Source organism: Haladaptatus halobius, from assembly GCF_020618475.1.
In the GTDB taxonomy this organism is placed as follows: Archaea; Halobacteriota; Halobacteria; order Halobacteriales; family Haladaptataceae; genus Haladaptatus; species Haladaptatus halobius.
On the sequence record NZ_CP085335.1, the window covers coordinates 1,273,647 to 2,134,826 of the forward strand.

The following is an 861,180-nucleotide window of genomic DNA, read 5'->3' on the forward strand; positions in this document are numbered from 1 at the left end:
ACCGACTGCTTCCTCGTCGCAAACAACGGCGTTCGAGGCGGGGAGACGGTCGCGGAGTACCTCGACTACGGCGCGGATGCGGTGAGCGTCGGGCGACCCAGTGATCGTCCCGAAATCCTTTCACGGGTTCGCCGCGCAACCGACGAATGGTTCACGGAGGTAGTCGCATGACGCCCGCAGAAAACGCGGAACTCGCGCTGTTGCTGGAGGTCGCGGGAACGCCGAAACCGGGCAACGTCGACCGCGAGCGTGATTTCCCAAATCTACGGTTCGAACACTTCCTCGCCGGAGCAGTCGGTGCCGGGACAGGGCTTCGTTCGGCAGAAAACGGCGCGCCGGTCGGCGAGGCGTTCGAAGAAGCCGTCGCGGGGATGAGCCAACAGTCGGGCGGCAACACGCAGTTCGGGGCGCTTTGCCTGCTAGTTCCGCTCGTGACGGCGGGCGAGCCTACTCCCGACGCCGTCGCCGAGGTCGTCGAATCCACGACGGTCGAGGATTCCGAGGGGTTCTACCGGGCGTTCGAGCACGTCGACGTGTACGTCGACGACCCACCCGACGGTGCGGACGAGTTCGACGTTCGGCGGGGAACCGACGCGATTTCGGCCATCAGGGAGGGCGAACTCACCCTCTTCGACGTGATGGAACTCGGGGCGGACGAGGACGACATCGCCCGCGAGTGGACGAACGGGTTCGAACGGACGTTCTGGGCCGGCGAGCGAATCGCAGAGCTGGAGGGGCCGCTTTCGGGTCGCGGCGCGCAGGTGTACCTCGAACTGCTAGCCCGCGAACCGGACACCTTCGTGGCGAAACAACACGGGAAGGAGGTCGCGGAGAGCGTCCGGGTTCGCGCACAGGAGGCGCTTCGGGACGGGCCGGAGCTCATCCACGCATTCGCGGAGTCGTTGGTCGAGGACGGCGTCAACCCCGGAACGACCGCCGACATCATCGCCGGAGGGTTGTTCGTCGCGCTGGAGCGAGGCGTCTCGCCGTGACCGACTGGCCGGTCGAACTCCGGGGCGTGACCGAGTCGGTCGTCACGACGCTCGGTCCGAACGACCTGTGGAACGCGGCGGCGTTGGGCCTCCACGCGGGCGACCCCGTGACGGCTAGAACGTGGGGTAACACCCGGACGCGGCGGAACTTTCACCGAACGGGCGGCGGAGTCGTCCAGTTCACCCGCGACCCCGTCGATTTCGTGGACGCCGCGCTCTCGATTCTGGAGGCGTCGGAACCGGTGCTTGACTCCGCCGACGCGTGGGTCGAGGTCGAAGTCGAACGAGTCGATTCGGGGGAATCGGGCGAAACACGATGGGAGGAGTGGGTGCTGAAGCCGGCCGATTCGGGAATCGTGCAGGAGGTGGTTCCGACCATCAACCGCGGATTCGCGGCGGTCGTGGAGGCGACGGTGGCCGCTTCCCGTCTCGGCGTGGACGACTACGACGCCGACGAACTTCAGGCGCGACTGGACTACTTCGAGGACGTGGCTCGCACGTGCGGGGGCGAGCGCGAGTGCGAGGCCTTCGACCGAATTCGAGATATCGCCGAGCGGTAAGCGTCACTGGGGTATCTCTTCCGTCGCCGAGCGTGCTTTCAAAAGACGTATCAAGCGCGCTCACACTACTCGCCGTGTATGAAACCCCGGTTCGTGGGTCGGCTGTCGCTGGCCGACGCGGTGACAGCCTCGAACGCCGCGCTCGGCTTTCTGGCAGTTGCAGTGGCGACCGCGAACCCTGAACTGGCGGCGCGCCTCATCCTGCTGGCCGCGGTGGCGGACGGACTCGACGGCGTGCTGGCCCGTCACGTCGGAAGTTCGGCGGCGGGGCCGTATCTGGATTCGCTGGCCGACGTGGCCTCGTTCTCGGTCGCTCCGGCGATGCTGGTCGTCGCGGTCGTGCGCGAAGCCTGGGGAGCCGACGCGCTCCGCGTCGCAGTGGCGCTGGCCGGCGGCGCGCTGTTCGTCGCGATGGCTATCGTCAGATTGGGGCTGTACACGGCCTACGACACCGACGACGACGTGACCGAGGGGGTTCCGACGACGCTCGCATCGGTCATCATGAGCGCCGGAGTGCTCGCGGGCTTCACCGACCCGTTCGTCCTCGTCGTGCTCACGTTCGTCCTCGCGGGATTGATGGTGTCGACCGTCACGTACCCCGATCTGCTGGCCCGCGACGCGGTCATCATGGGAATCGTTCACTCGCTCGCGGTGCTCGTGCCGGATTTTCGGGGGCGAGCGTTTCCCTACGCCCTGTTGACGCTGGGGCTGGCGTATCTCGTGCTCTCGCCGCAGTTTTACTGGCGGACGACGGACGGGAAGACCGCGCAGACGACAGAAGGGAAACGCTCTTGATGGACACGCCCCGATTTTTCGGCATATGAGAGCAACGGCTTTCCCGGGGGTGGACGCATGAGCGACGAAGACGTAGACGGGGCGGAGACCGAGGAAGAACAGACCGAGGAGACGGAAACCGAAGAGGAGCAAGCCGACGAGACCGAGGAAGAGCAAGCCACGGAAACTGAAGAGGAGACATCGGACTCCGACTCGGAGTCCGAGGAAACCGAAGAGGAGCAGGCCCAAGACGCCGAAGAGGAGCAGGCCCAAGACGCCGAAGAGAGCGAAACGGAGGCGGAACCCGTCGGCGCGGACACCGTGAAGGAACAACTCGATAATACGGAATCGGAACTCGAAGCCGCCGAGACGGAGACCGACCTCGACGTGGTCGAAGCGGAACTCGACAAAATTGAAGGGCTGTTAGAGAGCGCCGACATCCCCGAACCGGAGGACGAGGACGAGGAAGACCCGCGCGAGGAACTGGAGACGCGACTCTCCGACCTCCGCGACGAGCTCGAAGAACAGCGCGGACCGTACGCCGCGGACGTCATCAGCGATATCGAGGACGCCGAATCAACCGTTCGGGACACCCGCTGGACTACCGAGGGAAGCGGCGAACTCGTCGAAGTCGTCGAATCGTTCGCCGAAACGGTGCAGGACATCCTCGACATCGATTTCGGCGTCACGCTCTCCCGAAACTCGGACGACCTCACCGAAGTGCTCGAAAACTCGGCCGCAGCGGTCGGCGACGCGGATCTCGATCCGGACGAGGACGCGGACACCATCGAGGCGCTAGTCGCGGCGACCGAGGAGCTGAAGCATGGCATCGACGACGCCGAGGAGTGGAGCGACCTCGAAACGCGCGACCAACTCGAAGCCGAAGGTTTCTTCGAGGTGCTCGACCACCGGAAGGATTATCCGCCGGAGTGGCACGCGCTCAAGGTCTGGGAGAAGAAAGGCCGCGCGGACATGGTGCTCCTCGCGCTCGATTCGCTTCAGTCGAACTTCATGGAGCGTCACTGCCTCGACGCCCTCGAACGGATGGGCAACGAGGAGGCACTCGAACCAATGCTCCAACGCGCGAATCGCCGCGACAAGGATGCCATCCGCATCCTCGGCAAAATCGGGAGCGACGAGGCCATCGACACCATCGTCGATTACGTCGACGCCGACCCCGGCATGGCCAAGACCGTCATCAAGGCCCTCGGCGAGATAGGAAGCGACGAAGTGACGCAGGAGATCGCGGATCAGCTCGTCGCGGACGACGCGGACGTTCGCAGTCACGCCGCCCGCTCGCTCGGTCGCATCGGCGACACGCGCGCCATCGACCCCCTCGCGGACACGCTCGAAAACGACGAGTCCGACTCTGTCCGCGCGAGCGCCGCGTGGGCGTTGAACCAGATCGGAACGGACCGCGCGCTCGACGCGGTGCGCGGCTACGCCGACGACCGTGCCTTCCTCGTCCAGAGCGAGGCCAAAAAGGCGCTGTAGTCGGCCGGTAAGGAGTCATTACCGTTCTATAATCGGTCAATAACAAAGATTACTAAGCGATCATTTTCAGCCGAAAGGCAAATGGCGACCGAACCTGCTCGACTCGGCGTGTGCCCGAACTGCGGGAACGACATCCCGAGTGGCTATCTTCTCATCGAATACGAGACGGAAAACGGTCGCGCGCAGTTCGCCGAATGCCCAGACTGTCGGGAGATCGTTCACCCGAGACTCTGAGCGAGGAGAACCGCCAGAAATTCGAGCGCGAACGCGAGCGCGACGAGAAACGCACCGACGCGACCGATCCACGTGTGTTCTGTCACCTCCATCGGCGAAATATCGATAGTGTAATCGTTGTAATCCGGGTCGTACTCGATGTAATCCGGAACCTGAAAGAACTCGAAGAAGACGAGCACCGCACCGAGTGCCCCCAGCGCGTACCCGGCCAGTTCGAGCGCGATCGGAATCGAGACCATACCGAGAGAGCGAACGTCGCTGACAAAAATCCACCGTTCCGAACGTTTATATCGGAAACCGGAACCACTCCGCCTCGTGATGGCCAGAGTCGTACTCGCCGCCGTCGTAATGTTTGCGTCTCTCTTCCCCGCTCCCGCAGCGACCGCAACGGCGACCGTAGCGACGACTCCGCCGCCCGAAACCGTCGAGGTATATTCGAACCCGGTCGCGGACGAAGACGCCGGGGAGTTTGTCGTCGTGTCGTTTCCCCGCCGGACGAACCTCACGGAGTGGACGCTGTCGGACGACGAAAACGCGGTCGAACTCCCGAACGAAGCCGTTTCGGGGCAAATCGCATCCTCTACAGCACCGAACCTGACCGATAATCTCATGTCGCTTCGCGCACTTTCGATAGACGGTCTCTCGCTGTCGAACGGTGGCGAAACAGTCGACCTGTGTCGAAACGGAACTGGAAGTCATCGAACCGAGACGGTCGACTCGGTCGCGTACAGCGACGCGCTGGAAGGCGAACGGTGGCGACCGAACGGTAGCGAATGGCGACCCTTGGGAGCCACCGAGCGACCTATCGTCCGCACCGACGCCGCGAAGGCCCGCGCGTTCGTTCTGCCCGACAACCCTTCCGTTCCGGTCGAAACGCTCCGGTCGGCGGACGACCGCATCCTTCTTGCCGGTTACTCGTTCACCTCTCGCCGGGTCGCTCGCACCCTCGTCGCCGCCGCGAACCGAGGTGTCGCGGTTCGCGTACTCGTGGACGACGCTCCGGTCGGTGGAATCTCGCGGCGCGAGGCGAGCGTCCTCGACACGCTCGCCGAGCGCGGTGTCTCCGTCGAAGTTATCGGCGGAGAGCGAGCACGCTACGCCTTCCACCACGCGAAGTACACCGTCGTCGACGATCGAGCGATGGTGCTCACGGAAAACTGGAAACCGGGGGAACGGGCGGATGTTCGAGTCGCGGTTGGGGCGTCGTCGCCCTCCTGCGCTCCGCGAACGAGTCGATCTTCGTCCAGTAGATGGCGGTCGGCAGTCCGCAGCAGCCGTTCGTCCGCGCGACTCTCGCCGCGGCTCGTCGCGGCGTCGTAGTCCGCGTTCTGCTCAGCGGTGCGTGGTACGCCCGCGAGGACAACCGGAAAATCGTGCGCTGGCTGAACGAGCGCGCCGACGCCGAGGGATTCCCGCTGAAGGCGAAGTTGGCGGAACCACGAGGATACGAAAAGATACACGCAAAGGGTGTCGTCGTGGACGAGCGACACGTCGTCGTCGGCAGTCTCAACTGGAACAACCACTCCGCTCGGGAAAATCCGGAAGTCGCTCTGGTTCTCCACGGAGCGGAGGCGGGAGCGTACTACGCAAAGGTGTTCAGAGTCGACTGGAAGGAGGGCGGGCGACGTATCCTGATCGGTCGCTGCGGATTCGTCGCGGTGGGCGTCGCTGGTGCGATCTGCTCGCGAAGAGGGAGGTAGAGTTCAGTTAGTCTTCCGTACGCTGATGACCGATGGTCGTGCTCTGGAGGTCTTCGTCGAGTTCCGCGTCCGCCATCTTCTCCACGAGGGCGTCGAGCACCTGTTCACGCATCCCTTGAACGAACTTGATGCTCCCGACGACGAGGTGACCACCGCCGTTGACACCGCCGCCGACGATCTCGTCGTTGAGTTCTGAGACCATCTCCGGGATGTCGAGGCGGACGCCGTCGCTTCGGAGGACGGCGAAATCCGGTCCGTAGCCGATGGTGATGACTGGTTCACCCGTCTCCTGCACTTTCCGGTCGTGAATCTCGCCGGTCGTCTTCCCCGGTGGCGGATAGGTAAAGCGGTAGGCGTGATTCTCCACGTCGACCCGGTAGAGGTGCGCTTCGCTCGCCAGTCGCTCGTGTTTGACGTGGGGCATCGCGGCGTCGAGTTGTTGGTCAGTGTCCGCGGTGGCGCGCTCGGCGAGGAACGAGACGAGTTCGCGGTGGCGTTCCTCGTCGTCACAGCCGACGTTGAGTACGTCGTTGATGAGGTTCCGTCCAGGATCGTACTTCAGCCAGAACGCCTCGTAGTCGAGGGCTTCGCCGACGTCCGTGAGGAACTCTTCGTCGTACCCCTCGGACTCGGCCAGTTCGACGTAGTCCGTCATCGCGTTAGCCTTCGAACGGTCGGAGATGCCGGCAACCGCGGGAACGTGCCGGAGTTCGTCGGTCATGTCCGGTGATATCATTCGGGCGAGTTCGACGCACATCATCCCGGTTGTGATGCGGTAATCCTCGTCGTAGAGGTACGGGTTGACGTGCCCGTTGGTGTACGGTTCGACCGCTTCGGGGTCGGGATGGTGGTGGTCGACGACGAGAATCGGAATGTCGTAGTGCGCCAGATTCTCGTAAGCTGGCACGTCCTCTTCCGTGCTCCCGTTATCGAGCATGAGCAAGAGGGGAAGCTTCTGGCCGTGGCGGGCTTGATCTTCGAGCGCGAAGTTCAGGTCGCGCGTCACGTCTTCCATCTCGTAGAAGGGTGCCTTGCTCGGCAGGCGCTTGAACAGGTGGCGCTTCGCGTCGGGGTCTTGGTGGGTCTCCTCGATGAAGCGTTTCAGCGCGAGTTCCACTGGGATGCTGGCGCACATCCCATCGCCGTCGGCGTGGTGGCGGACGCGAATCGGGCGACTTTCGAGCACGGTTCGCCGGAGCTGTTTGGCGATCTCGCGTAGGTCGGGGAACAGCTGTTCGAGCGCGGGCCACTCCACGAGCGGTTCGGTGTCGTGCGGTTCAGCGCGCTCGTCGAGCGCGCTCTCGATTCGGTCACGAACGACCGTCTCCTCCTCGCCCGTCAGCGCGTCGAGGGAGGTGACTTCGACCTGAAGCGAGCCGTCACGCTCCTCGACTGCGCCGACGAGGTGGACAATGTCGCCGATGTCGATGTCGGGGTGCGCGCGCACGCCCGCTTCCTCGAACGCGGCGCACGGAACGACGCCGGTGTCATCGCTGACGTGGAAGATGGTCGGGCCGCCGGTCTGTTTGATCTGGACGACTTCGCCTTCGAGATGGACGGTTTCGCCGACCTGCTCGGCGAGCGCACCCGTCTCGGCGACTTTGTACTCGTGAGCGACGGTGACGGTCTTGTAGTCGTCGGTCTCGACCGGAGTGAAACTCAGGTCGCCGTTCTCCCGCACTTCGAGCAGTTCGACAACGAGGTCGTCACCCACGTCGTGTTCGCGGGAGAGGTTAGATTCGTGCACGAGACCGGATACGGAGTCGGATAAATCGACGAACACGCCGTAATCGACGACGCCGTTGACGACGGCGTGGTATCGTTCGCCCTCGGAGATATCGGAGAGTGTACAGTCCGCCGCGAGTTCGTACACGACGGAATCGTCGGTTCCGTCGACGGAACCGGTATCGGAGGTAGTCATCTTGTCCCATCTTTCGGGGGCGCTATTTTTAACGCTTTGCAACTTGCGGCCGCTCACGCGGAATCGCTTAAAATTATATCCGGTAGCGACGGGATTCGGTATCCGGCGCGTTCGCAACGTTTAGAACGCGGGGAATCGGAGTGTGTGGTATGCGGCTGTTCCGCTCGAACGAGATTTTGGGCATCGCGGCGGAAACGCTGGAGTTCGCGCTCGAAGCCTCCCGCGACACCCATCCGAATGAGTACATGGGATTTCTCCGCGGCGAGTCCGCGAGTCGACTCGGACTCAACCGCGAAGGAACCGTCATCACCGACGTGCTCGTCATGCCCGGCACCGAGTCGAACAGCGTGAGTGCGACTGTGAAAACGAGCACCGTGCCCAACGACATGCGCGCGGTCGGGTCGGTTCACTCGCACCCGAACGGGGTGCTCCGACCGAGCGACGCCGACTTGGCCACGTTCGGGCAAGGCGACGTACACATCATTATCGGCGCGCCCTACGACCGGGACAGTTGGAAGGCGTTCGACCGGAACGGCGACCCGCGGACGCTCGACGTGCTCGATGTCGAGCTTCCCGACGCGGAATCGTTCTTCGATTTCACGCAGGCGGACATCGACGAGGAGTTGAGAGAGCAGTGATACACGTACTCGCGCAGGGGACCTTCGACATCCTCCACCCCGGCCACGTCCACTATCTCCGTGACGCGGCGGCGATGGGCGACCGACTGTCGGTCATCATCGCTCGCCGGGAGAACGTGACGCACAAACAACCGCCCATCCTACCAAACCGCCAGCGCCGGGACATGGTCGGCGCGCTGGAGGTGGTCGATCACGCACGCGTCGGCCACCACAAGGATATCTTCGTGCCCATCGAAGACCTCGACCCGGATATCATCGCGCTGGGATACGACCAACACCACGACGACGCGTCCATCGAAGCCGAACTCGACCGGCGCGGGATCGATTGCAAAGTCAGACGTGCCTCGCCGCTCGACCCCGAGGACGCCGAGGAACTGCTCTCGACGGGACGAATCATCGACCGAATCTGCGAGGAGCGTTGCGATTAGAAATCCTCGACAGCGGGCTAACCAACCGGTTCTATTACACAATCAGCCTCGTTCGAGACGGCATCGGAAACCATCTCGATTCCTGCTAACTACCTTCACACCTCCAAAACGCGCCACCGAGCACACGACAAATTGAAGGTTTAGAAGCATCTAAATCGAACCAGTGATGTTGAGCGACGTGATGGAGGACTACCTGAAGGCCATCTACACGCTCCAGAAGGAAAGCGAGGAGCCGGTGGCGACCTCCGAGATCGCCGAATACCTCGGCGTGACGCCACCGACGGTCACCAGCATGGTCGAGAAACTGGCCGACCGCGGCCTGCTCCACCGGGAGAAGTACAAGGGCGTCGAACTCACCGAAGAGGGCGAGACGGTCGCACTCGAAGTGCTCCGCCACCACCGCCTGCTGGAGTCGTATTTGACCGAGCATCTGGACTTCTCGTGGAGTGAGGTACACGACGAGGCCGACCGCCTCGAACACCACATCAGCGAGGAGTTCGAGCGCCGCGTCGCCGAAGCGCTGGGGAACCCGACGGTCGACCCGCACGGTGATCCGATTCCGGACGCCGACCTCACGCCCATCGAGGAGGACGACACGACGCGCCTCAGCGAACACGAGGTGGGTCAAACGGTCGTCGTCGCGCGCGTCAGCGACCGCGACGAGGAGGAACTGCGCTATCTCTCCGACGCGGGAATCACGCCCGGCACGGAACTCGAAATCGTGGACGTGGCCCCCTTCGGCATGGTGACCGTCGCCATCGACGCCGACGAACAGAGCCTTCCCGAGAGCGTCGCCCGGTCGATTCGAGTTCGGGCGGTCGCCGAAGAAGTAGCGTAGATGGTGGGTGCACCGACTCCCGCGGCGGCCGGTTTCCAGTCCGTCATCGAGCGGTACGCCGAGTACGGTCCGCTATTGGTGTCGTTTCTCGCCAACACACTCGCCACCTTCGGCGACAAAGGGCAGCTCGTCGTCGTCACGCTGGCATCCCGCTACGACGCGAAGAAGGTGTTTCTCGGGTCGATGGTCGCTTTCTCGCTTTGGAGCCTCGTCGAGGTGGCAGTGGGAGGTTGGATAGTCACCGTCCTCCCGGGCGGCGCCATCGCGGCGACGACCGGCGGTCTGTTCGTCGTCTTCGGCCTGTTGACGCTCCAGAGCGCGTCCCGACGGTTCCGGGCCGAGCCGAACGAAAGCCCGCTCGTGACAGGCGGTGGAATCGACGTGGGGCTCTCCGGTCGTCTGCTTCCTAATAGCGTGCTGACTCAGATGGGCGCATACGGCGGCGTCCTGACGAGCTTCGTCTTCATCGCATTCGCCGAGTTCGGCGACAAGACGCAACTGCTGACCATCGACCTCGCAGCAACGTTCCCGCACGCTCGGGCGTCGGTCTTCGTCGGCGTCGTGACGGCCCTCGGACTCCGAACCGGCGTGGACGCGCTCGTCGGCGAGCGGTTCAAGCGTTGGGTGCCGACGGAGTACGTGGAACTCGTCGCCGCGCTTGTCTTCCTCCTGTTCGGCGCGTTCGTGTTCACGGAGTGGGCAGGTTTCCTCTAACCGTGGTCTTTTGGTTTCCCGGCGCGAAGCCGCGTTCGATGCTGGAGGTGCTCGTTTCGGCGGTCACGGGGGTCGTCCTCGGACTCTCGCTCGCGGCCCCGCCGGGGCCGATGAACGCTGTCATCGCCGAAGAGAGCGTCCTCCGCGGCTGGCGGTCGGGCTTCTTCGCCGGACTCGGTGCGATGACCGCCGACGCCTGTTTTTTCGTCCTCGCGCTCGCCGGGGTCGCCGCGGTCGTTCGAGAAGCCCCGCTCGTCCGGGGTCTCATGGTCGGCGTCGGCGGACTGCTCATGCTATACTTCGCCTACGGCGCGGCCAAGGACGCGACCGCGACGTTCACCGCCGACGCGGTCGAGGAAGACGCGAAGGGGTTCAGAAAGGCGTTCGCGCTCGCCATCACGAATCCCTACCAGATAATCTGGTGGCTCACGGCGGGCGTCGGACTGCTCGACCTGGGGCGGTTTGACGTGCTCTCCGGTCTCCCCGGCGAGCTCGCGGTGACGACCGGCGGCCCCGTCATCGTCGCGAGCTTCTTCGCCGGTATCGCGCTTTGGATCACCGGCTTTCCGGTCGCACTGGTCGCCGCCGGAAAACGGGTCGATTCGTTCGCGCCCGCGGTCGCGTATCTGAGCGCGGGCGTGCTCGCCCTCGCGGGCGTGATGTTCGTCTACGACGCCGCGACGACGCTGTTATAAAATCGGACGAGCGAATCGCTGTCGGCCCGCGCGAACGGCGAGAGCGCGGGCGAGACCCGGCGAATCGCGGGGCTCAGAAATCTCCGTTCCGGGGCGACCCCGACGGCTCCGCGTCCATCTCCGGCACCTCGTCCTCCAACCACTCGCGGAACCACTTCACGCGTTTCAGTCGGCGGTGGGCGATATCTCGCGCCGTCTCGCTCTGCACCCGAGCAGAGGCGTCCTTCCCGCGTTCGAGCACCCTGTCGACCATCTCCGCGGCGGCCATGTGCGTTCGGGCCTCGTAACCCATCCGCAGGAGCATCAGGGCGGTTCCGTTCGCGCCGACCTTGTCGAGCATGTCCGCCTCGATGAGGGACTGCGTCTCCTTCGAGAGGCGCGAGAGGTCACCCTGATACGAGTGGTTCTCGACCGCCTTGCACACTTGGTCGACGAACGACTCGGGGAACTCGCCGTGCGATTCGAGATATTCGCGGGCCACCCGCGCACCCTCCTCCGCGTGCACCTCCTGATCCGCGTCGAGTTTGGCGATGTCGTGGAACAATCCGGCGACGCGGGCCACGTCCACGTCGGCACCTTCCCGCTCCGCGATGGTTTCGGCCAGATCCACAACGTTGAGGATGTGGTTGAAGCGGTAATCCGCGGAGTGCCACGGATACCAGCGCATTCGCCCGCCACCCTCTTCGTTTTTCACACTCGCGGAGAGATACTCGTAGACGAACTCCTTCATCTCCTCGAATTCCTGTTCAGAGACCGGCGAACCCTTAATTTCGACACCCATAAAATCTCCTCCGTTGTCCGAAGTACGTACTCATTACTGATACAAACGCACGATTCGCTCTTTAGCGTTACGACGAGTTCATTAAGTGACGCCTGTTCCTCTACCAGCATATGACCGAGGCGCTGTATCTCGACACCACGTACGACAGAGAGTTCGAGGCGACTGTAGAGCGAGTCGCGGGCGACCGCGTCGTCCTCGACCGGACGCTGTTCTACCCCGAAGGCGGCGGCCAGCCCTGCGATACGGGAGTACTCGTCACCGACGATGGGAGGTGGCGAGTCACCGACGTGCAGAAGAAAGACACCGTCTATCACACTGTCGATGGAACGCCACCGGAAGCGGGAACCGCCGTCGTCGGGCGGATCAACTGGGAGGAGCGAAGATACCCGCATATGCGATACCACACGGCACAGCACCTCCTCTCCGCGGTGTTGTTGGACGATTTCGACGCGCGGACGACGGGCAACCAGTTGTACACCGACCGCGCCCGAATCGACTGCGCCTACGAGAGATTCACCGACGAGGAGTTCGCCCGCATCGAATCGGAGATGAACGGGCGCATCGAGGAGGGACTGTCCGTCGATTGGTACGAGATGGGTCGTGACGAGGCGGAAGCGACGCTCGACCCGGAGCGCACGCGGATTCAACTCCTGCCGGAGAGCATCCGCGAGATCCGCATCGTGGAGATAGACGAGTACGACCGAACAGCCTGCGCGGGAACGCACGTCGGGGACACCGACGAGATCGGCGAGTTCCGAATCACTGGGCGGGAGACGAAGGGAAGCGACGAAGAGCGCCTGAAGTTCGTGCTCGACTAGCGGAACGACCGCCGTTCGAGCCGTACCGACGTATGTCGTGGCCGAGAGAGGTCCATTTCAGTTCAAGTCACGTTAAATACACATGTCTGACTGACTTTCATTACGTCGCACGTCGAAATGAGGTATGGGTAGATGAGTACGACAAACCTAAACGGCATCGAGCAACCGACGACCGACACGTCGTTTCAGTACCTCAACAGGGGGCTACAGCTCCTCGGGCTGTTCTTCTTCGTGAACGGTATCTACGTGGCGTTCTTCTCGGCGAACATCATCACGACCCTCGGATACTATTTCGTCGTCATCGCGGCGGTCTGCGGGGTGCTCTCGCAGGCGTTTTCGCCGGACAACCCCCTCATCTCGCCGGAGACACAGGCAACGGTTCGACGGCTACTGAGCCGTCGGAAAGGGGGAACGACGCGCAAATCCCGTTCCCGACGAAATCGAACGAAACGCCGAAGGGGGTTCGACGTTCGTCGCTATCTGCAGGCGGTCGCGCGAAAGTTCGACGATCTCGACGTCGGGCGCTCCGTCTCGCGTCGTAAGGGGCGCGACCGACTCTGAATCGCTTCGATAACCGACTCGGTACCGACCGTTTTCTCGCCACGAAAATCCCCCGCTTTTTCGCCACCGATCCCTCAGCAGTGAATACGATTGTAAAGCGCCAGCATTCCCCTCTCCGCGAACTCCTCCCTGTCGTACACGCTTAGCTTTACGTAGCTATCGGTGAGCAGTTCGTCCAACGGGAGCGTCTTGTTCGGGTCGAAGCGTACCGAAAGACGTAAAGAACCGTCGTCGTACTCTGCCTCTGTAACCGTCATCTCGTACCGATTGTTTTGTTATATTCCATAATATCGCCCAACCGATGGTAGATGTTACGAATGTGTCAGAAGGTATACGTCTTGTTCCCACCTGTCAATAAAAAGTGATAAAATTGAGTGACGTGAAGATCGTCCATGGGAATTGAAGCTTTCAAACCGCTCCTCTTTACCGGACGCAATCGGCGATAAGCCGTCCCTACTCGTAATCGACCATCTCCCACCCTGTCGGTACGCGTATTTTCGTGCCGCGATGCTCACCGGTTGAAACCGCAAGGCGGACGACGGATTCGAGCGGTTCGTTCCGTTCAAATCACCTGCCGAACGTCGTACGTTTCCGTTACTCTCGATACCGACGACATCGATATTAGGAAACGGACGATTGAAAAGCGGCAAAAGGATATTAACGGTTCATATCTATTACCTACTTACGTATGAATCGCTATCGGTCAACCGTGCTCGTCCTCGCCCTCGCCATCATGCTAGCCGGTTGTAACGGCATCGGCGGGTCGGATGCGACTACCACGACGGAAACGACGACCAGCGCTTCGCCATCGACCAGTTCAACGTCGACGACCGCCACGACCACCTCGGCGACTACTACTACAACAGCGACGACGACGGCCGGGACGACGACGGCCGGGACGACGACGGCTCAATCGTGGTCGCCGCCGAAGGCTCCGAACGCGCCGATAGACAACAAGCGAGAGCCTGGACGCATCAAGAAGGTGACGTTCACCAACAAGGTCGAAGCGAAAAGCGGAAACGGCTACTCCGACTTCGACGTCGAGGTCGTTGCGAACACCAGCATGCCGGGCGTCGACCCTGAGCCGCTGGTGGACGGTGACCCGTACTTCCTGGTCAGAATCAACGGCGAGCGAGTCGCACGCGCCGGCGTTCGGTTCCAACACGACGAGGGAACGCACGGAATCGAAATCGAGAAGGCTGCTCTCCAGCAGTTCAACTCCGGAACGCTGAACGTCGAAGTGCTCCTGCTCGATAGGGACAAACAGACCGACGATATATACGGAAAGTGGACTGGGACGATTCAGTACGGTTCCCAGTAATCGAATTGCGCGTCGAACGTTTTCCGAGAATCGTTTTCTATCAGCCAGTTCTGTCAGCCGGTGCGCCTTCGCTCTGGGATTTCGTCCGGGAGTGCAAAGCGACGAAAGTCCACGAAACGCGACATACGCTACTCTATTGGCTCTGCGTGTTCGGTGGCGTCGTCCGAGCCGTCATCCTCATCCGGTACGACTCCTCGCGTTCGATATCCGACGTAGATAACCGCGATGGACGCGACGATGGTAAGATACGTTCCGTCACCGTCTACTTTGTGTGCCAGTTGACATTATGAAACATGAAACATTTCAACAACATCTCATTCTATGGGAGTCGAGTTATAGAACTCGATGGAATCCGTCGGAACGATTTCGAACAGTACCAGCGACGATTTCACTCCGTGTGAACCCACCACCGTTACGCTTTGGATGGAGTAACAAGTACAAAAAGAAGGATTTGGGCCAAGATTCGTATAGTCCCGGGCGGATTCGAACCGCCGTCAATGGCTCCAAAGGCCATTATGATTGGCCGCTACACCACGGGACTCTGCTCGTTCCACTCGCAAAGACCCGTGAGGCTCGCAGTTCCTCCGACGCTGCTCGCCACCACGGGACTCGGCGGTAGATGCGAGGCTTCGTCGTCACGTAATCTGGGCGGATACTTGAACGTACCGCAAACGACCGGCGACGAAAACCGCACGACGCCGATTCGATTTACCTCGTTCTACTCGCTCAGTCAGCCTCGCCCTCTTCGACCAGATACGCGCACATGTCCGCGTCGGCGCGGAAGCAGTCAGGACACTGCGGTTCGCGGTCGATGATGGTGTCCAGTCGCTCCGCGACCGTCTCGTCGATGACGCTTTCGAGCTGTCTCGCCTCGGTGCGGAACTCCTCGACTTCGAGCACGTTGGCGAGGAAGCGTTCGAGGATGCAGTACGTCTGGAGGGCGTCGCGGGCGCGAGTCTCCCCTTCGTCGGTCAGGGTCGCACCGCGGTACTTCTCGTGTTCGACCAGACCACGGTCTTGGAGCTTTCCGACCATCTCGTTGACGCTCGCCGGGCTGATGTCGAGCTGATCCGCGAGCGCGCCGGTCGCCGCCGGTCCGTCTTCGATGCGTTGGACGAGATAGATAGTTTTCAGATACTGATCTGCGGTGTTCATTCTCCGTCCCCCATCAGTTCCGCCACTTCTTCGACGCCCTCCGCTTCCTCCTCCCGAATCGCGGTGAGCGTTTCGAGCAGTCGTTCGCGGTCGAGCGCGAACGTCGCGTCGCTCGACTCGATGGCTACGATGAGGTCGTCGTAGAACTTGTACGCCGTCTCCTCGCCGTGGAGCTGGTCGTAGAGTACGCCGTCGAAATCGTCGGGGGCGGTCTGGGCGTACTGTTCTCCGACCAGCGTCTCGATCTCCTCGAACGGGATCGTCTTCGCGTTGAGTTCGTCGATGAGCGATTCGAGACGTTCTCGGTGCTCCGCCGACTCTTCGCGCGCCTCGGACAGCAGTTCGCGCACGTCTTCGTGAAGCTCGTTGCGCTCTTCGGGGGGAAGCGTCTCGAAGTGGTGCGCGGCCCGTGCCTCGACGACCTCCTCTAGCACGACACCGATTTGAAGCAGGCGCGCCAGTTGGCGATCGGACGAGACGCGCTGACCCACACTCATGCGTGAGCAGTAGCGGCGGGGAAACTTAACAGTCCCTGATGCGGTCGCGCGAGGAGAGAGACGAAAGAAGAGTAGCTCAGTTCTGCAGCCGTTCGGTGATCTTCGATTCGAGGTCGTTCCGGAGTTCTTCGACTTCGATCTCGTCCAAGACGGGCACGAAGAACCCTTCCACGAGCATGTTCTTCGCCAGTTGCTCTTGCACGCCGCGCGAGGTCATGTAGAACAGATCTTCCTTGTCGATCTGTCCGACCGTCGCGGAGTGGCTCGCCTCGGTGTCGTGGTTGTTGATGATGAGCTTCGGCGAGGCGTCGGCCTCGCTTCCGTCCGAGAGCATCAGCGTGTTCTCGCGCTGGTAGGAGCTGGTGTCCCACGCTTCGGTGCCGACGTCCTGAACGCCCTCGTAGACGGAGCGCGCCTCGTCGTCCAGCACGCCGCGTGTCACGAGGTCGGCCGTCGTATGCGCCGTGTTGTGCCAGACGCGAGCCGCCACGTCGAAGTGCTGGTCGTCGTGGCCGAAGAACGCGCCGACGATCTTCGTCTCCGAGCCCTCGCCGTCGAGCGTCGTCTCGACGGAGGACTTCGTGAGCCGGGAACCGAGGTTGCCCTCGATCCAGTTGACCGACGCGTAGTCGGCGGCGCTACCGCGCTTCAGTGTGTAGTTGTACGTCTCCTCGTCCAACTCCTGCAGGGAACCGTACTGGACGTGGCTGTTCTCGCCGGTCGCGATCTCGACCAGTCCGCTGTAGTAGCGTTCGCCCGACAACGGTTCGCAGTCCTGTCGCTCCAGAATCGTCACCGAACTCGATTCCTCGGTGACGACGAGCGTGTAGTTGAACAGCGACTGACTCTGCATCGTCGTCCGGATGGTCACGTCCTCGGCGTCGACACCCTTCGGGACGTAGACGAGTGTACCGGACGTAAAGAGCGCCGTCGAGAGCGCCGTCAGGTAGTTTTCCTGCGGGTCGATGACGGAGCCGAAGTGCTCTTCCACGATATCTCCATGCTCGTCGAGCGCTTCTGACAGCGAGAGGACGCGAACGCCTTCGGGTTCGACGCGTTCTTTTTCCTCTTCGGCACCGAGCGGATCGACGAAACTGTCGTAGTCCAGTGCGTCGAGGTTCGTCCAGTCGCGGCCCGGCGTCCGAATGACCTGCGGCATGTCGAGGTCGCCGAGCGCCGACAGCGCTTCGAGGCGCGTTTCGAGCAACCACTCGGGTTCGCCGAGGTCGTTCGAAATATCGCGGACGGTCTCCTCCGAGAGAGTGCTGTGCACCTGCGTGCTCATCCGAGGCTGCCCTCCATCTCGAGTTCGATGAGGCGGTTGAGTTCGACCGCGTACTCGATGGGTAACTCCTCCGTGATGGGTTCGATGAATCCGCTCACGATCATCTGCTTCGCGTCGTCGTCGTCCAGGCCACGACTCTGGAGGTAGAACACGTCTTCGTCGCCGATCTTCCCGACGGTCGCTTCGTGGGCGACGTCCACGCGGTCTTCGTTGATCTCCATGTACGGCATCGTGTCCGATGTGGATTCGTTGTCGAACATCAGCGCGTCACATTCGACCGAGGTGGACGAATCGACCGCGCCGTCGCTGATCTGGACGAGACCGCGGTAGTTCGTGCGGCCGCCGTCCTTGCTGACGGACTTCGACTCGATGGTCGAGTTGGTGCGAGGCGCGTTGTGGTACACCTTCGCGCCGGTGTCGATGTTCTGGCCTTTGCCAGCGAACGCGATGGAGATGTGGTTGGCGCTCGCGCCGCGCCCCTTCAGGATGGAACACGGGTAGAGCATGGTGGCTTTCGACCCCATGCTACCCGAGACCCACTCCATGCGGCCACCGGCTTCGACGATGGCGCGCTTGGTGTTCAGGTTGTAGGTGTTTTTCGACCAGTTCTGCACGGTCGAGTACTGGACGTGGGCATCCTCCCCGACGAACACCTCGACGCCGCCGGAGTGGAGGTTGAATGCGGAGTACTTCGGTGCGGAACAGCCCTCGATGTAGTGGACTTCGCTCCCTTCCTCGGCGATGATGAGCGTGTGCTCGAACTGCCCCATCCCTTCGGAGTTCATGCGGAAGTACGCCTGCACGGGCATTTCGACCGTCACGTCCTCCGGGACGTAGACGAACGACCCGCCGGACCAGACCGCGCCGTGGAGCGCCGCGAACTTGTTGTCGCTCGGCGGCACGCACTTCGTCATGAAGTACTCCTTGACGAGGTCTTCGTGCTCCTGGACGGCTTCATCCATGTTCATGAAGACGACGCCCTTCTCCTCCCACTGCTCCTGCATGTTCTGGTAGACGACCTCGGACTCGTACTGGGCACCAACGCCCGAGAGCGCATTGCGTTCGGCTTCTGGAATGCCGAGTTTGTCGAAGGTGTCCTTGATGTCCTCGGGCAGGTCGTCCCAACTATCCGCGCCGCCGCGGGTGTCGACGTCGGGGCGGATGTACGGAACGATCTCCTCGATGTCGAGTTCCGTGAGGTCGGGCTGGCCGGGCCAGTCCGTCGGTAGGGGCATGTTCTGGTAGTGTTCCAGCGCGCGCAGGCGGCGCTGGAGCATCCACTCGGGTTCGTCCTTGTCCTCGCTGATGAGGCGAACGACCTCTTCGGTCAGCCCCTTGTCGGACTTGACGGCGGCCCGCTGTTCTTTCTTGAACTCGAACCGTTCTTCCGTATCTGTCTCTTTCAAGTGATCCTGTTCTGAACTCATAGTTTCACCTTATGCGGTTTGGTAGACTTCGTCGCGAACCCAGTCGTATCCTTTGTCTTCGAGCTCCTTGGCGAGTTCCGGCCCGCCTTCCATGACGACTTCCCCGTCGAGCATGATGTGAACCGCGTCGGGTTCCACGTAGTCGAGAATACGCTGGTAGTGGGTAATCTGTAGGATTCCGGTACCCTGCTCGTCGCGCAGGGCATTGATCCCGTTCGATACGTCTTGCAGGCGATCGATGTCCAGCCCGGAGTCGATCTCGTCGAGCACCGCGACGGACGGTTCGAGGAGGGCGGCCTGCAGCACCTCGTTCTGTTTCTTTTCGCCGCCGGAGAAGCCGGCGTTGAGGTAGCGCTGGGCGAACTTCTCGTCCATGTCGAGCAGTTCCATCTTCTCCTTCAAGAGCTGTTGGAACTCCGCGACGCTGATCTCGCCCTCGTCGGCCGGTCCTTCCATCGGGCTGGTGTCGTAGCCGGCCTCTTCTTCCTCTTCTTCCTCGTCGTCGCCTTCTTCGAAGAGTTCTTCGCGCTCTTCGAACTTGGCGTTGACGGCGGTTCGGAGGAAGTTCGACATCGTGACGCCCTCGATTTCGGCAGGGTACTGGAAGCCGAGGAAGACGCCGAGCGCCGCGCGCTCGTTCGGCTCCAGTTCCAGGAGGTTCCACGTGCGCTTGTCCCCCGGAATCTCGACGTCGCCAAACTCGCCCTCTTCGAGGTGGACGAGCACTTCGCCGTCGGTCACTTCGTACGCGGGGTGTCCGGCGATTATCTTCGCCGTCGTCGATTTCCCACTTCCGTTCGGTCCCATCAGTGCGTGAATCTCGCCGGAGCTAACCTCGAGATCGACGCCTTTGAGGATCTTCTCACCTTCTTCCACGACCTCCGCGTGGACATTTCTTAGTTCGAGCGTTGCCATAGTTAGGTTCACCTAAGTCATTTGGAGCAAGGGTCGGTCGTCCCATAACGGTTTCGCATTCGTATGCAATCGATTTCCGGAAAGTAAAGATTCTTTTCGCAGACCGGAAAATAATGGTGGTTCCTTACGGCTCGGCGATACTTTCGACGCCGCTCACACGAAACTTCCTAGACCCGTCTGTTGTTGTCCTGACTTCACTTCCTCCCACGAGATGTCGAGAGCTTCAAGTACGCGCTCGATGGGTCCTTTCAGCGTCTTATCGAGCATTTTGTCCCAGTCCACCTCGAACTCGTCGGGTATCTGATCCGCGTACTCGAAGCAGATGACGTCCTGTTCGCGTTTGAACTCGCCGTAAAGCGTGTCGGTTCGCGCGTCGAAGCCCTCTTTTCCCTCCATCCGTTCGAAGAACGTCGGATGAACTTTCTTCAAGTAGAGTCGCTTGGGTTTGCTCCCGCGCTGGAAGTTCGTTCCCATGAGGAGGTTGGCGTACTTCGCCCCGCGGACGTGGGCCGTGTCGGTGTCGTAATCGTCGAGTCGTTTCCCGATGCCGCCGGGGATGGCGACCTCGTCCAAGTCGACGTTCCCCTCGCGGAAGTCTTCGATAACGTCGTGGACGTACGTTTTCACGTCGTCCAGATCCTCCCCCGTCACGATCATCTCGATGACCTGCTGCTGAACTTCCTTCGTAATAGGTGCAATGTCCGAGCGTTTGTACTCGAACCCCGTGATGTCGATGTCGTCTACGTCCTTGCCCTCCTTCCAGACGATGTACCCTGCGTAACGCTTTTTCTTCCCTGCTTGGAAAAACCGACGATAGAGCTTCTCGAACTCGATCTGGAAGCGGTGTTCCTCGGCGTTCAGATCTTCGCGCGCGAACTCGTCGTAACGAGCGTTGATGTGCTTCTCGATATCGAAGGACTGCTCGATAGCGTCCCCCTTCTCGATATCGCCGCCGAGTTCGAGCATAACCGAGTCAGTATCACCGTACGCCACTCTGTAGTCGAGTTCGTTCGCCGCGGTTTCCGTGAACTCGATGACTTCACGGCCGGTCGCGGTGATCGCCGCGCCCATCTCCTTGTCGTAGAGGCGGAACCGATCCCACCCGAGTACGCCATAGAGCGAGTTCATGATAACTTTCACCGCGGCCTGCTGCCGGTCGAAGATATCGTACTCGTGGCTGTCGGGGTCGTGCTCGTTTCGGAGTTCTTTCTTCTCCTCGCGTTCGGCCAGCGTTTCGTTGATGATCGCGCGCACGATGCCGTCCGGTTCCTTCCGGAAGTGGGTTCCGTTCGGCGCGCAGTAGGTATCTCCGTCATACTTCTCGGGGTCGACTTTCGTCTCCGGTGAGGCGTTGATGGTCGACATCGACATCGGGTACAGCGATTTCAGGTCGAGCACCGTGACGTTCTCCTTGATGCCCGTAATCGGGTCGAACACCGCGCCGCCCTCGTAGTCCTCGCTCTCGACTTGACCTTTCGAGGGAAGCGCGAACTGGCCGTGGGCCTCGTGGAGGACGTACACGTCCACCGCGTCGCCGGGTGTCGTCGCGTCTTCGAGTTTACAGCCGACGAACGATGCCACCTCCTGCCAGAAGGCGATGATATTCTGCTTGCGGTCGAGTTCGACGCAGAGTTCCACGTCCCTGACGTTGTACTCTAGCAGGCGCGTTGGGTTCTGCTCCCAGAGGTCGCCGATGTCGCCGGCGTAGCGTTCCTTGCCGACGCCGAGTTCGACCTCGCCGACTGCGTCAAGGCGATACGAGTCGAGTTCGCTGAACTGCGTGCGTTTGTACGCGTACAACAAGTCGAAGACGACTCGACCCTTTATCGTCGGGCCGCCCCAGTCGCTCCGCCACACCTCGTTCACGCGAGAGAGGCGTTCGTAATCGAGGTTGTAGTCGTGGTGTCCCCCCGCCAACCGTTCGAGGCGGTCTAAGAGGTACGGCGCATCGAAGTCGTCGAAGTTCCAGCCCGTGAGCACGTCCGGGTCGGTTTCAGTGATGTAGTCGAGAAACGACTCCAGCATCGCTTCCTCTCTCTCGTACGTCCGCACGTCGATGTTCGACCCCTCTCGAAATGGTTCGTAGTCGGGGAGGTCACCCGGTTCCTCGACACCGCCGTCCGGGGCGTCGTACAGCCACGCGATGTACTCGTCGTTGTAGGAGTCGTGGCTCGTGAGACAGATGATGGGTTCCTCGCCGTCCTCGGGGAACCCCGAGCGGTCGTCCACCTCGATGTCGAAGGTGTGAACCCGAAGGTTCGCGTGTACGTCGGCGGCGACGACTTCGTCCTCTCGCACGACGATTTCACCGTCTTCCCGGCGACGCTCCGGTACGCGAACGCCGCTTTTTACGTCCTTGTCGATGAGGAACCTGTTGGGAAAGAGGATGTCCGCTTCGTAATGTTCGAACTGGTCGCGGATGTTCCCCACGTCGCGGGGCGTCCTCCCGAAGATCTTCGTCAGTCGCTCGCCGCGGATGCTCTCGTACCCTTCCTCGAAGCCGGTGATGCGGCCGTCGTTCAGTTTCTCGTCGTCGAGGGTCTCGGTCGGCGCGTAGAAGTACGGTCGAAAGCCAACGACGCGGACGTGTTCCAGTTCGTCGTCCGGTGTCCGTCCGAAGACGTGGATGATCGGCTCTTCGTTCTCACCGCTGCCTTCGATGGTGTAATCGACCTGCGTCACTGCCAGTTCGATATCACCTTGTGAGTCTGGAAGCCACTCCGTGTTAGCGTCCACGACGTGTGCCGCAGTGTCGTCGTTTCCAGCAACGGCGTGGGCTTCTGCCGCGGGTCGCTCGTCCCCACCCGCGAAATCACCAAGCCCCGATTGAGTCATGTCGATTGTTTTTGGTGCTTCCCGGTAAAAACCCTCCCGTTTGTGCGAGTCGCCGGAATAGAAAGGGATTTAATGTGTTAGCGCATAGCATAGTCAGAGGTCAAGTCAATGTCTGACCGTGCCACCGAAGACAGTAAGCTGGACCGCGCAGAAACCGGGCTCCCGGCTCTCGACGAGCCGATGGGTTCGATCGAAGCCTACGAGACGGACGACGGGGTGGTATTCTACGACGCTGAGAATCCTCTCGGCTGGCTCAAAGCATCCAGCACGGTCACGCTAGAGAAACACGTCTGAAAAGACACCGAATCGACTCCGAACGCTTTTCACTTCCCCCGCGATTTTTCGAACCGGTGTTCGATAGATTCGGTCACGACGACGAAGGGTCGGAAGACCCGGGTGACGCCCCCGAAGCCGACCTCGTCCCGGAGGTGAACGACCCGTCCGAGAACCTCAAAATCGACGCGCCGTCGGTGCGCGACTACAGTCAGGTAGACGCGGATTCGGAGCTACAGAAGGAGTTCTGGGTGCAGGTCTTGCTCTTCAACGTCGCCCTGTTCGCGCTCAGTCTCGGGCTCATGCTCATCGGGTTCGAGCGACGATGGACGGTCGGCGGCGGACTCATCGTCGTCGGTCTCGTGGCGTTCGCGCGCGGCTATCGGCGATACCGCGCCGTCCAGAAGGACTAACCGCGTCGCCGCGCTACCTCGACCTATGCGAACCGTGCACGACGAATCGGGGCAGCGGTATCTCCTCCTCAAGCGGTCGGGCGAATCGAGCCTCGTCCGCGACCCACGAACCGGAGACGAAACCTATCTCGAAAACGACCGACTCCACCTAGCCGAAGGCGAATCGCCGCTGGAAACCACTGCCCGTCGAATCAGCCCCGCCACTCGTCGCATCCTCACCGCAGTTCCGAACGAACGCGCGCTCGGACTGTTGGTCGAACTCCACGAACGAGGGCCGCTCGCCGTCCGCGAACTGCTTTCCGCGTACGACCTCTGCGAGAGCGACCTCCATGGGTACCTCGCCGAGTTCCGTGCCGCCGGACTCGTCGAGGAGTGCCGAGTTGCTGGCGAACGCGGGTACGACCTGACCGCCACCGCGACCGACGGACTGGAACCGTTAGTCGGCGACTTCGGCCAGTGAGTCCCTGTGCTGGACGTGGGAACGGTTCGTCGTCACGTCCTTTTCCACCCTAACGAGATCGTCCGCGGCTCCGACCAACTCCTCGTCGTGGCTGACGACGATTATCTGTTCGACACCTAACTTGCGCATCGACTGCACCAACTCGACCAACTGCGAGACGTGGCCGGAGTCGAGGAACACCGTCGGTTCGTCCAGAATCAGCGGTGGCATCGGCGCGCTTCCTTCGATACCCTCCGAGAGGAGGCGATAGATGGCACAACGCAGACTGAGGTTGAACAGCGCCCGCTCGCCTCCGGATAGCTGTTCGGGATCAAGCGGTTCGCCGTCCTTCTGGTAGACGGTCAGTCGATATTCGCCGTCGAGCGCGATGCGGGAGTAGGAGTCGTTCTGATAGACGAGGTCGAACACGTCGTTCAACATCCGTTCCAAACTTTCGACGTTCCGCTGGCGGAGTTCCGCCCGGAGGTCGCCGTACATTGCCTGTAGGTCGGCGGCTTCGTCGTATAACGACTCGAGCGCGGAGACGCGCGATTGGATATCGTCGCGCCGGTCGCGGAGTTCTTCCAGTTCCTCGATTTCGCCCCGGACGCCGCCGATTCTGTCGATGAGGCCGTCCCGTCGCTTCCGAAGGGTCGACAACTCCTCTTCGACTCGTTCGAGATACCCTTCGGCCCGTTCTTTGTCCTCTCGCGCTTGGTCGACGCGGGACTCGTCGTACGTCGCCTGCAGTTCCGTCCGGCGTGACCGCTTCTCAGTGAGACGGTCGCGTCGCTGGTCGTTCAGTTCTTCGATATGGTCTCGCTTCTCGGAGAGGCGTTCGAGTTCGTCCTCGGCGTCGTCCACTTCTCCTCGGAGTGACCGAATCTGCTCGATTCGGTCGTGTCGGTGGGTGAGCGATTCTCGCTCCGCTTCGAGGTCGGCGACCGTCTCCCGGTGCGTCTCCGCTTTCGCTTCGAGTTCGTCCGCGTCCTCGCGTCGTTCCGCCGCGTCGGCCGCCAGTTCGTCGGCTTCTTCGCGGAGCGTCTCGGCCTGTTCGCGCTTTTCGCCGACCGCTTTCTCGCGGTCTTCGACCAGCTGTGCGACGTTATCGCGGTTGTTTCGCAGCTCTTTTACGCGGTTTTCGGCCGTCACGAGCGATTCGACGTCCTCGATTTTCGCTTCCAGTTCCTCTCGCGCCTTGCGGCACTGCTCGACCTGCGCTTCTAACTCGGACGCTCGCTCGCGGTCGTCGTCTATCGAATCGACGTGGGGAGACCCCTCGACTTCCTGCCCGCACTCTGGACATTTGCCTTCCTCCAACAGTTTCTCGGCTTCCGCGACCTGTTCTCTCGCCGTTTTCAGGTCGGCCCGACGTTCCGTCTCGTCCTCGCGGCGGTCGGCGAGGTCTGAGCGAAGCGATTCGAAGTGGTCGCTCGCGTCGCCGAACTCGACCGACGTGTCCGCGAACCGCTCGCGGTGAGACTCGATTTTGGCGTCGATTTCCGTCAGTTTCTCGCGGCGGTCTTCGAGCTCCTCTGTCGCAGTCTCGGCTTCCGTGTCGAGTCGTTCGGCTCGCTCTCGTTTCTCTCCGGCGCGCGATTCGAGTTCGTCCGCGCGTTCGGCGAGATTCGACGCCTGATTGTCGAACATTTGCGCTTTCATGCGGGCGTCTTTCAACGCTTCCGCGACCGACTTGTCTTCGGAGTCGAGTTCGTCGAGTCGCGCGTCGAGTCGCGCGTCGAGCGCGTCCTCGGTTGCCGCGTCGAGTTCCGTCTCGGCCAGCGCGGCCTCGACGTTCGACTCCAACTCCGAGATTCGCTCCCTGTTTTTCGTGGCTCGGGTTCGAAGTTCCTCGCGCTCCTGTTCCGCCTCGGTTATCTCGGTCTGCAGTTCCTCGATATCGTCCGCGAGCGAACGCAGTTCCTCGCGCTTTTCGTCGTACGTTTCGAGTACGTCTTCGGCGTCTTCGAGCGTCTGCCGTGCCTTGTCGCGGTTCTCCTCGAACCGCTCTATCTCCGATTCCGTCTCGTTGCGCTTCGATTCGAGGTCGTTCAACAACTCGTGAAGGTTCTTCTCTTCTTTCGCCGTTATCTGCGAATCGAGTTCGGAGAGGCTTCCGTGTCGGTCGTCGAGGACGCTTTTGACTCCGAGGCGGGCGTCGCTCGCACGCTCGCGGTACTCCTCCAGTTTGCCCAGTTGGAGGAGGTCGTCTATCATGTCCTGTCGCTGGGCGGGCGTCGCGTTGATGAGTTTGTTCACCTCGCCCTGCCGGACGTAGGCGCAGTTGACGAACGCCTCGGCGTCCATCCGAAACAAGTCGACGATGTGGTTGCGCACGTCACGAGAGCCGTCGACGTTTCCATCCGGTGTTTCCAGCACGCACTTCGCGGTCTGGGCCGTCTCGCCCGTCGCGCGAACTCGGCGGTGAAGGTGATACTCCCCGCCCGCGTGCGTGAACCAAAGTTCGACCTCCGCGTCGTCCGCACCGATGGTGACGATGTCGTCCAGCGTCCTGTCGAGCGCTCGCGCACCGTACAGCGTGAAAAAGCACGCTTCGAGCAGTGAGGATTTGCCGCTGCCGTTAAGACCGTGGATGACTGTGACGCCCGAGTCGAGCAGCAGGTCGGCGTTCTCGTAACACTTGAAGTTCGAGAGGCGGATTCGGTCGAACCTCACAGGAAGTCCTCCATCGAAATCTGTCCGTCGGTGTCCCCCGGATCCCCTCGGTCGGTTTGCGCGGGAGATTTCGGTTCGTCGAGTTCGTCCGACTCGTCCGCTTCCGCGGATGCTTCGGCACTTGCACCCGCCGAGGGTGCTTCCTCACCCAATTCGTTCTCTGAAGTCGAGTCGGTCGAATCGGTCTGGCCGTTCGACTCGGTCGCGTCGGGGGCTTCCTCCGGCACTGCTCCGCTTACCACGTCGTCCGCCGGTTCGAAGGCGGTGACGCCCTCTTCAATGCGGTCGGAGACGTGCTCTTCCACGGCGGTTCGGACGTTCGAGTCGGCTACTTTGCTCGCGCGAACGATCTCGTCCACGTCGTGAGCCGTCTCGCTGAGTCCCATCTCGCGGACGCGTTTCCTGACCGCGTCGTCGGGGTCGGCGAACGAGACGGAGAGGTCGCCGGTCTCGGCTTCTATCTCGCGTCGGTCGTTCACGCGAGCGACGAGTGCGCCTTCGTCCAGCGCGAACGCCTCGGCGCGAGCGGGGGTAACGTCCTCCCCGTCGCCGGTAAGCGAAATCAGCGCGACCGAGTCTTCGAGGTCGTACTCCCGAACCACCTCGCGGACGCGGTCGATGCCCTCGCTCTCGCCGAGTCCGACCGAGATGAACTCGAAGTCTCGAGTCGGGATTCCTCGCCGAGTGATGGTGGTGTCGCCGTCGAACGTGACGATGTTGTACCCCCGGTCGTCGCGCTCGCTCGCGCTCGCGCGTTCGGTCGAACCGCAGTACGTGACCCACGTATCTTCGATTCGTTCTTTCCCGTGCTGGTGGTTGTCGCCGAGCAACATCGCGTCGAACTCTACCGACGCCTCGGTGAGTACCTCTTCGGCGTCCCAGTTGCCGAACTCGAACGGCTGGAAGAGCCCGTGGGCGACGAGTGCGGCGTGGCCTTGCTCGTGGGGGGCAAACTCGTATTCGAGGTCGTCCCGCTTTGATAACGGGACGTGGTCTAACCCGTAAAAAGCCGTGTCACCCACCGCGATGGGGTCGGAACCGAGTCGCGTCGCAAGCCCGAGCGTCTCGAAGAGGTCGAGCCACTGGTCGCCGCGCGTGCTCTCATGGTTGCCGACGATGGCGAGAAACGGAATGTCCGCCCATCGGAGCTTTCGGAGGACGGAGATGGTTCCGTGGATATCGTCGAGTCCCGGGCGACGGTCATGAAACAGGTCGCCGGCGTGGACGACGGCGTCCACGTCGTTCTCGATGGCGTCGTCGACGACGCTGTCGAACGCGGAGAGGAAATCGTCCCGTCGCTCGGGCGAATGATACTGACGATACCCGATATGGGTGTCGCCCGTGTGAATCACCCGTGTCATTGGTTGCGTACTTAGCATACAGGCCTTAAATGATTTCCGTGAGGAATCGCGGAGGCTCGCACGGGACACGCTGGTCGAACGACGGGAAGTTCGAGACGGCGACTTCGAGAGAGCATGGCTACGATTGGCCGCGCTCTTATTTATAAAGGTTCGCTCTATTCGAGGTCGAGCGTGTAGAGACGTTTGCGTGCGTCGGAGAACGAAAAGCGCGAGTCCACGAGTTCCTCGTCTTCGAGACGGTTCAACGCGTAGCGAACCGTCCGTGGCGGAAGGAGCGTCTCGTCCGCGAGTTCGCTCTGGGTCATCGTCTCGTTGTATTCGAGCACCTTTGCGACTAGTTTTGCGCTCGGCGGTAGGTCGCGGATGGTGTCGGTCGAGTCCGCGTCTCGCAACCGAGTTCCGTTCGTGTGTGACAGCTCTGGTGCACTCATCAATCACCCATTTCGAATACAGCCTAATAATATTTCCCATTCAGAAATATTACTGCTGGGAATTAGTATTCTACGACAATCAGTGGGGACGAAACGTCACTCACCCGAAGCCTCTTAAGAGACAGGCGCTTATCGGGTACTGATGACCGACACTGTGGAAGACGTTGATCTCCCCTACGACGAGGAGAGTACGTCCCAACAGGATAAGATAGAGGCACTTCAGGAACGCCTCGAAGTCCTCGAATCACAGAACGAGGAGATGCGGGATAAGCTCCTCGACGCGAACGCAGAGAACAACAAATACCAGCAGAAGCTCGAACGACTCACGCACGAGAACAAGAAACTAAAACAGTCGCCGCTGTTCGTCGCCACCGTGCAGGAGATAACGGAGGAGGGCGTCATCATCAAACAGCACGGAAACAATCAAGAGGCCGTTACCGAAGTGACCGACGAGATGCGCACCGACATCGAACCCGATTCGCGCGTTGCCGTCAACAACTCCCTCTCTATCGTGAAGACGCTCGACGACGAGACCGACGTGCGCGCTCGCGTGATGCAGGTCACGAAGAGTCCCGACGTGACCTACACCGATATCGGTGGGCTGGAAGAGCAGATGAACGAAGTCCGCGAGACGGTCGAGATGCCGCTAGAGAGCCCCGACATGTTCGAAGACGTCGGCATCGACCCACCATCTGGCGTTCTGCTCTACGGTCCGCCGGGCACGGGGAAGACGATGTTGGCGAAGGCGGTCGCCAACCAGACCGACGCCACGTTTATCAAGATGGCCGGGTCGGAACTCGTTCACAAGTTCATCGGCGAGGGTGCGAAACTGGTGCGCGACCTCTTCCAAGTCGCCCGTGACCACGAACCCGCCGTCATCTTCATCGACGAGATCGACGCCATCGCGTCGAAGCGCACCGACTCGAAGACGTCGGGCGACGCCGAAGTGCAGCGCACGATGATGCAACTGCTCTCGGAGATGGACGGCTTCGAGGAGCGCGGCGAGATTCGCATCATCGCGGCGACGAACCGCTTCGATATGCTCGACCGTGCCATCCTGCGCCCCGGGCGGTTCGACCGCCTCATCGAGGTGCCGAACCCGAACGAGGAAGGCCGCGAACAGATCTTCCGCATCCACACCCGCGACATGAACGTCGCCGACGACGTGGACTACGTGAGACTCGCAAATGAGACGGGTGACGCCAGCGGTGCCGACATTAAGGCCATCTGCACGGAGGCCGGGATGTTCGCCATCCGCGACGACCGCACCGAGATCACGATGCAGGACTTCCTCGACGCGCGGGAGAAGATCGAAGAAGAAGACGAGGACGACGAAGTCTCCAAGACGTTCGCCTAACGTTCGGGTCGGTCGATTTCTCTCCGTTCGCGTTTTCCCGCTTTCGTAAAAGATAGCTTCGCAGGATGGATTTTGGCGGAGAATTCTCGTTTTAATGGTGCAGTGTCGATTCGGTGTAGCAGTGTCGCTTACCGACGCGAGTAGGCGCGAAGCGCCCTGCGAGCGAACAACTGGGTGAGAATGGCTTTATCGAGGGCTAGCGCTCGGTGCGGTCTCGTTATCTTTCTCTCGAATTCACGCTCTCACCAGGGCCGACTCACAACGCCGTGAAAAGCAGGTACGGAACGCCGAAGAGCAGGACGGTCATCACCGCAAGCACGAGCAGGTAGGACGCGATGGTGCTCGCCGCGGTCACCCACGCGGGGTGGTCGAAGTCGGCAGGGGGGTTCATGTTCCACGTTTTCGATTCCCGCACCTAAACGCTACCGGATGATGTCACCGATCCGACGAGCCTGCCCGCCGAGGGTGGGGTTCTTCTCGACCAGTCTGAGCACCTCGTGGTCGGTCACGTCGTAGTACGATTTCCGTGTCGCTTCCTCGATGAGGTCTTTCGACATGCGAAACTCGGTGCCCTCGTAGACGACGTCGACGCCCTCGTCGTCGAAGGAAAGTGTGGTCATACGCAAGCGTTGGCCGCGACCAAATAAAAAAGCTACAGAACGCGACGGTGCGGGCGGCAGACGCTCGTCAGACACACGCGGGAGGATTTATTACCGGTGACTCGCTGGTAGGATGTGTGCCGCTCCGCTCCGACTCACTGGACACCCTCTCGATTCCCGACGGGACGACCGTCGAAGAACACGACCTCGTGACCGACGGCGATATCATCGTCGGCGCACAGAGCACCGTCGAGTTCGGCGTTCGCGGGAACCACGTCATCGCGGGCGAGCGAGCGACCTTCGGGGGTCACATCGAAGCCGAGGCCGACTGCCGCCTCGACCTCTGGTGCGACGTGGACGGCGACGTGCTCGTCGGACAGGACGCCTACCTCGGCGAGCGCGTCCGCGTCTCGGGACGGCTGATGGTCAGCGGCGACCTCGACATCGGCGACGACGTACAGATCGACGAGGGGTTCGAGGCGAACGGGTGGATCGTCATCCGCAATCCGATGCCGACCGTCGTCTTCCTGTTCGTTTACCTCTCGCAACTCCTGCGACTCGGCGAGGAGGAGACCGCCCAGAACGTCATCGACGAGATGCTGGACGAGACCGAGGCGGACCCGGCGGTCATCCCTCGAAACGCCCGCGTCAGCGACGACGCGTGGCGCGTCTCGACGCCCGCGACCATCGGCGACGACTGTCGCCTACACGGGAACATCCGTGCCGAGGAGATCGAGATGGGCTCGGGCACCGAGTTGTTCGGAAGTCTCCGCGCGCGCGGCGACATTGTCGTCGGCTCCGGAACGCGAATCCACGGAGACGTGACCACCCGCAACGGAACCGTCGTCCTCGAAGAGGAGGCGGAGGTGCTCGGTGACGTCTCTTGCACCGACCTCGAATTCCACGAGAACGCCACCGCCGACGGGACGATGCGCGCCCGCGGCGAGATGACGATGATCCGCACGGAGAAGCGCAAACCGACCGACGAGGTCGAGCGAGAGGCGAACGACGTGGACGAGTCGGTCGATACGACCCACCAACGGGAGCGGAACTCTTCGGACGGTCCCGCCCCACAGGCGTAGTATCTGACACTTTTATCGGTAGCTGACAGTTTCTCTCGGTGGTTTCGCCGGTGCCATAGCTGTCGGCCACCGGAGGTAACGCGCTCGCATGTCGGTTCTCTGTTGGTTCCCCGACAGTATAATAATGACTGAGGGAATGGTAGGAAATGACGTATGCCAACTAAACACATTCACGGTAGGAGGTACCGATGCACTCGGTCGTGTTGACCAAGGGCGTCCCCGACTTCCGCGAAGGGCAGGTGTCGTTCGACGAGGACGGCCATCTAGAGCGCGGAAAGACGCCGACGGTGATGAACCCAAACGACCAGTTCGCGCTGCGGGCAGCCCTCCAGACGAAGGTTAAACACGGAGGGCAGGTGAGCGCGATGAGCATGGGTCCGCCCGGTTATGGCGACGTGCTTCGGGAAGCGATGACGGTGTACGCCGACGACCTCTATCTGCTCTCCGACCGCGAGATGGCCGCAGCGGACACGTGGGCGACCGCGATAACCCTCTCGTCGGGCATCGAGAAGATCGGCGAACCCGACCTCGTGTTCGCCGGGTTCAAGACCGCGGACGGCGAGACGGGGCAGACCGGACCGCAGACGGCGTGGTGTCTCGACTACCCCATCATCACGCACGTCATCGCCATGGAGGTGGACGAAGCGGAGCGACGCGTCCGCGCGAAGCGACTCGTGGAGGGCGACGTGGACGAGATAGAGACCGTCGAATCGCCGCTTCCAGCGTTCATCATCACCGACCCCGAGTACGAGTCGTCGTATCGGAAGGCCACCCACCGACTCCGGCGCAAACAGCTGAAAGACGAGACGGAGGTGCGCGCCGAGGAACACGAAGACCACATGACAACGTGGGATCACGCCGACCTCAACCTCGACCCGGACTACATCGGACTGGACGGATCGCCGACGATCGTGTCGTCGGTCGACCCGATTCCGAAGGCCCCAGCGGAGCGAGAGGCCACGATGGTCACGCCCGACGACGAGGAGGGAATGTCCGAGGTGCTCGAAACGATGCAACCCTTCGCGGCGGGTGACTGACCATGACGGACGTAGACCCCGGCGAGCGAACCGTCGAGGAACTCGAAGACGACGTGAAGACCGTCGAAGACCCCGGCGCGCTGGATGACCTGCTCACCAGTGAGGAGGAAGGCAAAGACCGAACGACGGCGAAGGAGGTCATCCAAGCCCGAATCGACGAAGTTCGGGAGGAGACCGAGGGCGAAGCCACAGAGGACACTGAGACCGAAGGGGAGTACGAAGCGACCGAAGAGGACGTGGAAGACCCCGACGAAGCGGAGGCCACTGCCGAGAAACCCGACGAATCGGAAACGAGCGACGAGGAAGAAGCGGAAGACGAGGAAGATGACGAACTCACCCACCCCACCGCGGACAAGAAGCACGTCAGGGCGCTGGAGGACGGCGTCTACCGCGACATGTGGGTGTACTGCGAGACGCAGGGCGGCGAACTCCTCGACGTATCGCAGGAGATGCTCGGCAAGGCCCGCGAACTGATGGACGACTACGCGGACGAGTACGGCGACGACGAGCGCGTCGTCGCCGTACTCGTCGGCGACGATATGGAGGAACTCGCCGAGGAGTGCATCACCATCGGTGCGGACGTGGCGGTCTACCACGACGACGACCGACTGGAGCGGTTCCGCCACAAACCGTACACGGAGATCGTCGCGGATATGGCCCGAACCGAGGCCGACTGGAAGGAGTACGACAAGCCGCGCTACTTCCTCTTCCCGGCGACAAACAACGGACGCGACCTCTCCGCGCAGGTGCAGGGCGAACTCGACTCTGGCCTCGCCAGCGATTGTTCGGGGCTGACCATCGAGAACGAACTCATCTCCAATCCCGTGAAGACGGGCACGCCCGGCGAGAAGGTCGATTTCGAGCGCGTGCTTCACATGAAGCGTCCGGACTTCTCCGGGTTCGAGTACTCGACCATCCTCTGTCTCGACAACCCCGACAGGGAGTTCCACCCGCAGGGCTGTTCCGTGATTCCGGGGAGCTTCGAACCGATGGAAGCCGACCCGGAGCGCGAGGGCGAGGTCGTCTCCCACGACATCGACCTGCCCGACGACTGGTTCCGCGTCGACGTCTCCGACTGGGACGTGCTCGACACCGGCATCGACCTGACCGGGCGCGAGGTCGTCGTTGCCGTCGGACGCGGTATCGGCAACGATCCGACGAAAGGAATCGAACTCGCGCTCGACCTCGTGGACGCCTTCGACGACGCCGACCTCGGACTGTCGCGCGGCGTCGTCACCGCTTCCTACAGCGTCGAGGGACACGTCGAGCAGTACGTCACCGAAGAGCGCCAGATCGGCGAAACCGGACAGGTCATTCAACCGCCCCTCTACATCGCGGCGGGCATCAGCGGCGCGATTCAACACAAGGTCGGAATGGACGAATCGGACACCATCATCTCCATCAACACCGACCCCGACGCCGACATCAAGGACTTCAGCGATTACTTCGTCGAAGGAGACCTCTTCGAAGTGCTCCCCCGCCTCACGGACGCGGTCGAGGCGGGCGAACTGGATGCGGTCGTAGCGGAAGACGATGACTGAGACGATGACGGAGGAATACGAACACTACGAGGCTGTCGTGGTCGGAGCGGGGCCCGGCGGGGCCGCGGCGGCCGCGACGCTCGCACGGAACGGAATCGAAACGCTCGTCCTCGAACGCGGTGTCGAGGCCGGATCGAAGAACGTCTCCGGCGGACTCATCTACGCCGAGGAGTCCGCCCCCTACACTGTCGACTCGCTGTTCCCCGACTTCCGCGAGGAGGCGGCGGAACGCCCCATCACGGACTACTACATCCACAACGTGGCCGACGAGAAGGTGAAGTCGTTCGACATCACCCGGCTTCACGAGCACGACACGGAGTGGGCCGACGCGGTGCTCCGCCGAAAGATGGACTCGTGGCTCGCCGACCGCGTTCACGAGATGACCAGCGAGACCGGCGGCGGACTGTTGGCGGGCGTGCGAGTGAACGGACTGCTCCGGGAGAACGGCCAGATCGTCGGCGTCACATGCGACGAACTCGACCCCATCACGGCGGATTTCATCGTCGCGGCGGACGGCGTGAACAGCGAACTCGCTCGCGACGCGGGGCTGATGGACTGGGAGGAATCGGACGAGTGGTTCCAGGGCGTCAAAGCCGTCATCGACATGCCCCAGGACGTCGTCGAGAATCGATTCGACGTCGACGACGAGACGGGGAAAGCGCACCTGTTCTCGGGGAACCTCTTCGACGGGGTTCGGGGCGGCGGCTTCCTCTACACGAACGAGGATTCGCTCTCCATCGGCACCGTCTTCCACCTCGACAGCCTCGTCGCGGAGGAAGCGGAACCGCACGAACTGCTCGACAACCTGCTCACCCACCCCCTGCTCGGCCAGTGGCTCAACGGCCACTATGACGAGGTGGAGTACTCTGCGAAGCTCGTCCCCGACTCGAAAAAGGTGGCCCCCCCCGCGCCGCACCGCGGGCGACTCGTGCTCGTCGGCGACGCCGGCGGACAGATGCAGGCACAGGGACCGATAATCAAGGGTATGAACCACGCCGTGACCGCAGGCGCGCTCGCCGCGGAGTCGTTCGCGGAAGCGCGCATGCGCGGCGAACCGGAGCAGGCGGGTAAGCTCTACGCGAAGAAGTTGAAAGACGAAGGCGTAATGGGCAAACTCCGCCCGAAGCAGTACCGAACCCTCGGACAGCTAGGCGAGAACGAGCAGGCCGCGAGCATCACGGACAGCCTGCTCTCCTCGAAGCTCGGGCGAGCGGTGCTCCGATCGGGCGTCGTAGAAGGTCAGCTCGAACGACTGTACAGTTCGCCGTTCCTCTCCTCGATGATCCCGGACACGCAGACGCCCTACGTCACGCTTCCGACGGTCATCGCGGAGGAACTCGGAACGCCGGTGACGGACGAGAACGAGATCGAACCGAAGAGCCTCGCCGACCGAATCGGCGACCTGACCTACGACACCGACGTGGGCAACCCCCACATCCGCCTGCGAAACGACTCCTACGAAGCCAGCGGCGCGGCGGTCTCGGCGTGTCCCGTCAGCGCGAAGGACTTCGGCGGCGGATGTTACCGCGAGGAGACCGTGCAGGTGAACGGACACGAGGAGAAGATAGTCAGCCTCGACACGCAGCCGTGCGTCGAGTGTGGCACCTGCGCCATCGTCGCGGAGACCGAGTGGGAGCACCCGCGCGGTAACAAGGGCGTGGAGTTCAGAGAGGGATGACCGAGCACCGCGACCGAATCGCCGCGCTGGCGGAGCGCGCCCGGAGCGACCGCGAATCGTTCGACCCGCCCGCCGACCCGCCGGACGAGGAACGGGCGCTGTCGTACCTTCGGGACGGCGTCGGCGATGTCGTCGCGGTGTATGTCGAGGGGCGAACCGGCGAGTTCGCCCGTTTCGATGAGTCGGAGATGGCCGGGCTAGAGCGGGCGCTCAACGACTGGTTGGCGCTGTACGCGCGGTGTTACGGCCAGGAGATAGAGACCGATTTCACGGTTCGTGAGGTCGCGGAGATGGTCGTGAAGACGCACGACATCCGTGACACAGCGCAGTTGTTGACCCGCGTCCCGAGTCCGGAAGCTCGGCGGGCGCGGAGTTAGCGCCCCGAATCCGGCGTCAGTCAAACTCCACGCCGACGAGTTTGAAGAGTGGGTCGTACTCCTCGGGAAGCTGTTGGCGAACCTGCTGGAATTCCCCTTCCGGGACGACCTCGGCGAGGAGCGACACGATGGACTGCGCGTAGAAGTTCGCCTCGTCCCGTTCGACGCTCGCCCGGTCGGCGACGCGGGAGACGAACTCGTCGTAATCGAATCGCTGACCAGACTCGGCGTTTTCGAGGTACCAGTCGATCTCCATCGGAAGCGGACCGGCGAGGTCGGTCGCTTCGCCTTCCTGTAATCGCTCGCCGAGCGTCGTCAGCGTGGCGCGGATCGCTCGAACCGTCTTGCCTTGCTTCCCCAGTTCCAGTCGGTGCTGCACCTGACCGATGAACTCACTGTAATCCATGTTCTCCCCAGCGGGGGAACGACGGGACGGTACAAGTATCGACCGGCAGTTTCTCGCACCTCGATTCACGAGTCGGCCACAAGAGGCTATGTCCGGGACAGCGTAGGGTGTGTGCCATGACGGCAGTGAAGATAATCAAAGTGCTCGGCACCTCCGACGAATCGTGGGAGGACGCCGCCCGCGAGGCGGTCGAACAGGCTAGTCAGACCATCGACGACATCCACGGTATCGAAGTCGAAGACTGGACGGCGGACGTGGAAGACGGGGAGATAACGGGATACAAGACGACCGTCGAAGTCGCGTTCCCGGTTCGCCACGAGCAGTAGCGCGGGGGTGGCGGGCGGCGGGCGAATCGCTCTGTAATCGTGATCCTTTTTCAATCGCGCGTGATTGCCGGGGAGATAGCTCCGTGACTCGACTGCCGCGGACAGCAGCGCTTCACGAGTTCGGGCGACTGCCGACCGGGAATGCGAACCTATTTCCGGCTGTCACCGTCACCATCGACTACTGCACTCATGACGGGAACAGTGTGGCGTTCTATGGCTCGAAGGGCCGAACGCAGCATCAGGCTTGCGACTCTCGGCGTGTTCACCGAGGGTCTTCGCCGACGGAACTCGGGCGGGGTCGTGAACGCCATTCTCGCATTCGCGGCCACCTACTTCCCCGACGTCGTCGAACACCGGTACGACGTCACGTTCCGGCCGTGGCAACGCGTGTACACGGCGATCGTAATGCTCGCTCACGCCGTCGGAATGCTCGGCCCGTACGACGACACGTGGTGGTGGGACCACGTCACGCACACCCTCTCCGCGACGCTCCTCGGCGGATTCGTCCACGCCGCCGCCGACCGTCGCGGCGACGACCCCCGACCGCACGTTCTTGCCGTCATCGTCGGTGCCGGCGTCCTGTGGGAGATCATGGAGTACGCCGTCCACGCGGTCACCGACCGCCTCGGCCTCGACCCCGTGCTCATCCCGTACAGCGCGCGCGACACCGTCCTCGACCTCTGTTTCAACCTCCTCGGCGCGCTTCTCGTGCTCGCGTTCGGCGACCGCCTCCTCCGGAACTTCACCCGGCACAGCGATTAACAGCGGCGGTTACTCGATTCGCACGATGGATTTCGGCGGTAGGAAAGACCTCGAGTCTCGGCGGCGCTACAGCTTCACCGCCATCATCACTTCGTCCACGTAGTCGCCGTTCATCTTGTAGTGGTCTTCGCGCACCGCCTCGGTCTCCCAGTCGTGGGCTTCGAGGAACGCGATGGCGTTCTGGTTGGTCGAGGGGGCGCTCTGGTACACCTTCTCGTAGCCGTTCGACCCGGCCCACTCCAGTCCGCGTTCGAGGAGGTGGCTGCCGATACCGTTACCGCGGTACTCCTCCAGCACGCCGACCGTCAGTTCGGCGGTGTGACTGAGTTTGTCGAGTTCGGGTGCGTGAAGGTGTACCCACCCGACGACTTCATCGTCGACCGTCGCTACGAAGAACATCCGCGATTCGAGTTCGTTGTGGCGGAGCAGGGCGTCCTGATGGTCGATCTCGTCGGCGACGCTCTCGGCGACGATGTAGGACCCCTCCTCCGCGACCTGTCGAATCGCGCCGACGATGCCGGAGAGGTCTTCCTGTCGGGCGGGCCGAATGACGAACGCCACGTCCTCGGTGTCGTACTCCTCCTCGGCGCCGGTTTCGAGCGCGACAGAGAGGACGCCGTCGTCCTCCGTGAGGTAGCCGTCGCGCCGGAGGATGGCGACGTGATGGCGGAATCCGCTGGGGTCGATTCGGAGCGTCCCCTGCACCTCGTCGGCGTTCGCGGTACCGTGTCGCTCCACGTACTCGTAGATTTGCTTGCGGTCTTCGTGGCCGAACTCGAGTTTCTCGGAGAACTCCATGACCACTGTTACCACTCATCAGCACTTATTTTTATCGACGGCGTCGCTCGCTATCGAGGGTCACTCGATTTCGACCCCGTCCCCGCCTCGGAGAACCGAAAGGTAGTTCCACGACACCCTGATAGGAGTACGCATGATTTCCATCGCGCTAGCGGGCAAACCCAACGCCGGGAAGTCCACCTTCTACAAGGCGGCGACGCTGGCCGAGGTGGACGTGGCGAACTACCCCTTCACCACCATCGACGCGAACCGCGGGGTGAGCTACGTCCGCACGGACTGTCCCTGCCTCGAACGCAACGAGCGGTGCGGCAACGAGAACTGCCACGACGGAAAACGCTACGTCCCCGTCGAACTGCTCGACGTGGCCGGACTCGTGCCGGGCGCACACGAGGGGCGCGGCCTCGGCAACCAGTTTCTGGACGAGTTGACGAACGCCGACGCCATCGTCAACGTCGTGGACGCTTCCGGCGGGACGAACGAGGAGGGCGAACCCGTCGAGGTCGGGAGCTACGACCCCGTCGAGGAGGTGAACTTCATTGAGGAGGAGATGGATCAGTGGTTGGCCGGTATCATCGAGCGCAACTGGGAGGGAGTCGAACGCCAATCCCGCTCGCCCGGCTTCGACATCGACGACGCCCTCGCGGAGCTGCTGACGGGGTTCGGCGCGACCGAACACGAAGTGGCCGCTAGCCTCCGCGAACTGGACTACCCCGACGACCCCCAACAGTGGACGGACGAACACCGCGAGGAACTCGCCCGCGACATCCGCGCTCGAACCAAACCCATCATCCTCGTCGCCAACAAGGCCGACGTCGCTCCGGAGGAGAACGTCGAACGCCTCCGCGAGACGGACAAACTCGTCGTTCCCGCAACCGCGGAGGGCGAACTCGCGCTCAGGCAGGGGGTCGAGGCGGGCGTCGTGGACTACGACCCCGGCGACGACGATTTCGACGTGGTCGGCGACGTCAGCGACCAACAAAAGGCGGGACTCGAACGAATTCGAACCGTCATGCGGGAGTGGGGCGGCACGGGCGTTCAGCAAGCCCTCGATTCGGCGGTGTACGACCTACTCGACCGAATCACGGCCTACCCGGTGCAGAACGAATCCAAGTGGACGGACGGACAGGGGAACGTCCTCCCCGACGCCTTCCTGCTCCCGCGCGGTTCGACGCCTCCGGATCTCGCCTACGCGGTTCATAGCGACATCGGCGACAGCTACCTCCACGCCGTGAACGCGAAGACCGACCGCGACATCGGTGACTCCTACGAACTGGAGGAGGGCGACGTGATAAAGATCGTCAGCACCGCGAAGTAGATCCGAACCAGACGGCCCTACTATGATGAACACCGACGACGACTTTCTCGCCCTGCTCGACGAACTCCGCATCGTGGCGCAGGTCGGGCTGGAACACGCGGACGACCCCTACGACGAGGAACGTTACGAGCGAATCCTGACGCTGGTCAGCGAGTGGTACGGTCAGTCAGTCGATCTACCGCCCGAAGACGTTCGTGCGCGTTTCGCCGGGGAAGTCGGCTACGTCACGCCGAAGGTGAGCGCCGACGCGGCCGTTTTCAATGCCGACGGGAGAGTTCTCCTCCAACTGCGCGCGGACGACGAAACGTGGTGTCTTCCGGGCGGCTTCTCGGACCCCAACGAGTCACCCGACGAAACCGTCGTTCGCGAGACGCGAGAGGAAACCGGTCTCGCGGTCGAACCGAACGACTTCGTCGGCGTCTACACCCGAAAACCCGGCGAGTATGGCCCGCACTGTTTGGTGAGACACGTCTATCTCTGCACCGTCACAGGGGGTGAGATCGAGACGTCCCGCGAAGGAACCGACGTTCGGTACCGGGCTATCGAGGACGTTCCCGTATGGCACAAAGACCATGAAGCAATCGCCCGCGATGCCCGCGACCACTGGCACAGTTCGGGGTAGGGAGTCCACGAAAACGTCAGTCGTCGACCAGTCGAGCGAAGTTCTCGAAGACCTTCTCCCCGGTCGCGTCGGCGAACGAGAGGTCGTTTTCGTGCCAGTTAAAATCGGCGGCGATCTTCGGCAGAAGCGCGTCGGTGAACTCCGGATGGAACTGTACCGTCCAGAGCGGTGCGTCCCGGTGTCGGGTAGCGAAGTGTTCACAGTGAGGAGCCGAGGCGATGCTTTCCATCCCGTCGCCCAGTTCGGTCACGTGGTCGCCGTGAATCGCCGGAATCACGTCGTCGACTCCTTCGAACAGCGGGTCGTCCGCGAAATCGGCGTGCACCAGTTCCGCCATCAACCCGCGGTGTTCGACCGATCCGCCGAGCGCGTAATTCACGAGTTGGTGGCCGAAACAGACGCCAAGCGTGGGAATCCGACGCTCGACTAGTTCACGAACCAGCGCGGCCTCCTCGTCCATCCACGGGTACTCCTCGCGCTCGTACACGCCCGCCGTGCTCCCGGCGACGACGATCCCGTCGACGCCTAAAAGCGACGGTCGGTCATCTTCGTTCACGTAGTCGTAGACCGCGTGCTCCGGGAGGAACTCGGACATCGCGCGGACAAAGTAACGAACCTCCGGATTCACCTCGTTCTCCAGTACGAGCAGCATCGTGTGGCTATCGGTCGGAGCCGACGAAAAATCTATGGCCCGAAAAATTCGACCAGCAGTTCGTTCACGTGGTCGGGACGGTCGTTCTGCACACCGTGTCCCACCTCCGGCAATCGCTCGACTCTGATGTCGGACACCCATCGCTCCAGTCCGTCCGTCAACTCGACTGCGAGCGCCGGGTCTCGCTCGCCCCAGATTAACAGCGTCGGGACGCACACGTCGAACGAGCGCCTCGTCCCGCCGAGGAGGACGCGAAGTTCCTCACGAGCGTTCTCGCGGAACGCCGCCCGATAGTAGTCGATGGAGGCCGTCAGCGCACCCGGTCGGGCGGCGGCTTCGACGTACCGGCGGATGTCTCTCTCGGTGAATGCATCCGGGTTCTCGGCGCTTCCGCGGAGCATCCCCTCAATACCGGCGTAGTTGCGGGCGGACAGCAGGAGCTCCGGTAGTTTCGGTAGCTGAAAGAAAAGCGCGTACCACGAGCGCAGCAGCTGTTCGGGCGACCGAATCGCCTCTCTATATCTGCCGGGATGCGGGGCGTTCAGCACTGCGAGCCGTTCGACGTGCTCGGGGTGGCGAATCGCCGTCTCCCACGCGACCAGTCCGCCCCAATCGTGTCCTACGACGTGTGCGGTCTCCTCGTCGAAGTGGTCGACGAGCGCCACCACATCGCCGACCAGTTTGTCCAGTCGATACTGCCCGACCCCTCGCGGCTTCTCGGAGGTGTTGTAGCCCCGCATGTCCGGCGCGACGACGCGGAATCCGGCTTCGACGAGCGCCGGAATCTGCTCGCGCCACGAGTACCAGAACTCCGGAAATCCGTGCAGAAGAACGACGAGTGGGCCGTCTCCCGCTTCGACGTAGTGGAGCCGAACGCCGTCGACGACCGCCTCGTCGTGAGCGAGCTCTGTCACGGTTACATCGACGGGATTTTCGCGGATAAGCGTTGACGTGGACGCATGTCCGGGTCGTTCGTCGTTCCGCTGGCCGAGGTTCGGCCGAGTCAGCTGTATCTGAACGGAGCCAAACTCGCGTCGGTCGCGGCGTGGTTCGACTTCGACAGCCCGAACTATGACCCGCTTCCCGTTCGGGAGATTGGCGGCGAGTGGACGCTGACGGACGGCCACACCCGCGCGTTCGTCGCACACCTCGCGGGTACGGGGGAACTTCGCGTCGTCCGAGACACCGACGATATTTCGATGCCCGTGTACGAGCAGTGCGTGTCGTGGTGCGAGGACGAAAGAATCACCGAAATCGCTGACCTCGCGGGGCGAGTGGTTTCGGACTCGACGTTCGAAGAGCGTTGGACCCGGCGGTGTCGGTCGCTCGACGCGTGACTCGCGCCGACTACAGCACTCGCTCGATGTGGTCGTCCATATCTCGTGCGAGTGACATCGTTTCCGGATGAATCCAGAAGTAACGATAGACGACGCCGCAGTCGTTGCCGTCGCCCGTGACGGTGTGTCGCCACTCGTCGCGGCCCTCGTCGGCCTCAATGTGGAAAAAGTGGCGGCGGTAGGCTTTCGGCTTTTCGTGGTGGTGCCACACGTCCGTGGTCAGCCGGCGTATCGACTCGAACTCCGTCAGACCGCTCTCCTCTTTCACTTCCCGGACGACCGCCTCGCGGGGGGCTTCCCCGTCCTCGATACCGCCTTTCGGAACCTGCACGCCCGCCTCCCGGTCGGCGTGTTCGAACACGAGTAGCTCGGTTCGCGCGCAGTCGCGGGTGACGTAGGCGTAGGCTTTCTCGGCGGTTACGGCAGGTTCGGTCACGAGTACGTCTTCCAAACGGTAAGGGGGAGTGTAAGTATTATTTCGGTCAGCTGTCCGATTCGAACGTCGCCTCGGTGTGCCACTCGCGCCCGGGATTTTGGCTTCACACTCGACGTCTTCTCGTTTGGCGACGCTTATCCACGCGCAACGAACGTCCCGACGTCCTTCGAGACGCGGAAGACGCCGTCTTCGAACTGGGCCGCGAACGCCCCTCGCAGGTCGTCCGCGAGGGATTCGTCCACGTCCTCGCGCGAGAGGGCGTACGCGACCACCGGTTCGACATCGGTAACGGCGAGGGCGGTGTCGTATCGTCGGAGTTCGACGTCGTCGAACCGATGGTCGAGTTGTTCGTGCCCGTTTTCGAGCGTGAACCCCGTCGAACGCGCCGGTCTCTCGCCGAGCACCGATTCGAGGGTGTCGAAGAGTTCGACCAAGTGACGGTCACCGTTCGTCGTCGCGTACAGGATTCCGGCGGGTTTCAGCACCCGACGCAACTCCGCGATGGCGGCCTCACGGTCGCGAACGTGGTACAGCATATGGTTTGCCGTCGCCGCGTCGAACGAGTCGTTCTTGAAGGGGAGGTCGCTCGCGTCGGCGACCCGCGACGAGAACGACCCGTCGCAGTCGGTGACGTTCTCGCGGGCGGTCTCGACCATCCCCGGCGAGAAATCTGTCAACATAATCGACCACCTATCTGGAATGCGTTTGCGGTTCGCGCTCCACAACTCCGCCGGGCCGCACCCGACGCAGAGCACTCGCGCGTCGGAGTTGCAGTCGAACTGGTCAAACTGCCACGCGCGGAACTCGCGTTCCGCCGTGCTGTACTCTTTGTGGAAGGCGATTCGAGCGTCCAAATTCTCGGAATCCGCGTACTGCTCGGCGAGTACGTCGGACGATTCGAGCCAGTCGGGCATACGAACTGCTGTACTCGCGCCGGGAAAAGTGTTAGGAAAGTGGACGGAACCAGACCGCCGCGAGCAGCAGCGCGAGGAAGACGTACGACCCGCGGATGAGCAACATCGTGGCGAGTTCCGGTCCAGTTCGATACGCGATACCCGCCACGACGGCGAACGCCACCGCCGCGAGGACGGTACTCGGCGGAAAGACCCGCGCCACGGCGAAGCCGAGGACGCCGAGCAGGGCGAGCACCATGAGGGCGAACGCGGTGGTTCGAGCACGCTCGCGTCCGAGGACGACCGCGACGGTGCGCTTCGAGATGGTGCGGTCGTACTCGTAGTCCTGCGCGTCGTCGACGACCTTCACGCCCGAGAGGAGCACGAGGAAGACGAGCGCGAACGCGGCGGAGACGGGCGCGAACGTCCGGGTCTGCACGTAGTAGCCGCCGAGGATGGCGAGCGCGATGCCGAACGGATAGCCGCTCGTCGCGGTGACGGGGTTCGTGTCGAGTTGCGGCGCGTGGAAGTAGCCGACGAACCACGTCGGGAGTGTGACGAGCGCCGCGCCGAGGCCGACGACCGCCCAGAGTCCGGCGAGACATGCGAAGAAGAGGGCGGTCGCGGCGGCGAGCAGGAGTTTACACCCCTTGGCGGTCAGGGGGTGGTCGTCGTCCTCGCCGCGGACGTGAAAATCGACGTAGCCGTCCTTGACGTGGGCCGTGTAGACCGCCGCGAAGATGGCAGTCACGTGGAGCGCCCCCGTCACGAGCGAGAACTGCTGGGCTAACATGCTCCCGAACCACGAGGCGGCGATGGGCGGGAGCATGAACACCGGATGAACCTGCGAAGTGACGGCGCGGGTGGCGGGAGCGACGCCGGAACCGCGGCGCGAGATGGACATCGAATCGAATCACGGTTGCGACGAAGATAAAATCACAGGCCAATGTGGGGTGTAGTACTACCGTCCGAAACAAAATCGTCGGTTATCGGCTTCTGGTTCCGACGGTCGGACACGGCGTAGTCGTCTCGGTGCGATTAGTTTCAGTTCCAGTGGTGAAGACCCCACCTTCGGTGCCGGTTGTGAACGTGCCATCTTCGGTGCGGGTAGTGACGGTCTCGGTCGTCCCGGTCGTGAAGCGATCGCCGTCTTCGGTTCCGGTCGTGAAGTTTCCGCCATCCGTCGTTCGGATCGTTCTCGTCGCTCGAGTTCGGTCTTCCCCGGTGGTGAAGTTGTCTACCGTCCCCGTCTCGAACGTCGTTCGAGTCTCGTTGAATCGTCATCGGTGGTTCCGGTGGTTGGACACGGATTCGTCGTTCCTGTACGGTTTTGGTTCGAATGGACACTGTTCTCGGCCGAGAAGGAGAATGCATTCCCGCCGACACTCAATACGAATCCTGCGACGACCACGACCGCGAGAGCGTACAATGCTGGTGATGACTCCGTCATGATTTCACCGACTCGGAGAATCAACCCTGACGAATTTCAGTAGCGGCGGTCGTTTTATCCGTCCGTTCGCTTCTAGAAGCTGATTCGTAATCTCGGAGGGGGATTTCCACGTACTAACGAGCGGTGTCCGTCCACAGCAGCGAATCCACCGTCGATTACCACGGCAAGGCTGTACAGCATCGTCACAAGCGAAAGCGGTGCAGTACTTCTTTGAGGAAGGGAGAATTCGATTACCGAACCGCGCGCGCCGCTTCACCCATCACTTCGAGTGCTTCTTCGATCTCCTCGATGCCCGTCGCGTAGGAGATGCGGGCGTATCCCGCGCCGTTCTCGCCGAAGGCTTCGCCGGGGACGACGATGACGCCGCGCGAGAGCACCTCGTCCACCCATCCCTCGGGAACCTTCGGCATCGCGTAGAACGCCCCGGATGGCGTCGGGGTTTCGAGACCGATGGCGGAGAGGCCGTCCAAGAGCACGTCCCGGCGCTCTTCGAAGGCGGCGACCATCTCGTCGACGGGGTCTTGCGGGCCGGAGAGGGCGGCTTCCGCGGCGAACTGTGCCGGGGCGCTCGCGCAGGCCTGCACGTACTGGTGGACGCGGAGCATTCGCTCGATTCGCCGCTCGCTCGCCGCGACCCAGCCGAGTCGCCACCCGGTCATCGAGTAGGATTTCGAGCAGGCGTTGACGACGACGACGTTGTCGGACTCGGCGAACTGCATGGGCGAGTGGTGGTCGCCGTCGAAGACGATGTGTTCGTACACCTCGTCGGAGATACAGAGCACGTCGTGCTCGTCGGCGATGCGGGCAAACTCCCGGATATCTTCTTCGCCGGACACCGCGCCGGTCGGGTTGCCGGGGCTGTTGACGACGAACGCCGCCGTCTCCTCGGTGATGTTCTCCTCGACGGTCGCAGGGTCGAGCGTCAGGTCTTCGCGGACGGGCACGGGTTTCGGCGTCCCCCCGGCGATGTGCGTCAGGGCGTCGTAGGCGACGAATCCGGGGTCGGGGAAGATGACCTCCTCGCCCGGATCCACATGGGCTTCCATGACGATATGGAGGGCTTCGCTCCCGCCCGCGGTGGCGATGACGTTCTCCGGCGAGATGTCCAGGTCGTTGTCCCGCTCGTGTTTCGCGCTGATGGCGTCCCGAAGCTGCGGGAAGCCCTTGTTCGGCGTGTAGGCGTCGGTCGCACCCGATTCGATGGCGTCGAGCGCGGCGCGCCGAGCGTGATCCGGTGTCGGGAAGTCGGGTTGCCCGATGCCGAGGTTGATGGCGTCCTCGCCCGCGGCCTCGAACACCTTCCGGATACCGCTTATCGATACGCGTTCGACCCTGTCCGAAAAGCCGGTCATACGCCCGAAACGACGGAACGCGGTGCGATAATTCTTCTCCTATCGGGTCGCGCGCTTATCGGTCAATCGACCTGCGCTCGGAGCGCGTCGAGGTGGTCTCGGAGCACCGACAGGGCGGCGTCGGCGTCCATGTAGCCCTTCTCGTACTCCGAGTACACTTTGTCCACGTCGCGGAGGAACTGCTGTAGGTCGACGTCTTCGGCGTCGGTTGCGTCGGCATCGGTCATATCTCCGGAGAGGCGGTTCGGGCTGAAAAAGACGATGGCTTCGCCGCGTCGGTTCTGGTAGAACGTTGATTGACCTGCCGCAGTGTTGTATCAGGTGACACAACCGCCAGAAATCCAGCAATCTACACAACCCTGGGAATCTGCCGGTAACACAGCCGCCAAGAGCCAGCGGTTCACCGCGAGCGAAGCGAGTGGGCCGACGACTGAACGGAGCGTAGCGAAGTGAAAGAGGAATGCTTTTGGTCGAGCTTTTACAGGGAGCCGTCAGGCGTAAAAGGTCGGTTCTAGTGGAACATCCGCAGCGGCTGGGCCTGCGAACTCTCCTCCGACTCGGCCTGTTGCATTCGCTGGGCGAGTTGCTCTTTCTGCTGGCGGATGTCCTCGGCGCGCTCCACAAGGTCGTCCGTGTTCGCGTCGACGTCGGCGAGGGGGCCGATGCCCTTCTCGATGAGGATGCGGGACGCTTCCGGGTCAGGGAACTGCGGGTCGGACTGCACGACGAGGCCGACGGCGTCGAGTTTCTCCTTTCCGGCGCGGTGGAGGAGCGCCCCGGTCGGGCCGCTGACCGCGCCGGTCTCGTTCGGCGCGCTGATGTCGTGATCGTCGAGCAGGGTTCCGGCGTCGCCGGTGGCGACGCCGTATAGACTGGGCACTTCGTCAGCCTGTTTCTGGTGCGGGAGACCGCTCAGGAACAGCGGCGTGGCGTCGTTCGACTCTATCCACGAGGTGACGCAGGTGGCGAACTCAGGCGCGGAATCCGGCGAGACGGGTACGTCGCTTCGCAGCGCGACCAGATTACGCTCCTCGTCGGCGTAGAGCCGTACTGGCGGGAGGAGTTCTCGGTCGTCGTCTTGGTACACCGCTATCTGCGGGATGCCGTCGCAGTCGATCCCCGCGTAGTAGGTCATGTCGAACTCCTCGACGAGGTGGTCCGTGGCGATCTTCCCGACCAAACCCAGCCCCGGCAGTCCTTCGACAAGCGTCGGCGCGTCCAGTTCCACGTCGTCGGCAACCACGGTAATGTTGCTCATACGTGACGATTCGGACGGATTCCACTTAATTGCGCGGGCGGAATCGTGACGGACGCTCCGAAACCCACAAACGCCTCTCGCTCACACGTCCGAGTAATGGATGCACTGGAGCGTTACGAACCGATACTCGACGACTTCGAGGCGTTCCGCGCCGCCTGCGAGCGCCCGCTTCCGTCCGTCGTCAGAGTGAACGGCATCAAGGCGACTCGGAAGCGCGTGACGCGAGCGCTCGACGCGGAGAACGTCGAGTGGACGCCGCGAGAGTGGAACGAGAACGTGCTGGAGATCGACGCTAGTCCGGGCAACACATGGCCGTCGTTTCACGGCTGGACGCACGGGCAGGAGGAGGTGTCGTCGATTCCCACATTCGTTCTCGCCCCCGAGTCGGGCGACCGCGTGCTCGACTCGTGCGCCGCACCCGGAAGCAAGACGACGCAACTGGCCGAGCTGATGGACGACGAGGGCCTCGTCGTGGCGAACGACAGCAACCTCGGACGCCTCTCCGCGCTCCGGTTCAACACCGAACGACTCGGCGTCACCTCCGTCGCGGTCACGAACCAGGACGCCCGGAACTTCTCGCTCAAACCGTTCGGCTTCTCGGCCTTCGACGCTGCGCTCGTGGACGTGCCCTGCTCCTGCGAGGGGACGATTCGAAAGAACCCAACCGCGCTGGACGATTGGAGCCTCGACCACATCGAGGGCGTCGCGGGCGTCCAGAAGGGCATCCTCCGGCGGGCTGTGCAGGCCACCCGAGAAGGCGGAGAAGTCGTTTACTCCACCTGTACCTTCGCGCCCGAGGAGAACGAAGCCGTCCTCGATCACGTCCTCGCGCACGAGGACTGCCGCCTCGTCGAGTTCGACATCGGCCTTCGCTCCGAACCCGGCCTCACCGAGTGGCGGGGCGACGCGTACGACGAGAGCGTCCGGGCGGCGAAGCGATTCTACCCACACCACAACGATACGGGCGGATTCTTCTGCGCGAAACTGGAGGTGGGCGCGTGAGCGACAAACCGACGAACGACGGGCAGCGATTCGACCGCCTCCCCGCCACCGCCGACGAGCGCCAGGTGTCGGGACGCGCGACAAGACGGGAGGTGCTCGATTGGTGGGACGAGCGGTTCGGTATCCCACCGGAGACGTTCGACGACTACTCGTTCTGGGAGAAGGGGAAAGGAAAGATATGGGTGCTCCGCGGCGACCTCGGTTCGCCGGTTCGCATCGAGGCGCTCGGGATGACGTTCCTCCGCACGCGCCAGAAACACTGGAAGCCGACGACGAACGCGGCCCAGCGGTTCGGTCGGCTGGCGACGAAGAACGTCGCCGAACTCGACCGCGAGCAGGCGCGGCGGTTCGCGCGCGGAGAGGATCAAGAACTCGACTGGGACGGCGACTGGGGCTATCTCGTCGCGGCCCACGAACTCGCGGGCGAGCGAGAACCCCTCGGCGTCGGGCTGTTTCTTCACGGCGAACTCCAGTCGCTCGTGCCGCAGGGACGACAGCGCGACCTCTAACGTTCCTTGACCGTTCCGCCGCTCAGTCCCTCCCACTCGACCAAATACCCGAGTTCCGAGAGCACGGCGCTGGCGTCTTCGATGCCGGAGTTGGCGAGTAGCCGCTCCACGTCCGAGTAGGCCATGCCGTCTTCGATATCGTCGGCCAGCGCGGAGAGGACGGCGGGACGAACCAGCGTCCGCCCGACTCGTTCGTGTTCCGGAAACGCCTTGTCGGCCAGCGCGTCCTCGCTCACGCCGTGACGGGCGGCGAGGTCGGACAGCGAGACGGCGTTTTCGTCGGGCACGAGTTCGTCCGGAAGCGAGTCGGCGCTCTCCGCGACGAGTTCGTCTTCGTAGCGCCGGAGGGCGTCGCGAACGTCCTTGACGCGGATTCGCCCGCCCGAGTAGAGGATGGCCCGGTGGTCGCGCGCCGCGATCTCCTCGCCCACGCCGAGGGATTCGTCCACCGCCACAAGCAGTTCCACGTCCTCGACCGTGTCGAGTTGCGAGAGTTTCTTCTCGATGTACTCCGGCGTCCAGAAGCCCATTATCTCGAAGAAGAGTCGAAAGTCGGCGTGTTCGTAGTCGAACGCGAAGTCCGGAATCATCACCCTGGCACCTGCTTCGAGCGGTTCCGGTTCGCGCACGAGGTTCCAGTCCAAACCGAGCGCCTCGAACCGGGCGGCGAACTCGCGTTCGACGCTGCTGTCGAACGACACGTCGCTCACGGGTTCGGTTCCGGGTGCGCGCACGGGGTCGGCGTCGGTGAGGACGAGTTCGCGCTCGGTTCCGTAGTCGTCGACGGTCGCGGTGAGGTGCCACTCGTCCGCTTTCACCACGGTTCGGAGGAGGCGCGCGAATCTGGTTCCGTACCGCCGCGTCGAGCGAAAGAGCGCGTCGGGGCCGGTGACGACTACCTCGCGTCCGGCGTCTGTCTTCCGAATCTCGTACATCAATCGCAGTCGTTTGACGGCGGAGACGAGCGCCTTCGGGTTCGAACTTCGGATTCGGAGTTCGGTCGCGTCGAACAGCGCGGTCTGGGCGAGCGAGAGATTGTACTGGGCGACCAGTTCGTCGGGGTTCCAGCGCGAGTCGAAGAGGGTGAGGAGTTGGCGCTCTTCCAAATCGGCGTACAGCGACTCGAAAATGTCGTCCGGTGTCGCGTCGAGGCGCTCCGACGCACGCCGAAGTGCGGTCGTGCGGTCGGCGTCGCTGACGACGCCGACCGCCTCCGCCTCCTCGAACGCGGTTTTTCGGGCGCGCTCCGGCGGAACGGCGGCCCGTGGTTCGAATATCGCCTCGCGTTCGAGCAGTTTGGCGAACCCTCGCACGAGTTTGAAATCCGGGGCGTCCGTTTCGAGGTCGGCGAGCGAAGACCGAAGCCGGGAACGCGGTTCGCCCACGTGTCCCTGATACGTGCCGAGGACGCGCGCGACTAGCGGGCGGTGTTCGCGCCCGGCGAACTGCGGATGATAGCCTCCCCCGGCGCGAGAGACGCGGAGCAGGTCTTTCGTGAGCACGATTCTCGGTAGGCGCGGGTCGTACAAAAGGAATCTGAATGAGAAGATTCATTCTGACTGGCCGAGAGGATGGGGTATGCGCAGACGAAAAGCCCTCCAGCGGTTCGGTCTCGTCGCTACGCTCGCTTCGACCGGCGGGTGCGCGGCGATTCTCGGTGGTGGCGGCCAGCGAAGCGGTGACGGCGATAGAAAGCGATCCGGAACGTTGGAAAATAGGAACATCAGCGTCGAGAAAGGGGAGAAAGGAAAGCTCGTCGTGGTAGTCACCGTGAAGAACACGGGTGAGAAGAAAGCTTCCGCGACGCTCAAAACCTCCGTCACCATCGACGATTCTCTGCACGAAAAGCGGACGAAAGTGACCGTTCCGGGCAGCGAGTCGAAAGACATCTCCGTCGTGTTACCGGTCGACTATTCGAGGTACGATAACGCGTCGCGGACGAGCGTCGACCTCGACCTGAAGTAGCTATCGCCGCCGATTTGCGACGCGAACTTCCGCGGTTTCTTCGGTCACGACTTCGTACAGGATGGCGCGCCCGCCGCCTTCTTTCGCCCGCAGGATTCGTCCGAGACGCTGGGTGAACTCGCGTTCGCTCCCGCTTCCCGAGAGGACGACCGCCACGTTGGCGTCGGGCACGTCCACGCCCTCGTCCAACACGTTCGACGTGACGACGCGCGAGTACTCCCCTCGCCGGAATCGGTCGAGCACCTCCCGGCGCTCCGCGGTCGGCGTCTGGTGCGTGACGGCCGGGATGAGAAATCGCTCGGAGAGGCGGTAGACGAGGTCGTTGTGCGCGGTGAAGACGATGACTCGGTCGTCGCGGTGTCGGTCGAGGATATCGGCGAGCGTCGTCACCTTCGCGTCGCTGTTCATCATGATGTCACGCGCGCGTTGCTTAGCGAGGAGGGCTTCGCGGGCTTTCGGGTCGTTGCCCGACCGCTTGACGAGTTCCTGATAGTCGCTCCCGCTCCGCATCTGGATGTTCGACTGCGCGAGGTAGTCGGTGAAGACGCCCTGTTCTCGCTCGTACCGGTCGCGCTCTTCGGGCGTGAGTTCGACCGTCATCCGTTTGACGTCGTACGGCGCGAGGAACTCGCCCGCGAGTTCGTCCACGTCGACGTCGAACACCTTCGGGCCGACGAGGTCGCCGACGACCTCGTGTGCGCCGTCGGGTCGTTCGAACGTCGCCGTCAGTCCCATCCTGGCGGGGGCGGCGAGCAGACGGGCTATCTCACGGTAGCCCTCGCCGCCGAGGTGGTGAACCTCGTCGAAGATGGCGAGGCCGAACCGGTCGCCGATGTCGTCCGCCCGGAGATACGCCGAGTCGTAGGTCGAGACGGTGAGGGCTTCGACGTTCTGTTCGCCGCCGCCGAGCTGACCGATAGGAACGTCGAACTCTGTTTCCAGCACCCGCCGCCACTGTTCGAGCAGGTCGATGGTCGGGACGACGACGAGCGTCGGGGTCTGGCATCGCTCGATGGCTTTCACCCCGATGACCGTCTTTCCGCTCCCCGTCGGGAGTTCGAGCACCCCTCGCCGGCGGGCGTCGTCCCACGAGTCGAGGGCGTCCACCTGGTACTCACGAAGTTCGTAGGCCGAGAGCAGTCGCGGGAGTTCCGGCAGGTCGAGGACGGAATCGTCGGTCGGAACGCCGCGTTCGTCGAGAAGATCGCGGAGTGCGGCGTAGCGGAAGGCGGGAGCGCGTCGGGTCTTCGAGCGCGGGTCGGGTTCGGTGAATGGCAGGTCGCGTTTGGTTTCGACTCGCAGGGTGCCGCCTTCGTACGAGATTGTCACGTCGGCCACACCGAAAGTGGGGTTTCCGCGGCCTAAAAGGTGCCGAGACTGGATTGGAGGCTTCGGTCGGTTGCGCCGCGTTTCAGTTCGTAGCCGACGAGGTCGCGCATGTCGGTCGCGTAAGCGGTACCCGCGCGTTCGAGCACGAGCACGCGACCTTGCGTACCGACGACGGTGCCGCTGGCGAGCGTCTCGCGGACGGGCGCGGACGACAACTCGAAGCCGTACTCGAAGGCGAACGTGTCGAGGGGGTCGAACAACGATAGAGCGTCGAGCCACGCGGACTCGTCGACGGTTCGGTGGAGGTTTCGAACTTTCGCGGGAACGCGGACGCGATCCGTGAACGTCTCCGCGATTTCGGCTTCCAGTTCGCGGGCGATTCGCCCGTCTTTGACGGTCTGGAGGTGGGCGGCGCGGTCTGCACCCTGTTCGCGGAGACGCGTTCGAAGTCGCCACTCGCGGGTGACGCCGACCTTGAACGTCGCGGGAGCGAACGCGGCCAGGTAGACGGCGTGCTCCTCGTGGCAATCCATCTCGTCTTTCAGACATGTTCCGGTACAGCGAGCGCAGACCCACGTGCTAGTGTGGACGTCGCAGTACGGTGTTCCGGGGCGAGCACAGGGGATGTGGGTCGACCCGTCGAACGTCCCGGCGCAGTGTCGGTCTCCGAGCGTGTACTCGAGTTCGGTTCCGGATAGCAGTTCCTCTCGCACCAGAGAACTGTCGCTCACCAACAGAGTAGGGGGGCCGTCCCCAGATGCACCAGTTTCGTACCCGACGACTTGCACGAGGGCAGGTACGCACCGCCCGAGTAAAAGTCGTACCGTTCGTCGAAGAAACCGATTTCGTCACGGATAATTTCAGAAGCCATTGATGAAATTAAGTTAATATAACGGTTGAAATTGGATATTGCGGAAATATTTGAACAGAAGGAAAAGTTTTTAATAACTATTGCCTCGTAATGATATACTGTGTCGGATGGTGCCACGGAGGATTCGAAACGGGACGTCGTCGAGGTGAACGTCGGATTCGACGGCGAGGAAGGCCGAAAAGCGGCGTTGGACTGCGCTGTCGAGGTAATACGCGAGTTCGAATCGCTCGACGTGCTGACTATCGAGATCCCGCGCGAACGCTGGACCGAACTCGACGCTCACGCGGCGATTCGATACGTCGAAGAGAACGGGGAGGCAGGCGCACTCGACGCCTAGGACGGCGTTTGCGGCAGTGTGCTAGTTCGTTAGATCAATCTTTGCCATAATATAAATACATCACGAAGGAAAATTATTTAAACACACAGAAAGTTGTGGCAAGTCGCATGTCAAGGAAAGCCAATGGTGTTTCGCGGCGGAATGTACTCAAACTGACGGGCGGCTCACTGGCAGCGACCGGCGTAAGCGGCCTCGCGGCGGCAAAGCCGACCGACAAGGTCGAAGTCAACGTCGGAATTAAGAGTGGATGCGGTCGCTCGGCGGCGCTAAGCGCCGCTAGCGACGTGGTTCGGGAGTTCAACTCCATCGACGTGCTCACGATTCGCGTCCCCAAGAAGGCCATCTCGGGTCTACAGAACAACCCGAACGTGCGATACGTCGAGGAGAACGGCACGATGCACGCCCTCGCGGAGACCGAACCGTGGGGTATCGAGCGAGTGGACGCGGACGTGGCTCACGCGAACGGCGAGACGGGCGCCGGCGCGGATATCGCCATCATCGACACGGGTATCGACGACGACCATCCCGACTTACAGGCTAACCTCGGCAGTGGCCGGGCGTTCGTGTCGTGTAACACGCAAGGTGGCTGTCGCTACGGTGCGAAACCCGCCAACAACACCTGTAACAATTCGTGGACCGACGACAACGACCACGGCACTCACTGCGCCGGTATCGCCGACGCCGTGGACAACAGCCAAGGTGTCATCGGCGTCTCCACGCAGGCGACGCTCCACGCCGTCAAGGTGCTCGACAAGTGTGGGAGCGGTTCGTTCTCCGACATCGCGGCGGGCGTCGAGTACGTCGCCGACCAGGGTTGGGACGTCGGGAGCATGAGCCTCGGCGCGTCCTCGGGGTCGCAGGCGCTCCGTGACGCTTGCCAGTACGCGGTCAACAACGGCGTGTTCCTCGTCGCGGCGGCGGGCAACAGCGGACCGTGTACGGACTGCGTCGGTTACCCGGCGGCCTACCCCGAAGTCATGGCCGTCTCCTCGACCAACTCCAGCGACGGTCTGTCGAGCTTCTCATCGACAGGGGCGGAAGTCGAAATCGCCGCACCCGGCAGCAGCATCTACTCGTCCGTCGCTTCCAACGGCGGGTACGACACCTTCTCGGGCACCTCGATGGCGTGCCCGCACGTCGCCGGTGCCGCTGGACAGTTGATGGTGAACGGTGCTTCGAACACGCAAGCGCGTGAAACGTTGAAACAGACGGCCGAGAACATCGGTCTGTCGAGCAACGAGAGCGGGTCGGGGCTGCTCGACGTGGCCGCCGCGCTCGGCTACGATTCGAGCGACAACTAAACGTCCGCCAATCGGCGACTATTTTTCGGAACTCGGCCGCTCTCCGGTAGCGACTCGATATCGCCCGCCCGAGAAGCATCTCTCTAATTCGGATCGTATCCTTAGATTTCAGAAATAAATTAATATTAACACCAAGATAAATTTAATAAATATATCTGCATTGTTTCTATCGGAATTCTATGCAACAAAGACAGCGTTTCGCGGCGTGACGTGCTCAAAACGACAAGCGGTGCGGCGGTTGGTCTCGCTGTCAACGGGCTTACGAACGCGAAGCCGGATGATCTCGTGCGGGTCAACGTCGGTTATAGCGGGAAAGGAGGCCGGAAGGCGGCGTTGAACGCGGCTTCCGCCGTACGTCGTGATTTCAGCTTCGACGCGCTCTCGATCGAAGTTCCCAAGCGAGCCGTCGCGGCACTCAAACGTCGTCCGGACGTGCGCTACGTCGAAGAGGACGGCCAGATGCACGCACTCGCCGACTCCGTCCCGTGGGGCGTCGACCGCGTGGACGCGGAGCAGGCACACGCGGACGGCTACACTGGCGCGGATGCAGACATCGCTATTCTCGACACGGGTATCGACTCCAACCACTCCGACCTCAACAACGTCGGCTACAGTCGCGGATTCGGCTACAGCACGTGGGAAGACGGCAACGGTCACAGTACCCACTGCGCCGGAATCGCGGCGGCGGAAAACGACGGACAGGGCATCAAGGGTGTCGCTTCCGACGCGACGCTCCACGCCGGGAAAGTGCTGAGCGACAGCGGCAGCGGCTCGTTCTCCGACATCGCGGCCGGCGTCGAGTGGACGGCGAATCAGGGCTTCGACGTGGCCAGCATGAGTCTCGGTGCGTCGTCCGGTTCCTACACGCTACAGGACGGCTGTAACTACGCCAACAACAGCGGCGTCTTCGTCGTCGTGGCGGCGGGCAACAGCGGACCGTGTTCGGACTGCGTCGGCTATCCGGCTGCCTACTCCAGCGTGATGGCGGTCAGTTCGACCAACTCCAGCGACGATCTCTCCTCGTTCTCCAGTCAGAGGCCGGAGGTCGAAATCGCCGCACCGGGAAGTGACATCTACTCGACGTACGTCGACGGGACGTACACCAAGCTCTCGGGCACCTCGATGGCGTGTCCGCACGTCGCCGGTGCCGCCGGGCAACTGATGGCGAACGGCTCCACCAATTCGGAGGCTCGAAGTCAGTTGAAATCCACCGCCGAGGACATCGGTCTGTCGAGCAACGAAAGCGGGTCGGGGCTGCTCGACGTGGCCGCCGGGTCGTGTTCAACCTGTAGCAGCTATCCCGCCGACTACCCGGAAGTCGCCTCGGTCGGTGCAACGAACGAGAACAACGGCGTCCTCTCCACCAGCAGTACGTCGGTGGACATCTTCGCGCCGGGCGAAAGCATCTACTCGACCGTTCCGGCCGGGTACACGACGTACTCCGGCACGTCGATGGCGACCCCGCACGTCGCCGCGGCGGCGGGTATCCTGATGGCCCAACGCGGCTACTCCAACACGAACGTGCTGACGCGCCTCCGTAACACGGCACAGCCCGTCACCAACTGTTCGGGATGCGGACTCCTCGACGTTCGTGCGGCGGTCAACTTCTGAGACGACGCGCTCGGGGCAACCTTTTCGAGTCACCCCGTCGAAGCGTGAATCAATGCCACTAGCAAGCGACGTAACCGCGACGACCGGCGGTGGAACCGTCGAGTTCGAACTGACGGTTCGAAATCCGGACGACGACCCGGCGGACGTGACCTTCCGGAGCGGCCTCGAAGCCGACTTCGCGGTGCTCGACGAAGACGTCGAAATCTGGCGGGCGAGCGACGGGCAGATGTTCACGCAGGCGCTTCGGTCGGAGACGTTCGACTCCGGTGCGGAGGAGACCTACACTGCGAGATGGCCCGACCCGGCGCCGGGTCGGTACACCGTCGTCGCAACGCTCGAACTGGTGGAAGAAGACGTGGAAGCGCGAACCGATTTCTCGGTGTGATCCGTGAAAATCGGTGTCGTCGCGGAACGGTTATCGGCGTAGTTCGTCGTACAACTGCTCGGCCGCTTTCCGAACCGCCTCGTCGCTGCTCTGAGTGGGATTCCAGCCGAGCGCGGACAGTTTCTCGATGGAGAGGCGCATCTTCGGCACGTCGCCCGTCCAGCCGCGGTCGCCGCCGGTGTACTCGTACTCGGGGTCGAGATCCATCACGTCGGCCACGATGTCGGCGATGGTGTTGACCGAGGTGGTCGTCCGCGTGCCGAGGTTGTAGATATTGAGGTCGTCATCCGCAGTCTCGACGACGTGGCACATCGCGTCGATGCACTCCTCGACGTGCAGGTAGGATTTCTCCTGTAGACCGTTTCCAAGGATGGTCAGCGTCTCGGGGTCGGAGAGGAGTTTCTCGATGAAGTCCGGAATGACGTTACCGCGCTGGTGCGGCCCGACGATGTTGGCGAACCGATACACCCACGACGTGATGCCATGCGAGTGGGCGTACGTCGAGACGATGCCCTCGTCGGCGAGTTTGCTCGCGCCGTAGATGCTGATGGGTTCGAGGGGAGCGTAGTCCTCCGGCGTCGGCATCGGCGCTTCGCCGTACACCGTCGAGGAGGAGGTGAACGCGAGGTTGGTGACGCCGACCTCGTGCATCCGTTCGAGGACGTTGTACGTCATCTCGCCGTTCTCTTCGAACAACTGGCGGGGGTCGGAGTAGTTCGTGTCGGTGTACGCCGCGAAGTGGAAGACGATATCGAGGTTTTCGGTGACGACCTCGGCCACGTCGACCTCGTCGGTCATATCCACCTGCACGAACTCGACCCCTTCGGGAACGCGGTCGCGGGTTCCCTTCGAGAGATCGTCGGCGACCGTCACATCGTTTTCCTCCGACAGTCGCTTGGCGAGGTGAGAGCCGACCAGTCCGGCACCGCCGGTTACGAGCACTCGTTTCCCGGAGAGTTGCATGTCCCAACCTGTGCGGGTTGCGTGCAAGTGTTTTCCGGTCTTCGGTAGTACGCGAGGAGTTCCGGAAATCCGAATCGTCACATAAACCCGGAGATACGAATTTTAAGTTATGGTTTCAATCGACGCCAATAACGCTTATTTTCGTGACCGAGAGTGAGTACCACCATGCCATCAGAGACGTTCGGCATGATAAGTCTGTTTCCAGCACTGCTCGCCATCGTACTGACGTTGGTGTCGCGGCAAGCGTTGCTCTCGCTGTTCGCCGGAATCTGGCTCGGTGCGACGATCCTCGTCGGTTGGAACCCCGTGGCCGGTGCCGCCCGCAGTTTACAGTTCGTCGTGACGAACCTCACCGACGCGTTCAACGTCAAACTACTCCTGTTCACGTTCCTCATCGGCGCGATGCTGGGGATGATATTCCTCTCCGGCGGGATGCGTTCCGTGGCGGACGCCATCGTCAAGCGAGTGAAGACGGGTCGGCAGGCCCAACTCGGCACCTCGATTCTGGGCATGCTCATCTTCTTCGACTCCTACGCGAGCACGATGATCTCGGGGTCGGTGATGCGCCCCGTGACCGATCGCTTCGACGTGAGCCGGGAGAAACTGGCGTACATCCTCGATTCGACCACCGCGCCCACCGCCAGCATCGCCGTGGTTTCGACGTGGCTCGGCTACGAGGTGGGACTCATCCAACAGCAGTTCAACTCGCTCGGCATCCAGAAGAGCGCCTTCGTGGTGTTCATCCAGTCCATCCCATTCCGCTTCTACAGCCTGTTCGCGCTCGCGCTGGTCTTCGTCGTCGTGCTCACCGACTGGGATTTCGGCCCGATGCGGGCCGCCGAGCGTCGCGCCCGCCGGGAAGGCAAGGTGCTCCGCGACGACGCCAACCCGCTGATGGAGACGCAGGCGAGCGACATCGAGACGCCAGACCACGTCGACCCGCGCTGGTGGTACTTCGTCTCGCCCATCCTCGTTCTCGTCGCCGTCACCGTCTTCAGCCTTTGGTTCACCGGCGGCGGGATGGGCGGAAAGTCGTTCAGCGCCGCGCTGAAGACCGCGGACACCGCGAGCGCCATCCTCTGGGCGGCGTTCGGGGGCTGTGCGACGATCCTCGCCATCCTCGTCGGCCACGCGCGAATCGGACTGGACAGGGTCAGCGACTCCATCTTCGAGGGGTTCAAGATGGTGATGTTCCCGGTCGCCATCCTCTCGCTGGCGTGGAGCATCGGCTCGGTCAGCGAAGCGCTGGGCGTCGGTCCCTACGTCGTCAGCGTCTCGAAGGGCGTCATCACCCCAGAACTGCTCCCGGCAGTCGTGTTCCTGAGCGCCGCCATCATCAGCTTCTGCATCGGCACGTCGTGGGGGACGATGGGAATCCTGTTCCCGGTCGCCGTCCCGCTGGCGCACACCCTCGGTACGCCCATCGCGCTGGCCATCGGTGCAATCCTCACGGGGTCGCTGTTCGGCGACCACTGCTCGCCCATCAGCGACACGACCGTCATGTCGAGCATGTTCGCCGCCAGCGACCACGTCGACCACGTCAACACGCAGATCCCCTACGCGCTGCTGGCCGCCGGAATCGCAACGGCGGCGTTCCTCGTCAGCGGCTACACCGGACTCCCGGTCGGCGTCACGCTCACGCTCGGACTCGCCACGCTCGTCGGCGGGGCGTACGTCCTCTCCGAACACGTCGGCGCGACCGGCGAGTTGGGCGTCGCCCAAGTGTTCGAGTGAGTCGGAATCCATCGATATTCGACCGATAATCGACCGATAGTCGACCGAGATTCGAAACTCCCTAACTCGTCCCGCGCGTTTTTCCGCCCATGCAGAACGAATCGGAGGTCACCGTCGTCCGTCTGGGCCACCGACCCGGACGCGACGAGCGGATGACCACGCACGTCGGACTCACGGCCCGCGCGCTGGGAGCGAACCGCGTCGTCCTCCCCGACAACGCGGGGAGGTCGCGCGACACTATCGCGGACATCACCGACCGCTTCGGCGGCCCCTTCTCGGTCGAGTGTTCGGGCAGCCAGAAGGCGCTCATCCGGAACTGGAAGGGTCGCGTCGCCCACCTGACGATGTACGGCGAGCGGGTTCAGGACGTGGAAGACGAGATTCGAGCAACCAACGCCGACACCCCCCTGCTCGTCGTCGTCGGCGCGGAGAAGGTCTCGTTCGACGTGTACGAGGCCGCCGACTGGAACGTCGGCGTGACGAACCAGCCGCATTCGGAGGTCGCGGGGTTGGCCGTGTTTCTGGACAGGGTGTTCGAGGGCCGAGAACTGGAGCGCGAATGGGAGGACGCGGAACAGCGCGTGATTCCGAAAGCGACCGGAAAGCAGGTGGAGTCGGTCGGCGAGGAGTGAACGGACACCGAGCGGGACGAGAAGCGACCGGAACACCGAGAGGGCGACGAAAGAACGCATCGAAACGCGTTCGCGAATATCGCTCCCTAGCCGGCATTCGAGTCGAAAAGACGCACTTCGACCGTCTCCCGATGGTTTTAAACGGATGAACCACCCGGTATAACGTATCAATGGCTTTCGAGGACCTACTGAGCGACCCGGTGATACAGAAGTATCTCCACGAACTGGTCGGCCCCAAGGGAATGCCGGTCGCCGCCGCGCCGCCGGACGGCGAGGTCACCGACGAGGAACTCGCGGAGGAACTCGACCTCGAACTCAACGACGTTCGCAGGGCGCTCTTCATCCTCTACGAGAACGATCTCGCGACCTACCGGCGACTCCGCGACGAGGACTCGGGGTGGCTCACCTACCTCTGGACGTTCGAGTACGACAAGATCCCCGAGAACTTGGAGGAGGAGATGTACCGCCTGCTCGACGCTCTGAAACAGCGCGAGGAGTACGAGCGGAACCACGAGTTCTACCTCTGTGAAATCTGCTCGCTTCGCTTCGAGTTCGGCGAGGCGATGGACTTCGGCTTCGAGTGCCCCGAATGCGGCTCACCGCTCGAATCGATGGACAACGCGATGCTGGTCGATTCAATGGACGAGCGCATCGAGGAACTCGAACGCGAACTCAACGTCGAGGAACTCGGAGCATAATGGTCGTCCTCGCAACCAAGGTGTACGTCAGCGGCGACGCGAAAGACCGCGCGCTCGACGGTCTCGGGTCGCTCGTCGAGAACGCCCTCGGCGACCTCGACGTGACGTACGAGATCGGCGTCCGCCGCGACGACTTCGTCACGGTCACGGTCGAAGGCGACGACGACGTCGTCGCTCGGAACGTCCTCCGCGAGGAGTGGGGCGAAGTCACGCCAAACCTCCGCGAGGGCGAAACCTACGTCGGAACGCTCGAATCGTGGGACGATGAGGGGTTCGTCCTCGACGCCGGGCAGGACGTTCGGATTCCGGCGTCCGAACTCGGCCTTGGCCCCGGCAAGCCCGCCCAACTCGTCGAGCGGTTCGGTCTCGTCCAGCATCTCCCGATGCGATTCGTGTACGGTGTGGGAGATGCGGACGGCGAACTTTCCCGTCTCGCCGACGAGGAGCGAGACCGCCTATTCGACTGGTCTCGAGGCAATGGGCGCGTGAACGTCAACAGCGCGACGCGAGGGGAAGTTCGCGCGACGGTCAACCGCGCCGGACACGCCCGCGACATCGTGACGGTCGAACGTCTCGGTGTTCTGGAACAGAGCATCGTCTGCACGGAAGACACCGACCCGCCGGGACTACTTGCCAGCATCGGGGAGTACATCCCGGCCGAGATCCGTTGCGTCATTCCATGAATCGGCGACTCGTTCTCGCGTTCGGTCTGCTCGTCGTGTTCGCGGCCAGCGCGGGGTGTTCGTCGGTGTTCGGCCCGGATCAGATAGCCCAGAAGAAACTCGAAAGGAACGCGTCGTACGAGTGGGACACCGAACAGGACGTGACCTACAACGTCTCCAGCGACGAGTATCGAGCTATCTACGATCTCGGCGGGAAGACGACGCTCGAAATCCACCAGCAGGAGGCGCTCGGGGAGAAAGCACCCGTCGAGATATCCGCGGTCAAATTCCGCTACGCCAACGGGACGGTCGTCGGTGCCGACGATATTCGGGTGAGGAAGACGAAATCGAAGACCATCATCACGCCTCCGAAAGGGAAGGGGAAGCTGGCGTACACCGCCCCGAGGCGCGGAAAGACGTTCTCTGTGCCGACCTACTTGAAAGACCGAAGCTACGAGGTTATCATCCCTCGCGGGATGCGCGTCGATCTGTTCCTGCTGAGCGACGTGCGTCCTGGGAACTACAAGACCGAAATGCGCGACGGTCGGGTTCACATCGTCTGGGACAAATCGATAAACCCGGACGCTATCTCCGTTCGCTACTATCTGGCCCGCGATAAGTTCATCTTCGGCGGGGTGGTCGGCGTCGCGTTACTGGTCGGCCTCGCGGGGCTCGCGTACTTCCGCCTCCAGATTCGCCAACTCGAACGCGAACGCGAGGAACTGGGACTGAACGTGGACGTCTCGGACGACGACTTCGGCGACGACCCGCCGCCGGGGATGCGATAGTCCTTTTCCGTCTGGCGACCCATCCTCCGGTATGCGAGTTGCGTTGGTTACCGTCGGAGACGAGATCCTCTCCGGCGACACCGTCAACACGAACGCCGCGTGGCTGGGCGAGCGTCTGACCGAGCGCGGCGTCTCGGTCGAGCGAATCGTCGTCGTGCCGGACCGCGTGGCCGACATCGCCCGCGTCGTGAACGAGTCGCTCGCCGAGTACGACGCCGTCGTCGTCACGGGCGGTCTCGGCCCGACCCACGATGACCTAACGATGGAGGGGGTCGCGGCGGCGGTCGGCGTCCAGGTGGAAGAGCACGACGAAGCGATTCGCTGGATAGACGAGCACACGGACTACGAACGCGCCGACCTCGTCGCGGGGACGACCCACCTCCCGAAGGGAGCGCGGATGCTCCCGAACGAGGTCGGCGTCGCCCCCGGCGCGGAAATCGAAGGCGTCTACGTTCTACCGGGCGTGCCTCAGGAGATGCGGGCGATGTTCGAACGCGTGGCCGACGAATTCGACGGCGGGCCACACTTCAGAGAGGTTGTCCCGGCGGACGAACCGGAGAGTGCGCTTATCGACCGATTCGCGGAGCTACGCGAACGCTTCGACGTGAAGGTCGGAAGCTATCCCGGCGACCACGTCCGCGTCAAAATCGAGGGGTCGGACGAGGCCACCGTGCGGAACGCCGCCGACTGGTTGCGCGGGCGCGTCGAACAGCCCGACCGGTAGACGGTCTCAGCGGTAGAGGTACGCCATCCACGCGGCGACCGACGCAATTCCGACGACGAGAACGACGATACCTGCCGCGTTAGTGGGGAACGTCTCTGCGAGTGGGAACATACTCGGCGGTAGCCAGCCTGCACCCTTAACTCTTGAGAACCCGGCGCGGGTGTAACGTCGAAGGTGTCGATACGCGACGCGAGAGAACGCGCGAGCGAACTTTATCTCAAAGGCCAGTGTACTTATTGACAGACTCGTCGCAGATGGATGCGGTGGTACCGTGTTCTATCACGACGGAGGAAAACTACAGTACGAGGTGGAGGTAGAGGAACCGGACCCGGCGTTCGCGAAGATGCTCCAGCAGGCCATCGGCGGCGTAGAGGGGGAGATGCGGGTCGCCATGTAGTATCTGTTCCAGGCGTGGGCGCTCCCACAGAAACACGACGAGTACCGGCACGCTCTGTTGGAAACCGCGACCGAGGAACTCGGTCACATCGAGATGCTGGCGACCGCCGTCGCCAAGAACTTAGAGGGCGCTCCGATCGAACTCCGCGAACAGATGAGTCAGGATCGAGCCGTGAACGCCGCGATGAGCGGGATGCAGCCGCGCCAGCTGCTCTCGTCGGGACTCCACGCGATGCCGGTGGACAGCAACGGCTTCCCGTTCAACGGGAACTACGCCGTCGCCAGCGGAAACCTCGCGGCGGACATGTACGCCAACGTCATGGCCGAATCGACCGGGCGGCTGCTGGCGACGAGGTTGTGGGAGGCGACCGACGACGAGGGGATGAAGGATATGCTCGCGTACCTCATCGCCCGCGACACCATGCACCAGAACCAGTGGCTCGCTCTCTTGCAGGACCTAGGCGACCCCGAAGACATGTTCGATCACCTGCCGGTTCCGGACAGCTTCCCCGACGACAAGGAGAACGAGGAGTTCAACTACTCGTTCATGTCCACGGACGTGAACGAGCCGCTGGACCCCGAGAAACCGTGGACCCAGGGCGAGTCCGTCGACGGCGAGGGAACGTTCTCGTTCATCCGCGAGCAGAACCTGAAGGGGCCGATGGCGAACCTCCAGTCTCCGAACCCGAAGACGCACAACGAAGCGAAAGAGCAGGGCGAAGACGACTGATTCGCCGCCGCCCATACGCCTTTTATCCGTGCCGCCGAACCCCCAGCCATGCGAGTCGGCGTGGTCGTCAACCCCATCGCCGGGATGGGCGGGCGAGTCGGTCTGAAGGGCACGGACGGGAAAGTCGCGGAGGCGCGGGAGCGCGGGGCGGAACGACGTGCGCCGGACAGGGCTGTCGCCGCCCTGTCCGCGCTCGGAGAGCGGGCACCCGTCGCGGAGATTCTGACTTTCGGGGGCGAGATGGGTGCGGAGGAAGCGCGGCGTGCGGGGTTCGACCCCGAAATCGTCGGCGAACCGTCCGGGAGCGAAACGACCGCCGAGGATACCCGCGAAGCGGTTCGCCGACTGGTAGCGGAGAACGTCGACCTGATTCTGTTCGTCGGCGGGGATGGAACCGCGGTCGACGTGGCGGATACGCTGGCCGGGGTCGACGCCGACGTCCCCGTGCTCGGAGTTCCCGCCGGAGTGAAGATTTACTCGTCGGTGTTCGCGGTGACGCCGAAGGCGGCGGGCCGAATCGCCGCCTCGTTCGACCGCGTCGAGGAGCGCGAGGTGAACGATATCGACGAGGAGGCCTATCGGGGCGGCGAGGTTCGGGCCGAACTGAAGGCCGTCGCGCGCGTACCCGTGGCCGACGCGCTCCAGTCGAGCAAGCAACTCGGCGGCGGCACCGTCGAGAGCCTCGCGGCGGGGTTCGCGGACGACGTGGAAGACGGCGTCACTTACGTCTTCGGGCCCGGAAGCACGGTCGGCGCGATACAGTCGGAACTGGGATTCGACGGTTCGCCGCTGGGCGTCGACGTGTGGCGCGACGGCAAGACGCTGGCCTACGATGCGAACGAGGGGGAGATATTGAACCATCTCGGCGAGCGAAACGCAATCGTCGTCTCGCCCATCGGCGGACAGGGATTCGTCTTCGGGCGCGGGAACGACCAGATTTCGCCCGACGTGATTCGCCGGTCCGACGTGGAGGTCGTCGCTTCGAAGACGAAACTCGACGGAATCGGCGTCCTCCGCGTCGATACAGGCGACGAGGACGTGGACGACTCGCTCCGCGGCTGGCGAAAGGTACGAGTCGGGCGTTTCGAACGGCGGCTGTTGAAGGTCGTGTGAGACATCTAGTGTCATACGGTGAGGCTTAAGGGTTCGCGCGAAAATGGAAGGATATGGAAACACGGAAGGTACAGCGACTGGGACCGTCGACGCTAGCGATGACGCTGCCCGCCGAGTGGGCGCAAGAACACGGGGTCGAGAAAGGCGACGAGGTGTCGCTTCGGATCAGCGGCAAAGGCTCGCTCACCGTCCTTCCGGAGTCGGCGCACGACGACGAGGTCGAGGCGACGATTCACACCGAGCAACTCGACGCGGACGCGGTGGAACGGGCTATCGTCGCCCAGTACGTGCTCGGGCGGCGGGTCATCCACGTCGAGAGCGACGAGACCTTGGAGAGCAGTCACATCAACGCCGTCTACAACGCGGAGACGCAGTTGATGGGACTCGGCGTCATCGAGGAGACGCCCGACAGCATCGCCATTCGGTGTTCCGTCGACCCCGAGGATTTCGATCTGGACAACCTGCTGGAGCGACTGGAGAACACGGGGAGCACCATGCGCGGCGAGGCGGTGAAGGCGCTGGCTCACGGAAACCCCGATCTCGCACAGCGGGCGCTGAACCGCGAGCGACAGGCGAACAAGATATTCGTCCTCCTCCTGCGTCTCATCTTCACGGCCCACGAGAATCCGAATCTTGCCCGCGCGGTGGGACTGGACAGCGGTTTCCCCCTCATCGGCTATCGTTCGATAGCGAAGAACCTCGAACTAACCGCCGACAACGCGGAGGACATCGCGGACATCGTCCTCGAAGCCGACGGCCACACCCTCGAAGTGGACGGAAGCACCATGCGCCGCATCCGGGAGTTCACCGACCAAGTGGACGAGGTGACCGCGCTGGCGGTGCAGGCGGCGGTCGAGCGCGACTACGACATGACGCTCGAAGTCCGGCGGAAATTCCACGAACTCGGCGACCGCGAGTCGGACATCCTCTCCGACCTCCCCGAGATGTCGAACGAAGACCTACTGCAGGTTCGGGACGTGCTCGTCAGTCTCCAGCAGACCGCCCAGTACGCCATGCGGAACGCCGAGATTGCCGCGAATCTGGCGCTGAACGAGGAGAGCGAACACACGACCATCAACTGAGCGACGGCGGATTTTCGGCGTGTGGTGACGGACTACGCCTCAGTCTGCACCCACCTCCGCCGTCGCGTCTTCGCCGACGATATCGGCCTCCTTCTTTCCGGTCAGCGGATTCCGCGAACCGATTCGGCAGGCGAAGTCGGGGTGTTCTGCGAAGTGTCGAACCAGCAAGTGTCTGCGCGACCCCGTGATTCCGGTTCGCCCCACGTCTTCCGCCGTGAACTCGTCCGGCAGTCGGTCGAACAGCCGAGTCATCGCGTCGAAACTCTGAAACACCTTCGCGTTCCCCGCCGAGTCGGCGCTCCGGCGGGACACCTCGTAGCTTCCGTCCTCGCGGAACGTGCCCGCTGTGCGGAAGAACTCGCGGCGTTCCGTCAGGGCGTCGCCGACGGCGTCCTGCAGTTCGGTCGCCGCCTCGCGTGACAACTCGTAGGACTGCCCGTCTATGTCCAAAACTATCGATTCACCGTCTCGCATCGCCGTTACGGCACTCTCATCGCCCGAGAAGAACTCGACCAGGAGAGTGACTACTCCGTGGCATATGCAAAAATGGTCACGCTGGATTCAAAACTCTGTCGGTGAGGGAAAGTATCGCGTCGCTCGGGCGTCGGAAACCGGGAGACGTCCGAGAAGCCCTCCGTCGTCGCTCGCGTCGTTCCGCCGGGCGAGGTCGTTCCGTTCGCCCGCTCGACTGCGCCCTCGACCGAGTCGTTCTCGAAGATGTGTGTCTCGATTCGCTTCTCGTAGGTCAACTGGCGAAGCGGCACGCGAACCGTGTCGCCAGTAGGGAGTTCGACCCTCGCGTAGAAATCGATCTTCAGGCCGGTCACTTGGTTGTTTTCGAGGTGGCTCACCCACCACTCGTCGAGTTGCTGGTTGCGGATGACGGTCTGCATCCGAACCGTCTTCTCTGACTTCGCCGGAATCGTGTACGGTCGCCCGGTCGTTCCCTCCCCGATCGGAATTCCGTTCATCGTCATCTCGTACCCGATCTCCGAGATGGTGTACGGCACTTGCTTCGGGTTGTACATTCGCATCCGCATCCGGATGGGCGTCCGCTCGCGCGTCACGGAACCCCAGTTCGCACTCGTCTCGTTCACGTAGAGCACGGGGTCGGAGACGAATGGCGCGTTCGCGTTCACCGGGCGCGTCTCCGTCGAGTTGAACTCGCCGATGATATCCGTCTCTATCCGCTGGCTGTACGGAACGCGCACCGACCGACCGACGAGCGACGAACTGACCTCCGACTGGATTCGAAGCGTCGTCCGCTCGTCGTTCTGGAGGTGGGTCACCCACCACTCGGGAATCTTCACGTTCCGCATCCGCGTCGAGAACCGAAGCGTCGTGTTCCCGCGGTCGAGTCCGAGATTTGACCGCGCGCCCGAGGCCATCGCCACGTCGTTCATCTCGACGGTGTAGTTCACCGACGTGTTTCCGACTCTCACGCCGAAAGAGTTGAGGTTGTCGACGACGAGCGCGGTTCGTATCTCCGTCGTCTCGTTCGTCACGTTCCCGAACTCGTTGTCCACGCCGACGACGCGCGGCACACCGAGAGCGCCGGAGAGCACGCCCGCCCCGGCGAGCGCGGCGACGAGGACGACGGCGAGAAACCCACGCTTTCCGATGGGTAACAGCGTCTTGAGCAGTCCCACGACCATACGGATGTTCCAGCAGAGTGGTACTAAAAAACCCTCGGGTCACGTATCTGTCATCGATCCCACCGTATCCGAGTAGAATGAACTAAGTCGGCGGTCGGGAAAGGGAGTCACATGGCAGGAAATCAGGCAGTTTCGACGGACATGGGGGTTGGCCTCTCCGTGCTATTCGTGCTCGTCGCAGTCGTCGGCGCGGTGGTGATGTTCGCCACACCCGGAACGGAAACCGCCGCGTGGGGCTTCGCAACCGCCATCGTCGCGGGCGTGCTGGCTATCACGGCGACGCACCTCTACTCGAATTGACGCGAAATCAGCACTTGTTCTCCGGGGGATAATGGTTAAGACCGTCAGGCGCGTAGTGTTGGTGAGGATGACAGATTTCAGCGACGAGGAACGGCGTATCCTCGAGTTCCTACGCGATAGCGTCGCTGGCGGTGAGCGCTACTTCCGCGCGAAGAACATCGCCAAGCACCTCGGTCTCTCCTCGAAGCAGGTCGGGTCTAGACTCCCGAAACTCGCCGAGAAGTCCGAGGATGTGGATATCGAAAAGTGGGGGCGCGCCCGTTCGACGACGTGGAAGGTTAGCCCGAACTAAGTGGCTGGATTTTTACCGCCACGCGCCAATCTATTCGTATGACTGTCCGGGTAGAGCGAACTTTCGACCTCCCCGTCCCTCCGGAGGAGGTTTGGGAGTTCATCGCCGACCCAAAGCGGCGAGCCAGCGCCATCAGCGTCGTCGCCGAGTACGACGCGGAGGCCGGGAGCAATCGTGCGACGTGGCACATCGAGCTTCCGATTCCGTTCGTGAGCCGAACGATTCCGGTCGAAACCGAGGACGTCGTCCGCGACGAACCGAGGTACGTGAAGTTCGTCGGGCGCTCGTCGGCCATGCGCGTGACCGGAGAGCACGAGATTCTTCCCGCGGAGGGTGGCTGTCAACTCGTCAACCGGTTCGTCGTCGAAGGTCGTATTCCCGGCATCGAACGCTATTTCAAGAAGCACTTGGACGACGAACTGTCGAATCTCGAAGATGCTCTTCGGGACGAAGTCGGTGTCACGTCGTGAGACTCGCGCTCGCACAGCTGGCTATCGAAGGCGGCAACGTGGAGTCGAACCGCGAGCGGGCGGCGGACGCCATCGAATCGGCGGCGCGACGCGGTGCGGATATCGTCGCACTCCCCGAAATATTCAACGTCGGCTACTTCGCCTTCGAAACCTACCAGCGAAACGCGGAGGCGTTGGACGGGTCGACACTCTCGCGGGTGAGCGACCTCGCCGCGGAGCACGGAGTCGGCGTCCTCGCGGGGAGCATCGTCGAAGACCTCTCTCTGACGGACGGCGAGACACCCGACGACGAAGGGCTCGCCAACACGTCGGTCTTCTTCGACCGCGACGGACGGCGGCGGGCGGTGTACCGGAAACACCACCTCTTCGGCTACGAGTCCGCCGAAGCCGAGATGCTCGTCCCCGGCGAGTCGCTCGGCATCGCGGAGTTTGAGAGCGTGACCCTCGGAATGACGACCTGCTATGACCTGCGATTCCCCGAACTCTACCGGGACATCGCGGAGGCGGGCGCGACGCTCGTGCTCGTCCCGAGCGCGTGGCCCTACCCCCGCATCGAACACTGGACGGTACTCTCACGGGCGCGTGCTATCGAAAATCAGTGTTTTCTCGCCACCATAAACGGCTCCGGATCGTACGAAGACGCGACCCTCCTCGGTCGTTCGACGGTGTACGACCCGTGGGGAACGCTCCTCGCCAGCACGGGCGACGAACCGGAACTCGTCGTCACCGACATCGACCCTGCGCGCGTCGAGCGCGTGCGCGAGGAGTTCCCGGCGTGGCACGACAGGCGGCGCTAGCCGAGCGGAAAACGACGAGGAAGGGTGATTACAGCGCGATCGCGTGGCCGTCGGAGAGCGTTTCCTGAACGCTGTGGGGGTACGTCATCGCGCCCGAGGACGTGACGATTTTTATCGTGAAGTCCTGGCGCTCTTCGAGGCGCCGGTGATCTGTTGCGTGTCGAGCACGATGCGGAAGCGGTCTTTCCTGCTGACGAGCACCGGGAGCGAGTCACCTTCGTCCCGAATCTCCTCGACGGCGAACTGAGTGTTACTCGGACTGTCACCCATCGTTAGGATACGTCCGTCGTCTGGGCCGAACCACTCGATGGTCGTCGAGAGGTTGATGTCGCCGGAACCGGAGCCTTTCATCACCGTGAGGTTGACGTAATCGACCTCGTGGCGGTTCGTCGTCTCGTTGAGGGTGATGTTACCCACCGTGCTGACGACGTGGACGCGGTCAGTCACCTGTGCGCTACTCTCCGCCCCGGTCTGTTCGGATTTCGATTGGAGGAACTCCGCCGTGTTGATGAGCACGCCCGCCGCAATCGCTGCAACGAGTACCATCGCAATGAACACGATGAGTGTCCCAATGCCGACCTGACCACGGTTCGAATCTCGTCCGTCTGTCTCATTTTCTTTCGTGTTTATTCACCTTCGATTCCGCGTGATATTTTGCCGATTTGGTAGCGTATAGTTCGGAGAGAGTTGAATTAAATCTCACATCTCGCTATCATGTGTAAGAATACTATACAGTAATAAATTTGTCATGTAAAATTCGGATCACAGCGTCGCTACTCATAGATTTTCTAACCGCGGGGAACCAACGCGCTGTTGTTCAGTCTGCTCGGGGTGCGACCGCTTCGCGTTCGGTCGCACGCATCTCCGTCGTTATCGCATCAGCCAACGCAAAAACAGCCGCCTTGTGATCAGTTTTCGATTTGTGTATGGATGTCGGTCGTACGCCGAGCGATTCGTACTCGTCCAATCTAATCGTCTCCCCGTTTCGGTTCTCGAAATCATTACCGACCTCTGCAAGCAGGCCGTGAAGGTGGATAAGCTCCTGCTTCTTCATAAGCACGCTGATGTAGTGGTTGCAGGGTTATATTATTATCTTGAGTCCCGTTAGCACGCCATACGGTCTATCTCCGAGTTTGAAACGCTTTTATCGAGAGAGACGTTGGGTACAGGTATGGTCGATTACGACGAACAGCTCGAACGAGCGCTGGACGAGACGCCGGACATCGAAGAGAGCGGCGACAGGTTCGACGTACCTGACCCGAACGTCCGACAGGAAGGAAACGCCACCGTGTACGAGAACTTTCAGGCGACGCTCAACCGACTCGGGCGCGACGAGGAGCACGTCCTGAAGTTCGTGCAGAACGAACTCGGAACGAGCGCTCAGATCGACGAGAAGGGTCGTGCGCGTCTGACGGGGTCGTTTTCCGCCGAGCGAATCGAAAACACCATCGAGAAGTACGCGGAGCAGTTCGTCCGCTGTCCGGAGTGCGGACTGCCGGATACGCGACTCGAACGAGAGCACGGTGCGCTGATGCTTCGCTGCGAGGCGTGTGGCGCGCGGGCGGCGACGAGCGGCTGATTACTGGAGCTGTTTCAGGGTCTCCAAGTCACGTTCGGTTCGCGTGAACTCCGACGTTCGCCGAGTCGCGTGGCAGTTCGGACAGTTGAACTGCCGGTCGGAAGCGGGCAGGTCGTCTGGACTCGATTCCCAATTCTTTCCGCACTCCGGACACAGCAATCGAACGTACGTCTCCACCATATTCTATGGTGTCGAGGGGTACCGGGAAAAATCTTGTTGGTGGCCGAGTGAAACAGAGCAGTCGCTCCTTGCCGAACTAGCTCGGCCGGAACTAGCTCAGAGTCGCTGGAGGTTCGTCGCTCGTGGCCCTTTGTCGGCCTGTTCGATGTCGAACTCCACTTCTTGGCCCTCCTCCAAATCGGGGCCGCCGACGTCTTCCATGTGGAAGAACACGTCGTCGTCCGCGTCTTCGGTGTCGATGAAGCCGTAACCGCCAGTGTCGTTGAAGAAGGTGACCGTACCTTTCGCCATTGCAACCGTACAGAGTAGGGTAGAGAGAATAAGAATTGTGGCTGACTGGAGAATACCCACCGCCTTCCGTCGAACCGGGCTTCGAAACGTCCGGCAAGAATTGCACCGACGAAACGTATAAGTTCTTGCAAGCAAAAAGATAGTTTAGATGTGTCTAAATCTACTGGCGTCTTCGGACCGGAGGCGGAAGCGATGAACGAGTTCGTGGACGTGTTTCTCGCCTCGTTACGCGACGGCTACGTACAGGTGAGCGCGTTCGTCGCGGTCACGGTGCTCCTGTTCAGCGTCGTCCAGTACCGGACGAACGGCGCGCTGGTCGAACGACTCTCTGAGAACGAGCGGTTGCAACCGCTGTTCGGCGCGCTCATGGGGCTTACCCCCGGCTGTGGCGGTGCGATCGTGATGATGCCCCTGTACGTCCGTGGAACGGTCAGCTTCGGAACCGTCGTCGCGACGCTCATCGCCACGGCGGGCGACTCGGCGTTCGTCATCCTCGCGCTGGCCCCGGAAGCCGCGCTGTACGCGTACGGTATCGCCTTCGCCACCGCCATCGCCTCTGGCTACGTCATCGACTGCTTCGGCATGGGTGTCGGTCGCGTCGACCGCGCGGTCGCTACTCTCGGGCAGACGGCGACGGACGGCGGAACGGTCAACGCTAATCCCGGTGGTAACCCGACTCACGAGTACGACGCGTGCTGTGAAACGGACGCGGCGCGGGAGTCACCAGTTCTAACCCCGTTTAGCCACGCTGTTCACGCCCTCTGGTGGGTGTCGGCGGGTGCCGCGCTCGTTTTGGGTGTGATGTACCTCCTCGCCGGCGCACCGGACGTACCGCTGACGCTCGGCCCGTCGTACGCCGGCGCGTTCACGGTCGTGGGGCTGACGGGGACGACGGCGTCGTTCTACCTCTACTTCGTCGGACGACACTACCTCGGCGAAGGACGCGTCGGTCGTGCTCGCGACTCGTTCGTCGACCTCTACGACACGCTGACACACGCGGCGCTGGAGACGAGTTTCGTCACGGTGTGGGTTCTCGCGGCGTACTTGCTCTACGAGTACGGCGTCCTCATCCTCGGCATCGATGTGGGGTCGCTCGCCGCCGCCGTCGGCGTGCTCGCGCCCGTGGCCGGCGCGCTCGTCGGGCTGATTCCCGGCTGTGGACCGCAGATCGTACTGGCGAGCGTGTACGCCGAGGGCGCGGTTCCGTTCTCCGCGCTCACCGCGAACGCCATCAGTCAAGACGGTGACGCCCTCTTCCCCCTCATCGCCATCGACAAGAAAGCCGCCATCGTCGCGTCCATCTACACGACGATTCCCGCGTTGGTCGTCGGCGTCGTCCTGCATCTGCTGTTCGGCCCCATGACCGGATTCGGCGTTTTGGGGTGAGGGCGGTCGAGTCACTCGACGATGGACCGTTCGACGAATTTCTTCGCTTCCCAGCGTCTTCGAGCACCTTATCGACCTCGAAGCTACGTCGTGAACAGGTGTCCCTCTCGGGGCGCATCGAACAGCCCGATTCGAACCCCGGCGTCGAGCCACGCGTGCCCGTAGGAGAACGAGGCGAGCGCGTTGACGAGGTCGTCGTCCTCGCGGAAGTGCCGCCCGTCTTCGAGGTACGACCGCGCCATCTCCCGGCAGTCCACCGCCGCCTCGCCCATCGGCGTGTCGGTCGGCGGAGCGATCTCGGCGGCGTCGAGCGCCTCCGATAACAGTCGCTCGTAGCGGTTCGTCTTCTCGTCTATATCCGCAGTCATAGGCGTGAGAAGCGAGGGGGAGGAGGGTAAGAGCTTCGAACGAATTCGAGCGGTCGAAGTCGAAGGAGTCGGAGGGAGCCAACTGGACTGACGATACCGGAAACGAGGGAAGACAGCGCAAGGTAAATACACGATGGGGCGTGATATTGCACCATGACCGAACACCCTCACGTCGAGATCTATACGAAGGAGGACTGTCCGTACTGTGATAAAGCGAAAGACCTCTTCGACGAGAAAGGCGTCGAGTACGAAACGTACAACGTGACCGGCGACGAGGAACTGTTCGAGGAGATGGTCGAACGAGCGAACGGTCGCAAGACGGCTCCCGAGGTGTTCATCGACGACGAACTCATCGGGGGGTGGGACGAGACCAGCGCACTCGAAGAGACGGGCGAACTCGACCAGAAGCTGGGAATCGAACGAGCCGACGGAGGGAACGGTGATTCGGGGATGCGGGGCTCGGGAGGCCGCGAAGCCGCCGACGCCCAGCACCGGAAGCTCATCGTCTCCGGAAGCGGCATCGCGGGGCTGACCGCGGCCATCTACGCCGCGCGGGCGAACAACGACCCACTCATCCTACAAGGCGACGAACCGGGCGGGCAGTTGACACTCACGACGGAGGTCGAAAACTACCCCGGATTCCCGGACGGCATCAGCGGTCCCGACCTCATCAATAACATGCAGGAGCAGGCCGAGCGGTTCGGTGCCGAAGTCGAGATGGGAATCATCGAGGACGTGGACGACACCGCGCGCCCGTTCCGCGTCGAGCTCTCGAATGGGAAGGTGTTCACGACCGACGCGCTCATCGCGGCCAGCGGTGCGAGCGCCCGAACCCTCTCGATTCCGGGGGAGGACGAACTGATGGGTTACGGGGTCTCGACTTGTGCGACCTGCGACGGCGCGTTCTTCCGCGACGAGGAGATGGTCGTCATCGGCGGCGGCGACGCCGCGTTCGAGGAAGCCACCTTCCTCACCAAGTTCGCGGAGAAGGTGTATCTCGTTCACCGCCGCGAGGAGTTCCGCGCCGAGGATTACTGGCAAGACCGCGTCCAGGAGAAGGTCGAGGACGGCGACATCGAGATCATGAAGAACACCGAAGCGACCGAGATTCACGGCTCGCCCGAGGGCGGCGTCAGTCACGTCAGGATGGTCACCAACCCTGGGGGTCGCCCCACCGAAAAGCCGGACGACCCGGAGACCGAGGAGTTCGACTTCGACGTAGGCGCGGTGTTCCTCGCCATCGGTCACACGCCGAACACGGGCTACCTCGAAGGGACAGACGTCCGACTGGACGAGGAGGGGTACATCCGCACCGAGGGCGGCAAGGGCGGCGGCCAGACGAAGACGGACGTACCCGGCATCTTCGGTGCAGGCGACGTGGTCGACTTCCACTACCAGCAGGCCGTGACCGCCGCGGGCATGGGGTGTAAGGCCGCCATCGACGCGGACGAGTACCTCGAAACCGCCGAAGTGGGCGGCGTGAGCGTCACGCAGGAAAGCGCGGCGGCCTCCGACGACTGAGTTCAACGCCGTTCGGCGCGCCGGTACGTCGTCCGGCCCCTACCCACAGACCCTTTACCCTTCACGGTGAAGTGACGGTATGGCAGACACAGACGACATCGAGACGTCGACGTACACCATCGAAGGGCCGGAGGGCGAAACCGACGACCTCGAACTTCCGCCGGGCCTCATCGACCTGCTCCGCGAGGGGAACGAGACGCAGTCGGAGGTCATCGGTGACATGGCGCTCATCTCGTTCGTTCAGCAGGCCCACGCGGCGGTTCACCACAGTCAGGGCGAAGCCGACCCCCAGATCACCGCCATCGAAGAGAAATCGCGCGAACTGTTCGAAGAACGACTCGGCATCACGTTCGAGGAAGCGACCGGCCACTCCCACTAAAGTTCGATTCGGTCCCCGATTTCTACGATCTCGAGCGACATCGGGTAGTCGTAACTCCGGGCGTGTTCGTATAGCGCGGTCGGGTTCGCCGTGAGACCCTTCCACATGTCCCAGTGGCTCGGGAGCAGTCGGTCGATTCGGAGGGCGTTCGCGGCGGCCACGACCTCGTTCTCGTCGCTGTACCATTTCGTGCGCTTCGGTTCCCCAGTTTGTTTGTCCGGCACCCGTCCGACCGACCCGAACGCCAGCACGCCGAGGTCGATGTCGTACCGCTCGCCGACGGATTTGAGTTCGTCGCCCGGCTTTGTATCGCCGCCGTGGAAGAACGTCCCGGTCGCGTGCTCTATCACGTACGAAACCGGATGCGTCGAGTCGGAATCGTGCGCCGGTTCGACGTGGACAGTGAACTCGCCGACGTCGAACGAATCGCCCTCCGCCACCGCCTCGAATTGGTCGTCGGAGACGTTCCACTCCTCGGTCCAGCGTTCATCCTCCCGCGCGACCGTGAGCCCGTCGTCGGGTGCGTAGAAGGTCGCTCCGGTCGATTCGAGGATCGGTGCCTGACTCGGCCCGTGGACGTGGTCGGTGTGCTCGTGCGTCGCCAGCACTGCGTCGGTCTCCGTCACGTCCGTCGGGTCGAACGGTACGGGAACCATGCGAACGGTTCGCGGCGGGTCGCCCGTTCCGAGATACGGATCGATGAACAACGTCGTTCCGCCGCTCGCCTTCAGGATGAATCCGTTGCAGCCGAGATACCAGATGCCGACACCCTCGGGCGTCGCGTTCTCGACTGCCCGAGGAAGCCAGTCGCCCCAGTCGCTGTGAATCGCCATGCGAACTACTGCCCGGTAAACCCGCCTAAAGGTTGCGTTCGCTTCGTCCTCCGCTCGAAAAACGTTCAAACTCAACGTCTATGAATCGATTGATATGAGTAATTAACCAAAGACATATCTCTCCGCGGTCAAATTCCGGAAACGCCTACTGTCGGTGTTTTCACTGGCGGTGGGCAAACCGGTACTGCAGTGTACCTCTGACAAGTGCGGCCTTACTGCCGCACTCACATTCGAACGGAACGTTAACAGTCGGAAGCGAGGTCGAACAGAGTTCGGACGACGGCGGCGTCGGGGATTCGTTCGACGGTGTTCTCCTGCAAGTCGTAGGCGACGATTTCGTAATCCACGAGTCGCGGCAGATGTACGTGATGTAACGCGATAGCGATTTGTTCTGATTCCATTTCCAACACAGCGTCGTCGGCGCAGAACTCCGCGAGTTCGGTCACCGAGACGGGGCGTTCGTGTTCTGCGAGCTGTCGGAGGAGAGACCGACGGAGTGGGGCTCCGAGAATGTCGAGCGCCGTGGTAAGCGACCACGGTAGTGTCTCTTCTTCGCCATCCAGTGTGGGGTTTCGGATCATTGGTTGCTGACCTCGGTGTGACGACGGCGTTCGGGGGGAGAGCCGATGGCGACGGGGACGCAGTTAGATTCTCCGATTCGGGCGTGGTAGTAATGGAAAGGAACGCTCATTACTTTAGTTAGTCAGACGCGATTCAACATCGGAAAAAAGTACAGCGATCGAAAGCGCGGTTCGGTATCTTCGAATAACTATATAATAGTTGTGGCTTTTTAAGACAAACTTATGCGGGATGCACCACAAGAGGCGAGTGGCACATGAACGAGGCGGGAGACGGTTCGGACGATCTGATAACGGCAGTGACGAAGCGGGCGGAATTTCTCTCCGCGCTCTCGTCCGAACCGATACCGAAACGCGACCTCGGAGACGAACTCAGAGTCTCCCGTTCGACGGTGTACAAAGCGGTGCGAGAACTGCGTGAACACGACCTCGTCAAGCGGACGGACGATGGACTCGAACTGACGCTCGCCGGTCGCTTGCTCGAAACGGAGTACGACACATTTCGGGGGTGCGTGGAAGACGTGCGCCGAACCCGCCAACTGCTCTCTATTCTCCCGACCGACTGCGAGCTACCGATGGCGCTCGTCGACGACGCGACTGTCGCCCTCGCGGAGCGCCACGCGCCGAATCATCCGGTTCAGTACGTCGAAGAGATAGTATCGGAAGCGGACGTGGCGCGAGGTTTCTCGCCGGTCGCCCTCCCGCAGTACGTGGAGTTGTTCCACAAGCAGGCCGTCCGAGGAAATATGTCTGCAGAACTCGTGCTCGAACGTCCAGTCGTCCGATATCTCGTCACCGACTACGGCGACCGACTCCAAGAGGCGCTGCAATCTGGAGATCTCTCCGTCTGGGAGACGACCGAGACGCTCCCGTTCGGACTCATCGCGGTGGAAGGGGAGCGCGACGGGGTCTGCGTCGTCGTGTACGACGACCGGGGCGAACTCCGAGGTCTCATCGCCAATCGCGCCCCGGAAGCGGTGGCGTGGGGCCGCGAAATCTTCGAGTCGTATCGCGACGGCGCGGACTATATCGGGGGGCAGTGACTCGGCGTCGGAGCGCGGCTCACCGATTCTCCCACACCGGTTCTCGATCCTCAAAGAAGGCGTCGATGCCTTCGTTCTTATCCTCGGACGCGAACAACAACGCGAACAGCTCCGCCTCGTACTCGATGCCCGCTTCGAGTTCCATCCGACTGCTCGCCTTGACGGCCTTCTTCGCCAGTTCGAGCGCCGCCGGACTCTTCTCGGCCATCCGTCCCGCCAGTTCGGAGACGCGGTCTTCGAACTCGTCGTCCGAGCACACCTCGTCAACGAGTCCGATGTCGTGGGCCTCCGCGGCGTCGATGATTTCGCCGGAGAGAACGAGCCGCATCGCCTGTCCTTCGCCGACCAATCGGGGGAGGCGCTGGGTGCCCCCCCCGCCGGGCATGATGCCGAGGTTGATCTCCGGCTGGCCGAGTTTCGCGCGTTCGTGCGCGATGCGTACGTCGCAGGCCTGTGCGAGTTCGCAACCGCCACCGAGCGCGTGACCGTTGAGCGCCCCGATGACCGGCTTCTCCAAATCGTCCACGTACTCGTATACTCGTGGACGCTTGCTGGCCTCGCGTTGTTCGAGCGCGTCGCGCTCCCGGAGTTCGTTCACGTCGGCTCCGGCGACGAACGCCTTCGCCTCGTCCGCTCCGGTGAGGACGACGACGCGCACGCCCGGTGACGCTTCGACCGCGTCGAGCACGTCCTTCAGTTCGGAACGAAGTTGAGTGTTCAGGGCGTTGCGAGCGTCGGGGCGGTTCAGCGTGACCGTGGCGACGTACTCCTCGACCGCCGCGTCCACCGTCTCGCACTCGCCCGCGACCTGTTCTGGACTGCCGGGGGTTTCGTCGGTCTGGTTCGTTTCGGCTTCGTTCGTCTCGTCGCTCATTCATCGTCACCTCCGCTCACTCCCACGACTTCGCCGTCCTCCCAAACGTAGAATCCCTCGCCGGTCTTCTTGCCGAGCTTCCCGGCTCGAACCTTCTGGCGCAGAATCTGTGGCGGGCGGAATCGCTCGCCCAGTTCCTCGCGGAGATGTTCGAGGATGTCGAGGCGAACGTCCAGTCCGACCACGTCGCCGAGTTCGATGGGACCCATGGGGTGGTTGTAGCCGAGTTCCATCGCGGCGTCGATGTCGCGGGGACTCGCCACGCCCTCCTGGAGCATCCGGATGGCTTCGACGCCGAGGGCGACCCCGAGACGCGAGGATGCGAATCCGGGGGAGTCGCGCACTTCGACTGCCACCTTGCCGATATCCTCGACGAACTCGCTGGCGAATTCGACCGTTCCGTCGTCTGCCTGTTCGGGGACGACGACTTCGACGAGTTTCATGATGTGAACCGGGTTGAAGAAGTGGAGGCCGACGGCGCGCGTCGGGTCGGAGAGCGCGCTGGCGATTTCGGTCAGCGAGAGCGACGAGGTGTTCGACGCGATGACGGTCTCGGGGGAGACGAGTTCCTCCACGTCCGCTAACGTCGCCCGCTTGATGTCCATCTCCTCCGGCACCGCCTCGACCACCAAGTCCGCGTCACCAACTGCGGTTTCGAGGTCGGTCGTGCCCGAGATTCGGTCGAGCGCCGCGGCCTTCTCCTCCTCGGTCACCTTGTCACGTTCGACGCCCCCTTGCAGGTTCGCCTTGATGCTCTCGATACCGTCCTCGACGAACTCCGCTTCAATGTCGCGGAGCGCCACGTCGTGGCCCGCCATCGCCGTGACCTGTGCGATTCCGTGCCCCATCGTTCCGGCTCCGAGTACGCCTACCTTCATACCCGAGAGCGCGTGGGGCCGAAGGAAAAGCGTTTTTCTACGCGACGCGCCGAGCGTCGACCTCGGCCCTACCACGGCGTCCAGTCGGTCTTACTGATTCGTTTTTCCTCCTCGACGGCGTCGATTCGCGCGATATCTTCAGGAGATAAGACGAGGGTTACGCCGTCGAGATCGTCAGCGAGGTGGTTCTCGTCGCTCGCTTTCGGTATCGCGGCGTCGCCCTTCTCACGGAGCCACGCGAGACAGACCTGCGCTTGGCTCGCGCCGCGCTTCTCGGCGATGGCACTCAGTTCCGGGACGTCGAACGCCTCGCCGTGAATCAGCGGCGAGTAGGCGACGAGACGAACGTCGCGTTCGACGCAGCGTTCGCGGAGTTCTGCCTGCTGAAGGAGCGGGTGCATCTCGACTTGGTTGACGACGATGGGCGCGTCGAGAATCTCACGCGCCTCGTCCAGATGCTCGGGCGTGAAGTTGCTCAAGCCGACGTGTTGAATCACGCCTTCGTCGCGAAGGTGGTCGAACGCCGGAAGCGTCTCCTCGGGGTCGTAGCTGAAGCAGGGCCAATGGACGTACAGGACGTCGATGGTGTCGATTCCAAGTCGTGAACGGCTGTTCTCCGCGCTCTCGATAACGTCGTCGTAGCCCAGACTGTCGTGCCAGACCTTCGTCGCAACGACGAGTCCTCGCACGGAACGTCGGCACGTGAGATTCCGTCGCCGACGGCCGACTCGTTGCCGTAAATCGCGGCGGTGTCGACGTGTCTGTATCCCAGTTCGAGCGCCGTCCGAACCGTCTCGGCACAGCGTTCCGGGTCGACGTTCTTCCACGTCCCGAGTCCGACAGCGGGAAATTCGACGTCCGCGTCGGGCGAATCGATGGCGGAGTTCATCGAGTGACGACCCTGCCCTTGCGCTCAAATACCTTTCGATAATTGACCTGTACCGTTCCCAACTCGTTGCAGAACGCTTTTACCGTGACCGGGAAATTGGATAATTGTCTCGGGTAGGGGTACACGAGACAGAATTTTTATAGAACCGCTCTCGGAGCCGCAGGTTCGAACGTCGGTAATCTGTCGCCCTCTCGATTCGAGATTCAGCCACTCGGCCGAATTTTGAATCCGTACCTCGTCACGCCTTCTTGCGTGTAGATTCGGCGCATCGTCGTCGCCACCCTATCGCCGATTTCGAGGCTTTTGGGGTCGGTACCGGTCACCTGCGCGGGGGCGCTCGCCGAGTCGCCGTCCGGCCCGTCCAGCGCGACTATCGCCACGTCGAAATCCCCCGACTGGGCCTGCTGTTCCGCGAACTCCGGCGGAGCACCGCCCTGCGAGATGGTCGTCGCAGCTTCCACGGTTCCCTCGCCCGTCAGTCGCACCTCCTCGTACTCGACCATCGATTTGCACCCGCTGCACGCGCCCTCCGGTGGGAAGTTCAGTGCGCCGCAGTTCGAACACCTCCCGGCGAGTAGTCGGTGGCGCTGGTCGAGCGTTCGCCGCCACGACGGGACGCTGACGTAAGCTCCCCCGCCGCTCGGCGGGCCGGAGGTGAGTTCGCCGCGCTTTCGGAGATACTCGGCGTAGGAGATGGCGTCGTCGCCGTCCAGCGCGAGCGACACCGGCACCTCGCCGGCCTCCACGAGCAGCGCGTCGGCCCCGGCACCGCTTCCGAACGACGCTGCGAGGATTCGCTCGTGATCTTCGCTCAGGGCTTTCGCCAGTCCCAGCGGAACGCTCGCCGCGCCGGCGTCGCCGAGTTCGTGGACGAGCGTTCCGGCTCGAACTTCGTCCACGCCGACGCCGAGCGCGCCGGCTGCGCGGTAGGGGAGCTTTCCGTCCGGGGCCTGCACCGCGACGGCGTCCACGTCCTCGAATTCTAGCTGTTCGACCGCCCCGGCGAGCGTCTCGGTGAACGCGCGTCGGTCGTAGCCCGTGACGCCCAGTCCTTCGACGTTCTCGCCGCCGGTTCGTCGGAACCGTGTGCCGGGGAACTCGCTGACGTACTCGGCGCGCTGGACGACACTCGCCGGGCCGTCGTCCGCGAGGACGAACGCCGCCGCCCCCGCTCCTGCGGCGTGGTCTTCCGCCGAATCGGGGTCTCCGCGCGGGCAGTCGGCGGCCACGACCAGCCCGACGCCGTCGTTCCGCGAACCTGCGGCCAGTCCGGCCGCGAGCGCTCGTGTTCCGGCGCGGGTACTTCCCGTGAAGACGTGCCTGGTCGCGTCGCTCGGGACGCCGAGCATCCCACCGAGTCGGGCGGTCAGGTCTTCCTCGGCCAGCGGTGGGGTGGTCGAGGCGAACGCGAGGAAAGCGACTTCGGGATTTTCGGCGGCGTCGAGCGCCCGCGTCGCCGCCTCGAAGGCCATCGTCAGGGCGTCCTCGTCGGAATCCGGCACCGCCTTTTCGTCGACTCCTGCGGCGTGGAACCGCCCCCACGCCTCGCGGAACTCGTCCGCTGAGATGCGGAATCGCGGGGCGTAGGCTCCGACCGCAGCGATGTTCGTCACGCGCCCACCTCCCGTGCTCGCTCACGTTCCAGCACGTGAACCACCGCCGCGCCGCCGCTCCCGCCGACGTTGTGGGTCAGGCCGCGGGTTGCTCCCTCGACCTGTCGGTCGCCCGCCTCGCCGGAGAGTTGCTTGTAGGCCTCGACTATCTGTCCGGCCCCCGTCGCGCCGATGGGATGGCCCTTCGATTTCAGCCCGCCGGAAGTGTTGACGGGGAGGTCGCCGCCGAGTTCGGTCACGCCGGATTCGACGAGATTTCCTGCTCGACCGGGTTCGCAGAAGCCGAGGTCTTCGTAGGCTAGCAGTTCCGCGATGGAGAAGCAGTCGTGAACCTCCGCGAAGTCGATATCCTCGGGCGTGACGCCCGCCATCTCGTAGGCCCGCTCCGCCGCCTTGCGCGAGGCCGGAACCGAGGTGTACGAATCGCGCTGGAACAGTCCGACTCGATCGCTAGCCGCGCCGACGCCCGCGATTCGGATCGGGTCGTCGGTGTACTCCCCGACCACGTCCTCGGAAACCACGACGGCGCAGGCCGCGCCGTCGGTGGTCGGACAGCAGTGGTAGAGCGTGAGGGGGTCGGCCACCACGGGCGCGTTCTGGGCGTCCTCCAGCGAGCATTTAAAGCCGAGGTGCGCGTGGGGATTCTTCGCGCCGTTCGCGTGGTTCTTCACCGCCACGCGCGAGAGGTGTTCGCCGGTCGTGCCGTACTCGGCCATGTGCACGTCGGCCATCTGGGCGTAGACGCCCGCGAAGGTCGTCCCCGAGAGGCGCTCCCATTCGGTTTCGCCGGAGACGCCGAGCCAGTACTTCGTCGCGTCGCTCGACGTATCGGTCATGATCTCGACGCCGCCCGCGAGGACGACGTCAGCCATCCCGCTCTTGACGGCCTGCACCGCCTGCCGAACCGCGTATCCGCTGGCCGCGCAGGCGTTCTCGACGCGGGTACAGGGGATTCCGTCGAGGCCGACGTGTTCCGTTACCGCGGGCCCCGAGAGGCCGAGTTGTCGTCCCCCGACGCCGAGCGTGCCGACGAACGCCTCGTCCACGTCGTCCGGGTCGATGTCCGCCGGAACGCTGTCGCGGGTCCCCTCGAAGGCGGTGCGGAACAGCGACCGATAGCTTTCGTCGGGGAACGACCCGAAGTCGGTTTGGGCCGCGCCGACGAGGTATGCGTCTCGCATATCTCGAACTGGTGGTTCTGCGGGCAAATAACTGCCGTCACTCTCGCACGAATCACGAGGCGGAGCTGCTGTGATGACCGTGTCCCAGAAAGCACTCGCGATGCTACCCTCGCGCGACACGCGAAAGCTTCGCTCTCGCTGTCCGTCGTTCACTGCGTTCGCCGCGATCTCGCTGCGCTCCTCGGCCGGGCGCTTCGCGCTTGGCCTGCGGTGCTTTCGTCGTCGTGCTTCGAGTACCCCGTTCACGGTTTCACCGTTCGTAATCGAGGCGTAGAGCCCCTCGCACCGCTCGTCCTTTCAATCCACTAGGGAACGCACGGACGAATTAACGCGATTTCCGCGAACGACAGGTGCGTGCTCTCAGCGGATTGTCTGCCTGCCGTCGCGGTGGCTGTACCGATGAGGTGGAACCGAAAGAAGCCGATAGCGTTCGAAAACGTGAAACAATCTCCCGACTCATCGCTTCGACCGTCCTGGCGGTTTGTCGGCTCCGCCCGGTGTTCCAACATCTCGTCGTACTGGCACGCTCGAATCGACAAGTCCGACCGCGGTTCGGCCGTGCAGGTGAGAATCATGCCTTCCTCGCTGTCTTCCTCGTAGTATCGCTTGGCGTCCGACTGGTCAACCTCGCCGGAGAGCAGTTCGGCGGCGCAGGTCGTACACCAGCCCAGCTTGCAGTCGGCGGGGAGCCACAGCCCCTCGCTCCGGGCGGCGAGGACGTGCTCGTCTTCCAGAACGTCGATTTCGACCTTCTCGCCCGCCTGCTCCACGGCGCACGCTTCCGGCACTCGGATTTCGACGGTGTAGCGATCCAAGGATGGAGTTCAGAGCGAGGAAAAATGTGGCTGTCGGTTCGGCGAATCGTGCCATCCGGCGGTTCGTCACCGCTTCGGACGGACTGCGGGTGTCGCTCAGGCCGAGTCGTTGAACCGGTTATTCGTCGAGTACGGCGCGTCGCCGGGTTCGCCCCGGACGAAGTGACCGGCCGGGTTGATCTCGCCGTCGCGCTCCTTGCTGAGGAGTTCGATGAACCATGCCTCGTGATCCATCTCCTCATTGAGGATGCGCTGGGCCATATCGTAGGTTCGCGGGTCGCAGTCGCGGGTCATGTCGCAGACCTCGGACCACGTTCGGATGGCGCAACGCTCGGCTTCGAGGAGAATTTCGAGGATATCCTCGGTGTCCATCTGGGTCACGTCGGGCTCGTCACCGCCCTGCGGAGTCGGCAGTTCGGCGTCCGGGCAGGACACTCGATCCGCGAAATCGCGGATGTCGTTCGGCAGTCGCCCGCCGAGTTCGAAGACGCGGGGGAAGACCAGTTCGAAGTGCGCGCGGTCTTCCAGTCGAGCGTCTTCGGTGATCTCTTTGTAGTCCTCATGACCGGCGAGGTGACAGCGGAGGGTGGTGTAGTAGTACGTAGTGAACTCCGCTCCGATGGCGTCGACGAGTTTTTCGCGGAGTTCCTCGGGGTCGCCGCCGCGTTCGCGGACGACTTCCGCGCCGACGCGCTGGCTCGTATCTCCGGCTGCGACGCTTCCTGAACCGTGCTTTTTGTCGTCAGACATCTTTCTGACCTCGACTCCCTCTTTGTTTTCTAATAGATAAAATTTTATTTGATATTGCAAACAAAATTTTGAAATATATGTGGTTTTTCGCCGAAAAGCATTCCGGCCGTCGCATCGGCCCGCGTCACCTCTCGGATCCTCGAACGCAAATCGTCGGTGAGAACGTCGAAATTCGCTTTCACTTTCGTTCGTCTCACCGTGGCGAGCGGTTTCGACGACGAAAATCGGCGTAATCGGCGATTACTCTTGTACATGCGGCGAATAAAGAATGATGGACTGACGAAAGGAGACCCGTCGAGAGCGGTAATCCCACCTTTCGTATCACACCTTCCCGGTACGGTCGGGTTTCTCTTGCGAGATAAACCGATATTCCAATTTATTTCCCGTCTAAACCATTTAGGAAAAGCTATCCTTTCTCTCTCCCACGTAACGGATGCGATGACGAAAAATAATGACTCGCTAACGGCTTACCTCGCAGAGAACCCCCGAATGGCTGGCGTTCTATTCACCATTTGCCTGTTGCTCACCCAGACGGGCAACGCGGCAGCAGCGTGCGGCGGAACGATCCGGTAGATCAGTTTTATAGCGTTTCGAAATTTAGATCGGTCGACCAAGTAAATTCTCCATCGACGACGAGCGGAATCTGTTCTAAGCTGAGAAATCGAGTCAGCGTGTCTTTCTCTACGCGGAAGGTTTCGATATCTCCCCCGCTCAAATAGTACTCCTCGGTATCGCTGATGAAGGGGGTAAACAGGGAACCCATCCCCGAGTCGACCGTCGGATACGTCGTCAGTTGTAGGTCGTACCTTTCGCCATCGTTGGTGGCCAGGAGACAGAGAACCGGCGTTCCGCTTTCGCTTTGTGCGATTTCGATGCTCCCGTCGCCGACGACGATGTACTGATTCCCGACTATTTGCTGATCACGAGCTATCGTAAGGGCGGATCGGAGCGAGAACCCACGGTTCAACAGGCGAGCGATCGTGCGCCCGATTTTGATAGCGCTCTTGTTCGCGATCTCGCTGTACGTGACGATTCCGCCGATGCTTCCGGAATTGATGAGCTCTACCCCCTGTTCGTACGACCGACAGCCGTTCAGAAGGAACGTGTCGACTGCAACGTCGTCGACCGATTCCGCATCGAGTCCGCCGTCACTGCAGATGAACTCCCCGTCCTTGATGTGGCCGATGTAGTGGACGAAGTCGGTAGGTGATGTGAGCACCGATTCTAGCTCGTCGACGGAGAGGTTTCGATGAACATCGATATCGAATTCGAGCTCGTCTCGTTTTCCGTAGAGATTATCCCCTGCGTCGTACTCCGGACTCATCTCCGACTCGTTACAGATCACCGTTATGTCGATCCCTTCGGTCGACGACGACCGTTCGAGCTTGTTTTCGAACGCTTTTTTGATTATCTTGTTCGCGCCGATCGGCATCCCTCGTCCGAGCCACGCTTGTTCCAAGGAATTCGCTCGACTAGAGGCAACGTACGAGCCGGCCTCCTCTCGTTTCTGACCCCTTTGCTTCGCGCTCGTTCCTCGAAAAAAACTATCGATGGGTTTCGGCGTTTCCGGCATCGGTTCGCGCCGGCTTTTTTCACACTTCATCGATATGATAGAGAGGTTGTTTACGAGATACGGTATCGCTTCGAGGTTAGCCGCATCGTCTGTGACGGTCGTCGACAGTAGCCAAGTCGGTGTATGCTTTCGGATAGCGCCGTACGGGACGCTGAGGTAGGTCTCGAGTTGCTCCGATAGATCCCTTTCGTACAACTCGTTGAACGATAAATCGACGTATGGTTCGATCACCTGCCGCTCGTGGAGCGGGATTCGATAAAACCCTTCGGTACGCGTCACGCAGTCGAGAAATAATAGCTGTTTGAGTACACGTTCGATCTCGCCTTCAAATCCCCTCCCCGAATGGTCTAGGGGGTGAACGAATCCTCGATCCGTGACGAGTTTCGGGTCGTCGCTCGGAACGATGTCCGCACCCAGATAGTAGGCCAGGGAACTCGCCGGATAGATCATCGACAGTTCGGGCGGGAGTTCGATCCGAACTCCGGTATCGGGGAGCGAGACCTCGTCGGGAACGCGAAGCTGATCCCCGAATTCGATTTTAGGCGGGTGACCTCTAAGCGACGGAAGCGACCGCTCGCAGCTCAGAGTCTTCAGCGCCGAACCGAACGTCGAAATTGCGGTCATCACGTCCCGCGGTTCCGTCGTCGTAGTCACCGTCGTTCCGGGCTGTTCGTGGTACGACCGTGCCCCGATTTTAACGCGTGTTTTTGTACCGAAATCGAACTCCATTCGGTTCGCCGACGAGGCGATCGTTAGATTACCGGTAACGCGCAGGTATATTCCGATGGGAGCGTTTAATTCGATCACGTACTCCCCTTCGGGAAGTTGCTCGTATGCGAAATCTTCGGCTTTCGTTAGAACGTCCCCGTTCACGGTGCGGACGTGGGCGATGACGGTGTGGGGTAAAACGAGATTGGTCGTTACGATTTCGGTCGCATTGTCTACGGGAAAGTAGAACTGATCGGTATCGATCGAAACTGGATGGACGGGCTCCGACGTTCGAATCGGAAACTGCCGACGCTGAATCGGATCAATGACCGTTATTCCGGGGTGATCAGTATCTGAGCGAAATATCGGTTTCATGTGCTTTCGGTGGGTAGTTCTGAGAGTATTTTCCGCCAACGCGGAAGCAAATTCGTCACCGTTCAGTCGGGTCTCGTTCGTATATCCCTAGACGGGGAACCATATTGTCGTATACTCCGTGTCGTGCATATGCCACCGTTGTTTCGGCCCCTCCTCGCTGATTTTCAGTTCGATAGCCACGTCGAACAACGAGTTGACGGCCTGGACAGGCTGAGATCCGTACGCTCCCGGGAAGATGTAGTGGCCCAAACCGGAAACGTCCTCGATAGTTCCCGTAATCGCTCGGAGGAATTTCTCCACGGTTTGCGCGTCCTCCTCGCCGGAAAGTAGTTGCAGTGAATCGAAGCAAAACCGTAGTTCACCCGGTACGAACCCCATCCGCTGACGCTGCAGTTCGAACGTTGCTTCCTGGATCGCCGTTTGAAAGTCGTCTATCGTTCCCACTACCGGCGAGAGTGTCGCCTGCCTCGAAGGCTCGTTCGTACGCGCTTGTGTGGTCGATCGTACCGCTGCCTCGTATGTTAAGACGCGTGCGTTGTCTGGGCTCGCGTTCGCTTGTGAGAGTCGCGTACGAGCGACGTCCGCGTTGCGTCCGTAAAGCGCGAACAGATGCGTTCTGTCGTACTCGGTTTCGCCTATAAACTGTGCGCTCAATTGCTCGAAAACGTCCGTCGGAACGTCACCCGTGAATAAGAGATTCCCGCCGGATCGTTTCAATCGACCGAGCTCCGATTCAATCTCGATCGTTCCGTCGCCGTGGGCAGTGACGTAGTGACCGGCGAGCTTAAAGGTCACTTTCCCGCTCGTTCGAGGAGTTCCGTCCAGAAGCGGACGAAATAGATCCTCCAACGCATCGGGATCGATGCGCTGATAGAGTGACTGGGGGACATCGGTAGAGTCGATCTTCGTTTCCTCTATCATCCGCTGGATGATAAACGCGCTCAACGCGCCCTCACTCGCCCAATCGTACTGAAACGTTATGGGTGCCTCCACACCACAGATGAACGGCGAGGTTGTATCGTCGTCTTGGACACTCATACTCTCGTATCGTTAATAGCTCCAGAGTGAAAAGTTCATATGCCGTCTCGAAATTATGTTGGGCGATCAAAATGACGGCTTCAGGTTTTCAGGCGTTGTTTTCTCTTCGTACTATAGGCGATTACGCGTTATTGTCTCTGAATCATAAATACGAGCTCGGAAGCCATCTATCGGTGAAATAGTACGCAAGTTGAAAACTTCGCACCGGACGTTCAACCGGGTGATTCATACTCTACAGTAACGATAATTAGGACATGGGCGAGACACCGGACGAGAGGGAACAGATACTTGCCGAATTACTGGAGTTCTTGGAAGCGGTCGACTCCGCCACTATTACTTCCACTTCGAGTTCGGTGTATAAAGTGCTCGAAGACGAGCAGCGTCGCCATCTCGTACTTTATCTCGCCGAGCAGGAGACCGCGACACCTCTCTCACGGGTGGCGCTGGAGGTCGCGAGCCGCTGTAACGATACGCCGTTCACGAACGTTACGCCCACCGAGCAAGAAGAAACCCGCATTCGTCTCGTCCAGAAGCACCTTCCGCGACTCGCGGATTACGGCGTTCTCTCCTGGTCGTACGGTGACGAGATTGTGAAACCGCTCCCGAGAACTCCCTTTTCCGAAGAGTGAACGGCCTTCGTGTGTTTCGAAGAAGGCTCGTCCGGTGTCCGCCGACGAAACCGGTTAGAGCCTCCACACCCAACGCCAGTCCAGTGCAGGACTCCATCGACTGGCTCCGAAAGCGCCCCTACTACGACGGACAGATCGCTCGCCACGAGACGCTCGCCGGCAACGACGGCGAGTTTCGGGACGTGGCGCTTGAAACGCGCCTCGAATCGGCCCTCCGCGAACGGGGAATCGACCGCCTCTACCGCCATCAGGCAGAGGCGGTCGAAGCGGTGCGGGACGGCGAAAACGTCGTCGTCGCCACGCAGACCGCGAGCGGGAAGAGCCTCGCCTACACTGTGCCCGCCTTCGAGCGCGCGATGGAGCGCGGCGGGCGCACCCTCTACATCGCCCCGCAGAACGCGCTCATCAACGACCAAGAGGAGACGCTGTCGGAACTCGCCCGCGATTTGGGGTTCGGCAGTCGCGTCTCCGTCGCGCAGTACACCGGCCGGCTCGACAAGAACGAAAAGCGCGCCGTGCGCGACCGTCAGCCGACCGTCGTGCTCACCACACCCGACATGCTCCACTACGCCCTCCTTCCCTACGCACACCGCCTCTGGGACTGGTTTTTCACGGGACTGGAGACGGTCGTCGTCGACGAAGTCCACGAGTATCGCGGCGTGTTCGGAAGCCACGTTTCGCTCGTCCTCCGTCGACTCGCCCGCATCTGCGATCGATTCGACGCTTCCCCGCAGTTCGTCTGCTGTTCGGCGACCATCGGCAACCCGGTCGAGCACGCCAGCGCGGTGACCGGCCAGTCCGACTCGTCGTTCCGCCTCGTGGACGAGGACGCGAGCAGGGCCGGGCCGACCCACTGGCTACTCTGGAACCCGCCTGAGTACGAGGACGACCGCTACGGCGGGGCAAAACGACGCAAATCCAACCACGGGGAGACGAAACGACTCTTCGCCGACCTCGTGAGCCGCGACTGCCAGACGCTTGTGTTCACCCGGGCCAGACAGGCCGCAGAACGGTACGCGATGGAGAGCGCGGACGAACTCCGACAGCGCGGTGAGCGCGACCTCGCCTCGAACATCGCGGCGTACCAAGCCGCCCTCAAGAACGACCGGCGGCGGGAACTCGAATCCGGACTCCACTCCGGCGAGATTCGCGGCGCGTGGAGCACGAACGCGCTGGAACTCGGCGTCGACATCGGCGGCCTCGACGCCGTCTTGCTCGACGGCTACCCCGGCACCCGCATGGCCGCGTTCCAGCAGGCCGGACGCGCGGGCCGGGGCACCGACCCCAGTCTCGTCACCCTCGTCGCGGGCGAAGACCAGCTAGACCAATATCTCGTGGCAAACCCGGACGAGTTCTTCGCGGGCGACCCGGAGCGAGCGGTGGTGAACCCCGAGAACGAGGAACTCCTCCCGGCGCACGTCGCGTCGGCGGCCCGCGAGACGTGGCTCTCGCCCGACGATGAAGCGTACTTCGGCGAGGGCTTCCCCGAACTCGTCGCGGAACTCGAATCATGGGGCGAACTCGAACGTCGACAGACGAGCGGCGGAGTCCGGTGGGTGTACGACGGCGACGGAAGCCCGCAGCACGAGATGAGCCTGCGAACCATCGACGAGCGGGAGGTCGACCTACTCGACCGCACTCGCAACGAAGTTATCGCCTCGCTTCCCTTCAGCGACGCCTTGAACGACGTCCACCCAGGAGCCATCTACCACCAGCAGGGTCAGTCCTACGAGGTCGTCGACCTCGACCTGTCGCGGGACGTTGCCGAACTTTCGCCGACGTGGGCCGACTACCACACGAAAACGCTCTACGAGAAGGAGATCACGGTCGAAACCGATCTGCGAGAGAAGACGCTCTCGACCCGCGACGACTGTATCGTCCGGTTCGCCGACGTGACGATGCGAAAGCGAATCACGGGATTCGAACGCCGGGACGCGAAACGCGACGAGACGCTCGGTCGGGAGTCGCTCGACCTGCCGGAACTCGCGCTCCGAACCAAGGCGCTTTACTTCACGATACCGGACGAGTTGGAGCGCGAAGTTCGGGCGATGGACGGCGATTTCGGCGGGGCTATCCACGCCGCGGAACACGGGATGATTTCGCTCTTCCCGCTGGAACTGCTCTGCGACCGGGGCGACATCGGCGGTCTCTCGACCCCGCTCCACCCCCACACCGGAGCGAGCACCATCTTCATCTACGACGGCTATCCCGGCGGGGTCGGGTTGACCCGCGAGGGCTACGAGACGGTCGAATCGCTCATGGGTAACACGCGGAAGATGATCCGCGCCTGCGATTGCGAATCCGGCTGTCCCTCCTGCGTCCAGTCGCCGCACTGCGGGAACGCGAACGACCCGCTCGACAAGACTCTCGCGGCCCACCTCCTCGCGGGGCTCACGGAGTGAGTCGCAACGCTTTTAGGATGGCCTAAAAAAGATTAGGCTGACCTAAACATGGACGAGACCCTCCGGCGAACGCGACGCGAAATCGAGCAGCTGGCCGTCGACGACGGACGATTCTCCGTCGCGTGCGCCGACACCGGCGAGCGCCCGATGCCGATAACCGGCACGCGGTTCGAAACCGACGAGGACGCTCATCGGGCCACCGAACTCGCCTGCAAGTATCGGAACGCCCTCAGAGAGCACGACCCCGACGTGCCGCACTATCGGTTCGTCGTCAACGAGGAATCGCCGCGTCCACTCCAGATGGCGAGCGTCAGGGAGCGAACGTCGGGGATACGGGCGAACGGACTCCCGCAGACCCGGCGCTCGGTCACCATCGCCAGCGACGGTGACGGCGAATGGGTCGAGATGGAAAACGCGCCCATCGTCCACCTCTCGCGGGACGACGGTCCGGTCGGGGACGACGCCGTCTCCCGCCAACTCGACTCGAAGCTCTAGCGGACTTCCGCTCGAAGCTCCGGAATGAGGTCGAACTCCCGGTTCGTATCGCCCAGCATAAGCAGGGCGTAGTAACCCAGATACGACTGCACGGGAACGCGAACGACGGCCAAGGTGAACAGGAGGAGCAGACCGTACACCGCGGCGAGGAGTCCGAACGAAACCAGCGCCGGAACGCCGGGACTCGACAGTATCGCGGCGGGGCCGCCGAACGCGACGAGGAGCAGTCCACCGAGGACGACGAACGGAATCAGGAGGACGAGGCCGACGATTCCGCCGACGAGGGAGACGACGATTCCGCCCGCGATGGTGAGGACGATTCGGAGCAGAACGTACGCGGCGTACTGTTTCCACTGCCCCCGGAGCGTCGGCCAGAACGCCTGCCAACCCGCGATGACGCCGCCGCCTCGGAGCACCATCACCGGAACGACGAAGTTCCTCGTCAAGCCGTCTACCAGCGCGACGACGAGCCCGAGCACGAGCAACACCGGAACGAACAGGAGCAGGGTTCCGAGAGCGATGCTTGGCGACCCGCTGAGCACGGCCGGAACGAATGCGAGAATCACCAGTCCCGCGACCGGGAGGACGAACAGGAGGTAGAGAACGACACGGAAGCCGAACAGACGAAGACCCTGGCCGAGGCGCTCGCTCGCGTACCCCCGGACGTGAACCTCTCGCGTGCGAAGCGACTCGACGAACGCGAACTCCATCACCGAACCGACGAGGATGAACAGTAGCCAGAGCAGTATCGCCACCGCGACGATAGCGAGGACGACGGCGATGACGGTGTCCATCGAAACCGGAATATCCGGGGTCAGACCGTCCGGTTCGCCCGTAAATTGGAAATTCCCTCCTCCCGTCGGCGGTGACGCGCTCGCACCGCCGAGGAAGAAGACGACGATGGCGAGTTTCAGCCACGTCCGAACTTCGACGGGGAGCAGAAGGGCTTTCGTGGTCTCGATGGCGTCGTCCAGGGCTTCGACGGCGTACCACGGCATACCGGACGGTTTGGCGTCTTGATATTTAAAGTGTCGTGCGAAATTCGACGTGTCAGCGACGGGAGTCGAGTCAGTTCTCCGTTGCGTCTTCGATTCGCGCGTCGATGAACTGGCTAAGGATCGCCGCGAAACCGGTCTACGAGCTCCAGATGGCCGTCTCGCCGCCGAGTACGCTGATGAGGACGGTGTCGTCGTCGACGACCAACACGCGACCGGCGCAGTTTTCCGGTGGTTCGTCGGGTAGGCTGACTATCGGTTGTTCGTCGAATCGCTCACGGATGGCCGGATCGTCGGCGACGACGAGCACGTCCACGCCCGCCTCGGCGCGTTCTCGCAAGGCGTCCGCAATCGTCTCGGGAAACAGCGAGGCGTCGTGAACGCCGAAGATGATTCGCGATTCGGCTTCCTCGACCAACTGCTCGACACGCTGCCGACGGCGTTGCGCCCGTCGACCGTCCACACGTCTTCGCGCTCCTCGTCACCCTCCACGAACTCGTTCTTCGCGGTTTCGAGGTAGTCGAATGCCCGCTCTTGCCTGCGTTCGAATCGGTCTCGGAGGTGGGATTTCGCGGCGTCCAAACTCACGGGGTGATACTGGAGCGGCTTCGACTGCTGGACTTCCACGAGGCCGCGCTGCTGTAAGTTCTCGGCGGCACCGTACACCTGTGAGCGCGGTACGTCGGTGACGCCGTGGATGTCTCTCGCCGTCCCAGTTCCCAACTTCTGGAGCGCGACGAACACTTTCGCTTCGTAGTTCGACAGGCCAAGACTTTCGAGCGCGTCGATGGCGTCGTCCTCGTTCATCTCAGTCCTCTCCAGTCGCGGAGGCCGTCGATTTGGTTTCCATGGCTCCGTGGGCGCCCGGCCGGAAATAGCGCGTCCAGACGACGAGCAGACTCGGGAGTACCAACACGCTGGCGAGGAAGGCGTAGATGATGGTCAGCCCCGTGATGATGCCGAACTGCTGGAGGGCGGGGAGGATGGCGAAGACGAGCACGCCGAAGCCGCCCACGGTGGTCGCCGCGCTCCCGAGCAGCGCGCCGCCGGTTCCGGTGAGGCTGACGTGCATCGCTTCCCATGCCGACCCGCGTCGTTCTGAGTTCGACGTTGTACCGCTCGGAGAGGTGGATGCTGTACGCGACGCCCAGCCCGACGGTCAGGCTTGTGATCATGCCCGTCAGGACGTTGAACGGCATGCCGAGCAGGTACATCGTGCCGGGAATCCACGTCACGCTGAACAGGACGGGAAGCAGCGTCACCGCCCCGAGGGTCGCGCTGCCCTCCGTGATCCGGTAGACGAGCATCAGAAACGCGAACACGGCGACCATCGTGAGGACGAGACTTTGGATGACCGTGTCGAGCAGCTGTTTCTATACGATCTCGAAGACGATGGACTGTCCCATCGCGGTCGCTTCGAGGCCGTCGAAGCCGTCGGCCACGTCGCGCATCTGCTCGGTGACGGCGGTGCTCGATGCGCCTCCGTTCACCGAAATCGTCATCCGGAGCACGCGGTACTCGCCGTCTTCGCGGTGAACGACGCCCGCGGCTTGGTCGGGTGCGATGGTGTACAGTTCGTCGTACACCTTCTTCAGGTTCCTGTCGGGAACGCCGTTTCCGTCGGTGTCCGCGGCGACGAAGGTTTGGTTAAATGATTTGTTCTGAGCGGCGACTTGCTCCATCACCGAGAGCGGACTCGAAATCTCGGGTTCGCCGTTCGAAAGGACGAGGTTGGCTTTCTGCTGCGTCGTTGCCCGCTGCACAGACGACGAGCATACCGTTGCGGCGCGCGTACGCCATCGTCTTGTTCAGGACGCCGTCGTAAAACTGCCCGAAACCGTCCTCGTTGCGCGGAACGGGGTACGCGTCGAGGCTGAGGTTCGCAACGTCCGAACCAATTTCGACGCTGTAGACGATGGCGGCGAGGATGTCGCCCCACGACGCATCGCCCGTGGCGGAGAAGACGCGCCACGCGACGAAATCCGTGCCAGGCGCGGAACCGACGACACCTTCCTCGTTCTGGCCGTTCGACGCGACGATACCGCTCACGTGCGTGCCATGGTAGTCCGCGTCGGTGAAGTCGCCACCGTCGTTGGTGAAGTTGCGCGACAGGTCAGTGTTCACCGTATGCGTAAGGTCGGGGTGATTCGGGTCGACGCCCGTGTCGATGACCGAGACGCGAGTACCCTCACCGCGCGTAATTTCATGTGCCTCAGGGATGTCCTGTTCCTGTTTGTCCCACTAGAGCGCGTAGAATGGTTCGTCGGTCGCCAACTGCGCCTGCGTAATCGGCGACTGCGTGATAGGCAGGTCGAGCGAGTACATCACGTCCGAGGCGTAGTCGCTGCCGAACGACTGGATGGTGGATTCGCTTCCGCGGACGACCGACAGGTCGATGGCGATGAGGTCGTGAACGACTTCGACGCCACTCGCGTCGAGGTCGGATGCAGATACCTTGTTCGACTTGACGAGGAATCGTTCCGTCGATTCCGCCGCTGTAACCGTACTGCCGACCGCAATGCCACCCAGTGCTGTACCGCTGGTCTTCAGTAATGACCGCATTGTTTGTTGCGACACAACACGGAGCATTAGTTCTGTCAGTATAACTTTCCTCATTGAAAATTCTGGGATATTTATGAATGGATAGATGCACAAACTGTTCTGCTCCGCTCGGCTATTTCATGGCAATCCTCCTTCGAAATATTCCGTCGGTTTTCGACGACCCCATCAGAGTTAGGACGGTTACCGGTGAAGGGACGCTTGATGGTCGAAGTTCTCACCCTCTTTCGCCTCATCGGCGGTGCGTTCCTCTTGCTGATGAACGCCTACTTCGTTGTCATCGAGTTCGCTATGACGCGGGTGAGACAGTTCAACGAGGACGAATTCGGCGACTCGACCGGGCTTCGACGCGCGTGGGAGATGACCGACCGCCTCGAGATATATCTCTCGGGCTGTCAGGTCGGTATCACCATCGCCAGCGTCGGACTCGGCGTCGTGGCCGAACCCGCCGTCGCGCACGTCTTCGCGCCGGTCGTGAGAGTCGTCGGGCTCGGCACGGGGTCGACACACGCGCTGTCGGCGATTCTCGCGCTCGCGCTCATCAACCTCTTGCACGTCATCGTCGGCGAGCAGGCCCCGACGTATCTCGGTATCGAGCGAACGAAGTTCGTCGCCCGGTACGGTTCCGGTCTGCTCTACTGGTGGACGAAACTCATGGCCCCCGTCATCGTCGTCGCCGATAAAACCGCCAAATGGTTACTCGGCCTGTTCGGCGTTGAGATCACGCGCTCGTGGACGGCGAGCGAAGAAGGCGGGCAAGAGGTCGTCAGCAGGGCCGACCTCCACCGCCAGATGGGTGACGTACTCAGTCGGGTGGACGACCTCTCGCGGGAACGCGAAGAGGAGATTCTGGCCGCCCTCCAGATCGAGATGCTTCCCGTCCGCGACATCATGGTTTCCCGCGACGACATCGTCGCACTCTCGACCGCCGCCCCTTTTGAGGAGAATCTGGAACGGATGAGATCGAACCCGCTCGTCCGGTATCCGGTCATCGGCGAGTCGTTCGACGAGTATCGCGGAATCGTGTACGCGCCGACCGTCGTCAAATACTACGACGCGCTCGAATCGGGGGACGTCTCGCTCGTCGACATCGCGCACGAGCCGATGACGATCGCCGCGGAAACCAGCGTTAGCGACGTCATCGACCTCTTTCAGGCCCAAAATCAGGAACTCGCGCTGGTGCTCGATGGAAGCGAGGTGGTCGGACTGGTGACCGCGACCGATGCGTTCGAAGCCGTCCTCGGAGATTTAGAAGACCCGATAGACAGGGAGCTCTCCGTCTAATCGTCGTAGAACTCGCGCGCCTCTTCGCGGGTCATCGTCTTCCACTCGCCGTCGTCGGTTCGAACCTGCACGCACCCATCCGGCACGTCCGTCTCGACCGCTTCGACGTGTTCCCGCAGGATGTGCGTCTCGTACTGTTTCCACGCGGCCCGCTCAGAGGGAGCGATGGCGATCCAGCCGCAGCCGCTCTGACTACACCGTATCATTGAGTATCGGTCACACGCTACGACCGATATAAAGGTTGAGAAACGCCGTCACAAACATCAGAGATGCAGACAAAGGCGAGAGACCGAGCTATCCGGTGATGACCCGCGATGAGAGCTCCGCGATCGTTCCTTCCACCTCGTACGCCGGCGTCTGGACGGTGATGACGCTGTCGGGCGTCACGTCGTGAAACTTGATGTGCATCGAGTACGAACCGTCGTTCAGAATGTCGGTCGCTTCTTTCTGTCCCGTCTCGAAGTGGCGTGCCCACGCCGTCTCGCCGACGAAGGCGGGGTCGGCGAATCCGTCGATGACGTACGCCGTCGGGTTGTACGACGTGTTCTGACCTTTGATGGGGTATCCCTTCTCGTGCCACGCCCAGAACCCCTCGTCGATGACGTACACCTTCTCGTACCCGTTCTTCAACAGTTGGGCCGCGCGCATCGAGGAGAGATGGTGTGGACAGCCACAGTAGCAGACGATGCGCTGGTCTTTCGGCCACGAAGAGATCGGGTCGTTTTTCGACTGGCCATTCGGTGCGGGACTGAGCACCGCGCCGCGGATGTGGGACATCTCGTACTGCTTTTGCCCGCGGGCGTCCGCAAATTTAGCCTTGTCCTGCTTGTACCATTTGTGGGTGACGGAGAGAGGGGCAAGCGGGACTTGTTCCCCGTTTTGTTTTTTTGTCTCGAACCCTTCCTCGGATTTCGAACCCGACCCTCCACCGAAGCCGAGACAGCCACTCAATCCCGCGACCGACACCGCACCCGCCGCGAGAAACGTTCGTCGGTTCATTGCTAGGCGTTCATAGTGACCAGCCCGCTATCAACCTTATTATGCTGTTTACACGGCCACGTTCGGTGATAAATTCCCCGTATGGTTCTATCCCTGTCAGTTAATCGTCGGTGACGGCGGGTTTTCGGGTCAGTTCGACCACCGAATCGGTCCACGTTCCGCGGAGGAACCACGCGGCCGCGACGGTGGCGGTCAACACGTTCGAGAGCGCCACGCCGTACCAGATACCCGTCGCACCCATGCCCTGCCACTCGATGAGCGCGTAGGCGGAGGGAAGTCGGAACACCCACAACGAGAGTATGGAGAGTACCATCGCCACTCGAGTGCTCCCGCTTCTGCGGAAGCCGCCGGAGACGATGCGGAACACGCCGATACCGAAGAACGTCGGGCCGACGATTCGGAGATAATCGCCGCCGATTTTGACCACTCGCGCCGCACCTTCGCCGGTGATGAAGATACTCGTTATCGGCTCGGCGAAGAGATACGCGACCGCACCGACGACGGCGAGAACGGCCGTGATGAGGCCGGTTGCGAGGTAGACGGCCCGCTTCGCGCGTTCGGTTTTCTCAGCGCCGATGTTCTGGCTGACCACCGTCTCGGTACCCTGCGCGAGCCCCAGCGCGGGGAGGAACACGAGCGAGGTGAGGCGATTGCCGATGCCGAACGCCGCGACCGCGTCGGTTCCGGCCAGTGCGAAGAGGGCGGTCAGCGCCGTGATTCCGAGCGCGCGAGTGCTCTGTTCGACGCTCATGGGTGCGCCGATCGCCACGATTCTGCGAACCGATTCGGCGCGCAGTCGCAGGTCGTCGAGCGAAAGGTGGATGCCGACTCGGCCCGAAAAGAGCAGGGTGAAGCCGACCGCCGCGCCGATACCGCGGGAGATGACCGTGGCTATCGCCGCTCCCTGTACGCCGAACCCGGCGAATCCCGTCGCTTGGTACAGCGACGATTGGAGGCCCATCAGACCGAGATACTCGAAGACGGGATTCGCCTGAAATCCGAGGGTGAGGAAGGGGTCGAGCAGGACGTTGATGACCACGCCGAACAGCATGAGGAACATCGGCGTCGTCGTGTCGCCCCAGCCGCGCAGGAGCGCCTGAAAGATGAAGAAGCCGAACATGAAGAACACGCCGAGGAAGATGGTACGCGTGTACTCCACCGAGTACGCGTGAACCTGCGTGCCGGGCGTCGTCCCGATGAGCGATAGCATCTGCGGCACAAACACCCATTCAAACACCGAGAAGGCCATCGCCACGACCGTGACGAACGCGATGGTTTGGCCCGCGATGTGGTCGACCCGGTCGTGGTTGCCCGCACCTTTGTTCTGTGCGACGAGCACGGTTCCGGCGACCGTGAACCCGCCGCCGACCGAAATCATGAGGGAGACGAGCGGCCACGAGAAGGAGAGGGCGCTCACTGCGTGCTATCCGAGGCGACCCACCCAGAACGTGTCCGCGAGGTTGTAGGTGACCTGCATCAACTGCGAGAGGACGATGGGTAACGAGTGCACGAGCAGCGGCTTCAGCAGTTCTCCCTCCGTCAGGTTCACCTCGAAATCGCGCGTGCTCACGCCGTCTCCTCCCAGCCGAGATAGCGCGCGAACAGGTCGTCGATGGCGCCGTCCGCGTCATTCACGCCGAGCGTGGCGCGTCGGATTCGAACGCCGTCGCCGGTCGCCAGCAGAACGGTCACCGTCTCGTCCGAGTCGGTCGAATCGAACTGGCTCGCTTCGACGCCGTCGCGCACGATGTCGGCGACGAGGTCGTGGAGGTAGCGGTCGTTACGTCGTAGTTGCTTGCGGTAGTCGTCGCTGTACGGCGCTTGCGCCCGGAGTTCGAGGAGCGCGACGTGGAAATCACGTTTCTCGTCGTCCGACGGCCCCGACAGGAAGAGGTCGAACAACTCCCGCAGTCGCTCCGCCGGGTCGTCGTTTTCGATGGTCTCTACGTGTTCGCGGAGATTCTCAAGGAGATAGTCAAGGAAGGCGACGAAGAGGTCTTCTTTCGTCTCGTAGTGGTAGTGGATGAGCAACTTGCTCTTCTCGAACTCGGCCGCGATATCCTGCATCGTCAGGTCGGCGTACCCGTGCTCGCAGAGCGCGCAGTACGTCGCGCGCATGATGGATTCACGGGTGTCCGACGCGTCGGTTAGCTGGTTCATTAACTGACCAGTCAGTCAGAACGGCGTAAGTAGGTTCTGTTTTCGGAAGCCGGGGAAAATCGTATCGGTCGTAGCGACGACCGCGCCCCGACCGACGCCCGCGGCGAACCGCTCGTTCCGTCCGATAGGAGCGCGTCGTGCGATTGAGTAACGAGAATCGTAAGCGAGTCACTACCGTACCAACCGTTCCCATAAATTTTTACTCGAAAGTGAGTAAGACTTATTAATCACCGTCTCCTACCACGAGTTGATGAATGAAACAGCCTTCCAGCAAACGATTACAGTCGAGGTAGAGAGATAATGTGGCAAGATATCGTGTTCCTCTGCGGCAGCGTCTTCTCCCTCCTCGTCCTCGTGCCGACCCTGCGAGATTCGATGGCGAACATCCCGCTCGGAACCTCTCTCCCGTCCGCCACCATCGGCATCGTCTACGGAACCGCGTTCTTCACTCTCGGGATGAGCCTCTCCGCCGCCGGGTCGTTCCTCACGGGGGTCATGTGGAGCCTCATCGCTATCCTTCGCTCGCCGAACCCGTTCGACGGTTTCGCCGAATCCGAAGTCGAGACGCAGTCGCCCCAGTACTCCGGAGCGCAACACGCGGACTGAACGGTTCTCGCGAAACGTTATCGCATCGGTTTTTCTCCCGATTGCGGAAACAATACTTCCTCTTTTTTTGCGACGTGGTCTCGAAAGAGCGACGAAAAGACGCGAGAAAACCGCGGATAGAAGCGTCCGCGGCGAGGTTCACTGGGGGGACTCGAACGCCGCGGTGTCCACCGGGATCGGTTCGGGGCCGAGCGCGAACGTCTCCCACGTCCACCGGAACGACGCGGTTTTCGGAAGCACCTCGAACAGCATCCTCGCCAGCGGACCCCCGACCCACGCCGGAATGGAATCGCGGTGGGGGACGTACCACGACAGCACCCGTTCTCCCCGTCGCTGGAGGTGCAGGACTTCTTCTACTGCGGGACGTCGCTGCGATTCGAACCGACCGAGTTGCTCGTTCGGAAGCGTGTCGTCCGCCGCCTCCAGCGCAGTCACGATGATCGAATAGGCGACCACCGCGTCTTGGATGGCGAGACCGTTGCCCTGTCCGCCGACCGGCGAAGCGACGTGTGCGGCGTCGCCGAGCAGGAGGAGGCCGTCTTTCGTCCACGTCTCGCTCCGCCCGGGTTCGATGCGGAGGAGCGAGCACTGGTCGAAGCTCCGGAGGTGACGGGCGATGGTCGAATCGACCGCCGCGACCCGTTTCCGAAGGGCGTCGATTCCTCGCTCTCGAATCGCCGGATACGTTCCCTTCTCGACGAACCATCCGGCCTGCGCGTCCTCAGCGCCGAGTCCGAAGTAGAGTAAGATACCCTCGCTCTCGATGCGTCCTTGCGCGGCGGTGCCGACCGCGTCCGCCGGCAGTTTGAACCACAACAGTTCCACGTCGGAGTCGAACAGTCCAGGATTGATTCCGGCGGCCTTCCGAACCGCGGAGTATCGCCCGTCCGCGCCGACGACGAGGCGGCTCCGGAGCTCGAGTTCCTCGTCGCGTTCGCGGTCGGTCGCGGTCGTCGCGGGACGAAATTCGAAGTCGTCGAACTCGTTCGCGCGGTCGACGAACAGTCGAAGCAGCGGCGGCTGTTCCATCAGCAGGCCGTAGTCGTAGGACACGGGGAGCGTCGAGAGGTCGATGACGTCGTATGAGCGTTCGAACACCGTCACGACGGGGCGTCGAATCTCGTCGTGGTCGAGCGCCAGCACGTCGCTCAGCACGCCCATCCCCTCGAACAACCGGAGCACGAGCGGTTGGAAGAAGTATCCTCGGAACTCGCGATCGAGGTCGGCGTGGCGCTTCAGCAAGACCGTCTCGACGCCGCTTCGAGCGAGGAGATAGCTCAACACGCACCCGCCCGGCCCGGCTCCGACGACCACGACGTCCGGGCCGGCGGTTGCGGTGTCCTCCTTGTCGGTCACGACGCGCTCGTCCGCGGACACATTACTCCCCGTCGACCTCCGACTCACCTACCAGCGCGTCCACATCGGCGTGGTCGTGGAGGAGTTCTCGCATCCGCTCGACCGTCTCCTCGTCTCGGGTTCGACCGCTGTGAACTACATCCTCGGCGCGTTCGATGGTCGTCAGGGTGTCCCCCTGCACAAGCAGGATGGGGACGCCCTTCTCCTCCGCCTTGCCGATGACGGCTCCCGGCGGGCGGAACCCGCCGGTCAGCACGAGGCACTTCACGCCGGGCGCTTCCAGCGCGACGGTGTGCAGGTCGGGGCGGTCGCCCCCGGTGACGAGCGCGGCGTCTTTCGTCCGGCGGAGGTGGCGCAGCGCCTTATCGCCGCTCATCGCGCCGACGACGAATCGCTCCACGAAGGCGTCGGTGTCGGCCCCGGTGAGTAAATCGGCGTTGAGTTCCTCCGCGAGGTCGCCCACCGTAACGCCCGCGAGGTCTCGCTGGTGCGGAACGACGCCGAGGACTGGAACGTCGCGCCCTTCGAGGAAGGGAACCACGTCGGTTTCGAGCGGGTCGAAGTTCGCGTTCGCCACGGCGTTGAACAGGACGCCTTCGAGTCGGTCACCCACGTCGCCGACGGCGGCGAGAAGGTCGTCCACGTCGCTTCCCCGCTCGTAGTGCGAGAGGAGAAGCACGTCGGCGTCGAGCAGGTCGGCGACCTCCGGGTCGGTGAGGTTCACGATGCCGCCCGTCGTGAGTTTACCGCCGCCTTCCACGACCATCAGGTCGGTGCTCTCGGCAAGCGACTCGAAGCTCGTTCGAACCTGCTCGCGGAGTTCTTCGGGCTCCGCGCGACCGCGGATGGCCTGCTCGATGAAAGTCGGCGAGTAAACGACGGGTTCGAGTTCGTGCATCTCCGCGTCCAATCCGAGCAGTTCGCGGGCCAGCATGGGGTCTTCGTCCAAGGTCTTACCCACGTTGCTCTGGAGGCGGGTTCCCTTCGGTTTCATGTAGCCCACCGACAGCCCGCGCTCCTGTGCGAGCCGCGCCAGCGCGAGAGCGACGGCGGTCTTACCTGTGCTTTCTTCGGTTGCGGTGACGAGTATCGTGTTCATAGTTCGTCCGTGTCCACGGTCAGTCTGATGTCGATGGCGCGCACGCCGTCGGGCGTGGCGACGAGGGGGTTCACGTCCAGTTCGAGGATGGCGGGGAAGTCGGTCACGAGTTGCGAGAGGCGCTGGATGCTCTCGACCACGCCCTCCACGTCGGCGGGGTCGCGGCCCCTCGCGCCGCGAAGCAGGGGCGCGGCTTCGATTTCGTCTATCATCTCGCGGGCTTCGCGCTCGCTCACGGGCGCGACCCGGAAGGTGGTGTCCTCGAGGATTTCCACGAAGATGCCGCCGAGTCCGAACAGCAGGAGCGGACCGAACTGCGGGTCGCGGTTCATTCCGATGATGGTCTCGGTGCCCGAATCGAGGTCGACCATCGCCTGTACCTGCACGCCGAGGATGGTCGCGTCGGGCTGGTAGTTGCGCGCTCGCGTCACCAGGTCTTCGTAGGCGTCGTACACGTCCTCGTTCGAGACGCCGACTCGCACCCCCCCGATGTCGGATTTGTGCAGGATATCGGGGCTGACTATCTTCATCACTACCTCCCCGTCGATGTTCTGTGCGGCGGCCACGGCGTCCTCCGGCGCGTCGACGATAACTCCGTCGGGCGTCGGGATTCCGTAGGCGTCGAGGAGCTCCATCGCTTCCACGCCGAGGCGGTTGTCGCCGCGGTCTTTCGCCCGCGAGAGTATCTCTCGTGCGCGCTCCCTGTCCACGTCGAACGTCGTCGGCTCCTCGTACTCGCGCCGACTGATGTCACGGTACGAGACGAGCGCGTCGAGGCTCCGCACCGCCCGCGCAGGGTCGAAGTAGTTCGGAATGCCACCCTCGCGCAACGCGTCTTTCGCTTTTTCGGTGCGTTCCCCGCCCATCAGGGTCGCCGCGACCGGTTTGTCGTGTTTCGCCTGTAGCTCGACGATCGCCTCCGCGAGGTCGGGGTAGTCGATGACCGCGGTCGGGGCAGAGAGCACCACCGCCGCGCCGACGTTCTCGTCGGCCAGCGCGAGGTCGATGGCCCTGTGGAACCGGTCGATGTCGGCGTCCCCGATGGCGTCGATGGGGTTGTAGATGTTCGCCTCCTCCGGCATCGCCTCCGAGAGCGCGTCGTGAGTCTCTTTCGAGAACGACGCTAGCGAAAGGTTCGAATCGCCCACGGCGTCGGTAGTCATCACGCCCGGCCCGCCCGCGTTCGTGACGATAGCTACCTCGTCCCGCTCGGGTAGGGGTTGCCCCGCCAGAATCTGGGCGAAGTCGAACAGTTCTTGGACGTTCTCGACGCGCAGGACGCCCGCCTGCCGGAGGCCCGCTTCGTAGGCGCGGTCGCTGCCTGCCAGCGTCCCGGTGTGCGAGGAGACGGCCTGCGCCCCCGCCTCGGTTCGTCCGGATTTCACCATCACGATAGGCGTGTCGTCGGTCGCGTCGCGGGCCGCCGAGATGAACACCTCGCCGTCCTCGATGCCTTCGAGGTAGGCGAGAATAACGTCGGTGTCGGGGTCATCGCCCCACGCTCTGACGAAATCCGTCTCGTCCAGCACGGCCTTGTTTCCGAGCGACACCACGTCCTTGAAGCCCAGCCCTTCGTCGTTGGCCCAGTCGAGCACCGCGGTGATGAACGCCCCCGACTGACTCATGAACGACATCGATCCCGGCAGGGCGTTATCCGGGCCGAAGGTCGCGTTCATGTCGACGGGCGTGCTCATCACCCCGAGACTGTTCGGGCCGACGAGGTTCAGGTCGTACTCGGCCGCGACTTCCTGCAATTCCTTCTCTCGCTCCGCTCCTTCGCGTCCCGTTTCGCCGAACCCGGCAGTGATGACGACGACGTTCTGCACGCCCGCCTCGCCCGCGTCGCGCACCACGTCGACGGTGACGTTGGGCGGCACGACGACCACCGCGAGGTCGACGTCCGGGGCGGAGGCGAGGTCGGGGTAGCACTTCAGGCCGAATACCTCGTCGTAGTTCGGGTTCACGGGCACCGTCTCGCCGTCGAAGTCGTCGCGCAGGTTCGTCACGATGGCGCGACCGATTGAGCCTTCGCTCTCGGTCGCTCCGACGACTGCGACTCGTGACGGCGCGAAGATATCGGAGAGTACGCGGTTACCCATCGTTCGGAAATCGGTCAGCGCGGGATTAAAAGTAGTGCCCGTCTCGCGTACCGCGAGAATTAGCCATCGCGGTCGTGCGCCCGTCGAACCGCGCGTTCGAGGGCGTCTCGGTCGGATGCGTAGTGGAGGTGCGTCCCGCAGTCGCAGTCGGATGCCCCGATTCCCGAAACCGACCGAACTTCGTCGCTGAGGTTCCGGGCAACTGCACATTCCACGTCTTCGTCCGGTGTTCGCACGTCTCCCGCGAGTCGGGCGTCGGGATGGCCGAGCAAGTAATCGACGTGCCAGTGGCGGGCGTCGTTTTCTCCGGAGGCGACTCGTGCGTGGCGGTCGACGCGCGAGAAGCCACCCTGTCCGAAGGCGCTGCCGGTGTAGGCGTACCTGCCCGAATCGAGTTCCATCGCGCCTTTCGCGCCGAACTCGATCGTCGCGGGACGGACGAGTTCGACCAGCAGGGTGTAGGTTCCTTTCACAGATGCGAGAGAGCCAGACCGCTCGCAACCGCGAGCATGATGACGTCGTTCAACAGCACCGACTGCTTGTGGTACTTGGCGAATCTCTTGTCGTCCGGCTCCCCCATCTTCGGGACGAGTCTTGCATTGGCGTAGATGGTGGCGGCGAGCGCGACCAGTACGAGCGGTCCAATCGTGAGCGCGGCGACCGAATCCAGCGCGTTCTCACTCCCGGCGATTATCGCGGCAAAAACCGCGGTAAAGCCGAGTACCTCGCCGAACTCGTAGTATTTCGGGAAGATGGCGTTGACCACCTCCCCCGCGTCGTCGTCGAGCACGTCGAACGTCGTCGGCGCGCCGATGAATGAGAATAAGATCGTGCTTCCGAGCCACATTCCGAGACTCGCGTCCAAGACCAACAACAAGCCCGTTTCGAAGAGACTCATGGCGGAAGGTGTGAACTGTAGTAAAATCGAAGTTTCGATTACTCTCATTCGCTCACGTCGGCGACGGTCGCGCCCGAGAACTCCCGCAGTTTTTCGGGCGCGATCGGAAACACGGCCTCGGGCGTCCCCGCCGCACCCCACACCGTCTCGAACTCCGCGAGCGTCTCGTCCAGATAAACGGGCAGTTCGGCGTCGTGGCAGAAGGGCGGCACGCCGCCGATGGACCAGCCGACCGTGTTCCGAATCTCGGCGGCGTCGGCCATCCCGACCTCGCTTTCCGGTACGTCTTCGGCGTCGGCGAGTTTCGCCTCGCTCACTCGGTTAGCCCCGCTGGTGACGACGACCGCGAGGTCGTCGCCGACGCGGAAGACGAGGCTGCTGGCGATCTGTGCCACCTCGCATCCGATGGCGTCGGCGGCGTCGGCGGCGGTTTTCGTTCCCTCCGGGAACTCGTGAACGTCCACGTCGAAACCGTACTCCGCGTCGGCGCGCTCGCCGAACTCTCGCGCTCGCTGGTGCATGACGGTATCTCTTTCTGGGGCGATAAATCGGTGGCGGTGCCGTCTTCGTTTGCAGGCGACGACTCGGCGATTACGCCTCGTCGTTCGAATCGGCGGGGGAGCCGACGTGGAAGCTATCAACCGTGGCGGCGAGCGATTCCGCTTGTCGTGCAAGCGATTCGGCGCTTCGGGATACTTCGCTGAGCGAGGCGGTCTGTTCTTCTGTCGCGGCCGCCACCTCCTCCGCCTCCGCGGCGGTCTCCTCGCTGATCCGCGTCACTTCGTCCATCACGGCGACCACTTCCTCCGTGGTCGCGGCTTGGTCGTATGTCACGTCGTTTATCTCGCTGACGCCGATGCTCGTCTCCTCGACGTTGTTCACGATCTCCCGAAGCGATTCTTGGGCCTTGTGAACCATTTCGGTACCGTCTGAGATGGCGTCGCGCGTCTTCCGGATATCGTCGGCGGTCAGTTCCGCGTGTTCCCTGACGGTGTCGATGCGGCATTCGATGTCGCCGACCGCTTCTTTCGTCTCGTTCGCCGCGCCCGCCGACGCGAGCGCCGGGTGCGTGCTGGACGGACTGACCGCGATGATGCCCTCGCTGGCGAGTCTCTCGGAGAGCGCGAGCGAGATGTCGCTGACGATCGGCCCGGCGAATCCGATGACCCCCGCGTCGACGAGGGAGTCGAAGGCCTTCTTCGCCTTTTTGAGGTCGAGTTCGCTGTCCTCGACCGTGAGTTCGATGGTTCGCCGAGCGGCCCGCCCGCGCGATTGATGTCGGCGACCGCTTGTTCGACCGCGTGACGGTGGTGTTTCGCAACGGTTCCGAGGAATCTCGATGCCGAGAGCGGCAACAGCGCGCCGAATTGGATCGGCGACTGGTTCAGCTTCCCACCGAGACAGCCGGACAGCGTACCGACCGCCGGAAGTCCCCCGGTCAGACGCAGATAATCCGCCTCGATATATCAAGAGTCATTCAAAGCCATGGATAGTCGAGTTACGAATAGTTCTTTCGGTTAACAGTTATTAAATTTGATAATTTCCGGGTTCAGTGTCGTCTATTTGTACGTCGTGGTTTCAGCTGCCGGCGATTTTGAGCTACTGCCGATCGAGGCGATCGTTTCGGCGGGAATTCATCTCGTCCCGTTCTTCGATTCGAGACTCGTACTTCGCCATCGCCTCGTCCAGGGCCGCACCGGCGTCGATATCCAACGATTCAGCAAGCGACAGGAGCGAAAAGAGCGCATCTTCCAACTCGTTCGAGTTGACCGAAATCGCGTCGCGTTTTGCACCGTAGGCGGTCGATTCGTTCGCATCTTTCGCCAGTTCGCCGACCTCCGACGCGAGGTCGAGCAGTCGGTATGCGGGTGGCGCGTCTAGCTCGTTCTCGGCGAAAACCGTGCGACGGTCTGTTGCTCTTTCATGGTTGTTTCATTTCGGGCCGGGAATTTAGACCCCGCGAGTCGAAGTCGGGGTGATGGAACTCGAAGTGAGAACCGCCGAGCGCGTGGACATCGTCAACATCACCGACCGAGTGGCGGAGTGCGTCGCCGACTCCGCCGACGCCGACACCTGCACCGTCTTCGTGCCGCATACGACCGCCGGGGTGGTCGTCAACGAGAACGAACACCGTCTGCTCACCGACCTCGAAAACGCGCTGTCGCGTCTGATTCCGGAGGCCGACGACTATCAACACGACCGAATGGACGACAACGCGGACGCACATCTCCGGTCGGCGTTGCTCGGTGAGCACGCGACGATTCCCGTCGAGGACGGCGAACTCCAACTCGGAACGTGGCAGTCGATACTGTTCGTGGAGTGCGACGGACCGCGGACGCGCCGGGTGGTCGTCTGCTAAACGAACCGTTCTCCGCAGTTTCGACACTCGACTTTCTTCTTCCCCGTCGCGGTTCGCTCGACCGTCAGCGAACCGCCGGAGTTGCACTGCGGGCAGACGCTCTTCCCCGTCTCCGTGGCCTGCTGCTGTGCCATCCACCGTAGGTTCCTCTCGGCGGTGCGGAGTCGTACCTTCGTCACTTCGAGTTCGTCCCGAAGCGATTCGATCTCCGACTTGTTGCTTCCGGCAGGCGCGTCGTCGGTCGTCGAGTCGTTGGTGGACGATTCTGTCGTGGTCTCCGAATCATCTGCCGTCATTGGAATCCCAAATGCGATGTGCTATCGCTACGCACGCTAGGAATGAACAAAAGGTTGTGGGTGTATATTTTTCGGGTTAGTTGATTCCCTATCGCAAAGGCCGAAGTTTCGTAGCGAATACGCCGACCGTCGTCGATAGTTTTTATTCCCTATCAAGTCACAAAACCCGATTCGTCCGAACCGCGTCAGTCGGCCCGCGAGGAGTCGGTGCCGCGACCGGAGCCGAATCGCTCGAAGGCGCTCTGGAACTCGCTTTCGTCCTCGGTGATGGCCTCCCACGCTTCGAGACCACGCTCTTCTCGCGTTCCTTCGACCGTGTTGTCGAGGACGAACGCGACGATGCCGCCGACCGCCATGCCGGTTCCGAGGATGACGTAGAGGGTGTTGGAGACGAGGTCGGTGCCGAGCACCGGGCCGAGCACCGCGACCCCCTCCATGCCCGCCTGGAACACTTCGGCACCGCTCCGCTCCACTCCGACGCCGAGTTGGCCGATGTAAGCCGGGATGGCGAGACCGGCGAAAAGGGCGAGGCCGACGATGAATAGGTTGCGCGAGGAGTCCATATCGACGTACTTCAGGTTCGATAGGCCGACCGCGGCTATCTGTCCGAACATGGCGATGAACAGTCCGCCGACGATGGGTGCCGGGATGGTCGCCACGAGTTGGCCGAAGTAGCCGACGAAGCCAACGACGAGCATGACGACCGCGCCGATCTGGACGACGTAGCGCGAGGCGACGCCCGTCAGACCGATAGCCCCGATGTTCTCGGAGTAGGAGGTCGAGCCGTTGCCGGTGCCCATCATTCCGGCGAAGACGCTCGCGAGGCCCTCCATCCCGATTCCGTGGTCGATCCGCCTCCTGCTCGGCGCGCCGACGCCGGAGAGGCGAGCGACGGCGTGGTAGTCGCCGAAGCTCTCGACCATCGAGGCGACGACGCCCGCGAACATCCCGATGATGTAGGGGAGCGTGAACTGGGGTATCCCCCACTGGAGGGGCATCACGGGCTGGATGAGGTCGGCTCGCACGACCTGTCCGTAGTTCACGTAGCCCGGCGAGGCCGGGGCGTAGAACCCCGTCCACGACAACACGAACGCGATAAACCACGCCGAGACGACGCCGAGCAAGACGGGGAACAGTCGAAACGCGCGGCGCTTGTTGAGGTACTGGGAGAAGAGGACGATGAGGCCGAGGGTGAGACCGAGGAGCCACCAGTCCTGCTGTGCTCCGGGTACGCTGGCGTTCACGTCGGTGATCTGGGGGACGCCGAACAACGACAGCCCGATGAGCGCGATGGTCGGCGCGATGACCACTGGCGAGAGGTACTTCTTCAGCCGTCCCATCAGCCCGAGATAGCCGACGATCACTTCGACGGCGCAAGCCGCGATGACCGCCCCTTGCAGTTCGAGCAGGGTCGTCTGCCACCCCGCCCCGATGACGCCGATGATGGCCAGTGCGGGCGCGAGCATTGAGAAGGTCGCCCCTTGGACGATGGGGTAGCGATTGCCGAACGTCGTCTGGGCGAGCGTCGCAACCCCCGAGACGACGAAGAAGGTGCCGACGAACTGCGCCGTCTGCTCAGTCGGCATGTTCATCGCGCTCGCCAGCGCCAGCGGGACGGCGATGTTCGCGCCGATCATCGTCAGGTAGTGCTGGAAGCCGAGGAATATCGACTCCAGCAGCGGCGGTTTGTCTTCGATACCGTACTCCACGAACGACGCCTCTTCGAGGTTCGCGGGGCCTTCCGGCTCTATCGTATCCGTCGTATCGCCTGTCGTGTCGGTCATGCGTTCTCAGCCACGGTCTGTTTTCGGATCCCTCGTAGATGGCTTAAAAGTGGCGTTACGAATCGCATCACTTTGGCTACGAATCTCGCAACTTCGCGACCGAGTCGCGCGTCGGGAGCGCCGTCATCGCGCCCGGTTCGGTCGTCGTCAGGGCGGCGACCGCGTTGGCGAACGCGAGCACTTCGGCGAGCGGTTGGCCGTCGGCCAGCGAGGCTAGCGCACCGGCGGTGAAGGCATCGCCCGCACCCGTGGTGTCGACGACCGAAATGTCGTACCCCTCGTGAGCGGCCGCCCCGGCACCCCACGGAGCGTCGGCGGTCGCGTGCGCGTACGCTCCCGCGCCGCCGAGCGTGAGCAGGACAGTGTGCGGTCCCTCCTCGCAAACGTCGGCCGCGAGGTTGGCAGGGTCGCCGGAGTCGGGCGGATTGGCGGCCGCGGCGAGGTCGGCGGAGTCGGCGAGGTCGCGGGCGCTGAATCCGGCCATCTCGAGGTCGTCTGGGGTCGCTTTCACGACGTCGACGAAGGGCAGCATCTCGCGGACGGCCTCGGCGAACTCGCCATCGGACCAGAGTTCGGGTCGGGCGTTCGGATCGAATACCACGGCGCAGTCGGCCTCGCGTGCGCGCTCCGCGAGGTCGAGCGTGGCCGAGCGAGCGGGGTCGGTCGTCAGCATCACGCCGCCCACGTACACCCACTCCAGTTCGGCGAGCGCGTCGTCAGACACGCCGCCGGGTCGAAGTCGAGTGTCCGCCGTCCCGTCGCGGTAGAACGAGAACGCCCGGTCGCCCGCCTCGTCGTGGGTCACGAACGCCAGCGTCGTCTTCGCGTCCGGGTCGCGCTCGACGAACCGGTCGGGCAGGTGGTCGGCGAGCGCGTCGACGAGGAAGTCGCCGAAGGGGTCGCGGGCGATTTGCGTCCAGAACCACGGCGTCTCGTCCAGTCGAGAGAGCGCCACCGCGACGTTCGCGGGCGCGCCGCCCGGCCTGCGCTCGAACCCCGACACGTCGGAGAGCGGGCCGGGTCGCTCCGGCAGGAAGTCCACCAGCGTCTCGCCCGAGACAAGGATTCGCGGCGTCGGCGAGTTCTCCGTCATGGTTTTGCGTGTGCGAGCCAGCGACAAAGGATTTGCTCACGCGATGTCGGAACGACGTCGATCGGATTCCTCCCCGTAACGACCGGTTCAGGTGGGTACGACCGCTCGAACTCCGTCGGTCTTATCGTCGTTCTTCGGACAGAGTGTCCGCTTTCGAACCCTTCACCGCACCGTACCAGTGCGCGAGCAGAACCACCGCGAAGAGCAGGGGAACGTACGTCACGACGAACTCCAGCAGCTCCCAGATTTCCGCCGCGTCGAACGCGTCGCTCAGAAGCTGTATCACGACGACGAGTTGCAACGAAATCAGAGCGGGCAGTCCGACAAGTGCCCCCTGATAGATATCCTCTCGAACCATCTTCTGCGAGAAAGACGGTCAGCTGACATAAGTTCTGCCCTTTCAACTTCCGAGTGAGATTCGGCTTCGAGATAGTGCGACCACCCTTCGATTTCGATTTTCCACGGATTACAACAGCTCGTCCAAGTACGCCTTACTGGTCTCGATGTAGCCGTAATCGAGCGTGAACACCTCCAGCGAGAGGGTTCCGTCCCAACCGTCGGGCAAGGCTCCGAAGATTTCGCGGAAGTCGATGGTTCCCGCCCCGAACGGGAGGTGTTCGTCTTTCTCCAGTCGCGTGTCGTTCAGGTGGAAGTGCGAGATTCGGCCGCCGTACTCGCCGACGAACGCGGCGATGCCCTTCGATTCCAGGCCGTCCATCCGCGCGTGACCCGTGTCGAGGGTCATCGAGGCGTCCGTCTCCTCGAAGATGCGGTCGAAGTCGTGGATGGAGAACCAGCCGCCGGGAATGTTCTCGACGCAGATTTCGAACCCCCGTTCGCGGGCGAACTCGTCGAGGGTTGTCACCGACTCGACCACGTTCGACCCGACCACCTCGGCGTCCCAGGCAGGTTTCCACGCGTTCGAACTGGCGTGGACGACCCCCTTCGTCGCCCCGAACTCGCTCGCCGTCTCGACGGCCGCCTGCAGTTCGCGGACGGCCCCGTTCCGAACGTGCTCGAACGGCGTCCCGATGTCGAGGGCGAACGGGAGGTGAACCGCGAGGTCGATGCCGCACTCGTCGGCCCGCGCCCGCACCGCGTCCGGGTCAAGACGCTGACGTTCGGTCGCCCCGTCCATCATGAGTTCGACGTAGTCGAAGCCGAGGTCGCCCGCGACTTCGAACGCCTCCTCGTAGGCCATCCCGACCTGTGTGACGAATCCCGTCGTCGCGTTCATATCGGTCGCTCGGCGGGCGACGTGTTAGCTTTGGCGGGGCCGAAACCCCTCACCGACGGGCGAGAACCGACGACAGGGAGTTCGGTCGTCACGATCGAACGCTCTGGTTCTGCCCGCCGGTGAGCGAGATTTGAGTGGTCTGGTTGCTGTCAAATGCGTACACGCCGTGGTCGTAGGTTCCCGGTTCGCCTGCTATCTGGCCCGAACTGATCTGGAAGGTCACCGTCTCCGACTCGTCCGGCCCTAGCGTCACCGTCTGGGTCTGAACGACGACCCCCCCGAATCGGTACTGTATCACCTCCGTTCCGGCCCTGTCGACCGGATTTCGCACCTGCGCGGAGACCTCGAAGGACTGGCCGACCGAGACGTTCTCCGGCGCGCTGATGTTCGTCACCTCGAAGGACCGCTCTCGCGGGCCGGCGAGTTCCCCGCCCGGAGGAACGCGCGGTTCCCCGACGCTCGCGTTGACGTTCGTATCGCGGAAGACGACTCCGTTCGCTTCGACCACGACGAGTCCGAGACCCAATCTGGCGTGTGAGACTGTCTCAATCGGGAAAACGGCGGGATTTCCGCGTTCGATTCCCCGCCGAACCTGCCGCGCCTCGGCGGGAGTCACGTCGTCACCCACCACGAATCGTGCGTTCGTCACCGCCGCCGACGCGTCCCCCGCGACCACCGCCCCGCGCTTCACGAACAGCGACAGCGTCCCATTTCGGAGCGTCAACAACCCTTGTTCGACCCGGAGCGGAACGCCGGCCACCGAGACCGTCTCTCCCTCTATCTGCACCGGTTCGAAGGAAGCGTTGTTCTGCTGAGTACCCTGCGCGCCGTTCTGTTGCTCGACGAGTCCGTTTCGTTGAATATGGTCGTTTCCTCGATCGTTCGTCTCGTGTACCGGAATGCCATCCCCCATCGAAGTGCTCTCCACTGCGGCACCCCCGACCGCGGGGCCGGTGACGAGCGCGACCGTCATCAAAACGACGGCGATATGATACATCTGCATCACAATGAGCGTACTTCGGTCTGCGCGTTAAACCGACCAGACCGTTCGCGTCGTTCGTCGGTGACACGAGCGATTACCGTCTCGGGTGTCGCGACAAACGCCGTAATACTCCGTGAACTGTCCATAACGGTCGATAATTATTATTCAGTCCCGCTGGTCGAACCACCGGGATACGATGTCAGGCGAACAACCAGAGACACGATTCGACTTCACAGAGACACGATTCGACTTCACGCGACGCGCGTTTCTCGAACAGTCAGGGTTCGCGGGGGGAGCGATGATACTCGCGGGGCAAGCGGCGGACGTCGCCCGCGGCCGGACGCAGCAGGACGCGCCGGAGGGGGATGCGGGGGTAGACGAGGAGGCGCTCGTTCAACTCGACATCGACCAAGCGCGATTGGTGCAGGCGATGGCCGCCCGAGTGTTCCCGTCCGACGAGTTCGGTCCGGGCGCGGTCGAACTCGGCGTCGTTTACTTCATCGACCGCCAACTGGCCGGACTGTCCAACGGGTGGGGAGAGGGGGCGAACTGGTACATGAAAGGGCCGTTCGTCACCCGATTCGAGGGTGCGATTCCGAATCAGGGATGGCAGTCGAACCTCGTCCCGCAGGAAGCCTACGAGTTCGCGCTGGAGTGGATAGAGGAGTACACGAACGACCGATACGGTAGTAGCTTCGTCGACCTCTCGCCCGACCAGCAGGTCGAGGTGCTCACCGCGCTCGAAAACGACGAGGTGGACACCTTCCGGTCGGTCAAGCCGTCGGAGTTCTTCACGCTCTTTCGCACGAACGTCTTCGAGGGCGCGTACTGCGATCCGGTTTACGGCGGAAATCGTGGCATGCAGGGGTGGCGGATGAAGCGCTTCCCCGGGTCGCCGGGGGCGCTCGGGAGCTACAAGCAGCTGATCGGCAGGGAAAGATTCATCCGAATCCCGCCGCGAAGCGTCGAAGACGACGTGGAGTCCGTCGGCGTCGAAACCGGCGCAGGGTCGTCGGGGTCGTCGGAGTCGTCGCAGGGAGCGGTTCACAACCACGACCACGGTTCGCGCTATGAACTGAAGGGAGACGGTCGGAACGACGAGGACCGCAGCGGCGGACACCACTCCCACGAAAGCGGGGGAGACGAAGGGGGTGACGCCGATGCCTGAAGTGTTAGACCCCGTGGACGTGGTCTGTGTCGGCGTCGGGTGGACGGGCGGTATCATCGGCAAGGAACTCGCGGAAGACGGCAAGCAGGTCGTCGGCATCGAGCGCGGCCAGGAGCGCGGACCGGAAGATTACCTCACGATGCACAACGAACTGCGCTACGCCCTGCGCTACGAGATGATGCAAGACCTCTCGAAGGGGACGCTCACGTTCCGAAACAATCCGAACCAGAAGGCGCTGCCGATGCGACAACTCGGGTCGTTCCTCCCCGGCAAGGGCGTCGGCGGCGCCGGCGTCCACTGGAATGGCCAGACGTGGCGGTTTCTCCCTTACGACTTCCAGATTCGCTCCGAGACGCTCGACCGGTACGGCCCGGAGAAGATTCCCGAGGATATGCAACTACAGGACTGGGGCATCACCTACGAGGAACTCAGGCCGTACTACCTCCAGTTCGAGAAGATGACGGGTATCTCCGGTGCGGCGGGCAACCTCGAAGGCGAGATTCAAGATGAGGGTAACCCGTTCGAGGGGCCTCGAAACGAGGAGTACCCGACGCAACCGATGATCACCTCGCCCGTGCTGGGGCGATTCATGGAAGCGTCGTCCAGCGTCGGTCTCCATCCGTTCATGGCGCCCTCGGCCAACCTCTCCGAACCGTACACGAATCCCGACGGTGTCGCCCGCGGACCGTGTCAGTACTGCGGCTACTGCGAACGGTTCGGCTGCGAGTGGGGCGCAAAAGCCGATCCGACGGTCACCGTACTGCCGGTCGCACAGGAGACGGGGAGCTTCGAACTTCGAACGCAGTGCGACGCGCGCCGCCTCATCTACGACGAGAACGAGGGTCGCGTGACCGGCGTGAAGTACGTCGACACCGTCGATAACACGGTGTACATCCAACCGGCGGAGGTCGTCGCGCTGACCGCCTACATCCTTTGGAACGTCAAACTGCTCTTGCTCTCAAACATCGGCGAACCGTACGACCCGAAGACGGGCGAAGGAACCGTCGGGAAGAACTACTGCTACCAGAACTTCGGCGGTAGCGCGGCGGGCTTCTTCGACGAGGAGGAGTGGAACCTCTACATGGGGGCGGGCGCGCTCGGGGCGGCGGTGGACGACTGGAACGGCGACAACTTCGACCACACCGGCCTCGACTTCCTGCACGGCGGCAACATCGCCATCAGCCAGACCGGGAAACGACCGATCGCGAACAACGATGCGCCGCCCGGCGTGGACAAGGAGTGGGGTGCCGAGTTCAAGCGCGCCAGCGTCAAGTATCACAACAGCACCGTCAACATCTCGGCGCAGGGTGCCGTCTTACCCCACCGGACGAACTACCTCGACTTGGATCCGACGTACACCGACGAGTGGGGCGACCCCCTGCTCCGGATGACGTTCGACTGGACCGAACAGGACCGCAAACTCGCCGCGTTCGAGGGGCAACGCTGTGCCGAAATCATCGAGGCGATGAACCCGACGAAGATGGGCGTCGGAACGGAGGTCATCGGCGAGAACGGCCACTACGACATCCGCCCGTACCAGTCTACGCACAACACTGGCGGGGCCATCATGGGATCGAACCCGAACGACTCCGTCGTCAACTCCTATCTCCAGTGTTGGGACGCGGAGAATCTCTTCATCCCGGGGGCGTCGGCGTTCCCGCACAACAGCGGCTACAACCCCACCGGAACGGTCGGCGCACTGGCCTACCGTGCCGCGGACGGTATCAAGCAGTACTTCAAGCGACCGCGGACGCTCGGCTGAGACGTCGGTCTCGCCGAACTTCTCTGTCGAAGTCCGATTCGACGATATCGGAACGAACCTTCGTATCGGCGCGGTTCGGCCTCGTTCGTCGCTACCGTTTTGTAACATCACGAACTATGATTAGGTATGCTCGGCTCCGCCGAACTGGACGGCGACTTCCTTACCGCCAGCGACGTTTCCTTCAACCTCGGAGCGGACGTTCTCCGCGACCGGCGCACGACTGAGACGCCGAACACCGACGAACCTCCCGATGACGTATCGGGTCGAGACGATTCGCCGCTAGTGGAGCGATGGTAGACCTAACTATCTCTCTCTTCCAGCTTCTCGTCGCGTTCTTCTTGGTGTTCATGAACGGTTTCTTCGTAGCCGCGGAGTTCGCCTTCGTGCGAATACGCCCGACGAGGGTCGGCGCGCTCGTCGACGAGGGGAGGCGATCCGCGAAACTGGTCGAGGAGGCGACGCGGAATCTAGACGACTACCTCGCAGTCTGCCAGCTCGGTATCACCCTCTCATCACTCGGACTGGGTTGGATCGGAGAACCCGCCGTCGCGGCGCTCATCGAACCGGTTTTGGGGTCGCTCCTTCCGGCGAGCGCCATCCACGTGGCGGCCGTCGCGCTGGGGTTCAGTTTCATCACGTTCCTCCACGTCGTCTTCGGAGAACTCGCGCCAAAGACGTTCGCCATCCAAGAAGCCGAGCGAATCGCGCTCGCGGTCGCCCCGCCGATGAAGTTCTTCTACTACGTCTTCGTTCCCGGCATCGTCGTGTTCAACGGCACCGCCAACTTCTTCACTCGTCTCGTCGGCGTCTCGCCGGCGGCCGAGACCGAGGAAGTCCACACCGAGGAGGACGTACGGATGGTGCTTTCGAAATCGCAGGAGCAGGGCCACATCGACACCGATGAGGCGGAGATGATAGAGAGCGTCTTCGAGTTCGGCGACACGGTCGCCCGCGAAATCATGGTGCCGCGACCGGACGTGGAAACCATCCCGGCGGCGATGCCTCTCGAAGCGCTTCGGTCGGTCGCCGCCGAAGGGAGCTACACCCGGTACCTCGTACTCGACGGGGACGAGGGCGAACAGCCGGCGGGGTTCGTCCACGTCAAGGACGTGCTCCGCGCAGTCGAGTCCGGCGAAGACGCGTCCACCGCCCGCGACCTCGCGCGCGAAGTGCTCGTCGTCCCCGAAGACCGGCGCATCGACGACCTCCTCGCCGAGTTCCAAGACCGGGAGATACAGATGGCGGTGGTCATCGACGAGTGGGGCGCGTTCGAGGGAATCGTGACCGTCGAAGATATCCTGGAGGAGATAGTCGGCGAAATCCGCGACGAGTTCGATATCGAAGAGCAGGAGCCGTCCGTCGAGAAACTCGACGGCGGTGCGTACGCGATGGACGGTCACGTCGCCATCCAAACGGTCAACAAGGTGCTCGGTACGGACTTCCGGAGCGAGGATTTCGAGACCATCGGAGGTCTCGTGCTGAGTCAGTTGGGACGCGCCCCGGAAGTCGGGGATCGAGTGGAGTTAGACGGCTACAGCCTGCACGTCGACCGAGTCGAGGACAATCGCATCGCTCGCGTCACGGTCGAAGAGCGAACGCAGGAAGAGACGGAAACGTCCGATTAGCGGCTCGTCTTCCGAGCGACCCCTTTTGCCGGCCGTCGCCCTGATCACCGCAATCACCGCCTAGTAACCGCCATCACCGCCTCCACCGCCTTGGTTGCTGCCTCCGCTACCACTTCCACCACTACCGCCACCACCGCCTCCCTGCATATTCACCTGTCCGACCATCGTCGTCGGATGGATGACGCAGACATACCGTGCGACGTCCTGCGTGGCGACGAATCGGAGTGTCTGGGTTGCTCCCTGTTGGGAGACGGTCTCCGTCACCTCGATAGCGTCCTGCGGTGGCTGTACCTGTCCGCCGCCTTGATTTCCGCCGCCACCGCCCTGATTACCGCCGCCACCGCCGGTATTCGTCTGCACGTCCGGGAAGATGACGGCGAGGTTCTGTCCGTCGGAGTTCTGCAACGCGAAGTTGTGCGGTTGGCCGTCGAGATTCTCCCACGTCACTTCGTACACCTGCCCCGCCTGCAACTGAAGGGTCGGGTTCTGCTGTCCGGAGATGGACTGCGGTGCGCGCCCTTGCCACGCCTGGACTTCACCGCCGAGACGGAACGATTCCGCAGGCTGCGGCGTCTGCTGGGCGGTCGAAACCGCGGAAACCGCGGAGAGTCCGACGAGCGCACCGCCGGTGACCGCGAGAAATCGTCTTCGTGTCTGCCCCGAACTGCGCGTCCGGTCGTTTCGGGTCCGGCTTTGGCGACGCGTCTGGTCGTCGGTCGATCTGTCGTTCGTCATACCACAGAGGCCACTTCGGGCACGTCAATAAACGGAAGTCATCGTTCGCGGTGCAGGACGATGAACGAGGATGAACTAGGTGGCGTTTCGCCGCGGTAATCGGGACAACCCGTTCCGAAACCTCGCCCCGAAACTTCGTTCTGAAATCGCGTTCCGAATCGCGTAGCGAACGATCAGCTACCGTGCGGCGAGTGCGACGGGTTAGACGTGCGGGCAAGACGTAGTGGGTCGAACGTAGCGAGTTAAACGTAGCCCTTGACGCTCGTGTGGACGCCCATCGCTTCCAGCGTCTCTTCCAAGGCGTCGAGCACGACGGCGAGATTTTGCTGGAGGGCGTACTCACGATATTTCCCGCCGGCGGAGCCTTCGTTGATCTCGGAGACCGAGAGGATGCCGAGCATGGCGAGGTCGTCCAGATGTTCGCGGAGCCATCGAGCGGTGAGAGCTTCGCGCTGGGCCGCCTCGGAGAGCGCCTTGTACCGGGAGTAGATCTCGCGCGATCGGGCGGGCGTCTCACCCTCGGCTTCGAGGGTGGCGAGGGCGTAGACGACCAGTCGCTCGTGGTCGTTCAGGTCGGCGATGCCGCGGGCGACCTGCTCCCGTTCGAGGAGGTCGCGGCCCCGGCGGACGTGCTCCTCGGATACCTTCTCGGCGTTCTCCTCGCGCGCGAGGTCGCCCGCCTTGAGCAGGAGATCGAGCGCTTTGCGCGCGTCGCCGGATTCCTGCGCGCCGAAGGCGGCGCAGAGAGGTATCACGTCGTCCGTGAGCACGTCGTCTTTGAATGCGACTTCGCGGCGCTGTTCGAGGACGGCCCGAAGTTCGTTGGCGTCGTATGTCGAAAAGGAGATGGAGCGCTCGCAGAGCGACGAACGAACCTTCGGCGAGAGCCCGTCGCGGAACGTGAGGTCGTTGCTGATACCGATGAGACCGATTCTGGCCTCGGTCAGATTCTCGTTCTCGCGCGCACGCGAGAGTTGATAGAGGATGCTGTCGTCTTTGAGATGGTCGATCTCGTCCAGCACGAGGAGGATGATGCCGCCGTGGCTGTCGAGTTCGTCCCACATCAGTTCGTACACCTGCGACCGCGAGTAGCCGGTTTCGCTGATGCGGTTGGCGGGGTCTCGGAGGATGTTCACGAGGTGGCTGGCGACGCGATAGCTCGAGTTCAGTCCGTCGCAATTGACGAGTTCGGTGAAGATGTCGAGGTCGTCGTAGTCGTCCGCGTTGTTCTCCAGTTTGTCGAGCAGGAACCGCGTCGCGGCGGTTTTCCCCACTCCGGCCTTGCCGTAGAGGAAGATGTTGTCCGGTTGCTCGCCGTAGATGGCCGGTTGGAGCGCCCCGTGATACTCCTCCAACTCGGAATCCCGTCCGACCAGCGTGTCCGGCGTGTAATCGTCCAACAGCGCCTCCCGATTCTTGTAGGGAGAGTGTTCTCGGACGAATTCGAAAGAAGCCATTACTCCACCGCAAACGGAGGAGAGCCATAACCTTTCCGAACCACCCGTTCCGCTGATTCCTGAGATTCGTGAGAGTCGTCTGTGTCAGACGTACAGCGTTCGTGGCGGGAGTCTTCGATTCGCGGTCGCCGCGCCGGAACGGGATGAGAACGGCGGAATCCACCCGTTCCTTTGATTCCGTTGTTTCTTCTGACTCGGATGTTTAAATACCACCCCCACCCCTTCGTTCCGCTGTGTCGGGAGACAGCGGGGTGGAGGTGAGCGGAAGGCGTCTCCGAACAAGAAAGATTCAAGACATCCCACTCACAACCATATCCACAAACCCAACGAAATAGACTATTTCACCGAAATGGTCTATTGATATTTCTCCGGAAACGTCGTCACGTGTCGGGCAGCTCGTCACCCACCCACGCCCGCGTCGAAAGACAGAGGAAAAGAGGGGTGGGGGTATTTATAAGCTCCTCAGACAGGGGAAACTCCGGAAACGACGCCGACAGCAACCGCTTCATCCGGCGCTAGCGAACAGCGGAGCGGTGGGACGACGAAAACGTCAGCAAAAGCGGACAGCGACGGGAACCGGCGAACGCACTCGGACGAGAAACAGCGGAACGACGGTGTATGAGTGTGCGATACAGTGACGTGAGACGGCGGGCATTGCAGAACAGCAACGGCGTGAACCAGCAGACGACAGGGAAGAAATGACGCGGAACAGCCAGCGAGAAATGAACAGCGGAACAGCGGGGTTCGCCGGGTGCACACCCGCAGCGTCAAGGAAGAACGTCAAGACAGCGGAACGACGGGGTTCCGAAGCAACTCACCCGACGACCGGAAGTGCCGTTGAAAGGCGCTTCAGCGTCGCTACTTCCAAAAACAACGGAATCGTGAGGTCGCCACCGGTTTGTCGCTGATTCGTATCGCGTCAGACACAGCGGAACGATGGGGTCGAATCGATCGCTTGCGTGCCCGAAGACAGCGGAATGACGGGGTTGGACGGACGCGAACGTAGCCCGATTGCACCGTGATCGGCTGCGGATGCTCCGCTTACCAAACGGTACTTGCAGAAGGCAAACCGTAGAAAGGACACTCCCAGAAAGGAGATTCACGGCGAGAAAATTCATAGAAAGGGAGTTCTCAGAAAGATACCTTCGGAAAGCCTTTCGGAAGGTGAACGCCGGTTAGAGGATGATACTCTTTCTCCGCACCATCTCTTCAATGGTGAGGTGAAGTCCCTGCCGACCGATGCCGGAGGCTTTGTTCCCGCCGAACGGGATGTCGCCGAGTCCGTGGCTCGGCGCGCCGTTGATTCGCACCGCTCCGGCGTCGAGTTTGTCGGCCATCCGCCGCGCGCGGTCGTAATCCTTCGTGAACACCGAGGCGTCGAGCGCCAGATCGCTACGATTCGACAGCTCCAACGCTTCCTCCTCGCTCTCGAAGGTAGTCACGGCCGCGATGGGGCCGAACTGCTCTTCGTCGATGATTCGGGCGTCGTGCGGGACGTTCGCAAGGAGGGTGGGTTCGAAGAACTGACCGTTGCGCTCGCCGCCGCGCACCAAGTCGGCACCCTTCTCGACGGCGTCCTCGACGAGTTCCTCCACCCAGTCGGCCTGCTCCTCGCTGATGAGCGGACCCATCTGGGTCTCCTCGTCGAACAGGTCGCCGACCGTCCACTGGTCGATGGTCGCGTCCAGTCGCTCGACCACTTCGTCGTGAACGTCCTCGTGCGCGACCACTCGGCTCACCGCGGAACAGCGCTGTCCGGCGTACTTGAACGACCCTTTTGCGCAGGCTCCGGCAACGTCGGAGAGGTTGGCGTCCGGAAAGACGACGGCGGGCGCGTTTCCGCCGAGTTCCATGTGCAGGTCGACCATTCCACTCGTGCGCGAGACGTGCTTTCCCGCGGCGCTGGAACCGGTCATCGCCACCATGTTGATGCGGTTGTCGCCGACGAGCAGGTCGCCGATCTCGCTCCCTCGCCCTGGCGTGAAGTTGAACGCGCCGTTCGGAACGTCGACCTCCGAAATCACCTCGGCCAGAATCGCGGCGCTCACCGGAGTTTTGCTGGCCGGTTTGAGGATGACGCAGTTGCCCGCAGCGAGCGCCGGAGCCACCCAGAGCGCGGTGGTGGAGAGGGGGTAGTTGTACGGCGTGATAGCGAGCACGGTTCCGATGGGTTCCGGTTTGACGATGGCCTCCCAGCCTTCGTGGCCCTTCGTCGTTCCCTCGCGGTACTCGCCGCGGAGGTTGTGGGCTTCCTCCGCGGCTCGGCGGAACCGCTCGGCTGCGCTCTCGACCTCGCCGCGCGCGCTCGAAATCGGCTTCCCGGCCTCGCGGACGATTACGTCGGCCAACTCCTCCTTTCGTTCGAGCAGACCGTCGGCGATGGTCTCCATCCACTCGGCGCGCTGGGGGATGGTCGTCTCGCGCATCTCCGCCTGCGCGCGCTGTGCCGCGGCGAGTGCTTGCTCGGCGTGCTCGGCGTCCGCGGCGGCGACCTCGGCGAAGACTCCGTCCTCCGCGAGGTCGGTCACGTCGAGCACGTCGTCGGCGTCGAGCCACTCACCGTCGATGTAGAGTTGTTCTCGTCGGTGGATGCGTTTCTGTGACATGGTTGCTCTTTGGTTCTCGGCAGGTAAATTATTTACTCACATTCGGATTAATGCCGGTAAATTGCTTTTATGCCATTCACCCGTGGAACGCTCTCCTCGCACACGAACGTTTCTCACGAGGACATTTTTTTATACTGGCCGCGGGCGTACTTCGGTCGGGGGTTCGATGAGTCAACAGCAACAGGTTCGCCGACAAGCGGGCACCGTCGAAACCAATCCGGTTCGGTTGGACGTGGAGAAAGCCGGACAGATCGTCGAGGCGCTGAACGCTGACCTCGCGGCGACGTACGTGCTCTATCTTGCGGAACGACCTCGAAGCGTACGACGACATCATCGAGAGCGTCAGCAGTCACATCAAATTAACCGAGAATTTGGGTGACTATGCGACGGGCGAGATACTGCGCGAGCAACTGGTGGAGTTGGAAAAGTACGCTCACGACGCCGGCAACTTCCTCGTCCGCGACTCGCTCACGCTCTGGTAACGAGCATCCTCTTGAACTTCTTCTCACTTATCTCACGGACTGGAATCACTCACGCTAATTATTTCTCGTAATAATCTCGCTGAAAGTTTTATGCCGTATCACCCGGAGGTGACGACAGCTATCGCATGGTTTCGAAGCGCTTCTTGCGGGAATCTCGGGAGCTAATCGAGCGAGGCGACGGCCGCTACAAGTTCCTCCAGCACCGAGACGAACGCTGTCTCAGCGCGCTGGTCGCGGCAGGTCGGGGAGTCGTCGCCGTCCAAGGGATTCCGTCGGCGGACAAAGCCGCCTACCTCGACGTACTCGGCAAGATAAACTACCAGTACTTCGAAGCGCGCGGGTTCGAGCGCAATGTTAGCGGTAAGTTCTATCGCTACGACGAAGAGGCGGAGCGGCGGTTCCGGTCGGCCATCACCGAGAAGTTGTCCAGTCCCGTCGAACAGCTCCATCGTCTGCTGTCGGCTCACGACGCGCTCCTCGAATCGGCCGACGACGTCGATGTGGCGAGCGCATCCGGCGACGGTGCGGCGAAAACGATGAACCGCGACGGGCCGAAAGCGTCGGGGCAGACCGTCTCCCGAAAACGGGAGACGACCGTCGCCCGGCAGACGAACCGCGCGGTTCGAGGGGGTTGGTATCTGGTCGTCGAGTTGTACAACCACTCGCTCGACTCCGGCGAACGAATCGCCGAAGGAAAGCGATGGAGACGCCAGCGCCTGTACGGCCAACAACGCATTCCCGGCGTCGAGCAACTGCTCGACACGCCGCTGTTCGAACAGGTGACGAGCGACGACCTTGCTCGGCTTCGGGAGCTAGATCGGTTCGCTCCGGCGGACGCGCACAAGATCGGCACCGGTTGAGCAACCGACACCAGTGGCTACTGACCGAGTAGCGGTTCGAAGCTCACTCTAAAATACTTCGTCCAAAGCTCCGAGTCGCCCCCACTCAGAGCGATAGCCAACCGGTCGTCACGTCCTGTCGGACGAGGTGCCACCGCTGTTCCGCCACCTCGCCCGTCGCGCACACTTCGACGACGGCGTCGAAGGCGGGCGACAACGTGCGGACGACCATTGAGTCCATATCCGCAGGGAGGTGGAAGTGAGCCATCCCGCGGACGTTCCGGATGCGTGCGGTCAGGACGTGCAGGAACCGGAACACCGACTCGCGGCTGTGCTCCTCCAAGAGCGGGGTGAGCGAGTCGAAACAGACGCGGAGTTCGCCCGACGCCAACCCGCCGCTCTCTCGCTCGAACTCGTCTATCGCCTCGGAGATGGTGATACCGAGGGAGGGAAGCGACGTACTCGTAACGACCGTCGTATCCGTCTCGCACCCGCCGCTCGATATCGCGGTGGCACTTCGAGTGTGGGTCGCTCGTTCGACGACCTTCACGCTGCCCGCGCTCGGTTCGTGCGAGTGGGTGTGGCCGCCGCGCGTTCTGACGAACACTCGTCGACGCGGCTCGGTTTCGGACTCACCGAGGAATCGGCCGCAAGCCTGCTCCATGACCGGCTCCGGCCCGATCAACAGGAGTCCACTTCCTCGGCGTTTCAGCCCTGCCAGTGTCCGCGTGAACACCGCCGCCGTTTCCGGCTTGTGGACACTGGTTTCGCCGCTGCATTCCATTGTTTGAGTAAGATACTACGATGTATAATAAATTTTTTGGGTCGCTCGGAGACATCGGCAAATCCGACGGTGTTTGTAGCAGTTTTCAGGGACGGATGCGTATTCGCTGGTGATGACCGACGACTTATTCAGTTCCTTCTCGCTCCGCGAGTGTTCGGCACGAAACCGCGTGATGGTGTCGCCGATGTGCCAATACTCCTGTGACGACGATGGACTTGCGACCGACTGGCACCGCGTTCACCTCGGAAGCCGTGCCATCGGTGGCGCAGGTATCGTGATGACCGAAGCGACGGCGGTCGAGCCTCGCGGCCGGATATCGCCGAACGACCTCGGCATCTGGAACGACGACCACGCGGACGCTCTCGCTCCCGTCGCGGAGTTCGTCGGCGAACAAGGCGCTCTCCCGGCCATCCAACTCGCCCACGCGGGTCGGAAGGCGAGTAAAACTCGCCCGTGGGACGGGAGCACCCCGTTACGACCTGACGAAGGGGGATGGGAAACCATCGCCCCGAGCGCGGACGCGTGGCCGTACGACGGAGACCCGCCGGAGATTCGAGCGATGACCCGCGACGACATCGAAACCGTCGTGGATGCGTTCGCGTCGGCGGCCCGGTGCTCGCTTGACGCCGGATTCGAGATCGTCGAAGTCCACGCCGCCCACGGTTACCTCCTCCACGAATTCCTGTCGCCCATCACCAACCACCGCGAAGACGAGTACGGCGGTTGTTTCGAGAATCGAACCCGCATCGTCCGCGAGGTGACCGAAGCCGTTCGCGCGGTGTGGCCCGACGACAAACCGGTGTTCGTCCGCATCTCCGCGACCGACTGGTTACCAGACCACGAATCGTGGACCGTCGAGGACTCCGTCCGCCTCAGTGACCAACTCGCCGACGTGGGTGCGGATCTCGTCGACGTGAGCGCAGGCGGCCTCCACCCCGACCAGCGGATTCCGAATCCCGGCCCCAACTATCAGGTTCCCTACGCCGAACGAATCCGCGAGGAAACTTCCCTCCCCGTCGGCGCGGTCGGCGGCATCACCGAACCGGCGCAGGCCGACGCACTCGTCCGAAACGAGCGCGCGGATCTCGCGGTCGTCGGGCGCGAACATCTCCGCGACCCGTACTTCACGCTCCACGCCGCGAAGGAACTCGGTGCGGAAGACCGCGTCGAGTGGCCGGTGCAGTACCGCCGCGCGACGTAGGCTCCTCGTGCAGGTTACACCCACTCACCCTCGACGTGCTCTTTCACCGTCTTGGTGGTATCGGAAATCGAGGGAAGCGTCGCCGCCGGTCAAGGGTCGACTACGCGCTTGCGGTCCGAACTCGACGACCTTCTCCCAGCCGCTCTGGCGACGCGCGAGCACGTCGCCGCCGCCACCGACGGCGAACGGCCCTTCTGCGGTGTCGACGACGCCGTTTAAGGTCTTTTTCGTCGGCGATTCGACGACGCTCCAGCCGTTCGACGATTCGGTCTGCGCCGACGCTACGAAACCGACTCCGCCGACGGAGGCGATAGTGGTCGCGCCCCCGATTCGAAGAAACTGACGTCTCGTGTGTTGCGTCATTTCTACACACCGTGTTACTATTCGCCGGCATCGAGTAAATAACATGTATAAGTTCATTTAATATATTTCGCGTATTAAATCTATTTAGCGAACGTTTCCGATGCTCGTTGTGGTTCTACAACGACTGCGTCGAAGTGTTCTCGAGAGTCGGAGGCTCTGTCGTTCACGTACTTCGTCTTCCACCGCATTCCCGTCGCACTTCGTCGTAACTCCTCGCCGCGCACGTGAAGTAAACGAATAGTTTACCGGACGAGTAGTTCGATTTCCGAGATAAGCATCGCTTCGCACAGCTCACAGCGATAATATACGTTTCTGCCGTCGTCGCCGACGTGTCGAAGGTCGTCGTCCGGATGTTCGCACCGGTTTTCGTTCGACCCGACGACCCAGGTTTTCGTGCTTAGTTCGTCCGTTTGCGCGTCGAGAGCGTCGTCCGACTGTACTGTACGGTTCGTTTTTTCCATAAACGGAAGTTGGCTCCCCGATCCCAAATACGTGTCAGTACCATGTAATATTGCTAGTACCTCAAAAGGTACTACCTCACTCAAGTAGAAGTAACTCGTACGGAGGAACGGAATCGAGATGCAAAGGGCGGAGCACTCCGACTGGCAACGTACGTGGCACGGCCTCTGGGACATCCTCGGCTGTAAGTGGACGTTCCACATCATCCGACTCCTCTCGACGAGTGAACACGGATTCAACGAGATGGAACGAGTGCTCAAAGGAATCACTTCGACCATGCTTTCCCGACGACTCAAACAGCTCGAGTCCGAGGGTATCGTCTCGAGAGAGGTAGAGCAGACGTCGCCGCCGACGACGACGTACCGACTAACCGAGACGGGACGGGAGTTGAGCGGAATCCTTCGTGAAATCGAGGAACTGAACCCGACCGGCAACCGCGACTGAGAGGTGTCCCTCGTCTCCGAACACCCGGTTTTCCTGTTCAACGACCGATTTTGGACCTCGACGATCGATGGAAACTCGAACGTGATGATTCCGATTCGCCCGAAATTCGGTGGTATTTGATATAGCGAAATACGATACACATGCTCGATACGAAGCTATTTGACGCCTCACATCTATCGCCCGTCATGCCCGAATATCGGCCGGTTCCCGCCGACGAAGAAGAATATCGACGATTATTACGCTACGCATTTCGACCGGAGGCGGGACCGGAGTTGGACGAAGACGACGACGAACCGGAACTCGGCGACCGGCGCGGTCTCTTCGAAGGTGACGACCTACGCTGCGTCTGCAAACACTACTGGTTCACCGCTCGCGTCCGCGGCGACTGGCACGACGTGGCCGGACTGTCCGCCGTCGCGTCACCCCCCGAAAACCGACGGAGGGGGCTGGTAGCGCAGCTGCTCGCGGAGTCGCTCTCGGAGTACCGCGAGAATGAGGTGTACTTCTCCGCGCTCTGGCCCTTCGACTACGGCTTCTACCGGAGGTACGGCTGGGGGACGGTGACCAAGTACACGAAGTACGAGACGACGCCGGACGCGCTGGCACTCGACACCGAGCCGACGGGCGAGTTCCGCCGCCTCGAAGCCGACGATTGGAGACTGCTCGAACCGGTCTTGGACGCCCACGGCGAGCGGTACACGCTCACGATCGACCGCACCGAGGAGTGGTGGCGACACCGGGTGTTCGAAGGTTGGCAGAAAGATCCCTACGTGTACGCGTGGATGCGGGACGGCGAAGAGCAGCGTTCTTCGAACGTGAGTGATGACGAACCGCGAGACGACGAAGCGCGCGGCTACGTCGTCTACACCATCGAGGAGGACGGCGATGATAAGCGACTCCGCGTCTGGGAACTCGCCTACGCGGACGACGATGCCTACTGTCACCTCCTCCGGTTCGTCCAGTACCACGACTCGCAAGTCGAGCGAGTGCGCCTCTACGAACCCGAGAACACCGACCTGCTCGACGTGGTAGACGACCCCCGCAAAGTCGAGTGCGAGGTTCGAACCGGGCCGATGTTCCGACTCGTGGATGTACAACGCGCGCTCGAAAGCCTCTCGTACCCCGACGATGCGCGCGGTCGGGTCGTCTTGCAGGTCAGCGACCCGTTGGCCGAGTGGAACGAGGGAACCTTCGAACTCGTCACCGACGAGGTCGTTCGATGTGATCGAATCGACGCGGGCGACGATTTCGATGCGAATCCCGACGCTACCTTCGACATCGACGCGACGACCGACGTGAACACGCTCTCGCAACTCGTCGCGGGCTACTACTCGGTCGAAGACGGCGAGCGCCTCGGCGACCTCGTCGTCGTGGACGCCGACGCCCGCGACCGTCTCGCCACCCTGTTCCCGAAACGGAACGTGTTCCTTCGGGAGGGCTTCTGAGCAACCAACGCTTTTGGTCTGCGGTGCTAACGTCGGAGTATGTCCGACGACCGGAACGATCGCGAAGCCCTCGAAGAACGCATCGAGGAGTTGGAGACGACGCTGCGCGACCTCCAGAGCGAACTCCGGCGGCCGCCGCACGGCCCGTTCGGTCTCCCCCGCCCGCCGACGCCCCGGGAAATGCTCTCGTTCACGGGCGAGTACGCCATCCCGACGCTCGTCGCCACGCTGGAGGCGAACGTCCGCGCGCTGAAGGCGCTCCAGCAGATAATCCGCCTCGTCGACCCCGAGCACGATTCGACGCGGGAAGCGCACTCCGAACTCAGTTCCCGCGCGAATCGAGTGAGTAGAGCCACGCTTGACCGCCTCGAATCCACGCTGGAGGAAGTGGAGGGGGCGCTCACCGAAGGCGGACTGCCGCGCGAGCCGGGCGCGAGACGGGTTCTCGAAGACGCGCGAAAACTCAGCGAGGACATTCGAGAGGAGGTTTCGGCGGGGCGCGAGCGGGCCGATGCCGGGCGCGAGACCGCCAAATCGATAGATATCGAAGACGTCGATGGTGACGATGACGGGGAAGACGAGAACGCGATAGAAGACGACGAGGACGAGAAGCCCGAGGTGGACGTGGACGCCGAACTGCGCTCGATTCGGAAGGAACTCGGCGTGGAGGACGAGGGGGACGCGGACGACGTGCCGGGTGGCGACGCGAGCGATACGGGTTCAAACACCGGCGATTCGGACGATCCTGACGAGTGAGGAGCGTTCGAGGGAGTATGAGCGATTGCGAGGGATTAGAACGAGAAGGAGGGACTTCGAGTTTCAAACAGGTTCGAACCGATAGCCACCCCAGTCCTGACTCGCGGCTTCCCGAATCCCGGCTTCGGGGTCGCGCAGTTCGTTGACGTGAACCGGGCGAACCTCGTCGCCGATTTCCACGTCGCCGGTCGTCAGTTGTCCGATGGTTCGCACCGTCTTCCCGCTCACCATGAACTCCACGATGGCGAGGTGGTTCGGCTGACGGACGCCGGGCGGCGTCGCGGTGCTGGTCGTCCACGTCACGATTTCGGCGGTGCGGTCGGTCAGGTCGATGGTCTCCTTCTGCGGTTCCGCGCACTCCGGACAGTGCGGGTGGCCCGGATGGGTGAGGTGGTCGTTCGGACAGCGGTGTGCTTCGAGCGTCATGATCAGGGTGCCTCCATGATGGTGGTGGTGACGCAGTTGCCGAACCCGCCGACGTTGCAGGCCAGCGCGACCCCCGCCTCGACCTGTCGCTTCCCAGCCGCGCCGAGCAACTGCTGGTGGAGTTCGTACGCCTGTGCGACCCCGCTCGCGCCGAGCGGGTGGCCCTTCGATTTCAGCCCCCCGGAGGTGTTGATGGGCAACTCACCGTCGCGGTCGGTCACCCCCGTCTCGACGGCCTTCCACCCCTCGCCCTGGTCGAAGAAGCCGACCGCCTCGCTCTGGAGGAATTCGAGGATGGTGAACATGTCGTGTAATTCTGCTACGTCCACGTCGCCGGGGTCGCGCTCCGCCATCTGGTAGGCGAGTTCGCTGCTTTCGTAGGCCGCTCCCATCACCGTCGGGTCGGCGCGCTGGTGGACGACGTGGGTGTCCGTCGCGCCCGCGATGCCCGAGACGATGGTGTAGTCGTCGGTGTACTCGGCCGCCTTCGACTCGGAACAGAACAGCAGCGCCGCGCTTCCGTCCGTGATGGGGCAGAAGTCGTACAATCGCAGGGGGTCGGCGACGATAGGTGAGTCCATCACCGTCTCCAGATCGACCTCCTTGCGGAACTGAGCATGCGGGTTGTCAAGCCCGTTTCGGTGGTTCTTCACCGCCACCTTCCCTAGACTCTCGCGCGGCGCGCCGTACTCGTGAAGATATCGCCGGGCGGTTAGCCCCGCGAAACTCGGGAGAGTGACGCCGTGTTTGTACTCCTCGGGATGGGTGAGCGAAGCGATGACGTCCGTCGATTCTGCGGTCGACCTGTGAGTCATCTTCTCGCCCCCGACGAGCAAGGTGAGGTCGCTCGCGCCCGAGGCGACCGACTGCCACGCGGCGTAGATTCCGGCCCCGCCGCTGGCGCTCGTCTGGTCGACGCGCTGGGCGAACGCCGGGAGCGCGCCCAGGTCGTGTGCCAGTGCGTTCGGAACCCCGGTCTGTCCCTCGAACTCGCCGCTCGCCATGTTCGAGACGTACAGATGCTCCACGTCGAGCGGCGAGACGCCGGCGTCGTCGAGGCAGGCCTCCCCGGCTTCCGCAAGTAGTTCGCGTATCCAAGCGTCGCGCTTTCCGAACTGCGTCATCGACGCCCCGATGATTGCGACTCGATCCATGTCCCACACGACGTAGCGGTGGGTTTAGAATCTTGAGATTCGTAAAGAGGCCGAGAGTCGGGTACTGTCTCTCCGCTGACGTGAGATAGACCCAAGGTGCTCGGTACCGTACCTCCTCCTGCCGTGGCAAACGACAAAGACGACCTCAGTTCCATCACGGGACTGCCAGAGGAACTCGGCATCGACGAAGATCTGGGGAGAACCGAACAGCATCTCAGCATCCGCACGGAGAAACGTCGGTACGACAAGCCCGTCACCATCGTCGAGGGATTGGACTCCGGCGAGGTCGACGTAAAAGAACTCGCGTCGGAACTAAAACGGAAGATGGCGACCGGGGGGACGATAAACGAGGGGGCGATAGAACTACAGGGCGACCACCGCGATCGCGTGGCGGAGGTACTGCGGGAGAAGGGGTACGAGGTCGCGTAGCCTAACGACGCCCGCTCTCGCTCGAGGAGTTCGACCCGGCGCTTACCTCGAGGAACGCCGCCGAAGCCTTATCTCCGCTCGGCTCTCAGAAACGGTATGGAAATTCGGTGGGAGGATGCGAAGTAGGCTCTTCGGCGGTCGATTTCCGCGGATACTCATCCTGTTCTTACTGCTAGGACTCGCGCGACGACTGTTCTTCGCCGGCAACGGCGGTAGTGGCGGACGCACCGTGCTGCTCCCCGGCGTGGACGGTGCGATGCTCGTCGCGTTCGCCGCCGTCGTCCTGGCGGTCGGCGGCGTGCTGGCGTACCGCGCCGGGATACTCCCGTGGGGCACGGATTCGAGGTCTCTCACGGAGCGACCGGACGGCGATTATGCCTGTCGGTACTGCGGCGAGAATCTGGACCACTACAGGAGTCGGTGTCCGTACTGCGAGACGCGAAACCCCGTCGGCGACCCTGAGAGTTGATGAACTCGTTGCTTCCGATAGGTTATTCCTTTTCGCACAGCTAGCTGTATCGTCATGTCGATAGGCTCCGTACTCGCGTACGGTATGGAGGGGAAAAAGCTCCTGATGATCGTCGGCGACTTCGGCGAAGATTACGAGATGATGGTACCGTTCCAAGCACTGCAGGCGGTCGGCCACGAGGTGGACGCGGTGTGTCCGGACAAGGATGCGGACGATACGGTGAAGACCGCGGTTCACGACTTCCGGGGCGACCAAACATATTTGGAGTCGAGAGGCCACGATTTCACGCTCACGAAAGCGTTCGACGAGGTCGACCCCGCCGACTATGACGGACTCGTCCTTCCTGGGGGACGCGCGCCGGAATACCTCCGGACCCGTGACGAGGTCGTCGAGACGGTGCGCCACTTCGCGGACGAGGGCAAACCCATTGCCGCCATCTGCCACGCCGCCCAGATACTGGCGGCGGCTGACGTCATCAAGGGCCGGACGTGTTCGGCTTATCCCGCGCTCCGAACCGACGTGGAAGACGCCGGCGGGGAGTACTACGATGGCGTGACCGCCGACGGAAATCTGGTGACCGGACGCGACTGGAGCGACCACGTCGAGTGGCTATCGCAATTCTTAGACGTCCTAGGTACGACCGTGGAACACGAACGGACCGCGACCGTGGACGATTAACTGTCCCGCACTCGACTCTGCTTGTAATACAAACCGCGTCGATGACTTCGATCGATTTAAAACGTATCCGGTACGAAAGCGGCAAGTTGCGGCGAGGGGCTTAAGATTAACCTGAGGTGGTCGTGGTAGTCGTGGTACCGCCTCCGCCACCGCCCTCGGTACTGGTGCTGAGCAGGTTAAGCGAGCTGCTGAATACCGACGCGTCGCCCGAGAACCGACGGGTGGATCCCGTGTTCAGCGAGAGGTCGCGGCCGAAGACGAACGTCGTGATCTGTCCCTGCGAACCCCCACCGCCGCCCAACAAGTAGCGGATGATGTACGCGTTGTAGTCGTCCGGCTGGCTGATCTCGGGGACGTTGCCCCCGCCAGGTCGCTGGAGGAGCCGAACCGTCGTCGACGCCTCCAATGCTTGAATGACCCGGAACTGGACGTTCGGGTGGTAGTCGTAGGTGTACACCAGTACGTTCTGGCCTTGTGCGGACGCGCTGCCGGCGCTGCCGAGGCCGAGCGCGAGCGCGCCCGTCGCGAGCGCGCCCTTCTTCATGAACGACCGTCGTTCTTCCGATTCGACGTTTTCCGTGTCTTGTGGTTCTCGTTTGGTCATCGTGACTTCACAAACCCGTAAGCCGGACCCGCTGATAAAGGGCGAGGACGTTTCAGTTTTCCAATTCATACCTACTTGCACATGAACTTCGGTAATCCTCGTGGCCCACGAGGATACTGCGGGTTACGGGAAGTCCCTTTCCGGATGAACACCGTTTACAGTCCTCAATCCCTCGTTGAACGACTTCTCGTCTTCGGACGGAGGAGGCGTTTCGTCTGCCTATTAATATAACGGTATATGATTTATACGTCCGGTACGGAACGACGATTAGAAGAATGTCAGACAACAGATGCTGCTTGCGGCAAGAACAACTTTGATCAACCGGCCTTCGGTACACCGTTCAAGCGCACCGTCGCTGGCGATGAACGGGATGGTAATCGCCGCCAGTGCGGCGGAATTTGCGAACGGTACTTCGAAACCATACGGACGCAGTGTCGCGCCGATTCTCGACGAAGGATCGTTTCGGACAGTGTCCGACGTGAAACCGCGACGGTGGCCGAAGAACTGGCTTTCGAATTCGACCGCGATTTCGAACGTGGAATCCCGTCTCACGTGAGAAACCGCCCGCTTGACCGTTCGCTCTCGCGTAGCGTCGAAAACGAAACGGACGGGTCACACGATTCCGAGACGGTTCGCAGTGTGAGTTTACAGCAAGGAGTAGACGTTCGCTTCGTACACCTCTCGCACTCGGTCGCCCCAGTTGTGGGTGTAAGTGTCGATGATGTCGCTCGCCACGTCGCCGCGAAGATATTTCACGATGCCGCGGTCGCCGGTGCGGTCGCGGAGGTGCGTCGTGAAGAAGTGTCGGAAGTAGTGGGGGGTGACGTTCTCTTCCGCGCCGCCGCCGGTTCGATACCACCCCGATTCGCGGGCATGGCGTTCGACGACGTTTCGAACCATCTTCGGCGTCAGGCGTTCGCCCCAATCGCCGCTCGTGCTGACGAACAACGGCTCCGCACGCGAAATCACGTCCGGTCGAATCGCCAACCACTGGACGAGTACCTGACGGAGTTCGTCGTCCACGGGGACGATGGTTTCGCGCTTTCGCTTGTTCGAAGCGGTGCGTTCCTCCCCGTTGACGACCTGCCCGCGCACCGGGTCTGCGGCGACGAAGATGGAGTCGGGACGTCCGTCGAGTTGCGGTCGCTCTCCCAGCGCGTACGCGGTTCGGACGTTCTCGTCCGCGAGGTTCACGTCCCGAAGATCGAGGTTACACACTTCTCCGACGCGCATGCCGGTCTTCAGCAGGGTGAGAACGACGGCGCGCTCCAGCGGGTGGGTGACTCCGGCGACGAACTCCCGCATGCTCGCCACCGAGATCTCGCGGCGGGTCGGGTCTTTGTCGACGGATTCGTGCAACTCTTCGACCACGAGCGCCATCGGATTCGATTCGAACGCGCCGACTTGCGTCATGTAGGCGTAGAATCGGTGGAGGTAGGAGGCGTAGGTGGCGATGGTGCTCCCAGCGTGGTCGCCTCGGAGGGTGTGAATCCACGCCATGCAGTCGCGCTGCGTGGCCGCTCCGGGCGTGACGCTTCGGCCCGAAGGGTTCCGGTCGGGGTCGCCCAGAAACGCCTCGAAGCGCCGGAGAACTCGCTCGTAGGCTTCGCGGGTTCGTTCGCTCTTCCCGTGGTAAAGGAGGTCTTGGAGGAAGTATCCGACTGGGTCGTCGGGATTCGGGCTGGCGGGGCTACTAGTCGCCATCGCCACCCCCGACGAGGACGTACTCGCCGCGCCGTCCGCTGTACTGCACCCGGTTCTTCGACTGGAGTTCGTCGAGCGTCCGGTCGAGCCGATCTTCGAAGTCCCCGGCGAGTCGTTCGACCAGTTCCTCCCACGACAGACTCTCCGAGGAGAGGTGGTCGATCAACCGTGTTTCCAGCTCGTCACCCCCGGGGTTCGACCCCTCGGGAGCGGTCTGCACCGGGTCAAATTCGAAACCGCGTCTCCCGGCCTGTACCATGGCCCTGACGAACTCGCTCTGGCTCATATCGAGGTCGTCGGCGTGCGCCCGCCACTCGTCTTTTTGGTACTCCGGAATGTACGTCTTCACGACAGACCGTTCCGTTCCGTCCTCGGCCATAGGTGGTCGTCTCACCCCCGGTATATCAATTTGTCCCACGTGGCGTGATAAGCGAACTTATCCCGGCTGCTAGGACTTTACTTGCACCCTGTACTCCCGGATATTGTCCTCGGTAGGCCTGTACGAGGTTCCCCTTTAGTGCTATCCAGAGAGATACTCGATCCGCGGTCGGAGTTCACGTCGAACCCACTCTGTCTCGGTGTCGATCAGCCGAATGAAAACAATCTCGACGAATACCGGAATCACTTCGCGAAATCAACTGGTGTTAACCTCCGGATTGTCCGTGGCCGAGGGATCGGTCGAACCGGCGGAGGCCGGACTGTCGTTAGCCTTCCCGGATAGTTGGTGTACGATGCTGGCCGACGACGATGCGCTACTGACGCTTCGAAATCGGTTGCAGTATCGGATTTGCTTCGTCTGAGCGACGACGTCGCTTATCGTCGAGGAAGATTCTCGGTCACCCGACGATCGGATGCGATAAACCGTATGTGGCTATACAATACTCGTAGACGCCCGCCGGGCGGTTCGACGGTTCCGGACGAATCGCCGATTGGTTTCTGTAGGTCGTAACCCGACCGCGATTAGACCAGAATCCACCGTCGGATTACCGCCCCACTTCGTTAACGGAAACATAACCCGAGAATTTCATTCTCACTAGCTGTATTATAAGCCGATCTTTTTAACTATCTCGTAGTGATATTTTTAAATGATCAGACCAGAATTTATCATGCCAGTACGGTCCGGGCGACGTTCCTCCGAGGTGCGGATGACCCCCGACTGAACAGCCTACTGTTTCTAGTTCGCCAGAGATGAAAGGCAACTATGCGTTCTGTCCGAAAAGCGGTGCACCGCTATCAGAAGAACTCCACTAAGACGACGCAGGCCATTCACGTAGATGCGTAAAAAGCGACGAGCGTCCGACGATACGTTCGCCGGACGGGGAACTGACCAACGGGTCGCTCCGGTCGTCGAACGTCGCGGTGTTCAACTACTTCCGACGCTGTCACCAGCGTTACCACGAGACGAATCCGAGGCTGTACTCGAAGGTGACTCTCGCGCTGAGGCGTCTCACACGGACGGCGACCGGACGAGAGGCGTGGGACATGCACGTTTGGTACGCGTTGGCCGAACGCCTCGATCGCCTCGGATTCGACGTTCGATGGATGAACGCGCACGTCGAACCGCGTTGTCCGCGGTGCGCGGGTCGCCTCAAGTACGAACGAACGACGACGGACGAACTCGTCGGCCGTTGCGGTACGGACTGTACGGACGACCGAAGCGACCGCCTCGACGAAATCCGCGAGACGGTCGTCGACCTCTACGGTCGAGCGTTCGAGGTCGACGCGAGCGAACGTCCGTCGGTGGACGACCTCGATTTTCTGTGATGTGTCCTCGCTCGTTCCTACTCCGCGACGATCGCCGTAACCGAACACGCCGACAGGGAGTGCCATGGCGCGGAAAGATATGAGATTGGTGGACGTGATGGCGATGTCGGAACGGGCGCGGGAGCGAAACTGCTGTTCGCGCGTCGTTTCCCATGAAGCGCGCATCGAGGGCGGTCTCAAGGAAGGCGTCGAGCACGGCGTGAGCTGTCTCCTCGTCTGTCTGGGACCGTTCTTCCTGGTGATGCCCTTCTTCGGCGAGATGAACGACTTCTGGATGGTCGCGCTCACGACCGTCGTCACGGTCGAACGCCTCCCGGCGGCGTGGGGGCGGGAGTTCTCGATAGCGACCGGTCTCCTATCGCTTGCTGCGGGCGCTGTCGTGCTCCTTCTCGGACCACCCCTCCCCATCAGGTTCACGACGTAGCGTTCGCGCACGGCGGAGGCCCCTCTACACGTCGAACACGCGCGGAGGGCGGTCGACGACGAGAGGCCGACCGCGAAACGCTCACTCGGCCGACTCTGGAACGTAGCCGTGCAAGAACGGCAGTTTCGTGTCCGTGACGCTCTCCACGAAGTCGACGACGACCCTGTCTTCGGGTTGGAGACAATCGAGCGTGGAGACGACGATGAGGGTTCCCGCGGCGGCCGTAACCAGCGCGAGCGGGAGCGTGAACATGGTGAGCGAAACCGTCTGCGCGAGCAACGCGGTGGGCGGAATCAGGAGCAGCGGCACGCGCGTCATCGTTCGAACTGTCCACTGCGAGAAGGGCGTTATGCCGAACTTCGACCAGAGCACGGCGAACATGAAGGCGTTGAGGGCGACGTTCGCGGTCGCGGACGCGACCGCGGCTCCGACGAACCCGTAGGTCGGAATCAACGCGAGGTTCATGAGCAGGTTGAGGACGAACGCGACCGCGTTCCCCGCGAGAATCAGCTTCGTGTGGCCGAGCGCCGACAGCGTCTCGCGGTTCCGTCCGCCCGCGGCGTTCGTGAAGAAGCCGACCGAGAGGATGGCGAGCGCCAACGCACCATTGGCGTAACGCTCGCCGAAGAACACCGACAAGATGTCGGCGGGGAAGGTCACGAACAGGAGGAACGCGGGGAACGTGATCACGAAGACCCACTTCGTCGTGAGCTGGTAGATCGTGGCTATCTCGTCTCGTTCCCCGTTCGCGTCGAGCCGCGAGGCGAGCGGGAGATAGAGGAATCCGAACGACGCGAGGGCGATGAGGAGGCTGTTGGCGAGGGGGTACGCCGCCGAGTACAGACCGACATCGTGAGAGGTCGTGAAGTAGCCGAGCATCACCGTGTCGGTTCGGGTGAGGAGATCCGCGAGGACGGACGAGACCACGAGCGGCGCGGAGAACACCGCCATCTCGCGCACGTGCAGTCGGAACGAACCGACAAGCGGAAACAGTCGGTTCAGCAGGTAGTGGGCGACGAGGAACGCCACGGCGGCGCTGACGAGGTAAGCGTAGCCCGCCGCGACCGCCCCGACGCCCAGTGACAGCAGCGCCCCGAGCAGGAGCAGTCTGCCGAACGGGTAGAGCAGGTCGCCGACGTACGTCTTGTAGATGGTGTTCTCGAATCCACGGATTCCGCCGACACCGACTTGGTAGCCGACGACCAGCGGGACGGCGAGCGCGAACACCGGAATCAGGCGGTTCGAACCGGCACTGTCGAACAGGTTCGTGGCGATGAGATCGGCGTTCAGATACAGGACGCCCGCCAGCGCCACGCCCACCGCTCCGGTGAAGAGGATGCCGGTCAGCCACGCGCCCCGCACGTCTCGTTCGTCGTCGAACCGGGAGATGTAGCGCGGGATTCCCTGTCCGAATCCGACGAGCGCGAACGTGACGCCCAGCGACATCGTCGTGAGCGCGATGTTCACTTCGCCGTAGGCCGCCGTCGAGAGGCCTCGGCCGAGGATGATGCGCTCGAGCAGCTTTGCGACCGACGCGACTGCGGCCCCGACGAACACGAGGCTCGCACTCGAAAGGAGGTTTCGAAGTTCTCGTTCCGTCCCCATGGATTACAGGTAGCCGAGATCCTCCAGCCGCGACTTGACCCGTCCCTCGTCGCCGCTCTCCCCGCCGGTTCCGTACTCGACGTCCGCGTACTCCCGCTCGCTCACCGGAACCGTCAATAGCCCCTCCGGGACGGTTCCCGTCATTCGCTCGGGAACGGGAAGCCCCGCGGCCGCCATGGCGACTGGCGCGACGTCGGTCAGCGAGAGGTCGTCCAGTTCCGCCGTCCCGTCGAACGCCGGCCCCGCGCCAATGAACACGCCGTTCGGTTTGTGATTGTACTCGTCGACGGGGAGGAATCGTTTTCCGACGAGGCTCGGAAGCACCAGATGGTTCATCTTGGCGGGCATGAACACCACGTCGGGGCCGCTCAGCGGGTCGTCGCCGTTAGACACTTCCTCGAACCGCTTTACGAACTTGAACACCGGCTCTCCCTCCGGCGTTCGGAGCGCCGAGAGGAGTTCGATTATCTCCGACCGAACCGCCTCGTACTCGGACTCGGGAACGACGCCGTCGGGGTCGCGCCCTTCGAGGTTGATGCGAACGCCGAGTTCGCCTAGCGCGCGACAGTACGCCGCCGAGCGACGCCAATCGACGGTTCGCTCGGCGGCGGCGAGCACGTTTGCCGGAAGCGCGCGTTTCAGCAACGAGCCCGCGCCGACTCGCTGCGCAGCGGCGTACACCGACCCCGGCGTGACGCCGACGGCGTCGAGTCCGGCCACCGTCCGCGAAAGCGCGGTCTGAGAGAGATTCCGCTCGGCTTCGTCGTCCGTTCGCTCGCCGGGATTCACGAGCGACTCCTTCACCACGGAGAGGCCGGTTCCGTGGTCGTCGCCGTCTCCGGTCGCCTTGACGAAACCGTGTTCTCGGAGCACCTCGTTGACGAATAGCTTGTAGCCGTCGATTCGACCCATCCCGTGGTCGGAGCAGACGACGACGTTCGCGTCCTCCGCCGTCTCCAGCACGGTTCCGACGAGTTCGTCCGCCGCCCGATAGACGCGCCGGAACGCGGCGGGGTCGTCGAAGTTGTGGAAGACCGCGTCGGTCTTCTGAACCTGCACGACCGCTACCCGCCAGTTCCAGTTTTCGAGGAGGTATCGGGCTGCGCGCTCGCGCAGTCCGACGAGTTCGACGTACCCGTCGAGTTTCGCTTCCTTGTCGCTCGACATCTCGCCCTCGGAGTAGACGGTGTATTTCTCGCCGAGAGCGTCGGATAGCTCGCGCCTGATATCCGGGGGGTACCCTTCGACGTCCTCGCTCGCCAGATACCCCGGAACGAGCGCACCCGAGAGCGGTTCGGCGGGATGAGTGACTGGAACGTTTAGAACGATGGACGGTTCGTCGATGGCCGTGAGATAGTTCCAGAGGGCGGGCGCGGTCACGTCGTTGCGCGTGACGATAGCCGCGTCGTCCGGGTACGTATCGGTGTAATCGAAGAAGGCGAAGGCGTTGTGGTGGGTCGGGTCGGTGCCCGTGTACATCGACGGCCACGCGCTTCCGGTCCACGGCGGGTGCGTCGAGCAAAGGGGTGCGGCGACGCCCTCCGAGCGCAGACGACCGAAGTTCGGAAGGTCGTCTTCGAACGCGTCGAGATACTCGAAGTCGAGCGCGTCGAACCCCAGAACGACGGTTTTCGACTCCCCGTTCATCGTCCACGCTCCGAACCGAATTCGGCGGTTCGCCTCGTCCCTTTGACCGCCGTTGACGAGAAGGCGAACCTCCGACGGCGGAGTCCGACGGAACGCGCTTGAAACCGGTTTTCACTCACACCCTCGTTCATATCGTTCTAAACGCCCCCTCGGAAACACTTTGTTATACTCCGGGTCAGCGAGCGATAGGTGCATCTTACCGGTCGGCGAACTCCCCCGAAAATACGCCTGCGATGGCGTACCGGCGCTACCGGGGGAGAAAACTCGGGAAGACTGACAGTACGGTGCGCGTAACTTCGTCGGTCGCCTCGACAACCAGGGATGGTAACCGGTATCGGAACGTTATTGCGGTTTAGACGGCTCGAACGCGGTGATTTGCACTGCTCCGGTGTCCCGGCGATGCGCGGGGGCAGCAAGGCCCTCTTATAAATTATTAGCAAAGCATTGAACCCAAATCGACGCACTTTTAAGTTGGCAATCTCTCGTTGAACCTGCATGGCACGCGAACTTGAGAACGAAAAGACCGACAATGCATCGTTACTCGGCCGACGATCGTATCTGAAACTCGCTGGCTCCGCGGTTGCCGCGACAGGCGCTGCGGGCGTGGGCGGTCTCGCGAGTGCGGCGGAGTACGAGACTGTCACCGTCTCCTCCGGCGAACACAAGGCCATCGAAGTCGGCGACGGACAGACGTACGAGAACAAACTCATCGACGTCTCCGCCGAGGGCGCAGGCGTAGCGTTCACGACGAGCGGAAACGGCTGGACCATCCGTAACGTCGGCATCAAAGGCGAGCACAGCGGTGAGAGTTTCATCATGATGCCCGGCGTCGAGTCGTCGGACGGCAAAGGCCTCATCGAGAACGTCTACATGGGCGACGGTATCAAGCCCAAACAGAGCGGTGGCGGCGTCTGGGTGAACGCCAACCTGCCCCATCAAGGCGTCATCACGGTGCGTCGCACGCACATCGCCAAGACCGTCAACAACGGTCTGTACGCGTCCGGGCCGGGGAGTCAGGGCGCGACCGGCATCACGAACGTGGAGGACTCGTACTTCCACTCAAACAACATCTCCAACATCCGGATGAACGCGAAGGGCGACCGCACGCCGTACGTGAAAAACTGCGTGGTGAAAGTCGACGAGAAGACGCCGCCCTGCGGCGAGAACTGTTCCAGTCCCGGCGCGGTCAACAACCGCGGCGTCTGGTCATGGTACGGCACGACGAAGGTCGTCAACTCCGACATCCAAGGTGGCTTCGTCGGCACGCACGGCGGCGACGTCGAGACGAAGAGCACCAACACAGGCAAGCAGGCGAATCTCGAACCCCCGAAGGGCGTTCCGATGTCCGCCGAAGAGGCGGCCAAGGGCGGCAAGTAACCTCGCGTTTCGAAGTCCCTTTTTCGGTTCGAGCGGCGAATTCTCACATTTCTTCGCGGTAACGAGGCGTTGACCGGTCGAATTCGGTCCCCCCGCTGCGCGAATCCTCGATTCGAAGTACGCCGACGAGGCGATTTTTCCGCGGTTGCGCGTTGTTTGCTACCAATTGACTTGGATTCGTTTCGGTGTCGATCATCGAACGCGTAAATCACATAATGCTATACTAATTCCGAGGGGATGGGGCCTCGTCTTCGATTCCGCGGGCGCTCTCGACCGAGAAGCTGTGCCACGGCGGGACGCCGGCACGTTCGATTCGCTCGATTGCCTCCGTCATCTCGCGGTTCATATCGGGTGCTGACCGGGCGGAACGTTATAGTTTCAGTTATCCAAACGGAAATTATGTCGCTCGACGTCCGAACCCGCGAAGCGGTGGCCCGCAGTCTCCGTCGGCTTCGGCGCGCTTACGGAATGTTCCCCCTCCACGACGAGTGAGTCGAGAACGATCCCGACTACTTCGAGCACGGTCGGCGGCAAGCCGAATTAGGCTGGCTCGACGACGCCGGCGTCTGGGTGACGGACGCCGACGACCGCGTCGTGATGATTCGTCACCCCGACGCTCCCGACCGGTGAGGAATTCCCGGCGGCGGTCACGAACCCGGCGAGACGCTCTCGGAAACCGCCCGCCGCGAACTGCGCGAGGAGACCGGCCTTCGATGCCGGCTGACCGACATAGTCCACGCACGCCGAACGGAGATCGCACTCGAAACCAACCCTGACGAGCGTATCTACATGCTGACGGTGCTGTTTTCGGGCGTCTGCGTCGGCGGCGACCTCCGCGCCGAGGACGAACTGCTCGACGCTCGATGGTTCAATTTGCCCCCGGAGTCGGTCGCCGATTTCCTCGAACCGCAGGTCGAACGCTGGCGCGGGTGAGCAAAGTCAAGTGGCTGTGATCCGAACGAGCGATATGGATATCGGTTAGGACGACGCCAGACGCCGGGACGATGCCGATTCGCTCTCGCACCTGCGCGACCGATTCCGCGTTCCGGACGGCGAGCTGTACATGGACGGCAACTCGCTCGGAGCGTTTTCGGACGACGCAGGCCTGGCGCTGTCGCGCGCGGTAAAGGAGTGGCGCGAGTCGGGCATCCGGGGGCGGACGGACGCGAACCCGGACTGGTTTCACTACGGGAAACGACTCGACGACCGACTCGCTCCCCTGCTGGGCGCGGAAGAGGATGAGGTCGTCGTTGCGAACTCCACGACGGCGAACATCCACGCGCTTTTCTCGACGTTCTACGAGGGCGGCGAAGTGGCCGTCAACGAACTCGACTTCCCTACCGACCACTACGCCGTCCGGGCGCAGATGCGCCAGCGTGGTATCGATCCGGACGAACGACACGTCGTGATCGAGAGTCGGGACGGTCGAACGATCGAGGAAGACGACGTTATCGACGCGCTCTCCGAGGACACCGCGATTCTGTTCATGCCCTCGGTTCTCTACGGAGCGGCCAGTTGGTCGATGTGGAACGACTCGCTCGAGCGGCCCGCGCACACGACGCGCTGGCCGGATTCGACATCGCGCACTCGGTGGAGGTCGTGCCACACGACATCTCGGAGTGGGGCGTCGATTTCGCCGTCTGGTGTAGCTACAAGTGCCTGAACGCCGGGCCGGGCGCGGTGGCGGGGCCGTACGTCAACGAGGGCCACTTCGGAACGACTCCCGGACTCGCCGGCTGGTGGGGTCACGACAAGGAGACGCAGTTCGAGATGGACGCGACGTTCACGCCCGCCGATGGCGCGGGCGCGTAGCAGGTCGGAACGATTCCGGTGTTCATCGCCGCACCGCTCTGGGGGTCGCTCGAACCGTTCGAGGAGGTGGGAATCGAAGCCGTGCGCGAGTAATCCCTCGACCTCACCGATTATCTCATTGGATTGGTGGACGAGATACCCGAGTGTCGCGTCGGGATGCCCCGAAATTCGGAACGACGCGGCGGTCACGTCGCCATCGAACATGAGGACGCGTATCGCATCGGCGAGGCACTGAAAGAGCGAGGCATCGTCGTGGACTTCCGACCGGCGAACGTAGTTCGAACGTGTCCGGCACCGCTGTACGTCGGATTTCATGACGTGTGGCGGGTCGACGAACAGTTGCACGAAATCGTCTCGACCCGAGCGTACGAATCGTTCGATTGTAATATCGGTGACGTGACGTAGCCATAGCACGTATGTATTTAGGACGGCTTTTCTGTTCGCATGAGTACGATTGCGGAGATCGAACTTCCGGCGCAGGAGTTCGCACTCCGAACGACGTTGGAGCAGGTTCCGAACGCCGAATTCGACGTAGTTCGCGTCGCCGCCCACGACACGAAACAGGTTCTCCCCTACATCTGGGCGACCGCGGACGACTTCGACGCGTTGGACGACGCCCTTGGTGACGACCCGAGCGTCAATGAACTGACCCTACTCGAAGACCTCGGTGACGAACGCCTCTACCGGATGCAGTGGGTGGAGCAGATTCGCGTCGTCATCCACATCCTCGTCGAAGAGAAAGCGACGATACTGAACCTTCACGGAAAAGATAGCCGCTGGCGGCTTCGAATCCTCTTTCCGAATCGTGACTCGCTGTCCGCAACCTACGATTTCTGCGAGGAGTCGGGACTCTCGCTCAACGTGCGAAACATCTACGAGATGAGCGAGACGCGCCACGGCCTCTTCGGTCTGACCGAAGACCAACACGAGACGCTGTTGATGGCGCTGGAGTCGGGGTACTATGACATTCCGCGGGAATCGACGGCGGACGACCTCGCCGACAGTTTAGATATCTCTCATCAGGCGGTTTCGGAGCGACTTCGACGCGGCCATCGGAGTCTCGTCAAGAACGCTCTCGCGGTCAACCCCGGGGACGGTCGCCCTCGTTAAGCGTCGTTCATTCTCTGACTGATGCGCTCACCGCACGTAACGCAGGTGCTGACGCGGTAGGGTTCGCGTGAAAACGCGCTGGTGTTCGCGCGTTCGTTCTCGGTTCGAATCTCGATGGAGACGCGGTGGGTCGTCTCCCGCGAACAGTTCTCGCAGTGTTCGACGACACCCTCTGCCTGCGGCGATGTCATAGTTCCGCCTCCTCGGAACACATTCCCTCGGGGCCGACGACGCGTTCGAGCAAGAGGAGCTCGAAGTCGTTCATCGACTCGCCCGTCTCGTGCTGCGGCGTTCCGTACATCCGTTCGTCCGGTTCGGGCTCGTCGGTGACCTCGTGCTGTGGCTCCCCGTACCGTCGACGCTCGTACTCCGGACGCATTTCGTCCTCGTCCTCTAGATACTCCTCGTCCGGCTGTCGTTCCGGATGTGGTGTCGTCATGGCTGTTTTTCCCTATCAGGAAATGTGTATCCGCGGGCAGGAACCACGTGCCTGCGACCGCAAGTGAGTAAAAAGGGGTTAGTTCCCGCCGAACACGGAGCCGAGTTGGTCGCGCCACTCGCGGAACTCGGTCAGTTCGCTCTCGATATCATCGAGGTCGGAGCACAGGGTGTCGAGTTCATCGTCCAATCGCGTCTCCGTCGCGGACACCGAGTTCGAGAGGTCGACGGCGTCGTCCGACAACTTCTCCAGTTCGCCTTCGAGCGATTGCATGTCGTCCAAGTCGTCCCGAATGTCTTCGACTTCGTCGTCCAGTGCGGTGGCTTCCACCGTGTTCGTGGCGACGAGGTTTTCCAGGTCGAGTTGCGACCGGAGGTAGTCCACGTCGGTGCCGAACTCGCCGAGTTCGTCGAGTTCCGTTTCGAGCTCGGAGAGGTCACCTTCGAGATTGGCGACCCGCGTGAGCCAGTGCACATTCGTCTTTCGTGCTCTCGATATCGTCGTTCATCGCACCGAGTTCGCCGCGGACGGCTTCGACCTCGTTCTCGACCTCCTCGATGATGGACTGGGCCGTCCCGTTGTCGTCGATGAATTCCTCGAGCGCTTCGGTGTACGCCGCGAGGTCGTCCACCCGCGATTGGAGGTGTCGGATGCGGACGTTCGTGCTCTCCGGCGTGTCGAGGTCGAGTTCCCGCTGGATGAGCGTGAGATCGGCGTCGTTCACCTCTCCCGCGCGTATCTCGTCTGCGAGCGCGGCGGCGACGCACCGGGTCGCGGCGGCGATGCGGTCCACCCGTCGTTCTCGACACCGTCGTTCGCGGGGGGTTCGAGGACACCGCCGGACTCGTCCCGTCCCTCGTCCGCGACCTCTCCTTCGAACTCCGACGAAACGTCGTCGGCCGAATCGGTGAGCACGTCGTCGGACGATTCGTCGAAGGAATCGTCCGCAAACGACCCGTCCTCTTCGGTGAGAGGGTCGTCGGTCGCCTCCGCGAGCGGGTCACCGCCCATATCGACGAGGGGGCCGGGCGCGTCTTCCGCGTCGTCATCCAACCCCGGGAGGCCGCTGTCGCCCGCGATAACGTCGCGGACGACCTGACTGCTGTCTTCGGAGACGATGTCGGTGATGGTCTGCTCTTCCATTGGCTTTTCCGTCTCATCCTCCGCGTCGGCACTGACCGGCGCAATCTCTTCGAGCTCGGGTTCGCTCAGGAACAGTTCCGCGTCCTGCCAGTCCGAGAGGGGAATCCCGTAGACGGCCGTCAACGCTTCGCCGGGTTCGAGCGAACGCTCGAACTGGACGCAGTGGTCTTTGTACGCCGTCCAGTTTTCGTTCTCGTACTCGGGGTGGAAGCCGACGTTATCCATCGGGAAATCATTCGGAATTCGGTCGGTGATTCAAACCGTGACTTCATCGTCGCGGTCGGAACGGAGTTCGAATTGGATCGCCGGAACCGCGAACTCCTCGCCGTCGAACGATGTTTCGACCGTGACGCCGCTTTCGGTGTGATATCGTTTCGTTTCCGTCGCTGAAATCACTCATACAGATTACATTTGGAGGATATATAAAACATGCGTCGAGGTGTCACCTCAGCCGAACGTCTTTCCCCGCCTCGCTTTGACGGGAAACTACCGCTCGTCGCGATCGTCTTTCGTCCCGTCTCGCTCCTCGTCCGAACTATCGTCCACTTTGATGCTGACGGGTTCCGTCGTGGACGCTTCGTCGTTCAGGTGACTATCGAGGTTGAACACCGTGTTGAGTTCCTGCTGTACTTGGTCGACGATGCCGCCGACGAGTTCGCTCGGCGCGATCGCAGTGTACTCGTAGGGGTTGTTCCCGGCACCGGCGCTCTCGCGTTTCTCGCGGACGACTTTCTCCTCTTCGTGGAGTTCGGCGAGCGACTCGCGCACGGTGCTCGGGTAGAGACCCGTCCCCTCCGCTATCTCTTCGCTCGTACTTCCCGGATGTTTGCGGAGGTATACGTAGATTCTCGCGCGCGTCTCCGTGTCGAGCACCCACGATAGCAAGTCGACGATGCCTTGGTCGAACCCCTCGACCGCTCTATCCGCCTCCTCTTCGAGTCGTTTTCGTCCCCGCGAGAGACGTTCCTTGCCAGACTCTTCGATGGAGATGTCTTCTTCGACGACCGTCTTCTCCTCGCCAGAGTCCTCGACGGTGACGCGCTCGGTTACGGTCGATTCGTCCTCGGCGGTCAGTTCTTCTTCCACCTCCACTCCCTCGTCCACGTCCTCTATCTCGGCTTCTTCGACGGTGTCGTCCTCGACCGACACGTCTTCCTCACGGTTTTTGTCGTTCGTGTCTTCCCCGGACATTGTCGTTCCCGAGAGGACAAAAGCCACTGTCGCGTAAAAAAGTTGCCTACAGCAGGAGCGACTGGCAGAGGGCTTCGAAGCCGTCTTCGTCGCGGATGCGTCGCTGGCGCTCCGCACCGCTCTCGCAGTCGAAGACGTCGCGGATTCTGGAGATTCCGAGTCGGTCGCACTCGCGTTCGACCGCGTCCGCGAGCGAGATTTCGCCGTCGCAGTCGCGGCGGATGAACGAGGCGTCGTGTCCGTGGCGCATCGCGCGCCACTTATTTTCGTCCAGCAGTTCCCTACGGTGGCAGTAGCCACTTTCGCCGTCTTCGTAGCGCTCCACGAGGTCGAGGACGAGTGCGTGGGCGTATTCGACGAACGCCAGCACGTACTCCGGGTCGGCCTGGCCGTCCGGCGTCCGAATTTCGACCGTCCCGTGCTCGGAGTGGGGGCGCACGTCGTACCAGAGCTCCCCTCGGTCGTTTATCGAGCCGCTCTCCACCATCATCTCTTCGAACCGCGCGAACGTCTCGAAATCCTCAAAGTCGGTGGGCATCCCGGTGTTCGGCAGTCCCTCGAATATCTTGGCGCGGGCGGACTCCAAGCCGGTGTCGTAGCCGTTCCAGTACGGGGAGTTCGCCGAGAGCGCAAGCATGACGGGAAGATACCAGCGAGCCTCGTTCGCCACCCAGACCGCGGCGTCCGCGTCGTCCACCCCGACGTGAACGTGAAGGCCGGCGGTGGTGTTGCGGTGCTGCGGGTACTGGATGCGGTCGAGCTGTGCCCGATAGCGCGACTTCTCGGCGTGTTCCAGTTCCCGCCACTTCGCGCCAGGGTGGAGACCCGCCGCCGCGATACCAAATCCGTTGCCGCGCGCGTGTTCGACCAGCGCCTCGCGGACTGCACGCACCTGCTCGTCCACGTTCGACAGGGTTGCTTTCGGCGTCTGGGTTTCGATGACGCATTTGAATAGTTCGTGGTCGAGTCGGCCTTCGAGGATATCCGGTGGGTCGGTTTCGTAGACGAGTTCGTCGGTGCCCGCGGTCGGGACGCCGCGCTCGTCGACGACGTAGAACTCCTCTTCGACGCCGAGCGTTCCTCGCTCCGTGAAATTCTCGGCCGAACCCAGATCCATTTTCTGGGAGTTAGCAATCGGGCGGGTAAATACTTCCGGAGACGGTCATCGCTACCGGGGAACCGCGACGACGGCGAGATGATCGGCGTGGAACGGTTCGAGCCGTCGCGTTTCGAGTACTTCGTACTCCTCGCGGAGGGACTCCAGCGCGCGGTCGAACACGTCCCCGGGGTCGATCGCCACGTCCTCGCTTCTAGCCTTGACGGCGAGGAGAAGGTGTCCGTCGTTGCGGAGGAACCGGCGGTTCTCGCAGGCTACGCGCGCCTGCCCGCGGGTGGCTACGTCCTGCACGACGACGTCGAGGTTCGACTCGACGACGTGCGCGTAGGTCGACGGCTTGCGAGCGTCGGCGAGGAGCGGAAAGAGGTTATCGCGCGCTTCCGCCACGTCGAGCAGGTCGCGGGTCGGGCGGGGCGCGAACTCGACCGCGTAGGTCGCGCCCGAGAAATCCGCGACGTGGCTCACGGTCGTCCCGCTCGCCGCGCCGAGGTAGAGCACTTTTTCGCCGCCGCTGAGCCCGGTATCCATTCCGTGCTCCAGCATCGCGGCGAGCTTGGAGCGCCGGGCGTCCCAACACCGCCACTCGCCGTCGGTCGGCTCACCGTAAGCGGGCGTCCCTCGCGTCGCCAGTCGGCCCTCACCGTCGAACATCCGCCGCTCGACGCCATCGGGGAGGCTCGTTCCGCCGTCGAAACGGTTCACTTATCGTCACCCCGCGACCGGATCGCCGCCATCCGACGGTCGAGTTCCTCCTTCAACTCAGGTTTGCGCTCGCCGGAGTAGTGGTCGATGCGCGCGGCGATGACGAGTTTGCCAGAGAGCGTGCGGGCCGCGGAGCCACGTTGCTCGGGCGCGGTTCCGCGAACGTACTCGTGGGTGTAGATGACGCCGTGTTTCGGCGAGGACGCCCGTCCCCGGAGGTGAGCGAACAGAGCGTTTTCCGCGCCGAGCACCTGTACCGTCCCGCCAGGCATCTTCGCCAGCGATTCGAGTCCGCCCGCCAAGGCGACCAGTCGCGCGGCGAGCACCGGCCCGGCGAGGTCGGCGAGGTTCGGCGCGACCGCGGGGGCTTGTCGCTCCACGAACGAGCGGAGGTCATCGCGCTCGTCCGCGAGGTCAGCGACGCGTCGGGCGAGCGCGACGAGGCGTTCTTCGACCGGCGATTCGGGCTCCCGTTCGGCGAGTTCTCGGGCGTACTCGATTCCGGTTCCGGCGTCCGCGAACAGCGTCCCGGCCCACTCGGCGACGCGCTCGGCGAGTTCGTTCGCCTCCGACTCGCAGTCGTCCATGGCTCGAACGGCGTGGACGAGTTGGCGGTCGTCGGCCCGTTCGCGCTCCGTCACCGCGTCGCGGGTCGCCCGGATACTGGCCGCCCGGAGCTTCGCGTAGTAGTTGGATTCGTCCGCGGCAAAGCCGGATTCGACGGCTCGCACGGGCCAGTCCGCCGGGGCGTCGACGCTCCCCTCGCGGATGGCCCGTGCGCCAGCCTCTGCGTCGTCCGGCTCGACGCCCGCGAACCACCCCTCCTCGGCGTCCGATTCGGTCATGGTCGTGGGTTGTGCGGCTTCTCGTTTAAACCTACGTCTACCTCGTCCCGGGCGAGTTTCGTATCGGAGGCGAAGCGAGCGTGAAATTTGGAAAACAACTCGACCCTGTCTCCTAGAATCGAACAGCTCACACCCCTCATCCAACCCTTCCTGTGGTGATGACAGTCGTTAAGACCCGTCCCCAGAGTTGGCTCCTATGGCCGGTTTCTACGCGCATCCGAACTACTACGAAATCGCCTTCGATTTCCGCGACGTGGCGGCTGAAGTGGACTTCTTCGAGGCCTGCATCGACCGATTCGGCGAGGGTGCGGGCGATGCTGACTCCGTGCTCGAAATCGCGTGCGGCCCGTCCCCCTACCTCCTCGAATTCGACGCTCGCGGATACGGGTACGCGGGCCTCGACAACTCCTCGGAGATGATCTCGCACTCCATCGAGAAGGCGCGCGAGCACGACATCGAGGCGACCTTCCTCCGGCGGGATATGGCCGACTTTTTCCTCCCTCAGCGCGTCGATTTCGCCTTCTGCGCGCTGAGTTCGTTGTACCTCGATTCGAACGACGCGCTCCGGTCGCACCTCGAATCGGTCGCTGAATCGCTGACGCCGGGGTCGCTCTACTGTATCGACGGCTCCATCGACTTTTACGGCGGTATGTCCTCGGAAAGCGAGTGGGAGGCGATGCGCGGCGACACGACGGTTCGCTTCAGTATCGACCGCGAACCGGTGAACCCGGCCGAGCAGTTGGCGCGACAGACCCTCACGACGCGGGTCGAAACACCCGACGGGACGCGCCGATTCCGCGAAGAGCATACAATCAAGACATTCGCACCCCAAGAGTTTCGAATGCTCGCCGAAGAATCCGAGTTCGAGCACGTCGGTTGGTTCGACAGCTTCGACCTCTCAGAACCGGTCGAGGAGTGCGAACCGGGAACGCTCCACCGCCCCGTGACGGTACTCAGGAGGCGATGATGTTCGTCTCGCTCTGGGAGTGGCAGTCCGAACTGGACGGATCGCTCGTCGCCGCCTCACCCGACGAAATCCGCCGGCAGGTGTGCGAGTACGCCGACGGTGATCGCCGGGAGTTCGACCTCGACGTTTCGTACCCCGACACCTTCACCGGGCGGGTCATGGCCGCGATGGCGGAGATTCCGCGCGGCGAGACGCGAACCTACGGCGACCTCGCCGACGCGCTCGACACGGCCCCCGTCGCCGTCGGGCAGGCCTGCGGGCGCAACCCCGTGCCCATCGTCGTCCCTTGCCACCGCGTCGTCTCGGCGGACGGTCTCGGCGGCTACTCCAGTGGTGGGAACGACCGACTGGGACTCAAAAAACGGCTGCTCGATCTCGAATCGCGGTGATCACTCGTCCGGGGCGACGCGCATCACTCGGCCCGTCACGCCCGAATCCAGTTGGACTTTCACGCCGCCCGGTTCCGTTCGCTGTCCCTCTTCCGAGAGAATTTTGGCGATTTCGCCCCGAAGCGGTTGGGCGTCGTCCGAGTTCTCCGCGTTCGTCTGCTCGATCTCGACGGTCATCCCTCGGCGCAGTTCCTCTCGTGTCGGTCGATTAGCAGACATACGTCGGGGTACGCCCTTCGAACCAAAGAGCGTGATGGCCTACTCGAACTTCTCGAACGGCTGTTCGCAGGCGTTACAGAAGTGCATCGACCGGCAGAGTGACGGCCCTTTCGGGTGCTCGCGCTCGGTGTCCGTCGAACCGCAGTAGGGACACTCCGCGCCCGCGTCCTCGCCGCTCGTCGTCACGCTCGGGTCGAGTCGTTTCATATGCTCAAGCCGAACTCCCGGAGATCGTCTTTGCCCGGTTCGGTCACCATCTTGATGGACCACGGGGGATTCCAGACGAGTTCGAGGTCGGCGCGCTCGACGCCCTCGACCGCGGCGACTTCTTCCTCGATTTCTTCGGTCAGCATCTTCCGCGCCGGACAACCGGTGTACGTGAGGGTCATGACGACCGTCACCTTCGTTCCGGCGGCGTCGCCGCCTTCGTGTGACTCCTCCAGTGTCTCGCACTCCACTCCGTAGATGAGCCCCAGATCGACGATACTGATGGGCATCTCGGGGTCTTCGATGTCGTAGAGGGCGTCCCAAACGCGCTTTTCGAGTCCGGTCGCTCCTTTGCCCGTGGCGGGAAGATCGTCCGGAGAGCGTCCGCCGGACGAGTAGTCGGTGTACGCGCAGGCCGTGGGTTCGGATTCGAACTCTTGTGGTCGGTTACTCATCGTCGGGATCTGGCATGATTCGGTGGGCTTCGCTTCGCCCGAGTTCGCGGTACGATCGGGTCATGTCCTCGTGCAGGTCGAACCAGTCGTCGGTGTGGCTGCCGTCACGCCCGACATGCTCGGGGAGCAGTTCGTCCGGGTCACCGCTCTGGAGTTCCTCCGGTACGTCGATGTCCAGCGACACGAGGAACGGCACGACGATGTCGAGCCACTGTTCGCGCATCGCTTCGAGCGATTGGGTTCGAATGCCGAGTTGGTCAATCTGCTCGTCAGCTTCGCCGCCGACGAACAGCGTTAGCGCGTAGGGGAACAGTTTGTCGACCGCCGACTGCACGCGCTCTCGACCCTCGTCGTCGCTGGCGAGTCGTTCGAGCCAGTTCTGGGCGTGCTCGCGGTGGTAGTCCTCCTCGCTCAGAATCTTCGCCACTCGGTTTCCGATTCGCGGGTACGACGTTTCTTCGAGGGCTTGGAGGCTCAACTGCTCGGCCACATCGTAGAAGTATCCACGGACGATGGCGTCGGCCCAGTCGCCCGATTCGAAGGGGAGTTCTACGAGCGTCGCGTTCCGGAAGTCGCTCGGTTCGCGCTCGAAGATGAGTTCGGATTCGGTGTGGCCGAAATCCTGCAGCAGGTCGTACCAGAGGCGGGCGTGCCCGAGTTCGTCCTGCGCGATGTTCGAGATGGCGAGATCCGACTCTAGCGTCGGGGCGCGAACCTGCCACTCCGTGTAGCGTTCGGCGAGGACGAATTCGTCGTCGGCGAGGCGGTAGAGGAGCGATTCGACCGCATCTCGCTCCTCGTCACTCAGGTCGTCCGGCCCGGTGAGCTGCGCCGACATCACGCTTCACCCCGTTGTCGGTCGGCCTCTTCCTGTTCGGCCTCCGAATTCTCGATTTCCTCCGCGAAACTGGAGTCGATGCGGTTGTACGCCATCACCCAGCGGTAGGACTTGTCCGTCGTCCCGCCGAAAGTCGTCTCGTCGGCATCGACTTCGCCGATTTCATCTTTCGGAACGACCCAGAGACTGTTCGTCGGCTTGCGCCGCCCGTGCTGAATCTGAGCGAACATGAGCGCCATGTCGCGGTCCGGCGCGTGAACGTTGCCGCAGTGAGTGTGATACTTGCCCGCTTCCTCCTGTCGAAACACTTCCCAAATCATGTTAATCAGCCGCCACCGGCGTGTTCGAACCGCTCGTTTCCCAGTCGTCCAGTACGTCTCGAACCCACTCGACCGCTTCCTGTGCGTTTTTACGACCGTTTATCTGTCCGACACCGGGTTCGTAGCTGTTCTTGGCGATCTGGAAGAACTCGTCCCAATCCAAGTCGTCTTCGCGCACCTTGTACGTACCCGTCTCCTCGTCGCGCTCGATGCGCGGTTCGTCCGGAATCTCCAGCCCGTACTTCTCCGCCTTCGGGATGTAGGCGTTGAGGAAGGCGTTTCGCAGGTCGTCGTTCGTCATCGTTTTCAGTCCCACGTCGGCGGAGAAGTCGTGGTGGGTGCTCTTGTCATTCGTCGGTCCGAAGAACTGGATGATACGCGGCCACCACTCGTCGAAGGCGTCCTGTAGGAGTTCCTGTTCCTTCTTAGACCCCATCGAGAGTTCGCGCATGATGTCCTCGCCGTGCTTGACGTGGAAACCCTCCTCGAAGCAAACCTTGTCCATCGCGTGGGCGTAGGGTTCCCAACTTGTACGCTTCAGGGTCGCCTGTCGGCGCATCGCCGCGCCGTCCACGAAGAAGGCGATCATCGGCGTCTCCCACCACTTCGTCATCTCGTAGTGGAAACAGTTCAGGAACTTCCCCTCGCCGTTCGCCAACTCGTCTAGCATCTGTTCGCGGGTCTTGATGCCGAGCGATTCGGCGGCGCGGTAGAGCAGCTGTCCGTGCCCGATCTCGTCCTGCACCTTCGCGCTGAACGCCAGTTTCCGGTCGAGGCTCGGCGACTGACGGATGAACGGACGCTCCAGATACGCGCCCATGATCTCCGAGTTCGCATGGAACTGGATCATGCGGGTCGCCGCTTTCCGGTACTCCTCCGGCATGTCGTCCTTCGGACTGAACTGCCGGGGCCCGGCCCGTTCTTTGACGGTCTCGATGTCCATGGTCGATAGTTATCCATCCCGACCCATACTATTTGACCCGCCCATAGACTGCCTTTAAATACTAGCGCCGCATACACGCCGTCGATGATAGATGAGTGCCTCGTCGTGGAGTTCACCGTCACGGGGGACGACTGTCCGCTCGCCGAGGCGTCGCGGGCGACCGGCGTACGAATCGACTGCCAGCCACCACAACACCGCGACGACGGGTACACACTCTTGCGATTTAGCGCCCCCACAGGGAGCGATGGACTCGCCAATTATCTCGACGCCGACGACCGAATCCGATACCTCCACGTCTCGACCACCGACGGCAGGCAGAATTTCAGATGCCTCTCGAAACATCCCTGCGTCATTCACGAGCTGACAAACGTCGGGTTCATGGCCGAGTCGCTTCGGTACTACGGCGGAAACGGGAAGTTCACAGGCGCGGTGGTGGGTCATGATGTGCTACAGGGCGTCCTCGAAGCAGCAGGAGAGACCGTCGGAATGCGGTTGGAACGTGTCCACCAGCTCGGCTCCGAGGACGAGAACGTCGTCGCACAGCAGTGGGACGTGACGCCGGCGCAAGAGCGCGCCCTTCGAATCGCTCGAGAGATGGGCTATTTCGGCGTTCCCCGCAAGACGACGGCGAGCGAGGTGGCCGACGAACTCGGCATTAGCAAGTCGGCGTTCCTGGAGCGAATCCACCGAGCCGAGCGATCGCTCTTCTCGCAACTGTTCGCGTAGCGGGACGTCAAGTCGTCCGCAATGACTTCACGTAAGCTATTTATCGCACAGTCGCCAGTTGTGCTGCCGTGCCCGCGCTCGTCGTCCCGTTCCGGCTCGAAGTGACACTCCTCGTCTTTAGCTATCTTGCCATCGCGCAGGCACACCATCTCCCGAACGGCCTCACGCTGTTGGGTTACGTGACCGGATTCTTCCTCCTCGTACTGATTCCGCTTCTCGCACTGGACGATGCCTCCGTCTCATCGACCGGTAGGGCGAGATGAGAGACGGACGATGCTACGTTGAACATCGTGGGATCTTCCTTCCTGAGTGGAGCTCGTTCCGTAGCATCGGCGCGGGCGGATGTTCCTCACGGGGCGTTCACGTAGACGATGAGAAGAAACGACGGTGGATAATTCGGCCGCGAGCGGAATCGCATGGCGGACAGACGGCACGAACGACGAACAATTAGGCGTGAAGCGGTGCGTCGTGAAACCGCGGGGCGCTTCACGGCTCGAGTCAGGTCACGGCGGCGATGGCCGCGTTTTCCGTGATAAATCTACGGGTCGGTCGAGGCGGGCGGCGACCCGGTCGCTTTCAGTCGTTTTCGTCGACATCCTCGTTTCGTGTGACTGTCGCCACGAGTAGGAGTCGTACCCTCACCCCGTCTTGTAGACGCCACGGGCCTCCGCGACGTGCTCGCCGTCCTCGTCGTAGACGCTCACGTCGACGGTGCCGACGTCGCTCCCGTTTCGAACAACGTCCGCTTCGGCGCGCAGGTCGCCCGTCCCCGCGCTGAGGTAGTCGATGCGCATGTCGATGGTCGGCACCGGCTGGTCGTTGAGCGAGACGAGCGCCGCGCCGCCGACGGTGTCCGCGAGGGTGAACGTGACGCCGCCGTGGGCCACGAGTCGGTCTTGGTTCCACGATAGCTCATCGCGCATCTCGACTTTTCCTTCGGCATGGCCGTCCTCGGCTTCGGTCACTTCGACCCCGAGCAGGTCGGCAAAGGGCATCCCCTCGAAAAACGCTTCGATGTTCATACGCCGACTGCACGCGGGGAGTAATTAAATGTGCGTGCAGTGACCCAGTTTTCGTATGCACGTCTCAGACGATGACGGAATCCGAACGGTGACGTTCGACCGCCCAGAGGTTCGAAACGCCTTCACGCCGGAAGCGGCGGGCGAACTCGCCGAGATACTCTCGGAGAGCAACCCCGAGTCCATCGACGCGGTCGTGTTGACCGGCGAAGGCGAGGCGTTCAGCGCGGGCGGCGACATCCAGTCGATGGCCGAACGCGAGGAGAACGTCAGAGACGCCTACGAGCGCGTGCGCGACACGCTCTCGCGCGTCGTCCACGAGGTGCTGTCCGCGCCGGTTCCGGTCGTGGCGAAGGTGAACGGCGACGCGGTCGGTGCGGGCATGGCGCTCGTCACCGCTTCCGACTTCGCCTACGCCGGCGAGTCAGCCCGGTTCGCGGCGTCGTTCATCAACGTCGGCCTCGTTCCGGACATGGGCGGAACGTTCCTCCTGCCGCGACTCGTGGGGCTGCGGAAGGCCAAGGAACTCGCATTCACGGGTGATATGATCTCGTCGGAAGAAGCCGCCGAACTGGACGTGGTGAACGAGTTCGTGCCGGACGAACAGCTCGACATCAGGGTCACGGAACTGACCGACCAACTGGCGGAGCAACCGACGCGAACCATCGCGCTCGGCAAGCAGGCGCTTCACGAAAACCTCGGGAAAGAGTGGCGCGAGGCGTTGGACTACGAGACGCTGCTCCAGTCGCAAGCCTACGACATGCCCGCCCACGAAGAGGGCGTGTCGGCCTTCTTGGAGGGTCGGGAACCGGAGTTCGAGTAATCGAATTTTGACTCGTTTTTCGCACGTTCAGGTTCGGAATCGCGTTTTCGGTCGTCTCGTCGTCGTTTCGCCCGCTCGATACGCCGCCCGAAAACCGAATGGTACTATACGAAATCCGAGTGTACGCGACTACGCGCCGACCGAAGAAAGCGCGAGTCGTCGCGCGGCACGCCTCAGAGGAAACTGTATCGCTCCTCTCCCCACGGGTTCGCGGTGTTCGAGTAGCCGCGCTTCTCCCAGTAGCCGCGTCTCGGCTCCGTGAGAAATTCGACGCTGTTCACCCACTTCGCCCCTTTGTAGGCGTACTTGTGCGGCGTAACCACGCGAAGCGGCCCGCCGTGTTCCGACGGGAGCGGTTGGCCGTCGAGTTCGAGGACGAACAGCACGCCATCGCGCATGCACTCGTCGAGCGGGAGGTTGGTCGAGTAGCCGTCGAGCGATTCGAACAGGACGTGAACGGCGTCGTCCGCCACGTCCGCTCGCTCGGCAATGGTTCGAAACGGAACGCCGGTGAACTCGTTGTCGAACCGACTCCAACCCGTCACACAGTGAAAGTCCTGTCGTTGGGTCGCCTGCGGAAGGTCGGTGAACTCCCGCCACGAGAACGTGAGTTCGTTCTCGACCGCGCCGGTAACCGTGAACTCCCACGAGTCCATCTCCCATCGCGGCGTCCCGCTCTTCGAGAGAACGGGAAATCGCTCGGTTCGACGCTGTCCCGGCGGTAATCGCTCGCCGCCGTACTCCTCGTGAATCGTGGTAACGTCTTCCACCCCCATACGAACGCCTTCGACGAGCCCGTAGATAAAAATCCGGGCCGGGGGGAGCTTTCTTCCCGTCGCGGGTCGTACCGGTTTTCGGAGGTTAGCATGCCACGCGTACAATTCGAAACCGCGGACTCGACCGAGCGAACGCAGATCGGCGAGGGACTGGTCAAATTTGCGGTAGCGGCGGGGCGCTTGGAAACCGGACAGGAGGAGGGGAAGTACTTCCTCGACCACTCGGACGGCTGCGGCGTCGACGGAAGGCGAATCATGCCGGGGGATTCCTTCGTCTTCGATACGGAGACGGGCGATATCCTCTGTGCGGAGCACGGTGACGAGCGAAGCGAGTAGTTCGGTGTCGTTCGAGGCCAATACAGCTAACTACGTCGCTGGCTGGAATTGGATACATGACGAACGCAAGCCTTGCCGGAGAGCGTACCACACCGACCGCTCACACGTTTCCCCGTCCCGTTTGATGGTGGTTCCCCCGAACCCGGTGTTCGACGATATCCTCGGTCGCGTAGATTACGCGGCATTCCTGTTGCAACTCGGCGTCTTCGTCGTGACGTTCACCGTGACTTACGGTCTGGGCCGTCTCGTCGCGGTGCCCGTCGGTCGGCGTCTTCTCCGGAGTCAGCGCGTCACGCCGACTGTCAGGAAGCCCACGCTACGATTCATCCGCGTGTCGACCGTCATCGTCGCCTTCTTTGCGGGGCTTTTTTTTGCGAGATTGGAGACGCTGTTGTCCGTGATGGGGGGGTTCGCGGCCGCGCTCACCCTCGCCGTCGGCTTCGCGTCTCGGGATATCGTCGGCAACCTCGTCGGCGGCGTGTTCATCATCAGCGATCCGAAGTTCAACATCGGCGATTGGATCGAGTGGGAGGACAACGAGGGCATCATCGAGGACATCAGCTTTCGGGCAACCCGCGTTCGAACGTTCAAGAACGAACTCATCACGGTTCCCAACTCCGTGCTCGCCAACACCGTCGTCGTGAACCACGCCATCAAAGACGTGCTTCGAATCGATTATTCCTTCAGCGTCGAGTACGGCGGGAGTATCGACGATATGCGGCGCGTCCTCATCGAAGAAGCGGAGCGCAATCCGCAGATCCTCGCCGACCCGAAACCTGAGGTGATAGTAGACGACGTGACCGCGGCCGGAATCGGACTCACGTCGCGGTTCTGGATCGGAAAGCCGAGTCGTCAGCGGTACCTCGCCGTCCGATCGGCGTATTTTCAGGCGGTCAAAGAGCAGTTCGAACGCGAAGGCTTCGAGATGTCTCCCGAGTTCCTCGAACTGACGGGCGAACTCGACGTGCCCGACTTCCCCGCGTCCGGCGAGTAGCGAATCGACCGCGGCGAGAAACGTGAGTGAGGTGGCGAGCGCAACTCACTCCACGTCCTCGAACGCTTTCAACACCACCTTGCTCAGCGCCGGATGAATGTGAATCGTCTCGGTCACGTCGCTGACGGTTCCCGACCCGCTCGCCAGTCCGAGTAGGACTTCGTGAATCAGCGTCGAAGCGTCGGGGCCGACGATGTGACAGCCGAGAATGTCGCCGTTGTCGGGATCGGCGAGCACTTTCACGAATCCATCTCGCTCTTTCTGCGCCTTGCCCATCACGGTGTCCGCGTAGGCGCAGCGACCGATGACGTACTCCCGTCCGGCATCTCGAAGGTCTTCCTCGGTCTTCCCGGTTGCGGCCACTTGCGGCGAGGTGAAGATGGCGTGACCCATGCTCGAATAATCGATGGCTTCGCGTTGGCCGTCGAGTGCATTCTTCTCGACGTACTTCGTCTCTCGATCCGCGGCATGCTTGAACTGGTAGTTGCCCGCGATGTCGCCCTGCGCCCAGACGTTCTCGGCGCTCGTCTCCATAAACTCGTTCGTCTCGACGTAGCCCCGGTCGTCGGTGTCGATTCCCGCGTTCTCCACGTCGAGTTGGTCGGTGTTCGGTCGCCGGCCCGCGGCGACGAGGAGACGGTCGCCTGAGACCGTTATCGTCTCGCCGTCGTCTCCTTCCGCCGTCACGGTTACTTCTCCTCCATCCCGCGACACCGACGTCGCCTCGTGTCCGACGTGAACAGTGTGGCGGCGACGCGCCACCTCGGTGAACGTCTCCGCGACGTCCCGGTCTTCGTTCGAGAGCAGGACATCGCTCCGCCCGACGATGGTTACGTGCGTCCCGAGCGCCTCGTAGAAGTAGCCGAGTTCCGCGGCGATGTACCCCCCGCCGATGACGACGAGGTGTTCCGGTTGGTCGTTGAGTCGCAACGCATCCGCGCTCGTGAGGTAATCGACGTCGTCGAGACCGTCGATTGGCGGAACGACGGGGCGCGCTCCGGCCGCGACGACCACCCTCTCGCCCTCGATGCGTTCGTCGCCCACCTCCAACGTCCGGTCGTCGACGAAACGCGCTTCGTCCCGGTAGAGCGTGACGTCGTCGCGCTCGCGGTGGGTACGTTCCATCTCGACCGACTGCTCGTCGACTGCGGATGTAACCTCGCGGACGATGCGCGGGAAGTCGATGTCGGTCGTCTCGGCGTTGACGCCGAACTCGCTCGCGCGCTCTATCGTCTCCGCGATGTCCGCGCGGTGAATCAACGTCTTCGACGGGTTACAGCCGCGATTCACGCACGTCCCGCCGAGCGGCCCGCGTTCGACGAGTGCGGCGTCCATCCCGCGTTCCGCGGCAGCGAGCGCGACCTTGTTTCCCGTACCGCCGCCGACGACGATGACGTCGAAGTGTTCCATGTTCTCTCACCCCCTCGGGCTACGGTCGATAGCCACAAAAACTCCCTCGGCCGTCGCTCTCCGGCAGTCGGGTCAGACGACTTTCTTCCCCCGAACCGCCACCGCGACTCGACCGACCGTCCTCCCGTCGAAATCGACCGCGGTGAGCGTCGCTCGTCCGACGGGGAGGAACACCGTCTTCTTCGTCTGTCCGCTCCGAACCGCCGTCGTATCGAACTCCGTTCCGTCCTTACGGACGACCGTCAGACCACGGACGCCGAGTCTCGTCGTCGCCGCCCGCGTGAGTTCGACGCTCGCCGCCGCCCGACCGCTGGCCCATGGTTCGCTGACGGACACGCTCTCGAACACCTTCGACCCGGAGAGTCCGGACACCTTCGCGGTCGGCCCGAGCGTGAGACAACCGCTCGTCTAGGCGATTCCGACGGCGGCCACCGCGCCGAGTAGCGTCCGCCGCGAGAGGTCGCTCGACGCGGCGGAGCGGTCGTCCCCCCGCCGAACCGTCGTTCGTGGGTTCCAGGCCGCGTCGTCCGGTGAGTCTCGGTCGTTTCTGGTCATCGTTGTGAATCTCGCAGGATGAGCGGGCCGACGGCGAGCGTTCGTTTTGCAACCGTCGCGATTCGTAGGATGTAACTGACGAGCAACATGAACGGAACGAGCGTGATCGTGAACGCTCCGCTGACGACCAAGAGGATGTCCGTGAATCCGAATGTGGTGCCGCTGAACGTTCCGCTCCCGACGAACGCGAGCATCGCACCGGCCACGAACAGCGCGGGAATCGCCGCGTAGAGGATTAACTGTGAGAGATCGATGAGCGCCCACTGGAAGTAGAGCGTCTTGATGTGCTCGCGGGCCGGCCCGAACATCGACAGCGACGTTTTCAATCGGTCGAACAGCCGATGCTGTCCGTCCGTGAGATCGGCGGCGTAATCGTCTCGCATCCGCTCGACGTGAAATATCTTCCACGAGTAGTTGAAGTTGAGCGCCGCGAACAGCACGTCGAACGTGCCGAACGTCGCGCCGTCGAGTTGCTCTTTGACCGTATCGGCGTTGCCGGTGAGGCTGTCGATGAACTCGTCTAGCTCCGCGCGTAGCTCCTCGTTTCCGTCCTCTGTGACCGAGTTTTTGAGCTCGTTCGCCCTGCTCTCGGTCGTGTCGATTATCGACAGGAGGAACGTCGAGGGGTCGGACGGCGTCGTGCGTCCTACCATCTCCCCGACGAAGTTACGAAAGTCCATCGCGTTGCTCATCCGTTCGCGTTGGTCGCCGAGCGGGCCGTTTTCCTGCGAGATGACCAACTGGCTGATGGTGACGACCAGCGTCGTGCCGGTGATGTTCGCGCCGATCATCGTCGAGAACATCGTCTCGATGGTGTCCGCCTGCGCGATTTCGGACTTCAGCGGCGGGTAGAGGAACGTTCCGGCGAGCACGAACGAGACGAAGAAGATGGACGCTATCGCCCCGGTCACGACGAGGCGTCTCGCGCCGAGGAGGAGCCAGAGCTTCGCGCGACTCTCGCCCGCCCGTTCGCGCATCGTGTTCGCGGTGCTGATCTCGCTGTCACTCATGCGCCGAATCGTCGTCCGCCTGCGTCGGTCGCTTGAACACGAGGTACTTCGTTCCGCCGCCAACGTACTCGATGGTCTCGGCCAGTTCCCACCCCTCTTTCCCGAGGTCGTTTAGTTCGTTGACCGGGTCGATGGACTACTTCTTCGTACTCCCACGGGGCGGTCTGATCGTCCGATACTCCCACTGGTCGGGCGCGCGTCGCGTCATCGCCGACATCCACGAGAGCGGCGGCGTCGCGTCGCCGACGAAGCCGAACTCGGTCAGTAAGCTCCGGGGAAGATCGCCCTTGGCGACGGCGAGAAGATCCGAATCCGCGTGGTCGGCGATGATTCGCTCGAAGAGTCGAGCGAGGGCACGGGTTCGTCGTTCGCTCCCTACCAGCGGAACGACGTCCGCGAGTTGAGTGACGGCGACGCCGTCGGCCGTCGTGCGGTTTCGGACGACGACTCCGGCGACGGGTTCGTCGCCCCGCGAGGCGACGTACGTGGCGCGGTTCCACGCCGGACTGGCGAAACGCCACCGATAGAACGTCTCGTCGCGCAGCGCGTGAACGCCGTCCGGGGGACGCTTTTCGTACAACTCGACGAGGACCGATCCCCGAGTTCCCGAGTATCTCTCGATCGAGAACCCCGCTGACGCTTTCGCCGAGGTGCGACGAAAACCGTGAACGTCGCTCGTGAGCCGGATGGCCGATTCAGCGAGACGTGACGAAATCCGTCCGTCGCCGGTGAAAAATGCCGACGGATGCTGAATCCGGTAGTACGTTACCCGGTCGCCGACGATCTGCCATCCGAATTTCAGATACCCGGTCTCGATTGCTGGTTCGGGAAGTTGAAAAAGAAGGCGGGTTCGCGGCTCGTGTAGTGGTCGATCGCACGCTCGATCATGCGGGTGAACAACCCCCGACGACGATGCTCCGGATGAACCATGGTATCGGCCGGTTGTAACGCGAGCACCGTCTCGGAGCCGGCGCGCATTCGGAACGCGAGAAACGGTCGGGCACCCACGATGTCGCCGTCGTTTTCGACGACGAGTATCGGAATGTGATTCACGTAGGGATTGTTCACGTATTTCCACGTGAACCAGCGTTCGTCCCGTTCTCGGTGCCAGACGGCTCGATCGAGTGCGAGGAAATCGGATACGTCGGCATCCTCGAACCATCGCACGACGTATGCATCTTCGGCGCTGCTGTTTAGCGCGGACATCGCGTCACGAACACAGGATTACGTGGTTTCGCCTATAGTTATGCGGTGGAAAGTGACTAACTGGTCGACACTACTGCGCTCGATCGGGTCGTTCGACGGAATCGATTCCGAGTTCGTTCCTGCCGAGATAACGGTACGAATTTCGTTCGTTTCGAATGTCGTCGCGCTCCCGCAGGACTCGAAGGGTGCTGTACAGCTCCATGTATCGGATTCCTAACGCTTCGTGTAGCTCCTCTACCGTCGCCTTTTCGACGATGTTCAGGTAGAGGTACACCAGTTTCGTCCGCGGCGAAGCGAGTTCTACGAGCGGAGCGACTCCCAGGTCGTGTCGAACGAAGTGTCCGGCCATTGAGGGCGCCTATCTTCCGATTCACTTCTTGTTATACGCCGCTTGAAAGACGCGTTCATCGCACCTTACCCGAATTCGCCGCATAGGCACGACGGACGACGACGGATGGTGCTCAGTACAGGTCGAGGAACTCCTCTGCGTTCTCCCACAGTATCTTGCGCTGTACCTCCTCCGGGAAGTCGAGTTCCTCGAATTGGTTCAGCCACTCGCCCGGCCGGATCATCGGGTAGTCGGTTCCGAACATCACCTTGTCCTGCAACAGCGTTCGCGCGTAGTGGAGCACCTGGTCGTCGATGTACTTCGGCAGCCAGCCCGAGAGATCCATGTAGACGTTGCCTTTTTGCTGGCAGATGGCGAGTTGCTCCTGTTCCCACGGGAACGCCGGGTGTGCGAGGAGAATCTGTAGGTCGGGATGCTCGGCGGCCACGTCGTCGATGAGCATCGGATTGCCGTACTTTATCTTCAGCCCTCTGCCGCCGGGACTGCCCGCGCCGAGCGTCGAGTTCCCGCCGTGGAAGACGACCGGGACGCCGAGGTCTTCGATGGTCGAGAAGAGTTCCTCGTGTTCGGGGGCGCTCGGGTCGAACCCCTGTGCGATCTGCTGGAACTTGAATCCTGAGAGGTTGAGGTCTTCGACGACGCGCTCGGCCTCCGCAACGCAGTCGTCTTTCAGTGGGTCGACGCTGCCGAACCCGACGAAGAAATCCGGATATTCGTCGCGGATTTCGGCGACGTAGTCGTTCGGTACCGGCGGGTTTCCGGTGTTCGTCTCGGCGTCCCAGCCGAGCAACACCGTCTTCCCGATTCCGGCCTCGCGGTACTCGGAGACGAGCGAGTCGTAGGTGTCCGTCTCCATCTTCGCGCCGAACTTATTCGCGGCGTCCTCCATCATCTGCCCGCCGGCGTCTTCGAGGAACTCCTTTGTCGGCTGGTGGGCGTGCGTGTCGATGGCGCGCGGTTCGTCCTCTGCGGCGAGCACGTCGATAGGCATACCGGAGAGTACTCGCATCGTCCTCAAAAAGATAGGCGAATCGAATCTTGTTTCAGTTCGAAATTATTCCGAGCAATTAGATAACATTTTTAATAATATTTCCGCTAATAGAGTTTATTAATTCACCTGGTCGTACGTTCGTATATGTTCAGATCATCCGAACGGACGACCGAAACGTCCGCGACCAACAGACGGTCGTATCTGAAGCTCGCGGCCGGATCGCTGATCTCCGGCGTCGCGCTCGGTGGGGCGTCCGCGGTGACCGGCGGGTCGACGAACGACGTTCGAAAGCAAACCGTCGACTCGGCGGTAACGACCGACGATTTCCAGTTCGACCGCGTGTACGACGTCGTCGACGACCTCGGGATGGATCCGACCGGGCAGGAGGCCATTGACGACGCGCTTCAGAACAACGTCCGGAGCAACACGAAGTTGGAGTTTCCGCAGGGCGAGTATCGGGTCGCCGACCTCACGTTCGACTTCGGAAACGGACTCCACGACTTCGGGATGGTCGGCGTCGAACCCGGCGCGACCATCGTGCTCGACACGACCGACGACGTCATCGGGAACTCCGGCGCGTACTGGTTATCGCTCGGCGGTTCGGGATCGTCTAACCTCCTCTACGAGGGGCTCCGGCACGACGCGGGCGGCGCTCCGGAAGCGCCGCGGATGCAGCTCGTCGTCGACGATGGACTCCTCGTTCGGGACGTGCTCCATCGCGGACGCCACGGCGGTTCGAAGGGGCCGTTCCTCTTCGGGGTTCGAAGCGGGTCGGGAACCGGGCTCGTGGAGAACCTCCGCGCGCCGGACGGGGCCCCCGGCGGAAGCGGGGCCGTCGGAACCTTCGTCGAGATGAACACGACCGGCGAGTTGGAGTTCCGGAACTGTCATCTCGCGGGGTTCCCGAACAACGGGCTCTACCAGTCGAGCAAGAGCACCGGAACCGTCCGGGTTCTCGGAGGACTGTATCGGAACAACAACATCGCCAACGTTCGCCTCGCGGGGTCAGGCGGCGAGGTTCGCGATTGCTGCGTGGTCGTCGACGCGTCGCATTCCGACCCGGACTTTCCGACGAACATGCGAGGCGTCTGGTTGCTCGGACGCGACGCCACCGTCGAGAACTGCGACGTGACGCTCACCGCGGACACCGTCAGCGACGGCGGCATCCTCGTCGCCGGAAGCGGAACGCACGAGATACGGAACACGCGAATCGCGGTCGACACCGACGAAACCGCGGCGATGTACGCCGCGCCGCCGGAGACGACACCCGCCCCGGTGCGCTGCTCGAACGTGCGGGTGACCGGCGACGCGTCGCATACCTCCGGCGGATATTCCGGCAGCGCCGCCCTCCGAGCGCACGGCCGTCCGGGTTCGGTGTTCGAGTCCTGCTGCGTCGAGCAGACCGGCGCCGACCGGGACGGAATCCTGTTACAGTACTGCGACGCCAGCCGAATCTTGCGGTGCTCGTTCGACGTGACTGACGACCCTGTCGTCCTCGACCACTCCACCGGCGTCACCCGTCGAAACAACGATACGGGTTCGGCGTCGTGTGCGTCGCTCTCGTGTTCGTACACCCCGACGACGACGGTCGACGGATTCGAGGACGGTACGCTCGCCGAGTACGAGTTCGACCGTGGCGAGTCGGGTACGCGCGTCGTTTCGACGCCGACCGAGCGGGGCGGGAACGCCCTCGAAATCGGCGGGACGAACACCGAGATGATCAGCGTCTCGGGGTTGCCGACCTATCCGCAGGCCGGCGACACGTTCAGTTACCGGATTCGCGGCGACGGAGGGGCGGAAGACGGTAACCTCTCGTACGGCGTGCAGGGTCACGACGACCGCTATTTCGTGCGGGTTGATTTCGCCAACGACGATCTGATTCTGTTCCGGTACGAGAACCGGACGGCGCACCGACTCGACTCGGATTCGACGGGGTACAGTCTCTCGCAGGGGTCGTGGTACGAACTCGTCGCGGACTGGAGCGCGGACGGCGGTCACATGGTGACGCTCCGCGACGCGGACGGAAACCGCATCGCTCGCGTTTCGGCGACCGATTCCGCGTGGTCGGACGGAGGCGTCGGCTACGACGCGTACCTCGGCTGCGGAGAGCGCGTCTACGTGGACGCCGTCGGCATCAAGTAGCGGAAAAGAGGACGGCAACTATTCGCGTCGCTTGATGAGGAACTTCATATCGCCCTCGAAGACGACGGTGTCCTCCTGGTTCGTCATCGTGGTGTCGATGACGACGAGGCCCGAGTCCTCCCTGCTGGAGAGCGCTTTCGTCTCGGTGACTTCCATGTCGAGCGAGATGGAGTCGTCCATGCGAACGGGCGCGGGGATGTCCATGTAGTTCATCCCGAGGAACGCGAGGACGGTGCGCTCCAGGAACCCGCACCGGTAGACGAAGCCAGTGGCGAGGGAGAACGTCATCGGTCCGTGGGCGACGCGCTCGCCGAAGTACTCGTCCTCCGCGTAGTGTTTGTTCGTGTGGAGTTCCGTCCAGTCACCCGTGAACGCGGAGTGCATCACGAAGTCGTACTCGGTGACGGTTCGACCGACGCTCTCGAACGTCTGGCCCTCCTCGAAATCTTCGAAGTGGTGGGGTTCGTAGCTGTAGGGCATGGACGAACCCACTCGGGTAGAATATAAGTAACTACTGCACCGACGCCATCTATGGCCGATATTACGGACGACCGACGCGAGAAAATCGCCGCCGACCCCTTCTGCGCGACGCTCGGAATCGAGCTAGCCGACCTCGGGCCGGGCACCGCGCGAACCGAACTCACCGTCACAGAGGAGTCGCTGAACTTCCACGGGACGGCCCACGGCGGTGCGGTCTATTCGCTCGCGGACGCGGCGTTCGCGGCGGCATCGAACTCCGAGGGCGAGACGGCGCTCGCGCTGGAGACGAACATCTCGTACCTCGCCGCGGCGGAGGTCGGCGAGACGCTGGTCGCGCTCGCCGAACGAGAGCACGAGAGTCGAAGCACCGCGTCGTACCGAGTGGACGTGACCGCCGACGGAGAAACCGTCGCCGTCTTCCGAGGGCGCGTGTACAAACAGTAAATAAACAGACATTTTCCGCTTCGTCGAATCGCTCACCGACCGCCTCGGATTCTCCGTTCCGTCGTGCGAAACGTTCACAACCTCGAACTGAATCGATTCACGATAACCGCATTAGATTCGGGAATGTGAAAGTTAACCCTACGCTTTATACGGTATCGACAAGAGCCATGAGTTATGAATGTGAGTCCCACACCGTGGACTCCTTCGCTCCTGTACGCGGAGGGCGGTGGTAAGGCCACCCGGCGAAACGTCGTCGTCCCGCTGTCGGACGGAACGGCCGACGAGCGAACCGTCGAACTCGCCGCGTCCCTCGCCGCCGCCAGAGACGGCGAAGTGATACTCGTCAGTGCCGTGGTTCGACCGTCCGGAACGCCGCTGGACCTCACCGACGAGTTGCTGGACGAACATCGAATGGCGGCCCGGCAGGTGCTTCGCACGTCGCTCGACTCGGAGACGGAGGTACGAACTCGGGGGACGGCCCGAGCGGGCCGCACGTTTTCCGCCATCGTCAAGGAAGCGAGCGAGGATTTCTCCGCGGGTGTCATCGTCTTGGACGAGTCCGAACCGGCCACCCCCTTCGGACGACCCGTCTCCGCGCGCGTCGCCGGAAACGCCGATGGCGATATCGTCACCGTCGGCGGAAAACACGCCTCGTCCACCCTCTCTTCCATCCTCGTTCCGGTCGCCGGAGGCCCTCACTCCGGGTTGGCCGTCGACGCGGCTCGAAGTATCGCCGAGGTACGCGGCGCGTGGATAGAGCTCCTCCACGTGGTCGAGGAAGGTGCCGAAGACCGAGAACGCGACGACGCGGAAGAGTACGTCGCCGCGGCCAGAGAGCGACTCGGCGAGTTCGACGACGTGGACACGTGGGTGCTGGAAGCCGACGACACCGCGGACGTCATCGTCGAACAGTCTCGGTACTACGACGCGACCGTGATGGGCGCGCCGCAGAAGAACAGGCTTCGAGAGTTCGTGTTCGGTTCGACCACCGACGACGTTCGGTCGGAAGCGCACAACACGGTCGTCACAGTCGAACGCCCGCACGAGCGCGATTCGCTTCTCGGCGGGTGGCTGTAGGTTCGCCTCTCGCCGGTCGCGTCAGCGGTGGTCGTACACGCGCTTTACCTTCCCGACCTCGGTTCGATCGATAGCACCCGGCTCGACCACTTCGAGTTCGTCGGGCGTCACGTCCAGTATCTCGTCCAGTCGAACGCGAATTCGATCACGGAGTTCGTCGGGTGAGTCCTCGAACTCCTCGTGGTACTCGACGGTTATCTTCATGCGGTCTAAGTTTCCGTCGCGCGTCAGGTCGATCCGGTAGTGCGGCGCGACGGCGTCCAGATCGACCATCACGTCCTCTATCTGGCTCGGGTAAACGTTTACCCCGCGGACGATGAGGAGGTCGTCCGCCCTGCCGGTGACGTTTCCCATCCGAACCGCGGTGCGCCCGCAGTCGCATTTCTCGTAGGTTAGACTAGTCATGTCGCCGGTTCGGTAGCGCAGGACGGGCAGCGCCTCCTTCGTCAAACTCGTGAGGACGAGTTCACCCTCCTCTCCTTCGGGTAGCACCTCGCCCGTCGCCGGGTCGATGATCTCGGGGTAGAAGTGGTCTTCCCAGACGTGGAGTCCCTCCTGAACCTCCGCGCACTCGATGGAGACGCCCGGTCCGATTATCTCCGACAGGCCGTACACGTCCACGGCGGTCACGTCGAGCGCGTCCTCTATCTCCTCGCGCATCGGGTCGGTGAACGGTTCCGCGCCGATGACGACCGTCGAAAGCGCGAGGTCGCGTGGGTCGATTCCCCGCTCCTCGGCGGCCTCGACGAGATAGAGGCAGTACGAGGGCGTGCAGGCGAGCACGTCGCTCTCCAAATCTCGGAGCATGTCGATCTGTCGGGCGGTGTTACCGCCACCGACCGGGATGACGCACGCGCCGAGTTCTTCGACCCCGTCGTGGAAGCCGAGCCCCCCGGTGAACAGACCGTAGCCGTAGGCGTTCTGGACGACGTGGCCGGGTTCGACGCCCGCGGCGGCGAGCGAGCGGGCCATCACCTCGCGCCAGACGTCGAGGTCGGATTCAGTGTACGAGACGATCTTCGGCTTCCCGGTCGTCCCCGAGGAGGCGTGGATTCGGCGTATATCCTCGCGGGGTACTGCGAACATCCCGTCGGGATACTCGTCGCGGAAGTCCTCCTTCGTCGTGAACGGAAGGTGGGAGATATCTTCGACGCCCTCGATGTCGTCCGGCGAAACGCCCGCATCGTCCAGCGCGTTTCGATAGAACGAGACGTTCTCGTAGGCGCGCGCGACCGTCTCGGCGAGTCGTTCGTCCTGAAGCGCCCGTAGCTCGTCCCGTGACGACATCTCGGTGTCACTGTATGCCATGCTTGTCGACCCTTCGGAGAGGGGCGGCAAAACTGTTTCTCGATTTTTTCACCGACCGGTTCCGCCAATCGACTGAACGTTTATCCCATCTGGCGTTGCACGTCGAATAGATGTCAGCTCTCTCGGAACGGCTACTGTGGGGTCGCCCGGAGCGCAGAGCGCGCCACTGGTCGGTCTTCGTCGGCGGATTTGCCGGCGTCATCCTCGTCCTCTTGTTCGTGGTGTCATTCGGAGGCGGTCGTAGTTCGGGTCTCGTGTACGACCTCCTGCTCCCCGCGGCGTTCTTCTACGCGCCGCCGGTCGTCGCCGCGCTCAGTGCGGTTCGGGGCGGGGGACTGCTCGTGAGCGTCGCCGTCGGCGTGGTTCCCGCGCTCTCGTTCGGGGTCGTGGCGCTGCTTCGACGGGTCATCACCGGAACCGCGACGGGGGAATCGCCCCTCTGGGCGCTGATGGTCGCGTTCGGCATCGTGGGTTTGGTCGGGGCGTCGGTCGGATTCGCGTTCGGACGGGGTACGGTGCGGCTTCTGGAACGGTGAATCAGGGGACGGTACTCCGCTCGGGAAAATTGGTCGAACGACCATTGTATCTCTGTTATCAGGGATTAATTATAATGATAGGTAGTTTGTTTATAGGGTGGTACTCCGTCGCACATTACGGATGACCAACGAAAACGTGAACGCTGGCCGACGAAGATACCTGCGGAGCGCCGGACTGCTGGTGACGACGCCGCTCGTCTCCCGAACGGTCGGAGCGAGTACCGACGATGACGATGCCGAACCCGCAACGGACAAGCGGGTCGTCGGATACTACCCCTCGTGGGCGGGCGACTATGCGCCCCGAGACGTGCCTTACGACGACCTCACGCACCTCAACTACGCTTTCCTCGAAACGGAGTCGAACGGCGAGGTGAAACTCGCCGTCGCCGGGGACTACGCGCCCGAAGTTCTCCGACGGTTCGAGACGCTGACGCGCGAACGGCCGGACACTTCGTTCATGCTCTCGATCGCGGATTTCGGCAGCAACATGTCCGACGCCGTCTCGACGGCCGAGGGCCGTGAGCGGTTCGCTCGAACCGCCATCGAACACCTACGGGAGTACAACTTCGACGGCATCGACGTGGACTGGGAGTATCCGGACGGGTCAGTTCGGGAGGACGACCCCCGGAACTTCACGCTGCTCCTCGAAGAACTCCGGCGACAGTTGGACGACGCGGAGCGCGAGGACGACGAAACCTACGAGTTGAGCATCGCGGCGGCGCCCATTCCGTCGAACATCGACCCGCTGGAGGTCGACAAACTCGACGACGTGTTGGATTTCGTCAACGTGATGAACTACAACTTCTACGGTAGTTGGAGCTCCGCGACCAACTTCAACGCGCCGCTGTACGCCGCCTACGACGACCCGACGTACTGGCAGCGCCTGCTCACCGTCGACCATTCGATGCGGTACTGGGCCGACCAGCCGATAGCGCGCGACAAGGTCGTCCTCGGAACGCCGTTCTACGGGTTCGTCTTCAAGGGCGTGCGAGACGAAAATCGGGGGCTGTTCCAACCGTTCGACAGCGCCGACACTCGAACCTACGAGGACATTCGGAGCCTGAAGACGGAGCCTCGCTACGTGAAGCACTGGCACCCTCGGGCGCGCGTGCCCTGGCTGTACTCCGCGGAGGACGACACGTTCGTCACCTACGACGACAGACACTCCACGATGGAGAAGGCGAAGTACGTCGAACGAAACGACTTCGGCGGGATGATGTGTTGGGAACTCTCCCAAGACCCTAGCAACAGTCTCGTCGGCGCGATACACACCGTTCTGAACCGATAACGCGACCCGCGACGCGAACTTCGGCGGTGCGTCGACGTCTCAGGGTCGTCGAAACTCGCCGTGCGTTCCGACCGAACTCCGACACCCGAATTTCCTTCTGGCGTCCGAAGAGGCGCTCGCCGGTGTATTTTACATATATATTTGGTGTCATATTTTGGCAGGGAACGTTGGTACGACATGGCATAGCATGAACTTCGACAGACTAACATTCCTGCGATCGGTCGGCGCGGCGGGCGTCCTCTGCGGCACGGGAACGGTCGCGGTGGCAGGAACGTACCAACTACTACAGCGGCTTCGACTACTGGAAGTACGTGCCCGATTCGGTGGGCGCGAACGCTCCGCTCGTCGTGATGCTCCACGGTGTTCCCAAGACGCCGACCAGTTCCGGGTGGAGACCCAGATGAACGGGGTTGCAGACCGCGAGGGGTTCGTCGTCATCTACCCCGACCAGTACAACGCCCTCAACGGCACGCAGTGCTGGAACTGGTTCTACGACTCCAACACGATATGGAGAAACGGCGAGGCGGCGGTCATCGCCGGGATGACGCGGGAGACTGTGAGCGCCGAGAGCTTCAACCCGCGGCGCGTGTACATCGCCGGTCTCTCCGCGGGCGCGGCGATGGTGTCGAACGTGCTCGCGGAGTACGCCGACGTCTACGCGGCGGGCGGCGAGTACACCGCACCGGGCGGACCCGACACGAGTCGAATTATGTGGGACTTCTTCGCGCAACACACGAGGAGCGGATGACACTGGAGCCGGCGCTAGCGAGCTAAAATTCCGGAGACGGCGGTATCAGGGTTGATAACGCAGGTGGTTTCGTAGGTGCACCACCAACCGAATCACCGCAACGAAACCGCCGTCCTAGAGCGCAAACCGTTTTTCCGCCCGCTCCGAACACCGATGCATGAATCCGAAGCCGATAGCTGACCTCGGGCCGGACGAGCGACGCGCGCTGTTCGACCGCGACGCCGGAATCGAGAGCGTCCGCGGCGACGTGCGCGACATCATCGACCGGGTGCGCGACGAGGGTGACGTGGCAGTCCGCGAGTTCTCCCGCGAGTTCGACGGCGTGGAGGTCGGGAACATCGACATCACCGACGAAGCCGAGCGTGCGTACGAGGAGATCGACGACGAGGTGCGCGCGGCCATCGAGGACGCCGCGAAGAACATCCGTGAGTTCCACGAAGCCCAACTGCCCGAGGATTGGCGCGCGGACTTCGACGGGCGCGAACTCGGACGCCGATTCCGACCCGTCGAGCGCGTCGGGGTGTACGCCCCCGGCGGAACCGCCGCGTACCCCTCGAGTGCGCTGATGGGAGTCATCCCCGCGAAGGTGGCGGGCGTCGAACAGGTGGCGGTCGCCACCCCGCCCGGCGATCCCCAGAATCCCATCACGCTGGCCGCGATTCACGCCGCGGGCGCGGACAGGGTGTACCGCGTCGGCGGCGCGCAGGCCATCGCCGCGATGGCCTACGGAACCGAGCAGATCGACCGGGCGCAGAAGGTCGTCGGTCCCGGCAACCGCTGGGTCACCGCGGCGAAAGCCGAGGTGCAGGGCGACGTCGCCATCGACTTCCTCGCCGGTCCGAGCGAACTGCTCGTCCTCGCCGACGACTCCGCCGACCCCGCGCACGTCGCCAGCGACGTAGTCGCACAGGCCGAACACGACGAGGACTCCCCGGTGGTCACCGTCACCGACGATTCCGACTTCGCCGAGGCCGTCGTCGAGGAGATCGACAGCCAAGCGGGCCGACGCGAGCGCGAGGAGATCATCCGCGCCGCGCTCGACAACGACGCCAGCGGCGCGTTCGTCGCTCGGTCGATGAGCGAAGCTATCTCGTTCGCCGAGGAGTACGCGGCGGAACACCTCGTGATTCAGGCCGAGAACGACGAGGAACTCCTGCGTCGCATCGACAGCGCGGGGAGCGTCTTCTTGGGTTCGTACACCCCCGTCGCCGCCGGCGATTACGCCTCCGGAACGAACCACGTTCTGCCGACGACCGGACTGGCGAAGATCACGGGCGGACTGTCGGTCGACACGTTCCTACGCTCGACCACCGTGCAGCGTCTGGACGAGGAGTCGTTGTCGAGTCTCGCGGAGACTATTACGACGCTCGCCGAGGCCGAGGGGCTGGAGGCGCACGCCGAAAGCGTGCGAAAACGGTTCGAATAGGAGTCCCTCGTTCGCCGTTTCGACGCGACCACGGCACCGGTAGACGGGCGATTCGTCGCTCGGAAACGACAACACGACCGTAACTTCGATGCAGAAGATACTTATCAACCATCCTGATTGATGTACTCATGCCAGGAGCACGCATCGAGCGCGGCGAGCGAGTCACGCTCCGGACGCTCGAACGCGAGGATATTCCGTTCCTCCAGCGCGCCTACGCCAACCCCGAGATTCGCTACCCGCTCGGCACTCCGCTCAAGAACGAAGAGCAGCTCGTGGAGTGGAACGACGACGAGGATACGGACCAGTTCCTCGTCTGTCTCGACGAGGACGACGCCGCCCCGGGCCACCCCGACGAAGACGACGTTCGGCCGGTGGGTGCGGTCTTCGTCGAAGATGCGAGTTGGCGACGACCCGAACTCGTCTATTGGCTCGTTCCGGAGGTTCGCGGCGAAGGCTACGGAAAGGAGGCCGTCTCGCTCGTCATCGACTACGTCTTCCGGGTGTACGACCGTCCCGCCGTTGGCGCGGGAGCCTACGATTTCAACGAGGCCTCTCGCGGCCTGTTGAAGTCCCTCGGGTTCGCGGAGGAAGGGCGCATCCGCAAGGATCGGTTCATCGACGGCGAGTACGTCGACACGGTCAACTACGGACTGCTCCGCGAGGAGTGGCGGACGAGGGACGAAGAATCGCACTGAAACGGACCGAACTCGACGCAGCGTTCCGCGTCTCGGCGAAGCGGAAGTCCGCTTACTCTCCCAGTGCCCGACTCGTCGCCGAGAGGCCAGCCTCCACGTCCACGTCGGCTCCCTGTTTTCGCAGCGCGTCGCCGAGCGCACTCACGAGATACGAAACGGTCTCGGGGCGCGCGGAGTAACCCATACAGCCGATTCGGAAGATTTCACCGTCCAGGTCTCCCAGTCCGGTGGCAATTTCGAGGTCGTACCGCTCCAGCAGGTACTCCGTCACGTCAGTATCGGTCACGCCCTCGGGGACGCGAACGGCGTTGAGGCTCGGGAGCCAGTGCTCCTCGGGCGCGTTCATCCGGAGGCCCATCGCCTCGACGCCCGCCTTGAGCGCCCCGGCCATCTCGCGGTGGCGCTCCCAGCGCGCTTCGATACCTTCCTCGCTGACGAGGCGAAGCGCCTCGCGGAGGGCGTAGACGTTCGTGATGGGGGCAGTGTGGTGGTACGAGCGTTCGTCGCCCCAGTAGCCTTCGAGCAGGCCGAGGTCGAGATACCACGACCGGGGCGACTCCTCGCGCGTGAGCACCTTCTCCATCGCGCGGTCGGAGAGGGTCAGCGGACTGGCGCCTGGCGGGCAGGAGAGACACTTCTGCGGCCCGGCGTACGCCACGTCGATGTCCCACTCGTCCACCCGAAGTTCGACGCCGCCGAGGGAGGTCACGCAGTCCGCGATTACGTAGGCGTCGTGGTCGTGTGCGATGGAGGTGAGTTCCGGGACGTTCGGTTGCAGGACGCCCGTACTCGTCTCGGCGTGCACGAATCCAAACACGTCCGGCCGGTGTTCTTCGAACGCGGCTTCCACGTCGACGGGGTCGAGCGGTTCGCCCCACGGCGCGCCGACGTGGACGATCGTCCCGCCCGCCCGCCTCGCCATCTCCGCCATCCGACCGCCGAAGTAGCCGTTGGTCGGGACGAGCACGGTGTCGCCGGGTTCGACAACGTTGCCGATGGCGGCTTCCATCGACGCCGATCCCGTGCCGGACACCGGAATCGTCCACTCGTTGTTCGTTCTGAACGTGTATCGGAGGAGCGCCTGCACCTCGTCCATGATATCGACGAACGACGGGTCTAAGTGGCCGACCAGCGGCGTGCTCATCGCACGGAGTACGCGGGGATGTACTTCGCTCGGGCCGGGACCGAGCAGCGTTCTGTCCGGTGGTGTCAGCTCACCGACTGTCGGATTTTCCATACCTCCTCGTATCACTTGCGGTCACAAAAATCCCGTCGTCCCGGCATCCTGCGCCCAACGAACCGTTGAATCGGACAACGCACCGTTTCTCCGGTCGAACGCCCGGCGAACTATCCAAACGGTCGCCCCGGTTTATTCGAACTATCGGCGTATACCGGGACGACCCAGCGCGTTGCTGGGTGGAGATTACCATGGCACGACAGAGACCGATGCAACACTCACAAGCACAGACCGGATATCAACGGTCCGGCCAACCGCAGCAACAGCAGTACGGGCAGCCGCAACAGGGCGGTCAAACGTCCACGGGCCAACGGGGAATCGGTCAACAGGGCGGCCAGGGGGGCGGTCAGCAGTACGGCCAGCAAGGGGTCGGCGGAGGGATGTCTCAGCAGGGCGGGCAGATGTCCCAGCAGAGTGGTCAGATGACCCAACAAGGTGGCCAGCAGATGACACAGCAGGGCGGCCAGTTCGAAGACCAGTTGCCGGGCGAGATGCGAATCGCCCTCGAAGATTTCGAGAAGGCCGCGCAAGTGTGTGACTGGTGTGCCGACCAGTGCATCGACGAAGGACCGCAGATGGCCGAGTGTATCCGGCTCTGCCGCGACGTTGCGGATCTCGGTACGCTGAACGCGCAACTCATCGCCCGCGATTCGGTCTTCGGGCCGGAGCTCGCGGAGGTGTTCGCGCACGCTGCCGAGGAGTGTGCGGACGAGTGCATGCGACACCCACACGCGCACTGTCAAGAGTGTGCGTCCGTGCTTTCCCGAGCCGTCGATTCGACATATCGTCTACTCGATCAGATCCAGACGGGACAGACCGGACAGATGGGAACGTCCGGTCAGCAGTCGTCCGGCCAGCAACCGCAGCTCTAACGGTCGGTCTCTTTTTGGAGAGAGAAGCTTATACCCACCGAACGCGAAGTCGAAATCCATGATGGTCGGCCACGCCCTGTTAGCTTTCGCGTTGGCTGCGCTAGTCGCGTCCCGGTTCTGGCCCGCGGAGCGCGCGTTGGCGTTCGGTGCGGTCGCGGGGGCGTTCGCCACGGTTCCCGACGTGGATATGGTCTATGCGCTGGTCGGACTCGCACAGGCGGGATTCGGCGACGTCTGGCAGATGACCGCCGCGTTCTGGGGCAGTTCGCAGCTCGTCCACCGAGCCGTGACGCACTCGCTCGTCGTCGGCGCGGTAGCCGCCCCGGCGTTCGTCTGGGCGACCCGCGACCGCCGCCGGAAGACGCTCGCAGCGGTCGTCCTCGCGGCCCTCGTTTTGATATCCCTGTTGCAGAGCGGTGTCCTCGGCGCGGGCGTCATGCTCGTCTTCGTGTTGGTGAGCGTGGCGGTCGCGCAGGTTGCCGCCGCGCGCACCGACCTCGGGCCGCGAGCACTGGTCGTCGCCGCGGCGTTCGGGCTCCTTTCGCATCCGTTCGGCGACCTGTTCACGGGGGAACCGCCGCAGTTCCTCTATCCGTTCGACGTGGTTCTCCTCGATTCTCGCCTCGCTCTGCTCGGGGACCCGACGTTGAACCTGCTCGCCATCTTCGTGCTGGAGTTGGCGACCGGTTGGCTCGCGGTGATGACGTACTTCCGCCTGCGCGACGAGCGGCTTCGCAAACACGTCCACGGGCGCGCCGCGCTCGGTGCGGGGTACGCGCTCGCCGCCCTGGTGTTGCCCGCGCCGACGCTCTCGGTGTCGTACCACTTCGTGTTCTCCGTGCTCGCGGTGGGTGTCGTCGGCGTCGGGCCGCAACTCCACCCGCGGCGTCCGTTCCGTCCGGTGCGCGACCCGCGGTCGTGGGCGTGTACCGGAATGGCGGCCGTTACGCTCGCAATACTGGGATACGCGGGTACGTATCTCGTGGCCTAACAGGTTGCTCGCCTCCTACCGGTTCTCCCCTTTCCGACCTTTCTTATCGGTGGCTCACCTATCGAACGGTATGGCACAGCGAACCGGTCGGTTGGACGCACTCGTGGAGGACGAGCGCGTCAATGCCGGGTTGTCGTGGCTGCTCGTCGGCTTTCTGCTCATCGTCGTCGCAGAGAGCCTGCTGAGTGCAGACCTACTGTGGGCCGTGTTCGTCGGATTCGTCGCCACGCTAGCGGTGATTCCTCCGCTCGCCTACCGGAACGCGGAAGCGATGCTCCCGTGGGAGGTGCTGGTGCTCGGAGCGCTTCCCATCCTCGGGCGCGCGCTCGCCACGCTCGCGCTCACGAGCCGGTTGGCGACGTACCTCTCGGTGGCGGCGCTTGCGCTCGTCGTCGCCGTTGAACTTCACGTCTTCAGCCCGGTTCGGATGACCCACTGGTTCGCCATCCTCTTCGTGGTCATCACGACGATAGCGACCGCGGGCGTCTGGGCCATCGTCGAGTGGCTATCGGACGTGTACCTTGGCACGCAGTTCATCCATAGCGAGCACCTGCTGATGTGGGACTTCGTCTACGCGACGGTCGGCGGCCTGCTGGCCGGAGTCGTCTTCGAGGTGTACTTCCGGCGTGTCGTCCCGGTCGAAACGCGCCTGCCGACCGAAGTGAAGGAGCGGGTTCGATGAGGGTTCGTGAGCGCCTCGGCATCTCGGATCGAAGACAGCGACAGCTGACTCGCGCGATGGAGTTGAGTCTGATCGGCATCTTCTTCGTCGGACTGGACAGGGGCAATCTCGGCATCGTAATCAACAGCGCCATGGCGTTCGCCATCACGCACGTTCCGGCGATACTCGAACGCGACTACCAGATTCCGATGGACGCCGGGCTGACGCTGTGGATCACGACCGCCGTCTTCCTGCACGCGGTCGGAACCCTCGGACCGTATCAGAACGACGCCTGGTTCTGGTGGTGGGATCACGTCACCCACGTCCTCTCAGCGTCGCTGGTCGCCGCGGTCGGCTACGCCACCGTCCGGGCCATCGACGCCCATTACGACGACGTGTATCTCCCGCCGCGATTCATGTTCGTGTTCATCCTCATGTTCGTCGTCGCGTTCGGCGTCATCTGGGAGGTCATCGAGTTCGCCGTGAGCGGACTGGCGAGTATACTGGGCGGACGGGCGGTACTCACGCAGTACGGTCTCGGCGATACGATGCTCGACCTCATGTTCGACACGGCGGGCGGTCTCATCACGGCGATCTGGGGAACCGCGTATCTCGCCGACGTGGTCGGGGCGCTCACGGAGCGCCTCGACGGTCGCAGGTCAAAGACGGACTGACGGCCGATGCGATTTTCACTCGCGGCGAGGAAACGAAGACACGCCATGGTGTTCAAGAAAGTCACCCTCATCGGAACCAGCGGTGAGAGTTTCGACGCGGCCGCCGACGATGCCATCGACCGAGCGGAGGAGACGATCTCCAACATCAAATGGGTCGAAGTGGATCACCTCGGAGTCGAACTCGCCTCGGTCGACGGTCGGCAGTATCAGGCCGAGGTCACGGTCGCGTTCGAACTGGAAGAGTAGGGCGAGGTCGAAGAGCGGTACCGAACTCAGAGGGCAGCGACGACGCCGACGAGTAGTTGCGAAGGTGGAGTGATGACAGAGTTGGAGAGTAGCGAGGACGGAGAGTAGCGGCGAAGTGAAAAGTAAGACGAAAACTCTCCGAATCGTTCTTCAGTGAGGCGGGCCGAACCGTCGAACACCGATTCAGGTGCGGAAGCTTTCGCCGCAGCCGCACTCGGAGACGACGTTCGGGTTGTCGACGTGGAAGCCCGCACCCTGCAACCCCTGTTCGAAATCGACGACGCTTCCTTCGATATAGTTCATGCTCGCCGGGTCGACGAACACCCGCAGGTCGTGGTGTTCGAAGACGGTGTCGTCCTCCTCGGGTTCCCCATCGAACCGCATCCCGTAGGAGAGACCGGCACATCCGCCCTGCTGGACGAACAGCCGCAGTCCGGCCACTTTCGGGTCGAGACCCTCACTATCGAGCAGGTTCAGCGCCTGCTCGGCGGCGTCCTCCGTCACCTCTATCTTCGGGAGTTCCTCCCCGTTCGGTGCGGCGTCTGTGCTCATAGGTGTTGGTTGTCGGCCCGGCCTCATATAACGTTCGCCTACGACATAGAATGTGGATTGTTGGGGGAGCGATTTTTAATCACGGATAGCGCCAGCTCGACCGTGACGACGTAGAACGTTCTCTTACGCGCTGGTTCTGGCAACATCGCAGTGACGGAGTTCCAGAAAGCCCTCAGACGCTTTTCAAAATCAGCCACCTCAGGGAGTTTGTCCTCGAAAGCCCCGGGGACGCTCGACTCGCGCGGCACGCGTGAGCGACGCACACGAAGACCTCACGGAGGCACACGGAGTGCGCCTCCGCGATGGCTGCCTTTTCAGCCGCCGAGCGTACACACTCACCGTTCACTGCGAATCGCACTAGCCTGTCCATACCTTCTCCTGGCGGACTGAAAGGGTGAGGGTGGTACGCGAAGCACGACCCCGTAAGCACCACAGGGCGGGCGCAAAGCGCCCGTCCGAGGAGCGCAGTAGTGGGCGCACGAGTGTAGCGTCCGAGGGCTTTCCGGGATAACGTGTTCGGCCCGTTCGATTCGGCGGTCGTTGAACGATGAGAAACCCCTTGGGCGAAATCACGGAACCTAATCACGGAGCGACCGCTGGACACTCGTCGTCTCGTCGTCAGAAGGTTTTTGCGAGAGCCTGTGTGGTGGCCCTTCGAGGTTTTGCGAGGGAAGAACGCTCCGATGCGGTCTTCCTGCACTCGGTTACGAGTGCGAGGGAAGGGATTTGAACCCTTGGACCTCTACAGGAGCGGATCTTGAGTCCGCCGCCGTTGGCCGAGCTTGGCTACCCTCGCACGCAACTCCTACTCCAACGCGGGTAAGTTAAAACGTTCCGAATCCGAAAACGACACTCCTTTTCCACCCCGCCGCGCCACTCGAACCATGACCGACGAAGCGAGCCGAGTCGAACTCGCGGAGCGAGCCGCGAGCGCGGGGAGCGAGATTGCCGCCGAGGAATTCCGCGCCGACCTCGCCGTGGAGACGAAATCGAACAAGACTGACGTGGTGACCGAGGCCGACCGCCGGAGCCAACGCCGCGTCATCGAGGTCATCCGCGAGGAGCATCCCGACGACGCCGTCGTCGGCGAGGAGGACGACGAACTCAAGGAGGTTCCGCCGGAGGGCAACGCGTGGATAATCGACCCCATCGACGGGACGAACAACTTCGTCCGGGGGATTCCGATCTGGACGACGAGCGTCGCCGCGGTGCGAGACGGCGAGGCGGTCGCCGCCGCAAACGTCTGCCCCGCGCTCCGCGACACCTACACCGCGGGACCCGACGGTGCGTTCCTGAACGGCGACCGACTCGCGGTCAGCGAGTGCACCGACCCCGAGACGTTCACGGTCGCCCCGACCATCTGGTGGGATTTCGACCGCCGGGACGAGTACGCCGCGACGGTTCGATCCATCGTGGAGCGATTCGGCGACATGCGCCGGTTCGGCTGCGCGCAGATCGTCCTCGGGATGGTCGCCAGCGGTGCGCTGGACGGAACGGTGACGAATGTCGTCCCGAACCCGTGGGACACCGTCGCGGGCGTCTACATGGTGCGACGGGCGGGCGGGACGGTCACCGACATCCACGGCGAACTCTGGACAACCGAGAGCAGGGGACTCGTCGCCTCGAACGGTACCGCTCACGACGAGGTGCTCGCCGCGGCTCGCGCGGCCGAAGCACATTGTGGAAAATAGGACGACCGTCATCTCTGATTCGGAATACTGCAACAGGACTCCGCCGAGTGTGTGAGGATATTTATTACTGGGGCATTTCGGTAGCGATATGAAGCTGGATGATACGGACCGCGCTATTCTAAACGCACTCCAAGCAGACGCCCGAACCCCGTTCAGCGAAATCGCCCGCCAAATCGATATGTCCAGCGCGACGGTTCACGACCGAGTCAACCGGATGGAAGATGCGGGAGTCATCACCGGCTATCACGCGAGCGTCGACCCGAAGGAAGTCTCGCTCGGTATCTCCGCGTTCGTCGGTCTGCGAGTCGAACAGGGCCGCGAGAAGGACACGCTCAAGAAACTCGAAGAGATAGACGGGATTCAAGAAGTTCACCTCACGACCGGTTCGTGGGACGTGATGGCCCGCGTTTACGCCGAAGACGCCGACAGCCTCCGCGAGTTGATGTTCGACACCATCGCCCAGATGGATGGGTTCGCCCGGTCGCAAACCATGGTCGTCCTCGGGTCGCCGTACGAGAGCGACGAACTCCCGCTCGACGGCGCGGTCGAAGAATAGCCAGACCGGAAATATAAAATCCGCTCGCTCCGGTGCGTGCGATATGGATACCGCAAGCGAGGGTCTCGACAACGAGCGCACGTGGGCGGGAGCGGTCGCCGCCGCCATCGTCGCGCTGGTGGGCGGCGCACTCGTCTTCCCGAAACTGGTGTACGACGGCTTCATCTGGCACTACTTCTGGGGGCCGGTCGTCGCTGACGCGAAGGGCGCATCGTGTGCCGTTCGCGAGAGCGGAACGACGAAATTTATCTCCGACGCAGAAGCCTGCGCGACCGCGCCGGAACCCGTCGCCGTTCCGGGGTACACGCTCGTCTCCGAGGTCGGGTACGCCGTCACGCTCATCGTCGCGCTCCTCGGCGTCGTCTTCCTCCTCCGACGACTCGACGTCGGTCGAGAGAGGAGTCTCTTCTACGCCCTGTTTCCCTTCATGCTGTTCGGCGGCGCGCTCCGCGTGGTGGAGGACGCGAACGACGCCCTCCGGCAGGCCGGAGCCGAGGCGATTCCGTTCCCGTGGAACACGCTCATCATCAGCCCCATCATTTACTTCACCGTCTTCTTCGTCACGCTCGCGGCGCTCGTCGTGAGCGTCGCTCTCGCCCGGCGGGGCGTCTTCGAGGAGTACGAATACTCCCTCGCGGGAATCGGGACGCTCGTCCTCGCCGCCACGATAGGTTATCTGTTCTTGCTGGCGCTCACGACCGGAAGGGTCGGCCTCCACCCGCAGGTGTTGGTCGTCGTCCTCGTCGGGGCGACGCTGGTCACGGCGGTCGTGTGGTGGGGAATTGGACGCTACGTCCCCGAAATCAACGCCGGAACGGGGTTCATTGGCGCGGTGATAATCTGGGGCCACTCGGTGGACGGGGTCGCAAACGTCGCGGTGCTCGACTGGGCGGGCGCGCTCGGACTTGAGGGAGAGTACGGCGCGAAACACCCGGTTAACGATGCCATCATCAACATCACGTCGTCGATGCTCCCCGAATCCGTCACGTCGGTTATCGGGACGGCGTGGCCGTTCCTGCTCGTCAAGATCGTCGCCGCGGTCGCCGTCGTTTGGGTGTTCGACGAGCAAATCTTCGAGGAGAGCCCGCGCTACGCCATCTTGTTGCTCATCGCTATCCTCGCAGTCGGTCTCGGGCCGGGAACCCGCGACATGCTCCGAGCGACGTTCGGAATCTAAGAAAGCCGCTCGAGCGTCGATTCCGGGAAGTATCGCTTACCGCAGTTTCGACACGTCGCGACTTCAACCGACCCGGTGTCGGGGAAATCGAGATGATCGGCAGGGACGCGCTCTTTCGACAACGGTGACCCGCAAGTCGCGCAGGTCAGGTCGTACTCCGTCGTCATACTGACATCTGCGTCGACGTGTGACACGATCCATACATTATTAATTATCCACCTCTACGTGAAGTAGAACGCTCTCTCGATATAAATACTATGTGCTTCGATAGCACGTTTCAAGCGGATAACATTACGGATACGGGTGCACTTCTCGCTCGGGTCGCGGTTCGAACCCGAGTTCCTCGGGCACGGCGCGGGCGCGTTCGCCGAAGAACGGCTTCCCTGTGAACAGCGGTTGTGCTTCCGGCGCGAGTACGCGAACCGCCTCGAAACCCAGTGACTCCACGTCGCGGGTGGTGAGGCGCGCGCCGTACACGTCGAACGCTTCGCTCACCCGTGAAACGACCGCTTCCAATTCTTCGACCCCGTCCGGAACAGCGTCTTCGACGTTCGCGCTCGGAATCGTCGTCGCCGGTGCGACGAACTCGCGGGTCGCCCTCTGAAAGTCGGCGTAGTCCGCGATGGCGCCCTCGGCGTCGCCCGCCTCGTCTCTCCCCATCAGTTTCAGTTCCGTCCAGTTCTGGAGCGCCTCCGCGAGCGCGGATCGGGCCGCGGCGTCCGGGTCGAGGTTCGCACCGGAGCCGAGGGCGAATCTCGGCCAGTCGCCGTCGCGGTGCACCGCGACGGCGACGACCGGAACGTCCACGTCCTGCGTCACCAGCAGCGCGGTCACGTCGAGGGACTCCGCCCGCGCCCGCTTCACCAGCGTCTCGAAGCCCGCGTCGTCGACGTGCAGGCCGAGGGGTTCGAAGGTAGAGTACCACGCGAGCATCGTCGCGTCGCGCTCGATCACCTCGTACAACCCCGATAGTAGGGCTTCCGTCGTCGAATTGCCCAGTCCCAGTCCCGTCGTTATCGGGGGTTTGAACCCCCGGGTCGGCGGCGGGAAGTGGACGAATTCCGCGGGCAGATGAACCGGCTCACCCGTGGCGAGATTCCGCCCGGACGCCCACGGGAGTTCGTCGTTCCCCGGTTCCTCCCACCCCGGCGGTCGGACGAACACCGTCGGTGGAATCGCGTCCCCGAGTTCGGACGAGCGCGCCACCGCGAACTCGGATTCGCGGTAGACCCCCGCGCAGTAGCGTTCCATCGCCTCGCCGAGTGCCTTCATCAACGCTTCGTCCCACTCCGCGGAGACGCCCGCCGCCTTCTCGGCGGCGCGCGCGTCGCTGAATTCCGTCGTATCGCAGGTAGTGGCGAGGTAGTACGGTACCGGGAATGACGCCACTTCGCCGAGCGACCGAACGACACCGACGCGCTCGTCCAGCGCGACTTCCGCGCGTGCGACCGCGTCGTCCAGCGTGCGCTCCGCGTGGTCGATGCCGAGCGCCCGGTCGCGGGCGTCTCCGCAGGTCGAACACCCCGGAACCGGCAGCAGCCGTCGCTCCGCGTGGGGAAGTTCTACGACGCCGCCGAGCACCGCCGATTCTCCGCCTGAGCGGACCGCCACTGCCTCGCGCCCGGCCAGCGCCCCGGCGAAGCGCGCGGTTGCTCCGTTCACGTCCGCGTTTCCAGCGTCGCCCGCGTCGTCGATTTCGTCCGCAACACCGTCTTCGCCCGAGTTCGCCGCGACTCGGGTACGCAAGCACTCGAAACACGCCGTCTCGGGGGCGAACCCAGAGACGGCGGCGTCTACGTCCGGAAGCGCGTGACCGCCGACGCCCCCGAGTTCGACGGCCAGCCACGGCGTTCCCGACCGGTTCGAGCGCGTGAAGACGTTCGAACCGACGTCGCCGACGACCACGGCGAAATCGGCGTCGCCCACCTCGTCCGGGTCGAGTTCCGTGACGGTGCCGTCCGCGTCCGCGAGTGCCGCGACGACCGCATCGGCCGCAGGGCCAGTGCCGACGACACCTAGCGCGTTACTCATGTGCGGGACGAGACGGCCCGGTGGCAAAAACGCGACGGATAGCTACCGCTGGTGGACGAAGCGAAAATGGAAAACTGCGCGTTCAGTGAAGGATACCCTGTGCGACGCTCGCGAGCTGGTCGGTGTCGGCGCTCTGGAGGTCTTCGTTGGCGAGCTTCAGACGCAGACGCGGGCGACCGACGTCGATGGGAACCTTCTCTGTGCCGATGAGGCCCATATCTTCGAGCTTGGTCTTCGTGCGCGAGAACGTCGCCTTGCTGGCGATGCCGACGTCTTCGCCCCACTTGCTGATGTCGTAGAGCAGGGCTTCGTTCTTCGCCGCGACGAGGAGGCTGATGGTCACTTCGTCCAGTCCGTCGCCGTCACCGCGTGCGGTTTCGAGCGAGGAGAGCACGCTGTTGAAGTCGTCCTCGGCTTCTGGACTGATCTCATCGCCGAGCGTCTCGCGGACGCGCGAGATGGGGGGAGTACGAAGGGAGAAGTCGGCGGCTTCTTCCCAGTAGTTCGCGTATGTGCCGTAGGCCGCGTCGACGAACTCTTCGTCGTCCGAAGTCAATCCGCCCACGCGGTCGCCCGCAGTGACGAGCGCGATGACGAGGTCGTCGGTGACGAGGAGAGAGTTACCGGACGAGTCGTCTGTGGTACGCAGCGAGAGTGCGCCCTCGTCGATGAGGTCTGCGGTGTTGCTGGCGATGATGAAATCTTCCATCACGTCCTTCAGGATGGCCTCGTCCGCGAGCATACGCATCTCGGGGAGGTCACCGTCGTACTCGGTCGCAGCGTCGATGAGCTCCTCGATGGCGTTCACCGACGGGTTGACGACGAGCATGACATCGGGCGATTCGTCGATCACCGTCTGAAAGATCTCGTGGACGCTTTGGTTCAAGAGGTTCGATTTTGTTTCCATACATGTAGGGACGACGTTCAGCTATTTAATTTTAACGTTCGGAACCGGCGGAAATCAGGGATTATGTCCCGTGAACAATTGGTCAATGGAGTAATTATAATCGGCTGAGTAGTATAATATCCGCCTAAACCTGACTGACTCTTCGAGAGTTTTGAATATCATGAAATCTGACTGAGATCTACCGAGATGCGCGATGACGTTGGTTTTTAGGAGGTGTGGTCGTTGCCGAACGATTACCGCAAGATAAATTCGAACAGTAATCAGTAATTACCAACTCCACTTTACATGAACAGTCCGAAAGAATGAAGTAAGGATGCGGCATACCAACATTTGTCATGCGAAGTAAAATTCGACGGTGGCTAGCAGGACACCCAGCAGCAATGAACGCAACGTTCACTTTGATGGTGGGTTACACGTACATACAAGGAAGCACTGTCGACCCCTTTGCCGCATCAGGTGGAACCGCAGGGCCTTAATCGGCCCTGATTCGGAAGATCAAATCCTCTTCCTCCGACCAGTACAGTTCACCATCGTAGAGAATCGGCATTTCGGCTCGTCGTAGGAACGAACAGAGTTCGTCTTCGTCGAACGAGAAGGCCGCGTCGTTCCCGTGTAGATACAGCTTATCGTTATCATCGATGTACGGCTGGTAGCAACCTCCGACCATCGACATCGAAACTGAAAGCGATTTGTAGGTGAGGAGAAAGTCGTCCGTATCGGTTTTAATCTGACCCCAGACAGGTAGGTAGTTCTCTGACTGCGTCAACGTGTGGGTTCCATCGCCGACGACGGAGTAATCCTTGTTCATCATGATGCGTCGTCGCGCGAGTTGGAGAGCGTGTTGGATGCTGAATCCGTTTATCAACAAGCGGGCGAACGAGATGCCGACTTTCGCGGCCTGTTTATTCAGCACTTTGTTGAACGTAACCGCGCCGGCGACGCTCCCCTTTCGTACGAGTTCTAGCCCTTCGTAGTACGAGCCACAGGCGTTCAAGAAGAACGTCTGTACCTTGCTTTGCTCGATATCCTCGATGGCGAGATTGCCGTCGATACACCGCAAGCCACTCTCTTCACAGTGACCGATGTAGTGGACGAAGTCGTACTGTGACTCGAAAACTTCGGCGAGTTCGGCACGGGTCAAGTGGTCACGCACCGTGATGTTGATCGGTAGGTCCTTCGCGCGATCCAGATAGATGTCCGATACAGTTTCTCGCTCGTCGTCCATCTTCTTGTCGTTCAAGATGAGAACGACCTCGATATCGCCTTCCTCGCGGTTGAAGTAGTTGAATCGATTTCGGTACGTGCTCGGTTCGACTTTGAACACGTCGATAGGGACGCCATCGGCGAGCCAGCCGTGGACGCGACCACGATGCAACTCGGGCTTGACCCTATCGACCGAATTGACGTTCTCGGTGCTCCCAACTCGGTACGAATCGCCGCCCGCGACTGCACGCTGCGGGACGTTCGACGCGCTCGGTGCGTTGCGGTAGAAGTCGCCGAGCGACGCGTCCAGAAGCTCGTTTCGATTGAGATTGGACGACTCCGGAAGGTAGACGAGACCGAGATTCGAGAGGAGATACGGAAGCGTCGAGATGTTTTCGACGCTCGGTTCGACGTACATCGATAGATGCCAATCCGGCAGGTCATCGTCGATTCGCTCGAACTCCGTGAGATCGTAGGCGACGAGCTGTTCCGCGGGCGTCGAGTCGTAAACAGCTTTCGCGTCGATATCGACCTCGTCCAGAAGCGACATCTCCGCGAGATTCCACCGGTACGGCCCCGCGTTACGAACGAGGCAATCAAGGAAGAACACCCGTCGAAGCAGCTCGGCGACTTCGTGCTGGTAGTCGGGAAGCGGGCTAAAGTGGTACGTGAAGTTGATCGAGGGTGCACGAAGAACCGGCGCGGAACGCTGTTCGACGAATACGTCCGCCTGTAAGTAGTACGCCAGCGGTGCCGTAACGAACAGACTATCGAACTCGTCGGGGACGCGTATCTCGATACCGGCCTCTTTCTTTCCGTCCCGTACTTGCTGCGGAATATCCACCTCCTCACCGATCTCGAAACGCGGCGGATGTCCCCGAAGGGACGGGTACGAGCGGTCGGGACCGGACGTCTTGTGCGACGAAGACGCGTACGTGATCGCCGTCGCCAGCCCGTCCGTCGTCGGTGGAACCGTTATCGTGTCGACCGGTACCTTGTGGTGGCTCCGAAAGCCGAGCGTTATCGGAATAGTGTCGTGAAAATCGATGATTAACGCGTCGAAATCTGGCGTTTTCTGGATGGTCGCCGACCCCGAGAACCGAAGATACGTCTTGATGTTTCCGTGGATGTTCGCCAGATAGTCGCCATCGGGAAGCGTGAGCATCTCGGTGTCGCTTCCGTGCTGGTGTCGCTCGTCTGAGTTCAGTTCGGTGATACTGACCAGATTCGGAGGAAATCGGAGTTTCGACGCGTATCCGGCGACGGATTCGTCGACGGGTCTGTCGATCTCGTGTATGTGCCCACCCTCACGCCAGTCGGGCGCACGAACCGTAATCTCGGTCTTCGTCCGGTCGAACGCACGAATTCCGGATTCCGTTTCCTCCCATTCTATCATGCCGGTAATAGAATCGTTATCTCACTGTTAGTTTATATTTCTATCGGGGAGCAAAACGTACTGCCCGAAAGGTAAACTTATACGCCGTGGTGTTCCGAATCTGCACATGGAGTACGACCACGTCCGGGCAGTCGATCCGGAAGTCGCCGACGCGCTCGAAGCCGAAGTCGAACGCGAACGCGACACGCTGGAGATGATCGCCAGCGAGAACTTCGTCAGCAAGGCAGTGCTCGAAGCGCAGGGAAGCACCCTGACGAACAAATACGCCGAAGGCTATCCCGGCGAGCGTTACTATGGAGGGTGCAAGCACATCGACACGGTCGAATCGCTCGCCATCGAACGCGCGAAAGAACTCTGGGGGGCGGAACACGTCAACGTCCAGCCGCACAGCGGGTCGCAGGCGAACATGGGCGTCTATCTTGCCGCCCTCGAACCCGGCGATAAGATCCTCTCGCTCGACCTGACCCACGGCGGCCACCTGAGCCACGGCCACCGCGTCAACTTCGCCGGAAAGCTGTACGAGGTCGAACAGTACGAGGTCGATCCCGAAACCGGATATCTCGACTACGACGCGCTGTACGACCACGCCGTCGAGTTCGAACCCGACATCATCGTCTCCGGCTACTCCGCCTACCCGCGGCAGATCGAGTGGGAGCGAATCCAAGAAGCCGCCGACGCCGCCGACGCCTACCACCTCGCGGATATTGCTCACATCACGGGCCTCGTTGCGACGGGTGAACACCCCTCGCCGGTCGGCATCGCAGACTTCGTCACAGGGTCGACCCACAAGACGATTCGCTCGGGTCGCGGCGGCATCATCATGTGCGATGAGGAGCACGCCGACGCCGTCGATTCCGCCGTCATCCCCGGGATGCAGGGCGGCCCACTCATGCACAACATCGCCGGCAAGGCGGTCGGCTTCAAGGAGGCGCTCGAACCCGAGTTCGAGGAGTACGCCGCCCGAACCGTCGAGAACGCGAAAGTCCTCGGCGAGACACTCCAGCGCCACGGCTTCGGTCTCGTCTCCGGCGGTACGGACACCCACCTCGTGCTCGTCGACCTTCGCGAGTCCCACGAGGACGTGACCGGCAAAGACGCCGAACGCGCCCTCGAAGAGGTCGGCATCGTCCTCAACGCCAACACCGTTCCGGGCGAGACGCGCTCGCCCTTCGTCACTAGCGGCATCCGCGCGGGAACCCCCGCACTCACGACTCGCGGATTCACCGCAGAGGATATCGAGGTCGTTGGCGACCTCATCGCACGCACGGTGAACCATCCAGACGACGAGGACGTGAAAGCGGAAGTCGCCGAGCGAGTGCAGAATCTCTGCGACGCGAACCCGCTGTACGATTAACTTCGACGACCTCGATTTTCGTTCCCGTGACGCGGCAGACGTAACTACACGCGACTGGTACGCTACCTATGCCCGAGCAGATAGCCGGTTTCACGAACGCGGACATCGTTTTCACCGACGGGAAGACGCTCACCGACGTGCGCGTCGCCGTCTACCCCGGATGGATTCGAATCCAGACCGACGCGACGAACCAACTCCACCCACGCGAGCAGATAGACCGGATTCGGTCGAGTCGGTAGCGCGCCACCGCACCGCACCGGAGTATGCACGAGTATGTATAGAAACGATTGATAAATACTCAAAATGATCACGAACCCGAATGTTGAAGGGCCTCCGACACCCACGATTCGCCAATGGTAGACATCATCTACGGGAAGGCGGTCGCTGAGCGGATTCGGGCAGACCTCGGAGGGAGTATCGACACCCTGAAAGAGGAGGGTGTGACGCCCGGTCTCGCCACCGTGCTCATGAGCGACGATCCTGCGAGCGAGACGTACGTTTCGATGAAACAGCGCGATTGCGAGGAGGTCGGTATCGAAAGTATCCACGTCGAGATAGACCCCGACGCGCCCGCCTCGGAACTGTACGACACCATCGACGAGCTGAACGACGACCACGAAGTCCACGGGATACTCGTCCAGATGCCCGTCCCGGAGCACGTCGATTCGCGGCGCGTCCTCCGAGCCATCGACCCGACGAAGGACGCGGACGGCTTCCACCCGGAGAACGTCGGGATGCTCGTCGCTGGTCACCCACGATTCAAACCCTGCACGCCTCACGGCGTCCAGAAACTCCTCGATTCGGCGAACGTCGACCCGGAAGGCAAGGACGTGGTCATCGTCGGGCGGTCGAACATCGTCGGCAAACCACTCGCGAATCTCCTCGTACAGAAGGCGGACGGCGGCAACGCGACTGTGACGGTCTGTCACTCCCGCACCGCCGACCTCGCCGCGAAGACCCGCAATGCTGACGTGGTCGTCGCGGCCTGCGGCGTCCCGGAACTCGTCGACGGGTCGATGCTCTCGGACGGGGTAACCGTCATCGACGTGGGCGTCAACCGTGTGGACGCTGATACCGATAAAGGGTACGAACTCGTGGGTGACGTGGAGTTCGAGAGTGCGAAGGAGAAAGCGTCCGCCATCACGCCGGTTCCCGGCGGCGTCGGTCCGATGACTCGCGCGATGTTGCTCTATAACACGGTGAAAGCCGCCGGAATACAGGAAGAAATTGAAGTCGAACTGCCGTAACGAGGGACGAGACGTCTACCCAAGTTGAGAGAGCGTCTCCCGCGTGCTAACGAGCGCGTCCTCGTCACCGTCCCGAAGATACCGCGAAAGATTGCGTGCCGCGGACACGAGGGCGTCCGCGGTGTCGATGTCGAGACCGGCTTCGAGTGCACGCGCGCGACGGACGTGTTCGCCGAGCGTCTCGAGCGTGTTTCGGCCGTCCTGACCCACGTCGTGTTCTCTGGCCCACTCGCTCATCTCTCCGTGGAACTCGTCGAGCGCCTCGGCGTAGGCGAGTCCGCGAACGTCGTGCATGGACGCCGGAACGTCCGCGGTGGCAGGGCGTTCTCCCTCGTCCGCACCGCGAAGCAACGAGAAGAAGTAGATCTCCTCGTCGTCCGTCGTCTCGAACGCTCGCCCGACCACGTCCCCGACATGTCGGAGTTCCTGCGCCGCGAGGTAGGTGTCGTCCAACGGTCGAAGTTCGCCGCCGCTGATGAATCCGCACTTTCGGACGTACTCGCGCGCCGCGTCCTCCGCGAGGTCGGCGACTTCGCGCAGGGGGCGGTCGTCCGCCGCCGCGCGCGCTTTCGCCAGATGGAGCGTCTCGGGACTGTCCGTGTGTTGGACGCGACTCGCTTCGAGTCCGACGCTCCGCATGCTCCCGCACTCCGGACAGGTGACGCTTCCCGTCTCGTAGTACGACCACTGCGCCCCACAGTCTCGGCACTCGCGGGTTCCGCGAACCTTCATGTCCGGTACTTGAATAGCCGGGGTGAAAACTTTCACGCGCCCGGCGCAAATGGCAGAAGACTGATTGTTGCGGTGTTCGATGGAGAAGCATGGCCGAACCCCGAGAGCCGCTCCTGAAGTTCCGCGTCCCTATGTCTACGACCGTCTGGCGCGATTACGCCACACCGATAGCGTTCATGGCGGGACTCCTTCTCGTGCTGCTGGTCGTGGCGGTGGGAGTCGACGCCTTGGCCATCGTCGCGCTCTTCGTCGGATTCTGACTCGGCGCGCTCGTCGCGAGACTGGTCGCGTACAACCTACTGATGGTCGCCCTGCTGTGGCTGCACCGCCGATGACTCACGGACAGATTTATGAGGGTCGTCCAACAAGTGTGGCCTATGTCGTCACACGACCCGTCGTCGACGGCGGAGGATAGAGTAAGTCGCCCCGCGGCGACTGGTCGAGAAATTCTCGACCGCGTGTAGTACCGACTGTTCTGACGGTTCGCTCGTTTCCGACGAGACGTCCGTATCGGCCGCGAGCACGGACGGCTGCGTCTCGGTGACGGTCTCAGGCGAGACGCACGAACTCTCCAGACGCGAGGCCGACCGACTGCGAGACGCCCTCGGACGGGCGCTGACTGAGCGCAGCGAGTTCTTCAATACGGTCGGCGAACGCCGCGAAGACGGGAGTTACGTCGTCTCGCGTCGAGGCGCGGACTCGGCGGGTCACCGAAAGGTGTTCGAGCGATTCGAGGCGTTGATCCGGCTGTACGAACGCCTCCCGGCGGAGTTCACCGCGGAAGATGTTGGCGAACGCGGCCTGACCGGCGGGCGGCGACACATGCTCGTCCACCACTTCGCAGAGCATCCCGAATTCGATTGCGAATTGACCTCACGCCAACCGCTTACGGCGCAGAAGCGGTGAGGTAGTGGAGAGAAGACACGATTCGAGAGGGGTGAACGCTTTTCGGGGTGGCCCCCCTCGTCCCGCGTATGCCACGACCATCGACGTTCTCCATCGTCGCGCGCGACCCCGAACGGAACGCCGTCGGTATCGCCGTCCAGTCGAAGTTCGTCGGCGTCGGGGCCGTCGTCCCGTTCGCCAGCGCGGACGCGGGCGCTATCGCCACGCAGAGCTACGCGAATGTCGCCTACGGCCCGGACGGACTCGACCTGCTTCGAGCGGGGAAAACCGCCGACGAAGTCGTGAAGGAACTTACCGGGGCAGATCCGGAGTTCGAATCGCGGCAGGTCGGCGTGGTCGGACTGGACGGCTCCGTCGCCGCGTTCACGGGATCGGAGTGTTTCGACCACGCCAGCGACGTCCAAGGCGACCACTACACCGTGCAGGGGAACATCTTGGAGAACCGCGAGACGATAGAAGCGATGGCCGAGACGTTCGAGGAGACGGCGGGCGGCCTCCCGGAGCGACTCATCGCCGCGCTCCACACGGGCAACGACGCGGGGGGCGACAAACGCGGCGAACAGAGCGCGGCGCTGTACGTCGTCAAGCCCGAGGGCGGGTACGACGGGCGCAACGACCGCTGGGTGGACGTGCGCGTGGACGACCACGAAGCGCCCATCGACGAACTGGAGCGCGTGTTCAAGATATACGACGTGACGCTCCTCGAACGCGCGGAACCGGACGAAACTAGAGAGCTGTCCGGGGCGACAGCCGAGGCGGTCGCCGGAACGCTCGCCGACCTCGGCTTCTTCAAGGGAACGCCCCCCGAGGAGTTCGGCGGCGACGAGCGCGATGCCCTCGAAGATTTCCGCGGGATGAACAACTTCGAGAACCACTCGCTTCCTGTGCTGGAAGACGCCCTCTCTCGGGGATGGGACGATGCTGAGGGAGACGGCGAAGACCGGATGATCGACGCTATCTGGCACGGACTGGCTCGGCTGGAGCGAAAATAGTGGAAGAGGAGTTCCCCGTTCGAACCGACAGCGAAAGAACACACGAGGAGTTCCTCCGACGCCCCGGCTAGCGTCGTCGGTCGTCCTGCGATTCCCCGTCAGCAGAATCCTCGTCCTTCGAATCTTCGTCCCGCGATTTTTCCTCTCGACGGTTTCGAACTTCTCGAACCAGCGCGGCGGTGCCGATAGCCATCACTCCGAGCGCCAGCGCCCACGGGCCGAGCTGTCGCCGGTCGGTTTCCCGGCCCGTCGCGTCGCGTCCCATCACTCCACCTCCGCGTCTCGCCACGCTTCGAACGGTTTCGACGTATCGCTCTCCTCGAATCGCTCGACGCACGGGACGTCGTAGGGATGTTCGTCCTCCACTCGGGCGACCAACTCCGCCCACGCCTCGTCGGTCGTCTTCGCCAGCAGGACGACCTCCTCGTCGCGAACCACGTCGCCCTCCCAACGATACACCGATGTACACGGGAATCGGTTCACGCACGCGGCCAGACGCTCTTCGACCAGTAGTTCCGCGAGGTCGCCCGCCGCGCCCGGCGGCGCGGTGATATACGCGGTCGGCATGTCACTCCGCGATGGGATTGTGCGTCCCGTTGATGTCCCACTCGTGGATGCAGAAGGGTTTACCCTGGTCTCCGGATATCGTCCAGTTGTGGTTCGACTCGTTCCACTCGTCTTCGCGTCCGCATCGTACGCACCGCCGTCGGTCGGGCCGATTGATTTCCGCCATCGGACAGAGAGAAGGACGGGGGAGCACTTAAACGAACGGCAACAGGGCATTTTACCCCCTCGCCGAGTCCGGACGATAGTCGATACAGCAAAGTCGGCGGAGGACACGGATTCAGGTGCCATGATAAAGATGGTCGATCTGCTGGTTCGCAAAGAGGGGACGACCCACGAGGAGTTCGCCGACTACTGGCTGAACGAGCACTCGGAGATCGCCAAGGAACTCCCCGGTCTCCGAAAGTACGTCACCTCCGTCCCGAAAGACCCGGAGAAGGCGGGCTACGACGGCCACCTCGAACTGTACTTCGACTCCACCGCCGACATGAAAGCCGCATTCAACTCCGAGCAGGGTGAGCGCGTGATGGCGGACGCCGCGGAGTTCCTCGACCTAGATCAGGGGCCGACGCTCGTCGTCGAAGAGACGGTTCAGCTGGACGACACGGAGTAGTCGAACGCCGAGCGTCCGAAAACTCGGACAGTTCATCCCCCGAAAGGACGACGCTTTCGCGCGCCGTACTCAGCGTACGGAGATAGTCCGGCGACCGTCGTTCTCGCGCGACGACATCCTCGCCCTGCTGATCGCTATCGTAGCGACTGTGGTCGCGTTCGCTCGCGTCGAGCGCCGGACCGCCATCTTCCTCGTTCCGTACCAGCTCTGGGTTAGTTTCGCAACCCTGCCGAACTACGAACTCTGGCGATTGAACTGACTGTACGAAACCGAATCGACTGCGCGGCACGCCACCCTTTTGCCCGTGCGAACTGTTGACAAGCCATGGAGTTCGGGGTGCTGGGAACCGCACGAATCGCACAGCAGTCGTTCGTTCCGGCGGTCGGGGGGACCGACCACGAAGTCGCCGCCGTCGCGTCGAGAACCGCGGAACGAGCCGAGCAGTTCGCCGACGACCACGGCGTTCCGCGAGCGTTCGGGTCGTACGAGGAACTGCTCGAATCCGACGCGGTGGACGCGGTGTACAACCCGCTCCCGAACGCGCTCCACGCCGAGTGGACGAAACGCGCCGCCGACCACGGTCTCCACGTTCTCTGCGAGAAACCGCTGGCGGTGAACGCCGAGGAAGCCCGCGATATGGGCGACTACTGCGACCGGCAAGGTGTCACGCTGATGGAGGCGATGATGTACCGCTACCACCCGAGAACCGAGCGAATGGCGGCGGCGGCGACCGAACTCGGCGATGTGCGCTCGGTCGACGCCGGCTTTCACTCGTCCCTTCGCTACTGGCCCGAAGGGACGCGCTTCGACCCGGACATGGGCGGCGGCTGTCTGCTCGACGTGGGCGTCTACGCCATCGAAGCCGCTCGGCTCTTCCTCGGCGAACCGGAGCGCGTCGTCGCGCGAATCGCAGACCCCGAGGAGGTGGGCGTCGAAACGCAGGTGTCGGGAATACTCTCGTTCTCCGGCGGGAAAATCGCACAGATCGACTGTTCGTTCCGCCTCGAAGACGCTCAGTACTGCCGGGTCGAAGGAACGAAGGGGCGGATTCACGCCGACCCGGCGTTTTCGACCGGAAGCGACTCGACGACGTTCGAACTCCACGCGTCGGGCCGACATGTCGCCGAGTCGTTCGACCCGGCGAATCCCTACGCCATCGAGGTGGAGCGGTTCGCGGAGTACGTCGAACGCGGCGACCGACCGCGAACCGACGCCCGGGAGGCGACGCGGACGCTCGCCGTGGTCGATGCGCTTCGAGAAAGTGGAGCCATCGAAGAGTGGGTGGACGTCCCCGACTACTCGTCCTGACAGCAGCCGCCTGCCTGCTGGCCGAAGTCCACGGCCAGCGGAGCGGAGACGGCGCGGTTCAGGTCTTCCAGTCGCGCGTCGAGTTTGTCCTGCGCTTCGAGGTACTCCTCCATCACCGGAAGCGAGTGGAGTTCCTGCTGGGCTTCCTGCACCTTCGTCACGTCCTCTTGGGTCGCCTCGCCCGTCTGGCGCGCGAGCATGAACTCCTGTCGGAGACGCTCGAACTCCCGAATCTTCTCCTGTGCGTCCTCGTCGGCCTCGACCGCCGCCTTCGCCTCCTCGAACTGCTGGTACTCCGGCGTGTCGGCGATGGCTTCGCCGAGTTCGGTCGCCATCTCCTCGACGCTGGCTCGCTCCTCGCTCGTCTCCGCTTTGGCGTCTACGCTCATGGATGTGGATTCGGACTGGAAGCGTTTAGGTGTGCCGAATGGCGAAGTGGCCGACGAGGACGCCGCGGGCGGCGCACGAAGACGAGACTCGGGGTCGAAAACCCCAGAACGCCGGGGTTAAAAGTTCTCGGCCGCAAGGAGTGGTAATGAGCCAGCAGAGCGAGTACAGCGAGGGGGACTTGCGGAAGACGGGGATGTCCCTCAAACACGACCGGGAGTGGGATTACGAACTCGACCGCATCGTCGACGCGGTCGAAGAGCGCGACGCGAAGAAGGTGGGCCTCCAGTTCCCCGAGGGGCTGAAACGCCGCGGGCCGAAGGTGGCCGACGACCTGCGCGAACTGCTCCCCGACGACGTGACCATCCTCATCTCGGGACAGCCCTGCTACGGGGCCTGCGACCTCGACACCTACCTGATGAAGCGAACGGACGTGTTCGTCCACTTCGGCCACTCGCCGATGAAGAACACGGACAAGGTCATCTACGTCCCGCTGTTCTCGAACGTGGACGTGTTACCAATCATGGAGGACGCCCTCGACGAACTCGAAGTCGGCGACGTGGGGCTGGTCACGACCGCCCAGCACATGAACCGCTTCGAGGAGATGCGCGAGTGGTTGGAAGACCGCGATTTCGACGTTCACACTCGGAAGGGCGACGACCGACTCACCCACGAGGGGCAAGTGCTCGGCTGTAACTACGCCTCCGCGGACATCGACGCCGACCAAGTGCTGTACGTCGGCGGCGGGAAGTTCCACCCTCTCGGACTGGCGATGGAACACCCCGACAAGACCGTCGTCATCGCCGACCCCGTGAACAACGTCGTCACGGTCGCCGACACGGAAAAGTTCATGAAGCAGCGATACGGCGCGGTTCACCGCGCGATGGACGCCGAGAAGTGGGGCGTCATCTTCTGCACGAAGATCGGACAGGGCCGCTGGGAGGTCGCCCAAGACATCTTGGGCGACAACGACGACGCCTACCTCATCACGATGGACGAGGTGACGCCCGACCGCCTCCGGAACTTCGCCATGGACGCCTTCGTCAACACGGGCTGTCCGCGCATCACGACCGACGACGGTCCGCAGTTCCACAAGCCGATGCTCACGCCCGGCGAGTACGAGATCGCGGTCGGGAATAAACCCCTCGACGCGCTCGAATTCGACACCTTCCACGGCACGTGGTAGGAAAATTCTTGTAGCTGACCAGTCATTTTCCCTCATGTCCCGCTCCGATAGCCCGCTCTCCCGCAGACGATTCCTCGTCGGTTCCGCCCTCACCGGCGGCTCCGCCCTCGGCCTCGGTTCACTCGCGTTCGCCACCGACACGCTCCCCGCGAACTGCTCGAAACCGCGCGGCGACGAATCGAGTCCGACGACGATTCGCTCGGCGATTCTCGCGAAGAGTCGTACGCTCGTTACCTCCTCAGGTGGACGCACGCGAAACACGCCCGAATGACGGCTCGACGACTCGCCCGGCGCTAAGCCTCCTCGATACGGTAGGTCGTCCCCTCGTACTCGATTACCCGTCGTTCGAGACCGAGCGAGGCGGACTCCCTCCCGTCGAGTCGCATCCGACGAATCCCGTCTTCGAATGAGGCGAGCAGGTTGCGGAGCGGCGTGACACGGACGACCTGTTCCGGAATCTTTCGAACCGCTTCGGATTCTGCATCCTCGACGCGCGTGGCGACGTAGGTCGCGTCCATCTCGTCGGAGCGAATGCGTTTCTCGTCGCCGTCGGTGCCGACTTCTCGCAGGTCGTCCGTCGCCGACGAGTTCGAATCGGGCCGCGAGTCCGATGCCATTTTCGTAGCTCTGGCCTTCGAACCAGCCGTCGATTCCGAAGGCGTAGGTGCCGCCACCGAGTCCGGCGAGGGCGACGTTCTCGGTTCCTGAGCCCGCGGCAGCGCACGTCCGAGGTCGGAGTTATCGACGTGTCAGGTTCCACGCGTGCGAGTCACCGGAGTCGAGCAACATGGCCGGTTCGGGGACGACTCTCGGAGCGACGTGGAACCACTCGTCGTCGACCCGTTTCCACACCGACCAAGCGTAGTAGTTCGTCGTGAACGTCGCGCCCGTCTCGTTCGTCAGGGTGAACGAGAGGGTCGTCTTCGGTAGGGTCGCCCGCTCCGCCGAGGGTTCCACGAGCAGAGTCGTCTCCGACTCGGCGTTCTCGTAGCAGACGACGCGCTTCACATCGTCGTCGAACGTCGGACAGCGGTTCTCGTCCGGAATCCGGAGGATCGGTTCCTTCGAGGTCGTGGACGTTCCTCGAACTGTGGTCTTCCGCGAGGTAGTCGTGGGCGACGGTTCCGTGCCGACTCCGCCCAGCGTCGATTCGGAGAGACAGCCGACGAGGAGGACGGAACCGGCGGAGGCGAGGACTGTTCGGCGGTTCATGGTCCCGGTTTTTGTCGTATTCGGTAAATACTTTCAGATGGGTGAAATGGCCGTTTCACCTATCAGATTACTACTGGACATACACAAACCTTTTTGTATGCTTAGCAGATATGGTGTAGTACAATGAGCGCCACTCGCCCCACTTCGATCGAAACCGCTATCGAACGCTGCCGACCCACGGACAAGACGCCCGTGACGCTCGAAGCGTCTGCTCTGCCGAGCGCGCGCCACGAACTGCGCGAACTCCAGCGTGAACTCGACGCGAACGATTTCGTCCCCGCGGGTGTGACGGTCGACGCCTGTTTCGACGCGGACTGCTCGTTTGCCACGCAGGACGAGGCCGACCGAATCCGCGAGTACGTCAGAACCGCGGCATTCCTCGGCGCGGGCACCGTCACCGTCGAGTTCGACACCGTCGAAGACGAGTCGAAAGTCCGTCCCTCCCTCGCCGCCCTGCGAGAGCGCGCCCACCGTGAGGGTATCACCCTCGAACTCGACGGACCCATCACGCTCGAATCCTGATTTTTACGTCCTTTCGCCTCGTCTACCCGCTACATGGGGAAACGCGCGCTGGAACGTCGTCTCTCGGAAGTCGCCGATTTCGCTGACCCGCGGGTCGAACTGGAGCAGTACTCGACGCCCGCCGACCTCGCGGCCCATCTCGTTCACCTAGCCGACGTTCATCACGATATCGCCGGAAAGACCGTCGTCGATCTCGGAACCGGAACCGGCGTGCTCGCGCTCGGGGCCGCGACGCGCGACCCCGAGCGCGTCGTCGCACTCGACCGCGAGCACGCCGCGCTCCGGCGCGCCCGCGAGAACGAACGACGAATCGCGCCGACCGTCCCGGTCGAGTGGCTGCTCGCCGACGCAACGCGCGAGCCGATTTGCCCGCGAAAACGTGCGATAGACGGCGTGACCGTCGTGATGAACCCGCCGTTCGGAGCGCAGAAAGGTAACGAACACGCGGATCGAGCGTTCCTCGAAACGACCGCCGCCGTCGCCGATGTCTCCTACTCGATCCACAACGAGGGGAGCGCGGACTTCGTAGAGGCGTTCGCAGACGACGCCGGCGGTGAGGTGACCCACGCGTTTCGAGCAGAACTACCGCTCTCGCGGCGGTTTGACTTTCAGCGGAGCGAGCGAAAGACGCTCGACGCCGAGGTGTTCAGGGTCGAGTGGCGTTAGTTTCTGAACGTCTCCTTTCTCGCAACCACGACGCGAGTCTCGTTCAGGACGGCGGTAATCTTCCCGCCTTTTCGGGTGAATTTGACGTTTCCGAGCGTGGTGGTGGCGTTGCGGTCGGGGAGCGGCGCCGTTCCGACAGTGGAATTGTTCTCCGAGAGCCGCAGGACGAACCGGCCGTTCCGCGGGACGATGGAGACGTTCTTGCCCGCGAGTACCGGGGTCGCGGTCGCGGGGCCGGACGCAAAAGCGTGTCGCCACGACTCGGACTTCGGCCGTAACCAGACGTGATAGGCGGTTCCACCGCCGTTCGCGTTCCACCCGATGCGTCGCACCTGCACGGCTTCGGCCCAGTCGAGACCGCCGACCCTGACCGTGGCGCGTCCGGCGTGCGCAAGCCGTCCTTTCGACACTTCGCGCGACCAGATCTCCCGATCTTCGTTGACGACGATGACGCCGCTGGTGTTCACCTGCGTCGTCTCGCCGCCGAGCGAAACCTCGACGACGGACACCTTCTGGTTCGGCACGTCCTCGGCGTACATCACGGTGTACCCCCGAATCGACACGCCGGAATCGACGCCCGCCGTCCCGTCGCCGTCGACCGCCGTGAGGTTGACCGGGATGGCGACCCCGGCCATGATGACCAACGGAATGAGGAACAACACGGTTCCCGCCCGCCGCGCGTTGGGACCGAACGACTCCCCGTCGGTCGTGCGAACCGCGACCGTGAGGAGTATCGCCAACCCGAGGACGAAGACGACGCCGAGACCGCGATAGAGGACGTACTTCTCCAGCCCGCGATACCACCACAGCGCCCACAGGGAGAGGGACATCAGGAGGACGAATCCGCCGGCCCACATCCGGAGGGCGCTCACCCGAACCCGTCGCCGTCGGAGGAGGTACAGTCCGGCGACCGCGCCGAGGAAGAACCCGAGCGTGTGCCCCTGCACCGCGATGCCGAACCACCACGGAGTCGAGTAGGAGGACGAGGCCTGCCCGGTTATCTGCGGCTCGCGGAGCGCGAGATAGACGGTCTGAACCACGCCCTGCGCGGAGAGGGCGATGATGGTTCCGAACGGGTAGCGAACCAGCGCGAACCCGATGAACGCGAAGAGGACGCCGGAGAAACCAATGACCGGTCCCCACGCGAAGACGCTCGTTCCGAGGCCGCAGACGACGACGCCGAGCGGAAATAGCACGAACGCCCGGAACCACGGGTTTGTTTGCCACGACGAGAACGACGATTCGCCGCGCTCCGTCGGGTAGTGACTGAAGTAGTACTCCGCCAGCGGCGCGACAACGAGCACGCTCGTCGTGTTTCCGAGGAGGTGGCTCGGCCCGGCGTGGGAGAACGACCCGAGCGCCATCCCCACCGGGTAGAGGTACGACCACGACGCGAACGCGACGGTGACGGGATTTCGCCAGTGGTTCCAGCCGCCCTGGACGAACAGGTAGACGGCGAAGACGCCGGCGACCGAGACGAGCGTCCCCCACGGAACGCCGAAGAGGAACCGCTTTCGGAGCACGATACCCCACCGACCTCGCGGCCTATCCAACCCCCAGACGATGAGAAGCGAGAGCGACAGGCCGAGCAGGATCCCAACCTGCACCGGCCATCCGTCGAGCAGCGACACCATATCCGGTGTGTGTGACCACGATAGTATAAATGAACCCGTCCGCGACCGACCGAATCCCTCGCCCCGGCGGGACGGTCGTCCGGATAAAATTTACTTCGGTCGGCGAGAAAACCTCCTCATGGGCGACGCTCCGACGGAAGGCGAGACGAAGAGCTACTCGCAGACGTTCACCGGCGAGGACGTGGCGCGGTTCGCCGACATCTCCGGCGACCGAGGACGACACCACGTCGAGGGCGATTCTCGGATGGTTCACGGACTGCTGACGGCGACGCTCCCGACGAAACTCGGCGGTGATATGGACTACGTCGCCCGGACGATGACGTTCCGGTTCCGCGAACCGGTGTACGTCGGCGAGGAGATAACCTGCGAAGCGACAATCGAAGAGGTAACTTCGCGCGAGGAGCGCCACGAGATGGCGGTGTCGTTCGTCTGCCGAAACGAGAAGAGTTCGGTCGTCCTAGACGGGGAGACCGAGGGAGTGATATTCCGGTAGCTACTCGTCGTCGTCGATTCGGTCGTCGAAGTTCGGCAGATCGTCCGGCGCTTCGAACTCCGCTTCCCAGTCCACGTAGTCGCGTTCGAGCACGTCGCAGACCACCTGCCCGAGCTCGGTCAGCGCGGCGTTGATAGACGAAACGGCGTTCCACGAGTCGACGTTCGGGTGGATGTCCCGCTCCTTCCAATCCTCGGGGAGACCCGGCGCATGGTAGCCGACTCGATCCGCGAAGTCGTCCCAAAAGAAGTCGAACTCGTCGAACAGTCCCAAGTCGAGCGCGGTCTCGAACTCGCGTTCGTCCAAGTCGGTGTGCTCCGCCCACTGGTTGAACGATTCTTCCCACGCGCCTTCGTGGAGGAACGTCTCCAGTTCGTCGCGCCGGTAGTTCGTCTCCCCCTGAACCGACACGTCGTCGTACTCCTGCACTTCTGCCTCCGGGCGCAAGGTCGGCGCGTCCGGGGCTGGCACGTCGAGTCCCATAACCCGTGATAGGGCGACTGTTCGGATAAGAGTTCTTCTCCCTCCGACCCCACCGAGCGAGACGGCGCGTCAGGCGGGTATTTCTCCGGACGAATAGAGGGATGAGGCAGCCAGAAACGAGCGTTACCGGCTCTCACTTCGGTCGTTACGATTATGGACGGTCTAACCGTTTTAAGGAGACGCTACCCGGACTGTACGCCGGAATGTGGGGGAGAAAATCAACACGGACACTGGCAGTTGGAGTGGTGACACTGATTCTCGTCGCGTCCGTCGGCATCGGAGCGATGGCCGGCGGAATCGGTTCGATGACGGGCGGCAACAGCGGACAGGACGACGATGGGGGTGATGCGCAGGTTCGAATCGCACACATGTCGCCGGACGCGCCTCCGGTGGACGTACTCGTCGACAATGAAACGGTGGCGTCGAACCTCTCGTACGGCGACGTGACCGACTACGCGAACCTCTCCGCGGGTGAGCACAACGTCACCATCACCGCCGCGGGCGACCCCAGCGCGGTCGTCTTCTCCGACAATGTGAGCTTCGAAGCGGATACGAACTACACCGTCACGGCGACGGGCGAGATATCCGAGGACGCGGACACCTCCTTCGAACCGGTCGTCTTCGAAGACAACTTCACCGCACCCGGGTCGGGCAACGCCACGGTGCGGCTCGTCCACGTATCGCCGGACGCGCCGCCGGTTGACGTGACGATCGAGGGAACGAACACGACGCTCTTCGATAACGTTTCGTTCCGCAACGCCACCGCCTACGAGGAAGTTCCGGCGGGCGACTACACGCTCGAAGTCCGCCCCGCCACCGAGAACGACGACGGCGAGGTCGTAGCGACGTTCGACGTGACGCTGAACGAGAACACGGCCTACTCCGCGTTCGCGGCGGGCTACGTCAACCCCGTTGACGCGCCGAAGGACGTCCCCGACAGACCGTTCGAACTCATCCTCGTCGAGGACTTCGTGTTCGAGGGGGCGCAGAAGACGACGGCCGAACACAAGACGACCACGGCGAAGACGACGACCACGATGAAGAAAACGACCGCCAAACCGACGGCGAAAGTGAAAGAGACGACGACACGGAATACGACCACCGCGAAGAAGACCACGGTCAAAGAGACGACCGCCAAGAAGCAAACGACCGCGCCGAAGGAAACCACGGTGAGAAAGACGACCGCTAAAAAGACGACTACCACGACTGAGCGAAAGGAGACCACGCCGAAAGAGACGGTCGAGAAGAAGCGGACGACACCGAAGGAAACGACGGTGAAGAAGACGACGCCCAAAGAAACCACGGTGAAAGAGACCACGCCGAAGAAGACCGCGCCGAAAGAGACGACCACCACGACTGAGCGAAAGAAAACGACGCCGAAGGAGACCGTGCGAAAGAAAACTACCACGACGATCGAGACAACCAAAACTACGACGACATCGAAGAAGTCGACCGCGAAAACCACGACGACGGAGCAAAAGAAGACGACGACCGAGACGACCAAAGCTACGACGACACCGAAGAAGACGACGAAGGAGAAGAAGCGGCCGACCACCACGGCGAAGAAAGATGATAAGAAAACGACCACGAAGAAGACGACGAAAGAGCGGGACGAGAAGAAGGACGATAGGAAAAAGACCACGGTGAAGAAGACCACGCCGAAAAAGATGACGATGGAGAAGGCGCCGAAAAAGACGACCGAAAGGAAGGTGCGGGAGAAAAACGGAAAGGATAATACCCCCGAGCAAGGTAATTAAACGGATATTTTCACGGCGGTATGATTCACGGCCATGATCGACCTCGCGGACATCCGCAGTCGAGACGACGTTCGACGGAAAACGCGCACGTTCTCGCTCGACGCCGACGAATTCGTCGGCGTCGAGCCATCGAGTCGGGGTACGACCGCTGGGTCGGCGCGGTCGTGATCGACGACGACGGGCGCGTTCTGTTCGTCGAAAACGGGTGGATAGTCCCCGGAGGAAACTGTGAGATTCGACGCGTCTCGGATTCGGCGGGCGACGACCGCCGTGAGCGGGTCGAACCGGCGGAGAGTCTCGAAGAAGCTGCAGTCAGGGAAGTCGCCGAGGAGACGGGGGTGGAGGTCGAAGTCGACCGACCACTCGCCGTGGTGCGCCAGACATTCTCGCACGGCGAGAATAGCATACGGGCTGGTTCGTCCTGTTCGGAGGTCGAGCGGTGGAACCGACGGTCAGCGACGAGCTCGGCGTCGACGGCGAGACGATCCGCGACGCGCGGTGGTTCGCCGAGCTACCGAAGACGCTATACCGCGACGATATCGAATCGTTTCGCGACTAGTCGATTCGCTCGGCCACGGCGCGAAGTTGCTCGACGCGCTCCGTCCTCGCCGAATCGCGGAGGGACTCCTGATTCTCGTCCGGACACTCCAGTTTCGGCACGGGGGTCGGCGTCCCCGACTCGTCCAGCGCGACGAAGGTGAAAAACGAGGTGGTTGTCTCCCGCTCCTCGCCCTCCTTCGGGTCTTCCGCGCGAACGTTCACCTTCACGTCGATACTCGTCCTGCCGGTGTCGAAGACGAACGCTTCCACGGTGGCTACCTCGCCGAGGTCGATGGGAGAGATGAAATCGACGTGATCCATCGACGCGGTGACGCACTGCTGGTTCGAGAACCGCATCGCCGCGATGGCGCCGCAGATGTCCATCCAGTGGAGCACCGCACCCCCGAGCGCCCGCCCGAGGTTGTTCGTGTCGTTCGGCAGGAGGAGTTCGGTCATCTCGGTGTACGAGTCCATCAGGGTCGCGGTGTCTGCCATGTTCGGGGGTTGTCTGCCGCCTACTTAGTTCGTCGCGGTTCGCCCGGCGCGCCAGAGTTATCGTCGTCGGACGAGTGTGTATTTCAATGAGTCGGGAGCGAGGGAACGGATTGCTACCGGACGAGGCGGTCGTCTCGACCGTCGGGGACGGCGTCTACCAACTCGACGAGGACGGCTACTTCCTTGCGGTCAACGACGCCGTGGTCGAGGCGACGGGCTACGACCGCGACGAACTAGTGGGAACGCACGTTTCGCTCGTCGTCAACGAAGACGACGTGGCCCGCCTCGAAGCCGAAATCGCCGACCTGCTGAAGAACGACCCAGGCGGAGTTCGAGCGACAGAGTTGCCGATTCGAACCGCGGACGGTGGGACGCTCGCATTCGAACTCCGATTCTCGGTCGTTCGGGAGGGCGACGATTTCGCGGGGACGGTCGGGGTCGCCCGCGACGTTTCGGCGAAAGAACGACGCGACGCGGAACTGAAAGCACAGCGCGACGAATTGGAGCGACTCCGCCGCGTCAACGCCGTCATCCGGAGCATCGACCGCGCCGTCGTCAGGGCCGATACCGTCGAAACGATCGAACAGATGGTGTGCGACCGCATCGCCGCCGCCGACCCGTACCGGTTCGCTCTCGTCGTTCGTTTCGACCCCCAGTACGAGGAACTGCGCCCGAAAGCGTGGGCCGGAATCGACGAGGAGTACGTCGAACTGCTCCGGCGGGCGAACTTCGACGTTTCTGCCGGCCCGGGCGCGAGGGCGGCCAGAACCCGAACGGTGCAGGTCTTTCAAGACATCGAAACCGGTGAGTACGATTGGAGCGAACCGGCGTCGGAGTGCGGCTTCCGATCGCTGGCGGCCGTCCCGCTGGTCCACGACGAGACGGTGTACGGCGTGCTCGGGGTCTACTCCGACCGACCGTACGCCTTCGACGAACCGGAGCGAAAGGTGCTGGGGGAACTCGGGGAGATGGTCGGCTACGCCCTCTTAGCGGTCGAAACGCGGCGGGCGCTCCTCGCGAAACGGGTCGTCCAACTGTCGTTCAGAATCGCCGACGAGGAGTACGTCTTCACCGCACTCTCCGCCCGAGAAGGGTGCACGGTTCGATTCGAGGGCGAAGTCTTCCATCCGGACGGGACGTTGCTGCTGTACGTCTCGGTTCGCGGCGCAGCCCCGAGTAGGGTGGTCGATTTTTGTCGGGATTTTGCGAACGTTTCCCACCTTCGAGTCGTCAGCGAGCGGGACGAGGAATGCCTGCTGGAGATACGGTACGACGAGCCGATGGTGCTGACGACGCTCACGCATTACGGCGGTGTCGTCAAATCGGCGATCGTGGAGGAGGGCGTGGCGGACGTCCATATCGATCTGCCGGACGGGGGAAACGTCCGCGAGATAGTCGACGCGATGGCGAACGCCTTCGACTCGTCGGAACTCGTCTCCCGCCAGACGGTCGAGCGTCCTGTCGATACGCGCGGACAGTTCCGCGACGCGCTCGACCGGCGACTGACCGACCGCCAACGCACCGCCCTCATGGCGGCCTACCACGGCGGCTACTTCGATTGGCCGCGGGGGAGCACAGGCGAGGAACTCGCCGAATCGCTCGACATCTCCGCTCCGACGCTCCACAAGCACCTCCGACTCGCGGAGAAGAAGTTCCTCTCGACCGTCTTCGAGGAATCAGGAGGAAGCTAATCGTTTAGCCCCACCACTCAATGCGGTTCGGTGGCTGTCTCCGAACAATGCCATTCGATACCCTCTCCGAGAACGACCGCGACGCGGAGCGGTGGAAAACCTCCGCGACGCCCGACCTCGACACACTCTTTACGGTGTTTTCGAACGAACTCCGCCGTGAAACGCTGTTCGCGTTACAGGGCGAAGACAGGGCGCTCTCGCTGTCCGACCTCGTCGGTCGCCTCGAAGGCGGAACTGACGAACGGATTCGAACCTCGCTCGTCCACGCGCACCTTCCGATGCTGGAGGAAGCTCGACTCGTCACGTGGAACCGAGCGCAGGAGTCTGTCGAGATGGAGAGTTTCCCCGAGAAGTATCACAGACTGCTCGCCACCGTCGACCGAACCGCGTGATGGTGTTCTCTCCCATGCCTCCTCCATTTAAAGACGCAACATCTGAACGCACAGGTGGATGGCCAGGGCCGTGGTACTACCGGTGAGTGTGAACGAATCCGTGTTTGCAGACAGCCCCGAACCAGTCGCGTCGGCGTAGTACTCGTGGGGTGGCGAAACGACGCTCCTCCACACCATCGTCGAGACGCTCGCGTCGGCGACCGGACAGTCCCCCGAAGACATCCCGCCCCTTCACCACGCCGTCGACGTGGACGCCCTCGAAGCAATCTTCGGCCCCCGCGCGGACGGGCACCTCCGACCCCTCACCGGAACGATTTCGTTCGTCGTGGGCGACCACGAGGTCGAAGTGCTGAGCCACGGTCGCGTCGTCGTCCATCCGGTCGCGTAGTCGACCGCGGGATGTCGCGGTCGAATCCGAGGTGCGTTTCCGAGCGTCGGAACCCTTTCCGACTCGTTTTTCGAATCACGTGACCACCTCGTTCGAGCAGGACGGAGCGGGAAAAATTGTCGCGTCACCGATAACGGTAAAAACGGAGGGTGAGTAGCGAGAGTGATGACCGACCAGAACCCGCCGCCGTCCGGAGGCGGCGAGGGAAACGTACGAGTCGTCGGGACCGCCCACGTCTCAGCGACGAGCGTCGAGCGCGTCGAGGAGGCCGTCGAGGAGGAGCGACCGGACGTGGTCGCCGTCGAACTCGACGAGGGGCGATACAGGCAGATGCAGGGAGAGATGGCGGACGACCTCGAACCGTCGGACTTGCTCCACGGCAACACCGTCTTCCAGTTTCTCGCCTACTGGATGCTCTCCTACATCCAAACGAAGATGGGCGAGGAGTTCGACATCCAACCCGGCGCGGACATGAAAGCCGCCATCGAGGTGGCGGAGAAGACGGGCAGCGACGTGGCGCTGGTCGACCGCGACATCCAGATGACCATCCAGCGGTTCTGGGCGCGGATGACCCTGCGCGAGAAGTTCCGGATGGTCGGGAGCCTCGCGCTCGGCGTGACCGACCCGATTACGCTCGGCCTCGTCGGCGGAGCCACGATGGGCGTCTTCTTTGCGATGCTGTTCGGCATCTTCGTCGCGCCGATTCTCGGACTGAACGAGGTGCTCACCCTCGGCGCGGGTGCGGGGACGTTCCGACTCGTCGGTGGGCTTGCGGGCGGGGTGTTCGCCGGTTTCGCGCTCGGCGCGTTGGCCCTCTCGTTCGGCGCGACGAGACGCTACGACGTCGCGCTCGGCGGCGGCCTCGTCCTCGGTATCGTCGCCGGTATCGCGATCGGCACCGGAGCACTCGCGGCGAGCGCGGTGCCCGCGCTCGACGTAGCGACGCTCGAAGCTATCGGTGCGGTTTCGCTCCGGGTGTTCACCTCCCTCGCGGTCGGCGTCGGCGTCGGCCTCGTCCTCGGACTGCTCGGAAGCGTCTTCGTCGGCAGCGTCGACGAAGAGGAGTTGGACGAGGAATTCGACATCGAAGACCTGACCGACGGCGACGTGATAACCGCGATGATGGAGGAGTTCCGGCGCTTCTCGCCCGGCGGGGCCGAGGCGCTCATCGACGAACGCGACGCCTTCATCGCCCACCGACTCGTCGAACTCCGCGAATCGGGGAAGAACGTCGTCGCGGTTGTCGGCGCGGGCCACCGAGCGGGTATCGAACGCTACCTCGGCGATTCGAGTACGCTACCGCCCATGGAGTCACTGGTCGGGACGGAGAAGGGGCGGCGCTTCTCGCTGTTCAAGGCGTTCGGCTACTTCGTCACCGTCGCCTTCGTCGCCTTCTTCGTCCTATTGGCGATGGCCGGGGTGCGACAGACCTTCCTCATCGAAGTGTTCGCGGCGTGGTTCCTGTTCAACGGCATCTTCGCCTTCTCGCTGGCGAAACTCGCCGGAGCGCACTGGTCGAGCGCCACCGTCGGCGGGCTTATCGCGTGGCTGACGAGCATCAACCCCCTGCTCGCGCCGGGCTGGTTCGCGGGGTACGTCGAACTGAAGTACACGCAGGTGAACATCGGCGATATTGCGGAACTGAACGAGATCATGAGCGACGAGGAGAGTCCGCTGGCGGATATCATGTCGCGGATGCTCGACGTGCCGCTCTTCCGCCTCATCGCCGTCGTCGCCATGACGAACATCGGGAGCATGATAGCCACGTTCCTCTTCCCGTTCGTCGTCCTCCCGCTCCTCGGGCCGGAAGTCGGCGGCGTCGAGGGCATCACCCGGTTGATGGTGGAGGGAGCGCAGAACAGCGCGGACATCATCTGGGAGGTACTAACGTGAGATTCAGCACGCGCGAGGTTCGAGACCTGCTGGTCGCGTGGGTCGCGCTCGGCGTCGCGTTCGCGCTGTTCTTTCGGCCCGAACTGGTTCGGTCGGTGATTCAACCCGGCGGGGGCGTCTCGTCCGGCGAGTTCGTCAGGGCGTTCGGCGTCTCGCTTCTCACGGCGGGCGTCGGCTTTCTCCTCCACGAACTCGCGCACAAAGTGACCGCGGTGCGGTTCGGTCAAGTCGCGGAGTTCCGCGCGGATTACGGCATGCTGTTCCTCGCCGTCGTCAGCGCGCTTGCCGGTTTCCTGTTCGCCGCGCCCGGCGCGGTGTACCACCGGGGGATGGCGACGGAGCGAGAGAACGGTCTCATCGCGCTGGCCGGACCGGTCACGAACGTCGCGCTCGGCGCGCTCTTTTTCCCCCTCGCCCTTGTCGGGCCGTCGTTCGTCGGCGAAATTGGCCGCCTCGGCGTCCAGATAAACTTCCTGCTTGCCGGTTTCAACATGCTCCCATGGGGGCCGCTGGACGGCAACACGGTTCGAAAGTGGAGCACGGCGGTCTTCGTCGCGGCGTTCGTCCCGTGCATCCTGCTCGCGCTGTTCGCGCTGTTCGGAATGCCGTCCTTCTAACGCGAGAACGGCAAACCTTTACTCGCCCGGTGCGCGCGTTCGACCATGAGCGAGGAGGAGGAACTGACCTACGCGGACGCCGGGGTGGACATCGACGCCAGCGAGGCGGCGACGGCGGCCCTCGTCGGTGCAGTTGGGGACATCGACAACACGACCGACTACGCCGGCCTGCTCGACATCGGCGACCGGTATCTCGCACTTGCGACCGACGGCGTCGGGACGAAACTGCTCGTCGCGGAAGCCTTGGGCGATTACTCGACGGTCGGCATCGACTGCATCGCCATGAACGCGAACGACCTCGTGGCGACCGGCGTCGAACCGGTCGCGTTCGTGGACTACCTCGCCGTGGAGGAACCGAGCGAGGAGTTCTCCGAACAGGTCGGCGAAGGACTGGCCGCGGGCGCGGAGGAGGCGGGCGTCGCCCTCGTCGGCGGCGAAACCGCCGTCATGCCCGAGGTCGTCTCCGGTCTCGACCTCGCCGGTGCCTGCGCCGGACTCGCGCCGAAGGACGCCGTCTTCCCCGGCGAGGCCGAGGTCGGCGACGCGCTGGTCGGCTTCGAGTCCGACGGCATCCACTCGAACGGACTTACGCTTGCTCGGCGAGCGGCGACGAAGAACCACGCGTACGACGACCCCTTCCCCCGCGGCGAGGGGACGGTCGGCGAGCAGTTGCTCGAGCCGACGCGCCTCTACACCTACCTCCTCCCGGCGCTCCGGTCGCGCGATGTGCACGCCGCCGCGCACGTGACCGGCGGCGGATGGACGAACCTCCTGCGGATGGGCGACCGTCGCTACGAGATAACTGACCCCTTCCCCGCGCAGTCGGTTTTCGACTTCGTGCAAGCGGAGGGTAGCGTCTCCGACGAGGAGATGCACCGAACCTTCAACATGGGAACCGGGTTCGTGGTCGCGCTGCCGGAAGACGACGCCGAGAGTTTGGTCGAGGAGACGGACGGGCGAATTCTCGGCTCCGTGGAGGAGGGCGAGAGTGTAGAAATCCGCGGTTTGACTCTCCGATAACTGATTTCAGTCCGGACGAAACTCAGGGCGAAACTCCGAACGCACCGTCTCGAAGCCCGCGAGAACGACGAACAGAACTGTGAGACTGGCGAGAGCAACGAGGGCGGGAACGAACACCGCCAACGGAATCAACAGACTTGCGACGACGGCCGCGACTGCGCGCGGGACGCTGACGGTGCCGTGGTCACGATATCGGTAGGCATTGTGCCCGCAGAGGTAGAGCGTTCCGCCTCCACAGAGCGCGACGGCGGAGACGAGGCGGAGCGGTTCGCTCACGTGCGCGAGCGTCTGCTCGATTCCGAGGGCGATGAAGATTATGCCGCCTATCATCAGCAGGTGGACGTAGCTGTACGAATCCCGCGCCAGCACCGCGCGGTCTTGGCCGTGAATCGCTGTGAGTCGTCGTTCCGCGGCGAGCGTGATGTAGTCGAAGTAGAGCCACCACAGCGTTGCGATGAGCACGAATCCGGAGAAAACGGCGAGAACGATTTCCGCGTCGAGGGTGAGACCGGTCGCGCCGACGCCGATCGCCACGATAGACTCCCCCAACGCGATGATGACGACGAGTCGGTGGCGTTCGACGAAGTGGCTCGCACGAACGTGGAACCCCTCGACACCGCGGAGACGTGCGACGCCGTAATCGACCGCGATTGCGATGGCCCACAGCGCGCTTTGGTATCGAGTCGCGACGAACCCCGCCGCGATGAGCAGGAGGGGCGCACCCAGAAATCCCGGCGCGAGTCGGAGAACCGCTTCTCGCGTTTCAGGCGGCGTGATGAGCCCGTAGAGAACGACGTGCGACGCTCGAACCACGAAGTAGGCGACACCGAACAGCACGGCATCGTCGCTGAACGCGCGCGGAATCGAAAGTGCGACGACGAGCATGGCGGACATCGCAAATAGAATCACCAATCGGGCCGGGAGGACTTCCTCGGCGGGAACGGCGTTCGTCAGCCACGAATAGCCGACCCACGCCCACCACACCACCGCGAGGAGAGCCACCCCGCGAACCATTCCGCCCCACGTCAGATTCTGAACCAGAAATCCGGTGATTTGAGTCACCGCGAACACGAACACCAAGTCGAAAAACAACTCCAGCGGAGTAACGCTCTGTTCTCGCTCGTTCGCATCCTCGTTCGATAAGGATGCCGAATCGGTCGTGCTCATGGTGACTCGTACCTCCGCCGTCCCGGACAGCGACGTTCGTGAACCAACTAGTGACACGAGGGCATCAATGGATAGGTCGAAAACCGTACCGGCCGATAGCAGGGGACCGAAAAAAACGTTCGAATCCAGCGGTACTCTCGACACCTCGACAGATTTACGACAATCGCGCTGCGATGTCCGCTTCCGTCACGATGCCCGCCGTCTCGCCTTCCTCGGTGACCATCACGGCCTTGTAGTGATCCAAGAGATTGCTGATTTCGTTCAGCGTCGCCGACTTCGAGACGGTCGGGAAGCTCTCGCCCATGTGTTCGCGGACCGGTTCGTCGCGGGCGTCCGAATCGACGTGGACGAGGTCGCTCTCGCTGATTGAGCCGACTGGGACGCCCTGTTTGATGACTGCGAGCTGGGAGTAGCCCGCTTCCTGCATCTTCTTCACCGCCGCGCTGACCGGGTCGGTGGGGGCGACGCTGATCACGTTCTCGTGCATCAGGTCGCTCGCGCGGACGATGTCGCCCTCGGACTCTTCGAGGGCGTTGACGATTCGCCGGAGCGTCGAGAGTCGCGGGTCGACGTCGCCGCCTTCGATTCTGGCGATGAGCGGTTGGGAGACGCCCGCCCGATTAGCGAGTTCGCTCTGCGTGAGACCCAAGTCCGTCCTGCGTTCCCTGAGGTCTTGCGGCGTCGGGAGTTCCATACGCGAGATAACCAGCGGTTATGTCATAAATCGTTCGCCTCTTCAAACGTCGTCGAAGTCAATGTCCTCGTCGTCTCCGAACTCGATGGTCTCGACCACCGAGAGGGGAACGTCGCGGAGCGCGCCGCCGATCTCGCTCTTGGCGATTCGCTGGGCGTGCTCCTCGCTGTCGGCGTTGAACACCTTCATCTCGAGGACGAGTCCGACGAGCGCGGTGTGCGCCGCGATGAACGCCGAGTCGAACGGTTCGCCGCAGGCCGGACAACCCGTTGCGCCGACTTCGACCTCGACGTAATCCATGTTCTTCTGGTTCAGCCGTTTGCCGGCTTCGCTGACCGCGACGCCGATAGCGTCGTCGATATCGCCGACGTCACGCACCAACCAAGCCGCCTCCATCGCAACGAGGTAATTGCTCATACGAGAATCGACACGCCGGAGGGTTTCGTGTCTTTTGGTTTCCACCCCGAAAACCGGCCGGACTACGGCTTCCGGGCGTACTGTTCTCGGGGGATGTCAAAGCTCGCGGGCCATCTCCACGCACGCGAGTTCGACGCCGCCGGTCGTCTCGTGTTTCACCGTGGCGCCGCGCTCGTACCCCGCCCGCTCGTAGAACTGCACCGCGTTCAGCGACGAGTGGAGGGAAAGCGAATCGAGGCCCGCTTCCGCCGCCCGCGCTTCGAGGCGCGCGAGAAGCGCCGACCCGACACCCTCGCGTGCGAAGTTCGGATGGACGTACACCGCGCTCACCGCCCCAGAATCGAGTTCGACGCGACCGAATCCCGCGAGTTCGCCGTCCACCTCGGCGACGACGATGTGCTCCGACTCGTCGCGCACCGACTCGCGGTACGGGGCGCTTCCAAGTGGTTTCGTCGCCCACGCGTCCACCTGTTCGTCACGGTAGCGCTCGGGGCCGAAGGCCCGAATCGAGGAGACATGGAGTTCGAGTATGGCCTCGGCGTCGGACTCGGTCGCGGGGCGAACGGAAGGCATACCGTTCGAAGCGCTTGCGACGACCGTAGTCCTGTCGAACGTGCAGGACACCGTCTCAGGTGATGACCGAGTACGTAAAGAGGAAACCGAAGTACAACAGCACGAGCAGCGCGAGCGCCTTTAGGCGGAACAGCTGCAACTCCTCACTCTCCGCTTCGTACGCGTCGCGGAACGCGGCGATCTCGTCCTCGGAGAGGTCATCGCCGTGTTCCAATCCCCGGTGGAGCACGAGGTGGTCTTCGCGGCGGAACGGCATCCCGCAGTGCGAACACTCGTGCGGCGATTCGCCGGTCGGAACAGAGGTGTTTGGAGTCATGCTGATGGTGGAACGAGGGACGGTTGCGAGACGATCCACATGCTCGTCATCGTGTACAGTATCATCACGGCCACGAGAGGGTACTGGCTCCGAACCGCCTGCAGTCGCCCCGGAAAGAGGTCGTAGGCCGTCGCGTGAGCCACCCACACTGCGAGCAGGTGACCGAGCAGGACGAACGTCATATTCAGCCCGCCGAACCACGACGGGAGGACGAGCACCACCGCCTGTGGCGGGTCGAGCGGACTCGATAGGACGCCGAACAGGGTCGGCGACAGCTCGAGAAAGTAACTCAGGTAGTGGGCGAGATGGTAGCCCGCCGCGATGGGGAGCAGCGACGGTGCGAAACGGCGGGAGATCTCGTCGGGCGTGAGGTAAGTGTCCGCGGTTCGGCGAGCGAGTCGAACCGCAACCCGATAGACGCCGAGGAAGAGCGCGTAGCCGCCGAGCAGTGCTCCGATGTAGGCGAGCCGCAATGGCAGTCCGACTCCGCTCGCGGCCCCCGTGATGTCAGCCCATAGAGGGGTCGAGACGAACCCGTCGTAGGTCGTCACCCAGAGGAGCGCGACGACGAACGCCACCTCGTCGCGCCCCGTCACCAGTTTCGTCTCGGTCAGTCGCGCGCCGGGCAACCGGAACTCGAACCCCGAGTCGGTGCGGCGAATCGGTGCAACTCGACCGTAGTACCGGAAGACGCGCGCCACCGGGTCGACGGTCGCAAACCACCGATCGGTGCCGAACGTCACGGCCCCTGCGAGCGTGACGACTGAGTACAGCAGTATCACGCCGACCAGCAGTTCCGCGTCGTCGGCGAGGGGACTGACGACTTCTACCCACACCAGCGCCAGCAGTCCGGCGACGCTGGGCCACGCACCCAGACGCTCCGGATAGCCGACTTCGCGTGAGGGGAAGAACAAGCGGACGAAGTCGGCGATCGTCCGCCACGGGTTCAGCACGGTCCACGTGTTTCCGACGAGGTACACCGAGGTCGTGTACCCCGCCCACCAGCCGACCCAGACGACGATGATGGCGACGTTGCGCCGAGCGTCCGACGGCCCGAGCAGTCCTCCGGCGACGATTCCGACGAGCGCGAGGACGCCGCCCGCTCGCGCCGCGGTGACGAGTCCGTCGACCGACGTCCCCGCCAAGCGACGCCACTCGTGGATCGCTCGGACGAGCGCCCGGTCGGTGACGAAGCTAGCGAGCAGGAACGACGCGCTCACGACGCCGCCGCCCGTGAGCAGGAACAACCAGAGGGGAACCGACAACGACTCGGACGCCCCTCGGAGACTTCCGCCGTGCGCCAGCGCGCGCCCCGAAACGGCGGCGACGAGCCACAGTAGGGCGATCGGACGGGTCGTGTGGCGAATCGCGGTTCGGCGGCTCATCATCGGCGCTAGGGGCGTCCGTCGATAATACCTTCCGGAAGCGGGTCGGAAACGGAGAAAGAGGAGCGGCGTTCAGGGCGAACCATTTCGACGATCCGACAGCGTGGGGATTCGCGGTCTGGCGGTCTGACGATACGAAGTCAGTGTTCGGGCTCTTCGGTGGGCGCCTGCATGCCGGTTATCTTCAGGATGACGATATTCCGGGTGTCGTCCTTCCCGTCCACGACTCCTTCGACGACGAGTTTCGACAGCGGCGTCGGGCCGACGGTGATATCGTCTCCCTCGTGGATGTTCCGAACCGACCCGCGCAGGTGAATCTCCGCGCGACAGAGTTCGGGGTGGTGGACGCTCGTGAGGTCAATCTCCTCGACGTTTCCTCCCTGGACCGGTTCGCCGTTGTGCGAGAGAGGAACCTGGGCGGCGCTGTCCAACTGGTGGATGTCGAGCGCTTCGAAGGCGGTCGCGGTCGGTTTGTACCCACCCTTCGGGCCGGGAACTCCCTCCACAAGTTGGAGGGCTTTGAGGCTCTGCATCTGGTTACGAATCGTACCGGGGTTGCGGTCTACTTCTTGGGCGATATCCTCGCCTTTTACCGCGTCTTCGGTCTCCCGGTGGAGGTTTACGAGTGCCGTCAGAATCGTCTTCTGACTCGGCGTCAACTCAATACTCGACATTGGTGGAATCTTCGTAATTGATTTCCTTAAATGCGACGAATATCGTAGGAGAATCGCGGAACGGCGGACGACGATGGAACAACGTTTAAAAGCGGCGTCGCCGGCCCGAAAAAGGGGGATTTGAAATCCCTCCGACCCATCCCCAGTCGTATGGTCGAAACCGTTCATATAATCGGAGCGCCCATCGATTACGGCGCGAACCGACGCGGGGTGGACATGGGACCGTCGGCGATACGCTACGCCGGACTCGCCGACGAACTAACCGCCGCCGGGGTGACCGCCATCGACACCGGGGACTTGCTCGTCCCGCGCGCGGAAGAGCGCGACCCGGAGACGGACGAACCCGCAGAGGGGAAAGCGAAGTTCCTCCGCGAGACGGCGGACGCCTGCTCCCAACTCGCCGAGGAGGTGGCCGCCACGCTCGAAAACGGCGCCTTCCCGCTGGTGCTCGGCGGCGACCACTCTATCGCCATCGGCACCCTCCGCGGGGCGGCCCGCGACGCCGACATCGGAGCCGTCTGGTTCGACGCGCACAGCGATTTCAACACTCCGAAGTCTTCCCCGAGCGGGAACGTCCACGGGATGCCGCTCGCCGGGGCACTCGGCATCGACGACTTCGCCGACACCGAGTGGGCGAACGCCCCGCGCCTCAGCGAGGAGAACGTCGTCCTCGTCGGCCTGCGGAGCATCGACACCGCCGAACGAAAGGCCATCCGCGAGAGCGACGTGACCGCCTTCACGATGTCGGACATCGACGAACACGGCATCACGGACGTCGTTGAAGAGGCGCTGGATATCGCCGCCGACGGCGTGGACGGCATCCACGTCAGCCTCGACCTGGACTGGCTCGACCCCAAGGAAGCCCCCGGCGTCGGGACGCCGGTTCGCGGCGGCGTCAACTACCGCGAAGCCCACTCCGCGCTCGAAACCGTGGCGAAGCGAAACGACCGCGACGGAATCCTGCGGTCGTTCGAACTGGTGGAAGTGAACCCGATTCTGGACGAGCACAACGAGACCGCGGCGCTGGCGACCGAACTCGCCGCCAGCGTGCTGGGAAAGCGGATCCTATAGCACCTTTTTCTGCGGTCGGGAGCCGAGACGCGCGCCGCTGCGGCGCGAGTCTCGACCTGCCTCCCTAGAAAAATCTGCACCAAAAGCCTGCGCTCCTCCCTTCGGTCGTCGCTTGGCCCGCTCTCTCGTCACTTCGTTCCTCGTTCGCGGAGAGCGTGCTAGCCCGCCGGCGGTTGTGTGGCCGGCCGATTTTCGGCGGTCGCGCCGGTCGATTCCGATTCGCGTGTCGAAGCCTCCGAGTAGTTCGAAGTCCGAATCGGAACCCGTATCATCCCCGTCTCCGTCCTCTCGCAATCTATGACACACCTACTCGTGGCGGGCGTCGTCGTCCTCCGCGACGATTCCGTGCTGGCGGTTCGAGAATACGGCCGGTGGAGCCTCCCGAAAGGCGGTTGCGAACACGGGGAACGGTTCGCCGACGCCGCCGTTCGCGAGGCGCGGGAGGAAACCAGGCCGGCAGTCGAACTGGGCGACGTCGCGTTCGTCATCGAGGTTCGCAACGACGAGGACGAACACCACCTGCAGGTGTTCTACGAGGCGACCGCCGAGGGAACGCCTCGGCCGAACGACCCGGACGACGAGGTCGAACGGGCGGCGTTCGTCGCGCTCGACACGCTCGGCGAGACGCTTCGCTATCGCTCGCGAGTGCTCCCGCTTCGGAAGTGGCTCGACACGAGAACGACCGGCTATCACTCGTTCGACCTCGAAAAAGAACCTGCGGAAATCGAGTGACTACTCGTCGTTGGCTGACGACGAGGGAATCACGTCCACGCTCGCGACGCGGTCGTCCGTGGCCACGTCCATCACCGTCACACCCATCGTGTTGCGGCCGACCTCCGAGATATCCTCGGCGCGGATTCGCATTATCTGGCCGCGCTCGCTCATTAGGACGAGGTGGTCGTCCTCGGTGACGTTCTTCACCGACGTGACCGGGCCGTTTCGTTCGCCGGTCTTGATGTCGATGAGACCCTTCCCGTTGCGCGACTGGGAGCGGTACTTCGACAGCGGCGTGCGTTTGCCGTACCCTCGCCGGGTGACGGTAAGCAGGTTGCGCGACTCTCCATCCGCGGCGACCATTCCGACCACTTCGTCGTCACCTTCGAGACGGATGCCGTGCACACCGCGTGCGCTGCGGCCCATCTCGCGCGCTTCCGTCTCGTCGAATCGAATCGTCATGCCGTTTTTCGTGGCGATGACGAGGTCTTTCGTTCCGTCGGTAACCTTCACGTCCACGAGTTCGTCGCCGTCTTCGAGTCGCGCCGCGATGATACCGGTCGAGAGGATGTTCTCGAAGTCCTTGGCGGCGGTGCGCTTGACGTAGCCCTGTCGAGTGACCATGCTCAGGCTCTCCTCCTCGGCGAACTCGTCCGTCGTGATGACGGCGGTGAGGTCTTCACCCTCGTCCAGATCGAGGAGATTCACGGCGGATTTTCCGCGCGCCGTGCGCGACATCTCCGGAATCTCGTAGGTCTTCAGGCGGTAGACCTGCCCGTGATTCGTGAAACAGAGCAGGTAATCGTGGGTGTTCGCGCGGAACACCTTCGAGATGCGGTCGCCCTCTTTCACGTCCGCGCCGATGATACCCTTGCCGCCGCGACCCTGCGCGTCGAACTGGTCGATGGGCATCCGCTTGACGTAGTCCTGCTCGGTGACGACGACGAACACGTCCTCTTCGGCGATGAGGTCTTCGCGGGTGACCTCCGAAGTGTCCTCGACGATCTTCGTCCGGCGGTTGTCGGCGTACTCGTCTTTCATCTCCAGCAGTTCCTCTTTGATGACGGCGAGCAGTTCCGACTCGTCGCCGAGGATGGTTTCGAGGCGCTCGATGCGCACCGTGACCTCCTCGTACTCCGCCTCAATCTCCTCGGATTCGAGGGAGGTGAGGCTACCGAGCTGCATCCGGACGATGTGTTTGGCCTGCTTCTCGGAGAAGTCGAACGTCTCCTGCAAGCCCGTTCGTGCGCCGTCGCGGTCGTCCGACCCCCGGATGAGTTCGACCACGTCGTCGATGTTCTCGAGCGCCCGAAGTCGGCCTTCGAGGATGTGCGCTCGCTCTTCCGCCTCGCCGAGTTCGAACTGGCTCCGGCGGCGGACGACCTCTCGACGGTGGTCGAGATAGTGCCGAAGCAGTTCCTTCAGCGTCAGCACCTTCGGCTGGCCGTCGACCAGCGCGAGCGAGATGATACCGAAGGTTCGTTCGAGGTGGTGGTCGAGCAGTTGGTTCTCGACGACCTCCGCGATTGCGTTCTGCTTGAGTTCGACCACGACTCGGATCCCGTCGCGGTCGGACTCGTCGCGCAGGTCGCGGATGCCGTCGATGGTGCCCTCGTTGACGTGGTCGGCGATCCGTTCGATGAGTCGCGCCTTGTTCGTCTGGAAGGGGAGTTCGGTGATGACGATGCGGTCGTCTTCCACCTCGTACTCGGCGCGCACTCGGAGTCGGCCCCGGCCGGTCTTGTACGCCTGATGGATGGCGTTCCTGCCGACGATGTTCGCGCCGGTCGGGAAGTCCGGTCCTTTGACGTGCTCCATCAGGTCTTCGACCGTCGCGTCGGGGTTGTCGATGAGTTCGACCGTGGCGTCGATGACCTCGCCGAGGTTGTGCGGCGGGACGTTCGTGGACATCCCGACCGCGATACCCGATGAGCCGTTGACGAGCAGGTTTGGCACCGCGGCGGGCAGGACTTCCGGTTCTTGGAGTCGGTCGTCGTAGTTCGACTGGAAGTCCACCGTATCCATCTCGATGTCGTCCAGCAGTTCCTCGGCGATGGGTGCCATCCGGGCCTCCGTGTATCGCATCGCGGCCGGCGGGTCGCCGTCCACGCTCCCGAAGTTCCCCTGTCCGTCGATGAGCGGGTAGCGCATCGAGAACTCTTGGGCCATCCGCGCCAGCGCGTCGTAGATGGACTGGTCGCCGTGCGGGTGGAAATCACCCATCGTGTCCCCGACGATGTTCGAGGATTTGCGGTGGCTCGCGCCGCTCGTCACGCCGGAGCGGTGCATTGCGTAGAGGATGCGCCGATGAACTGGTTTCAGCCCGTCCCGCACGTCCGGGAGGGCGCGACCCGCGATGACGGACATCGCGTAGTCGATGTAGCTCTGTTCCATCTCGTCCTCGACGCGGACGGTCTGGACCTGCTGTGCAACTTCGTCAGGTACGTCTGGTGTCTCCGAACTCATCAGATATCCACCCACTCGGCTTCCGTGGCGTGGTCTTGAATAAACTGTTTGCGCGGTTCGACGGCGTCACCCATCAGCACCGAGAACATCTTGTCCGCGGCGGCGGCGTCCTCGATGGTTATCTGTTTCAGGATGCGGTTTTCGGGATTCATCGTCGTCTCCCACAACTGCTCGGGGTTCATTTCGCCGAGTCCCTTGAACCGCTGGACCTGCGAGGGGTTACCGTCGCACTTCTCTTCGACGATGCGGTTGCGTTCCTCTTCGGTCATCGCGTCGTACGTCTTTCCGCGGTAGCGAATGCGGTACAGCGGCGGTTGGGCCGCGTAGACGTAGCCCGCCTCCAACAGCGGCTTCATGTAGCGGTAGAGGAGCGTCAGGTAGAGGGTTCGGATGTGCGCGCCGTCCACGTCGGCGTCGGTCATGATGATGATCTTGTGGTAGCGCGCCTCCTCGATGTCGAACTCCTCGCCGACGCCCGTGCCGATGGCGGTGATGAAGTCGCGTATTTTCTCGTTCTCCAGCACGCGGTCGAGGCGGTGTTTCTCGACGTTCAACACCTTCCCGAACAGCGGGAGGATGGCCTGGAACTTACGGTCGCGGGCCTGCTTCGCCGACCCGCCCGCGGAGTCCCCCTCCACGACGAACAGCTCCGACTCGCCCGGGTCGCGCGACTGGCAGTCGGCGAGCTTACCGGGGAGCGCGCTCGTTTCGAGGGCGTTCTTCCGCCGGGTGAGCTCCTCCGCTTTCTTCGCCGCCTTCCGCGCTTTCGCGGCCTCCACCGCCTTGCGGACGATAGCCTGCGCCGTGTTCGGGTGCTCTTCGAAATACACCGAAAGCCCCTCGTGAACCGCGCTCTCGACGATGCCGCGAACTTCGCTGTTGCCGAGTTTCGTCTTCGTCTGGCCTTCGAACTGCGGATCGGGGTGTTTGACGGAGATGACCGCCGTCAACCCTTCGCGGATGTCCTCGCCCCGGAGATTCTCGTCGATATCGGCGAGGAGGTCGTTCGCGTTGGCGTAGTCGTTGACGACGCGCGTGAGTGCCGTCTTGAACCCGGTCAGATGCGTCCCGCCTTCGCGGGTGTTGATGTTGTTGGCGAAGGCGTGTATCGACCCCTGCAGTTCGTCGGTCGCCTGCATCGCCACCTCGACCTGGATGCTCTCGGCCTCGTCCTCGAAGTAGATGACCTCGTTGTGGAGGGATGTCTTCGTCTCGTTCAGATACTCGACGAACTCGCGGATGCCGCCGTCGTAGTGGAACGAGTCGCCTTTTTCCTCGTCGCGCTCGTCGCCGAGTGCGATCTCGACGCCCGAGTTGAGGAAGGCGAGCTCTCGAAGCCGATTTTCGAGCGTTGAGTAGGTGAATTCGGTCGTCTCGAAGATATCCGTGTCGGGCCAGAATCGGATCTCCGTCCCCGTTCCCTCGTCGGGTTCGAGGTCACGGACGCGCTCCAACTCGCCGTCGGGTTCGCCGCGTTCGAAGGTTTGTCGCCAGACCCCGCCGTCGCGATTCACCTCGACTTCGAGGCGTTCGGAGAGCGCGTTCACCACGGAGATACCGACGCCGTGGAGACCACCCGAAACCTGATACGATTTGTTGTCGAACTTTCCGCCCGCGTGCAGGACGGTCAGGATGACTTCCAACGCGGGTCTGTCGTACTCCTCGTGGAGGTCGACGGGGATACCGCGTCCGTCGTCTACGATGCTGACCGAGTCGTCCTCGTGGATAGTCACGTCGATGGTGTCACAGTATCCGGCGAGGGCCTCGTCGATGGAGTTGTCCACGACTTCGAACACGAGATGGTGTAGCCCGCGAGTGTCGGTAGAACCAATGTACATTGCCGGGCGTTTTCGAACGGCCTGAAGCCCTTCGAGCACCTGTATCTGCCCAGCGCCGTACTCATTTCCGTCGCTCATAAATCCTGATTTATCGTAGACGCCGACCACTGATAAAGCTCACGCACGCGCGCGTGCGGAGAATCAAATATTACTCGGTGATGGGCTGGACGAATCGGCGACATGACGGAAAAGAGAACTGGCTGAAAAAGAGAAAGACGGCTCGAAATGACAGTCGATTTCATCCACACGTTTCGGTACGGTGCGCGAAGCGGAGGAAGTCGCCACCGCGTCGGTGTTATCGGAAACGAACCGTGTGTGACACGTCCAAGATATGCCAATTCGGTCGGCGGCGCGAACGGTACTTCGCTCGTCGGCCGACGTTCGGACGAACCGCGACGGTATGCCCGACGGTAATTCGAAACTGCGAACGATGTAGGTTCGACGGAGGGTCGCTCCGGCGTCGGAGGCGCGACGAACCACTGTCGAAAAGGGTCGAATCCGTCGAATCACACGCCTCCACGCTTCGAATCGGCTACTTTCACTTTCACTCCGCCTCACCGGGGCAGTTTTAACGTACCCGGCGATAAATACTGGCGAAGAATGCCTTCGATGCAGTCTACGCTCGGCGACGAGGGGATCGCCGAAGAACTGGCCGAAAGCCAGCGACAGATCTCCATTGCCGAGTTCTTCGAGAAGAACAAGCACATGCTCGGGTTCGACAGCGGTGCCCGGGGGTTGGTCACCGCCGTCAAGGAGGCGGTGGACAACGCCCTGGACGCCTCCGAAGAAGCCCGATTGAAACCGTTCGTCCGCGTCAAAATCGAGGAGAGCGGCGACTACTACCGTCTCATCGTCGAGGACGAGGGGCCGGGAATCACCCGCGAGCAGATCCCGAAAGTGTTCGGGAAGTTGCTCTACGGCTCTCGATTCCACAAGCGCGAGCAGTCGCGCGGTCAGCAAGGTATCGGTATCTCCGCCGCCGTCCTCTACTCACAGTTGACCAGCGGGAAACCCGCGAAGATCACGAGCAAGCCCAAGGGGAGCAGCGGTCAGCGGTACTTCGAACTCATCATCGACACAGACGAGAACGAACCGGAGATACAGTCCGAATCCGACACACCGCCGGTCGGTCGGGAACTCGTCGGGACGCACGGCACGCGCATCGAACTGGAGATGGAAGCGAACATGCGCGCCCGTCAACAACTCCTCCGATACATCAAACACACTGCGGTCGTCAACCCGCACGCGAAGATCGTCTTCGAGGAGCCGGGGATGGAGGAGGGCGAGGAACTCGTCTTCGAGCGCGCGGAGGGGGCCGCCCTCCCCGCCGAAACCGAGGAAATTCGCCCGCATCCGCACGGGGTCGAACTCGGGACGCTCCTGAAGATGCTCGCCCAGACCGACTCCCACAGCGTCTCCGGGTTCCTCCAAGGGGAGTTCACCCGCGTCGGCAAGAAGACGGCGGAGAATGTCATCGAGAACTTCCGCGACCGCCACTTCGGGCGCGAAGCCGCGTGGCGACCGCCACAGCCCCACGAGGAGGCTGACGTGAAAACCGCCGTCAAGGAGGCGGTTGCGAACAAAGGCGCGGACGCGACCGCCGCGTTCGCCGAGCAAGCCACCGAGAAGATCGGCGAGAGCGACCGAATCTCGCACCATCAAGTGCGTGCGGTTGTCGCCGTCACCGGCGAGGAGGTCGAAGGCGAGTTCGGAACCGCCTTCGGCGACACCGTACAGGAGAACGCGCTCGACGCCGCGTGGGACGCCATCACGGACGACCGAGCGAGCGACCTCTACGAACTCGTGGACGGCGCGACGAGCACGCGGAAGGACGACGAGACGGTTCGCGCCCTCGCGGAGCGAATCGCCGCGAAGTTCGAGGGCGACGAGGGAGCAGACCGTGCCACCGAGAAACGGCTGCGGGAGTACGTCTCCCGCGCGGCGGACATGACCGAGGAACGCGAGGACGCGACCGTCGGCGAGACGGCCCGCGAGAACATCGTCGAAGCCATCTGGGAGACGATGGTGACCGTCCCGGACGACGTGCCGAAGGTTCGGGAGATCGCGGACGACCGCGACACTGCCAGCGAACTGCTCGACGCGATGACGGTCACCGACATCATCGCGCCGCCGACGAACTGCCTCTCACCCATCACCGCCGACCTCGTGGAAGCCGGACTCCGAAAAGAGTACGACGCCGACTTCTACGCGGCGGCGACCCGCGACGCGGACGTTCACGGCGGCGACCCGTTCATTGTGGAAGCCGGAATCGCCTACGGCGGCGACCTGGAAGCCGAGGGGTCTTCGGAAGTGCTGCGATTCGCCAACCGCGTTCCGCTCGTCTACCAGCGCGGGGCGTGCGCGACGACCGACGTGATCAAGTCCATCGGCTGGCGCAACTACAACCTCGACCAACCCGGCGGACGCGGGATTCCGAACGGGCCGGTCGTCATCATGGTTCACGTCGCGTCTACGAACGTTCCGTTCACGAGCGAGTCGAAGGACGCGATTGCGAACGTTCCGGCCATCGAGGACGAGATCGAGTTGGCCATCCGCGAGGCGGCGCGCGAACTCAAATCGTACCTCAACAAGCGCCAGTCGCTCAAGAAACGACAGAAGAAACAGAACGTCATCGCCACCATCCTCCCCGAGATGGCACAGAAACTCTCGGAGGTGACCGGTCGGGACGACCTCGTCATCGAGGACTCGATGGCGCGCATCATGAACAACGTGCTCGTCGAGCGCGAGGTCGAAGACGACAAAGTCACGCTCGTCGTCGAGAACCACGGCTCGACGAACGAATCGCCGAAGCTGACCGACATCGTGGCGACCAAACCCGAGAACCTCTCCAACGGCGCGAACGCGGTCGAGATGGAGGGCGAGTGGTTCGTGACGTGGGAACCGACCGTCGGAAGCGGTGACGAGGCGGTGCTCGAATACAGCATCGCTGACGACGTATCGTTCGACCCCGTGTCGGTCGAAGGAATCGAAGACGAACGACTGACCAACAACACATGAGCGCAGACATCGACGCAGAAGCCCGAGAGAAACTCATCGACCTCGCGGCGGAGTTCTACGACCAGTTCGCGGGTGGACAAATTCCCTCCATGTCCATCCCAACCCGGACGAAAAGCAACATCGAATACGACGAAGACGAGCGCGTCTGGGTGTACGGCGACCGGACGAGCACTCGAAGCGCGAACAGCGTTCGCGGAGCGCGGAAGCTGTTGAAGGCGGTTTACACCATCGAATTCCTCTCCAATCAACTCGAGGAAGACCGCTCGTCTACCCTCCGTGAGTTGTACTACCTCTCCGAGTCGTGGGACGCGAAGGAAGCGCAGTTCTCCGACCAGGACGAGTCGAACCAGCTCATCGAGGACTTGGAGATCGTCTCCGACGTGACCCGCGAGGATTTCCACATGCGCCCGGAGGAGTCCGGTGCGACCATCATGGGGCCGCTCCACCTCCGCGAACAGACCCGCCGGGGCGAGCGCGACATCCACTGCCAAGAGGACGTGGGCGAAGGCGGCTATCAGATTCCGAACAACCCGGACACCATCGAATTCCTCGACCACGACGCGAAGTTCATCCTCTGCGTGGAGACCGGTGGTATGCGCGACCGACTCGTCGAGAACGGGTTCGACGACGATTACAACGCCATCATCGTCCATCTGAAGGGTCAGCCGGCACGCGCGACTCGGCGCATCACCCGGCGACTCCACCAGGAACTCGACCTGCCGGTCACGGTCTTCACCGACGGCGATCCGTGGAGCTACCGCATCTACGGCTCCGTCGCCTACGGCTCCATCAAGAGCGCGCACCTGAGCGACTACCTCGCAACGCCCGACGCGCAGTTCATCGGCATCCAACCCGAGGACATCGTGGAGTACGACCTACCGACCGATCCCCTCAGCGATTCGGACAAGAACGCTCTCGAAAGCGAACTCGAAGACCCGCGCTACCAGACCGACTACTGGCGGGAACAGATAGAACTTCAACTCGACATCGAGAAGAAGTCCGAACAGCAGGCGCTCGCCTCGCACGGTCTCGACTTCGTGACGGACACCTACCTGCCCGACCGCCTCGGTGAGATGGGCATCATCTAAGCGAACTCGGTTTCGACCCTTTTCCCGGTTATCGTTGCGAAATCGGCGCGAGCGCACGACCGACAGTAATGGTTTTCCCCATCGTTCAGCGTCCACACCGGGATTCCGGCGAGATATCGCTTCTCGGCGAATCGCCGCGCGACGCCGGTTCCGACCGGCCCGGAGCAGACGGTACAGGGGACGGTCGGTTCGGAGACGACACGTTCGTCCGTGGAGCGAACAGTTCCGAAGGTCGTCGGCGACCTAAAGCCAGGAACGTGCTGCGGCGCGAGCGCGAGCGAGAACAACCCGAGCAGGAGGAACACTGCTCCGAAGAGCGCCGCAACCGAGCCAAAATCCGTCAGAAGGATAAAAAGACCGAGAACCGAGGCGAAGATGCCGAGAACGGAGCTAACGATGAACGCGGCCGCGCTCCGTAGCGTCCAGTCGGTCGAAAAGTTCTCGTCGGACACATACGCTTCCGACCCGTCCGCGCGGAGTTCGATTCGGTCGGCACCGGGCGAGTAGCTGTACCACGCGTAGAGGATGTTGCCGACGCCGCTCGTGGACACGAGGAGGAGGACGTGGAGGGGAATCGAGCCGAATTCGCGGCGTATCATCACGACGCGGTCGCCGTAGTCATGTTTCACCTCCCATCCCTCAACGGTGAGGTCTTCGATTCGGCGGCGGTGTTCGGGGCGACCGCTGGCCACTTCCGCTCCCACCGCCGTCCCGCACTGCGAACAGAAAGACGCGCCGGGGGTGAGTAGGGCACCGCACTGCGAGCAGAAACTGGAGGAACTGCGGGCGCTCATACGAGAAACGTGTTCATCCGCTACTAAGTAGGTTGTGCTGCGCCGAGCGATTCGGGCGGACGAACCGAGTTCGAGACCGCAGTACGGGATGCGATCACTCCTCGTCCAACACCACCGGAACACCCCGTCCCGCCACGTCAGCCGCGAACGCCTCCGAATCGGTTTCGAGCGCCGAGAACGTATCGTAGTGTATCGGCAGGACGAGATCCGGCTCCAATCGCTCCGCCAACGCCGCCGCCTCGCGTCTGTCCATCGTGAAACTGCCGCCGATCGGCGGCAGAAAGAGCGATACGTCGAGTTCTCGGTGGCCGTCAAGTACGTCGGAGTCGCCGGGCCAGAAGACCGTCTTTCCGTCCAGCGAGAGCAGGAAGCCGACGCCGAACCCCTCCGGATGGTACGGTTCGCCGTTCGCTCGGGTGTGCGGCCCATCCGGTTCGTTGTGGGCCGGGAGCGACCAAGCTTCACACTCGCCGACGGTGAGGTGGTCTTCCGCCCCGACTCGCCGGACATCGTAGGGAAGGTCGTCCACCGCTTTCACGTCCCGGTCGATGGCGTCGGCGTCCACGCCTTCGTAGACGACCACGGTGGCGTCCTCGCCCGCAACTCGTTCGATCCCGTCCGAATCGTAGTGGTGGTCGTGCGTGACGAAGATGGCGTCCCCGTCCTGCGCGCGGTACTCGACCGGTACCGGGTGGGACGTGTCCGGGCTGTCAGGTTCCCACTCGCCCGTCAGGACGCCGTACCGTCCGGGGTCGATGTACGCGACGAACCTGTCCGGTGTTTCGAGTCGCACCGTCGCGTAGCCGAACCACTCCACCGTCAGGCCGTCGTGTCGAACGGTCATACTCATCGGTAGTCTCGCTTTCGGGTAAAAGGGTTCGGGTAGCGGAAGAAAATCAAACGAGGAATCGCCAGAGTGCGTATCCCATCAGTAGCCAACCGACGACCACGAGGAGAGCCGTTACCAACCCTACCACACCACCTTTCTCCTGTCGTGTTTCGGCCGCAGCCCTCGCTTCCGTCATCACATCGTCCGGAATCCAGCGGCGAGCGAGGGACGCACCCGCCGGAACGAACACGAGGTCGTCGGCGTACCCCAACACAGGGACGAAATCGGGAATCGGGTCGATGGGACTGATCGCGAGTCCGACCGTCGCCAGAACGACCGCTTTCGCGTACCACGGCGTGCGGGAGTCACGGGCCGCGATCGCCAAGGCCGTGACCTCTCTGCGGAGTTTCCGCGCTCGGTCGCGCCAGTCCGTCATCGCTCTGTTCGTGACGGTCTATGGAAAAATCTTTTTTCTCACTGCGACTCAGCGAGTCGCTCCACGCGCTCCAGCGAATCGGCGTCTTCCGGCGACTTATCGTCCCTGACGCCGAGGAATCGCGGGAATCGAAGTGCGTATCCCGACGAATAGGTCGGCGACCGCTGAATCTCCTCGTACCCGACCTCGAAGACGATTTTCGGGGATATATCGACCTCTTGGCCGTCCTGTGCGGCGATGTGAGGTTCGAGCAGTTCGGTCAACTCGGCCAGTTCCTCGTCCGTGATGCCAGTCGCCACCTTGCCGATGGTCTCGAAGCCATCCTCGGTCCACGCCGATAGCAGGAAGGTGCCGAGGAAACTCGCCCGGCGGCCTTCGCCCCACTCGGCACCGGTCACGACGAGGTCGAGGGTCTCCACGTCCGGCTTGCGCTTGAGCCAGTTCTTCCCCCGGCGTCCGGGCGAGTACGTCGATTCGGGGTTCTTGAGCATGATTCCCTCGTGACCCGCCTCCAGCGCGTTCGCCTCGATGTCGGCGATGATCTCGGCGTCGTCGGTGATCGTGAGCGCGGACACTCCTCCGGAGAGCACGTCCTGCAATCGGTCGTGACGTTCCGTGAGGGGTGCCGAAAGCAGGTCGTCGCCGTCCGCGTGCAGGCAGTCGAACGCCCGGAGTTCGAGGCTGACCTCCTCGCGGGCGCGTGCCACGTCGTGCTTGCGGCGGAAGCGCCGCAGGATCTCCTGAAACGGGAGGGGTTTTCCGCCGTCCATCGCCACGACCTCGCCGTCCACGATGGCCGGAACCGCGAGGTTCTCGCGAGTGTACTCCACGATTTCGGGGAGCGCGTTCGTCACGTCCTCCATGTTCCGCGAAAAGACGCGAACGTCGTCGCCGTCGTAGTGCAACTGCACTCGCGCCCCGTCAAACTTCCATTCGACGCCCGCCTCTCCCCAGTCGTCCAGCGCGTCCGTGACCGTGCCTGCTTGCGCGAGCATGGCCTGCACGGGTCTGCCAACTTCGAGTTGCATCGCGTCGAGTCCTGTTTCGCCCTCGTCGCGGGCGACTCGGGCGACCCGTCCGTAGTCGTTCGACACTTGTAGGGCGCGCTCGACCGACTCGACCGGCACGTCGAACGCCCCCGCGATGGCGTCTCGAACCGTCCCCTCGCCGACGCCGATTCGCATCTCCGAGAGGACGAGGCGGGCGAGGTAGCGGGCTTCCTGCGAACTGGTGCGGTTGAACAGCCCGAAGAGGATATCTATCTTCGTCTCCCGACTCCCCGACCCTTCGGCTCGGGCGACCGCTCTGAGCTCGTCGGCGACCGCGGCGACGGTCAGGTCGTTCCGTCCGCCGCCGAACGTGGCGAGTCCCTGCTGGCCGCCGAAGTCGTAGCTCGCCGCCACCGAGCCGATGTCGCCCAGTTCGGCGAGTTCGTCTTCCACGTCGTCCGCGGAGACGTTCCGCCCGGCGGCGCGCGCGATGGCCTCGTAGCAGTAGTTCGGCCCGATGTCGAGAGTCGTGGAGTCCCATGCCGGGAACACCCGGCCCTGCACGAATCGAGCCAGCACTTCGAGGTCGTCGTTCGCCGCCGCGAGGAGGTCGGTGACGGCCTCGATGATATCGGTATCGGCGCTCAGCTCTTCGATGTCTCCGGCGCGCTCGGCGAACTCCGCGAATTCCATTATCAGAGCTTACCAGCGACCGGAGTTAAGTCTGCGGCTTTCGGTTTCGAGGACGTATCGGGGTCTCAAACGTCCGTTTTACTTTTTCGATAGTTTTCGTGAAACGAGAACGAACGGACGAGCACGCGCCGCCGCCGCGAACCACTGTTTCATCTGCGATTCGGCGGCGGAACTCATCGTCAGTGCAGAAGAAGACGCGACCGAGAGACGAAAACGACGGCCGTGAAGCCCGTGGATTGAAGCGTCTGGCTCGCTCATCACCCTCCAATGACCGACGACCTCGTGTCGCAGGTGCAAGACGTGCTCACCGTCGATAGTCGGGAGTTTCAGACTCGCGTCGAGGAGGACGCGGAGGTCATCAAGCGCGAACTCGCGAACGGAACGTTCGACAATCCGCAAGCCATCATCGGGTTCGAGTACGAGTTCTACGCCGTGGACGCCGAGACGAAAGCCCTCGCCCGCGTCCCCCGCCGACTGCTCTCGCTCATCGGATTCGAGAAGGAACTCGGCCTTCACAACGCCGAGATGTCCACCAGTCCGCAGCCGCTGAACGAGTACGGACTGTCCGCACAGGAAGCCGAGGTGAAAGCCCGTCTGTCGGCGGCGGAAGAGAGAACCTTCTCCGAGGGGATGCGTCTCGTCAGCGACGGCCTCTGGACGATTCCACCGGAGGGCGAGACGGCCACGGAATACTTAACCGACAGCGTCGACGACGGCGGCGTTCGAGTCGCGTCGAACATGAGCGACTCGGTGCGCTACCACGCGATGGCGAACGCCACCGATACGGCGGGGATGGAACTCGACGCGCCGCACGTTTCGCTGTCGGCGGAGACGGTGATGCCCGAGAGCCTCATCACGTCCATCCAACCGCACTATCAGGTGCCACACGCCCGCGACCTCCCAGCGTACTTCAGATACGCGATTCGAATCGCGGCGCCGCTGCTGGCGCTCGGCGTGAACTCCCCCTTCTTCCCGCCCGACCTGTACGACGACGCGCCGCCGGACGAGATCGTGGACGAGGCGTGGATGGAGAACCGAATCGGCGTCTTCGAATCGGTGTTGAACGGCGACGACCCCGGCAAAGTACGGCTTCCCGACGACGTGGAATCGGTCGAGGAGGTCATCGACGATATCGCGGCGGATCGAACCATGGTTCCCATGCCGGTGGCGGGTTCCGCCCGCTTCGACGACGAGTTCGCCCACTTCCGACTGAAGCACGGAACCTACTGGCGATGGGTTCGCCCGGTCTTCGGTGGGGCGACGCGCTCCGCCGCCAACGCCCGAATCGAGTTCCGACCCATCGCGGCCCAGCCGACGGTTCGGGATTCCATCGCGTTTCAGGCGGCGTTCGCGGGGCTGCTGGAGAGCACGTTCCGCAGGGAACATCCCGTCCGTCACCTCGACTGGATCGTCGCGCGGGACAACTTCTACGCCGCCACGCGCGACGGTCTCGACGCCGACCTCTACTGGATAACGAACGACGGAAAGGAGACGACCGACACCGAAGAAGTGTTCGCCGACCTCTTCGCCCACGCGAAAGACGGCCTACAGGCGCGAGGGCTGTCCGACCAAGAGGCCGCGAAGTACCTCTGGCCCCTCCGCCAGCGCGCCCGCCACGGCGTGACGCCCGCCGGGTGGAAGAAACGCGAGGTGAGCGATCGATTGGCCGACGGTGCGACGTTCGACGATGCTATCACCGGGATGCAACGCACGTACATCGACCGGCAGAAAGAGACGTTACTCGAAGGGACGTTCGCGGACTGGGCTTAGAGGACTTCGTCGAAGTCCTTGTGCCCGGTGATCTCGACGTCTTCCTCCGTAATCTCGGCGAGGAACACGCCGTTACCGCTGCCCGTGTCGCGCTCGACCGCGCTCTTGATACCGCGAGCGGCGATGGTTTTCGCTTCCTCGTTCGAGAGGCCGTCCTCGTACTCCTGTTCGAGGACGCCGTAGGCGAGTTGCATCCCGCTGCCGGTCACGGTGTAGTCGTCCGACATGACGCCGCCGGCGGGGTCAAGGCTGTAGATGTGGGAACCTTCCTCGTCGATGCCGCCGAGGATGGGCGAGACGAGGAAGAACGGGCCGCCACGGAGGAGGTTTCCGGCGAGCGTCGAGAGCGCCTGCATGCTCATCTGCTCACCGCGGCGGGACTCGTAGAGGTTCGACTCGATACGCATCGTTCGGATGAACGACTGTGCGCCACCGACCGACCCGGCCATCGTCAGCGCCGCGGTGGGGTGGATCTGCTCGACCTTCTGGACGTTCTTGTTGGAGACGAACCGGCCGCCGAGGCTGGCGCGCATGTCGGTCGCCATGACGACGCCGTCTCCGGTCGTGAGACCGATGGTCGTCGTTCCGGTCTTGTTGACGTTCTGGAGGTCGTCCTTCGAGAACTCGTTCTCCGGAAGCGATCCGATCTCCGGCTCGTACGGACTACTCTCGGTGCCACTGAGGCGCTCCATATTGCGCGAGAATTCGGAACCGTGCATTGGCGTACGCATTACCCGCACGTAGTCCGCCAGCACTGATAAAACCAACCCTTCCGGGGTGCCCGAGGACGCCGCGAAATGGGAGTGTTACGCGCTCGATTCTGCGGCCTCTTCGTACGCTTTCGCAATCGTTTGCATCACACGGTGCATGGGAAACGGTACTCCCGCTCGTCGGGCCACGAGGGCGACCGGGAGCAGGAAGATACCGGTCAGGACGCTCATTTGGTACAGGGTGAACAGGGTCGCGCGTCGTAACGGTGCGAACATCTCGTACCTCGCGCAAGGCTGGGCTATCCCCATATAAAAGATTTTCTGATACACAGGTTTCATAACCATCTATAATCTCTGATGACGGCGCTCCCGTCTATCGATTCAACTTTGGTTGTTCTCCGAACAACCGGAGGCGGATTCCCCCTAGCAGCGTCGTAGGAACTAGGTTGCCAACGCCGGCAGTATGCGTAAGTTATGAGCATTATCGGCTTCTCGTGCGCACCGACTAGCCGAAAGAGTTGACACATCGCACGCCAAATTGACTTCCGTGAACGTCGTCGTCGAGCTTCGGCTTCCGCCCGGAGGGTTCGCCCTCGGTGAGTTGTTCTCCTACCGCTCCGACGCGCGAATCGAACTGGAGCGCATCGTTCCGACCGGGGAAGGAACGATGCCGTTCTTCTGGGTCGTCGGCGACGACCCGACGTTCGTCGACGACGTAGACGTCGAGGATTCGCCCATCGTTACCGTCGAAGTCCTCCGCGAGACGGGAAACAGCGCCCTCTGTCGGGCCGTCTGGTCGCCGGACCAGCGCGGAATTCACGGGATACTGACCGATCAAGGCGCGACGCTCCTCGACGTCGAAGGGTGCAGCGACGGTTGGTCGTTCCGCATTCGATTCCCTGACCACGAGGCGACGACGCGGTTCAGGGAGGCCTGTGACGAACAGTCAATACCGTACGAAGTGCGCCGAATCTACTCGCTCACCGAGCTCTCGACGAACGGATACGACCTCACGGACGCGCAACGCGAGGCACTCGTCACGGCGTTCGAGCGGGGGTACTTTCGAGTCCCCCGCGAAACGTCGCTCTCCGAACTGGCGGAGATGCTCGAAATCTCGCCGCAGGCCACGTCCGGTCGCCTCCGACGCGGATTAGAACGGATGCTCGACGGGACGCTGTCTCCGCCGGGCGACTCGATGGGTGATAAAGATACGAACTGATAAACCCCAAGGACTCCGTTCGTCGTCCACCTTTAGTAGAGATATCGACAGCGACCCATCCGTTTCGGAGTTCGGGTCACTGAGGTATCAGATATGAATCACGATTCAGACGATACACGTTCGGAGGAGTATCCGTCAAGTCGAACCGCCCTCCACGAACCTGAACACCGCTACGAACCGATGACGGAGACGATCATCGAAGCGATCGCCGAAGCCGCGGACGCAGACGCCACGCAGTTAGAGCCGCTCTACGAAAGCGTCGACCCCGACGCGCTGGACGACCTGTTCGACCGACACTCCAGCGCGAGCGTTCCGGCCCGCGTCACGTTCCGCCACGAGGGATTCGAGGTCGTGGTCGAACACGACAGACGAGTCGAAGTACGCGACCTGGACTGAGGCCAGCACGCTTTTGCTCGCAGTCGACGTATGGAGTTTCCATGTCCGACAAGGTGTACGACGTGTATCTCGTCCCGTCCGGTAAGCGCGCCGGTGAACAGAACATTGTCTCGCCGGTCGAGGGCGACGAACTGGAGTTCTACGATACGGGGGTCTGGTTGTCTCGAACTGGGGGACGAAACTTTTTCCCGTACGAACAGATTCGAACGATTCGAGAGCACCACGGCGACGAGTGAGCGTCGCTACTCGGTACGGAGTCCGACGACTTCGCGGGAGAAGATGTCGGCGTAACCCGAGAAGGAGAGCTTGAGCGACGGAACGCCGGGAAAGGTGAGCGTTTGGAGCGCGAGCATCGGTCGCTCGACCTCCGCGCCGAGCGTGCGGAGGGCGCTCTCGATGGCACCGTAGAGCTTCGCCGTCTCTTCGACTTCGAGGTCGGAGCACACGCCCCCGACCCGCGTCGGAAGCTCCGCGACCACGTCGCCGTCCCTGACGACGGCCCAGCCGCCGCCCATCTCGTTAACGTGCACCACGGCGCGACGCATGTCGTCGCCGCTCCCCGCCGCCAGCACGCCGGGAACCTCCCAGACGAGGCTGGTCGCTACCGCGCCCTCGAAGGCGCCGTACCCGGTCACGAATCCCGTGAAACTGGTTCCGTCGCCGTCCGGGTGGCGGTCGAGCAGGGTGACTTTCAACAGCCCCTCCTCCGGCGCGGCGACGAGTTCGCCGTTTTCGACGGGGGGTTCGACCCTCGTCTCGGCGGACAGCAGTCCGCCCCGATACTGTATCGCCCGAACCGCTCCTTCGGCAGCGGGCACCCGGAACTCGTCGGGGTCGGTGCTGACGTTCACGCTGTCGTAGAACCGTTCCGGATACTCGTAGGAGCGCGGCGCGACGGTCGTCTCGTGGTTGTTGTAGACGACCTCGCCCCCGCTGATGACGGTGGTGACGTTGACCGTCTCCAAATCGTCGATGAGCAGTACGTCGGCGACGCTGCCCGGCGCGAGCGACCCGAGGTTCGGCAGTCCGAAGTGGCGGGCCGGGTTGAGCGTCGCCATCCGAATCGCGTCGGCGGGCGGGACTCCCTCTTCGATGGCCCGGCGGACGACCACGTCCATGTAACCCTCGCGAATGAGTTGGCGCGGCCACATGCCGTCGGTCGAGAGCGAGATTTCGCTCGCGCCGATCTCCTCGTAGGCCTCGCCGACCGCGCTCATATCGTCCCGAATCGAGCCGTATCGACCGATGGCGTGGATTCCGTTTTCGACGCGTTCGACCATATCCTCGCCGGTGATGGACTCGTGGTCGTCGTCGACGACGGACGCGAACGCCTGCAGCTTCGCGCCCGAACAGCCTGCGCCGTGGCCGGAGACGGTCTTTCTCTCTCGATTCGCGCGTTCGTACAGCACCTCCGCGTTCGTATCACGCCCGACCGCGTGAATCCAATCGGTCTCGCCCACGCCGACGATTCGCGGGTCGTCCAATAGGTCGGCGAGCGAATCGGCGTCGGTCCGTGCGGGTTCGAACGTGTCGATAACCGGTTGGGGCGGGACGGTGGCGTACACTCGAATCGGGAGATACGACGTCGCGGCGAGCAACTGTTCGACACCCTCCGGGCCGAAGGCGGGGCCGAATCCGGTCACTTCCGTGACGACGGTCGTCGTTCCGCCTTCGAGCGCGTAGTGGTAGGCGTTTTCGAACGTCTGGTGGAGGTCGATGTGCGTGTGGGCGTCGATGAAGCCCGGAACGACGACTCGGTCGCTCGCGTTGATGATATCCGTGTCGTCGCCGACGGCGTCCGTCGCGTCCTCGGGAAGCGCGGCGACGCGGTTGTTCTTTATCACCACGTCGCGGGCCTGAAACTCGCACGGTTCGGGGAGGAGAACGCGTCCGTCTCGAACCACGAGATCCGCGGGTTCGTCACCGAGCGCAATCGGTTGCAGGTCGTTCACGCTGGCACCTCCTCGTACACGATGAGCCCGCCTCGCTCGTTCCGTTCCACTTCGTTCCGTTCTTCGAGCACGTCGAGATGGCCGACCGCCTCGCTCATCGCCGGGAAGTACTCCGTCGCCGGCAGGTCGTCGAAGAGGTCTTCCATCACGTCGAACGGCGTCGTCGGCCCGTCCACGAGGTTTCGGACGTTCTCGGTTCGTTCCTCGTGGGCGGCGAGGATCTCCTCGATTCGTGTCGTCGGCGTCGAAATTTCCTCGCGGTGTCCCGGGAGGAAGCGGTCGAACTCCCGATTCCGGAGCCGTTCGAGCGAGCGGTTGAACGCCGGGAGGACGCGGGGGCGACCCTCGTCTTCCTCGGCAGGCGGTTGGAGGAGCGGGTTCGGCGTGATGTCGGGGAGAACTTGGTCGCCGACGATGGCGTGTGATTCGCCGTCGACTTCGTAGGTGAAGATGGTCTCGCCGGGAGCGTGGCCCTGCACCGACTCGGCGGTCACGTCGATTCCATCGACAGCGACCGATTCGCCGTCGGTGAGTTCGACGTCGGTTTCGACGTTAGGGGAGACCGAGAGGAAGGCCGCCGGGAGGTCGGTCACCGTTTGGGCGGTGGTCCGTGCCATCCCGCATCGGTCGAAGAAGTCGGCGAAGTACGTCTGCTCGTACTCTAATCGACGGGGGAAATCGCGGATTATCCTCGCCGTTGCGGGGCTAGCGACGATACGGGCACTCGACTCCTGAAGCCGCGCCGCGAGTCCGAAATGGTCGGGATGCGGGTGCGTGATGAGCACCTGCTCGATGTCGGTCGGTTCGAGGTCGTTTTCCTCTAACGCTTCGAGCAACACGGTCCAAGCCTCTTCGCTTCCCGGTCCCGGGTCGACCAGCGTTCGCCCCGCGAGGTAGGCGTTCACCGGGCCGACCTGGAACGGCGTCGGAATCGAAAGCCGCGTGAACATACTCTCGTTTTCTTCGTCCGGGGTAAAACCGTTTTTGAACCGACAACCGGTCGCGTATCCTGACACAACCATTATATCTGTCCCTAGCATAAGGACACAATTAGGTGAGAGAAATGAACAAACACTTCGAAGACGGATGGTACTACCTCCGGCGCGCCGCCGGGCACTTCGGACGCGGTATCCGAATCGAATTGGAACCAGCCGAGCGAAGAGTCCGCGAGTGGACCGGCGAGAAGTACGAACCCAAACCGTCCCGACGCGAGAAGGTGCGCTCGAACCTCCGCGAGGCGGAGCAAACGGCCAAACGACGCTCCCGCGACGCGATGCGAGACGTCCGAAAGCGCATCCGAATGAGCTAAGGTTCGAAGCCGACGCACTCGCAGTCCGTGAAGTCACAGGTTTCGAACGTCGGCGACGCCGCGTTTTTTCGGTCGACGTCCACCCGTCCGTGGAACGTCGAGTTCCGAAATTCGACGTCGTCCGCCTTGACCAGCACCGTCGTCCGGTCGGCAGCGTCGTGCGTGGCGGTCACGGCGTCAAAGCGTATCTTCGGCCCGAGCAGGTTGATTCCGTTCCGGTCGTTCGCGCCCGATCGAAAGGCGAGTCGGCAGTCCCGAAGCGTAGTCCCCTCGCGCCAGAGTTCGGCGCAGTAGGCGTGTTGCGAGCCGTCCCCTCGGTCTTCGAGTTCCACTTCCTCCAACAGAACGGTCTCCGGCCCGTCGTTGACCTTGATGGCTCGGGCCGACGAGTCGCAGTCGATGGTCAGGTCGCGCACGCGGGCCGACCGACTCGACACTCGAAGTCCGTCGTTGTCGCAGTTAGGCAGGGAGAGTTCGCCGCCGAAGACGCGCGCGTCGCCCTCCTGTAGCCAAAGGCCGCACCCGGTGTACGCCGTCTCGTCCACTTCGATTCGAACGTCGCGGGCCACGTCGCCGTCGCCCAGTCGGAGGTTCGCGTTCCCGTTATCCTTCCAGAGGCCGCCCTCAACGACGCACGGACCCTCACCCCCGGCGAGGTAGCCGCCGTTGTTCACCCATCCCTCGACGTGACAATCGCGGAACGTCAACTCCCCGCGGTGGTCGTCGGTGACGCTGATGCCGATGGGATGGCTGGTCTGCGATTCGACGGGCGTCTGGTCGGGATAGGCGTCGGGTCGAAACTCGCAGCCGTCCGGAAGCGAGACGCTCACGACGCCCGACCCCTCGGGGTGCGTGACGGCGGCGTAAATCGCGCCGAGGGCCTTCTTGCCCGCCGACGCGCACTCGCCCTCCACCGATACGTCCTCGATGCGGAGGCGGCAGGCGGCCCGCGCCGAGACGGCCTGCGCGCCCACACCCTCCGCGGTCACGTCGAACGTGAGATTTCGGATTTCAACCGAATCGGCGGACGAGTCCGGCGTTGCACCCCATCCCCCGCCGATGTCGAGGCAGTACTGCTGGTCGGGATCGGTCACGACAAGCGTGGCGTGGGGGTCGCCCACCACGGCGATGGCCTCGCAGTCGTTGTGCTCAAATCGACCGTCGAGGCGGTAGCGTCCCGGCGCGAGGACGAACTTCGTCCGAGCGCCAGCCCGGGCGTCGAGCAATCGATTCAGGGGTTTCTCGCCACCCGCGACGGCGGGGTCTGTCTCGGCCACGTCCACCACGTTCCAGTCGGTCACGTCCGAGGGTCGGTATCGGCGAACCTTGGTCGTAGTGGCCGCCCGCGGTCGAAAGCAAGTCTTAAGTCTCGGGCAGGGAAACGAAAGACTGCAAGGGTCGGTAGTCTAGTCCGGTTATGACAGCTCCTTCACACGGAGCAGATCGGCAGTTCGAATCTGCCCCGACCCACTCCTTCAAAATAACAGTTCGAAAGGCGTTACTCACCCTTCTTCGACACCACCGGTTCGCACGGATGCGCCAGCGTCACGAGGTTGAACACGGCGGAGCGCCGCGCCGCGTGCCGTATTCGTTCGAGCGTGTCGTCGTACACGTTCTCGCCGCCGACGGCGATTTCGACGACGAGGTCGCCGAACTGGTCTCGCGGCGTCCCATCCTCGGTTTCGACCTCGGCCAAGTCGAGAGCGACGAACGGGTTCCACGGAATGTGCACCTTCGTTTCCAGTTCTTCGACGTCGATTCTCTCCGCTATCAGGCGAAGGGAGATGACGTGGTTGAGACACCCGCTGAGGGCTGCCAACGCGCTCTCGATGACCTCCGGGCGGTCGTCGGGGTCGACGAACCCCATCGCCGACTCGACTTCCTTGTGCGCACCCCAGAGGAACGAGTAGTCCCGGGTCTCTCGGTCGATTTCGTTGCCACCGAGCGCGTAGGGGCCGATCTTCGAGAGGGTGTGGAACGCGCGACCCTCCCAGTGACCCGTCGCGCTCAGTTCGAACTGGATGTCGTCCGGATTCTCCTTCGCGTACTCGACGAACTCGTCGAATTTCTTGCTGTCGACACCGTATCTGACCGCTTCCTGTTGTTCTACCGCCATCTGTTTTCACTCCCGCGACCGTCGAGAGGCGCGGAGAGGAGATATAAATTCCCCGTGGAATAAATTGAAACCAATGAAATCGTTCGGTCGGTCGATACGATTTCACGGTGGGTCGGCCTCGCGTGGCGTGAGCAAACTTTCATCGACTGCAATGCGCTCGTTTCCGCCGTCGGCTAGTCCTGTCCTCGTAGCGGCGGGGTCTCACCGGTCGGGGGTTGAATCGGAGTTCTCTCACGGTTCGGTCGACTGCGCCGGCGCGAAGGGTCGAGACTCCTCCCTGTACGATCCGTATATCTCCTCCGCCTGGACGAACGCGTCCGGGTTCTCGGTGTCGACGACGACCCGCAACAGGCCGGTATCTTGCGTGTATCCAGTGAGCGCGACGCGGCCGTCGAACAGCGTGAGTCCGCAGGGGAGCGCGTCGTACAGCAGGATGCGGAGGTTACCGCTTTCAGCGGCTTCCGTCGCCGCGGCGGGGTTCCACGCCGCCACGGCCTCGATGATCGGCGGCGGATAGATGATCTCCGTCTCCATCCCGTCGACGATGTTGCGGTGGAGCGTGTCGACGTTCGCCGATTTGAGGGTGGCCGTCCCGAACGCTCGCATCGTCTTCGCTCCCTCGATGAGTTCGTCGAAGCGACGAACCGCCCGGTACGGGTCTGCCTCGTCCGCGACCGTCACCGTCGCGTCGGTGAACATGTCGAGCGTGAAACCGAGCGACTCGGCGGGGAGCAGTTCCAGCACGTCGCGGAGTTTCTGCTCGGTTTCCATCCGGGTCAGGAGCTCCCCGAACCCCTCTAGCACGAACCGCCCCTGCGAGGTCAACTCGTACCGATAGCCGGAGCGGACGACCCACTTTCGCTCCTCGAAGTCGCTCAGGATGCGTCCCAGCGTCGCCGAGGACGCGCCCGTCGCCTCCTGCAGCGCGGGTCGGTCGCGCGTGGTATCGGAGAGCGCGTTGAGCACGTCGACACGGTGCTCCGAGCGGGCGAGGAACTCTACGTCGTGTATCGGCGAATACATGCTAAGAACACGCACGGACGCACCATAGCCTTTCACCGGATTCGAGACGGTTTCGAAACTGGCGATGCAGAACGCCGAAGTTGGAAAAATGCGAGACCGACTTACAGCAGGTCTTCGATGTTGTCCGCCACTTGCTTGGGCGTGTCGCCGACCGGGACGCCCGCGTCGTTCAGCGCGTCGATCTTCGACTCCGCGGTACCGGTTCCGCTGCCGGAGACGATGGCTCCGGCGTGACCCATGCGCTTGCCCGGCGGGGCGGTACGTCCGGCGATGAAGCCGGCGACGGGGGTGTCCATGTTCTCGGCGATGAACTTCGCTGCCTGCTCTTCGTCCTCGCCGCCGATCTCGCCGCACATGACGACCGCGTCGGTGTCGGGGTCGTCCTCGAACAGCGAGAGGGCGTCGATGAAGTCCGTGCCGATGATGGGGTCGCCGCCGATGCCGATGGCGGTCGTCTGGCCGAGTCCGCGCTCGGTCAGGTTGTCCACCACTTGGTAGGTGAGCGTCCCGGAGCGAGACACGAGACCGACGTTCCCGGCTTCGAAGATGTTGCCGGGCAGGATGCCGAGTTTCGCCTCGCCAGGCGTGATGATGCCGGGACAGTTCGGGCCGATGAGTCGCGTGTCGACCTCCGAGAGGCGCTTGTACACCTTCGACATGTCCTGCGTCGGAACGCCCTCGGTGATGGCGACCACGAGGTCGAGGTCGGTGTCGAGCGCCTCGAAGATGGCGTCCCCGGCGAACGCGGGCGGCACGAAGATGACCGACGCGTCGGCGTCCTCCGCCTCGACGGCTTCGTCCACGGTGTCGTAGACGGGCACGCCCCGCACTTCCTGCCCGCCTTTGCCGGGAACCGCGCCGGCCACGACGTTCGTTCCGTACTCCATCATCTGCTCGGTGTGGAAACTCCCCTCACCGCCCGTGATGCCTTGGACGACCACTCGCGTGTCGTCGTCGACGAGAATGCTCATTGTTCTACCTCCTGGGCGTTTTTGACGGCACGCTGTACCGCGTCTTCGAGTGTCGCTTCGACCTGCACGAGGTCGGTGTTCAGTATCTCCATCCCCTCCTCCGCGTTGGTGCCGGCGAGTCGGACGACGACCGGTTTCGGTATCTCGTCCAGGGATTCGAGAGCTTCGTTGATTCCCTTGGCGACCTCGTCGCCGCGGGTGATACCGCCGAAGATGTTAAAGACGACGGAATCGACGTTCTCGTCCGAGAAGACCATGTCCAGCGCGTTCGTCACGCGCTCCGCCTTCGCGCCGCCGCCGATGTCGAGGAAGTTGGCGGGACTGCCGCCGTAGTAGTCAACGAGGTCGAGCGTCGTCATGACGAGCCCGGCTCCGTTGCCGATGATGCCGACGTTCCCTTCGAGTCGGACGTAATCGAAGCCGTAGCCGTTGGCTTTCGCCTCCAGTTCATCCTCGGCGGCCTCGTCCTCCATCTCGGCGAGGTCGGGATGGCGGAAGAGCGCGTCGCCGTCGATGTTGAGAACCGCGTCTGCGGCGATCACTTCGTCGTCCGCCGTGACCATCAGCGGGTTGATCTCGGCGTCGCTGGCGTCCTTGTCGTCCCAGAGGTCGTAGAGCGTCGTGAGGACGCTCGCCACTTCCAACGCGACTTCGCGGTCTATTCCCGCGTCGTAGACCGCTTTCCGGGCCTGATAAGGGTGCATTCCGAACGCCGGGTCGATGTGCTCGCGCGCGATGGCGTCGGGGTCTTCCTCGGCGACTTCCTCAATGTTCACACCACCCTTCGAGGAGACCATGGCGACGGGCTTGCCCTCGCCGCGATCCATCGTCACGCCGACGTAGAGTTCGTCGGTGAAGTCGACGGCCTCTTCGACCAACAGTTTCTCGACGGTGTATCCCTTGAGATCCATTCCGAGGATGGACTCGGCGGCGTCTTCGGCTTCCTCGCGGGTTTCGGCGAGTTTAATGCCACCGGCCTTACCGCGGCCGCCGACGTGTACCTGCGCTTTCACCGCGACGGGATAGCCGATGTTCTCCGCCGCTTCGACGGCCTCGTCGACGCTCTCTGCGAGCGCCGCGTCGGGCGTCGGAATCCCCGCGTCGGAGAACACCTCCTTCGCCTGGTACTCGTGTAGCCTCATGCACTCGAAAGGGGGTTACCGCGCCGCTTAAATCCCGCCGGTTCACCCTCGGAGAAGCACGCGCCACGTGTCGGCGATCAAACCGTCCACGCCCGCGGTCGCCAATCTTTCCGCCTCCGCCCGCGTTTCGATTGTCCAGACGTTCACGTCCAATCCGACCTCGTGCGCTCGCGTCACGAAATCGGCGTCGCAGATGTCCGCCCGCGGGTGGACGGACTCGCATTCGAGGCCGAGCGCAGTGTCGATGCAGTTCGGGCCGCGTCGGCTGATGCACCCGAGCGACGCCGCGGTCTCGCGCTCTCGGAGTTCGCGGAGCACCCGTCCTTCGAACGACGAGAACAGCACCTCGTTTTCGACGCCTTCGACCGCGGCCAGCACTTGCTCGGTCATCCCGCCGTGTTTCAGTTCGACGTTTACGCCCACCTCGTCGGGAATCGCGTCGAGGGCGGTGTCAAGCCCAGGAATCCTCTCGCCGGAGTCGAGCACCGCCAACTCGCGGAGTTCCGACCACGGCGTATCCTCGACAAGCCCATGGGCGTCCGTCAATCGGGAGAGCTCCGCGTCGTGAAAGACGACGAGTTCGCCGGACTCGGAGCGCCGAACGTCCAACTCTATCACGTCCGCGCGCTCCGCCGCGCTCTCGAACGCGAATAACGTGTTCTCGGGGTACTCGTCGGCGAAGCCTCGGTGGGCGACGAGCGCGGGAACGTCGGATCGGGACATATCGCAACTGCGGTTCCTGCGGACTTATTTGCTCGCCCGTCCATTCCCCGTCCATGCGCGCAGTACGATTCCACGAACACGGCGGGCCGGAGGTACTACGGGTGGACGATATCGACCGACCTGACCTGAACGACGACGAACTACTCGTGTCGGTTCGCACCACCGCGGTCAACCCGGTGGACACCTACTTCCGCGAAGGGTCGTACCGACCCGGCGACCTACCGTGGATTCCGGGCTCCGACTTCGCCGGAGTGGTCGAAGCGGTCGGCGTCGACGTCGAGGAGTTCGCGGAGGGTGACCGGGTGTTCGGCACCGGTCTCGGCAACGACCGACCGGGCACCTGCGCGGAGTATGTCGCGACGCCGACCGACCGCGTGGCCCACCTCCCCGAAGGCGTCGGCTTCGACGAAGGCGCGGCGGTCGCGCTCGTCGGGGTCACGGCGTGGCGGGCGCTCGTCGACCACGCCGGACTCGAACCCGCCGAAAGCTGCCTCGTTCACGGCGGAAGCGGCGGCGTCGGCCACGTTGCAGTCCAGTTGGCGGCGGCGACCGGCGCGCGCGTGACGACCACCGCGAGCGGGCAGTACCACGACCGACTCGACGCTCTCGGCACGCGAACCGTCCTCGATTACGCACGCGACGACCTCGCAGACGCGGTGCGCGAGGCGGGCGAACCGAACGTCATCCTCGACCACCGACTTGACGACTACCTCCAGTTCGACGCGGATGTGGCCGCGCAGGGTGCTCGCGTGGTCGGCATCGGCAACGAGGACGTGGAGGCAGGTTTCGAAAACGTCCCCGCCGCGCGCTCGAAGGAACTCACCGTGACGCTGATGAGCATGTTCAACACGCCGGACATCTCGGCGGTGTTGGCCCGGTTGGCCCGACTGGTGGCCGACGGGAAGATAGTCCCCGAAATCGCGCAGGTCTACTCGCTGGACGAGGTCGATGCGGCGCAGCGAGACGTGATCGAGGAGAGTTTCCTCGGAAAGTTGGTCGTGGAACCGTAAGAGGGAGAAGTGACAGGAGGGTCACGAGATTCGAACCGCATCCGATTTTATGATGCTCGAACCCGTCATCCAATCCATGAACGTGCGTTTCGACTTCAGCGACGACGTGGTTATCGTCACGGGCGCGAGCGGAGCGCTCGGAAGCGCGGTCTGCGCCGCCTTCGACGACGCGGGGGCGACGGTCTGTGCGACAGACGTGGTCGAACCGAGCGACGAGGACGCCCTGCTCGACGGCGACCGGGTGGATTTCTACCGAGGCGACTTTACGGACGAATCCGAGGTCGAATCGGTCGTCTCGGAGGTCGTCGCCGACCAAGGCGGCATCGACTGCCTCGCCAACATCGCGGGGATGTGGAAGGGCGGGTCGCCCATCGACGAGACCGACGTGGAGACGTTCGACCTGCTCTTCGACGTGAATCTGAAGACGGCATTCCTCGCGTCGAAACACGCCATCCCGCACCTCCGCGACCGCGAGGGCGCTATCGTCAGCGTCAGCGCGCGCTCGTCGCTCGAAGGCGGCGAAGGCGACGGCCCCTACCGCGCCTCGAAGGCGGGCGTCCGCCTGCTCACCGAGACCATCGCCGAGGAGAACGCGGGCGTCGTGCGGGCGAACGCCGTCATGCCGAGCGTCATCGACACGCCGGCGAACCGGGAGATGATGCCCGACGCGAACCACGATTCATGGGTCGCCCCGGAGGACATCGCGGAAGTCGTGCTGTTCCTCTGTAGCGACGCCGCCAGCGTGACAAGCGGGGCGGCGGTGCCGGTGTACGGTGAGGCGTGATTTCCGGCAAAAAATGGCCGCTACCAGTAGAGTAGTCCCGCGGAATCTGTCTTCGATTACTCATTCTTCCGCATACACTATTCCGGATTTACCATCGTCAGTCGCCGAATCGCAAATTTTCCGACTAGAATTGTAAATCAATATAAAGTAATTCGCCCGGTTAATATACATCGCACCGTTTATAACTGATTATTAAGAATGGCACGCATACGCATGTCACAACGAGAGACGTGGACATCCCGATTAGGATTCATCCTGGCCGCGGTAGGTAGCGCAGTCGGTTTGGGCAACATCTGGCGGTTCCCGTATATGGCGGGCGAGAACGGCGGTGCTGCGTTCCTCGTCGTCTACCTGATCGCGGCGGTCGTGATCGGGCTTCCGGCGATGCTCGTCGAGTTCGTCGTCGGGCGCCAAACCAAGAAGAACATCGTTGACGCGTTCCGAAACCTCGGCGGGCCGGTCGCCGGAATCATCGGAGTACTCGGTGTATTCACCGGATTCTGGATCTTGTCGTACTACAGCGTCGTCGGCGGTTGGGTCATCCAGTACATCATCGGAAGCTTGAGCGGGGCGTACTTCGGCGGTTCGGAAGCCTACTTCGGCCAAATCGCCGCAGGAAACGGCGCGATACTCTTCCACGGTCTCTTCATGCTCTTGACCGTCGGAATCGTCGCGCTCGGCGTCGAGAAGGGTATCGAAGTCGGAACCAAGGTCATGGTTCCGTCCATCGCCATACTCATGCTCGGACTGGCCGCGTGGGCGTTCACCCTCGACGGCGCTGCTGCAGGCTACGATTACTTCCTCAGTCCGGACTTCAGCGTCATCGCGAACAACTATCAAACGATCATCCCGGACGCGGTCGGACAAGCGCTGTTCTCGCTCTCGCTCGGGATGGGTGCGATGATTACGTACGCCTCCTACCTCGACGGCGACGATAATCTCCTGAGCGACGGTTTCAGTATCGTCGTACTGAACACTTTCATCGGCGTTCTCGCCGGATTCGTCGTCTTCCCGCTCCTGTTCGCGCAGAACGTCGAACCGGGCAAAGCAGGTGCCAGTGCCATCTTCGTTTCACTCGCACAGGCGTTCGCGAAGCTACCGGCGGGCAGGATAATCGGGTTCGTCTTCTTCCTGGTGCTCCTCATCGCGGCGCTCTCGTCGGCCATCAGCCTCCTCGAAGTCGTCGTCTCGTACTTCGTCGATAACTTCGACGTGAGTCGACCGGTTCTTACGGTCGGTGTCGGCGTCCTCGTGTTCCTTCTCGGAATTCCGTCCGCCCTCAACACCGACACGCTCACCCTGTTCGACAACGTCGCGTCCCTCATCCTGCTCCCGCTCGGCGTCGTGCTCACCGTCATCTTCGTCGGCTGGGTGTACGGACGGAGCGCTGTCAGCGAACTCCGACGCGGTCTCAGCAGTACGACCAACATCGGCCCCGTCTGGCTCTGGCACGTCCGCGTAATCGTGTTCGTCGCCGTCGTTGGAACGCTCGTGTTGAGCCTCATGGAGTTCTTCTAGCGATCGACGGAAAGCACCTCGACCTTCGTTTTCGGCCGCATCGTGGCGAGTTCCTTTGCCGTCGTTCGACTCGGCCGAAAACCCGCGACCGGTTCGCTTTTCCACAAAACGATTCGTACCGTACTGCGTGATACCCCGTCGATAGGAACTAAAGCGGTTTGACGGTTCCAATCTCGAAATCCTCATAACCGTGCGGCGGGCGAGTGCATAGCAATGGCACGCGAATCTTGGACGAGTCGACTGGGTTTCATCCTCGCGGCGGTCGGAAGCGCAGTCGGACTCGGCAACGTGTGGCGCTTCCCGTGGATGACCGCGGAGTACGGCGGGAGCGCCTTCCTCGTCGTCTACCTCTGTATCGTTTTGCTCGTCGGCGTCCCCGGACTGCTCGCCGAGTTCGTCATCGGTCGGCGCTCGAAGCGGAACCCCGCGGGCGCGCTCGCCCGCCTCGCACCGGGCACCAAATCGTGGGGGTTCGTCGGCCTGTTCGGGGTCGTGACCGCGCTGGTCTTGCTCTCCTTCTACAGCGTCGTCGGCGGGTGGATTCTCCGCTACTTCGCCGCGAGCTTCACCGGGTCGTACTTCAGTCAATCCGGCGCGTACTTCGAAACCATCAGTTTCGGCTGGCAGGCCGCGGCCTTCCACGTCGGCTTTCTCGCCCTGACCGCTGCCATCGTCCTCGGCGGGATTCGGGGCGGCATCGAGGCGGCGACGAAGGCGATGATGCCCCTCATCGTCGTCCTGCTCGCGGTGCTCGCAGGGTGGGCTATCTCGCAACCCGGCGCGGGCGAGGGGCTGTCGTTCTACCTCAATTTCGACCCCGCACCCATCGAAGAGAACCCCGTCGGCATGCTTCGGGCCGCCGCCGGACAGGCCCTGTTCACGCTCTCGCTCGGCGTCGGGACGATGATAACCTACGCCTCGTATCTCGGCGAGGACAACAGTCTCGCGTTCGACGGAAGCGTCATCGCCATTCTCAACACGGGAATCGGCGTCCTCGCCGGCTTCGTCGTCTTCCCGCTCCTGTTCGCCTTGCAGGGGGGTCTCACGAACGTCACTGCGGGCGGCGAAGCGGGTGCTATCTTCATCGGCGTGGCGGGCGCGTTCCAGCAGGTTCCCTTCGGGCGAGCGGTTGCTGTCGCGTTCTTCGGCGCGATTCTGTTCGCCGCCCTGTCGAGTTCCATCAGCATGCTCGAAATCCCCGTCGCGTATCTCGTGGACGAACACGACGTTTCGCGCCGAAGCGCGACCGTCGGACTCGCCGCGCTCGTCCTCGTCACGGGGTCGATCTGCGCGTTCGACCCGCGGCTGTTCGACTTCGTCGCCGGAACGCTCATGGACTTAATGCTCACCGCCGGACTCGCGGGGTTCCTCGTCTTCACCGGCTGGATTCTGGGGACGGACGCGCTGGCGGAGTACGATTCGGGGGCGGGCGGACTCGCTCGGTCGCTCGGAGCGCCGTGGCTTTGGAGCGTGCGAACCATCCTCCCGTTCTTCCTGCTCGCCACCTTGGCCCTGAACCTCTACTCGCTGTTGTAGTACGGAACGCTTTTCCGGTCCGTCGTCCTGCAAACGCGCAATGAGTCTTCGGAGGGTTCGGCCGTGACGATGGACGAACGCATAGACGAACTGCGCGAGAAACGCCGCGAAGCCGAGAAAGGCGGCGGCGAAAAGCGAATCGAGAAACAGCACGAGAAGGGGAAGATGACGGCGCGCGAGCGCATCGACTACTTCCTCGACGATGACACCTTCAACGAGTTCGACCAACTGCGCACCCACCGAAGCCACAACTTCGGGATGGAAGAACAGCAGGTCTACGGCGACGGCGTGGTGACGGGCTACGGCGAAGTGAACGGACGCAAGGTGTTCGTCTTCGCCCACGACTTCACAGTCTTCGGCGGCTCGCTCGGCGAGGTGTTCGCCGAGAAAGTGACCAAGGTGATGGACAAAGCGATGGAAGTCGGCGCGCCCGTCATCGGGTTGAACGACTCGGCGGGGGCGCGGATTCAAGAGGGGGTCGCCTCGCTCGCGGGCTACGCCGACATCTTCCACCGCAACCAGCAGGCTTCCGGCGTCATTCCCCAGATATCCGCCATCATGGGGCCGTGCGCCGGCGGAGCGGTCTACTCGCCAGCCATCACGGACTTCATCTTCATGGTGAAGGATACGAGCCACATGTTCATCACCGGCCCGGACGTCATCGAGACGGTGACGGGTGAGGAGGTCACCTTCGAGGAACTCGGCGGCGCGACGGCCCACACCGCGGAGAGCGGGGTCGCGCACTTCGCGGAGGACAGCGAGGAGGAAGCGCTGGACGACATCCGCCGACTGCTCTCGTACCTCCCGCAGAACAACGTCGAAGACCCGCCCCGCGTGGAACCGTGGGACGACCCGGAGCGTAGGGACGAGGAACTCGAATCGGTCGTCCCCGACCAGCCGCGGAAACCCTACGACATGACGCGCGTCGTCTCCGGCGTCGTCGACGAGGACTCCTTCTTCGAGGTACAGGAGGGCTACGCCAAGAATATCGTCGTCGGCTTCGCTCGTCTCGACGGACGCTCCGTCGGTATCGTGGCGAACCAGCCCCGCGTCAACGCCGGGACGCTCGACATCGAGTCCAGCGAGAAAGGGTCACGATTTGTCCGGTTCTGCGATTCGTTCAACATCCCGATTCTGACGTTCGTGGACGTCCCCGGCTTCATGCCCGGCACCGACCAGGAGCACGGCGGTATCATCCGCCACGGCGCGAAACTGCTCTACGCTTTCTCGGAGGCGACGGTTCCGCTCCTGACGGTCATCACCCGGAAAGCCTACGGCGGAGCCTACGACGTGATGGCGTCGAAGCACATCGGCGCGGACGTGAACTACGCATGGCCCACGTCGGAAATCGCGGTGATGGGACCGCAGGGTGCGGTGAACGTCCTCTACAGCTCCGAATTGGACGAGGCGAGCGACCCCGAAGCGCGACGGGACGAACTCATCGACGAGTACCGCGAGCAGTTCGCCAACCCCTATACCGCCGCCGACAGGGGCTTCGTGGACGACGTCATCGAGCCGAAAGACACCCGACCGCGCCTCATCGACGACCTCGAGATGCTCGTGACGAAACGAACCGACCAACCCGAGAAGAAGCATGGCAATATCCCGCTCTGAGGGGTTCGCGGACGTGAACCTCGACATCCCGCCGGACGCCACCGACGAGGAGGCCGCCGCGATAGCCGCCGCGATCAGCGCCCACCTTCGCACGCAGGAAGCCGCGGCGGAAGACGAGGAATCCGATTGGGAGGGCGACCGCTGGCAGTTCGCCGGAAAGATATCGCAGTTGCAGAACCGTGACGTTCGCGTGCCACACGACGCGCCGACCGACCCGTGGACCGCGGCAGGGCGGACGACGCGGTTCTGAGCCGAAACCGACTCGTTTTCGCTACGCCCGACAGACCGCCAGCATGTGCTCCGACCAGTCCACCGCGGCGCGGTCCTCGCGAAGCATTCGGACGACTTTGCGCACGCTTTCGACGGCTTCCTCGTCGGCCTCCCCCAACTCCAGTTTCATCCGAGACGCGACGCCTTCCAATCCGACCAGTCGCTCCACCTCGAAGCCGGCCGCCTGCAACTCGCGTTCGAACCCGTCGGCGCGGAAGAAGTGACACTCCGCCCAGCCCTCCCCGTCGCTGCGTTCGGCGACGAGCTCGGCGGTGTAGTCGCCGGTCTCCGCGAGGGGGACGAGCAGGCCGTGGCCGGCGTCGGCGTTGAACTTGATGGTATCCTGGAGCGCGGCGAGGAGGCCGATGACCGAGACGAAGACGGGCGCGTCGGGTGCGGCGACCCGCCGGAGTTCGCGCATCGCGCGGTGACGCTCGGCGTCATCCACGACGTGTGAGAGGGGGCCGCCGAGACAGCAGACAGCATCGAAGGCGTCGCTCTCGAACCGCAGGTCGCGCACGTCCCCCGTTTCGGCGGAGATTTCGGCGTCGAGACCGCGCTCGGCGGCATTCTTCTGGGCGAGTTCGACCTGCTTGGGAGAGAGGTCGACGAGCGTCACGTCGTAGCCGCGTTCGGCGAGCCAGATCGAGTAGCGGCCCGCCGCGCCGCCCGCGTCAAGGACGCGGCCCGACTCGGGGAGGTGGCGGTCGAGGTACGCGACGGTGTTCTCGAACTCCATCTGGGTCACGGGGTCGCGGTCGAGGCGCTCCCATTCGCCCTCGGCGAACTCGTCGTAGTAGCTCCGAGGGGCCATGTCGCTCATCGTCGAACCTCCGCGGCGGCCGCTTCGCTCGTGCTTCCGGCGGTCGGTCGACTGGCGGTGAATCGGTCGATGGAGATTCGGCCGGCGGTACGTCGGCTGAACTGCGTGAGTGCTTGCATCTGTGACTGATATCGAAATCGTTCGGCGGGCGGTGCGCGGGCCGCCGGGTTTCACCCCGACGCCGCGTCAGCGGCCGAATCGAGGCTCCACCCGACGAATAGCAGTTGCTGGCCCGTGATTGCCGCCAGCGTAGGGTGGAGCGACGTGTTTCACGACCGAAGTGTCACTCCAGCGGGTTATAAAGATTCGGTCTGGAACGAACCGCCGAACGGTTCTGGAGAAGTGACTCGTCGCGGTGTCCTCGAACGATTTCGACCGGAGCGCCGCGGAAGGACAAGAGTAACCTGCCCGCGCTACGTCCCCTCGCGCATGACCGACAGCGACGATTTCAGGTTCGAAACGCGCTCCATCCACGCCGGACAGGAACCCGACGAGGAGACGGGGGCGCTGATGACGCCCATCTACGCCAACTCGACTTACGTGCAGGACGCCCCGGGTGACCACCGCGGGTACGAGTACTCGCGGACGGGTAACCCGACGCGCACCGACCTCGAAGCCAACCTCGCTAGCCTCGAAGGCGGCGAGTTCGGGCGCGCCTTCTCCAGCGGAATGGGGTCGATAAACACCGTCCTGAACCTGCTCGACGCCGGCGACCACGTCGTCACGAGCGAGGACGTGTACGGCGGCACCCACCGAATCTTCACGCAGGTGTACGCCGACTACGACGTGGAGTTCTCCTTCGTGGACATGACTAACCCCGATGAGGTGGCGGCGGCGGTTCGAGACGAGACGAAACTCCTGTGGGTCGAAACGCCGACGAACCCTCTGCTCAACGTCGTTGACATCGCGGCGATGGCCGACATCGCGGCGGACGCAGACGCCCTCTGTGCGGTGGACAACACCTTCGCAACGCCGTATCTCCAGCGACCCCTCGACCTCGGTGCCGACATCGTCTCGCACTCGCTGACGAAGTACCTCGGCGGCCACTCCGACGTGGTCGGCGGCGCGCTCGTCACGGACGACCCAGAGTTGGACGAACAGCTCGGCTTCTACCAGAACAGCGTCGGCGCGACGCCCGGCCCGCACGACTGCTTCCTCGTCCTGCGCGGGACGAAGACCCTCGGCGTCCGAATGGACAGACACTGCGATAACGCCCGAACTATCGCCCGGTGGTTGGACGACCACGAAGCGGTCGAGACCGTGTACTACCCGGGTCTCGACTCCCATCCGGGTCACGAACTCGCCGCCGAGCAGATGGACGATTTCGGCGGCATGGTGAGCTTCGAACTCGACGCCTCGCTCGAAGAGGCCGCGGAGGTAGTCGCGGAGACGGAGGTATTCACCCTCGCGGAGAGCCTCGGCGGGGTCGAATCGCTCATCGAACAGCCTGCGACGATGACCCACGCCGCGATTCCCCGAGAAGAGCGCCTCGCGGCGGGGCTCTCCGACGGCCTCATCCGCGCCAGCGTCGGCATCGAACACGTCGACGACTTGAAAGCAGACCTCCAGCAAGCGTTCGAGGCGGTACTGGGCTGAGGACGCCGAACCGAACGGAGAACTGCGAACGTCCGGCCGGAACGCCCGGCCGAAGTTACACGGAGTTGGCCGCCGTAACCCAACTCATGGAACTCGACCGACACGTATACTCGTTCCCGATCACGTTCGACCGCGGCGACCGCCGAGTGACCGTCCACCCCTCCGGCGTCGAAACCGACGACGGACTCGTCCTCCTCGACGCCGGCTTTCCGGGCCAGACGGACGACTTGGCGTCGGCGCTCGCCGAAGACGGATTCGACCTCGACGACGTGGAGACGCTCTTCCTGACCCACCAAGACGGCGACCACGCGGGCGGCGCGCACGAACTGGTCGAGCGAACCGACGCGACCGTCGTAGCACACCCCCGAGACGCGCTGGCCATCGAAGGGGACGAAGATCCCATCAAATCGTCGGGCGACCGCTATCCGCCGGTTTCGGTGGACGTGCAGGTGGTCGAAGGCGTCGTGTTCCGAACCGAGGCCGGCCCGATGCGGGTCGTCGAAACACCGGGTCACACGCCCGGACACGTCTCGCTGGTTCTCCCCGACGCCGACCTACTCATCGCGGGCGACGCCCTGACCGCCGACGAAGACGGTCTCGCAGGGCCGAACGAGCGGTTCACACCCGAGATGGACGAGGCGGTCGACTCAGTCGGCAAACTGGCAGAGTTCGACGTGAGTCGAACGCTCTGCTATCACGGCGGCTACGTCGACGAGGGGAGCGACCGAATAGCGGCGATTCGGAGATCGCTCCGAGCGTAGCCGACGAAACGTGGGCGGAGTATCGCCACCGATTTCGGCTATCCCCGCTTTTCACGCCCGTCATCTCCTCGATTCGGAGTTCCCATCCTTGGATGTCCCGCATAGGGTCTACCTCGGAGAACAGTCTCGGATACTAAGCGTTGTCCCCGACCTTGTCCCGTAACATCCCCAGTCCTCGTCGTCTATCTCGTAGAGCGACCCGGCTACGATAGCACCCTCCCGCTCGTGTTTCGACCGCACGTCGTAGGTCGTCAAACTCGTCCGTCCCCTCGTCGCTCAGTCGAGCTCCTTGTAACTCGCCGTGTACGTCTGCTGGCATCGAATCGCCGAGTCCGCGTACAATGGCATCCATGATAAGCACACCTCCGGCATCGAACCGACGCCATCGGGTACTCGTGGGCACACCGTTCGCGGGCGCGAGAAAACCGCGCGACCGAAAAAGACGGAACTAAATCCGACCGACGTTCTGCACTTCGACGCTCTCGACGCCGTCGACGGTCGAGAACGATTCCTCGACCGCTTCCGTACCGCCCGCGTCGTCGGGGACGATGACGGTCGGCAGGAGCGCGACGAGACCGAACGCGACGTCGTCACGCTCGAAGCCGTTGATCTTCGCACCCTCAGGGAGCGAGTCTTCGAGTTTCTCTTGAAGATCGTCCAGATCGATCTCGGGGCTCTGCGGCATCACTTTGACTTTGGCTGCGACTTTTCCCATTGTTACGGTCCGAGGAACCCACAGTCGGGGCACTCGTAGAGGTTGCTCTGTTTGCGGCACTTCGCACAGCGGTAGATGGTCTGCCCACAGTCGGGGCACTTGAACGACGCGGCGTTCGTGCCGGAGATGTTTATCCCGCACGAGACGCATTTTCGCGCCTGCTTCTGGGTCTGACTCATACCGTATCGTTTCCCCGCGCGACTTTTAACGCTTCCCTTTCCGGGTTCGGAAAACGAGACGCGACGTTAGAACGCGCCCGTCTCGACGGAGGTGTCCGCGTGGAGGCTGTCCTTGAGCGCGTCGTGAACCTTACAGAGTTCGAACGCGCGCTCGATGACCTGCTGCGCCGTCTCGTCGTCCGTGTCGGCTTCCCATCGGATGTCGAACGCGACCGACTGGAGCTTTCCGTCGTCGTTCGTCTCGCCGTTCACGTCGATCTCTATCTTGCCGAGGTCGCCCGCGCCTCGCTGTTCCCCGCCGACGCGCAGCGCGGGGACGTAGCAGGAGCCGTAGGCCGCCAACAGCGATTCGATGGTGTCCGGGGCGTCCTCGCCCGTCGCGTCGATGCTGACGGAGAACTCGCGGACGTCGTTCTCCATGCTGTAGCCTTCTTCGGACGTAGTGGTGACTTCTGGCATTGCGTTTCGACTGTCTCCCGCGACGCTCCTAAGTATTGTTCTTCCGGTCGCGCTTGACGGAGAGAAAGGGGTAATCGGATGGGTTGCACCACCTGTTTCGGCGAGCCATTCGGAGAGGACGGTCGTTCATTCAGACGGGTTTTTGGGTCGCTTAGGGGAAAGTAGTCGCTTACTCAAACGAGTTGCTAGGTGTCGCTAGGGCCCATGAGTGAAGCCCTCGTTCGCTTCGCTCACTCGCCCTTCATCCACCAGGAACCGCATCCGCACCGCGACAGCCACGACCTCCCCAACCGACTCCTTCGCTCCTTTTGGTCGCTCAGTCGTCCACCGTCGGAAACGAGCGCCGACGGGTCGTTCGCTCACTGCGTTCACGTAAATCTTGCGCGAGTCGCTCACTACCTCGCTCCCGTGCGCCACCTATCAGGGCAATCGGCTACCGAGTGCATCAGTCACGAAATTCTGCCATCCCATGCTTTTCCCTGGCGGACGAAGGGCGTCTGAGGGCTTCGCGTACACTAGCGATACGTACTGCCGATCCGCTAACCAACTCATCCGAATGAACAAGCAACTCGTTAGAATCACACACAAACACTACGAATAAACTGAAACTCGTCGCTTCGAACGCCACGAAAAATGTATTCCGTCGAAGTCGAACTTAGTACGACTGAGCGTCCGTCAGGTCGAAGGTCTCGCCGCCGTCCAGAACGCGAACCTCGGCGTCGCTTCCGGTCGCTTCAACCTCTCGAACGAAGTCGTCGGTGTCCTGCTCGATGGGTGGGAACGTGTCGTAGTGCATCGGGAGCGCGAAATCGACGTCCAGCCAGTCCACCGCGATGGCGGCCTGCCACGGTCCCATCGTGAAGTGGTCGCCGATGGGAACCGCCGCGGCGTCGGGTTCGAGGTACGGCCCGATGACCTCGCGCATCTCGGTCATCAGAGCGGTGTCGCCCGCGTGGTAGAACGTCTCGCTCTCCTCGTCCGACACCTGCGTCGGCTTCGTGTCGCTGACTACGTAGCCCGCTGGCATCCCGCCGGAGGCTCCGTATCCGGTGTCGAGGCCGTTGGAGTGGTCGGCGCGAACCATCGTGACGAAGGCGTCGCCGGCCTCGAAGGTGCCGCCGATGTTCATCCCGGTACCGTCTTCGACGCCGTACTCGTCAGTAATGTATCCGATTACCTCCGGGGTTGCGACGAAGTGAGCGCCCCGGTATCGATCCACGTCGGCGATGTGATCCGCGTGTCCGTGCGTGAGGAGCACGTAATCCGGGTCTAACTCCTCCGGGTCGGTGTCCGTCTTCGGGTTGTCGAAGAACGGGTCGATGAGGAGTTCGGTGTCGTCGACGACGACGTGCCACGTCGAGTGTCCGTACCAAGTAAGTTCCATGGTGCGGTCGTAGGTAGTGCGTAATCGTCCTTAAAGGATGTTGGCGGTCGCGGGCGACGGTGACTGACGTGTGTTACCGGAGACCGAACGATTTTGGCGCACGACTGCGACCACTCGATATGAAACGCATCCGATTCCGCGACCCGGCCGGTTCGGTCAGAACCGGCGAATGGATCGACGGCGACCTCCGATTCGCCGACGACAGCTACGACCCCGATGAGGTCGACGTTCTCGCGCCGAGCGACCCCACGAAGATCGTCTGCGTCGGCCTGAACTACGCCGACCACGCGGCGGAGCGAAACAAGGACGTACCCGACCGTCCGCTCCTGTTCCTCAAACCACCGAACGCGGTCGCGTCCCACGGCAGTACCGTCACGCTCCCCGCCGCAAAGGAGCGCATCGACCACGAGGCCGAGCTGGGCGTCGTCGTCGGCGAGCAGTGTCGGCACGTCGCGGAAGAAGACGCGATGGACGTGGTCGCGGGGTTCACGTGCGCGAACGACGTCTCGAACCGCGACGACCAAGACCGCGAGCAGAACTGGGTGCGAGGCAAGGCGTTCGACAACTCCTGTCCCCTCGGCCCGGTCGTGGCGACCCCCGACGAGGTGCCCGACGATGCCGCGGTTCGCCTGCGCGTGAACGGCGAACTCCGACAGGAGTCCTCGCGCGATCAGTTTATCTTCTCCGTGCCGGAACTCGTCGCGGAGATAACGACCTACCTCACGCTCGAATCCGGCGACGTGATCATCACCGGAACGCCCGCGGGGGTCGCGCCGCTCGAAGACGGCGACCGCGTCGAAGTCGAGATTGAGGGAATCGGCACGCTCTCGCACGACGTTCGGATTCCGTGAGTCGGCGAAGTTAACTTGGATTTCGCACCCGAAACTGCTCTACTCGGCACCGGTATCGACTGATAACCGTCTCATCCCGACGTGCAACCAAACTGGAAGGGCGACCGTAACTGCCGTGTAGCCGAGCCAGATAGCGTCGCTCGCGTCGACGCGGAGTTCCGCCACTGCGAGGCGAAGTGTGATCGGCGCGAGTACGAAAAGCCGCGTTCCGAACCATCTTCCGAGCCTAGCATCGTCACGGTTCTCCGCGCTCCCGTCGTATCCTGCGATGAGCGAGGTTTAACCTCGGTAGATGAGGCCAGCGAGGATGCCGAGAAAGCCAGCGACGAGGAACAAAATCACTGCAGCATCGACACTCATTCCTCGACGATTGCGTCGGTTGTGGAATAAGTATCCCCTTCGATTCACAGCGCGAGACCGAGAAAATCGCCCGTTATCCGCCGATTACAGCGCGTCCCACGCTTTGACCGCGCGGTTCCACGAACCCACGTCGGCAATCCAGCGCGCGGCGATCATCTTCTTCAGGAACTTCGCCGGGTGGGAGTTGAAGGTGCTGACCGGGAATTCGACGCCGGCCGTCTTGACGCCGTGAGCGACCGCGTCGTCGCCGATGGAGATGACCGTTCCCTTGTCGTCGTACGTCCACGTGGCGAGCGGTTGGCCGCGGATGGAGCGGGCGATGTTCTCGCCGACGACCTCGGCGGCCTGCCACGCGGCCTGCGCGGTCGGCGGCGCGGGGTTCTCGTCTTGATCGACGATGGCGCAGTCGCCGATGGCGAACACGCGCTCGTCGCTGGTCTGGAAGTTCGCCTCGGTGGTGACGCGGTTGTGCTGGTTGTCGAGGTCGCAGTCGTCCATCGCGTCCCTGCCGGTGACGCCGCCGGTCCAGACGAACACGTCGTACTCGAGCGGTTCGCCCTCGTCGAACTGAATCTCGTCCTCGGTCGCCTCCGTGATGGGGTCGCCGGTCAGGACGTTGATGTCCTTTTCGAGGAGGTACTTCTTCACAGTCCCTTGCAGTTCGGGGTCTTGCCCGGGCATGATCTCGTCCAGCGCCTCCACGAGGTAGATGTCGATGGGCGCGCGGTGTTTGTCGCGGTACTCGGCGATCTCGCCCGCGCTCTGGATACCCGACAGCCCCGCTCCGCCGACGACGACCTTCGCGGGGTCGTTGCGCGACGCGGTCTTCGCGGCCTCCTTGACCGCGTCGTGGATTTCGAGCGCGTCGTCCAGTCCCTTCAGCGTCAGCGAGTTCTCCGCCATGCCCGGGATGCCGTAGTAGGCCGTCTTGCTTCCGAGGGCGACGAGGAGATAGTCGTAGTCGATGTCGTCGCCACTTTCGAGTTCGACCGACCTATCGTCGGTATCGACGCCCGTGACGGTGTCCTGAACGAATCGCGTGCTCGGCGATTTGATATCGTGAATCGGGAGCGTTATCTTGTCCTTGACGCGAGGGTCGCGGATGACCCGGTGGGATTCGTGCAGCACGAGGTGGTAATCGGTGTCCGACACCCACGTGATGTCGGCGTTGTCCAGTTCCCCTTCGAGTTGCTGTATCGCGCCAGCACCAGCGTATCCAGCACCGAGCACGACGACCTTCGTAGCCATGTGCGAACCTCGGGAGTCATCCGATACAAAGGCTTTGAAACCCGAAGCAGAATGTGAGTTATTCACTCTCTCGGTGTCACGTGACCGGTAGGCTGCAAGCTTTAAAGGTAATCGCGCGCAACTCTCTCGCACTTATGGACGAGCAGGAACTTCGGAAGGAAGCGCACGACCTCGACGTGACCGTCTGGGTCGGCAAGAGCGGACTCTCCGCCGTCACGGACGAACTGAAGAATCAACTACAGAACGAGAAGCTCGTGAAGGTGAAGTTCCTCCGGGCGGCCCGCGGCGGCACCTCGACCGATGAACTCGCCGACGAACTCGCCGACGAGGCGAACGCCGAACTCATCGAAACGCGGGGGAACACGGCGGTGTACCATTGATGCAAGGCGGTAGCAGTGGTCAGGGGGCGAACACGGTTATCGAGAAATTACTGTTCGACCTTGGTCTTAGCTCGGGAGTCGCAGAGTTTGCGGCACAAACTATCGTCTTCATCGTTTCGTTACTCGCTATCTATCTCATCGGGCGCGCCGTCGTCATTCCGCTCGCCAAGAGCCTGATGGACAGGCGCGGCTACGACGAGAGCGTCAAAAATCCGCTCACTAAAATCACCCACTTCGTCGTTCTGTTCGCGGCCGTTACGATTGCATTCGGGTTGGCCGGATTAGGCGACTTCCTCACCGCCCTCGCCACCGTCGCCGCCGCCGCGACGCTCGCAATCGGCTTCGCCCTGCAGGACATCATCGCCAACTTCGTCGCAGGAGTGTTCATCTTCACCGACAAACCGTTCAAGATTGGCGACTGGATAGAGTGGGACGGCGGAAGCTACTCCGGAATCGTGGAGGACATCGACCTGCGGGTGACCCGCGTCCGAACCTTCGACAACGAACTCCTGACGGTGCCGAACTCGGTGCTGACGGACGGCGTCATCAAAAATCCCGTCGCCAAGGATACACTTCGCATCCAGTTCCTCTTCGGCATCGGCTACGACGACGATATCCATCAGGCGACCGATATCCTCGTCGAGGAGGCCGAAAACCATCCCGAGATTCTGGACGACCCCGGCCCGTCGGTTCGGCTCACCGAACTCGGCGACTCCGCGGTTGGTCTCAAATCCCGGTTCTGGATCGCCGACCCGCGACGGGGGGACTTCGTGAAGACGCGCGGCGAGTACGTCACCGCCGTCAAGGAGCGATTCGATGCAGAAAGAATCGATATGCCCTACCCCCACCGCCAACTCACGGGCGGCGTCGAGGTCGCCAACCCCGCCGAGTTGGCCGAGATTTCGAGCGACTAACGCGACCGTCAGCGCCGGTCGTTTCAACCGAGGAGAAAGAGCGTAGAAGTCGGTCGGGGTGTTATTTTTACGGCGTGAAAAAGAGCAGACGCGCGTTCCTCTCCGCCGTGGGGACGGTCGGGGGAACCCTAGCTCTCGCCGGATGTGCCGGAAACGACCCGCAGGACGCCGAAGCAGGGTCGGCGACGACGACCCAAACCGAATCGTCGGCGGGGACATCGACCGCGAGCGGCGGCGACCCCGAGCAGACCGTCTCCACGTCGCTAATTCGCGCCGGAACCGAACAAGAGACGACTGTGTATGAGATTCGCTCGGGGCGAGGCCCGACCGTGTTCGTCGTCGGCGGGATGCACGGCAACGAGGAGAGCGGCTACTGGGCGGCCGGCGACATCCGGCGCTGGGAGATCGCCGCCGGGACGCTGGTCGTGCTTCCGGAAGCGAACGCGCCGGCGATCGAGCAACATCGCCGGGAGTGGCCCGGAGAGATGGACTTGAATCGACAGTTTCCGATGGGCGAACCGCCGAAGAACGCGCTCACACGGGCAATTTGGAAAACGATCGGTCGCCACGACCCCGACGTGCTCGTCGACCTCCACAGTTCGAAGGGAAGGGCATCTTGAGACGGAAGAACGACGAGGGCGTCGGACAGAACGTCTTTCACTCGAACCACGAGGACGTAGTTTGGAGCGTCCAACGCGCCATCGAGTATCTGAACGACGAGTTCGTCACCGGATACGAACCGATTTACGACTTCGTTCGGACGCCCGTGGACGAATCCGAGTACGCGACCGCGCCAATGCTCATCAACAAGGCGCGACGGGACCGAGATATTAGGTCCTGTCTCTTCGAGGTCACGCAGGACGGCGTGAAACCGGAGAAACGCGCGCGGTGGACGAAGGCGTTCGTCGCCGGCGTGCTCGACTCGTAGGATATCCGAGCGTTGTGACTCGGCGACGAGATGACGGTATGAATGGCGGACGGCCGGACTTGCCCGGCGTTCCGGGCCGGGGAATCCCGGTTGCCTTCTCCACCCCGCGATCCTGCGAGCGACAGATGTCCGATGGTCCGCTGCTCACTTCCGTGCCTGACGGATTGCCACCGGTTAACTGCGACGAGACACCCCTGCGAGTGTTCGTCGCAGACCGCTGTCCCCGCAGGACGAGGCTTCTGCGTTGGCTTCCGGGGCCCGGCCCGGTCTGACCGGACGTGTCCGGAGTTCGGTCCCCGCTCAAGACCGTAGCGCGGGTTGAGAGCAGGGCCTAACTGCCCGACCTAGTCCATCTCTACGTAGCCGACTCTGCCTTAAGGGCCTTTCGGGTTTCGCCGAATCGGCACCGAATCGGCGGCCAACGTTCGTCGAGCGTCCCCGCCGGTCGTCTCCTAGCCGACGGTCACGATGGCGACGACGTTAGAGAGGACGACGAGCGTCCCGACGGCGAGGTAGACCAGACTCCCAAGTCGGAAGGTTCGGTGGGAGCGCCGCGTCCACCCCGAGAGGACGACCAACAGGACGACGGTTATCGCTTTGACGATCACGAGACCGGCGATACCGACCTCATCGAGGAGATGCGCGACGAAGGGGTTCCCCTCTTCGAGTCCGAGTTCCAGTCCCACTCCGGTGGTCACGACGTCGCCGAGCATCACTCCGAGGACGGCGATCAACAGCGGCAGGGAGACGTGCGACCACGGTCGAGAGTGAGCGTCCGGCGACACGGAACAGCCTCCGCCGTCGCGCCACTTTGTTATAGGCCGACTGAACGGGGGTAACAGGCCGCTGAGCCGCGAAAATGGCCGACTATAGCACGCTCCGTACGTACCAACCCGCGCTTGCCGGGACGGCGAGCGTCACGAGGAAGAACGCCCAGCGATGGTAGCCGACGGAGTCCATCCGGGCCGCTTCCACGAGCGCATTCGCAGGGGTCACGATGGCCCACCAGAGCGTAATGACGGCCATGAACGCCCCGAGGACGAGCGTGACGCCGGCGACGGTCGCCGGGTCGGAGCGCCGCTGAAGTCCGGAGCCGAACGCGATGACGGCCACGAGCGCGAACAGCGTATCGAGCAGATGAACGGGAACGGGAATCGTGTCGTAGTAGACGCCGACCGCCGTCGCGGGAGCGAGAAAGTACGGCAGTGCGAGGAGGGCGAGCACCGCCAGAGACGCCGCGATTCCGACTTTCGGCGCGAGTCGCTTGCTCATGTCGGTGCCCACTCACGCGAGCGAGTTAAGCACCCCGCTTGAGTCGGAAAAATCACATTACTTCGGAACGAACCCTTCGGATATGGGACTCGGAAGCACAGCCAAGAAGATCCAGAAAGTAGCCGACACCGCCGAAAAGCTGTACGCCAAACTTAACGAGTTGCGAGAGCAAGTAATCGCCATCCGCGACACGCTGGAGACGACGAATGAGCGCGTCGAACGACTTGAAACCGAGAGCGCGAAACAGCGCGCGCTCGTCGAAGCGCTGGCCGAAGAACGAGGAATCGACGTCGAAAGTGCGTTGGACGATGTAGAAACGGAGACGGCGAAAAACGGGACGGAGGTCGACGAGATGGAAGGAGACGACGGGACGACGGAAGCGTCCACATAACAACGCCTAACAGCCCCGCCTTCATTCTCTCGCGCATGACGACACATCGAGAGCCGCTCGATTCGGTGCTCAACACCGTCGGGCGAACGCCACTCGTCCGCGTCCACGCCGCACCCGACGAGGTGCCGGTGTATGCGAAGCTAGAGTCGTTCAACCCCGGCGCGAGCGTGAAAGACCGCATCGGGCTGTACATGATAGAACGGATGCTCGAACGCGGCGATCTCGTCCCCGGCGGGACGGTCATCGAACCGACCGCCGGAAACACGGGCATCGGCTTCGCCATCGCGGCGGGACAACTAGATGTGAACGCCGTCTTCGTCGTCCCCGAGCGATTCAGCGTCGAGAAACAACAGCTCATGCGCGCGCTCGGCGCGGAAGTCATCAACACGCCGACCGAGGACGGGATGGGCGGGGCTATCGAACGCGCCCACCAGCTCGCCGAGGAGACGGAGGACGCGGTCGTCCCCCAGCAGTTCAGTAATCCGCTGAACGTCGAGGCGCACTACGAGACGACCGGCCCGGAGATCTATGACGCGCTCGACGGCGAAGTCGGGGCGATCGTCGCGGGGTGTGGCACCGCGGGAACGTTGATGGGCATGGCGAAGTACGCCCGCGAACAGGATGCGGATACCTACGTCGTCGCCGTCGAACCCGAAGGCTCGCTCTACTCGGAGACAGTGGGCGCCGACGTGGATGAGGAGGATTACAAGATAGAAGGCATCGGCACGCACGACCCGACGACGAACGAACTTTTCGACCCCGCCCTCGTCGACGAGATCGTGCAAGTATCGGATCGCGCCGCACACGACGAGCTGAAACGCCTCGCGCGCGAGGAGGGTAACTTGGTCGCCTCCAGTTCGGGTGCGGCCAGCGTCGCCGCCCGGCGAGTCGCCGAGAAGATCCGCGACGACGAGGTCGACGCGCCCGCCGACTCGGTCGTCACAATCTTCCCCGATTCCAGCGAGCGCTACCTGTCGAAAGGAATCTATCGTTCCTTCGAGGAATGGAGTTCGTGACGGGGGAGAACCCGATTCGTATTCTATCCTGCACGGAAATTGAATCGGTAATACTACCGAACCAGCGGTTTGGGTTCGACGTTAGCCTCCGCCGATACTTACGAAGCTTTCGAAGATAAGCACTCACTGGTTCCTTTTCCCCGTTCTGACCCGTCATCTACTATAAAATACCTTTAATAGGAAAGCTGCTCGTCCATAAACTGTATGGCGAAGAGCACTGACTCGGATAATCACAACAGGATTATCGCGGAGTGTTCCCACTGTGGAAAATCGGCGCTAACCATCTATCTCGAGGATGGCTACTGTCGGAAGTGCCGCGACGATTGACGTCTCTTAGTGAATAACCGACTCGTTCTCTACTCCTACGATCGTCGTAATCGACCGCGATTCGAGGACGTAAACGAAGTCGCCAACCGTAGTTCTCACACCACCAACCGTTGGTGCTCGACTTTCATGCAGTGGTCTTGCACCACCCGTTTTCCGGCCGCCTCGGCGCGCTCCGCCGCCTCGTCGTCACGGATACCTAACTGGAGCCACACCACGTCGACGTCGTCCCGGTCGAGAACCGCGTTCACGATCTCCGGCACCTCCTCGCTCGGGCGGAACACGTCCACGATATCGATATCCTCGTCTACGTCCCCGAGCGAGTCGTACGCTTCTCGACCGAAAATCTCGTCGGCGAACGGGTTGACCGGGATAACGTCGTAGCCGTGTTCGCGGAGGTACTTCGGAATATCGTGAGCGTCCTTTCCGGGCGTCGTAGAGCAGCCGACTACCGCCACGGTGTCGAGTTCGAGGACGTCTCGAAGTTTGTCGTCGCGTTCGATTGGCATGGTAGAGACGACGTGACGTTCGCGCAAAAGGATTCTGACTACCCCTATTACCAGGCGTCTCGGCTCACAGGAGTCGCCAATCGCTCGTCGAATCGACGCCTTTTATCCGAACCTCCGACCGGTTTCCCTCGGCTTCTCGAACCTCTATCTCGCCGTCGAACAGCTGCCGGAGCGTACTCATCGTCTTGTCGTCGTGCGCGGTCTAGTCGATGACGAACAGGCGGAGCGCGGAGGCGCTCTGGACGCGCCCCGTGAACACGTGCAGGAAGCGAAACACGGTCTGGAGGTTCGAGTACATGAGAAGTGTCGAAAGCGAGTTGAACAGGATTCGGTCTTTCTGCACGCCCGAGTCGTATAACCGCTGGAGATACTCGGAGAGTTGAATACCGATTCCGGTCATATCCACCGGAAAGGACGTGTACTCGACGCCGTCGACGTGACGCGGGTTCATCCCCCATTGCTGCGATACACAGTCCACGACGCCGATTGCGGGCGCGGGACCATCGAGTCGAGATTCGTACTCGGTGTGCACTTGCTCGCCGCCGTCTTTCGTCGATACGACGATGCACCGTCGTCGTTTTGCCCGCCCGAGGCGAGGATATCGAACGCGAGGGTTCGTTTCCCCGTCATCAGAGATCCCGCGATGAGCAGGTTCGTCCCCGGATCGACTTCCAACCTCGAGAACATGTCTTCTATAATATACATAATGTCTCCTCTCAGCGACGTGACGGATGCGAGGGGACACTGATAGGAGTGCCGACGTTCTCCCCCGATGTTATCTGGGATTAATATGCAGGGAGCCACTTATATTCCTTTTAATTGCCATCTGGTCCGTTGTACGGGTTCACAAGAGCATGGCAACCCTACCGGCAACGAACGCGACGGTGGCGAGAAACATGCCATACTTCAAGTGATGTTGTCCCGCTGTCGGGTCGTTCGCGCTCTCGTACGTCGCGTAAAGCATGAGGGCGTCCGCCGGGAGCACGACCACGAGATACGCTACGCCGAACGTTCCCCAGAGGTACGGAAGCGGACTCGCCGCCACGGCGACGACGAGCAAGGCCGCACCGACGGCGATGGCGGGTCGCGCACCGATTGCCAGCGGAAGCGTGTTCAACCCTTCCTCGCGGTCGCCGGCCATGTCCTCCACGTCCTTGACGACTTCGCGCGTGAACGTAGAGAGCGCGGCGAGCAGGAAGAGGACTCCTGCGGCGCGAATTTCCCCGAACGAGATGGCGACGTTCCCGCCACCGACCGTGACCGCCGCGCTCCCGAACAGGAACGTGCTCCCGCCGAGATACGCGACTACGGCGTTTCCCACGCCCGGTAATCCCTTGAACAGTTTCGTGTAGGCGACCAGCGCAAGGAGGTTGACCGCCGCGATTGCGATGGCGAGCGGAGGTAAGGCGAGCACCGCAGTTGTCGCTCCGGCGAACAACACGACGCTGAACAGGAGCGCACCCCTCGGCGAGACGGCACCGCGCGGAATCGGTCGATCGGGAGCGTTGATTCGGTCGATATCCCGGTCGAAGTAGTCGTTGATGGCGTTGCCCGCACCGGTCGCCAGCCACGTCGCTAGCACGGCGGCGGCCACTCGCATGGATTGAGAATCGGCGAAGACGCCGCCGACGACGAACGCTCCGATGAACGTGAGCACCCCCGCCGCGAACGCGTTACCCGGGCGCGTGAGTTCGAACAGTCCTTTCGCGCGCCCGTCAATAGCCATACGGCGACGTACTCGGGCCACCCGGTATAAATGGACTGAATGTACTTTCGGCGGTCGGAAACCACGACGTTTAAAAGGTGTCACACGATATGTGTGGGTACGGGCGCTTAGCTCAGTCTGGACAGAGTGCTTGGCTTCGGACCAAGTTGCCGCGGGTTCAAATCCTGCAGCGCCCATCCATTTTCTGAACGGTTTACATCCAACAGACGTCGGCGGGTCGCATAGAAAGCGGGTGCTCAGTTTTGATTTCGTTCGAATATCAAACAATTCCGAAAAAGTGCAGTGCCCCCTGGGGATTAACGTACATCCCAACCGTGAGCAACTGAGAAAATCAATCTATCATCGAGCTATCGTTGTATTTTATGGCGAACGAAGTACGACCCGAACATTTATATTAGCGAGACCTAATATTAGGATGTGCTAAAATGAGCGAGCAGCAGACAGATGGCCCGCCACCCAAGACGCAACGCCAGCAGGGAGCCGATTGTTGTTCGGTCAGTCACACCCACTCGCTGACGGAATCAGAGGTAGCTACCGACGTGGACATCCTTGCAACCCTCGGTAACGATACCCGGTACGAAGCGCTTCGACTCATCGCAGAGGTTGATGACGGTGTCTGCGTCTGTGAGATAGAGCCCGCTCTCGGAGTGAGTCAGGGAGCGGTGAGTCAAGCGCTCTCTCGGCTCTTCAGTGCTGGACTTGTTGATCGGCGAAAGGAGGGACGATGGCGATATTATACCGCAACGTCGCGCGCAAAACAACTCCTCCGCGTCCTCGACGATACGAGGTCACCCGATGATGACTGATACCACACCCACCACCGACATGGACGGTGAGCGTCCCGACACCGCAGCACAGCGCACCGCCGTCCGCGAACGATACTCGCGTATAGCCACGGAGTCGTCATCGTGTTGCGGCGACACGAGTTCCCGTAGCGAACCGGCTACCGACAGATCCAAGAAAATTGGCTATTCGAACGACGATCTCGACGCTGTCGACGGGAACGCGAATCTAAATCTCGGATGCGGCAATCCGACCGCAATCGCCAGCCTTGAGGAGGGAGACACCATCCTCGATCTCGGCTCCGGTGGCGGATTCGATTGTTTCCTCGCGGCCCGCGAGGTCGGGACAGCCGGCCACGTCATAGGTGTCGATATGACGCCCGAAATGGTCGAGAAGGCTCGCGAGAACGTCGAGTCGAACGACACACCGAACGTCGAGTTCCGACTCGGTGAAATCGAACACCTTCCCGTCGCCGATGAGTCCGTGGATGCGATTCTCTCGAATTGTGTCATAAACCTCTCGCCGGACAAACCGCAAGTGTTCCGCGAGGCGCATCGCGTCCTCCGACCGGGTGGACGCTTCGCCATCTCGGACGTTGTCCTAACCACCGAGCTACCGGCCGACCTACAGGCGGATCCAGCGTCGATAGCTACCTGTGTCGGCGGTGCAGCATCGGTTCCCACGCTCGAAGCGATGCTAACAGAGGCTGGATTTACGGACGTTTCCATCGAGTCAAAAGCGGATAGCGACGAGTTCATTCGCAAGTGGGACGACGAGCGCGATTTAAGCGACTACATCGTCGCAGCGACGATAGAGGGAGAGAAACCAGCAACGAATCCGCAATCATAGCATGAAAATCAGTCCGGACAGTCGCGGTCATGCGGTTCAGACCAAGCCGCTGTCCGTTTCGATTGGCGGAGATACGACCAGATAACAGTATAGTATTTACGTGAAAATGTTCAGGCCACCACTCGACCCGGGAGATCGTCCGCTCATTGACCAACCCACGTGGCGGAGCATCATCGTGAGCTACGCGCTGATGGCTGCGATTCCCCTGTTGTTGTGGATCGTGAGCCAACCGCTAGCTGGCACCGTGACCCTTGCGGGCATCGCCGGCCTGTTGGTCGGCGGACGACGTGTCTATAGGCTAATCCGCTGCTTCTATGACTGCCAGAGGTTCACGTTCAACCTAGGCGGGAAGGCCCAGATAACGGTCGCGCAGATTCACGCCGATGAATCGAACTGACCGGCATTTCGAGCCGTTGGAGCTACGTTGTAGGCAGCATAGCCGCAGAAACCACTCCCCGCTCCAGGATTCCACTAAAACTGTATGTCCAACCCTTCGGTAACCATTCGAGAGGCAGACAAAGAGAACATAGACCGCGTTGAAGCCCTGTTGGCAGCGAACGGTCTCCCGTATCAGGACGTGCGAGCGAAGTCAGGGGATTTCTTCGTTGCCTACTCTGACACGGAGTGTATCGGTACCGGCGGTGTCGAAATATGCGGATCGAATGGGCTCCTTCGGTCTGTCGTTATCACAGACTCGAATCGCGGACAAGGGTACGGAACAGCACTATGCGATGCGCTGGAAGACTACGCGCGAACCAACGAGGTGGAGAAGCTTTACTTGCTGACCACGACGGCAGCATCGTTTTTCCGACAGCGCGGTTACGAAAAGATCGTTCGAGAAAACGTTCCAACGAGTGTTCAGCAGACGACTGAATTCACGGACTTATGCCCGAATACAGCAACCTGTATGGGGAAGAACCTTTGATAGTAAGACGCTCTGTACCGACCGAACAGCACTACTCGCTAGACTTCCCTCGGTCGTACTGAATCAGCACTTTGTATCTTGCACTCGGTTTGCGAATTCCTCCGGATGCTGTTAGAATCCGCGCGTTATAGTGGCCATTTCGGAACCGAACGAGTAGCTACCGACCTCCCGCGGGGCACCTCGGAACGTCGAGGAACGAACAGCCGAAACAGCTACTTCGTTGACTAACTAACTATTAGGAACGGCAGAGTGCGTGCTATAAACCAGCAGACTAGTAACGCTGCCGAGGGATTTCGATGAACGAGCCGAGGTTACGAATCAAGTGGGGAGAAGACCGGCGACGTAACCGCCGAACACCGACTCGGAGTCACGATTTTCGGAGGATGGTCGAGCCGTGAGCTCTCTGCCCCTTCTGCCGATGGCGGTCGTGATGATCGCGGGCCCGCAGATCTTGAGTGCCATCTTCCTCGCTACGAGTCAGAACTGGTGGCGGAACTCCGCCGCATTCGTCTTCGGGGCATCTCTTTCGATCACCTCCATCGTCACGATCGTGTATTTCCTCGGCGACAGCGCCACCGGACAGAGGGGGTCGAACGATACGCTCCACATCGTCATCCTCGTCCTTCTCCTCGTCGCCATGGTGCACGTCTACCGGGCGAGAGAACAGTCTGAGCCCCCGAAGTGGATGGGCAAGCTACAGACAGCGACTCCGCGATTTTCATTCAGGCTTGGTTTTCTGCTACTGGGATTCTTTCCGACCGACATCCTCACCTCGACCGCCGTCGGTTCCTTTCTCGTAGGTACTGGTGCTCCGTGGATAGATTCATTCCCGTTCGTCGCGCTCACGCTCCTGTTGCTGGCGCTTCCCTCGCTCACCGTGCTCGCGTTCGGCGAAAGGGCGGGGGCCTTCCTTCCGAAAATTCGTGACTGGATGAACGCGAACTCGTGGGTCGTCAACGAGGTCGTGATACTGTTCTTCATCGCCATGACCCTCAACAACCTCGTAGGGTAAACGGCATCAGGAGACTCGCTTCCGGAGTTTGTAGATCGACCCGACCAAGCTGCCGAACCGTCCGGAGAGCTGTTACAGCACGGAACACCGCAAATGCGATTCGGAAGACGTCTCCGTAACCAGATGGCGGCGACGTTAGCGAATCGTTATGCCACTAGCTACCATCCGTCCTTCGTATGGTGTGTCCGTATCTCGAGTATCGCGATGGAACCGACGAAACGGAAACCGGCGAGTTGAAACGCAACGCGACGACGTTCGAGGAGCCGCGAGCGTTCTGCACCGTCGTCGACGAGTTCGTCCAGCCGATGCGCGCCGATATCTGCAACGACCGGTACGAACTGAACCATGAACGCCACTGCGAGATATACCGCGAACACGTCGAGGGCGACGAATGAGCTACGGGACGTATCTCGCGGGCGAACCTGTCATCGTCACGGCCGCGTTGACCGGCGGCGTCCACGGAAAGGAAGCCAACCCGAACGTACCCGAGACGCCCGAGGAGATCGGACGGGCCGCCGCCGCGGCGGAAGAAGCGGGTGCCGCCATCGTCCACCTGCACGCCCGCCGGCCGAACGGTGAGCGTTCCTTCGCGACCGAGCGATTTCAAGCGATAGACGACGCTGTGAGGACGCACGCGGACGACGTCATCATCCAGCACTCGACGGGGGGGACGGCCGCACCGGCCGAAGACCGCCACCTCCCGCTTCGAACCGACCCCGCGCCGGAGATGGCGTCGCTCGACATGGGGCCGCTGAACCGATACGACCACCTCACGAGCGAGAACACGCGGGCGATGGTGGACGACCTCTTCGACGAGATGGCCGACTGCGGCATCAAACCGGAGCTGGAGGTGTTCAACGACGGCCACCGCAACGAGGTGTACGGGCTCTTGGAACGCCGAGACCTCGCCGACCCTGTGTACGCGACGCTCATCTTCGGCCCTGGAACGCTCACGAGACCGCGTCCGAAGAACTTCCTGAACGCCGTCGACGACCTGCCTGACGGCGCGCTGTTCAACACGCTCGGATTCGGGAAACACCAGCTACCGTTCGCGACGATGGGTATCCTGTTCGGCGGGCACGTCCGGGTCGGTCTGGAGGACAATGTCTACTACCGGCGGGGCGAACTCGCCGAGAGCAGCGCACAGCTCGTCGAGCGCGTCGTGCGTGTCGCCGACGAACTAGGGCGAGAGGTCGCATCGCCTGCGCGATCGCGAGAAATTCTCGGTCTATAATCTACGACTCGACCCGCCTTCCGAATCACGACCTTCAAGCCGCTCGCCTCCGACCACTCGAACGAATGCTTCCCCTCTTCCACGATTTCACCGACGAAACGGTACTCGTCTTCGGCGGGGGGAGCGTCGGCCTCCGGAAAGCCCGCTTTTTCGCGCGGGAAGCGCGAACCGTCGTCGTCGGCAGGCAGTTCGAAGCGAGTTCCGACGCCGTCGAGGCGTCGCTGATTCGGACACACCTCGAACCGGAAGAAATTCGAGGGTGGTTCGACCGCGCCTCGCCCGCGCTCGTCGTCGCCGCGACCGACGACGGCGCGCTCAACGACGCCATCGAGGCGGAAGCCCAACGACGCGGCGTGCTGGTCAACCGCGCCGACCGAAGCGGCGAACGCGAGGCGGGGAGCGTCGTCGTTCCGGCAACCGTCCGGGACGGAGAAGTCGTCGCGGCGGTCGCAACCGGCGGGCGAAGTCCCGCCCTGAGCAAACACCTGCGGGAGCGAATCGAACCGCTGCTCGACGGCGCGGACGCGATGGCGGATCTGACGGCCGACGTCCGAAAGGAGCTGAAAAGTCAGACCGTGCCGCCCGAAGACCGGCGAAGAGCGGTTCGGGCAGTGGTCGAATCCGACGCCGTTCGGAACGCGATTGCGGCCGGAAGAAACGGTCGTGAAGAGGCGAACGCCGCGGTAAAAGACGCACTCGATTACTCCCTCAACCGAGGCTGATCGTTCCGTCGCCGTCGGGATTCGGCGCGATCTCCTCGCCCGTCCGGCGGTCGATGATGTGGATGACGCCGACGTCCTTCTTCGCGGGGCAGACCCCCGCAGCGCGGACGTTCTCGGGGAGTTCGTCATCGTCGAGGAAGTACGTCTTCGGGCTTGCGAGTCCGGTCGAGAAGTCCATCCCCCAGTTGTCGGCGACCTCCGCACATTTCCCCGCGCCGAAACATCGCGCTCCCTCGAAGAGTATCTTGTACGGCTTCTCCTCGACCGGCGGCGTACTCGTCACGGTTCGTACCCTCGCAGGGCGTCGAGCGCCGCGGCGGCGTCCCCGTCGGCGATAGTCTTCCGCGCTAGCGTCAGTCCTTCGTCGAACGAATCCGCGTCACCACCGGCGTAGATGCGGACGGCGGCGTTGAGCGCGACCGCGTCGGCGAACCCGTCTTCGCGCTCGCCGGACAGCACCGATTCCGTGATTCGGGCGGAATCGGCCGGTACGTCCCCGACTTCGAGGTCCTCGCGTTCGAAGTCCATCCCGTAGTTTGCCGTCTCTATCTCGTAGTCGTCCAACTCGCCCGACTCGTCGTTCCATTCGGCGACCTTGGTGTAGCCCGGTCTGATGTCGTCGTACCCCTCCTGCCCTTGAAAGAGGACTGCTCGCTCGACGTTCGACGTTCGGCTCTCTCGCAACGTGTCGACGATTCGCTTGGCGAAGGAGAGGTGGTAGAAGCTTCCGAGATGAACCCCGGCGTCGGCGGGATTCGCCAGCGTCTCGACCGTGTTCACGAACGTCCGGACGCCGACCGCGGCCCGGCGGTCGCGGAGCGCGTTGAGGTCGGGGTTGAACCGCGACTGGTCGTAGAATCCGAAGCCGACCGAATCGACCATCGCCGCGCTCGCGTCAGGCGCGAGGTCGGTTTCTACCCCGAGTTCGGCCAGCACGTGTCGGTACGCACAGCCCTCCGAGACCGGCACGCGGTCGCCGCTGTGGACGACGACCGGCGTTCCCGCGGCCGCCGCGACCAGCCCCGCCGCCACGCCGAGCAGCGCCGTCTCGCTCTTGCCGTCGTAGTTCGCGCCGCAGTCCACCGGGTCGGCGTCGGGGTGAACGACTTCGACCGAACCGTCGCACATCGCGTCGAGGAAGCCGGCCAGTTCGTCGGGCGTGTTGCGTTTCCATCGGTTCGCAACCCAGAACCCGCCGAGCGTCGTCGGGTCGGCGTCGCCGGCGAGGATTCCGTCGAACGCCTCGTAGGCCTGCTCGTAGCTCATGTCCTCGGCCGACTTCGGCCCGGAGCCGACCTGCGACATCAGTTCTCGAAGCGCCATCACTCGATCCCCCTGTCGGAGGCGACCGTTTCGGGTGCGGGGGAAAAATCGACCGACGGTGCGCCCTGCAGGAACTCGGCGACGCGGTCACGGACGGCGACCACATCGCCGACGACGGTCACCGCGGGCGGTTCGATGCCGACCTCGTCCCGACGCTCCACGATGGTTTCGAGCGTTCCGGTGATGGTGAACTCGGACTCGCGGGTCGCGTTCTCGACCATGGCGACCGGCGTCTTCTCGGTGACGCCGCCGGCGCGCAACGCCGCGACGTAGTCGGGGAGGCGACCGACACCCATCAGCACGACGAGCGTTCCGCCCGCCCGCACGTTCGCGGCCAACGCGTCCCAGTCGAGGGCGCTCTCCGCTTTCGTCGGGTCTTCGTGGCCTGTGACGACGGTCACGCTCGAAGCGTGTTCGCGGTGGGTGACCGGGATACCGGCGACGCCCGGCGCGGCGACCGCGCTCGTGATTCCCGGGACGACCTCGAAGTCGATTCCGGCGGCGGCGAGTTGCTCCGCTTCCTCGCCGCCGCGACCGAAGACGGTGGGGTCGCCGCCTTTCAGGCGAACCACGTCCTTGCCCTCCCGCGCTTTGCAGACCATCATGCGGTTTATCTCCTCCTGCGTCGTTCGCTCGCCGTTCGGGCCGGGTCGCTTGCCGACGGAGACGACCTCGGCCGTCTCGGAGCAGGATTCGACGATTCGCTCGTCCGCCAGCCTGTCGTGGAGGACGGCGTCCGCCTCGTCCAGTAGTTTGCGTGCCTTTACCGTCAGCAGTTCCGGGTCGCCCGGACCTGCGCCGACCAGATAAACTGTTCCATCGTGCATCGAATCACCTCTCCTCCGCGATCCGCTTCGCGCGGCGATATCGCGCCCGGTAGCGGTTCGCGGGGTCGCTCACGTCGCCGGCGCGCACGGTCGCGCCGTCTTCGGCGTCTTTGCGCCTCGATTCGTCCTCTCGTTCGAGCCTCAAAAATTCGCGGGCCCCCGCCACGAACAGCGAACACGGCTCCCGGCAGGGGAACTTGCCGTCGCCGCGCGGCGCGTCGAGTTCGTCGCCCTCGCTCGCGTCCCACGCGCGGCGTTTGAGACACTGCGAATCGACGCAACAGGCCTCGGCGGCGCGTTCCAGCGCGTTTCGGTCGAGTTCCTCGACCTCGGCGTAGATGCCGGTCTGGCGCGCGGCCGCCTCCTCGAAGTGGGTCACGTCGAGGTCGCCCTCGCGCTCCCGGTGCCAGTTGGCGACCGTCGCCGGGTAGACGTGTTCGACTGTACGGTAGAGGTCGTCGCCGTCCCGCGCGGCGAACGACCATCCCGACGGAAGCGTCGGAGCCGTCTTCAGCGGGCGGTACTCGCCGTCGTCGGTGAACCGCGACAGGTCGCGTATCGCGGCCGGGTCGTCGTAGGTCGTGAGGTCGGCGTCGTCCGCCTCGCGGTCGTCGACGTGGCGAACCTCGTAGCGCCGTTCGCCGCCGTCCGAGAGCGAGACGGTGAGCGCGAGCTGCCCCCACGTCCGGGTGACGCCGGTTTCGTCTTCCTTCTCGGTTCCGGCGAGCGCGTCGTAGCGTTCCATAACCGGACGATCCGCGCGTTCCAACCAGCGCAAGAACGCGCGGCGGTGGGTGCCGCGCCCGCCCACGATGCGATTCCAGTAGTGCCAGTTCGAGACGTATCGAGGGTGGTCGCGCGCGAACGAGCGAAACTCCCGTTCGCTCAGCCCGGCGTGCCGCGTCTCCGGCGTCTCGAGGGTGAACCCGCGGTCATCACTCCCATCCCTGTCGAACGCCGCGCGAAGTCCGTCGAAATCGACCCCCTCCGTCGCAGCTTCGGTGAGTTCGTCGACCTGCAAACGACGTATCGACGCTTCCCCTCTGGCCGACGCTCGCGTCTCGTTCTCGAAATCCGCACCCGCATCCGCGGTGCGTTCGAGAACCACGTCGGCGACCAGCGGTTCCGTCCCCACGGCCCCAGCGTACCAGACCGTCCGCCCGGCCACCTCGGCCGGTACGTCGTAGCCCGCGCTCGCGTCGTCGGTCAGCCCGACATCCTCGGGGATGTCCTCCTGCGTGTGGTAGCCGTCGGCGACGAACAGCGGGACAACGACGAGTTCGTCGCTCTCGAAGTGCGCGGGGAGGTCGTCTATCACTGGCTCCTCGTCCATGAACAGCGCCCGAACCTCGTCGAACCGACCTCGCTCGCGGATGCGGTCGACGTGCGTTCGCGTCGCCCGCGCGCTGTTCTCGTTGCGCTCGGTTCCGTGGCCGACGACGGCGAGTCCGACCCCTGGCCCGACATCGGGGTCGCCGGTCACGCGCTCGGCGCGCTGAACGATGACCTCCGTCATCGCGTCATGGGTTCCCACCGGGTCGGTGTACGTCACCGACTTCTCCACATCGAGGTTCCAGCCGTCGGCGAGTCGGAGTTCGCGCGGAATTACCTGCTCGGTGAAGTACCCCTCGCTCGTGAACAGCGGGACGACGTACACCTCATCGCTCTCCACGGTTCGGAGCACCTCGCGCGGCGACGGCTCCTCCTTCCAGAACGCTTCGTGAACCGCCGCGAACGACCCCCGCGAACGAATCTCGTCGGCGTGGTCGTACAGCGGTCGGGCCGACCGGGGGTCGAGATGCGAGCCGTGTCCGACCAGCACGAGCGCCGAACGGGTCATTCTTCTCGCGTTTCGTCCTCGCCCCGACGCTCCGAGAGGTGCTCCCAGATCTCAGTGCAGCCGCTACCGTCCGGCACGTCGTCCAAGTGGTCGTCTTCCGATTGCTCGCTCACTTGCCGCTCGCTCACGCGTTGGTCACTCACCCGTCGCCACCTCCCGGTTCGTCGGGTCGACGAACTCACCATCTAGATATCGGCGGTCGTCGGAGTCGAATCGTGTCATCACCACCTACTCTACCGCACGTCCCCTAAACGGTGCGTCTTCACGTAATTCCGGCCGATGCTCCCACGTTGCGGTAAGATTCGTCGGTTCCTCTGACGGGCGAAAAATGGGAAGTCGCCGCGCTAGTTCCGTCACGGGACGACGTGAACCATTTCGCCGGTCGTGACGCGTCATACGATGCGGCGGGGGTTGCGACTGCCGACGCGCTGAGGTGCGCGGACTCCGACGTACCGACATGGCGACCGCGATTCGCACGTTGGACGAGGGCGCGTGGGTGAACGTGAACAACACCAGAACCGTCGGGGTGAGTAACGTCTGGAAACTCGCCGACCACGGCATCTGCGGCTGCGACACCGCGTTCTTCCTCGTCGAAGTGTTCACCGACGTCGGGGTCGACGGGCGGTGGGTCGAAGCCCGCGCCGCCGGACAGTGTATCGGTTGCGGCGAACGCGGCACGACGGGATGGCTCCGGGTCGGGCGCGTCCGCGACGGCGAATTTCGCCCCGTCGTCGTGGAATCCGTTCACCGACCGCGGTGAGCATCGTCTTTCGTCGAATTCGCTCGATTTCGGCGCGTCACAGTCACCCGTAACGTTTGCCTCTACATCCGACCTCCGGCGGGGATTGACGCGGAGGGCGTCGGTTTACGGGTGGGTTCTCTACGGTCTCCCACATGCCGACCGACGTGGAGAAGTGGAAGGACGAGGTGTACGGGAAGGAGATACGAGAGCACATGCTTCGGTTCGCCGAGGAGGGGTGGGACGCGATTCCCGACGACGAGCACGACGCGTGGTTCGAGCGGTTCAAATGGTGGGGGCTGTATCACCAGCGCGACGGACAGGAGAGCTACTTCATGATGCGTATCGGGCCGCCGAGCGGCGTGCTCGAACCGGGTCAACTGCGGGTCATCGGGGAGATCGCACGCGACTACGCGACGGGGCCGGTCGCCAACCCCGAGTTCGGCAACGGCTACGCCGACGTGACGACACGGCAGGCGGTGCAGCTTCACTGGATAAACATCGAAGACGTTCCCGCCATCTGGGAGCGACTGGAGGATGCGGGTCTCTCGACGATGCAGGCGTGCGGCGACTCGTGGCGCAACATCGTCGGCTGTCCGGTCGCCGGGAAGGACGAGCGGGAGTTCGTGGACGCGCTTCCCGTGGTCGAAGACCTACAGGAGAACATGAAGGGTAACCCCGACTACGCGAACCTCCCCCGGAAGTGGAAGGTGTCGGTCACGGGGTGCCGCGAGGGCTGCGGGCAGGGCGACATCAACGACATCGGCATCGAACCCGCCGAGAAGGAGATAAACGGCGAGGCCGTCCGCGGGTTCAACGTCCGCGTCGGCGGCGGACTGGCCGGGCGCGAACCGCGCTTCGCCCGCGACATCGACGTGTTCGCCGAACCGGAAGAGGTCGTGCCGATTCTCGGCGGACTCTCGGGACTGTTCCGCGACAAGGGCAACCGCGAGAACCGCCGTCGCGCCCGCATCAAGTTTCTCGTGGACGAGTGGGGGCCCGAGAAGATCCGCCGCGTTCTCCAGGAGGAATACGTCGATTTCGAGCTGAAGACGGCCGGCGACGACCTGCGCGAGGAGTACTCCTACAACGCCGGGGTGCCCGACAACCACGGCCACGCCGACCACGTCGGCGTCCACCGGCAACCGGACGGGAACTACTATGTCGGGCTGAACGTCCTCGTCGGGCGCGTCGGCGCGGGGGACATGATAGCGATGGCCGACCTCGCCGAGAAGTACGGCTCCGGAGAAGCCAGACTCACGCAGCGACAGAACGTCATCCTGACTGACGTGCCGGAGGAGAACCTCGATGCGATGCTGGACGAACCGCTGTTCGACCGGTACAGCCCCGACCCGCACCCCTTCCAGCGCGGTTCCATCGCCTGCACTGGAACCGAGTTCTGCTCGCTCTCCATCGTCGAGACGAAGAACCGGCAGGTGCGCCTCTCGCGCTGGCTGCGCGACAACGTCGAACTCCCCGAGGACGTGGAGAACTTCCACATTCACCTCTCGGGCTGTACCGCCTCCTGCGCACAGCCCCAAATCGCCGACGTCAGCCTCCGTGGGATGAAGACGCGCAAGGACGGCGAACCGGTCGAGGCGCTCGACATCGGCCTCGGCGGCGGTCTCGGCGAGAACCCGAGTTTCGCGTCGTGGGTGCGGCAACGAATCGCGGCCGACGAGGTGCCCGGCGCGATTCGGAACCTCATTGCGGCCTTCGCAGAACGGCGCAGCGACGGCGAGACGTTCCGCGAGTTCGTACAGCGACACGACGAAGAGACGCTGGCCGAGTTCGCAGAACCCGAGGAGACCTCCTACGACGACCCCTACATGCACAACACGAAGAAGACGTGGTACCCCTACGCCGAGGACGACGCGATGGACGCTAGCCCGGCCCCGAATAGCCCGAACGACCCCGTTTCGGGTGACGATTGAGATGGCGGATCGCGTGCTCTCGGTCACCGCCTTCACCACGCTCGATCTCGTCGACGCTGTCGCGGAGGGCCACGGATGGAACAAGGAGGCGGTCGGAATCCTGAACGTCACGACGCCGAAGGGTGAGGATTCGCCCGAGGAAGTGCTGTTGCAGGTGGAGTTGGACAACGCGGAACTGGAGCGTCTGCCCGCACACGCCGAGACGGTGTCGCTGTCGCCCGAACAGGCGCGGGAAGTCGCCGGGGAGTTGGAGCGATACGCCGACTCCATCGAGGAGACGTGAGCGACATCGGGTAGCGCGGAACCGCTATCGCAGGCAGGCTTACCGCACACATCGTTTCGGTGGAACGGTCGGTAACGGTTCATTTAGCGTCCGCATAACTTTGGACATTAGTCCCTTCCTTTTCGCCGGGGACGATACCATGCCCCAACCACAAAACGGCGGAGACGACCGTAACGATAGTCAACGAACCGTTACGAACGAAACCACTGGACAGGGCGGTGCGAACCAGCAGCGTGAGCAGACGAGACCCAGTCGTGAACGGGAGAGCACGTCGGACTGGCTGGCAAAGACTGGACTGCTGTTCGGGCTCGCGGTCGTCGGCTTCGTGTTGTTGCTGTTCGCACTCGGTCAGGCCGTCGGTTTCGACCTGCTGGGACTGGTCGCAGACGCGCTCAGTTCCCAGACGGGACGCTGGCTCGTCGTCGCGCTCTTCGCCCTACTCCTCATCGGAGTGGCCGAGCGGGACTCCGTGGCACGTTCCGCCACGGCTGACGCTCCCCGACTCGATTTTGTTGCGGTGTGAACGTCGTGGCACGCAGTGTCCGATCAGTCCGTCCTGATGTTGCTGGCCGCACAGGAGCAGGTCACGACCGGGTCGAGTACGTCGTCGATCGGCATCGCCTCGCCACAGCTAATGCAGATGATATGTGGGTTCGAGAGGCGTTTCCGTTCACGATAGTATTCGAGTGCCCGTCTGCCGATTACCGCCGCCGTTCCGACTCCAACTGCACCCATCAGAACCGTGTCAAATGTGGTTACGCGTGCCATGCTCGGGCAAGGTCGGGCCAGTACCTTAAAACTGGTGCTGGAATTATCCATGATAAGTTTTGTGGAGAACGAACTCTCTTCCGAGACGCAAGCGGTTCTTATAAAAACGGGTTCGTCGTACAACGCTCCGTATGGTGTACCTCATCGGCTCGGTCGTCGGGTTCATCGTGAGCCTGCTCATCGGTGCGCTCGGAATTTACATCGGTGCGCGGGTCGTCACGGGAACCGACGACTACGGCTACGCACTTATCACGGCCATCGTTGGGTCGTTGGTCGGAGGTATCGTCGCGGTGCTCATCGGTTGGCTGCTCGGCTGGCTCGTCGTGCTCGTCGCGTGGATATGGGTCATCAACTGGCGCTACCCCGGCGGCTGGGGTAACGCCATCGGCATCGGCCTCATCGCGTGGCTCTCGGTGGTCGCCATCACGTACGCGCTGGCCATCTTGAACGTCCTGACGTTCAGGATGCTCGGCATTCCGAGCATCTGAGCGGGGTTGCTACTCGCCCAATTCTTCTCCGATAAGTTCGACCGCATTCCGAACGGCACCGACCGACGAGAGGTATCGCACGCCGACGGTCGCCTTCAGCGCCTTGGCGGCGGTGCCGGTCACCACCGTCGGGCCGATCTGGGCGACCGCGCCGTCGCCGACCGAGACGAGCCAGCCGGGCGAGTCGAAGGTGAACTGGTCGAGTCGTGGGTCGAACACGTCGTCGCCGCCCTCGACCAGTCGCGCGATGTTTTCGGCGACGACGCGAGCCTCGCGCACGGCCGCCTGTGCGCTCGCGGGCACCGACTCGCCGTCGCCGTCCACCACCTGCGCGGCGTCGCCGACGACGAAGGTTCCGTTGCCAAGTCGGAGCGTGCTGTCGACGCGGGGGCGGTCGCCGCCCAGCGCGTCCGAACCGCGGATTCCTCCGGTCCAGACGAACTGGTCGTAGGCGAGCGCGCTCCCGTCGGCGAGCGCGAGTTCGCGCTCGTCGGCGCGTTCGACCGCGGTTCCGGTTCGAATCTCGATATCGCACGTTTCGAGTTCGCTCCGCACCGCCTCCTGAAAGTTCGTCGGGAACGCGGGGGCGACCTCGGCGAACTGCTCCAAGAGGACGATTTCCACGTCCGTCCCCTCCTCGCGGGCGAGGGCTGCGAGTTCGCCCGCGACCTGTACGCCTGACAGCCCCGCCCCGCCGACGACGACGCGACCGCCGTCGAGCGCCAAGAAATCGGCTCGAATCACGCGGGCGTGGTCGAGTCGCTTCAGGGGCGTCGCACGTTCCTCGACGCCCGGGAGGTCGTAGAAGGCGGTCTCCGCGCCGAGACAGACGGCTGCGTAGTCGTACTCCAGTTCGCCGTCGTCGAGCGCGACGCGGCGCTCAGTGGGGTCGACCGACTCGACGCGAGCCTCCCGAATCTCGCAGTCGAGCACCTTATCGAGCGGGACGACGATGTCGTCGGCGAGCGACGGTCTGCGGACAATTCGGTGGAGTTCGTGCTGAACGAGGTGTTCGCCCGTCCGCTCGACCACGACGAGATTCGCGTCGTCGGGGAGGGAACGTTGAAGTTTGCGAGCTAAGGTGAGACCGGCGTAGCCCGCGCCGAGGACTGCCACCTGCATGGTGCGACGCTACGCCCGGGGGGGCTAAAGGCGTACTCCCCTAAAACAGGGCTTCGCTCTCGGGGAGCACTTCGGCGGGGCCGCCGACCTTCCAGCGCATCGTCTCGACGCCGCAGTCGGCGACGACTCCCTCGACGTACTCCGCGTGCTCTGCGGTGGTGTTGACGTACACGCTCGCGCCGGTGTCGGTGGAGAAGTAAACCGGCACGTCCTCCTCCTCGCGGAGTCGGCGAACCGCGTCGAAGATGGAGAGCGTCTCGGGTTTCCAGTACACCCAGCCCGCGGGGCCGGTCATCGTCGTCGCCGCGAGGGAGAGCGAGTCGTGTTCCGCCGTCTCGAAGATGCGGTCGAAATCCCCGGCGCGGAGGGCGTCGCGCATCTCCACGAGTTGGTCGTGGACGTGCGCGAGCCGAGCCTCGAACATGTGGCTGTCGGCGGCCTCGCGGTGGGCCTCCTCCGTCTCTTTGTACGCGGGAACGAGCCCGGCGACGATTCGAACGTCGTCCTCTACGGGCGATTCCAGCCGCTCAGAGCGACAGTCGCGGTCGTTCAGCCCGGCGTGCAGGTCAGAGAAACCGCCCGTCACGGCGCGCGCTGCCGAGGAGGAGCCGAGGCGCGCGACGGTCGATATCTCGGGCCGCGTGAGGTTGAGACCAGCCGCCTCCACGCAGGCCATCGCCGCCGCCGCGAAGCCCGACGACGAGGAGCCGAGGCCGACGTTCGAGGGGAAGCTGTTCTCGCTCTCGAACCGGGCGCGAGCGTCGATTTCCGCGAGTTCGCGCACGCGAGAGACCACCGCGCTGACGCGGTCGGCCTTTCGATCCGACAGCTCCTCGCCGTCGACGACGAACACGTCGGCGTCCAGCGAGTCGTCGAACTCGACGGTCGTCTTGGTGTGGCTCGGGGCTGTGCAGACGCTGATGCTATCGTGATACGGAAATCTGCGCTCCTCGTCGCGCATCCCATGATACTTGACGAGCCCCTGAATCGGGTGGGCCTTCGCGGTCGCTTTCATACGTCGATGGGTGCGGGACGGGCGTTTAAACGCTGTGGAATGCCACGCGGGTGACGAGCGGACGAAATCTGGCGGTCTGTTGTGTCTTGCGATGGCGGTCACTACCGCTCGTCCGAGAGAACAGGTTCACGATCGTCGTGAAGCAGTTTCGAAATCGCCGTCAGTCCTTGCGCTTGACGACATCGCCGAGGGTGGTGCCGCTCGTCGAACTGCCGCCGCTCCACTCTTCGTCCTCGGCTCCGCTACTTCCGGCGGTGAGGCTGATGTCGAGTTTTCGCTCCAGTTTCTTCTGGACGCTGTCGCTCGGTAGGGTATCGCCGCGCTCGAGTTTGCGGATGAGGCTCGCTTTCTCGTTGAGTTCCTTGGCGAGGTCTTCCTGACTCAGTCCGTCCGCCTCGCGCGCGTTGCGGATGCGGTCGTCGTAGTCCTGCGCGATTTCGTCCATGTCGTCGAACATGTCCGAGCGTCGCTGGCGCGACGTTCCCGACGACCCCGAACTGCCCGAACTCGCCTTCGACTTGCCGGAGGACGAGGAGGTCGAGTACTTCGTCGACGTGGACGACGACTGCTGGGTTTTGACCTCCGTGCCGAAGTCGGCGCAGTTGTCACACACGTCAAGCTCGGCGCCTTCGACTTTGATAGTCTTCGGTGAGGTCGTCTCGGCACCGCACATCTCACACTGAACCATGTATTATGGTTTACCCCCTCGACTGATAAATCGCACGCCGCGTCACGCCAGCGCGCGCCACGAGTAGTAGAACCGCTGAAGCGCCGTCGTGTGCCCGATGACGGCGAACAGAACGAGCAAAAGCGTGACCAAGGGATAACCGCCCACCGATTCCGCAAAGGCCGCGAGACTGGTGACGACGCCGATGAGCGCCAGCCTATCCGCCCGCCCGAGCAGACCACCGTAGACGCGGTCTAAGCCGACCGCTTGCGCCTGCGTGCCGAGGTAGGAGGTCATCAGCACGCCCGTCACCGCCGCCAGTCCGAGCGCGAACTGACCGAGCCCTGCCGCGAGACCGACGATGAGCACGATGTCGGCGTAGCGGTCGAGCACGTGGTCCAACAGGTCGCCCGCCGCGGAGTCGGTTCCGAGTTCGCGCGCCAGCGCCCCGTCGAGCAGGTCGAGCCACCCGTTCAGGAAGACAAGCACCGCGCCGACCAGATACCAGAGTTGGGCGTCGGCTCCGAGGTAGAATGCCCACCCCGCGCCTCCGGCCAGTGCGAACGCGACGACGCTCACGGCATCCGGGGTCAGGCCGAGTCGCACCGACGCCGAGACGAACGGACGGAGCGCGCGGTTTGCGACGGGGCGAAGTTGGTCGAGCGTCATAGGTACTCCAGATAGTCGACGGTTCCGGCGGAAGGCGCGCGCTCGCCCCGGATAACCGCTTCGATGTCGCCCGCTACGGCTTCCGGGGTTCGGTCGGTCGTGTCGATCTCGTAGACGGAATCGACGCCGTGCTCCGCGACCGCCTCGGAGAGAATCACGTCGAGAGCTTCGCTTTCTGCATTTTCTTCCGCTTTCGACTCGGACTCCCCGCGTTCGACCAGTCGCTCGCGCAATCGCTCGGGGTGACACCGCAGAACGACCACCCTGTCCGCGTCGAAGTGGTGGGCAAGGTGCGAATCGAGGAGCAGGTCGTCGCCCCGTTCGGCCAGCCACTCCCGAATCGCGTCGAAATCGGCGAGGAGGCTGTCCCGCTCCTCGTCCGTGCCCTCGTTCAGTCCCTCCTCCCGAATCACGTCGTTCAGGTGGACGACCGCGAGGTCGGAGTCGACCAGTTCGGTCGCCGTCGTCTTGCCGGTGCCGGGCGTCCCAGTGACGGCGACCTTCACTCCGCCAACACCTCGTTGAGTTCGCTGACCGCGCGTCGCGTCTCGTCCCTCGTCCCGCAGGTGAGACGCACGCAGTCGGGCAGACCGAAACTCGTGCAATCGCGTAGGATGACGCCTCGCTCTTGTACCGCCGCCGTAACCGCGCTCGCGGCACCGACCTCCGCGAGCACGAAGTTTCCGTGACTCTCCCACGTCGGGGCGTCGAGATGGTCGTAGATGTACTCGCGCGCCCAGCGCGTTGTCTCGACCGATTTCTCGACGTGCTCGTCGTCCGAGAGCGCGGCGAGGCCGCCCCGGCACGCGAGTTCGCTCGCGGCGAACGGCGTGTTCACGCGGGCGTAGGCGTCGGCCCAGTCGTCGGGCACGACGGCGTACCCGAGTCGGACGCCGGCCAGTCCGAACGCCTTGGAGAACGTTCGGAGGACGGCCACGTCGTCGCGGTCGTCGAGGAGGGAAATGGCGCTCGGCGCGTCGGCGTACTCGCCGTAGGCTTCGTCCACGAGCACGAGAGTCCAGTCGTCGGTTTCGTTCGCTATCGCTTCCACCGCGTCCAGCGAGAATCGTCCGCCGGAGGGGTTGTGCGGGCTGGTGAGGTAGACGATTCGCTCGCCGTCGTACTCGGACAGCACGGTGTCGGCGGCGAGCGCGAACCCGTCGTCCTTGGAGAGGGGATACTCGCGGACTTCGCCGTGGTGATAGCGCGCGCTCATCCCGTAGTAAGCGAAACCGGGCTTCGGCACGAGCACCGTATCGCCGGGGTCGAGCATGGCCCGGGCGAGATAGTCGAGCGCGCCGTCGCCGCCGTTCGCCAGCCACACCTGCGCCGGTTTGACGTTCCACCGCTCGGCGAGTTCGGCGGTGAGGTCGGTGTGCGACGCCTTCGGGTAGGAACTGGCGTTCCCCGCCGCCTCTCGGATGGCGTCCACCGCCGCCGGACTCGGGCCGAAAGGGTTCTCGTTCGACGCGAGTTTCACGAGGTCGCCGGGGTCGATTCCGTGCTCTCGAGCGACCTCCTCGATGCCCCGTCCGGCCTGATACGCGACCTGCGCGGAGAGGTCTCGTGGTTCCATGTCGGGACGGAATCACCGGCCGCTCTTAAGCGTGGCCACCCGAGCCAGCACGATTAAGGAATCCGATGGCGACCCCACGATGGGGGTTAAACGATGACACACCATCACCACGACCAGTCGCGTCGCGGTGGCGAAGACGAATCGCGGATGCAACGCTACGGCGGCCCACGACGGCGCGAGCAGGAGCAATCGCAGAGTCAGGAAGGACGAGAGAACCGGCAGGAACAGCGAAGACGGCGACAACAGCGGCGACGCTACGGCCAGCAACGAGGAGAAGAACAACGACACGGCCAGCAACGCGGCCAACAGGGACAGGAACACGGGCAACAGGGGCAGGAACGTAGGCAGCAGGGCGGACGGCAAAACCGACAGGGGCGACGACGTCGTTACGGACAGCAATCCCAACGAGAGGGAGAACGGTCACAGCAGCAGGAGCAGAACCAGTACGGCGGAAGCTCCGAGGGCCAGTACAGTCCCGTCCAACAGACCGCGATGCGCGAAGGGCAACAGAGCCGCGAGAATCGCCGACAGAGACGACAACAGGAGCGACGCTACGGGCAACGACGAGAGGAACGGGAACAGCAGGGTCAGCAACAGAGTCAGCAGTTCCAATCGTCCCAGGCACGAGAACAACAGGAACACCAAGGCGAGCGCCTCCAAGAACAGCAGGAGCGACGGCAAGGCCCGCGACACTGACCGCTCGAACCGACGGATTCGCGAATCCACGACCCGTCAGGCCGCCATTCTTTTCGGCCGGAGGCTTCATGCCGACGACCGATGTAGCGCCTCCGTCATGGCTTTCGAAACCACTCGACGGAGGGGACGATGACGCAGATCGGCTACACGCTGTCGAGCGAGGAGCACCATCCGAACGAGCTCGTCCAGCACGCCGCGCGGGCCGAGGAGGTGGGCTTCGACTTCGCGTCCATCTCCGACCACTACCACCCGTGGATAAGTCAGCAGGGACACAGTCCGTTCGTCTGGTCGACGCTCGGAGGCGTCGCGCACGCCACCGACGACCTCCCGGTGGGGATCGGCGTGAACTGTCCCATCATGCGATACCATCCGGCCATCGTCGCGCAGGCCGCCGCGACCGCCGCGGCGATGTTCGAGGGAGACTTCTTCCTCGGCGTCGGGACTGGCGAACGACTGAACGAGCACGTCGTCGGCGAGCACTGGCCCGAGCATCCGATCCGGATGGAGATGCTCGAAGAGGCGGTCGAAATCATCCAAAAACTGTGGCAGGGCGGCCAGCAGAGCTACTACGGCGACCACTTCACCGTCGAGAACGCGCGGCTCTACACGCTGCCGGAGGAACCGCCGGAGATCATCGTCTCGGCCTACGGCGAGCGAGCGGCGAAGGCCGCCGCGGAACTGGGCGATGGGTTCTGGAGCGTCGGACCGCAGGACGTGGTCGAGACCTTCGACGAGGCCGGCGGCGAGGGGCCGAAGTACAGCCAGATGTCCATCTGCTACGCCGAAGACGAGGATGAGGCCATCGACACGGCGCTGGAACACTGGCCGAACACGTCGCTTCCGGGCGAACTTGCTTCCCAACTCGCCACCCCGACGCACTTCGAGCAGGCCAGCCAGATGGTCACCCGGGAGGATATCGCCGAGGGGAGCGTCGTGACCGACCCCGACCCGGACACCCACGTCGAGAACCTACGGCAGTTCTTCGACGCGGGCTACGACCACGTGTACGTCCACCAGATCGGCCCGGATCAGGAGTCCTTCTTCGATTTCTACGAGAACGAGGTGCTGCCGGAGTTCGAGTGAACGAAAGCGCAGAACCGAACCTTCGGAGAAGCTAGCTCTTGCGGTGCGCAAGCGGGCTGAAAACGAGACCGGAATCGGAAGTGAGTGAAACAGGTGTTTCACTCTACCCAACACCTTTGTTATTCGAATGACCAGTGAGATGCATGACAGCACGCAGGCGACGACTGCTCGCCCTCTCGCTGGTCGTCCTCGTGACCCTCGCCGGATGCGCCGGGTCGGGTGGAAATAATAATGCGGACAACGCAGCGAACACGGTTGCTGACGGTGGTTCGAAGTCGAACGGCGATTCGGCAGCCACGGGGTCACAGCGTTCGGCGCTCGTCGTCCAACAACGGGCGCTCATCCGAACCGGGAACGTCACGCTGAACGTCGAGAATTTCGACAGATCGAGCCGGAATCTTACCGAGACGGCGCGCGCACAGGGCGGGTTCGTCAGCGACTCGAACCGGCGCGTTCACCGCCGAGGGAACGAGACGTGGACCGCCGGGCGCGTCGTCTTCCGGATTCCGAAGGGGAACTTCTCCGCGTTCTTCGAGCGGGCGAAACAGGAGGGAGAAGTGGAGGAGTCGAGCACCGGGACGCAGGACGTGACCGACCAACTCGTCGACCTCGATGCGCGCTTGACGAATCTTCGGTCGCAGCGCGAGAAGCTCCGCGAACTCTACCAGAACGCCAACGACACCGAGGCCGTGCTCGCCGTGCAAAAGCGCCTCTCGGAGGTGCAGTCCGAAATCGAGCGACTGGAAGCAAGACAGCAGTCGCTCCAAAAGCGCGTCGCCTACTCGACCGTCACCGTGACGATGCAGGAACCGCGACCCGACGCGACGACGAGGACGGGTGACGAGAAGTCGTGGTACGACACGGGCGTTCTGGCCGCCTTCCTCGATTCGGTCGACGGTGCGCTCGTCATGCTCCGAGCGATAGTCGTCGGCGCGGTGTACGTCCTGCCATACCTCGTCGTCCTCGGGATTCCCGTCGGCGGAGCGTTCGCACTCTGGCGGCGATGGTCGGGGAGAACAAGTGTACCGACAGTACCGAGCGCGTCGGAGAGGATACCATCGGGCGAGCACGAAACCGACGGAACCGAAGCAGACGAAACGAGCGAACCCGGGGACGACGAACACGACGAGTAATATCGTTCATCGGCCGAGCGGGTAACGCCTTCCGCACCGGTGACGAGGCGCAAGTAAACTTCCGTTCCCTGAAACCACCTGACGAATATCCCTTGCCCGTCGCTCTCTCGCAACCTATTTGGGCGCGCCGACAGTCGCTCCAGGTATGTTCGTACTCGTCAATCTGAAAGCCTACCCCTGCGACCCAATCGAGATAGCGGAGGCTGCCCGCGACGTGAGCGAAAAGCGCGGCGTCACCATCGCGGTGGCACCGCAGGCGGCCCACCTCTCGCGGGTCGCGGAGATCGGCGTCGAGACGTGGGGCCAGCACGTCAGTCCCGTCGAACACGGGAGCCACACCGGAAGCACCCTCGCAGAGGCGGTCGCGGACGCGGGCGCGACCGGCACCCTGCTCAACCACTCCGAGCGCAGGCTCAAACTCGCGGACATCGACACCGGGCTGGACGCCGTGGCGCGCGTCGGACTCGATACGACCGTCTGCGCGAACAATCCCGACCAGGTCGGCGCGGTCGCCGCCCTCGGCCCTGACGCTGTCGCGGTCGAACCGCCGGAACTCATCGGGAGCGGCACGCCCGTCAGCAAGGCCGATCCGGATATCGTCACCGACGCGGTGGCGGCGGCGGAGGCGGTGGACGAGGACGTGAGCGTCTTCTGCGGCGCGGGTATCTCCTCCGGGGAAGACCTCGTCGCGGCGCGAGAACTCGGCGCGGAGGGCGTCCTGCTGGCGAGCGGCGTGGCGAAGGCCGACGACCCGACGGCGGCGCTGGAGAGCCTCGTCGAACCGCTCTAAGCGGAAACGATGACGAAGTGGTCGTCGTGCTGCGCTTCGAGCACCGACCGTTCCCGCATCCGGACGACGTAGCCCGTGACGGTGCGGTCGAGTTCGTGCGCCGCCCGGACGCGAACGAGGCTCCCGATGACCTGCGCCGACGGCGGTTTCTGCGCAGCCCCGCAGTCGTAGATGGTGAGGAGTTCGTCGCCTCGTTCCGCCTCGTAGACGATGATGTGGGCGTGCTGCGGCAGGTGCCAGCGACCCTCGCCCGCCGGTGCCAGCTTGTTCATACCGCGGCCTACGCGGGCGACGGTAATCAGAAGTCCGAAAGCGACACCTGCCCGGAGCGACTCCACTCGCCGTCCCTCTCGCCACCCCTGTCGGTATCTCCCGTCTCGCTTCGGTCGTCCGGCGCATCCTCTCCTTCTCCTTCTCGCTCGCGCTCTCCTGCTGACTCCGGCGCGTCGAAGCCGTCGAGGCTGGTCTGGTCGTTCTCGGTGAACTGAAGGTTCGAGACGCGCACGCCGACCTTCCGTACTCTGTCGTCCTCGAACTCGGCGAGCAAGTCGAGCGCGACCTCTTCGACCAGTTCGGGGTCGTCCACCGGCCCGGGCAACGACCGCTCGCGAGTGTACACGTCGAACGGGGGCGTCACGACTTTTACGCCGATGGTGCGGTACATCGCGTCTCGGTCGCGGGCGCGCTCGGCGACCGCGGTCGCCAGCGTCGAGACGCGCAACCGCTTTTCCTCCGCGTCGCTCGTCGCACCCGTGAACGCCGACTCGCGCGAGAGGCTCTTCGGACGACCGATCGGCGTCACCGTCCGGTCGTCGTCGCCGCGTGCTCGCCGGTGGAGTTCGCGTCCCCGTTCGCCGAATCGCTCCGCGAGACCGTGCGGATCGGCGTCCGCGAGGTCGCCCGCTGTCTCGATGTCCATCTCCCGGAGTTCGCGGGCGGTGACCGGGCCGACCCCGTGGAGTTCCGCCACGTCGAGCGGGGCCAGAAACTCTCGGACAGTGCCGGGTTCGACCACGACTAGTCCGTCCGGCTTGTCGTGGTCGCTGGCTATCTTCGCCGCGCTCATATTCGGAGCGACGCCGACGCTCGCGGTGACGCCGACTTCGCGTTCGATTCGATTCTTAACGTGACGAGCGAACCCCTCGGCGACTTTCCACGCGGTTCGGCCGGTCACGTCGAGGTACGCCTCGTCGATGCTCACCTCGCGCACCGTCTCCGCGCAGTCGTGGAGGATAGCCCGCACGTCGTCGCTGACCGATTTGTAGAACCCCATATCCACGGGGCGGTAGTAGCCCGCCTCGTCGGAGTCGTCGTCGTCCTCATCCGGTTCGCCGTCGGGGTCGTCGGTAGCTTTTCGGGGGAGACGTTCGAGCGCCGTGCTGATGGCTTGTGCGCTCTCGACGCCGTATTCGCGGGCTTCGTAGCTCGCAGTGGCGACCGCACCGTGCGGTTCGTCTTCCTCGTATCCCATGCCGACGACGACCGGTTCACCTTCGAGGTCGGGGTCGCGGAGGCGTTCGCAGGACGCGTAAAAGCAGTCCATATCCACGTGGAGGACGATGCGATCCTTACGTTCGTCTTCGTCGCCGGGCAAGCGTCCTCCGCGATTCGACATCGGCGAACCGTTCGACCGCCAGCGGGATTAACTTGTGCAAAGCAGGGCGAAAGTGAACAGGTCTATGGAGCGATACCCGCAGTAGATTGCCGCGGCAGGAATCGATAAATAGATGGTACGGTTCCGTTTGCGGCATATTTCGCTATATTTATTGATGGATATGCGGTAGCGCCGGGCAAGATGGGCACTTCCGACGACCGCGACTCTAGCGGTGACGAACGGCTTAGTCTTCGGGTCGTTCGCGCCATCGCTGAGTACGAAGAAACCGATCCGACGGAAATCAGACCGGTTCTCTACGACATCATCGATCCGGACGCGCTCGACTCACTGTTCGAGGAAACGCAGAACGGAAACGCTCGTGCGAGGGGCCACGTCGCGTTCGACTACGGGCGACGCGAGGTCATCGTCTACAGCGACGGGCGGGTCGAACTCGTCGAGCAGGAGTCTTCGGATTCGGTCACTTCGACGAGATCCACGTCGAACGACGGCTGAACGATTACGTCCGAGACAGCATAGTAGGCTTCCATCTCGGGGTTCCACCCGGTGGTATTTTGCTATCGTACCGGTCGTTGGTGGATTCCCGAAACTTGCCGATAGCTATATGTTCGTCACCCCCTGAGACCGAAGTAGCACACCGTGCGCGACTCAGACAACTCCAGGGATTTCGACATGGATATCGAGATAGAGACCGTTAGTGACGATTCGACCGAAGCAACGTCGACGTACGTATTCGACATTGAGCGCGAGATGGCCGGCGGACACGCGTGTGCGGGCATCATCCGCGCACTCGCGGAGGTCATGAACGCCTCTCCGAACGAGATGACGCCGCTTCACGCGGTGGTCAACTGCGACGCGGTCGAGGCACTCTTCCGTACCCGCCGGTACGGCGAGGCACGAGACAACGTCTCCCTCACATTCCACTATGACGTATACGAGGTGAGCGTCGACGCGAGCGGGAAGGTCGTCGTGAAAGAGTAGCACACCTCGCCCGCCGGAGACCCAGTTCGGTAGCTGATTCGGCCATAGCCGCGTGATATGCTTCCCTCCTTCCCGACGCACTCTCTTCCGCCACCCACCCGTGTTCTTTCCGGCGAACTTCGTGTTCAGTTCACACATCAGTTGGACGGCCAATACTTTTTCTGGAAATCGGCGGAAAACTACCGACCGAAGGATGACCGACACCAACTACCCGTCTCGACGCTCGGTTCTCCGCCTCTCCGGAAGCGCCCTCGCCACGACGTTGCTCGCGGGGTGTACGGGCGGAGGCGGCGGCGACTCGGGAACGACGAGTACGGAAACGACGACGGAAACCGAAGACGGCGGAACCACGACCACGTCCGGCGGTTCGAGCGGCGACCGGGAGGAAATACGCCTCGGCGCGAAACAGAGCGGCTGGATCGGTCGCAAACCGCAGTCCATCGCAGACGAGAAGAATCCGACGCTATCGCTGAAGGCGGGACAGAAGTACAAGCTCACGTGGGAGAACCTCGATGGGATGGAACACGAATTCCTCGTCGTCGACGATAGCAACGAGAAACTCGAAGAGAGCGACAAGAAACTCGTCAAGAGCGACGACGCGAAGAAGAAAGGCGAGAAAGTGACCGTGACGTTCACCGCCTCGAAGAAGATGAGCCGGTACTTCTGCGAGTACCATCCGCAGACGATGAAGGGGCAGGTGAAGATCGAAGGCGGATAAAACGAGACCCAGCGACGAACACCCCGGCAGAACGCGAGTGGGGCGTCTGATTTTCGATGGGTGTACGGATTGCCGGTTCGTGGGGCGATTCTACCGCGTCTTTTCGTCGGCGGTGGATTCTCCACGTCGGATATTTCGTCGATAGTCGAATCCACTACTTCCGTGAGGTATTTCGGGTACGGATACCGTAAGTGACGGACTTAGACCCGTACTTTCATATCATTCCGGGAACCCACCACGGGATAGCAACCATGAGTCAGGCGACTTTCTCTACGGAACCATATCTCAATTCGAATCTCTTCTCGGGGCATTATCTCGACGAACGCGTCGACAGCTTGGATGCGTGGGACTGTGACGAAGAAGTACGAGACGTGTTCGAGCGGCTTCGAACGCTGTGGAACGCGGAGAAAAACCTCGTCGAGTCGTACGAAGAAGACGAGCTACTCGAATCGTGGATAGACGAAGTAGTGGACGTGCTCGGCTTCGGAAAGCTCTCCGAAACGACGCTCCCAGGTGGTGGTGGGTATACCGACCGACTGCTCTTCAATTCGACTGAAAAGCGACGCGAAGCCGCGTTCGAGAGAATGGAGGGACGGACGGGGGCGACGTACAATCTCGCATCCGCACTGCTCGAAGCGAAACGATGGGATGCATGTTTCACGGAGACGTTCCGCGAACAGCGTTCGTACCGAGACGCGTCCCACCAGGTGAAATACTACCTCGAACGGACGCCCGAGCACCTCCAGTGGGGAATCCTAACGAACGGGCGAAAGTGGCGACTTTATGGAACCAAAGACTACGAAACGGAGACCTACTACGAAGTGGATTTACCCGAGCTGCTCGAATCCAGTAGCTTCGAGGATTTCAAATACTTCTACGTTTTCTTCCGCTTCTCGGCGTTTCGTGAATCGAACGGCACGACGTTTCTCGATACAGTTTGGAACGAAAGCGAAACCGCGACACAGGAACTCGGTGCAGACCTCCAAGATAACGTCTTCATCGCGCTTCGAGTGCTCGGGAAAGGGTTCGTCGAAACCAACGACCTCGATATCGGTCCGGGGGACGACGAGCGACTGGACGAGTTAAAAGAACAATCGCTCGTGCTTCTGTACCGGCTCATGTTCATCCTCTACGCGGAGTCTCGACACCTCGTCAACCCAGGCGACCCATCCAGCCAACGAGAGTATGAGGAGAACTTCGGTCTCGACCAACTGCGTCTCGGCATCCTGGAGGAAGTCGGAAACGCGCCGTCGGAAAACGCGTTCGAACGGGAGTACAGCAGGTACTCCACGTCGATGTGGAGTCAGTTGCAAAATCTCTTCTCGCTCATCGACACCGGAAAGGAGTCGCTCGGAATCCCACCCTACAACGGCGGGTTGTTCGACGAAGACCACCACGAGTTCCTCGCTCAAAACGAGGTCGCGGACAGGTATCTTGCCGAAGTCATCTACCGACTTTCCACCACGCAAACCAAGGATGACTTCGTTCCTGCCGACTACGCCGACCTCGACACGCGACATCTCGGAACGATTTACGAAGGTCTGCTCGAATACGAGTTTCGCATCGCGCCGGCGCAATACGGCGCAGTCACGGCGGGCGAGGGGCAAGTCCGGAAAGGCACAACCGATGTGAGCGTGGCGGATGCCGTCGAAACGGTCGAACGGGGAAGCCTGTACGTTGTAAACAACGATGGCGAGCGAAAGGCCACGGGAGCGTACTACACGCCCGACTACGTGGTGACGTACATCGTCGAAGAGACGATCGACCCACTCGTCAAGGATGTCGAAGACCAACTCGGCGAAACCGATCTCGAACCGGGAACGGAGGAGTACGTCGTCGCGTTCTGGAAGCGCGTTACGAGCCTCAAGGTGCTCGACCCGGCGATGGGAAGCGGACACTTCCTCACGAAAGCCACCGGCTACCTCGCCGAACGGGTGATGGAGCGCGTCCGCGAGTTGGAAACCGCGACCCTCTTCGACGAACAGCGAGTTCGGCGCGAAATCTCCCGCGAGTGTATCTACGGGGTCGACCTGAACGGGATGGCGGTCGAACTGGCGAAACTCTCGATGTGGCTGGAAACCTTCGCCACGAACCAACCCCTCGCCTTCCTCGACCACCACCTGAAGGTCGGAAATTCCCTCGTCGGATCGAACGTCAACGACGTCCTGCGTGACGACGGCGAAATCGTCGATGACGACGGAGACGATGACACGACACGGATGACGTTCGCCCAGGTGTTCAAACGGGCACGCCAGCGCGCTCTGGAGCACGTTATGGAGTTGGTGCGAGACCTACTCGCTATCGACAACGAAGCCCTCGCGGACATCAAGTCGATGGAGGAGATCTACGACGAAATCCGCGACGACCCCCTTTACCAGCGACTCTTCGGGATGGCGAACGTCCACACCGCGGAACGATTCGATCTGGACGTGCCCGAAGACGCCTACGAGCGAATGGCCCGCGCCATCGACGACGAAGACGACTGGGCCGAAATCGAGGCGATCGACTGGTTCCGAACAGCGCAGGCGACGGCCGACGACGAACGGTTCTTCCACTGGGTACTGGAGTTCCCCGAAGTGTTCTTCGACGAAGGCGGGAAATCGATGGAGGAAACGGGGTTCGATGCGGTCATCGGAAATCCGCCGTGGGTGGACGTTAAAGGCTTGAAAAAACCGGAAGTGCTGTTCGATTTCTTCGAAACTAGTTACAACCGCGTGAATATTTACGCCGCATTCGTCGAACAAGCATCGTCGGTGCTCGTGGAAAGGGGTACCTTCGGATTCATCACGCCCAACTCGTATCTGACGCAAAGCTCGTATCTTCGGCTCCGAAAGCACGTCTTGGCGAGCTACGGAATCGATACGATCGTCAGACTACCCGATGGTGTTTTCTCGGGAGTCACCATGGAAACGGCTATCCTGATCGCCCGGCGCGGTACGTCCATCGAAAACGACGACGTCACTGCGATAGTTTACCGGCGAGATGACGATATTTCGGTGATATCCGAAAACGGGGGAACCGTTCGTGAGTGTAACGTGGAGCGGTGGAAACGAACCGGCGAGATGATATTCGACGTCTTCTCGTCTCGTTTGGAAAAGGAGGTCGTCCAGAAAATAGAGGAAGGAAGCGGAAGGATAGAACAACAGTTCGAATCGTGCTTAGGTCTTACACCGTACGATAAACATCGAGGCCACACCGAAGAGCAGATCGACGAGCGAGTATTTCATTCCGACCGGAAGGAATCCGAGGGGTATCATCGAATAACGACCGGCAAAGGAATCCGAAGATATCGGTTGACCTGGGAAGGCGGCGAGTGGATACGATACGGTGGTTGGCTGGGCGCACACCGTGAAAAACGGTTCTTCACCGAACCGCGCTGTATCGTTCGACAAATCGTGTCACGCGATGAGCGCGGAATCCATGCAGCCTATTTCGACGAAGAGATGTTCCACGCGCAGGTCGGCTTCGTACTGCTCCCGAAAGATGGGAGCGAGGTGAGAGCGAGGAACCTCGTCGGAATACTCGATTCGAAACTCATGACGTTCTATCACCGAACGCGATTTTTGGACGAAAATAAGGATACGTTCCAAAAGATACTGATCCAAGATGCAATCGAATTCCCGCTTCCGAGCGGCTATCAAGGGTCTAATTCGTTAACCTATAACGTTCGAGAAATGGAGACCCTGCTCGAGAGGCGAAGCTCACTCACCCTCTCTCTCCTCGACCATCTCGGAATCAGCACCGAAGACGGCGTAACCGGCCCCGCAATCACCGATATCGGACTGACCCAACCTCCGAAAGGTTCCGGAGGCTCCATCCTCCACGAGACCACGGAGACAAAGAACAACCTCAAAATCGAGCGGGTGGCTGTCGAGCGCGAATCGACCACCACGGTCGAAATCGAACTCACGGTGCGATACAAACCCGAGAATTCGGCCGAGCACGAAACCGACCGGTACGGATACACTGAGACGGAGATCGTACCCGCGCTTCGAATCACGGAATTGGCCGAGGTAGAGGCAGATCTTATCGAATCGTTTGTCCCCGTGGCGGTGGACGAGGCCGGTGGGTTCGCTGCGTTCCGCGAGAAAGTTACCAAGACGAACTCGCCACTCGACCGACTGAAGAAACTCACCCTTCCCGACGTGGGCGACGTGCGAGATGGACTGGAGAGCTACGTGCGGACGAAAGAGCGGGTCGACGAACTGGACGAGAAAATCGAGCGAACTGACGACCGCATCGACGAAATCGTCTACGAACTGTACGGCTTGACCGACGAGGAGATCGGAATAGTGGAAGAAGCGACGAAAGAATAGCGTCCGATAACCGTGTCGATAGGGAATACGCCGCACGACAGAGAGCGGTCACGTTCCCGCGAGTTCGAACGTGTAAAGTCCGGTGAACGTATCGCTCGCGACGACGAATTCGCGCGTCGCGTCGTACGCCGCCTTCCACGCCATCGGCGGTTGACCGAGTTGTGCGACCTTCTCGTTCGGCGTCAGTGCGCTCGCACCATCGTCCGTCGGATACCGGTCTATCGGCTGTGGACTCGTCGGGTCGGTGATGTCGTACATCACGACACCTTCGTGCCAGTCGGCGCTGACGACGAGCGTCGCGTCCCCCTGCGGAACGATGCTGAAGTGATGGCCCGTCCAGTCGAATCGCTCGGCGTAGTCGTCCGCCATGCGCTTTGCGTTCGGCGAGACGGTAAACCCGACTGGGATGGGATTCGAAATCGACCCGTCCTTCCACCCGACGTCGAAGACGTGTTTTCCGCCTGGAACGCCTTGCGGTCGCTCGTCTCCCATGACGAGTAGCTCGCGTCGGGGATCGAAGTGGCCGTGGTGCGCGCTCCCGAACGCTTCCTCGCCGACTCGTGTCCCGTCGTACGACTTTCGCTCCACGTAGTCGAAGCGCCCGACTTCGACCGGATTTCGCGGGTCGCTCACGTCGTAGATGATGAATCCGACGAACCGCCCCGCCTGGAACGCGGAACAGAGTAACTCCCGCTCTGGGTCGACGGAGATGTCGTGACACGCTCCCTGCGGACCGTGCTGGCCGAGTTTGCGCGGGGTTGAGGGGTCGGAAACATCGTACACGTCAAATCCGTTCGTCTTCAAGTCGTAGTTCACCGCGTAGAGAACCGGCTTCGTCGGGTGGGGCGTCAGGTTGTGCGATTTCCCCTCGGAGATTCTTCCGACGACTTTCGGAGTGTTCGGCGTTCCCGACGCGTAGCCGTAGTCCACAATCTCGAAGTTTCCGTCCCACGTCCTCTCTATCGCTCGATGGTACAGCCCGTTTCGGGAGTCGAACTTGACGTCCAAGTTCGGCGCGTCGTTCGAGTTGCCGAGGTAATGAACTCGTTTCGGGGCGGCCGGGTCGGAGAGGTCAACCAGATAGGTGCCATTGACGCCCCATTTGGTCCCGACGACTGCGTAGCGGCCATCGTCTCGAACGGACACCTCCGAATAACCGCCATCGGGGGAAGACTGCGCGGAGGGCTGTAATCGGCCCAGTTTCCGCAGCGTTAACCGACGGGGGTCGACGGTTTCGGTGGTCGACGTCGTCCCTTCCTTGCGATTCTTACTCAGAAAACTGGAACATCCGGCGAGCAGCGTTCCCGCGAGGGCCGTGCCGGAACGTACGAGCAGCCGACGGCGGGTCGGTGAATCGCGCGGGTGGGTCATCGATGATCACTCGGGGATAGATATGGCGGCCTCGTCGTTTGTTATGCGCCGTCTGAATCTGATACTAAGAGAGCAATCGTTTCCTACCTCCTGATTTTGGATAGTTTAGATACAGTTCGTTTTCCGCTCACCGGTGGATGAGCACGCGCTACGCGGTTCTCACCGCAGGACTACCTCGACAAACGCAAAATCGAACAACGCAGGAGCACATGGCGGAATGACCGCTATCCACTGCGCATCTACTCCAGTGGTTAGACGAAAACGACGTCACCTACATCAACGACCTCAACCCATATACCATCAACAAGTTCCTCAGACACCGCCAACAAGACGATATTGCGATACAGATCTACAAGAACAACGTCACGATAATTCATGGCTTCATGAAGTTCCGCGCCAACAACGGTCTCGTAGACGGCGAGCTTGTCGATGCAGTAGAAACCCCAGTAGTCGAGAACGGCGAAGACGTGGATGATACCTCGATTGACCCAGACCTCGTAGAAAGCATTCTCGACTATCTCTACAAATACGAAGACGCCGAGCGGAAGCACTGCGTCTTCCAACTGATATGGTATACCTGTATGCGCATGGGAACCGTTCGCGCTCTGGACGTGGACGACTTCTCGGCTAAAAACAGGAGCTAAACGTGCGCCATCGACCAGAAAGTGAGACGCCATTGAAGAACGGCTACGCTGCGGAACGTACCGTAAACCTTGGAAAGAAGACAGCCGATTTACTCGAAGACTACGTCGACCTGAAACGCCACGACATTGAGGATGAGTAGGACGGCGTCCGCTATTCACAACGCGACAAGGCAGACTCTCAGTGAATTGGCTTCGAGTAGAAATATACGGACTCACGAGACCCTGTGGCTCCACATGTACGTGTCCACACAACCGCGACATCCACGAGTGCAAAGCAGCGCAAGTGATAACACACCTCTGAAATGTCCGACGTCAGTTAGCCCACATCCACTGCGTCGGGGCGCTATCACGCAGCATATGAAGGATGAATGGCCGGTAGAAGAGTTGAGTAAGCGTGCAAATGTCTCCACGAAGATTCTGGAAAAGTACTATAACGTGATGACCGAGCGAGAAGAGGCCGCTCGGCGAAAAAAGTACAAGAAAGACATATAGAACGAGAGGGGAGTGAATTACTTTCACTCCGGCTGGCAGGCGTTTACCAGCGATGAGTTCAGGGTTTAGAGATGATAGTGAAGTCCGAAAATAATGGATGTGGTCAAAAACCTAATAAATAATGGAACTTGCTTCTACGAACACGATTTTCAGGAAGTGAGAATCGGTACCGGTATTTTTTACCAGAAAGATGTTGGTCATTAATGGACTACGCCCATGAACCACGATCCCGATCGCCGCACACTCCTCACAGTAACTTGCGCAACGCTCGCTGGTGCAACGCTCGCAGGCTGCCTCTCATCGGCAAATCCCGGCAGGACAAATGACGAGACGTCGACCACCACAACAACTACCGAACCAGATATGACCGTCAAGGTCGGCCCAGGAGGAAATTTCACGTTCGAACCACCCGAACTTGAAGTTCGGCCAGGGACCACCGTCCAATGGATCTGGGAATCCGATTCCCACAACGTTGTCGTGAGAAGCCAGCCGACAGACGCGAACTGGGACGGATCCCTCGGCCCGAAGTCTAAAGTCTACGAAACCGGGTATAGCTTCACGCACACCTTCGACGTCCTTGGCTCATACGAGTATTACTGTCAGCCCCATCTGGCGGCGGGAATGACCGGGACAGTCATCGTAACGAAGTCACCAAGTGAAACCACCACGTCAGAGTCAGCACCGCACACCGACTCCGGAGAAGTAGAGGACATACAGCCGAACGAACCCCAAACAATCAGGGATCTAACTGGGCAGAGTGAGATAACGGTCACTGTTGGCCCGGATGGCACGCTCCAATTCGATCCGGCAGGGGCTCGAATCTCCTCTGGGGCGACTATCACGTGGGTCTGGGAGTCGAATACCCACAACGTCATCCCCGAGAGTCAGCCTGATGAAGCCAATTGGAAAGGGACGCCCGGTGCGCCGAGTAAGAGGTACGACTCCGGCTACACGTACTCGCACACGTTCGCCACGCCTGGAATGTACGAGTACTACTGTCAACCGCACAAGAGCGCCGGGATGACTGGAAAGTTGATCGTCGAATAATCCCCCAATTGTCTCTCTATCTCCACTTCCGCTGACAAGAATGCCCTCCTCCAACGGGATGATTCAGAGAACGGTTTCCAGCTTTTTGCCTTACTAAAATCCTCTTCCGGCTTGCAGTTACTGACCTGCCGAGTTAGTTGGTTAACATACACTGAGAATAGCTCTCGCTGGAAGAGAGAAACTGGAGATGATTGAGGGCGTGGCGGCGTTCTCGTCCAGTGAGTGATTTTGCTCTGTGTGTTTTTTTGAATAGTGACTACGCCGATTTTTGTCTACGTCAACTATATTATAATTATGGAAAAATTTTCACTTTCAGGGAGCTACCGTAATACTAATCGCTTGACGGCAGTGCGTCCATTCGACAATCGAATGAAGTCGTTCCTCAGTATACTGATATTGTATATAAGGAAGCCAACGCCTCATGTGCATTAAGGATAATTCGATAATGGCATGGGGTCGGAGGGATTTGAACCCCCGATCGACTGATATCTCCGGTGCGCCTCGGAACTCCAGAGGGTCGTCAACGCGAGCGATGATCAGTCACTCGCTCGGTATATCAGTCTGGAGTTTCGTCCCGGGCGCGTAGCCTCTGGAGTCAGTCGCCATCCCTGGCTTGGCCACGACCCCGCAAACCTTCGTAGGTGGAAACTACCTAAAGGGATTTCGATTTCTACTCCTCGCGTTTCTGCCAATCGCAGTCCTGACACTTGTGTCCGGTGACGTACGCCGTCACGCTCGGCATGTAGCCGACCTTCAGCACGTCACCGCCGCACTCCGGACACTCTCGCTCCGCGTCCTCGATGCGTTCGGCCTCCATCACCGACTCGCCCTCTATCATCTCCGCCAGTTTCTTCGGCGTGACCATCCGCCCCTGAACGACGCGATTCTCGGTCATCATCGGAACACGAACGCGAGAGCGGAAAAACGTCTAGGACGCCCGAAACGGTCGAACGGCGTTACAGCCACGGACGGCGCTCGTCGCCGTCCTCCTCGCCGGGGTAGCCGTAGGCCGAGTCTGAGTTCTCGCCGCCGTCGGTGACCGCGGGGGAACCCTCCAACTCCCGCGGTTCGCTCGGCGCATCCGGTGAACTCGACGGCTTCTCGGGCGCGTCCGCGTCGGCTGCCGCTCGTTCGCCGGGGTCGAGCGCCAGCAGGCAGGTGACCGCGAGGACGGCCAGCGGCGCGCGTCCGGGTGCGAAGCCGAGGATTGACAGCGGTAGGACGCCCAGCGCGACGGCGCTCCCGAACCGGAAGCGGTCGATGTCGACGACTTGGCGCAGCCACGGCGCGAACAGGGCGACCGCGAGGGCGAACGCGACGCCGCTTCCCGCCGCCGCGGCGGCGTGGACGACGCGAGTTTCGTCGAGCGTCGTCACCAGTTCGAAGCCCGCGGGTTGGAGGCTGGCGAGCATCCCGAGACCGATGATGACTCCGGGGCTGGGCAGGACCTCCCCGACGCGCGCGCTCGCTGTCTTGGCGGCGATGGCGGCGATGACCAGCGCGGCGAATCGCTTGAATACGTCCATGTCCAGGGCGCTCGCGATGGTCGGCGCGAACGCGGCTTCGACCGCCGCCAGTGCGATAAGTCCGACGCCGACCGCGAGCACGGTCGTCGCCTGCTCGCTGGGCGTTCCGTCCATCTCCGCGAGGATAACGGCGACGGTCGCGCTCCCGCCGAAAACGAGCAGTCCAACCTGCACGATGCCGACCCACGAATCGAGCGCCCCGGCGAGAACCATCGCGGGGAAGATACCGTCGACGAGGGGTAGACCCATGACGGTCGCTAACAGCTTCGTCGTACCGCCTACCTGTTGCTCCAACCGGTAGGCGATCGGGTGTTGGGAACTACTCATCGACTAGCTGCGATACCCCTGACCCGTGGGTGACGGGTGATGATACCTGCGGTGCGACCGACGCCGCCGTCGGAGATTCCCCGCAAGCGATTTCCCTACCAGTGTAAATGTGGCGCGCATTTTCCCGAAAATCGCAGTCGGACTGAAAGAGTCGTCGCTCGTCCGAACAGCAATGCGCTCTACAATGGAACTGGTAGAGTCCATACACGAGTTTATCGCCGTTTATTGCTTAAGTGTTGCGTGAGAGGTGCCCCCATAGGGCGCAAAATAACGGAGAGAAACGGCATCAGACTTGGCCATTTTTTACCAGATTCGTCCATTCGCCGGCCGTTCTTCAGTGACGACCGCGACGATACCGAATGCTCGGCGACGATACGCACGACTGTGTACAGAAGACGAGCGTCCTCACGCCAGAGTAGCACAATCTCGCAACGTTTTTCAGGGGGCGCCTCGTTCGCATTACATGGCGAACGATTCTCAAAACGACGGTTCGTTTTCCGAGAAACTCCACGTACCGGAGGCGCTCACCTTCGACGACGTACTGTTGCGTCCGAAAGAGAGTCGCGTCGAACCCGACTCGGCCGAGGTTCGGTCGCGCGCCTCGAAGAACGTCGAACTCAACGTCCCGGTGCTCTCGGCGGCGATGGACACCGTCACCGAGAGCGAGATGGCCATCGAGATGGCTCGACAGGGCGGTCTCGGCGTGCTCCACCGCAACGTGGATATCGACCGAATGGTCGAGGAGATCGAACAGGTCAAACGCGCCGACGAACTCATCATCCGCGACGTGGTGACCGCGAATCCCGAACAGACCGTCCACGAAGTGGACGCGATGATGGAACGAGAAGGCGTCAGCGGTGCCCCCGTCGTGGACGACGAGGACGGGGTGCTCGGTATCATCTCTGGCACCGACATCCGACCGTACCTCGAAGTCGGCGAGCGCGACGAGGTTCGGGAGGCGATGACCGACGAGGTCATCACCGCCAGCGAGGACGTGACCGCGCGGGAGGCGCTCGAACTCATGTACGAGCACAAGATTGAGCGCGTCCCCATCGTTGACGAGGAGAACCGCCTCACCGGTCTCATCACGATGCAGGGCGTCCTCCAGCGCAGGGAGTACGGCGAGGCAGTCCGCGACGACGACGACCACCTCCGGGTCGGCGTCGCCGTCGGCCCGTTCGAAACCGACCGCGCGGTCGCGGCAGACGAGGCCGACGTTGACGTGTTGTTCATCGACTGCGCCCACGCGCACAATATGAACGTCATCGACGGCGCGCGGGAGATAAAGGAGTCCGTCGACGCCGACGTGGTGGTCGGGAACATCGGCACGCATGAGGCGGCGGAGGCCATGGTCGATTTCGCCGACGGTCTCAAGGTCGGTATCGGCCCGGGAAGCATTTGCACCACCCGCGTCGTCAGCGGTTCGGGGATGCCCCAAATCACCGCCATCTCGCAGGTGGCCGACGTGGCGACCGAACACGACGTGCCCGTCATCGCGGACGGCGGGATCCGCTACTCCGGCGACGCCATCAAGGCCATCGCGGCGGGCGCCGACGCCGTCATGCTCGGGTCGTACTTCGCGGGCACCGACGAGGCGCCGGGCCGCGTCATCACCATCGAGGGGAAGAAGTACAAGCAGTACCGCGGCATGGGAAGCGTCGGCGCGATGAAAAGCGGCGACGGCGACCGCTATCTCAAAGACGACCCGGAGGACGACGAGGAGTACGTCCCCGAGGGCGTTGAGGCGGCCAAGCCGTACAAGGGAAGCCTCGAAAGCGAACTCCACCAACTCGTCGGTGGCATGCAGTCCGGCATGGGCTACGTCGGCGCGGAGACGATTCCGGCGTTCAAGGAGCGAGCCGAGTTCGTCCGCGTCTCTCCGGCCGGCCAGACCGAGAGTCACACCCACGACGTGATGATCACCGATGAAGCGCCGAACTACAGCCCGCACGAGTAGAGCACCCCACTCGTCGGCAATTGGAGTAGATTTTTCGCCCGTGACAGAAAACCGATCGGCCATGCAGACGTTTCGTCGGTGTCGCTACGAGAAATCGGACGAACTGCCGGAGAGATTCGGTGGCGACGTTCGAACCCCGAAGTCGTTCGTCAAAGAGTTCCTAACGGAGTTTTCGGAAGAAGGCGATATGGTGATCGACCCGTTCGCCGGATTCGGGACGACCCTGAAGGTCGCGGAGGTGTTGGGACGGATACCGTACGGAATCGAGTACGAAGCGGACCGCGTCGAATTCATCGAAGACCGAATCGACCACGGCGGGAATCTCGTCCACGGGAGCGCGCTCGAATTGGCGTCCTACGACTTGCCGACGTTCGACCTCTGTCTCACCTCGCCACCGTCCATGGCCGAAGAGGATAATCAGAATCCGTTTCGGAACTCCGCTGGAGAGAGTCAGTACGACGAATATCTCGAAAACATCGGTAACGCGTTCTCCCAACTCGAAACGTTCATGGCGACCGATTCGCACGTACTCGTCGACGTTTCGAAACTGAAGAACTAGGGCAACGTGACGACGCTGGTATGGGACATGGTCGACGTTCTCTCGTCCATCTTCCACTTCGAGGGCGAGATTGTCGTCACGTGGGAAGAAGCAGAACCGACGGATTTACCCGGCAATTACGGGTACGGCTACGACCACAACTACTGTCTGGTATTTCGGAACGCGAACTAGTCCGGCAGCCACGGTCAGACCGCGCGCTTGGGGACTGCGAGTTTGAGTCCGAGTCCGACGAAAACGCTCCCGGCGAGCCACTGCAGAGCGCGGTTCACGCGGGCATTCTCGCGGACGAGCGCCCCGACGCGATGGGCCGCGAGCGCGACGAGCGAGAGATAGACGAGCGTCAACGCCGCGTAGGTCAGACCGAGCGTCGCCATCCGAGCGTCGGTGTTCGAACCCGTTCCGAGGAACTGCGGGAGGAAGGTGAGGAAGAACAGCGCGACCTTCGGGTTGAGCACGTTCACGGCCACGCCCTGTCGGAAACTGTCGCCCGACTCGACGCCATCGAGTTCGAGCGCCGCGTCCTTCCGAAGCTTCTGCACGCCGAGATAGAGGAGGTACGCGGCGCCGACGTACTTCACGGCGGAGTACGCCACGGCGGACGTGCGAAGGAGGACGGAGAGTCCCAACACCGCACCATCGTGTGTACCAGGATTCCCGTGCTGACGCCGGACGCGGCCTGAACCCTTGCTCGTCGACCTCGCTCGACGACCCGGGTGAGCACGTACATCGTATCTGGGCCGGGCGTCACGATGAGCGCGACGGAGGCACCGAGGAAGAGCGAGAGTGCGGCGATATTCATACATTCGAGGTACGGACGGAGTCAGTAAGGATTTCCGATTAGAGTATACAATATGATACGTGTCCCGGTTTTGCTTCGCCGAAGGGAGCGCTGAGGTTAAATAAACTGATTGCGAGTTAGTGACTGTTTTTGGACTTATGATGTATTCATATATGAATTCTAATAGATACTTACCGATTTCGGATATATATTCTCAGACTCTCTTCGGAGAGACAAACCATGACACGAAACAATGACGCGGATTCCGACATTGGAGCTTCCGTAAACAGATGAGAGTATCTCAAGCTAGGTCTGTCCGCGGCCGCCGCGACAGCGTCGCGGTCGAGCTACCGCATCAGGAACGGAACGGACGAAGAGATCACCGTGTACGTCACCGAGGCGTCCGCCGACGGGCCGACGCTGATGGTGGCCGGCGGCGTACACGGCGACGAAAAGAGCGGCTACCGCTCGGCCGGGCAAATCAAAGACTGGGACATCGACGCCGGGAAACTGGTCGTCATCCCCGAAGCGTGTAAGCCGGCCGTCGAGGCCAGGACGCGAGGATTCGCGGACGGTGACCTGAACCGCCACTTCCCCGACGGGGCTGAGGAGGAGTCACAACTCGCCGCCGCCGTCTGGGACGTGGTCGAGCAGCAAGACATCGACTTCCTCTGGGATCTCCACAGTTCGTACGGCATCTACGAGTCCGGCGACGGGGGCGTCGGACAGGCGTTGTTCGCCCCCATCGCCGGCGACACGGGCGTCCACTCCAAGGCCATCCGCGACTACCTGAACGCCGAGGTGCTCGACGACTCGCTGAACGACGTGTACGACTTCCGCGAACACACGCACCACGACGATGGGTCCCAGGATATGCTGAAACACAAGGTCGGCGCGACGCTCGGCACGCCCGCCATCATCTTCGAAGCGACCGAGAAGCTCTCGCTTGACCGGCGGGTGAAACACACGACCGCGGCCGTCGAGCGGTTCATGTACCAGTTCGGTCTCCTCGAAACGCGGAGCGCGATAGAGAGCGCGAACGACCTGCGTTACGACGGCGACGCCACCGCCGTCGACGGTCGCGTCGACGGCAACGGGACGCGTTCCGGCCTCGCCTTCGGCCTCACGAACGACGCCGACTGGGCGCTGACCATCACCGATGTCGAACTCGCCCCGGCGAACGCGGCCATCGACGGGCTGAGCGACCACTCCTACGACGAGGGGCAGTGGACGAGTGAACTCCACATCGATAGCGACGTGCAGTCGGGGCTGACCGACGTGAACGGCGGTCTCACCCTGCCGGGAAGCATTGACCTGAGTTCAGACGGCCACAGCGACAGCGCCGACCGAGAAGCGATTTTGTCCGCCGGTTCCTCGGCGACGGTCTCGCTCTACCAGTTCGAATCCGGCGGAAATCCCGTCGGCATGGTCGGCGAAACCGTCGACGTGACCGTCAGTTACACCCTCGACGGCCGAGAGAGCAGAACGCGGGCGCTCACGCTCTCGCCCTGATTCTGGCTCACTTCTCGCTTCTTGGCAGAAACCGAATAACTTCTGTCGTCTATCCCCTGAGTTGCGCAGTCCATGCGGAGAAATTCCATCGGGCCGAAGGCGTTCTGCGTGGTCGAGCACGACGGCGAAATTCTGATCCAAGCCTACGACGACCCGAAGACGGGCGAGCGATTCTACCGCCCGTTGGGAGGGTGCATCTAGTTCGGCGAACACAGCAGGGCTGCCGTCGTCCGCGAATTCCGGGAAAAGGTCGGAGTCGAGTTGGTGGAGTTAGAACGCCTCGGCGTTCTCGAAAATCTGTTCTCTTTTGGCAGGAAACTGGGCCACGAGTTCGTCGTCTACGACGGCGCGTTCGCGGACGAATCGCTGTACGAGCGGGACGTGTTGGAGTGCTACGAGGAAGCCGTCGACGAACATTTCGAAGCATTCTGGAAGCCCATCGCCGATTTCCGGGGCGAAGCAGGGCCGCTGTACCCCGAGGGGATTCTGGAGCTGTTGGTCGAAGGGAAGTGACTCACGGAGTGGTCGACGCCTCCGATACCGACGCCCACGCTCGTTTTACCGCGACGAGCGCCACGCCGAAAATCACGATAGCATTGACTGGATGGATCGCGGCGACCAGCGACCCGAACAGGTGGGCCGTCGCGTACTGAACCATCACGAGCACGTACAAACCGACCGGAAGCAGTTTCAGCGTTCTCGGAAGCCGTCCGAGAAATGCGAGGCCGAACAGGAAGAACGGGACGAATTCGAAGAGGTGGACGAAGGTCGTGTGGAGTTCCCAATTCGCCGGGTCGACGAAAACCGCCATTCCGGCGATGTACACTTGCACGAGGACGCAGACGGCGAAGACGCCCGCCAAGAGGACGTAACCGTAGCGCGCCCACGCGACCCGTCTCGGAGCCGTCACCCCGCTCGAACTCGTCATCCCGTCACCTCGTTTTCGGTTCCGGCGACGTCCGTCTCGACCGTCCGGAGGTCGTAACCGAGCGCGATAAGCGCCAGATAGAGCGGTGCCTCTATCCAAACGCCCGGAAATCCGACGGCGGTGAGCGGGCCGAGGACGAATATCGCCGGAAAGAGGATGATGAACGAGCCGGCGGTGAGACGACTCGTACTTGCGCGTCGCCAGAGAACGACCCCGTAGAGGCTCCCGAGCAACCGTATGACCACGTACGCCGCCCCGGTGAGAACACCGACTGGTAGTAGAAGCTCTCCGAACGCGGTTCGACCCGCCACGAGGACGACGACGGTGCCCGCGTAGCTCACCAGCGAGAGGCCGAACGAAACGGCGATGGTGCGCCCGTGACGGCCGTAGCCGGTGCCGTATCGAGCGTTGGCCGCGAACAGCGTCACCGCGAACACGACGTATCCGACGGGATGCAGCGCGGACAGAGCATCACCGCCGAGTTCGATTCCTATCCCGGTACGGCTAGTCGTAACTCCGACAAATCCGAGTCTAACGAGACCGACGAGACCGGCTATCAGACCGCCCGAACCCGCCAGTCTCGTTCGTCGTGGCGTCCACCAATTCGCGGATACGCCGCCTCGTTCCGACGTTCCCGATTCGCCGCGAGTCATTGCGATTCGGTTCGATTCGACGTGTTCCCCGCGTTCTCGCCGTCCCCGTCACCTTCGACGACGATGGCACCTTTCATGCCCGCCGATTTGTGCGGTTCGCAGTAGTAGAGCACCGTCTCGGGCGTTTCGAACGTGTGCTCGAAGGTCGCCCCCGTCTCCGGCGACCCGCTGTCGAACTCTCCACCCTCGGCGACGACGTTGTGGTGGCCACTCCCGACCCACTTCCACGTGACCGTCGTCCCCGGCCGGACGCGAATCGCCGGCGGTGCGAACGCCATCTCGTTACTCTCTGGGCCGACCTCGACGGTGACGGCGTCCTTGTCGGTCATATCCCGAACGGAGTCGTAGTTGTCGGTGTTCGACAACCACTCGTCAACGCTGCTCGCTCCGCCACCCCCTCCGTCACCGTCGTTGCCATCGTCGGTACAGCCGGCAAGCAGACCGGCGACAGCGAGTCCGCCTACCGCACGGAGGAAGCTTCGCCTCTCACGTCCCGCACTGCTCGAATCGCTCGTTTGTCCTCCGTCGAATTTCGTTCGTGGTGCCGGGGCGTCGGATACCCGTCTGGAGTCCGTCCATTTGGAAGTCATACGTTGGTCTTCTCCGTCCGCTCCTGCGAGCGGGAGCGCGATAAGACGGGAAGCACGGTCGCCGAGGCGGCGTTTCTGCGAAACGTTTATATCCGGGCTTCTCTCGTATCGGTCGATAGCGACGAGAGTCGACGAACCACGCCGATTAAGGATACTCCGGTTCTACGGCGTACACAGACGCGCGTCGAGCGCCGTCCGAGAGTAGAACAATGTCAACCCAGACCTCTTCCCGATCCAGTGATTCCGGCGGACCGCTGGGTCGCGTTCTCCGCGCTCCGGCGAGAGCGCAGACGTATCGCAATCTCCTCTACCTCGCGTCGATGTTTCCCCTAGGAATCGTCTACTTCGTGCTTTTGACGGTGGGGTTCTCGACCGGCGTCCCCCTCCTGGTCGTCGGTGTCGGTCTCCCGATTCTCCTTGTTCTCCTCGTGGTGGTCGTCGAACTGGCGACGTTCGAACGAACCCTCGTCGGCGCGCTGCTGCGAGTCGACGTTCCTCCCGCCGCCGCCGAGACCGAGGGGAGTCGCTGGGTTCGAACGAAGCGACTCGTGACCGACGTTCGGACGTGGAAGGCCGCCGCGTACCTGCTGAGCGTGTTCGTCTTCGGAAACGTCACGATTACGCTGCTATCATCGCTGCTAGCGACGTCGGCAAGCTTCGTGTTCGCTCCACTATACTACCGGGACGCTCCCGTCACCGCGCACGCTTTCGGGCCGATTCCGTCCGGTGATTTAACGCTCGACCTCTCGTTCGGCTGGGACAACCTCTTGGTCGGTCTCACGACGACGGTTCGGGTCGGGTCGTGGCAGATAGAGACGCTTCTGGGCGCACTGCTGGTCGCCGGTCTCGGATGCGTACTCCTGTTGTGCTCGCTCCAGTTGTTCAACGTCCTCGCGTGGCTGTGGGGCCGGTACGCTCGAGTCATGCTCGCACCGCGGCGCTACTGGAAAGTTCCCGACTGGTAGTTACTTTCGCTCGAAGCCACATCCCGACCTACGCTCGGGTGAGCGCGTACAGAATGGCGGCTACGCCCGCGAGGTGTGCGACCGTGACCGGTAATAGGATCTCCGCATCGGTCGCGCGCGTCAGCGCCGCAAGCGTGTAATCTACACCGACGGGCACGGCGGTCAGGAGTACGATACCGACCGCGAGATACAGCATCGGGCGGCTCTCGTTGCGTCGATAGCCGCGATAGGCTTGGTACGCGACGAACGCTCCCGCGACGGCGGTGACCGCCGCGAACGCGAAGATGAGCGCGCTATCGTTCGCGAGAGCGTTCGAAAGTTGGAGCGGTGCGATCATCTTCTCACCCGATTCGAATCGTCGGCTTCATTCGGAGGGGTCGCTTCGCGCGGGCGCGTGACGCCGTAGATAGCGTAGAGCATGGCACCGAGGCCGAGTAGCTTGCTCGCGTTCGCGGCCGCGGCCCGGCCAACCGGCGAAACGGCGGTGAAGGTCGTCAGTACGAATTGGATCAGTATCGGCCCGGTCGTGAGCAGTATGAGTCCCACCGCCAGATACAGCCGACCTCGGTTCCGGTTCCGTCGGTAGCCGCGAACCACAACGTACGCGACCGCGAGCGACAGGCTGGCGGTGAGAAGCAGACCGAGCAACACGAGGGTGACGACGAGCGGCGACCCACCCGTCGCGTCCGTCGTGGTCTGGAGCAGCGACCGCATGCTATCGTAACCCCTCGAACAGGTCGGTGAATCGGTCGGCGGCGTCCTCGGGTCGGTACGTGACTTCCATCTCGAACGCGCCGTCCTCCAGTTCGATTTCGATCCGTTGGAGCCGCGCTGTGTACGTCCTGTAGTGGTGGCCCTCCCGGTCGAGTTGTAGCTGTTCGGCGAGCAGGTCGTGTTCCCGAAGACGCTCGATACGTCGATAAATTGTCGAGACGGACGCGTCGCACGCGTTACTCAGTTCGTCCGCGGACATGGCTCGGTCGCTCGTATGGATGAGGATGGCATGGGCGTACTCGTCTTCGAGGAGCGCAGCGATCTCCCGTACGTCGCCGTCCTCGGTCATTCCACTCGGCAGTGACGAGAGCGCACGAGGGGATAACCGTGTTCGTTCGCAGCGGTCGGTACGGGCATGGATTCGGTGAGTGTCGGCGGGCGACCAACTTAAAACCACAGACATGGTTGCAGCGTTAGCGACCGAGGGAAAGGGAGAACTCCGCCCAGCCACATCGCCGATTTTCGGGGAGAAAGACTAGTCCAACGAAAATGTAGTGCCGGATTATCTACCGGTGTCGGCGCTTCACGACGATGAATGAGAGAAGGTACGACAGGGCGAACATTGCGGCTTGCGGCGCCGGGTTCTCGCCGGCAAACTGCAAATCGAGTGCTGCGATACCGAAAGCGAGGAGAAGTCCAACGAACACCGTACTTCCTGCGAAGGCGAAAGTGAATTCGCCTAGTTTACCCAACGACCAGTCACCTGTAACAAACGGATACGCCCCGCCAAAAGCGAGAACACCGACTAGTATTCTCACCGTCGTGTCCGCTAAAGGAAATTCGAGTAGCGCGTTGCCGATCCAAATCACGGGATAGAGCGCTATCGATACTCCGACGAACGAGAACAGGAGATCGACCGTCGCCCAGAAGATCGGATCATTTCTAGGCTGTATCGTGTTCACCTACTTATTATAAGTCGATTCCTCAAATCAGTCTTTCTCGGAGACATTATTCCAGAATTTTGATAAGTACAGCGGTCACTTATCTGTTACCTCGGGAGGATTCTGACGAGAGCAAGTATTCGAATCGTCGAACGGTTCCGCCACTCACGAGGTAGTTCGTGGTAATATGGGCCGGGCGCGATTTGAACACACGGTCGGACGTGCTCACTCCGTTGCGCGCAACCTCCCTGCGATTCAAATCGCGGTGGCCGTTTCACTCCTCACGTCCGTTCGTCGTGAAAACGGGCCGGGCGCGATTTGAACACGCGACCGTCTGATTAAGAGTCAGACGCTCTGCCTAACTGAGCTACCGGCCCAACGCACTCAGACAAAGTGGGGAATGACGTAAATACGTTTCCTTTCGGATTGCGGTACTGCGGTTTGGACGCGAGAGAACGCCGTTTTCGACCGAACGAATCCATCGCCGGCAGAGAACGGAGTCGTCGGTTCAAGGTGTGCTTACCAGCGTTCGGTGTGACATCTTCGGCGGTGAACGCGAATCGCTCGAATCGCGAGTAAAAGGACGGACGACTGGTTTCGTGGTTGCTTCGGGAGGATTAAGTACCGGCCCGAGCAACCGACCAGTAGTAATGAGCGCCGGGATTACTATCTCTTCGATGTCTACGTACGCCATTCTCGGCTGTGGGAGCGTGGGGTACGCCGTGGCCGAGGAACTCATCGAACAGGGCAAAGAAGTGCTCATCGTCGACCGGGACAGCGACCGCGTCGAGGCGCTCCGCGACCAAGACCTGAACGCGCAGACCGGGGATATTCGCGACGAATCGGTGGTGGAGACCGTCGGCGACCGCGACGTGGTGCTCATCCTTTCCTCGGACGTCGCCGCGAACAAGGAAGCCGTCTCGAACCTTAGGACGCACGGCGGCGAGCGGTTCATCGTCGTTCGCGCAAGCGACCCGGTCTCCGCCGACGAACTCACCGAGATGGGCGCGGACGTGGTCATCAACCCCTCGACCGTCATTGCCAACTCCGCGCTCCGGTCGCTGGAAGCGGGCGAGTTGGAGTACAAGGCCCGTCAGTTGCGGGCGGTCGTCGAGGGCGTTTCGACGAAACTCGCTATCCTCACGCACGACAACCCCGACCCAGACTCCATCGCCAGCGCCGCCGCGTTGCAAGTGATCGCCGAGAGTCTCGACGTCGAAGCGGACATTCTCTATCTCGGCGAAATCGGTCACCAAGAGAACCGGGCGTTCGTCAACCTCCTCGGTATCGAACTGCTCCAGCGTGACGAGGTGGATATCGAGGAGTACGACACGTTCGCGCTCGTCGACCACATGCGCGCGACCGAACCGGAACTCGACCATCCAGTCGACATCCTCATCGACCACTACGAACCCGAGACAGAGTACGAGGCGGAGTTTTCCGACGTGCGACCGAACGTCAGCTCCACCTCGACCATCATGACGAAATACGTCCAGGAGTTCGACATCAGCATCAGCGAGGAGGTTGCGACGGCGCTCCTGTACGGTATCCGCGCCGAAACCCTCGATTTCAAGCGCGACACGACGCCTGCCGACCTCACCGCGGCGGCCTACCTCTACCCCTTCGCCAACCACGACACACTCGAACAGGTCGAGTCGCCGTCGATGTCCCCCGAGACCCTCGACGTGCTGGCGGAGGCCATCACCAGCCGCGACGTGCAGGGGAGCCACCTCGTCACCAACGCGGGCTTCATCCGCGACCGAGACGCGCTGACGCAGGCCGCACAACACCTGCTGAATCTGGAAGGAATCACGACGACCGCCGTCTTCGGCATCGCGGACGACACCATCTTCCTCGCTGCGCGATCGAAGGACATCCGGATGAACATCGGCAACGTCCTGCAGGACGCCTTCGACGACATCGGAGAGGCGGCGGGCCACTCCACGCAGGCGAGCGCCGAGATCCCGCTCGGTATCTTCACCGGTATCGAGACGAGCGAAGATAACCGCGACACCTTGCTCTCGCTCACCGAAGAAGCCGTCAAGAAGAAACTATTCGAGGCGATGGGCGTCGACGGCGAGACGAATGGAAGCTAAACCGCCGCTTCCTCTTCTTCCTCCGGTTCTTTCAGGCGCTCGACGACGTCGTTGATGAGGATGACATCGCCGACCGCGCGCACCCAGCGATAGGGGATGATGGCACCGTGCCCCGGTTTAATTCGGCTTCTGAACAGTTCGTCGTTGAGCCCCCCGAGCGCGAGCCCGGTCACGGCGGTCGCGTCCAGATCGAGACGAACGTCGTCCACCTCGCCGACGAACACACCGTTGTTGGAGTACACCTCCCGTCCGACAAGCGTCGTAATTTCCTCTGGCGTATCGTCCATATGAACGAGTGATTGTTTGGGCGGGACTTAACTCTTGGTAGATGTTTCACAACCTGTCGAGCACGGTACCGAAGATCGCAAGACCTTCCTCGACGGTTTCAGTTTCGTGTCCGAGACTCAGACGGAATCGGTCGCTGTCGTCGAAAAAGCGCCCCGGAACGATCAACACGTCTTCCTCCCACGCGGCTTCCGACACCTCGTCGCCGTCCGCCGACTCGTGGGCGAAGAAGCCGTACGTACAGCCGGGGCAGACGGCACCGGAGAGGTCGTCCCGTTCCGCGACGAACGTCGCGAGCAGTCCGCGGTTCGCGGCGACGCGAGCGCGCGATTCTTCGGCGAGTTCCGTATCGGAGGATAGCGCCCGCCGGGCCAGCGCCACGCTCGGTTCCGAAATCGCCGGAACGTGGTGCATGACCGACCGGGCGCGTTCCACGAACCGACTATCCGCGACGAGCCACCCCACCCGAATCCCGCCGAACCCGAGGAACTTCGTCAGCGAGTTCGTGACGACGGTGTTCGGGAGACCGACCGCGGTCGGCCCGCCGAACGCGCTCGCATCGTCGGCCTCGCCGAAGGGAGCGTACACCTCGTCCACGAGGAGGTGCGCTCCACGGTCCGCGGCGACGCGGCTTGCTTCCGCGATGGTTCCTCGGTCGGTTCGATTCCCGCTCGGGTTGTGGCGGTTCGTGACGACGACACACCGCACGTCGTCGGTGACGGCCGCCGCGATTCGATTCGGGTCGAGCGCGTAGCCGTCTTCGTCCGGCCTGCGGAACCGGTCGATCGTGGCACCGAGTCCCTCCGGCGTCGCCACCAGCGGTTCGTAGCCCGGCTCCTCGACCAGCACGCGCGGGTCGCGCTCGTCGGATTCATCGTTCACTTCCTCCCCCTCGATCGCGGCGGCCAGCGCGAGGAAGTTCGCGTGAGTCGCCCCCGCCGTGACGAGGACGTTTTCAGGTTCCACGTCGTAGGCGTCGGCGACGAGGGTTTCTACGTCGGCGCGCTCCGGCGGTTCCGGCAGGTCAGCGATCCGGGGCGGAACGACGCCGTTCGCGTCCGGAACCGCCCGCCGGAGGTCGCTCGAACCGAGGTCGTGCGTCGCCGCCTCGGGGCGTCCGGAGATCCAATCGAGGTACGCGATGTCGGGGAACACCCCGAGTGATACGGTCACCGGGGATTTAACCTTCGGGCACCGCACGACCGACGCCGGTGCGTATCGAGCCGAGCGAGGGGTAGTTGGGAGGGAATTAGCCGGGAGAGAGTAAGTTGGTCGGGTGAGAGTCGGCCACTCGATAGCCGATCGAACGTCAGTCGGTCACCGCCAACGGCATCGACCCCGCGTTCGCCGCTAGCGATTCGAACTCCTCGCGAGCATCATCGGCCAGCGGGTAGACGCCGTGATAGGGGTCGGGGTCGCCATCCACGCCGGTCACGGTTCGGATGGCGTCCGCGAGGGATTCGTAGTTCTCGCCCACGATGTCCTGAATCAACACGGGCATCCCGGCTCGCTCGCAGAGTTCCCGGGCCGCCCCCCTGCCGACGTAGACGCGCTCTTCCTTGCGGTCTGTGAACGCCAGTGCGAAGGGCGTCTCCTTGAACTGCGCTTCGAGAAACGACTGGGCGGCCTCGTTCCCCCACGGAATCGCGCCGACGCCCGGAAGTCTCCGAAGCGCCGAGGCGGCGGCCGAGCAGAACGGGCAGTCGCCGTCGAAGACCAGCACTGCGTGGTACTCGGTCATACGCGGAGAGAGGAGATCGTCGCTGATAAATTTCCGTGCTTCGCGGGACGATTCTTCGGGGAAGAGTGTGAATGTAGGATGCTGGAAGTGATGGGATGTGCTGGCTTTGGTGGTGACGCGAATCCGTTCTCGAACGTCCTCGGACGCTCTCGTGAAATCGATTCCCGGGTAACGACACGACGGAGTTCAGAAAGCCCCCGGACGTTCGCCCCGCCGGGTCGGACTCGCGCGATGCGCTCGTCCGGTCGCCGCTCCCCTCAGTCGCGGCAACCTCGCTGCGCTCCTCACATTGCTCCCTGTCGGTCGCTCCGTTTGCGGTGCTTGCTTAGTCCGGGCGGGAACGAGACACCCGGCCCCTTTCAATCCCGCCCCGAACCGCCACCGCACCGCTGCCACCCCACCCTCCCCAACCGACTTCCTTTGTTCGCTTCGCTCACTTCGGTCGTCCCTCGCGTGATAGTCAGCAGACCTTCGGACGACCATCGTCCTCGGGCTTGTCGACGCACGCGCCGAGGATGTTCGTGTCCATTCGGAAATATCAGTCATTCCGGCATCGTCACCCTTCCGGCGGTCGAGAAAACCGTAAGCAGGCTGGCGATTTCCGCCTCGAACGAGCGGTACTCTCAAGTGGACTCCGCCCAACCCACAAGCATGTCGCTCGATACCGAGGTGCTCGTCGTCGGGGGTGGCTCGACGGGCACCGGCATCGCCCGCGATTTGGCTATGCGAGGGGTGGATGTGACGCTGGTCGAGAAGGGGAACCTCACCCACGGAACGACGGGGAGGATGCACGGCCTGCTCCACAGCGGCGGCCGTTACGCCGTCTCCGACCAAGCGAGCGCGGAGGAGTGCATCGAGGAGAATCGGGTCTTACGGGACATCGCCGCCCACTGCGTCGAGATGACGGGCGGGCAGTTCGTCCAGTTGAAAGACGACCCGGACGACTACTTCGAGGAGAAGCTACGGGGCTGTCGGGAGTGCGGCATCCCCGCGGAAGTGCTCACCGCGAAGGAGGCCCGCGAGCAGGAACCCTACCTGACCGAGGACGTGAAATGCGCCATCTCGGTTCCAGACGGGGCCATCGACCCCTTCAGGCTCTGCGTGGCGAACGCCGCCGACGCGGAGCTGCACGGCGCGCGAATCGAGACCCACGCCGAGGTAACCGACGTGCTCGTGGACGGGAGCGACGTGGCCGGCGTCGAGGTGCGCCACGAGAGCGGGCAGAGCAAGCGCGAGCACGCGACGCCCGGCACGACCGAGGAGATTCGCGCCGAGTACGTCGTCAACGCCACGGGCGCGTGGGCCGGCCAACTCGGCGCGATGGCGGGCGTGGACATCGAAGTCCGCCCTTCGAAGGGCGTGATGGTCGTGATGAACTGCCGACAGGTTGATACGGTCGTCAACCGCTGTCGACCGAAGGGCGACGCCGACATCGTCGTCCCGCACGAGGTGACGGCGATCCTCGGAACCACGGACGAGGAGGTGAGCGATCCCGAGGACTACCCCGAAGAGCAGTGGGAAGTGGATCTGATGATCGACGAACTGTCGAAGCTCGTGCCCATCCTCCGCGACTCCCGAACCGTCCGGTCGTTCTGGGGCGTCCGCCCGCTGTACGAACCGCCGGGAACCGGGACGGAAGACCCGACCGATATCACCCGCGATTTCTTCCTCTTAGACCACGAGGAGCGCGACGACCTGCGCGGACTGACGAGCATCGTCGGCGGGAAGTTCACCACCTACCGGGCGATGGCCGAGCAGATCTCGAACCACGTCTGCGAGCAACTCGGCGTCCGCGGCCGGTGCCGAACGGCGGAGGAACCGCTCCCCGGAAGCGAGGACTTCTCCGTCCTCCGCGACTACATGGACGAGTTCGGCCTCCGGTCGCCCATCGGCAGGCGGAGCGTCCAGCGCCTCGGCAGTCGCGCCGACGAAGTGCTGACGACCGATGACCCCAACCCCGTCCTCTGCGAGTGCGAGGCCGTCACCCGCGCCGAAGTTCGGGACGCCATCGACCAATCCGGCACCGACCTGAACGCGGTTCGCATCCGCACTCGCGCCTCGATGGGCAACTGTCAGGGCGGCATCTGCTGTCACCGGATGGCGAACGAACTCCATCCTGAACGCGACGAACCGACCGCCCGCGCCGCTTTGGACGAACTGTTTCAGGAACGCTGGAAGGGTGAACGACATGCCCTCTGGGGCGAACAGCTTTCCCAGGCCGCGCTGAACTACGCGCTCCACGCGACGACGATGAACCGCGACGCTCCGGACGACGACCTCGATTTCGCGGCGTTCGACGGGGGTCGAAATGGCGATTGAAGACGACGTGGTCGTCGTCGGCGGTGGACTCGCCGGGATGGCGACCGCCCTGTCCGCGGCCCGCGAGGGCGCGCGAGTCCGACTGCTCTCGCACAAGGAGAGCACGCTCCGCAACGCGAGCGGGCTCGTCGACGTGCTCGGCTACGCGGGCGACGGAGTCGTCGCGAACCCCTTCGACGTCCTCCCCGAACTCCCCAACGAACACCCCTACCGACGAGTCGGCGAGGAGGGCGTTCGGGACGGACTCGCCCTGTTCGATTCGGTAACCGACTACGACGGCGGGCACACCGACCGGAACGCGCTCGTCCCGACCTTCGGCGGAAACGTGAAACCGACCGCGCGCTATCCGGCGCACACCGCCGCAGGGCTGGCGAGCGACCTGCGAGACACCCTGCTCGTCGGGTTCGAGACGGTCGTGGATTTCGACGCGCCGGTCGCCGCGGAGCGCCTCGCGGCGTCGGGCGTGCCGTTCGAGTCGCGCGGCGTCACGCTCCCGTTCCCCGGCGACTTCCGAACCGACGCCCGCATCACCCGCCTCGCGCACGCGCTGGACGAGAACGAACGAATCGAGGGAGGGAGAACTGGACGCAAGCGGGCAGGCGTCACCGAATCCGTCCCCGTCAGAACCGCGCTCGCTGAGCGCGTGAAACCCCATCTCGACGGCGCGGAGCGCGTCGGCTTTCCGGCGATACTCGGCCAAGATGAGCCGGACGAGGTTCGCGCCGACCTCGACCGGGAACTCGGCGCGGACGCGTTCGAGGTGCCGATGGGACCGCCGAGCCTTCCGGGCATGCGCCTCGAAACTCGATTCCATCGCGCGCTCCGAGACGAAGGCGTGCGGACGACAGCGGGGAATCCAGTCGTCGACTTCGAGGGCGACGACCGGATTCGGGCGGTCGTCGTGGAACGAAACGGCGCGCGAATTCCGTTCCATGGCGAGCAGTTCGTGCTGGCGACCGGCGGGTTGGTCGGGAAGGGTATCGACTCCGACCGCGGCAGCGTCCGGGAACCCGTCTTCGACTGTCACGTCCCCGCCCCGGACGACCGCTATGACTGGTTCGAAGACGGGGCGTTCGACGACCACCCCTTCGCCCGATTCGGCGTGCAGGTGGACGATGAGTTGCGGCCACTCGATTCGACGGGCGAACCGGAGTTCGAGAATCTCCGCGCCGTCGGCGGCGTACTCGGCGGCTACGACTTTGCGGCGGAGAAATCTGGAAGCGGCGTCTCGTTGGCGACCGGCGTCGCCGCGGGGCGGAAGGCGAACGACGAGGTGAATGCATGAGCAACCAACCCACAAGCGAGAAGGAAACCGAACGACGAGAGGCGTCCGAACTGCGAGACGTGTTCAGCGGCGAACCGATAGACCTCCGACCGGGGTCGGACGACTGCTACAAATGTTCGACCTGCGACACCGAGTGTCCGGTCGCGGAGGTCGACGACGAGTTCCCCGGTCCGAAGTTCCAGGGGCCGGAGCAGTGGCGACTCAAGCGCAAGGACGACCACGACATCGACGATTCGGTCATGTCGTGTTCGAACTGCATGCGCTGTGACGATGTCTGTCCGTCGAACGTGCCGCTTTCGCAGATGCACAACACGGCCAGGGGCGAGTACGTGGACGAGCAGATATCCCCCTTTTCGTTGGAGTACGTCCGAAATCGGATTCTGGCGAACTACGGGCGACTCGCGCCGCTCGGCGCGCGCTTCCCGCAGCTCACGAACTTCGTGATGGGGCTGTCGGTGACGAAACTGGTGAACGAGAAACTGCTCGGCATCACGGGAGAGCGCGAGTTCCCCGACTTCGCCACGCAGACGTTCCGCGAGTGGTGGAGAGAGCGAGGTGGCAACACCACCTCGAAAAAACGAGCGCGGAAGGCGCGAGAAGAGCGAAGTGGAACCACTTTGGAAAAGCGAGCGAGAAGGAACGACTCGCGAGAAGAGCGAGGCGGAGCGAAGGTCGAGAGCGACGAGAAGCGCGTCGCCTACTTCCACGGCGACTACTCGAACTACAACACGCCGGAAGTGGCGAAGGCGATGGTTCGGGTGTTCGAGTCCTTCGGCTACGAGGTGGCCGTCCCCGAACAGCGCTGTTCCGGCACGCCGATGTACGCGAACGGAATGCTGGACGACGCCCGACGGGCCGCCAAGTTCAATGTCGAGACGTTCGCCGCGCTGGTCGAGCAGGGGTACGACGTCGTCTGCTCGTGCACCTCCTGTTCGATGGCGCTCAGACAGGAGTATCCCGAACTCTACTCGTTCGACGGAACGGCGAAGGTCGCGGCGAACACCTTCGAAGCCCTCGAATATCTCCGGATTCACGAGGACCTGGACAGCGCGCTCGCCGACGCGTCCGTCCCCGAATCGGAGTTCGGCGAACTGGCCTACCACGCCCCCTGCCACGCCAGAAATCAGGGAATCGACGGGCAGGCCGTGGAACTGATCTCGGAACTCGATGGCGCGGACGCGGTGGACGTGGGCGACTCCTGTTCGGGCATCAGCGGCACCTACGGTTGGAAGGCGGAGAAGTACGACGTTTCGATGCAGATCGGCGAGGAGATGTTCGAGCACATGCACGAGGTCGAGGGCGAGACGGGGATGACCGAGTGTCCGACCTGCGCGATGCAGATGAACCACGGCACGGGCTACGAGATTCGCCACCCGCTCGAAGTGTTGGACGCCGCGCTCGTCGAATAGCTGATCCTGATGCCCTTGACGACAGACGACTCCACCTTCGATAGCGGACACGGGAGGTATTTTTTCGGTGAACCGTGGATCGCTCGTCGCGTTTCGTCAGGGGTCACCCGTCGGACTGCTGCGCACCCCGTACCTGGGCGACGTGAGTGAACGTGACCAAACCGATCCCCCCCAACGAGATTGCCCGCGGTAACGACGGCGACGGTCGTGGCCAACGCTCCGTAACCGATTCCGGCACCGAAGAGCATGCCGAAAACGATGTGCAAGGTGGTGTCTATCACGTGGTCGAACGGCCCGAGAGCCAACATGAATCCGATGACGTAGGCCATGGTGATGCGGCCGTTCACGCCGTTGACGCTCTGCAGGAGGTACGACAGTAAGCTCACGAACGTCCCCCGATTGCGCTCGCGAACGTCGTGACGGTTCCTCGGTGCGCGAGTTCCTTGGCGACCGTACTCAGCGCGCCCGCCGAACCCGAGGAGAGCACGCCGTCGACGGAGAAGACGACCGCGAAAAGGACGCCGCCGACGAGGTTGAGCACGAGGGTGATGATCCACAGGCGAAGGAGGGACGATAGCATCCACGAACCAGATTGATCGACCGCCTTCGTGGCCGGGTCGAAGAAATTCTCGTTGAAGAGCTCCGCCCGGCCGATGACCAGAAAGACGATGCCGACGGCGAAGACGAGCGCGCCCACGATCTTCGCAACGTCACCGAAGCGCGGTTGAACCAGCGAGTGAACGATCCGAGCGCGACGAGGCCGAAGACGATCGTGAACCCCGCGATGAAGCTCGTCGAGACGAGTTCGAGCGTCGACTGGTCAAGGCGGCGTTCACCTTCCTCGACCGATCGGTGGAATATCTCGGACGGATTCGGAGCGATAGACACGTGTTTGGCCATGCGCGTTGAACGGATAAGAGTCCCGTCTCCGTGAGCCGTCCGTGCCCCTCGCCTCTCCGGTACCATCGGCGAAGGTTCTGCGTCGAGCGAACTTGCTCGAACTCCTCCCGGTCAAAAATGATGGTTCGACGACGATGCGACGAACTTCTGACACCTGTATCTTCTTACCGATTCCCGTCGTAACCCGATGCGGGGGTACGATGTCACGACAGCAATCGGGGGGACTGACGCGACGAGCGTTCTGCACGACGCTCGTGGCGGGGTCGCTCGCGGGGGCGAGCACACGCGCGAGCGCGCAGGCGGAGACGTTCCGCCTCGGCGGCGAGGTGGTCGCGTGGCACGGGCGCGCACCGCAGAGCATCGCCGGGCAGGACAATCCGACGTTGCAAGTGGAGGCGGGCCAACAGTACCGCGTCGTCTGGGAGAACGTGGACGGACAACCGCACAACTTCGCCATCCACGACGCCGACGGGAACGCACTCATGAGTAGCGAGATAATCCAGCAACAGGGCGAGACGCAGACGGTGACGTTCACCGCCTCGCCCGAGATGGCGCAGTACATCTGCGAGGTTCATCCGACGACGATGGTCGGGGAGATGCAGATTTCCGGCGGCGGCGGAGGCGGTGAAGAAGGCGGTGCGGGAGCGGGCGGAGAGGGCGGGATTCGGATTCCGACCGCCGGGTACTTCCTCGCCGTCGCCGTCCTGCTGGCGTTCGTCTCGCCGCTCTTGTTCGCACTCCTGTTGCTCGTCGTCGGAACTCACGACAGGGTGCGCCCGCCGCAGTAACGGACTTCAAAAGGGTGATTCGAAACTCATTCGCGCGCGACGCTGACGTTCCGCATCTCGCCGCCGCACTTCGGACAGTCACCAGGGGACTGAGGCGCGCTCACGCGGTTGCCGCAGTTCTCACACTCGTACGTTGCGCTCATAGCGACGCTGTACGCCGTGCGAAAAGTTAACTCTGCTCCCGATCGGAACCCGACTCGTCCTCGGATTTTCAGTAGTCGAGGTCGTCGGTGTAGCGGTCGAGCAACAGAACCGCGCCGGCGCCGACGAGCGCGGCGACGACCGCGCCGCCGACCACCGTCGGCGTCCAGGCGAACGTCTCCGCGGCGAGAACCTTTTCGACGGGAAACCGAAGCGCGCCGACCATCAGGCTGACGAGGAAGGTGAGCGTCGCCGCTCGATAGTGGTCGAGCGCCCACGAAACTGCCTTCGAGACCGTCAGGAGTCCGATACCTGCACCGAGTACGAACGTGACGACGACCGCGCCCGGCGTGATGATCGCTTCGACGGTACCGCCGTCCAGAAGTCCAACCAGTGCGTCCTTGAACCCGTGGAGATTGTTTGAGAGGTACTTGTACTGGCCGAGGAGCATGAGGATGAGCGCCCCGGAGATGCCCGGAAGCACCATCGCGCTGATGGCGACCGCTCCGGTCAGGAAGACGAGGAGAAGCGGTGTCGAACCGCCGGTTGGTTCGACGGCGCCGGACACGACGAATGCGAGGGCGAATCCGGCGACGGCCGCACCGATTTGTCCCGGCGTACTCACGGAGACCTCGTCGTAGAGGACGATGGCGGACGCCCCGATGAGTCCGAAGAAGAAACCGTAGAGGAGGACGGGAGCCGCGTTGCTCGCCCAGACGACTAATCCGGTCACCGTCACGACCGCGGTTACGATTCCCGCCCCCAGCGCGAGTAAGAATGGTAAGTCCATCTCGGAGAGCATCGTCCGAACCTTCGCGCGTTCCTCGGGGTCGTGAATCCGAAGTGAGCTCGTGACGATCCGCGGGTCAAACGACGCCACCGCGGAGATGAGTCGCTCGTAGATTCCCGTGATGAGGGCGATGGTTCCGCCGGAGACGCCGGGCACCGCGTCGGCGGCACCCATACAGATGCCTTTCAGGTAGATGGACAGTAGGGCGCGCATCGCTCCGGGGTTTCCGGGCCAATCAAAAAACGATTCCCATCCGCGCTCGACGCCGGCACGCTCTCGCTCGTCTCCAGTCACAGTGGCCGGTGCTACGAGGCACGAAAGTATGAGAATATGGGTTCGTCGGTTCGAGCGGGGGTTCAGTCGCGCCGGGCGACGACCATCGCCGCGGCGTACGCGCCGACGAGTTCGGCCCGCATCGCGGGCGAGGCGGGATCGGGAAGCGAGTTCGACTGGTTGCTCGTCGAGTCGTTGCCCACCGAACCGTTTCCGGCGGTCGAGTTATCGCCGGTCTGGTTGCCGGGTGCCGAGCCGTTCGTGGCGTTGTTGGTCGAGTTGTTCGCGCCGCCGATCGAGACGGTCTGTTGCTGGTCGACCGAGACCGTGACGGGGCTGTCGTTCTCGCCGAGCACCTGTCCTTCAGAGACCTGCGCCGTCCCGTTCTGGAACGTGAAGCCGTTTTCGCCGGCTTTCATCGGCGTCCGGAACTCGTAGGGGCCGACCGCGCGGGCGCTGACGTTCGTGTAGCCCTTGTCGGTGCCCCACTTCTGGTAGCCGGTCGTGGAGTAGGGCAGGGTCATCGTGAACTTCCCGTCTTGGCCGGTCTTGGCCTTCTGCGTATAGGTGAACGTCCCTGCGTCCGTCTTCATCTTCACCGAGGCCGTGATGGTGGTGTTCGCCGGGCCGGTTCCCTGTACTTCCGCGCCGGGAACGCGCTCGAACGTCTTCACCCACGACGGCGAAGTCGGGAAGTAGCTCTTCGGCGAGGAGACGCCTTGGAGCAGCCCCAGTCGCTGCATGATGACCTGATAGTGCGACCGATCCCACGTCGACTGCGACTGGCTCACCTTCACGACGCGGTAGTGTTGGAGCGCCGGGACGCGCTCGCTCGGGTACGGACCCACGCCGCCGATCTGCGAACTCCCGTCCCTCTTGACGAACTCGCGGGCTTGCTGCATCGTGTTGAACCGCTTCGTGACCGTCTCGTTCGGCCCTTGCGGCGGTATCTTGTACTGAATCTGCTGGCCGTTCTGCCGGGCCGTCTGAACGTCCCAATCCAAGACGATTGGTTTCGGCTCGACCGCGCTGCCGTGATAGCGGTACAGTCGAACCATCATGGTCTCGTAGTACGGCTGTTTGTGCTGGACGATGTACTGGTTCTGTCCAAACCAGATGGAGTCGGTGAACGTCGACGCCGAGACGTTCTCGTTGAAGACAGTCGGGGCGTAGAACTTAACGTTTCCAGACTGCCCGCGCGTTTCGACCATCTTCCAATCGACCATCACGTAACGCGTCTTCTCGTCCGGTTGGCCCATCCGGTCGAGCTGCTGATTCGCCTCGGACTCGTTCTGGGCGAGCAGGTAGTTCGCGGCCGGTTTCGCACCCTCCTGGAACGGGTTGGCGTTGGGGATGCGTTCGCCTTCGACGGTAATCCAGTGGCCGTAGTCCCACCACGACATGACGCCGTAGGTTCCCTTCTTGTAGTCGTAATCGCCGTCACCTTGGGTGTAGGTGCCGTAGTAGGCCATCGAGTTTCCAGCACCGCCGTAGTTGCCTTCCTGCGGCGTGTTGGTCTGCATCCAATCGAGCGTGCTGTCCCACTGGGTCACCGCGCCGGGGCCGGTGGCATTGCCCATCTGGACGGCGTTGTACGTTTGGGTGTTGCCGACCTGCACGGGCACGACGAGCGCCGGCAAGACGAGTAGGAAGACGAAGATTACCGCGAACAGCTGATAGACTTCGACGTTCTCCATCGTGTCGCGGGCGGAACCGTCGAACCCGACGACGCTGAGAATCCACCCGAAGAGGTAGGCGTTCAGCACCGCGACCGGCACCGCGAGGTAGTAGTTGAACCGCACCTGCGTGAACGCGGCGGAGGTGATGAACGCCGCCCAGACGAGCACGAGCAGTTTCTCGGCGTCGTGTTCGTCGGCAACCCACGAGCGCCAGATCATCACCAGCGCGCCGACGATGGCGGTGAAGAAGGTCAGGCCGTACTGCGGGATGACGGCGGCGGAAAGCGACTGGCCGCCCTGCAGGAACGGTTTCGCCTCACCGATGGTTCGCTGGGCCGCGTTCGTACCGAATCCGATGAACCTGATGAGATTGCTCTGAATCAAGCCGAAGAGGTTCGGGAGCGCGACGTAGACGACGAGTATCCCCACCGCGAGGATGGCGAAGATGGCGAGAGGGTAGAGCGTCGGCGAGAGGTCTCGATCGTCCCACTCGCGCGCCAACCACGTCATGAATCCCGCACCGGCGGCGATGGCGAACGCCATGAGCGGCTGGAGCAGGGAGAACTTCACTGCACTGAACGATATCGTCCCGAGCGGAACGAGCAGGAGCAGCCCCGTCACGCCCATGCTCACCGTGGCGACGAACGCGAGGTGGTCCGGACTGACGCCGAGGACGTAGTCGGCGGTGAGCTTCAGCAGGAAGAACACGCCGAAGATGCCGATGAGGAGGACGCCCGGCGGCCACGTCCAGAGGTAGAGCGCGGTAGCGATACCGGCGAGGACGCTGTAACCGAGCGGGCGGCGAACCGCCGCGAAGGCGCGATCCGCCAGCAGTTCGAACACCGGTCGTTCCCGCTCGGCGACCGTAACGGCGACCATCATCGCCAATACGGCGAACGTCTGAAACAAGGGCTCGACGACGTTGTGGTCCGCGAAGCCGACAAGTCCGCGTCGGAGGAAGACGCCCGGAATCAGCGCGAGGACGAGCACGCCGAACAGCCCGCCGAGGCGACCGCCGAGGCGCTTGCCGACGAAGTACGTCGGGACTGCGACCAGCGTGCCGAACACCGCAGGGGCGACGAGTAGCGTCAGCGCGACCGTCTTCTGCGAGGGGTCGCCCAGCCCAACGACCAGCGCGGCGGTGGCGACGAGTTGGTCGTAGAGCGTGCCAAACTGGCCGACGCTCGTCCCGTGAGGGTAGTACGTCCACGGGTCGAAGGGCATCGTCGCGGGCCAGTGATTGACCGTATACTGTACTTGCCGGAGGTGATACCACGCGTCGTTGCCGGAGAAGAAGACTTCACCGCCGACGGTGAAGTTCTCGTATGACTGTAGGCGAACCCACAGCATGAACCCCAGCAACACCCCGAGCACGGGAATGTGGTACCAATCTTCGAGGTGGTCGAGGACGGAGTCGACCAGGTTGGAGGACTCCTCGACCTGCTCTGTACCCTGACTCATTGGGTAGAAGGTCTGGGAAAGTGGGGATAAGCCTTATGATAGCGTAACGAGGGATAGGCTTCACCACCTCAAAATCGGACGAGGGACGAACCGCTCGATTCGTGAGCCTCGGAGAAGGCTTCCGATAGTGTGGCGAAGTCGGGTGCTGACAGCGAGTAAGGCGAAACCGTAGGTACTCGCGCCGACCGAGAGCAAGAGTGAGAGATCAGCCCAGGATCGGACGGGAAGGTACCTGTGAGCGACCGAGACGACGAGAAACATAAGAAATCCCGCACCCATCTGTTCGATGAGCGTCGATGGTACGAGTTTCACGTTTGGAATCGATCGCCGAATCACGACCGCGAGCCAAAGATAGCGGACGACTTCTGCTAGAAGCGTGGCGAGAACGACACCTATAGGACCAACTCGAAGAACGAGTAATACGCCCACGATAACGTTGACTGTGAGTGCAACAGCCGAAATTCGCATGGTTACCTCGGGTCTGTCCAGCCCGTTTACCGTCTGTGTGAGCGGTGCGTTCTGTGACTTGAGGAGGCGGTAGCCCGCGATGCCAACAAGGAGCGTCGCTGCCGGGGCGTACTCGCCGCCGTAGACAGTGACGATAAGCGGGGTTGGTATCGCGAGCGCGCCGAAGAACATGGGGATGGCAAGTACGCTCGTAAAAGCAAGCGTGTTGGTTACGTCATCAGCAACTTCGTTCCCTTCACTCCGGTTGGCGCTGACACGAGCCATCAGTCCGCTGGCCGCCGTGGAGCCGACGAATATCGCGGGGAGTGTTAATTTGGCTGCCACCTCGTAGTAACCTGCCGCGGCAGGTGTAAGGAGTAGTCCCAGCAGAAGGACGTCGAACCGGTCGTAGATGGTTCCGAAGAAACTTGAGGGAATGCTGTATTTAGCGTACTCCCAGAGGCTTCGAAGTATCGTGTAGGATGGTAGCTCAGGCAGCGTCCGGAGGGAATAGAGAATGACGGGAACCGACAATACCGTTGCGCCCGCAAGTCCGTATGCCATCCCCGCGACCCCAAACCCTGCGAGGATGAATCCGAGTTGTAACGGAAGGGTCAGATAGGAGCGAAGTGCATCGATCCACGTCGCTACGCCGACCTGACCGCGTCCGTGTAAGAGTTTCTCGAATGGTTCGTACATCGGTTCCGATACCAACAAGACGAGGAACAAACTCGGTGCCGCGACGAGACCGGTGTAATTCCGAAGCGCCTCCGAGAATGTTAGTGATCCCACTCCGACAACGACAAGCCAAATCGCGATGAAGACGGCCTGAGAACCGACGACCGTTCCATCTCGAACACGGTGTTCTGAGAAGCGCTTTTTCGCCGCGATAGCCCAGCCGTGGATCGGTCTATCGGCGATTTTAACCAGTCCGAGTAAGAGATAGAAACCGCCGAACGATACGGGGCCTAACAGTCGAGCGAACAGGACCGTTCCGACGAACCCGCTCAACGCCATTGTGAACTTAGCCACCGTCGCCTTCGCAGTCTCGCCGCTTAGACTGACGTCCGTAGCATCCGTTGTCATGTTGGTCGTCTGCTGGCGCTCACGCGTATCCGAGATCTTCGAGCTGTCGTTTTATCGAATCAGTAAGTTCAATATCGTCATGAGTTTCTCGAACGGTGAGCTGGGAAACGAGTTGGGAAAGCCGTTCTTTCGGGTCCGAGTGGACTCGTTCTCCGTGTTCTTCGAAACCGTCGAACGTTTCGTGACCGTAGTACCCGTCGGTAGCGATTCCTCGAAGCTCATCGTTGAAGTGTTCGATGTCCGCGTGCCCATCGTTCTTCAGTTTGTGGTAGTGCCGGTCGGAGATACCGTGATACTCGGTGAGGTACTCACCGGACTCGAGAGGTTCGCTCAAATCTCGACCGCGACTTTCCGAATCGACGCCAGCGGCGTTCAGAATTGTCCGGTAAACGTCGAGAATGCTAACGGTTTCGCTTCGGGTTTCTGTCTCGTCCTCGCCATCGTAGACGCACAACGGAATGTGAGCTAGCTCCGGATAGATACCGTACATGTGTTCCCAAGCGCCGTGTTCGCCGAGCAACTCGCCGTGGTCGCTTACGGTAATGATGAGCGAGAAGTCATCGTGAAGCTCTTCGAACATCTTTCGATACATATCGGAGAGGTATCTGACTTCGTCATCGTACGCTTTTCGTATTTGATTCGGATCATCTTCGGGTTCGTTAATCGTCGCGTTCAATCCGCTGATTTCAGGGGGTTCGACGGTCCGATATTCCTCCGGGGCCGAGTACGGTGAGTGCGCCTCCATCAAGTTCATGAAGAAAAACTCCTTCTCGCCGAAGTCAGTCTGCCGAATGAGGGAAAGTGCGTCACGAGCTCCGTCATCCACGAGGTCCGTTCCATAGCCCATATCTCGTAGCTTGAGTAGTGCTCCGTACCGAAACGACGGAATTGTATTGCAATCGCTCGTGATACATTTCCAGAAAGCGAGCGGAAATCGCTTTACTCCCATCCCCTCTGTCTTGGCGATGAAGCCGTCCCAATCGAACATATTTCGGTCAACCTCGCGGAGTCGCCAACTTCCTTCGAACTGGTCGAATCCGCGATGGAAGTCGAACTGCCGTGAAATGTTCACATTCCCGCTGAACGCTCGCGTCGTGTATCCCGCACTACGAAGCTGCTCGGCGAGAACTGGCTCGTCACAGTCGAGCGTTTCGGCGTTACGATAGACACCCACTTCACTCGCGTATTTTCCGGTGAACAGCGATCCATGCGACGGGACGGTCCAGTGGCTCGTACTCCACGCATCCTCAAATCGTTGTCCGGGGAGCCAGTCGAAGTGTCTATCGAACGCATCTTTTCGGAGTGTGTCCAGAACTACTAGTGCAATATTCGTCATTGTTAGGTATTGTGTCTTACATTATCGATTTTATTCCAGAAGCCATGACGCCAAAGCCAATCGTTTATAGACCCGACAATCGAATCAGGTATAATTATATTTTCATATCGGTCCGGATACTCCGTTCTTAGTTGCATCTCTATTTCTTCATTAATACTTGCTCGCGGAAGCTCTGGATGTTGCATCTTTACTCGTGGGCTGTATCGACACAAGCCCTCCCCGTCTCGTTCCATTCTCCAACCGAATTCAGTATCGTCACGCCAACCAGCATAATTGCTCTTAAAACCACCGACTGTGAGCGCACTTTCGCGGTTGAAAGAGAGATTACAGCCCACGTACTTTCTGGTTCCGTTATAATTTCGTCCGCCGTGGACTGCCTCTTCTAAACAAATAAGATCTGGATGCGCGTCAAATTCATTCCAAATGCTAACCAACCATTCTGATTTAGGTCGACAGTCATCATCCGTTAGCGCCATGATATCGCCTGAGGCGGCCTCGATACCGACATTCCGGGCTTCACAGATATCGAGATCGGCGTCATTTACGACTAGAACTTCGAATGAATCGAAAGTCTGTGTTGCGAGGCACTCGACTACCTCGTCGTGACTGTTTGATGGAAGCGTCGGTATAACGACCGATATTTCTGGCTTTTCTTCTGAAATTGTTTGTACAATTGTCATGAATCTTCCCCAGCATGGTAGACAACCGTGCGAAGCCCTTCTCGAAACGCTTCGTAGCTGTACTTTTCTGCGTGCTTCTGTATCACATCTCTCTCGTAGTCCGTCGCATCGAACGCCCGAACCGTCTCCCGAATCGACACCACCGTCGGTTCGAACAACTCACCAGTCACACCTTCCTCGACTTGGTACTTCGTGAATCCCTCATTAACACCGAGCAGCGGTTTTCCAGCCATCAGCGCCTCCGCTCCGACGAGTCCGAAGTCCTCCTGAACGGGTGCGTAGATGACCGCCGTCGAACGCGCCACGAGCGATTCGATGTCGTCGACGAACCCCCGCACTTCGACGTTGTCGTGGCCGCATGCGATGCGTTCAAGTTTCGGCCGGTCTGCTCCGTCGCCCGCGATGACGAGGTGTTCGTCCAGTTCGGTGAACGCCTCGGCGATCAGCGGCATTCGTTTCTCGGGGGCGAGCCGTGACCACGTGACGAAGTAGCCGTCGTCCCCTTCGTTGCGCCAGTCGCCGGTTACGGGTGGGTAGATTACCTCCGCGTCGCGGTGGTAGTACCGCCGAATCCGGTCGCGGATGAGTTCGCTGTTGGCAACGAACGTATCGACGTAGTCGTTGGCCTCCTTGTCCAGTGTGCGCCACCACTTCGCGTAGGTTTTCAGCGCAAATCGAACGCCGGGGTAGTCGAACGACGCCATTCGGTCACGATAGAGATCGTAGAGCCATCGCGGTGGACTGTGCGGATAGTGGATGATGGTCTGGTCGACCGTTGGAATGTAGTGTTTGGACAGCGGAGCACTCTCCAGAATCACGTCGTACTCGGTGAGATCCGGATGCGCGTCGGTCATATCCATCGCCACGGAGAGCGTTTCGAGCGGATTCGACCCTTCGTTCTTCCACGCGAGGACGTGCTTTGATAAACCTCGTGCGTACTTCTCCTGCTTGATGGGGATGACGCGCACGTCATCAGGAATCTCCGTACCGGGATAGACGTACATCGTGTAAATTGACGCATCGAGCGTGCGTGCCGCCTCAATGGCGAACTTCTCGCCACCCCCTATCTGCGGAAATCGGTCGTGGAGGATAGCGACCGAGGGTGGTTCGTCCGACATTCCTTATCCCTTTCAGACTCCTTGGAATACATAAGTTTTCTCACTCACCTTACCTAAATACGAAGGAAGCCGGTTCTACCGTGCTACTATTCGTCTCACTCGAACGCTTCCCGCAACTCCTCGTCTATCTCCCATGTTCCATCTCCTTCACCTTGCAACAGCTCTAGACTCGCTCGAAACAGCGACACCTGCGTGTCGAAGATGGCATACACTGGCTGGAACGCCCCCAACCGATCACTCCCACCTAACCGAACAAACAACCAGAGCCCGGTAGGAACGACTAGCCCGAACGGTCCGGCCGCGACCAACGCCGCCCCCGTCAACAGCCCGATCGCCAGCGCCACCAACCACGGCGAGACGACCATGAACCACCAGTTGAACGGGAGCACGACCGCGCCGTACTTGCCGTACCGACCGACCGCGTCACGATGGCGAACCAGCAACCGAATCAGTCCCATCCCGCGCCGGTCTTTCTGCAACCGACGCTTTTTGAAATCCGAGTGGGACGCTTCACTGTATTGAATCGCCGGGTCGAAGACGACTCGCTTCCCGTTCCGCCGAATCTTTAGGGCGAGTTCGGTGTCGTCGGCCAACGAATCGCGGTCGACGGGGACGATGGCGCCGTTCTCGAACGCCGAGAAGGGTCCGTGGAAGATGAGCGTCGAGTCGAGGTGCGATTCGAGCGTCTGGATGTGGGCTTGCACGCCGCGATATCCCGCTTCGACCTCGCTCCCGCCGAGCACCTCGGCGTTCTGTCCGGTGACCGCCGCGACGTCGGGGTCGGCGAGGTTCGCCGCCGCCACTCGAAGAGTATCTTCGGCCACGAACGAATCGCAGTCGGTCTTGACCACCATCTCGTTGTTCGCCGCGGCGTAGGCCTCGTTGAGCGCGACCGCGAGCCCGCGGCGTTCGTCCTCCCCGATGAGGGTCAGTTCGGGGTGGTCGCGGTCGGCGAGATACCCCCGAATCAAGTCGGGCGTCTCGTCGTCGCTCGAATCGACGACGATGAGTTCGACCTTCTCCATCGGGTAATCCAGTTCGAGCAGGTCGGCTATTTTCGTCTCGATGATGTCCGCCTCGTTGTACGTCGGCAATACGATACTCACGGTCGGCTCCGCCTCCCGCTTGTCGGCGGGCGAACCGTCCGGGCGCACCAGCCCGTACAGGGCGAGAAAGGCGAGATAGGGAAGAGCGGCCACCGCGACGACGACCGCAGCGGCCCTCGCAAGCCGGTTCATATCCGGCCCTTGGGCGTTTTGTTTTAAACATCTATGGATTAGTTGGTGACACCGGGTTCGGGCGAAAGGTTGGGCTTTTAACTCCTCGGTACCCACTTGCCTGACAATGCCCGACTGCGAGGACGTGTGCGTGCTCATCCCGACGCTGAACGAAGCCGAGACCATCGGTGAGGTCGTCGACGGGTTCCGAGAGCGAGGCTTCTCAAACGTCCTCGTCGTCGACGGTGACTCCGACGACGAGACGCGGGACATCGCCACGGATTGCGGCGCTCGCGTCATCGAACAGAGCGGGGTGGGGAAAGGACAGGCCGTCCGCGAAGGGTTAGACCACATCGAAACCGAGTACGTCCTGATGCTCGACGGGGACGGGACCTACTCCCCCGAGGACGTGGAGCGGATGCTCGACCCCCTCGACGACGGCTACGAACACGTCATCGGCGACCGCTTCGCCGAGATGGGCGAGGGGTCGATGACCCGCCTGAATCGGTTCGGGAACCGGATCATCAACCGCGCGTTTCTGGTCATCCACGGGCAGGACTTTCAAGATATCCTGAGCGGCTACCGCGCATTCACCCGGAAATCCGCGGAACGAGCGTACCTCACCTCCGACGGGTTCGGCGTCGAAACCGAACTCGCCGTCGAGTGCGTGAAACACGGCATCCCGACGACCGTCGTCCCGATTCGCTACGAGGAGCGACCGGAGGACTCCGAGACGAACCTCCACCCTATCTGGGACGGGGGCAACATCATCATGACGCTCTACCAGCTCGCGAAGACGAACAACCCCCTATTCTACTTCGGCAGTATGGGGATGTTAAGCGGTCTCCTCGGCGTCGTTCTAGGAATCTACGTCGGTATCGAGTGGTTCATCCCGCCACGCGTCTCCCACGAGGTGCTGGCAGTCGTCGCCGGTGTCGCCATCATCTTCGGCGTGCAGTTGCTCATGTTCGGCGTCCTCTCCGATATGATCGTCACGCTCCACCGGGAGCAGATGCGCCGAATAGACGAGCGTCGGTAAGAACGGCGCAACAGGTTCCCAACAGTTCCGATTTCACGCGATATCTCGACTCGTGTAGATGGACACCGATTCCGTGAGTTGGAGTTTGATGGTCTCGGGAAGCGCCCGTCCGCCGCGGAACTTCGGCACCGCGAGTCGGTTCTCCACGCGGTCGCCCGATATCTCGGTGCGAAGCTGAAACACCACGTTGCCGACGTGTTCGGTGATGTCGCATTGGTTGGGGATGCTCCGCCCGTCGAGGCAGTGGAGCACGGCGAGCCCGTCCGTTCCTCCGACGTGCTGTTGGAGGTCGTGCAGGAAGTTCCGATATCGACTCGGGTCTAGTTGTTCGAGCAGATTCATCGAGTCGATGACGAGCGTCGAACCGCCCGGCAGTCGGCGAAAAATAGTCGTCGCGCGTGTTCGAGCGGGGCGTCCCCCGGAACGTAGCGCACCTCGGGCGTTCGGCGACCCTGCACGCGCCTGAACCTCACGCTGACCGTCTCCTCGTCGCGGTCGGTCGTCAGATACAGCGTCGGGCGACTGACCGTGAACTCCGTCAACAGGAGCTCCGCCTGACTGGCGGGGGGCGCACAGAGCGCCACCGTGCTTCCCGGAGGGATTCTGCCGTCGGGTTCCCGGTCGAGAATCGGGATGGCGGTCAAGAGCCGCCCCACCATAGATGTGACAATTCAGACAGCGTTCATAAGTGTTTGGTCAGGACTGCCGACGCGAGTCGGTCGTACGCCCGCACGACCGACTCGTCTGCGAGCACCGGCGCGTCCACCTCCGGAACCGACGCCAGCAGGGGACAGTCGAACAGTCGCTCGACGTTCGCCGGTGTTCGCTCCGTCCGGACGAGGACGCACCCGACGACCGTCGCGTCGAGCGCACGCGCTATCGCGACGGTTTTGGCCGTGTCGCGGAGACAGGCCGGGTCGAGCGTCGTCACCAACAGCGCGTCCGCCGCGATTCGAAGCGGGGTCGCGGCGTCCGGCCCCGCCCCGCCCCGGCAGGACAGTCCACGAGCACGTGATCCGCGGTCGCAACAAGGCGGGAGAGCGCCGAAGGGAGATCGACCGCCTCGCCGAGCGACTGCGGTGCGGGCACGACGTCCACGCCGGAGAAAGAAGGCGGGGAGTGGGCGGCGTCTTCGACCGCTCCGCCCCCCACGACGGTCGCGAGATTCGGGTCGGCCTCCACGTCCGCGAGCAGATGTAGGTCGGGCATGTCGAGGTCGGCGTCCGCGGCGAGCACCGGTCGGCGGGTTCTGCCAAGCGTGCCCGCGAGTCCGAGCGTCGTGGTCGCCTTTCCGCAGCCGCCTTTTCCGCCGGCGATAGCGAGCATGGCGAGTGTGGTCGCGTCATCCGATTTAAGGTTCGGGGCGACCCGTGCCTTTCAATACGCGCGCTCCCCCCTTGTCGAACGATGCGGCACGACCACCTGATCGACACGAAACAACTCTCGCGCGCGGACATCGAGGGCGTCCTCGACCGCGCCGCCGAGATCGACGCCGACCCGGCGGCGTTCGCGGATCGACACGCGGGGAAACTGCTCGGACTGATGTTCTACGAGCCGAGCACCCGCACGAAGATGAGCTTCGAGACCGCCATCAAGCGCCTTGGTGGCGATATCGTGGACATGGGTTCCGTCGAATCGTCGAGCGTGAAGAAAGGCGAGTCGCTCGCCGACTCCGCGCGGGTCGTCGAAGGATACGCCGACGCGCTCGTGTTGCGCCACCCGAGTCAGGGCGCGGCGAAGATGGTGAGCGATTTCGTGGACGTCCCCCTGCTCAACGCGGGCGACGGGGCGGGTCACCATCCGACCCAGACCCTGCTCGACCTCTACACGATCCGGGAGAGCGCGGGACTCGACGATCTCACCATCGGTATCATGGGCGACCTGAAGTACGGGCGCACGGTTCACTCGCTCGCCCACGCGCTGACGAACTTCGACACCCGCCAACACTTCGTCAGTCCGGGGAGCCTCAAGCTTCCCCGAAGCGTTCGCTACGACCTCCACGAGGCGGGTGCGAACGTCCGCGAGCACACGGACATCGAGGACGTGCTACCGACCCTCGACGTGCTCTACGTCACCCGCATCCAACGCGAACGCTTCCCAGACGAGAACGAGTACCGCGAAATCGCCGGCGAGTATCGGATCGACCTCGACACGCTGGAGGAGGCGTCGGACGACCTGACCGTCATGCACCCCTTGCCGCGCGTGGACGAAATCGCCGCCGAGGTGGACGATACGCAGCACGCGGCGTACTTCGAACAGGCACACAACGGCGTTCCGGTGCGCATGGCACTGCTCGATTCCATGCTGGAGGAACGATGAGCGAACACGAACTCCGCGTCAGTAAGATTCGAAACGGCACCGTCATCGACCACATCCGCGCCGGACAGGCGCTCAACGTCCTCGCCATCCTCGGCATCGACGGGAGCGAGGGCGAAGCGATCAGCGTCGGGATGAACGTCCCGAGCGACCGGATGGGTCGCAAGGACATCGTGAAAGTCGAGGGGCGCGAGCTGAGCCAGAATGAGGTGGACGTGCTCTCGCTCATCGCGCCCGACGCGACCATCAACATCATCCGCGAGTACGAAGTGGCAGAAAAGCATCGGTTGGAGCGCCCCGAACAGGTGGTCGGCGTCCTCTCCTGCCCGAACAGCAACTGCATCACGACCGAGAGCGAACCGGTCGAGTCGAAGTTCGCGGTGCTCGCGGACGGCGTCCGCTGCGAGTACTGCGAGACCATCATCCGCGACGATCTCGCCGCACATATCAGCGTGAAGTGAGAAACGACGGCCTAACCCGACGAACCGACGGAAACGGTCGCGCCGGTTTATGCCCTTCCTCGTAACTCTGGCGCGTATGGGAACTCGAATCGGCCCGCGAACCGCGGTCGTTCTCTCGTTTCTTCTCCTGCTCTCGGGGGTCGCGCCGTTCGCCGGTGGAACGGCGGCACAGACGAACGGAGCCTCGCAGTTCGGCCAGCTCTCACCCCTCCAGTACAAGGTGTCCATCGACAACGCGACCATCCGGACGTGGGCGCTGCGAAACGTGACGGTGCGGAACGCGACGGTCGATTCCGTGCTCGTCCGCAGGCTTCGCGTGGACGGTGAAACACAGGAGAACGTCACCTTGCGGAACGTCTCCGTCGCCGAACTCGAGATCGAAAACGGGACGCTGACGAACGTCACCGCGAGACAGATCGTCGTCAGAAATCGTTCCATCTGGAACGTGCCCGGTGGCAGCCTCTTCGACCCCGGCGTGAAAGACCGCGTCATCCAGCGCCACGTGCTGGCGAACGTGACCGTCGAAGGAGTGTCGATCGATCGGATCGTGGTGGCGAACGTGTCTGTGCGAAACACGACGGTTCAAGAAGCCGCGAACGAGTCGGTCGTTCCGCCCGCCGTGACGAATCCCGATTCGAAGCCGAGACCGGACGTCGTGATCAAAAACGGAACCGTCGAGCGGTCGGTCGTTCGAAACGCCACTACTGGAGAGTGGCACGTCGGCGAGATAGATACCGAAAACTCGACGGGGTAATCGGAGGAGAGTGGGCGGGAGGGAGTTATTGGGGAGAACAGTCACTGAGGTCGTCGCGTCAGAACACGGCGTCCGTCTCGACCCGCGCTCCGTCCGGGAATGCGCTCCCGGCGAGGCAAAATCGCGGCACTTCGACGTCGTCGCCCCGTCGAATTCGGAGCCCCGGAACGTCGCCGAACACCGCCCGGAACTCGTCGTCCGCGTCGGGGTCGGGAACGGTGAGTTCGACGCGCTCGAGGTGCGCGACCTCCCACGAGCCAAGATCCGCCTCCACGTCGCTTCCGTGGGGGTGGAGTTCGACCCGGAACCGCCACGGCGTCATGACGAACGTTCGTCGCCCGTCGCGGCTGCGAACCGACCAGCCCCGCTCCGCCGCGCGGTCGCAGAGCGCGTCGAACGCGGTCGTACAGAGGCCGAGGTGGTCGAAGTGCGGTCGCCGTCCCGGCGCGATGGTGACGTTGACGTAGCCGCGCTGGGCGTTCTGGAGGCGGAAGTCGTCGGGATCCGAATCGCTCGCGTCGAGCGCGAGAAACTCGCCGTCGATCTGGCCGAATCGCCGATAGAGCGGCAGTCTGCGCCCCGCGAGTCGCCGTTCGGCTCCGCTCACGTCGGGTGTGTTGAAGTGGAGGTGGAAGAGTCGCGTCGGAGGTCTCATACCCGACACTCGTCCACCGCGGAAAAACGGGTTCGGTTAGCCGCCGATCACTCTTCGACGTCTTCCGCTTCGCCCTCTTCGCCTTCCGCTTCGAGTTCCTCGACGATCTCGTCCTCGTCGATGTCGGCGTCTTCGAGCGCCTCTTCGATGTCGGCGTCGCCCATGCCCATGCCGCCCATACCGCCCATCATGCCGCCCATGCCGCCGCCTTCGATGGTCTCTTGCACGATGACGCGATCCAGGTCGAGGCGGTCGATGACGTCCTGTGCAATCTGCTGTTTCTGGAACATCCACTGCTGGTTCATCGAGAGCTGGGGTGTCGCCTCGATGTAGAGCGTCTCCTTCTCGACCGTCTCGGTCTCGGTTTCGCCCTCTTCGTCCTCGACCTCCTCTTCCACTTCGTCCGTCTGAATCCACATGTCGAGGTCGGCGTCGATGTACATCGAGAACAGGCCCTTCGCCTTCTCGTCGGCGTCCTCGACCTCCTCGAGAACCTCGTACTCGTACTCCAAATCCTCGCCGGCGAGCGGGTGGTTGAAGTCCACTCGCGCGCGACCGCCGATGATGGTCTCGACGTGGCCCTGCTGCCCGTCGACGTTGACGCGCGCACCGGGGTAGCGGTCGTCTTCCGAAATCTTGTCGGCGCTCACCGTGCGAACCTGCTCGTTGTCGTACTCGCCGAACGCCTGTTCGACGGTGACGGTGCCGTCGTCGCCGGCTTCCTTGCCGTAGATATCCTCTTCGACATCCTCGAAGATGTGGCCTGCGCCGAGCACGATGGTGCGCGGGCCGAATTCTCGGTCTTCCGCTTCGACGCCCTCCTCTTCCGCGACGTCGGCGCTGGTCGTGTCCACGAGGTCACCGTCTTCGACCGTGCGTGCAGTGTAATTGAGGCTGATGAAGTCGCCTTCCTGCAGTCCGTCTTGCGATTCTGACTCTTCGTCCTCGGCTACTTCCGCCTCTTGTTCGTCACTCATACACGAAACGACACCCGTTCGCCCCTTAAGAATCACGTTTCGACCGCGAGACTGAGTTCGAGCGAAGAGGGGGATTTACGTCACCGCTTCAAGTAGTCTCTTCCCGATGGACGCGCCCGAATCCGTCGCGTTTCTCGCGGGGTCGCCCGAGCGACTGCGCCTGCTCGTCCACCTCCGAGAACGGCCCGGCTCCCCGCGCAACGTGACAGCGGCGACCGACGTATCGCACCGAAGCGTCCAGCGCAACCTCTCGGAGTTCGCCGACCGCGGCTGGGTGCGAAAACGGGAGGGAGAGTACGCGCTCACCACCAGCGGCGACCTCGTCGCTCGAACCCACGAGGCGTACGTCGAGACGATGGCAACGATCGCGGAGTACGACCCCTTCTTCCGGCACCTCCCCGACGCGAGGCACGCGCCGAACCCGGAGTGGTTGCGCGACGCGACGCTCGTCACCGCGTCGCCCGAGCAACCGCAAGCCCCGGTGAGTCACTACGTGAGCCGACTGCGCGAACGCCGAACCCGGTCGATTCGAATGCTCGCGCCCGTTCTGAGCCGGCTCTACCACGACGCTCACGCCGAACTCGTCCTCTCCGGCGTCGAGACCGAACTCGTCATGCCCGCGGAGCGAGTCGAAATCGCGCGGTCGCGCAACCCGCTGGAATTTCGGGTCGTACGGCAGGCCATCGACATCTACCAGTACGACGGGCCGATCGAACTCGGAGTGACGCTCGGGGATGACTGGGCGCTCGCGGGCGCGTACGACGACGAGGGACAGCTCAGGGCGCTCGTGGAGTGCGACGACCGCGACTTTCTGGACTGGGCCGAGAAGCTGTACGACCGATATCGGGATGGTGCGCGCCCCGTCTGACGCCGGCGATGCCGGCGAGTTCCGAAGGTGATAAACCACGCCGAATCATTCGGCGGGATATGGACGTTGCGTTGGGCGGGACTTTCGACCCGGTTCACGACGGTCACAGGGCGCTGTTCAAGCGAGCGTTCGAATTGGGTGACGTGACCGTCGGGCTGACGAGCGACGACCTCGCGCCGAAGACGCGCAACGTGGATAGACACATCCGCTCGTTCGAGGTGCGAAAGCGCGACCTTGAAGCCGACCTCCGGACGCTCGCCGAGGAGTACGACCGCGAGTTCGACGTCCGGAGACTCACGGAGCCGACGGGCATCGCCACCGAAGCGAAGTTCGACGTGCTCATCGTCTCCCCCGAGACGAAAGACGGCGGCGAGCGAATCAACGATATCCGCGAAGAGCGAGGGTACGACCCGCTCGACATCGTCGTGGTGCCGCACGTGGAGGCGGAGGACGGCGACATCATCTCCAGCACCCGAATCGTCCGAGGCGAGATCGACGAACACGGGAACCTCACCCCCGGGCGCGACGGACGCGACTGATTTTCGGAGGAACGGAGTCACCACGACGGCGGCTGTAGTCCCGCCTCTTCGAGGATCGACTTCCAGCGTTGCTGAATTGTCAGCCGTGCGACGCCAACCGCATCGGCCACCGCTTGCTGCGACCGCTGGTCGCCCTCGATGAGCGACCCGGCGTAGAGGCTGGCCGCCGCGACCGCGCGCTTCGAACGCTCCTCGGCATCGTCCTTGTCGGAGATGGTGGTGAGAAAGAGGTCGGCCGCGCGCGACCGAGCGCCCGTTTCGAGTTCGAGGCGGTCTGCGGCCTGTTGGAGTTCTGCGAGCCACGATTCGTTTTCGACTTGGTCACGTGCCCGATACACGGCAGATAGGTAGCGCGCCGTCGAATATAAACGCTCGTCCGACGAGAGCGACAGGTTCTTATCGCCGACTTCGGAATTTGATACTGCGTGCGGGTAGCCAAGCTAGGCCAACGGCGCAGCGCTTAGGACGCTGTCCCGTAGGGGTCCGCCGGTTCGAATCCGGTCCCGCACATCGCGCTGTCTCGCGGTTTTCTCGTCGGGAGTGACCAACTACGACCGACGAATCACTTGTTGGGGCTAGGTAGCGATATCGCAGTTTTGAACTCACCCATTCGGTTTTGTCTTGCTGGCTCCCGTGCTTTCGGGAGTATATAAAACGTTCCGCTCATGGGGCCTTAGGCCTATCCAGCGTACATTCGTTCTAACACACAGACATCGATGATTGCGGCCCGTGCAGCAGGCAAAAGAACGACCTTAACCCCGAGAGCGGTCTCGCAGGCGGAGTATGATGGAGACTGCTCCGAGTACGAGCTGATCGTCGATGTACACGCCTCGGGCAGCGCCGATGTATCACCGTGCCTCCCTGCCTGCCAGAGCAACTGAAGGCGTGTGCGTCCGGGGCTTTCGTGAGTTGGTCGGGGAACCGCCGTCGGTGCTTCTAGAAGCGATTCCGCAGATAAGGTGAGTGAAAATGACAGCCACGACTAACACTGGAGAGCGTCGAAGCGTGTGAGCAGTGTCTTCGCGAGACGCCCCATCAGGTATCGATCGAACTGCACACGGAGAGCCCGAAAAATACCAATTCGGAGTTCTCGCACGAACCCTATCGAGTGACGACGTGCTTGGAGTGCGGTGAAACGACCAGCCAGCGCGTGAACAATGCCTAGCCGACTCACACCGACCGAGATGACGACCGATCACGACCGCGTCAAAACACACCTGAACCGAGCGAGGCGAGAGTGCACACGGACTCGTTTCCGCACGGTGGGGGTCAGTTCACTCGCGTCAGTCTCTCCACTCGGCGTTTAAACGGGGGCGAGAAAGGCGAACTCGTGCGGCGTCTGCGAGCCGGTATACGACCGATGCGCGACGGTCGTCACGCCGACTGCTCGTCGACGAGCGCAACGTGTCGCCGTTGGTACACACGCATTCCGAACACGGAGAGTGCGATTACGAGTGCGACGACGCCGCTGGCGACGAACAAGGGGTAGTATCCCGTCGTCGCGGCGATGCTGGCGAACAGCACCGGCCCGGCCGCGCGTCCCAAGAACGTCGTGCTGTTGCGCAGGCTGAGCGCGCCGCCGCGGAGGCCAGACGAGACGAGGTCGCTGATCGCAGCGTCGACCGCCGGCATCGAGAGCCCCAGACCGGCCCCGAACACGATCATCGCGAGCGTGATGCCGACCGGAGTCGGTGCCAGCCACGCGCCGAACAGGCCGACCGCGTAGCACGCGAAGCCGATCGCGATGAGGCCGTAGTTCGAGAGATAGCGAGCGAACCATCCGTTCTTCGCTGAGACGATCACGGACGCCGCCTCCCCGACCGCGAGGACGAGTCCGATGAGCACGGCCGACATGCCGAAGTTCCCCGCCAAGAGGAACGGCAGTATCGTGATGACGGCGCCGAACAACAGCAATTCGGTCATACACGCCGCACCGTAGAGGACGAGCGCGTCCACGCCGCTGAGCACGCGGACGGCGCGGCGGAGATACGCGATGCCTTGCGAGTCTCGGTCGTGGGCCGGTTCTTCGAGATGTCTGACGGCGTACAGCCCGAGCGGCAGGCCGGCTAGGTAGACCAGATACGGCACGTTCCATCCCAGGGTGGCGAGCGCACCGCCGAGGAGCGGGAACGTTGCGGCCCCAGCCGAGAGCACCGCGTTGTTCATTCCGAGGACACTGTTTCGCTGCGTTCCCTCGAACGTATCGCCGATGAGCGTCACCGTCGTGATGAAGATGCCAGCTGCAGCGGTGCCGCCAACGATGCGGAGTGCGATCACGACTTCGTAACTCGGCGCGAACGCGATGGCACCACCGGCGAGGCTGAACACGATGAGGCACCCGATGAGAACGGTCCGGCGGCCGATTCGGTCGGCGAGCAGGCCGATGAACGGCGACAGCACGATGCCCGTGAGGAAGTAGGTGCTGATGAGCAGACTCGCCTGCGCGTCGGCGATACCGAACGCGTCGCGGAAAGCGGGTAGCGTCGGACTGATCAGCGGAACGCCGAGCGGTGCCAACAGGGTCGCCGCGAGGACGATTCGCACCGTCGGCGACTGCCACGGTGAGGTCGTCTGCGATTCAGAATCGATCGGTGAACGGGTGAGTGTCATGGTGTTCTCCCCGGGAGCAACCGACCGACGTCGAACCGATCAGTTGGTCACACGGTCTCGTGTGAAGCGACTCGATGTGAATCGGTGCGCATCGAGTGGCCGTCCCTACATTACTCTAGGACGGGGCGGTCGATAGCCTCATCTGTCAACACCGCGGTCGTCGCTCGAAACCTGTCTCATGGTGTGAGACGCGACATTTCTATGTTAATCGGTACCAAATCTCTCGTATGAGAGGGAGCAACGAGGAGTCCCGACGTCGGATTCGCACCGGCGAGAACGAAGACGAAAGCACGTCCATCCTCGACGAACTGTTTCAGACGCATCTCGAACTCCGAACGGTCGGCGACGAACGGACCGAATCGGAACGCCACGGGAACACTGACGACCTGATCAACGTCATTCGGCACGGGCCGGTGCTTGAAGCGCTCTTTCACGCGCCGCTCGACCGACGCGAGATCGAGGCGGCGTTGGACGTGTCACGCGCGACCAGCCACCGTTTCACCCGGTGGCTTTCCGACCGCGACCTCGCGCGGAAAGTGGACGGACGATTCGAGTTGACGGGATACGGACAGGCGGTCGCGGAAGAGGTGGTGCGCTTCGAGAAAAATCTCGCCACCGCACACCGGCTCGCGCCGCTCCTCGATTCGATCTGCGAAAACCATCAGAAGTTCGTCGTCGAACCGTTCGCCGACGCGACCGTCACGGTGGCGGCCCCCGACGATCCGTACCGACCGGTGCAACGATTTCTCTCATTGGTCGAGGCGTCGACGACGTTCCGCGGCTTCAACACGACGCACATGGTGCCGCTCTCGCTCGATTCGTTCCATGAACGACTGCTCGAGAACACCGACACCGAGCTCATCTCCCTGCCGGATACGGTAGAACGGCTCGTCGAGATGTATCCGGAACGAGCGAGCGCCGCCCTCGACCACGGTCATCTCAAACTCCGGACGCGCGAGGCGTTTCCGTACGGTCTCGCCATCTTCGACGACCGCGTCGGAATCGGCGGCTACGACGAGCGGACGGGCGTGCTGCAAGTGTTCGTCGACTCCGATACGGCGATCGCCCGCCGGTGGGCCGAGCGCGTCTACGCGGTGTATCGAGACCGGTCGGAGCCGCTGGGCGAACAGCGAGAGGGGTGAACGAGACACACCTTCCGGCACCATCAGAGACCGCTCTGTTCGGACAAAACTCCTCAACTCCGCTGAAATCGATTTCAGTAACTTCCCCTACAGAAATGTAATTCAGATTATGTTTATGTTGACGGCCGTCCACTATCTATTCGTGATGAGATCGATACCGACTCAGTTGCCGAACCGGCAACAGACCCCGTCCTCGACGCACGGCTTTCGCAAAACGCTCGTGGGATGGTTGGCGGCGTATCTGGCGTTCCTCGCCGTGTTGCTGGCCGTCTCGTACCCCGTCGTGGTTGGCGGCGTGGTCGCGGGAGCGACCATGGCGGTGCTCGGCGGTCGCGTGCTACGCCGTCGCCGCGAGCACCGCACTCGACGAGTCTGCCTCCCGACCACCGGCGTCTGTGTGGACGTGTAGTTAGCCGAAGTCGGCGGTCGAAAATCAGATGCCATCGAACGCGTCGACCCTATAAAGAGCGGGCCACTCACGGGGCCAAAATCATTAACCGATTATTACACGCCTTTTTAGAAGGAGGTGCTCAAAATGGTCGAATTCACCGAGGAAGAGAAAGGAAAGGACGTGGTCGACCCGGACGGGAAGCAAGTGGGCATCGTCGCCGACGTCAAAGGAAACACGTTGTACGTCGACTTCGATCCAGGGTTCACCGACGAACTGAAACAGAAATTGGGTTTCGGTGACGCAGAGGGAACCCAGGCTATCGAATCGAACCGAGTCGCCGCTGTCACGGAGACGGAGATCCAGTTGAAGCGACGGTGACGAACGATTTCGCCGGTGCCGCGAGACTGGTCGCCGACGGGAGGACAACGAGTACCCGTTTTTGTTCGTCTCACGGTGAGGAGAGTACCGGTTTCCACCTCGACTTCTGCGCACGCTCGGTGTTCGAGACCACCTGACGACTTTCTCCACCGTCTTCAGCCGTGTTCAGCGGTATAGCGGCAAAAACCGAGATCGGCCATCACAACGCCGAAGTTGCCCCCGTCGGAGACCGGTTGCGAGTGCCGGACTCGAGCGCGGGGATTCCGACGGCACCAGTAGTGTGAAAGCATCGATAGCGAGTTACCGGTTGCCGGTTGCGACGAGAACGAGTCCGAAAACGACGCCGAGTCCGACGAGGACGGCACCGCCGATGCCGTATAGTTCCGCCGAACTGTAGTCGAGATGGTTGCCGTACTTTGCGATACCGGCGGAGAGCAAGAGTGTGACTCCCGAGCCGGTCAGCACTGTTTCGATATCGAAACCAGCTGGATTACCGAGATCGGGCATAGATTCAATGTCCGGCGCAATCGAATAACAGTGGTGGCTGCAAACGCAAGAGACCGCTCGCGGACGAATCCACAAGACAGCGGCGGGGGTATGGCGAAACTCTGTCTTATAGCGATACCGATCTCTTGTGACTGTAGCCGCGGGAAGTTGAACACTCCCCGTCTGCCAGCCACACCTCTTCGTCTGACAGTTCAGAGCCTGTGCTGTCCCGAACGCGACGCTCGGACTCGCTCTGCGCAAGTGCACCTCTAAAATAGCCTGGGAGAAGGCCTGTATTGTGGAAATGTATGATCGAGTATGCAGTTGCTGGGCGAAGGTTGGGAGTGAGATTCGGTGGTGAATCCGCAAATCAAAGCGAGCGGCGTTGAAACGCCCGAAACGGAGTTAATAATGTCCTGTTATTGGAATCGATCTCTGTGCCCTATGATCGCTATAGGGAACAGATTTGTATCGTTATTAACTCGGCTTCGAACGATGGAGTATAGCTGAGTCGGTAGTCCGTAGGATTCAGGATAATTCGCCGAATTCACCACCGAGAGCGTCTGAGGATGGCGTTTGATGAAACGTTCGCAACGCTGAATTGGCGCTATTCGAGAATCCTGAAACAGCTGATTTGCCGGCAGAATCCGGGAATGTATCGGCGAATCCAGTTTTGAGGACGTGGGTGAAGAAACCGATGAGACTGCGCCGATCCTCTGTCACGGATCGAATCCTCACAGCCAGCGGCACTCAGACGCGAACACCACCAATATGCGCTCCGAGAAACAGCTCGATTACTCCCGTGCGAGCGGCCCATTTTGAATCTCGAAAACGGTAGTCTACCCCTATCATCCGGTGAATTTCCGGAATACGGTCGATTAGTACGTTGCCGTTTACGCGTTTCGAAACGGTGATGTGACGCCAGTCGGGTCGCTGTCGAGAGTGTAGCGTTCCCCACGAATCGACTGAAGAATTCTCACAGTACACCAATCCGAAATATATTTCCAGAGTCTGATATATCTCACGTATGTCGTTACAATCGCTGCTGACCGGCCTCGTCTTTCTCGGTACCGGGCTCTACCAGTTCGTGGAACCGCGACTCGGCGGACTGCGAGTCGCCGGTCTTATCGGTGACGGCGTCGACGCGGACGACGTGAGTCTTGAATAGCGATTTTTTGCGAAAGTTGTCGTCGTCGGACTGGTTCTCGTCGGGCTGTTTTTCGTCTGGCTCGGGCAATTCTGATGGGTACTTACGAGCCGTCTCCGACGGGGTTACCCGATTTTCCCGAATCCTTCCGGTGGTCGTCGGTGGTTTGTCGTCCGTTCGAACGAGTACGCGAGGTCGAAGAGCCGAGGTTCGGCGAACGCCCGACCGAGCAGTTCGAGTCCGACCGGGAGCCCGTCCTCCGTGAAGCCGGCCTGCACGACGATCGAGGGGAACCCGGTGTGTGCGGCCAACTCGCAGGGCAGTTCTTCGAACGGTTGGTTCGCAGGGCGTTCGACGGGAGGAATCGTCGACGGCGGGTACAGAAGCGCGTCGAGGTCGTGATCGACCATCCGTCGAACCGTGTCCACCGCGATTTGCCTCCGTCGTTCGAGCCGGCGGAGATAGCCCCGCTCGTCGTCGAGCGCCCCCTCGTCGACGTCGAGAATTCCTCCGGTCGTGAGCCGTGACTGCACCGTCTCGGCGATCTGACCCGACTCGACGATCTCCGCCAACGTGCGGTACGGGGCTGTTTCTCCCAGTCCCTCCAAATATCGATCGAAATCGCGCTCGAACTCGTAGTGGATGACGCGCGCCGTCGCCAGAACCTCCGTCTCGATGACCTCGACGGGATCGACGATCGTCGCGCCCGCCGCGGCCATCTCGTCGATCGCGGTCTCGATGACGGCGGTTACCTTCTCGGCTGCCGCTTCGGATGCGCTCTCCTCGTTTTGGAGCCCGAAAAACTCCCGCACGACGCCGATTCGTGCCCCGTCGAGTCCGCGTTCGTCGAGGTGTGAGACGTAGCCGTCCTCGGGGACGTTGCCCACGCTCTGAGCCGTGACGGGATCCGCCGAGTCGTAGCCGCTCAGAACGTCGAGCATCCGCGCGGCGTCGGCGACCGTTCGAGTGATCGGGCCCGCCGTATCCTGGGTCTCGCTCAGCGGGACGATACCGGTTCGGCTCACCAACCCCCTGGTCGGTCGAAGCCCGACCAGATTGTTGAACGCGGGGGGTGACCGCACGGACGAACACGTGTCCGTTCCCGTCCCAATCGCACCCAGGTTCGCGGCGACCGCGGCGGCGGTGCCGCCGCTCGAACCGGACGGCCGTCGGTCGAGCGCGTACGCGTTTCGCGTCTCGCCGCCAAGGGAGCTGATTGTATCGACGCCGTAGGAGAACTCCTGTAAGTTCGCTTTTGCGAGAATCACGCCGCCGGCGTCGCGGAGCCGTTCGACGATGAACGCGTCCCGTTCCGGCACCAACTCCGCGAGCGCCTGCGAACCCGCCGTGGTCGGCATGTCGTGGGTATCTTGGTTGTCCTTCAGGACGACGGGAACGCCGTGCAGCGGGCCGACGAAGCCGTCCGATTCGAACTGCGAGTCGAGTCGTCTGGCCCGTTTGTGAGCGTCGGGGTTCACCGTGAGGATCGCCCGTAGTTCGTCATCGTACTCGTCGATGCGCGCCTGATAGCGGTCGACGAGCGATTCGGCGGTAACGTCTCCCGCCTCGATGGCCGTGTGGATTTCGTCGACGGTCGTGTCGATGGGGTCGAAGGAGTCGGTGTCGGTCGTCGGCATTCTTTGTGACCCGTTACCAATCCAGTACCAAACAATCACCGATGGGAGGTACTGATTCAGCAAGCAAAGTCAGTTGGCGCTGTGCACGGGTGTTCAAGCGTCAGTAGGTCTTCACAGCGACACCTTGACGATGTTCCCGAGTTCGTTAGCGGTCTCGCGGTCGAGCGTCAATAGGTAATCTAAAAGTCTGAATCCGGGGATAATACACCGTCCTACCGGAGTTCGAACTTCTGCACCTTGCCGCTGGGGGTCTTCGGCAGTTCGTCGACGTGGACGTACTCGCGGGGACGCTTGAAGTCCGCGAGGTCGTCGCTCTCGCGCAGGAAGGCGTCGAGCGTCTCCTCGGTCGCTCCGTCCTCACCGACGATGTATGCGACCACTCGCTTACCCCACTCCTCGTCGGGCTTGCCGACGACGGCCACCTCGACGACATGGGGGTACTCAAGGAGCACGTCCTCGATCTCGCGGGGGTAGATGTTCTCCCCGCCGCTGATGATCATGCTGTCGGCGCGGTCTTTGACCCAGACGTAACCGTCTTCGTCGGCGTAGCCGAGATCGCCGGTGTAGTACCAGCCGTCGCGGATGGCCGCGTCGGTCTGTTCGGGCCGATTCAAATATTCGCGCATGAGCGCCGGGCCGCGAACGACGATTTCGCCGACCTCCTCCGGCGGTGCTTCTTCGTCCGGGGCCAGCGCGTCGCCGCCCTCGTCGAGCGAGACGACGCGAACGTCGTGGTTGAGAATCGGGACGCCCGCACTGCCGGCTTTCTCCAGCTGTTCATCGGGGTAGAGCACCGTGACCGCCGGGCCGAGTTCCGTCATCCCATAGTATTGGACGAGATCACAGCCGATTCGGTCGTGAATCTCGCGAATCGTGGTCGGTGCCATGCTGGCCCCGCCGTACCCGCCCAACCGGAGCGAGGAGAGGTCGTATGACTCCGGGTCGACCTGAAGCATCGCGAGCCACATCGTCGGCGCGCCGAACAGCACCGTGACGTCGTGTTCTTCGAGCATCGAGAGAGTCGTTTCCGGTTCAAATGCGTGTTGAATGACGTTCGTCGCACCCACGTGCACCCGCGGGATGAGGAAGACGTGGAGCTCCGCGGAGTGATAGAGCGGCGCGGCCGAGAGTCCGGCGTCGTCCCGGGTGAGCTGCTGGTCGACGAGCACGGACATGCTGTGCTCGATCATATCCCGGTGCTCGTGGACGACACCCTTCGGCCGACCGGTCGTGCCGCTGGTGTACATGACGATGTAGTCGTCGTCCTGGGCGACGTCGGCGTCCGGTTCCGTCGTCGGCTGGCCCTCGATAAGGTCGTAGAAGTACGTGGTTGCGCTCGAATCGTCGACGTTGACGAACTCGTCGACAGTTTCCAAATCGTCTTTAGCCGTCTCGACGACGTCCGCGACCGCGTCTTCGTAGACGAGCACCGAACTCTCCGCGTCGTTCAGGATGTACGCCGCCTCGCCGGCGGGCAGGCGGAAGTTGAGCGGGTTGAAAACCGCCCCGAGTTTCGAGGCGGCGTACATCGTGAGCACCATCTCGCTCGTGTTGAACAGAAGCGTCGAGACGCGGTCTCCCTTCTCGACACCGCGTTCGGCGAGGGCGTGGGCGAGTCGATTTGTTCGTTCGTCGAACTCGCGGTAGGTCATCGATTGGTTCTTTCGCGGGTAGACCACGGCGGTGCGGTTCGGGTACTTCTCGGCTGTGAGGGTGAGTGTGTCACCCACGGTCGGATGCATACATCGAGTCCCGACCCCGTGGATAATAAACATCCGGACGCGACACGTTCGATTCCGAAGAACTCGCCGCCTGAAATCCGGCAGACATACCGATTCGTCCGACATCGATTCGCGTCGGAGCGGAACGTATCAGGTTCAGAGAGAGAAAAGCATACAAGTCGAACGGCAGTATCATACGGTATGAACCCAGCGTGGCTCGTCGACTGGGTATTTCTGCTCGCCGCGATGGGCACTGCACTCGTCGCGGGCTATCAGGCGGTCGTCCGCGAAACGCACGCGAAAGCACTCCGAACCGGCGCGATCAGCGTCCTGTGGCTCAGCGTAATACTAATCGACGGGTACTACGATATCCTGGTCTCGATAATCGCCATCGGAACTATCGTTCTCGTGTGGGTACTCACGCAAGAGCGAATGCGGGTACAGCGGCCGTAGTTCGGAGTAGTCGATATCGAAGGTGCGAGTCCGCTCCCTTCGGGGCGCGATCGAATGAGGGGGACGGGAACGGAGGTATCGGAATTCAACACCGTAGATGGGACTCTTGTGTAGCTAATCGTAGTGGATGAGACTCCGAAAGCGGCGCGTAAAACCGCCGAACTCTAGGCAGATTAGCAACAGCCCGGAGAGACGATTGCAGCGTGCTGTATTTATTGCCGAAGCGGCACTCGACCTCGATGAACGGCTCGCCGTAGCTGACGCTGATTTTACGGTTGATAGTCTCACAAGGGTCTCGAAGTCGATTTCGTCTAACGGTATAATATCGCTATGGCTCACAGATCTATGGCTACTGGCGATGTTCGCGTCTCACGACTCTGGGCAGTGATGCTGGCACGCCATCCCCGGAACCGGCACGACACACTGACACCGGCCAGGTGCACTTCGACACGGCCGCCCACAAATTGATTGCCCATCCTCGTTTCGTGGATGCTCTTTTTCACTCGTCGAGTACGGATTCATTGCTATTGTCTATCGGTGCAAAGGAGTCGGATGCATCGGCATAAGCTTCGTGTGTGCAGTGATAGGAGTTCCCAATTGCACTTCGGCTGGCGAGTGGGGAGCACTGATAGTTGTGAACAGTTGTTGGTCGAACAAACCCGCGCAAACTACGATTAGTCATGTACTCGATCGACGCACCAACGGAAGTCAGTGTTTACATATGGTTTGACGGTACGAGCCCTTAGTGGAAGATCTCGAACTTCAGCGTATACTAGATGTCAAATAGCCGCGTGCCAAAATTCCCTGCCACCGCCACTGCGATCACCGTTCGGGTCGCGGTGCATCCTCATACCGCTGTACGGCGTCTGTCTTCTCGACTTGTGAATAAATCGTGTGGAGCGTCTCCTCCGCACGGAGTAGCTTATGCGCCGCAAGAAAGTGCTGCCCCTCGTCACTCAGTCCATAGAACTTGTAAGGGAGGTCGTTCTGCCGCCGGTCGCTTGGGAGCACGACCTCTTCGACGATGTCCACGTCGATGAGATGTTGAAGATGCTGCCGGATCGTCGTCTGACTCTTGCTCGGATTCACGTAGTCGAGTTCCTTCAACGTTGGCAACTGGGTTGGATGCCCCAGAATATCTTGAATTAAGGAGAACCGTGTCTCCTGTGTGACGATATTCAGCCGTTTGCGCTCACGGTCGAGATCGACTGGTGAGCGGTTCGAGGCACTCATCACGTGATGATATGGTTACCTCGTGCAAAAGTGTTTCGTCTACAACCACATCAGTTGAGAGCGTATCAGTCACTGATTCGGTTAGCAACCTTCAAGACGGTGAGCTGAGATACCGCAGATAATGGCTGACAACTCCACAGTCTCCGTTGCGGAACTCGCTGAGAAGGCTGAGGAGTTTCTCTACGATCACTCACTGACGCCAGAGGAATACGAGGCACTCAAACACAATGTTGCGGAACTTTCGCCGATTTTCACGATAGAATGTGCGTATTTCATTCTCGGAAGTTACGGCCGTCCAGAGATTCGCCGGCTCCAGCTTGTGAAGGATCGACTCAACCGTCGAACAGATACATACGCGTTTCTAATGGTGGATATTCGCAGCGAATGGACGAACACCTACCTCAAGTTCCGCGTGCTAGCGGACTACACGGATGTCATCGTCGGTATTGCCGAGCATGCTCACGGGGGGTTTCTCGTCGAACAGGGCTACTTCACCGCCCTTGAGGAATACTTCACGAAAACACATGTCTTCAAACGCGAGTACGACACGCTTGATGCTGACGCGATCGACACGAGTGTCGATCCTGAACATCCATATAGTGGTATGCAAACGCCGATTTTCGAGATGCTTGCGGACGCTGATCGGCTCTGTGTTTGGGTAACGGAAGACGATCTCATCGACTGTATTGATTCACTTCCTTGACTGATCGAAGTAGTTGTGAGAGCACCGCCTTTTTAAATAGAGGGATGGCAGTTCGACTATCGCGTGTCTTCCACGCAGAGTAGCATCCACCGTCACTCTAGCGGGTCGTGAATCTTGGATGGCGCAGACAGTTGAATGCCGCCCCGACAAGTCGGCCACGAGGTGACTCAGCATTTCAGGGTGAATCCTCATGGTTCTCGATGGAACCTGGCCTCGCTGTCCGGCCATCGCGTCCGCGATAACCGTCGCTGGAATCCGGTGGCGATACTCGTCTAGCTGTCCGATGTCTGCGAGATACTCCACGTCGCTGGCGTCGAGATGCCCTTGGTCGATGAGATACTCCCACGAATCGAGGTCGTCGTCGAGGACGTGTCGCTCAAAGTCGTTGACGTACACAGAAATGCTTTTTTTCCAGTCACCGACCGAGAAGCAGGCGTTCGAAGTACGTACTGTTCTCGCCGAACTGGGCGATAGCAATGAATGTCTGCTCGGCGAGCGTGAGGTGGTGGGTATCAACCATCGCATCGCCCACGGTCTTGTTAGTGAACGTACTGAACGAGCCGGTGTGATTGCACTCGTCGCCACGCTCCTCCTCTGGTATGCATTCCAGCCGCTTTTCTGATCATCTCGCTGTTGATGACGCAGTATTTCTCACGGTGGATAGTCTCCAATATTCGGACGCCGGTCGTCAGCCGAGTCACAGCTATCGAGGACAGTTCAAGTACGTATTTGGGCGGTGGCATTCGACGTACTAACTGCCTCAATACGTAGCGAAATCGCCATTTCGGATGAGGACACGACTCGAAAGATCATCACGCCCCGGTTTTCGAAGACGAGCGTGTACCGCTTCGATGCAACGAGTGACCGACGCATCCGCGGTGATTGAGTGCGGTCGTCCCGCCGTATCGTGTAGTGGCCTTTCGGAACGTACACGTACTCCGGCTGGAACTGCGCGTCCGCGAGCGATCGCGTGAGACACTCGGCGTTCGAGCACGCCGACGTCGAATCGTACAGCTCCTTCTGGTACTCGAACTGCGCGTTGCCTTCCCACTCGACGCCCCACGGGCTGATGAGGCTCGTTCGATTCGTAACGAACGGGAAGAGTTCCGCGGCGTCACCGAGCACCACGAATCGCGCGGATGGCGCAGTACGGTGTTTCACCCACGTCATGGCGCGCTGATCCTGGCGATCCATGTACGGCGCCGGGAGCACGTGCTCGGTCTGCCCGTCGAGTTCGATATCGGTCGTCGTCAGCACGCCGAATCCGACGACCGAACAACCGAGCAAGACGACCACGAAAAGCGGGACGAGTCGGCGGTTCGACTCGACTCGAAACCGCTCTCGTACCGTAGGTAGACAGACGTCCACGATGAATACCGCCGCTGCCATCGAACCGGCCACGTAGAGGAGCCGATCCTGGACGAAGACATAGCCCGTCGATAGCAGCCAAATGGGCAGGAAGAACCGCCGCCGTCGGCCGAGAGACAGAACGCCCGCGACAGAGAGGACGTAAAATGGCCAGTGAGACAGCGACAGTAACGGGGAGACGAATGACTCTAAAAGGCGTGGGGCGCCGCCACCGAGACCGTCGTGCGTTCTCGCCGCTGTACTGAAGATCGTCGGCCCGTGCATCGAGATAACCTGCCACCACCAGGGAGCAGCCAACAAGATTCCGCCGATTGCAACCATCACCCCGTGTCCGATCCCCCTTTGTGAGCGGTCGAAGAAGCTGAACATGAGGAGATAAGTGAGCCCGAAGAACGTCGCGTACACGGGATGTGTGAGTACGGTGAGCGCGAACAGGACGACTGATGGGAGAAGCCATCGCCGGTCGCCGGTTTTGAACAGGTGGAGTCCGGTGTAGAGTCCGGTCAGTACGAACAGGAACGCCGCCGCGCGGACGATGCCGCCCGCAGCCAGATGCCACTTCAGAACCACCGGCGTTACGAAGAGGAGCACCGTGGCAATGCCGGCGTGCGACGGTGATTCGAGGAGTTCCTTCGCCGTGTAGTAGTAGGGTACCAGATACGCGATGGTGATGAGTCCCGGCAGATATCGAGTGAGTGCGATCGGATCGATACCGACTCCGTCACGAAAGGCGGCGATCACGTAGAACATCAGCGGCGGGTACGCGAACGGAACCCCATCGGCGGTGTAGTGTGGAATCGTCCTCGGCAGGCGATACCCGTGTTCGCTAATTTGCTCGGCGATTGCGAGGTACAAGCCCGCTCCGTGTACCGGATACGAATAAATCGCGAGATACGACAGATACACGCACCCCGCAACACCGAGCGCAATCGAGAGCCACGCTCGGTCGCTCTCGGCGAGCGTCCCATCGCCACCGAAGAATGCTCGGACGTGCGCCTTGCGCGAGGTCATTGGTGCTGAGTACACCGACTTGCCCCGACGATATTAGTCGTCGGGTTCCCGACTCGGAAGGAGGGGGTTCACGAACAGGCCCGCCTCACCTCCTCGCCGAACGCCCGGTCGTTACAAAAAACGGCACGAACCCGGCGGCGACACTCGCCGACTCGTTTACGGAACCCGAAACAGCGGACGACACGGACGGCGTAGTTTACTCTTGATTCAATAGGCGTGGGGACGGCGAAGCCAAGAATAATACTACTGACGCTATCGGAGTGCGCCACGGTGCGCTACCCACGGGCGGATTCGACGAAAATGAGGTGAGAGTTACGGTCAGCAGTCGTCGGAACCTGAATCGTTCTGACACGAGGCGGTGCCGGAGTCGTCCGTATCGTCGCTCTCGGACGCGTTCGACTCGCCGGCGTCGCTGTCGGTCTGGGTCGTCGTCTCCTCGCTCTCGTCCGATGTCGTAGTGTTCTCGTTCGTCGTCGATGTCTCTTCGGACGTGGTGGTCGTTGTGGACTGATCGTCGCTCGTTGCGACCTCGTTGCCGTCCGAATCGAGCAGCGCGATCACGTCGGACTCGTCGTTGTTGATGACCTCGCCGTCGGCACCCAGTTTCCCGACCTCATCGACAAGCCCTTCGCGTGGACGTTCTCGCTCCTCCCGACGGGGAGGTCGCTTACGCACTCGCTTCTGACCGCGGTGCTGGTACTCGGCGGTATCAGGTACGTCGCCCGTCGCCGATATCGACGGTTGCCGTGACGAGCGTTCGCCATCGGTTATCTCAGTCACCTCCTCGGAGATGCGGTAAAGCCCCTTCTTGACGGCGACGTTGAGAACCTCACATTCTTGCTCTGACCGCTTCTGCCCTCTCCCGTCCACGAGACGCCGAAGAGTTTCATCGCCCACTTCGCAGGGCTCAAACTGACGCCGTTCGTAATCGCGGAGTTCGTACTCGTCGGAATCGCCGTCGGGGTTTGGATTACCGATGGAACGCCGGGTCTGACCGAACTTCGTCGACTGTGGCTCGCTTCGACGGAACGAACCGTCGAGAATCGATGACTCCGGTTTCGGGCGTGCGGATACTCCGTTCCTCAACGAGCAAAAAACGAACGAGACTTCCCGCTGGCCGTTTCTCAATGCGCAGTGAAACCGTCGATTACGTTCCCGCAGTCCGGGCATGACACGAGTTCGGTACCGGTACTCTTGTGTCCAGTTGGGTCGCCAGTGCGGGTCGTCTGCGACTGACCGCCACGACGGAGGTCAGAGTTACAGTAAGGGCACTCTTGCATGATACTCATCCACGCGATGCGTGGTAACATCTGACACCACAGGCGCGGTTGTGATAAACTTTGTGTCGGCAGATGCGCACGGAAATCGGACGACTGGAGCGGAACGGGGACGACGAGAAGCGGAACTCTCGTCAGGCGAGCGCCTCGCGGGCGTTCTCGACCGCGGCGTCCTTCTTCGCGGGGTACGCCTCGACTTTCGCGCGGAGGGTGATGCCCTGCCCGAGTTCGACCCGACCGCGGTAGGCGGCCTGCTTGTCGAGCGAGACGAAAAACGAGCAGTTATCGTCTACGCGTTGCTCTAACTCGTCGCGCACTCGTTCGATATCCGGGAGTTCGCGGAGTTTGTCGAGGACGTGGCGCATCTCGTCGGCCGTCTCGACTCGCGCCGAGAGGACGAGGATGCGGTCGCCGTGATGGCCCTCGCTCTTCGCGCGCGCCACCTCGAACTCCTCGGGGAGGAAGGTTCGGAGGGCCGATTCGACGCGCTGGTCGTCTTCCGTGTCGTAACAGAACGCCCGCAGGTCGATGTAGTGGAACGGAACGCTGGTCATGGGAGATCGGTTTCGGAGAACGGAGTTACGCTTCGTCGTCGACGCCTTCGAGGGAGTTCTCGGAGATCCCCGTCTCCTGTCCGTCTTCGAAGCTGATGGTGTAGGTGGCGTCGCCGAACATCGTTTCCATCACCTGCGTGACGGTTCCTTCCTCGCCGTCGTACTCGCTGTGTTTGTCGTGCAGGATGACGCGGTCGTCTTCGTCGAAGCTCATACCGGCGGATACCTCGTCCGTTCGTAAAAACCGTCCGATTCCGGAATGACGGCGACCGAAGGCTTATTTCGACCGCCAAAGTATTCTGGCATATGATTGGACTCTTCGCGCGTTCCGGAATCGGTTCATCTTCGCAGTCGCGTTCCTCGAAGTCGCGTCCCTCGCCTCCCGACGATGACGCTCGATGACCTCTGGTTTCTCGCCACCCAGGCGGAACAACACGCCGAGCAGGCCTACCACCGACTGACGGACGCCTACACGCGGTTTTTGGAGTTCGACCGCACCTACGAAGTCTCCCGATATCGGTTCCGCACGCTCGCCCAACGCGTGTCCGAGACCGGCGCGCCGTACGGCGCACACACCGTCGTCTACCGACCCTCGGGCGAGATGCTACTCGTCTGGCACGAGGGCGTGGACATGTGGGTGCTCCCCGGCGGCGGCGTCCACGACGGCGAGTCGTACCGCGAGACCGCCGAACGAGAACTCTCCGAAGAGGCGGGGGTCGAAGCGGACTACGAGGGGTTGGCCATCGCAACCCGAACGTCGATTCGGTGCGGCGACTACTCGACGTGGGGCGTCCTGCCGGTGTTTCAGGCGCGGGCGGAGACGACGACGCCGACCGTGGATGACCCCGATGGCGAGATAACCGACGCGAGGTGGTTCGACGAACCGCCGGCGAACACGCGCGACCGAGAACAACTGGTGGCGTGGCAGGACGACCGCTTCAGTTCCCGTGGGTGACGCCGTCACGCGAGTCTGCGTCCATCCGCCGAATCGCGCCGCGAGCGTTGCCCGACTCGTAGCCGAAGAACACGTCGTTGGCGTAGGCGTCGGCGACCTCGGTGGCGTGGATGAGGTCGTCGATGTCGATGTCCACCGCGTAGAGTTCGATGCTGAACGGGACGGAGAGCGCGTCTTCGAACCCGGTGGCGATGATTTCGAGCCAGTAGGTCGTGGAGTAGGCCATGTCGTACAGCGGGACGACGAACTCGTCCACGTGCTCCGAAAGAGCGTCTAAATCGAGTCCCGCACGTTCGTAGAGGTGTCCCGGATAGGGGTCGGGGTAGAGCGTGAGGTAGGTCTTCCCGGGGATTCGCTCGGTCGCGTCCGCCACGAAGTCGGTGATGACGCTCGCGCGCCACTCCCGCCGGTCGTCGTACTCGCTCGCGTCGAACTCGCGCTGGCACTGCTCGCAGTGGCAGTACTCGGCGCGGGGGAAGCCCACGTCGTCCAGCCGCACGTCGGGGTTCGCCGCGGCGGCGTCGTCAACCATCTCCAGCAGTCCCTCGCGGTAGGATTCGCGGGTCGGGCAGACGTACCCCCAGTCGAAGTAGGGGCGGTCGCGGGTCGCCGGTTCGCCCTCGTCGTTCACTGGGACGAGCGACGGGTCGCTCTCCGCGGCGGCGCTGTCGCCGAAACAGGAGATCATGTTCACGCCCGACTCAACGGGTTCGGTCGCGCGCCCCGTCACGTCCTTCATCTCGTAGAACCCCCTGTCGAACTCGGGCCAATCGAGTTCTTCGGGGTTGCGCGTCACGACGCCGTACATGTCTCGTCGGTTGGGGTTCGCGCCGGTAAGCCGTTTCGGACGGCGACGGTGCGTTCGACTCGTCCACCTTCAATCGCTTTCGTCTGCTGCCGGAATCCTTACCCCGTTACGAGCCCTCTAATCGTCCCATGCTTCGAACGCTACTCGGCGTCGTGAAGACCGGCGTGAGACTGCTGTCTACGATGGCATCGTCGTCGTCGCCCGCTGCACCTGCGCAAAGCGACTCCATCGACAAACTGAACGTCCTGTCCCTACTCGCACAGGCGGGCTACGCGTTCCAGAAAGGGAACGCGAAGCGCGGCGCGATCCTGCTCGGCGCGGCGACCATCGCGCCGAAGAATCGCAAACTGTCGTACCTCGTGCAGGGCGCGCTCACGCTCGATTCGATCCGCAAGCGCCTCCGCTGACGGGGATGAGAACCGAGCGGGATGGGAAAAGTAAAGGATTGACTGTCCCATTTTTCCGGTATGGACTTCAGCCTCTCCGCAGAGCAGAAACAGATCCGAGATATGGTCGCGGAGTTCGTGGACGAGGAGATCAAACCTCGCGCCGCGGAGATAGACGAGACGGACGAATTTCCCCGCGACCTCATTGACCAGATGGCCGACCTCGGCCTGTTGGGGATGCCGTTCCCCGAGGAGTACGGCGGGGCCGGACTCGACTACCACTCCTACGCCATCGGACTGGAGGAGATCTCCCGCGGGAGCGGCGGCGTTGGCACCATCGTCGCGGCCCACACCAGCCTCGCGGGCAACATGCTCTACGAGTTCGGGAACGAGGAGCAGAAACGGGAGTACCTCACGCCCCTCAACGAGGGCACCGACATCGGCGCGTTCGCGCTCTCGGAACCCGGCGCGGGAAGCGACGTTCCGGCGATGGACACCACGGCGGAGAAGGAGGGTGACGAGTACGTGCTGAACGGCGGCAAACTCTGGATCTCGAACGGGTCGGTTGCCGAGACGGTCACCGTCTTCGCCAAGACCGACCCCGAGGCGGGGAACAAGGGCATCTCGTCGTTCGTCGTCCGCCCCGAGGAGGACGACGGGTTCTACGTCGAGGGCACTGAACACAAACTCGGCGACAAGGGCTGTCCGACCGCGGAACTCCGATTCGACGACATGCGCATCCCCGACGACCGCCTGCTCGGCGAGGAAGGACGAGGGTTCGTCCACGCTCTGAAGACGCTGAACGGCGGGCGAATCACCATCGCGGCGCGCTCCATCGGCCTCGCTCGCGCGGCGCTGGACGACGCGCTCGAATACGCCCAGCAGCGCGAGCAGTTCGACCAGCCCATCAGCGAGTTCCAGACCATCCAACACAAGCTCGCCGACATGGACACGAAAGTCAACGCCGCGAAGATGCTCATGCACCGCGCCGCCGACCGGAAGATCCGCGGCGAGGACTACATCAAACAGGCGGCGCAGGCGAAACTGTTCGCCAGCGAAATCTCCCGCGAGGTGGCGAACGAGGGCATCCAGATCCACGGCGGTTACGGCTACACCACCGACTTCGACGTGGAACGCTATTACCGCGACGCCAAACTGAACGAGATCTACGAAGGAACGAGCGAGGTGCTGCGGAACACCATCGCGCAGAACATGCTCGACTGAGCGGTCGGTCGTTTTTCCACGGATTCGCGTCGACGTTCGGTTTTATCGAAGACGGATTTTCCACGATGGCGCACGCTGGCGGTGCGGCGGGGTGGGACTGAAAGGGGCCGCCCGTTCGCGCTTGCGTGGTCGGCGAGCGACTGCGAGCGGGGGGGCTTTCGAGGACCGTTTCGTTCTAGCGTGAGTCACAAAGTCGGGGCTCGTTCGTAGCGAGCAGGGGTTTGCGAGACGGTAGCCACGTCCTCCGAGTCGGAACCACCATGGTGAAATCCACTACCTTTCCACCCTCTCTCGCATCCACTCGAACTGCTCCCGAAGCGCGCTCTCCCCGACATCGGTCAGCGAGTAGACGTCGTACAACCCCTCGACGCGCTTCTCGACGTGGCCGCTCTCGACCAGTCTGTCGAGCGTTCCGTAGAACCGCTTCGGGTCAAGTGACTTGTCGTAGCGCGATTCGAGCCGCGTCTTCAATCGCTGACCGCGAAGTTCCCCGGCGTCGGCGAGGAGGATGCAGATATCGCGGCGAGTTCCGCTCTGGTGCCATCGCATGTGGATGCATGCGGCGTCGTCCGTCACGTCGTTTTCCCTTGCAGACGGAATCGATAACTTCGACTGTTCCGCCGACGAACCCACCGCCATGACCACGCTTTCGGAAAACGGCGTCACGGCGCGCTACTTCGAGACCGACGACGAGCGCGTCCTCGAACTCTCCTGCGAGGGCCGCACCGCCACGGTCGCCCAGAACCGCGAGGGGTACGGCATGCTGAAGGTGCGCGAGACCGCCGACGGTTCGGAACTGGAGCGATACTACGGCTTCGACATGGCGTTAGACCACGCGGCGGAGCTGTTGGGGGTCCGTCCGACCGACCTTCCGGTTCCCGACCTCGCCGCGGATATGGGAATGTGACTGATTTCGAATATATGCTGGAATGCGAGGAAGCGGGACCTCTCCAGTCCACGACGGTAGAACTCTCCGCAAAAAGAAACGATCGATGACATATACCCCCGCAAACCTTTTCTCCGGTGCTTGAGTGGCTTTCTGTAATGGCTACCCTGAGCGACCTTCTGGACGACCTCGTCACTGGCGTCGACGCGGTGTTCCTCTTCTCTCCGAGTGGCTCGTACTACGAGCGACTCGCCGACCACAACGAACTCGACATCGTGGTCGTCGCGCCGGACAACTCCGTCGGGGCGAACGAATACGTCGAACTTCCGTTGGAGTTCGACAACGTCAAAGACCGCATCCGGTTCGGCATCGAGGGTGCGATAGAACAGGGCATCGCGGAGGACGGCGACGAACTCGCGTGCGTCGCGGGCATGTTCGAGGACGGAATCGACACCGTCACCCGCGTTCGGGCGAACGAGGAGTCCCACTCCGGTATCTACGGTCTGTTCGCCAACTCGCGGGCCGACCCGGGGGTCATCCGCGACGTATTCGAGGTCGCCATCGAACTCGGCAAGAAAGGACAGAAGGGCAAGCCCGTCGGCGCGTTGTTCGTCGTCGGCGACGCCGGAAAGGTGATGAACAAGTCGCGTCCGCTCTCGTACAACCCCTTCGAGAAGTCGCACGTTCACGTCGGCGACCCTATCGTGAACGTCATGCTGAAGGAGTTCTCGCGGCTGGACGGCGCGTTCGTCATCTCCGACTCGGGGAAGATCGTCTCCGCCTACCGCTACCTCGAACCCTCCGCGGAGGGCGTCGACATCCCGAAAGGACTCGGCGCGCGCCACATGGCGGCGGGGGCCATCACCCGCGACACGAACGCGACGGCCATCGTCCTCTCCGAGAGCGACGGCCTCGTCCGGTCGTTCAAAGGCGGTGAACTCATCCTCGAACTGGATCCGGAGGAGTATTAGATGCAATCCGAGTGGCAAGTGCTCCTGCGCGAGGAGTACCGAATCGTCCTCGCCCTCCTCATCCTCGTCGGCGGTGGCGTCGCGGGCTACCTCCTTGGCCGCCTGAACAAGCGCATCCTCCGCGCCGCAGGCGTCCACGAGGTCGTGGAGGGGACGCCGTTCGAGCGCACGGCGAGGAGCCTCGGAACGACGACGGTGTCGCTCATCGCCCGCCTCACGTCGTGGTTCATCTACGGCGTCGCCGTTCTGCTCGCGCTCAACACCGCGGAACTCCCCCTCAGCACCCAACTGTTCTGGCAGATCATCCTCTTCATCCCCGACCTGTTCGTTGCGGCGCTCGTGTTCATCGTCGGCTTCGTCATCGCCGACAAGGCGGAGCTATTGGTCAGCGAGCGACTGCGGAGCGTCAAACTGCCCGAGGTCAGTCTGCTCCCGAGACTCGTCAAATACAGCATCGTCTACATTGCCACGCTCATCGCGCTGAGCCAGATCGGCATCGCGGTGCTCACGCTGCTCGTCCTCTTCGGGGCGTACATCCTCGCGGTCATCGTCTTCGGTGCGGTGGCGTTCTGGGACTTGCTCCGCTCATCCGCCGCCGGCATCTATCTCCTCCTCAACCAACCGTACGGAATCGGCGACGAGATTCGTGTCGCCGGGAATCAGGGAATCGTCCAAGAGGTGGATATATTCGTCACGCACATCGAGAACGACGGCGAGGAGTTCATCATCCCGAACCACCTTGTCTTCCGGAAGGGCGCGGTTCGACTCCGAAACTGATCGGTTCCGACTACTCTAGATTTTCGCTCGACATCTCCGTCGCCGGAACGCCCGCCACCGTCGCCCCCGGCGGTACGTCCTGGGTCACCAGCGAGTTCGCGGCCACCTGCGCGCCCGCGCCGATTTCGACGCCCGGCAAGACGACGGCGCCCGCGCCGACCATCGCGCGTTCGCCGACGACGACCTCGCCCGTTCGGTACTCGTTCTGTAAGAACTCGTGACAGAGGATGGTCGCGTCGTAGCCGATGATGGCGTGATCTTCGACGGTGATGAGGTCGGGCCAGAACACGTCGGGCGTCGATTCGAGACCCCACGACACCCCTCGCCCGACCGTGACGCCAATTCGGCGCAGGAGCCAGCTTTTCAGGCGGAGGCTTGGATTGATTCGCACGAGCCAGATGACGACGTAGTTGAGCGCGACCCGGAGCGGACTGCGGGCCGTCGTCCAGTACTGCAAGGAGTTCAGGCCGCCGGGCGTCGGGTGGCGCGTGATGCGCTCGTGGCGGTGGGGCGTGTCGTCGCTCACGCGCCGCGATTTGCACCCTGACGGCTTGAAGCTACTCCTCTATGATTTCGAAGAAGGGTTCGAAATCGGAGACGGCGGTGGTCGGTTCGACCACGCCGGCGTCTGCGTCGTACTCGACCACACACGCGCTTTCGAGGTGCGGGAGATGCGAATGGAGGAGGCCGACTTCGACTCGGGTCGTATCAGCGTCCGTCTGCCGACTGACCGCTTCGGTTAGCTCCGTAACCGTCGTCTCGTCGCGCTCTAGCAGTTCCGCGACGACGTACCGGCGATAACGGTGTCCAAGCACGTCGAATATCTCGTCGGGGGTGAGCCGTTCACACATATTGTAAGGATCTGGATACTGTCGCTTGGTTATAGGCCGATTGACGGTCTCGCAGGCGTTCCGTTATTCGCCGGTACGCAGTTCCTGCACGTGGTCGATGCGGCGCTGGATGAGGTCGTCGGTGCCGATGTCGTGGCGAACGTGCAACCCCTCCTCACCCGCGACCGAGAGGGCGTCTTCCGCTATCTCTTCGGCCGCGGCGATGGAGTCGCCGACGCCGACGATGGCGAACGACCGCGAGGTCGTCGTGTAGATCCCGTCGTCGTGCTCGTCCACGCTGGCGAAAAAGAGGATGGCGTCGCCCGTGCTCTCCTCGTCTATCGTCACCTTCGCGCCCGCTTCAGGGTCGGTCGGATAGCCGGCAGGGACAGCGTACTTACACACCGTCGCCTTCGACGCGAACGAGAGTTTCGGCAGGTCGTCGCCCTCGCGCGCGGCGACGAGCACGTCGAGGAAGTCGGTCGTGAGCACGGGGAGCGTGTTCATCGCCTCAGGGTCGCCGAACCGGGCGTTGAACTCCACGACCTTCACGCCGTCCGCGGTGAGCATGAACTGCCCGTAGAGGACGCCTCGGTAGTCCTCCAAGGCGGAGACGGTCGATTTCAGCACGTCCACCGCCTCGTGGTAGTCGTCCTCGGCCATGAAGGGAAGCGCGAGTTTCGCGTCGCTGTAGCTCCCCATCCCGCCCGTGTTCGGCCCGTCGTCGCCCTCGTAGGCGCGTTTGTGGTCTTGGATGGCCGGAGTGACGCGGAGTTGCCCGTTCGCCACGAGCGCCTGCACGGTGAACTCCTCGCCGACGAGTCGCTCTTCGAGGACGACGCGGTCGTAGTCGCTGTCGCGGAGGTAGGCTTTCGCCTCGTCCGCGGTCACTTGGTCGCCGATGACTTTGACGCCCTTGCCGCCGGTCAGCCCGGCGGGTTTCACCGCGAGGTCGCCGTCGTACTCGTCGATGTATCCGCAGGCCGCCTCGACGTCGTCGAACGTCTCGAAGTCCGGACAGCCGGGGATGTCGTGTTCCTCCATGAACCGCCGCTGGAACGCCTTGTCCGTCTCGATGCGAGCGTCGTCCCGGGATGGCCCGAAGGCGTAGATTCCGGCGTCGTCGAGCGCGTCGGCGACGCCCGCCGCCAGCGGCCCCTCCGGACCGACGACGGCGAGGGTCGCACCGACCTCCTCCGCGTAGGCGGTGACGGCCGTCGCGTTCGTCGTATCGAGGTTCTCGAACCCATCAGTTAGCCGGGTTATTCCGGGATTACGATTCCCGGCGCAGGCGTAGAGGTCGGCGTCGCTGTCGGCCAGCGCTCGGGCGATGGCGTGCTCACGACCTCCGCCGCCGACCAGCAGTACGGTTTCGTTCATGTCGCCAGAATGTAGGCACACCGGTGTAAAGTTTGTCGTTACCTCTCGAATATGTATGCACGTTCGTGCTCACTCCAACGCGTGCTCCGCCAGCAGTTTTCTGAGCGACACCGCCACCTCCTCGAAGTCGGCGATGTGGTAGTTGTCGCTCGTCAATAGGACACCGTGGTCGCCGACGATGACGCGACTTACGAACCCGTCGGAGAACGCGCGGATGGTGAGTTGGTACTCCCCGAGGTCGGGTTCCGCCCCCAGTTCTTCAAGACGCCTGTACGTCTCATTCGTACTGAAGCCGAGTCGTTCGTTGCTGACGAACACCGTCTCCAGCTCTCGCGCTCGGTCTGCGTCGCCCCCGTAGAGATCGCTCCGGAGGTAGATGTGGTCGAACTCCTTCGGCGTGAAGTAGATAACGCTCCTGAGCGTGTCCCCGATTCCTGTCCGACAGGTCGTGGCTATCTCGTCCGCGAACCGGTCGGAGATTCCCGTCTCGTTCATAACCGTATGCGGTACGGTTTCAATTCACATTAGTCGTGTGGCGCGGGTCTTTACGTCAGTCGGGGGCCAACCCTCGGCCATGAGCGACCCGACGCGGCGAAACCGACTCGACGAGGAGGAGAGTCCGTACCTCCGCCAACACGCCGACAACCCGGTTCACTGGCAACCGTGGGACGACGCCGCGCTGGAGGCGGCGCGGGAGCGCGACGTACCCATCTTCCTCTCCATCGGCTACTCGGCCTGCCACTGGTGTCACGTGATGGAAGAAGAGAGCTTCGAGGACGAGGAGGTTGCGGCGGTGTTGAACGAGCACTTCGTTCCCGTCAAGGTCGATCGCGAGGAGCGACCGGACATCGACGCCGTCTACATGAGCATCTGCCAGCAGGTGACAGGCGGCGGCGGGTGGCCCCTCTCGGCGTGGCTGACCCCCGAGGGAAAACCGTTCTACGTCGGCACCTACTTCCCGAAACGCGCACAGCGGGGACGCCCAGGGTTCGTCGATCTGCTCGAAAACATCCGGAACTCGTGGCAGACCGACCGGAACGAGATGGAGAACCGTGCCGAGCAGTGGACGAACGCCATCGAAGGTGAGTTGGAATCGACGCCCGAGGCGGGCGACGCGCCCGACGCGGAACTGCTCCGCTCCGCGGCCTCGCAGACGGTTCGGAGCGCAGACCGTGAGCACGGCGGCTTCGGGCAGGGTGGGCCGAAGTTCCCGCAACCCGCGAGGATCGACCTGCTTCTGCGGGCCTACGACCGAACCGGCGCGGCGCAATTCCGCGACGTGGCGGTCGAGACGCTCGACGCGATGGCGAACGGCGGCCTGTACGACCACGTCGGCGGCGGGTTCCACCGCTACGCGACCGACCGCGGGTGGACGGTGCCCCACTTCGAGAAGATGCTCTACGACAACGCCGAACTACCGCGAGCGTATCTCACGGGCTATCAGGTCACCGGGGACGAACGCTACGCCGAGGTCGTCCGCGACACCTTCGCCTTCCTCGAACGCGAGATGCGCCACCCCGAGGGCGGATTCTATAGCACGCTCGACGCGCGGAGCGAGGGCGAGGAAGGGAGCGAAGAAGGCGCGTTCTACGTCTGGACGCCCGAGGGGATTCACGACGCGGTGAACGACGAGACCGCCGCCGATCTCTTCTGCGACCGCTACGGCGTTACGCGGGCGGGCAACTTCGAAGGGAAGACGGTGCTCACCCTGCGAGCGAGCGTCCCCGAACTGGCCGAGGAGTACGACCACTCCGAGGATGAAGTGGCGGAACTGCTCGAAGACGCCCGCCGACGAGTGTTCGACGCGCGCGAGAAGCGCGAACGACCGTCCCGCGACGAGAAGGTGCTGGCGGGGTGGAACGGTTTACTCGTTTCGGCGCTCACAGAGGGTGGACTGGTGCTCGACGACCGGTACGCCGACCTCGCCGAGTCGGCCCTCGACTTCGTTCGAGAACGACTCTGGGACGCCGAGGATGGGCGACTCTCGCGCCGATTCAAGGACGAAAACGTCGCCATCGACGGCTACCTCGAAGATTACGCCTTCCTCGCGCGGGGTGCGTTCGACCTGTACCAGACGACGGGCGCGGTCGACCACCTCGGCTTCGCGCTCGACCTCGCGCGAGCTATCGAACGCGAGTTCTGGGACGACGAGCGCGGGACGCTGTACTTCACGCCCGAGAGCGGCGAGCGGCTGGTCGCCCGCCCGCAGGAACTGGCCGACCAGTCCACGCCGTCGAGTCTGGGGGTCGCCACCGACGTTCTCCTCGCACTCTCGGAGTTCGCGCCCCACGACCGATTCGCCGACATTGCGGAGTCGGTGTTGGAAACCCATTCACGAACGATCGAGTCGAATCCGGTGCAGTACGCGACGCTGGCGCTCGCGGCAGACCGCCACGCCACGGGGTCGTTGGAACTGACGGTCGCCGCGGACGAACTCCCCGCGGCGTGGCGCGAGCGACTCGCCGAGACGTACCTCCCGACGCGGATTCTGACCCGGCGGCCGCCGACCGAGGACGAACTCGCGGACTGGTGTGCGGAACTCGGACTTGACGAGTCGCCGCCCATCTGGGCGAACCGCGACGCGGAAGACGAGCCGACCCTGTACGTCTGCCGGTCGTTCACCTGCTCGCCGCCCGTGACGGACATCGACGCCGGGTTGGAGTGGGCCGACGATCTCACTCCGAACTAACTCCGCTTCAGTTGGTCGACGACCGTTCGGAATCGCTCGAACGGAATCCGAGCGAGGATATCGACGACCGTCTCGCTCCGGTGTAGATTCGTCTCAGTCGCCGAATTTATTCGAGATCATCTTCGGCGTTCGCCGTCTCTAGTTTCTGAAGCTACGCGCGAAACCCGCTATGGCTCGCCCTGTTCGTCTTCCTGCCCGCGTACTCCCTCGGCGTCGTCTCGTTCCTCACGCCGGACGCGGCGATTCCGATTTCGCTCCCCGGCAGCGTGACGACCACCGCCCCCTCTCGACCGTCTATCCGGTGCTCCTGACGCCACTGGTCGGCGCGCTCGTCACCGTCGTTTCGATGGGCGTTCTGGTGGTGACGCTCGACCCCGCCCGACCGACGGGTATCGCGCTTGCGACCCTTCTCGCGGCGATGATATACAGCATCGTCGGTGCGCTCGTCGGAACCTTGCTCGGTCGTCTGTCGGGCGTCTACGCCATGCTGTTCGGTCCGTCGCTCGACGTGTTCCTCTTTCAAAATCCCGCCGGGAGCACCGACCTACCCGTCGAACTGCTCCTAGGTCACTACCCGACCGCGCTCACGCTGGAAGCCGAATTCGGGGGGCGGAATCGCAACCGAGACGTTGGCGCTGGGAGTCGCGTATCTCATCGTCGTCACGCTCGTTTCGTCGGTTCTGTTTTGAATTCGCGTCTGAAGCGCCTACGGCCTGCCGATTCCTTTAGCCCCCTTCTAATTCGTTTTTCAGGGTTCATGAACGGTCGACAGTCCTCTCCGTTCTTAACGACGAACTGCGTTCACAGAACAAAGCCAGTTAAGAATCAGTAGATGTAGCGCTTGAGAAATGCGTAAGTCAAATCGTAATGAGCATAAGTAATCAAGAGAACACATCAGCCGAAACAGAGCAATCTGATCGCCGCGAAGGAGGGTCACCGCTGGCATCCGTATCTCGCGGTGCCGGTCTCTTTTTACTGGGCAAGGGCGCGGATAATTTGCTCCGATTTGGCATCAACGTTCTTCTAACACGCGGACTGGGACAAGGACTCTTTGGCGTCTACAGCTATGGATACGTCCTTCTGGCCATTTTTCAAACGATCACCAACCTCGGAACGGATACGTCGATTCTCAAATTTCTCCCACAGCACAGCGGTCAGCGGGCTAAACAAAATCAGATGCTTGGGCTAGCGCTCCTCACATCACTTGTCGGGGGACTTGCTATCGGTGGGTTACTCTTTTTCAGTGCTCCGTTCATCAACCGGATGACGCTGCAGAACTCACTATTGACGGATGTGCTCCGGATCTTGGCGTTCGTCATCCCGTTTACGACGCTAAGCAACATCCTACAGACGGTCTTCAAGGCGCTCGAACTCCCCGAATATCAGGTGCTTCTCATGAATATCGTAACGCCGCTTTCCCAACTTCTTTTCATTGTCGTCCCACTGGCGCTCGGATATGCACTCGTTGGTGTCGTTGCGGCGAGTGTCGCGGCCGGAATTGTCGTCTTTATCGCCACGGTCTCATTATTCGTTTCGAAAACATCGTTCCAACCAACGACTCGAATATCACGAACTGAAGCCGTCGAATTCTACAATTACTCCCTGCCGCTAACGCTTACTCAAGCGGGAGCGATTCTCGCAAACCGTATCGATTTACTGATGGTTGGAATTCTTATCTCGGAAGGGAGTGCTGTCGGTCTTTATAAGACTGCTCTCGTTGTGGGGGGGATGCTCGTTCTCCCCCTCAGTGCGTTCAATCAAATCTTTCCTCCGGTTGCATCCCGTCTCTATACGAACGGGAGCATGACCGAATTGCAATCCCTTTATCAACAACTCACGCGATGGATCTTTACCGTCGCTCTCTTTCTCGCCCTTGGCGCGATAATCTATGCAAAAGAGATACTACTTATCTTCGGCGAAGGATACACGGACGGGAGCGCCATCCTTATTCTCTTTACGGTCGGACAATTAGCAAACGCCGCAGTCGGACCAAGTGGCTTTTTGTTGATGATGACGGATCATCAGTATCTCTCACTCGTAAACCGCTGGGGGATAGGGATTCTCAACGTAATCTGCAATTACGTTTTCATCCATCAGTTTGGAATTCTCGGGGCCGCACTCGCCACTGCGTGCGTTCTCGCTCTCATAAATTTCGTTCGTGTCGCCGAGGTCTGGTATACGGAACGGTTGTTTCCTTATTCGGTACAATTTTTAAAGCCCATCTTCGCAGGTCTCGGCGCTGGACTTCTAATGTACGGTCTCCGCACCGTATCCTCCGGATATACACTTCTCATCGTCGGTGGTGCGTTCGGATTCCTCGCCTTTGGCGGGCTTTTACTCGCTACTGGTATCGAGGACGAAGACCGAGAGTTCTTCTTCGTGTGTCTTTCATACGTCAAGAATTTGTGACCCGGCACGGAGTCATATCCCTTTCATCTCGAGAATTTCGAGTCAGGGTGATGGGTAGGATACGGGGCTGTTGAAACCAATCGACTTTGACAGAAGCTCGGATGAGAAGTACTCGATGTGTATCTGTCGTTGCTTTCAGGCGACCGGTCAGGACGAGGAGTTCACCTATGCGAGCGTGTCACTTTCGAGCAGTCCGTCGGCGACGTACTCCGCGGCGGGCAAGTTCTCTTCTTCCTCGAACCGGACTATCTCCTCGTCACCTTCTTCGGTGATGTCGTCCGAGGCGGTTCGATTGGTCGTCGAGCTTCGCTCGACAACGATGGTCGGGATGAGCGTCACGTCGTACTCGTCGACGAGTTCGCCGTCCTTCTCGTCGTCGACCTCGTAGACGTGTGTCTCGTCTTCGGGGACGCCTGCGGCCTCCAGTGCGGCGAAGAAATCCGGGAGGGCAGAGCGACAGTCGCCGCACCAGTCGGCACCCCAGACGCGGTAGTTGACTTCGCCGACGCCGGCTTCGATGGCACTCACCGTCTCGCTGTGCGCGCTCGCGTCCCACGTCGGATTCGGTTCGGTCGATTCCATACTCACGCCTAGGGCCGGATGCAGTTAAACGACTCTTTCTTCCGGCACCACCTGCCGGATTCCATCAGTGGTTTAGGTGTGGCAACCGTACATCCGAATCATGAAATCGTCCATCCTCGACATCGTGGGGTCGCCGCTCGTCCACGTTCGCTCGCCCGAGGGTGCAACCGTCGCGGCGAAGGTCGAGTCGTTCAACCCCGGCGGTTCCGCGAAAGACCGCCCGGCGCTGGCGATGGTCGAAGCCGCGGAGCGAGCGGGTGAACTGCACCCGGGAGACCGCATCGTCGAGCCGACAAGCGGCAACACGGGCATCGGGCTGGCGGTCGTGTGTGCGGCCCGAGGGTACGACCTCACAATCGTCATGCCCGCGTCGAAATCGCCCGAGCGTCGGCAACTGCTCAGGGCGTACGGGGCGGATATCGAACTCGTGGACGGAGATATGGAAGCCGCCCGAGCGCGGGCCGACGAACTCACCGCGTCGGGGGACGCGATTCAACTCGGCCAGTTCGAGAATCCGGCCAACGCGGACGCCCACTACCGAACGACCGCGGAAGAGATAATCGAGGCGGTCGACGGGCGGGAAATCGACGCCTTCGTCGCGGGCGTCGGAACCGGCGGAACCATCACGGGCACGGCTACGCGCCTGTTGGAGGAGTACCCCGACACGGAGGTCGTCGCCGTCGAACCCGAGCGAAACGCCGTTCTCTCGACCGGAGAGTCCGGCGAGGACGAGTACCAGGGGATGGGTCCGGGCTTCGTGAGCGAACTGCTCGACGCCGACCGCATCGACGCAATCGAGACGGTGGCGCTGGAGGACGCCGAGGAGGAGTGTCGCCGACTCGCCCGCGACGAAGGAATCCTCGTCGGCCAGTCGAGCGGTGCGGCGAGCGTCGCGGCCTACCGCGTCGCCGAGCGCCTCGCCCAACCCGAACTCAACTGCCCGGAGATGCCCGAGGATTGGAGCGAGATGATGGACGACGAGTTCGATTCACCGTCGACGGTCACGTCTGACGGCGGCGTCGAACAAGGCTACGACGACTGCCCGCTCGTCGTCACCATCTTTCCCGACAGCGGAGAGCGGTATCTCTCGACAGGGATGTTCGACTAGGAAACGCCGGAGCGTTCCAAACGATAGCACGACGCCGGAGAGTACCGCGAAAGAAATCGCTCACTCCTGTCGATCCTGAAGCATCGCGGCAACCGTGTTCTGGAGGTATCGCATGGCGGTTGCGAGGCTCATCAGCCCTTCCATCACCGCCTGCTGGCTCGCGCCGTCGGGATAGATCCGGTGTTCGAGTTGGATGGAGTGTGCATCCGCGAAATCGCATGAGACGCTCTCCTCGTCGAGGAACGTGTAGAAGCCCGGCGTCGCCGCCAGAACCGGCCCGATACGGGTCAGCAACTCCTGTCTGTCCCGGTCGTCCTCCTTGAGAAGCATGGTTCGCTCCGTGTCGAACGCGTTCTTGCTGACCAGCCGAAGCGGCCCCCACGTCTCCTCTTTGATGATGTGGAGCGGAAGTTGCGCAAGTCGTAACTGGACGTTGAACTCGGTCTCGTCATCGGAGACGTGTTGAACGTCTTGGACGACGTTCTCGTCAAGCCACACCTCCACCTGTTCTGAACTGATGTGCTCCCCCATGTCACGGAGGTTGCGAAGAACGAGCAAAAGGGTTTCCGCCGAGAGGATCACCCGAACGTTCGATTTGAAAATGTGGTTCGACGCGGGTGCTACCGCTCGAATCGGAGGCGAACGCCGCCGATTCCGAGGCCGCTACAGAGGAAGAAGCAACCGAGTCCGAGGTGATAGGCCGCGGACGCCGGGTGGCGCGTCAGTGCGGTGGTACCCGTCGGCAATCGAACCAAGTCGGCGAAGGTGAGCGGCAACCGGAGGAATTCGAGTCCGAACGCCAGTATCTCGACTCCGACGAACGCGAAGAAGAGTCCGATGAGTTAGAACAGCAGGATCGTATCCCGAATCTGAATAGGCCCGGCTATCCGTCGGAGCGGGCGTTCGGTTAGAGGGTCAGGGGCATCGCTTACAGCTTGGAGCGGCCGAAAGTAGTCCTGTCGGTCGACCGTTCGCTTCATGGGGGCGATTCCGGACAGCGGCAGCGACGTGAGATACCCGTCACGACCGGAACTCGTCTTCGGTCACGCGCACGACCAGCGTGTCGTCCACGTCGCGCAGGTCGTACTCCGGGACGCCGTCGACGGTGCGGGCGACGTACATCGGCTCCACGAGCTCCTTTCCGAACTCGCCGTCCACCACGCCATACACCTTGAGTAGCGGGTCGGTCTCGCCGGGTTCGACGCCGCCGTCGCGCACGCGGGCCGCGAGCGTCCGCGACAGCCACTCCTCGTCGCTCACGCTCGGTTCGAGGACGAGCGCCTCGTCCACGAAGCGCACGAGGTACCAGTTCAGGTCGTTCAGCAGCGAGGTGGCCGCGCCGACGCTGATGGTCTCCAGTTCGAGGCAGTTCCGATACTGTTCGCGGAGCTGGTACGTGGCGAGGGCGTCGCGCGCCGTCTCCCGCGACAGTAGCTCGGCGCGCAAGTCCACTTCCGCCGAACCGACGAGCAGAACGCGAGTCACTGTTTTTGGGCTGGCAGTGACGAACTAAAGCGATTTCGACTCCGAGATGCCGTCGAATTTCGACCTCGCCGCTCGAATAGTTATTTGTGTGACTATCCAGTAGACATATCTGATGTCCGACAAATACGCCATTCGTCGCGGATACGACGAAATCGCGGACACCTACGCGACTGAACGGTCTGCAGACCCACTCGAAACGGACGTACTCGACGACTTCCTGAGTTCGCTGGCCGAGTCGGCGCGAATCCTGGACGTGGGGTGCGGTCAAGGGATACCGGTTCTCGACCGCGCCGGCGGGTCGACCGTCGCCATCGGGGTTGACTTCTCCCGCGGACAGCTTCGCGCGGCGATGGCGAACGTCCCGGACGTGGTGGTCGCGCAGGGCGACATGACATCGCTCCCGTTTCGGGACGAGGCGTTCGACGGCGTGACCGCCTTCCATTCGATGATTCACGTCCCGGCCGACGACCATTCGGCAGTCGTCTCCGAATTCGCGCGGGTGCTCTTCCCCGGAGGATGGGTGCTCCTCACCACGGGGACGACCGAATGGAGCGGGTCGAACCCCGACTGGCTCGGAAGCGGCGTCGAGATGCGCTGGGATATCGCTAGCGCAGCGGAGACGCAAAATCTCCTCAAATCAGCGGGCTTCGCGGTTCGTGGTGAAGGAACGATAGAAGACGGGCTCGCCGAGGAGGACGACGCGGTATTCGCGTACTTCGTCGCACGGCTGGAGGCGTAAGATGGACTAGTTTTCCACGGTGGCGCGCGCTGGCGGGGCGACGAGGCCAACGGGCGGCCGAGTCGTTCCGCCGACAGCGTGTGAGGGATGACGGACCGACCGTGAGGGAACAACAGAATCGGTTGGGGAGGGTGTGGCTGATGCGGTGGCGATATTGTGGCGATTCGGGGTAGGACTGAAAGGGGTCGCCCGCTCGCGCTTGCGTAGTCGTCTCCCCCCGAAATATCGACGATCGACCGCGAGCGGGCGGGGGCTTTCGAAAAAAGCGTCTCGTCGGTGGCGGGTCAGTTCAAAACGAGTGAGGGGAAATCGTAACCGATTGACAAATTGAGGCGGTCAGAGTTCGACCAGTTCGACGTTCTCGGCGGCCTCCTCGGCCAGTTCGAACAGTCCGTCCGGTTCGGCGTTCTCGGCGATTTCGAGGGTCGCGTTCGTCTCGGGGAAGTCCGGCGCGATGCGGTTACAGCCCGCCGGTATCGTGGACTCGGTGAAGGTGTCGATGTTTCGGGCGTGGGCGACGATGTCGCTCTTGTCCATCGTCAGCAGGGGGCGGTGGACGGGCATCGTCGTCGCCGCGCTCGTCACGCCGAGGTTGCGCGCGGTCTGGCTGGATTTCTGTCCAATGGCCTCTCCCGTGACGATGCCGTGAGCTCGCTCGTCGCGGGCAATGTGTTCCGCGACGCGGTACATGAACCGGCGGAAGACGAGCATCCGGGCCGGGCCGACCTCCTCCGCGAGCAGGCGCATCACGTCGCCCGCCGGAACCTTGCGGACTCGCATGTCCTGCTCCGGCGCGTATCTTGCGAGTTTCCGCACCGTCTCGACCGCCCGCGCTTCGTGGTCGGGGCCGCCGAAATCGCCGAGGTCGAGGTAGACGGGGACGACCGGACTGCCGCGTTTCATCACTTCCCACGTCGCCACGGGCGAGTCGATGCCGCCGCTGACCAGCGAGACGAGTTTCGTCTGGGTACCGAGCGGAAGCCCGCCCGGCCCGGCGCGTTTTTCGAGAAAGACGAAGGCGTCTGTTTCGCGCACCTCGACGGAGAACGTGATGTCGGGGTCGTCCAAGTCCACCTCGGGATCTTCAACCGCTTCCCAAACCGCGGTGCCGCCCTCGCGTTCGAGCTCCGCACTGGTGAACGGATGCTCCTTCGACGACCGCCGGGCGCGCACTGCGAAGGTTCCCTCGCGGTAGTGTTCGCGGGCAGCCACTGCCAGCGTCTCCTCGATAACTTCCTGTTCCGGCGAGACGACCGCCGCGGGGCTGGCGGACTGCACGCCGAAGGTGTCCGCCGCAGCGTCGGTCGCGGCCTCGACGTGGTCTTCGCTCGTGTGGACGAACAGGCGCGACCACTGTCGTTCGACCTCGGCGTCGACGCCGCGGTCGGCGAGGATTCCCGCGAGGTTGTCCCGAAGCCGTCGCTCCATCTCCGTCTGCACTTTCCCACTCTTCACGCCGACGTCGCCGTGACGGACGAGGACGGTGTCGGCTCCCGACGGGTGCATACCGGGCGTAACAGCGGCTATAATAAACGAGTGTCGGACTGAACGACGACCCGAATTAGAACGTCGTCACGTCGCCCTGGATGGCGCGTTCCGTGATGGTCGCCACGTTCGCCAGTTCCTCGTCCACGAGCGCGATGATGTCGTCTTCGATGTCGGCGAGCGAGACGCCGTCTTCCACGACGACCTGCGCGTCCGCGACGTGGGGTTCGTCGATGGGGCGACCGATCTGCGAGAGGAGGCGAACTCGCATGTCGCGGATGCCGTCCACTTCGGCGACCACGGTTTCGGCGATGCTGGTGCTGAGCAGGTTGTATATCTTCCCGATGTGGTTGACGGGATTCTTCCCGCTCGTCGCTTCCATGCTCATCGAGCGGTTCGGCGTGATGAGTCCGTTCGCGCGGTTGCCGCGCCCGACCGAGCCGTCGTCGCCCATCTCGGCGCTCGTGCCGGTCGTCGTGAGGTATATCTCGTCGTCGTTGTCGCCGTCGGCGGTGTTGACGTAGACGTTCACGTCGCGGTCGGTGTACTCCTCGGCGACGGCACGAACGTAGCCGCGGACGTTCTCGACCATCGCGTCGTACTCCTCGCGGTCAGCGATGTACTGGTCTATCATCGCGGCGGCGACGGTCACGTCGATGGTGTCGCGCTCGCGCTTGCCCATTATCTTCACGTCCGGACCGAGCGCGGGGTGATCCGTGGCGAACTCGCCGTTGAGCCGGCGCTCAGCGTTCAGTACTATCCGCTCGGTTTCCGAGAGCGGGGCGTGGCCGACACCGAAACTCGTGTCGTTCGCCATCGGTACTCTCCCGCCATCTTCGGAAAAGACGCCCTGTAGGTCGCCGCTCCCCTCGCCGAGTTTCACGTCGAGGATGACGTCGGTGCCCACGTCGAGTTCCGGAATATGCTCGTTCAGGTACTCGCGGGCCGCCTCCAGCGCGATGGTGTCTGTCGGAATCTTGGTGCCTTTGTACTCCTTCGTCGCGCGACCCACGAGGAGGATGTAGATGGGTTCGACCAGTTCGCCGCCGCCGAAGCGCGGGTTCGCACTCCCCGCGACGAGCTGCGTCTCGTCGGTGTTGTAGTGGAGAACTTTGCCCACGCGGTCAAGGTACGCCTGCGAGAGTGCGCTAGAGACGCTCTCGGCGATACCGTCACAGATAGAGTCGGGGTGGCCGATCCCCTTTCGCTCGACGATTTCGATGTCTTGGTCTTCGACTGCCCGACGGTCGATAGGCTCCACCTGGATGTTCCGCTGGGTCATTATCTCGGATTCACAGTCGCAGATTCTATAACTTCCGGAAACGCTCCGGCGCGTCAGTATTACTCGTGGTCATCACGGAGCAGGAGGCCGAGATAGGAGGTTCTGACCTGCTCGTCCGGGTCGAGACCGAGGTCGCGGAGCACGTCGTACGCGCCGTCGCGCGCCGATTCGACCGCGTCTTCCTCGGCTTTGATTTCGACCTCTACGAACTCGCCGAGTCCCGTCACCGAGTCGAGGACGACGAGGTAGCCGTCGAGTTCGTACCGCTCGCGTTCCTTGTGGACGGTCGCCGCCGCCTCGAACCCCAACGCCGACAATAGCGAGTCGACCGTATCGCCGTCTCCGACGACGGTCTCGTGTTCCTTGCGCGTCTTCGATTCCTCCTCAACCAGCGGACCTTTGTACGTTACGACCTCCGCCGTCCCCTCCTCGTCGGCCTCCCGGCGAACCCGGAGCGCCTCGTCGGTCTCGGCGAAATCGCGGTGGGGCGCGTCGTAGTAGAAATCCTCCTGCGTGACGGCTCCGAGCGAGCGAGCCCCGAGTTCGCGGAGTCGCTCCCGAACCGTCGCGTGGTCGGCGCGAACCTTCACTTCGACCTCGTACATACTCCTCGTAACGGAAGCAGACTCAAAAGGACTCCGCGACACCGAGGTAGTCCGCGAGGCGTCGCAGGTCGTCCGGGTCGCGGTCGAACATCCGAACGTCGTTCTCCGCGACCGTGTTGTCGAATTTCAAAGAGCGGTACTGGTCGGCACCCATCGGCGCGAACGGAACGAGACCGGCGAATCGAAGGCCGATTCCCGCGAGCGGCATGGGAATCGGGAGGACGACGACCGACTTGCCCTCCGCACGATACGTGAGTCTCGTCACGTCGGCGAGCGTGAGCACCTCGGGGCCGCCGAGTTCGTAGGTTCGGCCGGCGTGGCCGTCATCCGCCACGCAGTCGGCCAGCAGCGGCGCGAGGTCGCCGACCCAGATGGGCTGGAATCTAGTCTTTCCGCCACCCGGAAGCCCGGTCACGTAGGGCGTGGTCAGCGTCTTCGTGAACGAGACGAACTCGCCTCCGTCGCCGAAGACGACCGACGGACGGACGAGCACCCAATCGAGTTTCGAATCGCGGACGACCTCCTCCGCTTGCCCTTTCGCTCGGATGTAGGCTGTCGTCCCGTCGGAGTCCGCGCCGAGGGCGCTCATCTGGACTAGTTTCGGGACGCCGCGTTCTTCGCACGCACGGACGACGTTCTCGGTGCCGCCGAGGTGAATCTCCTCGTGGCTCGCGCCCGAGGGCTTGAACAGCGGCGAGAGCGCGACGAGGTTGACCGCCGCATCTCGTCCCTCGAACGCGTCCGAGATGGATTCGTAGTCGGTCACGTCGCCCGCGACCGTCTCGACGCCAGCGGGGAGGGCGGCGTCTTCGGGGGAGCGCGCAAGCACGGTCACGTCGTGCCCGCGCGCATGGAGTTCTTCGGTGAGGGCGGTTCCGACGAAGCCACTGCCGCCGACGATCAGTGTTCGCATATCGGTTCGTTGAACCGTCGGGGACTTTACGTTATCTCGTGGCGCGGACGACAGGGCGTGTCGTCGGCGCGTCGTCGCACGTTTCGTCACATTTCTCGAAACGACACGAACATCCCCGGCGCGTGCGCCAGCAGTCCCGAGGACGCGGTCGTCCGAGGGCCGTCCGCTCGCGCTTGCGTGGTCGTCTCGGCGACCCCGCTCGGGACGACGACCGCGAGCGAGCCGCGCCGAGATATCGGCGACCGCGAGCGGACGGGAGCTTTCTGTGACTGCTTCACGTCTTGCTACCAGAGTCGGGTCAAGGAGAACCGCTTCGAGAAAAGTGAGGGGGTTCTGGAAACGACTGACTTTCGAGCGATACCGAACACGCCGACCCACAACGTTAACCCCGAATCCGCCCCAAACCCCGTGTATGATCACCGCAGACAGGATGGCCGCGGTGGACGAGAACGCCGAGGCACTCGGCGTGCCGCGCAAGCAGTTGATGGAGTCGAGCGGTAACGCCGTCGCCCGCGAGGTGCGCGACGTCGCCTCGCCGGGCGCGCGAGTGGTCGTCGTCGCGGGCCGAGGGAACAACGGCGGCGACGCCTTCGTCGCCGCCCGATTTCTGGACGACTACGACGTGTCCGTGCTCCTGCTCGGCCGGGCCGAAACCATCGGCACCGACATCGCCCGCGAGAACTGGGACGCACTTCAGCAGGCCGAGTACGACGCGACCGAGGTAACCGACTCCCGCGCCCTCGACCTGCCCGACTGCGACGTCGTCGTGGACGCCATGCTCGGAACCGGCGTCACGGGAGCGCTGCGCGAACCCGAGGCGACCGCCGCCGAGACGATCAACGAGAGCGACGCGACCATCGTCGCGGTGGACGTCCCCTCGGGCGTGAACGCCGACACCGGAGAGGCGAAGGGCACCGCGGTCGACGCTGACCGGGTGATCACGTTCCACGACACGAAACCCGGCTTCGACGATCTCGACAGCGACGTGACGGTCGCGAATATCGGCATCCCCGACGCCGCCGAGCGGTTCGTCGGGCCGGGCGACCTCCGCGGCGTTCGCGGCGAAGTCGGCGGTCGGGTGTTCGTCATCGGGGGCGGACCGTTCACCGGCGCGCCCGCACTCGCGGCGCAGTCGGCCCTGCGCGCGGGGGCGGATCTCTCGTTCGTCGCCGCGCCGGACGCCGTGGCCGGCGAGATTCAGGGCTACGCCGAAGACCTCATCGTCCAACCCTACGAGGGCGACCGACTCACACCCGAGCAGGTCGACGGGCTGGTGGAGACGGCAGAGGGGTACGACGATACGGTCGTTCTCGGGCCGGGACTGGGCAACGCCGACGAGACCATCGAGGCGGCAAAGTCGTTCCTCGAATCGTTCACGGGGCGGGCAGTAGTGGACGCCGACGCCCTCCCCGCGATTCCCGACCTTGACACGGATGCGACGCTGGTCTGCACGCCGAATCGCAAGGAACTCGCGAAGATGGGCGGCCCGGACGCGGACGACCTGAGCGAGGCAACTGACGGTATCGAATCCCTCGCCGCCGACCTCGGCCACGTCGTGCTGACGAAGGGCGCGACCGACGTGGTGTCGGACGGCGAGCGAACGCGAGTCGTCCGAACCGGAAACACCGGGATGAAAGTCGGCGGAACCGGCGACGTGCTCGCCGGAATCGTCGCGGGGCTGTTCGGAACGGTGGACGCCTTCGACGCTGCCTGCGCCGGGTCGTACGTCAACGGGCGTGCTGGTGACCTACTGTACGACGAGCACGGGGAGGGTCTCCTCGCTTCCGATCTGCTCGATACCGTGCCCGCGGCCATCCGGGGTGAGTTCGATGGCTGACGCCGACGACCTGACCCACACCGACGAGGACGGCGAGGTGCAGATGGTGGACGTGGGCGACAAGCCCGACACGGCCCGCCGGGCGGTCGCCGAGGGCGAGATTCACCTCCGACGGTCGACCGTCGAGGCGATTCGCGCGGACGACCTACAGAAAGGCGACGTGCTGGCGACGGCGAGAATCGGCGCGGTGCAGGCGGTGAAACACACGTGGGAGACGATTCCGATGTGCCACCAGATTCCCATCACGAACGTCGAAACCGAGTTCGACGTTCGCGACGACCGCGTCGCGCTCTCGGTCGCGGTGGAGACGACCGGAAAGACGGGGTGCGAGATGGAGGCGCTGGAGGGCGTCACGACCGGACTGAACGTCGTCTGGGACATGGTGAAAGCAGCCGAGAAGGGCGACGATGGGAGGTATCCCGACACCGCGATTCGAAACGTCCGGGTGGTGGAAAAAGAGAAACGACAGCTTACGCGATAGCCGAATCTCGGTCTTCGGCGGGGGTGAGATACTCCGTTCCCCAGTCGCGCATCGCGGTGATGACCGGTTGAAGCGACTCGCCGATCTGCGTCAGGGAGTATTCGACGCGCACCGGTTTCTCGTTCACGATCTCGCGGTTCACGAGCCGTTTTTCCTCCAGATCCTCCAGACTGTCCGACAGCACCTTGCTGGAGATGCCGTCCACCTCCTCTTTGATTGCGTTGAATCCAAGCGGGCCGTTTTCGAGGAGTCGATGCACGATGACGGGGTGCCACTTCTTCCCGACCAGTCGCGCCGTCGCGGTGATGGAACACCATTCTTCGCCCGCACACCACAGTTCGAGGGGCCGCACCGGTTCGCTCATAGCCGAACGTATTCGCCGCCGGCACAAAAAGTTACCCGCGACCACCGAGTTACGTTTCGTAACTGCCGCGTTCCACGACCGCTCCGACGACTGGTCAGCTGAAAGTCCGACAAAACAAAGCCTCGTTCTCACTCTTCGACGCGTCTCCGGCCCGCTATCGACAGTCGAACGAAGTGAAATTTCCGGTATCTATTTTCACCGAAACGTTTTCGTCCTCTGCCGACGGAGAGGTACCTGCAGAATCATGATAATAGGTAACATTTATCAATGACTGGTTGTTACCTACTGCTGTATAGTAAGTCGATTACGACACACTACCACTCTGGCATGACCCCGAGCACGCACGAAGCAGACGACTCCCGACGAGATTGGACCGACGACCGATACGCCGAACTGGCGGTGCAGGACGACGCGCTCCTCATCTACGACCAGAAGAACCACCGCGCGTGGATTCGCTCCGACGGCGCGGTGTCGATCTCCTCGATGCTTTAAGCCGACGGCGCGGCCGTCAAGTCGCTCGCTTTCGCCCGCGACCGTTGCACGATGGACGGGCGGGCCTCGAACTCAACGACCACCTCGTCCTCCAGGTAGGTCACGTCCTCCACCCGCGCGTGGTCGTGAACCCATGAGACGACGCTCATCGTGTCCTCGGTCATCGGCATGACGAGTCGTTCGAACTCCCAATCGGGGAGTTCGGCGTCGATGCGGCGTTTCAGCGTCTCGACGTTCGACCCCTCCATCCCGCTGATGGCAACGGGGTTTGGCGCGAGCGCGGACAGCGCCGTCCGTTTCTCTTCCAGTTCCTCGTCGCTCACGGCGTCGATCTTGTTCAGCACCGTGACGATGGGCGCTTGGTTGCGCTCGTACAGCGTGTCGTGACAGGTGACGAGCTTATTGCGGATTTCGTCGACGGGTTCGCTCACGTCCACGACCAGCAGGACGAGGTCGGCGTAGTACACCGCGTCCAACGTGGATTTGAACGATTCGACCAGCCAGTGGGGCAGGTCTTGGATGAATCCGACCGTGTCCGTGACGAGCACGTCCCGTCGGTCGATGGCCGCCTTTCGCGTCGTCGTCCCGAGCGTGGTGAAGAGACGGTCTTCCGCCTCCGCGGTGGTGTCGAGGTCGGGGTGGAGGTCGTCGTTCTCGCCGATCTCCAGCTCTTCGGCGAGCTGTTGCAGCAGTGTCGATTTCCCGGCGTTCGTGTAGCCCGCGAGCGCCACCAGGTCGAATCCCGACTCCCGGCGCTTCTGTCGGCGATCCGCCTCCTTGTCGGCGATGGCGTCGAGTTCGTTCTTGATGCGGCTGATTTGGTCTTTGATGTCCTGTTCGTGGCTCTCGTCGTACTCGCCGAGACCCATGAAGCCGGGGCGCTCGTCGCGTTTGGCGAGACTCGTCTTCGCCTCGACGCGCGGTAGTTCGTACCGTAGCTCCGCCAGTTCGACCTGCAACTGCGCCTTGCGGGTCTGCGCGCGCTGACCGAAGATTTCGAGAATGAGTCGGAACCGGTCGATGACCCGCGTGCCCTCGGGGAGACGCTGGCCCAGGTTGTACGTCTGGTACGGGCCGAGTTGGTTGTCGAAGACGACCAACTCGGTCCCCGTTTCGGCGACGGTTCCGGCCAGTTCGGTTACTTTCCCCTCGCCGAGCTGGAACGCGGCGTCTTCCTCGCGCGATTGGGTGAACTCGGCGGCGATGTCGTAGCCGGCGGCGCGGGTCAAATCCCGAAGCTCGGCGGTGTCGGCGGTTCCTGAGTCTACTCGTTTTGCCAGTATCGCTTTCATAGGAGTAGTTTGCGAGCGGCGTACGCGGCGTGGTGTGCGGCCTGCACGGTTTCACGTTCGGCTATGCTCTCGACGTACTTAAATTCCGTTTCGAGATACTGTTCGACCATCCACTTGGGCTCCTCGTAGAATTCGCCGCGTTCGGCGACGACCGGCCCCTCCGGCGGGGTCGGTAGGTCGTCGAGCACGGCGGCGACGATCTCCGTGACGGCGGAGAGCGTCGGTTGCTCGTGGCTGACGGCGAACCCCATTCCCTCGACGCATCGCAAACGTGTCGTCCCGACGATGGCGTGGACGGCGGCGGCGACCATCAGGTACTCGCCCCGCTCTTCGTGGCGACCGCTGATGTCGATGCCGACCACGTCAGCCGTGCCGGCTCTTCACTCCGATTCGTGCCGTGTTTCCGTGCACGTCTGCCCGTAAGCCATCGAGGTTCTTCAATCTCCCGCCGGGTGGAGGATTCGCGGCGGCTATCCGACGGTACAGGTCTCGATACGTACCTGTCGCCCGGCGAAATGCGAATTTCCCTTGAAGCGGCCTTCGAACGCGTTCTGTCATCTCTGAGAGACCAAAAAATTCTTAACGTGTCGATGTGCTGAATCGGACGATGCAAATCGGAATTGATCCCCAACAGCTCGGACTGGAGTTCGGGAGTGGTACCGTCATCGGCGGCGTCATCGGGTTCGCGGCCAAGAAGGTGGCGAAGCTGATCGCCGTCATCGTCGGTCTCGAACTCGCCCTGTTCAAGTTCCTCGAATCGCACGGAATAATGACGGTCGATTGGGACAAGCTCTCCGCCGGCCTGCTCAAGACGGGCGAAGTCGCGGGAAGCGGGGCGCCGCCGTCGTGGATCACGACGCTGCTCTCGATGGTATCCGTGAGCGCCGGCTTCGTCGGCGGCTTCATGCTCGGCTTCCAAAAAGGATAGTCTACCGCTCTTGCTCGTCGCCCCGGCGATACCGCTCTTTGAGACGGTAGCCGGTTACGTCTCCCGATTCGCTCAAGGAAACCTCGTACTGCCCGAGGATGTCCTGCGTATCCGGAATCGCGCTCCGTTCTACCATCTCGACGCCGACCTCCCAGCCGTCATCGTCCTCGGTTATCTCGATGATTCCGTCAAGCGGACGTCCGACGAGATCCGACGCGACGCTCTCTATCGTCGTTCGAACGTCCATCACGTCGAAGTCGCCGTTTTGTGCTTCGTCCACGCTTTCACCCTCCTTGTTTTCGTCGCTCTCGCTCGATTCGCTTCCCGTCTCTTCCCCCCCGTCCACCGCAGTTTCGTCGGCCCTACTCGCTTCGTCGGCGTCATCTATCGTCTCGTCATCTGGGTCGTGCTGGTGGCAGAACCCGTCATCCTCTGCCGGGCGGGAACAGCGCTCGCCGGACTCGGTGAGCGCCCGGCATTGATCGGCTTCCGACATGGTATCTCAGTGGCTACTTACTCGGTGGTCGCTTTTACATCTACTTCCTCGAAGTCGACTTCCTCGCCCGCCTCGGCATGTTCTATCTTCGACATCTCCTTGGCGTAGTGGATGAACGTATCGACCGACGCGACGACGACGCGCGCCTCGACCGTCAGCACCTCGATACCGACGACGGAGATGCGTGCCCACACGTCGATGACGACACCCTTGTCGAGGATTCGATCCAGCACTTCCGCGAGACTGGACGAATCCGGATTTGTTCGTGCCATGGTTATCAGCGGGAATCCAATCCCCGTGTTTTCTAGTGCCGCCGGACGCTATTTGATGGTTCGGGCCGTGGTTGCAAGCCGTTTTTAAGGAGCGCCGAATTCATAATGAACGATCATTCCAGTGAAGTGAGGGATGTCGCGGTCGAAACGAGTCGTTACGCCGCCGTCAAATCGAGCACCGAACGGCGTCCGCCGAGAAATCGGCGATGCGGGCGCACGAGTTATTGTCGTCGGTATCGACACACCAGTCGGGGGAGAGAATGAGCGAACGAACGGACGGCTCCGGAGACGGGTTCGGCGAAGTCGTCGACCGACTCACCGACGCCGTCGAAGAGTCCGAACGGGATGCAGGTAGTGAGATACCCGAGACGGACGGTAAGATAGGCGTAATCGACGCGCGGGACGTCGGACGAGCCGTCGCGGAAGACCTCACGGGCTTGCCGTTAGACGGCATCGTCGAGGTCGATGACCACGAAGAGGGGTGGCGCGTTATCGCCGAAGTGGTAAAGCGCCACTCGATTCCCGACACGCAGGACATCCTCGACCGGTACGTCATCAGTTTAGACACGACTGGGGGCGTTCGAGGCTACAGCCGCGTCGGTCGGTATCGTCGCGGAAACCTCGGCGAACAGCGGGAAATCTTCGCCGCTAACGACGCAGAAGGGGGGACAATATGAGCCAAAACAACACACCAACGATGCGAGAACTGCTCGAAGAGAGCTTGGAAGAGGAGGAGAATGTCGAACGGCTGGTCGAAGAAATTATTCAGGGGGAAAGGGAGAACGGGGGAAACGTCGGACGCAACGTCGGCGGACTGATCGGCTGCGGGTTAGGGATGTATGTCGGGCGTAGACTCGGAAAGTCGCTCGGCACGACCATCGAAAGCCGTCTCAGCAAGAGCGAGAAGTCTGACGACTCCTCACGCGAACAACTTGTCCGCCAGCGCGTCCAGGACGCGTTCGAAGTTGGCAAGGAGGAGGCGGAGGAAATACTCGCTTCCGCACCCGCGGTCGAAAGCGACGAGAACGAGGGGAGCGACGAAGCCAAGAGCGAGTCCGGCGGTGAAAGCGGGGAAGAAGAAGCAGAAGCGGAAGCGGGCGAGGAAGAAACAGAGGACGAAACGAGTGAAGAAGCCGCAGAAGCACAGGAGGAAGAAGCAGAGTCGGAGACCGAAGAGGAGTCGAGCGAAGAGGAAGCGGAGTCAGAGACGAGCGAGGAAGAGGGAAAAAACTTAGAAGACGAGGGGGAAGCAGGAGAAGAAGAGAGGGAAGCCGAAGAGCAAGCAGAGGGAGAAGAGACGGAGGCCGAGGAGGAGGAGGGGGAACCGGAAGCCGAAGAGGAAGAAACGGAACCCCGAGACGAAGAGAGGGAAGTCGAAGACGAGTCGAGCGCGGAGGTGACTGAGGGCGGTGTGAGTTTCGACGACCTCTCGGACGAAGACCTCCAGTCGCTGGCGAACGACCTGCTCGACGAGATTCAGCAGCGAAAAGCCGCGCCGTGACGACGAGCGATTCTTCCTTCTGATTTCGAGTAGCGATTTCCGTGCGCCGCGAATGCGGTGGTCTACTCGAACGTGGCGGTCGCTTCGGCGGGTGGAATATTCGTCGCCGTGGAACGTCGTCCGCTCACCGCCTAATCGGCCTAACTGCCGCGAACGCGGCGTAGGCTTGCTGTTTCCGCCACACGACTTATTAGCGCCCGTCACGTCCTTTCGCACTAGAGGACAGCCGTCGCCGTCCTGATAACGATGAGTTCGAACCGATACGTCTACGGGGTGATCGAACAGAACGAGTTCGAGTTCGACGCCGACGCGGTGGGTGACGCGGATCGAGTGTACACCGTCAATTACCGAACGCTCTCCGCCGTCGTCTCGGACATCGACACGACCGACCCCGAACGAACCGACGAGGACAGCAAAGCGCACGACGAGGTGCTCCGTCGTGTACTCGAACGCGACGACGTGGACGCTGTCGTCCCAATGCAGTTCGGGATGGCGTTCAAGGACAACCGAACCCTGAAGACCGTCCTCCGCGGCGCGAGACGGGCGTTCACGAAAGCCCTCCGCGAGGTGGACGGCCACGTCGAACTCGGCGTCAAACTCGTCGCCAACGAGGATGCCAACCTCCCCCGCGAGGAGATCCGCGACGACGTGGGGGGACGACTGTCGGAAATCACGGCGGGCGAGACGGATGACGACCTGTTCAGCGATCGACTCGTGTTGAACCGCTCGTACCTCGTCGCCCAAGACGACCGCGAAGCGTTCGGCGAGGTCGTGGACGACGTGCGCGAGGAGTACGGCGACCTCACCGTCCAGTACACCGGACCGTGGGCACCGTACAACTTCGTGGACATCGAGATCGGAGCGCAACGATGATCGTCGTCGATGACTTGCTCGTGCGACCGTTCGTCTCGCTCCTCGACGTTCTCCACTCGATGGCGCTGGACGAGATGTACGACGTGGAGGGGATTCAGGACGAACTCAAGGAGACGCACCTGTTGTACGAGATCGGCGAGCTGTCGGACGAGGAGTACCGAGCGCGGAAAGAAGAGCTCGAAGAACAACTGGAGGTCGCGGAGGAGGTTCACGACCGACTGCGGAACGGAAAAGTCGAGGTGAAAGGATAATGGGACTGTTCGAACGGCTGGTAAGACTGGCGAACGCGCTCGCCGAAGAAGACGGAGCTAGGACGCGCTCCGGCGAAATCGGCGACGCCAAGGGGCGAATCGACTACGCGGTCACGGTCGACTCCATCAGCACCGACTCCCCGCGAGACCGACGACGGTCGTCGGCGTCGCGCCAAGAGTACCTCACGGACGTTCGGGAGGAGGGCGACGAACTACTCGTCACTGTCGACGTGCCCGACGTGTCGGAGGACGATCTCTCGGTCAGGTTCGACGATCAGACGGGCACGGTCGAGATTCGGGACGCGGAGCGAACCGTCAAGCGTCTCGACCTCCGTCGAACCGACGTGCAGGTGACCGCGGCGTCGTACAACAACCGCGTGCTCGAACTGCGGTTCGGGGGGATGGAAGATGGATGACGAAGAGATGGAAGTGTTCGAAAAGGAGGTACGGTCGGGCGTCGAGCAGCTTAAATCGGCGTTCGAATCGTCGGAGTCGTTCGAGGAGGTCGCGGACGAGGCGGAGAAGCTCTGGACGGTGTTGGACGAAGGGGAGGACGTGCTCGACGAGATCGACCTGACCGACGTTCCGGACATCGTCGACTCGTCGGACGCTTCCGAGGCCATCGACGTCGAAGATATTCCGAAGGCGATCTCCGAGGGCGACCCGGAGGAGGCCATCGACACGTGGGGCCTCATCAAGGCGGTCGAACTCCGGAAGCTGTGGGATTCGGCGGACATGCGCGAACTTTGGCGGGAGGCGCGCGAGTTGGAGGACGCGGTCGACGACCTCGGCGACGATTCGGAAGATGGCGGTAGCGACGGGATGGTGTCTGGGATGAGCGCCGACGTAGGGGGTGCCGAAGTGGACGACGCCGACGTGGAAAGCGAGATGCGGTCGGAGCTGTACCAAGCGAAGATTCAATCCGAACTGCAAGACAGCATCGAGACGTTCCGCGAGAAGCTGATCGAAACTCGAAACGAACTCGCCGCCATCAAAGCGGAGAACGAGTCGATCGGCGGCCCCGGCCAGCCGAACTCGCGCAACCCGACGGCCTATTCCACCATGGCGCAATCGCGTACGGACATGGGGAGCGCGGGGGGCTTCTCGACGGTTCCGCGGGAGACGAAATACTCGTCGGCACCGAACACGAAGCGAATCTACGGCGATAGGTTCGAGGAGGAAAACGATGAGTGACGCGAAACCGACGCGCAGTCAGTCCGACCTCGCGGAGATGCTCGAACTCCTGCTCGACAAGGGCGTCGTCATCAACGCCGACATCGTGGTGACGGTCGGCGAAACGGAACTGCTCGGCGTCCAACTTCGGGCCGCCATCGCCTCGTTCGAGACGGCGGCGCAGTACGGACTGGAATTTCCGGAGGGTACCGATATGAAGCGCGTCGAGGAGGCGGCGGGCGTCGAAGAACTTCCGGAATCCGAGGCGGTGACGGTCGAGGCGTCGGACGAGGAGACGGAGGAGCTCGAGCACGATGTGGACGATCTCCGCGAATTAGACGCCTTGCTCACCGAGGCGCTCGACGAGGAAGGGGAGGACGAGGACGCCCAAGCGGAGGAGACGGAAGCGGAAGAGGAGGACGAGGAGAAAGAAGAGAAAGCGCAGGAGGTGACGGCGGAGAATGAGCGCGATTAAGATCGACGGCGACGACGCGGGGCGCGGACTCGTCGCGCTCGTCGTCACCCTCATCGAACTGCTGGTCGATGCCCTGGAGCGCGAGGCGGTTCGTCGGATGGAACACGACGACCTCGACCCAGAGGAGATAGAACGACTCGGCTCGCAGTTGGCGGCGCTGGAAGCGGAGATAGACCGACTGAAGGAGTCGGAGGATATCGAGCGGGAGGTGGACGACCTCCGCGACGACTTGGACTCCCTGCTCAGCGAGGCGCTGGTGGACGTGGCGGAGCGCGAACCCGAACTAGAGGGATTCGATGGCTGAACCGGGCGAAGCCGAGACAGGGGCGAACGCGGGAATCGACGCCGAGTTCGAGGACGGTCGCTACCTCTACTGCGTGGTCGATTCGACGGCGGAGACCGAATTTTCGGAGACGGGCATCGACGACGAACCCGTCTCGGTCGTCACCGACGACGGCGTCGGCGCGGTCGTCCAGCCCTGCGACTCGCCCTACGACACGGACGACCTCGAAACGGTGCGCGAGTGGCTCCTCACCCATCAGGAGGTCGTCGACGCCGCCGGTGAGGCATTCGGCACGCCGCTCCCGTTTCGCTTCGACACCATCCTCAAAGGCGACGACGACCGCGTCCGGGAGTGGCTCGCCGACCAACGCGCCGACCTCGAAGCGCACCTCAACGAGTTCGCGGGCCACTGGGAGTACCGCGTCGGCGTAACGTGGGACGAGGACCGCGTCCGCGACGAACTCGAATCGGAAGACGAGGAGTTGGTCGACCTACGCGAGCGAATCGACGACGCGAGCGAGGGTACCGCCTTCATGCTCGAAAAGCAGTACGACAACCGGCTCCGCGACCTGCGACGGACGCGCAAGGAAGAGCTGACTGCGCGGCTCCACGACGGCCTCGAACCCCTCGTTCGGGAGCTAGAGGAGGTGGACTCGCGGAAGAGCCTCCTCGGATCGGACACCTCCGAGGACGTGGTACAGGTCGCGTTCCTCGCGCACGAGGAACGCGAAACAGACATCGGAAGCGTACTCGACGATATCGCGGGGGAACCGGGCGTCGAACTGCGCTTTACGGGGCCATGGCCCCCATACTCGTTCGCCCCCGAACTTGACGCATGAAACCGACGAAAGACGACCACGCCGTGGTAGATCTGCTTGACGTACTCCTCCGCGACGGAGCCGTGATACAGGCGGACGTGGTCATCACGGTCGCGGACGTACCGCTGGTCGGACTCAGCCTCCGCGCCGCCATCGCCGGGATGACCACGATGACCGACTACGGCTACTTCGAGGAGTGGGACGCGGTACAGCGCCGACTCGCCCGCGCGCCGGACGACCATCCACTGCTTCCCGGCGAGGATTGATTCGTTCGCGTACCGCACGACCTCGCGCGACGACCGTTCGAGCCGGAACGGAGAGTGGACTGCGAGGAGAGTGATTACGAGTCTGTTAGCGTCCGTCACATCGTAGAGGTCTCGTTGAAATTATCATCAAGCGATGAGTTTCGGCGAGCGTGCTGAACAGAGAGCGCGTATCTATCACCGTGGCTGTTCGATACCGAACCCGATTACTCAGCACGGGCGGGTAATCGTTCACGATCTTTTTCACGATTCCAACTGACCGTAATCTATCATCGAGGAGAATAATTTTTCTGTCCGCTTTCCATTTCAGGTCCGTATGGACGAGTCTAACCTCCAGAACCAACTCTACCGAATCAGGCAGCGACAGCATCTCATTCTAATCCTGCTTGGTATTCCGTACCTTTTCGGCATCGCCGAATTGATTGGAGTCTGAATCGCTAGTATTCTCTACACTGTGTTCGGTCTCGTCGTATTCGCAACGGTTGTCTTCTACCGCAGACGCAGCCGGAACGCGGCGGGCCGGTAGACGCAGAGCAAGACGACGTGCTGTCGGAGAGCACGTCGCTTCCGTGAGAACCGTGTCGAGAACTGCGATACGGCCCGATGAGCCGGTGCGACAGCACGTTCCACTTCCGGAATGAAATCGCCACCGGAGCGGCAAACGGATTCTGCTCGACGACCCGGCCGACAACCACATCGAACTGTTCGAACTCGCACGGGAACGATGTCGGTGTTGCGGTACCGACGCTGCGATGTCGAGCGAAGGCCCTGATAAGCAACTTGAACAGGCAACCACGGCGACTACCCTCCGAGAGGTCAAAAACGAAACTGCGATGTCAGTAACTGAGATAACCGACGACGACGAGGGGAAGAAGGTCGTAGACGAGAACAGTGACCAAGTCGGTATCGTCTCCGACGTCGAACACGGGACGGCGTACATCGATCCCGATCCGGGACTCACCGAGAAGGTGAAATCGAAACTCGGCTGGGGCGACAGGGATGAGGACACGTACCCGCTTCAGGAGGAGACGGTCGCGTCCGTCACGGACGACGAAATACGTCTCCAGTACTGATTCGGCGTCAGTAACTTTTCGTCGCTACCGCTCCTCCGGTGGGTCGGAGCCGAGCGAGAGCGACGTGTTCGCCGTTACCTGTTTTCCGCTGAGTAAGTCGCCGAGCGCCATCCCGGCGAACTGCACGACGAACACGAGCACCAGCGGGCCGAGGAAGATACCGTACCAACCGAACAGCAGGCCTCCGAGCACGTACGAGAACATCACCAGCCCGGTGTGCGTCGTCCGCCCCGACACGTAGGGTCGCACGATCATCTGCGGGAGCAGGTCGAGAAAGACGAGCGAAACGAGGAAGAACGCCGCCGGGAACCACGCGAGCCGAGGGTTCGTTCGGAACGCTTGCACGCCGAGATACGCCGTAATAGGAACGTAGACGAGCTTTCCGACGACGATGGGGACGAACGTCGCCAACCCGGTCAGGAGGGCGAGGATGGTCGGTATCGGAAACGACACGCCCGACGGCGCGAACGCCGCGAAGGCGTTGTAGACGACGGTCGCCGCCACGCCGACGAGGAGGACGGTGAGCACGTTGCCGAAATAGACGGTGGCGAGGTCGCTGTCGACCGCGGAGAGATACGCGACGAGCGGGCTTTCGTCGCCCACTTCGTCGCGGAACCAGTCCGCGAGTCGGTCGCTGTCGCGGAGCGCGAAGAAGGCGAACGAGATGGCGATGAAGAGGTGGAGGATGCCGGTGGCGACCGCACCGAGCGACTTCGCGGCGGTCGTGAGTTCGTTCCGAAACCGACCAATATCGGCGTTGAGAAGTCGTTGTGGCTGTGAGAGCACCGACGGCACCTCGCCCGATCCGGGTACGAGACGAGCGTAGTAGGTCTCGATACCCGTCCCGGTGAACGCGCTCAGCTCTCGAATCCCGACGACGACGCTGTAGCTGATGAGTAGCAACGCGGGCAGAGCGATAAGCAGTAGCGTTCCCATCGCCGCGAGATTATCCGATTCGACTCGCGTCGTCACGCGTCGATAGAGCGGCCGCGTTCCGTAGTAGAGGAACAGGCCGAGGACGAGCGTGCCGACGAACGAGTACGCGACGAACAGCAACGCCACGAACAGTGCGGTGGCGAGCACCCACCAACCGACCTGCGACCGGTCTTCGGGAAGTTTCATCGTACCGGCTACGACGCCCCGACGACAAAAATTTCTTCTCGCCCGGCCGTTCGCTTTTTCCGAAATGGCACGGTAGTTGCACGAGATGAATGACGAACCCTCGTTGGACGACGACGGACTGTCCGTCTCGAAGTGGCTCCTCCTCTCGGGCAATCGGTTCGTCGTCACCGCCGGAATCGTCGTCGCGTTCGTGGCAATACTTGCTGTGCTAACCGCTCTCGACATCATCTCCGTCGGCCTTTCGAGTTCCACCCGAACCCTGCTCGCCAGCGGTGTCACGTCGGGTCTGCTCACGCTCATCACGGTGACGCTCTCCATCAACCAACTCATCCTCTCGCGCGTGTTCGGGTCGCCGAACGAACTCTCCGATAAGCTCGAGGGAACCGTCAACTTTCGCCGAACCGTCGAGCGAATCGCGGGGCGTTCGACGAGCCCGACCGACCCGCGTGAGTTTCTGGCGCTCATCACCGAGACGATCCACGACCGGGTCACCGACCTCGACCTGTCGTCGGTCGACGAGGAGGCGGGCGACTACCAGTCGGCGCTCGCGTCGTACTCCGGCTCGCTGACCGATTCGGTTCGCGACCAAGACGACACCGTCGGCGTCCTCGCGAAGATAATGGGAGCCGAGTACGCCGAGTATATGGAGGCGACGCGCTACGTGAAAAACGAGTTCCAGGACGAGCTCTCGGAGCGAGCCCTGTCGGAGATAGAAGACGTGCTCGAACTGCTCGAAGCCATCGCCATCGCCCGCCAGTTCTTCAAGACGCTCGCCATACAGCAAGACCTCGCGCGCCTCTCGAGGTTCATCGCGTACTCCGGACTGTCGGCGTTCGTGACGACCATCGTCCTCACCCTCCTCTACAAGTCGAGTTCGGGCGCGTACGTCCCGCCGGAGACGCTCACCGCGGTCGTCCTGCTTGGATTCGGCGTCATCATCAGCCCGCTCGCGGTGCTCATCGCGTACATCCTTCGAGTGGCGACCATCGCGTTCTACACGGTTTCGGTCGGTCCGTTCGTGCCGCCGAAAGAAAAGTCGGCGGAGTGAAAAATCGGGTAGTGACGAACTAGCGCGTCTGCAGATCGTCTTCGTCCTTGATGATCTGCGTCTCGGCTTCGCCGCTGGTTATCTCGTTCACGAGGTCGTAAAACTCGTTTTGCATCCCCGCCGGGAACGTCACGACGCCGATCCACGAGCCGTCGTTCTGCCATTCTTCACGCTCCAGTTCGCCGAATTGGCGGATTCTCGCCTGCGCGCTTCCCGCGTAGTTCGCCGGCACCTGCACCGCGACGGTTACCTCGTCGAATCGGATGGGGATGACCGGTCGAAGAGCGTCGAGCGCGTCGTCCACTTGTTGGCCGACGGGTTCCATCGGGTCGACGGAGAACCCCGCCTCCTCCAGTGCGCTCTCGATGCGATCCGGCGGATGCGGCGCGTTATCCATCTGCGGGTTGACGGCGTTGCGCGTGATGCGGTCGACGAGCTGTTTATGCTTCTGTTCTTGCATCTCGCGGCGCTGTTCCGCCGTGATCTGGATCTCACCGCGCTCGATGACTTCCGGAATGATCTCGAGTGGGTCGGTCGTCTCGAAGACCTTCTCCAGATCCTCCTCGGCGGGTCGGTCGCCCCGACTCGCGTTCTCGAACACGTCCTCGGCGGCGATGACGTCCTCGATGTCGCCCTTGAACTCGCCGCGTTTGATGGCGAGCGCCGCGTCCGGGTCTACGAGCACCTCGAATCGCGCCCCGTGCGATTCGAGACGCGCCGTCACCGCCTCTTCCAGTGATATCATACCCGGAGCTAAACGCGCCCACCTAAAAGATGTTTCCCGAAGAAAACGTCCCGATTACTCTTCTGGCTCGTCGCTCTCCTCGCCCTCGAGGAGGTCGAGTTCGTCGAGGTAACCCTCGACTTCGTCGTCGTCCAGCATGCGGAACTGTTCGCTCTCTACGTCCACGGTGGCGACACCGACGCCTTTCGCCGAGAGTTCGTCGTCGTTGACCGTGCCGAGGGCGCTGAGCGCGAGGTCGACGCCGCCGTCAAGATCCATCTCCTCGCTGTAGTTCGATTCGAGGTAGTCCTGGATCTCGCCGCGATCCGCGCCGACCGCGAGCGCCTTCCACTCGTACGGCGTACCGGAGGGGTCAGTCTCGTAGAGGCGCGGAACGCCGTTCTCGATGCCGCCGATGATGAGCGCGACGCCGAACGGGCGCGCGCCGCCGACCTGCGTGTACTGCTGGATGTGGTCGGTGACTTCCTTGGTCAGTGTCTCGACGCCGATGGGTTCGTCGTAGCGCAGGCGGTTTATCTGCGACTGGCGGCGCGCGAAGTCGATGAGCTGGCGGGCGTCCGCGACGTGGCCCGCGCTGGCGATGCCGATGTGGTCGTCGGCCTTGTGGAGCTTCTCGACGCTCGTGCGCTCCATAAGCGGCGACCGGGTGTGTTTGTCCACTGCGAGGACGACACCACCTTGCGTCCTGACGCCGATGCTGGCGCTTCCTCGCTTGACGGCCTCCCGTGCGTACTCAACCTGGTAGAGGCGTCCGTCCGGGGAGAAGATCGTAATCCCGCGGTCGTACGCTTGCTGTTGGGCTTGTCCCTGCATAGTATCACTCGAAATCGAGTTCCGTCGCGCCTACGAACGCGCTATCGACCCGTACGTCGAATAAGTCGTTCCGTACGACGGCGGGTCGTTCTGCGTCCGCGAACACGACGCTTCTCTCCCCCGAAAGTTCCCTGCGGCGACCTAAATACTTTTCTTCACAACCCCGTACCGTCCCGCTTATACCGCGGACGAACACGCCGACGGAGTCGCCGTGCACCCCATCAATGCACGCGAGTGCCGCCCTCGCGTCGTCCGTGTGACCTCGCCGGGTGCGCACAATGGCCTCGCCCTCGCCGTCTCGGAACTCGAACCCGAGCACTTTGAGGTCGGCGTCCGCGCTCCCGGCGTCGCCGAGCAGGTTCTGCGCGGCGAACCAGACGCTCCGCTGGAACGACCGGCGGTCGATGTCGGCGTCGGGCCACGATTCGAGACCGATCGCGAGGTAGCGCCAGCGGGGTCTGAGATGTTTCGGTAGGTGTTTCATTTCGGGGTCTCGGGTGTGGGTTCGGTTCGAGCGGTTTTGAATCGTGTGTTATCGGAATGGCTGTCGCGTTGAGTATCGAAGCCGAGGATTCCAGATTGCCCTGCTGGCGCACGTGCTGGAAACTTGACTCGTTTCGAGAAATTCGACTTTCTACCTGGCGCGCGCTGGCATGGCGGCCGGGACGCGGTCGTCCAAGACGCCACCGCCAGACATCGAGCGAGGTCTTCGTGAGCGAAGCGAACGAACGGCTCGTCGGAGCTTGTCTCCGACGGTGGACGAGTATCGCAGGGAGCGACGCGACCGAGAAACGCAATCGGTTGGGGCGGCTCGTGGCTGTCGCGGTTGCGGTGGCGGTTTTGATAGTAGTCGCAACAGCTAGCGACACGAACAAGATCAGCAGTAAGGAGGCGGACACGTGTCGAAGCGATAAGCCTAGACTGCCAAGAACGAACGACAGGACGCGGTGAAAACCGACCGTTCGCCACCCACTCGCTATTGTTCTCCAGACCGCTCCGCAACCAACACGCCGACCTGCTCGTGCACGCGCTTCACTGCGGTCAACGAGAACCCGTTGTCGGTCAACACGTCGGCCAGATGCCCGACCGTCGAGGGGTCGTCCACTTCGGGGCTGTAGAACGGCTCGTCGGGGTCGGGCGTGCCGAAGAACATCACGTCGCCCAGAACGAACTTGCGCGGGCCGAGTCCAGCGACGACCTTGATGGCCTCGCGCTTCTCCTCGTCCGAGAGGTGGTGCATGGCGAAATTGGACACCACGATATCGACCTCGTCCTCCACGTTCGGCTCGCGAAATCGACCGTTCCCGAACTCCACGTTGTTCAACCCGTCTTCCTCGGCCTTCGCACGAGCCTCTCCCATCATCCCTTCGCTGATGTCGCGCCCGACGACGCGCTTCGCGCGGGGTGCGAGGGTGAGCGCGATTGCACCCGTGCCCGTCCCCAGATCGAGCACGGTGTCGTCCGCGCTCGGGTCGGCGTGTTCGACGACGAGGCTCACGCAGGCTCGATATTCGTCGCTGTTCTGTGAATCGTCGTACTCTCCGGCGATCTCCGAGAAGCGGTCGGCGTGTTCCTCAATCGTCTTCTTCATATCGACCACGTTTCACGTCAGGCGCAATGAAATCGTCGGAGCGCCGTTCACGGTTTCGCTCCGCGAGGTGGCCCCACTCCCGCAGTCCCGTCTCGATCTGCTCGCGCGTGAATCCTATCGTCTCACCCACAGCTATCAGTTCGCGGGGGCCTCGTAACTGAAGGTGGGAGCGCGGGTCGGCGCTGACGACGAACGGCGCGTCGTACTTCGTGACGATCTCCCGCAGTTTCCGCAGGGCTTGCAGGGCTTGCACCCGCGGGCCGCCGTCGGCGCGGAGCACTCGAGCGAAGTTGAACTCCACCCGGACGCCGTTCTCGGCGGCGGCCTTCGCCAGCACGTGGTTGAAATCACTGCGCCCGCGCATCGGATGGGCGAGCACGTCGATTCGCTCCGTTTCGACCGCGAATCGGTTGAGTTTCGGCGTCCCGCCGTGGAGCAGGAGGATCGTCGTCTTGGGTCGGTAGTTGCCGACGTGGCCGCTGGCTTGCGAGGGGTCGTCGGCGCGAATTTCGAGGGCGTCCACCACGTCCACGTCGTACGCCTCGCGTACTCGCGCGGCGTCGACCTCCGCCCGCGAATCGCCGTGGTTCCGGACGACGATACCGTCGAACCCGTAGTCGGTCGCCGTGGCCGCGAAGCGCGCGACAGTGCTCTCCCCGTCCGGGGCGGCGTGGACGCTCTCGTACATCACTCGTCTTTCGGTCGGATACGATGAGACTTGGCGCTTGCGACTCTCCGCGACGGACACCGACGATGATGGCCGGCGATTCGGAACAGATTAGACCGTCGAAGTGGACGCGAGTGGTAAGCCCAAGGGGTTTTGCCGTCGCGCCCCGAAGGGTTGGAAGGTTCAGTATCAGAATGGACAGTTACCAACCGACACCGAAGATTTCAGACGATATCTCGCAAGCCGACCTCGACTGGTGTCATCGGGCGGTACAGGGGGTTTCCCGAACGTTCGCCATCACCATCGACCTGCTCGACGAACCGATGGCCGACGCTATCTGCGTCGGCTACCTCCTCTGCCGCGTCGCCGACACGATAGAGGACGCGGGCCACATCCCGCCGGGCGAACAGGCGCGCCTCCTCCGCACCTACGACGCCGCGCTCGACCCGGACGACGAGACGACCGTGGCCGAGTTCCGCGCCGCAGCGGACGAGTGGATTCCCGACGACGGCGGCGACGACTGGTTCGTCGTCGCGCACGCGCCGCGCGTGGTCGAGACGTTCGCATCCTGCCCGCTCCCCGTCCAGCGGGCGGTCCGTCCGCCCGTCCGAGAACTCGTCGGCGGGATGGCGATGTTCGTCGAACGCTACGCGGACACTGGCGGCCTCCGTATCCGAACGCGCGCGGAGCTCGAAGAGTACTGCTACTACGTCGCCGGAACGGTGGGCGAACTCATCACGAACCTCGTCTGCCGTGACGCCGATTCGAAGCAGGCCGACCGCCTCCGCGAGAACTCCGAGTCGTTCGCCCTCCTCCTCCAACTCGTCAACGTCTCGAAGGACGTGTACGTCGATTACCACGACGAGAACAACGTCTATCTCCCGGCGACGTGGCTCGGCGAAGCGGACGTTTCGCAGGACGCCCTCTGCGACCCCGAGCACAGCGACGAGGTCGCCGGGGTCGTCGCCCGCACCGCGGAGCACGCCCACGGGTTCGTGGACGACGCCCAATTCTACCTCGAAACGATGCCGCGCGCCCGCGGCAACCGCCTCGTCGCGTGGACCGTCCCGTATCTGCTCGCGGTCGGCACGCTCCGCGAGGTGCGAAAGCGCCCCGAAGACGCCCTCCGACGCGCCGGAATCAAGGTGTCGCGCGAGGAGGTTCACGCCGTCCTCGCGTCGCTCTCGGGCGGCGTGGAACGGGATATGCTCGGCGAGCTGCGCCGGACGATTTCCGAGCGACCGTTCCACCGCGCCTGAGTCGTCCGGTGGCGCTGACTACGTCGATGTATCAGTCACGTTCCGCCAAATCCGGTTCGACTGAGCGTCCCAGGTGAAGCGATGACACTCCGGTTTCAAGGGACTGGTGACCGAACTAGAACACCCCGCGTAGTTGCCGTTTTCCAACCACAGAACTCGAAACCCGTGTGCATTAGGAAGGACGCCCTCCGGTGATCCGTCAGCGTATTCGAGCGTGATTCGGTATCGGACGGCGGTCTGGCAGGTTTCTTTCGTCGTCCCGCCGAATTCCGAATCCCGAATCGACGCGAACCCGGAACGTACTCGTGTCGGCTTCGACGGAAGACGTTCGCTCCGTCCAAACCGAGATGTTCAAGTCGGTACTCTTCGTCCGAATCGTCTCCACTTCCGTGATTTCTCTGCCTCCCATCGAGGAACTCGCATAGCCTCGTAGCTCGTCGATGCAGCCGGAATCTAATCGCTCGAATTCGGAGACGGTAAGCTCCGTTGGGCCGGTGTGGTTCGAAAATAGCGGGAGTGCGTTTACCCCATTCGAACTGCTTCCCACGATGACGATTCCGACGACGGCTATCAAGAGGAGAAGTCGCTTCTTATCGGAGACCATATTTCAGGATCAAAGGAGGGCGTGATAAGGAAACCGGTCGTATCGGCGCGAAGCGATTCGATCGAAAACCTGCCGGACGTCGGCGAGCCGCCGTCTCCGAAGCGCCTGCTATCGTGTCCGCGGCGCTTCCGAGTCGTCTCGACAGAAACCTCGATTAACGGTCGTCTCTGGACGAAGCCGAGAGGTCGACCGACCGGTTGGACTTCCGCCGAGGGGTCATCAAACAAGGACGAACCCGGACACGAAATTTAGTACTCGTAGAAGCCCTTGCCGGTCTTCTTGCCCAAATCGCCCGCGTCGACCTTGCGCTTCAGCAGATAGGCGGGCTTGTATCGGTCGCCCAACTCCTCGAACAGCGTCTCGCTGGCGTCGAGACAAATGTCGAGGCCGATGTGGTCGGCGAGCGTGAGCGGACCCATCGGGACGTTCGTCCCGAGTGTCATCCCCTTATCGATGTCCTCCTTGTCGGCGACGCCCTCGTCGTAGGCGCGGATTCCCTCGTTTATCCACGGCATGAGGATGCGGTTGGTGACGAAGCCGGGTTTGTCGTCGGACTCCCACGTCTCCTTGCCGAGTTCCTCCGCGAGGTCGTGGGCGAGGTCGACCACGTCGCTGTCGGTCTTCTCGCCGACGACCAGTTCGACGCCCTTCATCACGGGAACCGGGTTCATGAAGTGCAGACCGACGACCAGTTCCTCGCGGTCGGTCGCGCTGGCGATGGTCGTGATGGAGAGCGTGCTGGTGTTCGTGGCGAGCACCACGTCCTCGGGGAGAACGTCGTCCAAGTCCGCGAAGATGTCCTGCTTGATGGCCATATCCTCGACTGCGGCCTCAACGACGAGGTCGCAGTCGGCGAGGTCGGCGAGGTTGGTCGTCCCCGCGATGCGGGAGACGACCGCCTCGGCCTCGTCCTCGCTCAACTCCTCCTTGGCGACGAAGCGGTCGAGACTGCTCTCGATGGCGTCGAACCCGTTCTCCACGAACGACCGCTCGATGTCGCGCATAACCACGTCGAACCCGTTCGCGGCGGCGACCTGTGCGATGCCGCTGCCCATGGTGCCTGCGCCGACTACGCCGATGGTGTCGATATCGTCCAGCGTACGCATGGCCGGGAGTGCTCCGGGAACGATTGTAAGGATAGCGGAACGTGAGGCGGAGTCGTCCGCCCCGCGCCGCGAGAGACGAACCCGCCGTCGAACGAGATACCGCCTGCGAAAAGTTCAAGAATCGGGGGTGTGAGAGGGAAATAAGTCGGTGAGACCGTGACGAAAAACGACACAGATGGGGAGGAACTGACTGAAACCCGACTGAGCGACGTGCAGTTCGTCGGTCCGGCGACGGCGGCGGTCATCGAGGACGCGTCGTTCGACGCCGGGGGAATTCTACGGCGAACCGTCTCCTACGAGATGCTGCGCGAGGCGGGCGTGAATCCGGGGGTCGCCGGACGCTTACGAAGGGAGCACTCCCTGTCGTGGTCGTTCGGCGGGTCGGGCGACGACCTGACCGACCGTTCGAACCAGATTCGCGGTCTACAGGACGAAGAGCGCGCGTGGATAGCGGCCAGTTCCGGCGACTGGGAAGCGATCTCGGCCTCGACCGACGGGAGCGGCGACGCGCAAGTCGAGGAAGCGGCGTGGCGCGAGCGAAGCAGTCCGGAACCGGTGACCGACGTGCCGGGAATCGACGACGAAGCGGCCTCAGAACTCGCGGAGGCCGGCATCATCTCCATCCGGAGCATGGTTATTGCCGACCCCGAACGAGTGGCCGAATCGTTGCGATTCGACGAGGAACAGGTCGTCCGATGGCAAGACGCCGCCCGAGAACTGCTGTAAATTTACTACTTTCGTAGTTCCCGAGTGCTCGATAGGACTATCGAGGGCGACGAAAATGGGGGTTTCGACTCGCGCGCGACCAGTAGACTCATATATTTCGTCGGCGCAGTTCGGAACGATGATTCCGCTGAGTGACTCACCAGTGACTCGGGACGATAAGGCGCTCATTCTCGCGATGGATCACGGTCTGGAGCACGGACCGTCGGCCGACTTCGGTTCCGTGCCGGACTCGCTGAACCCCGAGACGGTCTTCGACATCGCCACCCACGATGCGGTGACCTGTCTCGCCGTCCAGAAGGGAGTCGCCGAGACGTACTACCCCTCCTACGACGACTCCGTGAACCTGCTCGCCAAGCTGAACGGGACGAGCAACCTCTGGATGGGCGAGCCGTACTCGCCACAGAACTGGACGGTCGACTACGCTGCCGAACTCGGCGCCGACGCGGTCGGCTACACCGTCTACTCCGGGTCGAACCACGAGACGAAGATGTACGAGGACTTCCGCGACGTGCAGGAGCGGGCGCACCGCGAGCACGGGATGCCCGTCGTCATGTGGTCGTACCCGCGCGGACAGGGTCTCAAGAACGACACGAAAGAGAGCGTCATCGCCTACGGAACCCGAATCGCGCTCGAACTCGGCGCGGACATGGCGAAGGTCAAGTACCCCGGCACCCGCGAGTCGATGGAGTGGGCCGTCAAATCCGCCGCCGACATGCCCGTCGTCATGAGCGGCGGGTCGAAGACCAGCGACTACGACTTCCTCTCCAGTGTCGAAGCCGTGATGGACGCGGGCGGTGCCGGTCTCGCGGTCGGTCGCAACGTCTGGCAGCGCGAGAACCCCGAGCGAATCCTCGACGCGCTCGAAAAGGTCATCTTCGAGGGCGCAACCGCTGACGAAGCGCTCGAATGATGGAGACGGTAAACCAGATCATCGAGACGGTCGCATCGGCAGCCCCGAAAATCCGGGGCGGACTCGCGGGTCGCCGCCGGAAAGCCGACGAGGAAAACCCCAGCGGCGAGACGCAGATGGCGGCGGACGTGTGGGCCGACGAGTACCTCGAAGCCGAGTTGACCGCCATCGACGGCGTCGGCGAGTTCGCCAGCGAGGAACGCGAGGAGGTGATCGTCTGCGGCGACGGTCTCTCGGTCGCCGTCGACCCCCTCGACGGTTCCTCGAACCTCAAGTCGAACAACTCGATGGGAACCATCGTCGGCGTCTACGACGCTCCCCTCCCGGCGTCGGGAAGGGACCTCGTCGCGGCGGCCTACGTCCTCTTCGGGCCGATCACGACGATGATGGTCGCCCGCGAGGGAACGGTGAAGGAGTACGTGGTCGAGAACCGCGAGGCGCAGTGCGCCTCGGAACGGTCGAGCGGCAGGGGCGAAACTCCGACGGAGCCTCGAAAGGCGAGCGGTGAAGCCGCGAGTCCCTCGCCGCGAGACGTCGATATGCGAGCCGTCAAAGACGACGTGACTCTCCCCGACGACCCCGTCGTCTACGGGTTCGGCGGGCGCGTCCCCGACTGGACCGAGGAGTTCACCGAGTACGCCCGCGAGATAGAGGACGAACTCAAACTCCGGTACGGCGGTGCGATGATAGGTGACGTGAATCAGGTGATGACCTACGGCGGCGTGTTCGCGTATCCAAGCCTTCGGTCGCGCCCCGAGGGGAAACTCCGCCTCCAGTTCGAGGGCAACCCAATGGCGTACATCGTCGAGTCCGCGGGCGGACGCTCCTCGGACGGCGAACGCTCGCTCCTCGACGTGTCGCCCGAGGGGCTTCACCAGCGCGTTCCGCTCCACGTCGGTAACGCGGAACTCGTCGACCGACTGGAAGCGACGCTGTAATCGCCCGCTCTTTTCGCGGACTCATTCACAAATTCGTGGCGGTTTCGAAAAATCGAATCGGCTAGCCCCGATTCGGACTCACCCCGACTGCGTCGTTTCGGCGGTTCGTAGCTGCGTTGTCCCGCCTGCGGTTGTCGTATTTTGAGTCGTCGTCGGTTGCGTCGTCGGTGGTGTGGTCGTCCGTCCCGCCGGGCGCTCTTGGTCGATGCACGCCTGCACGTCGTCCTGTTCGGAGGTTGCGATGACCTGCCCGTCCGCGTCGAAGACCGCCACGTTGACGAAGACGTAGCCCTGGACGCCGAGGTCGGTCGTGTCGTTCATCCACGTGACGTTCCCGTCAGGCGCTCGCTCGAACTCTTCGGCGGGAATCGTCCGATTCACCAGCACGCCGGACTGCGGGTTCGAAATGTTGACGAGCAGTGCGGATAGCCTGTAGTCCGCCGGTTGCGTCGCGTTCACCGTGACCGCGGTGCAGTTCACATCGACCGAGAGCGGTGCGGTCGGCGGCGCGGTGGTCGGCGGTCGCGTCGTGGTCGTCGCCGGTGGTCGCGTCGTGGTGACGTTCGGCGTCGTAGTCGTGGCGTTCGGCGTCGTGGTGACGTTCTCCGGCGTTGTGGTCGGTGGCGTCGTTTCCGGCGGTGTCGTCGGTTGCGTTTCGGCGACGTTCGGTGTCGTCGTTGCGTTCCCCGCAGTCGTCGGCGGCGGCGGTTGCGTCGTGGTCGTCGTGGTAGTCGTGGCCGTAGTAGTCGTCGTGGTCGTTATCGGCTGCGCCGTGGTCAGCGTCGGTAGGGTCGTGGTCGCTGGCCGTTGCGTCGTGGTCGCCGTGGTCGTGATTTCTTGGATCTGGCTCGCCTCCTCCAAAGCGACCGACCGAACCTCCTGGGGTTCGACGTCCTCCGCGGTCGAGATACGCTCAGCGGCCCGTGCGGTACCTTCGCGGGCGGCCTGCTGTATCTGACTCGCGTCGCTCACGCCCTGCTGTGCCGCCGCCTGCGCCGCGCCTGCGGATGCGCCGAGCGACGCCGCCTGAATCTGGGTGACGCTCGCCCGCTGAATCTGTGTGATACCGCCCGCGGCGGCACCCTGCGCCGCGGATTGAAGCTGGACGATGCTCGCCTGTTGGCTCTGGGAAACCGCCCCGGTCGCGGCACCCTGCGTGGCGGCTTGTACCTGCCGAACGCCAGCCTGCTGGCGCTGACTCGCCTTCACGCCACCGGTCGCGGCACCTTGCGCGACGGCTTGGACTTGGGTGACGCTCGCCTGTTGGCTCTGCGTCACCGCCCCCGACGCGGCTCCGATGCAGGCCACCTGAATCTGCCGGATTCGGACGGTCTGAACCTGCGTGATGCCGCCGCGCGCCGCACCCTTCGCGGCGGCCTGCACCTGTCGAACCTCGACGACCTGCTTCTGAACCGCACCCTGCACGGCCCCCTGCGCCGCACCCTGCGCGACGATCTGAATCTGAACCACGTTCACAACCTGAATCTGAACGACGCTCAGCGCGCCGACCGCCGCGCCTCGGCAGGCCGCCTGCACCTGCTTGACGGTCGCCTGCTGACCCTGTTTAATTCCTCCGGCGGCCGCACCGTGTGCGGCCACCTGAATCTGGACGATACTCGCCTTCTGAACCTGCGATATCGCACCCGCCGCCGCACCGCGGCAGGCCGCCTGCACTTGCCGAACGTCGACCCGCTGTACCTGCGTCACACCGCCTTTCGCCGCGCCCAGCGCCGCGACCTGCACCTGTTTGGCGTTCGCCCGCTGGGTCTGAAGCGCGCCCTTTGCCGCGCCGCGTGCGGCGAACTGCACCTGTCTGATTTCGACCGTTTGGCGCTGGTCGAGCGCGCCGAAGGCGGCACCTTGCGCCGCCTCCTGAATCTGCGAGACGCTAGCTTTCTGGTTCTGAACGGCTCCTTTCGCCGCACCTCGCGCCGCGCCGCGCGCGGCCACCTGCACCTGCGTCACGGTCGCTTTCTGGCTCTGGGCGACCGCGCCGTGTCCGGCCCCGAACGCCGCCGACTGTACCTGCTCGACCTTCGCTCGCTGCACTTGCGTCGTCGCACCCTTCGTCGCACCCTGCGTCGCGCTCTGGATCTGTGTAACTTGCACGTCCTGACTCTGGAGTAACGTCCCGTGCGCCGCGCCCCGCGCGGCGGCTTGAATCTGCGTGACGTTCGCCTGCTGTTCCTGCTCGACGGCTCGCACCGCACCGATAACCACGGCTTGTCGTTGCTGCTGCGTTATCGAAACGCCCTGTCGCTGTGCGAGCACGGCGCCCTGCGCGGCTCCGCGCGCCGCCGCTCGCTCGCGCTCGGAGAGGTTCGTATCCTGTAGGATCGACCACGGCAGATGCGGCGAGACGGGGACGTCCGTTCGCTGACTCGATGGTAGCACCGCCGGCGCGTCCGCGGAAGGACGTTCCGCGGGTTCTATCACCGAAGTGATTCCAGTGCTCGAAAGACTCACGACCAACACGAGCACGAGTACCGTCCGCGCGAATCGTCTCATGACTGTACCGTACTCGACGGTTTTGGTTTTCAACCCTCGACACCGTTAATTCCGTTCTCGACCGACGCCGGTACGGTATGGTGACACCGCAACGGCGGTGGCTTCCGATACCGTTCGCAACCGCGTCGAACCGTCCCGGTAATCGTCGTTTCGACCGGACTTTCCTTCCGCTTCTGTGGCTGGGCGTCGGTCGAGGTCGCACGGGACGTACGAAACGTATTCATGTTGGAAATGGAACCTATAACACCGCGGTTTTCAGATTAATTGGCAGTTCTCTAGGTGTCTAGATTCACCATTCTTTACGGACGGTGGTCAACTGGTGATGAGCGTCGCATGAGCAATGAGTCACCGTACCGTGACGACTCGGGGAAACGACCGTCGGCACATCCGCCCCACGTACTTCGTGCTGAACCGGGGGTGAGTAGGCCTTCCTTCGACGATATCTTCGGACTGCTGTCGAAGAGACGACGACGATACGCCATCCACTATCTCTCGCAGACGCCGGACGGCGCGGCGACGCTTTCCGACCTCGTCGATCAGGTCGTCGCGTGGGAGACCGAAACGTCGCCCACCGACGTTCCGAACGATTACCGGAGACGCATCGAAGCGTCCCTACACCACACGCACCTCCCAAAACTGGCCGACGCGAACATCATCGACTACGACGCGCGAAGCGAGTCGATCCGCTACTGGGGTCAACCGGTTCTCGAAGAGTACGCCGAACACGTCGCAGCGATGGAACTGCCGGAGTAGTAATCTCTCGTCCGGTTCTCCCCGTGAATTCCCGCAGACGCTTCTAGGCCCTCCCTCTCTTCCGACGCTCGCTCCCCCGTCTTTATTGCGATTCGGCGGGTCGCTCCGCGTCCGAAATCCCACCGCGTAGGAAAGGGAAAACGGTTTGAAATCACCCCGCGGACACGCAGACATGAAAGTCCGCATCGGCGAGGGAGCGACCGACGAGGAAGCCTCGGCCATCGCCAGCGCGCTCGCCAAGCACGTCAGGAGCGAAGTGGAAGTGTACGTCGGCGACGCGGAGGAACCGACCGTCACGTGGAGCGACCCCGGCGAACCGCCAGAACGGGACGACTTGGAACCCACCGAACGCGAGGAGATTCTGTGGGAGGAGATCAAAGCCATCGAGTCCGGCGGCCCGGAGAAGTACAAAGAACGACTCCCCGAGAAGGGCAAACTGTTCGTCCGTGACCGACTCGACCTCTGGTTCGGCGAGGACGGTCTGAAGTTCGAGGACGGTAAGTTCGCGGAGTTCGACGCGGACGACCAACTCCCGGCGGACGGACTGCTCACGGGGGCGGCGGAGTTCGAGGGCCGCGACGTGCATTTCATGGCGAACGACTTCACGGTCAAGGCCGGAAGCATGGCAGCGAAGGGCGTCGAGAAGTTCCTCCGGATGCAACAGCGCGCGCTCCAGAGCGGCAACCCCGTCCTCTACCTGATGGACTCCTCCGGCGGGCGCATCGACCAGCAGACCGGCTTCTTCGCCAACCGCGAGGGTATCGGGAAGTACTACTACAACCACTCGATGCTCTCTGGCCGTGTTCCGCAGATCTGCGTCCTCTACGGACCGTGCATCGCTGGGGCGGCCTACACCCCCGTCTTCGCCGACTTCACCATCATGGTCGAAGGGATGTCCGCGATGGCAATCGCCTCCCCGCGGATGGTGCGGATGGTCACGGGCGAGGACATCGACATGCAAGACCTCGGCGGGGCGGGGATGCACGCGAAACACTCGGGAAGCGCCGACCTCGTCGCCCGCGACGAGGAACACGCCCGCGAACTCGTCGCCGACCTCGTCACATACCTCCCCGACAAGGCCCACGAGAAACCGCCTCGAAGTGAACCGCAGGCCCCTCGAAAATCCCCCGTCGGAGTAGACGCCGTCATCCCGGGGAGTCCGAACCGAGCCTACGACATGACCGACCTGATAGAGCGCGTGGTCGATGCCGACTCCCACTTCGAACTTAAGCCGGATTACGGGTCGGAGATACACACCGCGTTCGCGCGAATCGACGGGCGACCAGTCGGCATCGTCGCCAACCAACCGGCGCAGCGGTCGGGCGCTATCTTCCCCGACGCCGCCGAGAAGGCGGCCGAGTTCATCTGGAAGTGCGACGCCTTCGAAATCCCCCTGCTCTACCTCTGCGACACGCCAGGCTTCATGGCCGGGTCGCAGGTAGAGAAGGACGCCATCCTCGAAAAGGGCAAGAAGATGATCTACGCTACCTCCTCGGCCACCGTGCCCAAGATTTCGGTCGTCGTGCGGAAGGCCTACGGCGCGGGCATCTACGCTATGTCCGGCCCGGCTTACGACCCCCAGAGCACCATCGCGCTCCCGTCGGGCGAGATAGGCATCATGGGGCCGGAAGCCGCCATCAACGCGGTCTACGCGAACAAGCTGAACGCTATCGAGGACGACGAAGAACGAGCACAACGCGAACGAGAACTCCGCGAGGAGTACCGCGAGGACATCGACGTCCACCGCATGGCGAGCGAGATGGTCATCGACGATATCGTCCCGCCGAGTACCCTGCGCGAGGAACTCGTCCAGCGGTTCGACTTCTACGCCGACATGGAGAAAGACCTGCCGGACAAGAAACACGGGACGATTCTGTAATCGGCCGACCTACCGTTTCTAAACTGAAATCAGAGTTACTGTTATCGGACTATCTCAAGGAGGGGCGTAGTTCCACGACTGTTTAGGAGGTGCCTTACGGTCGAATTCCAGCGATAATGCGCCGCATAATAAAGCCCCATTCCACCGTTGGTCTGGACGACGCGGGGTCGCCCCGTGACATCACCTATGAACCATCAGCGGTTTTCAGCCCGACTTCGGCGCGCGAACTGGCTCGACCTCGGCGACGGGGAACGACTCCTCTGGTACCTCGTCCTGCTCGCACTCGTCGGTGACTTGCTCACCACCTACGTCGGTTTGCGCGCGGGATTGACCGAAACGAACCCCGTCGCGCGAAGCGCGCTCGCGCAGTTCGGGTTCCTGTCGCTCGTCGCGCTGAAAGCATTCGCCGTCGGGGTCGGACTCGCCGGCCGACGGCTCATCCCGCGGGAGTACGGTGCGCTCGTCCCGGCGGGACTCGCGCTCCCGTGGACGCTCGCGGTGTTCGTCAACCTCTCATTGTTCGTCTGATTTCTCGGCTCGCCCGACTCCGACCGCTCACTCGACGTTTTCGCGCTTCAGCGAGAGAACCGTGCGCTCGAACTCGCAGACGAGGTCGTCGTCCTGATTGAACACCTCGACGTGCATGGTGACGACGCCGCGCTCGCCGTCGCTCGTCTCGCGCTTGTCCGTCACAGTCGACTGCGCGCAGATCGTATCCCCGTGGAAGACCGGCTTCGGGTGCGAAACGTCGTCGTACGAGAGGTTTGCGACGATGGTGCCGTCGGTCGTGTCGGGGATGGTCATCCCGACCGCGAGGCTCATGGTGTAGAGACCGTTGACGAGCCGCTTGCCGAACTGCGTGTTCGCGGCGAACTCGGCGTCCAGATGGAGTGGTTGTTGGTTCATAGTCATGTCACAGAACTGTTGATTGTCGCTCTCGCTCACGGTGCGCCGTTTCTCGTGTTCGATAGTTTGGCCGACCGTGAACTCCTCGTAGTAGCGGCTTGTCATGGCGGAATCTGCGCCGCGTACCAGAAAAATCCTGTCGGTCTGTCTCCGCTATCTCCCGGTCTGCAACTCCTTTCCGTTCGTCTATCTCCGATTGTTGCAACCGTTCCAATCGTTGCAACCGCGACGGACGGTATAATCGGTGCGTAACAAAGTAGACACTATTCGAACGGGGGTTGTAGTCGAACTGAATTCAGATCAAAAAAACCGTGAGAGACCAAAACACACGGCGTTCGACGGTGAATCGACGTACTACAAATCGATAGGAACGTCCTTCGGCTTCGAGTCCGAGGCGGAACCTGACAGCTTCTATATAAGCGCGACCAGCGAATTCCAGTTCGACCAAGTGGTGACGCGCGGAGATACACGCATCTCGCGGAGCGTCGAGTGGTCGTTCGAGTGCTCCGAGACGGCCGACTCGACGGATGCGCCCACTTCGACCGCCGACGCCGACGCAGAGTCTACGGCTCGTCGGGGCTCGACTGACGGTGGCGTCGACTGGCAGTCGGCACCGCACGGCGGCGACGGAGGAACTGCGCTTCGAGCCGATCGAACATCGTCGAGAGGCGACCGCGTTCGCGCACGCTGGTACGCGCAGGCGGGCGGGCCGGTCGAGACGACCCCCGTCGTCCGGAACGGAACGGTGTAAGTGGGAACCGGAAACGGATTCGTCTGTGGCGTCGACCGCCGGACGACGTGAGCAACTGGCTGTTTCAGGCGCCCAACGCGGTCGGGACGCCGACTATCGGCCCGGAACTGACGCACGTCGGCGACCGCAACGGAAACCTGTTCGCGCTCGACGCCGCCAACGGCAGACGAGAGTGGCAGTTCGAGACGGATGCCGGACTGGATGTGTCGCCGGTTCTACTCAGCGACACCCTCTACGTAGCGGCTCGGGCCGGGCAGGTGTCCACGCTCGACGCCGACACTGGCGAGGTTCAGAACTCGTCCGGAGTCCGGCGCGGGCGCTCACCTCGTTGCGGATCGCGGGCGATAACCTCTACGTGACCGGACTCGACGGTGGCTTGTTCGCCCACGACGCGACCGACGGGAGCGAGCGTTTCCGATTCGCCCCGGCCCTCGCCATCGCGGGCATACCCGAAATCGTCGGCGACACCGCCTACGTCGGCACCGTGGACGGCGATTGAGTGTACGCGCTCGACGCCGAGACCGGCGAGACGAAGTGGCGGTTTCGGACGGAAGCTGGCGTCTGGTCGTCTCCCGTCGTCGTGAACGGCATCGTCTACGTCGGCTGTGCGGACGGCAACGTCTACGCGCTCGACGCTCGGGAAGGAACGGTTCGGTGGCGCGTCCAGACCGGGGCGCGTGTGTGGGGGTCGCCGGTCGTCACCGACGGACTCGCGTACGTCAGCAACGACGCGGGGCAAGTGTTCGCACTCGACCGCGCCGACGGGCGAATCCGCTGGCGCTTCCGAGCGCAGGACGCGCTGGTCTCGTCACCGGCGGTCGGAAGCGACGCCGTCTACGTCGGCGACGTCGCGGGCACGGTGTACGCGTTCCCGCAGTAGCGTGTCTTGGTATTGCATATCGCTTTCAACTCGGATGGCAAGGTCTTTCTCCGGTCGCGCAAGAATTGCCGGTCAGAACCATCAGAGGCGTCCGAAAAATGTCAACCACAGGGAAACAGAAGCCTGACGAACCCGAAACGGCGGTCGAAACGGCGCGTCGCCAACTCGAACGAGCGGCGGCGCACCTCGACATCGACCGCGGCATCATCGACCGATTGAAACATCCCGACCAAGTTCACCGCGTGTCGGTTCCGCTCAAGCGTGACGACGGCAACACGGACATCTTCACCGGCTACCGCGCCCAACACGACAGCGTGCGCGGTCCGTTCAAGGGAGGTATGCGATATCATCCCGGCGTGACCGAAGAGGAGTGTATCGGTCTCTCGATGTGGATGACGTGGAAGTGCGCCGTGATGGACATCCCGTTCGGGGGCGCGAAAGGTGGCATCGTCGTGAACCCGAAGGAGCTGAGCACCGAGGAGAAAGAACGGCTCACCCGGCGCTTCGCGGAGGAACTGCGCGATTTCATCGGCCCGATGCGGGATATCCCCGCACCCGACATGGGAACCGACGCGCAGACGATGGCGTGGTTCATGGACGCCTACTCGATGCAAGAAGGCGAGACCCAACCCGGCGTCGTCACAGGGAAGCCGCCGGTCATCGGCGGTTCGTACGGGCGCGAGGAGTCACCCGGTCGCTCCGTCGCCATCATCGCCCGCGAGGCATGTGACTACTACGACTATCCCTTGGAAAAGGCGACGGTCGCCATCCAAGGATTCGGCAGCGTCGGCGCGAACGCGGCGCTCGCCCTGCACGAGTGGGGCGCGAACGTCGTCGCCGTCTCCGACGTGAACGGCGCGATCTACGACCCCGACGGGCTTGACATCGACGACATCCCGACGCACGAGGAGGAACCCGAGGCGGTCACGACCTACGACGCGCCCGAGCACCTGCCGAACGACGAATTGCTCGAACTGGACGTGGACGTGCTCGTCCCGGCCGCCATCGGCAACGTCATCACCGAGGCGAACGCCCGCAACGTGGATGCCGACATCGTTGTCGAGGGTGCGAACGGTCCGACAACCACCACCGGGGACGAGATACTTGAAAATCGCGGTATCACGGTTATTCCGGACATCCTCGCCAACGCGGGCGGGGTCACGGTGTCGTACTTCGAGTGGTTGCAGGACATCAACCGCCGCCAGTGGTCGCTGGAGCGCGTGAACGAAGAACTTGAAACCGAGATGCTGAAGGCGTGGAACGACGTGCGCGCCGAAGTCGAAGCGCGCGGCGTGACGTGGCGCGACGCGGCCTACATCGTCGGCCTCTCGCGCATCGCGGAGGCCCATCAGGCGCGCGGTCTCTGGCCCTGAGACGCCGGCCGCCGTCTCACCGCGAGGACAGTCCCGCTCCGATAGCGACGCCGACCGCGATGCCCATTCCCATTCCGAGCGCCAGATTATCCATCGCCACGCCGAATGCGGCGCCGATGCCCATTCCGAGGGCGATTCCGATTCCCATCTGCTCTCCGTCGGTATCGTCGGCAATATCACGTCACTCGCATACGACGACATAATTGTTCCCGGTGGGTTGAAATCGAACCCGCGCGTCGGGCCGGATATGCCACGACGAAGCGTCATGTTCACGCCCGGCGACCGTCCGGAGATGCTGCGCAAAGCGCCCGGGGCGAGGGCGGACGTGATAGTGTTCGACTTGGAGGACGCCGTCGCACCCGAGCGAAAGGACGAGGCGCGCGAGGCGGTTCGTGACGTGCTCGCCGACCCGGAGTTCGCCCCGGACTGCGAGGTGTGCGTGCGGGTCAACCCGACTGGGGTCGCGGCGGACGATGACCTGCGAGGAATCGCGGCGGGCGCGGACTCGCTCGATTCGGTCATGCTTCCGAAAACCGGGTCGGCGGGCGACGTGGAGACGCTGTCCCGCCTCCTCGCCGAACACGACTGCGAAGTGCTTGTTCTCGCGCTGGTCGAAACCGCCTCCGGCGTGCTCGACGCCGAAGAGATCGGCGCGGCGGATGCGACCGACGCCCTCGTCTTCGGGGCGGAAGACCTCTCGGCTGACATCGGGGCGACCCGAACCGCCGAGGGGACGGAAGTACTCTACGCCCGCGAGCACGTCGTGTTGGCCGCGAGCGCCGCAGGGGTGGACGCCATTGACACCGTCTACACCGACTTCGGAGACGCCGAGGGGTTGCGCGAGGAGACCGAGTTCGCCATCCGACTCGGCTACGACGGAAAGATGGCGATCCATCCGTCGCAGGTCGAACCCATTAATGAGGCGTTCACACCCGACCCGGAGCTCGTCGAGTGGGCCGAGAAGGTGTTGGCGGCGAAATCGGACGCCGACGAAGACGGTCGCGGGGTCTTCCGGGTCGACGGGGAGATGATAGACGCCCCCCTCGTTGCGCAGGCCGAACGTATCCTAGAATACGCTCGTGTTTCCGGAAATTGAAACGCTCACCCCGAATCGAGGGGCGATTAGTTACCCCGATTCCGCCATGCTTAACAGTGGGTGGGTGTCATTGACAGACGATGTCAGAACAAGCCAATCCGTTTGAGAGCTTACAGGAGCAGATCGATGACGCGGCCGAGTACATCGACGCGTCCGACGACGTTCTCGAACGGCTTAAGCATCCCGAGCGGGTGCTCGAAACGAACCTCTCCGTGGAGATGGACGACGGTTCCATCGAGGTGTTCAAAGCGTTCCGCTCGCAGTTCAACGGCGACCGTGGGCCGTACAAAGGTGGCATTCGCTACCACCCCGGCGTCAGCCGCGACGAGGTGAAAGCCCTCTCCGGATGGATGGTCTACAAGACGGCCGTCGTAGACATCCCCTACGGCGGCGGGAAAGGCGGCATCGTCATCGACCCCAACGAGTACAGCGAGGCGGAATTGGAGCGCATCACGCGCTCCTTTGCGACGGAACTCCGCCCGTTCATCGGCGAAGACCGCGACATCCCCGCGCCGGACGTGAACACCGGCCAGCGGGAGATGAACTGGATAAAGGACACCTACGAGACGCTGGAGAACACGACGGCTCCGGGCGTCATCACCGGCAAGGCGCTCGACTCCGGCGGAAGCGAGGGCCGCGTCGAGGCGACGGGGCGCTCGACCATGCTCACCGCCCGCGAGGCGTTCGACTACCTCGACAAGGAAATGGCCGACGCGACCGTCGCCGTGCAGGGCTACGGGAACGCGGGGTGGATCGCCGCGAAGCTACTCGAAAATCTCGGCGCGAAGATCGTCGCCGTCTCGGACTCCAGCGGTGCCGTCTACAACGTCGAGGGTCTCCACGCCCGCGACGTGAAAGGCCACAAGAACGAGACGGGCAGCGTCGTCGGCTACGCCGGCGCGGACGAGGAGTTCGGCAACGACGACCTGCTCACGCTCGACGTGGACCTGCTCGTGCCCGCGGCGCTGGAGAACGCCATCGACGGCGACCTCGCGCGGGAGGTGCAGGCCGACGTCATCGTGGAGGCCGCGAACGGACCGCTCACCCCCGAAGCGGACGACGTGCTCACGGAGCTCGGCGTCCACGTCTTCCCCGACATCCTCGCCAACGCGGGCGGGGTCACGGTGTCGTACTTCGAGTGGGTGCAGAACCGCCAGCGATTTCACTGGTCCGAAGACCGCGTCAACGACGAACTCGAAGGCGTCATCGTCGACGCCTTCGAGGACCTGACGAGCGCCTACGAGGAACACGACCTGCCGAACTTCCGCACCGCGGCGTACGTCGTCTCCCTCCAGCGCGTCATCGACGCCTACACGGAAAGCGGCAACTGGCCCTAAACGCGGTTGAACAGGATTTTCGGTGTGATTTCGTCTTCAGAAGATTTCGGTGGAGTTCTAGACGCAGTAACCCTGATCGCTTGGTTCACAGTGGGGTGTTTTCGTTTGTGCTACAACTTCGAGGGCCAATACCGACGAATCGCTAGGGTCGATACCCAACCGCACTGCAACCGCAGGAGTCGCTAGGGCAAAATACCGCGACCGCACCGCAGGTGTCCCCAACCCTCCCCGCCAGCGTGGGGATACACTCGCCCCTCACGTTCGTTCGGTGCTCGCGTGCCGCACGCTGGCGCAACCTCTGGGAAAAGATCGGCAGGCTGCTACGAATCGACAAATCGGCCTGCCACTACGAATCTGCTGGTCGGCCTGCCGCTTCCGGTGGCTGATCGAATTCTGCCCCAAGGATGCGCCAGCAGACATCGTGCGAGGGGCGCGTGGAACGCACACCGAGCACACTCCCCGCTGGCTGGGCAGAGTGGTGGACACCTGCGGTAAGGGCAGTCTGGCCGACCGTGCTAGACTGCCCGCAGGCAGTGCGGTATTTTGCCCTAGCGCTAGCAAACGACGAGTTCATCAATACCGAATCGACCGAAACCGGAATCCCGTTTTATCGAATCGAGGATACATCTCATCGAATCGACGAAGCGACGACATCTCCAAATCAGTCGAGTTGGAGATTTCGGTTCCGCGCGAACCGCGTTTCGAGAGACATATACCCTCGGCGACCCGACCCCCGGATATGAACCGCCGAGCGTTTCTGGCCGGGGTCGTCGGCGCGGCGTCCGCGACGGTGTCGGGGTGTACAGGCCTGCTGAACACCGGGTCAAACGCCCCGGAGGGCGACATCTCGATGGGGTCGAGGTCCTTCAATCCGCGGAAGTTCGAAGTGAAAACCGGAGTGCCCGTCGTCTGGACGAACACCGACATGCGGAGACACAGCGTGACGGCGTACGAGGACGGCATCCCGAACGAGGCCGAGTACTTCGCGTCCGGCGGCTTCGACTCCGAGCAGGCGGCCCGCAAAGCGTGGCAGAAGGGGAAAGGTACCATCAACCCGAACACGACCTTCGAACACACGTTCGAGGTGCCAGGGAGCTACTCCTACTTCTGTATCCCCCACGAGGCGGCGGGCATGTCGGGCACCGTCGTCGTCACGGAGTAGTGACTCCGCGAGAAACTACGTTTCGGAACCACTGGCTGCGAAAAGGAAACGTTTCGTTTAGACTTCCACGTCTTCTTCTTCCACGTCCACGGAGGTCTCTTCTTCTTCCGCGACCTCCTCGGGGTGGGCTTCCAACGTCGCCTTCTGGATCTCCACCCGGCGAAGCGGGTAGATGGTCTTCGCCTCGCCGTAGATCGCGCTGGAGAGGCGACCTTCGACGACGCTGTCGATGAGGTCGTCGAAGGTGCGGTCTCGCGCGGCCTCCTTGACGAGGTCGATCATCGTCCGGCGGACGGCCTTCTCTTGGCTGTGATCCGCCTTCTTTGTCGTGAACGCGACGGGCTGAATCTGGACGCGGTGGTCGTCCGCCGTCAGCACCGTGACGTACGCCTCGATCTTCGAGGCGCCGCGTCGCACGAGGCTACGCAGGTAGTCGCGGGTGAGTTCGTGCTTGACGAACTCGGTGTAGGCCGCGTCGCTTCCCACGTCGCTGATCTTGAAGGTGAGTTTCGTGTTGTTCTCGCTGGCGTTGTTCGTCAACTCGCCGAGCGTCGTTTCGATGGTGCGACCGAGCACCTGATTCGGTTCGTCGGCGGGGGTCGTTCCAAGCTCCGCTCGGTCGAACTGCTCGGGAGCGTGGACGGTGTACCACCGCTTTTGCTGTGACTTCTTCGAGACTGATCGTTCACTCATGGTTCGTGTTGGTGTCGTCGTTCGCTATCTGTGCTGTCCGGGTTGTCTGTGCCTTCTGCGCCGTTCGTACTACCTGTTCCGCCACCGAGAGGTTCACGACGTAATCGTCCACGGTGGACTGGAGCCCGCCAGACGTCTCGCGTTCTATCGTCGTCACGACCGCGCCGTCCTCCACACTCGTCTCGATTTCGGGCGTGTTGTCCGGCGCGACCGACGCCGCGATAACGTCGGCGTCTTCCAGTTTTGTGCGAATCGTCGCTCGTCTCATAGCGCCTCCCGGAACGCCGAGAGGAATTCCTTCGCGTCCGCGTCGAACCGCGCGTACCCGCGGCGTGCACTTCCCGTTCCGTCGCCGCCGACCGCAGACGCTGCCTGCCGCATCGCGTTGCCCAGTCCGATGACGCCCGCTTCGGGGTCGTCCGGTTCGCGGTCGTCCACCGAAACCGCGGCGGCTTCGGCGTCCGTGACGACGAGCGCGATCGGCTCCGGCGACCGAAAGTCGCCGAGGAGTCGGGCCGCCGTCTCGACCGGCGCGTCGTTCGTTCGGGCGACGAACAGGCCGTCGTACCGTCCCGTCGTCGCTTCGTGAAGCACCGCGTGCGCCGCGCTCGCGTGGTCACGCCACGCGTCGAGTACGGGCGCGCGAGCGTCGTGTCCGAGCGCCAGCGCGACGCCCGTCCCGGGCAGTTCTCGCGCGACCGCCTCGAGTACGTCGGCGTAGCCGCCAAGCGTCGCAAACGGCCCGTCCGCGAGTTCGTAGGGGCGAAGCGCGCGCTCCACGGCGTCGCTCGCTCGCGGCGTCGCGCCCTCCGGCCCCGCGACCGAGAGCGCGACGAGCGAGGCGACCCGTCGATGCGCGTCGTCGTCGAGGTCGACCGGCAGACCCAGCTCCGCGAGTTTGGCCTGCACCGCCTCCAAGTTGCCGGAGAATCCCGCGTGAACCAGCGTCGAGTGTGCCAGCCCGTCCGCGAGGTCGTTCGTGGGCGTCGCAACGCCGGATCTGCGCACGAGTCGGTCGCCCGCGGCGTCTAGCAGGTGCGCGCTCTCGTCGTCGCCCGGCAGGACGCCGGCGGCCACGACGCCAGCGAGTGCTAGCACCGGATCCGGCGATCCGCCGAGTTCGTCCGCGGCCTCGTAGGCCGCGACGCTGGCCGACCGCCCGAGGAGCGACACGTCGCCACCGGTTGTACCGACGGTCACGACGACCGATTTGTCGTCGCGGCTCTCGGCGTGGTGAGTAGGGAAGCGCGTGGAGCTCACCTGAAACGGGACTCCGACGTCCGTGCACGCGCGTGCGAGGACGCCGCTAGCCGCTAGGGCGTCGCCGTCGGCCTGCGCGACGATTCGGACGAAGTCGACGTCGCGGAGCGCCGCGGCGACCTCGCTCGCGGTGGAGGCGTCCTCGGAAGCGGTTCGACCGGACGTTGACATCTATTCGAGGAGTCCTTTCGCTACGTCGTAGGTGTACGTGAAGTCCTCGTCGAGTTCGTTGCCGCGGTAGTAGTTTACGAGGCGGCGAACTTTCGACTCGGTGTTCTGCAGGGCGCGTTTGTTCTGCTTGTCCTGCGGGTTTTCGTCGACGTGTTCGCGGAGGCGCACGGCGCGCTCCATCAGATTCTCGAGGTCTTCGGGTACGTCGGGCCCCGCGTCGTTCTCCTCCAGAATCTCGGTCATTTTCTTGTCGGTGACCAACTTCACGTCGGGGACGGGCGTGCCGGTCACGCCTTCGTCGCGGAGCTTCAGCCCGATCTGGCTGGGGCTGTATCCTTGCTCCGCGAGTTCGACGACGCGGTCTTCCACGTCGCCCGCTTCTACGTCGCTCCACTCCGGTGGTTCGTCTGCCACGGGCCGGTCGGAACCGGACGAGCCGCGGCGTCGGGTGTGCATTCGTGCCATTGTTCGAGGATAGGAACTGCACGAGCCGCTAGAGTGCTGGCGGTGGGTTCCGCCAGTCGTGACGAGAGTCACGTTGCACGTCCGCAATCCCAAGTCGCGTTACAGTACGTCCGCGACGAGTCGGATTTGCGGCTGTGCCGTTCCCTAACGCCTGATTCCCTTCTCAGCGGTTAAAGGGTTTCCATTCCGGTGTTGGGTGCGTCGGTTGCCGACCGAGTATGACACGCTCCGGCGGGGGTGCGCGGATTTCGAGAGGTTTATCAATGGTCGCAGGGAAGAACTGACTGCAGACGCGGGCTCGTAGATCAGTGGTAGATCACTCCCTTGGCATGGGAGAGGCCCCGGGTTCAAATCCCGGCGAGTCCACTGCGCTTCGCGCATTTTTCACATTCCGTAGACGGCGCAGGGGTGTTTATATTGGAAAGTGCCGAAAAGGTCTCTCAGGAGACCAGAGTGAATCTTCTCCGGAGAACTCAGTGTATCTTCGGGGACCCTAATTCACTTTTTCTATCAGGATTCCGGTGACGGGGAATGGGAGTATCTGGAATTAGTTGATGACCTCGATTATCGGTTTGAGGAGCAAGATGTCGACAGGTCGTGGTGTATGAGATGGAACACCAAAAGAGAGATTGAAAACCCACTGAGTCCACTCCTTTTCACTTCGTTTCGCTTGAGTCAGCGAACTTGCGACCGCCGAAACACCTAATCACTCCTCCGTAGTACCCCCGACGAACCAGAATGAGTAGTGATAACAATGAGCAAACAAACGAGACGCACCCTGCTCCGCCGCATCGCCGCTGGAACCGTCCTCGCGACCGTTGGAACGACCGCAGCCGAATCGCCTTCGAGCGAATCCGCCGACGAGACCGACGGCCCAGCCCGGCTCCTCTACTCCTGCGACATCACCGCCGAGGACGACCCCACGCCGGACGTGAACGACAGGATCGACCTCCGGCGAGTCGAGGGAACCTTCGCCCCGGCGAAGCCGACCTGCTTCGAGGAGGAGACGCTGATCTACCGCTACCTGTTCGCCGACCTCCAACGCGACCAGCGCAGGCGCGAAGGTATCGCGTGGGCGACTCGAAAGCGACTTCCGCGGGGCACGTACCGCATCGCCAACATCTTCGTCTGCGACGACGCCCCGAGCGGATACTGTGCGCGCAAACCGTTCTACGGAGTCGTGGTTCGGCGCGTCGGGGAGTCGGGAAGTCGATGACCGCGATTCGAAGGAAACGAATCGACGGGAGATATGTCTCCCGTCGATTCGCCGTCACTCCGAAGAAGCCATCGTCCCTGATCAGTCGCTCGAATTAGCGGCTCGATTCTCGTCTCATTCGATGTGGCCTTCGCGCCGGAGTTGGTCGGCGTCCTGTCCGGTGTAGCGCCACGTCACTTCGGCCTTCTCGTCCTGCCAGTCCCACGGTTCCGCGAGGACCACGTCGTCCTCTCGAATCCAGATGCGCTTTCGCATTCGTCCGGGGATGCGACCCATTCGTTCCTTACCGTCGCTACACCGGAGCCGAACTCGGTTCTTCCCGAGCATATCGGTCACGACAGCAAACAGTTCGTCGTCGTTAGGCATGCGGAGGTTCCGTCGCCCGGATTCATCACTCACGATCGAAATTCGCCGTAACCACGGTTAAGTTATAGCATTCATTCGTTCGGCTCCGAGCGCACGGATCACACGCTCGACCGAATCCAGTTCGAATTCACCTCGACGACTCGAAGCAACTCCACGTCCGCGTCGTCGAACACGACGAACAACGTCTGTTCTCCCTCGGCGAACTGCAACACAACACCCACGTCGAAGGTGTAGATGGCGAAGTTCAGGTTCCCCATCCGGAACGCGTTCTCTGCGTTCTCGCGCTCCCGACCGGCGAGAAGCGACTCGCGATGAATCCGGTCGAAGTCCTCCGACCGAAACTTGCCAGCGACGTCGTCTCGCACGTAGAGCAGTTCGTAGCCCTCATCTCGGGAGTCCGCGACCGCCTGTAACGCGGAGCCGAGATGTGACCGTAGGGCGGTGACGAACTCGCCGTTGGATTCGAACAGAGCGACGTTTCGTCGAGGAGAAATATCAACTTTCTGCCATTTTGATTTCGAAGACGGGGGGCTTCCGGGAGTGCGAACCGCCCAAATCCCTACTTACGAGCCGGCGAGTAGACGCATCGCCACGCCCGCCAGAATGACGAGAACGGCGAGTCCGGACGTTATCGGCTCCGGGATGAAGAACAATACGACACCGACGAGCACGACGAGCGTCGAAGTACGAGCCATAATCGATGACCGTCTGCGACGAGGGTACTAGTTGTGCCTTTATGCGCAAGCCATTTCGGAGAAACAGTTCATCCGCGATAATTGACGAGCGAAAAGTCCGCAGCGTCAGCGCCGAAAAACACGACAATTTTCCGAAATCAGTGCGGATATTTATTACACATGACGAAAGAAGGAGCGACATGACCACTGCCCCCGCCCAGACCGAGACGCTGGGCATCGTCCTCCTGCTCGCGGTTACGCTCGCGGGAACGGGACTCGTCGTCGCGTTCGGGTCGTCGATGTTGGACGATTCAAAGCGCGGCCGATCTCGACAGTGCGGAACACGCGATGACGCAACTCGACTCCAAAGCCAGTCTCGTCGGAATCGGCGACACCGATACCCAACAGGTGAACCTTGGCGTCGAGAACGACGGTCGGACGCTCGCCCGCACGGACGACGGGTGGATGCGCGTCAAGATTGACCCCGACGACGGAGGCGAGATGGAAGTGGTGAACCAGACGCTCGGCGCGGTCGTCTACCGAAACGGCGACACGGCCATCGCTTATCAAAACGGTGGCGTCTGGAAACGAACCGGCGACGGCGCGACGATGGTCTCCCCGCCGTAGTTCCACTTCCGAGAGACGACGCTCACGCTCCCGCTGGTCGTCGTCGGTGGCGAGGGGGCGCTCGAATGAACGATTCCGCGGGTCACGAACACGAGCGTGGCGGGATTCGAACCCGCGGTCGAGAGGTTAGGAACCTCTCGCCCTATCCGCTAGGCCACACGCTCGCCACGAAATAGGTCAGAAAAATGGTTTATCTTTCGGATTCCGTCTCGGTCGCGGTGTCGTCGGTTTCGGTGTCCGTGTTCGGTTCCGATTCGTCGAACTCGGTTTCTGTGGACGAGGTGCCGGACTCCTGCATCTCGCGGAGTTCGTTCTCGACTTCTTGTCGTCCCTTCTTGAACTCGCCCATAGCTTCGCCCGTCGAGCGCGCAAGTTTTGGAATCTTGTTTGCACCGAAGAGGAGTACTGCGATGAGCAGAATCACCGCGAGCTCCATCCCGCCGGGAATCGGCCCGAACAGTGGTATCATTTCGAACATCCTCTATCAGTTGGTTACCCATTGGCAATTATAGGCTTTTTGCATTTCTAAGGTCGGCAAAATCGCTGATTAGAACAAGACGGTTTGAAGATGGAAACACCGGCACGCGAAGTGTGCCGGGAAGTCCCCACCGCGACGATGGGCTTTTTCGGCGCGCAGAAACCGTGGGTTGCCGCGGTTCAACGGACGCGTTCCGTGAGAGCGCAAGAGCGGGAAGCGAACGACGGGAAGTCGGTCGACCTCAGAACCGCCGACGAGGAACGAATGACAGCATGCACTATTCCTCATCGACTTCGAACGAGATAGCGACCGGTCGCACGGTGTTTCCGGTGAGCGCCTCGAGTGTTTCATCATCGACGTTGAGAAGAACTCCATCGATGCTGAAGGCGATTTTGTCATCTTCAGCAGCAACACCGACATCCTTGAGTTCCAACCGTGCTCCATCGTCCAGTCGGACGGTGACCTCCATACTTCGATGGAGCCGTACTAACGAGAAATATCTACCGAAGTCGCGTGTTTTGTCGTGAAATTCAAAATAAATTCGGAATATATTTCGAGGGTAGTAATCTTCCCAGAATAGAAGGAAGTCGCAAAAAAATCTCGGGGTCGGGAGGACGGAATGGTAGTTGGCCTACTCCGTTACGCTCGTAGTTATTCCTACGTCGTGGATTTAGGCCGAACCGGTTCGACGGATTTTGCCAGCCTACGGCGCGTTACCGTCGCTCCGCCGTTCGGGAAAACGGGGCGAAAATCCGGCCGCCCGAGAGCTTTTTGCGTCAGAACGAGAGATTCCACCATGGGCGATATCGAAACGGAAGGAGAGACGGAAAACGGTCGGATGGCCTACGACCCGGAGGCAGAACACACCTTTCCGGACGAGCGGCTGAACGAGGTGCTGGAATTCGTCGAAAACGATGTCGAGATTCAGACGTATCTCGAAGCCCAGAACGTCAACGCCGTCGCTCGAAAAGGGTACAACGATCACGGGACGAAGCACATCGAAATCGTTCTCAACCGTGCGCTTCTCCTGTACGACCTGCTGAAGCGCGGCGGCGTTGAGTTCAACGGGGCGACGGATCAAGGGTTGGACGAAGAAGACGAGAGCGTCATCGTCGCTCTCGCCGCGAAACTGCACGACATCGGTCACGTCGTCCACCGGGACTCGCACTCCTACTACTCGATTCCGCTCGCCGCGGACGTGCTCGACAGGATACTTCCGAACTTCTACGACACCGCGAACACCGTTCGGATGAAAGGCGAGGTTCTCCACGCCATCCTCTGTCACCACACTGAAGAAGACCCGCTCACCACCGAGGCGGGCGTGATCCGCGTCGCGGACGCGCTGGACATGGAACACGGTCGGTCGCGTATCCCCTACGAGAAGGGCGGTCGCGGCATCAACACCGTCTCCAGTCAGGCCATCAAGAAGGTGAGTCTCAGGCAGGGCGACACCGTCCCGGTCCTCGTCGAGATCAAGATGCTGAACGCGGCGGGCGTCTATCAGGTGGACAACCTGCTCAAGGCGAAACTACACAAGTCCGGGCTGGAAGACGACATCCGAATCGTCGCCCTGAACGTCCGCGAAGGAACCGATCACATCGTCGAGCGAGTGGAACTGTAGGCGACGCTCTCGTACACCCGACGCAACGCTTCGACCGCTCGCTCGACGCTTATCTCTTCGCGCCGAGCCAAACACGCCTCCCGAAGCCGATCCGATTCTGAGAGTGCGCGCCGAACGGCGTCCTGAAACTCGTCGACATCGCCGCTCTCGAAGTGGTACCCCGTCTCGCCGTCGACGATGGTGTTCGCCAGCGCGCCGGCGTTCGCGCCGACGACAGGGGTTCCGCAGGCGTTCGCCTCCAGCGCGACCAATCCCTGCGTTTCGACCGGGCTGGGGAACGCGAACACGTCGAGCGCGGAGTAGAATGCGGCCATCTCGTCGCGCTCCAGGAAGCCGAGGAATCGCGCGTCCACGTCGCTCTCGCGGGCCTGCTTTTCAAGCGATTCGCGGGCCGGTCCGTCGCCGCCGAGAACGAGCGTCACGTCCATCCCGTCCGCCGCGGCAACGAGTTCCGAGAGGCGCTTTTCGAACCCGTGACGGCCGGTGTAGCCGACGAGCGGTCGGTCTACGTCGAGGTCGTACTTGCGCACGAACGCCGCGATTTCGACGGGATGGAATCGCTCGATATCAACCCCGTTCGAGACGACGTGAACCGGAGCGTCGACACCCACTGTCTCGACGATGTGTCGTTTCGTCGCCTCGCTCGGCGTCAACACGGCGTCCGAGTGGTCGAAGAACCAGCGTTCGTAGGCCACCGACGCGCGTTCGACGTACTCGGCGACGGCGTCGTTCGAGACGAGGTAATCCGCGTACTCGCCGGTCGGTGTATGATACGAGGTCACGAAGGCTCGGTCGTGCTTTCGAGCCAGCCGAAGGCCGCCGAGTCCGATGGCGAACGGCGTGTGAGAGTGGACGATGTCGGCGTCTCGAACCGCCTTCGGAACGCGCGGCGTGCCCAGTCGGTAGCCGTCGTAGAAGGGGAACGGGAGGCTCCCGATGGGGTGTTCGCCTTTCTCCGGTACGTAGTCGTCCGACCGGGGGTAGACCACGTCCATCCGTCCCCCGTTTCGCTCCCAGCAGTCGCGCCACGACCGTATCGTGTAGGTAACGCCGTTTATCGTCGGCAAGTACGTATCCGTGAACGCGGCGACCCATCGGCTCATTATCACGTGATTCGGGTAGGGGGTGTTAAGGGCTTGTGACTTCAGGCAAGGTCGCGATACGCCTCCGCGAGTCGCTCGCCGACGCGCTCTAGACTGTGTTTTCTTGCCGTCTCGCGGGCGTTTTCTCCGAGTCGCTCGCGCAGGTCGGGGTTCCGGTCAAGCAGTTCCAACGCACGTCTAAACTCCGCTTCCGTCTCGCATTTCAAACAGTCCTCGCCGTGAGTGTAAAACTCGTCGAAGACGGAGATATCTCGCAGGACGACCGCCTTCCCGCAGGCCATCGCCTCCAGCACGACGATGCCCTGATTCTCGACCTTCGCCGGAAAGCATAACACGTCGCCCGCCGCGAACGCGCCGCGCTTATCCTCGACCCACCCGGTGAACGTGACGTTCTCCGGCGGGTCGCGCGTCCACTTTCTGACCGTCGAACTGGCGTGTAGGCCAGTGTCGTACGTGCCGAACCACGCGAAATCGAAGTCGGTCGCCTGCGCGAGTCGGCAGAACGTCGTGACTCCTTTGCGCTCGAAGACGTTGCCGACGGCGAAGACAGTCATCCCGTCCAGGTCGTAGCGATCGCGGTACTCCTCGCGGAACGCTTCGAATCCCGCTAGCGATTCGATGTCCACGCCGTTCGTCATCGGTCGAATCGGCGCGTTCACCGGATACGATTCGAGCACGCCTTTCGTGTACCGACTCGGGCAGAGCACGAGGTCGGCCTGCGAGTAGAACCACTTCAGATAGCGTCCGAGCGCCGGGCCGACGAGCGTCGAACCGCGAAAGCTCTCCGCGAAATCCTCGCGCGTGACGTGCGCGTGGAGGACGAGCGGAACCCCGACGCGCTTCGCGTGGCGAGCGACCGTCACCGACCCCGGCCCGATGAGATTGCAGTGAGCCACGTCGAACTCGGCGAAGAAACGACGCCCTACCGCCCGCGAGGCCGGCGCGCGAACCGCCGTTCCGCCCCGCCACGGCGAGGTGACGACTTCCACGTCAGTCCCCGCGAGCGCCTTGCGCTGGTGCTTCGCGGCGGTTCCGATACCGCTCCGGTGCAGTCGGGATTCCAGTTCGAGGTAGTTGAGTGCGCGCACTGGCCGTGTGATGGTGTAGCCACCCATTACCGCTTTCGGAAAGCGGTCGTTGAACAACCAAAAAGTATTTGTTGAAGCGGGAGAATGACCCGCATGGGGCAATACAGGAACACTTCTATCCTTGTCCTGTCTCGCCCCGGAAACCCCCCACCCCCCCATTCCGAATGACAGTAGCCGAAGAGCGGATAGAGCGTCTCGCCATACTTGCGAAAGGCGCCGCCGCCGAGTGTCACGACAACCGTGCACGAGAGTACGTTCGCCTTGCCAGGCGGATCGCCGAGCGAAATCGCCTCCCGCTCCCCCGCCAGTTCAAGCGATTCACCTGCGACGCCTGCGACGCCTACCTCCGCCCCGGCAAGAACGCCCGCGTCCGGTTGCGGGGCGACCACGTCGTCGTCACCTGCGACTGCGGCCATCAGAAGCGGTACCCTTACGAGTAGCGAGAAAACGTGCGAATCGGCGGATTTTCGACTCCGATAGCGTTTCTTCCGGAAAGGAGTCGTTACGTCCGATTTCGAGGTCGTGTCGGGTGCGTACCCGAGCGCGACTCGTACTCCCTTCGACCGAAATCCGCGTCGCTGCGCCCAGGGCGCGGCCTCGTTCGAGCGTCGAGGCGCACGTTTCGTCACCCGTATCCGAGCGGTCTTTTCGCAGACGAAAACACCAAGTCTCGCGCCCCGCCAGTCTGTAGTATGACCAGCCAGCAGTGGACGGACATGATAGTGGGAGACAGGATGGCGGTCGACCAAGAGTTCACCCAACGCGTGGCCGACTCGCAGTTCTCCAGGCAGGAGTGGGGGCTGATAATGACCGCCGTCGAGTTCGACATCGAACACCCCGCGGACGACGAACGGGCGAAGCTCGTCGCTGACACGAGCAAAGTGCGACAGGTGATGCCCGAGATGCAGAACATCCGATCGCAGATGAACGCGATGGCCGGCAAATCCTCGGAAAAGGAGAGCAGGGGCGTCTTCAGCTCGATCAAGGAAGCCCTCGGACTCGGTGGGGGTGACGGCGGCATCGACGAGGAGCGACTCGCCGCGGCCGAGCGACTGGCCCAAGAGTACGCCGACGAACTGCAAACTCGGCTGGAAGCGAACAACCGGTGGAGTCGCGTCCGCAGGGCGGTTCAAGAGTAATGCGCCTCGCACCCGGCGCGTGGCGGTACGCCACCCCGCCGCTCCTGCTCGCCGGGCCGGTCGGGTTCCTCTCGCCGGTCGCCACGCTCGCCGCCCTCGCGCTGGGGGGTGCTATCCTGCTCTTCTTCCGCGACCCGGAGCGCAGCCCACCGGCGGAGGGAATCCTCTCGCCCGCCGACGGGCGGGTGTCGGTCATCCGGGAGGAGGACGGTCGGGTTCGCGTCGGCGTGTTCATGAACGTGACCGACGTGCACGTCAACCGCGCGCCGCTGGCCGGGCGGGTCGAATCGGTCGAACACGAACCCGGCGCACACCGCCCCGCGTTCAGCAAGGAGTCGGACAGGAACGAGAAGGTTCGCGTCTGTTTTCCGGAGTACGACGTGACGCTCATCGCCGGCGCGTTCGCTCGTCGGATTCACCCCTACATCGAAGCCGGCGACGCGGTGGAGCGAGGCGACCGCCTCGGCCACATCGCGTTCGGGAGTCGGGCGGACGTACTCCTCCCGACGTCGTTCGACGTAACGGACGTATCGGTGACGAAAGGAGTGCGCGTCTGGGCGGGTGAGACGGTCATCGCCTCTCAGTCGCTCGAATAGTCCCCGCCGTGGAACAGCGTCAGTTCCTCCGCTTCGTAGATGTTGATGAGTTCGGTGACGATCTCGTCGTAGGACTCGTCTTCGACCCGGAGGTTGTCGAGACGCGATACGGTCTCCTCGTCGAGTGTTATCTTAGGCATCACGTTAACTAATGGTCGCGAAGCTCATTAAAGCATAGGCCAGTGGTTGATTTTCGCGCCGAACGCGACTCACGGTGGAATCAGCGTTTTCCGCACTCGAATCGAGTAACCACCCGTTACCGACTCCGTAGAGCCGTCTTTCGTGATGACAGGGGTTGCTTTCTCCTGTACAGCGACCGGATAACAAAGTACCCACGCTCTTGTTACACGTATCGCCGAGGCTCACTATGACAACGACAGACAGCAGGATCACCAGTCGAAACGACACCGTCTCTGAAAACCGATGCCGAAGCTGTGGCTCGTTCGTGACTCGCGATTTCGCACGGGTGTTCGGAAACAACGAGAACGAAGTTTTCGGATGCCTCGAATGTATGACTGCCACGGAAGTGAAAAAGGGCGGTGCGCGAGCCGAGCACGTAGACACGTCGAAGCTCATCGGCGGCCGAGAACCGCTTCGCTGAGGACGGTGGGGGGACGAGGAAAAACATGACACTGCTCTTTTCTGATTCGACGCCCGTTAGCGTCGGCCTTCGTTTCCGCGTTCAAACACTCGGTTCGCTCCGAGCGCTTCGTGTGGCGGCGTGTGAGCGACGTCCGCCATCGTCTCGTTAGTTCGACCCCCATCGGTCGCCGGTCGTCGTCGGTCGGAGAAGTTCGTACCGCGGTCGGCGTTCGGGGGTGCGTGGTTCGTCTCTCGCATCGTCTGTCGGTCGTTCGTCATCGTGTGTCTGTTTGGTAGGTTCGTTCGTTTCTCGTAGGATGTCGATTCGTCGGATCGGAAGTGCGGTAAGTAGGGGCGTCACACCCCTACGATGAGAATCGAACCGACAGCGACACCGCTCGCGGCGTCGGCGTGCGAGTGAGTGTTTAACTGCCTCATCGTACTGTGTTACTCAGATGGTAGTAAGATATAAGTTTTGCGTGGCTTACGACGTTTGCCGGCCACCGAGAAACGGACCGACATAGCTGTTTGCCACAAGGATAAGGAAGATTCACGACGAACTAGGAGCTGCATGACGAACCAAGAAGTCACCCAACTCCTCCGGAAAGCCTACGGCGACGAAATCGAGACCGTGATGAACTATCTGACGAACTCCGTCGTCCTCGAAGGCGTCAGCGCCGAAGAGGTGAGGGAGAGTCTCGAAGCGGACATCCAAGAGGAGCTCGGCCACGCGGAGATGATCGGCCAGCGACTCAAACAACTGGACGAGCGCCCGCCGGCCTCGTACGACTTCGAGGCGAGACAGGAGAGTCTCCAACCGCCGGAGAACAGCACGGACGTACTGTCGGTCATCGATGGCGTGCTCGAAGCCGAAGAAGACGCCATCGAAACGTACCGTTCACTCATCTCGGCAGCGCGAGACACGGACGACCCGGTCACCGAAGACCTCGGAGTGACGATTCTGGCCGACGAGGAAGCGCACCGAACGGAGTTCCGCGGGTTCAAGCGCGAGTACGAGGAGTAAGGCAAGGATTTTTCTCGGGGGGGTGAGAGGAACCCCCCATGAGCAACCCGGATTTCGACCTGGACTTGCAGTCGGCCGAGCAGGAGATGGATTTCTCCGACGGTGAGCGTATCCTGTTGGGTGTACTTGACGGGACGACACCGATAGAAGAACGGGTCGAGGCCATCGACCACGGGAACGTACTCGTCCTCGCCATCGAGGGCGACCTGAACGAGCTCGCGTCCGACCTCGCGCCGGCCGTCAAAAAGCGGGGAGGTAATCTGGTGCATTTCAGGAAGTTTCTCATCATCTCACCGCCCGATTTCGAAATCGACACGAGCGAACTTTGAGAAACGCCTGCGCTAGATGGAGGAGGGCACAGTGTCACGGCGGAGCACTGCACCACTGTACGTCAGCGGGGCCACTGGGTGGCCCAAGCGTTAATACCATCTCGAACCCATATAAAAATTCTATTTCGAGACGTAGAGGTCTACGGCTCCGGTAGAATTCTCCATTTAGTTTGGAATCTGATGAAAATTCGCCGACGAACGATAAGAAAAAGAACCAGACGGTAGAAGGGTTTCATACCGCCATGGAAAAACAACGGTCGTTCGTCGAGTACGTACTTCGGTCGGGGGCACGCACGGACGTGTTACTATCTCTCGCCGACGATTGCAACTCGACGCAGGAACTGCTCGACCGCGGACTTGCAAGCGAGTCCGCGGTGTACAACGCCCTCACCGAACTCAATGACTGTGGACTGATCTACGTACCGCGAACGAAACGCTGGGCGCCGACGGGAACGGGTTCGGTCGTCGCCACCCTCATCCGGCGACAACGGGAGACGGAGAATGTCCTCCGGATAGACACCGAATATTGGAAACAGCACGACGTGACCGCCCTCCCCGTACCGTTTCGGTTCTATCTCGCCGACCTCTCCGACGGAACAGTCGTCCGTGCGACCGACACGCAACCGACGCAGGCCGAACGCGAGGTGGAACGACGACTCGCGGCGACGGACTCAGCGGCGGTCGTCGCACCGATATTCAACGAACGCTACTCGGAGGCCTTTCAAGACGGCTGTTGGGACTCACGACTCGTCCTCGATGCGACCGTGCTCGCGGATATACTTGACGACGAGGAATTCGAGGAGCAACGGGACGAGAACGAGGGCCTCGACATCCGCGTGGCGGACGTGTCGTTCGCGCTAGGGGTGATGGACGGCAGTCTGTTGCTCTCGCTTCCGACGCTCGACGGTTCGTACGACAGTCGAACCGAGTTCGTCGCGGAGTCGGAGCGCGCGTGTTGCTGGGGGGAGAGACTGTTTGAACAGATTTGGGCGGACGCGACGCCTATCGACGACCACGTTTAATCGTCGGTCACGACGGTCAGGTAGTGTCCGTCCGGGTCGCGGATTCGAACGCCTGAGCCGACTGTCTCGACGCGGCTATCTTCGACCTCCCTTCGAATCGCCATCGGGTCGCGGGCGCAGAGACCGATATCGACGTGGACGCCGCCCCGAGCGTCCGCGATACCGAGGTGCGGTTCCCAGAGTTCGAGGTCGAACGGGCCGCCCATCCGGATCCGCCGCCTGTTCACTCCCCGGTCTAGCGTCTCGAACCCGAGATCGGCGTAGAAGCGCTCGGCCCGCGCGACATCCTCGACTTCGAGCACGATTTCGAAGATTCCCGCGATAGCGCCCCCGTCTTCCTCGGTACCGCCGATCTCGACGCAGTTGCCGTCCGGATCGTAGAAGTACAGCGATCGGGACCCACCGAAGTCGTGTTCCACGATATCGAAGTCGGCCGAGAGGCGGTCGTACCAGTCGTCGTATCGCGCCTTCGGCGTCGAGAAGGCGTAATGGGTGTGAATCCCGCCACGAGGCGGGTCGTGAGGTCGCCGGAGAACGAGCGCGTGGTTGCCGGCTTCGAAAACGACTTCCTCGTCGCTCGCCTCTCGAACCGACAGGTCGAGGGACGTTTCGTAGAACTCCCGCGCACGGTCGAGGTACTTCACTTCCAGCGCCAGCCAACGAAGGCCCAAGAGCATAGTCCGTCGTACACAGCGACCGCGCTTAAATCGTCGCCCGTCGATTTATGCCCTCACGGGGGGTAGTGGAACTATGCCGGTAAAAGAGACATCCTCGCCAACCGAGTATCGGGAGATAGATCGGTGGAACAGCGGCGTCGGGTGGATCGCACATCCGGACGAAACGATGCAGCGGGCGAGTCACGCGCTCGCGGCGGACGACGGCGTGTGGGTTATCGATCCGGTGGACGCCCCCGGGATCGACGACCTACTCGCCGAGTTCGGCGACGTCGAAGGCGTCGTTGTTCTCCTCGACCGCCACATGCGCGACGCGGAGGCGCTCGCTCGGCGACACGACGTTCCGCTGTACCTCCCCACGTGGGTACGCCGAAGCCCGAACGAAATCGCGATTCGGAGGTTCGAGACATCGCTCCCCGACACCGGGCTCCGGGTGTTGAAACTGTTCGACAACCTCGCGTGGCAGGAGGCCGCGCTGTACGACGAAACGACCGGAACGCTCGTCGTTCCGGAGTCGGTCGGAACCGTCGACTACTACCGAACTTCCCGCGAGCGACTGGGCGTCCATCCCGCGATTCGACTGCTACCACCGGACGAACTCCGTGGACTGACCCCCCGGCGAATCCTCGTCAGCCACGGAGCGGGCGTGTTCGACGACGCATCTACCGCACTCGCCGACGCGCTCGACGGTTCCCGACGACGATACCCCTCGTTGCTGGCGGCGACCATGCGTCGATTCGCGCCGATATAACGCAGCCGAGTGATCCATAGCCGATAGGTTTTTGACGTTCGGTTCGTAGTCAGTATACATGTGCCTTGTATACCGTGTTCGAAAATCCCAATTTCTAGAGTGATCCAGTGACTATCTCGTTCGACTCCCGCAGAGACGGAACGGGAATAGAGATACAGAATCCGGTAGAACGACGAACGTGTACGCTCTACACGTCCGACGTAGTTCGCCCGACCCTGCCGACCCCGAGCAGTTCCATTTTCCGGTCGACGACGCGGTGACCATCTCAACCGACGGGCTAACGCTTCCGACGCCCGCCGCAGTGTACCTCCGCGACGAGCGCGGCGGGATGTGGCGAACGTCGAGGGTTTCGGCTACGAAGAACTGCCGGAAGGAACGTACAGTCTCGAACTCCACGCGCCCATGAAGTTCTATCTATAGGTTGAGGGATCGCTCCGCGTTACGGGGTCGTTCGACCACGTCGCGTTCGAGTTCGAAACCGAGACGGAGGTGCTCGTCGGCGGGCGGTCGTCCCATCGCCGCCCCGCGGGGACGGTGAGGACGACTGACGCGGAGGACGTGATGATGGCGATATTGACGTTCAGGTCGGCACTGAAGACGACTAGCCCAGAGCGGTCGTTTCCCACCCTCCGCGGGCACCCGCCCGCCATCGAACTCGACGACCGACTGGAAATCCCCGACGACTGACGCCCCCGACATCGGCATCCACATCGAAATTCCCCCCCAATTACGAGTCTATCTTCCCCGTCGCACCGTTGGCCTATTATCTCGGTGCGAAACTGATACCGGGGAATACGTCGCAAATCGTGACGGATGGCTTCGAGCACCCGCTACGCACTGCACGCGGCTTCGAGAACGAAGTCGAGAGCGTGCTGAAACAGACGTTCCTCCTCGACTGCGTGGCCCGCATGGAAGGATTTTACAGGATTGACCTGCACGAGCGCCAGCAGATCGAACCGCTGGTCGATCTCGATTTCGCGGTGCTCTACGACGCGCCGATAGCCGAGCGACTCGAAGCGTATCTCTCGGTTCCGTACGCGGTTATCGAGGAGTTCGTGCCGGACTGGCAGTTGACGACCCACGTCGAACCGATATCCGAGAGCGTCGAGACGCTCCCGTTCCTCGTGGACGACCTCGCGGTTATTCGAATGCCACAAACGAAGAGGGTGTCTGCTTCCACGCTACAGATTCCGGCGGTTGACGAGTTCGTCAGGGATGGCGATTCGACGCGAAGTGCCGTCGAAGCACCTGCGAGTGTGAACTCACTCGTCGAACCCGAAACGACGGATTCGCTGGAGCAAGTGTGGGTCGGCGAAGACGCGCCGGTCGGCGCTAGCAAGGCGACGACGGCGGCGTTTCGCAACCGCCTTGAACGGACGCCCCTGTCCGGCGATATCGACACCACCGTCGTCTGCAACGACAGGCAGATGGGTGAAGAGCGAACCCTCGCGGACGAGGTGTACGGTTCGCGCGAGGAGCTACCTTTCGACGTGACCGTTCGGAACGACCTCTCGACGGAGAAATTACGCGCCGTCCTCGAATCGGAGACGCAGTTCCTCCACTAAATAGGTCACATCGACGAGAAGGGATTCAAGTGCGCCGACGGGATGCTGGACACGAGGGAACTCGACACCGTCGGTATCGAGGGCTTCTTCCTCAACGCATGCCAATCCTACGACCAAGGGATGGCACTCATCGACGCGGGGGCCGTCGGCGGCGTCGTCGCCTTAAACGACGTGATAAACAGCGGCGCGGTTCGCGTCGGACGGACGATGATTCGGCTCCTGAACCGCAGCTTCCGCTCTGGGCGGCGCTGGACATCGCCCGCGACCGAAGCATCATCGAGGGGCAGTATCTCGTCGTCGGCGATGGAAACATCAACGTCGTTCAGACGGAGAGCATTGTCGCGGTACTGTACGATATCGAAACGAAGGGCGATGCGTTTGAGCTAACGCCGATCACGTACATCTCCGGTGATGAGGGATTAGGTGGACTAGTCACACTACGACTTTCAAAGGAAGATCGATTACACCTCACTTCAGGGTCACTCCCAACGCTCACGCTCGCTAAGGATGAGCTAGAACAACATCTTCTGTTGGAGAACGTCCCTGTTCGTTTCGACGGACGGTTCACGTAGAGCGATATGATCGATCATGACGCGCTTTGATTTTAGACTTCGTAAGTTCCTGTTAAGGCCGCTCCTGCAACACTACCTACCTGCGAGAGTAGCAATGCGATAGTGAACAGCACGCCGATCATTTGGGGGATTCTCTGCGAAGTACGAGATGAGGTCGTTTTCTGCCATCACCCTCCTATACTAACATCATGAATATTAATTTTATATTTTATCTGGGAAATGTATCCCCATAACAGACTACATTATTCATTATGTTTCATATTAAAAAACAGGTACGGGTAGAGAAGTGGGACTGCACGTTGGGCGACGACGTTATCATGCAACGACACGAAAAGCGGTCGTGGTTTTCGTAACACGCGGACTGAGGGACGCACTTCTCGAACTGGCTGCGGACGCCGAACCGGAGCAGATGGCGGTTTCGCTCGCGATCACCCCTGCGGGCGACCTGCACGGGACAGACGACCTACCACCGCCAGAGACGCCCGTGTTCACGCATTTCTATCCGCCGGACACGGGCGGGTCGGTCGCCGCCGTGTTCGGCATGGATCTCTCCATCCCCGCCGGGCAGTCGCAGGGTCGGTTCGTCTCGCATCCACGGGGTGACCTCGAAGTCGCTCGGACGGACGACCTGCGCGAAGCGATGCTGGTCGCAGTTCCTCCGTGGCGTCCCGACTCCATCGCCGCGTTCGACAGGGTCGGGCGCAAGCAACGGTTGGTCGTCATCGACGCCGAGCCGCCCGCAGAACTCCTCTGAGTGGCGACCGTGCGCCTCGATGGCGAGAGACCGACGCTACTCCAGATATCCCAGTTCGCGCAACTGGTCGGTGATCTCGCTGAACTCCGATTCGGTTAGCCGACCCTCCTTCTGGTGCTGGATGACGATGCTTCGCAGGAGAAACCGGACGAGGTCGCTCGTGCTCGAAAAGCTCGTCCCCTCGATGGTCTCATCGACGCGATCCGCGAGGTCTTTTGGGATGGAAACCGTCGTGTAATCCGTCATGGCTGGCGTTTGGTCGGCCTGCCGGTTATCGTTTACGTCGTCCGCGCGAGATTCGTGTCGAGGGAAGATGCGAACGTCGGCGATACGTCTCATCGAAATCAAGACGTTCGTCGGAAAGAGAGCTGTCGAAGGAAACGGCCTACAATCGTCTCCCGGATGACCCGGATCGAGACCTGCACACCGCCGCGATCATTCGATGAGGTCTTCGAACTCCGGCAGTACGTCGTCGTCGTTTTCGTTCTCGGTGGTCGTGTCCTCGCCGTTTTCGCTTTCGGAGGTGCTTTCGGCTTCGTCCTCCTCGTCTTCGTCCTCCTCTAACACCTCGACTTCGAGGACGGTGAGGGGGATGTTCTCCAGCCGTTGGCCGATCTCCTTGCGCGCGATGCGCGAGGCGTGTTCCTCCCGTTCGACGTTGAACACCGTCATCTCCAACTCCAGCGCGACGAGCGCCTCGTCGGCGGCGATGAACGCCGGCGGGAGCTCCTCGCCGGACGGTGACGTGCGCTCGCCCATGCTGATCTCGACGTAGTTTAGATCCGGGTTCAGCAACTCGCCAGTTTTGGAGATGGCGATTCGCACCGCCTCGTCCGATGTCTGTACATCGTACACCGGAATCGCGGCTTCCACGACAACTCTGCAGTTCATGATCCCAAAGGCAATTGGAGAGCCAGAGGTATGAATTTTCGCACGCCCCGAGCCTCGTGACAGGTCACACAAGCACTTATATCGCCGTCGAACACACGTTCGACGATGACCGACGTGCCGATGATCGACGGCCACAACGACACCCTCCTTCGATTGAGTCGCGCCGACGACCCGGTACTGAGCTTCGCCGACGGATGTGAGAACGCGCATATCGACCTACCCCGCGCCCGCGAAGCGGGACTGGGCGCGGGGTTCTTCGCGGTCTTCGTTCTGAGCGACGACGAGCACGACCCCGAACCGGGCGACGGCGGCTACGAGTACCCCCTACCGGACGCCGTCGACCACGGGGAAGCCCGGCGCGTCACTTACCGAACCCTCGAACTGCTCCATCGCCTCGCCGCTGACGTGGACGGATTTCGCGTCGTCCGCTCGCTCGCCGACCTCGACGCCTGCCTCGAATCGGGCGACCTCGGGGCCATCCCGCACCTCGAAGGGGCGGAGGGCGTCGCGTCGGATCTCGCCAATCTCGATTTCCTCTACGCGGCGGGCGTCCGCTCCATCGGTCCGGTGTGGAGCAGGCCGAACGCTTTCGGCGAGGGCGTCTTCTCGCGCTACCCCGGCAGCCCCGACACCGGGGCGGGACTGACCGACGCGGGACGCGACCTCGTCCGGGCGTGCGAGAGACGGGGCATCGTCGTCGATTGTGCGCACATGACCGAGCGGGGGTTCTGGGAGGTCAGCGAGTTGAGCGACGCGCCACTCGTCGTCTCGCACACCGGCGTTCACGAACGCTGCCCGCACTCGCGGAACCTTACTGACGAACAGCTCGACGCGGTGGCCGAGTCGGGCGGCGTCGTCGGGATCGCGTTCCACGAACCGGGCGTCGCCGACGACCCTGACCCGGACGCCAGCGCCTCCCTCGAGGATATCGCGGAGCACATCGAGTACGTCGCCGACTATGTTGGCGTCCAGCACGTCGTCCTCGGGTCGGACTTCGACGGCGCGAGAATCCCCGACGACGTGGGTGACGTGACCGGTCTCCCCGCACTCTTGTCCCGCCTCCGCGAGCGCGGATTCAGCGACGGCGACATCGCGCGGGTCGCCTGCGAGAACTGGCGACGGGTGCTCGCCGAGACGTGGTGAACCGAAAGATTTGCTCCCCCGCGCTCCCTCTCCCGGAACGATGGAAACCGGTTCGATTCCCGTCGCCGACCTGCCGGGTGGGTTCGACCTCCAATCGACCGTCGAGAGCGGCCAGAGCTACCTCTGGCGGCGCGAGGACGGTCGGATGTACGAGACGCCGCGCGCCTACGGCGGTGATGCGTGGTACTACACCGTCCTCGAGGGCGAGGTCGTTCGCGCGCGCCAGCGGGACGGCCTACTGGAGTGGGAGGCGACGACCGACGCCGAACCCCTGCTCTTCTCCCTCCTCCGCCTCGACGACGATTTGGACGCCATCATCGACGCGACGCCGGACGATCCGCTGGTCGAGGAGGCCTACCAGAAGTATCGCGGGATGCGGATCGTCCGTGACCCCTTCTTCCCCTGTCTCGTCTCGTTCATCTGCTCGGCCCAGATGCGTGTTAGCCGAATCTATGGGATGCAGACCGCGCTGGCGCGCGAGTTCGGGGAGCGTATCGAGTTCGGCGGGAGTGCGTACTACGACTTTCCGACGCCCGGGCGGTTAGCCGCGGCGACGGAAGCCGACCTGCGCGATCTGAACCTCGGCTACCGCGCGCCTTACGTCCGGAAAACCGCGGAGCTGATCGCGTCGGGAGAGGCCGAACCCGGCGACGTGCGGGGCAGAGCCTACGAGGACGCCCGCGACGCCGCGAAGGTGTTCGTCGGCGTCGGCGACAAGGTGGCCGACTGCGTCCTGCTGTTCTCGCTCGGCTACTTGCAGGCGGTTCCGCTCGACACGTGGATTCGGAGCGCCATCGAAGATCACTACCCCCACTGCGAGCGGGGGTCATACGCGAAGACCTCACGGGCGATTCGGGAGCAGTTCGGCGACGAGTACGCCGGTTACGCCCAGACGTACGTGTTTCACTACCTGCGGAACTGAGGTTTCAGTCGAAAGATATTTTATCCGAACGTTTTACCGGTGAATATAATTTCCGGAATTTTCGGACTCGCTGCCGCTTTCATCGGTTTGGTACTCGCGTCGGGAATCGGCGCACTGCTCGCTCTCCGCATGTTCGTCTACAGTGAACTCGGTCTCACGAAGAACGAAGTTCGAACCGCGGTCAAACACCTCTCCTACGAACGAGCGTCCGGCGACGAGTGACGACAGCCCCGACGATTTTGTGCCTCGGATTCGAATGGTCAACCATGGCAGACCGAACCCGCGCACACGTCTTCGTCTCAGGCACGGTACAGGGCGTCTACTACCGCGCGAACACCCGCGACGCGGCGCAGGAGAAGAGCGTCGACGGCTGGGTACGAAACCTCTCGGACGGGCGCGTCGAAGCCGTCTTCGAAGGTTCCGAGGAGGCGGTGAACGAGATGGTCGAGTGGTGTTACACGGGTAGTCCGGCCGCCGATGTGGAGGATGTCGCGGTCGAGTACGGCGAACCGGAGGACGAAGACGGCTTTCAGGTGCGTCGGTAGGCGGCGACCACCGGGAGGCGTGAGAGATTCACGCTCGCCGGACGCGAACGAATGCTTTTAAGGCACGCAACCGGAAACAGTTCGGTATGGCAATCAAACCCGACTACGTCAAGAAGACGGGAAGCATCCTGCTGGAGCGATACCCGAACGCCTTCACGAAGGATTTCGACCAGAACAAAGAGAGCGTCGAGAAGCTGACAAACATCGGGTCGAAGGGCGTCCGAAACCGAATCGCCGGGTACGTCACCCGCAAGAAAGAGTAATTCTGCAGAACGAATTCCGGCGGCCGACGAAGAACATCGATAGAGAACGGTTCGCGTCTCAGTCGTCGCCGGTAATCTCATCGACGACTTGAGAGAACTGGTTTCCGCCACACCTGTCACATTCGCCCGTCTCGGTCGGGAGAACGAATGTCCCATCGTCTCGAACCCGAACGGAGTACGGCTGTCCGCACCCTTCACATGTAACGACTTCCCGCCTCATGAGGTCTTAGAGGCGACAGTCGGTATATTAGGGTAGCGATGGGCGGTATTCCTCTATCTTCTGACGCTCTCGGCAAGCACCGACAACGTCGAAAGCTACTTGCGCGCTCTTTCGTTACCATCTCGCACAATGAGTATCGACGTTGGTATCCTCGGCGGAACGGGGGCGGTGGGGCAGCGATTCATCCAACTGTTCGACGGCCACCCCGAGTTCGAACTGGCAGCGATAACGGCGAGCGACGATAGCGCGGGCAAGTCGTACCGCGAGGCGGCGAAGTGGCGCATCGACTCGCCGATTCCGGACGCCGTCGGCGACATCACGGTTCGCGCGACCGACCCCCGCGACGTACCGGACGACGTTGATCTGCTCTTCTCGTCGCTCCCATCCGGAATCGCCGCGGAAGTGGAACCGCAGTTCACCGAGGCGGGCTACGTCGTCTCTTCGAACTCCTCGAACGCCCGGATGGCCGACGACGTTCCGCTCGTCATCCCGGAGGTCAACGGGGATCACTTGGATCTCATCGAAATCCAGCGGGACGAACGCGGGTGGGACGGCGCGCTGGTGAAGAACCCGAACTGCTCGACCATCACGATGGTTCCCACGCTCGCGGCGCTCGACCGATTTGGATTGAACCGCGTCCACGTCGCCACCTTGCAGGCCGTCTCCGGGGCGGGCTACTCCGGCGTCACCTCGATGGAGATAATCGACAACGTCATCCCGCACATCGGCGGCGAGGAGTCGAAGATGGAGACTGAATCGAGGAAACTTCTCGGGACGTTCGACGGGAGCGAAATCGACCACCACGACGTCGACGTATCGGCCTCCTGCAATCGCGTGCCGACGCTCGACGGCCACCTCGAAAACGTCTGGGCCGAAACTGCGGAGACGCTCACCCCGTCGGACGCCCGCGACGCCTTCCGCGACGCGCCGACGCTCGACCTGCCGAGCGCCCCCGTCCCGCTCATCGAGGTGTTCGAGGACGACGACCGCCCGCAACCGCGACTCGACCGCACCCTCGGCGGCGGGATGCAGGTCGCCGTCGGCGGGGTGCAGGACACTCCCGCTGGAATCCAGTACAACTGCCTCGCCCACAACACCATCCGCGGGGCCGCCGGGGCGAGTCTGCTGAACGGAGAACTGCTCGTGCAGGAAGGCTGGGTGTAGGGGAGACGGAACTTCTTTCGGAGTTCAGGGAACCGAATAGCGGAGCAACACCCCGTCGTCGATTCGTTCGACGCTCTCCAGTTCGAGGTTCGGGAACGCCTCGCGGTCGACGAACCCGTCCCCGTCGGCGAGGGTTGGCGCGTCGCGCCCGCCGACGACCAGCGACCCGACGTAGAGGCGGAGTTCATCCACCAGTCCGTCGGCGAACAGCGAGAAGATGAGTTCACCGCCGCCTTCGACCATCACCCGCTCGACTCCCCGCGATTCGAGTTCGTCGAAGGCGGCTTCAAGCGAGACGCGGCCGGAACCCGCAACCACGACGTTCGCACCCGCCTCCCGGAGCGCGCCGACCCGGTCGTCCGGTGCGGACGCGGCGACGAAGACGAGGGTGTCCGCCCGGTCGTCGAGCACGCGAGCGTCGGGTGGCGTCCGCGCGCGCGAGTCCGCGACGACTCGGAGCGGATTCGGCCCCCCGTCGGCGGTGAGCGACGGGTCGTCCGCGAGCACCGTCCCGACGCCGACGACGATGGCATCGCTGTCGACCCGGAGGTCGTCCACCCGGTCGAAATCGTCCGGCCCGCTGATGGCGACCTGCTCGCGCCGCCGCGAGGAGAGTTTTCCGTCTGCGCTCGTCGCGGTGTTGACGACCACGTGCATGCGCCGAGGTAGGTTCCCTCCGCGAAAACCGCTTTCGGTGCTATCAGGAACTTTATGAACCCTCCACCAAACCGGACTGACGATGGATACCCGAAACGCCTATCGAGCGTTTTTCGCCGCCCTGCTCCTCCTCTGTTCGGTCACGGTGGGCTACGCGTACGCCACTTCCCCGGTTCGGGACGCGGTCGGCAAGTATCACGACCAATCGAACGTGCCCTTCGAGCAACGTGAGTCGGTCGCCCCGGCGAGCGGGGGCGTCACCGTCGTCGCGGGACACGGGATGAACGGAGAGAAGTCCGCACTCGTCGCGTTCGGGGCCGACGGTCGGGTGCGCTACCACGACGACACCTACACGGGCTACTTCGACGTCGACTCGGTTCCCTCCGAGTCGATGACCGTCGAGTACGTCGCGGAGAAACCCCTGACCGGCCCGCGAGCGAAAGCGTGCGACGCGAAATGTACCCTCTCGTTCGTGGAGCGAGTGAACCTCACGACGGGCGAGAAGACGCGGGTCTACTCGAAGGTCATCCCACAGGATAGGGGCGCGAACTGGCACGACGTGGACAGGATCGACGACGACCGCCTCCTCGTCGGCGACATCTATCAGGATCAGGTGTACGTCGTCAACACGACCACCGACATCACGACGTGGCGCTGGGACGCGCAGGACGACTTCCCCATCACCGAGGGCGGTCCGTACCCCGTCGATTGGGTGCATCTAAACGACGTGGAGCGCCTGCCGGACGGTCGCTACATGGTCAGCCTCCGCAATCAGGATCAGGTCGTCTTCCTGAACGAGAGCGGCCCGATGGAGTCGTGGACGCTCGGCGCGGAGGACAACTACAGCGTGCTGTACGAACAGCACAATCCTGATTACATCCCGCGCGAGCACGGCGGTCCGGCGGTGGTCGTCGCCGACTCGCTGAACGACCGCGTGGTCGAATATCAGCGCGAGAACGGCGAGTGGCAACAGACGTGGGTGTGGAACGACTCGGAGACTATCTGGACGCGGGACGCAGACCGCCTGCCGAACGGACACACGCTCGTCGCTGACACCAACGGAAACCGCGTGGTGGAAGTGAATCGATTCGGTGAGGTTATCTGGACTGTGCCGTTCTACTCGCCCTACGAGGTCGAACGTTTGGGTACCGGTGACGAGAGCGCGCGCGGGCCGAGCACAGAGCGTGTGGGAATCGAATCGTCCACGGCGAGCATCGACGAGCGCGGCGCGTACGAACGACTGGCGCACGCGCTGTTCTCCAAGAAGACCGTGAGTAGCCTCTGGTTCGTCCTCCCGATGTGGGCCGGACTCGGCGAATTGCTCGCGGCGGTCGTCGCCCTGCTGACGGCGCTCGTCTGGGCCGGATTCGAACTCCGTAACGTGAACATCAGCATCGAGACGCGGATTCCGATTCGGGTCTCCCGGGAAACGAGCGACGACGAACACTTTTAATCTATCCCGACCCAACTTCGGGTGATGAACGTAGACGACCATGCCGAGGCGCTTGCCTCCGACCTCGGCGTCGAAAAAGAGGAGGTCAAAGCCGACCTGCAGAACCTCATCGAGTACAGCGTTCCGGTCGACGAAGCCAAACAGAGCCTCCGCCGGAAATACGGCGGCGGGAGCGGAGGGAGCGCCGAACCATCGACCGTCGAGATAGACGACGTGACGACCGAGATGGGCAACGTCACCGTCACCGCGAAGGTTCTCACGGTCGGTAAACGCTCGATTCGCTATCAGGGGAACGAACAGGTCATCTTCGAAGGTGAACTCGCCGACGGGACGGGGAAGATATCGTACACTGCATGGAACGATTTCAGCCTCGTCCCGGGACAGGTAATCACCGCGGGCAACGCGAACGTCCGCGAGTGGGAAGGCAACCCCGAACTCAACCTCGGCGAGAGCACCAACGTCGCCCGCGAGGAGACGGACATCGACGTCCCGTACGACGTCGGCGGCGATTCGACGCTCGCCGAGGTCGAACCCGGTGACAGGGGCGTCGCGCTCGAACTGACCGTGCTTGAAGTCGAGGAGAAGGTCATCGACGGACGGGACGGCGAGACGACCATCAAAAGCGGTGTCGTCGCCGACGAGTCGGCCCGACTTCCGTTCACCGACTGGGAAGCGCGCGCCGGACTGGAAGAAGGCGCGACCATCCGCGCCGAGAGCGTCTACGTCCGCGAGTTCCGCGGCGTCCCCTCCATCAACTTCTCGGAGTTCACGACGGTCGAACCCCTCTCCCGAGAGGTGGACGTGCGCGACACGGCGACCCAGATGTCGGTTCGAGAGGCCGTCGAGACGGGCGGCGCGTTCGACGTGGAGGTGTTCGGTAACGTCGTGGCAGTTCGTGACGGATCGGGCCTCATCCAGCGCTGTCCCGAATGCGGGCGCGTCATCCAGAAGGGTCAGTGTCGAAGCCACGGACAGGTCGACGGGCAGGACGACCTGCGCGTGAAAGCTATCGTGGACGACGGAAGCGGCACCGTCACCGCCATTCTGGACGACGAACTCACGGCCGAGGTGTACGGCGGCGGCCTCGAAAAGGCCCGTCAGCAAGCTCGCGACGCGATGGATCAGGAAGTCGTCGCGGACACCATCCGCGACACCCTCGTCGGACGCGAGTTCCGCGTCCGCGGGAACCTTTCGGTGGACGACTACGGCGCGAACCTCGAAGCGAGCGAGTTCGACGAAACTGACGACGACCCGATGGAGCGTGCGAAAACTCTCCTCTCGGAGGTGGACGCATGAGTTCCCAAGGCGGTGCGGGCCGCCGCGAAGTCGCGTGGCGCATCTTCGCCGCCGAGTACGACGACGCGAACCTCGAACACTCGGATAGCGACGAAGAGCGCGCGCCGAACTACGTCGTCACGCCGACCGGGGCGCGAATCAACCGCCTGTTCGTCGTCGGCGTGCTGACCGAAATCGAACAGGTCGGCGACGAGGTGCTCCGCGCCAGAATCGTCGACCCGACCGGCGGATTCGTCGTCTACGCCGGGCAGTACCAGCCTGACGCGCTGGCGTTCCTCGAACGCGCCGACCCACCGATGTTCGTCGCCGTGACGGGCAAGGCGCGAACCTTCCAGCCGGAGGACTCGGACGCGGTGTACACGTCGATTCGCCCCGAGAGCATCAACACCGTGGACACGGAGACCCGCGACCGCTGGACCGTGCAGACGGCAGAACAGACCCTCGAGCGCGTCCGAACGTTTGCGCAGGCGCTCGACTCCGGCGAGCGCGAGGAGAGTCTCCGGCGGACGCTCGAAGCGAACGACGTGGACACCGGACTCGCGTCCGGCATCCCCCTCGCACTCGACCACTACCACACGACGACGCCGTATCTCGCGGAAGTCAGAGACGTGGCCCTCGACGCGGCCCGCGTCGTCGCGGGCGAGCAGGACGAAGTCGGAACGCTCGACGCGAAACCGGACGAACCGGGCGACGCGACCGTCGACTTCGACGTGTCGCTCGAAACCGCCGGGATAGCGCCCGAATCGGATATCGAGCCGGAAGTAGCGTCGGAAGTCGAAGCGGGCGGAGAGACCGAACCGGCGTTCGGTTCGGAATCAGAGCCGGAGCCGGCAACCGAAGCCGGAGCGAGCTCGGAGGCGGCGGAATCGGAACCGACGCTCGAATCAGAGTCGGAAGCGACAGCAGAATCCGCGTCCGAAATCGAAACCCAATCCGAAGCCGCGCCCGACTCCGGGCCGGAGGCGACGACGCCTCCGGCGGAGGCCCGCGAACCCGAACTGGGTGGCGAACCCGACGACACCGACACCGCGGCCGAGGAGTCGGATGCGGGCGACGAACTGGGCGACTTCGACGTCGGGGAATCCGGAGAGCCCGGAGACGAGCTAGGAGATTTCGACGCCGAATCGCCGGACGAGAGCGGTGGCAGCGAGATGTACGAGTTCGAAGAAGGGGAGCGCGAGCGAATCGAAGAGGAGTATGGCACCGAGTTCTCGACCGGAGGTGAAGTCGGCGAACCCGGCGAGTCGGGCATCGAAACGCCGGAGCCGGGGTCGGAATCCGAAGTCGAACCGGAGACGGAGGTCACGTCGGAGCCGGAGCCGACTCTCGAACCGCAATCCGAAACGGGCACCGAATCAGAACCTGACACTGGTGCCGAACCAGAGCCGGAGCCGACCGTCGAGGCCGAACCGGAAGCCGAAGACGAAGGGGCAGGCAAAGAAGCCCCCGAGAATCTCGAAAACACCGTGATGGAGAAGATGCAGGAGCTGAACGGCGGCGACGGCGTTGAGCGCGAGCGCCTGCTAGCCGCGATGGTCGACGCGTACGACGTGACGCCCGCGGACGTCAAGGACGCCCTGCAAGACGCGCTGATGGCCGGGCGGTGTTACGAGTCCGGCGAGGACACCCTGAAGCCCATCTGATGGCGCTGGTCGAACCGATTCTCGGCGGACCGGCCGCGACCGCCGACCTCGGAGACGAGCGCGCGCTGGTGGTGGCGGACTATCACGCCGGAATCGAGGACGCGCTGCGCTACGAGCAGGGCATCAACCTCAACAGTCGGGCGGAAGAGCGCCGCGAGCGGATGTGCTCCCTACTCGACCGCACCGACCCCGACCGGGTCGTCTTCCTCGGCGACCTGATGCACTCCATCGCCGGGCCGGGCGGCGCGGAACGCGGCGAGATCGAAGTCCTGCTCGAAGCCATCGACGTTCCGACGACGCTGGTGAAGGGAAACCACGACGGCGACATCGAATCGTGGGTCGAGTGCGACGTGACGCCGGGGGACGGAATCCGACTCGGTGACGTCGGCTTCGTCCACGGGCACACGTGGCCCGCCCGCGACGTGCTCTCGGGAGACGCCGTCTGCGTCGGCCACGAACACCCCTGCGTGCGACTGGAGGACACGGTGGGCGGAAGTCGAGTGGAGCGCGTCTGGTTGCGCGGCGGACTGAATCCGGAACCCTTCGAGGAGCGCGAGGAAGAGGAGTTGGACATCGACGGCGAACTGATCGTCTTTCCCGCGTTCAACGATTTGACGGGTGGCACGTGGGTGAACGTCGAAGGGCAGGGCTTTCTCGCGCCGTTTCTACCTGAGGGGTTGGCCGAGGGTGAGGCGTATCTACTGGACGGCGCGCGATTGGGGCGGTACGATACGATTTAAGTCGATTTCGGGGCGTTCTCTCGCGTACAGTCCGCGACTCTACTCGTGTAGCGTCAGCGTCCCAGAAATTCCGTGTTTGAGTAGGCTTTCGGGACATCGTCACTGCGGTAGTGACTGCAAGAGAGCGACCGAGGACTTTCGAAGACTGTATCTCGGAATCGAACCCACCGAAGTGAGTCCAAAATCGCCGACGAAACGCGATAGGCAACGGACTTAATTCGCTCGAACCCCTATCCGAAAATCACGATGCAGGATAGGCAGGCCGCGGGTTCTGCGGCCTTCGCGCGACTCGGCTCCGAGGTTCGGTCGGCGCTCTCGGAACGGGGCTTTTCGACGCCCACCGAACCGCAGAAGCGGGCGATTCCGCCACTCGCGGAGGGCGATCACGGCCTCGTCATCGCGCCGACCGGAACTGGCAAGACCGAGACGGCGATGCTCCCCGTGTTCAATGCCATAGCGCGGGCGGAACCGCAGTTCGGCATCTCCGCGCTCTACATCACGCCGCTTCGGGCGTTGAACCGCGACATGCGACAGCGATTGGAGTGGTGGGGGCAGACGCTCGACCTGCGAATCGACGTGCGTCACGGTGACACCACGGATTACCAGCGCCAGAAGCAGGCGAACGACCCGCCGGACGTGCTGGTGACGACCCCCGAGACGCTACAGGCGATGCTCACCGGGTCGAAATTGCGGACGGCGCTTTCGGACGTGCGCCACGTCGTCGTCGACGAGGTGCACGAACTCGCCAGCGCGAAACGGGGAGCGCAGTTGACCATCGGACTGGAGCGCCTGAACGAACTCGCGGGCGACTTCCAGCGAATCGGGCTGTCAGCGACGGTCGGCGACCCTGCGGAGGTCGGGAAGTTCCTCACCGGAGACCGAGGCTGCGAGATAATCGAGGTGGACGTGGGAAGCAAGGTCGACTTCCGGGTTCACGAACCCGAGACTCGAGACGAGGACGAACGACTGGCGAGGAAGCTGATGACGAACCCCGACATCGCCAGCCACGTCAGGGCGATTCAGGACATCGTAGACGACCACGACTCGACGCTCGTCTTCGTCAACACGCGCCAGACCGCCGAGGCGCTGGGGGCGCGCTTCCTCGAACTCGATGCGAACATCGGCGTCCACCACGGAAGCCTCTCGAAGGAGGCCCGAATCGACGTGGAAGACCGGTTCAAGGCGGGCGAACTCGACGCCCTGCTCTGTACCTCTTCGATGGAACTCGGCATCGACGTGGGGCGAATCGATCACGTCGTGCAGTACCAGAGTCCGCGGGAGGTCGCGCGCCTGCTCCAGCGCGTGGGACGTGCGGGCCACCGGATGGACGAGGTGTCGGAAGGAACCATCGTCACGGCCAACCCGGACGACGCGCTCGAAGCGATGGCCATCGCCCGGCGCGCGACCGAGGGCGACGTGGAGCCCGCGGCCATCCACCACGGGAGCCTCGACACGGTGGCGAACCAGATCGTCGGTCTCGTGATGGACTTCGGCGAAATCGACGCTCGCCGAGCCTACGACATCGTCACTCGCGCCTATCCCTTCCGCGACCTCGAAGAAGACGAGTTCAAAGAGGTCGTTCGGGAACTGAAGGGGAATCGGTTGGTGTGGCTGGACGAGGAGAGAGACCGAATTGAGAAATCGGGCAAGACGTGGCAGTACTTCTACGCCAACCTCTCGATGATTCCCGACGAGGAGACCTATAGCGTCTACGACGTGGCGAGCGGGTCGCAGGTCGGGACGCTGGACGAGCGGTTCGTCGTCAACTTCGCGGAACCCGGCGAGGTGTTCATCCAGCGCGGCGAGATGTGGCGCATCGCCGAGATCGACGACGAGGAGAGTCGCGTAAATGTCTCGCCCATCGAAGACCCCGGCGGCGAGGTTCCGTCGTGGGTCGGCGAGGAGATTCCGGTTCCGTTCGAGGTGGCACAGGAGGTCGGCGAGATGCGCGCCGTCGCCGGACCGCAGTTCGAGCGCGGCGCGCCCCGAGAAGGCGTGGGCCGCGAGTTCACGAACCGCTATCCGACCGACCAGTACACCGCCGAATCGGCGCTCGAACAGGTTGATCGACAGGCCGAAACCGAGACGCCGATCCCGACGAGCGACCGAATCGTCGTGGAGTTCGCCCCCCGAAAGGTAGTCGTCAACGCCTGCTTCGGCCACAAGGTGAACGAGACGCTCGGGCGCGTGCTCTCGTCGCTCGTCGGCCAGCGCACGGGGTCGTCGGTCGGGATGGAGATCGACCCCTACCGAATCGAGTTGGACGTGCCGCCGAAGGTCGACGGCCGGGAGGTCGTCGAAGTGCTGGAGACGACCGACCCCGACCACGTCGGTCCGCTCATCGAACTCTCGCTCAAACGCTCCGACACCCTCAAGTTCACCCTCGCGCAGGTGGCCGCGAAGTTCGGCGCACTCAATCGCTGGGAGGGACGGAATCCGGTATCGATGGGTCGCCTACTGGGTGCACTGGAGGACACCCCGATGTACGACGAAGCGGTGCGGGAGGTGTTCCACGACGACCTCGAAGTCGAGCGTGCGGGCGACGTGCTCCGCCGGATTCGAGCGGGCGACGTCGAAGTCGTCTCGACCGGCGGGCGAACCCCGGTCGGGAGCGGCGGCCGCTCCTCGGGGCGGGAACTACTCGCGCCCGAGAACGCCGACGCCAGCGTCATCGAGACAGTCAGGGAGCGGATCCGAAACGACCGAACCATCCTGCTCTGTCTGCACTGTCAAGACTGGAAGCGGAAGACGAAGGTGAAACGCGTCGCGGATCGACCCGAATGCCCGGAGTGCGGTTCGACGCGGATCGCCGCCCTCAACCCGTGGGCCGACGAGGTGGTGAAAGCCGTCAGGGCGAACGAGAAGGACGACGAACAGGAGAAGATGACCGAGCGCGCCTACAAGGCCGCGAATCTCGTGCAGAGCCACGGGAAGCAAGCGGTCGTCGCGCTGGCGGCCCGCGGCGTCGGCCCGCAGAACGCCGCCCGGATCATCGCTAAACTGCGCGAGGACGAGGACGACTTCTACCGCGACATCCTCGCCCGAGAGCGGGAGTACGCCCGGACGCAGGCGTTCTGGGATTAATCGCGCTCTCCGAAGCGGCCTCCACCGCGGTCGCTCGCCCAACGAACGGCTCTCCAGCAGAGCCAGACCCCGACGAGGACGAGGGCGGTTTCCGCACCGAGAAGTTCGGAACTGCCGGGGCCGACGAGGGGATGCATGGCCAAACTTCATTTCTCACCGCTATCAACTTTCTCGGTGCGATTCGGAAGACCGCTCGGCCGACGCTCCGACCACCGACCAGCCGACGGTTTCACACCGACCAACCGCCGGAACTGAACAGACCGACTTTCGACCGCCCTGATGGACTGAAAGGGCGAGTACGTTTCGACGGACGACCGCTCGAACAGTTAGTTCGAGATATCGCAGCGGTCGAAGGAGGCGAACTTCGATTCGAATCCATTAAGTGCGAAAATTTATTCCGCCGCACTCGAACTGCCGAAACGCGACCGTTCGCCGTCGAAGCACTTAGAGGAGATCGATTTCGGCAGATACCTCCGTCGACGATAGAATCGTTCGCCGGTGCAACGCCCAAGCGCCCGAAGGCGGTTATCGAGGGTCTCGTCCGTGGATTCTGCGACCACACGTACTACGACGTTCCGCGCTATCTCGCCGGATCAGTGGAGGACAACGTCCTTTTCGGAACCGTAGACTTGCGGAAATATTTCAAAACTCCGACCGAGTACGATGCAATAGAGTCGGGCGAAACGGCCGGGATGTTCTGCTACGAATTCACGTGGCGGTCTAGCGAAGCGCTCCACGCGGTTCCCGCACATCAGCAGAGAACGCCAGTGATGGGTGCAATGGTCTACGACGAACGTCACAAACACGTTTACATAGGAATTGCGAGCCCATTCAGAGACGAAGACGAGTTGGTCGTCCCGATGACGTTCGTCGACTACACCCACACCACGCTGTACGACGACTTGCATCTCCGCTGGTTGCTCGGTGAGGGGCTGGCGGCCTACGACCGCCGCCACCGCGCGACCGACATCTACTGGCAACCGTGACGAACGCGGCATCTCGGCGCAAAAATCCTCTACGCGGGTGATTCGACTTCCTCGCTGACGAACGTCAGCGTCTCGCGCATGAACGCCGGGAGGTCGTCAGGCGCGCGCGAGCAGACGAGGTTGTCGTCGACGACGACTTCCTCGTCCACGAAGTTCGCCCCCGCGTTCTCGATGTCGACTTCGAGCGACCAGTAGCCGGTCGCGGCGCGTCCTTCCAGTACGTCGGCGCTGATGAGCAGTTGCACGCCGTGGCAGATGGACGCAATTGGTTTGTTCTCGGCGTCGAACTCGCGGACGAGGTCGGGGACGCCGGGAGCTTCGAGTCGGAGGTTCTCGGGTGCGCGACCGCCGGGCAGCACGAGCAGGTCGTACTCGCCGACCTCGGCGTCTTCGATGGCGAGGGTGGTGGCGTCGAACGACTGGCCGTGTTTGCTCTCGAACGACTCCCCGTTCGGTGCCGCGACGTCGACCTCGACGTCCCACTCCTGCAGTCGGTAGTACGGGTACGTGAACTCCACGTCCTCGACTCCGTCGCCAGTTACAATGAGCGTGCGCATAGCAACAATACTAGTCCGGTCGAGCGCCTAAATCTGATGGCTAACTACGTCGTCGGTCGAACGAACTCCCGAGCCACGTCGAAGTGGCGCTTCTCGATGACTATCTCGTCCGCCCGCTCGTTCGCTTCCTCCGCACCCCACTCGTCGGCGGCCTCGCGGATGGCTCGCATCGAGGCGTTCCGAACGAGGGCTTCGAGATCCGCGCCCGTGTAGCCGTCGAGTTCCTCGGCAAGGGCGTCCAAATCCACGTCGTCCGTGAGGGGTTTGTCGTCCGCGTGGACGGACAGGATTTTGCGTCGCCCGGCCTCGTCAGGTGCGGAAATCTCGACGTGGGATTCGAGCCTACCGGGACGCAAAAGCGCGGGGTCGATGGCCTCGCGGCGGTTGGTCGCCGCGAGGACGACGAGGTTCGGGTTCTCGGTCAACCCGTCGAGTTCGGTCAGCAGTTGCGAGACGACGCGCTCGGTCACCTCGTGCGATTCGCCGCGTTGAGACGCGAGCGCGTCTATCTCGTCGAAGAACACGATAGCGGGAGAGGCCTGTCGGGCGCGTTCGAACACCTCACGAACCGACTTCTCGCTCTCGCCGACGTATCGGTCGAGGAGTTCCGGCCCGGCGACGTGGACGAAGTTCACGTCGCTCTCGCCCGCCAAGGCGCGGGCGAGGAGCGTCTTCCCCGTGCCCGGCGGTCCGTGGAGCAGGAGGCCGCTCGGCGGTTCCGTGTTCGTCGCTTCGAAGAGGTTGGCGTAGGAGAGCGGCCACTCGACGGCTTCGACGAGCGTCTGTTTCGCGTCCTCCAGTCCTCCTACGTCGTCGAACGATATTTCGGGCGCTTCGGCGACGAACTCGCGCATCGCGGAGGGTTCGACACTCGCCAGCGCGGTGTTGAAGTCCTCGCGGGTGACTTCGACCGAGAGGAGTGCTTCGTCGTCGGCCCCCGCATCCCGCGCCCTGCGGAGCGCGGCCATCGCCGCCTCGGTGACGAGCGCGTGGAGGTCGGCTCCGACGAACCCGTGCGTGGTCGCAGCGAGACGGTCGACGGCCACGTCGTCGGCGAGTGGCATCCCGCGGGTGTGGACTTCGAGAATTTCGCGTCGTCCGCCTTCGTCCGGAGCGCCGATCTCGATCTCGCGGTCGAATCGCCCGCCGCGGCGGAGCGCCGGGTCGATGGCGTCCACGCGGTTCGTCGCCCCGATGACGACGACTTCGCCGCGCGATTCGAGCCCGTCCATCAGTGAGAGCAGCTGAGCGACCAAGCGATTCTCCATGTCGCTCTCCTCGTCGCGCTTGCCTCCGAGGCTGTCCACCTCGTCGAAGAAGACGATGGCGGGCGCGTTCTCCTCGGCCTCGTTGAAGATCTCGCGCAGTCGTTCCTCGCTCTCGCCCTTGTACTTACTCATCACCTCCGGCCCGGAAACGGAGACAAAGTGGGCGTTCACCTCGTTTGCCACGGCCTTGGCGATGAGCGTCTTCCCGGTGCCCGGCGGTCCGTACATCAGGACGCCCTTCGGCGGGTCGATGCCGAGTCGGCGGAAAAGTTCGGGATTCGAGAGCGGAAGTTCGACCATCTCTCGAACCCGTCGAAGCTCCTCGTCCAACCCGCCGATATCCTCGTAGGTCGCGCCAGTCACCTCTGCCAGCGGCGCGTCGTCGTCACCCGACTGCGCTGGCATCACCGAGTCGAGGAGGTTCGACAGGGACACGTTCACGTCGGTCTCGCTCGTCACTCGGACGGTTCCGTCGGGGTCGGTCTTCGAGACGACGAACAGGCCCGCATCGCCGAGTCGCTCGATTCTGGCGCGCTCCCCAGTGCTCACGGGACGATCCAACAGTTCGCGCTTCGCGGCGGCTTCGAGGGTGTCCACGTCGTCCAGCGAGAAGTTCGCCTTCGGAACGACCGTCACCGATTCGGCGTCGGCGACGGAGATGGGTCGCACCGTCACCTCGTCGCCGATTCGAACGCCCGCGTTCGCCCGCGTTTCTGCGTCTATCTGAACGGTGTTCTCCCGGAGCGTGCTGGCGGCGGGCCACACCTTCACGACCGTCGTCTGCTCGCCGTCGAGGGCGACGGTGTCGCCGCTGAGAACGCCGAGTTGCTGGCGGGCCGCGTCCGCGATGCGGGCGATGCCGCGTCCGCCGTCGCGCTTTTCCGCGCCCCTGACGGTGAGCGTGACCGTCGGTTCTTTCGTCATGTCGCTTACTCGTCCCCCGACCGTCTTCAGGGTTTCCCGGGGCAACGCCTTTGTCCGATGCGGGCCACGTCTCAATTATGGTGGCACGAACAGAGCGCGACGACATGACTTGGTATCAGTGCGAACGGTGCGGACTGATGTTCGACGACCAAGGCGACGCGAAACGACACGAGGAGAACTGCGACGCAGAAGATCCCTCCTACATACAGTGACCGGCGATTCCTCGAATCGCCGGGCATGACTTATGCAACCACAGCGTTGAAACGAATGGCCGCCGTCCGGTCAGTATGGGATATCGCACGACTATCGGCTGGTCGCTTTTCACGTCCGGCGTCGTCACGTTGTTGCTGCACTGGCTCCCCTACCCGTCGATCTACTGGGGCATCGGACTACTCGTGGCCGGTTTGCTGGTGATGTCGCGGCGAATCCTGTAGCTCCAATCGCTCACCATCGATTCGGAAGGCGTCTCCCGGCGGGGGTCGGACTCTCGAAAAGTACCCTGCGAGTCGCTGACTCGGTCGCCGTGCTTTCCGTTCCTGGACGTTTTAGATTCACTCTAAACCGAGCATTTGTTCAATCTAATGGACATATTTTTAACCGCCCTCACTGCACGACAGAACGAATGGTCGACCACCGCATCGCGTTCCTCAAGGCGTCGTGGGTCAACGTCGCCACGAACGTTCTCAAAATCGCGGTGGAGGGCGGCCTCGGACTCGCCTTCGGAAGCCTCGCGCTCGTCGCCGACGCCGCCCACTCAGTGGCCGACTTGCTCGCCAGCGCGGTGGTGCTGGTCTGGGGTCGCCTCTCGTTCGAAGGGCCGGACACCGACCATCCGCACGGTCACGAGCGATTCGAACCGCTCACCGCCCTGTTCGTCGGCGGGACGCTCGTCCTGCTCGGTCTCAAACTGCTCTCCGACGCGTGGCGGACGATCCAGTCCGCGCCCGAACCCCACTACAGCATCTTCCTCGTGGTCGGCCTCGCGTTCGCCTTCGTCGACCGTCTCTTCTGTTACTGGTACACGAAGCGCGTCAACCGCGTCGTCAAATCGCCCGGCCTGACCGCCCTCGTCGCCGACAGCAAGAACGACCTCTACACCACGGCGGCGGCGGTGGTCGGCGTGGCGGGGATGGCCGGCGGAATCCCAGTCCTCGACCCGCTCGCGGGCGCGCTGGTCAGCCTGCTCGTCATCCACCAGGGCGTCGAAGTCTCGCGCGAGAACGTCGATTACCTCGTCGACACCGCCGCACCGGAACGCGTCCGCGAGGAGATTCGGGACGAGATCCTCGCGCACGACGACGTTCACGGCGTCCACGATTTCACCGCCTACCACGCGGGAACCGTGTTGGAAGTCGAGTTCCACGCCGAGGTCGACGCAGAGCACAGTTTCGTCGAAGCCCACGACATCGAGACGGAACTCCGGAACGCGCTCATCTCGCGTGCGGACGTCGGAGACGTTCACGTCCACCTCGACCCGGCGGGACTGGGCGAGTGGAAAGACGCCGACGAAGAACGACCGTCGCCGACCGGGAACTGAGTTCGTCAGAGGAGCGTCGCTATGGCGATGATTCCGAAAACGATGAGTCCGACTCCGTAGAAGACCGACGCCGCATCGGCGTGGTCGCGGTCGCGAGCGGCGAACACGTCGTTCGACCCCGACGAGGCGAGGGCGCTCGCCGCACCTGCGGCGTCACCGCCGGTCGTCGGACCCGCGTTGTCCCCCATGACCGCCGCACGACCGAGCAGGAGTAGCCCGGTTGCGACGGCTCCCAATAGCGCGTATCCGCGGGCGGACGACGGGAATTAGAAAACTATTATCGTCCGTTGTCGGTACCTTCCCGACACGAATGTCCCCGGAACGAACGGAAACCTATCTCGTCGCCATCGTCACCCTCCTCGCGGTCATCGCCTCCCTGCTCGCCGGCGTCGTCACCTCCCTCGGGACGCCGGCGATGGCAACCGCGGCTCTCGTCTTCGTACTCTTCGCGGTCGTCGGAGTCGTCGCGTACGACATGAACCGACGTTCAGCCTAGCCCGGCTCGTTCGCGGTGCTCCTGCACCAACTCCTCCGCGTGCTCCCGCGATTGACACGCTTCCCAGCGCACCTGCTCTGCGTTGCCGTACGCGAGCGCGGTCTTCAGTTCGTCGCACAGGACGCCGGAGTCGATCTCCAGCACCTCGCCGTCGGAACCGAGTTCGTACAGCCCCCAGCGCTCCGGCGCGCGTCCGACCGTCCCTCTGTCGAGCGACCGCCAGCGTTTCGAGAGGGGCATCAGTCGTCCGCGTCGCTTTCGCCGTTCTCGTCGGAGCCTTCGTTCACGAACTCGAACGAGCGTTCGCCCAGTTCGTCCTCCTCGAAGACGAACACCCGACCGCGGGCGATCTCGGGGTCGGCGTCCACCTCGACGGCGTACCCCTCCGAGCGCACCATCACGCCGGGGAACAGCTCTTCTTCCTCGCCGGGTTCGACGATGACCCGCCCGACGCCGCTCGATTCGAGGATCTCGTCGTGGGTCTTGCGGTCGTTGACGTACGTCATCACGCCCTCCGTCTCGGTCGGGTCGGTGACGAGCACTTGTACGAGCTTGCCGGGTTGGGTTCGGAGGGTATCCTGCACTTTCTTCGGAATCCCGTTGTAGAACACCTCTCTCCCGTCGGTGTACTCGACGACGATACCGTCCTCGGTGAGTTCGACGCCGAGCGTGTCCGGGGACACGTCGTTACGAACGCTCATATCAAACGATTGGCCGGGACGGGGGAAAAAGACCGCGCTCCGGGGTGACGTCCTGAATCCTCCGAGCGAAGGATTCGCTTCCGAAATATCGGGGAGCTCGCCGACAGGCAAAGGACTTACCTGTCCGTTGCTGGTACGTGCTGCCGATGGAACCCCCGATAGTCGCGGGTCGGCTCGTCGCGGGACTTCTGTTGATACTGACGAACGGCTACTTCGTCGCCATCGAGTTCGCCCTCACCCGGGTTCGCCAGTACTCGGAATCGGAGTTCGACGCACCCGGCCTGCGGCGGGCGTGGGAGATGACCGACGACCTCGAAATCTATCTCACGAGCTGCCAGGTCGGCATCACCGCCTCTAGTATCGCGGTCGGTATCGTCGCGGAACCGGCGCTGGCGGCCATCTTCGAACCGATTTTTGCTAACACCGGACTCGCCTCCGTCGGAGCGGGGGCGTTTTTAGGTTTTCTCATCATCAATCTCCTCCACTTGACGCACGGCGAACAGACGCCGACGTATCTCGGCGTCGAACGCACGAAGTTCGTCTGCCGATACGGTGCGACGCCGCTGTACTGGTTCCACCGGGCTATCGCCCCGATAATCACGTTCGGAGATGGGATAGCGAAGTGGACACTGAGACTGTTCGGCGTCGAAATCACCGGCGCGTGGAAGGACGCCGAAACCGACGCCATCGAATCGCGCGCCGATCTCCGGAACGAACTGGACTCGGTTCTCGAACGGGGTGACCTCCCCGAGGAACGACACGAAGAAGTGATGAACGCGCTACAAATCGGTGAAACGCCGATTCGGGACATCATGATTCCGCGCGAGGACATCGTGACCGTTTCGACGGAAGGCGCGCTCGATGAGAACCTAGAGCGTGTGCGAAACAACCCCCACACCCGCTTCCCGCTCGTCGGGGAGTCGTTGGCCGACTACCAGGGCAACGTGTACATGCCAGCACTGTACCGCGAACACGACGCGCTCGAATCGGGGGAGGTGACGCTCGAAGAAGTCGCCCACCCCCCGATGACCATCGCCGCGAACACCACCATCAGCGACGCGCTCGACCTGTTACAGGTCGAAAACCAGGAACTCGCGTTGGTGATGGAGGACGGCGAGGTCGTCGGTCTCGTCACTGCGACGGACGCGCTCGAAGAGGTCATCGGTGACCTCCGCGACCCGACCGACGAGCGCGCCGAATCGACCGCATCGACCTGACCGGACACGATTGCGACGACCGCCATCCTGAAGGCGGCCCCCTGCGAACGGAGAGCATGCACGGACGCGCAAAAGCGCCCGCCGCCGGGACGGTGCTCAACGCGCTCGCCACGGGCACCGGATCGGCGTTCGCCATCGACGCCGCCACCACCGCCGACGTGGAACTCGACGACTCCGGCGAGGTTCGGGGCGAGGTCGCGAACGCACCGGACGCCGACACCCGACTCGTGGAGCGATGCGCGGAACTCGTCCTCGAAACGCGGGACGCCGACTACGGCGCGACTGTTCGTACCGAGAGCGACGTGCCGATGGCCTCCGGTCTGAAGAGTTCGAGCGCCGCCGCGAACGCCACGGTGGTTGCGACCCTCGCCGCGCTCGGCGTCGAGATGCCCCGAAAGGACGCCTGCCGCCTCGGCGTGCGGGCGGCCCGCGACGTGGGCGTCACGGTCACGGGAGCCTTCGACGACGCCAGCGCGAGCATGCTCGGCGGCGTGACCGTCACCGACAACGAGCGGGACGAACTGCTCACCCGCGAGGAGGTCGAGTGGGACGTGCTGGTCTGGACGCCGCCGGAGCGAGCCTTCTCGGCGGACGCGGACGCGTCGCGCTGTCGCCGGGTCGCGCCGATGGCCGACCTTGTCGCCGACCTCGCGCTCGACGGGGAGTACGGGCGGGCGATGACCGTCAACGGATTCGCATTCTGCGGCGCGCTCGGATTTCCGACCGACCCCTTGCTCGACGCCCTGCCGGACGTTCGGGGCGTCTCGCTCTCCGGAACCGGCCCGAGTTTCGTCGCGGTCGGCGGGCGGGAGGTTTTAGAGGACGTGCAAGAAAGGTGGGGGACACGGGAGGGAACGACGTGGCTAACGACGACGCAGACAGACGGAACCCGAACGATATGACGCTCGCAGAGCTACGCGAAGAGATAGAATCCATCGACCGCGAGATAGTCGAACTCATCGCCCGCCGAACCTACGTCGCCGAGACGGTGGCGCAGGTGAAAGCGGCCGAGGACATCCCGACGACCGACGAATCGCAGGAACAGCGCGTGATGGACAGGGCGGGGGAGAACGCCGAGCAGTTCGACGTGGATTCGAATCTAGTGAAGGCCATCTTCCGGTTGTTGATAGAACTGAACAAGGTGGAGCAACGGGAAAGCAGGTAGCCGAATCTGGACGTTTCAGCCCTCTATTGGCGGTCGGCCAGTCAGATCTTCTTCCGGCAGTTGCGCTTTCCGTTGTTGCTAGCTGAGCGAAACAAAATACTATCAAGAGAGTAATCACTGAGCATACAACTAGCAGTTCCATGAACCTACTTGCAGTACGATGGATTTCCACTTCAGCAACACGAATCCCACTGAGATTACGAGAAATCCGACGAAGGAGAGTAGTTCGAGCGGCTCACCGAGGACCAGCCACCCCGAGCTCGTCGGCGAGGTCACTGGCCGTCGCCGATTTCGGATGTGCGTAGTACCCAGATTCACGAGCCAGTTGGAACACTTCCCGCTGGCGAGGGGACAACCGCGATAGCGGAAGCTCACCCAATTCAGGGCGGGCGTTCACTTCCGAAATCCCGACGAGTTCGATCTTTGCGGCCTCCAGATTACGAACCTCGTCTAGGGCCGTCTCGATGGCGTGTCGGTCGTTGTGGGTTAAAAGCGGCCAGTGTTCGACTCCCTCTCGAATATCCACCGGTGCGCCGTAGACGAACCCTCTAGCTGTGAACGCGTCGCTCACCTGCTGGGTAGGGTCGTGTTCGACCAGCAGCTCGCGGCTAGCGTTTCCGGGGACGACTGGAGTAGCGTATTCACGCCCGTATGTCATCTCAGACACCGAGAACGGGTGGCCAGACGCACGCGCGACTTCGACCGCCTCATCGAGTTCGGCGCTTTTGTCCCCGAAGAGAGTTACGTGGCTGTTGGCTCGTCGGTCAGCAGTGTGGTATACACCGCGTCCGAGGATTCCGACCTCGACCTCGGAGGAGAGCTCGATGAGCCAACACTCGGGATGGCGGACGGCCAGGTCTACCCGGAGCGCTGCGCCCTGACTTCGAGCGTCACTTGACGGTGATTCGCTCATCTTGGTACTCTCGGGCGTAGTTGACGAAGTTCTGGAGGATTCGGAGACCGAGTTCCCCGCTCTTCTCGGGGTGGAACTGGGTCCCCATCACATTCCCTGCTTCGTTCGCTACGATGGCGGCGAAGTCGAATCCGTAGTCACAGGACGCTATCGTGTGGTAGGCCACTCTCGATTCGTACGAGTGGACGAAGTACGCATAGTCCCCGTCTTCGATACCGTCAACGAGTTGGTGGTCCCGCTCGACCGTGAGTTCGTTCCAACCCATATGCGGTACCTTCACCTCGTGGTTGGGAAGTCGTTCGACACGACCCGGAATCAGATCGAGGCCGTCGATGGTTTCGCCGTCGGGTGCACCCTCCGTACTCTCGGTGAACATGAGTTGGAGCCCGACGCAGATGCCGAGAATGGGCGTCTCCTCGGCAGCCTTGACGAGAACGTCGTGGAAGGGTTCGGAGTTGCGAACGCACTCGCCGAACGCGCCAACGCCAAGGAGAACGAGCGCTTCGGCGGCAGCGATCTCTTCGGGATCGTCGGACATCGTCACCGTCGCGTCAGCTCGTTCGAGCCCGCGCTGAAGACTATGGAGGTTGCCGACCCCGTAATCGATAATGGGGACTTCCATATTCGGATTTCGTAACCTCTGGTTATATGGCTTCACATACGTCGAAGGGAATAGGCACGGTCCACTTCGTTAACTCCCACTACCCCATTTATATACTCGCTCGAGTGAGGGGCTGAAAAGCCCTAAAACAGGACTTTCATGACTGATTAAACTGTATTTTTCGGACCAATCCGTTACGGATTTCACCTATCTGAACAAGGTGGAGCAGCGAGAAAGCAGGTGGCGAACACCGCAGTTAGAGACGATATACCACCGATTGAATCTAACGTCCCTTCGATGGTCGGCCGGGAGCGAGTGGAATCCGGCCTCGGCGAAGCGGGCTACTCGAATTTCGAGTTCGAAACCGGAGAAGCCGCCGTGCCGAGTCTTTCCGGGTCGTGGCTCGTGAGGAAAATCGAACGAAAAGAGATCGAAGCGAGCCAACCTTCCGCATCCGTGGAAGTTCCTCGATTCAGTTCCGTCCTTCTCCGCGGCCCTGACGCTTCAACCGGCCGACCTGGTCTCCGTCCGGGTAACGACAGCACGAATCGAATCGCGGACGGGAAACTACTGAAGCCGCTTTTCCATGACGATTTCGTCGTACCGGCGATTCTCCAGCGGATACTCGCCCGTCTTCTCGTATCCGCGACGCCGATAAAACCCGGGAAGATATGGATGCTTTTCGGGCGTCGTAAGCCAGACGGTAGTGTGGCTGCGATTCCGAACTGCTTCCTCCGCGTGATCCATCAACCGACCACCGATACCTTTCCCTTTCTGACTCTCGTGAACGCCGAGTCGGCTGAGCTTTACGCGAGCAGAATCCGTCGCTTCGAGTCGAACGCCGCCGACCACTTCGTCATCGATTTCGGCGACGTAGACCTGGCGCTTCCAAATCCAGTCCGCGACCTCACTTCTCGTCACGGATTCCGCTTTGGCGGGAAATCCGAGTCGACGGTTCTCCCGATACGCGCTTCGATACACCTGCGTGAGCTTTTCGGCGTCGGTGACGGTAGCGCGCCGAATTTGCGGTTCGGTCATTCAGTTCGTACCACGGAGCGTACAATCGATTTTCATGTCAGCTCGGGGGTCGTCGCATCCCTGCGCGAACGGTATCCGCTGACTGTTCGAACTACCGGAGGTGTTCAGTATTCCCAGAGTCGCTCGATACGCGAGTCGATCTCCGGATGTTCGTCCCGCAGAATCTCGACGTCCGTTTCACCGTCGACGTTGATGACGTGGACGTCCCCACGCCGCCCGGAGTAAACGTCCTGAAAGTCGTACACGACGCCGATAACGTCGACTTCGCGGGGAATCTCGTCGCTCTCCACGAGAAACTCGACCTGCCTATCGACGTTGTACTCCACGAGACGATTCACGGCCTCCGTTCGGCTCGCGTCCGAGGGGAGCGATTCGACGCCCGCTTCGAGGTGCGGCTTCAACAATTCGAGACAGTGGGCGATGCCCGCGGGCTCGGAAATCCCGCCCGTCAGGTCGTCGTACGTCGCCGTAACGGCTCCGCACCCCGTGTGGCCGACGACGACGACGGTTTCGGTTCCCGTGTGCTCGACCGGATAGAGGACGTCGCCCGAGACCACGTCGCCGGATTCGGTTCGCTGGACGACGCGGTTTCCGATGTTGCCACACGTGAAGATTCGCCCGGGTACGTCGTTCCCCCAGATGCGGTCTTGCAGGACGCGAGAGTCCGAGCAACAGACGGTAACCGCGTCCGGCCGTTGGGCGTCTTGCACCTCGTCAAATCGGGACTGAAACTCGCTCGCGTGTTCCGAATTGTTCCGTAACAGTTCGATGAACGTCGCATGCATAGTTGTGCAGAAACGCTCCGTCAAATATAGTCATCGGTTCTACCGCGAGTACGGAATCCGATCGACGGTTCGGCTGCCATCGACACCGCCTCGACGGACTCGGTGCGTGAACAGCGAGAGCTATGACGATGTCTTGTCGATCACTCTCCGATCGTGAACGTGAAACCCCAATCGAACTCCCGCCACGTTTCCTTTTCTCCGAACGCGGAAATGACCGACCTCGAGAGAAACGACTCTTCGAAGAAGTAGTCTCTTGCGGGAAGGCAGTCCTCGGTTTCGGTGTCCGCGCCGAACCAGACGGTGTTCGTCGCCTCCGCGATATCCCGCTCCGGATAGTGCAGTACCGCGTAGTCGGTTCGGATACACTCGCCCGCATCGAGCGACCGCCATCGCAGAACGTCGGGGCGAACGAGGCGGACGAGATTCGTCCGCCAGCATCCTCCGACCGGACGGTCGGGAACGATCCGTTCGTCGGTTCCGAAGACGTGCTTTTGAAGCTCCCGCTCGCTCGGAACGAGAACGAGCGGACTATCGCCTCGACTCCAGACGTTGGAGAACGGTCGAATCGAGCCGAACCCGACGGTTTGCTCGGTCGAGGACTGGTTCTCGAACACCGCGCGAACCCGAGCCGGAGCGTCGGGCGATAACCCGCGAAGCTTCTCGACTCCGAGCCGGAACGGTGCGTCCGTCGGTTGCGGGTCGCCGGCAACGTCCACGCTCGGATACCGTCCGGGGTCCATATCTACTCGTACACGCCCGTCACGATAAACGCGGGCTACTCAGACGGATTGTGGCGATTCGAACGCGGTGGAGCGACGGAAGTCCCGACGAGAAGACGAGTCGATAAGCGAGAGTTTCGTCGAACCACATTTGACACCGAGGGACAGCCATCGCCGTTAAGGATGTCCTGACCGTTTCACAGAACCCTGGCATGGGATCGGAGGAGAAACCATGAGTTTAGACGAAGACCGCGTTCACGACGAACCTACGCACCGAAATCGAGGACGGCGAGCCGCGAACGGGAACCTGAAAAACGTAGAGGAGCAAGTGATCGTGATCACTGGCGCGTCGTCCGGCATCGGTCTGACGACCGCGCGGATGGCCGCGGAGCGCGGGGCGCGACTGGTTCTCGCCGCGCGTAGCGAGGACGCCTTGCAGGAGCTAACCAAGGAGATTACGCAGGGGGGAGGCGAAGCGGTGTACGTCGCCGCCGACGTCAGCGACCGGGACGACGTCCGCGAAATCGCCCGAGTGGCGGAGGAGACGTACGGCGGTTTCGACACGTGGGTCAACGTCGCGGGCGTCTTCATCTACGGCAAACTGGAGGACACCCCCGTCGAGGATATGCGTCGGCAGTTCGAAACTAACGTCTGGGGGCTGCTGTACGGTTCGCTCGAAGCCGCCGATCGCCTGAAAGAGCGCGGCGGTGCGATAATCAACATCGGCAGCGCCCTGTCCGATCGTGCCCTGCTACTGCAAGGCAGCTACTCGGCCTCCAAGCACGCCGTCAAAGGTTTCACCGACGCCCTTCGCATGGAACTGGAGGAAGAAGACGTGCCCGTGTCCGTGACGCTCATCAAACCGAGCGCCATCGACACGCCGTACACGCAGCACGCGAAAAACTACATGGACAAGGAGGCGCAGCTACCGCCGCCCATCTACGCGCCGGAGACGGTGGCGCGCGCGATTCTGCACTCCGCGGAAAACCCGGAACGAGACGTGTTCGTCGGAGCGGGCGGCAAGAGTATCTCCATGCTCGGCTACTACGCGTCGAGTCTCATGGACACTATCATGGAAAAGGTGTTCTTCCCGTTGCAACGGAAGGACGATGCGCCGCGCCCGCGTGAACAGAACAGTCTCGACGGCCCGGCGGGCCACCTCGAAGAACGAGGCGGTTACGAGGGACACGTCGCCGAGAGGAGCCTCTACACCGAGGCGTCGTTGCGTCGGAGGGCTAACGCGGTCGTCGCCGGTATCGCGGTCGTCGCTGCGCTGTTGTACGCACGCTACAGGGCGGCACGCGGCAAAGAAAAAGGGAGTACGTAACGGCTGCGTCTCGTGTTACGTCGGTTTGCGGACCGAGAGAACCGAAGTTTCGGAACCCTGCCGATCGCCAAACCGATTTTCACCGTCGATGGCAAAGACGACGTATGGTCGAGGCGTACGTCATCGTGCTGACGGCTCTCGGTGCCGTGATTCTCGCGGCCACCGTACTGCCGGAACTGCTCGGCGACCACGCCGTGTCCGTTCCCGTGGCGTACCTCGGTATCGGTGCGGTCGCGTTCTGGCTTCCGTTCGGGCTTCCTAACCCCGACCCGATAGCGCACAGCGACCTCACGGAGCGACTGGCGGAGTTCGTCGTCATCGTCTCGCTGATGAGCGCGGGACTGAAGATAGACCGACCGTTCTCGATAACGACGTGGACGTCGACGTGGCGACTGCTCGCGGTGACGATGCCCCTCACCGTCGCCGGTGCCGCGATGATCGGCTGGTGGGCGCTCGGACTGGCGCCCGCCGGGGCGATACTGCTGGGCGCCGTCATCGCGCCAACCGACCCGGTTCTCGCCTCGGACGTGCAGGTCGGGCCGCCCGGCGAAGGCGAGCGGGTGACGCCCGAGGAGTCCGGCGGGCGAGAGCACGAGCACGAGGTTCGCTTCACACTGACCTCGGAGGCCGGTCTCAACGACGGCCTCGCGTTCCCCTTCACGAACGCTGCCATCGCCGTCGCCGTCGCGGGACTCGCACCTGTGGCGTGGTTGGGCGATTGGCTGCTCGTCGACGTGCTCTACAAAATCGTCGTCGGCACCGTTGCGGGCCTAGTGTTCGGCTGGTTACTGGCGAAACTCCTGTTTCGCTTCTCGCCGACGACGCGGCTCGCCAGCACGGTCGAAGGGACGGAGGCGCTGGCCGGGACGCTCCTCGTTTACGGCGCGACCGAACTGATTCACGGCTACGGCTTCATCGCCGTCTTCGTCGCCGCGCTGGCGATACGACACTACGAGCGAACTGACGAGTACAATCTGGCGCTCCACGACTTCGCCGAGGTGGTCGAACGCCTGACGATGGCCGTGTTGCTGGCGCTGTTTGGCGGGGCCCTCGCCACCGGCTTGCTCGACCACCTCACGTGGCCCGCCGCCGCGGTCGGCCTCGGGTTCGTCTTCGTCCTACGACCGCTCGCCGGAATGGCTGGTCTCGTCGGTTCGTCGGTCAGCGTGAGCGAGCGGGCGGTCATCTCCTTCTTCGGCATCCGCGGCGTCGGCTCGTTCTACTACCTCGCGCACGCGCTCAACGTGATCTCGATCGCCCGGTCTCGGCTCCTGTGGGCGCTCGTCGCCTTCGTCGTGGTCGTCTCCGTCGTCGTCCACGGAACGACCGCGTTCCCGGCGATGCGGGCGCTCGACCGCCGGGGCGAAGCCTGACCGAGCGAAGTCCGCCGGAGCGGTTCGAGGAAACTGTCGGGCGAAACGCGACGGGCGGGCCACCATCCCTAACTCGGTCGTCGGCGAAGCTGACGGTATGTCCCACCTCGAACGCGCCCGCGAGGAGGTACAGCGAGCCAGTGACCACGCCGACGGCGAGGTTCAGGAGCAACTGCACTCCGTGGACGAAGGGCTCGGCGAACTGACCGACGGCGACAAGACCGGGAGCGGCGAACCGGAGGACGAGGCGGATCGGTTCAACGAACTGGAGGAGAAACTTCGAGGTCTGATGGACGAGTCGGAGGGGGAACTGGAGGAGTCGCTTCGAAACGCGAGGGACGAGTTGGACGCGTATCGGCGGGAAGAGGATTTAGCGTGAGGGCGTGTCGACGGGAAAATCTCGCAGGCCGCTACCCCTAAGTAACTCACTCCCGATTTTCCCCCTCTGGAGGGAAGACGATGTCCGAAACCGAGAGCAAACAGACGACGGACCACGACGAGATTCGGAACTGGGTCGAAGAGAACGACGGACAGTCGGCGAAAGTCGAGGGAACCGGCGACGGCGGGGGGCTGCTCCGCATCGAATTCCCCGACGCGGGGAACGACGAGTCACTGGAGGAGATATCGTGGGACGAGTTCTTCGAAACGTTCGAGGAGAACGACCTCGCGCTCGTCTACCAAGAGGAAACGGAGGGCGGCGGCGAGAGCCGGTTCTCCAAGTTGGTGTCCCGCGAGGAATGACCGGCCGGAGCGAGCAACTTTAGCCATGGCTTTCAACGAACCGCCGAGTACCGAGGGAATCGACGCCGCCGCGCAGGCCGTCCGCGAGCGAGCGCGACCCCTGGCCAACGAATCGACTCTCGATTCGCTCGTCGAGGCCGTCCGCGACTCGCGCTGCGTCATGTTCGGCGAAGCGACGCACGGCACGAGCGAGTTCTACCGCCTGCGGGCGAAGCTCACCGCGCGACTGCTCTGCGAGGAGAACTTCTCGTTCGTGGTCGTCGAAGGTGACTGGACGGACTGCTACGACGTGAACCGCTACGTGAAGGGCGAATCCGACGCGAACCACGCCCGCGACGTGCTGAGCGAGTTCGACCGCTGGCCGACGTGGATGTGGGCGAACTGGGAGGTCGTGGAGTTCGCGGAGTGGCTCCGGGAGCACAACCGGGATAGCGCGGAGAACGCCGGCTTCTACGGACTGGACGTGTACAGCCTGTTCGAGTCGATGGCGGCCGTGGTCGACTACCTCGAAGACGTTGACCCCGAGGCGGTCGAACGCGCCAAGGACGCCTACAAGTGCTTCGAACCGTACGGCGAGGACGCGCGAGAGTACGGTCGCTCGACCCGTCTCGTCCCCGACGACTGCGAGGACGAGGTGGTCGAAATTCTCGCGGAACTCCGCGACCGACGACCCCCGCACGACGCTGAGGACGGAGAGGCGCACTTCAGCGCCGAGCAGAACGCGCTCGTGGCGGCCAACGCCGAGGAGTACTACCGGACGATGGTGCAGAGCAGCGCGGACTCGTGGAACGTCCGCGACCGACACATGGCCGAGACGCTCGACCGACTGCTCGACCACCACGGCTCGGACTCCAAGGCCATCGTCTGGGCGCACAACACCCACGTCGGCGACGCCCGGGCGACCACGATGGCCGAGCGCGACCGGCTGAACATCGGGCAACTCGCTAGGGAGCGGTACGGCGCGGACGACGTTTCGCTGGTCGGGTTCGGCACGCACCACGGCGAGGTCATCGCCGGAAAACGGTGGGGCGCGCCGATGGAACGGATGTCGATACCCGCCGGGCACGCGGGGAGCTATGAGGACGTCTTCCACCGAGCCGGGGCCGAGGACAAACTCCTCGTCTTCTCGGGAGACGGCGGCGAACTCGCGGAACGACGGGGACACCGCGCCGTTGGTGTCGTCTACGATCCGTCACACGAATCGGGGAACTACGTGCCGACGGCGTTGTCGGAACGCTACGACGCGTTCGTCCACGTCGATGAGACGGAGGCGCTCCACCCGCTTCACATCGAGCCAGAGGGTACCGAGGAACCCGAAACGTACCCGTGGGGGATATGACGACGCCGACCGGCGACGAAGAACCGACCGTGAGCGTCGTCCTCCCCACGTACGACCGCGGCGACGTCGTCGGGGACGCCATCGAGAGCGTGCTCGACCAAACGTACCGGAACCTCGAACTGCTGGTCGTGGACGGGGGGTCGACCGACGAGACGCTCGCCGTCGTCGAGTCCGCGGCCGACCCGCGACTGAGCTACCTCCGGCGGGACGAACCGGAGGGGGTGAGCGCCGCCCGAAACATCGGCATCCGCGCCGCAGAGGGGGAATTGGTGGCGTTCATCGACTCCGACGACAGGTGGCGGCGCGAGAAACTGCGAAAGCAGGTGGACGCGCCCCGGACGGAATCGGACTGTGGTGTCGTCTACTGCGGCATGGAGAAGTCACACGGCGAGCCGATGACGAGGGACGGGCGGAGCGGCGACGTTCTAGAGGCGCTGCGACACCTTTCGATACCCACGTACACGTCGCTTCTGTTGGTGACTCGGGAGGCGCTGGACGGCTGCGGAGGGTTCGACGAGCGACTCCCGTGCTTCGAGGATTGGGAACTCTGCCTGCGGCTCGCGCGCCGTTACTCCTTCGCGTACGTGGACGAACCGCTGGTGGTGAAAGGCGACGGCGGCGGTGGCGTCTCGGCCGACCCGGAGAACGTCGCCGCGGCGTATCGGCGGATTCGACGCGAATACGACCTCCCCGACGAGACGCGGGCGCAGTTCCTCGCCGACGCCGGAACGACCTATTGCGAGGACGGCCGACTTCGGGAGGGCCGACCGTATCTCCGGCGGTCGCTCGAACTGGATTTCAGGCCGAACGCGGCGGCCGCGCTGGCGTTCTCGCTCCCCGGGTCGCACGTGCTGTTCGACGCCCTGATCGAGCGCCTGTACGCGGTCGAGCACGCCTCCCGGCGACTACGATGGTGACTCCGCCAGTACAGTTACGGCGGAAGTGGTGGTAGAACTCAACCATGGGGAAGCGGAAGCCGAACGTGTTGCTCGTCGTCGTCGACGCCTGTCGGGCGGACTACGTCGCGCCGTACGCCGACGACGCGAGGACGCCCGAAATCGAGTCGTTCGCCGAGGAATCGACCGTGTTCACTCGGGCCGTCAGCGCCGCGCCGTGGACGCTCCCGAGCGTCACGAGCATCCTGACCGGAAAGTATCCGCACGAACACGGAGCCACTTCGCGGGGGTTCCGGATGCGAGACGGACGGACGATAACCGAGGACCTGTCCGACACGGGCTACCGCTGTTTCCACGTCTCGCCGAAGACGTGGATCGGCGACTGGCTCCCCCAAGGTCGGGGGTTCGACGCCGTGCGGGAGTTCACGGGGCCGCGACACCGGTTCTTCGAGAGCGGGGCCGACGTTCGTCGACTCTCGAAGGGAGTCTCCCGGGGATGGAAGTGGTACGCCACGGTCGCCCGGCGGGCGCTCGATTCGGGGACGCCGCTCCGAAGTCTCGGCAACGCGGCGGCCTTCCGGTTCGCCGAGTCGACCGGCGACGCGTGGCTGGACGACGTTCGGGCCAGTAACCGGGCGGCCAACGTCGTGGACGAACAGGTGGCGGCGGACGACGACGAACCGTTCTTCGGTTACGTCCACCTCATGGATCCGCACCTTCCGTTCTACGTTCCGGATGAGTTTCGAACCGCCGACGTTCGCCCGCCGGGATGCGAGACGCTCTCGGACGAGCACATGTACATGCGGGCGCTCATGGACGATAGCTGGGCGCTTCGACTCGACGAGCGTCGATTGTCGAGCGCCGAGAAGCGTTACCTCCGCACGAGGTACGCCGACGAGGTAGAGTACGCGGACGCGGTCGTCGGGCGAATCCTCGACAGCCTCGAAGCGCACGGCCACGCGGACGACACGATGGTCGTGCTCACCGCCGACCACGGGGAACACCTCGGCGAGCGCGCCGACGGACGAACGCTCGTCGACCACCAGACGTCGGTTCGTCTACCGCTGCTCAGGGTTCCGTTGCTGGTTCGATACCCGGGGCGGTTCGACGCGGACGAGCAGGACGACCTCGTCCAGACGACCTATGTCGCGGAGACGGTGCGCGCGCTCGCCGGGCTGGAACACGACCCGCGCAGGTCGCTGCTCGACGCCGACCGCGACGAACGAGGGGAGACGGCGCTCGCGGAGTACGCGGGCGTCGTCGCCTCCCACCCGCCGGACGACGTTCGGGACGAGCGACTGACGACGCATCGAACCAGCGCCGTCGCGGGCGAGTGGAAATTGGACAGGGTCGGCGACCGATGGCGGGCCGCGGAGATCGATTGGGATGCGAACGAGGCGCGCGAAATCGACCCCGAGGAGATGCCCGAAGGCGTGCGAGAGACGCTTCGTGCGGCACATCCTTCGGACGAAGAGGTGGCCTCAGGGTCGCGGTCGGTTCCCGACGACGTGGAGCGGAACCTCCGAGAGTTGGGCTACATGTGACCGATGCACGTCTGTCTCCTCTCCGACGGCTACCCGCCGTGGGAGCGCGGCGGCGCGCAGAAAGTAGCCGCGCAACTCGCGCGAGGGTACGCCGAGCGCGGGCATCGAACGTCCGTCGTCACCACGGTCGATTCGACCGTCGACGTCGGTCGGGCCACCATCGACGGGGTCGATGTGTATCGCATCTACTCGCCGCGCTGGCCGGCGCTGTTGCCGTACCTCAGCGTGTTCAATCCATTCGTCGTACCGCAGTGCGGGCGATTGTTCGACCTGCTCGACCCCGACGCGGTTCACGCGCAGAACGTCCACCGCCTCTCGAACCGGAGTCTGCGTCTGGCCGCCGAACGCGGGATTCCGGTCGTGAAGACGTACCACGACGCCGGAACCGTCTCCTACGGCGAACTCACCGACTTCGTCGAGCGACATCCGGCGGAGGGAAAGCGACCGATTCCGACCGACTGGTATCGGGTGAATCCGCGGCGACAGTTCCGCGGGCAGGGGGTGCGCTACTTCCCGCTCAGGAACCGACTGAACCGGCGGCACCTCGACCGCGATGTTTCGGTCGGCGTCGCCGTGAGCGACGAACTCCGACGGGCGCTCGAAGCGAACGGCGTCGCCTGCCACGAAACGATCCACAACGGCGTCGACGCGTCCGAAGCGACCGCCGACGGGACGGCGTTCCGCAGGGAGCACGACCTCGACGGAACTCGATTCGTCCTGTTCGGAGGTCGAACCGGTTACAACAAGGGCGGCCACCATCTCGCTCGCGCGTTCGCGGGGGCCGCCGACGCCGTCGACGCGCCCGTCAGACTCGTCGTGACCGGCGACCGAGACTACGTTTCCGAGATGCGCGACGCGAGCGGCGAACGCGGCGACGATATCGTCACGACCGGATGGCTTCCGCGCTCGGAACTGCGCGCGGCGCTCTCGGCGGCGACCGTCGTCGCCACCCCGTCGGTGTTCCTCGACCCGTTTCCGACGACCAACCTGGAGGCGTTCGCGGCCGGAACGCCGGTTGTGACGACGTGGTTCGGCGGGGCGAAGGAACTCGTGAACCACGGCGAGGACGGAATCGTCGTCAACCCCCGCGACGTGGACGCGCTTTCGGCGGCGCTTCGTCGTTTCCTCGCCGACCCGGAGCGCGCGTCGGCGTACGGTGCGGCGGGCCGTCGAAAGGTCGAACGCGAGTTCACCGTCGAGGGGACGGTGGACGACTACCTCGACGTGCTCCGGCGCGCGATCGGGTGACGAAAATCGAGGGTTCCGCCCGTCTTGCGGTGACTCGTCCTGTACGGCCAGCGAGTTTATAGAAATTCGTCACGTAGCTGTATCGCCCGATATTTGTTAGGGTTCACCGCCGACGGAGGAAAATGACGGTGGGGTGGGGGACAATGAAACTAGATCAGAACGATACTGTTAGCCGATTGGACGCTATCATCGGATGGTCAGCAAGCAACGATACGTATAGACGAACGAATGTGCGACGGAGCAGTTATCGGCCTACCGGCGGACGAACGGCGAACGCGGAGCGTCGGTCGAACGCCGCCGGTCGGCGTCGAACGGAAGTGGTTCCGTGAGCGAGATCGGCATCTGGCTCGTCGGCGCTCGCGGCAACATCGCCACGACGGCAATGGTTGGCGCTCGCGCGGTGGCGTCCGGGGTGACCGACCCGACAGGGATGGTGACGGCGCGAAAACCGTGCACTGAACTCTCGCTTCCCGACCTCGACGAGTTCGTCTTCGGCGGTCACGACATCCGAACCGGGAGCGTTCTGGAGTCCGCCCGTCGGCTCTCGGAGAACAACGGGACGCCGAGCGCGGCGACGCTGTCGGCGGTCGAGGACGACCTGTCGGCCATCGACCAGCGCATCAGAACCGGTACGGCGCTCAACTGCGGCACCGCGGTCGCGGAGATGGCCGACGCGACCCCGCTCGAAGCCGACCGAACCGTCTCCGAAATCGTCGAGCGGATTCGGGACGACTACGACGAGTTCCGCCGGGCGAACGACCTCGACGCGGTCGTCGTCGTCAACGTCGCCTCGACGGAGCCGGTGCCGGACGACCCGGAGCGGTACGACAGCATCGATGCGTTCGAACGGGCCGTCGAGACCGACGACCGCGACCTTCCGGCGAGTTCGCTGTACGCCTACGCGGCGCTCGCCGAGGGACACCCCTACGCGAACTTCACGCCGAGCACCGGGAGCGCGCTCGGCGGGTTGCGCGAACTCGCCGAGCGTGAGGGCGTTCCGCACATGGGCAACGACGGGAAGACCGGCGAATCGCTGGTGAAAGCCGCGCTCGCGCCGATGTTCGCCGGTCGAAACCTCCGCGTTCGGTCGTGGGAGGGGCATAACATCCTCGGGAACACGGACGGCCACGTCCTCGAAGACGACACCAACAAGGAGGGCAAACTGGCGAGCAAGGGCGGAATCTTGGAGGGAATCCTCGACCCACCGTTCCACAACCGGGTTCGAATCGACTACACGCCGTCGCTCGACGACTGGAAGACGGCGTGGGACTACATCCACTTCGAGGGCTTCCTCGACACGGAGATGACGATGCAGTTCACGTGGGAGGGTTCGGACTCGGCCCTCGCCGCGCCGCTGGTGCTCGACCTGGTTCGCCTGCTCGTCCACGCTGACGAACGGGGGAGAGCGGGGCTCCAGCGACAGTTGGCGTCGTTCTTCAAGTCCCCGCTCGACGTGGACGAACACGACCTCTCCCGGCAGTTCCGGCGACTGTCCGAGTACGCCGACAAGGGCGCGACTGGGGAGGGGGAGGCGACGACGGAAGCCACGACGGACTGAGACCATGCGTGTTCTGCAAGTCGTTCATGAGCTTCCGACCGACACGCTCGGCGGGACGGAGCTGTACACGGTGGAACTCGCGGAGCGACTCGGCCGAAACCACGAGGTCAAAATCGCCGCGCCGAGCGACGGACCGGCGGCGATTGACGGCGTTCCCGTCAGTTCGCTTCCGGCCACGGAGACCCAGGAGGACAACGGACTGTCGGGGACGGTTCGGCCCGACGTGGACGCCCGCGTCGCCGACGTGCTCGACTCGTTCGACCCGGATATCGTCCACCTCCAGCATTTCAAGGGGTTGTCGTCGTCGATTCCGAACCTGTGCGCCGAGCGGAACGTCGCCTGCGTCGCCACGCTCCACGACTTCTGGACACTCTGTCACCGCGAGCATCTGTACCGCCCCGAGGGGACGCTCTGCTCCGGCCCCGAATCGGTGGCGAAGTGCGCCGACTGCTACCGCGCGGCGGCGAAGCGGACGAAGACAGACGGCGGCAACGAGCGCGTCAGCGCTCGGCGGTCGGTCGACGGCCGCTACCGCGTCCCGGTCGAGCGTCGCCGGAACAAACTGTCGGAGGCACTGGCGGCGACCGACCTGCTCATCTCGCCCTCGGCGTTCCTCCGAGAGACGTTCGTCGAGTACGGCACCGACCCGGACGACATCGTGATTCGCCGCAACGGAATCGCGGTCAAGCGGTTCGAGGACACCGGCTTCGCCCAGGCCGAACCGCTTCGATTCGGCTACGCCGGACGCATCGCGGAGTCGAAGGGCGTCCACCTCCTGCTCGAAGCGTTTCGGCGGGTGGAGGGCGACGTTCGGCTGGACGTTTTCGGCGCGTTCGACCCCGATAGGTCATACCACTCCCGTCTCGCGCGGTCGGCCGACGACCGCGTTCGATTCCACGGACGGTACGACGACACGGCGTCCCCGTATCGGACGATGGACGTACTCGTGCTTCCGTCGCTCTGGTACGAGAACAGCCCGCTCGTGATTCAGGAGGCGTTCGCGTCGGGAGTGCCGGTCGTCACGGGCGACGTCGGCGGGATGGCCGAACTGGTCGCCGACGGGCGCGACGGACTGACGTTCGAAGTCGGAAACGCCGACTCGCTGGCCGAGACGCTCCGAACGCTCGCCGAGTCGCCGGAGCGCGTCGAGCGACTCCGCCGCGGCGTCGAGAAACCGAAGTCGCTCGACGAGCACGCCGCGGAAATCGAACGCGTGTACGCCCGCTGTCGGCGAGGAGGGTAATCGTGGCGTCGGTGCTCGTCGTCACCAGAGAACCGCCGAATGCGGGCGACCGCATCGTCACCTTCGGGTTCGTCCGCGCGCTGGTCGAGCGCGGCCACGACGTGCACCTGCTCACCTACGACCGCGACGGGAGTTGTCCGGCGGCGTTGCGCTCCGTCTGCGAGTCGGTGACCGTCGTTTCGCAACTCGAGACGCGACTGCCGCCGCGTGCGCGCAAACTTCGGCACTTACTGACCCTGCGCTCGGACGTGATGGGGATGTTCGACTCGACCGCCCTGCGGGACGGGGCGCGGCGAGCGATTCGCTCGCTCGCGCCCGACGCGGTGCTCGCCCAACATCCCTACGTCGGACAGATCTTCCGCGACGACGAGGTACGGCGTGCACTGCGAGCCACCGATTCGCGGGCCGTGACGAACGCGCACGTCGTCGAGTACGCCGCTCACGAACGCTACCGGCGGATGGCGGAGGAGCGAAATCGACGGCTCGAACTCGCGCTGGAAGTGCCCCGGCTTCGACGGGAGGAGTTGGCGGCGTACGACGCCGCCGACCGGACGCTCGTGCTCGGGGCCGAAGACAGGGCGGAACTCGTCGGGCGCGTCTCCGGCCCCGTCCGCCACCAGCACGTCGGCCTCGACGTGGCGGAGTACGCGCCGAGCGAGCGCGGCGAATCGAACGCGAAGCGGTTGCTCTTCTTCGGTTCGTACGGCTGGTTTCCGAACCGCGACGCCGCGACGCATCTGGTCGAGCGAATCCTCCCCGAGATTCGAAACCGGTGTCCCGACGCGGAACTCGCGCTGGTGGGACGCGGCGCGACCGAGGAGATTCGGGAACTGGGGGAGCGGCCCGGCGTCTCGTTCGTCGGCGAGGTCGAGAACCTCGACGGATGGGTTCGAGACGCGAGCGTCGTGGTCGCACCGCTCAGAATCGGCGGCGGGACGCGGCTGAAGATCCTCGAATCGATGGCGTGGGGAACCCCCGTCGTGACGACGCCCGCCGGGTTCGATGGGGTCGACGCGCGAGCGAGCGTCGACGTCGCCGTCGCGGAGACGCCGGAGTCGTTCGCCGCGGCGACCGCGGCCCTGTTGAATTCCGCGGGCGAGTGGCGGCGACTCGGCCGCAACGCGCGTCGGCGAATCGAGCGACTATACTCGATTCGGGCGGCGGGGGACGAACTCGAATCGAACCTCGGGCTCGCCGAGCGCGAGTGAGCTACATCGACTCCCGGGCGCGCTCCATCAGCGTCAGCACCCATCGACTCCGCGACAGCGGAACTGGCGGCTGCCGACCCTCTCGGAAGGCGGTCGCGGCCTCGTTGAACAGGAAGTAGTGACCGTCGGCGCTCCGCTCGCGGTGAACGCCGTACTCGTCCTCGACGTGCGAAAGGCCGTAGTCGGCGAGGCTGTTGGCCACCCCGAGAAGCGAACTCCGCGCGGTCGTCAGTCCCCGTCGCACCTGTTCGGAGGGGAGGTGGAACGGTCCCTCCTCGCGGTCGTGTGCGTCTACGGTATTCGTCGGAACGTCGACGGTCACCGACCGCTCGGTTCCGTGGACGCGAATCTGGTTGTTCGGCGCTGAGCCGGAGGTGTACGTCACCGAACAAAGCGTGTCGTCGTCGGTGACGTACTGCATCCTCACCCCGTCGTAGCCGACGTCGTCGTCGTACTCCCCGGCGACCCGCGTGCGAACGTCGACGGCCTCCTCGTCCCGCGGCGTTCCCCCGATTGCGAGGGTCAGGTACAGCGGGTGCGGGAACCCCTCCTCTAAATCGCCGCCCGGGAGGTCGAACACCCACGACCCGCGGTAGGTCTCGTCGGGGCGACCCTCCCCCGTGAACGTCGTCTCGACTGCGCGTATCTCCCCCAGTTCGCCGGTACGGATGCGCCGCCGCAGTCGCCTGACGACCGGATAGAACAACCAGTTGTGGACGACCGAGGTCGGTACGTCGTGCTCGCGCGCCGACGCCAGCACGTCCTCCAGTTCGTCGCGGGTCGTCGTCGCCGGTTTCTGGAGCGTGACCGGAATCCCCGACTCGACCGCCTTCGTCGCCAGTTCGGCGTGACTCTGGACGGGAGTCGCGATGTGAACCCAGTCGAGTTCCTCCTCCGAGAACAGAATCTCCGGGTTTGTGTAGGCGGTCGCGCCGTGCTCGGCGGCCGCCTCCCGAGCGCGCGACTCGTCCAGATCGCAGACGGCCGCCAGCGTCGTCTTCGGGTTGCGCGTCAACGCGGGAAAGTGGTTGTTCTCGGCGACAATTCCGGCCCCGATAACCCCGGTACGAAGCGTCATTGGAAAGATTTCGGCGGTTCCTCGCAAAACGGTTGCGGCCCTCAGGCGAGCGCCTCGGCGGCGAGTTCGCGTATCTCGCGCCGGAACCGCGCTCGCCCGAACCGACGCTCGACCTCCGCGGTGCTCGCCCGCACCTCGCGCTGAAGCTCCGGATTCGAGAGCACGCGGTCTATCTTCTCGACCGCTCCCTCGGTCGTGTCGTAGCGGAGTTCCGGCCGCTCCCCGACGATCTCGCGCTGGCCGCCGTCGTTCGGAACGAACGGAACTGCACCCCCGGCGACGAACTCGGCGACGACCATCCCGAAGTGTTCGTGGCGCTTCCCGTGCAGGCCGTAGCGGTGCTGTGAGATGATGTTGACGAGTTCGTCGCGCGAGCGCTCGCCCTCCAGGTGGACGTAGTCGCGGTCGGCCGCCAGCGCGGCGATTTCGCGGGCGTACTCCCGGTCGTACGCGGGGCCGACGACGTGGAGGTGCACGTCGTGGCCGCGTTCGCGCACGCCGTCGAGAATCTCGATGTTTCGCTCGACGTTTTTGTAGCGGGCGAGTCGACCGATCGTGACGAACCCGTTCTCGCGCTCGCCCCACGGTTCGTCGACGAAGCCGCGGGTGTCGACCGGCGGGTGGACGACGCGGGGACGAACGTCGTACGCGTCCTGCACCACGCCCGCCATCCAGTTCGAGTTGGCCGCGATGGCGCTGTCCCGTATCTCGGCGGCGTCGACGCCGCCGAGTCGGTAGCTGAGTCGGTCGTAGAGGTGGTCGACGAACCCGTCCTGACCGACGCGAGGGGAGACGACGTTTCGCGCGAACCGGGGCGTGTGGATGTACTGGACGAGCGGGCCGGGCACGGAGAGTTCGTTGTCCGTCCCGACGACGAGGTCGAACGCCGACGCTCGCCGCTCCGCGAACCGATTGAGGAGCGCGTTCCGGAGGTTGTACAGCGGTGGCTCTATCGCGTCGAGGAACTCCGCGACGCCGGGCGGCCACCGAACGTCCACGTCGCCGACGTCGGTCCTGAAGTATTCGTTCAACGCCGCGAGGTCGGGCGGAAAGAGGGTGAAAAGCGTCACGTCGTGGTCGTCCTCCAGCGCCTCCAGGACGTTCATACAGACGCCTTCGCCGCCGCCCTTCGCCATCAAGTTCGTGTGTGCGACTACTATGGTAGCCATCTTCGTTCCCCCGAAGTTTATCGCTAACCGAGGATGCGACGGCAGTTAATTCTTGACGCCGAAGTGCGTCGCCGACGAACCGGGCGTGTATTCTCGGGTGGATGTCGCTTCCGCGACCGCTACCGACGCACCGTCACTGTCACGCTCGACCGAATCCACGCTCGTTCGTTCTTCGGGTCGTAGAACATCGCCACGACGCCGTACTCGTTCTCGTACTCGTCGTACTCTATCTCGTTGTTTTCTCTGTTAGTCATTCTCTATTTCGTTGATTCCACGCGGTTCGACAGTCTGCGCTGCAGAACGGATACAGGTGGAGCACCCCGCCCGCGTCGGGTTCGGCGAGCACAGGATGCCACGCCGTGAGTTCGATAACTTCCCCGCAGGTCGCACAGATTCGCTCGTCTGAGGACGCGTCGCCCGAATCCGGACTCCGTCGGGTCATCGTCACGTGTCGAATACCGTCACCCGCCCGTCGCTGTGGACGCGTATATCGAACCCTGCCCACGAGAACTCGACGCGCCCGTTCGCAGTCCGGCGGTGGAAGAGTGAATCGAGCGCGTCCGGGTCGATAGCGTCGTACAGACACGTGTCGAACTCGCCTGCGTCTTCGTACCCCGCCGCGTCCATTACGGCAGTGAGGACGGCGAGGGACAAACGGTCGTCACCCCGACCGTCGGTTCGGCTTCCTGTTTTCGTCTCCATACATACTGAAAGACGACGACCGGCTAAGTCGCTTCCAGCTAGGTTGAACGTACCCGAAAACGGCGGGGGCTATCTATCTAGAGGTCGCTTTCGTCTACCAGTCGTCGCAGTAGCTTTCGCTCCGCGGCCCGCAGGTGGTGTTGGAACGTCGGCTGTGAGATGCCGAGCGACCGACCCACCTCCTCCCCGGTGCTCTTTCGCGGCGAGTCGAAGAAACCGCCGTAGTAGGCCATCTCCAACACCTCCCGTTGGCGGTCGGTCAGCGTTTCGGCGAGCATCGGTTCGAAGTCGCTGGACGACCACGGTCGCTCCCGCTGGCGGCGACTCCGGAGTTTCATGTCGGGAAATCGCGTCCGGAGCACTTCGACGAACGTCCGAACGTCCGCGTCCGCCGACAGACGAACGACGACCTGTCCGGGCAGTCCGTCGGCCACGAACGTCTCCGGAACCGCGCCGTGGTCGAGGAGCGTCGCAACGAAACTCGACTCCGTCAGCGTCGCCGCGAACACGGCGACGTCGTCTCGGTTGCTCACGAGTTCGACGCCGGCTACTTCGAGCGAGCGCGCCGCGACCTCCCGCACCGCATCGGGGGCGGCGTTTCGAACCGTGAATATCGATTTCAGCGTTCCGTTCGGTTTCGAGACGACGCCCACGAACTCGACGCAACCGCCCGTCTCGCGGGCGATATTCACGAACACCACCGTCGGGTCGCTCACGTCGAACTCCAGTTCGATCACCTCGCCGCCGGCGAGCGCCTTCTTGCTCTCGACGGCGTTGATGGCGTACCCGACGGTCTGGCTCACGTCTTCGAGGACGGAGCGTTCCAGTTTGTCGAAGGTCCCCACTCGGTCCGAGTAGACGGTGAGCACGCCGTAGACCGCGTCTCCGTAGGACAACGGAAGCGCACAGACCGACCGATAGCCGCGTTTCAGCGCCTCGCGCCGCCACGTCTCCGATGCCGGGTCGCGGAGCACGTCTTGAACAACGTGCGCCCGCCCCGTCCCGAGGGTGATTCCGGTCGGGTCGCTCCCGTCGTCGTCGGTTCTGACGGTGATAGCGTCGAGGAAACCGCGCTCGACGCCCGACCACTCACGCGGAAGGACGACTCCCGACGCGGGGTCGTCCTGGCCTATCCACGCGAACCGGTACGAACCGCCGCTCGTCAAGCGACGGCAGACCGCCCGTTCGATCTCCTCGCGGGTTCGCGCCTCGACGAGAGCTCGGTCGATGCGCCGGATACCTTCGTTCAATTCGTTGAGTCGTTCGAGCGCCGCGTTCTGCCGACGGAGCGTCGCCTCCTGCTCTCGCAGCATTCGTTCACGCTTCGCTCGCCCGAGTGCGGATTCGACGGCGGCGGCACAGAGTTCCGCGACGTCGAGTGCGGTGTCGTCCGTCACGGTGGTGACGAAGACGCCGTGATTGCCTAGCGGCAGGACGACGATATCGCCGACGAACCGCGGTTCGTTCTCGGTGAACGAAGCCCACGCGACGCCCTCGTTGGCCAACAGTCCATTCGGAAGCGGTTCGGCGCGTCGCGTCCGCGCCCGCGGGAGAAGCGTACCCGACGATTCGTCGTACAGCGCGAGCAGCGTGTCGGGGAGGTCGAGCACCTCCTCGGCCCCCTCGACCGCGAGTTCGCACACTTCGTCCGCCGTCCGTGCTTCCATCAACACCCGCGTCAGATCCGACAGGGCGGCGAAGATCTGCTCGTGTCGCTCGCGCTTCGTCACGTCCCTCGCCACGCCGACGACGTGGTCGACCTCGTCCAAATCGTCCAGCACCGGCTGATAGACGACTTCGAAGATGGCGTCGTTGACCTCGCGGGTCGCGTGAACCCGCTCGCCGGAGAGGGCGCGACGGCAGTCGGCGACGATGTCGGGATAGCCTTCGTAGCGGTCGAACACCGAGTCGCCGACGACCTCCCCGTCGACGAGATCGAGCGCCTCCAGTCCGCGACCCTCGGAGAGCGTGAACGAACCGTCGGAGTCGAAGGCGAAGAGGACGAGCGGGACGTTCCTGATGGTCGTCAGATAGCGTTCGAGGCGAAACTCGTGTTCCCTCCGTTCGGTCACGTTCGTGTGCGTGACGACCACGTACGGTTCGGCACCCGACGCGCGAATCGCGCGCATCAGGAACCAGTGTCGCTCGTCGGGCGAGTGGCAGGGGTATTCGAGCGTGAACTCCGGTCGCTTTCCGGCGAGCACGTCGCGGAGTCCGGTCGCGGTTCGTCGCACCTCCGGGTTGTCCGCTCCGTCGCACACGTCGAGGTAGTTGGCGCCCAGCGTCGGGGTCACGAGACCGTTCGCTCGGCCGAACTCCTCCCACTCGCGGTTCGTCGCCACGATGGTGCCGTCGGTATTGAGGATGGCGACGTTCACGGGAGACGCCCCTAGCGCGACCCCTCCGATGTCACTCCTACTACGTCTCTCTCCTTTCCCCCCACTCATCAAGGCGGGTTAGCTGTGAGCGGGTAAAACGATAGCGCTACTCCCGGTACGCGGTGACCAGTTCGTCCAGCGATTCGTGGTGTTCGGTGGTGTGCGGCGCGGTGAGCGGGGAGACGCTGATCCGTCCCTCGTACACCGCGCGGCGGTCGGTTCCGTCGGGGTCGGGAAGGGTTCCCTCGTCCATCTGCTCCCACGTCAGGTCGTGTAAGGTGACGACGCCGCCCTCATTCGTCGCGTCCATGTCGTAGACGCGAGACGGTTGGGTCACTTCCATCGCGGCCGGTTCGTCGCCCGGCATGGGCGCGTTGACGTTCAGATATTCGGCCTGCTCGAAGACGCCCGCATCGAGGGAGCGTTCGACGAGATAGTTCGTCGCCCGCGCCGCCTCGGCGTACTCCTCCTGCGTCGTATCGTGGGGCCAGAGGTGATTTGGGACGTGGAGCGAAACCGCGATGGCGGGCACCTCGAAGAAGGCGGCTTCGACGGCGGCGCTGACGGTTCCGGAACGTCCGAGGACGTAGGCTCCGAGGTTCGCTCCGTTGTTACAGCCGGAGACGACGATGTCGGGATACGGGCCGAGTTCGGCGAGTCCGGCGACGACGCAGTCCGTCGGCGTCCCGGCGACGGCGTAGCCGAGTTCGTGTTCTTCCACTTCCGCCTCGTATGACATCGCCCGTCCGACCGCGCTCTGGTCGGTGGCGGGCGCGACGGTGGTGACGTTTCCGACCTCCTGTAGGGCATCGTACAGTGCCCGGATACCGGGACTGTCGATGCCGTCGTCGTTCGTCAGGAGTATTTCTAGCGAATCACCCATGCACAGGGGGTCGGAACGGGGGCGCAAAAGTGCTCCGTTCTGCGCTTTCGGGCGCTGTGAGACGACGAACTGTCACGGGGGCGGACGATTCGTCTTGCACTTGTCCGACGTTGGTACCACGGGTTGTGACCTATGTTGAAAATCAAGATTGTTAATTAACGTATCACATGGATTTATGCTATGGCGTTCACTTTGTCTAGATGGACATGGCGGAGGGAAACGTCATCGACGCTCGGACGCTCGAACTCAACTACGAGTACGCCCAACGCAACGTGGACGTGCTATCCATCTGGTTCGAGTGTGAGCCACGGAAAACGGTCGAACTGTTGGCGGAGAACAACATCCCGCTGTCGCCGAACGACGCGGGAAAATTCGGCTCGTACTACGAGTTCGTTCGGGGGTGCGCCGAGGCGAACTAGAGGCGGTCGACGACCGTCTTTTCGTCCACCACGAGATTGTAGGCTCCCTCGTCCTCGTTCCACAGCACGAGCGCGTCCTCGAACGAGAGTAGACTTCCGTACTCCGCGTCCCGGAGCGCGCGGTTGAGCGACGTCTCGTTCGTCAGCACCGCGAAGTGTCCGACCCTTTCGCTCCCGTCGCCAACTTTGAACACGTCGTTTCGCGTCTCGCCCTCTGACAGCGAGCGACTGAGTTTCACCGCCACGAGGCTCACCCGTTCCGTGACGTGCCGCTCCATCTTCGCCATCTTCGCCGACCGGGCGAGGTCGGCGGTGAACTCCCGCCTGCGCGCGCCGTCGGTTCGGAGGACGACGTGCGAGAACTGCACGTCGACGTTGACGAACTCGCCGTCCCCGCCCGGTCGATTCCCGTCCGCACCGTCTTCGTCGTCCAGTCGAGCGCCCTCGTCCAATCGGCGCTGGAACGCCGGAACGTCGAGGTCGGGTTTCACGTCGAACGACCAACCCCTGTCGCTCGGCTCCTCGCCGGGCCAGAGTCGAAGGGTCGGCGAGTACACCGTCGTCCGGTCGGCGACGCTCCGCTCGATTTCCCGCAGGCCGGTGCTGGCGTTCTTGTCTGCCGGGGCGATAGCGACCAGCGACCCGTCCGGCGCGAGGAAGTCGAGATATTTTCGAACCACCGCTTCTGGGTCGTCCAGTTCATTCAGGACGTTGGCGAACAGCACGAGGTCGTACTCCCCTTCCGATTCGAACGCCTCCGCCGTCTCCCGGTGTACCGTCGCGTGAAAGTTCAGCCGTGTTTCTTCGAGCATCGCGGCGAGCACATCCGCTGTGTCGCCGGGTTCGACGGCGTGGTACTCCACGAGGGCGTCGTCCGGCAGAAAGTCGTGGAGACCGAGGGCGGGACCGCCGACCCCGGCACCCACGTCCAGCACGCGGAGTTTCCGGGGGAGCAGGCCGCGCTCCGCGAGTTCGGCCAACACGTACTGGACGACCGCGTAGTAGTCGGGTAGGTGATAGACGGCGTAGCCGAGCGCCACTCCGTAGTCGTACTCGACGGGGTTCTGCGCGAAGTAATCTTCCTTGAGGCCGCGAATCGTCTCGCGCAATTTTTCGCCCGACTCGTCGTCGGGCCATCCCGCCCCGAACTCCGCGACGAGCAGGTCTTCCAGCTTTCTACCGTACTCCTCGGGAAACGACTCGACGCCCCGAAAGTCGGACTGTATCGGCTCCTCGGACACCGGTTCGAAGGTGCCGTCGTCGCGCTCGACGAGACCGAGCGAGAACGCCTCCTCGCGGAGCAGTTGCCGAACGACCGCGGGGTGCGGTCGGCCTTCGACGTACTCGGCGATCTCGTCGGGGTCGACGGGGCGCACATCGCGGAGGTACAGCGCGTTCGACCGCACCTGCTCGCGCCGATCTGCGTTCATTCTCCCGCCTCCTCGTCCTCTTCACGGTACGCGTCCGCCTCCCGGTACAGTCGCTCGAACTTGGTCGGGTCGGCGTCCGCGAGTCGTCGCGCCGCGGTTGCGACTCCTTCGCCCCCGTCGAAGGTGGCCTGGATGTCGGCGTAGACGCGCGGGTCGCCGTCCGTAACTTGGGCCGCGAGGTCGGCGAGGTCGTCGTAGACCGGCGTCCGCAGTCCCTCTGGCACGGGGTCGGCCGCCAGCGCGAACGCGAGCACCGCGACGTGCGCGCCTGCCTGCACGGTCGCCATCGCCTCGTCGTGTTCCTCGGGCGTCGTCTCGACCAGCGCGTTGCCGCGCGATTCGAGGTCGGCGAGCAGGTCGTCGATGACCGGGCCGGGTTCGTCCGCGACGACCGCCACGTTGCCCGGCGCGTTCTCCGGGCCGAACAGGGGGTGGAGGCTCGCGCGCTCGCGGTCGGGGGCGTGCTCCGCCATCGCGGCCACGGAGTCGGCCATCACGCCCGAAACGTCCAACAGCGCGCGCTCGGCTTTCGGCGCGTGTTCCCTGATGGCCTCACCGACCGCGGGCATCGGCACGGCGAGACAGACCGCGTCGAAGGAGTCCTCCGCGTCCAGCGCGACCGCTCGCCCGCCGAGTTCCTTCGCTGCGTCCTCCGCGACCGCCGGATCCGCGTCGGCGAACGCGAGGTCGCGGTCTATCGACTCGGCGAACCAGCGACCCATCGCGCCCGCCCCCACGACGAGTACGTTCATCGGATTTTGGTTGGCGGGGTTGGCTGAAAAGGTGTTCGTTTGTCGTGGTTTCTCATCGTGACAGTCGGTCCATCTTCGAACTCGTGGACCGCGCTCCTTTCGAAACGAACTCGGTTACTCCAGCGGGCCGGGCGATCCGCCGAAAAAGATGGGTGAGACTCAACTACGTGGAATCTTCCACCAGTGGTGTTATGTACATCGCTTCAGTAGTTCCCTCTATGCCGGAGCGGTACTGTGATTAATACTCGGGATACAAATAAAACACCGCTACAAAGCGCTGCGAGTTGTTCAGAACTGAACACCGTACGGCGGTTCCAACCGCCGGTCGGTTCACCAGTTACGTCGAACACGTCCTTCGAAAGACCGTTCGTATCGACCACCGTTTTTAGCGGTCACGTTTCCCGATGGCCAGAAATCGTCCTCCAGGGGTGCGAGGATAGCGAGTTGCGTATCTCCATCCGCGGCGGAGTCGGACCGAGCGCGAACGAGCGACTATCCCCCTTCTACCACCCCCCGAAAACCCACATGAGCGATGATGACACCGACGAATACATCGGTCGAACCGGAAGTGATCATCGAACTCGTTTCACGAGAAGCTCCGCGCTGTATCCTTGCGATGGCAAGCGACCAGTCGTATACCGCCGAAGAACTCGCCGACGAATATGATGTCTCGACACCGACCGTCTATCGCCACGTCGGTGTCCTGCAAGAACACGGTTTTCTCGAAGAGACGATTCGAATCGACCGATTCGGTGACCATCGGAAGGCGTACGAAACGACGCTCGAGCGTGTCTGTCTCACTTTCGTAGACGGGATGGTTGGTGCGGACATTCACGTTCGACAAGATTTCATCGATAAATTCAGTAGTTTCTGGAGCGACTTGGAGCAATCCGGAATAGAACTGCGGTGGTAACTCGTATGATCCTCGCAACCTCATCGGAGATATGGATACTGACGCTCATCCGAATCCTGCTGGTCGGACTCGCCGGGGGGTTCGCCGTCGTCAGTTACCTCGCCTATCGGCGTGAACGAACTCGGTCCCTCCTCGGAGCCATCTTCGGCTTGGGCATGATATCCCTCGGTCTAATCATCGAACTCGCGTACGAAATCGGTATCAAGGGCAGCTTTTTCCTCACGGAAGCGGAAGTCGTCCGCCTGCAGCTCATCGAAGGTCTCTTTCTCATCGTCGGATTCGTCGTTCTGTTCTACTCGATTAGTAGACGCTGACACCGTCCGAACGACGAGCGCCCATCCCGACGTTTCTCACCGTGATTTCGAGGCGGATTCGGGGTCGTTGTACCCAGTTCTCATCCCCACGAATCCGCCGCGGGTAAACACTCGTTGGAAAATCGCTGGCGGGGATTTTGAACTCACTTAAATTCTGGCTTCGACTGCAACGGATGAAGCCGCACTGGTGGGTTAATTCTCCTTCGGGTCGTTTGTTTTGACGTAGTATGAATCGACGAAAGCTCCTCAAGTCGACGGGCGTAGCGGCGGCAAGTCTCTCGGTGGCCGGATGCCTCGACGACTTATCCGGCGGGTCGGGCGGATAAGACAAGGGAGACGAAACCGTCGATACCGAGAATCCCGGTTGTTCGACATCGACTCGAACGTGCTCGAAGAAAAGATGGAGAAGGAAGTGACGATTACCCAGTCGGTTCTATACCGAACGTCCGAAAACTTCGGCGTTTCGTTCACGGTGAAAAACAAGACGGGTGCACCGTTGAGCGATGTGACGGTTCACGCTCGGCTATTGAACAAGAAGGACGAACCGATCGATACGTTCGAGACGGCGCTTTCCGAAGCGGAATCGATCGTCGACCTCGACTCCAACGAGAAATGGAACGGCGAGATCGTCTTCGAGGACACGGACCCGAACGTCGTACTCAAGGACGTCAAAGCGTACGAAATCTGGGCGACCGCCCAAGCCGAGCAAACGGTAACCGACGACGGTTCCGGCGGAAACGCCTCGTCCGGAAACGCGACGAACGGCGATAACTCGACGAGCGGAACAACTCCTCGTCGTAAAGCGCTCGACGGGCAAGAAAACGGAATTTTTTCGGGGTTACATTCGAAGTAGCGACGGGTCTCACAGTCCGTCGGAGCGACTCCTCCACCGATGGCACGACGTCCCCTCGGTTGTACCCGGTGCGTTTCAGCGTTTCGCCGGATGATCGTCCGCGAGATACCGCCGCCCGAGCACGTTCTCTCGGAGCGTCTCGCCCTCGTACTCCTCGCGCACGAGACCGCGCTCGCGCAGTTCCGGCACCACCAACTCCACGAAGTCCCGGAGCGTTCCGGGGCGGACGATCTCTTTTACGTTGAAGCCGGTGACTCCCGTCTCCTCGCGCCAGCGTTCGAGTTCGTCCGCGACCTGTTCGGGCGACCCCACCACGACCGGGGAGGTGGAGCCGAGGCCGCAGAACTCCGCCACGTCCCGAACCGTCCAATCGCGCTCCGGGGCGTGTTTGGTGAGGGCGTTGACCGCGCCCTGAATCGCCTCGGTTTCGATGTGCTCGACGCGCTGGTCGGGCGCGAGTTCCGAGAAGTCCAAATCCATGAACCCGCCGAGGAGGGTCAAGGTCGCCTCGTAATCGACGTTCTCGCGGTACTTCTCGTACTTCGCCTGTGCGACCTCTTCCGTCTCGCCGACGACGGGCGCGATACCGGCGAAGAATGCGAGGTTGTCGCCGTCTCGTCCCCACTCCTCGGCGCGCTCCCGCACGTCCTCGACGTAACTCCGGACGGCCTCCTCGGTGGGCTGGCTGACGAACAGCGCCTCCGCGTTTCGGGCGGCGAAGTTTCGCCCGCGGTCGGACGACCCGGCCTGGTAGAGGACGGGCGTGCGCTGGGGCGAGGGTTCGCAGGAGTGCGGGCCGGGCACCGAGAAGTGGTCGCCCTCGAAGCCGATAGCGTGCACCTTCTCGGGGTCGGTGTAGCGTCTCGCCTCGGCGTCTCGAACCACGGCGTCGTCCTCCCAGCTATCCTCCCATAGGCGATAGCAGACCTGCACGAACTCCTCGGCGCGGTCGTAGCGCGCGTCGTGTTCCATCCGCTCGTCGAGGCCGAGGTTCTCGGCGGCGCTTTCGAGGTACGAGGTGACGACGTTGAACGCGAGTCGCCCGTCGGTGACGTGGTCTAACGTCGAGAGTTCGCGGGCGAGTTGGTAGGGGTGGACGTAGGTGGTCGAGCGTGTGACCGCGAAGCCGAGGTGGTCGGTGACGCTCGCCATCGCCGGGACGAGCAGTTCCGGGTCGTTCGCCGGGGTCTGGACGGCCTTCTCGATGGCGGTGTCGCGGCTCCCGCCGAACACGTCGTAGATGCCCCGCACGTCGGCGAAGAAGACGGCGTCGAACCCCCCGCGCTCCGCGAGACGGGCGACCTCCTGCCAGTAGTCCAACTCGGTGTAGCGGTGGGACTGGTCGCCCGGCGTGCGCCAGTTGCCCGCCGTCACGTGCTCGACGGCGTTCATCGTGAACAGGTTGAAGTGGATGGTCTCGTCGGTCATCGTACTCGTTGGTCATGAGACGCGTTCGAGCGAGGAAAGGTGGCCCGGAGGCGGCAGGCTTGTCCGTCATCTGAGTTGCTGGGGGTTTAACTGTCGTGTTCCCGGTGTAACCCCGGAATCGAGGTGACGACAAATAACCGAAATCACCTACGTACTCCGTTGCGATAAACGAGTTACCGCAGGAGCGTCGTGCTCAAAAGCCTCCGGGCGCTCGTTCGCTCCTTCGTCGTTCACGAGAACACCCGGTCCCTTTCAGTCCCACCCCGCACCACACCGCATCTGCCACCGCCCGCACCCTCCTCAATCGATTGCGCGTGGTTCGAGAAAGCTTCGCTCTGTCGTCATCACGAAATCGAAGATTTCCGAACGACTTCGCTCACGTTCGTTCGCTCCTGTGCTCATCCCTCGCATGGTGTCCGACGGTGGCGGCGAGGCCAGCGGTCAGCCGAGCCGCCACATCAATGCGCGCCGCGTCGTTCGTCCGGCCGGCCGCCGGGGTTGCGCCAGCGCGCTGCGCGCGAGGGGTGAGCGAAGCGAACACCGAGCGCCTTACCGAGCTGGCGGGGAGGAGTGGGGACACTGGCGGTTGCGGTGGCGGTTCCTCGGCGGACTGAAGGAGTGAGCGCGCTCCGCGAGCCCCGGCGAAGCTCCCGCGAGCGAACGAACGTGAGCGAGATGAAGCGCGCAGCGAAGCGGGGGAGCGGGTGAGGGCTTTTGAGGTCACGAAAACGGTAGTCGATTCGCGTTAAACCACTCCCAAGAAGCGTGAGAGAATTTTCGGACGACTCGAAAGACCGAACTCCGATTTAGCAGGAGCAGTAGTACTCGCCCGTCCCGAACTCGGTCTTCATGAGCCGGTACGCCGGATTCGGATCGCTCGGCCGATACACCCCGGTCGTCAAGCCCTCCGATTCCTCGAATCCGCCGGACAACAGTGACTCCCACTGCCCCGTCGAAAGCACGTCCGAGAAACCGGCATCGCTTGCAAGGAGTTTCAGGTAGTCCGCGATGTAGACCCACGTCACGTCGCCGACGTTGCCCGCCTCGAACTCCTCGCCGACCGTCTCGGCGTAGGCGGCCCCCGGCAGGTCGGCACCCGCCTGCACCGGCAGACTTATCCACTTCCACGGGCGGGTGTTGATGTCCAACAGGACGTACTCCTCCCGCGATTCGTCGTAGACGAACTCGGACTCGCTGATGCCGTGGTAGCCCGTCTCCTCCAGCACCGACAGGGCGCGGGCTTCCACCTCAGGCCTGTCGGTTCCGCGGACGAGGCAGGACGTGCCGAACGCCCGCGGATACCGAACGCGGGCGTTGCCAACGAAGGTGACGGGGTCGCCCTCTCGCGGAACGTAGGACGCGAGCGAGCAGTCCCGCCCCACCGCGATGGGAATCTTTTCTTGTGCCATGACGTTGATGCCGGCGTCCTCGGCCATCGCAACCACGTCCAGAAGCTCCTTCCTGTCCCCCACCTCGATCACGTTCGTCCCGACCGCTTCCTCGAACTCCCTCTTGAGCGCGGGTTTGACGACCAGCGGGAAGCCCAGAGCGTCCGCCGCCTCGTCCGGGTCGGTATCCGAGAGGCGGTACGTCTCGGGGTACGGGATGCCCAGTTCCTCGGCTTTCGCGTACAACGACTCCTTGTCGAGGACGGCGTCGATGGTCTCTCGGCCGGCGAAGGGGAGTTGGACGCCCTCTGGTTCGGTTCGGGCGAAGGCGTGCACCCACTCGTCCATGCAGGGGAACGCGACCGGTTCGTGACCCAGTTCGGCGGCGAGGGCTTCCACGTCCTCGCGGAACCCCTCGCGGTCGTCCAAGGGGTAGGTCACTTGTCCCGCGAAATCCACGGCGTCGGAATACGGGGCGACGCCTTTCCCGTTGCGGTCGACGGTGATGATGGGTACGTCGTGCGCGGAGAGCGCGCGTGCGACGCTCAAACCGGTCACGTGTGCGTTGCAGACTATCGCCGGCGGCTTTTCGAAGGTCGTCTCCGCCACCGCCTCGCGGAGACCGTTGAACGAGCGAAATTCGTCGGCCATGTATCGCCCTTCTCGAAGCGCGGTTAAAGGCTATCCGACTGGGCGAGAACCTCCGGTTTCTCGGAGCCGAAATCGTGTCGAGGACTGTCAACACGATGAACGCAGTTATGCTCGACCGTCGCGTTCGTGCTACCGTGTCACGAACGCGCACCATCGCGGCGTTCCTCCTGCTCGCCGCTCTCTGAGGGAGTTCGTTCGCCGCGATTCGCGTCGGCGTCTCCGACGTTCCGCCGGTGTTGTTCGCGGCGCTTCGGTTCTATCTCGCCGGGGCGGCGATGTTGGCGTACGCAATGGTCTCCCAATCGCGGTGGCGGCCGCGCGGCGAGGACTAGAAGTCGGTCGGGGTCGGCGGGGCGCTGTTCGTCGCGGCCCATCACGCCTTCCTCTTCGTCGGCGAGCAGTACGTTACGAGCGCAGTTGCGGGAGTCATCATCAGTCTCGATCCCTGCTGGCGGCGGGGTTTTCTGCGCTCCTGCTTCCCGAGGAGCGACTGTCCTCGCTCGGGATCGCGGGACTCCTGCTCGGTCTCGTCGGGACAAGTATCGTGGCGAATCCCGACTCGGGAACCGTCTTCGGAGCCGACTTCCGCGGGGTCGTCCTGGTCTTCTTCGCCGCCGCCGCGTTCGCCCTCGGCGCGGTGCTCACCCGACGACTGCGAACCGACCTTCCCGTCGCGTCGATGCAAGCGTGGATGATGCTGGCCGGGGCACCCCTCCTTTACGCGGTCAGCGTCGCACTACCGGGCGAATCGCCGTCGGCCGTGGCGTGGACGACCGACGCAGTTCTCGCGCTCGGCTACTTCGCGTTCGTCGCGGGCGGCGTCGGCTTCTTGCTCTACTGCGACCTGCTCGACCGACTCGCCCCAGTCGAAATTAATCTGGTCGGTTACGTCGCCCCTGTCTTCACCGCCCTCTCAGGGTGGGTCGTCCTCGGAGAATCAGTTGCGGGGAGCACGCTCGCGGGATTCGTCGTCATCGTCGCCGGATTCGCGCTGGTGAAGCGACGGGCGCTGGCCGACGCGCTCTGAAATCCACGCCAGCCGGACTACGGTACGAACTCGGCACCGCGAACGCATCCCGATCGGCGTTCGTCGGTCGTCACCCGTTCCACGGAGCGCGGTCGGGGTCGACCAACCGTTCCTCCCGGTCGATGCCGTCTATCTTCGCCACGTCCTCCTCGTCAAGTTCGATTCCGAGGCTCAGCCAGTTCTCCCGGAGATGGTCTCGGCTGGTGGCTTTCGGGATGGCGGTCACGTCCTTCTCGCGGCACCACGCGAGGCTGACCTGCGCAGGCGTCGCGTCGTGCTTCTCGGCGACCTCGCGAAGTTCGTCCACGTCGTCAACGTCGCCGCGAGCTATCGGCGAGTAGGCGACGAGTTCCACGTCGACGTCCTCCTGCGCACAGAACTCGCGGAGTTCGTCCTGTGGGAGCAAGGGGTGCATCTCGACCTGGTCGGCGAAGATCGGTTCCTCGGCGACGTCTACCGCCTCCTCCAGCAGGTCGACCGTGAAGTTACTCACGCCGATCTCCTCTATCAATCCCTCTTCACGAAGTTCCGCGAACGCTTCGAGGGTGTCCGCGGCCTCGTACTCGCCGGTCGGCCAGTGGACGTAGAGCAAGTCGACGTAGTCGAGTCCCAGTCGGTCGAGGCTCTCCTCGGCGCTCGTGAGGACGTGGTCGTAGTCGAGATTGTCGGGACTGACCTTCGTCGCCACGAAGAGGTCGTCGCGGGGTACGTCCGACTCGGCGATGGCGTCGCCCACCGCGGACTCGTTCTCGTACATCTCGGCGGTGTCGATGTGGCGGTAGCCCATCTCCAGCGCCGTGCGAACGCTCTCTACGCACTCGTCGTGGTCGTCCATCTGGTAGGTGCCGAGACCGAACATCGGCATCCCGCGCGTCGACGGCGCGGAAAGTGCGGTCACGTCCTCGCCGGGTTCGGATTCTTCTCCTCGCTCGCTTTCAGTTTCCTCTTCGCCTGCTCTCTCTCGCTCGCGTTCCCGCTCGGCTTCGCCCGCGACGCTCCCCATCGAACTCGGCTGCTCGGCGGTCGCGGCACCTTCGTCGGCGGTTCCGCCGCGTCCCGCTTCTCGGTCGGTCGGGCCGCCTCGCTCGGGGGTGCCGGGCGTCGGCCGAACCTCGGTTTCGGCGGCACCCGGCCCGAGCGATAGCCCTCCCTTCTCCGAACGCTTCCCGAGCAGGAATCCGGCCGCGAAGGCAGTTCCGACGGCGAGCGCGCGCCACAGGACGTTCGAACGCCGCGGCGTCTCCCCCGTTTCCGCCCCTCGCGTCGTCTCCTCCGCTCGTGACTCCTCGGTGTTCGTTCTGGGTTCGTCCATGGCGCTCAGTTCACGAGACGATTACTTTTCGGTTGTGGCGGTCAGTCCACCACGAGGTCGATCGGATAGTCGGTGAGGTTCTCGTACCCGTCTTCCGTGACGACCACCAGGTCTTCGATGCGGACGCCGCCGACCGCGGGGTCGTACAGGCCGGGTTCGACGGTGACGACGTGGCCGGGCTTCAGTTCCCCGCCGTCGGGACTGATTCGCGGGAGTTCGTGCACGTCGAGGCCGACGCCGTGACCCGTGCTGTGGATGAAGCCCGTCTGGGTGTCCGGATCGCTTCGAAGGGTAGCGTAGCCCGCGTCCTCGTACACGTCGCAGACCGCGTCGTGGACTTCCTTGCCCGTCGCGCCCGGTTCGAGGGCGTCGAGCGCCGCCTCGAACGCTTCGTGGGTCAGGTCGTGGCGGGCGCGAATCTCCTCCGACGGTTCGCCGCGGACGAAGGTGCGGGTCATGTCGGCGTGGTACTTCGACGCCTTGTCGCGCGGGAAGATGTCGACGATGATGGCCTCGTCGGCCGCGAGTGGCCCGCTTCCGCGATTGTGGGGGTCCGCCGCGTCGGCTCCGCAGGCCACGATAGTCTCGTCCAGTGCAGTTCCGTGGCGCAGGAGCGTCACCTCGATCTCCTCTTTCACGCGCTCGCTCGTCAACACCTCGCCCTGATAGCGGAGCAGACCGTTCTCGACGGTTGCCGCCGCGAGCAGGTTCTCGGCGGCCTGCATCGCCGCCTCGTTGGCATTCTGCGCCGTCCGGACGTGCTCTATCTCCTCGTCGGTCTTCGTCGCCCGGATACCGGTGATGACCGCGCTCCCGTCCGGTTTCACCGTCACGCCCTGCTCGCGCAGTCCGTCCGCGGTTCCGACCGGGAAGCGCGCGGGCACCGCCACCGACTCGACGCCGCGGTCGGCGAGGAACTCGGCGACGACGCGATTGTCCGCCTCCTCCAACCCGTACTCGGCCACCTTCTCGTGGTAGTCGTACTCCGATTTCCGGACGACGCTCGCCGCGTCGCTCTCCTTTTTCGCCCGGCCGTATTCGAGGCTGGAGACGAGCAGGTGGACGCCGTCCGCGTAGAGCGTGGTGAAGGCGTCGGGCGCGTCGAATCCGGAGAGATACAGTTGGTCGGAGTCGGTCGAGGCCGCGTCGACGAGGTAGCCGTCCACCGCCATCGAATCGAGCGCGGAATCCAGCGCAGAGAGGTCTTTCGCCATGTGTTCTGCGACAAAGGCGAGCGACAAAACGATGTCGGAGAAGTGATGTGCGAGACGGGATGGTCGCATACCGGACAGTCTCGAACGAAACCGCCAGTATCGCGCCTAATCTTCGAACGCCAACTCGATGCGCTCCAAATCCGACTCCCGTATCCGGTCGGACGACGCCCGTAGTTCCCGGAGCGGTCGGAACGCGACTTCGAACTCCTCGGATTCCGGGGTCAGTTCGCCCGAGGCTTCCGAACGTTCTAGCGCGTACATGATCAGGTAGAACACGACGCTCGGAAACTCGGTGTGGAGGATAGTGAGGAACCGCAGATTCGAGGGACTCGCCCGTAGGCCGGTCTCCTCTTCGAGTTCACGAACGCCCGCCCGTCTCGGTCCCTCGTCGTACTTGGCGTGGCCTCCGGGGAGTCTCCAGACGCCCTCGTGCTGCGGTATCGGTTCGTCGAGAAGGAGGACACTGTCCTCGTCGTGGACGACCACGCGGACGCCCGGAACCGAGTTGCGGGAGAGCACGAGTTCGAACTCCGAGTGCCAGGGATACTCACTTCCCTCGAACTCGCGGGTTCCTAGCTCGGCCCCGCACCGGTGACAGTGGTCGGGTTCGACGGCGACGGAATCGATACCGACGGATTCGGTGTCGATCATGCGGGTGTGTACCACGCTCGGCGACGAAAGCGTTCCTCTGTCACAAACATCTCAGATACTCGAACATCTGTGAGCGTCGAGTTCGACCCGCCAGCGGCCGGTTCGGTGGTAGCGAGTTCCTCGAATCGTACCTTCCGCGACACCTCCACCTCACAGCCGAAATCCACATCCCGCCTCGCGGCGTACGAAGACGAGCCATGGGGGGATACCTAATCGCCATCGACGGGTCGCCCGCGAGCAAAGACGCGCTGAAGTACGCAATCGACCTCGCGGAGGACACCGGCAGGTCGGTCACCGCAGTTCACGTCGTCGTTCCGGAGCAGTTCTTCACGGGGGGTGACACGCCGCCGGTGAACTTCGCGGAGGCGAACAGGGAACTCGTCCTGTCGAGCATCGAGGACGCCGAAACTCACGGACAGGAGCTACTGGACGAAGCGAGCGCCACCGCCGACGGCGAGGGAACGTCCATCGACACCGGCCTGCTGTACGGCGAGCCGGTCGAGCGAATCACGGAGTTCGCCGAGGAGAACGACTTCGAGGCCATCTTCGTCGGCCATCGCGGAACTTCGGAGCGGTACGAGGGGTTGTTCGGGAGCACCGCGAAGGAAATCGCCGGGCGCGCGACGGTTCCCGTCACCGTCGTCCGGTAGTATCGTCCGATAGGCGGTATTCTATTGGTTCTCCGTTACGACTGGTCGCACATGGACATAGAGATTTCCCACTCGGAACTCTCGGGGGCGGCGCGGGCGCCGCCGTCGAAGAGCTACACCCACCGTGCCATCCTCGCCGCCGGCTACTCGGGCGGGGCCCTGGTGTACGACCCGCTCGTCAGCGCCGACACGAAAGCCACGATGCAGGCGGTGGACGCCTTCGGCGGCGACGTTATCGACACCGGCGAGGCCATCGAAATCGACGGCTTCGACGGCGAACCGCGGGTTCCGGCGGACGTCATCGACTGCGCGAACAGCGGGACGACCATGCGACTCGTCTCCGGCGCGGCGGCGCTCGCGGACGGCATCAGCGTCCTTACGGGGGACTCCTCGCTTCGCTCGCGCCCGCAGGGGCCGATGCTCGACGCCGTCGAGCAGTTGGGCGGGCGGGCGGAGAGCACCCGCGGAAACGGGAAAGCACCGCTCGTCCTGAAAGGGCCGATAGCGGGCGGGACGGTGTCGATTCCGGGCGACGTATCCTCGCAGTACGTCTCCTCGCTGCTGATGGCGGGCGCGCTGACGGAGGACGGCGTCACCGTCGAACTGGAAACGGAGCTCAAGTCGGCTCCCTACGTCGATATCACGCTCGAACTGCTGGCCGAGTTCGGCGTCGAAGCCGAGCGCGACGGGCGAACCTGCCGCGTCGCGGGCGGGGAGTTCTACGAACCGACCGACGGCGAGTACCACGTTCCCGGCGACTTCTCCTCCATCTCCTACCTGCTCGCCGCGGGTGCGCTCGCCGCGAAGGACGGCGAAAGCGTGCGAATCGAGGGCGCATACCCCAGCGCACAGGGTGACACTTTCATCGTCGACGTGCTCTCCCGGATGGGCGCGGACGTGGACTGGAACCGAAAGGACGGCGTGCTCATCGCGCGGAAATCGTCGCTCTCGGGCGTCGAGGTCGACGTGGGCGACACCCCCGACCTGCTCCCGACCATCGCGGCGCTCGGCGCGGTCGCCGAGGGCGAGACGCGAATCGTCAACTGCGAGCACGTCCGGTACAAGGAGACCGACCGCGTGGCCGTGATGGCGACCGAACTCTCGAACCTCGGCGCGAAAGTCGAGGAGGAAGAAAACGTCCTCACGATTCACGGCGGGAAGACGAACCTTCGAGGGGCGGTCGTGGGCGGTCACGGCGACCACCGAATCGTGATGGCGCTCACCGTCGCCGGACTCGCCGCGGACGGGACGACGACGATAGTCGACGCCGAACACGTGGACGTGTCGTTTCCGGATTTCTTCGAGGTGCTCTACGACCTCGGGGCGGAGGTGCAGCGATAGCGTCAGATATTTCTCACGAATCGACGATTCTCGGGTATGCTACAGAGACGAGTCGAGCGCCGACTGCTCGAAGCACACCGAGAGGGAGCGTACGTCTTCCCGCCTACGACGATTACTGTTTCGCCAACGTCCCCGAAACCGCCCTTTCGGTGCTCGACTCGTCGTTCGACCGGCGACTCCCCGACGACGCGTTCGCGGGCGTCCAGCGTGACGACGTGGAGAACGTCGTCGTCCTGCTCGTGGACGGCTTCGGCTACGAACTTTGGAAGCGCGATCGCGACGCGCACTCGCTTCTCTCGACGCTGACGGAGCGCGGAACCGTCACGCCGCTGACCTCCACCTACCCCTCCGAGACGGCGGCGGCTATCACGACGATTCACACCGGCCGTAAGCCCGTCGAACACGGACTGCTCGGCTGGTTCCAGCACTAACTACCGCGAGTTCGACGGCGTAGTCCAGACGCTTCCGTTCGCGTCGCTAGCTGGTGAACCCGCCGAGGAAGCGTTCGGCGAGTCGGCCGACCCCTCCCTGTTGTTCGACGGCGAACCGCTCTACCGTCGGGCCGAAGCCGCCGGAATCGACACGTACGCGGCACAACCCGCCGGTTCGCTCGACTCCGACTACTCCCAGCTGACGGTCGGCGACGCGGAACGGCTTCCGTACCGCAACGTCGCGGAGATGGGGTTGAAAGTCCGAGAAGCGCTCGAAACGGCCGACGGTTCGAGCTACATATACGCCTACGTTCCGACCATCGACGCCGTCTCGCACGCCGCAGGAACCGAATCCGAAGCGTACCGGACGCAGTTGGCGATGGTCACGGAGTGCGCGCGCAGGGAGATAGTCAAGAAACTCGACCGCGTCGTCGCCGAGGAGACGCTCCTGCTCGTCACGGCCGACCACGGCCACGTCGATACGAGCGATAACGTCGATATAGGCGGGTTCGACCCTATCTGGGACGATCTCCGGCGAGATGCCGGCGGGAATCCGATTCCACCCGTCAGCAGTCCGAGAAATCTCCAACTCCACCTGCAACCTGGCACCGTCGGGCGGGTCAGAAACGCGGTCGAAGCATCGTTCGACGCGAGAACGTTCACGCGCGAGGAGGCGCTATCGCAGAACCTGTTCGGCCCCGGCACGCTGAGTGAGCGATTCGAACGACAGTGCCCCGACCTCGTGGTCACCCACCGCGAGAAGGGGCTGTGGTGGGACGAATCCGAACTCACCCTCGTCGGGATGCACGGCGGCCTCTCCCGCGAGGAGATGCTCGTCCCGTTCGCGGCGGCGCGCGTGGCCGATCTGCGTTAGGCCGTCGACCCCGTATCCGTATCTCGACACGTCGCGGCGATTCCCACCCCGTCCTTGCCGACGTCGACCAGAATCGTGTTCGTCGAACAGCCGTACATCCGCCACTCCGCCTCCCGCCACATGTCGTTGTCCACCTCGACTTGCACGCGGTACGTTCCCGCTTCGAGGACGTTCTTCTGGGTGACGACGCGGCCCGGCCAGAGGTGAAACTCGTCTTCGAAGCTCTCGTCCACTTTCGCCCCCTCGATATCGACCGAGACGGTGCGCCGTTCGTCGAAGTAACTGCGGACGCGCAGGCTCACCGGTTTCACGGGCGCCCCTCCGTAGTCGAGCGGGAGTCGGTCGACGCACCCTCCGAGCACCCCGAAACCCCCGAGACCCAGTAGGGCGGCGAAACGGCGCCGATTCATCGAATCGAAGTTCTCCGTCGAGGTATTTATGTGCTTTTGGCGGGGCGGCGAAACGTTCCGCCTCCTACAACACCTAAATGGTCTGCACCCACAGTGACGGGTAATGAACGGAAATCGGTTCGGACGCCTCTTTCAGGTGACCACCTACGGCGAGAGCCACGGCGAGGCGATGGGCGTCACCGTGAGCGGCTGTCCGGCGGGATTGGAACTCTCGGAGGAGGATGTACAGCGCGACTTAGACCGACGAAAACCCGGTCAGTCGATGATAACGACGAGCCGGAACGAACCCGACGCCGTCACTATCAATAGCGGGATACAGGACGGCTACACGACCGGGACGCCAATCGGGATGATCATCCAGAACAAGGATGCTCGCTCCGGAAAGTACGAACCGTTCGTCACCGCGCCGCGCCCGAGCCACGGCGATTTCACCTACTCCGCGAAGTTCGGAACGCGAAACTGGGGCGGCGGCGGGCGGTCGTCCGCCCGCGAGACGGTGAACTGGGTCGCCGCCGGAGCCGTCGCCAAGAAGATACTCGCGGAACGAGGGATCGAGTTGAAAGCCCACGTCAACCAGATCGGCGATGTGCGGGCCGACGAGGTGAACTTCGAGGAGTTGGTCGAACGGAGCGAGGAGAACGAAGTTCGCTGTGCCGACCCCGACGCCGCCGACGAGATGCTGGCGGCGATAGACGAGTACCAGCGCGAGGGCGACTCCATCGGCGGGTCGATCTACTTCGAAACGCGCGGCGTCCCGCGCGGACTCGGCGCACCCCGATTCGACTCGGTCGAAGCGCGCCTGGGACAGGCGATGTTGGCGATTCCGGCGACGACCGCCTTCGAGTTCGGACTCGGAAAGGAAGCCCGAGAGTGGGCGGGTTCCGACCGAAACGACGAGTGGAAGTTCGACTCCAACGGCGACCCGAAACCCGCCTCGAACCGTCACGGCGGACTACAGGGCGGCATCACCACGGGCGAGCCGATCTACGGCGAGGTCACGCTCCACGCCCCCACCTCGATTCCGAAGACCCAGACCACGGTGGACTGGGAGACGGGCGAAGAGAAGGAGGTGCAAGTCATCGGGCGACACGACCCCGTCCTTCCGCCGCGCGGCGTGCCGGTGGTCGAAGCCGTGCTGGCGCTGACGCTCGTGGACTTCATGCTCCTCGGCGGATACATCAATCCCGACCGACTGGACGACCGACCGGGGGAGTACGACACCAAATATCACCCGACAGCTCCGGACGAGTGACATCTCGCGGTAGATATTTACCCTCTCTCCACCGTTATTTGAACTGCTACCGATCAACAAGACCCGCTACTCGGGTCGTGTCTACTCGTGCTCTCGTTCGAATCCCTTTCCAACTCCGGCCTCGCTATCGTCGACCCCATCGAACGCCGTCGATACGCGTTCGACACGCCGGCGTCGGTCACTCCCGAACCGGCGGACGACGACCGATTCTACTTCCCCGTCGACCGAGCCGTCCGCGTTTCGACCGACGAACTGACCCTCGACCAGCGCGTCGACACCTTCGTCCGCGGCGCGACTGGCGAACTACTCTTCGACGTGGACTCAGACACGCACGAAAAACTGCCGCCGGGGGAGTACTGCGTCGAACTGAACGCTCCCGTCAAGGTGTACCTCCGCGTCGACGGCGCGCTGTCGGTTCGGGCGAGCGTGAACCGCGTCGTCTTCGAGTTCAACCCCGCGGACATTCTCGTCGGCGCTCGTTCCTACCACCACCACCCCGCGGCGACGGTGACGACGACCGACGACCCCGAAGACGTACTGACGGCGCTGTCCGCGCTCTCGTCCGCGCTGAAGACGACGACCTGCGAACGGTCGTACCCGACGCTCCGCGGGCACCCGCCGACCGTCGAACTCGGCGACGAACTACGCGTCCCCGCCGAACTGGAACGCCCGGAAACCGGCGTTCGTCTCGAACTTCCGCCGACGCTCGATGCGGCGTACGTCGCCGCACCGCTCGCGTACTATCTCGGGGCGGAGATGGTTTCCGGCGACGAACCGCGACTCGTCACCGACGACTTCGAACACCCGCTTCCGAGCGCGCGGTTCGAGCGGGAGGTCGAGCGCGTGCTGAAACGGACGTTCTTCCTCGACTGTCTCATCCGGACGGAAGGGTACTATCGAGTCGACCTCTACGAACGCGAGCAGGTCGACGTCGACCTAGATTTCGCGGCGCTGTACGACCTCCCCATCGCGGAGCAACTGCCGGCATATCTCTCCGTTCCGTTCGACCGATTGGCACCACATATGCCGCAGTGGCCGCTCACCGCGCACGTCGCGCCCACGCCGGAGCACGTCGGTGCGATTCCGTTCGTCGTGAACGACCTCGGCGTCGTGCGCACGCCCAGCGCGACCCCCGTGTCGGCGGATGACGTTCGCTCGACCGTGGTGGAGTCGTTTCTCGGCGAAGTGAGGGGGGAATCGGAGGGCGACTACACGTTCGTCCGTCCGGAGCAGGGCGACTCGCTCGAACAGGCGTGGTTCGCCGCCGACCTGCCACTTCACGCGACCAAGGCGATTTCGCAGGCGTTCCGAAACAAACTCGAACGCGAACCGAAAACCGGCACCATCGACATCGCGGTCGTCTGCAACGAACCGGAGATGGCGACGGACGAGGGCGTCAGGGGCGTGTACGGCTGTCGTGATGAACTTTCGTTCGACGTGACGATTCACGCCGACCTCTCGACGACCGAGTTGCGAACCGTCCTCGAATCCGACGTGGACTTCCTCCACTACGTCGGGCACATCGACGAATCGGGGTTCCGATGCCGAGACGGGTCGCTCGACGCGACGACGGTGATGAACGTCGGCGTCTTGACCTTCCTGCTCAACGCGTGCCAGTCCTACGAGCAGGGGTTGGCGCTCGTCGAGGCGGGTGCGGTCGGCGGCGTCGTCACCTTCAGCGACGTGGTGAACGAGGGAGCGGCGCGCATGGGGTACGCGATGGCGCGCCTCCTGAACCTCGGATTTCCGCTCGGCTCGGCGCTCGGCCTCGCCCGAACCGAGAGCATCGTCGGCGGGCACTATCTGGTCGTCGGAGACGGGAGCGCTGACGTGGTGCAGGTCGAGGACGGCGTGCCGACGCTCTGTGACATCCACACCCGCGACGAGGGCTACGACGTGACGCCAATCACCCACCCGTCGCGGGAGGGGAAAATAGGGACGATGGCCTATCCGCTCGTCGAAACCAACGAACACCATTTCCTCGCGCCGGGCGCGCTCCGGCGGTTTCGACTCTCCGCGAAGGAACTTCGACGGTATCTCGTGTGGCACCAGCTACCCGTCCGGAAAGACGGTGTGTTGGTGTGGGACGAGGACCCACTGTAGCGACGATTCGCCGCTCTACGGGCCGTACACTGCCAGCGTTCCGACGCCCGCCGCGGCGGTGCCAGCCTGCGAGAGCAAGAGCATCGTCACGAACAGGACGCCGATCATTCTCGGATTCTCTGCGAAGTACGATTGGAACGTGTCGTCTGTCATCGGTACGGAAAAACGTAACGAGCATCGTCTACTTCGATATGAGCCGCTTGAATCGGCGTAAACGAACCCTACGCGGTTCGGAAGGGCGACCAGTTCAGAGAAACGCGTCGTTCGAGCCCGTCAACGGTCGGTTATCGATCGTTAATAGCATTCTATAATCCCGTTTTCAGTCAGATGCATCTTTATTACGAATCGCCTCGACATAGGAGTTACAGTCCGTAGATGAGTGGAGTGAACGCGGAACGCGATGGCGGTGACCCGATACCAACTCTCGTCGGAGACGAAACTGGATACCACGTCTATCACGACGCGACGAGCCCTCGCCCACTGAGTGAAACCCTCATCATCGCTCTCGCCGTCATCCGTAACATCGACCCGACGGTGGAGTCGATACCGCTGGCCGACGCGGTCGATCCGGACGCGCTCGACCTGCTCTTCGCCGACACGCACGGCGGGAAAGAGCGAAGCGAAGGGTACGTCGTGTTCACCACCGCAGGTCTCGAAGTATTCGCTCACGCGAACGGTCACATCTTCATCCGCGAACGAACCGATGCAGAGGACACGTGATAGGTGAAACTATGAGAACCCTGAACCCGATAAGGCGCACGCAACTCACTCGACGAGTAGGAGAACCGACGGATAACCATGAGTGACCGAGGTTTTTCCGCCGATTCAGGGAGTAGCTTCCTCGTTACGGTTCGGTCGCTCCACGACGAGGTGCGGAAAGCGGGTTTCGACCACCTCCCCATCGACGAGGCAGACTCCGTTATCGCAGTCACGTACGACCAAACGGCCGACTCGTTCCTCCGAACGTGGCGCTCCCGCGTCGGAACGATTCCGGAGTACGTTCGAATCGTCGACGTCCATCAGACGATGCGTTCGGTGGCGAGCGCACCGACGCGACAGACCGGCGTTCGAAACGTCGTTCGAACCGTCCAACGACCGGACGACCTGACCGCGGTACGGGACGCGGTCACGTCGGCGTTAGCGGAGGCTGGCGACGAGACGGTGTTGGTCTTCGACTCGCTGACCACGCTGTTCGAACACGTCTCGCTGGCCGAGATGGTGACGTTCTTCGACACCGTCTCAACCCGCCTCGCGGACGCCGACGCGTCGGGATACTTCTACCTCGAAACCCGCGCCCACGACCCGCCGACGATAGCGACGCTGCGAGTGCTCGCCGACGACACCTTCGAACTCATCAACAACGGGGTCGAGTGGTGTACGCGTTCGCTCGAAAATCGAACCGGCGACTGCCCGCCGCTCGACGCCCTGTTCGACTCGCTCCGCGTGCGGCTACGGCGGGACGCGCTTCGATACTTGCTTCGCTCCGCCGAACCGGTAGACGTGGACGAACTGGCGTCCGTCGTCGCTCGTCTGGGGCCGGGCGACGGCGAGACGACCCGGAACCAACACCGCCGTTACTACACGTCGCTGTACCAGCTTCATCTGCCGAAACTGGCCGATGCGGGTCTCATCCGACACGACGAAACGACGCGCCAGGTTTCGGCCTGCGAGGCGGCGCAGTGGGTCGAACCGTTTCTCGCCCTCTCCGAGGAGTAGCCCCTTTTACTCTCGCGCGACTACCGACGGGCATGGACGCGAATCAGGAAGAACTCTCGAACCCGTTCGGGATGGACGAGACGTGTACGAACTGCGCGCTGTGCGAACGCCGGGAGCGGGTCGTCCACGGCTACGGCGACGTCGGCGCGGACTTCCTCTTCGTCGGCGAGATGCCGAGCGCGGGTGCGGAAGCCACCGGCGTTCCGTTCACCGGCGACGCCGCGGGGGAACGTCTCCAGGAAGTGCTCGAACGACTCGAACTGAGCAATTCGCCCCCCGACGCCGCCGAACCCGAACTCGACAACGCCTTTCTCACCTATCTGACCCGGTGTCGCCACCCGGAGCGACTGCCGAACGACGAGGAAGTGGAGACCTGCGAACCGTATCTGAACGCCGAGGTTAGGATGATAAACCCCGAAATTCTCTTGCCCGTGGGCCAGCGCGCGCTCGCCGAAGTCGCGAGGGAGTACACCACGACGCCGGCGGAGGAGTTCGACGTGGTGGCCGACCACGCGACGACGATTCGAGGGAGAGGGTTCGAACTCGTCCCGATGGTACACCCCGCTGAGCAGACGGACGAGCAGACCGAGGCGTTCGTCCAGCACTTCTTCGACCTGATGGGGAAGGATTACCGCCAGACGAAGGGCCGACAGGGACGGTAATCGAAGACCGAGCCGCGATTTTCGTTCGATTCACCAGTAGGGGTTCGCGCGCCACCGCCTCGATTTCGCGCCGAGCGCGGTCGTCACCGCGACGAGAACGACGACGACCGCCAGCGCGGCGACGACTGCTAGTTTCGAGAACGCCGCCGTCACGAGCAGTGCGAGCCCTCCGAGCACCAGCAGCGCGAGGAGGATGACGCCGAGCAGTGCGAGCGGTTTCGTCCAGTGCATGCCCGAATCGAAACAGGGGACGGCCATAAAATGATGGCCTTCAAGGCGCTTCCGAACCGATGGACGGGTATGACCACCATCGCCGTGCTGGCCGACCCACCGCGCGAGGGACTCGTTCTTCCAGAACTCGCGGCGACGTCGCCGCTCTCCGAGGCCGAGGTGACGGAGCTGTACGCCGAGATGCTGAAAGACACGTTCGTCGCCGCCGCGAACAGCGGAGGCGACCTACTCGTCAACTACCGGCCCGACGACGACCTCCCGGGTGACCTCCAGGGAGACGGGAGTTCGGAGGACGAACTTCGGGCGCTGGCGGACGAGGCGTTGGACGACGTCGAGGACGTGCGGTTCGAGGTGCAGGTCGGCTCGACGTTCTCCGCCCGCGCCGGAAATACGACGACGCACCTCCTCGAATCGGAAGGCGCGAACTCGGTCGCCGTCGTGGACGGGACGGCACCGATGCTGACGCGCACGGAGATAGACAGCGCGGCGATGAAGCTGCGGCGGAGCGAAGTGGTCGTCGGTTCCGCGGGCGACGGGCGAATCTACTACCTCGGACTGACCGACACGATCGACTTCGAGGGCGTCTACACCCCGCCGGAGATAGAGACGGTGACACAGAGAGCGACCGACGCCGGGTACGACGTGGACTTTCTGCCCGCGATGACCGCGGTCGAGACGGGGGCGGACTTGCGCTCGCTCGTTCCCCTGCTGAACGCGCGAATCGAAGCGGGACGAATCGTACCGGTTCACACCGCGACGTATCTCCACGAACTCGATCTGCGCGTCGAAGAACGGGACGGCGAGCGCGAACTGGTGCGTTAGTCCGCTGGCGAGACGGACTGCTTTTTCGTCGATTCCACGTCAAGTTGCCAGCCGGTCGTCGCGATGACGAAGAGGACGGCCGGCGAGAACACGCCGAAGAAGTAGTACGGCGCGTACTGGAGCGTCGGAACCCCAAGCGCGGTCGCCATGTAGACGGCCCCCGCGTGCCACGGGATGAGCGCGCCGGTGGGCGTTCCGGCGGCCTCGACGGCCCGTGAGAGGTCGCGGCTGTCGAGACCGTGCTCCTCGTAGAGATTCCGGAGCGTCATGCCGGGGACGACGATGCTCATGTACTGCTGGGCGGTGAGCACGTTCGTGAGCATGGCAGACGCGCCGGTTCCGGCGACGAGACCGCCCGCGCTCCTGACCTTTTGGGAGAGTTCGCGCGCGAGCACCGCGAGGACGCCCGTCGTCTCCAACAACCCGCCGAGGGTGAGCGCCGCAACGACGATGCTGATAGTCCACGCGGAGCCTTCGATTCCGCTGCTCTGGAGGAGTCCGTCGACCATCTTCATCCCCGTCTTCGGACTCGCTCCACTCAGAAACACCTGCCACGCGGCGGTGAACGGCCGGCCTTGCAAAAACAGAGTCGTCCCGACGCCGGAGAAGACGCCGGCGATGAGTGACGGAAGCGCGGGGTACCCCCAGAGCGCGAGTCCGAACGTGACGACGAGCGGGAGGAACACCAGTGGCGAGATGTGGTACGTATTCGCCAGCGCTGTCTGGATACCGCCGACGCGGTTCGTCGGAATCGACCCCGTCGCCCGCAGACCGAGGACGGCGTAGCCGACGAGCGCGAGACCGAACGCGACGAGGGTTCCGGCACGCATCCCGCGGATGTGGTCGTAGAGGTCGGTGTTGGTCACCGCCGCGGCGAGGTTCGTCGTGTCAGAGAGCGGCGATTGCTTGTCCCCGGCGTACGCGCCCGAGAGAACCGCACCTGCCGTCATCGGTACTGGAACGCCGAGGCCGGAGCCGATACCGATGAACGCAACGCCGAGCGTCCCGACGGTCGTCCACGACGACCCGATGGAGAACGCGACGAGACCGGCCAGCGCCGCGGTTACGGGGAGGAACACGGTCGGCGAGAGCAGTTGTAGACCGTAGTACATCAGCCCCGGAATCGTTCCGGAACTGACCCACGTGGCGATGAGGGCGTAGATGGTGAACAGGATGAGGATCGCCTGCAACCCCATCAGCAGGCTGTCGGCGATCCCGTCGTAGAGGTCGTCCCACGAGAGGCCGAGTCCGTAGTAGCCGACCAGTCCCGTGAACGCGATAGCCCACAGCAGAGGAATGTGGGGATCCATCTTCAGCCACGCCGACCCGACTCCGAGGAAGACGACCGTCGCGAGAACCGGCAACAGCGCCAGTCTGAGCGATGGCCGCCGATTCGGCGGTAGCTCGTCGTACGTGAACGGTTCGAAATCCAGCGATGGCATTGTACGACGAGGAATGCACTGGGGAAATTAAACGGTTATGATTTCATGCCCCGAGGTAATATCTCGGCGGGCCAACCTATTCTGACGGACACGTCGCCGACCCAAGACCGACAGTTCTTAGGTCCGCTGTCGAATAGTTTCGCGCGAGGTGGGATGGCAGAGCGGCCTATTGCGCCTGCCTTGAAAGCAGGTGGCGTCAAGCCTCATGGGTTCAAATCCCATTCCCACCGTATTTTCGAGCGACTACTCGGCGAACACCGCGTAGCGTGTGTTCGCCATCGCAGGAGCGAGAGAGGACGTCTGGATTTGAAGTAAGACGCACGCTCGCAGAGCGAACGAAGTGAACGAGCAAGAACGTCTTTCGGTGGTTTAAATCCCATCCCCACCGTTTTCCCACTCTCGAATGGCGAGCACCGCGTATCGTGTGCTTGGCACGAACGCTGAAAACGGCGTCTGGATTCCGAGTAAACGAGTCGCACGCCCGGAAAGCGATTTCATCTGAAGTATTCTATCAACCAGCCACCGAGAGCGAACGTCACTGCACCGAACAGGAGAACGATGGCGACGCCGGCAAACGGACTACCGGCTCCCGCCGGCGTCGGGCTAGTCGATGGTGCGGAAAATAGCTCGACGAGACCGAGCGCGGTTCCGAGAACCGACTGCGAGAGCAATCGACCGAGGGTAGCGACGGGGCTGATGGATTCGAAATACGGAAGACGCAGTTCTCGGAACGTGCGATGACAGGTGACAGAAACGTCTCGGCGGGATTCAAATCCCGTACCAGACACCCCTCGGTGCGAGCAGATTGGTGGGCGTCGAGTCGAAGATGACGTCGTCCCGCTCGTCGTTCCCGCCCTTCTCATCGCCGTGCTTTTCCTTTCCGTTCTTCTCGCCGTTACCCGCGCCCGCCGAACCGTTCCCGCTTCGGTCGTTCTGCTGGCCGCCGCCGTCGACGCGAACCACCTCGATACCCGAGATCATCGGGTCTTCCTGCTCGTGCAGGAAGCGCACGTTGAGGACGCCGTCGCGGACGGTCACGGTGTACGACTTCGTGGTTCCCCTGTCGTGGCCGAGTTCGGCGTACATGTCGTAGTCGTTGAGCACGACCTTCCCTTCGACGACGCTGTCGAACGTTCGCGGACCGCCTTGCTGGTAGTCGTTCCACCCGGAGTCGTCGAAGTACGTCTCGGCGAGGTAGATTCGAACCTCGTACGTCCCCTGCTCGACGGGGAACCGGTACTGCATCTCGGTGTCGTCGCTCGTGGTGCCTCGATTGTCGGCGTCGTACCGACGACTCTGGAAGACTCGCTCTGGAGTGCCCTCCGGAACGGCGTTGGTCATCGAGATGGCGTCGTCCGTACTGTTCGTGTGACTCCCGCTCCGGCGCGCGTTACCGAACCGCGACGGGCGGTTCTCAGCGTCGCGCGTCCAGTCGGGTTCGCCCACCATCGACAGTCTCGGCCCGCCGACGTTGACGCGATACAATACGGTTTTCTGCGGTTTCGAAGTCGTAGTCGTCGTGGTCGTCGTCCTCGTCGTTCGGGTCGTCCGGGTCGTCTCAGACGGTTCGGTCGTCCGTTGCTTCGTGGTCGTGGCCTTCGAGGTCGGATTCGCCGACGTGCTGGTCTGCATCGACTGCGTCGTGGTCGAAACCGTGGTCGACCCGTTGTCCACGCCGCCGGCCGACGGGCCAAAGATACCGCCGGGTATTCCGCCCAGGATTATCATCCCGGCGACGAAGAAGACGATACCACCTCCGATTAGTATCCCTTGGACGAAACCGCTGGACGCTGTAGATGACGTTCCCGACATTTCTCTATAGACCCCGCGCGTGCAGCATTATGTCCGGGTTCACCACCCCACGGAGTTAATTATAGAGTGGCTAAACTGCAATCCGAGCGAAATGTATCGTCCCGACCCGCGTTTGCACTTAAAATAGCCGGAGATAACAATCAAAACAAGAAACGGACTATCGTCTCTTTTCGCTCGGGTGAGCACGATTGCCGAGATCGCTCTTCCTGCCCGCGAGTTCGCGCTCAAAGAAACGTTTCTACAGGCTCCCGAAACACGATTCGAGATAGTAGGGGTCGTCGCACACGGCGAAGAGCGCACGATGCCGCAGATGCGGATGACGACGCCCGAAGTCGGTGCGCTACAACCGACGTTAGCCGACGATTCGACCGTCACCGACGCCCGTTTGCTCACCGATTTCGGCACCCGTGGGGTGTTCGGGATGGAGTGGAAAACTACGTCCGCGAACCCGTCTCCCTACTCGTGAAAGGAGACGCCACCGCACTCATCGCGAACGCGATGGACGATGAGTGGCGCTTTCGCGTCCGGTTCGCGGATCGAAAACGCCTCGCGGACGTTTACGAGTCGTGCCGCGACGCCGACCTCTCCGCCGACGTTCGAACCATCAACGAGCTGGAGACGCCGCGGAGCGGCTCGCAGAGACTGACGCCTCGGCAGTACCAGACGCTTCGCTCCGCCGCCGAGCGAGGCTACTACGACGTTCCGCGAGAGGCGACGACCGAGGATCTCGCCGACGAATTGGGAATCTCGCATCAGACCGTCTCAGAACGCCTCCGGCGCGGACACCGCAATCTGGTCGAACGCATCCTCGCGTCTCCGACCCGCGACGGCGCGGAGAACGTCCGCGGAAGGTAATCCTTTTCGTCCCCCCGAACCGACGTGCGGGCATGGATTGGCCTCACGACCCCGACGGCGAGGAAGGAAGCGAAGGCGGGCGGAAGTACGGTCTGGCCGTCCTCGCAAAGAAACTGGACGAGGACGAGGACTTCCCGCTTTCGCGCGACGAGTTCGTCGAGGAACACGGCGACGAACCGATCCGCATCAACTACGAACGAGTAGTCAGCGTGGACGACATCTTCGAACACGTCGAACCCGCGGAGTTCGAGACCATCTTAGACTTCCACCGCGCCGTCGGAGCGGCGATGCGGTCGGGCGGTTTCTGGGACTACCACCCGGTCGGGGCGAACCCCGAAACGAAGCGCGCCTGATCACTCCTGTTTCTCCGTCGAGCGCCACCGGTCGTCACGAGCGCCCGGTGTCGCGGTCGGCGGGTCGCTCCGCTCGCTTGAGGCGAGGCGAAGTTCCTCGTCCCCCTTTCGCATCGAGTGCGCCCGAATCTCGGCGCGAACCTTCTCTTCGAGGAGACCGACCGCGACCCGGTTCGCACCCTCGGGAATGATGATGTCGGCGTGTTTCTTCGTCGGTTCGACGAACTGCTCGTGCATCGGTTTCACCGTCGAGAGGTACTGCTCCATGACGCCTTCGAGACCCCGACCCCGGTTCACCACGTCGCGCTCGATACGCCGGAGGATGCGAACGTCGGCGTCCGTCTCGACGTACACCTGGAGGTCGAGCATCTCGTTGACCTCGGCGTCGTAGAGGGCGAGGATTCCTTCGAGGATGACCACGTCCGTGGGTTCGACGGTCACGAACTCGTCTTTCCGGTTGTGGATCGAGAAATCGTACTGGGGCATCTCGATGGCCTGGCCGGAGAGCAGTGAATCGAGGTGGTCGCGGAGCAGTTCCCACTCGAACGCCGACGGATGGTCGTAGTTGACCTCCGTGCGCTCATCGAAATCGAGGTGCGACAGGTCTTCGTAATAGTTGTCCATCGGGATTCTGGTGACGGAGTCGCTCACGTCCGCGGTGATCTCACGGGCGACCGTCGTCTTCCCCGCGCCGGTTCCCCCGGCGATACCGATGACGAACGACGGGATGGTCATTGTCGGGTCACTCTCGGGCGGGCGCTTCAATCTCCCGAAGCGGTTTCGGCACTCCGCGAGATAACCGACGATTTTCGCGTCCGCTAGCCGCCCGCTTCCCGTCTCATTTTTGAGACGCGAATCACGATTAGGGCAACTTATACACCAGTACGTCGAACGCTCGGCCAACAGTGACGAACGCCCAGATAACGTTGATACAGATCGACAACTACGGTCCGTGGACCGTGACGCCGGAACCGCGCCGGGAAGTAGACCTCCAGACGCTTCAGTCGAGGCTGTACGCCGACCTCTCGCAGCTCGTCGGCAACCGAGAGGGCTACGTCTTTTTCACCCGGTTCGACAACATGATCGCGGTCACGAACGGGCTCTCGTTAGACGACCACGCGCTCGTACAGGAGTCGGTCGGAAACCGCTATCCGGTGACCGTCAGTCTCAGCGTCGCCACCGGGACGAGTCCGGTGCAGGCGCTCGAAGACGCCACCGAACAGTTGCAGGACGCCGGAAGCGCACAGGACCGTTCGCGTCAATCGATCCTCCGCGGACGAATCATCGACGAGGAGTTCCGGACGGACGACGACGTGCAGATAGCGCACTTCGACGTGAACGACATGACCGGCAACTACACCGACGAGGTGAACGCGTTCGACTCGTTCATCCACATCGAACAGGGGTACGCCGCGCTGATGAAGTACATGCGGGTGGCACACGACTCGCTCTCCTTTTTCGTCGGTGGCGACAACGTCATCGTGGTCTGTCCGAACTTGGACGAGGCGGCGTACGAGGACGCTATCCGGCACGTCGAGGAGGCGACGGAAGTCGAGTTGAAAGTCGGCGTCGGTCGCGGTAGAGTCGCACAAGACGCGGGGATGGCCGCGAAACACGCGCTGGAGACCTGTCGGGCAACGGGAAGCAGAGTCGAGTTTCAGTAACCGACTAGCTATATTAGACGGATGCGGGAATAAAGGTGCCGGGGATAGCTTTTAGGACGGTTGTGTCAAACGGTCACATATGGATGCCGAAGTCACGATCCGGGACATGATGACCCGGGAATACGTGGGGGTTAGCGAGTCCGACTCGGTACTGGGTGCGGTGCAACTCATGCGCGCCGAGGGGGTGGGAAGCGTGGTCGTCCTCCGGGGGAGCGACCCCGTCGGAATCATGACCGAATCCGACGTGCTCGACCTCGTCGCGGAGGAGGGCGACCCCGCCGACACGACCGTATCGGAGGTGATGACGAGTCCCATCGTCTCGATGAACGCCGACCGCAGTCTCGCGGACGCGGCGGGGACGATGGCCCGGCAAGACATCCGCCGGGTCATCGTCACCCGCGACGGCGAACTGGTCGGAATCCTCACCGAACGCGACGTCATCTCGGCCTCCGCGTCGCCGTCGAGCATCGTTTCCACCCGTGAACGGGAACCCGACGAGACCGAACTGCGCGGGACGGTCGAGGTGAACGGTGGCGACGCAGAATACGCGGGCCAGAGTATCTGTGAAGTCTGTGGCACGCTCACCCGCGACCTCACGAACGTCAACGGTCAACTCGTTTGTGCCGACTGTCGGGAGTATTAGATAAAATTCCTATGCGTTTCGGAAATAGGGGTGAAACGCCCGAATTCTAAGCCGCCCGAAGGGTAGATTTATAGTCACGCGGTCGATACCCATCCCTGTCCATGGGATATGATATCGACCGACGCGATGTACTGAAGGGACTCGGAGCGACCGGAACCGCCGGTCTCGCCGGCTGTATCGGCGGTGGCGGCGCTGGAAACGGCAACGGAAACGGTAACAACGACGAGAGTGGCGGACCGGACGTTATCAACGTCATCGGGTACCCGGAGAGCGGGAACCAGCTTTTCCGCGACTACTACAAGAACACCGACGCGAGCCACAAGATCATCGTTCCCGACGGGTTGCTCGACGCCAAGTTGCCAAAGCAGGTGGGCAACGACATGCAGAACGTTACCGGGACGGCTCCGGCCGCCGCCGGCCCGAACAAGAAGGCGTTCACGCAGATGTACAAAGACGAGTACGGAAGTCCGCCGGGCGTGTTCACCTCGCACTCCTACGACTCGGTCGCTATTCTCATCCTCGCCAACGCGGCGGCGGGTGCGAACGACGGGACGAAGATCCGCGACCAGATGCGCCGGGTCGCCAACCCCGGCGGACAGAAGTACGGACCGGAGAACTTCGTCAAAGCGGTCAAAGCCGCCGCGCGCGGTGAAGACGTCAACTATCAGGGCGCGTCGAGTGTCGTCGACTTCGACGAGAAGGGTGACCCGGCCTCTGCGGCCTACGACGTGTGGAAGTTCGCGCCCGATACCGAGGACGGGTACAAGACCTTGGATACCATCGACTTCAAGGGCAGTGCCGGCGGTAAAATGGCCGATAGTTCACCCGGCGGGCACAACCGCACAATCAAAGTCGGGATACTGCTCCCAGAAACCGGCGATCTCGGCTCCGTCGGTAGTCAGATGATTCAGGCGGCGAAGCTGCCCATCAAGCAGGTGAACGACGCGGGCATCAGCGTGACGGTGGACTCCCAAGTGGAGGACACGCAGACCGCGAAGCAAGCGTCACTCTCCGGTGTGAACGCGCTCGTCAACGCCGGCTATCCGGCCATCTGTGGACCGGCTTCGTCCGGTAACAACCTGCCCGTGAGCAAGCAGGTGTACACCAAGCAGCGCATCGTCGGCTGCTCGCCGTCCAGCACGGCGCTCACGGTCTCGCACCTGCAGGACGACGACTTCGTCTTCCGGACGGCCCCGAGCGACCTCCTGCAAGGCAAGGTGATGGCGCAGGTCGCCGCCGAGCGACTCAGCGGAAAGACGGCGTCCACGCTCTACGTGAACAACAGCTACGGGCAGCAGCTATCAAACAAGTTCTCGAGCGCCTTCACGGACAAGCACAGCGGCCAAGTCCTACAGAAAGTCTCGTTCAACAAGGGCGAATCGTCGTATACGTCCGTCATCAGCAAGGCGACTGGTTCGAAGTAAGGCCCACCGCCGTATGAGCGCGTTTTTTCTCCGTGAAGTAGACGGGAGCGAAACAGGTACCCATCGGAGGTGTGCTGAGTACGCCACTAGCGACGGTACTGCCGACTGAAGAGATACCGGCGATGCGAGGTTCGCGTTTCGCGTCGCGTTCGGCCATCGTCGGTGCAGTCTTCGCCGTGGCGCTGTGATTCGTGACGTTTCGGATACATTATCCTTCCCGACGACTGGTGTATTGACGCTGCCACGATGAATCGACACGGATCTATAACGATAGTTTAAAATAGACTTTTCTCCCAGAACGGCGACGATTCCTTCGGGTATGAGTTCAAAAATCGACCGTCGTGACTACCTTCGAGGAGTGGGTGCAGCGACGACCGTGGGGCTGATGGGGAACCTCCAACAGGACGGAGGGCCGGACATGCTCACCGTCATCGGGTACCCACAGAGCGGTATTCAATTGTTCCGCGACCTGTACGCGACCGGCCAAAACGTCGACGTGCTCGTTCCGGACGGGTTGCAAGACTCCTCCTTGCCACAACAGGTCGGTAACGACATGCAGAACGTCACCGGGACGGCCCCGGCCGCCGCAGGTCCCAACATACAGGCGTTCGTCCGACTGTTCCAGAACCGTTACAACCAATCGCCGGGCGTGTTCACCTCGCACTCCTACGACTCGGTCGCTATCCTCATATTGGCGAACGCCGCCGCCGGCGAGAACACCGGTTCGGCCATCCGCCAGCAGATGCGCCGGGTCGCCAATCCGCCGGGGCAGGAGTACGGTCCGGGGAACTTCGTGGAAGCCGTCAGAGCCGCCGCGAATGGGGAGGACATCAACTACCAGGGTGCGTCGAGTTCGACCAACTTCGACCAACGGGGTGGACCGGCGTCCGCGGCATACGACGTGTGGAAGTTCGCACCGCAGACGCAAGACGGAATCAGAACCGTCAACACGCGGCAGTTCGGGGGCAACGCCGGCGGCCCGAGAGCGAACAACGCTCCCGGCGGGATGGGACGAACCATCAGAGTTGGTATCCTGCTTCCGCAGACCGGCGACCTCGGGTCGGTCGGCGGCCCGATGATCCAAGCCTCTAGAATCCCGATCCAGCAGGTGAACGAGAGCGACATCAACCTGAACGTCGAAACCCAAGTCGAAGACACTCAAACCGCCCGACAAGCGGCGATCAGCGGGGCGAACGCGCTCGTCAACGCGGGATTCCCAGCCATCTCCGGCCCCGCGTCCTCGGGGAACAACATCCCCGTCTCGACCGAGGTGTACATCCCGAACGAGGTCGTCGGCTGCTCGCCGTCCAGCACGGCCATCACCGTCTCGCGCCTACAGGACAACGACTTCGTCTTCCGGACAGCCCCGAGCGACCTCCTGCAAGGTAAGGTGATGGCGCAGGTCGCCGCGGAACGCATCGGCGCACAGTCCGCATCGACGCTGTTCGTGAACAACGACTACGGCCAACAGTTGTCGAACCAGTTCTCGCAGGCGTTCCGGCAAGACCACGACGGGCAGGTCATCAACCAAGTCGCGTTCAACATAGGCGAGTCGTCGTACACGTCCGTCATCAATCAGGCACTCGGCTAGTCGCGTTCGCTACCCGATTTTCGTGCGATCCGTTCACGGAGCGGAGCGTCCAGTCACCGCCCATTTCGACGAGACGATTCCCGACCGCGTTCGAGAGCGTCACCGTCGCCGACCCGACTGGATTCGAGAGCGAGGCGCTCACGACCGAGTTAGCGCGGGAATCGACGAGCAGGAGGGCCGTCCGGGTCGAACGGACGGTCACATCTTCGACTCGTCCCCGACGACTGCCGAGGAGCGCGATACCCGTCTCGCTCCGGACGACCGTGACGTTCGAAACGGCGACGCGCCGGGAGTCGCCGACCAGGACGCCGGACGAGAGCAAGCCGCGTGAGACGCTGTCCGTCACGGTGCTCGCGTTCGACTCGATGACCGAAACGCCCGTGAAACCGCTCGCTGCCGTCACTCCTTTCACCCTCGCATGGGGCGACGACGAGAGCGTCACGCCGTCGACGGTTCGCCGTGCGGTCATGTTCCGAACGACGCCGTCCGGAGCGCCCTCGTACCGGAGGCCGAACGTCCACCGGGCGAGCGCGAGGTTCCGCACCGTGACGTTCGCGCCCGTCACCGCAATACCCGTCGTGTTCTCCCGTAACGTGCCGCCGTCGACGACGTGGCCGGCACCGTCGAGAATCACATCGTCCGCCGTGATTCGGATGCATGTCTCCGCGCGGGATCGGATATCACTTACGAGGACGTATTGCCCCGGTTCGGAGATGGACGTGCAGGAGTCGAGGCGGGTCGGTTCGGCAGGGGATGACGATGGTTCGGCGTCGGTGGCGGAGTAACTCCCGCCACCGACGCCGGACATGGCCGCGCAGAGAACCGCGAGCGCGAGGCCGACCGCGGCCCAACGAAAGAGTGCCATGCATGAGCCACGGTTGCCACTCGCTTGTCGATTACTGCCGAAAAGAGGAAGTTATCCGCCGAGGAACTCCTGTCGAACTTCCTCGTCGGCCAGCAGCGCGTCGCCGGAGTCCACGAACCGGTTCTGTCCCTGCACGAGGACGTAACCGCGGTTACAGCGCCGCAGCGCCTCCTTCGCGTTCTGTTCGACCATCAGGATTGCCGTCCCGCTGTCGTTTATCTCGTCCACCTTGTCGAACATCTCGTCCACGAGGTCGGGTGCGAGACCCGCGCTCGGTTCGTCCAGCATCAGCAGGTCGGGGTTCAACATCAGCGCCCGACCCATGGCGAGCATCTGCCGTTGCCCGCCGGACATCGTCTCCGCCTTCTGGTCTCTGCGCTCGTGCAGAATCGGGAAGCGTTCGTACACCTCCGCGAGCGCGTCCTCCGGCACTTCGTCGAGGATGTACGCGCCCATCTCCAAGTTCTCCTCGACCGAGAGCATCCCGAATATGTTGTCGTTCTGCGGGACGTAACCGAGGCCGAGGTGGATGATATCCTCCGGCTTCTTCCCGTGAATCTCCGCACCGTCGTAGGTGACCGTCCCGCCCATGTAGGTCGTCAACCCGAAGACGGATTTCATCACGGTCGATTTCCCGGCCCCGTTCGGGCCGACGATGGTGACGTACTCGCCGTCTTCGACGTGCATGTCCACGTCGTCCAGTATTTGGAGGTCATCGCCGTACCCCGCGTCGAGGGAATCGATTTCGAGGAGCGCCATTATATCTCCTCCCCCAGATAGGCGTCGATAACTCGGTCGTTCGCTCGAATCGCCTTGGGTTTCCCCTCGGCGAGCACTTTGCCTTGGTGCATGACGATGACGCGTTCGCAGTTGTTCATTATCACGTCCATGTCGTGTTCCACGAGCAGGAACGTGTACCCGTTCTCGCGGAGTTCGTGGACGTGTGCGAGCAGTTTCTTCTCGAGCGAAGGGTTGACGCCCGCCAGCGGTTCGTCCAGCAACACCATCTTCGGGTCGGTCATGAGCGCTCGCGCCATCTCCAGCAGTTTTCGCTGGCCGCCGGAGAGGTTGCCCGAATACTCCTCCGCGAGGTGGTCGATTTCGAAGAACTCCAGCATCTCCCACGCTCGTTCGAGGACGACCTCCTCCTCTCGCTGCACCTCTCCCCGGAGTCCGGGCGTCACCGACCGCCAGAGTTTCTCGCCGTTCTGGCCGTCCGGCGCGAGCATCATGTTCTCCAACACGGTCATCTCCGACAGCTCGCGGGCGATTTGGAACGTTCGAACCAGCCCGCGGTTGGCGATTTGATAGGGACGCAGCCCCGTGATATCGTCGTCGTCGAAGTACACGGAACCGCCATCGGGCCGGTGGACGCCGGTGATGAGGTTGAACGTGGTCGATTTTCCGGCCCCGTTCGGGCCGATGAGTCCGGTGAGCGACCCCTGCTCAACGGAGAACGTCGCCCCGTCCACCGCGGTGATACCGCCGAACGTCTTCCGGAGGTTCTCGACTCGAAGCGGCGTGTCGCTCAGGTCGCTCGCTTCGCTCCCGATGCTGAGCGACTCCGTCCGGGTCGTTTCGCTCCCGCTCGCGGTCATTCCCGCTCACCTCCGTCCGCCGCGGCTTGCGGCGTCGTTTCGCCACCGCCGCGCGGCCGCGAGAGCGGTATGCTCGCGGCCTCCTCCTTGCGGTGGCCGAGCACGCCCTCCGGCCTGCGTTGCATGATCCAGATGAGCACGACGCCCATGATGACCAACTGCAAGGCGTTGATGTTGTTGATAGAATAGGCGACGAACGGCTGGATTTTCCCGACGAACAGCGGGCCGACCGCGTCGGCGAACGTGTTCGGCGCTCCGGAGACGTTGTACACTTGTCTGATGATGTTCTTCAGGTAGAGCGGCCCCTGAAACAGCAGGCCGGCGAACACCGCCGCGCCGAGAACGCTCCCGGTGTTCGATCCCGCGCCGCCGATGATGAGCGCCAGCCACACGAAGAACGTCACCTGCGGTCTGAACGAGGTCGGGGTGATGGCACCCTGCCGGAGTTGCCAGAGGATACCGGCCAGTCCCATCAGCGCACAGCCGAGCATGAACGATTTGATCTTGAACCGGTCGGTGTCCTTCCCGAGCGAGTTCGCCACCTGCTCGTCCTCGCGGATGGCTTTGAGCACCCGACCGAAGGGGGATTCGCCGGTTCGCTTTAGGAGCCAGTAGAACGCCGCCACGAAGCCGAGCAGGACGACCGCGTAGGTGAGCGAATCGAGCATCGGCCCGACGGAGCCGCCGACGAGCGGGGTCAGCGCGTCTTCGAGCGCGGCGTACGGTGCGCTGTCGAACAGCGGTTGGAGCGGGTCGTCGTAGTTCAGCAGCAGACCGCGACCGCCGCCGGTTCCGAGGTTCGTGCCGAACACGTCGACGCTCTGGAACTTGTTCGACATAACGGTGAACCGAACGATCTCGGACATCGCGATGGTCACGATGGCGAGGTAGTCGGCTCGCAACCGAAGCGCCGGAAGCGCCACGAGCAATCCGAGGAGCGCCGCCGCGAGCATCCCGGCGAGGATGCCGACCCAGAGCGGAAGTCCGAGACCGGAGACGGTCGCGGCTCCCGCGGTGGCGCTCGCGGCGGGTTTCGAGACGATGGCCATCGTGTAGAGACCGACCGCCATGAACCCCGCGATGCCGATGTTGAACAGTCCGGTGTACCCCCAGTGGAGGTTCAACGCGAGCGCCAACATCCCGTAGACGCCGATGAGGAACGTGAGGCGTGCGAGCGAGTTCAACTGGCCGCGGAACGAGTAGCCGAGCGCCGACCCCGCGATGAGGTACAGCGCGTAGATACCGACCAGCGCGGCGAGGATGAGCACGGTGTCGTTCATCTCGAAGTCCCGCATCTTCGTGCTCATGCGGTCGTCCTCCCTGCGAACAGCCCCTGCGGTTTGAACAGCAGGATGAGGATCATCATGGCGAACGCGGCGGCTCTGCCGAACTCACCCGGAATCCAGATGATGGCGAGATCCCACGTCAGTCCGATGACCAGTCCGCCGAGGATCGCGCCGTATACCGAGCCGATACCGCCGAGGATGACCGCGGCGAAGATGGGAAGCAGGAGGAGCCACCCGAACTGGAAGTCGATGGTGCCCGTCCAGAGCACCATCAGGTAGCCTGCGACGCCGGTTAGCGCGCCGCCGATTATCCACGTCCAGCGGATGACGCGCTCGGTCGGTATCCCCGTGATACGCGCGAGATCTTCGTTGTCGGACATCGCGCGCATCGCCTTCCCCAGTTTGGTTCGCTGGAGCAGGACGTGAACGCCGAGCATCAGCCCCACCGTCGAGACGAGGAGCGTCAGGTCGTGTGCCGTCACGGGAACGGTTCCGTCCCAGAGCAGGAGATTCCACGTCGGGATGTCCTGCGACGCCGTCGTTCCGCGGTTCGCCGTCGAGAAGACGAATACGATGAGATATCTGAGCGCGAATGCGACGCCGACGCTCGTGATAAGCAGGGTGATACCGCCCGCGTCGCGCATCGGCCGGTAGACGACTCGGTCGATGAACAGGGCGAGCGCTATCGTCCCTATTCCGGCGAGCAAAAGTCCGGCGACGACGGCGAGCGGCGTCGTCGCTATCGTGATGCCGAGGGAACTCGCGTACACCGTTCCGCCGGCGCCGACCAACAACAGTCCGGCGAGACTCCCTTTTCCGAGTCCGGCGACGAGGTACGTGACCGCCCACCCCGTGAACGCCCCGCTCGTGATGTAGTCGCCGTGCGAGAAATTAGCGAAGTTCAGAATGCTGTACGTCATCGAAAGCCCGATTCCGGCGAGACCTATGATGAGTCCACGCATGAGACCGCTCCAGACGAGCGAACCCACATTGGACACGAGTAGGTCACCGAACAGCAGGCGATTTACGAAATCTACGACCAAGAGCACCGCGAACAGGCCGACGACCACGAGGAAGGGTCGTCCGACTACGAGACGTCGCCCTCGGGAGTAGGTTTCAGTTACGCCGTCCATTGATAACTCTCCACACGATAATCGGTTCCCGTCACAGTATTAAACCTTTCCGAGAGAGCTGTCGGGCGAATTCCGATAATGGCGGCATACCCAGGGGTTTCCGAGAAGAGTGTCGAGAAAAAGTGTATTTAGGTTGTTTACTCGAAAGCGCGTTTATTTCGAGGGAGATTACCGACACACATATGCCGAGCGATGTTGCAGGCACACGTATGTCTATCCAGACCCTGGACGATCTCGCCGTCCAAGGGACGACCCTCGGCGTGCGTATCGACATTAACAGTCCGTTGACCGAGTCCGGCGATCTCGCCGACGACGCGCGTCTGCGGGCACACGTCGATACGGTATCGGAACTGTTGGAGCGAGGTGGGAAGGTCGCCGTCCTCGCTCACCAAGGTCGCCCCGGCGGTGACGATTTTTCGGGGCTTTCCCCGCACGCAGAGCGATTGGACGAACTGGTTCCGTTTCCCGTTTCGCACTGCGACGCCACGTTCTCGGAGGACGCTCGAACGGCGGTCGGCAATCTCCACGACGGGGAGGCGGTCGTGCTGGAGAACACGCGCTTCTACAGCGAGGAGTACATGGAGTTCCCGGCGGAGAAAGCCGCACAGACGCACCTCGTCGACCGTCTGGTGCCCAAACTCGACGCCTACGTCAACGACGCCTTCGCGGCGGCCCACCGCTCGCAACCCTCCCTCATCGGCTTTCCGACTCGGCTCCCCGGCTACGCGGGACGCGTCATGGAGCGGGAACTCGACGTGCTCGGCGATATCAAGGGAACTCCGCGCCCGCGAGTGTACGTGGTCGGCGGCGCGAAGGTCTCCGACTCCATCGCGGTCGCCGAGAACGTGCTGGAGCGCGACCTCGCCGATTACGTGCTGACGGCGGGCGTCGTCGGCAACGTCTTCCTCTTCGCCGACGGTGCGGATCTCGGCGACGTCAGCGCGGACTTCATCCACGAACAGGGCTACTGGGATTACATCGACGACGCCGTGAACCTGCTCGAAACCTACCGCGACCGAATCCACCTGCCGAAGGACGCGGCGGTCGAGCGCGACGGGAAACGCGCCGAACTCACCCGCGACGAGTTCCCGCCCGAAGAGGACGAGGCCGCGATGGACATCGGGAGCGCCACTATCAATGCATACTCGGAGATACTCCGGGACGCCGGCACGGTCATCCTCAACGGACCGGCGGGCGTGTTCGAGGACGACGCCTTCGCCAAGGGTACCCGGGAACTCTACACCGAAGCCGCGAACGCAGAGTACAGCATCGTCGGCGGCGGCGACACGGCCGCCGCGATTCGAAAGTTCGACCTCGGAGGATTCGACCACGTGAGCACCGGCGGCGGGGCTTGCTTGCGGATGCTCACCGGCGAACCGCTTCCGGCCGTGGAGGCACTCTCCCGATAGATGGTCTCCGTCGAGGCGGCGACGAGCGCGGACATCGACCGCGTCGCGGATCTCTGGGTGGAACTCGCCCGCGACCAGCGCGCTCACGGGTCGCATCTCCGCGCCGACGAGAACCGCCCCCACATCCGCGACGCCGTCGCCCGACACATCATCGAGGAGAGTCTGTTCGTCGCCCGCGACGAGGGTATGGTCGGCTTTGTGATGTTCGAACTCCAGTCGGGCGTCTACGAGCAGTCGGCGACGCGCGGAATCGTCCAGAACGTCTACGTCAAACCCGAGCGCCGGAGCGAGGGGATCGGATCGGAACTCCTCGACGCCGCCGAGGCGGCCCTCGCCGAACGCGGTGCGGAGGTGCTGGCGCTGGAGGTGCTGGCGACGAACGAGGACGCCCGGCGACTGTACCGGAAACGGGGGTACGAACCGTACCGAATCGAACTGGAAAAATCGGTCGAAAACGATAACCACTCAAAGGAGTAGCGATAACTGAGGAACGCGCCAAGGGAGCTTGGGTGGTTCAAGCACTCGATTTGTAATCGAGAATACGTGGGTTCAAATCCCACCCTTGGCTTGACCTTTTTTCTTCGTGCGGTAACCACCGGGGATTTGAAGTAGACCGGACGCAGTTCGTGAGCGAAGCGAGCGAAACCGTCCGGGCGTGATTCAACTCCACCCTCGGCTCGGCGCTTTTTTGGATTAGTCGAACGTCGGTCGCGTGTGGCCCAGTATCTCGTCTCGATGTCGCTTCTGACGACCGAAAAACAATACTCGTGAACACGACCGACCGGAGACAGGATTAATCGCCTCCTAACAGCGGATTCCGTGTTGTAAACTGTTGCTCGGCGTCCGAGCGAGGGCAACTATCGTTCGGTTTTATACCGATCCCGACCCTGTCCGTTTTTCATGAGCCGCACCCAGAGCGTCCCCCTCTGGATGGCTGCGCCCGAGGAATTCCGCAGCACCCTCAAGATGGTGCTGAGTACGGCGTACAAAAACGACCGCCGGTTCGACCGCTCGTGGACGTTTCGCTATCCGGATGAGGACATACCCGACCTGATGGTCGAGATAACCCACCTCGAAAAAGGTGACACCGAAGAGATGCTGAACCCTCCCCGACCGACGAAACCGCCCGAAAAAGCCGTCGTCGAGGATTTCCGCGGCGTGCTCGGCGATCTGCTGTTGAAGGGTCACCGACGAGGCATCGAGTTCGACCGCTCGTGGACGTTTCGGTACCCCGACGCCGACCACCCCGACCTGATGGTCGAAGCGACGCGCCTCGAAAAACAGGGCGAGTGAGCCGAGGTCGTTCACAGTCGAGTGCGTTCTAGCCCGAGAGTTTTGTTCGCCGACGCTGTGACGTCGAATATGGAGTTCACCGTCGTACAGGGTGACATCGCGGCACAGCAAGCGGACGTGCTCGTCAACGCCGCGGGCACGAGTCTTCGGATGGGTAGCGGCGTGGCGGGCGCGCTCCGCCGCGGGGCGAACGGGTCGATAAACGACGACGCCACCTCGAAGGGGCCGGTCGAACTCGGCGGAGTCGCTGTGACGGACGCGTACGAACTCGACGCGAAGTTCGTCGTCCACGCCGCGGCCATGCCCCACTTCGGGGACGGGCAGGCGACGCGGGAGAGCATCCGCGACGCCACTCGAAACGCGCTACGAAAGGCCGACGAACTGAACGCGAAGTCGATGGTGATTCCGCCGCTAGGCTGTGGCATCGCGGGCTTCGACCTGCGCGAGGGTGCGCGAACCGTCTGCGAGGAGATAGCGCGATACGACGCCGGATCGCTCGTCGACGTTCGAGTCATCGCCTACGGCGACGGGGAGTACGAGACCATCCGCGACGTCGCCGAGGACGTGCGAAAAGCGTGATTCGAAGAGCAGTTCCGAAGGTCGTACCGTCACCAACCCAGCTATCGATTCGGCATCATTCGGTTCACCGACTTCATCAGTCCGCCGGGGAGCATCGAATTCATCCGCTCTTCCATCCGCTTCTGGTTGAAGTAGCTCGCGAACGCTAAGAAAGTCGGGGGCCACAAGCCGATGAAGATTCCCCGTTCTTTCTCCCCGCGAACGAAGAACTGGTACCACGAGAGACCGACCGAAGCGGCCGCCGCGAGCACCGCCGGATTCATCATCGCTTCGTCCGAGGCTTCCATCGTCGATTCTCCGGTCATTCGCTGCTGTCGTTGGCTGGACATTGCGACTATAGGCGCAACTGAGTCTGCAATAAATATGTTGGCTGATTGTCTAATTATCCCAAGAGCCGTCAGGTTCGTTCGAAAAACGAGGGGGACGACCGCGATGAATTACCGACGCTCGGATTTTCACGAAGGCACACGAGTGGTCTACGTTGGCGGGTGTTCGACTCCCCGGCCGAAAGAACCGACGACCGATTCCGAAAAACCGCCGGATGGAAATCGTCCGCACCGAGCTTAGAAGTCGTTCAGTTCCACGTCATCGCCCGCGTCGCCCGCGTCCACGCCGAGCGAGGCGGCGGTTTCGACGGCGCCGAGCCCGTCGAGTTCGCAGAGGTCGGCGACCGACTCCTCAGGAACGACCACCCGGAGCGTCTCGAATGCCAGTTCCGCGTTCACGTCGCCGCCGAGCGAGTCGACTCGGTCGGCGGCCCATTCTGGGTCGGCGTCGGCGAGTCGGAGCAGGAGGGTCACCGACTCCCCTAAGTCGGGGTCGTCTCGAATCCCGCGAACCGGACGTGAGACGTACGTCATTCGAGCGCCGAGAGTATCTCCGCGGCGTGACCGTCCGGCGAGACGTTCTCGAAGACGCGCTCGACGGTGCCGTCGGGAGCGACGACGAAGGTGTTCCGGAAGACACCGTCGAAGGTTCGACCGAACATCTTCTTCTCGCCGTAGGAGTCGTAGGCGCTGGCGACCTCGCCGGACTCGTCGCTCAGCAGTTCGAACGGGAGATCGTGCTTCTCGCGGAAGCTGGCAAGGTCGGAGACCGAATCGTCGCTGATTCCGAGGACGGGCACGCCGCGCGCCGTGAACTCGTCCCACGAATCGCGGAAGTCGCACGCTTCGGTCGTACAGCCGGGGGTGTCGGCGCGCGGGTAGAAGTAGACGACGACTCTGCCCTCGAAATCCCCGAGCGAGATAGTTTCACCCGCGTGGTTCGGGAGTTCGAACGACGGTGCCTGTTGACCAGATTCGAGCATGCCATCGCTTCATAGCGCGTGACGAACTGCGTTACGGAGTCAGTCGCCCGCGACGACGAACGTTCGCCCACCTTTCCGTTCAAGGTGAACCTCGCCATCCTCGGCGGAGCTTCGGACGAAGTCTGCCATTTCGCTAGTGGACAGCCGAGATATGTCCGCAGCGTTCCACGACTGGGGTTCGGCGTGTTCTGGAGCCAGTTCGATGTTCATATCCGAACGTTGTCCGGTCAGATGATGAAACCAAGCATAGCGAAGCGAAAGTGAAAGTGGTCGAAAATCGGGGGGTGTGAGTTTTTCGTCCAGTGCAGGGGACGAGCGCACCATCGATCGAATCCGCTGGGCGGTTCTCGAACTGCCGCCAGTCGATCCGATATATTACTGGGTTCTATCAGTACCAGAATGAAAACAGTTAACCGCTGTTTTTTTACTGTCGAGGTCGTAGCGACTTTTCATGGGTGGCAAATTATCCAGCGACGACCGAGAGCGAATCAAACGGTTTGCGAAAACACCGCGGTACAAGCGTACTCCAGACCAACTCTGTCCCTCCGAAGACGAGGAATCCGATTAGCCGGTCACCGTCAGCGCGTCCCCCTCTTTTTCGACGAGTCCGCGCTCCCGGAGCGTGCGAATGATGGTGTAGAGCGCTATTTTCGGCAAGTCGAGACCGGTCTGTAGTTCGTCGAGCGTCGCACCTTGCGCGGTCGCTAAGTAGAGGTAGACGAGTTTGGCGCGCGGCGAAACCAGTTCGTCGGGGAGCGGCGAAACGGACGTAGTTCTGATACTCATGACGGTGCTCCGACCCAAACATTCGACAGTAATAAATCCACTCCACGACAATCGTCGAAAATCGCTGTAGAGTCGTCGCTCCGCCGAGACGTATTCTCACCGAGAGGAATTGTCTGGGATTTTATGTGACGAGCGGTGGTAACAGTCGATTATGAGTCCAGCGCGGGACGAATCCGAAACGGAAACTGGGACGGTCCTCTCGCCCGACGAACTCGACATCGAGGACAACGACAGCGTCGTTCCGCTGGACGAGGGGCGGTAGGTCATCGGCTCAGCGGGAAAGCCGTCGGTTCCGGAGAAGCCGGCACGCTCATCGACGGCTGACGATACGAACGAAGGGGCTGATTCGCCCGACGAACGACCGCAGATCGACTCCAAGGACGTTCGCCGATGGCTCGAAGACGACCTCGACGACGTGGAGTCGCGATACCGCTTTCACATATCCGCAAAGTCGGAAGACGCAATCGGTCACCAACAGCTGTTCTCCGACGACGTGGGAATCGTCTTCGACGGACTGCTCATGTGGTACGCCAGCAGGTCGATAGGAGCACGCCAGTCGAGGACGTGCTCGGAATCCTCCAGGTGGAGTCGAACGTCCGCGTGCGATACTCGCCGCGGTGTTTCCGCGGCGTCCTCGAAGCCCACGTCCTCTCGCCGGACGACTCCATCGCCGACCTCTTCGAAGCGATACGCGGCACGAACGGACCGGTGTTTCCGCCGGAAACCGACCGGTGAGTCGTCTCGGTTTCGTAACCGTCGCGGATTATCCGTCGTGATAGTCGGGAGTAGGGTTTTTATGTGCCGGAGGTAGATCTATTCGATAGATGACTTTGAGCGTTCAGAAATAGGAATCGTCGGACGACGGGGTGAGGAGACGCAGGTCGTCGAGTTTCGGCTCGGCGACGACGTGTGCGCCATCGACATCGACCAAGTGGACAGCATCGTGGAAGTGAAGAAGGGCACGCGGATTCCGCGCACGCCCGACTCCATCGAGGGCGTGATGGATCTCCGCGGCGAGACGACGGCCATCATCGACCCGAAAAAGTTCCTCTCGGTCGCTTCGGCGACCTCGGTCACGCCGGTCGCGGCCTCGTCAACCGCGTCGGCGATCTCTTCGAGCGCGATGAGAGCGTTGCCGATTTCGTCACCCGCGAGCTGAACCTGTTGGTTCGACTCCTCGACAGCCACGACCATTTCGTTGGCCTGCGACTGAATATCTTCGATGCGACCCGCGATCTCCTCCGTGTGTTCGCGCGTCTTGTTTGCGAGTTCTTTCACCTCGTCCGCGACGACTTCGAAGCCGCTTCCGGCGTCGCCTGCGCGGGCCGCCTCGATGTTCGCGTTCAGCGCGAGGAGGTTCATCTGGTCGACGACTTCGGCGATAACTTCGATAACACCCTCGATTTCGGTCATCTGTAATTCGAGTTCCGTCACCGTCTTCACGAGGCCGTCGCTCATCCTGATGACGACGTCGATTGCCTCGCGTGCACCTTCGCTGGAGTCGAGACCGCTGTCAGCGGCCGCCTTCGCCAGCTCCGCGGCGGATGCGACTTGGTCGCAACAGGCCGCGACCTCCTGCATTCTCGCACTGAAGTTCTCCATCTCGGTGGCGACGATAGAGAGCAGCGCCGACTGTTCGTCCACGCGCTCTTCGATGGTCTCCGCGGAACCGGACGCTCGGTCGACCGACTCGGCGAGTTCCTCCGCCTGTTCGTCGACGCGACGGGCGAGCAACTGGAACCGATCGTCCATGTCGTTGACCTGGTCGACGACGTTGACGAGGCGGTCGTCCACGACGCCGTACTCGTCCGCGAAGTCGGCACGCGCCGAGAGGTCTCCCTCGCGCATGGAGGTGAGCGTGTTCCGGAGTTCTTCCACCATCGCAGTCACGCTCTCGTGTCGGCGAACGTCCTCCGTCCGGTCGTTCACCGTCTCGACGACTGCGACGAGTTCGCCGTCGATAGAGCGGCTTCGCGGCGAACGCGATCTCCTGCTCTTCTCCGTCCGGCGTTACCATCGTACTCTCACCCCGGAACAGGAGGTGGTCTTCGTCGTCCCGTTCCACGCCGAACTCGACGTGTGCGTTCTTCGCCGCTTCGACCATCGATTCGACCGCCGCACCGTACGTGGCGGCGTACGTCGCACTCGAAACCTCGGCAGCGGCGTGTTTATACCCGAAACTCGGTGTTTCTGATGCTCTCGAAATCGAGCAGGAACGCACTGACGGTCGTCGCGAGCGACGCCGCGACGACGAAGGTGAACCCGACCGAGAGATGAAAGAGGGCTGGCTGGGAGGTTCGACGGTAGGTACGCACGGCGAACTCCACCATCGAAAGCCCGGCTACCGTGAGGGAGAGACTGAAAACGGTGTAAAGTAGTTCCGTCGGCTGCATGTCACTGCGTGTCCTTCAGATCGCGCCAAACGTTGACCAGCGAGTTCTCGACTTCGGGACGCTCTTCGAGCGACACCTCCAGACCGTCGCTACGGAACGTTATCGCAACGCTGTCGATGTCGCGCCGGTACACTTTGGTTCGACGCCCCTCGTTAGAGAACTCGCGGCCGGTCAGTTTGAGCAGGTTCGCCTCCGTCAGTTCCTCTATCCTCCGATAGCTGGTCGCTATCGGGATGCCGAGCTCGTCGCTCAACTCCTGGGCGGACTTCGGCTCGTGTGTCGCGTCGAGTATCTCGGCGTTGTACTTGTTGCCAAGCACCCGGAGCAGTTCCACAGACCCCATCGGTTATCGACTTTGATAACACGACCATAAAAAGATATCGTACCGGTGTTCCACGGAACTTACGACGGGAATATTCGAACGGTAGACAGTATCTCCGAGGTAGCGAGCGAGGAGAAAAGTAGAGTGTCCGGCGGAACAGTAAAGTGGAAATCCGGAAGAGAGAGGATAATGTCAGAAAACGTTTCGGAATTGCAGGTCTTGATCTTCCGACTCGAGAGCAAACAGTACTGCGTCGACATCGTGCACAACGACGAGATCGTCGACCGCGGCGAACTGACGAAACTCCCCGACTCGAAACCGCACGTCGAAGGCGTGATGGATCTCCGCGGCACGACGACGACCATCGTCAACCCGAAGACGGTGCTCGGATTGGACGATTCGGGGACGGGCACCCGCGTCATCGTCTTCGAGACGGAAGACCAGCGGAGCATCGGTTGGCTCATCGACGAAGTGAATCAAGTCGTCGCCCTGAACGACGCCGACGTGGACGAGTCCGTCGAGAGCGAGTCGGTTCACGGCGTCGTTCGACAGGACGACGAGTTCGTCGTCTGGGTCAAGCCGTCGGCCATCAATGTCTGACGGTGCGCGCCAGCGCGACGCGGACGAGCGATTCGACATCGAACCTCGAATCGCTCGCCACGACCGCTCCTTTTCGTCGTGCTGCGACGGCGGAGAATCGTAGGACGAAAGTCGAGAGTAATCGATAATACGGCGCCGAGACGGACACCTGCTCTCTTTCCGACTTCTCGATTCGAAAGTAACCATTTCGTACGAGCCTATTACCGGAGATTGACGAAACGTGGCGACTGAATGGCCGAGATGGCATTTTCGCGGTCGGGGACGGGTATGTGAGCCATAGCCCACCCTAGGTGAGTCCTTCACCGAGTTCAGTGAGTGTATAACAAAGAGGGGTTCGGGGGATTCATAAATACAGTTCAGCCCTCGATAACGACTCTATCGAGGTGCCCAGGACACGGTGGAGGCGAGTTACCTATGAGATTCCCGAACGTTAGGCGAATATTAGACAGTGGTTGCAACGAACGTCAGAACGAACGTCATCTATCGCACTCGTGTCAATGAATGCCAACGTCATTCGGGAGGCATCCCACTAATGTGTGGCATCATCGCCCGAGTCGGGGAGACGGACGACGCCGTGGACGAGTTACTCGTTGGTCTCGAGAATCTCGAGTATCGCGGGTACGACTCGGCCGGACTCGCGGTGAAGAACGGGAGCGGGCCGACGGTGTTCAAGCGCGAAGGCCAAATTTCGCGCCTCAAAGACCTGCTCGCGGATGAAGTTCCCGCCGGGGAGCTCGGAATCGGCCACACCCGCTGGAGCACGCACGGTCCGCCGACCGACGAGAATGCCCACCCGCACACGGGCTGCTCCGAGCGAGTCGCGGTCGTCCACAACGGGATCATCGAGAACTACGAGTCGCTCCGGACGGAACTTCGCCAGCGCGGACACGAGTTCGAGAGCGACACCGACACCGAAGTCATTCCGCACTTGGTGGAAGAACACCTCGCTAGCGGCGCGACACCCGAGGAAGCGTTCCGCATGACGGTTCGTCGCCTCTCGGGGAGCTATGCCGTGGCGATGCTAGTCGACGAGAGCGACGCCATCTACGCGACGCGCTCCGGGTCACCGCTCGTCGTCGGCGTTCGAGACGGGAAGTATTTCCTCGCCAGCGACGTACCCGCCTTCTTGGATTTCACCGACGAGGTCATCTACCTCGACGACGGCGACGTGGTCGTCGTCAGACCGGGGAAACACGAGATAACGAATCTCGAAGGTCGGTCGGTCGAACGTCAGACGAAGACGGTCGATTGGAACCCGGAGGACGCGGGGAAGGGTGGTTACGACCACTACATGCTCAAAGAGATCCACGAACAGCCGACCTCCCTCCGCCAGACGCTTCGCGGTCGCGCAGACCCGGTGACGGGCGACATCACCCTCGAAGATTTCCCGTCGGGAACCTTCGACGGCGTCCGGCGCGTGCAACTCGTCGCCTGCGGGACGTCGTATCACGCCGGACTCGTCGGCAATCAGTTCCTCGGGAGTCGCGGCGTTCCCGCGCAGACGTTCCTCGCCAGCGAGTACGCGGTGTCGCCACCGCCGGTCGACGACAGCACGCTCGTCGTCGGCGTCACGCAGAGCGGCGAGACGGCGGACACGCTCTCGGCCCTCAGACGGGCGAACGCAGCCGGAGCGCGGACGCTCGCGGTGACGAACGTCGTCGGCTCGACCGCGGCGAGGGAGTGTGACGACGCGCTGTTCATCCGCGCCGGCCCCGAAATCGGTGTCGCCGCCACCAAGACGTTCTCCTCGCAGGTCGTCTCGCTCTCCCTGCTCGGCGAGCGAATCGTCCGGGACACGACCGGCCACAGGAGCGACGACGTGGAGTCGGTACTGTCCGCCCTCTCCGACCTTCCGGATAACGTCCAGCGGATACTGGACTACACGAAAGCCCATCGAATCGCCAAACGCTACCGCGACAGCGAAGCGTACTTCTTCATCGGTCGCGGTTCGGCCTTCCCGGTCGCACTGGAAGGCGCACTGAAGTTCAAGGAGATATCCTACGAGCACGCTGAGGGGTTCGCGGCGGGCGAGCTGAAACACGGTCCACTGGCGCTGGTAACTCCCACAACTCCGGTGTTCGCGGTGTTCAACGGTCGCAACGACGAGAAGACGTTGAGCAATGTCAAGGAAGTCGAAGCTCGCGGTGCGCCGGTCGTCGCGGTGGCGAGCGACGAGAACGAAGCGGTCGCCCAGTACGCCGACGACGTGCTGACGATTCCGGACACCCATCCCGACGCGGCGGGCGTCCTCGCCAACGTCCAACTCCAGTTGCTCTCGTACCACGCTGCAGAACTACTCGACCGACCTATCGACAAGCCGCGCAATCTGGCGAAGAGCGTGACCGTCGAATGAATCGGGCGGGTAAGCCACGATTACCCACCCGAACCGAACTGAACGGTCGGCGCGGTTTAATCGCACTCCGCTACCAGTTCTGATAGATGAACGCCGTCGTACTCTCGTTGGACGCCGAGCTCGCTTGGGGGTACCACGACCTGCCGACGGTGCCCGACCACGTCGAGAGCGCCCGCACCTCGTGGTCACGACTGCTCGCGCTCTTCGACGAGTACAACGTTCCTGCCACGTGGGCCGTCGTCGGCCACCTCTTCCTCAACTCGTGCGACGGCGAACACGCTGGTCACGCGACCCTGACTGACGACTGGTTCGCCCGCGACCCCGGCGGCGTCGCGGAGCGCTCGCCACTCTGGTTCGGCGATGGAATCGTCGACACCATCGCCGACGCGAAGGCGAACCACGAAATCGGCTGTCACACCTTCTCGCACGTCGAATTCGGCGATGAGCGAACGACCCGCGAGGTGGCGGTGGACGAGACCCGCGCCAGCCTCGAAATCGCGGACGATGCCGGACACTCCCTCGAATCGTTCGTCTTCCCGCGGAACAACGTCGGCCATCGGGACGTGCTCGCCGCCTACGGCTTCACCTGTTATCGCGGGACGCGCCCGGAACTCTGGTACGATGGGGGACGGTTCAAATCGCTAGCGAAGGTCATCGACCTGACCGTGAGCAAGACGGGACCGCCGCTGATCGAACCGGAAGTGGACGAGTACGGGCTGGTGAACGTTCCGGCCTCGATGTTCCTGTTCGGCTACGAAGGCCGGGTGCGGACGATGACCAAGAGCGTCTGGGATGACCCGCTCATCCGGGCGTCGAAGCGCGGCATCGACCGCGCCGCCGACGCCAGCGACGGCATCTTCCACCTCTGGATGCACCCAAACAACTTCACCGAGGAGCGCGACTTCGAGCGACTGCGGGTCGTGCTTGAACACCTCGCTAAACGGCGAGACGAGGCCCGGCTCCAGGTTCGAACGATGGGCTCTGTGGCCGCCGAAATCAAGGGAACTGATCCCGCGACGAAACGAACTCCCATCGGACCGAGATAAGCGAACGTCTTCGCGTAGCGACCCCACGAGTCAGCGACTGCGAAGCCGAGACTATTCTGCCTTCCCATCGTTTCGGACGCGACTGAGCGAACCCTTCGCGGTTTCAATCGACACCGCCAGCCTCGGGCTACGAACGGTAACCCTAGCCAGATGCCTCGCAATCAGCCCATAACAAAGCGAATCCCGGTGGTGTGACGGAACAGAGCCACGGGCAGGCGGTCTGCCCCGGCGAGTTAACTATGTCGATGGAAACTTCGAGTCCGGAGAGGGCGTTCGTCCTCGGATTAGACGGCGTCCCATGGGATCTGATCCGACGGTGGACAAGGAAGGGACAATTACCGAACTTCGCTCGGTTGGTCGAAGAGGGGGCCGCCGGGCCGCTTTCGAGCACTACCCCGGACGCCACGCCGCTGGCGTGGCCGACGATCGCCACGGGGGTCTGGCCCGACAAGCACGGATTGTACGGCTTCCAGCACCTCGAACCGGGCTACACCCACCGGATGAACACCAGCGCCGACGTTCGCAGACCCGAACTCTGGGATATCGTCTCGCCTGCAGTGGTCGGCAACGTCCCGATGACCTACCCCGCCGACAACATCGACGGGACGCTCGTCACCGGGATGATGACCCCGGAGATGGACGACCACTTCACCCACCCGCCCGAGTTCGCCGCGGAGATAGCCGAGGAGATTCCAGACTATCAAATCGGTTTGTCGTGGGACGAGTTCCGCGACCGACCGGACGAATTCCGCGAGGAGCTGTCATCCCTGCTCACAACCCGCCGGACGCTAATGCGTCGTCTGATGGCCGAGGACTGGCGACTCTTCTTCTTCGTCTACACCGCGCCCGACCGACTCCAACACCTCATCTGGGAGGACGACGTGCTCCTCGAACACTACCGCGAGCTGGACGACGTGCTCGGCGAGGTGCTGGAACACGTCGAATCCCGCGATGCCACCCTCTTCGTCGTCTCCGACCACGGCTTCGGCCCTATTTCGACGTTCGTCTTCGTCAACAGTCTGCTCGAACGCGAGGGACTCCTGCACCGAAAAGGGGGAGACGGCACGCGGGAGGCGCTCGCTCGATTCGGACTGACGAAAGACCGTGTCCAGGGAATCCTCTCCCGGCTCGGCGTGAGCGAGAAATCCCTCGTCGAACACCTGCCTCGCTCCGTCGTCGATTCCGTCGCCGCGCAGGTTCCCGGCGACCACAGCCTCTACGACGTGGATTTCGAGGAGACCGTGGCGTTCGTCCACGGCGAGGGGAGCGTCTACGTGAACGATACGATGCGATTCGACCCCGGCGTCGTCGCGCCGGAGGACGTGCCCGCGCTCAAGAACGACCTCCGGTCGCTGTTCGAGGGAGTGACCGACCCCGACACCGAAGACCGCGCCCTCAACGTGTACGACGGCGACCAACTGTTCCCGACCGACCCTCGGTCGCCCGATCTCGTCGTCAAGGGCCGAGGCGAGTACGAGACGGGGAACGCGCTGACTCGAAACGTGTTCGCCGACAGCGGGAGCAAGGTCGCCAGCCACCGACCCGAGGGTATCTTCCTCGCGTGGGGGCCGAGCATCGAAGCCGAGACGATGCCGACCGACGCAAGCGTCGCCGACGTGACGCCGACCGTTCTCCACGCGCTGGACGAGGCCGTGCCGTCGGACGCCGACGGGAGGGTGCTGAAGGAGATATTCCACGACGGATCGAAACCGGGGAGACGGGCCGTCTCCCAGCGCGAATACAGCGAGTCGGGCAGTCCCGCGTCGGTCGAGGCCGACTTCGACGACGTGGAAGACCGACTCCGCGGGTTGGGGTACATGGAATGAGCGGGCCGACCAGCGCGCGGAGCGTCGCGACGACCCCCGCACCGACCGGTAAGACCGTGCTCGTGACCGGCGGCGCGGGGTTCGTCGGAAGCCACCTCGCCGCGGCGCTGGCCAAGGAGAACGACGTTCGCATCCTCGACGACTTCTCGTCTGGAAAACGAGAAAATCTTCCGGAGGCAACGACGCTCGTGGAAGGCGACGTGCGCGACCCGAACGCGGTTCGGGAGGCAATGGACGGCGTCGACCTCGTCTTCCACGAGGCCGCCATGGTCAGCGTCGAGCGCTCGGTCGAACGTCCGCTTCGAAGCCACGCCGTCACGACCGACGGGTCGCTCGTCGTCCTCAACCGCGCGCGCCGGGAGGACGCCCGAGTCGTTCTTGCGTCCAGCGCCGCGGTGTACGGTCATCCCGATTCCGTGCCGGTCTCGGAGTCGGAGCGCAAGCGGCCGACCTCTCCCTACGGCATCGACAAACTGACCGCGGACCTCTACGCACGGCAATTCTGCGACCTCTACGGGTTGGAGACGGTCGTCCTTCGGTACTTCAATATCTACGGCTCGCGCCAAAACCCCGAATACAGCGCCGTCGTCCGGGTGTTTCTCGACCAAGCCCGCCGTGGCGACCCCATCACGATAGAAGGTGACGGGACGCAGACGCGGGATTTCGTCCACGTCTCGGACGTGGTGCAGGCGAACCTCAGCGCCGCGACGACCGACCGAACGGGCGAGGCGTTCAACATCGGCACCGGCGAGAGCGTCCCGATCCGCGAACTGGCGGAGACGGTGCGCGACGTGACCGACTCGGACTCCGACATCGTCCACACCGACCCCCGCCCCGGCGACATCGACCACAGCAGGGCGGACGTGAGCCGAGCGCGGGAGGCGCTGGGCTACGAACCCACCGTCTCGCTGTCCGAGGGACTCGCCTCCCTCGTCCGCGAAATCACGGCCTGAAATAGGTCGGGTACGTTCGTCACGGTGTCCCACGAAGTGACCGATGTCGTCGCTTCAGGCGGCCCATAACAAAGGTACTCCCCGCCTTCTGAGGAAACGAGGAAGGGTGGCTCAGTGGTAGAGCACCACCGCTTCGTCGGTGGGAGCCTCACAGGCTTCGCGTGGTTCGAATCCCGCCCCTTCCGTATTCTGCAACGCGTGGAGTAAAACGGAACAGCATCGATTTTCATAACCGACCTCCTTCACTGATTTGGACTGCCTCACGCCGAAATACACTTTCTCTATCGGTCGGACGCGAGTCGAATCAAGAGAGCGTGTGTGTCGGATGTAGGTCGTCGATGTAGCCGACTGTACGACCAAAATACGAGGGAGCAGCTATTATCGAAAAAATTACTTTTATTATATCTGAGTGAAACCCACGAGCAATGAGCGAACATCACAGACGGACATTCTTACGGTCGACAGCTCAAGGATTCGTGGTTGCCACTGCGGCCGGACTCATAGATCGGTGCGCGCTTCGACGACCGTGTCGGTTTCGGGGCGAGTCGTGTGTGCCGACGGAAACCCGGCCGGTGACGTAACGATGGAGGCGAACACGAACTCGTACCCACGAACGACGACCGACAGGTAACGGCTACTGTTCACTCGACGTTCCTCCGAATACCAGCTTCTATCTGGGAATGTAGAAGTACAAAACGGACGGAAGTCCACCGAAACGGGACGGAATTCCGCTCATGTACGACTTCGGCGAACAGTCGGTCGAAAACAGCGAAGCGAATCTTGGCACGCTCAGGCTCCCGAAGACGTACCACGTGATGCTTCGAATACTTCACGCCGACAGCGAACCGGCATCGAGCGCCGAACCCGGCATCGCGGCGAAGAGCGGCGGCCACTGGTTCGGTTCGGCCCCCTCGAAAATCCGCGTAACCCGCGACGGGTATCTGAAGATCACCGATACCGACTACACTGGCGTGGAACTCGGCGGGCCGGTTCTCCTCAGCGCCGAGTTCGTCGAGACGGTGTAATTATGAGAAATCGTTCACCATCACCGAACCAACCGACCTAGTGGTACAGGCGGGTAACGGTTTCCGCGATGCATCGATTACTACCACGAAATCGACGTCTACCCCGATGTCGGAAGAACCCTCGACGACGGCATCAGACGAGAAACCAACGACCCCGCGAAGGACGACGAGTACAACGGATGGTTCCGCAACTACACGAGAATCGAGCACCACGACTACAGCACTGAACTCGACGGCGCAGGGCCGGCGTCGAGGGTTCTTTTCGAACGGGAGCGGTGACGAGGAGTCGGTGAGTTTCCTCGAAGATCCCTACGTCTTGACCGTCGGCGGCTTCGTGCTTTCGGTCGGGGGAATCCTCCATCAACTCGTGAGGGGGAAGAAGTATGGCGCGCGGAAAGACGATTATCTGGAGTTCGATCCTCGGGTTCCCCTTCGTCCTCGCCGGTGGACTACTGTTAGATGAGACTCAACTACCGACCGCTCTCGGCCTACCGTTCATCCTCTTCGGTCTGTTCGTCGTCGGCACCGGTGCTTACATCCAGTGGCAGTCGAGTCCGAGCCAGCCGCATCTACGCGATGGCGAAGAACTCATCGACTATCGCCATCCAACACAGCGAGTTGCTGCGGTGAAAATCGTGCTCAGCTATCCCTTCCTGTTGTCTACCATGCACTTCCTCTTTTTCACGTTTCTCCCCCTACATTTACCCAACAGTCACGCTCATCGTCGGACTGTACCTCTTCTCCACTGGCATCCACACCTACTGGACGAACTCCCTCACGATGTATTTCATCACCTCTGATCGGGTTCTCAAGGAGTATCAGTTCATCTCCCGTGTCCGACAGGAAGTTCCGCTGAACAAGGTTCGTGGTGTCGAAGAGCGAAAGTCGATAACGGAGGCATTCGTCGGTCTCGGAAACGTTCGAGTCGCAACCGGTGGTAGTCGGTCGTTAGAGATCATCATGCAGAATATGGACAAGTCGAACGAGTTCGCCAACCAACTCAGAGATCTGCTGTAACCGTTCTAATTCCACCGACGGGGACCCAATCGACTTTTCCGGACTGTGCTGGCTCGTTTCGAGCGTGGCGAGTCAACACTCGTCGCCCTCAGGCCAGAATCCGTATCACCCGCCGCACGTCGAGCAGCCCGCTCGCGGTCGCCAGTCCGACCCAGACCGCCACGCCGAGCAGCACCACAGCGACCAGCGAGAGCAGGCCGGAGACGAATGAGAGCGCGACGAACACGACGCTCGACATGACCAGCGTGATGGCGCAGACGAACGCGACGTGGCGGAGCAGGAGCGGGATTGACAGCGACAGCTCATGGTGGACGACGGCGAGGTTGACCAGCGAGTAGACCGAGTGCGTGGCGACCGTGGCCCACGCAGCGCCGACCGCCCCGAAGGTCGGGATGAGCAGGAGGTTGAGCAGGAAATTCGCCACCGAGGTCACGCCCTTGGCCCACGCTCGCTCGCGCGCGCGCCCGAGATAATCCAGCGCGTCACTCGTGATGAACATCACCGCCTGCAGGACGACGTAGCCCGCGAACACCTGCACGACGGGAATCGCCCCGGCGTACTTCGCGCCGAACACCTGCGTCACAGCGGGGTCGGCCACCAACACCAGTCCGGCCCCGGCAGGGACGTAGAGGAGGAGCGTGTGGCGGAACGTCGTCTCGTAGAGGCGGGCCGCCGACTCCCGTTCGTCGCCTGCCTTCCGCTCCCCGTAGGTCGGAGAGATGGTGAATCCGAGCGAGGCCGCCGGAGCCTGCACGAACGTCGAGATGTTCTTGGCGAGGAAGTAGTAGCTCACCGCGACCGGCCCGACGAGCGCGCCGACGAGGATGGTGTCTATCTTCTTGTCGAGGACGTTCGCGCCCTTGGTCGCCGTGAGCGGAACGCTGTACCGGAGCACGCGCCGGGAGAGGCCGGCCTCGCGGTCGCTCGACTCGTGGGTCGAGTAGAACTTCCGGTAGAGCACGCCCAGTCCGACCAGCGTCGCCAGCGCGTAGCTCGCGACGTAGCCGACGAGCGCGCCGACCGCACCGCCGACGACGAGCGCGCCGACCGCGACGAAGACGAGCAGGCTCGCGCTCCCCGTCGCCCGCGTCACCGCGCTCCACGTCACGCGATTGAACCCCTGGAAGACGACCACGGCGAACGTCGAGAGCGAGTGGACAGCGATGTAGGCCCCGCCGAACGCGAGCAGCGGCGCGAGTTCAGGCTGGTTGACGAGGCGCGCTATCGTCCCGGCGAAGAGCGCGAACGCTCCGGCGACGACGACGATGGCGACGACCCGTGAGCCGAGCGCGACCCGCAGGACGTGTGGAACCTGACCCGAGTCGCGCTCTCGATACTCGGTGACGTACCGGGCCGCCGACTTCGCCGTGCCGAGGTCGGCGAACAGCCCGGCGACGCCGAGCACCGCGAGGGCGCTTCCGAGATGACCGTACTCCGTCGGCGTGAGCAGGTAGCGCGTGAGCAGGACGACGAGCAGCCCGCTCGAAGCGACGTGGAGCACTCGCGCGCCCATCGTCGCCTTGAGCCCGCGTGCGAAGGTTTTCGAGTCCATCGTTCTATGCGGTCGAGTTCACGTAGTATAGTCGGAAGTCACCGCCCGATTGCACCCGCGCGACGCCGGGCTTACTTTCGAGCGTTCGGAACCCTCGTTTCGGGAATCGAAGTCCATTATAGACTTCAGTTTCGCGCTGTACCGCGGCGTCGGTTACCGGCAGGTAGCGCGGGCCGTCGAAGACCGAGGTGAGCCGACCCGCGGTGAAGTTCTCGCCCGTCGCGTTGTACCCCCCGCCGTATATCGGCGCCCCTCGGAAATCACTTCGTTTACTGTCTTCGTAGCCCAGAATCGCGTCGGTGTAGCGCTCTCCCGGCGAGCGAAGCCCGGTGAACAGGGCGTCACCGCGCTGGTCGAACGCCGTCCCGTACCCCACCATCTGGCTTTCGGAGACGTGCCCGGAGGGCTGGTACATGTACGGCGAGTGAAACAGGGTCGGAACCGAGAGCACGAGCAGGAGAGCGAAGATACCCGCCGCGAACCCCGGCACGGGGTCGGCGTTCGGAAGTCTGCGCCCGATGGCGTCGAATCCTCGCGCGAGCGCGACTCCGCCGAGCATCGTCACCGGAACCATCATGAATCCCAGCACGCGGAAGTGGAACTGGCCGAAACTTGCGAAGAGGAAGAGGCCGAAGAGACCGAACAGCGGTATCATCCCGACGGCGACGTACTTCGTGAAGGCGCTGGTGTCGGTACCCCGTACGCGGTCGAACAGCCCGCCGAGCATGAATATTCCGGCGATGATGCTGAAGAACAGGCTCACGAGGAAGAGCTTCGCGAACAGCAGTCGGATGCTCCCGCCGAGTTGCGAGAGGCTCGCGGCCGCGTGGGTCGCGGAGGCCGCGGCGGCGGGGTCGTCGAGTAGGCTCGTGACCAGCGCGGTCACCGTACCGCCCGACCGCTCGTGGAAGGGCGTCCACAGCAGGAAGGTCGCCATGAGGAACATCGTCTGCGCGTACATCGCTCGATGGCGGGCGATGGCGTGTCCGTCGCGGAAGAGTCGGTAGACGAACTGGACGACGACGATACCGCCGAACAGCAGGATGACGTTGGCTGCCTGCTGCGGATGGACGAGCACCATCGCCAAGGACGCGAGCGCGAGCAGCGCCCCTGCCGCGGTACCGAACAGCGGTAACCGCCGCTCGTCGCTCGCCATAACGTACTTCGCCACGAGGTAGATGACCAGCGGGAGGAACATGATCGCCTGTGAGGTCGGATGCGGCATGACGAAGACGCTGATGGCGTTGATGGGGAGCAGCAGGAAGGCCGAAATCGCCGCGAACGTCACGGCCCGGTCGTCGTCCACCACGACCCGCACCGCGAGCGGGACGAACAGCAGGTAGACGAGGACGAACGCGGCGACCATCAGCAACAACGACCGCCGGAGCGACAGCCCCGTCGCCTCGCTGATGACGATGGCGACGGTGTGCGTACCGGGGTAGAGTAGGTCGTAGGCGGCCATATCCCCCGCGACGATGTCTTTCGTCCAACCGAGGTGCGTCAGCGAGTCGCCCGGACCGTAGAAGTGATAGCCTCGGAGAATCGGAAGCGACGCGATGGAAAGCGTCGTCGCCCCGCCGAGGACGAGGCCGAGCGAGCGGTACCAGTCGGGTGCCGACACCGCGACGACGATTCCGGCGAGTAGCGCGACGGCGGCACCGGCCCAAAAGAGCGTCGGTGTCGCCCAGTATATCGACAATTCGTACCCGCCTGCCGGCGATTCGTGCGCCGCGAGGACGGCCACGGCGAGCGAGCAGAATCCGACGACGAGCGCGCTCTTCTCCAACCGGTGTGCGTACGTCTGTGCCATTTGCTCGTCTCCGGCGTCGTTCGATTCACCCTTTGTTATGGACCTCCTGATTCCGTCCGGTACGAATCAGTAGCTCGGTCGCGTAGCCCGCAACGTCTATCTTGTCGTCGAGGAGTCTCCGCCTCCGGCGTTGGTACGTCTCCCGATCGGCGGAGTGGACGAGCGACTTCGCCTTGCGGACGGCCTCGCGGTCGTCCGCCGTCGAGTGGAGCAGCCCGTACTCCGCGAGTTCGAGGAAGTTGGTCATGTCGTCCGCCCCGGCGAACGACTGTGCGCGCACCGCGGGCGTCCCGAGGACGGCGGCCTCCGTCGCCATCGTCGCCGAATCGCCGACGTAGAGGTCGGCGCACGCGAGCAGGTCGTGGACGAGGTGGGGCGGCACCGGAAGCTGATACCCCTGGAACTCGTCGGGGAGCGGCGACTCGCTCGTGACGTACACTTCGCCGTGGTCGTCTAAGAACGAGACCAGTTCGCGTTTCGCTTCGCGGGAGAAACCGTTCTCCCCGACGTCGTGCAGGGCGGACCACTGCCGGAAGCGAACGAGGAAGAATCGTTCGTCGGGTCGCACGCCGTGCTCGCGGAGTCCGGCGGGGTCGGGCATGAATCGGTCGGGATGGAGGTAGGCGAGCTCGTGGTAGCCGTCGTAGCGGACGTGGTTCGCGCCGTAATCGTCCCGGAATCGCCGGGGCGTGCAGACGACGTGCGCCAGTGGCGTCGTGATTCGGTGCGACTGTGCGCCCTCGTTGTCGATCCAGACCACGCTCCGTGCGCCGACCAGCGGGGCGACGTGCGAGACCGCGACGCCTCCGATTGCGGTCATCACGTCCGGGCGGATGCGGAGGGCTTCGCGGAGCAGGCGCGCCTCGTAGGTGGCCTGCACCCGCGCCAGTCCGGGGAGGGAATCCGCCTTCCCCGCGAGGATGGTGTGGTCGATACCGTATCGGTCGAGCAGGTCGAGCGCGATATCCTTGTCGCGGGCGAAGACGTGAACGTCGTGTCCTCGCGCCTCCAAGTCGGCGATGACGTGCCGGTAGAAGTGGACGTGCGCCGGATGCTGAATGGTGACGATGACGTGCATCACAGGACGGTTTCGTATACTGCGCGGATTCGTTCTCCCATGCGTTCGAGGCTCACGTCGCGGGTCTTCTCGCGCCCGTTCGACCGTCTGGGGTCGGAGAGCACGTCCACCAACCCCGCTACGAGTTCGTCGTCCGAATCGCAGACGTGCGAGGGCGACACCCCCGACAGGCGGTCTCGCACGTCTCCCACATCGGTCGTCACGACCGGCAGGTTGCAGGCCATCGCCTCCTTGACGGAGTTCGGCGACCCCTCGCTCTTCGACGGCAGCAAAAGAGCGTCCGCGGCGTTGTAGTAGGTCGCCATCTCCGCGTGGGGAACCCCGTAGACGCTCTGGAGTTCGACCCGTCCCGACACTCGGTTCGCGGCGGCGTTGACCACGCGCTCGGCCCGCGGGAAGTTCTTCACCTCCCGGGACGGCGGGTACGGAAAGAGGACGTATTTCGCACCACGGCTCCAGCCGACCGCGTCGCGCGCGTCTCGTTTCGGTCGCGGTTCGAACCGCGAGTGGTTGACGCCGTGCGGGATGACGTAGCACGGCCCGTCGAGTTCGGACGCCATCTCCTCGGACATCACGATGACGGCGTCGCAGTGGCGGGCACACTGCTTGCTCAGCCAGCCGTACTCGCCGAGGAGGTCGGAACCCCACAGCGAGAGGACGACCGGCAACCGAGGTTGGGTCAGCGCCATCGGCGCGGTGAGTCCGTAATTCGCGTGAATCAGGTCGTACTCGCCGAGAGCGTTCCGGAAGACGGTCGGGAAAAAGCGCAGGTAGTCGGTTGGCGACCGCCGGGCGGCTTCCTGGACTCGGTGTCTCCCCGGCGGCGACAGTGTCTCTCCCATGACGCCCTGTTCGCGGAGCACCCGCAGTTGCTCCTGAAAGAAGCGGGCGTCGGTGTTCGTCACGAGGTTCAACACCCGTATCGCGTCCGTTGGGCTGGCGCTCGGTTGGATGGTTCCTCTCGACACGGTAGCCGAAGACTCTCCCGAGATAGCCTTTGTTATCCGCCGCTTTATCGGGTCGCGGCAGACGGCAGGGGAATCGTACCGCCGTACCGCGGAACGATTCGCCGTCATCGTCTTGACACCGCGGCGACCGTCTCCATCGGTTCGCCCGCGGGCGTGGCGTTCGTGGCGATGTTCACGATTATCTCGGTGAGGTTGACCTTGTCCGCGAGGTAGACGTTGCGGCGTTTCCGGAGATCGTCTTTCGCCGAGTCGTCGTCGAGGACGGCGAGCGACCGCGCGAGCACGTCCTCGAACGAGCGCAGGTTGTGAATGAGACCCTCGCGTTCGAGTTCGAGGAAGTTTCCCATGTCGGACTCGCCGACGAAGGAGTTCGAACGGATGGCCGGCGTGCCGAGCAGCGCCGCCTCCGTCACCATCGTCTGCGTGTCCGCGACCAGCAGGGACGCCTCCGCCAGCGCGTCGTGGAGCAGGGCGGGGTGGAGGTCGAACTCCCGTGCCGCGCCCGGCGCGGGATTTCCCCCCTCGTCCGAGACGAACACGGTTACCTCCTCCGCGAGCGCCGAGACGAGTCGTCGCCGTTTCTCCGGCGAGAAGCCAGAGTGTCCCACGTCGTGGTGCGACCCGAAGGCGTTGAACCGGACGATGGCGAACGTCTCTTTCGGGCCGACGCCCAGTCGTTCTCGGATGGTCGGGTCGGGTTCGTACACGTCGGGGTGGAGGTAGGCGAGTTCCTTGAATCCGCGAAACTCGAAGTGGTTCGCCCCGAGGTCTTTGCCGAACGTGTGCGGCGTGAGGAACGTGTCGACGAACGGGCGGGCCGCGAGATGGTCGATGGTCGTCGGCTCCGAATCGGCAACGACGACCACCGGGGTGCGCGAGATGGCCCCGGCGTGGGCCGCGTAGGAGCCGACACCGAAGACGAGATCCGGGTCGTACCGCCGGGTGCGCCGGAAGATTTCGACGTAATGTTCCGGCAACTCGCGGAACAGCGAAAACTTCGTCGTATCGCACGTCCCGTAGATCTCGTGCGGCAGGTCGTAGTACGAGAGCAGGGCGCGGGTACAGCCGTAGTCGCGCCCGAGGACGAGCACGTCGTGACCCCGTTCGTGGAGTCGCTCCACCGCGTGTCGGTAGAGGTGGACGTGCGCCGGCGTGTTGGTGAAAAACAGGTACTTCATCCCCGGACGAACTGGTAAGCTCGTTTCGCGGCGTCCATGGTCTTTCCGCTCGATTCGACGAGGTAGTAGGGGACGAGGTCGGCACCGAACTTGGCTTTGTACCGACAGAGTCGCTCCGTGTTCGCTCCCATCAGGTCGTAGGTCGTCACGGATTCGACGGGCGACCCCTCCACGATATCCTCGATGATGCGCCAGTGGACGAGGCTGTTCACGCTCGTCCCCTCGTAGACGGCGCGAGCGCCGCCCTGCCAGAAGTACGCCGCGTCGTTCGAGTAGAGGGCGGTGATGCCGCTCAGGTAGTTTCCGGACGAGTCGCGGGCGACGTAGGTCTGGGCGCGCTCGTCGAGCCCCTCCCAGAGGTCGCGGACGTACTCCCACGAGAGACCGAGCGTCTCGCCCTGTTCGTCGTACCGGGCGACCATGTCCTCGTACACCTCCCGAGCGCCGTCGATTCCCTCGCGGGTGACGGTTACGTCGAGTTCCTTCGCGTCCCGAATCTCGCGGCGGAGGCTCTTGCTGAACGATTTCATGACCGCATCCGGCTCGGTCGATTCGAGGTCGAGGTGGTAGGTGAAGTACGGTTCGACGTTCAGGTCGCCCCAGACGTAGGGTCGGGGGTCGCCGTACTCCGTCCCGCAGAGCATTCGAAACAGGGTCAGCCCGGACTCCATCTGCTCGCCGACTCGCCGGGCGACCGGCGAGTCGAAGCCGACCTGCGCGAACCGTTCCGCGTAGTCGGTTCGAATCTGGTCGAGCACCTCCTGGGTGAACTCGCGGTTGACTTTCTCTTGCTTTCGCCGTTTCGGACTCGTCGGCATCAATATCGGTCCGAGCCGCGGTACAGCCATCCCCGGCGGCGGCGAAAGGGCGGCGGTTCCCAGCGGCCCGTTCCGGACAACGACCGGGAGCAGCGCGATAGCTTGCTGTCCCTTGAAGCCCCCGAACAGGCGGAGTTCACCGGCCGCGTGGCGCTCGATGGCGGCCAGCGCCTCTGGCTGGTGGAACACCTCGAACCCGTCCAAGGGAAGTGCGTCGTCCCATTCTGTGAGGTCTAGACGTTCGACTCTCATTCGTTGTCTCGCCAGTCGATAGCGTCGGTTTTCACTTTGTTATCCCCCGCCTGCCGGGGAGAAGGAACGTCCGATGTCGGTTCAGGCGAGGGCTACGTCCGGCGCAGACCCGCCGTGCCGGCGGTTCTCCGATTCTGGGACGCGATGCAGTCGGAGAGGTCGCCCGGCGGCCCGACCCACGCGCCCATCTCCAGCGCCGCCTCGACGAGGCGGCGATAGAGACGGCGGTGGCCGGTGAACTCCTCGGCGAACATCCGCGGGTGCCAGAGGACGGTCATGACCGCGTCGTTCGCCGCCGCCTCCGCCAGCAGGTTCTCGCACACCTCCCACGCCCGATCGAACTCGGTGCCGGGGTCGGGAACCGCGATGTCCATCATCGTGAGCGGGAAGACGAGGAAATCGTCGTCGAACGGTCGTTGCACTTCGTAACCGTGCTGGAATCCGCAGTCGGTGCTCGACCCAAGCGACGCGTCGTACTCGAGACCGATATCGGCGTGGTGTTCCCACGTCGACTCGGCGCGGTTCAGGTGGTGTTGGCGACCGCCGCGAATCCGGTGGCCCAGCGCGGCCTCCAGCGCCGCCTTCTGTTCGCGGAGCGCGTCGGGGTCGTCGTAGGAGTCGTACGAGCCGTGGAGACCGACCTCCCAACCGCCGTCGTCCAAGTCGTGGAGCACGTCGAGGATGTCGGTGTCGAAGAGGTCGTACCGCCCGACGTGTTCGACCCAGTAGCGCGACGCGAGCCACTTCTCCGGCGGTTTCTGGAAGATGGACTCCTCCTGCAGGAAGTAGAACGCAGAGCGCACGCCCAGCGACTCTTCGAGTTCCATGATCTCCTCGAACTGCCACCACGGGTTGACGCCCGGCAGAAGCGACGAGAGGTGTTTCGGATTTCGATCCGCCAGCGCGTAGTACAGGGCTTGTAATCCCTTGTACGGTCGGTCGACGTCGTGCGTGAGACAGAGTTCGAACTCGTAATCATGTAACATCGGAGAGCACCTCCATGATACGCTTCGCCGCGTTCCCGTCGCCGTACGGCATCGGCTTCTCGTCGGGTTTCGTCGCACCCGTAACCGTCTCCCGGATCGCCGCACCGTCGGCACCGACCAGCGCGTTCCACCCGCTCTCGACCGTCTCGACCCACTCCGTCTCCTCGCGGAGCGTGACGCAGGGCGTGTCGAGGAAGAAGGACTCCTTCTGGACGCCACCCGAATCCGTCGCCACGACGGTCGCCGCGTCGAGCAGGGCGACGAACTGGCGGTAGCCGACCGGGTCGGTCAGCGTCAGGTCGCGCTTCGCCGCCTCGTACAGGCCGAACTCCTTGAGCCGCGCGACCGTCCGGGGGTGCGCCGGGAGGACGACCTGACGCGGGTCGTCCGCCAGCGCATCCACGATTGCTTCGAGGCGCGTCGGGTCGTCGGTGTTCGTGTCCCGGTGGACGGTGGCGAGGACGAATTCCTCGTCCGCCACGCCGAAATCCGAGAGGACGCTCCAGTCGGCGCGCTCTCTCGCCCACAGCAGCGCGTCGTAGCCCACGTCGCCCGTGAAGTGGACGCCCTCCGAGATTCCTTCGTCGGCGAGATTTTCCATCGCATCCGGCGAAGGGGCGAGCAGGAGGTCGGCGGCGTGGTCGGTGAGCACGCGGTTCGTCTCCTCCGGGATGTCGCTTCCGCTGCGCATTCCGGCCTCGACGTGGGCGAGGGGCGGTTCCATCTTCGACGCCGCGATGGCCGCCGCGAGCGTCGAGTTGGTGTCGCCGTAGACGAGCACCGCGTCCGGGTTCTCGTCCTCGATTCTCGCTTCGAGGCCGGAGAGCATCGCGGCGGTCTGTCTCCCGTGCGAGTCCGACCCGACGCCGAGGTTGGCGTCCGGGCGCGGGATGTCGAGTTCGTCGAAGAACACCGCCGAGAGTTCGTCGTCGTAGTGTTGGCCGGTGTGGACGAGCAACTCTTCGTGGTCGCGCCGGAGTTCCCGCGAGACGGCGGCGGCTTTTACGAACTGCGGGCGCGCGCCGACCACGGTGAGCACCTTCATTCGTCGCGTACCTCCAAGTCCTCGTTCTCCGCCCGGTCGAACACCATCGCCAGCGCGAGACACGCACCGCCGAGGAGCGCCGCGGTCAGCCCGTCACTCCCCTCGCGTCGCCTGCGAAGCAGGGAGAGCGCTCCCGCGCCGACCCCGACCGTCCCGATGCCGTAGAGGAACGCGAGGGGGTGGAAATCCCGGACGAGGTACTTCGCCTTCAACCGCCAGAGGAACCCCCACAGGAGCAGCGCCGAGAGCTTCGGGACGAATGTCGAGTACCTGATGGTGCTCCGTTCGTTGCCGTACACCGCGGGCATCGTCACGTCGGCGACGCGCATCTCGTGGACGTTCAGCCTGACCAGCAGGGCGTTGGCGAAGCCGTAATCGTCGTACACGTCCTCGATGTCGAGCGCCGACAGCGCCCGTCCCGAGATGGCGGTGTAACCGTTCTGCGGGTCGACCATGCTCCAGTAGCCGCTGGCGACTTTCGTGAGGAAGGTCAAGAGCCAGTTTCCGAAGCTCCGCCACGGCGACATCCCTTCCCGGAAGCCGGGCGTCGAGAGCCGATTGCCTTTCGCGTAGTCGGCCCGTCCGTCGACGACAGGTTGGATGATGCGCGACAGCATCTCGGGATCCATCTGGCCGTCGCCGGCCATCACCGCGGTCACGTCGATGCCGTCCTCGCGGGCGCGACAGTAACCGGTCTTGATGGCCGCGCCGACGCCCCGGTTCTCCGAGTGGCGAATCGGAACAACTCGTCGGTCGAACGCGCCGGTCGAGACCGCCCCGCCGTCCGCGACCGGGGCGATTCGCTCGGCGTGCGCGCGAATCTCGTCCCACGTCCCGTCGGTCGAGCAGTCGTCAACGGCGTACACGCGGTCGACGAAGTTCGGAACGGTGTCGATGACGTGTCCGACGAATCCCTCCTCGTTGTACGCCGGAACGACCACGGCGACGGTGTTTCCCTCGTACATTCAGTCACCTCCTATGGTGTAGACGCGGTGGGGAGACCACGAGATGTCGAGGGCGTCCCGTCCGTCCACGACCACCATTGGGTCGAAGGCGGCCCAGTCGATGCCCGCGAACTCCTCGTGGTCGGTCACGAGCACAGCGGCGTCGAAGTCGTAGTCGGCTAGCGATTCGAGTGGGATTTTTTCTGCGTCGAACCCCTCCGCGTCGTCCAGCACGGGATCGACCGCGAACACCGACGCGCCGCGCTTGGACAGGTCGGCGCAGACGGGTTGCGCCGGGGTCGCCCGCGTCTCCTCGACGCCGGGGCGGTAGGTCAGCCCGAGCACGAGGACGCGCGAATCGGCCACCGACTTCCCCTCGTCGGCCAGCAGTTCGGCGACCTTTCTCACCGTGAAGTGGGGCATCGAATCGTTCACCTCGCGGGCGGTGCGAAGCAACGGGAAGTCGGCGTCGAACTGCTCGATGAGGAAGTACGGGTAGTACGGGATGCAGTGCCCGCCGACGCCCGGCCCCGGTCGGTGGATGTCGCAGAAGGGCTGCGTGTTCGCCGTCTCGATGGCCCCGTTCACGTCGACGCCCGCGTCGTCGGCGATGGTGGCGAGTTCGTTCGCCAGCGCGATGTTCACGTCGCGGTAGACACCCTCGAACACCTTCACCGCCTCCGCGGTGGTCGCGTTCGGCACCGGGATAACCTCGTTGTCGGTGAGTTCGCCGTAGACGATTTCCGCGACGCGGGTGCTCTCGTCGTCCACGCCGCCAACGACCTTCGGGTAGGCGCCGCGGATATCCTGCAAGGCTCGACCGCTGGAGGTTCGCTCCGGACACACCGCCACCCCGAATTCGCCCCGCGAAAGGCCGCTCTCTGCTTCCAACAGCGGGAGCAGTTCGTCGCGGGTCGTCCCCGGCGGCACCGTGCACTCGACCACCACGAGGTCGCCCGGGTCGAGTCCGTCCGCAATGTCTCCCGCGACCGACCGGAGGATTGCGAGGTCGGGGTCGCGCTCGTCGGTGATGGGCGTCGGGACGATGACGACGTGAACCGACGCCGCGCGCGCCGCCTCGGTCGGCGAATCGACCGCGCGAAGCGCACCCGACTCGACCGTCTCGCCGACCAGTTCGGCGAGTCCGGGTTCGCGCTTGACGTGGCAGTCGCCCCGGTTGACGATCGCCACCACGTCAGGGTCGACGTCGGCACCGACGACGTTGCCGCACGTCTCCGCGTACACCGCGGCGAGCGGGAGGCCCATCTTACCCAGTCCGTAGACGGCGACGGGAATCTCGCCGGTTCGGAACGCCTCGCGCTGTTCGTCGGCGGTCGCGTCGCTCGCGTAGAGCGTCTGTAGTTCTCGCAGGCTCACCCGAGACGCACCTCCGTCTCGCGCATGTCGGACGCCAAGTCGTCTATCTTCCGAGCGATTTCCAGCACGCGGAGACCGTCTTCTCCGGTGACCACGGGCGTCGAACCCGAGGTCGCACTCTGCACGAACGACCGGAGTTCGTTCTTCAGCGGTTCACCGTTCTCGACGGTCGGGCGCTCGACGATGCTCTCGTGGCGGTAGCGCAGGTCGCCGTTGTCCTCGATGTACTCCGGCATGGAGTGGCGGTGTATCTCGACGGACTGGTTGGTGTAATCGACGTTCACCCGGCAATTTTCCGCCGTGATGGAGAGTTTTCGCACCTTCTCTTGGGTCACCCGACTCGCGGTAAGACCGGCGACGATGCCGCCGCCGAACTTGATGCTCGCGCTGGCGTAGCGGTTATCCCGCGTCCCGACCGCGGCGACGGAGTCGATATCGTCGCCCACGATGGAGAGGAGAACGTCGAGGTCGTGGATCATCAGATCCATCACCGCGCTCACGTCCACCGCCCGACCCGCCGGAGGCGGGCCGAGTCGCTGGGCGTCGATGGCGATGATGTCCAAGTCGGAGACGATCTCCGAGAGCGTCCGAATCGCCGGGTTGAATCGCTCGATGTGACCGACCTGCACCGTCACGCCCGCCTCCTCGGCGCGCGCCAGCAAGTCCCGCCCCTCCTCCACGTCGGCCACGAAGGGTTTCTCGACGAGGACGTGAACGCCGCCCTCGATGCACTTTCGAGCCGTTTCGTAGTGGTAGGGCGTCGGAACGGCGATGGAGATAACATCCGCCTCGTCGATCGCGGTTTCCATGTCGACCGCTCGCGTTCCATGGTCGCGGGCCGCTTCCGCCGCCTGCGACTCGTCCACGTCGTGGATGCCGACGAGTTTCACGTTCGGCAGTTCGCTGTAGACGCGAGCGTGGTGACGGCCCATGCTTCCGACGCCGACGACCGCCGCGTTTACTGGTTCATTCATAGCTCGTGATAGCTGAAACGATGGTTCGCACGTCGTCTCCCGACAGGCCGGGATGCACCGGGAGGGAGAGCACTTCCCGCGAAGCGCGCTCCGCGACCGGAGCGTCGTGGTCGACGTGCTGGTAGGCTGGCTGTTCGTGGATGGGCGTCGGATAGTAGACGCCGGTTCCGACCCCCTCCTCTTCGAGGTGGCTTCGAAGCCCCTCGCGATCGTCCGTGCGGACGGTGTACTGGTGGTATACGTGCCGACGGTCGTCCGGTTCGAACGGCGTTCGAACGCTCGTGTTCCGGAGTCGGTCGGTGAGGCAGCCCGCGTTGGCGCGCCGCGCCTCGTTGTACTTCGGCAGGCGCGATAGCTGGACGCGACCGATGGCCGCCGCCACGCTCGTCATCCGGAAGTTGTGGCCGAGGCGGACGTGGTCGTACGAACTGCACCCTCCCTCGCCCATCGGTCGGCCGTGGTTGACGAAACTCGCCGCGCGCTCTGCCACGTCACGGCGGTCGGTCGTCACCACCCCCCCTTCCCCGGTGGTCATGTTCTTCGTCGGGTAGAACGAGAAGCACGCGGCGTCGCCGAACGACCCCGCCTTGCGCCCGTCGTACTCGGCGCCGTGCGCCTGCGCGGCGTCCTCGACCAGCGCGAGGTCGTGGGTCTCCGCGATATCTCGGAGGTGACCCATCTCCGCCGGAAGGCCGTAGAGGTGCACCGCGAGGATGGCGTCCGCGTCGTGTTCTCGAACCGCCTCCTCCGCGGCATAGGGGTCGAGGTTGAACATCTCCGGGTCGATGTCGGCGAAGACCGGTTCCGCCTCGGCGAGTCGAATCGCGTTCGCGCTGGCGACGAAGGAGAACGGCGAAGTGACGACGCGGTCCCCGGAGCCGATACCGAGCGCCGCGAAGGCGGCGTGGAGTGCGGTCGTCCCATTGCTCGCGGCGACGCCGAAATCCGTACCGCAGAAGGCCGCGAACTCGTCTTCGAATGCTCGGACTTCCGGGCCGTCCGCGAGCTGACCGTCCTCGATGCACGCGACGGTCGCCTTGATCTCCTCGTCGCCCAACTCCGGGTCGGCAATGGGAATCAAATCTCGTTCCCTCCTCGCAGTCGCTCCGGTAGCGGGCGGTGCTCGGCGGGTGCGCCGACGGCGAGTGTGCCGGGTGGAACGTCGTCCGTCACGACGGCACCGGCGGCGACGAACGCTCCTTCGCCGACCGTGATGCCGGGCAGGAGGGTGGCGTTCGCGCCGACCGACACGTCGTCTTCGATCGTCGGCCCTTCGAGTTCCTCGTCCCGTCGAATCGGATAGGGGTCGTTGGTGAAGGTGGCGGCGGGGCCGACGAACACGCGGTCGCCGATGGTGGTGTTCGTCGGCACGTAGACGTTCGTCTGCATGCTCACGCGCGAACCGATAGACGTCTGCCCGTCGACAACCGTGTTCGTCCCGACGACCACGTCGTCGCCGATGATCGTCTCTTCTCTGACGAGCGCACCGTGACCAGTCGTGAAGCCGTTTCCGATGGTCACGTCGTCGTAGATAACCGTCCCCGAGCGGATGGTCGCGTCGTCACCGATGACCGGGGGCGTCGAGTCGTCGGCGTACGCGTAGCCGATCGTCGCGTCCAGGTGGACGCTCCCATCTCGACTCTTCGGTTCGGTCACCGACGATCACCCCTTCGGGGACACGGGTCGCAGGGCGTGTCAGTAGTTGGTAGTGAGTTCATAGGTTGGGTCGTGAACAGCCCGATTCCGCCGCACTCGCGGCGGACAGGCGTTATCCCCTTCATGCCTACCAGTCCTCTTTGTTATACGCTCCTTGGCGGGCGGTAGTTCGTGGCTAGTCCCTCCACCGTCACTTGAATCGGTGTAACGACCGTTACGCGGACGAAATATCGACGTACGCTCCAATCCGGGTCGTGTATGGCGACGCTACCGAGAAACAGTACCGGGGTAACAAAGTGGAGAAGGGGCGATAGCCGGTGTATGCGGTGGTGGCATCCGTGACTACAGGGTGGTCACGTACTCGAATGGGGGTGTATTGGTTTCGATGAGTGGTCGTCAAGCTCCGTCTCTATACGATGGCTAGTTCCGGTCTCTCGCAGGATCAGGTGTTCGAGGTGCTGAAGAGTCCTCGACGGCGATACGCGCTCTACTTCCTTCGGCGGGAGGGGGGAACCGTCGAACTGTCCGACCTGACCGACCAAGTGGCGGCGTGGGAGAACGACACCACGCCGAGCGGGTTGACGAGCGAGCAGCGAAAGCGCGTCTATATCTCGCTCTATCAGACGCATCTTCCGAAACTCGACGACGCCGGAATCGTCGAGTACGAGCGCGAGGCGGGCAACGTGCACCTCTCCCGACGCGCCCGCGAACTCGACTCCTACCTCGGCGACGTCTCGCAACCGGAGATTCCGTGGGACCGCTACTACCTTGCGCTCTCATTCGGGAGCATCGCGCTCGTCGGCGGCGTCTGGTTCGAGATCTATCCGCTCTCGCTCCTCTCTGGTCTGGCGGTCGCGGTGATAATTCTGGTCGCGTACGCGCTATCGGCCATCGGCCAGTATCTCTACTATCGGCGGCGAACCGTGAAGGGAATGCCGCCGGAGCTACGGCGCGCCGAAGGACAGTGACTACTGCCGGTGTTCGACATTACAGACCGCGTCGGCGTCGGCGAGGATGAACGCGTCGTCGCGGAGCATCTCCTCGTCCTTCGGGAGGAACATGAGGTGGCCGGCTCCGTTCTTCCGCGCTCGTATCACCTCCCACTCGTCGAGTTCGTAGCCGAGGTCGCCTTCGAGGTCGGGGTCGGATGCCACGCGTTCCCACCGAAGCCGGTTCATTTTCCACCTTCTTTGGCGACCCAGACGAGCGCCTTTCCGTCGACTTCGAGGCGGTTCAGATCGCCGGAGAAGCGGTACCCGTCCTTGCCGTCGATGACTTGCCCCTTCACTCGTGTGCCGGAGACCGTGTCTAACGAGTTCACCGAACCGAGGTTGCCGTCCTTCTTCACCGCGCCGCTCACGTCGAAGGAGTAGGTGCTGGTGTCGTCGGCGTCGGCGCTGCCGTCGACGACGATGGTCTTCGGTAGGCCGAGTTTCCCTGGTGTGACTCGCTCGCCGTTGAGGAAGACGGTCGCCTTCCCGTCGAGGCCGAACTTCGTGAGCGTTCCGGAGAAGCGATAGCTGTCGGTGCCTCCGGCGACCGCTCCCGTGACCGTACTGTCTTCGACCGAGTCCTCGTCGTCCTTCGACGCCCCGCGGTCGGTCGATTTTTCGACCTCGCCGGAGACGGCGAACTCGTAGGTCGATTCGGTCGAAGCGTCGGAACTGGAGATGCTCAGGACGTTCGGGAATCCTCGCGTCTTCGCTTTCTTCCGCTGGATGCGCTGCGTGCGATTGCCCGACTCGGTGTCGGAGCGCCCGTTCGAACCGCTTCCCGAACCGGTACGCGAACTTCCACCCGCACCGCCGCCGGAGCCACTGCCCGAACTTCCCGCGCCGCTAGCGGCCTGCTCCGCGGACGTCGGAACGCCCTTCGGGGGCGTCAGGTCGGCCGCATCGCCGGTTCGAGTGTTCGTCTGCGTGACCGACCCGCCCTTAACCGAGGTGATGTCGCCGAGGATGTCGCAGTTGCGGAGGTGCGTCTCGCCGTACCACGACCAGACCGCGCGAGTGTTGGTCGAACCGGGGGCCGAACAACCGGTGCGACACGGTTTGTTCCCCCGCGAATCGACGACCGTGTCGATGACTCGGCAGGGTCGTTCCTTCGCGTTGAGGCGGACGTTCGAGATGGTGTTCGCCTTGAAGTACGATGACTCGACGTGGAGGTTGCCGCCGTATCCCTGCGCGCCCGGCCCGGAACCGTACAGCCCGTTGTCGATCATCCCCGCGACGTGGACGTTACGGAAGGTGATGGTGCCGCGGTGGGGTAGGTTCGCGTTGAGCCAGATACCGCCGCTGTCGGAGCCGGCGACCTGTCCGTCGCCCATGTAGAGGTTCTCCACGAGTCCGGTTCCGTCCGGGTCGGAGACGCCGGGGTTCAGGAGGTAGTGCCCGCCTGGGTGGATGCCCTTGAAGCCGACGTTTCGAATCGTCCAGCCGGAGCCGCTGGTGCGAACGAGCGCCGACGCGCCGTCCGCGGTCATGTCGATGAGAACGTTCTCGAACGTCTCGCCGTCGCCGATGTCGATGGTCTGCGTCTCGCCTGCGGAAACGGTAATCGTCCGGTACTCCGCGGCGTTCGCCGCCCCCGCCGCCGCGAACGACGCCGCGGTCGCTCCCGCGAATCGAAGGTACGAACGCCGGTTCAGGAGACCAATCTCTGGTGAATCGCGTGCCGTCTCGTCGCGTGCCATGGATTCAATGCCACATTACCGATTTAAGTAGATTTCGATTCTGGCTCAATGTGATTCCCAGAATTTAAATGAGACTGCTGTCAGGTAGCCATCAGAAGAAAGGGGCGCTTTCGTCCGGCAACGATGCCTTACCGCCTCGGTTGCCCGCTACCCCGCTCGGTTCCGCAGTTTCGGAACCCGCCGTAAAAGCCGTCTCCGCCCCCGAACGTCTTCGTCGGGACGAACGCCGCACCGTTCCCATCGAAGGGTATCGCCGCGCCGACCGATTTTCGCCGAACCGCCGATCGTCGTTCCGGTCGCTCGCGCGCCGTCGTCGCGTGCCACTATGGTTTCAATGCTATCACAGTTATTTAAGTAAATTGTGGTTCGGCTCGCCGCTTGCTTCCGAATACGAGCGCGGCGGCCCAGCCGAACGCGAGCGCCGAAGCGGGGCAAGCGACGCTTATGTCGTGTCAATCGCTTCGTACTCCCCCTCACACGCCATGCGAACCGCGGTTCGACGAGAAACTCACCGTTGCAGAACGTTCGACCGAAAACTCGGTCCGACGGCGATATCCGGGGGTACGACCGAGCTACGACGCCGGAAACGAGCGCATAACAAAGGCTTCGGATGGACTTTTCCGTTACAGCATGGATTGTCAGATAAAGACACTTCTCGTCGGCATCGACGCCGGGTGTCGATCCGTCCTCGATCCGTTGTTCGAGGACGGGGCGCTCCCGCATCTGCGGTCGATCTTCGCCGAGGGGTCGTCCGAGCCGCTGGAATCGCAGATTCCGCCGTGGACGCCCAGCGCGTGGCCTTCGATGTACACCGGGGTGAACCCCGGCAAACACGGCGTCTTCGGGTTCCTCGACTTCGACGGCTACGACTGGGACGTGGTGAACGCGAGTCGAGTTCACGAACACACCTTCTGGGAGCTGCTCGACCGACACGGCTATTCGAGCGTCGTCGTCAACGCACCAGTGACCCATCCGCCCCGGGCGTTCGACGGTGCGATTCTGCCGGGGTACACGGCCCCCGAGAATCCGACCTGCCACCCTGAGGGACTGCTAGAAGACGTGCGGAACGAAATCGGCGGCTATCGCGTGTACCCGCCGCGAAACCTCCCCACCGACGTGTCCATCGCGTGGTATCACCGTCTCGTCAGAATGCGCGGCGAAGCGTTTCGCTACCTCGCAGACCGCTTCGACCCCGATTTCGGGTTCGTCCAGTTCCAGAGCACCGACACGGTCTTCCACGAGCATCCCGGCGAGGACGGAGTGGCGCGAACCGTCTACGAAGCGGTGGACGAACAGGTCGGCGAGATTCTCGACGTCTGCGACCCCGACACGGTCATGATCGCCAGCGATCACGGTATCGGCGAATACACGGGTTACGAGTTCCGCGTCAACGACTTCCTGCATGACGAGGGGTACGTCGAGACGGTTCGCGGCGGCGAGGGAATGCCCTCATGGTCGACCATCGCGAGCAACCAGTTGGAGCGCGGGGAAGAGAGTTCCCCCCGCGAACGAAACTGGGCGGAGCGCGGGTTGGCGACCGCCGCACGGATCGGAATCACCAGCCAGCGAATCGGAGCCGTCCTCGAACGCGTCGGGATGGAGAAGTTCGTCGCAAAGCACGTTCCGGAGAACTTCATCCGCGCCGCCACGGAGCAGGTCGATTTCCCGAACTCGGTCGCCTACATGCGCGACCGAATCGAGTGCGGTGTCCGAATCAACCTCGAAGGGCGCGAACCCAAGGGCGTCGTCCCGCCCGAGCAGTATGAGGAGGTGCGCTCGGAGTTGGTCGAGAAGCTCCGGGGCGTTCGCACGCCGGACGGCCACCCCGTCTTCGAGACGGTGGCTCCGCGCGAAGCGTTCTTCGACGGACCGTACAGCGAGAACGCGGTAGACGTGGTGTGCGTTCCCGCCGACTTCGACCAGTTCCTCTCCGCGCAACTGCGGGGCCGGCGGTTCGGCACGCCCCGAGAGCCGTGGAACCACAAACTCGACGGAATCTTCGCGGCGGCGGGCGCGGGAATCGACGCCGACGCGACCTGCGCGGGCGCCCACCTATTCGACGTGGCTCCGACGATTCTGGCGACGTTCGGCGTCCCCGCGAGCGACCGGATGGACGGGCGCGTCCTCCCGGTCGTCGAGTCGGCGGGCGAGCAGAGCTACCCCGCGTTCGACGCGGGTGAGACGGTCGAAACAGACGACGAGCGCGTGGAAGCGCGACTCGCGGATCTCGGATATCTCGAATGAGCATCACGATAGAGAACGACGGCATCAGAGTGGAACGGGCGGACGACCTCGAACGCTGGAACGACTATGTGGAGCGATCGCCGCAGGGCGACGTGTTCCACCGACTGGAAGCCCTCGAAGTGCAGGCCGACCACACCGGAGCGACGTTCCATCCCCTCGTCGGCTTCAAGGGACAGGAACCGGTCGGGCTGTTTCCGGCCTTCACCATCTCGAAGGGGGGCGTCACGACCACCTTCTCGCCGCCGCCGAACCTCTGGCTTCCCCACCTCGGCCCGGTGCTGTTGAACATGGAGAAGCTGAAGCGGCGGAAGGCCGAGCGCAGACATCGTCGGTTCGTCGACGGCTGTCTCGATTGGTTAGACCGCGAGTTCGGGCCGAAGTACGTCCACGTCAGGACGGGCGGGCGGTACGAGGATATCCGACCGTTCGAGTGGAACGACTTCGAGGTGTTGCCGCGCCACACCTACGAGGTCGACCTGACGCCCGGCGAGGAGAGCGTGCTGTCGAGTTTCAGCAGCGACGCCCGGAGCAACACTCGCACCGACGAGAGTTGCTACGACATCCACGTCGGCGGGGCGCAAGCGATTCGGCGAATAATCCGACAGGTCGAAGCCCGCCACGACGAGCAGGGCGAACCCTACCGCCTCTCGCCCGATTTCGCCGTCGACCTCTACCGGAGCCTGCCGGACGGGGCGGTTCGACCCTACGTCTGCGACGTGGACGGCGAGTTCGCGGGCGGGATGATAGCGCTGGCGGACGATTCGCGGATATACCGGTGGCAGGGCGGCGCGAAACACGCCCGTGACGTGCCCATCAACGACCTCGTAGATTGGGCCATCATGCGCGACGCGATGGACGAAGGCATCCCCCGCTACGACCTCGTGGGCGCGAACGAGCGCCGACTCTGCGGCTACAAGGCGAAGTTCGACCCGGAACTCGTGCGCTACTACAGCTTGGAGCGCGGAACTCGGATGATGAACCTGCTGACGGACGTGTACAAGCGATTCAGGTAGCAGTCGGGTATCGGTCGGGCATCGAGGGTCATACTCCGAATCCTGACAAGACTTTTATCCGCGGGCGATGCGCGAGACGTATGGAGAAACCGTTGCTCACCGGCGGTATCGTGGTCATGGCCGTCGGAATTGGTCTCATGTTCGGCGGCCCGCTCGGCGTCCTCGTGGTCGGCATGGTGCTTGTCGGATTCGGACTGGTGAAAACGGGCGCGGACGTCGATACGCGGAAGTTCAACCGACCGAATTGCGGCGCGCGAAACGACCGCACCAGAGCCTTCTGCCACTACTGCGACGCCTCGCTCCCCGAGAAGTGTTTCTCATTCGAAATCGACTCGTATCCTCGATCAGCGGCGCGTGACGGCGAGTTTTCGCGGAACTCCCGGCATCCCGTCGAACAGCCAGAGGACGAAGACGGTGAGCAACAGCCCGAGTTCGAGCGCGAGGTAACCCGTCACCGCGGGGTCGTCGAGGTAGGTGAGGTACTCCCCGAAATACTTCTGGAACTGGGCCAGGAAGCCCATGCTCGACCGGTCGCTCGGGACGCGAGCGAGCGGCCACAGCAGGAATCCGAGGAACGGGTCTTTGCCGACCGCGATCGGATAGATCACGTCGCCCGCGAGGTGCGAGAGGTAGCCGATCGCGAACGCGACGCCGACGTCGCTCCGGCCCGCGCGGTGTGCGAGCACCAGCGCGAGCGCCGAGAGCGGAAGCGCGGAGAGGAGCGAGTGCGCCAGCGAGTGACCGCTCGGTAGCACCGCGAGCGACCACGCGAGCGGTTTGTCCACGAGGTCGGGGAGCTGGGTGGCGATTCCGAGGACGACGACGGCGTCGCTCCGCGGCGATCGACCGGTTCCGAGGTGGCTGTACACCGAGTAGAGGAGATAGCCGAACGCGAGGTGTTCCCACGGCCACATTATGTTGCCACGTCTATCCAGATTTGGGCGTGTTCGTCGGCGTTGCTCGTCGTCGGGTTGTCAGGCGGGTCGCCTTGGTATAGCAAAAACACCAATCGCAAGTTCTCCCCGGCCATCGTCGGGCTGATGACGTAGCGCGTTCGCCACGATTCGCCGGCCGCCACGCGATGACCGAATCGGTCTAACTCCACTCGGTCGACGATTCGGGCGCTCCCGCCTGGCCGCTGGTCGACGCGCTGGAGTTGGACGACGACCGTGTACTCGACCGACTCCCCTTCGTGGTTTCCGACGGCGACGTGCACGGGTTTCTGCTCGCCCACCTCGAACGATTCCGGATACCCTTCCGTGACGTACTTTCCGTCCTCCTGCGTGAGGAGGGATAGCTGCGAGAACTGCTCGCCGTCCTGCGGCGCGGCGAAGGCGTACCCGACGGCGGACAGCGCGACGACCACCGACAGCGCGAGCACGACGTTCAACACCACGTCGGCACCCGATTCGGCGTCGAAGAGCGCGCCGCGAAGTCGGGAAGCGCTATCCCGAACCGAAACGCCGAATCGGTCGTCCGCCGGAACGTCGACGCGACGAACCGCCGCGAAAACCGAGAGGGCGAGCGTGAGACCGAAGACGGCGACGAGGACGGAAAGCGGTTCGAACCCAACGCGGGCGAGCGAGAGTCCGAGCGCGAGCACCGGGACGAGCGCGAGACTGCTGCCGAACGAGAGCGCGACGCGCTCGCCCGGTGTGATTCCCTCGCGTCGTACCTGCGCCGGACTCGTCCATCCCGAGCGATGGGACGGCCCCGCCCCCGGAAACAGGAGGGAGACGAGGGCGTATCCCGGCGCGAAGAGAACGAACGGAATTCCCAGTGCGACGGCGACCGGCGTCCCTCGCACGCCCGATTGTGCGAGCGTGAACGCGACCGCCGCGACCGCAGCGACGACTCCCACGAGGTCGGCGGGAAGTTCGAACATCGGTCGGGCGATGCGATTCAACAGCGATTCGGTCGTTTCGTGGCTCATGCGTGCCTCGAACGGTCGGTTTTCGTGCGGTGTTGTCTCGTCATCTGTTCTCCGAACGACATCGAAATCAGTCCGTGAACGACGTAATCCGGAACGGTACTTTGTTATCCAGCGCGTACCCCGACGACCGACGACGGAGCGACGATTATCGGCCGTTGAACCGCTGAACGCGAGGAAGAGCGACGGTAAGCTACGGCTACCGGGGTGGATGGCGCTACATAACAAAGGGGGTTTGCGTCCCAGACTCGGACGAGTCCCTCGACGAGGACCGAGTCGAATCACGGTGATTACCCTGAACTGGACACGCGCAATCGACGACCCGGAGGCACAGCTCACCGACGACGTCATGTTCGCCGTCGACGAGGACGACGACGGCGACGAACTGGCCGTCATCGCGGACGTGACGCGAGACGATGCGTGGATTTCGATGCCGCTTTCGGAGTCGCGAACGCTGTCGCAACACCGCTGACTTCGAACGACTTTTCACGGTTCTGTACGCAGTGAGCGTACCGATGAATCTCGCTCTAACAGCCTTCGCACTGCTGACCGGACTGCTCACCGGCGCGTTCTTCAAGTTTCTCGGCGTGCCGATTCCCGCCCCGCCGGAACTCCCCGGCGTGATGGGTATCGTCGGCATCTACCTCGGCTACAAGGTCGTCGACGCGATGGGGTGGAGCGTCGATCTGCTCTCGATGCTCGGACTCGCCGGATAGCGCGGAAACCGGCCGGAAAATAGCGGACGATTATCGACTCTAGTAGCTCCGAATCTTCGGTTCGTACTCCTTTTCGGCACCTTCGAGGATGACGGGCTTGAACCAGAGTTCCGGCGTCCCGTCGTTCCACGAGAGGAGCGTGTGTTTGAGCCACTGCTCGTCTTTGCGCTCCTGATGGGCTTGGCGCCAGTGCGCACCGCGGAATTCGTCGCGGGCGAGCGCGCCGAGCGTGATGGCCTCGGCGAGGTCGATGAGGTTCCGCATCTCGATGGTCTGGATGAGGTCGGTGTTGTACGTCCGCGAAGGGTCGTTGACGTACACGTCCTGATACTCCTCGCGCACGTCGCGGATGTCGCGGAGCGCCTGTTTGAGGCCCTCCTCGTTCCGGAAGACGTTGACGTTCTGGGTCATCGACTGCTGGAGTTTCGCGCGAAGTTCGGCCTGCTGGATGCCCTCGTCCTTTTCGAGGAGGTGTTCGACGCGAGCGCGTTCGGCCTCCAGCGCCGACTCGACGGTCCGGGTCGGGTCGACGAGCGTGGCTCCGCTTCCGTCCGCCACCGCGTCTTCGTCCCCGATTTCGACGGCCCCCGGTTCGACCGGCGTTTCGACCTCGCCGGGCTCGGTGTCGTCGGTCTTACCGGTCGTGATCTTCGCTGCGCCGAGATCCGCGCCCGCGGCGTGCCGACCGGCGCGAGCGCCGAAGACAATGAGTTCCGGCAGGGCGTTCCCGCCGAGACGGTTCGCGCCGTGCACCGAGACGCAGGCGCACTCGCCCGCGGCGTACAGCCCCGAGATGCAGGTCTCACCGTTTTCGTCCGTCTCGACGCCGCCCATCGCGTAGTGCTGGCCGGGTTTGACGGGCATCGGTTCCTCCAGCGCGTCGACGCCCTCGAAGTCCTCCGCGAGGTGGAGGATGTTTTCGAGGCGGTCTATGATGCGTTCCTCGCCGAGGTGGCGCATGTCGAGGTGGACGTACTCGTCTTCGATACCTCGCCCCTCGTTCACCTCGGTCAGTTCGGCGCGGGCGACGACGTCGCGGGACGCGAGTTCGCCGACGTTGTTGGCGTAGCCGTGTTCGAACATGAACCGCTCGCCGTCCTTGTTATAGAGGATGCCACCTTCGCCGCGCACGCCCTCGGAGATGAGCACACCGGTCGAGGGGAGCGTCGTCGGGTGGAACTGGATGAACTCCATGTCCTCCAGCGGAACGCCGGCGCGGTAGGCCATCGCGGCTCCGTCGCCCGTGTTCGCCACGGCGTTCGTCGTGTGGTCGTACACCTGCCCCGGACCGCCCGTGGTCAGGATGACGCCGTTACGGGCGGCGAACCCCTCCACTTCACCCGACTTGATGTCGTATGCGATGACGCCGTGGCACTCGCGCGCCTCGGGATCGTCGTGGTTCGTGACGGCGAGTCGGCTGACGTACCACTCGTCATACACCTGGATGCCGCGCTTGACCACCTGCTGGTACATCGTGTGGAGCAGATGGTGGCCCGTCTCCGCCCCGGCGTAAGTCGTTCGCGGGAATGAGAGGCCACCGAACGGTCGCTGAGAGACTCGGCCGTCGTCTTCGCGCGAGAATGCCATCCCCCAGTGTTCGAGCTGGATCGTCTCTTCCGGGCTGTCCTGACAGAGCGTCTCGATAGCCGGGGCGTCGCCGAGATAGTCCGACCCCTTCATCGTGTCGTAGGCGTGGTCTTCCCACGAGTCACCCTGTCGAAGCGCCGCGTTGATACCGCCTTCCGCCGCGCCGGTGTGGCTTCGCACGGGGTGGAGCTTCGAAACGAGGGCGACGTCCGCCCCCTCCTCGTGGGCCGCGATGGCCGCACGGAGCCCCGCACCGCCAGCACCGACGACGATTACGTCGTGTTCGTACATTGTCTCTGAGTTTGCGTTACCAGAACTTGAGGTTGTTCTTCACCGCTTCGCGCTTGAGCTCTTGGATGTGCTCGGTCAGCGGGATATCTTTCGGACAGACGTTCGTGCAGGAGAACTGTGTCTGACACCGCCAGACGCCGTGTTCTTGGTCGAGCGACTCGAACCGGTGTTCGCGCGACTGCTCGCCTTCGCGCTCGTCCATGGCGAACCGATACGCCTTGTTCAGCGCCGCCGGGCCGAGGTAGTGGTTGTCCTCCGCCGCGATGTTACACGAGGACATGCACGCACCGCACCAGATACAGCGCGTGGACATCTTGATCTTCTCGCGGTTCTCGCGCGACTGGCGCTGTTCTTCCAGGTCGTCGCTCGGTTTCTCGTCCGTCTGGAAGTACGGCTCGACCGAGTGCATCTGGTCGTAGAAGTGTTCCATGTCCACGACGAGGTCTTTCACGACCTCGGCGTGCGGGAGCGGTTCGACGCGAACCGGCTCGTCCATCTCCGATATCTGGGTCTTACAGCCGAGTCGCTGGCGGCCGTTGATGAACAGCGCGTCGCTCCCGCAGATGGCCTGCCGACACGAGTGTCGGAAGGTAAGCGTCGTGTCGAAGCGGTCGCGGGCGTACATCAGCGCGTCGAGGACGGTCATCCCCTTCGTGAAGGGGACGTGGAAGTCGTCGAACCGCGGTTCCATCTTCCCCTCGATTTCGGGGTCGTAGCGGAACACCTTGATGTGGATCGTCTCCTCGTCCGTTTCGGCGGATTCCTGCGCCCCGGATGATTGCTGACGAGACCGCTTCGCAGCCCGTCTGCGGTCGCCGGGGGTCTCGGTGCGCTCTGCTTCCGTCTCGGTCTCGGATTCTTCGGGTAGTTGCGTGCTCATGATATCATTCCGTTCATGACGAGTGCGACGTAAGTTCCCTGCGCGGCGAGCAACACGCCGGCGACGACGAGCACCCACTTCACGGCGGTCTTCTGACTTCCCGTGAGACCCTGATTCAGCAGGGCGGCGTAGACGCCGTTCACCCCGTGGAACGTCGCCGTCACGAGGAAGAACGTCATCGTGAGGAAGTAGCCCCACTGGGACATCCGCGCCCGGGTTCCCGCGAACTCGATGTTTGCGGGGTGGTGGACGAAGTGGAGCAGGAAGAAGTGGAACGCCAATACCACCACGAGGAACGCCGCCGTGACGCGCTGGAGGAGCCACGGAAGGCTCCCGCTCCGGAACGAGGAGTAACGCTCAGCCATCAGCCGAACGCCCCCTCCATGAACGTCGGAACGCTCGCCAGCACGATGATGGCGGTCACTACGAGCGAGATGTAGAAGCTCTTGTCCTGCGATTCGAGTCCCACGCCGAGGTCGACGAAGAGGAGTCTGACGCCGTTGATAATGTGAAAGACGGCGACGGCGAGCAGACCGACCTCACCGACTCTGACGATGAGGAGACGTTCGAGGCCCCGGATCGTTTCGGTGTAGACCACATCACCGGCGGTAGCGGTGCTCAGAACTGCGATATGCGTGAACAGGTAGCCGATGAGCACCCACCCGGTGAATTTGTGGAAGATCCAGGCCCACATCCCGGCCGTGAACTCGCGCCACCGGCCGAAGTCCTCGATGAGGCCTCGGTTGTACGATTGACTCATACCAGTTCGATGGTCGGAACCGGGGACAAATAGAAGTTACTACCTGCCGCTGGTCTGCCGCAAAAACGCGGACGACGGTTAGAAGTAGAACTGCGGGCTGTTCTCGGAGTCGATCTGTCTGCTGTACTCCGCGCGCCGGTCGTCCACGAGCGAACTCGCGGAGGAAGCGTTCGACGCCGGTTCACTGCTCCGCCGGTTCCGGCGTGCCGACGTAGCCCGGCGGTTGCACGTCCCCTTCAGTCTCCGCCCGCGCCCGGTCGTGTTTCAGCGCCCGCCGCGTGTCGGCGTTCAGCTCGACGATGTGACAGATGGGGTTGCCCGGATACACCACCGGATTCTCGAGGACGCCGACGAGCAGACCAGTGAAGGGCGCTTCGACCGACTCGCTCTCGGTTTTGAACGGGTTCGTGATGGTACAGATGGGCGTCCCCTCGTAGACGAGCGAGCCGCGGTCGTAGTGCATCTCCACGAGTCCTCCCGCGTCCGCGCGGAGCCACGTCTTCTCCTTCTCGTCGTCGATGATCGTCCGCCAGCCGGGCCACTTCACCGGGTCGTCCGGGTGGACGTTGTACTCCGCGAAGACGCTCATCACGCCTTCGAGCGCCTGGTCAATGAAGTGACGCTGAAACCGGTGGGCTTCGCCCATCTCGATGGTGATGGTCGGCGCACCGCCTTCGGTCGCCTCCCGGCGGAGCGTTCCGGACGGACCTTCGGAGGAGATGAGGACGTTCGACCCGAACGCGCGGGCCAATCGAGCCACCTCTGGATGCTCCATGTCGGCGCGAACGTGGAGCATGTTCGTCCGTCCGCGCGTCGACGTGTGGAAGTCGATGCCGAGGTCGCACGGCTCGATGAAGTTTCGGTATATTTGGGCCGCCATCCGCTTCGCGCTCGTCGAGTCCTCGCGGCCGGGGAACGAGCGATTCAAGTCGCGGTCGTAGATGGGAAGGTAGCGCTGCTGGGCGAGGAAACCGGGGACGTTCAGCACGGGGAGACAGACGATGGTTCCGTGGAGGCCGTCGTGGTTCCACTCGTGGGCCACCTCGCGGACGACTTCGATACCGTTGAGTTCGTCGCCGTGGGCCGCCGCCGAGAGGAAGACCGTGGGGCCGGGATGCTTACCGTTGATGATCGTGACGGGGATGCGCACCGGGTCGCCCAGATACGTCTCGCTGATTCCGTATCGGATGTTCTGCGTTTCACCCGGCTCGACGATGCCGCCGTTGTACGTGAACGCGTCCGACTCTGCCCCGGTCATGTCCACCACTCGGAGGTCGCCCTATAAAAACATGTGACTACACATATCCACCATCGAAATTAATCAGAGGGCCTTCATTGCTGTTCTACGCCACTGGAAACGTTTTAAGACAGAACAGACGAAAGGTAGCGTACATGGCTGCTGATGGCTCACCTGTTCGCGTCGGGGTACTCAGTCTACACAACAGCAAAGAGACCAAAGCGATCTGCAATGCGATTCAAGACCTCGGCCACCGACCCGAGTGGCTCCGCCAAGAGAACACGGCGGTCGAGATTCGAGACGGAGGGGTGACGCTCGAACCCGAGATAGATATCGTCGCCAACCGACTCCTCCTCTCGAAGACGGAACAGCCCTCGGAGGCGCTCGGCCTCGCCAACATCTACGACTCCCTCATCCCCGTTCTCAATCAACCCAGCTCCGTGATGACCGCGATTCACAAGTTCTCCACGGCGACGAGCCTCGCCGAGGCGGGTATTCCGGTTCCGGACGCGCTCCTCGCGCTCGACAACAACCGCCTGAACGACGGGCGCGCGCAGTTCGGCGAGGAAGCCGTCTACAAGACCGCTATCGGAACCCACGGCGGCGGGACGTGGAAGGTCGGCGTGGATGAGATGGTCAACCCGCGCGTCGGCGAGCGACAGGCGTTCTTGCAGGAACTCATCGAGCGGGACGAGAAACGCCACTGCGACCTCCGCGTCTACGTCGTCGGCGATAGGATCGTCGGCGCGATGAACCGCTACGCGCCCAAGAACGACTGGCGAACCAACGTCGCGCTCGGCGGCGACGTCGAGGATATGACCGACGAACTCCCCGACGAGGCCGCCGAAATCGCTCGCCGGGCGACCGAGATCGTCGGGCTCGACTACTCCGGCGTCGACCTCATCGAGGGGCACGACGGCTGGTACGTTCTCGAAGTGAACCCGACGGCGGGATTCAAAGGACTCTACAGGGCGACGGGCCGGAGCGCCGCTCCCTACATCGCGCAAGTCGCCATCGAACAGGCGGGCGGCGAGGTCGACCGCGACCGAGTCGATGAACTCTCCGCGACGCTGGACGATTCGACGCCGGACTGTAAACCGACGAGCACCAGCCCCGAGCCGACCGACCCGATCGTCATCGGCTACACCGAGGAAGTGCTCGTGAGCGGGACGAGCGGCTCCGAGACGGTCGTCGCAAAATCCGACACGGGGGCGACTCGGTCGAGCATCGACACCAAGCTCGCGGCGCAGATCGGTGCGGGGCCGATAAAGAGCATGACTCGCGTGAAATCCGGCAGTCGGAAGGCCAGCAAATCCCGCCCCGTGGTGGACGTGGTCATCGGCGTCGGCGGCAACCGCCACACCGTCACCGCGAGCATCGAAGATAGAGGTCACATGGACTACCCCGTGTTGCTCGGGCGCGACATCCTCTCGAACTATCAGGTGGACGTTCGACGCCGGGTGGACGACGACGAGGCGGAGCGGGAGGAAGAAGAGGAAGAACACGAAGGGTAACGCCTTTTCTCGTCGGGTTCCTACTGCCGTCGAACGAAAGAGTTCGAGCCATGAACGACGACGCAGAATCCATCCTCCGAAACGACCCCGTGATGGCGACCCTCCTCGACGAACACGAACCCTACTCCGAGACGAACTGGTCGGAGTACGAACGACTCTGTATCTCCATCATCAACCAGCAACTCTCGACGGCGAGCGCGCTCGCCGTCAAGAATCGGGTGTTCGATCTTCTCGGCGACGTGACGCCCGATACCGTTCTGGCCGCGGGCGAAGCCGAACTGCGAGACGCCGGCCTCTCGCGCACGAAAGTCGAGTACATGAAGAACGCGGCGCGCGCCTTCCGGCGAAACGATTACACGAAGGAGGCGTTGGCCGAGCACTCGGACGACGAAGTGGTCGAACTGCTGACCGAAATCAAAGGTGTCGGCGAGTGGACCGCTCGGATGTACCTCCTGTTCGTGCTCGAACGGGAGGATATCCTTCCGCTGGGCGACCTCGCAGTGCGGCGCGGTATCGAACAGTTATACGGAAACGGCGGGGAACTGACGCGCGACGAGATGCGCGAAGTCGCCGAAGCGTGGCGTCCCTACCGCTCGGTTGCGACGAGGTACATCTGGGCGGAGTACGAGTCGGACTGAAACCCTATCGGCGACCGCCCGCGAGTTTTCGCGCGTCGGGAAGCGCCCGGAGCCGAAGCATGGCGAGCGTCCCGAGCGCCGGGCCGACCGCGAGGGACGCGAACGCCCATCGCCACCCGACGACTCCGGCCACCACCGGAATCAACCGAATCGACACCGTCGTCAGCAAGAATCCGATGGCGGTCTGGAGGGTCAACGCCGTCCCGACGTAGCTCGGTTCGGCCAACTCGGTCACGCAGGTCGAAAACTGCGCGGAGTCGGCGACGATGGCGAACCCCCACGCCAGAACGAACGGGACGACGACCGGCAGCGGCGCACCGAACAGTAACCCCGCCAGAACGCAGGCGGTGCCGCTGACGACCATGCTCGCGCTCGTGACCGCCGTGCGCCCGAGTCGGTCGGCGAGACGACCGGCTAGCATCGCGCCGAGGCCGCCGATCGCGATGGCTCCGAACGCGAGGACAGACGCGAGTTCGGACGACACCGCATCGCCCCGAACGGCGAAGCTGGCGAACAAGTATGTCGGAATCCACGTCCACACGGCGTACAACTCCCACATGTGGCCGAAGTAGCCGCCGTTGGCGAGGAGGGTCGCACGGTCGCCGAGGAGACGCCCCACGGCGCGAGGGTCGAACGGCGCGGTCGGCGACTGGTACGGCCCTTCCTCGACGAACAGCGCGAACAGGCCACCGACGACCGCGAGGGCGGCCGCACCGTACAATACCACCCGAGGTCGTCCGACGCCGCCGACGCCCCGGAGCAGGTGCGGGAGCGCCGACCCGACGGTCAGCGCACCGACGAGGACGCCGATGGCGAAGCCGCGATTCGACCGAAACCATCCCGCAATCATCTTCATCCCCGGCGGATAGACGCCCGCCAGCGCGACACCGGTGAGAAATCGGAGCGCGATGGCTGGAGCCGCCGACTCGACGTATCCGGCGATGGCGGCGGTTGCGGCCGCGCCGACCAGCGCAGACCCGGCGAAGAGGTACCGCGGTTGCACGACGTCCGAAAGCGTGAGTACGGACGATACGAGCGCCCCGGCGACGAACCCCAACTGGACGGCGACGGTCAGCCACGCGGTTTCGGCGGGCGTCAGGTTCCACGCCGCGGCCAACTCCGGCGCCGCCGCGGTCGCGCTGAACCAGAGCGACATCGCCAGCAACTCGGCGAGCGCGATGACGAGAAGCGCGCGCCACTTCCGGTCGGTCGAGAACTGTCGTTCCGTCCTTCCGTCGGTTTTCTGTAGTGCCATCGCGCGCCATCCACGGTGTCGATTCCGGCGGTTCTGCGACGAGAATCGGGACGACCGCCGTATTGTCGGCGGGGAGTACGCCACGCGAGGGGATAAGAACTTCCCGATCCGAGAGGATGGGACGACCGAAAGGGCGCGAACCGCCGGAACTCGAACTGACAATCGGCCGGAACAGGAACTATCCCTCGCGGACGCCGAGAACCCGATATGCTCACCGACCTCGATACGGACCTGTGGATTCGCGAGGAGCCGCTACGATTTTTTGGACTCGAAATCGGTCGCATCATGACCGTCGTTCGCCTATCGAGTGGAGGGCTGTTCGTCCAATCGCCGGCCCGACTCACGCCGGAGTTGAAGCGGGAACTCGACGCCCTCGGCGGCGTTCGGTTCGTCGCACCCGCGAGCAAACTCCACGGCCACCTGCACATGGAGCAGTACCGGGACGCCTATCCGGACGCCGAACTGCTCGCCGCCCCCGGTCTCGCGTCCCGTCGCTCCGACCTCGCCTTCGATTCGCTTCTCGGGAGCGTACCTGACCCCCGGTGGAGCGCCGACGTCGACCAGACCGCGATCGCGGGCCATCGCTGGCTCACCGAAATCGCCTTCTTCCATCGCCCGAGTCGGACGCTCATCCTCGGTGACGTCGGCTATCACGTCACGCCGGAAGCCCCGCTCTCGCTCCGCCTCCTCGGACGCGCTACGGGCGTGTACGAACGAGTCGGTCCACCCGTCGATTTCCGGCTTACGGTGGCTAACGAGGCGACGCTTTGCCGGTCGATTCGGGAGGTGTTGGCGTGGGATTTCGACCGCGTGATTCCGGGACACGGGAGCGTGCTCGAATCCGGCGGCAGGGAGGCGGTGCTGGACGGATTCGACTGGCTTCTCCGAACGGAAGAAAAATAGACCGAAATTCGGGGCTCGGTGGTCGTTGTTCGCGGAACGACCGAACTGAAGTGGAAATTACGGCGGTCGTTCCAACTCTGCGGCGATATCGAGGTAGGGCTCTAACGAACTCGCTGACCGACCCAAGCGTATCGCGTCAGCGTCTCGTTTGACGACGTTCGCGGCTTCCATCTTCGGAAGATGTTTGTGATGGAGTTCGGTTTGAATCTGGTCGTGATTTCTCGCCCGCGTGCGGTCGTCCCGCTCGGCGATTCGGCGGGCCAGTTCGTCCACTTCGATGCCCCCCTCCTGCTCTCTGAGATAGTACAGCGCGTAACGACGACGCCGATCCGCCAACAACTCCAGCGTCACGTCGAGTTGCGTCACGTCGAGTTCGTCTTCCTCGTCGCCGTTCGCTTCCGTATCAATGTTCGGCATCTCAGGCGAGTCAGAACCCATCGACTTCACAATAGCCAGACACAAAGAAAAGAACGACGCCTAAGCAGTTAGGTGGTCGATGCGAGGTCAGAATCCTTTACCGAGCAGTTCACGGGCGATGATGTTCTTCTGAATCTCGGTCGTTCCCTCGTAGATTTGAGTGATCTTCGCGTCGCGGTAGAAGCGTTCCACGTCGAAATCGTTGACGTATCCCGACCCGCCGTGAATCTGGACAGCTTCGTCGGCCACTTCGACGGCCACGCGGGAGGCGTACTCCTTCGCCATCGACGCGAGTTGGGTCAACTGGTCGTCCGTGTTCGCCACGCTCCACGCCGATTTGTAGGTGAGGTTGCGCGCGGCTTCCGTCTGCGTGTGCATCTCGGCCAGCTTGTGCTGGATGGCTTGGAACTCGCTGATGGAGCGACCGAACTGCTCGCGCTGTTGGGCGTACTCCAGAGCGCGCTCGCAGGCACCCTTAGCGATGCCGACGCCCTGCGCGGCGACCGCGGTTCTCGTTTCGTCGAAGAACTGCATGAGTTGGAGGAAACCCATGCCGCGCGTGCCGACGAGGTTCTCCTCGGGGACACGCACGTCGTCGAAGATGAGTTCTGCGGTGTCGGAGGCGCGGATGCCGAGCTTCCCGGTTATCTTGTCTGCTTCGAAGCCGTCGCGGTCGGACTCCACGATGATCTGGGAAAATCCGGAGTAACGGTCGTCGGCGTCCGGGTCAGTCTGGCACATCACGACGAAGAAGTCGCCGACCGACCCGTTCGTGATCCACATCTTGTTGCCGTTGATGACCCACTCGTCGCCGTCTTTCTCGGCGGTGGTGGAGACCGAGGAAACATCGGAACCGGTGTCGGGTTCGCTGATGGCGGTGCCCATGATGGCGTCGCCCGCCGCGATGGGTGCGAGGTACTCCTCTTTCTGATCTTCCGTACCGAACTCGCGGATGGCGTCCGCGCCGAACGCGGTGCTCGTCACGCAGAGACCGATGCCGGCGTCGACGGCGAACAGTTCCTCGATGATGATGGCGACTTCGAGGGCCGAGTAGCCCGCACCGCCGTAGTCGATGGGGATGTTTGCGCCGGTCAGCCCCATCTCCGCGGCTTTGTCGATGATCTCCCACGGGTACTTCTCTTCTTGATCGTACTCCTTGGCGATCGGTTCGATCTCGTTCTCCGCGAATCGTCGCACCTCGTCACGAACGGCCTGCTGTTCGTCTGTCAGCTCGAAGTCCATAAGACACGGTTACAGGTCGATGGATAAATCGTTTTGTAACCGGCTATAAACTCGTGGATAGTTTATTATCTCGAATAGAGAAACCTTGAAACGGCCTCGTGTTGAGCATTCGAGCATGGAGCTAGAAGACATCAACACCATTGCAGTTCTCGGCGCAGGGAACATGGGACATGGCATCGCGGAGGTCGCCGCACTCGCGGGATACGACGTGAATCTACGCGACATCAAAGAGGAGTTCGTCCAGAACGGCTACGACCAGATCGAGTGGAGCCTCGGCAAACTCGCCGAGAAAGATCAGCTCTCCGAGGCGGAAGCCGACGCGGCGCTAGAGCGCGTCACCGCCCTCGTCGATTTCGAGGAGGCGGTCTCGGACGCCGACTTCGTCATCGAGGCCGTGCCGGAGAAGATGGACATCAAGAAGGACGTGTACGGGGAACTGGAGGAGTACGCACCCGACCGCGCGATATTCGCCACGAACACCTCCAGCCTCTCGATAACCGAACTCTCGGAGGTCACGAACCGTCCCGAGAAGTTCTGCGGGATGCACTTTTTCAACCCGCCCGTCCGGATGCAACTCGTCGAGGTCATCACGGGGGCGTACACGAACGAGAACGTCCTCGACCTGACCGAGCAACTAGCGGAGGAGATGGGCAAAACTCCGGTCCGCGTGCGCAAAGACAGCCCGGGATTCATCGTCAACCGCGTGCTCGTTCCCCTGATGAATGAGGCGGCGTGGATGGTCGAGTCCGGCGACGCGACCGTCGAGGAGGTCGACAGCGCCACGAAGTTCGACATCGGCCTTCCGATGGGAAGCTTCGAACTCGCGGATCAGGTGGGAATCGACGTGGGCTACCACGTCCTCGAATACATGCACGAGGAACTCGGCGACGCCTACGAACCGTGCCCGCTCCTCGGACAGAAAGTCGAGGAGGAAAACCTCGGCAAGAAGACCGGGAAAGGTTTCTACGACTACGACGACGGCGGCGCGGACATCCCGACCGACGCCGGAAACGACGCCATCGTCGACCGTCTGCGAGCCGTGATGGCGAACGAAGTGGCGAAGCTCGTCGGAAACGACGTCGCGCCCGCGGGCGAGATAGACGACGCGGTCATGCTCGGCGCCGGCTTTCCCGAAGGTCCCGCCCGGATGGCCGACGAAGCGGGTCTCGACACCCTACTCGAAACCCTCGAAGACCTCTACGAGGAGACGGGCGCGGAGCGCTACGAACCCGACGACTACCTCGAAGAGCGCGCTGGAGTCGGATTCTACAAGCAGGACGACGAGGAGACGGTCGAGTTCGAGACCGTCCGAATCGAGAAGCCCGGCGAGATGGTCGGACAGATAGTCATCGACCGCCCGCACCGCATGAACACCGTCAGCGGGCAACTGCTGGACGAACTCTCGGACGCCATCGACGAAGTGGTCGAGGACGACGACGTTCGCGCCATCCTCATCACCGGCGAGGGTGACAAAGCGTTCTCGGCGGGCGCCGACGTGCAGAGCATGGCCGCGGGCGGCGCCGACTCGCTCAACGCGGTCGAACTCTCGCGCAAGGGACAAGAGACGTTCGGCAAACTCGAATCCTGCCCGATGCCCGTCGTCGCCGGAATCGACGGCTACTGCCTCGGCGGCGGGATGGAGATGGCGACCTGCGCCGACCTCCGAATCGCCAGCGAACGCTCGGAACTCGGCCAACCTGAGCATGACCTCGGTCTCCTGCCCGGCTGGGGCGGCACCCAGCGCCTCCAGCACATCGTCGGCGAGGGACGCGCGAAAGAGATAATCTTCACCGCCGACCGCTTCGACCCCGAGACGATGGCCGACTACGGCTTCATCAACGAGGTCGTCCCGAACGACGAGTTCGAAGACCGAGCGTTCGAACTCGCCGCGTCCCTCGCCGCCGGACCGCCGATAGCCCAGAAGATGACGAAGCGCGCGATGCTGAAGGGGTGGGAGAGCACGGAAGCCGGACTGGAGATCGAAGCGCAAGCGTTCGGCCACTTGATGAGCACCGACGACCTGATGGAAGGCGTCACCGCCTTCATGGGTAACCGCGACCCCGAGTTCGAAGGGAAGTAGGCCGAACGGTCGGGGGCCGAATCTCCCATCAGGATTGGCACCGATTGACGCGGAATCCGGGCGCAGTCGCCCGATAACGGAAGGTTTAAACTAGTCCCGCAGAAACGAACTGATGCGCATCGAGCGTGATACGCTCGGTTGGTGTAGTCCGGCCAATCATCTTGGCCTTTCGAGCCGAGGACAGGGGTTCAAATCCCCTACCGAGCACTGCTACAAAGGGTTCAATGCCCACTTTTGCGATTTCTACGTTCCGACGCTGAGCGCGCAGTCTACGAATTTCATCGCAGCCCTTCAAATAGGGTGAAAAGGCTCTGTTGAAACCTTCATCACCTGACAGGAATTGCGTGCTGAATACGGAAAATACATTCAGCAATCAAATATTGGCAGAGGATGTATTTTCAAAACCGTTAGTGATTGGCGGTGAGAACTCCAGTAGGAACCATTCTACTCGGCGCTTGGGACCGCCGTTCGGACTATCGATGACTTTCATGTTAAAAGTTACCACTAGACATTGAAGACGGGGATGAAGATATTCCTGCTGCAATTTTCTACGGGTTCATTCGACAGATACGCGCCTTCTATTCAGCAACAACTGAACGTACTACCAAACTGCCCGAGTTTCCGAAGTACGTGTAAAAATATGGACAATGACCACATCACTGCTCAAACACAGTACTTAATTCCGAATATCCATCGTCACAGTACAGTCCCCACCCAGGACGTTAAAGCAGAGCAAGTCGCCCGCCTCCCAATTCATTTGCTACTTATGGAGCGGTGGGGGACTGTGCCCTCATCTCTCCTCGAATACATATTCTTCGTGTTACATAATAAAGCTTTGCTATTCATAGTGAAATTTCCTATCGAAAAGGAAAGTAGATAGCCTCACAGAACCTACCATTGGAGAGGGTGATAAGATGTCACGAGGAACAGTGAACGAAAACTTCGAACCGACGGGCGATGCCGAAACAGTGCTGGATGCCTTCAAAAAGGGGCGGGAGGCCAACCGCCCATGGGGCCGCCATACCCCGCGGTCGATCCACGAGGAAACCAGTATTTCGAAAGGCAACGTCGAGTTCTACCTCCGTGAACTGACCAACGCGGGATGGATTCGCCGCTACACCCGTGGCCTCTATGAATTCGTCATCGACCCCCGCGAACCAACCAGTGACTGAAAACAACTATCGCGAAGCAACCTGCGGCAACAATCGTCAGTGATGTCCGGATATGTTTCGAATACGAACGGGCTTGACCCGTCCGTCTGTGTTCTTTTGCGGTGGAGTTCTCGTGGCATGCTCCCATGACCACGTTGGTATCACTATAGTGATTATTCCATGCGTGCCGCGAGCGTCTCGACCGCTTCAAGCGGCGTCCCATCGTGATACCGAACCGTTTCATCCCGCGGGTCATAGTCGATGACGCCGGCCGCAGCCAGCTTTGGAAAATGTTTGTGGTGCAATTCGGTTTTGACCCGCGTCGTATCGTCAGGGCCCGCCGTGGTTTCGTGCTGGATGAGATGGGTGACGAGCTCATCGGTGGTCGCTGTGACTGACGCAGTATCGGCGAAGTAGTACAGTAGGTGACAACTCCACTTATTGCCAAGAATTCGGAACACACGTCGGGTGAGAGTGGTGCATGCCCCGCGGAAGTCACTATTCCAGGAGGTGTGGTTATCTCCTCTCGCAACTTCCAACTTATCGCAGATTGTCGCGCTGAATTTGCCAATAGTGCAAATCCATGGATGATTCGAGAAGGGAGGAGAACTTCGCTATCAGTGACCTACACTGTTGGATAGAGGTAAGTCCCTGTTTCGAGGATGCTATCGTGGTTACCTCAGCCAAACCAGCACGAACGGTTACCGCTGTTTAACTGTGAACTGATTGTCGTATGGCCGGAGGTCACCATAAACGCATTCAAATTACTCATCGCACTCGCGGTCACCGTGACTATGCTCAGTGGCGTGACTGCCTCAAACGATGGCGGTGACGCTGTTGCCATTCAATCGAACGACCAAAGCAACGAAAACTCCCAAGTCGGCATTGCAAGCACCGAAAACTGCGCCGAGCAAGACCAATCACAAGAAATTGACCATGAGATAGACTTCGGAGACGATGGCAGAGGAGTAAGTCGATAGTACAGGAATTAAGACGGAGAACACCAATGCAACTGAAAGCACTCTTGACGGTCGCACTCGCGGTGGCACTCCTCTCGACGGTGTTCACAGGCGGTGCATTGGCACAAAATGGCGATGATGCGGTCGCCATTCAAACGAACGACCAATCCAATGAAAACGCGCAGATTGGAATTTTTGAAGCCCAAAACTCCGCTGACCAAGAACAAACGCAGGAAATAGACTTTGGAGACGGTGACAACGGTCCACCGACTCCACCGCCAAGCGATCCAGGTATGACCTAATCACACCGCATAACGGAATGCAGTGACGCGGCTTACCATTTCTCGATAGGTGAGTACTGCATACTCCCCTACAAGGGTTGGAGGACGTCCACCTCAATCCCGAGCGCGTCGTTCGGCACGTCCTCCCCGACCAGATACGTCACCCAGTCATCGCGCTGTTCGACACGGTGGTCGGCGGGCTGACGCTCGACGGTTCGTCCGTCTCGCCGAACGTGCTCTCGACGCTCGTTGGATCCCGACGGCGGCGCTCCGTCTGCCGATATCTCGCCGAAGTCGGCGACCCCGCGGACGTGTCGTCGACCGCCGACCGGATAGCGGAGTGGGAGTCGACGGGCGTCCCGAGCGAAGACGCCAGAGAACGGGTTCACATCACGCTCCACCACGTCCACCTGCCGAAGTTGGTCGAAGCGCGCGTCGTGGAACGCGACGGCGACGACGTCTCGGCGACGGTGAGCGCATCGGAGTTGGAGCGATACGTCCGCCTCGCCGGGGCTGGCGACGCGCCGCCCGAGGCGGAACCGCTCGTTCGGGACGGGCGGAACAGTACGACGAGTACGTCGGTAGACGGTTCGAACGAAGCGTACTGGACGGTGTACGGCACCGCCCGCGACTCCGTCGCGGTGTCGCTGGCGCGGGCGCTCGGAGCCGTTTCGAATGTCCATCCGACGGAACTGCGACCCGCCCTCGCCGAGGTCATCGACGTGGACGCGCTCCAGCGACTCGCCGAACGCGAGGAAGTCTCCGTCTACGTGCAGTTTTGGTACGAAGAATACGAAGTGGTCGTGGATAGCGGCGAAATCAGGCTGTACGTGTCGGAGTGATCGCGCCCCCGGTCAGGCCAACCACTCCTCGGGTTTCGTGTTGTAATCGATCTCCGTCGCTGCGATGTCTTCGACCTCGCTCCACGGCAGGTCTTCCATCTCGAACTCGTCGCCGTCGTAGCGCAGGAGTTTCCCCTGCTCTTTGGGTTCCGGTTCGCGGTCGCGTCGCCGAGCTATCTCGGCGTCGCGTTCGTCGACCTCTTTCACGATGGTCTTCAGGTTCACGGGGCGACCCCAGAGGTCGTAGATGCGCTCTAACGTCCGAGCGGCTTGCTCGATGTCGAGCATGACGCCATTGTAGTGGTGGCCGAGCAGCAGTTCGTTGCGGTTCTCGTAGTTGCCGTCGTACACCGCGATGGTCGGCTTGCCGAAGTTGGTGAACTGGAGCATCAGCTTCTTCTTCACGTCCTCGTACTGCGTGCTCGTCACCCGGTAGTCGCCCGTCGTCTGGCTGAACTCGTAGGTGAAGTAGTCGTTGTCGGTGACGAACTCCTTCGTCAGGAAGCCGTCCAAGAACGTCACGTCATTGTGGCTCGCCCGGACTTCGTACATCCGATTCCATCCGGAGGTGAACTCCACATCGGCGATGGCTTCCTCGGCGCTCTCGTAGCGCTCGTCGTCCATCATGTAGCGCGCGTACTGCTCTAGATCGGACTGCGGGATGGCTTCGAGGAAGCCGCGATTCTGGAGTTTACAGAGCGAGAAGTGACGCTCCGCCAGTCCCTCGTACGAGAGCACCTTCCACGGATGCGCGTCCACGTCGATTTCCCCGGCTTTCGCACGCTCTATTCCCTCCTCGTCGATCTTCTCTGAGTCGAGGGATTCGAGGTCGGAGAGCGTCTCCGAGTTCACCGCGTCGAGCGCCGGGTCGGGTTCAAGCAGTTCCATCACGCGGTCGAACTCCACCACGTTGTGGAAGTTGCGCCACGTGATGCCTTTCACTCGCAGGAGCTTTCGCACGACTTCCCGGCGATTCTCGGTGTTCTCGATGTACTCCCACAGCTGCTTGCCGAGTTTGTAGGGGTTCAGGCCGGGCGAGCCGAGCACACGAGCTTGGTGGTCTGCGTACTCGATGAACTCGTCTGCGCCCGCGAAGGACTCCTCGCCCATCATCATCGACTCCCAGTAGGCCGCCCAGCCCTCGTTCATCACCTTCGTCGTCTTCTGGGCCGCGAAGTAGTACGATTCGGTGCGGAGCATCTCCAGCACGTCCTTCTGCCAGTCTTCCATCTCGACCGCTTTGCCCTCCTCCGGGTCGTACGCTCGCCCGTGTTCGAGGAGGTAGGCGAGCAGGTCTTTCTCGGGGTCTTCGAGCGTACCGGCGCGCTTCTCTCGCTGCGCTTCTAGCCACTCCTCGTCGAACACCTCGTCGCGCACCTCGTCGCTCAGGTTCATATCGGCGAGTTGGTCGCCGAGTTCGTCCGTCTCCGTCTCCTCATCCCGCGTCCTGTGCTGTTGTTTGAACGCCTGGTGCTGGTCGATGTTGTCCTGTAAGCAGAGCACGTTGTCGATCCACTTCTCGACTTCTTCCCGATCCGTCTCCGGGTCGGCCATGATAGACCGAACCCGGCCCGCGTGGCGGGAGAGCAGGGCCGCCGCGTCGAGTTCGTCCGCGAACATCCGATACCAGCGGTTTTTAGCGAAGAAGTCGGAGTGGGCCTCGACGTGCGTGATGACCGCCTTCTGGTCGGCGATGCTGTTCGTCTCCTGTAAGAAGGCGTGGGCGGGGTCGTCGTTGATGACGATCTCGAACGCCTTGCCGCCGCTGTACTGGCCTTGCTTTTGCTGCCGGTCGTACTTCATCCCCCACCGCCAGTGCGGATATCGCTCCTGGAACCCGTCGTAGGCGATGAGTTCGTTCATCTCGTCGTAATCGATTATCCAGTACTTCACGGGGTACGGGTCGAGACCGAGTTTCCGCGCGAGTTTTCGCGCTTCCACGACCGGCTCGCGCACTCGCTCGGCCTCGCGCTGGGTTTCGATGCGTTTGTTCATGAGTCCTCCGTGCTCAGTATCTCGTATATCGCGTCCGTCACGTCCTCCGGGCCGTTGACGTAGCTGACCGCGACGTTCTCCGACTCGGCGAAGTTCTTCTCCACCTCTTCTGCGTGCGTGGCGTTGATGGCCTTCCCCTCGGGTTGGGTTTCCACGTAGGCGTGGAGGTTCGCCGGAATCGACGCCATCAGCGGGATGACGTTCTCCTCCGTGTCGTTGCGGCTGTTCTCGCTGTCGCCGGCCGCGAACACGTAGCGGTTCCAGTCGGTCCACGGGTACTCCTCTTCCAAGATGTGTCGGGCGAGTTCGTAGGCCGACGATATCTTCGTCCCGCCGCCCGACCGAATGCCGAAGAACTCGTCACGCTCGACCCGCCACGCCTCCGCGTCGTGGGCGATGTAGACGAACTCGGCGTTGTCGTACTTGCCCGTGAGGTACCAATCCAGCGGCGTGAAAGTGCGCTCGACCAGTTTACGCTTCTTCTCGCGCATCGACCCGGACACGTCGCGGATGTTGACGACGACCACGTTCTTCTCGTGCTCCTCGATTATCTCGGGGTAGCGGTAGCGTTCGTCCTCGCGGCGGAAGGGGACGTGTCGGATACCCTCCTCGCGTATCTTCTGGGCCGTACTCGTCGGCGTCACCTCGCTTTCCATCTCGTCGATGCTCGCCCACTTCGTGCGCTCGTCCGGCGACAGCGCGTCGTAGTTCTCCTCGACCCAGTGTTTCGAGACGGTGAAGTTGTTCTCCCGCGCCCATTTGAACACCGTATCCGGCCCCCAGCCGTCGATCTTCATCGCTTCGCGGATGTACTCGGGGTCGAAGTCCATCGCCAGTTTGCGCTTCAACCCCTCTTTGAACATGCGCTCGAAATCGAGGGTGCTGTCGGGACCGGTCTTCGTTACGTCGGTGAAGTCGCCCTCGGTCTCCTCGACGACCTTCTTCCCCTTCGGTTCGAGGGTCAGCCCGAGTTCGTCGTCCAGCTCCTCGGCGAACTCCTCGGGATCCATCTCGTAGTAATCATGCTCGCCCGACTCGTCGCCGGGTTCGCCTTCCTCGCCGTCGTCGCCGGGCTGGGGTTGGGGCTGGCCGACCGGATCGCCCACGTCGGGGTTCCCTTGGCCGACGCCGCCTCTGTCCCTGCGGTCGTACTGGAACTCCGGCAAGTCCACGATCTTGATAGGGATGTGTATCTCGTCGGGGAGACTCTGCCCGAGGTCGCCGTACTGGATGAACTCCGCGAGGTCTTCACGGCGCTCTTCGCCGACTTCGCGGTAGCGTTCGAGGTCCTCTCTCAGTCCCATTTGTAGCTCACCTGGTCCATGACGTGCTGGCTGGTCAACTCCGCCGACGCGGGCGAGTAGCCGAATAGCTCCTGTAAGTTCCGTATCGTCTCCGCTTTCACCTCGGCTGTCTCGGTGTTCGTCGGGGGGTTCTCCCACTGGCCGGGGTCGAAATCCTCGTACACCCGGCGCACGTCGTCCCAGTCGTTGTTCGCCAGCACGGTCTTGATGACCGGCACCTCCTTCGGGTCGATGTCGCCGACCACGAAGTCGTCGTTACGACTCTCCCACGCGTGGCGGTTCAGCGCGGTGATAACCTTGTTCCGGCGGAACTCCGCCACCGCCGGACTAGGTTCGTGGTTCACCTCGTAGGCGTCCGGCCCGAACCGACCGAGGTGTTCGGTCTCGAACACCTTCATCTTCAGCGCGTCCGGTTCGACGCGCTCGCCGCGGTCGTTTTCAACCGGGTCGCCGGTCGCCCACGCGTAGACGTGTTCGATGTACTCCGCGACCGTCTCCTCGTCTACCCGCCGGTCGCGCATGATGGCGTCCAGCACGTCGCTCTCCTGCTGCTGGAAGACGTAGTTCTTCACGGGCACGAGGCGGTTCTCGTACTCGGTGCGCTCCGCCGCGGAGAATACCGGCGCGTCCCCGATTCCGTCCGCCATCGCGTTCAGCACGTCGCGGGGCATGATGACCTGCTCAACCGCGTAGTCGGGGTGGTGGCGGTCACGAACGTCGTTCAACAGTCCGGCGATGGTGTCCCGTGTGTACGTGACCGGGATGCCGCCCGATCCGTCCGCTGCGTCGTCGTCGAAGTCGAAATCGTCCTTCTCGATGCGGTCGTCGCCGTCCAACAGGTAGCCGCGGTCGAACAGGATGGCTTTGTCCACGAGGTCGAGTCCGGACGGGAGGTCGCTCCCGTCGAGGCGCGAGACGACGCTGTAGAGCGCCGCGGCCTCGATAGCGTGCGGCGCGATTTCGCGCTCTTGCACGGCGTCACCGTCGCGGACGGTGACCGGGACTGGTTCCCGGATGCGAGCTTCGAGTTCGTCGTACACGTCCGCCTGCCAGACCTCCGTCTCGTTGGTGAGTTCGCGCCGGATGAGTTCGGCTTCCAGACTGAGGTTCGTCAGGTAGCCAAACTCCCGTCGGTCGAGTCGGCGTTTGAGCGCGCGGAGTGGGTCGGCCCCGCCCGCGTCGGCGTGCTGGTTCAACTGGGCTTCGAGGTCGGGGTTCGAGATGATGAGGAGCTGCGTGTCGATATCCATCTGAATGCCCTTGTCGAGTTTCACCGCCTTCTCGTCGGGGACGTTGAGCAACTTCTGGAGGAGGTCTGCGTGCTGGGCCGCGTCCTCCACAATGGTCAACAGTCCGTTCCCCTGCGAGAGCACGCCGTCGTAGCTGAACGCTTGCGGGTTCTTCCTGCCGCGGGAGTCGAGTTCCTGCAACATCCCCTGCATCCAACTGCCGACGAGTCGCTGTTTCGGGCGACCGCTGTCCTCCGAGTGGAGGACGCCGATGCCGTCGCCGATGTCGACGACGTAGTTTTTCACTCGGAGGTGCGCGGCGTCGGTGATGGCCGAGAACAGCTCCTCTTCGCCGTTGCGCCGGTACTGTTCTTCGAGATAATCGTACGCCTCGCGGCTGAAGGGGTCGAGTTTTCCGTCGACTTGGATATCCACGTGGTCGTTGAGCCGGGCGTTTAGCTCTTCGAGGAGTTCCTGGCGCACCTTCGGCGGAAACACGAGCAGCGGATGTGACTGAACCGGGCTGGCGTACCAGTTCTCCTCGCTCGACGCGACCGCTTCGTCGCCGTAGGTCAGCCCGGACGGATCACTCGCGGTGGCGATGTTCCACTCGATGGTGTAGCGTCGCCCCTCGGGCGTCTTCGAGTACTCGCGTAGACCGTTGACGAGACAGCGTTTGAGTTCGGACTTTCCGGTCGCGGTCGGTCCGGCGAACCAGATTATCTTCTCCTCTTTGCCCCGGCGGGCCGCGATGGAACGCAGGTCGTCCACGAAGGCGTTCAACACCTCCGTGTTGCCGAGGATGGCGTGTTCGCCGCCGTTGTGCGGGTCGTCGAAGAACCGGAACCGCTCCTTCTCTTCGCCCTCTTCCACGACCATTCTGGTGCCCATCGACTCGATGGCTTCCAGGAGATACTTGCTCGCGTGCGAGGCGATGGTTGGGTTCTCGAACGCGGCGTCCACGTACTCCGCGAGGCTCATCGGCTCCTCGTAGGTCTCCCGGAGTTCATGGTCGGCGTCGGTGATGTAGTCGCTCCCTTCCAACACGGGTTACTCCTCCATTTCGGCGCGGGCGACCTCTGCTCCGGCGAATTCGAGCACCTCCTTCGCGCCGTCGCGCGAGTAGCCCTGTTCGATCAGCGCGTCTATCCACGCGTTCTGTTCGTCGTTGTCCATCTCGTTGGCCGACACCAACGCCGAGAAGTTGATGTTGTGCTTCTTGTCTTCCCAGAGTTTGCGCTCCAGCGCGCGGCGCAGACGGTCGTTGTCCTGTGGGTTGAACGGCGACCCTTCGCGGGCGCGCCGCGACACCCAGTTCGACACTTCCTGCCGGAAGTCGTCCTTGCGGTCGCGCGGGACTTCCAATTTCTCCTCGACGGCGCGGAGGAAACTCTCGTCGGGTTCCTGTTCGCGCCCCGTCAACTCGTCCTCGACGGTGGCGTTGTCGATGTACGCCATCACGTGATCCATGTACTTCTCGCCCTGTCGCTGGATCTCGTCGATGTCGTAGGCGAGGGCGTGGCGCACGTCCTCGATGGCGCGCTCGCGGTACTCGCCGCGGACGGTTTCGAGGTAGCGGTAGTACGTCTCGAAGTTCTCCTCGGGGATGGAGCCGTGATTCTCCAAGTTCTCCTCGAAGTGGTTGAACACCGAGAGCGGGCTGAGGAAGCCGCGACTCCGGTGGGTGGAGTTCATGATGGCCTCGGCGATCTCGTCGCCGATGAACCGGGCCGAAACGCCTTCCATCCCTTCGCCGATGTCGGCCTTGTCCTCCGCTTCCTCCCGGAGCTTCTTCACGTCGACGTCGTCGCTGTCTTCGGTTTCGCCGTTGTAGGCTTTCGCCTTCTGGAGGAGGTCGACCATCTCGGTGTCGGGTTCCTCGACGCGCGTCAGGACGCCGAACAGCCCAGCCATCTCCAAGGTGTGCGGTTCGATGTGCACGTCCGGCACGTCGGCGTTCCGGAGCATCTTCCGGTAGATGTCGGCTTCCGACTCGTATTCGAGAACGTACGGGAAGTCGATGCGTTTCGTCCGGTCGTTGAACGCCTCCATCTTCTCGTCGCCCTTCTTATCCCTGTACTCGGGCATGTTCGTCCGGCCGACGATGACCTGGTCGATGTCGATTCGGGGGTTGTTCTTCGGCTTGATGGTCTGTTCCTGCGTGGCGTGCAGGAAGTCGTAGAGGAACTCCCGCTGGAGTTTGAGCAGTTCCTCGCCGCTGAAGATACCCCGGTTGGCGTTACAGAACGCGCCGGAGTAGTCGAACGCTCGCGGGTCGCTCTCGCCGTAGATGGCGATCTTGGAGTAGTTGACGTCGCCCGTGAGTTCGGTCTCGTCCTGATTCTTCTTGTCCTTCGGCTCGAACGTCTCGACGGCCTGTCGCTTGTTCTCGTTGGCGACGAGGCGGATTATCTCGACGTGATTCTCGAGCACCTGCTGGATATCGTCGTCGTAGTACGCCAACAGCGCGTCCATGTAGAACTCGCTGGCGGGGTCTAACGCCTGCTCGTTTTTGATGGTGTAAGGGGCGTCGAGGCGTTCGTTGATGTCGTCGATGACGGTCTGGCGCTGTTCGATCGGGAGCAAGACGAGCGGGTCTTGGTTCATCGGCGACCGCACCACGTCGTCCGCCGGGTCTTGGTCTTTGATCACGTCACAGAGGTTCGTCCACCGGAACGTGTACATCCGACCCTCGTCGCTGAGCGTGTAATCTTCGAAATACTTGCGAACCTGTCGGTCGAAGTCGGATTTACCCGACCCGACCGGGCCGAGTAGCAGTTTGATACGCTTTTCCGGACCTAGCCCGCGCGCGCCGCTTTTCACCTTGTTCACGAACTCGTGCATCGCGCGGTGAATCTCGCGCCCGTAAAACGTGTTCTCCCCGTCGTGCAGGGGATCTTCGGACGCGAGTTGGTACTCCACGACGCCGGAGTCCTCGTCGTACTCCGTGCCGTAGTAATCGAACATGTCGGCGACGCGCTGGTGGGCGTTCCGGGCGATCTTCGGGTCGTCGTGTGCCTCTCGGAGATACCAGTCGAACGACTTCGTCTCGCGGAGGTCTTCAGGCATCGATTCCTGGTAGCTTCGGCTGAGGTCTTCCAGCGTTTCAATGTCACCTTTCATTGTATCACGTATTGTTTGGGACTGTGGAACGGACCGTTGGAGAGAGAGACCAACCGGGCGGTCCGAGGCCGGCGGGAATACGTAGTAGGGGTACACCCACTAAGGTTTGTCGGTCGAAACGAAGGGATGGCTCTCACAGAGGGCAGTCCGGGCGACGACGGTCGCGCCCGCGTTGACGTCGGTGTCTGTCGGGGGATCATGTGCGTGCCATCCACCACTCGGGTCGATGACCGGGTCGGCGCGTTCCGACGAATCCTATTTGGCGACCGGAGCGTGGTTCGAGACCGTGTACCGTGTGGGCAACTGCCACCCGATACTATTTAATAGATGGGATGAGGAGATATATAACTGTTGTCCGACCACAAGACTTTTTTCATTTGGATTAAGAACTCCGAGTTTCCGAACATACGACCTGTGACGGCTGAAAACACGGAATACGGTAAGTGGTGAAAACTTCAATAGTGCACCTTTTATATACTCAGTTGTCGCTCCGGACTGACAACCCTTACCCCGCTACGGCATTAACCTTCGTCCATGCCCGAAGAAGCGCTTCCGGAATCGTGGATCGTCTGGAACGACGAACCCGACGGTCGATGTATCCTCGCGTACCGCCCGGACGTGTTCGACACACAGCAGTTTCCACCTGAGTGTCTTCCCACCATCTATCTCACGCAGGGGACGCCGAACCGCCCGCCGCAGGAGCATCGCACGACCGACTCGTGGTATCTCAAGTTCTACCTCGAACCGAACGTGACCCTCTCCGAGACGCCTCGCTTCCCGACGCGCGACGAGGCGTTCGACGCCGCCGTCGAGCTCGCCGCGAAGTTCGCGCGCGGGGAGGTAGATTACCGGGCGTGCTACCAAGTTCCCCGCGAGGCGTATCTCGATCGACTGGACGAGTTGACGGGGCGAGAGGCTTAACCGACCACCCGCCCTACGCCCGAGTATGTCCACCATCACGCTCATCGGAACCAGCCTCGTCGAAGCCGGTCAGGAGTTCGTCTATCAGGGCGAGGCCAGCGCCTGCGAAGGCTGTCCATATCGCAATCAGTGTCTCAATCTCTCTGAGGGGGTGAAGTACCGCATCACCGACGTCCGCGAGGGCGCACAGACGCTTCCCTGCGGCGTCCACGACGACGGCGTCAGCGCCGTCGAAGTCGAACCGACGAGCGTCTGCGCCAACGTCCCCGCGAGGAACGCCTACGCCGGAAGCAAGGCGAAACTCGGCGGTTCGTGCCCTCACGTCGAGTGCCCGAGCCACGAGTTCTGCGAACCCGCCGGGGCGGAGTTTGACGAGGAGTACCAGATTTCGAAGATCGTCGGCGACCCGCCCCACGACTACTGCGCCCTCGACCGCGATTTGACGCTGGTCGAGTTCGCACCTCAAGAGGAATAATTGGCCGTTCAGTCGCCCAACACTCCCACTTCTTCCCCCGTGTATCCGAGGATATCCTCGTACCCGTAGGCGGACATCAGCACCGGAACGAACGGCTCCTCCGCGACCAGTTCCTCGCCGTCCGCGGTGGCGAACGCCTCGCCCGCCTCGACGTGGTGGAAGTTCTCCACCAACACCTCGAACTCCGTCCCGCCGTTCTTCCGCACCGGCTGTTCCATCCGGTAGACCGTCACCTCGTCGCGCTGGCCTGCCTCGACCGGGTTGTCGCCCCCCGGAAGCGGGAGCACGGCGGTTCCGGCGAGGAAGCCTCGGATGAGATCGTAGGCGTTCTCCGCCGCCTCGTCCGACCCCTGTAGTCCGCACTCGACTTCGAGCGTATGCGGATGCGAGATGAGTTTCCCCTTTGTGAAGCGGTCGGTCTCGACCAGCTCCGAGACGGGGAGGTACGGACAGATGGAGCGGGCGACGGCGTTCACCCGATCAACGAGCGCGAACGGACGAGCGTACGACTTCGTGGAGTGCAGCGAGAGCACCGTACAGTCGCGGAGTTCGTCGAGCAACTCGTGGGCCAGTCTGTGCTCGTAGTGCTCGGCGTTCGGGTCGCCCGGAAACACGCGATTCAGATCTTCGTTCACGTACCGAACCTTCCGTTCCAGCGCCAGTTCGTTCACGATAACGAACTTCACCGGGCGCTCGACAGTCGGGTCTTCGGCCAGTAGTCGTTCCACGGCGCGCGGTCCGCACGGTTCGTCGCCGTGAATCCCGGCGACGACAGCGACTTCCGGTGTCCCTTCACCTAGCTGCTCGATGCGCATTTATCGAGGGCAGGTGTCGAAGCTTGAAAGCACTTTACACTCGCACTCAAACGAGAAAACACGATGATTTTTCATCCTAGTCGAGCGTCTCCGCGTAGACGAAATCTTTCTTTCTCGCTTCGGGGTGCGCTCCGTCGAGCGAAATCTGCCACCTGTGTAGAACCGTCGGGTCGTTCTGCGCGTTCGTGAGCTTCGTCCGCACGTTGAGCACGTCTACGCCGTAGAAGTCCCGAGGGACGCCGTGGAGGTACTGGAGCGCCGTCTCGAACAGCGAGCGCATACCGCCGTCGTCCTCAAAGTCGAAGTGTTTGTACGCCCCCGCCGCGACCTGCACCATCCCGTGGAGGAAGGCGCTCTCCGTCGTCCCGTTTCCGTAGTTGTACCACTCGTCCTCGAAGCAGTCGTGGCTCTCGTGGAACTCCCCGGAGTTGTAGAGGCGAACGCCGTGGATAGTCGCTCGGCGGAGAGTGCCGTGCTCCCACAGTTCCTCCTCGGGGAGCCACCCCGCCGGGGTTAGACCGGTCGGCGGCGGGTCGGCGGTCGAATCACGCGTGTGGTCGTCCATCGTTAGACCGATGATTCGTGCTCTCGCGGTTTGTGTCTTCGTACTCGACGAATCGAGTTCCGCGCCTTCGGCACCCGACGAGAGTCGCGATTACGGAACGTGACCTATTGCTAGGACCGACACTGCACCGCCTGCGGACAGGCGGCCTAAATCGGGTCGCCCGTCCGTGTTCGCAGGCGAAGCCTGCTCGCAAACAGGAGCGCTAAGAGTGCAAGAGCGCGATTGTTCGTCATCGCTACACCGCGAGAGATATGTTTCAGGAATCGAGACTAAGACGTATAATAAGACACCCCGCCTTGACGTTCGCGGTGCTCACGTGGCTCGTACTTAGCGCCCTCGTTTGGTTCGACGCCTCCGAGCGCGATAACGGACGGTGGCAGTGGGGACTCGTCGTCGCGGCCACTGGATTTCTGGGTTTCGCCGCGTACGTTCTCTTCGCGGTTTCCCCGCCGGAACCTCGCTAAGAACAGCTCCCGCGACCGGCGTGACTCGTCGACTGACGTTCGTGCCGAACTCGAACGGAAAAAATCGATTCGCTTTAGAGGGCCGAGCGGTCTCGACCGTGGCTACACCGCGACGCGACAGGGTGGTGCTCGCGCGACTTCGTAGTCCCCGCCCTCTCGAACCGCGATGATCGCCCACTCGTACTCCGGATTGGAGTCGCTTAACTGCCGACGAAGCCGTGACGCGTTCTCTTCCCACGTGACGAAACAGCGGAGTTCGCCGCGTTTCGGCGCGTCCGCGGTGTCCGCGAGCGCCGTGACTCGTACTTCGCGCCACTTTCGTCTCGCCCGGAACTCGTCGCCGTCGTCCAGCACCTCGTAGCCGAGACTGTTGAAAATCGATCTGGCCTCCTTGGCCGGTGGTGTGCTAACAGGGGCCATCCGTTTGAGAGTACCACACTCCGTGTAATAAATGTTCTTGCAGGATTCGGCGGATACAGTTTGATATTTAGAAAATAGAAATAATCGAATCAGGTGAGTTGTAACCACGGATTCGGGTGCTGGGAGGGATTCGCTTCGACCTCGCCCTCGTCCCGAAGCGCCTTCAGTCGGTCGCGGACATCGTCGCGTTCCATCTCTCCGATGGCCGCCGCCGCGTCCAGCAGCATCCCCTCCGCTACGCCGTCCTCCGTGACCGATGCGCGCTCCGAGCCGGTAGTTCTCACCGCGTCGTCCCCGATAACGCGGAGGTACTCGCGGAGATCCATCGTATCGCCGAGTTCTTCGTGCCAGCGCCGTGGGAAAGCACTCACTCGCCCGCCGCCGAGTACGTAGACGTGACCACCGCCCTGCCACGAACCCGCGTCGGTCAGGCTCTCTTCCAACGAAGACGGGAACGCGTCCTCGCCGTACTCGGTCGCGTCGAAGTAGGACTCCAACACTTTGCGCTCGACGCCCGGCCCGTCCGTGTGGTGGGTCTCGACCAGTCGCACCGCGTCGTCGAGCGTGAGCGTCTCGACTCTGCTATCCAGTTCGTCGACGAGTTGCTGGTCGGTCGAAGCCATATCGATTCTCTGGTCGGCACACGGATAAAAAACGCGGCCATCTACTCGTGTGCCGCGTCCCACTCCGTCGCCTTCCGGAGGTTTCCGCACCTGTTGCACTCGATACGACCCATCGAATCCATCGCGTTGTCGAGCGTCTCGCAGTTGGCACAGAAGTAGCCGTACCGACGCTCCCCCTCGGGCGACCGATAGACGACGAAGAACACGCCCTTCGACCCGCGCGTTCCCTCCGATGCACTGATGTAGACCGTTTCGCCGTCGGACGTCGTCGTTTCGTTCATCACGCCCCGTTTGTCACTCCAGCGATTTAGGGATACTGAACGCATCGAAGGAGTCTTGTCCCGCGCCCGAGATTTCTCGGCGATGGCTCTCCGTCTCCTCCATTACTCGGACATCGAGAACGCCTACGACGAACCCGACCACATCGGTCGTCTCGCGGGGTGTATCGACAGCCTCCGCGACGACCGGACGCTCGTGGTGGGAACCGGCGACAACACCTCCCCCGGCGTCCTCTCGCTCGTCACCGAAGGCGCACAGGCGCTCGATTTCTTCGACGCCGTCTCGCCCGACTTCGAGACGTTCGGCAACCACGACTTCGACTACGGCGTGGAGCGCGCCCGCGAGTTCGTCCGGCGCTCCCCGCAGACGTGGCTCACCGCCAACGTCCGAGAGCACGGCGACCAATTCGCCACAGCCGCCGGAACCGTCCCCCACGCAGTCCGCGAATTCGACGGGACGCGAGTCGGGTTCTTCGGCCTGACCGACCCCACGACGCCCGCCCTGAATCCGAACGCGACCGACCTTTGCTTCGCCGACCCGATCCCGGCGGCCAGGGACGCCGTCTCCCACCTCCGAGACGAGGGCGCGGAGTACGTCGTCGCCCTCTCCCACCTCGGTCGCGGCGACGAGGAACTCGCGGCCACCGTGGACGTGGACGTGATACTCGGCGGCCACGTTCACTCCGAGCAGATAGAGCGACTGAGCGGAACGCTCCTGACCCGCCCCGGCGTGAACGCCCGCGTCCTCCTCGAAATCGAGTTCGAGTCCGACCCGACCGTGACCCGGCACCCCGTGGCCGACGCGCCGCGAGACGACGATGTGGCGGCGACGATGCGCGAGCGCATGGCGGCGGCGGGACTCGACGCGGTCGTCGCCACGGTCGACGACCCCATCGAACGAACCGAAGCGACGACGTTCCGGGGCGAGAGTCGAATCGGCAACTTCGTCGCCGACGCCTACCGCTGGGCGACCGACGCGGACGTCGGCCTCCAGAACAGCGGCGGCATCCGCGAAGGAAATTCGCTCGCGGGCGAGGTGACGGTCGCCGACCTCGTGAGCGTCGTCCCGTTTCAGGAGCACGTCGCCGTCGCGGAACTCTCCGGCGAGGAACTGCTCGACGTGTTTCGACAGGCCCACGGCGCGACCGTCACCTTCGGCGAACCAGACTGGTGGCACGCCCATCTGAGCGGGGCGAAACTCGTCTGGGATCGGACGGAGGGCGGCCTCAAATCAGCGACCGTCGGCGGCGACCCGATTCACGAGGACGCGACGTACACCCTCGCCACGACCGAGTACCTCCTCCACACCGACCGGGAGTTTCCCGCGCTCGGCGAAGAGCACCGCGTAGAGGTCGGCGACGTCCAGTACGAGGTGCTGGCGGACTACGCCCGCGAGTTCGGCGTCGAACCCGAGATCGACGGTCGCATTGCACGTCGATAGTAAGGTTCTCCCGAGTGGGGTGCGATTCATCTCGTATGACCCGCGTCCTCGTTCCGGTTCGGTATCCGCTATCGAACCACTCCCGTCGGACGCTCTCCGAAGCCATCGACGTGGCGGAAGCGCGTGGCGCCGATCTCACGGTCTTACACATCAACCTCTACCACCGGGGGAACGACGCAACGCGAACCGAGCTGAAACGCACCGTCGAGTCGGCGTTCGGTCGGATCACCAACGCCCGCTACGTCGTCCGCGACGGTTTCTTGGTCGAAGAGACGATCCTCGAAGAGATCGCGGCGACGCGCTCCGACGTGGTCGTCATCGGTCGCAAGCAGATGGGTCGATGGCGGCGCGCGATCCGCCGACTGGTGGACGATCCGGACATCGAGAACTTCCTCAGGGAGAAGGTCGACTGCGAACTCATCACGGTGGGTTAAGGGTCGTCGAACTCGACCGGGTGGTGTGCACGTTCGGGGTCGACCGACACCCGCGCGACACCGCTCGTATCGTCGAAGACGAGGTGGGAGTGGGGGTAGGCGATCTCCACGTCCGCGTCCTCGATCTCGTCCCAGATTCGCTCCAGTATCCGCGACCTGACGCGGAGCATGTTGTAGGGGTCTTTCACCCAGTAGCGCAGGTCGAGCAGGACGCCGTGGTCGGCGTAGTCCCTGATGTTCGCCACCGGATCGCTCGGGTAGCGCGCGCTTCCGATGCGGATATCCGGCCCGGTCGAGACGACTTCCGGCGTCTCTCGGGCGGCCCGTTCCATGATGGCTCGCGCTTCTTGGAGGTCGCCTTCGTAGGTGACGAGCAGTTGAAGCGAGAGACGAGAGCGAGTGTCCTCGGCTGAGTAGTTTATTACGTCGCGTTCGCGCATCGTCGCGTTCGGGATGACGAGAAAGGTGTTTTCGAGGGTGAATATCTTGGTGTATCGGAGGGTAATGTCCTCGACGTAGCCCCGCGTTCCGGCACCCGGCGCGCTGCCGTCGACGAGTTCAATGAGGTCGCCGATCTCGTAGGGCTGGTCGGCCAGTACGAACAGTCCGTTGATGACGCTCCCGACGATGGGCGCGAGGACGAGACCGACCGCCGCGGAGAACACCGTCACCGACAGCAGAATGTCCGACGGCGTCCAGTGCAATCGGGCCACCGCGAACCCGACCGCGACGAAGAGGATCGTACCGCGAATCGCCCGGAGAATCGTCTTCGTGACGCTCGGCCTGCGGAATCGCCGTGCCACCTGCCGCCCGACGAGGCTGACGACCAACTTCGAGACGTACCACCCGAGGAGAACGTACAGCGCGGCGAGGAGGACGTCCGTGATGGTAGCGCCCGCGACCGGGAAACTACCGACGTCTCCGAGCCACCGAGCGACATCGCCAAGCAGACCTTCGAGCGTCGGCATGAGTCCCCCCTCTCACCAGTCTTAGTAAAACCTCTCCATTTCTGTCTCCCGAATGTAAACTCGCAGACAGGAGTACGAACTAAGTCCCAGCGCGTCGAATCCGAACCATGAGTTCCGACCCACGATCTCCGCGCGTCTCGTTCGAGATACGTCACGACGAGGAGCCGAGCGAAACCCTGCTGGCCGGACTATCGGAGTTCGGACTCGCCGGGCTGACCGCGGTCGAGTATCTCGTCGAACAGCTCGACCTCGAAGAGACGGGACACGTCACCGCCGAGCGACTCCCCGCCATCACGCCGTTCCAGAACGGACGCCCGCACCACCACACCCGGCTGTTCTCCCGGCCGAATCTCGACCTGACAATGCTCGTCGGCGAACTGTTCGTTCCGGTCTGGGCCGCTGACTCGTTCGCCAGCGCCATCCTCGACTGGACGCAGGGGAACGGGGTCGAGGAGATCGCCGTCCTCTCCGGAATCCCGGTTCCCCACGGTCCGGAGGAACACCGGGTCTTCTACGTCGCCACGGACGACTACCGCAAGAAGCGCCTCGACGGCGTCGACATCCCGGGGATGGGTCGCGGCTTCCTCGACGGGACGAAAGCCACCCTCGTCGCTCGCGGACTCGAGTCGTCGCTCACGACAGGGGTGTACGTCACCCCCGTCCACGCCCAGACGCCGGACGTGGAAGCGGCCCTGCGACTCATCGACGCCGTCCGCGACGTGTACGGCGTCTCGGTCGACACCGACCCGCTGGAGGCGTTCGCCGAGGAGGTGGGCGAATACTACGCCGAACTCGCGGCGCGACTGGAGACGGTTCAGGAAACCGAGCGCCCGGACGACCGGATGTACATGTGAACCTTTTACGATGGTCGGTGTGGCAAGTCCCGCGTCGGCGCGGGCGCTGGCTCTCGACCGTCGCAAAAGGCGGGTTACTATAATCCTCCGTGGATTTGCTCTGGGTAATGACCTCCGACGACCTCTATCTGACGCTCGAACGAGTCGGAGAACGGTTCAACCTCGGGGAGTACGAGATCGACGCCTACCTCACGGTGCTCGAACACGGACGGCTGACCGCGAGCGAAATCGCGGAGCGCACGGACATCCCGCAACCGCGGGTGTACGACACCGTCCGGAGTCTGAGCGACCGAGGGCTCGTCGAACTCCGCGAATCCCGCCCAATGAAGGTCATCGCGATCGACCCCGAGGAGGCATTCTCCGACGTGCAGTCGTCGCTCGGCGATATGATATCGAATCTCGAAGACCGATACACCGCCCCGACGCGGGACACCGAGGCCGTCTCACTAGTGAAATCGCGTTCGACCATCCTCCGATACCTCGAAGACGTCATCGCCGAGGCGGAGTACGAACTCGCGCTGTCGCTGACGCCCGATCTGCTCGAACGCTTCGAGGACGACCTCAGCACCGCCATCGACTCCGGCGTGAGCACGGAACTGCTCGTTACGCCGGCCTCGGAAGCGCCCGAACCCGAGGAGTTTGACTACGACGCCGTGGCGACGACCGTCCGCGCCCGCCGGGGAATCACCACACCAGTCGTCGCGGTGGCGGACGGCGAATACTCGATGTATGCCACGCAAGACGCCCTGCGCGACGACCGCGACCGGTACGGCGTCATCTTCAATCGCTCCGCGCTGGGCTTTCTCGTCTCCGGCTTCTTCGGTACCGTCCTCTGGACCACCGCGGAGCGAACCCTCTTCGCTGACGGGAGCGACAGGGGGTTCCCCCGGCGCTACGCCTCCATCCGGCGGTGCGTCAAGGAGATTCAGGAACTGGAGGGGGAGTTCTACGCGACCATCAAGGGCCGCGACATCGAGAGCGGACGGGAGCGAGTCGTTCGCGGGAAGGTCGTCGGCTTCTCGTTCGAAGGCGGTGAGCGCGTCGCCGGGATGTCGGTCGAGACGGAGAACGGTACGGTCACGGTCGGCGGGCAGGTCGCCGCCCTCGAAGACATCGAAGCGCACGAGATTCGAGTCGGAACGGACGAACCGCCCGCCTACGAGCGGTAAGCGACGCGGGGTAAAACGCGACGAGCGTCAGAATCGGAAGACGTGCTGGTCGCACGTCGGACAGGCAAGCACCTCGTCGGGGGGTGATAGGGGACTCGTACCGCTGCCACAACAGCGGTCGGCCGTCGTCTCTTCGAGTTCCACGCCGCAGTCCGGACACTCGCGGAGGAACGCCCGCAGTGCGGACGCCGACTGCACGCGAACTGCGGGGTCGATATCGGACTCGGCCAGCGCCCGAACCGCCGCCACCTCGGCGATTGCGATGGGCCGCGAGAGCCACCGTTCGCTTTCGGGGCCGCCCGCCGAGACGACGACCCAGTCGCCACCCTCGACGAGTTCGACGTCGACGGGGGCGGGTGCGGCGTCGCGCACCGCCGACACCAGGTCGCGCTCTCGAACGCGGCGCATCTCCGCGCGCCAGTCGGTTCTGAATCGTTCGTCGAGGTGGAGGGAGTCGCCGACAGCGTGGACGATTTCCCCGGCGAGAAGTGCGTCCAGCGCGCGCTCCCCCGCGTCGTCGTCAGCCTCCTCCGCGAGCGACCCGGCTTCCATCGGTTTGGCCGGGTCGCCCACGAGCGCGTCGACGAGTCGAGGTGCGAACCGCGGCGTGCCGGGGACGAGATAGCCCCGAAGCGCGATGGCAGCACTGCCGACGAGTCCGAGCGCCGAGGCGACCCCGAGGCGTCGAGCGCGTCTCGCGGGAAGCAGTCGGGCGACGCCCGCACACACGAAGAAAAGAAGGACGGCGTTCGACACCGTGCAGGGCCAGCACCTGTTTCCTCCCGTGTACTCGGGCTTTCGCAAGTCGTCTAACATCGACGAGGGATTGGAAGGCGAACAGTTTGAGTGTTCGGGCGACGGGGGTCGTTCGTGGGTGGCGAGAACACTCTGTGATAATCGACTCTTCGAAGTTGTCCCAGAAAACTCCCTTACGCATCGACTCTGGCACCTCAACCTTTCGTCTCGTGCTGTCCCCTAGCCCGTCCGCCCACAACCCTATACTTCCGCCCGAGTAATCCACTAGCCATGACGGAGATGGAGTACACGAAATTGGGGAGCACGGGCCTCGAAGTCTCGCGCCTCTGTCTGGGCTGTATGAACTTCGGGAGCGACCAGCCGTGGATGATGAACGACGAGGAGGCGAGTCTCGAACTCATCGACCGCGCGCTGGAGATGGGCATCAACTTCCTCGACACGGCAAACGTCTACTCGCGCGGCGAGAGCGAGGAGATCGTCGGTAAAGCCATCGAGGAACGCAACCGCGACGAACTCGTCGTCGCCACGAAGGTGTTCGGGAATATGGGCGACTATCCGAACGGACAGGGTCTCTCCCGGAAACACGTCCTCGACCAAGCGGAGGCGAGTCTCGACCGGCTCGGCACGGACTACATCGACCTCTACCAGATCCACCGCTGGGACGAGACGACGCCCATCGAGGAGACGCTCTCGGCGCTCGACCACCTCGTCGAGACGGGGAAAGTTCGCTACGTCGGCGCGAGCACGATGGCCGCGTGGCAGTTCACGAAGGCGCTCTACGAGAGCGACAGCCGCGATTACGAGCGGTTCACGTGCATGCAACCGGAGTACAACCTCGTGGATCGCCACGAGGAGCAGAACGTCTTACCCGTCTGCGAATCGGAGGGCGTCGGCGTCATCCCGTGGTCGCCGCTCGCTGGTGGGTTCCTGACGGGGAAGTATGACCGCGACGAGGAGGTTACCGAGGGCCGCGCGGCGGAAGACGAGCACACCGAAGCGCGGTTCACCAACGAGAACTGGGCCGTGTTGGCCGAGGTGCGAGCCATCGCCGAGGAGAAGGGTGTCACGCCCGCACAGGTCAGTCTCTCGTGGTTGCTCCACAAACCCGTGGTCGATTCGCCCATCGTCGGCCCTCGAACCATAGACCATCTGGAGGAGAACGTCGAATCCATCGACGTCTCGCTCACAGACGAGGAGATAGAGCGGCTCGAATCGCCGAAGTCGCCGGTCTGGTCGCGCGAGATAGCGAACATTTGACGCCGGCGAGTCGACCACGTCCAACGGTGTTCAAGAGGACGTACCACGGGGCGGACGTGGGAGGGCGCGAGCGACCGAACCACCTACGATTTCGTACAGTTTCGAAGTGATTGTACTCATCTGAAGTGTTTGATGTTTCCGCGAGACAGAAGTGGCAGTCGTCTCGGAGCCGTCTCTATCGGCGTGTCGTGCGTTTACTGAGCGGGATGAGTGAAATGATAGATATCGGCCATAAACAGTTTTACACGGCCTGCATTCAATTTACGCGAGTGTAGCACGGCGTGACCAGAAAACACTACAACCACAGTAGTCAATCGCACCAAAGTTATAAATGGATTTGCTACCTTTTGTCAATGCATGGTAGGTGTTAGCGAGCGCGACGATTGTCGTCGGCGAGACGGCGTTTCACGACGAACGTTCGTGAAGGCTGTCGGCGCTTCTGGAACGGCAGCGGGCCTCGCTGGATGCACCAGTCGAGGCCAATCGAGTAATCCGAATGTCATCCAGTGGGCGGCCGACGACGACGTAAGAACGAACAAAGATGCCATCGAAAAGGCACTCTACGAAGCAGGACTCGACGAGAGCATCAAACTCGAAGTCCTCGCGGGCAACGAGCAAACCGGTGCGAGGCAGTCGCAGTACCAACGATGGTTGTCCGCCAACTTATCAGAGCCGGACATGCTGCTCGTCGACAGCGGGTGGGCGATACCGTTCATCGCCCGGCGTCAGTTGCTCAATTTGAGCGACTACATGTCGAAGCAGGCGCTCAACAAGGTCAACAACGACTACTTCCAAGGGAGCGTCATCACCGGGAAGTCGAACAGCGGTGACCTATACGCCATCCCGCTGTTCTCCGACTTCGGGACGATACAGTACCGCAAGGACTTGGTGAAGAAGTCTGGATTCAGCCCCGACAAGGAGAACTGGGCGACGAAGGGAATCTCGTGGAAGAAGTTCTCGAAAGTCACCAAGAAAGTAATGCAGGACAACAAGAAGCAGATCGACTACGGATTCACCTTCCAGTCGAGCATCTACGAAGGGTTGTCTTGTTGTGACTTCAACGAGTTCATCACCAGTTGGGGCGGCACGTACTTCGGCAGCACGAAGAACCTCCTCGGTCCCGTCGGACAGCGTCCAGTCACACTCGACTCGAAGAACGTCATCGACTCGGTGAAGATGATTCGGACGTTCATCCACGGAAACAGCGCTCCGAACACCCTGAACGGCTACGCGGGCGGCATTGCGCCGCGAGCGGTGTTGAGTTGGACGGAAGAGACATCGCGTGCGCCGTTCACCAACGGGAACGCGGTCATGCACCGTAACTGGCCGTACTCCATCCTCATCAACGGCGAAAAGAAGGTCTTCGGCAAAGACCTCGGCGTGATGCCGATTCCGTACGGCGTGAAGGAAGGAGAGGCTAAAGAAAAAGAACTCGGCGGCATCGCCTCGGCGCTCGGCGGGTGGAACGTTGCCATCAACCCGAACAGCAACAAGAAGGACAAGGCGGTGCAGGTGTTGGAAGCGATGACCAAGGAGAGTTTCAAACTCAAGCTATTCGAGACGATCGGCTGGATTCCGCCGGAACCGGGGGTTCTCGAAACCAAACGGGCGAAGAATATCCCGGTCATGGGTCGGTACGTCGACACGCTGAAGGTCGCAGGGCAAAACGCCCTACCGCGTCCGGTGTCGGTCGTCTGGCCGCAGCAGTCCGGGAAGATCGCCCAAGGTGTTCACTCGGCCTACTCCGGGGCGGCGGCCCCAAAGCAGGCGATGTCGACGCTGAACAGCCAGATCAAGGAGATCGAGAACTACAACAAGTAGGGTGTGATACGTATGTCAACAGAACAATCACGCAGGGAAGAGCCGAAATCCGGGGTGTACGCCGGCACCGTCCGGTGGGTCGAGAATTTGAGTGAGACGCAGTTCGCCTACCTGTTGTTATTGCCGGCGCTGTTACTGCTCGGCCTCATCGCGTTCTGGCCGCTCATCAGCACGTTCGAGATGTCGCTTCGCGCCGACAGCCTTCGCGGTGCGTCACAGGTCGGCGAGTTCGTCGGGTTTCGGAACTACGTCGCCCTCCTGACGGGGAAGCTGGACACCGTGGCGCTCCCGCAGCCGTTCATGGACTTCAGCCAACCGTTCAAGAGCGCGCTCACCGTAACGTTTATCTTCACGATCATCAGCGTCGCCATCGAGACGGTCATCGGATTCGGGCAGGCGCTCGTGCTCGACCAGGACTTCCGCGGTCGGCGCTGGGTTCGGGTCGCCATCATCATCCCGTGGGCGGTACCCATCGTCATTCAGGGGATGATCTTCTACCTGATGTTCCAGCCGGGCATCGGATTCGGAGCGTCGGTCATGGAAATGATAGGATTGACGAGCACGCCGCTGGTAAGTAGTAGTTCCGCGCTCGGCATCATCGTCGTCGCGGACGTGTGGAAGACGACGGCGTTCATGGCCCTGCTCATCCTCGCAGGGCTCCAGAGCATCGACCGGAGCCTCTACAACGTGGCGAAGGTCGCGGGCGCGTCGAAGTGGCAGCAGTTCAAGATGATCACCCTGCCGCTCGTGCTCCCGACCGTGTTGGTCGCCATGCTCTTCCGAACCATCGCGGCGATGCGGATCTTCGGCCTCATCGAGACGATGTCGAGCTGTACGACGGTGCCGTCGCTGTCCTGTCTGGTCGTCACGACGTTCAGCACCCGGCGATACGGTACCGCGGCGGCCATCGCGTTCGTCACGGCGGCCATCATCGGAATCGTGGTGTCGGTGTACATCGTGAAGTTCCGCGACAGCGCACAGGGGGGATTCTAGATGGCACAAGCAGACCAGACGGCACAGTCTGAAACTCAAGGAGGGCCGTTCCAGCGCTGGGTACAGGGGTCGATACAGGATCCCGAACGAACGTATCAGGCGATGTTCTACGTGGTGACCATCTTCTTCCTGTTCACCACGCTGTTCCCGTTCTACTGGCTGTTAGTGTTGGCGTTGACCCCCCGACAGGCCATCTCGAACATCTGGTTCCTTCCGAAGGGGTTCAACCCCGAAGCGTTCGTGACCATCTTTGAACAGTTGCCGTTCCACATCTTCATGTTCAACAGCTTCGTGCTGGCGCTCATCACGACGGCTATCGTGTTGGTGCTCGCCAGTCTCGCGGGGTACGTCTTCGGACGGCTGAGCTTCCCCGGGAAAGGAGCGTTGATGCTGCTCATCCTCGCCATCTCCTACTTCCCGCCGGCGGCGTTCCTGCTCCCGCTATTCCGACTGTTCACCGGGAACGTGGAGATACTCGGTATCAGTAGCCCGATGCTGTACAACACGCCGGGCGCGATGGTGTTACCGTTCAGCGCGCTGTTCATGCCGCTGTCGATATTCATCCTCACGACGTTCTACGGCCAGATTCCGGACGGCCTGGAGGACGCCGCACGCATCGAGGGGACGACGCGACTGGGCGCGCTGTTCCGAGTCATCATTCCGCTGTCCGCACCCGGCGTGGCGACGGCAGGAGTGCTAACATTTATCTCGGTGTACAACGAGTTCTTCTTCTCGTTCCTGATGACGAACGGGAAGCCGTCGAACTGGGCCCCGCTGCTGTGGGGCATACTGGGCTATCAGGGTCAGTACGCTCAGTTCTACAACCTGATGGCGGCGGCGAGCATCGTGGGCGTCCTGCCCATCGCTATCCTCGTCGTGGTGGCACAGGAAAAGATCGTCAGCGGACTCACCGCTGGTGCGCTAAAGGAGTGATACAAAATGGGTGAAGTCAACTTAGAACACGTTTCGAAACGATACCAGGAGGTAACGGCAGTCAACGACATGAATCTGAGCATCGAGGACGGCGAGTTCGTCACGCTCGTCGGCCCGTCGGGGTGCGGGAAGTCCACGACGCTCGAAACCGTCGCGGGGCTGACGACGCCGACGGAAGGGACGATAACCATCGCCAACCGGGAGGTGACCAACCTCCCGCCGAAAGATCGCGGAATAGCGATGGTGTTCCAGAACATCGCGCTGTTCCCACACATGGACGTGTACGACAACATCAGCTTCGGGTTGCGGCTCCGCGATTACGACAAAGACGAGATCGACCGCCGCGTCGAGCGCGCGACCGAGATCGTCCAGCTCGAAGGGATGATGGAACGGATGCCGGACGAGCTATCTGGGGGTCAGCGCCAGCGCGTCGCCATCGCCCGCGCGATTGTGCGCGAACCCGACGTGTTCCTGATGGACGAACCGCTGGCGAACCTCGACGCCAAACTGCGCGTCCACATGCGTACCGAACTCCAGCGACTCCACAAGGAACTCGACGCGACCATCGTCTACGTCACGCACGACCAAGCGGAAGCGATGACAATGTCCGACCGCATCGCGGTCATCAATAAGGGTGAACTCCAGCAGTTCGCCCCGCCACTCGAATGCTACAACGAGCCGACGAACCTGTTCGTCGCGGGATTCATCGGCTCGCCGAGCATGAACTTCGTGCGAGGAACCGTCGATTCGAACGGGTTGGAGACGCCGGACTACCACGTCGAGTTCGACGCCGGCCAACTCGACGGTGTCGCGGTCGGTGACGAATTGACGCTCGGCGTCCGCCCGGAGGACGTGTATCTCGTCCAAGACGCCGACAAGGTGGCGAACCCCACGCAGCAGATCAGCGCGCGGACGGACGTGCTCGAACCGATGGGCGACGAGATATTCGTGTACATCCTCACCGGCGAAGGCGAGACGGCGGGAATGGAAGCGGAAGCGGAGGACACCCATCAACTGCTGATGAGTGTCAACCCCGACAAAGACATTGATATCGACGAAGACGTGGACGTCGTGCTCGACAGGGAGCGCATCCACCTCTTCGACACCCAAACCGGCGACGCCATCGCCCACGGATTGGAGTTCGCGCCGGTCGAGGCGGAGACGACGGGCACCGAAGCGGAGGGGGACGACTGAGATGCCGACGGAACTCGGTTGGTTCTATTTCGGCGCGGGGACGCTCCTGTTTTTCTTCTGGGCGTACGGTATCGTCTCGTTCGCCCTCGACTTGAAGAACAAGATACTTCCCGGTATTCGAACGTTGCTCGCAAATCGCGCCGCGCGAAAGGCGGACGAAAAGCGGGAGCGCGAACGCGAAGAGAAAGAACAACAGTTGTATTGACGTGACCCTCCGCGATCTTCCGAGTTCTGTTCGCCCCCGGTCAGGTAGCCAAAGCGGAAATACCAACTGCGACCGGCCGGACCGCCGAAGGGAAAAGAATAACTCCGTCTCACAGGTGAGCCGTAACTATGAGCGCCAGTGAGCCGGTTCGAGTTGGGTTCGTCGGTCTCGGAAATATTGGACACTACCACGCCGATAGAATCACCGATTTGCGCCACGAGATCGTCGGCGGGGTCGATATCAACCCCGACGCGCGCGCGCGATTCGCCGAGAAGTATGATACCCGTTCGTTCGAGAGCTACGAAGAACTGTACGAGTCGGACATCGACTGCGTCATCGTCACGACGCCGAACAAGTTCCACGAGGAGTACGCCATCGCCGCCCTCAACTCCGGACTCGACGTACTACTCGAAAAGCCGCTCGCACACACCTTGGAAAGCGCGGAGCGAATCGCGGAGGCGGCCCGAAACTCGGAGGGCTTCTGCATGGTCGGGTTCCACAACCGCTTCCGGAATCCGGTCGAGGTGATCAAGGGGTATCAAGACGAGGGGCGCTTCGGCAAGACCCGCCACGTCGAGGCGAACTACATCCGCCGTCGCGGGATTCCCGGCAGGGGGTCGTGGTTCACCAACCGCGACGTGGCGGGCGGCGGCGCGCTCATCGACATCGGCGTCCACGCCATCGACCTCGCGCTGCACCTCCACGACTTCCCCGACGTGGTGGAAGTGAGCGGCGAAGTTCGGTCGCAGTTCGGCGGGCGAGAGGATTACACATACCTCGAGATGTGGGGCGAAGACACCAAATCGGGTGCCTTCACGGTGGACGACTCCGTGAGCGCGTTCATCCGCTGTGCCGGTGGTAAGACCATCTCGCTCGAAGTTGCGTGGGCGGCGAACCGTGCGTCGAACGAGAAATACTACGTCCGCGGGACGGACGCCGGGGCGAGCTTCGACAAGCACGACGACTCGCTCACCCTCTACGAGACGGATATGGTCGGCGCGGACCACTTTTCCGACACCAGCATCCGAACCCGGCAGGAAGACGCCCACAAAGCCGAACAGCGCGTGTTCTTCGAGGCTGTCCGGGAGGGTATCGCGCCGAACCTCAACACCATCGAACAGGCGCTCTCCGTCCAGCGCGTCATCGACGCCATCTATCGCTCCGCGGAACAGGATGCGGCGGTGCAGTTACGGTAACCACCGGAGCCACTTCCCGTGTTGTTCGTAGGCCGCGAGTCGCCGATATTCCTCGCCGTCGAACCACCGGAGCGTGAGCGCGTTGTCCCACTCCGCCGCGGCCTCGTGACCCGAGAGCCAGTGGAGCGTCCGTCGTTCCGCCGCTTCTTCGATTCGCTCGCCGAGACGCTCCTGCGCCGACTCCGGCAGTTGGTAGCGCATCTGCGTGTCGAAGACGCAGACCGGTACGTCGTTCGGAATCTCCCGTAGGACGTCCGGAAGCGACTCGACGGCGTCCCCCTGCCGAAGGTCGGGCGGGTGGTGCTGGGCGATTTCGGCGGCCCCCGCGAGCAGACGGTGGCGATCTCCGTGTTCGGGCCAGACGAGCGCGCGGAGCCACAGCACGTCCGCCTCGTCGCGCACGTCGAGCGGGTTCAGATCGATACCGACGTGGGAGGCGACCGGAGGGAACTCGTCCGGAAGCGGGGGCGACCCGCCGCGAATCTCCGAGTCGAGCGCGAACTCGCCGGTTCCGTACCGACTCGCGTCGCCGTAATCGTAGGCGTAGCGGTTCCAACAGAGGTTGAGTCCGGCGCTCGGGCCGAGTTCGACCAGCGCGAGGGGTTCGCCGCCGACTTCGCGGGAGACATGCGAGAACGCCGGGAAGAGTACGGTACAGCGACGAACCGCGTTCGTCTGGGTTCTGCGACTGTGGAGCACGGGCAGCAGTTCGTCTTCGTATTCGGCGCAGAAATCGCGGAACGCAGGGAACGGATCGCCCTCGGCGGGGTCGTCGGTGACGCTGGGGTAGTAGTCGGCCAACGGGTGGTCGGTGTCCGCGAGAAGCCGCGAGTGGACGGCGGCCAGCAGGACGTGCGGGGGAGAACGCTCCGAGGGAACTTCCTCGGCGAGCGAGAGCAGGTCGGCGTCGGACGCGACGCCGCGGGAGATGCACTCGTAGAGTGGCGACGTGCCGTCACACCACTCGGCGAAGCCCTCGAATCGTGCGGAGAGATTCATATCCTCGGATGAGTTTTCGGTCGGCGTAAACGTCCCCACCGAAATTTTATTCCCGAATGCAGTAATCGTTCCTGCTATGGACATCGGTGTTCTCACAGTACCACTCGGTGACGAGTCGCTGGACGACGCCCTCGCCTATCTGGACGGCATCGGGGTCGGTGCGGTCGAGATCGGCTGCGGCGGTCATCCCGGCGAAGACCATCTGCCGCGGGACGAGTACCTCGATAACGACGACGCCCAGAGCGACCTCCACTCCCTGTTGGGCGAACACGACATGTGGATAAGCGCGCTGGCGACCCACAACAACCCGATTCACCCGGACGACGAGCGGGCCGAGGAGGCGGACACCGACCTCCGCGAGGCGATTCGACTGGCCGACCAACTCGACGTGGACGCGGTCACGTGCTTCTCGGGACTGCCCGCAGGCGGTCCGAACGACGAAGTGCCGAACTGGGTCACCGCCCCCTGGCCGAGCGAGCACGCCGACGCGCTGGAGTACCAGTGGGAGGAGGTCGCCATCCCGTACTGGCGCGACATCGCGGAACACGCCGCCGACCACGGCGTGAACGTCGCCATCGAGATGCACCCGAACATGCTCGTCCACGAACCCGCCGGACTGCTCGAACTGCGGAACGCGACCAACGAGCGCATCGGCGCGAACTTCGACCCCAGCCACCTCTATTGGCAGGGAATCGACGTGCCCGAAGCCATCCGCTTCCTCGGCGAACACGACGCCATGCACCACTTCCACGCAAAGGACACGAAGGTGTACGAGTCGCAGGCCCGCTACAAGGGCGTGCTCGACACGACGCCGTACACCGAGGAGGCCAACCGCTCGTGGCTGTTCCGCTCGGTCGGTTACGGCCACGGTGAGGAGCACTGGAAGGATATCGTCAGCGCGCTCCGGATGGTCGAGTACGACGGCGCGCTCTCCATCGAGCACGAGGACTCGCTGACCAGTTCGCGCGAAGGGCTGGAGAAGGCTGTGGAGTTGCTGGAGCGCGCGGTGTTCCGGACGAACCCCGGCGAAGCGTACTGGGCCGAGTAGCGAGCGCGCCTAAAGGCTCGAAAGAAGCGGTTCGGGATAGAGTGTCTCGTCTCCCGCGGTGAAGTCGGACAAGGATTTCCAAATACATTCGATTTCTTCGTCGAACTTCGGTTCGTAGCCCGAAAACGAATCCCGTTCGTACGGCCACGGTTCCACGATGTCAGCCTCGTAGACGCGCCAGACCTCGTGTGTCCGCTGGCCGTCGAAGGTGAACACCTCTTCGTAGGTTCCGAAGTGAGAGATGTTCGCCAGCGAGACGCCGAGCTCTTCCTCGAACTCACGGTGGAGCGCGTCTTCGCTGTGCTCGCCGAATTCGACGCCCCCACCGAGGAGGTAGTGGAAGTGATCGTCCTCGGCCGGGTCGCGGTCTCGCGCGACGAGGATTTCGTCGTCGCGGCGAATCAGACCGCGAGCGGAGACGCGGATGTGATTTTCGGACATGGACGCTCTGCGAAGCGGTGATTATTTGATAAGCGTGTCGAATTGATGGAGAGTGTCCGCGGACGACGGACGGTTGCGACGGAACTGTGACGTTATGGTGCACTGAAGGTGCGTCCGCGCGAAGTCTTCGTGAGCGAAGGAGTCGGTTGGGGAGGGTGTGGCCTGCGGTGGCGGAGGTGGGGTGGGACTGAAAGGGGCCGGGCGTTCGAGGATACCACCGCTACGATATCTCACCGCTCATGCTAAGAGCGTCCGAGGACTGTCTGAGACACAGCCACCCTGGTTCCAAAGTTAGCGCGACGATACCGTTGGAGGACGGTTCGAACCGCAGCTCACCGAAATCCATCTGACAAAAGTATCTCCCCAAAGAACTGGTCGCGGGACGAGCCATCAAACACTAAGCCCTCTCACGAAGAACGCCAAACCATGACACTGAAAGTCGGCGTTCTCGGCTATCGATTCATGGGCAACGCCCACGCGAACGCGCTGGCGCGCTTGCCGATGTTCTTCCCCGACGCACCGGACGTGGAGCGCCACGTCCTCGTCGGGCGGGACGAATCCGCGCTCGAAGACGCGGCAGACCGCCTCGGGTTCGCCGAAACGAGCACGGACTGGGAGGAGATCATCGACGACGTGGACGTGTTCTACAACCTCGGGCCGAACTTCGTCCACGTCGACCCCTCCGTCGCCGCCCTCGACGCGGGCGTTCCCGTGCTCTGCGAGAAGCCCCTCGCGGCCACGCTGGACGACGCGGAGCGCATGGCCGACGCCGCTGAATCGGCGGACGTGCCGACCGCGACCGCGTTCAACTACCGGTTCATCCCGGCCATCCAGTACGCCAAGAGACTCATCGACGACGGCGTGCTCGGCGAGATTCACCACTTCCGCGGGCGCTACCTGCAGGACTGGCTGGTCGACCCCGACGCGCCGTGGTCGTGGCGCAACGACGAGGAACTGGCGGGCAGCGGCGCGCTCGGCGACCTCGGCGCCCACACCATCGATCTCGCGCGTTTCCTCGTCGGCGACTTGGAGCGCGTCTCGGGCCACCTACAGACGTTCGTGGACGAGCGCCCTGTTCCCGACGAAGACGAAACCCGCCCCGTCACGGTGGACGACGCCTACTCCGCGCAGGCCGAGATGGAAAACGGTGTGATGGCCACCTTCGAGGCGTCGCGGTTCGCGAACGGTCACAAGAACGACCACACCATCGAGATACACGGCTCCGAAGGAAGCCTGAAGTTCTCCCTCGAACGCCTCAACGAACTTGAAGTCCTCAGAGGCGACAACCGGGGCTACGAAACGGTGCTCGTGACCGACGAGACTGACCCCTACATCGACCACTGGTGGCCCCCGGGCCACGTCATCGGCTGGGAGCACACCTTCGTCCATGAGAACTATGAGTTCCTCTCGGCGATAGACTCCGGCGAGGAGTACCATCCGAACTTCACTGATGGGTTGGCTGTTCAGCGCGTACTGGACGCCATCGACAAGAGCGACGAGCGCGGGGAGTGGGTCGGAGTCGAGTAATCAGTATTCCCACGTCCCCTCGTCCGTCACGACGGAATCGAGCAAGCGGGTCGGCGTCGCGTCGTAGGCCGGGTTCGCCACCGAGAAGCCTTCCGCCGGCTCTCGAATCACTTCGCTTCCGGAGCGGAAATCGTTCTCGAAGCGGAACGCCTCGCCCACTATCTTCGCGCTGGAGCCGATGGTCGTCACGGGGACGCCCACCTCGTTCGCGGTGGTGACGAGGGGAAACGTTCCGACGCGGTTGTAGAGCGTCTCATCCACGATGCAGTCCATACCGGTAAACACGCGGTCGCACTCTGGTAGATAGTGGCCCGAGGCGCCGTCCACGATGAGGGTCACGTCCACTTGGTCGATTTCGCCGAGCACGCGGGCGGTTTTACGCCCAAGGTAGCGCGGGCGAGCCTCCAACACGTACACGTCGAGGTACGCGCCCTCCGTGACGGCCTGTTCGACCGCTTCCAGCACGGTCGAGGAGTAGTCGTGGGTCATGAACGTCAGGCCGTCCTCGAACAGCGGGGCGGCGTTCTCGGCGGCGCGGCGCTTGGCGGTCACGACCTGCTCGACGACGCTGTCGATGGCTTCGCTCGTGTTCTGTTTGGCTTCTTCGACCGACTCATTTTCCGCGTCAGTGACCATCGTGACGATGGCTCGCTGGGTCGTGACGAGCGAGGCGTGGGAAGGGTTCGCCCGCCGGAGGGCGTTGCTGTTGTGTTCGAGCGCGCGCTCGAACTCCTCGACCGTCTCGAACTCTCGGTCTAAGAGGTCTTCCAGCGCCTGCGCGGCCTTGACCGCGACGGTCGAGGAGCTGTGCGTCTGCATCTCCTGTATCTCCTCGACAGTCTCGTCTATCATGCGCTAACGGAGTTCGTCGGGATACAAGATTGTTCTGGGTTTCCGATTTGTAATGCGCGGAATCGTCCACGGTCGAACTCGGTGATAGAGGCGGTAAACGAGATTCGGAGCGACGACTTCGTGTTCGCCTCGGTCGTCCGTTTCGGAAGCGGTGAACTCCGCCCGACACCCCCTCGGTCGGTAGGTATATTTGAATCAGTATTCGAAACGAGAATAGATAATGACCGACGCCGCGACAGCTTACGACCGAGCGTTCCTCGAGGAGAACGGATACTTCTCGCGGGAAAGCTCCGACGCGACCGCGGTCGATGGCGAATCGATTCCGTTCGCCTTCGACCCTCGGAGTCGTCTCGCCTACTTCGAGGATATCGACCCGGACACGCATTCGGAAGTAGTGAAAGAGCTGCGGCGTACTCGTAATTTCGACTACTACTGGTTCTGGAACGCGGACGATGCGCGCGTCGCCGTCTACCGAACCCACGGTGAGAACAAGTGGTTCGTCTTCAACCAGTCGCTCTCCCGATCGGACGACGCGGTATCGAGCGATCGGTCGAAACTCGAAACCATCGATACCGGGTTCAACGACTTGTTCGACATCCGGGCGGTCGTCAACCGATTCTACCGCCAGCTCTGGGACATCCGTCTCGACTTGGCACGCGCCTACGACGTACCGGCCAGCGACGAAGTATCCGACAAGGAGAAACTGCTGGCGGCGCAACGAACCATCGACCGCCTCATCTTCAGTTACTTTCTCGTCGAGAAGAACATCATTCACGCGATAGACGACGCGAACCAGCGCTTGGAGTTGGATTCCAAGGAGACGTTTCTTCAACTGGAGCAATACACCGAATTCGGCGATTTTCTGAACGAGATCTTCTTCGAGTATCTCAACAGCAAAGATCCGAACGAGTATCCGATCACGGACTCCGTCTCCATCTTCATCCCGTACCTGAACGGCGGGTTGTTCCGCGAACACCGGATACCGACGAGGACAGGCGGGACCGTCTCCGAACGCGATTTGGACACGACCAGCTTCGACTGGCGTAACTTAGTCGACGAACTCAACGGTTACAACTGGCTCATCGACGACTACCCAGACACGGAAAACGAGGGGAACGCTGCCGCATTCGGCGGTCGGGACACCGCGAACAAGCTCTCCCCGGCAGTCCTGGGTCACATTTACGAGAAGTTCGTCATCACGATCAGCGAACTCTCCGAAGAGGAGCAAGTGACGCTCGACGAACTAGACGATCTCGACATCACGGATAGCGGCGAGCAACTGCTGAAGGGGAACAAGAAAGCCGGCGCGTACTATACTCCAGATTACATCGCCACGGAGAATACCAGAGAGACGCTCTGGTCGCGCGTCACGAATCTTCTGGTTCGAGAGCACGGAATCGATGGTGAGACGTTCCCCGGGCCGGTGGAGTACTTCGAGCGAGCGTTGAATCCGGAGGCGGAGAACCCGGAAGGCGTCACGCTCGAACTGATGGACGGCGTGCTGGCCGAACTAACCGCGCTCGACCCGAGTGTGGGGAGCGGTGCGTTCCTCCGCTCACTAGGTGACATCCTGGAAGACTGGCGGATCAAGTGTAGTCGGGACGCAACGCCAGACAAGTACCGAATCAGGCGGAGCATCGTCAGAAACTCGCTTCACGGCGTCGACCTGCTGGAGGGCGCGACCGAGATCTGTAAGTTCCGTCTGTGGTTGTGGCTCATCAGCGCGTCGACCGTCGATCTGACCGGTGAGAATCCGAAGTCCGAACCGCTTCCGAACATCGATTTCAACGTTCGTCAGGGAAATAGTCTAATCGGTGTGGCGAGTGCGGACGTGCGCTCTCTCCTCGAACTCGAGGAGTTCGACTGGATCGACGGCGAGCGGATCAAGTACCCCGAAGCGGTCGAACAGTATCAGAGCGACATCGCCGAGTATCAGCGAACGCACGGTGCCGCGGCCGAGGAAGTCCGCCAGCGCCTACTCGGAGAACGAGAGCTGCTGAACGAGAAGCTCAACAGCGTGTACGTGAAGGAACGCGACGTTCGCGTCGAACAGGACGTTTCGAGTTTCGACAAGTACCTCGAAATCATTGACGAAGTCGAGGGACGCGTAAAGCTCAACCTCGATTTCGACAGCGCCATGCGGGACGAAGAGCGCAGTCTGGTATCCGGTTGTGGCTTCCGCGAACAGAAGAACTGGAAAACGACCGCGTATCATAGAGACACTCGGAAGACGAGTGCATCCGCGATCGAAGAGGTGTTCGAAATGATGGCCGATCAGGGAAGCGTCAGCGTCGAACGTCCGCTCCTGAAAAGCGATATCGAAACGCTCGAACCGTTCCACTGGTTGTTCGAGTTCCCGGAATCGTACGCGCCAAACAGGGGGGTCTATTTCGACATTATAATCGGCAACCCGCCGCACGGAAGCACCCTCCGCGGCACGCAGAAGCGAATCCTGGAAGACACGTACGACCTCATCGAAGACGATCGAGAGGTGGCGAAGATGTTCACCGAGCGTAGCTGGAAACTCACCGATGGAGAGTTGAGTTTCATCGTTCCGAAGGCGGGGACGTACAATTCGACGTGGCGCGACTACCGCGAATTCTGTCAACCGAAGCTCGCTCGGGCACTCGATTTAGGGAAGGCGTTTCGCAACGTCCAACACGAGCAAGTGACGATTCATCTGTCGCAGGATGTGGTGGGTGCGGACAGCTACGAATGCGGTGCACTTCCCGAAGGTGAGACGTACACGGACGATGTGGCGGACATGAAAAAGCCGTTCGCAGACCACCTCGGCACGATTCCGGTGAACGTGTCGCCGGCCGAGCGCGACGTTGCGGAGGGTCTTTACGAGTCCGAACTGCCGCAACTCGGTGATTTCGATATCGACGTTGGCCGCGGAACCGGCCGTCGGTACGCGACGGACGACCCGAGCGAACCGATCGCGTTTCAAGGGAGGGAAGTAAAGCGGTACTTCACGAAGCCGGCCTCCGATCGCGTGGACGATAGCAAAGTGACGGGAAGCGGTCGAAAGCGGATGGCACAGCCGAAGGTGATCGCACAGAATCTGATCGCACACGTTCAGAATCCGTACGACCACGTAAAAATCGCCGCTGTGTACGACCCTTCGGCTTCGTTCAACTTCGAGACAGTTACGAACATCGTGGTGAACGACGACGACGCGCCGTCGAACGCCGTGATGGCGCTACTGCTGAACTCGCCAATCGTGAACTGGTTCACATACATCCTCATCTACAACCGGGCAATTCGAGATATGCACTTCGACGATTACTTCCTTCGGAATTTCGTACTGCCGGAGTCGATTTCGGACGCGGAAACTGCTGCGCTGGAGAACCTCTATTATCTCCTCTCCATCACGCGCGTCGTTGCGAACGACGTGAACCGCACGAACGCGGCGAAGACGCACGACGTACTCGACAACGTCGCAGCCGCCGCGTGCTACGAACTCTATCTCCGTGAGTTGGACGGCGAACGGAAACTCGAGACGCGGCTGTTGTCGCTGCTGATGGAGCGGCTGGCCGACGCCAGCATCGACTACGGAACCTGGTTCACGAACTACGTGAGTCCGTCCGTCTCAGTCGATAGCACCGCCACGAGTCGGATCGCGGAAACCTCGCTGACGCTCGCCGACGAACTCGCAGCGGTCACGAGCGACACCGCTACAGCCACCGAGATGCGACGGATCGCCGAGCACCCGTGGGTGCGGGTCATCGAACGGGATCATCTCGGAGAGGTTGACGGGGACACCGACTGGAGTGGTATCCCGAACTTCGGCCCGCGGTAACGATAGCTCCACCGTACTGTCCGTTACTACAAAGGGAGTATCGAAATCCGAGCATCGACGACGAACTCCCACGCGGATGAGAACCGACGCGCAGTTTACGTTCGCGGAGCACCAACGTCCCTCCATGACCGTTCCCGTCCGCTACTACTGTCCCCACTGCGGCGCTATCGCAACGCTGGAGCGCGACGCCCGTCTCGCTGACAAGTCGGTGACCGCCGACCCCTTGGATGGGTGGGAGTACGCCGACGCCTACGACGAGTTCAAAGCGGCCGACGGCGTCGAACTCGTCTGTGGAGCCGCCGAAACCGACGGCGAGGGCTGTGGCGAGTTGTACTACCTCAACTTCGTGAAGTTTGACCGCGGCGAGGAGCTCGACCCGCAGGTTCCGCTTCGGCCGGAGGACGCGCCGAACTTCGATTTCCGAACGTAGCGCGGCCGAAGCGAACTCACCGTATCCGAAGCCGAAATCCCCACTCGTAGGTGTCGCCGTCGACGCCGTATCAATCTTCGAATCGATACCGGCTCGGCGGGAAACACGACTCGTTTCTCGCGTGGTTCAACACCGACCGCTCAACGTGCGTTCGCTCGCCGGGGTCGAGCGTCCGGCGTTCGACCGCTCTCCGTCCGCCGGAACCGTCACTCCGCTAGCAGCTATCGCACCTGTCGTCCGACTGCGTCTCGTACTCGAGTACGAGTTTCGAACTATCCGTCGCGGCGCTCACCGTGTCCGCGAACGGGCCGGGGTAGCCGAATCGAAACGTCCGCGGTTCGTCGGCGGTACACTCGAAGTCGACTCGGAGACGAGGCGGATGCTCCGGCGTCGCCGACGAGACCAGTTCCGCGGAGAGCGTCGCCGGCAAACCGTCGGGCACCGGGTCGGTCTCGATGGAAAACTGCGCCCCGTCCGAAGAGAAACCGAGGAAGCCGCCGAGACACCCGGCGGTAGCGCTCGCGGCGAGCGCGCCGAGCACCGCTAGTCGTTGCATACCTCTCGTTCGGCGCAGTAGTATCAAAATTTTCTGATTAGTAAAAAGAACGTTTGGGTTATCCCTTGATGTTGCACACCGGGTACGTTCGAGCCACCTTGTCGCCGATGCCGAGCGCGTCGGACACCGCCACGACTTCGTCCACGTCCTTGTAGACGCCCGGCGCTTCCTCCGCGACCGTCGCGCCGCTCTGGGCTTTGACGTAGATGTGCTCCTGTTGGAGTTCGTCCTGCACGTCGCCGCCCCAGTAGTCGTTTTTCGCCTGCGTTCGGCTCATGACGCGACCCGCGCCGTGGGCAGTCGAACCGAAGCTGAGGTTCATCGACTCCTCGCCGCCGCGGAGGACGTAGCTTCCCGCGCCCATGCTTCCGGGGATGATGATGGGCTGGCCCACATCGAGATACGCGCCGGGCACCTCGGGATGGCCCGCCGGGAACGCTCGCGTCGCGCCCTTGCGGTGGACGTACAACTCGCGGTTTTCCCCGTCCACCTCATGCGTCTCCTTCTTGGCGATGTTGTGCGCCACGTCGTACAGCAGTTCCATCTCCATCTCCCGCCACGACCGCCCGAACACGCGCTCGAACACCTGCCGCGTCCGGTGCATGATGAGCTGGCGGTTCACCCACGCGAAGTTGATTGCCGCTCCCATCGCCTGATAGTAGTCGTCAGCGAGGTGACTTCCAGCGGGCGCGGCGGCGAGTTCCTTGTCGGGGAGCTTCGACAGCAGTCCGGAGTGAGTTTTCTCTATCTTCCGCAGGTAGTCGGTGCAGACCTGATGGCCGAGTCCGCGGCTCCCGCAGTGGATGAGCACGACGATCTGATTTTCCGCCAGTCCGTACGCCTCCGCGACGTCCTCCCGGAATACGTCGGTCACGCGCTGGACTTCGAGGAAGTGGTTACCGCTGCCGAGACTTCCGATCTGATTCTTTCCGCGGTCTTTCGCCTTCTGCGATATCTTCGACGGGTCGCTCTCCGTTCGAACGCCCTCGTCCTCGCAGTGGGCGAGGTCGGCCTCGACTGCGTACCCCTCGTCCAGCGCCCACGCCACGCCCCTGTCGAGGATGTCTTCGACGGCGTCGATGTCGCCCTCGACGATGCCACCCCCGCCGAGTCCGGACGGGACGTTGGCGAAGAGGGCGTCCACGAGTTCTTCCTCTCGCCCTCGCAGGTCGTCGTAGGTGAGGTTCGTCCGCATCATCCTGACGCCGCAATTGATGTCGTAGCCGACTGCTCCGGGGGAGATACAGCCCGCCTCGGCGTCGATTCCGGCCACGCCGCCGACCGGGAAGCCGTATCCCTGATGGCCGTCGGGCATACAGAGCGCATGCTTTTGCACGCCCGGCAGGTGGGTCGCGTTCCGCAACTGCTGGAGCGTCTTGTCGTCTGCGATCTGGTCGAGCAGTTTCTCGCTGGCGAACACCCGCGCGGGCGTCCCCATTCCGTCTTCCTGCGGAATCTCCCAGACGTACTCCCGAACCTTTTCGAGCGTGATGTCTCCGGCGGTGTAGGTGGTCATACGATAACGTTCGGCGCGAACCCCGAAGACGTTTCGGAGTCGGGGTGTGCGTCGAAAGCGACGTGAACGGTTTACACGTCGAACACGACGTACGCCCGCCATCCGCCCGACGTCTCCTCGATCACCATTTCGGAGTAGGTCACGGCCTTTATCTCCCGAGCGCCGAGTCCGGCGAGGGGAACGCCGCGGGCGCTTCCGGAGAGAACCCACTCGTCCTCCCGTTCGTCGCTCCCTCGCCCGTCACTTTCTCTCCCCTCGTCGACGCTCGCGTCGTTGTCCACCGGAAGCACCCCGCGAACGTCGCGCTGGTAGATGAGTTCGTCGAGATAGTCGAAGAGGAGCGCCTCTCGTCCCTCGGCGCGCACCGCGATGTCGAATCGCTCGCCGTCGTCCGGAACGTCGTCGCACATCGCCGCGGCCATCCCATCGGCGACGGCGGCAAAGACCGCGGCCAGCGACTCCCCCGTGGCTTCGACCGCGACGTCGGCGGTGTGCTCGCGTAGCGAGAAGTCCATCGTCCGATACTCACTCGCTGCGGGTATCAGGCTTGCCAATCCGGTCGTGTCAACCGGGGCGTATGCCGGTGGAATTATATTGACCTGTCTGCTACTCCCATCCAGTGAGCGTAAATATCGACACGCGCGTCGTCCCGCCGGGCGACAATCGCTACGTCGAGGAGGCGTGGCGACTAAAGGAGCGAATCCGGCAACGGGACGACGTGCTGAAACAACGACGGGGTTTCTTCACGGACGCGTACCGTCGCTCGACCGTCTACTGCTACGTCACGGACGGGGAAGGCGGCGAACGACTCATCGGGTTCGCGGCGGTTCGGCGCGACGGTTACATCCTCTTTCTCGCGGTCGATAGCAATTTCCGAGGTGAAGGGTTCGGTCAGCGATTGGTCGCGAAGGTCGCAGATAACCACAAATCCGTCACCTGTCACGCCCGGACGACGAACGAGAACGCCCTCCAGTTCTACCGTCATCTCGGATTCGAGGTCGAACGTCGAATCGACAACTACTACGAAGACGGCGGCGATGCCTACTATCTCCGGTTGGGCGAGGAGGAGAGTATCGCCAAGCGACTCTCCGATTTTATGCGCGGATGAGCGTTCTTGCGATTTCTTCCCGTGGATTCCGCGTTTCTCCCCGAATCTAGTGCGCGGTCGAGTTCCGAGGGCGGCCAACCGCGATTTTCCCGACGTAACGGGTGATTGAATCGAAGAAACAACGCTTTAATCGTTCGCCGTCTCATGCACGGACGATGGAAGAGCGGACGCGAGCGTATCTCCGAGGCAGGTTCCGCGACCACTACCGGGCGGTAGACCCGACGCTCCCCCCGGGTGCGGATGAGCGCGAGTGGGGCTACATCCCATGGACAGCCGGGCCGGGGACGACGATGGTTCGGCATAGTTCGCTGCTCGACCTCGGCGACCTCGGCGGGTTCCTCGAACGCGAGCGACCGCGACACGTCTACTTCTCCGCCGGGCGGTACGGCGACCCCGGCGCGAGCACGATGGAGGCGAAAGGGTGGCAGAGCGCCGACCTCGTGTTCGACTTGGACGCCGACCACCTCCCCGGCGTCACGCCGGAGACGACCTACGCCGAGATGCTGGCTCGCTGTAAGGACGAACTGCTCGACCTGCTCGATCTGCTCGACCGCGATTTCGGCTTCGATGACGCGACGGTCGTCTTCTCCGGCGGGCGAGGCTATCACGTCCACATCCGGGACGAAGGTATCCGGCACCTAGACCGGGAAGCCCGCCGAGAGGTCGTCGATTACGTCCGGGCGAGGGACGTTGCGTTCGACTCGCTGGTCGAATCCGAAGCGGTCGCCGGTCTCGGACTCAAGAACCCGACGCACAAGCGAACCCTACCGACCGACGGCGGTTGGGGCGGACGTGTCCACTCACACCTCCGTTCGTTCGTGGACGAACTCATGGCGATGGAGGAAGAAGACGCGCTCGAGCGCCTCCAAGAGTTCGACGGTATCGGCACCGGGAAAGCGACGGGAGCGTACAACGCGGCGAAGAACAACCGTCGGGAGATAGAACGCGGGAACGTGGACGTGCATCCCGCGTTCTATCAGCTCGCGCGAATCGTCGCCTCGGAGGTGTTCGCAGCGGAGAGCGCGGCGGTGGACGAACCCGTGACGACCGACACACACCGCCTCATCCGCCTTCCAGGAAGCCTTCACGGCGGGAGCGGCCTCGAAGTGACCCGGATTTCGCGCGACGAACTCGCCGATTTCGACCCACTCGTCGACGCGATTCCGGAGACGTTCACGAGACACGACGTAACTATCGAACTAGAGGAAGGTGCGAAAATTGAACTCGGTGGCGAAAGCTTTACCATTCCAGCAGGCAATGTATCGATTCCCGAATACGTTGCTATCTTCCTCATGGCGCGTGGCCGGGCAGAAAAAGGGAAAGAATGAATCTCGACGAACTCCGCAGCGTCCAGAGCAAGGAGCGCTCGAAGGATAGCCTGCAACATCTACGGGAATCCTTCTACGCAGACGTGGGTGAGTACATCCGCGACCTGCGCGAGGAGCGCGAGCGGGCCGCCGAACGGGCCGACGACCCGTTCGACTCCGCCGAGGTCAATCGGCTGACCGACGAAATACAGACGGCGGAAGAGGTCGTCGAGGCCATCTACGAACGACGAGTGGGAAAAGTCGTCAAACGCGCGAGCCTCGCGGCGGCCGGGATTCCCGCGGACGAGGAGGGGCTGACCAGCGAAGAACAGACCCTGTTCGCCGACCTCGTGGGATGCATCGAGGCGAACAAATCTACCGTGCTCGACGTGCTGGCGGGAGAAGAGCCCGAGATCGAAGCGGGTTCGGGCACGGCTGAATCGACCGCCGACGATTCCGAACCGGCGGCGTCAGAGTCCGCCGGTTCGGCCGACCGACCGCACGACGAAGCGGCGGCGGTCGCGGACGATACCGAACCGTCCGACGCGAAACCGCCGGAGCCACCGGAATCACCGGAGCCGACCGCCGACGAGGAGCCGGACGCGCAGTCCGAGGCGGAACCGTCCGCCGACGAGACGGCGAGCACGCCCGAACCGGCGCTCTCGGACGAGCGAACGATGGTGCGCATCACCCGCGACGTAGGTGCGATACTTGGCGTGGACGAACGAGAGTACGACCTCACTAGCGAAGACGTGGTGACGCTGCCCGCCGAGAACGCCGCGCCGCTCATCGAGCGGGACGCGGCCGAGAAGCTAGAGTAACGATTTACGTTCGCTCGAACCACCAATCGTCCGATTTTAAGGCGGGTCACTGGAAAGGGACAGCCGTGCTCGGCGAATTCGCGTGGCTCGTCGCGCTATTCGAACTCCTCGATCTCTTCAGGAATGACTCGTTTCACTCGGTGCGACCCGCGTCGAGTTCGATTCCGAGTTCGTCGACGTCGAACCGAATCGTCTCCGCTTCGTCCGCTTGGAATCGGCGGGTTTCGATCTTCCCGTCGACAAAGTCCGGAAGCTCGTCCTCGAATGCTCGATAGTAGTCCGTCTCTACGTGCGCCTCCAACGCCGCGACGTCATCGTACTGCTCGAAGAAACGGATCACGTTCGGCTTCTCGACGACGGTCATCGCCTGGTAGGCGACCATCTCCTTCTCTTTCCGCGAGTGCTCGGCGAGAACTTCCGCCGCCTCGACCGCTTCCGCGCGACACTCGGGGTCGATGGGGATGCTCGTATGGACGACTATCATCGTAACCACCCCATCGAAGGACTTCAACAAAATTCTATGGAGAACTACATTTCACGCGATGTACTGACAAATCTGGAATATTTCGTGACTAGCCGAACCGCAACTGATAGCGAAGCAATAGGCCGGTGACACAACCGCCGGAAACGGACTTTTCTCTACGATTTAGAACGCTACAGTACAACTGGAGTCACTAGGGCAAAATACCGCAGTATGGGCGCGTCGTGCGACCCTCGCACGACGCGCCACGAGGCCCAAGTCCTCCCCGCGTCGAAGCAGGCTTCGCCGACCGCTGGCTCAGCCTGCTTCGGGGCGCGTCCGGAAAGCGGCTGGCTGTCCCGTCGTTGTGAATCAGCAGTCGACACAACCGCTAGAAGCTAGCGATTCACCGCGAGTGAGGAGTGAAACGACGAGTGAGCGGTCCGACGACTGAACGGAGCGTAGCGAAGTGAAAGAGGAGTGCTTTTGGTCGAGCTTTTACAGGGAGCCGTCAGGCGTGACGACGGCGGTCGTTGTCACGCCTGACCGCGATCGTCGTAAAAGGTCGTTCTTATTGGAACGTCCGACCGACGGCGCCTTCTTCGGTTTCGGGTTCGGCGGTGTCGAAGCGTTCTTCGATCTCTTCGTAGCGTTCGCGGGTCTCCTCGGTGACGCTCGGGGTCACCTCGTCGAGCGCGTGCTCGAAGTGTTCCGCCGTAATGCGGACGTTACCGACGCTGTCGCCGATCTCCTCGGGCGTGACGCTCTGGACGAACTCGCGGCTCGCGGCCATCGCGGCTTCGCGGCAGACGGCCTCGATGTCGGCACCGACGTAGCCGCCCGTCTCGGCGGCCAGTTCGTCCAAGTCCACGTCGTCGGCCAGCGGCTTGTTCCGGGTGTGCACCTCGAATATGGCCCTCCGAGCGTCCTCGTCGGGGACGGGCACGTGGACGTGCCGGTCGAGTCGGCCGGGGCGAAGGAGCGCCGAGTCGATGAGGTCGGGGCGGTTCGAGGTGGCGATGACGACCACGTCTTCGAGTTCTTCGAGGCCGTCGAGTTCGGTCAGCAGTTGCGAGACGACGCGTTCGCTGACCTGCGAGCCACCGCCTTCGCCGCGTCCGCGCTCCGTGGCGATGGAGTCGATCTCGTCGAAGAACACCACGGTCGGGGCGTTCTCGCGGGCCTTGCTGAACACTTCGCGGACGCCCTTCTCGGACTCGCCGACCCACTTCGACAGCAGTTCGGGGCCTTTGATGGAGATGAAATTGCTGTCGCTCTCGTTGGCGACGGCCTTCGCCATTAGGGTCTTCCCGGTTCCGGGCGGGCCGTACATCAGGACGCCCTTCGCGGCCTCCATGTCCAGCGCCTCGAACACCTCGGGGTAGTCGAGGGGCCACTGGATGGTCTCGCGCAGGCGCTCTTTCGTGTCCTCGAGACCGCCCACCTGTTCCCACGACACGTCGGGAACTTCGACGAACACCTCGCGGAGCGCGGAGGGTTCGATGCCCTTCAGCGCCTCCTTGAAGTCCTGCTCGGTGACCTTCAGCGTCTCCAGCATATCCGCCGGAATCTCGTCCGATTCGAGGTCGAGTTCCGGGCGGACGCGCCGGAGCGCGTTCATCGCCGACTCGCGGGCCAGCGATTCGAGGTCGGCACCGACGAAGCCGTGGGTGTTGTCGGCATACTCCGCCAGGTCGATGCTGTCCGCGAGGGGCATCCCGCGGGTGTGCACCTGCATGATTTCGAGGCGACCGTCGCGGTCGGGCACGCCGATTTCGATCTCGCGGTCGAACCGACCGCCGCGTCGGAGCGCAGGGTCAACCGCGTCCACGCGGTTAGTCGCCGCGATGACCGTCACCTCGCCGCGCTCTTCGAGACCGTCCATCAGCGAGAGCAACTGCGCGACGACGCGGCGCTCCACGTCACCGCCCGCCTCCTCGCGCTTCGGCGCGATGGAGTCGAGTTCGTCGATGAAGATGATGGCCGGGGAGTTCTGTTCCGCCTCCTCGAACACCTCGCGGAGTTGCTCTTCGCTTTCTCCGTAGTACTTCGACATTATCTCCGGGCCGGAGATGGTCTTGAAGTACGCGTCGATCTCGTTGGCGACGGCCTTCGCCATCAGGGTCTTCCCGGTACCCGGCGGACCGTGGAGGAGCACGCCCTTCGGCGGGTCAATGCCGAGGCGGCTGAACAGCTCCGGATGGCGCATCGGGAGTTCGATCATCTCCCGAACCTGTTCGAGTTCGCCCTCCAAGCCGCCGATGTCCTCGTAGGTTACGTCCGGGCGGGCCTGTCCGCCGCCGCTTCCGGCCGCGATCTCCTCGGCGGGGCGTTCGCTGATCTGTATCTCAGTCGAGTCGGTGACAACGACCGTCCCGTCGGGGTCGGTGCTGGCGACCTTGAGCGGAATCGACTGGCCGGAACCCATCCCCATCAGGCCGAAACCGAAGGGGATGGCCTGTCCCTGCGTGATAGCTTGTCCGCTCAGCTTATCGCGGATGTGGGGCGCGATGTTTCCGCGAATCTGGAGGTTCTGCGGGAGCGCGATGGTGACCCGGTTCGCGGGTTTCACGTCGGCCTTCTCGATGGTGACCTTGTCGTCGATTCCGACGCCGGCCTCCTGTCGAAGTTTCCCGTCGATTCGGATGATGCCGCGACCCTCGTCCTCGGGGTAGCCGGGCCAGACGCGCGCAACCGCACGCCCCTGTCCACGCCCCTCAATGACGATGTAATCACCGTTCTCGACTTCCAGCTCTTTCATCGAGCGTCGGTCGACCGCCGCGAGTCCGCGACCCGCATCCTTCTGTTTAAGTGGCTTGACAGTAAGTTTCATCGTCTCACCTCGATACTGACGACACCGTTGTTGATAAACGCTTGCGCCTCTCCCTCTGGCAGTTCGAGTTCGGTCTGGAAGTGCTCGCCGTCGCGTTCCGCGACGACGATAGCCACGTCGTCCAGCACGTCCACGGAAACGTCCGCCGCACCGAAGTCCGCGACGATGACCTCGTCCTCGTCGTAACTGTAATGGCGGGCGACGTAGGCGTCCTGCCGTGATATACGTTCGAGCGACATTGTTGCTAACCCATAGTTAGTCACACTACTATTTATATCTTTCACTGTCGAAGGTGGCTACGTCTTGCGATTCGCTAAAATGCGGTGGAAATGCAGTTCCCACTCGTTCCCGTCCCGAACTTTATGCTCCGGGCACGAGAACGAGGGGTATGGAAACGGTCACGCACCACGGCCGGACGACAGCCTACCGCCACGCGAACCGCGGTGGGACGGGTGACCCTGTGCTGTTTGTCCACGGAAGCGGCGGCACGCACGAACTCTGGAAGGCCCAAATCGCCAGACTCGCCTCCGCGTTCCCCGTCGTCGCCCTCGACCTGAGCGGCCACGGCGAATCCGAGGACGTGGACGCCGACGCGGGGTGGGGCGCGCTCTCGGCGTACGCGGATGACGTGCTGGCGGTCGCCGAGGAGACGGGCGCGCGAACCCTCGTCGGGAACTCGCTCGGCGGTGCGGTCGTCCTGCACCTCGTCCTCGAACGCGAGGTCGACCCGGACGCCATCGCGCTCGTCGGAACCGGCGCGAAACTCTCCGTGATGGACGACCTGCTCGCGTGGCTCGACGAGGATTTCGACCGAGCGGTCGCGTTCCTCCACGACGGCGACCGTCTCTTCCACGATCCGGACGACCGCTACGTCGAACTCTCCAAGGAAGCGATGTACGAGGTCGGCCAACGCGTCACGAGTCGGGACTTCCACTCCTGTCACACTTTCGACGTGCGCGACCGACTGGACGAGATCGTCGTCCCGATGCTCGCCGTCGTCGGCGAACATGATATGCTCACGCCGCCGTGGTACCACGAGTTTCTGGCCGAGAACGTGCACGACGGACAGTACGCGGACATAGAGGGGGCCGCTCACCTCGCCATGCTCGAAACGCCAGAGGCGTTCAACGGAACGCTGACGCGGTTTCTGGACGGGGTTCAATAATCAGTATACGCCGTCGATTTCCTCTTCCACGTGAGAGTGCTCTTCGGCCGGGAACTCGCCCGATTCCACCTCGTCGCGGAACGCCGAGACCGCGCGTTCCATCTCCCCTTTCACGTCGCCGAACTGCTTCGAAAAGCTCGGACTCCAGTCGCCGAGCCCCATCACGTCGTTGATGACGAGCACCTGTCCGTCCGTGTCCGGGCCCGCGCCGATGCCGATGGTCGGGATGGCGAGTTCCTCGGTGATGGTCGCCGCAAGGTTCGCGGGGACGTGTTCAAGGACGAGCGAAAACGCGCCCGCCCTCTCGTGTTCGCGGGCGAGTTCGACCATCTCCTCCGCCGCCTCTCGAGTCGTTCCCTGCCGGGCGTAGCCCAACTGGTTGACGTGCTGCGGCGTCAGGCCGAGGTGTGCCATCACCGGGATTCCGACCTGCGAGAGCGTCTCGGTCAACTCGACGGTGTGGCGTCCGCTTTCGATTTTGACGGCGTTCGCCCCTTCCTCTTTGAGCATCCGGCCCGCGTTCTCGACCGCGCCCTTCTCGTCGTAACCGAAACCGAGAAACGGCAGGTCGGCGACGACGAGCGTCTCCTCGACGCCGCGAACGACCGCGCCGGTTCGGCTCGCCACCTCGTCCACCGTGACGGGAAGCGTCGAATCGTAGCCGAGTACCGCGTTCCCCATGCTGTCGCCCACGAGGATGATATCGATACCGGCGTCGTCCACGATGCTCGCCGTCGGCGCGTCGTACGCCGTGAGCATCGTTATCGGCTCTTCGCCCGCCTTGGCGCGGATGTCCCTCACCGTTGGCATACGTCGTAGTTCTCGTCCGAGGGCTTAATCTGCCCGGTCGGTGACGGTTTCGCCGGGATCCGACCTGACAACGTTTAAGCCCGCCCAGTGCTCGCGTTCATCCGTGCCCGAACCAGTCGAGAGGTACGAGCCGGAGGGCGTGGATTACGGGTGGGTGATGCAGGTCACCTTCGTCACGACCATCCTCGTCGGCGCGCCGGTCGTCGCGGTTCTCGCGTTCGCCTCCGGCGTTTCACTCCCGACGTGGGCCTCCCGGGTTTCCTTCGCCGTCCGCGTCGGCGCTATCGTCTGGTTCGTCACCGCGGTCGCGGTGTACCTCTACGCACGGATGCATCAAGCGGACTGAACGCTCGACCGGATTCGCCGACTACACGTACTCGAAGGTGATTCCCGCGCGCTCCGCCGTCAACTCGTCCCGGCGCGAATCGCCGACGAAGAGCGCGTTTCCGTCGACCCCCAGCGCCCGGAGGGTCGCACGGAGGGGTTCCGGGTCGGGTTTTCGCGTCGCCACCGAGTCGCGGCCGACGACCGCGTCGACGCACTCCGCGAGGTCGTGCGTTTCGAGGCCGACGTGGCAGGCCGCTTCGCAGTTCAGCGAACAGACGCCGACGGGTAACTCGCATTCTACGAGTTCGTCGGCGTGCGGAAGGCGGGTCGAGAGGCGTGCGCCCTCGCACTCGTGTTCGCCGATGACTTCCTCCACCGGGTCGCGGGCGTTCGCCTCGTCGGCCAGGTCGAGCATTTGCCAGAGGTCGGCGTCGCTCGCGTCCACGCCGTGGTCTTCGAGGACACGAGCGACATCTCGCGCCACCTCGTCCCAGTCCACGACGAGGTCGACGAGCGTCCCGTCCAAGTCGTACACTACCGCCGAAACGTCGTCAGTCACGACTCGCCGTAGGCGGGTGGGGAGCAAAGGGACTTCGGTCGGTTACGACTCTATCACGTCTTCGGCCGCCTCGACGAGCTCCGTCACGTCGGTTCCCGGGGAAACCGTGAAAAACAGCCCTTCCTGCCCGACGAGCACTCGGACGAGCGTGACGTTGTCCATGTAGGTTACAAACGCGCGCACCTCGCCCGCGGCGCGGAACACGTCCTCGAAGAGGTCTTTCTCCATGAAATCGACGTGAACGTAGGAAAGCACCTCCTCGAAGTGGTCTATCATGTCCCGTTCGCTCCCGTACAGCGCGAGCGTCGTCTCGTCGGCGTAGAGTGTGTTGAACTCCTCGGTATCGTATTCGACGCAGAGGTGAATTGAGTTGTCCGTCATCTCTCGTAAGGCGGCAACCGCCGCGTCCGCGTCGAACGCGACGAGCGACGAGGAGTCCGAAACGGTCATCGACTCATCCATTTTCCGGATTTGATATAAAACTACTGGGGTTAGTCGAGGAGGTTTCGGGCGATGACTTTCTTCTGAATCTCCGAAGTTCCTTCGTAGATGGTCGTTATCTTCGAATCGCGGTAGAACCGCTCCACGTCGAATTCCGTGGTGTAGCCGTAGCCGCCGTGGATCTGCACCGCCTCGTTGGTAATGTCGACCGCCGACTCGCTGGCGAAGTACTTCGCCATGCTCGCCGCCATCTGGTAGTCTTCCCCGGCGTCCGCGAGTCGGGCCGCGTCGCGGGTCAGCAGGCGCGAAGCCTGCAACTTGGTCTGCATGTCGGCCAGTTTGTGCCGGATGGTCTGGATGTCGGCGATGGGTTTGCCGAACTGCTCGCGCTCCCCCGCGTAGTCGATGGCTTGATCTAACGCGGCCTGCGAGAGACCAACCGCCTGACTGGCGATGCCGATTCGCCCGCCGGTGAGGATGTGGAAGGCCGCGGAGAGTCCCCTCCCTTCCTCGGTAAGCCGATATTCGGCCGGAATCCGCACGTCGTCGAAGATGAGGCTGGTGGTGTCGCTCGCGCGCAGGCCGAGTTTGTCCTCCTTCTTCCCGACCTCGACGCCCGCGTCCTTCGGCACGACGAACTGCGTGATGCTCCGGGGGTCGTCGCGGTCGGTCTTGGCGAAGAGGATGAAAACGTCGGCGCGCTTCCCGTTCGTTATCCACTGTTTCTTCCCGTTGACGACGTACTCGTCGCCCTCCCGGCGCGCCTCGGTGGACATCTCGGCGGGGTTCGACCCGGCCTCCGGTTCCGAGAGCGCGAACGCCCCGACGGGGCGACCGTCGGCCATCTCCGGAAGCCAGCGTTCTTTCTGCTCGTCGTTTCCGAACTCCGCGAGACACGACGTCGCGAGACAGTGCACCGAGAGCGCGGTCGCCACTGAGAGCGCGCCGTAGGCGACCTGTTCGTTGACGACGCTGTAGGTCAGGCTTCCGACGTCGATGCCGCCGTACTCCTCGGGCACCGTCATACTCGTCATATCTAGCTCCGCGAGGCCGTCCCACACGTCCTCGGGGAACTCCTGGTTCTCGTCGCCCTCGGCCGCGGTCGGGCGAATCTCCTCGACGGCGAACTCCCGAACCACGTCTCGAATGGCCCGCTGTTCCGGAGAGAGGTTCATGCCCGCCCTTCGCGCGCCGGAGGAAAAAGATACCCGTTCCGCGCCCGCGCGTCGCAGGTTCTCGGAGGCGTTAAAGTTGTGTCTTCTTTCAGCAGGTTGCCGGTTTCCGACGACGTATTACCCCACTGACGGGAGTCGACGGTATGTCAACGAATCCGCCTCGAACCGAGAAATGCGAAACCGTCGAGACGCTTAACGGCGAGGAGATTCCCGACCCCTATCGCTGGCTGGAAGGCGACGACGAAGTGGTTGGCGAGTGGGTCGCCGCCCAGAACGAGTACGCCGACTCCCGTCTTCGGGGTACTATCCGCGACGAACTTCGCCCGCGATTCGAAGAACTCGCCGAGACGGCGACGTACTTTCCGATCGTGCCCACGTCCGGCAGCTACTTCCAACGAGTCTCCTTCCCGGACGACGACCTCCTCGTCTTGACGGTTCGAGACGACCCCACCGACGAGCGACGCGTGCTCGCCGACCCCAACGAGTGGAGCGACGACGGCAACCTGACGAGAAACTGGTTCTCACCGTCCCCCGACGGGTCGCTCGTCGCCTACGGCGTCACGGAAGGCGGCACCTAGCAGTACGACATTCGCGTCGTCGATGCGGAAACCGGCGACCTCGTGGACGAACTCGAACGGACGGGACGAACCGGCGAGTTCTCCTTCGCGTGGAGCGACGACGGCTTCTACTACGGTCGAACCGGAACGCTCGACGAGAGCGACCAACTCGACAAATCGATCGGGTACCATCGACTCGGCGCGGGCGGAGTCGAGGACGACCGGGAACTTCCGGTCGAACTGGACGACCAAACGTGGGCGCGACTGCACACCGACGCGGACGGCGACCACCTCGTCGTCAATCGTCAATTTCGTGCGCGACTGGGCGCGCTCCGACGTATATCGGGTGCGAGACGGAGAATTCGAACCCCTGGTCGTCGACGAGGACGCCATCTTCGAGCCGAACGTCCGCGACGACCGGATTTTCTTTCGGACGAGCGCCGACGCTCCGAACTACCGAATCGTCGCGACGAGCCTCGAAACCCCCGGAGAATTCGCCACCGCCGACCTCGAATCCGTCGTTCCGGAGCGAGACGCAATCCTGCGCGACTTCGCGTTCGCGGGCGACCGCATCGTGGCCCACTACGAACGCGACGCGATTTCGAAACTCTCGGTCTTCACGCTTGACGGGGAACGCGTCGAGGACGTTTCCCTGCCGGGAGTGGGTTCCGTGGACGGCCTCCGCGGTTCGAACGAAGGCGGCGAGTGTTTCTTCCGGTTTCAGTCGTTCGACCAGCCGCCGACCGTCTACCGGTACGCGGTCGGAGGCGGTCTCGCCGAACTCGACCGCCCCGAGGTGCGAATCGACCTCGAAGTCGAACAGGAGTGGTGCGAATCAGCGGACGGCACGGCGGTTCCGATGTTCGTCGTCCACGCGGACGTCGAACGCGATGGGGACAATCCCGCGGTGCTCTACGGCTACGGCGGGTTCGAGATCAGTCAGACCCCGTCATTCCGACGTTACGCGCTCTCCTTCCTCGAACGAGGCGGCGTCTTCGCCATGGCGAACCTCCGCGGGGGCGGGGAGTTCGGCGAGGCGTGGCACCACGCCGCCCGAGAGGAACGCAAACAGAACACCTTCGACGATTTCGTCGCGGCGGCGGAGCACCTCGCCGACCGAGACTACACCCGACCGGAACGTCACGGAATCGACGGACGAAGCAACGGAGGGTTGACGGTCGGCGCGGCCATCACCCAACGTCCCGACCTGTTCGCGGCCTGCCTCTGCGTCGTGCCCCTGCTCGATATGCTTCGCTTCCACAAGTTCCTACTCGGCGCGTCGTGGACTGCGGAGTACGGGTCGCCCGACGACCTCGAGGCCTTCGAGTACATTCGAGCGTACTCGCCGTACCACAACGTCGAGAAGCGCGACTACCCCGCCGTGCTGTTCAAAACCGCCGAGGGAAACAGCCGGGTTCACCCGTTCCACGCCCGGAAGATGACCGCCCGGATGCAGGAACTGAACACCTCCGACCGACCCATTCTCCTGCGCGAAGAACGAGATACGGGCCACGGAACCGGCAAGCCGACGGAGATGGTCGTGCGCGAGAATCTGGACGAGTGGGCGTTCCTCTTCGAGCAGTTGGGCGTCTGAGTTCTCGTCGTTCGATTCACCGTAGTCCATCTGCCGTATGCGGAACGTGAGGAAAATTTATCGTATTGAATATCATATTTATGAACGATGCCGAGGTGTGACTTCTGTGGAACTGACTACGAAACTCTGAAAACACCTGTCGGTGCTGTAATCGAGGATTCTGTCCAGATCATCGACTCCTCGAGAACCACGATTGCTTAGAGTTAAAATTCGTCAGGAGCGATTCTCGTCACTTCGAGAGTGAATTCGACGATTCCGTCAACACTGCCTCAACGCAGAGTTCAGATCAGAGTAACGCTCCGAGACCAGTGAAGAAGGAAATTCGACGCAGTCCATCTACACCACCGAAACCGAACTTTGAAAGCAGCCCCGATATTCGGCCAGACGGGTCGCTCGGTGCTTCCGAACCGGCTCAGTCTTCGGAGAGCATCCCGAAAAACGGTGAATCATCCGTCACGTTGGTTAAATTCTTATTTAGTAAACGAGTTCTTCTAGTGATTCTAACTTGTCTCCTACTCGCAGGTCAGTTCTGGATACTGACTCTACCAGGACTGCCAATCGGCATATCACTCACGTAAGAACCTGACCACGTCCTCCGGCTCCGCCGACAGTCCGCCACCCTGTGCGAACGTCGGACTGCCTCCACCGCCGCCGCCGAACTCGGCGGTCACGTCACTCACCACGTCGCCCGCCTCCACGTCGCCGTCCGTCCCTACCACGAGGAACGTCGCGCCGTCTTTTCCGGCGAGAACGACTACGTCCGCCGCGTCGCCCGCAAGTTCCTGCACCCTGTCCACGAGTTCGTTCGGACCGACGCCGTCGATGGTGCCGACCAGCCACTCTCGGCCGTCACGAGAAACCGTCTCGTCCGCGAGGTCTTCGATCGTCGCGCCGACGAGTTGGGATTTCGCGTCCCGTAGCTCAGTTTCGAGGGTGGCGAGTTCGTCGGAGAGGCGGGCGACCTCGTCCGGCAAGTCCGCGACGCTCGTCCCCGCGACTCGCGCCGCGTCGAGCGCCAACCGCTTCTCGTCGGTTCGCTCTCGGATGGCGGACGGGCCGACCGCGAACTCCACGCGCGTCAGGCCTTCGCCGGGGTTCGAGCGGTCGAGGAGAGTCACGGGGCCGATCTCGCGGGTGTTTTCGACGTGGGTTCCGCCGCAGGCCGCCACGTCCCAGTCAGCGACCTCGACGACGCGAACCGTGTCGGAATCGCTCAGCACACCTTCCTCCGTCTTCGTGTTGAACGCGATTTCGTCGCGGTTCATCGCCTCCGATTTCAACACCTCCTCCCACGACACCGGAAGCGAGTCCCAGACCGCGCGATTCGTCAGGCGTTCGAGTTCCACGAGGAGGGCGTCGTTGACGTCGGTCGAGGTCTGAAAATCGACGCGAACTTTCTCCTCGCCGATGTCGAACCCGCCGTAGCCGAGGTCGTCCAACACCCTCCGACCCGCGCCGTAGAGCACGTGACTCGCGGTGTGCGCTCGCATGCAGTAGGTGCGGAACTCCTCGTCGACCCGGCCGACGACGGTGTCGCCCGCTTCGAAATCAGGCACCGACTCAGGGTCGAGCGTGTGGACTACTTCGCCATCGCGTTTCTGCACGTCCGCGACGGGGGCGTTTTCGAGCGTTCCTTGGTCGGCCGGTTGGCCGCCGCTCTCGGCGTAGAAGTACGTCTCCGAAAGCACTACGTCGCGACCGTCTCGGCGCTCGACGGTTGCGTCGAAACTCGTCAGGTACGGTTCCGCTGGCGCGCGAGTCATACCCGTTCTCGGAAACGGGCGGACAAAAACGCTACGCCGATTCCGACAGCGTCACGCCGAGGTGGTCTTCGAGCGCCTCGATGACCGATCCGCCGACGCTCGCGCGGTTCGCACGGTTCTGCTCGACCGCGAGGAGGTCGTTCTCCGCGATGCCGAGTTCGTTGGCGAGTTCCCCCCGCTGGAGTCCGGCATCCTGTCGCGCTTCGAGCACGCGGTCGCCGTAGTCGGGAACGAGGTACGGAAGCGGGTCGTCGGCGTAGTTCGTTCCCTCCTCCTCCCAGTGGCTCGCGTCACCCTTGCGCGCGTCGTCCATCTTCGCCGTCTGCTGGGCGGCTCGGCGTTTCCTCTCCTGTTCGGTCGGTTCCGTGCGCTCCCGTCTCTTGGATTTGGTCGTGTCGCTGTGGCTCGCGCAGTTCCGGCACACTTCCAACTGCGCGCCCGCCACGCTCGCCTCGGTCAGCGAGTCGGTGGTCTTCCCGCAGAGTTCGCAGGAACCGCCACTGCCGCCGCCGGAGGAGTTCCCGGTCGAGTATTTGGCCATACACCTGTTAGGAAGTGGCCACATTTCAATATCGCGTTTGCGCCCCGGAGCAAACCGCGCCCGAACGCTTATCGATTCGGTCGTCGTCTTCGCGCCGGGGGGAGAGAGATGTTAAGCGCGCGAAATCGACTCAGCGGCGAGGTCGTCGAGGTGAAAACGGGAGACGTCACGGCGGAGGTGTCCATCGACGTGAACGGCGAGACGGTCACCGCGGTCGTCACCCGCGAATCGGTCGAGAACTTAGAGGTCGAGGAGGGGATGGAACTGACCGCGGTCGTCAAAGCAACCGACGTGATGGTCAGGTCGGACTAAGCTTGCCGATCGAAGGACGACGAAAACACTTTTCTGCGCGTCGTATCGTTTCGGTCGTGATAACTTCAGCGGAAGAATGGTTGACCACCTAATGCAACAGCGAGCACGATGATCGCCTGCGCAGCGAACTACTGTCCCGAGTGCGGTAACGAACTCACGAACGCCGAGATCGAAGACAGAGACCGCGACTATTGTTCGTCGTGCGATCACATGTGGTGACGACAGTCGGTGCCGACGACGAGTGTAACCGTCCGCGAAGACGACCGCGTTCTGCTGATTCAGCGAGAGGATGGCCGGGATGCTGGTCACTGAGATCTCCCGGCAGGGCATCCAGAGTACGATGAACCCGCACGGGCGGCGCCCGCGAACTCCGTGAAGAGACGGGACTCGTCGTCGATCCTGTCGAGTTGGAGCTCGTCGGGACGGTTCTCTCGGAGAGTTCCCGGGCGAACTACCGCTCAATCAATTACCGCACCGACCGCGCGGCGACCGATGGCGAAGTCGAAGCCGGTTCTGACGCCGCAGACGCGCGGTTCATTTCCGTCGAATTCGTACGAGTCGGGTACGTGGACGTTCGAAAACTCGGTCGGCTCCGACTCCGAGACGTCAGGGTTCTTGAGTGACATTATCGTCGAAGAAGCTAGCAGTTCCGAACCGACAAACGGATTTATCCGCCTCCGGCTACGGTTTCCATGGACGAGTTCGGCTACACCACCTACATCGAACCGCGTTACCGCGACCTCGATACGATGGGTCACGTCAACAACGCCGTCTACGCGACGTATCTCGAACAGGCCCGAGTCGACTACTCGCGGGACGTTATCGGCATTTCGCTAGCGGAGGTGAGCGCGGTCATCGCCCACCTCGAAATCGACTACCGCCGGTCGATCACGGTGGAAGACGAGGTGACCGTCGCCATGCGCGTTCCCGAACTCGGCGAGTCCAGCGTCCCGATGGAACACGAGATTCGCGCGGGCGACGACGTGGCCGCCACCGCCGAAGTCGTGCAAGTCTTCGTCGACCCGGAGACGGGCGAACCGTGTCCGATTCCGCCGGCGTGGCGCGACCGAATCGCCACGCACGAAGGGTTCTGAATCCGAGAATCGAGTAGCTTCGGCTGGCGAGTGTCGTTTCGGTAGGAATTGTGCGTGGGTGATGTCCGCGAAGGAGATCACCTGCATCGTGTTCGGCGGCGTCGCCGCCTCACATTCCGCGGCAAAGCCGCGTGTGCGATGCGTGGGACCGGATTTGAACCGGCGGACCCCTACGGGACAGCGCCCTCAACGCTGCGCCGTTGGCCTAGCTTGGCTACCCACGCCCGCTGTCTCTTTCCGCACTCAACCGTTGATGGTGGCCCGATAAAAGGGCTTTCATTTGACTCGGAAACGAGAGGGGTTCGCACGAACCTATCAATCGACTGCCGGTAGCGTAATTATCGACGCGCACGTTGCAGAAACCATGCCCGTTCGCCGCCTCGTAAACCGGATTCGGAACACCCAAATCGATTACGTCTGTCCCGATTGTGGCCGGGCGTTCGACCTTCCGTCCGAAACCTGTCCGGCGTGTGATGGTGAGCGCCTGTACCGAATCGTGAAGTAACTGGTATGCCGCCCGAGTACGAAATCGTGGTATGGAAGCTACGGTTCGAAACAACGTTCCGGCGCTGACCGCGCTTCTGACCGCCGTCTCACTCGCGCTGGTGTTCGGCGCGGTGCTCGGCGTCGTTCCCGAGCAGTCGATTCCGCGCGCGCCCGACTCGGTGATAGCCGCGATTCCGCACGCCAACGCGGTCATTAGCGTCGTCGCCATCGCCGTCATCGGAGGCGCGTGGCGCGCGATTCGACGCGGCAACGTCGCCCGCCACCGCGCCGGGATGCTGACCGGACTGGCGTTGTTCGTCGCATTCCTCGGTCTCTACCTCTACCGCGTGTCGCTCGAAGGGCCGACCGAGTTCCCCGGTCCCGGCGCCGTCGAGCGGTTCGTCTACCTCCCGATACTGGCGGTTCACATCCTCCTCGCAATCGTCTGCATCCCGCTGCTCTACTACGTGCTCCTGCTGGCGCTCTCCCGACCGGTCAGCGCGATTCCGCGAACGAACCATCGCCGCGTGGGGAGGGTTGCGGCCTCGCTGTGGCTCGTCTCGTTCACGCTCGGCGTGGTCGTCTACGCGCTGTTGTACGTCGTCTACTGACCTCGCCGGTCGCCGTTTTTCACGCTCTCAAAGGGGAGATAACGAAGTGGCGTGGTAGCTAGCCGCACGATATTTCCCCCGTCGAATCATACATCGTGTATGCCGATTCCGGGGTACGACGAGGACGATCTGGACGAGATGCTCGAACAACGACTGGAAGAACGGAACGACGACTCGTTCCTCACGCCGAGGCAACGGGAGCGGTACGAAAACGGCGATAGCCTCCTCGACATCCTGGACGAGGACGACATTCACCGACTGCTCGACTGAAACCGTGATTTTTCGAAATTCGAGTCAGCAGTCAGAGACGCCCGACAGCAGGCCGAGTTTTACCTTTCGTCGGCATCTTCACGAACGACCTGCGGGCCTCGGCGGATGAAGGGCGAAGGAACCGATGGAAGACGAGCGAAGCGAGTCTTCTGAGGTGACTGAGGGCTTCGTTAGAACCGGCATCAGCTAGCGTCTCGGTGGTTGTGGTCGAGAAGCAGGCTCCACCGGAAAACGTTGATTCGAACGAAACCCGAAATCCCGTTTTCCAGGCTGTATGGGTGCCTCTCGGTCACTGCGGACGACTCACGGTGCTCGTTGTCCGCGCTCGCTACTGTCCTGAAAAACCCGCCGAAATCCTCCGTAATCAGTCGTCCGAACTCGCGTCTTCGATGACGGGCCGGGTCGCGTCGCGGTCGGTCTCCTCGCCGTCGATGTCGTAGGGATATTCGCCGGTCACGCAGCCCAGACAGAGGTCGTCCTGTTCGGTGCTCAGAGACTCCGCGATTGCCTCCTTCGAGAGGTAGGCGAGGCTGTCGGCGTCGATGGCGTCCCGGATGTCCCCGACCGACTTGTCCGAGGCGATGAGCTCCTCGCGAGTCGCCATGTTGATGCCCATGTAACAGGGCGCGACGATGGGTGGAGCGCCGATTCGCATGTGGACTTCCTCGGCCCCACAGTCCTTGAGCAGTTGGACGAGTTGGGTCGACGTCGTCCCGCGGACGATGCTGTCGTCGATGAGCGTCACGGTTCGCCCTTCGACGGTGGATTTGATGGGGTTGAGTTTGAGACGAACTGCGCGCTCCCGCTCGTCCTGCGTCGGCATGATGAACGTCCGCCCGACGTAGCGGTTCTTCATCATCCCTTCCGCGAACTCCACGTCCGAGCTGTCCTCTTGGGCCGCTTCCGCGTACCCCGAGGCGAACGCGCGCCCCGAGTCCGGTACGGGCATCACCACGTCCGTTTCGATGCCGTTTTCCTCCCAGAGCTTTCGGCCGAGTTCGCGCCGCACCTCGTAGACGAGATTGTCGTCGATGACGCTGTCCGGGCGGGCGAAGTAGACGTGTTCGAAGAAGCAGTGGGCGGTTCGCTCGCGCTCCACGAGTTGGTAGGTGTCGAACCCCTCGCCGTCGGGTTGGAGGACGACCAGTTCGCCGGGGCGCACGTCGCGGACGAGTTCGCCGTCGATGGTGTCGATGGCCGCCGATTCGGAGGCGACGACGTATCCGTCCTCGACCTCGCCGATGACGAGGGGCCGGTTTCCTTCGGGGTCGCGCACGCCGAGAACGGTATCGTCGTGCATGATTGCGAGCGAGTACGAGCCGTGGATGCGGTTCATCGTCCGCTTGACGGCGCGGATGAGGTCTTCTTCGAGCAGGTTGCGCGCGAGGTCGTGGGCGATGACCTCGGTGTCGCCGTCGGAGGTGAAGGCGTGACCCTTTCCGGCGAGTTCGTCCCGAATCTCGTCGGAGTTGACGAGGTTCCCATTGTGCGAGAGCGCGAGCGACCCGCTCTTGAACGAGACGGTGAAGGGCTGGGCGCAACTCTTGTCCACGCTTCCGGCGGTCGGATACCGAACGTGACCGATTCCGGCGCTTCCGGCCAGGCCGTCGATATCGTCCTCGCCGAAGGCGTCGCCGACCAGTCCCATCTCGACGTGGCTGTGCTGTTGGAATCCGTCGTGCGTGACGATACCCGCGGACTCCTGCCCGCGATGTTGGAGGGCGTACAAAGAGTAGTAGAGGGGACGTGCGGCGTCTCGACCCGCCAGCGACGCGCCGACGACGCCACACTTTTCGGTTGGTTTTTCGAGGTTCCCGGCCCGGCCACCTGACATAGGCGTCCATAGCGCGGGCCGGTAGTAAAAACTCTCGTTATCGTGCCGAATTCAGTATCTCGAAAACACGAAATATGCACGATTATGCGTATCGTCGGGCGCGAGATACCGGCGGCTCGACGGTCGATGCCCGGAAAGAGTGAAAAGATCCGCGGCGGAAGTTAGTTGTCGCCCGCTTTGCTCTGCCACTCGTAGTCGCGTCGTTTGCTTGATTTGCCGAATCCGCACGACGAGCAAACCTTCTTCCGAATGTGGTAGGACTTCTCGCCGCAGCGACGGCACTTCACGTGTGTCGTCTTGTTCTTCTTGCCCTGGCTTGGGGTTCCTGCACCAGTCATGGAGTGATCGAAACGACGTTATCGCCGCGTATAATGGTTGTGTCTTCGTCCTCGATGACGAGGTTCATATGCTGGTCGTAGCCGGTAAGCGTGCCGGTGAACTCCTCGCCACCCTTCAACTGCACGGTCACCGCGGAGTTCAGCGACGCTTCGAGCACGTCGAGTGGTCGTCCGCTCATATCAACAAACCCAGTGTTTGCGTTGATAAACGTACCGGAACGCGAGTCAGAGCGATCGACTCCGAATCAGAGGTCGACCGCGAACTCGTCCCGGTTGCTCGACCGTGCCGCGAACTCGGCGAGGAGCTCCGTCGCGGCCTCCAGGTCGTCCGTGTCGATGACTTCGACCGGCGTGTGCATGTACCGGTTCGGCAGGCCGAGATTGAGCGACGGCGTGCCGCCTCGGGCTGTGAAGAAGGCATCCGCGTCGGTTCCGGTGCGGATTCCCGACGCCTGCAGCTGGACGGGGATGTCCGCCTCACGTGCGGCCTCGCGCACCACCGCGACGACTTCGGGGTGGTTCGCGCTTCCGCGTGCGACGACGGGGCCGCCGCCGAGGTCGACGTCGATGTCCTTGAACCGTTCCTCGTTCGTCAGGTCGGGACTGTCCATCGCGTGGGTCACGTCGATAGCGACGATGGCGTCGGGGGTGAGGTCGAAACCGACCATCTTGGCTCCTTGCAAGCCGACCTCCTCCTGTACCGTGCTCACGGCGTACACCGTCGCGTCCGCGTCGCGTTCCGCCGCGCGTCGGAGGGCCTCGGCCGCGACCCACGTCCCGACGCGGTTGTCGATGCCCGGCCCGGCCAACCTCGTCCCGTGGAGTTCTTCGACGGTGGGGGAGAAGACGATGGGGTCGCCCACGTCCACGAGTTCCTCGGCTTCGCGCTCGTTCGCCGCGCCGATGTCGACGTGCTGTTCGACGATATCTTCGAGTTCCTCGTCCTCCCGTTCGCGGAGGTGGATCGCCCGTTGGCCGATGACGCCGCGGACGACGCCATCATCGGTCTGGATTTCGACGTGCTGTCCCTTGGAGACGGTGCGATCCGAGCCGCCAATTCGGTCGATTCGGAGGAATCCGTCCTCGTCAATACCGGCGACGATGAACCCGATCTGGTCGGCGTGTCCCGCGAAGGCCAGTTCGGGGCCCTCGCCCTCGGCGACCGCAACGGCGTTGCCGTACTCGTCGGTTCGTACCTCGTCGGCGAACTCGGAGACGTACTCGACCCACGCGCGCTGGCCGGGTACTTCGAACCCCGAGGGACTCGGCGTCGTGAGTAACGTTTTCAGGAATTCGCGTCGTTTTTCGTTCATACGGGAAATCGGGAGGCGGCGTATCTTCAACCTCCCGGATACCACCACTTCGTGTAACTGATGTTTCATCTATCCCGAACCGATAAGGCAGAGATTACCGAAGGAGGAGTATGGGAGTTTTCGAACTTCACCTACACGAGCCGAACTTCACGCTGAACGTGGGCGGAGACGATTCGTCCGCGGAGTCGTCGCTCGACTGGGGGCGAACCGACGGAGACGAATCAGGGCCGGCGATCGCGGGGAAACTCGGCCCGTTACTCGTCGTGCTCGCCGTCGTCGTGTTGGCGATGCGCAGGAACAGACGCCGGGGGTAGGAGACAGAAGCATTTTGTCGGCTCGAACCCAACGGGGAATCGTGAATCTCTATCGTAGCGTCCGGGCCGTCACGAACGCGTCCGGAACCGGCCCCATCGACTGGGCCGCGGTCGCCGAAGCTGCGAAGGCGGCGACGGATACCGGCTCCATCGATCTCTCGTCCGCGGAGCAATCGGCGTACGCGAACGACGTGCGCGACGCCCGAAGCCGCGTTCGAGCGGTGTCAGGCGTCTCGTTCGACGTGCCGGACACCGTCGAGATCCAGAACCGCCACCACTGGATCGACGCGAACATCACGACGTTTCGGCGCGTGATGGAACCCATCGAGGAACACGGCCCGACGGTGCTCCCCGACGTCGCCCGCGTCCTCAACACGGGGACGATGTCGGTGATGCTCTCGCTCCTCGGCAACAACGTCCTCGGGCAGTACGATCCCCTCCTGCTCGCGGAGGGCGACGAACACGCCCTCTACTTCGTCCACCCGAACATCGAGCGCATCGCGGGGAAGCTGGACGTGGATTTCGACCGATTCCGCAGGTGGATCGCCTTCCATGAGGTGACCCACGCCGCGGAGTTCGGCGCGGCCCCGTGGCTCTCCGACCACCTCGAAGCGCAGATGGAGTCGGGCGTCGAAGCGCTGGCTCACGGCGAGGTCGACCGCGAGGCGTTCCGGACACTCGACGCCGCGATGACCTCCGTCGAGGGCTACGCCGAACTCCTCATGGACGAGGCGTTCGACGACGAGTACGAAGACCTCCGGCGGAAGATCGAGGCGCGGCGCAAGGGGATGAACCCCCTCTCGAAGCTCGTCCGACGACTACTCGGTCTCGGCTTGAAACGCAGACAGTACGAGCGCGGGAAGGCGTTCTTCGAGCACGTGGTCGAATCGAGGGACATCGAAACCGCGACGCGGGTGTGGGACGCGCCGGAAAACCTCCCGAGCGACGATGAACTCGACCACCCCGAGCGATGGCTGGCTCGAGTCGGCGCGTAGTTGCGGTTTCCCGATCTCACCCTTCAGGAATTAGTTTTCGAACATCGTCCCTCTCCGCCGTCGTTCCGCGTTCGACGCGCCACGACGAGCAGGCATTCGCCAGCGCGAGCACCGGTTCCCACTCCATTCCGACCGCGAGAGCGAACGTCATTCCGCCGGAGAACCTATCTCCGGCCCCGGTCGTTCGCTCGACAGTCGAAACGGGGAGATTTTCGACCGTCACGGTTCCGTCGCGGGTCGCGGCGACCGCCCGGCTTTTGCCGTGATAGACGACCGCCGAGACGTTCGCGTTCGCCCTCACCGCATCCAGTTTCCTCGCGTCCGACCTCCGAGACGCGCCGACCTGCTCGGCGAGTAGCTCTAACTCCGGACGATTCACGCTCACGACCACGTCGAATCTAGCGTCGAGGTCGGCGAGTGCGTCGAAACAGTCGGCCACGAAGTCGTCGGTAACGTCGGTCAAGTCGCCGGGGTCGAAGACGAACGCGCCGCCCGAACCGCCTCGGGACGCGAGGTATCGAAACATGTCCGTCAATGCCGGAAACGACGTGACGTTCCCGCAGCAGACACCGTCCGCATCGAAGACTCCCGTCAGATCACCGCCGGCCGCGACCCGTAGGTCGGCTATCGTCCACTCTCGAATCGCCTCGGGCTCGGTCACGAGCATGACGGCGTCGCCCTCTAACTCCACCACCGAAACCGAGGCCGGCTCCCCCATCGAGCGGTTGGCGTACGGGAGGTCGGCGAACGTCGGGTGGTCGAGGTGCCCGAACAGCGTGACGCGACCGCCGAGCGCGTGAGCCTGCGTCGCCATGTTCACCGCCTGTCCGCCCGCCTCGCGGTCTCGGGGTTCGAGGCGGAACGACTCCGCTCCGTCACTGAGTTCGCTTCCGAACCCCTCTCTGGAGCTAACGTACCCGTCGCCGTCGCGGACTCGGCAGTATATGTCCACGCTTCCGTCCGGAAACGCCACGATACTGGGGGCGGACGGCGTCCGTAGTTCGTCGCGGAGTTCGTCGTAAGACATGTGACGAGTTCGGACGCCCGCCTCAAAAGAGTACGGTGGACAGCGGTCGGTCATCGCGTTATCCAGTCGAGGTACCACACCAACAGCCCACCGACGACGAGTCCGCTCAGCACCGCGACCGCCATACCGACCGCACTCGCACCGGCGTGGAGCGCGATGAGTCCGCCCGAGGAGCCGACGAGCAGGACGATTGCGGCTTTCAGGCGGCTCATCGCGGCGGTTCGCTCTTCGCTGGATATCGGCCCGACCATCAGAGTTCCCGTGCGATGCTGACGTGCATGCCGGTGAAAACCCATTCGTCTTCGTCCCGTTCGAGGACGCCGCTCCACCGAGTGTCGAACGCTCGCCGCAGACCCGTCCGAGCGTCGACCCACGCGAGTCGAACGTCGTCAGAGAACCGGGCGAACTCGCTTTCTTCGACCACCCGGAAGCGCTCGCTCTCGACGTTCCAGTCGGCGGTGGCGTTCGTCTGTTCGCACAGTCCCGCCGCGATTTCGTCGTATCCCGTGAGGCGTTCGCTAATTCCGAACTTCACGACATCCTCCCGCGCGGCGAAGAACGGATGTAGAGGGTCACCTCGCCGGAGTGCCTCGTAGTAATCGTGTACCGTGTCTTCGGCCCCCATGCGAAGTGGGTGCGAACGGGAGGTGCTTAAACCCCGGCGGGACTGGGTGAAACGTCCGTTTGTGTCACCTGTTCACGAGGATGGTTCGTGAAGGCGGTCGTCAGTTTTTCGTCGGTGAAGCCGTACTACTGAAATCCGCGCCCGACTTCGTCCTCGTCGATGAGGTCGTCCAGCTCCGAACTCAGCAGTTTCTCCGCCTCCTCGAACGTCTCCGAGAGGTCGCCGACCGACTCCGGGCGGTCGTAGTTGTCGAAGTCCATCGGCCCGAAGGCCGGGCTTTCTATCGCCTCCATCACGTCGTCGAATAGGTCGGCGGCCGAGGTCGGCGCGTCCGCGTGAGCTTTGATGGTCTCTTCGAGTCGTTTCGCGCGCACCTCGGCCTCCTTCTCGTTCGGGCGTTCTCGCTCCGGGTGGCGAACCGCGAACCGACCGCCGCGGAACTCCTTTTCGGGGAGGTAGCTCCCTATCTCGTCGTCCAATTTCCGGGCGACCTGTGCGCCGACGCCTCGAACCTGAAACGGATTTTTCGCGTACGTCTTTAGGTGGTACAGACCTGCGCTCGGGTGGCCGAGGTAGAGGTCTTCGCCGACACCGCCCGCTCGCGCACCCCCGGCGGCCCGCCAGCCCTCGGGGTCGACGTCGCGGTCAATAACGTCTTGGAGAACGTCCTGCCAGTCTCGAACCCGCATGGGTACACCCTGTCACGCCGAGGAGATTAACGTGTCGCTTTTTCGGATTCGTGCGCCGGTTCCATCGGCGAGTTTCGAGTGGCCGAATGGTCAGTGATCGTGCGCTCGAAAAGTTGCGGACACCCTTCGGGAGGCGATTTCGGCATCGGTGTGACCGTGTTCCCGAACGCCCTCGTGGATTCATTCCTAGAAACGGAAACGTCGCGGTGTTATCTCCGAACGCCGCAACCGACAGAATTTTTCGCGCCGAAGCAGTACGAACTGCTTGTGAATCTACGGGGGATAGTCTCCGAACCGGGCGAAGTGCGAACCGTCACGACGCGGTACGGCGAACGCGAACTCGCCGAGGTGGTCGTCCAGCCGGACGACGACGCGCCGCAGACGGTGACGCTGTGGGGGAAGTGGACCGAGACCGCCGAGCAACTCCGCGAGGGGATGGAACTGCTGGTGACCGACGTCGAGGAGTCGGAGTACCGGGGCGAGACGCAGTACGCGACGGGCGAAGAATCTTACGTCGTGGTCGAACCCTCGTTCATCGTGGACGTAACCGACGTTCGCTCGTGGGTGCAGTGTCCCCGGATGTACTACCTGAACAAGCTCTCAGGAATCCCCCTGAACTACCCCGTGGTGAAAGGGACGGTCGTCCACGAGGTGTTCGGCGACCTGCTCCGCGGGCGCGACTTGGACGATTCTATCGACGAGCGCGTCGAGGAGGCGGGGTTGGAACTCGGCTTACTCGGCCGTGAGGCGGAGGAAGTCGCGGGCGAGGTTCGCCAGAACGCCTGCGCCATCGAAGGCTGGCTGGAACAGGGCGTCCTGACCGACACCGACGAGTGGCGGAGCGAGTACACCCTCATCAGCAAACGGTTCGGCATCAAAGGGCGGTGCGACGCGCTCCGCCGAGGTATGCCCGTCGAGTTGAAGACCGGGAAGAACACGAACCGCGAGCCGCGCTTTCAGGACAAGATTCAGGCGGCTTGCTACGCCTTACTCCTCCAAGAACGCGACGTTCCGGCGGACACCGGCACCCTGCTCTACACCAAAAACACCGCCTTAGACCGTACCGAGGAGTCGGGCGACCTCTCGCCCGCGAAGGAGTTCTCCATCGGAAAGGGTCTCCTTGAGTTCGTCGTCCGAACCCGCAACGCGATCGCCGCGATGGAGTTCGACATGGACGTTCCGACGGGCTACGAGGCGAACGCCAAGTGTCAGTACTGCTTCGAGAAGGACACCTGCATGGTCGTCTCGGGTCGGCTCGACCAGGAGTCGAAGGCCGGGCAAATCGGCACCCCGATCCCAGAGGACGAACGCGAGTATTTCGACCGGAAGTACCGCGAAATCGAAGAGGAGCGCCGAGCGACCCACGCGGAGTACGCCAAACTCTGGGAGCAGACCGCGGAGGAGCGCGCGAACGACGACCGCGCACTCGTCGACTTGGAGCCGGTCGGTCAGCACCAGCGCGACGGTGGGCGGTGGGAACTCACCGCCCGGAAAACGGACGACGCGGTCTCGAAAATTCGGGAGGGAGACGTGGTGCTCGCCAGCAACGGCCATCCCGTCAGAGGGCACGCGGAACTCGCCCGCGTCGAGAAACTGACCGACGAAATCGTCGTCACGACGGACGAATCGGTCGAACTCCGGCGGCTCGACGTGTACCCCTCTGAAATCTCGACGGATCGGATGCTCACGGCGCTCCACGACTGCCTGCTGAAAGGCGATGAGCGCAGGAAAGACGTGCTGTTCGGGCGGCGGGAACTCGAGTTCGCCGACGACCGAGAACCGTTCATCGCCAACAACGACTCGCAGAACGCGGCGGTGAACCTCGCCGTCAACGCCGAGGACTGCGCACTCATCCACGGCCCGCCCGGCACCGGGAAGACTTACACCATCGCGCGAACAGTCAGAGCGTTGGTCGAACGAGGCGACCGCGTCCTGCTCTCGGCGTTCACGAACCGCGCGGTGGACAACGCGCTGGAAGCGCTCAGGGAGCAAGGATTCGAGGACGTAGTGCGCGTCGGCACCGAAAGCGGCGTCCGCGAGGATATGCAAGACCTCAAACTGAAGCGCGGCGGCGACCCCAACGACCGCGCCGCGGAACTTCAGGGTGCCGGCGTCGTCGCCGCGACAACCGCGACCTGCGGCTCACGAGTCATGCGCGCACAGGAGTTCGACGTGGCGCTCGTGGACGAAGCCTCGCAGTTGACCGAACCCGCCAGCCTCGCCGCCGTCAACCTCGCCGACCGATTCGTCCTCGTCGGCGACCACCACCAACTTCCGCCCGTCGTTCGAGCCGAAAACGACCTCTCGGAGTCGCTGTTCGAGCGTCTCGTGGAGCGGTATCCCGACGCCTCCGTCATGCTCGAACGCCAGTACCGGATGGCACAGCGAATCCAGGCCTTCTCGTCACGAGAGTTCTACGGCGGCGCGCTTCGCCCCGCGAGCGGCAAAGTGGCCGTCCAACGAATCGCCGACCTGCCGAGCGTCAAGAGCGACGCGCTTCCGCCGGAACTGCGCGACAGCGTGACGTTCGTCGACCCTGACGGAAAGTCGGTCGGGAACACGAACTCCGTGGAGGCTGAGCACGTCGGCGATATCGTCGCCCGATTCGCGGCGGCGGGCGTCGCACACGAGGACATCGGCGTCATCGCACCCTTCCGGGCGCAGGTCGCGGAGATATCCCGCCGGGTTCCGGCGTCGGTGGCGGTCGACACGGTAGACCGATTTCAGGGGTCGAGCAAGGAGGTCATCGTCGTCTCGTTCGTCGCCACGGGTGATCTGGACAGCCCCATCTTCGACGACTACCGCCGGGTGAACGTCGCGCTGACCCGAGCCAAGAAGTCGCTCGTTCTCGTCGGCGACGAGAGCGCGCTTCGCTCCGAACCCCTCTACGACCGGATGCTTGACTGGGCGACCTGAACCCTTTCGTTCCCGCCGCCCCAAATCGGCCTATGGACTACTCGCTCCCGGACTGCGACGTGACCGTTCTCGAACCGCCCGGCGGAACCCCCGTGAATCCGCGTGATGCCGCCGAGCACGCGGTCGAGAACCCGCACGGTTCGCGTCTCGAAGAACTGGTGTCGCCGGACGAGACGGTCGCAATCGTCGTGACCGACGTGACGCGCGCGACGCCGGACGACGTGCTGTTGGACGTTCTTCTGGGCGAACTCGGGGACGCGGGCGTCGGGCGCGAGCAGGTCGTCGTCGTCCTCGGACTCGGCCTCCACCGACCGATGACCTACGCGGAGATTTCGGACGCGCTCGGCGAACACGCCGCCCTCGCGGAGAATCACGACGCGAACGCGGCGGTCGAAGTCGGACGCGTCACATCGCCGAGCGGGGACGAGGTTCTGATCGAACTGAATCCGACCGTCGCCGACGCCGACCGCGTGCTCTCGACCGGGATGGTCGAACCGCACCAGTACGCCGGCTTCTCGGGGGGAGCGAAGACGGTCGCAATCGGCGCGGGCGGCGAGTCGCTCATCCGACACACCCACGGCCCCGAGCTGCTCTCGCAGGCGGGCGTCAGACTGGGCCGAATCGATGACAACCCCTTCCGCGAACTGCTCGACCGCGCCGGAGACCGCATCGGCCTCGATTTCTGTCTGAACGTCACGCACGGCCCGCAGGGGATTCTGGGCGCCAGAGCAGGTCACCACCGAGACGTGGTCGCCGACCTCGCGGAAACTGCAAAGGAGGCGCTGTCCGTTCCGGTCGAGCGCGAGTACGACGCGGTGGTCGCCGGCGTTCCCGAAGCCAAAGCCGCGAACCTCTATCAGGCGACTCGCGCCGCGACCTACGTCGTCCTCGGCGACCGGAACCCACTTCGCTCCGACGGGCGCGTCGTCGTCCCCGCCGAACTGCCGGAGGGCGCAGGCGAGGGCAAGGGCGAGCGACGATTCTACGACCGGCTCGCCGGTGCGACCGACCCGACGAGCCTCTACGACGAGATGCGCACCGGTTACGAGCCGGGCGCACAGCGAGCCTTCGTCGTGGCGCGCGCGCTCCGCGACCACGACGTGTTCGTCGCCGGAAGCAAACGTCCGGAGGTGGTCGAGGACTGTCTCATGCACGCTCGCGGGTCGGTCGAGGACGCCGTCGAACCCGGAAGCAACGTGCTCGTCGTTCCGAACGCGCTGGATATGCTCCTCGTGTCGCCCTCTTAGCGCCTCGCAGCGCTCTCGTAACCGCCTCGTGTCGCTCGCACGACACGGTCGAAAACGGAGTATAGCGGAATTACCAGAGCATCTGCGGCCAGACGAACCGGAAGAGCAACCATATGAGACCCGTGAGCACGAGCGTCATCAGCAGGTTCAGGACGACGCCAGCGCGCATCATCTGGCTCTGCTTGAGGTAGCCGCTTCCGAAGACGATGGCGTTCGGCGGCGTTGCGACCGGGAGCGCGAACGCGAAACTCGCGGCGATGGCCCCCGAAACGGAGAGGAAGACGGCCGCGGCCACGTCGCTGAGGCCGAGCGTGGCCGCGAAGGCGCCCCCGATGCTGATGAGGATGGGGACGATGATGGTCGCGGTCGCGGTGTTCGAGGTCATCTCCGTCAGGAAGATGACGAGGAGAACGACCGCGCCGACCACCAGCACTATCGGCGAACCGGTGAGCGATTTGAAGACGGTGTCGGCGATCCACTTCGTCGCCCCCGTCGTGGCGAGGGCGTCGGCGAGCGCGATACCGCCGCCGAAGAGGAGGATGGTTCCCCAGTCGATGTCCACGAGGTCGTCCCACTCCATCGTATCCGCCAGCACGAGCGCCGGGATTGCCAGCAGTCCGACCACGACGTAGTAGAGCATCCCTTGGTGTCCCCGAACTCCGAACACGCTCGTCCCCTCGCCACCGTACAGCGTCACCGCCCACGCCGACGGTAGGTAGGGACTGACGAAATCCTCGAGACCCCCGACGACCCACAGCAGCGCCGTCGCCGTGAAGATGGCCGCGACGCGGTTGCCGCGGGAACTCAGTTCACCCTCCTCGGCGAGATACTGGCGCGCCTTCTCACGGGCGGCGCTCACGTCCGCGACCTGTGGAGGGTAGAGGACGTACGTGAGCAGGTACCAGACGATGGGAAGCGTGATGGCCACGATGGGAAGACCGATTAGCAACCACTGGGCGAAGCCGATCTCGTAGCCGAGCGTCTGGTTCAACTGCGCGGCGAGCACCGCGTTCGGCGGCGTGCCGATGAGCGTTCCGACGCCGCCGACGCTCGCCGCGTAGGCGGTGCCGAGGAGCATCGAAACTTGGAGATTCGTGAAATCGTCGTCTCCCACGCCCGCGACCGCGCCTGTGCCGCCGTCCGCGGCGATGTCGGAGTCCATATCGTTGGCGCTCGCCGCGGTTGATTTGACATTCTCGCGGCCGACTATCTGCGAGAGGACGCCGAGTGCGATGGGCGTCATCATCGCCGCTGTCGCCGTGTTCGATACCCACATAGAGAGGAACGCAGTGGCGAGCATGACGGCGAGAACGAGTCTGCGGGGGGACGACCCCATGACGGCCATCATCCACAGCGCGATGCGCCGGTCGATGTCGTACTTCTGGAGTGCATTCGCCAGCATGAACCCCGCGATGAACAGGAAGATGATGTGATCCGCGAACCCCACGAGTGCCTCGTCCAAGTCGGCGTACACGCCGAAGATGGTGAGCAGGATGGGTATCGACAGCGCCGTGACGGCCAACGGAAACGCCCCCGTCACCCAGAGAAACCCCGCGAAGAACATCGTCGCGAGGGCGTACTGCCCGCGAACCGAAAGCCCGGCGGGGTTCGGAGCGCCCGCGATGATGGCCGTACCGAGCAGTGCGAGAATGAACGCGACGATGCGCCCGCGTGCAGAGGATAGTCCTTGTATCATTGATACACGCCAACATAGCTTAATGTGATGGTTAATAACTTTCGATAACCGTGCGAGAAATTCCCACAATGGTAATATTTCTAGAAATTTTCGGTGATAGCGCGAATCTGTTCCGGAGTGAGCTCGGCGGAGTACAGGTCGAACAGATCGTTGCGCCGTGACAGCGAGAGAGCGCGGGTACCGCTTTCGAGCATCGAAACGTGGGCCTGCATTAGTTCGTTCAGTTCTCGTTCGATGGCACGCTGTTCGAATCCTGCGGCGACTCGGAGCAGTCGCCACGCCATCGGCGAAAGCTCCGTGATGTCGACGCCGTCCACATCAGTCATCGAGCGTAGCTATGTGAGGTTCTGCTCATAAACGTCAGGGAGTACAATGGTTCAGGCCTCGACGTCGATCCGTCGAGTAGCAGGTACTCCGCAAGATGCCACGTCCGTTCCCCATCGGGGATGTGCGACCCTTTCGGCAGAGAAGAGCATGACCTCGCGTTTCTCGGCTCATTTGGACGCGGAGATTCCCGAGCCCGAGGGGGCGTCGTAGTCGTCCTCGATCTCCTCCAATACGCGGTCGTGGAACTCCCGTAAGACCGCGCTCTCGTCTTCCGCGAGCACCACGTCGCTCGCCATGAGCGTGGCGAGGCCGAACGCTCGCGGTGTCGGAGACTGAACTCTGTGCTGGACGACTTCGATCTCCCCGGCCTGCACCGCCCCGAGAATCTCCTCGATCGCTTCGACCGCGAGTTTGTCTTCGACGATCTCGCGGTATGTCTCTTCGATGACGGCGAACTCCTCCAACTCGTCGGCGAACCCCAACAACATCTCGCTGGAGACCTGCTGTTCGCTGGCGGATTTTTCGTACCCCTTGTAGCGTTTGAGTATCATCAGCGAGCGCGTCGCGTTGATGCGGAAGTAGCGTTGGAGGAGGTCGGTACCCGAGAGCGCGGCGCGGAGGTCGTCGCGCACCTCGTCGGGGTCGATGTCGCGAAGAATACTCGCAACGTCCACCTTTCGGTTCAAGGGCATTGAGACGGTGAACCCGTTGTCCGCGACCGCGACCGAGACATTCGTGTTGGCCGCCTGCGCGCAACGGTAGGCGACGACGCGCGAGAGGCCGTCGTTGAACTTCCGGCCGTAGTTCGAGTGAACGTAGTAGTGGCGTTTGTACTCGTCCCTGTCCATCTCGATCTCGACCGCGAGGCGGTCGTTCGTGCTGATGCTCTCTTGGCCGGCGTAGCGAACCTGCTCGTCGAACATCCGGGTGATGGCTCGGACGCTGTTCTCGTCCAGCGGGAACTTCCGAAGCCACACCCGAACCGCGGGTTTGCCGCGGTCGGCGAGCCGTGAGAGCAGTTTCCCCTGAAAATCGGCTATCTCCCGTCCGAGGTCGTAGGAGAGTGGAAGACGTTCCGAGAACCACGAGGGAACCGTCGGGCGCGCGCTAGTGCGGTCGACGTACACCTTCGACCCGCGTCGATAGCGATACTCGAAATGCTGGCCGCCGAGAACGAACACGTCGCCTTTTTCGAGCGTGTCGAGGTAGTTCTCGTCCAAGTCCCCGACCCACTCGTTGTCCGCGCGGGTGAACACGTCGCAAGAGAACGAATCGGGTATCGTCCCGATGTTCGTCATGTAGATGACGCGGGCGAGGCGACCGCGCTTTCCGATCAGCGACTCGCCGACCGGGAAGTCCGGGTAGTGGTACTCGCCGTCCGGCGGGTCGTTCTCGTCGCGCCAGACCTTCGCGTAGACGTTCCTGTCCTCCAACCCCTCGTATCCCGCGGTGAGATAGCGCATGAGCGATTCCCACTCGATTTCGGAGTAGTTCCGGTAGGGGTAGGCGCACTCGAGCGTGGCTTTCACGTCCGTTTCCCGCCGAACTTCGTTTATCGCCATGCCGTAGACGTGTTGAGCCGCCACGTCCTGTGCGTTCTCGGGGACGAACACGCGGTCGACGAACCCCTCTTCCGCCTTCTTGAGCATGACCGCACACTCGACCAGTTCGTCCCTGTCGAGCGCGATGACCCGACCGGTGACGGTCTGGCCGATGCGGTGGCCCGCCCTGCCGACGCGCTGGAGCAGGGACGCGACGCTCTTCGGCGAGCCGACCTGCACCACCAGATCGACGTGGGGCATATCGATACCGAGTTCGAGGCTCGTCGAAGTGGTCACCACGTCCAAGTCGCCCGCTTTCAATCGCTCCTCGATCTCGTGGCGGGCGTCCTTCGAGAGGCTACCGTGGTGACAGCCCGAGTTCCCCTCGTCGTACTCCTCGAACCGCTCTCGGAGGTTCTGGAGGACGCGCTCCGCGCCTGAACGAGTGTTCGTAAAGACGAGCGTGTTCGTGTGCTTCTGCACGAGGTCGTGTAGTTGGCGGTAGAACCGGTCTTGTACGCGGTCGCGCGGCGCGTGGATGAGGTCGTCCGCCGGACAGCAGAGTTCGAGGTCGAACTCGCGGACGAACCGCGCGTCCACGATTTCGTGGTCTCGACTCTCGCCGCCGGACGATTCCCGCCCGACCAGGAACTCCGCGATGTCTGAAAGCGGTTCGACGGTCGCGGAACAGCCGATCCTTGTCGGCGACTGCGCGATGTTTTCGAGGCGTTCGAGGCTGACCGAGAGATGCGTGCCGCGCTTTCCGTCCGCGAGGCTGTGAATCTCGTCCACGACGACGTACTCGACGGTTCGAAGCTTCTCGCGGAACTTGGGTGAGTTGAGCAAGATAGCGAGCGTCTCGGGCGTGGTGTTGAGGATGTGCGGCGCCTCCTTCAGCATCCGCTGTCGGGCGGCGCTGTCGGTGTCCCCGTGTCGGATGGCGTGACGCACCTCGGTTTTCGTTTCCTCCGAATCGTCGGACTCCGACGCCTTGCGCTCCATCCGGTCGCGGATACCCGACAGCGGGACTTCGAGGTTCCTGTGGATGTCGTTGGCGAGTGATTTCAGGGGCGAGACGTAAAGGCAATAAACCGAGTTCTCCAGCCCCGTCTCGCGCTCCCTGCGGAACAGTTCGTTCAGAATCGCGGTGAAGGAGGCCAAGGTCTTGCCGCTGCCCGTCGGCGCGGCGATGAGGGCGTTCTCGCGCGCGTGGATAAGCGGAATCGCTTCACGCTGCGGTGGGGTGAAAAATCCCCCGTTCTGCGGGACGTACTCCCCGAACTGTTCGACCCACCACTCACTCACTGCCGGTTCGAGGAGGGCCAGCGTCTCCTCGTCGGCGAGTTCGACCGCTTCCGGGTCGAACTTGAATCCCTCGCGGGCCAGCAGCGTTCTCCCATCCATTTGTTTCGGATTGGAATCGGGCGGCAAAGAGGGTTGTGCCAGCGGAGTGAAAGTGAAACCGTCGAGCGTCGGGCGATGCGATGACCATCGGGTGGCGCGGAGTGGTTCCGTCTTCGGTTATAAACCTTCGGCTGCGCTCAGCGTGTCCGGGGGAAGGTAACTCTCCGCACCGACCAAACTTTTCCCTCTCCCCGACGCGCATTCGAGTATGCGAGTCACGTTCCTCGGTACGGGAAGCGCGATGCCGACCGGCGAGCGGTTCCAGACCGGAATCGTCGTCGAAGACGACGGGCGTCGTCTCCTCGTGGACTGCGGTAGCGGCGTCCTCCACCGCCTCCAGCAATCCGGAGTGGGCTACGAGAACGTCTTGACCGTCCTGTTGACCCACCGCCACCTCGACCACGTCGCCGACCTCCTACCGCTCCTCAAAGCTCGCTGGCTCGCCGGAGAAGAACACCTCGAAGTCGTCGGGCCGAGCGGGACGAAAGCGTTCCTCGACGGCCTGCTGTCCGTCCACGACTACCTCGACGGACGAATCGACCTCCGGGTGCGCGAAGTCGGTGCTCGGGAGTTCTCCGTCGCGGGATTCGACGTGGAGGGGTTCGAGACGCGCCACTCGATGCCCTGTCTCGCCTACCGATTCGGCGACGAGTTCACCTTCAGCGGCGACAGCGAGGCGTTTTCGGGGCTGGCGAACTTCGCGGATGGCTGTGCGGTTTTCGCCCACGACTGTTCGTTCCCCGACGAAGTTGACGTGTCGAACCACCCGACGCCCGGTCAACTCGGCGAGGCGCTTTCGGGTGCGGACATCGGTCGCGTGTACCTCACGCATCTCTATCCGCACACCGACGGGAACCACGAGGCGATGCTGAACTCGGTCGGCCAGCACTACGACGGCGACGTGCGCTTCGCGGAAGATTTACTGTCGGTGGAACTCTAAGCGTCGGCCGCGGTTTGCTGACGTTCGCCGCCGGACTTCGCGGAGACAGAGCCCTCGGGCAGCGAAAAACTGGCGACGCCGAGCGGCAACTCTCGGTCGCGAACGGTGACGATTCGACGCAGGCGGAGTTCGCCGTCCACCTGAAGTTCCTCGCCGTCGAGACGGCGTTCAAGTCGGAGCGCTCCCTCGCCGTCGCCCGCTATCTTCGACGGTTCGACGTTCTTCGGCGGTGAGGTGAAGTCGTCCGTCCAGACGAGATTGCAGAACGTTCCGCCGTCCCGTTCGTCCCCAAGCCGAACGTTGCCGCCGACGATGTAGGCGTCGAATGTGCTGTCGTTGTTGAATTCGATCTCGATGCTGACGGAGCGTCCCGACCGCTCGGCGCGCATCTCGGTCACCGACACGTCCTCGACCAGCGGGCCGAATATCCGGTGTTCGTAGCGATTTGAGAGTTTCAGTCCGACGACGGGAACGAGTCTGACGAGATAGTAGATCGCCACGATGGCTAACTTCCCAGCCAGATACAGAAACATCGTGTCGGGAATGTGTTCGCTTCGAGGTTAAGCGTTCTTGCCGGCGGAAAAAACACGTCCACGATGGAGTGGTGTGAGATTACTCCAGCCGGTAGCGAAGCAGGGCGGCGATGCCGCCGAGGTTCGACAGCTGCTGGCCGGGGGCGAACTCGTGGGAGAAGACGGTCACGTCGCCGCCTTTCCGTTCCACGTCGGTGATGACCTCGTTCACGTCGATGGACCACTCGCCGCCGGACTCGTCCTCGCCGGTCGCGCCCCGCTCCTTTCGAAGTCGCTCGTCCAGTACGAGGAGATGTTCGACCGCCCCGAAGTCGGCGGCGCGCGCCACTTCCTCGATTCCGTAGGCGGCTTTCGCACCTTCCGCGATTCGCTTCGTGAGTTCGTCGATGAGTTCCGCCTCCTCGCCGATTCGCGTCTCCTCTTGCACGTCCGCCACGGCACCGCGTTTCAGCACCTCGTGGACGCCTCTGTCGCCGACGGCACTCACGTCCACCTGCGTGATGAGTTCGGTCAGATCGGGGTACTCCTCGGCGATGTGGTCGTAGGCGTCCTGTTTCGTGAACCCCGGCCCGGCGAGGATGATGGCGTCCACGTCGAGGTGACTGAGCGCCGACCCGAGTTGGTCGAACAGTTCGGTTCGACCGCTCGCGTACTCGCCTTTCCCCGTCGTTCCCGTGAACGAGGTGTACTCGTCGGCCCCGTACTGCGCGACGGTGTGGATGTGCGCTTCACCCTCTTCGACGGTGGCGATGGCGACGTCGGGGTTCTCGGTCGCTTCGACGGCGTCGTCCAGTCGATCCAACTGGTCGCGTTTCCACTGTTTTTCGATGGATATCTTCTCCCGCTCTTCGACGTTGAGCGTGTGGTGGAGACCCAACTGGTCTTCGCGTGAGCAGTCGGCGATGACGCCGCCGACTCGAACCCGGTTGGCGAATCGGTGGAACTCCACGTCCTCCACGTCGAGCGTGATGTGCATGTGCTCTCGCTGGCCGCCCGTGTCGCGCATCTGGTCGTCGGCGCGCTGGATTCGCCGAGTCGTATCGCCCGAGACTTTGTCGCCCGGTTCGAGTAGATAGGTGAGATGCCAGAGGTCGTCCAGACTCTCGGGAACGAGCGTGATTCGCTCTCGATTCCCGTCGAGGGACGTTCGGTCGTGAATCTGCATGGCCGGAGATGCGTTTCCCGGCGGTAAGTGCCCTACTATTCGGAATCCGCGCTACCCTCGTTCAATGTGTCAGATGGTATTAAATAGTCTGGACATAACAGTTCGTTTGTCATGTTAGAAGACGCGCTCGCATACCCGACGAAAGGCGATAGCGGAATCGCACGAATCCTCATCGGAGGGGCGCTCGTGTTTTTCTCCATTTTCATCATCCCCGCGTTCTTCGTCGGAGGCTACATGGTTCGAACACTGGCGGCTACCTCGCACGGAGACGACGGACCGCCCGAGTTCGAGGATTGGAGCGGCCTGTTCAAGGACGGTTTAAAGGGTGCAGTGGTGGGTATCGCGTATAGTCTCGTTCCCATCATCGTCATGGTCGTGATGTTCGGCGTGATCATCGGTGGCAGGAGCGGTTCGGGCAGTTCGGCGGGAATCCTCGGTGGCATCGGTATCATCGGCCTTCTCGTTTCGCTCGTCCTCGCGCTCCTCGTCTAGTACCTCCTTCCGGCGGCGCTGACGAACCTCGGCCGAACCGGAAGCATCGGTTCCGCGTTCGACTTAGATGCGCTCCGTCCCGTATTAACGAGCAAGGAGTACATCGTCGCCGTCGGCTTGACGTTCCTCGTCGCGGTCGCGGGGGGGATTGTGTTCAGTATCTTCGCCGTGGTCACGTTCGGTCTCGGCTATCTCGCGGCTCCGTTCTTCTACTTCTGGCTCTATCTCGCCGGAAGCTACATGTTCGGCACGGCGTTCGGTGCCGCGACCAGCCAACGGGGCCAGTCGCCGAGGGCCGACGCCACGCCGACGGACTGAAAACGAAGGTAGTTCACACTGTTTCTGCGCCAGCTTACCGCTCGTACTCGAAGAAAAGTTCAGACCGCGGGTCGGCCGTCTTCCACTTCCGGCCTGTCGCGCAGTCGGTGTTCGTCCGCTTCCGCGTACGACCGAGCGTAGATGTACGCCGCGGTCACCTGCGCGTAGAAGCCGACGAAGACCGCCACCAGCCATCCGAGGAGCGGAATCGCGGCGAGCACGCTCGCAATCACCCCGGCGACGACGATGACACTGAGCGCGAGGAGCCAGCCGGTGGCGTACTCCCGGTCGCGGAGGATGGGGGACAGCGAGTCGTAGTCGAACGCCGCGCCCATCGCGTTCTTCTCGGCGAACCGGACGAGCGCGGCCGGAATGACGTACCAGATGGCGAGACCGGCCACGAGCGTCAGCAAACCGCCGATGACGGCGACGATGCCGCCCACGGCGGGCGATTCGTTGGCGAGCGCCACTCCGCCGCCGACGAACACCGCACCGATTATCGCCGGAACGAGAACGTAGACGAAGGCGATGGCGAACGCCTTCAGCCCGTCTACGGCCAGTTTCGTCCAGTTCTCGAACGTCGGGGCTTCCGTGTCGCCCGCCGACACGCGGCGAAGGACGCGAATCACGTAGCCTTGAACGACCAGCGCCGGGACGATGAGGAATCCGAGGATTCCGAGTAGTCCGCCGACGAGAATCGTTCTCGCGGCGTCGTCACTGTTTTTCAGGTAGTTGATGCTATCGTTGAACATGATATCCACCGAGTTCGGGCCTGCACCAGAGCAGAACACCCGACTCAGAAGTATAAACGTCGTCTGAGAGCTTAACCGTTCTTATCGAAAACTGTACATATCAGACTTGTTGCCGGTCGAATCAGTCGGCTATCCGACTCCCTCCGGCGGGGAGGAACTCCTGAATCAGGTCGGGACTCGCCACCTTCCGGACGAACGACGTATCTTCGAACCGATCACGAAATTCGCGGTAGAGGCGCTTCGCGGCGTCGTTCTGGGCGTACTGTCCGGGTTCGACCTCGATGCTCGTCTCCGCCTGCGACTCGATGGCGGACGGCGGCCCGCCGACGACTCGGGTGTTCGGCTCGACGGTGATTCCGATGGCGACGCCGACCGGCACGTCCCGGAAGTAGGTTCGGTCGCCGCGGATGGCGAAGCCGCCCTTCTCCAAGTACTCGCCGCTCTCCGGCGTCTTCGACACCTGTTCGGGGTTGACCGCGTAGGCGTCTCCCGAGAACCGACCGTCCTTCCACACCGACGAGTAGGAGACGGCGAACTGGGCCGCCTCTCGCTTGCTTTGCTCCGGCACGTCCACGTCCTTCGACGGTTCGCTCGGGTCGGACGTTTTCAGGACGGTTATCGGCCCGCCGTGCGCCTGCGAGTGGAAGAATAGGTCGTTCCTATCCATGTACTTTTTGACGAGTTCCTCGTTCTGGTCGGCGTTTCGCCCGCCGAGGACGAGAAAGCCGTCCGACGTTCGGAACCAGCGGAACCGCTCGTACCACTGCTCTTGCTGTCGCACCGGGATAGACGCCCGCGCCAGCCAGTCGATGTCCGTCGGTTCCTCCTCGTCCGCTTCCGACGCAGGGTCGGCCTCCCACTCCTCCCGTCGTTTCCGAACCGCCTCCAGTTCCTCGCGGGTGTCCTCAATGGCGGCCTGCGCGCCCTCCTTCTTCTCCTCGATTCGCTTCGCTTCCGTGTAGATTCGATCCGCGTTCTTCTCGACGCCATCCTCCGGTTCGAGCGTGATTTCAGTGTCATCGATTTCGACGGTGACGGTGCCCTCGCGCTCGTCGATTCCCTGCACGGCTTCCGCCTCGGGGATGCCCTGCTCCGCACCTTCTTCGAAGCGGGCTTCTATCTCCTCCCACGGCGTGTCCTCGGCGCGGGCGTTCCGAACGGTCGAGAGGATCTCGTCCACGAAGCCGTAGTTCCCGTAGAGTAGTTCGGCCTTCTCGCGCTCGACCTGCGCCTGCCGTTCGAACCCCTCTATCGCGCCCTCCTGCTGTTCGATGATGCGTTTTTGCTTCTCTACCTGCGCTTGGAAGTCCGGTTTCTGGGGCTCCTGTGCTCCCTGCGACCCCTCGTCCTCGGTCAGGTCGAGGTTAGTGAAGTAGTCGTCCAGCGCGGTGTTGAACGTCTCGAACGCCTCCGAATCACGGCCCTCGTACTCTTCGAGCGGGAAGGGCGTCACGTCGACTCTGGTGTCGTCTTCGTAGTAGACCCGCGGGTCGAATCGGCCCGTCTCTAGCGGTTCTTTCAGGCGTTCGATGGCGTCGTACAGTCGTTCGTACTCTTCCTCCTCGGCGTCGGCGATGTCCTTCGCCTTCTCGACGCCGGCGCGAGTGCAGACCTCCTCGGCGTACAGGCCGCCGAAGTTGAGTTGCGTCGCCAGCGTCCGGACGAGGTCGGTGTCCGAGTCGTCCATTCGAACCGCAAACTCCTCGTAACCGATTTCGAGAGGGTTCACGCGCGAGTTGGGGAACTCGTACTGCGAACCGGGCGCGACGGTTCTGGATTTCAGTCGCACCGTGTCGAGGGAGTCCACGACCTCGCGGTTCTCGTCCAGTACGGCGACGTTCCCCTGTCCGAACAGTTCCGCGACGATGGTCGTATCCCCGTCCCCGCGCTTGAAGTGGAACTGGAGAATACGGTCGAACTCGTACTGCTCGACGCCCGCGAAGTTCGCCCCATTCAGGCGGTTGCGGAGCATCATGGCAAAGTTCGGCGGCCTGCCCGGCGCGGCCGGAACGTGCTCCGGTGCGGAGATGTGGACGCGTTTTATCTCCCCCACTTCCACGAGCAGTTCGAGGCGGCCGCGGTCGAAATCGCGCATCTTGAGCCGCAAGAGGTCGTCGCCGTAGAGGTATGCTTTGTCGACCTTCGCGCCCTCGTAGGCGCCGAGTTCGCGGACGACGGCGGCGAGGTCGATGCTCGAAAGCTCTCGCTTTCTGTCCATAATCGAAATTTCTCGGGCGGTGGGAAAGGCGTGTCGTTCGGCGTTCACTCGCGAGACGATTCGCCGGACACCTGCACCGACGAGATAGGCGGGAACCCCGAAGACGAGCGCGACCGATTATTCTTCGTCCTCGAAATCCAGCGCCACGCTGTTGATACAGTATCGCTTCCCGGTTGGTTCCGGCCCGTCCTCGAAGACGTGGCCCAAATGCCCGCCGCAGTTCGCGCAGACGACCTCGGTTCGCACCATGCCGTGGCTGGTGTCCTCTCGTGTCTCGACGTTCCCTTCCGGCACGTCGTAGAAACTCGGCCAGCCGCAGTGCGAGTCGTACTTCGTGTCGGAGTCGAACAGTTCCACCCCGCAGCCGGCGCAGACGTAGGTTCCGTCGTCTTTTCTGTCCAGATGCTCGCCAGTGCCCGGGCGCTCGGTTCCCCGCTCGCGGAGGACGCGATACTCCTCGTCGCTCAGGCGCTCGCGCCACTCGTCGTCGCTCTCCGGGAGGTCGGTGTTAGCCTGTTCGTTCATACTGGTGCCTAGCGTCCGAGGAAGGATAAACTGCCTGCAAGGTGGGCCAGCAAGTTCATAGCGCGAGCGCCGGATTTTCAGAACGAGATATGAGTTCGACGACCGAGTCGAGCGTCATCGGACGCCTCGAAGGACGAGAGTGCCAGTGGTGCCGCGACGGACGGTTAGAACGCGGCACGTACAAAGGAAACGAGGCGGTCGTCTGCGATAGCTGCGAGACGCCCGCCGCACAGCTGTGGTAATCTGGTTTACATCGGCACCATTTTTCAGATACCCGAGAGCTCACGCCGACAGCACGGCGATTCTCGGTCGCGTCCGAGGCGACCGTTAGGTGGCCGTCAGACGACCCGATTCTCCAGTTCGGCTTCCCCGCCGGATTCCGAGATACGCCGAACGTTTTCGGCCACGATGTCGGCCAGCCGAGCGTAGTACTCGGGCGTGTGGCCCGCATTATGGGGCGTGACGAGCACGTTCTCGAAATTCCAGAGCGGGTGGTCTTCCGGCAGGGGTTCCGGGTCGGTCACGTCCAGCGCTGCGCCGCGAATCCCGTTCCCGCGAAGGGCAGATACGAGAGCGTCGGTCTCGACCACCCTCCCCCGGGCGACGTTCACTAGCACGGCGTCCGGCGGGAGAGTGTCGAACGCCGCGGCATCGAGCAACCCCCGCGTCTCGTCGGTCAGCGGGCAGGTCAACGCGAGGTAATCCGTACGGGCGAGTGCGTCGTGCAGGTCGTCGAAGCCGAACACCTCATCGGTCGGGCCGCCCTTCTGGGGTGAGTGGCGCACGCCGATGGTCTCGACGCCGAACCCTCGCAAGCGCTCGACGACCGCCCGCCCGATCGCACCCATTCCGACCACGGTCACCGTGCTTCCCTGCAACTCTTCCGCCTGGAAGTGCCGCCACTCCCGGCGCGACTGCTGGCGTCGCGCGCGGAGGAATCCTCGGGTGAACGTCAGGATGGCACCGATGACGTACTCGCCGACGTTCGCCCCGTGAACGCCCGAGGCGTTCGTCACCGCCACGCCCCGCGATTCGAGGGCGTCGAGCGGGAGATGGCCGGTTCCGGCGTACGCGCAGGCGAACAGCCGGAGGTTCTCGGCGTGATCGAGTAGCGCCTCGTCGATGGACATGCCGGTCACGATGTCCGCGTCGGCGATTCGCTCGCGTTCTTCCTCGGGCGTTCGGGCGAGGCGAACCTCATGATCCGGCAGACGTTCGCGGAGTTCGGCGACGTACTCGGCGATGGGCATCCCGTGGGTTTCGCGGCGCAGGACGAGAACCGTCGGCGAGTCGGTCGTCGGTGCGTCCTCCGCGGTGGACTGTTCGGCCATAGATGCCAGTTTCTCGCCGGAGCAAATAGAGGAGGCGGTGTCGCTTCGGAGGGGCCACCGCCGGTTTCCGTGACGTTCCCTCGGCGTTCGACTCGCCGAGTCGGTCGCCGGGTTAGTCGTCCCGTCCGCGAATCTCGTTCAGTACCGATATCGTCCCCTCGGAGTACGAGCCCTCCACGACCGTCTCGGCGGCCTGTCTCGCCTTCTCGTCGGCGTTCGCTAGCGCGTAGCTCTCGCCGACGACGCCGAAGGTCGAAACGTCGTTCTCCGAATCCCCGATGGCGACGAACTCCTCGGGGTCGCGTCCCAGCAGTTTCGCGACCGACTTCACCCCCTGCCCCTTGCTCATCCCGGAGGATTTAACGTGGTAGGCGTAGCCCGTGTCCACGACCTGCTGGCCGTGCTCGCTGGCGAGTTCTTCCAGCGGGCCGAGTGGCTGGTCGCGCTGGACGGCGATCTCCGTCTCGCGCCAGCGATTGATAAGGTCGGTTTTCCCCCACCCCAACTCGTAGCCCGCCGCCTCGTACTCCTCGGCGACGCGCCGGGCGGCCTCGCCGTCCCCGTTTTTCGTCACCTCGTCGTCCACGAGGACGACGCCGCCGTTCTCGGCGATGACGCACTGCGGAATCTGGAGGAAGTGACAGAGCGAGACCGGGTAGGGGAACGCCTTCCCGGTGGCGACCACGACCGGCGCGTCCCAGTCGGGAAGCAGGTCGAAGAATCGCGGATCGATGGAGACGTCGGGGCGAGTCATCGTGCCGTCGATGTCCAAGACGAGCGGCGGAACCATGCTCGAGCTTCGGGTGTCCGGCACTTAGTCTCGGTGTTCCGCCTCGATTTCGTCGAACAGTTCGCGGACGCGCACCGCGATTTCGTCCCGAATTTTGCGCACTTCCTCCGGCGTTTTTCCCTCGGGGTCGTCCAGTCCCCAGTCGCGGTTCTCGCCCGACCACGTCGCCGGGCACACGTCCGTCGCCGAACAGCCCATCGTGACGACGTACCCGCAGTCCCGTAGCTCCTCGAACGTGACCTCCCGCGGCGTGCGCCTGGCGAGGTCGAAGTTTGGTTCCGCCATCGCCTCCACTACCTCCTCGTGAATGCGGTCGGCCGGGTCGGTTCCGCCGGTGACGATTTCCACGTCTAAATCGCGGGCGTCGCGCTCCCGCTCCGCGAACGCGGTCGCCATCTGACTTCGCCCGGCGTTCTGAACGCAGACGAAGGCGATACGGGAGACGGGGCGAGGGGTGTCGCTCATCGAGCGACGATTCTCGCCGAGTCCGATGTAAATTTCGAAAATTCGAAACGCGAACCGAGGCGTTCGTTACATCCCAAGCGTCGTTACCCAGGCGCTCTGGGGGAAGACGTTGAAGATGGCGAGCACCGCGACGAGGAAGGTGCCGAAGACGATGGCCGCGGCCGGCGGATCCATGTGCGTGTCGGCGTGCGCGTAGAAGACTCGCTGGAACGCCTCGCCGAACAGGGCGCAGACGAGGCCGAACAGCGCGCCGACCGCGAGGGCGGGGAGAATCGGGACTTCGGCCTGAATCGCGGCGGGCGAAGCCTGCAGAATATTCATCCCCGCGGGTGCGAGCGCGAGCGCGGCGGTGCTCGCGGGCAGGGTGATGTGGTGCGTGACGGGAATCTTCTCGACGCCGCAGTTAAGGAAAACGAGGCTCGCGGCGCTGATACCGAACGCGAGGAACGGACTGCCCGTGACGTACGCCGTGTACGCCCCGAGGATGCCGACGACGATGCCGAGGGTCGCCACGTTCGCCCACTCGTACTGGTGGGGAAGCCACGGTTCGACGACGAACCGTCCCTCCGCGGTCGCACCGCCGTCCGCTACCGGTTCGTCGGGCGCCGCCTCGCCACCCTCCGTGGCGGCCTCGCCGATGACGCGGCGCTCGCCGTCCTCGAACGGCTTCATGTTGAGGATGCCGCCGCTAGTGTCGCCGATGAGGTCGTAGCCGAAGACGAGCCTGTGCGCGACGGCTGATAGCACGACGCCCATGGCGATGGGGTCGTAGGGCATAGCAAAGATGGCCGATAGCTCGGTGAACCAGTAGCCGAGGACGCCGAACACGCCGCCCACCGCGAGCACGTCCGGTTTCGTCCCCAAGGCGAAGGCGATGTCCTTCGCGTTGTGGTAGTCGAATCCGGACTCCATGTAGCCCCGCTTCGCGGCGTAGGCGGCCGCCGCCGCACCGCCGGCGAAGCTTATTGCAGGCGAGAACACCGGGCCGAAGGCGATGGAGCCGGTGATTCCGACCGCACTCAATTCGGCGACGTTTCCGACTCCGGCGTCGGCGATGTACCGACCCGTGACGTTCGCCGCCTCGCCGGCGATGACCATGAAGCCGGTGAAGATGAACGCCGGGAGCGCACCAACCGCCGCGCCGAACGCCCCGCCGGCGAAGGCGGCGATGAGCAGTTCGACGGCCCAGAGCGAGGAGAAGTCCGCCATCTCAGTCACTCCCTTCTCGCGCCCAGTCGAGGGAGCGCTCGACCGCCTCCTGCCAGCGACCGTACTTCTCGTCGAGTTGGCCGTCGCCCGCCGTCTCGAACTCGCGGTCTACCTGCCAGTTTTTCCGCAGTTCGTCCACGGTCTCCCAGTAACCGACTGCGAGACCAGCTGCATACGCAGACCCGAGCGCGGTCGTCTCATCCACGACGGGACGAACGATATCGGTGCCCAGGATGTCGGCCTGTAGCTGGCAGAGGAAGTTATTCTTCACCGCCCCGCCGTCCACGCGGAGCGATTCGACCTTGATGCCGCTGTCGGCCTCCATCGCTTCGGCCACGTCGCGGGTCTGGTAGGCGATGCTTTCGAGCGTCGCCCGAACCACGTGTTCCTTTCGCGTCCCGCGAGTCATCCCGACGACGGTGCCGCGAGCGCGCTGGTTCCAGTGGGGCGCGCCCAGTCCGGTGAACGCGGGCACGACGTAGACGCCGTCCGTCGAATCGACGCTTCGTGCGAGGGTCTCGGTCTCCGCCGCGTCGTCGATGAGATCCATGTCCGAGAGCCACTCGATGGCGGCACCCGTGACGAATATCGCGCCTTCGAGGGCGTACTGGACGGGTTCGCCCGACCGCTGGAAGCCGACCGTCGTCAGGAGACCATGCTCGCTCTCGACCGCCTCGTTACCCGTGTTGAGCAGGAAGAAACTCCCCGTGCCGTAGGTGTTCTTCGCGTCGCCCGCGTCGAAGCAGGTCTGCCCGAACAGGGCTGCCTGCTGGTCGCCGAGTGCGCCCGCCACGGGCACTTCCGCGCCGAGGAAGCCCTCCGAGTCCGTCGCGCCGTAAGTGTCGTCGTCGCTCGACGGGCGGACTTCAGGGAGCATCGCACGCGGGACGTCGAACTCTGCGCAGAGGTCGTCGTCCCAGTCCATCTCGTGGATGTCGAACAGCATCGTCCGGGAAGCGTTCGTCACGTCCGTGATGTGCTCGCCCGTCAGATTGTAGACGAGCCACGAATCGACCGTGCCGAAGAGAATTTCGCCGTCTTCGGCTCGGTCGCGCAGATCGGCGGGACGCGCGCGCTGGGTCTTGATAGGGTCGGCGTTGTCGAGCAGCCACTCGGCTTTCGTCGCCGAGAAGTACGCGTCCGGTTCGAGGCCCGTCTTCGCGCGAACCTCGTCCGTCTTGCCGTCTTCCTCCAGTTGCTCGACGCGGTCGGTCGTCCGCCGGTCTTGCCAGACGATGGCGTTGTGGACCGGCTTGCCGGTGTCCGCGTCCCAGAGCAGCGTCGTTTCGCGCTGGTTGGTGACGCCGAGCGCCTCCAGTTGCTCGGCGTCGATACCAGCCTCGGCGAGCGCGGACTGGATGACCGACTTCGTGTTCTCCCAGATTTCGAGCGGGTCGTGTTCCACCCACCCCGGTTCCGGGTAGATCTGTTCGTGCTTCTCGTAGGCGTTCGCCACGACCGTCCCTGCGTGGTCGAACACCATGAATCGGGTGCCAGTCGTGCCTTGGTCGATGGAACCGACGTAGGTTTCGTCCGAAGCCATGCCCCCTATTGCGCGGGGGTTCCAAATAAACTATGGTTAAAATACCATAACACCAAACAGATGCAAGAATCGTCCGTCTCGGAAGCGCGGTTGAGATTGCGCGCTCGAGTGCCAATTTTTCGCGTGGCGTGAGCTAGCGCAAAGTGCATCGCCTCGCCCGGAATTACTGAAGATTTCGTCCCCGAAAGCGCCGGTTCACCAAGCGTACTCCTCGCGCGGGTCGCGGTCGTCGCGCTCGGAGTCGTAGGCGTGCTTCCCGTCCACGAAGACGTGTCGGGCGTCAGAGGTGATGTCGAACGGCTCGCCGTCCCAGACCACGATGTCGGCGTCCGTCCCCTCCGCTAACGTCCCGACGCGGTCTTCGATACCGAGAATCTCGGCGGGGTTGCGCGTGACGGTTCGAAGCGCAACGTCTTCGGGAAGCCCCTCTCGAATCGCCAGTCCGACGCACACGTCGAGATGCTCCTGCGGGAGTACGGGGGCGTCGGTCTGGATGGCGACCTTCACGCCCGCCTCGTGGAGGATGCCCGCGGTCTCGAAGGTGATGTTCGAGAGTTCGTACTTCGCGCCGGAGTACAGCGACGGACCGACGATGGCGGGCACGTCGCGTTTCACGAACTCGTCAGCGAGGACGTGGCCCTCCGTCGCGTGCTCGATGGAGAGGTCTTCGATGCCGAACTCGTCCGCGATGCGGAACACAGTGGCGATGTCGTCCGCGCGGTGGGCGTGAACGCGGAGCGGTAAGTCGCCCTCCACGACGCGCGAGAGGTTCTCCATCCCCAAGTCGCGGTCGAACGGTTCCCCGTCCTCGCGAGCTTTCGCGCGTCGGACGGCGTAATCTTCGGCCTCCATGAGCGCCTGCCGAATTTTTGCCGCGATTCCGGGTCGCGTCGTGGGTTCGCGTCCGTTCTGGTCGCCGTGGACGCGCTTCGGGTTCTCGCCCATCGCAGCCTTCATCCCGTCTTCTTGGATCATCATCTCGTCGGCGATGTCGCCGTAGGTCTTCATCGAGCAGATGACTCCGCCGACGACGTTCGCGCTCCCCATCCGGGCGCTGACGGTCGTCACGCCGCCCTGATAGGCGTGTCGCAGTTCCTCGTCGCGGGGGTGGAACCCGTCCAGCGCGCTGACGTGCGGGGTCACCGGGTCGGTGAGTTCGTTCACGTCGCCGTCCTCCGGTTCGCCCCACTCGCCCATTCCGGCGTGGCTGTGGGCCTCCACGAGTCCCGGCGTGACCGATTTCCCTCCGGCGTCGACGACCGCGGTGTCGTCCGGCACGTCCACGTCCGAACCGACCGCCACTATCTTCCCGTTCTCGAACAGGACGGTACCGTTCTCGATGACGCCCGCGTCGGACACGGTGTGGAGTTCACCGTTGACAACTGCGTACATGCGTCAGTACTTCACTAGCGGGACGATTAGTATTTCGGTTCGAAATATCCCCGCGCAGAATGCCTCTAGTCGGTTTTCACTACACACCCCCGAACTCGGGGGCATCGTCCCCGAAGAACGCGGCCAGTCCGCGCTCGTAATCCTCCGTCCCGGTCATCCGCGCGATGGCGTCGGTTTCGGCGGCCATCTGCGCCGAGAGATCTCGCCCCGAACTTCCATTAAACAGGCGCTTCGTCGCGCCGTACGCGCGGGTCGGCCCGTCCGCGAGGTCGGCGGCGAGTTCGGCGAGACGGGCGTCGAAATCGTCCGCGACCTCGGTCGCGAGTCCCATCTCGACCGCGTCTTCAGGGGCGATTGGTTCGTCCAGCAAGGCTATCTCCTTCGCCCGTCGCAGACCGACGAGATGCGGCAGGAAGAACGTCGAACCGCCGTCGCCCGACAGGCCGACCCGAGGATAGGCGAACTCCAACTGGGCGTCTTCCGCGAGGAGGACGACGTCGCCCGCCAGCGCGAGGCCGAACCCGCCGCCGGCCGCGACGCCGTTTACGCCGGTCACGACGGGCTTGGGTGCGCGGACGAGGTTCTCGATGGCGCGGTGGAGACCAGACGCTATCTTCCGGAGGGTGCGCGCGTCGTCCGCGTCGCCCGAGAGAACGGAGAGATCCGCTCCGGTGTTGAACACGCCGTCGGTGCCGGTGAGGACGACACACCGCGAATCGTCCTCGTGCAGGTCGGCCGTGACGGTTCGCAGTTCGGCGGCCATCGCGCGGTGCATCGCGTTGTGCTTTTCCGGTCGGTTCATAGTCACGTGGGCGACGTCGTTCGCGCGCTCGACGACGAGGTGTTCGAACTCTGCCATACGGGTTCGTGCGGACGGGAGCGTCAAAACCGTACCGTCACCGTTTGGCTAGCGAGAACGATACGCCGAACGGAAGGTCAAGAATTTAGTACCCCATGTTGTGTAGCGTAGGCGTATGGAGCGATTCGACGTTGCTATCGTGGGTGGGGGCCCCGCCGGAATGTCGGCCGGAGAACGGGCCGCGAGCCACGGCGCGAGCGCCGTAGTGCTAGAACAGGGCGTTCCGCGCGCCGACCGTGACTTCCTCGGCCCGGACTCGACGGACGCCGCCGGGATGCTCGACTACTGGGTGGATATCATGGACGAAGACTACCGGGAGATTCCGGACGAAGTCATTCTCCAGGAACTCGACCGGGTGGACTTCGTCGGCCCGAGCGAGACGGCGACCCTCCGGAAGACGGGCATCGAGGCGTCGTACCCGAAGATGGGCTTCACCTTCCACCGCGCCCGGATGGACGACTGGCTCAGAGAACGCGCCGAGGACGCCGGGGCGGAGTATTGCGTCGGCGTCGGCGTGAAGCGCGCCGAAACGACCCTCGACGCGGAGTACCGACACACCCTCCGACTCGCCGACGGGGGAGATATCGAAGCGAAATATCTCGTCCTCGCTGACGGTCCGCAGCGCCGGGTGACGCTGGACGTCTTGGACCAGTTCATGTCCGACGGGCGCTCGGTCAGCGACCACCTCAGTCCGCCGACGGCGAACCACATCGCCTATCAGGAGTACCGCGAGTTCCCCGAGGAGCTGTTCGAACCGACCGCGCTCAAGTTCTGGTGGGGCGTCATGCCCGGCGAGACGGCGTACCCGTGGGTGTTCCCGAACGACGGCACGGTCGCCCGCGTCGGCCTGACGATGCCCATCGGGATGGACTTGGTGGACGTGAAGAACCCGGACTCCTACGCCCTCCTGCACCCCGACGACGAGGGAATCCCGCGCGGCGGAGAGTACGTCCGCAGACTGCTCGAATACGAGTACGGCGACGAGTACGACGTGGACTCCGATTTCCCCATCGTGGAAAACCGCGGCAAATCGAAGGGGACGGAGACCTACCCCATCTCCTCGACGCGACCCATCGAGTCGCCGACGAAGGCTGGAATCGCCGTCGCGGGCGGCGCGATGGGAACGACCAGCGCGTTCCACGAGGGCGGCTACCACGTCGCGGTTCGGTCGGGGAAGATCGCCGGGGAACTCGCCGCCACCGATTCGCTCGAATCGTACAACGACGAGTGGAAGGCCGCCATCGGCGAGGAGATACTGCGGAATGTCTCCTTCGCGGACATCGTGGCCGACTACGGCCCGGACGACTGGGATCACGTCTTCTCGGTGGTGCACAACATAACCTCCGACGACGACGGGACGGAACTCATCAAATCGAAGGTCGGCTCCGGGGTTCGCGGTGCCAAACTCGCCACACAGTACAAGCGGGTGAAGTTCGGCTACCGAAATGGCGGCTACGTCCAGTTGAAGGAGTCGGAGTACACGATTTGAACCGACCCGGCGCGAGGTGGATAGAAGCGAGCACACCGGAAACGACCCAAACGCCGCGAGATGACCCGAAAGGCCTTACCTCGCGCCCGGCCTATCGACTGATGCGCACTTCAGTCCCCGCCGGAGTAGTCCCGTTTCGGGAGCGATGACCGCGCGGAGAACCCGAGTGTGCGACATCCATGAAGTCGGTTGCACCTACTGATGCAACTCGCTTCGCCGGTTCGCGCCGGCAAAAGCGTTCGGTCACGCCTCGCGTGACCCGCCCGGCACGAGGGTTTGCCAGCCGACACGGCACGCGGCCCAGGGATGAGGCTGGATGTTAGTGTTCCGGGCGACATTTTGCGTACGCTATAGATACTGCTGCGTGAGGCTCCGGTCGGCAGTGATTCGAATCGGCGAACGAGTCATCGGACCACGGTGAACGCGTGCTTCCAGGTGTCGAGTTTCGCACCGATTCGAACCCAGAGCGGGACGAGCGCCTCCAGATAGCGGGACGATTCGATGAAACCCACGTCGAGCGCACCTGGCCACCCGAACTCGACTAGAATGTCCTCCGTCCGCGTTTTGGCGTCGGCGTCGTCGCCGCAGATCATCATCGGCGGGATCTCACCCCCGAATTCGGGGTCGACCATCTGCGCGTTCGAGAGCGCGGCTTGCACCCGTTCGCCCGAGGAATCCGTCCCGCCGAACAGCAGATTCGGCGGTCCTTCCTCGGAGAAGTCGAGCGGATTCGTGGTGTCGAGGACGAGTTTTCCGTCGAAGTTTTCGGGACCGGCCAGTTCCAGAACGTCCTCTACTGCAGCACCCAGAACGGATAGGACGACGACGTCGCCGAACGAGGCGGCGTCGGAAAACGAGCCGACCGATACAGTCCCCTCCGTCTCCGTCGACCACGCTTGGAGTTTCTCGGGGGGTCGTGTTCCCAGCTTGACCTCCCGGTCGTACTTCGCAAAGCCCCGTCCGAGCGCCTTCGCCACGTCTCCGCTACCCAAGATACCGATACGATGGTCGACCATACCCTAGAAAGGGATGCTGAGAGCGATAAACTCAGCGCCGAGGGGAAAATCGGGCATCCTCGAACGCCTAAAAACGCCCCCTCGAAGACGCCGACACTGATTTCCCGAAGAGACGAAAACCTACGTCATATGAGGGACGAAGACGAGATCCGCGAGCAGTACGAATTCCTCAAAGAACACCTCGACAGCGATGAGATGAACCACGAAAGCATCCGGCAGATGTTCACGTACTACAAGCGGGCGCTAGGGTGGGTGCTCGAAGAGGAGTATATCTGACTTTCTTTCGACAGACGGCTCTCAGTTATCGAAATCGTTACCTTTAAGGTATTACGCCGTATTGTTCCAGTTGACGCTTCGCTTTGGAGGGCCGAAGCGTCAGCGGGGACCAATTCAGGGCGGCAAGCGGTTCGCGGGGTCTTTTCGCCCCCGCGTATTCCGCTTTCCTTTCGAAGCTAACTCAGGAGCGACAGTGCTCTGTCGACTCACTAGGCCCCGTACCGATTCGTAACTCTTAGTTCATCTCGTACACTTCTCGAGCGGTGTCCACTCCATTCGAAGGTGGTTTCCACACAGTTCGAAGACCGCGTCTCTATGGCTCAAAGGTGGTCTCCGCCCACGGTGCTACTGACGCCACCAAAATAGCAAACTCCGAAGAGAGGAAAGACCGGTCGACCGAACGTCGTCCGTCTACTCTATCGCCAGCGACCCGTCGTCGCCGTCTTCACCTTCCTTCCATTCGAGTTCGAACTCGACACTCGTCTCGGTTCGGTCGGTCGAGGACGTTTCGCGCTCCGCTTTGACCTCGAACACCGGTCGGGCCGGGGGTTCGAGCGTGACGGACTGGCTCCCGGCACTCAGGGTGATCGGTTCGCCACTTTCGAGTTTGTCCGCGACGGTTCGAAGGTACGCGGCGATGTCGGTTCGGCTCTGCGTGTTCTCCGTTTCGAACAGAACTTCTTCGGGCATACGTCCTCGAACGACGCGCATGGAGATAAAGGCCATCCCATAGTCGAAGGCGCGACGCGGAACTACAAGAATATTTATATTGATTTTATTCATACATATATCGGCAATATTGACGATGAACGAGTTGACGGGATTCCAGCGCGACATTCTGTACGTCATCGCTGGTTACGGCGAGCCGCACGGATTGGCTATCAAAGAGGACATGGAGGAGTACTACGATGTGGACGTACACCGCGGTCGGCTGTATCCGAATCTCGACACGCTGGTCGAGGCGGGACTGGTCAAGAAAGGCGAGCGCGACCAGCGGATGAACTACTACGTGCTCACCGACGACGGGAGGAGGAGATCGAAGCGCGGCGGACGTGGGAGCAGCGGTTCGTCGACTGAGACGAACGAACTTTCCGTTCGCACGCCCTTCGACCACCATGGTCGGGTCGCGCACCGCGACTGCACTCGTCGGTCTCGCGTTGAGCCTCGCGCTCACCGTCGTTCTCTGGCAGTATTTCGGCACGCCGTTCGTGTTCGTCTTCCTCCCGTTCCTCCCGATTCTCTTCGGACGGAGCCGACGACCGGAGAGCCGAACCTGCCCGAAGTGCGGCTTTCGGACGCGAAATCCGGAGTTCACTCACTGCCCGCGCGACGGAACGCGCCTCGACTAATCGCCCGAATCGTCGCCCTCTGTCGGCGTCATCTCCGCCGGCTTTTCAGTCACCGTATTCGAATCGCCGGTTCTTGCATCGTCGGCGTCCGTCTCCGCACCTTCGGCAGTCGCCGACTCGGCCGGGTCGCGGGGTGGCTGTGGGGGTTCTTCCTCACCCTGCAAGTAGGTCGGGTCGACGGCCCACGGCTGAATCGGCTTGCCCGCGATTAGCTCCGGCAGGACGACCTTCACGAAGTGGACGACGAGGACGAGTAGCATCGGGCCGAGGAAGATACCGTACCAACCGAACAACAGCGGCCCGAAGATGTACGCGAACATCACCATCCCGACGTGGAGGTTCCGCCCCGAAACGTACGGTCGCAAGACGAGGTCGGGGATGGTATCGACGATGACGAATGAGATGAGGGCGAACACCACCGGAAACCACAGCACGCCGGAATCGCGCAGCATCAGCGCGTCGACGCTGACGATCGCGGTCACCGGGAAGTAGACGAGTTTCATCCCGACGACGGGGATGAGGCTCGCGACGCCGGTCAACAGCCCCACGACGGTCGGGTAGGGAATGGCTAGTCCGGGAGGCGCGACCATATTGAGCACGTTGTAGGAGATCGCGCCGATGGTACCCGTCAGAAAGGCGTTCAGGATGTTCCCGAAGAAGACGCTGTTGAAGTCGGTGTCGACGCACTGGACGTACTCTTCGAGGACACCCTCGCTGTCCCCGAACGTCCGCCGAAACCACCGCGAAAGCTTGTGGTCGTCGCGGAGTAGGTAGAACGCGATGGCGATCATCACGAACAGATGCAGGGCCGCGGTGCCGACGAACCCGAGGTACTTGAGCGTGGTGCGGAGTGCATCTTGGATGATCTTCGTGTTGTTCCCGTCGGTGAGAAACTCTTCGGGGTGTTGGGCAATTCTGGAGACGTTGGCGTACTGCTGTACGACTTGCGGAAGCGTCGTGATGTCGGCCATCTTCGCCACAGCCATCAGTTCCTGCACGCCGATAGCGAGGGTGTACGTGACGAGCAGAATCGCGGGAAGTGCGAGCGCCAGCAGTGCGATGGCGGCGGCGAGGCTCGGCGGGCGGACGACTCGTCGCAGGCGTCGATACACCGGACGCGTCGCGTAGTAGAGAAAGAGGCCGAAGACGAACGTCCCGATGAACGAATAGACAACGAACAGCGCCGCTAGACCCAGTACCCCGCCCACGGCCCACCATGCGGCGCGTGATTTGTCAATATTCCATCCGCCGACCATACGGCAGAAGTTTGGCCGCAGGGCATAAAGATTTCGCGCACTGCATCGGGGGTAGCAACAATTCTTTTAGTCGGGTGGGCGCGTAGTTCGGGGAGTGCCCGGATTCGAAGACGTATTCGCGTCGGCTACGTTGGACAGCGACGTCGTCAGAATCGCCATCGCCGGAGCGCTTGGTCTCTTCCTCGGACTGGAGCGCGAGTGGTCGCAGAAGTCGGCCGGTATCCGGACGTTCACGCTCATCAGCCTCCTCGGTGCGGCGTTCACCATCATCGAGAAGGACGTGTTGCTCGCTCTGGGGGGCCTCCTCGTCATCGTGCAGGGAATCCTACTCGCGGTACAGGGGCTGATGGACGACGACGACGAAGACGCCGGATTATCGCTCACCACGTCCGTCTCGATGCTCGTGACGTTCGGCGTCGGCGTGCTGGTCGCGGAGGGATTCATCCTCGTCGGGGTCACCGTCGCCGTCGTGTCGTCGCTGCTGCTCGTGTTGAAGCGAGAACTCCACAGTTTCGCGTGGGGACTGTCGCGGGAGGAACTGCGCTCGGCGGCGGAGTTCGCCATCCTCGCGTTCGTCATCTACCCGCTCTTGCCACCGGGCGAGGTCTCGTTCGGAAGCGTCACCGTCAGTCCCCGCCTCGTCTGGTTGATGGTCGTCACCGTCGCGGGTATCGGCATCGCCAACTACGCCGTCGTCGAGAGTTACGGCGGGCGAGGCATCGCGGTGACGGGCTTTTTCGGCGGGCTAGCGTCCTCCACCGCGGTGGTCGGAACCATGCTCGACCACGTCCGCCAGCGCCCGGAAGCGGCCTCCTACGGCGTGGCGGCCATCCTGCTCGCCGACGCCGCGATGGCACTTCGCAATCTCGTCATCGCGCTGGCGTTCACTGTCGGTACGCCCGGCAAGACGCTGTACGGAGCCATCATCCCGCTCGGAACCATCATCGTCGGGAGCGTCGCCATCGCGGCCTACTCGGCGGACTGGTCGCAGGAGATGGACATCGACCTGGAAAGCCCGTTCTCGCTCCGGAACGTGCTCGGATTCGGCGTCATCTTCCTGCTCGTCGTGGTCGGCGGCGCGGTGGCGAAGAGTCACTTCGGCCAGACCGGATTCTACATCACAGCCCTGCTGTCGGGGCTGGTGTCGAGCGCCGGGGTGACCGCCTCCGCGGTAACGCTCTACAGCGGCGGTAATTTGAGCCAGCAGACCGCCGTATTCGGCATCCTGCTCGCCACCGCGTCGAGCATCGTCGTCAAGGCGGCGCTGACCATCTCCGCCCCGAATCGAATGTTCGCCCGGCGAGTCGCCATCTGGAGCACGGTGTTGCTCGCGGGGTCGGGCCTCACCGCCGTCGTCGCCGTCATCTGAGAACGCACAACGAATTTTTTAAAGCACCGCTTTCCGTAACCGGGTGCATGAACCGAGATACGGCCGAACCGCGGGTTGGGGAGATGCCCGGCGAGAAAGCGCGACGATGGGCCGACTACCACCATCAGTTCGCCGCGCCGACGACGTACGTATACGATTTCGTCTGGGACATCACCGAGGACTCGGTCGGTCCCTTCTGCACCGACGTGGACGGAAACGTCCTCCTCGATTTCACCAGCCACGTCGCCTCCGCCCCGTTGGGGTACAACAATCCCAAAATCGCAGACAAACTCCGCGAGTTGGACGTTCCCGACCCGACGAAGATCGCGGGACAGGATTTCTACGCGTCGGGCGGTTGGCCGCCCGAAGACCCCGAGTTCCCCGGCCCGACCCAGTTGATGGAACGACTCGTCGATAGCACCGACCAGTACGACATGGACACCGTCTTCCTCTCGAACTCCGGCGCGGAAGCCGTCGAGAACGCCATCAAGATATGCTACAACCGAGGCGGCCACCGCGCGTTCACCTTCGACGGCGCGTTCCACGGCCGCACCCTCGGGGCGCTCTCGCTCAACCGCTCGAAGGTCGCCCACCGCAAGGCCTACCCCGAGATTCCGGGCGTCGTGAACGTCCCTTACTGCGCCTGCGAAGGGGAGTGCGACTGCGGCTGGAAGACCGACGGACCGGGCGGCAACGTCATCGCCGACTATCTCGACCCCGACCAAGGCGTCATCGCCCCCGAGGAGGTCGCCTACCTCATCCTCGAACCCGTACAGGGTGAGGGGGGCTATCGAATCCCGAACGACGAGTTCGTCGCCGACATCGCGGATATTCGAGAGCGATTCGGCGTGAAGGTCGTCGCCGACGAAATCCAGTCCGGAATGGGTCGGACGGGAGAGATGTGGGCCGTCGACCACCTCGACCTCGACCCCGACGTCATCACCAGCGCGAAGGCGCTCCGCGTCGGCGCGACCATCTCGCGCTCCGACGTCTTCCCCGAGGAGACGGGGCGACTCTCCTCGACGTGGGGCGCTGGCGACGTGCTCTCCTCGCTTCAAGGTGCACTCACCATCGACGCGATCCGCGAACACGATCTGCTCACGAACGTCGCCGAGCGCAGTCGACAAGCCCGGGAAATAATCGAGGACGCCGCCCCCGAAACCGTCGTGGACATGCGCGGCAGGGGTCTGATGCTCGCCGTCGAGTTCGACACGAAAAACCGACGCGAAGCCATCGTCGATGCGGCGCTCTCGCGCGGGTTGCTCACGCTCGGTTGTGGCTACAAGACGCTCCGTATCCTTCCGCCACTTGACGTGACCGACCGCGAGATAGATATCGGCATCAACCTCCTACTCGACGCCATCGAAGAGACAGCGTAGTCGCTATAACCGTCCGCGACCTGAAGTTCGTATGAGCGTTACAGCGGACTTGACGATCTCCGGTGAGCAGTTTTTACTCGGTCGGGCCTTGTTCACCGACACGGACGTTCATGTCAAGTTGGAGCGCGTCGTCCCCGCCTCTCCGCAGGTGCTTCCGTTCTTCTGGGCCGTCGGTACTGAGTTCGAAACCTTCGAGGACGTCGTCCGTTCGAACTCATACGTCGATAACCTCGTCGCGCTCGACCGAGTGGACGGTCGGGTGCTCTACCGCGTCAAGTGGAGCGAGGAGGTGGAGAGTTTCGTCTACGGTATCGCGGCGGTCGGCGCGACCATCCTCGAAGCCTCCGGGAACGGCGAGTGGCGCTTTCGTCTCCGATTCGACGACCACAACGAGCTATCCGAGTTCCACGACTACTGCGCCGAACACGAGATCGAGTATCGCCTCGACCGAGTGATGACCGAAACGAACGTGGAACAACGGGAGTTCGGACTGACGGCCGAGCAGCGAGAGGCGCTGGTCCTCGCCGTCGAGCGCGGCTACTTCGACGTGCCTCGGGATGTGACGCTCGGCGACCTCGCCGAAGAAATTGGAATCTCACAGCAGGCGCTTTCCGAGCGCGTTCGCCGCGCCGCGGGAAACGTCCTCCAAGTGGCCCTCCTCGACGCCGACGAGTAGAGCCCTGTCCGTAAAAGGGGCTGTTATAACAGGCACCACCACTATTCTAAACACGACGTTTATCACGGACGATGGCGAGCATGGGGGACGATTCACCGCTCAACGACGAAATTTCGTCAGAATCGTCTCATCCGACGCTCCACGACGTAGTAGAGACGCTCGGACTGCCGACTCACCTCAGCATATCGCCGGAACTCCACGGACTGCTCGCCTCCGAGCCGCGGCAGGCCGTTCTCGCCCACCTCCACGAGACGGACAGGCAGGTGACCGTCGCCGAGTTGGTCGACCACCTCGTCACTACCGACGTCGAACGCGACGAACAGCGAGCACGAACCGTGCTCCATCATGTCCACCTCCCGAAGCTCTCCGACGGCGGACTGGTGGCGTGGAATCGACGGGAAGACGCGGTCTCCGCGTCGTTCGGGGAACGACCGCGTTAGAACTGATACCGGCGCTCGTCGTCGCGCTGGGGGAACTGGTTCGCACCCGTCATCTCTTCGAACGTCATGCCGGAGAGATACTCGTCGTAGGTCACGTCGTAGGTTCCCCGGAGATGGAAGTCGAGGTTCCCCGTCTCGACCGCGGACTGAAACAGTAAGTGGATGGCGCGGCGAACGAGTTCGTCCGAGTCGTCGGGGTCGAACGCGGCGAGGAGCATTGCGAGTTCATTGCGCGACTCCCGGTCGAGACTCACGGAGAGTTCCCCGTCGAGCGCGGAGTAGGCGGCTTCGACATCGTCCGTCAGGTCGTCGAGGCTCATGGCCGGGTGGTGGGGCGGGGACGGCATACCGCTTTCGCTCTAGAACTCCTCGTCGCAGTACCGACAGGCGTCTCGGCTGGCGAAGTTGCGTGCGCTACAGTTCGGACAGACGATGAAATGCTGGGACTCCGGATTCGATTCGCGCGCCGACCGACCGCCCCGACGCCGCTGGAACGACATCCCGATTCCGGCGAGAACGAACGCGCCCCCCAGCGCGAACCACGCCGCTGGACTGCGCGCGAAAACGAGGGGCGCAACCGGGGCGACGATGATTACGACGCCGATGAGGAACAGCGTGGAGGGCCGTACGTGCATCCTCGGAGGATTACGACGAACGGGCAATAAGCATTCAGGTTATCTGATTCTGAGTGTCACGCGGTGTCGTGGAGGGCGTTCCGAACACCGAAGCCGATCACTCGACGGTCTCGAATTGAGGAGCGTTTCGTTCGGCGAGTTTCAACACCAACGCGGAACCGAGACAGCACGCGCCGAGGGTGAACCACAGCCACGGTCCGCCCCGGAGGTACGCGGAGACGGCGTACGGCCCGAGCGCGAGGGCAACCCCGAGGAGAGCGAGGGTTTTCGGACGCATACACGGGAGAGTCGCTCTGGCGAGGATAAGCTTTCCCGTCGTCCGCGAATCGCTATCGGTAAACCGAACCGGGCCAAAGCGTTGGCAATGACCGACACGGAGTGGTCACTCCCGGACGACACCGACGCGGTGCGCGACGTCCTCGTCTCGTGGTACGAGGACGACCACCGGACGTTTCCGTGGCGCGAGACGGACGACCCCTACGCCATCCTCGTCTCCGAGGTGATGAGCCAGCAGACGCAACTCGGACGCGTCGTCGAAGCGTGGGACGCGTTCCTCGACCGCTGGCCGACCGTCGAGGCGCTCGCGGAGGCGGATCGCTCGGGCGTGGTCGGCTTCTGGACGAGCCATAGCCTCGGTTACAACAACCGCGCGAAGTACCTCCACGAGGCGGCGAGGCAGGTCACCTCGGAGTACGGCGGCGAGTTCCCCGAGACACCGGAGGAACTCGAGAATCTACAGGGCGTCGGCCCGTACACCGCGAACGCGGTCGCTTCCTTCGCGTTCAACGAGGGCGACGCCGTGGTGGACACCAACGTCAAGCGCGTCCTCTATCGAGCGTTCGACGTGCCGGACGACGACACCGCCTTCGAGGAGGCCGCGAGCGAACTCATACCCGAGGGCGCATCGCGTGTCTGGAACAACGCCGTCATGGAACTCGGCGGCGTCGCCTGCGAGAAGACCCCCGCCTGCGACGCTGCAGGGTGTCCGTGGCGCGAGTGGTGTCACGCCTACGAGACCGGCGATTTCACCGCCCCCGACGTCCCCACGCAACCGACGTTCGAGGGATCGCGCAGGCAGTTCCGGGGGCGCGTCGTCTCGGTGCTGCGGGAGTACGACGAACTCCCTCTCCCGAAGCTCGGCCCTCGAATCCGGGTCGATTACGGCGGCGACCACGGCGAAGAGTGGCTTCGAGGGCTGTTGTCGGATTTGGAGAGTGACGGACTCGTGGAGACGGAGAGAGACGAAGAAAACGATGCGTGGGTCGCGCAACTCAGACGGTAGGTCGAATCCTCCTCACTACAATCTATTTCCGCGCTCCGCCCGCAGTTCACTCTATGACGAATCAACCACGCATCGTCGCCATCTGCGGCAGTCTCCGAGACGAGAGCGTCACCTGCGTCGCGCTCGAACGCGCACTCTCGGGCGTCGAACGAGCGGGCGGAACCGGCGAACTCCTCGATCTGCGCGAGTTCGACCTGCCGCTGTTCGACGCGGACGACAGGGTGGCGGGCGACGTCCCGGAATTCAAACGTCGTGTGCGCGAGGCGGACGCGGTCGTTCTCGGCACGCCGATGTACCACGGATCGTACTCCTCCCCGCTGAAGACGGCGCTCGACTACTGCGGGTTCGACGAATTCGAGCAGAAGACCGTCGGCCTGCTCGCGGTGTCAGGCGGTCGATTTCCGGTCACGGCGATGGATCACCTCCGGTCGGTGTGCCGGGCGCTCGACGCGTGGGTGCTTCCGTATCAGACCGCCGTGCCCCGGTCGCACAGCGCGGTGCGGAACGGGACGTTCACGGACGAGGACCTGGAAGACCGCGTCGTGACGCTGGGACGGCAGCTGGTGCGGTACGCGAAGATAGAACCGTGTCCGGCGAGTTTCGAGAGCGGGGAGAACGTCGGCGCGGTGGAGTAATCTTTCGTCGGCCGAGCGTCGTACCGAATTCGAGCCGCCGACTGGAATAAGCAACCCTTTTGACGCCGGATTGAGCGCAGTTCGGGTATGCACAAAATCACGAACAGCGGGTGGGTCGAGGTCATCACCGGCTGTATGTTCTCCGGGAAGACCGAGGAACTACTGCGTCGGCTTCGTCGCGCGGAGATCGCGGGCCAAGAGGTCGCTGTGTTCAAACCGGAACTGGACGACCGCTACGGCGAGGACACGGTCGGCTCGCACGACGGCAGTTCGTGGGGGGCGACCGTCGTCAAGCCTGATGACGAGGGGGTCTGGGCGATTCGAGACGAGCTGAACGGCGAGCAGGTGGTCGCCGTGGACGAGGCCAACTTCTTCTCCCCCGAGCTCGTCGCGGTCTGCGAACGACTCGCCGAGGACGGCAGACGCGTCATCGTCAGCGGCACCGACCAGACGTTCCGCGGCGAACCGTTCGATCCACTTCCGCAACTCATCTCGCTGTCGGAGTACGTCGAGAAGCTACAGGCCATCTGTGCGACGTGCGGCGAACCTGCGACGCGCAACCAGCGACTCATCGACGGAGAACCGGCGCACGTCGACGACCCGACGATTCTGGTCGGCGCACAGGAGTCCTACGAAGCGCGCTGTCGGAACTGTCATACCCTCCGCACCGAGTAGAGATAACCGTGACACAGTGGGTCGAGAATCCGACGGGCGGGCGCGACCGCGGTCCGCAGGCCGTCCTTCGCGCGTGGGTCGAAGTGATCGTGCGACCCCGCCGGTTCTTCAACACGGGGGTCGCACCCGGCGACCAAGCGCCGGGGATGGTGTTCGGCGTGCTCGTGACGCTGGTGTCGGTCGCCTCCCGAATTGCGTTCGGCGAGTTAGCCGTCGGCGACGTCGCTGGCGACCCGCTTCTCACGAAACTCCTCGCGCTCGTGCTGGTCGGACTGTTCGTCGCGCCTCTCGTTCTTCACCTGACGGCGGCGCTTCAGACGGTCATCCTGATGGCTCTCGTTCCGAACCGGGCAGGTATCAGCGAGACCGTGCAGGTCATCGGTTACTCGGTCGCACCCTGTCTGTTCGCGGGGGTCCCCGTGCCCGAACTGCGCGCCGTCTGCACCGTGTACGGCGCGCTGTTGCTCGTCGTCGGACTCAAGGAAGTTCACGATACGTCCTATGCACGCGCGGCGCTCGCAGCGGCTCTCCCCGCAGTGTTGGTGTTCGGCTACGGTTTCGGCGGCGAGGCGGCGCTGAAAAGCGTCGTTCCTCCCCTCGCTGCGTTCCCGTGGTAATTAAGACAGGGACGCCGTATCGAAAGTATGCTCAACTTGCGCGTCGACGATTTCATGGTCGAGCTGAAAGATGGTGCTATCAAGAACGTCGGTCCATCGAACAAGACCGGGTCGGCGAAGTTGTTCGACGTGGAGTCCGCAGAGGTACGGGAGTTCGGCGATAAGCGTGTTAAACTGGTGTTCGAGGACGACGAGGGCAACGAGGTGCAGGTTGCACTGTTTCCGGAAAACGTCCGAAAAATAGCATCAGATATCGAAAATTTAGAGGACGACAGCCCAGTTTTCGAGTGAAAGTCGAATATTTCTCCCCGTTCGGGTGAACGTCGCACACGTTCTTCTTTCGATTCGTTAAGCACTCAATAATAATACCATGGTATGTTGTAGCACATTTTGCGGAGCATGTCCACTATCACTGATTCCGAAACGAGGGAAAACCGCTCGAACGAGGAGGAGAACAGGTCGGCCGCTTTCTCGCTTTCGGCTCCAGTTCGACTCGTCGGCTTCTGGATGGCGATTGCCCTTCCGTTCCTCTATCTCCCCCTCTTAGCAGCCGGTCTCGAAACGACTGGGCAACGGCAGACGTTCCTTCTACTGTTGGTGTTGAACGTCGTCGCCTTGACGGTGGGCCGCCGGTACTGAGCGGGCGCTTAACCCACCGCTAAGCCGTTATTTACCCGTTAACACGCGACATACAGCTTCCATTAGCGAGCCTATAACTATGCGTCCTCTCGGCGGAGGGAGGTGTATGTCCCAATCGGCGATGACCGTCGGTTGCCCCCACTGCGGGACGGCCTCGACGGTCGATATGGTGACCACAAACGGGGATGCGAGTCGGCCCGACGAAGAGAGGCTGAAAGGGAGACGAGTGGACTGCCACCACTGCGGTGGCGGCTTCTCCTTCTACCATTATTAGCTTCCGTCCGCGCAGTTCGATGCGGACGATATCCGCGTCGGGATTTCGACAACCGTTTTAGGCCGGGACTATTCTATGCCAGTATAAATGGGTAACTGCGTCATTTGCGGGACGCCTGCCGACGGCGAAATCTGCGCCAGTCACGAGCAGGACGTCCTCTTCGAATTCGAAGGTAACCGCCCCGAACAGCTCACTCGAGGACGATACTATAGCGGTACAGTGGACGGCTTCGCCGACTTCGGCGTATTCATCGACATCGGCGACAGCGTGACCGGCCTACTCCACAAGAGTGAGTTAGACCAGCGACTCGACAGCCTCGACTGGGAGCAGGGCGACACGGTGTTCGTCGAAGTACTCGGCGTCCGCGATAACGGAAACGTCGACCTCGGCTGGTCGATCCGCCAGTCGGAACGCGAGTTCCGCGGCAAGCTCGTGCAGGACAGCGAGAGCACGTACCAACCCGACGAAGAAACGGAAACCGAGCAATCGACTGCCGGCCAATCGACCAGCGACCAGCCGACCACCGAGCAGTCGAACGTCGACCAGCAGTTGGAGCCACCCACGACGACCGACGGCTCCGGAACCGCAGTCGGTGACGCGACGCTCCCTGAACATGAGGAGCCGCCGGAGCACGTCACCATCGAATCGCTCGGCGAGCGCGTCGGCGAGCGCGTCCGAATCGAAGGCGAGATAGTCGGCGCGAGCCAGACGAGCGGTCCGACGGTGTTCGAACTCCGCGACGAAACCGCCGTCGTCGACTGCGCCGCCTTCAAGGAAGCTGGCGTCCGCGCGTACCCCGAAGTGGACACCGGCGACGTGGTTCGACTGGTCGGCGAAGTCGAACTCCGAAACAACGAACTACAGGTCGAGACTGAGCAGTTACACGCGCTCACCGACGACGAGGAAGCCGCCGTCCACGACCGACTGGCCGAAGCGCTGGAGAACGAGGCGCGCCCCGCTGACGTCGACCTGCTCGCCGACGACTCGCTGGTCGAGGCGATTCACGACGACATCCGCGACGCGGCGGGCGCGATTCGCCGCGCGGTCATCGAGTCCCGACCCGTCATCGTCCGGCACAACGCGACCGCCGAGGGCTACGTGGCTGGTGCGGCGCTGGAACGCGCAGTCCTCCCGCTGGTACGCGAAGAGCACGCGCGGAGCGACGCGCAGTACCACTTCTTCGACCGGCGCCCCCTCGAAGACGGCTTCTACGACATGGAGGACGCGACGAAGGACGCGACCATCATGCTCGACAACCGCGAACGCCACGACGAGAAACTTCCCCTCTTCGTGTTCGTCGACGCCGGAAGCACCGTCGAATCGAGCGATGGTCTCTCCCTGCTCGACATCTACGACGCGCCTCAGGTCGTCATCGACACGCACTATCCGGACGAGAACGTCGCCGAGACGGCGGACGTCGTCGTCAACCCCTTCCTCAGCGACTCGGACGAGGGCGCGACGGCCGGCGTCCTCGGCGCGAACGTCGCGGCCCACGTCAACGCCGACGTGCGCGAGGACGTGGCTCACCTCCCCGCCGTCAGCTACTGGGAGGACGCCCCTGCAAGGTACGTCGAACTGGCAGCGGAGGCCGGCTACGACGAAGCGCACGTCACGGCGCTGCGCGAGGCGGTCGCGCTGGAGGCGTACTACCAGTCCTACGAGGACAAGCGCGAACTCATCACCGACCTGCTATTCGAGCACGCCAAACGCGACCTCGCCGAGCACGTCAGCGAGCAGTTCCGGACGAAGCTTGAAGACGAACTCAACACCGCGGAGCCGAACCTCTCGGTTCGCGGCGCGAACGGCGTCACCTTCACCGTCCTCGACACGGACGCCTACACCCACCGCTTCGACTTTCCGCCCACGAACGTCCTCTTGGACGCGCTCCACCGCCGCGACATCACGGGCAGACCGGGCGGCCCGAACGTCACGCTCGGTCTCGCGGACGACGAACTCCACATCAGGAGCGACGTCGGCGTCAACGTCCGCGACATCGCGGAATCGGCCCGCGAGCGCGCGCCCGACGCCGGTATCGTTCCCGTCGGCACGCGCGACGGGAAACTCGAATTCCTCCGCGGCGAGCGTGAGGCCGCGCTGGATGCGGTCATCGAAGCGGTCAGCGAGCGCGTGAATTAAACGCGCGATTTCGTTCTTCGGTTTTGGCTTGCGTGGTTTCGAACTTCGAGTCGGCGACCGTGCGATATAGACATCCCGGCGTTTCTGAGGACGACTGCTCGACGCGAGCGACACCGTCACGCGGCGACATCGATCGTTCCGACGTGTCGATTACCGCTACCGGGCACCAGCCACGCCCGACCACTCTCGGCCTGCCAAGCGACTGGTCGAGTTTCGCCTCCGAGTCGGAGGTTGAGTTCCCGGAGAAAACGGCAGGGTGGCTACTTTCCGAAATCGGTTGGCCAAATTTGGCATGTGCCTAGCAGTTGTAATCTCGTCTTCGTCGACGAAACCAGTCTAGCGACACGGTGGTGTGACTTACGCCTAGCCGCACCGAGCGCCACGGCGAATGTGATGGAAATCTTCGACTCGGGTGATCTACCAAATCGAGTCCATCTCGCTAACTGTTCGTAGACGACACGCTTATCCGGCGGAACCGACGACTACGAAGCAATGAGCACCGAGACGCCGGACGCCACGGAGACCGAGGCGTTCGAGCAGGTCTGCGAGGAACTCGTCGACCGAATCCTCGAAGGGGAGGTCGAGCGCGACGACGTGGAGCGCGCGAAACTCGACGCCTGCTCGGAGCACTCGGCACCGAAAGTGCCGAAGAACTCCGAGATTCTCGATTTCGCGCCCAGCGAGCGCCGCGAGGAACTGGAAGCGGTGCTCCGGCGCAAACCGGTTCGCACCGCGTCGGGCGTCTCGCCGGTCGCCATCATGACCAGTCCGCATCAGTGCCCGCACGGGAAGTGTCTCTACTGTCCTGGCGGGCCATCGTCCGAGTTCTCGTCGTCGCAGAGCTACACGGGCCACGAACCCGCCGCGGCGCGGGGCGTGCAGAACGACTACGACCCCTACGGTCAGGTCACCCTGCGACTGGAACAGCTGCGCGAAATCGGCCACCCCATCGATAAGGTCGAGCTCATCCTGATGGGCGGGACGATGACCGCCCGGAGCCACGACTATCAGGAGTGGTTCGTCAAGCGTGCGCTGGAGGCGATGAACGATTACGACGTGAACAAGGAGCCGGAACCGGCGGAGGGTGAGAGCTTCGCACAGCGTCCGGAGGAGTACGAGTTCCGTTATCTAGAGGACGTCATCGCCGAGAACGAGACGGGCGACGTGCGCAACATCGGCACCACGTTCGAGACGAAACCCGACTGGTGTGACCCCGAGCAGATAGACCGGATGCTCGACTTGGGCGGGACGAAAGTCGAAGTCGGCGTCCAGACCACGTTCGAACGAATCAACCGGGAGATGCACCGTGGACACGGCGCACAGGCCTCCATCGAGGCGAACCAGCGCCTTCGGGATTCGGCGTTCAAGGTCGGTTTCCACATGATGCCCGGCCAACCCGGCATGTCGAAGAAGATGTGTCTGGAGGATTTCCGGCGCATCTTCGAGGACGAGAAGTGGAAGCCCGACTACCTCAAAATCTATCCGACGCTCGTAGTTCGGGGCACCGCGACCTACGACTGGTGGTACGAGGGCGAGTACGAACCGCTCCGCAACGAGGAGGCCGCCGAACTCGTCGCGGAAATCAAGTCGATGATCCCGAAGTACGTCCGACTTCAGCGCGTCCAGCGCGACATCCCCGCCGACTTCATCGACGCCGGGGTGTGGAAGTCCAACCTCCGCCAGCTCGCACGCCAGAAGATGGACGAGCACGGTTGGACGTGCGACTGTATCCGCTGCCGCGAAGTCGGCATGAATGACCGAGACCCCGAATCGGTCGAACTCGACGTGCTGACCTACGACGCCGCCGGGGGCGCGGAACACTTCATCAGCTTCGAAGACCCTGACAACGACCTGCTCGTCGGCTTCTGTCGCCTGCGCTTCCCCGGCGACCCCGTGCGCCGCGAACTCGACAACGCCGCGCTCCTCCGCGAACTCCACGTCTACGGGAGCGAGGTGTCGGTCGGCTCGGCCAGCGAGGACGATCAACACCAGCACCGCGGCTACGGACGACACTTGATGGAGAGAGCCGAGGAGATTGCCGCCGACGCGGGCTACGACAAGGTGAGCGTCATCTCCGGTATCGGTGCGCGCGAATACTACCGGAACAAATTGGGCTACCATCAGGACGGCCCCTACGTCAGCAAACGCGTCTGAGCGACTTCTCCCGTCGCGAACCATACTGCCTCGTTTCGCCGATCACCGCGTACTGTCACCGTCTCCCGGTTCCGTCGTACTTCACGATACCCGTGTCGTCTCTCCGAAAAAGAACGTCGAGTTCCGACGGCCAGTCGCCTAAGCCTTACGCGGGGACGGCTTCCACGTCGTACCCTTCGGTGAGCGACTTGAGTTTGTCGAGCGCCTTCTCTTCCTCGCGCAGGTTCGCTTCGAGGAGGTCAGCCGCCTCGTCGTGGCCGAGTTTGTCGGCGATGAACGTGAGGTTCCCGTATGCGGCGATTTCGAGGTGTTCGGATTTCTCGGCGGCGGTCATGTCGAACAGGTTCAACACGTTCTGCTCGGGGTCGTCGTCGCTGAACTCCTGGTGGTCTTGGACGAGCCCGTCCAGCGCGTGCACCTGCTTTCGCTCGGGCGACTCGCCGATCCGGTCGAAGACCTCTTCGAGGCGGTTTACGTGCTCTTCCGTCTCCCCTTTGTGTTGGCGGAAGGCGTTCGCGATGTCGTCGTGGTCGACTTCCCCGCTGAGTTCCTCGAGCACGTCGACGAGCTGGTTCTCGACGTAGTACATCTCCTTCAGCCCCTCTTCGAACAGGTCGGTAAGCGTGTTTCCACTCATAGCATTTAAAGCGACTGCCGCGATTTCAGTAAACGAACGTGTTGCATACGCAACCCCCTTAAGCGAAGGGCGTCCGCACTTCGTGCGACGCTGGCCGCGTTGCACAGCTTTATCAAGGAGAAGGCAAAATGGTCGAACGCCGATGTGCGACGCTTTTCTCGTCGTGTGTCGGCATAGGGACTGTGCGCCTCGTCGCGTGGGTTTGGTCGGGAACCCACAGGCTTCCGGAAGCCGCTACCCAACCCCCTCGTCTCGCGGTCGTCACCTACTTTCGTAACGGATTCGGATCACTCGTAGAGCGTGCCGACGAACGACTTGACGACGAGGAAGACCCCGAAGATGACGAACGCGAGCGCGAACGAGACGGTTCCTCCCATCTGCAACCCGCTAACTACGAGAAACGTGATCACGGCCGCGACGAGCGCGAGACCGAACGTAACGACATCGTCCCGATTCATATCCGTAATCGCCCCCTCCGCCTAATAAAAATATGCTCACCTGAAGTCGTTCGAACACGACGGGGAGTTGTCCGTCCCGTTCGGCGTTTTAGGTCTCGTCTTCGGCGAGAACGAAGGAAACGCTTCGTCTAACTTAGCGTTCTCAGTTTTCGTCCTCGGTCTTGATGTCCGCCGACAGTCCCTGCGCCATCTGGATATCCTTCGAGTTGTTTATCGTCCACGCCGTACGCTCCGTGACGGCCTCGATGGCTTCGCGGGCGCTCGGGTAGCCGTTGCCGGATTTCTTCACGCCGCCGAACGGGAGTTGGACTTCCGCGCCGATGCACGGCAGGTTACCGTAGGCGAGACCGATCTCGGCGTTGTCGCGGAAGTAGTTTATCTGGCGGTAATCCTCGCTGATGATGGCTCCGGCCAGTCCGTAGGGCGTGTCGTTGTGGATCTCGACCGCGTCCTCGATATCGCCCGAGTAGGACATCAGGGCGACATGCGGGCCGAAGACCTCCTCGTGGATGCAGCGCAGGTCGGGGCTGTACTCGACCTCGTAGACGAACGGGCCGACCCAGTAGCCGTCCTCATGACCCTCCGGAATCTCGTCGTCGTCCAGCTCTTCGCGGTCGACGAGCACGGTCGCGCCCTCGTCTTTCGCAAGCTGGTTGTACTTGCCGAACTTCTCGATCTGCTCCTCGTTGACCAGTGGACCCATGAACGTGTTCTCGTCCAGCGGGTCGCCGACCGAGACGTTCTCGGCGAGTTCGACGAAACGCTCCTTGAACTCGTCGTACACGTCCTCGTGGACGATGAGACGCTCGCTGGAGACGCAGCGCTGGCCCGTCGTCTTGAACGAGGACATGACGGCGCTGTGAATTGCGGTGTCGAGGTCGGCGTTCTCGGTGATGACGATGCCGTTCTTCCCGCCCATCTCGCAGGCCGCGAGCTTACCGGGTTCGCCGCCGACCTTGCCCGCGATCTTGTGGCCGACTTCCGAGGAGCCGGTGAAGAGGACGGTCGCCACGCGCTCGTCCTCGACGATGGCGTTTCCGGCGTCGCCGAAGCCCTGTACCATGTTGAACACGCCGTCCGGCACTCCGGCGTCCTCCATCATCTCCGCGATGATCTGACCGCAGTGGGGCGTCTGCTCGGCGGGCTTCCAGACGACCGTGTTCCCCTCCACGAGCGCGATGGCCATGTGCCAGAACGGGATGGCGACCGGGAAGTTCCACGGCGTGATACAGCCGATGATGCCTCGCGGTTTCCGGCGCATGTAGGCGTCCTTGCTCGGAATCTCGCTCGGCACCACGTCGCCGTGGGGGTGGCGGGCGTTGCCCGCGGCCCACTCGACCATGTGCGCCGCCTCGACCACGTCGGCTTTCCCCTCGGAGATCTCCTTCCCGCACTCCTTCGTGATGACTTCGCCGAGTTCGTCGGTGCGCTCACGCAGTTCATGGTAGATGTCCCAGAGGTACTCCGCGCGGTCGATGTACGAGAGGCTCGCCCACTCGTCTTCGGCGTCCTCAGCCGCGGAGAGCGCTGCGTCGACGTCCGCGGGGGTGCCGCGGCGGAACTCGCCCAGCGTCTCCTTCGTCGCCGGGTTGACGCTCTCGAACGTCTCGTCGCCGTCTCCCTCGTCCCACTCGCCGCCGATGTAGTGACCGTAGACCTGCTGGCTAGCTTGTTGACTCATATCTTCGATAGAAACTCTGGCGGGTACGCTAAAAAAGTCTCCCAATTTTTGCCGGGGGAACTCCGTCGTTCTGCCCTCCCCTCCCGCCGCTCGATCAGCTCGTCTCCTGATCTTCCGTGTCCGCGAGTTTCTCGATCTCCCCCTTCACGCTGGCCGCGTCGAAATCGTGGTCGGGGCGCATGTTCACGAAATCGAGGAACTCGCGGGCGCCGAGTAGTTCTTCGGCGGAGTAGTGCTCGCGTGCGGCCACCACCGCGTCACGAGCGCCGATGAGGGGTGCGAGCGACGCCAGAGCGCACGCGAGGTCGTATGACCGAGCTTCGTCGATTCGGTCTTCGTTGACGCTCGTCGCGTCGATGAAGTATATCTCGCCGTCGGCGACGAGGACGTTCTCCCCGCGCAGGTCGCCGTGGGCCAGATGGTTGTCGTGCATGCGCGAGAGCGATTCGAACAGGTCCGGCGCGTGCTCGCGCACGGCCGCCTCGGGCATCTCCTCGAACGTCTCGAACTCCGGCAGGTACTCCATCACTAGCACGCCGAGACCGTCTGCTTCGAACGCCTCGATGGGTGCGGGGACGTTCAATCCAATTTCGCGCATCTCGCGCGTCGCTTCCAGTTCGTGCTCCGCCATCTCCCGCGGTCCGGCGAAGTGTTCGAAAAACCCTTCCGTCCCGCTGGAGAGGGCACCCAAGTTCCGCGCGCTGGTGAAAAGCGCGTGGACGAGTGAGTTCTGGCCCGACGTAATCTTGACAAACCACTGGTCGTCCACGACGCAGGGCGTCGAGAGCCAGTTGTCGGCGTCGATGAACTCGACGCGAATCTCGTCGCGGTCGTACCGCTCTGCGAGTTCGCGGAGAACCGTTTCGAGCCGTGGCCACTCGATGGTGCCGCGTACTAGCCGACGAATTCCCATCACCGTATTAAAACTGCGAGAGCACATAAATTGTTCCCGGCCCGCAGAGGGCTTCGCTGTCTTTATAGCGGAACCCGCGCAAATTTTGTGCATGGATTTCAACCTCCCCGACGAGCACAGGATGGTGCGGGACACCGTCCGGCAGTTCTGCGACGAGGAGATAGAGCCTATCGCACAGGAGATCGAGAGCGAACACCGCTTCCCCGAGGAGGTGTTCGACCAACTCGCCGACCTCGACATGATGGGCGTCCCGGTCGGTGAGGAGTACGGCGGCATCGGCGGCGATCAACTGATGTACGCCCTCGTCACCGAGGAACTGGGTCGCGTCTCCGGCTCAATCGGTCTCTCCTACGCCGCCCACGTCTCGCTCGCCTCAAAACCCATCGAGCTATTCGGCACGGACGAGCAGAAAGAACGCTGGCTTCGTCCGCTCGCAAAAGGGGAGTACCTCGGCTCGTGGGCGCTCACGGAACCCGGTTCCGGCTCCGACGCCAGCGACATGGACACCAGCGCGGAGAAGAGCGGCGACGAGTGGGTACTGAACGGAACGAAGCAGTTCATCACCAACGCCAACGTCGCCGGAAGCGTCCTCGTCAAGGCCGTCACCGACCCCGAAGCGGGCTACGACGGCATCTCGACGTTCATCGTCGACCCCGAGGAGGACGACGGGTTCGAGGTCACGACCGTCTGGGACAAGATGGGACTCAACGCCTCGCCTACCTGCGAGATCCAGTTGACGGATGTGCGCCTCCCCGAAGACCGCTTGCTCGGCGAGGTCGGCGAGGGGTGGGAGCAGACGAAGAAGACGCTCGACGGTGGCCGAATCAGTATCGCCGCGCTCTCGACCGGCATCGCGCAGGGTGCGTTCGAGGCCGCCCACGAGTACAGCAAGGAGCGCGAGCAGTTTGGCCAGCCCATCTCGAAGTTCGACGCCATCCGCAACAAAATCGTGGACATGGACAGGAAAATCGAACGCTCGCGCCTGCTCACCCACAAGGCCGCCTGCAAGTACGACGAAGGCTACTCCGTCTCCCACGAGAGCGCGCTGGCGAAACTCGACGCCAGCGAATCCGCCCGGGAAGTTTCGGAGGACGCCGTGCAGGTGCTCGGCGGCTACGGCTACACCGAGGATTTCGCTCCCCAGCGGTTCCTCCGTGACGCGAAGTTGATGGAAATCGGGGAAGGGACGAGCGAGATTCAGCATCTCGTCATTGGGCGGGAACTCGGGTTGTAAAAACTAAACGCTCGTTAGTACGTCGGACTTTCTTCTCGCTCCCCGTCGCGCTTGTTCACCACGCGAGCGAAAACGAAGAGCGCATCGGACAGGCGATTGAGGTAGGTCACGGCGTCGTCGTTGATGTCCTCCTCGCCGGCCAGCGCGACCGCCCGGCGCTCTGCACGACGACAAACGGTACGGGCGTGATGGAGGTTCGCGCCCGCCTCGCCACCGCCGGGGAGGATGAAGGACGTGAGGGGGTCGAGTTCGTCGTCGTAACCGTCCATCCACGATTCGAGGAGTTCGGCGTGCTCCGCGCCTACTTGCGGGTCGTCCTCGTCGGGGTCGGGGTTGGCGAAGTCGGCCTGCACGACGTGGAGGTGGTTCTGGATTTCTCGGAGGTGGTCGTCCACGTCGTCGTGACCCGAGGGTCGGCACCGACCGATGAGGGCGTTCAACTCGTCCACCGTGCCGTAAGCTTCGATGCGCGGACTCGCCTTCGAGACGCGGGACATATCCTGCAGGTCGGTCTGACCAGCGTCACCGCGCCCGGTGTAGATCTTCATGCGAGCGACTGCTCCACGTACTCGACGATGTTGTCGCTTTCGGCCATCGTGACGCCCCTATTCTCGTCCACGAGCACGGGGACGCCGCGCTGACCGCTGACGCGTTTAACCTCGTTTCGTTTCGAGTGCAGTGCTTCGACCCACTTGGTTTCGTACTCCACGCCCGCGTCGTCGAGCGCGTCGTGGGCTTTCTCGCAGTATGGACAGCCGTCGAGCGAGTACAACGTTATCGAAGGCATGATCGGACAGAGGGACGCGAGCGTAAAGTAAGCTATCGTCCCGGTCGCAGATCCAGGAACACGCTCCGTCATGCGGGATACGCTCGCCGGGTCTCGTGATGAATTTGTTACAAATTCGGAGCACATCTTTTCCCCGTCGTGTGCTACTACCGGCTATGGAGGGGACGACAACGACGAGGGTGCGCGGCGAAGCCGACCGAAGACCGAACGAAGCTACGGGATTCCCGAGAACGCGGACGGGATGCCCTCCTGGGAGTTCGTGCGCGAGAAGATGGCGAACGACCAGAACTACTGGGTCGTGACGACGCGACCCGACGGTCGTCCGCACGCCCGTCCGACGTGGGGCGTCTAGGTCGACGACACCTTCTACTGCGGCGGGGCGAGCGAACGCGCTGGGTGCGGAATCTCGCGGCCGATGCGGGAATCACCGTCCACTGCGAGAGCGGCGAGACGGTCGTCATCATCGAAGGTGTCGCGGAACGGATAGACGACGAGACCGCCGACCCCGCGCTCGTCGAACGACTCGATGCGGCCTACGAAGGGAAGTACGGAATCGAGCACGGAACGCCGTTCTTCGCGGTTCGTCCCGAGCGGGTCTTCGCGTGGAGCGATTACCCCACCGACGCGACGCGGTGGCGGTTCGACTGAGTTCGGCGGTTGGTGACCGTCTCCGGAACGGTTCCGTCCCGGTACCATAGGTCTATCACCGATGCCGTCCACTGTTACGGCGGGGGGAGCCATGAACCAATCACGCGTAAGTCAACTCGCCGTTCCGGTGAGCGAACGCGACCACGTCGACGGTGCGGTCGATGCGCCCGTAACGCTCGTAGAGTACGGCGATTACGGGTGCCCGTACTGCGAGGACGCGTACCGCGCGGTGAAGGCTGTACGGGGATCGATGCAAGGCAGCGTTCGATTCGTGTTCCGGCACTTTCCGCTAACGTCGCTGCACCCGCACGCCCAACGGGCTGCGGAGGCGGCGGAAGCTGCCGCCGCGCAGGGGAAGTTCTGGGAGATGCACGACCTGCTCTTCGAGCACTCGGATTCGCTCTCTGAGGAAAGCCTGTTCGAGTACGCCACAGCTATCGACTTGGACACGGATCGGTTCGGCCGGGAACTCGACGATGGCACGTACGTCGATCGAGTACACGAAGACCTCATCTCCGGAACGCAGAGCGGAGTTATCGGTACGCCGACGTTCTTTATCGACGGGGAACGCTACGACGAACAGTGGGATGCCGATACCCTTCGAGCCGCGCTGGAAGACGCGCTGTGACGCCGATTCAGTCCCGTCTACGGGTCACGATGAGGCGCACGACGAGGCCGGAAAGACGACGTATCATCGGTTCTAAAATCGACGGTTCGAAGCAGGGTCGGAACACCGAGGAATCAAATTCCAGATAGCGATATAGAATTCATTTATCGCTGCCCGATAGCGATTTCCATCCGCGGGTTGATACTCCCGCGGGTCGAACAGCTTCCATGACCCGCGCTCAGGAGTTAATCGAGTACATCGCGGGGGTCGAATCGCTCGCGATCGTCTGCCACGACAACCCCGACCCGGATTGCATCGCCAGCGCGCTTGCGCTGTCGGTCATCGCCGGGGAGAGCGGCGTCGAGGACGTGGAACTGTTCTACGGAGGGGAGATTTCGCACCAACAGAATCGCGCGTTCATCAACCTCCTTCATCTGAATTTGGAGCACACGAAGACGTTCGACCCGGATGAGTTCGACCGGGTCGCGTTCGTCGACCACGCGACGCCGGCGGGCCACACGGAACTCGATGTCATCCCCGACATCGTCATCGACCACCACTCGACGGAGACGCCGACGGGGGAGTTCGTCGATCTGCGGAAGGATTACGGCGCGACGACGACCATCCTCGTGGAGTATCTCCGAGAACTCGACATCGAAGTGAACGTCCAACTCGGCTCCGCGCTGTTGTTCGCCCTCCACCGCGAGCGAATCGATTTCATCCGCGAGCCGACGCCACATGAGTACGCGGCCGCGCTTTACGTCTGCCGCCACGCGGATCTCGAACTGCTCGAAGAGCTGTACGGGGCCGCGTTCTCACCGGCGACGGTCGACGCCATCGGCGAAGCGATCCGGAACCGCGTCCAGCGCGGTGCCACCCTCGCAACCTCGGCGGGGCGGACGAGCGAGCGCGACGCGCTCTCGCAGGCCGCCGATTACCTCCTGAACGTCGAGGGGGTGAACACGGTGCTCGTGTTCGGAATCGTCAACGGTTCGGTGGAGATGAGCGCGCGTTCCATCGACCCCCGGGTTCACGCGGGCGACCTCCTGCGGGAGGCGTTCAGCGACGTGGGAAGTGCGGGGGGACACGCCGACATGGCCGGCGCACAGATTCCGCTCGGGCTGTTCGCCGACGCGGACGCGGACGACGACGAACTCGGCGAGTTCGCGTCTCGGCGGGTCTTGAACCGATTCTTCGATGCGCTCCATCTCGAACGCAACGGGGAGTAGGCGCGTTCGAAACCAGTATCTTGAAATTCGTCAGCCCTAGAGTGAGAGTATGAGCCTCGAAATCGAACACCACTGTCCTCAATGCGGGGGCAGAGAGACGTTCTGGCGCAGCGCGAGCACGAATCTCCATCTCGGCCTGAAGACGAAGTGGCGCTGTTCCGAGTGCGACTACGGACTGGTTCGCATCGACGGCGAGATCAACTCCGCGGCGTAACTGCGATTCTTCGCTTTTCTGGATTCTCAACCGCCAGTGACGACGTTCGGCGGTGCTTCGCACCTGAAGGACAAATCGAATCACGGTATATCAAATCTGTCTCGTGATCTCACTGGTCGTCTCGGTCGGCGTGGCGATACGGTCACACTCCGCCGGTGGGACAAACTTGTAGACCGCACCACTGCTCGCCACACTGTTCGATTCACTGGTCAAAACGTACAGTTCGCCGTCGGGGTCACGACCGAACGCCAGCACGTAGCGGTCGATTTCTCCGTCTTCGCTCCCCTCAACGACCAGTTCTCGCACCGGCCACCGCTCGTCGTTAGCGTTCGGTCTGTTGGCGAAAAACAGTCTACCGCGTGGGGAGCGAAACGACCGACTCCAATCGCCGAAGACGTAACTTCCGTCGAGTTCCGAAATCGCAGTCCCTTCGTAAAAGTGCCCGCCGATGACGGCGTGGCCGACCGACCGTCCTTGACTGGAGTGCGGACACTCGATCACGGGGTCTATCAGCGGTCGGCCGTCGTGGGGTGCTCGACTGGGTGCTCGGTTCGGACACCGTTTCGGGGTGCGTTTCGGTGCCCCCGCGTCGAAGCAGCGCGTTCCTTCCCTGACGTTCCAGCCGTAGTTGCCGCCTTTCCGAACCAGATTCACCTCCTCGAACCGCAACTGACCGACATCGGCGACAAACAGGTCGTCGCCCGAGAACGAGAGCCGCCACGGATTGCGAAACCCCCACGCCCACAGTTCGTCCAGTCCGTCCCCGCCGACGAGCGGATTCTCGTCCGGAACGGCGTACGGTTTACCGCCCTCGTAGGCATCTACGTCGATTCGAAGGATGCTCCCCAGTAGATTCTGGGTCACGTCCTGTCCGTTGCCACCCTCGTTGCGGGAGTATCAGTCGACGGCGTGACCGCGCCCGGTGTCCCTCGCACCGCCGCCGTCGCCGAACGGGACGTAGAGGTAACCGTCCGGGCCGAACTCGACGTCCCCTGCGTTGTGGTTCGCCTGCGGTTCGGGAATCTCCAGAATCGTCCGCTCGGAGTCGGGGTCTGCCGCGAGCAGATCCTCGTTCGCCCGGAACTCGGAGAGCACGGCGGTGTGGTCGAAGTTCCGCGGCGTCGACGCTCGCGGCGGCGCGCTGTATCGAACATAGAATCTGCGATTCATCCGAAATTCGGGATGGAGCGCGAGTCCGAGCAGTCCCCGTTCGTCGGGCGAATCCACACGCATCTTCAACTTATCGCGCACGTCGAGAAACGGTTCACGTGCCACGCCCGCGGACGTGAGAACGTGGATGCGCCCGGTCTGGTCGACGATGTAGTGCCGATTTTCGACGTCGGATGCGGTTTCGAACGCGACCGGTTGTTGGAGCGGTTCGTCCGCCACCCTCCGCAGGCCGACGCGGCCACCCTCCGGTATCACCGGCGGTGGAGCACCCGCCTCGCTACGACTGAAAGCGGTCGAGCCGAAAAGCGCGGTCGTACCTGTCACCGACGCGCGCAGGAACGCCCGTCGAGAAACCCCCTTCGGTGAGTCCGTCGTTCGTCGCATGATTTTCCCCACGCACATTCCACGGAGCGATGGAAAAGGATTCGGCGGTGACCGTCGGTTGGGTGAAGGAACGAATCGAACGGGACTACTCGGACAGCGCCTGCCACGAGAGCCGCAGGTTGCGCGCGGCGCTCGCTTGGTCGATGCGCCGCGCCGTCGTCCGTTGGGGAGCGGCTTCCAGCGTCTCGTCGTCCTCGGTCGCCACCGCGTTGAACGCCTCGGCGAGTTGGTCGAGGGTCTCGCAGTTCTCTATCTCGGTCGGTTCCGTCATCAACGCCTCCGAGACGATCTCGGGCCACTTCGTCGTCGGCGGGTGGACGCCGTAATCGAGCATCCGCTTCGCCACGTCCGCGGCGTCCTGGTCGCCCGCGCTGGCGACGAACTCGTGGTGGAACGGTCCGTGCGGCACGTCGTACTCGATCTGCGAGGCGAGGTAGTTCGCGTTGAGCACGGCCTTCGCGCTGGCGTCCGATAGCCCCTCGTCGCCGAGGCGAGCGATGTAGGCGTAGGCCTTGACCAGTACGAGCCAGTTCCCCGCGAACCCGTGCACCTTTCCGATGGTTCGCTCGGGGTCGAATCGCTCATAGGTGCCGTTCATCTTCTTCACGCGCGGCGCGGGCAGGAACTCGGCCAGTTTCTCGGCCACGCCGACCGGTCCCGCGCCGGGACCGCCGCCGCCGTGGGGCGTGGCGAACGTCTTGTGGACGTTGTAGTGCATGATGTCGAAGCCCATGTCGCCGGGGCGGGCGCGTCCGAGCAGGGCGTTCAGGTTCGCGCCGTCGTAGTAGAGCAGGCCGCCGGCCTCGTGGACGATTTCGGCGATTCGCTCGATATCGCGCTCGAACAGTCCAAGGGTGTTCGGGTTCGTGAGCATGAACAGCGCGGTGGTCTCGCCGACCGCGGCGTCGAGCGCTTCGAGGTCGACGCGTCCGTCCTCCGCGCTCGGGAGTTCGACCACGTCGTACCCGCCGAGCGCCGCGCTGGCGGGATTGGTGCCGTGGGCGCTGTCGGGGACGATGATCTCGGTTCGCCGGTCGCCCTCGCCGTTCGCTTCGTGGAACGCTTTGGCGACGAGGATACCCGTGAACTCGCCCGCCGCGCCCGCAGGGGGTTGGAGACTGACCGCGTCCATCCCGCCGATTCGGGCGAGGTAGTCCTGCAAGCCGTACATGAGTTCGAGCGTCCCTTGTACGGATTCTTCGGGGCGGTCGGGATGGATGCTCGCGCCGGGGAGCGCGGCCACGTCCTCGGTGAACTTCGGGTTGTACTTCATCGTACAGGACCCGAGGGGGTAGGGGCCGCTGTCGATGCCGTAGTTCATCTGGCTGAGTCGCGTGTAGTGGCGCGCGAGTTCCGGTTCCGAGAGGTCGGGCAGTTCGAGCGAGTCGCGGGTCAACTCGTCGGGGAGCGACGAGTTGACCGCGATCTCCTTCCCGTCTTTCTCCGAGAGGAGCGGTTCGTACAGGTGCTCGTCCTCGCGCTCCCACTTCGCTTGGGTATATTTCACGCGAACCACCTCGTGAGCGTGAAGCTCGAAAGATGTGTCTTTCGGTGTCTCCGTGAGCGGAGCAAGCGGATGCTCGAAGCGACTTCGTCGCTTCGGTGTTTCATCGCGCCACCTCCGCGAACATCGTGACCAATTCGTCGGCCATGTGCTCGTTCACGTCGGTCACGCAGACCTGCACCTCGTGCTCGCCGACCTCGTGTACAGCAAAGCCGCGTTCCTCCAAGTCCGCGACGATGGGCGGCGCGGGCTGGTCGGTGTGGGCGACGAACTCCCGGAAGTGGTGGCGGTCATGAACCGGCGCCTGCACCCCGCTGATATCGTCCAGTCGCTCCGCGAGGTCGCGGGCGCGCGTGACGCAGTTTTCGGCCAACTCGACCAGTCCGGACGAGCCGAGATACGCGACGTGCATCGCGGTGCGCAGTGCGACCCATGCCTGATTCGTGCAGATGTTGCTCGTCGCGCGCTCGCGGCGGATGTGCTGTTCGCGGGTCTGGAGCGTGAGGGTGAACGCGCGATTTCCGCCCGCTTCGGCGGCGTCGCCGCCTTCGCCTCGTCGCGCCGTCGGCGCAACGCTCTCTTCGCTCACACCGACGAGTCTACCGGGCACCTGCCGGACGAACTCCTCGCGCGTGGCGAACAGTCCGAGACCCATCCCGTAGCTCGCGGGTAGGCCGAGCGTCGCGGCGTCGCCGACGACCACGTCCGCACCCACCGAAGCGGGTTCCTGCAACAGCGACAGCGCGACCGGGTCGGAGCCGAGACAGAACAGCGCGTCGTTGCCGTGGGCGAGCTCGCCGATTTCGGCGAGGTTCTCCTCGATGGTGCCCCGTGTCGTCGGGTTCTCGGCGTACACCATCGCCACGTCGTCGTCCATCGCATCTTCGAGGGCCGCCACGTCCACGTTCGCGTCGTCGGTCGCGTACTCGTCCACGACGAGTCCCGGCCCGTCGACGTAGTTCTCGAGGACGCTCTTTCGCTCGGACAACAGGATGTCCGGAACGAGTATCCGATTTCCGCTCGTCTTCCGGACGCGGGCGGCCAGCAACGCCGCCTCCGCCAGCGCCGTCGCGTGGTCGTACATCGAGGCGTTGGCGATTTCGAGGCCGGTCAACTCGACCAGCATCGATTGGTACTCGAACAGGGCTTGCAAGAACCCCTGCGTGACCTCAGGCTGGTACTGCGTGTACGAGGTCAGAAACTCCGACCGATCCGCGAGGTGGTCGACCAACGACGGGACGTAGTGGCTGTAGTGGCCCCGTCCGAGAAACTCCGTCAGGCTCCGGTTCTTGCCGAGGGTTCGCTGTAGCTCGCGGCGGGTCGCCTGCTCCGACCGCTTCTCGATGCCGAACTCGCCGTCGAACCGAACCGACTCGGGGATGTCGAAGAGGTCTTCGACGCTCTCGACTCCCACGGCGTCTAACATCGCGCGCGTCTCGTCCGTCGTGTGCGGGGCGTACGGACTTCCCGCACTCGCGTCTCCTCCGCTCATTCGATCTGGTCGCGGTACTCCTCAGCGGACAGTAGGTCGTCTCCGGCGCCCTCGTCGGAGAGCTCGACTTCGAGCATCCACCCGTCGCCGAACGGGTCGTCGTTGACGAGTTCGGGCGTGCTCTCCAGTTCGTCGTTGACCGCCGAGACGGTGCCCGAAACTGGCGAGTAGAGGTCGGAAACCGCTTTGATGCTCTCGACCACGCCGAACTCGTCGCCTCGTTCTAGTTCGTCGCCCTCGTCGGGGAGTTCGACGAAGACGATGTCGCCCAGTTCGTCCTGCGCGAAGTCGGTGATGCCGATTCGGCCAGTTCCGTCGGTCACTTCGACCCACTCGTGCGATTCAAGGTACTTCCGGTTCTCGGGTACTTCGAAGCTCATTGTTTGTCTTTCAGAAATGGTGTGCTCTCAATCTTTGCTTTCTTGGACTGACCTCGCACCATCACGCGGATGACGGTGCCGGGGTCAGCGTAGTCGGTCGGCACGTAGCCCAGTCCGATGGGTTCGCCGAGCGTGGGACTCATCGTCCCGCTGGTGACTGTCCCGATGATGGTGTCGTTAGTGTTGGTGATGTCGTATCCGTGGCGCGGCACGCCACGGTCGACGAGTCGGAAGCCGACGAACGTCTCTTCGACGCCCTCCTCCTTCACTCGTTCGAGGGCGTCGCGCCCGACGAACTCCGTGTCGAGTTTCACAGTGAACCCGACTTTCGCCTCGTAGGGGTTTCGCGGGTCGTTCTCGTGGTCGAAATCCTGCCCCGACAGGAGAAACCCCATCTCGGTGCGGAGCGTGTCGCGCGCGCCGAGACCGCAGGGTTGGCAGTCGAGGGCGTCCCAGACGGTCTCCGCGTCGTTCCACGGGACGATTAGTTCGAACCCGTCCTCACCCGTGTACCCTGTGCGCGCGACCCAGCACCGAACGCCCGAGACGGTGACGTACCTCGCCTCGAACTTCGAGATGTCGGTAACGGAGTCGTCCGCCGCGGCGGCCACGGCGTCGGCCGCCTCCGGCCCCTGTACCGCGTACATGGCGTAATCGTCGGTGGCGTTCCGGATCTCCGCGTCGAGTTCCGACTCGTTCCGGAACCGCTTCCAGCGGTCGTGCATCTGCTCGTCGTGACCCGCGTTCGGGACGAACAGGTAGTCCGCCTCGTCGTCCTCGGGGAGGCGATAGACGACGGTGTCGTCGATGATGGAGCCGTCTTCGTCGGTTATCATCGAGTACTGGGAGTCGCCCGGTTCGAGTCGGGTCACGTCGTTCGTCGTCAGTCGTTGCATGAGCTGTTCGGCGTCCGGCCCGCCGACTTCGATCTCTCCCATGTGGGACACGTCGAAGATGCCGACGGACTCCCGAACGCTCCGGTGCTCTTCTTTTATCGAATCGAACTCGACGGGCATGTCCCACCCACCGAACTCGGTGAACGTCGCGCCCCGCTCGTCGTGTCGGTCGCGCAACGGCGGTTTCCGAAGGGGCATACCTGACCCGTCGGAGCGAGGGAAGTAATGCTTTGTTTTCTCTCGCGGAGTCAGGCCGGTTCGACGACGATCTGTCCGTCGCGCTTCTTGAACACGAGTCGGTCGCCCTCTTCGACCTCTTCGCCCGCTTCGGCGAACTCTTCGCGCACGGCTTTGATGAGGCTGATTCGCCAGCGTTGGGTGACGGTCGTCGTGCCGAGGATTTGCTCGGAAGGCATCTATCCCCCACCATTGGAATCGGTACTGTTATGGATTCTTAGCTATTTCGACTCTATAGTCACAAATGACTATTTCGACGGCGGAGTTCGCACAGGAGTTACACGACCGCGGCGCGGAAAGCGTTCTCGTTCGCGGTCGCCCGGCACCTGCCAGTTCCATCGACGACGTCGTAACGTTCGACGCAGGCACCGTTGCGGCGTGTCACGGCGATTACTGGCACCTTCCGGTGTACGTCACGACGTCGACGGCGGACGGGCGAACGCGGCGTCGGTTCGGGACGACGACGTTCGCCGACGCTATCGACTACGCGGAGCATCTGCTCCGCGAGCACACACCCGACGGAGTGTGGCTTCGACACCACGCGCGGCTCGTCGACTGTCTCTGTCCCGCCACGGTCGGCATGCTCGAAGCTCGCCTGGCGCGAACGGCGAGGGCGGTCGACGCGACGCTGGTGACGTGGACGGGCGCGACGACTCCGGCGGACGACGCGAGCTACGACTACGTAGTCGATTCCTAAACGCGCGCGAGCAGGTCGCTCGGTTCGACGGCCACGTCGGTGCTCTCACAGCGAGGACACTGGACTGCGAGCGACCAGTCGAGCGGCGTGGTGTCCCTTTCCGTAACGCGGGCGGCGATGTCGACGAGCAGGACGAACGAGTCGGTGTGTCCGCAGTTCTGGCAAGTCATGGGTGTTCAGACCGACTGGTGCGTTCGCGTCGTCGGTCACCACGGATTGGTTCCGGTTCGGTATTTGAACGTTCGGGTCAGTCGTCCCCGGCGGAGCGGTCGAGACCGTACTCGTCGAGGCGCATGCGCCAGAACTCCTCGTATCCCTCCTTCTCGGGGTCGCTGCGGACGGTGCTCTCGCCCGCGTCCACTCGGTCGAGTTTGAGGTCGACCTCCTCCAGCAGTCGCTCGCCCACGTCGTCGCTGACGACGCCCGAACGCATCGCGCTCATGATGGCGCTCTTTTCCTGTTTCAGGACGCGGCGCTCGCCGACGAGGAGTTCCTCCCTGCGCAGCTTGGGGTTCTCGCGGAGGATGCGAGAGATCGCCGCGTTCAAGTCGTCTTTCTCCTGCTCGTACTCGCCGCGGAAATCGTCGTACACGTCGCCCGGGAGGTCACCGCGGTTGTACAGTCGTTCCGCGGCGTCGAGGGCGGAGTCCACCGCCCGCGCGCGCCCGAGGAGGAGTTCGTACAGTTCCTCCGTCTCCGTGCGCGTGACGACGCCGAGGCGGTCAAGTAGGTTCTCCATCGTCAACCCTTGAACGACGAGGCTGAAGGCGGCGACGCCGAACACCATCGCTCGCAGTTCCGTGACGTGCGGGAAACCCTCGTCGCCGTCGGGCAAACCGAGCACGAGTGCGATGGGAATCGAAGCGTGCAGGCCGCCCCACACCATCACGTGCTGGTAGGAGAACGGCACGGTTCGGTTGCTGAACCGGTTGACGGCGCCCGTGATCGGATAGACGACGAGCGCGCGGACGGCCAGCACGAGTACGATGGCGATGGCGATGAGCTGCCAGTTGTCGAGCATCTGCGCGATGGGCGTCTTCGCGCCGATGAGCACGAAGATGAGCGTGTTGACGAGGAACGCGCCGGTCTCCCACGTGTTGAACACGGATATCTTCGTCTGCGGGCTCATCGCGTACTCCGCGCCCTGATTACCGATGAACAACCCCGCAGTGACGGTGGCGATGACGCCGCTGACGTGGAGGTAGTGTTCGGCGAGCAGGAAACTCCCGTACGCGAGGATGAGCGTGAGCACTATCTCGGTCATGTGCTCGTCCAAATTTATCATGACGCGGTAGACGACGTACCCCGCGGCGAGCCCAACGAGCAGGCCGCCCAGACTGGCGACAACGATTTCGACGCCCGCGTCCGCGATGGTCTGTAGCGATATGAGTTCGGAGAGCGGAGTGCTCTGCGATTCGTTCACCAACACGAACAGCGTCGAAAAGATGACGACGCCGACGCCGTCGTTGATCAGGCTCTCACCTTCGACCATCACCGAGAGACGGTCGGGTGCGCCGAGTTCCTCGAACAGCGCCAGCACCGAGACGGGGTCGGTCGGGAGGATCATCGCGGCGAACAGCGTGGCGATGAGGAGCGGAAAGCCGAAGGCGTAGTGGCCGAGCCAACCGAGGACGAGTATCGAGACGATGAGTCCGGGGACGGCGAGCGCCAAGATGGGGACGATATTCTCGCGGAAGCGTTCAAAGTTGGTCGTGGCCGCGCCCTCGAACAGGAGCGGCGGTAGAAGCACGAGCAGGATGAGGTCGTGCGAGAGTTGGATGTCGATCTGGATGTGGAGGATGGAGACGGCGAGCCCCGCGAGGAGGAGGGCGATGGTGTACGGAAACCGCCCTATCTTGGCGACGAAGACACCAACTCCCCCGGCGATGATGAAGACGGCGAGCAGGTCGATGAGTCCGGCCGTGATTCCCGTCGGTGCAGCCATGGACGACGGTTCGTCTTGGCGACGGATAAACCCGTATAGTTCGGGTCGGTTTTCGGGGCGAGAATCGATGGAAGCGTCGCCACTAGTCGGCGTCGAACGAGAGAGGATGGGGACCAATCGAATGGGGGAACTACTGGTACTCCGTGATGGTCAGGTCGTAGCTACCCGACCCGCTGTAGGAGTCCACGTCGATCTGCAGCTTCGTCGAGGTGTCGGGGCTGTCGATGGTGATCGACTCCTGACTGTTCGTGCTCGTCGAAGCGTAATCGTAGTTGTTCGGAGTCGCGTTGGTCGTCGTCCCCTCGTTGATGTAGAGGTCGAAGTCGGCGTCGCTCGGGCCGGCGAGTTCGACGACGATCTGACTCGGACTGCTGTACTCCCACGACCACGTGTAATCGTCGTAGTCCGCGTAGCTCGACAGCGAGCCGCTGACCGTCTCGGTCGTGGAGTCGCCGCCGCCTCCGCCGCCACCGCCGCTACCGGGCTCCGTCGTGACCGCGGCGTAGGCGTCGACCTGACCGCTCCCCTGCTTGTCCGAGGGGAGGCCGATATCCTCCGCCGTACTCTTGAGGTGGCTCCGCAGTTCGGAGTTGGTGAGGCTACTCCACTTGGCGAGCGTCAGACCGGCCACTCCGGAGGTGACGGGCGTCGCCATCGAGGTGCCCGAGAGCTTCTCGTAGGAGCCGCGGGTTTCGGTGGTGGTCGAGAGCACGTCGACGCCGGGCGCACAGAGTTCGACGCTGCTCCCGTATTGGGAGAACGACGCGAGCTGCTCGTTGCTGTCCACCGCGGAGACCGCCACACATTCGCTGTAGGCTGCCGGGTAGGAGACGCTACTGCTGCCGTTGTTACCCGCGGCGCAGATGACGAGACTGCCGTTGCTCTGCGCGTACGAGACGGCGTTCTTCATCGTGCTCGTGTAACCGCCGCCGCCCAGGGACATGTTGATGATGTCCGCGCCTTGGTCGGTCGCCCACTCGACGGCGTCGGCGATGTCGGACGTGGAACCGCTGCCGCCCTCGTCGAGCGCGCGACCGTTGATGAGCGAGGAGTTACCCTGCCCCGCGACGCCGGTACCGTTGTCGACGACCGCCGCGGCACAGCCGGAGACGTGCGTCGCGTGGTGCTCGTCCTGCGGCGCGTCCGGATACGGATCGCTGTCGTCGTCCGCGAAGTCCTTGCCGGGGTTGGACTTGTAGTTGGCCGCGAGGTCGGGGTGGTCGTACTGCGCACCCGTGTCGACCACGGCGATAGTGACGTTCGAGGAGCCGAGCGTCGTGTCCCACGCTTTATCGGATTTGACCTGCTGGGGTGCGTACTGACTACCGAACTGCGGGTCGTTCGGCGCCAGTTGCGTCGTGTGCGTCGCGTTCTTCTCGGCGTACTTGATGCCGTCTTTCTTCGTGATAGCGCTGATGGAGTTCTCGCGGGCAGTCTCGTTGCCGGTGAACCTGACCGCGACGTAGCGCAGGTTCTCGTTCTTGTGAACGACTTCGGCGTTGCCGGGAACGTGCTGGGCGACCTTCCGCTCAATGTCGCCTTTACCGGCCGAAACGCCGACCAGTACTTCGTCCTCTTTCGGGCCGGGGTTTCGGCCGGGAGTCGCTGCCGTGACGCCGCCGAGCGCCCCCGCAGCACCGGCAGCACCGGTCGCTTTCAGGAATGTACGTCGATCGAACCGAGATGTGTTGTCGTCTGCCATGTAGCGAGTTAACCCACCGTTTATACGTATATAAATTTTATTTATTCTCTAATGAAATACGTAGGAGAGTAAGAATGGATAAAAATAAATTTCCAAAATTCCAATCTGTTGATCCAAGGTGCGAGGGAGAACCGGCGGCGACCGAATCGAGGCGAGCGTCCGAAGGGAGCGGGAGAAATCGCCACGGCTATGTTCCGGTGTCGGTTAGTCCGCTCCATGACCGGCGGCTTGCGGTCGTTGCTCGGCGGCGACCGCGACGAAGGCGACCGAACCGTCGCGCTGTTCGTCGACGGCCCGAACGTGCTCCGCGACGAGTTCGACGTCGATCTGGACGACATACGCGCGGCGGGCGTCCGCCTCGGCCAACTCGTCGTCTCCCGTCTCTACCTCGACGAACACGCCACACCGGGATTGATTCAGGCGGCGGAAGCGCGCGGATTCGAGGTGGTCGTTACGAGTGGTGACGTCGACGTGAAACTCGCCATCGACGCGACCGAACTCGCATTGGACGACCGCGTGGACGTGCTCGCCATCTCGTCTCGGGATACAGATTTCAAGCCCGTGCTCGAAAAGGCGGCGCGAAACGGCGTCCGGACGGTCGCCATCGCACCCGGCGAGTACGGGCGTTCGGACGCGCTCCGGAATGCGGCCCACGAATCGTTCGTCATCGAAGAGTAGGCGTTTTTTCCTCTGAACGCGATGGGTCGAACATGGACGACCTCGGCACGCCGGTGCTCGACGACCACCTCCACCTCGACTCGGAGCACGGACGCGGAATCGAAGCGGTCAGGGACTTCGCGCGGAGCGGCGGCACCCACCTGCTCGTCGTCAACAAACCCTCGTGGTTGCTCGGCGTCGAAGCCGAATCCGGCGACGATTTCCGCGCGGTGTTCGACACGACCGTCGATATCGTAGAGCGCGCGAACGCGATCTTGCCGGGGCGCGCGTGGGCCGTCCTCGGCGTCCACCCCGGACTCGTCTCGAAACTAGTGGACGACCGCGGGTACTCGCCCGCGGGCGCGCGAGACTTGATGCAGGCGGGGATCGAAGTCGCGGCGGAGTACGTCGCGGAGGACTCCGGCGCGGAGGGTGACCTCGCCGTCGCCCTGAAATCGGGACGCCCCCACTACGACGTGTCCGACGAGGTGTGTGACGCTTCGAACGCCGTCCTCCGACGCGCGCTGGAACTGGGCGCTGACGTGGGCTGTGCCGTCCAACTGCACACCGAAGCGACCAACGACCTCACGGAGGTTGCCGAGTGGGCCGAAGACTCCGGACTCCCACCTGAGCGCGTCGTGAAACACTACGCGGGCGGCGAACTGACGGGCGTGACGCCGAGCGTGATGAGTGAAAAAGACAGGCTTGAAGTCGCCGCCGAGCGCGGGGAGCCATTTCTGATGGAGACCGATTTCGTCGACGACCCAGACCGGCCCGGTGCGGTGTTGGGGCCGAAGACGGTTCCGCGCCGGGTCAAATGGATGCGAGAACGAGGGTACGACGAGGCGATTCGAACGGCTCACGTATCGACGCCAGAACGAGTGTACGGCCTGAATATTCGAGAAACGCTGTCCAGATGACCGCGGGCCGAAGGAAAGGCCTATTTATCGTGCTATGCACGACAGAGATATGAGCGCACCCCCAGAGGAGTTCTACTCGGAAGAACGCTGGCAGAACTGGTTGGACAGAATCAGGGACGAGGACATCGACCCTGAGAACGAGGACTCGGCACGCCTGCTCCTCAATCTACAGGACGACGTGGCTATCGCCGTCGCCAAAATCGTCACCGCGTACGACGACGGCGACATCGACGAGGAGTCGGCACTCTCCGAACTCGCCGACATCCGCGAGACGGTTCTCGACGAGGTCGAGTTCGAGGACGAAGAGAAGGGGATGCTCATCGACGGCGTTCAGACGAGTCTCCTCTGCGTGTTCTACGCCTCCGAAGAGTACGTCGCCCGCGGCCCCGCGGAGGACGCGAGCGTCGAAGAGTACGTTCTCGAAGCGTCGAAAGCCGAGGATGCGGAGGACTTGGATTCGGCGCTCGGGCTCGTCGCGGCGGGCGGAACGCGTATCATCGCGGGCGACGAACTCGACATGTCGGTGACCGAGGAACTCGAGTACGGGCTGGTCACGGAGTGGGTGAACGGTCTCGATAGCCTCCAGAGCGCGATGAGCGACCCCGAGGTCGTCGAGGAAGACGACGAGTAAGCGAGTACGGAGGTTTTTGTTCTCGACCTGTTTTTGTCCCATAGATGACGTTCCGGGCGGACGACCGCGGGGTGACCGTGCAGATGGGGACGATACTTCTCTTCGCTACGCTCGTCGTCGCCATGTCGCTGTATCAGGCTACCGTCATTCCGAATCAGAACGCCAAGGTCGAGTTTCGCCACGGCGAGCGGGTGCAGAGCCAGCTGCACGACGTTCGAAACTCCATCCTCCGAGCGAGCGCGACCGGCACGGACCAGCCGACGTCGGTGACGCTCGGAACGCAGTATCCGGAGCGCATGTTCTTCCTCAACCCGCCGCCGGCGTCGGGGACGCTCCAAACCGTCGAATTGGGGAACGTTAGCGTCGAGAACGTCACCGCGAGCGCGCCGGAGACGGTTGACTACCTGAGCGATACGCTTACGTTCGGTACGCGGGCACTGGTGTACGCGCCGAGCTACCACCAGTACGGGAACGCGCCAGATACGGTGTACGAGAACACGGTCGTCTACAACCGCGCCGATGAAGGGAACGACGGGCGTGAGGGCTCACTATGTGATGAAAGTCTCCGGCGACGGTACGAGCATCGTCGAGGACGGCCGCCAGCAGTTGGTCGTCGAAGTGAGAGACCGGTACAATAACCCCGTCTCCGGCGCGACGGTACACTTCACGCTTGCCGGGGCAGAGCAGGGCACGTCACACGAACTCGATAACGGGACGACGACCGGAGAGGCGGTGCAGGTGACGACCGGCGCGGATGGGCAGGCCTCGGTCACCTACCATCTCGACTCCGTCTCGGGGAACGGCGACGATGTCACCGTTCGGGTCAGCATCGATGACATCCCACCGATGGGGGGGTCGTTCGATACGGATAGAAAGGAGACGCTCGCGTTCTCGCTCGCCGCTGTCGGCCAGAGCGGAAACGGCAATGGTGGTAACGGTGACGGTGGCGATGGTGGTGACGGCGGTGGCGGTGATGACGGAGCACAGACTCCGCAGGTCGAGTTCCGCGTTGACGATCTCTCGCATCCGAATGAAGACAAGATGAACTACGTCGCGTCGTACGACGTGTCGAACACGAACGGCTCGTTCGAACGCGTCAACGTTGTGTACGACAACGTCAACAGGGGTTCCAGCGCGACCGGCACGCGGAGCGCAACGACGATGCATGGGAGCCAACAGTATCAGTTGAGTTATGGGGCAAGTGAACAGTGGAAGATGACGGTACAGGTCATCTATGAACGTTCCGATAGGACAGAGTAGTCGCGGTAGAGCGGACCATCGGAGATACCGCGGACAGTCTGAATCCGAGCGATAACGACGACCTCAGCGTGTCCGACAGTCCAACTATCGAAAACTACGACGTGCAGGACAACACCAATCCCGGACAGGGACCGAGATACACGGTGATCTACACCGTATCGTCAGACAGTCAATTTGAGGAGGTTAAGGCGGCCACCATCGGTCGAGAGAACGGTGGTGCGGCGTTCGACAGTAGTACGCAAACGAGCAGTTCGTTCCACCTCTCTCCTGGATACGGCCAAGGAACGGAGTTCACGATTAAACTCCTCGTCTACGACGATGATGGTGCCGTCGTCGCCATCGTGGAGGAATCCGATACGGCACAATAACTCTATTTTCGACGTTCGTCGACAGTTCTATCGACAAACCCTTATAGCACGTTACGTAATGTGAGAGCAAGAATGACAGCCGTGGGTATCGACGCCATCGAAATCTGGACTGGCAAACTGAAACTCGACCTGCCGGAGACGGTCGCACCGATAAAGGACAAAGACCCGGAGTACTACACGAAGGGTCTGGGGCTGTACGCCAGTTCGTTCCCGGACGCACACGAGGACATCGTGACGATGGGCGCGAACGCGGCTTACCGACTGATGGAACGCAAGGGTCTGACGCCGGACGACATTGGACGCATCGACGTGGCGACCGAGTCCGCGTTCGACAACTCCAAGCCCGTCTCGACGTACATCGCGGGGTGTCTCGAACAAGTGTACGGCGACGATTTCCACCACGCGAACAAGGGCGAACGCAAGTTCGCCTGCATCGCCGGAACGCAGAGCCTGGACGACGCCTACAACTGGATCAAGGCGGGGCGAAATCGCGGGCGGAGCGCGCTCGTCATCGCCACCGATACCGCGCTTTACGCTCGCGGCGACCCCGGCGAGGCGACGCAGGGTGCGGGTGCCGTCGCGATGCTCATCGGCGAAGACCCGAGCCTCGTGGAACTCTCGACCGAGCAGGGATACGGCAGCGCCGACGAGACGGACTTCCTGAAACCCAACCAGCAGTTCCCGAGCGTGGACGGCAAGCGGTCGATGCAGGTGTACCTCGCTCGGATGCGCGAGGCTCTGGAGGACTTCGAGAGCGTCATGGGCGACACCCACCTCGACGATTTCGAGTACATCCCCTTCCACACGCCCTTCCCCGGAATGGTGCGTAGGGCGGGTCTCCTCGGCTATCGCCACATGATCCGGAACACCGACGTGGAAGACGAACTCGCGGCGGAGATCGGTCGCCAGCCCCGCGAAGCGGAGTACGACGACCGCGAAGCATACGAGCAGGCCATCCGCGACTACATGGACGACCTCAAATCCACCGACGATTACCGCGAGTGGTACGCGGACACCATCAAACCAACGCTCGGCATCTCGCGCGAGGTCGGCAACTGGTACACCGGGTCGGTGCACATCGCCCGTGCATCGGCGCTCCAGTACGCCGCCGAGAACGATCTCGACGTGACGGGGCGGAAACTGCTCGTCGGTTCCTACGGCAGCGGCGCGCAGGCCGAGATTCACGCCGAGACGATTCAAGAAGGGTGGAGAGAGGAGATCGGCCACCTCTCCATCGACGAGCAGATACGCGATCGCCACGACCTCACGTACGAGGAGTACGAGGACGTGCACGACCGCCACAACCACGACAAGCGCGTCGAACTGGACGACTTCACGGAACCCGAAGACGAGTTCGTCTTCGTCGGTCGCGGGGAGATGGACGAGCGAACCTACGAGTACGTGGAGTAAGCTGCGGACAGGGATTTTCCGATTTCGTCGTTTCGTAGCTGCGGCTCTCCGACCTCGTATTTCGGCTTCGAATCGTTGTAAGGAAAAAATCGCGTTCACGCACTTCGACAAACGATTTATCCGTGCACCGCCCTTCCGTGCAACCGAACTAACACACCTCAAGCGCGAAATCACCAACTCAGCATGACCGAAACAGAACCGGAGACTCAGTCGACGGACGGGAACGAACTGCCAGCGACGACCGAGAGCGCGCCGGAATCGCGCGAGGCCGGAAATGCGCCAAAATCCGCCGGAGATGAGCTACCGGGGACGCCCGAACCGGAAGAAGACCGTGCAGACCCCTCCGACGCTTTCGGCGTCCTCGGCAACGAAGTTCGGATGGCCGCACTTCGCGCGCTCGTGGACGCGGAAACCGAGGGGGAGGGTTCTCTCGCGTTCTCGGAACTGTTCGAGGCGACGCCCGCCGACAACACCGCCGGGTTCTCCTACCACCTCCGACAGTTGACCGACCACTTCGTCCGGAAAACGGAGGGCAGATACACCTTGACCTACGCCGGGCGCGAGATCGCGCGGGCCATCCGCGCCGGAACCTACACCGACAGCGTGGATTTCGGCCCCATCGCGGTGGACGATCCCTGCCCGTTCTGCGGCGAGGAGCGTCTGGAGGCCCGCGGCGAGGATAACTACGTCGCCGTCGAGTGCGGCGCCTGCGACAGGCCGACGCTCACGCTTCCGTTTCCGCCGGGCGGCCACCGCGCGCACGACCCCGAAGGATTGCTGACCGCGTTCGATCGCCACCACCGCCACCGCCTCTCGCTCATGGCCGACGGCGTCTGCCCGGAGTGCAGCGCTCCGGCGGAGGCCCACGTGGACTATCACGACGCCGACGGGCCGGAAAGTACGCGTCGTCCGCAGGTTCGGTTCGACTGCGACCGCTGCGGCTGTCGGCTTCGCTCGCCCGTGACGCTCGCGGTGCTCGAACATCCCGAAGTCATCTCGTTCTACCACGACCACGGTGTCGCCATCCGAGAGCGTCCCCTGTGGAACGTCGGCGAGGAGTGGCGAGAACGGGTGGTGTCGGAAGAACCGTGGTGCGTGAGAGTTTCGACGAAAATCGACGGCGAGGTGCTGGCGCTGTTCGTCGCCGCGAACCTCGAAGTCGTGACGGTACGGCGGACGACCGCTTCGGCGTCGGCGTCGTGACGCGAGAAGCGTAGCCCGACGGTTCTGTCGGGCTACGCCGCTCCGTCCGCGAGCAGGTCGAGCGAATCCAACGTCGAGCGACGCTTGTCCGCGTCGAGTTCGCGGTACGTCGGGTCGATTATCGCCACGTCGACTTCTTCGGGCGAGAGCGGCCCGCCCCGCGATTCGGCGAGCGCGGAAAGGGCGAGTTCGACGCCCGTATCGACCGAGGAGTCGGGATCGTAGTTTCCTTCGAGGTACTCGCGCACGGTGTCGTCGTCCGCGCCGATCGCCGTCGCCTGCCACTCGTAGGGCGTGCCCGAAGGGTCGGTTTCGAACAGTCGGGGGCGCGGCTCGTCTGCACCCGACGAATCGACGCCGCCCACGAGGAGGGCCGCGCCGAACGGGCGCGCGCCGCCCTGCTGCGTGAACTCCTGGACGTGGTCGGTCACGGCCTTCGTGAACGGTTCGACCGCCATCGGTTCGCCGTAGCGCAGGCGGTCGGTCTGGGCGCGCCGGCGGCCGAAATCCACGAGTTGGCGCGCGTCGGCGACGTGTCCTGCGCTGCCGACGCCGAGGTGGTCGTCTATCTTGTGGAGTTTCTCGATGCCCTCAGCTTCGAGCAGGGGCGAGCGCAGGCGCTTGCTCGCGGCCAGCACGACGCCGTCGCGGGCGCGAACGCCCACGTTGACGCTTCCGCGGCGGACCGCCTCGCGGGCGTACTCGACCTGATAGAGGCGACCGTCGGGCGAGAAGATGTTTGTCCCGCGGTCGTAGGCCTGCTGACGCTGGCCGTTCATGCCGCCACCTCCCACTCGTCGCCGGTTCGAATCTCGACGCCGTCGCTCGTGACGCTGGCGATCGTGAGTCCGTTTCCGCTCGCCGTGTCGCGTTCGGCGGCGCTCTCGACGGCTCGCGCCGCGACGCGCCGGGCGGCTTCGGGCGACAGGTCGGGTTCGTACTCGCGTTCGAGGACGCCGTAAGCGAGTTGCATCCCGCTTCCGCCTGCGACGTAGTCAGCTTCCATGACGCCGCCGCCCGCATCGAGGTCGTAGACGTGCGGGCCGGTCGCATCGACGCCGCCGAGGGTCGGTTGTGCGACGCGGTACGGCCCGCTCCGGAGGAGGTTCCCGGTGAGCGTCGAGAGCGCGGCCATGTCGATGGCGGCGCCGCGACGCGTCTCGTAGAGACCCGTCTCGGCCCGAAGCGTTCGGACGAACGATTGGAGGTCGCCGACGCCGCCGGCGAGCGTTATCGCGGCGGTCGGGTGGACTCGCTGGATTTTTTGGACGTTCTTGTTCGTGACGAACCGGCCGCCGCCGATGCTGGCGCGGCGATCCGCGGCGAGCAGAACGCTATCGTCGGTCGTCAGGGCGACCGTGGTCGTCCCGGTCTTCGTTATCGACTCGGACATAGCGGAGGAGAGGGGTTCCGTTCGGAAAAGTGTTAGCTAAAATATATTTTAGCGAGTATCAGGAATCGTACCACTCGACCATTTCGTTCACGTCGCTCGAGAGCGGCTCTTCCACGAGCATTCGGAACACACCCCGCCCAGCGAGCGTCCGGAGGTGCGTGACGAACTCGCGCCACTCGGCGGCGCAGTCGGTGTGGAGGTGCCAAACGTACGAGGGCCGGCGCGAACGCGATCGGACTGCGGCTCGACGGTTTCGGCGCACCACGGGCACGTCGGTCGAGTAGTGGCGACTCCACCTTCGTGTTCTTCGGTTCTCATTACGATATTCGGACACGTACAGCGTGTTTCAGTTTGGTTCTTCACTACGCCACGCTTTACGGCGGAGAGGGTCGGAAGAACGTCACGGCGCGAGGTCGCGCATCGCGTCCACCATCGTCTCTTTCTCGCAGTCGGTGACGGCCAGCGAGAAGCCGTCGAGTTGGGCGAGTTTCGACGCGTGTTCCCAGAGGTCGTCCGGGTCGAGTCCGTGGAGGACGACGGCGTTTGGCGTGGGGTTGACGACGCGCATGGCGACCAGCGGGGATTCCCCGCGCGTGACGTTCGTGAAGACGAGCGCGCGACTCGTGCTCTGACCGTAGAGGCGATAGAACTCCTCGCTGGAGAGGCGAGTGATGGCTTCGATGCTGTCGATGACGGTGTGGCCGGTGATGCGCGCCTGCGCCCCCGGCTCGAGTTCGGTCGCGTCGATGGCGTCGTAGAACCGCGATATCGGAACGCCGGTCGGGTACTCGCGCAGGTCGCTGACGATGTCGCTGTCGAACCCCGCCGAAAGCACGCGGGCGTACTGGCGAATCCGCCCGCCGCCGCGCTGTTCGTCGATGTCGAGCAGGGCTTCGACGGTTCGGCGGACGACGCCGATGCCCGGGTTCTCACGCCGCCCACTCTCGTAGTCGGAGATGACCGACGAGGAGACGCCGAGGTGGTCGGCGAGCGCGGTCTGGGAGACGTCGAAGTCGGTGCGCCACTTGCGCAGGGTCGCCCCGGGGTCGTCGCTCAGGGTGATCTCGCCCGCGATCTGCTCGGCGAGCGTCCGGCGCGCGTCTGTCATGCCTTCGCGTGTGGCGGTCGAACGGAAAAGCGTATCGAAACTTGAATTCGACACTCGTCGAAGTTCACGAGGACTTCCCAGGATAACGCTACGACGAGACAGGAGTCGTCCTGAAAAGGCACGCAGTAACGTTCGGGGAGTTTGTCGCAGCGCTACCGGAAATTTCGTTTCTCCAACTCGACTTACCCCGATTTCGTCCATCCACTCCGACTAGCAACGACCGAATAAACTCCGTAAGCGCGACCCCACGAACTCCGCCCTCCGAGTCAATGCGACCCTTCGAAAGTACGCCATCCTTACGGTGTTCGTCAGGGGAAAAGCCATATCTTCGAAGCCAGCGTCCAACTCGTGATGCCATCGACGGTCGTTCACGTCGCGGTGGCTGGCTTACTCGCTACGTCACTGCTCGCCGACCACTTCGACGGGCGCGCGGCGTTGGTGGTGATGGCCGTCGCCGCGCTACCGGACCTCGACACGCTGGTGGGGTTGTGGGTTCCGGGGGGACATAGGGCTGTGTTGCACACCCTCCTTCTACCGACGGGAATGGGCGTCCTCCTGCTCGCCGACCGATTGGAAGGAAACTGGATATGTCGGCGCTGGGGGGAGTACGGCGTCCGAGTCGCGTGGGTCAGTCTCGTCTCGTTGCTCGTCGCGGGCATCGGTCTCGACCTATTCACGAACGGCGTGAACGCCCTCTACCCGCTTCACGACCAGTTCTACAGCGTCTCCGGTAAGCTCAGCTTTTCGAACGAGCAGGGATTTGTCCAGACGTTCGTCGAATCGAAGGCCCGTGGGTCGACGAAGACCACGCACTACCGAACCGGCTTCGACCTCGCGCGCGGCCCCGACCCCAAGCGAAAAGAGCGCGTGTTTCCCATCGTCCGGAGCGGGCGACAGCTCCTCCTCGGCGCGATGAGCTTCGGCATCCTCGGGTTCCGAGTGTGGGAATCGCGCAAGAAGTAAGCATCCGTCGCCCCGAGAGGGGGTATGGGGACCGGTGTCACCGAGATACGACCTTACGACGCGGACGACGCGAGCGACGCAAAAGAGCTGTGGAAGTTGAAGCGCGGCTTCGAACTCGGACTCGGCAATGGAACCGGCGGCGACGAGAAGGCGACGGTGTACGCCGAAAAGCTGACCGACGAGTACCGCGAGGAGTACGGCGAGTGGGTCGAGCGATGCGTGACTCACGACGAACGCTGCGTCACCGTCGCGGACGCGGGCGACGGACTCGCGGGGTACGTGTTCGTCCTCCCTGACGACTTCGCGTTCGTCTGGGACGCCGCCGTTCTGAACGAGATCTTCGTTCACCCCGACCACCGCGGAACCGGCGTCGCAGACGAGTTGATGGACGCCGCCGTAGACTTAGCCCGCGACCAGAACCTCCCGCTCGACAGGCTTGTGCTCGACGTCGACCGAGAAAACGACCGCGCACGGGCATTCTACGACCGGCACGGCTTCGAGCACTGGGGCGAGATGGTCGCTCGAAAACTGTGAATTGGGTGCGAGGAAAATCCGACATCGTGCACCTCGATTGCACGGTGTTCGATAGCATACCGTGTTGATTATAAATCGTCCGGATTACGAGCAAAAATCGAGATGTTTATTCGTATCTGAGTTAACTTACCCATAACGCCCGTTCGGGGCCGATTACTCTCCGACGGTTCTGACGGGACGGCGGTGAGAAAAACATGTGGCAAGAGTACGTCTTCCTAGCGGGTAGTATCGTCATCATGATTTCGCTCGTTCCGACCATTCGCGACGAAGAGGCGAAGGTACCGCTCCGAACCAGCGTTCCGTCGGTGCTCGTACTGTTCGTCCAGACATTGGCATTTCTCTCGATGGGTCTGACGTTTTCCGCGGTCGGAACCGGAATGGGATTCGGTCTCTGGTCGCTCATCGCGACGTACAAGTCGTAATCGTCGGTTGCGACGACCGAATCCGCGGCAATCGACCGTGGCAACGCGAATCATGTACCATTGATTAACGGTCGAGGATTTCCGCGGCGTTCACCAGCGAGCGGTGAGACAATCATTCGTGCGTGAACACCAACAGTCGGTCGTCCTCCCGGACGACGCAGAGCCGCATCAACCCGGTCGGTCGAAAGCTGTGTTCTCGCTTCTCTGTCGCCAGCAAGTCCCCGAACGGTTTGTCGCAGGCCGGACACACGACCGAATCGCGGTTCTCAAACAGTTCGGTGTGTCCGGCGTCCTTCTTCAGTTTCAGCCGGTGACGAATCGCGTGGATGTCCATCTCGGTCACGACTCGTCGCCCTCGCTGTTAGTCGACTTCCGATCTGTCTTCCACTGTTCGCGGGAGATGGTGTAGCGGTGCGAGTCGAACGTCGTCCCGTCCGGGCGAGTTCCCGCGTTCCGAATCAGGGCGTCGTGCTGCCCGCCGTGGGCTTCGACGTACTTCTCGATGGCTCTGCGCGACTGTTCGTTGCCGGCTTCGTGGGTCACTGCTACCAGTTCCAAATCGAGGCGGTCGAAGGCGAGTTCCATCAGTGCAGTAGCACGTTCGCTGGAGTAGTCGCGCCCCCAGAATCGCTTGCGAAGCCAGATTCCGAGGTTGCCGGTTCGGCGCTCCCAGTCGACTTTCAAGCCGGTGTTGCCCGCGAACTCGCCAGCACCGTCTTCGCTCTCCTTCGGACGGATGACGTAGCCAGCGATTTCGCCCGCCTCCCACGCCTCTTCGCTGTCGGTGACGAAATCGAACGTCTCCTTCGGCGTGGCGTGCGGTTCCCACGAGAGATACTCGGTCTCTTCCTCGATGGCCTCGCGGTGCGAACAGAGCCGATAATATTCGAAGATATCGACGTTCTCGAGGCACATCCGCTCCAACACCAATCGCTTTGTCTCGATGCGCTCGGGGAACATGACTGAGGCGACACGGTGCGGGGATAAAAATTTTCTGACAATTAGGCGACTCGCACCCTGCACCGATTTGGTCGAAGCCGGTCAACGTTCGACGAACGTGACGCTCTCCTTGTGACGTTCCTCCCACTGTTCGCGCGTCACGGTGTAGCGGTGCAGATCGCGCACCTCGTCGTCCATCGGAACCCAATTGCGGAGGATACCGTCGTACTGCCCGCCGTGGGCTTCGACGTACTTCTCGATGGCTCTGCGCGATTTCTCGTTGCTGTAGAGATATCCCGCCGAAACGAGTTCCAAGTCGAGGCGGTCGAAGGCGAGTTTCATGAGTGCTCCCGCTCGTTCGCCGGAGTAGCCGCGTCCCCAGTACGGCTTGCGGAGCCACAGGCCGAACAGCGCGGAATGCTCGTCCCACTCAGGATGGAGCCCGGTCACCCCGGCGAACTCGCCCGCCCCGTCCTCTTCCTCGCGGGGAACGACGGCGTATATCGCTCCATCGCCGTCGACCCAACTCTCCTCCGCGTCGGCGAGCAGGTCGCGCGTTTCTTTCGGTGCGGCGTGTGGTTTCCACGTTAGATGCTCCGTCTCTTCGAGAACCGTATCGCTGTGGCGCGAGTAGTACGGGTAGAGGGAGAGGGCGTCGAAATGCTCGCGGCAGAAGCGCACGAGTTCGAGTCGCTCCGTCTCGATGCGCTCGGGGAACATAACGGAGATATCACGACGAGCGGACAAAACGATTGGCTTTACGGCCCGACCGAACACCGGTGCGACCCGTTTATCGCGTCACGGGGGTGTTCTCCGCGTCAGGGCGATCGACTCGGGGGCGAGCGAAGGGTTTGCTTTTCGTGGGCGGTGCGCTACAGCCGAAAGAGGAAGACGAGCTTCGTCCCGGGTCAGCCTTCGCAACCACTAAACGCACGACCTGCTTAGGAGGTGGTAATGGTAGACTGGACGGAGAAGTATCGCCCGAGCACCCTCTCCGAGGTGCGAGGGAACAACACGGCCCGCGATGAACTGCTCGACTGGGCCAAGACGTGGGACGACCACGGGGACGCCGTCATCCTCCACGGGAGCCCCGGCGTCGGGAAGACCTCGGCAGCTCACGCGCTAGCGAATGATATGGGCTGGCCGACCATCGAGTTGAACGCCAGCGACCAGCGCACCAGAGGCGTCATCAAACGCATTGCAGGTGAGGCGGCGAAAAGCGGAACCTTGACCGGCGGTACGGCAGGCAGACGGCTCGTGATTCTGGACGAGGCGGACAACCTGACGCACAACGCCGACCGCGGCGGGTCGCGGGCGATAACCGAAGTCGTGAAGTCGGCGAGCCAACCGCTTGTGCTCATCGCGAACGAGTTCTACGACATGTCGAACTCCCTGCGGAACGCCTGCGAAACCGTCGAGTTCCGGGACGTATCCGCCCGGAGTATCAAACCCGTCCTCCGCGACATCTGCCGACAGGAGGACATCCAGTACGAGTCCGCCGCTCTGGAGGCTATCGCCGAGAACGACAGCGGCGACCTGCGCTCCGCCGTGAACGACCTCCAAGCTGTCGCCGAGTCGAGCGACCGCCTCACCGAGGGGGACGTGGTGACGGGCGAGCGCGACACGACGAGCGGCATCTTCGAATTTCTGGACGACCTGATCAAGAAGGAGGACGCGGAGGGCGCGCTGAAGGCGTCCTACGATGTAGACGAGACGCCGGACAACCTGCTCAACTGGATAGAGGACAACGTTCCGAAGGACTACGAAGGCGGCGAACTGGCGGACGCTTACGGCTACCTGGCGGACGCCGACCGCTGGCTCGGTCGGGTGCGCGCCACGCAGAACTACCGCTTCTGGCGCTACGCGAGTGACAACATGACTGCCGGAGTCGCCGCGTCCCGGCGGGAGAAGAAAGGCGGTTGGACGCGCTACGGACCGCCGAGTTACTGGCGCAAGCTCGGCAGTTCACGGGGTAAACGAAACACCCGCGACTACATCGCCCAGAAGATAGCCGAGGAGAGCGGCATTAGCATGAGTACGGCGCGTCGGGAGGTCATCCCCTTCCTCGCGGAGATGACTCACCACTGTAAGAACCGGGAGTTGACCGTGGCGATGGCGGCGCGATACGACATGGAGGAAAAGCACGTCGCGTTCGTCACCGGGAGCGGGAAGACGACGAACAAAGTCCAGCAGATCGTCGAGGACGCCGAGGAACGAAAGGAGAAAGCCGCGGTCGAGCACTCGGGCGGAGCCTTCGAAGGCGGTTTCGCGTCGGAGTCGAACGACGAGGACTCCGACGACGAACCGGAGGTGGGGGATTCCGAACCGGAAGAACCGGAGGAGTCGGAGGCCGCCGAGGACGAGCAGTCGAACGACGGCCAGTCCGGTCTCGGCGACTTCGTGTGAACGGCCCGGTACCGGCGTTCGACACGCCGGGCGACGCGGAACGATAGCCGATGAAGCGTTTTCAGGTAATTTGGTGCGGTTCCGGAAAAAAGAAACAACGGTAGCGATAACACCAACTATCACACGACGGTAAAAGATGCTATGACTGTTCGTCTCCACGGGACGGTATGACAAAGCGCGAACTCGACTCGGTGGACAGAGGGATCATCTATCTGCTCCAACAGGATTCGCGCAACCACACTACCACCGAGATCGGTGAGCGGGTGGGGGTGGCCGCCAGCACCGTCGCGAACCGCATAAAGAAACTGGAGCGTTCGGGCGTCATCGCCGGATACCATCCAAGAGTCGATTACGAGAAAGCGGGATACGATAGCCATTTCATCGTCGTCGGGACCGTCCCGGCCGAGAAGCGCGACTTGGTAGTCGACGAGATCGCCGAGGTCTCCGGAGTCGTGAACATCCGCACGGTGCTGACGGACGAGGAGAACGTCTCCGTCGAGGTCGTCGGGGCGACGCAGTCCGTGGTCGAAGAGCGGATCGAAGCGCTAAACGACCGCGGCGTCTCCGTCGTTCGGACGGAGATGCTGAAAGACGAACGCGAACAGCCGTTCGACCATTTCGGAGAGGGTCTCGCAGAGGACGACAGTCGATGAATTCGTGTGACGAAATTCGAAATTTTCCGGTCTCGTGAATGATTTGGCGCGTCTTCAAATATCCGATCGATATAAATATCTATTCTTCGACGCGTTTTTGAGTCGGGAACGACGACTAGTACGCGATGAAGACCACGGGAAATTCTCGGGATAACGGCCGTCCTATCAGCGAGGTGATTGTCGAAGCGGTCGGCGAGGAAACGGGGACGCCTCCGGAACGAATTACGCCACCGTTGTATCACGTCATCGATCCGGAGGCGCTGAACAGCCTCTTTAAGAACACCGTAAACGTCGGCCGAAATGGGGGACGGGTGGTGTTCGCGTATAACGGCTTTGAGGTCACGGTCACGGAAGATGGGAGCGTCGCGCTCGAATCGACGGAACGACAGCGAGCCTCCGACTGAGAGGCGACCGAACGAGAAACGAGTCGCGCATTCGGTCAAGTTAGGAATCGAGAAGACGGACGGAAGCGGTCAGTACGGGAAGATGCGGAAGCCCTGCGGGAGGACGAATCCGAGCAGCAAGAACAGCGTTCCCGCCACGCCCGCACAGATGAGCGCGTAGGGAATCTGGGTCCTGACGTGGACGAGGTGGTCGCTACCGCTGGTCGAGGACGCCAACACCGTCGTGTCGCTGATGGGCGAACTGTGGTCGCCGAAGATGCCGCCGCTGAACACCGCGCCGAGGACGAGCGGGAGGTTCGCGCCGGTCGAGAAGGCCACCGGGATGGCGATGGGGAACATGATTCCGTATGTCGCCCACGAACTGCCGTCGGAGAAGCTCACTCCGCTGGTGACGAGGAACAGCAGGACCGGGACGAGGGCCGGCGGAATCTCGTCGAACCAGTTGGTGACGAAGTTCGAGATGCCGAGGACGGTCACGGCGTTCTGGATGGAACTGGCGAACATCAGGATGACCGCGGCGAGGAGGATACCCTTGAACCCGCGCACCATCGCGTCCGTGGCGTCCTTGTTGCTCGGGATGTCGCCTTTCGCGCGGTAGAGCACGAACGCGACGACGAGCGCTGCGAAGGAAGCGAGGCCGAGTTTGATGCCGCCGATGTTGAACGACCACTTACCGCCCGCCGGGAGGATAAGTTGGTAGCCCCCGAGCGAGAACAGCGTGTTCATCTGCGGGGCAGAGACGACGGGACTACCGCGCCAGAACATCGCGCTGAGGCCGACGACGATCATCGTGGCGATGGGGATGGCGAAGTTGCGCCAGTCGGGGGTCGCGGTATCGGCCATCTCGTATTCGTCCACCTCGCGGGAGATCATGGGGTCGTGGTCGTCGCCGACGACGCCCCCGCCGTTGCGCGCTCGGGTTTCCTCGCGCGCCATCCCGAAGATGTTGGGGAACACCTGCCACGCGACCAGCGCGGCGATGATGAGCGCGGTCCACGAGTAGAAGCCGAACACAAGGCTGTTGAAGAAAAGTGGCCAGATCTGGTCGGTCGCGGCCGTCACCCCCTTTCCGCCCGTGTTGACGTAGTTGGCCATGTTGGCCGGGAGCGTGTTCTGCTTCGCGGCCTGTTCGAGACCGCCGCCGATGAAGCCGATGAGTGCGACGCCCCACGTCGAGTAGAACGCGAGGCGGGCCGCCGGACTCCCGGCGCTGTCGACGTAGTAGGCAAGTTTCGCCCGCGAGACGTTGAACCGGTCGGTCAGCGGGCGCATCATCGAGCCGACCACGAGGCAGTTGAAGTAGTCGTCGATGTGGATAGCGATTCCCGCGAGGAAAGCCGCCTTCTCCGCGTCCGCGGGCGAGTCGGCCCGCGCCGCGAGCGCCTCGAGTACGCCTCGAATCGCCCCGGAACGAATCATCAAACCGATCATTCCGCCGATGGCGAAGATGGCGAGCAAGACGTTTTCGACGTACCACGAATCGGAGAAGAGAGGTGCGGTTGCGATGAGGGTCGGGACATGTTTCAAGCCGAATATCGCCCCGAGAACGTTTCCAGAGATACCGCCGATCATATCCTTCGGTACGCCCGCCGAAGCGGGCTTCAACGCGCCGTAGACGACGCCCGCGCTGGCGACGCCGACGAACAAGCCGATGATGGCGTCGCGCGAATACCACGCGAGGGTGATCGCCAGCAACGCCGGAATTAGGGATAGCCAGCCCGCACTGATGCCTTCGAGTGCCATACCCTGTTTCCCAACTAGATGTATAAATGGATTTTGGAAGTTACGAAACTAACAGGTTGAAATGAAAAAGTTATACGCTAATGGACTCGTGCAAGGAACTGTCGGGCGCGGTCCGTCTCCGGGTGGGCGAAGAAGTCGGCCGGCGCCCCCGATTCCACGATGCGCCCTTCGGACATGAGCACGACGCGGTCACCCACCTCGCGGGCGAACCCCATCTCGTGGGTGACGACGATCATCGTCATGCCCTCGTCCGCCAGATCCCGCATCACTTCGAGAACCTCGCCGACGAGTTCCGGGTCTAACGCGCTGGTCACCTCGTCGAACAGCATGACGCTCGGATCCATCGCCAGCGCCCGAGCGATGGCGACGCGCTGTTGCTGCCCGCCCGATATCTGGTTCGGATACTTGTTTGCTTGGTCGGAGAGCCCCACCCTGTCGAGCATCGCGCTGGCCCACTTCTTCGCCTCCGAATCCGAGAATCCCTTGACGACCTTCGGCCCGAGCGCGACGTTCTCCACGGCGGTCTTGTGCGGGAAGAGGTTGAAGCTCTGGAACACCATCCCGATGCGTTGGCGAAGCCGGTTCACGTCCACGTCCGGGTCCGCGATGGACTCGCCCTCGATTCGGATGTCGCCGCCTTGAATCTCTTCGAGTCGGTTGGCACACCGGAGGAGCGTCGATTTCCCGCTTCCGCTGGGGCCGATGACCACGACCACTTCGCCGTCTTCGACCGCGAGCGAGACCTCCTTCAGGACGTGCGTGTCGCCGAAATACTTGTCCACGCGGTCGAATTCGACCTCCGGAACGTTCATCGCTCCGTCCCCCACATGGCTCGTTCCTCCAGCGTCCGGACGGTTTTGCCGAGCGGGAGCGTGATGACGAGGTACGCGACCGAGACGACGACGATGGGCGTCCACGCGTCGAACGTCGCACTGTTGACGTTGCGGAAGACGCTGATGAGTTCCGGTATCGCCAGCACTGTCAACAGGGAGGTGTCCTTGACGAGGATGACGAGGTCGTTCCCGATGGCCGCGAGCGCGTTCCGCCACGCCTGCGGCAGGATGACGAATCGCATCGAATCGATGTACGACATTCCGAGCGACCGCGCTGCTTCCGTCTGCCCCTCCGGAACGGAGTTAATACCCCCCTTGACCGCCTCGCCGATGTAGGCGGTGTGGTTGAGCGTCAGGCCGATGATGGCGGCGGCGTAGCTCCAGTTAGATATCGGAAACACGCTGTTCGTCCACAGTGCAGGAATCCCGAGGTAGACGACGAACAGCTGAAACAGCAGCGGCGTCCCCCGGAAGAACTCGACGTACATAGTGGAGATGCCATGAGTGAACCCCGTGTTCGAGACGCGCCCGAGTCCGACGAGCACGCCGAAGAAGAGCGATAGCGCGCCCGAGATGACGATTATCTCAAAGACGAGGAGGAGCGCGTCGACGAACTGCGGGATGATGGTCACCAACAGGTCGTAATCGACGAACTGCGTCAGGATGAGGAACAAGAAGAAGACGATGCCGGCCGTGAAGAGGCCCGCCACCGCCATCCCGATCCACTTGACGCGCCGGTCGGTCAGCACCCCCTCTTCGCCCTCCGCCGGGCGTTCGACCTCCCTCCGCTCCGTGTACGTTTCTGCCATCAGCGTCCCCTGTGGCGCTCAGCCACTGGTCGTGCCCCCTGACGTGGTCGTCCCGCTCGCGGACTCGAAGTACTCCGAGTAGATTCGGTCGTACGTCCCGTTCTCTCGAATCGTCGCCAGCGCCTCGTTGACGCGCTGGCGGAACTGGTCGTCGTTCTTCCGGAACGCGATGCCGTACTCTTCGACGGTGAGCGTGAGGTACGGCGGGGCGTCTTCCCTACCCTGCCGCGCCGCCACACCTTCGCCCTTCAGCAAGGTGACTTGGTCGTTCTGCTGCGCGAACTCGGCGTTGACCGTGTTGTCGTTGATGACGGCGGCGGCCTGATTGTTGCCGAGCGCCGCGAAGGCGTCGGGAATCTGGTCATAGCTGTCGATGGTGAGATTGCCGTTGAAACGCCGTTTCAACTGCTGTGCGGCGGCCTCGCCGGTCGTCCCCTTCTGCACCGCGACCGTCTGTCCCCGCAGGTCTTGCAGATTATTGATGCCGCTGTTCTTCAAGATGAGCACCGTCTGGTAGGCGGTGAAGTACGGGTCGGAGAAATCGACCTGTTGTGCCCGCTCTTCCGTGATGGTCATCGCGCTCATGATGACGCGGAAGTTCCCGTTGTTGAGACTCGGGATGATGGTGTCGAAGCTCGTCTGCACGAACTCGTAGTTGCGGTCGAGCTGTCCTTGGAATATCGCCTCGGCGATGTCCACGTCGAAACCGACGAGGTTGCCGGTCGTCGTCCGATACTCGAACGGTCGATACGGGATGTCCGAGCCGATTCGAACCACCCCCCCATCCTGTGCGCTTGCAGTTCCCGCGACCGTCAGGCCGGCGATAGCTCCGGCGCTCCCCCTGAGAAAGGTTCGTCTGTGCATTTCAATTTCCCCCGCTACCTACATGGTCAATCAGCGTATAGAAAGCTACTGTCGGTTGCTCGCGGGGTTTGGCTAAAACTTTCGCCGGTTCTAGTCAGTCGTCTGACGGGTAGCCGCTCGCCGATTCGGTCGCCGCTGCCTCGGGGCGGCGGGGCTCCTCGTAAAGCCACAGTGTCGTCGCCATCAGCGCTCCGAAGATGACCAGTGCGGCGGCGTGGTGGGCCACCTGTACGACGGGGCCGTAGATGAGGACGGTCGCACCGCCGAGCAGAATCTGAACCGGCAGGACGACCAGTGCGAGGGTCGCCACGGCCCGGATTCGCGTGCTGTCGGTGTACTTCCACGCGCCCGCCGTCGTGCCGAGGATGAAGAATCCGGTTATCATCGCTACGAGTCGGTGGAACCACTCAATGAACCCTGGAACCGTCTTCCAGAAGAAGCCGCCGTTGCAGAACGGCCAGTCGGCACCGCACGATAGCCCCGCTCCCGCCGCGGCGGTGTAGACGCCGAGTAGGATGAGGGCGAACGTCAGTCCCGTCGTGAAGGCGGCGAAACGCCGGAATCGCGCGCCCATCAGGCGCTCACCTCGGTTTCGTGGTGTCGTATCACGGTAATCCCTTTCCCGGAGGTTGGAAAGCGGCGTATTTAGGTCTGTCCGACTTTCCCGCGATGTGAGAAGGAACGTTCAGGAGAAGCCGTACAGCGGGAACCGCGCAGCGCTGCGATACCACCAGCGGGCGGAGCTGAGTGGATGATTGCGAGTACTTGTAATAGAGTAATAAGTTATGTATGTTTTAAATGTCGCTCGTGAGACGACAGTCGGCAGATATCGACCGAAACACGCCCTTCAAGGGAGACGCGACCCACGGTCGAACCATGACGAAACTGGACCGTCTCGATGCCCTACTCGACGCGCGCGACCTCCAGTCAGTCTGGTTCGCACGCCCGAACTCTTTCGCGTGGCTCACGGGCGGGAGCAACGTCGTCGACCGCGAGGGGGACGCGGGCGTCGCGGCGGTGGGATACGACGGCGACGTGCTCCGCGTCGTCACCGACAGCATCGAAGCTCCGCGCCTCCACGACGAAGAACTGCCCGACGATATCACGGTCGCCGAGTATGAATGGTACGAGGGGTCGCTCGCCGAGGGCGTCGCGGCGCGCGCCGCAACGCCCGCTGCCGCCGATTTCGACGTACCCGACTTCGAGTCGGTGGACGCCTCGCCGCTGCGCCAACCGCTCACTGAGGATGACGCGGCGGCGTACCGAAAACTCGGCGACGAAACCGCCGCCGCGGTCGAAGCCATCTGCCGCGAACTGACGCCCGACGACACGGAGCGCGAAGTCGCGTCGGCGGTTCGCGGCGCGCTCGACTCGCGGGGCATCGAGACGCCGGTCGCGCTCGTGGGAGGGTGCGACCGCGCTCAGCGGTATCGCCACTACACGCCGACGGACGCCGAACTGGGCGATTACGCGCTGGTGTCGGTCACCGCGGAGCGTGCCGGACTCCACGCCAGTCTTACTCGAACCGTCGCGTTCGACCCGCCGGAGTGGCTCGAAGCGCGTCACCGCGCGGCGGCGCGCGTCGAAACGACCGCGCTCGCCGCGACGCAGCAGGTCGGAATCGACGGCGGGACGGGAGGGGAAGTGTTCGGCGAGATTCGATCCGCCTACGAGCAGGTTGGTCACCCGGACGAGTGGGAGCGACACCATCAGGGCGGCGCGGCCGGCTACGCCGGGCGCGAGTGGATCGCCACGCCGACGACGGACGACGAAGTTCGGCTTCCGATGGCGTTCGCATGGAATCCGACGGTACAGGGTGCGAAGAGCGAGGGGACGGTGCTCGTCTCCGCGGACGGGATGGAACTGCTCACGGAAACCGGGCGGTGGCCGACGGACGTTGTGAGCGCGGTCGGGTTCGACGGGTCGCTTCCGCGACCCAGCATCCTCGAACGCTGAGTTCGACGTTCGTCGAAGGTAAATTCGACGGATTCGGATACCTTTTTACAGGTGGGCGGGAACGTATCGAGCATGGGACTTGACGAGGATTCACTCGATTATCACCGAAGTGATCCACCGGGGAAGATCGAGATCTCCACGACGAAACCGACGAATACGCAGCGCGACCTGAGCCTCGCGTACTCGCCCGGCGTGGCCGCCCCGTGCGAGGACATCGCGGCCGACGAGGGGAAAGCCTACACCTACACCGCGAAAGGTAATCTCGTCGGCGTGGTGTCGAACGGGACGGCCGTCCTCGGCCTCGGCGACATCGGCGCGCAGGCGTCGAAGCCGGTCATGGAAGGGAAGGGCGTCCTGTTCAAGCGATTCGCCGATATCGACGTGTTCGACATCGAACTCGACCAGCACGACCCGGACGACCTCGTCCGAACCGTCCGCGCGATGGAACCCACCTTTGGCGGCGTCAATCTGGAGGACATCAAAGCGCCGGAGTGTTTCGAGATAGAGGAGCGACTGCGCGAGGAGATGGACATCCCCGTCTTCCACGACGACCAGCACGGCACCGCCATCATCAGCGGGGCCGCCCTCCTCAACGCCGCCGAGATAAACGGAAAGGAACTGGAAGACATGAAGATCGTCTTCTCTGGGGCGGGGGCGAGCGCCATCGCAACCGCCCGGTTCTACGTCTCGCTCGGGGCGCGCAAGGAGAACATCGTCATGTGTGACTCCTCGGGCATCATCACCGAGAACCGCGCCCAACACGGCGACGTGAACGAGTTCAAAGACGAGTTCGCCCGCGATATTCCGGAGGGTGACCTCGCAACCGCGATGGAAGGCGCGGACGTACTCGTGGGACTTTCCGTGGCCGACATCGTCAGCCAAGAGATGGTTCGCTCGATGGCCGCCGACCCCATCATCTTCGCCATGGCGAACCCCGACCCGGAGATCGGGTACGAGGAAGCCAAGGAAGCCCGCGACGACACGGTCATCATGGCGACTGGACGCTCCGACTACCCGAACATGGTGAACAACGTCCTCGGCTTCCCGTTCATCTTCCGCGGGGCGTTGGACGTTCGGGCGAGCGACATCAACGAAGAGATGAAGATCGCCTCGGCGCGGGCGCTCGCGGAACTCGCCAAGAAGGACGTGCCGGACGCCGTGGTCAAAGCCTACGGCGACCAACCGCTCCAGTTCGGCCCGGAGTACATCATCCCGAAACCGCTCGACCCCCGCGTGCTGTTTGAGGTCGCGCCCGCGGTCGCGGAAGCGGCGATGGAGACCGGCGTCGCCCGGAGCGAACTCGACACGGAGGAGTACGTCGAGACGCTCGAAGCGCGCCTCGGCAAATCCCGCGAGATGATGCGCGTCGTGCTGAACAAGGCGAAAAACGACCCCAAGCGCGTGGCGCTCGCGGAGGGCACCGACGAGAAGATGATCCGCGCAGCCTACCAACTGCGGGAGCAGGGCATCGCGGAAGCCGTGCTCATCGGCGACCGCGAGGAGATTGAGGTGACCGCGAACGACCTCGGACTCGACTTCGACCCCGAGGTCGTCGACCCCGAGAACGGCGATTACGAGGAGTACGCCGACCGCCTGTACGAGCTACGCAAGCGAAAGGGTCTCACTCGGAGCGAGGCGGGCGAGCGCATCGAGAAGGACACGAACTACTTCGGGAGCGTGATGGTCGAACGGGGCGACGCCGACGCGATGCTCACCGGCCTCACCCACCACTACCCCTCGGCGCTCCGCCCGCCGTTGCAGGTCATCGGCACCGCCCCGGACGTGAACTACGCCGCGGGCGTATACCTGCTCACGTTCAAGAACCGCGTCGTCTTCATCGCCGACGCGACCGTGAATCAGTCCCCCGACGAGGAGGTGTTGGCCGAGGTGACGAAGCAGACCGCCAAACTCGCCCGCCGGTTCAACGTCGAACCGCGGGCCGCGCTCCTCTCGTACTCCAACTTCGGAAGCGTGGACAACGAAGGAACCCGAAAGCCGCGCGACGCCGCCAAGATGCTCCGCGAGGATTCGGCCGTCGATTTCCCGGTGGACGGCGAGATGCAGGCCGACACCGCGGTCGTCGAGGAGATTCTGAACGGAACCTACGAGTTCTCGGATTTGGAGGAACCCGCAAACGTCCTCATCTTTCCTAACCTAGAGGCGGGCAACATCGGCTACAAACTCCTCCAGCGTCTCGGCGGCGCGGAGGCCATCGGCCCGATGCTCGTCGGCATGGAGAAACCCGTCCACGTCCTCCAGCGCGGCGACGAAGTTAAGGATATCGTGAATTTGGCGGGCGTGGCGGTTGTGGACGCACAGCAGGGCGAGTAGACGCTCTCTCGTCGTTTTTGAGGTTTTACCCGGCGTTATTGGCGTTCACGGAATCGGTCGTGTGGTTCTCGTAAGTACTTCGGCGGTTTCTTCGTGGTGACATCGAGAACGAGATGAGACAGTCCTCGAAAGCCCCCGGGCGTTCGCGGTCGCTCGCCGACATCTCGACGTGCAGTTTGCGTCGAGAAGGGTCGCTGCGACGCCCACGATGAACGCGAACGCCCAGCCCCTTCAGTCCCACCCCAAACCGCCACCGCAGGCCACTTCCTCCCCAACCGATTCCTTCGCTCACACCGTTCGCTAAGGTCATCCCTCGCGCGATTGCCAGCCAGACCCTCGGACGACCACTATCCTCGGGACTGCTGGCACACGCGCCGAGGATGTTCGTGGTACTTTCGAGAAAACCGGATTCCACTCGACGGAATTAAAACGCACAGTCCGATCAAGACGCCTGAATCGTCTTCACCGCGGGTGTTCTCGAGCCGAGGCCTCCCGAACAGGTTCGCTCTCCCGTTCCGACGCGGACGCCGAGAACAGCGGTCGCACGGGGACGAGGGTGTGGGTCTTCGCCACGCCGTCCTTGTGCGGTCGCCACTTCGTGGACTCGTGGAGGACGTACTCGTCGGGACAGGCGTCCCGAAACTCGACGACGACCTCCTCGAACCGCTCCGAATCGAACCGCTCGGCGGGGACGAAGTCGGTGTTCACGAGCACGGCGTCCCGCCGAGGGACGCGGTCGAGTCGCCCCTCGCAGACGACCTCAAACTCATGCGCCAGCGCGGGAAGGTCGGTGTCGAGCGGGAGTTTGACGTACGCCTGCCTGTAGTCCGGTCGGTCAGTTCGGCGCTTCCAGTACCGCATCAGCGAGTCGCGTATCCGCGTGCCCATTCGCGTGCCACCTCGGATGCTCTGCTCACAGAGCGGGGTAGTAGTAGTTTCGTTGTCCGTATCCCTGCGATTCGTGACACGTCGCTCGAGACGATTCGAAATCCGACGAACGACGGGGAGCCAGTCACTGCGGGGACGAAAACGGTCGGGCGATTCGTTGGGCGTCGTTACCCGCTCGCGTGTCTGTCCGCCCGCGACGGCGGCGGAATCTGCGTCTCGCTCGACCCCGGAGCCTCGGGGAGCAGACACCGCGCAGGTTCGCGGTTCACGTGGGCGTACTCGTCCGGGGCGTTCGCCAGCGGGTGGGCCGGGTTCTGGTCGCTCCGGATGCGGGCGGAGCGGAGTTCGCCGAACCCGGCGATTCTGGCGCGGATGCCCCGCCAGTGGTACTTTCCGGCGGGCGGAACGGTGAACGGTTTCGGCGGTCGCCAGTCCGTCCGGTCGTGAGCGAGCACTGCGTTGTTGACGTTCGCGGCGAGTTGGTCGTGGTCTACCAGCACTCCGACTCGCGCGTTCGCGGGGGCGCGAACCGCCAGCACGTCGAGACCGAGGTGGAGCGCCCGGTACTCCGCGACATTGTTGTCGGGTACGTCGTCGGAGACGGAGAGGCGGACGACGCGCTCGCCGTCTCGCGTTTCGATGATGACGCCGAGTCCACCCTCGCGGGTGTCGTGACTAAATGAACCGTCGGTTGCGACGTAGAAATCACGATGGTGCGTGTGCGGCGGGTGGGCGATGTGCGGCGTGGGCGACTCGTCGAACAGGTCTCGCAATGAGGGATGACGGCCGTGAACGGCCATGTTTCTGCGTTCGATGACTGATTACTTAAATCTGCGGCCGAGTCGCGGTGATACGTATCGCACACAACATGTCGTGATAAATTAAGACGTGATCTATGCTGATGACCACCACAGATATATATGCACCACCCCGCCATATCAGGGTATGCCCGGCGAGCGCATGAATCGGCGGACTTATCTGAAATTCGCAGGTGGAGCAGCGGCAACGGCGACCGTCGCCGGCTGTACCGGCGGTGACGGAAACCAGAATCAGAACCAGACCGGAACGACTGGCACGACCACGAGCGGCGATGGCACCGGCAAGACGCCGGAGAACTTCCCGGTCACCATCACGCAGGGGCAGATGCCCTCGACGCTCGACCCACACAATCACCGGGAGACGACCACCGACAACGTCGTCTTACAGGCCTACGAAGGCCTGCTCTCCCGCGATGCGAAGGGGAAGATCGTCCAGAAGCTGGCGACGAAGTACGAACGCGTCGAGAAGGGGACGGTGAAGTTCACCATCCGCGAGGGCGTGAAATTCCACCAAGGCGGTAACCTAACGCCCGATGATGTGGCGTACAGCATCAATCGCGTCGTCAAACCGAAGACCGGCATCGAGAGCCCGCAAAGCGACCAACTTTCCGGCGTGACGGGCGCGGAAGTCGTAGACGGCGAACGTGCCGTGCGAGTCAACTCGGACGGCATCAATCCCATCGTGTTCTCGCTGTTCGCGTCGTACTGTGACATCGTCCAGAAGTCGTGGGTCGAGAGCAACAACAACAATATCGCCAAGAAGATAAACGGAACCGGACCGTTCAAACTTCAAAACTATCGGGAGGACGTGAGCGTCGTCTTCACCCGCAACGAGAACTACTGGCAGGATCCGGCGGCGGTGTCGAAGCTCACGTTCAAGGCGGCGAAATCGTCGAGCACGCGGGTGAACCAGCTCATCAACGGCGAGACCGACATCGTCGTCAACGTCCCGCCGCAGGACGCGGGACGCGTGAAAAGCTCGCAGAACACGCGCCTCGCTGCGGTGCCAAGTACGCGCATCATCTACAACGCGATGCGCTACGACGTGGAGCCGTTCTCCAGTCCCAAGTTCCGGCGGGCGATGAACCTCGCCATCGACCTGCAGAGCATCATCAAGAACGTTCTCTCCGGGTTCGCCGACCAGACCGGCCAACCGACGTTGAAGAACTTCACCGGCTACAATTCGAACGTCAAGCCGTACCCAACGAACAAGCAGAAGGCGGAGCGACTGGTCGAAGAGAGCGGGCACGCCGGAGCGACCATCAAGCTTCACACGCCGGTCGGTCGCTACCTCAAGGACGTGGAGATCGCGCAGGCGGTGGCCGAACAGATAAACCAGCTGAAGAACGTCAACTGCTCGGTGCAACAGCGCGATTTCAACGCTCTCGCTGGACAGTTGACCGACGGTAATCTCAAATCGAGCCCGAAGTTCTACCTCATCGGCTGGGGGAACGCGACGTTCGACGCCAGTCAAACTATCATCCCGCTGCTGACGACCGACGGCGCGCTCACGTCCTACAGCAACGAGCAGGTGGACAAGCTGATGAGCGAGGCGCAGAGCATGCCGGACGGCAACAAGCGCAACGCGAAGCTGAAGGAGGTGAACAAGCTCATCCACGACCAAGCCCCGTGGATATTCCTCAACCAGCAGTACAGCGTGTACGGCGTCAGTCAGCGTCTCCAGTGGAAGGCCCGAACCGACGAGCGCATCGAAGCGTACGACATCTCGGCGAAATAGAATGTCCGTGGTATCGAGGGAGTGTTTTTAGATGGCGATGGGTCGATTCCTGCTCCGGCGGAGCGTACAGGGTATCTTCGTCATCTGGGGCGTCGTGACGGTGGTGTTCCTCCTCCGGTTCATCACGCCCGGCAGTCCGATCACGTTCATCGCACCGTTGGACGCCAGTCCGCAGTTGAAACAGCGAATCGCGGTCGAACTTGGGCTGAACAAACCGATGTACGTCCAGTACTTCGATTACCTCTGGGGCCTGCTTCAGGGCGACATGGGCTACTCGTACATCTCGGGGACGCAGGCGAGCACGCGCATCTTCAACCGGCTTCCGGCGACGCTGGAGCTGGCCGTCGCGGCGAGCTTCGTCGCCGTCGTCATCTCGATTCCGCTGGGCGTCATCAGCGCGACACGGCGACACGAACCGGCGGACTACGCGGCGACGACGTTCTCGCTGGTCGGCATTAGCACGCCGAACTTCTGGCTCGGCATCATGCTGGTGCTCCTGTTGGCCGTGGCCGGGCCGCTTCCGACGAGCAATCGCGGGATCGGTCTCGCCCCCGCGCTGGGGATGTTGTTCACCGAGGGAACCGTCAGCGGACTGGTGAACTGGGCGAAACACATCTTCCTCCCGGCAATAACGCTCGGGACGTACTTCACCGCACTCATCACCCGGCTGACGAGGAGCGGCATGTTGGACGAACTCGGTAAGACGTACATCCGCGCTTCGCGTGCGAAGGGTCTGCCGGAGACGCTGGTGCGGTACAAACACGCGCTCCGGAACACGCTCATCCCCGTCATCACCGTGCTCGGCTTGCAGTTGGGCACGCTCATCGGCGGCGCAGTCATCACGGAGCAGGTGTTCGCGTGGCCGGGACTCGGCACGCTGATAATCAACGCCATCAACGCCCGCGACTGGCCTCTTATCCAAGGCTCGCTCATCGTCGTGGGCACCGGCTTCGTCGTGTTGAACATCTTCGTGGACGCGCTGTACGCCTACATCAATCCGCAGGTGGTGTACGAATGATTTCGCCGCGCACGCTTCGAAATCTCGAACGCGAGTTCCGGCAGAGCGCGCTGGCGAAGGTCGGCATCGTCATCGTCATCGCCGTCGTCCTCGTGGCGGTGTTCGCGCCGGTGCTGGCACCGCAGAACCCCCACCGGCAGAATCTGGACGATTCGAACCTCCCGCCGCTGGGCTTCAGCGAGAAGAAGACCACTACGACGTCGAAGATGGTCAACGGGACGGTGAAGGTCGTCGAGCAAACCAATTACGTGTGGGCCGACCCCGCACACCCGCTCGGAACCGACAACCTCGGGCGCGACATGCTCTCGCGGGTCATCTACGGGGCGCGAACGTCGCTCCTCGTCGGTCTCTTCGGGACGGCGCTGGCCGCGCTCATCGGCGTGACAGTCGGACTAGTCGCGGGCTACTACGGTAAGCTGATAGACGACGCGCTGATGCGGAGCGCCGACATCATGCTGGCGTTCCCGTCGCTCGTGTTAGCCATCGCGCTGGTCGGCCTGTTCAGGCGGGCGGTGTTTACGTTCCCCGACCCCCTGGTGGCGTTGGACGTCGCCCCCGGGATGCCGGGGCAGATCGCGCTCCCCGGAACCGTCATCCTCGTCGTCGCGCTGGTGAACTGGGTGTGGTTCGCCCGCGTCGCTCGCGGCGAGGCACTCTCCGTGACGGGCGAGGAGTACGTCAAGGCGGCGCGTTCGGTCGGCGCGAGCAACCCGTTCATCATCCGGAAACACATCCTGCCGAACAGCGTGACGCCCATCATCGTGCTGGCGACCATCCAGATCGCCGCCATCATCCTGCTCGAAAGCGCGCTGTCGTACCTCGGCTTCTCCGGGGTGAACCTCTCGTGGGGCTTCGACATCTCGCAGGGACGTAACTATCTCGCCACCTCGTGGTGGATATCGACGGTACCCGGCCTCGCCATCGTGCTGACCGTCATCGGCATCAACCTCGTCGGCGACTGGTTGCGCGACGCGTTAGACCCCGGCATCGAGGGCGAAGGAGGTGGCGTATGAGCGACCGCGACCTGCTTCGCGTGCGCGACCTTTCGACCCGGTTCTTCACGGAGAAGGGGCAGGTCAACGCCGTCGAATCGGTGGATTTCGACGTGCGAGAGGAGGAAGTGTTCGGCGTCGTCGGCGAATCTGGGTCGGGCAAGAGCGTGACCGCGCTCTCCATCATCGACCTCGTGGAGTCGCCCGGGAAGGTCACGTCGGGCGAAGTGTGGTATCGAAACGCCGCGCTCGCGGACGAGACGAGAGACGACCGACCCGAGGCGGTGGACGGCGAGTTCGTGGACATTCAACGACTGACGACCCGCGAGCGCCGCGCGCTTCGCGGTCCGTCGTTCAGCATGATATTCCAGGATCCGATGAGCAGTCTGAACCCGTCCATCACGGTGGGCGAGCAGATAGCGGAAGCGGTCGAAGTCCAGCGTCGGGCGAGCGCGAACCCACGCTCGACGCGCTCGCGGACGCAGGGGTACGGACTCGGTCGGTTCATACTGAGCACCGCCCTCCCGTCGCAGGAGTACGTCAGCGAGGCGAGTCACGCGAAGGCGGTTGAACTGCTGGAGCAAGTCGGCATCCCCGACCCGGCGGAGCGCGCCGAGGAGTATCCCCACCAGTTCTCCGGAGGGATGCTCCAGCGAGCGATGGTCGCACAGGCGCTCGCCGGCGAACCCGACCTGCTCATCGCGGACGAGCCGACGACCGCGCTCGACGTGACGATCCAAGCCCAGATACTCGACCTCCTGCGCGACTTGCAGGCGGAGACGGGCATGAGCATCGTGCTCATCACGCACAACCTCGGCGTCATCGCGCGGATGTGCGACCGCGTCGGCGTGATGTACGCCGGAGAGATGGTCGAACACGGCACGCTCGAAGATGTGTTCGACGCGCCGGTACACCCCTACACGCGGGGGCTGCTCGGGTCGATTCCCGACTTGGAAGACCCCGCGCCGCGACTGCGACCCATCGAAGGGAATGTCCCCGACCTGCTCGATTCGGAGATGGAAGACCGGTGTTACTTCGCCGACCGCTGTCCGAAGGCGATGGAAGACTGCCTCGACCACCCGCCGATGTTCGACGCCGATGGAAGCGACGAACACGAAGCTCGCTGCGTCCTCGCCGAGATGGAGTACGACGAGTCGCGCGCGTTGCCGGAGGGGTACTTCGACGGCGAATCGCGGAACGCCGACGACGTGCGAGCGGCGAGCGAAGCGAGCCGCGAGCAGGAGGTGAAACATGACTGAGCCGCTCGTTCGGGTCGTGGGGCTCGAAAAGTACTACTTCGAACGGGACACGCTGACCGACCGCCTGCTCGGGCGCGAACCCCAGAGCGTGAAAGCGGTCGACGGCATCTCGTTCGACATCGAAGCGGGCGAGACGCTCGGCCTAGTCGGCGAATCCGGCTGCGGAAAATCGACGACCGGCGAAACCTTGCTCGGCTTGCGCGACCCGACCGGCGGGCGCGTCGAGTTCGACGGGCGGAACGTCTACGAGATGGACGACCTGACCGAGTTCCGCAAGCGAGCGCAGGTGGTCTTCCAAGACCCCTTCTCCAGCCTCGACCCGCGGATGACGGCGGGTGAAATCGTCCGCGAACCGCTCGACGTGCACGGACTCCCCGGACGAAGCGTCGCCGTCGACGTTCGATGCGACGGGACGTGGGACGTGAGCGGCGGAGAGCACGTCACGCTCGACGAGACCGGTGACGCCGAAGTAGTTGTGACCGTCGAAGACGACGGCGACGAGACGACGGTCGAAGTCACCGGCGGTCGCTTCACCGACGAGGACGAGGTTTCGGTTCGAACGAACGAAGAAGAGCGCACCGTCCACGTGGACGTGGACAAGTCGAACAGACAACTCCGTCGGGAGCGAGCACAGGAACTCATGGAGCGCGTCGGCCTCTCCGCGGGACAAATCGACCGCTACCCCCACGAGTTCTCGGGCGGGCAGCGCCAGCGCATCGGCATCGCGCGAGCGCTCGCGCTGGAACCCGAGTTTATCGTGCTGGACGAGCCGGTGTCAGCGCTGGACGTGTCGGTGCAGGCGCAGGTGTTAAACCTCCTGCAAGATCTGCAGGACGAGTTCGGGCTGACGTACCTGTTCATCGCCCACGACCTCTCCGTCGTGCGCCACATCTGCGACCGCGTCGCGGTGATGTATCTCGGCGATATCGCAGAGGTCGGACCAGTGGACGAGATCTTCGACGAGCCGAAACACCCCTACACGCAAGCCCTGCTGGAGAGCGTCCCGCGCGCCGACACGGACGAGCAAGAACGGGACGTGCGCACGCTCTCGGGCGACGTGCCTTCGCCGCGAAATCCGCCGTCGGGCTGTCGCTTCCGAACGCGATGCCCCAAGGTCATTCCGCCCGCGGACGTGGATATCGCCCAGCCCGCCTACCGCGAGGTGATGGACTACCGCGAACGGCTCGAATCCGACGAACTCAGCCTCGACGGTATCCGCGAGTTGGCCGCCGGGCCGGACGACGACCCGCGCGATTTGGGCGACGAGACGCTGAAAGAGGAGTTGTGGTCGGAGCTGTTCGACCACCGGCTCGACGGTGAGAATCGGGCGACCGTCGCGGAGTCGTTCGACCGATTCGTCTCCGGCGACCGCGCGGGTGCAATCGAGGTGATGCGCGACCGGTTCGAGAGCGTCTGCGAGCGCCGGCGACCGGTCTTACAGGAGAGCGAGCATCCGGCGGCGTGCCACCTCTACGACCAGCCGGAAAGCGTCCCGGAAGCGGAGCGAGAGATGGAGTCCTCGGCGGACTAATCCGTCGTTCCCCGACGTACGCGGCTGCCGTTGCGGACGAATATTTATAAGCGAGGAAGCAGTACTAGATGAACCCCAATGGTCGCCCGTGAGTACGACTTCTGGCTGCTCGACTTAGACGGCACGCTCATCGACATCGAACGATCGTACGTTCGGTCGGTGTTCGACCGCGTGAGCGACCGCCTCGGGCGGGAGTTCACCGATTACGAGGCCGAGGTCATCTGGCACGGACTGGGCGGCGCGAGGGACGCGCAACTGAGCAAGTGGGGTATCGACCCGCCGACGTTCTGGGACGCCTTCCACGCCATCGAAGACCCGAAACTGCGGGCCGAGCACACGTTCCTCTACGACGACGCCGCCTTCGTCGCCGACCTCGACTGCCCGGTCGGACTGGTCACCCATTGCCAGCAGTTCCTTACCGAACCGGTCATCGACGCGCTGGACATCCGCGACTGGTTCGACGTGGTCGTCTGCTGCGACGAGAAGTTAGGTTGGAAACCCGACCCCGCGCCCATCGAGCACGCGATGGCCGGACTGGACGTCGGGAAAGACGACCGCGGCATCCTCGCGGGCGACGGAGCGAACGACGTAGGTGCGGCGTGGAACGCCGGACTCGACGCGGTTCACGTCGAACGCCACGACCCCCACCACCGAAACCAGTGCGTGCTCGGCGACTACCGCGTGAACACGTTCGACGAGCTATGGTCGAACGCCGGACAAGCCTTCGAGTACACCGACTAGCGCCGAATCGAGCGCGTCGGCGAGTTCTTCGACGCCTTCCTTCTTCTCACGCTCCGGATTCGCCAACACTCGAACTCGCTCCTCGCCGAGCGAGACGAATCTGAGGTCGAGTTTCTCCGCGGTCGAGCGGAGGCCGAGTCCGGCGTCCGCGTCCCCGGCGGCGACCTTTCGGGCCGGACTCTCGTGCGCTTTCGCCGCGAGTTCGAAGCCCGAAACGGATTCGACCAGTTCGCGGCGGGACGTTCCGCGCTCGTCGGCGAGGTCGGCGAGGGCGTTCCCCAGCGTCGTCCGCAGGCCGGAGTCGGTGCCTCGGTTGATGAAGCGCAGGTCGCGGTCGACGAGGTCGGACAGTCCCTCGATTTCCTCGGGATTTCCAGCGGGGACGACGAGACCCCATTCGCGGTAGTAAGACGCGAGTTCGGTTCCCCCGCTCGCGTCGGTCGCGTCGGTTTTCCCGGCGTCGTCGTTCTCAACATCCGTCGTGCGCCGGTCGGCGCAAGTCGTGACCGCGAAATCCGGCACGCCGTTTCGGAGTCGTCGCAACCCTTCTCGACCGCCGACCGCCAGATAGCGCGACGAAACGAGGCGGTCGAGCAGGCGGGAAATTATGGGGTCATCCTCGCCGACGCCGAAGACGGACGGTGGGCGTACGTCGGGCGAGAACAGTCGCACCTCGACCGATTCACCCGCCCCGAGGTAAGCGGTGTCGGGCGGGACGGTCACCACGCCGTCGGCTTCCACGAGGCTGGTCGTGGCTCCGCTTCCCTTGTCGACCGGGTAAGCCAGCGTCCGTCCCTGCTCGTCCTCGACCAGTCCGGTCGGCATGAGTCGCATCCGGCCCTCGCCGTAGCGTTCTTCGACCGCCATCCGAGCGTCGACGGTGGCCGTCGTGGGTTCCGGAACTCCCGCCGCGGCGCGGATTGCCGGCGCAACGAACGCCCGGAAGATGGTGAGTGCAGAGACGGGATACCCCGGCAGGCCGACGTAGGCCGACTCGGGAAATCGCCCGACGAGCATCGGCTTGCCGGGTTTGACGGCGACGCCGTGGAGCAGGAGTTCGCCCCGCATTTCGATGACGCGGTAGATGACGTCCACCGCGCTCGCGCTCGTCGAACCCGACGAGAGCACGAGGTCGCACTCCGCCGCGGCCTCCGACAGCAGGCGCTCCATCTCGTCGTAATCGTCGCCCGCGTGGGGGTAGAGCACCGGTTCGCCACCCGCCTCCTCGACCGCCGCGGCGATGGTATAGCTATTCACGTCGTAAATCTGCCCGGCGGCGTCGTCCAACTGGTTTCCGGGGCGAACGAGTTCGTCGCCCGTCGAGACGATGCCGACGCGGGGTTTCCCGCGGACGGGGATGCTCTCGACACCGAGCGCGGACAACAGGCCGATCTCCCGCGGCGTGAGTCGCGTGCCGGGACCGAGCGCGCGCTGGCCCGCCGCCACGTCCGCCCCCGCGAGCATCACGTGGTCGCCGGGCGCGACCGCGGTTCGGATTTCGACGCCGCTCACGGTTTCACCGCTCGCTCGTTCCGAGTCGCGTGGCGACTCGCGCTCGTCGGTTCGCTCCACCATCACCACCGCATCCGCGCCGAGCGGCATCACGGCCCCGGTCGATACCTCGACCGCTTCACCAGCATCGACTTCGACGGCGGGTTTCTCACCGGCGTGAACCGTCCCGACGAGGTCGAGGAGGACAGGGTCGACTTCGTCCGCCCCGAAGGTGTCCCGCGCCCGCACCGCGTAGCCGTCCATGCTCGCGCGGTCGAATCCCGGCACGTCGCGGTCGGCGTCCAATCGCTCGGCCAGCACCCGACCGCGGGCGTCCGAAAGCGGAACGCGTTCCGCGTCGGGCGCGAGGTCGAGCGACGCGATGGCCTCGTGCGCCTCCTCCGGTTCCGCGAGGTCGCGGAACTCCTTTCGCTCGGTCACGCCGACCACTCCCAGTTCGCCACTTCGACCGTCTCACCTTCGGGAATCCCCTCACGTTCTTCCGGCACTTCGACCCAACCGTCCGCCAGCGCGACGCTTGAAAGGACGCCGGAACCGCTGGCCCGCGTGGGTGTCGCCTCGTCGTCGTCCAGCGTGACCCGGACGAACGTCCGAACGCCGGGTTCGCTTCGAATCTTGCGTCCGAGTCGCGCGGTCGCGGTCGGCATCGGGTCGAGTGGGAGGTGGCCGACCCACTTCAGCGCGGGGCGGAGGAACTGCACCGCGTTGATGATGCAGGCGACCGGGTAGCCGGGGAGTATCACGACGGGCGTCCCTTCGACCAGACCAAGCGCGACGGGGTGACCCGGTTTCAGCGCGACGCCGTGGACGAGGAGTTCGCCCATCGACGAGACGACCTCGGGGAGCAGGTCGCGCTCGCCGACCGAGGAGCCGCCGGTCGTGACGACGACGTCGTGGTCGAGGTGCGATTCGACCGCCTCGCGGAGCGCGTTCTCGTCGTCGGTCACCACGTCGCGGTAGGTCGCCTCGCCGCCCCACCGTTCGACGTAGCGCGAAACGGTCAGCCCGTTCGTTTCGATCGCCTCGCCCGGTTCGGGGTCGGATTCGACCAGTTCCTCGCCGGTCGGAATCACGGCGACTCGCGGGCGGTCGTACACCGGGACCTCGCGGACGCCGACCGATTTCAGTAGGCCGAGGTCGGACGGTCGCAGGCGGTGGCCGGGGTCGTAGAGCGACTGCCCGGTGTCCACGTCCTCGCCGACCGGGGCGACGTTCTCGCCCTCCGCGACGGCGTCGAACACCTCCACCTCGTCGGCGATCTCCTCGGCGTGCTCTATCATCACCACGGCGTCCGCGCCCTCGGGGACTTCGCTGCCGGTGTGAACCCGAACCGCCGCGCCAGGAGCCGCTTCGTCCGCGCGGCGCAGGATTTCGGGCGACCGTCCGCTTGCCCCGAAGGTGTCCCGCGCTCGCACCGCGTAGCCGTCCATCGCCGCCCGAGGAAAATGTGGGACGCTCCGCGGGGCGACGACTTCCTCGGCGAGCACCTGCCCGTCCGCCGCGTCGAGGGGGACGGACTCGGTTCGCTCGTGTCCGGAGACGGCGTCGCGGAGTCGCTGGCGCGCCGCCGTCACGCGCGTCGTCTCCTTGAATCCGGATCGCTTTCTGTCCGGTTGCTGGTCGCTCATACGCGCACGTTCGGGGCGGTGAGCAAAAAGGAAGCGGGGAACACTTATCGTCAGTCAGACAGCAGTTCGGCAGCGACGGTTTCGTGGTCGTTGGTCGTCAGTTCGAGCAAATTTCCGTCGAGGTCGGTGAAGTAGATGGAGTACGAGAGGTCGTGGTCGATCACGTCGTCGTCGGTAACAGACTCGCCCTCGCGGTTCGTCAGGTCGAGCGTCTCCAGTCGGTCCACGAACGACAGGAAGCCCTCACCGTCCGTCTGGAATGCCACCCTGTGCGGACTCACCGACTGCCCTCTCGTGGCCGCCTCGCGTTCGAACAGGGCCAGTTTCGTGGTTCCGCTATCGACCTACAGGACGAGGGGTCCGTCGCCCGCCGTCCACCACTGCACGAACTCCTCGTCGGTAGACAGTCCCAGTACTCGTTCGTACCATTCTGCGGCTTCGTCCCAGTCGCTCACGTATAGTTCCACGTGGTCGACCCCATCGACGGAGAACGATTCCGGCATACGTCTATCTTGTAGAAACAGGGTATTGAAACTATGCGTTCGATTTCATCGGAGTACTGAAATCCTCAAATGAGAGTCCGACATTGATAACACGATACTCACAAATATCAAACAGCATGGATTCGAGGGCACTTGCGATTGTCGGTCTGATAGTTGTCGCTGTCGGCATTTGCTGGTTCACCGGCGCTCAGTCGGCCTCGACGGAGTCGATGTCACCGGTCCTGTTCATCTCCCTTATGGCAACTTTTGCTGGTGCTGGAACCTCCGAGGACGAATCGTCGAACGAAACAGACGAGACGTACGCAGCTCTCCGCACTGGAGGTTCCATCAAAAATAGTCTACGGAAGGTGGACTACACGAGCGGCTCTGGCGGTTGCGGACAATCGTAGGTGTCCCGAAGCGTGTCCGCGAACCGACCGCCCTTCCGGAGTGCTATCGTAATGATAACGAACTGCTCGGCGGCAGGTCGGAGAACGAACACCTCACGGGGGGCGGCGCCTTCGCGATCGTTCACCCGGTTGACCAAGGGTTCGAGCGGGCGAGCGCCGTCGCGGAACGCTTCGAACGTGCCGCCTGTCTGGTCCTCGGCGAAGACGTAGAGGACGCCGTTGACCTCGTTGCCGGTGTTGCGGGTCACGCGGCCGTTCATGGAATCGCCCGCCCTGCGCGCCTCGTTCCACGTCTCCCGCGCCACGTCGAAGACCGGCTTGATTTCGTCCGCGAAGACGTAGAGCGTCGGGCGGCGCACCGACAGCGACCGAACCGTCGGCTCGCTCGTTGACCAGTCGAGGTCGGCGTCGACGAGGTAACCGGGGCGGAGGTCGGCGACCGGCGCATCGTGACCGGTGTCGGCGGTGACGACCGGTTCGTACGTTTCCCGGTCGAGCAATCGCAGGCGTCCCGTCTCGGGGGTGGCGAGCACGCGATAGCTCGGGTCGTCGTCCATGGGGCGATTAGGAACCGAGCGCGGGAAAAGTGATCGCATCGCTTTCGAGCGAGGAGTCCGACGCGACCCGGACCGCACCCTTTTTCGGCCCTCCCCACCAACACGCATCCATGTCAGCGCTGCGCGATGCGTTGCGAGAGCTTCCGGACGCCGTGTTCGCGGACTTATTGGAGAGTGACGACGAGTATCTCCTCGTCGTCGACATGCCCGGCGTCACCGAGGAAACCATCGATATCGACGTGACGAGTGGCCGCCTCCAGATCGAAGCGCGGCGCGAAAAAGACGTGCCGAGGGAGTTCGATTACCTGAGCGAGGAGCGTTCCCTGTTCCTCGACGCCGAACTCCCCCTGCCGCCGGACGCGGCCGGGTCGGGCGGGGCAGCCACCATCGCCCGCGGCGTGCTCGAAATCACGCTCCCGAAGCAGTCGTCGGCCCCGGAGCAATCGATACCCATCGAAGGCCGCTAGCCGCGGGTGGTCACTCTGGCATATCTCCGCGCGTACCGCCGATTCTTCGTCGTCGCATGGCAGTTCCTACCGCTCCTGCTGAGCTACGCGCGCGACCGACGCCGATTCCTCCTGTTCGGCCCGTCCCGGCGGGTGTCGAGCGAGATGCGAATCGAGCGGGCCGACACGCTCCTCGAATCGCTGCTGACGCTCGGGCCGACGTTCATCAAACTCGGACAGTTGCTCTCGACCCGCCCCGACATCCTCCCGCCGGAGTACGTGGATCAACTGTCGAAACTGCAAGACGAGGTGCCGCCGGCACCGTGGGACGAGGCGGAGAAGGTCGTCAAAGCCGAACTCGGGCCGGTGCGAACGAACTTCGAGGAGTTCGACACCGAGGCGATAAGCGGGGCGAGCCTCGGGCAGGTGTACGCCGCCCGAATCGACGGCGAGCGAGTGGCGGTGAAGGTTCGCCGACCGAACATCGAGGAGTTGGTGGCGGCCGACCTGCGAGTCATCCGGTGGTCGCTCCCCATCATCATGCGGTTCATCGGGCAAGCGCGGGCGTTCTCGCTCGAAAATCTCGCGGACGAGTTCGCCCGCACGATTCGGCAGGAGATGGACTACGACCGGGAGGCGTCGATGCTCGCCGAGATTCGGTCGAACTTCGACGGCGACGACGACGTCGAGATTCCGCAGGTCGTCGACAGCCACTCCGGCCCCCGCGTGCTCACGATGGAGTACATCGGCGGAACGAAGATAAACCGGGTGGCCGACCTGGACGAGAGAGGTATCGACCGGCACGAACTGGCCGAGACGCTCCAGCGCGCCTACCTCCAGATGATAATCGAAGACGGGGTGTTCCACGCCGACCCGCACCCCGGCAACCTCGCGGTCGAGGACGACGGCACCATCGTCTTCTACGACTTCGGGATGAGCGGCCGGGTGGACGAGTTCATCCAGCGCAAGATAGTGGATTTCTACATCTCGGTGGCGAATCAGGACATCGACGGGATTCTGGACGCCCTCATCGAGATGGGCACCCTCAGCCCGGAGGCCGACCGCGCGACGATGGGGAAGGTGATGGAACTCGCCATCGCGGACGCCCGCGGCGAGGACATCGAGACGTACCGCGTCCAGCAGATAGTCTCGCAGGTCGAAGACACCATCTACGAGTTCCCGCTCCGCCTCCCCTCGAACCTCGCTCTCGTCCTGCGGGTGGCGACCGTCGTGGAGGGCGTCTGCGTCACGCTCGACCCCGAATTCGACTTCATCGCGGTGGCGACGGAGTACCTCACCGAACAGGGATACCGCGAGGAGTCCATCAAGCAGTACCTCTCCGAGACCGGCGACCAACTGCAGGCGTCGACCCGGTCGCTCGCCCGAACGCCGCCGAAACTGGAGCGGGCGTTGGACCGCATCGACCGGGACGATTTCTACGTCCGAGCCGACATCGAGGACGGCAACGACGTGGTCGACCTGCTGGCGAAGCGCCTCGTCTACGGGATGGTGCTCTCCGTGACGCTGTTCTCGACCGCGTTCCTCTACGCCACCGAAGCGTTCCGTGGCGCTATCGTCGCCGCGGTCGTCTCGTTGGCGCTCATCGGGTTGCTCTACCAGTCGTTCCGCAAGCGCCGCGGCATCCGGGCGACGCCGCAGTTCACCCGCCACGAGATGCGCCAGCGGCGCGGCCGCGAGTAGCCGACGCCGGGAGACAACTGTCACTTCGATAGACACGTCTCTTTCGCTCCGTAGCCGCTTCGCGCGCCACCTGTCGCTTAAATACGGACTCTCTTTCTGGTCAGAGAACGGCGATAAATTTAATATAATCATAGATAATGGTCGAGACGAGTTATGAGTTAACATGAGTGATACAAAGCCAACAGTCACGGAGACGGAACGACGGGAAGAGATACCCGAAGAGCAACCCCTCAGCCGAGCGAAGGCGAGGGAGTACTGGCGGAAGAACGTCAGGCTCATCGCGGTACTGATGACCATCTGGTTCCTCGTCTCGTTCGTCGCGGCGATTCTACTCGCAGAACCGCTGACGAACGTGTACATCGGCGAGATACCGGTCTCGTTCTGGTTCGCCCAGCAGGGCGCGATAATCACGTTCGTCCTGCTCATCTTCATCTACATCTGGCGGATGAACAAGTTAGACCGCGAGTACGGAGTGGAGGACTGAAATGCTAGGGTCACTTTTCACCCCGCTCCAAGCGGGACTGAACGTCAATCAGTGGACGTGGATACTGATAATCGGTACGCTGGTGCTGTACTTCGCCGTCGCCATCTACACCCACGTGACGGAGGTGTCGGAGTTCTACGTCGCCGGTCGGTCCATTCCCCCGGTCGCCAACGGGGCGGCGGTAGCGGCGGACTGGATGTCCGCCGCGTCGTTCATCTCGATGGCCGGACTCATCGCGGTACTCGGCTACGACGGCGCGGTGTACCTGATGGGCTGGACCGGCGGGTACGTCGTGCTCGCGCTGCTCATCGCGCCGTACCTCCGGAAATACGGCCAGTACACCATCCCCGACTTCATCGGCGACCGCTACTACTCGAACACGGCGCGAGGGCTCGCGGCGCTCGCGACCGTGTTCGTTTCGCTGACGTACGTCGCCGGGCAGATGCGCGGAGTCGGTATCGTCCTCAGTCGATTCCTCGGCGTTCCCATCGCGACCGGCATCATCGTCGCGCTCGGGGTCGTCGCGCTGGTCGGATTTCTCGGCGGGATGAAGGCGATCACGTGGACGCAGGCGCTCCAGTACGTCGTCCTCATCATCGCGTATCTGATCGTGACCGTGGCCATCTCGGTCACGCTCACGGGGAACCCGCTCCCGCAGATGGCGCTCGTCACCAACGACATCGCCGTCCAACTCTCGCAGCTACAGTCTGACATCCAGATGGGACGCTACATCGTGCCGTTCGAGAACTACACGATGTTACAAGTGTTCACCATCACGCTCACGCTGATGATCGGGACGGCGGGCCTCCCCCACGTCATCATGCGCTTCTACACAGTTCCGAAGGCGTCCGACGCGCGCAAGTCGGTCGGGTGGGCGTTGCTGTTCATCGCCATCCTCTACCTCAGCGCGCCGATGTTGGCCATCTTCGCCAAGTTCAACCTGATTCGAACGCTCGACGGGCGCGCCGTCGCCGAGGTCCAGAGCATCCCGTGGGTGCAACGGTGGTCGGAGACCGACCTGCTCACCATCACCGACAAGAACGGGGACGGCGTCATCCAGATGTCCCAAAGCCTCACCGCGCAGGCGAGTGAAGTGGTGCTCGACCCTGACATCATCGTCCTCTCGACGCCTGAGGTCGCACAACTATCACCGATTGTCATCGCGCTGGTCGCCGCGGGCGGACTGGCCGCCGCGATATCGACCGCGGACGGGCTGCTCATCGCCATGTCCAGCGCCGTCTCGCACGACATCTACTACCGCATCATCCGGCAGGACGCGAGCGAGCGCGAGCGACTCCTCGTCGCTCGCATCGTCATCCTCGTGGCCGCGGCCGTCGCCGCGCTGTTCGGCATCTACCCGCCGGGATTCGTCGCGGAGGTGGTCGCCATCGCCTTCGGGTTGGCCGCAGCGAGCCTGTTCCCGGTTATCCTGTTGGGCATCTTCGACCATCGGATGAACAAGGAGGGTGCCATCTCGGGGCTCGTCGTCGGGCTGGTGTTCACGCTCATCATGGTCGTGATGATGCGAGCGCACGTCGTGCTCGGCCTCGAAGAGCCGCTGATGGGAACGTTCTTCGGCATCGAAGCGCAGGGTATCGGCCTCGTCGGGTCGATACTGAACTTCGTCGTCGCGTTCACGGTGTCGCGGTTCACGCCGCCGCCGCCGGACGAGATAGAGGACATGGTCGAAGAGATCCGCCTGCCGCGGGGCTCCGCCGAATCGCCGGTCTACGTGAAAGGGTCGGCGGCCGAGGCGGACCACGCCGCCGACACCGACGACTGAGGATTCGACGACCTTTTTATCAATGACCCGAATGATATCCGCATCGATGCCCGCGCCCGAGCCGAAAGCACTCGCACTGCTGTCGATCCGCAGGACGCTCGGCATCTCGGTGCTCCTGTTCGCGTTCTACGCCGCGGCGCACTACGCGTGGGAACTCGCGTTCCCGACGCCCGGCGACCTGTTGGTCATCGTCGCAGTCGTCTTCGCCGGGGTCTGGCTCGGCATCACGTTCGGCAAGGTGTGGCCGCTTCCGATGGAGACGGGGCGGGAGCGCATCTTCCGAACGCTCATGCTGACGATTCCCGCGCTCGGCATCGGCATCGCGATTCAGGTGTTCCTCGAAGGCGCTCGGAGCGAGCGCGCGCTCTACATCGTCTTCGCGCTGGCAGCGTGGCTCGGCTCCGGACTCATCCAGCAGGAGTCGGAGTCGTCCGACGACTGACCGCGTCGGCCCACGCCCGCACTTCTGCACCCGTCTTCTACGCTCGTTCCTCGCGTGCGCCGCTTCGAACCAGCATGACGGGCATCGTCGAGTGTCTTGCGACGCGCTCGGCGACGCTGCCGAGGAGGAATCGCCCGAGGCCGGTTCTGCCGTGGGTACCCATCACGACGAGGTCGATACCTTCGTCCTCGGCGTAGTCCAGAATCTCGTCGGCCGGCGCGCCGCGCGCGACCGCCGTGGTGCAGTCGACGCCCGCCTCGGCGGCCGCCTCCGCGACCGCCTCGACGGCGTCGTCGCTGCGGTTCTCGAACGTCTCGACTATCTGTCGCCGGGAGTCCGGGTCGGCCGTGGCGATACCGGCCGTGTTGACGACGTACAGCGCGTGTACCGTCGCCCCGTACTGGCTAGCCACGTCGAGCGCCGTCTCCAGCGCCCCCTCGGTCTGTTTGCTGCCGTCGGTCGGGAAAAGGATGGTTCGGAACATACGTCTAGATGGATTTTGGACGATTTATCGTTATCTTCAAGGAACTGTCAGTCCGAGTCGATGCGCGTCGTCGCACACCATCCGGTAGCTTTTCGCGTTCTGCGGCGAATCCCCCGACGATGCACATCGAACCCTTCGGCCTCGAACGCTGGTTCGCCGAGTACGAACACAAGGCGGATATCATGCTCGCGGAGAGCGGTATCAGAAGCTTGGACGCCGACCATTTCGACCTAAACCCGGGAAAACTCGGATACGTCATCCCGACGAACGGCGACCCGGAGTTCCGCGCCGATGTGGGCGAGCGCTACGACCGGAGCGCCGACGAGGTGCTCTTCACCTGCGGAACGCAGGAAGCGAACTTCCTCTCGTTTCTCTCCCTACTCGGGGACGGCGGCCACTCGGTGGTCGTCACGCCCACCTACCAAGCGCTTCACGCCGTCCCGGAGGCGATGGGGGAGGTAAGCCGCGTGTGGCTCGAACCGCCGGAGTGGGAACTGGACGTGGACGCGGTGGCGAACGCGATTCGAGACGACACGCGGGTTATCGTGCTGAACAACCCGAACAACCCGACCGGGCGGTATCACCCGCAAGAGAAAGTCGACGCCCTCTACGACCTCGCGGAGGACGCCGGAGCCTACCTGCTCTGTGACGAGGTCTACCGGCTGCTCGCGGACGACCCCCTGCCCCCGATGGCGAGCATGGGCGAGCACGGCATCAGCACGACGAGTCTGACGAAAGCCTACGGCCTCGCTGGGCTGCGGTTCGGCTGGCTGGTCGGGGCGGAGGAGGTCGTGGAGGGCGCGTGGGAGTGGAAGGACTACACGACCATCTCGCCCGGCATCGTCGGCCAGCACGTCGCTCGGCAGGCGCTCGGCGAACAAGAAGACGGGATTCTGGCCGAGAACCGCGACCTCGCGGAGCGCAACCGAAATCGGGTGCGCGAGTTCGTGGAATCGTTCGAACTCGACTGGTACGACCCGGTCGGCGTGAACGGCTTTATCCGGATTCCGGAGGCGTTCGAGGACGGCGAGGCGTTCTGTCGCGGCGTCGTTGAGGAGGAGAGCGTCGTCCTCGCGCCGGGGAACCTGTTCGGCTACGACCGGTACTTCAGAATCGGGTTCGGACTTCCGGCGGACGAACTGGAAGAGGGGCTCTCGCGGGTGTCGGCGTTCCTCGACCGCCGCGTCTGACCGCCGGTCGGCGTTTCGCCTCCCGACCGCACCGTCATCACCGGCCCTCGCTTACCACCGTCGTCGAACCGTCAGGAGGTCGCGCAACGTTTCCAAACCGTTTATACTGCCGCGAACTCAAATCCGCGGTATGGCGAAAGAGCAAAAGGAAGTCCGCGAACTCAAAGAAGGAAACTACCTCATGATGGACGACGCCGCGTGCGTCATCAAGTCCTACAGCACGGCGAAGCCGGGCAAACACGGCAGCGCCAAGGCCCGAATCGAGGGCAAAGGCGTGTTCGACGACAAGAAACGAAGCCTCAGCCAGCCGGTCGACGCGAAGATCTGGGTGCCCATCATCAACCGGAAACAGGGACAGGTCGTCTCCGTCGAGAGCGACACCGTCGCGCAGGTCATGGACCTCGACACCTACGAGACCATCACCATCCAGACGCCCGCGGAGATGGACATCTCGCCCGACGACGAGATAGAGTACCTCGAGATGGAAGAACAGCGCAAAATCGTCCGTTAAATGTTTCCCGGCGCGTCCTCCGACCGCGAGACAGCGGACTTCGTGGTGGTGGGGGCGCCGCTCGACGTGTCCACCACGTTCCAGCCCGGAACGCGATTCGGTCCCGAACTCGTCCGGCGTTTCGCCCGGACGTTCGACGACTACGACCGTCGCACCGGGCAGTTCTTTTCCGACCTCGCAGTGCACGACCACGGCGACGTTCGCGCGTGGGACGACGCCGAGGAGTATCTCGACTACCTCGAAGGCGTCCTGACCGACGTCGTCTGGGACGACACCCTCCCGCTCCTCCTCGGCGGGGAGCACACCGTCACGCTGGCGGGCGTGCGAGCCGCGGAGCCGGACGTCTTCGTCTGCCTCGACGCCCACCTCGACCTGCGCGAGGCGTACGACGGCAACCCCCTGAGCCACGCGACCGTCACCCGCCACGTCCTCGATATCGCCGACGAAGCCATCGTCCTCGGCGCACGAACCGGAAGCGAAGAAGAGTGGGAGCGCTCCGCCGAGGCCGACGTGACCGTCGTGCCGCCCGAGAATGTGGCCGACTGGGAACCCGACTTCGACGGCACCGCGTATCTCAGCGTGGACATCGACGTCGCAGACCCCGGCTTCGCGCCCGGCACCGGAACCATGGAACCGTTCGGTCTCGCGCCCCGAGAGATGCGCGACGCGGTTTGGGACGTGGCCGAAACCGCCGACGTCGTCGGATTCGACGTCGTCGAAGTCAACGACCGCGACGACGGGCAGGCCGCTTCGTTGGGCGGAAAACTCCTCCGGGAGTTCGTCTTCGCACACGCCGGAAACGGGGAGTGAAAGACGGCGAGAGAGCGAGACGCGGCGAGCGAGAGGATTCGATTCGACTTTCCGGAAAATACCGGACTGACATCGGTGGCGCGTGCGCCGGCAGGTTCGAGGGCGCAACGTCCGAGGGGTTGTCTGGCTATCACACGAGGGACGACCGGAACGAGCGACGAAGGAGCGAACGAGAGGCAGCAAGAGGGACGCTCTCGCGCGTCGCGCGAACGCAAATGACGGGCTTTCTAGAACAACGCTTCAGAATCACCAACAGCCGCGGCGTTGTTCGGTGTGACCTCTTAGAAAGCCCCGGTCGCTCGACTCGGGCGGCTCGCTGCGCTCCTCACCTCGCTCACGTCCGTTCGCTCGGTGTGCGGTGCTTACTTCCCCGTCCTTCGTCGAGACACCTGGCCCCTTTCAGTCTCACCCCGCTACCGCAACCGCACCACATCCTCCCCAACCGATTGCGCTTCTCGCTCCTTGCGGTCGCTGCGATGCTCATCCCTCGCACGGCGTCGGCACCGCCCCTCGGACGACAGCCATCCTCGGGGCGGTGCAAGCGCGCCGGTCGGTAATTCAATTTCTCGGCTCTGTTGAAACTCTCAATTTGTGGTGTGTTTCGCTGGGCGTACTGAATACAGAGCGCGTATCGGTCATGTGGCTTTCCGACTGTACCATTGCGTACCAGTGACTATCGTAGTAATTCGCTAATTCTGAACGCCAGCACGTTCTGACTCCTGAACCCAGCCGAATTCCCTGCGGGTGCGCGCCCATCCTCGCTTCCAGACGAGCCAGTATCCAGGAATAACACCGACTACGAACAGAGCAATATAGTATTGTAACTCGACTGCTGGAGGGTAGACCCTGGTCGAAATTATATCGGTGAAGCGGAGAACGAACCAGAGTTGCGCCGTCACAAGATGGCCAATTACAAAGGTGCCAATTAGTCGCTCTGAGACCCCGGCAGATTCGGTTCGCCCTCCAATCTCGCTCCGGTAAAGCAGATAGCCGATAATAAGAGGCTGAATAAACGTACATCCGATTGCCCAGAGGAGATTCGCATTACTCCCTCGCTCGGTGGCATCAAGATAGATCCAGTATCCGATGAGAGCCGAGAATAGTACATGAAACAGGTAGAAGGGCGAACTGAAAATATTCGTGACTACCTGGTTCATACCATCAAGCAATTTCCAAACGATATACTTCTTCTGATCATTCGAATAAATCGGAGTTACAACTCGGTCAAATCACAGGTATACCGTACGGATATTTCGATTTGTATTCGCTGGAACAAGCGCTGTTTTTCACAGCGTGTATCCTCTCTATTCAGCTCCCGATTCCTGTCAGTTTCTGATAGTTTCAACAAGGCCAAATTCGCGGAATTTCGCCAAAGCCGAAGCTATCACAGAAGTCGTCGGAAAATCGAGCGGCGCGGAGGCGCACCTCAGAGCTTGCGCCGTAGTTTGCTCACGATACGTCGCCTGAACCGTCGTGGCAGGCGTCGCCACGCGAACATAGCCTTACGGAATTTGCCCATGATGAGACACCTCTGTTATCGCTCGTCCCCCGAATTGGAGGGAGTAAAGCTTGTCCCTGAAGCGGTTTAACGGTGATGGCGGGGTCGGGGTGGTGAGGTGTGGACGTCGCAGGGTGGGCGTCGTGCGGCGAGCGTCGCGGAGGAGTTCGGGGCCAAAGCCGAGAATACAAGCCGTCCGCCACACGACGATGGGGTATGAATCTCGCCGAACTCGCCGAGCGATATGACGACCGACTGCGAACCGACGACTTCGCGGACGTGGACGCCAGCGCAAACGGTCTGCAGGTCGGCCCCGACGACCGCGAAGTGGAGCGGGTCGCCTTCGCCGTGGACGCCGCGGAACAGACCATCGAGGAAGCGGCGACGTGGGGAGCGGACGCGCTGGTCGTCCACCACGGTCTCTCGTGGGGCGGCATCGAGCGCGTGACGGGACGCCAGTACCGCCGAATCGCACCCCTCGTTGAGAACGACGTGGCGCTGTACGTCTCCCATCTTCCGCTGGATTCGCACCCTGAACTCGGCAACGCGGCGGGGGTCGCGGACTTGCTCGGCCTCGACTCGCGGGAACCGTTCGGCCGGATGGGGCCGGAGCACGTCGGCCAGCGGGGACGAGGCGCGTTCTCGGTCGAAGAGGTTCACGACCTGCTGGCGGGGGAACTCGACACCGGCGGGCAGGGAGTTCGGGTGCTCGATTTCGGCCCGGAAACCGTCGAAGACGTGGCCATCGTCACCGGGAGCGGGGTCGATTGGCTGGACGAAGCGGTGGCCGTCGACGCGGACGCGCTGATAACTGGCGAAGGGAAACAGAAGGTCTACCACGAGGCGCACGAGGCGGAGATCAACGTCTTCCTCGCGGGCCACTACGCGACGGAGACGTTCGGCGTGCGGTCGCTCCGGTCGCTCGCCGAGGAGTGGGGACTGGAGACGACGTTCATCGCCGCTCCGACCGGGCTGTAACTACTCCGTCACCGTCGCTGATTTTTCCGGAATCGTCATACGATTTCGTCCAAAGAGGAGGTATTAAAAGGGGGGACGACGAGGAGTGGGACGTGTCCTGTGGGTTTCAACGGTTCGAGAGGGCCGCCGGGACCATCCGGGTCACGTCCCGGTCTCGCAGGATACGGGCCGCCGCCGACCGGCCCCGATAGCCGAACTCTCGGGTTGCGGCTAATCGAAGCGCCGCTGGCGTCTGACCCCGCGCCACGCGCGCCCTCGCGGCAGTCGGCAACACAGTTTCTGCTGATGAGAGATATCCGATATCTAACGGAACGCAGAAGGTGACGTTCGTAGACAATGACGTATTCAATGAGTTTCATCGTCGAAATCGAGGTGCCCACCGAGACGTTCCCGCTCGGAGAACTCATCGAGCGCCACCCGGATGCACACGTCGAACTCGAACAGCTCGTCCCCACCAGAGACGGCTTGCTCCCCTTCTTCTGGGTGCGGAACGTGGACGCGGACGAGGTCGCCGCGACCGACGAGGCCGAGCCGGCGCTCGACTCCATCATCGTGCTCGACGATACGGGCGACGCGCTGCTGTGTCGGATGGTCTGGAACCGCGACGAGGAAGGGTTACAGGACGTCATCGTGAACGAACCGACCGCGCTGCTCGAAGCCAGCGGGTCGGCGGACGGCTGGCAGTTCCAGTTCCGGTTCATCGACCAGACCGCCGCGCGCCGGTTGCGCGAGGAGCTTTCGGCGCTTGGAATTCCGTTCGAGGTCATGCGCGTCTACTCGGTGCGGGAGATGCGCGAGCGACAGTACGATATCACGCCCGAGCAACACGAGGCGCTGGTCACGATGCATCAGGCGGGATTCTTCGAGACGCCGCGCCGAACGACGCTCGCGGAGGTCGCTAGCGGTCTCGACATCTCGTCGCAAGCGCTGTCGACGCGCTACCGGCGCGGACTGAACTCGTTCCTCGAAAGTACGCTGTACGATACCGAGTGAGAAGTTCACACTCACGGTACTTAAATCCACGAACGCATCAACCCGAACCGTTCAGCCGATAGCGACGTTGGTATCGACGTGATCGATACGATGCCCACTGACGAGGAGGAGTCGTTCACCACCGACTTCGAAGACGGACGACGGCCCTCGGAAGCCGTCGCCGCGATCGAAGGCATCTCCGCGTTGCAACTCGACCCCCCCTGTACGACGTGCTCGACCCCGAAGCGCTCGACTCGTTGCTGACGGGAGACGCCCGTCCGAAGAGGATCACGTTCTCCTACCACGGCCACGAGGTCGTCGTCAGGCGCGACGGCCGCATCATCGTCGAGTAATCGCGCCGTTCAAGTCGGTGGCTCACACAGAACGGATATGAACGAGCGCGACGAGAATAGCGACCGCGGGGACGGCCACGATAAGGACGAGCACCGCGTCCACCGCGAGGAGTTCCACCACGACCCTATCGCCCACGCGGAGGTGCGGGCGGGCATGACCGTCGGCGAGTTGGCCGACGAGTACAGCTCCGCGGGCGTGGGTGCGGCGAACCTCCACGAGGCGGTGGACATCTACGCCGAGATGCTGGGCGACGACGTGACCAACTTCTTCGGCCTCGCGGGCGCGATGGTGCCAACCGGGATGCGCCGAATCGTCGCAGACCTCATCCGAGACGACCACATCGACGCGCTGGTGACGACGGGCGCGAACCTCACCCACGACGCCATCGAAGCCATCGGAGGCAAGCACCACCACGGAAGGGACAAACAGCACGACAAATCGATGCGCGAGCACGACGAGCAACTGCGCGACGAGGAGGTGGACAGAATCTACAACGTCTATCTGCCACAGGAGCATTTTGCGCTGTTCGAGTCCCACCTGCGTTCAGAGGTCTTCCCCAACATCGAGGAGACGGTGAGCATTCAGCGCATGACCGAAGAACTCGGACGCGCCAACAGCGAGGTGAACGAGCGCGAAGGAATCGAGGAGGACGCCGGAATCGCGGCGGCGGCCCACGAGAACGACGTTCCCATCTACTGTCCCGCGGTGCAGGATTCGGTGCTGGGGCTGCAGGCGTGGATGTACTCCCAAACCTCGGAGTTCACGCTCGACGCCCTGCGGGATATGACCCACCTCACCGACATCGCGTTCGAGGCCGAGAAATCCGGCGCGATGGTCGTCGGCGGCGGCGTGCCCAAAAATTACGTCCTCCAGACGATGCTCGTCTCGCCCTCGGCCTACGATTACGGCGTTCAGTTGACGATGGATCCACCCGAGACGGGCGGACTGTCGGGGGCGACGTTGGACGAGGCGCGCTCGTGGGGCAAACTGGAGAAGGCGGCGCGGAACGTCTCAGTCTACGCGGACGCGACGATTACGCTTCCACTGGTGATCGCGGCTGCGCGCGAACGAATCGAGTGATCGATTCGAGACGAGCGAGAAGGAGACCAGTTAATATCGGGTGAACGACGCCGAACCGATTTCTATCCGGACGAGTGTGTTCTCTGAGTACGCGCTTTCCGGAGCACCGTATCGCGGATTGATGCGGGCGGTGGCCTCCCGTTTCTTCGCTTCGTCGTCTATCACGGTCGCCGTCCCCTGCATCGTGACCATCCATTCCGCGCGCCCGTCGGTGTCCTTCTGAACCGAGAGGGCGACGCGGGGGTTCTCCCGGATGTTCGCTAGCTTTCGTCCGGTCGTGAGCACCGACACCGTCCCGTCGTCGTAGTGGTACCAGACCGGAGCGACGTGCGGTCGTTCGTCGGTGCACGTCGAGAGGTGCGCGATTACCGATTCCTCGGCGAGCAACGATTCCGCTTCGTCGGGGAGTACGTCAGTCACGGGGGGACAGAGAACGGCCGAAGAAAAACCGTTTCCGACACCACAGGGTCGCCCGTCTCGGCCGCGGAGTTCATGGCTCGTCGGCACCAACCTCGCGTCGTGCTCGTCCTCGGAGACGCCCACGCGGACGACCCCGATAATCGGGAGGCGCTCCTCGCGGCCTACCGCGATGCCGAAGCGGAAGGTGAAGAAGTGTCGCTACAGGTCGGCGACCTCCTGCACTACGACGTACCGACGCCGACGTGGTTCGTCGCGGGCAACAACGAAGATTTCGACGTTATCGACGCGCTCAGACGCGGCGACGGCGCGCTCACGGCCTCCCGCCCCGAACTGCTCGCCAGCACCGCCGTCGAACTGGAGGGACTGCGTATCGCCGGTCTCTCCGGCAACTACGCGCCAACGCAGTACGACCGCCCGCGGAGCGAACTCGCCGGCGACCGCCGCCGCCACTTCGTCCGCGAGGACGTGGTGCGCGCGGCGAACCTGTCGGACGTGGACGTACTCCTGACGCACGAAGCACCGCACGGCGTGGTTCGACTCGGCGGCCGCGACGTCGGGAGGTACCCGGTGGACGAACTGCTGACCGAACTCGAACCGGAGCTCTGTCTCGTCGGCCATTACCACCGACACGTCGAAGGAACGTTCGGGGAGACTCGCGTCGTGAGTCTCGCACCGACGTGGGAATCGTACTACACCCTCGACGCCGAGACGTTGGCGCTCGACCGCCACGACACCCCCGACGAACCGTCGTAGCGACGCCGATACCGGCGAGCGCCGAATCGACCCGAACAGTTTTCACTTGTCAGATAGGATACTCGAACCATGGCGCACGCACGACTCCCCCGTCGCGGTTCCATCGCAACCTTCGGCGAAGCGGCCGCGTGGCTCCGCAGTAATCCCGTTCTGTTCGTGCTCGCGTTCGGTCTCGCGCTGGTCGAAGCGTTGGGGGAACTGGTCGGCCTGTTCTCCCTCCTCGCCTTCTTCCTGACGGTCTTCTTCGACGGTATCGTATACGTCTTCGCCGTTGGCGAAGCGTTCGACCGCCCCACCGAACTGGGAGAGGCAACGTCCCAGGTCGCCGGCCGGTACGTCATGCTCGTCGTGATAACGATACTCTACCTCGTAGTCGTCGCGATCGGCATCGTGTTGTTCGTCCTCCCGGGCGTCTACCTCGCGCTCCGGCTGTCGCTCGCGTTCCCGGCCTGCGTCATCGACGACGCGGATCTTGCCGAGAGCCTCCGCACCAGTTGGGAGATCGCGCCGGGGAACCTGCTAAAGCTCTTCGGAATCACGCTGTTCGCCATCCTCCTCTCGTTCGGATTCGCGCTCGTCACCCTCTTCGGCGGGGGAACCGACGTCGGCACCGTTCTCCTCTCGATCGTCTTCACGACCCTGATATATCCCGTCGTCCGGCTGTCGTACGCCCGCGTCTACCTCGAAAACAGGCCGACTCCGGAGGGCGAGTCCGCGGCAGTGCAATCCTGACCCGGCGCTCGGTCATCGGGGAGGAGTCGGTTCGCGGGAGCGAGCGGAGACAACCGTTTTTACCCGCCGATTCGTACCCCCGCGTGGCCGATGACGATAATCGTGTTCCGAACCGGCGTGGCGGCCGGTGATGAGGAGCCCTATGAGTGCCGAGGCCAAACAATTACGATAATGCCGAACTGGTTTTTTCTGAGAATTGGCCTGTTGGAACAGTAGTTGCCTGGTGGATTTTGTCTCAGCTCAAACCAATCCTACTTAGCACTGCATCTACTTTCACGTCAGGATAGTTCGAGGCAGATTGTGGAAACGAGAGCACGGTGCGTTATCTGATTGAGATGTGTGGATACCACGGAAGTTGCCGCCCGTTGTGAGGAATCAGACACGATATTGTATAGAACCCCAAACGTGTGGTCAAATGGTAACAAAGCTACGCAATAACAAGATATTTGTCGAGTAAAGCCTGTATTTTGAGGGCAGATTCGGAACTCTTAACCGTGTACTCGGTCTTCGTTTAATCGTAATGGCAAACGGTAAAGTTGATTTCTTCAACGACACTGGCGGCTACGGTTTCATCTCGACTGAGGATGCTGACGAAGACGTTTTCTTCCACATGGAAGACGTCGGCGGTGAGGATCTTACGGAAGGTACTGAGATCGAATTCGATATCGAACAGGCCCCCAAGGGGCCGCGCGCGACGAACGTCGTCCGCGCCTAATTAGGGTTTCGCACCGTCGTCACGGGACGACACGGCGTAACTTCATTTCTTTCAGCGCACCTATTTTCTAAGAGCGATAGCTCCGTCACAGCCCCAACCGCTCGCGAAGGCCATCGCTCAGACCGTCCATCCCCTCGAATATCCGTCGCATCTCGTCGTCCGTAAGCTCGAAGTCAAACACGTCGAAGTTCTCCCGGACGTGTTCGTGTTCAGCCGCCTTCGGAATCGCGGAGACCATCTCCTGTTGGAGGAGCCAGCGTAGCGCGACTTGGGGTGCGGTCTTCCCGTGGCGGTTCCCGATCTCGGCGAGTGTCGTATCGTCCATGACGCTCCCGACGTTGAGCGGGCTGTACGCCGTCAGCATGACGTTCTCCTCGATGCAGAATTCGAGGAGTTCCCCCTGCCCGCGGTGGGGGTGGTACTCGACTTGGTTCGTGAGTATCGGCGTCTCGGAGGCGTCCATCGCCCGGCACAGTTGGTCGACCGAAAAGTTACTCACGCCGACGTGTCGAACCGCGCCGTCGTCCTGCAGTTCGTTCATCGCGCCGACGGTCTCCTCGATCGGAACGGTTTCGTTCGGGGAGTGTATCAACAGCAGGTCGACGGCGTCGGTCCGCAGTTCCTCCAAACTCCGCTTCGTCGAATCGAGCACCCGGTTGCGGCTCCGATTGTCGTCGTTGAGCTTCGTCGTGACGAACACCTCGTCGCGGTCGACCTCGGCGGCGGAGACGACCGACCCGACCGCCCCCTCGGTGCCGTACATCTGGGCGGTGTCGATGTGGCGGTACCCCGTTTCGAGGGCCACCTCGACCGCTTGTTGGCACACGTCGTTCGAGTTGAACCGAGCGGTACCGAATCCGAGCGCGGGAATCTCGACGCCCTGTGCGGTGATGAACTCCATCGTCAAACACCCTCTTCGTGGCGTTTCGTTCGCGGGATAGAAAAGTCGGGCGGCGGCCCGCCAAAACGGATAGGTGGAGTGCGGCGAGTACCTTCGACGGGGGGCGGATTCGGATGGATTCGGTCGGAACGCACCACGAACTTGAAGCGGTGGGAGTCCGACGACGGGCGGTCGCGTACCTCGTGGATTTACTCCTCGTCGGCGGTAGCGTACTCGTCGTAGTCAATCGGTCGGAGCGTTCGCTTGAGGAGCGAGCACTGGCGTTCACTTTCCTCGGGACGGTCGTCGGACTGCTATATCACGTCGCGTTCGAAGGGGGGCTTCGGCGGAACCGTCGGCAAAGCGGCCGTCGGCATCGTCGTCGTTGAGGACGACGGAACTCGATGTACCTACCGGGCCGCCGCGATTCGAACCGCGCTCCGGTTCGTGGAATAGCTACCGGTCGGCTACGGTGTCGGCGTCCTTAGCATCCGTCTCACCGAACGACGCCAACGCCTCGGAGACTTAGCGGTGAACACGGTCGTGGTGAGGGTGAGCGACGGGAGGAACGCGGGTGGTCGAAATCATCGATAAATGCGCACGTCTTCGTTCGATTTCTCCCATGTGCCGGTAGGACACGGCTGAGCGCGCCGTGCGTGACCGCAGGCGGTCGGCGAACCGCGTTCAACGAGGATTATTTACTCGCTTTCGAATCCTGATTCCGCCGGGAATCGTGTTATGACACCGCTAAGCCGTCATAAACCGTGCATAATTATACGTCCGCACGTATCCTTTCCAACCACGATGTCAGACTCTGGGCAGTCAGTCCGAACGCCGAAGACGGCGCTCCCCGATCCCGTCGAGGCGGACAACATCATCTACGATCCATCGTTAGACCAACTCCGCGAGTTCTCGAAGGAGTTCGAGACCACGACGGAGTTCGGCTCCCCATCGTACGTCAGCGACCAGCGCTCGCGCAACGCTGACAAGACGAAGAACGCGGTGGACGAGGAGTTCGGCCCGAGCGACTACGCGCACATCGAGGACGCGACCGAGTACGCCCGAGAACACGAGATGGTCTGCGTGGATCGCAGGATGGGTCGCCACGCGGAGCACTCCTATCGCTGCCGGTTGTACGTCCCCAAGTGCTACGGCCGCATCGCCCTGGGCTGGGCGAAGTTGTTCAAACCCGTCGAGGAAGAGGCCGAACCGGACTTCGTCACGATTCAGATTCCCGAGTGGGACGAAATCGCCGTCCGCATCCTCCCCGAGGAGGGTGTGACAGCGGTGCTCGGGAGCGACTACACCGGCGAAGCCAAGAAGTCGTTCCTCCGGCTGTTCATGTTCCACGCCAAACGTAAGGGTGGTCTCGGCCTCCACGCCGGAAGCAAGCGCGTCGCGCTCCACGACGCCGACGGCGAACTCCGGAACGTCGGACAGGCGTTCCTTGGACTCTCCGCGACCGGGAAATCGACGCTGACCGCCCACGGCCTCTGGCTCGACGAGGGTGCAGGCGAAGAGGCGACGATGCTGCAAGACGACGTGTGCGCCCTGCTCCCCGACGGAACTATCGCCGGGAGCGAGGGTAACGGACTGTTCGTCAAGACCAACGGATTGGACGCGGCCGAACAGCCGGCGATGTACGACGCCGTGACCCACGAGTCCGCGGTGCTCGAAAACGTCGACGTGGCCGACGACGGAACCGCGGACTTCGACAGCGACCACCACACCTCCAACGGTCGGGCAATCATCCTCCGCGATCAACTCTCGTCAGCGGGCGACGACATCGACCTCGATGGAGTCGACCAAGTGTTCTTCATCACCCGGAACCCGACGATGCCTCCGGTCGCCAAACTCTCCGCCGAAGAAGCCGCCGCGGCGTTCATGCTCGGCGAGTCCATCCAGACCAGCGCCGGTGACCCATCGAAAGCCGGCGAGTCGATCCGCGTCGTCGGCACGAATCCCTTCATCGTCGGGTCGAAAGGCGAAGAGGGCAACCGGTTCCGCGATCTCATCGACGATCTCGGCGTGGACTGTTTCGTCCTCAACACGGGTTACCTCGGCGAGAAATCGAAGGACATCGGCGTCCAGGAGTCGGTGACCATCCTCCGCGAAATCGCCCGCGACACCGTCGAGTGGACGGACGACGAGGCGACGGGCCTCACGGTTCCCAGTTCGGTGCCCGGCATGAACATCGAGGAGTTCGCCGTGGCCGACCACGTCGCCGACCACGAGCGGCGGTTAGCGGAGTTACGAACCGAGCGGCAAGTCCATCTCGACATATTCGATGACCTCGACTCGGAGATCAAAGACGCCGTCTACTGAACGGTCGGCGAGGCGTTCGACGCGAACTGACACCGTTCCTACCGGAATCGATTTCCGTTCTCCCGCCAACATAAATTAATTTCCGCTGATATTTATCGTCCCGCCAGACCTCTAGTCGAGTGATGACCGACACGACACCTACGACGGTCGTCACCGGGGCTTCCCGCGGCCTCGGCGCGACCATCGCCGACTACCTCGCCGGCGCAGGCCACGACCTCGTCCTCGTCGCTCGCGGCCGCGACGCCCTCGAATCCACCGCCGACTCGCTTCCCGGCGACGGTCGCGTGACCACCGTTGCCGCCGACGTTACGAACGCCGACGGTCGACGGCACATCGCCGACGCCGCCGCCGACTTCGCGCCCGTCACCGCGCTGGTCAACAACGCGTCTGCGCTCGGGCCGAGTCCCCTCCCGAACGTAGACGCGCTTGATCCCGACGACTTCCGCCGCGTCCTCGACACCAACGTCGTCGCTCCGGTCGCGCTCGTTCGGGCGCTCGACCCCTCCTTCGCTCCGGACGCCCTCGTCGTCAACGTCTCCAGCGACGCCGCCGTGGAAGCGTATCCGGGATGGGGAGCCTACGGTTCGAGCAAGGCCGCACTTGACCACCTCACCCGCATCCTCGCGACCGAGCGCGACGACCTCCATCCCGTGAGCGTCGACCCCGGCGATATGCGAACCGACATGCACCAACGCGCGTTTCCCGGCGAAGACATCGGCGACCGCCCAACCTCCGACGTGACCGTCCCGTTCTGGGCGTGGCTGTTCGGCCGCTCCCCCGAAATCGTTCGCGGTCGCCGGTTCCGCGCGCAGGCCGACGACTGGCTCGAAACGGGGGCGGCGTGATGCCCGCCACCGTCACCGCCGAGGTCGACCTCGGATTCCACCGCCCCGGCGACCTCACGGCCACCGTCCCCGCGGAAGTTCGGTGCTTCGACTGCCGCCGCGACGACGTCAACCTCCTCGTCTCCGACGGGGACGACCACCGCGTCGCGGCGTTCACCAGCATCGCGGAGTTCCTCGACGGCGGCGACCTCGTCGTCGCCAACGACTCCGCCACCCTCCCGGCGAGCCTTCCGGCGACCGGGCCGCCGGGCGAGGTCGTCCTCAACCTCGCCACCGACTACGGCGACCGCGTCTGGCTCGCCGAACCGCGCCGCAGCCGCGCCGACCCGGGGCCGCTCGACCTCACTCCCGGCGACGAGTTTCTCGTCGGAGCGGCAACCGCCCGCGTCGTCGCCCGACACCCCGCCATCGACCGCTTCCTGTTCGTCCGGTTCGACGCCGACCCGTACGAAGTGATGGCCGCCCGCGGCCGCCCGGTTCGGTACGGTTACGTCGCCGACGAGTTCCCGCTCGACGCGTACCAGACGCCCGTCGCGTCGGTTCCCGGTAGCAGCGAGATGCCCTCCGCTGGACGCGCGCTCACCGCCCGCGTCCGCGACCGACTCGCCGACGCTGGCGTCGGGTTCACAACCATCACCCTCCACACCGGCCTTTCGAGCCTCGACGCCATCGACGTTCCCGACTGGCGGGATGCGGTCACGCCGGAACCGGTCACCGTCGCCCCCGAAACCGCGCGGGCCGTGACCGAGACGCGCGCCCGAGGCGGTCGCGTCGTCGCAGTCGGAACCACCGTCGTTCGCGCGCTCGAAACCGCCACCACCCCGGACGGCAATACGCACTCCATCGACGGCTTCACTCGGCGCGTCGTCGGCCCGGAGACGGGTGCTCGGTCGGTCGATACACTCCTCACCGGACTGCACGACCCCGAGACAACCCACCTCGCCATGCTGTACGCCGTCGGCGGCGAATCGACCGTTCGAACCGCCTACGACGACGCCGTCCGCCACCGCCTCCGCTGGCACGAGTTCGGCGACCTCCACCTCCTCCGCGCCGACGACGGACGACGCTGAATCGCTCTCCGTCGACGTGAGAGAACCCGTTCGGAGGAAAAAAACGAGTCGGTAGGTTACTCCGAATCGGGTCGGTCGACCACCGTCTCGAAGTCGAGTTCAGTATCGACCGGTTCGGTGAAGACGAGCCTGTACCCGTCCGGGTCGGCCAGCGCGATTTCCCGCGTGTTCCACGGCGTTTCGGCTGGTTCTCGCACGACGGTCGCGTCGTGTTCCGTCGCACGTTCGAAGACGTCCGACACGGTTTCGTCTTCGGCGTTGAGATACAGGGACAGACCTCGTCCGCGCTCGCCCCCGTCCGCTTCGGCGGGGACGAGCATCACGTCCGCGTACCGGCGGTATCGGAGGTGGGAGAGACCCGGAAGCGGTGCGACTTCTCGGAAGCCGGCGACGCTCCGGTACCAGTCGGTCGAAGCGTCGAGGTCGGTCACCGCGAACTGTGCGAACATCGGCATCGGATAGATGTCGGCGTCTGGTTTCGATTCGTCGTCTGTTGGCATCGTTGGAGTTTAGTGTAACGTTGGGACTACGCGGCGCGTAGCAGCGATTCGGAGAGCGGGCGCTCGATCCACGGCGAGTAGTGTACCCGGCGCGGAGCGGGCGAGAACGAGAGGAGTCCGTTACAGCGCCATCCTACCGGTTCGTACCGTGACGGTGTACTTAATCGTTTCCAGACGGTGGAGGACAAAGAGAAACGTGAATCTCGGTGTTGGTCGCTGTGTGGGTGGCCTGATCAGTCGCCCCCCGATTCCCGACCGAGTTCGTCGAGCGGCGGCACGACGCCGAGTTGCTGGAACATGCCGAGCGCGTCGTAGTTCGTCCACATCTCGACTATCTTCCCGTCCGCCACGTGGTACAGCTCCATCCCCGACACCGTCACTCGTTCGCCCGTCGGTTCGATGCCCGCGAGTTCGCCTTCGTGGGTGCCACGTGCGGTGTACCGGAGCGCCACGGTGTCGCCCTCGGCGACCATCTCCTCGGCCGCGTACTCAGAGTCGGGAAAGGCGGTACGATACGCTTCCACGTACTCCTTGTAATCGTCTCGACCCTGCGTCTCGTCCGGTGACGACGGGTCGTGAAGGACGAAGTTCTCGTCGTAAATCTCGTCAATCATCTCGACGTTGCCGTCCCCCCAGACCTCCTCGATGTCGCGTCGAACGAGTTCCTTGTTTTCTTCGGGTGCCATCGTCTTCCCCCGCGAACGAATCGACGCCTAACGTAATCAAGGACGGGGTCGGAGTCGAGCGCCGACGGACGTGCGGTACCGAAACGTTCTTGACAGCATCCGGACAACCTCGGACTCCCTCTCGAACCACGACCATGACGATGAATCGAATCGCGGTGCTCGGAACGCCGGGCGCCGGAAAGTCGACGTTCGCCAAGCGACTGGGGGAGCGACTGGACGTTCCTGTCGCGCACCTCGATGCCCACTTCTGGGAGCCGGGGTGGGAGAAGCCGGAGACGAGCGACTGGGAGGCGACCCACCGAGAACTGATGCGACCCGAGTCGTGGATACTCGACGGAAACTACGGGAGCACCATCGACGCCCGACTCGAAGCGGCGGACACCGCGATCTTGTTGGACATTCCGCGACACATCTGTCTGTGCCGGGTTCTCGAACGCTGGCTTCGAAACCGCGGGCAGACACGACCGGACATGGCCGACGGCTGCGTCGAGAAGATCGACATCGAATTTCTCCGGTACACGTGGAACTTCGCCGCGGACAAGATTCCGAAGATGGAGCGAAAGTTCGAACGGCAGGGCGAGGAACTCACCGTCGTTCGACTGCGGTCGAACGAGGAGCGCGAGGCGTTCCTCGAACGCCTCCGCGACGAGTGACGGGAGACCGGTTTCGGGCGAAGGTGAGCGACCGGGCACGAAAACGAACCGATGGCGGCGACCGGCGAGAACGGGAACCGTGGCTACTCCGCATCGGAGCGCGCTCCCGCGGTCGAATCGGCAGAAAGCTCATGTAGGACGTTATCGTGCGTAGCGTCATGGCCTTCCGTCGCCTCTGCGCCGGCCTCGTCGGTTCCTCCCGAAACGAGCGACGAGAACGGCCCTCCTCGCCGTCGCGCTCTTCGTCGCGTCGGCCGCGATTTTCGCCACGGTGCCGCGGTTTGAATCCCCGTTCGCCTCGCCGGTTCACCGACTGCTGTACTCCGCCAACCACCTGCTCTGGTGGGAGTACTACGCGGTCGATCTCGTTGCGGGAGTCGCACTCCTCACCGCGCCGCCGGAGCCTGCGGCGCGCGTGGACGCTCGCCTTCGCGGGCGCGGCCGGCGTCGGCGTCAACCTCGGCGGAATCGGGTTAACGGGCGGCCCACCAAGTCTCGTCTTCTGGCTCCTGTGGGCGGGCGGTCTCGGCCTCGCCGCCGCACTCGCGCTCGACACGGTCGGATTTCTCATCGGTGCAGGACTCCGACGGATTAGACGGTCTCACGACTGATCGTTCTACGGTGACCACGTGCGAAGGCCGCGACCGACCGTCGCGTCGTGGAACGGTTCTACACCCGACCGAACACCGACTTTAGATCCTGCTCCATCTCGCCCTTCTTGCTCTCATCGTAGAATGTCGCCGCCGGGTGGTACGTCGGGACGACGTCGTGGTCGGCGAGTTCGAACGTCTCGCCGTGAACGTCCGAGATGTTCTCGTCGGTGTCGAGCAGTTCGCGGGTGGCGAAACTCCCGAGCGGGACGATGACGGTGGGGTTCACCCGCTCGATTTCGGCTTCGAGCACCGGCCACCACGCATCTATCTCGGCCCGCCGGGGGTCGCGGTTCTCCAGCGGACGAACCTTGACGAGGTTGGTGATGTAGAGGTCGCGGCGACCGACGCCGATGGATTCGAGCGCGCTGTTCAACCGTCCCCCTGCGCTTCCGACGAACGGTTCCCCCTGTTCGACTTCCTGCTCGCCCGGGGCTTCGCCGACCAGCATCACGTCCGCGTCGAGCGGGCCGACCGACGGGACGAAGCGCGAGCGGTCGAACTGCTCCTCCGGCACCGCGGCGAGCACGTCTTCGAACTCAGATTCGAACGTCGGACTCATGGGACGTGTTTCGGCGTGCAGTGCCGAAAAGGGAACGGCCACGCCCGCGCGGTTCGAGCGAATGACCTGGGTCGTGAGAGATTTCGCCCGACCTCTCGCCCGGAACTACGTCTTCTGGATGCGGTAGCGGTTCTCGAACGGGAACTGGTTTAGGTACATAAGTCCGAAGTGAATCGCGGCGGCGACGATGAGGAGACCGAGGTTCCACCACGCCGACGAGTAGTAGATGAGGTCGAACGAAACCGGCTTGTCGAAGAACGGCCAGAACGGCTCGACGGGTTGGGCGATGTCGGGCGCGGACAGCATATCGGTGAAGAGATGGCTGAGTCCGCCGAGGAGGAGACCGCCGACCACGAACAGGTGTATCGCCCCCTTCGATACGATCTCCCCTTCACTTTCGACCCACCACCGTTGGAGCATCGGCTTGACCACCGGCGCGGCTACGAGTCCGGCGACGACCGCGACCACGGTGACGAACAGGACGGTGTGCGTGACGCCGTGGTGTTCGACCCCCGGAATCATGTGTCGCAACACGAGGTCGACGTCGGGGAGCATCACGGTCGCCAAGACGAATCCGACGAACGCGAGGGCCACGCGCCCGTCCCAGACGAACCAGACCGGAAGCGCCCACAGGAGGCCCATCGCGATGTGGCCCATCAGTTTGACCATGGTTCAATGTCGGCGCGAAACGCCATAAAACGAGTTGTTGGACCATCACCATCGCGGGGACGACGAGGAGAATCGGTCTCCGAGACTCAAGCGATAGCCGACTCGCGGTCGGCGTGTGACGACTTGGCGACCCGTAACCGGTAGAGACCGACGACGATGACGGCGGCGATGAAGAACCCGCCTATCGTCTGCGCCCACGTGTGGGCGTCGAGAACGATACGGTTCGGAACCATCACGACGGGGATCGCGAGCAGTGGCCAGAACTTTCGGGCCACGAGCGTGAGATAGAGCGTCGGCATCAGCGCGATGATGACGTGCCCGGAGACGTTCCAGAACGGCGAGAGCGCCATGTACGGTATCGTCACCGCGGCGAGCGCCTGCATCGCGCCCGGCACGAGCGACCCCCACTCGAAGCGTCGCCAGAGATACCACGTCACGCCGGCGGAGATGAACACGCCGCTCGCCACCAGCGCGTCCACCTGCCACGCGTTCCCCTTCATGGTTTTCATCGGCCCGGTTCCGGTGACGAGCATGTACGCCGCTGTCGGGGTGAGCGAGCACACCCCCGAACCGAGAAACGCCGCGATGCGACGCCAAAGCACCGACCTCTCGGCGCCCTGCAAACGCCACTCGTGATGGATGAGGACGATGATTCCGACGCCGAGCACCGTGATCGGATGGAAGACGTAGGGGTAATACTCCATCGCTCGATGTACGGGATTCATCGGACGAATCTAGGCGTCTACCGACCAAAATACCTGTGGCGTATCGAACCCGCTACCGACGGAGCCGCGCTCCGAAACCTCACCGACTCAGTTCAGCGCGTTGACCTCGTTCATCAGGTCGCGCGGTTCGTCGACTGGACCGTTCACGAACAGCCCGTGTCCGATGATCGTGCTGGCGAGGACTCCCCCGGCGATGACCGCCACCGGCAAGGAGACCGCGGTCAGGAGTCCGACACCAGCACCGAGGAACATGCTGGCGGCGATACCGAACAGGACGAGGTCGTAGTACTGCCACGTGTAGCCCAAATGACTCTGTTGTGGTTCCAGCACCGAATGTCTGTGGGCGACACCGATTCGGCCCCGACCGTCGCAAACAAGGCGGCCGCTCGCGTGTACGGAAACAGCCGAATGGACACGAACTCCACCCGCGTGCCGACCTTCGCGTTGTTCCTTCTCGTCACCGTCTTGTTCGGGACGGCGTTTCCGGCCATCGAGGTCGGACTGGCGTTCCTTCCGCCGTTGCTGTTCGCCGCCGCGCGATATTATCTCTCCGCGACCGTGCTGCTCGCCTACGCAGTTCTCGCGACGGATCGATGGCGACCCCGTACGCAGGGGGATCGAACGGCGGTCGCCGCCGGAGGGGTGCTGTTCATCGGTGGAACCGGCTTTACGTTCCTCGGCCAGCAGTTCACGACCGGCGGCGTCGCCTCCATCATCGTCAGCCTCTCCCCCATCCTCACCGCCCTCCTGGGGTGGGGGTTGCTCCCCGACGAACGGTTGTCCGCCCGCGGATTCCTCGGCGTCGTCGTGGGGTTCATCGGCGTGGCGATCATCGTCGATCCGACCCCGACGAACCTACTCGACCAGACGTCGGTCGGTCGACTTCTGATACTGATCGCCACGGCGGTCGTGACCCTCGGAACCGTTCTCGTCCGTCGCAGTCACCCCACCCTCGCCGTGCCTGCGCTTACCGGGTGGTCGATGCTGGTGGGTGCGTCGATTCAACTGGTCATCGGCGTGGCACTCGGCGAATCGCCGGCGGCGGTCGAGTTCGAACCGGCCGCCGCCGCCACGGTCATCTACCTTGGCGTGTTCGCCGGTGCCGTCGCGTTCCTCGGCTACTTCACGCTCCTTGACCGGTCGGGGGCGCTCGAAGCCAATCTTGTGACGTACGTGAATCCCGTGGTCGCACTCGTCATCGGCCACGTCCTCCTTCGGGAACCGGTTTCGGTAACGGCACTCGTCGGCTTCCTCGTCATCCTCGTCGGGTTCGCGCTGCTGAAAAACAAGGAGTTGGTGGCGACGCTGTCGGAGTATCGCGGCCCGGGTCGGTGAACCACCTAGACGAGCGCGGCCCAGTCGCAGCGGGCCGCTCGAAGGGCGTTGCCGTTTCGGGCCGATTAGCGAATCCACGCCTCCCAATACACGGTCTCCGTCGAATCGGCCGGCTCGCCGTCGGGTGCCATCAGTCGGATCTCGACCCTCTCCTCGTCGATTTCCGCGGGAAACGCCCGAATTTCGGACTCGGTTTGCAGCGTGACGCCGGTCGGTTGGTCTGTGAGACCGTGGCGAATCTCCCCGCCGTCTGCCACCGCCTCCCGACCGCCGTTTTCGGTTCGGTACCCGACGTTGTCCCGGAGCAGTTCGGGTCGTCCCTCGAACCGGAGCGCACCCTCGGCGTGTCCCGAGAACGTGTTCCCGACGATCTTCGTCCCCTCGTGGTCGGCCGCGAATGCGACCCCGACCTGCTGCGTCGGGTCGTCACGGTCGTCGTAACAGTCGTTCCCCGAAATCGACGCGCAGCGGTACGGTTCGGTTCCCGCGAACGCGACGCCCGCTGCGTCGTCCACCCCTCCGGTTCCGTTTCGGAATAGGGCACAGTCAGTGACGCGCAGGTGGTCGCCCCCGTTCTCGAATCGGACTCCCGACCGGGCATTCTCGAAAGCGGCGGAGTCCGACACCGACACCGCCCCGTCCACGGGTTCGGCGACGAAGGCACCGCAGCCACTGTTTCCCGAGAGTTGGCAGTCAGCCACGTCGAGCACGGGGCCGGCGCCGTCGAGCACTGCGACGCCGTGCTCCCCGTTGTCGACCGCGTGGCAGTCGGCGATGCGGTGTTCGGTCGCGGGCGGCGACGTGTCGTCCTTGTCGCTCACGACGAACCCGTGCTCGTCGTTCTTGGTCGCGGAACAGCCGACGAACTTCACGGCTCGATCCGCCGAGTCGCGGAAGCCGATGCGATTCCTCCGCGCGGTACAGCCGACCGCGGTCATGAATCCGGCGTGGACGTTCTCGGCGTCGGGGCCTTGGGCTTCGAACATCACGCCGTTGTTCCCGTTGTCCACGGCGTGGCAGTCGGAGACGGTGACCGTCTCCGCCGAGAAGCGCCCCGCCCCGATTCCGATGCCGTTCGACCCGATGTCGCCGGGCGACCAGAGCCGCCCGTTTCGCTCGGCGATACAGCCGTGGACGAGGCTGTCGACCATGAAGTCCGTCCCGATTCCGGTCGCGGGCGCGCCGTAGGCGTATACGGCGACGATTCGACACCGCGTCACGTTCTGGAAGTAGATGCACTTCTCGCCGGTCGAGTACGTCTCCCCGTCGCCGAGGGCCGAGCAGTCGATGGTCATCGCCTCGACCGAGAGGTCGGTCAGGGGGTCGTCCGCGGTTCCGAACCCTTCGAGCGCCGCGTAGTCGTCGCCGTTGGCCACCAGCGTCGTCGCGCCCATCCCTTCGCCGCGGAATCGGACGCCGGAGCGAAGCGTCACCGGCGATTCGACGCGGTAGGTGCCAGGTGGAAGATAGACGGTTCCTCCGCCTTCCGCGGCCGCGTCTACGGCGTCCTGGATGCCCGTCGCGTCGTCGGTCGTACCGTCGCCCGACGCGCCGTACGCGACCGCGTCGTGCCACGGTTTTCCCGCAAAGAAGGCGTTCTCGGTCGTCGAATCGCTTGGCGAGTCGTCCATGACTCTTCCCTCTGTTCGAATCGGTAAATCGCTCCCGGCCGACGTGGAAACCCGGGACGGGTTCTCCGAATCGCGGATGGAATCGTCGATTACGGAGCCGGTTGTACTAAACCGATGCTGTCCGAAGATACGAGCGAATGTCGGTCGTCGCCAACTTCCGTCTGGAAACGCCGGTTCTCCGGCGAGCGTTTCGGGACGTTCCCGACTTAGCCGCCTCGGTGGTACAGCAGACCGCGACACCGTCGATCGCCTCGACGATGACGTTTCGGACGAGCGGCGACGATTTCGACGTCTTCGAAGCCGGACTCGACGACGACCCGACCGTCGCCGACTGGACGGTGCTGAGCGAAATCGACGGAACGAAACTCTACAGGGTGGAACTGTCCGAGCGCGGCGAGGAGTACGTCACCTACCAGCGCTGGGCCGAGTTGGGCGCGGTCTTCATGTCCGCGAAGCGGTCGGGCGACGGCTGGCGCGTTCAGATGCGCTTTCCGAATCGAGGGAGCGTTCAGGAGTACGCGACGTTCTGCAGCGAGCGCAACCTGACGTTCGACCTCTCCTGTCTCTACAGTGCGGACGGGGAGCGAGGGGACGGGTACGGTCTCACCGCCGTGCAGCGCGAAACGCTGCTCGCCGCCATCGACGCGGGGTACTATTCGATTCCTCGGGAAACCTCCGCCGAGGAGTTGGCGGAGCGGCTGGGAATCAGCCATCAGGCGGTATCCGAACGACTTCGGCGCGGAACCGAGACGCTGATTCGCTCGACGGTCGGCGAACCGACGGACGACGCCCGCGAGAGCGCGAGTCGAGAGGATTGACTACGGTCGACGAGAGCGATAGCGGGCGACGATTCGGCGGTTCCCGGCGGGAATTTTGAGAAGGAGAGACCACCGTTCCGGAATCTGTCGGCGGGAAGGGGTCACGGAAGGGCGACTTGCACACGCAGGTACAACGACGATTGGCGAGGAGGGAGTGCTACCTAGTAGCGTCGCACACTGACCCTGCCACGCTAGTAGAGCAGAATCAACCGATTCAACTCCCCACAGCGTCACCATGTCAACCACCCAATCAGACCTGAAAGAGACGGTCGAACAGTGCGAAAACTGCACCACGAAGACGCAACATCGGGTAACGGTCGAACTCATCACGGAGAGCGACGACGCGGAGAACGCCGAATACTCGCGGGAGCCGTACCGCGTCACGAAATGCACGCGGTGTGGTAGCGAATCCCAACAGCGGATGAACGACATATAGGGCTACGATCATGAGCGAATCAATGCGACCGACGGGAGGGACGACCCACAAGTATCGCTGTCGGAACTGCGGTTCGTTCGTCACGCGGGAGTTCGCCCGCGTCTTCGGCAACAACGACGACGAAGTGTTCGGCTGTCTGGACTGCATGTCGGCGACGAAGGTGAAAAACGGCGGTGCGCGCGCCGAGGACGCTGACGGTTCGTCGCTCGCGAGATAATCTCGTTTCATTCGCTCGCCGGGTGTGTTCTCGACTCGGCGGGAGAGACGAGCGTTTTCGTTCTCGACCGGAGACGCTACCCGAGGAGCGGGAGAATCTCGGGCAGGCTCTCGATTTCGTACGTCGGCTCGACGGAGAGGGTGTAGTCCGCTCGGTGCGGTCGGCGGATGAACGCCGAGTCGAGACCGGCGTTATCGGCGGCCAGCACGTCGCTCTCGCTGTCGCCGACGAACAGGGCATCCTCGACTCCCAAGTCCGCGAGCGCGCGTTCGAGGAAGTACGGTTCGGGTTTCTTCCGGTGGAATGCCTCGATGGTCGGCGGCCTGCCGTAGTAGGTCTCGAAATGACGACCGAGATCGAAGTGGTCGAGCATGAACTCGATGGTCGCGTGCTGGTTGGAACTGACGATGCCGAGCGGACGCTCGAACGATTCGAGTGCGTCCACGTCGTCGTAGGTCGTCGTTCGGCCCGCCCGGAGTTCCCGCAGTTGGGCCTCCGAGACGGCGCCGTCGCGCACCTTCCAGAACTCGGCCAGGTCGAGGTCGTAGGCGGTACACACCCGATCTAAATCGTCGGGCGTCACGGTGTGACAGATGGCATCGACGTGGTCGGGGTCGGGGTCAGCGCCAAATTCGGCGAACGTGGTCGTCGCGGCCTCGCGCAGCGTGGAGACGGTGGCGGGTTCCACGAGCACGCCGTCGTTGTCGAACAACACTGCGTCGTAGCTCATCGTCGAAACGTGCACGATGGACGACAGTAGCACTTCCGATTCCCCCGGCCGGAACGAACTCGGTGGTCGAGCGCGTACGACAGACGATGGATTCGGACTTGGACTTTACGGACAAGCAGGTCGGAAAGCGCGCTGTCGCCGCCGACGGAACCGAGGTCGGCGTCGTGGACGAGGTGCGGAACGGTTCGCTGTACGTCGAAGCCGGTTCCGACGCCGACCCCGACACGCTCGAAGAACTCAGGTGGGACGGCGTCGTCCACCAGTCGACCCACGAGCTACGGCGCCAGTTCATCGCCGATATCCGAGAGAACGTCGTTCAACTCTCGGTGTGACGTCTGTGAGAGAAACGTCCGAACGATTCGCTTCTTCGAACGGTCGTCGGAGTGCCGCTATTCCGCCGTCACGTTCCACTCGTCGTCGGTCACGCGCTGTTCGGCGAGCGTCTCGCCGTCGCCGAGCACTCGGAACTGGAATCCCCCGCCGTCTCGCTCGGTTTGGAGTCGGAGCGTCGTCGCGTCGGCGGTGAATTCGGTGCGCCGCTCGTCCGGGATCCTCTCGCGCTCTGCGGTCAGGCCGTAATCGTCGTACGAAATCCTCGCCGACTCCTCGATGGTTCCGTCTCCGCGAACCTCCGCGCGGATTCCTTCGCGGCTCTCGTTCTCGCGGACGACGAGCGTGTACGTCGTGATCGACATACCGGTGATTCTTCGCGGAGGCGTATTCTCGGCGGGGTTGCAGTCGCAGGGAGTTTTTACCTGACGCGCTCCAGCACGACGCCGTCTTCGAACCCGCCGCGCTCGTCGACTTTCTCGGCCCGCAACCGCTCTAGTTCGTCGCGCGAGACGTCCGCTCGGGCGGCGAGTGCATAGACGACCTCCCAGCACATCAGCCAATTCCTCCGGGTCGCCGGATTCGTGGAACTCAGCGACCTCCTCGTCCAGTTTCTCGGCGAGTCGTCGGTCGTACTCCCCGGCCTCTGCGACGTGCGTCGTCGGGTGTTCGTCGTTCGCTTCGATGATGTCGGGGATTCGGTCGCGGACGAGTTTATCGTACTCTTCGGACACGTGAGTACGGGTACGGAGGCGGATGAAATACGTATCGAACGCGGTCGTATCGTTTCGTCGAGTATCGGAAGGTTCGTCCGGCTATCGGCTCTCGTCCGACAGCTCGACGGTTCGGAACCGTAGTTTGAACAGCGCGCCATCGTCGCCGTCTTCGACCCAAACGTTGCCACCGTACTTCTCCATCAGGTGATCGACGAAAAAGAGGTCGAGTCCCTGCCCGTGGTGGAGGGGGCTGACCTCCTCCCGACCGAAGATGAGGTCGTGTTCGTCCTCAGGAACTCCGGGACCGTTGTCCTCCACCTCCACCGTCGCGTGCGACCCCTCGGTTTCGAGGTGGAAGTTCGCGCGCGGAACGGATGAGTCGTTGTGCTCGACGGCGTTCGTGAACACGGCTTCGAACGCGACTCCGACGGCGTCGTCGGCGGCGACGATACTTCCCGAACCGGTCGACGAACTGGCGGACGAGTACGACGACATCGTCGGCGGCCGCGACCGCTTTCTTTGGCAGTGGATTTACACACATTTCCCCTCGTTCACCTTGTCGTGCGGTCCGTCGGCGCACGCCGAGACGGTTCGAGCGCAGAAGACGATCCTCACGATGTTCGTGATGCTCTTGGACAACCTCGCGGAGGTGGGGCACGACCGGGATACGTTCGAGGAAGCGTGCCAGATACCGTATCGCGCCGAGACGGTGAATCTCGACCGCGACAGCCTAGACGCCGACCAACTCCGGTTCATCCAGCGAGTCTGGGACGCCTTCGAGCGCGGCATCGAAGACGCGCCGGAGCACGACGAGTACAGGGATATCTTCGACTGCGACCTCCGACAGACGCTCACCGCCATCGATTACTCCTGCGTCCTCAACGACCACGTCGAGATGGCGAACATGGCCGAAATCGAGCATTACGACCCCCACAACATGCTCATGTTCCCCTACGCGGACATCGACCTGATGTACTCCCCGGCGTTCGACCCCGACGACCTCGCTACGCTCCGCTCCGTCATCTAGGAACTGCAGCGGATGGCGTGAATCGGAAACTGGACGACGACGTGGGAGCGCGAACTTTCCGAAAGCGACTACACCGCCGGGCCGGTCGTCTACGCGCTGGAAAACGACTTCGTCTCGCCGGACGACCTCGACCAGGACGACGAGGACGCCATCGCGCGGGTGACGGCGACCATCGAAGACAACGATATCGAAGACCGATTCATCGCCGAGTGGCACCGGCGGTACGACGCGGTCAGAAACCGAGAGGAGCGAACGGACAGCGTCGATATCGGCTCGCTCGGCGACAGGATGCGGACGGTGCTCGCGTATCAGCTCGCCGCGCGGGGACTGAAGTAGTCCGCTGTCTCGCGCCGTTTTTGGTCGGAGTTCGAATTTCCCCTATAACGTACTCGATGGGCTTCGTAGCCCCGGTACGCCGACTTTGGAATCCAGTCGAGGAACTGTTATAAAGTAGATAACGCTATACCAAATCCGGCCGTTCGGTGTGAGCGAGACGAGCGGTGGCGGAGTAGCGATAGCTAGCGCTCGGACACAGCCACTCTCCATCGACGCCAGTATCCTGAAACTCACCCAGCGCCACGTCGAGGTAAAGCATCACGACGACGCCGAGCATCATCCCGAGGGTCGCCGCGCGCTCGTTTCCGCGGGCGTGGGTCTCGGGAACTATCTCGTCGCTGATGACGAACAGCATGCCGCCCGCCGCGAAGCCCATCGCGTACGGGAGGAGTGGCATCGCCACCTGCACCGCGAAGGCTCCGAACACGGCGAGCGGAATTTCGACGAGTCCGGCCCGGATGCCCGCGACTGCGGCGTAAAAGAGCGACCCGAAACCGGCGTTGCGCGCGGCGACGGCGACGGCCAGCCTCTCCGGAACGTTCTGGATGCCGATGGCGAGCGTCAACGCGAGCGCGTCGCCGAGGTTGCCCGCCCCGAAACCGACGCCGACGGCGAGTCCTTCGGGCATGTTGTGGAGCGTGATGGCGACGATGAAGAGGAGCACGGAGGCGGTTCGAGGGTCGGTCGAACCGTTCTCGCGGACGTCGCCGGTGATGACGACGTGGACGTGCGGAACCCACTGGTCGGCGCGGTCTAACACGAAGACGCCGAGGGAGAGTCCGACGATGACCGGGACGACGCCGCCGGCTTCGATGCCGGGGAGGATGAGACTGGTGAAACTCGCGGAGAGCATCACGCCGGCGGCGAACCCCAGCGCGGAATCGAGCGCGCGCTCGGAGGGGTTCGTCCAGAGGAGGACGAGGAGGGCGCCGAGTGTGTTGAGCGCCGCGATGATGATACCCCCGACCAGGCCCCACACGACGCGATTTTGCCCGACCAATCTGACGAACAGGTCTTCCACCATATCGGGGTTACGCTGGGAGACGAATCGCGGGGACAAAAATCCGGCGTCGGACGGATGTTCTCGTTCTGAAACCGGTGAACTGGAACCGACGAACCGCCGAGTCGGTGAACCGAGCTTTATGTCGTTCGTCGTCGTTGTGAAACCCGATGACGAACACTGGGGCGCGCGGACTGTCACGCCTGCGCTACGCGAAAAACGACGCCGATTTCGAGAGCGACGGGACGCGGTGCGCCGGGTGGCTGTACACGCCGGAGGGCGTCTCGAATCCGCCCGTCGTCCTGATGGCACCGGGGTTCGCCGGGGAGCGAACCTTCGGCCTGCCGGCCATCGCCGAACGGTTCGTCGCCCGCGGATTCGCCGTCTTCCTGTTCGACTACCGGGACTTCGGCGATAGCGACGGCGAGCCACGAAACCTCGTGAGCCCTACCCGGCACGTCGCCGATTGGGAAGCCGCCATCGACCACGTCCGGGGACTCGACGCCGTCGACCGCCGGAGGATAGCGCTCTGGGGCACGTCGTACAGCGGCGGACACGTTATCGAGGCAGCGGCGAACGACCATAGAATCGACGCCGTCGTCGCACAAATCCCCTTCGTGGACGGCCGGGCGGTAACCCGCAAGGCGGGCGTCAAAAAGGCGCTGAAAGGAACGATTGCCGGATTGCGCGACCTCGTCCGGAAGTACACCTTTCGAGACCCCTACACCGTGCCGATCGTAGGCGACCCGGACGAATTCGCCGTGATAAACGCGCCGGGTGCGAAAGCCGGGATGAAGCGCATCGTTCCCGACCCGCCTACGTGGAAGAACGAAATTCCGGCGCGCGTGTTCCTCAGCATCCCGTTCTACCGCCCGCTGTCGGTCGTCGAGGAGGTGACCTGTCCGATGCTCTTTCTGGCGGGGCGAGACGACGATATCGTCCCCGCGTCGCCCGTCGAGGAGGCCGCTGATCGCGCCGACGCGACGTACATTGAAATGCCGATCGATCATTTCGACGTGTACGATTTCGAGTCGGCGGACGCGGTAGGATACGAGACGGCCTTTCTCGACCGACATTTGCGCGAGTAGGTATATTTCTTCTGAGAATCAGAGAATCAATATAGCTAGCTTTATTCGTCATCTGTTTATATTACATTATCATAGAATGATTAAAGCGTCTGATGAGCGAAGTAGCGTGCTCTCGCTCGACGAGATCTTCGACGTGCTCGTCTCCCCGCGTCGGCGAAAGGCACTGTACGTCCTCTACGAGCGGTCAAAACCGGTCGGCGTCGACGACCTCGCCGCAGCGGTGGCGGCAGAGATGGAGGTGGACGCGGATCGGCTGGGTCGAATCGCCATCTCCCTCGACCACACGCACCTTCCGAAACTCGAACAGGCGCGACTGGTGAGTTACGACCGGAAGACGGGAGCCGTCGAACTGAACACCGTTCCGTGCCAGTTTAAACGCTATCTCCGATACGCGGCCGAAGACGACGAACTGTCGCAGGGGGAAGACGTGGTCGACCTGAACGACGCGAAAGCTCAGTAGAGTCCCCCGAGGAACCACGCTCCCCCACAGAGTATCGAACCGCCGACGAACAGGAGATAATTCGTCCTCGCATCGCTCGAAAGCGTCAGGTCGAGCGTGTAGTGTCTGGTGGAGAGGGGCCAGAGCGGCCGGATTCCCATCGGCGTGAGCACGTCCGCGAGGAGATGGGAGACGATCGCGAGCGACCCTACTAGCGCACCGAATCCGGCGAACCAGAGCCCGGCGAGGAGTCCGCCGACGACCCCGGCGACGAGACCGACGGCCACCGCGAAGGCGAGCGAGTGGGTCGGCCCTCGGTGACGCACTCGCCCCGTCTTCGAATCGAGATCGGGAAGCATCGTCAGCGCGAGGAGGACGACCCCGCCGACGAGCGCGCGATCGGCCAGTCCCCTCGCGACCAGCAGGAAACCGATCGGCGAGTAGAGTGCGAGCGCCACCCCGTAGTGGCCCGGACGATACATGGTTCTACTTGGAGTTGCGCGCGGTTAACCGCGGCGGAAGTCGGGACGGAAACCGGTTTCACGCACCCGCCCCTTGCTCCCGGCATGGACGAACTGACGGTCGTCGTCACGGGTGGCACGCGAGGAATCGGGAAGCAGGCCGCACGCGCGTTCGCGGGTGAGGGCGCGAACGTGGCACTCTGCGGGCGCGACGCGGACGCAGTCGAAGCGACCGTCGCGGACGTCGAGTCGACGGGGGGAGACGCGACGGGACTCCGGGCCGACGTGCGCGACGAGTTCGACGTGGAGCGCCTGATGGAGACCGCCGCCCGGTTCGGCGGTGACGGCATCGACGTGGTGGTGGCGAACGCCGGCGTCTACCACGGAACGCCCGGTCGGACGCCGCTCACGGCCGAATCGTACGCCGCCTTCGACGACACGTTTCGAGTCAACTGCCGCGGAGTGTACGCGACGATTCGGGAGGCCCTCCCGCACCTCGCGGACGACGGGCGGGTGCTGGTGACGACCGGCGGGGTCGGACATCAGTCGAAGGCGGGCTACGGTTCCTACGCGGTGTCGAAAGCCGGAGCCGAGGCGCTGGTGCGCGGCTTCTCGGCGGAACTCGACCGGACGGTCGCGGGCGTTGACCCCGGCACGGTCGCCACCGGGATGACGGACGGAGAGGGGCGCGACCCGGAGGACGTTGCCGGGCTGTTCGTCTGGGCCGCGACGGAGGCGACGGAAATCGACGGGGACATCGTCGGGGTGAAACGGTGGCGACGGGCGACGAGCGAGTGAATTTCACGCTCCGCGTCGGACAGTCGTCGTTCGTAAAAGTACCGCGTTCGTCTGGAGCCGAAACGTTAAGTCAGCCCTATGAGAAGTGGGCGTACATCTGGATGGCGAGCGAAGATACGGAACGCTTCCGTGTGGCCGATTGCCCGATGATCGTGGTCGAAGTCGACTCGCTCGACGGATGAGCGGTCTCACCGAGACGGCCCTCTCGTTGGTCGCGCAGTACGGCTTCGTCGCGGTGTTCGTGTTCGCGTTTCTGGAGTCCTCGATGCTGTTTCCGTTCCTGCCGAGCGAGCTCGTCCTTCCCTCGGCGGCGGCGCTGTTGGTGCATGGGCCGGTCGAATTCGCGGTGTTCGTGCTCGCGGCGACGTCGGGAACGACGGTCGGCGCGCTCGTCCCATACTACGTCGGCCACGAGGGCCACGAGGCGCTCGACCGCTACGGGCGCTACCTCCGCGTTTCGGAGCGCGAATCGGATCGCGCGCGTCGCTGGTTCAGACGATGGGGCGAACACTCCGTGCTCTGGGGTCGCCTCCTCCCCGTCCTTCGCTCGGTCATCTCAATTCCCGCGGGATTCGCCGAGATGCGCCTTCGCAAGTTCGTCGTCTACACGACGGTCGGGGCGCTCCTGTTCAACGCGGCGGTCGCGGGACTGGTGTATCTGGGTCGTGAAGACCTGCTCCACGCGTTACAGTGAGCTCGTACCCACCTACGACGCCCCGGAAATGGAATCGTCCTCGGCCCAGCAGTTGAAATCGACGACCATCTCGTCCGTTTCTTCGCCATCATCGTAGGAAACGACCCGGAACCGTCCGTGCGTCGGGCGCGAACCGAGGTGCTGGAAGTACGACCGACGGTCGTCGGTCGGTATCTCGTATTCGAGATTTCCCGCCAAGTCGTACACTCGGAGACGCTCCGTCGATTTCGGTGTCCCGCCGACGAGGTGGACGTGAAGGAGGGCGTCGTCGCCGTCGGGTCGAACGATAACTTCCTGGAGGATTTCGGAGTCGCCGTGTCTGACCACGCCGGCCTCGCAGTCGGCGCGCGACGATTCCGCCCGACCGGAACAGCCAGCGACCGCAGCGGTAGCGAGAGCCGTACCGGCGGCCAGTATCGCTCGTCTTGACATCAGGGTGGACCGGGAGGACATACGGCGGCGGACACGGCTGAGGCGCATAAGTCTTCTCGAAGAACCGGTACGTTGTGTTTTTGAGGCTCGGGCCGCTACTCGGGGTATGCAATTTTGCGACGACTGCGGTTCCATGATGAAATCCATGGGGTCGAAGATGGTCTGTGCGAACGACGACTGTCAGGCGACGACCGCGAAGGACGAGGAGCGCGCGAAGCAGTTCGTCTCCACCGAGGAGCAGGGCGATTCGGAAGTCATCGAAACCGAAGAGGGCGCAGACTTCGAAGGCAAACCCACCGCGAAGGACGTTATCTGCGACAAATGCGGTCACGACGTGGCGTGGTACACCATCAAACAGACCGCCTCCGCCGACGAACCGCCGACGCGCTTTTTCAAGTGCAAGGAGTGCGGCTATCGCTGGCGCGAGTACAACTGAACGCGCGACCCCGCGAGAAGTTTCGCCGCGATTCGGGTTCGGCTTCGAACGTCGTTACGACCGACGAAGGAAACCGCTGGTCGGTCGCTAGAAGAAGCGGATGCCGAGACTGAACGCCCAGTTCGACAGGCCGAGGATAGAGAGGGCGAGTGCACTGCCGGCCAGCGAGACGTTCTTCAGGAACTGCGTCATCTCGTTCTGCTGTTGTTCCTCCGGAACGGCCCAGAAGTCGTGCATCGTGAGGGCCGCGACGACGAGGAACACCGTGACGGCCGCCGCACCTAGGACGGGGAGAACGCCGGTCACGATGGCGATTCCGCCGAGGACGAGCACTGCGCCTGACCCGAGAACCGACAGCCTCGCTGCGGGAAGTCCCTTGTGCCGGGCGTAGCCGGTCATCCCCTCGGCGTCCAGGAAGTGGTTCAACCCCGTGAAAGCGATGACGCCGCCGAAGAGCACGCGGGCGACGAGTAGCACGATACCCTCGAACCCGGTAACCGCCATCAGTCGTCTACCTCCATGAGCGAACCGCGTCGTTCGGTGGTCGGTACGGTCGTGTCGGAGTCGCTCTGCAAAATAAGTTTCACAACGTTACCTGGTTCGTTTCAGAACCTATATATAAGTTCGGAGACAGAGGTAATAGTAGATAACATCGATGCCATCGACGCTTGAACGCTTCGAGACGACGGTCGAAGAGCAGAATGCGGAGGTGTGTGCGGTCGTCGAAGCCGTCGGGCAGATCGGCTCGCAGTGGCGCCTGATCGTCCTCCACGACCTCGCCGACGGCGAACAGCGGTTCAACGAACTCAAACGCTCGACGAGCGCCAATTCGCGGACGCTGTCGCGAGTGCTCGACGATCTTCAGGACGCCGGACTCGTCGACCGACGAGTCGAAAACAAACCCCTCACCACGCACTACAGTCTCACGGAGAAGGGCTTCGCCCTGTGTCCCGTCTTCACCGACCTCGAAGAATGGGCCGATGAGTGGCTCTAGTTCGCCACGGGGCGGGAGAACAGTCTCGCTCGTCGGGAGAACGACGCCGGAAACCGTAGCGACGCCGATGCACCGCTCGGTAGGCGCGCGATTTGAGCGGTTTCCGGTTCGCGTGCAACTCTGCTCGAAAAAACGACCGTCGGCGACCGAATCGGCGTCTCAACCCTCGATGTCGGCACCGCAAGCCGGACAGACGTGGCTACCGTTGGCGTTGTTTTTCGTCCCTGTCCACCCGCACTCGGGGCACAGAAGGAGGTTCGACATCCGATTCGACCATTCGGTTCCGTCCAGTTAACGCTACCCCCTCTCTCCACGCCGAACCGTCTCCGTCCGGAACGTACCGGGCGTTCGCAGTTTTCCCCTCAGACCGACGTTTTACGTGCCGTGACGACGACTATCCGGTATGCGATTGCATGCCAGAGATGTACGGCAAGACGTGCGCGAACTAGCCGCCCTGTTGGGCGACGTGCTCTCCCGGCAAGCATCGACCGAGGCATTCGAGACGGTCGAAACCTTGCGAACGGGTGCCATCGATTACCGGCGCGGCGACGCCGACTCCCGCGATACGCTCCGGGACGAAATCGCTCGCCTCTCGCCCGAACGCACGGGCCACGTCGCGCGGGCGTTCGCCACCTACTTCGAACTCATCAACCTCGCCGAGGAGCGCCAGCGCGTGCGGGCCATCCGCGAGGGAACGCAGGCCGGAACGCTGGAGGACAGTCTCCGCACCACCGCCGAGACGCTCGCAGAGGAGGACGCCGACTCGGAGACCGTCCGGCAGGTGCTGGAGGACGTGAACGTCGTCCCGACGTTCACCGCGCACCCGACCGAGGCTCGCCGGAAGACGGTGAAGGCGAAGCTCCGCTCGGTCGCGTTCCTGCTCGAAGAACTGGACGAACACCGTCTCACCGACCGCGAACGCGAGCGAGTCGAACGTCGACTGGAGAGCGAGATAATGGGCCTCTGGGAGACGCGACAGGTCAGAAAACGACGCCCAGAGGTGGCGGACGAGGCGCGAAACGTCCTCTGGTATCTGGAGAACGTTCTCTTCGACATCGTCGGCGAGGTGTACGACGAACTCGACCGAACCATCGGCGAAGAGTTCGACGCCGACGTTCCCGAACTGTTCGCCTTCCGGTCGTGGGCCGGGAGCGACCGCGACGGCAACCCGCACGTCACGCCCGAGGTCACGGCGGAGACGCTCGACCATCAGCGCGAGAGCGTGCTGGCGCGCTACCGCGACGAACTGAAGCGACTCTCGGGCGTTCTCAGTCAGGACGGTGACCGAGTCGAGACGAGCGGTCGGTTCGAATCGAGCCTCGACTCCGACCGGGAGCGATTTCCCACCATCGCCGAGCGGGCGACCGCCCGCTACCCCGACGAACCCTACCGCCAGAAACTCGCCCTTATGCGCGAGCGAATCGACCGTGTCGGGGGCGTGCGCCCCGGCGGCTACGAGGACGCCGACGAACTGCTGGCCGACGTGGACGTCATCGTCGACAGCCTCGGAGCAAACGGCGCGGAGAGCGTGGTCGAGGCGGAGGTCGAACCGCTCCGGCGGCGCGTCGAGACGTTCGGTTTCACGCTCGCGGCGCTCGATCTGCGCGACCATCAGGAGAACCACACGAGAGCCATCGCCGAAGTGCTGGAGCGCGAGGGCATCGATTACGAGTCGATGGACGAGGACGAGCGCATCGAACTGCTCACCGAGGCGATTCTGCAGGACGAACGTCTCATCGACCTCGACCCGTCCGGCCTCTCGGACGCCGCGGGGCGGGTGCTGACGCTCTTTTCGGAGACCGCCGACTGGCAGCGGGAGTACGGACAGGAGGCCATCGACACCTACTGCATCAGCATGACCGAGGAGCCGAGCCACGTCCTCGAGGTGCTGTTTCTCGCCGACCAAGCCGGAATCGCGGATCTGCCGGGGTACTGCGGACTGGACGTGGTTCCCCTGCTCGAAACCGAGTACGCCCTCTCGGGCGCCCGGCGCATCGTCGGGACGCTGTTCGAAAACGACGCCTACGCCGCCGCACTCGACGCTCGCGGGGGAACGCAGGAGATAATGCTCGGCTACTCCGACTCGAACAAGGAGAACGGCTTTCTCGCCGCGAACTGGAGCCTCTACCGCAATCAGAAGCGCCTCGCCGACATCGCGGACGATTACGACGTTACCCTCCGGTTGTTCCACGGGCGGGGTGGGTCGATATCGCGGGGCGGCGGCCCGATGAACGAAGCACTGCTGGCGCTTCCCCGCGAGACCGTCTCCGGACAGGTGAAGTTCACCGAGCAGGGCGAGGCCATCGCCGAGAAGTACGCCAACCCCGCCATCGCGGAGCGCAACGTCGAGCAGATGTTGGACGCCCAGATTCGCGCTCGGTACGACGCGCTCCGAGAGGATAGCGAAACCGTCCCCGACGAGTGGGTCGAATCGATGGACACCGCCGCGGACGCCGCCCGCGAGGAGTACCGCGACCTACTCGAAACCGAGGGCTTCGTCGCTTACTTCGAGGAGACGACGCCGATTCGGGTCATCGAAGACCTCAACCTCGGCTCCCGGCCCGCCTCGCGGTCGGGCGAGCGAACCGTCGAGGATCTCCGCGCCATCCCTTGGGTGTTCTCGTGGACGCAGTCGCGCTGTATCCTACCGGGGTGGTACGCCCTCGCCGCGGGTTTCGACGCGTACTTGGAAAACGGCGGCGATGTAGACACCCTGCAGGAGATGTACGATGAGTGGCCCTTCTTCCGAACGACGCTCGACAACGCGGCGATGTCGCTCGCCCGCACCGACCTCGAAATCGCCGAGGAGTACGCGACGCTGGCGTCCGCCGACCTGCGAGACGAGTTCTTCCTCCGACTTCGGGCGGAGTACGACCGATGCGTCGAACTCGTCAGCGACATCACTGGACGTAGCGGCCTTCTCGACCGGGAGTGGCTCCAAGAGAGCCTCTCGCGTCGGAATCCGTACGTCGACCCACTCAACCTCCTCCAAGTGCATCTGCTCCGCCAGAAGCATCTCACCGAGACCGAACGGCGCGCCCTCCGACTGACGGTGACCGGGGTCGCCGCCGGGATGAAGAACACCGGTTGAACGTCGTCCGCAACAAAGATTACGGACGTTCGCGTCGCCCTTCGTTCGGGGGGAACGATGACAGGACTCGACAGACGCGGATTTCTCCGATTGGCGGGGAGTTCGCTCGGACTCGCCGGCATCGCCGGGAGCGGAACCGCCCAGCAACTGAACCGGACGAACCGACGAATGGTGTTTCGCGACGCGCCCCAACTGTCGGACGCGTACCTGAACCGCATCGTGCTCGTCACCGAGCGGTCGGACGCGCGCGACCCGAACGTACCGCCCGTGGGTCGGTGCGGATTCGGTGACCCGTGGCCGCCAGAGAACGTGGACGTGTACCAGGGGATTGTCGTCGAGTGGCGAAACGAGAACACCGCGGGATTCTTCGGCACGAATCCGACGGTTCGCGCCCAGAAGCTCGTCCGCCGGGAACTGTACGTCGAGCGCCGCGAGACGCCGGTTGAACTCGGGACGACGTTCGTCATCGGAAACGTCGTCCGGTGTCCGGGAGGGCTGGTCGGCGTGGAGGCGAATCAGATTCCGGGCATTCGGATTCGAACCGGGCCCGAGAACGAAAGCGGCGTCGGGTGAGCCGCGGCGGACGGGGGACTTCGAAACCGCGTCGGCTTCGTCAGGGCGTGAACACCGCCCTGACGCAGTCGTCCTCCTTGTGCTTGAACAGTTCATAGCCACGCGGCGCGTCCTCGAGCGAGAGCCGGTGCGTCGCCAGGTACGACGGGTCCATCTCGCCTTCCGCGGCGTGCTCCAGCAGTTGCGGGACGTACCGCTGTCCGTGCTGTTGGGCGGTGCGCACGGTGATTCCCTTGTTCATGATGACGCCGAGCGGGAACTTGTCCATCACGCCGTAGACGCCCAGTATCGACAGCGTTCCTCCCTTCCGGCAGGCGACCATCGCTTGGCGCAGCGCCTCACCGCGGTCGGTGTGCAGACGCAGTGACTGCTTCGCACGGTCGTAGGCGTGGGCGATGCCGGTCCCGTGCGCCTCCATCCCCACCGCGTCGATGCAGGCGTCGGGGCCGCGCCCGCCGGTCAGTGCCTTCAGTTCGTCGACGACGCTGTCGATCTCGGTGTAGTCGACGGTCTCGGAACCGGCTTCCTCCCTCGCCATCCGCAACCGCTCTGGGAGGCGGTCGATACCGATAACGCGCTCTGCACCCATGAGGGAGGCGCTCTGTTGGGCCATGAGTCCCACTCCGCCGCAGCCCCAGACGGCGACGGTGTCGCCGGGCCGGATGTCGCAGAAGTCGGCGCCCATGTATCCAGTCGGCCACGCGTCGGAGACGAACAGTGCCTGCTCGTCGCTCAGTTCGTCGGGGACGTGAAAGCAGTTCTCGTCGGCGTGGGGGACGCGAACGTACTCGGCGTGCGCCCCCGCGTAGCCGCCGAAGGCGTGCGTGTAGCCGTAGATTCCGGCGGTCGGGTAACCGAGTACCGGCTCCTGGAGCTCCGCGTTCGGATTCGTGTTGTCGCAGAGCGACCAGAGGTCGTCCCGACAGAAACCGCAGTTACCGCACCCGACGAACGACGGGACGACCACGCGGTCGCCCTCCTCCACCGTCTCCACTTTGCGGCCGACCGCCGCGACCTCGCCCATGAACTCGTGGCCGATGACGTCCCCCTCGCGCATCGTCGGGAGGTAGCCGTCGATGAAGTGCAGGTCGGAGCCGCAGGTCGTGGACAGCGTCACTCGCAGGACGACGTCGCGCGGGTTGACTATCTCGGGGTCGGGAACGGTCTCCACGCGGAGGTCGTTGACCCCTTCCCAGCAGAGCGCTCTCACGGTCGTCGCCCCCTCATACCCTATCACCGCTCCCGCGAGCGGACGAGTTGCGTTCGAGCGTCGGAATCTCCCCGGTTTCGGCGAGGCTCTTGAAGCGGCGGAGTGCCTTTTTCGTAATCGCGTCGGGGACGACGCCCAGACGCTTCATCGCCGCGTCGCCGAGTGCGCCGCCCGGCGGGTCGAAACGGAAGCGAAGCGTCACCTCCGTTCCTCGGTCGCCCGGTGCCGGACGAAAGCGCACCGAACCCTCGTTGGGCAGCGATGCGCCTTCGAGCGACTCCCAGCGCAGGAACTCCCCGGGACGCTCCTCGACGACCCGCGAGTCCCACGCCACGTTCCGTCCGAACGAACCGCGCAGCGTCCAATGCTGGCGATCCTCGCTCGGCGAATCGACTTCGGCGAAGTGTCCCATGACGCGCGCCAGATGCTCAGGGTCGCGCCAGAAGCGGTACAGTTCGTCCGCGGATCGTCCGACGGTGATGGAACGCTCCATCCCCGTCGCGTCGGCGGGCGCTCCGACTTCGCGTCGTTCACGGTCGGTCGCGGTGCTCGTATCGGGCGCTCGAAGCGGACGACCGCGCCCGTCGACGCTCCGGTAGAACAGCCAGCCGCCGACGAACGCCATCGCCGCCCCGCCCAGCGAGCGCCGCTTGAGGCCGAGCGTCAAGAGCATCCCGCCGAGCGCCGCGAAGACCATCCGCGCCCCTCGGCCGGCGTCGGTTTTCGAAGTCGCGGAGGCCGGTACGGACGTGATTTTCATCGGCATGTGATAACATCCCCCACAAAGAACTTGCTAGGGTCGTTATTGTACTTTGTGACCGCCGCGCGCCGCGGTCGAGCGCGACGATCGGAAGATTCGACGGGGAATCGGGCAACCTTTCCGCACGCGCGACCGAGGGACGACCGTGAGCGCTGACATCCCGGTTCGCGTCGAGGTGCATCCGAACCGAGAGGCGGTCGTGGAGTTCGACCCCGACCTCACGTTCGAGTGTGTCGATAGCTGCACGTGGTGCTGTCACCACGGCGTCCTGCTGTACGACCGGGAGTTCTTCGAACTCGGCGACCGGGCGAACCTCGACGAGGCGACGACGCGGTTCCGCGGCGAGGATTTCGTCCGGCGCGAGGAGAAGGGCCACGAGCACACCGCCGAGGACGGGCAGGCGTGCCACTTCCTGTGCGAAGATGGCCTCTGCGAACTTCACGCCGAACACGACTGGAAACCCGCGCGCTGTTCGGTCTACCCGCTCTCCGTTCGCTGGGAGGACGGCGAGATTCGCGTCGACGTTCGAGACTCGGCGTGGGAACACTGCGAGGGGATGAACGTGAGCGAGCGCAAGGTCATCGACAACCTCGACGCCTTTCTGCCCGAGTATCTCTGGGAACTGCCGAATCCGGACTCGGAGCGCGAACTCTAGTCTTCGCCGGAGAAGGCGTCGTCGCGGAGTTCCCGTCCGCGGTCGGTTTCGACGCCCAACTCGGGCACCGGCGTCGGCTTCCCGTCGTCGCCCACCGCGACGAAGACGAAGTACGATTCGGTGGTCTGTTCTCGTTCCCCGGTTCGAGGCTCCTCGCGGAACGCTCGGAGCCTCACCTTCACGCTCGTCTTTCCGGCGTCGTAGACGTACGACCGAATGACGGTCGTGTCGCCGACCGGAATCGGGCGGTGGAAATCCATCTGGTCGACGCTGGCGGTGACGCAGGTTTCGCCCGCAAAGCGCATCGCCGACATCGCGCCGATCTCGTCCATCCACTTCATCACGATGCCGCCGTGGGCGGTCTCGTAGTTGTTCGCGTGGTTCGGTTGGACGCGCTCCCGGTTCTCGATGTAGGTGTCCATCAGCGTCGGCATGCGGAGGGCTACCGCCAGCGCGCGGATAGTCCTTGTGCAAAGGGGCGACGGGGCGGTATCACGAACCGACGACGGTCGCCCACCCGACGAAGACGACCAGCGCGCCGAGGACGGTGCTGGCGACCGCGTGGGTACGAAGTTCGTCGAGGAGGTAGTGGGCGTCGTCGCTCAGTTGCGCCACCTCGTATACCTCGCCGCCGAGCTCGCAGCGGGGGAGGAAGTCCATCGCAACGTGGAGGAAGACGCCCGCGGCGAATCCGAAGACGAGACCGTTCACGGCGTCGCTGGAGGGGAGTCGGAGGAGCGCCGAGAGCGTGGCGGTGATGCCCACGCCAGCGGCGGGCAGGAGGAGGACGGAGGCGGGCTTGCCCGCGCGTTCGAGTCGGTGGGCCGCGACGTAGCCCGCGGGACCTTTGTGCGAGACGATGGCGAGGCCGAGCAGCAGTCCGAGGTCGGGCATGTTCCCGTAGACGAGACCGATGATGGCTCCCGCCGCGAACGAGTGGGCGGTCAGTTCGGCGGCGGCGTGGTCGAGCGGAACGTCGAGATGGGTCGCTCGATGGCCAATGGTGTGCGCGCCGAACCCGGTCAGAACGCCGAGCGCGATGCCGAACCCACCGAACTTTGGATGGTGTTCGATGGCGTCGGGAACGAGGAAGATGGCGGCGCTGGTTATCATCGCGCCACTGGCGAGGCCGAACGCCCAGACGAGCTTTTTCGCGTGCGTGGCCTCACCCCCGCGTGCGCCGAGCGCGGCGGCTCCCGCCATCGCGCCGAACGCCACCCATCCGACGGTGAGAACCTTGTCGAGACCCGCGGACGCTGCGACGCCCGAGAGGACGACGAATGCGACGAATCCGGCGAGTCCCAGCCGAGATAGTCGTTGCATAGTTATTAACTCTCAAACCAATCTTAGTAAGTTCGTCGCTTCTCGGCCGGAACACTGTTTTTCTGCGACGAACTCGACACGAGTAACGCGGTCGTAGCCCGATGCGCGCGCTCCAGTTCACGTGGCGGGATTGCCTGTTCGTCCACTGGCGGGTCGACAGCCGCGACCTCCGAACCGCCGTCCCCGATTCGCTGGCGCTCGACACCCGCGACGGGCAGGTCTGGGTCAGCGCCCTCGCGTCGACCATCGAGGACGCTCGACCGCCGGGGGTGCCGGCGCGGTTCGGGATGACCTTCTCGCAAGTCAACTTCCGAACCTACGTCCGACTCGGCCACACGCCGGGCATCTACTTCCTCAGTCTCGACACCTCCAGTCGACTGGCGACCCGCGTCGCGCGGACACTCTACCGACTGCCGTACTACCACGCGGACGTCGCCATCGACTCCGGAAACCCCCACCGCGTCCGCAGTCGGCGCGTCGGAGTCGACGCGCCTCCCGCCGAGTTCGAGGCAACCTACCGACCGGCGGGGTCGGCGACGACGCCGGAGTCGGGGTCGCTCTCGCGCTTCCTCGCGGAGCGATACCGCCTGTTCGTCCCGCAGGCCGGGATGCTCACGACACGCGTCGAGCACGACCCGTGGTACCTCTACGAGGTGGACGGGGAGGTGATGGCGGAGTCGCTGTTCGAGGCGGTCGGACTGTCTATCCCGGACGCGGAACCGCGAGTTCGGTACTGTCCACGGATGGAGTTTCGCGTTCACGCCCCGACGCGATTGGACGAGTAGACGAACCGACGACCGCCGATGATCGCCGAAACGAGCGCGAAGTACCGTCTCGCCTACCGTATCTTGCGGACGTTGCTGATGTCCAACCCGTCGTCCCGAATCTCGGTTTCGAACTGGATGATATCCTCCTCTTCGATGCGCGGGAGGACGCCCCGGAACTCGCGGACGAACATGGTTCGGGAGCGTTCGTTGCCGCGGCGCTCCCACTCGAAGCAGATGGTGCCGTCCGTCGCACCCATCAAACCACCCATCTGCGTTCCCGTGAGACACTCTCGGTCGACCAACACGAGGATGAGACCGCCCCACGCCCGCGACGCTTTCTTCATCCCCTTGACGAGCATGGTCACCTCGTCCCAGTCCACCTGTTCGTCGGGCAGCGAGATGAGGTCGGTGAGCGAGTCGACGACGACGAGGCTACTGGAGGCGTGCTCGGTGAGATACTCGCCGAGGGCTTCGAGAACCCCCCGACGGCTGTGGCTCTGCCCGAGGTCGGCGATGGTGCGGCGCTTTGCGACGTACCAATCGCGGGGAATCGGACTCAGCCCGAAATACTCGGACGAGAGGTCTTCGAACGCTATCGACCGCGAGACGGGGTCGACCAGTTCCTCGTCGATGGTGTGGGTGATCTCCTCGTAGATCTCCGGTTCGCTGGCGGTGAACGAGACGTAGTGAATCTCGTCCGGAAGGGACGCGCGCGAATCGATCGACCCGTAGTGAAGTTCGAACATGGCGGGGTCGACGCGTCCGATGGCGTTTATCGTGGCGCTAGTGTACGCGAACTCGCGCGCACCCGCTCCGGCGTCTCCCGCCAGCAGGACGACGCTTCCGGGCGGCGACCCGCCTCCGATGAGCGAGTCGAACTGCGAGACGCCGAACGGGACTCGGTTCATGCGACTCCCTCTCAGTCAGACTCCTTACCGTGTACGCTCGCATCCTGAACGTTCGCACCGCGATTACGGGGACGGGCGACCCGCACGTCTCCGCCGACGCCCGCCGTATCGAAGGCCGTCTCCGCCGCCTCGACCGCCGCGTCCGTCCGTCTCCGGGTCGTCACGCCGTACACCGCGGGACCCCACGAGGACTGACCCGCGCCGAAGACGGACGGAGACGCTTCCATCGCCGTCACGAGTTCGCCGACCGGCGGCCGGTAGACGCCGCCCTGCTCGTCGGCGTACCACGCGCCGTTGAGGCGACCGATCTCCGCGACCGCATTCCCGAACGTCTCGGGGTCGTCGCCCGCGATGGCCGGGAGCACGCGCCGGAGGAGCGTCGCCGAAACCTCGTCCGCGATGGCGGGGTCGGCGCGCTCGACCACGGCGCGCATGCTCGCGTCCTCGTTGTCGCCGCTCCGACCCGGCTCCGCGTCGGGGAGGGCGACGACGAACCGCCAGTCGTCTGGAACGTCGTGCCGGGCCGCCACCGGCGGAACGAGCCACTCGCCGCGGTCGGGGCGGGCGGTCGTGAAGCGTTCGGTGGGGTGACCCGCGTCCACGACGAACCCGCCGGCTTCGAACGTCGAGACGCCGACGCCGCTCCGTCCGCCCCTGTCGAGCGCTGGTGCGTTCCCCCGAACGTTCGCGGGGCGGTCGTGCGCGCGGGCGACCGCAGCGAGCACCGCCAGCGCGAGTTGCGTCCCGCTTCCGAGTCCGACATGTCCGGGGAGCGTCTCGTGGACTCGAACATCCGTGCCGGAGACCCCGAGGAGGTCGGTCGCCCGGCGGGCGTACCGGTCGGCGCGCGAGTCGTCGCACCGAACCTCGTGGGCGGTGCGAGCTTCGACCGAGACGGTCGGCGATTCCAGCGCGACCCCGAGACCGCCGTACAGTCGCTCGTGGGCGAGCGAGAGGTTCTGGAAACCGAAGTGGAGGCGCGCTCCGACCGTCACCCGTGCCATGGCTACACGTCAGTGGAGGGGAAGAAAGGAGATTTCGGCAGTGGCAAATTACCGCGGTATGGTTCCGTCGATACTGTGCCTCTCGGACGGTATCCACCTCGAAACGGTCGGGAAGTAGCCGTGCGTATCGATCGGGGTGTCGTGATAGCCTCCTCCTTTTCCGACGGGGTTGGAATCACGAGGGAATCGTCTCCGAGAACCGTTCAGGGTCCTCGTGGAAACAGTCCCCGACGACGACGGCGTCCGCCCCCGCGTCCAATATTTCTCGGGTTCGTCTTCGACTGTCGATGCCGCCACCGTAAAGAAACACCGTGTCATCGAGGTACGTCGCCGCCGCCTCGACGTCGTCGGGGCCGCCGTAGGCTCCGGAGTATTCGAGGTAAAACACGGGAAAGCCGTAGAATGCTTCGGTCGCCAACGCGGCACCTGCTACCTGTTCATCCGAATAGAGTTCGGTGACGCCGGAGACCTCCGCCGCCGTCGATTCTAAATTTTGAATCACATATCCCTCGCCGATGATTTTGTCCGCCATTCGTGAGACCGCGTCGAGACCTTTAGCGGCGATCAGATCTCCGAGAACGGGCAACTCGGTTCCGAGTATTTCTTCCGGCTTGCTTCCGACTTCGGTAAAGAGGCTCACGTGCTTTCCGACGAAGTGTTCCCTGTCACCGTTGTAGACCGCGGGAATGGCGAGACGATCCGCCGCTTCAATCGTGTCCGTGGACACGTGGCTCGAACTGTACGGTTCTTGGAGGACCGGTTTGTTCGGAAAGTGGCGCTTGATCGCCCGAATCGTATCGAGCGTGTTCTCGGCGGTAACCCCGTCGGAACCACCGACGAGTACCGCGTCTGTCCGAGCGAGGATTCCCAAATCCCTCGGCAGTTCCTTCGCCGGGTCGGCTTTCGTTACGTGGGTGATCTCATCCCAGTCCAGTTTCATGCGTGTCGATTCAACCGAAAGACGTTAACAGTTGGTACTACTCGATCGGTCGGTCGCTACGATGCGAGTCTCCGAGCGCTTCGTCGATTTTCGCCCCCGTCGAATCGCGTACTCACCCTTCGAGCGAATCCATCACGACCTCCGCCGCCCGCTCCACACCGTTCTCGTAACTCGGGGGGGCTGGCGGGTGGCGCACCGCACGCGCGACGTGCGGAATCGAGTGTTCGACCTGAAAGCCGCGAAGCCCACGGCGTTCGATGACGCGCGAGACGCCGTGCTGTTCGTCCGTGAAGGGGTAGATGATACAGGGCGTTCCGGCCACGGCGGCCTCCATCACGGTCGAGTAGCCCGAACAGACCACGGCGTCGGCGGCCCGAATCCACGGGAGAAGTGACGAAGCACATTTCCAGTCGTCGTCCCCGACAAGCGTGACGGTGTGCCCTTCGTTCCGAAGCGCCCGCGCGAGTTCTATGAAGTTCGTCGAGTAGGTGCTCGGGACGACGAGGACGCCCACGTCGTCCGGCGCCGTTTCGCCGTTCGGTTCGAGCGCGATGGGCGGGATGTGGACGACGCCCGGCGGGTCGCCTCGATCCGGCGGCCAGACGGCCGGGAAGAGGAACGCGCGGGCGACGGAGAGCTGATAGCGGTTGAGGAGCCACGTGAACCCCTGTTCGACGGCAGCGTCGTAGTAGGAGGCGGCGTTGTGCGTGAGCACGTACAGCGGCGTGTCGGTACACTGGGCCGCCATCGCCGCGAACATGTCGTCGGTGACGAGAGCGTCGGGGTCTTCCCGGCGAAGCCAGCGGGCGAAATCGAAGACCCGCCTCGCACTGTTGGGAACGCTTCGCGTCAACACGTCGAACAGCGACCCGCCCTGATAGTCGCCGATGTAATCGACCGTCGCCGGACGGTACACCTCGTACCCGTTGTGCTCGATGAACTGCGATCCCGGCCCACCCCCCGCGAGAACGATATCGGTTTCCGGCCCTTCCAGTGCCTGTGCCACCGCGAGCATCCGGGTTGCGTGACCAGCGCCCTCCGGATAGTGAGCGATGGCGACGGTCCGGCTCATGGGGAAGTGTCTACCCTCCCGTGGCAAGTATATTTGGATTTTGTGAGTTCGCCCGCAAACTGAGCGGAGCGACGGAGTGCAGTCGATGAACCGAAGCATCGCACGATATCGTCGAAGGGTCGACCGTGCGACGAGCGACCGCCGCGAAAGCTGGTCTGACGGATTCCGTGCAAGCCAATGCGGATTGATACCATACGGTACAGCTACCGTCCTGCCGGTGGTACGTCCGCGGGGGATAGAATGCTATTCGTTGCCACACTCACCCACAGCCCGGAACGGTGCTGGGCGCGCGAGGAGAACGAACGAAAGGCGGAAGAGTGGATCGAAGGGATGGAATCGAAAGCCGACCAGTCCGGCGTCGAACTGCACGGCGCGTACGTCACGCCGAACGAACACACGTTCTACTTCGTCCTCGCGGCGGACGAATTCGGCGCGGTGTCGGAGTTCCTCGGACCGCCGTTGCTCCACGACCACGACGCGCACATCGCGCCGGTGTTGTCGTTCGAACAGGCCGCCGACGCCGTGCTCGAAGAGGGACGATAGGCGTCTTCTTTTCGACTTCGACAGAAAAGTGGGACCGCCGAGAGTCGAACTCGGGTCCTACGGACCCCATCCGCAGAGGATACCACTACCCCACGGTCCCGCGCGTTTCGAGAGAGGCGTGTCCCCGAGTTAAGCCCTTCGTTTCACTCCCGTTCGCGCGGGACGACGAGGTCGCCGTCGTCCCGCACCGCCAGACTGGCGAGGGGGTCGTTCTCGTACGCCGCGACGCCGTGATACCGTCCGACGACGTAGCCGTCGTGGTCGCTCTCGACCGTCGCCTTGTGCTCGCCGTGGGGGGTCACGATGTCGGCGATGGCGTCGCCCTCCTCGAAGGTGTCCCCCGCCTCGACGCGGTGGCGAACGATTCCCGGCGCGTCGGTGTGTGGGTGAACCGCGCGCTTGACCGGGAACTCCACGGGCGCTTCGAGTCCCGTCGGTTCGGGGCCGCCGGGGAGCATGTCGAGTTCCCGCATGACGTTCAACAGCCCCGTCATGCCCTCGGCGCGGGTGTCCTCCTCGACCACCTCGAAGCCGCCGAGTTCGACCGTGAAGGCGGGGATTCCGGCGTTGTTGAGCGCCGCGCCCGCGGTCGAACGCTGGAGGTTCTGCTCGACGTACTCCTCAGCGGTGTACTCGTTGACGACCGGGAAGTCGTAGGCGTCGACGAGTCGTTCGAGTTCGCCCGCCAGTTCGCGGGCTTCGTCCTCGCTTCGCTTCTCGCCGTAGAGCACCCTGTCCCGGATGACGAACGGAATCGACCCGACCTGCGCGGTGTGGAGGTCGACCAGCGCGTCCGCCGACTCCTCAAAGGCGTCGTAGATTCGCCCGTCGATGAGTTCCTGTACGCGAGGCGGGCGCAACCCCTCGGCGTCGGGGTCGGGGAAGTAACGATTCGGGTCGTCGCCGTGGTAGTACGAGGTTCGGTTCGTCCGGCGGAGACCCGCCGGGTTGAGATTGGGGAGACAGACCACGGTGCCCCGAACCCGCGATTCGAGGTTCGCTTTCATCACGTCCTGCGCCGTGGCGAGGGCGGTCACCTCGTTGCCGTGAATCGACGCGGTTATCCAGAGCGTCGGGCCGTCTTCCTCGCCCTCGGTGACGAGCACCGGAAGTCGTTCGGGAGAGCCGGTCGGAAGGTCAGTAACGTCCAGCCACCCGGTGACGAGTTCGCCGGGCTTCGATTCCGCGGTGCCGACTTGCATACCGTGAGAGAGTTCCGCGGGTGCTAAAAGCCCGTGTGTCGCGGCAGGGAGCGAAACGAAGCGATGATATCGTTGGAATTTCGACGGTACAGGATGAGCACACCGACGCTCCAGCGAATCGACTGCGTGCTGTACACCGTGCCGGAAGCCGACTTGGACTCGGCGAAGGCGTATTACGAGAACGTGCTCGACCTCGAAAAAATCTGGGAACGCCCCGGCCAAGCCGGGTTTCGGATGGGGGGCCACGGGGAAGGTATCGCGGAGATCGTCCTCTCGGCCGAGATGGACGTACCGTAAGGGCTCGTCCATTATCTCGTGGAGAACGTGCGGGAGACGGTGGACTACTTCTCGGAACGCGGGTACGAGGTCGTTCACGGACCGGAGGAGATTTCGGTCGGGAGCGTGGCGACGATTCGAAACGAGTGGGGCCACGAGTTCGACGTGCTGGATTTCCAGGATTAGACCAACACGCGCTCCAACTCCACGACTTCACCCGTCTCGGCCTCGGCATCGCCGACCATCCTGCCGAGACAGATCGCCGCACCGTTCGGCGTGAAGCAGGCGACCAGTTGGTTTCGCTCCGCGTCGTCCGCGTCGATGACGCCGGGCGCGTACACCTGCGCGCCGTGTGCCACTTCCTCCGCCGCGCTCGGTGCGACCGTCACGCTCGGAAGGTGGGTCAGTGCGCGCTCCGCCGGCTGAACGGTCTCGCGCAACCAGTCGTCCGTTCCTTCCTCGCGCCATCGACCGAGGGCGTCCGAGAGGTCGTGGAGCGTCACGAGGTCAGTGTCGTCGAACGGGTCGGTCGCGGTTCTGCGGAGGTGGCCCATGTGCGCGCCCGTCCCGAGCGCGAGGCCGAGGTCGTGGCAGAGTTTTCGGACGTAGGTGCCGCTCTCGCACCGGATCCGGAGGAGCGCCTGCCTGTCGCGGAGTTCGAGCACGTCTAGCTCGTGGATCTCGCGCACGCGGAGTTTGCGCGAGACGGCGCTCTTTCTGGGCGGCTTCTGGTACAGCGGCGCTTCGAACTCCGCGGCTATCGCATCGATATCGGCGGGGGGTTCGTCGTGGAGTTCGAGCACGGAGACGTACTCTTTCGACCCTTCGAGGAAGACCTGCGAGAGCCGGGTCGCCGTGCCGGTCAGGACGGGTAGACAGCCCGTAACTTTGGGATCGAGCGTGCCCGCGTGCGCCGCCTGCTCGACGTCGCAGAGGTCGCGTACCCACGCCGCGACCTGGTGGGCCGACGGCCCGGGAGGTTTGTCGAGGTTGACGACGCCGAATTCGAGCAGGTCGGCGGGCGAGCGGTCGTCCGGTGGGCCACGAAGGGACATCAGAAGTCGTAGGAAACGTCGGTGATCGGCTGTTTACCCTCGTCCGCCTCGGGGTCGTAATCCTCGATGGCGGTCGCAAGCATATCGATGATGCCGTCGGTGCTCCACCGCGCGGTGTTTATCGTGAGGTCGTAGATGGTGAGGTCGCCGATATCGATGCCGTAGTACTCGTCGTAGCGTTGGGCCTCGCTGCCCGCGCGAGCGCGGGTTTCGGTTCCAGCCTGTTCGACGGACTTACCCTCTCGGTCGGCGATGCGGGCCGCGCGCACGTCGAGCGGGGCGTCGAGCCAGATGCGGAAGTTGGCGTGTTCTCCCGCGAGCCAGCCCGCGAGTCGGGATTCGAGCACGAGGTCGTCGCGTTCGACGGCGATCTCTCGGAGTCGCCTGTCTAGGACGCGATCGATCTGACCGTCCTCCTCGGCGAGTTTGTTGAACTCCAGCGGCGTCAGGTCGCGCTCCGCGGCGAGCTCGCGGAAGATGTCGCCGCCGCTCACGTGCTCTAACCCGAACGCGTCCGCGAGTCCCTCGGCGGTCGTACTCTTCCCGCTCCCCGGCGGGCCGGAGACTGTCAGTAGCATATCTCCTCTCGAACGAGGACGAAGAAAGAGGTTTTGTTACGTCGGCGTCGTCTGGATGTTCAGTGCCTTCCGGATGAGCTGGGTGAACGCCATCGAGCAGAGGAAGTACCAGATGATCCACGCCTGCATCGGGCCGAGGATGCCCTTTTGCCACCCGAAGGGACCGCCTGCGATTGGGAGGATGATCTGGTTCGGGACGACGGTCGGCGTTTGTCCCCCGATTCGCCAGTACATCCAGAGGAAGACGGGGATGGTGAGGAACATCGTCCACACCATCGGGCGGAACTGCTCTTTGAACATGCCAGCCTGGTCGCCCATCGCCTCCATCTGCTCCTCGCGGATGCGCTCCATCGCCTGCTCGTCGCCCTTCTCTTTCGCTTCCTTCTGGCGCTTCTGGATGTCCTTCATCCGCTGCTGGTACGCGCCCATCTTCTCCATGTTCATCAGGTTGTCCTGCAGGAGCGTGGAGTAAAGCCCGGTCAGCATTGCGAGAATCATGATGACGACGTAGAAGGGGAGCGCCGACTCGATGGGACCCATGAACACGTCGACTGCGCCTCCGACGACGCCTCGAACCGACTTCAGCGAGTAGCCCGCGAACAGGCCGATGCTCGCCACCGCCGCGAGTTTGTCCCACTTCGACCACGTCGTTCCTTCCACGTCGTCCACGTCGGTCGTCGCTGCGGACGCGGTGCTCCCGCTCGAATCGTCGAGCGCGCTCTCGACTGCACCGGCGTCGGCGAGTTCGAAGCCGCGGTCGCCGTCCACGAGGATGCCCTTCTCTATCAACCGGCCCCACTGGCCGCTGGTGAGTTCGTCGCTCACGTCGCCCCACTCGACCTCGTCCGACTCCGCATCGGTGCGCTCGTACACGACCGACAGGGCGTCGGCCATCGCCGGGTCTTCGGCGATGAGCGATTCCACCTTCTGCGCTGTCCGTGCCATTATCACGCGTTTGGAATCCGTCGTTAATCAACCTTCGCCATCGACACGACGAGAGGGAATTTCTTTTGCGAGGTTACTCGAGAGTTTCCTCTGATATCCTCGTCCGAACCACTTTCAAAAACTCGGTGATAGTATCCTCGAAATCCCATCAGCGTTGCCCTTGATAGCGATAGCGTCGAAGAAAGGCACCTGATGTATGGACTTTGATAGTGTACCAGAAAGCCCTCGCGGGATAAACGAAGCACAACGAAGTAAGCACTACAGTCGAGTGACCGCAGGGAACGAGACGAAGCGCACAGTGAGACGCGCGAGTTTACCCCACTCACGGTTGCACCGTTCGCAATCGAGGCGCACTGCGCCTCTCACCCCTCGCCCTTTCAGTCCACCAGGAGAAGGTCCGGACGAGTTAGCGCTTCCTGTGACTAGCTGTGTGGACGCTCGGCAGCTGGCCCACCCGCCACCATGGACGTGAAAAATCCCGCGTCTCCACGACAACGTTTTTATCGTATTTGCATGAAATACGTGACATGAATGGTAGCTTCAACCAACTGCTCCCGGAAGACGACTTCTGGCGAACCATCTCGTTGGGCGCGATTCTGGTCTTCCTCGTCCCTCTCGTCGCGATCACGGGTGCGTTAGCACCGGAAGCCCTCGTCGCGGGCGTCGTCCTCGCGTTCGTGGCGTGGGCGATAGCTCGGCGGGACGAATCCGACGCGGTCGCGGACGAATCGCAGGAACTCGACGCCGTCGAGACCCTGCGAAAGCGGTACGCCAGCGGTCAGATAAACGAGTCCGAGTTCGAGCGGCGACTCGACACGCTCCTCGAAACCGAGTCGGTCGAACCGAGCGGAAAAGAACTGTCGTTGGAGTGAGTCGGAGTTACGCTTCGTTTTCGATGGTCTCTCGGATGTCGTCCCACACTTCGTCGGGGGTCTGTTCGCCGTCGATTCGCACGAGTTCGCCCTGCTCCTCGTAGTGGTCGATGACGGGTTCGGTGTTCTCCCGGTAGACGCGCAGGCGCTCGCGGACGGTCTCTTCGGTGTCGTCCTCGCGCTGGACGAGGCGTTCTTCGACCTCCTCGGACTCCGGCGGGTTGTACTCGACGTGGTAGATGTCGCCCGTCTCGGGGTCGAGGCGTCGCCCGGTGAGCCGATTGACCAGTTCGTCCTCGTCCACGTCGAGGTAGAGCACCACGTCGAGGTCGGTGATGTCGTCCAGGTACTCCGCCTGCGAGAGGTTGCGCGGGTAGCCGTCGAGGACGTACCTGCCGGCCTCCGAGAGCGCGGCCCGCACGATCTCGTTCACCACGGGGTCGGGCACGAGTTCGCCCTCGTCCATGAAACTCGCGGGAGTACCGTGCTCCGTCTCCATGTGCTTGTTCGCACGGAGTGCGTCGCCGGTCGTGACGTGCTCGACATCGAACTCCTCGGCGATTCGCGCGCTCTGAGTTCCTTTGCCAGCGCCCGGCGCACCCAGAATGAGAACGTTCTGGCTCATGTCCACACCTGCATCGGCCTCGCATAAAGAGTTAAAGAAACAGCTTCGTCGCCCGGAACACCCGTTTTTTGTCGGCGGGCGACGAACGTCCGGCTATGAGCCGTTTCAGCGCCGACACGCCGAAAGAGCGCCGGAAGCTCGTCGTGGACGCGATCACCGCGCACCGCAATCGAGGCAGCGCGTTCTGCACGCTACAGGCCGAGTTCGACCCCGAAGCGGCGGGGAAAGGGGAACGAGAGGAGGCCCCACCGTGGATACAGTTCGGCGACAGAACCCTCAACGCGGACTACACGGACGAGGAACTCGAACGGCTGAAGGCGCTCGTTCGGGAGTTTCCGGCGTTCAAGATCGAGGAACTGCACAGCCCCGAGGAGGCCGAGGGAACGAACGTTCGGATCAGCGCGAAAGCCGACGCGAACCGCATCGCGCAGTTCGTCGAACGAACGTTCCGCGAGGCGTACGAGTGCCCGGAGATGTTCACCCTCTGGGTTGTCGAAGTGTGACATAGGGTCACGATTTTCGTAGCCATTATCACCCCCCGAAGCAACTACTCCGCCACATGACGCATCGACACGCCGTTAGAGACACGTCTGATATCGAGCGCTGGACCGACCCCACCCGACGATACACGCGACAGGTCATCGACACCGGGTGGTACATCACATGACGGAGCTGTTCGAACGAGTTATCCTTCCACTCGCAAGCGAGGAAGACGCCGAATCGACCTGCCGAGCCGCCATCGATTACATCGCGTCCGCCGGCGGGCAGGTCGTCGCAGTCCACGTCGTCGAGAAAGGTGGCGGGGCACCCGACAAGGCGTCGGTCGAACAGCGCGAAGAACGGGCAGACGGGATTTTCGCGGTTATCCGGGAGTGCTGTGACGGCGCGGGCGTTCCGGTCGAAACGAAACTCGTCTACGGAACCGACGTGGCCGAGACCGTCTTCGACGCGGCCGACGAGGTGGACGCGACGGCCATCGCGTTCACCCCGCGCGGCGGCAGTCGATGGGTGCGACTGCTAACCGGCGACGTGACGCTCTCGCTCGTCACCGAGACGAACCGACCCGTGGTGGTGCTCCCGGACGCGGAGGCGAACTGATGGCGGACGAGGAACTCGCCAAAGACCTCGGCCCGCTCGCCGCGCTCACCATCGGCGTCGGGACGATGATCGGCGCGGGCATCTTCGTCCTGCCCCAGCAAGCGTACGGGGTCGCCGGCCCCGCCATCGCCCTCTCGTTCGTCCTCGGCGGCGTCATCTCGCTGTTCACCGCGCTCTCGGCGAGCGAACTCGGCACCGCGATGCCGAAAGCGGGCGGAAGTTACTACTACGTCAACCACGCGCTCGGGCCGCTGTTCGGTTCCGTCGCGGGGATGGGCAACTGGATGGGACTCGCGTTCGCCTCGGCGTTCTACATGATCGGTTTCGGCGACTTCGTGACGGCCCTCGTGGCGGTGCCCGCGGTCGACCTCGGAATCGTCGCGCTCGAACCGAAGCAGGTCGCCGCCTTCTTCGCCGGACTGCTCTTCGTCGGCGTCAACTACGTCGGCGCGAAGGAGACGGGACGGCTCCAGAACGTCATCGTCATCACGCTCGTCGCCATCCTGACAGTGTTCTCGGTGCTCGGCTTCCTCCAAGCCGACCTCTCGACGCTCAAACCGTTCGCTCCGACCGAGCGAGGATACGGCGCGGTTCCATTCGGAACCGCGCTCGTGTTCGTCTCGTTCCTCGGCTTCGCCAAGATTACCACGGTCGCCGAGGAGATAAAGAATCCCGGCCGAAACCTCCCGCTCGCCGTCGTCGGGAGCGTCGTCATCGTGACGATAATGTACGCCGTGCTGATGGTCGTGATGGCGAGCGTGATAAACTGGCGGGACCTCGCAGCGCTGGGAGCCGACCCCGTGGTCGAAGTCGCCGAGGTAGCGTTCGGCGAGGCGCTCGGACTAGCCGGGGTCGGTGCGGGTCTCATCGTCTTCGGCGGACTGTTGGCGACGGCGTCGAGCGCGAACGCCTCGATTCTCGCTTCCTCGCGCATCAACTTCGCCATGGGACGGGACAAACTCATCACCGCGTGGCTCAACGATATCCACGAGCGATTCGCCACGCCTTACCGCTCCATCGCGGTGACCGGCGTTATCATCCTCGCGCTCATCCTCGTCGGCGACATCAAGGTGCTGGCGAAGGCCGGAAGCGTCCTCCACCTCATCGTCTACGGTTTGCTCAACATCGCGCTCATCGTGATGCGCGAAGCCGACGTGGCGGAGTACGACCCCCCGTTTCGGGTGCCAATGTACCCCGCAACCCCGATTCTCGGCGCGCTGTTCTCGTTCGGCCTCATCGCGTTCATGGCACCCGTCGAAATCGCGCTGAGCGTCCTCTTCGTCGTCGGCGGTATCGCTTGGTTCTTCGTGTACGCGCGTCCGCGAACCGAAAAACAGGGCGTGCTGAGCCGGTACGTCCTCAGCCGACCCGAGCAGATGCCCGAACCGGCCGTCTCCGCCGCGACCTCCGTGAAACCCGACGGAGGAGATTACCGCGTGATGGTGCCGCTGGCGAACCCCGAACACGAAAAAGACCTCATCTCGCTCGCCAGCGCGGTGGCGAACCAGCGCGACGGGACGGTCGTCGCCACCCACATCGTGCAGGTGCCAGACCAGACGCCCCTCGCCAGCGGCGCGGAACACGTCGAGGAACTCGACGCCGAATCCGCGAACCTCCTCGCTCGCGCCCGCGAGGACGCCGAGACGTTCGGCGTCCCTGTCGAGACGCACACCATCCTCTCGCACCGCTCGTTCGAGGAGATATTCGACGCGGCCCGAACCCACGCCGCGGATCTCGTCGTCATGGGCTGGGGCGAGGACAGCCACGGGTCGCCCGGACGGGCCGAAAGTGCCATCGACGAACTCACGAACGACCTGCCCTGCGACGTGGTCGTCTACCGCGACCGCGGGTTCGACCCCAGCAGGGTGCTCGTCCCGACCGCGGGCGGGCCGGACTCCGACCTCAGCGCCGCCCTCGCACGGATGCTCCAAGTTGAGTACGACTCGGACGTATCGCTCCTCTACGTCACCGACAACTCGACCGAGGAGGGCGAACGATTCCTCGCCGACTGGGCCGCCGAACACGGGCTGTCAGAAGCGAACCTCGTCGTCACCGAAGACGACGACGTGGAACGCGCTATCGAGCGAGAGGCCGAACGCTGCTCGATGCTTATCATCGGCGCGACCGAGGAGGGGCTCCTCTCACGGCTCGTCCGCGGCGCGCTCGCGCTCCAAGTCGTGAACGACGTGAACTGCTCCGTCTTGCTCGCCGAGAAGGCCCGAAAACGGTCGCTTCGAGAGCGGTTGTTCGGTAGTTAGTCGAACCGGACTTCGTTCAATCCAACCGGACATACGTTCGGGTTCGTCCGACACCCTCCAACGAACCGATTCCCGACGAAACCGTCTTCTGCACGCCGTACACGTCGTCGGCTTCGATTTCGGCGATGACGTCGAACTCCCCGGCGACGACGTGCGCCTCCGTTACGTTCGGAAGCTCTCGAATCCGCTCGACGACATCACCGGCGGTTCCGGCGCTGGTGATGACGGTGGTGTATGCGCCGATCATCGACCGCGATACGTCGGCCAGCGTGAAAGGGATGGTGCCCCTACGACCGCCAGTAGGCGGGCGTTAACAGCACCAGCACGGGCAGGATTTCGAGGCGACCGATCCACATCAGCACGACCATGAGCAGTTTTGACGTGTCCGAAAACCGGATGTAGCTGTTCATCGGACCGACGAGTTCGAACCCCGGACCGACGTTGCCGAGCGTGGCGGCGACCGCGCTCAACGCTTCCAAGGTGTTGAGATTCGGCCCGCCCGCGCGTTCGGCGTCGAGGAAGATGAGGAGCGCGCTGACGAGGAATATAACGAGATAGAGCAGGGTGAACGCGTAGATACCCCGAACCGCTCGTTCGTCTAGCGCGCGACCGCCGAGTCGGAGGGGACGAACCGCTTCGGGGTGAACCGTCGTGAACAGCTCCCGGCGGAATGATTTTAGGATGACCAGCCAGCGGACGATTTTGATGGCACCGCCGGTCGAACCCGCGCTCCCGCCGATGAGCATCGCCGCGAGCAGGAGGTACTGGGCGGAGCTGTTCCACGTGTTGAAGTCCATGCTCGCGTACCCCGTGGTCGTGACGATGGAGACGAGTTGGAACGAGGCGTGGCGAACCGACGATTCGATATTTCCGGCGACCGCCGGGCCGCCGGGGACGAATACCAAACCCTCGTGCGTGTAGACCAGCACGGTCAGAACCGCCGAGAGGACGGCCAGCACGCCGACGTAGAACCGGAACTCCGCGTCGCGGACGAGGCTGCGGGGGTCGCCGTTCAGGACGTGCCAGAATAGTGCGAAGTTCGTCCCCGCCGCGACCATGAAGGGGATAATGAGCCACTGCACCGCCGCTGAGAACGCCTCGATGCTCCGGGCTTCCGGCGAGAATCCCCCGGTCGCCATCGTCGTGAAACCGTGGGCGACGGCGTTGTAGAACGTCATCTCGGGGGCGAGACCGCCGAGGTGGATACCGTACAGCAGGAGTATCTCCAGCGCCGTGATGCCGAGGTACGCCTTCCAGAGCGCCCGCGCCGTCTCCGCGATTCGCGGCGTGAGCTTCTGAATTCCCGGTCCCGGCGCTTCCGCGTCCATCAGTTGGGCACCGCCGACCGACAGTTCCGGGAGGATAGCGACCGCGAGGACGACGATTCCCATCCCGCCGAGCCACTGGGTCAACTGCCGCCACATCAGCAGCGCGTGGGTGTGGGTCTCGAACGAGATGTCTCCCATCACGGTCGCCCCGGTCGTCGTGAATCCGCTCATACTCTCGAACAGCGCGTTCACGGGGTCTGCGAGCGTCGACGGGCCGGACTGGAGGACGAGGAAGGGAACCTCCCCGCCGAGTACGATGTCGTTTCCGCCGATGACGTACGGAAGGCCGCCGACGATGGACACCGCGAACCACGTCAGCGCGACCATCAGGAATCCTTCGCGCGCGCCGAGGTCCGGGTCGGGGTCGAGGCGTTCGAGCGACCAGCCTACGGCGAGGGCGATTCCCATGGTGACGACGAACGTGACGATCCCTTCGCCGTAGTAGAGGCCGACGAGGAGCGGAAAGAGGAGCGGCACCGAGAGCCACTTGACGACCGTTCCGACGAGGCTCACGCTCGCCCGCCAATCGACGCGGAGGTTCATAGTGCGGCGCTCACTTCCGACAGTACGTCCGTATCGACGAACACGACGACGTGATCGCGTTCTTTCACCACCGTGTCGCCGCGCGGGACGATGAACTCGCCGCCTCGCGTGATCGCGCCGATGACGACGCCCGACGGGAGGTCGGCGACGCCCTCGCGGATGGGTTGATCGACGAGGACGCTGTCGGCGTCGATCTCGATCTCCAGCACTTCGGCGCGGTCGTTCTCGATGAGCGCGATGTTCTCGGCGCGCTCCTCACGGGTGAACCGCGTTATCTCCTCGGCGGTCACCTCGCGCGGGTTGACCGCCACGTCGATGCCGACCGTCTCGAACAGCGAGACGTACTCGGCGTCCTCGACGATGGCGATGGCGCGTTCCGCGCCGAGTTGCTTCGCGAGCACCGAGACGAGCAGGTTTTTCTCGTCGTTCTCCAAGGCCGCGACGACCACGTCCGCCTCGTCCACGTGTTCGCGGGCGAGGAACTCGGCGTCCGTCGCGTCGCTCGCCATGACGACGGTCTTCGGGAGGTCTTCGGCGAGTTCCCGAGCGCGGTCGCGGTCTCGCTCGATGAGTCTGGGTCGCAGGTCGCGGGTTTCGAGCAGACGAGCGGTGTGGAAGCCGATCTCGCTCCCGCCGATGATGACGAGTTCCTTGTCCGCGCTCGGCGTCTCGTCCGGCGCGACTTCGAGCGCGAACTGCTGGACGCTCTCCGGACTGCCGATGACGACGACTTTGTCGTCCGCCTGAATCACCGTCTCCCCGCGTGGGATGGCGACGTCGCCGTTTCTGATGATGGCCGCGAAGGTGAGTGAGTCGAACCTATCCGCCTGCCGAACCGTCTGGTTCGCCACGGGACTCTCCTCACGTACTTCGAACTCGGCCATCTGCACTTTCCCCCCGGCGAACGGGTCGACGTCGCGGGCGGCGGGTAAGCCGATGACGCGAACGATGTCCATCGCGGTCAGCAGGTTCGTACAGACCATGAAATCGACGCCGAACGCGCCCTGTTCGGTGTGTTCCCACGTGTCGAGGTAATCGACTTTCTTCACCCGAGCGATGGTGAACGGATCGTCCACGGTCTTCGCCGTCCCGCAGACGACGAGGTTCGTCTCGTCGTCGTCGGTGCTGGCGATTATCATGTCAGCTTCTTCGATACCCGCCTCCTGTAACGTGGCGAGCGACGTGCCGTCGCCTTCGAGCGCCAACACGTCGTGCGAGTAGGTGAGCGAGTCGACGCGCTCACCGTCCCGGTCGACGACGACCACCTCGTGCGTGTCGGCGAGACTCCCGGCGATTGACGACCCGACCTCACCTGCGCCGACGATGATGATTCGCATGTGGTTCCTTCTGTCGGCGTTTGCCATTCCTCGGGTAAGATTATTTCTCTTTGGCGGCAGGGAGAGCGATCAGGAGAACCAGCGAGAGAGGCGGGAAGTGAGGCCGAGATTCCGCTTCGTTATGATGATCGTGTTCTCAGTGCGGTGAGCGATGGTTTCCGGAAGCGCGCCGAACACGAGTTGCTGGAGTTCGCTCTCGCGGGTCGCACCGATGATGGTGAGGTCGTGGTCGTCGGTTCGCTCGACGACGGTGTCCGCGACGCCCTCGCCTTCGTAGAGCGACTGTTCGACGGAGACGTCTTCCAACGTGTTCGCCGTCTCGGAGAGGAGTTCGCGGGCGGATTCGCGCTCGTCACCCGAGGCGTCGGGGGAGACGACGTGAACGGTTTCGACCGTCGCGCTCTCGGAGTGGGCGATGGCGCGAGCGGTCTCCGTCGCCAACTCCGCGTGCGGGCCGACCGCGGTCGGTATCATGATGGACTCGACACCCTCCCCATGCGAGCCGATCTTCTCGACGAACACGTCGCAGGGGGCCTCCTCGACCACCCTATCGACGGTGTTTCCGAGCACGACTTCCCTGCGGTGTGACCCGCCGCCGCGCCAGCCGATGAGCACCGCGTCGCTGACGTGCTGTTCGACCGTGTGGAGGATGGCATCGGACGCGCGGTGGCCGATCCGAACGATACCGTGGACGGGAACGTCGGAGTCCTCGGCGAACTCCATCGCGTTGCGGAGCACGTCGCGTTCGTCGTCGACGGAGCGGTACTCCTCCGAGATGGGCGTCTGTTCCGGTACCGTCGCGGCGGAGAGCACCAGCAGTTCGCCGTCCCTGTCCTCGGCGATGTCGAGCGCGGTTTGCATCATCTGCTCGACGTGGTCGGGGTTGGCGATGGGCTCCGCGAGTTGGTAATCGCGGGTCACCTTTCGGTTCTCGCTGACGACCGTCGGCGTTTCGCGTTCGAACTGCTCTTCCTGAGGGCCGGTGGATTTCCACGCGAACCAGAAGCCGACGCCGGCTACCTCCGCGGCGATGCCGAGGCCAAGAGCGGTCGGTTCGACGTTGACCAGGAGTCCGAGGTTGGCGATAACGGCGATAATCGGCACCCACGGGACGAACGGCACTTCGAACTGACGGTCGATGTCGGGGTTCTTTCGCCGCGATTGGATGAGCGCGAGATTGACGAAGATGAGTCCGCCGAGGAGCATGAAATCCGCGAAATGGGTCACCGAGTGGAGACCGAGGTGGAAGAGCCCCGGAACGTGGAATCCGACGCCGAGCGAGACGGTCACCGACATCGCCGACGAGCGGGCCGACCGCCTCCTCGAAATCCTCGAAGACGCCGACATCGACGCGGAATACTCCGTCGAGGGGCACGTCTGCCGCGACGTAGCGTTCGACATCCTCCACACCGCCCGCGAGGACGACGCCGAGACGATCCTCATGGGTTATCCCGAGAAACACGAGGATATCGCCGAGGAGGTGGAGTACGACGCGCCGTGCGACGTGTTGTTCGTGGACGGGTTCGGCGGGGAATCGAACCTCGACACCATCACCGTCGGGGCCGGCGGCGGACCTCACCATCAGGCGGCGCTCTCGCTCGTGAATGAACTCGGAGCGAGCGGCTCGGACGTTCACGTCGTCAACGGCACGCCGAGCGACGCGGGCGGGACGGCGGAGGACATCGAAGGGACGCTGTCGAACTTACCAGACGTGCCGACGGTACGGAGCCATGAAACGACGGACGAGACCGTCGCCGACGGTCTCGTGGCGGCGGCGGCCGACCACGGCGGCGTCCTCGTCATCGGTGCGTCGCGCACCCGCCTGCTGAAGCGGTGGGTGTTCGGGAGCACGCCCGACCGCGTCGTCAAGCGCGCCGAGGCGGCGAGCGTCCCCGTCATCGTCTGAGCTCACCCGACGGGAGTCTCGGGGCAACTGGAAGACCTCCTGTTCCCCGTGTACCGGATGCTTCGCAGGGTCGGACGCTCGGAGGGGCAAAGTCGGGGGAGGAGTTCGGCGTCGTAATTCCGACTCAGCGTCACTCCCCGCCGGTCACGCATACCCGTTGTCCCGAAGCAGATCCGCGAGAACGTGGCAGTAGAGGACGACGGCGGTGAAGACCGCCACTGCCGGCGAAAGAACCGCAAGTCCGCCGACCAGCAGACCGCCGAGGAGGACATGCGAGAGAATGCGCTCGTGTTCCATGTCGTCGATATCCTCGAACACCCAATCCTGGTCGCCGAAGGCGGCGGTCGGGTCGGCGAGGCAGGCGCGGAGATGTCGCCAGTCGCCGGTTCGAAAGCGCGTGAGGACGAAGTGATCCAGATCCACGAAGACGCTCAGGAGGACGCCGTAGGAAAACAGGACGACGAGCAGCGAGGTGGAGAATCGCCCCGACAAAGGGACGAGGAGCAGCCCCGACACCGCCGCGCCGATGACGAAGTGTTCGCGCGAGTACATCGGTCGATGGTGGTCTCGCCATCACGTAAAAAGGTTCGTTAACTCCGTCGAGATTCAATCGGACTCTAGAAGCGTTACTCCCTTAGTTGTCGGTATCGCGGGGTTCTACCCGAATCTTCACCGTTCCATCGCCCCGGAGCGTGACCGTTACGTCGTCGGTGTTGAATTCGACGGTGGTGTCGGCGTTGGCGTCCTTCCGAAAGAGGTTATCGAGGGCGTCCGGGTCGATGTCGTCGTACAGTCGGAAATCGGCCTCCGATAAATCCTCACCCTTCTGGTCTTCGATCGCCTCGAGAATCATCGTACTCAACGATTGTTCGCTATCCAGATCGTAGCGCTCACGCTCTTTTCTCTCGCTAGAGGTTATATGACACTTACTCGCAGTGCCACCCGTATAACCGTTCTGGGCGTTCGACCTAGGGACTTAGCACCGCACGGGGTTCGAGTGAAACGTTTCCGGCGAACGTCCCGCGATAGCCGTAGCGTTCGCAGAACCTCGCGTAGCGTTATGGTGGCCGAGTTCGTTCCGTTTCGCATGGGGAAAGTGAACGCGGATGACGTAGACTGGAGCACGCTGGAGGAAGGAGAGACGTCGTTCAAACGGAAGCAGTTGGGGGACGCCGCCGGCGGCGACCGACTCGGATGTAGTTTGTACGAACTCCCGCCGGGCGGACGGTCGTGGCCCTACCACTATCACGCAGGGAACGAGGAGGCGCTGTTCGTCCTCTCCGGCACGGGTACGCTGCGGCTCGACGGAGAGACGGTATCGCTGGTCGAAGGTGATTACGTCGCCCTCCCCGCCGACGAGCGCGGAGCGCATCGGCTCATCAACGATTCCGACGAGCCGCTAACTTACGCGGCCGTTTCGACGATGCGCGAACCGGACGTGACCGTGTACCCCGACTCGGAGAAGTTCGGGGTGTTCGTCGGGTCGCCGCCGGGCGGACGCGACGTCCGAACCCTCCACGGATACTATCGGCTCGACGACTCCGTGGATCACTGGGCCGGAGAAGACGAGGAAGATTCGCGGTGATCGCTCGGCGTTCGTGACGAACAAACCCTCCCATCACGGGGATTACGTTACGTCGACCGTCGATGTTTCAACGGAATCGGTTGGTTGCGTTCAGTACGATACGTTCAACACCCTTCCGTACCGTCACCCACCCATGGCAGGACACACCGCGAAGCGCGTGACGCTGGCCCGGCTTCCCTCGGGGGTCGCGCTCGAAACGACGGTTCACACCTACGAGGGTGCGGACGACGGCCCGACGCTGTATGTACAGGCCGCACAGCACGGGAGCGAGATAAACGGAACCGAGGTGCTCCGGCGATTCCACGAGGAGATAGACCCCGCGGAGCTCGCGGGGCGAATCGTCGCGGTTCCCGTGGCCGACCCGCTCACCTTCGATCGCGTGTCCTACACCACGCCCGAACAGCTCGACAGCGTCAACCCGAATATGAACCGCGTCTGGCCCGGTGATAGCGAGGGGACGCTCCACGAGCGCATGGCGGCCACCCTCTGGGAGTACGCGAGCGACGCGGACGCCATCGTCGACCTCCACACAGGCAGCCCGAATATGCTCACCCACGTCGTGTTCATGGAGGGCGACCGCGACTCGCGCGAACTCGCGGAAGCGTTCGGCACCGACCTCCTGCTCTCCGAGGAGGCGGGCGACGACGCCAACGCGGAGTGGGAGGAGCGAAACTTCGGCGGGAAGTTCCGCGTCGCGGCCACCCACGAAGGAATCCCCTCCATCACCCCCGAACTCGCGCACAACAAGGAAGTCGTCGAGGGCGCGGTGGAGACGGGACTAGACGGACTACTGAACGTCTGTCGTCAACTCGGCGTGCTCGCGGAACGCCCCGTCGAAAACGGCGACCCCGTGCTGGCGCGCAACCACCTCGGTCGGGTGGACGCGACCGACTCAGGGCTGTTCGTCGTCGAGTCGAGCCGCGAACTCGGTGACCGCGTCGAGGCGGGCGACCTCGTCGGAACGCTGTACGACCCGGCGACGTACGAGGTGTTACAAGAGGTCGAAACCGACCGCGACGGCGTGCTGTACGCGCTCACCCGCGAATCGACGGTCTGCGGCGGTGGAAAGCTGCTCAGCGTCGCGCTGCTCCGCGAGTGATCGCCGAATCGTGTGGAGACGCTTCCGAGGTCGGGGACGCGGACGACGGCGACGCCGATTATCCACTTCGGGCGAACCGGCCGCGAGATTCCGACCACTTGGTCGTAGTACGAGTTCGCGTCGCCTTTCGTGACGAATCCGGCGTGGGGTGCGGGGCAGTTCCTGAGCTCCGCGCAGTTGTCCGCCTCGCCGAGATACGCGGGATCGGCCTCGTCGTACCAGTTCTCGCCCGCTTCGACCCAGAACCGCGCGCGATGGAGGATGGGAATCACGGACTCGTGGCCGTTCGGTTGGAAGACGAGCACGTCGCCGGAACCGCCGAGCGACCGATAGCCTCGCTCACATGCGACCTGCGCGGAGACGACACCCGCTCGGCTTCCCGGCGGCGTGACGCGATGTTCGTCCATCACGACGACCACGTCGGCGCGTTCGACGTTCGGAGCCATGCTCCCGCTGATGACGGTGTAGGCCGGCGGCCAGACGCCCGTCATCGTGACGAGACAGGCGCTAGCGACGAGAGCGACGACGACTCCGCGAGCGAGCAGGCGACGAAGACCGGACACGACACGGCGAAACGCCGGACGCGGGCTTTGTTATCGACCGCCTGCCGAGCATTAAGAGTCGATTTCTAGGTCGCTACGTTCGAGATACCCGCACGGTTTCGTCCCTTTCGGCGTGAACGCACCGCAACAGTAGTAGTGTGCTATGCGTACTCCTAGCATGAATTCGGTACTCGAAGAAGTCGAGTTTCTCGCCCGGTCGCCGTACCGCTTCGAAGTGCACCGTTCGTTGGCCGAGCGGCCGCGCGACAGGCGAGACCTCCGAGAGTCGGTCGGCGTCGAGACGCCGACCGCGAGCCGAATCCTGCGCGATTTCGAGGAACGAGCGTAGATAACCCGCGAGGGGGCGCGATACGGAACGACGCGACTCGGCGAGTTCGTCGCCGAGCGCTTCTCGGCGCTGGTCGATGCGATGGAAACGGAGGTCATCTACACGCCGCCGGTCTTCGAAACGGTGTTGTCGTGGGACGCGGCGGCGGCGACGACCGCGGCGCGGTGCGAGAACTGCACCGTCCTCCTCCACGACGACCTTCCCGACGACGCCCGATGCGGATTCGCAATCTTTGAAGACCGCGTCGCGCTGTGCTGTCACGACCGCGATACGGGACTGCTCCGAGCCATCGTGGACACCGACGCGCCGGAAGCGATCGCGTGGGCCGAGTCGGTGTACGAGCCGTATCGGCGCGAAGCGCGGCCGCTCGACCGTGACGTACTCGCCAGCGACGAATCCTCCTGCGCCGAACTCGACCGTGGCAGAACCGCGAGCCGACCCTCGTAGGCCTTTCACCCCGTGAAAGCGCCTCACGGGACGAAGCGGTTTCACGAAATAACGTCAACTCCTCCCGCGCCGTAGCGTCTTCCGTGAGACGCCGTGGCGACTAACGATTCGAACCGACCGACGGACAGGCCATCGAGAACCACTACGGGATTCCGAATCTCGGCGAGAGTATCGTCGACGCGTTTCATGCGGCGGGAACCGACGCCGATGCGCTGACTCGGGACGACATCGCGGCCGTGGACGAGTTCCACATCTGGGGGCGCGAGGCGACCCGGGAACTGGCCCGACTCGCGGACGTAGAGCCGGGGGCGTCCGTACTTGACGTCGGCTGTGGAATCGGCGGCCTCGCCCGAACGCTCGCCGCCGAGTTCGGTTGCCGTGTGGTGGGCGTCGACCTCGTGGCCGATTACTGCCGAGGGCGAGACGCTTCACCGAACTCGTCGGACTCGACGACGAGGTTCGCTTCCGACGCGCGGACGCCCTCGACCTCCCGTTCGACGACGGGGCGTTCGACGTCGTGTGGCTGCAGCACACGACGATGAACGTCGCAGACAAACCGCGCTCGTTCCGCGAGGCCCGGCGCGTCCTGCGGTCGGGCGGTTGCCTCGCGCTGTACGAGATCTGTGTCGGTTCCGGGGAACCGCTCTCCGTCCCGGTTCCGTGGGCGGGGACGACGCCATCGACTTCCTCTCGACGCCCGACGAGATGCGAGAGACGGCGTCGGAAGCGGGCTTCGAGGAGGTCACGTGGCGGGACGTGACCGCCGAGAGCACCGAGTGGTTCCGCGGCGTGATGGAGACGATGGCGTCACGCTCCGCGGATGCGCCGCCCGCGCTCGGACTGAACCCGCTCATGGGTCGGGATACCACGGAGAAGGTGGCGAACGTGGTCGAAAATTTGGAGGAAGGGCGTATCGTCGTGGTACAAGGCGTGTTCGAACGAGCGTAGTGCGCCGCTCCCTCGTCGAACGAAACCGGAAGGAGACCGACTCACGCGAACTCCGAGAGCGACGTTTGATTCCGCTTCAGCGCCCGCGCGTCGAACCCCGATTTCTGGAGGTACACGGCGAATTGCTCGGCGAAACCGTGGTGGGTGTAGACGGTTTCGGGGCTCACCGCCTCGACCACCGAGACGAGTTCGTCGAAATCGCAGTGGTCGGAGAGCGGGAACGTCACGTCGTAGTTGCCGCGGTAGCGATAGGAATCCGTGACCGCCCACCCAGAGAAGCCGACTTTCACGCCGCCGACCCGGGAGACGAGGTCGGTCACCCACTTCCGGCGCGAGAGGTTGGACGGGAGGACGACTATCTCGTCGCCCGAGAGCGCGTCGGCCTCGAACGACTCCGCGTCGAACGAGACGTCGCTCACCGTCTCGATCGCCTCGTTCACTCGCCTAATCGAATCGCCGACGACGACCGGGCGGTTCGTCGCCCGGCGCGCGAGGTGCTGGAGTTTCTGCGCCCGCCCGAGTGAGTAGCCGAACAGGAAGAGCGGGTCGTCGCGGTCGGCCAGCCAATCGCAGATTTCGGCTTCCAACTCGGCTTGCGGCGGGAAGCGATACCGGGGGTCGCCATAGGTCGTCTCCATCACCAACACGTCGGCCGGAACCGGGTCGAACCCGTCGAGGAAGAGGCGGTCTCGCGTCGAGAAGTCGCCGGTGTAGAGGTATCGCCGGTCGGCGTCTATCAGTGCGGCCCGCGACCCGACGACGTGGCCCGCGGGCAGGAGGTCGATGCCGGGCACCGACTCGGTGAACTCGAACTTCGCGCCCGTCCGCGCCCGCACGAGCGCGGCGGTCTCGGCGGAACAGAGCACCGTCTTCGGCGTCGTCCGAAAGGTGTGGTCGGCGTGGGCGTGGCTCACGAAGTTCACGTCGCCGACCGCGCTCCGCGCGTCGGCGACGACGGTTCGGTTCGCGTCGATGTGGATTCCGTCCCGCAGTCGAATCACGGTCGAAGTTGGGGCGGAGCGGAATTGAGGCTTCCGCCGGGCGGTTCGCCGAACTAATCCTCCACGAGATCCGCGAAATCCTCGACGGGAATTATCTCCATCGTCTGCGAGTCGAATCCCTGGTTCTCGATAGCGAGCGAGGCGCGGAAGGCTGTGTCCCGGTCGGGTGCCTCCATGATGACCATGAAGTCGTACTCGCCGAGTATCGCGTAACTCTGTTCGAGTTCGGCGCCGTACTCTCGAACTTCGGTGTCGAGGTCGCCCCACACCGACGCCATCTTCTGGACGTTCTGCACCGGCCCCCGGAGTTTGATGAGAGAGACGTATTTCGCCATCACACGCAGGACGGGAGGGGAGAGCAAAGTCGTTATGGCGGCGTCGAGGAGCGTCGCTCTCGTCGCGGTTCCGGGCGCGTAGAACGCCCGAGGTCGAAGACCGAGGGCGAAACGGACCGAGGCCGACACCCGCGCTTTTTGTTCGGCGGCGCACCACTCCCGGTATGGACAAAGACGACCTCCGCGAGCGAATCTGGACTCGATTGGAAGACGAGGGCGTCGCCCGGTTTCCGTTTCCGCCCCACGATCGGATACCGAACTTCACGGGCGCTTCGGAGGCGGCGGAGCGACTCGCCGATCTGCCGGAGTGGCGGAACGCCGACGTGGTGAAGGCCAACCCGGACGCTCCCCAGTTGCCGGTACGGCGGCGCGCGCTCCGCGAGGGGAAAGTCGTCTACATGGCCCAACCGCGGCTCAGAGACGAGAAGCCGTTCATGAAACTCGACCCGGCGGAGATCGCCGACACCGACGCCGCCGCCACGGTCTCGAAGATGGACGGGTACGCCGACCCCGTCGCCCCGGACGAGATGCCCCACGTCGATTTCGTCGTCTCCGGAAGCGTCGCCGTCACGGAAGACGGGGCACGAGCCGGAAAGGGAGAAGGGTACAGCGACCTCGAGTACGCCGTCCTTCGGGAACTCGACGCGGTGGACGACTCGACGACCGTCGTCACCACGGTACACGAGTTGCAGGTCGTGGACGGTGACGTTCGGGTCGAAGCCCACGACGTGCCGATGGATTGCGTCGTGACCCCGAAGCGGGCCGTCCGCACCGAGACTGAGTTCGTGCGACCGTCGGGGATTCGGTGGGACGATTTGCCGGACGAGAAGGTCGTCGAAATCCCCATTCTTCGTCGGTTGCGAGCGTAACTCGCCGGAAACGAGCGATTGCCCGACGACCGCGAGCGAATAACGAACTGCGAGGAGCGCGATGTCGAACCATGCGCGTCGCACGTTTACTCGCGCGGACGGCGTCGGTCGCGTTGACGATATCGCTCGTACTCTCGCTCACCGGGGTCGCCGAAGTCTCCGAAGTCTCCGAGGGTGTCGGCCAACGGGCGATCGATTCCTGCCGGGAGATTTCGAGTCCCGGTCGCTACGCGCTCGCGGACGACGTGACGAACGCGACGGACGGTCGCTGTCTCCGCATCACGGCGAACGACGTGGTGCTCGACGGGCGGGGGCACCGAATCGACGGCGTCGGCGCGTTCGGCTCCGCGGGCGTTCTCGTCACGAGCGACTCGAACGTCACGGTGCGAAACGTCGCTGCGAGCGACTGGGACGACGGGATTCGGTTTGCGGGCGTCAGAAACGCGACGGTTCGGAACACGACGACGACGCGCAACCGCGTCGGTCTCTCGCTCGTGTCGATTCGCGGAGGGACGGTCGCGGACAACGTCGCCCGGTCGAACGCGGTGGCGGGCGTCTTCCTCGTCGGGGCGAGCGAGAACAACACACTTCGGAACACCACGGCGACCGAGAACGCGCTGGTCGGCGTCCAACTCGTCGAAGCCGGCGGAAACCGGATCGTCGGCACCGTCGCCCGGCGCAACCAGTTCGGCGTCGCCCTGTTCGGTGCGAACGGGAACGCGGTGCGCGATAGCGTCGCGACCGAGAATCGAATCGCGGGAATCTGGCTCTCCGGCGCTAGCGATAACCGAGTACGGAACAATCGAGTCTCGAACCGCTTTTACGGCGTCTACCTCGCCGACGGCGCGCGGAACAATACGATAGCGGAGAACCGCGCGCGAGGGAACTCCGTCGGCGTCCGCCTTCGGTCGAGCGACCGAAACGCCGTCCTCCGCAACCGAATCGTCGAGAGCAGCGACACGGGTATCCTGCTCATATCGAGCGACGAGAACCGCATCGTCGGTAACCGCGGCGCGAGGAATCAGCGGGATATCGTCGCGTCGCGGTCGTCGTCGGGCAATGTCATCGAAAACAACTCGCTCGGCGAGCGCGCGACCCGTGCGTGGTGATTGGGGCGTCGTCGTGGGGCGTCGTCACGTCTGCGATTCGGTCGGATGTTCGCGGGCGTACACGGTCAGGAGCGCCCGGAGGATGCCGAGCACGACGGGGCCGAAGAACAGCCCCATGATTCCGAACACGTAGACGCCGCCGAAGATGCCGACGACGAGCAGCCCCGGATTCAGCCGCGCCTCGTGACCGCTGACGACGGGGCGGAGGTAGTTGTCCGAGAGGCTGATGACCAGCGTTCCGTAGGCGAACAGGAACGCCGCCGCGACCGGGCGGTCGGCGACGAACAGGTACACCGACGCGGGAAGCCAGACGACCGAGGCACCGATGATCGGGAGCAACGAGAGGAGGATCGTCACGACCGTCCAGAACACCACGCCCGGAACGCCCGCGATGGCGAGGCCGATGCCGGTCAGCACGCCCTGAACGAGGGCGACAAGCACGTTGCCCACGAGCACGCCCCACATCACCTGATCCATCTCGGCGTACAGTTCGTCCTGTACGCCCTCCGCGAGCGGGGTTATCCGTCGAAGCCAACTGACGAACGCCGCCCCGTCCACGAGGAGATAGTAGAGGAGAAACGCCAGCACTGTGATGCCGATGAGCGCGTCGGAGATACCCCCGAACACGCTCAGGGCGTTCTCCAACAGTCCCGACGTGACGTCGGTCGAGATGAACTCCTGCAAACTCCGACCCTCGATGGAGATGCCGGTGTACCGCTCGACGAGGGGCAGCAGTTCCAGCAGTCGAGAGTCCCCTCGGGCGATGGCTCGGAGGAGCGAGATCGCCTGCCGAATGGCGATGGCAAGCAAGCTGGCGACCGGGACGAGCACGACGAGGGTGGCCACCAACACGAGCGAGAGCGCGGAGATGCGCGAGCCGACGCGAGGGCCGAGTCGTCTCTGGAGCGGGTGGAGGACGTAGTCCAGCAGAATCGCCGCCAGCACGTACTGGAGAAACGGTTTGACGAGCAGGGCGGCCAACAGGCCGAAGACGGCTATCAGGAACACCAAGAAGCCCCGTTCCCGGTTCATGTGGGAGACGACGGTACGGGCGCGTATAAATCGACGCGTCGTCGCCTAAATTCGACTGGGGAATCGAGAGGCCATCACAGCTATGGAAATCACCGTGGTCTGCGTCGATGGGTTTTACAATGGCACGACAGTATCAGCAACCGCACAGCCAGCACCAACCGACGGGCGAATCGCAGGGACAGCAGGGCGGCCAGCAGCCGACGGGTCAGCAGATAGGCGGACAGCAGGGAGGCGGTCAACAACAGATGGTCCAGCAGCCGATGCAAGAATCGATGGGAGGACAGTCGATGGGGCAACAGTCCGGCCAGCAACAGATTCTCGCGTACGACGAGATGCTCACGAACGACATGCGGACGGCGCTACACGACTTCAGTCGATTAAAGAAGTCGTGCGAGTGGGCGGCCGAGCAGGTTCACGGGCAGATACCGGGCGAGACGGAGATTCCGCGGGCGCTCGAAGACCTCGCCGAGATAGCGGAGCTCAACGAGAAGCTCATCGTCCGCGACTCCCGTCACGGTCCGTATCTGGCCCAGACGTTCGTCGAAGTGGCGCAGGACGATATCCAGCAGCTTCAGCAAGCCGCCCAACAGCAACCCATGCTCACGCCGGTCATCTCCGACCTGCAACGAGCCGTCAACTCGACGACCCAGATGCTCGACGCCATCGGCTGGCAGGGTGGACAGCAGGCAATGGGGCAACAGTCGGGTCAGCAGTCGCAGATGGGTCAGCAGCCCGGTCAGGGACAGTACTGAATCCCCCCGTCGAACGCGAACCGCCTTTTTTCGGTCGACGTCGCTCGGACGGCGTGCTCCGCGATTCGAGACATACGGGCCTCGTTCCTAGAGATGGAATAGTGATGTCGCTCTGTGTTGAGACGTCGATGGTCTTTCGGAACGGATTCGCGTAGAGTAGAATAACGCGTAATCCTCGGATAATTCGATCAATCTTTACAAATTTCCACACCTCGATCAGACCGCTATTAAGGCACCTCTGCTGGTCGAGTGTGACGTTCAACGTTGCTCGTCTCGTCTACACCTCGGAAATACTCCGGAAGAAGGTCTGTAACCTGTGGGTGTACGATTAAGCGCGCTTCCGACGGGACGATTTGGAAGAGAATGGCGATGGTCACCTCGTAGAGTGGCGCGAGCAACGTTGAAACACTCGAATTTTGTTTAATAATGTTTTCATATTCTCATGGAATCTGTATACAGTAATCGCTATACGCAGACGATTTGTACTGTTATTAATTCTCGTTCCAATGGCTGAGTTCAGCGATTGGGTGTACCAACGTAGATTTGGGTAACCAGCCGAATTCCGAGTTAAGAGCGGCTGAAAGTAGCGTTTGCTAGTATTTGATGGTCACTGCTTCGGTTGCAGTGAAGAATCCTGAAACGGTTGATTTGCCAGCAGAATTCCGGGGTGTACCGGCGAATTCTGATTTTGGTTCGGTCTAATAGCAATTGGAGCGTTACGCCACATTCGGTCACTGATGGGAGATCGGATTAGCAGCATCTTTCGTGCCTGTATACTGGGAATGAGTAGTGTGAGGCACTAGTCAGTCTGCCTCCGCGAAGGCGGTCAACCTCCTGTTCGAAACTGGTACGTTATACCCCATCTTGTCCACTGAATTCACGGAATATAGCCGATTCGTATGCGATCGATTTCGCGTTTCGAAATGGTAGTGAGACGGAAATAAGGTGACAATCAGGAGTTTAGTGGCTTTACTCTAAGTTCGTCCAACAACCCATCTCTTGTCGCGCTTTGTCAATTATCGACTCGAAACGATTAGTGAAGGCGCCGGGGCCTGACGCGGAACTGACGCAGATATCAAGATCTAGAAAGTTACAGTTCGTCACTGAAAGCGAGAGAAAATGTCATTCTTCCGCGTTAGCCGCCGAACATCTCGCGCATCATCGGATGCATCTCCATCAACTGCTCTTCAGCGATCTCCTCGTAGAGCTTGTAGGTGATGGAGACCGTCAGCAGCAGCCCCGTTCCGGAGACGCCGCCGACGGTGCCGAGCATGTTCGCCATGACGGCGAGCAGGCCGACCAGCGCGCCGCCGATGACGGTGACCTGCGGGATGTACCGCTCCATCACCTTCTCGATGACGCCCGTGTTCTGGCGGAAACCGGGAATCTGCATCCCGGAGTTCTGGATCTGCTTCGCCGTCGCCTCCGGACCCATGTCCGTCGTCTCGACCCAGAAGATGGCGAAGATAGCGCCGCCGATGACCATGAACGACAGGTCGATGGCGACGCGGAGCAACACCTGCCACGGCTCGTGGGAGGCGGCGGCACCGGCGGACCACCACATCCAGTCGCTCGTCGATTGTATGGGTGCGAAGTAATAGAACAGGCCGCCCGTGGCCTGTCCGTTGCTGTAGGTGCCGAGCCACGCAGGCAGACTGCCGAGTTGGCTGTGCAGGATGCGCCCGAGGAACTGGATGTTCGCTTGCAGGGCGCGGACGAGGATCATCGGCAGGACGCTCGCGTAGATGAGCTTCACGGGGAAGCGACCGCGAGCGCCCTTCACCCGCGCGTGGCTGAGCGGAATCTCGACGCGCACGCTCTCCGCGTATACGACGATGCCGAAGATGAGCAGCGTCGTGGCGAGCGCGACGAGGCCGGTGCTGGTGTTCGTCCCGAACAGTACCATCCGCACGCCCTCTCCGGTCAGCAGCGACGGGACGCCCTGCGCGCTCCCGATGATGACGGAGATCCAGAACGGGACGAATCCCAGCTGATTGCCGAGTCCCGGCGGCGAGAACAGCCCGCCGATGAGCTGTTGGCTGACGCCGGCGACGATGAACAGCCCAATACCGCTGCCGACGCCCCACTTGCTCACGATCTCGTCCATGAACAGGACGAGGACGGCGCCGACGAACAATTGGGCGAAGATGAGCCACTTGACGGCCATCGCGGAGCCGAGGCTCTGCACGAGTGCGCCTTCCGGCTGGAAGAACCCGCCGACGAACACCATCGGCAGGCCCGTTAGACAGATCATCACGATGACCAACAGCTTCTGGAGGCCCTGATAGAGCACCTGGTCGCGCGGGTCGTCGGTGTCCAGCCCCAAGAGGTCGGCACCGCCGAGCAGTTGGAGAACGATGCTCGCGGTGACGATGGGACCGATGCCGAGGTGCAAGACGGAACCCTGCTGACCGGCGAGTAGCGAGCGGAACTGACCGAAGAGGTCGGTGCTCGTGTTCACCCCATACAGCACGACGTTCGTCAAGAAGAAATACAACACGAGGACACCTGCCGTCCACCCTAGCTTGCGCTTGAAGGGGACGTGCCCCTCCGGGCGCTGGACGGCGGGCATTCGCGTCAGGACTGGTTCAGCGGCCTCCTTCCATCCCATGCGTTAGTCCTCGGATTCTTCCTCTGGTTCGGTGGGTTTGGAGTCCTCGGCTTCGGCCCGCTCGCTCAGGACGGCGTCGCCGTCCGCTTCCTCGAGAAGTTCGACCGCGCTCGCCGAGAAGGCGTCCGCGGTGACTTCGAGGCTGTTGCGAACCTGACCGCCGCCGAGCACTTTAACGGCGTCTGCGTCCCAACCGTCGTCGATGACGTCGCGTGCGTCGACTCGGTAGCCGCCGTCGGTTTCCTCGGCGACGCCGTCCGCCGCGAACAGCGGGGCGTCTTCGTCGAGTTTCTGCACGGAGACGGTGAGCACCGTTTCCTGCACGTCGTCGGGTCGGGAAAAGCCGTGCTTTCCGAGCGGTTCGTAGTTGTGGAATTCGTGTTTCGCGCGGCCTGCGCGCCCGCGTCCTCCGCGGTTACCGGCACCGCGGCGGTTCTTGTGCGTCCCGCCGCCGTGCGTGCGCGAGCCACGTTGGCGTCGTTTCTTGTCCGTCATGGTTATCGCATCGACTTGAGGAGCTTGTTTATCTCCTCCGTCGTGTGTTTCCCGAGTTGGCCGCCCTCTTTCGTGGGGTGTTTGATGCCCTCGTGACCACCGCGCGGCGGGTGGAGTCGGAGGACGGGGGTGAGCCCCTGCTCGCGGAGCGTCGTCTCTTCGTCTAGTAGCGCCCCTGCGAGGTCGGCGATGTCGGAGTAGTCGGTGTTCTCTGCTACCCACTCGTCATCCACGGTGTCCGAGCCTTCGAGCGGTTCGGCCCGCTTCGAGAGAACCGTCTCCAGAACCTCCCGGTCGGGTTCGCCATGGGCGACGAAGTCGTTGACCTTCGTGATCATTCCGCGGTAGGTCTCCGTCTCCGGAACCAGCGCGCAGTGGTTCACCTTGTGGATGTTGAGCATCCCGAGGGTGTCACGAATGCCCTGGTGCATGTTGACCTCGCCGCGAAGCTGGACGACTGCCTTCATCAGTCGGCCACCTCCGGCGGTTCCTCGTCGGGGCGAGCGCGCGGCCCTCGCGCCTGCGACGCGTTCTCCAGCGCGTTGTACGTCGCCTTGGCGAGGTTGAGCGTCGTTCGCGTGTTACCGTGGCTCTTCGTCCATGCGTTCTCGACGCCCGCGAGTTCGAGGATTTTACGCACGGTGTCGGTCGCGGCGAGACCCAGTCCGGCGGGTGCCGGGATGAGTTCGACCTCGACGCTGCCCGCCTTCCCAGTCGTCCGGTGGGTGAGCGAGTGCGGTCGGTCGCTTCGGTCTTCCCACGATCCCGCGCCGCGGGGTACGTCGATGATGTTCAGCTTCGCTATCTCGATCGCCTTCTGGATGGCACCGCCGACCTGATCGTCTCGGCCTTCGGCGTAGCCGACGAAACCGTCGCGGTTACCGATGGCGCAGACGCAGCGGAACTTCACCCGCCGACCGGAGTCGGTCATGCGCTGAACCATGTTGATGTCCAGCACTTCGTCTTCGAGGCCGGGGAGGAGCTGATCGACGAGTTCCGGCTCTTTCAGCGGAAGCCCGGAGTTCAGCGCCTCCTCCATCGTCTCGATGTCACCTTCGACGACTTTGCGGCCGAGACGGGTCTGGGGTTGCCAGCCGTTGGAATTGCTCATGTTATTCGTCCTCCTGGAGGTTCGAGAGCACTTCGTCGAAGTGCTCGGGTAGTTCAGTGGCGTCGAAATCCCCGCTGTACAGCGGTTCGTCGCGCTGTTCCGCGTACTCGGCGATGTGCTCGCCGCGGTTGCGCGACCAGTCCGCCATCACGCTTTCGTTGTGGGGGATGTCGAGGCCAGCGTCTATCGCTCCTTCCTGTACTGCGAACGCCTTGCTGCCGGGTGTCGCCGTGTTGAGGCCGATGTCGAGCACCGCCTCGTCGTAGTCGGCGTCGAGTGCGCGTTTACCGAGCAGGTACCCGGTGAGGTACGCGCTAGGGAGATTGCCCGTCGGGGCTTCCCAGCCGTACTCCGCCAAGTCGCCGGAGTAGGCACTCGCAACCGTGTTATCGCCGTCGGGACCCATCGTGACCAGCTGCGCCCTGGTGTGCTGGTTGCTCTTGCGAGCGACCAGACGCGGCTTGCCTGATTTCAGCAGGCGCAACCTCTGATGGTAGTCAGTCCGGACCTCTCGGCGGCGGCGCATCGGCACCTTGTATCGTGGTCCAGTTGCCATTGTTAATAGTTGTTCTCGATGTAGTTCAGCAGGTATTGCACGCTACGGAACTCCCCGCCTTTTGCCTTATCATACAGATCACGGTACTGCGTCTGCGTGATTTCGCCGTCGGCGCGGAGTTCGCGCAGTTTGCGTCGCTGCGCGCGAATCTTATTCGTCCACTCCTCTTTCGAGTTCTTGCGGCCGCCCTTCTTCCCCTTGCGGGTGCCGGCACCGGTTCGGTGCCCGTAGGCGCGCTTCGATTGGCGCTCGCGGGCGCGACCGCGGGAGTTGCTCTTTGCGTCTTTCGCTCGAATCGACCCGTCGTCGACAAGTTCGCGGATGTCCTCGCGGGTGATCGCGTCCGCGATGGCACCCTGTGCGTCGGGGTCGAACCAGACGCGGCTCTTCCCGACGTCGAGCACGTCGGCGGCGAGTCGCTTCTGTGCACTCAGGTCGCTCATTCTTCTACCTCCACTTCGACGTAGGTCGGGTTGAGAACGCGGATGCCCGCTTCTTCGGCGGACTCCTCGATGCGCTCGCGCTTGCGAGCGCCGACTTTCGAGGCGATGCGAACCGCTTCGGTGTCGCCGTCCACGCCGTCCAAGTCGTCGACGTTGTGGACGCGAACCTCGTCGAAGCCGCTCGGGTGCTTGCCGCGCACGGCCTTCGACGTCCGGTAGCCGGACTCGACCATGTCGCCTTTGCCCTTGATGCCGCGGCGCTGCTTACTGAGGTTGCCGCGGGGCTTCCGCCACGATTCGGGCGTCCGCTTTTTCTTGTGGTAATCCTGTCGGTTGAACTTCGGTTTCCCCTCGCGCTTGCGCTGTTGGAGAAGCCGTCCCTCCTTCTCGTCGAGTTCGGGCGTCTTCTCCGTCAGCCCGCGGGGGCGCAGTTCGGTCTCGACTTCTTCTTCCGGCTCTTCTTCCTCGGCCGGCTCTTCCTCTTCGATCTCGGCTTCCGTCTCCTCTTCGACCTCGAGACCGCCCACGTCCGCTTTGATACGGGCGGCGAGTGCGTTGCCGATTCCTTCGACTTCGGCGAGGTCGCTCTGACTGGCGGCTTTGACGTCCTCGACGGACTCGTAGCCTTGCTCTCGAAGCGACTCGGCCTTGCTGTCGCCGACACCGCTGATATCTTCGATCTGTTCGGGTTCGTCTGCCATCTATCAGGCACCTCCCATGGACGGCTTCTCCGTGATGTAGACGCCGTCCTGGAACACTCGCGTATCTTTACCTTGCACGCGAGTCAGTTGTTCGATGTCCGCGGCGGTCTGGCCCACGTCTTCGATGCTCGGGCCGCGCAGGAACAGCTCCTCGTTGTCCACCTGAACGGTGGTGTCCCCGTGGATGGTCGTCCGTCGGGGCGCTTTTTCGCCGAGGAAGTTCTCGATGACGACTTCCTCGCCCTCGGAGCGCACCTGCATCGGGAAGTGAGAGTAGAAGACTTCCATCTTGTACTCCCACTCCTCGGTCACGCCGTGTACCATGTTTCGTACGTGGCTCTCGAACGTGCCCATCGTCGCCTTCGTTTTGGCGTCGGTGGCGTCGCTCTCGATGACAACCGTACCGTCCTCGACGCTGACGGCGATGTCCGGATACCAGAGCCGTCGCGTGACGGTTCCTTCCGGCCCATCGACAGTCAGGTCGAGGTGGTCTACGTCGGCGGTCACCTCGTCCGGAATTTCGATTTCTGTTCGTGGCATTGTTCTAGTAGACGTACGCGATCACTTGGCCACCGATTCCCTGTTTGCGGGCCTCGTAGTGGCTCATGACGCCGTGGCTGGTCGTGACGACGAGCGCCCCGTAGTCCCGGGCGGGGAGGAATCGCTTCTCCCACTTCTCGAAGTCGTCCTTGCCCGCCGAGTAGCGGGGCTTGACCGCGCCACACTCGTTTATCGCGCCTTTCAGTTCGATCTCGAACCGACCGGCTTTACCGTCGTCGACGAACTCGAAGCCGTCGATGTACCCGTTGTCGTAGAAGACTTCGAGCACGCTGCCGATCTCGTTCGAGGCGGGCTGTACCGTGTGGGACAGATGACCGACGCTCTCGGCGTTGTCCACGCCGGAGAGTGCGTTGCTGAGGGGGTCGTTTCCTGCCATAGTTATCGGTACTTCTTGAATCCCATGTCGCGTGCGATCTCGCGGAAGCACTGGCGACATAGGTTGATGTCGTACTTGCCGACCAGACCCTGCTTTCGACCGCAGCGCTGGCACGATTCGAGTTGTCCCGTGCGCTTGGCCGTCTGCTCGCCGGTCGCGTCGTTTTCACTTTCGCTCATTCGTTCACCTCGACGTCGAAGTTGGCTTCGAGGAACGCGATGGCGTCCTCGGCCGTCAGCCGGTGATTCGACGGAATCTGGCGGGTCACCCTGTCGCGTTTGGTGACGCGGTAGCCCGGTCGAACGAGGTTGACGGTCACGTCAAGCCCGTAGATTCCGACGTTCGGGTCGTACTCCTGGCCCGGGAACTCGGTGTGTTCCTCGACGCCGAAGCTGAAGTTCCCCGTCTCGTCAAACTGCGTCGCCGAGAGGTTCGCCAGCGGGAGCGCCGTCTCGAGGAATTCGTGAGCCTCCTCGTTGCGGAGGGTCACTTTCGCGCCGATAGGGTCGCCCTGACGGATGCCGAAATCCGGTAGCGTGGACTTCGCCAGCGTGCGGACGCTCTGCTGTTCGGTTACGTCCTCCAAGATGTCCTCCGCGTTGGCGAGTTCGCGGCCACCTTCGCCGACGCCCATGTGGACGACGACCTTCTCCACCTGCGGCTCGCGCATCTGGTGGAATTCTGCTTCGCTCATTCGTCATCACCCGTGAAGTTCTCGTCGATGACGACGACGTACTCCTCGACCGTCTCGAAGGAAGTATCTTCGCCCTCGACCACGACGCTGTTCGACCCGCTTCCGGGCGTCACCTTGATGTCGGCGATTTCGCCGATCTCGCCCGCATGCTGGCCGCGAACCGCGGTAACGAGACAGCCCTCCTCGTAGGGGAAGTGGGCGACGATCTCCTTGTCGTCGTTGCTGACGACGATGGAGTCTTTCGTGTTGTAGTCGCCACCGTCTCCCACGCGGAGGTTGCTGCCGTCGTGGAGATTGAGCTGCGTTTCGCCGCCGGGAACCTGCGTCTTGTCCTCGATCTTCGCCAGTCGGCCGTCCGCCGCGTCCGCGTCGATGCGGGTCAGCGCGAGGCGGCCGCCTTCGTCGGGGAAGACGCGGTAGTACTCATCTCGTTCGGTGAACGCGATGATGTCGAACATCCCGATGGGTCGCTGTTCGTCTCTCACTGCCTCCCCGTTCACCAGAACGGAGCCTTGGTTGAGCGCGTAACGGGCTTCCTTCTTCGAGTCGGCGTAGCCCAACACGTCCCGCAGCAGGATAAGCAGCGGGACACCGTCGCGACCGTGGGGGCCGGCACCGGCCTTCACGGTGAACGTGGCGGTCTTGCGCTCGACCGGCCAAGAGTTCGGAACGGAGAGTCGTTTCTGATGGTTGCTCATTCGGTATCACCTTCCAGACGCGCCTCGCGGCGGTCGTCTTCGAGGTCGAGGTCGGTCACGCGAACATTGCTCGCGTCGAGCGCTCGCGGCACTTCCTCGCCGTCGGCTTTCTCGAGGGTGACGTCCTCGACGTGGATGACCGCTTTCTTCATGTCCACGTCGAGAACCTCGCCCTCCTCGCCGGCGAAGTCGCCGCGCATGACCTCGACCGTGTCGCCCGCGTTGACGCGGACGCTCCGCCGCCCGTACTCCTCGCGGAGGTCGTCGGACAGCGTCGCTTTGACCTGCTCGTGCCGCTTGTGCAGCGGGGCGCGCTCGGCCTGGTTTCGCTGTTTGCGTGGTTGTCGAGTCATACTATCATCGTAGCCGTGCTTGCGATACTTCCGAACCGCTCGGCGACTTCCTGCGCGATGGGACCTTTGATCTCCGTCCCCCGCGGCTCCTCCACGTCGTCGATGATGACGGCCGCGTTGTCTTCGAACTTGACGCGCGTACCGTCCGGACGTCGGATGGACTTGCGCTGTCGGATGATGACGGCCTCCAGCACCTGTCGGCGCATCTCGGGCGTCCCTTTCGTGACGGACACCGTTATCTTGTCACCGATACCCGCCTTCGGGTGGCGGTTCTTCGTGCCGTGGTAGTTGGAGACGCTGATGACCTTCAGCTGGCGCGCGCCGGTGTTGTCGGCGCACGTCAGCAAGGAGCCTTTCTCGACGCCCTGCGTGACGTCGGCTTTCAGCGCTTCCATCAGTCGTCACCTCCCTCAGGTGCTCGGTCGTCCGATGCACCCTCGGTCACGTCGCCGGTGGTCTCCTCGCCGGCCGGCGAGGCGTGTTCTGTCTCACCCGACGTTACGTCGCGGTCGGTTGCGAACGTCTCGACGACGACGTGTGATTTCGTCTTCGAGAGCGGTCGGGTTTCTGCGATACGAACCGTGTCGCCGACTGTGAGCGATAAACACTCCGGCGCGTGGGCCGGAACGCGGGAGCGACGTTTCATCTGCCGATCGTATTTCGGCACTGTAACGTCGTACTCACGCTCGACGACGACGGTTTTTTCCATGTCGGTGGAGGCGACCTCCCCTTCGATCACCTGTCCGCGAACGGCAAGCGAGCCGTGGAACGGACAGTTCTCGTCGGAGCAGGTTTCCTCCGGTTCTGATACGTTCAATCCTAACGCCATTTCGAGTTTCCTCCAGTTTCGGTGCGTAGTGCGGGACGTGAGAGCAACGTCGCTCCATCCACCGTAACGTAGGCTACGCCCTCGCCCGAATCAGACTGACCGGAGCGCTCTCCGGCAGTTTCCGACCCGAGTTTGGACGCAGTCCCCGACCCCTCGCGGGAATCGGCGGCTTCATCTGTGAGCGCGAATTCGAATCTCGCGCCCCGCTTCGGCACCTGTCGCGCCCGAGACTCGGACTCGACGGTAAGCGTCCGCATCGTCTCGGCGACGACCCGGCCCTCGATGGCTTCGAGGTCGGGGTTCGTCGCCGAGACGACCCGCACGCGCAGGCCGACGAGTTCGTGTTTCGTGAGTGTCTCGGGCGTCAGTGGCATAGTTACTCCTCGTCGAAGTCGCCTTCTTCCTGCTGGATCGTCTTGATGCGAGCGATGGTACGGCGGAGTTCCTTGATGCGTCCGGGGTTTTCGGGCGCACCACCCGCGGCCTTCACGGCCTTCGAGTTGAGCAGTTCCGTCTCGAGTTCATCGAGTTCGGCGTCTCGCTCCGCGGGAGTCATGTCGCGGATCTCTGCGGTGTGGAGGATAGCCATTATTCTTCACCCTCCTCTTCCGCTTCCTCGCTCTCCGCTTCCTCGTGCTCCATCTCGTCGAGTAGTTCCTCGGCTTCCGCCTCGACTTCCTCTTCGAGTTCGTCGAGTTCCTCCTCGACGGACTCTTCGGATTCCTCGGTTTCGGCTTCGGACTCCTCTTCGAGCACTTCTTCGACGACTTCCTCTTCGACTTCTTCCTCGCCGGGCTCCGGCGATTCCTCGTCTTCGTCCGCACGGAGTTCTTCGAGTTCCTCCTCGTCCGGCTCTTCGATGAGGTCTGCCGCCTCGTTGGCCTCGACGGCGTCCGGCACGAGGTCTTCGGGCTCCGCGCCCTCCTCGATGCGGAAGTCGTCGGGCAGGTTGGCTCCCGGCGGGATGATCTTCACGTCCACGCCGATGGTGCCGAGTTTCATCACGGCGACGCCCTGGCCGCGGTCGACGATCTCCTGTGCGGGTTCGCCGTTGTGCTTGATGTAGCCGCGGTTGAACTTCTCAACGCGCGAGCGCGCACCCGTGACCTTTCCGGACAGGACGATTTCGGCACCGAGGGCGCCGGAGTCCATGATGCGGTCGATGGTCGTGTGGCCCGCCTTCCGGAAGTACCAACCGCGTTCGAGTGCGTTGGCGAGTCGGTCGGCGACGATTCGGGCGTTCAGATCCGGCTCGTCCACCTCTTGAACGTCGATCTGCGGGTCGTCCAAGTCGAACCGCTCTCCGAGTTCTCGGGTGATCTTTCGGATGTTCTTTCCGCCCTTTCCGATGACCATACCGGGCTTCTCGGCCTTGAGGACGATCTGCGTCCCCATCGGCGTCTTGGCGACTTCCATGCCGCCGTAGCCCGCGCGACCGAGTTCGGACGCGAAGAACTCGTCTATCTGGGACCGCTGGAGTCCGTCCTGGATGAACTGGTGTTCGTCCGCCATTACGCTTCGACCTCCTCGACGACGATCTCCACGTCGACTTCGGGCGTGTTCCAGGCGGTCGCGCGACCGAACGCGCGCGGCTTTCGACCCTGCACCTCGCCGACCTTGTGGGCGGCGAGGTGTACGATCTCCATCGACTCGCCGTCGAAGCCTTGGGCGTCCGCGTTGGCGACGACGTTGTCGAGCAGTTCGATGAATGCCTTGCTCGCCTTCTCGGGGTAGCGCCCCGCGTCCCAGCCGTCGATATCCGAGCGATGGCCGACGCCGCTGTTGTGCTGCTTGAACGGCACTGACCGCTCCTCGTTCACGACCTGCTGGAGGTACGCTTTCGCGTCCTCGGTGGTCTTGCCCTTGATCTCTCGGGCGATCGCCTTGCTGTGCTTGTGACTCATGTGCCGCTCCCGAAGCATCGCTTTCGCCGTGGTGTCGGGATCGGCATCGACGCTGTAACTGATTCCCATGGTTTATTTGAGTGGCACGAACTTCGAGGAGCGGGTCGCGCCGATGCCCGCCTGTCCGTGTTCGACGGAGTTGCGGGTCAGCTGGAACTCGCCGAGGTAGTGACCCAGCATCTCCGGCTCGACCCGCACGCGCTCGAATTCGCTGCCGGTGTAAACCGCGAAGGTCTTGCCGACGAACGACGGGAGCACCGGCATGTCGCGCAGATGCGTCCGGATCGGACTGTTCGCCGAATCTTCCTCGGTCGCGTTCCGGGCCTTTTCGAGCAGCTTCTCCTGCTCGACGGACAACCCGCGAAGGATGGTTCGCCGCTTTCGTGCGGGGAGCAGTTCCGCGACTTCCTCCAGGCTCATATCCTGCAGTTCGTCCATCTCGTAGCCGCGATAGGTGAACTCACCCTCGCGTCCGGTTCGGTAGTCGCTATCGCTCATTTGTTACCTCCTCGTCCCGTGCGTCGGGACGCGATGTCCCCGACCTTGCGTCCCGGCGGGGCATCCCGCGAAACGCTTTTCGGTCGGCCGGGGTGTTGGCGGCCACCGCCACCGAACGGGTGGTCGACGGCGTTCATCGCCACGCCGCGTACGTTCGGCCACTTGGTGCCGCGCGCTTTCATCTTGTGGTACTTGTTACCGGCCTTGACCATCGGCTTCTCCGTGCGGCCGCCACCGGCGACGACGCCGATGGTGGCACGACACTGGGGCGAGAGTCGTTTTATCTCGCCGCTCGGGAGTTCGACGACAGCGGCCTCTCGGTCGTGCGTGATGAGGTTCGCACTCACGCCGGATGCGCGGGCGAACTTCCCGCCGTCGCCGGGCTGGCGCTCGACGTTGCACACTGGAATCCCTTCCGGAATCTCGGCGAGCGGGAGCGTGTTGCCCGGCTTGATCTCGGCGGAGACGCCGACCTGAATCTCTTCGCCGACGCCGACGCCCTCGGGGGCGAGGACGAGGCGCTGGTCGCCGTCTTCGAACTCGATGGCCGCGACGGGGGCGCTCCGGGCGGGGTCGTGTTCGATACCCACGACCGTCCCGGAGACGATATCTCCGTCTTCGGCTCGTTTGTGGCTCAGTTCTGCCTTGTATCGGTGCGACGGGGCGCGGAACGTCGGTGCGCCGCGACCGCGTCGCTGGCCTTGAATCCTGCGTCCCATGGTTAGAACACCCCGATTCGGGAGGCGACGTCCTGCGCGTCGTCGTCGTCGGACAGCGCGACTATCGCCTTCTTGTTCCCGTTCATCGTCACTTGGGTGTTGATACTCTCGATGGTGACCTCGTAGCGCTCTTCGATCTCGTCGCGGATCTCCGACTTCGTGGCGTCGAGCGAGACGATGAACTGGAGCTTGTTGTCGAAGTCCATGTCGTTCATCGCCTTCTCGGTGACCCACGGGTATTCGATTACGCTCATCGGTCGGCCACCTCCTCCAGCGCGCTCTCGGTCCAGACGGTCAGTCGACCCGGGTGCGTGCCGGGCGCGAGGTCTTCCGCGTTGACCTCGCGCGCCGTCGCAACGTCCGCACCGGCGAGGTTGCGCGCCGCACGGGACGGCTCCTCGCTAGTGACGAACAGGATCGACTTCGGCGTCTTGTACTTGCGGCCGCGAGTCGTCCCGCGACCGGCGCGAATCGTCTTGTTCTCCTCCGCGCGTGCGATGTCGGCGTCGATGCCGATCGCTTCGAGGAAGGAGACGACCTCTTGCGTCTTCACGAGGTCTTCGAAGTCGTCGCTGACGACGAGCGGTAGTTCCGCGTCGTCGTCGAATCGATGTCCGCGCTCCGCGACGAGTTCGGCGTCAGCCGTCGCCGCGATGGCGCTGCGAACCGCTTTCTTGCGCTCTTTCTTGTTGATCGAGCGCGAGCGGTCTTTCTCCGCCTTCGGCGGGTGTGCGACGCGGCCGCCGACGGTACTGGGTACACGAGCACCCCGACCGTTCGTTCGCGGGACGTGGGCCATACCGCGGCCACTGCCCGGCGACTCGGCGGACGTACGCATCCCGGCGTGGGGGTCGGTACCGTAGTCCTGTTTCCGGTTTGCCTGTGCGGCGAGCACGGCACGCTTGATGAGATCCGTCCGGACGGTCGTCTCGAAGACCTCCGGCAGGTCGAGCGTGCCAGCGTCGTCGCCGTTCAGGTCACGTACTGTTGCCTGCATAGGTTATCCCTGGTTAGACTCCGTACTTACGTAGCGCACCTCGGGGTCGAGGCGCGGTTGGTCAGTCGGTCGAATCGCAGGGCGGAAGCGCACGAGGCGCTTGTTCGGTCCCGGCACCGAACCCTTGACGAGCGCGTACGGTCCATCGACCTCGCCGTAGTTGACGAAGCCGCCGTCGACGGATGCTTCGTCGCCGTCACCGAGGGAGATGAGGCGCTTGTTGAGTTCGGTGCGTTGGTGGTACCCCGTCTGGCCCAGCTGCGGAACCGTCGAGCGAACGCGCGACGGATTCCACGGGCCGAGGTTACCGATGCGGCGTCGCCAGCCTTGGCGGGCGTGTTTGCCCTTCCGCTTCTGGACGCCCCATCGCTTGACGGGACCCTGCGTTCCTTTTCCTTTCGTGACGCCACCAATGTCGAGGTACTCGCCGGAGCGGAACACGTCGGTGATGTCGTGTTCGCCGCCCTCGCCGAGCAGTTCGAGCGCGAAGTCGGCGCGCTCCTCGAGGGAACCGCCGCCGACGCGCGTCTCCATGACGTCAGGTCGTTTCTTCGGTACGTTCTTCAGGTCGCTAGGGACGGTGTGGGTGATGACCCGGAGGTCGGCCACGTCGCCCGCCTCGATGGCGTCGCGGAGTTCGTTCTCCGCGCTGTCGGCGTCGTGGTTCTCCGGCACGTTGAGCGTGCGGTCGAGTTCCTCGTGGAACTCCGAACCCCACACTTCGGTCAGCGGCTTCTTCCCGTAGGGTGTGTCTTCGTACGCGCGAAGCGCGACGGCCCGCATCGGGGGCGTCTCGACGATGGTGACCGGCACGGTCTCTTCCATCCCTTCGCGGGGGGAGTTCGCCTCGTCGTTGACCATCACCACGTGGGTCATTCCGGCCTTGTAACCCGCGAAGCCCTGTAGCGACGGCTGTCCGTCGCTCTCGGGCCACGAATTGAAGCGCGGCACCTCACTGGTCGCGCGCTTCCGGGGGCCGAAGCCCAGCGAACCTCTGCGTGGTCTGCTTGTTTCTGGCATCGTATCACTCGCTGTTGAGGGTCAGGCAGGCGAGGGAGGCGAACATCGCTTCTTCCGTTCGCACGACCTCGCTGCCTTGGTTCGGAACCGTATTGAGCCAGAGATCGAACCGGCTGGGAGCGCCGGATTCGACCGCAGGTAGACGCTCGGGGTCTATCCCGAACATCTCCGGCAGGCCTCGACCGGGCGACCCGAACGCGACGGTCATGCCATCGCGGTCGGTTCGCGCGACGAGTTCGTCGAGTCGCGCCACGGAGAGCTCCTCCCCGTAGCGAGATGTGGCGATTCGGACGCCAGCGTCGTCGCGGTCGAGCGCCGCCGAAAGGTTCATGCGCCTCACTGTGAGCCCCGGTAAGGGGTCGTCCATCAGCTTCGCACGAACCGGTCTTCTCGAAGAGATCCTGACGGTAACGCGCTCCCCTTCGCCGACCGTCATGTTCGACGGAACGACGAGGGAGATCGGGTGTTGCAGTCCGCAATTGACCCGAACGCGCCCTTCAGGTCCGACCTCGGTCACGATTCCCTGTCTTAACGACCCCGAACCCTCCGATTCGGAGCCGGTCCGTGATACGGCGCGGAGCGGCGGTAGGACGCCCGCATACTCCAATTCGTCCCGCTTGCCGAATACCTCCTTTCGAAGGTAGGGCGGCGTTGCGGCGTACTTCAGTACGGTTTCGACGAACCCGCCGCCCCACTTGCGTTCGCCTTCCCCGTCGGGGAAGACGACCAAGCGATCCGCCCGGAATACGGTCGCCGCGCGGGCGACATAGCCGACCTTGCGAGTTGCCTCGCGTTTGTCTTCGGCTTCCCGGACGAGGGACGACGGCACGAGTATGCTGACGGTCATACCGTGACGCTTCGGCGCCTCATCACTAGACTGTGACGAACTTTTCTCGTTGACGCTTAAAAGGGTGCCGCTTCCGATTCGGGCGCGTGACGTAGTCACACGCCTAATACCCTCGAAATCAAGAGAAGTACGCGAGTGATTTCCACACGAAGTTACCCCGTTTCGGAAGCCTTATACTCCAGTCGGTAAAACGAAAGAGTGCAACAGCATTGCGCTGGTAGTGTAGTGGTATCACGTGACCTTGCCATGGTCACAACCTGGGTTCAAATCCCAGCCAGCGCATTCTTGCGATCCACAACTTCTCTAGTTGGTCCTTCGTCATTTACTGCTTTCTCAGCTTATCGAGGTTAGACTACATGCTGAATCAGAACTGATACCTTTTCTCGCGCGTGCGAGTTTCCGGCCTTGATGTGCCAAGATTATCTGTCAGTGTCCTAAAACCACCTGGCAAGATACCTTCGGATCGCCTGCACGAGAATCTATGTTATCTCTCCGCCGTTTCCAAGTTCAACTCTGAACGCCGGATCATACGCACGCTTCCTAATAGTCCACGCATTCTCTCACCTCATAATGTCGCGCACGGTCGTCAAACCTTGTGAGGACCTCGCGCGCTTTCGGAGGGACGTATGCATTCTCGTAGTCGTCTCCTGCGAACTGTTTTACGGATTCCACAGAATCGAACCGCATGATGGTGATGAATTCAACTTCTTCGTCGAGGGAGCGCCGTAGTAGTCGAATACTGCGGTAGCCTTCAACGTCTTTGGCGGCGATCTCTGGAAAAATCTCTTCCTTCAGGAGTCGCTCGTATTCGTCTGCATCCTCGGGATTCGTCCACCCGTGCCAGATTCTTTCGATCATTAGTATCCTCAGAGTGCTTCGAGTCCTTCGAGGGGTAAGTGCCTAAAGATTTCACATACTATTGGAGAGTGTCTCTACGGGAATCGTCGAAGTCACACCGGCGGAGAACCCGTACCGGGAAATCCAGCGAGCGACTCGACCGACGACCGAAGACCAGAGCAACATGTACCGATAATCGGACTAATCCGCTACGGGGCCGCGACGCTCCGAGCGACGAGAGACGCGATGGTCGAATTCAAAAGCGGTTGGTGCGTGCGCGATTCGGTCGCGGTTAGCGCCGCCGAGCGAGCGCAAATCCGGCGAGTGCGGCGAACGCGACGAACGCGCCGAATCCGGGTTGGCCGCTCCCGTTCTTCGTGTCGCCGTTCTCGCCGGAACCGCCGCTGGTGACGGCGGCGGTTCCGGCGTCCTCCGCGACGCAAACGCTTCCCGCGGACACGTCGTTGACGGTCACGTCGTAGGTTCCCGCTTCGGCGAACGTCCGGCCGAACTCGACTGATTTCGACTTTCCGGGGGCGACGCGGATCGTTTTCTCCTCGACCGTCTCGCCGCCGACCGTCAGCGCGACCTCGAACTCGCCCGTCGAATCGCCGGCGTTCTCGACCGTAGCGAACACGGTGACTTTCTCGTCGGGGGCGACTTCCTCGGCGCTGAGCGTTGCGGCCGCGACCGAGATGTCCGCGCCGGACTCGACGCTAACGGTCATCGGCGCGACGCGCGGCGCGATGCTATCGAACGTGTTCGTTACCGAAACGCTGCCGACCGAATCGAGTGTTCCGACCGCAACGGAAGACGTTCAGTACCTCCGCCGATTCTCCCGAACGCGAGCGACGACCGGAATCGAATCGGTCTCGACGTCGATGAATTTCTGCGCGACGAGCAGTTCGACGTTGAACAGCGCTGGGTCGAACTTCTCGAAGTTCACGCCGTCCAGGTAGATGAACGTCCCGTCGGGGCCGGAGGTTCGGTGCATCGGAACGTCGGCGTCGACGCGGTAGACGGTTCGATTGCCGCGTTCGACGACGCGAACAGTCTGCCCCGTGACGAGCATGACGTTTGCGACCGCCGATCGATTAGTGGTCTCCGATTTCGCCGAGACCGGTCGGTCGGTCGACATTGGTTCCCACGATAATGCGTCCCCCGTCGCGCCGAAATCGGCAGAGAGAGTCGTCGGAGCCGACGCCACTTCGTTCACGGATCGTGGCGCATCTGCCGACACCGCTAGCGCGGGTGCGACCGTACTGAAGATGACGAGCACGGCATACGAAACCGCCAGCATCGTTCGGAGGACATGGAGAGAACGTCCTCCGAACCGATGACCGGTAGATCGAGATTCGACACAAATATATAATTTCTTATTTATTTTAATTTCTATATCTTTCAGACTTATATCTTTAGACGCGATTATCAGCACTGAAACTGCTAGCGGACGCCACCGTACCGTCGGAAGTAAACCCATACACTGAGGTAGAAGGACGCCGATGGCTCACGTATGACCGTCATCGCACTCCTGAGCGTAGCACCGGTCACCAAAGGAAGCATGGCGAGCGAAGTAGCGAAAGCGGTCGAAGCGCTGGACGACTTCGACGTTTCGTACGAGACGAATCCGATGGGGACGGTTGTCGAAGCCGACTCCGCGGACGAACTCTTCGCCGCCGCGCAGGCCGCCCACGAAGCCGTGGACGGCGACCGAGTGAGCACGTTCCTCAAGATAGACGACAAGCGCACGAGCGACCAGAGCGCCGACGAGAAGGTGAAAGCGGTCGAGGACGCTCTCGGTTGGGAGGCGAAACGCGAACGCGAGTGACCGACCGACATTTTCACGGACGGCTTACGTCCGCCAGTACGAGGGCGTCAGCAACACGAGCACTGGGATTATCTCGATCCGTCCGACCCACATCAGGACGACCATTGCGAGCTTGGCGGTGTTCGAGAACGGTTCGTAGCTCCCGAACGGCCCGGCGATACCAAACGCAGGGCCGATGTTGAAGAACGTCGCCGCGGCTGCGCCCATCGCGTCGAACTCGCCGATATCGGGACCGTCCCGCGCGGTATCTATCACAAGGAATACCGTCGCGGCGGCGAAAAAGCAGAGAGATATGAGTGTGTACGCGTAGATATCTCGAATCGCCTCCTCGCTGACGACCTCGCCGCTCAACCGTACTGGTTGAATCACGGACGGGTGAGAGGAGGTGAATAAGTCCCGCCGGAACGCCTTTAGCACGACGAGCCAGCGGAGCACCTTGATGGAGCACGTTGTACTACCGGCCATTCCGCCGATGAACATGCAGACGAACAGGAGGTGTTTGGCGGAAGCCGACCACGCGTTGAAATCAACCGTCGCGAATCCGGTCGTCGTCATGATGGAAACGACCTGGAACGTCGCGTGACGGAGCACCTCCTCGACCGAACCGGGGAACTCGGCGTCGCTCGCGAGTACGACACCAACAGCACCGCTGAACAGGACGAGCAGGGAGACGTAGAACCGAAACTCCTCGCTTCGTCGGAAACGGGCGGTGTCCCCCTGGAGCAGAAAGTAGAGGAGGACGAAACTGGTCGCTCCGAGCGTCATGAACGGGATGGTCACCCACTGAATCGCAGGCGAAAAAGCGCCAATGCTCAACGGCTGCGGGGAAAATCCGCTCGTGGACACCGTGGTAAGTGGATGGGCGACAGCGTCGTAGAGGGTCATGTCCGGTGCGAAACCGACGAGGTGGAGGCCGTAGAAGACGACCATTTGGAGGACGGTTAACCCGACGTACAGCGTCGATAACAGGCGAGCGGTTTCCTCGATGCGTGGAGTCAACTTGTGAACGTCGCGCGTTCGGGTCTCCGTCTCCATCAACTGCGCACCACCGACGCCGAGTTCCGACAGAACCGCCGTCGCGAGCACGAGAATACCGAGTCCGCCGAGCCACTGGACGAGCTGTCGCCACAGCATGATCGAACGCGCGTGGAGTTCGAAGTCGACGATGACCGTCGCGCCGGTGGTCGTGATGCCGCTCGTGCTCTCGAATAGCGCGTTCACCGGATGAGAGAACGCTCCGCGTCCCGCAACGACGAACGGAATTGCGCCCATGAGCGCGATGGCGAGCCATGTGAGTGCGACCATCAAGAACGCCTCTCGATGACCGAGTTCGCGCTCGGCGGCGAGGTGTTCGAGGGCGAACCCGACGACCAGCGTAGTTATGATCGCCGCTAAAAACGGAGTGAGCGGCTCATCGTACAACAGCGCGACCACGAGCGGGACAGCGAGCGGCACCGCCAACCACTTCAGTATCGTGCCGACGAAACTGCAACTCGCACGCCAATCGACCCGAATCCTCACCATCTATCGGTAATCCACGACGGAGCAAGAAAAGCGAACCGTGACGTATTCGGCCGGAACACACGACGAACCGATAAACGGTTTACCGGACGACGCCCAATCCCGAGATATGGAGAGTCTCAACAGGATGGCCCTCGAACTCGTGGACGAGGCCATCGACTTCGCGGACGAACTGAACGTCGCCGCGTACGAACTGGACAATGAGGCGACCGTCCTCGACTTCGGAATCGAAGCCGACGGGGGAACGGAGGCCGGACTCCTCCTCGCGGAACTCCAGACCGCCGGATTGGCGACGGTACAGACTCGAATGGACGACGTTGCGGGCGCTCCGTTTCCAGTCGTCGAACTCTCGACCGACCACCCCGCAATCGCCCTGCTCTGCTCGCAGAAGGCGGGATGGGAACTCGGCGTCGAGGGTTTCGAGGGACTCGGAAGCGGGCCTGCACGCGCGCTGGTCGCCGAAGAAAGTGAGTTCCAGCGCGTCGGCTACACGGACGCCTTCGAGTTCGCCGTTCTCGCCGTGGAGTCCGACGTACTCCCGAACGAGGCGGTCGCAGAGCACGTCGCCGACCTCGCCGGTGTCGAACCGAACTCGGTCTACCTGCCGACGTTCGCCACGGGAAGCGTCGCCGGAAGCGTAACCGTCGCATCGCGCGCCGCCGAACTCGCCGTCTTCCGCCTCGCCGAACTCGGGTACGACCCGCTCGACATCCTCACAGCGACGGGGTCTGCCCCGGTCGCGCCGGTCAGCTACCACGAAGCGACCGCCATCGGGCGGACGAACGATGCGCTCGCCTACGGCGGACGAGTTCATCTCACCGTCCGCGAAGAGTTCGACCGATTCGACGAACTTCCCTCGACCGCGAGCGACGAGTACGGCACGCCGTTCGAGACGTTCTTCGACGACGCCGAGTGGGTGTTCGAGGAGATACCCGAGAGCGTCTTCGCCCCGGCGCAGGTGACCGTGGACGTCGTGAACGGCCCGACGCACGTCCTCGGAGAGACGAACCACGACCTGCTCGCGGACAGTTTCGACCTGTGAAGTTCAAACTCGTCCCCGAAGCGCCGGACGACCTCACACTCCTGGCCGACGCCCAGCGCGCCGTCCCGCTGGTTCCCGGCACGGAGGACGACTGCTGTGCCCGACTGATGGAGCGACTCGACTTTCCGAGCCGCGACGTGGCGCGGACGTGGCTCACCTTTCTCCGGGCGCTCGGACTGGCGGAGGAAACCCGGTCGGGGTTCGCCCGCGTACGCCGCGACGCCGACCGGGACGAACTGGCCGACGCGTTCGAGACGCGAGTGTACGGCGTCGCCACCGTCCTCGACCGCTTGGACGAGTCCGGCCCGCTATCGGCGGAGGCGGCGTTCGAGGAGTTCCGCGAGGAGATTCCGACGTGGGAGCGCCACAAAGACCCGATCAGGGTGGAGGACGTGTGGCGCGAGCGAATCGGAAACCTGTTGGACTGGGCGGTGCTGTTCGGATTGGCGGAGCGCACCGACGGTGGGTATCGGCGGGCGTGAGTCGGGCCGGGAGCGTGACCATCGACCCGGAGTGGTTCAGGTTTCGCATATAAATCTACGGACAGCATCTCGTTTTTATCCCCTCGGCGGGCAGTTTTACGCGATGACCGTAGACGCCGTTCTCTTCGATTTGGACGACACGCTGCTGGAGTACGAACAGAACTCGCGGGACGTGCTGTCGGCGTCGTTCGACCGAACGGGGATCGAGCCGTTCTTCGATCTTCCGGACTACCTCGCCCGCTACGACGAGTTTCTCGAACCGGGGATCGGCGTGGACGAGCAACGAGCCAACTGTTTCGCGGCGATAGCGAGCGAGTGGGGGTACGGCGAGGAGACAGGGCGCGCAGTTGCGGACGCATTCGCCGAGATACGCGACCATTCGAGGGTGCGATATCTGCCCAGCGCAGCCGAAACCCTCGAAACCCTCGCAGGTTCCCACGCGCTCGGAATCGTCACGAACGGGTCGCCCGCGATGCAACGAACGAAGATGGCCGCCCTCAGAATCGAGGAGTACGCCGATGCGGTCGTGTTCGCCGGACACGACGCGCCCGCGAAACCGAATCAGGAGCCCTTCGAGCGTGCACTTTCGGAACTCGATTCCTCACCAAGACATGCAGTTCACGTCGGCAACCCGCTGGAAACGGACGTTTCCGGCGCGAAAGCTGCGGGACTCAGAACGGTGTAAGTTTCGGCCGACCCTAGTGTGATACCCGACCCCCGCCCCGACTTCACCTTCGAGACGCTCCACCCGCTCGGCGAGCACCCGTGGCGGCGAGCGTAGATTTATATACCGAGACGGAACCACTCCGAATCGATGCGCGAAATCGTCACCCCGTTCGCCCGCTCACTCTCGGGTTTGCAGATACTCGTAGCCGACGCTTCCCAACATCATTAGTCCGACAGCGACGAGGGCGAGTTCCCACCAGCCCCCACCGAACAGATACTCGACGACACCCCAGACGGTCATCCCCACCCAGAGTGCCACTTGGTACCAGCGTTCGCGGGTCGCGTCTCGAAACACACCCACGGCGAGCACCCCGAAGATGTAGAGTGCTGGCAAGAACGTGACGAACTCGTCCACGTCACCTGACCGCAGGTGCGAGTATTCTATCCAGAGACCGACCAGAAGCAGGAGGGAGACGAACGCCTTGGCAACCGCCGTCACGTCGAACTGCGCTCGACATACGCCACCGTCAGGGTGGCGAGAAAATAAACCTACTCGACCGGCGTCACGTCGGTCACGGTTCCGACGCCCTTGCTCTGGCCCTCGCGGAAGACGAACCGCTGGCCCTCCTCCACGAGGTAGGGTCGGAACTTGAACCGGGCCATCGTGGTCCCCTTGTCGCCGGGGAGGAGATGGCCCCCCTCGGGTTCGAAGACGGCGGTCTCGCTGATCGTTTCGAGGTGGACGACCGGTTCGTAGCCGATACCGATGCGCGTCGGGTGGTTCAACACCATCACCTCGGCCTCGAATTCGCGGACCGGAGTGGGGTCTGCGTCCGCCGGGAGCAAGACCATGCCGCGCTCGATATCCGCCTCTCGGACGCCTTTGAGTGCGATACCGACGATACGGCCTGCTTTGGCTTCGTCCACGCGGTGGTAGTGCATCTCGATGGAGCGCACTTCGACTCGGCGGAAGCCGCCATCCGGCATCGGCCCGAGGAGGAGTTCGTCGCCCGCCTCGACCAATCCGGAGTTGATGGTGCCACTCGCCACCGCGCCGACGCCGGTCACGCTGTAGGTGCGGTCGATGTACATCCGAAACTCGCCGCTGTCGGCGGTCGTCTTCGGCAGTTGCTCGAACATGGCGTCGAGGGAGTCCAGACCGTCCATCGTGACCGCGCTGGTCATCAGGACAGGAACCACGTCCTCGCTCACCTCCTCGATGGCGGTGTCGACGCCGTGGCGTTCGACCCGCAGGGGCGTCTTGCCGACTTCGCGGAGCAGTCGTTCGACTTCGCGTTCGACCTCCTTCGCCCGGTCGTCGTCCACGATATCGGTCTTGGTGATGGCGACGATGGTGGGAAGTTCGGTCGCCAACAGGATGCCGAGATGTTCGCGCGTCGTCTTCGTCGGCCCGTCGTCCGCGGCGACGGTGAGCAGGCCGTAGTCGAGTTTCTGCCCGACGAGACCGCGAATCGTGGTGCGGAGCCACGGTTCGTGGCCGACGGTGTCCACGAACGAGACGAGTCGATCGCTCTCTTCGACCACGCGTGCGCGGTCTGACTTGCGGTGGGGGTTGTCCATGTGGACGGAGCCGTCGTCGTCGAACCCGTAGACGGCGTACGAGAGGTCGGCGCTGAGACCGCGCTGAATCTCGTGCGGTTGTACGTCGAGATAGCCTCGCGTGCCACCCTCTCCGTCGTCAGACTGCCCGGTGACGAGACTGCCGATGAGCGTGCTCTTTCCGTGGTCGACGTGGCCCGCCGTGCCGACGACGATGTGCTCGCTGTCGGTGTCGAGAACCGCCCCTTCGCGGACGGTGGCGACGCCGACGAGTCCGCCGCTTTCGTCCCGCGTCGTCGCTCGGGTGTGCGTGTTCTTGTCGTCGATACCCCACGTTTGAACGTCTTCGATGTGCGCGCCAGCCTCCTCCGCGAGAAGCGAGAGGACATCCATCGTCTCGGAGAAAACATCCGGGCTGATGCCCGCCAGTCCGCCGTCGTCGGTGACGCCGACGACGTACGTCGCCTCACCGTCTCCGGAGAGGACGCGGTGCCGGAGTTGTGCGGCGAGACTCTCCATTCGTCCTTCGGCGAGGTGGATCTCCCTCGTCAGTCGTTCCTTGAACTCCACGCTGCCGCCCTCGTGCTCTCCGCGGTCGAGAGCACGCTGCAAGGCGGCGCGGTCAGCGCTCATGAGCACGGGTTAGGGCCGACAGGGCAAAAGATTTGCCCGCGTTGCGGGCCGGTTCGCACTGAACTGAGACAGAGTATCCGGCGCGCGTTACGGTTCGGCGGACAGCTTCTCGTCGCGGACGAAGCGAACGCGGAGACCGCCGTGTTTCGCCGTTTCGCTCACCACGATGGTACGCAGTTTCTCGCCGTCGACCAGTTGTACACCGGCCTGTCCCCCGATCTTCTGCGCGTCGTCGGTGAACGTCCCCGGCGTGACGACGGCACCGTCGTCGACCCCGTACTGCTTACAGAGCATGACGAACTATTGAAGCGCCTTCCCGCTGACACCCTCGCCGGTCGCCGGTCTCGCCCAGATGAGACCCTCCGCGCCTTCGCGTTGGAGCGTGACGAACGACTTTCCGGATTTCGTCGTCACTTGCGTCTGCCACCCTGTTTCTGCCACAGGGCCACGACGGACCGAGCGAACTTCGACTGCTCCATCTTCCATATCATGGTCTGCGGGGGGACGCGGGGTTTGTGCTGGTTTCCTCACTCATTGTATGAAAACTATCTCATACATCGTTGCCTGCGCCTGACGACGAGAAACGCCGCCGCCGCGAGCGCGACGAGCGCGACTGACACGTCGAATCCCCGAAGGTCGCCTTTCGAGACCGTCAGCGCGGTAATCGGCTGTTCGGTCGGAACGGGCGTGGCCGTCGAAGTCGCCGCGGTCGCGATGGTCGTGGTCGTCGCCGTCGTCGTTGTGGTGGTGGTCGTCGTGGTTGTGGTCGGCGGAGTATGTGTCTTCGGCGGTGCAGAAGCGACGACGCCTTTGACCGTGATGTCCTGGTTGTGTAGTTCGACCGTGAATTCCGTGTCCGACGCAACGCTACTGAAATCGAACGACGTACCGAACGTTCAATTTTCCGTGACCGTCGCGGTCTCCGGCCAGAAGAACGGGTTCTTTCCTTCGTCGAACGCGGTGACGTTGATCGTCGTCCCCGGCGCGAGCGTCGTGTTCCCTCCGATGGTCGTCTCGTTCTCCACGACTATCACGTCGCCCGTGTAGTCGAGTTCGACCCGACGTTCGACGACGGTGAAACTCGTCGTCGCCGTCTCGGGGTCGTTGACCAAGGGATTGTCCGCACCGATCTCGAACGTGACCTCGTACTCGTCGCCGACTTCGATGCCGTACTCAGGCTTCAAAGTGTCGAGAACGAGATAGAGCTTATCGTTTTCTTCGTTCAAAAATCGCGTCGCATCGGTACCGTCGAACTCGTTCGGTTAGGTGTTTCGCTCGTAGTTGGATTCGTAGAAGCTGACGGTGACGTTCTCGGCACCGCCGCTGAGATTCGGCCGCTCGATGAACCCGCCGAGACCGGAGGCGTCGAGCGCGAGCACGAACTGGTCACCTTTCGCTATCGTCCCGTTCTCCGTCTCGGACGCCGCCTTCCGCAGGTCGTCGGGGGATTCGAACTTCGAAACGTCGGTGTTGGCCGGGAGAACCATCATCTTCGCATCGCCCGTTTCGCGCTCTTTCACCGTGAACGACCCGACTTCCTGCGTGATACCGCCGACCGTGACGTTCATGTCGTACATGCCGCGCTGGAGCGGCCCGGTTTCCGAGAGGATCTCGGCAGTGCGGCCACACATACCGCCTTCGACCAGCGTGACGGCACTCTTGTTGTCTCTGACCTGGTAGGTGTTGATGGCGAGCGTCGTCTTCCCTTTCGGCACCTTCACCTGCACCCAGAATCCGTCGTCCGGTGACCCGAGGTTCACGGTCGCCCGTTCGCTCGCGCGGACGGTGACCTCGATAACGTCGCCGCGCTCGTCGCTGACGGTCGTGTCCGCAAAATTCGCTTGCTTCGCGTCCACGACGCCGGACGTAACCAGCGGCGCGACGACGAGCGAGCAGAGGAGGATGGCGACCAGCCACGTCGGTGCGTTATCGTCAGTGTTCAACGGTAGACACCCATTCGACATTTTCGATGAGGGAGTTTTCGAAACCGGGTATTCCGGCGCACTAGGGCGTCAGTGGCCGGAGTCGATGATGTCTGCATGGTAGAATACGAGAGGTATTATAGTCCAATTGGTATAAATTCGTCCGTAAATACCGCACGTGATAATCAGGACTCAGGTGCCGCGGTCAGCGGTCGTCCTGCAGTCGTTCGTACGCTCGATTGACTCGTTTGAACGCCTCCTCGTTCCCGTCCTTCCGGTCGGGGTGGGCGCTCTTTACCTTCTTGCGGTACGCTTGCCGAACCGCATCGTCGTCCGCGTCCGGCGAGAGTCCTAGGATTCGGTACGCCTCCGCCACACTCGGACCGGACGGGCCGCCGACCGCGGCTTGCGTGCGCGCGCGGTCGTACGTTCGTCGGCGCGTTCGCTGGCGCGTCCGGCGGTGCGATCGCTCGCGCGTCGCGCCGGAATTCGGCCCAAATCCGGCGTTCGCGTCACCGTACACCGCCTCCCGCTCGACCTTCTCGGCGAGACGTCCCGTCGCGTGGTACCACAGGATGGCCGCCGTGATGCCGAACGGCACCGCGAAGACGACGAGAAACAGGTTGTACACTAAACCAAGAGTTCCCAACGAAACCGTGATACCGGCGAAGACGGCGGCGATACCGAGCAGGAGGCGCGACCTGTGCACGAGTTCGCTACGAGCGGGCGGGTGTTAAGCCTCTCGCCGCCCCCACACTGATACCGCTCGCCGTTGAACCGTCGAGTATGAGCGTCAGTGGCCTGTGCCAGATCTGTGAAGCCGCCGAGGCGACCCACGACTGCGATCGCTGCGGCGCCCTCGTCTGCACCGAACACTGGAACCGCGAGAGCGGCCTCTGCGTCGAGTGCATGGCGGAGGTCGGCGGGGGACGGGAGCAGAAACCCAAAGAACCGGGGGCGGAGGACATCACCCCGCCGGACACCGACGACGGCACGCACCAGCTCTGAGAACGCCGATTCGCCGCTCGAGAACCGGCCTACCGATAACGGTTCAACTGCTTTTTGAGTCGCTTCGCCGCCTGCCCCGCCGCCTTATCGAAGTGCTCGCCCGCGTCCTTGCCCGCGAAGATGATTCCCCGCGAGGAGTTGACCAGCCCCGCTCCGTCCGCGAGGGCGTGGGTCGCCGCCGCCTCCGCGTCGCCGCCCTGCGCCCCGACGCCGGGAACGAGGAACGGGAGGTTCGGCACTCGTTCCCGGATTTCTTCGAGTTCGTCCGGGGTCGTCGCGCCGACGACGAGTCCGACGTTCCCGTTCGCGTTCCAGAGGTCGGCGAGCGAGGCGACCCGCTCGTACACCGACTCGCCCGACGCCAATTCGAGGTCTTGAACGTCGGTTCCGCCGGGGTTGGAGGTTCGACAGAGAATGAACACGCCCTTCTCCTCGTGCGAGAGGAACGGTTCGAGCGAGTCGCGGCCCATGTAGGGATTGACCGTGATGGCGTCGGCCTTATCAAGCAGTTCCGCGTACTTTCTGGCCGTGTTGCCGATATCGGCGCGTTTCGCGTCCAACAGAACCGGCACGTCCTTTCCGTGCGCGTACGCGATGGTCTCTTGGAGCGCGGCCCATCCGTCGGCGTCCTCGTAGAAGGCGAGGTTCGGCTTGAACGCCGCCGCGTGTTCGTGCGTCGCGTCGATGATCCGGCGGTTGAACGCCCATCGCGGCAGGTCGTACTCGGCGAGGTGCTCGGGGATGCGGTCGATGTCCGCGTCGAGGCCGACGGAGACGATGCTGTCGGTCGCCACGATGCGATCCGCGAGGCGGTCGAAAAAGTTCATATCCCGAGATTTTCGCGGTGAGTCATGGATGTATCGAACTGATAAAGAGTGCTCGCGTCCTACCCGGAGCAAATGCGCGTAACCGCCGTGGGTTTCGACCTCGACGACACACTCGCTGTGACCGAGCGGCCGCGAGACGAACTTCTCGCGGCCGCGACGGACGCAGTGGACGCCCCGACGCTCTCCCGCGACGAGTATCTCGACGCCCACGGTCGGCACCTCGCCAGCGAGACGCGACGGCCGATCTTCGCCGACCTGCTCTCCGACGAGAGCGATACCTCGCCCGACGAACTCGCGGAGGCCTACCGAACCGCGATACTCGACGCCCTCACGCCGCTCGAAAACATCACTGACCTGTTCGAGACGCTCCGCCGCGACTACCGCGTCGGCGTGCTCACCAACGGTCCAGTCGTCGCTCAGCGGGGGAAACTCGCGGAACTCGGGTGGGATGGTCGCTTCGACGCGGCAGTCGTCACGGGCGAACTTGACGCCGGGAAGCCCGACGGGCGAGCGTTCGAGACGCTCTGTGCCGAACTCGACTCGCCGCCGAACGAGACGGTGTATGTCGGCGACGACCCAGAGATGGACGTTCGGGGCGCGAAAGATGCGGGGCTGATGGCGGTGCAAGTCCTGTACCCGAACGGGCCGGAACCGGAACCGGCGGCCGACGCCTACGTCGACCGCGACGAACTCGTCACGAAGTTGCCCGACGTGCTCGCGTCGCTCTAACGAACCGCCGCGACGAGGGCGTCGACGGCGCGTTTGACCTCCGCACCGCTCTCGACGAAGACGAGGACGCGGGGCGGTTCGACCGCCTTCGGACGGACGCGGAGACCGGCTTCGCGGGCCACCTTCTCCGCGTCCTCGATACCTTCGGAGAGTTCGACGCGAACCCGGTCGGACTGGACGAACACGCCCGCGACGACCTTACCGCCACCGTCGACCTCGCCGTTCCGTTCGATCTCGTAGGCCAGCGCACCGTCGGCGGTCGGTTCGACGTTCCGGTTCGCGTTCACGACACCGAGCGAATCGAGCGGCGGATCTTCGCGGCCGTCGACCTCGGACGAGAGAATCTGCGCGATGCGTACCCCGTCGGTGACTCTATCCTCGACCATACGCTCCGTAGACGAGGCGGAGGCTTACACTTTGAGGTCTGCGAGCGCCTCGTCGGCTTCGGCGCTCACGTCGATGCTCCTCCGGCGGGCGTAGAGGATAGCCGCCGCTTCGACCGTGACGCCGACGCGCTGCTGGAGTTCGTTTATCTCGGCGACCGCGGTCTGTTTCGCGGTGCCGCCGGAGACGACCTTGTCGAGCACCTTCTCGAACGTCGATTGCTCCTGTAGGAGGCGCTCGTCGGGGGTGAACTCCTCCGGTATCTCGACTGCGGCTGGGTCGAACTCCGCGACCAGTTCGTCGCCCTCGTGCGCGAGCAGTCCTTGACCGCTGGCGACGTTCACCAGTCGCTTCGCTTGGTCGGGTGAGAACCAGTCGCGGTCGAGCGACAGCGCAACGACGAACTCGCTTTTCCGCATTCGTTCGCGGCCCTTCTGTTGAAACGGAGCGGCGACGGCGATCCGCAGACTCATCGTCCGGCGGAACTGAACGCGACGGCCTAAATCTGCCGATGTCGAACCGCGAATCGAGTCATTGAAGTGTTTCGTCGCCGACCCTCACGATATGAAAGACCAAGGACGCTCCACGCGAAAGCGAACCGGCGGTCGATTGCGACCGATCAAGAAGAAAAAGAAGTACGAACTCGGTCGTGAACCGACCGAGACGCAGGTCGGCGAACCCCGATACCGCACCATCGACGCTCGCGGCCGCAACTCCAAGATTCGCGCGCTCACAACCGACGTCGCCAACGTGACCACCGACGGCGAGACGGTGAGTGCGACGATCACCGACGTGGTCGAGAATGGCGCGAATCCGAACTACGCCCGCCGGAACATCATCACGAAGGGCGCCATCATCGACACGGACGAGGGCACGGCGCGCGTGACCTCCCGCCCCGGCCAGACCGGACAGGTCAACGCGGTGCTCGTGGACGAGTAACCGATTCGATTTTTCTCCGATTTCGGCGGGTTTCGAGCGACGACGCTCCCGTTTTCTCGTTCACTGAATCGAAGCGCCGAGCTGTTGTGCTAGTCCGAGCATATCGCTCTGCGTCCACGTTTCGACGAGTTCGCCGTCCTCGAAGCGGTTTATCTCGATGGCGGTCAGCGTCACCCGCTTGCCCGTCGGGTCGATATCGAACAGCGGCCCTTCGTGAGTGCCGGTCATCGTCCACCGGAGGGTCACCGTGTCGGCCGCCGATATCGCGTCATCGATGGTGAACTCCATATCCGGAAATATCTCCCGCGTCGTGCTAGTGAGCGCCCTGTACAGTTCCGGGCCGCGTAACTCCTCGGCGATGGCTCGGTCGTGGATGAAGTACTCAGATCCGACGAGTTCGTCCGCGACGGCCGGATTCTCACCGTTCCAGACCCCTCGGTAGAGTCTGTGAAGTCGTTCTTCGTGTTCTTCGGGTGTCGTCATCGGAGGTGGAGAATCGGTGCTGACGGTATTAATAGTGGCATGCTATCCGCGGAAACTGGGTCGGCGTGAAGCCGACGAACGAGGAATTATGTGGTGCGCTCACAAAGGACATACCATGTATTCGAGTTCGTCTCCGCTCGACGACATCGAGTTTCTCGCTCGGTCGGAGCATCGCGTCGGGGTGCTCGACGCGCTGGCCGAACGACCCCGTGATCGGAACGACCTGCGCGCCGCGACGGGTGCCTCGTCGCCGACCATGGGGCGGATTCTCGCCGACTTCGAAAACCGACGATGGGTCGCTCGGAACGAGGGAACCTACGAACTGACGCGGCTGGGCGAGTTCGTCGCCGAGATGTTTTTGGATCTCCGCAAGGCGATGGAGACGGAACGAAAACTGCGAGACGTTTGGCAGTGGCTCCCGCGCGAGATGGACGGGTTCACGGTCGACCTGTTCGCCGACGCGGTGGTCTCTTACCCGGGCGCGGGGTATCCGTACCAGCCCGTCGAACGCGTTACGCAACTCATCGAACGAACCGAGGCGATGCGCGGGTTCGGAACCACGGTGCTGAAATCGAGCAATCTCGAGACGGCCTGCCAATCCATCCTCGACGGCATGGAGTTCGAGTTCGTCTACTCGCCTGAAGTGTTGGAGGCGATCGTCTCGTGGAATCCCGCGAAAGTCGCCGAAGCGGCCGCCTGCGAGAACTGCACGACCTTGCTGCACGACTCCCTCCCCGACAACGAGTGGTGCGGGCTCGGCATCTACGACGACTGCGTCGGTATCTGCTGTCACGACATCGAAACGGGTACCCTTCGGGCGGTCGTGGACACCGACGCCCCGGAAGCACGCGCGTGGGCGGAGTCGGTCTACGAACGTGTCAGAAACGAGGCCCGACCGCTCGACGAGGACGCCCTCGTCTCGAGCGACCGACTCGCGTGAGCAACCGTCCGTCTATCACCGAAGGAACGCTGCTTTCACGCGGTGAAATATTTCGCTAGACATTTATACGTCTCTCCCTGCAGTACCGTCTCGTACCGAGAGGCGAAGGTATGAGCCCGAGACAACAGGACTCCCGAAGACGCGTGCCCGGCGAGGTTGACGTCGAGGACGATGCGGTCACGACCGATGACGATGTCGCCGCTTGCAGCGATGGAGCGTGCTGACGATGCCGAACCGCTCCCTGCATCGCTACACGGCGTTCGGTTACGGTTGGATCGCGTACCTCGTCGCCTTGGCGTCGGTCGCGTACGCCGTCGGATTCCTTGCGAACGTCGTCCCGAAGTCGGTCGATTCCGGAGCCACGCACTCGCTCGGGAACCCATTGGTCGTGAACGTCGCTCTCATCGGCCTGTTCGGACTCCAGCACAGTCTGATGGCCCGCCCGGGCTTCAAGGCCGTGTGGACGCGGTTCGTTCCCGAACCGGTCGAACGCAGCACTTACGTCCTGCTCGCGAGTCTCGCGCTCGTCGTCCTCATGTGGGGGTGGCGGCCGCTCCCGGCGGTCGTCTGGCGGGTCGACGGCGTCCCGGAACCGCTCCTCTGGGCGGTCTACCTCGGGGGATGGCTCCTCATGTTCGCAGCCATCTACATGATAGACAAGGACGACCTCATGGGGCTCCGGCAGGTCAGGGCGTATCGAGCCGAGCGCGAACCGGAGCCGATAGACTTCCAGACGCCGTACCTGTATCGCTACGTTCGGCACCCACTCGTGACGGGGTTCGTGGTCGCATTTTGGGCGACCTCACGGATGACCGTCGGCCACCTCGTCTTCGCCGTCGGGATGACCGGCTACATCCTTGTCGGCGTGAAGCTCGAGGAGCGAGATCTCGTGGCCACCTTCGGGGACCGGTACCGTCGGTACCAGGCGGAGGTGCCCATGTTCGTCCCGCGGCCGGGGCGGGCGGTCTCGCCGTCGCCGGACGAGACGGACGACGGCTGAAAAGTGACCACCATCTCAGTAACAATCAGGAGTCAATCATGACACAACCCACGCCGAAGACGAAAGAACAGATACGAAAGGAATGGTCGGTAGGGTCGTACCCGTCCCTTGCGACGGCGTTCCTACCGATGGCGGCCGAACTCGTCGATGCCGCTAGCGTCGAATCACGCGACCGCATCCTCGACGTCGCCTGTGGAACTGGTAACGTCGCTCTCACCGCCTATCGACGGGGAGCGCACGTCACTGGTGTGGACATCACGCCGGCGATGCTCGACGTGGCCCGCGAGCGAGCGACGGTGGTCGATGCGAATATCGATTGGCGGGACGGCGACGCCGCTTCCCTCCCGTTCGAGGACGACGCGTTCGACAGCAGCCTTTCGTGTTTGGGCCACATGTTCGCCGACGATGCGAACGCGGCGGCGACCGAACTCGTTCGAGTTACCGAATCGGGAGGCCGCGTCGCCTTTACCTCCTGGACGCCGGAGAGCGGAATCGCCGCGATGATGACGGTGCTTTCGGAATTCATTCCGCCGCGACCGGATTCACCGCCACCGCCCTTCCTTTGGGGCGACCCGAATACCGTCCGCGACCGATTCGGCGATCGGGTCGAGGAGTTGAGCTTCGAAGCGAGGGTGATCGGTTATCCGGCCGTCTCCCCGGCCCATTTCTGGGAGTCCATGACGACCGATTCGGGCCCGATTGTGGTCGCACTCGAAGGCGTCGATGAGGGAGCGTCGTCGACCCTTCGTGAGGAGATGGTCGAAGCGCTCGGTCGCTACTTCTCGGACGCCGACAACGCGATGGAGTTAGAGTATAGGGTAGTCACGGCGACGGTCGCGTGAACCGCCTCGGCCTGCTTTATCTGTAGAAAATCACGGAACGAATGACGAGTTTAGGGTCGCGGTGCGGCCTTCTGAAGCGCCGTCTCCGCGATGTTGCCGCCGTAGTCGGCGCAGCGGGACAGGGAGTCGACGACGAGACCGAGCAGTTGCGCCTGCTGTGGGTCTTGCTCGCGGAGGAGTTTGTCGATGGTGCGCGCGTGCTCGTCGATGGCGAGGATCGACTGGCGGGCGTCGTTGGCGAGTTCCGTCGCTTCGTCGCTCTCGTCCAGAAAGAGGGCGTCCATCGCCTTGTCGATGACCTCCGTCGCGTCGTCGTGGAGTTCCTCGAAGCTCTCGACGACCTCCTCGGGAACCTCCGATAGCTGGAGCGTGAGTTGTCCGATTTTGGCGGCGTGATCGGCGATGCGTTCGAGTTGGCGGGCGCTGGAGTGATAATCGAAACACACCTCGCGCGACATCCCGAGTTCCTCGGTCGCTTTCGCCGTGCGGAGCGCCGCCCGGAAGATGCGCGAGACGACGAACCAGAGGCGGTCGACGTCCTCGTCGCGCTCGATAACGTCTTGGGCGATGTCGTCGTCGTTCTCCGCGAGGGCGGTGATGGCGTCGTCCAACATCGAGAGGGCGATGAGCCGCATGCGCGTGACTGCGTTGTGGATCGATAGCTCCGAGGAGTCGAGGAGATCTTGAATCACGACGCTGTTGCCCGTCTCCTCTAACACTTCGAGGCCGACGAGACTCTGGGTCGCGTCGCTGATGGTGCGGCGCTGCTCGGTCGTGATTCGACCCGCTTCGAGTTGGATGATGTCGAATCCGCTCACGTACATCGTGAACACCGCGCGTCGCAGTTCCTCGTCCTGCAAATCGCGGATGTCGAGCGAGCCTTCGAGCCGGTCTCGTTCGTCTTTCGGAGCCAGCAGCAGGGAGTCCGACTCCGGATAGAACTCGACGATGCTTCCCGCCTCGATTCCGTTCTCCGTCGCCCACGTTTTCGGGAGCGAGACGGTGTACGTCGAGCCGCCGGTGACCTGAACCTTGCGCGTCTCCATGTTCGTCGTTCGGGCAGGGAGTACTATAAATCCAACTATGTCTATATACCTTTCCGAAAAAGACTGTCACGAACGGAGATGTATAGCCAGACTGCGTTCTCCCCCTCCGAGAACGTGTTTTCCCGGCTGCACGTTCGTCGGTAACGGGAGATAAATACGTCGAACGAACCCCGGTGCTACCGACGTATCCACCGTTATCGAGGGTTTCGTTCGCTGACACCAGATGTGCGTGAGACGTGACTGCTTGCAGGACAATAGCATACAGAGAAATATATAGAGATAATAGCAACGCATTATTACATCCGGTTCTTGGGATTTAGTGATGTCAAACGAGTCGTCAGGCAGTGTTTCGCGGCGTCGATTCATCGTCGGAGCAGGGGCGACCGGCGCGGTCGCACTCGCGGGGTGTACGAAGAACCAGACCAAGGGTAGCAGCGGTGGCGACACTACTGGCACTACCGGTGGCAGCGGCGGTGACGGAAACCTGAGCGGTTCAATCAGTATCTCCGGTAGTTCGACGGTGTTCCCGCTGGCGGTCGCGATGAAAGAGGAGTTTCAAAAGGAACATCCCGGCATGACCATCGACATCAAGTCAACGGGAAGCGGCGGTGGCTTCCAGAACCACTTCTGTCCGGGCCAAACGGATTTCAACAACGCGTCTCGACCGATCAAGGACAAGGAAGCCCAGAAGTGCAAGCAGAACAATATCGACCCTGTCGAACTTAATGTCGCGACGGATGCGCTTACGGTCGTCGTAAACAACAACGCCGATTGGGTTGACTGCATGACCGTCGAGCAGCTCAAAAAGCTCTGGCAGGGCGGCAATAACAAAGTTCAGAAGTGGAGCGACATAGATTCCAGTTGGCCGAACAAGGAGATCAAACTCTACGGTCCGACAGAGGCGTCCGGGACGCTCGATTACTTCCACGAGGCCATCGTCGGCGAAGACAACAAACACCGGATGGATCACCAGGCCAGTGAGAACGACCGGCAGATCATTCAGGGTGTCTCGCGCGATAAGTACGCGCTCGGATACCTCGGATTCGCGTACTACAGCGAGAACAAAGACGAAGTGAAGGCGCTCGGCATCAACAACGGTGACGGCTGCATCAAGCCGTCGCTCGAAACAGCCAAGTCGGGCAAGTACAAGCCACTCGCCCGACCGCTGTTCACCTACCCGAAGAAGTCTGCGCTCAAAAAGGATCACGTCGCCGCGTTTGCGAAGTTCTGGATCGAACACTCGACGAGCAAACAGATCGTCGCCAAGGATGTCGGTTACGTGCCGCTCAGCGAGAGCGAGAAGAAAAAGCAGATGAAGAAACTTGAAAAGGCCATCAGCAAGGCGAATGGGAATTGAATCGCTGAACCGTTAAACGAAGGTCTTTTCGGCTGCGATAGGAGAACACAATCAATGAGTACTGATCGGATAACAGAAACTCTTACGAGACGGACGGAGAATTCGTCACGAGAACTGCTAGCACGGGGATTCTTTTTTGCGTGCGCAATTCTATCCATCGTGACGACGATTAGCATTGCACTCCTCTTAATCAACGAGACGCTTCGGTTCTTTAGCGAGACGGCGTGGCTCGTTAACGCGAAGGGAGAAGCGTACTCGATAATCAGGTTCTACACCGGGAAGAAATGGATACCGAGTCGAGGAGAATTCGGCGTCTTGGCACCGTTGACGGGGACGCTCATGGTGACCATCGAAGCCGCACTGATTTCAATTCCACTCGGCGTCGCAACTGCACTCTATCTCAGCGAGTACGCGAGCCAACGGACGCGGTCAGTTCTCAAGCCGGCACTCGAAATTCTCGCTGGAGTTCCGACGGTTATCTACGGATTCTTCGCTCTCATCTACATCACACCCGCGCTGAGCAACTTCGTGCAGCTCCAGTTCTTCAATGTGCTCTCGGCTGGCATCGTCGTCGGAATCATGATTATTCCGATGGTGGCCTCCATCAGCGAAGACGCCATGAGCGCGGTACCCGACGAACTCCGCCAGGCGGGGTACGGGATGGGCGCGACGAAGTTCGACGTTTCGGTCGGCATCGTCGTTCCGGCCGCCCTCTCGGGCATCTTCTCGTCGTTCATCCTCGCGCTGTCGCGCGCCATCGGGGAGACGATGGCGGTCACCATCGCGGCGGGGAGTAGCGCACAGTTCCTTAACCCCCTCAATCTGACGGCGTACACTCTGCCGAACATGCCGATGACCGCGGCGATCATCCAATCGTTGACTGGCGACTTCACCGGAGGAGGGATGGCGTACAGGAGTGCGTTCGCCCTCGGATTTTCACTGTTCGTCATTACGCTCGTGATGAACATCGTCAGCGACCTTATTGCGGAACACTACAGGGAGGAGTACTGAGATGGCAACCGACATGGAACGCAGCGAGACGGTAGGAAGCTTCGAACGAATCAGCCGAACTACCGGGACGATATTCAAATACGCGCTGCTCGGTGCGACGCTGTTTGGTATTCTCTCTCTAGGTGTCCTCCTCGTGTACGTGGCCAACGACGCGATTCAACCGTTGACCGCGGATCCGGGTTGGTTCCTCGTATTCTTCCTCGCCTTGGTCGTGCCGACCGTCGCCGTCTGTTGGTACCTGAATCAACGCGAAGATTCGCTCGCTGTGGGTGTCACCGCCCTCGGAATCGCGGCGGTCGGAACGTTGTTCGGCGCAGGGTTATCATCCGTGTTTATCGACGTCATCTCGCCGCTGACGTTGCTCGCGTACTTCCTCGCGCTATTCGTATCGTTGGCCATCTCCATCGGTCTGAGTCGAATCAACACTGATTTGCCGTTCCTCGGCTGGTTCGGAATCACGATCCTCGCGTTCGTCGCGTCGTTCACGTTTATCCCGGGAATCATCCTCGGATTCCCCTACGTCCCGACGGCCGGTATTGCGATGGGTATCGTATCCGGATCGCTGGTGGCGTTGGCGGCGCGGATGTACGTCGGCAGTAGATGGGACGGAGACCGAGTCCGAGTCCGAGATATCGCGGCGACCGTCGCGTTACTGGCGACGGTCGCCGCCGCACCGGTCGGCCAACTCGTCGGAATCGGTGCCGTGCCCGCTGCGCTACTGATAGCGATGGCCGGCGTTCCGCTCGGACTGTACGTCGCCGACACGGTCGTCCATCGACCGACCGATCGAATCGGACTCGTACTTCCCGCCGTCGTTGTCGGTGGGGCGCTTCTCGGCGCGCTCATCGTCGATCTCGTCGGGTTCGCCGGGCCGAAATCGTGGCTCGATTGGCAGTTCCTCGTCACCAACGTCTCTACCGACCCCGAAGACGCCGGGATGTATCCCGCCATCGTCGGGTCGGTGCTGTTAATGTTCGTCGTCGCCGTCGCCTCGTTCCCCCTCGGGGTCGGTACCGCCGTCTATCTCGAAGAATACGCGCCGGACAATCGGTTGACGAGAGTTCTCAAGATCAATATCTCGAACCTGGCGGGCGTTCCGAGCGTCGTATACGGGCTGCTCGGCGCGGGACTGTTCGTAACGTACCTCGGCCCCGGAATTCCGGTCTTACCGCCCGGCGTGGCGAATCCCCTCGGTCTATCGCCCATCTTCGTGGCCGGTAACCTGTTCGGCTCCGGTACCATCGTCGTGGGGGGACTCACACTCTCGCTTCTCATCTTGCCCATTATCATCATCTCCAGTCAAGAGGCGATCCGGTCGGTACCCGACGACATGCGGGAGGCCTCGTACGGCATGGGTGCGACTCGCTGGCAGACCGTCAAGAACGTCGTACTTCCGCGAGCGTTCCCCGGCATCCTGACCGGGACGATTCTCGGACTCGGACGAGCCATCGGTGAGACAGCACCGCTCATCATGATCGGGGCAGCCCACATCGCGGATCTACCGCGGTCGTTCGATTCGGTCGTCGCCGCGATGCCGATGCAGATTTTCGCGTATGCGTCTACGCTCGCCACCGACGAGTTCTACAATAGGATAGTCCCCGCAGCCGTCATCGTCCTCCTCGTCGCCATGCTGGCGATGAACTCCGTCGCCATCGCACTACGCAACAAGTATCAGAGGGAGCAATAAACAATGAGTCAAGAGAACATGCCACCGAACGAGGAAGCGAGCGAAAAGCAGAGAGAGGACGAGCAGTCGAGTTCGATGAACGACGAGATGCTCATCGAGACCGAGGTGGACTCCGAGGGCGCGCGGCGGGCGGACACGCCCGCCATCATCGAATCGAAGGACATCAGCGTTTGGTACGACAACAACCAAGCGCTGCGTGGAATCTCCATGTCGATTCCCGAGAACCGCGTCACCGCGATGATCGGACCCTCCGGGTGCGGAAAATCCACGTTCCTCCGGTGTATCAACCGGATGAACGACCTCATCGACGCCGCGCGCGTCGAAGGCGATCTCACGCTTCGCGGGAAGAACGTCTACGATGACGACGTCGACCCCGTAGCGCTCCGTCGGCGCGTCGGGATGGTGTTCCAGAAACCCAACCCGTTCCCGAAGAGCATCTACGACAACGTCGCTTACGGCCTGAACATCCAGGACAAGGACGGTGACTACGACGAAATCGTCGAGCAGTCGCTCAAACGCGCCGCGCTGTGGGACGAGGTGAAAGACCGGTTGGACGAGTCCGGTCTCGAACTCTCCGGCGGACAACAGCAGCGACTCTGCATCGCCCGCGCCATCGCGCCCGACCCGGAGGTGCTCCTGATGGACGAACCGGCGAGCGCCCTCGACCCCGTCGCCACCTCACAGATAGAAGACCTCATCGCCGAACTCGCCGAGGATTACACGGTCGTCATCGTCACCCACAACATGCAGCAGGCGGCCCGTATCAGCGACAAGACCGCCGTCTTCCTCACCGGCGGCGAACTCGTCGAGTTCGACGACACGCAGAAGATATTCGAGAACCCCGAACATGAGCGCGTCGAAGACTACATCACCGGGAAGTTCGGATAGACGCACACTGAAAACATCAGATCACGATCTATGGCACGAAAAAGTTATCAACAACAGTTGGTCGACCTCCAAGAGAACGTCCTCTACATGAGCGAGGTGGTGATGGAGCGCCTGCGCCTCGGTCTCAACGCGCTAGAACAGAAAGACCGCGACCTCGCCCGCGAGGTCATCGAGGGCGACGACGAAGTGAACGAGCTGTATCTCAAACTCGAACAGGACTGCATCGACCTGTTCGCGCTCCAGCAGCCGGTCGCCAGCGACCTCCGGATGATAGCGGCGACGTTCAAGATAATCACCGACCTCGAACGCATCGCCGACCTCGCCGTGAACCTCGGCGAGTACACGCTCGCCGCAGACCGCGATATGTTTCCGGAGGTCGACATCCAAGAACTCGGGAACGTCACCTTGGAGATGATGGAATCGACGATGGACGCGTACGCCGACGAGGACACGGAGGCCTGCTACGCCGTCGCCGACCGCGACGACCACCTAGACCAGCTCTGCGAGCGAGCGAGCCAACTGGTCGTCCGCGACCTCATCGAGACGGAACTGGAAAAGAACACCGAGGAGGAGGTCGAGCGCCTCCTCCAGGACGTTTCTCGCCTCCTGCTCACCATCCGCGACCTCGAACGGGTCGGCGACCACGCGGTCAACATCGCCGCCCGCACGTTCTACATGGTCGAGAACGACGACGAGCTCATCTACTGAACCTTTTACGACGGTCGAGGGTTCGCGATCGCGCGCTACGGCACGCGACCGCGAACCGTCTCCCTGTAAAAGGTTCATCAAAAGCGCTCACTTCGTTCGCGGAGAGTGGGCTAGCCTCTGGCGGGTGTGTCACCGGCAGATTTCCGGTGGCTACGTTAACCGGTCTATCGCTCACGTCGCTCGCTATTCTTGTCCGATTAGCAACCAGAAATCGGCCGACGACACAATTGCAGGACATCTGCCGGTGATGCAGCCGCTAGAAGTCACCACAAATCACCGCGAACGGAGTGAGCGGACTCGGCGCGGACCGAAGGGAGCACCGAGGTTTTCGTGGAGATTTTTCCAAGGAGGAGGCCGAGACGAGCGCTACGTGGCGCTGATCTCGGCACCCGACCGCAGAAAAAGGTGCTATTGGAAACCAATGCGCCCGCCGGTCTGGCGCTGGGGTGCGGACGAACCACCCTTGAACTCCTGTTCCATCTGCTCGTAGTAGTCGAGCAGGTCTTCCGTGATGGTGGCGCGGACGCTCTCCATCGCCTTGCGGAAGTGGCGCATCTCGACCTCGTCGGCCTCGTCGTCTTCGCGGAGCGCCTCGATGGCGGCTTCGCGCGCAATGGATTCGAGGTCGCTGCCGACGTAGCCGTCCGTCATCTCGGCGAGTTCGCGGAGGCTCACGTCGGGCGCGAGCGGCGTGTCGTCGGTGTGGATCTTGAGGATCTGCTCGCGGCCCTCGTCGTCCGGCTGGCCGATCATCACGAGGCGGTCGAACCGACCGGAGCGAATGAGCGCCGGGTCGATCATGTCGGGGCGGTTGGTCGCGCCGATGACCATCACGTCGCCCTTCTCTTCGAGGCCGTCGAGTTCCGTCAGCAGTTGGTTCACCACGCGCTCGGAGACGTTGCTCCCGACGTCCTGACTGCGGCCGGGAGCGAGGCTGTCGAGTTCGTCGAAGAAGATGACGGTCGGGCTAACCTGTCGCGCCTTGCGGAACGTCTGCCGAATGGCCTTCTCGGACTCGCCGACCCACTTCGACAGCAGTTGCGGCCCGCGCACGCTGATGAAGTTGGCGTTCGTCTCGTTGGCGACCGCCTTCGCCATCAGGGTCTTCCCGGTGCCGGGCGGACCGTAGAGCAGAACGCCCGACGGCGGATCGATACCCATCCGTTCGAACTTCTCGGGTGAGGTGAGGGGCCACTCGATGCTCTCTTTGACCTGACTCTTGGCATCTTCGAGACCGCCAACGTCGTCCCACGACACCTTGGGCAGTTCGACCAACACCTCGCGCATCGCGGAGGGTTCGACCTCGTTCAGCGCGCCGCGGAAGTCCTCGCGCTTGACGATCATCCGGTCGATGAGCGACGGCGGGATGGACTCCTCGTCCAGATCTATCTCCGGGAGGTAGCGCCGGAGTGCCTTCATCGCGGCTTCCTTCGTCAGGCTCTCGATGTCTGCACCGACGAAGCCGTGGGTGTCGTTCGACAATCCGGGGAGGTTCACGTCGTCGGAGAGGGGCATCCCGCGGGTGTGAATCTGGAGGATCTCCGTGCGACCTTCCTCGTCCGGCACGCCGATCTCGATCTCGCGGTCGAACCGACCGGGACGTCGGAGTGCCGGGTCGACCGAATCGACGCGGTTGGTCGCCGCGATGACGATGACCTGTCCCCGCGCTTCGAGTCCGTCCATCATCGTCAGCAGTTGGGCGACGACACGGCGCTCGACCTCGCCGGTCACGTCTTCGCGCTTCGGTGCGATGGAGTCGAGTTCGTCGATGAAGATGATAGAGGGTGCTTCCTCGGCGGCGTCCTCGAATATTTCACGAAGCTGTTGTTCGGACTCGCCGTAGTATTTGGAGATGATCTCGGGGCCCGCGATAGAGAAGAAACTCGCGCTGGTTTCGTTGGCGACCGCCTTCGCCAACAGGGTCTTGCCGGTGCCCGGCGGTCCGTGGAGCAGGACGCCCTGCGGCGGTTCGATGCCGAGTTTCTGGAAGATCTGCGGGTGCTTCATTGGGAGTTCGACCATCTCCCGCACGCGCTGAATCTCGTTCTGGAGGCCACCGATGTCCTCGTAGGTGATGCCCCCGCCGGTCTTCTCGAAGCCGGATATCGGCTCCTCTCGCAGTTCGACCTCGGTGTCCTCGGTGATGAGGCAGACGCCGTCCGGGTCGGTCTCCACGGCGATGAGCGGGATGGCCTGTCCGGGCGAGCGCATGAACGGGTGATTCGTACTAGACATGACGGGCACGATGTCGCGCTCGACCACGGGCCGTTTCAGAATCTGACGTTTGACCATTCCGGCGGCGTCGCTTCCGAACTGGACGCTCGCCTCTTCCGGCGGCGCGAGCACCAGTTTGTCGGCCTTCTCGGCTTCCGCCTTGCGGATTTCGACGCGCTCGCCGATACCGACGTCGGCGTTCTGGCGCGTAAAGCCGTCGATACGCACCGTGTCGGTGTTCCAGTCCTGCCGGTCGGCGCGCCAGACTTTGGCCGCCGTCGTGTCGCCTCCTTCTATCTCGATGATATCTCCGGGGCTCAACTTCAGATGTAAGAGCGTATCCGGATCGAGACGGGCGATACCACGGCCCGAATCGTTCGGGTACGCTTTCGCCACCTCCAATTGCACTTCGTTCATGATTGTTCAGTTGCGGGGATAGTTGTGGGTGATGGTTCGCGGGGCATAAGTCCTTTGTTAGCGGGACTTTCGGTCACGCTAGTCACCGATAGCCGCCGATAGCTCGAACCGAGCCCGCGTGCGATTGATGGCTACTACGGGACGGCAGTACAAAGGGATAGTGGTGCCGACACGACCGATGGGATTTTTCGCACTTCGGCGCGCGATGCGAGGTATGAGGACGCTTGCGTTCGACGGGCGGATGGGAGCGAGCGGGGATATGATTCTCGGGGCGCTGCTCGACGCAGGGGCAGACCGCGACACGCTCTCGCCGGTGGAAGACGCGCTCGACGTGGAGTATTCAGTCGAGAAGACCGTCAAAAACGGTATCTCGGCGACGCGGGTTCGGGTGCTTCTGACCGACGAAGTGGGGGCGAGCGAGAACGACGCCGAGCACTCGCACGACGAAGACGACCACCGGCACGACCACGATGGTCACGCTCACGACGAGCACGGACACGACCACGAGCACCGCGATCACTCGCACGACCACGCGGAAGGTGCCGGGCCGGCGCGCACCTACCGAGAGGTCATCGACCTGCTAGAATCGATGGGCCTCGACCACGGTATCGAAGACGATGCGAAGCGAGTCTTCCAAATCCTGGGCGAGGCCGAAGCGAGCGTCCACGACACCGACCTCGACTCGACGCACTTCCACGAGGTCGGGGCGGACGACGCGATCGCGGACGTGGTCGGCGCCTCGCTCCTGTTCGCCGACCTCGACCCGGAGCACGTCGTGACGACCCCCCTCGCCACCGGCAGCGGCGAAGTCGGGATGAGCCACGGAACCTACCCGATTCCCGCCCCGGCGGTGGTCGAAATTGCGGCGCGAGCGAACTGGTCGCTCTCGGGTGGCCCCGTCGAGGCGGAACTGCTCACGCCGACGGGGGCCGCGATTCTCACCCACTTCGCGGATGGGGTCGAGACGCTTCCGACGCTCCGCGTCGAGGCGTCGGGATACGGTGCGGGAGGGTACGACTTTCCGGAACATCCGAACGTCCTGCGGGTGCTCGTAGGAGAGTCGAAAGGTGGTCTCGTCCGCGACGACATCGCCGTCCTCGAAACCAACCTCGATGACGCGCCGCCCGAGGTGCTCGGCGGGCTTCAAGAGACGCTCTCGGATGCTGGCGCGCGCGACGTTTCTATCCTTCCCGCGACGATGAAGAAGGGGCGTCCGGGCCACCTCGTGAAGGTCGTCGTCAAACCCGAGGACGCGGAACGGATCGCCCGAAAACTCGCCGAGGAGACGGGGACGCTCGGCGTCCGCGAATCGGGCGCGAGCCATCGCTGGATCGCCCGCCGGGAGTTCGAGACCGCGACGCTGGAGATGGCAGATGGAGAGTTCGAAGGCGATGAGTTCGACGTGACCGTGAAGATCGCGAGCGACGAGTCCGGGTCGGTGTACGACGTGAGCGCCGAGTTCGACGACGCGCTGGCGGTGGCACGGAAAACGGGACTTTCGGTGCGCGAGGTGATGCGGCGGGCGGAGGCGGCGGTTCACGAAAACCTATAACCGCCGATAGGTCGTAGTCGGCGGTATGGCTCGCGTCCGCATCCAGTGTCCGTTCGAGGGCTGTGCGGGAATGGGCACGTTCGAAACCGACCCCGACGGCGAGGTCGTCGCCCGCGAGAAGGGCCACGTCGAACTCGACAAGTTCCAGAAGGTTGGCAAGCAGTTGCTCTCGGGAACCATTGTCAAAGAAGAGCACCTCCGGTGCCCGGACGACGAAACACATCTGTTCACCGTGCTGGTGGAACTCTGAGTTGTCTCAGGTCGTCTCTCACTCCTCGCGGTGTTCGTCGAGCGCCTCTTCGATGGTCAACTCGCCCGCGGCGACCCGACGAGCCAGTTCCTCGTCGATTTCGCGGTTGTCCGCCGAGCGCTCGCGCGACCGCCGTTTGATGACGCCCAACTCGCCCGCGGTCGGTTCTATCTCGCGCTCTTCGACGACCTCGCCCTCCAGTCGCGCGATGTTGACCGCCGCGAGCGCGTCGCCCATCCCTCGCGCCCCAGTGCCGAGGTACGGGGTCGTTCCCGTTTCGTCCACCAGTTCAACCCGCACGTTGTCGAGTTCGCGGATGAGTTGCGCGCCCTGAAGGCGCGCGCCGTCGCCGATTCGAACGATGGGGTCGACGGTGTCTTCGACCTCCTTTCTGACGATAGCCGCGGCGTCTGCGAGGGGGACATGAAACGCCGCGGTCACCATGTCACCCGAGAGCACCGCGATGCCGGGGCGCGTCCCGGGGTCAATTCCGACGACGGTTCTGCCCGCTTCGCCTCGAAGGAGGGTCAGCGCCTCCTCGACCGCCTCTCGGGGGTGTTCCGGGTCGGCGACGACGACCGGGAGGTCGGTGTCAAGGTCGTCGTCCTCGGCCCGGATGCAGATTCGCGCTCCGTCGGGGAGTTCGTCGCCCGGTTCGACCGTCGTGAACCGGACGCCCCTGTCGCGCAGTTCGTTCACCACGTCGTGGTACACTTCGAAGTCCGCTGTCGCAACGACGACTGTCACTACTCGCAGTTCGCGGCGGCGGAACAAAGTCGCAACGGTCGCGTCGAAACCGGAACCTTTTGCGTGAGAAGTACCAAGAGGGAGTGTGACCGACGCCGAGAAACTGACGACCGGGTGCCCGTCCGTGGACGACCTGCTTGGAGGCGGACTGGAGCGGGGAACCGTGACGCAGGTGTACGGGCCGCCCGCCGCAGGGAAGACGAACGTGGCGCTTGGGGCCGCCGTCGAAACCGCGCGAGCCGGAGGAACCGTGGTCTACATCGACACCGAGGGACTGTCCATCGACCGCTTCGAGCAAGTCGCCAGCGCGCGCGCCGACGACGTGGACGAACTCGCCTCCCGAATCGTCATCAAGGAAGTGCTCGATTTCGGAGAACAGGAAGAAGCGGTCAGGGACGTGACGGAGTTCGCCGAGCGCGCGGATCTCGTCATCGTCGACAGCGCGACCGGGTTCTACCGCCTCGAACGGAGCGAAGACGAGAAGGCCGGCGAGGCGCTCCGCCGAGTCGCCCGCCAAGTCACCCACCTGCTCTCGCTCGCTCGAAAGTACGACATCGCCGTCCTGTTGACGAATCAGGTGTACACCGACCCGGACTCCGACGGCACCCGCCCCCTCGGGGGACACACGCTCGAACACTGGACCGGCGTCGTCCTCCGGGTCGACCGCTTCCGCGGCGGGAACCGCCGAGCTACACTCGAAAAACACCGGTCGAAATCGGCCGGCGGGCGCGCTCAGTTCCGCATCACCGACTCGGGACTCGAAAGCGCGGAAGAGACGGTTTGAGAGGCTGACGGAGTTTCGTTTTCGAGAAGACACCGTCGCGTGACTACGTCTTCGGGTGAGTTGCCGAATCAGGACGAAAATCACGACGCTATCGACGCGAAAGACGAGAAGTCGAACGACTGGCGTGAACTGCGCGGTTACAGTTCGTTGAGTTTTCGGAGCAGTTGGCCCTCGTACTCCCGGTCGCTCTGGACGCCTTTGAGTTCGAGAACGTTGCGCTCCAGCGTGTCGCGGGCGACGTTGAACGCCTGCTCCGCGCCGTAGCCTTCGCCGGTACCTGCGACCTGTCCGCGGTTGGTGCGGAGGCGGATCTTACACTGCACGAGCGGCGTTCCGCGAAGTTTCTCTTTGTGCTCGTGGAATCGGACGTGGGCGTGGCGCACGTGCATATCCTGGTACTTGTTCGTGATCTCCTCGATGCTCTCGCGGATGTCCTGCCGGGAGATGGTGTCGAGGAGGCTGATGTTCGTGATCTGCACGTCCATGTGGTCTTCCTCCGTGAACGTGAGGGCGCGGAGCACGTCCGTCTTGGTGAGGACGCCGCCGACGACGCGGTTGTCGTCTTCGGGCGTGACGACGAGTCCGGCGTAGTTCTTCTCGAACATCAGTTCGACCGCCTCGCGGACGGTCGCGGAAAGCGAGATGGTCTCGACGGGGCTATTCATCACGTCGTACACCGGCAGGTCGAGCATCCGGTTGCTGTCGCCCGTGCGCTCGCCCGTTGTCGGCTTGTCCATGTTCCGGGTGACGAAGTCCACGATGTCGTGGGTCGTGACCATGCCGGTGAGGAAGCCGTCGTCGTTCACGACCGGGAGGCGAGAGATGCTGTGCTCGCGCATGTTGTTGATGACGCGACCGAGCGTCGCGTCTTCGGGAATCGTGATGGGGTTCTCCGTGTATATCTGCTCGACGACGAGGGCGTCCAAGTTCTCGAGGACACCTTCGAGGATCATGTCCTCGTCGATGATGCCCCAGACTTGATCGCCCTCGAAGATGGGTGCGACCTTCGTTCCTCCTTCGACGAGCGCCCGTGCGACGTCGCGCACGCCGTCGTTCCAGTTCACCTTCGGCGCGGGTTTCGTAAGCGTCGCTACCTTCGTCTGGTCTTCGATGTGCGACTGGAGAAGCTGTTTCTGGGTGATGACCCCGTCGTACTCACCCGCCTTAGTCACGACGATGCCTTTCGGGTTCTCCTCCTCGAAGATCGAGCGCGCTTTCCCGAGTCGTTCCTCCGCTTCGATCTCGAAGTACTCCGTGGTCGCAATGTCAGAGATATCCATCGTCGTTTTGAATGTCGTACTCCGTGGTCTTGAACTTTGTCGCACGAGGAGCATCGTTGCGGGGTTTTTAGACCCGGAACCCGTACCACACGGGCGTGTTACCAGATATCGGTGCGGTGTTCGGCCCGTACACGTACCTCGCCAGCGAGGTCGTTTTCGGGTCGCTCGCGCTCCTGTTACTCGTGCGGGCAGACGCCCTCGTCCGCGCCGGGAAAACCATCCTCGTCCTGTACCCGCTCGCCTATGTTTGGGACTGGTACACGCTCACCATCGGCGTGTTCGAGATTCCACTTCGAACCGGGGTCGAACTGGCCGGGATTCCGGTCGAGGAACACATCTTCATGGTCGTCGTCCCGGCGCTCGTGCTCGGTATCCACGAGAACCTGTGGCACATCCGAGAGGAAGCGTCTGAAACCGCCAGTAAGCGGTGATTACCGCCGGAAGGCGAGACGGTACGGAGCGATTGTCACCTTGCGTAACCACTCGTTTACCTCTGGTAAATGGTGAATAACAAAGGCCAAACCCGGCAATGTTCGAATCCATGCTGGGTTACGAGCAAGGGGTGGCGGAGTAATGAGCACAATCGGTGACTCCTCTGGCACGGGGAGCAACGATACGGATAGTCAATCGGACGGGTCGGACTCGACCGTCGCCGAACACGTTTCAGACCTATTCGAATCGAAGAAGTCGCAAACGGAGCGGGCCGCGCCCCTCTCGCGCGACATGGTTTTCGACGTACTGAAAAATCAGCGCCGTCGGTACGCCCTTCACTACCTGAAACAGGCCGAAGAAACCGTCCAGTTGAGCGACCTTGCGGAGCAGGTCGCCGCGTGGGAGAACGATACCACGGTGGACGCTATCTCGGCCGCGGAGCGAAAACGAGTCTACACCGCACTCTATCAGTCCCACCTCCCGAAACTCGACGATGCAGGAATCGTAGATTACAACCAAAATCGGGGTATCGTCGAACTCGCCACCGCCGCAGAGCAGCTCGACCCGTATCTCGAAACGAACACCGGCGACGATATCTCGTGGTGCAAACGGTACCTCGGACTCGCCGTCGCCGGATTCGCGCTGCTCACCGCGGCGTGGCTGGAAGTCCCGCTGCTCGCCGGTATCGCCGACATCGGTCTCGCCCTACTCGTCGTTCTCGCGTTCACGCTCGTCGCCGTATTCCACACGTACGACGCGCGACGCGCACCCACGACCGGCGAAACCATGCCGGAAATTCTGGACGAGTAGAACCGCATCCGCTTTTATCGGCTCGCCGTCGAGAAGCGACCAGCACGAGAGGGTCGAGAGCGTCTACGACCGCGCGAATGATGGTAAGATTTCGTCCGAATTTCACCGTAGGTGTAAATTACCGGCGTGCTCACTCAGAAGAACGGGCTTGTCGATTCATTGTTGATCGTATCGTCGTCGTTCTCGCGGCGCACCGTTCGCTGTGGCGATGCTTGAATCTCGGAAACGGCGGTCGAGGAGGTGACGGGCGCACGAAAGGGGTGGTAGTCTGTGAGGGCGATCTTCACCTATGAACTTGAACCGAACGTCCGTGCCGTTCCGATCTTATTGAACAGGTCTACGCTCGGTGTCTATTTTATTATCCGTCGGTTAGGGAATCAGTAGATGGTTCCTGAATCGGATACGCGGTCGAATTTTACGTCTATTTGGGTCGCAAAGCGGTGATTGAACCGATGGGGGGTGGAGCACTGTTCCAACTCATCAGAGGCGAGGTGTGCCCTCGGCAAGCCGAGGGGGAGGCCAACTTCTTCACTCGACGGTAGGCATTTCGACCGGGATAGGGTAAATGGGTTTCTGACGGTAGTTTCGACGGTGTTCGGCGGTCAGTCGTCACAACAATCCGGACAGAGCCCTTCTTGTAGATAGATCGGGAGATTCAGAGATCCACATTCCTTACACTTTTCGGTGATCTTGTTGTGATCATCTGGGTCAACCCCTCTGGCCATACGACTTCTTGTTTAATCAGAACGCTAATAAGGATAACCAAGACGAATTGATACGAGTGAGGATAAATCGGGGAGATTCCCCGCTGTACGCCTTTTTCGTGATCTTTAAAAATCCGTGAGCGTCACGAATGATGACCGCGGACGAACCCCACGCTATCCGTTACTCTGGAACCGTAGTAGATCGAGTGGATTTGGGCGGATAGAACATGCCGCCCCCGGCGCGCCGCGCCCTGTCGCACAAGGTGGTTCGTGAACACTATGGCAAACACACCCAGACGGGCAGAATACAACAGTTGAGAGGGATAACAAGTGAAATATCCTCTCCCCTGAAGTTGCAACTACATCTGTTATAATATCTGCCATGAAAACGTATAACGAGCGTGTGAGAATGTGGGTGGCAAATCCCGATAAGCGTCCCGATGGGGGTAAGACCCGAGTTCATTAAATCGTAGTCGAAGTTCTCGAAGAACACGGCGAAATGGACTTAGACTCGGCGGACTGGACACTCTACGATTACATTGACCCTGATTCACTCGATAGCCTCTTCGACCATGAGGGTAACACGATCACGTCACTTGAGTTTATGGTGAAAGGGAAGACGGTCACCGTCTGGCAAGACGGAGAGGTTAACGCTGAGTGGAATAGTCGAATCCCTTGCAAGGGTGTTTTCCTTCTTCGAAGGGTAATGTTATGCCTTCTTGTAATTCCACTTTCGTAGAACTTCGAGTGGGTTTGGGCAGATTTGAACTGCCGGCCTCCTCCATGTCAAGGAGGTGTCATAACCAACTAGACCACAAACCCAGTCGGCTTTCGAACGCATCCCTTCGTTGGCCGCAGGGGTAATTGAAGGTTTCGAAATACCGCGCCGTAACCGGATTTCGATCCCGAGCGCCGGGGACGACAGTTTTAAGTCGATGTACGAATGTGTTCATTATAGATCTAAACAATACACTGGTGTTCCACTATGCAGGACTACATCGAACTCGTCACGGAGGGACGCGACCTCACGCTCGCGCAAGCGCGGGAGGCGGCGAGCGCCGTCTTCGAGGACGCGACCGAGGCCCAGATCGGCGCGCTCCTCTCCGGGCTGCGCGCGAAAGGAGAGACCGAAACCGAAATCGCGGGGTTCGCGCAGGGGATGCGAGCGGCGGCGCGAACCATCTCCCCCGACCGAACGCCGCTGGTGGACACCTGCGGCACGGGGGGCGACGATTACGACACCATCAACGTCTCGACGACCTCGGCCATCGTGGCGAGCGGCGCGGGCGTGCCGGTGGCGAAACACGGCAACTACTCCGTCTCGTCGTCCTCCGGGAGCGCCGACGTGCTCGAAGAGGTCGGCGTCGTCGTGGATTCGGAACCGCCCGCGGTCGAGCGGGCCATCGAGGAGCAGGGAATCGGCTTCATGCTCGCGCCCGTCTTCCACCCCGCGATGAAGGCCGTCATCGGTCCGCGGCGCGAACTCGGCATGCGAACCATCTTCAACGTGCTCGGGCCGCTGACGAATCCGGCGGGGGCCGACGCGCAGGTCGTCGGCGTCTACGATTCCGACCTCGTGCCCATCATCGGTCGTGCGCTTGCACACATGGACGTGTCGCATGCGCTGGTCGTCCACGGTTCGGGGATGGACGAGATCGCCGTCCACGGCGAGACGACGGTTGCGGAGGTCGAAGGGGAGGTTATCGAGGAGTACGCGCTCTCGCCCGAAGACCTCGGCGTCGGTCGCCACGACGTGGCCGCCGTCGCGGGGGGAACGCCCGCCCAGAACGCCCGTGACCTCCGCGGAATCGTTGAAGGCGACGTGAACGGCGCGAAACGCGACATCGTGCTGGCGAACGCCGGGGCCGCGGTGTACGTCTCCGGACGAGCGACCTCACTGGAAGACGGCGTCGAACGGGCGCAGCAGGCGGTCGACTCCGGCCGTGCGGGCGAGCAACTCATGGCGATGGCGGGGGCGGTGTCGGCATGACGCGGGTGAAGATCTGCGGACTGACCCGCGAAGACGACCTCCGGATGGCAATCTCG

Annotated in this window: 1026 protein-coding genes, 17 tRNA genes, 1 other RNA gene and 25 pseudogenes (2 of these 1069 running past the window's edge); 523 read left to right on the forward strand and 546 right to left on the reverse strand. The window is 63.1% G+C overall.

What is annotated here, in order from left to right; genetic code table 11:
• The 6 genes from LIW51_RS07140 to LIW51_RS07165 all read left to right on the forward strand — a co-directional run.
• Positions 1 to 171, forward strand: the final stretch of a protein-coding gene (locus LIW51_RS07140; RefSeq protein ID WP_227376511.1) for a tRNA-dihydrouridine synthase. 573 nt of this gene lie to the left of the window's left edge; 171 of the gene's 744 nt are visible here — the last part of the coding sequence; its start codon lies beyond the left edge, outside the window; the stop codon is at positions 169 to 171.
• The gene (locus LIW51_RS07145; protein WP_227376512.1) at positions 168 to 992 is read left to right on the forward strand and encodes a triphosphoribosyl-dephospho-CoA synthase; all 825 of its coding nucleotides are present in this window, start codon (positions 168 to 170) and stop codon (positions 990 to 992) included. The genes LIW51_RS07140 and LIW51_RS07145 overlap by 4 nt, the downstream gene beginning before the upstream one ends.
• A complete protein-coding gene (locus LIW51_RS07150) occupies positions 989 to 1,552 on the forward strand; it encodes a DUF447 domain-containing protein (RefSeq protein WP_227376513.1) in 564 nt (187 codons plus the stop codon). Before LIW51_RS07145 ends, LIW51_RS07150 begins: the two co-directional genes overlap by 4 nt.
• 78 nt (positions 1,553 to 1,630) lie before the next feature.
• Positions 1,631 to 2,347 (forward strand): protein sorting system archaetidylserine synthase, encoded by a 717-nt coding sequence (locus LIW51_RS07155; RefSeq protein ID WP_227376514.1) that lies wholly within the window; start codon positions 1,631 to 1,633, stop codon positions 2,345 to 2,347.
• Positions 2,348 to 2,404: 57 nt separating this feature from the next.
• A complete protein-coding gene (locus LIW51_RS07160) occupies positions 2,405 to 3,820 on the forward strand; it encodes a HEAT repeat domain-containing protein (protein WP_227376515.1) in 1,416 nt (471 codons plus the stop codon).
• A gap of 81 nt (positions 3,821 to 3,901) precedes the next feature.
• A complete protein-coding gene (locus LIW51_RS07165; RefSeq protein WP_227376516.1) occupies positions 3,902 to 4,054 on the forward strand; it encodes a DUF7837 family putative zinc-binding protein in 153 nt (50 codons plus the stop codon).
• On the opposite strand, the gene LIW51_RS07170 is transcribed toward LIW51_RS07165, so the two are convergent.
• On the reverse strand, positions 4,039 to 4,293 hold the full coding sequence (locus LIW51_RS07170) for a hypothetical protein (RefSeq protein WP_227376517.1): 255 nt from the start codon (positions 4,291 to 4,293) through the stop codon (positions 4,039 to 4,041). The genes LIW51_RS07165 and LIW51_RS07170 overlap by 16 nt on opposite strands.
• 79 nt (positions 4,294 to 4,372) lie before the next feature.
• Here LIW51_RS07170 and LIW51_RS07175 point away from each other — a divergent pair, with 79 nt between their 5' ends.
• The gene (locus tag LIW51_RS07175; RefSeq protein WP_227376518.1) at positions 4,373 to 5,374 is read left to right on the forward strand and encodes a phospholipase D-like domain-containing protein; all 1,002 of its coding nucleotides are present in this window, start codon (positions 4,373 to 4,375) and stop codon (positions 5,372 to 5,374) included.
• Entirely contained in the window at positions 5,305 to 5,754 is a 450-nt protein-coding gene (locus tag LIW51_RS07180) for a phospholipase D-like domain-containing protein (RefSeq protein ID WP_227376519.1), read from the forward strand. The genes LIW51_RS07175 and LIW51_RS07180 overlap by 70 nt, the downstream gene beginning before the upstream one ends.
• Before the next feature lie 7 nt (positions 5,755 to 5,761).
• Here LIW51_RS07180 and han read toward each other — a convergent pair whose 3' ends face one another.
• Positions 5,762 to 7,675 carry a Hef-associated nuclease gene (han, locus tag LIW51_RS07185; RefSeq protein WP_227376520.1) on the reverse strand — a complete coding sequence of 638 codons (1,914 nt, stop codon included), beginning with the start codon at positions 7,673 to 7,675 and terminating at the stop codon, positions 5,762 to 5,764.
• Positions 7,676 to 7,824: 149 nt separating this feature from the next.
• Here han and LIW51_RS07190 point away from each other — a divergent pair, with 149 nt between their 5' ends.
• From LIW51_RS07190 to LIW51_RS07210, 5 genes are all read left to right on the forward strand, one after another.
• On the forward strand, positions 7,825 to 8,313 hold the full coding sequence (locus LIW51_RS07190) for a Mov34/MPN/PAD-1 family protein (RefSeq protein ID WP_227376521.1): 489 nt from the start codon (positions 7,825 to 7,827) through the stop codon (positions 8,311 to 8,313).
• Positions 8,310 to 8,741: an FAD synthase family protein gene (locus LIW51_RS07195; protein ID WP_227376522.1), complete on the forward strand. Its 432-nt coding sequence runs from the start codon at positions 8,310 to 8,312 to the stop codon at positions 8,739 to 8,741. Before LIW51_RS07190 ends, LIW51_RS07195 begins: the two co-directional genes overlap by 4 nt.
• Positions 8,742 to 8,907: 166 nt before the next feature.
• Positions 8,908 to 9,579 carry a metal-dependent transcriptional regulator gene (locus LIW51_RS07200; RefSeq protein WP_227376523.1) on the forward strand — a complete coding sequence of 224 codons (672 nt, stop codon included), beginning with the start codon at positions 8,908 to 8,910 and terminating at the stop codon, positions 9,577 to 9,579.
• Positions 9,580 to 10,293 (forward strand): TMEM165/GDT1 family protein, encoded by a 714-nt coding sequence (locus tag LIW51_RS07205; protein ID WP_227376524.1) that lies wholly within the window; start codon positions 9,580 to 9,582, stop codon positions 10,291 to 10,293.
• 38 nt (positions 10,294 to 10,331) lie between these two features.
• Positions 10,332 to 10,988: a LysE family translocator gene (locus LIW51_RS07210; protein WP_227376758.1), complete on the forward strand. Its 657-nt coding sequence runs from the start codon at positions 10,332 to 10,334 to the stop codon at positions 10,986 to 10,988.
• A gap of 73 nt (positions 10,989 to 11,061) precedes the next feature.
• Here the strand turns inward: LIW51_RS07210 and LIW51_RS07215 are convergent, their stop codons facing one another.
• On the reverse strand, positions 11,062 to 11,769 hold the full coding sequence (locus tag LIW51_RS07215) for an HD domain-containing protein (protein ID WP_227376525.1): 708 nt from the start codon (positions 11,767 to 11,769) through the stop codon (positions 11,062 to 11,064).
• Positions 11,770 to 11,879: 110 nt separating this feature from the next.
• Here LIW51_RS07215 and LIW51_RS07220 point away from each other — a divergent pair, with 110 nt between their 5' ends.
• Together LIW51_RS07220 and LIW51_RS07225 are read left to right on the forward strand one after the other, a co-directional pair.
• Positions 11,880 to 12,587 carry an alanyl-tRNA editing protein gene (locus LIW51_RS07220; protein ID WP_227376526.1) on the forward strand — a complete coding sequence of 236 codons (708 nt, stop codon included), beginning with the start codon at positions 11,880 to 11,882 and terminating at the stop codon, positions 12,585 to 12,587.
• Between the two features lie 132 nt (positions 12,588 to 12,719).
• Positions 12,720 to 13,148 (forward strand): hypothetical protein, encoded by a 429-nt coding sequence (locus LIW51_RS07225; protein ID WP_227376527.1) that lies wholly within the window; start codon positions 12,720 to 12,722, stop codon positions 13,146 to 13,148.
• Between the two features lie 74 nt (positions 13,149 to 13,222).
• Here the strand turns inward: LIW51_RS07225 and LIW51_RS07230 are convergent, their stop codons facing one another.
• Positions 13,223 to 13,405 carry a hypothetical protein gene (locus tag LIW51_RS07230; RefSeq protein ID WP_227376528.1) on the reverse strand — a complete coding sequence of 61 codons (183 nt, stop codon included), beginning with the start codon at positions 13,403 to 13,405 and terminating at the stop codon, positions 13,223 to 13,225.
• A 431-nt stretch (positions 13,406 to 13,836) separates the two neighbouring features.
• Between LIW51_RS07230 and LIW51_RS07235 the strand changes: the two genes are divergently transcribed.
• Complete coding sequence (locus tag LIW51_RS07235; RefSeq protein WP_227376529.1) at positions 13,837 to 14,469, forward strand: hypothetical protein; 633 nt, start codon at positions 13,837 to 13,839, stop codon at positions 14,467 to 14,469.
• Positions 14,470 to 14,937: 468 nt separating this feature from the next.
• Here the strand turns inward: LIW51_RS07235 and LIW51_RS07240 are convergent.
• From LIW51_RS07240 to LIW51_RS07270, 7 genes are all read right to left on the reverse strand, one after another.
• A tRNA-Gln gene (locus tag LIW51_RS07240) sits at positions 14,938 to 15,010 on the reverse strand.
• Between the two features lie 185 nt (positions 15,011 to 15,195).
• On the reverse strand, positions 15,196 to 15,624 hold the full coding sequence (locus LIW51_RS07245) for a metal-dependent transcriptional regulator (protein WP_227376530.1): 429 nt from the start codon (positions 15,622 to 15,624) through the stop codon (positions 15,196 to 15,198).
• Complete coding sequence (locus tag LIW51_RS07250) at positions 15,621 to 16,121, reverse strand: ferritin family protein (RefSeq protein WP_227376531.1); 501 nt, start codon at positions 16,119 to 16,121, stop codon at positions 15,621 to 15,623. Before LIW51_RS07250 ends, LIW51_RS07245 begins: the two co-directional genes overlap by 4 nt.
• Before the next feature lie 76 nt (positions 16,122 to 16,197).
• Positions 16,198 to 17,406: a Fe-S cluster assembly protein SufD gene (gene sufD / locus LIW51_RS07255; RefSeq protein ID WP_227376532.1), complete on the reverse strand. Its 1,209-nt coding sequence runs from the start codon at positions 17,404 to 17,406 to the stop codon at positions 16,198 to 16,200.
• Positions 17,403 to 18,833, reverse strand: a complete 1,431-nt coding sequence (gene sufB, locus LIW51_RS07260; protein ID WP_227376533.1) for a Fe-S cluster assembly protein SufB — start codon at positions 18,831 to 18,833, stop codon at positions 17,403 to 17,405. The genes sufD and sufB overlap by 4 nt, the downstream gene beginning before the upstream one ends.
• 9 nt (positions 18,834 to 18,842) lie before the next feature.
• On the reverse strand, positions 18,843 to 19,748 hold the full coding sequence (locus tag LIW51_RS07265) for an ABC transporter ATP-binding protein (protein WP_227376534.1): 906 nt from the start codon (positions 19,746 to 19,748) through the stop codon (positions 18,843 to 18,845).
• A gap of 153 nt (positions 19,749 to 19,901) precedes the next feature.
• On the reverse strand, positions 19,902 to 22,583 hold the full coding sequence (locus LIW51_RS07270) for a DNA-directed DNA polymerase (RefSeq protein ID WP_227376535.1): 2,682 nt from the start codon (positions 22,581 to 22,583) through the stop codon (positions 19,902 to 19,904).
• Positions 22,584 to 22,691: 108 nt separating this feature from the next.
• Here LIW51_RS07270 and LIW51_RS07275 point away from each other — a divergent pair, with 108 nt between their 5' ends.
• From LIW51_RS07275 to LIW51_RS07285, 3 genes are read left to right on the forward strand one after another with little or no spacing between them, the layout of a single operon-like run.
• Complete coding sequence (locus tag LIW51_RS07275) at positions 22,692 to 22,877, forward strand: DUF7331 family protein (protein WP_227376536.1); 186 nt, start codon at positions 22,692 to 22,694, stop codon at positions 22,875 to 22,877.
• A gap of 56 nt (positions 22,878 to 22,933) precedes the next feature.
• Positions 22,934 to 23,269, forward strand: coding sequence for a DUF7322 domain-containing protein (locus tag LIW51_RS07280; RefSeq protein ID WP_227376537.1), 336 nt, complete (start codon positions 22,934 to 22,936; stop codon positions 23,267 to 23,269).
• A gap of 25 nt (positions 23,270 to 23,294) precedes the next feature.
• Positions 23,295 to 23,729 carry a DUF7346 family protein gene (locus tag LIW51_RS07285; protein WP_227376538.1) on the forward strand — a complete coding sequence of 145 codons (435 nt, stop codon included), beginning with the start codon at positions 23,295 to 23,297 and terminating at the stop codon, positions 23,727 to 23,729.
• Here the strand turns inward: LIW51_RS07285 and rad50 are convergent.
• The 3 genes from rad50 to LIW51_RS07300 form a co-directional block, all read right to left on the reverse strand.
• Positions 23,706 to 26,384 carry a DNA double-strand break repair ATPase Rad50 gene (rad50, locus tag LIW51_RS07290; RefSeq protein ID WP_227376539.1) on the reverse strand — a complete coding sequence of 893 codons (2,679 nt, stop codon included), beginning with the start codon at positions 26,382 to 26,384 and terminating at the stop codon, positions 23,706 to 23,708. The genes LIW51_RS07285 and rad50 overlap by 24 nt on opposite strands.
• Positions 26,381 to 27,745, reverse strand: a complete 1,365-nt coding sequence (gene mre11, locus LIW51_RS07295; protein WP_227376540.1) for a DNA double-strand break repair protein Mre11 — start codon at positions 27,743 to 27,745, stop codon at positions 26,381 to 26,383. Before mre11 ends, rad50 begins: the two co-directional genes overlap by 4 nt.
• Positions 27,746 to 27,900: 155 nt before the next feature.
• Positions 27,901 to 28,176, reverse strand: coding sequence for a MarR family transcriptional regulator (locus tag LIW51_RS07300; RefSeq protein WP_227354666.1), 276 nt, complete (start codon positions 28,174 to 28,176; stop codon positions 27,901 to 27,903).
• A 142-nt stretch (positions 28,177 to 28,318) separates the two neighbouring features.
• Here LIW51_RS07300 and pan1 point away from each other — a divergent pair, with 142 nt between their 5' ends.
• Positions 28,319 to 29,533, forward strand: coding sequence for a proteasome-activating nucleotidase Pan1 (gene pan1, locus LIW51_RS07305; RefSeq protein WP_227376541.1), 1,215 nt, complete (start codon positions 28,319 to 28,321; stop codon positions 29,531 to 29,533).
• A gap of 256 nt (positions 29,534 to 29,789) precedes the next feature.
• On the opposite strand, the gene LIW51_RS38455 is transcribed toward pan1, so the two are convergent.
• Together LIW51_RS38455 and LIW51_RS07310 are read right to left on the reverse strand one after the other, a co-directional pair.
• A complete protein-coding gene (locus tag LIW51_RS38455) occupies positions 29,790 to 29,924 on the reverse strand; it encodes a hypothetical protein (RefSeq protein WP_255767365.1) in 135 nt (44 codons plus the stop codon).
• Positions 29,925 to 29,955: 31 nt separating this feature from the next.
• On the reverse strand, positions 29,956 to 30,153 hold the full coding sequence (locus tag LIW51_RS07310) for a DUF5800 family protein (RefSeq protein WP_227376542.1): 198 nt from the start codon (positions 30,151 to 30,153) through the stop codon (positions 29,956 to 29,958).
• A 116-nt stretch (positions 30,154 to 30,269) separates the two neighbouring features.
• On the opposite strand from LIW51_RS07310, the gene LIW51_RS07315 reads away from it, so the two are divergent.
• The 5 genes from LIW51_RS07315 to LIW51_RS07335 all read left to right on the forward strand — a co-directional run bounded on the left by LIW51_RS07315 (position 30,270) and on the right by LIW51_RS07335 (position 35,847).
• On the forward strand, positions 30,270 to 31,214 hold the full coding sequence (locus LIW51_RS07315; RefSeq protein ID WP_227376543.1) for a polymer-forming cytoskeletal protein: 945 nt from the start codon (positions 30,270 to 30,272) through the stop codon (positions 31,212 to 31,214).
• A 188-nt stretch (positions 31,215 to 31,402) separates the two neighbouring features.
• A complete protein-coding gene (locus LIW51_RS07320; RefSeq protein WP_227376544.1) occupies positions 31,403 to 32,251 on the forward strand; it encodes an electron transfer flavoprotein subunit beta/FixA family protein in 849 nt (282 codons plus the stop codon).
• A gap of 2 nt (positions 32,252 to 32,253) precedes the next feature.
• On the forward strand, positions 32,254 to 33,792 hold the full coding sequence (locus LIW51_RS07325; protein WP_227376545.1) for an electron transfer flavoprotein subunit alpha/FixB family protein: 1,539 nt from the start codon (positions 32,254 to 32,256) through the stop codon (positions 33,790 to 33,792).
• A gap of 4 nt (positions 33,793 to 33,796) precedes the next feature.
• Positions 33,797 to 35,470 (forward strand): FAD-dependent monooxygenase, encoded by a 1,674-nt coding sequence (locus tag LIW51_RS07330; RefSeq protein ID WP_227376759.1) that lies wholly within the window; start codon positions 33,797 to 33,799, stop codon positions 35,468 to 35,470.
• Positions 35,467 to 35,847 (forward strand): DUF8055 family protein, encoded by a 381-nt coding sequence (locus tag LIW51_RS07335; RefSeq protein WP_227376546.1) that lies wholly within the window; start codon positions 35,467 to 35,469, stop codon positions 35,845 to 35,847. Before LIW51_RS07330 ends, LIW51_RS07335 begins: the two co-directional genes overlap by 4 nt.
• 16 nt (positions 35,848 to 35,863) lie before the next feature.
• Here the strand turns inward: LIW51_RS07335 and LIW51_RS07340 are convergent, their stop codons facing one another.
• The gene (locus LIW51_RS07340; RefSeq protein WP_227376547.1) at positions 35,864 to 36,253 is read right to left on the reverse strand and encodes a DUF2267 domain-containing protein; all 390 of its coding nucleotides are present in this window, start codon (positions 36,251 to 36,253) and stop codon (positions 35,864 to 35,866) included.
• A 116-nt stretch (positions 36,254 to 36,369) separates the two neighbouring features.
• On the opposite strand from LIW51_RS07340, the gene LIW51_RS07345 reads away from it, so the two are divergent.
• Together LIW51_RS07345 and LIW51_RS07350 are read left to right on the forward strand one after the other, a co-directional pair.
• Positions 36,370 to 36,579 carry a dodecin family protein gene (locus LIW51_RS07345; protein ID WP_227376548.1) on the forward strand — a complete coding sequence of 70 codons (210 nt, stop codon included), beginning with the start codon at positions 36,370 to 36,372 and terminating at the stop codon, positions 36,577 to 36,579.
• A gap of 213 nt (positions 36,580 to 36,792) precedes the next feature.
• Entirely contained in the window at positions 36,793 to 37,341 is a 549-nt protein-coding gene (locus LIW51_RS07350; protein ID WP_227376549.1) for a DUF2238 domain-containing protein, read from the forward strand.
• Between the two features lie 66 nt (positions 37,342 to 37,407).
• Here LIW51_RS07350 and LIW51_RS07355 read toward each other — a convergent pair whose 3' ends face one another.
• Positions 37,408 to 38,139, reverse strand: a complete 732-nt coding sequence (locus LIW51_RS07355) for a GNAT family N-acetyltransferase (RefSeq protein WP_227376550.1) — start codon at positions 38,137 to 38,139, stop codon at positions 37,408 to 37,410.
• 133 nt (positions 38,140 to 38,272) lie between these two features.
• Here LIW51_RS07355 and LIW51_RS07360 point away from each other — a divergent pair, with 133 nt between their 5' ends.
• Positions 38,273 to 39,454, forward strand: a complete 1,182-nt coding sequence (locus LIW51_RS07360; protein ID WP_227376551.1) for a redox-regulated ATPase YchF — start codon at positions 38,273 to 38,275, stop codon at positions 39,452 to 39,454.
• Between the two features lie 25 nt (positions 39,455 to 39,479).
• Entirely contained in the window at positions 39,480 to 40,076 is a 597-nt protein-coding gene (locus tag LIW51_RS07365) for an NUDIX hydrolase N-terminal domain-containing protein (protein ID WP_227376552.1), read from the forward strand.
• A gap of 16 nt (positions 40,077 to 40,092) precedes the next feature.
• Here LIW51_RS07365 and LIW51_RS07370 read toward each other — a convergent pair whose 3' ends face one another.
• On the reverse strand, positions 40,093 to 40,728 hold the full coding sequence (locus tag LIW51_RS07370; protein WP_227376553.1) for a type 1 glutamine amidotransferase: 636 nt from the start codon (positions 40,726 to 40,728) through the stop codon (positions 40,093 to 40,095).
• 32 nt (positions 40,729 to 40,760) lie between these two features.
• Positions 40,761 to 41,642, reverse strand: a complete 882-nt coding sequence (locus LIW51_RS07375) for an alpha/beta fold hydrolase (protein ID WP_227376554.1) — start codon at positions 41,640 to 41,642, stop codon at positions 40,761 to 40,763.
• A gap of 45 nt (positions 41,643 to 41,687) precedes the next feature.
• Here LIW51_RS07375 and LIW51_RS07380 point away from each other — a divergent pair, with 45 nt between their 5' ends.
• Positions 41,688 to 42,065, forward strand: a complete 378-nt coding sequence (locus LIW51_RS07380) for a hypothetical protein (protein ID WP_227376555.1) — start codon at positions 41,688 to 41,690, stop codon at positions 42,063 to 42,065.
• Positions 42,066 to 42,075: 10 nt separating this feature from the next.
• On the opposite strand, the gene LIW51_RS07385 is transcribed toward LIW51_RS07380, so the two are convergent.
• From LIW51_RS07385 to LIW51_RS07415, 7 genes are all read right to left on the reverse strand, one after another.
• The gene (locus tag LIW51_RS07385; RefSeq protein WP_227376556.1) at positions 42,076 to 42,516 is read right to left on the reverse strand and encodes an NUDIX hydrolase; all 441 of its coding nucleotides are present in this window, start codon (positions 42,514 to 42,516) and stop codon (positions 42,076 to 42,078) included.
• Between the two features lie 119 nt (positions 42,517 to 42,635).
• Complete coding sequence (locus LIW51_RS07390; RefSeq protein WP_227376557.1) at positions 42,636 to 43,415, reverse strand: class I SAM-dependent methyltransferase; 780 nt, start codon at positions 43,413 to 43,415, stop codon at positions 42,636 to 42,638.
• A gap of 31 nt (positions 43,416 to 43,446) precedes the next feature.
• A complete protein-coding gene (locus tag LIW51_RS07395; protein ID WP_227376558.1) occupies positions 43,447 to 44,298 on the reverse strand; it encodes a UbiA family prenyltransferase in 852 nt (283 codons plus the stop codon).
• A 333-nt stretch (positions 44,299 to 44,631) separates the two neighbouring features.
• Positions 44,632 to 44,844 carry a hypothetical protein gene (locus LIW51_RS07400; protein ID WP_227376559.1) on the reverse strand — a complete coding sequence of 71 codons (213 nt, stop codon included), beginning with the start codon at positions 44,842 to 44,844 and terminating at the stop codon, positions 44,632 to 44,634.
• Positions 44,845 to 45,074: 230 nt separating this feature from the next.
• The gene (locus LIW51_RS07405; protein ID WP_227376560.1) at positions 45,075 to 46,196 is read right to left on the reverse strand and encodes a pyridoxal phosphate-dependent aminotransferase; all 1,122 of its coding nucleotides are present in this window, start codon (positions 46,194 to 46,196) and stop codon (positions 45,075 to 45,077) included.
• 62 nt (positions 46,197 to 46,258) lie between these two features.
• Positions 46,259 to 46,423 carry a hypothetical protein gene (locus LIW51_RS07410; protein ID WP_227376561.1) on the reverse strand — a complete coding sequence of 55 codons (165 nt, stop codon included), beginning with the start codon at positions 46,421 to 46,423 and terminating at the stop codon, positions 46,259 to 46,261.
• 284 nt (positions 46,424 to 46,707) lie between these two features.
• Positions 46,708 to 47,454 (reverse strand): proteasome assembly chaperone family protein, encoded by a 747-nt coding sequence (locus LIW51_RS07415; protein WP_227376562.1) that lies wholly within the window; start codon positions 47,452 to 47,454, stop codon positions 46,708 to 46,710.
• A gap of 96 nt (positions 47,455 to 47,550) precedes the next feature.
• Here LIW51_RS07415 and LIW51_RS07420 point away from each other — a divergent pair, with 96 nt between their 5' ends.
• A complete protein-coding gene (locus tag LIW51_RS07420) occupies positions 47,551 to 48,456 on the forward strand; it encodes an RsmB/NOP family class I SAM-dependent RNA methyltransferase (protein ID WP_227376563.1) in 906 nt (301 codons plus the stop codon).
• Entirely contained in the window at positions 48,453 to 48,965 is a 513-nt protein-coding gene (locus LIW51_RS07425; protein WP_227376564.1) for a DUF7122 family protein, read from the forward strand. The genes LIW51_RS07420 and LIW51_RS07425 overlap by 4 nt, the downstream gene beginning before the upstream one ends.
• On the opposite strand, the gene LIW51_RS07430 is transcribed toward LIW51_RS07425, so the two are convergent.
• A complete protein-coding gene (locus LIW51_RS07430; RefSeq protein ID WP_227376565.1) occupies positions 48,962 to 50,467 on the reverse strand; it encodes a DUF790 family protein in 1,506 nt (501 codons plus the stop codon). The genes LIW51_RS07425 and LIW51_RS07430 overlap by 4 nt on opposite strands.
• Before the next feature lie 76 nt (positions 50,468 to 50,543).
• Here LIW51_RS07430 and LIW51_RS07435 point away from each other — a divergent pair, with 76 nt between their 5' ends.
• Positions 50,544 to 50,930, forward strand: a complete 387-nt coding sequence (locus LIW51_RS07435; protein WP_227376566.1) for a hypothetical protein — start codon at positions 50,544 to 50,546, stop codon at positions 50,928 to 50,930.
• On the opposite strand, the gene LIW51_RS07440 is transcribed toward LIW51_RS07435, so the two are convergent.
• Genes LIW51_RS07440 through LIW51_RS07450 form a run of 3 tightly spaced genes read right to left on the reverse strand, consistent with a single transcriptional unit; the run spans position 50,931 to position 53,130 of the window.
• Positions 50,931 to 52,268 (reverse strand): DEAD/DEAH box helicase family protein, encoded by a 1,338-nt coding sequence (locus tag LIW51_RS07440; protein ID WP_227376567.1) that lies wholly within the window; start codon positions 52,266 to 52,268, stop codon positions 50,931 to 50,933.
• 23 nt (positions 52,269 to 52,291) lie between these two features.
• Positions 52,292 to 53,047 (reverse strand): DUF2797 domain-containing protein, encoded by a 756-nt coding sequence (locus LIW51_RS07445; protein ID WP_368411759.1) that lies wholly within the window; start codon positions 53,045 to 53,047, stop codon positions 52,292 to 52,294.
• Positions 52,987 to 53,130, reverse strand: a complete 144-nt coding sequence (locus tag LIW51_RS07450; protein WP_227376836.1) for a hypothetical protein — start codon at positions 53,128 to 53,130, stop codon at positions 52,987 to 52,989. Before LIW51_RS07450 ends, LIW51_RS07445 begins: the two co-directional genes overlap by 61 nt.
• A 100-nt stretch (positions 53,131 to 53,230) precedes the next feature.
• On the opposite strand from LIW51_RS07450, the gene LIW51_RS07455 reads away from it, so the two are divergent.
• The 4 genes from LIW51_RS07455 (at position 53,231) to LIW51_RS07470 (ending at position 56,764) form a co-directional block, all read left to right on the forward strand.
• The gene (locus LIW51_RS07455) at positions 53,231 to 53,467 is read left to right on the forward strand and encodes a hypothetical protein (protein WP_227376568.1); all 237 of its coding nucleotides are present in this window, start codon (positions 53,231 to 53,233) and stop codon (positions 53,465 to 53,467) included.
• A gap of 107 nt (positions 53,468 to 53,574) precedes the next feature.
• A complete protein-coding gene (locus tag LIW51_RS07460; protein WP_227376569.1) occupies positions 53,575 to 54,768 on the forward strand; it encodes a S8 family peptidase in 1,194 nt (397 codons plus the stop codon).
• Positions 54,769 to 54,978: 210 nt separating this feature from the next.
• Entirely contained in the window at positions 54,979 to 56,379 is a 1,401-nt protein-coding gene (locus LIW51_RS07465) for a S8 family serine peptidase (protein WP_227376570.1), read from the forward strand.
• A gap of 52 nt (positions 56,380 to 56,431) precedes the next feature.
• Positions 56,432 to 56,764, forward strand: a complete 333-nt coding sequence (locus LIW51_RS07470) for a BsuPI-related putative proteinase inhibitor (RefSeq protein WP_227376571.1) — start codon at positions 56,432 to 56,434, stop codon at positions 56,762 to 56,764.
• Between the two features lie 30 nt (positions 56,765 to 56,794).
• Here the strand turns inward: LIW51_RS07470 and LIW51_RS07475 are convergent, their stop codons facing one another.
• Positions 56,795 to 57,727: an NAD-dependent epimerase/dehydratase family protein gene (locus LIW51_RS07475; protein ID WP_227376572.1), complete on the reverse strand. Its 933-nt coding sequence runs from the start codon at positions 57,725 to 57,727 to the stop codon at positions 56,795 to 56,797.
• A gap of 165 nt (positions 57,728 to 57,892) precedes the next feature.
• Between LIW51_RS07475 and LIW51_RS07480 the strand changes: the two genes are divergently transcribed.
• The 9 genes and pseudogenes from LIW51_RS07480 (at position 57,893) to LIW51_RS07520 (ending at position 66,286) form a co-directional block, all read left to right on the forward strand.
• The gene (locus tag LIW51_RS07480; protein WP_227376573.1) at positions 57,893 to 59,461 is read left to right on the forward strand and encodes a Na+/H+ antiporter NhaC family protein; all 1,569 of its coding nucleotides are present in this window, start codon (positions 57,893 to 57,895) and stop codon (positions 59,459 to 59,461) included.
• A gap of 89 nt (positions 59,462 to 59,550) precedes the next feature.
• On the forward strand, positions 59,551 to 60,093 hold the full coding sequence (locus LIW51_RS07485) for a tRNA (cytidine(56)-2'-O)-methyltransferase (protein WP_227376574.1): 543 nt from the start codon (positions 59,551 to 59,553) through the stop codon (positions 60,091 to 60,093).
• Positions 60,094 to 60,263: 170 nt separating this feature from the next.
• Positions 60,264 to 60,791 carry a transcription factor E gene (gene tfe, locus LIW51_RS07490; RefSeq protein WP_227376575.1) on the forward strand — a complete coding sequence of 176 codons (528 nt, stop codon included), beginning with the start codon at positions 60,264 to 60,266 and terminating at the stop codon, positions 60,789 to 60,791.
• Positions 60,791 to 61,474 (forward strand): DUF2110 family protein, encoded by a 684-nt coding sequence (locus LIW51_RS07495; protein ID WP_227376576.1) that lies wholly within the window; start codon positions 60,791 to 60,793, stop codon positions 61,472 to 61,474. Before tfe ends, LIW51_RS07495 begins: the two co-directional genes overlap by 1 nt.
• Entirely contained in the window at positions 61,471 to 62,241 is a 771-nt protein-coding gene (locus LIW51_RS07500) for a DUF5803 family protein (protein ID WP_227376577.1), read from the forward strand. The genes LIW51_RS07495 and LIW51_RS07500 overlap by 4 nt, the downstream gene beginning before the upstream one ends.
• Positions 62,242 to 62,272: 31 nt before the next feature.
• Positions 62,273 to 62,965: a competence/damage-inducible protein A gene (locus tag LIW51_RS07505; protein WP_227376578.1), complete on the forward strand. Its 693-nt coding sequence runs from the start codon at positions 62,273 to 62,275 to the stop codon at positions 62,963 to 62,965.
• Between the two features lie 271 nt (positions 62,966 to 63,236).
• Positions 63,237 to 64,091 (forward strand): annotated as a pseudogene (locus LIW51_RS07510) (manganese catalase family protein).
• 48 nt (positions 64,092 to 64,139) lie between these two features.
• On the forward strand, positions 64,140 to 65,204 hold the full coding sequence (locus LIW51_RS07515; RefSeq protein WP_227376579.1) for an ATP-NAD kinase family protein: 1,065 nt from the start codon (positions 64,140 to 64,142) through the stop codon (positions 65,202 to 65,204).
• A gap of 53 nt (positions 65,205 to 65,257) precedes the next feature.
• On the forward strand, positions 65,258 to 66,286 hold the full coding sequence (locus tag LIW51_RS07520; RefSeq protein WP_227376580.1) for a phosphate signaling complex PhoU family protein: 1,029 nt from the start codon (positions 65,258 to 65,260) through the stop codon (positions 66,284 to 66,286).
• A 39-nt stretch (positions 66,287 to 66,325) separates the two neighbouring features.
• Here LIW51_RS07520 and LIW51_RS07525 read toward each other — a convergent pair whose 3' ends face one another.
• Positions 66,326 to 66,760, reverse strand: coding sequence for a DUF7528 family protein (locus tag LIW51_RS07525; protein WP_227376581.1), 435 nt, complete (start codon positions 66,758 to 66,760; stop codon positions 66,326 to 66,328).
• A gap of 50 nt (positions 66,761 to 66,810) precedes the next feature.
• Positions 66,811 to 67,941, reverse strand: a complete 1,131-nt coding sequence (locus tag LIW51_RS07530; protein WP_227376582.1) for an LEA/WHy family protein — start codon at positions 67,939 to 67,941, stop codon at positions 66,811 to 66,813.
• Positions 67,942 to 68,052: 111 nt separating this feature from the next.
• Between LIW51_RS07530 and LIW51_RS07535 the strand changes: the two genes are divergently transcribed.
• From LIW51_RS07535 to LIW51_RS07550, 4 genes are all read left to right on the forward strand, one after another.
• Entirely contained in the window at positions 68,053 to 68,241 is a 189-nt protein-coding gene (locus LIW51_RS07535; protein ID WP_227376583.1) for a DUF7525 family protein, read from the forward strand.
• Between the two features lie 67 nt (positions 68,242 to 68,308).
• A complete protein-coding gene (locus LIW51_RS07540) occupies positions 68,309 to 68,533 on the forward strand; it encodes a DUF7123 family protein (RefSeq protein WP_227376584.1) in 225 nt (74 codons plus the stop codon).
• A gap of 38 nt (positions 68,534 to 68,571) precedes the next feature.
• A complete protein-coding gene (locus LIW51_RS07545) occupies positions 68,572 to 69,003 on the forward strand; it encodes an SRPBCC family protein (RefSeq protein ID WP_227376585.1) in 432 nt (143 codons plus the stop codon).
• Positions 69,000 to 69,800 carry a carbon-nitrogen family hydrolase gene (locus LIW51_RS07550; RefSeq protein WP_227376586.1) on the forward strand — a complete coding sequence of 267 codons (801 nt, stop codon included), beginning with the start codon at positions 69,000 to 69,002 and terminating at the stop codon, positions 69,798 to 69,800. The genes LIW51_RS07545 and LIW51_RS07550 overlap by 4 nt, the downstream gene beginning before the upstream one ends.
• Positions 69,801 to 69,911: 111 nt before the next feature.
• Here LIW51_RS07550 and LIW51_RS07555 read toward each other — a convergent pair whose 3' ends face one another.
• Complete coding sequence (locus LIW51_RS07555; RefSeq protein ID WP_438267362.1) at positions 69,912 to 70,358, reverse strand: flagellin; 447 nt, start codon at positions 70,356 to 70,358, stop codon at positions 69,912 to 69,914.
• A gap of 259 nt (positions 70,359 to 70,617) precedes the next feature.
• Positions 70,618 to 70,854, reverse strand: a complete 237-nt coding sequence (locus tag LIW51_RS07560) for a UPF0058 family protein (RefSeq protein ID WP_227376587.1) — start codon at positions 70,852 to 70,854, stop codon at positions 70,618 to 70,620.
• 117 nt (positions 70,855 to 70,971) lie between these two features.
• Here LIW51_RS07560 and LIW51_RS07565 point away from each other — a divergent pair, with 117 nt between their 5' ends.
• On the forward strand, positions 70,972 to 71,379 hold the full coding sequence (locus LIW51_RS07565) for a translation initiation factor IF-2 subunit beta (protein WP_227376588.1): 408 nt from the start codon (positions 70,972 to 70,974) through the stop codon (positions 71,377 to 71,379).
• Here the strand turns inward: LIW51_RS07565 and LIW51_RS07570 are convergent, their stop codons facing one another.
• Both LIW51_RS07570 and LIW51_RS07575 read right to left on the reverse strand, forming a co-directional pair.
• Positions 71,380 to 71,559 carry a DUF7836 family putative zinc-binding protein gene (locus LIW51_RS07570; RefSeq protein WP_227354612.1) on the reverse strand — a complete coding sequence of 60 codons (180 nt, stop codon included), beginning with the start codon at positions 71,557 to 71,559 and terminating at the stop codon, positions 71,380 to 71,382.
• Between the two features lie 96 nt (positions 71,560 to 71,655).
• Positions 71,656 to 71,850 carry a cold-shock protein gene (locus LIW51_RS07575; protein ID WP_227376589.1) on the reverse strand — a complete coding sequence of 65 codons (195 nt, stop codon included), beginning with the start codon at positions 71,848 to 71,850 and terminating at the stop codon, positions 71,656 to 71,658.
• A gap of 192 nt (positions 71,851 to 72,042) precedes the next feature.
• Between LIW51_RS07575 and LIW51_RS07580 the strand changes: the two genes are divergently transcribed.
• Positions 72,043 to 73,236 carry a putative manganese transporter gene (locus LIW51_RS07580; RefSeq protein ID WP_227376761.1) on the forward strand — a complete coding sequence of 398 codons (1,194 nt, stop codon included), beginning with the start codon at positions 72,043 to 72,045 and terminating at the stop codon, positions 73,234 to 73,236.
• A gap of 83 nt (positions 73,237 to 73,319) precedes the next feature.
• On the opposite strand, the gene LIW51_RS07585 is transcribed toward LIW51_RS07580, so the two are convergent.
• A complete protein-coding gene (locus LIW51_RS07585) occupies positions 73,320 to 73,604 on the reverse strand; it encodes a DUF357 domain-containing protein (protein WP_227376590.1) in 285 nt (94 codons plus the stop codon).
• A gap of 153 nt (positions 73,605 to 73,757) precedes the next feature.
• On the opposite strand from LIW51_RS07585, the gene LIW51_RS07590 reads away from it, so the two are divergent.
• Positions 73,758 to 75,125: an FAD-dependent oxidoreductase gene (locus LIW51_RS07590; protein WP_227376591.1), complete on the forward strand. Its 1,368-nt coding sequence runs from the start codon at positions 73,758 to 73,760 to the stop codon at positions 75,123 to 75,125.
• Positions 75,126 to 75,204: 79 nt separating this feature from the next.
• Positions 75,205 to 75,504 carry a DUF7545 family protein gene (locus tag LIW51_RS07595; RefSeq protein WP_227376592.1) on the forward strand — a complete coding sequence of 100 codons (300 nt, stop codon included), beginning with the start codon at positions 75,205 to 75,207 and terminating at the stop codon, positions 75,502 to 75,504.
• Here the strand turns inward: LIW51_RS07595 and LIW51_RS07600 are convergent.
• Both LIW51_RS07600 and LIW51_RS07605 read right to left on the reverse strand, forming a co-directional pair.
• Positions 75,501 to 76,337, reverse strand: a complete 837-nt coding sequence (locus LIW51_RS07600) for an MBL fold metallo-hydrolase (protein WP_227376593.1) — start codon at positions 76,335 to 76,337, stop codon at positions 75,501 to 75,503. The two genes, LIW51_RS07595 and LIW51_RS07600, sit on opposite strands and share 4 nt — an antisense overlap.
• A gap of 242 nt (positions 76,338 to 76,579) precedes the next feature.
• Positions 76,580 to 76,918, reverse strand: coding sequence for a DUF7344 domain-containing protein (locus LIW51_RS07605; RefSeq protein WP_227376594.1), 339 nt, complete (start codon positions 76,916 to 76,918; stop codon positions 76,580 to 76,582).
• Positions 76,919 to 77,172: 254 nt separating this feature from the next.
• Between LIW51_RS07605 and LIW51_RS07610 the strand changes: the two genes are divergently transcribed.
• Entirely contained in the window at positions 77,173 to 77,958 is a 786-nt protein-coding gene (locus LIW51_RS07610) for a helix-turn-helix transcriptional regulator (protein WP_227376595.1), read from the forward strand.
• Positions 77,959 to 77,977: 19 nt separating this feature from the next.
• Here the strand turns inward: LIW51_RS07610 and LIW51_RS07615 are convergent, their stop codons facing one another.
• From LIW51_RS07615 to LIW51_RS07635, 5 genes and pseudogenes are all read right to left on the reverse strand, one after another.
• Positions 77,978 to 78,832, reverse strand: coding sequence for an enoyl-CoA hydratase/isomerase family protein (locus LIW51_RS07615; protein ID WP_227376596.1), 855 nt, complete (start codon positions 78,830 to 78,832; stop codon positions 77,978 to 77,980).
• Positions 78,829 to 79,710: a 3-hydroxyacyl-CoA dehydrogenase family protein gene (locus LIW51_RS07620; RefSeq protein WP_227376597.1), complete on the reverse strand. Its 882-nt coding sequence runs from the start codon at positions 79,708 to 79,710 to the stop codon at positions 78,829 to 78,831. The genes LIW51_RS07615 and LIW51_RS07620 overlap by 4 nt, the downstream gene beginning before the upstream one ends.
• Before the next feature lie 68 nt (positions 79,711 to 79,778).
• A pseudogene (locus tag LIW51_RS07625) lies at positions 79,779 to 80,599 on the reverse strand (aldo/keto reductase).
• A 203-nt stretch (positions 80,600 to 80,802) separates the two neighbouring features.
• Complete coding sequence (locus tag LIW51_RS07630; protein ID WP_227376598.1) at positions 80,803 to 82,212, reverse strand: zinc ribbon domain-containing protein; 1,410 nt, start codon at positions 82,210 to 82,212, stop codon at positions 80,803 to 80,805.
• Positions 82,209 to 83,393, reverse strand: coding sequence for a thiolase domain-containing protein (locus LIW51_RS07635; RefSeq protein WP_227376599.1), 1,185 nt, complete (start codon positions 83,391 to 83,393; stop codon positions 82,209 to 82,211). The genes LIW51_RS07630 and LIW51_RS07635 overlap by 4 nt, the downstream gene beginning before the upstream one ends.
• Positions 83,394 to 83,466: 73 nt before the next feature.
• On the opposite strand from LIW51_RS07635, the gene LIW51_RS07640 reads away from it, so the two are divergent.
• Positions 83,467 to 83,667: a hypothetical protein gene (locus tag LIW51_RS07640; RefSeq protein ID WP_227376600.1), complete on the forward strand. Its 201-nt coding sequence runs from the start codon at positions 83,467 to 83,469 to the stop codon at positions 83,665 to 83,667.
• Positions 83,668 to 83,698: 31 nt separating this feature from the next.
• Here the strand turns inward: LIW51_RS07640 and LIW51_RS07645 are convergent, their stop codons facing one another.
• Positions 83,699 to 84,208: a 2Fe-2S iron-sulfur cluster-binding protein gene (locus LIW51_RS07645; RefSeq protein WP_227376601.1), complete on the reverse strand. Its 510-nt coding sequence runs from the start codon at positions 84,206 to 84,208 to the stop codon at positions 83,699 to 83,701.
• Positions 84,209 to 84,304: 96 nt separating this feature from the next.
• A complete protein-coding gene (gene dps, locus LIW51_RS07650; protein ID WP_227376602.1) occupies positions 84,305 to 84,958 on the reverse strand; it encodes a DNA protection during starvation protein in 654 nt (217 codons plus the stop codon).
• 438 nt (positions 84,959 to 85,396) lie between these two features.
• Between dps and LIW51_RS38460 the strand changes: the two genes are divergently transcribed.
• On the forward strand, positions 85,397 to 85,531 hold the full coding sequence (locus tag LIW51_RS38460; RefSeq protein WP_255767389.1) for a DUF7503 family protein: 135 nt from the start codon (positions 85,397 to 85,399) through the stop codon (positions 85,529 to 85,531).
• Positions 85,532 to 85,538: 7 nt separating this feature from the next.
• Here the strand turns inward: LIW51_RS38460 and LIW51_RS07655 are convergent, their stop codons facing one another.
• Positions 85,539 to 87,614 carry a hypothetical protein gene (locus LIW51_RS07655; RefSeq protein WP_227376603.1) on the reverse strand — a complete coding sequence of 692 codons (2,076 nt, stop codon included), beginning with the start codon at positions 87,612 to 87,614 and terminating at the stop codon, positions 85,539 to 85,541.
• Positions 87,615 to 87,701: 87 nt separating this feature from the next.
• Complete coding sequence (locus LIW51_RS07660; protein ID WP_227376604.1) at positions 87,702 to 88,652, reverse strand: DUF7504 family protein; 951 nt, start codon at positions 88,650 to 88,652, stop codon at positions 87,702 to 87,704.
• Between the two features lie 254 nt (positions 88,653 to 88,906).
• Here LIW51_RS07660 and LIW51_RS07665 point away from each other — a divergent pair, with 254 nt between their 5' ends.
• The 3 genes from LIW51_RS07665 (at position 88,907) to LIW51_RS07675 (ending at position 92,178) form a co-directional block, all read left to right on the forward strand.
• Complete coding sequence (locus tag LIW51_RS07665) at positions 88,907 to 89,281, forward strand: DUF7344 domain-containing protein (protein ID WP_227376605.1); 375 nt, start codon at positions 88,907 to 88,909, stop codon at positions 89,279 to 89,281.
• A gap of 83 nt (positions 89,282 to 89,364) precedes the next feature.
• The gene (locus tag LIW51_RS07670) at positions 89,365 to 91,683 is read left to right on the forward strand and encodes a DEAD/DEAH box helicase (RefSeq protein ID WP_227376606.1); all 2,319 of its coding nucleotides are present in this window, start codon (positions 89,365 to 89,367) and stop codon (positions 91,681 to 91,683) included.
• Positions 91,684 to 91,731: 48 nt separating this feature from the next.
• Positions 91,732 to 92,178, forward strand: a complete 447-nt coding sequence (locus tag LIW51_RS07675) for a DUF7552 domain-containing protein (protein ID WP_227376607.1) — start codon at positions 91,732 to 91,734, stop codon at positions 92,176 to 92,178.
• Here LIW51_RS07675 and LIW51_RS07680 read toward each other — a convergent pair.
• Positions 92,175 to 93,176, reverse strand: coding sequence for a DUF7544 domain-containing protein (locus tag LIW51_RS07680; RefSeq protein ID WP_227376608.1), 1,002 nt, complete (start codon positions 93,174 to 93,176; stop codon positions 92,175 to 92,177). The two genes, LIW51_RS07675 and LIW51_RS07680, sit on opposite strands and share 4 nt — an antisense overlap.
• Positions 93,177 to 93,225: 49 nt before the next feature.
• Between LIW51_RS07680 and LIW51_RS39890 the strand changes: the two genes are divergently transcribed.
• Complete coding sequence (locus LIW51_RS39890) at positions 93,226 to 93,420, forward strand: hypothetical protein (RefSeq protein ID WP_227376609.1); 195 nt, start codon at positions 93,226 to 93,228, stop codon at positions 93,418 to 93,420.
• A gap of 5 nt (positions 93,421 to 93,425) precedes the next feature.
• On the opposite strand, the gene LIW51_RS07690 is transcribed toward LIW51_RS39890, so the two are convergent.
• The 4 genes and pseudogenes from LIW51_RS07690 to LIW51_RS07705 form a co-directional block, all read right to left on the reverse strand.
• Positions 93,426 to 93,980 (reverse strand): TrmB family transcriptional regulator, encoded by a 555-nt coding sequence (locus LIW51_RS07690; RefSeq protein ID WP_227376610.1) that lies wholly within the window; start codon positions 93,978 to 93,980, stop codon positions 93,426 to 93,428.
• A gap of 1 nt (position 93,981) precedes the next feature.
• Positions 93,982 to 94,933, reverse strand: a pseudogene (locus tag LIW51_RS07695) (MMPL family transporter); the annotation flags it as partial.
• Positions 94,821 to 95,393, reverse strand: a complete 573-nt coding sequence (locus LIW51_RS07700; protein ID WP_368411777.1) for a S8 family serine peptidase — start codon at positions 95,391 to 95,393, stop codon at positions 94,821 to 94,823. The pseudogene LIW51_RS07695 and the gene LIW51_RS07700, both read right to left, overlap by 113 nt.
• A 21-nt stretch (positions 95,394 to 95,414) precedes the next feature.
• On the reverse strand, positions 95,415 to 95,750 hold the full coding sequence (locus LIW51_RS07705) for a hypothetical protein (protein ID WP_227376611.1): 336 nt from the start codon (positions 95,748 to 95,750) through the stop codon (positions 95,415 to 95,417).
• Positions 95,751 to 95,936: 186 nt separating this feature from the next.
• Between LIW51_RS07705 and LIW51_RS07710 the strand changes: the two genes are divergently transcribed.
• Complete coding sequence (locus tag LIW51_RS07710) at positions 95,937 to 97,016, forward strand: CNNM domain-containing protein (RefSeq protein WP_227376763.1); 1,080 nt, start codon at positions 95,937 to 95,939, stop codon at positions 97,014 to 97,016.
• On the opposite strand, the gene LIW51_RS07715 is transcribed toward LIW51_RS07710, so the two are convergent.
• The 4 genes and pseudogenes from LIW51_RS07715 to LIW51_RS07735 all read right to left on the reverse strand — a co-directional run bounded on the left by LIW51_RS07715 (position 97,013) and on the right by LIW51_RS07735 (position 100,175).
• Entirely contained in the window at positions 97,013 to 97,222 is a 210-nt protein-coding gene (locus LIW51_RS07715; protein ID WP_227376612.1) for a hypothetical protein, read from the reverse strand. The two genes, LIW51_RS07710 and LIW51_RS07715, sit on opposite strands and share 4 nt — an antisense overlap.
• 88 nt (positions 97,223 to 97,310) lie before the next feature.
• Positions 97,311 to 98,015, reverse strand: a complete 705-nt coding sequence (locus LIW51_RS07720) for a rhodanese-like domain-containing protein (RefSeq protein ID WP_227376613.1) — start codon at positions 98,013 to 98,015, stop codon at positions 97,311 to 97,313.
• A gap of 100 nt (positions 98,016 to 98,115) precedes the next feature.
• A pseudogene (locus tag LIW51_RS07725) lies at positions 98,116 to 99,585 on the reverse strand (MATE family efflux transporter).
• A complete protein-coding gene (locus tag LIW51_RS07735) occupies positions 99,582 to 100,175 on the reverse strand; it encodes a TetR/AcrR family transcriptional regulator (protein ID WP_227376616.1) in 594 nt (197 codons plus the stop codon). Before LIW51_RS07735 ends, LIW51_RS07725 begins: the two are co-directional and overlap by 4 nt.
• Before the next feature lie 300 nt (positions 100,176 to 100,475).
• Here LIW51_RS07735 and LIW51_RS07740 point away from each other — a divergent pair, with 300 nt between their 5' ends.
• Positions 100,476 to 100,781 carry a hypothetical protein gene (locus LIW51_RS07740; protein ID WP_227376617.1) on the forward strand — a complete coding sequence of 102 codons (306 nt, stop codon included), beginning with the start codon at positions 100,476 to 100,478 and terminating at the stop codon, positions 100,779 to 100,781.
• 138 nt (positions 100,782 to 100,919) lie between these two features.
• Here LIW51_RS07740 and LIW51_RS07745 read toward each other — a convergent pair whose 3' ends face one another.
• From LIW51_RS07745 to LIW51_RS07775, 7 genes are all read right to left on the reverse strand, one after another.
• Positions 100,920 to 102,158: an FAD-dependent monooxygenase gene (locus tag LIW51_RS07745; protein ID WP_227376618.1), complete on the reverse strand. Its 1,239-nt coding sequence runs from the start codon at positions 102,156 to 102,158 to the stop codon at positions 100,920 to 100,922.
• Position 102,159: 1 nt separating this feature from the next.
• Positions 102,160 to 103,236 (reverse strand): phosphotransacetylase family protein, encoded by a 1,077-nt coding sequence (locus LIW51_RS07750; RefSeq protein WP_227376619.1) that lies wholly within the window; start codon positions 103,234 to 103,236, stop codon positions 102,160 to 102,162.
• The gene (locus LIW51_RS07755; protein WP_227376620.1) at positions 103,233 to 105,335 is read right to left on the reverse strand and encodes an acetate--CoA ligase family protein; all 2,103 of its coding nucleotides are present in this window, start codon (positions 105,333 to 105,335) and stop codon (positions 103,233 to 103,235) included. The genes LIW51_RS07750 and LIW51_RS07755 overlap by 4 nt, the downstream gene beginning before the upstream one ends.
• Positions 105,336 to 105,394: 59 nt before the next feature.
• A complete protein-coding gene (locus LIW51_RS07760) occupies positions 105,395 to 105,808 on the reverse strand; it encodes a GIY-YIG nuclease family protein (RefSeq protein WP_227376621.1) in 414 nt (137 codons plus the stop codon).
• Positions 105,805 to 106,233: a DUF4149 domain-containing protein gene (locus LIW51_RS07765; protein ID WP_227376622.1), complete on the reverse strand. Its 429-nt coding sequence runs from the start codon at positions 106,231 to 106,233 to the stop codon at positions 105,805 to 105,807. Before LIW51_RS07765 ends, LIW51_RS07760 begins: the two co-directional genes overlap by 4 nt.
• Before the next feature lie 44 nt (positions 106,234 to 106,277).
• Positions 106,278 to 106,754, reverse strand: coding sequence for a YbaK/EbsC family protein (locus tag LIW51_RS07770; RefSeq protein ID WP_227376623.1), 477 nt, complete (start codon positions 106,752 to 106,754; stop codon positions 106,278 to 106,280).
• A gap of 70 nt (positions 106,755 to 106,824) precedes the next feature.
• Positions 106,825 to 107,703 (reverse strand): hypothetical protein, encoded by an 879-nt coding sequence (locus tag LIW51_RS07775; protein ID WP_227376624.1) that lies wholly within the window; start codon positions 107,701 to 107,703, stop codon positions 106,825 to 106,827.
• A 102-nt stretch (positions 107,704 to 107,805) separates the two neighbouring features.
• Here LIW51_RS07775 and LIW51_RS39080 point away from each other — a divergent pair, with 102 nt between their 5' ends.
• Positions 107,806 to 108,114, forward strand: a complete 309-nt coding sequence (locus LIW51_RS39080; protein ID WP_368411760.1) for a hypothetical protein — start codon at positions 107,806 to 107,808, stop codon at positions 108,112 to 108,114.
• Between the two features lie 97 nt (positions 108,115 to 108,211).
• Complete coding sequence (locus LIW51_RS07785) at positions 108,212 to 108,592, forward strand: secondary thiamine-phosphate synthase enzyme YjbQ (RefSeq protein WP_227376625.1); 381 nt, start codon at positions 108,212 to 108,214, stop codon at positions 108,590 to 108,592.
• Here LIW51_RS07785 and LIW51_RS07790 read toward each other — a convergent pair.
• From LIW51_RS07790 to LIW51_RS07815, 6 genes are all read right to left on the reverse strand, one after another.
• Complete coding sequence (locus LIW51_RS07790; protein ID WP_227376626.1) at positions 108,589 to 108,888, reverse strand: zinc ribbon domain-containing protein; 300 nt, start codon at positions 108,886 to 108,888, stop codon at positions 108,589 to 108,591. The genes LIW51_RS07785 and LIW51_RS07790 overlap by 4 nt on opposite strands.
• A 185-nt stretch (positions 108,889 to 109,073) precedes the next feature.
• Positions 109,074 to 110,672 carry a uracil-xanthine permease family protein gene (locus LIW51_RS07795; RefSeq protein WP_227376627.1) on the reverse strand — a complete coding sequence of 533 codons (1,599 nt, stop codon included), beginning with the start codon at positions 110,670 to 110,672 and terminating at the stop codon, positions 109,074 to 109,076.
• A gap of 76 nt (positions 110,673 to 110,748) precedes the next feature.
• The gene (locus tag LIW51_RS07800; protein ID WP_227376628.1) at positions 110,749 to 111,765 is read right to left on the reverse strand and encodes a carbohydrate kinase family protein; all 1,017 of its coding nucleotides are present in this window, start codon (positions 111,763 to 111,765) and stop codon (positions 110,749 to 110,751) included.
• Positions 111,766 to 111,886: 121 nt separating this feature from the next.
• On the reverse strand, positions 111,887 to 112,123 hold the full coding sequence (locus LIW51_RS07805) for a hypothetical protein (RefSeq protein WP_227376629.1): 237 nt from the start codon (positions 112,121 to 112,123) through the stop codon (positions 111,887 to 111,889).
• 108 nt (positions 112,124 to 112,231) lie between these two features.
• Complete coding sequence (locus LIW51_RS07810; RefSeq protein ID WP_227376630.1) at positions 112,232 to 113,002, reverse strand: sugar phosphate isomerase/epimerase family protein; 771 nt, start codon at positions 113,000 to 113,002, stop codon at positions 112,232 to 112,234.
• An 88-nt stretch (positions 113,003 to 113,090) separates the two neighbouring features.
• Positions 113,091 to 114,005 (reverse strand): hypothetical protein, encoded by a 915-nt coding sequence (locus LIW51_RS07815; protein ID WP_227376631.1) that lies wholly within the window; start codon positions 114,003 to 114,005, stop codon positions 113,091 to 113,093.
• A 175-nt stretch (positions 114,006 to 114,180) separates the two neighbouring features.
• On the opposite strand from LIW51_RS07815, the gene LIW51_RS07820 reads away from it, so the two are divergent.
• From LIW51_RS07820 to LIW51_RS07835, 4 genes are all read left to right on the forward strand, one after another.
• Positions 114,181 to 115,152, forward strand: coding sequence for a gluconate 2-dehydrogenase subunit 3 family protein (locus LIW51_RS07820; RefSeq protein ID WP_227376632.1), 972 nt, complete (start codon positions 114,181 to 114,183; stop codon positions 115,150 to 115,152).
• Positions 115,145 to 116,914 (forward strand): GMC family oxidoreductase, encoded by a 1,770-nt coding sequence (locus tag LIW51_RS07825; protein WP_227376633.1) that lies wholly within the window; start codon positions 115,145 to 115,147, stop codon positions 116,912 to 116,914. The genes LIW51_RS07820 and LIW51_RS07825 overlap by 8 nt, the downstream gene beginning before the upstream one ends.
• A gap of 126 nt (positions 116,915 to 117,040) precedes the next feature.
• Entirely contained in the window at positions 117,041 to 117,211 is a 171-nt protein-coding gene (locus tag LIW51_RS07830; RefSeq protein ID WP_227376634.1) for a hypothetical protein, read from the forward strand.
• Positions 117,205 to 118,539 (forward strand): hemolysin family protein, encoded by a 1,335-nt coding sequence (locus tag LIW51_RS07835; RefSeq protein ID WP_227376635.1) that lies wholly within the window; start codon positions 117,205 to 117,207, stop codon positions 118,537 to 118,539. The genes LIW51_RS07830 and LIW51_RS07835 overlap by 7 nt, the downstream gene beginning before the upstream one ends.
• Before the next feature lie 60 nt (positions 118,540 to 118,599).
• Here LIW51_RS07835 and LIW51_RS07840 read toward each other — a convergent pair whose 3' ends face one another.
• The 3 genes from LIW51_RS07840 to LIW51_RS07850 form a co-directional block, all read right to left on the reverse strand.
• Complete coding sequence (locus tag LIW51_RS07840) at positions 118,600 to 119,274, reverse strand: hypothetical protein (RefSeq protein ID WP_227376636.1); 675 nt, start codon at positions 119,272 to 119,274, stop codon at positions 118,600 to 118,602.
• Between the two features lie 242 nt (positions 119,275 to 119,516).
• Positions 119,517 to 120,731, reverse strand: a complete 1,215-nt coding sequence (locus tag LIW51_RS07845; RefSeq protein WP_227376637.1) for a Cdc6/Cdc18 family protein — start codon at positions 120,729 to 120,731, stop codon at positions 119,517 to 119,519.
• Between the two features lie 1,175 nt (positions 120,732 to 121,906).
• The gene (locus LIW51_RS07850; protein WP_227376638.1) at positions 121,907 to 123,337 is read right to left on the reverse strand and encodes an aldehyde dehydrogenase family protein; all 1,431 of its coding nucleotides are present in this window, start codon (positions 123,335 to 123,337) and stop codon (positions 121,907 to 121,909) included.
• A 166-nt stretch (positions 123,338 to 123,503) separates the two neighbouring features.
• Between LIW51_RS07850 and LIW51_RS07855 the strand changes: the two are divergent.
• Both LIW51_RS07855 and LIW51_RS07860 read left to right on the forward strand, forming a co-directional pair.
• Positions 123,504 to 123,819 (forward strand): annotated as a pseudogene (locus LIW51_RS07855) (ferritin-like domain-containing protein).
• A gap of 125 nt (positions 123,820 to 123,944) precedes the next feature.
• On the forward strand, positions 123,945 to 124,679 hold the full coding sequence (locus LIW51_RS07860) for a hypothetical protein (RefSeq protein ID WP_227376639.1): 735 nt from the start codon (positions 123,945 to 123,947) through the stop codon (positions 124,677 to 124,679).
• Between the two features lie 85 nt (positions 124,680 to 124,764).
• On the opposite strand, the gene LIW51_RS07865 is transcribed toward LIW51_RS07860, so the two are convergent.
• Entirely contained in the window at positions 124,765 to 125,442 is a 678-nt protein-coding gene (locus LIW51_RS07865; RefSeq protein WP_227376640.1) for a DUF7504 family protein, read from the reverse strand.
• A 112-nt stretch (positions 125,443 to 125,554) separates the two neighbouring features.
• Here LIW51_RS07865 and LIW51_RS07870 point away from each other — a divergent pair, with 112 nt between their 5' ends.
• The gene (locus LIW51_RS07870; RefSeq protein WP_227376641.1) at positions 125,555 to 126,643 is read left to right on the forward strand and encodes an NADH:flavin oxidoreductase/NADH oxidase; all 1,089 of its coding nucleotides are present in this window, start codon (positions 125,555 to 125,557) and stop codon (positions 126,641 to 126,643) included.
• A gap of 24 nt (positions 126,644 to 126,667) precedes the next feature.
• Here LIW51_RS07870 and LIW51_RS07875 read toward each other — a convergent pair whose 3' ends face one another.
• Both LIW51_RS07875 and LIW51_RS07880 read right to left on the reverse strand, forming a co-directional pair.
• A complete protein-coding gene (locus LIW51_RS07875; RefSeq protein WP_227376642.1) occupies positions 126,668 to 127,006 on the reverse strand; it encodes a hypothetical protein in 339 nt (112 codons plus the stop codon).
• 242 nt (positions 127,007 to 127,248) lie between these two features.
• Positions 127,249 to 127,467 carry a hypothetical protein gene (locus LIW51_RS07880; protein ID WP_227376643.1) on the reverse strand — a complete coding sequence of 73 codons (219 nt, stop codon included), beginning with the start codon at positions 127,465 to 127,467 and terminating at the stop codon, positions 127,249 to 127,251.
• A 118-nt stretch (positions 127,468 to 127,585) separates the two neighbouring features.
• Between LIW51_RS07880 and LIW51_RS07885 the strand changes: the two genes are divergently transcribed.
• From LIW51_RS07885 to LIW51_RS07895, 3 genes are all read left to right on the forward strand, one after another.
• A complete protein-coding gene (locus LIW51_RS07885; protein WP_227376644.1) occupies positions 127,586 to 127,909 on the forward strand; it encodes a winged helix-turn-helix transcriptional regulator in 324 nt (107 codons plus the stop codon).
• Between the two features lie 185 nt (positions 127,910 to 128,094).
• Positions 128,095 to 129,354, forward strand: coding sequence for a GNAT family N-acetyltransferase (locus LIW51_RS07890; protein WP_227376645.1), 1,260 nt, complete (start codon positions 128,095 to 128,097; stop codon positions 129,352 to 129,354).
• Between the two features lie 39 nt (positions 129,355 to 129,393).
• Positions 129,394 to 130,110 (forward strand): DUF7547 family protein, encoded by a 717-nt coding sequence (locus tag LIW51_RS07895; RefSeq protein WP_227376646.1) that lies wholly within the window; start codon positions 129,394 to 129,396, stop codon positions 130,108 to 130,110.
• Between the two features lie 63 nt (positions 130,111 to 130,173).
• Here LIW51_RS07895 and LIW51_RS07900 read toward each other — a convergent pair whose 3' ends face one another.
• Together LIW51_RS07900 and LIW51_RS07905 are read right to left on the reverse strand one after the other, a co-directional pair.
• Entirely contained in the window at positions 130,174 to 130,536 is a 363-nt protein-coding gene (locus LIW51_RS07900) for a Zn-ribbon domain-containing OB-fold protein (protein WP_227376647.1), read from the reverse strand.
• 2 nt (positions 130,537 to 130,538) lie between these two features.
• A complete protein-coding gene (locus LIW51_RS07905; protein WP_227376648.1) occupies positions 130,539 to 131,690 on the reverse strand; it encodes a thiolase family protein in 1,152 nt (383 codons plus the stop codon).
• A 123-nt stretch (positions 131,691 to 131,813) separates the two neighbouring features.
• Here LIW51_RS07905 and yciH point away from each other — a divergent pair, with 123 nt between their 5' ends.
• From yciH to LIW51_RS07920, 3 genes are all read left to right on the forward strand, one after another.
• Entirely contained in the window at positions 131,814 to 132,119 is a 306-nt protein-coding gene (yciH, locus tag LIW51_RS07910; RefSeq protein WP_227376649.1) for a stress response translation initiation inhibitor YciH, read from the forward strand.
• Positions 132,120 to 132,234: 115 nt separating this feature from the next.
• Entirely contained in the window at positions 132,235 to 132,588 is a 354-nt protein-coding gene (locus LIW51_RS07915; protein WP_227376650.1) for a hypothetical protein, read from the forward strand.
• 84 nt (positions 132,589 to 132,672) lie between these two features.
• Positions 132,673 to 133,266 (forward strand): DJ-1/PfpI family protein, encoded by a 594-nt coding sequence (locus tag LIW51_RS07920; protein WP_227376765.1) that lies wholly within the window; start codon positions 132,673 to 132,675, stop codon positions 133,264 to 133,266.
• 106 nt (positions 133,267 to 133,372) lie between these two features.
• Here the strand turns inward: LIW51_RS07920 and LIW51_RS07925 are convergent, their stop codons facing one another.
• The 4 genes from LIW51_RS07925 to LIW51_RS07940 form a co-directional block, all read right to left on the reverse strand.
• Complete coding sequence (locus LIW51_RS07925) at positions 133,373 to 133,870, reverse strand: twin-arginine translocation signal domain-containing protein (RefSeq protein WP_227376651.1); 498 nt, start codon at positions 133,868 to 133,870, stop codon at positions 133,373 to 133,375.
• Positions 133,871 to 134,137: 267 nt separating this feature from the next.
• The gene (locus LIW51_RS07930; protein ID WP_227376652.1) at positions 134,138 to 134,422 is read right to left on the reverse strand and encodes a hypothetical protein; all 285 of its coding nucleotides are present in this window, start codon (positions 134,420 to 134,422) and stop codon (positions 134,138 to 134,140) included.
• Positions 134,423 to 134,515: 93 nt separating this feature from the next.
• On the reverse strand, positions 134,516 to 135,574 hold the full coding sequence (locus LIW51_RS07935; protein ID WP_227376653.1) for a tyrosine-type recombinase/integrase: 1,059 nt from the start codon (positions 135,572 to 135,574) through the stop codon (positions 134,516 to 134,518).
• Entirely contained in the window at positions 135,564 to 135,953 is a 390-nt protein-coding gene (locus tag LIW51_RS07940; protein WP_227376654.1) for a DUF5805 domain-containing protein, read from the reverse strand. The genes LIW51_RS07935 and LIW51_RS07940 overlap by 11 nt, the downstream gene beginning before the upstream one ends.
• A 283-nt stretch (positions 135,954 to 136,236) precedes the next feature.
• Here LIW51_RS07940 and LIW51_RS07945 point away from each other — a divergent pair, with 283 nt between their 5' ends.
• Positions 136,237 to 136,374: a hypothetical protein gene (locus LIW51_RS07945; RefSeq protein ID WP_227376655.1), complete on the forward strand. Its 138-nt coding sequence runs from the start codon at positions 136,237 to 136,239 to the stop codon at positions 136,372 to 136,374.
• Between the two features lie 466 nt (positions 136,375 to 136,840).
• On the opposite strand, the gene LIW51_RS07950 is transcribed toward LIW51_RS07945, so the two are convergent.
• The gene (locus LIW51_RS07950) at positions 136,841 to 137,404 is read right to left on the reverse strand and encodes a hypothetical protein (RefSeq protein WP_227376656.1); all 564 of its coding nucleotides are present in this window, start codon (positions 137,402 to 137,404) and stop codon (positions 136,841 to 136,843) included.
• On the opposite strand from LIW51_RS07950, the gene LIW51_RS07955 reads away from it, so the two are divergent.
• Positions 137,403 to 137,762 carry a copper chaperone gene (locus tag LIW51_RS07955; RefSeq protein ID WP_227376657.1) on the forward strand — a complete coding sequence of 120 codons (360 nt, stop codon included), beginning with the start codon at positions 137,403 to 137,405 and terminating at the stop codon, positions 137,760 to 137,762. The genes LIW51_RS07950 and LIW51_RS07955 overlap by 2 nt on opposite strands.
• A gap of 81 nt (positions 137,763 to 137,843) precedes the next feature.
• On the opposite strand, the gene LIW51_RS07960 is transcribed toward LIW51_RS07955, so the two are convergent.
• Positions 137,844 to 139,367, reverse strand: coding sequence for a flippase (locus LIW51_RS07960; RefSeq protein ID WP_227376658.1), 1,524 nt, complete (start codon positions 139,365 to 139,367; stop codon positions 137,844 to 137,846).
• 3 nt (positions 139,368 to 139,370) lie between these two features.
• Complete coding sequence (locus LIW51_RS07965; protein ID WP_227376659.1) at positions 139,371 to 141,014, reverse strand: alkaline phosphatase family protein; 1,644 nt, start codon at positions 141,012 to 141,014, stop codon at positions 139,371 to 139,373.
• 495 nt (positions 141,015 to 141,509) lie between these two features.
• Between LIW51_RS07965 and LIW51_RS07970 the strand changes: the two genes are divergently transcribed.
• Entirely contained in the window at positions 141,510 to 142,391 is an 882-nt protein-coding gene (locus LIW51_RS07970; protein ID WP_227376660.1) for a hypothetical protein, read from the forward strand.
• 223 nt (positions 142,392 to 142,614) lie between these two features.
• Here the strand turns inward: LIW51_RS07970 and LIW51_RS38465 are convergent, their stop codons facing one another.
• Together LIW51_RS38465 and LIW51_RS07975 are read right to left on the reverse strand one after the other, a co-directional pair.
• A complete protein-coding gene (locus tag LIW51_RS38465) occupies positions 142,615 to 142,737 on the reverse strand; it encodes a hypothetical protein (protein ID WP_255767412.1) in 123 nt (40 codons plus the stop codon).
• 194 nt (positions 142,738 to 142,931) lie between these two features.
• Positions 142,932 to 143,129, reverse strand: coding sequence for a hypothetical protein (locus LIW51_RS07975; RefSeq protein ID WP_227376661.1), 198 nt, complete (start codon positions 143,127 to 143,129; stop codon positions 142,932 to 142,934).
• On the opposite strand from LIW51_RS07975, the gene LIW51_RS07980 reads away from it, so the two are divergent.
• The 3 genes and pseudogenes from LIW51_RS07980 (at position 143,082) to LIW51_RS08000 (ending at position 145,313) form a co-directional block, all read left to right on the forward strand.
• Positions 143,082 to 143,324: an NUDIX hydrolase gene (locus LIW51_RS07980; protein ID WP_227376766.1), complete on the forward strand. Its 243-nt coding sequence runs from the start codon at positions 143,082 to 143,084 to the stop codon at positions 143,322 to 143,324. The genes LIW51_RS07975 and LIW51_RS07980 overlap by 48 nt on opposite strands.
• Positions 143,325 to 143,415: 91 nt before the next feature.
• A pseudogene (gene kynU, locus LIW51_RS39085) lies at positions 143,416 to 144,608 on the forward strand (kynureninase).
• Between the two features lie 39 nt (positions 144,609 to 144,647).
• Complete coding sequence (locus LIW51_RS08000) at positions 144,648 to 145,313, forward strand: helix-turn-helix domain-containing protein (RefSeq protein ID WP_227376665.1); 666 nt, start codon at positions 144,648 to 144,650, stop codon at positions 145,311 to 145,313.
• Here the strand turns inward: LIW51_RS08000 and LIW51_RS08005 are convergent.
• The 10 genes from LIW51_RS08005 to LIW51_RS08050 all read right to left on the reverse strand — a co-directional run bounded on the left by LIW51_RS08005 (position 145,310) and on the right by LIW51_RS08050 (position 150,750).
• The gene (locus tag LIW51_RS08005; protein ID WP_227376666.1) at positions 145,310 to 145,504 is read right to left on the reverse strand and encodes a DUF7835 family putative zinc beta-ribbon protein; all 195 of its coding nucleotides are present in this window, start codon (positions 145,502 to 145,504) and stop codon (positions 145,310 to 145,312) included. The genes LIW51_RS08000 and LIW51_RS08005 overlap by 4 nt on opposite strands.
• Complete coding sequence (locus tag LIW51_RS08010; protein WP_227376667.1) at positions 145,501 to 145,752, reverse strand: hypothetical protein; 252 nt, start codon at positions 145,750 to 145,752, stop codon at positions 145,501 to 145,503. The genes LIW51_RS08005 and LIW51_RS08010 overlap by 4 nt, the downstream gene beginning before the upstream one ends.
• Positions 145,753 to 145,830: 78 nt before the next feature.
• Positions 145,831 to 146,226 carry a hypothetical protein gene (locus LIW51_RS08015; protein ID WP_227376668.1) on the reverse strand — a complete coding sequence of 132 codons (396 nt, stop codon included), beginning with the start codon at positions 146,224 to 146,226 and terminating at the stop codon, positions 145,831 to 145,833.
• Positions 146,189 to 146,545, reverse strand: a complete 357-nt coding sequence (locus LIW51_RS08020) for a hypothetical protein (protein WP_227376669.1) — start codon at positions 146,543 to 146,545, stop codon at positions 146,189 to 146,191. Before LIW51_RS08020 ends, LIW51_RS08015 begins: the two co-directional genes overlap by 38 nt.
• Positions 146,473 to 147,120 (reverse strand): hypothetical protein, encoded by a 648-nt coding sequence (locus tag LIW51_RS08025; RefSeq protein ID WP_227376670.1) that lies wholly within the window; start codon positions 147,118 to 147,120, stop codon positions 146,473 to 146,475. The genes LIW51_RS08020 and LIW51_RS08025 overlap by 73 nt, the downstream gene beginning before the upstream one ends.
• A 30-nt stretch (positions 147,121 to 147,150) precedes the next feature.
• Positions 147,151 to 147,291, reverse strand: a complete 141-nt coding sequence (locus LIW51_RS08030) for a hypothetical protein (protein WP_227376671.1) — start codon at positions 147,289 to 147,291, stop codon at positions 147,151 to 147,153.
• A gap of 90 nt (positions 147,292 to 147,381) precedes the next feature.
• Positions 147,382 to 147,885, reverse strand: a complete 504-nt coding sequence (locus tag LIW51_RS08035; protein ID WP_227376767.1) for a winged helix-turn-helix domain-containing protein — start codon at positions 147,883 to 147,885, stop codon at positions 147,382 to 147,384.
• Between the two features lie 247 nt (positions 147,886 to 148,132).
• Complete coding sequence (locus LIW51_RS08040) at positions 148,133 to 149,203, reverse strand: glutamate--cysteine ligase (protein WP_227376672.1); 1,071 nt, start codon at positions 149,201 to 149,203, stop codon at positions 148,133 to 148,135.
• Positions 149,204 to 149,254: 51 nt separating this feature from the next.
• Complete coding sequence (locus LIW51_RS08045; RefSeq protein ID WP_227376673.1) at positions 149,255 to 149,905, reverse strand: fibrillarin-like rRNA/tRNA 2'-O-methyltransferase; 651 nt, start codon at positions 149,903 to 149,905, stop codon at positions 149,255 to 149,257.
• Positions 149,902 to 150,750 carry an NOP5/NOP56 family protein gene (locus LIW51_RS08050; RefSeq protein ID WP_227376674.1) on the reverse strand — a complete coding sequence of 283 codons (849 nt, stop codon included), beginning with the start codon at positions 150,748 to 150,750 and terminating at the stop codon, positions 149,902 to 149,904. Before LIW51_RS08050 ends, LIW51_RS08045 begins: the two co-directional genes overlap by 4 nt.
• Before the next feature lie 196 nt (positions 150,751 to 150,946).
• On the opposite strand from LIW51_RS08050, the gene LIW51_RS08055 reads away from it, so the two are divergent.
• Both LIW51_RS08055 and LIW51_RS08060 read left to right on the forward strand, forming a co-directional pair.
• Positions 150,947 to 151,717 (forward strand): methyltransferase domain-containing protein, encoded by a 771-nt coding sequence (locus LIW51_RS08055; RefSeq protein WP_227376675.1) that lies wholly within the window; start codon positions 150,947 to 150,949, stop codon positions 151,715 to 151,717.
• On the forward strand, positions 151,717 to 152,106 hold the full coding sequence (locus LIW51_RS08060) for a methylated-DNA--[protein]-cysteine S-methyltransferase (protein WP_227376676.1): 390 nt from the start codon (positions 151,717 to 151,719) through the stop codon (positions 152,104 to 152,106). Before LIW51_RS08055 ends, LIW51_RS08060 begins: the two co-directional genes overlap by 1 nt.
• Here the strand turns inward: LIW51_RS08060 and LIW51_RS08065 are convergent, their stop codons facing one another.
• The 6 genes from LIW51_RS08065 to paaA are packed head-to-tail and all read right to left on the reverse strand — an operon-like array spanning position 152,107 to position 155,088.
• Positions 152,107 to 152,325, reverse strand: coding sequence for a DUF2196 domain-containing protein (locus tag LIW51_RS08065; protein WP_227376677.1), 219 nt, complete (start codon positions 152,323 to 152,325; stop codon positions 152,107 to 152,109). It abuts the gene before it with no gap.
• Positions 152,326 to 152,364: 39 nt separating this feature from the next.
• Positions 152,365 to 152,532: a 1,2-phenylacetyl-CoA epoxidase subunit PaaE gene (gene paaE, locus LIW51_RS08070; protein WP_227376678.1), complete on the reverse strand. Its 168-nt coding sequence runs from the start codon at positions 152,530 to 152,532 to the stop codon at positions 152,365 to 152,367.
• On the reverse strand, positions 152,529 to 152,987 hold the full coding sequence (gene paaD, locus LIW51_RS08075; protein WP_227376679.1) for a 1,2-phenylacetyl-CoA epoxidase subunit PaaD: 459 nt from the start codon (positions 152,985 to 152,987) through the stop codon (positions 152,529 to 152,531). The genes paaE and paaD overlap by 4 nt, the downstream gene beginning before the upstream one ends.
• Entirely contained in the window at positions 152,980 to 153,825 is an 846-nt protein-coding gene (gene paaC, locus LIW51_RS08080; RefSeq protein ID WP_227376680.1) for a 1,2-phenylacetyl-CoA epoxidase subunit PaaC, read from the reverse strand. Before paaC ends, paaD begins: the two co-directional genes overlap by 8 nt.
• Positions 153,825 to 154,145: a 1,2-phenylacetyl-CoA epoxidase subunit PaaB gene (gene paaB / locus LIW51_RS08085; protein WP_227376681.1), complete on the reverse strand. Its 321-nt coding sequence runs from the start codon at positions 154,143 to 154,145 to the stop codon at positions 153,825 to 153,827. The genes paaC and paaB overlap by 1 nt, the downstream gene beginning before the upstream one ends.
• Before the next feature lies 1 nt (position 154,146).
• Entirely contained in the window at positions 154,147 to 155,088 is a 942-nt protein-coding gene (gene paaA / locus LIW51_RS08090; RefSeq protein WP_227376682.1) for a 1,2-phenylacetyl-CoA epoxidase subunit PaaA, read from the reverse strand.
• Positions 155,089 to 155,172: 84 nt separating this feature from the next.
• On the opposite strand from paaA, the gene LIW51_RS08095 reads away from it, so the two are divergent.
• From LIW51_RS08095 to LIW51_RS08105, 3 genes are all read left to right on the forward strand, one after another.
• The gene (locus tag LIW51_RS08095) at positions 155,173 to 155,814 is read left to right on the forward strand and encodes a helix-turn-helix domain-containing protein (protein ID WP_227376683.1); all 642 of its coding nucleotides are present in this window, start codon (positions 155,173 to 155,175) and stop codon (positions 155,812 to 155,814) included.
• Positions 155,815 to 155,882: 68 nt separating this feature from the next.
• The gene (locus tag LIW51_RS08100) at positions 155,883 to 156,077 is read left to right on the forward strand and encodes a hypothetical protein (protein WP_227376684.1); all 195 of its coding nucleotides are present in this window, start codon (positions 155,883 to 155,885) and stop codon (positions 156,075 to 156,077) included.
• Between the two features lie 124 nt (positions 156,078 to 156,201).
• A complete protein-coding gene (locus LIW51_RS08105) occupies positions 156,202 to 156,441 on the forward strand; it encodes a hypothetical protein (RefSeq protein WP_227376685.1) in 240 nt (79 codons plus the stop codon).
• Between the two features lie 11 nt (positions 156,442 to 156,452).
• Here LIW51_RS08105 and LIW51_RS08110 read toward each other — a convergent pair whose 3' ends face one another.
• Entirely contained in the window at positions 156,453 to 156,836 is a 384-nt protein-coding gene (locus LIW51_RS08110) for a PaaI family thioesterase (RefSeq protein ID WP_227376686.1), read from the reverse strand.
• A gap of 55 nt (positions 156,837 to 156,891) precedes the next feature.
• Between LIW51_RS08110 and LIW51_RS08115 the strand changes: the two genes are divergently transcribed.
• Complete coding sequence (locus tag LIW51_RS08115) at positions 156,892 to 157,656, forward strand: enoyl-CoA hydratase/isomerase family protein (protein ID WP_227376687.1); 765 nt, start codon at positions 156,892 to 156,894, stop codon at positions 157,654 to 157,656.
• A 173-nt stretch (positions 157,657 to 157,829) separates the two neighbouring features.
• On the opposite strand, the gene LIW51_RS08120 is transcribed toward LIW51_RS08115, so the two are convergent.
• Positions 157,830 to 158,432 (reverse strand): sulfite oxidase-like oxidoreductase, encoded by a 603-nt coding sequence (locus tag LIW51_RS08120; protein ID WP_227376688.1) that lies wholly within the window; start codon positions 158,430 to 158,432, stop codon positions 157,830 to 157,832.
• A gap of 90 nt (positions 158,433 to 158,522) precedes the next feature.
• Here LIW51_RS08120 and LIW51_RS08125 point away from each other — a divergent pair, with 90 nt between their 5' ends.
• Positions 158,523 to 158,768 (forward strand): DUF8075 family protein, encoded by a 246-nt coding sequence (locus LIW51_RS08125; protein WP_227376689.1) that lies wholly within the window; start codon positions 158,523 to 158,525, stop codon positions 158,766 to 158,768.
• The gene (locus LIW51_RS08130; protein WP_227376690.1) at positions 158,749 to 159,762 is read left to right on the forward strand and encodes a mechanosensitive ion channel family protein; all 1,014 of its coding nucleotides are present in this window, start codon (positions 158,749 to 158,751) and stop codon (positions 159,760 to 159,762) included. The genes LIW51_RS08125 and LIW51_RS08130 overlap by 20 nt, the downstream gene beginning before the upstream one ends.
• Before the next feature lie 45 nt (positions 159,763 to 159,807).
• Here LIW51_RS08130 and LIW51_RS08135 read toward each other — a convergent pair whose 3' ends face one another.
• The 8 genes and pseudogenes from LIW51_RS08135 to LIW51_RS08170 form a co-directional block, all read right to left on the reverse strand.
• The gene (locus tag LIW51_RS08135) at positions 159,808 to 161,172 is read right to left on the reverse strand and encodes a dihydrolipoyl dehydrogenase (protein WP_227376691.1); all 1,365 of its coding nucleotides are present in this window, start codon (positions 161,170 to 161,172) and stop codon (positions 159,808 to 159,810) included.
• A 72-nt stretch (positions 161,173 to 161,244) separates the two neighbouring features.
• Positions 161,245 to 161,544 (reverse strand): hypothetical protein, encoded by a 300-nt coding sequence (locus tag LIW51_RS08140; protein ID WP_227376692.1) that lies wholly within the window; start codon positions 161,542 to 161,544, stop codon positions 161,245 to 161,247.
• Between the two features lie 36 nt (positions 161,545 to 161,580).
• Positions 161,581 to 161,727, reverse strand: coding sequence for a hypothetical protein (locus LIW51_RS08145; RefSeq protein WP_227376693.1), 147 nt, complete (start codon positions 161,725 to 161,727; stop codon positions 161,581 to 161,583).
• Positions 161,724 to 162,737 carry a DUF7972 family membrane protein gene (locus LIW51_RS08150; RefSeq protein ID WP_227376694.1) on the reverse strand — a complete coding sequence of 338 codons (1,014 nt, stop codon included), beginning with the start codon at positions 162,735 to 162,737 and terminating at the stop codon, positions 161,724 to 161,726. The genes LIW51_RS08145 and LIW51_RS08150 overlap by 4 nt, the downstream gene beginning before the upstream one ends.
• Positions 162,730 to 162,945 (reverse strand): annotated as a pseudogene (sp36, locus tag LIW51_RS08155) (Sp36 family protein). Before sp36 ends, LIW51_RS08150 begins: the two are co-directional and overlap by 8 nt.
• 590 nt (positions 162,946 to 163,535) lie before the next feature.
• Positions 163,536 to 163,943 carry a GNAT family N-acetyltransferase gene (locus LIW51_RS08160; protein WP_227373544.1) on the reverse strand — a complete coding sequence of 136 codons (408 nt, stop codon included), beginning with the start codon at positions 163,941 to 163,943 and terminating at the stop codon, positions 163,536 to 163,538.
• Between the two features lie 70 nt (positions 163,944 to 164,013).
• Positions 164,014 to 164,292, reverse strand: coding sequence for a helix-turn-helix domain-containing protein (locus LIW51_RS08165; protein WP_227373545.1), 279 nt, complete (start codon positions 164,290 to 164,292; stop codon positions 164,014 to 164,016).
• A 112-nt stretch (positions 164,293 to 164,404) separates the two neighbouring features.
• The gene (locus LIW51_RS08170; RefSeq protein WP_227373546.1) at positions 164,405 to 165,283 is read right to left on the reverse strand and encodes an amidohydrolase family protein; all 879 of its coding nucleotides are present in this window, start codon (positions 165,281 to 165,283) and stop codon (positions 164,405 to 164,407) included.
• A 144-nt stretch (positions 165,284 to 165,427) separates the two neighbouring features.
• Between LIW51_RS08170 and LIW51_RS08175 the strand changes: the two genes are divergently transcribed.
• Complete coding sequence (locus LIW51_RS08175; RefSeq protein WP_227373547.1) at positions 165,428 to 167,425, forward strand: right-handed parallel beta-helix repeat-containing protein; 1,998 nt, start codon at positions 165,428 to 165,430, stop codon at positions 167,423 to 167,425.
• An 18-nt stretch (positions 167,426 to 167,443) separates the two neighbouring features.
• Here the strand turns inward: LIW51_RS08175 and LIW51_RS08180 are convergent, their stop codons facing one another.
• The gene (locus tag LIW51_RS08180) at positions 167,444 to 167,905 is read right to left on the reverse strand and encodes a MaoC/PaaZ C-terminal domain-containing protein (protein WP_227373548.1); all 462 of its coding nucleotides are present in this window, start codon (positions 167,903 to 167,905) and stop codon (positions 167,444 to 167,446) included.
• Positions 167,906 to 167,956: 51 nt separating this feature from the next.
• Here LIW51_RS08180 and paaI point away from each other — a divergent pair, with 51 nt between their 5' ends.
• Together paaI and LIW51_RS08190 are read left to right on the forward strand one after the other, a co-directional pair.
• The gene (gene paaI / locus LIW51_RS08185) at positions 167,957 to 168,349 is read left to right on the forward strand and encodes a hydroxyphenylacetyl-CoA thioesterase PaaI (RefSeq protein ID WP_227373549.1); all 393 of its coding nucleotides are present in this window, start codon (positions 167,957 to 167,959) and stop codon (positions 168,347 to 168,349) included.
• Positions 168,350 to 168,523: 174 nt separating this feature from the next.
• Positions 168,524 to 169,426 (forward strand): universal stress protein, encoded by a 903-nt coding sequence (locus tag LIW51_RS08190; protein ID WP_227373550.1) that lies wholly within the window; start codon positions 168,524 to 168,526, stop codon positions 169,424 to 169,426.
• Between the two features lie 21 nt (positions 169,427 to 169,447).
• Here LIW51_RS08190 and paaK read toward each other — a convergent pair whose 3' ends face one another.
• Positions 169,448 to 170,734: a phenylacetate--CoA ligase PaaK gene (gene paaK / locus LIW51_RS08195; protein WP_227373551.1), complete on the reverse strand. Its 1,287-nt coding sequence runs from the start codon at positions 170,732 to 170,734 to the stop codon at positions 169,448 to 169,450.
• 110 nt (positions 170,735 to 170,844) lie between these two features.
• On the opposite strand from paaK, the gene LIW51_RS08200 reads away from it, so the two are divergent.
• From LIW51_RS08200 to LIW51_RS08220, 5 genes are all read left to right on the forward strand, one after another.
• Complete coding sequence (locus LIW51_RS08200) at positions 170,845 to 171,270, forward strand: hypothetical protein (protein ID WP_227373552.1); 426 nt, start codon at positions 170,845 to 170,847, stop codon at positions 171,268 to 171,270.
• A gap of 121 nt (positions 171,271 to 171,391) precedes the next feature.
• On the forward strand, positions 171,392 to 172,558 hold the full coding sequence (locus LIW51_RS08205) for a glycoside hydrolase family 18 protein (RefSeq protein WP_227373553.1): 1,167 nt from the start codon (positions 171,392 to 171,394) through the stop codon (positions 172,556 to 172,558).
• A 187-nt stretch (positions 172,559 to 172,745) separates the two neighbouring features.
• A complete protein-coding gene (locus LIW51_RS08210; RefSeq protein WP_227373554.1) occupies positions 172,746 to 173,306 on the forward strand; it encodes a CE1 family esterase in 561 nt (186 codons plus the stop codon).
• Positions 173,307 to 173,463: 157 nt separating this feature from the next.
• Complete coding sequence (gene hisD, locus LIW51_RS08215; protein WP_227373555.1) at positions 173,464 to 174,732, forward strand: histidinol dehydrogenase; 1,269 nt, start codon at positions 173,464 to 173,466, stop codon at positions 174,730 to 174,732.
• Positions 174,733 to 174,860: 128 nt separating this feature from the next.
• Positions 174,861 to 175,427, forward strand: coding sequence for a GNAT family N-acetyltransferase (locus tag LIW51_RS08220; RefSeq protein ID WP_227373556.1), 567 nt, complete (start codon positions 174,861 to 174,863; stop codon positions 175,425 to 175,427).
• A 52-nt stretch (positions 175,428 to 175,479) separates the two neighbouring features.
• On the opposite strand, the gene LIW51_RS08225 is transcribed toward LIW51_RS08220, so the two are convergent.
• On the reverse strand, positions 175,480 to 176,664 hold the full coding sequence (locus LIW51_RS08225; RefSeq protein WP_227373557.1) for a pyridoxal-phosphate-dependent aminotransferase family protein: 1,185 nt from the start codon (positions 176,662 to 176,664) through the stop codon (positions 175,480 to 175,482).
• Between the two features lie 191 nt (positions 176,665 to 176,855).
• Between LIW51_RS08225 and LIW51_RS08230 the strand changes: the two genes are divergently transcribed.
• The 5 genes from LIW51_RS08230 to LIW51_RS08250 all read left to right on the forward strand — a co-directional run bounded on the left by LIW51_RS08230 (position 176,856) and on the right by LIW51_RS08250 (position 180,108).
• Positions 176,856 to 177,536, forward strand: coding sequence for a four-helix bundle copper-binding protein (locus LIW51_RS08230; protein WP_227373558.1), 681 nt, complete (start codon positions 176,856 to 176,858; stop codon positions 177,534 to 177,536).
• 58 nt (positions 177,537 to 177,594) lie between these two features.
• A complete protein-coding gene (locus LIW51_RS08235) occupies positions 177,595 to 178,527 on the forward strand; it encodes a metal-dependent hydrolase (protein WP_227373559.1) in 933 nt (310 codons plus the stop codon).
• 70 nt (positions 178,528 to 178,597) lie between these two features.
• On the forward strand, positions 178,598 to 179,209 hold the full coding sequence (locus LIW51_RS08240; RefSeq protein ID WP_227373560.1) for a hypothetical protein: 612 nt from the start codon (positions 178,598 to 178,600) through the stop codon (positions 179,207 to 179,209).
• Positions 179,206 to 179,862 carry a DUF2238 domain-containing protein gene (locus LIW51_RS08245; protein ID WP_227373561.1) on the forward strand — a complete coding sequence of 219 codons (657 nt, stop codon included), beginning with the start codon at positions 179,206 to 179,208 and terminating at the stop codon, positions 179,860 to 179,862. The genes LIW51_RS08240 and LIW51_RS08245 overlap by 4 nt, the downstream gene beginning before the upstream one ends.
• A 45-nt stretch (positions 179,863 to 179,907) precedes the next feature.
• The gene (locus tag LIW51_RS08250) at positions 179,908 to 180,108 is read left to right on the forward strand and encodes a dodecin (protein WP_227373562.1); all 201 of its coding nucleotides are present in this window, start codon (positions 179,908 to 179,910) and stop codon (positions 180,106 to 180,108) included.
• 183 nt (positions 180,109 to 180,291) lie between these two features.
• On the opposite strand, the gene LIW51_RS08255 is transcribed toward LIW51_RS08250, so the two are convergent.
• Both LIW51_RS08255 and LIW51_RS08260 read right to left on the reverse strand, forming a co-directional pair.
• Positions 180,292 to 180,660, reverse strand: coding sequence for a HesB/IscA family protein (locus tag LIW51_RS08255; protein ID WP_227373563.1), 369 nt, complete (start codon positions 180,658 to 180,660; stop codon positions 180,292 to 180,294).
• A gap of 711 nt (positions 180,661 to 181,371) precedes the next feature.
• Positions 181,372 to 181,456: transfer RNA gene (locus LIW51_RS08260), tRNA-Leu, on the reverse strand.
• 88 nt (positions 181,457 to 181,544) lie between these two features.
• On the opposite strand from LIW51_RS08260, the gene LIW51_RS08265 reads away from it, so the two are divergent.
• The 3 genes from LIW51_RS08265 (at position 181,545) to LIW51_RS08275 (ending at position 184,084) form a co-directional block, all read left to right on the forward strand.
• Positions 181,545 to 182,351 (forward strand): inositol monophosphatase family protein, encoded by an 807-nt coding sequence (locus tag LIW51_RS08265; protein WP_227373564.1) that lies wholly within the window; start codon positions 181,545 to 181,547, stop codon positions 182,349 to 182,351.
• A gap of 88 nt (positions 182,352 to 182,439) precedes the next feature.
• Positions 182,440 to 182,907 (forward strand): Lrp/AsnC family transcriptional regulator, encoded by a 468-nt coding sequence (locus tag LIW51_RS08270; RefSeq protein ID WP_227373565.1) that lies wholly within the window; start codon positions 182,440 to 182,442, stop codon positions 182,905 to 182,907.
• A 43-nt stretch (positions 182,908 to 182,950) separates the two neighbouring features.
• Positions 182,951 to 184,084: a DUF63 family protein gene (locus LIW51_RS08275; protein WP_227373566.1), complete on the forward strand. Its 1,134-nt coding sequence runs from the start codon at positions 182,951 to 182,953 to the stop codon at positions 184,082 to 184,084.
• On the opposite strand, the gene LIW51_RS08280 is transcribed toward LIW51_RS08275, so the two are convergent.
• The 4 genes from LIW51_RS08280 to LIW51_RS08295 form a co-directional block, all read right to left on the reverse strand.
• Positions 184,081 to 184,278, reverse strand: coding sequence for a hypothetical protein (locus LIW51_RS08280; protein WP_227373567.1), 198 nt, complete (start codon positions 184,276 to 184,278; stop codon positions 184,081 to 184,083). The two genes, LIW51_RS08275 and LIW51_RS08280, sit on opposite strands and share 4 nt — an antisense overlap.
• Before the next feature lie 97 nt (positions 184,279 to 184,375).
• Complete coding sequence (locus LIW51_RS08285) at positions 184,376 to 186,115, reverse strand: YcaO-like family protein (protein ID WP_227373568.1); 1,740 nt, start codon at positions 186,113 to 186,115, stop codon at positions 184,376 to 184,378.
• 82 nt (positions 186,116 to 186,197) lie between these two features.
• Positions 186,198 to 187,022, reverse strand: a complete 825-nt coding sequence (gene tbsP / locus LIW51_RS08290; protein ID WP_227373569.1) for a transcriptional regulator TbsP — start codon at positions 187,020 to 187,022, stop codon at positions 186,198 to 186,200.
• 472 nt (positions 187,023 to 187,494) lie between these two features.
• Positions 187,495 to 189,621, reverse strand: coding sequence for a hypothetical protein (locus LIW51_RS08295; protein ID WP_227373570.1), 2,127 nt, complete (start codon positions 189,619 to 189,621; stop codon positions 187,495 to 187,497).
• A gap of 106 nt (positions 189,622 to 189,727) precedes the next feature.
• On the opposite strand from LIW51_RS08295, the gene glyA reads away from it, so the two are divergent.
• The 3 genes from glyA to LIW51_RS08310 all read left to right on the forward strand — a co-directional run bounded on the left by glyA (position 189,728) and on the right by LIW51_RS08310 (position 192,222).
• Positions 189,728 to 190,975 (forward strand): serine hydroxymethyltransferase, encoded by a 1,248-nt coding sequence (glyA, locus tag LIW51_RS08300; RefSeq protein WP_227373571.1) that lies wholly within the window; start codon positions 189,728 to 189,730, stop codon positions 190,973 to 190,975.
• Between the two features lie 68 nt (positions 190,976 to 191,043).
• Entirely contained in the window at positions 191,044 to 191,214 is a 171-nt protein-coding gene (locus LIW51_RS08305; RefSeq protein WP_227373572.1) for a hypothetical protein, read from the forward strand.
• Positions 191,215 to 191,328: 114 nt separating this feature from the next.
• Positions 191,329 to 192,222, forward strand: coding sequence for a bifunctional methylenetetrahydrofolate dehydrogenase/methenyltetrahydrofolate cyclohydrolase (locus LIW51_RS08310; RefSeq protein WP_227373573.1), 894 nt, complete (start codon positions 191,329 to 191,331; stop codon positions 192,220 to 192,222).
• Between the two features lie 15 nt (positions 192,223 to 192,237).
• Here LIW51_RS08310 and LIW51_RS08315 read toward each other — a convergent pair whose 3' ends face one another.
• The gene (locus LIW51_RS08315; protein ID WP_227373574.1) at positions 192,238 to 192,954 is read right to left on the reverse strand and encodes a DUF7117 family protein; all 717 of its coding nucleotides are present in this window, start codon (positions 192,952 to 192,954) and stop codon (positions 192,238 to 192,240) included.
• A gap of 89 nt (positions 192,955 to 193,043) precedes the next feature.
• Between LIW51_RS08315 and LIW51_RS08320 the strand changes: the two genes are divergently transcribed.
• The 3 genes from LIW51_RS08320 to LIW51_RS08330 all read left to right on the forward strand — a co-directional run bounded on the left by LIW51_RS08320 (position 193,044) and on the right by LIW51_RS08330 (position 194,852).
• Positions 193,044 to 193,214: a hypothetical protein gene (locus LIW51_RS08320; protein ID WP_227373575.1), complete on the forward strand. Its 171-nt coding sequence runs from the start codon at positions 193,044 to 193,046 to the stop codon at positions 193,212 to 193,214.
• A 280-nt stretch (positions 193,215 to 193,494) separates the two neighbouring features.
• Positions 193,495 to 193,860: a DUF7528 family protein gene (locus LIW51_RS08325; protein WP_227373576.1), complete on the forward strand. Its 366-nt coding sequence runs from the start codon at positions 193,495 to 193,497 to the stop codon at positions 193,858 to 193,860.
• 68 nt (positions 193,861 to 193,928) lie between these two features.
• Entirely contained in the window at positions 193,929 to 194,852 is a 924-nt protein-coding gene (locus tag LIW51_RS08330) for a DUF1028 domain-containing protein (RefSeq protein ID WP_227373577.1), read from the forward strand.
• A 67-nt stretch (positions 194,853 to 194,919) separates the two neighbouring features.
• Here the strand turns inward: LIW51_RS08330 and LIW51_RS08335 are convergent, their stop codons facing one another.
• The 3 genes from LIW51_RS08335 to LIW51_RS08345 are packed head-to-tail and all read right to left on the reverse strand — an operon-like array spanning position 194,920 to position 195,585.
• Entirely contained in the window at positions 194,920 to 195,117 is a 198-nt protein-coding gene (locus tag LIW51_RS08335) for a hypothetical protein (protein WP_227373578.1), read from the reverse strand.
• Positions 195,117 to 195,419 (reverse strand): divalent-cation tolerance protein CutA, encoded by a 303-nt coding sequence (gene cutA, locus LIW51_RS08340; protein ID WP_227373579.1) that lies wholly within the window; start codon positions 195,417 to 195,419, stop codon positions 195,117 to 195,119. The genes LIW51_RS08335 and cutA overlap by 1 nt, the downstream gene beginning before the upstream one ends.
• A 1-nt stretch (position 195,420) precedes the next feature.
• Positions 195,421 to 195,585, reverse strand: coding sequence for an HEWD family protein (locus LIW51_RS08345; protein ID WP_227373580.1), 165 nt, complete (start codon positions 195,583 to 195,585; stop codon positions 195,421 to 195,423).
• 120 nt (positions 195,586 to 195,705) lie between these two features.
• On the opposite strand from LIW51_RS08345, the gene LIW51_RS08350 reads away from it, so the two are divergent.
• The 3 genes from LIW51_RS08350 to LIW51_RS08360 all read left to right on the forward strand — a co-directional run bounded on the left by LIW51_RS08350 (position 195,706) and on the right by LIW51_RS08360 (position 197,337).
• The gene (locus tag LIW51_RS08350; RefSeq protein ID WP_227373581.1) at positions 195,706 to 196,029 is read left to right on the forward strand and encodes an EthD family reductase; all 324 of its coding nucleotides are present in this window, start codon (positions 195,706 to 195,708) and stop codon (positions 196,027 to 196,029) included.
• A gap of 82 nt (positions 196,030 to 196,111) precedes the next feature.
• Entirely contained in the window at positions 196,112 to 196,288 is a 177-nt protein-coding gene (locus tag LIW51_RS08355) for a tryptophan-rich sensory protein (RefSeq protein WP_227376768.1), read from the forward strand.
• A gap of 65 nt (positions 196,289 to 196,353) precedes the next feature.
• Positions 196,354 to 197,337, forward strand: coding sequence for a Gfo/Idh/MocA family protein (locus LIW51_RS08360; protein ID WP_227373582.1), 984 nt, complete (start codon positions 196,354 to 196,356; stop codon positions 197,335 to 197,337).
• On the opposite strand, the gene LIW51_RS08365 is transcribed toward LIW51_RS08360, so the two are convergent.
• Complete coding sequence (locus LIW51_RS08365) at positions 197,325 to 197,726, reverse strand: YlbF/YmcA family competence regulator (RefSeq protein ID WP_227373583.1); 402 nt, start codon at positions 197,724 to 197,726, stop codon at positions 197,325 to 197,327. The genes LIW51_RS08360 and LIW51_RS08365 overlap by 13 nt on opposite strands.
• A 146-nt stretch (positions 197,727 to 197,872) precedes the next feature.
• On the opposite strand from LIW51_RS08365, the gene dph2 reads away from it, so the two are divergent.
• Together dph2 and LIW51_RS08375 are read left to right on the forward strand one after the other, a co-directional pair.
• Entirely contained in the window at positions 197,873 to 198,910 is a 1,038-nt protein-coding gene (dph2, locus tag LIW51_RS08370) for a diphthamide biosynthesis enzyme Dph2 (protein ID WP_227373584.1), read from the forward strand.
• A 34-nt stretch (positions 198,911 to 198,944) separates the two neighbouring features.
• The gene (locus LIW51_RS08375) at positions 198,945 to 199,181 is read left to right on the forward strand and encodes a twin-arginine translocation signal domain-containing protein (RefSeq protein ID WP_227373585.1); all 237 of its coding nucleotides are present in this window, start codon (positions 198,945 to 198,947) and stop codon (positions 199,179 to 199,181) included.
• A gap of 22 nt (positions 199,182 to 199,203) precedes the next feature.
• On the opposite strand, the gene LIW51_RS08380 is transcribed toward LIW51_RS08375, so the two are convergent.
• Positions 199,204 to 199,527: a hypothetical protein gene (locus LIW51_RS08380; protein WP_227373586.1), complete on the reverse strand. Its 324-nt coding sequence runs from the start codon at positions 199,525 to 199,527 to the stop codon at positions 199,204 to 199,206.
• Between the two features lie 121 nt (positions 199,528 to 199,648).
• On the reverse strand, positions 199,649 to 200,122 hold the full coding sequence (locus tag LIW51_RS08385; protein WP_227373587.1) for a hypothetical protein: 474 nt from the start codon (positions 200,120 to 200,122) through the stop codon (positions 199,649 to 199,651).
• 123 nt (positions 200,123 to 200,245) lie between these two features.
• Here LIW51_RS08385 and LIW51_RS08390 point away from each other — a divergent pair, with 123 nt between their 5' ends.
• Together LIW51_RS08390 and LIW51_RS08395 are read left to right on the forward strand one after the other, a co-directional pair.
• A complete protein-coding gene (locus LIW51_RS08390; protein ID WP_227373588.1) occupies positions 200,246 to 200,644 on the forward strand; it encodes a DUF7961 family protein in 399 nt (132 codons plus the stop codon).
• Between the two features lie 33 nt (positions 200,645 to 200,677).
• Entirely contained in the window at positions 200,678 to 201,310 is a 633-nt protein-coding gene (locus LIW51_RS08395) for an METTL5 family protein (protein WP_227373589.1), read from the forward strand.
• Here LIW51_RS08395 and LIW51_RS08400 read toward each other — a convergent pair.
• The gene (locus tag LIW51_RS08400) at positions 201,307 to 202,944 is read right to left on the reverse strand and encodes a rhomboid family intramembrane serine protease (RefSeq protein WP_227373590.1); all 1,638 of its coding nucleotides are present in this window, start codon (positions 202,942 to 202,944) and stop codon (positions 201,307 to 201,309) included. The two genes, LIW51_RS08395 and LIW51_RS08400, sit on opposite strands and share 4 nt — an antisense overlap.
• A 7-nt stretch (positions 202,945 to 202,951) precedes the next feature.
• On the opposite strand from LIW51_RS08400, the gene LIW51_RS08405 reads away from it, so the two are divergent.
• Positions 202,952 to 203,437, forward strand: a complete 486-nt coding sequence (locus LIW51_RS08405; RefSeq protein ID WP_227373591.1) for a hotdog domain-containing protein — start codon at positions 202,952 to 202,954, stop codon at positions 203,435 to 203,437.
• Here the strand turns inward: LIW51_RS08405 and LIW51_RS08410 are convergent, their stop codons facing one another.
• Positions 203,438 to 203,920 (reverse strand): DUF7992 family protein, encoded by a 483-nt coding sequence (locus tag LIW51_RS08410; RefSeq protein WP_227373592.1) that lies wholly within the window; start codon positions 203,918 to 203,920, stop codon positions 203,438 to 203,440.
• A gap of 245 nt (positions 203,921 to 204,165) precedes the next feature.
• Between LIW51_RS08410 and LIW51_RS08415 the strand changes: the two genes are divergently transcribed.
• Positions 204,166 to 205,677 (forward strand): DUF4397 domain-containing protein, encoded by a 1,512-nt coding sequence (locus tag LIW51_RS08415; RefSeq protein ID WP_227373593.1) that lies wholly within the window; start codon positions 204,166 to 204,168, stop codon positions 205,675 to 205,677.
• A gap of 20 nt (positions 205,678 to 205,697) precedes the next feature.
• A pseudogene (locus LIW51_RS39090) lies at positions 205,698 to 206,021 on the forward strand (NUDIX domain-containing protein); the annotation flags it as partial.
• A 211-nt stretch (positions 206,022 to 206,232) separates the two neighbouring features.
• On the opposite strand, the gene LIW51_RS08425 reads toward LIW51_RS39090, so the two are convergent.
• Positions 206,233 to 206,712, reverse strand: coding sequence for an acyl-CoA thioesterase (locus LIW51_RS08425; protein WP_227373594.1), 480 nt, complete (start codon positions 206,710 to 206,712; stop codon positions 206,233 to 206,235).
• Between the two features lie 86 nt (positions 206,713 to 206,798).
• Between LIW51_RS08425 and LIW51_RS08430 the strand changes: the two genes are divergently transcribed.
• The 6 genes from LIW51_RS08430 to purM all read left to right on the forward strand — a co-directional run bounded on the left by LIW51_RS08430 (position 206,799) and on the right by purM (position 212,713).
• Entirely contained in the window at positions 206,799 to 208,403 is a 1,605-nt protein-coding gene (locus tag LIW51_RS08430; RefSeq protein WP_227373595.1) for a bacterio-opsin activator domain-containing protein, read from the forward strand.
• A gap of 47 nt (positions 208,404 to 208,450) precedes the next feature.
• Positions 208,451 to 208,795, forward strand: a complete 345-nt coding sequence (locus tag LIW51_RS08435) for a DUF7344 domain-containing protein (RefSeq protein ID WP_227373596.1) — start codon at positions 208,451 to 208,453, stop codon at positions 208,793 to 208,795.
• A 175-nt stretch (positions 208,796 to 208,970) separates the two neighbouring features.
• Positions 208,971 to 209,183 carry a HalOD1 output domain-containing protein gene (locus LIW51_RS39095; RefSeq protein WP_227376769.1) on the forward strand — a complete coding sequence of 71 codons (213 nt, stop codon included), beginning with the start codon at positions 208,971 to 208,973 and terminating at the stop codon, positions 209,181 to 209,183.
• A 165-nt stretch (positions 209,184 to 209,348) separates the two neighbouring features.
• Positions 209,349 to 211,076: a TraB/GumN family protein gene (locus LIW51_RS08445; RefSeq protein WP_227373597.1), complete on the forward strand. Its 1,728-nt coding sequence runs from the start codon at positions 209,349 to 209,351 to the stop codon at positions 211,074 to 211,076.
• Positions 211,073 to 211,693, forward strand: a complete 621-nt coding sequence (locus tag LIW51_RS08450) for a zinc metalloprotease (RefSeq protein ID WP_227373598.1) — start codon at positions 211,073 to 211,075, stop codon at positions 211,691 to 211,693. The genes LIW51_RS08445 and LIW51_RS08450 overlap by 4 nt, the downstream gene beginning before the upstream one ends.
• Positions 211,694 to 211,738: 45 nt before the next feature.
• On the forward strand, positions 211,739 to 212,713 hold the full coding sequence (purM, locus tag LIW51_RS08455; protein WP_227373599.1) for a phosphoribosylformylglycinamidine cyclo-ligase: 975 nt from the start codon (positions 211,739 to 211,741) through the stop codon (positions 212,711 to 212,713).
• A gap of 6 nt (positions 212,714 to 212,719) precedes the next feature.
• Here the strand turns inward: purM and LIW51_RS08460 are convergent, their stop codons facing one another.
• From LIW51_RS08460 to LIW51_RS08490, 7 genes are all read right to left on the reverse strand, one after another.
• Positions 212,720 to 213,880 (reverse strand): low temperature requirement protein A, encoded by a 1,161-nt coding sequence (locus tag LIW51_RS08460; protein ID WP_227373600.1) that lies wholly within the window; start codon positions 213,878 to 213,880, stop codon positions 212,720 to 212,722.
• Positions 213,881 to 214,034: 154 nt separating this feature from the next.
• Complete coding sequence (locus LIW51_RS08465) at positions 214,035 to 214,574, reverse strand: CBS domain-containing protein (RefSeq protein ID WP_227373601.1); 540 nt, start codon at positions 214,572 to 214,574, stop codon at positions 214,035 to 214,037.
• A gap of 42 nt (positions 214,575 to 214,616) precedes the next feature.
• On the reverse strand, positions 214,617 to 214,991 hold the full coding sequence (locus tag LIW51_RS08470; RefSeq protein ID WP_227373602.1) for a DUF555 domain-containing protein: 375 nt from the start codon (positions 214,989 to 214,991) through the stop codon (positions 214,617 to 214,619).
• A gap of 96 nt (positions 214,992 to 215,087) precedes the next feature.
• A complete protein-coding gene (locus LIW51_RS08475) occupies positions 215,088 to 215,564 on the reverse strand; it encodes a GNAT family N-acetyltransferase (RefSeq protein ID WP_227373603.1) in 477 nt (158 codons plus the stop codon).
• A 55-nt stretch (positions 215,565 to 215,619) separates the two neighbouring features.
• The gene (locus LIW51_RS08480) at positions 215,620 to 215,880 is read right to left on the reverse strand and encodes a DUF7410 domain-containing protein (RefSeq protein ID WP_227373604.1); all 261 of its coding nucleotides are present in this window, start codon (positions 215,878 to 215,880) and stop codon (positions 215,620 to 215,622) included.
• Positions 215,877 to 217,265 (reverse strand): hypothetical protein, encoded by a 1,389-nt coding sequence (locus LIW51_RS08485; protein ID WP_227373605.1) that lies wholly within the window; start codon positions 217,263 to 217,265, stop codon positions 215,877 to 215,879. Before LIW51_RS08485 ends, LIW51_RS08480 begins: the two co-directional genes overlap by 4 nt.
• A gap of 140 nt (positions 217,266 to 217,405) precedes the next feature.
• Positions 217,406 to 217,939 carry an Rrf2 family transcriptional regulator gene (locus tag LIW51_RS08490; RefSeq protein WP_227373606.1) on the reverse strand — a complete coding sequence of 178 codons (534 nt, stop codon included), beginning with the start codon at positions 217,937 to 217,939 and terminating at the stop codon, positions 217,406 to 217,408.
• 150 nt (positions 217,940 to 218,089) lie between these two features.
• Here LIW51_RS08490 and rocF point away from each other — a divergent pair, with 150 nt between their 5' ends.
• Positions 218,090 to 219,010, forward strand: a complete 921-nt coding sequence (gene rocF, locus LIW51_RS08495; RefSeq protein ID WP_227373607.1) for an arginase — start codon at positions 218,090 to 218,092, stop codon at positions 219,008 to 219,010.
• Between the two features lie 297 nt (positions 219,011 to 219,307).
• Positions 219,308 to 219,742 carry an NUDIX domain-containing protein gene (locus LIW51_RS08500; protein WP_227373608.1) on the forward strand — a complete coding sequence of 145 codons (435 nt, stop codon included), beginning with the start codon at positions 219,308 to 219,310 and terminating at the stop codon, positions 219,740 to 219,742.
• On the opposite strand, the gene gyrA is transcribed toward LIW51_RS08500, so the two are convergent.
• Positions 219,743 to 222,190 carry a DNA gyrase subunit A gene (gene gyrA / locus LIW51_RS08505; protein ID WP_227373609.1) on the reverse strand — a complete coding sequence of 816 codons (2,448 nt, stop codon included), beginning with the start codon at positions 222,188 to 222,190 and terminating at the stop codon, positions 219,743 to 219,745.
• A complete protein-coding gene (gene gyrB, locus LIW51_RS08510) occupies positions 222,190 to 224,106 on the reverse strand; it encodes a DNA topoisomerase (ATP-hydrolyzing) subunit B (protein WP_227373610.1) in 1,917 nt (638 codons plus the stop codon). Before gyrB ends, gyrA begins: the two co-directional genes overlap by 1 nt.
• Before the next feature lie 522 nt (positions 224,107 to 224,628).
• On the opposite strand from gyrB, the gene LIW51_RS08515 reads away from it, so the two are divergent.
• Both LIW51_RS08515 and LIW51_RS08520 read left to right on the forward strand, forming a co-directional pair.
• On the forward strand, positions 224,629 to 227,046 hold the full coding sequence (locus tag LIW51_RS08515) for a DNA topoisomerase VI subunit B (protein WP_227373611.1): 2,418 nt from the start codon (positions 224,629 to 224,631) through the stop codon (positions 227,044 to 227,046).
• Positions 227,043 to 228,134 carry a DNA topoisomerase IV subunit A gene (locus tag LIW51_RS08520; protein WP_227373612.1) on the forward strand — a complete coding sequence of 364 codons (1,092 nt, stop codon included), beginning with the start codon at positions 227,043 to 227,045 and terminating at the stop codon, positions 228,132 to 228,134. Before LIW51_RS08515 ends, LIW51_RS08520 begins: the two co-directional genes overlap by 4 nt.
• Here the strand turns inward: LIW51_RS08520 and LIW51_RS08525 are convergent.
• From LIW51_RS08525 to LIW51_RS08545, 5 genes are all read right to left on the reverse strand, one after another.
• Positions 228,131 to 228,928: a zinc ribbon domain-containing protein gene (locus tag LIW51_RS08525; RefSeq protein WP_227373613.1), complete on the reverse strand. Its 798-nt coding sequence runs from the start codon at positions 228,926 to 228,928 to the stop codon at positions 228,131 to 228,133. The two genes, LIW51_RS08520 and LIW51_RS08525, sit on opposite strands and share 4 nt — an antisense overlap.
• 94 nt (positions 228,929 to 229,022) lie before the next feature.
• Entirely contained in the window at positions 229,023 to 229,772 is a 750-nt protein-coding gene (locus LIW51_RS08530; protein ID WP_227373614.1) for an MBL fold metallo-hydrolase, read from the reverse strand.
• Positions 229,773 to 229,824: 52 nt separating this feature from the next.
• Complete coding sequence (locus LIW51_RS08535; protein WP_227373615.1) at positions 229,825 to 230,193, reverse strand: YkvA family protein; 369 nt, start codon at positions 230,191 to 230,193, stop codon at positions 229,825 to 229,827.
• Positions 230,194 to 230,231: 38 nt separating this feature from the next.
• Entirely contained in the window at positions 230,232 to 231,875 is a 1,644-nt protein-coding gene (gene ligA, locus LIW51_RS08540; protein ID WP_227373616.1) for an ATP-dependent DNA ligase LigA, read from the reverse strand.
• 78 nt (positions 231,876 to 231,953) lie between these two features.
• Positions 231,954 to 232,133 carry a hypothetical protein gene (locus LIW51_RS08545; RefSeq protein ID WP_227373617.1) on the reverse strand — a complete coding sequence of 60 codons (180 nt, stop codon included), beginning with the start codon at positions 232,131 to 232,133 and terminating at the stop codon, positions 231,954 to 231,956.
• Between the two features lie 9 nt (positions 232,134 to 232,142).
• On the opposite strand from LIW51_RS08545, the gene LIW51_RS08550 reads away from it, so the two are divergent.
• Positions 232,143 to 233,645 carry a glutamate-cysteine ligase family protein gene (locus tag LIW51_RS08550; RefSeq protein ID WP_227373618.1) on the forward strand — a complete coding sequence of 501 codons (1,503 nt, stop codon included), beginning with the start codon at positions 232,143 to 232,145 and terminating at the stop codon, positions 233,643 to 233,645.
• Here the strand turns inward: LIW51_RS08550 and psmB are convergent.
• Together psmB and LIW51_RS08560 are read right to left on the reverse strand one after the other, a co-directional pair.
• Entirely contained in the window at positions 233,642 to 234,376 is a 735-nt protein-coding gene (psmB, locus tag LIW51_RS08555) for an archaeal proteasome endopeptidase complex subunit beta (RefSeq protein WP_255766629.1), read from the reverse strand. The genes LIW51_RS08550 and psmB overlap by 4 nt on opposite strands.
• 75 nt (positions 234,377 to 234,451) lie before the next feature.
• The gene (locus tag LIW51_RS08560) at positions 234,452 to 234,631 is read right to left on the reverse strand and encodes a hypothetical protein (RefSeq protein WP_227373619.1); all 180 of its coding nucleotides are present in this window, start codon (positions 234,629 to 234,631) and stop codon (positions 234,452 to 234,454) included.
• A 271-nt stretch (positions 234,632 to 234,902) separates the two neighbouring features.
• Here LIW51_RS08560 and LIW51_RS08565 point away from each other — a divergent pair, with 271 nt between their 5' ends.
• From LIW51_RS08565 to LIW51_RS08575, 3 genes are all read left to right on the forward strand, one after another.
• Positions 234,903 to 235,574, forward strand: a complete 672-nt coding sequence (locus LIW51_RS08565; protein WP_227373620.1) for a helix-turn-helix domain-containing protein — start codon at positions 234,903 to 234,905, stop codon at positions 235,572 to 235,574.
• 93 nt (positions 235,575 to 235,667) lie between these two features.
• Positions 235,668 to 235,970, forward strand: a complete 303-nt coding sequence (ddfA, locus tag LIW51_RS08570; protein WP_227373621.1) for a DdfA family disk-determining factor — start codon at positions 235,668 to 235,670, stop codon at positions 235,968 to 235,970.
• A 41-nt stretch (positions 235,971 to 236,011) separates the two neighbouring features.
• Complete coding sequence (locus LIW51_RS08575; RefSeq protein WP_227373622.1) at positions 236,012 to 236,206, forward strand: hypothetical protein; 195 nt, start codon at positions 236,012 to 236,014, stop codon at positions 236,204 to 236,206.
• A 6-nt stretch (positions 236,207 to 236,212) separates the two neighbouring features.
• Here LIW51_RS08575 and LIW51_RS08580 read toward each other — a convergent pair whose 3' ends face one another.
• Both LIW51_RS08580 and LIW51_RS08585 read right to left on the reverse strand, forming a co-directional pair.
• A complete protein-coding gene (locus tag LIW51_RS08580; protein WP_227373623.1) occupies positions 236,213 to 237,922 on the reverse strand; it encodes an adenine deaminase C-terminal domain-containing protein in 1,710 nt (569 codons plus the stop codon).
• A complete protein-coding gene (locus LIW51_RS08585; protein ID WP_227373624.1) occupies positions 237,919 to 238,872 on the reverse strand; it encodes an MBL fold metallo-hydrolase in 954 nt (317 codons plus the stop codon). The genes LIW51_RS08580 and LIW51_RS08585 overlap by 4 nt, the downstream gene beginning before the upstream one ends.
• Before the next feature lie 113 nt (positions 238,873 to 238,985).
• On the opposite strand from LIW51_RS08585, the gene LIW51_RS08590 reads away from it, so the two are divergent.
• Positions 238,986 to 239,231, forward strand: coding sequence for a DUF7553 family protein (locus LIW51_RS08590; RefSeq protein ID WP_227373625.1), 246 nt, complete (start codon positions 238,986 to 238,988; stop codon positions 239,229 to 239,231).
• Here the strand turns inward: LIW51_RS08590 and LIW51_RS08595 are convergent.
• Positions 239,228 to 240,532 (reverse strand): hypothetical protein, encoded by a 1,305-nt coding sequence (locus tag LIW51_RS08595; RefSeq protein ID WP_227373626.1) that lies wholly within the window; start codon positions 240,530 to 240,532, stop codon positions 239,228 to 239,230. The genes LIW51_RS08590 and LIW51_RS08595 overlap by 4 nt on opposite strands.
• Positions 240,533 to 240,626: 94 nt before the next feature.
• Between LIW51_RS08595 and LIW51_RS08600 the strand changes: the two genes are divergently transcribed.
• A tRNA-Val gene (locus LIW51_RS08600) sits at positions 240,627 to 240,701 on the forward strand.
• 28 nt (positions 240,702 to 240,729) lie between these two features.
• Here LIW51_RS08600 and LIW51_RS08605 read toward each other — a convergent pair.
• From LIW51_RS08605 to LIW51_RS08625, 5 genes are all read right to left on the reverse strand, one after another.
• Positions 240,730 to 241,347 carry an OsmC family protein gene (locus LIW51_RS08605; protein ID WP_227373627.1) on the reverse strand — a complete coding sequence of 206 codons (618 nt, stop codon included), beginning with the start codon at positions 241,345 to 241,347 and terminating at the stop codon, positions 240,730 to 240,732.
• 231 nt (positions 241,348 to 241,578) lie between these two features.
• Positions 241,579 to 242,370: a helix-turn-helix transcriptional regulator gene (locus tag LIW51_RS08610; RefSeq protein ID WP_227373628.1), complete on the reverse strand. Its 792-nt coding sequence runs from the start codon at positions 242,368 to 242,370 to the stop codon at positions 241,579 to 241,581.
• A gap of 101 nt (positions 242,371 to 242,471) precedes the next feature.
• Positions 242,472 to 243,341, reverse strand: coding sequence for a succinate--CoA ligase subunit alpha (gene sucD, locus LIW51_RS08615; RefSeq protein ID WP_227373629.1), 870 nt, complete (start codon positions 243,339 to 243,341; stop codon positions 242,472 to 242,474).
• Positions 243,338 to 244,483 carry an ADP-forming succinate--CoA ligase subunit beta gene (gene sucC, locus LIW51_RS08620; RefSeq protein ID WP_227373630.1) on the reverse strand — a complete coding sequence of 382 codons (1,146 nt, stop codon included), beginning with the start codon at positions 244,481 to 244,483 and terminating at the stop codon, positions 243,338 to 243,340. Before sucC ends, sucD begins: the two co-directional genes overlap by 4 nt.
• Before the next feature lie 42 nt (positions 244,484 to 244,525).
• Positions 244,526 to 245,206 carry a glycerophosphodiester phosphodiesterase gene (locus LIW51_RS08625; RefSeq protein ID WP_227373631.1) on the reverse strand — a complete coding sequence of 227 codons (681 nt, stop codon included), beginning with the start codon at positions 245,204 to 245,206 and terminating at the stop codon, positions 244,526 to 244,528.
• A gap of 53 nt (positions 245,207 to 245,259) precedes the next feature.
• Between LIW51_RS08625 and LIW51_RS08630 the strand changes: the two genes are divergently transcribed.
• The 6 genes from LIW51_RS08630 (at position 245,260) to LIW51_RS08655 (ending at position 251,918) form a co-directional block, all read left to right on the forward strand.
• Positions 245,260 to 246,216, forward strand: a complete 957-nt coding sequence (locus LIW51_RS08630) for an NADPH:quinone reductase (RefSeq protein WP_227373632.1) — start codon at positions 245,260 to 245,262, stop codon at positions 246,214 to 246,216.
• Positions 246,217 to 246,292: 76 nt separating this feature from the next.
• Complete coding sequence (locus LIW51_RS08635) at positions 246,293 to 247,000, forward strand: SDR family oxidoreductase (protein WP_227373633.1); 708 nt, start codon at positions 246,293 to 246,295, stop codon at positions 246,998 to 247,000.
• 213 nt (positions 247,001 to 247,213) lie between these two features.
• Positions 247,214 to 248,518: a sodium-dependent transporter gene (locus LIW51_RS08640; protein ID WP_227373634.1), complete on the forward strand. Its 1,305-nt coding sequence runs from the start codon at positions 247,214 to 247,216 to the stop codon at positions 248,516 to 248,518.
• Positions 248,519 to 248,731: 213 nt separating this feature from the next.
• Positions 248,732 to 250,054 carry a sodium-dependent transporter gene (locus LIW51_RS08645; protein ID WP_227373635.1) on the forward strand — a complete coding sequence of 441 codons (1,323 nt, stop codon included), beginning with the start codon at positions 248,732 to 248,734 and terminating at the stop codon, positions 250,052 to 250,054.
• A gap of 69 nt (positions 250,055 to 250,123) precedes the next feature.
• Entirely contained in the window at positions 250,124 to 251,668 is a 1,545-nt protein-coding gene (locus LIW51_RS08650) for an acyl-CoA carboxylase subunit beta (RefSeq protein WP_368411731.1), read from the forward strand.
• A complete protein-coding gene (locus tag LIW51_RS08655; RefSeq protein ID WP_227373637.1) occupies positions 251,649 to 251,918 on the forward strand; it encodes a DUF8022 family protein in 270 nt (89 codons plus the stop codon). The genes LIW51_RS08650 and LIW51_RS08655 overlap by 20 nt, the downstream gene beginning before the upstream one ends.
• A gap of 21 nt (positions 251,919 to 251,939) precedes the next feature.
• Here the strand turns inward: LIW51_RS08655 and LIW51_RS08660 are convergent, their stop codons facing one another.
• Positions 251,940 to 252,761, reverse strand: coding sequence for a class I SAM-dependent methyltransferase (locus tag LIW51_RS08660; protein WP_227373638.1), 822 nt, complete (start codon positions 252,759 to 252,761; stop codon positions 251,940 to 251,942).
• The gene (locus tag LIW51_RS38480) at positions 252,758 to 252,880 is read right to left on the reverse strand and encodes a hypothetical protein (RefSeq protein ID WP_255766630.1); all 123 of its coding nucleotides are present in this window, start codon (positions 252,878 to 252,880) and stop codon (positions 252,758 to 252,760) included. The genes LIW51_RS08660 and LIW51_RS38480 overlap by 4 nt, the downstream gene beginning before the upstream one ends.
• 310 nt (positions 252,881 to 253,190) lie before the next feature.
• Here LIW51_RS38480 and LIW51_RS08665 point away from each other — a divergent pair, with 310 nt between their 5' ends.
• Together LIW51_RS08665 and LIW51_RS08670 are read left to right on the forward strand one after the other, a co-directional pair.
• Positions 253,191 to 254,357, forward strand: a complete 1,167-nt coding sequence (locus LIW51_RS08665; RefSeq protein WP_227373639.1) for a cystathionine gamma-synthase — start codon at positions 253,191 to 253,193, stop codon at positions 254,355 to 254,357.
• Between the two features lie 86 nt (positions 254,358 to 254,443).
• The gene (locus LIW51_RS08670; RefSeq protein WP_368411778.1) at positions 254,444 to 255,118 is read left to right on the forward strand and encodes an MBL fold metallo-hydrolase; all 675 of its coding nucleotides are present in this window, start codon (positions 254,444 to 254,446) and stop codon (positions 255,116 to 255,118) included.
• 133 nt (positions 255,119 to 255,251) lie between these two features.
• On the opposite strand, the gene LIW51_RS08675 is transcribed toward LIW51_RS08670, so the two are convergent.
• The 6 genes from LIW51_RS08675 to LIW51_RS08700 all read right to left on the reverse strand — a co-directional run bounded on the left by LIW51_RS08675 (position 255,252) and on the right by LIW51_RS08700 (position 257,855).
• Positions 255,252 to 255,470, reverse strand: a complete 219-nt coding sequence (locus LIW51_RS08675) for a hypothetical protein (protein WP_227373641.1) — start codon at positions 255,468 to 255,470, stop codon at positions 255,252 to 255,254.
• Positions 255,471 to 255,566: 96 nt separating this feature from the next.
• Entirely contained in the window at positions 255,567 to 255,833 is a 267-nt protein-coding gene (locus LIW51_RS08680) for an elongation factor 1-beta (protein ID WP_227354393.1), read from the reverse strand.
• A 2-nt stretch (positions 255,834 to 255,835) separates the two neighbouring features.
• Positions 255,836 to 256,012, reverse strand: a complete 177-nt coding sequence (locus LIW51_RS08685) for an HVO_2753 family zinc finger protein (protein ID WP_007978781.1) — start codon at positions 256,010 to 256,012, stop codon at positions 255,836 to 255,838.
• Between the two features lie 66 nt (positions 256,013 to 256,078).
• Entirely contained in the window at positions 256,079 to 256,471 is a 393-nt protein-coding gene (locus LIW51_RS08690) for an OsmC family protein (protein ID WP_227373642.1), read from the reverse strand.
• 195 nt (positions 256,472 to 256,666) lie between these two features.
• A complete protein-coding gene (locus tag LIW51_RS08695) occupies positions 256,667 to 256,867 on the reverse strand; it encodes a hypothetical protein (protein ID WP_227373643.1) in 201 nt (66 codons plus the stop codon).
• 259 nt (positions 256,868 to 257,126) lie between these two features.
• The gene (locus tag LIW51_RS08700; protein ID WP_227373644.1) at positions 257,127 to 257,855 is read right to left on the reverse strand and encodes a metal-dependent hydrolase; all 729 of its coding nucleotides are present in this window, start codon (positions 257,853 to 257,855) and stop codon (positions 257,127 to 257,129) included.
• A gap of 119 nt (positions 257,856 to 257,974) precedes the next feature.
• On the opposite strand from LIW51_RS08700, the gene LIW51_RS08705 reads away from it, so the two are divergent.
• A complete protein-coding gene (locus tag LIW51_RS08705) occupies positions 257,975 to 258,706 on the forward strand; it encodes a fumarylacetoacetate hydrolase family protein (protein WP_227373645.1) in 732 nt (243 codons plus the stop codon).
• Between the two features lie 81 nt (positions 258,707 to 258,787).
• Complete coding sequence (locus tag LIW51_RS08710; protein WP_227373646.1) at positions 258,788 to 259,096, forward strand: hypothetical protein; 309 nt, start codon at positions 258,788 to 258,790, stop codon at positions 259,094 to 259,096.
• A 54-nt stretch (positions 259,097 to 259,150) separates the two neighbouring features.
• Here LIW51_RS08710 and LIW51_RS08715 read toward each other — a convergent pair whose 3' ends face one another.
• Positions 259,151 to 260,314: an NAD(P)/FAD-dependent oxidoreductase gene (locus LIW51_RS08715; protein ID WP_227373647.1), complete on the reverse strand. Its 1,164-nt coding sequence runs from the start codon at positions 260,312 to 260,314 to the stop codon at positions 259,151 to 259,153.
• 134 nt (positions 260,315 to 260,448) lie between these two features.
• On the opposite strand from LIW51_RS08715, the gene LIW51_RS08720 reads away from it, so the two are divergent.
• The 4 genes from LIW51_RS08720 (at position 260,449) to LIW51_RS08735 (ending at position 262,536) form a co-directional block, all read left to right on the forward strand.
• On the forward strand, positions 260,449 to 260,694 hold the full coding sequence (locus LIW51_RS08720; RefSeq protein ID WP_227373648.1) for a YhbY family RNA-binding protein: 246 nt from the start codon (positions 260,449 to 260,451) through the stop codon (positions 260,692 to 260,694).
• A complete protein-coding gene (locus LIW51_RS08725; protein WP_227373649.1) occupies positions 260,694 to 261,608 on the forward strand; it encodes a mechanosensitive ion channel family protein in 915 nt (304 codons plus the stop codon). Before LIW51_RS08720 ends, LIW51_RS08725 begins: the two co-directional genes overlap by 1 nt.
• A gap of 74 nt (positions 261,609 to 261,682) precedes the next feature.
• Complete coding sequence (locus tag LIW51_RS08730; RefSeq protein WP_227373650.1) at positions 261,683 to 262,228, forward strand: succinylglutamate desuccinylase/aspartoacylase family protein; 546 nt, start codon at positions 261,683 to 261,685, stop codon at positions 262,226 to 262,228.
• Complete coding sequence (locus LIW51_RS08735) at positions 262,225 to 262,536, forward strand: hypothetical protein (protein WP_227373651.1); 312 nt, start codon at positions 262,225 to 262,227, stop codon at positions 262,534 to 262,536. Before LIW51_RS08730 ends, LIW51_RS08735 begins: the two co-directional genes overlap by 4 nt.
• 43 nt (positions 262,537 to 262,579) lie before the next feature.
• On the opposite strand, the gene ffs is transcribed toward LIW51_RS08735, so the two are convergent.
• The 3 genes from ffs to LIW51_RS08750 form a co-directional block, all read right to left on the reverse strand.
• Positions 262,580 to 262,891, reverse strand: an RNA gene (gene ffs, locus LIW51_RS08740) — signal recognition particle sRNA.
• Positions 262,892 to 262,988: 97 nt separating this feature from the next.
• Positions 262,989 to 263,321, reverse strand: coding sequence for a DUF5658 family protein (locus tag LIW51_RS08745; RefSeq protein ID WP_227373652.1), 333 nt, complete (start codon positions 263,319 to 263,321; stop codon positions 262,989 to 262,991).
• An 82-nt stretch (positions 263,322 to 263,403) separates the two neighbouring features.
• Positions 263,404 to 263,808: a DUF7548 family protein gene (locus LIW51_RS08750; RefSeq protein ID WP_227373653.1), complete on the reverse strand. Its 405-nt coding sequence runs from the start codon at positions 263,806 to 263,808 to the stop codon at positions 263,404 to 263,406.
• Positions 263,809 to 263,890: 82 nt separating this feature from the next.
• On the opposite strand from LIW51_RS08750, the gene LIW51_RS08755 reads away from it, so the two are divergent.
• On the forward strand, positions 263,891 to 264,199 hold the full coding sequence (locus LIW51_RS08755; protein WP_227373654.1) for a DUF5798 family protein: 309 nt from the start codon (positions 263,891 to 263,893) through the stop codon (positions 264,197 to 264,199).
• A gap of 35 nt (positions 264,200 to 264,234) precedes the next feature.
• Positions 264,235 to 265,215, forward strand: a complete 981-nt coding sequence (locus tag LIW51_RS08760) for a PLP-dependent cysteine synthase family protein (RefSeq protein WP_227373655.1) — start codon at positions 264,235 to 264,237, stop codon at positions 265,213 to 265,215.
• A gap of 422 nt (positions 265,216 to 265,637) precedes the next feature.
• On the opposite strand, the gene LIW51_RS08765 is transcribed toward LIW51_RS08760, so the two are convergent.
• The 3 genes and pseudogenes from LIW51_RS08765 to LIW51_RS08780 all read right to left on the reverse strand — a co-directional run bounded on the left by LIW51_RS08765 (position 265,638) and on the right by LIW51_RS08780 (position 267,774).
• Entirely contained in the window at positions 265,638 to 266,048 is a 411-nt protein-coding gene (locus LIW51_RS08765) for a CoA-binding protein (RefSeq protein WP_227373656.1), read from the reverse strand.
• Positions 266,049 to 266,112: 64 nt separating this feature from the next.
• Positions 266,113 to 266,753: pseudogene (locus tag LIW51_RS39100) on the reverse strand (RAD55 family ATPase).
• 139 nt (positions 266,754 to 266,892) lie between these two features.
• On the reverse strand, positions 266,893 to 267,774 hold the full coding sequence (locus LIW51_RS08780) for a geranylgeranylglycerol-phosphate geranylgeranyltransferase (RefSeq protein ID WP_227373659.1): 882 nt from the start codon (positions 267,772 to 267,774) through the stop codon (positions 266,893 to 266,895).
• A 101-nt stretch (positions 267,775 to 267,875) separates the two neighbouring features.
• On the opposite strand from LIW51_RS08780, the gene LIW51_RS08785 reads away from it, so the two are divergent.
• The 9 genes from LIW51_RS08785 (at position 267,876) to LIW51_RS08825 (ending at position 273,299) form a co-directional block, all read left to right on the forward strand.
• A tRNA-Arg gene (locus LIW51_RS08785) sits at positions 267,876 to 267,950 on the forward strand.
• A gap of 249 nt (positions 267,951 to 268,199) precedes the next feature.
• Entirely contained in the window at positions 268,200 to 268,580 is a 381-nt protein-coding gene (locus LIW51_RS08790) for an ArsR/SmtB family transcription factor (protein WP_227373660.1), read from the forward strand.
• A complete protein-coding gene (locus LIW51_RS08795; protein ID WP_227373661.1) occupies positions 268,573 to 269,406 on the forward strand; it encodes an arsenite methyltransferase in 834 nt (277 codons plus the stop codon). The genes LIW51_RS08790 and LIW51_RS08795 overlap by 8 nt, the downstream gene beginning before the upstream one ends.
• A gap of 106 nt (positions 269,407 to 269,512) precedes the next feature.
• The gene (locus tag LIW51_RS08800) at positions 269,513 to 269,803 is read left to right on the forward strand and encodes a hypothetical protein (RefSeq protein WP_227373662.1); all 291 of its coding nucleotides are present in this window, start codon (positions 269,513 to 269,515) and stop codon (positions 269,801 to 269,803) included.
• A gap of 84 nt (positions 269,804 to 269,887) precedes the next feature.
• The gene (arsN2, locus tag LIW51_RS08805; RefSeq protein WP_227373663.1) at positions 269,888 to 270,331 is read left to right on the forward strand and encodes an arsenic resistance N-acetyltransferase ArsN2; all 444 of its coding nucleotides are present in this window, start codon (positions 269,888 to 269,890) and stop codon (positions 270,329 to 270,331) included.
• A gap of 394 nt (positions 270,332 to 270,725) precedes the next feature.
• Positions 270,726 to 271,343: a GAP family protein gene (locus tag LIW51_RS08810; RefSeq protein ID WP_227373664.1), complete on the forward strand. Its 618-nt coding sequence runs from the start codon at positions 270,726 to 270,728 to the stop codon at positions 271,341 to 271,343.
• Between the two features lie 176 nt (positions 271,344 to 271,519).
• Entirely contained in the window at positions 271,520 to 271,738 is a 219-nt protein-coding gene (locus LIW51_RS08815; protein WP_227373665.1) for a hypothetical protein, read from the forward strand.
• Complete coding sequence (locus tag LIW51_RS08820; protein WP_227373666.1) at positions 271,735 to 272,577, forward strand: beta-keto acid cleavage family enzyme; 843 nt, start codon at positions 271,735 to 271,737, stop codon at positions 272,575 to 272,577. The genes LIW51_RS08815 and LIW51_RS08820 overlap by 4 nt, the downstream gene beginning before the upstream one ends.
• A 65-nt stretch (positions 272,578 to 272,642) precedes the next feature.
• Complete coding sequence (locus tag LIW51_RS08825; RefSeq protein ID WP_227373667.1) at positions 272,643 to 273,299, forward strand: precorrin-2 dehydrogenase/sirohydrochlorin ferrochelatase family protein; 657 nt, start codon at positions 272,643 to 272,645, stop codon at positions 273,297 to 273,299.
• Here the strand turns inward: LIW51_RS08825 and LIW51_RS08830 are convergent.
• From LIW51_RS08830 to LIW51_RS08855, 6 genes and pseudogenes are all read right to left on the reverse strand, one after another.
• Positions 273,286 to 273,582, reverse strand: coding sequence for a ferredoxin (locus tag LIW51_RS08830; RefSeq protein WP_227373668.1), 297 nt, complete (start codon positions 273,580 to 273,582; stop codon positions 273,286 to 273,288). The genes LIW51_RS08825 and LIW51_RS08830 overlap by 14 nt on opposite strands.
• Complete coding sequence (locus LIW51_RS08835; protein ID WP_227373669.1) at positions 273,579 to 274,622, reverse strand: anthranilate phosphoribosyltransferase; 1,044 nt, start codon at positions 274,620 to 274,622, stop codon at positions 273,579 to 273,581. The genes LIW51_RS08830 and LIW51_RS08835 overlap by 4 nt, the downstream gene beginning before the upstream one ends.
• A complete protein-coding gene (cobA, locus tag LIW51_RS08840; protein ID WP_227373670.1) occupies positions 274,622 to 275,449 on the reverse strand; it encodes a uroporphyrinogen-III C-methyltransferase in 828 nt (275 codons plus the stop codon). Before cobA ends, LIW51_RS08835 begins: the two co-directional genes overlap by 1 nt.
• Before the next feature lie 4 nt (positions 275,450 to 275,453).
• Positions 275,454 to 276,194 (reverse strand): DR2241 family protein, encoded by a 741-nt coding sequence (locus tag LIW51_RS08845; protein ID WP_368411779.1) that lies wholly within the window; start codon positions 276,192 to 276,194, stop codon positions 275,454 to 275,456.
• Positions 276,195 to 276,266: 72 nt separating this feature from the next.
• Positions 276,267 to 277,289 (reverse strand): annotated as a pseudogene (locus tag LIW51_RS08850) (CbiX/SirB N-terminal domain-containing protein); the annotation flags it as partial.
• Positions 277,286 to 277,417, reverse strand: a complete 132-nt coding sequence (locus tag LIW51_RS08855) for a DUF8595 family protein (RefSeq protein WP_497007389.1) — start codon at positions 277,415 to 277,417, stop codon at positions 277,286 to 277,288. The gene LIW51_RS08855 and the pseudogene LIW51_RS08850, both read right to left, overlap by 4 nt.
• A gap of 305 nt (positions 277,418 to 277,722) precedes the next feature.
• On the opposite strand from LIW51_RS08855, the gene LIW51_RS08860 reads away from it, so the two are divergent.
• The 4 genes from LIW51_RS08860 (at position 277,723) to LIW51_RS08875 (ending at position 280,768) form a co-directional block, all read left to right on the forward strand.
• Positions 277,723 to 278,049, forward strand: coding sequence for a DUF8134 family protein (locus LIW51_RS08860; protein ID WP_438267336.1), 327 nt, complete (start codon positions 277,723 to 277,725; stop codon positions 278,047 to 278,049).
• 134 nt (positions 278,050 to 278,183) lie between these two features.
• Complete coding sequence (locus tag LIW51_RS08865) at positions 278,184 to 279,962, forward strand: nitrite/sulfite reductase (protein WP_227373672.1); 1,779 nt, start codon at positions 278,184 to 278,186, stop codon at positions 279,960 to 279,962.
• Position 279,963: 1 nt separating this feature from the next.
• Positions 279,964 to 280,245: a DUF6360 family protein gene (locus LIW51_RS08870; RefSeq protein WP_227373673.1), complete on the forward strand. Its 282-nt coding sequence runs from the start codon at positions 279,964 to 279,966 to the stop codon at positions 280,243 to 280,245.
• Between the two features lie 139 nt (positions 280,246 to 280,384).
• Complete coding sequence (locus tag LIW51_RS08875; protein WP_227373674.1) at positions 280,385 to 280,768, forward strand: hypothetical protein; 384 nt, start codon at positions 280,385 to 280,387, stop codon at positions 280,766 to 280,768.
• Between the two features lie 23 nt (positions 280,769 to 280,791).
• On the opposite strand, the gene LIW51_RS08880 is transcribed toward LIW51_RS08875, so the two are convergent.
• Positions 280,792 to 281,013 (reverse strand): hypothetical protein, encoded by a 222-nt coding sequence (locus LIW51_RS08880; RefSeq protein ID WP_227373675.1) that lies wholly within the window; start codon positions 281,011 to 281,013, stop codon positions 280,792 to 280,794.
• Positions 281,014 to 281,144: 131 nt separating this feature from the next.
• Between LIW51_RS08880 and LIW51_RS08885 the strand changes: the two genes are divergently transcribed.
• The gene (locus LIW51_RS08885; RefSeq protein WP_227373676.1) at positions 281,145 to 281,501 is read left to right on the forward strand and encodes a hypothetical protein; all 357 of its coding nucleotides are present in this window, start codon (positions 281,145 to 281,147) and stop codon (positions 281,499 to 281,501) included.
• 9 nt (positions 281,502 to 281,510) lie between these two features.
• Here LIW51_RS08885 and LIW51_RS08890 read toward each other — a convergent pair whose 3' ends face one another.
• From LIW51_RS08890 to hisC, 6 genes are all read right to left on the reverse strand, one after another.
• The gene (locus LIW51_RS08890) at positions 281,511 to 282,623 is read right to left on the reverse strand and encodes an NAD(P)/FAD-dependent oxidoreductase (RefSeq protein ID WP_227373677.1); all 1,113 of its coding nucleotides are present in this window, start codon (positions 282,621 to 282,623) and stop codon (positions 281,511 to 281,513) included.
• Between the two features lie 40 nt (positions 282,624 to 282,663).
• Positions 282,664 to 283,638 carry a phosphomevalonate decarboxylase MvaD gene (gene mvaD, locus LIW51_RS08895; protein ID WP_227373678.1) on the reverse strand — a complete coding sequence of 325 codons (975 nt, stop codon included), beginning with the start codon at positions 283,636 to 283,638 and terminating at the stop codon, positions 282,664 to 282,666.
• A 160-nt stretch (positions 283,639 to 283,798) separates the two neighbouring features.
• Positions 283,799 to 284,326, reverse strand: coding sequence for a multiprotein bridging factor aMBF1 (locus LIW51_RS08900; protein WP_227373679.1), 528 nt, complete (start codon positions 284,324 to 284,326; stop codon positions 283,799 to 283,801).
• A 42-nt stretch (positions 284,327 to 284,368) separates the two neighbouring features.
• Entirely contained in the window at positions 284,369 to 284,974 is a 606-nt protein-coding gene (locus LIW51_RS08905; RefSeq protein WP_227373680.1) for a CDP-alcohol phosphatidyltransferase family protein, read from the reverse strand.
• A complete protein-coding gene (locus tag LIW51_RS08910; protein ID WP_227373681.1) occupies positions 284,971 to 285,480 on the reverse strand; it encodes an adenylate kinase family protein in 510 nt (169 codons plus the stop codon). The genes LIW51_RS08905 and LIW51_RS08910 overlap by 4 nt, the downstream gene beginning before the upstream one ends.
• A complete protein-coding gene (hisC, locus tag LIW51_RS08915; protein ID WP_227373683.1) occupies positions 285,477 to 286,550 on the reverse strand; it encodes a histidinol-phosphate transaminase in 1,074 nt (357 codons plus the stop codon). Before hisC ends, LIW51_RS08910 begins: the two co-directional genes overlap by 4 nt.
• 93 nt (positions 286,551 to 286,643) lie before the next feature.
• On the opposite strand from hisC, the gene LIW51_RS08920 reads away from it, so the two are divergent.
• From LIW51_RS08920 to tpiA, 4 genes are all read left to right on the forward strand, one after another.
• Positions 286,644 to 287,246 (forward strand): hypothetical protein, encoded by a 603-nt coding sequence (locus LIW51_RS08920; RefSeq protein WP_227373684.1) that lies wholly within the window; start codon positions 286,644 to 286,646, stop codon positions 287,244 to 287,246.
• A 129-nt stretch (positions 287,247 to 287,375) separates the two neighbouring features.
• Positions 287,376 to 288,329 (forward strand): TIGR03557 family F420-dependent LLM class oxidoreductase, encoded by a 954-nt coding sequence (locus tag LIW51_RS08925; protein WP_227373686.1) that lies wholly within the window; start codon positions 287,376 to 287,378, stop codon positions 288,327 to 288,329.
• Positions 288,330 to 288,472: 143 nt separating this feature from the next.
• A complete protein-coding gene (locus LIW51_RS08930; RefSeq protein WP_227373687.1) occupies positions 288,473 to 289,462 on the forward strand; it encodes a DUF4349 domain-containing protein in 990 nt (329 codons plus the stop codon).
• Between the two features lie 145 nt (positions 289,463 to 289,607).
• The gene (gene tpiA, locus LIW51_RS08935) at positions 289,608 to 290,252 is read left to right on the forward strand and encodes a triose-phosphate isomerase (RefSeq protein WP_227373689.1); all 645 of its coding nucleotides are present in this window, start codon (positions 289,608 to 289,610) and stop codon (positions 290,250 to 290,252) included.
• Here tpiA and LIW51_RS08940 read toward each other — a convergent pair.
• Together LIW51_RS08940 and LIW51_RS08945 are read right to left on the reverse strand one after the other, a co-directional pair.
• A complete protein-coding gene (locus tag LIW51_RS08940; protein WP_227373691.1) occupies positions 290,249 to 290,524 on the reverse strand; it encodes a hypothetical protein in 276 nt (91 codons plus the stop codon). The genes tpiA and LIW51_RS08940 overlap by 4 nt on opposite strands.
• 26 nt (positions 290,525 to 290,550) lie before the next feature.
• Positions 290,551 to 291,867, reverse strand: coding sequence for a DNA polymerase Y family protein (locus LIW51_RS08945; RefSeq protein ID WP_227373693.1), 1,317 nt, complete (start codon positions 291,865 to 291,867; stop codon positions 290,551 to 290,553).
• 180 nt (positions 291,868 to 292,047) lie between these two features.
• Between LIW51_RS08945 and LIW51_RS08950 the strand changes: the two genes are divergently transcribed.
• The 4 genes from LIW51_RS08950 to LIW51_RS08965 all read left to right on the forward strand — a co-directional run bounded on the left by LIW51_RS08950 (position 292,048) and on the right by LIW51_RS08965 (position 297,879).
• Positions 292,048 to 292,359, forward strand: a complete 312-nt coding sequence (locus LIW51_RS08950; protein WP_227373694.1) for a HalOD1 output domain-containing protein — start codon at positions 292,048 to 292,050, stop codon at positions 292,357 to 292,359.
• A 144-nt stretch (positions 292,360 to 292,503) separates the two neighbouring features.
• Entirely contained in the window at positions 292,504 to 292,845 is a 342-nt protein-coding gene (locus LIW51_RS08955; protein WP_227373696.1) for a HalOD1 output domain-containing protein, read from the forward strand.
• Positions 292,846 to 293,038: 193 nt separating this feature from the next.
• Positions 293,039 to 293,563: a plastocyanin/azurin family copper-binding protein gene (locus LIW51_RS08960; protein WP_227373698.1), complete on the forward strand. Its 525-nt coding sequence runs from the start codon at positions 293,039 to 293,041 to the stop codon at positions 293,561 to 293,563.
• Between the two features lie 251 nt (positions 293,564 to 293,814).
• Complete coding sequence (locus LIW51_RS08965; protein WP_227373700.1) at positions 293,815 to 297,879, forward strand: Eco57I restriction-modification methylase domain-containing protein; 4,065 nt, start codon at positions 293,815 to 293,817, stop codon at positions 297,877 to 297,879.
• Between the two features lie 48 nt (positions 297,880 to 297,927).
• Here the strand turns inward: LIW51_RS08965 and LIW51_RS08970 are convergent, their stop codons facing one another.
• Both LIW51_RS08970 and LIW51_RS08975 read right to left on the reverse strand, forming a co-directional pair.
• Entirely contained in the window at positions 297,928 to 299,250 is a 1,323-nt protein-coding gene (locus tag LIW51_RS08970) for an LVIVD repeat-containing protein (RefSeq protein WP_227373702.1), read from the reverse strand.
• A 251-nt stretch (positions 299,251 to 299,501) separates the two neighbouring features.
• Complete coding sequence (locus tag LIW51_RS08975; RefSeq protein WP_227373703.1) at positions 299,502 to 299,813, reverse strand: hypothetical protein; 312 nt, start codon at positions 299,811 to 299,813, stop codon at positions 299,502 to 299,504.
• An 83-nt stretch (positions 299,814 to 299,896) separates the two neighbouring features.
• Here LIW51_RS08975 and LIW51_RS08980 point away from each other — a divergent pair, with 83 nt between their 5' ends.
• Together LIW51_RS08980 and LIW51_RS08985 are read left to right on the forward strand one after the other, a co-directional pair.
• Positions 299,897 to 300,034, forward strand: coding sequence for a hypothetical protein (locus LIW51_RS08980; protein ID WP_227373705.1), 138 nt, complete (start codon positions 299,897 to 299,899; stop codon positions 300,032 to 300,034).
• A 568-nt stretch (positions 300,035 to 300,602) separates the two neighbouring features.
• The gene (locus tag LIW51_RS08985; protein ID WP_227373706.1) at positions 300,603 to 301,433 is read left to right on the forward strand and encodes a plastocyanin/azurin family copper-binding protein; all 831 of its coding nucleotides are present in this window, start codon (positions 300,603 to 300,605) and stop codon (positions 301,431 to 301,433) included.
• 451 nt (positions 301,434 to 301,884) lie between these two features.
• Here the strand turns inward: LIW51_RS08985 and LIW51_RS08990 are convergent.
• The 4 genes from LIW51_RS08990 to LIW51_RS40410 all read right to left on the reverse strand — a co-directional run bounded on the left by LIW51_RS08990 (position 301,885) and on the right by LIW51_RS40410 (position 303,490).
• Positions 301,885 to 302,060 (reverse strand) — tRNA-Trp (locus LIW51_RS08990).
• A 43-nt stretch (positions 302,061 to 302,103) separates the two neighbouring features.
• Positions 302,104 to 302,328, reverse strand: a complete 225-nt coding sequence (locus tag LIW51_RS08995; RefSeq protein WP_227373707.1) for a DUF5795 family protein — start codon at positions 302,326 to 302,328, stop codon at positions 302,104 to 302,106.
• A 61-nt stretch (positions 302,329 to 302,389) separates the two neighbouring features.
• Positions 302,390 to 303,286, reverse strand: coding sequence for a DUF5794 domain-containing protein (locus LIW51_RS09000; protein WP_227373708.1), 897 nt, complete (start codon positions 303,284 to 303,286; stop codon positions 302,390 to 302,392).
• A gap of 3 nt (positions 303,287 to 303,289) precedes the next feature.
• Positions 303,290 to 303,490 (reverse strand): DUF8099 family protein, encoded by a 201-nt coding sequence (locus LIW51_RS40410; protein WP_497007379.1) that lies wholly within the window; start codon positions 303,488 to 303,490, stop codon positions 303,290 to 303,292.
• A 259-nt stretch (positions 303,491 to 303,749) separates the two neighbouring features.
• On the opposite strand from LIW51_RS40410, the gene guaB reads away from it, so the two are divergent.
• The 3 genes from guaB to LIW51_RS09015 all read left to right on the forward strand — a co-directional run bounded on the left by guaB (position 303,750) and on the right by LIW51_RS09015 (position 305,973).
• Positions 303,750 to 305,243: an IMP dehydrogenase gene (guaB, locus tag LIW51_RS09005; RefSeq protein ID WP_227373709.1), complete on the forward strand. Its 1,494-nt coding sequence runs from the start codon at positions 303,750 to 303,752 to the stop codon at positions 305,241 to 305,243.
• Between the two features lie 61 nt (positions 305,244 to 305,304).
• Positions 305,305 to 305,802, forward strand: a complete 498-nt coding sequence (locus tag LIW51_RS09010) for a DNA methyltransferase (RefSeq protein WP_227373710.1) — start codon at positions 305,305 to 305,307, stop codon at positions 305,800 to 305,802.
• A 6-nt stretch (positions 305,803 to 305,808) separates the two neighbouring features.
• Positions 305,809 to 305,973 (forward strand): hypothetical protein, encoded by a 165-nt coding sequence (locus LIW51_RS09015; RefSeq protein ID WP_227373711.1) that lies wholly within the window; start codon positions 305,809 to 305,811, stop codon positions 305,971 to 305,973.
• A 14-nt stretch (positions 305,974 to 305,987) separates the two neighbouring features.
• On the opposite strand, the pseudogene LIW51_RS09020 reads toward LIW51_RS09015, so the two are convergent.
• Positions 305,988 to 306,601: pseudogene (locus LIW51_RS09020) on the reverse strand (LysE family translocator).
• 363 nt (positions 306,602 to 306,964) lie between these two features.
• On the opposite strand from LIW51_RS09020, the gene LIW51_RS09030 reads away from it, so the two are divergent.
• The 3 genes from LIW51_RS09030 (at position 306,965) to LIW51_RS09035 (ending at position 308,605) form a co-directional block, all read left to right on the forward strand.
• A complete protein-coding gene (locus tag LIW51_RS09030) occupies positions 306,965 to 308,092 on the forward strand; it encodes a succinylglutamate desuccinylase/aspartoacylase domain-containing protein (protein WP_227373714.1) in 1,128 nt (375 codons plus the stop codon).
• Between the two features lie 72 nt (positions 308,093 to 308,164).
• Positions 308,165 to 308,293 (forward strand): hypothetical protein, encoded by a 129-nt coding sequence (locus LIW51_RS38485; RefSeq protein WP_255766632.1) that lies wholly within the window; start codon positions 308,165 to 308,167, stop codon positions 308,291 to 308,293.
• Between the two features lie 63 nt (positions 308,294 to 308,356).
• Positions 308,357 to 308,605 carry an NUDIX hydrolase gene (locus LIW51_RS09035; protein WP_227373715.1) on the forward strand — a complete coding sequence of 83 codons (249 nt, stop codon included), beginning with the start codon at positions 308,357 to 308,359 and terminating at the stop codon, positions 308,603 to 308,605.
• A gap of 1 nt (position 308,606) precedes the next feature.
• Here LIW51_RS09035 and LIW51_RS09040 read toward each other — a convergent pair whose 3' ends face one another.
• The 3 genes from LIW51_RS09040 to LIW51_RS09050 are packed head-to-tail and all read right to left on the reverse strand — an operon-like array spanning position 308,607 to position 310,263.
• Positions 308,607 to 309,020: a DUF6220 domain-containing protein gene (locus LIW51_RS09040; protein WP_227373716.1), complete on the reverse strand. Its 414-nt coding sequence runs from the start codon at positions 309,018 to 309,020 to the stop codon at positions 308,607 to 308,609.
• The gene (locus LIW51_RS09045; protein WP_227373717.1) at positions 309,017 to 309,673 is read right to left on the reverse strand and encodes a hypothetical protein; all 657 of its coding nucleotides are present in this window, start codon (positions 309,671 to 309,673) and stop codon (positions 309,017 to 309,019) included. The genes LIW51_RS09040 and LIW51_RS09045 overlap by 4 nt, the downstream gene beginning before the upstream one ends.
• Entirely contained in the window at positions 309,670 to 310,263 is a 594-nt protein-coding gene (locus LIW51_RS09050) for a halocyanin domain-containing protein (protein WP_227373724.1), read from the reverse strand. The genes LIW51_RS09045 and LIW51_RS09050 overlap by 4 nt, the downstream gene beginning before the upstream one ends.
• A 209-nt stretch (positions 310,264 to 310,472) precedes the next feature.
• On the opposite strand from LIW51_RS09050, the gene LIW51_RS09055 reads away from it, so the two are divergent.
• Entirely contained in the window at positions 310,473 to 311,228 is a 756-nt protein-coding gene (locus LIW51_RS09055) for a sensor domain-containing protein (RefSeq protein ID WP_227373726.1), read from the forward strand.
• 28 nt (positions 311,229 to 311,256) lie between these two features.
• Here the strand turns inward: LIW51_RS09055 and LIW51_RS09060 are convergent, their stop codons facing one another.
• The 4 genes from LIW51_RS09060 to LIW51_RS09075 all read right to left on the reverse strand — a co-directional run bounded on the left by LIW51_RS09060 (position 311,257) and on the right by LIW51_RS09075 (position 312,904).
• Entirely contained in the window at positions 311,257 to 311,565 is a 309-nt protein-coding gene (locus LIW51_RS09060) for a DUF7521 family protein (protein ID WP_227373728.1), read from the reverse strand.
• Complete coding sequence (locus tag LIW51_RS09065) at positions 311,562 to 311,942, reverse strand: DUF7521 family protein (protein WP_227373729.1); 381 nt, start codon at positions 311,940 to 311,942, stop codon at positions 311,562 to 311,564. Before LIW51_RS09065 ends, LIW51_RS09060 begins: the two co-directional genes overlap by 4 nt.
• 1 nt (position 311,943) lies before the next feature.
• Entirely contained in the window at positions 311,944 to 312,291 is a 348-nt protein-coding gene (locus LIW51_RS09070) for a helix-turn-helix domain-containing protein (RefSeq protein WP_227373731.1), read from the reverse strand.
• A gap of 217 nt (positions 312,292 to 312,508) precedes the next feature.
• Complete coding sequence (locus LIW51_RS09075) at positions 312,509 to 312,904, reverse strand: hypothetical protein (RefSeq protein WP_227373733.1); 396 nt, start codon at positions 312,902 to 312,904, stop codon at positions 312,509 to 312,511.
• Between the two features lie 166 nt (positions 312,905 to 313,070).
• On the opposite strand from LIW51_RS09075, the gene LIW51_RS38490 reads away from it, so the two are divergent.
• Positions 313,071 to 313,205, forward strand: a complete 135-nt coding sequence (locus LIW51_RS38490) for a hypothetical protein (RefSeq protein ID WP_255766633.1) — start codon at positions 313,071 to 313,073, stop codon at positions 313,203 to 313,205.
• Here the strand turns inward: LIW51_RS38490 and LIW51_RS09080 are convergent.
• Positions 313,187 to 313,260, reverse strand: a tRNA-Lys gene (locus LIW51_RS09080). The genes LIW51_RS38490 and LIW51_RS09080 overlap by 19 nt on opposite strands.
• Positions 313,261 to 313,533: 273 nt before the next feature.
• Here LIW51_RS09080 and LIW51_RS09085 point away from each other — a divergent pair.
• Entirely contained in the window at positions 313,534 to 314,979 is a 1,446-nt protein-coding gene (locus LIW51_RS09085) for a DHH family phosphoesterase (protein WP_227376773.1), read from the forward strand.
• On the opposite strand, the gene LIW51_RS09090 is transcribed toward LIW51_RS09085, so the two are convergent.
• The 4 genes from LIW51_RS09090 to LIW51_RS09105 form a co-directional block, all read right to left on the reverse strand.
• On the reverse strand, positions 314,976 to 315,266 hold the full coding sequence (locus LIW51_RS09090) for a PRC-barrel domain-containing protein (RefSeq protein WP_227373735.1): 291 nt from the start codon (positions 315,264 to 315,266) through the stop codon (positions 314,976 to 314,978). The genes LIW51_RS09085 and LIW51_RS09090 overlap by 4 nt on opposite strands.
• A gap of 46 nt (positions 315,267 to 315,312) precedes the next feature.
• Complete coding sequence (locus LIW51_RS09095) at positions 315,313 to 316,419, reverse strand: pyridoxal phosphate-dependent aminotransferase (RefSeq protein WP_368411780.1); 1,107 nt, start codon at positions 316,417 to 316,419, stop codon at positions 315,313 to 315,315.
• Positions 316,420 to 316,573: 154 nt separating this feature from the next.
• Positions 316,574 to 317,005: a thiol-disulfide oxidoreductase DCC family protein gene (locus LIW51_RS09100; RefSeq protein WP_227373737.1), complete on the reverse strand. Its 432-nt coding sequence runs from the start codon at positions 317,003 to 317,005 to the stop codon at positions 316,574 to 316,576.
• A gap of 186 nt (positions 317,006 to 317,191) precedes the next feature.
• Entirely contained in the window at positions 317,192 to 317,632 is a 441-nt protein-coding gene (locus LIW51_RS09105) for a hypothetical protein (protein WP_227373738.1), read from the reverse strand.
• Between the two features lie 24 nt (positions 317,633 to 317,656).
• Here LIW51_RS09105 and glpA point away from each other — a divergent pair, with 24 nt between their 5' ends.
• The 3 genes from glpA to LIW51_RS09120 are packed head-to-tail and all read left to right on the forward strand — an operon-like array spanning position 317,657 to position 322,018.
• Positions 317,657 to 319,324, forward strand: a complete 1,668-nt coding sequence (gene glpA, locus LIW51_RS09110) for an anaerobic glycerol-3-phosphate dehydrogenase subunit GlpA (RefSeq protein ID WP_227373739.1) — start codon at positions 317,657 to 317,659, stop codon at positions 319,322 to 319,324.
• Positions 319,314 to 320,609 carry a glycerol-3-phosphate dehydrogenase subunit GlpB gene (gene glpB, locus LIW51_RS09115; protein ID WP_227373740.1) on the forward strand — a complete coding sequence of 432 codons (1,296 nt, stop codon included), beginning with the start codon at positions 319,314 to 319,316 and terminating at the stop codon, positions 320,607 to 320,609. Before glpA ends, glpB begins: the two co-directional genes overlap by 11 nt.
• On the forward strand, positions 320,606 to 322,018 hold the full coding sequence (locus LIW51_RS09120) for an anaerobic glycerol-3-phosphate dehydrogenase subunit C (RefSeq protein ID WP_227373741.1): 1,413 nt from the start codon (positions 320,606 to 320,608) through the stop codon (positions 322,016 to 322,018). Before glpB ends, LIW51_RS09120 begins: the two co-directional genes overlap by 4 nt.
• A gap of 103 nt (positions 322,019 to 322,121) precedes the next feature.
• On the opposite strand, the pseudogene LIW51_RS39105 reads toward LIW51_RS09120, so the two are convergent.
• Positions 322,122 to 322,906 (reverse strand): annotated as a pseudogene (locus tag LIW51_RS39105) (formate/nitrite transporter family protein).
• A gap of 212 nt (positions 322,907 to 323,118) precedes the next feature.
• Here LIW51_RS39105 and LIW51_RS09135 point away from each other — a divergent pair.
• Positions 323,119 to 323,706 carry a cupredoxin domain-containing protein gene (locus LIW51_RS09135; protein WP_227373743.1) on the forward strand — a complete coding sequence of 196 codons (588 nt, stop codon included), beginning with the start codon at positions 323,119 to 323,121 and terminating at the stop codon, positions 323,704 to 323,706.
• Positions 323,707 to 323,732: 26 nt separating this feature from the next.
• On the opposite strand, the gene LIW51_RS09140 is transcribed toward LIW51_RS09135, so the two are convergent.
• The 8 genes from LIW51_RS09140 to LIW51_RS09175 all read right to left on the reverse strand — a co-directional run bounded on the left by LIW51_RS09140 (position 323,733) and on the right by LIW51_RS09175 (position 333,955).
• Complete coding sequence (locus LIW51_RS09140; protein WP_227373745.1) at positions 323,733 to 323,849, reverse strand: rubrerythrin-like domain-containing protein; 117 nt, start codon at positions 323,847 to 323,849, stop codon at positions 323,733 to 323,735.
• A gap of 68 nt (positions 323,850 to 323,917) precedes the next feature.
• On the reverse strand, positions 323,918 to 324,850 hold the full coding sequence (locus LIW51_RS09145; protein ID WP_227376775.1) for a DUF368 domain-containing protein: 933 nt from the start codon (positions 324,848 to 324,850) through the stop codon (positions 323,918 to 323,920).
• Between the two features lie 143 nt (positions 324,851 to 324,993).
• Positions 324,994 to 328,050, reverse strand: a complete 3,057-nt coding sequence (locus LIW51_RS09150) for an oligosaccharyl transferase, archaeosortase A system-associated (RefSeq protein ID WP_227373746.1) — start codon at positions 328,048 to 328,050, stop codon at positions 324,994 to 324,996.
• Positions 328,051 to 328,110: 60 nt separating this feature from the next.
• Complete coding sequence (locus LIW51_RS09155; RefSeq protein ID WP_227373748.1) at positions 328,111 to 329,583, reverse strand: oligosaccharide flippase family protein; 1,473 nt, start codon at positions 329,581 to 329,583, stop codon at positions 328,111 to 328,113.
• A gap of 19 nt (positions 329,584 to 329,602) precedes the next feature.
• Complete coding sequence (locus LIW51_RS09160; RefSeq protein ID WP_227373750.1) at positions 329,603 to 330,919, reverse strand: sulfatase-like hydrolase/transferase; 1,317 nt, start codon at positions 330,917 to 330,919, stop codon at positions 329,603 to 329,605.
• A gap of 2 nt (positions 330,920 to 330,921) precedes the next feature.
• Complete coding sequence (locus tag LIW51_RS09165) at positions 330,922 to 331,599, reverse strand: glycosyltransferase family 2 protein (RefSeq protein ID WP_227373752.1); 678 nt, start codon at positions 331,597 to 331,599, stop codon at positions 330,922 to 330,924.
• Positions 331,596 to 332,717 carry a glycosyltransferase gene (locus LIW51_RS09170; RefSeq protein ID WP_227373754.1) on the reverse strand — a complete coding sequence of 374 codons (1,122 nt, stop codon included), beginning with the start codon at positions 332,715 to 332,717 and terminating at the stop codon, positions 331,596 to 331,598. Before LIW51_RS09170 ends, LIW51_RS09165 begins: the two co-directional genes overlap by 4 nt.
• Before the next feature lie 95 nt (positions 332,718 to 332,812).
• Positions 332,813 to 333,955 carry a glycosyltransferase gene (locus LIW51_RS09175; RefSeq protein WP_227373756.1) on the reverse strand — a complete coding sequence of 381 codons (1,143 nt, stop codon included), beginning with the start codon at positions 333,953 to 333,955 and terminating at the stop codon, positions 332,813 to 332,815.
• Between the two features lie 106 nt (positions 333,956 to 334,061).
• Between LIW51_RS09175 and aglJ the strand changes: the two genes are divergently transcribed.
• Positions 334,062 to 334,973 carry an S-layer glycoprotein N-glycosyltransferase AglJ gene (aglJ, locus tag LIW51_RS09180; RefSeq protein ID WP_227373757.1) on the forward strand — a complete coding sequence of 304 codons (912 nt, stop codon included), beginning with the start codon at positions 334,062 to 334,064 and terminating at the stop codon, positions 334,971 to 334,973.
• Positions 334,974 to 335,006: 33 nt separating this feature from the next.
• Here the strand turns inward: aglJ and LIW51_RS09185 are convergent.
• From LIW51_RS09185 to LIW51_RS09195, 3 genes and pseudogenes are all read right to left on the reverse strand, one after another.
• Positions 335,007 to 335,632 (reverse strand): annotated as a pseudogene (locus tag LIW51_RS09185) (RAD55 family ATPase).
• A gap of 23 nt (positions 335,633 to 335,655) precedes the next feature.
• Positions 335,656 to 335,904, reverse strand: a complete 249-nt coding sequence (locus LIW51_RS09190; protein ID WP_227373759.1) for a hypothetical protein — start codon at positions 335,902 to 335,904, stop codon at positions 335,656 to 335,658.
• The gene (locus LIW51_RS09195) at positions 335,901 to 336,299 is read right to left on the reverse strand and encodes a MinD/ParA family ATP-binding protein (protein WP_227373760.1); all 399 of its coding nucleotides are present in this window, start codon (positions 336,297 to 336,299) and stop codon (positions 335,901 to 335,903) included. The genes LIW51_RS09190 and LIW51_RS09195 overlap by 4 nt, the downstream gene beginning before the upstream one ends.
• An 81-nt stretch (positions 336,300 to 336,380) precedes the next feature.
• Here LIW51_RS09195 and pyrB point away from each other — a divergent pair, with 81 nt between their 5' ends.
• The 3 genes from pyrB (at position 336,381) to LIW51_RS09210 (ending at position 338,504) form a co-directional block, all read left to right on the forward strand.
• Positions 336,381 to 337,292, forward strand: coding sequence for an aspartate carbamoyltransferase (pyrB, locus tag LIW51_RS09200; protein ID WP_227373761.1), 912 nt, complete (start codon positions 336,381 to 336,383; stop codon positions 337,290 to 337,292).
• Positions 337,289 to 337,750 (forward strand): aspartate carbamoyltransferase regulatory subunit, encoded by a 462-nt coding sequence (pyrI, locus tag LIW51_RS09205; RefSeq protein WP_227373763.1) that lies wholly within the window; start codon positions 337,289 to 337,291, stop codon positions 337,748 to 337,750. The genes pyrB and pyrI overlap by 4 nt, the downstream gene beginning before the upstream one ends.
• Positions 337,751 to 337,826: 76 nt before the next feature.
• On the forward strand, positions 337,827 to 338,504 hold the full coding sequence (locus LIW51_RS09210) for a hypothetical protein (protein WP_227373764.1): 678 nt from the start codon (positions 337,827 to 337,829) through the stop codon (positions 338,502 to 338,504).
• A 58-nt stretch (positions 338,505 to 338,562) separates the two neighbouring features.
• On the opposite strand, the gene LIW51_RS09215 is transcribed toward LIW51_RS09210, so the two are convergent.
• Positions 338,563 to 339,159, reverse strand: coding sequence for a hypothetical protein (locus tag LIW51_RS09215; protein WP_227373765.1), 597 nt, complete (start codon positions 339,157 to 339,159; stop codon positions 338,563 to 338,565).
• Between the two features lie 47 nt (positions 339,160 to 339,206).
• On the reverse strand, positions 339,207 to 340,136 hold the full coding sequence (locus LIW51_RS09220; RefSeq protein WP_227373766.1) for an FKBP-type peptidyl-prolyl cis-trans isomerase: 930 nt from the start codon (positions 340,134 to 340,136) through the stop codon (positions 339,207 to 339,209).
• 106 nt (positions 340,137 to 340,242) lie between these two features.
• Here LIW51_RS09220 and LIW51_RS09225 point away from each other — a divergent pair, with 106 nt between their 5' ends.
• Together LIW51_RS09225 and LIW51_RS09230 are read left to right on the forward strand one after the other, a co-directional pair.
• Positions 340,243 to 341,004 carry a helix-turn-helix transcriptional regulator gene (locus LIW51_RS09225; RefSeq protein ID WP_227373767.1) on the forward strand — a complete coding sequence of 254 codons (762 nt, stop codon included), beginning with the start codon at positions 340,243 to 340,245 and terminating at the stop codon, positions 341,002 to 341,004.
• A 59-nt stretch (positions 341,005 to 341,063) separates the two neighbouring features.
• Positions 341,064 to 341,543 (forward strand): phosphopantetheine adenylyltransferase, encoded by a 480-nt coding sequence (locus tag LIW51_RS09230; protein WP_227373768.1) that lies wholly within the window; start codon positions 341,064 to 341,066, stop codon positions 341,541 to 341,543.
• A 17-nt stretch (positions 341,544 to 341,560) separates the two neighbouring features.
• Here the strand turns inward: LIW51_RS09230 and LIW51_RS09235 are convergent, their stop codons facing one another.
• Positions 341,561 to 341,881 carry a transcription initiation factor IIB family protein gene (locus LIW51_RS09235; RefSeq protein WP_227373769.1) on the reverse strand — a complete coding sequence of 107 codons (321 nt, stop codon included), beginning with the start codon at positions 341,879 to 341,881 and terminating at the stop codon, positions 341,561 to 341,563.
• An 87-nt stretch (positions 341,882 to 341,968) separates the two neighbouring features.
• On the opposite strand from LIW51_RS09235, the gene LIW51_RS09240 reads away from it, so the two are divergent.
• Together LIW51_RS09240 and LIW51_RS39895 are read left to right on the forward strand one after the other, a co-directional pair.
• A tRNA-Leu gene (locus tag LIW51_RS09240) sits at positions 341,969 to 342,053 on the forward strand.
• Between the two features lie 478 nt (positions 342,054 to 342,531).
• Entirely contained in the window at positions 342,532 to 342,708 is a 177-nt protein-coding gene (locus tag LIW51_RS39895) for a DUF7835 family putative zinc beta-ribbon protein (protein ID WP_438267368.1), read from the forward strand.
• Between the two features lie 209 nt (positions 342,709 to 342,917).
• On the opposite strand, the gene LIW51_RS09245 is transcribed toward LIW51_RS39895, so the two are convergent.
• Entirely contained in the window at positions 342,918 to 344,153 is a 1,236-nt protein-coding gene (locus LIW51_RS09245) for an MFS transporter (protein WP_227373770.1), read from the reverse strand.
• A 227-nt stretch (positions 344,154 to 344,380) separates the two neighbouring features.
• Between LIW51_RS09245 and LIW51_RS09250 the strand changes: the two genes are divergently transcribed.
• The 3 genes from LIW51_RS09250 to LIW51_RS09260 all read left to right on the forward strand — a co-directional run bounded on the left by LIW51_RS09250 (position 344,381) and on the right by LIW51_RS09260 (position 346,064).
• Positions 344,381 to 345,295, forward strand: a complete 915-nt coding sequence (locus tag LIW51_RS09250; protein WP_227373772.1) for a helix-turn-helix transcriptional regulator — start codon at positions 344,381 to 344,383, stop codon at positions 345,293 to 345,295.
• A 145-nt stretch (positions 345,296 to 345,440) separates the two neighbouring features.
• Positions 345,441 to 345,704: a hypothetical protein gene (locus tag LIW51_RS09255; RefSeq protein ID WP_227373774.1), complete on the forward strand. Its 264-nt coding sequence runs from the start codon at positions 345,441 to 345,443 to the stop codon at positions 345,702 to 345,704.
• Positions 345,705 to 345,830: 126 nt separating this feature from the next.
• A complete protein-coding gene (locus LIW51_RS09260; protein WP_227373776.1) occupies positions 345,831 to 346,064 on the forward strand; it encodes a DUF8593 domain-containing protein in 234 nt (77 codons plus the stop codon).
• Between the two features lie 300 nt (positions 346,065 to 346,364).
• Here LIW51_RS09260 and LIW51_RS09265 read toward each other — a convergent pair whose 3' ends face one another.
• Positions 346,365 to 346,571: a hypothetical protein gene (locus LIW51_RS09265; RefSeq protein WP_227373778.1), complete on the reverse strand. Its 207-nt coding sequence runs from the start codon at positions 346,569 to 346,571 to the stop codon at positions 346,365 to 346,367.
• Between the two features lie 507 nt (positions 346,572 to 347,078).
• On the reverse strand, positions 347,079 to 347,273 hold the full coding sequence (locus LIW51_RS09270) for a hypothetical protein (RefSeq protein WP_227373780.1): 195 nt from the start codon (positions 347,271 to 347,273) through the stop codon (positions 347,079 to 347,081).
• Between the two features lie 304 nt (positions 347,274 to 347,577).
• Here LIW51_RS09270 and LIW51_RS09275 point away from each other — a divergent pair, with 304 nt between their 5' ends.
• Positions 347,578 to 347,718, forward strand: a complete 141-nt coding sequence (locus LIW51_RS09275; protein WP_227373782.1) for a hypothetical protein — start codon at positions 347,578 to 347,580, stop codon at positions 347,716 to 347,718.
• A 104-nt stretch (positions 347,719 to 347,822) separates the two neighbouring features.
• Here the strand turns inward: LIW51_RS09275 and LIW51_RS09280 are convergent, their stop codons facing one another.
• A complete protein-coding gene (locus tag LIW51_RS09280) occupies positions 347,823 to 349,334 on the reverse strand; it encodes an amidase family protein (RefSeq protein WP_227373784.1) in 1,512 nt (503 codons plus the stop codon).
• 212 nt (positions 349,335 to 349,546) lie between these two features.
• Positions 349,547 to 351,076: a long-chain-fatty-acid--CoA ligase gene (locus LIW51_RS09285; protein WP_227373786.1), complete on the reverse strand. Its 1,530-nt coding sequence runs from the start codon at positions 351,074 to 351,076 to the stop codon at positions 349,547 to 349,549.
• A 180-nt stretch (positions 351,077 to 351,256) separates the two neighbouring features.
• On the opposite strand from LIW51_RS09285, the gene LIW51_RS09290 reads away from it, so the two are divergent.
• A complete protein-coding gene (locus LIW51_RS09290) occupies positions 351,257 to 351,508 on the forward strand; it encodes a hypothetical protein (protein ID WP_227373788.1) in 252 nt (83 codons plus the stop codon).
• Between the two features lie 822 nt (positions 351,509 to 352,330).
• Here LIW51_RS09290 and LIW51_RS09295 read toward each other — a convergent pair.
• Complete coding sequence (locus tag LIW51_RS09295) at positions 352,331 to 352,741, reverse strand: helix-turn-helix domain-containing protein (RefSeq protein WP_227373789.1); 411 nt, start codon at positions 352,739 to 352,741, stop codon at positions 352,331 to 352,333.
• A gap of 121 nt (positions 352,742 to 352,862) precedes the next feature.
• Between LIW51_RS09295 and LIW51_RS09300 the strand changes: the two genes are divergently transcribed.
• Positions 352,863 to 353,444 carry a DUF8170 family protein gene (locus LIW51_RS09300; RefSeq protein ID WP_227373790.1) on the forward strand — a complete coding sequence of 194 codons (582 nt, stop codon included), beginning with the start codon at positions 352,863 to 352,865 and terminating at the stop codon, positions 353,442 to 353,444.
• On the opposite strand, the gene LIW51_RS09305 is transcribed toward LIW51_RS09300, so the two are convergent.
• Positions 353,433 to 353,840, reverse strand: a complete 408-nt coding sequence (locus LIW51_RS09305) for a hypothetical protein (RefSeq protein WP_227373791.1) — start codon at positions 353,838 to 353,840, stop codon at positions 353,433 to 353,435. The two genes, LIW51_RS09300 and LIW51_RS09305, sit on opposite strands and share 12 nt — an antisense overlap.
• A gap of 4 nt (positions 353,841 to 353,844) precedes the next feature.
• On the opposite strand from LIW51_RS09305, the gene LIW51_RS09310 reads away from it, so the two are divergent.
• Complete coding sequence (locus tag LIW51_RS09310) at positions 353,845 to 354,066, forward strand: hypothetical protein (protein WP_227373792.1); 222 nt, start codon at positions 353,845 to 353,847, stop codon at positions 354,064 to 354,066.
• Between the two features lie 95 nt (positions 354,067 to 354,161).
• Here the strand turns inward: LIW51_RS09310 and LIW51_RS09315 are convergent, their stop codons facing one another.
• On the reverse strand, positions 354,162 to 355,823 hold the full coding sequence (locus tag LIW51_RS09315) for an ArnT family glycosyltransferase (protein WP_227373793.1): 1,662 nt from the start codon (positions 355,821 to 355,823) through the stop codon (positions 354,162 to 354,164).
• Between the two features lie 2 nt (positions 355,824 to 355,825).
• Between LIW51_RS09315 and LIW51_RS09320 the strand changes: the two genes are divergently transcribed.
• Positions 355,826 to 356,029, forward strand: a complete 204-nt coding sequence (locus LIW51_RS09320; RefSeq protein ID WP_227373794.1) for a hypothetical protein — start codon at positions 355,826 to 355,828, stop codon at positions 356,027 to 356,029.
• Between the two features lie 112 nt (positions 356,030 to 356,141).
• Here LIW51_RS09320 and LIW51_RS09325 read toward each other — a convergent pair whose 3' ends face one another.
• The 3 genes from LIW51_RS09325 to LIW51_RS09335 form a co-directional block, all read right to left on the reverse strand.
• Positions 356,142 to 356,909, reverse strand: a complete 768-nt coding sequence (locus tag LIW51_RS09325) for a hypothetical protein (RefSeq protein WP_227373795.1) — start codon at positions 356,907 to 356,909, stop codon at positions 356,142 to 356,144.
• Positions 356,910 to 357,234: 325 nt separating this feature from the next.
• Positions 357,235 to 357,654, reverse strand: a complete 420-nt coding sequence (locus LIW51_RS09330; protein WP_227373797.1) for an RNA-binding protein — start codon at positions 357,652 to 357,654, stop codon at positions 357,235 to 357,237.
• A 25-nt stretch (positions 357,655 to 357,679) separates the two neighbouring features.
• Positions 357,680 to 357,868 carry a DUF1918 domain-containing protein gene (locus LIW51_RS09335; RefSeq protein WP_227373799.1) on the reverse strand — a complete coding sequence of 63 codons (189 nt, stop codon included), beginning with the start codon at positions 357,866 to 357,868 and terminating at the stop codon, positions 357,680 to 357,682.
• 174 nt (positions 357,869 to 358,042) lie between these two features.
• On the opposite strand from LIW51_RS09335, the gene LIW51_RS09340 reads away from it, so the two are divergent.
• A complete protein-coding gene (locus LIW51_RS09340) occupies positions 358,043 to 358,609 on the forward strand; it encodes an NUDIX hydrolase (RefSeq protein WP_227376776.1) in 567 nt (188 codons plus the stop codon).
• Here LIW51_RS09340 and LIW51_RS09345 read toward each other — a convergent pair.
• Entirely contained in the window at positions 358,593 to 359,417 is an 825-nt protein-coding gene (locus tag LIW51_RS09345; protein WP_227373800.1) for a hypothetical protein, read from the reverse strand. The two genes, LIW51_RS09340 and LIW51_RS09345, sit on opposite strands and share 17 nt — an antisense overlap.
• Before the next feature lie 128 nt (positions 359,418 to 359,545).
• Here LIW51_RS09345 and LIW51_RS09350 point away from each other — a divergent pair, with 128 nt between their 5' ends.
• The gene (locus LIW51_RS09350) at positions 359,546 to 359,824 is read left to right on the forward strand and encodes a hypothetical protein (protein WP_227373802.1); all 279 of its coding nucleotides are present in this window, start codon (positions 359,546 to 359,548) and stop codon (positions 359,822 to 359,824) included.
• 60 nt (positions 359,825 to 359,884) lie between these two features.
• Positions 359,885 to 361,027 (forward strand): acyl-CoA dehydrogenase, encoded by a 1,143-nt coding sequence (locus LIW51_RS09355; protein WP_227373803.1) that lies wholly within the window; start codon positions 359,885 to 359,887, stop codon positions 361,025 to 361,027.
• A gap of 273 nt (positions 361,028 to 361,300) precedes the next feature.
• Here LIW51_RS09355 and LIW51_RS09360 read toward each other — a convergent pair whose 3' ends face one another.
• Positions 361,301 to 361,576 (reverse strand): helix-turn-helix transcriptional regulator, encoded by a 276-nt coding sequence (locus LIW51_RS09360; protein ID WP_227373805.1) that lies wholly within the window; start codon positions 361,574 to 361,576, stop codon positions 361,301 to 361,303.
• An 88-nt stretch (positions 361,577 to 361,664) separates the two neighbouring features.
• Between LIW51_RS09360 and LIW51_RS09365 the strand changes: the two genes are divergently transcribed.
• The 3 genes from LIW51_RS09365 to LIW51_RS09375 all read left to right on the forward strand — a co-directional run bounded on the left by LIW51_RS09365 (position 361,665) and on the right by LIW51_RS09375 (position 363,661).
• Positions 361,665 to 361,934, forward strand: coding sequence for a DUF7111 family protein (locus LIW51_RS09365; RefSeq protein ID WP_227376777.1), 270 nt, complete (start codon positions 361,665 to 361,667; stop codon positions 361,932 to 361,934).
• A 137-nt stretch (positions 361,935 to 362,071) separates the two neighbouring features.
• On the forward strand, positions 362,072 to 362,884 hold the full coding sequence (gene dacZ / locus LIW51_RS09370) for a diadenylate cyclase DacZ (protein WP_227373806.1): 813 nt from the start codon (positions 362,072 to 362,074) through the stop codon (positions 362,882 to 362,884).
• Positions 362,885 to 363,661, forward strand: coding sequence for a mechanosensitive ion channel domain-containing protein (locus tag LIW51_RS09375; RefSeq protein ID WP_227373808.1), 777 nt, complete (start codon positions 362,885 to 362,887; stop codon positions 363,659 to 363,661). It abuts the gene before it with no gap.
• 10 nt (positions 363,662 to 363,671) lie between these two features.
• On the opposite strand, the gene LIW51_RS09380 is transcribed toward LIW51_RS09375, so the two are convergent.
• The 4 genes from LIW51_RS09380 to LIW51_RS09395 all read right to left on the reverse strand — a co-directional run bounded on the left by LIW51_RS09380 (position 363,672) and on the right by LIW51_RS09395 (position 366,366).
• Positions 363,672 to 364,187 carry an acyltransferase gene (locus tag LIW51_RS09380; protein ID WP_227373809.1) on the reverse strand — a complete coding sequence of 172 codons (516 nt, stop codon included), beginning with the start codon at positions 364,185 to 364,187 and terminating at the stop codon, positions 363,672 to 363,674.
• A 31-nt stretch (positions 364,188 to 364,218) separates the two neighbouring features.
• Positions 364,219 to 364,512 carry a DUF7344 domain-containing protein gene (locus LIW51_RS09385; protein ID WP_227373810.1) on the reverse strand — a complete coding sequence of 98 codons (294 nt, stop codon included), beginning with the start codon at positions 364,510 to 364,512 and terminating at the stop codon, positions 364,219 to 364,221.
• Positions 364,513 to 364,575: 63 nt separating this feature from the next.
• Positions 364,576 to 365,871: a phosphoribosylamine--glycine ligase gene (purD, locus tag LIW51_RS09390; protein WP_227373811.1), complete on the reverse strand. Its 1,296-nt coding sequence runs from the start codon at positions 365,869 to 365,871 to the stop codon at positions 364,576 to 364,578.
• A 69-nt stretch (positions 365,872 to 365,940) separates the two neighbouring features.
• Positions 365,941 to 366,366, reverse strand: a complete 426-nt coding sequence (locus tag LIW51_RS09395) for a DUF7522 family protein (RefSeq protein ID WP_227373812.1) — start codon at positions 366,364 to 366,366, stop codon at positions 365,941 to 365,943.
• A 79-nt stretch (positions 366,367 to 366,445) separates the two neighbouring features.
• On the opposite strand from LIW51_RS09395, the gene LIW51_RS09400 reads away from it, so the two are divergent.
• The 3 genes from LIW51_RS09400 (at position 366,446) to LIW51_RS09410 (ending at position 370,969) form a co-directional block, all read left to right on the forward strand.
• Positions 366,446 to 368,560, forward strand: a complete 2,115-nt coding sequence (locus LIW51_RS09400) for a thioredoxin domain-containing protein (RefSeq protein ID WP_227373813.1) — start codon at positions 366,446 to 366,448, stop codon at positions 368,558 to 368,560.
• Positions 368,561 to 368,729: 169 nt separating this feature from the next.
• Positions 368,730 to 369,392: a hypothetical protein gene (locus LIW51_RS09405; protein ID WP_227373814.1), complete on the forward strand. Its 663-nt coding sequence runs from the start codon at positions 368,730 to 368,732 to the stop codon at positions 369,390 to 369,392.
• A 35-nt stretch (positions 369,393 to 369,427) separates the two neighbouring features.
• On the forward strand, positions 369,428 to 370,969 hold the full coding sequence (locus LIW51_RS09410; RefSeq protein WP_227373815.1) for a flippase: 1,542 nt from the start codon (positions 369,428 to 369,430) through the stop codon (positions 370,967 to 370,969).
• Between the two features lie 165 nt (positions 370,970 to 371,134).
• Here LIW51_RS09410 and LIW51_RS09415 read toward each other — a convergent pair whose 3' ends face one another.
• Positions 371,135 to 371,551 (reverse strand): thioredoxin family protein, encoded by a 417-nt coding sequence (locus LIW51_RS09415; RefSeq protein ID WP_227373817.1) that lies wholly within the window; start codon positions 371,549 to 371,551, stop codon positions 371,135 to 371,137.
• Between the two features lie 100 nt (positions 371,552 to 371,651).
• On the opposite strand from LIW51_RS09415, the gene LIW51_RS09420 reads away from it, so the two are divergent.
• Positions 371,652 to 372,659: a PLP-dependent cysteine synthase family protein gene (locus LIW51_RS09420; RefSeq protein ID WP_227373818.1), complete on the forward strand. Its 1,008-nt coding sequence runs from the start codon at positions 371,652 to 371,654 to the stop codon at positions 372,657 to 372,659.
• A 60-nt stretch (positions 372,660 to 372,719) separates the two neighbouring features.
• On the opposite strand, the gene LIW51_RS09425 is transcribed toward LIW51_RS09420, so the two are convergent.
• A complete protein-coding gene (locus LIW51_RS09425; RefSeq protein ID WP_227373820.1) occupies positions 372,720 to 373,190 on the reverse strand; it encodes a DUF2299 family protein in 471 nt (156 codons plus the stop codon).
• Between the two features lie 86 nt (positions 373,191 to 373,276).
• Between LIW51_RS09425 and LIW51_RS09430 the strand changes: the two genes are divergently transcribed.
• Positions 373,277 to 373,570: a hypothetical protein gene (locus LIW51_RS09430; RefSeq protein WP_227373822.1), complete on the forward strand. Its 294-nt coding sequence runs from the start codon at positions 373,277 to 373,279 to the stop codon at positions 373,568 to 373,570.
• 109 nt (positions 373,571 to 373,679) lie between these two features.
• Here the strand turns inward: LIW51_RS09430 and LIW51_RS09435 are convergent, their stop codons facing one another.
• Entirely contained in the window at positions 373,680 to 374,144 is a 465-nt protein-coding gene (locus tag LIW51_RS09435) for a DUF5804 family protein (RefSeq protein WP_227373824.1), read from the reverse strand.
• A gap of 112 nt (positions 374,145 to 374,256) precedes the next feature.
• Here LIW51_RS09435 and LIW51_RS09440 point away from each other — a divergent pair, with 112 nt between their 5' ends.
• Positions 374,257 to 374,883: a class I SAM-dependent methyltransferase gene (locus LIW51_RS09440; protein WP_227373825.1), complete on the forward strand. Its 627-nt coding sequence runs from the start codon at positions 374,257 to 374,259 to the stop codon at positions 374,881 to 374,883.
• 336 nt (positions 374,884 to 375,219) lie between these two features.
• Here LIW51_RS09440 and thiI read toward each other — a convergent pair whose 3' ends face one another.
• The 5 genes from thiI to LIW51_RS09465 all read right to left on the reverse strand — a co-directional run bounded on the left by thiI (position 375,220) and on the right by LIW51_RS09465 (position 379,446).
• Positions 375,220 to 376,389 carry a tRNA uracil 4-sulfurtransferase ThiI gene (gene thiI / locus LIW51_RS09445; RefSeq protein ID WP_227373827.1) on the reverse strand — a complete coding sequence of 390 codons (1,170 nt, stop codon included), beginning with the start codon at positions 376,387 to 376,389 and terminating at the stop codon, positions 375,220 to 375,222.
• Between the two features lie 55 nt (positions 376,390 to 376,444).
• The gene (locus LIW51_RS09450; protein WP_227373828.1) at positions 376,445 to 377,650 is read right to left on the reverse strand and encodes a methionine adenosyltransferase; all 1,206 of its coding nucleotides are present in this window, start codon (positions 377,648 to 377,650) and stop codon (positions 376,445 to 376,447) included.
• Positions 377,651 to 377,709: 59 nt separating this feature from the next.
• Positions 377,710 to 378,255: a class IV adenylate cyclase gene (gene cyaB / locus LIW51_RS09455; protein ID WP_227373829.1), complete on the reverse strand. Its 546-nt coding sequence runs from the start codon at positions 378,253 to 378,255 to the stop codon at positions 377,710 to 377,712.
• Positions 378,256 to 378,277: 22 nt separating this feature from the next.
• Positions 378,278 to 379,168 carry a complex I NDUFA9 subunit family protein gene (locus LIW51_RS09460; protein WP_227373830.1) on the reverse strand — a complete coding sequence of 297 codons (891 nt, stop codon included), beginning with the start codon at positions 379,166 to 379,168 and terminating at the stop codon, positions 378,278 to 378,280.
• A gap of 86 nt (positions 379,169 to 379,254) precedes the next feature.
• Positions 379,255 to 379,446, reverse strand: a complete 192-nt coding sequence (locus LIW51_RS09465; RefSeq protein WP_227373831.1) for a hypothetical protein — start codon at positions 379,444 to 379,446, stop codon at positions 379,255 to 379,257.
• Between the two features lie 134 nt (positions 379,447 to 379,580).
• On the opposite strand from LIW51_RS09465, the gene LIW51_RS09470 reads away from it, so the two are divergent.
• Both LIW51_RS09470 and moaC read left to right on the forward strand, forming a co-directional pair.
• Positions 379,581 to 381,005: an NAD(P)H-hydrate dehydratase gene (locus LIW51_RS09470; RefSeq protein WP_227373832.1), complete on the forward strand. Its 1,425-nt coding sequence runs from the start codon at positions 379,581 to 379,583 to the stop codon at positions 381,003 to 381,005.
• Positions 380,998 to 381,486 carry a cyclic pyranopterin monophosphate synthase MoaC gene (moaC, locus tag LIW51_RS09475; protein ID WP_227373834.1) on the forward strand — a complete coding sequence of 163 codons (489 nt, stop codon included), beginning with the start codon at positions 380,998 to 381,000 and terminating at the stop codon, positions 381,484 to 381,486. The genes LIW51_RS09470 and moaC overlap by 8 nt, the downstream gene beginning before the upstream one ends.
• On the opposite strand, the gene LIW51_RS09480 is transcribed toward moaC, so the two are convergent.
• Positions 381,476 to 381,850 (reverse strand): winged helix-turn-helix transcriptional regulator, encoded by a 375-nt coding sequence (locus LIW51_RS09480; protein ID WP_227373836.1) that lies wholly within the window; start codon positions 381,848 to 381,850, stop codon positions 381,476 to 381,478. The two genes, moaC and LIW51_RS09480, sit on opposite strands and share 11 nt — an antisense overlap.
• 327 nt (positions 381,851 to 382,177) lie before the next feature.
• Between LIW51_RS09480 and LIW51_RS09485 the strand changes: the two genes are divergently transcribed.
• On the forward strand, positions 382,178 to 382,342 hold the full coding sequence (locus tag LIW51_RS09485) for a DUF7331 family protein (protein WP_227373838.1): 165 nt from the start codon (positions 382,178 to 382,180) through the stop codon (positions 382,340 to 382,342).
• Here the strand turns inward: LIW51_RS09485 and hflX are convergent.
• Complete coding sequence (hflX, locus tag LIW51_RS09490; RefSeq protein WP_227373840.1) at positions 382,339 to 383,634, reverse strand: GTPase HflX; 1,296 nt, start codon at positions 383,632 to 383,634, stop codon at positions 382,339 to 382,341. The genes LIW51_RS09485 and hflX overlap by 4 nt on opposite strands.
• Entirely contained in the window at positions 383,631 to 383,987 is a 357-nt protein-coding gene (locus LIW51_RS09495; protein WP_368411781.1) for a DUF2209 family protein, read from the reverse strand. Before LIW51_RS09495 ends, hflX begins: the two co-directional genes overlap by 4 nt.
• 254 nt (positions 383,988 to 384,241) lie before the next feature.
• On the opposite strand from LIW51_RS09495, the gene LIW51_RS09500 reads away from it, so the two are divergent.
• Positions 384,242 to 384,562, forward strand: a complete 321-nt coding sequence (locus LIW51_RS09500; protein ID WP_227373843.1) for an FUN14 domain-containing protein — start codon at positions 384,242 to 384,244, stop codon at positions 384,560 to 384,562.
• A 1-nt stretch (position 384,563) separates the two neighbouring features.
• Here the strand turns inward: LIW51_RS09500 and gvpO (LIW51_RS09505) are convergent, their stop codons facing one another.
• Together gvpO (LIW51_RS09505) and gvpA are read right to left on the reverse strand one after the other, a co-directional pair.
• The gene (gene gvpO, locus LIW51_RS09505; RefSeq protein WP_227373845.1) at positions 384,564 to 385,058 is read right to left on the reverse strand and encodes a gas vesicle protein GvpO, halophile-type; all 495 of its coding nucleotides are present in this window, start codon (positions 385,056 to 385,058) and stop codon (positions 384,564 to 384,566) included.
• Positions 385,059 to 385,075: 17 nt separating this feature from the next.
• On the reverse strand, positions 385,076 to 385,330 hold the full coding sequence (gene gvpA / locus LIW51_RS09510) for a gas vesicle protein GvpA (protein WP_227373847.1): 255 nt from the start codon (positions 385,328 to 385,330) through the stop codon (positions 385,076 to 385,078).
• A 260-nt stretch (positions 385,331 to 385,590) separates the two neighbouring features.
• Between gvpA and gvpO (LIW51_RS09515) the strand changes: the two genes are divergently transcribed.
• The 11 genes from gvpO (LIW51_RS09515) to LIW51_RS09565 all read left to right on the forward strand — a co-directional run bounded on the left by gvpO (LIW51_RS09515) (position 385,591) and on the right by LIW51_RS09565 (position 392,039).
• The gene (gvpO, locus tag LIW51_RS09515) at positions 385,591 to 386,007 is read left to right on the forward strand and encodes a gas vesicle protein GvpO (RefSeq protein WP_227373849.1); all 417 of its coding nucleotides are present in this window, start codon (positions 385,591 to 385,593) and stop codon (positions 386,005 to 386,007) included.
• On the forward strand, positions 386,004 to 386,831 hold the full coding sequence (locus LIW51_RS09520; protein WP_227373851.1) for a hypothetical protein: 828 nt from the start codon (positions 386,004 to 386,006) through the stop codon (positions 386,829 to 386,831). The genes gvpO (LIW51_RS09515) and LIW51_RS09520 overlap by 4 nt, the downstream gene beginning before the upstream one ends.
• A 246-nt stretch (positions 386,832 to 387,077) precedes the next feature.
• A complete protein-coding gene (locus LIW51_RS09525) occupies positions 387,078 to 387,704 on the forward strand; it encodes a GvpL/GvpF family gas vesicle protein (protein ID WP_227373852.1) in 627 nt (208 codons plus the stop codon).
• Entirely contained in the window at positions 387,701 to 387,955 is a 255-nt protein-coding gene (gene gvpG / locus LIW51_RS09530; protein WP_227373854.1) for a gas vesicle protein GvpG, read from the forward strand. The genes LIW51_RS09525 and gvpG overlap by 4 nt, the downstream gene beginning before the upstream one ends.
• Positions 387,955 to 388,371: a gas vesicle protein GvpH gene (gene gvpH / locus LIW51_RS09535; protein WP_227373855.1), complete on the forward strand. Its 417-nt coding sequence runs from the start codon at positions 387,955 to 387,957 to the stop codon at positions 388,369 to 388,371. Before gvpG ends, gvpH begins: the two co-directional genes overlap by 1 nt.
• The gene (locus tag LIW51_RS09540; RefSeq protein ID WP_227373856.1) at positions 388,364 to 389,149 is read left to right on the forward strand and encodes a hypothetical protein; all 786 of its coding nucleotides are present in this window, start codon (positions 388,364 to 388,366) and stop codon (positions 389,147 to 389,149) included. The genes gvpH and LIW51_RS09540 overlap by 8 nt, the downstream gene beginning before the upstream one ends.
• Positions 389,142 to 389,603, forward strand: coding sequence for a gas vesicle protein GvpJ (gene gvpJ, locus LIW51_RS38935; RefSeq protein ID WP_303659907.1), 462 nt, complete (start codon positions 389,142 to 389,144; stop codon positions 389,601 to 389,603). Before LIW51_RS09540 ends, gvpJ begins: the two co-directional genes overlap by 8 nt.
• Positions 389,590 to 389,907 carry a gas vesicle protein K gene (locus tag LIW51_RS09550; RefSeq protein WP_227373857.1) on the forward strand — a complete coding sequence of 106 codons (318 nt, stop codon included), beginning with the start codon at positions 389,590 to 389,592 and terminating at the stop codon, positions 389,905 to 389,907. Before gvpJ ends, LIW51_RS09550 begins: the two co-directional genes overlap by 14 nt.
• Positions 389,900 to 390,724 carry a gas vesicle protein GvpL gene (gene gvpL / locus LIW51_RS09555; protein ID WP_227373858.1) on the forward strand — a complete coding sequence of 275 codons (825 nt, stop codon included), beginning with the start codon at positions 389,900 to 389,902 and terminating at the stop codon, positions 390,722 to 390,724. The genes LIW51_RS09550 and gvpL overlap by 8 nt, the downstream gene beginning before the upstream one ends.
• Positions 390,721 to 390,969: a gas vesicle protein GvpM gene (gene gvpM, locus LIW51_RS09560; protein WP_227373859.1), complete on the forward strand. Its 249-nt coding sequence runs from the start codon at positions 390,721 to 390,723 to the stop codon at positions 390,967 to 390,969. Before gvpL ends, gvpM begins: the two co-directional genes overlap by 4 nt.
• A gap of 749 nt (positions 390,970 to 391,718) precedes the next feature.
• Entirely contained in the window at positions 391,719 to 392,039 is a 321-nt protein-coding gene (locus LIW51_RS09565) for a DUF8593 domain-containing protein (RefSeq protein ID WP_368411732.1), read from the forward strand.
• A gap of 24 nt (positions 392,040 to 392,063) precedes the next feature.
• On the opposite strand, the gene LIW51_RS09570 is transcribed toward LIW51_RS09565, so the two are convergent.
• Positions 392,064 to 393,161: an AI-2E family transporter gene (locus tag LIW51_RS09570; protein ID WP_227373860.1), complete on the reverse strand. Its 1,098-nt coding sequence runs from the start codon at positions 393,159 to 393,161 to the stop codon at positions 392,064 to 392,066.
• Positions 393,162 to 393,246: 85 nt separating this feature from the next.
• On the opposite strand from LIW51_RS09570, the gene LIW51_RS09575 reads away from it, so the two are divergent.
• Positions 393,247 to 394,209: a DUF7972 family membrane protein gene (locus LIW51_RS09575; RefSeq protein WP_227373862.1), complete on the forward strand. Its 963-nt coding sequence runs from the start codon at positions 393,247 to 393,249 to the stop codon at positions 394,207 to 394,209.
• A 19-nt stretch (positions 394,210 to 394,228) separates the two neighbouring features.
• Here LIW51_RS09575 and LIW51_RS09580 read toward each other — a convergent pair whose 3' ends face one another.
• The 3 genes from LIW51_RS09580 to LIW51_RS09590 are packed head-to-tail and all read right to left on the reverse strand — an operon-like array spanning position 394,229 to position 396,251.
• Positions 394,229 to 394,954 (reverse strand): ribosome assembly factor SBDS, encoded by a 726-nt coding sequence (locus LIW51_RS09580; protein WP_227373864.1) that lies wholly within the window; start codon positions 394,952 to 394,954, stop codon positions 394,229 to 394,231.
• A gap of 54 nt (positions 394,955 to 395,008) precedes the next feature.
• Positions 395,009 to 395,767: an archaeal proteasome endopeptidase complex subunit alpha gene (gene psmA, locus LIW51_RS09585; RefSeq protein ID WP_227373866.1), complete on the reverse strand. Its 759-nt coding sequence runs from the start codon at positions 395,765 to 395,767 to the stop codon at positions 395,009 to 395,011.
• Between the two features lie 4 nt (positions 395,768 to 395,771).
• Complete coding sequence (locus LIW51_RS09590) at positions 395,772 to 396,251, reverse strand: Rpp14/Pop5 family protein (RefSeq protein WP_227373867.1); 480 nt, start codon at positions 396,249 to 396,251, stop codon at positions 395,772 to 395,774.
• Positions 396,252 to 396,478: 227 nt separating this feature from the next.
• Here LIW51_RS09590 and LIW51_RS09595 point away from each other — a divergent pair, with 227 nt between their 5' ends.
• Positions 396,479 to 396,718, forward strand: coding sequence for a hypothetical protein (locus tag LIW51_RS09595; protein WP_227373869.1), 240 nt, complete (start codon positions 396,479 to 396,481; stop codon positions 396,716 to 396,718).
• 25 nt (positions 396,719 to 396,743) lie between these two features.
• Here LIW51_RS09595 and LIW51_RS09600 read toward each other — a convergent pair whose 3' ends face one another.
• Complete coding sequence (locus LIW51_RS09600; RefSeq protein ID WP_227373870.1) at positions 396,744 to 397,358, reverse strand: class I SAM-dependent methyltransferase; 615 nt, start codon at positions 397,356 to 397,358, stop codon at positions 396,744 to 396,746.
• A complete protein-coding gene (locus tag LIW51_RS09605) occupies positions 397,342 to 398,046 on the reverse strand; it encodes an RNase P subunit p30 family protein (protein ID WP_227373871.1) in 705 nt (234 codons plus the stop codon). The genes LIW51_RS09600 and LIW51_RS09605 overlap by 17 nt, the downstream gene beginning before the upstream one ends.
• 173 nt (positions 398,047 to 398,219) lie before the next feature.
• Between LIW51_RS09605 and LIW51_RS09610 the strand changes: the two genes are divergently transcribed.
• Positions 398,220 to 399,284 carry a phytoene/squalene synthase family protein gene (locus LIW51_RS09610; protein ID WP_227373872.1) on the forward strand — a complete coding sequence of 355 codons (1,065 nt, stop codon included), beginning with the start codon at positions 398,220 to 398,222 and terminating at the stop codon, positions 399,282 to 399,284.
• A 199-nt stretch (positions 399,285 to 399,483) separates the two neighbouring features.
• Here LIW51_RS09610 and LIW51_RS09615 read toward each other — a convergent pair whose 3' ends face one another.
• Positions 399,484 to 399,888, reverse strand: coding sequence for a hypothetical protein (locus LIW51_RS09615; RefSeq protein WP_227373874.1), 405 nt, complete (start codon positions 399,886 to 399,888; stop codon positions 399,484 to 399,486).
• A gap of 248 nt (positions 399,889 to 400,136) precedes the next feature.
• Entirely contained in the window at positions 400,137 to 400,994 is an 858-nt protein-coding gene (locus LIW51_RS09620; protein ID WP_227373875.1) for a 3-hydroxyacyl-CoA dehydrogenase family protein, read from the reverse strand.
• Between the two features lie 156 nt (positions 400,995 to 401,150).
• Here LIW51_RS09620 and LIW51_RS09625 point away from each other — a divergent pair, with 156 nt between their 5' ends.
• The 3 genes from LIW51_RS09625 to LIW51_RS09635 all read left to right on the forward strand — a co-directional run bounded on the left by LIW51_RS09625 (position 401,151) and on the right by LIW51_RS09635 (position 403,568).
• Positions 401,151 to 401,720: a DUF7409 domain-containing protein gene (locus tag LIW51_RS09625; RefSeq protein WP_227373876.1), complete on the forward strand. Its 570-nt coding sequence runs from the start codon at positions 401,151 to 401,153 to the stop codon at positions 401,718 to 401,720.
• A 118-nt stretch (positions 401,721 to 401,838) separates the two neighbouring features.
• On the forward strand, positions 401,839 to 402,630 hold the full coding sequence (locus LIW51_RS09630) for a class I fructose-bisphosphate aldolase (protein ID WP_227373877.1): 792 nt from the start codon (positions 401,839 to 401,841) through the stop codon (positions 402,628 to 402,630).
• Positions 402,630 to 403,568 (forward strand): class 1 fructose-bisphosphatase, encoded by a 939-nt coding sequence (locus LIW51_RS09635; RefSeq protein WP_227376779.1) that lies wholly within the window; start codon positions 402,630 to 402,632, stop codon positions 403,566 to 403,568. The genes LIW51_RS09630 and LIW51_RS09635 overlap by 1 nt, the downstream gene beginning before the upstream one ends.
• 78 nt (positions 403,569 to 403,646) lie before the next feature.
• Here the strand turns inward: LIW51_RS09635 and LIW51_RS09640 are convergent, their stop codons facing one another.
• The gene (locus LIW51_RS09640) at positions 403,647 to 406,076 is read right to left on the reverse strand and encodes a hypothetical protein (RefSeq protein WP_227373878.1); all 2,430 of its coding nucleotides are present in this window, start codon (positions 406,074 to 406,076) and stop codon (positions 403,647 to 403,649) included.
• Between the two features lie 29 nt (positions 406,077 to 406,105).
• Positions 406,106 to 406,300 (reverse strand): hypothetical protein, encoded by a 195-nt coding sequence (locus tag LIW51_RS09645; protein ID WP_227373880.1) that lies wholly within the window; start codon positions 406,298 to 406,300, stop codon positions 406,106 to 406,108.
• Positions 406,301 to 406,409: 109 nt separating this feature from the next.
• Between LIW51_RS09645 and LIW51_RS09650 the strand changes: the two genes are divergently transcribed.
• The 3 genes from LIW51_RS09650 (at position 406,410) to LIW51_RS09660 (ending at position 409,236) form a co-directional block, all read left to right on the forward strand.
• A complete protein-coding gene (locus LIW51_RS09650; RefSeq protein WP_227373882.1) occupies positions 406,410 to 406,829 on the forward strand; it encodes a DUF7344 domain-containing protein in 420 nt (139 codons plus the stop codon).
• A 172-nt stretch (positions 406,830 to 407,001) separates the two neighbouring features.
• Entirely contained in the window at positions 407,002 to 408,708 is a 1,707-nt protein-coding gene (locus tag LIW51_RS09655) for an acyl-CoA carboxylase subunit beta (RefSeq protein ID WP_227373884.1), read from the forward strand.
• Between the two features lie 186 nt (positions 408,709 to 408,894).
• The gene (locus tag LIW51_RS09660; RefSeq protein ID WP_368411782.1) at positions 408,895 to 409,236 is read left to right on the forward strand and encodes a DUF5658 family protein; all 342 of its coding nucleotides are present in this window, start codon (positions 408,895 to 408,897) and stop codon (positions 409,234 to 409,236) included.
• A gap of 27 nt (positions 409,237 to 409,263) precedes the next feature.
• Here the strand turns inward: LIW51_RS09660 and LIW51_RS09665 are convergent, their stop codons facing one another.
• Positions 409,264 to 409,719: a MaoC family dehydratase gene (locus LIW51_RS09665; protein WP_227373888.1), complete on the reverse strand. Its 456-nt coding sequence runs from the start codon at positions 409,717 to 409,719 to the stop codon at positions 409,264 to 409,266.
• A 139-nt stretch (positions 409,720 to 409,858) separates the two neighbouring features.
• Between LIW51_RS09665 and LIW51_RS09670 the strand changes: the two genes are divergently transcribed.
• From LIW51_RS09670 to gdhB, 5 genes are all read left to right on the forward strand, one after another.
• Positions 409,859 to 410,365: a hypothetical protein gene (locus LIW51_RS09670; RefSeq protein ID WP_227373890.1), complete on the forward strand. Its 507-nt coding sequence runs from the start codon at positions 409,859 to 409,861 to the stop codon at positions 410,363 to 410,365.
• Between the two features lie 47 nt (positions 410,366 to 410,412).
• Positions 410,413 to 410,724 (forward strand): outer membrane protein assembly factor BamB family protein, encoded by a 312-nt coding sequence (locus tag LIW51_RS09675; RefSeq protein ID WP_227373891.1) that lies wholly within the window; start codon positions 410,413 to 410,415, stop codon positions 410,722 to 410,724.
• A complete protein-coding gene (locus LIW51_RS09680) occupies positions 410,721 to 410,864 on the forward strand; it encodes a hypothetical protein (protein ID WP_227373892.1) in 144 nt (47 codons plus the stop codon). Before LIW51_RS09675 ends, LIW51_RS09680 begins: the two co-directional genes overlap by 4 nt.
• Positions 410,865 to 411,245, forward strand: a complete 381-nt coding sequence (locus LIW51_RS09685; RefSeq protein WP_227373893.1) for an outer membrane protein assembly factor BamB family protein — start codon at positions 410,865 to 410,867, stop codon at positions 411,243 to 411,245.
• Between the two features lie 98 nt (positions 411,246 to 411,343).
• Positions 411,344 to 412,618 (forward strand): glutamate dehydrogenase GdhB, encoded by a 1,275-nt coding sequence (gdhB, locus tag LIW51_RS09690; RefSeq protein ID WP_227373895.1) that lies wholly within the window; start codon positions 411,344 to 411,346, stop codon positions 412,616 to 412,618.
• A gap of 16 nt (positions 412,619 to 412,634) precedes the next feature.
• Here gdhB and LIW51_RS09695 read toward each other — a convergent pair whose 3' ends face one another.
• Complete coding sequence (locus LIW51_RS09695) at positions 412,635 to 412,793, reverse strand: glycine zipper domain-containing protein (protein WP_497007390.1); 159 nt, start codon at positions 412,791 to 412,793, stop codon at positions 412,635 to 412,637.
• Positions 412,794 to 412,865: 72 nt separating this feature from the next.
• On the opposite strand from LIW51_RS09695, the gene LIW51_RS09700 reads away from it, so the two are divergent.
• The 4 genes from LIW51_RS09700 to LIW51_RS09715 all read left to right on the forward strand — a co-directional run bounded on the left by LIW51_RS09700 (position 412,866) and on the right by LIW51_RS09715 (position 416,213).
• Positions 412,866 to 413,714, forward strand: a complete 849-nt coding sequence (locus tag LIW51_RS09700; protein ID WP_227373898.1) for an HpcH/HpaI aldolase/citrate lyase family protein — start codon at positions 412,866 to 412,868, stop codon at positions 413,712 to 413,714.
• An 80-nt stretch (positions 413,715 to 413,794) separates the two neighbouring features.
• Positions 413,795 to 415,051 (forward strand): Glu/Leu/Phe/Val family dehydrogenase, encoded by a 1,257-nt coding sequence (locus LIW51_RS09705; protein ID WP_227373899.1) that lies wholly within the window; start codon positions 413,795 to 413,797, stop codon positions 415,049 to 415,051.
• 434 nt (positions 415,052 to 415,485) lie between these two features.
• The gene (locus LIW51_RS09710) at positions 415,486 to 415,794 is read left to right on the forward strand and encodes a hypothetical protein (protein WP_227373900.1); all 309 of its coding nucleotides are present in this window, start codon (positions 415,486 to 415,488) and stop codon (positions 415,792 to 415,794) included.
• The gene (locus tag LIW51_RS09715) at positions 415,791 to 416,213 is read left to right on the forward strand and encodes a plastocyanin/azurin family copper-binding protein (RefSeq protein WP_227373901.1); all 423 of its coding nucleotides are present in this window, start codon (positions 415,791 to 415,793) and stop codon (positions 416,211 to 416,213) included. The genes LIW51_RS09710 and LIW51_RS09715 overlap by 4 nt, the downstream gene beginning before the upstream one ends.
• 57 nt (positions 416,214 to 416,270) lie before the next feature.
• Here LIW51_RS09715 and LIW51_RS09720 read toward each other — a convergent pair whose 3' ends face one another.
• The 4 genes from LIW51_RS09720 to LIW51_RS09735 are packed head-to-tail and all read right to left on the reverse strand — an operon-like array spanning position 416,271 to position 418,802.
• The gene (locus LIW51_RS09720) at positions 416,271 to 416,906 is read right to left on the reverse strand and encodes a 30S ribosomal protein S3ae (protein WP_227373902.1); all 636 of its coding nucleotides are present in this window, start codon (positions 416,904 to 416,906) and stop codon (positions 416,271 to 416,273) included.
• Complete coding sequence (locus tag LIW51_RS09725; RefSeq protein ID WP_227373903.1) at positions 416,899 to 417,174, reverse strand: KEOPS complex subunit Pcc1; 276 nt, start codon at positions 417,172 to 417,174, stop codon at positions 416,899 to 416,901. The genes LIW51_RS09720 and LIW51_RS09725 overlap by 8 nt, the downstream gene beginning before the upstream one ends.
• The gene (locus tag LIW51_RS09730; RefSeq protein WP_227373907.1) at positions 417,171 to 418,337 is read right to left on the reverse strand and encodes an exonuclease RecJ; all 1,167 of its coding nucleotides are present in this window, start codon (positions 418,335 to 418,337) and stop codon (positions 417,171 to 417,173) included. The genes LIW51_RS09725 and LIW51_RS09730 overlap by 4 nt, the downstream gene beginning before the upstream one ends.
• The gene (locus tag LIW51_RS09735; protein ID WP_227373908.1) at positions 418,338 to 418,802 is read right to left on the reverse strand and encodes a 30S ribosomal protein S15; all 465 of its coding nucleotides are present in this window, start codon (positions 418,800 to 418,802) and stop codon (positions 418,338 to 418,340) included.
• Between the two features lie 294 nt (positions 418,803 to 419,096).
• Here LIW51_RS09735 and LIW51_RS09740 point away from each other — a divergent pair.
• Both LIW51_RS09740 and LIW51_RS09745 read left to right on the forward strand, forming a co-directional pair.
• Positions 419,097 to 419,168: transfer RNA gene (locus LIW51_RS09740), tRNA-Ala, on the forward strand.
• A gap of 388 nt (positions 419,169 to 419,556) precedes the next feature.
• Complete coding sequence (locus LIW51_RS09745) at positions 419,557 to 420,018, forward strand: hypothetical protein (protein WP_227373910.1); 462 nt, start codon at positions 419,557 to 419,559, stop codon at positions 420,016 to 420,018.
• 114 nt (positions 420,019 to 420,132) lie between these two features.
• Here the strand turns inward: LIW51_RS09745 and eif1A are convergent, their stop codons facing one another.
• From eif1A to LIW51_RS09760, 3 genes are all read right to left on the reverse strand, one after another.
• Positions 420,133 to 420,417 (reverse strand): translation initiation factor eIF-1A, encoded by a 285-nt coding sequence (gene eif1A / locus LIW51_RS09750; protein WP_227373911.1) that lies wholly within the window; start codon positions 420,415 to 420,417, stop codon positions 420,133 to 420,135.
• Positions 420,418 to 420,482: 65 nt separating this feature from the next.
• The gene (locus LIW51_RS40415; RefSeq protein WP_497007391.1) at positions 420,483 to 420,941 is read right to left on the reverse strand and encodes a DUF7522 family protein; all 459 of its coding nucleotides are present in this window, start codon (positions 420,939 to 420,941) and stop codon (positions 420,483 to 420,485) included.
• A 6-nt stretch (positions 420,942 to 420,947) separates the two neighbouring features.
• The gene (locus tag LIW51_RS09760) at positions 420,948 to 421,079 is read right to left on the reverse strand and encodes a transporter (protein ID WP_227373915.1); all 132 of its coding nucleotides are present in this window, start codon (positions 421,077 to 421,079) and stop codon (positions 420,948 to 420,950) included.
• A 288-nt stretch (positions 421,080 to 421,367) separates the two neighbouring features.
• On the opposite strand from LIW51_RS09760, the gene LIW51_RS09765 reads away from it, so the two are divergent.
• Positions 421,368 to 421,685, forward strand: a complete 318-nt coding sequence (locus LIW51_RS09765) for a DUF7289 family protein (protein ID WP_438267369.1) — start codon at positions 421,368 to 421,370, stop codon at positions 421,683 to 421,685.
• Positions 421,686 to 421,776: 91 nt separating this feature from the next.
• Here the strand turns inward: LIW51_RS09765 and LIW51_RS09770 are convergent.
• Both LIW51_RS09770 and LIW51_RS09775 read right to left on the reverse strand, forming a co-directional pair.
• Positions 421,777 to 421,849, reverse strand: a tRNA-Arg gene (locus LIW51_RS09770).
• Positions 421,850 to 421,875: 26 nt separating this feature from the next.
• Positions 421,876 to 422,154, reverse strand: a complete 279-nt coding sequence (locus tag LIW51_RS09775; RefSeq protein WP_368411733.1) for a Sec-independent protein translocase subunit TatA/TatB — start codon at positions 422,152 to 422,154, stop codon at positions 421,876 to 421,878.
• A gap of 99 nt (positions 422,155 to 422,253) precedes the next feature.
• Between LIW51_RS09775 and LIW51_RS09780 the strand changes: the two genes are divergently transcribed.
• A complete protein-coding gene (locus LIW51_RS09780; protein ID WP_227373919.1) occupies positions 422,254 to 422,469 on the forward strand; it encodes a hypothetical protein in 216 nt (71 codons plus the stop codon).
• Here the strand turns inward: LIW51_RS09780 and LIW51_RS09785 are convergent.
• Positions 422,441 to 422,632 (reverse strand): hypothetical protein, encoded by a 192-nt coding sequence (locus LIW51_RS09785; RefSeq protein WP_227373921.1) that lies wholly within the window; start codon positions 422,630 to 422,632, stop codon positions 422,441 to 422,443. The two genes, LIW51_RS09780 and LIW51_RS09785, sit on opposite strands and share 29 nt — an antisense overlap.
• Positions 422,633 to 423,001: 369 nt before the next feature.
• On the opposite strand from LIW51_RS09785, the gene LIW51_RS09790 reads away from it, so the two are divergent.
• Positions 423,002 to 423,784 carry an HD domain-containing protein gene (locus tag LIW51_RS09790; RefSeq protein ID WP_438267370.1) on the forward strand — a complete coding sequence of 261 codons (783 nt, stop codon included), beginning with the start codon at positions 423,002 to 423,004 and terminating at the stop codon, positions 423,782 to 423,784.
• Here the strand turns inward: LIW51_RS09790 and LIW51_RS09795 are convergent.
• The 3 genes from LIW51_RS09795 to LIW51_RS39900 are packed head-to-tail and all read right to left on the reverse strand — an operon-like array spanning position 423,757 to position 426,604.
• Positions 423,757 to 424,887 (reverse strand): glycosyltransferase, encoded by a 1,131-nt coding sequence (locus tag LIW51_RS09795; protein WP_227373923.1) that lies wholly within the window; start codon positions 424,885 to 424,887, stop codon positions 423,757 to 423,759. The two genes, LIW51_RS09790 and LIW51_RS09795, sit on opposite strands and share 28 nt — an antisense overlap.
• Before the next feature lie 41 nt (positions 424,888 to 424,928).
• Positions 424,929 to 425,975 carry a glycosyltransferase family 4 protein gene (locus LIW51_RS09800; protein WP_227376780.1) on the reverse strand — a complete coding sequence of 349 codons (1,047 nt, stop codon included), beginning with the start codon at positions 425,973 to 425,975 and terminating at the stop codon, positions 424,929 to 424,931.
• A gap of 26 nt (positions 425,976 to 426,001) precedes the next feature.
• The gene (locus tag LIW51_RS39900) at positions 426,002 to 426,604 is read right to left on the reverse strand and encodes a hypothetical protein (RefSeq protein WP_438267337.1); all 603 of its coding nucleotides are present in this window, start codon (positions 426,602 to 426,604) and stop codon (positions 426,002 to 426,004) included.
• Between the two features lie 63 nt (positions 426,605 to 426,667).
• On the opposite strand from LIW51_RS39900, the gene LIW51_RS09810 reads away from it, so the two are divergent.
• Both LIW51_RS09810 and LIW51_RS09815 read left to right on the forward strand, forming a co-directional pair.
• Positions 426,668 to 427,114 carry a DUF5799 family protein gene (locus LIW51_RS09810; protein WP_227373926.1) on the forward strand — a complete coding sequence of 149 codons (447 nt, stop codon included), beginning with the start codon at positions 426,668 to 426,670 and terminating at the stop codon, positions 427,112 to 427,114.
• The gene (locus LIW51_RS09815; protein WP_227373927.1) at positions 427,114 to 427,710 is read left to right on the forward strand and encodes a protein sorting system archaetidylserine decarboxylase; all 597 of its coding nucleotides are present in this window, start codon (positions 427,114 to 427,116) and stop codon (positions 427,708 to 427,710) included. Before LIW51_RS09810 ends, LIW51_RS09815 begins: the two co-directional genes overlap by 1 nt.
• Here LIW51_RS09815 and LIW51_RS09820 read toward each other — a convergent pair.
• Positions 427,695 to 427,850, reverse strand: coding sequence for a DUF7557 family protein (locus LIW51_RS09820; RefSeq protein ID WP_227373929.1), 156 nt, complete (start codon positions 427,848 to 427,850; stop codon positions 427,695 to 427,697). The genes LIW51_RS09815 and LIW51_RS09820 overlap by 16 nt on opposite strands.
• Positions 427,851 to 428,077: 227 nt before the next feature.
• On the opposite strand from LIW51_RS09820, the gene LIW51_RS09825 reads away from it, so the two are divergent.
• A complete protein-coding gene (locus LIW51_RS09825; RefSeq protein WP_227354163.1) occupies positions 428,078 to 428,311 on the forward strand; it encodes a DUF7563 family protein in 234 nt (77 codons plus the stop codon).
• Positions 428,312 to 428,367: 56 nt separating this feature from the next.
• Here the strand turns inward: LIW51_RS09825 and LIW51_RS09830 are convergent, their stop codons facing one another.
• Positions 428,368 to 428,571, reverse strand: a complete 204-nt coding sequence (locus tag LIW51_RS09830) for a DUF7989 family protein (RefSeq protein ID WP_227373930.1) — start codon at positions 428,569 to 428,571, stop codon at positions 428,368 to 428,370.
• 292 nt (positions 428,572 to 428,863) lie between these two features.
• Between LIW51_RS09830 and LIW51_RS09835 the strand changes: the two genes are divergently transcribed.
• The 3 genes from LIW51_RS09835 (at position 428,864) to LIW51_RS09845 (ending at position 430,667) form a co-directional block, all read left to right on the forward strand.
• Positions 428,864 to 429,316, forward strand: a complete 453-nt coding sequence (locus LIW51_RS09835) for a ferritin-like domain-containing protein (protein WP_227373932.1) — start codon at positions 428,864 to 428,866, stop codon at positions 429,314 to 429,316.
• A 38-nt stretch (positions 429,317 to 429,354) separates the two neighbouring features.
• Positions 429,355 to 429,645: a DUF5779 family protein gene (locus tag LIW51_RS09840; RefSeq protein ID WP_227373934.1), complete on the forward strand. Its 291-nt coding sequence runs from the start codon at positions 429,355 to 429,357 to the stop codon at positions 429,643 to 429,645.
• Between the two features lie 242 nt (positions 429,646 to 429,887).
• Positions 429,888 to 430,667: a helix-turn-helix transcriptional regulator gene (locus LIW51_RS09845; protein WP_227373936.1), complete on the forward strand. Its 780-nt coding sequence runs from the start codon at positions 429,888 to 429,890 to the stop codon at positions 430,665 to 430,667.
• Here the strand turns inward: LIW51_RS09845 and LIW51_RS09850 are convergent.
• Positions 430,664 to 431,344: a VOC family protein gene (locus tag LIW51_RS09850; RefSeq protein WP_227373938.1), complete on the reverse strand. Its 681-nt coding sequence runs from the start codon at positions 431,342 to 431,344 to the stop codon at positions 430,664 to 430,666. The two genes, LIW51_RS09845 and LIW51_RS09850, sit on opposite strands and share 4 nt — an antisense overlap.
• A gap of 73 nt (positions 431,345 to 431,417) precedes the next feature.
• On the opposite strand from LIW51_RS09850, the gene LIW51_RS09855 reads away from it, so the two are divergent.
• Both LIW51_RS09855 and LIW51_RS09860 read left to right on the forward strand, forming a co-directional pair.
• The gene (locus LIW51_RS09855; RefSeq protein WP_227373940.1) at positions 431,418 to 432,092 is read left to right on the forward strand and encodes a hypothetical protein; all 675 of its coding nucleotides are present in this window, start codon (positions 431,418 to 431,420) and stop codon (positions 432,090 to 432,092) included.
• A 178-nt stretch (positions 432,093 to 432,270) separates the two neighbouring features.
• Positions 432,271 to 432,498 (forward strand): hypothetical protein, encoded by a 228-nt coding sequence (locus LIW51_RS09860; RefSeq protein ID WP_227373942.1) that lies wholly within the window; start codon positions 432,271 to 432,273, stop codon positions 432,496 to 432,498.
• A gap of 8 nt (positions 432,499 to 432,506) precedes the next feature.
• On the opposite strand, the gene LIW51_RS09865 is transcribed toward LIW51_RS09860, so the two are convergent.
• Positions 432,507 to 432,791: a hypothetical protein gene (locus LIW51_RS09865; protein ID WP_227373943.1), complete on the reverse strand. Its 285-nt coding sequence runs from the start codon at positions 432,789 to 432,791 to the stop codon at positions 432,507 to 432,509.
• A 107-nt stretch (positions 432,792 to 432,898) separates the two neighbouring features.
• Here LIW51_RS09865 and LIW51_RS09870 point away from each other — a divergent pair, with 107 nt between their 5' ends.
• A complete protein-coding gene (locus tag LIW51_RS09870; protein WP_227373944.1) occupies positions 432,899 to 433,657 on the forward strand; it encodes a hypothetical protein in 759 nt (252 codons plus the stop codon).
• Positions 433,658 to 433,755: 98 nt separating this feature from the next.
• Positions 433,756 to 434,229 (forward strand): hypothetical protein, encoded by a 474-nt coding sequence (locus LIW51_RS09875; protein WP_227373951.1) that lies wholly within the window; start codon positions 433,756 to 433,758, stop codon positions 434,227 to 434,229.
• A gap of 32 nt (positions 434,230 to 434,261) precedes the next feature.
• Here LIW51_RS09875 and LIW51_RS39905 read toward each other — a convergent pair.
• A pseudogene (locus tag LIW51_RS39905) lies at positions 434,262 to 434,397 on the reverse strand (DUF7503 family protein).
• A 172-nt stretch (positions 434,398 to 434,569) separates the two neighbouring features.
• Here LIW51_RS39905 and LIW51_RS09880 point away from each other — a divergent pair.
• Complete coding sequence (locus LIW51_RS09880; RefSeq protein WP_227373953.1) at positions 434,570 to 434,983, forward strand: JAB/MPN domain protein-containing protein; 414 nt, start codon at positions 434,570 to 434,572, stop codon at positions 434,981 to 434,983.
• Between the two features lie 36 nt (positions 434,984 to 435,019).
• Here LIW51_RS09880 and LIW51_RS09885 read toward each other — a convergent pair whose 3' ends face one another.
• Both LIW51_RS09885 and LIW51_RS09890 read right to left on the reverse strand, forming a co-directional pair.
• Complete coding sequence (locus LIW51_RS09885) at positions 435,020 to 435,229, reverse strand: ribbon-helix-helix domain-containing protein (protein ID WP_227376781.1); 210 nt, start codon at positions 435,227 to 435,229, stop codon at positions 435,020 to 435,022.
• 189 nt (positions 435,230 to 435,418) lie between these two features.
• Positions 435,419 to 435,874, reverse strand: coding sequence for a DUF555 domain-containing protein (locus LIW51_RS09890; RefSeq protein WP_227373955.1), 456 nt, complete (start codon positions 435,872 to 435,874; stop codon positions 435,419 to 435,421).
• Positions 435,875 to 435,979: 105 nt separating this feature from the next.
• Between LIW51_RS09890 and LIW51_RS09895 the strand changes: the two genes are divergently transcribed.
• The 5 genes from LIW51_RS09895 (at position 435,980) to LIW51_RS09915 (ending at position 438,747) form a co-directional block, all read left to right on the forward strand.
• Positions 435,980 to 437,017 (forward strand): dipeptidase, encoded by a 1,038-nt coding sequence (locus LIW51_RS09895; protein WP_227373957.1) that lies wholly within the window; start codon positions 435,980 to 435,982, stop codon positions 437,015 to 437,017.
• Between the two features lie 40 nt (positions 437,018 to 437,057).
• Positions 437,058 to 437,939 carry a DNA-3-methyladenine glycosylase family protein gene (locus tag LIW51_RS09900; RefSeq protein ID WP_227373959.1) on the forward strand — a complete coding sequence of 294 codons (882 nt, stop codon included), beginning with the start codon at positions 437,058 to 437,060 and terminating at the stop codon, positions 437,937 to 437,939.
• A gap of 39 nt (positions 437,940 to 437,978) precedes the next feature.
• Entirely contained in the window at positions 437,979 to 438,161 is a 183-nt protein-coding gene (locus tag LIW51_RS09905; RefSeq protein ID WP_227373961.1) for a hypothetical protein, read from the forward strand.
• 44 nt (positions 438,162 to 438,205) lie between these two features.
• Positions 438,206 to 438,484: an acylphosphatase gene (locus LIW51_RS09910; RefSeq protein WP_227373963.1), complete on the forward strand. Its 279-nt coding sequence runs from the start codon at positions 438,206 to 438,208 to the stop codon at positions 438,482 to 438,484.
• 86 nt (positions 438,485 to 438,570) lie between these two features.
• The gene (locus LIW51_RS09915) at positions 438,571 to 438,747 is read left to right on the forward strand and encodes a 30S ribosomal protein S17e (RefSeq protein ID WP_227354148.1); all 177 of its coding nucleotides are present in this window, start codon (positions 438,571 to 438,573) and stop codon (positions 438,745 to 438,747) included.
• Positions 438,748 to 438,805: 58 nt separating this feature from the next.
• Here the strand turns inward: LIW51_RS09915 and LIW51_RS09920 are convergent, their stop codons facing one another.
• Complete coding sequence (locus tag LIW51_RS09920) at positions 438,806 to 438,967, reverse strand: hypothetical protein (protein WP_227373965.1); 162 nt, start codon at positions 438,965 to 438,967, stop codon at positions 438,806 to 438,808.
• 129 nt (positions 438,968 to 439,096) lie between these two features.
• Between LIW51_RS09920 and asd the strand changes: the two genes are divergently transcribed.
• Positions 439,097 to 440,131 carry an aspartate-semialdehyde dehydrogenase gene (gene asd, locus LIW51_RS09925; protein WP_227373967.1) on the forward strand — a complete coding sequence of 345 codons (1,035 nt, stop codon included), beginning with the start codon at positions 439,097 to 439,099 and terminating at the stop codon, positions 440,129 to 440,131.
• A gap of 24 nt (positions 440,132 to 440,155) precedes the next feature.
• Here asd and LIW51_RS09930 read toward each other — a convergent pair whose 3' ends face one another.
• Positions 440,156 to 440,788, reverse strand: coding sequence for a 2,5-diamino-6-(ribosylamino)-4(3H)-pyrimidinone 5'-phosphate reductase (locus tag LIW51_RS09930; RefSeq protein ID WP_227373969.1), 633 nt, complete (start codon positions 440,786 to 440,788; stop codon positions 440,156 to 440,158).
• A gap of 82 nt (positions 440,789 to 440,870) precedes the next feature.
• On the opposite strand from LIW51_RS09930, the gene LIW51_RS09935 reads away from it, so the two are divergent.
• From LIW51_RS09935 to LIW51_RS09955, 5 genes are all read left to right on the forward strand, one after another.
• Positions 440,871 to 442,241 (forward strand): arylsulfotransferase family protein, encoded by a 1,371-nt coding sequence (locus LIW51_RS09935; protein ID WP_227373971.1) that lies wholly within the window; start codon positions 440,871 to 440,873, stop codon positions 442,239 to 442,241.
• A 24-nt stretch (positions 442,242 to 442,265) separates the two neighbouring features.
• Entirely contained in the window at positions 442,266 to 443,537 is a 1,272-nt protein-coding gene (locus tag LIW51_RS09940) for a Single-stranded DNA binding protein (protein ID WP_227373973.1), read from the forward strand.
• Entirely contained in the window at positions 443,534 to 445,180 is a 1,647-nt protein-coding gene (locus LIW51_RS09945) for a hypothetical protein (protein WP_227373975.1), read from the forward strand. Before LIW51_RS09940 ends, LIW51_RS09945 begins: the two co-directional genes overlap by 4 nt.
• Positions 445,180 to 445,920 carry a metallophosphoesterase gene (locus LIW51_RS09950; protein ID WP_227373977.1) on the forward strand — a complete coding sequence of 247 codons (741 nt, stop codon included), beginning with the start codon at positions 445,180 to 445,182 and terminating at the stop codon, positions 445,918 to 445,920. Before LIW51_RS09945 ends, LIW51_RS09950 begins: the two co-directional genes overlap by 1 nt.
• Positions 445,921 to 446,166: 246 nt before the next feature.
• A complete protein-coding gene (locus tag LIW51_RS09955) occupies positions 446,167 to 449,004 on the forward strand; it encodes a DEAD/DEAH box helicase (RefSeq protein WP_227373979.1) in 2,838 nt (945 codons plus the stop codon).
• Here LIW51_RS09955 and LIW51_RS09960 read toward each other — a convergent pair.
• Entirely contained in the window at positions 449,001 to 449,141 is a 141-nt protein-coding gene (locus LIW51_RS09960; protein WP_227373981.1) for a hypothetical protein, read from the reverse strand. The two genes, LIW51_RS09955 and LIW51_RS09960, sit on opposite strands and share 4 nt — an antisense overlap.
• Here LIW51_RS09960 and LIW51_RS09965 point away from each other — a divergent pair.
• Positions 449,136 to 449,990, forward strand: a complete 855-nt coding sequence (locus tag LIW51_RS09965; RefSeq protein ID WP_227373983.1) for a hypothetical protein — start codon at positions 449,136 to 449,138, stop codon at positions 449,988 to 449,990. The genes LIW51_RS09960 and LIW51_RS09965 overlap by 6 nt on opposite strands.
• Before the next feature lie 29 nt (positions 449,991 to 450,019).
• Here the strand turns inward: LIW51_RS09965 and LIW51_RS09970 are convergent, their stop codons facing one another.
• The gene (locus LIW51_RS09970) at positions 450,020 to 450,547 is read right to left on the reverse strand and encodes a type 1 glutamine amidotransferase domain-containing protein (RefSeq protein WP_227373985.1); all 528 of its coding nucleotides are present in this window, start codon (positions 450,545 to 450,547) and stop codon (positions 450,020 to 450,022) included.
• Between the two features lie 44 nt (positions 450,548 to 450,591).
• A complete protein-coding gene (locus LIW51_RS09975) occupies positions 450,592 to 452,739 on the reverse strand; it encodes a CDC48 family AAA ATPase (RefSeq protein ID WP_227373986.1) in 2,148 nt (715 codons plus the stop codon).
• 77 nt (positions 452,740 to 452,816) lie between these two features.
• Between LIW51_RS09975 and LIW51_RS38495 the strand changes: the two genes are divergently transcribed.
• The 3 genes from LIW51_RS38495 to LIW51_RS09985 all read left to right on the forward strand — a co-directional run bounded on the left by LIW51_RS38495 (position 452,817) and on the right by LIW51_RS09985 (position 454,276).
• Positions 452,817 to 452,951 carry a DUF7128 family protein gene (locus LIW51_RS38495; protein ID WP_255679308.1) on the forward strand — a complete coding sequence of 45 codons (135 nt, stop codon included), beginning with the start codon at positions 452,817 to 452,819 and terminating at the stop codon, positions 452,949 to 452,951.
• 75 nt (positions 452,952 to 453,026) lie between these two features.
• Positions 453,027 to 453,173, forward strand: coding sequence for a hypothetical protein (locus LIW51_RS09980; protein ID WP_227373988.1), 147 nt, complete (start codon positions 453,027 to 453,029; stop codon positions 453,171 to 453,173).
• Positions 453,174 to 453,361: 188 nt separating this feature from the next.
• The gene (locus tag LIW51_RS09985; RefSeq protein ID WP_227373990.1) at positions 453,362 to 454,276 is read left to right on the forward strand and encodes a cation diffusion facilitator family transporter; all 915 of its coding nucleotides are present in this window, start codon (positions 453,362 to 453,364) and stop codon (positions 454,274 to 454,276) included.
• A gap of 5 nt (positions 454,277 to 454,281) precedes the next feature.
• Here the strand turns inward: LIW51_RS09985 and LIW51_RS09990 are convergent.
• Positions 454,282 to 454,515: pseudogene (locus LIW51_RS09990) on the reverse strand (DUF8070 family membrane protein); the annotation flags it as partial.
• Between the two features lie 71 nt (positions 454,516 to 454,586).
• On the opposite strand from LIW51_RS09990, the gene LIW51_RS09995 reads away from it, so the two are divergent.
• Positions 454,587 to 454,772 (forward strand): hypothetical protein, encoded by a 186-nt coding sequence (locus LIW51_RS09995; protein WP_227373994.1) that lies wholly within the window; start codon positions 454,587 to 454,589, stop codon positions 454,770 to 454,772.
• Here LIW51_RS09995 and LIW51_RS10000 read toward each other — a convergent pair.
• Together LIW51_RS10000 and LIW51_RS10005 are read right to left on the reverse strand one after the other, a co-directional pair.
• Complete coding sequence (locus LIW51_RS10000) at positions 454,764 to 455,012, reverse strand: DUF7508 domain-containing protein (protein WP_227373996.1); 249 nt, start codon at positions 455,010 to 455,012, stop codon at positions 454,764 to 454,766. The two genes, LIW51_RS09995 and LIW51_RS10000, sit on opposite strands and share 9 nt — an antisense overlap.
• Entirely contained in the window at positions 455,012 to 455,473 is a 462-nt protein-coding gene (locus LIW51_RS10005; protein ID WP_227373997.1) for a DUF5796 family protein, read from the reverse strand. The genes LIW51_RS10000 and LIW51_RS10005 overlap by 1 nt, the downstream gene beginning before the upstream one ends.
• Before the next feature lie 146 nt (positions 455,474 to 455,619).
• Here LIW51_RS10005 and LIW51_RS10010 point away from each other — a divergent pair, with 146 nt between their 5' ends.
• Genes LIW51_RS10010 through LIW51_RS10020 form a run of 3 tightly spaced genes read left to right on the forward strand, consistent with a single transcriptional unit; the run spans position 455,620 to position 457,855 of the window.
• Positions 455,620 to 456,690, forward strand: coding sequence for a hemolysin family protein (locus LIW51_RS10010; protein ID WP_227373998.1), 1,071 nt, complete (start codon positions 455,620 to 455,622; stop codon positions 456,688 to 456,690).
• Between the two features lie 56 nt (positions 456,691 to 456,746).
• On the forward strand, positions 456,747 to 457,592 hold the full coding sequence (locus LIW51_RS10015) for a shikimate kinase (RefSeq protein WP_227373999.1): 846 nt from the start codon (positions 456,747 to 456,749) through the stop codon (positions 457,590 to 457,592).
• Positions 457,589 to 457,855, forward strand: coding sequence for a chorismate mutase (locus tag LIW51_RS10020; RefSeq protein WP_227376782.1), 267 nt, complete (start codon positions 457,589 to 457,591; stop codon positions 457,853 to 457,855). The genes LIW51_RS10015 and LIW51_RS10020 overlap by 4 nt, the downstream gene beginning before the upstream one ends.
• Positions 457,856 to 458,090: 235 nt before the next feature.
• Here the strand turns inward: LIW51_RS10020 and LIW51_RS10025 are convergent, their stop codons facing one another.
• The 5 genes from LIW51_RS10025 to LIW51_RS10045 all read right to left on the reverse strand — a co-directional run bounded on the left by LIW51_RS10025 (position 458,091) and on the right by LIW51_RS10045 (position 461,932).
• Entirely contained in the window at positions 458,091 to 458,768 is a 678-nt protein-coding gene (locus LIW51_RS10025; RefSeq protein ID WP_227374000.1) for a helix-turn-helix domain-containing protein, read from the reverse strand.
• Positions 458,746 to 459,390, reverse strand: coding sequence for an imidazole glycerol phosphate synthase subunit HisH (gene hisH, locus LIW51_RS10030; RefSeq protein ID WP_227374001.1), 645 nt, complete (start codon positions 459,388 to 459,390; stop codon positions 458,746 to 458,748). The genes LIW51_RS10025 and hisH overlap by 23 nt, the downstream gene beginning before the upstream one ends.
• Before the next feature lie 546 nt (positions 459,391 to 459,936).
• Positions 459,937 to 460,407: a GNAT family N-acetyltransferase gene (locus tag LIW51_RS10035; RefSeq protein WP_227374002.1), complete on the reverse strand. Its 471-nt coding sequence runs from the start codon at positions 460,405 to 460,407 to the stop codon at positions 459,937 to 459,939.
• A 104-nt stretch (positions 460,408 to 460,511) separates the two neighbouring features.
• Entirely contained in the window at positions 460,512 to 461,192 is a 681-nt protein-coding gene (locus LIW51_RS10040; protein ID WP_227374003.1) for a carbonic anhydrase, read from the reverse strand.
• Between the two features lie 140 nt (positions 461,193 to 461,332).
• Positions 461,333 to 461,932 carry a hypothetical protein gene (locus tag LIW51_RS10045; RefSeq protein WP_227374004.1) on the reverse strand — a complete coding sequence of 200 codons (600 nt, stop codon included), beginning with the start codon at positions 461,930 to 461,932 and terminating at the stop codon, positions 461,333 to 461,335.
• A gap of 211 nt (positions 461,933 to 462,143) precedes the next feature.
• Here LIW51_RS10045 and LIW51_RS10050 point away from each other — a divergent pair, with 211 nt between their 5' ends.
• The 11 genes from LIW51_RS10050 to LIW51_RS10100 all read left to right on the forward strand — a co-directional run bounded on the left by LIW51_RS10050 (position 462,144) and on the right by LIW51_RS10100 (position 474,388).
• Positions 462,144 to 463,238, forward strand: coding sequence for an SDR family oxidoreductase (locus LIW51_RS10050; RefSeq protein WP_227374005.1), 1,095 nt, complete (start codon positions 462,144 to 462,146; stop codon positions 463,236 to 463,238).
• A gap of 104 nt (positions 463,239 to 463,342) precedes the next feature.
• The gene (locus LIW51_RS10055) at positions 463,343 to 464,611 is read left to right on the forward strand and encodes a cation:proton antiporter (protein WP_227374006.1); all 1,269 of its coding nucleotides are present in this window, start codon (positions 463,343 to 463,345) and stop codon (positions 464,609 to 464,611) included.
• A gap of 97 nt (positions 464,612 to 464,708) precedes the next feature.
• Positions 464,709 to 464,990 (forward strand): DUF7553 family protein, encoded by a 282-nt coding sequence (locus LIW51_RS10060; protein ID WP_227374007.1) that lies wholly within the window; start codon positions 464,709 to 464,711, stop codon positions 464,988 to 464,990.
• An 80-nt stretch (positions 464,991 to 465,070) separates the two neighbouring features.
• Positions 465,071 to 465,352, forward strand: coding sequence for a hypothetical protein (locus LIW51_RS10065; RefSeq protein WP_227374008.1), 282 nt, complete (start codon positions 465,071 to 465,073; stop codon positions 465,350 to 465,352).
• 25 nt (positions 465,353 to 465,377) lie between these two features.
• Positions 465,378 to 466,691, forward strand: coding sequence for an erythromycin esterase family protein (locus tag LIW51_RS10070; protein WP_227374009.1), 1,314 nt, complete (start codon positions 465,378 to 465,380; stop codon positions 466,689 to 466,691).
• Positions 466,688 to 467,608, forward strand: a complete 921-nt coding sequence (locus LIW51_RS10075) for a glycosyltransferase family 2 protein (protein WP_227374010.1) — start codon at positions 466,688 to 466,690, stop codon at positions 467,606 to 467,608. The genes LIW51_RS10070 and LIW51_RS10075 overlap by 4 nt, the downstream gene beginning before the upstream one ends.
• Before the next feature lie 44 nt (positions 467,609 to 467,652).
• Positions 467,653 to 469,131, forward strand: a complete 1,479-nt coding sequence (locus LIW51_RS10080) for a sulfatase-like hydrolase/transferase (protein ID WP_227374011.1) — start codon at positions 467,653 to 467,655, stop codon at positions 469,129 to 469,131.
• A gap of 3 nt (positions 469,132 to 469,134) precedes the next feature.
• Complete coding sequence (locus LIW51_RS10085; protein ID WP_227374012.1) at positions 469,135 to 470,379, forward strand: glycosyltransferase family 4 protein; 1,245 nt, start codon at positions 469,135 to 469,137, stop codon at positions 470,377 to 470,379.
• Positions 470,380 to 470,761: 382 nt separating this feature from the next.
• The gene (locus LIW51_RS10090; RefSeq protein WP_368411783.1) at positions 470,762 to 471,937 is read left to right on the forward strand and encodes an inositol-3-phosphate synthase; all 1,176 of its coding nucleotides are present in this window, start codon (positions 470,762 to 470,764) and stop codon (positions 471,935 to 471,937) included.
• Between the two features lie 4 nt (positions 471,938 to 471,941).
• Complete coding sequence (locus LIW51_RS10095; protein ID WP_227374014.1) at positions 471,942 to 473,180, forward strand: glycosyltransferase family 4 protein; 1,239 nt, start codon at positions 471,942 to 471,944, stop codon at positions 473,178 to 473,180.
• Between the two features lie 2 nt (positions 473,181 to 473,182).
• Positions 473,183 to 474,388, forward strand: a complete 1,206-nt coding sequence (locus tag LIW51_RS10100) for a glycosyltransferase (RefSeq protein WP_227374015.1) — start codon at positions 473,183 to 473,185, stop codon at positions 474,386 to 474,388.
• 1 nt (position 474,389) lies between these two features.
• Here LIW51_RS10100 and LIW51_RS10105 read toward each other — a convergent pair whose 3' ends face one another.
• The 7 genes from LIW51_RS10105 to surE all read right to left on the reverse strand — a co-directional run bounded on the left by LIW51_RS10105 (position 474,390) and on the right by surE (position 480,598).
• Entirely contained in the window at positions 474,390 to 475,466 is a 1,077-nt protein-coding gene (locus tag LIW51_RS10105; protein ID WP_227374016.1) for a Gfo/Idh/MocA family protein, read from the reverse strand.
• A gap of 41 nt (positions 475,467 to 475,507) precedes the next feature.
• Entirely contained in the window at positions 475,508 to 476,635 is a 1,128-nt protein-coding gene (locus LIW51_RS10110) for a glycosyltransferase family 4 protein (protein WP_227374017.1), read from the reverse strand.
• A 119-nt stretch (positions 476,636 to 476,754) separates the two neighbouring features.
• A complete protein-coding gene (locus LIW51_RS38500; protein WP_255766635.1) occupies positions 476,755 to 476,889 on the reverse strand; it encodes a DUF7331 family protein in 135 nt (44 codons plus the stop codon).
• Positions 476,886 to 477,077, reverse strand: a complete 192-nt coding sequence (locus LIW51_RS10115; protein ID WP_227374018.1) for a DUF7576 family protein — start codon at positions 477,075 to 477,077, stop codon at positions 476,886 to 476,888. Before LIW51_RS10115 ends, LIW51_RS38500 begins: the two co-directional genes overlap by 4 nt.
• A 2-nt stretch (positions 477,078 to 477,079) precedes the next feature.
• Positions 477,080 to 477,337 (reverse strand): HalOD1 output domain-containing protein, encoded by a 258-nt coding sequence (locus LIW51_RS10120; protein WP_227374019.1) that lies wholly within the window; start codon positions 477,335 to 477,337, stop codon positions 477,080 to 477,082.
• Between the two features lie 77 nt (positions 477,338 to 477,414).
• Complete coding sequence (locus tag LIW51_RS10125) at positions 477,415 to 479,784, reverse strand: bacterio-opsin activator domain-containing protein (RefSeq protein WP_227374020.1); 2,370 nt, start codon at positions 479,782 to 479,784, stop codon at positions 477,415 to 477,417.
• 37 nt (positions 479,785 to 479,821) lie between these two features.
• A complete protein-coding gene (gene surE, locus LIW51_RS10130; RefSeq protein WP_227374021.1) occupies positions 479,822 to 480,598 on the reverse strand; it encodes a 5'/3'-nucleotidase SurE in 777 nt (258 codons plus the stop codon).
• 206 nt (positions 480,599 to 480,804) lie between these two features.
• Here surE and LIW51_RS10135 point away from each other — a divergent pair, with 206 nt between their 5' ends.
• Positions 480,805 to 481,017 carry a hypothetical protein gene (locus LIW51_RS10135; protein ID WP_368411784.1) on the forward strand — a complete coding sequence of 71 codons (213 nt, stop codon included), beginning with the start codon at positions 480,805 to 480,807 and terminating at the stop codon, positions 481,015 to 481,017.
• Here the strand turns inward: LIW51_RS10135 and LIW51_RS10140 are convergent.
• Together LIW51_RS10140 and LIW51_RS10145 are read right to left on the reverse strand one after the other, a co-directional pair.
• Positions 481,014 to 482,447, reverse strand: a complete 1,434-nt coding sequence (locus LIW51_RS10140; protein WP_227374023.1) for a small ribosomal subunit Rsm22 family protein — start codon at positions 482,445 to 482,447, stop codon at positions 481,014 to 481,016. The two genes, LIW51_RS10135 and LIW51_RS10140, sit on opposite strands and share 4 nt — an antisense overlap.
• Complete coding sequence (locus LIW51_RS10145) at positions 482,444 to 483,199, reverse strand: prephenate dehydrogenase (protein WP_227374024.1); 756 nt, start codon at positions 483,197 to 483,199, stop codon at positions 482,444 to 482,446. Before LIW51_RS10145 ends, LIW51_RS10140 begins: the two co-directional genes overlap by 4 nt.
• 535 nt (positions 483,200 to 483,734) lie before the next feature.
• Between LIW51_RS10145 and LIW51_RS10150 the strand changes: the two genes are divergently transcribed.
• From LIW51_RS10150 to LIW51_RS10165, 4 genes are all read left to right on the forward strand, one after another.
• Entirely contained in the window at positions 483,735 to 484,112 is a 378-nt protein-coding gene (locus LIW51_RS10150) for an ArsR/SmtB family transcription factor (protein ID WP_227374025.1), read from the forward strand.
• Between the two features lie 5 nt (positions 484,113 to 484,117).
• Positions 484,118 to 484,426, forward strand: coding sequence for a DUF7521 family protein (locus LIW51_RS10155; RefSeq protein WP_227374026.1), 309 nt, complete (start codon positions 484,118 to 484,120; stop codon positions 484,424 to 484,426).
• A gap of 227 nt (positions 484,427 to 484,653) precedes the next feature.
• Positions 484,654 to 484,752 (forward strand): twin-arginine translocation signal domain-containing protein, encoded by a 99-nt coding sequence (locus LIW51_RS10160; protein ID WP_227374027.1) that lies wholly within the window; start codon positions 484,654 to 484,656, stop codon positions 484,750 to 484,752.
• 38 nt (positions 484,753 to 484,790) lie between these two features.
• Positions 484,791 to 485,279 (forward strand): hypothetical protein, encoded by a 489-nt coding sequence (locus LIW51_RS10165; RefSeq protein ID WP_227374028.1) that lies wholly within the window; start codon positions 484,791 to 484,793, stop codon positions 485,277 to 485,279.
• Between the two features lie 75 nt (positions 485,280 to 485,354).
• Here LIW51_RS10165 and LIW51_RS10170 read toward each other — a convergent pair whose 3' ends face one another.
• Positions 485,355 to 486,707 carry an LLM class flavin-dependent oxidoreductase gene (locus tag LIW51_RS10170; protein ID WP_227374029.1) on the reverse strand — a complete coding sequence of 451 codons (1,353 nt, stop codon included), beginning with the start codon at positions 486,705 to 486,707 and terminating at the stop codon, positions 485,355 to 485,357.
• Positions 486,708 to 487,101: 394 nt separating this feature from the next.
• Here LIW51_RS10170 and LIW51_RS10175 point away from each other — a divergent pair, with 394 nt between their 5' ends.
• On the forward strand, positions 487,102 to 487,329 hold the full coding sequence (locus LIW51_RS10175) for a hypothetical protein (RefSeq protein ID WP_227374030.1): 228 nt from the start codon (positions 487,102 to 487,104) through the stop codon (positions 487,327 to 487,329).
• A gap of 184 nt (positions 487,330 to 487,513) precedes the next feature.
• Here LIW51_RS10175 and LIW51_RS10180 read toward each other — a convergent pair whose 3' ends face one another.
• Positions 487,514 to 488,746 carry a carboxylate--amine ligase gene (locus LIW51_RS10180; protein WP_227374031.1) on the reverse strand — a complete coding sequence of 411 codons (1,233 nt, stop codon included), beginning with the start codon at positions 488,744 to 488,746 and terminating at the stop codon, positions 487,514 to 487,516.
• A gap of 203 nt (positions 488,747 to 488,949) precedes the next feature.
• On the opposite strand from LIW51_RS10180, the pseudogene LIW51_RS10185 reads away from it, so the two are divergent.
• A pseudogene (locus LIW51_RS10185) lies at positions 488,950 to 489,773 on the forward strand (DMT family transporter).
• 70 nt (positions 489,774 to 489,843) lie between these two features.
• Here LIW51_RS10185 and LIW51_RS10190 read toward each other — a convergent pair.
• The 4 genes from LIW51_RS10190 to LIW51_RS10205 all read right to left on the reverse strand — a co-directional run bounded on the left by LIW51_RS10190 (position 489,844) and on the right by LIW51_RS10205 (position 493,117).
• The gene (locus LIW51_RS10190) at positions 489,844 to 490,638 is read right to left on the reverse strand and encodes an aldo/keto reductase (protein WP_227376783.1); all 795 of its coding nucleotides are present in this window, start codon (positions 490,636 to 490,638) and stop codon (positions 489,844 to 489,846) included.
• A 488-nt stretch (positions 490,639 to 491,126) separates the two neighbouring features.
• A complete protein-coding gene (locus LIW51_RS10195) occupies positions 491,127 to 492,299 on the reverse strand; it encodes a M24 family metallopeptidase (RefSeq protein WP_227376784.1) in 1,173 nt (390 codons plus the stop codon).
• Positions 492,300 to 492,404: 105 nt separating this feature from the next.
• Positions 492,405 to 492,950, reverse strand: a complete 546-nt coding sequence (locus LIW51_RS10200) for an NUDIX hydrolase (protein ID WP_227374032.1) — start codon at positions 492,948 to 492,950, stop codon at positions 492,405 to 492,407.
• Positions 492,947 to 493,117: a hypothetical protein gene (locus tag LIW51_RS10205; RefSeq protein ID WP_227374033.1), complete on the reverse strand. Its 171-nt coding sequence runs from the start codon at positions 493,115 to 493,117 to the stop codon at positions 492,947 to 492,949. The genes LIW51_RS10200 and LIW51_RS10205 overlap by 4 nt, the downstream gene beginning before the upstream one ends.
• 30 nt (positions 493,118 to 493,147) lie before the next feature.
• Here LIW51_RS10205 and LIW51_RS10210 point away from each other — a divergent pair, with 30 nt between their 5' ends.
• The 4 genes from LIW51_RS10210 to LIW51_RS10225 all read left to right on the forward strand — a co-directional run bounded on the left by LIW51_RS10210 (position 493,148) and on the right by LIW51_RS10225 (position 496,246).
• Positions 493,148 to 493,600 carry a universal stress protein gene (locus LIW51_RS10210; protein ID WP_227374034.1) on the forward strand — a complete coding sequence of 151 codons (453 nt, stop codon included), beginning with the start codon at positions 493,148 to 493,150 and terminating at the stop codon, positions 493,598 to 493,600.
• 51 nt (positions 493,601 to 493,651) lie between these two features.
• Entirely contained in the window at positions 493,652 to 494,941 is a 1,290-nt protein-coding gene (gene aroA, locus LIW51_RS10215; protein WP_227374035.1) for a 3-phosphoshikimate 1-carboxyvinyltransferase, read from the forward strand.
• 149 nt (positions 494,942 to 495,090) lie between these two features.
• Positions 495,091 to 495,372, forward strand: a complete 282-nt coding sequence (locus LIW51_RS10220; RefSeq protein WP_227374036.1) for an alkaline phosphatase family protein — start codon at positions 495,091 to 495,093, stop codon at positions 495,370 to 495,372.
• 100 nt (positions 495,373 to 495,472) lie between these two features.
• A complete protein-coding gene (locus LIW51_RS10225; RefSeq protein WP_227374037.1) occupies positions 495,473 to 496,246 on the forward strand; it encodes an alkaline phosphatase family protein in 774 nt (257 codons plus the stop codon).
• Here the strand turns inward: LIW51_RS10225 and LIW51_RS10230 are convergent.
• A complete protein-coding gene (locus LIW51_RS10230) occupies positions 496,243 to 496,656 on the reverse strand; it encodes an Ig-like domain-containing protein (protein WP_227374038.1) in 414 nt (137 codons plus the stop codon). The genes LIW51_RS10225 and LIW51_RS10230 overlap by 4 nt on opposite strands.
• Before the next feature lie 103 nt (positions 496,657 to 496,759).
• Here LIW51_RS10230 and aroC point away from each other — a divergent pair, with 103 nt between their 5' ends.
• Both aroC and LIW51_RS10240 read left to right on the forward strand, forming a co-directional pair.
• The gene (gene aroC / locus LIW51_RS10235) at positions 496,760 to 497,908 is read left to right on the forward strand and encodes a chorismate synthase (RefSeq protein ID WP_227374039.1); all 1,149 of its coding nucleotides are present in this window, start codon (positions 496,760 to 496,762) and stop codon (positions 497,906 to 497,908) included.
• An 87-nt stretch (positions 497,909 to 497,995) separates the two neighbouring features.
• On the forward strand, positions 497,996 to 500,011 hold the full coding sequence (locus LIW51_RS10240; protein WP_227374040.1) for a hypothetical protein: 2,016 nt from the start codon (positions 497,996 to 497,998) through the stop codon (positions 500,009 to 500,011).
• A 15-nt stretch (positions 500,012 to 500,026) separates the two neighbouring features.
• On the opposite strand, the gene LIW51_RS10245 is transcribed toward LIW51_RS10240, so the two are convergent.
• On the reverse strand, positions 500,027 to 500,164 hold the full coding sequence (locus tag LIW51_RS10245) for a DUF7503 family protein (protein WP_227374041.1): 138 nt from the start codon (positions 500,162 to 500,164) through the stop codon (positions 500,027 to 500,029).
• A gap of 222 nt (positions 500,165 to 500,386) precedes the next feature.
• Between LIW51_RS10245 and LIW51_RS10250 the strand changes: the two genes are divergently transcribed.
• From LIW51_RS10250 to LIW51_RS10260, 3 genes are all read left to right on the forward strand, one after another.
• Positions 500,387 to 500,731 (forward strand): HalOD1 output domain-containing protein, encoded by a 345-nt coding sequence (locus LIW51_RS10250; RefSeq protein WP_227374042.1) that lies wholly within the window; start codon positions 500,387 to 500,389, stop codon positions 500,729 to 500,731.
• A gap of 78 nt (positions 500,732 to 500,809) precedes the next feature.
• A complete protein-coding gene (locus LIW51_RS10255) occupies positions 500,810 to 501,727 on the forward strand; it encodes a DUF7504 family protein (protein ID WP_227374043.1) in 918 nt (305 codons plus the stop codon).
• Positions 501,728 to 501,759: 32 nt separating this feature from the next.
• A complete protein-coding gene (locus tag LIW51_RS10260) occupies positions 501,760 to 502,389 on the forward strand; it encodes a uracil-DNA glycosylase (protein WP_227374044.1) in 630 nt (209 codons plus the stop codon).
• A 30-nt stretch (positions 502,390 to 502,419) separates the two neighbouring features.
• Here the strand turns inward: LIW51_RS10260 and LIW51_RS10265 are convergent, their stop codons facing one another.
• Positions 502,420 to 502,620, reverse strand: a complete 201-nt coding sequence (locus LIW51_RS10265; RefSeq protein ID WP_227374045.1) for a hypothetical protein — start codon at positions 502,618 to 502,620, stop codon at positions 502,420 to 502,422.
• 69 nt (positions 502,621 to 502,689) lie between these two features.
• Here LIW51_RS10265 and LIW51_RS10270 point away from each other — a divergent pair, with 69 nt between their 5' ends.
• Positions 502,690 to 503,442, forward strand: coding sequence for a DUF2064 domain-containing protein (locus LIW51_RS10270; protein WP_368411785.1), 753 nt, complete (start codon positions 502,690 to 502,692; stop codon positions 503,440 to 503,442).
• Here the strand turns inward: LIW51_RS10270 and arcD are convergent.
• Complete coding sequence (gene arcD / locus LIW51_RS10275; RefSeq protein ID WP_227374047.1) at positions 503,439 to 504,884, reverse strand: arginine/ornithine antiporter ArcD; 1,446 nt, start codon at positions 504,882 to 504,884, stop codon at positions 503,439 to 503,441. The two genes, LIW51_RS10270 and arcD, sit on opposite strands and share 4 nt — an antisense overlap.
• A 147-nt stretch (positions 504,885 to 505,031) precedes the next feature.
• On the opposite strand from arcD, the gene LIW51_RS10280 reads away from it, so the two are divergent.
• Positions 505,032 to 505,114 (forward strand) — tRNA-Ser (locus LIW51_RS10280).
• Positions 505,115 to 505,378: 264 nt separating this feature from the next.
• On the opposite strand, the gene LIW51_RS10285 is transcribed toward LIW51_RS10280, so the two are convergent.
• Both LIW51_RS10285 and LIW51_RS10290 read right to left on the reverse strand, forming a co-directional pair.
• Positions 505,379 to 505,672: a hypothetical protein gene (locus LIW51_RS10285; RefSeq protein WP_227374048.1), complete on the reverse strand. Its 294-nt coding sequence runs from the start codon at positions 505,670 to 505,672 to the stop codon at positions 505,379 to 505,381.
• Positions 505,653 to 506,696: a malectin domain-containing carbohydrate-binding protein gene (locus LIW51_RS10290; protein WP_227374049.1), complete on the reverse strand. Its 1,044-nt coding sequence runs from the start codon at positions 506,694 to 506,696 to the stop codon at positions 505,653 to 505,655. The genes LIW51_RS10285 and LIW51_RS10290 overlap by 20 nt, the downstream gene beginning before the upstream one ends.
• Before the next feature lie 178 nt (positions 506,697 to 506,874).
• Between LIW51_RS10290 and LIW51_RS10295 the strand changes: the two genes are divergently transcribed.
• From LIW51_RS10295 to LIW51_RS10305, 3 genes are read left to right on the forward strand one after another with little or no spacing between them, the layout of a single operon-like run.
• On the forward strand, positions 506,875 to 507,162 hold the full coding sequence (locus LIW51_RS10295) for a bacterio-opsin activator domain-containing protein (protein WP_227374050.1): 288 nt from the start codon (positions 506,875 to 506,877) through the stop codon (positions 507,160 to 507,162).
• Positions 507,123 to 507,551 (forward strand): helix-turn-helix domain-containing protein, encoded by a 429-nt coding sequence (locus tag LIW51_RS10300; protein WP_227374051.1) that lies wholly within the window; start codon positions 507,123 to 507,125, stop codon positions 507,549 to 507,551. Before LIW51_RS10295 ends, LIW51_RS10300 begins: the two co-directional genes overlap by 40 nt.
• Before the next feature lie 32 nt (positions 507,552 to 507,583).
• Entirely contained in the window at positions 507,584 to 507,904 is a 321-nt protein-coding gene (locus LIW51_RS10305) for a DUF5785 family protein (protein WP_227374052.1), read from the forward strand.
• Here the strand turns inward: LIW51_RS10305 and udk are convergent, their stop codons facing one another.
• On the reverse strand, positions 507,905 to 508,639 hold the full coding sequence (gene udk / locus LIW51_RS10310) for a uridine kinase (RefSeq protein ID WP_227374053.1): 735 nt from the start codon (positions 508,637 to 508,639) through the stop codon (positions 507,905 to 507,907). It abuts the gene before it with no gap.
• Positions 508,640 to 508,809: 170 nt separating this feature from the next.
• On the opposite strand from udk, the gene LIW51_RS10315 reads away from it, so the two are divergent.
• The 4 genes from LIW51_RS10315 (at position 508,810) to LIW51_RS10330 (ending at position 513,226) form a co-directional block, all read left to right on the forward strand.
• Complete coding sequence (locus LIW51_RS10315) at positions 508,810 to 509,568, forward strand: GTP cyclohydrolase III (RefSeq protein ID WP_227374054.1); 759 nt, start codon at positions 508,810 to 508,812, stop codon at positions 509,566 to 509,568.
• A 79-nt stretch (positions 509,569 to 509,647) separates the two neighbouring features.
• On the forward strand, positions 509,648 to 510,211 hold the full coding sequence (locus tag LIW51_RS10320) for a CBS domain-containing protein (RefSeq protein ID WP_227374055.1): 564 nt from the start codon (positions 509,648 to 509,650) through the stop codon (positions 510,209 to 510,211).
• Between the two features lie 101 nt (positions 510,212 to 510,312).
• Complete coding sequence (locus tag LIW51_RS10325) at positions 510,313 to 511,635, forward strand: ABC transporter substrate-binding protein (RefSeq protein WP_227374056.1); 1,323 nt, start codon at positions 510,313 to 510,315, stop codon at positions 511,633 to 511,635.
• 319 nt (positions 511,636 to 511,954) lie between these two features.
• Positions 511,955 to 513,226, forward strand: a complete 1,272-nt coding sequence (locus LIW51_RS10330) for an ABC transporter substrate-binding protein (RefSeq protein ID WP_227374057.1) — start codon at positions 511,955 to 511,957, stop codon at positions 513,224 to 513,226.
• Here the strand turns inward: LIW51_RS10330 and LIW51_RS10335 are convergent.
• Genes LIW51_RS10335 through LIW51_RS10355 form a run of 5 tightly spaced genes read right to left on the reverse strand, consistent with a single transcriptional unit; the run spans position 513,207 to position 518,108 of the window.
• Positions 513,207 to 514,091 (reverse strand): NosD domain-containing protein, encoded by an 885-nt coding sequence (locus LIW51_RS10335; protein ID WP_227374058.1) that lies wholly within the window; start codon positions 514,089 to 514,091, stop codon positions 513,207 to 513,209. The genes LIW51_RS10330 and LIW51_RS10335 overlap by 20 nt on opposite strands.
• A gap of 51 nt (positions 514,092 to 514,142) precedes the next feature.
• Entirely contained in the window at positions 514,143 to 514,850 is a 708-nt protein-coding gene (locus tag LIW51_RS10340; RefSeq protein WP_227374059.1) for an ABC transporter ATP-binding protein, read from the reverse strand.
• On the reverse strand, positions 514,850 to 515,689 hold the full coding sequence (locus tag LIW51_RS10345) for an ABC transporter ATP-binding protein (RefSeq protein ID WP_227374060.1): 840 nt from the start codon (positions 515,687 to 515,689) through the stop codon (positions 514,850 to 514,852). Before LIW51_RS10345 ends, LIW51_RS10340 begins: the two co-directional genes overlap by 1 nt.
• Positions 515,686 to 516,996 (reverse strand): branched-chain amino acid ABC transporter permease, encoded by a 1,311-nt coding sequence (locus tag LIW51_RS10350; RefSeq protein WP_368411734.1) that lies wholly within the window; start codon positions 516,994 to 516,996, stop codon positions 515,686 to 515,688. The genes LIW51_RS10345 and LIW51_RS10350 overlap by 4 nt, the downstream gene beginning before the upstream one ends.
• Positions 516,993 to 518,108 (reverse strand): branched-chain amino acid ABC transporter permease, encoded by a 1,116-nt coding sequence (locus LIW51_RS10355; protein WP_227374061.1) that lies wholly within the window; start codon positions 518,106 to 518,108, stop codon positions 516,993 to 516,995. The genes LIW51_RS10350 and LIW51_RS10355 overlap by 4 nt, the downstream gene beginning before the upstream one ends.
• Positions 518,109 to 518,317: 209 nt before the next feature.
• Between LIW51_RS10355 and LIW51_RS10360 the strand changes: the two genes are divergently transcribed.
• The 5 genes from LIW51_RS10360 (at position 518,318) to LIW51_RS10380 (ending at position 521,389) form a co-directional block, all read left to right on the forward strand.
• Positions 518,318 to 519,517: a phosphoglycerate kinase gene (locus LIW51_RS10360; RefSeq protein WP_227374062.1), complete on the forward strand. Its 1,200-nt coding sequence runs from the start codon at positions 518,318 to 518,320 to the stop codon at positions 519,515 to 519,517.
• On the forward strand, positions 519,518 to 519,994 hold the full coding sequence (locus LIW51_RS10365) for a GNAT family N-acetyltransferase (RefSeq protein WP_227374063.1): 477 nt from the start codon (positions 519,518 to 519,520) through the stop codon (positions 519,992 to 519,994).
• A gap of 17 nt (positions 519,995 to 520,011) precedes the next feature.
• Positions 520,012 to 520,085 (forward strand) — tRNA-Thr (locus LIW51_RS10370).
• Positions 520,086 to 520,417: 332 nt separating this feature from the next.
• Positions 520,418 to 520,810: a PolC-type DNA polymerase III domain-containing protein gene (locus tag LIW51_RS10375; RefSeq protein WP_227374064.1), complete on the forward strand. Its 393-nt coding sequence runs from the start codon at positions 520,418 to 520,420 to the stop codon at positions 520,808 to 520,810.
• Positions 520,811 to 520,879: 69 nt separating this feature from the next.
• Positions 520,880 to 521,389, forward strand: a complete 510-nt coding sequence (locus tag LIW51_RS10380; protein ID WP_227374065.1) for a macro domain-containing protein — start codon at positions 520,880 to 520,882, stop codon at positions 521,387 to 521,389.
• Positions 521,390 to 521,430: 41 nt separating this feature from the next.
• On the opposite strand, the gene LIW51_RS10385 is transcribed toward LIW51_RS10380, so the two are convergent.
• The 5 genes from LIW51_RS10385 to LIW51_RS10405 all read right to left on the reverse strand — a co-directional run bounded on the left by LIW51_RS10385 (position 521,431) and on the right by LIW51_RS10405 (position 523,484).
• Complete coding sequence (locus LIW51_RS10385; RefSeq protein WP_227374066.1) at positions 521,431 to 521,694, reverse strand: hypothetical protein; 264 nt, start codon at positions 521,692 to 521,694, stop codon at positions 521,431 to 521,433.
• 258 nt (positions 521,695 to 521,952) lie between these two features.
• Positions 521,953 to 522,249 (reverse strand): hypothetical protein, encoded by a 297-nt coding sequence (locus tag LIW51_RS10390; RefSeq protein ID WP_227374067.1) that lies wholly within the window; start codon positions 522,247 to 522,249, stop codon positions 521,953 to 521,955.
• Positions 522,246 to 522,698 carry a thioredoxin-dependent thiol peroxidase gene (gene bcp, locus LIW51_RS10395; protein WP_227374068.1) on the reverse strand — a complete coding sequence of 151 codons (453 nt, stop codon included), beginning with the start codon at positions 522,696 to 522,698 and terminating at the stop codon, positions 522,246 to 522,248. The genes LIW51_RS10390 and bcp overlap by 4 nt, the downstream gene beginning before the upstream one ends.
• Before the next feature lie 39 nt (positions 522,699 to 522,737).
• Positions 522,738 to 522,908, reverse strand: a complete 171-nt coding sequence (locus LIW51_RS10400) for a hypothetical protein (RefSeq protein WP_227374069.1) — start codon at positions 522,906 to 522,908, stop codon at positions 522,738 to 522,740.
• A gap of 354 nt (positions 522,909 to 523,262) precedes the next feature.
• Positions 523,263 to 523,484, reverse strand: a complete 222-nt coding sequence (locus LIW51_RS10405) for a helix-turn-helix domain-containing protein (RefSeq protein WP_227374070.1) — start codon at positions 523,482 to 523,484, stop codon at positions 523,263 to 523,265.
• A 265-nt stretch (positions 523,485 to 523,749) separates the two neighbouring features.
• Between LIW51_RS10405 and LIW51_RS39910 the strand changes: the two are divergent.
• Together LIW51_RS39910 and LIW51_RS10415 are read left to right on the forward strand one after the other, a co-directional pair.
• A pseudogene (locus LIW51_RS39910) lies at positions 523,750 to 524,219 on the forward strand (DUF7500 family protein).
• A 196-nt stretch (positions 524,220 to 524,415) separates the two neighbouring features.
• A complete protein-coding gene (locus tag LIW51_RS10415) occupies positions 524,416 to 524,643 on the forward strand; it encodes a chemotaxis protein CheW (protein WP_255767467.1) in 228 nt (75 codons plus the stop codon).
• Here the strand turns inward: LIW51_RS10415 and LIW51_RS39110 are convergent.
• Positions 524,592 to 525,365, reverse strand: a pseudogene (locus LIW51_RS39110) (methyl-accepting chemotaxis protein); the annotation flags it as partial. The gene LIW51_RS10415 and the pseudogene LIW51_RS39110 sit on opposite strands and share 52 nt — an antisense overlap.
• Here LIW51_RS39110 and LIW51_RS10425 point away from each other — a divergent pair.
• Positions 525,343 to 525,678 (forward strand): hypothetical protein, encoded by a 336-nt coding sequence (locus LIW51_RS10425; protein WP_227374072.1) that lies wholly within the window; start codon positions 525,343 to 525,345, stop codon positions 525,676 to 525,678. The pseudogene LIW51_RS39110 and the gene LIW51_RS10425 overlap by 23 nt on opposite strands.
• Here LIW51_RS10425 and LIW51_RS10430 read toward each other — a convergent pair.
• On the reverse strand, positions 525,653 to 525,877 hold the full coding sequence (locus LIW51_RS10430; protein WP_227374073.1) for a DUF7521 family protein: 225 nt from the start codon (positions 525,875 to 525,877) through the stop codon (positions 525,653 to 525,655). The two genes, LIW51_RS10425 and LIW51_RS10430, sit on opposite strands and share 26 nt — an antisense overlap.
• 1 nt (position 525,878) lies before the next feature.
• Positions 525,879 to 526,220: an ArsR/SmtB family transcription factor gene (locus LIW51_RS10435; RefSeq protein WP_227374074.1), complete on the reverse strand. Its 342-nt coding sequence runs from the start codon at positions 526,218 to 526,220 to the stop codon at positions 525,879 to 525,881.
• A 168-nt stretch (positions 526,221 to 526,388) separates the two neighbouring features.
• Here LIW51_RS10435 and LIW51_RS10440 point away from each other — a divergent pair, with 168 nt between their 5' ends.
• The 6 genes from LIW51_RS10440 (at position 526,389) to LIW51_RS10465 (ending at position 533,162) form a co-directional block, all read left to right on the forward strand.
• Complete coding sequence (locus LIW51_RS10440; RefSeq protein WP_227374075.1) at positions 526,389 to 526,799, forward strand: chemotaxis protein CheW; 411 nt, start codon at positions 526,389 to 526,391, stop codon at positions 526,797 to 526,799.
• A 532-nt stretch (positions 526,800 to 527,331) separates the two neighbouring features.
• A complete protein-coding gene (gene glmS, locus LIW51_RS10445; RefSeq protein ID WP_227374076.1) occupies positions 527,332 to 529,152 on the forward strand; it encodes a glutamine--fructose-6-phosphate transaminase (isomerizing) in 1,821 nt (606 codons plus the stop codon).
• Positions 529,153 to 529,238: 86 nt separating this feature from the next.
• Positions 529,239 to 530,198 (forward strand): polysaccharide deacetylase family protein, encoded by a 960-nt coding sequence (locus tag LIW51_RS10450; RefSeq protein ID WP_227374077.1) that lies wholly within the window; start codon positions 529,239 to 529,241, stop codon positions 530,196 to 530,198.
• A 239-nt stretch (positions 530,199 to 530,437) separates the two neighbouring features.
• Complete coding sequence (locus LIW51_RS10455) at positions 530,438 to 532,024, forward strand: alkaline phosphatase family protein (RefSeq protein ID WP_368411786.1); 1,587 nt, start codon at positions 530,438 to 530,440, stop codon at positions 532,022 to 532,024.
• Positions 532,021 to 532,977, forward strand: a complete 957-nt coding sequence (locus LIW51_RS10460) for an NAD-dependent epimerase/dehydratase family protein (RefSeq protein ID WP_227374079.1) — start codon at positions 532,021 to 532,023, stop codon at positions 532,975 to 532,977. Before LIW51_RS10455 ends, LIW51_RS10460 begins: the two co-directional genes overlap by 4 nt.
• Before the next feature lie 100 nt (positions 532,978 to 533,077).
• A tRNA-OTHER gene (locus LIW51_RS10465) sits at positions 533,078 to 533,162 on the forward strand.
• Positions 533,163 to 533,475: 313 nt separating this feature from the next.
• Here LIW51_RS10465 and LIW51_RS10470 read toward each other — a convergent pair.
• A complete protein-coding gene (locus LIW51_RS10470) occupies positions 533,476 to 533,622 on the reverse strand; it encodes a hypothetical protein (protein ID WP_227374080.1) in 147 nt (48 codons plus the stop codon).
• Positions 533,623 to 533,711: 89 nt separating this feature from the next.
• Between LIW51_RS10470 and LIW51_RS10475 the strand changes: the two genes are divergently transcribed.
• The 4 genes from LIW51_RS10475 to LIW51_RS10490 all read left to right on the forward strand — a co-directional run bounded on the left by LIW51_RS10475 (position 533,712) and on the right by LIW51_RS10490 (position 535,019).
• Positions 533,712 to 534,002 carry a hypothetical protein gene (locus LIW51_RS10475; RefSeq protein WP_227374081.1) on the forward strand — a complete coding sequence of 97 codons (291 nt, stop codon included), beginning with the start codon at positions 533,712 to 533,714 and terminating at the stop codon, positions 534,000 to 534,002.
• Positions 534,003 to 534,108: 106 nt separating this feature from the next.
• Positions 534,109 to 534,465, forward strand: a complete 357-nt coding sequence (locus LIW51_RS10480; protein WP_227374082.1) for a hypothetical protein — start codon at positions 534,109 to 534,111, stop codon at positions 534,463 to 534,465.
• A complete protein-coding gene (locus LIW51_RS10485; RefSeq protein WP_227374083.1) occupies positions 534,386 to 534,802 on the forward strand; it encodes a hypothetical protein in 417 nt (138 codons plus the stop codon). Before LIW51_RS10480 ends, LIW51_RS10485 begins: the two co-directional genes overlap by 80 nt.
• Positions 534,783 to 535,019: a PH domain-containing protein gene (locus tag LIW51_RS10490; protein ID WP_227374084.1), complete on the forward strand. Its 237-nt coding sequence runs from the start codon at positions 534,783 to 534,785 to the stop codon at positions 535,017 to 535,019. Before LIW51_RS10485 ends, LIW51_RS10490 begins: the two co-directional genes overlap by 20 nt.
• A gap of 88 nt (positions 535,020 to 535,107) precedes the next feature.
• On the opposite strand, the gene LIW51_RS10495 is transcribed toward LIW51_RS10490, so the two are convergent.
• The 13 genes from LIW51_RS10495 to LIW51_RS10555 form a co-directional block, all read right to left on the reverse strand.
• Positions 535,108 to 536,571 carry a flippase gene (locus LIW51_RS10495; protein ID WP_227374085.1) on the reverse strand — a complete coding sequence of 488 codons (1,464 nt, stop codon included), beginning with the start codon at positions 536,569 to 536,571 and terminating at the stop codon, positions 535,108 to 535,110.
• Between the two features lie 4 nt (positions 536,572 to 536,575).
• Positions 536,576 to 538,381: a hypothetical protein gene (locus LIW51_RS10500; RefSeq protein WP_227374086.1), complete on the reverse strand. Its 1,806-nt coding sequence runs from the start codon at positions 538,379 to 538,381 to the stop codon at positions 536,576 to 536,578.
• 25 nt (positions 538,382 to 538,406) lie between these two features.
• Positions 538,407 to 539,459 carry a DUF354 domain-containing protein gene (locus LIW51_RS10505; RefSeq protein ID WP_227374087.1) on the reverse strand — a complete coding sequence of 351 codons (1,053 nt, stop codon included), beginning with the start codon at positions 539,457 to 539,459 and terminating at the stop codon, positions 538,407 to 538,409.
• Positions 539,459 to 540,382 carry a glycosyltransferase gene (locus LIW51_RS10510; RefSeq protein WP_368411787.1) on the reverse strand — a complete coding sequence of 308 codons (924 nt, stop codon included), beginning with the start codon at positions 540,380 to 540,382 and terminating at the stop codon, positions 539,459 to 539,461. The genes LIW51_RS10505 and LIW51_RS10510 overlap by 1 nt, the downstream gene beginning before the upstream one ends.
• A gap of 149 nt (positions 540,383 to 540,531) precedes the next feature.
• Positions 540,532 to 541,605 (reverse strand): DUF354 domain-containing protein, encoded by a 1,074-nt coding sequence (locus LIW51_RS10515; protein WP_227374089.1) that lies wholly within the window; start codon positions 541,603 to 541,605, stop codon positions 540,532 to 540,534.
• Positions 541,602 to 542,675 carry a lipid II:glycine glycyltransferase FemX gene (locus LIW51_RS10520; protein ID WP_227374090.1) on the reverse strand — a complete coding sequence of 358 codons (1,074 nt, stop codon included), beginning with the start codon at positions 542,673 to 542,675 and terminating at the stop codon, positions 541,602 to 541,604. Before LIW51_RS10520 ends, LIW51_RS10515 begins: the two co-directional genes overlap by 4 nt.
• A gap of 92 nt (positions 542,676 to 542,767) precedes the next feature.
• Positions 542,768 to 543,661, reverse strand: coding sequence for a polysaccharide deacetylase family protein (locus LIW51_RS10525; RefSeq protein WP_227374091.1), 894 nt, complete (start codon positions 543,659 to 543,661; stop codon positions 542,768 to 542,770).
• Entirely contained in the window at positions 543,651 to 544,706 is a 1,056-nt protein-coding gene (gene wecB / locus LIW51_RS10530; RefSeq protein ID WP_227374092.1) for a non-hydrolyzing UDP-N-acetylglucosamine 2-epimerase, read from the reverse strand. Before wecB ends, LIW51_RS10525 begins: the two co-directional genes overlap by 11 nt.
• On the reverse strand, positions 544,703 to 545,671 hold the full coding sequence (locus tag LIW51_RS10535) for a glycosyltransferase family 2 protein (protein ID WP_227374093.1): 969 nt from the start codon (positions 545,669 to 545,671) through the stop codon (positions 544,703 to 544,705). The genes wecB and LIW51_RS10535 overlap by 4 nt, the downstream gene beginning before the upstream one ends.
• Entirely contained in the window at positions 545,672 to 547,027 is a 1,356-nt protein-coding gene (locus LIW51_RS10540) for a nucleotide sugar dehydrogenase (protein ID WP_227374094.1), read from the reverse strand.
• Positions 547,024 to 548,001 carry a Gfo/Idh/MocA family protein gene (locus LIW51_RS10545; protein WP_227374095.1) on the reverse strand — a complete coding sequence of 326 codons (978 nt, stop codon included), beginning with the start codon at positions 547,999 to 548,001 and terminating at the stop codon, positions 547,024 to 547,026. The genes LIW51_RS10540 and LIW51_RS10545 overlap by 4 nt, the downstream gene beginning before the upstream one ends.
• A complete protein-coding gene (locus tag LIW51_RS10550; protein WP_227374096.1) occupies positions 547,994 to 549,082 on the reverse strand; it encodes a DegT/DnrJ/EryC1/StrS family aminotransferase in 1,089 nt (362 codons plus the stop codon). Before LIW51_RS10550 ends, LIW51_RS10545 begins: the two co-directional genes overlap by 8 nt.
• Positions 549,079 to 549,657: an acyltransferase gene (locus LIW51_RS10555; RefSeq protein WP_227374097.1), complete on the reverse strand. Its 579-nt coding sequence runs from the start codon at positions 549,655 to 549,657 to the stop codon at positions 549,079 to 549,081. Before LIW51_RS10555 ends, LIW51_RS10550 begins: the two co-directional genes overlap by 4 nt.
• Positions 549,658 to 550,073: 416 nt before the next feature.
• On the opposite strand from LIW51_RS10555, the gene LIW51_RS10560 reads away from it, so the two are divergent.
• Complete coding sequence (locus LIW51_RS10560) at positions 550,074 to 550,625, forward strand: DUF7344 domain-containing protein (RefSeq protein WP_227374098.1); 552 nt, start codon at positions 550,074 to 550,076, stop codon at positions 550,623 to 550,625.
• On the opposite strand, the gene LIW51_RS10565 is transcribed toward LIW51_RS10560, so the two are convergent.
• From LIW51_RS10565 to LIW51_RS10575, 3 genes are all read right to left on the reverse strand, one after another.
• The gene (locus LIW51_RS10565) at positions 550,626 to 550,835 is read right to left on the reverse strand and encodes a hypothetical protein (RefSeq protein WP_227374099.1); all 210 of its coding nucleotides are present in this window, start codon (positions 550,833 to 550,835) and stop codon (positions 550,626 to 550,628) included.
• Positions 550,832 to 552,349: a hypothetical protein gene (locus LIW51_RS10570; protein WP_227374100.1), complete on the reverse strand. Its 1,518-nt coding sequence runs from the start codon at positions 552,347 to 552,349 to the stop codon at positions 550,832 to 550,834. Before LIW51_RS10570 ends, LIW51_RS10565 begins: the two co-directional genes overlap by 4 nt.
• A 147-nt stretch (positions 552,350 to 552,496) precedes the next feature.
• Entirely contained in the window at positions 552,497 to 552,673 is a 177-nt protein-coding gene (locus LIW51_RS10575) for a hypothetical protein (RefSeq protein WP_227374101.1), read from the reverse strand.
• 306 nt (positions 552,674 to 552,979) lie between these two features.
• Between LIW51_RS10575 and LIW51_RS10580 the strand changes: the two genes are divergently transcribed.
• Complete coding sequence (locus tag LIW51_RS10580; protein ID WP_227376786.1) at positions 552,980 to 554,593, forward strand: alkaline phosphatase family protein; 1,614 nt, start codon at positions 552,980 to 552,982, stop codon at positions 554,591 to 554,593.
• Entirely contained in the window at positions 554,590 to 555,606 is a 1,017-nt protein-coding gene (locus LIW51_RS10585) for a lipid II:glycine glycyltransferase FemX (protein ID WP_227374102.1), read from the forward strand. The genes LIW51_RS10580 and LIW51_RS10585 overlap by 4 nt, the downstream gene beginning before the upstream one ends.
• Here the strand turns inward: LIW51_RS10585 and LIW51_RS10590 are convergent.
• From LIW51_RS10590 to LIW51_RS10600, 3 genes are read right to left on the reverse strand one after another with little or no spacing between them, the layout of a single operon-like run.
• The gene (locus LIW51_RS10590) at positions 555,540 to 555,890 is read right to left on the reverse strand and encodes a hypothetical protein (RefSeq protein WP_227374103.1); all 351 of its coding nucleotides are present in this window, start codon (positions 555,888 to 555,890) and stop codon (positions 555,540 to 555,542) included. The genes LIW51_RS10585 and LIW51_RS10590 overlap by 67 nt on opposite strands.
• Positions 555,891 to 555,950: 60 nt before the next feature.
• Positions 555,951 to 556,520, reverse strand: a complete 570-nt coding sequence (locus LIW51_RS10595) for a metal-dependent hydrolase (RefSeq protein ID WP_227374104.1) — start codon at positions 556,518 to 556,520, stop codon at positions 555,951 to 555,953.
• Positions 556,520 to 557,539 carry a DUF1616 domain-containing protein gene (locus tag LIW51_RS10600; protein WP_227374105.1) on the reverse strand — a complete coding sequence of 340 codons (1,020 nt, stop codon included), beginning with the start codon at positions 557,537 to 557,539 and terminating at the stop codon, positions 556,520 to 556,522. Before LIW51_RS10600 ends, LIW51_RS10595 begins: the two co-directional genes overlap by 1 nt.
• Positions 557,540 to 557,822: 283 nt before the next feature.
• On the opposite strand from LIW51_RS10600, the gene LIW51_RS10605 reads away from it, so the two are divergent.
• Complete coding sequence (locus LIW51_RS10605; protein WP_227374106.1) at positions 557,823 to 558,008, forward strand: DUF7556 family protein; 186 nt, start codon at positions 557,823 to 557,825, stop codon at positions 558,006 to 558,008.
• Positions 558,009 to 558,051: 43 nt separating this feature from the next.
• Entirely contained in the window at positions 558,052 to 558,252 is a 201-nt protein-coding gene (locus LIW51_RS10610; protein WP_227374107.1) for a XapX domain-containing protein, read from the forward strand.
• A 39-nt stretch (positions 558,253 to 558,291) separates the two neighbouring features.
• Here LIW51_RS10610 and LIW51_RS10615 read toward each other — a convergent pair whose 3' ends face one another.
• The 5 genes from LIW51_RS10615 to LIW51_RS10635 form a co-directional block, all read right to left on the reverse strand.
• Entirely contained in the window at positions 558,292 to 560,130 is a 1,839-nt protein-coding gene (locus LIW51_RS10615; protein WP_227374108.1) for an FAD-binding protein, read from the reverse strand.
• Between the two features lie 16 nt (positions 560,131 to 560,146).
• Complete coding sequence (locus LIW51_RS10620) at positions 560,147 to 561,010, reverse strand: succinate dehydrogenase/fumarate reductase iron-sulfur subunit (RefSeq protein ID WP_227374109.1); 864 nt, start codon at positions 561,008 to 561,010, stop codon at positions 560,147 to 560,149.
• Positions 561,007 to 561,375, reverse strand: coding sequence for a succinate dehydrogenase hydrophobic membrane anchor subunit (locus LIW51_RS10625; RefSeq protein WP_227374110.1), 369 nt, complete (start codon positions 561,373 to 561,375; stop codon positions 561,007 to 561,009). The genes LIW51_RS10620 and LIW51_RS10625 overlap by 4 nt, the downstream gene beginning before the upstream one ends.
• Entirely contained in the window at positions 561,375 to 561,770 is a 396-nt protein-coding gene (gene sdhC, locus LIW51_RS10630) for a succinate dehydrogenase, cytochrome b556 subunit (RefSeq protein WP_227374111.1), read from the reverse strand. The genes LIW51_RS10625 and sdhC overlap by 1 nt, the downstream gene beginning before the upstream one ends.
• Positions 561,771 to 561,951: 181 nt before the next feature.
• Positions 561,952 to 563,028 carry a succinylglutamate desuccinylase/aspartoacylase family protein gene (locus LIW51_RS10635; RefSeq protein ID WP_227374112.1) on the reverse strand — a complete coding sequence of 359 codons (1,077 nt, stop codon included), beginning with the start codon at positions 563,026 to 563,028 and terminating at the stop codon, positions 561,952 to 561,954.
• Positions 563,029 to 563,162: 134 nt separating this feature from the next.
• On the opposite strand from LIW51_RS10635, the gene LIW51_RS10640 reads away from it, so the two are divergent.
• Both LIW51_RS10640 and LIW51_RS10645 read left to right on the forward strand, forming a co-directional pair.
• Positions 563,163 to 564,521, forward strand: a complete 1,359-nt coding sequence (locus LIW51_RS10640) for a RimK family alpha-L-glutamate ligase (RefSeq protein ID WP_227374113.1) — start codon at positions 563,163 to 563,165, stop codon at positions 564,519 to 564,521.
• Positions 564,522 to 564,571: 50 nt separating this feature from the next.
• Positions 564,572 to 565,159 (forward strand): DNA-3-methyladenine glycosylase family protein, encoded by a 588-nt coding sequence (locus LIW51_RS10645; RefSeq protein WP_227374114.1) that lies wholly within the window; start codon positions 564,572 to 564,574, stop codon positions 565,157 to 565,159.
• Positions 565,160 to 565,163: 4 nt separating this feature from the next.
• Here the strand turns inward: LIW51_RS10645 and LIW51_RS10650 are convergent, their stop codons facing one another.
• Positions 565,164 to 566,414 (reverse strand): MFS transporter, encoded by a 1,251-nt coding sequence (locus LIW51_RS10650; RefSeq protein ID WP_227374115.1) that lies wholly within the window; start codon positions 566,412 to 566,414, stop codon positions 565,164 to 565,166.
• Between the two features lie 207 nt (positions 566,415 to 566,621).
• Here LIW51_RS10650 and LIW51_RS10655 point away from each other — a divergent pair, with 207 nt between their 5' ends.
• A complete protein-coding gene (locus LIW51_RS10655) occupies positions 566,622 to 567,317 on the forward strand; it encodes a DUF4336 domain-containing protein (protein ID WP_227374116.1) in 696 nt (231 codons plus the stop codon).
• A gap of 57 nt (positions 567,318 to 567,374) precedes the next feature.
• Here the strand turns inward: LIW51_RS10655 and LIW51_RS10660 are convergent, their stop codons facing one another.
• Positions 567,375 to 567,734 (reverse strand): DUF7344 domain-containing protein, encoded by a 360-nt coding sequence (locus LIW51_RS10660; RefSeq protein ID WP_227374117.1) that lies wholly within the window; start codon positions 567,732 to 567,734, stop codon positions 567,375 to 567,377.
• An 87-nt stretch (positions 567,735 to 567,821) separates the two neighbouring features.
• Complete coding sequence (locus LIW51_RS10665) at positions 567,822 to 568,976, reverse strand: acyl-CoA dehydrogenase family protein (protein WP_227374118.1); 1,155 nt, start codon at positions 568,974 to 568,976, stop codon at positions 567,822 to 567,824.
• Between the two features lie 115 nt (positions 568,977 to 569,091).
• Between LIW51_RS10665 and LIW51_RS10670 the strand changes: the two genes are divergently transcribed.
• The 3 genes from LIW51_RS10670 (at position 569,092) to LIW51_RS10680 (ending at position 572,228) form a co-directional block, all read left to right on the forward strand.
• Entirely contained in the window at positions 569,092 to 571,056 is a 1,965-nt protein-coding gene (locus LIW51_RS10670; RefSeq protein ID WP_227374119.1) for a 3-hydroxyacyl-CoA dehydrogenase/enoyl-CoA hydratase family protein, read from the forward strand.
• A 132-nt stretch (positions 571,057 to 571,188) separates the two neighbouring features.
• A tRNA-Glu gene (locus LIW51_RS10675) sits at positions 571,189 to 571,263 on the forward strand.
• A gap of 707 nt (positions 571,264 to 571,970) precedes the next feature.
• Positions 571,971 to 572,228: a winged helix-turn-helix domain-containing protein gene (locus tag LIW51_RS10680; RefSeq protein WP_227374120.1), complete on the forward strand. Its 258-nt coding sequence runs from the start codon at positions 571,971 to 571,973 to the stop codon at positions 572,226 to 572,228.
• 152 nt (positions 572,229 to 572,380) lie between these two features.
• Here the strand turns inward: LIW51_RS10680 and LIW51_RS10685 are convergent, their stop codons facing one another.
• A complete protein-coding gene (locus LIW51_RS10685) occupies positions 572,381 to 572,668 on the reverse strand; it encodes a DUF7344 domain-containing protein (protein ID WP_227374121.1) in 288 nt (95 codons plus the stop codon).
• A gap of 545 nt (positions 572,669 to 573,213) precedes the next feature.
• Between LIW51_RS10685 and LIW51_RS10690 the strand changes: the two genes are divergently transcribed.
• A complete protein-coding gene (locus tag LIW51_RS10690; protein ID WP_227374122.1) occupies positions 573,214 to 573,468 on the forward strand; it encodes a hypothetical protein in 255 nt (84 codons plus the stop codon).
• 77 nt (positions 573,469 to 573,545) lie between these two features.
• Positions 573,546 to 574,289: a DUF7344 domain-containing protein gene (locus LIW51_RS10695; RefSeq protein ID WP_227374123.1), complete on the forward strand. Its 744-nt coding sequence runs from the start codon at positions 573,546 to 573,548 to the stop codon at positions 574,287 to 574,289.
• A gap of 12 nt (positions 574,290 to 574,301) precedes the next feature.
• Here LIW51_RS10695 and LIW51_RS10700 read toward each other — a convergent pair whose 3' ends face one another.
• The 4 genes from LIW51_RS10700 to LIW51_RS10715 are packed head-to-tail and all read right to left on the reverse strand — an operon-like array spanning position 574,302 to position 581,940.
• On the reverse strand, positions 574,302 to 576,284 hold the full coding sequence (locus LIW51_RS10700; RefSeq protein WP_227374124.1) for a SpoVR family protein: 1,983 nt from the start codon (positions 576,282 to 576,284) through the stop codon (positions 574,302 to 574,304).
• Positions 576,281 to 577,588 carry a YeaH/YhbH family protein gene (locus LIW51_RS10705; RefSeq protein ID WP_227374125.1) on the reverse strand — a complete coding sequence of 436 codons (1,308 nt, stop codon included), beginning with the start codon at positions 577,586 to 577,588 and terminating at the stop codon, positions 576,281 to 576,283. The genes LIW51_RS10700 and LIW51_RS10705 overlap by 4 nt, the downstream gene beginning before the upstream one ends.
• Entirely contained in the window at positions 577,579 to 579,861 is a 2,283-nt protein-coding gene (locus LIW51_RS10710; RefSeq protein ID WP_227374126.1) for a PrkA family serine protein kinase, read from the reverse strand. The genes LIW51_RS10705 and LIW51_RS10710 overlap by 10 nt, the downstream gene beginning before the upstream one ends.
• Positions 579,862 to 579,867: 6 nt before the next feature.
• Entirely contained in the window at positions 579,868 to 581,940 is a 2,073-nt protein-coding gene (locus LIW51_RS10715; RefSeq protein ID WP_227374127.1) for a PrkA family serine protein kinase, read from the reverse strand.
• A 126-nt stretch (positions 581,941 to 582,066) separates the two neighbouring features.
• On the opposite strand from LIW51_RS10715, the gene LIW51_RS10720 reads away from it, so the two are divergent.
• From LIW51_RS10720 to LIW51_RS10730, 3 genes are all read left to right on the forward strand, one after another.
• Positions 582,067 to 582,264 carry a hypothetical protein gene (locus tag LIW51_RS10720; RefSeq protein ID WP_227374128.1) on the forward strand — a complete coding sequence of 66 codons (198 nt, stop codon included), beginning with the start codon at positions 582,067 to 582,069 and terminating at the stop codon, positions 582,262 to 582,264.
• A 210-nt stretch (positions 582,265 to 582,474) separates the two neighbouring features.
• Positions 582,475 to 582,861 (forward strand): DUF5820 family protein, encoded by a 387-nt coding sequence (locus tag LIW51_RS10725; RefSeq protein ID WP_227374129.1) that lies wholly within the window; start codon positions 582,475 to 582,477, stop codon positions 582,859 to 582,861.
• A 25-nt stretch (positions 582,862 to 582,886) separates the two neighbouring features.
• The gene (locus LIW51_RS10730) at positions 582,887 to 583,336 is read left to right on the forward strand and encodes a UPF0179 family protein (protein ID WP_227374130.1); all 450 of its coding nucleotides are present in this window, start codon (positions 582,887 to 582,889) and stop codon (positions 583,334 to 583,336) included.
• Between the two features lie 8 nt (positions 583,337 to 583,344).
• On the opposite strand, the gene LIW51_RS10735 is transcribed toward LIW51_RS10730, so the two are convergent.
• Both LIW51_RS10735 and LIW51_RS10740 read right to left on the reverse strand, forming a co-directional pair.
• A complete protein-coding gene (locus LIW51_RS10735; RefSeq protein WP_227374131.1) occupies positions 583,345 to 584,151 on the reverse strand; it encodes a M14 family metallopeptidase in 807 nt (268 codons plus the stop codon).
• A 76-nt stretch (positions 584,152 to 584,227) separates the two neighbouring features.
• On the reverse strand, positions 584,228 to 584,716 hold the full coding sequence (locus LIW51_RS10740) for a DUF309 domain-containing protein (RefSeq protein ID WP_227374132.1): 489 nt from the start codon (positions 584,714 to 584,716) through the stop codon (positions 584,228 to 584,230).
• Positions 584,717 to 585,024: 308 nt separating this feature from the next.
• Here LIW51_RS10740 and LIW51_RS10745 point away from each other — a divergent pair, with 308 nt between their 5' ends.
• On the forward strand, positions 585,025 to 585,180 hold the full coding sequence (locus LIW51_RS10745) for a hypothetical protein (RefSeq protein WP_227374133.1): 156 nt from the start codon (positions 585,025 to 585,027) through the stop codon (positions 585,178 to 585,180).
• Positions 585,181 to 585,282: 102 nt separating this feature from the next.
• On the opposite strand, the gene LIW51_RS10750 is transcribed toward LIW51_RS10745, so the two are convergent.
• From LIW51_RS10750 to LIW51_RS10760, 3 genes are all read right to left on the reverse strand, one after another.
• Positions 585,283 to 585,600: a DUF7116 family protein gene (locus tag LIW51_RS10750; protein WP_227374134.1), complete on the reverse strand. Its 318-nt coding sequence runs from the start codon at positions 585,598 to 585,600 to the stop codon at positions 585,283 to 585,285.
• A gap of 89 nt (positions 585,601 to 585,689) precedes the next feature.
• Positions 585,690 to 586,223 (reverse strand): hypothetical protein, encoded by a 534-nt coding sequence (locus LIW51_RS10755; RefSeq protein ID WP_227374135.1) that lies wholly within the window; start codon positions 586,221 to 586,223, stop codon positions 585,690 to 585,692.
• Positions 586,224 to 586,264: 41 nt separating this feature from the next.
• Complete coding sequence (locus tag LIW51_RS10760; RefSeq protein ID WP_227374136.1) at positions 586,265 to 586,504, reverse strand: DUF5816 domain-containing protein; 240 nt, start codon at positions 586,502 to 586,504, stop codon at positions 586,265 to 586,267.
• Positions 586,505 to 586,586: 82 nt separating this feature from the next.
• Here LIW51_RS10760 and LIW51_RS10765 point away from each other — a divergent pair, with 82 nt between their 5' ends.
• Both LIW51_RS10765 and LIW51_RS10770 read left to right on the forward strand, forming a co-directional pair.
• Positions 586,587 to 587,942, forward strand: a complete 1,356-nt coding sequence (locus LIW51_RS10765) for a bifunctional metallophosphatase/5'-nucleotidase (protein WP_227374137.1) — start codon at positions 586,587 to 586,589, stop codon at positions 587,940 to 587,942.
• Between the two features lie 35 nt (positions 587,943 to 587,977).
• The gene (locus LIW51_RS10770; protein ID WP_227374138.1) at positions 587,978 to 588,376 is read left to right on the forward strand and encodes a universal stress protein; all 399 of its coding nucleotides are present in this window, start codon (positions 587,978 to 587,980) and stop codon (positions 588,374 to 588,376) included.
• Here LIW51_RS10770 and LIW51_RS10775 read toward each other — a convergent pair.
• The gene (locus LIW51_RS10775) at positions 588,373 to 589,344 is read right to left on the reverse strand and encodes a mechanosensitive ion channel family protein (protein WP_227374139.1); all 972 of its coding nucleotides are present in this window, start codon (positions 589,342 to 589,344) and stop codon (positions 588,373 to 588,375) included. The genes LIW51_RS10770 and LIW51_RS10775 overlap by 4 nt on opposite strands.
• A 107-nt stretch (positions 589,345 to 589,451) precedes the next feature.
• On the opposite strand from LIW51_RS10775, the gene LIW51_RS10780 reads away from it, so the two are divergent.
• Together LIW51_RS10780 and trmB are read left to right on the forward strand one after the other, a co-directional pair.
• Positions 589,452 to 590,198, forward strand: a complete 747-nt coding sequence (locus LIW51_RS10780) for a proteasome assembly chaperone family protein (RefSeq protein WP_227374140.1) — start codon at positions 589,452 to 589,454, stop codon at positions 590,196 to 590,198.
• A gap of 107 nt (positions 590,199 to 590,305) precedes the next feature.
• The gene (trmB, locus tag LIW51_RS10785; RefSeq protein WP_227374141.1) at positions 590,306 to 591,367 is read left to right on the forward strand and encodes an HTH-type sugar sensing transcriptional regulator TrmB; all 1,062 of its coding nucleotides are present in this window, start codon (positions 590,306 to 590,308) and stop codon (positions 591,365 to 591,367) included.
• 27 nt (positions 591,368 to 591,394) lie between these two features.
• On the opposite strand, the gene LIW51_RS10790 is transcribed toward trmB, so the two are convergent.
• Positions 591,395 to 592,183, reverse strand: a complete 789-nt coding sequence (locus LIW51_RS10790; RefSeq protein WP_227374142.1) for a DUF8054 domain-containing protein — start codon at positions 592,181 to 592,183, stop codon at positions 591,395 to 591,397.
• Positions 592,184 to 592,393: 210 nt separating this feature from the next.
• Between LIW51_RS10790 and LIW51_RS10795 the strand changes: the two genes are divergently transcribed.
• The 7 genes from LIW51_RS10795 to LIW51_RS10825 all read left to right on the forward strand — a co-directional run bounded on the left by LIW51_RS10795 (position 592,394) and on the right by LIW51_RS10825 (position 599,722).
• Positions 592,394 to 593,380 (forward strand): aldo/keto reductase, encoded by a 987-nt coding sequence (locus LIW51_RS10795; RefSeq protein ID WP_303659908.1) that lies wholly within the window; start codon positions 592,394 to 592,396, stop codon positions 593,378 to 593,380.
• Between the two features lie 357 nt (positions 593,381 to 593,737).
• Positions 593,738 to 595,201 (forward strand): substrate-binding domain-containing protein, encoded by a 1,464-nt coding sequence (locus tag LIW51_RS10800; RefSeq protein WP_227374143.1) that lies wholly within the window; start codon positions 593,738 to 593,740, stop codon positions 595,199 to 595,201.
• A gap of 12 nt (positions 595,202 to 595,213) precedes the next feature.
• Positions 595,214 to 596,194, forward strand: a complete 981-nt coding sequence (locus tag LIW51_RS10805) for a carbohydrate ABC transporter permease (RefSeq protein ID WP_227374144.1) — start codon at positions 595,214 to 595,216, stop codon at positions 596,192 to 596,194.
• Positions 596,195 to 597,127, forward strand: a complete 933-nt coding sequence (locus LIW51_RS10810) for a carbohydrate ABC transporter permease (protein WP_227374145.1) — start codon at positions 596,195 to 596,197, stop codon at positions 597,125 to 597,127. It begins immediately after the preceding gene.
• 6 nt (positions 597,128 to 597,133) lie between these two features.
• The gene (locus tag LIW51_RS10815; RefSeq protein ID WP_227374146.1) at positions 597,134 to 598,321 is read left to right on the forward strand and encodes an ABC transporter ATP-binding protein; all 1,188 of its coding nucleotides are present in this window, start codon (positions 597,134 to 597,136) and stop codon (positions 598,319 to 598,321) included.
• A gap of 1 nt (position 598,322) precedes the next feature.
• Positions 598,323 to 598,526: a DUF8005 family protein gene (locus tag LIW51_RS10820; protein WP_227374147.1), complete on the forward strand. Its 204-nt coding sequence runs from the start codon at positions 598,323 to 598,325 to the stop codon at positions 598,524 to 598,526.
• Positions 598,527 to 598,654: 128 nt separating this feature from the next.
• A complete protein-coding gene (locus tag LIW51_RS10825; RefSeq protein ID WP_227374148.1) occupies positions 598,655 to 599,722 on the forward strand; it encodes a Gfo/Idh/MocA family protein in 1,068 nt (355 codons plus the stop codon).
• Here the strand turns inward: LIW51_RS10825 and LIW51_RS10830 are convergent.
• The gene (locus LIW51_RS10830) at positions 599,714 to 600,721 is read right to left on the reverse strand and encodes a DUF2332 domain-containing protein (RefSeq protein ID WP_227374149.1); all 1,008 of its coding nucleotides are present in this window, start codon (positions 600,719 to 600,721) and stop codon (positions 599,714 to 599,716) included. The two genes, LIW51_RS10825 and LIW51_RS10830, sit on opposite strands and share 9 nt — an antisense overlap.
• A 76-nt stretch (positions 600,722 to 600,797) precedes the next feature.
• Here LIW51_RS10830 and LIW51_RS10835 point away from each other — a divergent pair, with 76 nt between their 5' ends.
• On the forward strand, positions 600,798 to 601,769 hold the full coding sequence (locus LIW51_RS10835) for a sugar phosphate isomerase/epimerase family protein (protein WP_227374150.1): 972 nt from the start codon (positions 600,798 to 600,800) through the stop codon (positions 601,767 to 601,769).
• A gap of 9 nt (positions 601,770 to 601,778) precedes the next feature.
• On the opposite strand, the gene LIW51_RS10840 is transcribed toward LIW51_RS10835, so the two are convergent.
• Complete coding sequence (locus LIW51_RS10840; protein ID WP_227374151.1) at positions 601,779 to 602,210, reverse strand: NUDIX hydrolase; 432 nt, start codon at positions 602,208 to 602,210, stop codon at positions 601,779 to 601,781.
• Between the two features lie 426 nt (positions 602,211 to 602,636).
• Between LIW51_RS10840 and LIW51_RS10845 the strand changes: the two genes are divergently transcribed.
• Complete coding sequence (locus LIW51_RS10845; RefSeq protein WP_227374152.1) at positions 602,637 to 603,737, forward strand: Gfo/Idh/MocA family protein; 1,101 nt, start codon at positions 602,637 to 602,639, stop codon at positions 603,735 to 603,737.
• On the opposite strand, the gene LIW51_RS10850 is transcribed toward LIW51_RS10845, so the two are convergent.
• Positions 603,738 to 604,589 (reverse strand): eIF2B alpha/beta/delta subunit family protein, encoded by an 852-nt coding sequence (locus LIW51_RS10850; RefSeq protein ID WP_227374153.1) that lies wholly within the window; start codon positions 604,587 to 604,589, stop codon positions 603,738 to 603,740.
• Between the two features lie 220 nt (positions 604,590 to 604,809).
• Between LIW51_RS10850 and LIW51_RS10855 the strand changes: the two genes are divergently transcribed.
• Together LIW51_RS10855 and LIW51_RS10860 are read left to right on the forward strand one after the other, a co-directional pair.
• Entirely contained in the window at positions 604,810 to 608,391 is a 3,582-nt protein-coding gene (locus LIW51_RS10855; protein ID WP_227374154.1) for an Eco57I restriction-modification methylase domain-containing protein, read from the forward strand.
• A gap of 124 nt (positions 608,392 to 608,515) precedes the next feature.
• Positions 608,516 to 608,821: a DUF7969 family protein gene (locus LIW51_RS10860; protein WP_227376788.1), complete on the forward strand. Its 306-nt coding sequence runs from the start codon at positions 608,516 to 608,518 to the stop codon at positions 608,819 to 608,821.
• Positions 608,822 to 609,035: 214 nt separating this feature from the next.
• Here the strand turns inward: LIW51_RS10860 and LIW51_RS10865 are convergent, their stop codons facing one another.
• From LIW51_RS10865 to LIW51_RS10875, 3 genes are all read right to left on the reverse strand, one after another.
• Entirely contained in the window at positions 609,036 to 609,377 is a 342-nt protein-coding gene (locus tag LIW51_RS10865; protein WP_227374155.1) for a hypothetical protein, read from the reverse strand.
• A 58-nt stretch (positions 609,378 to 609,435) separates the two neighbouring features.
• Complete coding sequence (locus tag LIW51_RS10870) at positions 609,436 to 610,893, reverse strand: RtcB family protein (RefSeq protein WP_227374156.1); 1,458 nt, start codon at positions 610,891 to 610,893, stop codon at positions 609,436 to 609,438.
• Positions 610,894 to 610,964: 71 nt separating this feature from the next.
• Entirely contained in the window at positions 610,965 to 611,408 is a 444-nt protein-coding gene (locus tag LIW51_RS10875; protein ID WP_227374157.1) for an archease, read from the reverse strand.
• Between the two features lie 104 nt (positions 611,409 to 611,512).
• Between LIW51_RS10875 and LIW51_RS10880 the strand changes: the two genes are divergently transcribed.
• The 3 genes from LIW51_RS10880 to LIW51_RS10890 all read left to right on the forward strand — a co-directional run bounded on the left by LIW51_RS10880 (position 611,513) and on the right by LIW51_RS10890 (position 614,129).
• The gene (locus LIW51_RS10880) at positions 611,513 to 612,001 is read left to right on the forward strand and encodes a GNAT family N-acetyltransferase (RefSeq protein WP_227374158.1); all 489 of its coding nucleotides are present in this window, start codon (positions 611,513 to 611,515) and stop codon (positions 611,999 to 612,001) included.
• 155 nt (positions 612,002 to 612,156) lie between these two features.
• Positions 612,157 to 613,329, forward strand: coding sequence for a DNA primase small subunit PriS (gene priS, locus LIW51_RS10885; protein ID WP_227374159.1), 1,173 nt, complete (start codon positions 612,157 to 612,159; stop codon positions 613,327 to 613,329).
• Complete coding sequence (locus LIW51_RS10890; RefSeq protein WP_227374160.1) at positions 613,326 to 614,129, forward strand: DNA replication complex subunit Gins51; 804 nt, start codon at positions 613,326 to 613,328, stop codon at positions 614,127 to 614,129. The genes priS and LIW51_RS10890 overlap by 4 nt, the downstream gene beginning before the upstream one ends.
• A 133-nt stretch (positions 614,130 to 614,262) precedes the next feature.
• On the opposite strand, the gene LIW51_RS10895 is transcribed toward LIW51_RS10890, so the two are convergent.
• The 3 genes from LIW51_RS10895 to LIW51_RS10905 all read right to left on the reverse strand — a co-directional run bounded on the left by LIW51_RS10895 (position 614,263) and on the right by LIW51_RS10905 (position 617,661).
• Positions 614,263 to 614,613, reverse strand: a complete 351-nt coding sequence (locus LIW51_RS10895; RefSeq protein WP_227374161.1) for a putative quinol monooxygenase — start codon at positions 614,611 to 614,613, stop codon at positions 614,263 to 614,265.
• Between the two features lie 547 nt (positions 614,614 to 615,160).
• Positions 615,161 to 617,422 carry a CDC48 family AAA ATPase gene (locus LIW51_RS10900; RefSeq protein ID WP_227374162.1) on the reverse strand — a complete coding sequence of 754 codons (2,262 nt, stop codon included), beginning with the start codon at positions 617,420 to 617,422 and terminating at the stop codon, positions 615,161 to 615,163.
• On the reverse strand, positions 617,419 to 617,661 hold the full coding sequence (locus tag LIW51_RS10905; protein WP_227374163.1) for a DUF7127 family protein: 243 nt from the start codon (positions 617,659 to 617,661) through the stop codon (positions 617,419 to 617,421). The genes LIW51_RS10900 and LIW51_RS10905 overlap by 4 nt, the downstream gene beginning before the upstream one ends.
• A 149-nt stretch (positions 617,662 to 617,810) precedes the next feature.
• On the opposite strand from LIW51_RS10905, the gene LIW51_RS10910 reads away from it, so the two are divergent.
• Positions 617,811 to 618,587 carry an alpha/beta fold hydrolase gene (locus tag LIW51_RS10910; RefSeq protein WP_227374164.1) on the forward strand — a complete coding sequence of 259 codons (777 nt, stop codon included), beginning with the start codon at positions 617,811 to 617,813 and terminating at the stop codon, positions 618,585 to 618,587.
• On the opposite strand, the gene panB is transcribed toward LIW51_RS10910, so the two are convergent.
• Entirely contained in the window at positions 618,588 to 619,397 is an 810-nt protein-coding gene (gene panB, locus LIW51_RS10915; RefSeq protein WP_227374165.1) for a 3-methyl-2-oxobutanoate hydroxymethyltransferase, read from the reverse strand.
• Between the two features lie 103 nt (positions 619,398 to 619,500).
• Here panB and LIW51_RS10920 point away from each other — a divergent pair, with 103 nt between their 5' ends.
• Positions 619,501 to 619,743, forward strand: a complete 243-nt coding sequence (locus tag LIW51_RS10920) for a DUF5822 domain-containing protein (RefSeq protein WP_227374166.1) — start codon at positions 619,501 to 619,503, stop codon at positions 619,741 to 619,743.
• 21 nt (positions 619,744 to 619,764) lie between these two features.
• Here the strand turns inward: LIW51_RS10920 and LIW51_RS10925 are convergent, their stop codons facing one another.
• The 3 genes from LIW51_RS10925 to LIW51_RS10935 are packed head-to-tail and all read right to left on the reverse strand — an operon-like array spanning position 619,765 to position 621,899.
• Positions 619,765 to 620,283: an HAD family hydrolase gene (locus LIW51_RS10925; protein WP_227374167.1), complete on the reverse strand. Its 519-nt coding sequence runs from the start codon at positions 620,281 to 620,283 to the stop codon at positions 619,765 to 619,767.
• Positions 620,284 to 620,325: 42 nt separating this feature from the next.
• The gene (locus tag LIW51_RS10930) at positions 620,326 to 620,733 is read right to left on the reverse strand and encodes a DUF7522 family protein (protein ID WP_227374168.1); all 408 of its coding nucleotides are present in this window, start codon (positions 620,731 to 620,733) and stop codon (positions 620,326 to 620,328) included.
• Between the two features lie 41 nt (positions 620,734 to 620,774).
• Positions 620,775 to 621,899, reverse strand: a complete 1,125-nt coding sequence (locus tag LIW51_RS10935) for an acyl-CoA dehydrogenase family protein (RefSeq protein WP_227374169.1) — start codon at positions 621,897 to 621,899, stop codon at positions 620,775 to 620,777.
• 143 nt (positions 621,900 to 622,042) lie between these two features.
• On the opposite strand from LIW51_RS10935, the pseudogene LIW51_RS38515 reads away from it, so the two are divergent.
• Together LIW51_RS38515 and LIW51_RS38520 are read left to right on the forward strand one after the other, a co-directional pair.
• Positions 622,043 to 622,699, forward strand: a pseudogene (locus LIW51_RS38515) (prolyl oligopeptidase family serine peptidase); the annotation flags it as partial.
• 70 nt (positions 622,700 to 622,769) lie between these two features.
• Positions 622,770 to 624,050: a prolyl oligopeptidase family serine peptidase gene (locus tag LIW51_RS38520; RefSeq protein WP_255766651.1), complete on the forward strand. Its 1,281-nt coding sequence runs from the start codon at positions 622,770 to 622,772 to the stop codon at positions 624,048 to 624,050.
• Between the two features lie 566 nt (positions 624,051 to 624,616).
• On the opposite strand, the gene LIW51_RS10955 is transcribed toward LIW51_RS38520, so the two are convergent.
• Both LIW51_RS10955 and LIW51_RS10960 read right to left on the reverse strand, forming a co-directional pair.
• Positions 624,617 to 625,813, reverse strand: a complete 1,197-nt coding sequence (locus tag LIW51_RS10955) for an alanyl-tRNA editing protein (RefSeq protein ID WP_227374170.1) — start codon at positions 625,811 to 625,813, stop codon at positions 624,617 to 624,619.
• Positions 625,814 to 625,844: 31 nt separating this feature from the next.
• Positions 625,845 to 626,354, reverse strand: coding sequence for a helix-turn-helix domain-containing protein (locus LIW51_RS10960; protein WP_227374171.1), 510 nt, complete (start codon positions 626,352 to 626,354; stop codon positions 625,845 to 625,847).
• 108 nt (positions 626,355 to 626,462) lie between these two features.
• Between LIW51_RS10960 and LIW51_RS10965 the strand changes: the two genes are divergently transcribed.
• Positions 626,463 to 626,666, forward strand: coding sequence for a TOBE domain-containing protein (locus LIW51_RS10965; protein WP_227374172.1), 204 nt, complete (start codon positions 626,463 to 626,465; stop codon positions 626,664 to 626,666).
• Positions 626,667 to 627,124: 458 nt separating this feature from the next.
• On the opposite strand, the gene LIW51_RS10975 is transcribed toward LIW51_RS10965, so the two are convergent.
• Positions 627,125 to 627,292 (reverse strand): hypothetical protein, encoded by a 168-nt coding sequence (locus LIW51_RS10975; protein ID WP_227374174.1) that lies wholly within the window; start codon positions 627,290 to 627,292, stop codon positions 627,125 to 627,127.
• 66 nt (positions 627,293 to 627,358) lie between these two features.
• Between LIW51_RS10975 and LIW51_RS10980 the strand changes: the two genes are divergently transcribed.
• Positions 627,359 to 627,760, forward strand: a complete 402-nt coding sequence (locus tag LIW51_RS10980) for an acyl-CoA thioesterase (protein WP_227374175.1) — start codon at positions 627,359 to 627,361, stop codon at positions 627,758 to 627,760.
• A 139-nt stretch (positions 627,761 to 627,899) separates the two neighbouring features.
• Here the strand turns inward: LIW51_RS10980 and LIW51_RS10985 are convergent.
• Positions 627,900 to 627,984, reverse strand: a tRNA-Leu gene (locus LIW51_RS10985).
• A gap of 56 nt (positions 627,985 to 628,040) precedes the next feature.
• Between LIW51_RS10985 and LIW51_RS10990 the strand changes: the two genes are divergently transcribed.
• The 3 genes from LIW51_RS10990 (at position 628,041) to LIW51_RS11000 (ending at position 629,127) form a co-directional block, all read left to right on the forward strand.
• Positions 628,041 to 628,265 (forward strand): hypothetical protein, encoded by a 225-nt coding sequence (locus LIW51_RS10990; RefSeq protein WP_227374176.1) that lies wholly within the window; start codon positions 628,041 to 628,043, stop codon positions 628,263 to 628,265.
• A 31-nt stretch (positions 628,266 to 628,296) separates the two neighbouring features.
• Positions 628,297 to 628,857: a DUF420 domain-containing protein gene (locus LIW51_RS10995; RefSeq protein WP_227374177.1), complete on the forward strand. Its 561-nt coding sequence runs from the start codon at positions 628,297 to 628,299 to the stop codon at positions 628,855 to 628,857.
• 99 nt (positions 628,858 to 628,956) lie between these two features.
• Entirely contained in the window at positions 628,957 to 629,127 is a 171-nt protein-coding gene (locus LIW51_RS11000) for a DUF8027 family protein (RefSeq protein ID WP_227374178.1), read from the forward strand.
• Between the two features lie 364 nt (positions 629,128 to 629,491).
• Here the strand turns inward: LIW51_RS11000 and purF are convergent, their stop codons facing one another.
• The 4 genes from purF to LIW51_RS11020 form a co-directional block, all read right to left on the reverse strand.
• Positions 629,492 to 630,961, reverse strand: a complete 1,470-nt coding sequence (purF, locus tag LIW51_RS11005; protein ID WP_227374179.1) for an amidophosphoribosyltransferase — start codon at positions 630,959 to 630,961, stop codon at positions 629,492 to 629,494.
• Positions 630,962 to 631,122: 161 nt separating this feature from the next.
• Entirely contained in the window at positions 631,123 to 631,299 is a 177-nt protein-coding gene (locus tag LIW51_RS11010; RefSeq protein WP_227374180.1) for a 50S ribosomal protein L37e, read from the reverse strand.
• The gene (locus LIW51_RS11015) at positions 631,296 to 631,478 is read right to left on the reverse strand and encodes an LSM domain-containing protein (RefSeq protein ID WP_227353953.1); all 183 of its coding nucleotides are present in this window, start codon (positions 631,476 to 631,478) and stop codon (positions 631,296 to 631,298) included. The genes LIW51_RS11010 and LIW51_RS11015 overlap by 4 nt, the downstream gene beginning before the upstream one ends.
• Positions 631,479 to 631,544: 66 nt before the next feature.
• Entirely contained in the window at positions 631,545 to 632,612 is a 1,068-nt protein-coding gene (locus LIW51_RS11020; RefSeq protein WP_227374181.1) for a M20/M25/M40 family metallo-hydrolase, read from the reverse strand.
• A 110-nt stretch (positions 632,613 to 632,722) separates the two neighbouring features.
• Between LIW51_RS11020 and LIW51_RS11025 the strand changes: the two genes are divergently transcribed.
• Together LIW51_RS11025 and LIW51_RS11030 are read left to right on the forward strand one after the other, a co-directional pair.
• Positions 632,723 to 632,926 carry a hypothetical protein gene (locus tag LIW51_RS11025; RefSeq protein ID WP_227374182.1) on the forward strand — a complete coding sequence of 68 codons (204 nt, stop codon included), beginning with the start codon at positions 632,723 to 632,725 and terminating at the stop codon, positions 632,924 to 632,926.
• A gap of 41 nt (positions 632,927 to 632,967) precedes the next feature.
• Positions 632,968 to 633,921 carry a zinc-dependent metalloprotease gene (locus tag LIW51_RS11030; protein WP_227374183.1) on the forward strand — a complete coding sequence of 318 codons (954 nt, stop codon included), beginning with the start codon at positions 632,968 to 632,970 and terminating at the stop codon, positions 633,919 to 633,921.
• Positions 633,922 to 633,937: 16 nt separating this feature from the next.
• Here LIW51_RS11030 and LIW51_RS11035 read toward each other — a convergent pair whose 3' ends face one another.
• The 4 genes from LIW51_RS11035 to LIW51_RS11050 all read right to left on the reverse strand — a co-directional run bounded on the left by LIW51_RS11035 (position 633,938) and on the right by LIW51_RS11050 (position 636,262).
• Positions 633,938 to 634,948, reverse strand: coding sequence for a carbohydrate kinase family protein (locus tag LIW51_RS11035; RefSeq protein ID WP_227374184.1), 1,011 nt, complete (start codon positions 634,946 to 634,948; stop codon positions 633,938 to 633,940).
• Positions 634,949 to 634,998: 50 nt separating this feature from the next.
• A complete protein-coding gene (locus tag LIW51_RS11040) occupies positions 634,999 to 635,199 on the reverse strand; it encodes a DUF8527 family protein (RefSeq protein ID WP_227374185.1) in 201 nt (66 codons plus the stop codon).
• Positions 635,199 to 635,573: a nuclear transport factor 2 family protein gene (locus tag LIW51_RS11045; protein WP_227374186.1), complete on the reverse strand. Its 375-nt coding sequence runs from the start codon at positions 635,571 to 635,573 to the stop codon at positions 635,199 to 635,201. The genes LIW51_RS11040 and LIW51_RS11045 overlap by 1 nt, the downstream gene beginning before the upstream one ends.
• A 125-nt stretch (positions 635,574 to 635,698) precedes the next feature.
• Positions 635,699 to 636,262 carry a hypothetical protein gene (locus tag LIW51_RS11050; RefSeq protein ID WP_227374187.1) on the reverse strand — a complete coding sequence of 188 codons (564 nt, stop codon included), beginning with the start codon at positions 636,260 to 636,262 and terminating at the stop codon, positions 635,699 to 635,701.
• 267 nt (positions 636,263 to 636,529) lie between these two features.
• Here LIW51_RS11050 and LIW51_RS11055 point away from each other — a divergent pair, with 267 nt between their 5' ends.
• The gene (locus LIW51_RS11055; RefSeq protein WP_227376790.1) at positions 636,530 to 639,178 is read left to right on the forward strand and encodes an AAA domain-containing protein; all 2,649 of its coding nucleotides are present in this window, start codon (positions 636,530 to 636,532) and stop codon (positions 639,176 to 639,178) included.
• Between the two features lie 32 nt (positions 639,179 to 639,210).
• Positions 639,211 to 640,425: a lactate racemase domain-containing protein gene (locus LIW51_RS11060; protein ID WP_227374188.1), complete on the forward strand. Its 1,215-nt coding sequence runs from the start codon at positions 639,211 to 639,213 to the stop codon at positions 640,423 to 640,425.
• A 70-nt stretch (positions 640,426 to 640,495) separates the two neighbouring features.
• On the opposite strand, the gene LIW51_RS11065 is transcribed toward LIW51_RS11060, so the two are convergent.
• From LIW51_RS11065 to LIW51_RS11075, 3 genes are all read right to left on the reverse strand, one after another.
• Positions 640,496 to 642,121 carry an SLC13 family permease gene (locus tag LIW51_RS11065; RefSeq protein WP_227374189.1) on the reverse strand — a complete coding sequence of 542 codons (1,626 nt, stop codon included), beginning with the start codon at positions 642,119 to 642,121 and terminating at the stop codon, positions 640,496 to 640,498.
• Positions 642,122 to 642,201: 80 nt separating this feature from the next.
• A complete protein-coding gene (locus LIW51_RS11070) occupies positions 642,202 to 642,447 on the reverse strand; it encodes a DUF8599 family protein (RefSeq protein ID WP_227374190.1) in 246 nt (81 codons plus the stop codon).
• 168 nt (positions 642,448 to 642,615) lie between these two features.
• On the reverse strand, positions 642,616 to 645,393 hold the full coding sequence (locus LIW51_RS11075; protein WP_227374191.1) for an ATP-dependent helicase: 2,778 nt from the start codon (positions 645,391 to 645,393) through the stop codon (positions 642,616 to 642,618).
• Between the two features lie 208 nt (positions 645,394 to 645,601).
• Here LIW51_RS11075 and LIW51_RS11080 point away from each other — a divergent pair, with 208 nt between their 5' ends.
• Positions 645,602 to 646,333 carry an MBL fold metallo-hydrolase gene (locus LIW51_RS11080; RefSeq protein ID WP_227374192.1) on the forward strand — a complete coding sequence of 244 codons (732 nt, stop codon included), beginning with the start codon at positions 645,602 to 645,604 and terminating at the stop codon, positions 646,331 to 646,333.
• Here LIW51_RS11080 and LIW51_RS11085 read toward each other — a convergent pair.
• Both LIW51_RS11085 and LIW51_RS11090 read right to left on the reverse strand, forming a co-directional pair.
• Positions 646,330 to 646,866 carry a hypothetical protein gene (locus LIW51_RS11085; RefSeq protein WP_227374193.1) on the reverse strand — a complete coding sequence of 179 codons (537 nt, stop codon included), beginning with the start codon at positions 646,864 to 646,866 and terminating at the stop codon, positions 646,330 to 646,332. The genes LIW51_RS11080 and LIW51_RS11085 overlap by 4 nt on opposite strands.
• Positions 646,867 to 646,945: 79 nt before the next feature.
• The gene (locus LIW51_RS11090) at positions 646,946 to 648,031 is read right to left on the reverse strand and encodes an mRNA surveillance protein pelota (RefSeq protein WP_227374194.1); all 1,086 of its coding nucleotides are present in this window, start codon (positions 648,029 to 648,031) and stop codon (positions 646,946 to 646,948) included.
• A 111-nt stretch (positions 648,032 to 648,142) separates the two neighbouring features.
• Between LIW51_RS11090 and LIW51_RS11095 the strand changes: the two are divergent.
• A pseudogene (locus LIW51_RS11095) lies at positions 648,143 to 648,841 on the forward strand (DUF4013 domain-containing protein).
• A gap of 59 nt (positions 648,842 to 648,900) precedes the next feature.
• On the opposite strand, the gene LIW51_RS11100 reads toward LIW51_RS11095, so the two are convergent.
• From LIW51_RS11100 to msrB, 3 genes are all read right to left on the reverse strand, one after another.
• Complete coding sequence (locus tag LIW51_RS11100) at positions 648,901 to 649,593, reverse strand: DUF4013 domain-containing protein (RefSeq protein WP_227374195.1); 693 nt, start codon at positions 649,591 to 649,593, stop codon at positions 648,901 to 648,903.
• A gap of 121 nt (positions 649,594 to 649,714) precedes the next feature.
• A complete protein-coding gene (gene rqcH, locus LIW51_RS11105; protein WP_227374196.1) occupies positions 649,715 to 651,811 on the reverse strand; it encodes a ribosome rescue protein RqcH in 2,097 nt (698 codons plus the stop codon).
• 117 nt (positions 651,812 to 651,928) lie between these two features.
• Complete coding sequence (gene msrB / locus LIW51_RS11110; protein WP_227374197.1) at positions 651,929 to 652,336, reverse strand: peptide-methionine (R)-S-oxide reductase MsrB; 408 nt, start codon at positions 652,334 to 652,336, stop codon at positions 651,929 to 651,931.
• Between the two features lie 89 nt (positions 652,337 to 652,425).
• Here msrB and LIW51_RS11115 point away from each other — a divergent pair, with 89 nt between their 5' ends.
• Entirely contained in the window at positions 652,426 to 652,578 is a 153-nt protein-coding gene (locus tag LIW51_RS11115; protein ID WP_227374198.1) for an HVO_A0556 family zinc finger protein, read from the forward strand.
• Positions 652,579 to 652,674: 96 nt separating this feature from the next.
• Here the strand turns inward: LIW51_RS11115 and LIW51_RS11120 are convergent, their stop codons facing one another.
• The 7 genes from LIW51_RS11120 to LIW51_RS11150 form a co-directional block, all read right to left on the reverse strand.
• Positions 652,675 to 653,667, reverse strand: a complete 993-nt coding sequence (locus LIW51_RS11120; protein WP_227374199.1) for a D-2-hydroxyacid dehydrogenase — start codon at positions 653,665 to 653,667, stop codon at positions 652,675 to 652,677.
• A gap of 112 nt (positions 653,668 to 653,779) precedes the next feature.
• Positions 653,780 to 654,457: an HAD hydrolase family protein gene (locus LIW51_RS11125; RefSeq protein ID WP_227374200.1), complete on the reverse strand. Its 678-nt coding sequence runs from the start codon at positions 654,455 to 654,457 to the stop codon at positions 653,780 to 653,782.
• Between the two features lie 24 nt (positions 654,458 to 654,481).
• Positions 654,482 to 654,922 (reverse strand): arsenate-mycothiol transferase ArsC, encoded by a 441-nt coding sequence (locus LIW51_RS11130; protein WP_227374201.1) that lies wholly within the window; start codon positions 654,920 to 654,922, stop codon positions 654,482 to 654,484.
• A 66-nt stretch (positions 654,923 to 654,988) separates the two neighbouring features.
• Positions 654,989 to 656,131 (reverse strand): DUF7973 family transport facilitator, encoded by a 1,143-nt coding sequence (locus LIW51_RS11135; protein WP_227374202.1) that lies wholly within the window; start codon positions 656,129 to 656,131, stop codon positions 654,989 to 654,991.
• A 1-nt stretch (position 656,132) separates the two neighbouring features.
• Complete coding sequence (gene glpK / locus LIW51_RS11140) at positions 656,133 to 657,674, reverse strand: glycerol kinase GlpK (RefSeq protein WP_227374203.1); 1,542 nt, start codon at positions 657,672 to 657,674, stop codon at positions 656,133 to 656,135.
• Positions 657,675 to 657,869: 195 nt separating this feature from the next.
• Positions 657,870 to 659,066: an amidohydrolase gene (locus LIW51_RS11145; RefSeq protein ID WP_227374204.1), complete on the reverse strand. Its 1,197-nt coding sequence runs from the start codon at positions 659,064 to 659,066 to the stop codon at positions 657,870 to 657,872.
• A 79-nt stretch (positions 659,067 to 659,145) separates the two neighbouring features.
• Positions 659,146 to 659,925 carry an enoyl-CoA hydratase/isomerase family protein gene (locus tag LIW51_RS11150; RefSeq protein ID WP_227374205.1) on the reverse strand — a complete coding sequence of 260 codons (780 nt, stop codon included), beginning with the start codon at positions 659,923 to 659,925 and terminating at the stop codon, positions 659,146 to 659,148.
• 115 nt (positions 659,926 to 660,040) lie between these two features.
• On the opposite strand from LIW51_RS11150, the gene LIW51_RS11155 reads away from it, so the two are divergent.
• Positions 660,041 to 661,414 carry an NAD(P)/FAD-dependent oxidoreductase gene (locus tag LIW51_RS11155; RefSeq protein WP_227374206.1) on the forward strand — a complete coding sequence of 458 codons (1,374 nt, stop codon included), beginning with the start codon at positions 660,041 to 660,043 and terminating at the stop codon, positions 661,412 to 661,414.
• Positions 661,415 to 661,818: 404 nt separating this feature from the next.
• On the opposite strand, the gene LIW51_RS11160 is transcribed toward LIW51_RS11155, so the two are convergent.
• Positions 661,819 to 662,430: an NADPH-dependent F420 reductase gene (locus LIW51_RS11160; protein WP_227374207.1), complete on the reverse strand. Its 612-nt coding sequence runs from the start codon at positions 662,428 to 662,430 to the stop codon at positions 661,819 to 661,821.
• A 129-nt stretch (positions 662,431 to 662,559) separates the two neighbouring features.
• On the opposite strand from LIW51_RS11160, the gene LIW51_RS11165 reads away from it, so the two are divergent.
• Positions 662,560 to 662,706, forward strand: a complete 147-nt coding sequence (locus tag LIW51_RS11165; RefSeq protein ID WP_227374208.1) for a DUF8555 family protein — start codon at positions 662,560 to 662,562, stop codon at positions 662,704 to 662,706.
• Between the two features lie 411 nt (positions 662,707 to 663,117).
• Here LIW51_RS11165 and LIW51_RS11170 read toward each other — a convergent pair whose 3' ends face one another.
• Positions 663,118 to 663,396 (reverse strand): amphi-Trp domain-containing protein, encoded by a 279-nt coding sequence (locus tag LIW51_RS11170; protein WP_227374209.1) that lies wholly within the window; start codon positions 663,394 to 663,396, stop codon positions 663,118 to 663,120.
• Between the two features lie 115 nt (positions 663,397 to 663,511).
• On the opposite strand from LIW51_RS11170, the pseudogene LIW51_RS11175 reads away from it, so the two are divergent.
• Both LIW51_RS11175 and LIW51_RS11180 read left to right on the forward strand, forming a co-directional pair.
• Positions 663,512 to 663,783, forward strand: a pseudogene (locus LIW51_RS11175) (PadR family transcriptional regulator).
• Positions 663,784 to 663,821: 38 nt separating this feature from the next.
• The gene (locus LIW51_RS11180) at positions 663,822 to 664,055 is read left to right on the forward strand and encodes a hypothetical protein (protein WP_227374210.1); all 234 of its coding nucleotides are present in this window, start codon (positions 663,822 to 663,824) and stop codon (positions 664,053 to 664,055) included.
• On the opposite strand, the gene LIW51_RS11185 is transcribed toward LIW51_RS11180, so the two are convergent.
• The gene (locus LIW51_RS11185; RefSeq protein ID WP_227374211.1) at positions 664,052 to 665,311 is read right to left on the reverse strand and encodes an AI-2E family transporter; all 1,260 of its coding nucleotides are present in this window, start codon (positions 665,309 to 665,311) and stop codon (positions 664,052 to 664,054) included. The two genes, LIW51_RS11180 and LIW51_RS11185, sit on opposite strands and share 4 nt — an antisense overlap.
• Positions 665,312 to 665,405: 94 nt before the next feature.
• On the opposite strand from LIW51_RS11185, the gene LIW51_RS11190 reads away from it, so the two are divergent.
• The 4 genes from LIW51_RS11190 to LIW51_RS11205 all read left to right on the forward strand — a co-directional run bounded on the left by LIW51_RS11190 (position 665,406) and on the right by LIW51_RS11205 (position 669,175).
• Entirely contained in the window at positions 665,406 to 666,680 is a 1,275-nt protein-coding gene (locus LIW51_RS11190; protein WP_227374212.1) for an MgtC/SapB family protein, read from the forward strand.
• 47 nt (positions 666,681 to 666,727) lie between these two features.
• Positions 666,728 to 668,059 carry an aminotransferase class III-fold pyridoxal phosphate-dependent enzyme gene (locus tag LIW51_RS11195; RefSeq protein ID WP_227374213.1) on the forward strand — a complete coding sequence of 444 codons (1,332 nt, stop codon included), beginning with the start codon at positions 666,728 to 666,730 and terminating at the stop codon, positions 668,057 to 668,059.
• A 31-nt stretch (positions 668,060 to 668,090) separates the two neighbouring features.
• Positions 668,091 to 668,735: a helix-turn-helix domain-containing protein gene (locus tag LIW51_RS11200; RefSeq protein WP_227374214.1), complete on the forward strand. Its 645-nt coding sequence runs from the start codon at positions 668,091 to 668,093 to the stop codon at positions 668,733 to 668,735.
• Between the two features lie 80 nt (positions 668,736 to 668,815).
• Complete coding sequence (locus tag LIW51_RS11205; RefSeq protein WP_227374215.1) at positions 668,816 to 669,175, forward strand: DUF7344 domain-containing protein; 360 nt, start codon at positions 668,816 to 668,818, stop codon at positions 669,173 to 669,175.
• On the opposite strand, the gene LIW51_RS11210 is transcribed toward LIW51_RS11205, so the two are convergent.
• The 3 genes from LIW51_RS11210 to LIW51_RS11220 form a co-directional block, all read right to left on the reverse strand.
• Complete coding sequence (locus tag LIW51_RS11210; protein ID WP_227374216.1) at positions 669,172 to 669,495, reverse strand: ribbon-helix-helix protein; 324 nt, start codon at positions 669,493 to 669,495, stop codon at positions 669,172 to 669,174. The two genes, LIW51_RS11205 and LIW51_RS11210, sit on opposite strands and share 4 nt — an antisense overlap.
• 39 nt (positions 669,496 to 669,534) lie before the next feature.
• Positions 669,535 to 669,810 (reverse strand): hypothetical protein, encoded by a 276-nt coding sequence (locus LIW51_RS11215; RefSeq protein ID WP_227374217.1) that lies wholly within the window; start codon positions 669,808 to 669,810, stop codon positions 669,535 to 669,537.
• 97 nt (positions 669,811 to 669,907) lie between these two features.
• Complete coding sequence (locus LIW51_RS11220; RefSeq protein ID WP_227374218.1) at positions 669,908 to 670,087, reverse strand: hypothetical protein; 180 nt, start codon at positions 670,085 to 670,087, stop codon at positions 669,908 to 669,910.
• 87 nt (positions 670,088 to 670,174) lie between these two features.
• Between LIW51_RS11220 and LIW51_RS11225 the strand changes: the two genes are divergently transcribed.
• The 9 genes from LIW51_RS11225 (at position 670,175) to LIW51_RS11265 (ending at position 678,222) form a co-directional block, all read left to right on the forward strand.
• The gene (locus tag LIW51_RS11225) at positions 670,175 to 671,092 is read left to right on the forward strand and encodes an HhH-GPD family protein (protein ID WP_227374219.1); all 918 of its coding nucleotides are present in this window, start codon (positions 670,175 to 670,177) and stop codon (positions 671,090 to 671,092) included.
• A gap of 53 nt (positions 671,093 to 671,145) precedes the next feature.
• Entirely contained in the window at positions 671,146 to 671,727 is a 582-nt protein-coding gene (locus LIW51_RS11230) for an NADPH-dependent FMN reductase (protein WP_227374220.1), read from the forward strand.
• A gap of 87 nt (positions 671,728 to 671,814) precedes the next feature.
• Positions 671,815 to 672,402: a thymidine kinase gene (locus LIW51_RS11235; protein ID WP_227374221.1), complete on the forward strand. Its 588-nt coding sequence runs from the start codon at positions 671,815 to 671,817 to the stop codon at positions 672,400 to 672,402.
• An 8-nt stretch (positions 672,403 to 672,410) separates the two neighbouring features.
• Complete coding sequence (locus tag LIW51_RS11240; RefSeq protein ID WP_227374222.1) at positions 672,411 to 673,019, forward strand: YIP1 family protein; 609 nt, start codon at positions 672,411 to 672,413, stop codon at positions 673,017 to 673,019.
• A 27-nt stretch (positions 673,020 to 673,046) separates the two neighbouring features.
• The gene (locus LIW51_RS11245; RefSeq protein ID WP_227374223.1) at positions 673,047 to 673,310 is read left to right on the forward strand and encodes a hypothetical protein; all 264 of its coding nucleotides are present in this window, start codon (positions 673,047 to 673,049) and stop codon (positions 673,308 to 673,310) included.
• Positions 673,311 to 673,418: 108 nt separating this feature from the next.
• Positions 673,419 to 673,658 carry a DUF8028 family protein gene (locus LIW51_RS11250; protein WP_227374224.1) on the forward strand — a complete coding sequence of 80 codons (240 nt, stop codon included), beginning with the start codon at positions 673,419 to 673,421 and terminating at the stop codon, positions 673,656 to 673,658.
• A gap of 106 nt (positions 673,659 to 673,764) precedes the next feature.
• A complete protein-coding gene (locus LIW51_RS11255) occupies positions 673,765 to 673,932 on the forward strand; it encodes a hypothetical protein (RefSeq protein WP_227374225.1) in 168 nt (55 codons plus the stop codon).
• Between the two features lie 87 nt (positions 673,933 to 674,019).
• Positions 674,020 to 676,068 carry a DHH family phosphoesterase gene (locus LIW51_RS11260; protein ID WP_227374226.1) on the forward strand — a complete coding sequence of 683 codons (2,049 nt, stop codon included), beginning with the start codon at positions 674,020 to 674,022 and terminating at the stop codon, positions 676,066 to 676,068.
• 492 nt (positions 676,069 to 676,560) lie between these two features.
• Complete coding sequence (locus LIW51_RS11265; protein WP_227374227.1) at positions 676,561 to 678,222, forward strand: tRNA uridine(34) 5-carboxymethylaminomethyl modification radical SAM/GNAT enzyme Elp3; 1,662 nt, start codon at positions 676,561 to 676,563, stop codon at positions 678,220 to 678,222.
• A gap of 145 nt (positions 678,223 to 678,367) precedes the next feature.
• Here LIW51_RS11265 and LIW51_RS11270 read toward each other — a convergent pair whose 3' ends face one another.
• The 4 genes from LIW51_RS11270 to LIW51_RS11285 all read right to left on the reverse strand — a co-directional run bounded on the left by LIW51_RS11270 (position 678,368) and on the right by LIW51_RS11285 (position 681,911).
• Entirely contained in the window at positions 678,368 to 678,859 is a 492-nt protein-coding gene (locus LIW51_RS11270) for a YciE/YciF ferroxidase family protein (RefSeq protein WP_227374228.1), read from the reverse strand.
• Positions 678,860 to 679,146: 287 nt separating this feature from the next.
• The gene (locus LIW51_RS11275) at positions 679,147 to 679,317 is read right to left on the reverse strand and encodes a hypothetical protein (RefSeq protein WP_227374229.1); all 171 of its coding nucleotides are present in this window, start codon (positions 679,315 to 679,317) and stop codon (positions 679,147 to 679,149) included.
• Between the two features lie 142 nt (positions 679,318 to 679,459).
• Complete coding sequence (locus tag LIW51_RS11280) at positions 679,460 to 680,998, reverse strand: aldehyde dehydrogenase family protein (protein WP_227374230.1); 1,539 nt, start codon at positions 680,996 to 680,998, stop codon at positions 679,460 to 679,462.
• 94 nt (positions 680,999 to 681,092) lie between these two features.
• Positions 681,093 to 681,911, reverse strand: a complete 819-nt coding sequence (locus LIW51_RS11285) for an RIO1 family regulatory kinase/ATPase domain-containing protein (protein WP_227374231.1) — start codon at positions 681,909 to 681,911, stop codon at positions 681,093 to 681,095.
• 91 nt (positions 681,912 to 682,002) lie between these two features.
• Here LIW51_RS11285 and LIW51_RS11290 point away from each other — a divergent pair, with 91 nt between their 5' ends.
• The gene (locus LIW51_RS11290) at positions 682,003 to 683,145 is read left to right on the forward strand and encodes an acyl-CoA dehydrogenase family protein (RefSeq protein WP_227374232.1); all 1,143 of its coding nucleotides are present in this window, start codon (positions 682,003 to 682,005) and stop codon (positions 683,143 to 683,145) included.
• A 14-nt stretch (positions 683,146 to 683,159) separates the two neighbouring features.
• On the opposite strand, the gene LIW51_RS11295 is transcribed toward LIW51_RS11290, so the two are convergent.
• Both LIW51_RS11295 and LIW51_RS11300 read right to left on the reverse strand, forming a co-directional pair.
• The gene (locus LIW51_RS11295; RefSeq protein WP_227374233.1) at positions 683,160 to 683,693 is read right to left on the reverse strand and encodes a cob(I)yrinic acid a,c-diamide adenosyltransferase; all 534 of its coding nucleotides are present in this window, start codon (positions 683,691 to 683,693) and stop codon (positions 683,160 to 683,162) included.
• On the reverse strand, positions 683,690 to 683,932 hold the full coding sequence (locus LIW51_RS11300) for a glutaredoxin family protein (protein WP_227376791.1): 243 nt from the start codon (positions 683,930 to 683,932) through the stop codon (positions 683,690 to 683,692). Before LIW51_RS11300 ends, LIW51_RS11295 begins: the two co-directional genes overlap by 4 nt.
• A 124-nt stretch (positions 683,933 to 684,056) precedes the next feature.
• Between LIW51_RS11300 and LIW51_RS39115 the strand changes: the two are divergent.
• From LIW51_RS39115 to LIW51_RS11325, 4 genes and pseudogenes are all read left to right on the forward strand, one after another.
• Positions 684,057 to 684,580 (forward strand): annotated as a pseudogene (locus tag LIW51_RS39115) (pyridoxamine 5'-phosphate oxidase family protein).
• Between the two features lie 91 nt (positions 684,581 to 684,671).
• A complete protein-coding gene (locus LIW51_RS11315; RefSeq protein ID WP_227374236.1) occupies positions 684,672 to 685,208 on the forward strand; it encodes a DsbA family protein in 537 nt (178 codons plus the stop codon).
• 206 nt (positions 685,209 to 685,414) lie between these two features.
• Entirely contained in the window at positions 685,415 to 686,416 is a 1,002-nt protein-coding gene (locus LIW51_RS11320; protein ID WP_227374237.1) for a DHH family phosphoesterase, read from the forward strand.
• Between the two features lie 49 nt (positions 686,417 to 686,465).
• Positions 686,466 to 686,630 (forward strand): DUF7838 family putative zinc beta-ribbon protein, encoded by a 165-nt coding sequence (locus LIW51_RS11325; protein ID WP_227374238.1) that lies wholly within the window; start codon positions 686,466 to 686,468, stop codon positions 686,628 to 686,630.
• A 90-nt stretch (positions 686,631 to 686,720) separates the two neighbouring features.
• Here the strand turns inward: LIW51_RS11325 and LIW51_RS11330 are convergent.
• From LIW51_RS11330 to LIW51_RS11355, 6 genes and pseudogenes are all read right to left on the reverse strand, one after another.
• Positions 686,721 to 688,202: pseudogene (locus LIW51_RS11330) on the reverse strand (PQQ-dependent sugar dehydrogenase).
• A 67-nt stretch (positions 688,203 to 688,269) separates the two neighbouring features.
• A complete protein-coding gene (gene gcvPB, locus LIW51_RS11335; RefSeq protein WP_227374239.1) occupies positions 688,270 to 689,691 on the reverse strand; it encodes an aminomethyl-transferring glycine dehydrogenase subunit GcvPB in 1,422 nt (473 codons plus the stop codon).
• Between the two features lie 100 nt (positions 689,692 to 689,791).
• Complete coding sequence (gcvPA, locus tag LIW51_RS11340) at positions 689,792 to 691,180, reverse strand: aminomethyl-transferring glycine dehydrogenase subunit GcvPA (protein ID WP_227374240.1); 1,389 nt, start codon at positions 691,178 to 691,180, stop codon at positions 689,792 to 689,794.
• Entirely contained in the window at positions 691,177 to 691,560 is a 384-nt protein-coding gene (gene gcvH / locus LIW51_RS11345) for a glycine cleavage system protein GcvH (RefSeq protein ID WP_227374241.1), read from the reverse strand. The genes gcvPA and gcvH overlap by 4 nt, the downstream gene beginning before the upstream one ends.
• On the reverse strand, positions 691,557 to 692,654 hold the full coding sequence (gcvT, locus tag LIW51_RS11350; protein ID WP_227374242.1) for a glycine cleavage system aminomethyltransferase GcvT: 1,098 nt from the start codon (positions 692,652 to 692,654) through the stop codon (positions 691,557 to 691,559). Before gcvT ends, gcvH begins: the two co-directional genes overlap by 4 nt.
• A gap of 50 nt (positions 692,655 to 692,704) precedes the next feature.
• Positions 692,705 to 692,872, reverse strand: coding sequence for a hypothetical protein (locus LIW51_RS11355; RefSeq protein WP_227374243.1), 168 nt, complete (start codon positions 692,870 to 692,872; stop codon positions 692,705 to 692,707).
• Between the two features lie 65 nt (positions 692,873 to 692,937).
• Here LIW51_RS11355 and LIW51_RS11360 point away from each other — a divergent pair, with 65 nt between their 5' ends.
• Positions 692,938 to 693,390 (forward strand): hypothetical protein, encoded by a 453-nt coding sequence (locus tag LIW51_RS11360; RefSeq protein ID WP_227374244.1) that lies wholly within the window; start codon positions 692,938 to 692,940, stop codon positions 693,388 to 693,390.
• Here LIW51_RS11360 and LIW51_RS11365 read toward each other — a convergent pair.
• From LIW51_RS11365 to LIW51_RS11375, 3 genes are all read right to left on the reverse strand, one after another.
• On the reverse strand, positions 693,387 to 693,560 hold the full coding sequence (locus LIW51_RS11365) for a hypothetical protein (protein ID WP_227374245.1): 174 nt from the start codon (positions 693,558 to 693,560) through the stop codon (positions 693,387 to 693,389). The genes LIW51_RS11360 and LIW51_RS11365 overlap by 4 nt on opposite strands.
• Positions 693,561 to 693,637: 77 nt before the next feature.
• Positions 693,638 to 695,335, reverse strand: coding sequence for a Na+/H+ antiporter (locus LIW51_RS11370; protein ID WP_227374246.1), 1,698 nt, complete (start codon positions 695,333 to 695,335; stop codon positions 693,638 to 693,640).
• 130 nt (positions 695,336 to 695,465) lie between these two features.
• Positions 695,466 to 697,037, reverse strand: a complete 1,572-nt coding sequence (locus LIW51_RS11375) for a S8 family serine peptidase (protein ID WP_227374247.1) — start codon at positions 697,035 to 697,037, stop codon at positions 695,466 to 695,468.
• A 216-nt stretch (positions 697,038 to 697,253) separates the two neighbouring features.
• Here LIW51_RS11375 and LIW51_RS11380 point away from each other — a divergent pair, with 216 nt between their 5' ends.
• The 8 genes from LIW51_RS11380 (at position 697,254) to LIW51_RS11415 (ending at position 703,486) form a co-directional block, all read left to right on the forward strand.
• Positions 697,254 to 697,715, forward strand: a complete 462-nt coding sequence (locus LIW51_RS11380) for an NYN domain-containing protein (protein ID WP_227374248.1) — start codon at positions 697,254 to 697,256, stop codon at positions 697,713 to 697,715.
• Positions 697,716 to 697,747: 32 nt separating this feature from the next.
• Entirely contained in the window at positions 697,748 to 698,614 is an 867-nt protein-coding gene (locus LIW51_RS11385) for a TatD family hydrolase (protein WP_227374249.1), read from the forward strand.
• Between the two features lie 49 nt (positions 698,615 to 698,663).
• Positions 698,664 to 699,245 (forward strand): DUF2150 family protein, encoded by a 582-nt coding sequence (locus LIW51_RS11390; protein WP_227374250.1) that lies wholly within the window; start codon positions 698,664 to 698,666, stop codon positions 699,243 to 699,245.
• Positions 699,246 to 699,289: 44 nt separating this feature from the next.
• A complete protein-coding gene (locus tag LIW51_RS11395) occupies positions 699,290 to 699,883 on the forward strand; it encodes a hypothetical protein (protein WP_227374251.1) in 594 nt (197 codons plus the stop codon).
• The gene (locus LIW51_RS11400; protein ID WP_227374252.1) at positions 699,801 to 700,505 is read left to right on the forward strand and encodes an Ig-like domain-containing protein; all 705 of its coding nucleotides are present in this window, start codon (positions 699,801 to 699,803) and stop codon (positions 700,503 to 700,505) included. The genes LIW51_RS11395 and LIW51_RS11400 overlap by 83 nt, the downstream gene beginning before the upstream one ends.
• 68 nt (positions 700,506 to 700,573) lie before the next feature.
• Positions 700,574 to 700,873 carry a hypothetical protein gene (locus LIW51_RS11405; RefSeq protein WP_227374253.1) on the forward strand — a complete coding sequence of 100 codons (300 nt, stop codon included), beginning with the start codon at positions 700,574 to 700,576 and terminating at the stop codon, positions 700,871 to 700,873.
• 72 nt (positions 700,874 to 700,945) lie between these two features.
• A complete protein-coding gene (hmgB, locus tag LIW51_RS11410; protein ID WP_227374254.1) occupies positions 700,946 to 702,283 on the forward strand; it encodes a hydroxymethylglutaryl-CoA synthase in 1,338 nt (445 codons plus the stop codon).
• Between the two features lie 183 nt (positions 702,284 to 702,466).
• Positions 702,467 to 703,486, forward strand: a complete 1,020-nt coding sequence (locus LIW51_RS11415; protein WP_227374255.1) for a DUF7351 domain-containing protein — start codon at positions 702,467 to 702,469, stop codon at positions 703,484 to 703,486.
• 32 nt (positions 703,487 to 703,518) lie between these two features.
• On the opposite strand, the gene psmA (LIW51_RS11420) is transcribed toward LIW51_RS11415, so the two are convergent.
• The 4 genes from psmA (LIW51_RS11420) to LIW51_RS11435 all read right to left on the reverse strand — a co-directional run bounded on the left by psmA (LIW51_RS11420) (position 703,519) and on the right by LIW51_RS11435 (position 705,987).
• On the reverse strand, positions 703,519 to 704,265 hold the full coding sequence (gene psmA / locus LIW51_RS11420; RefSeq protein WP_227374256.1) for an archaeal proteasome endopeptidase complex subunit alpha: 747 nt from the start codon (positions 704,263 to 704,265) through the stop codon (positions 703,519 to 703,521).
• On the reverse strand, positions 704,262 to 704,879 hold the full coding sequence (locus LIW51_RS11425; RefSeq protein ID WP_227374257.1) for an Ntn hydrolase family protein: 618 nt from the start codon (positions 704,877 to 704,879) through the stop codon (positions 704,262 to 704,264). The genes psmA (LIW51_RS11420) and LIW51_RS11425 overlap by 4 nt, the downstream gene beginning before the upstream one ends.
• Positions 704,880 to 704,937: 58 nt before the next feature.
• Positions 704,938 to 705,141, reverse strand: a complete 204-nt coding sequence (locus tag LIW51_RS11430; protein WP_227374258.1) for a hypothetical protein — start codon at positions 705,139 to 705,141, stop codon at positions 704,938 to 704,940.
• A 138-nt stretch (positions 705,142 to 705,279) separates the two neighbouring features.
• Positions 705,280 to 705,987 (reverse strand): helix-turn-helix domain-containing protein, encoded by a 708-nt coding sequence (locus tag LIW51_RS11435; RefSeq protein ID WP_227374259.1) that lies wholly within the window; start codon positions 705,985 to 705,987, stop codon positions 705,280 to 705,282.
• Between the two features lie 351 nt (positions 705,988 to 706,338).
• Between LIW51_RS11435 and LIW51_RS11440 the strand changes: the two genes are divergently transcribed.
• The 3 genes from LIW51_RS11440 to LIW51_RS11450 all read left to right on the forward strand — a co-directional run bounded on the left by LIW51_RS11440 (position 706,339) and on the right by LIW51_RS11450 (position 707,906).
• On the forward strand, positions 706,339 to 706,950 hold the full coding sequence (locus LIW51_RS11440) for a metal-dependent hydrolase (protein ID WP_227374260.1): 612 nt from the start codon (positions 706,339 to 706,341) through the stop codon (positions 706,948 to 706,950).
• A gap of 24 nt (positions 706,951 to 706,974) precedes the next feature.
• Positions 706,975 to 707,484 carry a GNAT family N-acetyltransferase gene (locus LIW51_RS11445; RefSeq protein WP_227374261.1) on the forward strand — a complete coding sequence of 170 codons (510 nt, stop codon included), beginning with the start codon at positions 706,975 to 706,977 and terminating at the stop codon, positions 707,482 to 707,484.
• A gap of 194 nt (positions 707,485 to 707,678) precedes the next feature.
• Complete coding sequence (locus LIW51_RS11450) at positions 707,679 to 707,906, forward strand: hypothetical protein (RefSeq protein WP_227374262.1); 228 nt, start codon at positions 707,679 to 707,681, stop codon at positions 707,904 to 707,906.
• 112 nt (positions 707,907 to 708,018) lie between these two features.
• Here the strand turns inward: LIW51_RS11450 and LIW51_RS11455 are convergent, their stop codons facing one another.
• From LIW51_RS11455 to LIW51_RS11465, 3 genes are all read right to left on the reverse strand, one after another.
• Positions 708,019 to 708,240, reverse strand: a complete 222-nt coding sequence (locus LIW51_RS11455) for a DUF7385 family protein (protein ID WP_227376792.1) — start codon at positions 708,238 to 708,240, stop codon at positions 708,019 to 708,021.
• Between the two features lie 5 nt (positions 708,241 to 708,245).
• Complete coding sequence (locus LIW51_RS11460; RefSeq protein ID WP_227374263.1) at positions 708,246 to 708,866, reverse strand: GNAT family N-acetyltransferase; 621 nt, start codon at positions 708,864 to 708,866, stop codon at positions 708,246 to 708,248.
• A gap of 81 nt (positions 708,867 to 708,947) precedes the next feature.
• Positions 708,948 to 709,565, reverse strand: coding sequence for a GNAT family N-acetyltransferase (locus LIW51_RS11465; RefSeq protein ID WP_227374264.1), 618 nt, complete (start codon positions 709,563 to 709,565; stop codon positions 708,948 to 708,950).
• A 234-nt stretch (positions 709,566 to 709,799) separates the two neighbouring features.
• Here LIW51_RS11465 and LIW51_RS11470 point away from each other — a divergent pair, with 234 nt between their 5' ends.
• The 3 genes from LIW51_RS11470 (at position 709,800) to LIW51_RS11480 (ending at position 712,308) form a co-directional block, all read left to right on the forward strand.
• Positions 709,800 to 711,251, forward strand: coding sequence for a replication factor C large subunit (locus tag LIW51_RS11470; protein ID WP_227374265.1), 1,452 nt, complete (start codon positions 709,800 to 709,802; stop codon positions 711,249 to 711,251).
• A gap of 167 nt (positions 711,252 to 711,418) precedes the next feature.
• Positions 711,419 to 711,904, forward strand: a complete 486-nt coding sequence (locus LIW51_RS11475) for an Lrp/AsnC family transcriptional regulator (RefSeq protein ID WP_227374266.1) — start codon at positions 711,419 to 711,421, stop codon at positions 711,902 to 711,904.
• 125 nt (positions 711,905 to 712,029) lie between these two features.
• Entirely contained in the window at positions 712,030 to 712,308 is a 279-nt protein-coding gene (locus tag LIW51_RS11480) for a HalOD1 output domain-containing protein (protein WP_227374267.1), read from the forward strand.
• A 69-nt stretch (positions 712,309 to 712,377) separates the two neighbouring features.
• Here LIW51_RS11480 and LIW51_RS11485 read toward each other — a convergent pair whose 3' ends face one another.
• From LIW51_RS11485 to LIW51_RS11505, 5 genes are all read right to left on the reverse strand, one after another.
• Positions 712,378 to 714,051, reverse strand: coding sequence for a Na+/H+ antiporter NhaC family protein (locus tag LIW51_RS11485; RefSeq protein WP_227374268.1), 1,674 nt, complete (start codon positions 714,049 to 714,051; stop codon positions 712,378 to 712,380).
• A gap of 77 nt (positions 714,052 to 714,128) precedes the next feature.
• Entirely contained in the window at positions 714,129 to 714,863 is a 735-nt protein-coding gene (locus tag LIW51_RS11490; protein WP_227376793.1) for an amino acid ABC transporter ATP-binding protein, read from the reverse strand.
• Positions 714,860 to 715,693: an amino acid ABC transporter permease gene (locus LIW51_RS11495; RefSeq protein ID WP_227374269.1), complete on the reverse strand. Its 834-nt coding sequence runs from the start codon at positions 715,691 to 715,693 to the stop codon at positions 714,860 to 714,862. Before LIW51_RS11495 ends, LIW51_RS11490 begins: the two co-directional genes overlap by 4 nt.
• An 18-nt stretch (positions 715,694 to 715,711) precedes the next feature.
• Positions 715,712 to 716,557, reverse strand: a complete 846-nt coding sequence (locus LIW51_RS11500) for a transporter substrate-binding domain-containing protein (RefSeq protein ID WP_227374270.1) — start codon at positions 716,555 to 716,557, stop codon at positions 715,712 to 715,714.
• A 94-nt stretch (positions 716,558 to 716,651) separates the two neighbouring features.
• Positions 716,652 to 717,131, reverse strand: coding sequence for a COX15/CtaA family protein (locus tag LIW51_RS11505; protein ID WP_227374271.1), 480 nt, complete (start codon positions 717,129 to 717,131; stop codon positions 716,652 to 716,654).
• Between the two features lie 302 nt (positions 717,132 to 717,433).
• Between LIW51_RS11505 and LIW51_RS11510 the strand changes: the two genes are divergently transcribed.
• Positions 717,434 to 718,513 carry a M24 family metallopeptidase gene (locus LIW51_RS11510; protein WP_227376794.1) on the forward strand — a complete coding sequence of 360 codons (1,080 nt, stop codon included), beginning with the start codon at positions 717,434 to 717,436 and terminating at the stop codon, positions 718,511 to 718,513.
• Positions 718,514 to 718,585: 72 nt separating this feature from the next.
• Positions 718,586 to 720,844: an NADP-dependent malic enzyme gene (locus tag LIW51_RS11515; RefSeq protein WP_227374272.1), complete on the forward strand. Its 2,259-nt coding sequence runs from the start codon at positions 718,586 to 718,588 to the stop codon at positions 720,842 to 720,844.
• Between the two features lie 25 nt (positions 720,845 to 720,869).
• Here the strand turns inward: LIW51_RS11515 and LIW51_RS11520 are convergent, their stop codons facing one another.
• From LIW51_RS11520 to LIW51_RS11530, 3 genes are read right to left on the reverse strand one after another with little or no spacing between them, the layout of a single operon-like run.
• Positions 720,870 to 721,259, reverse strand: coding sequence for a hypothetical protein (locus LIW51_RS11520; protein WP_227374273.1), 390 nt, complete (start codon positions 721,257 to 721,259; stop codon positions 720,870 to 720,872).
• Positions 721,260 to 721,306: 47 nt separating this feature from the next.
• Positions 721,307 to 721,981 carry a hypothetical protein gene (locus LIW51_RS11525; RefSeq protein WP_227374274.1) on the reverse strand — a complete coding sequence of 225 codons (675 nt, stop codon included), beginning with the start codon at positions 721,979 to 721,981 and terminating at the stop codon, positions 721,307 to 721,309.
• Complete coding sequence (locus LIW51_RS11530; RefSeq protein WP_227374275.1) at positions 721,900 to 722,532, reverse strand: ribonuclease HI; 633 nt, start codon at positions 722,530 to 722,532, stop codon at positions 721,900 to 721,902. The genes LIW51_RS11525 and LIW51_RS11530 overlap by 82 nt, the downstream gene beginning before the upstream one ends.
• A gap of 145 nt (positions 722,533 to 722,677) precedes the next feature.
• Between LIW51_RS11530 and LIW51_RS11535 the strand changes: the two genes are divergently transcribed.
• The 6 genes from LIW51_RS11535 (at position 722,678) to LIW51_RS11560 (ending at position 729,829) form a co-directional block, all read left to right on the forward strand.
• Positions 722,678 to 724,288 (forward strand): ABC transporter substrate-binding protein, encoded by a 1,611-nt coding sequence (locus tag LIW51_RS11535; protein ID WP_227374276.1) that lies wholly within the window; start codon positions 722,678 to 722,680, stop codon positions 724,286 to 724,288.
• 31 nt (positions 724,289 to 724,319) lie between these two features.
• Positions 724,320 to 725,306 (forward strand): ABC transporter permease, encoded by a 987-nt coding sequence (locus LIW51_RS11540; RefSeq protein ID WP_227374277.1) that lies wholly within the window; start codon positions 724,320 to 724,322, stop codon positions 725,304 to 725,306.
• Positions 725,303 to 726,319, forward strand: coding sequence for an ABC transporter permease (locus tag LIW51_RS11545; RefSeq protein ID WP_227374278.1), 1,017 nt, complete (start codon positions 725,303 to 725,305; stop codon positions 726,317 to 726,319). Before LIW51_RS11540 ends, LIW51_RS11545 begins: the two co-directional genes overlap by 4 nt.
• Complete coding sequence (locus LIW51_RS11550; RefSeq protein WP_227374279.1) at positions 726,316 to 727,557, forward strand: ABC transporter ATP-binding protein; 1,242 nt, start codon at positions 726,316 to 726,318, stop codon at positions 727,555 to 727,557. The genes LIW51_RS11545 and LIW51_RS11550 overlap by 4 nt, the downstream gene beginning before the upstream one ends.
• Positions 727,550 to 729,088 carry an ABC transporter ATP-binding protein gene (locus tag LIW51_RS11555; protein WP_303659909.1) on the forward strand — a complete coding sequence of 513 codons (1,539 nt, stop codon included), beginning with the start codon at positions 727,550 to 727,552 and terminating at the stop codon, positions 729,086 to 729,088. The genes LIW51_RS11550 and LIW51_RS11555 overlap by 8 nt, the downstream gene beginning before the upstream one ends.
• 78 nt (positions 729,089 to 729,166) lie before the next feature.
• Complete coding sequence (locus LIW51_RS11560) at positions 729,167 to 729,829, forward strand: HAD family hydrolase (protein ID WP_227374280.1); 663 nt, start codon at positions 729,167 to 729,169, stop codon at positions 729,827 to 729,829.
• On the opposite strand, the gene LIW51_RS11565 is transcribed toward LIW51_RS11560, so the two are convergent.
• From LIW51_RS11565 to LIW51_RS11585, 5 genes are all read right to left on the reverse strand, one after another.
• Positions 729,788 to 731,761, reverse strand: a complete 1,974-nt coding sequence (locus tag LIW51_RS11565) for a molybdopterin biosynthesis protein (protein WP_227374281.1) — start codon at positions 731,759 to 731,761, stop codon at positions 729,788 to 729,790. The genes LIW51_RS11560 and LIW51_RS11565 overlap by 42 nt on opposite strands.
• Positions 731,758 to 732,969, reverse strand: a complete 1,212-nt coding sequence (locus tag LIW51_RS11570) for a molybdopterin molybdotransferase MoeA (RefSeq protein ID WP_227374282.1) — start codon at positions 732,967 to 732,969, stop codon at positions 731,758 to 731,760. The genes LIW51_RS11565 and LIW51_RS11570 overlap by 4 nt, the downstream gene beginning before the upstream one ends.
• A gap of 50 nt (positions 732,970 to 733,019) precedes the next feature.
• Positions 733,020 to 733,250 carry a VOC family protein gene (locus tag LIW51_RS11575; RefSeq protein ID WP_227374283.1) on the reverse strand — a complete coding sequence of 77 codons (231 nt, stop codon included), beginning with the start codon at positions 733,248 to 733,250 and terminating at the stop codon, positions 733,020 to 733,022.
• Between the two features lie 63 nt (positions 733,251 to 733,313).
• Positions 733,314 to 733,472, reverse strand: a complete 159-nt coding sequence (locus LIW51_RS11580; RefSeq protein WP_227374284.1) for a VOC family protein — start codon at positions 733,470 to 733,472, stop codon at positions 733,314 to 733,316.
• Positions 733,473 to 733,824: 352 nt separating this feature from the next.
• On the reverse strand, positions 733,825 to 734,418 hold the full coding sequence (locus LIW51_RS11585) for a DUF6663 family protein (protein WP_227374285.1): 594 nt from the start codon (positions 734,416 to 734,418) through the stop codon (positions 733,825 to 733,827).
• A gap of 110 nt (positions 734,419 to 734,528) precedes the next feature.
• Here LIW51_RS11585 and LIW51_RS11590 point away from each other — a divergent pair, with 110 nt between their 5' ends.
• The 5 genes from LIW51_RS11590 to LIW51_RS11610 all read left to right on the forward strand — a co-directional run bounded on the left by LIW51_RS11590 (position 734,529) and on the right by LIW51_RS11610 (position 739,274).
• A complete protein-coding gene (locus LIW51_RS11590) occupies positions 734,529 to 734,885 on the forward strand; it encodes an Hsp20/alpha crystallin family protein (RefSeq protein WP_227374286.1) in 357 nt (118 codons plus the stop codon).
• Positions 734,886 to 734,891: 6 nt separating this feature from the next.
• Positions 734,892 to 736,565: an ABC1 kinase family protein gene (locus LIW51_RS11595; RefSeq protein WP_227374287.1), complete on the forward strand. Its 1,674-nt coding sequence runs from the start codon at positions 734,892 to 734,894 to the stop codon at positions 736,563 to 736,565.
• Positions 736,566 to 736,728: 163 nt separating this feature from the next.
• Positions 736,729 to 737,049, forward strand: a complete 321-nt coding sequence (locus LIW51_RS11600) for a DUF4212 domain-containing protein (protein WP_227374288.1) — start codon at positions 736,729 to 736,731, stop codon at positions 737,047 to 737,049.
• A gap of 1 nt (position 737,050) precedes the next feature.
• A complete protein-coding gene (locus LIW51_RS11605) occupies positions 737,051 to 738,832 on the forward strand; it encodes a sodium:solute symporter family protein (RefSeq protein ID WP_227374289.1) in 1,782 nt (593 codons plus the stop codon).
• 46 nt (positions 738,833 to 738,878) lie between these two features.
• Positions 738,879 to 739,274 (forward strand): hypothetical protein, encoded by a 396-nt coding sequence (locus LIW51_RS11610; RefSeq protein WP_227374290.1) that lies wholly within the window; start codon positions 738,879 to 738,881, stop codon positions 739,272 to 739,274.
• A gap of 37 nt (positions 739,275 to 739,311) precedes the next feature.
• Here LIW51_RS11610 and LIW51_RS11615 read toward each other — a convergent pair whose 3' ends face one another.
• Positions 739,312 to 739,758 (reverse strand): universal stress protein, encoded by a 447-nt coding sequence (locus tag LIW51_RS11615; RefSeq protein ID WP_227374291.1) that lies wholly within the window; start codon positions 739,756 to 739,758, stop codon positions 739,312 to 739,314.
• A gap of 119 nt (positions 739,759 to 739,877) precedes the next feature.
• Here LIW51_RS11615 and LIW51_RS11620 point away from each other — a divergent pair, with 119 nt between their 5' ends.
• The 4 genes from LIW51_RS11620 (at position 739,878) to LIW51_RS11635 (ending at position 742,826) form a co-directional block, all read left to right on the forward strand.
• Positions 739,878 to 740,948, forward strand: coding sequence for an aminotransferase class I/II-fold pyridoxal phosphate-dependent enzyme (locus tag LIW51_RS11620; RefSeq protein ID WP_227374292.1), 1,071 nt, complete (start codon positions 739,878 to 739,880; stop codon positions 740,946 to 740,948).
• Positions 740,949 to 741,078: 130 nt separating this feature from the next.
• Positions 741,079 to 741,459 (forward strand): translation initiation factor IF-5A, encoded by a 381-nt coding sequence (locus LIW51_RS11625; RefSeq protein WP_227374293.1) that lies wholly within the window; start codon positions 741,079 to 741,081, stop codon positions 741,457 to 741,459.
• A complete protein-coding gene (gene speB / locus LIW51_RS11630) occupies positions 741,460 to 742,269 on the forward strand; it encodes an agmatinase (protein ID WP_227374294.1) in 810 nt (269 codons plus the stop codon).
• Positions 742,266 to 742,826: a hypothetical protein gene (locus tag LIW51_RS11635; RefSeq protein ID WP_227374295.1), complete on the forward strand. Its 561-nt coding sequence runs from the start codon at positions 742,266 to 742,268 to the stop codon at positions 742,824 to 742,826. The genes speB and LIW51_RS11635 overlap by 4 nt, the downstream gene beginning before the upstream one ends.
• A 132-nt stretch (positions 742,827 to 742,958) precedes the next feature.
• Here LIW51_RS11635 and LIW51_RS11640 read toward each other — a convergent pair whose 3' ends face one another.
• Positions 742,959 to 743,426, reverse strand: coding sequence for a hypothetical protein (locus LIW51_RS11640; RefSeq protein ID WP_227374296.1), 468 nt, complete (start codon positions 743,424 to 743,426; stop codon positions 742,959 to 742,961).
• Between the two features lie 557 nt (positions 743,427 to 743,983).
• On the opposite strand from LIW51_RS11640, the gene LIW51_RS11645 reads away from it, so the two are divergent.
• Positions 743,984 to 744,745, forward strand: a complete 762-nt coding sequence (locus LIW51_RS11645; protein ID WP_227374297.1) for a Nif3-like dinuclear metal center hexameric protein — start codon at positions 743,984 to 743,986, stop codon at positions 744,743 to 744,745.
• A gap of 106 nt (positions 744,746 to 744,851) precedes the next feature.
• On the opposite strand, the gene LIW51_RS11650 is transcribed toward LIW51_RS11645, so the two are convergent.
• Entirely contained in the window at positions 744,852 to 745,082 is a 231-nt protein-coding gene (locus LIW51_RS11650; RefSeq protein WP_227374298.1) for a hypothetical protein, read from the reverse strand.
• Here LIW51_RS11650 and LIW51_RS11655 point away from each other — a divergent pair.
• The gene (locus LIW51_RS11655) at positions 745,082 to 745,738 is read left to right on the forward strand and encodes a bacterio-opsin activator domain-containing protein (RefSeq protein ID WP_227374299.1); all 657 of its coding nucleotides are present in this window, start codon (positions 745,082 to 745,084) and stop codon (positions 745,736 to 745,738) included. The two genes, LIW51_RS11650 and LIW51_RS11655, sit on opposite strands and share 1 nt — an antisense overlap.
• A 51-nt stretch (positions 745,739 to 745,789) precedes the next feature.
• Here the strand turns inward: LIW51_RS11655 and LIW51_RS11660 are convergent, their stop codons facing one another.
• On the reverse strand, positions 745,790 to 745,927 hold the full coding sequence (locus tag LIW51_RS11660; protein ID WP_227374300.1) for a hypothetical protein: 138 nt from the start codon (positions 745,925 to 745,927) through the stop codon (positions 745,790 to 745,792).
• 20 nt (positions 745,928 to 745,947) lie between these two features.
• On the opposite strand from LIW51_RS11660, the gene LIW51_RS11665 reads away from it, so the two are divergent.
• Both LIW51_RS11665 and LIW51_RS11670 read left to right on the forward strand, forming a co-directional pair.
• Positions 745,948 to 746,070 carry a HalOD1 output domain-containing protein gene (locus tag LIW51_RS11665; RefSeq protein ID WP_438267338.1) on the forward strand — a complete coding sequence of 41 codons (123 nt, stop codon included), beginning with the start codon at positions 745,948 to 745,950 and terminating at the stop codon, positions 746,068 to 746,070.
• A gap of 37 nt (positions 746,071 to 746,107) precedes the next feature.
• Positions 746,108 to 747,151, forward strand: coding sequence for a deoxyhypusine synthase (locus tag LIW51_RS11670; protein WP_227374301.1), 1,044 nt, complete (start codon positions 746,108 to 746,110; stop codon positions 747,149 to 747,151).
• 30 nt (positions 747,152 to 747,181) lie between these two features.
• Here the strand turns inward: LIW51_RS11670 and LIW51_RS11675 are convergent, their stop codons facing one another.
• A complete protein-coding gene (locus LIW51_RS11675; RefSeq protein ID WP_227374302.1) occupies positions 747,182 to 747,571 on the reverse strand; it encodes a pyridoxamine 5'-phosphate oxidase family protein in 390 nt (129 codons plus the stop codon).
• 72 nt (positions 747,572 to 747,643) lie between these two features.
• Here LIW51_RS11675 and LIW51_RS11680 point away from each other — a divergent pair, with 72 nt between their 5' ends.
• The 3 genes from LIW51_RS11680 (at position 747,644) to LIW51_RS11690 (ending at position 749,771) form a co-directional block, all read left to right on the forward strand.
• Positions 747,644 to 748,324, forward strand: coding sequence for a metallophosphoesterase family protein (locus LIW51_RS11680; protein WP_227374303.1), 681 nt, complete (start codon positions 747,644 to 747,646; stop codon positions 748,322 to 748,324).
• A 69-nt stretch (positions 748,325 to 748,393) separates the two neighbouring features.
• A complete protein-coding gene (locus LIW51_RS11685; protein ID WP_227374304.1) occupies positions 748,394 to 749,056 on the forward strand; it encodes a DUF7847 domain-containing protein in 663 nt (220 codons plus the stop codon).
• Positions 749,057 to 749,576: 520 nt separating this feature from the next.
• The gene (locus LIW51_RS11690) at positions 749,577 to 749,771 is read left to right on the forward strand and encodes a cold-shock protein (protein WP_227374305.1); all 195 of its coding nucleotides are present in this window, start codon (positions 749,577 to 749,579) and stop codon (positions 749,769 to 749,771) included.
• A gap of 85 nt (positions 749,772 to 749,856) precedes the next feature.
• Here LIW51_RS11690 and LIW51_RS11695 read toward each other — a convergent pair whose 3' ends face one another.
• Positions 749,857 to 750,672 (reverse strand): aldo/keto reductase, encoded by an 816-nt coding sequence (locus LIW51_RS11695; RefSeq protein ID WP_227374306.1) that lies wholly within the window; start codon positions 750,670 to 750,672, stop codon positions 749,857 to 749,859.
• 17 nt (positions 750,673 to 750,689) lie between these two features.
• On the opposite strand from LIW51_RS11695, the gene LIW51_RS11700 reads away from it, so the two are divergent.
• From LIW51_RS11700 to LIW51_RS11720, 5 genes are all read left to right on the forward strand, one after another.
• Positions 750,690 to 751,040 (forward strand): hypothetical protein, encoded by a 351-nt coding sequence (locus LIW51_RS11700; RefSeq protein ID WP_227376829.1) that lies wholly within the window; start codon positions 750,690 to 750,692, stop codon positions 751,038 to 751,040.
• Positions 751,027 to 751,107, forward strand: coding sequence for a hypothetical protein (locus LIW51_RS39120; protein WP_227376796.1), 81 nt, complete (start codon positions 751,027 to 751,029; stop codon positions 751,105 to 751,107). The genes LIW51_RS11700 and LIW51_RS39120 overlap by 14 nt, the downstream gene beginning before the upstream one ends.
• Before the next feature lie 348 nt (positions 751,108 to 751,455).
• On the forward strand, positions 751,456 to 752,976 hold the full coding sequence (locus LIW51_RS11710) for a phosphoenolpyruvate carboxykinase (ATP) (protein WP_227374307.1): 1,521 nt from the start codon (positions 751,456 to 751,458) through the stop codon (positions 752,974 to 752,976).
• 122 nt (positions 752,977 to 753,098) lie between these two features.
• Complete coding sequence (locus LIW51_RS11715; RefSeq protein ID WP_227374308.1) at positions 753,099 to 753,821, forward strand: SDR family NAD(P)-dependent oxidoreductase; 723 nt, start codon at positions 753,099 to 753,101, stop codon at positions 753,819 to 753,821.
• Positions 753,821 to 754,891: an S-adenosylmethionine:tRNA ribosyltransferase-isomerase gene (locus LIW51_RS11720; protein ID WP_227374309.1), complete on the forward strand. Its 1,071-nt coding sequence runs from the start codon at positions 753,821 to 753,823 to the stop codon at positions 754,889 to 754,891. Before LIW51_RS11715 ends, LIW51_RS11720 begins: the two co-directional genes overlap by 1 nt.
• Before the next feature lie 56 nt (positions 754,892 to 754,947).
• Here the strand turns inward: LIW51_RS11720 and LIW51_RS11725 are convergent, their stop codons facing one another.
• Both LIW51_RS11725 and LIW51_RS11730 read right to left on the reverse strand, forming a co-directional pair.
• Entirely contained in the window at positions 754,948 to 755,391 is a 444-nt protein-coding gene (locus LIW51_RS11725) for a VOC family protein (protein ID WP_227374310.1), read from the reverse strand.
• A gap of 233 nt (positions 755,392 to 755,624) precedes the next feature.
• Positions 755,625 to 756,077: an ester cyclase gene (locus tag LIW51_RS11730; protein WP_227374311.1), complete on the reverse strand. Its 453-nt coding sequence runs from the start codon at positions 756,075 to 756,077 to the stop codon at positions 755,625 to 755,627.
• Between the two features lie 134 nt (positions 756,078 to 756,211).
• On the opposite strand from LIW51_RS11730, the gene LIW51_RS11735 reads away from it, so the two are divergent.
• Complete coding sequence (locus LIW51_RS11735) at positions 756,212 to 756,730, forward strand: AAA family ATPase (RefSeq protein ID WP_227374312.1); 519 nt, start codon at positions 756,212 to 756,214, stop codon at positions 756,728 to 756,730.
• A gap of 83 nt (positions 756,731 to 756,813) precedes the next feature.
• Here the strand turns inward: LIW51_RS11735 and LIW51_RS11740 are convergent, their stop codons facing one another.
• Positions 756,814 to 757,113 (reverse strand): hypothetical protein, encoded by a 300-nt coding sequence (locus LIW51_RS11740; RefSeq protein ID WP_227374313.1) that lies wholly within the window; start codon positions 757,111 to 757,113, stop codon positions 756,814 to 756,816.
• On the opposite strand from LIW51_RS11740, the gene LIW51_RS11745 reads away from it, so the two are divergent.
• Entirely contained in the window at positions 757,099 to 757,341 is a 243-nt protein-coding gene (locus LIW51_RS11745) for a hypothetical protein (protein WP_227374314.1), read from the forward strand. The two genes, LIW51_RS11740 and LIW51_RS11745, sit on opposite strands and share 15 nt — an antisense overlap.
• 58 nt (positions 757,342 to 757,399) lie before the next feature.
• Here LIW51_RS11745 and LIW51_RS11750 read toward each other — a convergent pair whose 3' ends face one another.
• The 4 genes from LIW51_RS11750 to LIW51_RS11765 all read right to left on the reverse strand — a co-directional run bounded on the left by LIW51_RS11750 (position 757,400) and on the right by LIW51_RS11765 (position 759,642).
• Entirely contained in the window at positions 757,400 to 757,942 is a 543-nt protein-coding gene (locus LIW51_RS11750) for a uracil-DNA glycosylase (protein WP_227374315.1), read from the reverse strand.
• Positions 757,943 to 758,047: 105 nt separating this feature from the next.
• Complete coding sequence (locus LIW51_RS11755; protein WP_227374316.1) at positions 758,048 to 758,611, reverse strand: metal-dependent hydrolase; 564 nt, start codon at positions 758,609 to 758,611, stop codon at positions 758,048 to 758,050.
• An 86-nt stretch (positions 758,612 to 758,697) separates the two neighbouring features.
• Entirely contained in the window at positions 758,698 to 759,336 is a 639-nt protein-coding gene (locus LIW51_RS11760) for a phosphatase PAP2 family protein (RefSeq protein ID WP_227374317.1), read from the reverse strand.
• A gap of 87 nt (positions 759,337 to 759,423) precedes the next feature.
• Positions 759,424 to 759,642 carry a DUF8015 family protein gene (locus LIW51_RS11765; protein ID WP_368411788.1) on the reverse strand — a complete coding sequence of 73 codons (219 nt, stop codon included), beginning with the start codon at positions 759,640 to 759,642 and terminating at the stop codon, positions 759,424 to 759,426.
• Between the two features lie 27 nt (positions 759,643 to 759,669).
• On the opposite strand from LIW51_RS11765, the gene LIW51_RS11770 reads away from it, so the two are divergent.
• On the forward strand, positions 759,670 to 760,671 hold the full coding sequence (locus LIW51_RS11770; protein WP_227374319.1) for a DMT family transporter: 1,002 nt from the start codon (positions 759,670 to 759,672) through the stop codon (positions 760,669 to 760,671).
• Positions 760,672 to 760,736: 65 nt separating this feature from the next.
• Here LIW51_RS11770 and LIW51_RS11775 read toward each other — a convergent pair whose 3' ends face one another.
• The gene (locus LIW51_RS11775; RefSeq protein ID WP_303659910.1) at positions 760,737 to 762,302 is read right to left on the reverse strand and encodes a right-handed parallel beta-helix repeat-containing protein; all 1,566 of its coding nucleotides are present in this window, start codon (positions 762,300 to 762,302) and stop codon (positions 760,737 to 760,739) included.
• A gap of 137 nt (positions 762,303 to 762,439) precedes the next feature.
• On the opposite strand from LIW51_RS11775, the gene LIW51_RS11785 reads away from it, so the two are divergent.
• From LIW51_RS11785 to LIW51_RS11795, 3 genes are all read left to right on the forward strand, one after another.
• Positions 762,440 to 763,120 carry a helix-turn-helix domain-containing protein gene (locus LIW51_RS11785; protein WP_227374320.1) on the forward strand — a complete coding sequence of 227 codons (681 nt, stop codon included), beginning with the start codon at positions 762,440 to 762,442 and terminating at the stop codon, positions 763,118 to 763,120.
• A 235-nt stretch (positions 763,121 to 763,355) separates the two neighbouring features.
• Positions 763,356 to 763,556: a DUF7835 family putative zinc beta-ribbon protein gene (locus LIW51_RS11790; protein WP_227374321.1), complete on the forward strand. Its 201-nt coding sequence runs from the start codon at positions 763,356 to 763,358 to the stop codon at positions 763,554 to 763,556.
• A gap of 22 nt (positions 763,557 to 763,578) precedes the next feature.
• The gene (locus LIW51_RS11795; RefSeq protein ID WP_227374322.1) at positions 763,579 to 763,773 is read left to right on the forward strand and encodes a DUF7563 family protein; all 195 of its coding nucleotides are present in this window, start codon (positions 763,579 to 763,581) and stop codon (positions 763,771 to 763,773) included.
• Between the two features lie 76 nt (positions 763,774 to 763,849).
• On the opposite strand, the gene LIW51_RS11800 is transcribed toward LIW51_RS11795, so the two are convergent.
• Positions 763,850 to 764,503 carry an HAD family hydrolase gene (locus LIW51_RS11800; RefSeq protein WP_227374323.1) on the reverse strand — a complete coding sequence of 218 codons (654 nt, stop codon included), beginning with the start codon at positions 764,501 to 764,503 and terminating at the stop codon, positions 763,850 to 763,852.
• Between the two features lie 62 nt (positions 764,504 to 764,565).
• Between LIW51_RS11800 and LIW51_RS11805 the strand changes: the two genes are divergently transcribed.
• Positions 764,566 to 764,835, forward strand: coding sequence for a DUF8593 domain-containing protein (locus tag LIW51_RS11805; protein ID WP_227374324.1), 270 nt, complete (start codon positions 764,566 to 764,568; stop codon positions 764,833 to 764,835).
• A 57-nt stretch (positions 764,836 to 764,892) separates the two neighbouring features.
• Here the strand turns inward: LIW51_RS11805 and LIW51_RS39125 are convergent, their stop codons facing one another.
• The 3 genes and pseudogenes from LIW51_RS39125 to LIW51_RS11815 all read right to left on the reverse strand — a co-directional run bounded on the left by LIW51_RS39125 (position 764,893) and on the right by LIW51_RS11815 (position 765,957).
• Positions 764,893 to 765,198, reverse strand: a complete 306-nt coding sequence (locus LIW51_RS39125; RefSeq protein ID WP_368411735.1) for a hypothetical protein — start codon at positions 765,196 to 765,198, stop codon at positions 764,893 to 764,895.
• 56 nt (positions 765,199 to 765,254) lie between these two features.
• A pseudogene (locus LIW51_RS39130) lies at positions 765,255 to 765,567 on the reverse strand (nucleoside triphosphate pyrophosphohydrolase).
• 81 nt (positions 765,568 to 765,648) lie between these two features.
• Positions 765,649 to 765,957 carry an ATP-binding protein gene (locus LIW51_RS11815; protein WP_255766655.1) on the reverse strand — a complete coding sequence of 103 codons (309 nt, stop codon included), beginning with the start codon at positions 765,955 to 765,957 and terminating at the stop codon, positions 765,649 to 765,651.
• On the opposite strand from LIW51_RS11815, the gene LIW51_RS11820 reads away from it, so the two are divergent.
• Entirely contained in the window at positions 765,950 to 766,576 is a 627-nt protein-coding gene (locus LIW51_RS11820; RefSeq protein WP_227376830.1) for a hypothetical protein, read from the forward strand. The genes LIW51_RS11815 and LIW51_RS11820 overlap by 8 nt on opposite strands.
• 159 nt (positions 766,577 to 766,735) lie before the next feature.
• Positions 766,736 to 766,912, forward strand: coding sequence for a hypothetical protein (locus tag LIW51_RS11825; RefSeq protein ID WP_227374327.1), 177 nt, complete (start codon positions 766,736 to 766,738; stop codon positions 766,910 to 766,912).
• A gap of 124 nt (positions 766,913 to 767,036) precedes the next feature.
• Here LIW51_RS11825 and LIW51_RS11830 read toward each other — a convergent pair whose 3' ends face one another.
• Positions 767,037 to 767,936 (reverse strand): ZIP family metal transporter, encoded by a 900-nt coding sequence (locus LIW51_RS11830; protein ID WP_227374328.1) that lies wholly within the window; start codon positions 767,934 to 767,936, stop codon positions 767,037 to 767,039.
• Positions 767,937 to 768,082: 146 nt separating this feature from the next.
• Between LIW51_RS11830 and LIW51_RS11835 the strand changes: the two genes are divergently transcribed.
• Positions 768,083 to 769,000 carry an alpha/beta hydrolase gene (locus LIW51_RS11835; RefSeq protein ID WP_227374329.1) on the forward strand — a complete coding sequence of 306 codons (918 nt, stop codon included), beginning with the start codon at positions 768,083 to 768,085 and terminating at the stop codon, positions 768,998 to 769,000.
• Positions 769,001 to 769,076: 76 nt separating this feature from the next.
• Positions 769,077 to 769,460: a DUF7344 domain-containing protein gene (locus tag LIW51_RS11840; RefSeq protein ID WP_227374330.1), complete on the forward strand. Its 384-nt coding sequence runs from the start codon at positions 769,077 to 769,079 to the stop codon at positions 769,458 to 769,460.
• On the opposite strand, the gene LIW51_RS11845 is transcribed toward LIW51_RS11840, so the two are convergent.
• Complete coding sequence (locus tag LIW51_RS11845; protein WP_227374331.1) at positions 769,454 to 769,921, reverse strand: metal-dependent hydrolase; 468 nt, start codon at positions 769,919 to 769,921, stop codon at positions 769,454 to 769,456. The genes LIW51_RS11840 and LIW51_RS11845 overlap by 7 nt on opposite strands.
• An 84-nt stretch (positions 769,922 to 770,005) precedes the next feature.
• On the opposite strand from LIW51_RS11845, the gene LIW51_RS11850 reads away from it, so the two are divergent.
• The 3 genes from LIW51_RS11850 to LIW51_RS11860 are packed head-to-tail and all read left to right on the forward strand — an operon-like array spanning position 770,006 to position 771,392.
• Complete coding sequence (locus tag LIW51_RS11850; RefSeq protein WP_227374332.1) at positions 770,006 to 770,698, forward strand: SDR family NAD(P)-dependent oxidoreductase; 693 nt, start codon at positions 770,006 to 770,008, stop codon at positions 770,696 to 770,698.
• The gene (locus LIW51_RS11855; RefSeq protein ID WP_227374333.1) at positions 770,674 to 770,880 is read left to right on the forward strand and encodes a hypothetical protein; all 207 of its coding nucleotides are present in this window, start codon (positions 770,674 to 770,676) and stop codon (positions 770,878 to 770,880) included. The genes LIW51_RS11850 and LIW51_RS11855 overlap by 25 nt, the downstream gene beginning before the upstream one ends.
• Positions 770,877 to 771,392, forward strand: a complete 516-nt coding sequence (locus tag LIW51_RS11860) for a DedA family protein (protein WP_227374334.1) — start codon at positions 770,877 to 770,879, stop codon at positions 771,390 to 771,392. The genes LIW51_RS11855 and LIW51_RS11860 overlap by 4 nt, the downstream gene beginning before the upstream one ends.
• Before the next feature lie 12 nt (positions 771,393 to 771,404).
• Here the strand turns inward: LIW51_RS11860 and LIW51_RS11865 are convergent, their stop codons facing one another.
• On the reverse strand, positions 771,405 to 771,845 hold the full coding sequence (locus LIW51_RS11865) for a hypothetical protein (protein WP_227374335.1): 441 nt from the start codon (positions 771,843 to 771,845) through the stop codon (positions 771,405 to 771,407).
• Positions 771,846 to 771,930: 85 nt separating this feature from the next.
• Between LIW51_RS11865 and LIW51_RS11870 the strand changes: the two genes are divergently transcribed.
• Positions 771,931 to 772,260, forward strand: coding sequence for a transcription factor S (locus LIW51_RS11870; RefSeq protein WP_227374336.1), 330 nt, complete (start codon positions 771,931 to 771,933; stop codon positions 772,258 to 772,260).
• A gap of 87 nt (positions 772,261 to 772,347) precedes the next feature.
• Here the strand turns inward: LIW51_RS11870 and LIW51_RS11875 are convergent, their stop codons facing one another.
• Positions 772,348 to 772,764, reverse strand: a complete 417-nt coding sequence (locus tag LIW51_RS11875) for a DoxX family protein (RefSeq protein WP_227374337.1) — start codon at positions 772,762 to 772,764, stop codon at positions 772,348 to 772,350.
• Positions 772,765 to 772,915: 151 nt separating this feature from the next.
• Here LIW51_RS11875 and LIW51_RS11880 point away from each other — a divergent pair, with 151 nt between their 5' ends.
• From LIW51_RS11880 to LIW51_RS11895, 4 genes are all read left to right on the forward strand, one after another.
• The gene (locus LIW51_RS11880; protein WP_227374338.1) at positions 772,916 to 773,254 is read left to right on the forward strand and encodes a winged helix-turn-helix transcriptional regulator; all 339 of its coding nucleotides are present in this window, start codon (positions 772,916 to 772,918) and stop codon (positions 773,252 to 773,254) included.
• Positions 773,241 to 773,549, forward strand: coding sequence for a hypothetical protein (locus LIW51_RS11885; protein WP_227374339.1), 309 nt, complete (start codon positions 773,241 to 773,243; stop codon positions 773,547 to 773,549). Before LIW51_RS11880 ends, LIW51_RS11885 begins: the two co-directional genes overlap by 14 nt.
• 108 nt (positions 773,550 to 773,657) lie before the next feature.
• Positions 773,658 to 776,345, forward strand: a complete 2,688-nt coding sequence (gene ppc, locus LIW51_RS11890) for a phosphoenolpyruvate carboxylase (RefSeq protein WP_227374340.1) — start codon at positions 773,658 to 773,660, stop codon at positions 776,343 to 776,345.
• A gap of 57 nt (positions 776,346 to 776,402) precedes the next feature.
• Positions 776,403 to 776,918, forward strand: a complete 516-nt coding sequence (locus tag LIW51_RS11895) for a hypothetical protein (protein WP_227374341.1) — start codon at positions 776,403 to 776,405, stop codon at positions 776,916 to 776,918.
• A gap of 40 nt (positions 776,919 to 776,958) precedes the next feature.
• On the opposite strand, the gene LIW51_RS11900 is transcribed toward LIW51_RS11895, so the two are convergent.
• A complete protein-coding gene (locus LIW51_RS11900) occupies positions 776,959 to 778,128 on the reverse strand; it encodes a zinc-dependent alcohol dehydrogenase (protein WP_368411789.1) in 1,170 nt (389 codons plus the stop codon).
• Positions 778,129 to 778,141: 13 nt separating this feature from the next.
• A complete protein-coding gene (locus tag LIW51_RS11905; protein WP_227374343.1) occupies positions 778,142 to 778,894 on the reverse strand; it encodes an SRPBCC family protein in 753 nt (250 codons plus the stop codon).
• 139 nt (positions 778,895 to 779,033) lie between these two features.
• On the opposite strand from LIW51_RS11905, the gene LIW51_RS11910 reads away from it, so the two are divergent.
• Complete coding sequence (locus tag LIW51_RS11910) at positions 779,034 to 779,543, forward strand: hypothetical protein (RefSeq protein WP_227374344.1); 510 nt, start codon at positions 779,034 to 779,036, stop codon at positions 779,541 to 779,543.
• Here the strand turns inward: LIW51_RS11910 and LIW51_RS11915 are convergent.
• Complete coding sequence (locus LIW51_RS11915) at positions 779,540 to 779,977, reverse strand: acyl-CoA thioesterase (RefSeq protein WP_227374345.1); 438 nt, start codon at positions 779,975 to 779,977, stop codon at positions 779,540 to 779,542. The genes LIW51_RS11910 and LIW51_RS11915 overlap by 4 nt on opposite strands.
• Before the next feature lie 58 nt (positions 779,978 to 780,035).
• A complete protein-coding gene (locus LIW51_RS11920) occupies positions 780,036 to 780,866 on the reverse strand; it encodes a ZIP family metal transporter (protein ID WP_227374346.1) in 831 nt (276 codons plus the stop codon).
• Between the two features lie 101 nt (positions 780,867 to 780,967).
• On the opposite strand from LIW51_RS11920, the gene LIW51_RS11925 reads away from it, so the two are divergent.
• Complete coding sequence (locus LIW51_RS11925) at positions 780,968 to 781,651, forward strand: YqjF family protein (protein WP_227374347.1); 684 nt, start codon at positions 780,968 to 780,970, stop codon at positions 781,649 to 781,651.
• A gap of 53 nt (positions 781,652 to 781,704) precedes the next feature.
• On the opposite strand, the gene LIW51_RS11930 is transcribed toward LIW51_RS11925, so the two are convergent.
• The 4 genes from LIW51_RS11930 to LIW51_RS11945 all read right to left on the reverse strand — a co-directional run bounded on the left by LIW51_RS11930 (position 781,705) and on the right by LIW51_RS11945 (position 785,557).
• Positions 781,705 to 782,541, reverse strand: coding sequence for an RAD55 family ATPase (locus LIW51_RS11930; RefSeq protein WP_227374348.1), 837 nt, complete (start codon positions 782,539 to 782,541; stop codon positions 781,705 to 781,707).
• 11 nt (positions 782,542 to 782,552) lie between these two features.
• Positions 782,553 to 783,545 carry a beta-ribofuranosylaminobenzene 5'-phosphate synthase family protein gene (locus LIW51_RS11935; RefSeq protein WP_227374349.1) on the reverse strand — a complete coding sequence of 331 codons (993 nt, stop codon included), beginning with the start codon at positions 783,543 to 783,545 and terminating at the stop codon, positions 782,553 to 782,555.
• A gap of 175 nt (positions 783,546 to 783,720) precedes the next feature.
• Positions 783,721 to 784,485, reverse strand: a complete 765-nt coding sequence (locus LIW51_RS11940; protein WP_227374350.1) for a geranylgeranylglyceryl/heptaprenylglyceryl phosphate synthase — start codon at positions 784,483 to 784,485, stop codon at positions 783,721 to 783,723.
• Between the two features lie 112 nt (positions 784,486 to 784,597).
• Positions 784,598 to 785,557 (reverse strand): glycosyltransferase, encoded by a 960-nt coding sequence (locus tag LIW51_RS11945; RefSeq protein ID WP_227374351.1) that lies wholly within the window; start codon positions 785,555 to 785,557, stop codon positions 784,598 to 784,600.
• A 177-nt stretch (positions 785,558 to 785,734) separates the two neighbouring features.
• Here LIW51_RS11945 and LIW51_RS11950 point away from each other — a divergent pair, with 177 nt between their 5' ends.
• On the forward strand, positions 785,735 to 786,100 hold the full coding sequence (locus LIW51_RS11950) for a DUF3303 domain-containing protein (RefSeq protein WP_227374352.1): 366 nt from the start codon (positions 785,735 to 785,737) through the stop codon (positions 786,098 to 786,100).
• Positions 786,101 to 786,129: 29 nt separating this feature from the next.
• On the opposite strand, the gene LIW51_RS11955 is transcribed toward LIW51_RS11950, so the two are convergent.
• Positions 786,130 to 786,200 (reverse strand) — tRNA-Pro (locus tag LIW51_RS11955).
• A gap of 43 nt (positions 786,201 to 786,243) precedes the next feature.
• The gene (locus tag LIW51_RS11960; protein ID WP_227374353.1) at positions 786,244 to 787,302 is read right to left on the reverse strand and encodes a succinylglutamate desuccinylase/aspartoacylase family protein; all 1,059 of its coding nucleotides are present in this window, start codon (positions 787,300 to 787,302) and stop codon (positions 786,244 to 786,246) included.
• 93 nt (positions 787,303 to 787,395) lie between these two features.
• Between LIW51_RS11960 and LIW51_RS11965 the strand changes: the two genes are divergently transcribed.
• Together LIW51_RS11965 and LIW51_RS11970 are read left to right on the forward strand one after the other, a co-directional pair.
• Positions 787,396 to 787,599: a VOC family protein gene (locus LIW51_RS11965; protein WP_227374354.1), complete on the forward strand. Its 204-nt coding sequence runs from the start codon at positions 787,396 to 787,398 to the stop codon at positions 787,597 to 787,599.
• Between the two features lie 18 nt (positions 787,600 to 787,617).
• Positions 787,618 to 787,764: a hypothetical protein gene (locus LIW51_RS11970; RefSeq protein WP_227374355.1), complete on the forward strand. Its 147-nt coding sequence runs from the start codon at positions 787,618 to 787,620 to the stop codon at positions 787,762 to 787,764.
• Here the strand turns inward: LIW51_RS11970 and LIW51_RS11975 are convergent.
• The 3 genes from LIW51_RS11975 to LIW51_RS11985 are packed head-to-tail and all read right to left on the reverse strand — an operon-like array spanning position 787,761 to position 790,156.
• A complete protein-coding gene (locus tag LIW51_RS11975; RefSeq protein WP_227374356.1) occupies positions 787,761 to 788,633 on the reverse strand; it encodes an RNA-guided pseudouridylation complex pseudouridine synthase subunit Cbf5 in 873 nt (290 codons plus the stop codon). The two genes, LIW51_RS11970 and LIW51_RS11975, sit on opposite strands and share 4 nt — an antisense overlap.
• Positions 788,633 to 789,211, reverse strand: a complete 579-nt coding sequence (gene cmk, locus LIW51_RS11980) for a (d)CMP kinase (protein WP_227374357.1) — start codon at positions 789,209 to 789,211, stop codon at positions 788,633 to 788,635. Before cmk ends, LIW51_RS11975 begins: the two co-directional genes overlap by 1 nt.
• A 36-nt stretch (positions 789,212 to 789,247) precedes the next feature.
• On the reverse strand, positions 789,248 to 790,156 hold the full coding sequence (locus LIW51_RS11985; RefSeq protein WP_227374358.1) for a DUF106 domain-containing protein: 909 nt from the start codon (positions 790,154 to 790,156) through the stop codon (positions 789,248 to 789,250).
• 527 nt (positions 790,157 to 790,683) lie between these two features.
• On the opposite strand from LIW51_RS11985, the gene LIW51_RS11990 reads away from it, so the two are divergent.
• Positions 790,684 to 791,028: an SHOCT domain-containing protein gene (locus tag LIW51_RS11990; RefSeq protein WP_227374359.1), complete on the forward strand. Its 345-nt coding sequence runs from the start codon at positions 790,684 to 790,686 to the stop codon at positions 791,026 to 791,028.
• A gap of 7 nt (positions 791,029 to 791,035) precedes the next feature.
• Here the strand turns inward: LIW51_RS11990 and LIW51_RS11995 are convergent, their stop codons facing one another.
• On the reverse strand, positions 791,036 to 791,653 hold the full coding sequence (locus LIW51_RS11995) for an adenylate kinase (RefSeq protein ID WP_227374360.1): 618 nt from the start codon (positions 791,651 to 791,653) through the stop codon (positions 791,036 to 791,038).
• A gap of 95 nt (positions 791,654 to 791,748) precedes the next feature.
• On the opposite strand from LIW51_RS11995, the gene LIW51_RS12000 reads away from it, so the two are divergent.
• The 3 genes from LIW51_RS12000 to LIW51_RS12010 all read left to right on the forward strand — a co-directional run bounded on the left by LIW51_RS12000 (position 791,749) and on the right by LIW51_RS12010 (position 795,009).
• Positions 791,749 to 792,156, forward strand: coding sequence for a DUF7975 family protein (locus LIW51_RS12000; RefSeq protein ID WP_227374361.1), 408 nt, complete (start codon positions 791,749 to 791,751; stop codon positions 792,154 to 792,156).
• Positions 792,157 to 792,316: 160 nt separating this feature from the next.
• Positions 792,317 to 792,751, forward strand: a complete 435-nt coding sequence (locus tag LIW51_RS12005; protein ID WP_227374362.1) for a universal stress protein — start codon at positions 792,317 to 792,319, stop codon at positions 792,749 to 792,751.
• Complete coding sequence (locus tag LIW51_RS12010) at positions 792,751 to 795,009, forward strand: amino acid permease (protein WP_227374363.1); 2,259 nt, start codon at positions 792,751 to 792,753, stop codon at positions 795,007 to 795,009. Before LIW51_RS12005 ends, LIW51_RS12010 begins: the two co-directional genes overlap by 1 nt.
• Before the next feature lie 16 nt (positions 795,010 to 795,025).
• On the opposite strand, the gene LIW51_RS12015 is transcribed toward LIW51_RS12010, so the two are convergent.
• From LIW51_RS12015 to LIW51_RS12030, 4 genes are all read right to left on the reverse strand, one after another.
• Positions 795,026 to 795,256, reverse strand: a complete 231-nt coding sequence (locus tag LIW51_RS12015; RefSeq protein ID WP_227374364.1) for an Lrp/AsnC ligand binding domain-containing protein — start codon at positions 795,254 to 795,256, stop codon at positions 795,026 to 795,028.
• Positions 795,257 to 795,296: 40 nt separating this feature from the next.
• Complete coding sequence (locus LIW51_RS12020; protein ID WP_227374365.1) at positions 795,297 to 796,880, reverse strand: TrkH family potassium uptake protein; 1,584 nt, start codon at positions 796,878 to 796,880, stop codon at positions 795,297 to 795,299.
• Positions 796,877 to 798,217 (reverse strand): Trk system potassium transporter TrkA, encoded by a 1,341-nt coding sequence (trkA, locus tag LIW51_RS12025; protein ID WP_227376798.1) that lies wholly within the window; start codon positions 798,215 to 798,217, stop codon positions 796,877 to 796,879. Before trkA ends, LIW51_RS12020 begins: the two co-directional genes overlap by 4 nt.
• 69 nt (positions 798,218 to 798,286) lie before the next feature.
• Complete coding sequence (locus LIW51_RS12030) at positions 798,287 to 799,444, reverse strand: universal stress protein (protein WP_227374366.1); 1,158 nt, start codon at positions 799,442 to 799,444, stop codon at positions 798,287 to 798,289.
• Here LIW51_RS12030 and LIW51_RS12035 point away from each other — a divergent pair.
• Positions 799,422 to 800,123, forward strand: coding sequence for a universal stress protein (locus LIW51_RS12035; RefSeq protein ID WP_227374367.1), 702 nt, complete (start codon positions 799,422 to 799,424; stop codon positions 800,121 to 800,123). The two genes, LIW51_RS12030 and LIW51_RS12035, sit on opposite strands and share 23 nt — an antisense overlap.
• 144 nt (positions 800,124 to 800,267) lie before the next feature.
• On the opposite strand, the gene LIW51_RS12040 is transcribed toward LIW51_RS12035, so the two are convergent.
• Positions 800,268 to 800,675: a hypothetical protein gene (locus tag LIW51_RS12040; RefSeq protein WP_227374368.1), complete on the reverse strand. Its 408-nt coding sequence runs from the start codon at positions 800,673 to 800,675 to the stop codon at positions 800,268 to 800,270.
• A gap of 82 nt (positions 800,676 to 800,757) precedes the next feature.
• Complete coding sequence (locus LIW51_RS12045) at positions 800,758 to 800,985, reverse strand: HalOD1 output domain-containing protein (protein ID WP_227374369.1); 228 nt, start codon at positions 800,983 to 800,985, stop codon at positions 800,758 to 800,760.
• A gap of 225 nt (positions 800,986 to 801,210) precedes the next feature.
• Between LIW51_RS12045 and LIW51_RS12050 the strand changes: the two genes are divergently transcribed.
• The 5 genes from LIW51_RS12050 to LIW51_RS12070 all read left to right on the forward strand — a co-directional run bounded on the left by LIW51_RS12050 (position 801,211) and on the right by LIW51_RS12070 (position 804,145).
• Entirely contained in the window at positions 801,211 to 801,708 is a 498-nt protein-coding gene (locus LIW51_RS12050; protein ID WP_227374370.1) for a cupin domain-containing protein, read from the forward strand.
• 133 nt (positions 801,709 to 801,841) lie between these two features.
• Positions 801,842 to 802,807 carry a succinylglutamate desuccinylase/aspartoacylase family protein gene (locus LIW51_RS12055; protein WP_227374371.1) on the forward strand — a complete coding sequence of 322 codons (966 nt, stop codon included), beginning with the start codon at positions 801,842 to 801,844 and terminating at the stop codon, positions 802,805 to 802,807.
• Entirely contained in the window at positions 802,804 to 803,439 is a 636-nt protein-coding gene (locus tag LIW51_RS12060; protein WP_227374372.1) for a hypothetical protein, read from the forward strand. Before LIW51_RS12055 ends, LIW51_RS12060 begins: the two co-directional genes overlap by 4 nt.
• Before the next feature lie 88 nt (positions 803,440 to 803,527).
• The gene (locus LIW51_RS12065) at positions 803,528 to 803,698 is read left to right on the forward strand and encodes a hypothetical protein (RefSeq protein ID WP_227374373.1); all 171 of its coding nucleotides are present in this window, start codon (positions 803,528 to 803,530) and stop codon (positions 803,696 to 803,698) included.
• A gap of 69 nt (positions 803,699 to 803,767) precedes the next feature.
• The gene (locus tag LIW51_RS12070) at positions 803,768 to 804,145 is read left to right on the forward strand and encodes a transcriptional regulator FilR1 domain-containing protein (protein ID WP_438267372.1); all 378 of its coding nucleotides are present in this window, start codon (positions 803,768 to 803,770) and stop codon (positions 804,143 to 804,145) included.
• 41 nt (positions 804,146 to 804,186) lie between these two features.
• Here LIW51_RS12070 and LIW51_RS12075 read toward each other — a convergent pair whose 3' ends face one another.
• Positions 804,187 to 804,396 carry a hypothetical protein gene (locus LIW51_RS12075; protein WP_227374375.1) on the reverse strand — a complete coding sequence of 70 codons (210 nt, stop codon included), beginning with the start codon at positions 804,394 to 804,396 and terminating at the stop codon, positions 804,187 to 804,189.
• On the opposite strand from LIW51_RS12075, the pseudogene LIW51_RS39135 reads away from it, so the two are divergent.
• Positions 804,382 to 804,905: pseudogene (locus LIW51_RS39135) on the forward strand (SAM-dependent methyltransferase). The gene LIW51_RS12075 and the pseudogene LIW51_RS39135 overlap by 15 nt on opposite strands.
• Entirely contained in the window at positions 804,851 to 805,093 is a 243-nt protein-coding gene (locus LIW51_RS39140; protein ID WP_227374376.1) for a hypothetical protein, read from the forward strand. Before LIW51_RS39135 ends, LIW51_RS39140 begins: the two are co-directional and overlap by 55 nt.
• 41 nt (positions 805,094 to 805,134) lie before the next feature.
• Here LIW51_RS39140 and LIW51_RS12090 read toward each other — a convergent pair whose 3' ends face one another.
• Both LIW51_RS12090 and LIW51_RS12095 read right to left on the reverse strand, forming a co-directional pair.
• The gene (locus LIW51_RS12090; RefSeq protein WP_227374377.1) at positions 805,135 to 806,094 is read right to left on the reverse strand and encodes an MBL fold metallo-hydrolase; all 960 of its coding nucleotides are present in this window, start codon (positions 806,092 to 806,094) and stop codon (positions 805,135 to 805,137) included.
• A 53-nt stretch (positions 806,095 to 806,147) separates the two neighbouring features.
• On the reverse strand, positions 806,148 to 806,558 hold the full coding sequence (locus LIW51_RS12095) for a GYD domain-containing protein (RefSeq protein WP_227374378.1): 411 nt from the start codon (positions 806,556 to 806,558) through the stop codon (positions 806,148 to 806,150).
• Positions 806,559 to 806,593: 35 nt separating this feature from the next.
• On the opposite strand from LIW51_RS12095, the gene LIW51_RS12100 reads away from it, so the two are divergent.
• Complete coding sequence (locus tag LIW51_RS12100) at positions 806,594 to 807,298, forward strand: 5-formyltetrahydrofolate cyclo-ligase (protein WP_227374379.1); 705 nt, start codon at positions 806,594 to 806,596, stop codon at positions 807,296 to 807,298.
• A gap of 71 nt (positions 807,299 to 807,369) precedes the next feature.
• The gene (locus LIW51_RS12105; protein WP_227374380.1) at positions 807,370 to 808,407 is read left to right on the forward strand and encodes a right-handed parallel beta-helix repeat-containing protein; all 1,038 of its coding nucleotides are present in this window, start codon (positions 807,370 to 807,372) and stop codon (positions 808,405 to 808,407) included.
• 24 nt (positions 808,408 to 808,431) lie between these two features.
• Here LIW51_RS12105 and LIW51_RS12110 read toward each other — a convergent pair whose 3' ends face one another.
• Positions 808,432 to 809,439: an AI-2E family transporter gene (locus LIW51_RS12110; RefSeq protein ID WP_227374381.1), complete on the reverse strand. Its 1,008-nt coding sequence runs from the start codon at positions 809,437 to 809,439 to the stop codon at positions 808,432 to 808,434.
• Positions 809,440 to 809,558: 119 nt separating this feature from the next.
• On the opposite strand from LIW51_RS12110, the gene LIW51_RS12115 reads away from it, so the two are divergent.
• Positions 809,559 to 810,191, forward strand: coding sequence for a hypothetical protein (locus tag LIW51_RS12115; protein WP_227374382.1), 633 nt, complete (start codon positions 809,559 to 809,561; stop codon positions 810,189 to 810,191).
• Positions 810,192 to 811,326: 1,135 nt separating this feature from the next.
• Here the strand turns inward: LIW51_RS12115 and secY are convergent.
• The 25 genes from secY to LIW51_RS12240 are packed head-to-tail and all read right to left on the reverse strand — an operon-like array spanning position 811,327 to position 825,604.
• Entirely contained in the window at positions 811,327 to 812,802 is a 1,476-nt protein-coding gene (gene secY / locus LIW51_RS12120; protein WP_227374383.1) for a preprotein translocase subunit SecY, read from the reverse strand.
• A 3-nt stretch (positions 812,803 to 812,805) separates the two neighbouring features.
• Positions 812,806 to 813,297, reverse strand: a complete 492-nt coding sequence (locus LIW51_RS12125) for an uL15m family ribosomal protein (RefSeq protein ID WP_227374384.1) — start codon at positions 813,295 to 813,297, stop codon at positions 812,806 to 812,808.
• A 2-nt stretch (positions 813,298 to 813,299) separates the two neighbouring features.
• The gene (gene rpmD, locus LIW51_RS12130; protein ID WP_227374385.1) at positions 813,300 to 813,764 is read right to left on the reverse strand and encodes a 50S ribosomal protein L30; all 465 of its coding nucleotides are present in this window, start codon (positions 813,762 to 813,764) and stop codon (positions 813,300 to 813,302) included.
• A complete protein-coding gene (locus tag LIW51_RS12135; RefSeq protein ID WP_227353734.1) occupies positions 813,764 to 814,408 on the reverse strand; it encodes a 30S ribosomal protein S5 in 645 nt (214 codons plus the stop codon). The genes rpmD and LIW51_RS12135 overlap by 1 nt, the downstream gene beginning before the upstream one ends.
• 1 nt (position 814,409) lies before the next feature.
• The gene (locus LIW51_RS12140) at positions 814,410 to 814,964 is read right to left on the reverse strand and encodes a 50S ribosomal protein L18 (RefSeq protein WP_227374386.1); all 555 of its coding nucleotides are present in this window, start codon (positions 814,962 to 814,964) and stop codon (positions 814,410 to 814,412) included.
• A 2-nt stretch (positions 814,965 to 814,966) separates the two neighbouring features.
• Positions 814,967 to 815,407 (reverse strand): 50S ribosomal protein L19e, encoded by a 441-nt coding sequence (locus LIW51_RS12145; protein WP_227374387.1) that lies wholly within the window; start codon positions 815,405 to 815,407, stop codon positions 814,967 to 814,969.
• Positions 815,404 to 816,108 (reverse strand): 50S ribosomal protein L32e, encoded by a 705-nt coding sequence (locus tag LIW51_RS12150; RefSeq protein ID WP_227374388.1) that lies wholly within the window; start codon positions 816,106 to 816,108, stop codon positions 815,404 to 815,406. Before LIW51_RS12150 ends, LIW51_RS12145 begins: the two co-directional genes overlap by 4 nt.
• A gap of 3 nt (positions 816,109 to 816,111) precedes the next feature.
• Positions 816,112 to 816,648, reverse strand: coding sequence for a 50S ribosomal protein L6 (locus LIW51_RS12155; protein ID WP_227374389.1), 537 nt, complete (start codon positions 816,646 to 816,648; stop codon positions 816,112 to 816,114).
• A gap of 4 nt (positions 816,649 to 816,652) precedes the next feature.
• The gene (locus LIW51_RS12160; RefSeq protein WP_227374390.1) at positions 816,653 to 817,045 is read right to left on the reverse strand and encodes a 30S ribosomal protein S8; all 393 of its coding nucleotides are present in this window, start codon (positions 817,043 to 817,045) and stop codon (positions 816,653 to 816,655) included.
• A gap of 2 nt (positions 817,046 to 817,047) precedes the next feature.
• On the reverse strand, positions 817,048 to 817,224 hold the full coding sequence (locus tag LIW51_RS12165) for a 30S ribosomal protein S14 (protein WP_227353728.1): 177 nt from the start codon (positions 817,222 to 817,224) through the stop codon (positions 817,048 to 817,050).
• Positions 817,221 to 817,739, reverse strand: coding sequence for a 50S ribosomal protein L5 (locus LIW51_RS12170; RefSeq protein WP_227374391.1), 519 nt, complete (start codon positions 817,737 to 817,739; stop codon positions 817,221 to 817,223). Before LIW51_RS12170 ends, LIW51_RS12165 begins: the two co-directional genes overlap by 4 nt.
• Positions 817,736 to 818,437, reverse strand: coding sequence for a 30S ribosomal protein S4e (locus tag LIW51_RS12175; RefSeq protein ID WP_227374392.1), 702 nt, complete (start codon positions 818,435 to 818,437; stop codon positions 817,736 to 817,738). Before LIW51_RS12175 ends, LIW51_RS12170 begins: the two co-directional genes overlap by 4 nt.
• Entirely contained in the window at positions 818,434 to 818,790 is a 357-nt protein-coding gene (gene rplX / locus LIW51_RS12180) for a 50S ribosomal protein L24 (protein ID WP_227374393.1), read from the reverse strand. Before rplX ends, LIW51_RS12175 begins: the two co-directional genes overlap by 4 nt.
• Complete coding sequence (locus LIW51_RS12185; RefSeq protein WP_227353724.1) at positions 818,787 to 819,185, reverse strand: 50S ribosomal protein L14; 399 nt, start codon at positions 819,183 to 819,185, stop codon at positions 818,787 to 818,789. Before LIW51_RS12185 ends, rplX begins: the two co-directional genes overlap by 4 nt.
• Positions 819,185 to 819,619 (reverse strand): 30S ribosomal protein S17, encoded by a 435-nt coding sequence (locus tag LIW51_RS12190; RefSeq protein WP_368411736.1) that lies wholly within the window; start codon positions 819,617 to 819,619, stop codon positions 819,185 to 819,187. Before LIW51_RS12190 ends, LIW51_RS12185 begins: the two co-directional genes overlap by 1 nt.
• Positions 819,610 to 819,993, reverse strand: a complete 384-nt coding sequence (locus LIW51_RS12195) for a ribonuclease P protein component 1 (RefSeq protein ID WP_227374394.1) — start codon at positions 819,991 to 819,993, stop codon at positions 819,610 to 819,612. The genes LIW51_RS12190 and LIW51_RS12195 overlap by 10 nt, the downstream gene beginning before the upstream one ends.
• Positions 819,994 to 819,995: 2 nt before the next feature.
• Positions 819,996 to 820,208: a 50S ribosomal protein L29 gene (gene rpmC, locus LIW51_RS12200; RefSeq protein ID WP_227374395.1), complete on the reverse strand. Its 213-nt coding sequence runs from the start codon at positions 820,206 to 820,208 to the stop codon at positions 819,996 to 819,998.
• Positions 820,208 to 821,131, reverse strand: coding sequence for a 30S ribosomal protein S3 (locus LIW51_RS12205; protein ID WP_227374396.1), 924 nt, complete (start codon positions 821,129 to 821,131; stop codon positions 820,208 to 820,210). Before LIW51_RS12205 ends, rpmC begins: the two co-directional genes overlap by 1 nt.
• Positions 821,131 to 821,592 carry a 50S ribosomal protein L22 gene (locus tag LIW51_RS12210; protein WP_227374397.1) on the reverse strand — a complete coding sequence of 154 codons (462 nt, stop codon included), beginning with the start codon at positions 821,590 to 821,592 and terminating at the stop codon, positions 821,131 to 821,133. The genes LIW51_RS12205 and LIW51_RS12210 overlap by 1 nt, the downstream gene beginning before the upstream one ends.
• 3 nt (positions 821,593 to 821,595) lie before the next feature.
• Complete coding sequence (locus tag LIW51_RS12215) at positions 821,596 to 822,021, reverse strand: 30S ribosomal protein S19 (protein ID WP_227374398.1); 426 nt, start codon at positions 822,019 to 822,021, stop codon at positions 821,596 to 821,598.
• A complete protein-coding gene (locus LIW51_RS12220) occupies positions 822,018 to 822,740 on the reverse strand; it encodes a 50S ribosomal protein L2 (RefSeq protein WP_227374399.1) in 723 nt (240 codons plus the stop codon). The genes LIW51_RS12215 and LIW51_RS12220 overlap by 4 nt, the downstream gene beginning before the upstream one ends.
• A gap of 2 nt (positions 822,741 to 822,742) precedes the next feature.
• Positions 822,743 to 822,994: a 50S ribosomal protein L23 gene (locus LIW51_RS12225; RefSeq protein ID WP_227374400.1), complete on the reverse strand. Its 252-nt coding sequence runs from the start codon at positions 822,992 to 822,994 to the stop codon at positions 822,743 to 822,745.
• A complete protein-coding gene (gene rpl4p, locus LIW51_RS12230; RefSeq protein WP_227374401.1) occupies positions 822,991 to 823,737 on the reverse strand; it encodes a 50S ribosomal protein L4 in 747 nt (248 codons plus the stop codon). Before rpl4p ends, LIW51_RS12225 begins: the two co-directional genes overlap by 4 nt.
• Positions 823,738 to 823,740: 3 nt before the next feature.
• On the reverse strand, positions 823,741 to 824,757 hold the full coding sequence (locus LIW51_RS12235; protein ID WP_227374402.1) for a 50S ribosomal protein L3: 1,017 nt from the start codon (positions 824,755 to 824,757) through the stop codon (positions 823,741 to 823,743).
• A gap of 4 nt (positions 824,758 to 824,761) precedes the next feature.
• On the reverse strand, positions 824,762 to 825,604 hold the full coding sequence (locus tag LIW51_RS12240; protein WP_227374403.1) for a putative RNA uridine N3 methyltransferase: 843 nt from the start codon (positions 825,602 to 825,604) through the stop codon (positions 824,762 to 824,764).
• Positions 825,605 to 825,815: 211 nt separating this feature from the next.
• Between LIW51_RS12240 and LIW51_RS12245 the strand changes: the two genes are divergently transcribed.
• Positions 825,816 to 825,886: transfer RNA gene (locus LIW51_RS12245), tRNA-Gly, on the forward strand.
• A gap of 258 nt (positions 825,887 to 826,144) precedes the next feature.
• Here LIW51_RS12245 and LIW51_RS12250 read toward each other — a convergent pair.
• The 3 genes from LIW51_RS12250 to LIW51_RS12260 all read right to left on the reverse strand — a co-directional run bounded on the left by LIW51_RS12250 (position 826,145) and on the right by LIW51_RS12260 (position 827,741).
• Positions 826,145 to 826,462, reverse strand: coding sequence for an antibiotic biosynthesis monooxygenase family protein (locus LIW51_RS12250; RefSeq protein ID WP_227374404.1), 318 nt, complete (start codon positions 826,460 to 826,462; stop codon positions 826,145 to 826,147).
• Between the two features lie 271 nt (positions 826,463 to 826,733).
• Positions 826,734 to 827,168, reverse strand: a complete 435-nt coding sequence (locus LIW51_RS12255; protein WP_227374405.1) for a CARDB domain-containing protein — start codon at positions 827,166 to 827,168, stop codon at positions 826,734 to 826,736.
• Between the two features lie 90 nt (positions 827,169 to 827,258).
• On the reverse strand, positions 827,259 to 827,741 hold the full coding sequence (locus LIW51_RS12260) for a hypothetical protein (protein WP_227374406.1): 483 nt from the start codon (positions 827,739 to 827,741) through the stop codon (positions 827,259 to 827,261).
• 213 nt (positions 827,742 to 827,954) lie between these two features.
• On the opposite strand from LIW51_RS12260, the gene LIW51_RS12265 reads away from it, so the two are divergent.
• Positions 827,955 to 828,269 carry an MTH1187 family thiamine-binding protein gene (locus LIW51_RS12265; RefSeq protein ID WP_227374407.1) on the forward strand — a complete coding sequence of 105 codons (315 nt, stop codon included), beginning with the start codon at positions 827,955 to 827,957 and terminating at the stop codon, positions 828,267 to 828,269.
• Positions 828,270 to 828,293: 24 nt separating this feature from the next.
• Here LIW51_RS12265 and LIW51_RS12270 read toward each other — a convergent pair whose 3' ends face one another.
• Positions 828,294 to 829,790 carry a TrkH family potassium uptake protein gene (locus LIW51_RS12270; protein WP_368411790.1) on the reverse strand — a complete coding sequence of 499 codons (1,497 nt, stop codon included), beginning with the start codon at positions 829,788 to 829,790 and terminating at the stop codon, positions 828,294 to 828,296.
• Positions 829,791 to 829,899: 109 nt separating this feature from the next.
• On the opposite strand from LIW51_RS12270, the gene mch reads away from it, so the two are divergent.
• The 3 genes from mch (at position 829,900) to LIW51_RS12285 (ending at position 831,999) form a co-directional block, all read left to right on the forward strand.
• On the forward strand, positions 829,900 to 830,832 hold the full coding sequence (gene mch / locus LIW51_RS12275) for a methenyltetrahydromethanopterin cyclohydrolase (protein WP_227374409.1): 933 nt from the start codon (positions 829,900 to 829,902) through the stop codon (positions 830,830 to 830,832).
• Positions 830,829 to 831,314, forward strand: coding sequence for a double winged helix-containing putative transcriptional regulator (locus LIW51_RS12280; RefSeq protein ID WP_227374410.1), 486 nt, complete (start codon positions 830,829 to 830,831; stop codon positions 831,312 to 831,314). Before mch ends, LIW51_RS12280 begins: the two co-directional genes overlap by 4 nt.
• A gap of 103 nt (positions 831,315 to 831,417) precedes the next feature.
• Positions 831,418 to 831,999 carry an HAD family hydrolase gene (locus tag LIW51_RS12285; RefSeq protein WP_227374411.1) on the forward strand — a complete coding sequence of 194 codons (582 nt, stop codon included), beginning with the start codon at positions 831,418 to 831,420 and terminating at the stop codon, positions 831,997 to 831,999.
• A gap of 159 nt (positions 832,000 to 832,158) precedes the next feature.
• Here the strand turns inward: LIW51_RS12285 and LIW51_RS12290 are convergent, their stop codons facing one another.
• The 8 genes from LIW51_RS12290 to LIW51_RS12320 form a co-directional block, all read right to left on the reverse strand.
• Positions 832,159 to 832,479: a hypothetical protein gene (locus LIW51_RS12290; RefSeq protein WP_227374412.1), complete on the reverse strand. Its 321-nt coding sequence runs from the start codon at positions 832,477 to 832,479 to the stop codon at positions 832,159 to 832,161.
• Between the two features lie 50 nt (positions 832,480 to 832,529).
• Positions 832,530 to 834,173, reverse strand: coding sequence for a GTPBP1 family GTP-binding protein (locus LIW51_RS12295; protein WP_227374413.1), 1,644 nt, complete (start codon positions 834,171 to 834,173; stop codon positions 832,530 to 832,532).
• Between the two features lie 87 nt (positions 834,174 to 834,260).
• Positions 834,261 to 834,467: a restriction endonuclease gene (locus tag LIW51_RS12300; RefSeq protein ID WP_227374414.1), complete on the reverse strand. Its 207-nt coding sequence runs from the start codon at positions 834,465 to 834,467 to the stop codon at positions 834,261 to 834,263.
• Positions 834,468 to 834,473: 6 nt separating this feature from the next.
• Complete coding sequence (locus tag LIW51_RS12305; protein ID WP_227374415.1) at positions 834,474 to 834,614, reverse strand: hypothetical protein; 141 nt, start codon at positions 834,612 to 834,614, stop codon at positions 834,474 to 834,476.
• 104 nt (positions 834,615 to 834,718) lie between these two features.
• The gene (locus tag LIW51_RS39145; RefSeq protein ID WP_368411791.1) at positions 834,719 to 834,994 is read right to left on the reverse strand and encodes a PGF-CTERM sorting domain-containing protein; all 276 of its coding nucleotides are present in this window, start codon (positions 834,992 to 834,994) and stop codon (positions 834,719 to 834,721) included.
• 75 nt (positions 834,995 to 835,069) lie between these two features.
• A complete protein-coding gene (locus tag LIW51_RS12310; RefSeq protein ID WP_227374416.1) occupies positions 835,070 to 835,399 on the reverse strand; it encodes a hypothetical protein in 330 nt (109 codons plus the stop codon).
• Between the two features lie 36 nt (positions 835,400 to 835,435).
• Positions 835,436 to 836,116: a DUF7827 domain-containing protein gene (locus LIW51_RS12315; protein WP_227374417.1), complete on the reverse strand. Its 681-nt coding sequence runs from the start codon at positions 836,114 to 836,116 to the stop codon at positions 835,436 to 835,438.
• A 184-nt stretch (positions 836,117 to 836,300) separates the two neighbouring features.
• Positions 836,301 to 836,804, reverse strand: coding sequence for a J domain-containing protein (locus LIW51_RS12320; protein WP_227374418.1), 504 nt, complete (start codon positions 836,802 to 836,804; stop codon positions 836,301 to 836,303).
• A 77-nt stretch (positions 836,805 to 836,881) separates the two neighbouring features.
• Between LIW51_RS12320 and LIW51_RS12325 the strand changes: the two genes are divergently transcribed.
• Positions 836,882 to 837,103, forward strand: a complete 222-nt coding sequence (locus tag LIW51_RS12325; RefSeq protein ID WP_227374419.1) for a hypothetical protein — start codon at positions 836,882 to 836,884, stop codon at positions 837,101 to 837,103.
• A gap of 29 nt (positions 837,104 to 837,132) precedes the next feature.
• On the opposite strand, the gene pyrF is transcribed toward LIW51_RS12325, so the two are convergent.
• Positions 837,133 to 837,930 (reverse strand): orotidine-5'-phosphate decarboxylase, encoded by a 798-nt coding sequence (gene pyrF, locus LIW51_RS12330; RefSeq protein WP_227374420.1) that lies wholly within the window; start codon positions 837,928 to 837,930, stop codon positions 837,133 to 837,135.
• Between the two features lie 72 nt (positions 837,931 to 838,002).
• Between pyrF and LIW51_RS12335 the strand changes: the two genes are divergently transcribed.
• Positions 838,003 to 838,659: an HAD family hydrolase gene (locus tag LIW51_RS12335; protein ID WP_227374421.1), complete on the forward strand. Its 657-nt coding sequence runs from the start codon at positions 838,003 to 838,005 to the stop codon at positions 838,657 to 838,659.
• Here LIW51_RS12335 and LIW51_RS12340 read toward each other — a convergent pair.
• Both LIW51_RS12340 and LIW51_RS12345 read right to left on the reverse strand, forming a co-directional pair.
• Positions 838,656 to 839,045 carry a DUF7993 family protein gene (locus tag LIW51_RS12340; RefSeq protein ID WP_227374422.1) on the reverse strand — a complete coding sequence of 130 codons (390 nt, stop codon included), beginning with the start codon at positions 839,043 to 839,045 and terminating at the stop codon, positions 838,656 to 838,658. The genes LIW51_RS12335 and LIW51_RS12340 overlap by 4 nt on opposite strands.
• Before the next feature lie 24 nt (positions 839,046 to 839,069).
• Positions 839,070 to 839,516 carry a DUF2240 family protein gene (locus LIW51_RS12345; RefSeq protein ID WP_227374423.1) on the reverse strand — a complete coding sequence of 149 codons (447 nt, stop codon included), beginning with the start codon at positions 839,514 to 839,516 and terminating at the stop codon, positions 839,070 to 839,072.
• 91 nt (positions 839,517 to 839,607) lie between these two features.
• Between LIW51_RS12345 and LIW51_RS12350 the strand changes: the two genes are divergently transcribed.
• Positions 839,608 to 839,982: a 30S ribosomal protein S8e gene (locus tag LIW51_RS12350; RefSeq protein ID WP_227374424.1), complete on the forward strand. Its 375-nt coding sequence runs from the start codon at positions 839,608 to 839,610 to the stop codon at positions 839,980 to 839,982.
• A gap of 60 nt (positions 839,983 to 840,042) precedes the next feature.
• Here LIW51_RS12350 and LIW51_RS12355 read toward each other — a convergent pair whose 3' ends face one another.
• Positions 840,043 to 840,465, reverse strand: coding sequence for an ester cyclase (locus tag LIW51_RS12355; protein ID WP_227374425.1), 423 nt, complete (start codon positions 840,463 to 840,465; stop codon positions 840,043 to 840,045).
• A 115-nt stretch (positions 840,466 to 840,580) separates the two neighbouring features.
• Between LIW51_RS12355 and LIW51_RS12360 the strand changes: the two genes are divergently transcribed.
• From LIW51_RS12360 to LIW51_RS12370, 3 genes are all read left to right on the forward strand, one after another.
• Entirely contained in the window at positions 840,581 to 841,405 is an 825-nt protein-coding gene (locus LIW51_RS12360; RefSeq protein WP_227374426.1) for a helix-turn-helix transcriptional regulator, read from the forward strand.
• A 226-nt stretch (positions 841,406 to 841,631) separates the two neighbouring features.
• The gene (mddA, locus tag LIW51_RS12365; RefSeq protein WP_227374427.1) at positions 841,632 to 842,405 is read left to right on the forward strand and encodes a methanethiol S-methyltransferase; all 774 of its coding nucleotides are present in this window, start codon (positions 841,632 to 841,634) and stop codon (positions 842,403 to 842,405) included.
• Between the two features lie 38 nt (positions 842,406 to 842,443).
• Positions 842,444 to 843,247, forward strand: coding sequence for a class I SAM-dependent methyltransferase (locus LIW51_RS12370; RefSeq protein ID WP_227374428.1), 804 nt, complete (start codon positions 842,444 to 842,446; stop codon positions 843,245 to 843,247).
• 50 nt (positions 843,248 to 843,297) lie between these two features.
• On the opposite strand, the gene LIW51_RS12375 is transcribed toward LIW51_RS12370, so the two are convergent.
• Positions 843,298 to 844,293: a phosphate signaling complex PhoU family protein gene (locus LIW51_RS12375; RefSeq protein ID WP_227374429.1), complete on the reverse strand. Its 996-nt coding sequence runs from the start codon at positions 844,291 to 844,293 to the stop codon at positions 843,298 to 843,300.
• 322 nt (positions 844,294 to 844,615) lie between these two features.
• Between LIW51_RS12375 and LIW51_RS12380 the strand changes: the two genes are divergently transcribed.
• The 5 genes from LIW51_RS12380 to phoU all read left to right on the forward strand — a co-directional run bounded on the left by LIW51_RS12380 (position 844,616) and on the right by phoU (position 849,944).
• Positions 844,616 to 845,650, forward strand: a complete 1,035-nt coding sequence (locus tag LIW51_RS12380) for a phosphate ABC transporter substrate-binding protein PstS family protein (RefSeq protein ID WP_227374430.1) — start codon at positions 844,616 to 844,618, stop codon at positions 845,648 to 845,650.
• A 54-nt stretch (positions 845,651 to 845,704) separates the two neighbouring features.
• Entirely contained in the window at positions 845,705 to 846,661 is a 957-nt protein-coding gene (pstC, locus tag LIW51_RS12385; RefSeq protein WP_227374431.1) for a phosphate ABC transporter permease subunit PstC, read from the forward strand.
• A 1-nt stretch (position 846,662) separates the two neighbouring features.
• Entirely contained in the window at positions 846,663 to 848,348 is a 1,686-nt protein-coding gene (pstA, locus tag LIW51_RS12390) for a phosphate ABC transporter permease PstA (RefSeq protein WP_227374432.1), read from the forward strand.
• Between the two features lie 87 nt (positions 848,349 to 848,435).
• On the forward strand, positions 848,436 to 849,236 hold the full coding sequence (gene pstB / locus LIW51_RS12395) for a phosphate ABC transporter ATP-binding protein PstB (protein ID WP_227376799.1): 801 nt from the start codon (positions 848,436 to 848,438) through the stop codon (positions 849,234 to 849,236).
• Positions 849,237 to 849,266: 30 nt separating this feature from the next.
• On the forward strand, positions 849,267 to 849,944 hold the full coding sequence (phoU, locus tag LIW51_RS12400; RefSeq protein WP_227374433.1) for a phosphate signaling complex protein PhoU: 678 nt from the start codon (positions 849,267 to 849,269) through the stop codon (positions 849,942 to 849,944).
• A 408-nt stretch (positions 849,945 to 850,352) separates the two neighbouring features.
• On the opposite strand, the gene LIW51_RS12405 is transcribed toward phoU, so the two are convergent.
• A complete protein-coding gene (locus tag LIW51_RS12405) occupies positions 850,353 to 852,575 on the reverse strand; it encodes a CDC48 family AAA ATPase (RefSeq protein ID WP_227374434.1) in 2,223 nt (740 codons plus the stop codon).
• A 214-nt stretch (positions 852,576 to 852,789) separates the two neighbouring features.
• Between LIW51_RS12405 and larC the strand changes: the two genes are divergently transcribed.
• Positions 852,790 to 854,127 (forward strand): nickel pincer cofactor biosynthesis protein LarC, encoded by a 1,338-nt coding sequence (larC, locus tag LIW51_RS12410; RefSeq protein ID WP_227374435.1) that lies wholly within the window; start codon positions 852,790 to 852,792, stop codon positions 854,125 to 854,127.
• 25 nt (positions 854,128 to 854,152) lie between these two features.
• Complete coding sequence (locus LIW51_RS12415; protein WP_227374436.1) at positions 854,153 to 854,377, forward strand: hypothetical protein; 225 nt, start codon at positions 854,153 to 854,155, stop codon at positions 854,375 to 854,377.
• 18 nt (positions 854,378 to 854,395) lie between these two features.
• On the opposite strand, the gene LIW51_RS12420 is transcribed toward LIW51_RS12415, so the two are convergent.
• On the reverse strand, positions 854,396 to 855,124 hold the full coding sequence (locus tag LIW51_RS12420) for a RuvC family protein (protein ID WP_227374437.1): 729 nt from the start codon (positions 855,122 to 855,124) through the stop codon (positions 854,396 to 854,398).
• Positions 855,125 to 855,209: 85 nt separating this feature from the next.
• Between LIW51_RS12420 and radB the strand changes: the two genes are divergently transcribed.
• Entirely contained in the window at positions 855,210 to 855,908 is a 699-nt protein-coding gene (gene radB, locus LIW51_RS12425; protein ID WP_227374438.1) for a DNA repair and recombination protein RadB, read from the forward strand.
• A gap of 137 nt (positions 855,909 to 856,045) precedes the next feature.
• Here the strand turns inward: radB and LIW51_RS12430 are convergent, their stop codons facing one another.
• Positions 856,046 to 857,188, reverse strand: a complete 1,143-nt coding sequence (locus LIW51_RS12430) for a CBS domain-containing protein (protein WP_227374439.1) — start codon at positions 857,186 to 857,188, stop codon at positions 856,046 to 856,048.
• Positions 857,189 to 857,283: 95 nt separating this feature from the next.
• Here LIW51_RS12430 and LIW51_RS12435 point away from each other — a divergent pair, with 95 nt between their 5' ends.
• On the forward strand, positions 857,284 to 857,619 hold the full coding sequence (locus tag LIW51_RS12435; RefSeq protein WP_227374440.1) for a lycopene cyclase domain-containing protein: 336 nt from the start codon (positions 857,284 to 857,286) through the stop codon (positions 857,617 to 857,619).
• A 142-nt stretch (positions 857,620 to 857,761) separates the two neighbouring features.
• The gene (locus LIW51_RS12440; protein WP_227374441.1) at positions 857,762 to 858,430 is read left to right on the forward strand and encodes a DUF7344 domain-containing protein; all 669 of its coding nucleotides are present in this window, start codon (positions 857,762 to 857,764) and stop codon (positions 858,428 to 858,430) included.
• 134 nt (positions 858,431 to 858,564) lie between these two features.
• Here the strand turns inward: LIW51_RS12440 and LIW51_RS12445 are convergent, their stop codons facing one another.
• Positions 858,565 to 858,717 carry a hypothetical protein gene (locus LIW51_RS12445; RefSeq protein ID WP_227374442.1) on the reverse strand — a complete coding sequence of 51 codons (153 nt, stop codon included), beginning with the start codon at positions 858,715 to 858,717 and terminating at the stop codon, positions 858,565 to 858,567.
• Between the two features lie 883 nt (positions 858,718 to 859,600).
• Here LIW51_RS12445 and LIW51_RS39150 point away from each other — a divergent pair.
• Positions 859,601 to 859,873 (forward strand): HalOD1 output domain-containing protein, encoded by a 273-nt coding sequence (locus LIW51_RS39150; protein ID WP_227376800.1) that lies wholly within the window; start codon positions 859,601 to 859,603, stop codon positions 859,871 to 859,873.
• Positions 859,874 to 859,882: 9 nt separating this feature from the next.
• Here the strand turns inward: LIW51_RS39150 and LIW51_RS12455 are convergent.
• Positions 859,883 to 859,956 (reverse strand) — tRNA-Val (locus LIW51_RS12455).
• 163 nt (positions 859,957 to 860,119) lie between these two features.
• On the opposite strand from LIW51_RS12455, the gene trpD reads away from it, so the two are divergent.
• Positions 860,120 to 861,124: an anthranilate phosphoribosyltransferase gene (trpD, locus tag LIW51_RS12460; protein ID WP_227374443.1), complete on the forward strand. Its 1,005-nt coding sequence runs from the start codon at positions 860,120 to 860,122 to the stop codon at positions 861,122 to 861,124.
• On the forward strand, positions 861,121 to 861,180 hold the 5' end (the start) of the coding sequence (locus LIW51_RS12465; RefSeq protein ID WP_227374444.1) for a phosphoribosylanthranilate isomerase. It continues 576 nt past the right edge of the window; the window shows 60 of its 636 coding nt (coding positions 1-60); it begins with the start codon at positions 861,121 to 861,123; its stop codon lies off the right edge, out of view. Before trpD ends, LIW51_RS12465 begins: the two co-directional genes overlap by 4 nt.

Bases quoted from the DNA above. Each gene is read 5' to 3' on its own strand.
- LIW51_RS12145 (WP_227374387.1), bottom strand. From the start codon at position 815,407: ATGAGCGACCTGAGTGCACAGAAGCGACTCGCCGCCGACGTGCTCGAC.
- LIW51_RS11880 (WP_227374338.1), top strand. From the start codon at position 772,916: ATGCCATCGACGCTTGAACGCTTCGAGACGACGGTCGAAGAGCAGAAT.
- LIW51_RS10515 (WP_227374089.1), bottom strand. From the start codon at position 541,605: ATGAAGTACCTGTTTTTCACCAACACGCCGGCGCACGTCCACCTCTAC.
- LIW51_RS10965 (WP_227374172.1), top strand. From the start codon at position 626,463: ATGTTAAGCGCGCGAAATCGACTCAGCGGCGAGGTCGTCGAGGTGAAA.
- cutA (WP_227373579.1), bottom strand. From the start codon at position 195,419: ATGCCGACCGCGTATATCACCGCGCCGCCGGGCGCGGCGGGCGACCTC.
- LIW51_RS08425 (WP_227373594.1), bottom strand. From the start codon at position 206,712: ATGGCAGACACCGCGACCCTGATGGACTCGTACACCGAGATGACCGAA.
- arcD (WP_227374047.1), bottom strand. From the start codon at position 504,884: ATGCCATCGCTGGATTTCGAACCGTTCACGTACGACGAGCTACCGCCG.
- LIW51_RS10345 (WP_227374060.1), bottom strand. From the start codon at position 515,689: ATGACCGCGAGCGGGAGCGAAACGACCCGGACGGAGTCGCTCAGCATC.
- LIW51_RS09350 (WP_227373802.1), top strand. From the start codon at position 359,546: ATGCTTCGAACGCTACTCGGCGTCGTGAAGACCGGCGTGAGACTGCTG.
- LIW51_RS12050 (WP_227374370.1), top strand. From the start codon at position 801,211: ATGGGGAAAGTGAACGCGGATGACGTAGACTGGAGCACGCTGGAGGAA.
- LIW51_RS08460 (WP_227373600.1), bottom strand. From the start codon at position 213,880: ATGAGCACGACCGATTCGGCATCCTTATCGAACGAGGATGCGAACGAG.
- LIW51_RS07925 (WP_227376651.1), bottom strand. From the start codon at position 133,870: ATGACCAAACGAGAACCACAAGACACGGAAAACGTCGAATCGGAAGAA.
- LIW51_RS09310 (WP_227373792.1), top strand. From the start codon at position 353,845: ATGCTTTTTTTCCAGTCACCGACCGAGAAGCAGGCGTTCGAAGTACGT.
- gvpG (WP_227373854.1), top strand. From the start codon at position 387,701: ATGATCGTCGTCGATGACTTGCTCGTGCGACCGTTCGTCTCGCTCCTC.
- LIW51_RS07230 (WP_227376528.1), bottom strand. From the start codon at position 13,405: ATGACGGTTACAGAGGCAGAGTACGACGACGGTTCTTTACGTCTTTCG.
- purF (WP_227374179.1), bottom strand. From the start codon at position 630,961: ATGTCAGGTGGCCGGGCCGGGAACCTCGAAAAACCAACCGAAAAGTGT.
- LIW51_RS07460 (WP_227376569.1), top strand. From the start codon at position 53,575: ATGTCAAGGAAAGCCAATGGTGTTTCGCGGCGGAATGTACTCAAACTG.
- LIW51_RS08380 (WP_227373586.1), bottom strand. From the start codon at position 199,527: ATGGCATCGGACTCGCGGCCCGATTCGAACTCGTCGGCGACGGACGAC.
- LIW51_RS11950 (WP_227374352.1), top strand. From the start codon at position 785,735: ATGCGGATTGATACCATACGGTACAGCTACCGTCCTGCCGGTGGTACG.
- LIW51_RS11800 (WP_227374323.1), bottom strand. From the start codon at position 764,503: ATGAGCTACGACGCAGTGTTGTTCGACAACGACGGCGTGCTCGTGGAA.
- paaB (WP_227376681.1), bottom strand. From the start codon at position 154,145: ATGATTTGGGAAGTGTTTCGACAGGAGGAAGCGGGCAAGTATCACACT.
- LIW51_RS08470 (WP_227373602.1), bottom strand. From the start codon at position 214,991: ATGAGCAATTACCTCGTTGCGATGGAGGCGGCTTGGTTGGTGCGTGAC.
- LIW51_RS09330 (WP_227373797.1), bottom strand. From the start codon at position 357,654: ATGACCAGCGTTCCGTTCCACTACATCGACCTGCGGGCGTTCTGTTAC.
- LIW51_RS07795 (WP_227376627.1), bottom strand. From the start codon at position 110,672: ATGACCGACACGACAGGCGATACGACGGATACGATAGAGCCGGAAGGC.
- LIW51_RS10385 (WP_227374066.1), bottom strand. From the start codon at position 521,694: ATGACCGGAGAATCGACGATGGAAGCCTCGGACGAAGCGATGATGAAT.
- LIW51_RS07905 (WP_227376648.1), bottom strand. From the start codon at position 131,690: ATGGATCGAGTCGCAATCATCGGGGCGTCGATGACGCAGTTCGGAAAG.
- LIW51_RS09780 (WP_227373919.1), top strand. From the start codon at position 422,254: ATGGAAACACCGGCACGCGAAGTGTGCCGGGAAGTCCCCACCGCGACG.
- LIW51_RS11020 (WP_227374181.1), bottom strand. From the start codon at position 632,612: ATGAACGAAAAACGACGCGAATTCCTGAAAACGTTACTCACGACGCCG.
- gcvT (WP_227374242.1), bottom strand. From the start codon at position 692,654: ATGCCCCTTCGGAAACCGCCGTTGCGCGACCGACACGACGAGCGGGGC.
- LIW51_RS10490 (WP_227374084.1), top strand. From the start codon at position 534,783: ATGTATTTCATCACCTCTGATCGGGTTCTCAAGGAGTATCAGTTCATC.
- LIW51_RS12190 (WP_368411736.1), bottom strand. From the start codon at position 819,619: ATGGCGTTAGGATTGAACGTATCAGAACCGGAGGAAACCTGCTCCGAC.
- LIW51_RS39140 (WP_227374376.1), top strand. From the start codon at position 804,851: ATGCGAGAGACGGCGTCGGAAGCGGGCTTCGAGGAGGTCACGTGGCGG.
- LIW51_RS07790 (WP_227376626.1), bottom strand. From the start codon at position 108,888: ATGACGGCAGATGATTCGGAGACCACGACAGAATCGTCCACCAACGAC.
- LIW51_RS11480 (WP_227374267.1), top strand. From the start codon at position 712,030: ATGAAGACCACGGGAAATTCTCGGGATAACGGCCGTCCTATCAGCGAG.
- LIW51_RS08000 (WP_227376665.1), top strand. From the start codon at position 144,648: ATGAGTACGATTGCGGAGATCGAACTTCCGGCGCAGGAGTTCGCACTC.
- cobA (WP_227373670.1), bottom strand. From the start codon at position 275,449: ATGCACGATGGAACAGTTTATCTGGTCGGCGCAGGTCCGGGCGACCCG.
- LIW51_RS08320 (WP_227373575.1), top strand. From the start codon at position 193,044: ATGGCCGAACCCCGAGAGCCGCTCCTGAAGTTCCGCGTCCCTATGTCT.
- LIW51_RS09265 (WP_227373778.1), bottom strand. From the start codon at position 346,571: ATGCCCGATCTCGGTAATCCAGCTGGTTTCGATATCGAAACAGTGCTG.
- LIW51_RS08210 (WP_227373554.1), top strand. From the start codon at position 172,746: ATGAACTTCGACAGACTAACATTCCTGCGATCGGTCGGCGCGGCGGGC.
- LIW51_RS07225 (WP_227376527.1), top strand. From the start codon at position 12,720: ATGAGTACGACAAACCTAAACGGCATCGAGCAACCGACGACCGACACG.
- LIW51_RS08750 (WP_227373653.1), bottom strand. From the start codon at position 263,808: ATGAGCAAGCGACTCGCGCCGAAAGTCGGAATCGCGGCGTCTCTGGCG.
- LIW51_RS11155 (WP_227374206.1), top strand. From the start codon at position 660,041: ATGGAGCGATTCGACGTTGCTATCGTGGGTGGGGGCCCCGCCGGAATG.
- LIW51_RS09255 (WP_227373774.1), top strand. From the start codon at position 345,441: ATGAGATCGATACCGACTCAGTTGCCGAACCGGCAACAGACCCCGTCC.
- LIW51_RS08880 (WP_227373675.1), bottom strand. From the start codon at position 281,013: ATGGCACGCGTAACCACATTTGACACGGTTCTGATGGGTGCAGTTGGA.
- LIW51_RS11290 (WP_227374232.1), top strand. From the start codon at position 682,003: ATGGATTTCAACCTCCCCGACGAGCACAGGATGGTGCGGGACACCGTC.
- LIW51_RS07360 (WP_227376551.1), top strand. From the start codon at position 38,273: ATGATTTCCATCGCGCTAGCGGGCAAACCCAACGCCGGGAAGTCCACC.
- LIW51_RS08790 (WP_227373660.1), top strand. From the start codon at position 268,200: ATGAGCGAGCAGCAGACAGATGGCCCGCCACCCAAGACGCAACGCCAG.
- LIW51_RS09230 (WP_227373768.1), top strand. From the start codon at position 341,064: ATGGACGTTGCGTTGGGCGGGACTTTCGACCCGGTTCACGACGGTCAC.
- tfe (WP_227376575.1), top strand. From the start codon at position 60,264: ATGGCTTTCGAGGACCTACTGAGCGACCCGGTGATACAGAAGTATCTC.
- LIW51_RS09135 (WP_227373743.1), top strand. From the start codon at position 323,119: ATGTCACGACAGCAATCGGGGGGACTGACGCGACGAGCGTTCTGCACG.
- LIW51_RS11915 (WP_227374345.1), bottom strand. From the start codon at position 779,977: ATGCCGACGCTGATGGACACCTACATCGAGAACCGGGAGCGCGTCCAA.
- LIW51_RS12155 (WP_227374389.1), bottom strand. From the start codon at position 816,648: ATGCCACGAACAGAAATCGAAATTCCGGACGAGGTGACCGCCGACGTA.
- LIW51_RS10450 (WP_227374077.1), top strand. From the start codon at position 529,239: ATGAACGCCGTCGTACTCTCGTTGGACGCCGAGCTCGCTTGGGGGTAC.
- LIW51_RS09385 (WP_227373810.1), bottom strand. From the start codon at position 364,512: ATGTGTGAACGGCTCACCCCCGACGAGATATTCGACGTGCTTGGACAC.
- LIW51_RS10815 (WP_227374146.1), top strand. From the start codon at position 597,134: ATGGGTGAAGTCAACTTAGAACACGTTTCGAAACGATACCAGGAGGTA.
- LIW51_RS10190 (WP_227376783.1), bottom strand. From the start codon at position 490,638: ATGCCGATGTTCGGTCTCGGCACCTACCAGATGGACGACCACGACGAG.
- thiI (WP_227373827.1), bottom strand. From the start codon at position 376,389: ATGCACCCGTCGGGAGCCGACACCGTCCTCGTCCGTCACGGCGACGTC.
- LIW51_RS09085 (WP_227376773.1), top strand. From the start codon at position 313,534: ATGAGCGCCGGGATTACTATCTCTTCGATGTCTACGTACGCCATTCTC.
- LIW51_RS10960 (WP_227374171.1), bottom strand. From the start codon at position 626,354: ATGGCCAAATACTCGACCGGGAACTCCTCCGGCGGCGGCAGTGGCGGT.
- LIW51_RS09895 (WP_227373957.1), top strand. From the start codon at position 435,980: ATGACCGACGTGCCGATGATCGACGGCCACAACGACACCCTCCTTCGA.
- LIW51_RS12055 (WP_227374371.1), top strand. From the start codon at position 801,842: ATGGCAGGACACACCGCGAAGCGCGTGACGCTGGCCCGGCTTCCCTCG.
- LIW51_RS07955 (WP_227376657.1), top strand. From the start codon at position 137,403: ATGGCGCGGAAAGATATGAGATTGGTGGACGTGATGGCGATGTCGGAA.
- LIW51_RS07810 (WP_227376630.1), bottom strand. From the start codon at position 113,002: ATGAACGCGACGACGGGATTCGTCACACAGGTCGGGATGGCCTACGAG.
- LIW51_RS11905 (WP_227374343.1), bottom strand. From the start codon at position 778,894: ATGCCGATGAAAATCACGTCCGTACCGGCCTCCGCGACTTCGAAAACC.
- LIW51_RS09825 (WP_227354163.1), top strand. From the start codon at position 428,078: ATGACAACGACAGACAGCAGGATCACCAGTCGAAACGACACCGTCTCT.
- LIW51_RS11995 (WP_227374360.1), bottom strand. From the start codon at position 791,653: ATGAGCCAGAACGTTCTCATTCTGGGTGCGCCGGGCGCTGGCAAAGGA.
- LIW51_RS12430 (WP_227374439.1), bottom strand. From the start codon at position 857,188: ATGGATATCTCTGACATTGCGACCACGGAGTACTTCGAGATCGAAGCG.
- LIW51_RS12205 (WP_227374396.1), bottom strand. From the start codon at position 821,131: ATGGCGGACGAACACCAGTTCATCCAGGACGGACTCCAGCGGTCCCAG.
- LIW51_RS07765 (WP_227376622.1), bottom strand. From the start codon at position 106,233: ATGAGTCTCTTCGAAACGGGCTTGTTGTTGGTCTTGGACGCGAGTCTC.
- LIW51_RS10845 (WP_227374152.1), top strand. From the start codon at position 602,637: ATGACACTGAAAGTCGGCGTTCTCGGCTATCGATTCATGGGCAACGCC.
- LIW51_RS10155 (WP_227374026.1), top strand. From the start codon at position 484,118: ATGATCCTCGCAACCTCATCGGAGATATGGATACTGACGCTCATCCGA.
- LIW51_RS07895 (WP_227376646.1), top strand. From the start codon at position 129,394: ATGTCCGACGACCGGAACGATCGCGAAGCCCTCGAAGAACGCATCGAG.
- LIW51_RS07340 (WP_227376547.1), bottom strand. From the start codon at position 36,253: ATGGATTACAGTGAGTTCATCGGTCAGGTGCAGCACCGACTGGAACTG.
- LIW51_RS08375 (WP_227373585.1), top strand. From the start codon at position 198,945: ATGTCCCGCTCCGATAGCCCGCTCTCCCGCAGACGATTCCTCGTCGGT.
- LIW51_RS08145 (WP_227376693.1), bottom strand. From the start codon at position 161,727: ATGACCAGAAACGACCGAGACTCACCGGACGACGCGGCCTGGAACCCA.
- LIW51_RS10020 (WP_227376782.1), top strand. From the start codon at position 457,589: ATGACGCTCGCAGAGCTACGCGAAGAGATAGAATCCATCGACCGCGAG.
- LIW51_RS07740 (WP_227376617.1), top strand. From the start codon at position 100,476: ATGTGGCAAGATATCGTGTTCCTCTGCGGCAGCGTCTTCTCCCTCCTC.
- gyrB (WP_227373610.1), bottom strand. From the start codon at position 224,106: ATGAGCGACGGAAATGAGTACGGCGCTGGGCAGATACAGGTGCTCGAA.
- LIW51_RS08490 (WP_227373606.1), bottom strand. From the start codon at position 217,939: ATGTCGAGTATTGAGTTGACGCCGAGTCAGAAGACGATTCTGACGGCA.
- LIW51_RS08120 (WP_227376688.1), bottom strand. From the start codon at position 158,432: ATGGGGGTGGAAGACGTTACCACGATTCACGAGGAGTACGGCGGCGAG.
- LIW51_RS08965 (WP_227373700.1), top strand. From the start codon at position 293,815: ATGAGTCAGGCGACTTTCTCTACGGAACCATATCTCAATTCGAATCTC.
- LIW51_RS09835 (WP_227373932.1), top strand. From the start codon at position 428,864: ATGACGAACCAAGAAGTCACCCAACTCCTCCGGAAAGCCTACGGCGAC.
- LIW51_RS08525 (WP_227373613.1), bottom strand. From the start codon at position 228,928: ATGAGCGCCCGCAGTTCCTCCAGTTTCTGCTCGCAGTGCGGTGCCCTA.
- LIW51_RS07505 (WP_227376578.1), top strand. From the start codon at position 62,273: ATGCGAGTTGCGTTGGTTACCGTCGGAGACGAGATCCTCTCCGGCGAC.
- LIW51_RS09665 (WP_227373888.1), bottom strand. From the start codon at position 409,719: ATGACAAGCCGCTACTACGAGGAGTTCACGGTCGGCCAAACTATCGAA.
- LIW51_RS11670 (WP_227374301.1), top strand. From the start codon at position 746,108: ATGAACGAGCGCGACGAGAATAGCGACCGCGGGGACGGCCACGATAAG.
- LIW51_RS09855 (WP_227373940.1), top strand. From the start codon at position 431,418: ATGCCGGTAAAAGAGACATCCTCGCCAACCGAGTATCGGGAGATAGAT.
- LIW51_RS07965 (WP_227376659.1), bottom strand. From the start codon at position 141,014: ATGAACGGGGAGTCGAAAACCGTCGTTCTGGGGTTCGACGCGCTCGAC.
- gvpM (WP_227373859.1), top strand. From the start codon at position 390,721: ATGAAACCGACGAAAGACGACCACGCCGTGGTAGATCTGCTTGACGTA.
- pyrI (WP_227373763.1), top strand. From the start codon at position 337,289: ATGAGCGAACACGAACTCCGCGTCAGTAAGATTCGAAACGGCACCGTC.
- LIW51_RS09315 (WP_227373793.1), bottom strand. From the start codon at position 355,823: ATGACCTCGCGCAAGGCGCACGTCCGAGCATTCTTCGGTGGCGATGGG.
- LIW51_RS11975 (WP_227374356.1), bottom strand. From the start codon at position 788,633: ATGTCCCTTCGTGGCCCACCGGACGACCGCTCGCCCGCCGACCTGCTC.
- LIW51_RS09985 (WP_227373990.1), top strand. From the start codon at position 453,362: ATGGTCGACCACCGCATCGCGTTCCTCAAGGCGTCGTGGGTCAACGTC.
- LIW51_RS11615 (WP_227374291.1), bottom strand. From the start codon at position 739,758: ATGTTCCGAACCATCCTTTTCCCGACCGACGGCAGCAAACAGACCGAG.
- LIW51_RS11450 (WP_227374262.1), top strand. From the start codon at position 707,679: ATGTGGCAAGAGTACGTCTTCCTAGCGGGTAGTATCGTCATCATGATT.
- LIW51_RS10615 (WP_227374108.1), bottom strand. From the start codon at position 560,130: ATGTACGAACACGACGTAATCGTCGTCGGTGCTGGCGGTGCGGGGCTC.
- LIW51_RS09700 (WP_227373898.1), top strand. From the start codon at position 412,866: ATGCCACGACGAAGCGTCATGTTCACGCCCGGCGACCGTCCGGAGATG.
- LIW51_RS07560 (WP_227376587.1), bottom strand. From the start codon at position 70,854: ATGAAGAAGCAGGAGCTTATCCACCTTCACGGCCTGCTTGCAGAGGTC.
- pyrB (WP_227373761.1), top strand. From the start codon at position 336,381: ATGCGGCACGACCACCTGATCGACACGAAACAACTCTCGCGCGCGGAC.
- panB (WP_227374165.1), bottom strand. From the start codon at position 619,397: ATGCCAACGGTGAGGGACATCCGCGCCAAGGCGGGCGAAGAGCCGATA.
- LIW51_RS09210 (WP_227373764.1), top strand. From the start codon at position 337,827: ATGGGAACTCGAATCGGCCCGCGAACCGCGGTCGTTCTCTCGTTTCTT.
- LIW51_RS09570 (WP_227373860.1), bottom strand. From the start codon at position 393,161: ATGAAACTTCCCGAAGACCGGTCGCAGGTCGGTTGGTGGGTGCTCGCC.
- LIW51_RS08475 (WP_227373603.1), bottom strand. From the start codon at position 215,564: ATGCCTTCCGTTCGCCCCGCGACCGAGTCCGACGCCGAGGCCATACTC.
- LIW51_RS10270 (WP_368411785.1), top strand. From the start codon at position 502,690: ATGACCACCATCGCCGTGCTGGCCGACCCACCGCGCGAGGGACTCGTT.
- LIW51_RS11720 (WP_227374309.1), top strand. From the start codon at position 753,821: ATGCCCGCCACCGTCACCGCCGAGGTCGACCTCGGATTCCACCGCCCC.
- LIW51_RS10570 (WP_227374100.1), bottom strand. From the start codon at position 552,349: ATGGCACGCGACGAGACGGCACGCGATTCACCAGAGATTGGTCTCCTG.
- LIW51_RS11990 (WP_227374359.1), top strand. From the start codon at position 790,684: ATGAATGGTAGCTTCAACCAACTGCTCCCGGAAGACGACTTCTGGCGA.
- LIW51_RS11485 (WP_227374268.1), bottom strand. From the start codon at position 714,051: ATGGCACTCGAAGGCATCAGTGCGGGCTGGCTATCCCTAATTCCGGCG.
- LIW51_RS11715 (WP_227374308.1), top strand. From the start codon at position 753,099: ATGACCGACACGACACCTACGACGGTCGTCACCGGGGCTTCCCGCGGC.
- LIW51_RS07715 (WP_227376612.1), bottom strand. From the start codon at position 97,222: ATGATACGGTGTAGTCAGAGCGGCTGCGGCTGGATCGCCATCGCTCCC.
- LIW51_RS12115 (WP_227374382.1), top strand. From the start codon at position 809,559: ATGGCACGACAGTATCAGCAACCGCACAGCCAGCACCAACCGACGGGC.
- LIW51_RS09785 (WP_227373921.1), bottom strand. From the start codon at position 422,632: ATGGAGGTCACCGTCCGACTGGACGATGGAGCACGGTTGGAACTCAAG.
- LIW51_RS08250 (WP_227373562.1), top strand. From the start codon at position 179,908: ATGGTGTTCAAGAAAGTCACCCTCATCGGAACCAGCGGTGAGAGTTTC.
- LIW51_RS08940 (WP_227373691.1), bottom strand. From the start codon at position 290,524: ATGAACAAGCTGGCACCGGCGGGCGAGGGTCGCTGGCACCTGCCGCAG.
- LIW51_RS11280 (WP_227374230.1), bottom strand. From the start codon at position 680,998: ATGAGTCAACAAGCTAGCCAGCAGGTCTACGGTCACTACATCGGCGGC.
- LIW51_RS11605 (WP_227374289.1), top strand. From the start codon at position 737,051: ATGCTAGGGTCACTTTTCACCCCGCTCCAAGCGGGACTGAACGTCAAT.
- LIW51_RS11735 (WP_227374312.1), top strand. From the start codon at position 756,212: ATGACGATGAATCGAATCGCGGTGCTCGGAACGCCGGGCGCCGGAAAG.
- LIW51_RS10755 (WP_227374135.1), bottom strand. From the start codon at position 586,223: ATGGCTTCGACCGACCAGCAACTCGTCGACGAACTGGATAGCAGAGTC.
- LIW51_RS07840 (WP_227376636.1), bottom strand. From the start codon at position 119,274: ATGACGAACGACAGATCGACCGACGACCAGACGCGTCGCCAAAGCCGG.
- LIW51_RS10865 (WP_227374155.1), bottom strand. From the start codon at position 609,377: ATGCAACGACTAGCGGTGCTCGGCGCGCTCGCCGCGAGCGCTACCGCC.
- LIW51_RS10255 (WP_227374043.1), top strand. From the start codon at position 500,810: ATGAGTGACCGAGGTTTTTCCGCCGATTCAGGGAGTAGCTTCCTCGTT.
- LIW51_RS11220 (WP_227374218.1), bottom strand. From the start codon at position 670,087: ATGCGTCCGAAAACCCTCGCTCTCCTCGGGGTTGCCCTCGCGCTCGGG.
- gvpA (WP_227373847.1), bottom strand. From the start codon at position 385,330: ATGGCACGAACAAATCCGGATTCGTCCAGTCTCGCGGAAGTGCTGGAT.
- LIW51_RS11075 (WP_227374191.1), bottom strand. From the start codon at position 645,393: ATGGATGGGAGAACGCTGCTGGCCCGCGAGGGATTCAAGTTCGACCCG.
- LIW51_RS11500 (WP_227374270.1), bottom strand. From the start codon at position 716,557: ATGCACAGACGAACCTTTCTCAGGGGGAGCGCCGGAGCTATCGCCGGC.
- trpD (WP_227374443.1), top strand. From the start codon at position 860,120: ATGCAGGACTACATCGAACTCGTCACGGAGGGACGCGACCTCACGCTC.
- LIW51_RS07595 (WP_227376592.1), top strand. From the start codon at position 75,205: ATGGCAGACACAGACGACATCGAGACGTCGACGTACACCATCGAAGGG.
- LIW51_RS11440 (WP_227374260.1), top strand. From the start codon at position 706,339: ATGCCATCGACGGTCGTTCACGTCGCGGTGGCTGGCTTACTCGCTACG.
- cmk (WP_227374357.1), bottom strand. From the start codon at position 789,211: ATGCTACTGACAGTCTCCGGCCCGCCGGGGAGCGGGAAGAGTACGACC.
- LIW51_RS09250 (WP_227373772.1), top strand. From the start codon at position 344,381: ATGAGAGGGAGCAACGAGGAGTCCCGACGTCGGATTCGCACCGGCGAG.
- LIW51_RS09260 (WP_227373776.1), top strand. From the start codon at position 345,831: ATGGTCGAATTCACCGAGGAAGAGAAAGGAAAGGACGTGGTCGACCCG.
- LIW51_RS11920 (WP_227374346.1), bottom strand. From the start codon at position 780,866: ATGCAACGACTATCTCGGCTGGGACTCGCCGGATTCGTCGCATTCGTC.
- LIW51_RS11490 (WP_227376793.1), bottom strand. From the start codon at position 714,863: ATGAACGTTCCGGAGGTCGAATTCGACCGCGTGGACAAGTATTTCGGC.
- LIW51_RS11560 (WP_227374280.1), top strand. From the start codon at position 729,167: ATGGTCGCCCGTGAGTACGACTTCTGGCTGCTCGACTTAGACGGCACG.
- LIW51_RS09160 (WP_227373750.1), bottom strand. From the start codon at position 330,919: ATGACGAATATTGCACTAGTAGTTCTGGACACACTCCGAAAAGATGCG.
- LIW51_RS09830 (WP_227373930.1), bottom strand. From the start codon at position 428,571: ATGACGAACGACCGACAGACGATGCGAGAGACGAACCACGCACCCCCG.
- LIW51_RS11545 (WP_227374278.1), top strand. From the start codon at position 725,303: ATGATTTCGCCGCGCACGCTTCGAAATCTCGAACGCGAGTTCCGGCAG.
- priS (WP_227374159.1), top strand. From the start codon at position 612,157: ATGGAAGAGCGGACGCGAGCGTATCTCCGAGGCAGGTTCCGCGACCAC.
- LIW51_RS07245 (WP_227376530.1), bottom strand. From the start codon at position 15,624: ATGAACACCGCAGATCAGTATCTGAAAACTATCTATCTCGTCCAACGC.
- LIW51_RS10320 (WP_227374055.1), top strand. From the start codon at position 509,648: ATGGATGCCGAAGTCACGATCCGGGACATGATGACCCGGGAATACGTG.
- LIW51_RS09600 (WP_227373870.1), bottom strand. From the start codon at position 397,358: ATGAAGAAGACGATTGAGGAACACGCCGACCGCTTCTCGGAGATCGCC.
- psmA (WP_227373866.1), bottom strand. From the start codon at position 395,767: ATGCAGGGACAAGCCCAACAGCAAGCGTACGACCGCGGGATTACGATC.
- LIW51_RS10365 (WP_227374063.1), top strand. From the start codon at position 519,518: ATGGTCTCCGTCGAGGCGGCGACGAGCGCGGACATCGACCGCGTCGCG.
- LIW51_RS11210 (WP_227374216.1), bottom strand. From the start codon at position 669,495: ATGAGCCTCGACGACCTGACGGACGATGTCGAAGCCGCCTACTCCGCG.
- LIW51_RS10055 (WP_227374006.1), top strand. From the start codon at position 463,343: ATGGTCGAGGCGTACGTCATCGTGCTGACGGCTCTCGGTGCCGTGATT.
- mch (WP_227374409.1), top strand. From the start codon at position 829,900: ATGGAGAGTCTCAACAGGATGGCCCTCGAACTCGTGGACGAGGCCATC.
- LIW51_RS09840 (WP_227373934.1), top strand. From the start codon at position 429,355: ATGAGCAACCCGGATTTCGACCTGGACTTGCAGTCGGCCGAGCAGGAG.
- LIW51_RS09300 (WP_227373790.1), top strand. From the start codon at position 352,863: ATGGCTGACAACTCCACAGTCTCCGTTGCGGAACTCGCTGAGAAGGCT.
- LIW51_RS07815 (WP_227376631.1), bottom strand. From the start codon at position 114,005: ATGCAGATGTATCATATCGCCGTCGTTTTGATGACGGTCGCGCTCGTC.
- LIW51_RS10485 (WP_227374083.1), top strand. From the start codon at position 534,386: ATGGCGCGCGGAAAGACGATTATCTGGAGTTCGATCCTCGGGTTCCCC.
- LIW51_RS09375 (WP_227373808.1), top strand. From the start codon at position 362,885: ATGCAATCCGAGTGGCAAGTGCTCCTGCGCGAGGAGTACCGAATCGTC.
- LIW51_RS10625 (WP_227374110.1), bottom strand. From the start codon at position 561,375: ATGGCTGAGCGTTACTCCTCGTTCCGGAGCGGGAGCCTTCCGTGGCTC.
- LIW51_RS08650 (WP_368411731.1), top strand. From the start codon at position 250,124: ATGGACGAACGCATAGACGAACTGCGCGAGAAACGCCGCGAAGCCGAG.
- LIW51_RS10060 (WP_227374007.1), top strand. From the start codon at position 464,709: ATGTCCCACCTCGAACGCGCCCGCGAGGAGGTACAGCGAGCCAGTGAC.
- LIW51_RS08995 (WP_227373707.1), bottom strand. From the start codon at position 302,328: ATGACCGAGAATCGCGTCGTTCAGGGGCGGATGGTCACGCCGAAGAAA.
- LIW51_RS12185 (WP_227353724.1), bottom strand. From the start codon at position 819,185: ATGGAAGCGCTGAAAGCCGACGTCACGCAGGGCGTCGAGAAAGGCTCC.
- LIW51_RS10090 (WP_368411783.1), top strand. From the start codon at position 470,762: ATGGTTGGCGCTCGCGCGGTGGCGTCCGGGGTGACCGACCCGACAGGG.
- LIW51_RS09775 (WP_368411733.1), bottom strand. From the start codon at position 422,154: ATGATACCACTGTTCGGGCCGATTCCCGGCGGGATGGAGCTCGCGGTG.
- pstC (WP_227374431.1), top strand. From the start codon at position 845,705: ATGAGTACTGATCGGATAACAGAAACTCTTACGAGACGGACGGAGAAT.
- LIW51_RS11225 (WP_227374219.1), top strand. From the start codon at position 670,175: ATGACCGACACGGAGTGGTCACTCCCGGACGACACCGACGCGGTGCGC.
- trmB (WP_227374141.1), top strand. From the start codon at position 590,306: ATGACCTCCGACGACCTCTATCTGACGCTCGAACGAGTCGGAGAACGG.
- LIW51_RS08065 (WP_227376677.1), bottom strand. From the start codon at position 152,325: ATGTCTGCTAATCGACCGACACGAGAGGAACTGCGCCGAGGGATGACC.
- mre11 (WP_227376540.1), bottom strand. From the start codon at position 27,745: ATGACACGGGTGATTCACACGGGCGACACCCATATCGGGTATCGTCAG.
- LIW51_RS10080 (WP_227374011.1), top strand. From the start codon at position 467,653: ATGGGGAAGCGGAAGCCGAACGTGTTGCTCGTCGTCGTCGACGCCTGT.
- LIW51_RS12035 (WP_227374367.1), top strand. From the start codon at position 799,422: ATGAAATCCGCGAAATGGGTCACCGAGTGGAGACCGAGGTGGAAGAGC.
- LIW51_RS10580 (WP_227376786.1), top strand. From the start codon at position 552,980: ATGGATTGTCAGATAAAGACACTTCTCGTCGGCATCGACGCCGGGTGT.
- LIW51_RS10910 (WP_227374164.1), top strand. From the start codon at position 617,811: ATGGAAACGGTCACGCACCACGGCCGGACGACAGCCTACCGCCACGCG.
- LIW51_RS09635 (WP_227376779.1), top strand. From the start codon at position 402,630: ATGGAGACGGTAAACCAGATCATCGAGACGGTCGCATCGGCAGCCCCG.
- LIW51_RS11130 (WP_227374201.1), bottom strand. From the start codon at position 654,922: ATGAGCGACACCCCTCGCCCCGTCTCCCGTATCGCCTTCGTCTGCGTT.
- glpB (WP_227373740.1), top strand. From the start codon at position 319,314: ATGGCGATTGAAGACGACGTGGTCGTCGTCGGCGGTGGACTCGCCGGG.
- LIW51_RS10330 (WP_227374057.1), top strand. From the start codon at position 511,955: ATGAGTTCAAAAATCGACCGTCGTGACTACCTTCGAGGAGTGGGTGCA.
- LIW51_RS09355 (WP_227373803.1), top strand. From the start codon at position 359,885: ATGGACTTCAGCCTCTCCGCAGAGCAGAAACAGATCCGAGATATGGTC.
- LIW51_RS08360 (WP_227373582.1), top strand. From the start codon at position 196,354: ATGGAGTTCGGGGTGCTGGGAACCGCACGAATCGCACAGCAGTCGTTC.
- LIW51_RS11530 (WP_227374275.1), bottom strand. From the start codon at position 722,532: ATGGCCGTTCACGGCCGTCATCCCTCATTGCGAGACCTGTTCGACGAG.
- LIW51_RS12220 (WP_227374399.1), bottom strand. From the start codon at position 822,740: ATGGGACGCAGGATTCAAGGCCAGCGACGCGGTCGCGGCGCACCGACG.
- LIW51_RS08950 (WP_227373694.1), top strand. From the start codon at position 292,048: ATGGGCACTTCCGACGACCGCGACTCTAGCGGTGACGAACGGCTTAGT.
- LIW51_RS08920 (WP_227373684.1), top strand. From the start codon at position 286,644: ATGACACACCATCACCACGACCAGTCGCGTCGCGGTGGCGAAGACGAA.
- LIW51_RS08345 (WP_227373580.1), bottom strand. From the start codon at position 195,585: ATGGCGGAAATCAATCGGCCCGACCGACGGCGGTGCGTACGATGCGGA.
- LIW51_RS09450 (WP_227373828.1), bottom strand. From the start codon at position 377,650: ATGACCCAGCGGAACATCCAGGTGGAGCCTATCGACCGTCGGGCAGTC.
- LIW51_RS11235 (WP_227374221.1), top strand. From the start codon at position 671,815: ATGCACAAAATCACGAACAGCGGGTGGGTCGAGGTCATCACCGGCTGT.
- paaI (WP_227373549.1), top strand. From the start codon at position 167,957: ATGGCCGATATTACGGACGACCGACGCGAGAAAATCGCCGCCGACCCC.
- LIW51_RS10110 (WP_227374017.1), bottom strand. From the start codon at position 476,635: ATGGCTACCATAGTAGTCGCACACACGAACTTGATGGCGAAGGGCGGC.
- LIW51_RS12415 (WP_227374436.1), top strand. From the start codon at position 854,153: ATGGCTCGCGTCCGCATCCAGTGTCCGTTCGAGGGCTGTGCGGGAATG.
- LIW51_RS08875 (WP_227373674.1), top strand. From the start codon at position 280,385: ATGCCCCAACCACAAAACGGCGGAGACGACCGTAACGATAGTCAACGA.
- LIW51_RS11090 (WP_227374194.1), bottom strand. From the start codon at position 648,031: ATGCAGATTCACGACCGAACGTCCCTCGACGGGAATCGAGAGCGAATC.
- LIW51_RS11495 (WP_227374269.1), bottom strand. From the start codon at position 715,693: ATGGCAGAAACGTACACGGAGCGGAGGGAGGTCGAACGCCCGGCGGAG.
- LIW51_RS12225 (WP_227374400.1), bottom strand. From the start codon at position 822,994: ATGAGCGTAATCGAATACCCGTGGGTCACCGAGAAGGCGATGAACGAC.
- hisD (WP_227373555.1), top strand. From the start codon at position 173,464: ATGAATCCGAAGCCGATAGCTGACCTCGGGCCGGACGAGCGACGCGCG.
- LIW51_RS09605 (WP_227373871.1), bottom strand. From the start codon at position 398,046: ATGTACGAGAGCGTCCACGCCGCCCCGGACGGGGAGAGCACTGTCGCG.
- LIW51_RS08545 (WP_227373617.1), bottom strand. From the start codon at position 232,133: ATGAGCGAGCCAGACGCTTCAATCCACGGGCTTCACGGCCGTCGTTTT.
- LIW51_RS09460 (WP_227373830.1), bottom strand. From the start codon at position 379,168: ATGCGAACACTGATCGTCGGCGGCAGTGGCTTCGTCGGAACCGCCCTC.
- LIW51_RS07450 (WP_227376836.1), bottom strand. From the start codon at position 53,130: ATGGCTTCTGAAATTATCCGTGACGAAATCGGTTTCTTCGACGAACGG.
- LIW51_RS07660 (WP_227376604.1), bottom strand. From the start codon at position 88,652: ATGAGTGTCCAAGACGACGATACAACCTCGCCGTTCATCTGTGGTGTG.
- LIW51_RS09295 (WP_227373789.1), bottom strand. From the start codon at position 352,741: ATGAGTGCCTCGAACCGCTCACCAGTCGATCTCGACCGTGAGCGCAAA.
- LIW51_RS11365 (WP_227374245.1), bottom strand. From the start codon at position 693,560: ATGACTTGCCAGAACTGCGGACACACCGACTCGTTCGTCCTGCTCGTC.
- LIW51_RS09225 (WP_227373767.1), top strand. From the start codon at position 340,243: ATGGACGCGCCCGAATCCGTCGCGTTTCTCGCGGGGTCGCCCGAGCGA.
- LIW51_RS08870 (WP_227373673.1), top strand. From the start codon at position 279,964: ATGGCGGATCGCGTGCTCTCGGTCACCGCCTTCACCACGCTCGATCTC.
- LIW51_RS10455 (WP_368411786.1), top strand. From the start codon at position 530,438: ATGTCGATGGAAACTTCGAGTCCGGAGAGGGCGTTCGTCCTCGGATTA.
- LIW51_RS07420 (WP_227376563.1), top strand. From the start codon at position 47,551: ATGGATGCACTGGAGCGTTACGAACCGATACTCGACGACTTCGAGGCG.
- LIW51_RS11470 (WP_227374265.1), top strand. From the start codon at position 709,800: ATGGTAGACTGGACGGAGAAGTATCGCCCGAGCACCCTCTCCGAGGTG.
- LIW51_RS07960 (WP_227376658.1), bottom strand. From the start codon at position 139,367: ATGGGGACGGAACGAGAACTTCGAAACCTCCTTTCGAGTGCGAGCCTC.
- LIW51_RS10955 (WP_227374170.1), bottom strand. From the start codon at position 625,813: ATGACTCGCGCGCCAGCGGAACCGTACCTGACGAGTTTCGACGCAACC.
- LIW51_RS10075 (WP_227374010.1), top strand. From the start codon at position 466,688: ATGACGACGCCGACCGGCGACGAAGAACCGACCGTGAGCGTCGTCCTC.
- LIW51_RS10735 (WP_227374131.1), bottom strand. From the start codon at position 584,151: ATGCGCATCGAGCAGCTAGGTGAAGGGACACCGGAAGTCGCTGTCGTC.
- LIW51_RS09000 (WP_227373708.1), bottom strand. From the start codon at position 303,286: ATGAGTAGTTCCCAACACCCGATCGCCTACCGGTTGGAGCAACAGGTA.
- mvaD (WP_227373678.1), bottom strand. From the start codon at position 283,638: ATGAAAGCGACCGCGAAGGCCCACCCGATTCAGGGGCTCGTCAAGTAT.
- LIW51_RS07415 (WP_227376562.1), bottom strand. From the start codon at position 47,454: ATGAGCAACATTACCGTGGTTGCCGACGACGTGGAACTGGACGCGCCG.
- LIW51_RS08150 (WP_227376694.1), bottom strand. From the start codon at position 162,737: ATGAGTGACAGCGAGATCAGCACCGCGAACACGATGCGCGAACGGGCG.
- LIW51_RS11755 (WP_227374316.1), bottom strand. From the start codon at position 758,611: ATGGTCAAACTGATGGGCCACATCGCGATGGGCCTCCTGTGGGCGCTT.
- gvpL (WP_227373858.1), top strand. From the start codon at position 389,900: ATGGCTGAACCGGGCGAAGCCGAGACAGGGGCGAACGCGGGAATCGAC.
- LIW51_RS07885 (WP_227376644.1), top strand. From the start codon at position 127,586: ATGCAAAGGGCGGAGCACTCCGACTGGCAACGTACGTGGCACGGCCTC.
- LIW51_RS07345 (WP_227376548.1), top strand. From the start codon at position 36,370: ATGACGGCAGTGAAGATAATCAAAGTGCTCGGCACCTCCGACGAATCG.
- LIW51_RS07845 (WP_227376637.1), bottom strand. From the start codon at position 120,731: ATGGCTTCTTTCGAATTCGTCCGAGAACACTCTCCCTACAAGAATCGG.
- LIW51_RS11505 (WP_227374271.1), bottom strand. From the start codon at position 717,131: ATGGGCGCGCGATTCCGGCGTTTCGCCGCCTTCACGACGGGACTGACG.
- LIW51_RS08635 (WP_227373633.1), top strand. From the start codon at position 246,293: ATGAACGTGCGTTTCGACTTCAGCGACGACGTGGTTATCGTCACGGGC.
- LIW51_RS09195 (WP_227373760.1), bottom strand. From the start codon at position 336,299: ATGCTCGCTATCGCCGGCGGAAAAGGCGGCTGCGGAAAGGCGACCACG.
- LIW51_RS09335 (WP_227373799.1), bottom strand. From the start codon at position 357,868: ATGAGCTTCGACGAAGACGACCGCGTCATCCTGCACGACAAACACAGC.
- LIW51_RS09735 (WP_227373908.1), bottom strand. From the start codon at position 418,802: ATGGCACGAATGCACACCCGACGCCGCGGCTCGTCCGGTTCCGACCGG.
- LIW51_RS11895 (WP_227374341.1), top strand. From the start codon at position 776,403: ATGACAGGACTCGACAGACGCGGATTTCTCCGATTGGCGGGGAGTTCG.
- psmB (WP_255766629.1), bottom strand. From the start codon at position 234,376: ATGCGTACGCCAATGCACGGTTCCGAATTCTCGCGCAATATGGAGCGC.
- LIW51_RS11830 (WP_227374328.1), bottom strand. From the start codon at position 767,936: ATGGTGGAAGACCTGTTCGTCAGATTGGTCGGGCAAAATCGCGTCGTG.
- LIW51_RS07605 (WP_227376594.1), bottom strand. From the start codon at position 76,918: ATGATCCGAAACCCCACACTGGATGGCGAAGAAGAGACACTACCGTGG.
- LIW51_RS11180 (WP_227374210.1), top strand. From the start codon at position 663,822: ATGGTCGGGTCGCGCACCGCGACTGCACTCGTCGGTCTCGCGTTGAGC.
- LIW51_RS12215 (WP_227374398.1), bottom strand. From the start codon at position 822,021: ATGAGCGATAGCGACTACCGAACCGGACGCGAGGGTGAGTTCACCTAT.
- LIW51_RS10480 (WP_227374082.1), top strand. From the start codon at position 534,109: ATGTCGGAAGAACCCTCGACGACGGCATCAGACGAGAAACCAACGACC.
- LIW51_RS09705 (WP_227373899.1), top strand. From the start codon at position 413,795: ATGTCAGAACAAGCCAATCCGTTTGAGAGCTTACAGGAGCAGATCGAT.
- pyrF (WP_227374420.1), bottom strand. From the start codon at position 837,930: ATGAACTTTTTCGACCGCCTCGCGGATCGCATCGTGGCGACCGACAGC.
- LIW51_RS10460 (WP_227374079.1), top strand. From the start codon at position 532,021: ATGAGCGGGCCGACCAGCGCGCGGAGCGTCGCGACGACCCCCGCACCG.
- moaC (WP_227373834.1), top strand. From the start codon at position 380,998: ATGGCTGACGCCGACGACCTGACCCACACCGACGAGGACGGCGAGGTG.
- LIW51_RS10350 (WP_368411734.1), bottom strand. From the start codon at position 516,996: ATGAGCACGAAGATGCGGGACTTCGAGATGAACGACACCGTGCTCATC.
- LIW51_RS10290 (WP_227374049.1), bottom strand. From the start codon at position 506,696: ATGTCGGGAACGTCATCTACAGCGTCCAGCGGTTTCGTCCAAGGGATA.
- LIW51_RS10855 (WP_227374154.1), top strand. From the start codon at position 604,810: ATGACCGACGCCGCGACAGCTTACGACCGAGCGTTCCTCGAGGAGAAC.
- LIW51_RS10810 (WP_227374145.1), top strand. From the start codon at position 596,195: ATGGCACAAGCAGACCAGACGGCACAGTCTGAAACTCAAGGAGGGCCG.
- LIW51_RS12340 (WP_227374422.1), bottom strand. From the start codon at position 839,045: ATGGTCGAGGATAGAGTCACCGACGGGGTACGCATCGCGCAGATTCTC.
- LIW51_RS08800 (WP_227373662.1), top strand. From the start codon at position 269,513: ATGTTCAGGCCACCACTCGACCCGGGAGATCGTCCGCTCATTGACCAA.
- LIW51_RS09540 (WP_227373856.1), top strand. From the start codon at position 388,364: ATGGATGACGAAGAGATGGAAGTGTTCGAAAAGGAGGTACGGTCGGGC.
- LIW51_RS08485 (WP_227373605.1), bottom strand. From the start codon at position 217,265: ATGAGCCGCCGAACCGCGATTCGCCACACGACCCGTCCGATCGCCCTA.
- LIW51_RS10860 (WP_227376788.1), top strand. From the start codon at position 608,516: ATGACCGTTCCCGTCCGCTACTACTGTCCCCACTGCGGCGCTATCGCA.
- LIW51_RS11620 (WP_227374292.1), top strand. From the start codon at position 739,878: ATGCACATCGAACCCTTCGGCCTCGAACGCTGGTTCGCCGAGTACGAA.
- LIW51_RS11750 (WP_227374315.1), bottom strand. From the start codon at position 757,942: ATGAGTCCGACGTTCGAATCTGAGTTCGAAGACGTGCTCGCCGCGGTG.
- LIW51_RS12160 (WP_227374390.1), bottom strand. From the start codon at position 817,045: ATGGCAGGAAACGACCCCCTCAGCAACGCACTCTCCGGCGTGGACAAC.
- LIW51_RS11770 (WP_227374319.1), top strand. From the start codon at position 759,670: ATGTCTGTGGGCGACACCGATTCGGCCCCGACCGTCGCAAACAAGGCG.
- LIW51_RS08705 (WP_227373645.1), top strand. From the start codon at position 257,975: ATGAAACGCATCCGATTCCGCGACCCGGCCGGTTCGGTCAGAACCGGC.
- LIW51_RS07265 (WP_227376534.1), bottom strand. From the start codon at position 19,748: ATGGCAACGCTCGAACTAAGAAATGTCCACGCGGAGGTCGTGGAAGAA.
- LIW51_RS09730 (WP_227373907.1), bottom strand. From the start codon at position 418,337: ATGTCAACGTCCGGTCGAACCGCTTCCGAGGACGCCTCCACCGCGAGC.
- LIW51_RS10600 (WP_227374105.1), bottom strand. From the start codon at position 557,539: ATGAGCCACGAAACGACCGAATCGCTGTTGAATCGCATCGCCCGACCG.
- LIW51_RS09290 (WP_227373788.1), top strand. From the start codon at position 351,257: ATGAACCCAGCGTGGCTCGTCGACTGGGTATTTCTGCTCGCCGCGATG.
- LIW51_RS10635 (WP_227374112.1), bottom strand. From the start codon at position 563,028: ATGACCGGGGCAGAGTCGGACGCGTTCACGTACAACGGCGGCATCGTC.
- sufD (WP_227376532.1), bottom strand. From the start codon at position 17,406: ATGAGCACGCAGGTGCACAGCACTCTCTCGGAGGAGACCGTCCGCGAT.
- LIW51_RS07865 (WP_227376640.1), bottom strand. From the start codon at position 125,442: ATGGAATGCAGCGGCGAAACCAGTGTCCACAAGCCGGAAACGGCGGCG.
- LIW51_RS11940 (WP_227374350.1), bottom strand. From the start codon at position 784,485: ATGAAACTGGACTGGGATGAGATCACCCACGTAACGAAAGCCGACCCG.
- LIW51_RS11640 (WP_227374296.1), bottom strand. From the start codon at position 743,426: ATGAACCAGGTAGTCACGAATATTTTCAGTTCGCCCTTCTACCTGTTT.
- LIW51_RS10565 (WP_227374099.1), bottom strand. From the start codon at position 550,835: ATGAACCGGCTTCGGTGGGAACGCGTGGCATCCGACCCCGACCTCGAA.
- LIW51_RS09650 (WP_227373882.1), top strand. From the start codon at position 406,410: ATGAGCAATGAGTCACCGTACCGTGACGACTCGGGGAAACGACCGTCG.
- LIW51_RS08530 (WP_227373614.1), bottom strand. From the start codon at position 229,772: ATGACCGTTCGACACGACGGCCTGACGGTGGAGTGGTTCGGCTACGCG.
- LIW51_RS11870 (WP_227374336.1), top strand. From the start codon at position 771,931: ATGCAATTTTGCGACGACTGCGGTTCCATGATGAAATCCATGGGGTCG.
- LIW51_RS10840 (WP_227374151.1), bottom strand. From the start codon at position 602,210: ATGTCCGAAAATCACATCCGCGTCTCCGCTCGCGGTCTGATTCGCCGC.
- LIW51_RS07635 (WP_227376599.1), bottom strand. From the start codon at position 83,393: ATGCGAGACGCATACCTCGTCGGCGCGGCCCAAACCGACTTCGGGTCG.
- LIW51_RS11785 (WP_227374320.1), top strand. From the start codon at position 762,440: ATGTCGGTCGTCGCCAACTTCCGTCTGGAAACGCCGGTTCTCCGGCGA.
- LIW51_RS11170 (WP_227374209.1), bottom strand. From the start codon at position 663,396: ATGCCCGAAGAAGTTCTGTTCGAAACGGAGAACACGCAGAGCCGAACC.
- LIW51_RS07310 (WP_227376542.1), bottom strand. From the start codon at position 30,153: ATGACCACACTTTCCTTCGACGACGAGGGCGTCGACGTCGTCTACGAG.
- LIW51_RS09980 (WP_227373988.1), top strand. From the start codon at position 453,027: ATGGGATATCGCACGACTATCGGCTGGTCGCTTTTCACGTCCGGCGTC.
- LIW51_RS12005 (WP_227374362.1), top strand. From the start codon at position 792,317: ATGACGGAGCTGTTCGAACGAGTTATCCTTCCACTCGCAAGCGAGGAA.
- LIW51_RS10115 (WP_227374018.1), bottom strand. From the start codon at position 477,077: ATGACCCGACGGAGTCCGGATTCGGGCGACGCGTCCTCAGACGAGCGA.
- LIW51_RS08315 (WP_227373574.1), bottom strand. From the start codon at position 192,954: ATGAAGGTTCGCGGAACCCGCGAGTGCCGAGACTGTGGGGCGCAGTGG.
- purM (WP_227373599.1), top strand. From the start codon at position 211,739: ATGAGCGAGGAGGAGGAACTGACCTACGCGGACGCCGGGGTGGACATC.
- LIW51_RS07835 (WP_227376635.1), top strand. From the start codon at position 117,205: ATGGTAGACCTAACTATCTCTCTCTTCCAGCTTCTCGTCGCGTTCTTC.
- LIW51_RS38455 (WP_255767365.1), bottom strand. From the start codon at position 29,924: ATGAACCCCCCTGCCGACTTCGACCACCCCGCGTGGGTGACCGCGGCG.
- LIW51_RS11295 (WP_227374233.1), bottom strand. From the start codon at position 683,693: ATGAAGATCTACACCGGGCGCGGTGACGCTGGTCAGACCGACCTGCAG.
- LIW51_RS09500 (WP_227373843.1), top strand. From the start codon at position 384,242: ATGCAAATCGGAATTGATCCCCAACAGCTCGGACTGGAGTTCGGGAGT.
- LIW51_RS07285 (WP_227376538.1), top strand. From the start codon at position 23,295: ATGCGAACCGTGCACGACGAATCGGGGCAGCGGTATCTCCTCCTCAAG.
- LIW51_RS09215 (WP_227373765.1), bottom strand. From the start codon at position 339,159: ATGAGACCTCCGACGCGACTCTTCCACCTCCACTTCAACACACCCGAC.
- LIW51_RS09645 (WP_227373880.1), bottom strand. From the start codon at position 406,300: ATGAATACGTTTCGTACGTCCCGTGCGACCTCGACCGACGCCCAGCCA.
- LIW51_RS11325 (WP_227374238.1), top strand. From the start codon at position 686,466: ATGAGCCTCGAAATCGAACACCACTGTCCTCAATGCGGGGGCAGAGAG.
- LIW51_RS07920 (WP_227376765.1), top strand. From the start codon at position 132,673: ATGGAGGGGAAAAAGCTCCTGATGATCGTCGGCGACTTCGGCGAAGAT.
- LIW51_RS07180 (WP_227376519.1), top strand. From the start codon at position 5,305: ATGGCGGTCGGCAGTCCGCAGCAGCCGTTCGTCCGCGCGACTCTCGCC.
- sdhC (WP_227374111.1), bottom strand. From the start codon at position 561,770: ATGAGTCAATCGTACAACCGAGGCCTCATCGAGGACTTCGGCCGGTGG.
- dacZ (WP_227373806.1), top strand. From the start codon at position 362,072: ATGGCTACCCTGAGCGACCTTCTGGACGACCTCGTCACTGGCGTCGAC.
- LIW51_RS09795 (WP_227373923.1), bottom strand. From the start codon at position 424,887: ATGAGCCGATGGGTCGCCGCGTTCACGGATACGTACTTGCCGACGATA.
- secY (WP_227374383.1), bottom strand. From the start codon at position 812,802: ATGGGATGGAAGGAGGCCGCTGAACCAGTCCTGACGCGAATGCCCGCC.
- LIW51_RS09400 (WP_227373813.1), top strand. From the start codon at position 366,446: ATGAGCGACCCGACGCGGCGAAACCGACTCGACGAGGAGGAGAGTCCG.
- LIW51_RS09965 (WP_227373983.1), top strand. From the start codon at position 449,136: ATGCATGGCCAAACTTCATTTCTCACCGCTATCAACTTTCTCGGTGCG.
- LIW51_RS10640 (WP_227374113.1), top strand. From the start codon at position 563,163: ATGGCTGCTGATGGCTCACCTGTTCGCGTCGGGGTACTCAGTCTACAC.
- LIW51_RS10305 (WP_227374052.1), top strand. From the start codon at position 507,584: ATGGATTGGCCTCACGACCCCGACGGCGAGGAAGGAAGCGAAGGCGGG.
- LIW51_RS07270 (WP_227376535.1), bottom strand. From the start codon at position 22,583: ATGACTCAATCGGGGCTTGGTGATTTCGCGGGTGGGGACGAGCGACCC.
- LIW51_RS10835 (WP_227374150.1), top strand. From the start codon at position 600,798: ATGGACATCGGTGTTCTCACAGTACCACTCGGTGACGAGTCGCTGGAC.
- LIW51_RS07665 (WP_227376605.1), top strand. From the start codon at position 88,907: ATGGGCGAGACACCGGACGAGAGGGAACAGATACTTGCCGAATTACTG.
- LIW51_RS08925 (WP_227373686.1), top strand. From the start codon at position 287,376: ATGACGCAGATCGGCTACACGCTGTCGAGCGAGGAGCACCATCCGAAC.
- LIW51_RS09120 (WP_227373741.1), top strand. From the start codon at position 320,606: ATGAGCAACCAACCCACAAGCGAGAAGGAAACCGAACGACGAGAGGCG.
- LIW51_RS12165 (WP_227353728.1), bottom strand. From the start codon at position 817,224: ATGAGCGAAAGTGAAAACGACGCGACCGGCGAGCAGACGGCCAAGCGC.
- LIW51_RS10195 (WP_227376784.1), bottom strand. From the start codon at position 492,299: ATGGCGAAAGACCTCTCTGCGCTGGATTCCGCGCTCGATTCGATGGCG.
- LIW51_RS08225 (WP_227373557.1), bottom strand. From the start codon at position 176,664: ATGGAAAATCCGACAGTCGGTGAGCTGACACCACCGGACAGAACGCTG.
- LIW51_RS11125 (WP_227374200.1), bottom strand. From the start codon at position 654,457: ATGGTTCCGCCGCTCGTCTTGGACATCGACGGCACGATGACTCGCCCC.
- LIW51_RS08795 (WP_227373661.1), top strand. From the start codon at position 268,573: ATGACTGATACCACACCCACCACCGACATGGACGGTGAGCGTCCCGAC.
- LIW51_RS11275 (WP_227374229.1), bottom strand. From the start codon at position 679,317: ATGAATCGGGACGATGTCGTTACGTTCGGTCTCGCGCTCGTCGCGGCC.
- LIW51_RS11010 (WP_227374180.1), bottom strand. From the start codon at position 631,299: ATGACTGGTGCAGGAACCCCAAGCCAGGGCAAGAAGAACAAGACGACA.
- gcvPA (WP_227374240.1), bottom strand. From the start codon at position 691,180: ATGAGCGGAGGAGACGCGAGTGCGGGAAGTCCGTACGCCCCGCACACG.
- LIW51_RS07300 (WP_227354666.1), bottom strand. From the start codon at position 28,176: ATGAGTGCACCAGAGCTGTCACACACGAACGGAACTCGGTTGCGAGAC.
- rqcH (WP_227374196.1), bottom strand. From the start codon at position 651,811: ATGGACAGAAAGCGAGAGCTTTCGAGCATCGACCTCGCCGCCGTCGTC.
- LIW51_RS08115 (WP_227376687.1), top strand. From the start codon at position 156,892: ATGCACGTCTCAGACGATGACGGAATCCGAACGGTGACGTTCGACCGC.
- LIW51_RS07590 (WP_227376591.1), top strand. From the start codon at position 73,758: ATGACCGAACACCCTCACGTCGAGATCTATACGAAGGAGGACTGTCCG.
- LIW51_RS09060 (WP_227373728.1), bottom strand. From the start codon at position 311,565: ATGATCGCACCGCTCCAACTTTCGAACGCTCTCGCGAACGATAGCGCG.
- LIW51_RS07585 (WP_227376590.1), bottom strand. From the start codon at position 73,604: ATGACTGCGGATATAGACGAGAAGACGAACCGCTACGAGCGACTGTTA.
- LIW51_RS12260 (WP_227374406.1), bottom strand. From the start codon at position 827,741: ATGCTGGCGGTTTCGTATGCCGTGCTCGTCATCTTCAGTACGGTCGCA.
- LIW51_RS10820 (WP_227374147.1), top strand. From the start codon at position 598,323: ATGCCGACGGAACTCGGTTGGTTCTATTTCGGCGCGGGGACGCTCCTG.
- LIW51_RS08535 (WP_227373615.1), bottom strand. From the start codon at position 230,193: ATGACGGACTGGCGCGACCGAGCGCGGAAACTCCGCAGAGAGGTCACG.
- LIW51_RS07540 (WP_227376584.1), top strand. From the start codon at position 68,309: ATGACAGATTTCAGCGACGAGGAACGGCGTATCCTCGAGTTCCTACGC.
- LIW51_RS07970 (WP_227376660.1), top strand. From the start codon at position 141,510: ATGGCACGCGAACTTGAGAACGAAAAGACCGACAATGCATCGTTACTC.
- LIW51_RS10230 (WP_227374038.1), bottom strand. From the start codon at position 496,656: ATGAATCGGCGCCGTTTCGCCGCCCTACTGGGTCTCGGGGGTTTCGGG.
- LIW51_RS07675 (WP_227376607.1), top strand. From the start codon at position 91,732: ATGGACGAGACCCTCCGGCGAACGCGACGCGAAATCGAGCAGCTGGCC.
- LIW51_RS10890 (WP_227374160.1), top strand. From the start codon at position 613,326: ATGAATCTCGACGAACTCCGCAGCGTCCAGAGCAAGGAGCGCTCGAAG.
- LIW51_RS12140 (WP_227374386.1), bottom strand. From the start codon at position 814,964: ATGGCAACTGGACCACGATACAAGGTGCCGATGCGCCGCCGCCGAGAG.
- LIW51_RS08905 (WP_227373680.1), bottom strand. From the start codon at position 284,974: ATGACGCTCGACCAACTTCGCCCCGTCGCAAACCGCGCGCTCCGTCCG.
- LIW51_RS10805 (WP_227374144.1), top strand. From the start codon at position 595,214: ATGTCAACAGAACAATCACGCAGGGAAGAGCCGAAATCCGGGGTGTAC.
- gvpJ (WP_303659907.1), top strand. From the start codon at position 389,142: ATGAGTGACGCGAAACCGACGCGCAGTCAGTCCGACCTCGCGGAGATG.
- LIW51_RS08480 (WP_227373604.1), bottom strand. From the start codon at position 215,880: ATGACTCCAAACACCTCTGTTCCGACCGGCGAATCGCCGCACGAGTGT.
- LIW51_RS08585 (WP_227373624.1), bottom strand. From the start codon at position 238,872: ATGTTCACGCGGCTTTCGATTCCGACGCCGTTCCAGGTCGGCCCGGTG.
- LIW51_RS11200 (WP_227374214.1), top strand. From the start codon at position 668,091: ATGAGCGTTACAGCGGACTTGACGATCTCCGGTGAGCAGTTTTTACTC.
- LIW51_RS10500 (WP_227374086.1), bottom strand. From the start codon at position 538,381: ATGGCACAGACGTACGCACACCGGTTGGAGAAGAGCGCGCTCGTCGTC.
- LIW51_RS11570 (WP_227374282.1), bottom strand. From the start codon at position 732,969: ATGAGCGACCAGCAACCGGACAGAAAGCGATCCGGATTCAAGGAGACG.
- LIW51_RS08465 (WP_227373601.1), bottom strand. From the start codon at position 214,574: ATGGAACTCCCGACGCCGCAAGACCTCAGGGAACGCAGGACGGACTTG.
- LIW51_RS07370 (WP_227376553.1), bottom strand. From the start codon at position 40,728: ATGCTGCTCGTACTGGAGAACGAGGTGAATCCGGAGGTTCGTTACTTT.
- LIW51_RS09070 (WP_227373731.1), bottom strand. From the start codon at position 312,291: ATGACCGAGGACGGCGACGTACGGGAGATCGCTGCGCTCCTCGAAGAC.
- LIW51_RS08670 (WP_368411778.1), top strand. From the start codon at position 254,444: ATGGAACTCGACCGACACGTATACTCGTTCCCGATCACGTTCGACCGC.
- LIW51_RS10935 (WP_227374169.1), bottom strand. From the start codon at position 621,899: ATGAACCTCTCTCCGGAACAGCGGGCCATTCGAGACGTGGTTCGGGAG.
- LIW51_RS07475 (WP_227376572.1), bottom strand. From the start codon at position 57,727: ATGCAACTCTCCGGGAAACGAGTGCTCGTAACCGGCGGTGCCGGACTG.
- LIW51_RS09520 (WP_227373851.1), top strand. From the start codon at position 386,004: ATGAGCCAAAACAACACACCAACGATGCGAGAACTGCTCGAAGAGAGC.
- LIW51_RS11455 (WP_227376792.1), bottom strand. From the start codon at position 708,240: ATGGACATCCACGCGATTCGTCACCGGCTGAAACTGAAGAAGGACGCC.
- LIW51_RS11160 (WP_227374207.1), bottom strand. From the start codon at position 662,430: ATGGTCGACCATCGTATCGGTATCTTGGGTAGCGGAGACGTGGCGAAG.
- surE (WP_227374021.1), bottom strand. From the start codon at position 480,598: ATGGGTGATTCGCTAGAAATACTCCTGACGAACGACGACGGCATCGAC.
- LIW51_RS09610 (WP_227373872.1), top strand. From the start codon at position 398,220: ATGGACAGTTACCAACCGACACCGAAGATTTCAGACGATATCTCGCAA.
- LIW51_RS07950 (WP_227376656.1), bottom strand. From the start codon at position 137,404: ATGGCACTCCCTGTCGGCGTGTTCGGTTACGGCGATCGTCGCGGAGTA.
- LIW51_RS09920 (WP_227373965.1), bottom strand. From the start codon at position 438,967: ATGAGGCGGGAAGTCGTTACATGTGAAGGGTGCGGACAGCCGTACTCC.
- rocF (WP_227373607.1), top strand. From the start codon at position 218,090: ATGGTCGAAACCGTTCATATAATCGGAGCGCCCATCGATTACGGCGCG.
- LIW51_RS07145 (WP_227376512.1), top strand. From the start codon at position 168: ATGACGCCCGCAGAAAACGCGGAACTCGCGCTGTTGCTGGAGGTCGCG.
- LIW51_RS07235 (WP_227376529.1), top strand. From the start codon at position 13,837: ATGAATCGCTATCGGTCAACCGTGCTCGTCCTCGCCCTCGCCATCATG.
- LIW51_RS11935 (WP_227374349.1), bottom strand. From the start codon at position 783,545: ATGGCACGGGTGACGGTCGGAGCGCGCCTCCACTTCGGTTTCCAGAAC.
- LIW51_RS10505 (WP_227374087.1), bottom strand. From the start codon at position 539,459: ATGCACGTCATCGTCACCATTCAGCATCCGGCGCACGTCCACTTCTAC.
- aroC (WP_227374039.1), top strand. From the start codon at position 496,760: ATGAACGGAAATCGGTTCGGACGCCTCTTTCAGGTGACCACCTACGGC.
- LIW51_RS12360 (WP_227374426.1), top strand. From the start codon at position 840,581: ATGTATTCGAGTTCGTCTCCGCTCGACGACATCGAGTTTCTCGCTCGG.
- LIW51_RS08330 (WP_227373577.1), top strand. From the start codon at position 193,929: ATGCCACGACCATCGACGTTCTCCATCGTCGCGCGCGACCCCGAACGG.
- LIW51_RS11165 (WP_227374208.1), top strand. From the start codon at position 662,560: ATGAGGGACGAAGACGAGATCCGCGAGCAGTACGAATTCCTCAAAGAA.
- LIW51_RS11205 (WP_227374215.1), top strand. From the start codon at position 668,816: ATGGGGGACGATTCACCGCTCAACGACGAAATTTCGTCAGAATCGTCT.
- LIW51_RS09245 (WP_227373770.1), bottom strand. From the start codon at position 344,153: ATGACACTCACCCGTTCACCGATCGATTCTGAATCGCAGACGACCTCA.
- LIW51_RS09955 (WP_227373979.1), top strand. From the start codon at position 446,167: ATGCAGGATAGGCAGGCCGCGGGTTCTGCGGCCTTCGCGCGACTCGGC.
- LIW51_RS09940 (WP_227373973.1), top strand. From the start codon at position 442,266: ATGAACGTAGACGACCATGCCGAGGCGCTTGCCTCCGACCTCGGCGTC.
- LIW51_RS09760 (WP_227373915.1), bottom strand. From the start codon at position 421,079: ATGGCTCGTACTTCGACGCTCGTCGTGCTCGTCGGTGTCGTATTGTTC.
- LIW51_RS07275 (WP_227376536.1), top strand. From the start codon at position 22,692: ATGTCTGACCGTGCCACCGAAGACAGTAAGCTGGACCGCGCAGAAACC.
- LIW51_RS11370 (WP_227374246.1), bottom strand. From the start codon at position 695,335: ATGGCTGCACCGACGGGAATCACGGCCGGACTCATCGACCTGCTCGCC.
- LIW51_RS09525 (WP_227373852.1), top strand. From the start codon at position 387,078: ATGAGTTCGAACCGATACGTCTACGGGGTGATCGAACAGAACGAGTTC.
- LIW51_RS10390 (WP_227374067.1), bottom strand. From the start codon at position 522,249: ATGACGTACGTCTCACGTCCGGTTCGCGGGATTCGAGACGACCCCGAC.
- LIW51_RS11145 (WP_227374204.1), bottom strand. From the start codon at position 659,066: ATGTACGCAGTTGTCAACGGTGAACTCCACACCGTGTCCGACGCGGGC.
- LIW51_RS12440 (WP_227374441.1), top strand. From the start codon at position 857,762: ATGAGCACAATCGGTGACTCCTCTGGCACGGGGAGCAACGATACGGAT.
- tbsP (WP_227373569.1), bottom strand. From the start codon at position 187,022: ATGGAAACAAAATCGAACCTCTTGAACCAAAGCGTCCACGAGATCTTT.
- LIW51_RS08270 (WP_227373565.1), top strand. From the start codon at position 182,440: ATGAAGCTGGATGATACGGACCGCGCTATTCTAAACGCACTCCAAGCA.
- LIW51_RS07615 (WP_227376596.1), bottom strand. From the start codon at position 78,832: ATGAGCGACGAGACGAACGAAGCCGAAACGAACCAGACCGACGAAACC.
- LIW51_RS08125 (WP_227376689.1), top strand. From the start codon at position 158,523: ATGCCACGCGTACAATTCGAAACCGCGGACTCGACCGAGCGAACGCAG.
- gvpH (WP_227373855.1), top strand. From the start codon at position 387,955: ATGGGACTGTTCGAACGGCTGGTAAGACTGGCGAACGCGCTCGCCGAA.
- LIW51_RS10045 (WP_227374004.1), bottom strand. From the start codon at position 461,932: ATGGACCCCGGACGGTATCCGAGCGTGGACGTTGCCGGCGACCCGCAA.
- LIW51_RS07215 (WP_227376525.1), bottom strand. From the start codon at position 11,769: ATGGGTGTCGAAATTAAGGGTTCGCCGGTCTCTGAACAGGAATTCGAG.
- LIW51_RS10800 (WP_227374143.1), top strand. From the start codon at position 593,738: ATGGTAGGTGTTAGCGAGCGCGACGATTGTCGTCGGCGAGACGGCGTT.
- LIW51_RS10995 (WP_227374177.1), top strand. From the start codon at position 628,297: ATGGAAGCTACGGTTCGAAACAACGTTCCGGCGCTGACCGCGCTTCTG.
- LIW51_RS10705 (WP_227374125.1), bottom strand. From the start codon at position 577,588: ATGGGACTGAGAGAGGACCTCGAACGCTACCGCGAAGTCGGCGAAGAG.
- LIW51_RS11790 (WP_227374321.1), top strand. From the start codon at position 763,356: ATGTCAACCACCCAATCAGACCTGAAAGAGACGGTCGAACAGTGCGAA.
- LIW51_RS08945 (WP_227373693.1), bottom strand. From the start codon at position 291,867: ATGTCGAATCGCGGAGGACGCTTGCCCGGCGACGAAGACGAACGTAAG.
- han (WP_227376520.1), bottom strand. From the start codon at position 7,675: ATGACTACCTCCGATACCGGTTCCGTCGACGGAACCGACGATTCCGTC.
- LIW51_RS10170 (WP_227374029.1), bottom strand. From the start codon at position 486,707: ATGACCGACGAGACCATCCACTTCAACCTGTTCACGATGAACGCCGTC.
- LIW51_RS07500 (WP_227376577.1), top strand. From the start codon at position 61,471: ATGAATCGGCGACTCGTTCTCGCGTTCGGTCTGCTCGTCGTGTTCGCG.
- LIW51_RS11395 (WP_227374251.1), top strand. From the start codon at position 699,290: ATGACGTTCCGGGCGGACGACCGCGGGGTGACCGTGCAGATGGGGACG.
- LIW51_RS07380 (WP_227376555.1), top strand. From the start codon at position 41,688: ATGTCCGGGTCGTTCGTCGTTCCGCTGGCCGAGGTTCGGCCGAGTCAG.
- LIW51_RS11085 (WP_227374193.1), bottom strand. From the start codon at position 646,866: ATGTTTCTGTATCTGGCTGGGAAGTTAGCCATCGTGGCGATCTACTAT.
- LIW51_RS08180 (WP_227373548.1), bottom strand. From the start codon at position 167,905: ATGCCCTACAGCTACGAACCCCACCACTTCGAAGATTTCGAGGAGGGC.
- LIW51_RS08240 (WP_227373560.1), top strand. From the start codon at position 178,598: ATGGCACAGCGAACCGGTCGGTTGGACGCACTCGTGGAGGACGAGCGC.
- LIW51_RS07770 (WP_227376623.1), bottom strand. From the start codon at position 106,754: ATGCACCAGCGAGCGCGAGAGTTCGGCGAGCGCGCCGACGCGGAGTAC.
- LIW51_RS09065 (WP_227373729.1), bottom strand. From the start codon at position 311,942: ATGCGGTCGCTGCTCCAGACCACGACGGACGCGACGGGTGGGTCGCCG.
- LIW51_RS09055 (WP_227373726.1), top strand. From the start codon at position 310,473: ATGTCAACCCAGACCTCTTCCCGATCCAGTGATTCCGGCGGACCGCTG.
- LIW51_RS11580 (WP_227374284.1), bottom strand. From the start codon at position 733,472: ATGCCGGAATCGTTCTCCGTCGATGGGGTCGACCACGTGGAACTATAC.
- LIW51_RS08560 (WP_227373619.1), bottom strand. From the start codon at position 234,631: ATGTTCGCACCGTTACGACGCGCGACCCTGTTCACCCTGTACCAAATG.
- LIW51_RS07900 (WP_227376647.1), bottom strand. From the start codon at position 130,536: ATGACGCTCGAAGCACACCGCTGTCCGAACGACCACCTCACCCATCCG.
- LIW51_RS10430 (WP_227374073.1), bottom strand. From the start codon at position 525,877: ATGCAGCCGACGGAACTACTTTACACCGTTTTCAGTCTCTCCCTCACG.
- LIW51_RS12265 (WP_227374407.1), top strand. From the start codon at position 827,955: ATGACCGTCATCGCACTCCTGAGCGTAGCACCGGTCACCAAAGGAAGC.
- LIW51_RS09480 (WP_227373836.1), bottom strand. From the start codon at position 381,850: ATGAGCGAACCGGTGCGGCCCCTCGAACTGTGGTGTGCGGGCGAAGAA.
- LIW51_RS08305 (WP_227373572.1), top strand. From the start codon at position 191,044: ATGCCCGAGCAGATAGCCGGTTTCACGAACGCGGACATCGTTTTCACC.
- LIW51_RS07755 (WP_227376620.1), bottom strand. From the start codon at position 105,335: ATGGGTAACCGCGTACTCTCCGATATCTTCGCGCCGTCACGAGTCGCA.
- LIW51_RS11050 (WP_227374187.1), bottom strand. From the start codon at position 636,262: ATGCGGGTTCGAGACTGGCAGGACGTTCTCCAAGACGTTATTGACCGC.
- LIW51_RS10160 (WP_227374027.1), top strand. From the start codon at position 484,654: ATGAATCGACGAAAGCTCCTCAAGTCGACGGGCGTAGCGGCGGCAAGT.
- rpl4p (WP_227374401.1), bottom strand. From the start codon at position 823,737: ATGCAGGCAACAGTACGTGACCTGAACGGCGACGACGCTGGCACGCTC.
- LIW51_RS08160 (WP_227373544.1), bottom strand. From the start codon at position 163,943: ATGTCCGCGCTAAACAGCAGCGCCGAAGATGCATACGTCGTGCGATGG.
- LIW51_RS10360 (WP_227374062.1), top strand. From the start codon at position 518,318: ATGTCTATCCAGACCCTGGACGATCTCGCCGTCCAAGGGACGACCCTC.
- LIW51_RS08885 (WP_227373676.1), top strand. From the start codon at position 281,145: ATGGTGTACCTCATCGGCTCGGTCGTCGGGTTCATCGTGAGCCTGCTC.
- LIW51_RS09960 (WP_227373981.1), bottom strand. From the start codon at position 449,141: ATGCATCCCCTCGTCGGCCCCGGCAGTTCCGAACTTCTCGGTGCGGAA.
- LIW51_RS08175 (WP_227373547.1), top strand. From the start codon at position 165,428: ATGTTCAGATCATCCGAACGGACGACCGAAACGTCCGCGACCAACAGA.
- LIW51_RS10380 (WP_227374065.1), top strand. From the start codon at position 520,880: ATGGAGTTCACCGTCGTACAGGGTGACATCGCGGCACAGCAAGCGGAC.
- LIW51_RS08435 (WP_227373596.1), top strand. From the start codon at position 208,451: ATGCCATTCGATACCCTCTCCGAGAACGACCGCGACGCGGAGCGGTGG.
- LIW51_RS08640 (WP_227373634.1), top strand. From the start codon at position 247,214: ATGTCACAACGAGAGACGTGGACATCCCGATTAGGATTCATCCTGGCC.
- LIW51_RS09050 (WP_227373724.1), bottom strand. From the start codon at position 310,263: ATGACTTCCAAATGGACGGACTCCAGACGGGTATCCGACGCCCCGGCA.
- LIW51_RS38495 (WP_255679308.1), top strand. From the start codon at position 452,817: ATGGTGGCACGAACAGAGCGCGACGACATGACTTGGTATCAGTGCGAA.
- LIW51_RS07250 (WP_227376531.1), bottom strand. From the start codon at position 16,121: ATGAGTGTGGGTCAGCGCGTCTCGTCCGATCGCCAACTGGCGCGCCTG.
- LIW51_RS08040 (WP_227376672.1), bottom strand. From the start codon at position 149,203: ATGGATCTGGGTTCGGCCGAGAATTTCACGGAGCGAGGAACGCTCGGC.
- LIW51_RS09640 (WP_227373878.1), bottom strand. From the start codon at position 406,076: ATGAGACGATTCGCGCGGACGGTACTCGTGCTCGTGTTGGTCGTGAGT.
- LIW51_RS39125 (WP_368411735.1), bottom strand. From the start codon at position 765,198: ATGTCGATCACGACGTACACGCTCGTCGTCCGCGAGAACGAGAGCCGC.
- LIW51_RS08500 (WP_227373608.1), top strand. From the start codon at position 219,308: ATGACACACCTACTCGTGGCGGGCGTCGTCGTCCTCCGCGACGATTCC.
- LIW51_RS08410 (WP_227373592.1), bottom strand. From the start codon at position 203,920: ATGGGACTCGACGTGCCAGCCCCGGACGCGCCGACCTTGCGCCCGGAG.
- LIW51_RS09790 (WP_438267370.1), top strand. From the start codon at position 423,002: ATGGCCTACGACCCGGAGGCAGAACACACCTTTCCGGACGAGCGGCTG.
- LIW51_RS07220 (WP_227376526.1), top strand. From the start codon at position 11,880: ATGACCGAGGCGCTGTATCTCGACACCACGTACGACAGAGAGTTCGAG.
- LIW51_RS08665 (WP_227373639.1), top strand. From the start codon at position 253,191: ATGACCGACAGCGACGATTTCAGGTTCGAAACGCGCTCCATCCACGCC.
- LIW51_RS10545 (WP_227374095.1), bottom strand. From the start codon at position 548,001: ATGAATGAACCAGTAAACGCGGCGGTCGTCGGCGTCGGAAGCATGGGC.
- LIW51_RS12170 (WP_227374391.1), bottom strand. From the start codon at position 817,739: ATGAGCGAAGCAGAATTCCACCAGATGCGCGAGCCGCAGGTGGAGAAG.
- LIW51_RS07750 (WP_227376619.1), bottom strand. From the start codon at position 103,236: ATGAACACGATACTCGTCACCGCAACCGAAGAAAGCACAGGTAAGACC.
- LIW51_RS07365 (WP_227376552.1), top strand. From the start codon at position 39,480: ATGAACACCGACGACGACTTTCTCGCCCTGCTCGACGAACTCCGCATC.
- LIW51_RS07710 (WP_227376763.1), top strand. From the start codon at position 95,937: ATGGTCGAAGTTCTCACCCTCTTTCGCCTCATCGGCGGTGCGTTCCTC.
- LIW51_RS12405 (WP_227374434.1), bottom strand. From the start codon at position 852,575: ATGAACGAAGTGCAATTGGAGGTGGCGAAAGCGTACCCGAACGATTCG.
- LIW51_RS11315 (WP_227374236.1), top strand. From the start codon at position 684,672: ATGAACCAATCACGCGTAAGTCAACTCGCCGTTCCGGTGAGCGAACGC.
- LIW51_RS07940 (WP_227376654.1), bottom strand. From the start codon at position 135,953: ATGGCCGAGGACGGAACGGAACGGTCTGTCGTGAAGACGTACATTCCG.
- LIW51_RS07875 (WP_227376642.1), bottom strand. From the start codon at position 127,006: ATGACGCAACACACGAGACGTCAGTTTCTTCGAATCGGGGGCGCGACC.
- LIW51_RS09580 (WP_227373864.1), bottom strand. From the start codon at position 394,954: ATGATATCACTGGAAGAGGCGGTGACGGCGCGTCTCGAATCGCACGGG.
- LIW51_RS12175 (WP_227374392.1), bottom strand. From the start codon at position 818,437: ATGAGCAACCATCAGAAACGACTCTCCGTTCCGAACTCTTGGCCGGTC.
- LIW51_RS11100 (WP_227374195.1), bottom strand. From the start codon at position 649,593: ATGTTCAACGATAGCATCAACTACCTGAAAAACAGTGACGACGCCGCG.
- LIW51_RS38485 (WP_255766632.1), top strand. From the start codon at position 308,165: ATGCGGAGAAATTCCATCGGGCCGAAGGCGTTCTGCGTGGTCGAGCAC.
- ddfA (WP_227373621.1), top strand. From the start codon at position 235,668: ATGAATCACGATTCAGACGATACACGTTCGGAGGAGTATCCGTCAAGT.
- LIW51_RS08590 (WP_227373625.1), top strand. From the start codon at position 238,986: ATGAACAAACACTTCGAAGACGGATGGTACTACCTCCGGCGCGCCGCC.
- LIW51_RS08960 (WP_227373698.1), top strand. From the start codon at position 293,039: ATGACCGACACCAACTACCCGTCTCGACGCTCGGTTCTCCGCCTCTCC.
- LIW51_RS08725 (WP_227373649.1), top strand. From the start codon at position 260,694: ATGCAAGGCGGTAGCAGTGGTCAGGGGGCGAACACGGTTATCGAGAAA.
- LIW51_RS10245 (WP_227374041.1), bottom strand. From the start codon at position 500,164: ATGACAGACGACACGTTCCAATCGTACTTCGCAGAGAATCCGAGAATG.
- LIW51_RS38490 (WP_255766633.1), top strand. From the start codon at position 313,071: ATGGGCCGGGCGCGATTTGAACACACGGTCGGACGTGCTCACTCCGTT.
- LIW51_RS10105 (WP_227374016.1), bottom strand. From the start codon at position 475,466: ATGACGCTTCGTACCGGGGTTATCGGGGCCGGAATTGTCGCCGAGAAC.
- LIW51_RS10040 (WP_227374003.1), bottom strand. From the start codon at position 461,192: ATGCATGCGACGTTCATCGAACTGTTACGGAACAATTCGGAACACGCG.
- asd (WP_227373967.1), top strand. From the start codon at position 439,097: ATGAGTATCGACGTTGGTATCCTCGGCGGAACGGGGGCGGTGGGGCAG.
- LIW51_RS11265 (WP_227374227.1), top strand. From the start codon at position 676,561: ATGAGCACCGAGACGCCGGACGCCACGGAGACCGAGGCGTTCGAGCAG.
- LIW51_RS08060 (WP_227376676.1), top strand. From the start codon at position 151,717: ATGTTCGTCTCGCTCTGGGAGTGGCAGTCCGAACTGGACGGATCGCTC.
- LIW51_RS09140 (WP_227373745.1), bottom strand. From the start codon at position 323,849: ATGAGCGCAACGTACGAGTGTGAGAACTGCGGCAACCGCGTGAGCGCG.
- LIW51_RS11875 (WP_227374337.1), bottom strand. From the start codon at position 772,764: ATGGCGGTTACCGGGTTCGAGGGTATCGTGCTACTCGTCGCCCGCGTG.
- LIW51_RS07545 (WP_227376585.1), top strand. From the start codon at position 68,572: ATGACTGTCCGGGTAGAGCGAACTTTCGACCTCCCCGTCCCTCCGGAG.
- LIW51_RS10525 (WP_227374091.1), bottom strand. From the start codon at position 543,661: ATGTTACATGATTACGAGTTCGAACTCTGTCTCACGCACGACGTCGAC.
- paaE (WP_227376678.1), bottom strand. From the start codon at position 152,532: ATGAAACGACTCGACCCGAGCGTGACGACGAGCGGCGAGGACGCGGGC.
- LIW51_RS09995 (WP_227373994.1), top strand. From the start codon at position 454,587: ATGTCCCCGGAACGAACGGAAACCTATCTCGTCGCCATCGTCACCCTC.
- LIW51_RS08845 (WP_368411779.1), bottom strand. From the start codon at position 276,194: ATGGAACGCTACGACGCGCTCGCCGGAACCGAGAAGGAAGACGAAACC.
- LIW51_RS11195 (WP_227374213.1), top strand. From the start codon at position 666,728: ATGAACCGAGATACGGCCGAACCGCGGGTTGGGGAGATGCCCGGCGAG.
- LIW51_RS07525 (WP_227376581.1), bottom strand. From the start codon at position 66,760: ATGCGAGACGGTGAATCGATAGTTTTGGACATAGACGGGCAGTCCTAC.
- guaB (WP_227373709.1), top strand. From the start codon at position 303,750: ATGGCGAACGATTCTCAAAACGACGGTTCGTTTTCCGAGAAACTCCAC.
- pstB (WP_227376799.1), top strand. From the start codon at position 848,436: ATGCTCATCGAGACCGAGGTGGACTCCGAGGGCGCGCGGCGGGCGGAC.
- LIW51_RS12255 (WP_227374405.1), bottom strand. From the start codon at position 827,168: ATGACCGTTAGCGTCGAGTCCGGCGCGGACATCTCGGTCGCGGCCGCA.
- LIW51_RS12020 (WP_227374365.1), bottom strand. From the start codon at position 796,880: ATGAACCTCCGCGTCGATTGGCGGGCGAGCGTGAGCCTCGTCGGAACG.
- LIW51_RS10660 (WP_227374117.1), bottom strand. From the start codon at position 567,734: ATGCCGAACATTGATACGGAAGCGAACGGCGACGAGGAAGACGAACTC.
- LIW51_RS08755 (WP_227373654.1), top strand. From the start codon at position 263,891: ATGGGACTCGGAAGCACAGCCAAGAAGATCCAGAAAGTAGCCGACACC.
- LIW51_RS09950 (WP_227373977.1), top strand. From the start codon at position 445,180: ATGGCGCTGGTCGAACCGATTCTCGGCGGACCGGCCGCGACCGCCGAC.
- LIW51_RS09945 (WP_227373975.1), top strand. From the start codon at position 443,534: ATGAGTTCCCAAGGCGGTGCGGGCCGCCGCGAAGTCGCGTGGCGCATC.
- sucC (WP_227373630.1), bottom strand. From the start codon at position 244,483: ATGAGGCTACACGAGTACCAGGCGAAGGAGGTGTTCTCCGACGCGGGG.
- LIW51_RS09885 (WP_227376781.1), bottom strand. From the start codon at position 435,229: ATGACGGATTACACGACGGTTTCCATCCCAAAAGACCTCGCGGATCGC.
- LIW51_RS08890 (WP_227373677.1), bottom strand. From the start codon at position 282,623: ATGCAGGTGGCAGTCCTCGGCGCGGGCTACGCCGGTCTCACCTTAGCT.
- LIW51_RS10015 (WP_227373999.1), top strand. From the start codon at position 456,747: ATGCACGGACGCGCAAAAGCGCCCGCCGCCGGGACGGTGCTCAACGCG.
- LIW51_RS10260 (WP_227374044.1), top strand. From the start codon at position 501,760: ATGGACGCGAATCAGGAAGAACTCTCGAACCCGTTCGGGATGGACGAG.
- LIW51_RS12065 (WP_227374373.1), top strand. From the start codon at position 803,528: ATGAATTCGGTACTCGAAGAAGTCGAGTTTCTCGCCCGGTCGCCGTAC.
- LIW51_RS10850 (WP_227374153.1), bottom strand. From the start codon at position 604,589: ATGATAGACGAGACTGTCGAGGAGATACAGGAGATGCAGACGCACAGC.
- LIW51_RS12135 (WP_227353734.1), bottom strand. From the start codon at position 814,408: ATGAGCAATTCCAACGGCTGGCAACCCCAGACCCGTCTCGGCCGCAAA.
- LIW51_RS08395 (WP_227373589.1), top strand. From the start codon at position 200,678: ATGGGGAAACGCGCGCTGGAACGTCGTCTCTCGGAAGTCGCCGATTTC.
- LIW51_RS11645 (WP_227374297.1), top strand. From the start codon at position 743,984: ATGAATCTCGCCGAACTCGCCGAGCGATATGACGACCGACTGCGAACC.
- LIW51_RS08610 (WP_227373628.1), bottom strand. From the start codon at position 242,370: ATGTATTCGCCGATACACGACGTAGAGTTCCTCGCCCGCTCGGAGCAC.
- LIW51_RS07825 (WP_227376633.1), top strand. From the start codon at position 115,145: ATGCCTGAAGTGTTAGACCCCGTGGACGTGGTCTGTGTCGGCGTCGGG.
- LIW51_RS10585 (WP_227374102.1), top strand. From the start codon at position 554,590: ATGAGCATCACGATAGAGAACGACGGCATCAGAGTGGAACGGGCGGAC.
- LIW51_RS11245 (WP_227374223.1), top strand. From the start codon at position 673,047: ATGCTCAACTTGCGCGTCGACGATTTCATGGTCGAGCTGAAAGATGGT.
- LIW51_RS11300 (WP_227376791.1), bottom strand. From the start codon at position 683,932: ATGCCTTCGATAACGTTGTACTCGCTCGACGGCTGTCCATACTGCGAG.
- paaC (WP_227376680.1), bottom strand. From the start codon at position 153,825: ATGTCGGCGCAGCTCACCGGGCCGGACGACCTGAGTGACGAGGAGCGA.
- LIW51_RS07935 (WP_227376653.1), bottom strand. From the start codon at position 135,574: ATGGCGACTAGTAGCCCCGCCAGCCCGAATCCCGACGACCCAGTCGGA.
- LIW51_RS08760 (WP_227373655.1), top strand. From the start codon at position 264,235: ATGACGACACATCGAGAGCCGCTCGATTCGGTGCTCAACACCGTCGGG.
- LIW51_RS10070 (WP_227374009.1), top strand. From the start codon at position 465,378: ATGGCTTTCAACGAACCGCCGAGTACCGAGGGAATCGACGCCGCCGCG.
- LIW51_RS07435 (WP_227376566.1), top strand. From the start codon at position 50,544: ATGCGCAGACGAAAAGCCCTCCAGCGGTTCGGTCTCGTCGCTACGCTC.
- LIW51_RS11215 (WP_227374217.1), bottom strand. From the start codon at position 669,810: ATGCACGTACGGCCCTCCACGCTGTTCCTCATCGGCGTCGTAATCATC.
- LIW51_RS38480 (WP_255766630.1), bottom strand. From the start codon at position 252,880: ATGCAAGCACTCACGCAGTTCAGCCGACGTACCGCCGGCCGAATCTCC.
- LIW51_RS08985 (WP_227373706.1), top strand. From the start codon at position 300,603: ATGAACCACGATCCCGATCGCCGCACACTCCTCACAGTAACTTGCGCA.
- LIW51_RS12350 (WP_227374424.1), top strand. From the start codon at position 839,608: ATGAAAGACCAAGGACGCTCCACGCGAAAGCGAACCGGCGGTCGATTG.
- aroA (WP_227374035.1), top strand. From the start codon at position 493,652: ATGGACATAGAGATTTCCCACTCGGAACTCTCGGGGGCGGCGCGGGCG.
- LIW51_RS08255 (WP_227373563.1), bottom strand. From the start codon at position 180,660: ATGAGCACAGACGCCGCACCGAACGGGGAGGAACTCCCGAAGATAGAG.
- LIW51_RS09285 (WP_227373786.1), bottom strand. From the start codon at position 351,076: ATGCATCCGACCGTGGGTGACACACTCACCCTCACAGCCGAGAAGTAC.
- LIW51_RS09165 (WP_227373752.1), bottom strand. From the start codon at position 331,599: ATGACAATTGTACAAACAATTTCAGAAGAAAAGCCAGAAATATCGGTC.
- LIW51_RS09930 (WP_227373969.1), bottom strand. From the start codon at position 440,788: ATGCACGTGGTCGTCAACACCGCGACGAGCGCAGACGGAAAACTCTCC.
- LIW51_RS11985 (WP_227374358.1), bottom strand. From the start codon at position 790,156: ATGGCACGGACAGCGCAGAAGGTGGAATCGCTCATCGCCGAAGACCCG.
- LIW51_RS08520 (WP_227373612.1), top strand. From the start codon at position 227,043: ATGAGCGCAGACATCGACGCAGAAGCCCGAGAGAAACTCATCGACCTC.
- LIW51_RS09550 (WP_227373857.1), top strand. From the start codon at position 389,590: ATGAGCGCGATTAAGATCGACGGCGACGACGCGGGGCGCGGACTCGTC.
- LIW51_RS11070 (WP_227374190.1), bottom strand. From the start codon at position 642,447: ATGACTGATGTGGACGGCGTCGACATCACGGAGCTTTCGCCGATGGCG.
- LIW51_RS07720 (WP_227376613.1), bottom strand. From the start codon at position 98,015: ATGAACCGACGAACGTTTCTCGCGGCGGGTGCGGTGTCGGTCGCGGGA.
- LIW51_RS08655 (WP_227373637.1), top strand. From the start codon at position 251,649: ATGGCAATATCCCGCTCTGAGGGGTTCGCGGACGTGAACCTCGACATC.
- LIW51_RS11065 (WP_227374189.1), bottom strand. From the start codon at position 642,121: ATGATACAAGGACTATCCTCTGCACGCGGGCGCATCGTCGCGTTCATT.
- psmA (WP_227374256.1), bottom strand. From the start codon at position 704,265: ATGAACGGCCAGCGTCAGCAGGCCTACGACCGCGGGACAAACATCTTC.
- paaK (WP_227373551.1), bottom strand. From the start codon at position 170,734: ATGGCATACAGTGACACCGAGATGTCGTCACGGGACGAGCTACGGGCG.
- LIW51_RS09440 (WP_227373825.1), top strand. From the start codon at position 374,257: ATGTCCGACAAATACGCCATTCGTCGCGGATACGACGAAATCGCGGAC.
- LIW51_RS10440 (WP_227374075.1), top strand. From the start codon at position 526,389: ATGTCAGAAAACGTTTCGGAATTGCAGGTCTTGATCTTCCGACTCGAG.
- LIW51_RS10210 (WP_227374034.1), top strand. From the start codon at position 493,148: ATGGGGGGATACCTAATCGCCATCGACGGGTCGCCCGCGAGCAAAGAC.
- LIW51_RS08095 (WP_227376683.1), top strand. From the start codon at position 155,173: ATGATAGATGAGTGCCTCGTCGTGGAGTTCACCGTCACGGGGGACGAC.
- LIW51_RS07655 (WP_227376603.1), bottom strand. From the start codon at position 87,614: ATGAAACCGATATTTCGCTCAGATACTGATCACCCCGGAATAACGGTC.
- LIW51_RS10870 (WP_227374156.1), bottom strand. From the start codon at position 610,893: ATGACCACCTACACCGCCGGAGACATCACGCTCGAAAAGGTTCGGGAG.
- LIW51_RS10560 (WP_227374098.1), top strand. From the start codon at position 550,074: ATGGCTAGTTCCGGTCTCTCGCAGGATCAGGTGTTCGAGGTGCTGAAG.
- LIW51_RS11850 (WP_227374332.1), top strand. From the start codon at position 770,006: ATGGACGAACTGACGGTCGTCGTCACGGGTGGCACGCGAGGAATCGGG.
- LIW51_RS09345 (WP_227373800.1), bottom strand. From the start codon at position 359,417: ATGTACGGCGTCGTGACGCGCAACCCCGAAGAACTCGATTGGCCCGAG.
- LIW51_RS10005 (WP_227373997.1), bottom strand. From the start codon at position 455,473: ATGAGCGTTCGTAACGACGTGTCCCCGGACACGCTCGGCGTCGAACTC.
- LIW51_RS08295 (WP_227373570.1), bottom strand. From the start codon at position 189,621: ATGATAGAATGGGAGGAAACGGAATCCGGAATTCGTGCGTTCGACCGG.
- LIW51_RS08350 (WP_227373581.1), top strand. From the start codon at position 195,706: ATGATAAAGATGGTCGATCTGCTGGTTCGCAAAGAGGGGACGACCCAC.
- LIW51_RS09470 (WP_227373832.1), top strand. From the start codon at position 379,581: ATGATCACCGCAGACAGGATGGCCGCGGTGGACGAGAACGCCGAGGCA.
- LIW51_RS10095 (WP_227374014.1), top strand. From the start codon at position 471,942: ATGCGTGTTCTGCAAGTCGTTCATGAGCTTCCGACCGACACGCTCGGC.
- bcp (WP_227374068.1), bottom strand. From the start codon at position 522,698: ATGCTCGAATCTGGTCAACAGGCACCGTCGTTCGAACTCCCGAACCAC.
- LIW51_RS10325 (WP_227374056.1), top strand. From the start codon at position 510,313: ATGGGATATGATATCGACCGACGCGATGTACTGAAGGGACTCGGAGCG.
- LIW51_RS08815 (WP_227373665.1), top strand. From the start codon at position 271,520: ATGGTGTGTCCGTATCTCGAGTATCGCGATGGAACCGACGAAACGGAA.
- LIW51_RS11135 (WP_227374202.1), bottom strand. From the start codon at position 656,131: ATGGCGGACTTCTCCTCGCTCTGGGCCGTCGAACTGCTCATCGCCGCC.
- LIW51_RS11040 (WP_227374185.1), bottom strand. From the start codon at position 635,199: ATGGTCGGGCCGATATCCAGCGAAGAGCGAACCGCCGCGATGAGCCGC.
- LIW51_RS12335 (WP_227374421.1), top strand. From the start codon at position 838,003: ATGCGCGTAACCGCCGTGGGTTTCGACCTCGACGACACACTCGCTGTG.
- sucD (WP_227373629.1), bottom strand. From the start codon at position 243,341: ATGAGCATTCTCGTCGACGACGACACGCGAGTGGTCGTCCAAGGCATC.
- LIW51_RS11555 (WP_303659909.1), top strand. From the start codon at position 727,550: ATGACTGAGCCGCTCGTTCGGGTCGTGGGGCTCGAAAAGTACTACTTC.
- LIW51_RS08110 (WP_227376686.1), bottom strand. From the start codon at position 156,836: ATGAACATCGAAGCGTTTTTCGAGGGGATGCCCTTTGCCGACCTGCTC.
- LIW51_RS08400 (WP_227373590.1), bottom strand. From the start codon at position 202,944: ATGGTGTCGCTGCTCGACGGATGGCCGGTGCAGGTTGGGATCCTGCTC.
- speB (WP_227374294.1), top strand. From the start codon at position 741,460: ATGTTTCCCGGCGCGTCCTCCGACCGCGAGACAGCGGACTTCGTGGTG.
- LIW51_RS38460 (WP_255767389.1), top strand. From the start codon at position 85,397: ATGACGAAAAATAATGACTCGCTAACGGCTTACCTCGCAGAGAACCCC.
- LIW51_RS07860 (WP_227376639.1), top strand. From the start codon at position 123,945: ATGGTTTCGAAGCGCTTCTTGCGGGAATCTCGGGAGCTAATCGAGCGA.
- LIW51_RS10135 (WP_368411784.1), top strand. From the start codon at position 480,805: ATGGCGGAGGGAAACGTCATCGACGCTCGGACGCTCGAACTCAACTAC.
- LIW51_RS11585 (WP_227374285.1), bottom strand. From the start codon at position 734,418: ATGGACGACGACCCGAGCTATCGCGTGCTCGCCACCCCCGAGACGGGA.
- LIW51_RS09010 (WP_227373710.1), top strand. From the start codon at position 305,305: ATGCAGACGTTTCGTCGGTGTCGCTACGAGAAATCGGACGAACTGCCG.
- rplX (WP_227374393.1), bottom strand. From the start codon at position 818,790: ATGACTCGACAACCACGCAAACAGCGAAACCAGGCCGAGCGCGCCCCG.
- rpmD (WP_227374385.1), bottom strand. From the start codon at position 813,764: ATGAAGGCAGTCGTCCAGCTTCGCGGCGAGGTCAACATGCACCAGGGC.
- LIW51_RS08285 (WP_227373568.1), bottom strand. From the start codon at position 186,115: ATGAGTAACGCGCTAGGTGTCGTCGGCACTGGCCCTGCGGCCGATGCG.
- LIW51_RS07535 (WP_227376583.1), top strand. From the start codon at position 68,053: ATGGCAGGAAATCAGGCAGTTTCGACGGACATGGGGGTTGGCCTCTCC.
- LIW51_RS11080 (WP_227374192.1), top strand. From the start codon at position 645,602: ATGCGAGTCACGTTCCTCGGTACGGGAAGCGCGATGCCGACCGGCGAG.
- pan1 (WP_227376541.1), top strand. From the start codon at position 28,319: ATGACCGACACTGTGGAAGACGTTGATCTCCCCTACGACGAGGAGAGT.
- LIW51_RS08050 (WP_227376674.1), bottom strand. From the start codon at position 150,750: ATGACCGAATCGGACGCCGAGGAGGGGTGGTTCGCGGGCGTCGAGCCG.
- LIW51_RS07640 (WP_227376600.1), top strand. From the start codon at position 83,467: ATGACCGTGTCCCAGAAAGCACTCGCGATGCTACCCTCGCGCGACACG.
- LIW51_RS09875 (WP_227373951.1), top strand. From the start codon at position 433,756: ATGCCAATCCTACGACCAAGGGATGGCACTCATCGACGCGGGGGCCGT.
- LIW51_RS10905 (WP_227374163.1), bottom strand. From the start codon at position 617,661: ATGTCGCTCGAACGTATATCACGGCAGGACGCCTACGTCGCCCGCCAT.
- LIW51_RS11250 (WP_227374224.1), top strand. From the start codon at position 673,419: ATGTCCACTATCACTGATTCCGAAACGAGGGAAAACCGCTCGAACGAG.
- LIW51_RS11425 (WP_227374257.1), bottom strand. From the start codon at position 704,879: ATGTCCGAGTCGATAACGAAGACCGGGACGACCACGGTCGCCCTGACG.
- LIW51_RS08445 (WP_227373597.1), top strand. From the start codon at position 209,349: ATGACCGACCAGAACCCGCCGCCGTCCGGAGGCGGCGAGGGAAACGTA.
- LIW51_RS08235 (WP_227373559.1), top strand. From the start codon at position 177,595: ATGATGGTCGGCCACGCCCTGTTAGCTTTCGCGTTGGCTGCGCTAGTC.
- gvpO (WP_227373849.1), top strand. From the start codon at position 385,591: ATGAGCGAACGAACGGACGGCTCCGGAGACGGGTTCGGCGAAGTCGTC.
- LIW51_RS07350 (WP_227376549.1), top strand. From the start codon at position 36,793: ATGGCTCGAAGGGCCGAACGCAGCATCAGGCTTGCGACTCTCGGCGTG.
- LIW51_RS07165 (WP_227376516.1), top strand. From the start codon at position 3,902: ATGGCGACCGAACCTGCTCGACTCGGCGTGTGCCCGAACTGCGGGAAC.
- LIW51_RS08365 (WP_227373583.1), bottom strand. From the start codon at position 197,726: ATGAGCGTAGACGCCAAAGCGGAGACGAGCGAGGAGCGAGCCAGCGTC.
- LIW51_RS09815 (WP_227373927.1), top strand. From the start codon at position 427,114: ATGCGCCTCGCACCCGGCGCGTGGCGGTACGCCACCCCGCCGCTCCTG.
- LIW51_RS10125 (WP_227374020.1), bottom strand. From the start codon at position 479,784: ATGAGTGGGGGGAAAGGAGAGAGACGTAGTAGGAGTGACATCGGAGGG.
- dps (WP_227376602.1), bottom strand. From the start codon at position 84,958: ATGTCTGACGACAAAAAGCACGGTTCAGGAAGCGTCGCAGCCGGAGAT.
- LIW51_RS11925 (WP_227374347.1), top strand. From the start codon at position 780,968: ATGCGCGCGCTCCAGTTCACGTGGCGGGATTGCCTGTTCGTCCACTGG.
- cyaB (WP_227373829.1), bottom strand. From the start codon at position 378,255: ATGTACGAGGTCGAAGTGAAGGTTCGCGCCGACCACGCGACGGTTCGG.
- LIW51_RS11860 (WP_227374334.1), top strand. From the start codon at position 770,877: ATGAGCGGTCTCACCGAGACGGCCCTCTCGTTGGTCGCGCAGTACGGC.
- LIW51_RS11185 (WP_227374211.1), bottom strand. From the start codon at position 665,311: ATGGTCGGCGGATGGAATATTGACAAATCACGCGCCGCATGGTGGGCC.
- LIW51_RS08645 (WP_227373635.1), top strand. From the start codon at position 248,732: ATGGCACGCGAATCTTGGACGAGTCGACTGGGTTTCATCCTCGCGGCG.
- LIW51_RS07600 (WP_227376593.1), bottom strand. From the start codon at position 76,337: ATGGCGATTCACAGCGACTGGGGCGACTGGCTTCCTCGGGCAGTCGAG.
- LIW51_RS10180 (WP_227374031.1), bottom strand. From the start codon at position 488,746: ATGGCCGACGAATTTCGCTCGTTCAACGGTCTCCGCGAGGCGGTGGCG.
- LIW51_RS11260 (WP_227374226.1), top strand. From the start codon at position 674,020: ATGGGTAACTGCGTCATTTGCGGGACGCCTGCCGACGGCGAAATCTGC.
- LIW51_RS09045 (WP_227373717.1), bottom strand. From the start codon at position 309,673: ATGACTCGCGGCGAATCGGGAACGTCGGAACGAGGCGGCGTATCCGCG.
- LIW51_RS11690 (WP_227374305.1), top strand. From the start codon at position 749,577: ATGGCAAACGGTAAAGTTGATTTCTTCAACGACACTGGCGGCTACGGT.
- LIW51_RS11845 (WP_227374331.1), bottom strand. From the start codon at position 769,921: ATGTATCGTCCGGGCCACTACGGGGTGGCGCTCGCACTCTACTCGCCG.
- LIW51_RS11115 (WP_227374198.1), top strand. From the start codon at position 652,426: ATGAGTTCGACGACCGAGTCGAGCGTCATCGGACGCCTCGAAGGACGA.
- hisC (WP_227373683.1), bottom strand. From the start codon at position 286,550: ATGGAACCACGAGACCTCTCCGCGCAGGTCGCGTATCAGGCCGGACGG.
- paaA (WP_227376682.1), bottom strand. From the start codon at position 155,088: ATGGACATCGAGACCGTCAAAGAACGGGCCGGGCCCCGGCAGTTCAGT.
- LIW51_RS10875 (WP_227374157.1), bottom strand. From the start codon at position 611,408: ATGGACTTCTCGCTACGCGAGCACACCGCCGACGTCGCGGTCGAAGCC.
- LIW51_RS11540 (WP_227374277.1), top strand. From the start codon at position 724,320: ATGGCGATGGGTCGATTCCTGCTCCGGCGGAGCGTACAGGGTATCTTC.
- LIW51_RS10780 (WP_227374140.1), top strand. From the start codon at position 589,452: ATGAGTTCCGACCCACGATCTCCGCGCGTCTCGTTCGAGATACGTCAC.
- LIW51_RS10535 (WP_227374093.1), bottom strand. From the start codon at position 545,671: ATGTACGAGGGAAACACCGTCGCCGTGGTCGTTCCGGCGTACAACGAG.
- LIW51_RS08430 (WP_227373595.1), top strand. From the start codon at position 206,799: ATGAGTCGGGAGCGAGGGAACGGATTGCTACCGGACGAGGCGGTCGTC.
- LIW51_RS11390 (WP_227374250.1), top strand. From the start codon at position 698,664: ATGAGCGCACCCCCAGAGGAGTTCTACTCGGAAGAACGCTGGCAGAAC.
- LIW51_RS11150 (WP_227374205.1), bottom strand. From the start codon at position 659,925: ATGGCAGAGTTCGAACACCTCGTCGTCGAGCGCGCGAACGACGTCGCC.
- LIW51_RS10665 (WP_227374118.1), bottom strand. From the start codon at position 568,976: ATGGACTTCGAGCTGACAGACGAACAGCAGGCCGTTCGTGACGAGGTG.
- gvpO (WP_227373845.1), bottom strand. From the start codon at position 385,058: ATGTCGGAAGCCGATCAATGCCGGGCGCTCACCGAGTCCGGCGAGCGC.
- LIW51_RS10670 (WP_227374119.1), top strand. From the start codon at position 569,092: ATGGAGCTAGAAGACATCAACACCATTGCAGTTCTCGGCGCAGGGAAC.
- trkA (WP_227376798.1), bottom strand. From the start codon at position 798,217: ATGCGAATCATCATCGTCGGCGCAGGTGAGGTCGGGTCGTCAATCGCC.
- LIW51_RS07175 (WP_227376518.1), top strand. From the start codon at position 4,373: ATGGCCAGAGTCGTACTCGCCGCCGTCGTAATGTTTGCGTCTCTCTTC.
- LIW51_RS11385 (WP_227374249.1), top strand. From the start codon at position 697,748: ATGGACGACCTCGGCACGCCGGTGCTCGACGACCACCTCCACCTCGAC.
- LIW51_RS08680 (WP_227354393.1), bottom strand. From the start codon at position 255,833: ATGGGAAAAGTCGCAGCCAAAGTCAAAGTGATGCCGCAGAGCCCCGAG.
- LIW51_RS11465 (WP_227374264.1), bottom strand. From the start codon at position 709,565: ATGTTCCCCGAGCGCATCGAGACGGAGCGACTCGAACTCGTGCGCTTC.
- LIW51_RS07155 (WP_227376514.1), top strand. From the start codon at position 1,631: ATGAAACCCCGGTTCGTGGGTCGGCTGTCGCTGGCCGACGCGGTGACA.
- LIW51_RS12015 (WP_227374364.1), bottom strand. From the start codon at position 795,256: ATGATCGGCGCATACACCACCGTCATCACCAGCGCCGGAACCGCCGGT.
- LIW51_RS09420 (WP_227373818.1), top strand. From the start codon at position 371,652: ATGAAATCGTCCATCCTCGACATCGTGGGGTCGCCGCTCGTCCACGTT.
- tpiA (WP_227373689.1), top strand. From the start codon at position 289,608: ATGTTCGTACTCGTCAATCTGAAAGCCTACCCCTGCGACCCAATCGAG.
- LIW51_RS10035 (WP_227374002.1), bottom strand. From the start codon at position 460,407: ATGACCGAACCGCAAATTCGGCGCGCTACCGTCACCGACGCCGAAAAG.
- LIW51_RS09910 (WP_227373963.1), top strand. From the start codon at position 438,206: ATGGCAGACCGAACCCGCGCACACGTCTTCGTCTCAGGCACGGTACAG.
- LIW51_RS11015 (WP_227353953.1), bottom strand. From the start codon at position 631,478: ATGAGCGGACGACCACTCGACGTGCTCGAAGCGTCGCTGAACTCCGCG.
- LIW51_RS11060 (WP_227374188.1), top strand. From the start codon at position 639,211: ATGGACTACTCGCTCCCGGACTGCGACGTGACCGTTCTCGAACCGCCC.
- LIW51_RS10895 (WP_227374161.1), bottom strand. From the start codon at position 614,613: ATGATAGTCGTCCATACGAGCATCCCCATCGACCCCGAGTGTCGCGCG.
- LIW51_RS12240 (WP_227374403.1), bottom strand. From the start codon at position 825,604: ATGACCGTCAGCATACTCGTGCCGTCGTCCCTCGTCCGGGAAGCCGAA.
- LIW51_RS09360 (WP_227373805.1), bottom strand. From the start codon at position 361,576: ATGCGATGGCACCAGAGCGGAACTCGCCGCGATATCTGCATCCTCCTC.
- LIW51_RS11680 (WP_227374303.1), top strand. From the start codon at position 747,644: ATGGCTCGTCGGCACCAACCTCGCGTCGTGCTCGTCCTCGGAGACGCC.
- LIW51_RS10120 (WP_227374019.1), bottom strand. From the start codon at position 477,337: ATGGAGACGAAAACAGGAAGCCGAACCGACGGTCGGGGTGACGACCGT.
- LIW51_RS11795 (WP_227374322.1), top strand. From the start codon at position 763,579: ATGCGACCGACGGGAGGGACGACCCACAAGTATCGCTGTCGGAACTGC.
- LIW51_RS08190 (WP_227373550.1), top strand. From the start codon at position 168,524: ATGAATGTGAGTCCCACACCGTGGACTCCTTCGCTCCTGTACGCGGAG.
- LIW51_RS09655 (WP_227373884.1), top strand. From the start codon at position 407,002: ATGAAAGTCCGCATCGGCGAGGGAGCGACCGACGAGGAAGCCTCGGCC.
- LIW51_RS10610 (WP_227374107.1), top strand. From the start codon at position 558,052: ATGAATCTCGCTCTAACAGCCTTCGCACTGCTGACCGGACTGCTCACC.
- LIW51_RS10435 (WP_227374074.1), bottom strand. From the start codon at position 526,220: ATGGGGTCTGTGGAACTGCTCCGGGTGCTTGGCAACAAGTACAACGCC.
- LIW51_RS09155 (WP_227373748.1), bottom strand. From the start codon at position 329,583: ATGACAACGGATGCTACGGACGTCAGTCTAAGCGGCGAGACTGCGAAG.
- LIW51_RS10050 (WP_227374005.1), top strand. From the start codon at position 462,144: ATGAGTTTAGACGAAGACCGCGTTCACGACGAACCTACGCACCGAAAT.
- LIW51_RS08205 (WP_227373553.1), top strand. From the start codon at position 171,392: ATGACCAACGAAAACGTGAACGCTGGCCGACGAAGATACCTGCGGAGC.
- LIW51_RS08265 (WP_227373564.1), top strand. From the start codon at position 181,545: ATGACCGACGAAGCGAGCCGAGTCGAACTCGCGGAGCGAGCCGCGAGC.
- LIW51_RS09615 (WP_227373874.1), bottom strand. From the start codon at position 399,888: ATGGTCTCCGATAAGAAGCGACTTCTCCTCTTGATAGCCGTCGTCGGA.
- LIW51_RS11840 (WP_227374330.1), top strand. From the start codon at position 769,077: ATGATTAAAGCGTCTGATGAGCGAAGTAGCGTGCTCTCGCTCGACGAG.
- LIW51_RS12370 (WP_227374428.1), top strand. From the start codon at position 842,444: ATGACACAACCCACGCCGAAGACGAAAGAACAGATACGAAAGGAATGG.
- LIW51_RS08660 (WP_227373638.1), bottom strand. From the start codon at position 252,761: ATGAGCGACATGGCCCCTCGGAGCTACTACGACGAGTTCGCCGAGGGC.
- arsN2 (WP_227373663.1), top strand. From the start codon at position 269,888: ATGTCCAACCCTTCGGTAACCATTCGAGAGGCAGACAAAGAGAACATA.
- LIW51_RS07355 (WP_227376550.1), bottom strand. From the start codon at position 38,139: ATGGAGTTCTCCGAGAAACTCGAGTTCGGCCACGAAGACCGCAAGCAA.
- LIW51_RS07335 (WP_227376546.1), top strand. From the start codon at position 35,467: ATGACCGAGCACCGCGACCGAATCGCCGCGCTGGCGGAGCGCGCCCGG.
- LIW51_RS08390 (WP_227373588.1), top strand. From the start codon at position 200,246: ATGAGCGCCACTCGCCCCACTTCGATCGAAACCGCTATCGAACGCTGC.
- LIW51_RS07515 (WP_227376579.1), top strand. From the start codon at position 64,140: ATGCGAGTCGGCGTGGTCGTCAACCCCATCGCCGGGATGGGCGGGCGA.
- LIW51_RS11600 (WP_227374288.1), top strand. From the start codon at position 736,729: ATGAGTGATACAAAGCCAACAGTCACGGAGACGGAACGACGGGAAGAG.
- LIW51_RS09090 (WP_227373735.1), bottom strand. From the start codon at position 315,266: ATGGACGATACGCCAGAGGAAATTACGACGCTTGTCGGACGGGAGGTG.
- LIW51_RS09170 (WP_227373754.1), bottom strand. From the start codon at position 332,717: ATGTCGGACGAACCACCCTCGGTCGCTATCCTCCACGACCGATTTCCG.
- LIW51_RS12380 (WP_227374430.1), top strand. From the start codon at position 844,616: ATGTCAAACGAGTCGTCAGGCAGTGTTTCGCGGCGTCGATTCATCGTC.
- LIW51_RS10085 (WP_227374012.1), top strand. From the start codon at position 469,135: ATGCACGTCTGTCTCCTCTCCGACGGCTACCCGCCGTGGGAGCGCGGC.
- LIW51_RS11835 (WP_227374329.1), top strand. From the start codon at position 768,083: ATGACGAACACTGGGGCGCGCGGACTGTCACGCCTGCGCTACGCGAAA.
- rpmC (WP_227374395.1), bottom strand. From the start codon at position 820,208: ATGGCTATCCTCCACACCGCAGAGATCCGCGACATGACTCCCGCGGAG.
- LIW51_RS11320 (WP_227374237.1), top strand. From the start codon at position 685,415: ATGACCCGCGCTCAGGAGTTAATCGAGTACATCGCGGGGGTCGAATCG.
- LIW51_RS07170 (WP_227376517.1), bottom strand. From the start codon at position 4,293: ATGGTCTCGATTCCGATCGCGCTCGAACTGGCCGGGTACGCGCTGGGG.
- LIW51_RS08310 (WP_227373573.1), top strand. From the start codon at position 191,329: ATGGTAGACATCATCTACGGGAAGGCGGTCGCTGAGCGGATTCGGGCA.
- LIW51_RS09395 (WP_227373812.1), bottom strand. From the start codon at position 366,366: ATGAACGAGACGGGAATCTCCGACCGGTTCGCGGACGAGATAGCCACG.
- LIW51_RS10725 (WP_227374129.1), top strand. From the start codon at position 582,475: ATGCCCGAAGAAGCGCTTCCGGAATCGTGGATCGTCTGGAACGACGAA.
- LIW51_RS07495 (WP_227376576.1), top strand. From the start codon at position 60,791: ATGGTCGTCCTCGCAACCAAGGTGTACGTCAGCGGCGACGCGAAAGAC.
- LIW51_RS12295 (WP_227374413.1), bottom strand. From the start codon at position 834,173: ATGAGCGCTGACCGCGCCGCCTTGCAGCGTGCTCTCGACCGCGGAGAG.
- LIW51_RS09715 (WP_227373901.1), top strand. From the start codon at position 415,791: ATGAACCGCCGAGCGTTTCTGGCCGGGGTCGTCGGCGCGGCGTCCGCG.
- LIW51_RS10145 (WP_227374024.1), bottom strand. From the start codon at position 483,199: ATGAACGTACTCGTCGTGGGGGCGGGCGCGATGGGTCGCTGGTTCGCC.
- LIW51_RS07890 (WP_227376645.1), top strand. From the start codon at position 128,095: ATGCCCGAATATCGGCCGGTTCCCGCCGACGAAGAAGAATATCGACGA.
- LIW51_RS11655 (WP_227374299.1), top strand. From the start codon at position 745,082: ATGACGTATTCAATGAGTTTCATCGTCGAAATCGAGGTGCCCACCGAG.
- LIW51_RS38465 (WP_255767412.1), bottom strand. From the start codon at position 142,737: ATGAACCGCGAGATGACGGAGGCAATCGAGCGAATCGAACGTGCCGGC.
- LIW51_RS12375 (WP_227374429.1), bottom strand. From the start codon at position 844,293: ATGGAGACGCGCAAGGTTCAGGTCACCGGCGGCTCGACGTACACCGTC.
- LIW51_RS08825 (WP_227373667.1), top strand. From the start codon at position 272,643: ATGCTTCCCCTCTTCCACGATTTCACCGACGAAACGGTACTCGTCTTC.
- LIW51_RS07830 (WP_227376634.1), top strand. From the start codon at position 117,041: ATGCTCGGCTCCGCCGAACTGGACGGCGACTTCCTTACCGCCAGCGAC.
- LIW51_RS38500 (WP_255766635.1), bottom strand. From the start codon at position 476,889: ATGACTAACAGAGAAAACAACGAGATAGAGTACGACGAGTACGAGAAC.
- LIW51_RS40410 (WP_497007379.1), bottom strand. From the start codon at position 303,490: ATGGACTCTACCAGTTCCATTGTAGAGCGCATTGCTGTTCGGACGAGC.
- LIW51_RS10595 (WP_227374104.1), bottom strand. From the start codon at position 556,520: ATGTGGCCGTGGGAACACCTCGCGTTCGGCTATCTCCTCTACTCGGTG.
- LIW51_RS09425 (WP_227373820.1), bottom strand. From the start codon at position 373,190: ATGGGGGAGCACATCAGTTCAGAACAGGTGGAGGTGTGGCTTGACGAG.
- LIW51_RS08675 (WP_227373641.1), bottom strand. From the start codon at position 255,470: ATGGATGCCATTGTACGCGGACTCGGCGATTCGATGCCAGCAGACGTA.
- LIW51_RS09865 (WP_227373943.1), bottom strand. From the start codon at position 432,791: ATGTCGGGGGCGTCAGTCGTCGGGGATTTCCAGTCGGTCGTCGAGTTC.
- pstA (WP_227374432.1), top strand. From the start codon at position 846,663: ATGGCAACCGACATGGAACGCAGCGAGACGGTAGGAAGCTTCGAACGA.
- LIW51_RS11255 (WP_227374225.1), top strand. From the start codon at position 673,765: ATGTCCCAATCGGCGATGACCGTCGGTTGCCCCCACTGCGGGACGGCC.
- LIW51_RS09900 (WP_227373959.1), top strand. From the start codon at position 437,058: ATGGAAACCGGTTCGATTCCCGTCGCCGACCTGCCGGGTGGGTTCGAC.
- LIW51_RS09590 (WP_227373867.1), bottom strand. From the start codon at position 396,251: ATGAAACACCTACCGAAACATCTCAGACCCCGCTGGCGCTACCTCGCG.
- LIW51_RS10765 (WP_227374137.1), top strand. From the start codon at position 586,587: ATGGCTCTCCGTCTCCTCCATTACTCGGACATCGAGAACGCCTACGAC.
- LIW51_RS11025 (WP_227374182.1), top strand. From the start codon at position 632,723: ATGGGAGTTTTCGAACTTCACCTACACGAGCCGAACTTCACGCTGAAC.
- LIW51_RS10830 (WP_227374149.1), bottom strand. From the start codon at position 600,721: ATGAATCTCTCCGCACGATTCGAGGGCTTCGCCGAGTGGTGTGACGGC.
- LIW51_RS07200 (WP_227376523.1), top strand. From the start codon at position 8,908: ATGTTGAGCGACGTGATGGAGGACTACCTGAAGGCCATCTACACGCTC.
- LIW51_RS10405 (WP_227374070.1), bottom strand. From the start codon at position 523,484: ATGAGTATCAGAACTACGTCCGTTTCGCCGCTCCCCGACGAACTGGTT.
- LIW51_RS11710 (WP_227374307.1), top strand. From the start codon at position 751,456: ATGTCAGACTCTGGGCAGTCAGTCCGAACGCCGAAGACGGCGCTCCCC.
- dph2 (WP_227373584.1), top strand. From the start codon at position 197,873: ATGAGCCAGCAGAGCGAGTACAGCGAGGGGGACTTGCGGAAGACGGGG.
- LIW51_RS12040 (WP_227374368.1), bottom strand. From the start codon at position 800,675: ATGTACTCGCGCGAACACTTCGTCATCGGCGCGGCGGTGTCGGGGCTG.
- LIW51_RS09280 (WP_227373784.1), bottom strand. From the start codon at position 349,334: ATGCCGACGACCGACACCGACTCCTTCGACCCCATCGACACGACCGTC.
- LIW51_RS11415 (WP_227374255.1), top strand. From the start codon at position 702,467: ATGACCGAAACAGAACCGGAGACTCAGTCGACGGACGGGAACGAACTG.
- LIW51_RS07400 (WP_227376559.1), bottom strand. From the start codon at position 44,844: ATGACGGAGTCATCACCAGCATTGTACGCTCTCGCGGTCGTGGTCGTC.
- hmgB (WP_227374254.1), top strand. From the start codon at position 700,946: ATGACAGCCGTGGGTATCGACGCCATCGAAATCTGGACTGGCAAACTG.
- LIW51_RS10025 (WP_227374000.1), bottom strand. From the start codon at position 458,768: ATGAGCGAATCACCGTCAAGTGACGCTCGAAGTCAGGGCGCAGCGCTC.
- LIW51_RS11460 (WP_227374263.1), bottom strand. From the start codon at position 708,866: ATGTTCCCCGAGCGCATCGAGACAAAGCGATTGGTGTTGGAGCGGATG.
- LIW51_RS09745 (WP_227373910.1), top strand. From the start codon at position 419,557: ATGAGCAAACAAACGAGACGCACCCTGCTCCGCCGCATCGCCGCTGGA.
- LIW51_RS12195 (WP_227374394.1), bottom strand. From the start codon at position 819,993: ATGCCACTGACGCCCGAGACACTCACGAAACACGAACTCGTCGGCCTG.
- LIW51_RS08625 (WP_227373631.1), bottom strand. From the start codon at position 245,206: ATGTCCCGATCCGACGTTCCCGCGCTCGTCGCCCACCGAGGCTTCGCC.
- LIW51_RS09630 (WP_227373877.1), top strand. From the start codon at position 401,839: ATGATTCCGCTGAGTGACTCACCAGTGACTCGGGACGATAAGGCGCTC.
- LIW51_RS08275 (WP_227373566.1), top strand. From the start codon at position 182,951: ATGGATACCGCAAGCGAGGGTCTCGACAACGAGCGCACGTGGGCGGGA.
- LIW51_RS09810 (WP_227373926.1), top strand. From the start codon at position 426,668: ATGACCAGCCAGCAGTGGACGGACATGATAGTGGGAGACAGGATGGCG.
- LIW51_RS08605 (WP_227373627.1), bottom strand. From the start codon at position 241,347: ATGGCGGTAGAACAACAGGAAGCGGTCAGATACGGTGTCGACAGCAAG.
- LIW51_RS09410 (WP_227373815.1), top strand. From the start codon at position 369,428: ATGAGCATAAGTAATCAAGAGAACACATCAGCCGAAACAGAGCAATCT.
- LIW51_RS07580 (WP_227376761.1), top strand. From the start codon at position 72,043: ATGAACGAGTTCGTGGACGTGTTTCTCGCCTCGTTACGCGACGGCTAC.
- gdhB (WP_227373895.1), top strand. From the start codon at position 411,344: ATGTCAACCACAGGGAAACAGAAGCCTGACGAACCCGAAACGGCGGTC.
- LIW51_RS10980 (WP_227374175.1), top strand. From the start codon at position 627,359: ATGGACGAGTTCGGCTACACCACCTACATCGAACCGCGTTACCGCGAC.
- LIW51_RS10825 (WP_227374148.1), top strand. From the start codon at position 598,655: ATGAGCGCCAGTGAGCCGGTTCGAGTTGGGTTCGTCGGTCTCGGAAAT.
- LIW51_RS10730 (WP_227374130.1), top strand. From the start codon at position 582,887: ATGTCCACCATCACGCTCATCGGAACCAGCCTCGTCGAAGCCGGTCAG.
- glmS (WP_227374076.1), top strand. From the start codon at position 527,332: ATGTGTGGCATCATCGCCCGAGTCGGGGAGACGGACGACGCCGTGGAC.
- LIW51_RS10150 (WP_227374025.1), top strand. From the start codon at position 483,735: ATGACACCGACGAATACATCGGTCGAACCGGAAGTGATCATCGAACTC.
- LIW51_RS11510 (WP_227376794.1), top strand. From the start codon at position 717,434: ATGACGAAACTGGACCGTCTCGATGCCCTACTCGACGCGCGCGACCTC.
- LIW51_RS10645 (WP_227374114.1), top strand. From the start codon at position 564,572: ATGAACGACGACGCAGAATCCATCCTCCGAAACGACCCCGTGATGGCG.
- LIW51_RS12285 (WP_227374411.1), top strand. From the start codon at position 831,418: ATGACCGTAGACGCCGTTCTCTTCGATTTGGACGACACGCTGCTGGAG.
- LIW51_RS10795 (WP_303659908.1), top strand. From the start codon at position 592,394: ATGACGGAGATGGAGTACACGAAATTGGGGAGCACGGGCCTCGAAGTC.
- glpA (WP_227373739.1), top strand. From the start codon at position 317,657: ATGTCGCTCGATACCGAGGTGCTCGTCGTCGGGGGTGGCTCGACGGGC.
- LIW51_RS10775 (WP_227374139.1), bottom strand. From the start codon at position 589,344: ATGCCGACGCTCGAAGGTCTGCTTGGCGATGTCGCTCGGTGGCTCGGA.
- LIW51_RS08550 (WP_227373618.1), top strand. From the start codon at position 232,143: ATGACCGACGACCTCGTGTCGCAGGTGCAAGACGTGCTCACCGTCGAT.
- LIW51_RS10250 (WP_227374042.1), top strand. From the start codon at position 500,387: ATGAGTGGAGTGAACGCGGAACGCGATGGCGGTGACCCGATACCAACT.
- LIW51_RS10760 (WP_227374136.1), bottom strand. From the start codon at position 586,504: ATGAACGAAACGACGACGTCCGACGGCGAAACGGTCTACATCAGTGCA.
- LIW51_RS07205 (WP_227376524.1), top strand. From the start codon at position 9,580: ATGGTGGGTGCACCGACTCCCGCGGCGGCCGGTTTCCAGTCCGTCATC.
- udk (WP_227374053.1), bottom strand. From the start codon at position 508,639: ATGACCATCCCGTCGTTCGTCATCGGTATCGCCGGGGGAACCGGCGCG.
- LIW51_RS10720 (WP_227374128.1), top strand. From the start codon at position 582,067: ATGGCTCTCACAGAGGGCAGTCCGGGCGACGACGGTCGCGCCCGCGTT.
- LIW51_RS08820 (WP_227373666.1), top strand. From the start codon at position 271,735: ATGAGCTACGGGACGTATCTCGCGGGCGAACCTGTCATCGTCACGGCC.
- LIW51_RS11360 (WP_227374244.1), top strand. From the start codon at position 692,938: ATGACTATTTCGACGGCGGAGTTCGCACAGGAGTTACACGACCGCGGC.
- LIW51_RS07800 (WP_227376628.1), bottom strand. From the start codon at position 111,765: ATGACGGAGAACTCGCCGACGCCGCGAATCCTTGTCTCGGGCGAGACG.
- LIW51_RS10690 (WP_227374122.1), top strand. From the start codon at position 573,214: ATGCAACTGAAAGCACTCTTGACGGTCGCACTCGCGGTGGCACTCCTC.
- LIW51_RS12010 (WP_227374363.1), top strand. From the start codon at position 792,751: ATGGCGGACGAGGAACTCGCCAAAGACCTCGGCCCGCTCGCCGCGCTC.
- LIW51_RS08865 (WP_227373672.1), top strand. From the start codon at position 278,184: ATGCCGACCGACGTGGAGAAGTGGAAGGACGAGGTGTACGGGAAGGAG.
- LIW51_RS11730 (WP_227374311.1), bottom strand. From the start codon at position 756,077: ATGGCACCCGAAGAAAACAAGGAACTCGTTCGACGCGACATCGAGGAG.
- LIW51_RS09175 (WP_227373756.1), bottom strand. From the start codon at position 333,955: ATGAACCGGCTTGCGAGGGCCGCTGCGGTCGTCGTCGCGGTGGCCGCT.
- LIW51_RS11590 (WP_227374286.1), top strand. From the start codon at position 734,529: ATGTCAGCGCTGCGCGATGCGTTGCGAGAGCTTCCGGACGCCGTGTTC.
- LIW51_RS10495 (WP_227374085.1), bottom strand. From the start codon at position 536,571: ATGGACTCGAAAACCTTCGCACGCGGGCTCAAGGCGACGATGGGCGCG.
- LIW51_RS11775 (WP_303659910.1), bottom strand. From the start codon at position 762,302: ATGGACGACTCGCCAAGCGATTCGACGACCGAGAACGCCTTCTTTGCG.
- LIW51_RS11725 (WP_227374310.1), bottom strand. From the start codon at position 755,391: ATGCCAACAGACGACGAATCGAAACCAGACGCCGACATCTATCCGATG.
- LIW51_RS07735 (WP_227376616.1), bottom strand. From the start codon at position 100,175: ATGAACCAGCTAACCGACGCGTCGGACACCCGTGAATCCATCATGCGC.
- LIW51_RS11375 (WP_227374247.1), bottom strand. From the start codon at position 697,037: ATGGCAGACGACAACACATCTCGGTTCGATCGACGTACATTCCTGAAA.
- LIW51_RS10740 (WP_227374132.1), bottom strand. From the start codon at position 584,716: ATGGACGACCACACGCGTGATTCGACCGCCGACCCGCCGCCGACCGGT.
- LIW51_RS10975 (WP_227374174.1), bottom strand. From the start codon at position 627,292: ATGTCACTCAAGAACCCTGACGTCTCGGAGTCGGAGCCGACCGAGTTT.
- LIW51_RS10140 (WP_227374023.1), bottom strand. From the start codon at position 482,447: ATGAACGCAGATCGGCGCGAGCAGGTGCGGTCGAACGCGCTGTACCTC.
- LIW51_RS09845 (WP_227373936.1), top strand. From the start codon at position 429,888: ATGGAAAAACAACGGTCGTTCGTCGAGTACGTACTTCGGTCGGGGGCA.
- LIW51_RS07480 (WP_227376573.1), top strand. From the start codon at position 57,893: ATGCCATCAGAGACGTTCGGCATGATAAGTCTGTTTCCAGCACTGCTC.
- LIW51_RS10400 (WP_227374069.1), bottom strand. From the start codon at position 522,908: ATGAACATCGAACTGGCTCCAGAACACGCCGAACCCCAGTCGTGGAAC.
- LIW51_RS09975 (WP_227373986.1), bottom strand. From the start codon at position 452,739: ATGACGAAAGAACCGACGGTCACGCTCACCGTCAGGGGCGCGGAAAAG.
- LIW51_RS08780 (WP_227373659.1), bottom strand. From the start codon at position 267,774: ATGGCTATTGACGGGCGCGCGAAAGGACTGTTCGAACTCACGCGCCCG.
- LIW51_RS10335 (WP_227374058.1), bottom strand. From the start codon at position 514,091: ATGGCACTCTTTCGTTGGGCCGCGGTCGGCCTCGCGCTCGCGGTTCTC.
- LIW51_RS10770 (WP_227374138.1), top strand. From the start codon at position 587,978: ATGACCCGCGTCCTCGTTCCGGTTCGGTATCCGCTATCGAACCACTCC.
- LIW51_RS07485 (WP_227376574.1), top strand. From the start codon at position 59,551: ATGCAGAACGAATCGGAGGTCACCGTCGTCCGTCTGGGCCACCGACCC.
- LIW51_RS08335 (WP_227373578.1), bottom strand. From the start codon at position 195,117: ATGGGACGCGACGCGACGGGCCGGGAAACCGACCGGCGACAGCTCGGC.
- LIW51_RS10680 (WP_227374120.1), top strand. From the start codon at position 571,971: ATGTCACGAGGAACAGTGAACGAAAACTTCGAACCGACGGGCGATGCC.
- LIW51_RS07210 (WP_227376758.1), top strand. From the start codon at position 10,332: ATGCTGGAGGTGCTCGTTTCGGCGGTCACGGGGGTCGTCCTCGGACTC.
- LIW51_RS11965 (WP_227374354.1), top strand. From the start codon at position 787,396: ATGAGCACACCGACGCTCCAGCGAATCGACTGCGTGCTGTACACCGTG.
- LIW51_RS08630 (WP_227373632.1), top strand. From the start codon at position 245,260: ATGCGCGCAGTACGATTCCACGAACACGGCGGGCCGGAGGTACTACGG.
- LIW51_RS10340 (WP_227374059.1), bottom strand. From the start codon at position 514,850: ATGGCGCTCCTCGAAATCGATTCCCTCGACGCGGGGTACGGCGATGAC.
- LIW51_RS10715 (WP_227374127.1), bottom strand. From the start codon at position 581,940: ATGAAAGGTGACATTGAAACGCTGGAAGACCTCAGCCGAAGCTACCAG.
- LIW51_RS10790 (WP_227374142.1), bottom strand. From the start codon at position 592,183: ATGTTAGACGACTTGCGAAAGCCCGAGTACACGGGAGGAAACAGGTGC.
- LIW51_RS09575 (WP_227373862.1), top strand. From the start codon at position 393,247: ATGAATGACGAACCCTCGTTGGACGACGACGGACTGTCCGTCTCGAAG.
- LIW51_RS12110 (WP_227374381.1), bottom strand. From the start codon at position 809,439: ATGAACCGGGAACGGGGCTTCTTGGTGTTCCTGATAGCCGTCTTCGGC.
- LIW51_RS10375 (WP_227374064.1), top strand. From the start codon at position 520,418: ATGAGCCGCACCCAGAGCGTCCCCCTCTGGATGGCTGCGCCCGAGGAA.
- LIW51_RS09040 (WP_227373716.1), bottom strand. From the start codon at position 309,020: ATGACGAGTTCGAGCGGGGTGACGGCTCCGAGACGGGTCGCGTGGGCG.
- LIW51_RS11610 (WP_227374290.1), top strand. From the start codon at position 738,879: ATGCCCGCGCCCGAGCCGAAAGCACTCGCACTGCTGTCGATCCGCAGG.
- hisH (WP_227374001.1), bottom strand. From the start codon at position 459,390: ATGGAAGTCCCCATTATCGATTACGGGGTCGGCAACCTCCATAGTCTT.
- LIW51_RS07160 (WP_227376515.1), top strand. From the start codon at position 2,405: ATGAGCGACGAAGACGTAGACGGGGCGGAGACCGAGGAAGAACAGACC.
- LIW51_RS09220 (WP_227373766.1), bottom strand. From the start codon at position 340,136: ATGAGTGACGAACAAGAGGCGGAAGTAGCCGAGGACGAAGAGTCAGAA.
- LIW51_RS08690 (WP_227373642.1), bottom strand. From the start codon at position 256,471: ATGCCAGAAGTCACCACTACGTCCGAAGAAGGCTACAGCATGGAGAAC.
- LIW51_RS11535 (WP_227374276.1), top strand. From the start codon at position 722,678: ATGCCCGGCGAGCGCATGAATCGGCGGACTTATCTGAAATTCGCAGGT.
- LIW51_RS08245 (WP_227373561.1), top strand. From the start codon at position 179,206: ATGAGGGTTCGTGAGCGCCTCGGCATCTCGGATCGAAGACAGCGACAG.
- LIW51_RS11435 (WP_227374259.1), bottom strand. From the start codon at position 705,987: ATGACAGACGCGCGCCGGACGCTCGCCGAGCAGATCGCGGGCGAGATC.
- LIW51_RS08900 (WP_227373679.1), bottom strand. From the start codon at position 284,326: ATGGTTCAGTGTGAGATGTGCGGTGCCGAGACGACCTCACCGAAGACT.
- LIW51_RS11270 (WP_227374228.1), bottom strand. From the start codon at position 678,859: ATGAGTGGAAACACGCTTACCGACCTGTTCGAAGAGGGGCTGAAGGAG.
- LIW51_RS12235 (WP_227374402.1), bottom strand. From the start codon at position 824,757: ATGCCAGAAACAAGCAGACCACGCAGAGGTTCGCTGGGCTTCGGCCCC.
- LIW51_RS07325 (WP_227376545.1), top strand. From the start codon at position 32,254: ATGACGGACGTAGACCCCGGCGAGCGAACCGTCGAGGAACTCGAAGAC.
- LIW51_RS11865 (WP_227374335.1), bottom strand. From the start codon at position 771,845: ATGTCCTCCCGGTCCACCCTGATGTCAAGACGAGCGATACTGGCCGCC.
- LIW51_RS08515 (WP_227373611.1), top strand. From the start codon at position 224,629: ATGCCTTCGATGCAGTCTACGCTCGGCGACGAGGGGATCGCCGAAGAA.
- LIW51_RS08700 (WP_227373644.1), bottom strand. From the start codon at position 257,855: ATGGAACTTACTTGGTACGGACACTCGACGTGGCACGTCGTCGTCGAC.
- msrB (WP_227374197.1), bottom strand. From the start codon at position 652,336: ATGAACGAACAGGCTAACACCGACCTCCCGGAGAGCGACGACGAGTGG.
- larC (WP_227374435.1), top strand. From the start codon at position 852,790: ATGAGGACGCTTGCGTTCGACGGGCGGATGGGAGCGAGCGGGGATATG.
- ppc (WP_227374340.1), top strand. From the start codon at position 773,658: ATGCGATTGCATGCCAGAGATGTACGGCAAGACGTGCGCGAACTAGCC.
- LIW51_RS07565 (WP_227376588.1), top strand. From the start codon at position 70,972: ATGGTCGATTACGACGAACAGCTCGAACGAGCGCTGGACGAGACGCCG.
- LIW51_RS12355 (WP_227374425.1), bottom strand. From the start codon at position 840,465: ATGACGACACCCGAAGAACACGAAGAACGACTTCACAGACTCTACCGA.
- LIW51_RS12250 (WP_227374404.1), bottom strand. From the start codon at position 826,462: ATGATCGAAAGAATCTGGCACGGGTGGACGAATCCCGAGGATGCAGAC.
- LIW51_RS11230 (WP_227374220.1), top strand. From the start codon at position 671,146: ATGACGAATCAACCACGCATCGTCGCCATCTGCGGCAGTCTCCGAGAC.
- LIW51_RS09890 (WP_227373955.1), bottom strand. From the start codon at position 435,874: ATGAACTGCAGAGTTGTCGTGGAAGCCGCGATTCCGGTGTACGATGTA.
- LIW51_RS09365 (WP_227376777.1), top strand. From the start codon at position 361,665: ATGACCACGCTTTCGGAAAACGGCGTCACGGCGCGCTACTTCGAGACC.
- LIW51_RS08005 (WP_227376666.1), bottom strand. From the start codon at position 145,504: ATGACATCGCCGCAGGCAGAGGGTGTCGTCGAACACTGCGAGAACTGT.
- LIW51_RS11045 (WP_227374186.1), bottom strand. From the start codon at position 635,573: ATGGGGGCCGAAGACACGGTACACGATTACTACGAGGCACTCCGGCGA.
- LIW51_RS12345 (WP_227374423.1), bottom strand. From the start codon at position 839,516: ATGAGTCTGCGGATCGCCGTCGCCGCTCCGTTTCAACAGAAGGGCCGC.
- LIW51_RS08010 (WP_227376667.1), bottom strand. From the start codon at position 145,752: ATGACGACACCACATCCGGAACGACAGCCGGACGAGGAGTATCTAGAG.
- LIW51_RS11625 (WP_227374293.1), top strand. From the start codon at position 741,079: ATGGCGAAAGAGCAAAAGGAAGTCCGCGAACTCAAAGAAGGAAACTAC.
- LIW51_RS11550 (WP_227374279.1), top strand. From the start codon at position 726,316: ATGAGCGACCGCGACCTGCTTCGCGTGCGCGACCTTTCGACCCGGTTC.
- LIW51_RS09150 (WP_227373746.1), bottom strand. From the start codon at position 328,050: ATGAGTCAGGGTACAGAGCAGGTCGAGGAGTCCTCCAACCTGGTCGAC.
- LIW51_RS09720 (WP_227373902.1), bottom strand. From the start codon at position 416,906: ATGAGTGAACGATCAGTCTCGAAGAAGTCACAGCAAAAGCGGTGGTAC.
- LIW51_RS11285 (WP_227374231.1), bottom strand. From the start codon at position 681,911: ATGGGAATTCGTCGGCTAGTACGCGGCACCATCGAGTGGCCACGGCTC.
- LIW51_RS07850 (WP_227376638.1), bottom strand. From the start codon at position 123,337: ATGTCACAGAAACGCATCCACCGACGAGAACAACTCTACATCGACGGT.
- LIW51_RS10900 (WP_227374162.1), bottom strand. From the start codon at position 617,422: ATGAAACTTACTGTCAAGCCACTTAAACAGAAGGATGCGGGTCGCGGA.
- LIW51_RS07470 (WP_227376571.1), top strand. From the start codon at position 56,432: ATGCCACTAGCAAGCGACGTAACCGCGACGACCGGCGGTGGAACCGTC.
- LIW51_RS09725 (WP_227373903.1), bottom strand. From the start codon at position 417,174: ATGAGACGAGCGACGATTCGCACAAAACTGGAAGACGCCGACGTTATC.
- LIW51_RS09565 (WP_368411732.1), top strand. From the start codon at position 391,719: ATGTCGAGCGAAGGCCCTGATAAGCAACTTGAACAGGCAACCACGGCG.
- LIW51_RS11695 (WP_227374306.1), bottom strand. From the start codon at position 750,672: ATGGAGTTCATCACCGCACAGGGCGTCGAGATTCCCGCGCTCGGATTC.
- LIW51_RS07390 (WP_227376557.1), bottom strand. From the start codon at position 43,415: ATGCCCGACTGGCTCGAATCGTCCGACGTACTCGCCGAGCAGTACGCG.
- LIW51_RS08025 (WP_227376670.1), bottom strand. From the start codon at position 147,120: ATGGATAACGTCGGCTTCCACCCCGAGTACGAGAACGAAAACTGGACG.
- LIW51_RS11000 (WP_227374178.1), top strand. From the start codon at position 628,957: ATGCCGATTCCGGGGTACGACGAGGACGATCTGGACGAGATGCTCGAA.
- LIW51_RS07870 (WP_227376641.1), top strand. From the start codon at position 125,555: ATGACCGACGACTTATTCAGTTCCTTCTCGCTCCGCGAGTGTTCGGCA.
- LIW51_RS07620 (WP_227376597.1), bottom strand. From the start codon at position 79,710: ATGAAGGTAGGCGTACTCGGAGCCGGAACGATGGGGCACGGAATCGCA.
- LIW51_RS10650 (WP_227374115.1), bottom strand. From the start codon at position 566,414: ATGGCACTACAGAAAACCGACGGAAGGACGGAACGACAGTTCTCGACC.
- LIW51_RS08200 (WP_227373552.1), top strand. From the start codon at position 170,845: ATGTCAGCTCTCTCGGAACGGCTACTGTGGGGTCGCCCGGAGCGCAGA.
- LIW51_RS11515 (WP_227374272.1), top strand. From the start codon at position 718,586: ATGGGACTTGACGAGGATTCACTCGATTATCACCGAAGTGATCCACCG.
- LIW51_RS10265 (WP_227374045.1), bottom strand. From the start codon at position 502,620: ATGCACTGGACGAAACCGCTCGCACTGCTCGGCGTCATCCTCCTCGCG.
- LIW51_RS09935 (WP_227373971.1), top strand. From the start codon at position 440,871: ATGGATACCCGAAACGCCTATCGAGCGTTTTTCGCCGCCCTGCTCCTC.
- LIW51_RS12105 (WP_227374380.1), top strand. From the start codon at position 807,370: ATGCGCGTCGCACGTTTACTCGCGCGGACGGCGTCGGTCGCGTTGACG.
- LIW51_RS10930 (WP_227374168.1), bottom strand. From the start codon at position 620,733: ATGACCGTTTCGGACTCCTCGTCGCTCGTCGCGTTCGACGCGGACGCG.
- LIW51_RS07570 (WP_227354612.1), bottom strand. From the start codon at position 71,559: ATGGTGGAGACGTACGTTCGATTGCTGTGTCCGGAGTGCGGAAAGAAT.
- LIW51_RS09820 (WP_227373929.1), bottom strand. From the start codon at position 427,850: ATGCCTAAGATAACACTCGACGAGGAGACCGTATCGCGTCTCGACAAC.
- LIW51_RS07680 (WP_227376608.1), bottom strand. From the start codon at position 93,176: ATGCCGTGGTACGCCGTCGAAGCCCTGGACGACGCCATCGAGACCACG.
- LIW51_RS09405 (WP_227373814.1), top strand. From the start codon at position 368,730: ATGGCTCGCCCTGTTCGTCTTCCTGCCCGCGTACTCCCTCGGCGTCGT.
- LIW51_RS09415 (WP_227373817.1), bottom strand. From the start codon at position 371,551: ATGGAATCGACCGAACCGAATCCGACGTGGGACGCGAGCGCGCACAGC.
- LIW51_RS10355 (WP_227374061.1), bottom strand. From the start codon at position 518,108: ATGGACGGCGTAACTGAAACCTACTCCCGAGGGCGACGTCTCGTAGTC.
- LIW51_RS08220 (WP_227373556.1), top strand. From the start codon at position 174,861: ATGCCAGGAGCACGCATCGAGCGCGGCGAGCGAGTCACGCTCCGGACG.
- LIW51_RS07805 (WP_227376629.1), bottom strand. From the start codon at position 112,123: ATGGTTCGAGAGGATATCTATCAGGGGGCACTTGTCGGACTGCCCGCT.
- LIW51_RS12125 (WP_227374384.1), bottom strand. From the start codon at position 813,297: ATGACGGACAAGAAACGACGCCAACGTGGCTCGCGCACGCACGGCGGC.
- LIW51_RS12100 (WP_227374379.1), top strand. From the start codon at position 806,594: ATGGACAAAGACGACCTCCGCGAGCGAATCTGGACTCGATTGGAAGAC.
- LIW51_RS08230 (WP_227373558.1), top strand. From the start codon at position 176,856: ATGGCACGACAGAGACCGATGCAACACTCACAAGCACAGACCGGATAT.
- LIW51_RS07575 (WP_227376589.1), bottom strand. From the start codon at position 71,850: ATGGCGAAAGGTACGGTCACCTTCTTCAACGACACTGGCGGTTACGGC.
- glpK (WP_227374203.1), bottom strand. From the start codon at position 657,674: ATGGCTTCGGACGAAACCTACGTCGGTTCCATCGACCAAGGCACGACT.
- LIW51_RS07320 (WP_227376544.1), top strand. From the start codon at position 31,403: ATGCACTCGGTCGTGTTGACCAAGGGCGTCCCCGACTTCCGCGAAGGG.
- LIW51_RS08575 (WP_227373622.1), top strand. From the start codon at position 236,012: ATGTCCGACAAGGTGTACGACGTGTATCTCGTCCCGTCCGGTAAGCGC.
- LIW51_RS08930 (WP_227373687.1), top strand. From the start codon at position 288,473: ATGACAGCACGCAGGCGACGACTGCTCGCCCTCTCGCTGGTCGTCCTC.
- LIW51_RS10000 (WP_227373996.1), bottom strand. From the start codon at position 455,012: ATGCCCCTCTCGAAACGCTGGCGGTCGCTCGACAGAGGGACGGTCGGA.
- LIW51_RS07330 (WP_227376759.1), top strand. From the start codon at position 33,797: ATGACGGAGGAATACGAACACTACGAGGCTGTCGTGGTCGGAGCGGGG.
- LIW51_RS10700 (WP_227374124.1), bottom strand. From the start codon at position 576,284: ATGAACAAACGCATCGAAACCCAGCGCGAGGCCGAGCGAGTGCGCGAG.
- LIW51_RS09485 (WP_227373838.1), top strand. From the start codon at position 382,178: ATGACCCCGAGCACGCACGAAGCAGACGACTCCCGACGAGATTGGACC.
- LIW51_RS11760 (WP_227374317.1), bottom strand. From the start codon at position 759,336: ATGAATCCCGTACATCGAGCGATGGAGTATTACCCCTACGTCTTCCAT.
- LIW51_RS07610 (WP_227376595.1), top strand. From the start codon at position 77,173: ATGAACGAGGCGGGAGACGGTTCGGACGATCTGATAACGGCAGTGACG.
- LIW51_RS11960 (WP_227374353.1), bottom strand. From the start codon at position 787,302: ATGCAAGTCGGCACCGCGGAATCGAAGCCCGGCGAACTCGTCACCGGG.
- LIW51_RS08055 (WP_227376675.1), top strand. From the start codon at position 150,947: ATGGCCGGTTTCTACGCGCATCCGAACTACTACGAAATCGCCTTCGAT.
- LIW51_RS08135 (WP_227376691.1), bottom strand. From the start codon at position 161,172: ATGGAACACTTCGACGTCATCGTCGTCGGCGGCGGTACGGGAAACAAG.
- LIW51_RS11885 (WP_227374339.1), top strand. From the start codon at position 773,241: ATGAGTGGCTCTAGTTCGCCACGGGGCGGGAGAACAGTCTCGCTCGTC.
- LIW51_RS10655 (WP_227374116.1), top strand. From the start codon at position 566,622: ATGCTCACCGACCTCGATACGGACCTGTGGATTCGCGAGGAGCCGCTA.
- LIW51_RS08165 (WP_227373545.1), bottom strand. From the start codon at position 164,292: ATGGCCGGACACTTCGTTCGACACGACCTGGGAGTCGCTCCGCTCGTA.
- LIW51_RS10750 (WP_227374134.1), bottom strand. From the start codon at position 585,600: ATGGCCCCTGTTAGCACACCACCGGCCAAGGAGGCCAGATCGATTTTC.
- LIW51_RS07690 (WP_227376610.1), bottom strand. From the start codon at position 93,980: ATGAACGAGGACGACGCCATCGACGCGCTCGAAAGTCTTGGCCTGTCG.
- LIW51_RS10620 (WP_227374109.1), bottom strand. From the start codon at position 561,010: ATGAGCACGCAACTACCCGAAGAATCCGAGACCGAGACGGAAGCAGAG.
- LIW51_RS12300 (WP_227374414.1), bottom strand. From the start codon at position 834,467: ATGCTCTGTAAGCAGTACGGGGTCGACGACGGTGCCGTCGTCACGCCG.
- mddA (WP_227374427.1), top strand. From the start codon at position 841,632: ATGCCGAACCGCTCCCTGCATCGCTACACGGCGTTCGGTTACGGTTGG.
- paaD (WP_227376679.1), bottom strand. From the start codon at position 152,987: ATGAGTAACCGACCACAAGAGTTCGAATCCGAACCCACGGCCTGCGCG.
- wecB (WP_227374092.1), bottom strand. From the start codon at position 544,706: ATGAAGGTGCTCACCGTGGTCGGCGCGCGCCCGCAGTTCGTAAAAGCC.
- LIW51_RS07530 (WP_227376582.1), bottom strand. From the start codon at position 67,941: ATGGTCGTGGGACTGCTCAAGACGCTGTTACCCATCGGAAAGCGTGGG.
- LIW51_RS09145 (WP_227376775.1), bottom strand. From the start codon at position 324,850: ATGCGCGCCCTACTGTCCATCTACCTGAAAGGCATCTGTATGGGTGCC.
- LIW51_RS08835 (WP_227373669.1), bottom strand. From the start codon at position 274,622: ATGGCGCTTCGAGAACTGATGTCGCAGGTCGGCTCCGGGCCGAAGTCG.
- ligA (WP_227373616.1), bottom strand. From the start codon at position 231,875: ATGGAATTCGCGGAGTTCGCCGAGCGCGCCGGAGACATCGAAGAGCTG.
- LIW51_RS09660 (WP_368411782.1), top strand. From the start codon at position 408,895: ATGAACCATCAGCGGTTTTCAGCCCGACTTCGGCGCGCGAACTGGCTC.
- LIW51_RS11945 (WP_227374351.1), bottom strand. From the start codon at position 785,557: ATGAGCCGGACCGTCGCCATCGCTCACTATCCGGAGGGCGCTGGTCAC.
- LIW51_RS09970 (WP_227373985.1), bottom strand. From the start codon at position 450,547: ATGCGCACGCTCATTGTAACTGGCGACGGAGTCGAGGACGTGGAGTTC.
- LIW51_RS07190 (WP_227376521.1), top strand. From the start codon at position 7,825: ATGCGGCTGTTCCGCTCGAACGAGATTTTGGGCATCGCGGCGGAAACG.
- LIW51_RS10065 (WP_227374008.1), top strand. From the start codon at position 465,071: ATGTCCGAAACCGAGAGCAAACAGACGACGGACCACGACGAGATTCGG.
- purD (WP_227373811.1), bottom strand. From the start codon at position 365,871: ATGAACGAAACCGTACTGCTGGTCGGCGGCGGAGGTCGTGAGCACGCC.
- LIW51_RS11120 (WP_227374199.1), bottom strand. From the start codon at position 653,667: ATGGCCGAACAGTCCACCGCGGAGGACGCACCGACGACCGACTCGCCG.
- LIW51_RS09850 (WP_227373938.1), bottom strand. From the start codon at position 431,344: ATGCTCTTGGGCCTTCGTTGGCTGGCGCTGGAAGTGAAGTACCTCGAC.
- LIW51_RS12210 (WP_227374397.1), bottom strand. From the start codon at position 821,592: ATGGGAATCAGTTACAGCGTCGATGCCGATCCCGACACCACGGCGAAA.
- hflX (WP_227373840.1), bottom strand. From the start codon at position 383,634: ATGAAAGCGATACTGGCAAAACGAGTAGACTCAGGAACCGCCGACACC.
- LIW51_RS10475 (WP_227374081.1), top strand. From the start codon at position 533,712: ATGTACGACTTCGGCGAACAGTCGGTCGAAAACAGCGAAGCGAATCTT.
- LIW51_RS11400 (WP_227374252.1), top strand. From the start codon at position 699,801: ATGAAAGTCTCCGGCGACGGTACGAGCATCGTCGAGGACGGCCGCCAG.
- LIW51_RS12150 (WP_227374388.1), bottom strand. From the start codon at position 816,108: ATGGCAGACGAACCCGAACAGATCGAAGATATCAGCGGTGTCGGCGAC.
- LIW51_RS11930 (WP_227374348.1), bottom strand. From the start codon at position 782,541: ATGAACCGAGTCCCGTTCGGCGTCTCGCAGTTCGACTCGCTCATCGGA.
- LIW51_RS09100 (WP_227373737.1), bottom strand. From the start codon at position 317,005: ATGACCGAGTACCACGCAGTGCTGGTCTTCGACGGCGACTGCCCGTTC.
- LIW51_RS08170 (WP_227373546.1), bottom strand. From the start codon at position 165,283: ATGCCTATCGACGTGCTCGCCGCAGAGGACGAACCGCGCGCCATCGAC.
- LIW51_RS07520 (WP_227376580.1), top strand. From the start codon at position 65,258: ATGGAAACACGGAAGGTACAGCGACTGGGACCGTCGACGCTAGCGATG.
- LIW51_RS10200 (WP_227374032.1), bottom strand. From the start codon at position 492,950: ATGATCGACACCGAATCCGTCGGTATCGATTCCGTCGCCGTCGAACCC.
- LIW51_RS11355 (WP_227374243.1), bottom strand. From the start codon at position 692,872: ATGCCTTCCGAGCAAATCCTCGGCACGACGACCGTCACCCAACGCTGG.
- LIW51_RS10010 (WP_227373998.1), top strand. From the start codon at position 455,620: ATGGAACCCCCGATAGTCGCGGGTCGGCTCGTCGCGGGACTTCTGTTG.
- LIW51_RS08720 (WP_227373648.1), top strand. From the start codon at position 260,449: ATGGACGAGCAGGAACTTCGGAAGGAAGCGCACGACCTCGACGTGACC.
- LIW51_RS12325 (WP_227374419.1), top strand. From the start codon at position 836,882: ATGAGCGTCAGTGGCCTGTGCCAGATCTGTGAAGCCGCCGAGGCGACC.
- gcvH (WP_227374241.1), bottom strand. From the start codon at position 691,560: ATGAGCTTCGAAGTACCCGAGAACCGGAAGTACCTTGAATCGCACGAG.
- sufB (WP_227376533.1), bottom strand. From the start codon at position 18,833: ATGAGTTCAGAACAGGATCACTTGAAAGAGACAGATACGGAAGAACGG.
- LIW51_RS11685 (WP_227374304.1), top strand. From the start codon at position 748,394: ATGGCGCACGCACGACTCCCCCGTCGCGGTTCCATCGCAACCTTCGGC.
- LIW51_RS09620 (WP_227373875.1), bottom strand. From the start codon at position 400,994: ATGCGTACGCTGGACGATATCGACACCATCGGCGTAGTCGGCGCAGGC.
- LIW51_RS07410 (WP_227376561.1), bottom strand. From the start codon at position 46,423: ATGACCGATGCCGACGCAACCGACGCCGAAGACGTCGACCTACAGCAG.
- LIW51_RS11380 (WP_227374248.1), top strand. From the start codon at position 697,254: ATGACCGGCGGCTTGCGGTCGTTGCTCGGCGGCGACCGCGACGAAGGC.
- LIW51_RS09340 (WP_227376776.1), top strand. From the start codon at position 358,043: ATGACGCTCGATGACCTCTGGTTTCTCGCCACCCAGGCGGAACAACAC.
- LIW51_RS09275 (WP_227373782.1), top strand. From the start codon at position 347,578: ATGTCGTTACAATCGCTGCTGACCGGCCTCGTCTTTCTCGGTACCGGG.
- LIW51_RS09915 (WP_227354148.1), top strand. From the start codon at position 438,571: ATGGCAATCAAACCCGACTACGTCAAGAAGACGGGAAGCATCCTGCTG.
- LIW51_RS11035 (WP_227374184.1), bottom strand. From the start codon at position 634,948: ATGTCTTACGACGAACTCCGCGACGAACTACGGACGCCGTCCGCCCCC.
- LIW51_RS07785 (WP_227376625.1), top strand. From the start codon at position 108,212: ATGGAACTCGAAGTGAGAACCGCCGAGCGCGTGGACATCGTCAACATC.
- LIW51_RS08765 (WP_227373656.1), bottom strand. From the start codon at position 266,048: ATGCCAATCGAACGCGACGACAAACTTCGAGACGTCCTCGAACTCGAC.
- LIW51_RS08385 (WP_227373587.1), bottom strand. From the start codon at position 200,122: ATGAACCGCCGAACAGTCCTCGCCTCCGCCGGTTCCGTCCTCCTCGTC.
- LIW51_RS11445 (WP_227374261.1), top strand. From the start codon at position 706,975: ATGGGGACCGGTGTCACCGAGATACGACCTTACGACGCGGACGACGCG.
- LIW51_RS07405 (WP_227376560.1), bottom strand. From the start codon at position 46,196: ATGACCGGCTTTTCGGACAGGGTCGAACGCGTATCGATAAGCGGTATC.
- aglJ (WP_227373757.1), top strand. From the start codon at position 334,062: ATGCCCGACTGCGAGGACGTGTGCGTGCTCATCCCGACGCTGAACGAA.
- LIW51_RS12000 (WP_227374361.1), top strand. From the start codon at position 791,749: ATGAGCCGTTTCAGCGCCGACACGCCGAAAGAGCGCCGGAAGCTCGTC.
- LIW51_RS11475 (WP_227374266.1), top strand. From the start codon at position 711,419: ATGACAAAGCGCGAACTCGACTCGGTGGACAGAGGGATCATCTATCTG.
- LIW51_RS10520 (WP_227374090.1), bottom strand. From the start codon at position 542,675: ATGAGAGTCGAACGTCTAGACCTCACAGAATGGGACGACGCACTTCCC.
- LIW51_RS08715 (WP_227373647.1), bottom strand. From the start codon at position 260,314: ATGGCTACGAAGGTCGTCGTGCTCGGTGCTGGATACGCTGGTGCTGGC.
- phoU (WP_227374433.1), top strand. From the start codon at position 849,267: ATGGCACGAAAAAGTTATCAACAACAGTTGGTCGACCTCCAAGAGAAC.
- LIW51_RS07880 (WP_227376643.1), bottom strand. From the start codon at position 127,467: ATGGAAAAAACGAACCGTACAGTACAGTCGGACGACGCTCTCGACGCG.
- LIW51_RS07820 (WP_227376632.1), top strand. From the start codon at position 114,181: ATGTCAGGCGAACAACCAGAGACACGATTCGACTTCACAGAGACACGA.
- LIW51_RS07915 (WP_227376650.1), top strand. From the start codon at position 132,235: ATGCGAAGTAGGCTCTTCGGCGGTCGATTTCCGCGGATACTCATCCTG.
- LIW51_RS08970 (WP_227373702.1), bottom strand. From the start codon at position 299,250: ATGACCCACCCGCGCGATTCACCGACCCGCCGTCGGCTGCTCGTACGT.
- LIW51_RS07395 (WP_227376558.1), bottom strand. From the start codon at position 44,298: ATGTCCATCTCGCGCCGCGGTTCCGGCGTCGCTCCCGCCACCCGCGCC.
- gyrA (WP_227373609.1), bottom strand. From the start codon at position 222,190: ATGAGTTCGGAGACACCAGACGTACCTGACGAAGTTGCACAGCAGGTC.
- glyA (WP_227373571.1), top strand. From the start codon at position 189,728: ATGGAGTACGACCACGTCCGGGCAGTCGATCCGGAAGTCGCCGACGCG.
- LIW51_RS08685 (WP_007978781.1), bottom strand. From the start codon at position 256,012: ATGAGTCAGACCCAGAAGCAGGCGCGAAAATGCGTCTCGTGCGGGATA.